General features: G+C 60.5%; 786 protein-coding genes, 7 tRNA genes, 3 rRNA genes, 1 other RNA gene, 13 pseudogenes and 1 riboswitch (2 of these 811 cut by a window edge). Of the genes and pseudogenes, 438 read left to right on the forward strand and 372 right to left on the reverse strand.

The features are described from left to right. The 7 genes from tauD to LOY52_RS01290 form a co-directional block, all read right to left on the reverse strand. Window positions 1-457 carry the 5' portion of a taurine dioxygenase gene (tauD, locus tag LOY52_RS01260; RefSeq protein ID WP_258677858.1) on the reverse strand. It extends 383 nt beyond the left edge of the window, so the window shows 457 of its 840 coding nt (coding positions 1-457); the start codon lies at window positions 455-457; its stop codon lies off the left edge, out of view. 140 nt (window positions 458-597) lie between these two features. Beyond that, window positions 598-1,431, reverse strand: coding sequence for a taurine ABC transporter permease TauC (gene tauC, locus LOY52_RS01265; protein WP_258677860.1), 834 nt, complete (start codon window positions 1,429-1,431; stop codon window positions 598-600). Then, entirely contained in the window at window positions 1,428-2,222 is a 795-nt protein-coding gene (gene tauB, locus LOY52_RS01270) for a taurine ABC transporter ATP-binding subunit (protein ID WP_123585649.1), read from the reverse strand. Before tauB ends, tauC begins: the two co-directional genes overlap by 4 nt. 16 nt (window positions 2,223-2,238) lie before the next feature. Continuing rightward, complete coding sequence (gene tauA, locus LOY52_RS01275) at window positions 2,239-3,216, reverse strand: taurine ABC transporter substrate-binding protein (RefSeq protein WP_258677863.1); 978 nt, start codon at window positions 3,214-3,216, stop codon at window positions 2,239-2,241. A 209-nt stretch (window positions 3,217-3,425) separates the two neighbouring features. Beyond that, a complete protein-coding gene (gene gshA / locus LOY52_RS01280) occupies window positions 3,426-5,009 on the reverse strand; it encodes a glutamate--cysteine ligase (protein WP_258677866.1) in 1,584 nt (527 codons plus the stop codon). Between the two features lie 246 nt (window positions 5,010-5,255). Further along, entirely contained in the window at window positions 5,256-5,639 is a 384-nt protein-coding gene (locus tag LOY52_RS01285; protein WP_096796732.1) for a PaaI family thioesterase, read from the reverse strand. Continuing rightward, window positions 5,639-7,963, reverse strand: coding sequence for a Tex family protein (locus tag LOY52_RS01290; protein WP_098966684.1), 2,325 nt, complete (start codon window positions 7,961-7,963; stop codon window positions 5,639-5,641). The genes LOY52_RS01285 and LOY52_RS01290 overlap by 1 nt, the downstream gene beginning before the upstream one ends. Before the next feature lie 358 nt (window positions 7,964-8,321). Between LOY52_RS01290 and ompR the strand changes: the two genes are divergently transcribed. Then, window positions 8,322-9,062 (forward strand): two-component system response regulator OmpR, encoded by a 741-nt coding sequence (ompR, locus tag LOY52_RS01295; RefSeq protein WP_003220637.1) that lies wholly within the window; start codon window positions 8,322-8,324, stop codon window positions 9,060-9,062. A 114-nt stretch (window positions 9,063-9,176) separates the two neighbouring features. Continuing rightward, entirely contained in the window at window positions 9,177-10,490 is a 1,314-nt protein-coding gene (locus LOY52_RS01300; protein ID WP_258677872.1) for an ATP-binding protein, read from the forward strand. An 86-nt stretch (window positions 10,491-10,576) separates the two neighbouring features. Here LOY52_RS01300 and rimK read toward each other — a convergent pair whose 3' ends face one another. Both rimK and LOY52_RS01310 read right to left on the reverse strand, forming a co-directional pair. Beyond that, a complete protein-coding gene (rimK, locus tag LOY52_RS01305; protein WP_007949201.1) occupies window positions 10,577-11,482 on the reverse strand; it encodes a 30S ribosomal protein S6--L-glutamate ligase in 906 nt (301 codons plus the stop codon). Then, the gene (locus LOY52_RS01310; RefSeq protein ID WP_232324076.1) at window positions 11,479-11,898 is read right to left on the reverse strand and encodes an ATP-dependent zinc protease; all 420 of its coding nucleotides are present in this window, start codon (window positions 11,896-11,898) and stop codon (window positions 11,479-11,481) included. The genes rimK and LOY52_RS01310 overlap by 4 nt, the downstream gene beginning before the upstream one ends. A gap of 276 nt (window positions 11,899-12,174) precedes the next feature. Here LOY52_RS01310 and LOY52_RS01315 point away from each other — a divergent pair, with 276 nt between their 5' ends. Beyond that, window positions 12,175-12,582, forward strand: coding sequence for an RNA-binding S4 domain-containing protein (locus LOY52_RS01315; RefSeq protein WP_098966686.1), 408 nt, complete (start codon window positions 12,175-12,177; stop codon window positions 12,580-12,582). 166 nt (window positions 12,583-12,748) lie between these two features. Here the strand turns inward: LOY52_RS01315 and LOY52_RS01320 are convergent, their stop codons facing one another. Then, window positions 12,749-13,552 carry a phosphatase PAP2 family protein gene (locus tag LOY52_RS01320; RefSeq protein ID WP_096796730.1) on the reverse strand — a complete coding sequence of 268 codons (804 nt, stop codon included), beginning with the start codon at window positions 13,550-13,552 and terminating at the stop codon, window positions 12,749-12,751. A gap of 104 nt (window positions 13,553-13,656) precedes the next feature. Here LOY52_RS01320 and hslO point away from each other — a divergent pair, with 104 nt between their 5' ends. Beyond that, on the forward strand, window positions 13,657-14,559 hold the full coding sequence (gene hslO / locus LOY52_RS01325; RefSeq protein ID WP_258677876.1) for an Hsp33 family molecular chaperone HslO: 903 nt from the start codon (window positions 13,657-13,659) through the stop codon (window positions 14,557-14,559). 181 nt (window positions 14,560-14,740) lie between these two features. Then, window positions 14,741-16,282, forward strand: coding sequence for a phosphoenolpyruvate carboxykinase (locus LOY52_RS01330; RefSeq protein ID WP_258677878.1), 1,542 nt, complete (start codon window positions 14,741-14,743; stop codon window positions 16,280-16,282). Window positions 16,283-16,346: 64 nt separating this feature from the next. Here the strand turns inward: LOY52_RS01330 and nadS are convergent, their stop codons facing one another. The 5 genes and pseudogenes from nadS to LOY52_RS01355 form a co-directional block, all read right to left on the reverse strand. Then, window positions 16,347-16,634, reverse strand: coding sequence for a NadS family protein (gene nadS / locus LOY52_RS01335; protein WP_258677880.1), 288 nt, complete (start codon window positions 16,632-16,634; stop codon window positions 16,347-16,349). 2 nt (window positions 16,635-16,636) lie between these two features. After that, window positions 16,637-16,951, reverse strand: a complete 315-nt coding sequence (locus LOY52_RS01340) for a type II toxin-antitoxin system RelE/ParE family toxin (RefSeq protein WP_258677882.1) — start codon at window positions 16,949-16,951, stop codon at window positions 16,637-16,639. Window positions 16,952-17,062: 111 nt separating this feature from the next. Continuing rightward, a pseudogene (locus LOY52_RS01345) lies at window positions 17,063-17,366 on the reverse strand (hypothetical protein). A 342-nt stretch (window positions 17,367-17,708) separates the two neighbouring features. Then, window positions 17,709-18,851 (reverse strand): hypothetical protein, encoded by a 1,143-nt coding sequence (locus tag LOY52_RS01350; protein WP_258679815.1) that lies wholly within the window; start codon window positions 18,849-18,851, stop codon window positions 17,709-17,711. 82 nt (window positions 18,852-18,933) lie between these two features. Next, window positions 18,934-19,218 carry a hypothetical protein gene (locus LOY52_RS01355; RefSeq protein ID WP_202370848.1) on the reverse strand — a complete coding sequence of 95 codons (285 nt, stop codon included), beginning with the start codon at window positions 19,216-19,218 and terminating at the stop codon, window positions 18,934-18,936. A gap of 302 nt (window positions 19,219-19,520) precedes the next feature. Here LOY52_RS01355 and LOY52_RS01360 point away from each other — a divergent pair, with 302 nt between their 5' ends. The 5 genes and pseudogenes from LOY52_RS01360 to LOY52_RS01375 all read left to right on the forward strand — a co-directional run bounded on the left by LOY52_RS01360 (window position 19,521) and on the right by LOY52_RS01375 (window position 24,040). Continuing rightward, a complete protein-coding gene (locus tag LOY52_RS01360; protein ID WP_258677883.1) occupies window positions 19,521-20,024 on the forward strand; it encodes a polysaccharide deacetylase in 504 nt (167 codons plus the stop codon). A gap of 182 nt (window positions 20,025-20,206) precedes the next feature. Beyond that, window positions 20,207-22,134 (forward strand): annotated as a pseudogene (locus tag LOY52_RS01365) (ATP-dependent DNA helicase RecQ). Between the two features lie 292 nt (window positions 22,135-22,426). After that, a pseudogene (locus LOY52_RS27345) lies at window positions 22,427-23,139 on the forward strand (3-hydroxyacyl-CoA dehydrogenase family protein); the annotation flags it as partial. Window positions 23,140-23,250: 111 nt separating this feature from the next. After that, on the forward strand, window positions 23,251-23,577 hold the full coding sequence (locus LOY52_RS27350) for a 3-hydroxyacyl-CoA dehydrogenase family protein (RefSeq protein ID WP_408980431.1): 327 nt from the start codon (window positions 23,251-23,253) through the stop codon (window positions 23,575-23,577). A 31-nt stretch (window positions 23,578-23,608) separates the two neighbouring features. After that, window positions 23,609-24,040, forward strand: a complete 432-nt coding sequence (locus LOY52_RS01375) for a thioesterase family protein (protein WP_097086913.1) — start codon at window positions 23,609-23,611, stop codon at window positions 24,038-24,040. A 65-nt stretch (window positions 24,041-24,105) separates the two neighbouring features. Here the strand turns inward: LOY52_RS01375 and LOY52_RS01380 are convergent, their stop codons facing one another. The 3 genes from LOY52_RS01380 to fdhD all read right to left on the reverse strand — a co-directional run bounded on the left by LOY52_RS01380 (window position 24,106) and on the right by fdhD (window position 28,108). Further along, a complete protein-coding gene (locus LOY52_RS01380; RefSeq protein ID WP_258677884.1) occupies window positions 24,106-24,585 on the reverse strand; it encodes a glycine zipper domain-containing protein in 480 nt (159 codons plus the stop codon). 338 nt (window positions 24,586-24,923) lie between these two features. Further along, window positions 24,924-27,272 (reverse strand): FdhF/YdeP family oxidoreductase, encoded by a 2,349-nt coding sequence (locus LOY52_RS01385; protein ID WP_258677885.1) that lies wholly within the window; start codon window positions 27,270-27,272, stop codon window positions 24,924-24,926. Next, window positions 27,269-28,108 (reverse strand): formate dehydrogenase accessory sulfurtransferase FdhD, encoded by an 840-nt coding sequence (fdhD, locus tag LOY52_RS01390; RefSeq protein WP_258677886.1) that lies wholly within the window; start codon window positions 28,106-28,108, stop codon window positions 27,269-27,271. Before fdhD ends, LOY52_RS01385 begins: the two co-directional genes overlap by 4 nt. Window positions 28,109-28,296: 188 nt before the next feature. Between fdhD and lysM the strand changes: the two genes are divergently transcribed. Beyond that, window positions 28,297-28,737, forward strand: a complete 441-nt coding sequence (gene lysM / locus LOY52_RS01395; RefSeq protein WP_027611221.1) for a peptidoglycan-binding protein LysM — start codon at window positions 28,297-28,299, stop codon at window positions 28,735-28,737. A gap of 102 nt (window positions 28,738-28,839) precedes the next feature. On the opposite strand, the gene yrfG is transcribed toward lysM, so the two are convergent. After that, on the reverse strand, window positions 28,840-29,502 hold the full coding sequence (yrfG, locus tag LOY52_RS01400) for a GMP/IMP nucleotidase (protein ID WP_258677889.1): 663 nt from the start codon (window positions 29,500-29,502) through the stop codon (window positions 28,840-28,842). An 88-nt stretch (window positions 29,503-29,590) separates the two neighbouring features. Here yrfG and nudE point away from each other — a divergent pair, with 88 nt between their 5' ends. Together nudE and cysQ are read left to right on the forward strand one after the other, a co-directional pair. Then, entirely contained in the window at window positions 29,591-30,157 is a 567-nt protein-coding gene (gene nudE, locus LOY52_RS01405) for an ADP compounds hydrolase NudE (RefSeq protein WP_258677891.1), read from the forward strand. Between the two features lie 11 nt (window positions 30,158-30,168). After that, window positions 30,169-30,996 carry a 3'(2'),5'-bisphosphate nucleotidase CysQ gene (gene cysQ / locus LOY52_RS01410; RefSeq protein WP_258677894.1) on the forward strand — a complete coding sequence of 276 codons (828 nt, stop codon included), beginning with the start codon at window positions 30,169-30,171 and terminating at the stop codon, window positions 30,994-30,996. 85 nt (window positions 30,997-31,081) lie between these two features. Here cysQ and LOY52_RS01415 read toward each other — a convergent pair whose 3' ends face one another. From LOY52_RS01415 to rfbC, 4 genes are read right to left on the reverse strand one after another with little or no spacing between them, the layout of a single operon-like run. After that, window positions 31,082-31,537: a thioesterase domain-containing protein gene (locus LOY52_RS01415; RefSeq protein ID WP_258677896.1), complete on the reverse strand. Its 456-nt coding sequence runs from the start codon at window positions 31,535-31,537 to the stop codon at window positions 31,082-31,084. Continuing rightward, window positions 31,534-32,919, reverse strand: a complete 1,386-nt coding sequence (locus tag LOY52_RS01420; protein ID WP_258677898.1) for a sigma-54 dependent transcriptional regulator — start codon at window positions 32,917-32,919, stop codon at window positions 31,534-31,536. The genes LOY52_RS01415 and LOY52_RS01420 overlap by 4 nt, the downstream gene beginning before the upstream one ends. Continuing rightward, complete coding sequence (locus LOY52_RS01425) at window positions 32,916-34,724, reverse strand: ATP-binding protein (protein ID WP_258677900.1); 1,809 nt, start codon at window positions 34,722-34,724, stop codon at window positions 32,916-32,918. Before LOY52_RS01425 ends, LOY52_RS01420 begins: the two co-directional genes overlap by 4 nt. Before the next feature lie 42 nt (window positions 34,725-34,766). Next, window positions 34,767-35,312, reverse strand: coding sequence for a dTDP-4-dehydrorhamnose 3,5-epimerase (rfbC, locus tag LOY52_RS01430; protein ID WP_047290831.1), 546 nt, complete (start codon window positions 35,310-35,312; stop codon window positions 34,767-34,769). 147 nt (window positions 35,313-35,459) lie between these two features. Between rfbC and LOY52_RS01435 the strand changes: the two genes are divergently transcribed. The 3 genes from LOY52_RS01435 to LOY52_RS01445 all read left to right on the forward strand — a co-directional run bounded on the left by LOY52_RS01435 (window position 35,460) and on the right by LOY52_RS01445 (window position 40,163). After that, window positions 35,460-38,372, forward strand: coding sequence for an aminotransferase (locus LOY52_RS01435; RefSeq protein ID WP_258677903.1), 2,913 nt, complete (start codon window positions 35,460-35,462; stop codon window positions 38,370-38,372). A 226-nt stretch (window positions 38,373-38,598) separates the two neighbouring features. Further along, window positions 38,599-39,705, forward strand: coding sequence for an agmatine deiminase (gene aguA / locus LOY52_RS01440; protein ID WP_007961848.1), 1,107 nt, complete (start codon window positions 38,599-38,601; stop codon window positions 39,703-39,705). A gap of 245 nt (window positions 39,706-39,950) precedes the next feature. After that, window positions 39,951-40,163, forward strand: coding sequence for a hypothetical protein (locus LOY52_RS01445; RefSeq protein ID WP_007961849.1), 213 nt, complete (start codon window positions 39,951-39,953; stop codon window positions 40,161-40,163). 150 nt (window positions 40,164-40,313) lie between these two features. On the opposite strand, the gene LOY52_RS01450 is transcribed toward LOY52_RS01445, so the two are convergent. Next, window positions 40,314-42,407 (reverse strand): TonB-dependent siderophore receptor, encoded by a 2,094-nt coding sequence (locus tag LOY52_RS01450; protein WP_258677905.1) that lies wholly within the window; start codon window positions 42,405-42,407, stop codon window positions 40,314-40,316. A gap of 257 nt (window positions 42,408-42,664) precedes the next feature. Between LOY52_RS01450 and LOY52_RS01455 the strand changes: the two genes are divergently transcribed. The 6 genes from LOY52_RS01455 (at window position 42,665) to LOY52_RS01480 (ending at window position 47,359) form a co-directional block, all read left to right on the forward strand. Next, entirely contained in the window at window positions 42,665-43,333 is a 669-nt protein-coding gene (locus LOY52_RS01455; protein WP_258677907.1) for a DsbA family protein, read from the forward strand. A gap of 296 nt (window positions 43,334-43,629) precedes the next feature. Further along, window positions 43,630-44,916: an OprD family porin gene (locus LOY52_RS01460; RefSeq protein WP_139053589.1), complete on the forward strand. Its 1,287-nt coding sequence runs from the start codon at window positions 43,630-43,632 to the stop codon at window positions 44,914-44,916. Between the two features lie 230 nt (window positions 44,917-45,146). Next, window positions 45,147-45,893 carry a 2OG-Fe dioxygenase family protein gene (locus tag LOY52_RS01465; protein WP_007961854.1) on the forward strand — a complete coding sequence of 249 codons (747 nt, stop codon included), beginning with the start codon at window positions 45,147-45,149 and terminating at the stop codon, window positions 45,891-45,893. Window positions 45,894-45,972: 79 nt separating this feature from the next. Next, window positions 45,973-46,350, forward strand: a complete 378-nt coding sequence (locus LOY52_RS01470) for a GNAT family N-acetyltransferase (RefSeq protein WP_003220700.1) — start codon at window positions 45,973-45,975, stop codon at window positions 46,348-46,350. After that, entirely contained in the window at window positions 46,347-47,063 is a 717-nt protein-coding gene (locus LOY52_RS01475; RefSeq protein ID WP_003220701.1) for an AzlC family ABC transporter permease, read from the forward strand. Before LOY52_RS01470 ends, LOY52_RS01475 begins: the two co-directional genes overlap by 4 nt. Next, window positions 47,042-47,359, forward strand: a complete 318-nt coding sequence (locus tag LOY52_RS01480) for an AzlD domain-containing protein (protein ID WP_003220702.1) — start codon at window positions 47,042-47,044, stop codon at window positions 47,357-47,359. The genes LOY52_RS01475 and LOY52_RS01480 overlap by 22 nt, the downstream gene beginning before the upstream one ends. Here LOY52_RS01480 and LOY52_RS01485 read toward each other — a convergent pair. Beyond that, a complete protein-coding gene (locus LOY52_RS01485; RefSeq protein ID WP_007961685.1) occupies window positions 47,276-48,202 on the reverse strand; it encodes a LysR family transcriptional regulator in 927 nt (308 codons plus the stop codon). The genes LOY52_RS01480 and LOY52_RS01485 overlap by 84 nt on opposite strands. Before the next feature lie 321 nt (window positions 48,203-48,523). Between LOY52_RS01485 and LOY52_RS01490 the strand changes: the two genes are divergently transcribed. From LOY52_RS01490 to LOY52_RS01500, 3 genes and pseudogenes are all read left to right on the forward strand, one after another. After that, on the forward strand, window positions 48,524-48,940 hold the full coding sequence (locus tag LOY52_RS01490; protein ID WP_258677912.1) for an MbcA/ParS/Xre antitoxin family protein: 417 nt from the start codon (window positions 48,524-48,526) through the stop codon (window positions 48,938-48,940). Then, window positions 48,937-49,617, forward strand: coding sequence for an RES family NAD+ phosphorylase (locus tag LOY52_RS01495; RefSeq protein ID WP_258677913.1), 681 nt, complete (start codon window positions 48,937-48,939; stop codon window positions 49,615-49,617). The genes LOY52_RS01490 and LOY52_RS01495 overlap by 4 nt, the downstream gene beginning before the upstream one ends. Before the next feature lie 64 nt (window positions 49,618-49,681). Continuing rightward, window positions 49,682-49,807: pseudogene (locus tag LOY52_RS01500) on the forward strand (transcriptional regulator); the annotation flags it as partial. A 344-nt stretch (window positions 49,808-50,151) separates the two neighbouring features. On the opposite strand, the gene LOY52_RS01505 reads toward LOY52_RS01500, so the two are convergent. From LOY52_RS01505 to LOY52_RS01560, 11 genes are all read right to left on the reverse strand, one after another. Next, entirely contained in the window at window positions 50,152-50,409 is a 258-nt protein-coding gene (locus LOY52_RS01505; protein WP_207283343.1) for a DUF1524 domain-containing protein, read from the reverse strand. Between the two features lie 184 nt (window positions 50,410-50,593). Continuing rightward, window positions 50,594-58,180, reverse strand: a complete 7,587-nt coding sequence (locus tag LOY52_RS01510; RefSeq protein ID WP_258677914.1) for a CHC2 zinc finger domain-containing protein — start codon at window positions 58,178-58,180, stop codon at window positions 50,594-50,596. Between the two features lie 319 nt (window positions 58,181-58,499). Beyond that, window positions 58,500-59,102, reverse strand: coding sequence for a hypothetical protein (locus LOY52_RS01515; RefSeq protein ID WP_258677915.1), 603 nt, complete (start codon window positions 59,100-59,102; stop codon window positions 58,500-58,502). 641 nt (window positions 59,103-59,743) lie between these two features. Further along, complete coding sequence (locus tag LOY52_RS01525; RefSeq protein ID WP_258677917.1) at window positions 59,744-60,724, reverse strand: integrase domain-containing protein; 981 nt, start codon at window positions 60,722-60,724, stop codon at window positions 59,744-59,746. A gap of 869 nt (window positions 60,725-61,593) precedes the next feature. Continuing rightward, window positions 61,594-62,583 carry an Abi family protein gene (locus LOY52_RS01530; RefSeq protein WP_258677918.1) on the reverse strand — a complete coding sequence of 330 codons (990 nt, stop codon included), beginning with the start codon at window positions 62,581-62,583 and terminating at the stop codon, window positions 61,594-61,596. Between the two features lie 267 nt (window positions 62,584-62,850). Next, window positions 62,851-62,926: transfer RNA gene (locus LOY52_RS01535), tRNA-Thr, on the reverse strand. 419 nt (window positions 62,927-63,345) lie between these two features. Beyond that, complete coding sequence (locus LOY52_RS01540) at window positions 63,346-64,581, reverse strand: SAM-dependent methyltransferase (protein ID WP_258677920.1); 1,236 nt, start codon at window positions 64,579-64,581, stop codon at window positions 63,346-63,348. After that, window positions 64,562-65,251, reverse strand: coding sequence for an ABC transporter permease (locus tag LOY52_RS01545; RefSeq protein ID WP_007961692.1), 690 nt, complete (start codon window positions 65,249-65,251; stop codon window positions 64,562-64,564). The genes LOY52_RS01540 and LOY52_RS01545 overlap by 20 nt, the downstream gene beginning before the upstream one ends. After that, a complete protein-coding gene (locus LOY52_RS01550; protein WP_258677921.1) occupies window positions 65,248-65,943 on the reverse strand; it encodes an ABC transporter permease in 696 nt (231 codons plus the stop codon). The genes LOY52_RS01545 and LOY52_RS01550 overlap by 4 nt, the downstream gene beginning before the upstream one ends. A 77-nt stretch (window positions 65,944-66,020) precedes the next feature. Then, entirely contained in the window at window positions 66,021-66,770 is a 750-nt protein-coding gene (locus LOY52_RS01555) for an ABC transporter substrate-binding protein (RefSeq protein ID WP_258677922.1), read from the reverse strand. A 13-nt stretch (window positions 66,771-66,783) separates the two neighbouring features. Then, on the reverse strand, window positions 66,784-67,557 hold the full coding sequence (locus tag LOY52_RS01560; protein ID WP_007961695.1) for an ABC transporter ATP-binding protein: 774 nt from the start codon (window positions 67,555-67,557) through the stop codon (window positions 66,784-66,786). 552 nt (window positions 67,558-68,109) lie between these two features. Between LOY52_RS01560 and gabP the strand changes: the two genes are divergently transcribed. Continuing rightward, on the forward strand, window positions 68,110-69,501 hold the full coding sequence (gene gabP / locus LOY52_RS01565) for a GABA permease (RefSeq protein WP_258677923.1): 1,392 nt from the start codon (window positions 68,110-68,112) through the stop codon (window positions 69,499-69,501). A 71-nt stretch (window positions 69,502-69,572) separates the two neighbouring features. On the opposite strand, the gene LOY52_RS01570 is transcribed toward gabP, so the two are convergent. From LOY52_RS01570 to LOY52_RS01585, 4 genes are all read right to left on the reverse strand, one after another. Continuing rightward, window positions 69,573-70,025: a hypothetical protein gene (locus LOY52_RS01570; RefSeq protein ID WP_258677924.1), complete on the reverse strand. Its 453-nt coding sequence runs from the start codon at window positions 70,023-70,025 to the stop codon at window positions 69,573-69,575. Window positions 70,026-70,031: 6 nt separating this feature from the next. Further along, window positions 70,032-70,445 (reverse strand): hypothetical protein, encoded by a 414-nt coding sequence (locus LOY52_RS01575; RefSeq protein WP_108590819.1) that lies wholly within the window; start codon window positions 70,443-70,445, stop codon window positions 70,032-70,034. Window positions 70,446-70,473: 28 nt separating this feature from the next. After that, window positions 70,474-71,448, reverse strand: a complete 975-nt coding sequence (locus LOY52_RS01580) for an alpha/beta fold hydrolase (protein ID WP_258677926.1) — start codon at window positions 71,446-71,448, stop codon at window positions 70,474-70,476. A 67-nt stretch (window positions 71,449-71,515) separates the two neighbouring features. Next, complete coding sequence (locus tag LOY52_RS01585) at window positions 71,516-72,574, reverse strand: YhcG family protein (RefSeq protein ID WP_258679817.1); 1,059 nt, start codon at window positions 72,572-72,574, stop codon at window positions 71,516-71,518. A gap of 258 nt (window positions 72,575-72,832) precedes the next feature. On the opposite strand from LOY52_RS01585, the gene LOY52_RS01590 reads away from it, so the two are divergent. After that, window positions 72,833-73,282: a carboxypeptidase regulatory-like domain-containing protein gene (locus LOY52_RS01590; RefSeq protein ID WP_123585610.1), complete on the forward strand. Its 450-nt coding sequence runs from the start codon at window positions 72,833-72,835 to the stop codon at window positions 73,280-73,282. Window positions 73,283-73,332: 50 nt separating this feature from the next. Here LOY52_RS01590 and LOY52_RS01595 read toward each other — a convergent pair whose 3' ends face one another. The 6 genes from LOY52_RS01595 to LOY52_RS01620 form a co-directional block, all read right to left on the reverse strand. Next, window positions 73,333-73,683, reverse strand: a complete 351-nt coding sequence (locus LOY52_RS01595; protein ID WP_258677928.1) for a hypothetical protein — start codon at window positions 73,681-73,683, stop codon at window positions 73,333-73,335. 166 nt (window positions 73,684-73,849) lie between these two features. Further along, window positions 73,850-73,925: transfer RNA gene (locus LOY52_RS01600), tRNA-Phe, on the reverse strand. Between the two features lie 103 nt (window positions 73,926-74,028). Next, window positions 74,029-74,301, reverse strand: a complete 273-nt coding sequence (locus LOY52_RS01605) for an oxidative damage protection protein (RefSeq protein ID WP_258677930.1) — start codon at window positions 74,299-74,301, stop codon at window positions 74,029-74,031. Continuing rightward, a complete protein-coding gene (mutY, locus tag LOY52_RS01610; RefSeq protein WP_258677931.1) occupies window positions 74,298-75,365 on the reverse strand; it encodes an A/G-specific adenine glycosylase in 1,068 nt (355 codons plus the stop codon). The genes LOY52_RS01605 and mutY overlap by 4 nt, the downstream gene beginning before the upstream one ends. Further along, window positions 75,362-77,584 (reverse strand): AsmA family protein, encoded by a 2,223-nt coding sequence (locus LOY52_RS01615; protein ID WP_258677932.1) that lies wholly within the window; start codon window positions 77,582-77,584, stop codon window positions 75,362-75,364. The genes mutY and LOY52_RS01615 overlap by 4 nt, the downstream gene beginning before the upstream one ends. A 78-nt stretch (window positions 77,585-77,662) precedes the next feature. Further along, window positions 77,663-78,067, reverse strand: coding sequence for a PanM family protein (locus LOY52_RS01620; protein ID WP_258677933.1), 405 nt, complete (start codon window positions 78,065-78,067; stop codon window positions 77,663-77,665). A gap of 318 nt (window positions 78,068-78,385) precedes the next feature. Here LOY52_RS01620 and LOY52_RS01625 point away from each other — a divergent pair, with 318 nt between their 5' ends. From LOY52_RS01625 to LOY52_RS01655, 7 genes are all read left to right on the forward strand, one after another. After that, a complete protein-coding gene (locus LOY52_RS01625) occupies window positions 78,386-80,050 on the forward strand; it encodes an OFA family MFS transporter (RefSeq protein ID WP_096796694.1) in 1,665 nt (554 codons plus the stop codon). A 270-nt stretch (window positions 80,051-80,320) separates the two neighbouring features. Further along, complete coding sequence (gene hisB / locus LOY52_RS01630; protein ID WP_007909204.1) at window positions 80,321-80,914, forward strand: imidazoleglycerol-phosphate dehydratase HisB; 594 nt, start codon at window positions 80,321-80,323, stop codon at window positions 80,912-80,914. After that, window positions 80,914-81,552, forward strand: coding sequence for an imidazole glycerol phosphate synthase subunit HisH (gene hisH, locus LOY52_RS01635; RefSeq protein WP_007961712.1), 639 nt, complete (start codon window positions 80,914-80,916; stop codon window positions 81,550-81,552). Before hisB ends, hisH begins: the two co-directional genes overlap by 1 nt. Next, window positions 81,553-81,813, forward strand: a complete 261-nt coding sequence (locus LOY52_RS01640) for a DUF2164 domain-containing protein (RefSeq protein ID WP_007952545.1) — start codon at window positions 81,553-81,555, stop codon at window positions 81,811-81,813. Between the two features lie 42 nt (window positions 81,814-81,855). Continuing rightward, the gene (hisA, locus tag LOY52_RS01645) at window positions 81,856-82,593 is read left to right on the forward strand and encodes a 1-(5-phosphoribosyl)-5-[(5-phosphoribosylamino)methylideneamino]imidazole-4-carboxamide isomerase (RefSeq protein ID WP_115988409.1); all 738 of its coding nucleotides are present in this window, start codon (window positions 81,856-81,858) and stop codon (window positions 82,591-82,593) included. A gap of 9 nt (window positions 82,594-82,602) precedes the next feature. After that, window positions 82,603-83,373 carry an imidazole glycerol phosphate synthase subunit HisF gene (hisF, locus tag LOY52_RS01650; RefSeq protein WP_007909211.1) on the forward strand — a complete coding sequence of 257 codons (771 nt, stop codon included), beginning with the start codon at window positions 82,603-82,605 and terminating at the stop codon, window positions 83,371-83,373. A gap of 73 nt (window positions 83,374-83,446) precedes the next feature. Further along, window positions 83,447-84,202 (forward strand): ABC transporter substrate-binding protein, encoded by a 756-nt coding sequence (locus tag LOY52_RS01655; protein WP_150369463.1) that lies wholly within the window; start codon window positions 83,447-83,449, stop codon window positions 84,200-84,202. Here the strand turns inward: LOY52_RS01655 and LOY52_RS01660 are convergent. The 6 genes from LOY52_RS01660 to gpmI form a co-directional block, all read right to left on the reverse strand. Next, the gene (locus LOY52_RS01660) at window positions 84,183-85,487 is read right to left on the reverse strand and encodes a Vps62-related protein (protein WP_258677936.1); all 1,305 of its coding nucleotides are present in this window, start codon (window positions 85,485-85,487) and stop codon (window positions 84,183-84,185) included. The two genes, LOY52_RS01655 and LOY52_RS01660, sit on opposite strands and share 20 nt — an antisense overlap. Window positions 85,488-85,693: 206 nt before the next feature. Further along, complete coding sequence (locus LOY52_RS01665; protein ID WP_258677938.1) at window positions 85,694-87,172, reverse strand: serine protease; 1,479 nt, start codon at window positions 87,170-87,172, stop codon at window positions 85,694-85,696. Window positions 87,173-87,298: 126 nt separating this feature from the next. Continuing rightward, window positions 87,299-88,075, reverse strand: a complete 777-nt coding sequence (locus tag LOY52_RS01670; protein ID WP_258677940.1) for a divergent polysaccharide deacetylase family protein — start codon at window positions 88,073-88,075, stop codon at window positions 87,299-87,301. A gap of 2 nt (window positions 88,076-88,077) precedes the next feature. Next, window positions 88,078-89,397 carry a S41 family peptidase gene (locus tag LOY52_RS01675; RefSeq protein WP_047600888.1) on the reverse strand — a complete coding sequence of 440 codons (1,320 nt, stop codon included), beginning with the start codon at window positions 89,395-89,397 and terminating at the stop codon, window positions 88,078-88,080. Between the two features lie 31 nt (window positions 89,398-89,428). Beyond that, window positions 89,429-90,715, reverse strand: a complete 1,287-nt coding sequence (locus LOY52_RS01680; RefSeq protein ID WP_258679818.1) for a murein hydrolase activator EnvC — start codon at window positions 90,713-90,715, stop codon at window positions 89,429-89,431. 252 nt (window positions 90,716-90,967) lie between these two features. Next, window positions 90,968-92,494, reverse strand: coding sequence for a 2,3-bisphosphoglycerate-independent phosphoglycerate mutase (gene gpmI / locus LOY52_RS01685; protein WP_258677943.1), 1,527 nt, complete (start codon window positions 92,492-92,494; stop codon window positions 90,968-90,970). Window positions 92,495-92,647: 153 nt separating this feature from the next. Here gpmI and LOY52_RS01690 point away from each other — a divergent pair, with 153 nt between their 5' ends. Genes LOY52_RS01690 through secB form a run of 3 tightly spaced genes read left to right on the forward strand, consistent with a single transcriptional unit; the run spans window position 92,648 to window position 93,860 of the window. Beyond that, window positions 92,648-93,061, forward strand: coding sequence for a rhodanese-like domain-containing protein (locus LOY52_RS01690; protein WP_007961724.1), 414 nt, complete (start codon window positions 92,648-92,650; stop codon window positions 93,059-93,061). 1 nt (window position 93,062) lies between these two features. Further along, window positions 93,063-93,317, forward strand: a complete 255-nt coding sequence (gene grxC, locus LOY52_RS01695) for a glutaredoxin 3 (protein ID WP_003220774.1) — start codon at window positions 93,063-93,065, stop codon at window positions 93,315-93,317. Window positions 93,318-93,374: 57 nt separating this feature from the next. After that, complete coding sequence (gene secB / locus LOY52_RS01700; protein WP_027611264.1) at window positions 93,375-93,860, forward strand: protein-export chaperone SecB; 486 nt, start codon at window positions 93,375-93,377, stop codon at window positions 93,858-93,860. A 173-nt stretch (window positions 93,861-94,033) separates the two neighbouring features. On the opposite strand, the gene LOY52_RS01705 is transcribed toward secB, so the two are convergent. After that, a complete protein-coding gene (locus tag LOY52_RS01705) occupies window positions 94,034-94,489 on the reverse strand; it encodes a tRNA (cytidine(34)-2'-O)-methyltransferase (RefSeq protein WP_041071426.1) in 456 nt (151 codons plus the stop codon). Here LOY52_RS01705 and LOY52_RS01710 point away from each other — a divergent pair. Continuing rightward, a complete protein-coding gene (locus LOY52_RS01710; protein ID WP_258677947.1) occupies window positions 94,488-94,928 on the forward strand; it encodes a hypothetical protein in 441 nt (146 codons plus the stop codon). The genes LOY52_RS01705 and LOY52_RS01710 overlap by 2 nt on opposite strands. A gap of 507 nt (window positions 94,929-95,435) precedes the next feature. On the opposite strand, the gene ntrC is transcribed toward LOY52_RS01710, so the two are convergent. The 5 genes from ntrC to glnA all read right to left on the reverse strand — a co-directional run bounded on the left by ntrC (window position 95,436) and on the right by glnA (window position 100,948). Continuing rightward, complete coding sequence (gene ntrC / locus LOY52_RS01715; protein WP_003220781.1) at window positions 95,436-96,872, reverse strand: nitrogen regulation protein NR(I); 1,437 nt, start codon at window positions 96,870-96,872, stop codon at window positions 95,436-95,438. Then, entirely contained in the window at window positions 96,869-97,954 is a 1,086-nt protein-coding gene (gene glnL / locus LOY52_RS01720) for a nitrogen regulation protein NR(II) (RefSeq protein WP_007961730.1), read from the reverse strand. Before glnL ends, ntrC begins: the two co-directional genes overlap by 4 nt. Before the next feature lie 231 nt (window positions 97,955-98,185). Further along, window positions 98,186-98,803, reverse strand: coding sequence for a DUF4124 domain-containing protein (locus LOY52_RS01725; protein ID WP_258677950.1), 618 nt, complete (start codon window positions 98,801-98,803; stop codon window positions 98,186-98,188). Further along, complete coding sequence (locus tag LOY52_RS01730; RefSeq protein ID WP_258677952.1) at window positions 98,800-99,312, reverse strand: DUF4124 domain-containing protein; 513 nt, start codon at window positions 99,310-99,312, stop codon at window positions 98,800-98,802. The genes LOY52_RS01725 and LOY52_RS01730 overlap by 4 nt, the downstream gene beginning before the upstream one ends. 229 nt (window positions 99,313-99,541) lie before the next feature. Further along, window positions 99,542-100,948 (reverse strand): glutamate--ammonia ligase, encoded by a 1,407-nt coding sequence (gene glnA / locus LOY52_RS01735; protein WP_003220788.1) that lies wholly within the window; start codon window positions 100,946-100,948, stop codon window positions 99,542-99,544. A 328-nt stretch (window positions 100,949-101,276) separates the two neighbouring features. Between glnA and thiI the strand changes: the two genes are divergently transcribed. Then, window positions 101,277-102,731, forward strand: coding sequence for a tRNA uracil 4-sulfurtransferase ThiI (gene thiI, locus LOY52_RS01740; protein WP_047600876.1), 1,455 nt, complete (start codon window positions 101,277-101,279; stop codon window positions 102,729-102,731). 139 nt (window positions 102,732-102,870) lie between these two features. After that, on the forward strand, window positions 102,871-104,691 hold the full coding sequence (gene typA, locus LOY52_RS01745; protein WP_007961739.1) for a translational GTPase TypA: 1,821 nt from the start codon (window positions 102,871-102,873) through the stop codon (window positions 104,689-104,691). Window positions 104,692-104,880: 189 nt separating this feature from the next. Here typA and LOY52_RS01750 read toward each other — a convergent pair whose 3' ends face one another. Beyond that, complete coding sequence (locus LOY52_RS01750; RefSeq protein WP_007961740.1) at window positions 104,881-105,318, reverse strand: YkgJ family cysteine cluster protein; 438 nt, start codon at window positions 105,316-105,318, stop codon at window positions 104,881-104,883. A gap of 257 nt (window positions 105,319-105,575) precedes the next feature. Between LOY52_RS01750 and LOY52_RS01755 the strand changes: the two genes are divergently transcribed. The 5 genes from LOY52_RS01755 (at window position 105,576) to LOY52_RS01775 (ending at window position 115,221) form a co-directional block, all read left to right on the forward strand. Then, the gene (locus LOY52_RS01755; protein ID WP_258677954.1) at window positions 105,576-108,026 is read left to right on the forward strand and encodes a glycogen/starch/alpha-glucan phosphorylase; all 2,451 of its coding nucleotides are present in this window, start codon (window positions 105,576-105,578) and stop codon (window positions 108,024-108,026) included. A 254-nt stretch (window positions 108,027-108,280) separates the two neighbouring features. Beyond that, window positions 108,281-111,904, forward strand: coding sequence for a DUF2339 domain-containing protein (locus LOY52_RS01760; protein WP_258677955.1), 3,624 nt, complete (start codon window positions 108,281-108,283; stop codon window positions 111,902-111,904). Continuing rightward, complete coding sequence (locus LOY52_RS01765; RefSeq protein ID WP_258677956.1) at window positions 111,901-113,265, forward strand: DUF3999 domain-containing protein; 1,365 nt, start codon at window positions 111,901-111,903, stop codon at window positions 113,263-113,265. Before LOY52_RS01760 ends, LOY52_RS01765 begins: the two co-directional genes overlap by 4 nt. A 339-nt stretch (window positions 113,266-113,604) precedes the next feature. Continuing rightward, a complete protein-coding gene (locus LOY52_RS01770; protein WP_007961744.1) occupies window positions 113,605-114,615 on the forward strand; it encodes a class 1 fructose-bisphosphatase in 1,011 nt (336 codons plus the stop codon). Window positions 114,616-114,618: 3 nt separating this feature from the next. Beyond that, window positions 114,619-115,221, forward strand: a complete 603-nt coding sequence (locus LOY52_RS01775) for a DUF924 family protein (RefSeq protein ID WP_258677957.1) — start codon at window positions 114,619-114,621, stop codon at window positions 115,219-115,221. Between the two features lie 106 nt (window positions 115,222-115,327). On the opposite strand, the gene LOY52_RS27355 is transcribed toward LOY52_RS01775, so the two are convergent. Both LOY52_RS27355 and LOY52_RS27360 read right to left on the reverse strand, forming a co-directional pair. After that, entirely contained in the window at window positions 115,328-116,092 is a 765-nt protein-coding gene (locus LOY52_RS27355) for a methyl-accepting chemotaxis protein (protein ID WP_371917874.1), read from the reverse strand. 141 nt (window positions 116,093-116,233) lie between these two features. Continuing rightward, window positions 116,234-117,220: pseudogene (locus LOY52_RS27360) on the reverse strand (cache domain-containing protein); the annotation flags it as partial. A 280-nt stretch (window positions 117,221-117,500) separates the two neighbouring features. Here LOY52_RS27360 and LOY52_RS01785 point away from each other — a divergent pair. Together LOY52_RS01785 and LOY52_RS01790 are read left to right on the forward strand one after the other, a co-directional pair. Next, the gene (locus LOY52_RS01785; RefSeq protein ID WP_258677959.1) at window positions 117,501-117,755 is read left to right on the forward strand and encodes an outer membrane protein assembly factor BamE; all 255 of its coding nucleotides are present in this window, start codon (window positions 117,501-117,503) and stop codon (window positions 117,753-117,755) included. Window positions 117,756-117,786: 31 nt separating this feature from the next. Continuing rightward, window positions 117,787-118,356: a lipocalin family protein gene (locus LOY52_RS01790; protein WP_258677960.1), complete on the forward strand. Its 570-nt coding sequence runs from the start codon at window positions 117,787-117,789 to the stop codon at window positions 118,354-118,356. A gap of 120 nt (window positions 118,357-118,476) precedes the next feature. Here LOY52_RS01790 and LOY52_RS01795 read toward each other — a convergent pair whose 3' ends face one another. Next, on the reverse strand, window positions 118,477-119,841 hold the full coding sequence (locus LOY52_RS01795) for a formimidoylglutamate deiminase (protein ID WP_258677961.1): 1,365 nt from the start codon (window positions 119,839-119,841) through the stop codon (window positions 118,477-118,479). A 188-nt stretch (window positions 119,842-120,029) separates the two neighbouring features. Between LOY52_RS01795 and hutC the strand changes: the two genes are divergently transcribed. The 18 genes from hutC (at window position 120,030) to LOY52_RS01885 (ending at window position 142,487) form a co-directional block, all read left to right on the forward strand. Next, the gene (gene hutC / locus LOY52_RS01800; RefSeq protein ID WP_230679353.1) at window positions 120,030-120,698 is read left to right on the forward strand and encodes a histidine utilization repressor; all 669 of its coding nucleotides are present in this window, start codon (window positions 120,030-120,032) and stop codon (window positions 120,696-120,698) included. Further along, window positions 120,695-121,264, forward strand: a complete 570-nt coding sequence (locus tag LOY52_RS01805; protein WP_258677962.1) for a HutD family protein — start codon at window positions 120,695-120,697, stop codon at window positions 121,262-121,264. The genes hutC and LOY52_RS01805 overlap by 4 nt, the downstream gene beginning before the upstream one ends. 480 nt (window positions 121,265-121,744) lie before the next feature. Continuing rightward, window positions 121,745-123,442 carry a urocanate hydratase gene (hutU, locus tag LOY52_RS01810; protein ID WP_258677963.1) on the forward strand — a complete coding sequence of 566 codons (1,698 nt, stop codon included), beginning with the start codon at window positions 121,745-121,747 and terminating at the stop codon, window positions 123,440-123,442. Between the two features lie 141 nt (window positions 123,443-123,583). Further along, a complete protein-coding gene (locus tag LOY52_RS01815) occupies window positions 123,584-125,056 on the forward strand; it encodes a cytosine permease (RefSeq protein ID WP_258677964.1) in 1,473 nt (490 codons plus the stop codon). A gap of 69 nt (window positions 125,057-125,125) precedes the next feature. Continuing rightward, window positions 125,126-126,094 carry an ABC transporter substrate-binding protein gene (locus LOY52_RS01820; RefSeq protein WP_258677965.1) on the forward strand — a complete coding sequence of 323 codons (969 nt, stop codon included), beginning with the start codon at window positions 125,126-125,128 and terminating at the stop codon, window positions 126,092-126,094. An 84-nt stretch (window positions 126,095-126,178) separates the two neighbouring features. Further along, window positions 126,179-127,030 (forward strand): proline/glycine betaine ABC transporter permease, encoded by an 852-nt coding sequence (locus LOY52_RS01825; protein WP_007949591.1) that lies wholly within the window; start codon window positions 126,179-126,181, stop codon window positions 127,028-127,030. After that, window positions 127,027-127,857, forward strand: coding sequence for a glycine betaine/L-proline ABC transporter ATP-binding protein (locus LOY52_RS01830; RefSeq protein ID WP_007961757.1), 831 nt, complete (start codon window positions 127,027-127,029; stop codon window positions 127,855-127,857). Before LOY52_RS01825 ends, LOY52_RS01830 begins: the two co-directional genes overlap by 4 nt. 154 nt (window positions 127,858-128,011) lie before the next feature. Then, a complete protein-coding gene (gene hutH, locus LOY52_RS01835) occupies window positions 128,012-129,535 on the forward strand; it encodes a histidine ammonia-lyase (protein WP_258677967.1) in 1,524 nt (507 codons plus the stop codon). A 116-nt stretch (window positions 129,536-129,651) separates the two neighbouring features. Then, window positions 129,652-131,184: a histidine ammonia-lyase gene (gene hutH, locus LOY52_RS01840; RefSeq protein WP_258677968.1), complete on the forward strand. Its 1,533-nt coding sequence runs from the start codon at window positions 129,652-129,654 to the stop codon at window positions 131,182-131,184. Between the two features lie 102 nt (window positions 131,185-131,286). Beyond that, the gene (gene hutI, locus LOY52_RS01845; RefSeq protein ID WP_258677969.1) at window positions 131,287-132,492 is read left to right on the forward strand and encodes an imidazolonepropionase; all 1,206 of its coding nucleotides are present in this window, start codon (window positions 131,287-131,289) and stop codon (window positions 132,490-132,492) included. 10 nt (window positions 132,493-132,502) lie between these two features. Then, complete coding sequence (gene hutG / locus LOY52_RS01850; protein ID WP_258677970.1) at window positions 132,503-133,306, forward strand: N-formylglutamate deformylase; 804 nt, start codon at window positions 132,503-132,505, stop codon at window positions 133,304-133,306. 216 nt (window positions 133,307-133,522) lie between these two features. After that, window positions 133,523-134,494, forward strand: a complete 972-nt coding sequence (gene pip, locus LOY52_RS01855) for a prolyl aminopeptidase (protein ID WP_003220824.1) — start codon at window positions 133,523-133,525, stop codon at window positions 134,492-134,494. Further along, window positions 134,491-134,928 (forward strand): D-aminoacyl-tRNA deacylase, encoded by a 438-nt coding sequence (gene dtd, locus LOY52_RS01860; RefSeq protein WP_183783804.1) that lies wholly within the window; start codon window positions 134,491-134,493, stop codon window positions 134,926-134,928. The genes pip and dtd overlap by 4 nt, the downstream gene beginning before the upstream one ends. Window positions 134,929-135,235: 307 nt before the next feature. Then, window positions 135,236-137,020, forward strand: a complete 1,785-nt coding sequence (locus tag LOY52_RS01865; RefSeq protein WP_169842613.1) for a glucan biosynthesis protein G — start codon at window positions 135,236-135,238, stop codon at window positions 137,018-137,020. Then, entirely contained in the window at window positions 137,013-139,583 is a 2,571-nt protein-coding gene (gene mdoH / locus LOY52_RS01870) for a glucans biosynthesis glucosyltransferase MdoH (RefSeq protein WP_258677972.1), read from the forward strand. Before LOY52_RS01865 ends, mdoH begins: the two co-directional genes overlap by 8 nt. A 237-nt stretch (window positions 139,584-139,820) precedes the next feature. After that, window positions 139,821-140,618 carry a transporter substrate-binding domain-containing protein gene (locus LOY52_RS01875; RefSeq protein WP_258677973.1) on the forward strand — a complete coding sequence of 266 codons (798 nt, stop codon included), beginning with the start codon at window positions 139,821-139,823 and terminating at the stop codon, window positions 140,616-140,618. A 182-nt stretch (window positions 140,619-140,800) separates the two neighbouring features. Beyond that, window positions 140,801-141,760, forward strand: a complete 960-nt coding sequence (locus LOY52_RS01880; protein WP_108590858.1) for an amino acid ABC transporter permease — start codon at window positions 140,801-140,803, stop codon at window positions 141,758-141,760. Continuing rightward, on the forward strand, window positions 141,753-142,487 hold the full coding sequence (locus tag LOY52_RS01885) for an amino acid ABC transporter ATP-binding protein (protein ID WP_095137988.1): 735 nt from the start codon (window positions 141,753-141,755) through the stop codon (window positions 142,485-142,487). The genes LOY52_RS01880 and LOY52_RS01885 overlap by 8 nt, the downstream gene beginning before the upstream one ends. Before the next feature lie 91 nt (window positions 142,488-142,578). Here LOY52_RS01885 and LOY52_RS27365 read toward each other — a convergent pair whose 3' ends face one another. From LOY52_RS27365 to ubiE, 11 genes and pseudogenes are all read right to left on the reverse strand, one after another. Next, window positions 142,579-143,451, reverse strand: a complete 873-nt coding sequence (locus LOY52_RS27365) for a methyl-accepting chemotaxis protein (protein WP_371915146.1) — start codon at window positions 143,449-143,451, stop codon at window positions 142,579-142,581. Between the two features lie 30 nt (window positions 143,452-143,481). Further along, window positions 143,482-144,495, reverse strand: a pseudogene (locus LOY52_RS27370) (methyl-accepting chemotaxis protein); the annotation flags it as partial. Window positions 144,496-144,687: 192 nt separating this feature from the next. Continuing rightward, window positions 144,688-145,395, reverse strand: a complete 708-nt coding sequence (locus tag LOY52_RS01895; RefSeq protein ID WP_258677977.1) for a 16S rRNA (uracil(1498)-N(3))-methyltransferase — start codon at window positions 145,393-145,395, stop codon at window positions 144,688-144,690. After that, on the reverse strand, window positions 145,392-146,183 hold the full coding sequence (tatC, locus tag LOY52_RS01900) for a twin-arginine translocase subunit TatC (protein ID WP_408980416.1): 792 nt from the start codon (window positions 146,181-146,183) through the stop codon (window positions 145,392-145,394). Before tatC ends, LOY52_RS01895 begins: the two co-directional genes overlap by 4 nt. Continuing rightward, window positions 146,180-146,632 carry a Sec-independent protein translocase protein TatB gene (gene tatB / locus LOY52_RS01905; protein ID WP_258677978.1) on the reverse strand — a complete coding sequence of 151 codons (453 nt, stop codon included), beginning with the start codon at window positions 146,630-146,632 and terminating at the stop codon, window positions 146,180-146,182. The genes tatC and tatB overlap by 4 nt, the downstream gene beginning before the upstream one ends. A 9-nt stretch (window positions 146,633-146,641) precedes the next feature. Then, the gene (locus LOY52_RS01910) at window positions 146,642-146,923 is read right to left on the reverse strand and encodes a twin-arginine translocase TatA/TatE family subunit (protein WP_003220847.1); all 282 of its coding nucleotides are present in this window, start codon (window positions 146,921-146,923) and stop codon (window positions 146,642-146,644) included. 25 nt (window positions 146,924-146,948) lie between these two features. After that, complete coding sequence (locus LOY52_RS01915; RefSeq protein ID WP_003220849.1) at window positions 146,949-147,281, reverse strand: phosphoribosyl-ATP diphosphatase; 333 nt, start codon at window positions 147,279-147,281, stop codon at window positions 146,949-146,951. Then, the gene (gene hisI, locus LOY52_RS01920; protein WP_003220851.1) at window positions 147,274-147,675 is read right to left on the reverse strand and encodes a phosphoribosyl-AMP cyclohydrolase; all 402 of its coding nucleotides are present in this window, start codon (window positions 147,673-147,675) and stop codon (window positions 147,274-147,276) included. The genes LOY52_RS01915 and hisI overlap by 8 nt, the downstream gene beginning before the upstream one ends. Window positions 147,676-147,755: 80 nt before the next feature. Next, the gene (gene ubiB, locus LOY52_RS01925) at window positions 147,756-149,360 is read right to left on the reverse strand and encodes a ubiquinone biosynthesis regulatory protein kinase UbiB (RefSeq protein WP_258677979.1); all 1,605 of its coding nucleotides are present in this window, start codon (window positions 149,358-149,360) and stop codon (window positions 147,756-147,758) included. Further along, complete coding sequence (locus LOY52_RS01930) at window positions 149,357-149,980, reverse strand: SCP2 domain-containing protein (RefSeq protein WP_258677980.1); 624 nt, start codon at window positions 149,978-149,980, stop codon at window positions 149,357-149,359. The genes ubiB and LOY52_RS01930 overlap by 4 nt, the downstream gene beginning before the upstream one ends. Beyond that, on the reverse strand, window positions 149,980-150,750 hold the full coding sequence (ubiE, locus tag LOY52_RS01935; RefSeq protein WP_150369480.1) for a bifunctional demethylmenaquinone methyltransferase/2-methoxy-6-polyprenyl-1,4-benzoquinol methylase UbiE: 771 nt from the start codon (window positions 150,748-150,750) through the stop codon (window positions 149,980-149,982). Before ubiE ends, LOY52_RS01930 begins: the two co-directional genes overlap by 1 nt. Before the next feature lie 154 nt (window positions 150,751-150,904). Between ubiE and LOY52_RS01940 the strand changes: the two genes are divergently transcribed. The 3 genes from LOY52_RS01940 (at window position 150,905) to LOY52_RS01950 (ending at window position 152,760) form a co-directional block, all read left to right on the forward strand. Beyond that, entirely contained in the window at window positions 150,905-151,180 is a 276-nt protein-coding gene (locus LOY52_RS01940; protein ID WP_003220859.1) for a polyhydroxyalkanoic acid system family protein, read from the forward strand. Between the two features lie 205 nt (window positions 151,181-151,385). Then, complete coding sequence (locus LOY52_RS01945) at window positions 151,386-151,808, forward strand: phasin family protein (RefSeq protein WP_258677981.1); 423 nt, start codon at window positions 151,386-151,388, stop codon at window positions 151,806-151,808. Window positions 151,809-151,818: 10 nt separating this feature from the next. Continuing rightward, window positions 151,819-152,760, forward strand: a complete 942-nt coding sequence (locus LOY52_RS01950; protein WP_258677982.1) for a phasin family protein — start codon at window positions 151,819-151,821, stop codon at window positions 152,758-152,760. A 196-nt stretch (window positions 152,761-152,956) separates the two neighbouring features. On the opposite strand, the gene LOY52_RS01955 is transcribed toward LOY52_RS01950, so the two are convergent. The 10 genes from LOY52_RS01955 to LOY52_RS02000 form a co-directional block, all read right to left on the reverse strand. Beyond that, window positions 152,957-153,577 carry a TetR/AcrR family transcriptional regulator gene (locus tag LOY52_RS01955; protein ID WP_258677983.1) on the reverse strand — a complete coding sequence of 207 codons (621 nt, stop codon included), beginning with the start codon at window positions 153,575-153,577 and terminating at the stop codon, window positions 152,957-152,959. 30 nt (window positions 153,578-153,607) lie between these two features. After that, a complete protein-coding gene (gene phaC / locus LOY52_RS01960) occupies window positions 153,608-155,290 on the reverse strand; it encodes a class II poly(R)-hydroxyalkanoic acid synthase (protein WP_007961783.1) in 1,683 nt (560 codons plus the stop codon). A 139-nt stretch (window positions 155,291-155,429) separates the two neighbouring features. Continuing rightward, a complete protein-coding gene (phaZ, locus tag LOY52_RS01965) occupies window positions 155,430-156,284 on the reverse strand; it encodes a poly(3-hydroxyalkanoate) depolymerase (protein WP_027611303.1) in 855 nt (284 codons plus the stop codon). Between the two features lie 140 nt (window positions 156,285-156,424). Then, complete coding sequence (gene phaC, locus LOY52_RS01970; RefSeq protein WP_258677985.1) at window positions 156,425-158,104, reverse strand: class II poly(R)-hydroxyalkanoic acid synthase; 1,680 nt, start codon at window positions 158,102-158,104, stop codon at window positions 156,425-156,427. 257 nt (window positions 158,105-158,361) lie between these two features. Beyond that, window positions 158,362-158,733: a DUF971 domain-containing protein gene (locus LOY52_RS01975; protein WP_258677986.1), complete on the reverse strand. Its 372-nt coding sequence runs from the start codon at window positions 158,731-158,733 to the stop codon at window positions 158,362-158,364. Between the two features lie 143 nt (window positions 158,734-158,876). Next, entirely contained in the window at window positions 158,877-160,214 is a 1,338-nt protein-coding gene (gene hslU, locus LOY52_RS01980; RefSeq protein ID WP_007968354.1) for an ATP-dependent protease ATPase subunit HslU, read from the reverse strand. Window positions 160,215-160,269: 55 nt separating this feature from the next. Further along, window positions 160,270-160,800 (reverse strand): ATP-dependent protease subunit HslV, encoded by a 531-nt coding sequence (gene hslV, locus LOY52_RS01985; RefSeq protein WP_025110273.1) that lies wholly within the window; start codon window positions 160,798-160,800, stop codon window positions 160,270-160,272. Window positions 160,801-161,089: 289 nt separating this feature from the next. Continuing rightward, the gene (locus LOY52_RS01990; RefSeq protein WP_007968349.1) at window positions 161,090-161,797 is read right to left on the reverse strand and encodes an SPOR domain-containing protein; all 708 of its coding nucleotides are present in this window, start codon (window positions 161,795-161,797) and stop codon (window positions 161,090-161,092) included. Between the two features lies 1 nt (window position 161,798). Further along, window positions 161,799-163,535, reverse strand: coding sequence for an arginine--tRNA ligase (argS, locus tag LOY52_RS01995; RefSeq protein WP_258677987.1), 1,737 nt, complete (start codon window positions 163,533-163,535; stop codon window positions 161,799-161,801). A 214-nt stretch (window positions 163,536-163,749) separates the two neighbouring features. Then, window positions 163,750-165,969, reverse strand: a complete 2,220-nt coding sequence (locus tag LOY52_RS02000) for a primosomal protein N' (protein WP_258677988.1) — start codon at window positions 165,967-165,969, stop codon at window positions 163,750-163,752. A gap of 287 nt (window positions 165,970-166,256) precedes the next feature. On the opposite strand from LOY52_RS02000, the gene rpmE reads away from it, so the two are divergent. The 3 genes from rpmE (at window position 166,257) to LOY52_RS02015 (ending at window position 168,748) form a co-directional block, all read left to right on the forward strand. After that, window positions 166,257-166,472, forward strand: coding sequence for a 50S ribosomal protein L31 (gene rpmE / locus LOY52_RS02005; protein WP_007968345.1), 216 nt, complete (start codon window positions 166,257-166,259; stop codon window positions 166,470-166,472). A gap of 41 nt (window positions 166,473-166,513) precedes the next feature. Next, complete coding sequence (locus LOY52_RS02010) at window positions 166,514-167,296, forward strand: thermonuclease family protein (protein WP_258679820.1); 783 nt, start codon at window positions 166,514-166,516, stop codon at window positions 167,294-167,296. A 183-nt stretch (window positions 167,297-167,479) separates the two neighbouring features. Then, entirely contained in the window at window positions 167,480-168,748 is a 1,269-nt protein-coding gene (locus tag LOY52_RS02015; RefSeq protein WP_003220889.1) for a malic enzyme-like NAD(P)-binding protein, read from the forward strand. Between the two features lie 213 nt (window positions 168,749-168,961). Here LOY52_RS02015 and LOY52_RS02020 read toward each other — a convergent pair whose 3' ends face one another. Beyond that, window positions 168,962-171,406: a penicillin-binding protein 1A gene (locus tag LOY52_RS02020; protein ID WP_408980432.1), complete on the reverse strand. Its 2,445-nt coding sequence runs from the start codon at window positions 171,404-171,406 to the stop codon at window positions 168,962-168,964. A 219-nt stretch (window positions 171,407-171,625) separates the two neighbouring features. Here LOY52_RS02020 and LOY52_RS02025 point away from each other — a divergent pair, with 219 nt between their 5' ends. The 11 genes from LOY52_RS02025 to hemE all read left to right on the forward strand — a co-directional run bounded on the left by LOY52_RS02025 (window position 171,626) and on the right by hemE (window position 187,437). Continuing rightward, on the forward strand, window positions 171,626-172,690 hold the full coding sequence (locus LOY52_RS02025) for a pilus assembly protein PilM (RefSeq protein WP_258677990.1): 1,065 nt from the start codon (window positions 171,626-171,628) through the stop codon (window positions 172,688-172,690). Then, window positions 172,690-173,256 carry a PilN domain-containing protein gene (locus LOY52_RS02030; RefSeq protein WP_258677991.1) on the forward strand — a complete coding sequence of 189 codons (567 nt, stop codon included), beginning with the start codon at window positions 172,690-172,692 and terminating at the stop codon, window positions 173,254-173,256. Before LOY52_RS02025 ends, LOY52_RS02030 begins: the two co-directional genes overlap by 1 nt. Further along, window positions 173,253-173,876 (forward strand): type 4a pilus biogenesis protein PilO, encoded by a 624-nt coding sequence (gene pilO / locus LOY52_RS02035; RefSeq protein ID WP_027611313.1) that lies wholly within the window; start codon window positions 173,253-173,255, stop codon window positions 173,874-173,876. Before LOY52_RS02030 ends, pilO begins: the two co-directional genes overlap by 4 nt. Then, the gene (locus LOY52_RS02040; RefSeq protein ID WP_027611314.1) at window positions 173,873-174,400 is read left to right on the forward strand and encodes a pilus assembly protein PilP; all 528 of its coding nucleotides are present in this window, start codon (window positions 173,873-173,875) and stop codon (window positions 174,398-174,400) included. Before pilO ends, LOY52_RS02040 begins: the two co-directional genes overlap by 4 nt. Window positions 174,401-174,413: 13 nt before the next feature. Continuing rightward, a complete protein-coding gene (gene pilQ, locus LOY52_RS02045) occupies window positions 174,414-176,492 on the forward strand; it encodes a type IV pilus secretin PilQ (RefSeq protein ID WP_258677992.1) in 2,079 nt (692 codons plus the stop codon). 4 nt (window positions 176,493-176,496) lie between these two features. Next, the gene (gene aroK / locus LOY52_RS02050) at window positions 176,497-177,015 is read left to right on the forward strand and encodes a shikimate kinase AroK (protein WP_027611316.1); all 519 of its coding nucleotides are present in this window, start codon (window positions 176,497-176,499) and stop codon (window positions 177,013-177,015) included. Window positions 177,016-177,166: 151 nt separating this feature from the next. Beyond that, the gene (aroB, locus tag LOY52_RS02055; protein ID WP_027611317.1) at window positions 177,167-178,267 is read left to right on the forward strand and encodes a 3-dehydroquinate synthase; all 1,101 of its coding nucleotides are present in this window, start codon (window positions 177,167-177,169) and stop codon (window positions 178,265-178,267) included. A gap of 10 nt (window positions 178,268-178,277) precedes the next feature. Beyond that, complete coding sequence (locus LOY52_RS02060; protein ID WP_123585560.1) at window positions 178,278-179,867, forward strand: AAA family ATPase; 1,590 nt, start codon at window positions 178,278-178,280, stop codon at window positions 179,865-179,867. Between the two features lie 350 nt (window positions 179,868-180,217). Next, entirely contained in the window at window positions 180,218-184,663 is a 4,446-nt protein-coding gene (gltB, locus tag LOY52_RS02065; RefSeq protein ID WP_258677994.1) for a glutamate synthase large subunit, read from the forward strand. 33 nt (window positions 184,664-184,696) lie between these two features. Further along, window positions 184,697-186,115: an FAD-dependent oxidoreductase gene (locus LOY52_RS02070; RefSeq protein WP_007909438.1), complete on the forward strand. Its 1,419-nt coding sequence runs from the start codon at window positions 184,697-184,699 to the stop codon at window positions 186,113-186,115. A gap of 254 nt (window positions 186,116-186,369) precedes the next feature. Then, window positions 186,370-187,437 (forward strand): uroporphyrinogen decarboxylase, encoded by a 1,068-nt coding sequence (gene hemE / locus LOY52_RS02075; protein ID WP_007968321.1) that lies wholly within the window; start codon window positions 186,370-186,372, stop codon window positions 187,435-187,437. Between the two features lie 177 nt (window positions 187,438-187,614). Here the strand turns inward: hemE and LOY52_RS02080 are convergent, their stop codons facing one another. After that, window positions 187,615-188,889 (reverse strand): MFS transporter, encoded by a 1,275-nt coding sequence (locus LOY52_RS02080; RefSeq protein WP_258677996.1) that lies wholly within the window; start codon window positions 188,887-188,889, stop codon window positions 187,615-187,617. Window positions 188,890-189,007: 118 nt separating this feature from the next. Between LOY52_RS02080 and LOY52_RS02085 the strand changes: the two genes are divergently transcribed. Beyond that, on the forward strand, window positions 189,008-189,904 hold the full coding sequence (locus tag LOY52_RS02085) for a LysR family transcriptional regulator (RefSeq protein ID WP_258677997.1): 897 nt from the start codon (window positions 189,008-189,010) through the stop codon (window positions 189,902-189,904). 82 nt (window positions 189,905-189,986) lie between these two features. Here LOY52_RS02085 and LOY52_RS02090 read toward each other — a convergent pair whose 3' ends face one another. Next, window positions 189,987-190,424: an excinuclease gene (locus LOY52_RS02090; RefSeq protein WP_258677998.1), complete on the reverse strand. Its 438-nt coding sequence runs from the start codon at window positions 190,422-190,424 to the stop codon at window positions 189,987-189,989. 117 nt (window positions 190,425-190,541) lie between these two features. Between LOY52_RS02090 and LOY52_RS02095 the strand changes: the two genes are divergently transcribed. Next, complete coding sequence (locus tag LOY52_RS02095; protein WP_258678000.1) at window positions 190,542-190,847, forward strand: type II toxin-antitoxin system RelE/ParE family toxin; 306 nt, start codon at window positions 190,542-190,544, stop codon at window positions 190,845-190,847. Beyond that, window positions 190,844-191,131: an addiction module antidote protein gene (locus LOY52_RS02100; RefSeq protein ID WP_007943750.1), complete on the forward strand. Its 288-nt coding sequence runs from the start codon at window positions 190,844-190,846 to the stop codon at window positions 191,129-191,131. The genes LOY52_RS02095 and LOY52_RS02100 overlap by 4 nt, the downstream gene beginning before the upstream one ends. Window positions 191,132-191,187: 56 nt before the next feature. On the opposite strand, the gene LOY52_RS02105 is transcribed toward LOY52_RS02100, so the two are convergent. From LOY52_RS02105 to LOY52_RS02205, 21 genes are all read right to left on the reverse strand, one after another. Next, window positions 191,188-191,991 (reverse strand): hypothetical protein, encoded by an 804-nt coding sequence (locus LOY52_RS02105; protein WP_007967258.1) that lies wholly within the window; start codon window positions 191,989-191,991, stop codon window positions 191,188-191,190. 25 nt (window positions 191,992-192,016) lie between these two features. Beyond that, window positions 192,017-193,243: a beta-ketoacyl-ACP synthase gene (locus LOY52_RS02110; protein ID WP_258678002.1), complete on the reverse strand. Its 1,227-nt coding sequence runs from the start codon at window positions 193,241-193,243 to the stop codon at window positions 192,017-192,019. Then, a complete protein-coding gene (gene fabG, locus LOY52_RS02115) occupies window positions 193,243-193,971 on the reverse strand; it encodes a 3-oxoacyl-ACP reductase FabG (RefSeq protein WP_258678004.1) in 729 nt (242 codons plus the stop codon). The genes LOY52_RS02110 and fabG overlap by 1 nt, the downstream gene beginning before the upstream one ends. Beyond that, window positions 193,964-194,428 (reverse strand): hotdog family protein, encoded by a 465-nt coding sequence (locus LOY52_RS02120; protein ID WP_258678006.1) that lies wholly within the window; start codon window positions 194,426-194,428, stop codon window positions 193,964-193,966. Before LOY52_RS02120 ends, fabG begins: the two co-directional genes overlap by 8 nt. Beyond that, window positions 194,425-195,621: a beta-ketoacyl-[acyl-carrier-protein] synthase family protein gene (locus tag LOY52_RS02125; RefSeq protein ID WP_258678008.1), complete on the reverse strand. Its 1,197-nt coding sequence runs from the start codon at window positions 195,619-195,621 to the stop codon at window positions 194,425-194,427. Before LOY52_RS02125 ends, LOY52_RS02120 begins: the two co-directional genes overlap by 4 nt. Then, window positions 195,618-196,214: a DUF3261 domain-containing protein gene (locus LOY52_RS02130; RefSeq protein ID WP_258678010.1), complete on the reverse strand. Its 597-nt coding sequence runs from the start codon at window positions 196,212-196,214 to the stop codon at window positions 195,618-195,620. The genes LOY52_RS02125 and LOY52_RS02130 overlap by 4 nt, the downstream gene beginning before the upstream one ends. Further along, complete coding sequence (locus LOY52_RS02135) at window positions 196,214-196,939, reverse strand: class I SAM-dependent methyltransferase (RefSeq protein ID WP_258678012.1); 726 nt, start codon at window positions 196,937-196,939, stop codon at window positions 196,214-196,216. Before LOY52_RS02135 ends, LOY52_RS02130 begins: the two co-directional genes overlap by 1 nt. Continuing rightward, the gene (locus tag LOY52_RS02140) at window positions 196,936-198,183 is read right to left on the reverse strand and encodes an NAD(P)/FAD-dependent oxidoreductase (protein WP_258678014.1); all 1,248 of its coding nucleotides are present in this window, start codon (window positions 198,181-198,183) and stop codon (window positions 196,936-196,938) included. Before LOY52_RS02140 ends, LOY52_RS02135 begins: the two co-directional genes overlap by 4 nt. Continuing rightward, window positions 198,170-199,333, reverse strand: coding sequence for a sodium:proton antiporter (locus LOY52_RS02145; protein WP_258678016.1), 1,164 nt, complete (start codon window positions 199,331-199,333; stop codon window positions 198,170-198,172). The genes LOY52_RS02140 and LOY52_RS02145 overlap by 14 nt, the downstream gene beginning before the upstream one ends. Beyond that, on the reverse strand, window positions 199,330-201,669 hold the full coding sequence (locus LOY52_RS02150; protein ID WP_258678018.1) for an MMPL family transporter: 2,340 nt from the start codon (window positions 201,667-201,669) through the stop codon (window positions 199,330-199,332). Before LOY52_RS02150 ends, LOY52_RS02145 begins: the two co-directional genes overlap by 4 nt. Further along, on the reverse strand, window positions 201,653-202,255 hold the full coding sequence (locus tag LOY52_RS02155) for an outer membrane lipoprotein carrier protein LolA (protein WP_258678019.1): 603 nt from the start codon (window positions 202,253-202,255) through the stop codon (window positions 201,653-201,655). The genes LOY52_RS02150 and LOY52_RS02155 overlap by 17 nt, the downstream gene beginning before the upstream one ends. Continuing rightward, on the reverse strand, window positions 202,252-202,677 hold the full coding sequence (locus tag LOY52_RS02160) for a thioesterase family protein (protein ID WP_258678020.1): 426 nt from the start codon (window positions 202,675-202,677) through the stop codon (window positions 202,252-202,254). Before LOY52_RS02160 ends, LOY52_RS02155 begins: the two co-directional genes overlap by 4 nt. Then, window positions 202,670-204,214: a histidine ammonia-lyase gene (hutH, locus tag LOY52_RS02165; protein ID WP_123585542.1), complete on the reverse strand. Its 1,545-nt coding sequence runs from the start codon at window positions 204,212-204,214 to the stop codon at window positions 202,670-202,672. The genes LOY52_RS02160 and hutH (LOY52_RS02165) overlap by 8 nt, the downstream gene beginning before the upstream one ends. Then, the gene (locus LOY52_RS02170; RefSeq protein ID WP_258678021.1) at window positions 204,195-205,142 is read right to left on the reverse strand and encodes a glycosyl transferase; all 948 of its coding nucleotides are present in this window, start codon (window positions 205,140-205,142) and stop codon (window positions 204,195-204,197) included. Before LOY52_RS02170 ends, hutH (LOY52_RS02165) begins: the two co-directional genes overlap by 20 nt. Then, window positions 205,139-205,873 carry a glycosyltransferase family 2 protein gene (locus LOY52_RS02175; protein ID WP_258678023.1) on the reverse strand — a complete coding sequence of 245 codons (735 nt, stop codon included), beginning with the start codon at window positions 205,871-205,873 and terminating at the stop codon, window positions 205,139-205,141. The genes LOY52_RS02170 and LOY52_RS02175 overlap by 4 nt, the downstream gene beginning before the upstream one ends. 128 nt (window positions 205,874-206,001) lie before the next feature. Then, window positions 206,002-207,681, reverse strand: coding sequence for an acyl-CoA synthetase family protein (locus LOY52_RS02180; RefSeq protein ID WP_258678025.1), 1,680 nt, complete (start codon window positions 207,679-207,681; stop codon window positions 206,002-206,004). Next, window positions 207,678-208,223, reverse strand: coding sequence for a hypothetical protein (locus tag LOY52_RS02185; protein WP_258678027.1), 546 nt, complete (start codon window positions 208,221-208,223; stop codon window positions 207,678-207,680). Before LOY52_RS02185 ends, LOY52_RS02180 begins: the two co-directional genes overlap by 4 nt. Continuing rightward, window positions 208,220-208,474 (reverse strand): acyl carrier protein, encoded by a 255-nt coding sequence (locus LOY52_RS02190; RefSeq protein WP_003220947.1) that lies wholly within the window; start codon window positions 208,472-208,474, stop codon window positions 208,220-208,222. Before LOY52_RS02190 ends, LOY52_RS02185 begins: the two co-directional genes overlap by 4 nt. Before the next feature lie 9 nt (window positions 208,475-208,483). Continuing rightward, a complete protein-coding gene (locus tag LOY52_RS02195; protein WP_127648661.1) occupies window positions 208,484-208,759 on the reverse strand; it encodes a phosphopantetheine-binding protein in 276 nt (91 codons plus the stop codon). Then, entirely contained in the window at window positions 208,743-209,549 is an 807-nt protein-coding gene (locus tag LOY52_RS02200) for a 1-acyl-sn-glycerol-3-phosphate acyltransferase (RefSeq protein WP_258678028.1), read from the reverse strand. Before LOY52_RS02200 ends, LOY52_RS02195 begins: the two co-directional genes overlap by 17 nt. After that, window positions 209,525-210,244 (reverse strand): beta-ketoacyl synthase chain length factor, encoded by a 720-nt coding sequence (locus LOY52_RS02205; RefSeq protein WP_258678029.1) that lies wholly within the window; start codon window positions 210,242-210,244, stop codon window positions 209,525-209,527. The genes LOY52_RS02200 and LOY52_RS02205 overlap by 25 nt, the downstream gene beginning before the upstream one ends. A gap of 362 nt (window positions 210,245-210,606) precedes the next feature. Between LOY52_RS02205 and LOY52_RS02210 the strand changes: the two genes are divergently transcribed. Then, on the forward strand, window positions 210,607-211,377 hold the full coding sequence (locus tag LOY52_RS02210) for a ParA family protein (RefSeq protein ID WP_003220955.1): 771 nt from the start codon (window positions 210,607-210,609) through the stop codon (window positions 211,375-211,377). A 113-nt stretch (window positions 211,378-211,490) separates the two neighbouring features. On the opposite strand, the gene trxC is transcribed toward LOY52_RS02210, so the two are convergent. Beyond that, window positions 211,491-211,925, reverse strand: coding sequence for a thioredoxin TrxC (gene trxC, locus LOY52_RS02215; protein ID WP_007967298.1), 435 nt, complete (start codon window positions 211,923-211,925; stop codon window positions 211,491-211,493). A gap of 193 nt (window positions 211,926-212,118) precedes the next feature. On the opposite strand from trxC, the gene LOY52_RS02220 reads away from it, so the two are divergent. Together LOY52_RS02220 and LOY52_RS02225 are read left to right on the forward strand one after the other, a co-directional pair. Continuing rightward, a complete protein-coding gene (locus tag LOY52_RS02220; RefSeq protein WP_258678031.1) occupies window positions 212,119-212,415 on the forward strand; it encodes a type II toxin-antitoxin system HigB family toxin in 297 nt (98 codons plus the stop codon). Then, window positions 212,412-212,813 (forward strand): type II toxin-antitoxin system HigA family antitoxin, encoded by a 402-nt coding sequence (locus LOY52_RS02225; protein WP_258678033.1) that lies wholly within the window; start codon window positions 212,412-212,414, stop codon window positions 212,811-212,813. The genes LOY52_RS02220 and LOY52_RS02225 overlap by 4 nt, the downstream gene beginning before the upstream one ends. A gap of 6 nt (window positions 212,814-212,819) precedes the next feature. Here LOY52_RS02225 and selO read toward each other — a convergent pair whose 3' ends face one another. From selO to LOY52_RS27380, 5 genes and pseudogenes are all read right to left on the reverse strand, one after another. Next, on the reverse strand, window positions 212,820-214,283 hold the full coding sequence (selO, locus tag LOY52_RS02230) for a protein adenylyltransferase SelO (RefSeq protein WP_258678035.1): 1,464 nt from the start codon (window positions 214,281-214,283) through the stop codon (window positions 212,820-212,822). Between the two features lie 48 nt (window positions 214,284-214,331). Next, window positions 214,332-217,685: a mechanosensitive channel MscK gene (mscK, locus tag LOY52_RS02235; RefSeq protein ID WP_258678036.1), complete on the reverse strand. Its 3,354-nt coding sequence runs from the start codon at window positions 217,683-217,685 to the stop codon at window positions 214,332-214,334. A 34-nt stretch (window positions 217,686-217,719) separates the two neighbouring features. Continuing rightward, window positions 217,720-219,462, reverse strand: a complete 1,743-nt coding sequence (locus tag LOY52_RS02240) for a potassium/proton antiporter (protein ID WP_007967303.1) — start codon at window positions 219,460-219,462, stop codon at window positions 217,720-217,722. Between the two features lie 303 nt (window positions 219,463-219,765). Beyond that, the gene (locus LOY52_RS27375) at window positions 219,766-220,638 is read right to left on the reverse strand and encodes a methyl-accepting chemotaxis protein (RefSeq protein WP_371917813.1); all 873 of its coding nucleotides are present in this window, start codon (window positions 220,636-220,638) and stop codon (window positions 219,766-219,768) included. A gap of 30 nt (window positions 220,639-220,668) precedes the next feature. Next, window positions 220,669-221,421 (reverse strand): annotated as a pseudogene (locus LOY52_RS27380) (MCP four helix bundle domain-containing protein); the annotation flags it as partial. A gap of 248 nt (window positions 221,422-221,669) precedes the next feature. Here LOY52_RS27380 and LOY52_RS02250 point away from each other — a divergent pair. The 3 genes from LOY52_RS02250 to LOY52_RS02260 all read left to right on the forward strand — a co-directional run bounded on the left by LOY52_RS02250 (window position 221,670) and on the right by LOY52_RS02260 (window position 224,236). Further along, window positions 221,670-221,900: a hypothetical protein gene (locus LOY52_RS02250; RefSeq protein WP_003220969.1), complete on the forward strand. Its 231-nt coding sequence runs from the start codon at window positions 221,670-221,672 to the stop codon at window positions 221,898-221,900. After that, window positions 221,897-222,199, forward strand: coding sequence for a cell division protein ZapA (locus LOY52_RS02255; RefSeq protein ID WP_135294803.1), 303 nt, complete (start codon window positions 221,897-221,899; stop codon window positions 222,197-222,199). Before LOY52_RS02250 ends, LOY52_RS02255 begins: the two co-directional genes overlap by 4 nt. Window positions 222,200-222,298: 99 nt before the next feature. Further along, window positions 222,299-224,236 (forward strand): methyl-accepting chemotaxis protein, encoded by a 1,938-nt coding sequence (locus LOY52_RS02260; protein ID WP_258678038.1) that lies wholly within the window; start codon window positions 222,299-222,301, stop codon window positions 224,234-224,236. Window positions 224,237-224,327: 91 nt separating this feature from the next. Here LOY52_RS02260 and LOY52_RS02265 read toward each other — a convergent pair whose 3' ends face one another. After that, entirely contained in the window at window positions 224,328-226,130 is a 1,803-nt protein-coding gene (locus tag LOY52_RS02265) for an acyl-CoA dehydrogenase (RefSeq protein ID WP_258678040.1), read from the reverse strand. Window positions 226,131-226,429: 299 nt separating this feature from the next. Then, entirely contained in the window at window positions 226,430-230,383 is a 3,954-nt protein-coding gene (putA, locus tag LOY52_RS02270) for a trifunctional transcriptional regulator/proline dehydrogenase/L-glutamate gamma-semialdehyde dehydrogenase (RefSeq protein ID WP_258678042.1), read from the reverse strand. Window positions 230,384-230,840: 457 nt separating this feature from the next. Between putA and putP the strand changes: the two genes are divergently transcribed. From putP to LOY52_RS02295, 5 genes are all read left to right on the forward strand, one after another. Further along, the gene (putP, locus tag LOY52_RS02275) at window positions 230,841-232,325 is read left to right on the forward strand and encodes a sodium/proline symporter PutP (protein ID WP_258678044.1); all 1,485 of its coding nucleotides are present in this window, start codon (window positions 230,841-230,843) and stop codon (window positions 232,323-232,325) included. Between the two features lie 266 nt (window positions 232,326-232,591). Then, window positions 232,592-234,607: a type VI secretion system tip protein VgrG gene (locus tag LOY52_RS02280; protein ID WP_258678046.1), complete on the forward strand. Its 2,016-nt coding sequence runs from the start codon at window positions 232,592-232,594 to the stop codon at window positions 234,605-234,607. Continuing rightward, on the forward strand, window positions 234,597-235,301 hold the full coding sequence (locus LOY52_RS02285; protein ID WP_258679821.1) for a DUF4123 domain-containing protein: 705 nt from the start codon (window positions 234,597-234,599) through the stop codon (window positions 235,299-235,301). Before LOY52_RS02280 ends, LOY52_RS02285 begins: the two co-directional genes overlap by 11 nt. Before the next feature lie 331 nt (window positions 235,302-235,632). After that, the gene (locus tag LOY52_RS02290; protein WP_097087106.1) at window positions 235,633-235,953 is read left to right on the forward strand and encodes a hypothetical protein; all 321 of its coding nucleotides are present in this window, start codon (window positions 235,633-235,635) and stop codon (window positions 235,951-235,953) included. Window positions 235,954-236,267: 314 nt separating this feature from the next. Then, a complete protein-coding gene (locus LOY52_RS02295) occupies window positions 236,268-237,107 on the forward strand; it encodes a 23S rRNA (adenine(2030)-N(6))-methyltransferase RlmJ (RefSeq protein ID WP_258678047.1) in 840 nt (279 codons plus the stop codon). 129 nt (window positions 237,108-237,236) lie between these two features. On the opposite strand, the gene msrA is transcribed toward LOY52_RS02295, so the two are convergent. From msrA to aceE, 5 genes are all read right to left on the reverse strand, one after another. Continuing rightward, the gene (gene msrA, locus LOY52_RS02300; protein WP_258678048.1) at window positions 237,237-237,902 is read right to left on the reverse strand and encodes a peptide-methionine (S)-S-oxide reductase MsrA; all 666 of its coding nucleotides are present in this window, start codon (window positions 237,900-237,902) and stop codon (window positions 237,237-237,239) included. A 183-nt stretch (window positions 237,903-238,085) separates the two neighbouring features. After that, window positions 238,086-240,782 (reverse strand): bifunctional diguanylate cyclase/phosphodiesterase, encoded by a 2,697-nt coding sequence (locus LOY52_RS02305; protein ID WP_047600764.1) that lies wholly within the window; start codon window positions 240,780-240,782, stop codon window positions 238,086-238,088. Window positions 240,783-241,035: 253 nt separating this feature from the next. Continuing rightward, entirely contained in the window at window positions 241,036-242,433 is a 1,398-nt protein-coding gene (locus LOY52_RS02310; protein ID WP_258678049.1) for an alkaline phosphatase D family protein, read from the reverse strand. 273 nt (window positions 242,434-242,706) lie between these two features. Continuing rightward, window positions 242,707-244,665, reverse strand: coding sequence for a dihydrolipoyllysine-residue acetyltransferase (aceF, locus tag LOY52_RS02315; protein ID WP_258678050.1), 1,959 nt, complete (start codon window positions 244,663-244,665; stop codon window positions 242,707-242,709). A gap of 11 nt (window positions 244,666-244,676) precedes the next feature. Continuing rightward, on the reverse strand, window positions 244,677-247,322 hold the full coding sequence (gene aceE / locus LOY52_RS02320; protein ID WP_003220999.1) for a pyruvate dehydrogenase (acetyl-transferring), homodimeric type: 2,646 nt from the start codon (window positions 247,320-247,322) through the stop codon (window positions 244,677-244,679). A 262-nt stretch (window positions 247,323-247,584) separates the two neighbouring features. On the opposite strand from aceE, the gene LOY52_RS02325 reads away from it, so the two are divergent. The 17 genes and pseudogenes from LOY52_RS02325 (at window position 247,585) to LOY52_RS02405 (ending at window position 266,827) form a co-directional block, all read left to right on the forward strand. Beyond that, the gene (locus tag LOY52_RS02325; protein ID WP_256198919.1) at window positions 247,585-247,710 is read left to right on the forward strand and encodes a hypothetical protein; all 126 of its coding nucleotides are present in this window, start codon (window positions 247,585-247,587) and stop codon (window positions 247,708-247,710) included. Beyond that, a complete protein-coding gene (gene glnE / locus LOY52_RS02330) occupies window positions 247,707-250,646 on the forward strand; it encodes a bifunctional [glutamate--ammonia ligase]-adenylyl-L-tyrosine phosphorylase/[glutamate--ammonia-ligase] adenylyltransferase (protein ID WP_258678054.1) in 2,940 nt (979 codons plus the stop codon). The genes LOY52_RS02325 and glnE overlap by 4 nt, the downstream gene beginning before the upstream one ends. A 308-nt stretch (window positions 250,647-250,954) precedes the next feature. Beyond that, window positions 250,955-251,989 carry a lipopolysaccharide heptosyltransferase II gene (gene waaF / locus LOY52_RS02335; RefSeq protein WP_027611364.1) on the forward strand — a complete coding sequence of 345 codons (1,035 nt, stop codon included), beginning with the start codon at window positions 250,955-250,957 and terminating at the stop codon, window positions 251,987-251,989. A 1-nt stretch (window position 251,990) separates the two neighbouring features. After that, the gene (gene waaC, locus LOY52_RS02340; protein ID WP_258678055.1) at window positions 251,991-253,052 is read left to right on the forward strand and encodes a lipopolysaccharide heptosyltransferase I; all 1,062 of its coding nucleotides are present in this window, start codon (window positions 251,991-251,993) and stop codon (window positions 253,050-253,052) included. Continuing rightward, complete coding sequence (locus tag LOY52_RS02345) at window positions 253,052-254,173, forward strand: glycosyltransferase family 4 protein (protein ID WP_258678056.1); 1,122 nt, start codon at window positions 253,052-253,054, stop codon at window positions 254,171-254,173. The genes waaC and LOY52_RS02345 overlap by 1 nt, the downstream gene beginning before the upstream one ends. Continuing rightward, on the forward strand, window positions 254,174-254,980 hold the full coding sequence (gene rfaP / locus LOY52_RS02350; RefSeq protein ID WP_258678057.1) for a lipopolysaccharide core heptose(I) kinase RfaP: 807 nt from the start codon (window positions 254,174-254,176) through the stop codon (window positions 254,978-254,980). It abuts the gene before it with no gap. Then, the gene (locus LOY52_RS02355; protein ID WP_258678058.1) at window positions 254,980-255,714 is read left to right on the forward strand and encodes a lipopolysaccharide kinase InaA family protein; all 735 of its coding nucleotides are present in this window, start codon (window positions 254,980-254,982) and stop codon (window positions 255,712-255,714) included. The genes rfaP and LOY52_RS02355 overlap by 1 nt, the downstream gene beginning before the upstream one ends. Beyond that, window positions 255,711-256,463, forward strand: a complete 753-nt coding sequence (locus LOY52_RS02360; RefSeq protein WP_258678059.1) for a lipopolysaccharide kinase InaA family protein — start codon at window positions 255,711-255,713, stop codon at window positions 256,461-256,463. The genes LOY52_RS02355 and LOY52_RS02360 overlap by 4 nt, the downstream gene beginning before the upstream one ends. After that, window positions 256,463-257,914 carry a lipopolysaccharide kinase InaA family protein gene (locus LOY52_RS02365; RefSeq protein ID WP_258678060.1) on the forward strand — a complete coding sequence of 484 codons (1,452 nt, stop codon included), beginning with the start codon at window positions 256,463-256,465 and terminating at the stop codon, window positions 257,912-257,914. The genes LOY52_RS02360 and LOY52_RS02365 overlap by 1 nt, the downstream gene beginning before the upstream one ends. A 213-nt stretch (window positions 257,915-258,127) precedes the next feature. Further along, a complete protein-coding gene (locus tag LOY52_RS02370; protein ID WP_258678061.1) occupies window positions 258,128-258,463 on the forward strand; it encodes a YceK/YidQ family lipoprotein in 336 nt (111 codons plus the stop codon). Window positions 258,464-258,468: 5 nt separating this feature from the next. After that, window positions 258,469-259,321, forward strand: a pseudogene (locus LOY52_RS02375) (DUF3800 domain-containing protein). Between the two features lie 225 nt (window positions 259,322-259,546). Continuing rightward, complete coding sequence (locus LOY52_RS02380; RefSeq protein ID WP_258678062.1) at window positions 259,547-261,304, forward strand: carbamoyltransferase; 1,758 nt, start codon at window positions 259,547-259,549, stop codon at window positions 261,302-261,304. Continuing rightward, window positions 261,288-262,418, forward strand: coding sequence for a glycosyltransferase (locus LOY52_RS02385; protein ID WP_258678063.1), 1,131 nt, complete (start codon window positions 261,288-261,290; stop codon window positions 262,416-262,418). The genes LOY52_RS02380 and LOY52_RS02385 overlap by 17 nt, the downstream gene beginning before the upstream one ends. Beyond that, entirely contained in the window at window positions 262,418-263,314 is an 897-nt protein-coding gene (locus LOY52_RS02390) for an antimicrobial resistance protein Mig-14 (protein WP_258678064.1), read from the forward strand. Before LOY52_RS02385 ends, LOY52_RS02390 begins: the two co-directional genes overlap by 1 nt. 8 nt (window positions 263,315-263,322) lie before the next feature. Then, window positions 263,323-264,759, forward strand: a complete 1,437-nt coding sequence (locus LOY52_RS02395; protein ID WP_258678065.1) for a PIG-L family deacetylase — start codon at window positions 263,323-263,325, stop codon at window positions 264,757-264,759. After that, the gene (locus LOY52_RS02400) at window positions 264,756-265,910 is read left to right on the forward strand and encodes a glycosyltransferase family 4 protein (RefSeq protein WP_096794737.1); all 1,155 of its coding nucleotides are present in this window, start codon (window positions 264,756-264,758) and stop codon (window positions 265,908-265,910) included. The genes LOY52_RS02395 and LOY52_RS02400 overlap by 4 nt, the downstream gene beginning before the upstream one ends. Window positions 265,911-265,942: 32 nt before the next feature. Further along, a complete protein-coding gene (locus LOY52_RS02405; protein WP_027611376.1) occupies window positions 265,943-266,827 on the forward strand; it encodes a glycosyltransferase in 885 nt (294 codons plus the stop codon). An 18-nt stretch (window positions 266,828-266,845) separates the two neighbouring features. Here the strand turns inward: LOY52_RS02405 and LOY52_RS02410 are convergent, their stop codons facing one another. Beyond that, on the reverse strand, window positions 266,846-268,063 hold the full coding sequence (locus LOY52_RS02410) for an acyltransferase (protein ID WP_258678066.1): 1,218 nt from the start codon (window positions 268,061-268,063) through the stop codon (window positions 266,846-266,848). Further along, a complete protein-coding gene (locus LOY52_RS02415) occupies window positions 268,063-269,925 on the reverse strand; it encodes a bifunctional O-antigen ligase/aminoglycoside phosphotransferase family protein (protein WP_258678067.1) in 1,863 nt (620 codons plus the stop codon). Before LOY52_RS02415 ends, LOY52_RS02410 begins: the two co-directional genes overlap by 1 nt. Window positions 269,926-270,079: 154 nt before the next feature. Here LOY52_RS02415 and msbA point away from each other — a divergent pair, with 154 nt between their 5' ends. The 4 genes from msbA to hldE all read left to right on the forward strand — a co-directional run bounded on the left by msbA (window position 270,080) and on the right by hldE (window position 274,886). Continuing rightward, on the forward strand, window positions 270,080-271,882 hold the full coding sequence (msbA, locus tag LOY52_RS02420; protein WP_202369961.1) for a lipid A export permease/ATP-binding protein MsbA: 1,803 nt from the start codon (window positions 270,080-270,082) through the stop codon (window positions 271,880-271,882). A 171-nt stretch (window positions 271,883-272,053) separates the two neighbouring features. Then, window positions 272,054-272,758 carry a sulfotransferase family protein gene (locus LOY52_RS02425; protein WP_258678068.1) on the forward strand — a complete coding sequence of 235 codons (705 nt, stop codon included), beginning with the start codon at window positions 272,054-272,056 and terminating at the stop codon, window positions 272,756-272,758. Then, window positions 272,751-273,362, forward strand: coding sequence for an adenylyl-sulfate kinase (gene cysC / locus LOY52_RS02430; protein WP_258678069.1), 612 nt, complete (start codon window positions 272,751-272,753; stop codon window positions 273,360-273,362). The genes LOY52_RS02425 and cysC overlap by 8 nt, the downstream gene beginning before the upstream one ends. Before the next feature lie 102 nt (window positions 273,363-273,464). Next, complete coding sequence (gene hldE / locus LOY52_RS02435) at window positions 273,465-274,886, forward strand: bifunctional D-glycero-beta-D-manno-heptose-7-phosphate kinase/D-glycero-beta-D-manno-heptose 1-phosphate adenylyltransferase HldE (RefSeq protein ID WP_258678070.1); 1,422 nt, start codon at window positions 273,465-273,467, stop codon at window positions 274,884-274,886. An 85-nt stretch (window positions 274,887-274,971) separates the two neighbouring features. Here the strand turns inward: hldE and LOY52_RS02440 are convergent, their stop codons facing one another. The 4 genes from LOY52_RS02440 to LOY52_RS02455 form a co-directional block, all read right to left on the reverse strand. Continuing rightward, the gene (locus LOY52_RS02440; protein ID WP_258678071.1) at window positions 274,972-275,940 is read right to left on the reverse strand and encodes a metal ABC transporter ATPase; all 969 of its coding nucleotides are present in this window, start codon (window positions 275,938-275,940) and stop codon (window positions 274,972-274,974) included. Window positions 275,941-275,971: 31 nt separating this feature from the next. Then, window positions 275,972-276,784 carry an aldo/keto reductase gene (locus LOY52_RS02445; RefSeq protein ID WP_096794742.1) on the reverse strand — a complete coding sequence of 271 codons (813 nt, stop codon included), beginning with the start codon at window positions 276,782-276,784 and terminating at the stop codon, window positions 275,972-275,974. Next, the gene (locus LOY52_RS02450) at window positions 276,781-277,956 is read right to left on the reverse strand and encodes an FAD-binding oxidoreductase (protein ID WP_258678072.1); all 1,176 of its coding nucleotides are present in this window, start codon (window positions 277,954-277,956) and stop codon (window positions 276,781-276,783) included. The genes LOY52_RS02445 and LOY52_RS02450 overlap by 4 nt, the downstream gene beginning before the upstream one ends. Before the next feature lie 146 nt (window positions 277,957-278,102). Further along, window positions 278,103-278,435, reverse strand: a complete 333-nt coding sequence (locus LOY52_RS02455; RefSeq protein WP_003221050.1) for a multidrug efflux SMR transporter — start codon at window positions 278,433-278,435, stop codon at window positions 278,103-278,105. A 101-nt stretch (window positions 278,436-278,536) separates the two neighbouring features. Between LOY52_RS02455 and LOY52_RS02460 the strand changes: the two genes are divergently transcribed. Next, window positions 278,537-279,439, forward strand: a complete 903-nt coding sequence (locus tag LOY52_RS02460) for a LysR family transcriptional regulator (protein ID WP_258678073.1) — start codon at window positions 278,537-278,539, stop codon at window positions 279,437-279,439. Window positions 279,440-279,450: 11 nt separating this feature from the next. Further along, the gene (gene waaA / locus LOY52_RS02465) at window positions 279,451-280,725 is read left to right on the forward strand and encodes a lipid IV(A) 3-deoxy-D-manno-octulosonic acid transferase (protein ID WP_258678074.1); all 1,275 of its coding nucleotides are present in this window, start codon (window positions 279,451-279,453) and stop codon (window positions 280,723-280,725) included. A 106-nt stretch (window positions 280,726-280,831) separates the two neighbouring features. Here the strand turns inward: waaA and LOY52_RS02470 are convergent, their stop codons facing one another. Continuing rightward, on the reverse strand, window positions 280,832-282,265 hold the full coding sequence (locus LOY52_RS02470; RefSeq protein WP_097087093.1) for a TolC family outer membrane protein: 1,434 nt from the start codon (window positions 282,263-282,265) through the stop codon (window positions 280,832-280,834). Window positions 282,266-282,470: 205 nt separating this feature from the next. Continuing rightward, a riboswitch (TPP riboswitch) is annotated at window positions 282,471-282,576 on the forward strand. Between the two features lie 146 nt (window positions 282,577-282,722). On the opposite strand from LOY52_RS02470, the gene thiC reads away from it, so the two are divergent. Further along, on the forward strand, window positions 282,723-284,612 hold the full coding sequence (gene thiC / locus LOY52_RS02475) for a phosphomethylpyrimidine synthase ThiC (RefSeq protein WP_096794747.1): 1,890 nt from the start codon (window positions 282,723-282,725) through the stop codon (window positions 284,610-284,612). Window positions 284,613-284,832: 220 nt separating this feature from the next. Then, window positions 284,833-286,125 (forward strand): putative hydroxymethylpyrimidine transporter CytX, encoded by a 1,293-nt coding sequence (gene cytX / locus LOY52_RS02480; protein ID WP_258678075.1) that lies wholly within the window; start codon window positions 284,833-284,835, stop codon window positions 286,123-286,125. Here cytX and LOY52_RS02485 read toward each other — a convergent pair. Next, window positions 286,094-286,840, reverse strand: a complete 747-nt coding sequence (locus tag LOY52_RS02485; protein WP_258678077.1) for an RsiV family protein — start codon at window positions 286,838-286,840, stop codon at window positions 286,094-286,096. The two genes, cytX and LOY52_RS02485, sit on opposite strands and share 32 nt — an antisense overlap. A gap of 229 nt (window positions 286,841-287,069) precedes the next feature. Between LOY52_RS02485 and LOY52_RS02490 the strand changes: the two genes are divergently transcribed. The 9 genes from LOY52_RS02490 to LOY52_RS02530 all read left to right on the forward strand — a co-directional run bounded on the left by LOY52_RS02490 (window position 287,070) and on the right by LOY52_RS02530 (window position 296,489). After that, entirely contained in the window at window positions 287,070-287,687 is a 618-nt protein-coding gene (locus LOY52_RS02490) for an NUDIX domain-containing protein (RefSeq protein WP_027611392.1), read from the forward strand. Further along, window positions 287,678-288,130 (forward strand): DUF1249 domain-containing protein, encoded by a 453-nt coding sequence (locus tag LOY52_RS02495; protein ID WP_007967395.1) that lies wholly within the window; start codon window positions 287,678-287,680, stop codon window positions 288,128-288,130. Before LOY52_RS02490 ends, LOY52_RS02495 begins: the two co-directional genes overlap by 10 nt. Before the next feature lie 99 nt (window positions 288,131-288,229). Next, window positions 288,230-289,045, forward strand: coding sequence for a 3',5'-cyclic-AMP phosphodiesterase (cpdA, locus tag LOY52_RS02500; protein ID WP_258678079.1), 816 nt, complete (start codon window positions 288,230-288,232; stop codon window positions 289,043-289,045). Window positions 289,046-289,251: 206 nt separating this feature from the next. Beyond that, complete coding sequence (locus tag LOY52_RS02505) at window positions 289,252-289,860, forward strand: YqiA/YcfP family alpha/beta fold hydrolase (protein WP_115985387.1); 609 nt, start codon at window positions 289,252-289,254, stop codon at window positions 289,858-289,860. A gap of 42 nt (window positions 289,861-289,902) precedes the next feature. Then, the gene (gene parE, locus LOY52_RS02510; RefSeq protein ID WP_095138100.1) at window positions 289,903-291,810 is read left to right on the forward strand and encodes a DNA topoisomerase IV subunit B; all 1,908 of its coding nucleotides are present in this window, start codon (window positions 289,903-289,905) and stop codon (window positions 291,808-291,810) included. After that, the gene (locus LOY52_RS02515) at window positions 291,810-292,799 is read left to right on the forward strand and encodes an esterase-like activity of phytase family protein (protein ID WP_258678083.1); all 990 of its coding nucleotides are present in this window, start codon (window positions 291,810-291,812) and stop codon (window positions 292,797-292,799) included. Before parE ends, LOY52_RS02515 begins: the two co-directional genes overlap by 1 nt. Further along, entirely contained in the window at window positions 292,796-293,320 is a 525-nt protein-coding gene (locus LOY52_RS02520) for a TIGR02281 family clan AA aspartic protease (RefSeq protein WP_258678085.1), read from the forward strand. Before LOY52_RS02515 ends, LOY52_RS02520 begins: the two co-directional genes overlap by 4 nt. 7 nt (window positions 293,321-293,327) lie before the next feature. Then, entirely contained in the window at window positions 293,328-295,592 is a 2,265-nt protein-coding gene (gene parC / locus LOY52_RS02525; protein WP_123585499.1) for a DNA topoisomerase IV subunit A, read from the forward strand. Window positions 295,593-295,778: 186 nt separating this feature from the next. Next, the gene (locus LOY52_RS02530; protein ID WP_123585498.1) at window positions 295,779-296,489 is read left to right on the forward strand and encodes a membrane integrity-associated transporter subunit PqiC; all 711 of its coding nucleotides are present in this window, start codon (window positions 295,779-295,781) and stop codon (window positions 296,487-296,489) included. A gap of 274 nt (window positions 296,490-296,763) precedes the next feature. Here LOY52_RS02530 and LOY52_RS02535 read toward each other — a convergent pair whose 3' ends face one another. After that, complete coding sequence (locus LOY52_RS02535) at window positions 296,764-298,281, reverse strand: AhpA/YtjB family protein (RefSeq protein ID WP_258678086.1); 1,518 nt, start codon at window positions 298,279-298,281, stop codon at window positions 296,764-296,766. 134 nt (window positions 298,282-298,415) lie between these two features. Between LOY52_RS02535 and serB the strand changes: the two genes are divergently transcribed. Continuing rightward, on the forward strand, window positions 298,416-299,630 hold the full coding sequence (serB, locus tag LOY52_RS02540) for a phosphoserine phosphatase SerB (protein WP_007967407.1): 1,215 nt from the start codon (window positions 298,416-298,418) through the stop codon (window positions 299,628-299,630). A 91-nt stretch (window positions 299,631-299,721) separates the two neighbouring features. Here serB and LOY52_RS02545 read toward each other — a convergent pair whose 3' ends face one another. Then, window positions 299,722-301,476: a molecular chaperone gene (locus LOY52_RS02545; protein ID WP_258678087.1), complete on the reverse strand. Its 1,755-nt coding sequence runs from the start codon at window positions 301,474-301,476 to the stop codon at window positions 299,722-299,724. Window positions 301,477-301,696: 220 nt separating this feature from the next. Here LOY52_RS02545 and LOY52_RS02550 point away from each other — a divergent pair, with 220 nt between their 5' ends. Continuing rightward, window positions 301,697-302,098, forward strand: a complete 402-nt coding sequence (locus LOY52_RS02550; protein ID WP_027611401.1) for a hypothetical protein — start codon at window positions 301,697-301,699, stop codon at window positions 302,096-302,098. A gap of 60 nt (window positions 302,099-302,158) precedes the next feature. On the opposite strand, the gene asd is transcribed toward LOY52_RS02550, so the two are convergent. From asd to LOY52_RS02565, 3 genes are read right to left on the reverse strand one after another with little or no spacing between them, the layout of a single operon-like run. Further along, window positions 302,159-303,019 carry an archaetidylserine decarboxylase gene (gene asd, locus LOY52_RS02555; protein ID WP_027611402.1) on the reverse strand — a complete coding sequence of 287 codons (861 nt, stop codon included), beginning with the start codon at window positions 303,017-303,019 and terminating at the stop codon, window positions 302,159-302,161. Then, on the reverse strand, window positions 303,019-303,852 hold the full coding sequence (gene rhdA / locus LOY52_RS02560; protein ID WP_258678089.1) for a thiosulfate sulfurtransferase: 834 nt from the start codon (window positions 303,850-303,852) through the stop codon (window positions 303,019-303,021). Before rhdA ends, asd begins: the two co-directional genes overlap by 1 nt. A gap of 42 nt (window positions 303,853-303,894) precedes the next feature. Then, window positions 303,895-305,433 carry an HDOD domain-containing protein gene (locus LOY52_RS02565; RefSeq protein ID WP_258678090.1) on the reverse strand — a complete coding sequence of 513 codons (1,539 nt, stop codon included), beginning with the start codon at window positions 305,431-305,433 and terminating at the stop codon, window positions 303,895-303,897. Between the two features lie 166 nt (window positions 305,434-305,599). On the opposite strand from LOY52_RS02565, the gene motA reads away from it, so the two are divergent. Next, window positions 305,600-306,451, forward strand: a complete 852-nt coding sequence (gene motA / locus LOY52_RS02570; RefSeq protein ID WP_007952169.1) for a flagellar motor stator protein MotA — start codon at window positions 305,600-305,602, stop codon at window positions 306,449-306,451. A gap of 3 nt (window positions 306,452-306,454) precedes the next feature. Further along, on the forward strand, window positions 306,455-307,531 hold the full coding sequence (gene motB / locus LOY52_RS02575) for a flagellar motor protein MotB (protein ID WP_258678091.1): 1,077 nt from the start codon (window positions 306,455-306,457) through the stop codon (window positions 307,529-307,531). Between the two features lie 52 nt (window positions 307,532-307,583). Here the strand turns inward: motB and LOY52_RS02580 are convergent, their stop codons facing one another. From LOY52_RS02580 to rsgA, 4 genes are all read right to left on the reverse strand, one after another. Next, on the reverse strand, window positions 307,584-308,069 hold the full coding sequence (locus tag LOY52_RS02580; RefSeq protein WP_258678092.1) for a toll/interleukin-1 receptor domain-containing protein: 486 nt from the start codon (window positions 308,067-308,069) through the stop codon (window positions 307,584-307,586). Beyond that, entirely contained in the window at window positions 308,069-309,028 is a 960-nt protein-coding gene (locus LOY52_RS02585) for a caspase family protein (protein ID WP_258678093.1), read from the reverse strand. Before LOY52_RS02585 ends, LOY52_RS02580 begins: the two co-directional genes overlap by 1 nt. Window positions 309,029-309,030: 2 nt before the next feature. Then, window positions 309,031-309,438, reverse strand: a complete 408-nt coding sequence (locus tag LOY52_RS02590; protein ID WP_258678094.1) for a TIR domain-containing protein — start codon at window positions 309,436-309,438, stop codon at window positions 309,031-309,033. A 212-nt stretch (window positions 309,439-309,650) separates the two neighbouring features. Further along, window positions 309,651-310,682 (reverse strand): small ribosomal subunit biogenesis GTPase RsgA, encoded by a 1,032-nt coding sequence (rsgA, locus tag LOY52_RS02595; protein WP_095138114.1) that lies wholly within the window; start codon window positions 310,680-310,682, stop codon window positions 309,651-309,653. Between the two features lie 107 nt (window positions 310,683-310,789). Here rsgA and orn point away from each other — a divergent pair, with 107 nt between their 5' ends. Both orn and LOY52_RS02605 read left to right on the forward strand, forming a co-directional pair. Beyond that, window positions 310,790-311,332: an oligoribonuclease gene (orn, locus tag LOY52_RS02600; protein WP_003221098.1), complete on the forward strand. Its 543-nt coding sequence runs from the start codon at window positions 310,790-310,792 to the stop codon at window positions 311,330-311,332. 188 nt (window positions 311,333-311,520) lie between these two features. Next, complete coding sequence (locus tag LOY52_RS02605; protein WP_047290974.1) at window positions 311,521-312,132, forward strand: trimeric intracellular cation channel family protein; 612 nt, start codon at window positions 311,521-311,523, stop codon at window positions 312,130-312,132. Window positions 312,133-312,237: 105 nt separating this feature from the next. On the opposite strand, the gene queG is transcribed toward LOY52_RS02605, so the two are convergent. Continuing rightward, window positions 312,238-313,302 carry a tRNA epoxyqueuosine(34) reductase QueG gene (gene queG / locus LOY52_RS02610; RefSeq protein WP_258678095.1) on the reverse strand — a complete coding sequence of 355 codons (1,065 nt, stop codon included), beginning with the start codon at window positions 313,300-313,302 and terminating at the stop codon, window positions 312,238-312,240. Window positions 313,303-313,365: 63 nt separating this feature from the next. Here queG and LOY52_RS02615 point away from each other — a divergent pair, with 63 nt between their 5' ends. From LOY52_RS02615 to LOY52_RS02680, 14 genes are all read left to right on the forward strand, one after another. Further along, a complete protein-coding gene (locus tag LOY52_RS02615; protein ID WP_258678096.1) occupies window positions 313,366-314,865 on the forward strand; it encodes an NAD(P)H-hydrate dehydratase in 1,500 nt (499 codons plus the stop codon). After that, window positions 314,853-315,323 carry a tRNA (adenosine(37)-N6)-threonylcarbamoyltransferase complex ATPase subunit type 1 TsaE gene (gene tsaE / locus LOY52_RS02620; RefSeq protein WP_007967425.1) on the forward strand — a complete coding sequence of 157 codons (471 nt, stop codon included), beginning with the start codon at window positions 314,853-314,855 and terminating at the stop codon, window positions 315,321-315,323. The genes LOY52_RS02615 and tsaE overlap by 13 nt, the downstream gene beginning before the upstream one ends. 51 nt (window positions 315,324-315,374) lie before the next feature. Beyond that, window positions 315,375-316,754, forward strand: coding sequence for an N-acetylmuramoyl-L-alanine amidase (locus tag LOY52_RS02625; protein ID WP_371260346.1), 1,380 nt, complete (start codon window positions 315,375-315,377; stop codon window positions 316,752-316,754). 5 nt (window positions 316,755-316,759) lie between these two features. Beyond that, window positions 316,760-318,658, forward strand: coding sequence for a DNA mismatch repair endonuclease MutL (gene mutL / locus LOY52_RS02630; RefSeq protein ID WP_225138893.1), 1,899 nt, complete (start codon window positions 316,760-316,762; stop codon window positions 318,656-318,658). Then, complete coding sequence (gene miaA / locus LOY52_RS02635; RefSeq protein WP_096794765.1) at window positions 318,658-319,629, forward strand: tRNA (adenosine(37)-N6)-dimethylallyltransferase MiaA; 972 nt, start codon at window positions 318,658-318,660, stop codon at window positions 319,627-319,629. Before mutL ends, miaA begins: the two co-directional genes overlap by 1 nt. Window positions 319,630-319,723: 94 nt before the next feature. After that, window positions 319,724-319,984: an RNA chaperone Hfq gene (gene hfq, locus LOY52_RS02640; protein ID WP_003221112.1), complete on the forward strand. Its 261-nt coding sequence runs from the start codon at window positions 319,724-319,726 to the stop codon at window positions 319,982-319,984. Between the two features lie 12 nt (window positions 319,985-319,996). Continuing rightward, window positions 319,997-321,298: a ribosome rescue GTPase HflX gene (hflX, locus tag LOY52_RS02645; RefSeq protein WP_003221114.1), complete on the forward strand. Its 1,302-nt coding sequence runs from the start codon at window positions 319,997-319,999 to the stop codon at window positions 321,296-321,298. A 96-nt stretch (window positions 321,299-321,394) separates the two neighbouring features. Further along, window positions 321,395-322,570, forward strand: a complete 1,176-nt coding sequence (gene hflK, locus LOY52_RS02650; protein WP_007967435.1) for an FtsH protease activity modulator HflK — start codon at window positions 321,395-321,397, stop codon at window positions 322,568-322,570. Continuing rightward, the gene (hflC, locus tag LOY52_RS02655; protein WP_027611416.1) at window positions 322,570-323,439 is read left to right on the forward strand and encodes a protease modulator HflC; all 870 of its coding nucleotides are present in this window, start codon (window positions 322,570-322,572) and stop codon (window positions 323,437-323,439) included. Before hflK ends, hflC begins: the two co-directional genes overlap by 1 nt. A gap of 313 nt (window positions 323,440-323,752) precedes the next feature. Next, window positions 323,753-324,940 (forward strand): ATP phosphoribosyltransferase regulatory subunit, encoded by a 1,188-nt coding sequence (locus tag LOY52_RS02660; protein ID WP_047600701.1) that lies wholly within the window; start codon window positions 323,753-323,755, stop codon window positions 324,938-324,940. A gap of 54 nt (window positions 324,941-324,994) precedes the next feature. Then, a complete protein-coding gene (locus tag LOY52_RS02665; RefSeq protein ID WP_003221122.1) occupies window positions 324,995-326,284 on the forward strand; it encodes an adenylosuccinate synthase in 1,290 nt (429 codons plus the stop codon). 139 nt (window positions 326,285-326,423) lie between these two features. Beyond that, complete coding sequence (locus LOY52_RS02670) at window positions 326,424-328,358, forward strand: methyl-accepting chemotaxis protein (protein ID WP_258678098.1); 1,935 nt, start codon at window positions 326,424-326,426, stop codon at window positions 328,356-328,358. 121 nt (window positions 328,359-328,479) lie between these two features. Continuing rightward, on the forward strand, window positions 328,480-328,776 hold the full coding sequence (locus LOY52_RS02675; RefSeq protein ID WP_258675765.1) for a transposase: 297 nt from the start codon (window positions 328,480-328,482) through the stop codon (window positions 328,774-328,776). Window positions 328,777-328,796: 20 nt separating this feature from the next. Then, window positions 328,797-329,606 carry an IS3 family transposase gene (locus tag LOY52_RS02680; RefSeq protein WP_258678100.1) on the forward strand — a complete coding sequence of 270 codons (810 nt, stop codon included), beginning with the start codon at window positions 328,797-328,799 and terminating at the stop codon, window positions 329,604-329,606. A 56-nt stretch (window positions 329,607-329,662) separates the two neighbouring features. On the opposite strand, the gene LOY52_RS02685 is transcribed toward LOY52_RS02680, so the two are convergent. The 4 genes from LOY52_RS02685 to LOY52_RS02700 all read right to left on the reverse strand — a co-directional run bounded on the left by LOY52_RS02685 (window position 329,663) and on the right by LOY52_RS02700 (window position 332,903). Continuing rightward, window positions 329,663-331,228, reverse strand: coding sequence for an iron ABC transporter permease (locus LOY52_RS02685; RefSeq protein ID WP_258678102.1), 1,566 nt, complete (start codon window positions 331,226-331,228; stop codon window positions 329,663-329,665). Further along, window positions 331,228-332,238, reverse strand: a complete 1,011-nt coding sequence (locus LOY52_RS02690) for an extracellular solute-binding protein (RefSeq protein WP_258678103.1) — start codon at window positions 332,236-332,238, stop codon at window positions 331,228-331,230. Before LOY52_RS02690 ends, LOY52_RS02685 begins: the two co-directional genes overlap by 1 nt. A 311-nt stretch (window positions 332,239-332,549) precedes the next feature. Continuing rightward, window positions 332,550-332,636 (reverse strand) — tRNA-Leu (locus tag LOY52_RS02695). Between the two features lie 180 nt (window positions 332,637-332,816). Next, window positions 332,817-332,903: transfer RNA gene (locus LOY52_RS02700), tRNA-Leu, on the reverse strand. A 225-nt stretch (window positions 332,904-333,128) separates the two neighbouring features. Here LOY52_RS02700 and rnr point away from each other — a divergent pair. From rnr to LOY52_RS02755, 11 genes and pseudogenes are all read left to right on the forward strand, one after another. Further along, window positions 333,129-335,766, forward strand: a pseudogene (gene rnr, locus LOY52_RS02705) (ribonuclease R). Further along, on the forward strand, window positions 335,763-336,527 hold the full coding sequence (gene rlmB, locus LOY52_RS02710; protein WP_003221131.1) for a 23S rRNA (guanosine(2251)-2'-O)-methyltransferase RlmB: 765 nt from the start codon (window positions 335,763-335,765) through the stop codon (window positions 336,525-336,527). The pseudogene rnr and the gene rlmB overlap by 4 nt, the downstream one beginning before the upstream one ends. A gap of 295 nt (window positions 336,528-336,822) precedes the next feature. Continuing rightward, window positions 336,823-337,245 carry a 30S ribosomal protein S6 gene (rpsF, locus tag LOY52_RS02715; RefSeq protein ID WP_025111846.1) on the forward strand — a complete coding sequence of 141 codons (423 nt, stop codon included), beginning with the start codon at window positions 336,823-336,825 and terminating at the stop codon, window positions 337,243-337,245. A gap of 28 nt (window positions 337,246-337,273) precedes the next feature. Continuing rightward, the gene (gene rpsR / locus LOY52_RS02720) at window positions 337,274-337,504 is read left to right on the forward strand and encodes a 30S ribosomal protein S18 (RefSeq protein ID WP_002551829.1); all 231 of its coding nucleotides are present in this window, start codon (window positions 337,274-337,276) and stop codon (window positions 337,502-337,504) included. 36 nt (window positions 337,505-337,540) lie between these two features. After that, a complete protein-coding gene (locus LOY52_RS02725; RefSeq protein WP_115985406.1) occupies window positions 337,541-338,434 on the forward strand; it encodes a hypothetical protein in 894 nt (297 codons plus the stop codon). A 19-nt stretch (window positions 338,435-338,453) separates the two neighbouring features. Further along, the gene (gene rplI, locus LOY52_RS02730) at window positions 338,454-338,900 is read left to right on the forward strand and encodes a 50S ribosomal protein L9 (protein ID WP_003221136.1); all 447 of its coding nucleotides are present in this window, start codon (window positions 338,454-338,456) and stop codon (window positions 338,898-338,900) included. 120 nt (window positions 338,901-339,020) lie between these two features. After that, complete coding sequence (dnaB, locus tag LOY52_RS02735) at window positions 339,021-340,418, forward strand: replicative DNA helicase (protein ID WP_003221138.1); 1,398 nt, start codon at window positions 339,021-339,023, stop codon at window positions 340,416-340,418. A 203-nt stretch (window positions 340,419-340,621) separates the two neighbouring features. After that, window positions 340,622-342,925, forward strand: coding sequence for a YgiQ family radical SAM protein (locus LOY52_RS02740; protein WP_007967456.1), 2,304 nt, complete (start codon window positions 340,622-340,624; stop codon window positions 342,923-342,925). Between the two features lie 296 nt (window positions 342,926-343,221). Then, the gene (locus tag LOY52_RS02745; protein ID WP_258678104.1) at window positions 343,222-346,497 is read left to right on the forward strand and encodes a DUF2126 domain-containing protein; all 3,276 of its coding nucleotides are present in this window, start codon (window positions 343,222-343,224) and stop codon (window positions 346,495-346,497) included. Window positions 346,498-346,585: 88 nt separating this feature from the next. Then, on the forward strand, window positions 346,586-349,072 hold the full coding sequence (locus LOY52_RS02750) for a circularly permuted type 2 ATP-grasp protein (protein WP_258678105.1): 2,487 nt from the start codon (window positions 346,586-346,588) through the stop codon (window positions 349,070-349,072). Then, entirely contained in the window at window positions 349,072-349,962 is an 891-nt protein-coding gene (locus LOY52_RS02755) for a transglutaminase family protein (protein WP_258678106.1), read from the forward strand. The genes LOY52_RS02750 and LOY52_RS02755 overlap by 1 nt, the downstream gene beginning before the upstream one ends. Before the next feature lie 153 nt (window positions 349,963-350,115). Here LOY52_RS02755 and LOY52_RS02760 read toward each other — a convergent pair whose 3' ends face one another. Together LOY52_RS02760 and LOY52_RS02765 are read right to left on the reverse strand one after the other, a co-directional pair. Then, the gene (locus tag LOY52_RS02760) at window positions 350,116-350,304 is read right to left on the reverse strand and encodes a hypothetical protein (protein WP_258678108.1); all 189 of its coding nucleotides are present in this window, start codon (window positions 350,302-350,304) and stop codon (window positions 350,116-350,118) included. Window positions 350,305-350,372: 68 nt separating this feature from the next. Continuing rightward, window positions 350,373-350,960: a TIGR00730 family Rossman fold protein gene (locus LOY52_RS02765; RefSeq protein ID WP_258678110.1), complete on the reverse strand. Its 588-nt coding sequence runs from the start codon at window positions 350,958-350,960 to the stop codon at window positions 350,373-350,375. Window positions 350,961-351,300: 340 nt separating this feature from the next. Between LOY52_RS02765 and azu the strand changes: the two genes are divergently transcribed. Continuing rightward, entirely contained in the window at window positions 351,301-351,747 is a 447-nt protein-coding gene (gene azu, locus LOY52_RS02770) for an azurin (RefSeq protein ID WP_098966950.1), read from the forward strand. 106 nt (window positions 351,748-351,853) lie between these two features. Here azu and nadE read toward each other — a convergent pair whose 3' ends face one another. From nadE to LOY52_RS02785, 3 genes are all read right to left on the reverse strand, one after another. Continuing rightward, window positions 351,854-352,681, reverse strand: coding sequence for an ammonia-dependent NAD(+) synthetase (gene nadE, locus LOY52_RS02775; RefSeq protein ID WP_201135935.1), 828 nt, complete (start codon window positions 352,679-352,681; stop codon window positions 351,854-351,856). Window positions 352,682-352,685: 4 nt separating this feature from the next. Continuing rightward, window positions 352,686-353,909 carry a nicotinate phosphoribosyltransferase gene (gene pncB / locus LOY52_RS02780; RefSeq protein WP_003221154.1) on the reverse strand — a complete coding sequence of 408 codons (1,224 nt, stop codon included), beginning with the start codon at window positions 353,907-353,909 and terminating at the stop codon, window positions 352,686-352,688. A gap of 201 nt (window positions 353,910-354,110) precedes the next feature. Further along, window positions 354,111-355,016 (reverse strand): LysR family transcriptional regulator, encoded by a 906-nt coding sequence (locus tag LOY52_RS02785; protein WP_258678111.1) that lies wholly within the window; start codon window positions 355,014-355,016, stop codon window positions 354,111-354,113. Window positions 355,017-355,181: 165 nt separating this feature from the next. On the opposite strand from LOY52_RS02785, the gene LOY52_RS02790 reads away from it, so the two are divergent. From LOY52_RS02790 to LOY52_RS02830, 9 genes are all read left to right on the forward strand, one after another. After that, entirely contained in the window at window positions 355,182-356,672 is a 1,491-nt protein-coding gene (locus LOY52_RS02790; RefSeq protein WP_258678112.1) for an aldehyde dehydrogenase family protein, read from the forward strand. Window positions 356,673-356,815: 143 nt separating this feature from the next. After that, the gene (locus LOY52_RS02795) at window positions 356,816-358,099 is read left to right on the forward strand and encodes an FAD-binding oxidoreductase (protein WP_258678113.1); all 1,284 of its coding nucleotides are present in this window, start codon (window positions 356,816-356,818) and stop codon (window positions 358,097-358,099) included. Between the two features lie 368 nt (window positions 358,100-358,467). Continuing rightward, on the forward strand, window positions 358,468-359,601 hold the full coding sequence (locus LOY52_RS02800; protein ID WP_041065631.1) for an ABC transporter substrate-binding protein: 1,134 nt from the start codon (window positions 358,468-358,470) through the stop codon (window positions 359,599-359,601). A gap of 238 nt (window positions 359,602-359,839) precedes the next feature. Continuing rightward, window positions 359,840-360,754, forward strand: coding sequence for an ABC transporter permease subunit (locus tag LOY52_RS02805; protein WP_027613532.1), 915 nt, complete (start codon window positions 359,840-359,842; stop codon window positions 360,752-360,754). Window positions 360,755-360,757: 3 nt separating this feature from the next. Next, a complete protein-coding gene (gene livM, locus LOY52_RS02810; RefSeq protein ID WP_007967484.1) occupies window positions 360,758-362,059 on the forward strand; it encodes a high-affinity branched-chain amino acid ABC transporter permease LivM in 1,302 nt (433 codons plus the stop codon). Further along, window positions 362,056-362,928, forward strand: a complete 873-nt coding sequence (locus LOY52_RS02815) for an ABC transporter ATP-binding protein (RefSeq protein WP_007967487.1) — start codon at window positions 362,056-362,058, stop codon at window positions 362,926-362,928. The genes livM and LOY52_RS02815 overlap by 4 nt, the downstream gene beginning before the upstream one ends. Continuing rightward, complete coding sequence (locus LOY52_RS02820; protein ID WP_047600666.1) at window positions 362,925-363,641, forward strand: ABC transporter ATP-binding protein; 717 nt, start codon at window positions 362,925-362,927, stop codon at window positions 363,639-363,641. Before LOY52_RS02815 ends, LOY52_RS02820 begins: the two co-directional genes overlap by 4 nt. A 927-nt stretch (window positions 363,642-364,568) precedes the next feature. Then, a complete protein-coding gene (locus LOY52_RS02825; RefSeq protein ID WP_027613536.1) occupies window positions 364,569-365,333 on the forward strand; it encodes an SDR family oxidoreductase in 765 nt (254 codons plus the stop codon). 198 nt (window positions 365,334-365,531) lie between these two features. Then, complete coding sequence (locus tag LOY52_RS02830) at window positions 365,532-366,437, forward strand: cation diffusion facilitator family transporter (protein ID WP_258678114.1); 906 nt, start codon at window positions 365,532-365,534, stop codon at window positions 366,435-366,437. Window positions 366,438-366,567: 130 nt separating this feature from the next. Here the strand turns inward: LOY52_RS02830 and LOY52_RS02835 are convergent, their stop codons facing one another. From LOY52_RS02835 to LOY52_RS02865, 7 genes are all read right to left on the reverse strand, one after another. Then, entirely contained in the window at window positions 366,568-367,701 is a 1,134-nt protein-coding gene (locus LOY52_RS02835; RefSeq protein WP_258678115.1) for an AGE family epimerase/isomerase, read from the reverse strand. Between the two features lie 284 nt (window positions 367,702-367,985). Next, window positions 367,986-368,558, reverse strand: a complete 573-nt coding sequence (locus tag LOY52_RS02840) for a HupE/UreJ family protein (protein ID WP_258678116.1) — start codon at window positions 368,556-368,558, stop codon at window positions 367,986-367,988. Between the two features lie 27 nt (window positions 368,559-368,585). Then, window positions 368,586-369,200 (reverse strand): urease accessory protein UreG, encoded by a 615-nt coding sequence (gene ureG, locus LOY52_RS02845; protein WP_103368037.1) that lies wholly within the window; start codon window positions 369,198-369,200, stop codon window positions 368,586-368,588. 23 nt (window positions 369,201-369,223) lie between these two features. Further along, a complete protein-coding gene (locus LOY52_RS02850; RefSeq protein ID WP_258678117.1) occupies window positions 369,224-369,898 on the reverse strand; it encodes an urease accessory protein UreF in 675 nt (224 codons plus the stop codon). Beyond that, window positions 369,895-370,395 (reverse strand): urease accessory protein UreE, encoded by a 501-nt coding sequence (ureE, locus tag LOY52_RS02855; RefSeq protein ID WP_258678118.1) that lies wholly within the window; start codon window positions 370,393-370,395, stop codon window positions 369,895-369,897. Before ureE ends, LOY52_RS02850 begins: the two co-directional genes overlap by 4 nt. A gap of 244 nt (window positions 370,396-370,639) precedes the next feature. After that, the gene (locus tag LOY52_RS02860) at window positions 370,640-371,272 is read right to left on the reverse strand and encodes a TetR family transcriptional regulator (RefSeq protein WP_007966952.1); all 633 of its coding nucleotides are present in this window, start codon (window positions 371,270-371,272) and stop codon (window positions 370,640-370,642) included. A 173-nt stretch (window positions 371,273-371,445) separates the two neighbouring features. Continuing rightward, a complete protein-coding gene (locus LOY52_RS02865) occupies window positions 371,446-371,952 on the reverse strand; it encodes a hypothetical protein (protein WP_258678119.1) in 507 nt (168 codons plus the stop codon). A gap of 385 nt (window positions 371,953-372,337) precedes the next feature. Here LOY52_RS02865 and LOY52_RS02870 point away from each other — a divergent pair, with 385 nt between their 5' ends. Then, complete coding sequence (locus tag LOY52_RS02870) at window positions 372,338-374,413, forward strand: AsmA family protein (RefSeq protein WP_258678120.1); 2,076 nt, start codon at window positions 372,338-372,340, stop codon at window positions 374,411-374,413. 109 nt (window positions 374,414-374,522) lie between these two features. Here LOY52_RS02870 and LOY52_RS02875 read toward each other — a convergent pair whose 3' ends face one another. Next, window positions 374,523-375,056 (reverse strand): bacterioferritin, encoded by a 534-nt coding sequence (locus tag LOY52_RS02875; RefSeq protein ID WP_007966958.1) that lies wholly within the window; start codon window positions 375,054-375,056, stop codon window positions 374,523-374,525. A 93-nt stretch (window positions 375,057-375,149) separates the two neighbouring features. Further along, window positions 375,150-376,106: a LysR substrate-binding domain-containing protein gene (locus LOY52_RS02880; RefSeq protein WP_258678121.1), complete on the reverse strand. Its 957-nt coding sequence runs from the start codon at window positions 376,104-376,106 to the stop codon at window positions 375,150-375,152. Window positions 376,107-376,214: 108 nt separating this feature from the next. Here LOY52_RS02880 and LOY52_RS02885 point away from each other — a divergent pair, with 108 nt between their 5' ends. The 3 genes from LOY52_RS02885 (at window position 376,215) to LOY52_RS02895 (ending at window position 378,141) form a co-directional block, all read left to right on the forward strand. Further along, window positions 376,215-376,853, forward strand: a complete 639-nt coding sequence (locus tag LOY52_RS02885; protein ID WP_258678122.1) for an FMN-dependent NADH-azoreductase — start codon at window positions 376,215-376,217, stop codon at window positions 376,851-376,853. Next, complete coding sequence (locus tag LOY52_RS02890) at window positions 376,854-377,159, forward strand: multidrug efflux SMR transporter (RefSeq protein WP_047600640.1); 306 nt, start codon at window positions 376,854-376,856, stop codon at window positions 377,157-377,159. 91 nt (window positions 377,160-377,250) lie between these two features. Further along, on the forward strand, window positions 377,251-378,141 hold the full coding sequence (locus LOY52_RS02895; RefSeq protein WP_258678123.1) for a triacylglycerol lipase: 891 nt from the start codon (window positions 377,251-377,253) through the stop codon (window positions 378,139-378,141). A gap of 108 nt (window positions 378,142-378,249) precedes the next feature. On the opposite strand, the gene LOY52_RS02900 is transcribed toward LOY52_RS02895, so the two are convergent. Beyond that, window positions 378,250-379,137 (reverse strand): DMT family transporter, encoded by an 888-nt coding sequence (locus tag LOY52_RS02900; protein ID WP_258678124.1) that lies wholly within the window; start codon window positions 379,135-379,137, stop codon window positions 378,250-378,252. Window positions 379,138-379,233: 96 nt separating this feature from the next. Here LOY52_RS02900 and LOY52_RS02905 point away from each other — a divergent pair, with 96 nt between their 5' ends. The 3 genes from LOY52_RS02905 (at window position 379,234) to LOY52_RS02915 (ending at window position 381,615) form a co-directional block, all read left to right on the forward strand. After that, the gene (locus tag LOY52_RS02905) at window positions 379,234-380,028 is read left to right on the forward strand and encodes a helix-turn-helix transcriptional regulator (RefSeq protein ID WP_258678125.1); all 795 of its coding nucleotides are present in this window, start codon (window positions 379,234-379,236) and stop codon (window positions 380,026-380,028) included. Between the two features lie 63 nt (window positions 380,029-380,091). Next, window positions 380,092-380,397, forward strand: coding sequence for a PsiF family protein (locus LOY52_RS02910; RefSeq protein WP_007966973.1), 306 nt, complete (start codon window positions 380,092-380,094; stop codon window positions 380,395-380,397). A gap of 204 nt (window positions 380,398-380,601) precedes the next feature. Next, the gene (locus LOY52_RS02915) at window positions 380,602-381,615 is read left to right on the forward strand and encodes an AI-2E family transporter (RefSeq protein ID WP_027613551.1); all 1,014 of its coding nucleotides are present in this window, start codon (window positions 380,602-380,604) and stop codon (window positions 381,613-381,615) included. Between the two features lie 149 nt (window positions 381,616-381,764). Here the strand turns inward: LOY52_RS02915 and LOY52_RS02920 are convergent, their stop codons facing one another. Then, window positions 381,765-383,039, reverse strand: coding sequence for an Hsp70 family protein (locus tag LOY52_RS02920; RefSeq protein ID WP_098966982.1), 1,275 nt, complete (start codon window positions 383,037-383,039; stop codon window positions 381,765-381,767). Between the two features lie 291 nt (window positions 383,040-383,330). On the opposite strand from LOY52_RS02920, the gene LOY52_RS02925 reads away from it, so the two are divergent. Both LOY52_RS02925 and LOY52_RS02930 read left to right on the forward strand, forming a co-directional pair. After that, complete coding sequence (locus LOY52_RS02925) at window positions 383,331-384,278, forward strand: DnaJ C-terminal domain-containing protein (RefSeq protein ID WP_027613553.1); 948 nt, start codon at window positions 383,331-383,333, stop codon at window positions 384,276-384,278. A gap of 23 nt (window positions 384,279-384,301) precedes the next feature. Then, complete coding sequence (locus LOY52_RS02930) at window positions 384,302-384,607, forward strand: chaperone modulator CbpM (RefSeq protein ID WP_003221201.1); 306 nt, start codon at window positions 384,302-384,304, stop codon at window positions 384,605-384,607. Window positions 384,608-384,731: 124 nt separating this feature from the next. On the opposite strand, the gene LOY52_RS02935 is transcribed toward LOY52_RS02930, so the two are convergent. The 26 genes and pseudogenes from LOY52_RS02935 to cbiE form a co-directional block, all read right to left on the reverse strand. Then, window positions 384,732-385,859, reverse strand: a complete 1,128-nt coding sequence (locus tag LOY52_RS02935; RefSeq protein WP_258678126.1) for a sensor histidine kinase — start codon at window positions 385,857-385,859, stop codon at window positions 384,732-384,734. A 147-nt stretch (window positions 385,860-386,006) separates the two neighbouring features. Continuing rightward, window positions 386,007-387,707 carry an urease subunit alpha gene (ureC, locus tag LOY52_RS02940; protein ID WP_258678127.1) on the reverse strand — a complete coding sequence of 567 codons (1,701 nt, stop codon included), beginning with the start codon at window positions 387,705-387,707 and terminating at the stop codon, window positions 386,007-386,009. Window positions 387,708-387,877: 170 nt separating this feature from the next. Further along, window positions 387,878-388,186, reverse strand: a complete 309-nt coding sequence (locus LOY52_RS02945; RefSeq protein WP_007966984.1) for an urease subunit beta — start codon at window positions 388,184-388,186, stop codon at window positions 387,878-387,880. Then, a complete protein-coding gene (locus LOY52_RS02950) occupies window positions 388,183-388,719 on the reverse strand; it encodes a GNAT family N-acetyltransferase (protein WP_258678128.1) in 537 nt (178 codons plus the stop codon). The genes LOY52_RS02945 and LOY52_RS02950 overlap by 4 nt, the downstream gene beginning before the upstream one ends. A 6-nt stretch (window positions 388,720-388,725) precedes the next feature. Continuing rightward, a complete protein-coding gene (locus LOY52_RS02955; protein ID WP_047600616.1) occupies window positions 388,726-389,259 on the reverse strand; it encodes a GNAT family N-acetyltransferase in 534 nt (177 codons plus the stop codon). 9 nt (window positions 389,260-389,268) lie between these two features. Beyond that, window positions 389,269-389,571 carry an urease subunit gamma gene (ureA, locus tag LOY52_RS02960; RefSeq protein WP_007915951.1) on the reverse strand — a complete coding sequence of 101 codons (303 nt, stop codon included), beginning with the start codon at window positions 389,569-389,571 and terminating at the stop codon, window positions 389,269-389,271. A 140-nt stretch (window positions 389,572-389,711) separates the two neighbouring features. Further along, window positions 389,712-390,551: an urease accessory protein UreD gene (locus LOY52_RS02965; protein ID WP_258678129.1), complete on the reverse strand. Its 840-nt coding sequence runs from the start codon at window positions 390,549-390,551 to the stop codon at window positions 389,712-389,714. Between the two features lie 30 nt (window positions 390,552-390,581). Then, window positions 390,582-391,280 carry an urea ABC transporter ATP-binding subunit UrtE gene (urtE, locus tag LOY52_RS02970; protein WP_225137313.1) on the reverse strand — a complete coding sequence of 233 codons (699 nt, stop codon included), beginning with the start codon at window positions 391,278-391,280 and terminating at the stop codon, window positions 390,582-390,584. A gap of 119 nt (window positions 391,281-391,399) precedes the next feature. Beyond that, window positions 391,400-392,269: an urea ABC transporter ATP-binding protein UrtD gene (gene urtD, locus LOY52_RS02975; RefSeq protein ID WP_086794501.1), complete on the reverse strand. Its 870-nt coding sequence runs from the start codon at window positions 392,267-392,269 to the stop codon at window positions 391,400-391,402. Then, on the reverse strand, window positions 392,266-393,345 hold the full coding sequence (gene urtC / locus LOY52_RS02980; RefSeq protein WP_258678130.1) for an urea ABC transporter permease subunit UrtC: 1,080 nt from the start codon (window positions 393,343-393,345) through the stop codon (window positions 392,266-392,268). Before urtC ends, urtD begins: the two co-directional genes overlap by 4 nt. Then, window positions 393,345-394,847 carry an urea ABC transporter permease subunit UrtB gene (gene urtB / locus LOY52_RS02985; protein ID WP_258678131.1) on the reverse strand — a complete coding sequence of 501 codons (1,503 nt, stop codon included), beginning with the start codon at window positions 394,845-394,847 and terminating at the stop codon, window positions 393,345-393,347. The genes urtC and urtB overlap by 1 nt, the downstream gene beginning before the upstream one ends. Window positions 394,848-395,073: 226 nt before the next feature. Next, complete coding sequence (urtA, locus tag LOY52_RS02990) at window positions 395,074-396,339, reverse strand: urea ABC transporter substrate-binding protein (protein WP_027613564.1); 1,266 nt, start codon at window positions 396,337-396,339, stop codon at window positions 395,074-395,076. Between the two features lie 313 nt (window positions 396,340-396,652). Beyond that, on the reverse strand, window positions 396,653-397,663 hold the full coding sequence (locus LOY52_RS02995) for an iron ABC transporter permease (protein ID WP_258678132.1): 1,011 nt from the start codon (window positions 397,661-397,663) through the stop codon (window positions 396,653-396,655). Continuing rightward, the gene (locus LOY52_RS03000) at window positions 397,660-398,607 is read right to left on the reverse strand and encodes an ABC transporter substrate-binding protein (RefSeq protein WP_258678133.1); all 948 of its coding nucleotides are present in this window, start codon (window positions 398,605-398,607) and stop codon (window positions 397,660-397,662) included. Before LOY52_RS03000 ends, LOY52_RS02995 begins: the two co-directional genes overlap by 4 nt. Next, entirely contained in the window at window positions 398,604-399,392 is a 789-nt protein-coding gene (locus LOY52_RS03005) for an ABC transporter ATP-binding protein (protein WP_258678134.1), read from the reverse strand. Before LOY52_RS03005 ends, LOY52_RS03000 begins: the two co-directional genes overlap by 4 nt. Before the next feature lie 117 nt (window positions 399,393-399,509). Further along, a complete protein-coding gene (locus LOY52_RS03010) occupies window positions 399,510-401,633 on the reverse strand; it encodes a TonB-dependent siderophore receptor (protein ID WP_258678135.1) in 2,124 nt (707 codons plus the stop codon). Window positions 401,634-401,782: 149 nt separating this feature from the next. Continuing rightward, the gene (locus LOY52_RS03015; RefSeq protein ID WP_258678136.1) at window positions 401,783-403,162 is read right to left on the reverse strand and encodes a PepSY domain-containing protein; all 1,380 of its coding nucleotides are present in this window, start codon (window positions 403,160-403,162) and stop codon (window positions 401,783-401,785) included. Window positions 403,163-403,265: 103 nt separating this feature from the next. Beyond that, complete coding sequence (locus LOY52_RS03020) at window positions 403,266-405,386, reverse strand: TonB-dependent copper receptor (protein ID WP_258678137.1); 2,121 nt, start codon at window positions 405,384-405,386, stop codon at window positions 403,266-403,268. An 85-nt stretch (window positions 405,387-405,471) separates the two neighbouring features. Then, window positions 405,472-405,918 (reverse strand): DUF2946 domain-containing protein, encoded by a 447-nt coding sequence (locus LOY52_RS03025; protein ID WP_258678138.1) that lies wholly within the window; start codon window positions 405,916-405,918, stop codon window positions 405,472-405,474. A gap of 21 nt (window positions 405,919-405,939) precedes the next feature. Next, window positions 405,940-406,419, reverse strand: a complete 480-nt coding sequence (locus LOY52_RS03030; RefSeq protein ID WP_258678139.1) for a copper chaperone PCu(A)C — start codon at window positions 406,417-406,419, stop codon at window positions 405,940-405,942. A gap of 47 nt (window positions 406,420-406,466) precedes the next feature. After that, window positions 406,467-406,865, reverse strand: coding sequence for a DUF2946 domain-containing protein (locus tag LOY52_RS03035; protein ID WP_225137326.1), 399 nt, complete (start codon window positions 406,863-406,865; stop codon window positions 406,467-406,469). Between the two features lie 113 nt (window positions 406,866-406,978). Beyond that, window positions 406,979-407,302: a DNA-binding protein gene (locus tag LOY52_RS03040; protein ID WP_258678140.1), complete on the reverse strand. Its 324-nt coding sequence runs from the start codon at window positions 407,300-407,302 to the stop codon at window positions 406,979-406,981. Between the two features lie 4 nt (window positions 407,303-407,306). Further along, a pseudogene (locus tag LOY52_RS03045) lies at window positions 407,307-407,643 on the reverse strand (type II toxin-antitoxin system RelE/ParE family toxin). 56 nt (window positions 407,644-407,699) lie between these two features. Continuing rightward, entirely contained in the window at window positions 407,700-408,425 is a 726-nt protein-coding gene (locus tag LOY52_RS03050) for a cobalt-precorrin-6A reductase (RefSeq protein ID WP_258678141.1), read from the reverse strand. Then, a complete protein-coding gene (locus LOY52_RS03055) occupies window positions 408,422-409,519 on the reverse strand; it encodes a cobalt-precorrin-5B (C(1))-methyltransferase (protein WP_258678142.1) in 1,098 nt (365 codons plus the stop codon). The genes LOY52_RS03050 and LOY52_RS03055 overlap by 4 nt, the downstream gene beginning before the upstream one ends. After that, window positions 409,512-410,723 (reverse strand): precorrin-6y C5,15-methyltransferase (decarboxylating) subunit CbiE, encoded by a 1,212-nt coding sequence (gene cbiE / locus LOY52_RS03060; RefSeq protein ID WP_258678143.1) that lies wholly within the window; start codon window positions 410,721-410,723, stop codon window positions 409,512-409,514. The genes LOY52_RS03055 and cbiE overlap by 8 nt, the downstream gene beginning before the upstream one ends. A 232-nt stretch (window positions 410,724-410,955) precedes the next feature. Here cbiE and LOY52_RS03065 point away from each other — a divergent pair, with 232 nt between their 5' ends. The 7 genes from LOY52_RS03065 to LOY52_RS03095 all read left to right on the forward strand — a co-directional run bounded on the left by LOY52_RS03065 (window position 410,956) and on the right by LOY52_RS03095 (window position 430,620). Then, window positions 410,956-411,612: a hypothetical protein gene (locus tag LOY52_RS03065; protein WP_258678144.1), complete on the forward strand. Its 657-nt coding sequence runs from the start codon at window positions 410,956-410,958 to the stop codon at window positions 411,610-411,612. A 119-nt stretch (window positions 411,613-411,731) separates the two neighbouring features. After that, window positions 411,732-413,030 carry a precorrin-3B synthase gene (cobG, locus tag LOY52_RS03070; protein WP_309474937.1) on the forward strand — a complete coding sequence of 433 codons (1,299 nt, stop codon included), beginning with the start codon at window positions 411,732-411,734 and terminating at the stop codon, window positions 413,028-413,030. Beyond that, window positions 413,023-413,649: a precorrin-8X methylmutase gene (locus tag LOY52_RS03075; protein WP_258678146.1), complete on the forward strand. Its 627-nt coding sequence runs from the start codon at window positions 413,023-413,025 to the stop codon at window positions 413,647-413,649. The genes cobG and LOY52_RS03075 overlap by 8 nt, the downstream gene beginning before the upstream one ends. Further along, window positions 413,646-414,380 (forward strand): precorrin-2 C(20)-methyltransferase, encoded by a 735-nt coding sequence (locus LOY52_RS03080; RefSeq protein WP_408980417.1) that lies wholly within the window; start codon window positions 413,646-413,648, stop codon window positions 414,378-414,380. The genes LOY52_RS03075 and LOY52_RS03080 overlap by 4 nt, the downstream gene beginning before the upstream one ends. Beyond that, window positions 414,380-416,074 (forward strand): precorrin-3B C(17)-methyltransferase, encoded by a 1,695-nt coding sequence (gene cobJ / locus LOY52_RS03085; protein ID WP_258678147.1) that lies wholly within the window; start codon window positions 414,380-414,382, stop codon window positions 416,072-416,074. The genes LOY52_RS03080 and cobJ overlap by 1 nt, the downstream gene beginning before the upstream one ends. Window positions 416,075-416,476: 402 nt before the next feature. Continuing rightward, window positions 416,477-423,544 carry a TcdA/TcdB pore-forming domain-containing protein gene (locus LOY52_RS03090; protein WP_258678148.1) on the forward strand — a complete coding sequence of 2,356 codons (7,068 nt, stop codon included), beginning with the start codon at window positions 416,477-416,479 and terminating at the stop codon, window positions 423,542-423,544. A gap of 110 nt (window positions 423,545-423,654) precedes the next feature. Next, window positions 423,655-430,620 carry a TcdA/TcdB pore-forming domain-containing protein gene (locus LOY52_RS03095; protein ID WP_258679822.1) on the forward strand — a complete coding sequence of 2,322 codons (6,966 nt, stop codon included), beginning with the start codon at window positions 423,655-423,657 and terminating at the stop codon, window positions 430,618-430,620. Between the two features lie 62 nt (window positions 430,621-430,682). On the opposite strand, the gene LOY52_RS03100 is transcribed toward LOY52_RS03095, so the two are convergent. Further along, on the reverse strand, window positions 430,683-431,279 hold the full coding sequence (locus tag LOY52_RS03100; RefSeq protein ID WP_007961956.1) for a MarC family protein: 597 nt from the start codon (window positions 431,277-431,279) through the stop codon (window positions 430,683-430,685). A 258-nt stretch (window positions 431,280-431,537) separates the two neighbouring features. On the opposite strand from LOY52_RS03100, the gene LOY52_RS03105 reads away from it, so the two are divergent. Together LOY52_RS03105 and LOY52_RS03110 are read left to right on the forward strand one after the other, a co-directional pair. Beyond that, window positions 431,538-432,326 carry a hypothetical protein gene (locus LOY52_RS03105; RefSeq protein ID WP_258678149.1) on the forward strand — a complete coding sequence of 263 codons (789 nt, stop codon included), beginning with the start codon at window positions 431,538-431,540 and terminating at the stop codon, window positions 432,324-432,326. Between the two features lie 51 nt (window positions 432,327-432,377). Next, window positions 432,378-433,100, forward strand: a complete 723-nt coding sequence (locus LOY52_RS03110; protein ID WP_258678150.1) for a hypothetical protein — start codon at window positions 432,378-432,380, stop codon at window positions 433,098-433,100. 30 nt (window positions 433,101-433,130) lie between these two features. Here LOY52_RS03110 and LOY52_RS03115 read toward each other — a convergent pair whose 3' ends face one another. The 12 genes from LOY52_RS03115 to gcbA all read right to left on the reverse strand — a co-directional run bounded on the left by LOY52_RS03115 (window position 433,131) and on the right by gcbA (window position 449,353). Beyond that, window positions 433,131-435,905: a hybrid sensor histidine kinase/response regulator gene (locus tag LOY52_RS03115; RefSeq protein ID WP_258678151.1), complete on the reverse strand. Its 2,775-nt coding sequence runs from the start codon at window positions 435,903-435,905 to the stop codon at window positions 433,131-433,133. Window positions 435,906-436,004: 99 nt separating this feature from the next. Then, window positions 436,005-437,300, reverse strand: a complete 1,296-nt coding sequence (purD, locus tag LOY52_RS03120) for a phosphoribosylamine--glycine ligase (protein ID WP_258678152.1) — start codon at window positions 437,298-437,300, stop codon at window positions 436,005-436,007. 153 nt (window positions 437,301-437,453) lie between these two features. Further along, window positions 437,454-439,061, reverse strand: a complete 1,608-nt coding sequence (gene purH / locus LOY52_RS03125; protein ID WP_258678153.1) for a bifunctional phosphoribosylaminoimidazolecarboxamide formyltransferase/IMP cyclohydrolase — start codon at window positions 439,059-439,061, stop codon at window positions 437,454-437,456. An 82-nt stretch (window positions 439,062-439,143) separates the two neighbouring features. Beyond that, a complete protein-coding gene (gene fis / locus LOY52_RS03130) occupies window positions 439,144-439,464 on the reverse strand; it encodes a DNA-binding transcriptional regulator Fis (RefSeq protein WP_003221275.1) in 321 nt (106 codons plus the stop codon). Further along, the gene (gene dusB / locus LOY52_RS03135; protein ID WP_007961945.1) at window positions 439,461-440,471 is read right to left on the reverse strand and encodes a tRNA dihydrouridine synthase DusB; all 1,011 of its coding nucleotides are present in this window, start codon (window positions 440,469-440,471) and stop codon (window positions 439,461-439,463) included. Before dusB ends, fis begins: the two co-directional genes overlap by 4 nt. A gap of 185 nt (window positions 440,472-440,656) precedes the next feature. Continuing rightward, window positions 440,657-441,949 carry a DUF3426 domain-containing protein gene (locus LOY52_RS03140; RefSeq protein ID WP_258678154.1) on the reverse strand — a complete coding sequence of 431 codons (1,293 nt, stop codon included), beginning with the start codon at window positions 441,947-441,949 and terminating at the stop codon, window positions 440,657-440,659. Between the two features lie 30 nt (window positions 441,950-441,979). Beyond that, a complete protein-coding gene (gene prmA, locus LOY52_RS03145; protein ID WP_247841209.1) occupies window positions 441,980-442,858 on the reverse strand; it encodes a 50S ribosomal protein L11 methyltransferase in 879 nt (292 codons plus the stop codon). A 238-nt stretch (window positions 442,859-443,096) separates the two neighbouring features. Then, complete coding sequence (gene accC, locus LOY52_RS03150; protein WP_007961940.1) at window positions 443,097-444,455, reverse strand: acetyl-CoA carboxylase biotin carboxylase subunit; 1,359 nt, start codon at window positions 444,453-444,455, stop codon at window positions 443,097-443,099. A 17-nt stretch (window positions 444,456-444,472) separates the two neighbouring features. After that, a complete protein-coding gene (gene accB, locus LOY52_RS03155; protein WP_024164417.1) occupies window positions 444,473-444,937 on the reverse strand; it encodes an acetyl-CoA carboxylase biotin carboxyl carrier protein in 465 nt (154 codons plus the stop codon). A gap of 48 nt (window positions 444,938-444,985) precedes the next feature. After that, the gene (gene aroQ, locus LOY52_RS03160; RefSeq protein WP_025111759.1) at window positions 444,986-445,438 is read right to left on the reverse strand and encodes a type II 3-dehydroquinate dehydratase; all 453 of its coding nucleotides are present in this window, start codon (window positions 445,436-445,438) and stop codon (window positions 444,986-444,988) included. Between the two features lie 246 nt (window positions 445,439-445,684). Then, the gene (locus LOY52_RS03165) at window positions 445,685-447,631 is read right to left on the reverse strand and encodes a methyl-accepting chemotaxis protein (protein WP_258678155.1); all 1,947 of its coding nucleotides are present in this window, start codon (window positions 447,629-447,631) and stop codon (window positions 445,685-445,687) included. Window positions 447,632-447,682: 51 nt separating this feature from the next. After that, entirely contained in the window at window positions 447,683-449,353 is a 1,671-nt protein-coding gene (gene gcbA, locus LOY52_RS03170; RefSeq protein ID WP_027613596.1) for a diguanylate cyclase GcbA, read from the reverse strand. A 426-nt stretch (window positions 449,354-449,779) separates the two neighbouring features. On the opposite strand from gcbA, the gene LOY52_RS03175 reads away from it, so the two are divergent. The 7 genes from LOY52_RS03175 (at window position 449,780) to LOY52_RS03205 (ending at window position 457,476) form a co-directional block, all read left to right on the forward strand. Further along, window positions 449,780-450,847 (forward strand): DUF2333 family protein, encoded by a 1,068-nt coding sequence (locus LOY52_RS03175; RefSeq protein WP_007963034.1) that lies wholly within the window; start codon window positions 449,780-449,782, stop codon window positions 450,845-450,847. 3 nt (window positions 450,848-450,850) lie between these two features. Further along, window positions 450,851-451,408, forward strand: coding sequence for an NUDIX hydrolase (locus tag LOY52_RS03180; RefSeq protein WP_258678156.1), 558 nt, complete (start codon window positions 450,851-450,853; stop codon window positions 451,406-451,408). 316 nt (window positions 451,409-451,724) lie between these two features. Continuing rightward, complete coding sequence (locus LOY52_RS03185; protein WP_007914613.1) at window positions 451,725-452,096, forward strand: translation initiation factor Sui1; 372 nt, start codon at window positions 451,725-451,727, stop codon at window positions 452,094-452,096. Window positions 452,097-452,315: 219 nt separating this feature from the next. Continuing rightward, window positions 452,316-454,229 (forward strand): arginine decarboxylase, encoded by a 1,914-nt coding sequence (gene speA / locus LOY52_RS03190; protein WP_003221289.1) that lies wholly within the window; start codon window positions 452,316-452,318, stop codon window positions 454,227-454,229. Between the two features lie 230 nt (window positions 454,230-454,459). Beyond that, window positions 454,460-455,797: a contractile injection system protein, VgrG/Pvc8 family gene (locus LOY52_RS03195; protein WP_258678157.1), complete on the forward strand. Its 1,338-nt coding sequence runs from the start codon at window positions 454,460-454,462 to the stop codon at window positions 455,795-455,797. Further along, window positions 455,794-456,588, forward strand: a complete 795-nt coding sequence (locus LOY52_RS03200) for a DUF4123 domain-containing protein (RefSeq protein ID WP_258678158.1) — start codon at window positions 455,794-455,796, stop codon at window positions 456,586-456,588. The genes LOY52_RS03195 and LOY52_RS03200 overlap by 4 nt, the downstream gene beginning before the upstream one ends. 12 nt (window positions 456,589-456,600) lie before the next feature. Then, window positions 456,601-457,476, forward strand: coding sequence for an alpha/beta hydrolase (locus LOY52_RS03205; protein ID WP_258678159.1), 876 nt, complete (start codon window positions 456,601-456,603; stop codon window positions 457,474-457,476). Here LOY52_RS03205 and LOY52_RS03210 read toward each other — a convergent pair. Both LOY52_RS03210 and LOY52_RS03215 read right to left on the reverse strand, forming a co-directional pair. Beyond that, window positions 457,470-458,819 carry an MATE family efflux transporter gene (locus tag LOY52_RS03210; RefSeq protein WP_258678160.1) on the reverse strand — a complete coding sequence of 450 codons (1,350 nt, stop codon included), beginning with the start codon at window positions 458,817-458,819 and terminating at the stop codon, window positions 457,470-457,472. The genes LOY52_RS03205 and LOY52_RS03210 overlap by 7 nt on opposite strands. A gap of 154 nt (window positions 458,820-458,973) precedes the next feature. Beyond that, window positions 458,974-459,267, reverse strand: a complete 294-nt coding sequence (locus LOY52_RS03215; RefSeq protein WP_007963021.1) for a hypothetical protein — start codon at window positions 459,265-459,267, stop codon at window positions 458,974-458,976. Between the two features lie 239 nt (window positions 459,268-459,506). Here LOY52_RS03215 and LOY52_RS03220 point away from each other — a divergent pair, with 239 nt between their 5' ends. The 5 genes from LOY52_RS03220 to LOY52_RS03240 all read left to right on the forward strand — a co-directional run bounded on the left by LOY52_RS03220 (window position 459,507) and on the right by LOY52_RS03240 (window position 464,031). After that, window positions 459,507-459,809 (forward strand): MazG-like family protein, encoded by a 303-nt coding sequence (locus tag LOY52_RS03220; RefSeq protein ID WP_007951009.1) that lies wholly within the window; start codon window positions 459,507-459,509, stop codon window positions 459,807-459,809. Continuing rightward, window positions 459,809-460,558: a methyltransferase gene (locus tag LOY52_RS03225; protein ID WP_258678161.1), complete on the forward strand. Its 750-nt coding sequence runs from the start codon at window positions 459,809-459,811 to the stop codon at window positions 460,556-460,558. The genes LOY52_RS03220 and LOY52_RS03225 overlap by 1 nt, the downstream gene beginning before the upstream one ends. A 12-nt stretch (window positions 460,559-460,570) precedes the next feature. Beyond that, window positions 460,571-461,179 (forward strand): DUF4136 domain-containing protein, encoded by a 609-nt coding sequence (locus LOY52_RS03230; protein ID WP_258678162.1) that lies wholly within the window; start codon window positions 460,571-460,573, stop codon window positions 461,177-461,179. A 51-nt stretch (window positions 461,180-461,230) separates the two neighbouring features. After that, on the forward strand, window positions 461,231-461,788 hold the full coding sequence (locus LOY52_RS03235; protein ID WP_007963018.1) for a DUF4136 domain-containing protein: 558 nt from the start codon (window positions 461,231-461,233) through the stop codon (window positions 461,786-461,788). 254 nt (window positions 461,789-462,042) lie between these two features. Then, on the forward strand, window positions 462,043-464,031 hold the full coding sequence (locus LOY52_RS03240) for a pilus assembly protein TadG-related protein (protein ID WP_258678163.1): 1,989 nt from the start codon (window positions 462,043-462,045) through the stop codon (window positions 464,029-464,031). Here LOY52_RS03240 and LOY52_RS03245 read toward each other — a convergent pair. Both LOY52_RS03245 and LOY52_RS03250 read right to left on the reverse strand, forming a co-directional pair. Further along, window positions 464,028-466,775, reverse strand: a complete 2,748-nt coding sequence (locus LOY52_RS03245; protein WP_258678164.1) for a PAS domain-containing sensor histidine kinase — start codon at window positions 466,773-466,775, stop codon at window positions 464,028-464,030. The two genes, LOY52_RS03240 and LOY52_RS03245, sit on opposite strands and share 4 nt — an antisense overlap. Next, window positions 466,772-467,215, reverse strand: a complete 444-nt coding sequence (locus tag LOY52_RS03250; protein ID WP_258678165.1) for a TadE/TadG family type IV pilus assembly protein — start codon at window positions 467,213-467,215, stop codon at window positions 466,772-466,774. Before LOY52_RS03250 ends, LOY52_RS03245 begins: the two co-directional genes overlap by 4 nt. A gap of 75 nt (window positions 467,216-467,290) precedes the next feature. Between LOY52_RS03250 and LOY52_RS03255 the strand changes: the two genes are divergently transcribed. Then, entirely contained in the window at window positions 467,291-467,761 is a 471-nt protein-coding gene (locus LOY52_RS03255) for a prepilin peptidase (RefSeq protein ID WP_258678166.1), read from the forward strand. 118 nt (window positions 467,762-467,879) lie between these two features. Continuing rightward, window positions 467,880-468,665: a response regulator transcription factor gene (locus tag LOY52_RS03260; protein WP_096794830.1), complete on the forward strand. Its 786-nt coding sequence runs from the start codon at window positions 467,880-467,882 to the stop codon at window positions 468,663-468,665. A gap of 60 nt (window positions 468,666-468,725) precedes the next feature. Here LOY52_RS03260 and LOY52_RS03265 read toward each other — a convergent pair whose 3' ends face one another. From LOY52_RS03265 to LOY52_RS03275, 3 genes are all read right to left on the reverse strand, one after another. Beyond that, a complete protein-coding gene (locus tag LOY52_RS03265; RefSeq protein ID WP_095138201.1) occupies window positions 468,726-469,133 on the reverse strand; it encodes a response regulator in 408 nt (135 codons plus the stop codon). Window positions 469,134-469,199: 66 nt separating this feature from the next. Further along, a complete protein-coding gene (locus tag LOY52_RS03270) occupies window positions 469,200-469,412 on the reverse strand; it encodes a Flp family type IVb pilin (RefSeq protein WP_007963011.1) in 213 nt (70 codons plus the stop codon). Window positions 469,413-469,531: 119 nt separating this feature from the next. After that, on the reverse strand, window positions 469,532-469,747 hold the full coding sequence (locus tag LOY52_RS03275; protein WP_007963010.1) for a Flp family type IVb pilin: 216 nt from the start codon (window positions 469,745-469,747) through the stop codon (window positions 469,532-469,534). Window positions 469,748-470,082: 335 nt separating this feature from the next. On the opposite strand from LOY52_RS03275, the gene cpaB reads away from it, so the two are divergent. The 9 genes from cpaB to LOY52_RS03320 all read left to right on the forward strand — a co-directional run bounded on the left by cpaB (window position 470,083) and on the right by LOY52_RS03320 (window position 480,169). Continuing rightward, window positions 470,083-471,018: a Flp pilus assembly protein CpaB gene (gene cpaB, locus LOY52_RS03280; RefSeq protein ID WP_258678167.1), complete on the forward strand. Its 936-nt coding sequence runs from the start codon at window positions 470,083-470,085 to the stop codon at window positions 471,016-471,018. 20 nt (window positions 471,019-471,038) lie between these two features. Beyond that, window positions 471,039-472,262, forward strand: coding sequence for a type II and III secretion system protein family protein (locus tag LOY52_RS03285; RefSeq protein WP_007963008.1), 1,224 nt, complete (start codon window positions 471,039-471,041; stop codon window positions 472,260-472,262). Next, a complete protein-coding gene (locus LOY52_RS03290; RefSeq protein ID WP_258678168.1) occupies window positions 472,259-473,449 on the forward strand; it encodes a pilus assembly protein in 1,191 nt (396 codons plus the stop codon). The genes LOY52_RS03285 and LOY52_RS03290 overlap by 4 nt, the downstream gene beginning before the upstream one ends. Further along, window positions 473,446-474,714 carry a CpaF family protein gene (locus LOY52_RS03295; RefSeq protein ID WP_258678169.1) on the forward strand — a complete coding sequence of 423 codons (1,269 nt, stop codon included), beginning with the start codon at window positions 473,446-473,448 and terminating at the stop codon, window positions 474,712-474,714. Before LOY52_RS03290 ends, LOY52_RS03295 begins: the two co-directional genes overlap by 4 nt. A gap of 18 nt (window positions 474,715-474,732) precedes the next feature. Further along, the gene (locus LOY52_RS03300; RefSeq protein WP_258678170.1) at window positions 474,733-475,617 is read left to right on the forward strand and encodes a type II secretion system F family protein; all 885 of its coding nucleotides are present in this window, start codon (window positions 474,733-474,735) and stop codon (window positions 475,615-475,617) included. A gap of 1 nt (window position 475,618) precedes the next feature. Beyond that, a complete protein-coding gene (locus LOY52_RS03305; protein ID WP_258678171.1) occupies window positions 475,619-476,503 on the forward strand; it encodes a type II secretion system F family protein in 885 nt (294 codons plus the stop codon). Between the two features lie 23 nt (window positions 476,504-476,526). Next, on the forward strand, window positions 476,527-477,249 hold the full coding sequence (locus LOY52_RS03310) for a tetratricopeptide repeat protein (protein ID WP_258678172.1): 723 nt from the start codon (window positions 476,527-476,529) through the stop codon (window positions 477,247-477,249). Window positions 477,250-477,266: 17 nt separating this feature from the next. Further along, window positions 477,267-477,539, forward strand: coding sequence for a DUF3613 domain-containing protein (locus tag LOY52_RS03315; protein ID WP_258678173.1), 273 nt, complete (start codon window positions 477,267-477,269; stop codon window positions 477,537-477,539). A gap of 227 nt (window positions 477,540-477,766) precedes the next feature. Further along, complete coding sequence (locus tag LOY52_RS03320) at window positions 477,767-480,169, forward strand: autotransporter outer membrane beta-barrel domain-containing protein (protein ID WP_258678174.1); 2,403 nt, start codon at window positions 477,767-477,769, stop codon at window positions 480,167-480,169. Window positions 480,170-480,314: 145 nt separating this feature from the next. On the opposite strand, the gene LOY52_RS03325 is transcribed toward LOY52_RS03320, so the two are convergent. The 4 genes from LOY52_RS03325 to LOY52_RS03340 all read right to left on the reverse strand — a co-directional run bounded on the left by LOY52_RS03325 (window position 480,315) and on the right by LOY52_RS03340 (window position 486,208). After that, window positions 480,315-481,985: a ShlB/FhaC/HecB family hemolysin secretion/activation protein gene (locus LOY52_RS03325; RefSeq protein WP_258678175.1), complete on the reverse strand. Its 1,671-nt coding sequence runs from the start codon at window positions 481,983-481,985 to the stop codon at window positions 480,315-480,317. A 134-nt stretch (window positions 481,986-482,119) separates the two neighbouring features. Then, window positions 482,120-483,694, reverse strand: a complete 1,575-nt coding sequence (locus LOY52_RS03330) for a collagen-like triple helix repeat-containing protein (RefSeq protein ID WP_258678176.1) — start codon at window positions 483,692-483,694, stop codon at window positions 482,120-482,122. A 304-nt stretch (window positions 483,695-483,998) separates the two neighbouring features. Next, the gene (locus LOY52_RS03335) at window positions 483,999-484,853 is read right to left on the reverse strand and encodes a MaoC/PaaZ C-terminal domain-containing protein (RefSeq protein ID WP_258678177.1); all 855 of its coding nucleotides are present in this window, start codon (window positions 484,851-484,853) and stop codon (window positions 483,999-484,001) included. Window positions 484,854-484,855: 2 nt separating this feature from the next. Next, entirely contained in the window at window positions 484,856-486,208 is a 1,353-nt protein-coding gene (locus LOY52_RS03340; protein ID WP_258678178.1) for a 3-oxoacyl-ACP reductase, read from the reverse strand. Between the two features lie 328 nt (window positions 486,209-486,536). On the opposite strand from LOY52_RS03340, the gene LOY52_RS03345 reads away from it, so the two are divergent. The 3 genes from LOY52_RS03345 to LOY52_RS03355 all read left to right on the forward strand — a co-directional run bounded on the left by LOY52_RS03345 (window position 486,537) and on the right by LOY52_RS03355 (window position 490,372). Further along, window positions 486,537-487,814, forward strand: coding sequence for an acetyl-CoA C-acetyltransferase (locus tag LOY52_RS03345; protein WP_258678179.1), 1,278 nt, complete (start codon window positions 486,537-486,539; stop codon window positions 487,812-487,814). A gap of 291 nt (window positions 487,815-488,105) precedes the next feature. Further along, the gene (locus LOY52_RS03350; RefSeq protein ID WP_003221347.1) at window positions 488,106-489,002 is read left to right on the forward strand and encodes a PA4780 family RIO1-like protein kinase; all 897 of its coding nucleotides are present in this window, start codon (window positions 488,106-488,108) and stop codon (window positions 489,000-489,002) included. Window positions 489,003-489,151: 149 nt separating this feature from the next. Further along, on the forward strand, window positions 489,152-490,372 hold the full coding sequence (locus LOY52_RS03355) for an MFS transporter (protein WP_258678180.1): 1,221 nt from the start codon (window positions 489,152-489,154) through the stop codon (window positions 490,370-490,372). Here the strand turns inward: LOY52_RS03355 and cueR are convergent. The 3 genes from cueR to LOY52_RS03370 all read right to left on the reverse strand — a co-directional run bounded on the left by cueR (window position 490,326) and on the right by LOY52_RS03370 (window position 493,665). Beyond that, complete coding sequence (cueR, locus tag LOY52_RS03360) at window positions 490,326-490,739, reverse strand: Cu(I)-responsive transcriptional regulator (RefSeq protein ID WP_007962968.1); 414 nt, start codon at window positions 490,737-490,739, stop codon at window positions 490,326-490,328. The two genes, LOY52_RS03355 and cueR, sit on opposite strands and share 47 nt — an antisense overlap. After that, complete coding sequence (cueA, locus tag LOY52_RS03365) at window positions 490,736-493,129, reverse strand: copper resistance metal-translocating P1-type ATPase CueA (protein ID WP_258678181.1); 2,394 nt, start codon at window positions 493,127-493,129, stop codon at window positions 490,736-490,738. The genes cueR and cueA overlap by 4 nt, the downstream gene beginning before the upstream one ends. Before the next feature lie 152 nt (window positions 493,130-493,281). Beyond that, a complete protein-coding gene (locus tag LOY52_RS03370) occupies window positions 493,282-493,665 on the reverse strand; it encodes a hypothetical protein (RefSeq protein ID WP_258678182.1) in 384 nt (127 codons plus the stop codon). A gap of 148 nt (window positions 493,666-493,813) precedes the next feature. Here LOY52_RS03370 and LOY52_RS03375 point away from each other — a divergent pair, with 148 nt between their 5' ends. Then, entirely contained in the window at window positions 493,814-494,014 is a 201-nt protein-coding gene (locus tag LOY52_RS03375) for a heavy-metal-associated domain-containing protein (RefSeq protein ID WP_258678183.1), read from the forward strand. A 204-nt stretch (window positions 494,015-494,218) separates the two neighbouring features. After that, complete coding sequence (locus tag LOY52_RS03380; protein ID WP_258678184.1) at window positions 494,219-495,421, forward strand: multidrug effflux MFS transporter; 1,203 nt, start codon at window positions 494,219-494,221, stop codon at window positions 495,419-495,421. Window positions 495,422-495,426: 5 nt separating this feature from the next. Here LOY52_RS03380 and LOY52_RS03385 read toward each other — a convergent pair whose 3' ends face one another. The 3 genes from LOY52_RS03385 to LOY52_RS03395 form a co-directional block, all read right to left on the reverse strand. After that, a complete protein-coding gene (locus LOY52_RS03385) occupies window positions 495,427-495,600 on the reverse strand; it encodes a hypothetical protein (protein ID WP_007962962.1) in 174 nt (57 codons plus the stop codon). A gap of 153 nt (window positions 495,601-495,753) precedes the next feature. After that, window positions 495,754-496,767: a zinc-binding alcohol dehydrogenase family protein gene (locus LOY52_RS03390; RefSeq protein ID WP_258678185.1), complete on the reverse strand. Its 1,014-nt coding sequence runs from the start codon at window positions 496,765-496,767 to the stop codon at window positions 495,754-495,756. Window positions 496,768-496,799: 32 nt separating this feature from the next. Next, on the reverse strand, window positions 496,800-497,093 hold the full coding sequence (locus tag LOY52_RS03395; RefSeq protein WP_096794850.1) for a putative quinol monooxygenase: 294 nt from the start codon (window positions 497,091-497,093) through the stop codon (window positions 496,800-496,802). Window positions 497,094-497,211: 118 nt separating this feature from the next. On the opposite strand from LOY52_RS03395, the gene LOY52_RS03400 reads away from it, so the two are divergent. The 3 genes from LOY52_RS03400 (at window position 497,212) to LOY52_RS03410 (ending at window position 500,698) form a co-directional block, all read left to right on the forward strand. Continuing rightward, complete coding sequence (locus LOY52_RS03400) at window positions 497,212-498,141, forward strand: LysR family transcriptional regulator (protein ID WP_258678186.1); 930 nt, start codon at window positions 497,212-497,214, stop codon at window positions 498,139-498,141. Window positions 498,142-498,457: 316 nt separating this feature from the next. After that, entirely contained in the window at window positions 498,458-499,189 is a 732-nt protein-coding gene (locus tag LOY52_RS03405; protein WP_202370076.1) for a helix-turn-helix transcriptional regulator, read from the forward strand. A 129-nt stretch (window positions 499,190-499,318) separates the two neighbouring features. Beyond that, on the forward strand, window positions 499,319-500,698 hold the full coding sequence (locus LOY52_RS03410; protein WP_258678187.1) for an MFS transporter: 1,380 nt from the start codon (window positions 499,319-499,321) through the stop codon (window positions 500,696-500,698). Between the two features lie 110 nt (window positions 500,699-500,808). Here the strand turns inward: LOY52_RS03410 and LOY52_RS03415 are convergent, their stop codons facing one another. From LOY52_RS03415 to LOY52_RS03425, 3 genes are all read right to left on the reverse strand, one after another. Next, window positions 500,809-501,762 carry an adenosine deaminase gene (locus LOY52_RS03415; RefSeq protein ID WP_003221371.1) on the reverse strand — a complete coding sequence of 318 codons (954 nt, stop codon included), beginning with the start codon at window positions 501,760-501,762 and terminating at the stop codon, window positions 500,809-500,811. Between the two features lie 82 nt (window positions 501,763-501,844). Beyond that, entirely contained in the window at window positions 501,845-502,810 is a 966-nt protein-coding gene (locus tag LOY52_RS03420; RefSeq protein ID WP_258678188.1) for an isopenicillin N synthase family oxygenase, read from the reverse strand. 145 nt (window positions 502,811-502,955) lie between these two features. Then, a complete protein-coding gene (locus LOY52_RS03425; RefSeq protein ID WP_258678189.1) occupies window positions 502,956-504,029 on the reverse strand; it encodes a BMP family ABC transporter substrate-binding protein in 1,074 nt (357 codons plus the stop codon). 286 nt (window positions 504,030-504,315) lie between these two features. Between LOY52_RS03425 and LOY52_RS03430 the strand changes: the two genes are divergently transcribed. Beyond that, window positions 504,316-505,407, forward strand: coding sequence for a calcium:proton antiporter (locus tag LOY52_RS03430; RefSeq protein ID WP_222016702.1), 1,092 nt, complete (start codon window positions 504,316-504,318; stop codon window positions 505,405-505,407). Between the two features lie 48 nt (window positions 505,408-505,455). Here the strand turns inward: LOY52_RS03430 and LOY52_RS03435 are convergent, their stop codons facing one another. The 9 genes from LOY52_RS03435 to LOY52_RS03475 all read right to left on the reverse strand — a co-directional run bounded on the left by LOY52_RS03435 (window position 505,456) and on the right by LOY52_RS03475 (window position 516,011). Then, entirely contained in the window at window positions 505,456-506,814 is a 1,359-nt protein-coding gene (locus LOY52_RS03435; RefSeq protein ID WP_258678190.1) for an 8-oxoguanine deaminase, read from the reverse strand. Between the two features lie 260 nt (window positions 506,815-507,074). Next, window positions 507,075-507,761 carry an SDR family oxidoreductase gene (locus LOY52_RS03440; protein ID WP_095138233.1) on the reverse strand — a complete coding sequence of 229 codons (687 nt, stop codon included), beginning with the start codon at window positions 507,759-507,761 and terminating at the stop codon, window positions 507,075-507,077. Between the two features lie 248 nt (window positions 507,762-508,009). Beyond that, entirely contained in the window at window positions 508,010-508,936 is a 927-nt protein-coding gene (locus tag LOY52_RS03445; RefSeq protein WP_003221385.1) for an ABC transporter permease, read from the reverse strand. Beyond that, window positions 508,936-510,042, reverse strand: coding sequence for an ABC transporter permease (locus LOY52_RS03450; RefSeq protein WP_258678191.1), 1,107 nt, complete (start codon window positions 510,040-510,042; stop codon window positions 508,936-508,938). The genes LOY52_RS03445 and LOY52_RS03450 overlap by 1 nt, the downstream gene beginning before the upstream one ends. Window positions 510,043-510,056: 14 nt before the next feature. After that, the gene (locus LOY52_RS03455) at window positions 510,057-511,604 is read right to left on the reverse strand and encodes an ABC transporter ATP-binding protein (RefSeq protein ID WP_258678192.1); all 1,548 of its coding nucleotides are present in this window, start codon (window positions 511,602-511,604) and stop codon (window positions 510,057-510,059) included. Window positions 511,605-512,207: 603 nt separating this feature from the next. Beyond that, the gene (locus LOY52_RS03460) at window positions 512,208-512,792 is read right to left on the reverse strand and encodes a YigZ family protein (protein WP_258678193.1); all 585 of its coding nucleotides are present in this window, start codon (window positions 512,790-512,792) and stop codon (window positions 512,208-512,210) included. A gap of 7 nt (window positions 512,793-512,799) precedes the next feature. Beyond that, window positions 512,800-513,450 (reverse strand): TetR/AcrR family transcriptional regulator, encoded by a 651-nt coding sequence (locus LOY52_RS03465; RefSeq protein ID WP_258678194.1) that lies wholly within the window; start codon window positions 513,448-513,450, stop codon window positions 512,800-512,802. Window positions 513,451-513,537: 87 nt separating this feature from the next. Continuing rightward, the gene (locus LOY52_RS03470; RefSeq protein WP_258678195.1) at window positions 513,538-514,926 is read right to left on the reverse strand and encodes a uracil-xanthine permease family protein; all 1,389 of its coding nucleotides are present in this window, start codon (window positions 514,924-514,926) and stop codon (window positions 513,538-513,540) included. A 164-nt stretch (window positions 514,927-515,090) separates the two neighbouring features. Further along, window positions 515,091-516,011 (reverse strand): LysR family transcriptional regulator, encoded by a 921-nt coding sequence (locus LOY52_RS03475; protein ID WP_258678196.1) that lies wholly within the window; start codon window positions 516,009-516,011, stop codon window positions 515,091-515,093. A 138-nt stretch (window positions 516,012-516,149) separates the two neighbouring features. Between LOY52_RS03475 and LOY52_RS03480 the strand changes: the two genes are divergently transcribed. The 11 genes from LOY52_RS03480 (at window position 516,150) to LOY52_RS03530 (ending at window position 536,533) form a co-directional block, all read left to right on the forward strand. After that, window positions 516,150-517,499 carry an aspartate aminotransferase family protein gene (locus tag LOY52_RS03480; RefSeq protein ID WP_258678197.1) on the forward strand — a complete coding sequence of 450 codons (1,350 nt, stop codon included), beginning with the start codon at window positions 516,150-516,152 and terminating at the stop codon, window positions 517,497-517,499. A 76-nt stretch (window positions 517,500-517,575) separates the two neighbouring features. Further along, window positions 517,576-519,069, forward strand: a complete 1,494-nt coding sequence (locus LOY52_RS03485) for a CoA-acylating methylmalonate-semialdehyde dehydrogenase (RefSeq protein ID WP_027613649.1) — start codon at window positions 517,576-517,578, stop codon at window positions 519,067-519,069. 631 nt (window positions 519,070-519,700) lie between these two features. After that, window positions 519,701-521,237 (forward strand): 16S ribosomal RNA (locus tag LOY52_RS03490). 277 nt (window positions 521,238-521,514) lie between these two features. Next, window positions 521,515-524,406: ribosomal RNA gene (locus LOY52_RS03495) — 23S ribosomal RNA — on the forward strand. Between the two features lie 153 nt (window positions 524,407-524,559). After that, window positions 524,560-524,675, forward strand: a 5S ribosomal RNA gene (gene rrf, locus LOY52_RS03500). The 16S, 23S and 5S rRNA genes sit together here, the layout of an rRNA operon. A gap of 154 nt (window positions 524,676-524,829) precedes the next feature. Beyond that, window positions 524,830-528,282 (forward strand): exodeoxyribonuclease V subunit gamma, encoded by a 3,453-nt coding sequence (gene recC, locus LOY52_RS03505; RefSeq protein WP_258679823.1) that lies wholly within the window; start codon window positions 524,830-524,832, stop codon window positions 528,280-528,282. Further along, window positions 528,279-531,968, forward strand: coding sequence for an exodeoxyribonuclease V subunit beta (recB, locus tag LOY52_RS03510; RefSeq protein WP_258678198.1), 3,690 nt, complete (start codon window positions 528,279-528,281; stop codon window positions 531,966-531,968). The genes recC and recB overlap by 4 nt, the downstream gene beginning before the upstream one ends. Then, window positions 531,965-534,070 (forward strand): exodeoxyribonuclease V subunit alpha, encoded by a 2,106-nt coding sequence (gene recD, locus LOY52_RS03515; protein WP_258678199.1) that lies wholly within the window; start codon window positions 531,965-531,967, stop codon window positions 534,068-534,070. Before recB ends, recD begins: the two co-directional genes overlap by 4 nt. Before the next feature lie 122 nt (window positions 534,071-534,192). Further along, window positions 534,193-534,768, forward strand: a complete 576-nt coding sequence (locus LOY52_RS03520) for a YfiR family protein (protein WP_258678200.1) — start codon at window positions 534,193-534,195, stop codon at window positions 534,766-534,768. After that, window positions 534,765-536,033: a diguanylate cyclase domain-containing protein gene (locus LOY52_RS03525; RefSeq protein WP_258678201.1), complete on the forward strand. Its 1,269-nt coding sequence runs from the start codon at window positions 534,765-534,767 to the stop codon at window positions 536,031-536,033. The genes LOY52_RS03520 and LOY52_RS03525 overlap by 4 nt, the downstream gene beginning before the upstream one ends. A gap of 44 nt (window positions 536,034-536,077) precedes the next feature. Then, on the forward strand, window positions 536,078-536,533 hold the full coding sequence (locus LOY52_RS03530; RefSeq protein WP_177416206.1) for an OmpA family protein: 456 nt from the start codon (window positions 536,078-536,080) through the stop codon (window positions 536,531-536,533). Here LOY52_RS03530 and LOY52_RS03535 read toward each other — a convergent pair. Next, a complete protein-coding gene (locus tag LOY52_RS03535) occupies window positions 536,530-537,477 on the reverse strand; it encodes a LysR family transcriptional regulator (RefSeq protein ID WP_007962101.1) in 948 nt (315 codons plus the stop codon). The two genes, LOY52_RS03530 and LOY52_RS03535, sit on opposite strands and share 4 nt — an antisense overlap. A 150-nt stretch (window positions 537,478-537,627) precedes the next feature. On the opposite strand from LOY52_RS03535, the gene LOY52_RS03540 reads away from it, so the two are divergent. Together LOY52_RS03540 and mmsB are read left to right on the forward strand one after the other, a co-directional pair. After that, a complete protein-coding gene (locus LOY52_RS03540) occupies window positions 537,628-539,154 on the forward strand; it encodes a CoA-acylating methylmalonate-semialdehyde dehydrogenase (RefSeq protein ID WP_258678202.1) in 1,527 nt (508 codons plus the stop codon). A gap of 9 nt (window positions 539,155-539,163) precedes the next feature. Then, complete coding sequence (gene mmsB, locus LOY52_RS03545) at window positions 539,164-540,051, forward strand: 3-hydroxyisobutyrate dehydrogenase (protein ID WP_258678203.1); 888 nt, start codon at window positions 539,164-539,166, stop codon at window positions 540,049-540,051. A gap of 262 nt (window positions 540,052-540,313) precedes the next feature. On the opposite strand, the gene LOY52_RS03550 is transcribed toward mmsB, so the two are convergent. Further along, a complete protein-coding gene (locus LOY52_RS03550; protein WP_003197542.1) occupies window positions 540,314-540,658 on the reverse strand; it encodes a cupin domain-containing protein in 345 nt (114 codons plus the stop codon). Between the two features lie 510 nt (window positions 540,659-541,168). Here LOY52_RS03550 and LOY52_RS03555 point away from each other — a divergent pair. From LOY52_RS03555 to LOY52_RS03605, 11 genes are read left to right on the forward strand one after another with little or no spacing between them, the layout of a single operon-like run. After that, a complete protein-coding gene (locus tag LOY52_RS03555; protein WP_258678204.1) occupies window positions 541,169-541,738 on the forward strand; it encodes an acyl carrier protein in 570 nt (189 codons plus the stop codon). An 8-nt stretch (window positions 541,739-541,746) separates the two neighbouring features. Next, window positions 541,747-543,021: a beta-ketoacyl-[acyl-carrier-protein] synthase family protein gene (locus tag LOY52_RS03560; RefSeq protein ID WP_258678205.1), complete on the forward strand. Its 1,275-nt coding sequence runs from the start codon at window positions 541,747-541,749 to the stop codon at window positions 543,019-543,021. Window position 543,022: 1 nt separating this feature from the next. Further along, on the forward strand, window positions 543,023-544,081 hold the full coding sequence (locus LOY52_RS03565; RefSeq protein WP_258678206.1) for a beta-ketoacyl synthase: 1,059 nt from the start codon (window positions 543,023-543,025) through the stop codon (window positions 544,079-544,081). Further along, window positions 544,078-545,373 (forward strand): beta-ketoacyl synthase, encoded by a 1,296-nt coding sequence (locus LOY52_RS03570; protein ID WP_258678207.1) that lies wholly within the window; start codon window positions 544,078-544,080, stop codon window positions 545,371-545,373. The genes LOY52_RS03565 and LOY52_RS03570 overlap by 4 nt, the downstream gene beginning before the upstream one ends. Next, on the forward strand, window positions 545,370-546,578 hold the full coding sequence (locus LOY52_RS03575) for a beta-ketoacyl synthase N-terminal-like domain-containing protein (RefSeq protein ID WP_258678208.1): 1,209 nt from the start codon (window positions 545,370-545,372) through the stop codon (window positions 546,576-546,578). The genes LOY52_RS03570 and LOY52_RS03575 overlap by 4 nt, the downstream gene beginning before the upstream one ends. Window positions 546,579-546,632: 54 nt before the next feature. After that, window positions 546,633-549,503: an aminotransferase class III-fold pyridoxal phosphate-dependent enzyme gene (locus tag LOY52_RS03580; RefSeq protein WP_258678209.1), complete on the forward strand. Its 2,871-nt coding sequence runs from the start codon at window positions 546,633-546,635 to the stop codon at window positions 549,501-549,503. A 9-nt stretch (window positions 549,504-549,512) separates the two neighbouring features. Beyond that, window positions 549,513-550,250, forward strand: coding sequence for a 3-oxoacyl-ACP reductase family protein (locus LOY52_RS03585; RefSeq protein WP_258678210.1), 738 nt, complete (start codon window positions 549,513-549,515; stop codon window positions 550,248-550,250). Beyond that, window positions 550,247-551,011 (forward strand): SDR family NAD(P)-dependent oxidoreductase, encoded by a 765-nt coding sequence (locus tag LOY52_RS03590; RefSeq protein WP_258678212.1) that lies wholly within the window; start codon window positions 550,247-550,249, stop codon window positions 551,009-551,011. Before LOY52_RS03585 ends, LOY52_RS03590 begins: the two co-directional genes overlap by 4 nt. A gap of 2 nt (window positions 551,012-551,013) precedes the next feature. After that, window positions 551,014-552,312 carry a DUF1302 family protein gene (locus LOY52_RS03595; RefSeq protein ID WP_408980418.1) on the forward strand — a complete coding sequence of 433 codons (1,299 nt, stop codon included), beginning with the start codon at window positions 551,014-551,016 and terminating at the stop codon, window positions 552,310-552,312. A gap of 57 nt (window positions 552,313-552,369) precedes the next feature. Further along, complete coding sequence (locus LOY52_RS03600) at window positions 552,370-553,206, forward strand: outer membrane lipoprotein-sorting protein (protein ID WP_093442334.1); 837 nt, start codon at window positions 552,370-552,372, stop codon at window positions 553,204-553,206. Window positions 553,207-553,239: 33 nt separating this feature from the next. Beyond that, entirely contained in the window at window positions 553,240-555,855 is a 2,616-nt protein-coding gene (locus tag LOY52_RS03605; RefSeq protein ID WP_258678214.1) for an RND family transporter, read from the forward strand. Window positions 555,856-555,924: 69 nt separating this feature from the next. On the opposite strand, the gene LOY52_RS03610 is transcribed toward LOY52_RS03605, so the two are convergent. The 3 genes from LOY52_RS03610 to LOY52_RS03620 form a co-directional block, all read right to left on the reverse strand. Next, complete coding sequence (locus LOY52_RS03610; protein ID WP_202370255.1) at window positions 555,925-556,335, reverse strand: MerR family transcriptional regulator; 411 nt, start codon at window positions 556,333-556,335, stop codon at window positions 555,925-555,927. A gap of 199 nt (window positions 556,336-556,534) precedes the next feature. Further along, window positions 556,535-557,110 carry an NAD(P)H-dependent oxidoreductase gene (locus tag LOY52_RS03615; protein WP_258678216.1) on the reverse strand — a complete coding sequence of 192 codons (576 nt, stop codon included), beginning with the start codon at window positions 557,108-557,110 and terminating at the stop codon, window positions 556,535-556,537. Between the two features lie 55 nt (window positions 557,111-557,165). After that, the gene (locus LOY52_RS03620; RefSeq protein WP_258678218.1) at window positions 557,166-558,047 is read right to left on the reverse strand and encodes a LysR substrate-binding domain-containing protein; all 882 of its coding nucleotides are present in this window, start codon (window positions 558,045-558,047) and stop codon (window positions 557,166-557,168) included. Window positions 558,048-558,279: 232 nt separating this feature from the next. On the opposite strand from LOY52_RS03620, the gene LOY52_RS03625 reads away from it, so the two are divergent. Next, window positions 558,280-559,044 carry a sulfite exporter TauE/SafE family protein gene (locus LOY52_RS03625; protein WP_258678220.1) on the forward strand — a complete coding sequence of 255 codons (765 nt, stop codon included), beginning with the start codon at window positions 558,280-558,282 and terminating at the stop codon, window positions 559,042-559,044. Here LOY52_RS03625 and LOY52_RS03630 read toward each other — a convergent pair. After that, window positions 559,034-559,348, reverse strand: coding sequence for a putative quinol monooxygenase (locus LOY52_RS03630; protein WP_258678223.1), 315 nt, complete (start codon window positions 559,346-559,348; stop codon window positions 559,034-559,036). The genes LOY52_RS03625 and LOY52_RS03630 overlap by 11 nt on opposite strands. Window positions 559,349-559,530: 182 nt before the next feature. Here LOY52_RS03630 and LOY52_RS03635 point away from each other — a divergent pair, with 182 nt between their 5' ends. From LOY52_RS03635 to LOY52_RS03660, 6 genes are all read left to right on the forward strand, one after another. Further along, entirely contained in the window at window positions 559,531-560,121 is a 591-nt protein-coding gene (locus LOY52_RS03635; RefSeq protein ID WP_258678224.1) for an NAD(P)H-dependent oxidoreductase, read from the forward strand. A gap of 172 nt (window positions 560,122-560,293) precedes the next feature. After that, window positions 560,294-561,205 (forward strand): LysR family transcriptional regulator, encoded by a 912-nt coding sequence (locus tag LOY52_RS03640; RefSeq protein WP_123587338.1) that lies wholly within the window; start codon window positions 560,294-560,296, stop codon window positions 561,203-561,205. A gap of 103 nt (window positions 561,206-561,308) precedes the next feature. Beyond that, on the forward strand, window positions 561,309-562,202 hold the full coding sequence (locus LOY52_RS03645) for an NAD-dependent epimerase/dehydratase family protein (RefSeq protein WP_258678226.1): 894 nt from the start codon (window positions 561,309-561,311) through the stop codon (window positions 562,200-562,202). 421 nt (window positions 562,203-562,623) lie between these two features. After that, on the forward strand, window positions 562,624-563,262 hold the full coding sequence (locus LOY52_RS03650; RefSeq protein ID WP_258678228.1) for a YdcF family protein: 639 nt from the start codon (window positions 562,624-562,626) through the stop codon (window positions 563,260-563,262). 25 nt (window positions 563,263-563,287) lie between these two features. Further along, on the forward strand, window positions 563,288-564,745 hold the full coding sequence (locus tag LOY52_RS03655) for an amidohydrolase family protein (RefSeq protein WP_258678229.1): 1,458 nt from the start codon (window positions 563,288-563,290) through the stop codon (window positions 564,743-564,745). Window positions 564,746-564,896: 151 nt separating this feature from the next. Next, on the forward strand, window positions 564,897-565,265 hold the full coding sequence (locus LOY52_RS03660; protein WP_258678231.1) for a VOC family protein: 369 nt from the start codon (window positions 564,897-564,899) through the stop codon (window positions 565,263-565,265). 60 nt (window positions 565,266-565,325) lie between these two features. Here the strand turns inward: LOY52_RS03660 and LOY52_RS03665 are convergent, their stop codons facing one another. Both LOY52_RS03665 and LOY52_RS03670 read right to left on the reverse strand, forming a co-directional pair. Next, window positions 565,326-565,691 (reverse strand): DUF6124 family protein, encoded by a 366-nt coding sequence (locus tag LOY52_RS03665; protein WP_258678233.1) that lies wholly within the window; start codon window positions 565,689-565,691, stop codon window positions 565,326-565,328. Between the two features lie 517 nt (window positions 565,692-566,208). Beyond that, window positions 566,209-567,225, reverse strand: coding sequence for an AraC family transcriptional regulator (locus LOY52_RS03670; RefSeq protein WP_027614133.1), 1,017 nt, complete (start codon window positions 567,223-567,225; stop codon window positions 566,209-566,211). 211 nt (window positions 567,226-567,436) lie between these two features. Here LOY52_RS03670 and LOY52_RS03675 point away from each other — a divergent pair, with 211 nt between their 5' ends. The 8 genes from LOY52_RS03675 to LOY52_RS03710 all read left to right on the forward strand — a co-directional run bounded on the left by LOY52_RS03675 (window position 567,437) and on the right by LOY52_RS03710 (window position 578,247). After that, a complete protein-coding gene (locus LOY52_RS03675; protein WP_258678236.1) occupies window positions 567,437-569,032 on the forward strand; it encodes an FAD-binding oxidoreductase in 1,596 nt (531 codons plus the stop codon). Window positions 569,033-569,037: 5 nt separating this feature from the next. Then, the gene (locus LOY52_RS03680; protein ID WP_258678238.1) at window positions 569,038-570,633 is read left to right on the forward strand and encodes a glycerol-3-phosphate dehydrogenase/oxidase; all 1,596 of its coding nucleotides are present in this window, start codon (window positions 569,038-569,040) and stop codon (window positions 570,631-570,633) included. 20 nt (window positions 570,634-570,653) lie between these two features. Next, the gene (locus tag LOY52_RS03685; protein WP_258678239.1) at window positions 570,654-572,222 is read left to right on the forward strand and encodes an FGGY-family carbohydrate kinase; all 1,569 of its coding nucleotides are present in this window, start codon (window positions 570,654-570,656) and stop codon (window positions 572,220-572,222) included. A gap of 229 nt (window positions 572,223-572,451) precedes the next feature. Next, window positions 572,452-573,741: a phospholipase gene (locus LOY52_RS03690; RefSeq protein WP_258678240.1), complete on the forward strand. Its 1,290-nt coding sequence runs from the start codon at window positions 572,452-572,454 to the stop codon at window positions 573,739-573,741. Between the two features lie 43 nt (window positions 573,742-573,784). Beyond that, window positions 573,785-575,743: a DUF1302 domain-containing protein gene (locus LOY52_RS03695; protein WP_258678241.1), complete on the forward strand. Its 1,959-nt coding sequence runs from the start codon at window positions 573,785-573,787 to the stop codon at window positions 575,741-575,743. Window positions 575,744-575,894: 151 nt separating this feature from the next. After that, the gene (locus LOY52_RS03700) at window positions 575,895-577,268 is read left to right on the forward strand and encodes a DUF1329 domain-containing protein (RefSeq protein WP_258678242.1); all 1,374 of its coding nucleotides are present in this window, start codon (window positions 575,895-575,897) and stop codon (window positions 577,266-577,268) included. A gap of 317 nt (window positions 577,269-577,585) precedes the next feature. Further along, complete coding sequence (locus LOY52_RS03705; protein ID WP_027614126.1) at window positions 577,586-577,831, forward strand: FitA-like ribbon-helix-helix domain-containing protein; 246 nt, start codon at window positions 577,586-577,588, stop codon at window positions 577,829-577,831. Beyond that, window positions 577,828-578,247, forward strand: coding sequence for a type II toxin-antitoxin system VapC family toxin (locus LOY52_RS03710; protein WP_258678243.1), 420 nt, complete (start codon window positions 577,828-577,830; stop codon window positions 578,245-578,247). Before LOY52_RS03705 ends, LOY52_RS03710 begins: the two co-directional genes overlap by 4 nt. A 158-nt stretch (window positions 578,248-578,405) precedes the next feature. On the opposite strand, the gene LOY52_RS27385 is transcribed toward LOY52_RS03710, so the two are convergent. Beyond that, a complete protein-coding gene (locus tag LOY52_RS27385) occupies window positions 578,406-579,269 on the reverse strand; it encodes a methyl-accepting chemotaxis protein (RefSeq protein WP_371260362.1) in 864 nt (287 codons plus the stop codon). 42 nt (window positions 579,270-579,311) lie between these two features. Then, window positions 579,312-580,325 (reverse strand): annotated as a pseudogene (locus LOY52_RS27390) (methyl-accepting chemotaxis protein); the annotation flags it as partial. A 255-nt stretch (window positions 580,326-580,580) separates the two neighbouring features. Between LOY52_RS27390 and LOY52_RS03720 the strand changes: the two are divergent. Continuing rightward, entirely contained in the window at window positions 580,581-581,252 is a 672-nt protein-coding gene (locus LOY52_RS03720) for a histidine phosphatase family protein (protein ID WP_258678244.1), read from the forward strand. A gap of 76 nt (window positions 581,253-581,328) precedes the next feature. Here the strand turns inward: LOY52_RS03720 and LOY52_RS03725 are convergent, their stop codons facing one another. From LOY52_RS03725 to LOY52_RS03735, 3 genes are all read right to left on the reverse strand, one after another. Beyond that, window positions 581,329-582,807, reverse strand: coding sequence for a glycosyltransferase family 39 protein (locus LOY52_RS03725; RefSeq protein ID WP_258678245.1), 1,479 nt, complete (start codon window positions 582,805-582,807; stop codon window positions 581,329-581,331). Window positions 582,808-582,837: 30 nt separating this feature from the next. Beyond that, window positions 582,838-583,425 (reverse strand): ribosomal protein S5-alanine N-acetyltransferase, encoded by a 588-nt coding sequence (gene rimJ / locus LOY52_RS03730; RefSeq protein ID WP_247267950.1) that lies wholly within the window; start codon window positions 583,423-583,425, stop codon window positions 582,838-582,840. Window positions 583,426-583,706: 281 nt separating this feature from the next. Further along, a complete protein-coding gene (locus LOY52_RS03735; protein WP_258678246.1) occupies window positions 583,707-584,630 on the reverse strand; it encodes a hypothetical protein in 924 nt (307 codons plus the stop codon). Between the two features lie 205 nt (window positions 584,631-584,835). Here LOY52_RS03735 and LOY52_RS03740 point away from each other — a divergent pair, with 205 nt between their 5' ends. Then, complete coding sequence (locus tag LOY52_RS03740; RefSeq protein WP_258678247.1) at window positions 584,836-585,876, forward strand: DMT family transporter; 1,041 nt, start codon at window positions 584,836-584,838, stop codon at window positions 585,874-585,876. Between the two features lie 18 nt (window positions 585,877-585,894). Continuing rightward, the gene (locus LOY52_RS03745; protein WP_258678249.1) at window positions 585,895-586,587 is read left to right on the forward strand and encodes a hypothetical protein; all 693 of its coding nucleotides are present in this window, start codon (window positions 585,895-585,897) and stop codon (window positions 586,585-586,587) included. 177 nt (window positions 586,588-586,764) lie between these two features. Here LOY52_RS03745 and ssrA read toward each other — a convergent pair. The 7 genes from ssrA to LOY52_RS03780 all read right to left on the reverse strand — a co-directional run bounded on the left by ssrA (window position 586,765) and on the right by LOY52_RS03780 (window position 595,254). Next, window positions 586,765-587,154: a transfer-messenger RNA gene (gene ssrA / locus LOY52_RS03750) on the reverse strand. A gap of 96 nt (window positions 587,155-587,250) precedes the next feature. Then, the gene (locus tag LOY52_RS03755) at window positions 587,251-587,529 is read right to left on the reverse strand and encodes a hypothetical protein (RefSeq protein WP_123587312.1); all 279 of its coding nucleotides are present in this window, start codon (window positions 587,527-587,529) and stop codon (window positions 587,251-587,253) included. Window positions 587,530-587,658: 129 nt separating this feature from the next. After that, complete coding sequence (locus LOY52_RS03760) at window positions 587,659-590,469, reverse strand: FAD-binding and (Fe-S)-binding domain-containing protein (RefSeq protein ID WP_258678251.1); 2,811 nt, start codon at window positions 590,467-590,469, stop codon at window positions 587,659-587,661. Continuing rightward, the gene (locus tag LOY52_RS03765) at window positions 590,466-591,137 is read right to left on the reverse strand and encodes a lactate utilization protein (protein ID WP_258678252.1); all 672 of its coding nucleotides are present in this window, start codon (window positions 591,135-591,137) and stop codon (window positions 590,466-590,468) included. The genes LOY52_RS03760 and LOY52_RS03765 overlap by 4 nt, the downstream gene beginning before the upstream one ends. After that, window positions 591,137-592,588 carry a LutB/LldF family L-lactate oxidation iron-sulfur protein gene (locus tag LOY52_RS03770; RefSeq protein ID WP_258678254.1) on the reverse strand — a complete coding sequence of 484 codons (1,452 nt, stop codon included), beginning with the start codon at window positions 592,586-592,588 and terminating at the stop codon, window positions 591,137-591,139. Before LOY52_RS03770 ends, LOY52_RS03765 begins: the two co-directional genes overlap by 1 nt. After that, window positions 592,585-593,409, reverse strand: coding sequence for a (Fe-S)-binding protein (locus tag LOY52_RS03775; protein ID WP_258678255.1), 825 nt, complete (start codon window positions 593,407-593,409; stop codon window positions 592,585-592,587). The genes LOY52_RS03770 and LOY52_RS03775 overlap by 4 nt, the downstream gene beginning before the upstream one ends. A gap of 150 nt (window positions 593,410-593,559) precedes the next feature. Further along, on the reverse strand, window positions 593,560-595,254 hold the full coding sequence (locus LOY52_RS03780) for a lactate permease LctP family transporter (RefSeq protein WP_027610771.1): 1,695 nt from the start codon (window positions 595,252-595,254) through the stop codon (window positions 593,560-593,562). Window positions 595,255-595,515: 261 nt separating this feature from the next. Here LOY52_RS03780 and LOY52_RS03785 point away from each other — a divergent pair, with 261 nt between their 5' ends. Beyond that, window positions 595,516-596,283, forward strand: coding sequence for an FCD domain-containing protein (locus LOY52_RS03785; RefSeq protein ID WP_258678257.1), 768 nt, complete (start codon window positions 595,516-595,518; stop codon window positions 596,281-596,283). A gap of 102 nt (window positions 596,284-596,385) precedes the next feature. Here the strand turns inward: LOY52_RS03785 and smpB are convergent, their stop codons facing one another. Then, the gene (gene smpB, locus LOY52_RS03790; RefSeq protein ID WP_003221505.1) at window positions 596,386-596,868 is read right to left on the reverse strand and encodes an SsrA-binding protein SmpB; all 483 of its coding nucleotides are present in this window, start codon (window positions 596,866-596,868) and stop codon (window positions 596,386-596,388) included. 119 nt (window positions 596,869-596,987) lie between these two features. On the opposite strand from smpB, the gene LOY52_RS03795 reads away from it, so the two are divergent. The 3 genes from LOY52_RS03795 to LOY52_RS03805 are packed head-to-tail and all read left to right on the forward strand — an operon-like array spanning window position 596,988 to window position 599,140. Next, the gene (locus LOY52_RS03795) at window positions 596,988-598,391 is read left to right on the forward strand and encodes a sodium-dependent transporter (protein WP_007961408.1); all 1,404 of its coding nucleotides are present in this window, start codon (window positions 596,988-596,990) and stop codon (window positions 598,389-598,391) included. 7 nt (window positions 598,392-598,398) lie between these two features. After that, window positions 598,399-598,833, forward strand: a complete 435-nt coding sequence (locus LOY52_RS03800) for a type II toxin-antitoxin system RatA family toxin (RefSeq protein ID WP_003221509.1) — start codon at window positions 598,399-598,401, stop codon at window positions 598,831-598,833. Then, the gene (locus LOY52_RS03805) at window positions 598,826-599,140 is read left to right on the forward strand and encodes an RnfH family protein (RefSeq protein ID WP_258678259.1); all 315 of its coding nucleotides are present in this window, start codon (window positions 598,826-598,828) and stop codon (window positions 599,138-599,140) included. The genes LOY52_RS03800 and LOY52_RS03805 overlap by 8 nt, the downstream gene beginning before the upstream one ends. Before the next feature lie 61 nt (window positions 599,141-599,201). Here LOY52_RS03805 and LOY52_RS03810 read toward each other — a convergent pair whose 3' ends face one another. Continuing rightward, window positions 599,202-599,729 carry an outer membrane protein assembly factor BamE gene (locus LOY52_RS03810; RefSeq protein WP_007961419.1) on the reverse strand — a complete coding sequence of 176 codons (528 nt, stop codon included), beginning with the start codon at window positions 599,727-599,729 and terminating at the stop codon, window positions 599,202-599,204. 97 nt (window positions 599,730-599,826) lie between these two features. On the opposite strand from LOY52_RS03810, the gene fur reads away from it, so the two are divergent. Continuing rightward, a complete protein-coding gene (fur, locus tag LOY52_RS03815; RefSeq protein ID WP_003221515.1) occupies window positions 599,827-600,231 on the forward strand; it encodes a ferric iron uptake transcriptional regulator in 405 nt (134 codons plus the stop codon). Window positions 600,232-600,306: 75 nt separating this feature from the next. On the opposite strand, the gene recN is transcribed toward fur, so the two are convergent. Further along, on the reverse strand, window positions 600,307-601,980 hold the full coding sequence (recN, locus tag LOY52_RS03820; protein ID WP_258678261.1) for a DNA repair protein RecN: 1,674 nt from the start codon (window positions 601,978-601,980) through the stop codon (window positions 600,307-600,309). 240 nt (window positions 601,981-602,220) lie between these two features. Here recN and grpE point away from each other — a divergent pair, with 240 nt between their 5' ends. From grpE to LOY52_RS03860, 8 genes are all read left to right on the forward strand, one after another. After that, on the forward strand, window positions 602,221-602,787 hold the full coding sequence (gene grpE, locus LOY52_RS03825; RefSeq protein WP_007961425.1) for a nucleotide exchange factor GrpE: 567 nt from the start codon (window positions 602,221-602,223) through the stop codon (window positions 602,785-602,787). Between the two features lie 102 nt (window positions 602,788-602,889). Further along, window positions 602,890-604,806, forward strand: coding sequence for a molecular chaperone DnaK (dnaK, locus tag LOY52_RS03830; RefSeq protein ID WP_003221521.1), 1,917 nt, complete (start codon window positions 602,890-602,892; stop codon window positions 604,804-604,806). Between the two features lie 297 nt (window positions 604,807-605,103). Continuing rightward, window positions 605,104-606,228, forward strand: a complete 1,125-nt coding sequence (gene dnaJ / locus LOY52_RS03835; RefSeq protein WP_003221522.1) for a molecular chaperone DnaJ — start codon at window positions 605,104-605,106, stop codon at window positions 606,226-606,228. 9 nt (window positions 606,229-606,237) lie between these two features. Next, on the forward strand, window positions 606,238-607,044 hold the full coding sequence (gene dapB, locus LOY52_RS03840) for a 4-hydroxy-tetrahydrodipicolinate reductase (protein WP_258678262.1): 807 nt from the start codon (window positions 606,238-606,240) through the stop codon (window positions 607,042-607,044). A 257-nt stretch (window positions 607,045-607,301) separates the two neighbouring features. Then, on the forward strand, window positions 607,302-608,438 hold the full coding sequence (gene carA, locus LOY52_RS03845) for a glutamine-hydrolyzing carbamoyl-phosphate synthase small subunit (RefSeq protein WP_027610776.1): 1,137 nt from the start codon (window positions 607,302-607,304) through the stop codon (window positions 608,436-608,438). A gap of 126 nt (window positions 608,439-608,564) precedes the next feature. After that, window positions 608,565-611,786 (forward strand): carbamoyl-phosphate synthase large subunit, encoded by a 3,222-nt coding sequence (gene carB / locus LOY52_RS03850; RefSeq protein WP_007961429.1) that lies wholly within the window; start codon window positions 608,565-608,567, stop codon window positions 611,784-611,786. Continuing rightward, the gene (gene greA, locus LOY52_RS03855) at window positions 611,783-612,259 is read left to right on the forward strand and encodes a transcription elongation factor GreA (protein WP_003221530.1); all 477 of its coding nucleotides are present in this window, start codon (window positions 611,783-611,785) and stop codon (window positions 612,257-612,259) included. The genes carB and greA overlap by 4 nt, the downstream gene beginning before the upstream one ends. Before the next feature lie 28 nt (window positions 612,260-612,287). After that, window positions 612,288-612,692 (forward strand): MFS transporter, encoded by a 405-nt coding sequence (locus LOY52_RS03860; protein WP_258678266.1) that lies wholly within the window; start codon window positions 612,288-612,290, stop codon window positions 612,690-612,692. A gap of 9 nt (window positions 612,693-612,701) precedes the next feature. On the opposite strand, the gene LOY52_RS03865 is transcribed toward LOY52_RS03860, so the two are convergent. Beyond that, entirely contained in the window at window positions 612,702-613,010 is a 309-nt protein-coding gene (locus LOY52_RS03865) for a YhbY family RNA-binding protein (protein ID WP_003221534.1), read from the reverse strand. A gap of 101 nt (window positions 613,011-613,111) precedes the next feature. Here LOY52_RS03865 and rlmE point away from each other — a divergent pair, with 101 nt between their 5' ends. From rlmE to LOY52_RS03945, 16 genes are all read left to right on the forward strand, one after another. Continuing rightward, window positions 613,112-613,741, forward strand: a complete 630-nt coding sequence (rlmE, locus tag LOY52_RS03870) for a 23S rRNA (uridine(2552)-2'-O)-methyltransferase RlmE (RefSeq protein WP_003221536.1) — start codon at window positions 613,112-613,114, stop codon at window positions 613,739-613,741. 202 nt (window positions 613,742-613,943) lie between these two features. Further along, window positions 613,944-615,851 carry an ATP-dependent zinc metalloprotease FtsH gene (gene ftsH / locus LOY52_RS03875; protein ID WP_045122149.1) on the forward strand — a complete coding sequence of 636 codons (1,908 nt, stop codon included), beginning with the start codon at window positions 613,944-613,946 and terminating at the stop codon, window positions 615,849-615,851. An 8-nt stretch (window positions 615,852-615,859) separates the two neighbouring features. Then, window positions 615,860-616,711, forward strand: a complete 852-nt coding sequence (gene folP / locus LOY52_RS03880) for a dihydropteroate synthase (RefSeq protein WP_258678268.1) — start codon at window positions 615,860-615,862, stop codon at window positions 616,709-616,711. A gap of 16 nt (window positions 616,712-616,727) precedes the next feature. Next, window positions 616,728-618,065, forward strand: a complete 1,338-nt coding sequence (gene glmM / locus LOY52_RS03885; RefSeq protein ID WP_258678269.1) for a phosphoglucosamine mutase — start codon at window positions 616,728-616,730, stop codon at window positions 618,063-618,065. Window positions 618,066-618,130: 65 nt separating this feature from the next. Next, window positions 618,131-618,886: a triose-phosphate isomerase gene (gene tpiA, locus LOY52_RS03890; protein ID WP_258678271.1), complete on the forward strand. Its 756-nt coding sequence runs from the start codon at window positions 618,131-618,133 to the stop codon at window positions 618,884-618,886. Between the two features lie 4 nt (window positions 618,887-618,890). Continuing rightward, a complete protein-coding gene (secG, locus tag LOY52_RS03895; protein WP_027610782.1) occupies window positions 618,891-619,277 on the forward strand; it encodes a preprotein translocase subunit SecG in 387 nt (128 codons plus the stop codon). Window positions 619,278-619,299: 22 nt separating this feature from the next. Beyond that, a tRNA-Leu gene (locus LOY52_RS03900) sits at window positions 619,300-619,385 on the forward strand. A gap of 97 nt (window positions 619,386-619,482) precedes the next feature. Further along, window positions 619,483-619,559: transfer RNA gene (locus tag LOY52_RS03905), tRNA-Met, on the forward strand. A gap of 138 nt (window positions 619,560-619,697) precedes the next feature. After that, on the forward strand, window positions 619,698-620,156 hold the full coding sequence (rimP, locus tag LOY52_RS03910; protein ID WP_007973115.1) for a ribosome maturation factor RimP: 459 nt from the start codon (window positions 619,698-619,700) through the stop codon (window positions 620,154-620,156). A gap of 47 nt (window positions 620,157-620,203) precedes the next feature. Continuing rightward, complete coding sequence (gene nusA, locus LOY52_RS03915; protein WP_003221546.1) at window positions 620,204-621,685, forward strand: transcription termination factor NusA; 1,482 nt, start codon at window positions 620,204-620,206, stop codon at window positions 621,683-621,685. Between the two features lie 27 nt (window positions 621,686-621,712). After that, on the forward strand, window positions 621,713-624,232 hold the full coding sequence (infB, locus tag LOY52_RS03920) for a translation initiation factor IF-2 (RefSeq protein ID WP_139055473.1): 2,520 nt from the start codon (window positions 621,713-621,715) through the stop codon (window positions 624,230-624,232). A gap of 160 nt (window positions 624,233-624,392) precedes the next feature. After that, on the forward strand, window positions 624,393-624,791 hold the full coding sequence (rbfA, locus tag LOY52_RS03925; protein ID WP_003221549.1) for a 30S ribosome-binding factor RbfA: 399 nt from the start codon (window positions 624,393-624,395) through the stop codon (window positions 624,789-624,791). Window positions 624,792-624,795: 4 nt separating this feature from the next. Next, a complete protein-coding gene (truB, locus tag LOY52_RS03930; protein ID WP_258678274.1) occupies window positions 624,796-625,713 on the forward strand; it encodes a tRNA pseudouridine(55) synthase TruB in 918 nt (305 codons plus the stop codon). Window positions 625,714-625,828: 115 nt separating this feature from the next. After that, the gene (gene rpsO, locus LOY52_RS03935; RefSeq protein WP_003221553.1) at window positions 625,829-626,098 is read left to right on the forward strand and encodes a 30S ribosomal protein S15; all 270 of its coding nucleotides are present in this window, start codon (window positions 625,829-625,831) and stop codon (window positions 626,096-626,098) included. Between the two features lie 193 nt (window positions 626,099-626,291). Next, the gene (gene pnp / locus LOY52_RS03940; protein WP_007961443.1) at window positions 626,292-628,397 is read left to right on the forward strand and encodes a polyribonucleotide nucleotidyltransferase; all 2,106 of its coding nucleotides are present in this window, start codon (window positions 626,292-626,294) and stop codon (window positions 628,395-628,397) included. A 192-nt stretch (window positions 628,398-628,589) separates the two neighbouring features. Continuing rightward, a tRNA-Thr gene (locus LOY52_RS03945) sits at window positions 628,590-628,665 on the forward strand. 6 nt (window positions 628,666-628,671) lie between these two features. On the opposite strand, the gene LOY52_RS03950 is transcribed toward LOY52_RS03945, so the two are convergent. Next, window positions 628,672-629,166: a hypothetical protein gene (locus LOY52_RS03950; RefSeq protein ID WP_258678275.1), complete on the reverse strand. Its 495-nt coding sequence runs from the start codon at window positions 629,164-629,166 to the stop codon at window positions 628,672-628,674. On the opposite strand from LOY52_RS03950, the gene LOY52_RS03955 reads away from it, so the two are divergent. Together LOY52_RS03955 and LOY52_RS03960 are read left to right on the forward strand one after the other, a co-directional pair. Beyond that, window positions 629,069-629,275: a hypothetical protein gene (locus LOY52_RS03955; RefSeq protein WP_258680088.1), complete on the forward strand. Its 207-nt coding sequence runs from the start codon at window positions 629,069-629,071 to the stop codon at window positions 629,273-629,275. The two genes, LOY52_RS03950 and LOY52_RS03955, sit on opposite strands and share 98 nt — an antisense overlap. 167 nt (window positions 629,276-629,442) lie before the next feature. Next, the gene (locus tag LOY52_RS03960; protein WP_258678276.1) at window positions 629,443-629,742 is read left to right on the forward strand and encodes a DUF6388 family protein; all 300 of its coding nucleotides are present in this window, start codon (window positions 629,443-629,445) and stop codon (window positions 629,740-629,742) included. Between the two features lie 51 nt (window positions 629,743-629,793). On the opposite strand, the gene nadC is transcribed toward LOY52_RS03960, so the two are convergent. Beyond that, window positions 629,794-630,642: a carboxylating nicotinate-nucleotide diphosphorylase gene (gene nadC / locus LOY52_RS03965; protein ID WP_258678278.1), complete on the reverse strand. Its 849-nt coding sequence runs from the start codon at window positions 630,640-630,642 to the stop codon at window positions 629,794-629,796. Window positions 630,643-630,934: 292 nt separating this feature from the next. On the opposite strand from nadC, the gene LOY52_RS03970 reads away from it, so the two are divergent. The 5 genes and pseudogenes from LOY52_RS03970 to LOY52_RS03990 all read left to right on the forward strand — a co-directional run bounded on the left by LOY52_RS03970 (window position 630,935) and on the right by LOY52_RS03990 (window position 637,498). Next, complete coding sequence (locus LOY52_RS03970) at window positions 630,935-633,121, forward strand: DUF1631 domain-containing protein (protein WP_258678279.1); 2,187 nt, start codon at window positions 630,935-630,937, stop codon at window positions 633,119-633,121. A gap of 64 nt (window positions 633,122-633,185) precedes the next feature. Continuing rightward, window positions 633,186-633,746 carry a 1,6-anhydro-N-acetylmuramyl-L-alanine amidase AmpD gene (gene ampD / locus LOY52_RS03975; protein WP_103367760.1) on the forward strand — a complete coding sequence of 187 codons (561 nt, stop codon included), beginning with the start codon at window positions 633,186-633,188 and terminating at the stop codon, window positions 633,744-633,746. Further along, window positions 633,743-634,582, forward strand: a complete 840-nt coding sequence (ampE, locus tag LOY52_RS03980; RefSeq protein ID WP_139055471.1) for a regulatory signaling modulator protein AmpE — start codon at window positions 633,743-633,745, stop codon at window positions 634,580-634,582. The genes ampD and ampE overlap by 4 nt, the downstream gene beginning before the upstream one ends. 1,679 nt (window positions 634,583-636,261) lie before the next feature. Then, window positions 636,262-636,834, forward strand: a pseudogene (locus LOY52_RS27395) (methyl-accepting chemotaxis protein); the annotation flags it as partial. A 274-nt stretch (window positions 636,835-637,108) separates the two neighbouring features. Next, the gene (locus LOY52_RS03990) at window positions 637,109-637,498 is read left to right on the forward strand and encodes a hypothetical protein (protein ID WP_258678286.1); all 390 of its coding nucleotides are present in this window, start codon (window positions 637,109-637,111) and stop codon (window positions 637,496-637,498) included. A gap of 115 nt (window positions 637,499-637,613) precedes the next feature. On the opposite strand, the gene LOY52_RS03995 is transcribed toward LOY52_RS03990, so the two are convergent. Continuing rightward, window positions 637,614-638,390 (reverse strand): TatD family hydrolase, encoded by a 777-nt coding sequence (locus LOY52_RS03995; protein ID WP_258678288.1) that lies wholly within the window; start codon window positions 638,388-638,390, stop codon window positions 637,614-637,616. A 3-nt stretch (window positions 638,391-638,393) separates the two neighbouring features. Beyond that, the gene (cra, locus tag LOY52_RS04000) at window positions 638,394-639,389 is read right to left on the reverse strand and encodes a catabolite repressor/activator (protein WP_258678290.1); all 996 of its coding nucleotides are present in this window, start codon (window positions 639,387-639,389) and stop codon (window positions 638,394-638,396) included. Window positions 639,390-639,695: 306 nt separating this feature from the next. Between cra and ptsP (LOY52_RS04005) the strand changes: the two genes are divergently transcribed. The 4 genes from ptsP (LOY52_RS04005) (at window position 639,696) to LOY52_RS04020 (ending at window position 646,960) form a co-directional block, all read left to right on the forward strand. Next, window positions 639,696-642,557, forward strand: a complete 2,862-nt coding sequence (gene ptsP, locus LOY52_RS04005) for a phosphoenolpyruvate--protein phosphotransferase (protein ID WP_258678292.1) — start codon at window positions 639,696-639,698, stop codon at window positions 642,555-642,557. Then, on the forward strand, window positions 642,557-643,498 hold the full coding sequence (pfkB, locus tag LOY52_RS04010) for a 1-phosphofructokinase (protein ID WP_258678293.1): 942 nt from the start codon (window positions 642,557-642,559) through the stop codon (window positions 643,496-643,498). Before ptsP (LOY52_RS04005) ends, pfkB begins: the two co-directional genes overlap by 1 nt. An 11-nt stretch (window positions 643,499-643,509) precedes the next feature. Continuing rightward, window positions 643,510-645,243 (forward strand): PTS fructose-like transporter subunit IIB, encoded by a 1,734-nt coding sequence (locus LOY52_RS04015; RefSeq protein WP_258678295.1) that lies wholly within the window; start codon window positions 643,510-643,512, stop codon window positions 645,241-645,243. 175 nt (window positions 645,244-645,418) lie between these two features. Further along, window positions 645,419-646,960, forward strand: coding sequence for an alkaline phosphatase (locus tag LOY52_RS04020; RefSeq protein WP_258678297.1), 1,542 nt, complete (start codon window positions 645,419-645,421; stop codon window positions 646,958-646,960). 98 nt (window positions 646,961-647,058) lie between these two features. Here LOY52_RS04020 and LOY52_RS04025 read toward each other — a convergent pair whose 3' ends face one another. After that, window positions 647,059-649,587: a sulfite reductase flavoprotein subunit alpha gene (locus tag LOY52_RS04025; RefSeq protein WP_258678299.1), complete on the reverse strand. Its 2,529-nt coding sequence runs from the start codon at window positions 649,585-649,587 to the stop codon at window positions 647,059-647,061. Window positions 649,588-649,821: 234 nt separating this feature from the next. Then, on the reverse strand, window positions 649,822-652,143 hold the full coding sequence (locus LOY52_RS04030; protein WP_258678300.1) for a TonB-dependent siderophore receptor: 2,322 nt from the start codon (window positions 652,141-652,143) through the stop codon (window positions 649,822-649,824). A 207-nt stretch (window positions 652,144-652,350) separates the two neighbouring features. Between LOY52_RS04030 and LOY52_RS04035 the strand changes: the two genes are divergently transcribed. The 4 genes from LOY52_RS04035 to LOY52_RS04050 all read left to right on the forward strand — a co-directional run bounded on the left by LOY52_RS04035 (window position 652,351) and on the right by LOY52_RS04050 (window position 657,223). Further along, window positions 652,351-653,031, forward strand: coding sequence for a Fe2+-dependent dioxygenase (locus LOY52_RS04035; protein WP_258678302.1), 681 nt, complete (start codon window positions 652,351-652,353; stop codon window positions 653,029-653,031). Continuing rightward, entirely contained in the window at window positions 653,032-653,790 is a 759-nt protein-coding gene (locus LOY52_RS04040) for a tetratricopeptide repeat protein (protein ID WP_258678304.1), read from the forward strand. 286 nt (window positions 653,791-654,076) lie between these two features. Beyond that, window positions 654,077-656,293 carry an alpha-xenorhabdolysin family binary toxin subunit A gene (locus tag LOY52_RS04045; protein WP_258678306.1) on the forward strand — a complete coding sequence of 739 codons (2,217 nt, stop codon included), beginning with the start codon at window positions 654,077-654,079 and terminating at the stop codon, window positions 656,291-656,293. 15 nt (window positions 656,294-656,308) lie between these two features. Continuing rightward, window positions 656,309-657,223: a hypothetical protein gene (locus LOY52_RS04050; protein ID WP_258678308.1), complete on the forward strand. Its 915-nt coding sequence runs from the start codon at window positions 656,309-656,311 to the stop codon at window positions 657,221-657,223. 42 nt (window positions 657,224-657,265) lie between these two features. On the opposite strand, the gene LOY52_RS04055 is transcribed toward LOY52_RS04050, so the two are convergent. Next, a complete protein-coding gene (locus tag LOY52_RS04055) occupies window positions 657,266-658,429 on the reverse strand; it encodes a type III PLP-dependent enzyme (RefSeq protein WP_202370202.1) in 1,164 nt (387 codons plus the stop codon). 842 nt (window positions 658,430-659,271) lie between these two features. On the opposite strand from LOY52_RS04055, the gene LOY52_RS04060 reads away from it, so the two are divergent. Then, entirely contained in the window at window positions 659,272-660,003 is a 732-nt protein-coding gene (locus LOY52_RS04060; protein WP_258678312.1) for a hypothetical protein, read from the forward strand. A gap of 51 nt (window positions 660,004-660,054) precedes the next feature. Here LOY52_RS04060 and LOY52_RS04065 read toward each other — a convergent pair whose 3' ends face one another. The 4 genes from LOY52_RS04065 to LOY52_RS04080 are packed head-to-tail and all read right to left on the reverse strand — an operon-like array spanning window position 660,055 to window position 663,479. Then, window positions 660,055-661,212: a betaine/proline/choline family ABC transporter ATP-binding protein gene (locus LOY52_RS04065; protein WP_008088750.1), complete on the reverse strand. Its 1,158-nt coding sequence runs from the start codon at window positions 661,210-661,212 to the stop codon at window positions 660,055-660,057. After that, window positions 661,209-661,862, reverse strand: coding sequence for an ABC transporter permease (locus LOY52_RS04070; RefSeq protein WP_007965673.1), 654 nt, complete (start codon window positions 661,860-661,862; stop codon window positions 661,209-661,211). The genes LOY52_RS04065 and LOY52_RS04070 overlap by 4 nt, the downstream gene beginning before the upstream one ends. Before the next feature lie 12 nt (window positions 661,863-661,874). Continuing rightward, the gene (locus LOY52_RS04075; RefSeq protein ID WP_258678317.1) at window positions 661,875-662,768 is read right to left on the reverse strand and encodes a glycine betaine ABC transporter substrate-binding protein; all 894 of its coding nucleotides are present in this window, start codon (window positions 662,766-662,768) and stop codon (window positions 661,875-661,877) included. A 21-nt stretch (window positions 662,769-662,789) separates the two neighbouring features. Beyond that, window positions 662,790-663,479: an ABC transporter permease gene (locus LOY52_RS04080; RefSeq protein ID WP_177409065.1), complete on the reverse strand. Its 690-nt coding sequence runs from the start codon at window positions 663,477-663,479 to the stop codon at window positions 662,790-662,792. Between the two features lie 449 nt (window positions 663,480-663,928). Here LOY52_RS04080 and LOY52_RS04085 point away from each other — a divergent pair, with 449 nt between their 5' ends. The 3 genes from LOY52_RS04085 (at window position 663,929) to LOY52_RS04095 (ending at window position 668,004) form a co-directional block, all read left to right on the forward strand. Continuing rightward, on the forward strand, window positions 663,929-665,512 hold the full coding sequence (locus LOY52_RS04085; protein WP_258678319.1) for a peptide chain release factor 3: 1,584 nt from the start codon (window positions 663,929-663,931) through the stop codon (window positions 665,510-665,512). 851 nt (window positions 665,513-666,363) lie between these two features. Continuing rightward, window positions 666,364-667,593, forward strand: a complete 1,230-nt coding sequence (locus LOY52_RS04090; protein ID WP_258678321.1) for an MFS transporter — start codon at window positions 666,364-666,366, stop codon at window positions 667,591-667,593. A 156-nt stretch (window positions 667,594-667,749) separates the two neighbouring features. Further along, the gene (locus tag LOY52_RS04095) at window positions 667,750-668,004 is read left to right on the forward strand and encodes a hypothetical protein (protein ID WP_258678322.1); all 255 of its coding nucleotides are present in this window, start codon (window positions 667,750-667,752) and stop codon (window positions 668,002-668,004) included. A 210-nt stretch (window positions 668,005-668,214) separates the two neighbouring features. Here the strand turns inward: LOY52_RS04095 and LOY52_RS04100 are convergent, their stop codons facing one another. The 9 genes from LOY52_RS04100 to LOY52_RS04140 all read right to left on the reverse strand — a co-directional run bounded on the left by LOY52_RS04100 (window position 668,215) and on the right by LOY52_RS04140 (window position 680,848). After that, window positions 668,215-669,195 (reverse strand): peptide ABC transporter ATP-binding protein, encoded by a 981-nt coding sequence (locus LOY52_RS04100; protein ID WP_258678323.1) that lies wholly within the window; start codon window positions 669,193-669,195, stop codon window positions 668,215-668,217. Continuing rightward, a complete protein-coding gene (locus tag LOY52_RS04105) occupies window positions 669,195-670,163 on the reverse strand; it encodes an ABC transporter ATP-binding protein (protein WP_007966704.1) in 969 nt (322 codons plus the stop codon). The genes LOY52_RS04100 and LOY52_RS04105 overlap by 1 nt, the downstream gene beginning before the upstream one ends. A gap of 10 nt (window positions 670,164-670,173) precedes the next feature. Next, window positions 670,174-671,100 (reverse strand): ABC transporter permease subunit, encoded by a 927-nt coding sequence (locus LOY52_RS04110; RefSeq protein ID WP_007966702.1) that lies wholly within the window; start codon window positions 671,098-671,100, stop codon window positions 670,174-670,176. A 10-nt stretch (window positions 671,101-671,110) separates the two neighbouring features. Further along, window positions 671,111-672,121: an ABC transporter permease subunit gene (locus tag LOY52_RS04115; protein WP_007953665.1), complete on the reverse strand. Its 1,011-nt coding sequence runs from the start codon at window positions 672,119-672,121 to the stop codon at window positions 671,111-671,113. Window positions 672,122-672,194: 73 nt separating this feature from the next. After that, complete coding sequence (locus LOY52_RS04120; RefSeq protein WP_258678336.1) at window positions 672,195-673,790, reverse strand: ABC transporter substrate-binding protein; 1,596 nt, start codon at window positions 673,788-673,790, stop codon at window positions 672,195-672,197. Between the two features lie 78 nt (window positions 673,791-673,868). Next, on the reverse strand, window positions 673,869-675,281 hold the full coding sequence (locus LOY52_RS04125) for an OprD family porin (protein ID WP_202370195.1): 1,413 nt from the start codon (window positions 675,279-675,281) through the stop codon (window positions 673,869-673,871). Window positions 675,282-675,458: 177 nt separating this feature from the next. Next, window positions 675,459-677,057, reverse strand: a complete 1,599-nt coding sequence (locus LOY52_RS04130; protein ID WP_258678339.1) for an ABC transporter substrate-binding protein — start codon at window positions 677,055-677,057, stop codon at window positions 675,459-675,461. A 303-nt stretch (window positions 677,058-677,360) separates the two neighbouring features. Then, window positions 677,361-678,986: an ABC transporter substrate-binding protein gene (locus LOY52_RS04135; protein WP_007966695.1), complete on the reverse strand. Its 1,626-nt coding sequence runs from the start codon at window positions 678,984-678,986 to the stop codon at window positions 677,361-677,363. Between the two features lie 260 nt (window positions 678,987-679,246). Continuing rightward, entirely contained in the window at window positions 679,247-680,848 is a 1,602-nt protein-coding gene (locus tag LOY52_RS04140) for an ABC transporter substrate-binding protein (protein ID WP_258678341.1), read from the reverse strand. 917 nt (window positions 680,849-681,765) lie between these two features. On the opposite strand from LOY52_RS04140, the gene LOY52_RS04145 reads away from it, so the two are divergent. Next, complete coding sequence (locus tag LOY52_RS04145) at window positions 681,766-682,125, forward strand: DUF6124 family protein (protein WP_258678343.1); 360 nt, start codon at window positions 681,766-681,768, stop codon at window positions 682,123-682,125. A gap of 168 nt (window positions 682,126-682,293) precedes the next feature. On the opposite strand, the gene LOY52_RS04150 is transcribed toward LOY52_RS04145, so the two are convergent. Beyond that, entirely contained in the window at window positions 682,294-683,013 is a 720-nt protein-coding gene (locus LOY52_RS04150) for an SIMPL domain-containing protein (RefSeq protein WP_258678344.1), read from the reverse strand. A 312-nt stretch (window positions 683,014-683,325) separates the two neighbouring features. Here LOY52_RS04150 and LOY52_RS04155 point away from each other — a divergent pair, with 312 nt between their 5' ends. From LOY52_RS04155 to LOY52_RS04170, 4 genes are all read left to right on the forward strand, one after another. Then, entirely contained in the window at window positions 683,326-684,588 is a 1,263-nt protein-coding gene (locus tag LOY52_RS04155) for an ATP-binding protein (protein WP_027610820.1), read from the forward strand. Then, the gene (locus LOY52_RS04160) at window positions 684,581-685,141 is read left to right on the forward strand and encodes a response regulator transcription factor (protein ID WP_003221630.1); all 561 of its coding nucleotides are present in this window, start codon (window positions 684,581-684,583) and stop codon (window positions 685,139-685,141) included. The genes LOY52_RS04155 and LOY52_RS04160 overlap by 8 nt, the downstream gene beginning before the upstream one ends. A gap of 96 nt (window positions 685,142-685,237) precedes the next feature. Next, a complete protein-coding gene (locus LOY52_RS04165) occupies window positions 685,238-686,965 on the forward strand; it encodes an ABC transporter ATP-binding protein/permease (RefSeq protein WP_258678347.1) in 1,728 nt (575 codons plus the stop codon). Between the two features lie 179 nt (window positions 686,966-687,144). Further along, on the forward strand, window positions 687,145-687,894 hold the full coding sequence (locus LOY52_RS04170) for a FadR/GntR family transcriptional regulator (RefSeq protein ID WP_178085273.1): 750 nt from the start codon (window positions 687,145-687,147) through the stop codon (window positions 687,892-687,894). A gap of 138 nt (window positions 687,895-688,032) precedes the next feature. Here the strand turns inward: LOY52_RS04170 and LOY52_RS04175 are convergent, their stop codons facing one another. Both LOY52_RS04175 and LOY52_RS04180 read right to left on the reverse strand, forming a co-directional pair. Next, on the reverse strand, window positions 688,033-688,221 hold the full coding sequence (locus LOY52_RS04175) for a hypothetical protein (protein ID WP_258678352.1): 189 nt from the start codon (window positions 688,219-688,221) through the stop codon (window positions 688,033-688,035). A gap of 2 nt (window positions 688,222-688,223) precedes the next feature. Beyond that, window positions 688,224-689,537, reverse strand: coding sequence for a phospholipase (locus LOY52_RS04180; protein ID WP_258678355.1), 1,314 nt, complete (start codon window positions 689,535-689,537; stop codon window positions 688,224-688,226). A 236-nt stretch (window positions 689,538-689,773) separates the two neighbouring features. Between LOY52_RS04180 and kdgD the strand changes: the two genes are divergently transcribed. From kdgD to LOY52_RS04205, 5 genes are all read left to right on the forward strand, one after another. After that, a complete protein-coding gene (kdgD, locus tag LOY52_RS04185; RefSeq protein ID WP_007981458.1) occupies window positions 689,774-690,685 on the forward strand; it encodes a 5-dehydro-4-deoxyglucarate dehydratase in 912 nt (303 codons plus the stop codon). 60 nt (window positions 690,686-690,745) lie between these two features. Further along, window positions 690,746-692,191, forward strand: coding sequence for an aldehyde dehydrogenase family protein (locus LOY52_RS04190; RefSeq protein ID WP_027610827.1), 1,446 nt, complete (start codon window positions 690,746-690,748; stop codon window positions 692,189-692,191). Between the two features lie 182 nt (window positions 692,192-692,373). Continuing rightward, complete coding sequence (locus LOY52_RS04195; RefSeq protein ID WP_258678358.1) at window positions 692,374-693,738, forward strand: MFS transporter; 1,365 nt, start codon at window positions 692,374-692,376, stop codon at window positions 693,736-693,738. 11 nt (window positions 693,739-693,749) lie between these two features. Next, window positions 693,750-695,303, forward strand: a complete 1,554-nt coding sequence (gene garD / locus LOY52_RS04200) for a galactarate dehydratase (RefSeq protein ID WP_027610829.1) — start codon at window positions 693,750-693,752, stop codon at window positions 695,301-695,303. Between the two features lie 159 nt (window positions 695,304-695,462). Continuing rightward, a complete protein-coding gene (locus LOY52_RS04205; RefSeq protein WP_041072811.1) occupies window positions 695,463-696,404 on the forward strand; it encodes an AEC family transporter in 942 nt (313 codons plus the stop codon). Window positions 696,405-696,511: 107 nt separating this feature from the next. Here LOY52_RS04205 and LOY52_RS04210 read toward each other — a convergent pair whose 3' ends face one another. The 6 genes from LOY52_RS04210 to gatC all read right to left on the reverse strand — a co-directional run bounded on the left by LOY52_RS04210 (window position 696,512) and on the right by gatC (window position 701,774). Continuing rightward, a complete protein-coding gene (locus tag LOY52_RS04210) occupies window positions 696,512-696,892 on the reverse strand; it encodes a carboxymuconolactone decarboxylase family protein (RefSeq protein WP_003221648.1) in 381 nt (126 codons plus the stop codon). Further along, window positions 696,889-697,950: a calcium/sodium antiporter gene (locus LOY52_RS04215; protein WP_258678366.1), complete on the reverse strand. Its 1,062-nt coding sequence runs from the start codon at window positions 697,948-697,950 to the stop codon at window positions 696,889-696,891. The genes LOY52_RS04210 and LOY52_RS04215 overlap by 4 nt, the downstream gene beginning before the upstream one ends. A 46-nt stretch (window positions 697,951-697,996) precedes the next feature. After that, the gene (locus tag LOY52_RS04220) at window positions 697,997-698,371 is read right to left on the reverse strand and encodes a septal ring lytic transglycosylase RlpA family protein (protein WP_258678367.1); all 375 of its coding nucleotides are present in this window, start codon (window positions 698,369-698,371) and stop codon (window positions 697,997-697,999) included. 191 nt (window positions 698,372-698,562) lie between these two features. Beyond that, a complete protein-coding gene (gene gatB / locus LOY52_RS04225; protein ID WP_007961565.1) occupies window positions 698,563-700,008 on the reverse strand; it encodes an Asp-tRNA(Asn)/Glu-tRNA(Gln) amidotransferase subunit GatB in 1,446 nt (481 codons plus the stop codon). Window positions 700,009-700,018: 10 nt separating this feature from the next. After that, a complete protein-coding gene (gatA, locus tag LOY52_RS04230) occupies window positions 700,019-701,470 on the reverse strand; it encodes an Asp-tRNA(Asn)/Glu-tRNA(Gln) amidotransferase subunit GatA (protein ID WP_097090387.1) in 1,452 nt (483 codons plus the stop codon). A gap of 16 nt (window positions 701,471-701,486) precedes the next feature. After that, entirely contained in the window at window positions 701,487-701,774 is a 288-nt protein-coding gene (gene gatC / locus LOY52_RS04235; RefSeq protein WP_003221657.1) for an Asp-tRNA(Asn)/Glu-tRNA(Gln) amidotransferase subunit GatC, read from the reverse strand. Between the two features lie 211 nt (window positions 701,775-701,985). Here gatC and mreB point away from each other — a divergent pair, with 211 nt between their 5' ends. The 8 genes from mreB (at window position 701,986) to tldD (ending at window position 713,261) form a co-directional block, all read left to right on the forward strand. After that, entirely contained in the window at window positions 701,986-703,023 is a 1,038-nt protein-coding gene (gene mreB / locus LOY52_RS04240) for a rod shape-determining protein MreB (protein WP_002555108.1), read from the forward strand. 141 nt (window positions 703,024-703,164) lie between these two features. Next, window positions 703,165-704,289, forward strand: coding sequence for a rod shape-determining protein MreC (gene mreC / locus LOY52_RS04245; protein WP_258679825.1), 1,125 nt, complete (start codon window positions 703,165-703,167; stop codon window positions 704,287-704,289). Then, the gene (gene mreD / locus LOY52_RS04250) at window positions 704,289-704,780 is read left to right on the forward strand and encodes a rod shape-determining protein MreD (protein ID WP_007961576.1); all 492 of its coding nucleotides are present in this window, start codon (window positions 704,289-704,291) and stop codon (window positions 704,778-704,780) included. Before mreC ends, mreD begins: the two co-directional genes overlap by 1 nt. Window positions 704,781-704,824: 44 nt before the next feature. Beyond that, window positions 704,825-705,421: a nucleoside triphosphate pyrophosphatase gene (locus LOY52_RS04255; RefSeq protein WP_258678372.1), complete on the forward strand. Its 597-nt coding sequence runs from the start codon at window positions 704,825-704,827 to the stop codon at window positions 705,419-705,421. A 58-nt stretch (window positions 705,422-705,479) separates the two neighbouring features. Continuing rightward, window positions 705,480-706,937 carry a ribonuclease G gene (gene rng, locus LOY52_RS04260; RefSeq protein WP_007961585.1) on the forward strand — a complete coding sequence of 486 codons (1,458 nt, stop codon included), beginning with the start codon at window positions 705,480-705,482 and terminating at the stop codon, window positions 706,935-706,937. A 75-nt stretch (window positions 706,938-707,012) separates the two neighbouring features. Then, complete coding sequence (locus tag LOY52_RS04265) at window positions 707,013-710,816, forward strand: YhdP family protein (RefSeq protein ID WP_258678374.1); 3,804 nt, start codon at window positions 707,013-707,015, stop codon at window positions 710,814-710,816. 137 nt (window positions 710,817-710,953) lie between these two features. Next, complete coding sequence (locus tag LOY52_RS04270; RefSeq protein ID WP_258678375.1) at window positions 710,954-711,814, forward strand: carbon-nitrogen hydrolase family protein; 861 nt, start codon at window positions 710,954-710,956, stop codon at window positions 711,812-711,814. Window positions 711,815-711,818: 4 nt separating this feature from the next. Beyond that, the gene (gene tldD, locus LOY52_RS04275; protein ID WP_007961588.1) at window positions 711,819-713,261 is read left to right on the forward strand and encodes a metalloprotease TldD; all 1,443 of its coding nucleotides are present in this window, start codon (window positions 711,819-711,821) and stop codon (window positions 713,259-713,261) included. A gap of 106 nt (window positions 713,262-713,367) precedes the next feature. Here tldD and yjgA read toward each other — a convergent pair whose 3' ends face one another. Next, on the reverse strand, window positions 713,368-713,892 hold the full coding sequence (gene yjgA / locus LOY52_RS04280; protein WP_003221672.1) for a ribosome biogenesis factor YjgA: 525 nt from the start codon (window positions 713,890-713,892) through the stop codon (window positions 713,368-713,370). Window positions 713,893-713,994: 102 nt separating this feature from the next. On the opposite strand from yjgA, the gene pmbA reads away from it, so the two are divergent. From pmbA to LOY52_RS04310, 6 genes are all read left to right on the forward strand, one after another. Next, entirely contained in the window at window positions 713,995-715,347 is a 1,353-nt protein-coding gene (pmbA, locus tag LOY52_RS04285; protein ID WP_258678377.1) for a metalloprotease PmbA, read from the forward strand. Between the two features lie 248 nt (window positions 715,348-715,595). Further along, window positions 715,596-716,003, forward strand: coding sequence for a FagA protein (locus LOY52_RS04290; RefSeq protein WP_258678378.1), 408 nt, complete (start codon window positions 715,596-715,598; stop codon window positions 716,001-716,003). Further along, entirely contained in the window at window positions 715,984-717,360 is a 1,377-nt protein-coding gene (locus LOY52_RS04295) for an aspartate ammonia-lyase (RefSeq protein WP_258678381.1), read from the forward strand. Before LOY52_RS04290 ends, LOY52_RS04295 begins: the two co-directional genes overlap by 20 nt. 27 nt (window positions 717,361-717,387) lie before the next feature. Beyond that, a complete protein-coding gene (locus LOY52_RS04300) occupies window positions 717,388-717,828 on the forward strand; it encodes a hypothetical protein (RefSeq protein ID WP_007967199.1) in 441 nt (146 codons plus the stop codon). Between the two features lies 1 nt (window position 717,829). Further along, window positions 717,830-718,441: a superoxide dismutase gene (locus LOY52_RS04305; RefSeq protein ID WP_258678383.1), complete on the forward strand. Its 612-nt coding sequence runs from the start codon at window positions 717,830-717,832 to the stop codon at window positions 718,439-718,441. 30 nt (window positions 718,442-718,471) lie between these two features. Then, entirely contained in the window at window positions 718,472-719,365 is an 894-nt protein-coding gene (locus LOY52_RS04310; protein ID WP_258678384.1) for a ZIP family metal transporter, read from the forward strand. Between the two features lie 101 nt (window positions 719,366-719,466). On the opposite strand, the gene LOY52_RS04315 is transcribed toward LOY52_RS04310, so the two are convergent. The 10 genes from LOY52_RS04315 to LOY52_RS04360 all read right to left on the reverse strand — a co-directional run bounded on the left by LOY52_RS04315 (window position 719,467) and on the right by LOY52_RS04360 (window position 726,497). Then, a complete protein-coding gene (locus tag LOY52_RS04315) occupies window positions 719,467-719,742 on the reverse strand; it encodes an HPr family phosphocarrier protein (protein ID WP_258678386.1) in 276 nt (91 codons plus the stop codon). 15 nt (window positions 719,743-719,757) lie between these two features. After that, window positions 719,758-720,615, reverse strand: coding sequence for an RNase adapter RapZ (gene rapZ, locus LOY52_RS04320; protein ID WP_007967205.1), 858 nt, complete (start codon window positions 720,613-720,615; stop codon window positions 719,758-719,760). Window positions 720,616-720,617: 2 nt separating this feature from the next. Then, window positions 720,618-721,082, reverse strand: coding sequence for a PTS IIA-like nitrogen regulatory protein PtsN (ptsN, locus tag LOY52_RS04325; protein WP_258678388.1), 465 nt, complete (start codon window positions 721,080-721,082; stop codon window positions 720,618-720,620). A 12-nt stretch (window positions 721,083-721,094) separates the two neighbouring features. Next, window positions 721,095-721,403 (reverse strand): ribosome hibernation-promoting factor, HPF/YfiA family, encoded by a 309-nt coding sequence (hpf, locus tag LOY52_RS04330; RefSeq protein WP_007912419.1) that lies wholly within the window; start codon window positions 721,401-721,403, stop codon window positions 721,095-721,097. Between the two features lie 73 nt (window positions 721,404-721,476). After that, window positions 721,477-722,970, reverse strand: coding sequence for an RNA polymerase factor sigma-54 (locus LOY52_RS04335; protein ID WP_202370170.1), 1,494 nt, complete (start codon window positions 722,968-722,970; stop codon window positions 721,477-721,479). Window positions 722,971-723,157: 187 nt separating this feature from the next. After that, window positions 723,158-723,883, reverse strand: a complete 726-nt coding sequence (gene lptB, locus LOY52_RS04340) for an LPS export ABC transporter ATP-binding protein (RefSeq protein WP_007967211.1) — start codon at window positions 723,881-723,883, stop codon at window positions 723,158-723,160. Further along, on the reverse strand, window positions 723,883-724,431 hold the full coding sequence (gene lptA / locus LOY52_RS04345) for a lipopolysaccharide transport periplasmic protein LptA (protein WP_258678396.1): 549 nt from the start codon (window positions 724,429-724,431) through the stop codon (window positions 723,883-723,885). The genes lptB and lptA overlap by 1 nt, the downstream gene beginning before the upstream one ends. Continuing rightward, window positions 724,418-724,990, reverse strand: a complete 573-nt coding sequence (lptC, locus tag LOY52_RS04350) for an LPS export ABC transporter periplasmic protein LptC (RefSeq protein ID WP_027610848.1) — start codon at window positions 724,988-724,990, stop codon at window positions 724,418-724,420. The genes lptA and lptC overlap by 14 nt, the downstream gene beginning before the upstream one ends. 8 nt (window positions 724,991-724,998) lie before the next feature. Next, window positions 724,999-725,523 (reverse strand): HAD family hydrolase, encoded by a 525-nt coding sequence (locus LOY52_RS04355; protein WP_007967216.1) that lies wholly within the window; start codon window positions 725,521-725,523, stop codon window positions 724,999-725,001. Further along, a complete protein-coding gene (locus LOY52_RS04360) occupies window positions 725,523-726,497 on the reverse strand; it encodes a KpsF/GutQ family sugar-phosphate isomerase (protein ID WP_027610849.1) in 975 nt (324 codons plus the stop codon). The genes LOY52_RS04355 and LOY52_RS04360 overlap by 1 nt, the downstream gene beginning before the upstream one ends. Before the next feature lie 275 nt (window positions 726,498-726,772). On the opposite strand from LOY52_RS04360, the gene LOY52_RS04365 reads away from it, so the two are divergent. The 10 genes from LOY52_RS04365 (at window position 726,773) to hisC (ending at window position 734,738) form a co-directional block, all read left to right on the forward strand. Continuing rightward, on the forward strand, window positions 726,773-727,582 hold the full coding sequence (locus LOY52_RS04365) for an ATP-binding cassette domain-containing protein (RefSeq protein ID WP_169843108.1): 810 nt from the start codon (window positions 726,773-726,775) through the stop codon (window positions 727,580-727,582). Further along, entirely contained in the window at window positions 727,582-728,379 is a 798-nt protein-coding gene (gene mlaE / locus LOY52_RS04370) for a lipid asymmetry maintenance ABC transporter permease subunit MlaE (RefSeq protein WP_003221704.1), read from the forward strand. The genes LOY52_RS04365 and mlaE overlap by 1 nt, the downstream gene beginning before the upstream one ends. Beyond that, entirely contained in the window at window positions 728,379-728,846 is a 468-nt protein-coding gene (gene mlaD / locus LOY52_RS04375; RefSeq protein WP_007967220.1) for an outer membrane lipid asymmetry maintenance protein MlaD, read from the forward strand. The genes mlaE and mlaD overlap by 1 nt, the downstream gene beginning before the upstream one ends. Before the next feature lie 11 nt (window positions 728,847-728,857). After that, window positions 728,858-729,511: a phospholipid-binding protein MlaC gene (locus LOY52_RS04380; protein WP_202370168.1), complete on the forward strand. Its 654-nt coding sequence runs from the start codon at window positions 728,858-728,860 to the stop codon at window positions 729,509-729,511. Continuing rightward, complete coding sequence (locus LOY52_RS04385) at window positions 729,508-729,813, forward strand: lipid asymmetry maintenance protein MlaB (RefSeq protein WP_202370167.1); 306 nt, start codon at window positions 729,508-729,510, stop codon at window positions 729,811-729,813. The genes LOY52_RS04380 and LOY52_RS04385 overlap by 4 nt, the downstream gene beginning before the upstream one ends. A 116-nt stretch (window positions 729,814-729,929) precedes the next feature. Then, complete coding sequence (locus LOY52_RS04390; protein ID WP_008085051.1) at window positions 729,930-730,169, forward strand: BolA family protein; 240 nt, start codon at window positions 729,930-729,932, stop codon at window positions 730,167-730,169. Window positions 730,170-730,191: 22 nt separating this feature from the next. Further along, entirely contained in the window at window positions 730,192-731,457 is a 1,266-nt protein-coding gene (gene murA / locus LOY52_RS04395) for a UDP-N-acetylglucosamine 1-carboxyvinyltransferase (protein ID WP_047291321.1), read from the forward strand. A gap of 127 nt (window positions 731,458-731,584) precedes the next feature. After that, window positions 731,585-732,220, forward strand: coding sequence for an ATP phosphoribosyltransferase (gene hisG / locus LOY52_RS04400; RefSeq protein WP_007967226.1), 636 nt, complete (start codon window positions 731,585-731,587; stop codon window positions 732,218-732,220). 125 nt (window positions 732,221-732,345) lie between these two features. Then, entirely contained in the window at window positions 732,346-733,683 is a 1,338-nt protein-coding gene (gene hisD, locus LOY52_RS04405) for a histidinol dehydrogenase (protein ID WP_007967227.1), read from the forward strand. A gap of 2 nt (window positions 733,684-733,685) precedes the next feature. Continuing rightward, complete coding sequence (gene hisC, locus LOY52_RS04410; protein WP_258678409.1) at window positions 733,686-734,738, forward strand: histidinol-phosphate transaminase; 1,053 nt, start codon at window positions 733,686-733,688, stop codon at window positions 734,736-734,738. 122 nt (window positions 734,739-734,860) lie between these two features. On the opposite strand, the gene algW is transcribed toward hisC, so the two are convergent. Then, a complete protein-coding gene (gene algW / locus LOY52_RS04415) occupies window positions 734,861-736,015 on the reverse strand; it encodes a Do family serine endopeptidase AlgW (RefSeq protein WP_123587243.1) in 1,155 nt (384 codons plus the stop codon). 103 nt (window positions 736,016-736,118) lie between these two features. Here algW and LOY52_RS04420 point away from each other — a divergent pair, with 103 nt between their 5' ends. From LOY52_RS04420 to cysN, 3 genes are all read left to right on the forward strand, one after another. Next, window positions 736,119-736,877, forward strand: coding sequence for a Nif3-like dinuclear metal center hexameric protein (locus LOY52_RS04420; protein WP_258678416.1), 759 nt, complete (start codon window positions 736,119-736,121; stop codon window positions 736,875-736,877). Window positions 736,878-737,114: 237 nt separating this feature from the next. Next, on the forward strand, window positions 737,115-738,032 hold the full coding sequence (gene cysD, locus LOY52_RS04425) for a sulfate adenylyltransferase subunit CysD (protein WP_003221715.1): 918 nt from the start codon (window positions 737,115-737,117) through the stop codon (window positions 738,030-738,032). A gap of 9 nt (window positions 738,033-738,041) precedes the next feature. Continuing rightward, window positions 738,042-739,940, forward strand: a complete 1,899-nt coding sequence (cysN, locus tag LOY52_RS04430) for a sulfate adenylyltransferase subunit CysN (RefSeq protein WP_258678419.1) — start codon at window positions 738,042-738,044, stop codon at window positions 739,938-739,940. A gap of 883 nt (window positions 739,941-740,823) precedes the next feature. Here the strand turns inward: cysN and LOY52_RS04435 are convergent. The 3 genes from LOY52_RS04435 to LOY52_RS04445 are packed head-to-tail and all read right to left on the reverse strand — an operon-like array spanning window position 740,824 to window position 744,216. Continuing rightward, window positions 740,824-741,729, reverse strand: a complete 906-nt coding sequence (locus tag LOY52_RS04435) for an acyltransferase (RefSeq protein WP_258678421.1) — start codon at window positions 741,727-741,729, stop codon at window positions 740,824-740,826. Then, window positions 741,730-743,829: a phosphate acetyltransferase gene (pta, locus tag LOY52_RS04440; RefSeq protein ID WP_258678423.1), complete on the reverse strand. Its 2,100-nt coding sequence runs from the start codon at window positions 743,827-743,829 to the stop codon at window positions 741,730-741,732. Window positions 743,830-743,889: 60 nt separating this feature from the next. Further along, the gene (locus LOY52_RS04445; RefSeq protein ID WP_258678425.1) at window positions 743,890-744,216 is read right to left on the reverse strand and encodes a DUF3565 domain-containing protein; all 327 of its coding nucleotides are present in this window, start codon (window positions 744,214-744,216) and stop codon (window positions 743,890-743,892) included. Between LOY52_RS04445 and LOY52_RS04450 the strand changes: the two genes are divergently transcribed. From LOY52_RS04450 to LOY52_RS04460, 3 genes are all read left to right on the forward strand, one after another. Further along, complete coding sequence (locus LOY52_RS04450) at window positions 744,185-744,670, forward strand: peptidylprolyl isomerase (RefSeq protein WP_007968032.1); 486 nt, start codon at window positions 744,185-744,187, stop codon at window positions 744,668-744,670. The genes LOY52_RS04445 and LOY52_RS04450 overlap by 32 nt on opposite strands. A gap of 122 nt (window positions 744,671-744,792) precedes the next feature. After that, window positions 744,793-745,275: a glutathione peroxidase gene (locus LOY52_RS04455; protein ID WP_258678429.1), complete on the forward strand. Its 483-nt coding sequence runs from the start codon at window positions 744,793-744,795 to the stop codon at window positions 745,273-745,275. A gap of 174 nt (window positions 745,276-745,449) precedes the next feature. Then, entirely contained in the window at window positions 745,450-746,553 is a 1,104-nt protein-coding gene (locus tag LOY52_RS04460; RefSeq protein ID WP_258678431.1) for an NADH:flavin oxidoreductase, read from the forward strand. 135 nt (window positions 746,554-746,688) lie between these two features. Here LOY52_RS04460 and LOY52_RS04465 read toward each other — a convergent pair whose 3' ends face one another. Both LOY52_RS04465 and cysZ read right to left on the reverse strand, forming a co-directional pair. Further along, window positions 746,689-747,888 (reverse strand): glycosyltransferase family 1 protein, encoded by a 1,200-nt coding sequence (locus tag LOY52_RS04465; RefSeq protein WP_258678432.1) that lies wholly within the window; start codon window positions 747,886-747,888, stop codon window positions 746,689-746,691. Window positions 747,889-747,942: 54 nt separating this feature from the next. Next, window positions 747,943-748,695, reverse strand: a complete 753-nt coding sequence (cysZ, locus tag LOY52_RS04470; RefSeq protein ID WP_047597828.1) for a sulfate transporter CysZ — start codon at window positions 748,693-748,695, stop codon at window positions 747,943-747,945. 311 nt (window positions 748,696-749,006) lie between these two features. Here cysZ and trxB point away from each other — a divergent pair, with 311 nt between their 5' ends. Next, on the forward strand, window positions 749,007-749,969 hold the full coding sequence (gene trxB / locus LOY52_RS04475) for a thioredoxin-disulfide reductase (RefSeq protein WP_202370158.1): 963 nt from the start codon (window positions 749,007-749,009) through the stop codon (window positions 749,967-749,969). Window positions 749,970-750,095: 126 nt separating this feature from the next. On the opposite strand, the gene LOY52_RS04480 is transcribed toward trxB, so the two are convergent. The 6 genes from LOY52_RS04480 to LOY52_RS04505 all read right to left on the reverse strand — a co-directional run bounded on the left by LOY52_RS04480 (window position 750,096) and on the right by LOY52_RS04505 (window position 753,155). Beyond that, complete coding sequence (locus tag LOY52_RS04480; RefSeq protein ID WP_258678436.1) at window positions 750,096-750,434, reverse strand: HopJ type III effector protein; 339 nt, start codon at window positions 750,432-750,434, stop codon at window positions 750,096-750,098. Beyond that, window positions 750,427-750,723 (reverse strand): DUF1244 domain-containing protein, encoded by a 297-nt coding sequence (locus LOY52_RS04485; RefSeq protein WP_258678438.1) that lies wholly within the window; start codon window positions 750,721-750,723, stop codon window positions 750,427-750,429. The genes LOY52_RS04480 and LOY52_RS04485 overlap by 8 nt, the downstream gene beginning before the upstream one ends. A gap of 68 nt (window positions 750,724-750,791) precedes the next feature. Continuing rightward, window positions 750,792-751,163 (reverse strand): dihydroneopterin triphosphate 2'-epimerase, encoded by a 372-nt coding sequence (gene folX, locus LOY52_RS04490; protein ID WP_007968040.1) that lies wholly within the window; start codon window positions 751,161-751,163, stop codon window positions 750,792-750,794. Beyond that, the gene (gene folE, locus LOY52_RS04495) at window positions 751,164-751,724 is read right to left on the reverse strand and encodes a GTP cyclohydrolase I FolE (protein WP_103369128.1); all 561 of its coding nucleotides are present in this window, start codon (window positions 751,722-751,724) and stop codon (window positions 751,164-751,166) included. A gap of 21 nt (window positions 751,725-751,745) precedes the next feature. After that, on the reverse strand, window positions 751,746-752,456 hold the full coding sequence (gene folM, locus LOY52_RS04500; RefSeq protein WP_258678442.1) for a dihydromonapterin reductase: 711 nt from the start codon (window positions 752,454-752,456) through the stop codon (window positions 751,746-751,748). 129 nt (window positions 752,457-752,585) lie between these two features. Further along, complete coding sequence (locus tag LOY52_RS04505; RefSeq protein WP_258678443.1) at window positions 752,586-753,155, reverse strand: antibiotic biosynthesis monooxygenase; 570 nt, start codon at window positions 753,153-753,155, stop codon at window positions 752,586-752,588. A 212-nt stretch (window positions 753,156-753,367) separates the two neighbouring features. Here LOY52_RS04505 and LOY52_RS04510 point away from each other — a divergent pair, with 212 nt between their 5' ends. Further along, window positions 753,368-754,327, forward strand: a complete 960-nt coding sequence (locus tag LOY52_RS04510; protein ID WP_258678444.1) for a MerR family transcriptional regulator — start codon at window positions 753,368-753,370, stop codon at window positions 754,325-754,327. Between the two features lie 3 nt (window positions 754,328-754,330). Here the strand turns inward: LOY52_RS04510 and LOY52_RS04515 are convergent, their stop codons facing one another. Both LOY52_RS04515 and LOY52_RS04520 read right to left on the reverse strand, forming a co-directional pair. Further along, complete coding sequence (locus LOY52_RS04515) at window positions 754,331-754,936, reverse strand: hypothetical protein (RefSeq protein ID WP_025109427.1); 606 nt, start codon at window positions 754,934-754,936, stop codon at window positions 754,331-754,333. 55 nt (window positions 754,937-754,991) lie between these two features. Then, a complete protein-coding gene (locus LOY52_RS04520) occupies window positions 754,992-755,468 on the reverse strand; it encodes a PAS domain-containing protein (protein ID WP_258678447.1) in 477 nt (158 codons plus the stop codon). 153 nt (window positions 755,469-755,621) lie between these two features. Here LOY52_RS04520 and LOY52_RS04525 point away from each other — a divergent pair, with 153 nt between their 5' ends. After that, window positions 755,622-756,077: a flavodoxin gene (locus tag LOY52_RS04525; RefSeq protein WP_258678449.1), complete on the forward strand. Its 456-nt coding sequence runs from the start codon at window positions 755,622-755,624 to the stop codon at window positions 756,075-756,077. Here LOY52_RS04525 and LOY52_RS04530 read toward each other — a convergent pair. Next, window positions 756,067-756,954: a LysR family transcriptional regulator gene (locus LOY52_RS04530; RefSeq protein ID WP_258678451.1), complete on the reverse strand. Its 888-nt coding sequence runs from the start codon at window positions 756,952-756,954 to the stop codon at window positions 756,067-756,069. The genes LOY52_RS04525 and LOY52_RS04530 overlap by 11 nt on opposite strands. A 94-nt stretch (window positions 756,955-757,048) precedes the next feature. On the opposite strand from LOY52_RS04530, the gene LOY52_RS04535 reads away from it, so the two are divergent. The 5 genes from LOY52_RS04535 (at window position 757,049) to LOY52_RS04555 (ending at window position 761,041) form a co-directional block, all read left to right on the forward strand. Further along, window positions 757,049-757,435 (forward strand): CidA/LrgA family protein, encoded by a 387-nt coding sequence (locus tag LOY52_RS04535; RefSeq protein WP_115986674.1) that lies wholly within the window; start codon window positions 757,049-757,051, stop codon window positions 757,433-757,435. Beyond that, complete coding sequence (locus LOY52_RS04540) at window positions 757,425-758,111, forward strand: LrgB family protein (protein ID WP_258678453.1); 687 nt, start codon at window positions 757,425-757,427, stop codon at window positions 758,109-758,111. Before LOY52_RS04535 ends, LOY52_RS04540 begins: the two co-directional genes overlap by 11 nt. A gap of 131 nt (window positions 758,112-758,242) precedes the next feature. Continuing rightward, window positions 758,243-759,025 (forward strand): class II aldolase/adducin family protein, encoded by a 783-nt coding sequence (locus LOY52_RS04545; protein ID WP_258678461.1) that lies wholly within the window; start codon window positions 758,243-758,245, stop codon window positions 759,023-759,025. After that, window positions 759,025-759,927: an alpha/beta fold hydrolase gene (locus tag LOY52_RS04550; protein ID WP_258678462.1), complete on the forward strand. Its 903-nt coding sequence runs from the start codon at window positions 759,025-759,027 to the stop codon at window positions 759,925-759,927. Before LOY52_RS04545 ends, LOY52_RS04550 begins: the two co-directional genes overlap by 1 nt. Window positions 759,928-760,129: 202 nt before the next feature. Continuing rightward, window positions 760,130-761,041: an SDR family oxidoreductase gene (locus LOY52_RS04555; RefSeq protein WP_258678464.1), complete on the forward strand. Its 912-nt coding sequence runs from the start codon at window positions 760,130-760,132 to the stop codon at window positions 761,039-761,041. 355 nt (window positions 761,042-761,396) lie between these two features. Here LOY52_RS04555 and LOY52_RS04560 read toward each other — a convergent pair whose 3' ends face one another. Continuing rightward, on the reverse strand, window positions 761,397-762,191 hold the full coding sequence (locus LOY52_RS04560) for an IclR family transcriptional regulator (protein WP_258678466.1): 795 nt from the start codon (window positions 762,189-762,191) through the stop codon (window positions 761,397-761,399). A gap of 165 nt (window positions 762,192-762,356) precedes the next feature. Between LOY52_RS04560 and hmgA the strand changes: the two genes are divergently transcribed. The 4 genes from hmgA (at window position 762,357) to LOY52_RS04580 (ending at window position 767,119) form a co-directional block, all read left to right on the forward strand. Continuing rightward, window positions 762,357-763,661 carry a homogentisate 1,2-dioxygenase gene (gene hmgA, locus LOY52_RS04565; RefSeq protein ID WP_258678468.1) on the forward strand — a complete coding sequence of 435 codons (1,305 nt, stop codon included), beginning with the start codon at window positions 762,357-762,359 and terminating at the stop codon, window positions 763,659-763,661. A gap of 3 nt (window positions 763,662-763,664) precedes the next feature. Then, a complete protein-coding gene (gene fahA, locus LOY52_RS04570; RefSeq protein WP_258678471.1) occupies window positions 763,665-764,969 on the forward strand; it encodes a fumarylacetoacetase in 1,305 nt (434 codons plus the stop codon). Between the two features lie 12 nt (window positions 764,970-764,981). Next, window positions 764,982-765,617 (forward strand): maleylacetoacetate isomerase, encoded by a 636-nt coding sequence (gene maiA / locus LOY52_RS04575; RefSeq protein WP_258678472.1) that lies wholly within the window; start codon window positions 764,982-764,984, stop codon window positions 765,615-765,617. Between the two features lie 146 nt (window positions 765,618-765,763). Beyond that, on the forward strand, window positions 765,764-767,119 hold the full coding sequence (locus LOY52_RS04580; RefSeq protein ID WP_258678474.1) for an aromatic acid/H+ symport family MFS transporter: 1,356 nt from the start codon (window positions 765,764-765,766) through the stop codon (window positions 767,117-767,119). Between the two features lie 85 nt (window positions 767,120-767,204). On the opposite strand, the gene LOY52_RS04585 is transcribed toward LOY52_RS04580, so the two are convergent. Then, window positions 767,205-768,008, reverse strand: a complete 804-nt coding sequence (locus LOY52_RS04585) for a SirB1 family protein (protein ID WP_258678475.1) — start codon at window positions 768,006-768,008, stop codon at window positions 767,205-767,207. Window positions 768,009-768,180: 172 nt separating this feature from the next. On the opposite strand from LOY52_RS04585, the gene LOY52_RS04590 reads away from it, so the two are divergent. Beyond that, window positions 768,181-769,200 (forward strand): Glu/Leu/Phe/Val dehydrogenase, encoded by a 1,020-nt coding sequence (locus LOY52_RS04590; protein WP_202370143.1) that lies wholly within the window; start codon window positions 768,181-768,183, stop codon window positions 769,198-769,200. A 180-nt stretch (window positions 769,201-769,380) separates the two neighbouring features. Here LOY52_RS04590 and LOY52_RS04595 read toward each other — a convergent pair. Beyond that, a pseudogene (locus LOY52_RS04595) lies at window positions 769,381-769,635 on the reverse strand (YebG family protein); the annotation flags it as partial. A gap of 326 nt (window positions 769,636-769,961) precedes the next feature. Here LOY52_RS04595 and LOY52_RS04600 point away from each other — a divergent pair. Continuing rightward, on the forward strand, window positions 769,962-770,462 hold the full coding sequence (locus LOY52_RS04600) for a phosphate-starvation-inducible protein PsiE (protein ID WP_003221775.1): 501 nt from the start codon (window positions 769,962-769,964) through the stop codon (window positions 770,460-770,462). Here LOY52_RS04600 and LOY52_RS04605 read toward each other — a convergent pair. The 3 genes from LOY52_RS04605 to LOY52_RS04615 form a co-directional block, all read right to left on the reverse strand. Then, a complete protein-coding gene (locus LOY52_RS04605; protein ID WP_258678477.1) occupies window positions 770,459-770,776 on the reverse strand; it encodes a DUF3509 domain-containing protein in 318 nt (105 codons plus the stop codon). The two genes, LOY52_RS04600 and LOY52_RS04605, sit on opposite strands and share 4 nt — an antisense overlap. Before the next feature lie 319 nt (window positions 770,777-771,095). Continuing rightward, on the reverse strand, window positions 771,096-772,397 hold the full coding sequence (locus LOY52_RS04610; RefSeq protein WP_258678479.1) for an HAAAP family serine/threonine permease: 1,302 nt from the start codon (window positions 772,395-772,397) through the stop codon (window positions 771,096-771,098). Window positions 772,398-772,483: 86 nt separating this feature from the next. Next, window positions 772,484-773,860, reverse strand: coding sequence for an L-serine ammonia-lyase (locus LOY52_RS04615; protein ID WP_258678481.1), 1,377 nt, complete (start codon window positions 773,858-773,860; stop codon window positions 772,484-772,486). A 135-nt stretch (window positions 773,861-773,995) separates the two neighbouring features. Here LOY52_RS04615 and LOY52_RS04620 point away from each other — a divergent pair, with 135 nt between their 5' ends. Beyond that, entirely contained in the window at window positions 773,996-774,943 is a 948-nt protein-coding gene (locus LOY52_RS04620; RefSeq protein WP_007914183.1) for a LysR substrate-binding domain-containing protein, read from the forward strand. Window positions 774,944-775,143: 200 nt separating this feature from the next. After that, complete coding sequence (locus LOY52_RS04625; RefSeq protein ID WP_027610895.1) at window positions 775,144-775,548, forward strand: HPF/RaiA family ribosome-associated protein; 405 nt, start codon at window positions 775,144-775,146, stop codon at window positions 775,546-775,548. A gap of 214 nt (window positions 775,549-775,762) precedes the next feature. Here the strand turns inward: LOY52_RS04625 and fecA are convergent, their stop codons facing one another. From fecA to LOY52_RS04640, 3 genes are all read right to left on the reverse strand, one after another. Next, window positions 775,763-778,093 (reverse strand): TonB-dependent Fe(3+) dicitrate receptor FecA, encoded by a 2,331-nt coding sequence (gene fecA, locus LOY52_RS04630; protein ID WP_258678483.1) that lies wholly within the window; start codon window positions 778,091-778,093, stop codon window positions 775,763-775,765. A gap of 169 nt (window positions 778,094-778,262) precedes the next feature. After that, a complete protein-coding gene (locus tag LOY52_RS04635; RefSeq protein WP_258678485.1) occupies window positions 778,263-779,195 on the reverse strand; it encodes a DUF4880 domain-containing protein in 933 nt (310 codons plus the stop codon). Further along, window positions 779,192-779,680, reverse strand: a complete 489-nt coding sequence (locus tag LOY52_RS04640) for a sigma-70 family RNA polymerase sigma factor (RefSeq protein WP_258678486.1) — start codon at window positions 779,678-779,680, stop codon at window positions 779,192-779,194. The genes LOY52_RS04635 and LOY52_RS04640 overlap by 4 nt, the downstream gene beginning before the upstream one ends. Before the next feature lie 178 nt (window positions 779,681-779,858). On the opposite strand from LOY52_RS04640, the gene LOY52_RS04645 reads away from it, so the two are divergent. From LOY52_RS04645 to LOY52_RS04670, 6 genes are all read left to right on the forward strand, one after another. Beyond that, window positions 779,859-780,164 carry a DUF3649 domain-containing protein gene (locus LOY52_RS04645; RefSeq protein ID WP_025109395.1) on the forward strand — a complete coding sequence of 102 codons (306 nt, stop codon included), beginning with the start codon at window positions 779,859-779,861 and terminating at the stop codon, window positions 780,162-780,164. Then, the gene (locus LOY52_RS04650; RefSeq protein ID WP_258678493.1) at window positions 780,161-781,744 is read left to right on the forward strand and encodes a PepSY domain-containing protein; all 1,584 of its coding nucleotides are present in this window, start codon (window positions 780,161-780,163) and stop codon (window positions 781,742-781,744) included. Before LOY52_RS04645 ends, LOY52_RS04650 begins: the two co-directional genes overlap by 4 nt. Next, window positions 781,744-782,070, forward strand: coding sequence for a DUF3325 domain-containing protein (locus LOY52_RS04655; RefSeq protein WP_095139566.1), 327 nt, complete (start codon window positions 781,744-781,746; stop codon window positions 782,068-782,070). The genes LOY52_RS04650 and LOY52_RS04655 overlap by 1 nt, the downstream gene beginning before the upstream one ends. A gap of 1 nt (window position 782,071) precedes the next feature. Further along, window positions 782,072-782,638, forward strand: coding sequence for an RNA polymerase sigma factor (locus LOY52_RS04660; protein WP_258678496.1), 567 nt, complete (start codon window positions 782,072-782,074; stop codon window positions 782,636-782,638). Further along, a complete protein-coding gene (locus LOY52_RS04665; protein ID WP_258678499.1) occupies window positions 782,635-783,624 on the forward strand; it encodes a FecR family protein in 990 nt (329 codons plus the stop codon). The genes LOY52_RS04660 and LOY52_RS04665 overlap by 4 nt, the downstream gene beginning before the upstream one ends. Before the next feature lie 198 nt (window positions 783,625-783,822). Further along, window positions 783,823-786,252: a TonB-dependent receptor gene (locus LOY52_RS04670; RefSeq protein ID WP_258678500.1), complete on the forward strand. Its 2,430-nt coding sequence runs from the start codon at window positions 783,823-783,825 to the stop codon at window positions 786,250-786,252. Between the two features lie 99 nt (window positions 786,253-786,351). Here LOY52_RS04670 and LOY52_RS04675 read toward each other — a convergent pair whose 3' ends face one another. Beyond that, window positions 786,352-787,227, reverse strand: coding sequence for an AraC family transcriptional regulator (locus tag LOY52_RS04675; protein WP_258678503.1), 876 nt, complete (start codon window positions 787,225-787,227; stop codon window positions 786,352-786,354). A 254-nt stretch (window positions 787,228-787,481) separates the two neighbouring features. Between LOY52_RS04675 and LOY52_RS04680 the strand changes: the two genes are divergently transcribed. Then, the gene (locus LOY52_RS04680; protein WP_258678504.1) at window positions 787,482-788,384 is read left to right on the forward strand and encodes a DMT family transporter; all 903 of its coding nucleotides are present in this window, start codon (window positions 787,482-787,484) and stop codon (window positions 788,382-788,384) included. A 26-nt stretch (window positions 788,385-788,410) separates the two neighbouring features. Here LOY52_RS04680 and LOY52_RS04685 read toward each other — a convergent pair whose 3' ends face one another. The 4 genes from LOY52_RS04685 to LOY52_RS04700 all read right to left on the reverse strand — a co-directional run bounded on the left by LOY52_RS04685 (window position 788,411) and on the right by LOY52_RS04700 (window position 792,309). Then, entirely contained in the window at window positions 788,411-788,920 is a 510-nt protein-coding gene (locus LOY52_RS04685; RefSeq protein ID WP_258678507.1) for a DUF2165 family protein, read from the reverse strand. 148 nt (window positions 788,921-789,068) lie between these two features. Beyond that, window positions 789,069-790,043: a D-glycerate dehydrogenase gene (locus LOY52_RS04690; protein ID WP_258678508.1), complete on the reverse strand. Its 975-nt coding sequence runs from the start codon at window positions 790,041-790,043 to the stop codon at window positions 789,069-789,071. A 676-nt stretch (window positions 790,044-790,719) separates the two neighbouring features. Beyond that, window positions 790,720-791,094, reverse strand: a complete 375-nt coding sequence (locus LOY52_RS04695) for a DUF6124 family protein (RefSeq protein WP_258678509.1) — start codon at window positions 791,092-791,094, stop codon at window positions 790,720-790,722. Window positions 791,095-791,340: 246 nt separating this feature from the next. Next, the gene (locus LOY52_RS04700; RefSeq protein WP_258678510.1) at window positions 791,341-792,309 is read right to left on the reverse strand and encodes a LysR family transcriptional regulator; all 969 of its coding nucleotides are present in this window, start codon (window positions 792,307-792,309) and stop codon (window positions 791,341-791,343) included. 297 nt (window positions 792,310-792,606) lie between these two features. On the opposite strand from LOY52_RS04700, the gene LOY52_RS04705 reads away from it, so the two are divergent. The 4 genes from LOY52_RS04705 to LOY52_RS04720 all read left to right on the forward strand — a co-directional run bounded on the left by LOY52_RS04705 (window position 792,607) and on the right by LOY52_RS04720 (window position 797,534). Continuing rightward, window positions 792,607-794,106, forward strand: a complete 1,500-nt coding sequence (locus LOY52_RS04705) for an efflux transporter outer membrane subunit (protein WP_258678511.1) — start codon at window positions 792,607-792,609, stop codon at window positions 794,104-794,106. A 171-nt stretch (window positions 794,107-794,277) separates the two neighbouring features. Continuing rightward, window positions 794,278-796,470 (forward strand): FUSC family protein, encoded by a 2,193-nt coding sequence (locus LOY52_RS04710; protein WP_258678513.1) that lies wholly within the window; start codon window positions 794,278-794,280, stop codon window positions 796,468-796,470. Continuing rightward, window positions 796,460-796,660: a DUF1656 domain-containing protein gene (locus LOY52_RS04715; protein WP_015096751.1), complete on the forward strand. Its 201-nt coding sequence runs from the start codon at window positions 796,460-796,462 to the stop codon at window positions 796,658-796,660. The genes LOY52_RS04710 and LOY52_RS04715 overlap by 11 nt, the downstream gene beginning before the upstream one ends. A gap of 10 nt (window positions 796,661-796,670) precedes the next feature. Next, the gene (locus LOY52_RS04720) at window positions 796,671-797,534 is read left to right on the forward strand and encodes an HlyD family secretion protein (RefSeq protein ID WP_258678516.1); all 864 of its coding nucleotides are present in this window, start codon (window positions 796,671-796,673) and stop codon (window positions 797,532-797,534) included. Window positions 797,535-797,681: 147 nt separating this feature from the next. On the opposite strand, the gene LOY52_RS04725 is transcribed toward LOY52_RS04720, so the two are convergent. Together LOY52_RS04725 and LOY52_RS04730 are read right to left on the reverse strand one after the other, a co-directional pair. Then, window positions 797,682-798,080 carry a DUF4440 domain-containing protein gene (locus LOY52_RS04725; RefSeq protein ID WP_258678520.1) on the reverse strand — a complete coding sequence of 133 codons (399 nt, stop codon included), beginning with the start codon at window positions 798,078-798,080 and terminating at the stop codon, window positions 797,682-797,684. After that, window positions 798,077-799,447: an MFS transporter gene (locus LOY52_RS04730; protein ID WP_258678528.1), complete on the reverse strand. Its 1,371-nt coding sequence runs from the start codon at window positions 799,445-799,447 to the stop codon at window positions 798,077-798,079. Before LOY52_RS04730 ends, LOY52_RS04725 begins: the two co-directional genes overlap by 4 nt. Before the next feature lie 109 nt (window positions 799,448-799,556). Here LOY52_RS04730 and LOY52_RS04735 point away from each other — a divergent pair, with 109 nt between their 5' ends. Next, entirely contained in the window at window positions 799,557-800,438 is an 882-nt protein-coding gene (locus tag LOY52_RS04735; RefSeq protein ID WP_258678530.1) for a LysR family transcriptional regulator, read from the forward strand. A gap of 100 nt (window positions 800,439-800,538) precedes the next feature. Here the strand turns inward: LOY52_RS04735 and LOY52_RS04740 are convergent, their stop codons facing one another. Both LOY52_RS04740 and LOY52_RS04745 read right to left on the reverse strand, forming a co-directional pair. Next, window positions 800,539-801,363 (reverse strand): SDR family oxidoreductase, encoded by an 825-nt coding sequence (locus LOY52_RS04740; RefSeq protein ID WP_258678531.1) that lies wholly within the window; start codon window positions 801,361-801,363, stop codon window positions 800,539-800,541. Window positions 801,364-801,397: 34 nt separating this feature from the next. Further along, on the reverse strand, window positions 801,398-801,862 hold the full coding sequence (locus tag LOY52_RS04745; protein WP_258678533.1) for a multidrug transporter: 465 nt from the start codon (window positions 801,860-801,862) through the stop codon (window positions 801,398-801,400). Window positions 801,863-802,070: 208 nt separating this feature from the next. Between LOY52_RS04745 and LOY52_RS04750 the strand changes: the two genes are divergently transcribed. After that, the gene (locus LOY52_RS04750; protein ID WP_258678535.1) at window positions 802,071-803,597 is read left to right on the forward strand and encodes a hypothetical protein; all 1,527 of its coding nucleotides are present in this window, start codon (window positions 802,071-802,073) and stop codon (window positions 803,595-803,597) included. A 72-nt stretch (window positions 803,598-803,669) separates the two neighbouring features. Here LOY52_RS04750 and LOY52_RS04755 read toward each other — a convergent pair whose 3' ends face one another. The 13 genes from LOY52_RS04755 to yaaA all read right to left on the reverse strand — a co-directional run bounded on the left by LOY52_RS04755 (window position 803,670) and on the right by yaaA (window position 821,998). Then, complete coding sequence (locus LOY52_RS04755; RefSeq protein ID WP_202370117.1) at window positions 803,670-805,121, reverse strand: mannose-1-phosphate guanylyltransferase/mannose-6-phosphate isomerase; 1,452 nt, start codon at window positions 805,119-805,121, stop codon at window positions 803,670-803,672. A 216-nt stretch (window positions 805,122-805,337) separates the two neighbouring features. After that, window positions 805,338-805,994 (reverse strand): alginate O-acetyltransferase AlgF, encoded by a 657-nt coding sequence (locus LOY52_RS04760; protein WP_258678536.1) that lies wholly within the window; start codon window positions 805,992-805,994, stop codon window positions 805,338-805,340. 15 nt (window positions 805,995-806,009) lie between these two features. Beyond that, window positions 806,010-807,182, reverse strand: coding sequence for an alginate O-acetyltransferase (locus LOY52_RS04765; protein WP_258678537.1), 1,173 nt, complete (start codon window positions 807,180-807,182; stop codon window positions 806,010-806,012). 10 nt (window positions 807,183-807,192) lie between these two features. Further along, complete coding sequence (locus LOY52_RS04770) at window positions 807,193-808,758, reverse strand: MBOAT family protein (protein ID WP_258678538.1); 1,566 nt, start codon at window positions 808,756-808,758, stop codon at window positions 807,193-807,195. Window positions 808,759-808,951: 193 nt separating this feature from the next. After that, complete coding sequence (locus LOY52_RS04775) at window positions 808,952-810,076, reverse strand: mannuronate-specific alginate lyase (protein WP_258678539.1); 1,125 nt, start codon at window positions 810,074-810,076, stop codon at window positions 808,952-808,954. Between the two features lie 8 nt (window positions 810,077-810,084). Beyond that, entirely contained in the window at window positions 810,085-811,545 is a 1,461-nt protein-coding gene (locus LOY52_RS04780; RefSeq protein WP_258678540.1) for an alginate O-acetyltransferase, read from the reverse strand. Between the two features lie 10 nt (window positions 811,546-811,555). Then, complete coding sequence (algG, locus tag LOY52_RS04785) at window positions 811,556-813,127, reverse strand: mannuronan 5-epimerase AlgG (protein WP_258678541.1); 1,572 nt, start codon at window positions 813,125-813,127, stop codon at window positions 811,556-811,558. 26 nt (window positions 813,128-813,153) lie between these two features. Next, window positions 813,154-814,635, reverse strand: a complete 1,482-nt coding sequence (locus tag LOY52_RS04790; RefSeq protein WP_027610925.1) for an alginate export family protein — start codon at window positions 814,633-814,635, stop codon at window positions 813,154-813,156. After that, a complete protein-coding gene (gene algK / locus LOY52_RS04795) occupies window positions 814,632-816,134 on the reverse strand; it encodes an alginate biosynthesis TPR repeat lipoprotein AlgK (RefSeq protein WP_408980419.1) in 1,503 nt (500 codons plus the stop codon). The genes LOY52_RS04790 and algK overlap by 4 nt, the downstream gene beginning before the upstream one ends. Window positions 816,135-816,149: 15 nt before the next feature. Continuing rightward, window positions 816,150-817,319, reverse strand: coding sequence for an alginate biosynthesis protein Alg44 (locus tag LOY52_RS04800; RefSeq protein ID WP_027610927.1), 1,170 nt, complete (start codon window positions 817,317-817,319; stop codon window positions 816,150-816,152). 35 nt (window positions 817,320-817,354) lie between these two features. Next, entirely contained in the window at window positions 817,355-818,836 is a 1,482-nt protein-coding gene (alg8, locus tag LOY52_RS04805) for a glycosyltransferase family 2 protein (protein ID WP_219738132.1), read from the reverse strand. 254 nt (window positions 818,837-819,090) lie between these two features. Next, window positions 819,091-820,407, reverse strand: a complete 1,317-nt coding sequence (locus LOY52_RS04810; protein WP_047601441.1) for a nucleotide sugar dehydrogenase — start codon at window positions 820,405-820,407, stop codon at window positions 819,091-819,093. A gap of 811 nt (window positions 820,408-821,218) precedes the next feature. After that, entirely contained in the window at window positions 821,219-821,998 is a 780-nt protein-coding gene (gene yaaA / locus LOY52_RS04815) for a peroxide stress protein YaaA (RefSeq protein WP_258678543.1), read from the reverse strand. Window positions 821,999-822,296: 298 nt separating this feature from the next. Here yaaA and LOY52_RS04820 point away from each other — a divergent pair, with 298 nt between their 5' ends. The 6 genes from LOY52_RS04820 (at window position 822,297) to LOY52_RS04845 (ending at window position 827,598) form a co-directional block, all read left to right on the forward strand. Then, the gene (locus tag LOY52_RS04820) at window positions 822,297-823,373 is read left to right on the forward strand and encodes a polysaccharide deacetylase family protein (protein WP_408980433.1); all 1,077 of its coding nucleotides are present in this window, start codon (window positions 822,297-822,299) and stop codon (window positions 823,371-823,373) included. Window positions 823,374-823,710: 337 nt separating this feature from the next. Beyond that, the gene (locus LOY52_RS04825) at window positions 823,711-825,105 is read left to right on the forward strand and encodes a PhoH family protein (RefSeq protein WP_095139594.1); all 1,395 of its coding nucleotides are present in this window, start codon (window positions 823,711-823,713) and stop codon (window positions 825,103-825,105) included. Between the two features lie 255 nt (window positions 825,106-825,360). Continuing rightward, on the forward strand, window positions 825,361-825,834 hold the full coding sequence (gene moaC / locus LOY52_RS04830; protein ID WP_258678545.1) for a cyclic pyranopterin monophosphate synthase MoaC: 474 nt from the start codon (window positions 825,361-825,363) through the stop codon (window positions 825,832-825,834). Next, window positions 825,831-826,073: a molybdopterin converting factor subunit 1 gene (gene moaD, locus LOY52_RS04835; RefSeq protein ID WP_258678546.1), complete on the forward strand. Its 243-nt coding sequence runs from the start codon at window positions 825,831-825,833 to the stop codon at window positions 826,071-826,073. Before moaC ends, moaD begins: the two co-directional genes overlap by 4 nt. Window positions 826,074-826,076: 3 nt before the next feature. Continuing rightward, window positions 826,077-826,529, forward strand: coding sequence for a molybdopterin synthase catalytic subunit MoaE (gene moaE / locus LOY52_RS04840; protein WP_007965204.1), 453 nt, complete (start codon window positions 826,077-826,079; stop codon window positions 826,527-826,529). Between the two features lie 292 nt (window positions 826,530-826,821). Beyond that, on the forward strand, window positions 826,822-827,598 hold the full coding sequence (locus LOY52_RS04845) for an ABC transporter substrate-binding protein (protein ID WP_258678547.1): 777 nt from the start codon (window positions 826,822-826,824) through the stop codon (window positions 827,596-827,598). A 109-nt stretch (window positions 827,599-827,707) separates the two neighbouring features. Here LOY52_RS04845 and LOY52_RS04850 read toward each other — a convergent pair whose 3' ends face one another. The 5 genes from LOY52_RS04850 to LOY52_RS04870 all read right to left on the reverse strand — a co-directional run bounded on the left by LOY52_RS04850 (window position 827,708) and on the right by LOY52_RS04870 (window position 833,014). Further along, a complete protein-coding gene (locus LOY52_RS04850; protein ID WP_258678548.1) occupies window positions 827,708-828,334 on the reverse strand; it encodes a transcriptional regulator in 627 nt (208 codons plus the stop codon). A gap of 92 nt (window positions 828,335-828,426) precedes the next feature. Next, a complete protein-coding gene (locus LOY52_RS04855; protein WP_258678549.1) occupies window positions 828,427-829,554 on the reverse strand; it encodes an FAD-binding oxidoreductase in 1,128 nt (375 codons plus the stop codon). 152 nt (window positions 829,555-829,706) lie between these two features. Continuing rightward, window positions 829,707-830,651: an ornithine cyclodeaminase family protein gene (locus tag LOY52_RS04860; RefSeq protein WP_258678550.1), complete on the reverse strand. Its 945-nt coding sequence runs from the start codon at window positions 830,649-830,651 to the stop codon at window positions 829,707-829,709. A gap of 137 nt (window positions 830,652-830,788) precedes the next feature. Continuing rightward, entirely contained in the window at window positions 830,789-832,261 is a 1,473-nt protein-coding gene (rhlB, locus tag LOY52_RS04865; protein ID WP_258678551.1) for an ATP-dependent RNA helicase RhlB, read from the reverse strand. A 96-nt stretch (window positions 832,262-832,357) separates the two neighbouring features. Beyond that, the gene (locus tag LOY52_RS04870) at window positions 832,358-833,014 is read right to left on the reverse strand and encodes an alpha/beta hydrolase (protein ID WP_258678552.1); all 657 of its coding nucleotides are present in this window, start codon (window positions 833,012-833,014) and stop codon (window positions 832,358-832,360) included. A gap of 468 nt (window positions 833,015-833,482) precedes the next feature. Here LOY52_RS04870 and LOY52_RS04875 point away from each other — a divergent pair, with 468 nt between their 5' ends. The 9 genes from LOY52_RS04875 (at window position 833,483) to LOY52_RS04915 (ending at window position 841,843) form a co-directional block, all read left to right on the forward strand. Next, window positions 833,483-834,514: an amino acid ABC transporter substrate-binding protein gene (locus tag LOY52_RS04875; protein WP_007965188.1), complete on the forward strand. Its 1,032-nt coding sequence runs from the start codon at window positions 833,483-833,485 to the stop codon at window positions 834,512-834,514. Window positions 834,515-834,579: 65 nt separating this feature from the next. Beyond that, window positions 834,580-835,761: an amino acid ABC transporter permease gene (locus LOY52_RS04880; RefSeq protein ID WP_027610940.1), complete on the forward strand. Its 1,182-nt coding sequence runs from the start codon at window positions 834,580-834,582 to the stop codon at window positions 835,759-835,761. A 10-nt stretch (window positions 835,762-835,771) separates the two neighbouring features. Beyond that, entirely contained in the window at window positions 835,772-836,869 is a 1,098-nt protein-coding gene (locus LOY52_RS04885; protein ID WP_007965184.1) for an amino acid ABC transporter permease, read from the forward strand. Between the two features lie 13 nt (window positions 836,870-836,882). After that, the gene (locus LOY52_RS04890; RefSeq protein WP_003221897.1) at window positions 836,883-837,647 is read left to right on the forward strand and encodes an amino acid ABC transporter ATP-binding protein; all 765 of its coding nucleotides are present in this window, start codon (window positions 836,883-836,885) and stop codon (window positions 837,645-837,647) included. Between the two features lie 234 nt (window positions 837,648-837,881). Continuing rightward, the gene (locus LOY52_RS04895) at window positions 837,882-838,541 is read left to right on the forward strand and encodes a FadR/GntR family transcriptional regulator (protein WP_007965180.1); all 660 of its coding nucleotides are present in this window, start codon (window positions 837,882-837,884) and stop codon (window positions 838,539-838,541) included. Further along, window positions 838,531-839,817, forward strand: coding sequence for a CynX/NimT family MFS transporter (locus tag LOY52_RS04900; RefSeq protein WP_258678553.1), 1,287 nt, complete (start codon window positions 838,531-838,533; stop codon window positions 839,815-839,817). Before LOY52_RS04895 ends, LOY52_RS04900 begins: the two co-directional genes overlap by 11 nt. A gap of 193 nt (window positions 839,818-840,010) precedes the next feature. Then, window positions 840,011-840,481, forward strand: a complete 471-nt coding sequence (locus LOY52_RS04905; RefSeq protein WP_003221901.1) for a nuclear transport factor 2 family protein — start codon at window positions 840,011-840,013, stop codon at window positions 840,479-840,481. Between the two features lie 39 nt (window positions 840,482-840,520). Next, window positions 840,521-840,823 (forward strand): GIY-YIG nuclease family protein, encoded by a 303-nt coding sequence (locus tag LOY52_RS04910; RefSeq protein WP_247267850.1) that lies wholly within the window; start codon window positions 840,521-840,523, stop codon window positions 840,821-840,823. Window positions 840,824-840,907: 84 nt separating this feature from the next. Next, a complete protein-coding gene (locus LOY52_RS04915) occupies window positions 840,908-841,843 on the forward strand; it encodes a glutathione S-transferase family protein (protein ID WP_258678554.1) in 936 nt (311 codons plus the stop codon). A gap of 95 nt (window positions 841,844-841,938) precedes the next feature. Here the strand turns inward: LOY52_RS04915 and LOY52_RS04920 are convergent, their stop codons facing one another. Further along, a complete protein-coding gene (locus LOY52_RS04920) occupies window positions 841,939-842,289 on the reverse strand; it encodes a glutaredoxin family protein (protein ID WP_258678555.1) in 351 nt (116 codons plus the stop codon). Next, a complete protein-coding gene (gene yejK / locus LOY52_RS04925; RefSeq protein ID WP_258678556.1) occupies window positions 842,289-843,293 on the reverse strand; it encodes a nucleoid-associated protein YejK in 1,005 nt (334 codons plus the stop codon). The genes LOY52_RS04920 and yejK overlap by 1 nt, the downstream gene beginning before the upstream one ends. A gap of 54 nt (window positions 843,294-843,347) precedes the next feature. On the opposite strand from yejK, the gene LOY52_RS04930 reads away from it, so the two are divergent. Together LOY52_RS04930 and LOY52_RS04935 are read left to right on the forward strand one after the other, a co-directional pair. Further along, window positions 843,348-843,776: a hypothetical protein gene (locus LOY52_RS04930; protein ID WP_258678557.1), complete on the forward strand. Its 429-nt coding sequence runs from the start codon at window positions 843,348-843,350 to the stop codon at window positions 843,774-843,776. A 47-nt stretch (window positions 843,777-843,823) separates the two neighbouring features. Next, a complete protein-coding gene (locus LOY52_RS04935) occupies window positions 843,824-844,105 on the forward strand; it encodes an HU family DNA-binding protein (protein ID WP_003221909.1) in 282 nt (93 codons plus the stop codon). A gap of 190 nt (window positions 844,106-844,295) precedes the next feature. On the opposite strand, the gene rlmF is transcribed toward LOY52_RS04935, so the two are convergent. The 5 genes from rlmF to LOY52_RS04960 form a co-directional block, all read right to left on the reverse strand. Beyond that, entirely contained in the window at window positions 844,296-845,315 is a 1,020-nt protein-coding gene (gene rlmF / locus LOY52_RS04940) for a 23S rRNA (adenine(1618)-N(6))-methyltransferase RlmF (RefSeq protein WP_041064757.1), read from the reverse strand. A gap of 243 nt (window positions 845,316-845,558) precedes the next feature. After that, entirely contained in the window at window positions 845,559-848,405 is a 2,847-nt protein-coding gene (locus LOY52_RS04945) for a valine--tRNA ligase (protein WP_258678558.1), read from the reverse strand. A gap of 267 nt (window positions 848,406-848,672) precedes the next feature. After that, window positions 848,673-849,059: a DNA polymerase III subunit chi gene (locus LOY52_RS04950; RefSeq protein WP_258678559.1), complete on the reverse strand. Its 387-nt coding sequence runs from the start codon at window positions 849,057-849,059 to the stop codon at window positions 848,673-848,675. 8 nt (window positions 849,060-849,067) lie between these two features. After that, complete coding sequence (locus LOY52_RS04955; RefSeq protein ID WP_258678560.1) at window positions 849,068-849,496, reverse strand: DNA polymerase III subunit chi; 429 nt, start codon at window positions 849,494-849,496, stop codon at window positions 849,068-849,070. A 60-nt stretch (window positions 849,497-849,556) separates the two neighbouring features. Next, the gene (locus tag LOY52_RS04960) at window positions 849,557-851,047 is read right to left on the reverse strand and encodes a leucyl aminopeptidase (protein ID WP_258678561.1); all 1,491 of its coding nucleotides are present in this window, start codon (window positions 851,045-851,047) and stop codon (window positions 849,557-849,559) included. Window positions 851,048-851,355: 308 nt separating this feature from the next. Between LOY52_RS04960 and lptF the strand changes: the two genes are divergently transcribed. From lptF to pdxJ, 8 genes are all read left to right on the forward strand, one after another. Then, window positions 851,356-852,477 carry an LPS export ABC transporter permease LptF gene (gene lptF, locus LOY52_RS04965; protein WP_258678562.1) on the forward strand — a complete coding sequence of 374 codons (1,122 nt, stop codon included), beginning with the start codon at window positions 851,356-851,358 and terminating at the stop codon, window positions 852,475-852,477. Continuing rightward, window positions 852,470-853,531, forward strand: coding sequence for an LPS export ABC transporter permease LptG (gene lptG / locus LOY52_RS04970; RefSeq protein ID WP_007965162.1), 1,062 nt, complete (start codon window positions 852,470-852,472; stop codon window positions 853,529-853,531). Before lptF ends, lptG begins: the two co-directional genes overlap by 8 nt. Before the next feature lie 172 nt (window positions 853,532-853,703). Then, a complete protein-coding gene (gene lepA, locus LOY52_RS04975; RefSeq protein WP_003221926.1) occupies window positions 853,704-855,500 on the forward strand; it encodes a translation elongation factor 4 in 1,797 nt (598 codons plus the stop codon). Window positions 855,501-855,509: 9 nt separating this feature from the next. Continuing rightward, the gene (lepB, locus tag LOY52_RS04980) at window positions 855,510-856,364 is read left to right on the forward strand and encodes a signal peptidase I (RefSeq protein ID WP_007965160.1); all 855 of its coding nucleotides are present in this window, start codon (window positions 855,510-855,512) and stop codon (window positions 856,362-856,364) included. Window positions 856,365-856,547: 183 nt separating this feature from the next. After that, window positions 856,548-857,237 (forward strand): ribonuclease III, encoded by a 690-nt coding sequence (gene rnc / locus LOY52_RS04985; RefSeq protein WP_024011703.1) that lies wholly within the window; start codon window positions 856,548-856,550, stop codon window positions 857,235-857,237. Continuing rightward, window positions 857,230-858,132: a GTPase Era gene (era, locus tag LOY52_RS04990; protein WP_003221935.1), complete on the forward strand. Its 903-nt coding sequence runs from the start codon at window positions 857,230-857,232 to the stop codon at window positions 858,130-858,132. Before rnc ends, era begins: the two co-directional genes overlap by 8 nt. Before the next feature lie 168 nt (window positions 858,133-858,300). Beyond that, complete coding sequence (gene recO / locus LOY52_RS04995) at window positions 858,301-858,990, forward strand: DNA repair protein RecO (protein WP_258678563.1); 690 nt, start codon at window positions 858,301-858,303, stop codon at window positions 858,988-858,990. A gap of 39 nt (window positions 858,991-859,029) precedes the next feature. Next, a complete protein-coding gene (pdxJ, locus tag LOY52_RS05000; RefSeq protein ID WP_065118207.1) occupies window positions 859,030-859,776 on the forward strand; it encodes a pyridoxine 5'-phosphate synthase in 747 nt (248 codons plus the stop codon). Between the two features lie 85 nt (window positions 859,777-859,861). On the opposite strand, the gene mltF is transcribed toward pdxJ, so the two are convergent. Then, window positions 859,862-861,322, reverse strand: coding sequence for a membrane-bound lytic murein transglycosylase MltF (gene mltF, locus LOY52_RS05005; RefSeq protein WP_198758458.1), 1,461 nt, complete (start codon window positions 861,320-861,322; stop codon window positions 859,862-859,864). Window positions 861,323-861,607: 285 nt separating this feature from the next. Here mltF and purL point away from each other — a divergent pair, with 285 nt between their 5' ends. The 3 genes from purL to LOY52_RS05020 all read left to right on the forward strand — a co-directional run bounded on the left by purL (window position 861,608) and on the right by LOY52_RS05020 (window position 867,185). Next, entirely contained in the window at window positions 861,608-865,504 is a 3,897-nt protein-coding gene (purL, locus tag LOY52_RS05010; RefSeq protein ID WP_258678564.1) for a phosphoribosylformylglycinamidine synthase, read from the forward strand. A 5-nt stretch (window positions 865,505-865,509) separates the two neighbouring features. After that, complete coding sequence (locus tag LOY52_RS05015) at window positions 865,510-865,821, forward strand: YqfO family protein (protein ID WP_258678565.1); 312 nt, start codon at window positions 865,510-865,512, stop codon at window positions 865,819-865,821. Window positions 865,822-866,822: 1,001 nt separating this feature from the next. Then, entirely contained in the window at window positions 866,823-867,185 is a 363-nt protein-coding gene (locus LOY52_RS05020; protein ID WP_064586103.1) for a DUF6124 family protein, read from the forward strand. Between the two features lie 250 nt (window positions 867,186-867,435). Here LOY52_RS05020 and nagE read toward each other — a convergent pair whose 3' ends face one another. From nagE to LOY52_RS05055, 7 genes are all read right to left on the reverse strand, one after another. Beyond that, on the reverse strand, window positions 867,436-869,151 hold the full coding sequence (gene nagE / locus LOY52_RS05025) for an N-acetylglucosamine-specific PTS transporter subunit IIBC (protein WP_258678566.1): 1,716 nt from the start codon (window positions 869,149-869,151) through the stop codon (window positions 867,436-867,438). 35 nt (window positions 869,152-869,186) lie between these two features. Beyond that, complete coding sequence (gene ptsP, locus LOY52_RS05030) at window positions 869,187-871,700, reverse strand: phosphoenolpyruvate--protein phosphotransferase (protein ID WP_258678567.1); 2,514 nt, start codon at window positions 871,698-871,700, stop codon at window positions 869,187-869,189. A gap of 179 nt (window positions 871,701-871,879) precedes the next feature. Next, complete coding sequence (locus LOY52_RS05035) at window positions 871,880-872,902, reverse strand: SIS domain-containing protein (protein ID WP_258678568.1); 1,023 nt, start codon at window positions 872,900-872,902, stop codon at window positions 871,880-871,882. Then, window positions 872,883-873,989: an N-acetylglucosamine-6-phosphate deacetylase gene (nagA, locus tag LOY52_RS05040; RefSeq protein ID WP_115988143.1), complete on the reverse strand. Its 1,107-nt coding sequence runs from the start codon at window positions 873,987-873,989 to the stop codon at window positions 872,883-872,885. Before nagA ends, LOY52_RS05035 begins: the two co-directional genes overlap by 20 nt. A 24-nt stretch (window positions 873,990-874,013) precedes the next feature. Beyond that, window positions 874,014-874,745 (reverse strand): GntR family transcriptional regulator, encoded by a 732-nt coding sequence (locus tag LOY52_RS05045; RefSeq protein WP_027610964.1) that lies wholly within the window; start codon window positions 874,743-874,745, stop codon window positions 874,014-874,016. Between the two features lie 283 nt (window positions 874,746-875,028). Next, window positions 875,029-875,544: a murein L,D-transpeptidase family protein gene (locus LOY52_RS05050; protein ID WP_027610965.1), complete on the reverse strand. Its 516-nt coding sequence runs from the start codon at window positions 875,542-875,544 to the stop codon at window positions 875,029-875,031. A 49-nt stretch (window positions 875,545-875,593) separates the two neighbouring features. After that, window positions 875,594-876,145, reverse strand: coding sequence for an NUDIX hydrolase (locus tag LOY52_RS05055; protein WP_027610966.1), 552 nt, complete (start codon window positions 876,143-876,145; stop codon window positions 875,594-875,596). Between the two features lie 146 nt (window positions 876,146-876,291). Here LOY52_RS05055 and LOY52_RS05060 point away from each other — a divergent pair, with 146 nt between their 5' ends. From LOY52_RS05060 to purT, 5 genes are all read left to right on the forward strand, one after another. Beyond that, the gene (locus LOY52_RS05060) at window positions 876,292-876,891 is read left to right on the forward strand and encodes a CoA pyrophosphatase (protein WP_258678569.1); all 600 of its coding nucleotides are present in this window, start codon (window positions 876,292-876,294) and stop codon (window positions 876,889-876,891) included. A 47-nt stretch (window positions 876,892-876,938) separates the two neighbouring features. Then, window positions 876,939-877,463: a gamma carbonic anhydrase family protein gene (locus tag LOY52_RS05065; RefSeq protein ID WP_042606912.1), complete on the forward strand. Its 525-nt coding sequence runs from the start codon at window positions 876,939-876,941 to the stop codon at window positions 877,461-877,463. Next, entirely contained in the window at window positions 877,460-877,675 is a 216-nt protein-coding gene (locus LOY52_RS05070) for a DUF1289 domain-containing protein (protein WP_258678570.1), read from the forward strand. The genes LOY52_RS05065 and LOY52_RS05070 overlap by 4 nt, the downstream gene beginning before the upstream one ends. 136 nt (window positions 877,676-877,811) lie before the next feature. Then, complete coding sequence (locus LOY52_RS05075) at window positions 877,812-878,279, forward strand: VUT family protein (RefSeq protein WP_258678571.1); 468 nt, start codon at window positions 877,812-877,814, stop codon at window positions 878,277-878,279. A 99-nt stretch (window positions 878,280-878,378) separates the two neighbouring features. Further along, window positions 878,379-879,560, forward strand: coding sequence for a formate-dependent phosphoribosylglycinamide formyltransferase (gene purT / locus LOY52_RS05080; RefSeq protein WP_258678572.1), 1,182 nt, complete (start codon window positions 878,379-878,381; stop codon window positions 879,558-879,560). 93 nt (window positions 879,561-879,653) lie between these two features. Here the strand turns inward: purT and LOY52_RS05085 are convergent, their stop codons facing one another. The 3 genes from LOY52_RS05085 to LOY52_RS05095 form a co-directional block, all read right to left on the reverse strand. Next, on the reverse strand, window positions 879,654-880,970 hold the full coding sequence (locus LOY52_RS05085) for an MFS transporter (protein ID WP_258678573.1): 1,317 nt from the start codon (window positions 880,968-880,970) through the stop codon (window positions 879,654-879,656). Window positions 880,971-881,328: 358 nt separating this feature from the next. Beyond that, window positions 881,329-882,561 carry an HlyC/CorC family transporter gene (locus LOY52_RS05090; protein WP_258678574.1) on the reverse strand — a complete coding sequence of 411 codons (1,233 nt, stop codon included), beginning with the start codon at window positions 882,559-882,561 and terminating at the stop codon, window positions 881,329-881,331. A 12-nt stretch (window positions 882,562-882,573) separates the two neighbouring features. Further along, window positions 882,574-883,386: an inner membrane protein YpjD gene (locus LOY52_RS05095; protein ID WP_027610969.1), complete on the reverse strand. Its 813-nt coding sequence runs from the start codon at window positions 883,384-883,386 to the stop codon at window positions 882,574-882,576. 195 nt (window positions 883,387-883,581) lie between these two features. Here LOY52_RS05095 and ffh point away from each other — a divergent pair, with 195 nt between their 5' ends. The 6 genes from ffh (at window position 883,582) to LOY52_RS05125 (ending at window position 887,728) form a co-directional block, all read left to right on the forward strand. Then, window positions 883,582-884,958 (forward strand): signal recognition particle protein, encoded by a 1,377-nt coding sequence (gene ffh / locus LOY52_RS05100; protein ID WP_258678575.1) that lies wholly within the window; start codon window positions 883,582-883,584, stop codon window positions 884,956-884,958. 261 nt (window positions 884,959-885,219) lie between these two features. Next, entirely contained in the window at window positions 885,220-885,471 is a 252-nt protein-coding gene (gene rpsP / locus LOY52_RS05105) for a 30S ribosomal protein S16 (protein WP_003185073.1), read from the forward strand. 5 nt (window positions 885,472-885,476) lie between these two features. Next, window positions 885,477-886,013: a ribosome maturation factor RimM gene (rimM, locus tag LOY52_RS05110; RefSeq protein ID WP_003221979.1), complete on the forward strand. Its 537-nt coding sequence runs from the start codon at window positions 885,477-885,479 to the stop codon at window positions 886,011-886,013. A gap of 3 nt (window positions 886,014-886,016) precedes the next feature. Then, window positions 886,017-886,769: a tRNA (guanosine(37)-N1)-methyltransferase TrmD gene (trmD, locus tag LOY52_RS05115; RefSeq protein WP_095138289.1), complete on the forward strand. Its 753-nt coding sequence runs from the start codon at window positions 886,017-886,019 to the stop codon at window positions 886,767-886,769. Window positions 886,770-886,814: 45 nt separating this feature from the next. After that, the gene (rplS, locus tag LOY52_RS05120) at window positions 886,815-887,165 is read left to right on the forward strand and encodes a 50S ribosomal protein L19 (protein ID WP_003175895.1); all 351 of its coding nucleotides are present in this window, start codon (window positions 886,815-886,817) and stop codon (window positions 887,163-887,165) included. A 149-nt stretch (window positions 887,166-887,314) separates the two neighbouring features. Further along, window positions 887,315-887,728, forward strand: a complete 414-nt coding sequence (locus LOY52_RS05125) for an acyl-CoA thioesterase (protein WP_108591035.1) — start codon at window positions 887,315-887,317, stop codon at window positions 887,726-887,728. A 106-nt stretch (window positions 887,729-887,834) separates the two neighbouring features. Here the strand turns inward: LOY52_RS05125 and LOY52_RS05130 are convergent, their stop codons facing one another. Then, the gene (locus LOY52_RS05130) at window positions 887,835-889,643 is read right to left on the reverse strand and encodes a sodium:proton antiporter (RefSeq protein ID WP_258678576.1); all 1,809 of its coding nucleotides are present in this window, start codon (window positions 889,641-889,643) and stop codon (window positions 887,835-887,837) included. Window positions 889,644-889,751: 108 nt separating this feature from the next. On the opposite strand from LOY52_RS05130, the gene xerD reads away from it, so the two are divergent. From xerD to LOY52_RS05165, 7 genes are all read left to right on the forward strand, one after another. Then, window positions 889,752-890,648, forward strand: a complete 897-nt coding sequence (gene xerD, locus LOY52_RS05135; protein WP_096795208.1) for a site-specific tyrosine recombinase XerD — start codon at window positions 889,752-889,754, stop codon at window positions 890,646-890,648. Between the two features lie 232 nt (window positions 890,649-890,880). Further along, the gene (dsbC, locus tag LOY52_RS05140; RefSeq protein ID WP_007967782.1) at window positions 890,881-891,612 is read left to right on the forward strand and encodes a bifunctional protein-disulfide isomerase/oxidoreductase DsbC; all 732 of its coding nucleotides are present in this window, start codon (window positions 890,881-890,883) and stop codon (window positions 891,610-891,612) included. Between the two features lie 131 nt (window positions 891,613-891,743). Then, window positions 891,744-893,048 carry a homoserine dehydrogenase gene (locus tag LOY52_RS05145; protein ID WP_007908972.1) on the forward strand — a complete coding sequence of 435 codons (1,305 nt, stop codon included), beginning with the start codon at window positions 891,744-891,746 and terminating at the stop codon, window positions 893,046-893,048. Between the two features lie 66 nt (window positions 893,049-893,114). Next, complete coding sequence (gene thrC / locus LOY52_RS05150; protein WP_027610971.1) at window positions 893,115-894,524, forward strand: threonine synthase; 1,410 nt, start codon at window positions 893,115-893,117, stop codon at window positions 894,522-894,524. A gap of 119 nt (window positions 894,525-894,643) precedes the next feature. After that, complete coding sequence (locus LOY52_RS05155; protein ID WP_258679826.1) at window positions 894,644-896,011, forward strand: transporter substrate-binding domain-containing protein; 1,368 nt, start codon at window positions 894,644-894,646, stop codon at window positions 896,009-896,011. 115 nt (window positions 896,012-896,126) lie between these two features. Beyond that, window positions 896,127-896,534, forward strand: coding sequence for a response regulator (locus LOY52_RS05160; RefSeq protein ID WP_258678577.1), 408 nt, complete (start codon window positions 896,127-896,129; stop codon window positions 896,532-896,534). A 162-nt stretch (window positions 896,535-896,696) separates the two neighbouring features. Continuing rightward, on the forward strand, window positions 896,697-896,978 hold the full coding sequence (locus LOY52_RS05165; RefSeq protein WP_258678578.1) for a DUF3509 domain-containing protein: 282 nt from the start codon (window positions 896,697-896,699) through the stop codon (window positions 896,976-896,978). 176 nt (window positions 896,979-897,154) lie between these two features. On the opposite strand, the gene LOY52_RS05170 is transcribed toward LOY52_RS05165, so the two are convergent. Then, the gene (locus LOY52_RS05170; protein WP_408980420.1) at window positions 897,155-898,135 is read right to left on the reverse strand and encodes a TIGR02285 family protein; all 981 of its coding nucleotides are present in this window, start codon (window positions 898,133-898,135) and stop codon (window positions 897,155-897,157) included. Further along, window positions 898,062-899,261, reverse strand: coding sequence for a CaiB/BaiF CoA-transferase family protein (locus tag LOY52_RS05175; protein ID WP_258678580.1), 1,200 nt, complete (start codon window positions 899,259-899,261; stop codon window positions 898,062-898,064). Before LOY52_RS05175 ends, LOY52_RS05170 begins: the two co-directional genes overlap by 74 nt. A gap of 146 nt (window positions 899,262-899,407) precedes the next feature. Between LOY52_RS05175 and LOY52_RS05180 the strand changes: the two genes are divergently transcribed. The 4 genes from LOY52_RS05180 (at window position 899,408) to LOY52_RS05195 (ending at window position 903,707) form a co-directional block, all read left to right on the forward strand. Further along, complete coding sequence (locus LOY52_RS05180) at window positions 899,408-899,950, forward strand: YaeQ family protein (protein ID WP_047601370.1); 543 nt, start codon at window positions 899,408-899,410, stop codon at window positions 899,948-899,950. A gap of 55 nt (window positions 899,951-900,005) precedes the next feature. Continuing rightward, window positions 900,006-901,715, forward strand: coding sequence for a single-stranded-DNA-specific exonuclease RecJ (recJ, locus tag LOY52_RS05185; RefSeq protein ID WP_258678581.1), 1,710 nt, complete (start codon window positions 900,006-900,008; stop codon window positions 901,713-901,715). Window positions 901,716-901,983: 268 nt separating this feature from the next. After that, complete coding sequence (locus tag LOY52_RS05190; RefSeq protein ID WP_258678582.1) at window positions 901,984-903,090, forward strand: NADH:flavin oxidoreductase/NADH oxidase; 1,107 nt, start codon at window positions 901,984-901,986, stop codon at window positions 903,088-903,090. An 83-nt stretch (window positions 903,091-903,173) separates the two neighbouring features. Beyond that, window positions 903,174-903,707, forward strand: a complete 534-nt coding sequence (locus LOY52_RS05195; protein ID WP_258678583.1) for a GNAT family N-acetyltransferase — start codon at window positions 903,174-903,176, stop codon at window positions 903,705-903,707. Window positions 903,708-903,859: 152 nt separating this feature from the next. Here LOY52_RS05195 and LOY52_RS05200 read toward each other — a convergent pair whose 3' ends face one another. Next, window positions 903,860-905,488 carry a glucan biosynthesis protein D gene (locus LOY52_RS05200; RefSeq protein ID WP_258678584.1) on the reverse strand — a complete coding sequence of 543 codons (1,629 nt, stop codon included), beginning with the start codon at window positions 905,486-905,488 and terminating at the stop codon, window positions 903,860-903,862. 392 nt (window positions 905,489-905,880) lie between these two features. Here LOY52_RS05200 and LOY52_RS05205 point away from each other — a divergent pair, with 392 nt between their 5' ends. Then, window positions 905,881-906,066: a hypothetical protein gene (locus LOY52_RS05205; protein WP_003222012.1), complete on the forward strand. Its 186-nt coding sequence runs from the start codon at window positions 905,881-905,883 to the stop codon at window positions 906,064-906,066. A gap of 148 nt (window positions 906,067-906,214) precedes the next feature. On the opposite strand, the gene LOY52_RS05210 is transcribed toward LOY52_RS05205, so the two are convergent. Beyond that, window positions 906,215-906,721, reverse strand: a complete 507-nt coding sequence (locus tag LOY52_RS05210) for a Bro-N domain-containing protein (protein ID WP_258678585.1) — start codon at window positions 906,719-906,721, stop codon at window positions 906,215-906,217. 438 nt (window positions 906,722-907,159) lie between these two features. On the opposite strand from LOY52_RS05210, the gene LOY52_RS05215 reads away from it, so the two are divergent. Next, window positions 907,160-907,324 carry a hypothetical protein gene (locus LOY52_RS05215; protein WP_158242603.1) on the forward strand — a complete coding sequence of 55 codons (165 nt, stop codon included), beginning with the start codon at window positions 907,160-907,162 and terminating at the stop codon, window positions 907,322-907,324. Here LOY52_RS05215 and LOY52_RS05220 read toward each other — a convergent pair. The 8 genes from LOY52_RS05220 to LOY52_RS05255 form a co-directional block, all read right to left on the reverse strand. Next, window positions 907,321-908,805: an APC family permease gene (locus LOY52_RS05220; RefSeq protein WP_258678586.1), complete on the reverse strand. Its 1,485-nt coding sequence runs from the start codon at window positions 908,803-908,805 to the stop codon at window positions 907,321-907,323. The genes LOY52_RS05215 and LOY52_RS05220 overlap by 4 nt on opposite strands. Window positions 908,806-909,031: 226 nt before the next feature. Continuing rightward, entirely contained in the window at window positions 909,032-910,456 is a 1,425-nt protein-coding gene (locus tag LOY52_RS05225) for a gamma-aminobutyraldehyde dehydrogenase (RefSeq protein WP_258678587.1), read from the reverse strand. 162 nt (window positions 910,457-910,618) lie between these two features. Then, a complete protein-coding gene (locus LOY52_RS05230) occupies window positions 910,619-911,428 on the reverse strand; it encodes an ABC transporter permease (protein WP_003222021.1) in 810 nt (269 codons plus the stop codon). Then, a complete protein-coding gene (locus tag LOY52_RS05235) occupies window positions 911,418-912,353 on the reverse strand; it encodes an ABC transporter permease (RefSeq protein WP_258678588.1) in 936 nt (311 codons plus the stop codon). The genes LOY52_RS05230 and LOY52_RS05235 overlap by 11 nt, the downstream gene beginning before the upstream one ends. 1 nt (window position 912,354) lies before the next feature. Further along, window positions 912,355-913,392 (reverse strand): ABC transporter ATP-binding protein, encoded by a 1,038-nt coding sequence (locus LOY52_RS05240; protein WP_258678589.1) that lies wholly within the window; start codon window positions 913,390-913,392, stop codon window positions 912,355-912,357. A 146-nt stretch (window positions 913,393-913,538) separates the two neighbouring features. After that, on the reverse strand, window positions 913,539-914,690 hold the full coding sequence (gene ydcS, locus LOY52_RS05245; RefSeq protein ID WP_258678590.1) for a putative ABC transporter substrate-binding protein YdcS: 1,152 nt from the start codon (window positions 914,688-914,690) through the stop codon (window positions 913,539-913,541). A gap of 85 nt (window positions 914,691-914,775) precedes the next feature. Continuing rightward, on the reverse strand, window positions 914,776-916,233 hold the full coding sequence (locus LOY52_RS05250; protein ID WP_258679827.1) for a gamma-aminobutyraldehyde dehydrogenase: 1,458 nt from the start codon (window positions 916,231-916,233) through the stop codon (window positions 914,776-914,778). Between the two features lie 130 nt (window positions 916,234-916,363). Further along, window positions 916,364-917,278, reverse strand: a complete 915-nt coding sequence (locus LOY52_RS05255) for a LysR family transcriptional regulator (RefSeq protein WP_258678591.1) — start codon at window positions 917,276-917,278, stop codon at window positions 916,364-916,366. A 177-nt stretch (window positions 917,279-917,455) separates the two neighbouring features. Here LOY52_RS05255 and LOY52_RS05260 point away from each other — a divergent pair, with 177 nt between their 5' ends. From LOY52_RS05260 to LOY52_RS05285, 6 genes are all read left to right on the forward strand, one after another. Then, window positions 917,456-918,175 (forward strand): tellurite resistance TerB family protein, encoded by a 720-nt coding sequence (locus LOY52_RS05260; RefSeq protein ID WP_258678592.1) that lies wholly within the window; start codon window positions 917,456-917,458, stop codon window positions 918,173-918,175. Window positions 918,176-918,544: 369 nt separating this feature from the next. Further along, on the forward strand, window positions 918,545-920,167 hold the full coding sequence (locus LOY52_RS05265) for a methyl-accepting chemotaxis protein (RefSeq protein WP_007964198.1): 1,623 nt from the start codon (window positions 918,545-918,547) through the stop codon (window positions 920,165-920,167). Next, window positions 920,167-920,685, forward strand: coding sequence for a chemotaxis protein CheW (locus LOY52_RS05270; protein WP_258678593.1), 519 nt, complete (start codon window positions 920,167-920,169; stop codon window positions 920,683-920,685). Before LOY52_RS05265 ends, LOY52_RS05270 begins: the two co-directional genes overlap by 1 nt. Beyond that, the gene (locus LOY52_RS05275; protein WP_258678594.1) at window positions 920,682-921,959 is read left to right on the forward strand and encodes a protein-glutamate O-methyltransferase CheR; all 1,278 of its coding nucleotides are present in this window, start codon (window positions 920,682-920,684) and stop codon (window positions 921,957-921,959) included. The genes LOY52_RS05270 and LOY52_RS05275 overlap by 4 nt, the downstream gene beginning before the upstream one ends. Continuing rightward, entirely contained in the window at window positions 921,956-922,651 is a 696-nt protein-coding gene (locus tag LOY52_RS05280) for a chemotaxis protein CheW (RefSeq protein ID WP_007964201.1), read from the forward strand. The genes LOY52_RS05275 and LOY52_RS05280 overlap by 4 nt, the downstream gene beginning before the upstream one ends. After that, window positions 922,648-922,746, forward strand: partial view of a hybrid sensor histidine kinase/response regulator gene (locus LOY52_RS05285; protein WP_258678595.1) — the 5' portion only. It continues 2,196 nt past the right edge of the window; only the first 99 of its 2,295 coding nucleotides appear in the window; it begins with the start codon at window positions 922,648-922,650; its stop codon lies beyond the right edge, outside the window. Before LOY52_RS05280 ends, LOY52_RS05285 begins: the two co-directional genes overlap by 4 nt.

Below are 922,746 nucleotides of genomic sequence, written 5' to 3' on the forward strand. Positions count from 1 at the left end.
CGTGAGTTGCAGTCAACCCTTCGAGCAAGGTTTTCATCGGCGCCGACAGTGCTTCGTAAGAGGCAATCCCGCTGGCCCACAACGTATCGCCGCCGAACTCTGGCAGCAGTTTGGCGCTGAGCACCGCACCCATCGCCGGGGTCGGCAGGAAGGTCACGTCGGTGTGCCAGATCGCGTTGTCGCGCACGTCGGTGACGGCGGTGTCGAGGATCAGCACTTCGGGCTGCTCCGGCACGTTCGGGTAGATCGGGTGAATGTGCAGGTCGCCGAAGTACGCGGCGAAACGTGCCTGCTGCGAAGGCTCGATCGGCTGGTTACGGAAGAACAGCACCTGGTACTTGAGCAGCGCCTGCTCGATGGCGTCGCGCTGTTCCAGGTTCAACGGCTGGCTGACGTCGACGCCGCTGATCTGCGCGCCGAGGGCCGAGCTTAAGGGGGTGATGGTCAGGCTGCTCATGGTCTTTCTCTTCAATTCCGGGTAACCACGCCCCTGTAGGAGCTGCCGCAGGCTGCGATCTTTTGATCCTGATCTTTTAAAAATAAGATCAAAAGATCGCAGCCTGCGGCAGCTCCTACACGGGGCGATTCATAAATTATTCAGTGCGCCTGGCCGTGCCACGGCACCAGTTTGCGCTGCAGGGCACGCAGGCCCATTTCCATGGCGAAGGCGATCAGGGCGATCACCAGAATCCCCAGCACCACCACATCGGTGACCAGAAATTGCGCAGCCGACTGCACCATGAACCCCAAACCGCTGGTGGCGGCGATCAGTTCGGCGGCGACCAGGGTCGACCAGCCAACGCCCAGGCCAATGCGCACACCGGTGAGAATGTCCGGCAGGGCGCTCGGCAAAATGACATGGCGGATCAGTTGTGCGCGAGTGGCACCGAGCGACTGCGCAGCGCGCAATTTCGCCGGGTCTACAGTGCGCACACCTGTGGCTGTCGCGATGGCGATCGGCGCAAAAATCGCCAGGTAGATCAGCAGCACTTTCGACAACTCGCCGATGCCACACCAGATCACGATCAGCGGCAGATAAGCCAATGGCGGAATCGGCCGGTAGAACTCGATCAAAGGATCAAGCACACCACGGGCAATACGGTTGGCGCCGATGGCGATGCCCACCGGCACCGCGGTCAGAATCGCGAAACCGAGGCCCAGACCGATGCGGCTCAGGCTCGCGCCCAGGTGCTGCCACAGGGTCGAATCCATGTAACCGCTGGTCGCCAGCAACCAGCCTTTTTGCAGCACGGCGGACGGTGGTGGCAGGAACAGCGGTTCGATCAAACCGGTGGCAGTCACGGCCCACCAGATCACCAGTAACGCGAACAGGGTCAGCAGACTGATCCAGCGGGTGCTGAGGCTGCGCCGTACCGGAATCGCCACCGAAGGGCTTTTCACGACCGGGGCGGAAACGTCGTAACTGCTCATGCGCGCTCCTGCCGTTGTACGGCGCTGCGTTGCGAGAACACTTTGCTCAGCACGTGCTCGCGGGTTTCGATAAAACGCGGGTCGGATTTGATCGCCCGCGCGGACTCACCGGCAGCGTAGCGCTGACCGAAATCCAGGTGCAGACGCTCGACGATCTGCCCCGGATTCGGCGCCAGCAGAATCAGATCAGTGGCGAGGAATACCGCTTCTTCGATGTCGTGGGTAATCAGGAATACCGGTTTGGCAGTGCGCTGCCAGACTTGCAGCAACAGCTCCTGCATCTGCTCGCGGGTGAATGCGTCGAGGGCGCCGAAAGGTTCGTCCATCAGCAGCACGCGCGGGTCGGCAGCGAGGGCGCGGGCCAGGCCGACGCGTTGTTTCTGGCCTCCGGAGAGTTGCCAGATGCGGCGGCTTTCGAACCCCGAGAGATCAACCAGTGCGAGCATTTCCCGGGCGATCTTTTCACGTTTGTCTTTGGCGACACCCGCCAGCTCCAGACCGAAAGCCACGTTAGCCAACACATCCTGCCATGGCAGCAAAGCGTCATCCTGGAACACCACGCCGCGCTCGGCGCTCGGGCCTTTGACCGGCACGCCGTCGAGGGTGATGCGCCCGGCGCTGGGTTCGACGAAGCCGGCAATCAGATTCAACAGCGAAGTCTTGCCACTGCCGGACGGGCCGAGGGCGACCAGCAATTGCTGAGGCCCGAGGGTCAGGGAAATGTCCGCCAGTACCGGTTCCGGACTGCCGGGATACTGTGCGCTGATGCGCTCCAGCTGTAGCAAGGCCATCGCAGTTAACTCCCGATCAGTTGGTGATGTATTTGGCGCTGACGTACGGCGCGTAGTCCGGCAGTACGGCTTCGACCTTGCCTTGCTCCTTGAGGAACGCGGCGGTGTCGGTGATGGCTTTGGTGGTCGGCGCGCCGAGGGTGATCACCTGATCAGCCGCCAGCGGGTAGACGTTGCCCTGCAGCAGCAATGGAATGTCGCTGGCCTTGGCGCCGGAGAGTTTCACCAGTTTGTCGACGTGGGACGGATCGGCGAGCCAGGCTTTTGGATCCTTGCGATAATCGGCGTAGGCGTCGAGGGTGACCTTGGCGAACGCGGTGACGATTTCCGGGTGCTTCTCGGCGAAGTCCTTGCGCACGATCCACGCGTCAAAGGTCGGCGCGCCGAACTTGGCCAGTTCGCCGGAGGTGATCAGCACTTTGCCGTTTTCCTTGGCCACACCGAGGGCCGGATCCCACACGTAAGTGGCGTCGATATCACCGCGTTTCCACGCGGCGATGATCGCTGGCGGGGCGAGGTTGAGCACGGTGACTTTCGACGGATCGATGTTCCAGTGCTTCAACGCCGCGAGCAGGCTGTAGTGACCGGTGGACACGAACGGCACGGCGATTTTCTTGCCGACCAGATCCTGCGGGGTCTTGATCCCGGAACCGTCGCGGGCGACCAGTGCTTCGGCGGCGCCGATCTGGGTGGCGATGAGGAAGGTTTCCACCGGAACTTTGCGGGTGATCGCAGCGGTCAGCGGGCTGGAACCGAGATAGCCGATCTGTACGTCACCGGAAGCGATGGCGGCGATGATGTCGGCGCCGTTGTCGAACTTGCGCCAGCTGATGTCGGCCTTGGTGGCTTTCTCGTAGGCGCCATCGGCCTGGGCGACTTTTGCCGGGTCAACGGTGGTCTGGTAGGCGACGGTGAGGTCGGCGGCCTGCGCCAGAAAGCTCGCAGCAGCCAACGAGGCCACGGCCAGCAGGCGAAGCGGGAAATTCAGTTTCATGGGGGAGTGCTCCAAATCAGGCGACCGACGATCGGCGTGAAAGGAGACTAAATGATCTAAGAATCTAAAAATAAATAACTTTTTAGACTTAGCTTATGAGCGGAAAAATCTAAAGATCAAAAGATCGCAGCCTGCGGCAGCTCCTACATGGGATAGGCGTACACCCTGTAGGAGCTGCCGAAGGCTGCGATCTTTGTTACCGGCAACTCTTAATTACTGATCGCCAGAATGCTCGCCTGATACGACCCGACAAACACATCGAAATCGCCAACTTCGTTCTGCTCAAGCTCCGCCTGTTGCGCCAGCGACGAGCGCGCCAGCTCCTCGAACTTCGCCTGTTCATCAGCAGCCAACGGCTCGCTGCGGAAGAACTCGGCATGCGCCTGGCTCTGACGCAGGGAGAATTGCGCGAAGCTTTCCTTGTGCTCGGCCATGGCCGCCAGCACTTGGGCCGAAGGGGTCAGGGACGAATCCTTGACCTTGGCCAGTTGCGCGTCCAGCGCCTTGCTGTGTGCGTCGCCGCCATGGCTCTGATCGAGCAATGCCGCCAGCGGGGCGATTTTTTCCAGCAGCTCGGCTGCCCAGACCTTCAGCTCGACCGCTTCGCCGTCACGCTGCAATTGCAGGCCCGGACGGCGACCTTCCTTGACCACGCTGAGGAAGTTCGAGGTGGCGTTGCCGCAACTGTTGTTGGTCAGCAACGGGCTGTCGTTCAGCGCGCAGTACAGCAGGAACGCGTCGAGGAAGCGCGATTCGGTGACATCGATACCCATTGGCAGGAACGGGTTGATGTCCAGGCAACGCACTTCGACGTACTGAATGCCACGGGCCATCAGGGCCTGGATCGGCCGCTCGCCGGTGTAGGTCACGCGTTTCGGGCGGATGTTGGAGTAGTACTCGTTTTCGATCTGCAGGATGTTGGTGTTGAGCTGTACCCACTCGCCATCCTGGTGCGTGCCGACTTCCACGTACGGCGGGTATGGCGTGGCCACGGCCTTGCGCAGGCTGTCGGTGTAGCTCGCCAGATCGTTGTAGCACGGCGTCAGGCCGGCCTGGGCGTTGCTCTGGTAACCGAGGTCGCTCATGCGCAGGCTGGTGGCGTACGGCAGATACAGGGTGTCCGGATCCAGTTGTTCCAACTGGTGCGAACGGCCGCGCAGGAAGCCCGCGTCCAGCGCTGGCGAGGCACCGAACAGGTACATCAGCAGCCAGCTGTAGCGGCGGAAGTTGCGGATCAGCGCGATGTAGGACGACGACTGGAAATCGCGGTCGGTGCCGACGAAACCTTCGGCTTCGCGCAGCAGCGGCCAGAGCTTTTCCGGCAGGGAAAAGTTGTAGTGAATCCCGGCGATGCACTGCATGGTCTTGCCGTACCGCAGGGCCAGGCCCTTGCGGTAAACGTACTTGAGCTGACCGATGTTGGAGGTGCCGTAATAGGCGATCGGGATGTCTTCCTCGGCCGGCAACGGGCACGGCATCGATGGACTCCACAGGTACTCGTTGCCGAGCTTGCTGTAGGCAAAACGATGAATCTTGTCCAGGCTCGCCAGCGTATCGGCCGGATCGGGCAGGGCGGGGGTGATGAATTCCAGCAGCGACTCGGAGTAGTCGGTGGTGATCTGTTCATTGGTCAGCGCGGAACCCAAGGCTTCCGGGTGCGGCGTTTGCGCCAGACGACCTTCACTGGTCACGCGCAGGCATTCACGTTCGATACCGTGGAGGCACTGTTCGAGCAGAGAGAGGTTGGCGCGCTCGCCGAGCAGAGCCAGGCGGCGGTTGAGAAGTTCGCTCAATTTGGATTCCTTCACGCGTCAGTCGCCCCAATATGGGGGTGGGCAGGACGGTCTACAAGGGTGAAGTTGAAACTGGCGTTTTCGCCTGGTTTTTCTAGCCGGTCAGCCACACACATAAACTGTAGGAGCTGCCGCAGGCCGCGATCTTTTGATCTTGCTATTACAAACAAAGTCAAAAGATCGCAGCCTGCGGCAGCTCCTACAGGATTCATTGCGCCGAAATTAACTCAAATTGATGACCAGTAGCTACAGGACAGCGAACGTGCCTTGCGCTTTTGCGACCAGTTTGTCGCCCTGCATCACGTCGGCCTCGACCACCAGCGTGCGGCGGCCCGGGTGGATCACCCGCGCCGTGCACAGCACCTCGCCGTCGGATACGGCGCGGATGTAGTTGATCTTGCACTCGATGGTCGCGCTCTGCTGGTCGAAGCCGTGGGTGCTGGAACAGGCCAGCCCCATGGCGATATCGACCAGACTGAACAGCGCGCCACCGTGCAATTTGCCGCCGCGATTGCGCAGTTGTGGTTCCAGCACCAGGGCGACTTGCGCCACCCCGGTTTCCAGGCTGTGCAGGCGGCAGCCCAACAGCTTGAAAAACGCGCTCTCGACGAGCCCGGCCGGAATGTCCATCAGCGTTTCTTCAGCTGCTTGGCGTTAGCGAACAGCGAAGCCATGGCGTTGTTCACCGGAGCGGCTGTGGCCGTTTCCTTGCGTGGCGCGTTGTTGGACGACTGGCGCGGTGCCGAGCCCGGACGCGAACCACGGGCACCGTCGATTTTCTCGCCCGGGGTGTCGCTCATGCGCATCGACAGACCGACGCGTTTGCGCGGGATGTCGACTTCCATGACCTTCACCTTCACCACGTCACCGGCCTTCACCGCTTCGCGTGGGTCCTTGATGAACTTCTCCGACAGCGCCGAGATGTGCACCAGGCCGTCCTGATGCACGCCGATGTCGACGAACGCGCCGAACGCGGTCACGTTGGTGACGACGCCTTCGAGGATCATCCCCAGTTGCAGGTCTTTGAGGTCTTCGACGCCTTCCTGGAACTCGGCGGTCTTGAACTCCGGACGCGGGTCGCGGCCCGGTTTTTCCAGTTCTTGCAGAATGTCGGTAACGGTTGGCAGACCGAAGGTCTCGTCGGTGAACTTCTTCGGATCCAGACGCTTGAGGAACGCGGCGTCGCCGATCAGCGAGCGAATGTCGCGGTCGGTTTCAGCGGCAATGCGCTGCACCAGCGGATAGGCTTCCGGGTGAACAGCCGAAGAATCCAGCGGGTTGTCGCCGTTCATCACGCGCAGGAAACCTGCGGCCTGTTCGAAGGTTTTCTCGCCCAGACGCGCGACTTTCTTCAGCGCCGCACGGGTCTTGAATGCGCCGTGCTCGTCACGGTGAGCGACGATGTTCTGCGCCAAAGTCGCGTTGAGGCCGGAGATCCGCGCCAGCAAGGCTACCGAGGCGGTGTTCACATCGACGCCGACGGCGTTCACGCAGTCCTCGACCACTGCATCCAGACCACGCGCCAGTTTCAGCTGCGACACGTCGTGCTGGTACTGGCCGACACCGATGGATTTCGGATCGATCTTCACCAACTCGGCCAGCGGATCCTGCAAGCGGCGAGCGATCGACACCGCACCACGGATCGACACGTCCAGATCCGGGAATTCCTTGGCCGCCAGTTCCGACGCCGAGTACACCGATGCACCGGCTTCGGAGACCATGACCTTGGTCATCTTCATCGCTGGGTATTTTTTGATCAGCTCGATGGCCAGCTTGTCGGTTTCACGGCTGGCGGTGCCGTTGCCGATGGCGATCAGGTCAACCGAGTGCTTGGCGCACAGGGCGGCCAGAATGGCGATGGTCTGGTCCCACTTGTTGTGCGGCACGTGCGGGTAAACCGTGGCGTGATCGAGCAGCTTGCCAGTGGAGTCAACCACCGCGACTTTGCAGCCGGTACGCAGGCCCGGGTCGAGGCCCAGGGTGGCACGCGGGCCGGCCGGCGCGGCCAGCAGCAGGTCGTGCAGGTTGTGGGCGAAGACGTTGATCGCCTCGGTTTCGGCGCCGTCGCGCAGTTCGCCGAGCAGGTCGGTTTCCAGGTGGGTGTAGAGCTTGACCTTCCAGGTCCAGCGCACCACTTCACCGAGCCATTTGTCGGCCGGGCGGTTCTGGTTCTGGATGCCGAATTGCTGGCCGATCATGCCTTCACACGGGTGCATGGTGCCCGGCAGTTCGTCGCCGACCTTCAGCGCGGAGCTGAGGATGCCTTCGTTGCGGCCACGGAAAATCGCCAGTGCGCGGTGCGACGGCATGCTTTTCAGCGGCTCGTCGTGTTCGAAGTAGTCGCGGAACTTCGCGCCTTCTTCTTCCTTGCCGGCGATCACGCGGGCGCTGATGGTCGCTTCCTGCTTGAGGAAGTTGCGCAGCTTTTCCAGCAGGCTGGCGTCTTCGGCGAAACGCTCCATCAGGATGTACTTGGCGCCTTCCAGCGCAGCTTTCACGTCGGCTACGCCTTTCTCGGCGTCGACGAAGCGTGCGGCTTCGGTTTCTGGCGTCAGGCTCGGATCGTTGAACAGGCCGTCGGCCAGCTCGCCGAGGCCGGCTTCCAGGGCAATCTGGCCCTTGGTGCGGCGCTTCTGCTTGTACGGCAGGTACAAGTCTTCGAGGCGGGTCTTGGTGTCGGCGAGCTTGATGTCACGCTCAAGGGCCGGGGTGAGTTTGCCCTGCTCCTGGATGCTGGCGAGAATGCTGATGCGCCGTTCGTCGAGTTCTCGCAGATAACGCAGACGCTCTTCCAGGTGACGCAGTTGGGTGTCATCGAGGCTGCCGGTGACTTCTTTCCGGTAACGGGCGATGAAGGGAACGGTAGAGCCTTCATCGAGTAGCGCGACGGCCGCTTCGACCTGTTGCGGACGTACGCCGAGTTCCTCGGCGATGCGGCTGTTGATGCTGTCCATAAAACCACCTGACATATTGTGAAAGCAGGCTCGCAGGCACGGAAATAAAGGCCCGGAGTCTGGTTGAGCGGCTAGAAAATTGCCGCTGCCTGGGTCAAAAGGCACCCCATTGACCCGTGAAATCGAACAATTACTGCGGCCACCGGGAAAAAAGCCCGGCCACCTGCGGTAACGATTCAGACGTTGCCTGGCACAAAACGCCGCGCATTATAACCAGCGTTCTGTCATTCGGGGGTGTAGCAGTCTGTAGGCATAAACCCCGGTTTTCTGGCAGTGAAGGAAAAATCTGCTAACAATGCACACGGTGCGTATAACGGCAGCTACGCCATAATGCGCGCCGAGCTAAAAGGAGCATCCAATGAGCAGCACTGCAAACAATGCTGAAGGCGAAAAAATTCTAATTGTTGACGACGATCCAGGGCTGAGCAGCCTGCTGGAACGTTTCTTCGTCAGCAAGGGCTACCGTGCCCGTGCCGTACCGAACACCGAGCAAATGGACCGTCTGCTGTCGCGTGAAGTGTTCAATCTGGTCGTCCTCGACCTGATGCTGCCGGGCGAAGACGGCCTGACCGCATGCCGGCGTCTGCGTGCGGCGAACAATCAGATTCCGATCATCATGCTCACCGCCAAGGGCGATGAGATGAGCCGCATCAAGGGCCTGGAACTGGGCGCCGATGACTACCTGGCCAAGCCGTTCAACCCGGACGAGCTGATGGCACGGGTCAAAGCGGTTCTGCGGCGTCAGGCCGCACCGGTGCCGGGCGCGCCGGGCAGCGAGGACGAAAATGTCACCTTCGGTGATTACGTGCTGTCGCTGGCGACCCGCGAACTGAAACGTGGCGAAGAAGTGCACATGCTCACCACCGGTGAGTTCGCGGTACTCAAGGCGCTGGTGATGAACGCGCGTCAGCCGCTGACTCGCGACAAACTGATGAACCTGGCCCGTGGCCGCGAGTGGGATGCGCTGGAGCGCTCCATCGACGTGCAGATTTCCCGTCTGCGCCGGATGATCGAACCGGATCCGTCGAAACCGCGTTACATCCAGACTGTCTGGGGCGTGGGCTACGTGTTCGTACCGGATGGCGCCGCTACCAAGTGATCGGCGATTTGTAGGAGCGGGTCTGCGCAGACCGGGTTGATCGACCCTCTACGCAGACTCGCAATCCGCAATATGCGAGCATGGCTCGCTCCTGCAAGTGTGTAACGGTTATCGATGAAAACCCCCGTCTGGTTCCCCCAAAGTTTTTTCTCCCGCACCCTTTGGCTGGTGCTCATCGTCGTGCTGTTTTCCAAGGCGCTGACCCTGGTTTATCTGTTGATGAACGAGGACGTCCTGGTGGATCGCCAATACAGCCACGGCGTCGCCCTGACGTTGCGCGCCTATTGGGCGGCCGATGAAGAAAACCGCGCAAAGATTGCCGATGCCGCAACCCTGATCCGGGTAGTCGGCGCCGGTGTACCGGAGGGCGAACAACACTGGCCTTACAGTGAAATCTATCAGCGGCAGATGCAGGCGGAACTGGGCGCCGACACCGAAGTGCGCTTGCGCATGCACTCACCGCCGGCGCTGTGGGTGCGTGCGCCAAGCCTCGGCGACGGCTGGCTGAAAGTGCCGCTGTACCCGCATCCATTGCGCGGCCAGAAAATCTGGAACGTGCTCGGCTGGTTCCTCGCCATCGGCTTGCTGTCCACCGCCTCGGCATGGATTTTCGTCAGCCAGCTCAATCAGCCGTTGAAACGCCTGGTGTATGCCGCCCGACAACTCGGCCAGGGCCGCAGTGTGCGTCTGCCGATCAGCGACACACCCAGTGAAATGACCGAGGTGTATCGCGCCTTCAACCAGATGGCCGAAGACGTCGAACAGGCCGGTCGCGAGCGCGAGCTGATGCTGGCGGGGGTCTCCCATGACTTGCGCACGCCGCTGACCCGCTTGCGTCTGTCGCTGGAGCTGATGGGTGATCGCAACGATTTGACCGACGACATGGTGCGCGACATCGAAGACATGGATGCGATTCTCGACCAGTTCCTCGCGTTCATTCGCGATGGTCGTGACGAGTCAGTGGAGGAGGTCGACCTGAGCGATCTGGTGCGTGAAGTGGCTGCACCGTACAACCAGAACGAAGAGAAAGTGCGTCTGCGTCTGGAACCGATCCAGCCGTTTCCGCTGCGTCGAGTGTCGATGAAACGCCTGCTGAACAACCTGATCGGCAACGCCCTGAACCATGCCGGCAGTGGCGTCGAGGTCGCGGCTTATGTGTCCGGTGATACCAGCGCGCCGTATGTGGTGCTGAGTGTGATGGACCGGGGGTCGGGGATCGATCCTTCGGAGCTGGAGGCGATCTTCAACCCGTTCACCCGTGGCGACCGTGCCCGGGGTGGTAAAGGTACGGGGTTGGGCCTGGCGATCGTGAAGCGGATTGCTTCGATGCATGGCGGCAATGTCGAACTGCGCAACCGCTCCGGAGGCGGACTGGAGGCGCGGGTGCGGTTGCCGTTGGGGTTGATGTTGCCGCGGGATGCGGTCTAACAGTTAAAAAAGATCGCAGCCTTCGGCAGCTCCTACAGGGTACGGATTCCCATGTAGGAGTTGCCGAAGGCTGCGATCTTTTGCGTTTAACCTTTGCCCTTGGTCCGAGTCATGTTCGGCCCGCCATTCTTCTCAAGGTGCTCGATGATGATCCCCGCCACGTTCTTGCCGGTGGTGGTCTCGATCCCTTCCAGGCCCGGCGACGAGTTCACTTCCATCACCAGCGGCCCATGGTTCGAGCGCAGGATATCCACACCCGCCACTGCCAGCCCCATGACCTTGGCCGCACGCAAGGCGGTCATGCGTTCTTCCGGGGTGATCTTGATCAGGCTGGCGCTGCCGCCGCGATGCAGGTTGGAGCGGAACTCGCCCGGTTTGGCCTGACGCTTCATGGCTGCGATCACCTTGTCACCGACCACGAAGCAGCGAATGTCGGCGCCGCCGGCCTCCTTGATGTATTCCTGGACCATGATGTTCTGCTTCAGGCCCATGAACGCTTCGATCACGGATTCGGCTGCGGTCGCGGTTTCGCACAGCACCACGCCGATGCCCTGGGTGCCTTCCAGCACCTTGATCACCAGTGGTGCGCCGTTGACCATGTCGATCAGGTCGGGGATGTCGTCCGGCGAGTGAGCGAAGCCGGTCACCGGCAGACCGATGCCACGCCGCGACAGCAGTTGCAGCGAACGCAGTTTGTCCCGCGAGCGGGCGATGGCCACCGATTCGTTGAGCGGAAACACGCCCATCATTTCGAACTGGCGCAACACGGCGCAACCGTAGAACGTCACCGACGCACCGATCCGCGGAATCACCGCATCGAAGCCTTCCAGCGGCTTGCCGCGGTAGTGGATCTGCGGCTTGTGGCTGGCGATGTTCATGTAGGCGCGCAAGGTGTCGATCACCACCATTTCATGCCCGCGCTCGGTACCGGCCTCGACCAGACGACGGGTGGAATACAGACGCGGGTTCCGCGACAGCACAGCGATCTTCATGCAACACCTGTGGAGGAGGTAGATACCGGGAACACCGGCTTGTCTTGTACATATTTGATACCCGGATTGACCACCAACTGGCCGTCGATCAGGGCTTTGGAACCGAGCAACAGGCGATAGCGCATGGACTTGCGGCAGGCGAGGGTGAACTCGACTGCCCAGACCCGATCACCGAGGGCCAGGGTGGTGCTGATCACATAGCGCACCTGCGCCTGGCCGTTGGAGCTTTTGATGGTTTTGCGCGTCACCAGCGGTGCTTCGCAGCGCCGGTGACGTAATTGCACCACCGTGCCCAGGTGCGCGGTGAAACGCACCCACTTCTCGCCGTCGCGTTCGAACGGCTCGATATCGGTGGCATGCAGGCTGGAGGTGCTGGCACCGGTGTCGATTTTCGCCCGCAGGCCTGCGACTCCCAGATCAGGGAGCGCCACCCACTCGCGCAGACCGACAACGGTCAAATGGTCAAATGTCTTCAAAGGTGCTCAACCGGCAGAAACCGCTCGGGCCGCGTACGGCCGAATTCGCGGTATTCACGCAGAATAAGGGTTAAAAGGCGACAGATATCTACGGCCCGGATCGCTGATCCCTCAAGCAGGTATCGGCTGGTGCGCATTGTAATCCGGGACGGGGTAATTCATGGCACGACAGAAACGGTAGTACAGTTCATCAATATTTCAGAATGAGGAAATTCCATGGCACAAAAAAGCGAAGAGGACGACAAGGTCCGTCTCGACAAGTGGTTGTGGGCGGCACGCTTTTACAAAACCCGGGCCTTGGCCAAAGCCGCCATCGAAAGTGGCAAGGTGCATTGCCGAGGCGACCGCTGCAAGCCTGGCAAAGAGCCACGCATTGGCGATGAGTTCGAAATTCGTACCGGCTTTGAAGAGCGCACAGTGAGGGTCGAGGCCTTGTCGATTGTGCGTCGCGGCGCGCCCGAAGCGCAGACGCTGTATACCGAGACCGAGGCGAGTATTGCCAAACGTGAAGCGGCTGCGGCGATGCGCAAGGCCGGGGCGTTAGGTGTGAGTACCGACGGCAAGCCGAGCAAGAAGCAGCGGCGGGATCTGTTTAAATTTCGTGGGAACAGCAATAGCGATTGACCGGCACGGCACATCATTGTGGCTAGGGAGCTTGCTCCCGCTGGAGGCCGAAGGACTCCCGATCCAGTCGATCATGTATTTCAAAGTACAACCGAGTCGACTGGTTCAGTGACTGCTGCGCAGTCAAGCGGGAGCAAGCTCCCTCGCCACAGGTGTGTGCAAACTGTCAGTTCGCGGCAGACACCACACTCATCCGCGAAACCAGCGGCAGCTTGCCCAGCAAAGCGAAAACCGGTGCAGTCACCTTCAGCCAGAAGTTGGCGGCGTGATAAGCGAACGGTGTGTAGTAACCCCAACCCAACGCCCACACTGCCAGCAACATGCCGCCGATGTAATCGTCCTGTCCCCAGTGCGCGCCGGCTACCAGACGTGGCAGCATGAACAGCAACGCCAGGCCCCAGATCGTCAGGAACTGGCCGACTGAGCGACTGAAGACCCCCATGAACAGCGCCCAGATCAGCAACACCGAAGCGTGGTCACCGGGGAAACTCTGGCTCGAGCGATCCTTCAGTTCCCAGGCTTTTTCCAGGTGCGGGAAGTAGTCACTCAGGTGCACTGCGCCTTCCAGCACCATCGATGGGCTGCTGTGCTGCCAGTCCATGTAGTCGGCGAATTTGGAAAACAGCGCGCGAATCACCACCATCAGCAGCAGAATCGAGAAAAAACCGAAGAAGGCGCGACGTACATCAATCGCCTTGAACACCCAGTCGCCCTTGATCAGCAGCGTCAGCAGAATCAGTCCGACGACAATGTCGAACGGACGCAGACTTGCAATTGCCCAGATGTGGAGCCATATGGGGTTGCTGGCCAGTGGTGCATTGAGCGAGCGGAACAGCCACTCGTCGAAAATCACACACAGCATCTGGCCCGTAGGCCATAACCAGAAAGCCAGTAGCGCCAATGGCACTACGTTGCACAGAACCAGCCGGCCGAGGTTCCACCGTGATTGGAACAAACCCGGATTGTTCATAAAATGCCTCCCGTGGCTGAACATTTCGCACCAAACGGGTGCGGAGAAGCGCGGGATTTTCATCTTTTGTAACCATTTTGTCATCAATTCAGATACCCAGACCTATGACCGACCTACCGGATACCGACTACACCCAACGCTTCATCTTCGATGACAGCGACACTCGCGGCGAACTGGTGGCGCTGGAACGCAGCTACGCCGAAGTTCTCGCCAAGCACTCGTACCCGGAGCCGGTCGCGCAATTGCTGGGCGAACTGATGGCGGCCGCCTCGCTGCTGGTGGGCACGCTGAAATTCGATGGCTTGCTGATTCTGCAGGCGCGCTCCGAAGGGCCGATTCCGCTGCTGATGATCGAATGCTCCAGCGAGCGCGAGATCCGTGGCCTGGCGCGTTATAACGCCGAGCAGATCGCCGCGGACGCGACCCTTGCCGACCTGATGCCGGGCGGTGACCTGACCCTGACGGTCGACCCGACGATTGGCCAGCGTTATCAAGGCATCGTCGATCTCGACGGCGAGACCCTGTCCGAGTGTTTCACTAATTATTTCGTCATGTCGCAACAGGTCGGCACCCGCTTCAAGCTGTTCGCCGACGGCCGCCGTGCTCGCGGAATGCTACTGCAGCAACTGCCGGCCGACCGCCTGAAAGACGAAGAAGAGCGCGCCGAAAGCTGGCAGCACATCACCGCGTTGGCCAGCACTCTGACCGCCGATGAATTGCTCAGTCTGGACAACGAAACCGTCCTGCATCGCCTCTACCACGAAGAGCAGGTGCGCCTGTTCGATGTACAGAACCTGCGCTTCCGTTGCAGCTGCTCGCGGGAACGCTCGGGCAATGCGCTGGTCAGTCTGGGTCTGGAAGACGCGCAGGCACTGGTGGCTGAACGCGGTGGCGAAGTCGAGATCGATTGCCAGTTCTGCAACCAGCGTTACCTGTTCGATGCGGCCGATATTGCTCAATTGTTTGCTGGCGCAGGCGTCGACACGCCGTCAGATACCCGGCACTAAAACGGTTCAGCGCAGGTAAATTCACTGCGTAACGACGGAATTTCGCCGTTACGACGGGAGGACCCTACTCTTTTTGGGCTTTTCTGGCATAATCCGGCCCACTTTTTTCGCGGTAGTAGTGCACGACTTTCTACTACAAAACGTTTGGAGCACACTCGGCCACTGGCCGACGGGGAACCTCATGACGCAAGCCAATAACGCCGTGTACACCGATCTGAGTGTTGATGATCTGGTTAAAGAAGCCCTGCAACGCGGTGAGGGCGAGCTTGCCGATACCGGCGCTCTGGTAGTCCGCACCGGTCATCGCACCGGTCGTTCGCCAGTCGATCGTTTCATCGTTGAAGAGCCTTCCACCCAGGCCGCTATCGCCTGGGGCCCGATCAACCGCAAGTTCCCGGCCGACAAGTTCGACGCGCTGTGGGCTCGTGTCGAGGCGTTCAACAACGCGCAAGAGCACTTTGTTTCCCACGTGCATGTAGGTGCGGCTGAAGATCACTACCTGGCCGTGAAAATGACCACTCAGACTGCCTGGCAGAACCTGTTCGGTCGTTGCCTGTTCATCAACCCGGCCCAGTACAACCCGGCCGGTCGTGAAGAGTGGCAAGTGCTCAACGTGGCCAACTTCGAGTGCGTGCCTGAGCGTGACGGCACCAACTCCGACGGTTGCGTGATCATCAACTTCGCGCAGAAGAAAGTGCTGATCGCCGGCATGCGTTACGCCGGTGAGATGAAGAAAGCCATGTTCTCCGTGCAGAACTTCCTGCTGCCGGCCGCTGACGTGCTGCCAATGCACTGCGCCGCCAACATTGGTGAAGAAGGCGACGTGACCCTGTTCTTCGGTCTGTCGGGCACCGGTAAAACCACCCTTTCGGCCGACGAAAGCCGTTACCTGATCGGTGACGACGAACACGGCTGGGGCGAAGGTGTTGTCTTCAACATCGAAGGCGGTTGCTATGCCAAGTGCATCGACCTGTCCGAGAAGAACGAGCCGGTTATCTGGAAAGCCATCAAGCACGGCGCTGTGCTGGAAAACGTGGTCATCGACGACGCCAAGCATGCCGACTACGCCGATGTCAGCCTGACCCAGAACAGTCGCGCGGCCTACCCGCTGGAGCACGTTGCCAAGCGTTCCGAGAAGAACCTGGGCGGCGAGCCAAACGCGGTGATCTTCCTGACCTGCGACCTGACCGGCGTACTGCCGCCAGTGTCGATCCTCAATGAAGAACAAGCGGCCTACCACTTCCTGTCCGGCTACACCGCACTGGTGGGCTCGACTGAAATGGGTTCGGGCAGCGGCATCAAGTCGACCTTCTCCACCTGCTTCGGCGCACCGTTCTTCCCGCGTCCGGCTGGCGAATACGCAGAACTGCTGATCAAGCGCATCCGCGGCTTCGGCTCCAAGGTCTACCTGGTCAACACCGGCTGGACCGGCGGTGGCTACGGCGTCGGCAAACGCTTCAACATCCCGACCACCCGTGCGGTGATCGCAGCGATCCAGAGCGGCGCGCTGATCGGTGCTGCCACCGAGCACCTGGACACCATCAACCTCGACGTGCCACTGGCCGTACCGGGCGTTGAAACCAACCTGCTCAACCCACGCAACACCTGGGCTGACAAGGCTGCGTACGACGAAGCGGCCAAGGCGCTGGCCGGTCTGTTCATCGAGAACTTCAAGAAGTTCGAAGTGAGCGAAGCGATCAAGGCTGCCGGGCCTAAGTTGTAAGATTTAGTTCTGGTGAATGAAAAAGCCGCCTCTTAGGGGCGGCTTTTTTGTGGGTGTTCATTTCTCAATGAGCCAATGCAATCAAAACATGAACCGGGTCGTTATGAATGGCCTTGAGCAAAGCTTTTGCCGGCCCGGTTGGCTCGCGACGACCCTGTTCCCAATTTCGTAGAGTGCCGAGTTGGACGTCGATCAGTGCCGCAAATTTGGCCTGGGTCAAACCGGTAGCTTTACGAATTTCTTTGACCTGCAATGCATCAACGTGGAATTCGCGAGAAGGTGTGCGCTCGCCTCGCACGATCTCATCCATCTCCTGCACACTTTCCATCAGCTCATCAAAAAATTTGCTCATGGTCATCTCCATTTTTCGATCAAGACCTTGAGTGCTTTACGCTCATCGCTGGACAGATCGTGTTGTTCATTTTTAGGGTAGATCATCAATAACCCGATTTGTGACGCCGAAACGAAGTGGTAGTAAATAACCCGTGCTCCGCCTTGCTTGCCGTGTCCTCTCGCTGCGATTCGGGTTTTGCGAATCCCGCCTGTGCCTTCAATTACATCGCCGATCGAAGGGCTTACAACCAGTTGCTTCTGAAAAGCGGCGTACGTGTCATCATCCAGCAGCTCTTTTACTCGACGGGTAAAGATTCGAGTTTCAATAAAAATCATCGTAAATGTACGCCATTGGCTTACCTTTCAGCAATGCTGAAGGGATTTGAGTAGATGACTGGCAAGTGATCGTTCTCATGTCGAACATGGGGACGATCCGATCACTCAACCTCAGACTGGAGCTTTCCAGTTGAGCATTCGTTGTTCGGCGACCTGCAACAGGTCAAAGCCTTCTTTCTTTGGTCAGCAGATACAGGGCGTGGGTGATGTGGGGAATGTCTTCGACGTCGGCTTGTTTGAAGCTGAGGCAGTACAGGGTTTTCAGCAGGTCGCTGGAGGCGCGCAGGCGCTGGACGGCGCATTCGAGGATGTCTTGCGGATTGGCCTCTGTGTAGATGATCAGGGGCTTGGTGTCGGTGAAGCTGGATTCGAGTGAGCGGTAGCGATCAAGGGGAAGCGGGTTCCATGCTTTCATAGTGTGTATTCCAAATGTCGTGAGGATTTATCCCACCCTGACCAAGCGATGGGAGGCGAACTGTGTTCGGGTTGGTCAACCGAAGGAACACACAAGTCCGGCACGCTCGAAGGCGTCCCAAACACAGCCACCATTAAGCGTGCAGACATTTGAATTGCCGGCAGCATACAACGGACGCATTTATGTGTCCCACCGGGTGACCAAGCCCGAGCCGCTGATTTGCCAGCGACAGTCACGACTATAGATAGGTGCCATCAAGCCGCGATAGGCGACAAAGAGTCGTGGCATGTAGGAACGGGATGAAGTTTTCATCGGACGTTCCTACCGGTCTTTCATCGTTTTTCAACGCAAATGCTGATACGCCGAAATATCCAGCAAACTGGTTGCCAGGCCGGTCGCCGGCTTGTAGATCTCGCCCTTCACGCTGGTGAACGGTACACCTTTGCTGCCCAGCGAAACGTAGCGCTCGCCTTGGTCCAGCTCGGTGAAGTAGGTGTAGGAATGTTTGTGCATCAGCTTGTATTTGGCTTCATCGCGTGCGATGCCGTTGGTGAGGTTTTCCAGATCGGCCTGGGTCAGATTCAACGTTTTTTGCAGTCGTACGCCCCAGCGTTTGAGGCAGGTTTCAGCGAGATGGCGCACGATGCGTCCGGGCTCGGACAGTGCTTTCAGATCACCGGCGCCAGTCGGGACGCCGCCACTGCTGGTGGCATTGCCGGCCATGGTGGCGTGGCGGCCAGCCATAGGATAAATGTAGGTTTTAGTGCCGGTAGCGGTCTGCGGGATGACGCAGCTGAAACCTTTGGAGCGTTCGTCACGAGCATAGAACGCTACATACTCTTTGACGTTGGCCGCGAGTTTGACCCGCTCTTCCTGAAAGTTACCAATGCCTGGCACGGGATCAAGAGCAAAGATATTGACCGGGATGTTTTTCAGCAGACTGTCCTTGAACATTGCATTGGCCAACATATGGCAACTGATGCCGCCTCGGCTCCAACCGACGAGATTGACTTGAGTAGGAATAACACCATCCTTGCGGTGGGTTTTGATGATTGCTTCCTGTAATTGCTGCTGGGTAATGCTGCGATTACCGTAATTATATTTGCGCCAGAACCAGGAACCCTCGGCTTTTACATCTTCGATCGGAATGCCGGCAGCTTTCAGGCGATTGTATTCGGCTTCAGTCAGTTGCTCGCGTTGCCAGTCGCACTTGCCCTTGATGATATTGAGCGCGTGCAACACGTTTTCTTCCCAGCCTTTGCCGAACAAGGTTCCGCTCATGCCGTATTCCTTGGTCTTGGTGAACAGGTCGTCGGCCTGCATGTTGCCGCTGCCGGGGCCATCGACCACGATCCACTCGGCAAACTCGTAACCCGTATGATTGGCAGCCAAGGTGGAAATCAGTTCGCCGTTCCAGAAGTTTTCGTGGGCTACGTCGAATTTATTGGAACCAGTGCCGCAAAAAAAGATAGTTAAAACAGTCATTGTGTTGCTCTCGGTTAAATTAAGAGTCAACAACTTAGGTCTTTTTTAGCTGTTTATTAAAGCATTCTGTTGTTTCTGGATTTTAGTTGTTTTCAGTGGGGTCTGATTGTTGGGGTTTATGTTTTGCGACTTCGAGCAAATCACAGCCGTCCTGCACTAGTAAATAAAGAGCATTGACGATGTTAGGTATATCTTTCACATCGGCCTGTTTGAAACATAAACAGTAAAGGGTTTCCAGCAGATCGCTGGCGGCACGCAGTCGCTGGTCGGCGGCATCAAGCAGATCGCGATGGCTGGAGTGAGTATCGATGACCAATACGGGATTTTCGTTGTAGCAAGTCTTCAAGGGGCGATAGCGGGTAATCATGGTCAGGCTTGTCCTTTACAAAGGCACTTGGGCGGGGCTGATTCAGTGGTCAGTCGCGCCGGCCACTATAGAAGTGGGTGGCGAGCACTCACAAGAGCGCCGCAATGGACGGCGTTCGTAGGGGATTTTCCGAGGGCCGGGCATATGCCCTACAAGGTTTTGCGGTTTTTGCGGGGTGAAGCCCCTAGCGCAGAAAATTCCCACAGGATTCACAGGCGTTTCTTGGCAGATCTATGTATGGTGCGCGCCAGAATCTGTAGGACGTTTCCAAGCGTCCGATACGCGCTTAAAGGGAATTGAGTATGCAGTGGCTACGTATGGCCTCGATTTTATTGCTGTGGGCCAGTGGTTGCCGTTTGGCCATGGCGTCTGATGCCGGCAACGGCTGGATGTTTGCCGACCTTCAACGCACGGGTTGGCCCGATGCGCTTTCCAGCCAGACCGGCATCGATACCGCCTCGCGCGCCGAGGTGTTGATGTTCGGCAGGACCCTGCTCGCCAGCGAAGCGCTGGACGAGGTAGGGCTGGTGCAGCGGCTGGGTGTGCCGCATGTGCAGCTCAAGTCGATCAGGCAGGTGCGTGACGGTCTGTGGGATCGTTTGCTAAGCACCTATCGCAACGCCAGCGTTGACTGTGACGGGCAGCCGTTCTGCCCGCGCGTGCGCAGTGTTGCGGAACTGCGGCAATTGGCGGCGGCCTTCACCGGTGACATCAGCCCGGCTCATGCGTTGTGGGCGAGCAAGAGCCAGGGCGTGCATGAGCAGGAGTTGAACGAGCAACTGCGAGTGGCGGTTTTGCGGCCCTGAACGGGTAAGTTTGCATCGCTGTTTTGTGCCTCTTCGCGAGCAGGCTCGCTCCTTCGAGTGGACCGATTTGTTTGCAGCATTGGCTGTATCATCCCGTATTGAATTGACCCAGGCCTTTTCTCGACTCGCTGCGATCGCCCGCTAGGCTGTTGGCATCACAGCGGTCAACGGAGTGACAGCGCATGCACAACACCCTGGAACAGGTTTTCGGTTATCCACAGTTTCGACCCGGGCAGGAAGCCGCGATCAGCGCGATACTCGCGGGGCGCTCGGCAGCAGCGATTTTTCCCACTGGATCCGGTAAGTCGCTGTGCTATCAAGTGTCGGCACTGTTACTGCCGCATCTGACCCTGGTGGTCTCGCCCCTGTTGGCGTTGATGCAGGATCAACTGGCATTCCTCAAGCGTCACGGCATCAGTGCCGGCAGCATCGATTCGGCACAAAGCCGCGATGACGTCAATGATGTGATGGCTCGCACCCGTTCGGGGGAATTGAAGATTCTGATGATCTCGGTGGAGCGCCTGAAGAACGAGCGTTTCCGCAATTTTTTGCAGCAGGTGCCGATCTCGCTGCTGGTGATTGACGAGGCGCACTGCATCTCGGAATGGGGCCACAACTTTCGTCCCGACTATCTGAAACTGCCGGACTACCAGCGCCAGTTCAACATCCCGCAAACCCTGCTGCTGACGGCCACGGCGACGCCGAAAGTCATCGCCGACATGCAAGCCAAATTCGCCATTGCTGCCGAAGATGTGGTGACCACCGGTTTCTATCGCCCTAACCTCAATCTGCTGGTGGAGCCGGTGCGTGGCCAGGACAAGCGCCGACGGCTGGTGGAGTGGATGAGCGAGCGCCCGAGCCAGCCAAGCATCGTCTACGTCACGTTGCAAAAAACTGCCGAGCACGTCGCCGAGCATCTGCTGCGCAATGGCATACAGGCCGAGGCCTATCACGCCGGTTTACCCAATGATCAGCGCGAGGCGACTCAGAAGCGCTTTATGGCCGGGCAGTCCAATTGCATTGTCGCGACCATTGCCTTCGGTATGGGCATCGACAAGAGTGACATCCGCAACGTGGTGCATTTCGACCTGCCGAAATCCATCGAGAACTACAGTCAGGAAATCGGTCGCGCCGGGCGGGACGGGCAGCCATCGGATTGTCTGGTGCTGGCCAACCGCGACAGTCTCAACGTGTTGGAAAACTTCGTCTACGGCGATACCCGGAGCGCGAGGGGATTCGTTGTGTGCTGGAGGAAATGCAGGCTGCCGCGCCCGAAGGGCAGTGGGAGTTTCTGCTCGGGCCGCTGGCCGATCAGAGCAACATTCGCACGCTGCCGCTGAAGACTTTGCTGGTGCAACTGGAGTTGCGTGGCCTGATCGCGCCGCGCTATGCCTATTACGCCGAGTACCGTTTCAAATACCTGCTGGAGCCGGACGCGTTGCTTGAGCGTTTCGACGGTGAACGCAGGGATTTTGTCGCGGCCATTATCCAGACCTCCAGCCGCGCACGTACCTGGGCCACGGTAAATTTCGAGGCGATGTACACGCAGTATTCGGCTGAGCGCAATCGGGTGGTCAAGGCGCTGGATTACTTTCAGGAGAAGGGCTGGGTCGAGCTTGAAAGCAAGCAGATGACCGAGGTCTACAACGTGCTGCACAACGATTTCGACAGCGCTGTGTTGAGCGCTGAGTTGCATGCTTATTTCGCCCGGCATGAACAGACTGAAGTCGCGCGGATTCACGCCATGCTCGAACTGTTCGGCACTGAGCGCTGCCTGGGTTATCGCCTGGCCGAGTACTTCGGCGACCACAATGCGCCCGAGCGCTGCGGACACTGTTCGGTGTGCCACGGTAATGTCGCGCGGCTGCCGGCACCTCCCGAGTTGCCAGCGCTTGTGGATAAGAATTTCGCGGCGCTGTGCGGTGATTTTATCCACAGGCATGAACAGCACACCGGCCATGTGCCGACGGCGGAGCGCCTGACGCGGTTTCTGTGCGGGATCAGTGTGCCGTTGTTTACCAGGTTAAAGGCACGGACTATTTCGGGGTATGCGGCGCTGGAGGAGTATCCGTACGCCGAGGTTCGCAGTTGGACTCAAGAACACCTCTGATATGTCTGTAAAAGCTGCCGAAGGATGCGATTTCTTGATCTTGCCGTTGAAAAATCAAGATCAAGAGATCGCAGCCTTCGGCAGCTCCTGCAGTGTGCGGCCTCAGGGCGATTGGGGTTTATCCATGCGCTGAATGTCGCTCATCACGGTAATAAACTTCAAAACGCGCGGTGCCTGACTATGGTGAAGGCTGTCTTCGGATCGCCAACAAGAGAACAACATGAGCCAGACATCCTTCGATATTCAGCAAGCTGCCGTGATCGGCGCGGGCACCATGGGCCGCGGTATTGTCATGTGCCTGGCCAATGCCGGCATCGCCGTGCAGTGGGTCGATAACAATCCACAGATGCTCGAACAGGCGCTGGGCACGGTGGCCGACACTTATGCCCACAACGTGCGCTAGGGACGGATCGATCAGGCCGAGGCGGACGCGCGTGTCGCGCGGGTCAGCGTGGCGGCGGATTACGCAGCGATCCGCAATGTCGATCTGGTGATCGAAGCGGTGTACGAAAATCTTGAGCTCAAGCAGAAGATCTTTCGCGAGCTGGATGGCTTGCTCAAGCCTGAGGCGTTGTTGGCGAGCAACACCTCGGCGCTGGATATTGACGCGATTGCCGCCGCAACAAAACGTCCATCGCAAGTGCTCGGCCTGCATTTCTTCAGCCCGGCGCACATCATGAAGCTGCTGGAAATCGTCCGCGGGGCGCAGACGTCGCCAGCCGCACTGGAAGCGGCGCTGGCGCTGGGCAAGCGCATGGGCAAGGTCAGTGTGGTGTCGGGCAACTGCCACGGTTTTATCGGCAATCGCATGTTGCATCCGTATGTGCTGGAGGCGCGCAAGATGCTGCTCGAAGGCGCTTATCCACAGCAGGTCGATGCGGCATTGCAGGGCTTCGGTTTCGCCATGGGCCGTTTCGCATGTACGACGTGGTCGGCATTGATCTGGAATGGCGTGCGCGCGAATTGGCCGGCGAGGGGCAGGATGCGCCAGAGATTCAGGTCGACAACCGTTTATGCGAACTGGGACGTTTCGGGCAGAAGTCCGGCAACGGTTACTACCACTACGAGCCGGGTAGTCGACAGGCCGAGCATGATCCCGAGGTCGATGCGCTGATATTGAGCGTCAGCGAAGGCCTGGGCATTCAGCGCCGCGAGATTGGGTCCGAGGAAATCCTCGAACGCTGCCTTCTGGCGCTGGTCAACGAGGGCGCGAAAATTCTGCAGGAAGGCATTGCCGAATCGGCGCATGACATCGATCAGGTGTACCTCAATGGCTACGGCTTCCCGGCGGACAGAGGCGGCCCGATGGCCTGGGCGGACGATCAGGGGCTGGCGGACATTCACAAGCGCTTGCTGGCGCTGGAGACGCGACAGGGCGATCAATGGCGGCCGGCGCCACTGATTGGCGAGCTGGCGGCGCGAGGCAAAGGTTTTTACCTTTAGACTGGGCCGATAACTCAAGGAGTCGATACCGATGTCCAGCACCATGGCGCAACGCGCCGATTACCCGCATTTCCAGCCGATCACCACCCGCTGGCACGACAACGATGCTTATGGCCACATCAACAACGTCACCTACTACAGCTTTTTCGATACTGCCGTGAACACTTACCTGATTCAGGTCGGTGGCCTGGATATCCACGACGGCGAGGTAGTGGGATTTGTCGTGAGTTCATCTTGCGATTATTTCGCCTCGATCGCTTTCCCGGACCTGATCGAGATCGGTCTGCGGGTCGGCAAGCTGGGTAACAGTTCGGTGCAATATGAACTGGCGGTGTTCAAGGTCGGTGAAAGCGAGGCGTGTGCAGCGGGGCGTTTTGTCCATGTATTCGTGGACCGGACGAGCAATCAGCCGGTGCCGATTCCAGGCAGATTGCGTGACGCGCTGGAGCGTCTGGTGGTTTGAACCAGAGCAAAAAAAAATCGCAGCCCTTGGGCTGCGATTTTTGCTTTCGCGCTTAACGCAACGGATTAGTCGCGATAGTAGCGGTGATGCTTGCGGTGGCCATAAGCGTGGCCACGGCCAGGGTGACGGTCGCGATAGTAGCGACGGTCGTCACGGCCGCGATCGTAATGACGACCCTCGTCATTGCTCTGGTTACCCATGTAGTTGCCCAGCGCGCCACCGGTGCCGCCACCTGCTGCGGCACCGATCAGGCTGCCGGTGGTGCCGCCCATGCTGCGGCCGACCACGTTACCGCCGGCTGCGCCCAACGCACCGCCAATGGCCGCTTCGCCACGGCTGTGTTTGTTGGCGCCGACCGCGCTACCACCCGCGCCGCCCAAGGCTGCGCCAATGGTTGAACCTGTGCTGCCGCCTAAAGACTGACCGACGACCGAGCCAAGAACCCCGCCCAATGCGCCGCCCACACCCGCTTCGGTGGTGCCTCCGGCAGAAGCGAAGCCACTGACCAGGCCAAGGGACAACAAGAGAATCGAGGAGAACTTCATAGAGGAGCCTCAAAGGGATGACGGCGCCGATCCTGAGGCTGTGTAACAAGGCTGACAATCGAAATCCGACGAATAACACGACTTGTATACAATTATGCAAGTTGCTGTTTTGTATGCGGAACTTAAGCGATTTTTGCCGGTCTTTAGCTACTTCGGACAGGCCGCTTTTGAGAAAAAGCGGCCTTTTTTGTGGGCGTATGGAAGCTTCAGGAAACAGAGATTCAACACAAATCTTGTGGCAAGGGAGCTTGCTCCCGCCGGGCCGCGAAGCGGCCCCAAAAAATGCAAAACGGAGGGAGTCCTGCGGGAACAAGCTCCCTCGCCACTGGGCAGCGTGTTTAAGCAGACTTGGCCATGATCAACCCAGTCTCGCTTGCTGCCTCCAGCCGGATCGCAATGAACTTCGATGTCGGCGTATGGCTGCCATCCCCGGTGCTTTCCAGCGGCACCAGCGGATTCACTTCCGGGTAGTAAGCCGCTGCCTGACCCGCCGGAATATCAAACGCCAGCAAGGTAAACCCCTTCACCCGACGCTCACGACCATCGTCCCAGATCGACACGATATCGGCCTTCTGTCCCGGGCGGAAGCCCAGGCGAATGATGTCGGCCTCGTTGGCGAACAGCACGTCGCGCTGGCCCTTGACCCCACGGTAACGGTCGTCGAGGCCATAGATGGTGGTGTTGTACTGATCGTGGGAGCGCATCGATTGCAGGATCAGATCCGGCAGTTGCCCGGTGGCACGGGTACGTTCATGCACAAGGTCCTTGGGCAGCAGGTTCGCGCGGAAATTGGCCCGGCCCGACGGGGTGTTCCACTTGCGTGCACCGGCACTGTTGCCGAGATAGAAACCGCCCGGGTTCTTGACCTTCTCGTTGAAGTCCTTGAAGCCCGGAATGGTGTCGGCGATCAGGTCGCGGATGCGCCGGTAATCGGCCACCAGCCAGTTCCAGTCCACCGGTTTGCTGCCCAGCGTGGCGGCGGCGATGCCGGCGATGATCGCCGGTTCCGAGCGCATCTGGTTCGACAGCGGCTGCAGCTGGCCATTGGAGGCATGGACCATGCTGAACGAGTCCTCCACGGTGACCGCTTGCGGGCCTTCGGCCTGGATATCGATATCGGTTCGACCCAGGCACGGCAGGATCAGTGCGTCTTTTCCGTGGGCCAGATGGCTGCGGTTGAGCTTGGTGCTGATCTGCACAGTCAGGTCGCAATTGCTCAGCGCCGCGAAGGTGCGCGGGCTGTCCGGCGTGGCCTGGGCAAAGTTACCGCCAAGACCGATGAAAACCTTGGCGCGGCCCTCGGCCATGGCGTGGATCGCCTCGACCACGTTGTGCCCGTTGTCACGCGGCACCTTGAACTGGAAACGCCGCTCGAGAGAATCGAGGAACGCCACCGGCGGACGCTCGTTGATGCCCATGGTGCGGTCGCCCTGCACGTTACTGTGACCGCGCACCGGGCACAGACCGGCGCCGGGTTTGCCGACGTTGCCGCGCAGCAGCATCAGGTTGGCGATTTCCTGGATGGTCGGCACCGAGTGGCGATGCTGGGTGATGCCCATCGCCCAGCACATGATCACATTCTTGCCTTTGGCGTACATGCGCGCCGCTTGCTCGATCTCCACCAGGGTCAGGCCGGACTGCGCGACGATCTGCTCCCAAGGCGTGTCATCGACCACGCCCAGATACTCCAGCACGTTGGTGCTGTGGGCATTGAGGAAGTCGTGATCGAACACCGCAGGCTCACCGGCCTTCTGCGCATCGCGCTCCCACTGCAGGAGGAACTTGGCCATGCCGCGCAGCACCGCCATGTCGCCGCCCAGTGCAGGACGGAAGTACGCGGTGTTGGTCGGCTTGTCGCCGTTGGTGAGCATTTCGATCGGGTGCTGCGGGTGCTGGAAACGTTCCAGGCCACGTTCCTTCAGCGGGTTGATGCACACCACTTGCGCGCCGCGCTTCACCGCTTCACGCAGCGGTTCGAGCATCCGTGGATGATTGGTGCCGGGGTTCTGGCCCCAGACGAAAATCGCGTCGGCGTGTTCGAAGTCGTCAAAGGTTACGGTGCCTTTGCCGACGCCAACGCTTTGCGCCAACGCCACACCGCTGGCCTCGTGGCACATGTTCGAGCAGTCCGGGAAGTTGTTGGTGCCGTAGGCGCGCACGAACAGCTGATACAGGTACGCCGCTTCGTTGCTGGCACGGCCCGAAGTGTAGAACTCGGCCTGGTCCGGACTCGACAGTGCTTGCAGGTGTTTTCCGATCAGGGCGAAGGCGTCGTCCCAGGCGATGGGTTTGTAGCGGTCGGTCTCGGCGTCGTAGACCATCGGCTCGGTCAGACGACCCTGATATTCAAGCCAGTAGTCACTCTGCTCCAGTAACGAAGTGACGCTGTGTTTGGCGAAAAACTTGCCGTCCACCCGACGTTTCGTCGCTTCCCAGTTCACCGCTTTGGCGCCGTTCTCGCAGAACTTGACCATGCCGCTCTCCGGCGAATCGCCCCAGGCGCAGCCCGGGCAGTCGAAGCCGCCGTTCTGGTTGGTCTTGAGCATCATGCGCAGGTTTTTCAGCGCGTTGTCGCTGGTCAACCAGGCTTGGGCCACGCTGATCAACGCACCCCAGCCGCCGGCTGCACCTTTGTAAGGTTTGTAGCGCGGGACAGGTTTCTGGTCGGCTTGATGATGTTGGCTCACGCTTGATACTCCATCGCTGGGCTGTAGACCCGCGGCGCATTCTTCTGCGGCAGGTGGATGAGATTGAGGTTGTGGCGACGGGCCCATTGCACGGCAAGGCCCGTGGGCGCGGACAGGCTGACCAGAGTCTGGATGCCGGCGCGTAAAACTTTCTGGATCAATTCGAGACTGCAACGGCTGGTGACAATCGCCAAGCCGCCTTCGGTGGAAATCTTCTGGCGGATCAGGCCACCAATCAGTTTGTCGAGGGCGTTGTGCCGGCCGATGTCTTCACGGCCCAGCAGCAATTCACCGCTGGCATTCATGAACACCGCCGCGTGAACCGCGCCGCAGTGCTGACCAAGCGGCTGGAACGCGCCGATGCGCTGGCGCAGGCCGTCGAGCCATGCGGCAGGCGGTAACGGTGCACCGGGCAGGACGTTCAGATCGGGCAACGCTTGCTCGACGGCTTCAACGCCACACAACCCGCAACCGCTGGTGCCGGCCAACTGGCGGCGCTGTTGCTTGAGGTTCCAGAACGCGCGGTTGGCGATGGTCACTTGCGCGTATTGCGCGGAGCCTGCGCCGGTCAGTTGCAGGTCATAAATGTCGCTGGCGTCTTCGATGATGCCGCTGCCCAAGCTGAAACCGACGATGAAGTCTTCCAGATCCGTCGGCGTTACCAGCATCACCGCCTGACTGATGCCGTTGTAGGCGATCGCCAGCGCGACTTCCTCGGCGAGCGCGGTGCTGGCCGATTCTACGAGGGGCAGATCGCTGTAGCTGTAGGTCTGGCTGGCGGCGGGCGCGGGCGTTTCGAGTGCAGGCGCCGCGCAAGTTGGGCGCTTGGCGTTCATGGCATCACCGACGGATTGATCAACGCTAAGACTAGGCGCGGCAACTTGTCGCGTCTAATCGGTACTGTCGATCTATTGATAGATGGCGTCGATCAAGCGGCTGCCGGGTCATTGGTCGGTCCGGAACCGGGTTGCTCTGGTGTGGTCTAGGCTTGGACGTCTGGAACCCAAATCAAGGAGTGTGCGCTATGAGTCTGTTGAGCTTTGTGAAAGAGGCCGGTGAAAAGCTGATCGACCTGCTGACCCCGGGCAATGCCAATGCCAGTGAGCAGTTGAAGGAACATATCAGCAAGGTCGGGTTGGGCAACCCGAATGTTCAGGCCACCGTGGACGGCGACAAGGTGACGGTCACCGGTGAGGTCGCAAGCCAGGAGGAGAAGGAAAAGATTTTGCTGGCGGTGGGTAATATCGAAGGCGTGGGCAGCGTTGATGATCAGATCACCGTGACCGGGCCGGTGGTGGCCGCCGCGCGTTTTGTAGTGGTGAAAAAGGGCGACACCCTCAGCGCGATTTCCCTGGCGGTGTATGGCAACGCCAACCAGTACAACAAGATCTTTGAGGCCAACAAACCAATGCTCAAGGATGTAAACAAAATCTACCCGGGCCAGACCCTGCGTATCCCTGAGTAACACAACACCCTGTAGGAGCTGCCGAAGGCTGCGATCTTTTGATCGTGTTTTTTAAACAATCAAAGTCAAAAGATCGCAGCCTTCGGCAGCTCCTGCAGGAAATCAGAGTCCCTGGACCAAATCGCGGTAGTCTTCAACTGCCGCAAACTCAGCCGTGTCCTTCGGCCCCTTGCGACTGTCCGGCTCTTTCACCGCCAACAGATGCGCCACGCCGAAATCCCGGGCGCTGCGCAGGATTGGCAAGGTGTCATCGATAAACAGACTGCGCGCCGGATCAAAATCGATATCCGCCTGCAAGGCATCCCAGAACTGCGGATTCTCTTTGGGGAAACCGTAATCGTGCGAGCTGATCAGCCGTTCGAAATACGGCGCCAGCTCGATCCGTTCCAGTTTCAACGACAGTGAATCGCGGTGGGCGTTGGTGATCATGATCACCCGTTTGCCGGCCTTTTTGATCGCCTGCAGAAAAGTGTCGGCATCCGGGCGCAGCGCGATCAGGTGCGCGGTTTCCAGTTTCAGTTCACGGACTGACAGCTTCAGCTCGGCACTCCAGAAATCCAGGCAGTACCACTGTAACTGGCCGGCATGGCGCTCGAACAGCGGCTGCAATTCCATCTCGGCCATGGCCCGGCTCACCCCGTGCAGTTCGGCGTAGCGTTGCGGCAGGTGTTCCAGCCAGAAATGGTTGTCGAAGTGCAGATCCAGCAGGGTACCGTCCATGTCCAGCAGGACGGTATCGATGTCAGACCACGGTAAAGAAGGCATGGCAACGTCTCGAGCGGTAGAAAGATATCCGACACAAACAATCGGGAAAGCCGCGTTATAGTAGCGCGTTCACGCCAAGGAGCTTTGCATGCGCCAGAAACCCACTGTACTCGCCCGCGAGATCGTCGCCACCAGTCGTCTGTTTTGCGTCGAAGAACTGAAGCTGCGTTTTTCCAATGGCGTGGAACGTACCTACGAGCGTCTGGTCGGCAAAGGCGCGGGTTATGGCGCGGTGATGATTGTGGCGATGCTCGACAGCGAGCACGCGGTGTTGGTCGAGGAATACTGCGGCGGCACCGACGAATACGAACTGTCTCTGCCCAAAGGCCTGATCGAGCCGGGTGAAGATGTGCTGGCAGCGGCCGAGCGCGAGCTCAAGGAAGAGGCCGGTTTCGGCGCGCGCCAGCTGGAACATCTGACCGAGTTGTCGCTGTCGCCCGGTTACATGAGCCAGAAGATCCAGGTGGTGCTGGCCACCGATCTGTACGAGGAGCGTCTGGAGGGCGACGAGCCGGAGCCGATGCGCGTCGACAAGGTCAACCTGGGTGAACTGGCCGCGCTGGCGCAGAACCCGCAATTTACCGAAGGCCGTGCCTTGGCGGCGCTGTACCTGGCGCGTGATCTGTTGACCCAGCGCGGGTTCTTTCAGTCATGAGTGAGGTATCGATGAAGTTTCCCCATCCGTTGATGGCGCCGGTGGTTGAGCTGGCATTGCAGGCTGGCGAGGCGATTCTGGCGTTCTGGCGCTCTGGCGTGGAGGTCACCGCCAAGTCCGATGATTCACCAGTGACCGCAGCGGACATGGCCGCGCACCACGTCATCGTTGCCGGGTTGACCGCGCTGGACTCCAGGATTCCGATTCTGTCCGAGGAAGATGCCAACATCCCGCAGAGCGTGCGCGCCGGGTGGCAGCGCTGGTGGTTGGTGGACCCTCTGGATGGCACCAAGGAGTTCATCAGCGGCAGTGAAGAATTCACCGTGAACATCGCCCTGATCGAAAACGGTCGGGTGGTGTTTGGCGTGGTGACGATGCCGACCAATGGCCGGTTCTATGTCGGCGGAGCCAGTCTCGGCGCGTGGCGTGGGGATAAAGGTGGTTCGCCGGTGGCGATTCAGGTGCGTGATGCGCTCGCGCCCGGTGAAGCGTTCACCGTGGTGGCGAGCCGTCGGCACTCGAGTCCGGAGCAAGAGCGGCTGCTTGCCGGTTTGAGCGCCAGCCTGGGCGAGTTGCAACTGGCGAATATCGGCAGTTCGCTGAAGTTTTGTCTGCTGGCTGAAGGGGCGGCGGATTGCTACCCAAGACTGGCGCCGACGTCGCAATGGGACACCGCGGCGGCGCAGGGCGTGCTCGAAGGTGCTGGCGGCGAAGTGTTGGATCTGCAGGGCGAAGCGTTCTGTTATCCGGCGCGGGAATCGCTGCTCAATGAGTTCTTTCTGGCGTTGCCGGCGAAGGCGGCTTGGCGGTCCAGATTGCTGGAACTGGCTCGCTCATAAGATCAAAAGATCGCAGCCTGCGGCAACTCCGATAGAGGATCTCGCATCCCCCTGTAGGAGCTGCCGAAGGCTGCGATCTTTTGCTTCAGCGGTGCAGAACGTATTGCCCGCTGAACGTCACAGCATCTTCATCACTCCCGGCGTTGACGATCTGCGTGTTGAGCGTCAATCGTGCCCGCCCATAACGCTGATACATCGCCAGAAACTTCTTCCAGACCGCCGCTTCCGGTGGCGGACAAATCGCTGTGGCATCACCGGTCACGGGCAGCGGATAGCTGATCTGACCTTCCTGAATCACGATGTGCCCGTCTTCGATGCCTTCTTCTTTCAGGCGCAGATGCAGCCAGCCCCAACCCGCCAGCACCGCGCCGCAGTAGAGACTGCCGCCGAACATGGTGCTCTTGTGATTGACGTTCGGCTCCAGCGGCAAGTGCAGACTCAGCTGTTGCTCGTGCCAGGCGAGAACCTTGAGGCCCATCTCGTGGGTCAGGGGAATGTCGTGATGCAGCACCGATTCCAGATAGCGACTGTCGCGGCTCATTCGGCTTCGTCTCCATGGGCGTTACTGTCGGCGAAATTCAAGCCGTGCTTGCGCAGTTTGTCGTGCAGGGTCTTGCGCGGAATACCCAGGGCTTCGGCGAGGCTGCGCACCGAACTGTGTGAGCGCGCCAGCTCGGCGGCAATCAACGACTTCTCGAAGTTTTCCACTTGCTCGCTCAGGCCGCCACTGATGACTTCCACGCTGGTGCCGCCGCTTTCGCTTCCACTGTTATCCAGCGCCAGTTCCAGACCGAGGGCGAACCGCTCGGCGGCGTTCTGCAGTTCGCGCACGTTGCCCGGCCAGGTGTGGCGCAGCAGCAATGCGCGTTGCGCCGGTTGCAGTTCGTGAGGCGGCAGGCCATGGCGGGCGCTGGCTTCATCGGCGTAATGCTGGAACAGCACCAGCGCGTCCTCGCCGCGTTCGCGCAGTGGCGGAATGCGCAGCGGTGCAACGTTCAGACGGTAATACAAGTCGGCGCGAAAACGCCCTTGATCAGCGGCCTGACGCAGGTCTTCCTTGGTCGCGGCGATGACGCGGATGTCCAGCGGGATCAACTGATTGCCACCCAGACGTTCGACCACGCGCTCTTGCAGCATGCGCAGCAGTTTCACCTGCACGTCCATGCTCATGCTTTCGATTTCATCGAGAAACAGCGTGCCGCCGTTGGCGAATTCGAATTTGCCGATCCGGCGTTTCTGCGCGCCAGTGAACGCGCCCGGCTCATGCCCGAACAGCTCGCTCTCGACCACCGACTCGGCCAGCGCCCCGGCGTTGATCGCCACGAACGGGCCGTTGCGCCGGCTCGACAAATCGTGCAGCGCACGGGCCACGACCTCTTTGCCAGCGCCGGTTTCACCGAGGATCAACACGTCCGCCTTGGTCGCCGCCAGCGCGCCGATCTGCTCGCGCAGGCGCAGCATCGGCGCCGAGTGGCCGACCAGTCGTGCGCTCAGTTCGTTGCGATCGCTCAGGGCCAGGCGCAGGCTGCGGTTGTCCAGCACCAGCCGGCGCAGGGCCAGGGCGCGGCGCACGCTGTCGAGCAGCGCGTCACTGGCGAACGGTTTTTCCAGAAAGTCATAGGCGCCGGCACGCATCGCCTGCACCGCCAGCGGCACATCGCCGTGGCCGGTGATCAGCAGCACCGGCAGCTCCGGATCCTGAGCGTGCAATTCGCTCAACAGCTCCAGGCCGTCCATGCCCGGCATGCGGATGTCGCTGACCACCACGCCGGGCCAGTCACGCTCCAGTTGCCCGGCCAGACCTTGGGCTTCGGACAGCGGGAGGATCTTCAGCCCGGCCAGGTCCAGGGTCTGGCCGAGGGCCTGACGCAGGTGCGGATCGTCGTCGATCAACACCACCTGAATGCGATTGTCGATGGTCATGCACTTCGATCCTCGGACGGTTGCAGGCTGACCCCGGGCGCACCGGCGCGCAGCCGCAGGGTGATCAAGGCGCCACCTTGCTTGTGGTTGGCGAACGACAGTTCACCGCCGAAGGCGCGCATCAGGGTTTCACAGATGGCCAGCCCCAGACCAAGGCCCTGAGTTCGGGTCTTGGTGGTGTAGAAGGGCTCGCTGGCGCGGCCGAGGGCTTCCATGCAGAAACCCGGACCGTTGTCGCGAATGTACAGATTGACGCCATCGGCGGTGGATTCGGCACTCAGCCACAGTTTGCGCGGCGGGCCTTTTTCGGTCAGCGCATCGAGGGCATTGGCCAGCAGATTGCCGAGCACCTGACGCAAACGGGTTTCCCCGGCCTCGACCCACAGCGTGGCGGCGGGCAGGTCGCGGATCAGCTCGACTTCCATGCTGCGGCGCCGTTTGGCCAGCAACGCCAGCGCATCGTCCAGCGCCGGTTGCAGGGCGACGCTTTCCGGGGCGTGGCGGTCGCGGCGGGCGAAGGCACGCAGGTGGGCGATGATCGAGGCCATGCGCCCGGTCAGTTCGCTGATCAGTTTGAGGTTGCCGCGAGCATCGTCGGTGCGTTGATGATCGAGCAGTACTTCGGCGTTTTCCGCGTAACTGCGAATCGCCGCCAGCGGCTGATTGAGTTCGTGGCTGATACTCGCCGACATCGTGCCCAGCGCCGAGAGTTTGCCGGCCTGGACCAGATCGTCCTGGGCACGCACCAGTTCCTGCTGAGCCTGTTCGCGCTCCAGCACTTCTTGCTTGAGTCGGCGGTTGAGGCCCTCCAGATCGCTGGTCCGCTCGGCAACCCGACCTTCCAGTTCACGACGGGCCTTGGCCTCAAAGGCGATGCGTTCCAGGTAATGCCGACGGCGCTGCATCATCAGCCCGAGCAACAGCATCACCACCAACAGCGTGGCGCCGCCGATCGCCACCACGGTGCGCACCGGACGGTCGATCAGCGTGCGCGGAGCGAGGATACTGACGCTCCAGCCGGTTTCGGCGATATCGACGGTTTGGGTCAGCCAGGCGCTGTCGCTGAGGTTCAGCGGGCGCGGCTCGCGGGTCGGATAGGGCAGGATGGCGGTGATCGCCGAGCGCTCGGTGTCGCTCAAAATGCGGGTTGAACGAAAGCGCCATTCCGGGCGCGAGGTGAGAATCACCACGCCGTTGTGGTCGGTCACCAGCAGTTGTTCCGGGGTTTTGCCCCACAGGCTTTCGGTGTGATCGAGGTCGACTTTGATCACCAGCACACCAATGATTTTTTCGCCGTTGCGCACTGCCGCGGCGAAGAAATAACCGCGTTTGGCCGAAGTGGTGCCGAGGCCGAAGAAACGCCCCAGACGTCCGGCCATCGCTTCGCTGAAATACGGACGGAAAGCGAAATTGCGCCCGACGAAGCTGTCATGTTTGTCCCAGTTCGACGCCGCCAGGGTCTGGCCGCTGGTGTCCATCAGGTACATGACTTCGGCGCCAGTCTGTGCGGCAATGTTTTTCAGCAGGCGGTTGGCATTGCCCTGGGTGACGCCGTCGTCCGGCGCCCCGAGCACGGCGCGCAGGGCTGGCAGGTCGCCGAGAATCTGCGGCAACACTTCATAACGGTGCAGGGTGCCCAGCAGGTTGGCGACGTAGAGGTCGAGGGTCTGGCGGTTTTGCCCGGCCAGTTCACTGCGGTAATAGCGCTCGGCCAGATGCTCCAGCGGCCATAGCAGCGGCGCCAGACACAGGGCCAGCAGCGCGAGGCTGCGCCAGCGGGGTCTGCGGGGAAGGGTAGGTTTCATGAGCCGGATGCGCCTGAGTGAACAGACGCATTATGCCTAGGCTCAGGCGAAGACGTCAGCGTCCTTGAGCAGCGCACCGACCTGATCCTTGGCCGACAGCTTCGGCGCTTCGTCCAGTTGCCAGTCGATGCCCAGAGCAGGGTCGTCCCAGCGAATGCTGCGCTCGGACGATGGATCGTAGTAGTTGGTGGTCTTGTAGAGGAATTCGGCGAACTCGCTCAGCACCACGAAACCATGGGCAAAGCCTTCCGGAACCCACAGTTGACGGTGGTTCTCGGCCGACAGGCGTACAGCAACCCACTTGCCGAAGTGCGGCGAGCTGCGACGGATGTCCACGGCTACATCAAGCACTTCGCCGGCGGTCACCCGAACCAGTTTGCCTTGGGTATTTTGCAGCTGGTAATGCAGGCCGCGCAGCACGCCTTTCTGCGAGCGCGAATGGTTGTCTTGAACGAACTGAGTGTCCAGACCGGTCGCTTCCTGGAATGCCTTGGCATTGAAACTCTCGTAGAAGAAGCCGCGCTCGTCACCAAATACCTTGGGTTCGATGATCAGAACACCGGGCAGATCGGTGGTGATTACATTCATGAGGTTTTTTCCAGATCGGGGTGAATGGCCGCCATTCTTGCGCAAAGTGCCGACGGATGCGAGCGCTTGAATATCTCCGGTCGGGGGTTGCGCATCGTCTGCAGCAATGGCGATATAGGCGCCTGATAAAATCTCAGGGGTCGTCCCATGCCGCTCGCCACGTTGATTCATCGCGCCAGTTTGCCCAGCCCACAGGTCTCCGAGGCGCAGGCCCGGCAGTGGTTGGCCGAGCATTACGGGCTCAGCGGCACGCTACAGGCGCTGGGCAGTCAGCAGGACCTGAATTATCGGGTCGACAGTGAGCGTGGGCGCTTTGTCTTGAAAATCTGCCGCGGCGACTATGCACTTGTGGAGTTGCAGGCTCAGAATGCAGGCCTCAAGTACCTTGCCGAATACTCTTCGGTGCACGTACCCAGAGTGATTCCGGCCAGTAACGGCGCGGATCTGTTATCGCTGGAGGCCGACGGCGAGCCAGTGCACGTGCGTTTGCTGGACTACATCGAGGGTCAGTCGCTGACTCATCTTGATCACTTGGGCCGCGACGTGGTGGCCGGTTTCGGTCAACTGTGTGGCGAGATGGATCTGGCCCTGGCCGGCTTCGATCACCCGGGCCTTCAGCGCACGCTGCAATGGGATGCGCGCCACGCCAGTGCGCTGATCAGCCATCTGCTGCCGGTGATTCAGGATGAGCGCCAGCGCGCCTTGATCGCGCAAGCCGCCGAACAGGCCGAACGTCGCTTGCAGCCGTTGCAGGACAAGCTGCCGGTGCAGGCGATCCACATGGACATCACCGACGATAACGCTGTCTGGCAACGCGATGCCAAGCGTCATTGGCAATTGCAGGGCGTGATCGACTTCGGTGATCTGGTGCGCACCTGGCGTATCACCGATCTGTCGGTGACGTGCGCGGCGCTGCTGCACCATGCCGGCGGTGATCCGTTTGTGATTCTGCCGGCGGTGCAGGCCTATCACGCGGTCAATCCGCTGCAACATGAGGAGTTGCTGGCGTTGTGGCCGTTGATCGTGGCGCGGGCGGCGGTGCTGGTGCTCAGTGGCGAGCAACAGGTCAGCATCGATCCGGGTAATACCTATAGCCGCGACAACCTTGGCCACGAATGGGAAATTTTCCACGTGGCCACTTCTGTACCCCAGGCGCTGATGGAAGCGGCGATCCTCACGTCAGTCGGCCAGCGTCTTCCGGCGATCGGCAGTGAGGGTTTTGCGCCGCTGTTGCCAGAGCTGGTCGGGCGGGAATTTGCGCTGATCGACCTTGGCGTCCTGAGTCCGCATTTCGAGGCGGGCAACTGGGAGCAGCAGGGGATCGATCAACGATTGCTGACGGAAGCCGCCGCGGCGCATGGCCTGGCGGCGAGTCGTTACGGGCAATATCGCTTGTCGCAGACGCGGCCCGACAGTGCCGTCGAGCCGGAGACGTTCCCGCTGCACGTTGAGTTGCGCGTGCCGCAGGGTTCGGCCGTGGAAGCGCCGTTCGCCGGTGTGCTGCATCACGCGGCGGATGGTGTGTTGCAACTCGACGGACCGCAGCTCAGCGTGCGCCTGTGGGGCGTGAACGCCTCGCTGCACAGCGGCGCGGCGCTGGTCAAAGGTCAGGTGCTGGGTACGGTCGATGGCTCGTTGAAGGTGCAGTTGAGCCGCGTTGCATCGCTGGATGCGCCATTGTTCTGCAGTCCTGCGCGCGCTGCAGCGTGGCAGGCCCTGTGTCCATCGCCAGCCACTTTGCTGGGTCTGGCCTGCGATGCCGAGCCGGAGCTGGACGCGAAAACCTTGCTCGAACGGCGCAACGCCAGTTTCGCCCGCACGCAAAAACACTATTACGTCGACCCGCCGCGCATCGAGCGTGGCTGGCGTAATCACCTGATCGACATGCAGGGCCGCTCCTACCTCGACATGCTCAACAACGTCGCGGTGCTCGGTCACGGCCATCCGCGCATGGCGCAGGTGGCGGCGCGGCAGTGGTCGCTGCTCAACACCAACTCGCGCTTCAACTATGCGGCGGTGGCGCAGTTTTCCGAACGCTTGCTGAAGCTGGCGCCGGAAGGCATGGACCGGGTGTTCCTGGTCAACAGTGGCAGCGAGGCCAACGACCTGGCGATCCGTCTGGCGTGGGCCTACAGCGGCGGGCGCGACATGCTCAGCGTGCTGGAGGCTTATCACGGCTGGACCATCGGCGCCGACGCGGTGTCGACGTCGGTTGCCGACAACCCGCGAGCGCTGGAAAGCCGTCCGGACTGGGTGCACCCAGTGACCGCGCCGAACATTTACCGTGGCGAGTTCCGCGGCCCCGATTCTGCGCCGGACTATGTGCGCAGCGTCGAAGCCCAACTGGCGCATATCGCCGCGCAGGATCGCCAACTGGCCGGCTTCATCTGCGAGCCGGTGTATGGCAATGCCGGTGGTATCTCGCTGCCGCCGACGTATCTGAAACAGGTGTACGCATTGGTGCGTGCCCAAGGCGGGGTGTGCATCGCCGACGAAGTCCAGGTCGGTTACGGACGCATGGGCCACTTCTTCTGGGGTTTCGAAGAGCAGGGCGTGGTGCCGGACATCATCACCATGGCCAAGGGCATGGGCAACGGCCAGCCGCTCGGCGCCGTCATTACGCGTCGGGAAATCGCCGAGGCGCTGGAAGCGGAAGGCTATTTCTTCTCGTCGGCCGGCGGCAGTCCGGTGAGCTGCCAGGTCGGTATGGCGGTGCTGGATGTGATGGAAGAAGAAAAGCTCTGGGAAAATGCCCAGGTGGTCGGCGGGCATTTCAAGGCGCGGCTGGAAGCCTTGATCGATAAGCATCCGCTGGTGGGCGCGGTACATGGTTCCGGTTTCTATCTGGGGGTGGAGCTGATCCGCAACCGCGAGACGCTGGAGCCGGCCACCGAGGAGACCACGTTGTTGTGCGATCGCCTGCGCGAGCTGGGGATCTTCATGCAACCGACAGGGGATGACCTGAACATTCTCAAGATCAAACCGCCGATGGTCACCTCGCGGCGCAGTGTGGATTTCTTTGTCGACATGCTGGATCGCGTGCTTGAGGAAGGTCTCTAAACCAGACCCTGTAGGAGCTGCCGCAGGCTGCGATCTTTTGATTTTGTAAAGCCAGATCAACAGATCGCAGCCTACGGCAGCTCCTACAGAGATTCAGATTTATATCGATAATAGTTGTGTGATTTTAGATGTCTGGATGTTTTTTAGCTTTTAATACCGATATTTATCGGTTATAAAATCGCCATCGCTTTGCAACCCTTCGACGGTTCCCTGGAGTCCTGATCCGATGACCACTTTGAAAAGTACCCCGCGTGACGATGGTTTCTACATGCCGGCCGAGTGGGCGCCGCAGACCCAGACATGGATGATCTGGCCTGAGCGTCCGGACAACTGGCGCCTGGGTGGCAAACCGGCGCAGGCCGCGCATGTTGCAGTGGCCAAGGCCATCGCCCGTTTTGAACCGGTGACGGTTGCCGTGTCGGCCGGCCAGTACGAGAACGCTCGTGCACGCCTCGACGTGCCGAATATCCGTGTGGTCGAGATGTCCAGCGATGATGCTTGGGTGCGTGATACCGGGCCGACGTTCGTCATCAACAACAGTGGCGAAGTGCGCGGTGTGAACTGGGACTTCAACTCCTGGGGTGGTTTTGAAGGCGGTCTGTATTCGCCGTGGAACCGTGATTCACAGGTCGGTGGCAAGATCCTCGAAATCGAGCGCAGCCCGCGTTATCGCACCGAAGGTTTTGTGCTTGAAGGCGGTTCGATTCACGTCGACGGTGAAGGCACGCTGATCACTACTGAAGAGTGCCTGCTCAATCACAACCGCAACCCGCACCTGGGCCGCGAAGAAATCGAAGCGGTGCTGCGCGACAATCTGTCGGTGGACAAGATCATCTGGCTGCCGGATGGCCTGTTCAACGACGAAACCGACGGCCATGTGGATAACTTCTGCTGCTACGTACGTCCGGGCGAAGTGCTACTGGCGTGGACCGACGATCCGCAGGATCCGAACTACCCGCGCTGCCAGGCGGCGATGAACGTGCTGCAAAGCAGCACCGACGCCAAGGGCCGCCCGTTCACGGTGCACAAGATGCCGATTCCGGGGCCGCTGTACGCGACCGAAGAAGAGTGCGCCGGTGTCGATCCGGTGGACGGTACCCAAGAGCGCAACCCTTCCGTGCGTCTGGCCGGATCCTATGTGAACTTCCTGATCGTCAACGGCGGCATCATTGCGCCGAGCTTCGACGATCCCATGGACGCGCCTGCGCGGGAAATCCTGCAGAAGCTGTTCCCGCAGCACGAAGTGGTGATGGTGCCGGGCCGCGAACTGTTACTGGGCGGCGGCAATATCCACTGCCTTACCCAACAGCAGCCAGCCCCGCACAAAGAGTGAGTTGAGACGTAACAGCTTGAGTTGATTCATAAATCGGCCGGGCAAAAATTAGCTTGCTATGCATTCAAACAAGCCCGCGGTCCGGTTGGACCGCGGGCTTGTTTGTATCCGCTTGTCGACAAATCGGAAACCTTGGCATAGCTCTTGTATCGGACGAAGCGCACTAGGGAGAGGGGGGAACTTCAACAGTTCTGTCATATACCTTGGATAACGTAGCCGCTCACGAACGGGGAGAGAGCGCTGAAATGAACGCCGAAGTGAACGTAGTCAGCGAGCGGACTTTGCATCCCATGGCCGTCAACGGCGAATCGCTCCAGATTGTCGCGCACTTTTTGAAATCCAACGGAACGCGTCAGATCAGGGAACCTGATCCGCGCCGGATGATGATCGAGCGCTACCCCGCTGGCCTGTTCAGCGAGGCCGAACTGGAAGCGTTATGGGCTGTGATGGAAGGATAAGAAAAACAACAGGGATTGGTAAAAGCGCTGCCGGGATGGCGGCGCTTTTTTATGGAAAAGCGAAAAGATCGCAGCCTTCGGCAGCTCCTACAGGGAAGCACACCACCCCATGTAGGAGCTGCCGACGGCTGCGATCTTTTGATCCTGCTTTTAAAAACTATAGGTACCGGTCATCACCACGCTGCGCGGTGCGCCTGGCTGGATCTGATATTGGCTGGTGGCCGAGGCGTAATACTCGCGGTCGGTGATGTTGTTCAGTGCCGCGCGCAAGTCCCAGTCCTTGAAGCGGTAGCCGAGCAGCGCATCCCAGCGGCCATAACCCGGCAGCACGGTGGTGTTGGCGTTGTCGGCATAACGCTGGCCAACCAGGGTCAGGCCGGTTTCACCGTACCAGCCCATTTCCGGTTTCCAGGTCAGGAACAGGCTGCCGTTGTGTTTGGCCACGTTGTTGACGCGGTTGCCTTCCAGGCCGTTGTTGTCCTTCTCGATGGTGGTGTCCTGCACGCCGATGCCACCGCGCATGTACCAGTTGCCGACCAGTTTGCCGGTGGCGGTCAGCTCCACACCCCGTGAGCGCTGAAGGCCGGTCATGACGGTCAGGGTCGGATCGTTCGGGTCGCTGGTGCGGCGGTTGTAGAGTTCCAGGTCGTAGATTGCCAGCGTGGTGCTCAAGCGATCATCCAGCCAGTCGCTTTTTACGCCGATTTCTTTCTGTTTGGTCAGCTCCGGACTCAAGTCGTTGCTATTGCCGGCGGCGCCCGGGGTGATGCCGATCAGGCCACCGCCCACTGGCGAGAAGGTCTTCGACCACGAGGCGTAGAACGAATGATTCTGCAGCGGCGTCCAGACAATCCCGACGCGCGGGCTGGTGCTGTGGCTGTCGCGATCCTCAGTGATGTTCTTGAGCTTGTTGGTCGACTCGATATCGAAGGTGTCGTAGCGCAGGCCGGCCAGCAGTTGCCATTGATCATTCAGGCGCAGTTGATCCTGGACGTAGACCGCGCGGCTTTCGACTTCGGTGTGGCTGTCGCTGAACACCTGCATGCTGCCGGTGTGGCGCAGATTGCGGTTCGGGTTGTACAGGTCGAGCGATGGCACCGGTTGTGCGCCCGGGGTCTTGCCAGTCGCGGCGTTGTACAACTTCGGATCGCGGCGCTGGCTGCCGATTTCGACGCCGGTCAGCAGGCGATGCTCGAGACCAAAGGTGTCGAAACCGCCTTCCAGCTCAAGGTTGTTGTAGACGTTTCGGGTGGTCAGGTCCTGCTGCCAGTGCTGGCGCGCGACCTTGTTGGTTTTCGAGTCGAAGTTGGTGAGGTAGGTGTTGTCGAAATCGCTGTCGAGCTTGAACACGCCCAAGGTCTGGCGCAGCTGCCAGTTGTCGTTGATCTCGTAGGTGAGTTTCGAGCGCAGGGACTGCGCCTTGTCGTCGATGAAATCGTGATCGTTGCCGTAGGTGGTGTCGCGGCCGACGTCTGCCGGGCGGCCATTCACCCCCGGAATGCCGCGATCCGGCGTACGGTTGTAGCGACTGTATTCGTATTGCACCAGCCAGTTGAGGTCCGGGGTCAGCTGCCAGCTCATCGACGGGGCGAACAGCTGGCGGTTGCCACTGACGCCGTCGCGGAAGCTGTTTTCATCCATGTTGCCCATGTTCAGGCGCAGGCTGAGGTTTTCGCTGGGGTCGGTGCTGAGGTCGGCGTACAGGCTGCGCAGGTCTTCGCTGCCGCCCTGGGCCTCGATGGTCGAGCGACGGCCGAACTCGGGCAGCTTGCTCACGCGGTTGACGATCCCGCCCTGGCTGCCACGGCCGTAAAGTACCGCCGCCGGACCTTTGAGCACTTCGACCCGCTCGATGTTGTGCAGGTCGCGCTTGTACTGGCTGTCGTCGCGAATGCCGTCCAGATAGAAGTCGTTGCTGGCGTCGAAGCCGCGGATGCGCAGGCTGTCGAAGCGCGTGTCGGCGCTGCTGCTGACGTTGGGAATGCCGCTCAGAGCATCGCCGATGTCGTTGGTGCCGTAGTCGGCGACGTTCGTGGTCTTGATCGAGTCGATGGCCTGCGGCACATAACGCACCGGGGTCGAAGTGCGAGTCGCAGTGGTGCTGATCTTGACGCGCGGGTCCTCGGCCTGTTCTTCGGCGCTGATCGCGGTGGCGGGCAGTTCGGTGGCGGAGTAAGCAAAACCACTGGACAGAAAGACAGACAATCCAAGGGTGACAGGCGTGAGGCGGAACGGGGCAGGCATGGAAAAGCGCATCCGAAAGGGTAAGGAAATTCAAGCGCGCGAATGGTAATGCTTTGCATTTGCTCCCGTAATTTTATTCCTGAGAAGTTACCTTGTGGGATTGTTTCAATTTGTGTCGATCTCGATACAACCTGAGCGATCGATCCATTCGACCGATTGGCGAAACAGTCTTGAAGCCATACCGGCGTTTTTCCCCGATGCGCGAAGGAATAGTCTGCCGCCATCGATTTTTCCTGATTGTCTGCCGGAGTCCTCCCATGATCCTTCACTACATCTACGATCCATTGTGCGGCTGGTGCTACGGCGCCAAACCGCTGGTGCAAGCGGCGCAGAAAGTGCTGCCGGTCGTTGCCCATGCGGGTGGAATGATGAGCGGCGCGAATCGCCAGCGCGTTTCGCCGCAACTGCGCGATTACGTCATGCCCCATGACCGGCGCATTGCCGAATATACCGGGCAGCCATTTGGCGAGGCGTATTTCGAAGACCTGCTGCGCGATCACTCGGCGGTTTTCGATTCAACGCCGCCGATCGCAGCGGTGATGGCGGCAGAGTCTATCGACGGCCGTGGTCTGCAACTGCTCGGACGTTTGCAAACGGCGCATTACGTGGAAGGGCGGCGCATTGCCGATGAATCTGTGCTGTTCGAACTCGCCAGTGAGTTGGGTTACGCCGAGGACACCTTTGCGGCTGCGTTTAAGTCCGTTGATACGGCAGCGCATGTAAAAGCCAGCCGCGTGCTGTTGGCGCAACTGGGCGGCCAGGGATTTCCAACGTTGGCACTGGAGCAGGATGGACAATTTACCTTGCTCGACATCAGCCCATGGCTTGGCAAACCGCAGGCTTTCGCCGACTGGTTGGGACAAGCGGTGGTCGCGGCTGAGTCGGGGCAATCCCCCGCGCAATGCGGTCTCGACGGTTGCGCGTAATCGCACTGGATTCACTGGCTGAGCGCATTTCCGAGCAATACGCTATCGCAAAATTTACGATTCTTAGACGATTTTTACCTATTTAAAGACGATTCTTGAAATTGACACATTATTGAGGGCGCGGCTACGATTCGGCCCAACGCCTGTGGCCAACCGCCATGACTCAAAAATAATAAAAGGGCCCGACACGGTTTTGCCGTGGGCGGGTCTTTTTGTTTCGGGGTGAAAAAAGAGTGCAATAGCGCCGTTTCAGCCGTTCGACACAGCGCGTTTCAACCCGTAATAAGGAAAACAAAATGTTGAACAAGCGAATCAGTCTGATCGCACTGGGGATGTTAAGTGCTACACAGGCCATGGCTGACGGCCAGGCCGAATCCAAGGGTTTTGTTGAAGACAGCAGCCTCAAAGTGCTGCTGCGCAATGCCTACATCAATCGTGATTACAAAGACGGCAATCCGGACAGAGCCGAGTGGGGCCAGGCGGCCATCGGTACGTTTTCGTCCGGTTTCACCCAAGGCACCGTGGGTGTGGGTGTGGATGCTTTCGGTCTTTACGCACTGCGTCTGGATGGCGGCAAGGGCCGCAGCGGCGCCGGTGGTATCGACTTCTTCAAACAGGGTGACAGCGGCAACGCGGCTGACGACCTGTCCAAGGGTGGCGCTGCGGTCAAATTCCGCGTGTCCAACACCGTGCTGACCTACGGTGACCAGATGCCGGCCCTGCCGGTGCTGAACTACGACAACTCGCGTCTGCTGCCGGAAAGCTATACCGGTACCTTGATCACTTCCAAAGAGATCAAAGGCCTGCAATTGGACGCCGGTCGTTTCACTGCCGAATCGCGCAAAAGTGCTGAAGGCCGTGACAGCGGTGGTCTGAAGTCGATCAACGTATTGGGCGGTAGCTATCAGTTCACCGAACAGTTCAAGGCGGCGCTGTACGCTTCCGACGTTGAAGACGTCATGAAGAAGCAGTACGTGAACGCCAACTACGTGTTCCCGATCGACAAGGATCAATCCCTGACCCTGGACTTCAACGGCTATCGCACCAAGCTCGACAAGTCCTATGCCGACATCAAGAACACCGGCGGCCAGGACAACAAGATCTGGAGCCTGGCGGCCACATTCGCCACCGGCCCGCACTCGTTCACCGTGGCGCACCAGCGCAGTACCGGTGACAGCAACCTGGGTTATCCGTACGGCGGTTATCAGAACGATGGTCGTCGTCAGGGCGACGGTGGCAACACCATCTACCTGGCCAACTCCTACTGGTCGGACTTCAACGCTGAAGACGAGCGCAGCTGGCAGTTGGGCTACGGCCTGGACTTCGGTGCCTTCGGCGTACCGGGTCTGAGCTACAACTTCGCTTACGTGCGTGGCGATAACATCACCACCGACACCAGCAGTGGCGGCACTGAGCGTGAGATCTTCAACCAGGTCAAATACGTCGTGCAAAGCGGTCCGGCGAAAGACCTGAGCGTGAAACTGCGCAGCTCGATCCTGCGCGTCTCGCAGAAATCCGCCGACTACAACAGCAGCGGTAACGAAGTGCGTGTATTCGTGGACTACCCGATCAACATCTTCTGATGAACGATCCGGTGTAAGAAACATGAGAAAACCCCGACTGGTTCGGGGTTTTTTTCGAGGTCTTTTCTATAGAAACTGTAAAAAACCCGTGTTTTTGTCACGTAAAAGTTGTTTTCAAGCGTCTTCAAGTACCGTTTCAAACTGGGCTTTAAATGCCTGAAATTCTTTCTCATGGACGCAAATTCTCCACCTAATAGATTAGGCCGCTCAACGCAGCGGAGAATTTGGTAATGATCGTTTTGAACAGAGAAGTGGGCGAATCGCTACGGCGCGACAAATATGTCAACGTCCAGGGTGGTGACTTCAATCTCTACGGTCATTTTGCCGACTTCGTCAGACTGACCAAAAGTTGGGAAAACATGGAGCCAGACAGTTACTACGGTCAGGCCGAAGCCGGCATGCGTTACCGTCGTTACAGCGACTTTGAGTACAACCCGAAAACACGTGAATTGAAGCAACTCGAGCATCGCGCGTACGTGCAGTCGAAAGAGAACAACGCCTACGTGGGCGGTGTTGTGCGGCACTTTCAGGACTTCTCCGATGAAGTGATTACTTCGCCGGTGATGCGCAGCCTGATCGACACCGATTTTGAAGTGTACAAAAGCGTATTGCCGGAAGAGCTGCACGATGAAATCTGGCAGTGCCAGATCCATCAGATCCGCATCGAGATCAAACCCGGCAAGCAACTGGAAATCACCCCGGAAGGGATTCACTGCGACGGCTATCCGTTCAGTGGTGTGCACTTCTGGGGGCGCAACAATGTCGAGGGCGCGGAGAGTCGTCTTTACGACATCCACGAGCATCAACTGGCGTCGACCACCTACCAGGAAATTCTCGACACCACCTACTTCCTTGATCGCGATATGCGCCACTACGTAACCCCGGCGCGCAACACCCACACGCATGCCATGGCGTACCGGCAGATTCTGGCGATTTCCTTCTCGCGGCCCGGGACCGCTTTCGACATTGTTCGCTAATCAGATCACCCCAATCGATGGCGTCGAGTGCTCGACGCCGGTGGTGCTGCGACGCGCCACCGCCAAGGACGCGCAGCGCATGGAGCGCTTCTTCCGGCAGTTCGACGAAGTGTCGTTCTGCGAATGGCAGGATGCCAAATGCCTGCGCGGTGTATTGATCCAGAAGACCACCACGGCCTATCTGGCCTTCGACGTCGAAGGCGAAATCGTCGGTGCGGTGCTCGGCGGCATGCTTGGTAGTCGCGGCACCATCAACCACCTGGCGGTCAGCCCGCGCTATCGCAGCCAGGGAGTCGGTCAGCGGCTGGTGGAAGCGGCGTCGTCCGACATGAAGCGGGTCGGTGTATTACGGATGTTTCTGTTCGTCGACGATGCTAACCTCGCGGGCAAGCGATTCTGGACTGCCCAGGGTTTTTGCGAACCCCACGGCGAGCGGACATTTGAGAGGGATCTATGAATGAAACGTCCGGCAGTGCGCCGCTGATGGCTGCCCATCAGCCATCGCGCACGTTTGCCGAAGCCAGCCCGGTGGTGGCCGGTTATTTCACGGTGTCGTTCGTGTTTGGGCTGATGGCGGTCAACGCCGGGCTGCCGATGTGGCTGCCGGTGGCGATGTGCTTGTTCGTTTACGCCGGCGCTTCGCAATTCGCCGCGCTGGCGCTGATCTCCAGCGGTGCTTCGCTGACTACCATTGTGCTGACCACGTTCCTGATCAATGCGCGGCACATGCTGATGTCGGTGTACATGGCCAAGGCCCTGCGCGCGCTGGGGCTCAGCCGCATGGAGCGCTGGGCTTACGCGGGTGGGCTGACCGATGAGTCTTTTGCGTTTCACAGCGTCAAGCTAGGCACCGGCGCGCCGGTCAATATCCGTTACCTGATCGGCTTCAACCTGTTCTGCCACACCTCCTGGGTGCTGGGTGGATTGCTGGGCGCCGTTTGCGCGCAATATGCGTCGCACCTGATCAAATACCAGCTCGACTACGCACTGACCGCGATGATGCTCTACGTGCTGGTGTCGCTGTGCAACACCCGCAACAAACTCATCGCCGCCGCGGCTGCCGTCGCCTGCATGGGCGCGCTGAGCCTGGTCGGCACTTCGCCATTCAACGTATTCATCGCCACGTTTGTGGGCTGCGGAGTGGGTGTATGCCTGACCAAACGTTCCTGATTCTGGTGGTCGCGCTGATGATGGCCGTGACCTTCCTGCCACGCGCGCTGCCGCTGCAAGTCAACACCGAGCACTGGCCGCCGTTCGTTGCGCGGGCGCTGGAATACCTGCCGGTGGCGATCGTCGCTGCGATCAGCCTGACACCCTTGTTGATCAAGGATCAGCACCTGCAGCTCGATCGCCCGGAATTTTATGCAGCCATTCCGACGTTGTTATGTGCGTATTTCAGCAAAAACCTCTTTCTCAGTGTGGCGGTTGGGACGGCTGCGTACATTGCGCTCGGCTCGTTCATGTAGCGGCAGATCGACCACGTCATTCAGGGCCTGCCCCGACAGGTTCGGGTTGTTCACCGCCAGACGCACTTCGAGGAAATCCTCGAATCCGGGGAAAATCGTCAGGCCGTTCTTCTGCGCGGCCTCACGAGACACCATGCCGACCGCGTCCATCTGCGTGATCAACGACAGCGTCAGTGTCTCGCTGCAGGAATAGACCATGCGCTGACCGTTCTCGTGATTGCCCAGTCCGGCGTCGAGAAAACGCAGGAAACTGTGGGAATACGGACAATCTTCCGCAGGACGCACCTGAAACTTGTTGCCCAGCAACGTCAGTGGATCGTTTTCCTGCCCGCAATGGGCACCGACCACCTGCACCTGTACATCCGGCAAAACAATGCTCGGCAGACCCGGACGTTGCGGGCCGATCAGTACCGCGAGGTCAAAGTCTTCGTTCTTCAGTTTGCTGAGGTTCTCCATCGACTCGGCGTAGCTGAATTCCATCTGATAATCGGGAAACACCTCGATCAGGCGTCCGATCATTCGCCGGTTGAAGTCAGACGACAACGTGTTGTTCAACGCGACCTTCAATGTGCGTTGGCCGGGCACCTTGAGCGCCTCGACCTTTTCTTCCATCTGTCGCGTGGCAATCAGCACTTTGTCCATGTAAGGCGTCAGCTCCGTGCCTTGCGGCGTCAGCGTCAGCCCTTTGTTGGAACGACGAAACAAGCGGAAACCGAACTGCTCTTCGACCTTGTTCAACTGCGCGGCCAGGGCCTGCACAGTCAGGCACGAATGCTCGGCTGCGGCCGACAACGAGCCGGTCTGCACGATGCGCATCAGGTTGCGTAAGGTTCTGCTATCCATGGGTAATGCCCTCTGAAGTGGGCTGGGTATTGTTGTTTACGAGACTGCCGATCCGGCGTCATATGCCGGCTATATTCCAGCACCTGAGCATAGTTGTCGCGGGTTTAGTAGCGAATTGATGTCCCCGCCGATGGCTGGAAGCTGACACAGGATCGGGATTTTTGATGACGTGGGGGTGATGAAGGTCAAAAAATACTGCCTTGGAATAACAATTCGTGGCTTTTTCCGGGATCTGTTCAAAGGAACGAATTGATTCATTTGCGGATTAAAAGAAAACAAACATCCGTATCTGTACTAGGCTTGAGAGCATGTCACTCAGCAATGGAGGCAGCCGTGCCTACCCCAGCCCTCACCCCGCGTGAACAACTCGACGTCCCCGAAGCCGGGCGCGTCGCGCTGAAGTTTTTCTTCAATCTCATGGAGCGCTGGGGCTGCAGCGCCGAGCAGCAGCGCACGTTGTTGGGCGGCGTGGGCAACACCACGTTTTACAAATACAAGCACCTGCCGCCAAACATTCGCCTGCCGCACGACACGCTGGAGCGCATCTCGTATCTGATGGGCATTCACAAGGCCTTGAGCATCATCTTCAGCAACAGCAGCGAGCGCGCCTATACGTGGGTCAGCAGCCCGAACACGGCTGCACCATTCAATGGCCGGACCGCGCTGGATTACATGCTGGCGGGGAGGGTGGTCGACATCGCCGACGTGCGCCGCTACCTCGATGGGGTACGCGGTTGAAGGCCCCGCCGCTGGCTGAGCCGCAATGGCCCAAGGCCTACCGGATCGTCAACAGCAGCTTCCCGCCGATTGCGCTGTTCGAAGACGTGCTCGACCCCGAAGACCTGGAAATCGCCTACGCGCTGGAAGCGCTGACCAACGATCGCCTGATCGAACAGGCCGGCGTCCTCGCCCGCGTGCGCCCCGAAGACCGGCTCTCCGGCCCCGGTTCATCCCCGGTGATGGCGGCGTTTACCCACATCGGCAAAAGCAGCCGCTTCACCGATGGCACCTTCGGCGTCTACTACGCCGCCAGCAGCCAGGCCGCGGCCATCGCCGAAACCTGCTATCACCAGGAGCGTTTCCTCGCGGCCACCAACGAAGCGGACCTTGAGTTGACCATGCGTACTTACGTCAATCGTGTGGTTAAGCCGCTGCATGATGTTCGTGATGACTTTCCCGATTTGCATCAACCCGATCCAGACGCCTATGGCCCATCCCAGGCGTTTGCCCGACAACTGCGTGAGTCTGAATCGTGGGGGATGCTCTACAACAGCGTTCGCCTGCCGGGCCACGAATGTGTCGCCGCTTTCCGGCCGCCAGCGGTGTCGATTCCGAAGCAGGGCAAACATCTGCGTTATGTGTGGAGTGCGAGTCAACGCAGGATTTCGTTTGTGTTTGAGATCAGTCAGGTTTGACGCGCGATCTTATTCGACAGCCTGCTCGTAGCCGACCTGAGCAACCGAATGAGAAAACTCATTAATGCTCAATGAATTGGAACAATTCCGGAGGGATTTGCTGGAATCTGTACGTCAGATGAAGGCCGGTAAAGCTGTACGTGTAACCAAGGTGCCGCGCCCCGCACCGGCAGAAGCACATCCCTCGATAACGAGCCATCCAGATCAATGACGATTTGGGGCTTCACAGGCTTGAGGCAGTGTGGACGTAATGTGGACGTACCAGAAACAACAAAGCCCCTGCATTTCTGCAGGGGCTTCGTTTTGTATGGTGCCGGCACCAGACGAACGGTAGCATTCGGCGCGGCTAGGTTTTCTGCGGGTCTGGAATTCGGTGGAAAATTTGGCGTACCCCAACTAGTAACTATAAATAAATCAGCTAGTTATGGCACTCAGTGGAATCGAACTGGGGCTTCACTGACGAGTAGCAATTTATTCAAATTGAGCCTGACCTGAAGCCTGAGCTCGCTAGCGCGTCCTAGGGTGAGCACCGCCTCAGAGCTCTGTCATCAATGCTTCAATTATTTTGTCGTGCCTTAGCTGAATCGCGTCCTTTCCCCAAAGCTGCTTATTGGCGACGAACGTGGCTATTTCTCGCTGCTGTGCGTTGTGTGTGTAGGTAGCCAGTTTCCTGGCAAATACGATATTTCCCACGGCACAGTTATGGGATTTGGAAAGCAGTAGGTAATTGCCGAGGCAGTTCAGATATTCAGAGGTGAACGTTTCATCGTATTCATCGTATCCGTGGGGCATGCCTGCGGGTTCACTCGTAGGTGCAATGTGATAATTTTTTGAAGAGAAAAATGGGGCTGAAAGTAATTAAGTGCATACAGTAAAGGTGTGCTCAATACACTGATGGTTAGTGAAGTGCCGAGTGAGGTCTTCGGAGATTAGAAGACCTCAAATCCCTCTTCGAGGTTTATAGAAATTAGTTGCCTTAATCATCACTCGGCGGAAACGAGGGAATGAAAATGTTTGGCGCTAAGTCATTTTCATCATACGGATCAACAGTTAACCAGTCGGTTATAACTGGAGGTATACCTGCGGTTGGATTAGCCCTCCAGTAATCTCGCCAATGATTATAACGATCACTCAGCGGTTTGACGTTGTCCTCGTCAAAAATAGTGGATATTAGCTCTTGAATCTGATGAACGCCGGGTGCTTCTGGGGATATATTTCGGCCGAACATTTCAGCAGTGTTAATAAGCGCTGTTGTTTCACTCAAAGTAGTGTAGAACTCAACCCTGTTTTTTTCCGTTAACTCTGCTATTGGAAGGTATGCCACTAGCTGAAGTGGAACTGCCAGCGCTTGAGGTCTGGGTTTTCCCTCTTGCATGAAGGATGGGTCGATATCTGCTATTACAACTGCTTGTTCTGTCTGCCCCAAGGCATCGTTAGGGTTGTTGTAATAAATACCCTTAGACCAGCCTGCGTAGGGAGTTATTAGGTCATGGAAAATTGATTTTTTTGCATTGTTCCAACTTTCTCTGCCAATGAAGCAACTTCCACCGATTGCTTGTTTCTTGCAAGCGGCATTGCAAAAAACTGTTGTTGCACCGCCAGATAGCAAAGTGGCTTGCCCAAATATCCAATAGTCTGCTGATCTGGAAGTCATTGCAGGTACAATGATGATAGATCTCCTACTATCGCCATCTCCCGATAGGCCTAGGTAGGCTGACATAGATATCAAATCTTCGATCAAGATGGCTTCTGCACTTTCATTTGATATCGTGTGTCCGAATTTAACGGCCAGTTTTTGTAGCTCGGCAGCTAAAGCTCTGTAGTTAACTGGACTCATTGGAAGGAAAAGCTCAGAACATATAAACTCCGTGCTATATAGTAGATGTCTCAGTTGCTTAGAATACTCCAGAATTTCCTCAGGTTTAATTTCGCTATCAAATGCTGTTCTGGCGCCATCACTATCACGTCTCCTGATTTCAGAAAGTAGGGAGTTCGGTGAAAATAGAGGAGCTAAAGGCTCTAACAGTGGCGAGAAAACTTCAGATGCTGCAAGTGATGAGTATTTTTTTCTGCGTGAGAATGTGCAAGCCAACCGGTCCCCGTTACTCAGGTTCAACGGAGCAATAAGCGTTAATATAGAGCTGTGTTCTCCCGAAAGGTATGTTTTAGGTTTTTCTGGTGGCAAAGTGGAAAAAGTTTTCAGGTGATCTGAAAGTCCCAGGATACCGTCATGAACTTCCGCGAACCCTGGATCTGTTGTGTTGCCATATAATTTGTATGTTCCGGCCAGCACGGCAGGCATTCCTGGCTTTCTTTTAATTTGTTCTCTAAGCCACTTGATCGTGTCTGGCCTTACTGAATACTCTGGTAGTACTAGTAAGTCCACGCCAAAGCTCTTACAAGAAGACAGTGCCTCTAATAAAAATTTTCGTCTGCGAAGCTCGTAGTGACTAACAGATGAAGATCCAGTTTTATTGGGTGGAAGCTCTTTGTTCCAATCTTTGGAGTCTACTATTGGGTGGCGATAGGTATCATTTACTACCCATTGCATGATTGCTATTCGAATATGTCCTGGCGAACGCTGTCGGCGCGGTTCCCATACCCTTTCTTGAATAGAACGCCATTCTTTTCGAGTCTTATTATCCGACTTCCTTGTCTTGGATGAAATATTATTAATGTCATCGGATGATACAAAAGCGTTACTTGGCGATAAACGCTCCAAGCCCTCTTGAGTAGCAATCTTGGCATCGATAAGCTCCGAAGTGTGATCCACTGGCTTAGCGTTCGAGCCAAGAGTGGAGGAATACTCTTCAAACGATGATTGAGATGAGTCTTTAATTTCGCTCTCAAGAGCGGTACGTTGGGGGATGGGAATTAAAAGCTTGCTAAGTTTTTCATCTCGTGCACTGATCAATAAGAGATTGTCATTGCAATCAAAGGTTTCTTGCCAGATGCTCAGAAGTTTGGAACCTTGTTGTATACGTTCAGGTTTTACTCCGCTTGATAGTGCGATCTGCCAACGAGAAATAGACCATTCTTCGCCAGATATAGTTGTGAAGCTATTTTCGGAGGAATTGAATTTCCAAGAGCCTACAGCTTTCTCTATGTTTAATTTTAAATTTGACTCTATAACTGAAAAACAATTAATTGCTTCAAGCACCCCTGGGTCGGCCCATGAAGAAAACGCATTATCGCAACTAAATTCAAATGGCCAGTCTGGATCAAGAGTAGCTTGATCATGATCACTTTTTATAGGTGTCTCGGAAAGGAGGATGGCTAGCTTTCCAATTTTATTTTTTGTTTCTATATCCCACTCGCGTTCTAAGGGCAGCTTTCGGTGTTCACCAAATAGTCCTACCCTCCCTGAAACCAAAACTAACCAACCCAAGGGTGTTATTTGGGTGAATGCTGACTCCGAGGCATTGGCTTTAACTTGTTTAATAAAATATTCATTTAGGAAAGGAATTGAATCCTCTGCCTGATCCAGCAAAAATCCGTTCTCTGTGATTTTCCACGTTTGAGTAAGCTCTCCTTCAGCGGGGTAAGGCCAATGATCTTCGCCTAAAGCCTGAATTATAAAAGCGAGCTCCCGCGCCCATGAGGAAATCGCAGCTATTTTACAACCCACAATGAGGGCGGATAAACTGCTTGCCTGCAAGGGGACTGAACGTTGTGCGTTTATTAGTTTAGAAAAACGCTCAGAGAGTTTGAAATAAGATGCAGGAATGATTCTATCGGTTGCTAGTAAGTTCTCGTCGTCACTATCTGCTAATTCTGCCCCCCAGCTGGTAGGCATTACGTTTATGACTTTTAGAGCAACTTTTTCGATGTAATGAGAGAAAAGTCCTTGTGAAAATGGATATATATTTCCGGACAGGCGAATATGCATTGCTGCTGTTTCGGCCTCACTGGATATAACATATGCAATCTCTTCAGACAGCTCCCCACCTACAGGAAAACCACGAAGAAGTTCTAGAGATCTAGCAACAGTTGCAGGTAGATGATCTTCATTCTCTAGCGGGCTTAGAACTTGATCTTTGAAATAAGTGCCGCGTAGCTTACGTAATACGTTCCTGAGTAAGTGAGTTGCCGGCTCTAGTAGTTCTTGCTTGTTAGCTGTATCTGCGGTTTTTTGGCCGAGTTCAGCAAATGTATCAATGTCACGACGAAACCCAGAAAGCTCTGATAAAAATACGCCTGTACGCCAATATCGGCCATATTGTTCAGGTACCTCTATGGTTCTCAGTCCACGTGAACCCTCTCTAACGAAGGCAAGTCCATCAAGGGATAACGCGGGATAGCTCAGAGTGAACAAAGAAATTGTTAAAACGCTTTCATCGTTGTGATCAGGTCTGTTGTTGGTGACTAAATATGGCCAAGCAGGTACATATTCTAGCTGGCTGGAAGATGAGGTTTTATTTATTCTAGCGATCGCTTCGTATGCATCTGCTATCCACTTTAACTTCGAGGCATCGATATCAAAGACCGGCGGAGAGCTTGGAGTCCAAAAGTTGTTATTTTCTTTTAGTTCTGCTTCAAAAATTTCCAGTTTTCCAACTTGTACTATGGCTTTCCAATTCGGTCGAAATTCAAGTGCGGAGGTGTCTGCTGTTGACACTTTAAAGGTCGGATTTTGAATACTCTCTGCATCTGCATTAAGTGATGGAAGAGTAACCCACCATATTTTTGAAATTTTTACCCAACTCGACTCGCTCGACCGATCAGAATAAAGAAGTAGGCCATGTGCTGGGATGCCTGGGAGAGGAGGGAAAGGTATTTTCGTCTCGCCATTTTGCAGTAAATGATGCCGATTAACTAATAGATGCGCCAAGGCTTCTCTAGGAGTGATCGCAGCAAATGTTTGTAATGCCAGAAGTATAACTTCTCCAGATGGATCATGATCATCACTGGCATGCTCGTCATTATCGCAGGAAGGAAGAAGACATTTAAGAATTGAAAGGTAATTATCATTGTCTAGGACGAAGGCACTTGACGGATTTTGAGACTTTTGTGATATTAGATTTAGCTCTTGTGCAAAATCCGCAAGGGGATCGGGCCCATTAGCTCCCGAGTTTATAGCCAAACAAACTATTGCTTTATGTAGCCACAAAAAAGCATCACGCAGCAGATTCCACTCTCCTAAAGGGTCACCAGATACTGTTAATCCTGTAATATTGCGGCCATTAGTTTCCGTATCTGTGATAATAGCCCTCTTGAGGGAGATTCTGAATGGTGCGTTCTGTTTCTCTATAATACTTAACGCAAGCGAATCAGTTTTAGAAGTCTGTATTAACTGATTTGATAGTTGACTAGCCATCCATTGAATACAAATGATTCTTTGCACAAACATACGTTTGAGTTGGTGTGTACCTTGCCCCCATCCCTCAGGGCATTGATCAGAACTGGTTGAGTAAAATGGCTCAAAAAAACTCGACTCACAGGCAACTCTGGCTAGGCTAATAATGCCTTGTTGTCGAGCATTAGATTCGCTAGAGTCGAAACCGTAATCGATCTTGTTTGCTCGCTCTAATAAACTTTGTAACCCTTCCAATGCGTAAAATGATGGGTCGTCCCAAGGTAAATCCTTGTTTAACTCGAAGGGTGAATTTTGACAAACGCTATTCCAAATTTCCCAATAAACACCAATAACATTTGTGTTGTTTGCATTGTGACAAATAATCGCCGAAATGTACCATGTCCAGCGCGCTGCTTTACTAAGCTCCGAAGGCCTGAGGTCGCTAGCTCTGAGGGCAGTAAAAAGCTGATTTTTTATTATTTCAGGTGATGCCTGATATAAACGTGGGTCTCTCAATAGCTCCAGTGAACTTTGCCGAGTTATTTGCTGCTCTTGCCACGCGCCCCAGCCATATTCGAAATCTTCAATTTCGAATACTTCCGTTTCTTCGCGCGGTCCTGATACGGCTAAAGCACGCCCAGAAGTTAGCTCATCTAAGAAATCTTGAGCACTCATTGGTGCAAAACTTTCTTTTGGAACCATTTCCAGTCCCAGTGAACTGGTTACGTCTTCGACAACAGCTCTGAGCACGTTCAGGATATCGAGGCTGTCGCTAATAATTACGACGTCATCAACGTAACGCGCATACCCTGCACGTGACTGCCCTTCATAGTTGTACTCTTTGAGCTTACTCCTTATTTTTGAATCCAGTTTGAAAAGTAAACTGTTACCTAACCATGCCGATAAAACTGGGCCTTGGGGGATTCCTCGCTCACGATCAGATTTTTTTGACTCTCCTGTATCTGGGTGATAGAAGTAAAATCCAAAACTTTGATCTACAAGAAAATCTACCACAGCTCGATTACGTTCACCTATAAAACCCTTAGGTTGGAATAGAGGAGCAAAATGTTCGGAACTATCCAAGTTTGCAAAGGCGGAGCTTATGCATTCTTGAAGCATACTTTTCATTACAGAGCGTTTTATATTGTCATAATAACGCTTTAAATCAAGTCGGACCATGTGTACTTGATTCATTCCTTTGCCTTGCGAAAGGAGCGATGCTATGAATTCCTTCCAGCAATCAAAGTAAGGTCGAAATATTCCTCCCGATGATGGTGGGTGTCGACCTTCTAGAACATCCATATCAATTTGATAGGCGAAGCTTAGTGTTTCTTCAAAGGATGAGCCATTAGGTTCTCCCGTGGTTTTTTGCTTATCCAGGCTCCGGTAGTAACGAACTGCTGGGATAAATTCGCTAAATTGTAGATCTGTACCGTCGTCTAGTTGTTCAGATAGCAACTCATTAATAATATATTGTTGGGCTATCAAGTCTTCTGGGCAGGGCATCGACTTCAGTCGCGGTTCAGTCTTGCCAAATCCACGTGAAACATGAACAGCGTCAAAAGGCTCGATAGGTTGAAACTGATTTTGCTTTAAGCGCGATGCAATTCCTTCATTAAACGTTGTCGCAGCTAATGACAGCCTACGCCAAGCGGCTATATCCGAAAGAACTTCCCCCTTATTAGCGCCAGATTGGGCTAACTCTCTCGCTAAATTTAATTTCAGAGCAGCGTTTTGGTCTGGATAAATATGATAATTAGTTTTTTCTTTGAGTTTTTTCGGTTCGCTATAACTGGCTAGTTCTTGTATCCAAGTTTTTTCTTCACTTAGCGGCGAGCCATTTATAACGAGAAGCTTTCTTGGAAAACCTTGGGATACGGCTGATAGATACTGTCCTACTCGAAATTTCGCCCCGGCGGGTATTGAACTCCAAGCGTTGTCATCCAGGATGGAAGAAGGCGAGATTTTTAATTTTTCTGATATGAGTGCGAGAGCCGCAGGATGCGTAGATCGATTGAGAAAGACCTCAGCTTCATCTATGTGCTTGTAGTTGCTCAGCAGTTCGTCAGGGTCTTTCGCAGTCAATAATTCGCTGGGAATATCTTCATCGAGAACCCAAATAAATGAAATCTCAACTCGAAGTTGAGTATCCTTATTTAAAATTTTCTCTATAGATATAGCTGAACCTTTAAGGCCAGCTTGATCGCGGTCTAAAAATATTCTTAAATGAAGTGGAGAAACTTCTGGGAGGGTGTTGGCGAGGTCGATTATAATTTGTGCTTGATGTTCAGAAAGACTTGAGCCTAAGATCGCTACTGCTGCGTACCCTAACTCTTCAAGTCTCAGACAGTCCAATAAACCTTCGCAAATATAGAGGGTGGGCTGCTTGTTGTCCTTGATAAGGAGTTTTATTCTAGAAAAAGCTTCGTGAGACCGATACAATATACTAGATTTGGGTAGCCTAGGAGAATATAAGTACTTTGGTGATCGTGACCCCTCTTTTGTTTTGCGGCCTGCAAAGCCTACAAGTTGGTTATGTTCGTCTCGTATCGGAAATATTACTCGCTCATCGTAAAAGAAGTCTCTATACGAATCACCTAAGTTTAAATTTTGGACTCGCTCCTGAACTAGTTCTGAGGTTTCTCGTCTTATCAGTCCATTGGACTCGAACTGTTCGAGAGTGGCTCTGAATGCTCCATAGTTGTTTTTATTTTTTTCTATTTCTCGCGATAATGTTCTTGGAGGTGCTAGATAAATTTCTGCGATTGTGCTTGTGGATAGTGTAAGCTTTCTGAGGGTTAGCCAATTCTCAAGCTCTTTGCTTGAATTGGTTTTATATATTTTTAGTGCGCTTTCTAAGGTTTTGAAGTCAATATTAATCTTTGAGGATTCGTTTTTCTCGGAAGGCGACAAATTGTTTTTGGGTTTTGTTCTGAAAGTTTGCTTTGAAATAGTGTAGCCGTAAGTTTCCGCCAGCCATTTCACAGCAGTAGTAAAATCTACATTTTTGACATTTTGTACAAACTTAAATATGTCTCCGTGAGCGTGGCAAGAAAAACAGTGGTAATGGGATCTATCGCTTGAAGTTTTTTTATATAACTGCATTGAGGGATTTTTTTCGTTATGCTCAATACATAAAGATACCGATTTATCACCAACCCTCTTGACCGATAATCCCAGGCGTTCAGCAAGCTCATCAATTTCCACATTGTCAGCCAATTGCTGGATCAATTGGTGAAATTCATTCCTTGAAATTTTGTTATTCATGTTGAATTCGCATTTATGTAGATGATGGCAAAACTGTATCATTTTTTTAGGATGGCTGCATGGGAGTTGAAATACAGTTTCAATTTTTTAACTGGGTTTCCGTCCTGAGATGTATAAATTGGAGTCGTGTGTTTAGCGGATTCAGTAAACCTCAGGTCTTGTGATAGGCTGACTCTATTGATATTCCTCCATGTTCTTTATTTTTAATTCAAGGCTAAATGAAGTATTAAGCGATACTAGGAGTGAGTCATAGATTGGGCGAGTATAGGCGAAATTTTTATCACACCTATTTAACAAAATGACGATAGTGGAATATCTACTATAAAATAGGGTTTTTGTTTTTTGAAAAAATTCGTTCTACCTCGTCACGCAAGGGGCGAAAGAAGAATTTCCTCCCGAGTAGAACTAAGCATTCGTGTTCTGGGTCTAGTAGTTTGAATATTTTACCAGTGGGGTCGTCAGCCAATGTATGTGAATCAATAATAGGAGTAGGAAAAAAGTAACCAGCATCATTTGATATGACATATGTGTCTAGCTTTTCATCAAAGTGCTCCCAAGCGTTTCGAAGTTCTCTATCTGCTAAAGGTGAATTGTCAGCTATTTTATAATGCTTCCGTAGCTTTTCTCCTCGCGCTAGTCTAAGCGCGTGTTGACTATTCTTTTTTCCACTGGGCGATGGCCAGAAATAACGAGATAGTGCTCCGATGTGACCGACAGCATCTTGAACCGAGCTTATTAAAGATGCTGCGTCTGCGACATGTTCGATTAGATGGTCGTACAACTCAAACGCTGCCAAGGCCCGCTCGGCGGAATAGGATATTGACAGTGCATAAAATGAAATATGCATAGGCTGAATGCCGCCACACATGTCTAGAGTTAACTTTGCTCTCTGTTCTAACTCTTCTGGATCTAGTTCACTCATGTGAGCAACCCTTGTATGTATAGCTATTATGCTAGTCAGCAAGCAACCGCCTAGCAGTTGGACTCAAGTAGGGAATGTCTCGGCGGTAGCCGTAATGTCATAAAATAGTACTTGTAGCAAGATAACAAGTGACCTTTGGACCATCACATCGAACGGACATTTGGTACTAGTAACGCACGTGTGATGGCATAAGGCAACTGCAGAAAAGGAGGGTTTACTATCGTCCACTTTTGCTGCTTGCGACCCTTAGGAAAAACGCTCGAGTAATTTTTTGGTTATGGTTGAGAGCAACGCTGACGAAAGGTAGGACGTTGAAGCTAGGAGGGTGTATCTGGTGAGGGCCTATTTCCGAAAGTCGCGTTCAGTCTCGAGTGATGCTTGAGACCATGATCTTCCTAGTCGTAGGGCTATCAACTGAATCGTCAACCGGTAGTAGTAACGAGTTGAGCCTTTACAGCTTTGTAAGTAATGGTTCAGTACCCACACTAGGTACTTTCTCTGCCATCTCCACGGGTTATCCTTCCGCCAGCGACCCACAATCGCTGCTTGAATAATCTTGGCCTGACGAATATGTCGCGTCCTGGTCGCATGCGATCCGGTGAGCACGCCACTAAGGAAAAGCTCCATATCGAACGGCTTGGTCATTTTCGTCCCCCGATGTAGGCAGAAACGACATCGATTCGGCCATGCCCGAGTTCGTGGCTGATCTGCTGGCGGGCGACTTTGTCGAGATTGGGATCCCGTTGATAGCAATCGCCGCCGTTGATTGGGGCTGGGTAGCCAGTGATTTGTTCATAGCGCTCACAGGCATAGGCCGCTCTCAGTTCGTGAAAGCCTTTTAGCCGATGCTGATGTAGAACGTCGCGGACGGGCCGAACGGTCTCACGGATAAAGTCGGCATAGGTTTCGTCGCGAGCAAGAAGATTACGACTTTTATTCGGTGATACTACTTGGGCGAACTCTAACGCAGATCGTATCTGGTCGTTCACGGTGATCCAGCGGGGAACGGATGCCCCAGACCGACCGCCTTTGGTCCCCTCTTGAATGTTGATCTTCCCAATTTGCCTAGCTTCACGTTGCAGCCTTGGCAGGTCTGCCAAAATGGCCTCGCGCAGGCGAATTCCGGTTTCACGGGCTAGATACAGAATGGCAGCGACTCGATATTGCTGTTGGTCGCTGAGCGCCTCAACAACCCGCTCAATTTGCGCTCTGTCCTGGCCCTGCGGAGCCGCGCTGCGAACGCCCGAGCGCTGCATGCCTAATGCGCTACTCGGACTCGGTACTCTGACGTATTGATCACCGCGAAGCGCTGCCATTGTTCGGTTAACGCTGGACAGTCGGTTCTGCGCGGTGGCGATGCTCAGGTCACCTTGTTTGACCTGTTGGCGTAGGTGATTGGCATATTGCAGTAAGGTCGGTCTGTCTATCAGCCGAGCATCGTTGTAACCCGGTCCCTCTTCGGATCGGCACCACCGCACGAACGCCTGCCAGCGATCGCAATGCGCCTTGACCGTACCGTAATGCCCACTGCCAAACAGGTCTTTCAAAGCCTGCGGCCCGGCATAGCTCAGTTGCCGGCCATAACCAAAATTGCGGCCATCTCGCTTGCCCACCAGTGCCATGATCAAACTCCTCTCGAAGCCAAACCGTTGAAACCTTCCCCCACGTCATCCCGCCAAAAATGTTGAGTGTTATCAGGGATCAAGGCCCCTGCGACCTGTGAGGGTTGTCCACTAACGCGGGACTGACGGCTCTTTACGACCGTGAGCTTGGGCATCTCATGATCTGGCCTCCTGAACACTTCCGAAGAAGTGGGCGGGTGGAGGCTGCTCTGGCTGACGAAACCGACGCCGCGAGATCCTGAGTCGGGTGAAGGCAGCGATGCGATGACCGGGGCGTGCCTGACTGTCAGTCAGGTGCAGTCCATCCGTAGGCTGCGGCACCATCATCTGCATCGCTGTTGCTGGTGACTTCGGTGTTTGTCACGCCGATTGTCACGAGGGGAAATGCCGCAATGCCTTGTACGAGGTGGGCTGCAGCAGTGGTAGGAGCGCCCGTCTCTTTCCGGGAGAAAGAGACGGGCGCAGGTTGGCGCAAGGAAATGGCCAAGCGGATAGGTTGCTGCAGGGCAGCTATGAAAGGGGGTGAGTTGCCGCAGTGGGCACACCGGTAAAAGTAGGCATCCATCACATCGCTGTGACCGTGCGAGCCGCCGGACGCTAATCGCACTTTGGGTGAACCACCACGGTGTGGCGTAGCCTCAAAGGTTCTGGCTACCTGGGTTGCGGTCAACGACAGCGCTTTGCCCGATCTTTTCTACGCCTGTGGATAATTCGAACTAGGTTTCGAGTCCTTTGAGAGTTCTGCGGTTTTGCATGAAATTACCCACCGTGGGCATCTGTGGTTTACGCACCACATTTTGCGTTAGGCAGGCGTGTTCTCCTGCCACATCTCCGAGCAAAATGGCAAAAAACAAGACTACAGGCTCCCCTTACTCCAAACGCCATTGCGGTTGATCTTTCCAGTCGTCTGGAAACCCCATAAGTCTCAAATAACCCGGCTCTCTCTGGTCCAACATTTCAGCCAATTGAAACTTCCACTGGCTGTCTGGACTGATCAAATCGGTTAAATACGCCAGCATCGTCAGCACTATATATAGCCGCTGCTTAGGCTGAGGCCGGTCGCCAGGCGCATTTTGGATGACCCATTCCTTAGGTAAGGATGGTCGAATCGAGAGTTCACGGTTCCAAAGTCGTGAGTGGTGGGCGCAGCAGTTTCGGATGAAGGTCAGTGTGTGGAGCCAGGAAGCCAATACCTCGAATGGGAGATTGAATCTGCTCGCGATCGCTTTTTTGTCGACGCTTTTGCCTATGGCATTGAACAGGGTGGACACGGTTCCAAGGCTCAGTTCTTCCAGAACAGCCCAGGCTGGTGGCAACTCGGGATGGGAATAGGTCGATCCGTAGAATCGAAAATAGTTATCTCGTGTGCGATTTTCAATTCGCTGCTGCTGGATCTGATCTGCTCGGCTGCTCTTTTTTATACGATCAATCTCACGTCCAAGTTTGTTGCGTTCCTTGCTCAGTTGATCTCGCAGGGGCCGCAATAAATCCGAATGTGAGTATGACGAGGAGAAGATTGACGCATCAGCTATCCAGTCAGGCCCGTACTTCGGGCACATGTGATTGCTGATAGTCGCTCGTATGGCGACTTCGACACGTTCGATAGCATCCATGGTTATGCGTCGCAATGAGCCATCGAAGCGGTAGATGTCGACGACTGCTTTCAGAGTGCAACCAGGCTTGAAGGTGTGTTCAGGGTTCGTTTCCTGAAAAGGGCGCATGTAGGGGCTCAGGCGAAACAGCGTAACCACTTCCAGGAAACGCATGGCGCGGTCGTCGTTTGCGACTTGCAGGCCTCGTTGCTTTAGCAGTTCCAATTGCTGTTCTACGCTGAGGGCCGGCTTGTCGAAGGGCCTCATGTAGTTTTCTCCGGGCAAAAAAAACCCGCACGATTTGAGCTTGCTGACTGGGTCAACCTAGGCTTGGCGGGTGTGTTGGGGTGCATTATAGGTAGGTGCGAGAGCCCGTCAATGTTGGGCTGATGTGAAATTGTAACGGCTTGAAGCACGGGGGACGGAGTTTGAGATAAGGCGTCGCAGGTCTCGTCGCAGCAATGTGGAAACCTCTGCGGATTCCACGCCAGAAACAACAAAGCCCCTGCATTTCTGCAGAGGCTTTGTTTTGTATGGTGCCGGCACCAGGAGTCGAACCCGGGACCTACTGATTACAAGTCAGTTGCTCTACCAACTGAGCTATACCGGCGTGTGGGCGACGATTATAGCGATTGGGTTGGTTCTGTAAACCCCTGAATTCAGACTATTTTTACGCAGGTGCTGGATCAGGCGCAGCATGAGCTGTGTCATTGGGTGTCAAGCCACAAAATCGGGCGGTTCGACGTCAATCCAGCAGGCGAGTGTTGGCAGCATTTCTGCACCGTTGAAGCACCTATTTCAGCCGTTTATGTCCTTTTGATTGGAAGCTTATGCACAACGGATGGGCGCTACGGCGGTGTTGCAGGGGATTTTGTGGACACGTTCTCATTTTGTGCGCAAAGCCCTGTTTTACAGGTTTTTTATTTATATGAACAAAAAATGACCAATGCTGTTTTTGTCATGCAATGGCCGTGGATATTGGATCCAGTGGAAAATCATCAACAGAGTTATCCACAGGCTATAATGACTTCAAGCGCGTTCGGCCAACAGAAGAAAATTACGCGGAGTCAGCGGTGCGTCGCAGAAGGTGCCGAGGCGTACGACGTATCCCTGTTCGGCGAGAAAAATGGCTCGATCAAGATTCAGCCAAAGCTCCAGTGGTCGTCGGAACAATCCGCGCAGTAATTCCAGGTTGCGAACTTCGGCCAACCGCTGCCAACCGGCTGCTTCCAGTGCCTGCCAATCTGGCGTGCCGATTGTGGATAACTCCTTCAATGCAGCCAGATCGCGGCAGTAATCGGCGAAGGGTTTTTCCAGCCAGGCGCTGGGCAGGGACGGGGTGGGCAGGTATTCGTCTACTCCGCGCACTTGCCGTTGCAGCAAATCGAAAGCAAGGCGTCGAGCCATGGAGGTGTCGCGCTGACGTCGGACTCTTGCACCGGCGGTGACGGTTTCGCTCATTGGCAGTGCCAGATCTTCGAGCGAGAGCTGTAGGGCGGATCGCAAGCCCGCTGAGGACAATGCCTGATACTCGCTGCGATCGATCCGGTTGTAACAGCACGGGGCGATGGCCATCTGCTGACATCCGGCCGCGCTCGCCAGTTGCATCAGGCGCACATGCAGATTGCCGCAGGCGTGCAGGGCGACCGGGGTGTGCTGAGCATTTATAACGCTCGCTGCGTCTGCCGCCAGTACATCCTGCTCGACATGCAGGGCGTGTAAATGATGGCGCTGACTTAATGCCTGACCACTGGCGACCAACGCCGGATCGTATTCGACACAAGTCAGTTGTTGCCCCGTACCCAACAGGCGTCGGCCCAGATGTCCCTTGCCGGAGCACCAGTCCAGCCAATGCGCCGGCGGCGAGGCGAAAGACAAGCGACTGGCGAAGGCTTCGATTTGCTGCCACTTGCGCCCCGGCACATCGACATTCAATCGGTGGCCTGGGGTTTCCAGCGCATGCTCCGGCAACTCACCGACCGCGCTCAGCTCAATCGACAATGCCGCCAATGAGGCGAACGGCTCCGGGGCATCGGCGAGATCGGCGGGATGATTATGTGCACGCTCTGCATCTTCCAGCGAACGTCCGCGTAGCCACGAAGCCAATTCGGGGTAGGCGGTTTCCCATGGAAGCGAACGATGAGTGAACGGACGAGGTTTCCACAGCGCCTGATGCTCAATCAGAAAAGCATCCAGCGCAGTGAAGCGGGCGAGTAGGGCCTCGCCCGTCAGCACGTGGGAAGTTTCAACGCCCTTGGCAGGCATCGACGCGCAGCCAGCGCTCCAGCAGCTTGAAGCCGCGCACCAGCACGTAGGACATCAGCAAATAGAACACGCCGGCGGCGAAGAAGATTTCCACCGGCAGGTAGGTGCGCGCGATGATCGTGCGGGCCATGCCGGTCAGTTCCAGCAGGGTCACGGTGCTCGCCAGTGCGCTGGCCTTGAGCATCAGGATCACTTCATTGCTGTAGGCCGGCAGACCGATGCGCGCCGCACGCGGCAACATGATGTAGAACATTGCCTTGGGCTTGGACATGCCCAGTGCCCGCGCCGCTTCGATTTCGCCCGGCGGAATCGCCTGGATCGCGCCGCGCAGGATCTCGGCGATGTACGCCGCGGTGTGCAGGGTCATGGTCGCGGTAGTACACCAGAACGGATCGCGCAGGTAAGGCCACAGCGCGCTGTTACGCACTGCATCGAACTGCGCCAGGCCGTAATAGACGAGGAACAGTTGCACCAGCAGCGGCGTGCCACGGAAAAAGAAGATGTAGGCGTAGGGCAAAGCGCGCACGTACCACAGCTTCGAGGAGCGGGCGATGCCCAGCGGAATGGCCAGCAACAGGCCGGCAATCACGGCAATCGCCACCAGTTCCAGGGTCAGGGTCGCGCCCTGCGCCAGTTTCGGCAGCCATTTGATGATCACTTCCCAGTTCATGAAGCGCTCCTCGCGAAGCCGCGAGCGGCGCGTTTTTCCAGGAAGTGCATGCCGGTCATCGCCAGCACCGTCAGGCCCAGGTACATGACCGCGGCCACCAGATAGAAGGTGAACGGTTGTTTCGACACGGTCACGCCGATCTGTGCGTGGCGCATGATTTCTTCCAGGCCGATCACCGATACGAGTGCGGTGTCTTTCATCAGGATCATGAACAGGTTGCCCAGGCCCGGCAGGGCGATGCGCCACATCTGCGGCATGATCAGCTTGGTGAAGATCCGCCATTTCGACAGGCCCAGCGCCACACCCGCTTCACGATGGCCTTTGGGAATGGCAAGGATTGCGCCGCGGAACACTTCCGTGGCGTAGGCGCCGAAGCACAGGCCCAGCGCAATCACGCCGGCGGCGAAGGCGCTGAGTTGCAGGTCGGGGTTGCCGAAAAACTCACCGAGGCTGCGCATCAGGTTGACCGTACCGAAATAGATCAACAGCACCCAGAGCAATTCCGGGACGCCACGCACCAGCGTCGAATAAGTGCCGCCAAGCCATTGCAGCAGCTTGTACGGGGAAGTCTTGGCCAAGGCGCCGAGCAGACCGAGCACCAGTCCCAGGCACAGGGCCGTCAGCGCCAGTTTGACGGTCATCAGCGCACCGGCGGCGAGGGCCGGGCCGAATCCGTAGAGGTCGATAATCATGGATTTCTTTTCAAATCGCGGCAGGCAAGGCCGGGAGCCGGCGCCGTCGGATCACGGTGCCGGTCCCGCAGGTCAGATCAATAGATGCTGAACGGGAAGTACTTGTCGTTGATCTTCTTGTAGGTACCGTCGGCGACGATTTCCTTCAGGGCGGCGTTCAGCTTCTCACGCAGCGGATCACCTTTGCGCACCGCGATGCCGATCTTGTCGCTTTCCACGACAGGGTCGCCCTTGAACTCGTAGTTCTTGCCGGCGTCGGTTTTCAGCCAGTCGTAGTTGGCGTACTTGTCGGCCAGGATGGCGTCGACGCGACCTGAGGTCAGGTCCAGATAGGCGTTTTCCTGAGTGTCGTAGAGTTTGACTTCGATATCGCTACCGTAAGTGTCCTCCAGCCAGGTGCCGGCGAGGGTGGCGCGCTGGGTGCCGATGATCTTGCCTTTGAGTGCGTCCTTGTCGGTTTTGAAATCGACGTTTTTCGGCGCGATGAACTGCAGCTTGTTCGAGTAGTACGGGTCGGTGAAGTCCACCGCGCCCTTGCGCTCTTCGGTGATCGACAGCGAGGAGACCAGGAAGTCGAACTTCTTGGCGTTCAGCGCGGGGATGATGCCGTCCCAGTCGGAGGTAACCACGCTGCACTCGACTTTCATCTTGGCGCACAGGGCGTCGCCGATGTCTTTGTCGAAGCCGACCACGTTGCCGCTGGCGTCTTTGTTGTTGAACGGCGGGTAAGCCGCCTCGATGCCCATCTTCAGGGTCTCGGCCATGGCACCGGCGCTGAAGGCGAGGGTGACGGCAGCGGCCAGGAAGACCTTTTTAAAATTCTGCATGCATGTTGCTCCGTTAGCGGTTGCTGGACATGAATTGTTTGCAGCGCGCCGAAAGCGGGTTTTCGAACACCTGCTGAGGCGATCCTTGCTCTTCCACCAGCCCCTGGTGGAGGAACACCACTTCGCTGGAGACCTGACGGGCAAAGCCCATTTCGTGGGTCACCAACAGCATGGTGCGGCCTTCTTCGGCCAGTGCGCGGATGACACTAAGTACTTCCTGAACCATTTCCGGGTCAAGGGCGGAGGTGGGCTCGTCGAACAGAATCACCTTCGGCTGCATCGCCAGCGTGCGGGCGATCGCCGCGCGTTGTTGCTGACCGCCGGACAGTTGCGCCGGGTAGGCGTGGCGCTTGTCGGCGATACCGACCTTGGCCAGCAGCGCTTCGGCGACTTCGATCGCCTCGGCCTTGCTCTGGCCGAGCACGCGGCGCGGGGCCTCGATGATATTGTCGAGCACACTCATGTGCGGCCACAGATTAAAGTTTTGAAATACAAAACCAATCTCGGAACGCAGGCGGTTGATCTGCTTGCCATCAGCGGCAACCAGTTCGCCATTTTTGGCGGGCTTGAGCTTGAGTTCTTCACCGGCCACCAGAATCTGACCCTGGTGCGGGTTTTCCAACAGGTTGATGCAACGCAGGAACGTGGACTTGCCGGAACCGGAGGAACCGAGGATCGAGATCACATCGCCGTCGCGGGCGGTCAGCGAGATGCCTTTGAGCACCTCAAGCTGTCCGTAGCGTTTGTGCAAGTTGCGGATTTCAAGCGCGGGCGTGGCCTCAGCCATGTGCGTTCCTCATATATGTTGCGCTCCTGCTGTTGGCGGGCCTTCCTGGCGAGGCGGCCAAGCTAGCATAGCGTTTCAATGGCAGCCAACAGCGCTACGGGCGGTAAGCGGATGGCGTGTGGCAGGTTGTCGCATCGGCACAGCAGACTGTCGCCCCATCAACAACCGAACGGGTGTTTGATCGTGAAAACCCGTGGGCGTTGCGTAAAAAAAGGCGCGATGTTGCCAGCTTTGGCGGGGTGTTGGAAGCGCTATCCGGCTGAACGTACACGATTCGCCCTTTTATTGTGCATCCCGTACTTTTTCAGTGTGTTTCTGGTGCGCTGATTCGTCTGAAAAGTGAGTCGCCGGGTAACGCTCTGGCGAATAGCCATTAATCTCAAGGACTTGCGATGACTGTCCGGTCGCGCGCAAAACCGCGGCCCAGAAGAGTTTGAAACATTTTGGCGCAATAATTGCGTGCAGAATCTGGAACGCCCTGTTGGTTTCTTTTTACGAGAAGGAAAACCAGACAGGACGGACGCAATCGCTTTCCTCGCAAAGGTAGTTCCGATGAGCAGTACCCCAAGCTCCAATGGCCTCGAACAGGGGCTCAAACCGCGTCATGTGACCATGTTGTCGATCGCCGGTGTTATCGGCGCCGGTCTGTTCGTTGGCTCCGGCCACGCGATCGCTGCCGCCGGCCCTGCCGTGCTGCTGGCCTACGCCGCCGCCGGTACCCTGGTGGTGCTGGTGATGCGCATGCTCGGTGAGATGGCTGTCGCCTCGCCCGACACCGGTTCGTTTTCGACATACGCCGACCGTGCCATCGGGCACTGGGCCGGTTTCACCATCGGCTGGTTGTACTGGTGGTTCTGGGTATTGGTGATTCCATTGGAAGCCAACGCCGCCGCGACCATCCTCCATGCCTGGTTCCCGGGGATCGAGATCTGGGCGTTTGCACTGATCATCACCATGCTGCTGACGGTCACCAACCTGTTCAGCGTGAAAAACTACGGTGAATTCGAATTCTGGTTTGCCCTGATCAAAGTCCTGGCGATCATCGGCTTCATCGCGCTGGGTCTTGCGGCCGTTTTCGGTTTCCTGCCGAACAGCCAGGTCAGCGGTGTTTCGCACCTGGTTGATTCCGGCGGCTTCCTGCCCAATGGCATGGGCGCGGTGCTGGGCGCAATCCTGACTACCATGTTCTCGTTCATGGGTACCGAAATCGTGACCATCGCGGCCGCGGAATCGAAGAACCCGGGCAAGCAGATTTCCAAGGCCACTAACTCGGTGATCTGGCGGATCGGCCTGTTCTACCTCGTATCGATCTTCATCGTTGTGGCCCTGGTGCCGTGGAACGATCCTACGCTGGCCAACCTCGGTTCCTACCAGACCGTGCTTGAACGCATGGGCATCCCGAACGCGAAAATGATCGTCGACATCGTGGTGCTGGTCGCGGTCACAAGTTGCCTGAACTCGGCGCTGTACACCTCGTCGCGCATGCTGTTCTCCCTTGGCAAGCGCGGTGACGCACCGGCGATGTCGACTCGGGTCAACAAAAGCGGTACGCCTTACTGGGCCGTCATGCTGTCGACCGGCGCGGCGTTCCTCTGTACCTTCGCCAACTATGTGGCCCCGGCTGCCGTGTTCGAATTCCTGCTGGCCAGCTCCGGCGCCATCGCGCTGCTGGTGTACCTGGTAATCGCGTTCTCGCAACTGCGCATGCGTAAACAACGCATGGCCCGCGGCGAGAAAATCGTCTTCAGCATGTGGCTGTTCCCGGGCCTGACCTACGCGGTGATCATCTTCATCGTCGCCGCCCTGACCATCATGCTGTTCCAGGAAGCCCACCGCGTGGAAATCCTCGCAACCGGTCTGCTGAGCCTCATGGTCGTTGCCGCAGGCCTGCTGGTGGCACGCCGCCGCAAGCTGGAAAACCGTGGTGCGGTGGTGTTGAACTGATCCGTAACGCGTAATGCAAAACGGCCGCTGTCAGTGATGACGAGCGGCCGTTTTTGTTTGTGAGCGGTAATTTATTCGCTCTTGTCTTCCTGCGCTTCAACCGACTTGCCGTAAGTATCCAGCGCAACCCCGAAATCGGTGATGAACTGTGGCTCAGTCAGCCAGGCCTGGGCGGTTTCGATGTCCATGCCGTCGGCCCACATGCGGTAGTCGATCAGCATGTCGGCGGCCAGGTGAGTGGCGGCCATGCCTTCGTTCTCGGCGTTTTCCATGTCCAGCAGTTCTGGATGGTCAACGATGATGAACGCCAGTTCGCGCAGCAGGGTCAGCAGCATTTCGTTGTGGCTGACGGCTTCGGCATCGCGCATTTTGCTGAACATTGCGAGGGTGTATTCCGGGATCGGCTCGTCCAGATGCCCGAGATTGTCGTCCTGATCCAGCGGCTTACGGCCGACCATGCGGATGTGCTTGGCTTTGGCCTTGGCGCGTTTGGCGCGTTTCTGTTGTTTGTTCAGGGATGCCATGGGAACTCAGTTCTTCTGTTGGGTTTGTGCGGCAATCGCGTCGGACGCCGCCACATAGTCGGCCTGGAAGGCTGGGGATTCGATCCACGCCAGGGCGCCGGCTTCGTCGGTTTCCTGCGACCACTGGCGATACTCGATCAGCGCGGCGAGGATGAAGTCCATTGCGCCTTCTTCGCCTTCCTGCTCGTAGACCAGCTCCAGCAAAGGGTCTTCGAGGAATGCGGTGCACATGGCTTGCTGGCTGATCTTCTCGGCGTCGATCATTTTCTTGAACAGCTCGGTCAGGTCCACCGACTCGAAGTCGATGCGGTCATCGTTCGGGTCCAGTTCGACCGGCGTCTCGGCGCGTTTGGTGCGGTTCTGCTTGGCCTTGGTCTTGGCCCGGGCGGCGCGTTTTTGCTGCTTGTTGGCGGAGGCCATGGTGTGTTCCGTCGTGCGTGGAAAGGGCTCAACTGCGTGGCACTGTCCGCCCGGGTGTAGCGGGGGCCAGCTCGCCGGTGTGCAGCCAGGTCAGAGCGATGGGCCATAGTGTGGCTTGGTATGCGCTGCGAAAAAAGGCGAAATGTCCGACTTGTTGTTCGCCGATGTCCTGCGGCTCGATGCGCAGGTGGGTTTTGCGCGCATGACTGAAGTAGCCGAGCAGGCGTTCGATGGCCGGGATCGTGCCGTAAGGGTCGTCGCTGATGCTGATCGCCAGGGTGCACGCGCGGACATTGGCGAAGGGCAGGCGACCGCTTGCCTTCAGCAGTCGGCACCCACTCGGACGCTGCTCGTAGCGCGCGGCAGGCGTGCTCCAGTCGCTTACGACGCCTGCTGGCGTGTCCTCCAGCCAGCCGAGGCGTTTGCCCGGGAAATAGCCACAGAGCCACGTCAGCAGCGGCATCAGCAAATGCCATTTACCAAACATGCGCCAGCGCTGTGCCGGCGCATAGTCGCGCCAGTAAGCGAACTGCGCGCCGACCGTCACCAGCCGACGAATGACCTGCCCGGACTCGCCGAGCCCAGCCGCGCAACCGCCGAAGCTGTGGCCGACCACATCGATTGGCTGGCCGGGAAACTCCCGTTGCGCGCGTTTGAGCATCGCCTCGAAATCCAGCGCGCCCCAATCGGTCCATGAGGCCTCAAGGCCTTTCAGGGTTGCCGGACTCGATTCACCGATGCCTCGGTAGTCGTAGGTGATCACGTCGAAGTCGTTGGCGAACAGGTAATCGGCGAAGCGCGAGTAGTGGCGGCAGCGGACCGAGGTGGCGGCGTTGATGATGACTACCGGGCGTTGCGCATCGGGCAGGGCGTGACGCCAGGTGAAGCCGCCGAGCACATAGCCATCGGCGGCAACGTCCTTGAAGGCCTCACCTTGTTCGCCAGTCAAAACCGATGACGTTGACTGTTTGTCTTGCGTTGCTGGCGCATCCTGACAGCTCATCGCTTTCGACCCTTTCGCGGAGCTGTCAACAATAGCCTTCGCGCCACACGGGAACAATCCGCCGTTTCTATTCAGCGGATTGCAGGAGCAGGCGTTCTTCGATCAGAGCCTGTTCCCGATTGAGTTCGGCGCGCAGCTCTTCCTCACTCGGCAGTATGGTTTTGTAACTGCTGGCGAACAGTTGCTCATTGCCCTTGAGCATTGAGTAACGCGCGACCGAGTCATTGCTCTCTGCACACAGAATGATCCCGACTGTCGGCTTGTCGCCTTCGCTACGCTTGAGTTCGTCGTACATGCGCACGTACATGTCCATTTGTCCGACGTCGCGAGCGCTGAGCTTGCCGCGCTTGAGGTCAATGATCACGAAGCATTTGAGTACGTAGTTGTAGAACACCAGGTCGATGTACAGATCGTCACCATCGGTGCTGATGCGTTGTTGTCGAGCGACAAAGGAAAAGCCTTTGCCAAGTTCCAGGAGAAAGCCCTGCAGGTGGTCGATGAGAGCCTGTTCGAGACGACTCTCCCTGACTTTGCCAGCCGACGGTAGCCCAAGGAATTCAAGCATGACGGGATCACGTATGAACTCGCGCGGATGGGGTTTCATGGCTGCAATGTTGGTGGTGGCTTCCTCGATCACATCGGCCTTGTCCCGACTCATCAACAGTCGCTCGTAGTAGAGCGTATTGATCTGGCGATCAAGGGCGCGGCTGGACCAGTTCAGGTTGGCAGATTCTTCCATGTACCAATGACGAGCCTTGTCACTGGTGACGCCCAAAAGCCGCCGATAGTGTGTCCAACTCAATTCGGAACGCACTGCGTTCCAAATGGGAAACAACTGATAAAAACTCCGCATATAGCGCAGATTTCGATCATCAAACCCCTTCCCGAACTGCGCCGTCAGATCCTTTGCCAACAAGGCCAGCAATCGCTTGCCATACCCCGCCCGCTGCGCCCCTTGCTGTTCAAACTCGACAATATGCCGGCCGATCTGCCAACAGGTCTGGACTTGAATCGTATCAACCGCACGCAGCACTTTTTGCCGCGCCTGGCGGATCAGTTCGCCCAACTCTCCCAGCAATGAATCGATTTTCGGGTCTTGCGCATCATCAGGTTTTAACGGGTTCATCGAGTCTTCCGCATCATTGGAAACAGACGCAAAAGCATGCCGGGATTCACCGCTCGGCGATGTCGGGCGAGCCTGTGAAGTCAGCAGGAAGGCGGGATGGGTAGTGCAGGACATTGCCGGCAAAAGGCGTATTGATAGCAATGGTCTGTAGTCCATTTCGTACATGCGCCAAGTACCAATCAATCTAAAACAAGCCTTGCGGTGCCAAATCTAAAAAAGGGTAACGATTGGGTTCTTCAGAACCCGGGAGTCGCCATCATGAAAAACATTCGTTCATTCATGCTGCCGCTCGCTGCTGTCGGTTGGCTGCTGTTGCCTGGCATGTCCCAGGCCGCCAACCTGGAACCGGTCGACAGTGCCGGCGTGCAAGTCCAGCAACAACAGCAAAACGGCATCAACTACCTGTCTGGCGGGATTGGCCTGGACGAGTCAAAAGCCATTCAGCAATCCACTGGTTACAACCTGCACATGACGTTCGCGGTGGGCGCGCAAGACCAGTACACCGCTGATGTCGATGTGGTGATTCAAAAGTCGCCGGGACAAACCGTGCTGACCCTCACCCAAACCGGCCCGCTGGTGTACGTGCAATTGCCGCCCGGTAAGTACACGGTGGTCGCCACGCGCAATGGCGAAACACGGCGTGACGTGACAGACGTTGGTAGCGGCACTGCGCGCAATCTGGTGTTCCACTGGAATGACGCTGGATAACGTCGGATGTATTGAAGAATCGAGGCGCGGGTACAATCCTGCGCCTTCCTTTACCCCCGCGCACGCTTGGCCTTCTGCTTGTCGCCGGGCTCGCGCGCCATTCGGTAAATCCATAATCCAATCCAGCCGACGGCTATCAGGAATACGGTGCCGACGCACTGCGACACGATCTCGAACCAGAACATTCGGGGTTGCAGCGCGAGGGTGTAGGTATGGCGTGGGCCCGATCGGTTCCAGGTAGTGATGGAGCCGCTGATCAAACTGTGGATGATCAGATAAGTCGACGCGGCGATGAGGAAGGCGATCAGTACGCCGACCAGCACCGTCAGCCAGAATGCAATCCGGCTCTGGCGATAGGGCGGCGGATGGGGCAGGGGGACGCGGGTTCTTTTCTGGTTCATCGAGCGGATGACCCTCTTCCATAAGGTGCGGCCAAAGTAGCGCGGATCGCCTTTGTTCGAAACCCGTCGCGCATTTGCGCAGCCCAGAAAAAAGGCTGGATTGAGCCGTCGTCAAATCGCAGGCATAAAAAAACCCTGAATCTTGCGATTCAGGGTTTTCGGTATTTGGTGCCCAGAGACGGAATCGAACCGCCGACACGGGGATTTTCAATCCCCTGCTCTACCGACTGAGCTATCTGGGCAACGGGGCGCATTAAAAGGGTTTTTCGGATTTACGTCAACGACTTTTTTAAAATTTCTTAAATTAATTCCGTCGCTTACGATCCACCCCCGGATTTTGCGGGTTTACTCTGCGGGCGGAACGTAGCCTTCGGCCTTGGCGTATTCCTCGCCGGAGAAGTACTTGTCCATTTCGCCCTGCAGATATTTGCGGTCTTCGGCGTTCATCATGTTCAGACGCTTTTCGTTGATCAGCAGGGTCTGGTGCTTCTGCCAGTCGGCCCAGGCCTTGGCCGAGACGTGGTCAAAAATATCCTGTCCTTTGGCGCCCGGAAAAGGAGCGCGGTCCAGCGCGGGCAATTCTTCTTTGTACTTGCGGCACATGATGGTGCGGGTCATGACGACTCTCCTGCGTTCAATACGGCGGCCGCGCGTTCGAGCAAGGTTTTGACCGGGGCGGCAAGGCCCAGGCGCGGCGGGGTGGCGAGGTTATACCAGAGCCAGTCGGCCTCGGCCACGTGGTGGCTGGCCTCCTGTACCTGAACCAGCCAGGGTTCGATGGACAGCTGGAAATGGCTGAAGGTGTGAACGAGGCTTGGCAGCGCCTGCTGCTCGCCCATGGTCAGCGAGTGCTGATCGGCCAGATGTTGCAGGTCGTCGAGGTCATCGAGTTCCGGCAGGCTCCACAAACCGCCCCAAAGCCCCGTGGACGGGCGGCGATAAAGCAGAATCGCGCCTTCTTCGTTGGCGAGCATCGGCATCAGTGTGCGTTTCTGTGGAATGGCCTTGCGCGGTTTGGGGATCGGGTAGCGTGTCTCCAGTCCGAGCATGTGCGCCTCGCAGCCCTTTTCCAGCGGACACAGCAGGCAGCTCGGTTTGCTGCGCGTACACAACGTGGCGCCGAGGTCCATCATCGCCTGGGTGTAGGCGTTGACCCGATCGTGCGGCGTGAAACGCTCGGCATTGGCCCACAGCTGCTTGGCGACCTTCGGTTCACCCGGGTAACCCTCTTGCGCGGTGAAACGCGCCAGAACGCGTTTGACGTTGCCATCGAGGATCGGCGCGCGCAGGCCCATGCTGATGCTGGCGATGGCACCGGCGGTGGACAGGCCGATCCCCGGCAGGTCGGTGAGCTTTTCGACGTCCCGCGGAAACTCGCCGCCGTACTGGCTGACGACGATCTTCGCGGTCTTCTGCAAATTGCGCGCGCGGGTGTAGTAACCCAGCCCGGTCCACAGGTGCAACACTTCGTCCTCAGGCGCCTCGGCCAGCGCTTGCACGGTTGGCAGCGCGGTCATGAAACGGTCGAAGTAATTGAGCACGGTGCTGACCTGGGTCTGCTGCAACATGATCTCCGACACCCACACCCGGTACGGATTGATGTCTTGCTGCCAAGGCAAATCGTGGCGGCCGTGGCGGTCGAACCATTCCAGCACCGCCGTGGAAAACTGCTCCGCTCTCATCGCTTGAACAGCCCCTTCAATGCGTTTTTCAATTCCGGGCTGACCTTGTCGCCGAGTTTTTCATCGATCTTCTCGCTGAGTTTGTCACCGGCCATTTTGGTCGCGACCTGGCCGAGACGTTCGTTATCCACACGGCAGGCCTTGGCGCCCAGCTCCAGCGGGCCACGGCAGCGCAGCGGCCACTCGATGCCGACGAATTTCTCGCCGACCTGACAGGCCGGATCCGGCATCGCGCTGGTGTCGCCTTCGACGATGATGCCGACGCGGTAATCCATGCCCAGCACCCGCAGGTCGACGTCGCCATCGCCGTTGACGGTCATGCCGGGGATGCGCACTTTCAGGTCGGGGTTGCTGGCGATACCGTTGCGGAAGGTCAGGTTGCCCTTGAGTTCCTGGAACGGCGTGTCCTTGCCCCGCGGCTCACCGCTGAGGGTTTTGCGGTTGAGGGTGGCGATGCCTTTGCACAGTTGCTGTTCAAGGTTGGCGTTGAGCAGCACACCGTTGTTGATCACGAAACTGGCGTTGCCGTTGAGGGTTTCGATCAGTGCCTGCTGGCTGTTGCCGCTGCCGGTGAGGCTGCTGGTCAGTGTGACCAGACCTTTGACCGGCGGATTCTTGCCCTGGCTTTCGAGGATTTTCTCGGCCGGTACGCGGTTGATCCTGGTTTGCAGGTTCAGCACCGGCGCACTTGGGCGTACGTCGAGGGTGCCCTTGGCTTCGAAGTCGCCGTTGTACAGGCCGCCGCGCAGGTTTTCCAGAGTCAGCAGGCCGCCCTGGCCAGTGGCTTTGAACGCGGCATTCTGAATCGGCAGTTTGTCGAGGGTCAGTTGGCCGAAGGTCAGGTCGGCATCGACGTCGAGTTTGGCCAGACGCTCGACCGGCAGCAGACGCTCGGTGCTCCAGGCGCTCTTGCTTGGTTTGTCCGGCAACGGTGTGCTGCCGGCGCCGGCCATGGCATCGGCTTCGGTGCTGGCGACTTCGGCCTGACGCACTTGCGTGGCGTTTTTGGCTTTTTCCGATTTCGGCGGCAGGTAGCGGTCGACGTCGAAGGTGTCAGCCTTGAGGATCGCGCGCAGCGACTGCTTGGCGAAGTCCTCAACGGCAATGCGTCCGCTGAAGCTGCTGTCGTCGAGTTTCAGGTTGATGTTGTCGAAGGCGACGCTGGTTGGCGTGGCGGCAACGCGGCTGACCAGTTCGACCTTGCTCAGGCTGCCGGGCGCCATGGCCGGCAGTGTCTGGCCGATGCTGTCGACAAATTTCGCCAGATCGAACTGGGCGATCGAGATCCCGCCAGTGATCTGCGGGGTCTTGTCGAGGTCGTTGGCTTTCAGCTCACCGAGCGCGCGCAACTGGTTGGCGGAGATCTTGATCCCGGTCCATTCGGCGACGTTCGCCGCCTTGTCCAGCAAGATCTGCCCTTGGGCGGAGAAGGTCATGGCCTTGCCCTGCAGCGGATCGCCGGTCAGTTCGCCGGACAATTTCATGTCTTCGAACTTGTAGCGCTGCAAGGCGCGCTCGATGCGCAGCTCGCCGTTGAGTTCGGTACGCACGCGCAGCACTGGCTGATTGGTGCTGAGGAACGCCGTGGCTTTCAGCGGAATGTTGGTCGAATCGTGTACCGCGCCGGTGCTCAGCTGGATGCTTTCGGCACTGTACTGCTTGCCGGTCTGCTCGTCGGTGTATTCAACACGGGCGTTGTTGACGGTCAGGCTGTCGATGTCGAGGCGGATCGGCTGCGGCGGTTTTTCCGGCTGGGCGGCCTCTGCAACAGGCGGGCTGGCAGGCGTCGGGCTGCCTGCAGGCGTGGCGGGAGGTGGCAGCTTGCCGATGTCTTCCCAGTTGCCGTGGCCGTTCTTGTCGCGTTTCAGGCGCAGGTTCAGGCCTTCGACGCGCACATCGCTCATCTGCACTTCACGGCGCAACAGCGGCAGCACGCGCACGGACAGGCCGAGCATCTGCAGGTCGGCATACGGTTCGGTCGGATTGATCAGGGTGGCAATGCTGGCTTCATGCAGTTCCAGGCCGAGCCACGGGAACAGGCTCCAGCCGATATCGCCATTGAGCGTCAGCTCGATGTGGGCCTTGTCGCGGGCTATCTGGCGGATCTCGTCTTTGTAGTCGTTGGGATCAAACAGGTGGGTCAGGGCGAAGCCCGCCGCCACAATGATCAGCAACAGCCCGAGAAGTACCAGACCCAGGATTTTGCCGAACGCTTTCATGGGCGAGTCCTTGTAGTTAGTCGAATTCGTAATTTAGCCGAGGAGTATAGCGCTGCATCCGCCCGGTTCGGGGCGCTGTCATGTCGCGATGACGTCCAGCGGCAATTGCAATTTGGTGGCCAGCGCCTGGGTTTCAAGGTGTCCGGCCGGTGCCAGCAGGCGCAGTTGCGCACCCGCTTGCGACGCCATTTTCTGCGCTTGGTTCACCAGTCGCTCGGCTACCCCACGGCGCCGGGTGACTTTTCGTACACACAAATGTGACAAGTACCAAATCCTGTCGTGCCTTGTCAGGCGTGCTGCACCGAGCAGGCGATCATTGAAACGTCCTGCAATCAAAGAGCCGTCAGCCAGGCTGTTTTCAATCAACAGGGCGTCTCCGGAGTACGGCGCGAACAGCCATTGCGGAGCGTCTCGATAGATCTTCTGCAAGTCCTGTTGATCCTGGTAACTGGCGTCTTCAAGCATTTGGACGATTACAGGCATTGGTGCCTCCTCAAAAGTGCCCCCTGTAGGAGCTGCCGCAGGCTGCGATCTTTTGATTTTGCCTTTCAAAACAAGAGCAAAAGATCGCAGCGTTCCGCAGCTTCAACAGGGGACGAGATCAGATGACATGAAAAAGGTGATATCAGTTTGGTTTTTCTGTCACGTGCAAATGGTAACCTTCGCCGGTTCGTCCGTCCTTCTGCGACTTAACGTCGCGCCTTCAAGGAGCTTCACCCGAAAAAACGGTCATGCCTGCGTGCATAAAGGCCGAGGGTGAGCAGTGGCTGGCGAACCATACTAATAATTGGGGGATACACAATGAGCACGAGCATCACGGCGGACGGCCTGCGCGCCGACCAGCCTGCGTTCCTGTCCAAGGAGCGCATCATCGCCAAGCCCGGTTTCAACCGCTGGCTGGTTCCACCGGCCGCTCTGGCCATCCACCTGTGCATCGGCATGGCCTACGGTTTCTCGGTGTTCTGGTTGCCGCTGTCCAAGGCGCTGGGCGTCACCGCTCCGGTGGCTTGCGCACCGGACATGAGCTTCATCGCTCAGGTCTTCTCTTCGCAATGCGACTGGCCGATCTCCATGCTCGGCTGGATCTACACCCTGTTCTTCATCTTCCTCGGCTGCTCGGCAGCGATCTGGGGTGGCTGGCTGGAACACGCCGGGCCACGCAAGGCCGGTGTGGTATCGGCACTGTGCTGGTGCGGCGGTCTGCTGATCTCGGCGCTGGGTATCTACACCCACCAGATCTGGCTGATGTGGATCGGCTCTGGCGTGATCGGTGGTATCGGTCTGGGCCTGGGCTACATTTCGCCGGTATCGACCCTGATCAAGTGGTTCCCGGACAAGCGCGGCATGGCGACCGGCATGGCGATCATGGGTTTCGGTGGCGGCGCGATGGTCGGTGCACCGTTGGCGACTGCGCTGATGAGCCACTTCGCTTCGCCTGCCGGTGTCGGCGTCTGGCAGAGCTTCGTGGCCATGGCCGCGATCTACTTCGTGTTCATGATCGGTGGCGCCCTGGCTTACCGCGTGCCGCCAACCGGCTGGAAGCCTGAAGGCTGGACCGCTCCAGCGAAGAAAGCTTCGAACGCGATGATCACCCACCGTCACGTGCACGTGAATGTGGCGTGGAAAACGCCGCAGTTCCGTCTGGTGTGGCTGGTGCTATGCCTGAACGTGTCGGCCGGTATCGGCATCCTTGGCATGGCCTCGCCACTGCTGCAGGAAGTGTTCGGCGGCAAGCTGCTGGGCGTTGACGTGCCGTTCGGTCAACTGGACGCCGGGCAACTGGCTTCGATCGCCGCGATTGCTGCCGGCTTCACCGGTCTGCTGAGCCTGTTCAATATCGGTGGCCGCTTCTTCTGGGCCTCGTTCTCGGACTACCTGGGTCGCAAAAACACTTACTTCGTGTTCTTCGCTCTCGGTTTTGCTCTGTACGCGTTGATCCCGAACATGGGCCATCTGGGCAACGTTGCGCTGTTCGTGGCGGCGTTCTGCATCATCCTGTCGATGTACGGCGGTGGTTTTGCGACCGTTCCAGCGTATCTGGCCGACCTGTTCGGCACGCAAATGGTCGGTGCGATCCACGGTCGTCTGCTGACTGCCTGGGCTGCGGCCGGGGTGCTCGGTCCGGTGCTGGTGAACTACCTGCGTGAGTATCAGTTGAGCATCGGCGTTGAACGCGCTGCCGCTTACGACATCACTCTGTACATCCTCGCCGGCCTGCTGGTGCTGGGTTTCCTGTGCAACCTGATGGTGCGTCCGGTGGCCGACAAGTACTTCATGACCGACGCTGAACTGGCCGCCGAACAGGCGCTGGGCCACGACAAGGGTGCTGATGCGAGCACTGTACTGGAGTGGAAAGCCGCACCGGGCAGCAAGCCGCTGGCAATCGCCGCGTGGCTGGTGGTGGGTATTCCGTTGGCGTGGGGTGTGTGGGTGACCCTGCAGAAGACAGCGGTACTGTTTCACTAAGTAATGGGTAAAAGCAGTACCCCTGTGGGAGCGAGCCTGCTCGCGAAGACGGAATGTCAGTCGACATAAATGTTGACTGGCCCACCGCATTCGCGAGCAGGCTCGCTCCCACACGTGTTTTCGGGGTGCCTGTAATGGCTTGTATGGACATGTCTACCCGCGACAGCCGGGCGTTCTATCCGTCAGCCATCTCACGTCGCGTGTTTCTGTTTCGGCCCCGCGTGCCTATAATGGCTGCCTTTTTCGCCCAATGATTTTGCGGAGCTGGTGATGGCCGAACGTAAGGCGTCTGTCGAGCGCGACACTCTGGAAACCCAGATCAAAGCCTCGATCAACCTTGATGGCACCGGAAAGGCCCGATTCGATATCGGTGTTCCTTTTCTTGAGCACATGCTGGATCAGATCGCCCGTCACGGGTTGATCGACCTGGATATTGAATGCAAGGGCGATCTGCATATCGACGACCACCATACCGTGGAAGACGTCGGTATCACCCTCGGCCAGGCCTTCGCCAAAGCCATCGGCGACAAGAAAGGCATCCGTCGCTACGGTCATGCTTACGTGCCGCTTGATGAAGCGCTGTCGCGCGTGGTGATCGACTTCTCCGGCCGTCCAGGCCTGCAGATGCACGTGCCCTACACCCGCGCCACCGTGGGCGGCTTCGACGTCGACCTGTTCCAGGAATTCTTCCAGGGCTTCGTCAACCACGCCTTGGTCAGCCTGCACATCGACAACCTGCGCGGCACCAACACCCACCACCAGATCGAAACCGTGTTCAAGGCTTTCGGCCGCGCGCTGCGCATGGCCGTCGAGCTGGATGAGCGCATGGCCGGGCAAATGCCATCGACCAAAGGCGTTCTGTAATGCAGACGGTTGCAGTTATCGACTACGGCATGGGCAACCTGCACTCGGTGGCCAAGGCCCTCGAGCACGTTGGCGCCGGCAAGGTGCTGATCACCAGCGATGCCGATGTGATCCGCGAAGCCGACCGCGTGGTATTCCCCGGCGTAGGCGCGATTCGCGACTGCATGGCGGAGATCCGTCGCCTCGGGTTCGACTCGCTGGTGCGTGAAGTCAGCCAGGATCGTCCGTTCCTCGGCATCTGCGTCGGCATGCAAGCCCTGCTCGACAGCAGCGAAGAGAACGACGGCGTCGACTGCATCGGCCTGTTCCCGGGCGCGGTGAAGTTCTTCGGCAAAGACCTGCATGAAGACGGCGAGCACCTGAAAGTCCCGCACATGGGCTGGAACGAAGTGCAGCAGAAGGTCAGTCACCCGCTGTGGCACGACATTCCCGACATGGCGCGTTTCTACTTCGTGCACAGTTACTACATCGCTGCCGCCAATGCGCGGCAGGTAGTCGGTAGCGGTCATTACGGGGTCGATTTCGCCGCCGCGCTGGCCGAAGGCTCGCGTTTCGCCGTGCAATTCCACCCGGAGAAGAGCCATACCCATGGCCTGCAATTGCTGCAGAACTTCGCCGCGTGGGACGGTCGCTGGTAAATGGCTGCCAAGAAGTCCAAACCGCCGATCCTGACCCTCACTCCCGAACAGGAGAGCGAGGCCAACCGTAAGATCCAGCGGTTCATGGAGGATCGGTTCGAACTCGACCTGGGTTCGTTCGAGGCGGCGGAAATTCTTGAGCTGTTTACCCGCGAAATTGCTCCGCACTATTACAACAGGGCGATTTTCGATGTGCAGACCCACCTCAAAGAGCGGTTTGAAAGCATCGAAAGCGACCTGTGGGCGCTCGAGAAAAACTGATTTCCGAGCCAAGCTGAACATTCAAATTTGAAGGTTTGCCAGATGCTGATTATTCCCGCTATCGATCTCAAGGACGGTGCCTGCGTACGTCTGCGCCAGGGCCGCATGGAAGATTCCACAGTGTTCTCCGAGGACCCGGTGAGCATGGCTGCCAAGTGGGTGGAGGGCGGTTGCCGCCGTCTGCATCTGGTCGATCTGAACGGCGCATTCGAAGGTCAGCCGGTCAACGGTGAAGTGGTTACCGCGATCGCCAAGCGCTACCCGAACCTGCCGATCCAGATCGGCGGCGGTATCCGCTCGCTGGAAACCATCGAGCATTACGTCAAGGCGGGCGTCAGCTACGTGATCATCGGCACCAAAGCCGTTAAAGATCCGGCGTTCGTCGCTGAGGCCTGCCGCGCATTTCCGGGCAAGATCATCGTCGGCCTGGATGCCAAAGACGGGTTCGTCGCCACCGACGGCTGGGCGGAAATCAGCACCGTGCAGGTCATCGACCTGGCCAAGCAGTTTGAAGCCGACGGCGTGTCCTCGATCGTTTATACCGACATCGCCAAAGACGGCATGATGCAGGGCTGCAACGTACCGTTCACCGCTGCGCTGGCTGCAGCGACGAAGATCCCGGTGATCGCGTCCGGCGGTATCCACAATCTGGGTGACATCAAGTCGCTGCTCGACGCCAAGGCGCCGGGCATCATCGGTGCAATCACTGGCCGGGCGATCTACGAAGGCACCCTCGATGTCGCCGAAGCGCAAGCTTTCTGCGATTCGTACCAAGGCTGAGGACTGACCATGGCGCTGGCCAAACGCATCATCCCTTGCCTGGACGTGGACAACGGCCGGGTCGTCAAAGGTGTGAAGTTCGAGAACATCCGCGATGCCGGCGACCCGGTGGAAATCGCCCGTCGCTATGACGAGCAGGGTGCCGACGAGATTACCTTTCTCGACATCACCGCCAGCGTCGATGGCCGCGACACCACGCTGCATACCGTCGAGCGCATGGCCAGCCAGGTATTCATTCCGCTGACCGTCGGCGGTGGCGTGCGCACCGTGCAGGACATCCGCAATCTGCTCAACGCTGGTGCGGACAAGGTCTCGATCAACACCGCAGCGGTGTTCAACCCGGAATTCGTCGGCGAAGCGGCGCAGCATTTCGGCTCGCAGTGCATCGTCGTCGCCATCGACGCGAAGAAAGTCTCCGGCCCGGGCGAAACCCCGCGCTGGGAAATCTTCACCCACGGCGGGCGCAAGCCGACCGGTCTCGATGCAGTCGAGTGGGCGAAGAAGATGGAAGGCCTGGGTGCCGGCGAGATCCTGCTGACCAGCATGGATCAGGACGGCATGAAAAACGGCTTCGACCTCGGCGTGACCCGCGCGATCAGCGATGCGCTGGGCATCCCGGTGATCGCTTCCGGCGGCGTCGGCAATCTGCAGCATCTGGCCGACGGCATCCTTGAAGGCCACGCCAGCGCGGTGCTGGCGGCGAGTATTTTCCACTTCGGCGAATACACCGTGCAGGAAGCGAAAGCGTATATGGCCAAACGCGGCATCGTGATGCGCTAAACCGTACAGGCCAGTGGACAGCATGGCGTACCCAAGGCACTCTTGGGCACGCCATGGATTCCGGTAGCCCGACATGATCAAACGCCTGCTTCTTGTTCTCGCCAGTGCCTCCGTGTTGTTGCTCAGCACGGCGCGGGCCGAAAACAGTCCCGACACCGATCTGGTGCTCCTCACCGAAAACTTTCCGCCCTACAACATGGCGAAAGACGGCAAGAACTTCGCCAAGGGCGAGAACATCAACGGTATTGCCGCCGACATCGTGCGCGAAATGTTCAAGCGCGCCGGCCTCACCTACAGCCTGACGCTGCGCTTCCCGTGGGAGCGCGTCTACAAGCTGGCGTTGGAAAACCCCGGTTACGGCGCCTTCGTGATGGCCCGCCTGCCGGACCGCGAAAACCTGTTCAAATGGGTCGGCCCGATCGGTCCGGACGACTGGATCATGTTGGCCAGGGCCGACAGCAAAATCACCCTCGAAACCCTCAACGATGCGCGCAAATACAAGATCGGTGCCTACAAAGGCGATGCGATTGCCGAGACGCTGGCCAAGCAGGGCTTGAAGCCTACGGTCGTTCTGCGCGATCAGGACAATGCGAAAAAGCTGGTCAACGGCCAGATCGACCTGTGGGCCACGGGTGATCCTGCCGGGCGTTATCTGGCGCGGCAGGACGGGGTCACTGGACTCAAGACCGTGTTGCGCTTCAACAGCGCCGAGTTATATCTGGCGCTGAACAAGGATGTGTCGGACGCAACGGTCGCCAGGCTGCAGGCGGCGTTGGATCAGATGCGCAAGGACGGGGTTGTCGACGAGATCATGGGGCGCTATCTGTAGTCGTCGGTAACGACTGGTCCGCTGCGTCGTGTGTGCATTCTTGCGGCGGATACTGCAGCAGACTCAGGTTATCGTTCTGGGTGTAAGCCAGATTGATCCCCGCTTGCGAGCCGTCAGCACGACGCAGCTCGTAGAAACTCTCCAACTGATAAACCGCGACAAATTTGCCTTTGCCGGCCATAGCGATCACATGGGTAACAAATGGGGTCTGCCAACCACTGGTTGACGTCTCGCTGTGAGTGAACTGGCTGTCCAGTCTTGCCGAGAATGGGAGCGACTGAGGAGCGTCTGCCTTCGTTGCCCACGGACTCACAAAACTGATCGCGGTAAGTTGAGTGAACAGACGCAACGTCTTCGGATTCTGCAGCCGCTGTGCAGTCCACTTGAAAGCCCGTGCCTCCTCGCCCGTGTTGTGTCCGCTCCCAACCAGATAGTACTGGTCGGTTCTTTCCAGGCGATAAAACGGCGTGGTGCGTAATTGATCAATTGGCGACAAGTCATCCTTGACCACGAACCATGGCAGCTCGATGACTTGGGAGAGTGTGGCCACTCCCTTGGTTTCGGGGGCTTGCGCTGCGGAGAGCGTCGGCAGCTGTGGCGATGACTGGATCAGTGGCGCGATCTGCATCCGTAGTGAATAGGCACCGACATTGCTCTCTGGCCGGTTGAAACTGCTTGCCGCAACAAAGGTGCCTGGTGCGAAATGAATCTCTCCCCGCGGCGCATCCGTCGGCGTGACGCTCCAGGCGCTGAAACTCTGTCTGGCACCGCTGCCCTTGTCATTCCAGATCAGTTCGCCAACGTCCGAGGCGATCACCAGATCGGCGCGTACACAGCGAACCGCGTTGAGTGAAGGTTTTTCGTGATCATTGGAGCAGACCGCGCCCATGGCCACATAGCCTTGCGGAGCGATCGGTCGCCATACGGCACCGTCTTTCTTCGAGCCTGAGCCGGAATCTTTCCAGATCAGTTCGAAATCGTCCGGGCGCCTTAATGCCGGGCCCCTGGCCGGATCTGCACTGGGTGCATCGGCTTCGCAAACCACAGCTACAACGGTGCTGCCGTTAATGTTGTCGTGCCCGGCGACGAATACGTCGCCGAGCGGGAAGTAGCCCGGCAACACATCTGGCGCCGGTGTCGGGCGCCAGAAGGCCGCGGGTTTAGCCCGTGAGCCGGTGCTGTCCCAGATGCGGTGAAATTCCGTGGTGAAATGGATCAGCAGATTGTCGTGTCTGATCGGTTCGATTTGCCTGGATGGCGCTGCGGCCTGGTCATGAATGGTCATGGTCACTCCTGATAGTTGAACGGCGACTCAAGGGAGTCGCGACCCGTTGCAGGTCTCACTATCGGTATTCGCCCCCGGTCTCTGGCGGTAACTATGTATGACGTCGTGACCAGTTATTTCCGAAAAACCGTTCCTTGCCATGGGCAGCCTTGCGCTCCTGTTTTGCCCAATCAGGCAGAAGCACAAGGCTGGCGTCACTGATCAGTTCAAGGGGCGCTGTTTCTGAGCGCATCCCATTCCAGGATGTATTCCTTCAGTACTGAGCGCTGATTGTTGGGGTCGATAGCGTAAACGCAGAGCTTGAGGGGGAAGTTGCTTTGCGGGCGTAGCCAATTGGAGGTCACACGGCTATAACCCTGCGGGTCTTCGCAGCTGACTTTTTCAGCAAGGCCGTTCTTTACTTCGTATCCATCAAGGCCCTCGTTCCTGCGTTTCGGCCAGAAAATCTGCGCTCTGTTTATTTCTTTGTTAAACGAAGTCTCTATGGTCGGAACAGGCGTCGGGCCCGCATCAATCAGATAAGTGGGAACAGTGACGGCATTGCGATAAGTGCCTGCCGGTAATATGTCCTCAGTACTGTTTGTGGCGATGATGCAAAGGTTGTTAAGCCCGGTTTCAGGTCCCATCGGAACACTTAATCGAGTGGGCGCAGTGCCGATGGTGATTGGCTGGCTGTAGCCTTGCGGAACTTCGCAATCGACCGGGTCAAGCGTACGTTTGGTTCGGATAAACCGAGTGCTGGCGGTTATTTCAAAGTTCCACTCTGGATAAACGTAGTTACCCTGAGCGTTTATGCTGATCTTTGCATGCGTTGGCAGTTGGGCAGGCATTCTGATAGAGGCCGCTGGAAATAACTCGCACACCTGCGGATCCGTATCGAGTTTGCCATCGATAAAGCAGCCGTTGAAAACCGAGGTGGGACTGCCGTAACTGCCGCTCGGCATCTGACCGTATCCCGGCAGCGGCGTCAGATGGTGAGCCAAGGTCCCAAGGACGCCGTAGACCTCGCTGGTCGCTCGAACGATGACCGGACTCCCCGAGCTCCCGGCAGCAATATCTTTGCATTGGTTGCTGACGGTATGGCGCCAAACCCAGGGCTTTTCGAAAATCGCCGGGGAGGGCATGTGGGTGCAGGCTGACATTTGTAATGGAGCACCAACGGGTTTGTGCACAATCAGAATGTCGCTATCTTCTGCCGGCGCCTGCCGAGCCAGTTTCATGGGCGTGATGCCCTGTGCCAGAAGTTCGCCCTGCGACACTCCAAGCTCCAACAGAGCCAGGTCGACACCCTGAATACTGCTCCAGGCTACTTTCTTCAGAGGAACAGTCCTCGACGCAGCAGTTGTATCAATGAAGCGATTGAAGGTAATGGTAGCTTCGATAGGGTCATCTGTTCGCATGACCCCGTTTTCATTGCCCACGCAATGCGCACTGGTCAGTGCATAGGCGGAATCGGACGGTCGAGAGCTGTTTGTATCGATCAGGAAGGCGGTGCAGGAACCGTGCTCGCGGCTTTTGTACTCGCCGATCCCCATCCAGTGGTTATTTTCGCCATTTTTGTTAGTCAGGTGTTGCGACGGTGAGAAGTTTTCAGCGCCCTTGCCGTAATCGACAGGACTGGAACAGGCAGGAAGTGAGAAGGCAGTCAGTAATAAAAAGCTTGGATGAATATATTTAAAGTTCATGGCCAGTCCTTGGCTTGTGGGTAAAAGACTGGCGCAGAATAAGACAGTTAGGTTTGAGGCGGTTCTATAAGTTATTGCTGCTTATTTTGTTCGTAGAGGCTTATGAGAATTTAATAAGTTGATGGTTTAACGATATATTCCATTTTTCCCGTGTGCAGTTGTCGCCTTGTTACTCCTCACGCTGATCATCTGCTTGATATCGATCCACTCGATGCCTTGCGCCTTGAGTTTCGGCAATTCACGTTCCAGCACCGCCAGCGTCTGCGGATAAGGGTGGCCGATCATCACCGCCGAGCCCTGCTTGCGCGCCAGGCTGATCGCCGTCTGCAATTGGGTGAAGATGGCGGCTTCGGTGCGCTCGTCATCGAGGAACACATCCCGCGAAACACTCGCCAGATCGATCTTCTGTGCCTGCTGCGCGGCCACGGTTTGCGCGCTGGTACGGCTGTCGACGAAGAACTTGTGCCGACGCTGCAACTCGCCCATCAGCCACGCCATCGCCACTGGCTGGGCCGTCATGCGACTGCCCATGTGATTGTTGATGCCGGCGGTGTAGGGGACCATTTTGAACGCGGCGTTCAGGCGTTTTTCCAGCTCGTCGAGCGGCAGTTCGGGGTGCCAGGCGTACGGGCCGGTGGCCGGATCCATGGGCATGTGCAGGATCACGACCTTGCCGGCGCGATGGGCTTCGCGGGCGAATTCGGTGGCGTGCGGCGTGTCGGGCATGATCGCCGTGGTCACCGGGCCGGGCAGAGCCAGCACGCGGCGATCCCGGGGCAGGTTCTGCCCCAGGTCGTCGATGATCAGCGTCAGGTAGGCTTTTTGCGCGGTTGTCCTGGCGGGTTCCGCGTGAGCAGCACCTGCTAGACAGCACAGCAGGACGAAGAGCAAACGCAACGACATCCTCAACGGCCGGACGTGATGCTCAGGCCTTTGAGCAGGCTCAGGGCCTGGGCCAACTGGTAATCGTCATCCTGCGGCATGGCCTTGGCCTTGGCGCCGGAACCGGTCGGCTTGTCTGCGCCGCCGTTGCCGTTGCCCAGGTGACCTTGCAGGTCGGCTTCCTTGAAGTAGTCGCCGTCCGCTTCGTTGGTGATCTTGGCCTTGCGCACTTCGATGTCAGGGACGATGCCCTGGGCCTGGATCGAGCGGCCGTTCGGCGTGAAATACAGCGCGGTGGTGATCTTCAGTGCGCGGTCGTTGTTCAGCGGCAGCACGGTCTGCACCGAGCCTTTGCCGAAACTGGTGGTGCCCATGACCACGGCGCGTTTCTGATCCTGCAGGGCGCCGGCGACGATTTCCGAAGCCGAGGCGCTGCCACCGTTGATCAGCACGACCATCGGCACGGCTTCGCTTTCATCCTTGCCGGTGGCGGAGAAGCGCAACTCGGAATTGGCGATCCGGCCTTTGGTGTAGACGATCAGGCCTTTCTTGATGAAGTGGTCGACCACCTCCACCGCTGCCTGCAACACGCCGCCCGGGTTGTTGCGCAGGTCGAGGATGATGCCGTTGAGCTTTTTGCCGTTGTCTTTGCGCAGCTTGGCCAGGGCCTTGGAGACCTCTTCGCCGGTCTTGACCTGGAACTGGGTGATGCGGATATAGCCGTAGCCTGATTCCAACAGTTGCGCCTTGACGCTCTTCACCTGAATCACGGCGCGGGCCAGGGTCACGTCGAACGGCGTGCCGCCATCGCGTACCAGGGTCAGGGTGATCTTCTGGCCGATCTTGCCGCGCATCTTGTCCACGGCTTCGGTCATGGTCTGGCCGCGAGTTGGCGCGCCGTTGATCTTGACGATGAAGTCACCGGCCTGAATGCCGGCCTTCGACGCCGGGGTGTCGTCGATCGGCGAGACGACCTTGATGAAGCCATCCTCGGAGCCGACTTCGATGCCCAGGCCGCCGAATTCGCCGCTGGTGCTTTCCTGCAGTTCGGTGAAGTCTTCAGGGCCGAGATACGCGGAGTGCGGATCGAGGTTGCTGAGCATGCCCTTGATCGCGTTTTCCAGCAGGGTCTTGTCATCCACCGGCTCGACATACGCCGCCTTGATCCGGTCCATGACCTCGGCAAAGGTGCGCAACTCTTCCAGCGGCAACGGTGCCTTGGCGGTCGCGGCAGTGCCTGCCGGGGCGACGGCCGGAGCCGGTTGAGCGGCGAACGCCAGAGGCGCGCCGATCACCAGAGCGATCGTCAGGGCCAGCGAGGTAAGGCGGGACAAATGCAGCATGTCGAACGAACTCCTGAATTAGGCGACGCGCTTATCCTTGCGCGTGACACCATTGCGCCGGATCACTCGGGTGACCCTGCTGACGAATTGCGAAATACAGCGCTGGTGTGTCCTGACCGCCACTGTTACCCACAGTGGAGATCGACTCACCGGCTTTTACCACGTCACCGGCCGACTTGAGCAGTGTCTGGTTGTGACCGTAAAGACTCAGATAACCATTGCCGTGATCAAGGATCACCAGCAGCCCGGCGCCACGCAGCCAGTCGGCGAACACCACGCGCCCGCCGTGCACGGCATGCACCTGGCTGCCGGCGGCGGCGCTGATCATCACGCCATCCCACTTGGTGCGGGCATCGTCGCCACGGCTTTCGCCGAAGCGTGCCAGCAATCGACCATCAACCGGCCACGGAAGTTTTCCCCGGGTTGCAGCAAAAGGGCCACCGAAGGTCTCGCCGCTGCTGGACACCAGTGCGCCGGGGGTTGATTTGACGGGTTTTCGTGGGGCGTCGCTGTTTTCAGCCTGCGCCTCACGCAAACGCTTTTTTTCCGCTTCCTGCTGGGCGATCAGCGCTTTCTGCCGCGCTTCTTCTGCCTCACGGGCCTGGCGGGCCAGGGTTTCTTCAATGGTTTTAAGGACTTTAGACAGGTCTGCCTGATCCTGCTCGCGGGCGGCCAGTTTCTGGTCGCGGGCTTTCACGTCATCGTTGAGTTTGGCGAGGACTTGTTGGCGTTCCTTGCGGACCTTGTCGAGTTCGTCGCGCTGGGTGTCGAGGCTGCTCTTCTGCACCAGCAATTGCGCCTGCTGCATGGCGATGTCTTTTTCGACATTGGCCAGTTGGCGCAGGGTTTCGTTGAAGTTCTTCAGCTGCTCCAGGCGGGCCTGGCTCAGGTAATCGTAATAGGTGAGGGTGCGGGCGAATTTCTCGGGATTCTGCTGGTTGAGCAGCAGCTTGAGGTATTCCTGACGGCCGTTCTGGTAGGCCGCGCGGGCCTGGATGGCGATCAGTCGTTGCTGTTCAGTGCGCGCGCTCTGGAGTTTTTTTTTCTCCGCATCGAGCCGCTGCAGCTCGGATTCGCTTTTCTTCAGCTCTTTCTGCAGGGCATCGACCTGCTTCTCGAGCTTGCCCATCTCGGTTTCGGTGCCCTTGAGCTCTTTCTGCACACCGGACTTTTCTTCCTGCAGCTTGCCCAGCAGCTTTTTCAGCTCGGCAATGTCCTGACGCGTGGCATCCAGCTGCTGTTGGGTTTGCGCGCGCTCGTCAGCGAAGGCCGGTTGGAGCAGGCAGGTCAGAGCGAGGGCGATCAGGACGCGGAGCATAGAGGCGGGCGGCACCAGGGTAATGGACGGCCTAGTATGCCCGCCCGGGGCGGCAAAAAAAACGCCCAATTGGGCTTGTGTGATAACTGGAGCGGCAGAGAGGCTCATTTCCATTTCGAAAACCCCATAAACCACTGTGGGAGCTGGCTTGCCAGCGATGGCGTCTGCACATTCAACATAGCTGTTGGCTGTCAGACTGCTATCGCTGGCAAGCCAGCTCCCACAGGGTTTTGCGATGTTTTATGGATCGGGTCAGACCAGAATCGAGGTGCCAGTCATTTCCGCCGGTTTCTCCAGACCCAGCAGCATCAGCATGGTCGGTGCCACGTCCGCCAGTACGCCGCCTTCACGGACCTTGAGGTCACGCTTGCCGACATAAATGAACGGCACCGGCTCGGTGGTGTGCGCGGTGTGCGCCTGGTGGGTTTCTTCATCGGCCATTTTTTCGACGTTGCCGTGGTCAGCGGTGATCAGCGCTTCGCCACCCACCTTTTCCAGCGCTTCGACGATACGGCCAACGCAGGTGTCCAGGCATTCCACGGCTTTTACCGCTGCGTCGAACACGCCGCTGTGGCCGACCATGTCGCCGTTGGCGTAGTTGACCACGATCACGTCGTAACGCTGGTGTTCGATGGCATCGACGATGCGGTCGGTGACTTCCGGCGCGCTCATTTCCGGTTGCAGGTCGTAGGTGGCGACTTTCGGCGACGGGATCAGAATGCGCTCTTCACCCGGGAACGGTTCTTCACGGCCGCCGGAGAAGAAGAAGGTCACGTGTGCATATTTTTCGGTTTCGGCGATGCGCAGCTGAGTCTTGCCGTTTTTCGCCAAATAGTCGCCAAGCACGTTTTCCAGGCTGCCTGGAGCGAAAGCCGCCGGGGCCGGGATGCTAGCAGCGTATTGGGTCAAGCCCACGTACTGCACTTTTGGCTGGCGCGCGCGCTCGAATTCCTTGAAATCGTCTTCGACGAACACGCGGCTCAGTTCGCGGGCGCGGTCGGCGCGGAAGTTCATGAACACCACGGCGTCGCCGTCTTCGACCTTGACCGGCTCGCCGATGGTGGTGGCTTTGACGAATTCGTCGCTCTCGCCACGGGCGTAGGCGGCGTCGAGGCCTTCCTGGGCGGTGGCCGCGTTGAATTCGGCGGTGCCGTCGACGATCAGGTTGTAGGCCTGGGATACGCGGTCCCAACGGTTGTCACGGTCCATCGCGAAGTAGCGACCGATGAGGCTGGCGATGCGGCCCTTGCCAAGTGCCTGGAAGGTCGCGTCGAGCAGTTCGATCGACGACGCAGCGCTTTTCGGCGGGGTGTCGCGGCCATCGAGGAAAGCGTGCAGGTAGATTTTCTCGGCGCCACGCTTGAAGGCCAGTTCGGCCATGGCAATCAGGTGATCCTGGTGGCTGTGTACGCCGCCATCGGACAACAGGCCCATGAAATGCACGGCTTTGCCGGCGGCCACGGCTTTATCCACGGCGGCGCAGATGGTCGGGTTTTCGAAAAACTCGCCGTCGCGGATCGCTTTGGTCACGCGCGTGAAGTCCTGGTACACCACGCGTCCGGCGCCGAGGTTCATGTGGCCGACTTCGGAGTTGCCCATCTGGCCGTCCGGCAGGCCGACGTCCATGCCGCTGCCGGAGATCAGGCCGTTCGGCACCGTGGCCCACAGACGATCGAGCACAGGTTTCTTCGCCGCATACACGGCATTGGATTCGTGGCTGTCACTGTGACCGAAGCCGTCGAGAATCATCAGGACCAAAGGTTTAGGCGTGGTAGTCATGGAATCCACTCGTGGCTAATAAAGAAGAGGGCGATGGAAAAGGGAGTGGCAGTTTAAAGCCAAGTTCAATCCACGTCACCGCCGGACGGGGTTTGGCCCACCATAGTGGCTGTGTATACTGGCCGACATTTTAACGCCCTGGAACCTCCTTCGATGGTTGCTCACCTGATTGAATTTGCCACTAACCACTACATTCTTGTCGGTATCTTCGTCGTATTGCTGGCTTTGCTGCTGGCGCACACGATGCAGGGCGGCGGTAAAAGCCTGAGCACCGGCGAACTGACCGCACTGGTCAACAAGGACGCAGGCGTGGTGGTGGACATCCGTCCGGCGAAAGATTACGCCGCCGGCCATATCGTTGGCGCGATCAACATTCCTCAAGACAAACTGGCCGCGCGTACCGGCGAGCTGGAAAAGCACAAGGCCAAGACCATCATTCTGGTGGACGCCCTGGGCCAGACCGCCGGCACCCACGCCCGCGAGCTGATGAAATCCGGCTTCACCGCCGCCAAGCTGTCCGGCGGGATCTCCAGCTGGAAAGGCGACAACCTGCCGCTGGTGAAGTGATATGAGCGAAGTCATCGTCTACTCCAGCGATTACTGCCCTTACTGCATGCGAGCCAAGCAATTGCTCGCGAACAAAGGTGTGGCCTTCGAAGAGATCAAGGTCGATGGCAAGCCGCAGATTCGTGCTGCCATGAGCCAGAAAGCCGGGCGCACGTCCGTGCCGCAGATCTGGATCGGCGAAAAGCACATCGGCGGTTGTGATGATTTGTATGCCCTGGAGCGCGCCGGCAAGCTCGACGCGCTGCTCAAGGCCTGAACGGCTGCACCCACGTACAGCACTCCCTAAAAGACCCAAGATCAGAAAGGATCTGAGATGACTGACCAACAGAACACTGCAGCCAGCGAAGAAGAAACCGCACCGCAATTCTCCTTGCAGCGCATCTACGTACGCGATCTGTCCTTCGAAGCCCCGAAAAGCCCGGCGATCTTCCGCCAGCAGTGGGACCCGACCGTCGGCCTGGACCTGAACACCCGTCAGAAAGAACTGGAAGGCGATTTCTACGAAGTCGTGCTGACCCTGTCCGTGACCGTGAAAAACGGTGACGAAGTGGCCTTCATCGCTGAAGTGCAACAGGCCGGTATCTTCCTGATCAAGAACCTCGACGCAGCTTCGATGAGCCACACTCTGGGTGCGTTCTGCCCGAACATCCTGTTCCCGTACGCTCGCGAGACCCTGGACAGCCTGGTGACCCGTGGTTCGTTCCCGGCCCTGATGCTGGCGCCGGTGAACTTCGACGCTCTGTACGCGCAAGAGCTGCAGCGCATGCAGGAAGCTGGCGAGACGCCGACCGTACAATAAGCGGTTTGAGTGACAACGAAAAAAGCGCCGTAACAGGCGCTTTTTTCTTGGGTTGGAATACAGGCTTCATGTAGGAGCTGCCGAAGGCTGCGATCTTTTGATCTTCAAAAACAAGATCAAAAGATCGTCCGAACGCGGCCCGAGCCTTCGGCAGTTCCTACAGGATCGGGTAGTTATTTAAAGTCGTTCTGCCGCCACGCTTCGTACACGGCCACCGCCACGGTGTTGGACAGGTTCAGGCTGCGGCAGCCTTCACGCATCGGCAGGCGCAGGCGCTGTTCGGCGGGCAGGGCGTCGAGCACTTCCGGCGGCAGGCCACGGCTTTCCGGGCCGAAGATGAACGCATCGCCCGGGACGAACGCGGCATCGTGAAACGGCCGCGAGCCTTTGGTGGTGAACGCGAACAACCGTGGGTGGCCGAGGCTTTCCAGGCAACTGGCGAGGTCGGCGTGACGCTGCAACGTGGCATATTCGTGGTAGTCGAGACCGGCCCGGCGCAAGCGCTTGTCGTCCATCTCGAAACCCAGTGGTTCGATCAAATGCAGGTGGCAGCCGCTGTTGGCGCATAGCCTGATAACGTTGCCGGTGTTCGGCGGAATTTCTGGTTGAAAAAGGATGACGTGAAACATGCACGGCTCCGAAGGTAAAGATGACGCGCATTCTACGCCGCAAGCCGACCCGCGTTCGAAACTATTCCCACGGGTGATCGGTTCGCTGGCGATTGTCGGCTTGATGGTCGGCTTGATGATCGGCCGCCTGACCACGCCGGACCCCAGCGTGCTGCAGCAGGTCGAGGTGACCGCTGACGGCCTGGTGGTGTGGTTCGATAACGAACCCAAGCTGCACGGTGAAATCATCGATGGCACTGTGGCCCTGTTGTTTCAGGCAGAGGGCAAGGCGCAAAAGGGTCAGCTCAAGCTCAACGGCAAGGACGTGAACTGGCGAACGCGCTTGAGTGACGGTGGGCTTTTGCTGACGGTGCTGGCGGCGCGGCCGCTGCAGGGGGACTGGGCCGCCAGCAAGGTCGATGACCGCTGGCGGCTGGAGATCCATCTCCGGGAGCAATAAAAGCGGGAATCCCCGGCCTGCCTGTACCAGGGTTCCCAAAACGGGGTGGACTTCGCTGAGAGCGTCGGTCCGATGTAAAGAGGGAACCCCCGGCCTGCCTGTACCAAGGATCCCAAAAGGGTGGGTTCGCCGCGTTGCGGTTTTGAACCCGGTGTAAAGAGGGGAATCCCCGGCCTGCCTGTACCAAGGTCCCCGAAAGGTTTGGTGAATCGAATCACCTGTAAGCGTTATTGCAGGGCGCGTGCCAGTTTTAGTATTTCGAAACAGAAAAAAGCCTAAGAACCGCGAAAGCCCCGTGAATCGGGGCTTTGATGCTTCTGCTTGGTTGAAACTTTGATCTTGTTGGTGTTTTTTTGATCAGTGAGTCATGCCCAATTGCGGTTCGCCGTGCCTTGTGGCGGTGCACACAAAAAAGATCGCAGCCTTCGGCAGCTCCTACAGGGATATGGGTTCTGTGTAGGCGCTGCCGAAGGCTGCGATCTTTTCGCGGACGATTAGAGGAGGGGCTTAGCCCTCATCCCCCTCATCATCATCCCCACCGTCCACTTTCATCCCCAATTCCTTGATCTTGCGCGTCAGGGTATTACGCCCCCAGCCGAGCAATACCGCCGCATCACGCCGGCGACCGGCCGTGTGCTTCAGTGCAGTCTCGATCATGATCCGCTCGAACGCCGGCACCGCGCTGTCGAGCAGGCTCGACTGACCACGGGCCAACGCCTGATCGGCCCATTGGCGCAGCGCCTGCTCCCAGTTGGTCACTGGTGCCGAATCCTGTGGCAGGCTCAGCAGTTCCGGCGGCAGGTCACTGATGTGCACTTCGCGCCCGGAGGCCATCACGGTGATCCAGCGGCAGGTGTTCTCCAACTGGCGCACGTTGCCGCCCCACGGCAGGTTCTTCAGGTATTCCTCGGTCTCGCTTTTCAGCAGCTTCGGCTCCACCGCCAGTTCTTGCGCGGCGCGGCTGAGGAAGTGCTTGGCCAGGGTCGGGATGTCTTCGCGACGGTCCGACAGGCGCGGAATGTGGATGCGGATCACGTTGAGGCGGTGGAACAAGTCCTCACGGAATTTCCCGGCGTGCACCAGGGTTTCCAGATTCTGGTGAGTCGCGGCGATGATCCGCACATCGACCTTGACCGGCACATGGCCGCCAACGCGATAGAACTCGCCGTCGGCCAGCACCCGCAGCAAACGGGTCTGGGTGTCGGCCGGCATGTCGCCGATTTCGTCGAGGAACAGCGTGCCGCCGTCCGCCTGCTCGAAGCGCCCGCGACGCAGGTTGGCCGCGCCAGTGAACGCACCTTTCTCGTGGCCGAACAGCTCGGATTCCATCAGGTCCTTGGGGATCGCCGCCATGTTCAGCGCGATGAACGGCGAGGCCGCGCGCGGGCTGTGGCGGTGCAGGGCATGGGCCACCAGTTCTTTACCGGTACCGGATTCGCCGTTGATCAGCACGGTGATGTTGGAATGGCTCAAGCGGCCGATGGCGCGAAACACTTCCTGCATCGCTGGCGCTTCGCCGATGATTTCCGGCGTGCGGGTGAGAGCCGGCACCACTTCCAGGCCTTGCTGCTCCTGCGCATGCTGATTGGCGCGTTTGACCAGCGATACCGCTTCGTCGACGTCGAACGGCTTTGGCAGGTATTCGAAAGCACCGCCCTGATAAGACGCGACGGCGCTGTCGAGGTCGGAGTGCGCGGTCATGATGATCACTGGCAGCCGTGGGTGCTGTTCGCGGATACGTGCCAGCAGGTCGAGGCCACTGGCGCCCGGCATGCGGATGTCGGAAATGATCACATCAGGCTGCTGACGGGCCAGACGACTCATCACGCCATCGGCGCTGTCGAAGCTCTGCGTGGTCATGCCTTCCTGCTGCAAGGCTTTTTCCAGAACCCAACGGATAGAACGGTCGTCATCGACGATCCACACGGTTTCACTACGGCTCATGTCGATGTGGCTCCTTGTTCCAGTGGCAGAAAGATCGAGAACGTGGTGTGGCCGGGGTGGCTGTCACACTCGATCAGGCCCTGGTGCTGGCTGATGATGTTCTGGGTGATGGCCAGGCCCAGCCCGGTACCGTCCGGGCGGCCGCTGACCATGGGAAAGAAGATGGTTTCCTGAAGTTCTGCAGGGATCCCCGGGCCGTTGTCGATGATCTCGATTTTGGTCACCAGGCGATGGCGGACGTGGCCAATGGTGAACTGGCGCATGGTCCGGGTGCGCAGGCTGATGCGGCCCAGACGCAGCTCGTTCTGGCTGCTGATCGCCTGCATCGCGTTGCGCACGATGTTCAGTACGGCCTGAATCATTTGTTCGCGGTCGATCAATACGTCGGGAATGCTCGGGTCGTAGTCGCGCACCAAGGTGATGCAACCCTGGCTTTCCGCTTCGACCAGTTGGCAGACGCGTTCGAGCACTTCGTGAACGTTGCACAACGCCAGCGACGGCAGCTTGTTCGAGCCGAGCATGCGGTCGACCAGATTGCGCAGGCGGTCGGCCTCTTCAATGATCACGTTGGTGTAGTCGCGCAGGCTGTCTTCCGGCAGTTCGCGGGCCAGCAATTGCGCGGCGCCACGGATGCCGCCGAGCGGATTCTTGATCTCGTGGGCGAGGCCGCGCACCAGCATTTTGCTGGTTTCCTGCTTGGACAGTTGCGCCTCTTCTTTGGTGATCCGCAGCAGACGGTCACGCGGGTGCACTTCCAGCAGGAGCATGGTCGCGCCGTTGCTGAGGATCGGTGTCACCGCATAGTCCACGGTCAGGGTCTGGCCGGTGAGGGCGGTGAGCATCGCTTCGCGCTTGGTGAACGGGTGCGCCTGTTCGACTGCCTGACGCAGCGAGTTGAGCGCCTCCGTGGACTCGGTGAACAACTCGCTGATGAACTGCCCATGGCTGCGCTGACCGCTGATGGCCAGCAGCATCTCGGCCGCCGGGTTCATATACTCAAGGCGCAGTTCGGCATCGAGCAGAATGGTGGCGGTGGTCAGGTTGTCGAGCAGCAAACGGTGGATTGCGTCGCTAATAGTCATCGGAGCCTCTTTTGGGGGCGGAGCGTGCGCAAGAAGCAGGCGTCGTTAAACGGAAAATGCAAAAACCAAACCAAGGCTCCGAAAAGAAGCGTTCAACCCGTGAAACAGGCGTTTGACGCTCGTTTGAGTGGCAGGGTGCCAGCTCAAACGGGAAGTTTCGAACCAAAATGGGTTGGAATCTGGGTACGGTGCAGCCTATTGCACCAATATAGTGCGTAAAGCTGAATGGCGTTAGAAGAAGCGCAGGAAGGGATTTTTTTCTTCGGCGGGTTTGTCTTTCAGCGGACATTCCGGGCGCACGCCGTAGTCTTCGCTGACGCAGGGTTTGACCTGGCGTTTCTGCGCCAGCGAGATGCGTAGCATGTGGAATGGCTGGTTGGCGGTGCGCTCGACAGTGCGACCCTGTTCATCAAGGATTTCCACCGACAGGTCGTGGCTGCCCCGGTCGATGTTGCTCAACGGGAACACCGGACTCAGGCCAGGCTCGCCGGTGGCCTGGCCGTCCAGTAGGAGGCGATAGCGATGGCCCTGCTGTAAACCGGGTTCGCTGGTGACGCTGACGATCACCTCGCCCGCGCTGCTGCGCAGGGTCGCATCCGGCTCGGGGATCAGGATGCGCAGCATGTCGTAGTGAAACGGTGGTTGTTCCGCGACCTTTTTTGCTGTGCTGATCGGTGCAGCAGATGTGGGGTTGGCCGACATGCGATTGCTGGTTGCGATAGGCACGCGCTTGGCGTTGCCGCGCGGCTGGTCGGTGTAGACGCGATTGCCTTGGGCGTCGACATAGGTGAAGACCTCTGCCGAAACGGGCAGGGCGAACAGACACAGGATCAGCCAGAAAATCCTCATGGCCTGTGCACCCGCTGTACGGTGAACACCACCGCCGGGCTCTGCTGGATGATCGTTTCGCCGTCGATCACCTGCACCGCGAGACGATGCTCGCCGCGATCGACGTTCACCAGTTGCAGGATCGGCACGTTGCTCGGCTGGCCGTAAGGCGCGTCGTCCAGTATCAGCCTTAATTGGTGCGGCGCCTGCAAGCGTGGCTTGATCAGCACATTGACGGTGAAGGTGCCGTTGTTGGCGCGTAGCGCTTCTTCGCTGGGCAGGCCGCTCAGTTCCAGCACTTCATAAGCACTGCGTGCAGTGGGGCGTGTGTCGGTGCTTGAAGGCGCTGGCGCGCTCGGTGCCTGTGGCTCGACGCGGTTGAGTGGTGGCAACTCGACCGGCTGCGCCTGAACACCGTCCGGCGAGTGATCGCTGTAAACCGTGTTGCCATTGGCATCGGTGTACTTGTAGATCTGCGCGGCGGCGGGCAGGGCGATCAGCAGCAGGAGGTAGAGAAAGGTGCGACCCATGAAATCGACCGGGAAAGAAGGCGATGGGGTGCAGCATAGGTCAGGGTGGGCGACAAGCCCAAGCCGTTAACAAATGGAATTGAAAAGCCAAGTCAAAAGATGCAGCCTTCGGCAGCTCCTGCACCGATCCTGTAGGAGCTGCCGAAGGCTGCGATCTCTTGATCTTCAATAAAAAAGGCCTCCCGAAGGAGGCCTTTTTTGTCACGCCGCGTAGCGCGGCGCTACCGGATCAGCAGCTGTAGTACAGCTCATATTCCAGTGGGTGTACGAAGGTGCGGACCTTGATTTCTTCTTCGGATTTCAGCGCGATGTAAGCGTCGATGAAGTCGTCGGAGAACACGCCGCCTTTGGTCAGGAACGCACGGCCCTTGTCCAGCTCTTCCAGGGCTTCTTTGAGGCTGCCGCAAACTTGTGGGATCTCTTTCGCCTCTTCAGGCGGCAGGTCGTACAGGTTTTTGTCAGCGGCATCGCCTGGGTGGATCTTGTTCTGGATACCGTCCAGGCCGGCCATCAGCAGTGCTGCGAAAGCCAGGTACGGGTTGGCAGCCGGATCCGGGAAGCGTGCTTCAATACGACGGCCGCGTGGGCTGTTGACGTAAGGAATACGGATCGAGGCGGAACGGTTGCGCGCCGAGTAGGCCAGCATCACCGGAGCTTCGAAACCTGGCACCAGGCGCTTGTAGGAGTTGGTGGCCGGGTTGGTGAAGCCGTTCAGGGCCTTACCGTGCTTGATGATACCGCCGATGAAGTACAGGGCGGTTTCGGACAGGCCGGCATAGCCTTCGCCAGCGAAGGTGTTCTTGCCGTCTTTGGCGATGGACATGTGGACGTGCATGCCCGAGCCGTTGTCGCCGTACAGTGGCTTCGGCATGAAGGTCGCGGTGCGGCCGTAAGCGTCGGCAACGTTGTGGACAACGTATTTCAGAGTCTGAACTTCGTCAGCTTTCTTCACCAGGGTGTTGAACTTGACACCGATTTCGTTCTGACCGGCAGTCGCCACTTCGTGGTGGTGAACTTCAACGGTCTGGCCCATCTCTTCCAGTGCGTTGCACATGGCAGTACGGATTTCGTGGTCGTGGTCGAACGGCGGAACCGGGAAGTAGCCGCCTTTGATGCCAGGACGGTGGCCTTTGTTGCCGCCTTCGATGTCCTGGTCGGACATCCAGGAGCCTTGTTCGGAGTAGATCTTGAACATCGAGCCGGAGATGTCGGACTTGAACTTCACTTCGTCGAAGATGAAGAACTCTGGTTCTGGACCGGCGAAGACGGTGTCACCGATACCGGTGGTCTTCAGGTATTCCTCGGCACGGTGAGCGATGGCGCGCGGGTCGCGATCGTAACCTTGCATGGTCGACGGTTCGATGATGTCGCAAACCAGGATCAGGGTTGCGTCTTCGGTGAACGGGTCGAGAACGGCAGTATCGTCGTCCGGCAGCAGGATCATGTCGGAGGCTTCGATGCCTTTCCAGCCAGCGATGGAGGAACCGTCGAACATCTTGCCGACCTCGAAGAAGTCGTCTTCCAGCGCATCGCGAGCCGGCATGGTCACGTGGTGCTGAGTGCCTTTGGTGTCCGTGAAGCGCAGATCAATCCACTTGACGTCATGATCTTTGATGAGTTGAACCGACTTCGACATAGTGTCCTCCGGGTGGCTTAGGGCTTGGTAGTGGATGCCCTTAATATGGGTGATGCCGGCGCAGATACTCTGCCAAGGCAACCTGCCTCACAAGGGAGCAAATTGCATGCCAGTGCCCCAGCATGGGTTTTTTGCCCCAATTTCACGCTTTGAGCGCTGCAAAGCGCCATAAAGGTGAAAATCTCGCCCCTTAATGTAGCGCCTCGAATCAGAAATGACCCGTTTTGGTGCAAGTGAAACCTTCTGCATATTAACTGGTTAAACCTTGAGCAATTTCCGCTATAATCCGCGCCCCCCTTTTTCGGCTGGCCCTGCGCGCGCTGTTTTCATGAAACTAATCGTAAAAGTCTTCCCCGAGATCACCATCAAAAGCCGCCCTGTCCGGATGCGTTTCATCCGCCAGTTGGCCAAGAACATCCGCGCCGTGCTCCGCGATCTGGACCCGGCCGTGGTGGTGAACGGTGTGTGGGACAATCTCGAGCTGGAAACCCGCGTTACCGACCCCAAAGCCTTGAAAGAGATGGGTGAGCGCCTGGTCTGCACCCCGGGTGTCGCGCACTTTCTGCAGATCGACGAATACCCGCTGGGCGACTTCGATGACATCACCGAGAAGTGTAAACAGCACTACGGCGATGTACTGGCCGGGAAGATTTTCTCGGTGCGCTGCAAGCGTGCAGGCAAGCATCCGTTCAGCTCGATGGACGTCGAAAAATACGTCGGCAGCAAGCTGCGTCGTGAGTGCGGTGCGGCCGGAATCGACCTCAAAGACCCGGAAATCGAAGTTCGCATCGAAGTTCGCGACCAACGGTTGTTTGTCATCCACAGCCAGCACAACGGCATCGGCGGTTACCCGCTCGGCGCCCTGGAGCAGACGCTGGTGTTGATGTCCGGCGGTTTTGACTCGACGGTTGCCGCGTACCAGATCATGCGTCGCGGCCTGATGGCGCATTTCTGCTTCTTCAATCTGGGCGGGCGTGCCCACGAATTGGGCGTGATGGAAGTCGCGCATTTCATCTGGAAGAAGTACGGCAGCTCGCAACGCGTGCTATTTGTCAGTGTTCCGTTCGAAGAAGTGTTGGGCGAAATTCTCGGCAAAGTCGATAACAGTCATATGGGCGTCGTATTGAAGCGTATGATGTTGCGCGCATCGTCGGCCATCGCCGACCGGCTGCACATCGATGCGCTGGTCACCGGCGAAGCGATCTCCCAGGTATCGAGCCAGACGCTGCCGAACCTGTCGGTGATCGACTGTGTGACCGACAAACTGGTCCTGCGGCCACTGATCGTTGCGCACAAGCAGGACATCATCGACACGGCCAACGAGATCGGCACCGCCGATTTCGCCCGGCACATGCCGGAGTACTGCGGGGTCATCTCGGTCAATCCGAAGACCGCCGCCAAGCGCCACCGTGTTGAGCACGAAGAGAAAGAATTCGACATGGCGGTTCTCGAGCGTGCGCTCGAAAACGCCAAACTGGTGCCAATCGATCGAGTGATCGACGAATTGGGCCAGGACTTGCAGATCGAAGAAGTCGGCGAAGCGCTGGCCGGTCAGATCGTCATCGACATCCGTCACCCGGATGCGGCCGAGGATGACCCGCTGGAACTTGCCGGCATAGAAGTACAGACGATGCCGTTCTATGCAGTGAACGCTCGTTTCAAGGAGCTGGATCCGACTCGCCAGTACCTGCTGTATTGCGACAAAGGCGTGATGAGTCGCCTGCATGCTCACCATTTGCTCAGTGAGGGGCATGCCAATGTGCGCGTTTATCGACCGAGCTAAGTGCCCGGGGCTGTTTGCCTGTGGCCTGCGTCACCGGCCCCCCGACACCGCCGTCAAGCTGTAACGGCCATGCCGGACACTACTGTTAATCGCTGCCAAGACTTGTCAGCAAACCGAATCCTCTGATCGAGATACACAAGTGATCGAAAATCTACGTAACATCGCCATCATTGCCCACGTTGACCATGGTAAGACCACCCTGGTAGACAAACTCCTGCGTCAATCCGGCACCCTGGAGCGCAACGAGCTCAACGACGAGCGCGTGATGGACTCCAACGACCAGGAAAAAGAGCGCGGTATTACCATTCTGGCGAAAAACACCGCCATCAACTGGAACGGCTACCACATCAACATCGTGGACACCCCGGGCCACGCCGACTTCGGCGGCGAAGTAGAACGCGTAATGTCGATGGTTGACTCCGTTCTGCTGCTGGTTGACGCTCAAGACGGCCCTATGCCGCAAACCCGTTTCGTGACCAAGAAGGCGTTCGAAGCCGGCCTGCGTCCAATCGTGGTCATCAACAAGGTTGACCGTCCAGGCGCGCGTCCGGACTGGGTTCTGGACCAGATCTTCGACCTGTTCGACAACCTCGGTGCTACCGAAGAACAACTGGACTTCCAGGTTGTTTACGCTTCGGCCCTGAACGGCATCGCCGGTCTGGATCACACCGCCATGGGCGAAGACATGACTGCGCTGTACCAGGCAGTTGTCGACCACGTTCCGCCTCCGGCCGTTGACCGTGACGGTCCGTTCCAGATGCAGATCTCCGCTCTGGACTACAACAGCTTCCTGGGTGTTATCGGTGTTGGCCGTATCGCTCGTGGTCGCGTCAAGCCGAACACCCCGGTTGTCGCGATCAGCGCCGACGGCAAGCGCCGCAACGGTCGTATCCTGAAGCTGATGGGTCACCACGGTCTGCACCGCATTGACGTTGAAGAAGCAGCAGCCGGCGACATCGTCTGCATCAGCGGCTTCGACGAGCTGTTCATCTCCGACACCCTGTGCGACATCAACACCGTCGAGGCGATGAAGCCGCTGACCGTTGACGAGCCAACCGTTTCCATGACCTTCCAGGTAAACGATTCGCCATTCTGCGGTAAAGAAGGCAAGTTCGTGACCTCCCGTAACATCAAGGATCGTCTGGACAAAGAGCTGCTGTACAACGTTGCACTGCGCGTTGAAGAAGGCGACTCGGCTGACAAGTTCAAGGTTTCCGGCCGTGGTGAGCTGCACCTCTCGGTACTGATCGAAACCATGCGTCGCGAAGGCTTCGAGCTGGCCTTGGGCCGTCCTGAAGTGATCATCCGTGAAGTTGACGGCGTGAAGCAGGAACCGTTCGAAAACGTCACCATCGACATCCCTGAGGAATCGCAGGGCAAGGTCATGGAAGAGATGGGTCTGCGTAAGGGCGACCTGAGCAACATGGTGCCGGATGGCAAGGGCCGTGTTCGTCTGGAATACAACATCCCTGCTCGCGGTCTGATCGGTTTCCGTAACCAGTTCCTGACCCTGACCAACGGTGCTGGCATCCTGACCTCGATCTTCGATCGTTACGCTCCAGTGAAGTCGGGCCACATGTCCGGCCGTCAGAACGGCGTTCTGGTTTCGGTTGAAACCGGCAAGGCACTGACCTACTCGCTGGAAACCCTGCAGGCTCGTGGCAAGCTGTTCGTAGAACACGGCCAGGAGATCTACAACGGTCAGATCGTTGGTCAGAACAGCCGCGACAATGACCTGGGTGTGAACCCTACCAAAGGCAAGAAGCTCGACAACATGCGTGCTTCGGGTAAAGACGAAACCATCGCTCTGGTACCACCTGTTCGCTTCACTCTGGAACAGGCTCTGGAATACATCCAGGAAGACGAGCTGTGCGAAGTCACGCCTAAGTCCATCCGTCTTCGCAAGAAGATCCTGGACGAAAGCGAGCGTACCCGCGCTGCCAAGAAAGCCAAGGCATAAGATTTAGCCAAGGCTGAAAAAACGCCCCCTGTCGCGAGACCGGGGGCGTTTTTGTTTGTCCGGGATTTACGCGTTGTTTGTGCCGGCCCCTTCGCGAGCAGGCTCGCTCCCACAGGGGAACGCATTCCAATGTGGGAGCGAGCCTGCTCGCGAAGGCGGCGGATCAGCCGCCGCAAATTTCAGGAAAGGTCAGAACTTCTCGATCGACCGCGAATTCTGTACCCGCTCGACTTCTTTCGGCTTGTACGCGCAATACCCCGGCCGCGGGCCGATTTTCGGGTGGTTGCGGCAGGTGTCCGGGCGCTTGTCATAAATGGTGCACAGGCGGCTCTTACGATCCAGGTAGTAGCAATCGTTGTTGCTCATGCGCTGCAGGGTGAAGATCCCCGACTTCTGGTTGAAGCGCTCGACCAGCCCTTCCTTTTGCAGGCGCTTGGCGATGTTCTTCGGCGGATCGCCCAACTCGAACTCGTCAACCACGCCGATGCGTACCAGGTCCTTGATCTTGACCTCGACCGGCAGGGTGCAGCAGCTGGAGACACAAGAGCCGCACATCGGGGCCGAATATTTGGCCCACGTATCGAGACGGTCGATCTCGGCGGCGGCAATCAGGTTGGGCTTCATCATCGGGAATTACCAGGCGTGTGCATCAGGGCGCGCGATCATACCGGGACTGGTGGATTTTTGAACAACCTTTCGCCAGATTTTTGCAAATGCCGCGCAAATGTCATTCAGTCCGGCACGGCCCCTGCATTCATTAGCCCACTCGCCAAGGTAATGCCGGGCTATCTCACCGACTTCGGAAAAACTGCCGAACCAGCGCCTCTACCGTCGGTCAGACCGTCTAGGCTCAGACAATTCCCCGCTCGCTCGAGGTCCTATCGATGACTCAAGAACCACTAGTTCGCGAAGCAGAGGTGGCCGCATTCCGCGATGCCGTCCTGACCAAGCTCACCTATGCAGTGGGTAAAGACCCGGATCACGCTTTCGACCATGACTGGTTCGAAGCCATTGCCCTGGCGGCGCGCGACCACATGGTCGAACACTGGATGGACCACACCCGGCAGATCTACCGCAAAGGCCAGAAGCGGGTGTATTACCTCTCGCTGGAATTTCTCATTGGCCGCTTGCTCTACGACAGCCTGAGCAATCTCGGCCTGCTCGACGTCGCCCGTGAGGCGCTGACTGAACTGGGTGTCGATCTGGAACGCATTCGCCTGCTGGAACCCGACGCGGCACTCGGCAACGGTGGCCTCGGACGTCTGGCGGCGTGCTTCATGGAGAGTATGTCGACCCTCGGCATCGCCGGGCACGGCTACGGCATTCGCTACGAACACGGTCTGTTCCGTCAGGCCATCGTCGATGGCTGGCAGCAGGAACAGACCGAGCACTGGCTGGATTTCGGTAACCCGTGGGAATTCGAGCGTCCGGAAGTGGTGTACTCCATCGGTTTCGGCGGCAGCGTCGAAACCGTCACCGATGCCAGTGGCAAGTCCAAGCAGGTCTGGTCGCCAGCGGAAACCGTGCGCGCGATTGCCTATGACACGCCAGTGGTCGGCTGGCGCGGGGCGAGCGTCAACACCCTGCGCCTGTGGCGTGCGCGAGCCATGGAAGATCTGCACCTGGAGCGTTTTAACGCCGGTGACCACCTGGGCGCCGTCGCCGAAGTCGCCCGTGCTGAAAGTATTTCTCGCGTGCTTTACCCGGCAGACAGCACTGAGGCCGGGCAGGAACTGCGCCTGCGCCAGGAATATTTCTTCGTCGCCGCTTCCTTGCAGGATTTGCTGCGTCGTCATCGCAACATGCACACCTCGGTGCTGACCCTGGGCGATCACGCGGCGATCCAGCTCAACGACACCCACCCTTCGATTGCCGTTGCTGAATTGATGCGGCAACTGGTCGACGTCTACGACGTGGCCTGGGATGCGGCGTGGCAAGTCACCGTCGATACCTTGTCGTACACCAACCACACGCTGTTGCCCGAGGCGCTGGAAACCTGGCCGGTCGGCTTGATGGAACGCATGCTGCCGCGGCACATGCAGATCATTTATCTGATCAACGCGCAGCACATCGACTCGCTGCGCGCCAAAGGCATTCACGATTTCGACGTGCTGCGCGCGGTGTCGCTGATCGAAGAGGACAACGGTCGCCGGGTGCGCATGGGTAACCTTGCATTCCTTGGTTCGCACAGCGTCAACGGTGTGTCCGGGCTGCACACGCAGCTGATGCGCAAGACCGTGTTCGCCGAACTGCACAAGCTCTACCCGGAGCGGATCAACAACAAAACCAACGGCATCACCTTCCGCCGCTGGCTGTTCCAGGCCAACTCCGAGTTGACCTCGATGCTGGTCGACTCCCTCGGCCCGGAGGTGCTGGATAATCCCGAAGAGCGCTTGCTCGATCTGGAACCGTTCGCCGAGAAACCCGCCTTCCGCAAAGCCTTCGCCGAACAGCGCCTGCACAGCAAAAAGGCCTTGGCCTACTTGATTCATGAGCGGCTGGGGATCGCGGTCAATCCGGCGGCAATGTTCGACGTGCAGGTCAAACGGATCCACGAATACAAGCGTCAGTTGCTCAACTTGATGCACACCGTGGCGCTGTACCAAGCGATCCGTGCCGAGCCTGAGGTCGACTGGGTCCCGCGGGTGAAGATCTTCGCCGGTAAAGCGGCCGCGAGTTATCACCAGGCCAAACTGATCATCAAACTGACCAACGACATCGCCCGGGTAGTGAACAACGACCCGACCGTGCGGGGTTTGCTGAAGGTGGTGTTTTTGCCCAACTACAACGTCAGCCTGGCAGAAAGCATCATTCCGGCGGCGGACTTGTCCGAGCAGATTTCCACCGCCGGTTTCGAAGCGTCGGGCACCAGCAATATGAAGTTCGGTCTCAACGGCGCACTGACCATCGGCACCCTCGATGGCGCCAACGTGGAAATGTGCGAGCGCATCGGTGCCGAGCACATGTTCATCTTCGGCCTGAGCGCTCAGCAGGTTGAAGCGCGCAAGCAGAACCACGAGTTCAGCGCCGTACCGGATATCGCCGCGTCTCATCGTCTGAACGATGTGTTGCAGGCGATCCGCAGTGGTGTGTTCTCGCCGGACGATACGTCGCGCTATACCGGGCTGATCGATTCGCTGGTGGACTACGACCGCTTCCTGGTCTGCGCCGACTTCGATTCCTACTGGGAAGCGCAAAAACGCGTCGACGCGCACTGGCACGACGCCAACAACTGGTGGCGCTCGGCAGTGCTCAACACGGCGCGGATGGGCTGGTTCTCGTCCGACCGGACGATTCGCGAGTACGCCACGGATATCTGGAAGGCACTGGAGTAATTTTCTGCAACAAATGTGCGTAAGGCCCAACGTTTGTTGGGCCGGATCGATATACTGAGCGCCGGTTACCGGCAGCGCCAGTCACCACCAACCCAATGTGGGAGCGAGCCTGCTCGCGAAGCGGTTGTCACGTTAAACAGAAATGTTGGCTGACAAACCGCTTTCGCGAGCAGGCTCGCTCCCACAGGGTTTGTGCCTAGACTGAGGCAACTGTCGGGATTGCCCCGCCTCGGGGCTGCTTAGGGATATCGACCATGCAATGGATGTTCATGTTGATCGGGTTGCTGCTCGGCTGGCTGCTCGACGAGTCGTTCAGTGCCGCGCTGCTCGGTGCACTGCTCGGGCTGGCGATCGGGCAAACGCTGCGTATCGCCCGGCTTGGCTCGCAGGCCACCGAACAGCAGCGTCAACTGGAACAGGCCAAGGTCGCCCTGCAAGCCGTCGAGCAGCGTCTGTTTCTGCTTGAAGGTGCCAGCGTGCGCACCACACCGCCGAGCGTGGCGCCGATGCCGGACGCCATCGTTGAGCCGATCATCGTCGCCGAACAATCATCCTCTCCCACGCCGGATCTGGTCTGGGAACTGCCACCCGAACTCGAACCGATCTCTGCCGTTGCCAGCGAAACCAGTCAACCGCTGCCAGCCGATGTCTGGCAGCTGGACGCCGTCACCGCCGAGCCTGCACAACCCGCACAACCCGCACAACCCGCACAACCCGCACAACCGGCCGAACCCCGTGGCCCAAACTTGATCGAGCGTGGCATCAGCGCTGCGCGCAACTGGCTGTTCGGTGGCAACACCGTGTTGCGGGTCGGCGTAGTGCTGCTGTTTTTCGGTCTTGCGTTCCTGCTGCGCTACGCCACCGAAGGCATGGTGGTGCCGATCGAATTGCGTTACGCCGGTGTTGCGGCAGCGGCGTTGGCCCTGCTGGCGCTGGGTTGGTGGCTGCGTACGCGAAACAGCAGTTATGCGCTGATCTTGCAGGGCACCGGGATCGCGGTGCTGTATTTGACGGTGTTTGCGGCGATGCGTCTGCATCCGTTGCTTGATCCGTCTGCCGCGCTGGGTTTGCTGGTGGCAGTGACGGTGTTCTCGGCGATTCTCGCCATCACCCAGGATGCGCTGGGGCTGGCGGCGGCTGCAGCATTGGGCGGTTTCGCCGCGCCGATCCTGACCTCGACCGGCGCTGGTAACCACGTCGCGCTGTTCAGCTATTTCGCGCTGCTCAATGCCGGCATTCTCGCCATTGCCTGGTTCAAGGCCTGGCGCCTGCTCAACCTGATCGGTTTTGTCGGTACCTTCGGCATCGGTTTCGCCTGGGGGCTGCGTTCCTACGCACCTGAGTTGCTGTGGAGCACCGAGCCGTTCCTGATCCTGTTCTTCCTGATGTACCTGGGCATCGGCCTGTTGTTCGCCCGGCGCAAGTTGCTCGACATGCCCGATGCGCCGGCAGACGGCGATCGCGAGGCGCTGCTGCACTGGTCGGCGCGCAAGGGCGATTACGTCGACGGCACGATGCTGTTTGGACCGCCGATCGTTGGCTTCGGCTTGCAGTTTGCGCTGGTGCAGCACCTGGAGTTCGCCGCCGCGTTCAGCGCACTCGCACTAGGCGTGATCTACATGGGTCTGGCCCGGGTGTTGATGGGCGGACGCGCTTTGTTGCTGGGCGAAACCTGTCTGGCACTGGGGGTGATTTTCGCCAGCCTGGCGATTCCGCTGGGCCTCGATGCGCGCTGGACTTCGGCGGCGTGGGCAGTGGAGGGCGCGGGGATTTTCTGGCTCGGCTTGCGTCAGCAGCGACCGTTCGCCCGAGCGTTTGCCCTGCTGCTGCAACTGGGGTCGGCGCTGGCCTTTCTCAGTCAGCTGCGGGTTGGCGAAAACAGCCTGCTCGACGGCGCACCGTTGGGCGCATTGATGCTCGGCATCGCACTGCTGTTCAGTTTCTATCAATTGCGCAAAGCCTCGGCGGAACAGGCTTCGCCATGGGAGCGCCAGGGTTTGCCGGTGCTGGCGGCGCTGGGCCTGACGTTCCTGTATTTGCTGGCGCCGTTGTTTTTCTTTGTTCAGCTGACAGCGATCAGTTGGGCCTTGGCCGGATTGGTGACCTTGTTTGTCGGCCTGCGCCTGCAATCGCGCACGTTCCTGTTCACCGCGTTCGCCGTGCAGTTGCTCGGTGGTGCGTTGTTCCTGTTGCGCCTGCAAGGTGCAGGTGAGGATTCGGCGGCCGTGTTCAGCGCCGGGTGGAGCGGATTGCTCAGCGCATCGCTGATCGGTCTGGCGTTGATCGGCGGGATGCTGCTGGCGGCGCGGGACGAGATGGTGCGCGGCGATGTGCGGCTGCTGCGTGGCTTGTCGGTGGTGTTGCTGGCGGGGTTGGTGCTGATCAATCTGGCGGTGTTGTTCGTGTTGCCGTGGCAAACCGCGAGTGCAGTGTGGGCGGCCAGCGGATTGCTGATCATCTGGCTGAGCCTGTACCTCAAGCAGCGGGTGAGTTTTGTTTTCGGTCTGCTGCTGCAGTTGATCGGTGGCGCAGCGTTCTTGTTGGCCGGCCCCGAGTTGCTCGGGCCGCTGTCCAGCGAAGGTCTGCGGCCGTTGGCCCATGGCGGCTTCTGGACGCCGCTGGTATTGGGGCTGGCCGCGCTGGTCGGTGCCTGGCGTCTGCAACTGGGCAATCATGCCTCGGCGTTCGATGCGCTGAGTTTGCAACGCCTGTCTGAAGTGCTGCTGGTGTGGGGCGCCGGTTGGTGGGCGTTGGCGTGGGTCAGCGAAGTGCTGCGTTTTGCACCGTTGAATCTGCAGGCGCCGCTGTTGCTGCTGGTCGCTGCGCTGAGTGTGGCGCTGTGGACGCTGTTGTCACTGCGTCTGAAATGGCCGGCGCTGGGCCTGCTCTGCACCTTGCTGATTCCGGCGGCGGGGCTGGTGCTGCTGGCGGCGTGGCATGCGCGTTATCACCCGGCGGCGAACTTCGGCTGGCTGGCGTGGGTATTGGTGTTCGTCGTGCATTTCTTCAGCCTGCGGCGTCTGGCGCCGATGCTGCCGGCTCGGGCCTTGAGCACTGCGCATGTGCTGGGTTGCTGGATGCAGATCGGCGTACTGGCGCTGGAGCTGCGCTACGGTCTGCTGCTGTTGTCCGAGCAATACAACGCCTGGCGCTGGCTGGGCTGGGCAATCCTGCCGAGCCTTTATCTGTTGCTGGCGGCGGCTCCGCGCAACTGGCCATGGCCGGTGGCGGCATTCCCGCGCGAATATCGTTTGTACGCCGCCGCGCCGCTTGCGGTGCTGATGCTGGCGTGGTTCTGGCTGGCCAACGGCTTCAGCGACGGTAACGCCGAGCCGCTGCCGTACGTACCACTGCTCAACCCGCTGGAATTGGGCCTGTTGTTCGCCTTGTTCGGGGTTTACGTGTGGTCGCGTCATGCGGTGACGCAGTTTGCCCTGCGCAAGGATTACGCCGAGTACGCCACGCAACTGGTCGCCGGGGTTTCGCTGTTCGCCTTTTGCACCGCGCTGGTGACCCGCGCCGCACACCATTGGGCGGGCATTCCGTTCGAGCTGGATCTGCTGCTCGAATCGATGCTGGTGCAGGCCGGGCTGTCCATCGTCTGGACCCTGATGGCGTTGGGTCTGATGATCGGCGGGCATCTGCGTCACCGGCGCGAAGTGTGGCTGATCGGCGCGGCGCTGATTGCGCTGGTGGTGGCCAAACTGATTTTTGTCGAATTGAGCAACCGTGGCGGCCTCGCCCGGATCGTCTCGTTTATCGGGGTCGGCGTGTTGCTGCTGGTGGTGGGCTATTTCGCACCGCTGCCACCGAAACGCGTCGAAGCCGAACCGGTGGCGGACAAACCCGTGCCGGATACCGAAGGAGTTTCATCTTGAGTCGCATGCTGAATCTGGGGTGGTTGGCGCTGGGCGTGGTGATGGTTGCCGGCGCCCAGGAAAAACCGGCGGACTTCGCCACGCAGGTGCCGCTGGCGGTGAGTGGCAACGGCCCGTGGTATCGCCTCGATCTGCCGTTGAGCGCGCAATTGCAGGCACGGCAGACCGATCTCAGCGACCTGCGCGTATTCAACGCCGCCGGCGAACCGCAGGCCTACGCCCTGGCCCGGGAATCGGCGCAGACCCGCGACGACGGGCAGTTGCATGTGGTGAAGTGGTTTCCGTTGTACAACGCTGCCGATGCCAGCGAGCGCGCGCCGAACGTGCGCGTGCAATCGACCACCACCGGCACACTGGTGGAAGTGCAGCCGTCGACTCAACTGGAGGCTGGTGAAGAGGTGTTGCGTGGCTGGCTGCTCGATGCCAGCGCGATCAAGGCGCCGCTGCAGCAGTTGATTCTCGACTGGACCAGCGAGCGCGACGGTTTCCAGCGTTTCAGCATCGAGGCCAGTGACGACTTGCAGCATTGGCAGGCGTGGGGTGAGGGGCAGGTGGCGCGCCTTACGTTTTCCGACGAGCGCATCGAACAGCATGAAGTGACGCTGCCGGGGCAATCCGCGCGCTATCTGCGTCTGCTGTGGGATGCGCCAACCTCGGCGCCAATCCTGACCTCGGCGCAACTGAAAAGCAGCGATCCGCGCAACGTGCCGCTGCCGTTGGTCTGGTCGCAAGCGCTGGCGGGCAACAGCACCAAGTCCGGCGAGTACACCTGGCAGTTGCCGATGGGCCTGAATGTCGAGCGGGTGCAGGTCGAGCTGAAGCAGCCGAACAGTTTGGCGCCGGTGACGCTCGCGGGCCGCCGCGAAAGCAGCCTGCCGTGGCAGACACTGAGCAACGGTTTGCTGTATCGCCTGACCCAGAGCGGTCAGGACGTGGTGCAAAACGAATTGCAGTTGTACGGGCAAACCGTGCAGCAGTTGAAACTGAGCGTAGACGAGCGCGGCGGTGGTCTGGGTGAGCAGACGCCGAGCCTGAAATACGCGGTGCGGGCGACGCAGGTGATTTTCCTTGCGCGTGGTGACGGGCCTTACAGCCTGGCGCTGGGCAATCCGACGGTGAAAGCCGCGAACTTGCCGCTGAGCACGCTGATTCCGGATTTCAAACCGGAAAAACTCGCGGCGCTGGGCAAGGCCTCGGTGCAGGGTGAAGTGGTTGCCGCGCAGGCTGCGCCGGCGACTACGGCGGCAGTGGCCGAGACCAACTGGAAGAAGATCGGCCTGTGGGCGGTGTTGCTGGTGAGTGTGGTGTTCCTCGGGGCGATGGCGGCGAGTCTGCTGCGCAAGCCACCGACCAATTCCTGAGAATGGCTGGCGCTGCGCGCCAATCGCGAGCAGGCTCGCTCCCACAGTGGATCTTCAATGGGCGCCCATTCAGCGGCACCCCGATCCCCTGTGGGAGCGAGCCTGCTCGCGAAAGCGGCGTGTCGACCAATACAGATTCCGAACTGATCAATGACCCCCCCAGCCCCCCGTCCGATTTCCAACTACGCTCAATCCGGTGCCTGAACTCTCTCGACCCGATCACGTCTGATACAAGCAATTGCGCCCCAATGCACGTTACCGGGCGTCATCGCTCGCTACGTTTTCAGACTCCCTGTAAACTGCGCGGGTTTTTAGCCCCCCATTCCACCGGAGCCGTCCATGTCCCGCGTTACCCTGAGTCGCTATTTGATTGAGCAGACCCGCAGCAATAACACTCCTGCCGATCTGCGCTTCCTGATCGAAGTGGTGGCGCGTGCCTGCAAAGAGATCAGCCACGCCGTGTCCAAAGGCGCCCTGGGTGGTGTTCTGGGCAGCATGGGCACTGAAAACGTCCAAGGCGAAGTGCAGAAGAAGCTCGACGTCCTGTCGAACGAGATCCTGCTCGAAGCCAACGAATGGGGCGGTCACCTGGCCGGCATGGCCTCCGAAGAAATGGACAATGCCTACCAGATCCCGGGCAAATACCCGAAAGGCGCCTACCTGCTGGTGTTCGACCCACTGGACGGCTCGTCGAACATCGACATCAACGCTCCGGTCGGCACCATCTTCTCGGTACTGCGTTGCCCGAACGAATACCTGAGCCAGAACGAGCCGCTGAACGAAAAAGCCTTCCTGCAGCCAGGCACCCAGCAGGTTGCTGCCGGTTACGCGATCTACGGCCCGCAGACCATGCTGGTGCTGACTCTGGGCGACGGCGTCAAAGGCTTCACCCTGGACCGCGAAATGGGCAGCTTCGTGCTGACCCACGAAGACATCACCATTCCTGAAACCACCCAGGAATTCGCGATCAACATGTCCAACCAGCGCCACTGGGAAGCCCCGGTACAACGCTACGTCAGCGAACTGCTGGCCGGCGAAGAAGGCCCGCTGAAGAAGAACTACAACATGCGCTGGGTCGCGGCGATGGTGGCGGACGTGCACCGCATCCTGACCCGTGGCGGTCTGTTCATGTACCCGCGCGACAGCCGTGAGCCATCCAAGCCCGGCAAACTGCGTCTGATGTACGAAGCAAACCCGATGTCGTTCCTGGTGGAACAGGCCGGCGGCGCGTCCACCGACGGTCACCAGCGCATCCTCGACATTCAGCCGGAAGGCCTGCACCAGCGCGTAGCGGTGTTCCTCGGCTCGAAAGAAGAAGTCGCCCGCGCCACGGCTTACCACAAGGAATAAGCCATGACCGCGCCCTGGCAGCCGTTGCTCGATTGGTGGTTCGGACATGCCGAATCAGCGGACGAGATTGCGGCTGACAAGGGCAAGTTGTGGTTCGGCAAGAAAGACAACCAGGACCTCGAAGCGCGTGAGCGTTTCGGGGTCTTTGTCGATCAGGCCCTCGCTGGCGAATTGACCGAGTGGACGCAACGTCCCGAAGGTTGGCTGGCCGTGGTACTGCTGCTTGATCAACTGCCGCGCATGATCTTTCGCGATACACCCAAAGCCTTTTCCGGTGATCTGCGCGCGCAGAAACTCGTCGCGCAGGGCATTGCAGCGGACTTCGACCGGCAACTGAAGCCGATTCAGCGCGTATTCATTTATCTGGTGTTCGAACACTGCGAAAACCTCGCGGTGCAGAACGAAGCCGTTTCGCGGTTTATCGATCTGCTGGCTGAACAGCCGGAAGCCGAGCGGGCGGTGTTTGCCGACAATCTGGACTATGCCGAGCGGCATCGGAAAGTGATTGCGCGGTTTGGCAGGTTTCCGCATCGCAATGCGGTGTTGGGGCGGGAGTCGACGGTTGAGGAGTTGGAGTTTCTTTCTGAGCCGGGTTCCAGGTTCTAAATCTTTATTGCGGCTGAATCCCTCTTCGCGAGCAGGCTCGCTCCCACTATGAAATGCATTCCAATGTGGGAGCGAGCCTGCTCGCGAAGACGCCAGTGGCCGCGCCTTAGATCCTGAAGCTGCCTACCAGCTGCTTCAAGCGCGCCGCCTGCTGTTCCAGATCCGAACAAGCGCGCAAGGTTGCCTGCAGGTTCTCGACACCTTCCTGGTTCAGCGTGTTGATCTCGTTGATGTCGACGTTGATCGACTCGACCACCGCGGTCTGCTCTTCGGTCGCGGTAGCCACCGACTGGTTCATCCCGTCGATCTCGCCGATGCGCTGGGTCACGCTGCCCAGACGTTCGCCGGCCTGGTTGGCGATGCCGACGCTGCTTTCGCTCTCGCGCTGGCTCTCGGTCATGATGCTCACTGCCTGACGCGCGCCGATTTGCAGTTCTTCGATCATCTTTTGCACTTGCTGCGCCGAATCCTGAGTGCGGTGGGCGAGGTTGCGCACCTCGTCAGCGACCACGGCGAAACCACGGCCAGCCTCACCGGCGCGGGCCGCTTCGATGGCAGCGTTGAGCGCCAGCAGGTTGGTCTGCTGCGAGATGCTGGTGATCACTTCCAGAATCTGCCCGATGTTCACCGTGTTGCTGTTCAGTGTTTCGATGTTGCCGCAGGAGTCGCTGATTTTCGCCGAGAGCTGCTGCATGGCGTGAATGGTTTTATCCACAACTTGCTGGCCGTCGACCGCCAGGCTGCGCGCATCGCTGGAGTGCTGCGAGGCGAGGGCGGCGTTCTGGGCGATTTCCTGGGCGGCGGCGCCGAGCTGGTTGATCGCCGCGGCCACACTGTTGGTGCGGCTGGCCTGCTGGTCGGAGTTGTACATCGACGAATTCGATGCGGCGACCACGCGCAGGGCGACTTCGTTGACCTGGCCGGTGGCCGAGGACACTTCGCGGATCGAGGTGTGAATACGCTCGACGAAGCGGTTGAACGACAGGCCCAGCGCGCCGAATTCATCATGGCCGTGGATCACCAGACGCTTGGTCAGGTCGCCTTCACCTTCGGCGATGTCGTGCATGGCGCGGCCCATGGTCAGCAGCGGCTGCATCAGCACGCGAATCAACATGCCGAGCAAAGCGATGATGATCACCACGGCGATCACCATGGCGATCAGCGCCGAGGTGCGGAATTCGCTGAGCATCGAGAACGCGGTGTCCTTGTCCAGCACCAGCGCCACGTACCAGTCAGCCGATGGCACGCCGTTGACGCGGGTGAAGGAGATCAGTTGAGTCTTGCCGTCGAATTCGACTTCTTTCAGGCCCGGGCTGACTTTCGGCGCACCGTTCGGATAGGCCTCGGCGAGGGTTTTCAGGACCAGTTTGCTGTCCGGGTGAATCAGGATCTTGCCATCGGCGCTGACGATGAACGCATGGCCGTGGCCACCAAAATTGAGCGAGTTGATGATCGCGCTGACGCTGGTCAGGTCGATATCCGCACCGGCCACACCGATCATCTGGCCTTGGCGCTGCACCGGGGTGGCGACAGTGATCACCAGTTTGCCCGACGAAGCGGCGATGTAGGGTTCGGTGACAATGGTCTGTTGGGCGCTGTTGGCGGCCTTGTACCAGCCACGGGCGCGCGGGTCGTAGTCCGGCGCGCGATTGCCGGCGGGTACCGAGAACATCACGCCGTCAGCGCCGCCGAAGTAGCTGAGCTGGAAATTGCCGGTGTAGGCGGGCAGGTCGATGATGCGCTTGAGGCTGGCCGGGGCGCTGCCGTCGGCGGCGACCTGTTGCGACAACGATTGCAGCAACTGGATACGGCTTTCCAGCCAGGTCTGGATGTTGCTGGTGGTCAGGCTGCCCAGCTCCTGCATCGAGGCTTCGGTGCTGCTGCTCAGGGCTTCGCGTTGTCGATAGTCGTTGAACAAAATGAAACAGGCGAACGCAACGGCCACCACGAGGGCGGCAGCCAACAAGATCTTGTGGCTGAATTTCATGTTTCTGGTCATCGAATGAACTACCGCGAAGGGGCTGGTCGAGAAAGGGCGGCAATTTGCCACACTCGGGGGCTTTGCGCTGCTCTTATTTCGACCGGCGCGCGCCAAAGATTAGGCGTCTTTGATGAAATGCGACGAAATGCTCAATAGCCGCAGAAAGTGTCTGATTTGCCGATAAATGCCAGACGAGCGGAGCGATAAATAGCCCTTTCTGAAGGGAACCAGATGAGGGTTTTCTCTTCTAAGCTTCTGGTTGGCACCATGCCTTCCCCTCTCGTTCCAGGAGTTACACATGTCGCTGCGATCTATCGCCCTTCTGACTTTTTGCGTGCTGTTGGCCGCGTGCAGCAAGGTCAATCAGGAAAACTATTCCAAGCTATCAGCCGGCATGGCCAAGGTCGAGGTTGAGACGCTGCTCGGCAAACCCACCGACTGTTCGGGCGCGCTCGGCATGTCCAGTTGCACCTGGGGCGACAAAAACAGCTTTATCAGCGTGCAGTACGCCGGTGACAAAGTGCTGATGTTTTCCGGCCAAGGCCTGAAGTAAACCGGGGCTACGCGCCCACGGGAGAAAAATAATGAAGCGGTTATTGTTCGTCCTTTTAGCCGGCCTGGTACTGGCTGGCTGCGCCACCCACGGTGAAGATCCGCTGGCGCCCAAGACGGCTCACAGTGTCAATCTCAAGCGTTATCAGGGCACCTGGTATGAACTGGCGCGCCTGCCGATGTACTTCCAGCGCAACTGCGCGCAGTCCGAAGCCCATTACTCGCTCAGACCGGACGGCAATGTCGATGTGCTCAATCGCTGCCTGACCTCCGACTGGCAGTGGGAAGAAGCCAAAGGCAAGGCTTATCCACAGGTGCCGGGCAAGACCGACAAGTTGTGGGTCGAGTTCGATACCTGGTTCTCGCGCTTGATTCCGGGTGTGGCGAAAGGCGAATACTGGGTGTTGTACGTCAGCGACGACTACAAGACCGCCATCGTCGGCGACCCGAGTCGCAAGTACATGTGGTTGCTGTCGCGCACGCCAACGGTCAATGGCGTAGTGCGCGAGGAGTTGCTGAGCAAGGCGCGTCAGCAGGGTTACGACACTACGCGACTGATCTGGCGGGCGTCGGATCGGCAGATGGCCAAGACTTCGAACTAAAGGTCACCACAAATCAAATGTGGGAGCGAGCCTGCTCGCGAAGAGGGCGTGTCAGTTAACGAAAGTGTTGCTGATACACCGCTTTCGCGAGCAGGCTCGCTCCCACATTTTTGTTTTGTGTCAGCCCAAAAGCTCGCGCAGAACCTGGGTGAAGGCGCGTGCGCTTTCCTCTTCGCCCGCGTGTCGGCCATCGCGCACCACCCATTGGCCATTGACCAGCACGTCGCGAACCTGACGATCGCCACCGGCAAACAACCAGCGATTCAAGATCCCGTCGCCGCTGGCGGTCGCCAGATACGGATCATTGCCATCGAGCACGATCCAGTCCGCACGCTTTCCGACTTCCAGCGCGCCAATCGGCTGTCCCAAAGCCTGGGCGCCGCCGTCCAGCGCTGCGTCATACAGCGTGCGCCCAACCATCGGCTGATCCGCGCCATACAACCGGTTGCGCCGCTGATCGCGTAAACGCTGGCCGTATTCCAGCCAGCGCAATTCCTCGACCACGCTGAGCGACACATGGCTGTCGGAACCGATGCCCATGCGTCCGCCCTGGGCGAGGAAATCCACCGCCGGGAAAATCCCGTCGCCCAGATTCGCTTCAGTGGTCAGACACAGCCCGGCGATGGCGCGGCTCTTGGCCATCAGCGTGACTTCTTCCGGGTTGGCGTGGGTCGCGTGAACCAGACACCAGCGCTGATCGACCTCGGTGTTTTCGTAGAGCCATTGCAGCGGACGGCGACCGCTCCAGCTCAGGCAGTCATCGACTTCCTTCTGCTGTTCGGCGATGTGAATGTGCACCGGGCACTGCTTGTCGCTGGCGGCAAGCACTTCGCTGATCTGCTGCGGGGTGACCGCACGCAGCGAGTGGAAGCACAGTCCCAGCGATTGGGCTTTTTGCTGAGCCAGTAATGGCTGCAAGCGCGATTGCAGATTCAGGTAATTTTCGGTGCTGTTGATGAAGCGGCGCTGCCCATCATTGGGCGTCTGTCCGCCAAATCCGGAATGGCTGTAGAGCACAGGCAGCAGGGTCAGACCGATGCCGCTTTCGCTCGCTGCCTGACTGACGCGCAGTGCCAGTTCGGCCGGATCGGCATACGGCTGACCGTTATTGTCGTGGTGTACATAGTGGAATTCAGCAACCGAGGTGTAACCGGCCTTGAGCATTTCGATGTACAGCTGACGGGCGATCACGCCGAGTTGCTCGGGGCTGATTTTTCCGACGAGCCGATACATCAGGTCGCGCCAGGTCCAGAAACTGTCGTTCGGATTGCCGGCCACTTCGGCCAGCCCGGCCATCGCGCGCTGGAAGGCGTGGGAGTGCAGATTGGGCATGCCCGGCAGCAGCGGACCGCTCAGCCGTTCGGCGCCGTCTGCAGTGGAATCGGCCTGAATCTGGGTCAGCACGCCATCGGCGCTGACCTCAAGACGTACATTGTTGGCCCATCCATTAGGCAGCAGCGCGCGTTCGGCAAAGAAAGCGGACATGGTTCAGCACCCCATCGTGTGTTATTTGTATATACATATACAGACGTTTGCCTGCCCGGTAAACTCCGGCAAGCTAGCAACCTTCATCCAATGAACAGGGATCAACCGTGCCGACTCCGCCTCCAGTCTCCCCGTTGGCCGCGAACCTGGGCGACAGTCCGGCGCCCTTGTACGCCCGCGTCAAACAGATGATCACCCAGCAGATCGACAGCGGTAACTGGCCACCGCACTACCGCGTGCCATCGGAAAGCGAACTGGTCAGCCAGCTCGGTTTCAGCCGCATGACCATCAACCGCGCGCTGCGCGAAATGACCGCCGACGGCCTGCTCGTGCGTATGCAAGGTGTAGGCACGTTTGTCGCTGAACCGAAGAGCCAGTCTGCGTTGTTCGAAGTGCACAACATCGCCGACGAGATTGCCTCCCGTGGCCATCGCCACACCTGTCAGGTGATCACCCTCGAAGAAGAGGCCGCCGGCTCCGAGCGCGCGCTGGCGCTGGACATGCGCGAAGGGCAGAAGGTGTTCCACTCGCTGATCGTGCATTACGAAAACGACATTCCGGTACAAATCGAAGACCGTTTCGTCAACGCGCTGGTCGCCCCGGAATACCTCAAGCAGGACTTCACCCTGCAGACCCCTTACGCCTATCTCAACCAGGTCGCGCCACTGACCGAAGGCGAGCACGTCGTCGAGGCGATCCTCGCCGAGCCGTCCGAGTGCAAATTGCTGCAGATCGAAAAAGGCGAGCCTTGCCTGCTGATCCGTCGCCGCACGTGGTCGGGACGGCAGCCGGTGACCGCCGCGCGTTTGATTCACCCAGGTTCCCGTCATCGTCTGGAAGGACGCTTTCATAAATGAGTCAGGTAAGGGTTTTACGCGCTGAAGGCTACCCGCGCATGCCGTGGAAAAACGGCGGCGGCAGCACCGAGGAGATTACCCGTGATGCGGGTGCCGGCCTCGATGGTTTCGGCTGGCGCCTGTCGATTGCCGACATCGCCGAGTCCGGTGGTTTCTCGACCTTTGCCGGTTATCAGCGAGTGATTACGGTGCTGCAGGGCGATGGCATGACCCTGTGCGTCGATGGTGATGACACACGCCCATTGTTACCGCTGGATCCGTTTGCGTTCAGCGGCGAAAGCCAGGTGTCCTGCACCTTGCTTGGCGGCGCGATCCGCGACTTCAACCTGATCTACGCGCCACAGCGTTACAGCGCGCGGTTGCAGTGGCTGGATGGCGAGCAGCGGTTTTTCAGCTCGGCGGCGACGGTGCTGGTGTTCAGTGTCAGTGAGTTGCTTGAGGCGAAAGTCGGTGACAGCGTCGCGCAACTGGGCCGACATGATTGTGTGCAACTGGACGGTAACAGCGGTCTGGTTGAGGTCGCGGTGAATGCTCCGTGCTGCGTGATCGAGCTGATGGCACGCTGATCCTTCTGCTCATATAAAACACATTGTGGCGAGGGAGCTTGCTCCCGCTGGGCTGCGAAGCAGCCCCACTTCGGTAAATGCCGGAATGGGAGTCCTTCGGCCTCCAGCGGGAGCAAGCTCCCTCGCCACAATTGCATTTCAATTCCTGTTTCCCTCGGCGCACCAACTTGTTACCGAACGCCCCAGCGTGGCGCAAAACCACGGGTTCGTAACGATCCGCCGAATCCTCAATTCCTCCCCGCAAAAATTTTCATCCACGCCGTAACCCTTGTCTCAGGCGCTCTGCAGCCCTGTCCGCGATTTTTCTTCAGCGACTCTCCAGCAAGTTGGCCGCTTGATTGCATATGCTTGTATGTACAAGTAAAGACGTATGCGTATAAGTCCGCAGCGTCCACTGATTCGCTTGTCGCGCATTGAGGCGCACAGGCTGCTTGCCCACTGCCAGGGTTGGTTTGAATTGATCGCTGAGGAGTCTTTTTCGTGACTGACAATAAGCCTACAACTGCCGTTTATACAAAGAGACGTGACGTCGAAATCCGTGCATCGCGCGGCAATAAGCTGACCGCCAAGAGCTGGCTGACCGAAGCGCCGCTGCGCATGCTGATGAACAACCTCGATCCGGAAGTGGCCGAGAACCCGAAAGAGCTGGTGGTCTACGGTGGCATCGGTCGCGCGGCGCGTAACTGGGAGTGCTACGACAAGATCGTCGAGAGCCTGACCAATCTGAGCGACGACGAGACCCTGCTGGTGCAATCCGGCAAGCCGGTCGGCGTGTTCAAGACTCACAGCAACGCTCCGCGCGTACTGATCGCCAACTCCAACCTGGTGCCGCACTGGGCGAGCTGGGAACACTTCAACGAACTCGACGCCAAAGGCCTGGCCATGTACGGCCAGATGACCGCCGGCAGCTGGATCTACATCGGCAGCCAGGGCATCGTTCAGGGCACCTACGAAACCTTCGTTGAAGCCGGCCGCCAGCACTACAACGACAACCTCAAAGGCAAGTGGGTGCTGACCGCAGGTCTGGGTGGCATGGGCGGTGCTCAGCCACTGGCCGCTACCCTGGCCGGTGCCTGCTCGCTGAACATCGAATGCCAGCAGGTGAGCATCGATTTCCGCCTGAAAAGCCGCTACGTCGACGAGCAAGCCAAAGACCTCGACGACGCCCTGGCGCGCATCGCCAAATACACCGCCGAAGGCAAAGCGATCTCCATCGCCCTGCTGGGTAACGCGGCAGAAATCCTGCCGGAGCTGGTCAAGCGTGGCGTGCGCCCGGACATGGTCACCGACCAGACCAGCGCCCACGACCCACTCAACGGCTACCTGCCGGCGGGCTGGACCTGGGACGAATACCGCGCCCGCGCCAAGACCGAGCCGGCTGCCGTGATCAAAGCCGCCAAGCAATCGATGGCGGTCCACGTCAAAGCGATGCTGGATTTCCAGAAGCAAGGCATTCCGACCTTCGACTATGGCAACAACATCCGTCAGATGGCGCAAGAAGAAGGCGTGGAAAACGCGTTCGACTTCCCAGGCTTTGTACCGGCCTACATCCGCCCACTGTTCTGCCGTGGCATCGGTCCGTTCCGCTGGGCGGCGCTGTCGGGTGATCCGCAGGACATCTACAAGACCGACGCCAAAGTCAAAGAGCTGATCCCGGACGACGCGCACCTGCACAACTGGCTGGACATGGCCCGCGAGCGCATCAGCTTCCAGGGGCTGCCGGCACGTATCTGCTGGGTCGGCCTGGGCCTGCGCGCCAAGCTCGGTCTGGCGTTCAACGAAATGGTGCGCAGCGGCGAGCTGTCGGCCCCGATCGTGATCGGTCGCGACCACCTCGACTCCGGCTCGGTCGCCAGCCCGAACCGCGAAACCGAATCGATGCAGGACGGTTCCGACGCCGTGTCCGACTGGCCACTGCTCAACGCCCTGCTGAACACCGCGAGCGGCGCGACCTGGGTTTCCCTGCACCACGGCGGCGGTGTGGGCATGGGCTTCTCGCAGCACTCGGGCATGGTGATTGTCTGCGACGGTACTGACGAAGCGGCCGAGCGTATTGCGCGCGTGCTGCACAACGACCCGGCCACCGGTGTCATGCGTCACGCCGATGCCGGTTACCAGATCGCCATCGACTGCGCCAAGGAGCAGGGTCTGAACCTGCCGATGATTACCGGCAAATAAACCGATAGCCCTGTAGGAGCTGCCGCAGGCTGCGATCTTGGCGTCATTACCGGCACCGAAGATCAAAAGATCGCAGCCTGCGGCAGCTCCTACAGAGATCCGGCCAACTCACAACGAATAACAATCCACAGAGGTTGAATCATGGCTGTAACCCCCGATCGTGCAGGCAACAAACCGTTGATCGAAAGGCGTTCGATCGACTACATCCCGGAAGCGGAAAGACACGGTCGTCTGTTGAGCCAGTTCACCCTGTGGATGGGGGCGAATCTGCAAATCACTGCGATTGTCACTGGGGCTTTGGCCGTGGTGCTGGGCGGTGATGTGTTCTGGTCGTTGATTGGTCTGTTGCTCGGTCAACTGCTGGGCGGCGGCGTGATGGCGCTGCATGCGGCGCAAGGGCCGAAACTGGGTCTGCCGCAGATGATTTCCAGCCGCGTGCAATTTGGCGTGTATGGCGCGGCGATCCCGATCGTGCTGGTGTGCCTGATGTACTTGGGCTTCACCGCCACCGGTACGGTGCTTTCCGGCCAGGCGCTGGGCCAGTTGTTTGGCGTCAGCGACACGATCGGCATCCTGCTGTTCGCCAGTGTCATCGTAGTGGTCACGGTGCTCGGTTATCGGGTGATCCACTGGATCGGCCGGGTTGCCAGCGTGATTGGCGTGATTGCTTTCGTGTATCTGTTCAGCCGTCTGCTGAGCCAGGTGGACGTGGGCGCACTGTTGCAGATCCGTCACTTCAGCTGGAGCAGCTTCCTGCTGGCGGTGTCGCTCGCGGCCTCCTGGCAGATCGCGTTCGGCCCTTATGTGGCTGACTATTCGCGCTACCTGCCGAGCAAGGTTTCCTCGGTGAAAACCTTCTTTGCCGCTGGCGCAGGTTCGGTCATCGGCGCGCAGGTGGCGATGGTCCTCGGCGTGTTCGCGGCAGCTTCGGCCAACGGCCAGTTTGCCGGTCACGAAGTGGCCTACATCGTCGGACTGGGCGGCACCGGTGCCACGGCGGCGCTGCTGTACTTCAGCATCGCGTTCGGCAAGGTGACCATCTCGACGCTGAACTCCTACGGCAGCTTCATGTGCATCGCCACCATCATCAGCGGCTTCCGTGGACACCTGACGGTCTCGCGCCTGCAGCGTCTGGTGTTCGTGCTGGTGATCGTCGGTGCAGCCACCCTGATCGCCTTGCTCGGTCAGCACTCGTTCCTCGGTGCGTTCAAGTCGTTCATCCTGTTCCTGCTGGCGTTCTTCACGCCATGGAGCGCGATCAACCTGGTCGACTACTACTGCATCACCCGCGAGCGTTACGACGTGCCGGCGCTGGCCGATCCGAACGGTCGCTACGGGCGCTGGAACCTGCTCGGGATCAGCGTCTATGTGTTCGGCGTGCTGGTGCAACTGCCGTTCATCTCCACCAAGTTCTACACCGGCCCTCTGGTGGCCGCCCTCGGTGACGTGGATATCTCCTGGATCATCGGTCTGGTGCTGCCTGCTGCCCTCTATTACGTGTGCGCGAAAAAATGGCACGGCTCGGTGCCTGATCAACTGATTCTGCCGGTCGAGCAGAACAGCGTTGTACCACCTGAAAAAAGTGGGGCCGGGCGCGCTGCGGCGCAGGCCTGATTGGACGTGGACAGGGCTGGATGCCTCTTGACTGCCGTAAGCCAATTCATGATTAGGAGCGTCGCAACAATGAAATCGAACAAGACCCTGCTCACCACACTGTTGTCCATGGGCCTGCTGGCCAGTGCCGGTGCCACTCAGGCAGCCGGTTGGTGCGAGTCCGGTAAACCGGTGAAATTCGCCGGTCTGAACTGGGAAAGCGGCATGCTGCTGACCGACGTGCTGCAAGTGGTGCTGGAGAAAGGATACGACTGCAAGACCGACAGCCTGCCGGGCAACTCCATCACCATGGAGAACGCCCTGAGCAGCAACGACATTCAAGTGTTCGCCGAAGAATGGGTCGGCCGCAGCGAGGTCTGGAACAAGGCCGAGAAGGCCGGCAAGGTCGTCGGTGTCGGCGCCCCGATCGTCGGCGCAATCGAAGGCTGGTACGTGCCGCGCTACGTGATCGAAGGCGACGCCAAACGCAAGATCGAGGCAAAAGCCCCGGACCTGAAAAACATCGCCGATCTGGGCAAATACGCGGCCATTTTCAAAGACGCCGAAGAGCCGTCCAAGGGCCGTTTCTATAACTGCCCGGCGGGCTGGACCTGCGAGCTGGACAACAGCGAAATGCTCAAGAGCTATGGTCTGGAAAACACCTACACCAACTTCCGCCCGGGCACAGGACCTGCGCTGGATGCGGCGGTGCTGTCGAGCTACAAGCGTGGCGAGCCGATCCTTTTTTATTACTGGTCGCCAACCCCGCTGATGGGCCAGATCGACGCGGTCAAGCTGGAAGAAAAGCCGGGCGTCGACAAAAGCGTGAGCATCAAGGTCGGCCTGTCAAAAACTTTCCACGAGCAGGCGCCAGAACTGGTGGCCGTGCTGGAAAAGGTCAACCTGCCGATCGACCTGCTGAACCAGAACCTGGGACGCATGGCGAAGGAACGTATCGAGTCGCCAAAACTGGCGAAAATCTTCCTCAAGGAACATCCTGAGGTCTGGCACGCGTGGGTCAGTGACGACGCAGCCAAGAAAATCGACGCGGCGCTGTAGGTCGATACCTCCCGGTCAACCGTGAGGCTGGCCGGGAGATATGCCGTAAATCGCTTGATTGAGATTTCTGATTGAGAGCCGCTTATGTTTCCCGAAAGCTTTACCTTTTCCATCGCCGACTGGGTCAACGGTTGGGTCGATTCGCTGGTCACCAACTACGGTGATGTGTTCCGCCACATCTCGGACACCCTGCTGTGGGCCATCGTCAACCTCGAAGGCCTGCTGCGTGCGGCACCGTGGTGGTTGATGCTGGCGATCGTCGGCGTGGTCGCCTGGCACGCCACGCGTAAAGTCGTGACCACCGCCGTCATCGTCGGTCTGCTGTTCCTCGTCGGTGCTGTCGGCCTGTGGGACAAACTCATGCAAACCCTGGCGCTGATGATGGTCGCGACGATCATTTCGGTGCTGATCGGCATTCCGCTGGGGATCCTCTCGGCGCGCAGCAATCGCTTGCGTTCGGTGCTGATGCCGCTGCTCGACATCATGCAGACCATGCCGAGTTTCGTGTACTTGATTCCGGTGCTGATGCTGTTCGGTCTGGGCAAGGTCCCGGCGATTTTCGCCACGGTGATCTACGCCGCGCCGCCGCTGATCCGCCTGACCGATCTGGGCATCCGCCAGGTCGACGGTGAAGTGATGGAAGCGATCAACGCCTTCGGTGCCAATCGCTGGCAGCAACTGTTCGGTGTGCAACTGCCGCTGGCCCTGCCAAGCATCATGGCCGGGATCAACCAGACCACGATGATGGCACTGTCGATGGTGGTGATCGCCTCGATGATCGGCGCCCGTGGCCTGGGTGAAGACGTGCTGGTGGGGATTCAGACCCTCAACGTCGGACGCGGCCTCGAAGCCGGTCTGGCGATCGTGATTCTCGCAGTGGTCATCGACCGCATTACTCAGGCGTACGGTCGGCCACGGCATGAGGTGAGCAAATGAACAACGCAACCGTGAGCAAGATCGAAGTCAAAAACGTCTTCAAGATTTTCGGCAACCGCGCCAAGGACGCACTGGCGATGGTCGGCCAGGGCAAGACCAAGGATCAGGTGCTGAACGAAACCGGTTGCGTGGTCGGGGTCAACGATCTGTCGCTAAGCATCGGCACCGGTGAGATCTTCGTGATCATGGGCCTGTCCGGTTCCGGCAAATCGACCCTGGTGCGCCACTTCAACCGCCTGATCGACCCGACCAGCGGCGCGATCCTGGTCGATGGCGTGGACATCCTGCAATACGACATGGAAGCGCTGCGCGAATTTCGCCGGCACAAGATCAGCATGGTGTTCCAGAGCTTCGGCCTGCTGCCGCACAAGACCGTGATCGAGAACGTCGCCTACGGCCTGAAAGTGCGCGGCGAGAGCAAGCAACTGTGCGCTGAACGCGCGTTGCACTGGATCAACACCGTGGGCCTCAAAGGCTACGAAAACAAATACCCGCACCAGCTCTCCGGCGGCATGCGCCAGCGCGTGGGCCTGGCCCGTGCACTAGCGGCGGACACCGACATCATCCTCATGGACGAAGCGTTCAGTGCGCTCGATCCGTTGATCCGCGCCGAGATGCAGGACCAGTTGCTGGAGCTGCAAAAGACCCTGCACAAGACCATCGTCTTCATCACTCACGACCTCGATGAGGCCGTGCGCATCGGCAACCGCATTGCGATCCTCAAGGACGGCAAGCTGATTCAGGTCGGCACCCCGAGAGAGATCCTGCATTCGCCGGCGGATGAGTATGTTGACCGGTTCGTGCAGCGGCGGGCGGCGGTGGTTTAGTGGACTAAGGGCGAGACCGCTTTTGTGGCGAGGGAGCTTGCTCCCGCTCGAGCGCGCAGCGGTCGCAAAAATTTTGGGCCTGCTTCGCAGTCCAGCGGGAGCAAGCTCCCTCGCCACAGGTTGGTGTATCAACAGAATTGGCATGAGGTTTTAGATGTCCCAGGCTGAAAAAATCATCATCACCGGCAGCCCCCTGCGTTGGCAGGACGTGGTCGCCGTCGCCCGTCACGGCGCCACTTTGGAACTGTCGAGCGAGACCTGGGCGCGCATCGAAAACGCTCAGGGCATCGTCCAGCGCATCGTCGAAAGCGGCGAGCGCGCTTATGGCGTCAACACCGGTCTGGGTGGCCTGTCCAACGTCTCGCTGAAAGACGAACAACTCAGCCAGCTCTCGCGCAATACCTTGCTCAGCCACGCCTGTGGCGTCGGCCCGGTGCTGCCTGACGAACAAACTCGCGCGATCCTCTGCGCCGCAATCCACAACTACAGCCACGGCAAATCCGGCATTCATCGCCGGGTGGTCGAAGCGTTGCTGGCGCTGCTCAATCGTGGCATCACCCCGCAAGTGCCGTCGCAAGGCTCGGTGGGTTACCTGACGCACATGGCGCACATCGGCATTGCGCTGCTCGGCGTGGGCAATGTCAGCTATCGCGGGCAGATCACCACGGCGCAACAGGCCTTGGCCGAAGAAGGCCTGCAACCGGTGCAGCTCGGTGCGAAAGACGGCTTGTGCCTGGTCAACGGCACCCCGTGCATGACCGGCCTCAGCTGCCTGGCGATTGCCGACGCGACGCGTCTGGTGCAATGGGCCGATGTGATCGGCGCCATGAGTTTCGAAGCGCAGCGCGGGCAGATCGCCGCGTTCGATGCCGAGATCATCGCGCTCAAGCCGCACCCCGGCATGCAGCAGGTCGGTAGCAACCTGCGCGCCTTGCTCGATGGCAGTGAAGTGATCGCGACGAGCAAAGGCATTCGTACTCAGGATGCACTGAGCATCCGTTCGATCCCGCAAGTGCATGGCGCTGCGCGCGATCAACTGGAACATGCGATCAAACAGGTCGAGGCCGAACTCAACGGCTGCACCGACAACCCGTTGCTGCTGGGCACGCCGGAGAATTTCCGGGTGATGTCGCAGGCCAACCCGCACGGTCAGTCGGTGGCGATGGCGGCGGATCTGCTGGCGATTGCCATGGCTGAAATCGGCTCGATTGCCGAGCGCCGCCTCGATCGTCTGGTCAACCCGCACGTCAGCGGTCTGCCGGCGTTTCTGGTGGCCAATCCGGGAGTGAACTCCGGGATGATGATCGTGCAATACGTCGCCGCTTCGCTGTGTGCCGAGAACCGCCAGCTGGCGCAACCGGCAGTGCTCGACAACTACGTCACCTCGGGCCTGCAGGAAGACCACCTGAGCATGGGCACCAGCGCCGCGCTGAAGCTGCACCGCGCCCTGGAAAACTGCACGCAGATCCTCGCCATCGAATACCTGCTGGCGGCGCAGGCCTTTGAATTCCTCAAGGAGCAGCGCTTTGGCGCGGGCACTGATCGGGCGTGGCGCCTGCTGCGTGAAACCGTCCCGGCCTATGATCAGGATCGCTGGCTGGCGCCGGATATCGCCGCCGCCGCAAGCGTTCTGAAACACCCGAATGCGCTGCACAACGTATTACCGAATCTGCACTGACAACTACCCATACCAGCGTGCCAAGGCGCGGATCGTCCACAAGACGAGAAACGACGGATAACGGAATGCTCCGGAGCGACTGGTAGTTAATAACAATGTTCAAAAGGAGCATTTTAATGACTGCGCTGAACCTGATTCCCGGCCAACTGAGCCTGGCCCAACTGCGTGACGTCTATCAGCAACCGGTCAAGCTGACCCTCGACCACAGCGCTGTGGCGCAGATCGAGGCCAGCGTCGCTTGCGTCGAGCAGATCCTCGCCGAGAACCGCACTGCCTACGGCATCAACACAGGTTTCGGCCTGCTGGCTTCGACCCGCATCGCCAGCGAAGACCTGGAAAACCTGCAGCGTTCTCTGGTGCTGTCGCACGCCGCCGGCGTCGGCCAGCCGATCAGCGATGAGCTGGTGCGCCTGATCATGGTGCTCAAGGTCAACAGCCTCAGCCGTGGTTTCTCCGGCATCCGCCGCGTGGTGATCGATGCGCTGATCGCGCTGATCAACGCCGAGGTTTATCCGCATATTCCGCTCAAGGGTTCGGTAGGTGCATCCGGTGACCTCGCACCGTTGGCGCACATGTCGCTGGTGCTGCTGGGCGAAGGCAAGGCGCGCTATAAGGGCGAGTGGATGGAAGCCACCGAAGCACTGAAAGTCGCCGGTCTGACCCCGCTGACCCTGGCGGCGAAAGAAGGTCTGGCGCTGCTCAACGGCACTCAGGTGTCCACCGCATTTGCCCTGCGCGGTCTGTTTGAAGGTGAAGACCTGTTTGCCGGCGCAATCGCACTGGGCGGTCTGACGGTTGAAGCGGTATTGGGTTCGCGCTCGCCGTTCGATGCACGTATTCACGCCGCTCGAGGCCAGAAAGGCCAGATCGATGCTGCAGCCGCATATCGCGATCTGCTCGGTGAACGCAGCGAAGTCTCCGATTCGCACCAGAACTGCGAAAAGGTTCAGGACCCGTACTCGCTGCGTTGCCAACCACAAGTCATGGGCGCCTGCCTGACCCAGTTCCGTCAGGCCGCTGACGTGCTGGCGGTCGAAGCCAACGCCGTCTCCGACAACCCGTTGGTATTCGCCGCTGAAGGCGATGTGATTTCCGGCGGTAACTTCCACGCCGAACCCGTGGCCATGGCCGCCGACAACATGGCCCTGGCCATCGCTGAAATCGGCTCGCTGAGCGAACGCCGTATCTCGCTGATGATGGACAAGCACATGTCGCAACTTCCGCCGTTCCTGGTGGCCAATGGCGGTGTGAACTCCGGCTTCATGATCGCTCAGGTGACCGCCGCAGCATTGGCCAGCGAGAACAAGGCGCTGTCCCATCCGCATTCGGTCGACAGCCTCCCGACCTCGGCCAACCAGGAAGACCACGTCTCCATGGCTCCGGCCGCCGGCAAGCGTCTGTGGGAAATGGCCGAGAACACTCGCGGGATTCTCGCGGTGGAATGGCTGGCGGCGGTGCAGGGGCTGGATTTGCGTAACGGTCTGAAGACCTCGGCCAAGCTGGAGCAGGCGCGGGCGATTCTGCGCAAGGAAGTGCCGTTCTATGAGAAGGACCGCTTCTTTGCGCCGGACATCAATGCGGCGACTGAACTGTTGGCGTCGCGCTGCTTGAGCGAATTGGTTCCGGCGAAATTGCTGCCTAGCCTGTAATGGCCTCTTGGCGAGCAGGCTCGCTCCCACAGGGGAATGCATGTCAACTGTGGGAGCTAGCCTGCTCGCGAAATCGATTTTGAATACTGTGGAGACTAAGGGATGAAAACCCTCTGGCAACACTGCCACGTCGCAACCATGGCGCAGGGCGTCTACTCGATCATCGAGGATGCGGCCATCGTGACGTCCGGTGCGCACATCGAGTGGATCGGCCCGCGCAATCTGCTGCCGTCCGGCGAATACCCGGCGGTCAACGACCTGCAAGGCGCGTGGGTCACCCCCGGCCTGATCGACTGCCACACCCACACGGTGTTCGGCGGCAACCGCAGCGGCGAATTCGAAAAGCGTCTGCAAGGCGTCAGCTACGCCGAGATCGCGGCGCAGGGCGGCGGCATCGCCAGCACCGTGCGCGCCACCCGTGAAGCGAGCGAAGACGAGTTGTTCGCCAGCGCCGCGAAACGCCTGAAAAGCCTGATGCGCGACGGCGTGACCACGGTCGAGATGAAGTCCGGCTACGGTCTGGATCTGGCCAGCGAACGCAAGATCCTGCGGGTCATTCGTCGCCTGGAAAAAGAGCTGCCGATCAGCGTGCGCAGCACCTGTCTGGCCGCCCACGCGCTGCCGCCGGAGTACAAGGATCGCGCTGACGACTACATCGAGCACATCTGCGCCGAGATGCTCCCGGCATTGGCCGCCGAAGGGCTGGTCGATGCGGTGGATGCGTTCTGCGAGTATCTGGCGTTCTCGCCGGAACAGGTCGAGCGGGTGTTCATCGCCGCGAAAAAACTCGGTCTGCCGGTGAAGCTGCACGCCGAACAATTGTCGTCGCTGCATGGCTCCAGCCTGGCCGCGCGTTATAAGGCGTTGTCCGCCGATCATCTGGAGTTCATGGACGAAGACGACGCCATCGCCATGGCCAAAGCCGACACCGTCGCCGTGTTGTTGCCGGGGGCGTTTTACTTCTTGCGCGAAACCCAGTTGCCGCCGATGGACGCGTTGCGCAAACACAAGGTGAAAATCGCCATCGCCAGCGACCTCAACCCGGGTACCTCGCCGGCGCTGTCGTTGCGCCTGATGCTGAACATGGCCTGCACCTGTTTCCGCATGACCCCGGAAGAAGCCCTGGCGGGCGCGACCATCCACGCTGCGCAAGCGCTGGGCATGGCCGACACCCACGGCTCGCTGGAAGTCGGCAAGGTCGCGGATTTCGTTGCCTGGCACATCGATCGTCCGGCGGACCTGGCCTATTGGCTCGGGGGTGATCTGGACAAACGCGTCGTGCGTCACGGCGTCGAATCAAGTCTGTAGGAGAGCGGTTGTGGATAAGGTTCTGAGTTTCAAACAAGGTCGCGTACCGCTGCTGATCAGCATGCCGCATGCCGGTGTGCGCCTGACGCCTGCGGTCGAAGCCGGGCTGATCGCGGACGCGAAAAGCCTGCCGGACACCGACTGGCACATTCCGCAGCTCTATGATTTTGCCGAGGAACTGGGCGCCAGCACGTTGGCCGCCGAATACTCGCGGTTCGTCATCGACCTTAACCGTCCGTCCGATGACAAGCCGTTGTATGCCGGCGCCACCACCGGGCTGTACCCGGCGACGCTGTTCGATGGCATTCCGCTGTTCAAGGAAGGGCACGAACCCTCGAAAGCAGAGCGCGCGACCTACCTGGAAGAGGTCTGGACGCCGTACCACCGCACTCTGCAAGAGGAGCTGGCGCGGCTGAAGGCCGAGTTCGGCTATGCGCTGTTGTTCGACGCGCATTCGATCCGTTCGATCATCCCGCACCTGTTCGACGGCAAACTGCCGGACTTCAACCTCGGCACCTTCAACGGCGCCAGTTGCGATCCGCAATTGGCGACGCAACTGGAAGCCATTTGCGCGCGCCACGGCAACTTCAGCCACGTGCTCAACGGACGCTTCAAGGGCGGCCACATCACCCGCCATTACGGCAACCCGGCCGAGAACATCCACGCCGTGCAACTGGAGTTGTGCCAGAGCACCTACATGGAAGAGTTCGAACCGTTCCGCTACCGCGCCGATCTGGCGGAGCCGACGCGGGTGGTGCTCAAGGAATTGCTGCAGGGCTATCTCGCTTGGGCAAAGTCTCACTACACCGCCTGACCTGCTTCCTGTAGGAGCTGCCGAAGGCTGCGATCTTTTGATCCTGATTTTTCACGGCAAGATCAAAAGATCGCAGCCTGCGGCAGCTCCTACAGCGGTGCAGGTTTGATTCGTGTTCTGAAGCATGCTCATTGACGTAAATCGGGTTTATGATGCCGGACGGCAGAATAATAGAAGTCCCCCCAGGGATGACCTCGACCCCTTACGGAGCGCGCAATGCAGACATTGTTTCCGCAGATCAAACCCCACGCCCGGCACGATCTGGCTGTCGATGACACCCACACGCTGTACGTCGACGAAAGCGGTTCGCCGGAAGGCTTGCCGGTGGTGTTCATCCACGGCGGCCCGGGTGCCGGTTGCGACGCGCAGAGCCGTCGCTATTTCGATCCGAATCTGTATCGCATTGTCACCTTCGACCAGCGCGGCTGCGGACGCTCCACCCCGCATGCGAGCCTGGAAAACAACACTACCTGGGATCTGGTCGCCGACCTCGAGCGTATCCGCAAGCACTTGGGCATCGATAAATGGGTGCTGTTCGGCGGCTCGTGGGGTTCGACCCTGGCGCTGGCCTACGCGCAAACCCACCCGGAGCGCGTACACGGTCTGATCCTGCGTGGGATTTTTCTCTGCCGTCCGCAGGAAATCGAGTGGTTCTATCAGGCCGGTGCCAGCCGTCTGTTTCCTGATTACTGGCAGGACTACATCGCGCCAATCCCGCTGGACGAGCGCGACGATCTGCTCAGCGCCTTCCACAAGCGTCTGGTCGGTAACGATCAGATTGCCCAGATGCACGCGGCCAAAGCCTGGTCGACGTGGGAAGGGCGCACCGCGACCCTGCGCCCGAACCCGCTAGTGGTCGACCGTTTCTCCGAGCCGCAGCGCGCCCTGTCGATCGCGCGGATCGAATGTCACTACTTCACCAACAATGCGTTCCTCGAGCCGAACCAGTTGATCCGCGACATGGGCAAGATCGCTCATCTGCCGGGGGTGATCATTCACGGTCGCTACGACGTGATCTGCCCGCTGGACAATGCCTGGGAGCTGCATCAGGCCTGGCCGAACAGCGAGCTGCAGGTGATTCGCGACGCCGGTCACGCCGCGTCCGAACCGGGTATCACCGATGCGCTGGTGCGTGCCGCGAGCAACATGGCCCGCCGCCTGCTCGACCTGCCGCCCGAAGAAGCATGAAGGGGCTGTTACAGCGCGTGCGCGGTGCACGGGTCGAAGTCGCTGGAGAGATAGTCGGCGCGGTGGATCAGGGTTTGCTGGTGCTGGTGGCGGTCGAACCCGACGACACCCGTACCAGTGCCGACAAACTTCTGCATAAGCTGCTTAACTATCGGGTATTCAGTGACGCCGAGGGCAAGATGAATCTGTCCCTGGCGGATGTAGGTGGCGGGTTGCTGCTGGTCTCTCAGTTCACCCTGGCTGCCGACACCAGGAGCGGGTTGCGCCCGAGTTTCTCGACCGCAGCCCCTCCGGCATTGGGCGAGGAATTGTTCGACTATCTATTCAGCAAAGCGAAACAGATGCATGGCACTGTGGCATCAGGTAGATTCGGCGCGGATATGCAGGTGCACCTGGTCAACGATGGCCCGGTAACCTTCCTGTTACAGACATGAAAGCGCTTGAAACAGCTTTTCAAGGGCTTTTCGACTGAAAACAGGCGTTTTTCGCGATAAATACTTTGTTACCCCTGATGCGTTGTCACGCGGGCTACTAGATAATCGCGCGCTATGGGGATCAGCGTTCGCTGTTCCATTTTTGACTTAGGTAGAGACTTGTCTGGATCCGATTGGGGAATCATTTTGCCCCAGCGGAGTCGGAACAATGCTCGCCAACCTGGCATATAGATAGCTGGCCGTTGGTTTTTTGATCTGTTTTCGGCGAGGGTTGCTCGTGATTGTTAGTCCCTGTAATGCAGCAAAAATGTCTGCCAAACGCATGCGAAGTGCCCTGGTAGCCGGCTCGGCGCTCCTGTGCCTGCTCAGCGCCGGCCAGCTTTGGGCGTTCAATCTTGACGATGTATCAGCCAAGGCTAAAGAGCTGGCCGGGCAGAAGTTCGAAGCCCCGCGCAGCAACCTGCCGAACGAATTCCGTGACATGAAGTTCGCGGATTATCAGAAAATCCGCTTCCTCACCGAAAAGGCTGAGTGGGCCGATCAGAAGACCCCGTTCAAGCTGTCCTTCTATCACCAGGGCATGCACTTCGATACGCCGGTGAAAATCAACGAAATCACGGCGAACACCGTCGAAGAGATCAAATACGATCCGACCCGCTTCGATTTCGGCGACCTCAAGTTCGATCCGAAGGCCACTGAACAACTGGGCTACGCCGGTTTCCGTGTGCTGTACCCGATCAACAAGGCTGACAAGCAAGACGAAATCATGACCATGCTCGGCGCGAGCTACTTCCGCGTCGTCGGCAAGGGTCACACTTACGGTCTGTCGGCCCGTGGTCTGGCGATCGACACGGCACTGCCGTCGGGCGAAGAATTCCCGCGTTTCCGCGAGTTCTGGATTCAGCAGCCGAAGCCGGGCGACAAGCACCTGGTGATCTTCGCCCTGCTTGATTCGCCGCGCGCCACCGGTGCCTATCGCCTGATCCTGCGTCCGGGCAGCGACACCATTGTCGACGTCAAGGCGCAGATGTTCCTGCGTGACAAGGTCGGCAAACTGGGCATCGCGCCGTTGACCAGCATGTTCCTGTTCGGCGCCAACCAGCCGTCGAAAGTCCTCAACTACCGTCGTGAACTGCACGACTCCAGCGGTCTGTCGATCCACGCCGGCAACGGCGAGTGGATCTGGCGTCCGCTGAACAACCCGAAACACCTGGCCGTGAGCAACTTCAGCGTCGAGAACCCGCGTGGTTTCGGTCTGCTGCAGCGTGGCCGCGACTTCAGCCACTACGAAGACCTCGACGACCGCTACGACAAGCGCCCAAGCGCCTGGATCGAGCCGAAGGGCGAGTGGGGCAAGGGCACCGTTGATCTGGTAGAGATTCCGACCGCCGATGAAACCAACGACAACATCGTTGCGTTCTGGAGCCCGGAAACCATGCCGGAACCAGGCAAGCCGCTGGACTTCGCCTACCGTCTGCACTGGACCATGGACGAAGCGGCGATTCACGCCCCCGACAGCGCCTGGGTCAAGCAGACCCTGCGTTCGACCGGTGACGTCAAGCAGTCGAACCTGATTCGTCAACCGGATGGCAGCGTTGCCTACCTGGTCGACTTCGAAGGTCCATCGTTGGCGGCTCTGGCCCCGGATGCCGACGTACGCAGTCAGGTCAGCGTTGGCGATAACGCCGAACTGGTCGAGAACAGCGTGCGTTACAACCCGGAAACCAAGGGCTGGCGCCTGACCCTGCGGATGAAGATCAAGGACGCGAGCAAGTCCACCGAGATGCGCGCCGCCCTGGTTCAGCCAGTGGTCACCGCTGATCTGGCCAAGTCTTCGGTACCGGCGTCGAATTCGTCGGTGGCCAAGGCGGACAAGGTCGCGGCCAAGCAACAAGAGAAGGAAGAGAAGGAAGCCAAGGCAGCCGAAGCCAAACAGGCCGACGCCAAGCCAGCCGCAGATGCCAAGGACAAGGCCAACAAAGACGCCAAGCAGCCAGCGGCTGCGAACGCGGCCCCAGCCACACCGGAATCGGCACCGACTGAAGAAGTCCTGACCGAGACCTGGAGCTATCAGTTGCCTGCCGATGAGTAACTCTCAAGTACAGCCAGAGACTCTGTCCGAGTATCTGGCGCATCTGCCGATGACCGACGAGCAGCGCGCGGAACTCGCGGGCTGCCAGTCCTTCAGCGAACTGCACCAGCGCCTGTCGTCGTCAACGTTCGACGCCCCTGCCGAAGCCGCCCAGGCTTCGGTGGGCAAGCGCCTGACCCTGAGCACCGCCGAAGAGCTTGAAGACGCGGAGATGCTGGTGCTCGACGCCAGCGGTCGGGTCAGCATGAAGGCGACGCCGCCCATCCGTCGGACCAAAGTCGTGCCGGAGCCATGGCGCACCAATATTCTGGTGCGTGGCTGGCGCCGCCTGACCGGGCGCACCAATCCGCCACAGCCGCCGAAGGACGAAAACGTCTTGCCGGCGGCGCGCTGGCGCACCGTGGGTTCGATCCGTCGCTACATTCTGTTGCTGCTGATGCTCGGCCAGACCATCGTTGCCGGCTGGTACATGAAAGGCATCATGCCGTACCAGGGCTGGTCGTTCGTCGATCTGGACGAAGTGCTGCACCAGCCGCTGCTGCAAACCGCCACGCAAGTGCTGCCGTATGCGCTGCAGACCAGCATCCTGATCCTGTTCGGGATTCTGTTCTGCTGGGTCTCGGCCGGTTTCTGGACGGCACTGATGGGCTTCCTCGAGTTGCTCACCGGTCACGATAAATACCGTATCTCCGGCAAAAGTGCGGGCAACGAGCCGATTCCGAAAGACGCCCGTACTGCGCTGGTAATGCCGATCTGCAACGAAGACGTGCCTCGGGTATTCGCCGGTCTGCGCGCCACCTTCGAGTCGGTCGCCGCTACCGGTGATCTGGATCGCTTCGACTTCTTCGTCCTCAGCGACAGTAACGACACCGATATCTGCGTCGCCGAGCAACAGGCCTGGCTGGACGTCTGCCGTGAAGCCAAGGGCTTCGGCAAGATCTTCTATCGCCGCCGTCGCCGCCGTGTGAAACGCAAGAGCGGCAACCTCGACGACTTCTGCCGTCGCTGGGGCGGTGACTACAAGTACATGGTCGTGCTCGACGCCGACTCGGTGATGAGCGGCGAGTGCCTGACCAGTCTGGTACGCCTGATGGAAGCCACGCCGGACGCCGGGATCATCCAGACCGCGCCGCGTGCGTCGGGCATGGACACCCTGTATGCACGCATGCAGCAGTTCGCCACCCGTGTTTACGGTCCACTGTTCACCGCCGGTCTGCACTTCTGGCAGTTGGGTGAATCCCACTACTGGGGTCACAACGCGATCATCCGCATGAAGCCGTTCATCGACCACTGCGCCCTGGCGCCGTTGCCGGGTAAAGGTGCGTTCTCCGGGGCAATCCTGTCTCACGACTTCGTTGAAGCTGCGCTGATGCGCCGTGCCGGCTGGGGCGTGTGGATTGCCTACGATCTGCCGGGCAGCTACGAAGAACTGCCGCCGAACCTGCTCGACGAGCTCAAGCGTGACCGTCGCTGGTGCCACGGCAACCTGATGAACTTCCGCCTGTTCCTGGTCAAAGGCATGCACCCGGTGCACCGCGCGGTGTTCCTGACCGGCGTGATGTCGTACCTGTCGGCGCCGTTGTGGTTCTTCTTCCTGGTGCTGTCCACCGCGCTGCTGGCGGTGAACACGCTGATGGAGCCGCAGTATTTCCTGGAACCGCGTCAGCTTTATCCGCTGTGGCCACAATGGCACCCGGACAAGGCGATCGCGCTGTTCTCGACGACCATCGTGCTGCTGTTCCTGCCGAAACTGCTGAGCATCATCCTGATCTGGGCCAAGGGCGCGAAAGAGTTCGGTGGCAAGTTCAAGGTGACCCTGTCGATGCTGCTGGAGATGTTGTTCTCCATGCTGCTGGCGCCGGTACGGATGATTTTCCACACCCGTTTCGTCCTCGCCGCATTCCTCGGCTGGGCCGCGACCTGGAACTCGCCGCAGCGTGACGACGACTCCACGCCATGGAGCGAGGCGGTCAAGCGCCACGGTCCGCAGACCCTGTTGGGCTTCTGCTGGGCACTGCTGGTGATCTGGCTGAACCCGAGCTTCCTGTGGTGGCTGGTGCCGATCGTCGGTTCGCTGATGCTGTCGATCCCGGTGTCGGTGATTTCCAGCCGTGTCGGTCTGGGCCTGAAGTCCCGTGACGAGAGCCTGTTCCTCATCCCCGAGGAATACAATCCGCCACAGGCGCTGCTGGCGACCGACCAGTACACCCACGAAAACCGCTGGCATGCACTGAATGACGGCTTCATCCGCGCCGTGGTCGATCCGCAGCAGAACGCCCTGGCGTGTTCGCTGGCGACGGCCCGTCACGGTCAGGCCGAGCCGATCGAGTGGCTGCGTCAGGAGCGTGTGCGTCACGCCCTCAAGGCGGGTCCGGCAGCCCTGAGCAATCATGATCGCCTGCAACTGCTGAGCGATCCGGTGGCCCTGGCGCGTCTGCACGAGCTGGTCTGGGCCGAAGGTCACAACGAGTGGCTGGATGCCTGGCGCGCTTCGGTGAAAGCCGATCCGCATGCGCCGCTGTTGCCTTTGCGACCGCTGAGCGTGCAGGCTCAACCGGCCTGATAAAAAAGATCGCAGCCTTCGGCAGCTCCTACAGGGTTATGTACACACCTGCAGGAGCTACCGGAGGCTGCGATCTTTTGCTTTTGAAACCCTCCCCGTAACAACAAATCCCGGCAAAAAACCTTGTGCAAACGGACGAGTGCGTTAGCATCCGTCCCCGAATTGGCGCACCCGGGCATTTTTGCCCATCACGGCTGGTTTTCGCGCCGCACATGCAATGGTTTTGGGGACTTGAAGATGAAGAAGTATCTGTCGATGCTGCTGGTCGGCGTCACGGCACTGGTTGCAGTCAATGCGGCGCACGCCGGTGCAATCGATGACGCGGTCAAGCGCGGCACGTTGAAAGTCGGTATGGATCCGACCTACATGCCGTTCGAAATGACCAACAAGCGCGGCGAGATCATCGGCTTCGAAGTCGACATCCTCAAAGCCATGTCCAAGGCCATGGGCGTCAAACTCGAACTGGTGTCCACCGGTTACGACGGGATCATCCCGGCCCTGATGACCGACAAGTTCGACGTGATCGGCAGCGGCATGACCCTGACTCAGGAACGCAACCTGCGCTTGAATTTCAGCGAGCCGTTCATCGTGGTCGGCCAGACTCTGCTGATCCGCAAGGAGCTGGAAGGCACCATCAAGTCCTATAAAGACCTGAACACCGCCGACTACCGCATCACCTCCAAGCTCGGCACCACCGGTGAGATGGTCGCCAAGAAGCTGATCGCCAAAGCCAAGTACCACGGCTACGACAACGAGCAGGAAGCCGTGCTCGACGTGGTCAATGGCAAGGCCGACGCCTTCATCTACGACGCGCCGTACAACGTGGTCGCGGTGAACAAGGTCGGCGCCGGCAAACTGGTGTTCCTCGACAAGCCGTTCACCTACGAGCCGCTGGCCTTCGGTCTGAAAAAGGGTGATTACGACAGCATCAACTTCATCAACAACTTCCTGCACCAGATCCACGAAGACGGCACCTACGATCGCATCCATGACAAGTGGTTCAAGAGCACCGAGTGGCTCAAGGACATGGAATAAGCCCGGTCGTTGTGGCGAGGGAGCTTGCTCCCGCTCGGCTGCGAAGCAGTCGTAAACCGGTTGACTCGTTCTACCCGACGTTGCGCGGTGGCTGATTTCAGGGCTGCTGCGCACCCCAGCGGGAGCAAGCTCCCTCGCCACAGAGGGAGCGAGCATCCTGATCGATATGGATTTGCTCTTAGATGAAACAGAAAAAAGCCCAATGGCCCTGGCACGTCCTGACCGTGCTGGTGCTGGTCGGCCTGGCGGGCGCGTTGTATTACGCCACGTCGCTGATGTCCTACGAATGGCGCTGGAACCGCGTACCGCAGTACTTCGCCTATCAGGCCGAGGAAACCCAGCGCGCCGCTGACATCTCCACCGTCACCGAACTGGTGCGCAAGGGCGGTAGCGCGCAGGTCACCCTGCGCAACGATGCCGGTGACGAGCAGCACCTGACCGTGGACGAGAACAGCCTGCAATTCGCGCAGGGCGACGATGTGGCCGAAGGCGACGTCGTGGGTGTGACCCGGCACTGGGCGGCAGGGCCGCTGCTGTGGGGCCTTTGGACCACACTGTGGCTGTCGGTGGTGTCGGGCGTACTCGGTCTGCTGATCGGTCTGGTCACCGGGCTGTGCCGCCTGTCGAGCAACCCGACCCTGCGCGACCTGTCGAGCATCTACGTCGAACTGGTGCGCGGTACGCCGCTGCTGGTGCAGATCTTTATCTTCTACTTCTTCATCGGCACGGTGATGAACCTGTCCCGCGAGTTCGCCGGGATCGCCGCGCTGTCGCTGTTTACCGGCGCCTACGTGGCAGAGATCATCCGTTCCGGCGTGCAGTCGATTGCCCGCGGGCAGAACGAAGCGGCGCGTTCGCTGGGTCTGAGCGCCGGCCAGTCGATGCGCCATGTGGTGCTGCCGCAAGCGTTCAAACGCGTGCTGCCGCCGTTGGCCGGGCAGTTCATCAGCCTGGTCAAGGACACCTCGCTGGTGTCGGTGATTGCGATTACCGAGCTGCTGAAAAGTGGTCGTGAAGTCATCACCACCTCGTTCTCGCCGTTCGAAATCCTGTTCTGTGTCGCCGGCCTGTACCTGTTGATCAACCTGCCGCTGTCGAAAATCGCCAGCCGGCTTGAGCGGAGGCTCGCGCAAAGTGATTGAAGTCCGCGATCTGGTAAAAGTCTTCGACACCCGTGGCCAGGTAGTCCGGGCGGTGGATAACGTCACCACCACGGTGGCCAAGGGCGAAGTGCTGGTGGTGATCGGCCCGTCGGGCTCGGGCAAATCGACCTTCCTGCGCTGCCTCAACGGCTTGGAAGAGTTCGACTCGGGTTCGGTGAGCATCGACGGCCTGCAACTGGCTGACCCGAAAACCGACGTCAACGCCTACCGCCGCGAAGTCGGCATGGTGTTCCAGCACTTCAACCTGTTCCCGCACATGACCGTGCTGGAAAACCTCTGTCTGGCGCAGAAGGTCGTGCGCAAGCGTGGGCAGAAGGAAAGCGAGGCCAAGGCCCTGGCGTTGCTGGAAAAGGTTGGCATCGCGCAGAAGGCGCGGGAATACCCGTCACGCCTGTCCGGCGGTCAGCAACAGCGCGTGGCGATTGCCCGGGCGCTGGCGATGGACCCGAAAGTGATGTTGTTCGACGAACCTACGTCGGCCCTCGACCCGGAAATGGTCGGTGAAGTGCTGGACGTGATGAAGAACCTGGCCGTGGAAGGCATGACCATGGTTTGCGTCACCCACGAAATGGGTTTCGCCCGGGAAGTGGCGGACCGGGTGCTGTTCTTCGATCACGGCAAACTGCTGGAAGATGCTTCCCCGGCGGAGTTCTTTGATGCTCCGAAGGATCCGCGGGCGCAGGCGTTCCTGCGGCAGGTCTTGTAAAGCAAAAAAGATCGCAGCTTTCGGCAGCTCCTACAGAGTCATGTGTACACCTGTAGGAGCTGCCGAAGGCTGCGATCTTTTGCTGTGATGCTTAGACCTTGAACCGCCCCACCAGCATCTGCAGATGCGTCCCCAGCCGCGCCAGCTCAACACTCGACGCCGCCGTTTCTTCACTCGCCGCCGACGTCTGATCCGACACATCCCGCACATTCAGCACACTGCGGTTGATCTCTTCAGCCACGGCACTCTGCTGCTCGGCCGCCGCGGCGATCTGCTGGTTCATCGCCTGAATCGCCGACACGGTACGGGTGATGCTTTCCAGTGAGCCCCCGGCACGGCGGGTCAGTTCGACGCTGCTGTCGGTCAGGCTGCGGCTGTTGTCCATGATCGTCGCCACTTGCTGGGTGCCGTTCTGCAGGCCGACGATCAGCTCTTCGATCTCTTCGGTGGACTTCTGCGTGCGCTGGGCGAGGCTGCGCACTTCATCGGCAACCACCGCAAAACCACGCCCGGCCTCACCGGCACGCGCTGCTTCGATGGCGGCGTTGAGCGCCAGCAGGTTGGTTTGCTGGGCCACGGACTTGATCACGTCGAGCACGCTGCCGATCTTGTCGCTCTCGCGTTTGAGTTCGCCCATGGCTTCGGTGGAGTGGCCGACTTCGACGGCCAGACGCTCGATCTGCGCGATGGCTTCACCCACCACCTTGTCGCCTTCACGGGCTTGCTGGTCGGCGGCCACGGCGGCTTCGGAAGCCTCCTCGGCGTTGCGCGCGACTTCCTGCACGGTGGCGGCCATTTCGTTCATGGCGGTGGCGACCTGGTCGGTCTCGACTTTCTGATTGTTGACCCCGGCGCTGGTCTGCTCGGTGACCGCCGACAGTTCCTCGGCGGCGCTGGCAATCTGCGTGACGCCGTCGCTGATGCCACCGATCAACTCGCGCAGGCCTTGGGTCATACTCTGCATCGAACGTTGCAACTGGCCGAGTTCGTCGCGACGCTGCGACACCAGGTTGTGGGTCAAGTCGCCGGCAGCCACACGCTCGGCGACTTTCAGGGTCTGGTTCAGCGGAATGATGATCTGCCGGGTGATCGCCCATGCGGCCAGCAAACCGAAGGCCACGGCGAGTAGGGTGGCGATGATCAGCATGTTCTTGGCGTGCGCGGTATCGGTATCGCGCACCACGGTTTGTGATTCGGTGAGCTTCTTGCTGAGGTCGAGGAGGATGTCGCCCTGAGCCGTCATGGTTGCCCCGGCCTTGGCATTGTTCACCTGCGAGTCGCGGAACTGAGCGACCGCCGCGCGATAAGCCTTGATCGAGTCGGTGGCCTGTTGCAGGTTGGCGATGTGCTGTTCGGGCAGTTTCGCCGGCAGGCTGTCGAGGTTTTTCAGTGCATTGTCGATGGCGTCCAGCGCTGGCTGCTCCGCCTCGGCCTTGCCGCTGTAGGTGTAGCCGCGCACCTGATAGCGCGCTTGCTGCAACAGTTTGCTCAGTTCGATCACGCTGTTGAATTGCGCGACGCTGTCACCCTGCAGCATGGATTTCTCGACTTCCGAGACTTTGGCCACGGCATTGTCGGCACTGGCGCCGAGCTTGCTGCGCGCGTCCTCACGCTGCACGGTGGCCTGTGTCATGTCGGCGAAGGCACGTTTGTACTCGGCGACAGCGGCCAGTTGCTGATCGACCATGGCCGCATCTGAGGGCTGCTCGATCAGGTCGCGCGCGGTTTGCAAGCCGCTGGCGAGTTTGGCCAGCAACTCGTTGACCGCGCCCGGGCCTTGTTCGCCACGACGCGCTTCATAGTCCAGACGCGCCAGGCGCAGGTCCTTGGTCAGCTCGTTGAGGCTGGAGATGAAGCCGAGCTTGTCGCCACGGCTGATGATGCCGCCCATGCCGGTCCAGCCGGTAAAGGTAATCAGCAGGGTGAGCAACAGCACCAGGCCGAAACCGATGCCCAGCTTGCGTTTGACGCTGACGTTCCCAAGATTCTCGGCTAACCAACGGTACATGCGACGACTCCCCTCGGACCACTAATTGGACTTATGGGGACTGTATCGGCTGGGTGATGGCAATCTGTAACCCGATTTGTCCGACACCGCCACTCTGTAGGAGCTGCCGCAGGCTGCGATCTTTTGATCTTGCTGTAAAAAACAAAATCAAAAGATCGCAGCCTGCGGCAGCTCCTACACAGGGGCGGTGTGTCAGAACAGGCGGGCGAGCAGGGCGGTGACGGCGGTTTCGACGCGCAGGATGCGTTCGCCCAGTTGCACCGGTTGCAGCCCGGACTTGCCCAGCAGGTCGATTTCGTAGGGGATCCAGCCGCCCTCGGGGCCGATCGCCAGCGTCACCGGTTCGCTTGATGCCCGTGGGCACGGCGGGTAATTGCCGGGATGGCCGACCAGGCCGAGAGTGCCTTCGCTGATCGCCGGCAGGCGATCTTCGACGAACGGCTTGAAGCGTTTCTCGATGATGATCTCCGGCAGCACGGTATCGCGGGCCTGTTCGAGGCCGAGGATCAGGTTCTCGCGAATCGCTTCCGGCTCGAGAAACGGCGTCTGCCAGAAACTCTTCTCGACCCGGTAGCTGTTGACCAGAATCACCTTCGACACGCCCATGGTCGCCACGGTCTGGAACACTCGCCGCAGCATCTTCGGCCGTGGCAGGGCCAGCACCAGGGTCAGCGGCAGTTTGGCCGGCGGTGGTTGATCGAGGGTGACACGCAACTCGGCTTCGCCAGCTTCAAGGCGCAGCAGTTCGGCCGAGCCCATCAAGCCATTGATCCGTCCCACCCGCAGGCTGTCACCGACTTGCGAGCGGTGTACTTCCTGCATGTGGGTCAGGCGCCGGTCACGCAGCACGACGCGGTCGGCCGCGATGAAGTCGGCCTCTTCGAGCAGCAGCAGGTTCATGCCTGGGTCGCTGGCGGCTGGTCGTTGTGATCGTCGGCTGGCGTTTCGTCCGGGCGTTCGCGCTTGCTGATCAGGCCGCCGAACAGAATGCCGATTTCAAACAGCATCCACATCGGTACCGCCAGCAGGGTCTGCGAGAAGATGTCCGGCGGGGTGAGGATCATGCCGACCACGAAGCAGCCGATGATCACGTAAGGGCGAATCTTCTTCAGGTATTTGACGTCGACCACGCCGATCCACACCAGCAGCACCACGGCCACCGGAATTTCGAACGCGACGCCGAAGGCGAAGAACAGCGTCATCACGAAGTCGAGGTAACTGGTGATGTCGGTCATCATTTCCACGCCGGCCGGGGTGGCGGCGGCGAAGAACTTGAAGATCAGCGGGAACACGAAGTAATAGGCGAACGCCATGCCGGTGTAGAACAGCAGGATGCTGGACACCAGCAGCGGCACAGCGATGCGCTTCTCATGCTTGTACAGGCCCGGCGCGATGAAGCCCCAGATCTGATGCAGGATCACCGGAATCGCGAGGAACAGCGAGACCATCATCGTCAGCTTCAGCGGCGTCAGGAACGGCGACGACACATCCGTGGCGATCATCGTCGCACCAGCCGGCAGGTACTGGCGCAGCGGCGTCGAGACGAAGGTGTAGATCTGCTGGGTGAACGCGAACAACCCGGCGAAGATGATGAACACCGCCGCCACACAACGCAGCAGGCGGGTGCGCAACTCGGTGAGGTGCGATACCAGCGGCATGTGCTGGTCGTTTTCGGGAAGATCGCTCATGGGGCTCGTGGCGGCAATGTAGGGTCGTGAGGGGCCGGCGCTAAGGGCGCGGCGGCTGGAGCAACGTGTTCAACCGAGATTTCTGCAGATGCGGGCACCGTTTCTGCCTGTGTGGCAACGGGTGCAGGTGTCACCGGAGCGACTGCGGCAGGGCTGTGAATCGTCTGCTCACCCACATGCTCAACCGGGGTCGGCTCTTGCTGAACCGGCGTGAAAATCTTCCGCGCCTCCTGCTCCAGCGACAGAATGTGCTCGTTGTGCAGTTGCCGACGGATCTCGTCGGCACCGATTTCACGTTCAACTTCCTGTTTGATCGCGTTGAAGCTGCGCTTCAGCCGGCCGACCCACAGGCCAGCGGTGCGCGCAGCGCCCGGCAGACGCTCGGGGCCCAGCACCAGCAGGGCGACGAGGCCGACGAGCAGCAGTTCAGAGAAGCTGATACCAAACATTTGTCAGTCTCACACGTCTTTGCGGATCGGCTCTTCGACTTTCTGCGCCTGCACGTCGATGGTGTGCGGCGGGTTGGCCTGAGCGGTGGCTTGCGGCTGCACCGGTGGTACTGGCTGCGCAGGCGTCACGGTCGGATCGGCGGCTGGCTTTTCGTCATCGTTCATGGCTTTGCGAAAGCCCTTGATCGACTCGCCGACGTCGGTGCCGAGGTTTTTCAGTTTCTTGGTGCCGAACACCAGCACCACGACTACCAGAATGACGATCCAGTGTTTCCAGTCAAAAATGCCCATGTTGCTGTTCCTCTCTAAAAATTGTTCAGGCGGACGGACGCGAGGCTTTCTCGACGTGTCCGGACAGGCCGAAGCGACGATCCAGTTCATCCAGCACGGCCTGCGGATGCTGCCCCAGTTGGGCGAGCATGACCATGCTGTGGAACCACAGGTCGGCAGTTTCGTAGATCACATCGCTGCAGTCACCGCTGATGGCGGCGTCCTTGGCGGCAATAATGGTTTCGACCGACTCTTCGCCGACTTTCTCCAGAATCTTGTTCAGGCCCTTGTGATACAGACTAGCTACATATGAGCTGTCGGCCGCTGCGCCTTTGCGCTCTTCAAGTACCTGAGCGAGGCGGGTCAGGGTGTCACTCATGTTTGTGTCCTGCGGAATAGATGGCGTGCGGGTCTTTCAGAACCGGGTCGACCGTTTTCCAGTCGCCGTTTTCGTAGACGCGGTAAAAGCAGCTTTGACGGCCGGTATGGCAAGCGATGTCGCCGATCTGTTCGACCATCAGGATGATCACGTCGGCGTCACAGTCCAGACGCATTTCATGCAGGGTCTGTACATGGCCGGACTCTTCGCCCTTGCGCCACAGCTTGCCACGGGAACGTGACCAGTAGATTGCACGGTTTTCCGCAGCGGTCAGTTCCAGCGCTTCGCGGTTCATCCAGGCCATCATCAGCACGCGTCCGGTCTTGTGATCCTGGGCAATCGCCGGCACCAGGCCGTCAGCGTCCCACTTGATCTCGTCCAGCCAGTTTTTCATCTTCGACTCCGACAGCGAACCCGTACTTCAATAGTCGGGTTCAGGCGTTGAAACAGTGTGCCAGCCGATCAGCAAACTGGCTATCGGCGAACGACCAGATACAAGCCGACGGCCACCATGATGCCCGCCGGCCAATGCCCCAGTTCGTGCAGCGGGCCACCGGCGGCGAGGATCGTGCCGCCGGCCAGATGCGCGCTACCGAGCAGGCGCAGGAACCAGTCGTCCTTGCGTTTGTGCCACGGTGGCGGCGGATCGTAGGCGTGCGGTTGCGACATGCGTTCGAGCAGATCGCGGGCCATGTTGGCCAGGTGCGGCAGTTGCTCGAACTGGCTCTGCACGTTGCCGAGCAAGGCTTTCGGGCTGACGCGCTCGCGCATCCAGCGCTCGAGGAACGGCTGCGCGGTGTTCCACAGATCCAGATCCGGATATAGCTGACGGCCGAGGCCCTCGATGTTCAACAGGGTCTTTTGCAGCAATACCAGTTGCGGCTGGACTTCCATGTTGAAGCGTCGCGCGGTCTGGAACAGGCGCATCAGCACCTGACCAAATGAAATATCTTTTAACGGTTTTTCGAAGATCGGTTCGCACACGGTACGGATCGCCGCTTCGAACTCGTTGAGCTTGGTTTCCGCCGGCACCCAGCCCGAATCGATGTGCAACTGCGCCACGCGGCGGTAGTCGCGCTTGAAGAAGGCGAACAGGTTGCGCGCCAGGTAGTCCTGGTCTTCCGGGGTCAGGCTGCCGACGATGCCGCAGTCGATCGCAATGTACTGCGGGCTCCACGGGTTGACGGTGCTGACAAAGATGTTGCCCGGGTGCATGTCGGCGTGGAAGAAACTGTCGCGGAACACCTGGGTGAAGAAGATCTCCACGCCGCGTTCGGCGAGCATTTTCATGTCGGTGCGCTGGTCGGCGAGGGTCGCCAGATCCGTCACCTGAATCCCGTAGATGCGCTCCATCACCAGCACTTTCGGCCGGCACCAGTCCCAATAGACTTGCGGCACATAGAGCAGCGGAGAGCCTTCGAAGTTGCGCTTCAACTGGCTGGCGTTGGCCGCCTCGCGCAGCAGGTCGAGTTCGTCGTAGATGGTTTTTTCGTAGTCCTGCACCACGTCCACCGGGTGCAGCAGGCGGGCGTCGGCGGAGACCTTTTCGGCGGCGCGGGCGAGGATGAACAGCCACGCCAGATCCTGGGCGATCACCGGTTTCAGGCCCGGGCGGATCACCTTGACCACCACTTCTTCGCCGGTTTTCAGCTGCGCGGCATGCACCTGCGCCACCGAGGCCGAGGCCAGCGGTTCGACGTCGAAACGGCTGAACACTTCGCTGATCTTCTTGCCCAGCTGTTCTTCGATCAGCTTGATCGACAGCTGCGAATCGAACGGCGGCACGCGATCCTGCAGCAGCATCAGCTCGTCGGCGATGTCTTCCGGCAGCAGATCGCGGCGGGTCGAGAGAATCTGCCCGAACTTGATGAAGATCGGCCCCAGATCCTGCAGCGCCAGACGCAGACGCGCGCCACGGCTCAACTCCAGCGGCTTGCGCGGCAACCAGCGCCACGGCAGCACGTAGCGCAGCGCCAGGAGAAACCAAGGCAGCGGCAGGTCGAACAGCAGGTCATCGAGGCGGTAGCGGATCACGACGCGCTGGATGCGCAACAGACGGCGGACGGCGAGCAGCTTCATGCGTTATCGCTTGGGTCGAGGGATCGGGAAAGGCGCTCGAAACGCGCCTCGAGACGTTCCAGATCAAGTTTGATCCGGTCCAGTTCGCTGAATCGCGCTTCGGCTTCGCGCTGCCCGACGAGGGTGCGCGATTCTTCGGCGAGGTATTCGGCGAGGTTCTGGTTGAGGCTGGCAAATCCTTGTTGATACCAGCGTGCGCGGCTGCGCAGGTGACCGCCAATCAGTTGCGTGGCGACCGGGCCGAGCCAGCGCGAGAGTTCGTACTCCCAGTCCAGCTCGAGGTCCTGCAGCACCCCGGCCAGCTCCAGCAGCACGCCGCTGTCACCGTCGAGCTCGACTTCCGGGGCGTGCAGCACCGCGGTCTTGTCCTTGCTCACGGCCAGTTTCAGCAGGCTCGACGCCGGGGCGCGCAGGGTGCAATCGACGCCGGTTTCCCAGTGCGAGGCGAGCATCAGTCCTTCATCGCTGGGCAGGATGAACAGTTGCAGCGCCGGGCTGCGGCAATCGACGGCAATCACCTTGCCAGTCAAATGCGCCAGCCGCGGCAGCGCCGTGCTGTCGAGACGCAGCACCCGGTTCAGACCGAGTTCGACGCTGGCAAGCAGCCCGGTGAGTAACATCAGGGCTTGATGCCGCGGTGCAGGGCGACGATGCCTGCGGTCATGTTGTGATAGGTCACGCGGTCGAAACCGGCGTCGACCATCATCGACTTCAGGGTTTCCTGATTCGGGTGCATGCGGATCGATTCGGCCAGGTAGCGATAGCTTTCCGAATCGTTGGTGATCAGCTTGCCCATCAGTGGCATGAAGGCGAACGAGTAAGCGTCGTAGGCCTTGGACATCAGCGCGTTGGTCGGCTTGGAAAATTCCAGCACCAACAGGCGACCGCCAGGCTTGAGCACGCGCAGCATCGAGCGCAGCGCATCTTCTTTGTGCGTCACGTTGCGCAGGCCGAAGGCGATGGTCACGCAGTCGAAGTGGTTGTCCGGGAACGGCAGCTTTTCGGCGTCCGCCTGAACGAATTCGACGTTGCCCGACACACCCAGATCCAGCAGGCGGTCACGGCCGACCTTGAGCATCGATTCGTTGATGTCGGCCAGTACCACCTGACCGGTCGGGCCAACCAGGTGCGAGAATTTCCTGGTCAGGTCACCGGTGCCGCCGGCGATGTCGAGCACGCGGTTGCCTGCACGCACACCGGACAGTTCGATCGCGAAACGCTTCCATAGACGGTGCATGCCGCCCGACAGAAGGTCGTTCATCAGGTCGTACTTGGCGGCTACGGAGTGGAATACCTCAGCGACTTTTTCCGCTTTCTGGCTTTCCGGAACGTTTTTGAAGCCGAAGTGTGTGGTGGGTTCGGCATCGCTGCCTTTGCGCTGATCAGTCATATCGCTGTCACCAAAAGAGAATGCGCGACATTCTAATCCCCAAGCCATGCTTTGTCTTGGAATGGCTAAAGGTAAGATGGGCGACTTTCGGGACGATTTGCCGCAGACGCGGTCAAGATTTACCGTCACCCATTCATCAAGCAGGAGTCATTCGATGGCCAAAATCAGTGTTGAGCGTGCCCACAGCCTGGGCAAGGAAGCCGCCCGCGAGAAGGCCGACAAGCTGGCGCAGAAACTCTCCGATCAATATGGCCTGGAGCCGCAGTGGTCGGGCGACACCCTGAACCTCAAGCGCTCGGGCGTGAAAGGCGCGGTGCATGTGGCTGACGATTCGATTCGCGTCGACGTGGAACTGGGCATCATGATGTCGGCCATGAGCGGCATGATCAAAGCCGAGATCGAGAAGGCGCTGGACAAAGCCCTGGTCTGAACATCAAAAGATCGCAGCCTTCGGCAGCTCCTACAGGGGAATGTGTGCCCCTGTAGAAGCTGCCGAAGGCTGCGATCTTTTCATTCAGGCACCCCTCATTTATGTCAGTTGTTAGGGTGCCGTTTCTAATTTTTCTCCCTACTTTGTGCCTGAGCCCGACACATCTGCGGGCAGTTCCTCAAACCTTCTGCGCGTGAGGTGCACCATGGCCAAAGTCATTCTGAAGAAAAAAATCGACGCTTCGACTTCTACTCTGAGCGACGTCAAATCCTATGCCCGCAAGATCTGGCTGGCAGGCCTGGGTGCCTACGCCAAGGTCGGCCAAGAGGGTAGCGACTACTTTCAAGAGCTGATCAAGGCTGGTCAAACTGTTGAAAAGAAAGGCAAAAAGGCCGTCACCGAAAAACTCGAAGCCGCCAACGCCGAGATCGACGAAGCCAGGGATGAAGTCAGCTCGTTCAAAGGTCGCGTCGAAGTTCAGCTCGACAAGGTCGAGAAGGCGTTCGACTCCCGTGTAGCAAGCGCCTTGAATCGTATCGGCATTCCGTCTAAACATGACGTTGAGGCACTCTCTGCTAAGCTCGATGAGCTGACGGCATTGCTCGAACGCGTCGCGCGTAAATCTTAAGGAGAACGGGATGGCTGGTAAAAAGAACACCGATAAAGAAGGCAGCTCGTGGATTGGGAAAGTCGAAGACTACTCCCGCAAAATCTGGCTGGCTGGTTTAGGCGTGTACTCGAAGATCGACACTGACGGCAGCAAGCTCTTCGAGTCACTGGTCAAAGACGGCGAGAAAGCCGAGAAGCTCACCAAGTCTGCAGTCGGCAAGAAAGTCGATGCCGCCAAGGACTCCGCTTCTTCGGCCAAGTCGCGCATCAGCGGCGTGAAAGATCGCGCACTGGGCAAGTGGGACGAGCTGGAAGGGGCTTTTGACAAGCGCCTGAACAGCGCGATTTCGCGCCTGGGTGTGCCTAGCCGCAATGAAGTCAAAGCGCTGCACAGCAAGGTCGAGACCCTGACCAAGCAGATCGAGAAACTCACTGGCGAGAAGGCGCGTCCGGTAGCGGCGAAAACCGCTGCGGCCAAACCAGCCGCTAAAACTGCAGCGGCAAAACCGGCAGCCAAAACTGCTGCCAAGCCATTGGTCAAAGCGGCTGCCAAACCGGTGGCGAAGGCTAAAACAGCCGTTAAATCCGTAGCGAAAACGGCTGCCGCCAAACCTGCTGCGAAAGCAGCGGCCAAGCCGGTTGCAGCCGCCAAGGCAGCTGCGAAGCCTGCCGCTAAAACCGCGGCGAAGCCAGCAGCCAAGCCAGCAGCCAAGCCAGCAGCCAAGCCAGCAGCGAAAACCGCAGCCGCAAAACCGGCTGCCAAGCCAGCGGCCAAACCGGCTGCGGCGAAAAAACCGGCGGTGAAAAAACCGGCCGCGCCGAAAGCCGCCGCGCCAAAACCGGCAGCTCCGGCAGCCAAGCCTGCTACCCCGGCAACCCCGGCCAGCGCATCGAATTCGGCCACTGCACCGACCCCGGTAGCTACCCCGACTGCAGCATCGACCCCGTCGACGCCAACCAGTCAGTCCTGATTTTTCAGGGCAAAACAAAACGCCCGGCCTGTGAAGGTCGGGCGTTTTTGTTTGTGCAGATAATCTCCAAACCACTGTAGATCACTGTGGGAGCGAGCCTGCTCGCGAAAGCGGTGTGTCAGCTACATGGATATCAACTGACAGGTTGCATTCGCGAGCAGGCTCGCTCCCACAGGGGGGGCAATGTGTAGCCCATTCAGTCGTGATCTTCGAGGTATTGCAGGGCCATCCGTTCGGTGGCGACTTTCACCGGCGGCAGCAGATGCGGCGCCACGAGCATCATGATCTGGTACACCACCAGTTTGACCTCGCCCTCGCGATCGAGAATCCGCTGATAGTCCAGCGAGAACAGCAGGGTCATGGTGATCTGCTCCACCAGTTGCCCCAACGCCTGGGTATCACTGACCAGTTGCCCCGAAGCCTTCAACCGCGCCAGCAATGACGCCAGCGTACGCTTGAGCGCGTTGAGCAGGTTGCGAATGCCCTTTGCCAGTTTCGGCAGGCGCCCGGCGAGGTTCGACAGGTCCTGGAACAGAAACCGGTACTGCGCCAGGCGCTCGACGATCAGGTGCAGAAACAGCCAATAATCCTCCGGTGCCAGCTCGACGTCCGACGGCGGATCGAGCAGCGGCGCCAGTTCGTTCTGGAAGCGTTCGAACAGGCCGAGAATCAACGGCTCCTTGCCGTGGAAGTGGTAGTAGAGGTTGCCGGGGCTGATCCCCATTTCGTTGGCAACTTCCATGGTGGAGACGTTGGGCTCACCCTTTTCGTTGAACAGTTGCAGGGCACATTCGAGAATCCGGTCGCGGGTTTTCATCCAGTCTTCTTAGAAAAGTTCGGTTAAGCGTCAGCGCACATGCACGTAGGTGCCGGGTGCTGCCTCCATCGGTGGATAGTTCGGGTTGCCGAGGGTAAACGTGGTTTCGTGCTGCGTGCCGGAGCGCTGCTGTATCCACTCCAGCCACTGCGGCCACCAACTGCCGTCGACGCGCTTGGCGTCGTAGTACCAGGCGCGCGGATCGCTGCTCAGCTTGCCGTTCTCGACGTAATTGGCTTTCGGGTTGCTCGGCGGGTTGAGGATGCTTTGCACATGACCGCTGTTGGACAGCACGAAACGCCGCTCACCGCCGAGCAGCAGGGTCGAGCGGTACACCGCGTCCCACGGCGTGATGTGGTCGTTCATGCCGGCCACGCTGAAGCTGTCGACGGTGACTTTCTGCAGATCGATCGGCGTGCCACAGACTTCCAGGCCGCCCGGGTGGGTCAGCGGGTTGTGCTTGAAGAAGTCCAGCAGGTCGCCGTGGAACGCGGCGGGCAGGCGGGTGTTGTCGTTGTTCCAGTAGAGGATGTCGAAGGCCGGCGGCTCCTTGCCGAGCAGGTAGTTATTGACGAAGTAGCTCCAGATCAAATCGTTGGGGCGCATCCAGGCAAACACCTTGGCCATGTCGCGACCGTCGAGCACGCCTCGCTGATAGGAGCGGCGTTTGGCTGCTTCGATGGTCTGTTCGTCGGCGAACAGAGTGGTCGGGGTTTCGATCTCGCTGTCGAGCAGGCTGACCAGATAGGTCGCACTGGAGATCCGTCGCAGCTGCCGCTTGGCTTGCAGATGACCCTGTAGCGCGGCGATGGTCAGGCCACCGGCGCAGGCACCCATCAGGTTGACCTCGCGCGCGCCGGTGATCGCCCGGCAGATGTTCATCGCTTCTTCCACCGCCTCGACATAGGTCGACAGGCCCCATTCGCGATGGCGCACGTCCGGGTTGCGCCAACTGATCATGAAGGTCTGCAGGCCGTTTTTCAGCGCGTACTGGACGAAGCTGTTGTGCGGGCTGAGGTCGAAAATGTAGTACTTGTTGATTTGCGGCGGCACCACCAGCAGCGGCTTGGCGTACTGCTTTTCGCTCATCGGCTTGTACTGGATCAGCTCGAGCATCTCGTTGCGAAACACCACGGCGCCAGTGGTGGTGGCGACGGTCTTGCCGACTTCGAACGCCTGCTTGGTAACCTGGCGTGGCAGGCCATCGTTGTGCAGCAGATCATCGAACAGATGGCTCAGGCCGCGCACCAGACTCTGGCCGCCGGAATTGAACAGCTCCTTGACCGCCAGCGGATTGAGCAAGGTATTGGAGGGCGCGACGGCGTCGTTGAGCAGGGTGAACGCGAAGTGCGCGCGAGCGCGGTCGTCCTCGCTCATGCTGCTTTCATCGATCCAGCTCTTGACCTGTTTCTGCCAGGCCAGATACGCCTGCAGGCTGCGCCGGTAGAACGGATTGAGACTCCACGCCGGGTCGGCGAACCGCGCGTCCTGCGGGTTGGTCGGGTGCAGGGTTTCACCGAGCAGCACGCGACCGAGCTGGCCGCCGAGTTTCAAGGCGTGCTTCGCGCTGTGAATCGGGTTGCGCAGACCGTGGGCGGCGACGCTGCGCAAGGTCGAGAGCAAGTCCCGCCCACGCAGGCCGGTCATTGCACTTTGTGCATTGATGAACACGGCGGGACTGGGCACTACGCCCGTCGCAGGTTTGTCGCGCATGACTCAACACTCCTTCGTCTTCAGGTCAAAAACAAACTCACCGAACCAGAACACCATAGTCGCAGTTACGGGTTGCTGCCTGCGCGGCGTCCTGCCGCGCACGTTGTTCAAAACCCTGCATAAAGCCTGCCGCCGTGATTTATCCGCCCAGCGGGGTCGGGTGCGGGTGCATCACGGCGCGCTGCCGTTCCTCCTCAAGGAATTTCATGATGATCGGCGCCACGGCTTCGGCGCGGGTGATCAGGAACAAATGACCGTCGTCGATGATGTGCAGCTGGGCGTTGGGGATCCGCCAGGCGAGCATGCGCATGTTGATCAGCGGGATCAGCGGATCGTCGTCGCCGGCCAGCACCAGGGTCGGCTGATGGATCTTGTGCAGCCAGTGAATGCTGGTCCAGCCGAGGCCGGCGAACAGCTGCCAGTAGTAACCGAGCTTGCCCGCCGAACGCACTTTCGCCGCATGGCTGGCGGCCAGCGTCGGGTCGCGGCGGAACGAGCCGCCGTAGATCAACGGCGCTATGCGGATCACGTGCGATGGCTGGATGTAACGGCGTGGGCTGGCCATCATCCACAGCACTTTCGGCTTGCCCGGCACCATGAAGGCGCCGGCTGCGGTCGCCGCCAGCACCAGTTTCTTGCAGCGTTCGGGGTAGTCGTGGGCGAATTGCTGCGCCAGCGCGCCGCCCCACGACACGCCGATCACGTTGACCTGACCGTAGTCGAGGTAGTCGAGCATCCGCGCCGTCAGCTTCGCCAATCCGGGAAAGCGATACGGCCGGTTGGGCGTCGACGAGCCGCCGACACCGGGCACGTCAAAGGCGATCACTTCCAGATCCGGGTCCAGCGCCGCGACAAACGGAAACACCAGCTCCAGGTTGGCGCCGATGCCGTTGAAAATCAGCAAGGGCGTCAAATGAGGCTTGCCGGGGCGTACCGCGGTGCGGAGGGTCTGCCCATCCAGATCGACGGTACGAAAAATGAACGGTTGCGGCATGCTTCAGGCCCTGTGGATTAATTCATCCCCGCTCCCCCTGTAGGAGCTGCCGAAGGCTGCGATCTTTTGACTTTGATTCTGAAAACAAGATCAAAGGATCGCAGCCTTCGGCAGCTCCTACAGGGAGGGCGAGGTGTCAGTTACCGCTCATGTACATAAGTGCCCGGCGAGGCCTCGCCTGCCGGGTACGCCTTGTTGCCCAGTTTCAGTGGTGCCTTTTTCAGATTGCCCGAGCGCTCGGCCTGCCACGCCTGCCAGTACAGCCACCAGGAGTCGGTGTGCTTGGTCGAGTTCTCTTGCCAGTCGTCGGCATTGGCGGCCATGCCTTCGCTGGTCATGTAGCGCGATTTCGGGTTGCCCGGCGGGTTCAGAATGCTCTGGATATGCCCGCTGCTCGACAGTACGAACTCGACCTTGCCGCCAAACAGTTGCGCCGACTTGTAGCAGGATTTCCACGGGGTGATGTGGTCGTTGGTGCCGGCCAGCGAGAAGATGTCGGCGGTAACCTGTTTGAGGTCGATCGGCGTGCCGCACACTTCCAGTGCATTGGGGCGGATCAGTGGGTTGTTTTTGAACATCTCGATCAGGTCGCCGTGGAACGCTGCCGGCAACCGGGTGGTGTCGTTGTTCCAGAACAGGATGTCGAACACCGGCGGCTCGTTGCCGAGCAGGTAGTTGTTGACCCAGTAGTTCCAGATCAGGTCGTTGGGGCGCATCCACGCGAAGACCTTGGCCATGTCTTTGCCTTCGAGCACGCCGGCCTGGTACGAGTGGCGCTTGGCGGTCTCGAGGGTCTGCTCGTCGACGAACAGGGCGACGTCGCTGTCCAGGGTGGTGTCGAGCACGCTGACCAGCAGGGTCAGCGCGTTGACCTTGTTCTGGCCGAGGGCGGCGTAGTGGCCGAGCAGCGCGGTGCAGGTGATACCGCCGGAGCAGGCGCCGAGCATGTTCACGTCTTTGCTGCCGGTGATAGCCGTGACCACGTCGACTGCTTCTTTCAGTGCATCGATGTAGGTCGACAGGCCCCACTCGCGCTGCGCCTTGGTCGGGTTGCGCCAGCTGACGATGAAAGTCTGCACGTTATTGCGCAGACAGAAGCGTGCCAGACTCTTGTCCGGGCTCAGGTCGAACACATAGAACTTGTTGATCTGTGGCGGCACCACGAGCAGTGGACGCTCGTGGACTTGCTCGGTGATCGGCTTGTACTGGATCAGCTCCAGCACGTCGTTGCGAAACACCACCGCGCCTTCGGTCACGCCGAGGCTCTTGCCGACCTCGAACGCGCCCATGTTGACCTGGCTCGGCATGCCGCCGTTGTGCACCAGATCCTTGGCCAGATGCGAGAGGCCGTCGAGCAGGCTTTTGCCGCCGGTCTCGAAGAAGCGTTTGACCGCCGCCGGGTTGGCGGCGGTGTTGGTCGGGGCCATGGCTTCGGTCATCAGGTTGATCACGAAGTGGCCGCGCGCGATGTCTTTGGGTGACAGGCTGCTGTCGTCGATCCAGGAATGGAGCTCCTTGCGCCACGCCAGGTAAGTCTGCAGATAACGTTTGTAGAGAGGGTTCTGGCTCCACGCCGGATCCGCGAAGCGACGGTCATCGCTGGCCGGTTGCAGTTCGGATTTGCCGAACAGCACGTTCTTCAGTTCGAGACCGAAATGGGTCACGTGCTTGACGCTATGGATCGGTTGTTTGATGGCCTGGGTCAGCACCATTCGAGCAGAGGCCAGCAGATCCTTTCCGCGCAGCCCAACGACGGGATTAAGCCCCAGGGTGTTTTCCGAGGCTTGGTACTTCAGGTCATCGTTATTCTTGTTACTCATCTACGACGCTCCATTGTCCTGAGACGAGTACCCGGTTTCTGCTGTGCAGTTCCACAGCCAATGCCAGGTACTACTGCTCGGGTGACCGTTAATTCTGCATAGCTGCTTTACAGTCGTAGAGCACTGCAGGGAACTTGCCAGCTCCATTGGTTACCCGAGTTTAATTTTTTTCGCAAGCAGGCCGATCCTCGGCCACACAGCAGAGCATTCAAACAGATGAATTTAGAAAATGCCCTCTAAAGAGCAAGAGTCTCGGACTAGAGCATCAGCTTGACGATTGACTGGTCCGGATCGCGGGTTTTCCCGGCCGCTTTGAGCTCAGCCAGATAATCGGCCCAGAGTGCGTCATGGCGTCGCCCCAGCTCGTAGAGATATTCCCAGGTGAACAAGCCGCTGTCGTGACCGTCGTCGAAGGTCAGTTTCAGTGCGTACTGACCGGCCGGTTCCAGGCCGCTGAGGCCGATATTGAGCTTGCCGAATTGCAGGATCGGTTTGCCGTGGCCCTGGACCTCGGCGGAAGGGGAATGCACGCGCAGGAATTCGGCGGGCAGGGTGTACTCCTCGCCGGACGCGTATTTGAGCGTCAGGGTTTTCGAGGCTTTGTGCAGTTTGATGTCGGTGGGGATCATGAGCAGGTTTCCGTCTTGTGCGGAACCTTGTGGGAGCGAGCCTGCTCGCGAATGCGGTGGTTCAGTCAACACAACGGTTGAATGTACTGCCGTCTTCGCGAGCAGGCTCGCTCCCACAGTTCCATTACATCTGTAAGAGTGACCTACAGGATATAACGGGACAGGTCTTCGTTCTGCGCCAATTCGCCAAGGTGGCTGTTGACGTACGCAGCGTCGATCAGGATCGGCTTGTCGTCATGCGCGCTGGCCAGGTCGCCGGCACTGAACGACACCTCTTCCAGCAGACGCTCGAGCAGCGTGTGCAGACGACGGGCACCGATGTTCTCGGTCTTCTCGTTGACCTGCCAGGCGATCTCCGCCAGACGCTTGATGCCTTCCGGCTGGAACTGGATGTTCAGGCCTTCGGTTTTCAGCAGCGCGCAATATTGCTCGGTGAGCGAAGCGTGCGGCTCGCTGAGGATGCGCTCGAAGTCTTCCGGGCTCAGCGCCTTGAGCTCGACACGGATCGGCAGACGACCCTGCAGCTCCGGCACCAGATCGCTCGGCTTGCTCAGGTGAAACGCGCCGGAGGCGATGAACAGGATGTGGTCGGTCTTGACCATGCCCAGTTTGGTATTGACGGTGCATCCTTCGATCAGCGGCAGCAGGTCGCGCTGTACGCCTTCACGAGAGACATCGGCGCCGCCAACGTTACCGCGCTTGGCGACCTTGTCGATTTCGTCGATGAACACGATGCCGTGCTGCTCGACCGCCTCCAGCGCCTTGGCCTTCAACTCTTCTTCGTTGACCAGACGCCCGGCCTCTTCGTCGCGCACCAGTTTCAGCGCTTCTTTGACCTTGAGCTTGCGCGCCTTTTTCTTGCCCTTGCCCATGTTGGCGAACAGGTTCTGCAGCTGGCTGGTCATTTCTTCCATGCCAGGCGGCGTGGCGATTTCGATGCCGGCCACCTCGGCGACTTCGATCTCGATTTCCTTGTCGTCCAGCTGGCCTTCGCGCAGGCGCTTGCGGAACAGTTGGCGAGTATTGGAATCGCTGCTCGGTGCTTCTTCATTGCTGAAGCCCATGCGTGCCGGCGGCAGCAGCGCGTCGAGGATACGGTCCTCGGCAGCGTCTTCGGCACGGTGACGCACTCGGGTCATTTCCTGCTCGCGGAGCATCTTGATCGCGGCGTCGGCCAGATCACGGATGATCGATTCGACGTCGCGGCCAACGTAGCCGACTTCGGTGAATTTGGTCGCTTCGACCTTAATGAAAGGCGCGTTGGCCAGTTTCGCCAGACGACGGGCGATTTCGGTTTTACCGACACCGGTCGGGCCGATCATCAGGATGTTTTTCGGGGTCACTTCAACGCGCAGCTCTTCAGGCAGCTGCATGCGGCGCCAGCGGTTGCGCAGGGCAATCGCGACGGCGCGCTTGGCATCGTCCTGGCCGATGATATGGCGGTTGAGTTCGTGGACGATTTCGCGGGGAGTCATGGACATAGTAATTGACGGTCCTCAAGCAGAAACAAGCCGTGGCACTTAGGCCGCGTCAGGCTTATTCAGCGAGATCCTGCTCCTCAATGGTCTGGGTGTGGTTGGTGAATACACAGATGTCGGCAGCGATGCCCAGTGCGGTTTCGACGATTTCACGGGCCGACAGGTCGGTCTTTTTCAACAGCGCGCTGGCCGCAGCTTGCGCGTAGGCGCCGCCGGAACCCATGGCGATCAGGCCGTCTTCGGGTTCGACCACGTCACCGTTGCCGGTGATGATCAGCGAGGCGTCCTTGTTGGCGACCGCGAGCATCGCTTCGAGGCGGCTCAGGGAGCGGTCGGTGCGCCATTCTTTGGCGAGTTCGACAGCGGCGCGGATCAGGTGGCCCTGATGTTTCTCGAGCTGGCCTTCGAAGCGTTCGAACAGGGTGAAGGCGTCGGCGGTGGCACCGGCGAAACCGGCGATGACCTGGCCGTGGTACAGGCGACGAACTTTCTTCGCGTTGCCTTTCATCACGGTGTTGCCGAGAGAAACCTGGCCGTCGCCGCCCATGACGACTTTGCCGTGGCGGCGGACTGAAACGATGGTGGTCAAGGGAAGAGTCTCCACGCAGCGGGGCGAAAGTGCCTTATGCCCATTCATATGGGGGTGCTGGATAGGATTTCAACCGGGGGCAGAGCGAGGAGACGAGCGGTGATGAAGGGGGGGGCAAATCTCTGTGGCGAGGGAGCTTGCTCCCGCTCGGCTGCGCAGCAGTCGCAAAATCTGCAATCCCGGACTGTCTGATGCACCGGATTTACAGGCTTTGGGGGCGCTTCGCACCCCAGCGGGAGCAAGCTCCCTCGCCACAAAGTCCGCCGAACGATTTACGTTCGGCGTGAGGTCAGCGGCTCTGGCGTTGTTGTAACAACAGGTTGCTGAAGCCGCTGCCAGCCAATTGTTTCTGTGCGGTGGTCAGTTGCTCGCGATTGCTGAACGGACCGACCAATACGCGGTACCAGGTTTCATCCTTCACCGTACCGGATTCAACCGCCACAGCCTGGCCGAGCAGAATGATCTGCGCCCGCACCTTGTCCGCATCCGCCTCTTTGCGGAACGAACCGGCCTGGAGGAAGAACTTGGTCACCGGCGCCGCTTTCGCTACCGGCGGCGCGGGCGGCGGGGTAATGCCCGACAGCGCAGCCTGAGCGCGCGCGGTGTCGATTTTCGCCGCTTCCGCCGGAGTGACCGGCGTGGTCGGCACTTGCGGCGTCGGCAGGGTTTTCTCCGGCACGGCGTCCGGCGGCACGATCACTTCCGATTCCGGCAGCAAGGTGTAGAAGTCGTACTTCGGCTTCACCGGTTGCGTCGGGCTCGGCGGGGTCTTGTTGGCCTCGGCGATCTTCGACGCTTTCTGCTGTTGCGCCTGCTCGACTTTCTCGCGCTTGACCGTATCGCTGCCCTTGCCCGGCTCCAGTTTCATCAGGAATACGATGAACGCCCCGACCGTCAGGCCGATGGCCATCCACAGCCAGCCCGGAATCGGTTGCTTTGCAGGAGCTTGATAACGGCTGGCGCCACGCTTGGGTGCAGGTTTTTTCTTGGCAGCCAACTTACATGCGCTCCAGAGTTTCCAGGCCCAACAGTTCCAGGCCTTGCTTGAGAGTACGACCGGTCAGCGCGGCCAGACGCAGACGGCTCTGCATCTGGACCGGCGTCTCGGCGGCGAGGATCGGGCAGTTCTCGTAGAAGCTGGAGAACAGACCGGCGACGTCATACAGATAGGTGCAGAGGATGTGCGGCGTGCCTTTTTCCGCGACGTTGTTCAGCACTTCGCCGAACTGCGCCAGCTTCGCCGCCAGCTCTTGTTCGTGCGTCGCTTCGAGGACGATCTGGCCATCGACTTCGCTGAAGTCCTTGCCCAGTTTGCGGAACACCCCGGCGACACGGGTGTAAGCGTACAGCAGGTACGGCGCGGTGTTGCCTTCGAAATTCAGCATCAGGTCGAAGTTGAAGCTGTAGTCGCTGGTGCGGTGCTTGGACAGGTCGGCGTATTTCACCGCACCGATGCCGACAACCTTGGCGATGTTGCGCAGTTCGTCTTCGGCCAGTGTCGGGTTTTTCTCTTTGACCAGGTTGTAGGCACGTTCCTGCGCTTCGGTCAGCAAATCGATCAGCTTCACGGTGCCGCCATCACGGGTCTTGAACGGACGGCCGTCGGCGCCATTCATGGTGCCGAAGCCCATGTGCTCCATTTCCATCGGATGGGTCACGAAACCGGCCTTGCGCGCCACGGCGAACACTTGCTGGAAGTGCAGGGCCTGACGCTGGTCGACGAAGTACAGCGCGCGATCAGCTTTCAGTTTGCCAGAGCGATAGCGCACGGCTGCCAGGTCAGTGGTGGCGTACAGGTAACCGCCGTCAGCCTTGACGATGATCACTGGCAGCGGATCGCCGTCGGCGTTCTTGAACTCGTCGAGGAACACGCACTGGGCGCCGTTGCTCTCGACCAGCATGCCGGCGGCTTTGAGGTCGTTGACCACGTTGATCAGGTCGTCGTTGTAGGCGCTTTCGCCCATCACGTCGGCCATGGTCAGTTTGACGTTGAGCAGTTCGTAGATCTTCTGGCAGTGCGACAGCGAGATGTCCTTGAACCTGGTCCACAGCGCCAGGCATTCGGCATCGCCGGCCTGCAGCTTGACCACCAGGCCACGGGCGCGGTCGGCGAACTCTTCGGATTCGTCGAAACGCTGCTTGGCGGCGCGGTAGAAGTTTTCCAGATCGGACAGCTCGTCGCTGGTGATCGGGTTTTCCTGCAGATACGCCATCAGCATGCCGAACTGGGTGCCCCAGTCGCCAACGTGGTTCTGGCGGATCACTTCGTCGCCGAGGAACTCAAGCACACGGGCTACGCCGTCGCCAATGATGGTCGAGCGCAAGTGGCCGACGTGCATCTCTTTGGCCAGGTTCGGTGCGGACAGGTCGACCACGGTACGCTGCGCCGGGCCGGCCTTGCGCACGCCAACATGTGCGTCGGTCAGGGCGGCGTCGAGGCGCGAGGCCAGAGCCTGGGTGTTCTGGAAGAAATTGATGAAGCCGGGGCCGGCGATTTCGGCCTTGGTGACGTTCTCGTCGGCCGGCAGTGCGGCGATGATTTTCTCTGCCAGATCGCGCGGCTTCATGCCCGCAGGCTTGGCCAGCATCATGGCGATGTTGCTGGCGAAGTCGCCGTGGGTCTTGTCACGGGCGTTCTCCACCTGAATCGCCGGCGTCAGGCCTTCAGGCAACACACCTTCGTTGACGAGTTGGGTGAGGGCTTGTTGGATCAGCTGGCGAATGGTGTCTTTCATGGTCTTCTCTTTCGACCGCAAGCGCGGCGGCGCATCGATGCGCGGGTGGAAAAACTGGGCATTATCCGTTGCGAAGACGGGCTTGCCAACCTTAGCAGGCAGGATGTGGATGTGTGGTGACATTAAAAGCAAAAGATCGCAGCCTGCGGCAGCTCCTACAGGGAAATACGCACGATTCTGTAGGAGCTGCCGCAGGCTGCGATCTTTTTATCTTCTAGTACAAATCGACCGGATCGACATCCAGCGACCAGCGCACCGCCCGCCCGCTCGGCATCTGCTCCAGCTCCAGCAACCAGCTGGCGAGCAACCGATGCAGCGGGGCCCGGGCTGTCGCCTGTACCAACAACTGTGCGCGATAGCGACCGGCGCGGCGCTCCATCGGCGCCGGTACCGGCCCGAGCAGTTCGATGCCGCTCAGATTCTGCTCGACCAGCAAGCGCTCGGCCGCGCTGCATGCCTCATCGAGAAAACTCTCGGCCTGCCCCGGTTTGTGCGCTTCGGCACGCAACAGGGCCAAGTGTGAAAACGGCGGCAGTCCGGCGGCGCGGCGCTCGCTCAAGGCCTGCTCGGCAAAGGCGAAGTAGCCCTGCTCGGTCAGTTGCACCAATAAAGGATGGTCGGCCAGGTGGGTCTGGATGATCACCTTGCCCGGCTCCTCAGCCCGCCCGGCGCGCCCGGCGACCTGCACGATCAATTGCGCCATGCGCTCGCTGGCACGGAAGTCGCCGGAGAACAGCCCGCCGTCGGCGTCCAGAATCGACACCAGCGTGACCCGCGGGAAGTGATGCCCCTTGGCCAACATCTGCGTGCCGACCAGAATGCACGGCTGGCCCTTCTGAATCGTCGCGAACAACTGATTCATCGCGTCTTTGCGCGAAGTGCTGTCGCGGTCGACACGCAGCACCGGGTAGTCCGGGAACAGAATCGCCAGGCGTTCTTCGGCGCGTTCGGTGCCGGCGCCCACCGGCCGCAGATCGACTTTGTTGCACTTGGGGCATTGGCGCGGCGTGCGCTCGACGTTGCCACAGTGGTGGCAGCGCAGTTCGCCGTAGCGCTGGTGCACGGTCATTCGCGCATCGCAGCGCGAGCACTCGGACATCCAGCCGCAATCGTGGCACAGCAACGTCGGCGCAAAGCCGCGCCGGTTGAGGAACACCAGCACCTGCTGGCCGGCCGCGAGGGTCTGGCCAATGGCTTGTTGCATCGGCCCGGAAATGCCGCTGTCCAGCGGACGGCTTTTCACGTCCAGCCGCAGGAAACGTGGTTGCTTGGCACCGCCGGCCCGCTCGTTGAGACGCAGTAGGCCATAACGACCGGTGTAGGCGTTGTGCAGGCTTTCCAGTGAAGGCGTGGCGGACCCGAGGACGATCGGGATGTTTTCCTGTCGCGCGCGCACCAGTGCCAGATCCCGGGCGTGGTAGCGCAGGCCTTCCTGCTGTTTATAGGAGCCGTCGTGTTCTTCGTCGATGATGATCAGCCCCGGATTTTTCATCGGGGTGAACAGCGCCGAGCGGGTGCCGATTATAATGTCGGCCTCGCCGTCGCGGGCGGCGAGCCAGGCGTCGAGGCGTTCACGGTCGTTGACCGCCGAATGCAGCAGGGCGATGCGGGCGTTGAAGCGCTGCTCGAAGCGCGCCAGAGTCTGCGGGCCGAGGTTGATTTCTGGAATCAGCACCAGCGCCTGCTTGCCGGCTTCGAGGGTTTCGCGGATCAGCTGTAGATAGACTTCGGTCTTGCCGCTGCCGGTGACCCCGGCCAGCAGAAACGCGTGATAACTGTCGAACCCGGCGCGGATCGCTTCGTAAGCGGCGCGTTGTTCGGTATTGAGCGGCAGTTCCGGTTGCGCCAGCCAGTGTTCATGGCGCACGCCGGGGGCGTGCCGACGGATCTCCACCTGCACCAAACCCTTGGCCAGCAGCAGGTCGAGGCTGTCTTTGCTCAGCATCAGCTTGCTCAACAACTGATGGGCCACGCCGTGCGGGTGCTGCGCCAGTGTTGCCAGTGCTTCCCGTTGCCGTGGCGCGCGGGCGACGCGCGGATCATCGAGGCTGGCGCCGGGCGCGACTGACCAGAAACGCTCCTGTCGCGCCTCGGCCAGTTCGCCCTGACGCAGCAGCACCGGCAGCGCCCAGCTCAAGGTATCGCCGAGACTGTGCTGGTAATACTGCGACGTCCACAGGCACAGCTTGAATAGCGCGGGCGGCAGCGGCGGCTCGGCATCGAGCAGGGCCAGCGCCGGTTTGAGTTTTTCCAGCGGTACATCGCTGGTGTCGGTGACTTCGACCAGAATCCCGATCATCTCCCGCCGCCCGAACGGCACCCGCAGGCGCATGCCCGGCTGCAACTGGGCGCGCGACACCCCGGCCGGCGCCCGATAATCGAACAGGCGGCGCAGGGGCGAAGGCAGGGCGAGGCGCAGAATGGCGTCGGGCACGCGGGGGATCTCGATCAGCAGGCGATTAAAAGGACTGCGTACATAACCTGTGGGAGCGAGCCTGCTCGCGAAAGCGGTGTGTCAGGCGGCTGATATGCTGGCTGATAGATCGTCTTCGCGAGCAGGCTCGCTCCCACAGGGACAGCGCAATGGGCCGGGAGCCTAGCAGACGGTCGGTCTCAGGGACAGCTTGCGCGATTGACATTGTCTGGTAGAATCCGCGGCCTAATTACGTGCGGTATTCAACAATAGTGTTGGGTGGCGGCACGCTAGCTGAGGAAGACATCATGAAAGCTGATATCCACCCGAATTACCCAGAAGTTGCAGTAACCTGCAGCTGCGGCAACAAGTTCGAAACCCGTTCGACCTTCGGCAAAGCCCTGGCGATCGACGTTTGCAACGAGTGCCACCCGTTCTACACCGGTAAGCAGAAGACTCTGGACACCGGTGGCCGCGTTCAGAAGTTCGCCGACCGTTTCGGTGCCTTCGGCGCCAAGAAGTAAGATTGGTCATTCTGGAAAACTTCGACGGTTTCTCCAGGCTGATGAAAAAGGCGTCCCTTGTGGGCGCCTTTTTTGTGTCTGCGATTTGGCTGCCCGCTGCCCAGGCGTTTTGCCCCACGCCTGCTGTCCTGACCAGCGTCAGCGTCCAGCGTGTGGTCGATGGCGACACTCTGCGTCTGAGCGATGGGCGCAGTGTGCGGATGATCGGTCTCAATACCCCGGAGCTGGGCAAGCAGGGCCGCAGTGACCAGCCCTTCGCCGTGGCGGCGCGCAAACGCCTTGAAGCACTGGTGGCGGACAGCGGCGGTCGGGTCGGTCTGCTCCCCGGCAAACAGGCCAAAGACCATTACGGTCGCACCCTCGCGCATGTCTACAGCACCAACGGCACCAATCTTGAAGCGCAAATGCTCGCCGACGGCCTCGGTTTTCAGGTGGCGGTGGCACCGAATGTCGATCTTGTTGCCTGTCAGCAGGCGGCCGAACGCAGCGCCCGGCAGGCCGGTCGGGGTCTGTGGCGCCAGTCACCTGTACTGAAAGCGGAGCAGATCCGCACTTCGGGTTTCGCCGTGGTCAGTGGGCGTGTGAGCAAGGTTCAGCGCAATCGTGGCGGAATCTGGATCGAGTTGCAGGACTCGGTTGTACTGCGCGTTGCACCCAATCTCGTCGGACAATTCGACAGCGCCCGGTTGCAGACGCTGCAGAGCAGGCAGATCGAGGCTCGCGGCTGGGTCGTCGACCGTTCGCGGCGTGGCGGGTTGAAGCCGGGTCAGCCGCGTTGGCTGCTGCCGTTGACCGATCCGTCGATGCTGCAAAGCGCTCGCTGAAGAAAAATTGTAGACATTTTTTCTGTCGATTGTGAACAGTCAAGCCCTTGTGCGCCGTGGCTCTTGGCCCAAAGTCGTAGGACAGGGCGCTTGACAGGGGTGACTGCTCAGTCTTGTGGGGACTTTGCGAGGCGCGTATCCTCGCTGACCAGTCTGTCCAACAGTAAAAAGCGGAATGCCAAAATGTCTGATCTGAAAACTGCCGCTCTCGAATATCATGCCAATCCTCGTCCAGGGAAGCTGAGTGTCGAGCTCACCAAGGCCACTGCTACCGCCCGCGACCTGTCGCTGGCCTACAGCCCCGGCGTAGCTGAACCAGTGCGTGAGATCGCCCGCGATCCTGAACTGGCCTACAAATACACCGGCAAGGGCAACCTGGTTGCAGTCATTTCCGATGGCACCGCGATTCTGGGCCTGGGTAACCTCGGCCCACTGGCCTCCAAGCCAGTGATGGAAGGTAAAGGTGTACTGTTCAAGCGCTTCGCCGGCATCGACGTATTCGACATCGAAGTCGATTCCGAAAGCCCGCAAGCCTTCATCGACACCGTAAAACGCATCTCCATCACCTTCGGTGGCATCAACCTGGAAGACATCAAGGCACCTGAGTGCTTTGAGATCGAACGTGCTCTGATCGAGCAGTGCGACATTCCGGTATTCCACGATGACCAGCACGGCACCGCGATCGTGACCGCTGCGGGCATGATCAACGCCCTGGAAATCGCCGGCAAAACCCTGCCGGAAGCCAAGATCGTCTGCCTCGGCGCCGGCGCTGCGGCCATCTCCTGCATGAAGTTGCTGGTGAGCATGGGCGCAAAAATCGAAAACATCTTCATGGTTGACCGTACCGGCGTGATCCACTCCGGCCGTGATGACCTGAACCAGTACAAAGCCGTGTTCGCTCACGCCACCGACAAGCGCAGCCTGGCTGATGCTCTGAAAGGCGCTGACGTGTTCGTCGGCCTGTCCGGTCCGAACCTGCTGAGCGCTGAAGGTCTGCTGTCGATGGCGGCCAACCCGATCGTCTTCGCCTGCTCGAACCCGGATCCGGAAATCTCCCCGGAACTGGCACACGCCACCCGCAGCGACGTGATCATGGCCACCGGTCGTTCCGACTACCCGAACCAGGTCAACAACGTACTGGGCTTCCCGTTCATCTTCCGTGGTGCTCTGGACGTTCGCGCCAAGCGCATCAACGAAGAAATGAAAGTGGCTGCCGCCAATGCCCTGCGTGAACTGGCCAAGCTGCCAGTGCCGCAGGACGTGTGCGACGCCTACGGTGGTGCGCCGCTGGAATTCGGCCGTGAGTACATCATTCCGAAGCCAATGGACAAGCGCCTGATCACCCTGATCTCCGACGCTGTGGCCAAGGCTGCGATCGAGACCGGTGTGGCCACCCTGCCGTATCCGAAGAACTACCCGCTAAAAAGCGTGGATGATGTGTTCAACGGCTAAGTCGTTGTAACGCTCCAACAAAAAGCCCCGGCTCGTAATGAGCCGGGGCTTTTTGTTAGGCAGATCAAAAGATCGCAGCCTGCGGCAGCTCCTACAGGGGGAGCACATTCCAAATGTAGGAGCTGCCGCAGGCTGCGATCTTTTGATCTTGATCTTCACGCAATAAAAAGCCCCGCACTTCTTTCGAAGGCGGGGCTTTTTGGGGCGCATTGATCAGAACAGATCGATCGGTGCCTGCTCATCCGCCGGCAGCGGACTGCCCGGTACGGCGCCGTTGCCCAGCTCATTCACCGAGGGCGGCGTGTCTTCCGACTTGAACAGCTCGAAGTAGGCGCCCGGCGTGCTCGGCGTTGCCGCACGACCGCTGACCGGGTCCACCCGCAGGCTGAGAATGCCTTCCGGCTCAGGCTGCACGTGCGGCGGCTTGTCCTTGAGCGCGGCAGACATGTAGTTCATCCAGATCGGCAACGCCACGGTGCCACCAAACTCGCGGCGGCCGAGGCTTTCCGGCTGGTCGAAGCCGGTCCACACGGTGGTCACGTAATCGGCGTTGTAACCGGAGAACCATGCATCCTTCGATTCGTTGGTGGTACCGGTCTTGCCGGCGATGTCGCTGCGGCCCATGGCCAGTGCGCGACGACCGGTGCCGAGCTTGATCACGTCCTGCAGCATGCTGTTGAGGATGTACGTGGTGCGGCCATCGACGATTCGCTCGGCCACGGCCGGCGCTTGTGGCGCTGCGGCAGTGCCCGGGGCTTCACCCGGAACCGGTGCGGCGTTGACGGTGATCGACTGAGGTGTCGGCGCCGCGATGCCATCGGTCGCCGAGCCACCCTGTGGCACGGTCGGCGGGTTGGCGACGAACAGCGTGTCACCGTTGCGGCTTTCGATCTTGTCGATGATGTAGGGGGTGATCTTGTAGCCGCCGTTGGCGAAGGTGCTCCAGCCGGTAGCGATTTCCATCGGAGTCAGGGTCGCGGTGCCCAGCGCCAGCGACAGATTCGGCGGCAGGTCCTGCTTGTTGAAGCCGAAGCGGGTGATGTAGTCGATGGTCTTGCCCACACCCATCGCCTGCAGCAGACGGATCGACACCAGGTTGCGCGACTTGTACAGCGCCTCACGCAGACGGATCGGGCCGAGGAAGGTGTTGGTGTCGTTCTTCGGCCGCCAGACCTTGTCCAGGTACTCGTCGACGAACACGATCGGCGCATCGTTGACCAGCGTCGCGGCGGTGTAGCCACTGTCCAGCGCGGCGCTGTAGACGAACGGCTTGAAGCTCGAACCCGGCTGACGCTTGGCCTGCAGGGCGCGGTTGTAGTTGCTCTGCTCGAAAGCAAAACCACCGACCAGCGAGCGAATCGCGCCGTTCTGCGGATCCAGCGACACCAGCGCGCCTTGCGCCTGTGGGATCTGGCTGAACTTCAGCGAATTGTTCGGCTGACGCTGCACGCGAATCAGATCGCCGACCTGCGCCACATCCGACGGCTGACGCGGTGCGGCGCCCATGCTGTTGGTGTTGAGGAACGGCCGCGCCCATTTCATGGTGTCCCAGGCGACGTGCTCTTCGCCGGTACGGGTCAGCACCTGCAAGCCATTCTTGTCGACCTGGGTGACGATGGCCGGCTCCAGGCTGCTGATGGTGCGCTGCTTGGTCAGCTCGGTCGCCCAGGCTTCGTGGGTCTTGCCCGGCAGGCGCGACTCAGGGCCGCGGTAGCCGTGACGCTGGTCGTAGGTCATCAAACCTTCGTGCAGCGCGGTGTTGGCCATTTCCTGCAGGTTGCTAGGCACCGTGGTGGTGACGCGGAAACCTTCGGTATAGGCGTCGCTGCCGTAGCGACCGACCATTTCGGCACGGGCCATCTCGGCAATGTACGGTGCGTTCACTTCCGGGGTCGGCACGTGATAACTGGCGTTCAGCGGCTCGTTGATCGCGGCGGTGTAGTCAGCCTCGGAAATCTTCCCGAGCTTGTACATTCGCCCTAGGATCCAGTCACGGCGTTCCTTGCTGCGCGCCGGGTTGGCCAGCGGGTTGAAGCGCGACGGAGCTTTCGGCAGGCCGGCGATCATCGCCATCTGCGCCAGGCTGACGTCGCGGATCGACTTGCCGTAATACACCTGCGCTGCCGCTTCGATGCCGTAGGCGCGGTTACCCAGATAAATCTTGTTCACGTACAGCTCGAGGATCTCGTCCTTGGTCAGCTGCCGCTCGATCTGCAGGGCCAGAAGAATCTCGGTGGTTTTGCGCGAGAAGCTGCGTTCGCTGGTCAGGAAGAAGTTCTTCGCCACCTGCATGGTGATGGTGCTGCCGCCGGACTGAATGTGCCCGCTTTTGACCAGTTGGGTCGCGGCACGCATCAGGCTGCTCGGATCGACGCCATAGTGATTGGCGAAATTGTCGTCTTCAGCACTTAGTAACGCATTAATGAAATTGGGCGGAATGTCGGCGAAACGGATCGGAGTACGGCGCATTTCGCCAAATTCTGCGATCAACTTGTTGTCGCTGCTGTAGACCCGGAGCGGAATCTGCAACTGAATGCTTCTCAGCGCCTCCACAGACGGCAAACCCGGACTAAGGTAAAGAAACGCGCCGCTGAGACCTAAAAGCAGTCCGCAGAAAACGGCGACGATGGACCAACCGAAAAATTTCAGCAGACGAATCAAGGCTTTTGAACATCCAGGGCAAAGAATGAATTGGGCGACAGGGTTCCGGTAACACACAGAACAACCTGGGCCGGCAGTAAAAAGCGGAAAAAAACGCTGGGCATTATAAGCACTTTTCTGCTGGGGGCGTCATTTGCGCTTCTGTCAAGACGGGGTGAAGGAACGCAATGCGTATTACAGAGTCCGTAACTCACGGAAAGTCATAGGGAATTGGTAGTGCTGGGACTCTTCAAGAAAAAGACCAATACGTTACTGGGGATCGACATCAGCTCCACTTCGGTGAAGCTGCTGGAGCTGAGCCGTCAGGGCGACCGTTACCGGGTCGAGGCCTACGCGGTAGAGCCGCTGCCGCCAAACGCCGTGGTCGAAAAGAACATCGCCGAGCTCGAAGGCGTGGGCCATGCCTTGTCCCGGGTGCTGGTCAAGGCGCGCACCGGGCTCAAGAGCGTGGCGGTGGCGGTGGCCGGTTCCGCGGTGATCACCAAGATCATCGAGATGGACGCCGGGCTGACCGATGACGAGCTGGAAAACCAGCTGAAGATCGAAGCCGACCAATACATTCCCTATCCACTGGACGAAGTCGCCATCGATTTCGAAGTCCAGGGCGTGTCGCCGCGCAACCCGGAGCGGGTCAGCGTGCTGCTGGCCGCCTGTCGCAAGGAAAACGTCGAAGTCCGCGAAGCGGCGCTGGCGCTGGCCGGGCTGACCGCGCGCGTGGTCGATGTCGAGGCCTATGCGCTGGAGCGCTCGTTCAGTCTGCTCGCTACTCAACTGGCAGCCTCGCAGGAGCGCCTGACCGTGGCGGTGGTGGACATCGGCGCGACCATGACCACCCTCAGCGTCCTGAATAACGGCCGCATCATCTATACCCGTGAACAGCTGTTCGGTGGCCGGCAACTGACCGAGGAGATCCAGCGCCGCTACGGCCTGACCGTCGAGCAGGCAGGGCTGGCGAAAAAGCAGGGCGGCCTGCCGGATGACTATGTCAGCGAGGTATTGCAGCCGTTCCGTGATGCTCTGGTGCAGCAGGTCTCGCGCTCGTTGCAGTTCTTCTTTGCCTCCGGGCAGTACAACGCCGTCGATCACATTCTGCTGGCCGGCGGCACCGCCTCGGTGCCGGGGCTGGATCGGCTGATCGAACAGCGTCTGGGCACCCCGACCCAGGTCGCCAACCCGTTTTCCGACATGGCCTTGAGCAGCAAGGTCAACGCCGGAGCCCTGGCCAGTGACGCGCCGGCCCTGATGATTGCCTGCGGGCTCGCGCTCAGGAGTTTCGACTGATGGCGCGGATCAACCTTCTCCCCTGGCGTGAGGAACGCCGCGAAGAGCGGCGCAAACGCTTTCTGCTGATCCTGATCGGGGTCTTCGTCGGTTCGGTGGGCGCAGTGTTCATCGCCGATCAGATCTTCAGTACCGCCATCGAGCGGCAGGCAGCACGCAATGCCTACATCGGCAAACAGATCGCCGTGGTGGACGAGCGGATCAAGCAGATCAGCGAACTCAAGGCACGGCGCCAGCAACTGGTCGAGCGCATGCGCATCATCCAGGACTTGCAGGGCAACCGGCAGATCAGCGGGCGGATCTTCGACCAACTGGCGCGCACGTTGCCGGACGGGGTGTATTTCACCAGCGTGAAACTGCTCGGCAAAACGCTGTCGATCAGCGGCGCGGCGGAATCGAACAATCGCGTCTCGGAGCTGATGCGCAATCTGGACGCTTCCGACTGGTTCGATGCGCCCAGCTTGAACGAGGTGAAGGCGACGACCGCCGGTCAGGTGGATCAGGCCAACGTGTTTCAGCTGACTGTGCGTCAGACCCAGCCAGCCGTGATGGAGGGCGACAAATGAAGCCGTCCGAATGGCTGCAAAGTCTGCGCAACATCGACTTCAACGATCTGGACACCAGCAATATCGGCTCCTGGCCGGCTGCGGTGAAAACCATCGCCGGGGCGTTATTGGCGGTGCTGGTGTTGGCGCTTGGCTATAACTTTTTCATCAGCGACATGGAAAACCAGCTGGAAGCCAAGCGTCAGGAAGAAGACACCTTGAAGGAGCAGTTCGCCAGCAAGGCGCACATGGCCGCCAACCTGGAGCTGTACACCCAGCAGATGAAGGAGATGGAGAACTCCTTCGGCGTACTCCTGCGGCAGTTGCCCAGCGACACCGAAGTCCCGGGATTGCTCGAAGACATCACCCGCACCGGGCTGGGCAGTGGTCTCGAATTCGAAGAGATCAAGCTGCTGCCGGAAGTGACCCAGCCGTTCTACATCGAGTTGCCGATCCAGATCACTGTCACCGGGGCTTACCACGACCTCGCGACCTTCGTCAGTGGCGTCGCCGGGTTGCCACGGATCGTCACCTTGCACGATTTCGAACTGGCACCGGCCAATCCCGACGGCGGGACGAAGCTGCGCATGAGCATTCTCGCCAAGACCTACCGCTATAACGACAAGGGGTTGGACAAATGACCCCGATCCGTTATTTCGCCCTGTCGGTGCTGTTGCTGGGTCTTGGCGGATGCTTTGGTGGAGATGACTTCAGCGACCTCGATGCCTACATGAACGAAGTGCGTCTGCGGCCAGCCGGCCGGATCGAGCCGACGCCGACGTTTCATTCCTATCCTACTTTTACCTACAGCGCGGCCAACCTGCGCAGCCCGTTCTCGCGCCAGGTGCGCGTCGATCTGGCTGGGCAGCAGCGCGGCTCGCGCAACGTCAAACCCGACCCCAACCGGGTCAAGCAATACCTCGAAGGTTTCAACATCGAGCAGTTTGAAATGGTCGGCACGATCTCCAATGCCAGCGGCTCCTTTGCCTTGCTGCGCGGGGCGGGTGCAGTGCATCGGTTGAAAGTCGGCGACTACCTGGGGCGCAACGACGGTCGCATCGTCGCCATCAGCGCCACTCAGGTCGATGTGGTCGAGATCGTGCCCGACGGCGAAGGCGCCTGGCTGGAACGTCCGCGCACCATTCCTTTGAAAGAGCACTCATAGTGGAAGTCGAACAATGAACAGGATTTTCTCCACCCTCGGTTTTTCGCTATGGATAGCGCTGCTTTCACCGATGGTTCAGGCGGCCAGCCTCAAGACGCTGGATGTCGCGGCGTTACCGGGTGATCGCATCGAGTTGAAGCTGTCGTTCGACAGCCCGCCACCGCAACCCAAGGGCTACACCACCGAATCGCCGGCGCGAATCGCCCTGGATCTGCCGGGTGTCGCCAGCCAACTGACGAACAAGACCCGCGATCTGGGCAGCGGCAACGCGCGAACCGCTACAGTGGTCGAGGCCAACGACCGTACGCGTTTGATCATCAACCTGACGCAACTGACGCCCTACACCTCGCGGGTCGAGGGCAACAATCTGTTCGTGGTGGTCGGGCAGGGCGCCAAGCCTGCTGCGCCACGGCCAGCCGCTGTTGCGCCGCGACCGGTCGCGGCTCCAGCGCCGGCGAAGGCTTATACCCCCGTCGCCAAAACCATTCGTGGCGTCGACTTCCAGCGCGGCACTGCGGGGGAGGGCAACGTCGTCATCGACCTGTCGGATCCGACCATCGCCCCGGACATCCAGGAGCATGACGGCAAGATCATCCTGAGCTTTGCCCGCACGCAGTTGCCCGACAGGCTGCGGGTGCGCCTCGACGTCAAGGACTTCGCCACGCCGGTGCAGTTCGTCAACGCTGCCGCCACCGGTGATCGTGCGGTCATCACCGTCGAACCCAGCGGCACGTTCGACTATTCCACCTACCAGACCGACAACAAACTGACCGTCAGTATTCGCCCAATGACGGTCGATGACCTGCAAAAGCGCAACGCTGACCGCAACAGCTACAGCGGCGAAAAACTTTCGCTGAATTTCCAGGACATCGACGTGCGTTCGGTGCTGCAACTGATCGCCGACTTCACCAACCTCAATCTGGTGGCCAGCGATACGGTGCAGGGCGGGATCACCTTGCGTTTGCAAAACGTGCCGTGGGATCAGGCGCTGGACCTGGTGCTGAAAACCAAGGGGCTGGATAAACGCAAGATCGGCAACGTGTTGCTGGTGGCGCCGGCCGACGAAATCGCCGCCCGCGAGCGCCAGGAACTGGAGTCGCAGAAACAGATCGCCGAACTGGCACCGCTGCGCCGCGAGCTGCTGCAAGTGAATTACGCCAAGGCCGCGGACATCGCCAAGCTGTTCCAGTCGGTGACCAGTGCCGAGGCGAAAATCGACGAGCGTGGCTCGATTACTGTCGATGAGCGCACCAACAACATCATTGCCTACCAGACCCAGGATCGCCTCGACGAACTGCGGCGGATCGTGGCTCAACTGGATATTCCGGTGCGCCAGGTGATGATCGAGGCGCGGATCGTCGAGGCCAACGTCGATTACGACAAGAGCCTGGGCGTGCGCTGGGGCGGCTCGATCCAGAACAAGGGCAACTGGAACACCTCGGGGGTCAGCAATGGCTCGTCGACCACTATCGGCACACCGGGCAGTACCAGTACCAACTCGCCGTTCGTCGACATGGGCACGGTCGGTAATACCTCGGGGATCGGCATCGCCTTCATCACCGACAATGTGCTGCTCGATCTTGAGCTGACCGCCATGGAGAAGACCGGCAACGGTGAAATTGTCTCGCAGCCCAAAGTAGTCACCTCCGACAAGGAGACGGCAAAGATACTCAAAGGGACCGAGATTCCGTATCAGGAAGCCAGCTCCAGCGGTGCGACGTCGGTGTCGTTCAAGGAGGCTTCGCTGTCGCTGGAAGTGACGCCGCAGATCACCCCCGACAACCGCATCATCATGGAGGTCAAGGTCACCAAGGATGAGCCGGACTACCTGAACAAGGTGCAGGATGTGCCGCCGATCAAGAAGAACGAGGTCAACGCCAAGGTGCTGGTGAACGACGGCGAGACCATCGTGATTGGGGGCGTTTTCTCAAATACTCAAAGCAAGGTCGTAGATAAGGTGCCATTTCTTGGCGATGTGCCGTATCTTGGCCGCCTTTTCCGGCGTGATGTGGTTTCGGAGAAAAAATCCGAGCTGCTGGTATTTCTCACTCCGCGTATCATGAATAACCAGGCGATTGCTGTGAGTCGTTGATTCTGTGCGAAATTTGATTCTTGTAGGACCGATGGGCGCTGGAAAAAGCACCATCGGCCGGTTGCTGGCCAAAGAGCTGCGCCTGCCGTTCAAAGATTCCGACAAGGAAATTGAACTGCGCACGGGCGCCAATATCCCGTGGATCTTCGACAAGGAAGGCGAGCCCGGCTTTCGTGACCGTGAGCAGGCGATGATCGCCGAGCTGTGCGCGTTCGACGGCGTGGTGCTGGCGACAGGTGGCGGCGCGGTGATGCGCGATGCCAACCGCAAGGCCCTGCACGCGGGCGGACGGGTGGTGTATCTGCACGCCTCCGTCGAGCAGCAGGTCGGGCGTACGTCGCGTGATCGCAATCGTCCTTTGCTGCGCACCGCCGATCCGGCGAAAACCCTGCGAGACCTGCTCGAGATCCGCGATCCGCTTTATCGGGAGATCGCCGATCTGGTGGTGGAAACCGACGAACGGCCACCGCGCATGGTGGTGCTCGACATTCTCGACCGTCTGGCACAGCTGCCACCCCGTTAAAGCGCCGCCGGAAATGCGCTATCCTCGGCGTCCTGTCACAGCCGCCAAAGTTGTGGCGGATGGCGTGCGAGCGGCGTCAGATTCGCTACAGGCCGCAGACAACCAATAATTCAGGGCAGGACGCCTGCTTCCATCTTCACTGTGGGGACACATGCAGACACTCAAGGTCGATCTAGGCGAGCGCAGCTACCCGATTCATATTGGCGAAGGTTTGTTGGATCAGCCCGAGTTGCTGGCGCCGCATATCCATGGGCGGCAAGTGGCAATCATCTCCAACGAGACCGTGGCACCGCTCTATCTCGAACGTCTGACCCGCAGCCTTGCGCAGTTCTCGGTGATCTCGGTGGTGCTGCCGGACGGCGAAGCCTTCAAGAACTGGGAAACCCTGCAACTGATCTTCGACGGCCTGCTGACTGCCCGTCACGACCGCCGCACCACGATCATCGCCCTCGGCGGCGGTGTCATCGGTGACATGGCCGGTTTTGCCGCCGCCTGCTACCAGCGCGGTGTCGATTTCATCCAGATTCCTACCACGCTGCTGTCCCAGGTCGATTCGTCGGTGGGCGGCAAGACCGGCATCAACCATCCGCTGGGCAAGAACATGGTCGGCGCGTTCTATCAGCCGAACGTGGTGCTGATCGATACTGCATCGCTGAAAACCCTGCCGGAGCGTGAACTGTCCGCCGGTCTGGCCGAAGTCATCAAGTACGGTCTGATCTGCGACGAGCCGTTCCTGACCTGGCTCGAAGACAACGTCGACGCCCTGCGCGCGCTGGACCAGAAGGCCCTGACCTACGCCATCGAGCGTTCCTGCGCGGCCAAGGCGGCAGTGGTCGGCGCCGATGAGAAGGAAACCGGCGTGCGCGCCACGCTCAATCTCGGCCACACCTTCGGTCACGCCATCGAGACCCACATGGGCTATGGTGTCTGGTTGCATGGTGAGGCGGTGGCCGCTGGCACCGTGATGGCGCTGGAAATGTCCGCGCGTCTGGGCTGGATCAGCGAGCAGGAACGTGATCGCGGCATTCGTCTGTTCCAGCGTGCCGGGCTGCCGGTGATCCCGCCGGAAGAAATGACCGAAGCCGATTTTCTCGAACATATGGCAATTGATAAAAAAGTGATCGACGGTCGTCTGCGCCTGGTGCTGCTGCGCCGGATGGGCGAAGCGGTGGTGACCGCCGATTATCCGAAAGAGGTTCTACAGGCCACGCTGGGAGCGGATTACCGCGCTCTGGCTCAGCTTAAAGGTTAATAAGATTCCGATGACTAGTTTGCATGCCGACGAGGCGTTCCTCGGCCATTTCCAGTTAAGTCACGACCCTTTCGCACCGCGGGTGCCGGGCTTCAAATTCTTCCCGGCCCAGCGCAAGCCGGTGCTGGGTCAACTGCACCACCTGGCGCGTTACAGCCAGTTGCTGCTGGTGGTCACCGGCCCGCAGGGCAGCGGCAAGACCCTGCTGCGTCAGGCGCTGGTAGCCAGCACCAACAAACAATCGGTGCAAAGCGTTGTCGTGTCGGCCCGTGGGGCTGGCGATGCTGCCGGTGTGCTGCGTCAGGTGGCTCAGGCACTGAACGTGGCTCAGGCCGAAGTTGGCGCGATTCTGGATCAGGTGGTGCAGCTCGCGCTTACCGGCCAGGAGGTCTATCTGCTGGTGGATGACGCCGAGCAGCTCGACGAATCCGCCCTCGAAGCGCTGATGGCGCTGGGTGCCGGGGCACCGGAAGGTCGCCCGCATGTGTTCCTGTTCGGTGAGTCGTCGCTGATCGCGCAATTGGAGGCCTTGCACCTCGAGGAAGAGCGCTTCCACGTCATCGAACTGCAGCCGTATACCGAAGAAGAGACCCGCGAATATCTCGACCAACGGCTGGAAGGTGCGGGCCGGGGTGTCGAACTTTTCACCGCGGATCAGATCTCTGAGATTCACGAAAGCGCCGAGGGTTGGCCTGGCAACATCAACCAGGTCGCTCGCGATGCACTGATCGAAGTCATGATTGCCAGCCGCTCTGCGGTCAAGCGTCCAAGTATGGGGTTCAACATGCCGAAGAAACACGTATTGGCGATATCCGCCGTCGTTGTGGTCGCGGTCGCCGCCGCCTGGCTGATGCCGGGTCGCAACAAGGCGCCAACCACCGGCGCACCCGCCAACGAACAGGCACAACTGCCATTGGGTCAGGGCGCCAAGGGTGGCGCACCTAACGTCGAGTTCGCCGGCAATACCCAGCCGATGCCGCTGCCGCTGGTCGGCAACTCGCAACCGGTCATGCGCGGCCCGCTGGCTGAGGCTGCTGGCGGTATCACCGAAGGCGACGACGGCGTGCCTGTCGAAGGTTCCAGCGCGACGCCGCCGACCGTAACGACTTCCGCACCACCGGCAGGTGTTCCGGCCGGTCCAGCGCCGACGCCAGTACCTGTTCCGGCGGCCAAGCCGACCCCGGCACCGACTCAGGTCGCCACCGCCAAGCCTGCTCCGGCAGCGCCAGCGGCCAAACCGGCTCCGGCCCCGGCCAAGCCTGTTGCGGCTGCCAAACCGGCCGAGAAGCCGGTTACCGTGGCCAAGGCTGCCGGTGGCAGCTGGTACGCCGGTCAGCCGACCAGCAATTACGTGGTGCAGATCCTCGGCACCAGCTCCGAAGCGACCGCGCAGAACTTCGTCAAAGAGCAGGGCGGCGAGTACCGTTATTTCAAGAAAGTCCTCAACGGCAAGCCTCTCTACGTGATCACCTACGGCAACTTCGCCAATCGTGATGCAGCCGTTTCTGCCATCAAGGCCTTGCCAGCGAAGGTTCAGGCTGGTAAACCTTGGCCTCGCACTGTCGCCAGCGTCCAACAGGAACTGGCAACAACTCGCTGAAGATTCGGCGGCCTTACCCAGGCCGCCTCTCCAAGCACCTCAAAATTTCTACAAGTGCGCGCCGCCCTTACGGGCCGCGTGCCTTGTGGTGTCTGCGTCACAGTAGTCTTTGAGTCGTTGCGGTCAAAATTAAAAAAGTTTTGACTAGCACAGCATATCGCTTTAAACCTTTCACAAATGCGACATGAATTTGCGACATTTCGTCGTCAAATTTGTGAGCCTCTGTGTCGCTGTGTACAATGACCACCCTTTTGCCCCCGCAAAGCCGGCGTACGTTCGGCGCGGAAAGCAAGTGGTTGAATTGAAAAGAAATTTGCCTCGTAAAGAGGCAGCCTGGTGAGAAAGTGTCTATGAAAGCAGGTCTGTACCAACCAGATGAATTCAAGGATAACTGCGGTTTCGGCCTGATAGCCCATATGCAGGGCGAGCCCAGTCATACCCTTTTGCAAACGGCCATCGAGGCCCTGACCTGCATGACCCACCGCGGTGGGATTAATGCCGACGGCAAGACCGGTGACGGTTGCGGTCTGCTGATTCAAAAGCCTGATGCGTTCCTGCGGGCGATGGCCCAGGAAAACTTCAGCGTCGAACTGCCCAGGCAATATGCCGTGGGCATGGTCTTCTTCAACCAGGATCCGGCCAAGGCCGAAGCCGCTCGCGAGAACATGAACCGCGAGATCCTCGCTGAAGGCCTGCAACTGATCGGCTGGCGCAAAGTGCCGATCGACACCAGCGTCCTCGGCCGCCTGGCCCTCGAGCGCCTGCCGCAGATCGAGCAGGTGTACATCGGCGGTGAAGGCCTGAGCGATCAGGACATGGCGGTCAAGCTGTTCAGCGCCCGTCGTCGCTCGTCGGTGGCCAACGCCGCCGACACCGACCACTACATCTGCAGCTTTTCGCACAAGACCATCATCTATAAAGGCCTGATGATGCCGGCCGACCTGGCGGCGTTCTATCCGGACCTGGGTGACCAGCGCCTGCAAACCGCGATCTGCGTGTTCCACCAGCGCTTCTCCACCAACACCCTGCCGAAATGGCCGCTGGCCCAGCCATTCCGCTTCCTCGCCCACAACGGCGAGATCAACACCATTACCGGTAACCGTAACTGGGCGCAGGCCCGTCGGACCAAGTTCACCAACGATCTGATGGATCTGGAAGAGCTCGGCCCGCTGGTCAACCGTGTCGGTTCCGACTCCTCGAGCATGGACAACATGCTCGAACTGATGGTCACTGGTGGCATCGACCTGTTCCGTGGCGTGCGGATGATCATTCCGCCAGCGTGGCAGAACGTTGAAACCATGGACCCGGATCTGCGTGCGTTCTACGAGTACAACTCGATGCACATGGAGCCGTGGGACGGCCCGGCCGGCGTGGTGATGACCGATGGTCGTTACGCGGTATGCCTGCTCGACCGTAACGGTCTGCGTCCGGCGCGCTGGGTCACCACTACCAACGGTTTCATCACCGTTGCGTCGGAAATCGGCGTCTGGAACTACCAGCCGCAAGACGTGATCGCCAAGGGCCGTGTCGGCCCGGGCCAGATCCTCGCCGTGGACACCGAAACCGGGCAGATCCTCGACACCGACGCGATCGACAACCGTCTGAAGTCCCGTCATCCGTACAAGCAATGGTTGCGCAAGAATGCCCTGCGCATCCAGGCGACCATGGAAGATAACGACCACGGTTCGGCGTTCTACGACGTCGATCAGCTCAAGCAATACATGAAGATGTATCAGGTCACGTTCGAAGAGCGCGATCAGGTGCTGCGCCCGCTCGGTGAGCAAGGCTACGAAGCCGTTGGCTCGATGGGCGACGACACGCCGATGGCCGTGCTGTCGCAGCGTGTGCGCACGCCGTACGACTATTTCCGCCAGCAGTTCGCGCAGGTCACCAACCCGCCGATCGACCCGCTGCGTGAAGCGATCGTGATGTCGCTGGAAATCTGCCTCGGGGCCGAGCGCAACATCTTCCAGGAATCGCCGGAGCACGCCTCGCGCGTGATCCTCAGCTCGCCAGTGATCTCGCCGGCCAAGTGGCGCTCGCTGATGAACCTCGACCGCCCGGGTTTCGAGCGGCAGATCATCGACCTCAACTACGACGAAAGCGTCGGCCTCGAAGCGGCGATCCGCAACGTTGCCGATCAGGCTGAAGAAGCCGTGCGTGCCGGGCGTACCCAGATCGTCCTGAGCGACCGCCATATCGCGCCGGGCAAACTGCCGATCCACGCTTCGCTGGCCACCGGCGCGGTGCACCACCGCCTGACCGAAAAAGGCCTACGCTGCGACTCCAACATCCTCGTGGAAACCGCCACCGCCCGCGATCCGCATCACTTTGCGGTGCTGATCGGTTTCGGCGCCTCGGCGGTCTATCCGTTCCTGGCCTACGAAGTGCTGGGCGACCTGATCCGCACCGGTGAAGTGCTGGGCGACCTCTACGAGGTGTTCAAGAACTACCGCAAGGGCATCACCAAAGGTCTGCTGAAGATCCTGTCGAAGATGGGCATCTCGACCATCGCCTCATACCGTGGTGCGCAGCTGTTCGAAGCCATCGGCCTGTCCGAAGAAGTGTGCGAGCTGAGCTTCCGTGGCGTGCCGAGCCGCATCAAGGGTGCGCGTTTCGTCGACATCGAAGCCGAGCAGAAAGCCCTCGCTACCGAAGCCTGGAGCCCGCGCAAACCGATCCAGCAGGGCGGTCTGCTGAAGTTCGTCCACGGCGGCGAATACCACGCGTACAACCCGGACGTGGTCAACACCCTGCAAGCCGCCGTGCAGCAGGGCGACTATGCCAAGTTCAAGGAATACACCTCGCTGGTGGACAACCGTCCGGTGTCGATGATTCGCGACCTGTTCAAGGTCAAGACCCTCGACAAGCCGCTGGACATCAGTGAAGTCGAACCGCTGGAATCGGTGCTCAAGCGCTTCGACTCCGCCGGTATCTCGCTGGGCGCTCTGTCGCCGGAAGCTCACGAAGCCCTGGCCGAAGCCATGAACCGCCTCGGTGCGCGTTCCAACTCCGGCGAAGGCGGCGAAGACCCGGCGCGCTACGGCACCATCAAGAGCTCGAAAATCAAGCAGGTCGCGACCGGCCGTTTCGGCGTCACCCCGGAATACCTGGTCAACGCCGAAGTGCTGCAGATCAAGGTCGCGCAGGGCGCCAAACCGGGCGAGGGCGGGCAACTGCCGGGCGGCAAGGTCAACGGGCTGATCGCCAAGCTGCGTTACGCAGTGCCGGGCGTGACCCTGATTTCGCCACCGCCGCACCACGACATCTACTCGATCGAAGACTTGTCGCAGCTGATCTTCGACCTGAAACAGGTCAATCCGAAGGCGCTGGTGTCGGTGAAACTGGTGGCGGAAGCGGGCGTCGGCACCATCGCCGCCGGTGTGGCCAAGGCCTATGCGGACTTGATCACCATCTCCGGTTACGACGGTGGTACCGGTGCTTCGCCGCTGACCTCGATCAAATACGCCGGCGCTCCATGGGAACTTGGCCTGGCTGAAACCCACCAGACCCTGCGCGGCAACGACCTGCGTGGCAAAGTCCGGGTGCAGACCGACGGTGGCCTGAAAACCGGCCTCGACGTGATCAAGGCTGCGATCCTGGGCGCCGAAAGCTTCGGCTTCGGTACGGCACCGATGATCGCCCTGGGCTGCAAATACCTGCGCATCTGCCACCTGAACAACTGCGCCACCGGCGTTGCGACGCAGAACGAGAAGCTGCGCAAGGATCACTACATCGGTACGGTCGACATGGTGGTGAACTTCTTCACCTACGTCGCCGAAGAAACCCGTGAGTGGCTGGCCAAGCTCGGCGTGCGCTCCCTCGAAGAGCTGATCGGCCGCACCGATCTGCTGGAAATCCTCGAAGGCCAGACCGCCAAGCAACACCACCTGGATCTGACCCCGCTGCTGGGCAGCGATCACATCCCGGCGGACAAACCGCAGTTCTGCGGCGTCGAGCGCAACCCCCCGTTCGACCAAGGCCTGCTGGCCGAGAAAATGGTCGACATGGCGACGTCGGCGATCAACGACCTCAGCGGCGCCGAGTTCGAACTGGACATCTGCAACTGCGACCGTTCGATCGGTGCGCGGATCTCCGGCGAAATCGCGCGCAAGCACGGCAATCAGGGCATGGCCAACGCGCCGATCACCTTCCGCTTCAAAGGCACGGCCGGTCAGAGCTTCGGCGTGTGGAACGCCGGCGGTCTGCACATGTACCTGGAAGGCGACGCCAACGACTACGTCGGCAAAGGCATGACCGGCGGCAAACTGGTCATCGTACCGCCGAAGGGCAGCGTCTATCAGACTCAGAATAGCGCCATCATCGGCAACACCTGCCTGTACGGCGCCACCGGTGGCAAGCTGTTCGCCGCCGGCACCGCGGGCGAGCGTTTCGCTGTGCGTAACTCCGGTGCCCACACGGTCGTGGAAGGCACTGGCGATCACTGCTGCGAGTACATGACCGGTGGTTTCGTCTGCGTTTTGGGCAAGACCGGTTACAACTTCGGCTCTGGCATGACCGGTGGTTTCGCCTACGTGCTCGACCAGGACAACACCTTCGTTGACCGGGTCAACCACGAACTGGTGGAAATCCAGCGGATCAGCGGCGAGGCGATGGAAGCCTACCGCAGCCACCTGCAGAACGTGCTGAACGAGTACGTCAAGGAAACCGAGAGCGAGTGGGGTCGTGAACTCGCCGAAAACCTTGATGACTACCTGCGTCGTTTCTGGCTGGTGAAGCCTAAGGCTGCCAACCTGAAATCGTTGCTTTCCAGCACTCGTGCCAACCCGCAGTGATATGCGCCTGAAGAGTTTGATGAGGTTTTAACAATGGCTGAACGTCTGAATAACGACTTCCAGTTCATCGATGTCGGGCGCAAGGATCCGAAGAAGAAACTGTTGCGTCAGCGCAAGAAAGAGTTCGTCGAGATCTACGAACCGTTCAAACCCCAGCAGTCGGCCGATCAGGCCCACCGCTGTCTGGGTTGCGGCAACCCGTATTGCGAATGGAAGTGCCCGGTGCACAACTTCATTCCCAACTGGCTGAAGCTGGTGGCCGAGGGCAACATCCTCCAGGCCGCCGAGCTTTCGCACCAGACCAACACCCTGCCGGAAGTCTGCGGCCGGGTGTGCCCGCAGGATCGGCTGTGCGAGGGTGCTTGCACCCTCAACGACGGTTTCGGTGCGGTGACCATCGGTTCGGTCGAGAAGTACATCACCGACACCGCGTTCGCCATGGGCTGGCGCCCGGACATGTCCAAGGTCAAACCGACCGGCAAACGTGTCGCGATCATCGGTGCGGGCCCGGCGGGTCTGGGCTGTGCCGACGTGCTGGTGCGTGGCGGCGTGACCCCGGTGGTGTTCGACAAGAACCCGGAAATCGGCGGTCTGCTGACCTTCGGCATTCCCGAGTTCAAGCTTGAGAAGACCGTGCTGAGCAATCGTCGCGAAGTCTTCACCGGGATGGGCATCGAGTTTCGCCTCAACACCGAGGTCGGCAAGGACGTGACCATGGAGCAACTGCTCGCCGAATACGATGCCGTGTTCATGGGCATGGGCACCTACACCTACATGAAGGGCGGTTTTGCCGGTGAGGATCTGCCGGGCGTCTACGACGCGCTGGACTTCCTGATCGCCAACGTCAACCGCAACCTGGGCTTTGAAAAGTCGCCGGAAGATTTCGTCGACATGAAAGGCAAGAAGGTCGTGGTACTCGGCGGTGGCGACACGGCGATGGACTGCAATCGCACCTCGATCCGTCAGGGCGCCAAGTCGGTGACCTGTGCTTATCGCCGTGACGAAGCGAACATGCCCGGCTCGCGCAAAGAGGTGAAGAACGCCAAGGAAGAAGGCGTGAAATTCCTCTACAACCGCCAACCAATCGCGATCGTCGGCGAAGACAAGGTCGAAGGCGTGAAGGTGGTCGAGACCCGTCTCGGCGAACCGGACGCCCGTGGCCGTCGCAGCCCTGAGCCGATCCCGGGCTCCGAAGAGATCATCCCGGCCGACGCCGTGGTCATCGCGTTCGGTTTCCGTCCAAGCCCGGCGCCGTGGTTCGAGCAGTTCGAGATCCAGACCGACAGCCAGGGCCGCGTCGTCGCGCCTGAGCAGGGTCAGTACAAGCACCAGACCAGCAACCCGAAAATCTTCGCCGGTGGCGACATGGTGCGCGGTTCCGACCTGGTGGTGACGGCGATCTTCGAAGGCCGCAACGCCGCTGAAGGGATTCTGGATTACCTGGGCGTCTAACTTCGGACCCCTGAACCAAACGCAATAACCCTGTGGGAGCGAGCCTGCTCGCGAAAGCGGTCTGTCAGCCAACTTCACTGTTGGATGTACCGGCCTATTCGCGAGCAGGCTCGCTCCCACAGTTGTTTCTCGGTGTTGCGGATAACGCATTTCCAACGCAATAAATTGACCCGATAGACAAAAGGCTGACCTGCATCCGTGCCTTTTGCGTCGCGCTCTGAGAAAATGCCCGCACTTTTTTTCCGGATGCCGACATGACTGCCCTGAAGAACGACCGTTTCCTCCGCGCCCTGCTCAAGCAACCTGTAGACGTCACCCCGGTGTGGATGATGCGCCAGGCCGGCCGCTACCTGCCTGAATACCGCGCCAGCCGTGCCCAGGCCGGTGATTTCATGAGCCTGTGCATGAATCCGGAATTCGCTTGCGAAGTCACGTTGCAACCGCTCGACCGCTACCCGCAACTGGACGCGGCGATCCTGTTCTCCGACATCCTCACCATCCCCGATGCCATGGGCCAGGGCCTGTACTTCGAGACCGGTGAAGGTCCGCGCTTCAAGAAAGTCGTCAGCACCCTGGCGGACATCGAAGCGTTGCCGATTCCTGATCCACACAAGGATCTCGGCTATGTGATGGACGCGGTCAGCACCATTCGCCGCGAGCTGAATGGCCGTGTGCCGCTGATCGGCTTCTCCGGCAGCCCGTGGACCCTCGCCACTTACATGGTTGAAGGCGGCTCGTCGAAAGACTTCCGCAAGACCAAGGCGATGCTCTACGACAACCCGCAAGCCATGCACCTGCTGCTGGACAAGCTGGCGCAGTCGGTGACCTCGTACCTCAACGGCCAGATCCAGGCCGGCGCGCAAGCGGTGCAGATCTTCGATACCTGGGGCGGCAACCTGTCGGCGGCGGCGTATCAGGAGTTCTCCCTGGCCTACATGAAAAAAATCGTCAGCGGCCTGATCCGCGAGCACGACGGGCGCAAGGTGCCGGTGATCCTGTTCACCAAAAACGGCGGCCTGTGGCTGGAAAGCATCGCCGAGGCTGGCGCCGACGCGCTGGGCCTGGACTGGACCTGTGACATCGGCAATGCCCGCGCCCGTGTTGGCGACAAGGTCGCGCTGCAAGGCAACATGGACCCGACCGTGCTCTACGCCAAGCCGGAAGCGATCCGCACTGAAGTCGGGCGCATTCTGGCCAGCTACGGCAAGGGCAGCGGCCACGTGTTCAACCTCGGCCACGGCATCACCCCTGAGGTCGATCCGGAACATGCCGGCGCGTTCCTGCGTGCGGTGCACGAGTTGTCGGCGCAGTATCACGAGTGATCGACGCCCAATAAAAAACGCCCGGCTTATGCCGGGCATTTTTGTTTGCACGATTCAATGTCGGACACAGATTCCACTGTGGGAGCGAGCCTGCTCGCGAAAGCGGTGGATCAGCAAACTTTGCATCAACTGACAAAACGCCTTCGCGAGCAGGCTCGCTCCCACATGGGTCCTGTGTCAGGCTTTGACGCCCTGCAGTGGCGGCAACTTCGCCAGCTTTAATGCTACCAACAGCGCGATCAGCAACAGTGCGCCAATGAACAGGCCAATGCCATTCCAGCCGCCAAGATGCCAGAACACGCCGCCCGCCGTCCCGGCAATGCTCGACCCTGCGTAATAACTGAACAGGTACAACGACGACGCCTGGCCCTTGGCTTTCAGCGCCCGACGGCCGATCCAGCTGCTCGCCACCGAGTGTGCGCCGAAGAAGCCGAAGGTGAAGATCAACATGCCAACGATCACCAGCAACAGCGGTGTGAACATCGTGAGCGCAAGGCCGGCGAACATCAGTGCGATGGTTGCCCACAGCACTTTGCGCCGTCCCAGTTTGTCCGCCAGCGAACCGATCTTCGCCGAACTGTAGATACCCGACAGATACACCACCGACAGCAAGCCGACAAATACCTGATCGAGGTTGTACGGCGCCGCCAGCAGGCGATAGCCGATGTAGTTGAACAGGGTGACGAAGGCGCCCATCAGTACGAACGCTTCGAGGAACAGCAATGGCAGGCCGGCGTCGCGAAAGTGCATGGTGAAGCCGTCGAGCAGGCTGCGTGGGTGCAGCGAGCGTGAGCGGAAGTTGCGCGATTCGGGAAGGATCTTCCAGAACACCGCCGCCGCGATCAGCGCCAGACCGCCGATCACCAGCATCGCCGTGTGCCAGCTGACGAAGTCGATCAACACCCCGGTGATCAACCGCCCGCTCATCCCGCCAATCGCGTTGCCGCCGATGTACAGGCCCATCGCCAGACCGATGTGCTGCGGGTGGATTTCCTCGCTCAGGTAAGTCATCGCCACGGCCGCCAGGCCGCTCAGCGAGAGACCGATCAGCGCGCGCATGATCAGCACGCCGTGCCAGCTCGGCATCATCGAACTGGCAATGGTGCACAGCGCGGCGGCGAACAGTGCCGCGACCATCACCGGTTTGCGCCCGACCCGGTCCGAGATCGGCCCGGTGATCAACAGCCCGAAGGCCAGCATGCCGGTCGCCACCGACAGGATCAGGCTGCTCTGCGCGGCATTGATCGAATACTCGTGGGACAGCAGCGGCATCATCGGCTGCACGCAGTACAACAGGGCGAAGGTCGCGAAGCCGCCGCTGAACAGCGCCAGCACCGTGCGCATGAACATCGGCGTGCCTTTTTCGATGTAGATCTCCTGCAGCTCGGCGATGACATCGTCCGCCGCGGCAGGCGGAACTTCATGGGCAAGAGGGGCGGCGGCGGTTTTCACATCAGACCTCGGAGGGCACGGCCAGGCAGGCAATGAAAAAATCATATAGCTGGCTAATGTTTCTATCCAATATATTGTTCGACCTGTTTGATAGCTTTAACGACCTAATGGGGTTTCCATGGAATTGCGTCATCTGCGCTACTTCATCGCCGTCGCCGAAGAATTGCATTTCGGCCGCGCCGCACAGGTGCTGGGGATCTCTCAGCCACCGCTGAGTCAGCAGATTCAGGCGCTGGAGCAAGAGGTCGGCGCGCGGTTGTTCGAGCGCACCAATCGTCGGGTCGAGCTGAGCGAGGCCGGCCGATTGTTTCTGCAGGAGGCGCGGCTGGTGCTGGCGCAGGTCGACAAAGCGGCGGACGTCGCCCGGCGTGCGCAACTCGGCGAATTGGGTGAATTGAAGATAGGCTTCACCTCATCGGCGCCGTTCAACTCGACCATTCCCCAGGCGATTTTTGCTTTTCGCCAGCGTTTCCCGGCAGTGCACCTGAACCTGCGGGAGATGAGCAGCACGCAAGTCGCCGAGGGCCTGGTGGATGAGTCGATCGAGGTCGGGATCATGCGCCCGCTGGGCCTGCCGGATTCGCTGAGTGTGGTGGAGCTGATGCGTGAGCCGCTGGTGGCGGTGCTCGGCTCCAAACATCCGTTGGCGCAAGGCAGCGAGGAAGGGCTGTTCCTCTCGGCGCTGGCGCTGGAGCCGTTCGTGTTCTTTCCACGCAGCTACGGCAGCGGGCTGTATGCGCAACTGCTCAGTCTGGCCCGCGATGCCGGGTTCAGTCCGCACTTCGCCCAGGAGGCCGGTGAGGCGATGACCATCATCGGACTGGTCGCAGCGGGGCTGGGGGTTTCGGTGTTGCCGGCCTCCTACCAGCGGATGCGCATCGACGGCGTGGTCTATCGACCGCTGCTCGATCCGGAGGCGGTGTCGGCGGTGTGGCTGGTGCAGCGCAAGGATCAGAAATCGCCGATGGCCAAGGCGTTCGTCGAACTGCTGACACGCAAGGTTGAGTCCGCTTAAAAGATCGCAGTCTGCGGCAGCTCCTACAGGTAAGCATTCCAATGTAGGAGCTGCCGCAGGCTGCGATCTTTTGATCTTGCCGTCAGGGCAACCGCACCAGATCCCCCTTCAACGCCACCCGCGTCACAAACACCCCGGCCCGGCACTCATAGGTATTCAAATCCTTGCGCACATGCTGGTCGTAGTAACTGACGATATTGACCACCGCATTCGCCCCGACCCGCTTGGCGTCGGCCTGCAACTTGATCAGGTTCGACTGCAGCACCCACTCGCAGGAATCGTGATCACTCTTGTTGAAGCCGTTGGTGCTCAAATCACTGACCACATCCCGGCGCAACAAGCGCTGCGTGCCCTGCGGCCCATTGCCGATCAGATAGAACTTCACACTGCCATCCAGCCGCCCGGCGCGAATTGCGTCCGAGAGCACGGTCTCGAACGGCATGTACATCAGATTGGTGGCGTGGCTGGCGCTGGGCAATAACCCGAGGAGCGTGGCGGCAATCAAGGCTTTCACTTGCATGGTCATCTCCTTGACTTTGCGAGTCAGCATTCAACGATTTATGGAGTGTAGACACCGTACGTCGGTGCAGAAAAAACCGTCTGGTACATGTGTAGCTCAAGGGCTACACTCTCGGTCATGCCCGAGATCATTCGAAGTTCAACATTCTCCACCTGGCTTTTGAAGCTGGCTGACAACCGCGCCAGGTTGCGTATTCAGGTGCGCATTGATCGTATGGCCGATGGGAATTTTGGTGATGTCAAAGCCGTCGGTGAGGGGCTCAGCGAAGTCAGAATTGACTATGGCCCCGGATATCGAGTCTATTTCATGCAACAAGGTCGGCAAGTGGTCATCCTCCTTTGTGGTGGAGACAAGAGCAGCCAACCCCGAGATATCAAGCAAGCCAGGCTCATCGCGGAGTCTTGGCAGGAGCAAAACCCATGACCGAACAATTCACTCGTTGGGACTCAGCCGAGTACCTCAAGACAGAAGAGGACATGGCCAATTATCTGGATGCCTGCATGGAGGAGGCTGGAGATGATCCTGCCTTTATCGCCAAGGCACTGGGCACCATTGCGAGAGCGCGAGGCATGACCCAAGTCGCACGTGACGCCGGGCTGTCTCGAGAAAGTCTCTACCGTGCACTGTCAGGTGAAGGAAATCCTGAGTTTGGAACGATTCTGAAAGTGGTGAAGGCGTTGGGCTTGAAGTTACATGCCAGCACTTGAGCTGAACTGAATAGCAAAGGGCGCCGCAAGGCGCCCTTTGTCGTTTCTACTGTCAATCAATCGACGTGCGCCAAATCCCCACGCAACGCCACGCTCGACACCACCAGCCCTGCGCGGCACTGGAATTTCTCGGTGTCTTTGTACAGGTCGCGCTGGTCGACGCTGGCGATGTTGATCACGGCGTTGGCGTCGGCTTTTTTCGCGGCGTTCTGCAGGGTCGCGAGGGCCGACTGCAGGGCCCAGAAGCAGGCGTCGGTGTCGGATTTGTTCGAGCCGTTGGTCTTGCGGCTGCTGCTCACAGTGTCGAGTTTGCGCACCTGTTTTGGCAGGGTTTCTCCGGCCAGGTAGAACTTCACGCTGCCGTCCAGCAGGCCGGCGTCGGTGGCGCGTTTGACGCCCTCGCGAAAGCTCAGGTAGGTCGGTTCGTCGGCGCCTTGCTTGACGATGCCCAGGTCGTTGACGAACTCGATGTCCGGGTTGATCGACAGCTCCTTGAGCACATTGTCGCGCAGGCGGTTGACCCAGCGGTTGTAGTTGCCGTGGATCTTGCCGTCCTTGGCGTCGAGGCCGTAGCTGCTGCGGTAGTCGATTTCGAACGAGGTCGGGCTGAACGGGATGTCGACTTCGGCGTGGTGACGGCCGCGTACGGTAATCGCCGCTTTGATCATGCCCGGGCGCACCGACTGCACGACCCACTGGCGATCATTGAGCGCGGTGACGATGGCGCGGCTCATCTGTTGCTGGGTGAAGCCGAGGTTGGGCGAGAACTCTTCCTTGGCGTTGTAAACCGGTTTGCTGGTGCAACCGCCGAGCACAAAGGCCAGGGCCAGCAGGGCGGCGATGCGGTGAAACTGAGTCATTCCCTTCACTCCAAACGTGTTGCGGTCAGTGCCAGCGGCGGAAAATCAACGAGGTGTTGACGCCACCAAAAGCGAAATTGTTGTTCATCACGTACTCGTGATGCATCTGGCGGAATTCGCCGCGCAGGTAATCGAGTTTGCCGCAGTGCGGATCGACCTCGTCGAGGTTGAGCGTGTGTACGTACAGGTCGCGATTGAGCATTTCGATGCTGAACCACGACTCCAGCGCGCCGCAGGCCCCGAGTGTGTGGCCGAGGAAACTCTTCTGCGAGCTGATCGGCATGTGTTCGCCGAACAGACTGCTGGTCGCCAGTGTTTCGGCAATGTCGCCCTGTTCTGTAGCGGTGCCGTGACCATTGACGTAACCGATGGCATCCGGCGCCAGCCCGGCGTCTTCCAGCGCCAGTTCCATGGCCCGGCGCATGGTGATCTGCTCCGGGCGGGTGGTGTGCTGGCCGTCGGCGTTGCTGCCGAAACCGACAATCTCCGCATGGATCCGCGCACCGCGCGCCAGCGCATGCTCCAGCTCTTCAAGCACCAGCATGCCGCCACCTTCGCCGATCACCAGACCGTCGCGGCCCTTGTCGTACGGACGTGGGCTGGTCTGTGGCGCGTCGTTTTTCAGGCTGGTGGCGTACAGCGCGTCGAAGACCATGGCTTCGGTCGGGCACAGCTCTTCGGCACCGCCGGCGAGCATCAGCGGCAGCCGTCCAAACTTGATTGCCTCGTAGGCGTAGCCGATGCCTTGACTACCACTGGTGCAGGCGCTGGACGTCGGGATCAGGCGTCCGGTGAGGCCGAAGAAAATGCTGATGTTGGCCGCGGTGGTGTGCGGCATCATCCGCACGTAGGAGTTGGCGTTGAGGCCTTCGGCCACCGAGTTGAGCAGCATGTTGCCGAACGCCTTGATCTCGTCGGTGCTGCCGGTGGATGAGCCGCAGGCCACACCCATGCGTCCGTCCTTGATCGATTCGTCACCGAGCAGGCCGGCGTCAGCCAGCGCCTGTTCCGCCGCACCCACCGCCAGCCGTGACACCCGGCCCATGCTGCGCAGTTGCTTGCGGGTCCAGTGCGGCGGCACGACAAAATCATCGATCGGCCCGGCCAGGCGGGTGTTGAGTTCGCTGAAGCGGTCCCACTCGTCCATGCGGCGGATGCCGCTGCGGTTGCCCGCGAAGTTGTCGGCGATGGTCTGCCAGTCGCTGCCCAGCGAAGTGATGCCGGCCATGCCGGTGACGACGACGCGCTTCATCAGCACAAGCCTCCGTTGACCGCCAGGACCTGGCGGGTGATGTACGAGGCTTCCGCCGACATCAGGAAATTCACCGCAGCGGCCACCTCTTGCGGGGTGCCCATGCGTTGTGCGGGGATCATTTTCATCAGTTCTTCCACCGGCACGTTTTCATCCAGCATCGCCGTATCGATCAGGCCTGGCGCGACGCAGTTAACGGTGATTTTGCGCTTGCCCAGTTCAATCGCCAACGCTTTCGCTGCACCGATCACCCCGGCCTTGGAGGCGCTGTAGTTGACCTGGCCACGGTTGCCGATCAAACCCGACACCGAAGTGATGCAGACGATCCGACCGGCGGCGCGACGACGGATCATCGGCATCATCAACGGGTGCAGGACGTTGTAGAAACCGTCGAGATTGGTGCGCAACACCACGTCCCAATCGTCATCGCTCAACGCCGGAAAAGCGCCATCGCGGGTCAGGCCGGCGTTGAGTACCACGCCGTAATAGGCACCGTGGGTTTCGACGTCGGCTTCGAGGATGGTTTTGCAGGTTTCGCGGTCGGCGACGTCGAATTGCAGGATGCGCGCGTGGCGCCCCAGCGCTTCGACTTCGGCTTTCACGGCCTGGGCTTCCGCTACGCCGCTGCGGCAGTGCAGGACGATGTCGTGCCCGGCCTGCGCCAGACGCAAGGCAATGGCGCGGCCGATGCCACGGCTGGAGCCGGTGACCAGTACGGATTCAGTCATCGTTCGACTCTCTGTTTTGTTCAAGGTATTGGCTGGGCTGCGGCGGACGGAACACGTTCAAGCGTGCGCTGGCCTCGATGCCGGGGGCGTTGATGTGGCATTCGAAAACGCCCATGCCGTTGTCGTCTTCCAGCGAGCGGATGCCGTGGATGGTCAGTTCGCTGCCGGCCGGAAACGCCTCGACGTTGCACTCGAATTTACGCGTGCCGAGGAGGAAACCCAGTTCTACCGGGTTGCCCTTCAATCGGGCATGGCAACCGGCGAACGCGGCAACGCTTTGCGCCATCAGCTCGACGCCGACCCACGCCGGCAGGCTGCCGTCAGGCAGATTGAACAAGCCGTCGGGCTTGACCGTGAGGCGGGTGTGGATCTGCTCCTCGTCGAAGCTGAGGATGCGGTCGATCAGAATCATGTCGCCAGCGTGGGGCAGCAGTTCGGCGAGCGGCCAGTCGTTCATGGGGCGTCTCCGATAATCAGGCTGACGTTGTTGCCGCCGAAAGCAAACGAGTTGCTCATCAGGTAGCGGGGTGCAATGGACGACAGGCGTTCGCTCGCGGTCACCCACTTCAGCGCCGCCAAGTCGGGGTCGGGCTGAGCGTCCCAGACGTGCGGCGGCAAGGCGTGCTGCGGATTGTCGGTGCTCAGGCTCAGCCAGCAGAACGCCGCTTCGAGGGCGCCGGCAGCGCCGAGGGTGTGGCCGGTCATCGGCTTGGTCGACGAGCAGGCCACGCCTTCAGGAAACAGCGTGGCGACCGCCAGACTTTCCATCGCATCGTTGTGCTGGGTCGCGGTGCCGTGCAGGTTCAGGTAGCTGATTTGCGCCGCTTGCAGCTGTGCGCGACTCAAGGCTTTCTGCATCGCTTGCAGGGCGCCGCGGCCGCTCGGTTCCGGCGCGGAAATGTGGTGCGCGTCTGAGCTGGCGCCGCTGCCGAGCAGGGCAATGGCCGGCCCGTCGCTGCGCTGCCTGCTCATCAGAAACAGCACCGCCGCTTCGCCGATATTGATGCCATTACGGTTGGCCGAGAACGGATTGCAGCGCTGGTCGGACACCGCTTCCAGCGCGCTGAAACCGTTGAGCGTCAGTTTGCACAGGCTGTCGACCCCGCCGCACAGCACCGCGTCGCACAGGCCCAGATCGAGCAGGCGCTGCGCGCTCATCAACGCCCGCGCACTGGACGTGCAGGCGGTGGAAATCACGTAGGCCGGGCCGCTGAGTTGCAGCCAGTCGGCGAGAAAATTCGCCGGGGCGCCGAGTTCCTGTTGCCGATAGTCGTACTCGCCAGGGAACTGCTGCTCGCGAAGATAGTGCGCCAGCCCGCGACTGGCTTCGTCGATCCCCGAAGTGCTGGTGCCGAGCACCACGCCAATACGCTCGCGACCGTAGGTCTGAATCGCCCGGTCTATGTCCTGGCGAATCTGCAGCGCGGCTTCCAGCAGCAGTTGATTGTTGCGGCTGCGCTGGTCGGCCAGTTCGGCCGGAATCGCCGCCAGCTCACCGTGCACCGCCGCCACCGGCAGCTCACGCCCGGCCACCCAGCCGGACTCGCGGCGCATGCCCGAGCAGTCACCGGCAAACAGGTTGTGCGCGACCTGGTGCTTGTCGCGGCCCAGCGCGCAGATCACGCCGAGGGCATTGAGGTAGGCAGTCATGGCGTCGGTTCACCGAGGGGAGAAACCCGATAGTGCGGGCCTTGGGGCAGATTCAATTGGAAACTCAACGGTTGTGCATAACGGATCGTCCAGCGCGGCGCCAGCGTGCGTTGCTCGCCCTGCTGCTGCGCGGCGGGGTAATTGCGCGCCAGTTCGCCGGAGGGGGTCAGGGCAAACAGCAACGCGGCAAACAGCTCCCGGGCTTCCGGGTTGGGCGGCAGCAGCCCGTCGGCTTGCCAGCGACCGTCGATCAACTGCTGACGCGCCTGGGGGATGCCCAGCGGATCCATCATCGACCAGCGGATGCCGGGGCCTTCGCGCTGGATCACCAACAGCCAGTCCTGACGCTGATCGGCCTGTTGACGTTCGATGTGCAGTTGCAGCGGTAACGGCAGCGTCGGGTTGCTCGCGGGCAGCGGGGCCTGGCTGGCGCAGGCGCTCAACAGAAGCATCATGCTGACCACAAAAAGTCGCCACACCACGGACACTGTGGGAGCGAGCCTGCTCGCGAAGACGCCGGCACATTCAACAAAGAGGCTGGCTGACCCATCGCTTTCGCGAGCAGGCTCGCTCCCACAGTTTATGTGTCGCATCAACGATCACCTTCAAGAGGCTTACGCGCCACGACATTCACTAGCGTTTCCTCACGCTGCCCAAACGGCTTCGGCCGGCGCAATCCAAACCGCTCCAGCAGTCCGAAATCCTGCGACCGGCTCCACCACAGATACGGGTACGAGACATTATGTTCGCCAAACTCGAAACCCTGCTGGTGAATCATTTCCAGGTACTGCGCCGCGCTCTTCTGCACATGCATCGGATGGCGGAACAGCCAGCGGATCACCCAAGTATCAATGTAGGCTTCGGTGGACTCGGCGAACAGCAGATAACCGCCCGGCTTCAGCACGCGATAGAACTCGGCGAGGGCTTTTTCCTGTTCGACCAGATGATGAAAGGTCTGGTGGCAGAACAGCAGATCGACACTGGCATCGGCGACACTGAGCGTCGCGCAGTCGCTGCCGATCAGCTCGACATCGAAACCCTGGCGCGCCGCTTCTTCGGCGCTCAATGCAAGGCTGTGCGGATCAGCGTCGACGCCGATCAGACGCTGGGGGGCGAAGGTCTGGCGCAGGTGCCGGAACGATTTGCCCTGACCGCAGCCGGCATCCAGCAGCACCGGATGGGCCGGCAGCGACTCGCTGAACAATCCGCGCAAATCGTTGATCGCCACGCGCAGCACGTGGTGCTGCCAGGTGTGGCTGCGCAGGAACCAGAAACCGAAGCGGGTTTCCTCGACGTAGCTGTCGCTCAAGTAATTCATGGGGCGTCCTTTGCACAGAGTTCGGAAATCATCTTCAACCGGCGGCGTGCTTCGCTGACGAACGGGTTGCGTTCATCCCAGGCATAACCGGCGAGGATCGAGCAGATCATTCGGCGAATCTCCGCCTGACTGTCTTGATAAAAAATCACGTCCTGAAAGGTGCCGGCATACCAGCCTTCGACGTAGCAGCGGAAGGTATCGACCCCACGTTTGAGCGGCTCGGCGAACTCGCGCTGCCAGTCGACGGTTTCGCCCTGCAACTGCCGGTGCAGCACGGCGGCGGCCATGCTCGCCGAACGCATGGCGATGGTCACGCCGGAGGAGAACACCGGGTCGAGAAATTCCGCGGCGTTGCCGAGCAGGGCGAAGCCGGGGCCATGCAGGGTTTTCACATTTGCCGCATAACCACCGAGGGTGCGCGCCGGGGTGTCCCACACCGCGTTGTTCAGCACGCCGGCGAGGCTTGGGGTTTCGGCGATGAAGCCACGCAGGCAGGCATCCAGATCGCTGTCGCGACCCTTGAAGTGCTCGGCGGCAGCCACCACGCCCACTGAGCAGCGACCGTTGCTGAACGGGATCGTCCAGAACCAGATGTCGCGGTGCTCGGGGTGGGTGGTGACGAGGATCTTCTCGCGGTCGAAGGCCGGGTTGTCGATGTGATCTTCAACGTGGGTGAACACCGCCTGGCGCACCGGGAAATTCGATGGCGCTTCCAGCTCGAGCAAACGCGACAGCACGCGCCCGTAGCCGCTGGCGTCGAGTACGAAATCCGCTTCGACGCGGTACTCGCTGCCGTCTTCGCGCAGCACGTCGAGCTGCGGTCTGGCGCGGTCGAAATCAACGCGGACGATGGCATCGCCGTAACGGATCTCGGCACCTTGCAGTGCAGCCTGATCGGCCAGCAGCTTGTCGAAATCGGCGCGCTGCACCTGGAACGTGGTGGGTTTACCTGCGGTGAAGGTATCGCTGAAATCGAACGCGCTGTAGCGCTCGCCCCAGGCGAACGCAGCACCGGTCTTGCGCTGGAATCCGGCGGCGTTGACGGCGTCGAGCATGCCGGCCTCTTCGACGAAATCCAGGCAATGGCTGAGCAGGCTTTCACCGATGGAAAACCTCGGGAAGTGCTGGCGCTCGAGCACCAGCACATCGTGGCCCTTGCGCGTGAGTAGCGCAGCGGCGATGGCGCCGGACGGGCCGGCACCAATGATCACTACCTGACGACGTTGCATTTCAACGGTTGGCACGTGAACTCCCGGGCGCAGTGGCGGTGGTTTTCAGGGGCGCGCGGTGCAGGCCGAGCAGGGCCGGCAACAGCGTCGCGATCAGACCCATCAGCATCAGCGCGAAGTACAGCGCCGTGCTGATCAGCTGTTGTTGCAGCAGCAGGTTGAGAAAGACGATTTCACTCAGCCCGCGAATATTCAGCAGCACGCTTTCACGCCAGCGGCTGGCGCCTTCGAACGAGGCGCCGGCCCAGCCCAGACCCAGCCAGTTGCCGAGCAGTTTACTGGCAATCGGCAACAGCAGCAGCGCCGCCCATTGCGCCGCGCCGAGGCTGGCAAGGGCGCTGTGAACGTCAATCTGCACGATGCCGAAGGTGAGGATCAGCGGGATCGCGATCCATGTCTGCAAACGGCTCATCCACCGCGCCGGCAATGGCAGCACCAACGGTACTTTCAGCAAGGCCATGCACAGCAGATAACCGATGCCGAAAATCAGTGCGTTGAGTTTGTAATGCTCGGCCAGCACCAGCAGCGCAAAGAAACCAAGGCTGTAGGTCAGCGGTCGACGCACGCGCAGCAGATGCAACAGCAGCGGCACGCAGGCCAGTCCCAGCGGCAGCAACAGACTGCTCAGATGCAGACTGCCCTGAGCGAGACCGAACAGCGTCCAGCAGGTCAGGTCGATGAGGATTGCGGTCTGCACCAGACGCCGGGTGGCGGCGGGCGGGTAGTCGATGTGACGCAAATACAGATACAGCACCGGAATCGCCGTGATCGCGAACACCAGCCCAATGGCCAGCGAGTTCAGCCACGGTTGCGCTGGCAGCAACCAAGCGGCGGCCGCCAGACCGGAGGCAAATGGCACGGCAAAACTCGGCACGGCGATTTTCACGCTCTGGCGGTCCAGCCGCAGGTCGATCACATCACTGAGAATGTGCCCGAGCAACAGCGCGAAACTCAGGCTGTAGAGGTCTTTCAGCCACCCCGGCGCGATCAGTTCGGCACCGCTGAGCTGCCAGCCCGGTTCGATCCAGAAGTACATCAGCAGCGGCAACCCAAAGCTGGCCAGCAGCAACTGGCTGACGATCGGGATCAGGCCGAAATGCCGACCGACACGGGTCGCCACAGCGAACAGCGCCAGGGCCATCAGCCAGAAACCGACGACCATCACGCTGCCGGCTCCGCAACGGCGGCGCGGTGGACGTGACGTCTGGCCCACGGCGCCAGAATGAAACTGAAGGCCAGCCCCAAGCTCACTGACAGGCCGAAATTGCTCACCGCCGGCGTGCTCGACACCGCCAGCAAACCGAACGACAGCCAGGTCGTCAGCGCCGCCAGCAAGGTGCCCAGCAGGCTGACAGCCGCACCGCCGACCTGCTCACGCATGAGGATCGCGTAATCGACGCTGATCGCCGTCACCAGCAGCAGGCCGAACAGGCTGAACAGGGTCAGCGGCTGACCGAGCCAACCGAGGCTGGCCAGGCTGCACAGCGCCGCCAGCAGCGGCAGGGCGACGATGCGCAAGGCGCCGCCGAAGCCGAACGGCACGGTCAGCACCAGCACAATCAACACGCAGGAGGCGAGTTTCAGTTCGGCGGCGCTGATTTGGGTCGCGGCGAACACATTGTTCAATTCGCCGAGACGATCGACCAGCATCACGCCCGGCAAGTCCAGGGCCTGCACCCGCAGCAGTGACGGATTGTTCAGGCCTTGCAGGCTGGTCATCGCCGCCACGCCATCATCGGTCGGGCCAAGCCACAGCGTGCGGTAAGGCTCGCCCAGCGGCCCGGCGAGTGCTGCGTCGATATCTTCGGACGGCAGGTTCTGCAACTGCTGCAACTCGGTTTGCAACGCCGCGAGCGGTACGCCGAGGTCGAGCAATGGCTGCCAGTATTGCGGCAGTTTGCTCAGCGCTTCGCGAACCTGCTGTTGCTGGCTCGGCGGACTGAGCAGTTGATCGAGGGCCAGATAGCCTTGCAGTTTGTCGAGGTTGACCAGTTGCTGCAGACGTTCGCTTAACGCGGCTTGCCGCTCCAGCAGTTGCTGCTGATTGGCGCCACGTACGAGGAAGAACTGGCTGGTCGGCTGATAGCCGGTGATGCGCGCGATGGTCTGCGCCTCATCGGTCAGGCGTTGCGGCGCGCCGACCCACTGGCGAATGTCGTTCTTGCTTTGCAGCTGCACCAGACCACCGGCGCAGAACGCGATCAACAGCGCCAGCAGCACCGGGGTGCGCACGTGTTCGAGCAGGTTTTCGCGCAGTTGCACCAAACGCTCGGCCAGACGCAGCGGCCATTGCGCCGGTTGCAGCTCAACGTTGTTCAGCAGGGCCGGCAGCAGGCACACCGCCGACAGGTAAGCACCGAGCAATCCGGCGGCGGAGAACACCGCGATTTGCGTCAACGCCGGGAAGGGCGTCCAGGCCAGCGCCAGATAACCGATGGCGCTGGTGATCAGGCTCAGCGTCAGTCCGGACAGGGTCAGGCGCAGCGCCGGCCAGCTGCGCCACGGCTTGAGGCTCCAGCTTTTCGACAGATAGTGCAGCGGGTAATCCACCGCCACGCCGATCAGGCTGGAGCCGAGCACCAGCGTCATCACATGCATATGGCCGAACAACGCGACGCAGGCCACCGCGCCGAACAGCATGCCCACCAGCACCGGCACGAACGCCAGCAGCACCCGCCAGCGACGAAACGCCAACAGCAGCAACAGCAGAATGCCGAGAGTGGCGCCGCCGCCGACCCAGGTCATTTCGCGAGTGGCTTGCTGCTGACCGTTGGCGGCGTACAGCAAACCGCTGGCGGCCAACAGTTGCACGTCGGCTCTCGCCGCTTGCTCGCGACTGTGCTGCAGCAGATCAGCGACTTTCAGCGGCAGGTTCATGTCGAAGGCATTGCCGGTGGTGCGCGCGCGCAGCAGCACCCAGCTCTTGCCGTCGGCATCGGCGACCAGTGCGCCGCTGCCGATGTCCAGTTGCACCGCGCCGTGTTTCGGCTGGCTGTTCTGAATGCGTCCGGTCAGGCCCAGCCAGTCGTCCTGGCTCGGCACCAGGGTGAAACCGTTGAACGGGTCGAACAGTGCCTGAACCCGTTGCTGAATGAACGCATCGGGATGCTCGCTCAGCAGTTGCCGGTCATCCGCCGAGAGCATCGCCAGCCGCCCTTGCAGCAGTTGCGTACGCAGCGCCGGCAGATCCGCCTGCAGGTTCCACTGGACCTTTTCGAACAGACCGCTGGCCTGCCATTGCTCGCCCAAAGTCTGGGCCATGGCCACCGCTTGCTGGCGATCAGTGTGACCGACCAACACCAGCATTTCCCGATTGAGCGGCTCCTGCATGCGCTGTTCGGCGCGCAGTTCGAGGGCGTCAGGGTTGGTGCCGGGCACCAGCTCCATGAGGTTGGCCGACAGCGGCGCACCGTCGCGCCACTGCCACCCGGCCAGCGCGATGACCGCCAGCAGCAGGATCAGGAACAGCCACGGTAGCCTGCGTTCACTCGGCAAAGTCACGTTGCTCCGCTTCGCTCAACGGCTGGCTTGCAGTGCTGTCCTGCATGCGCAGCACAGTGCTGTCGCCCTGGGTTTCCAGCAGTTCGATGGTCTGCACTAACTCACCGCCGTCGATATTGATCTGATTGAACACTTGCTTGAGCAGCACCGAGCGCGGGGTCAGGGTGAGTTTCCACTGCTGTGCGTCGCCGCTCAGGGCCAGTTCGAAATCCCGTTGCAAGCCGCTGCTGTCGCCTTGCAGCACGGCGAGGAACAAGCGGTTCTGTTCGGCACCGGCGCTCTTGTTCGGCAGCAACTGCCAAGCGTTGCCGTCACGACGGGCGATGCCGTTGGCGGTGATGCGGTAATCCTGTTGCAGAGGGGTCTTGAGCAGCCAGAGCAGGCCGTGATTTTTCGCCAGGACGAAGTTGCCCTTGCTGATCAACGGCTGGGGCAGGGCGCGCAGGTGTTTTTCCTGGATGAACTGGCCGTGGATCACTTCCGGTTTCGCCAGTTGTTCGCTGAGCTGTTGCAGGTCGAAGGCGTTGGCCAGCGTCGACACGGCGAGCAGCGCCATCGCGCCAAGGCATTTGCAGAACAGGTTCATCGCAGCATCCTTTCCACCGCATCGGTGAACACTTTGGGTGAGGCCAGTTGCATCTCGCGGCTGCTGATCTCGACCGCTACCTGCACCGAGCTGGCACGGGTCAGGCGCTCGCCGGTCTGCAGGTCGGTGATCAGATAATTGATCTTCAAGCGGTTCTCCCACTCCACCAGACTGGCGCGCACGTTCAAGCGCTGGCCGAACACCGCGCCGCGCACATAACGCAGTTGCAGGTCGATGATCGGCCACGCGTAACCCGACTCGGACATCTGCGTGTAGTTGTGGCCGATCTTGTCGAGCAGCGCGCAGCGCGCGACTTCCAGGTATTTGACGTAATGCCCGTGCCAGACCACATGCATGGTGTCGACGTCGAAAAACGGCACGAGGATTTCCGTGTCGGCGTGCAGCACTCCGGCGCTACGCATGCAGCCTCCAGTGTTGTTCGGCGATGCGTTGCAGGCACAGGCGCAGTTCGCCTTCCAGTGCACGGTCTTCGATGACTGGCGGGAAGTCCTTGGCCAGCTCTTCGTGCATGGCGGCCAGCGAAGGTGGCAGCGCACGCGCGTCTGCATCGCGACCGCGCAGCCACACGCCCTGATTGGCCGCGAGCAACGTGGCGGCGGCGACCTGTTCGGTCAGCTCCAGCACGCGGATCGCGTCACGGGCGGCGATGGTGCCCATGCTCACCTTGTCCTGGTTATGGCACTCGGTGGAGCGTGAGAACACGCTGGCCGGCATGGTGTTTTTCAGCGCCTCGGCGGTCCAGGCGCTGGTGCCGATCTGTACGGCCTTGAAGCCGTGGTTGATCATCGCGCGATCCGCCGGGGCGCCGGACAGATTGCTCGGCAATCCGTGGTTGTAGCGCTCGTCGACCAGCAATGCGAGCTGACGGTCGAGCAGGTCGGCGACGTTGGCCACCAGATTTTTCAGGCTGTCCATGGCGAACGCGATGTGCCCGCCGTAGAAGTGCCCGCCGTGCAGCACGCGCTCGGCTTCGGCGTCGATGATCGGGTTGTCGTTGGCGCTGTTGAGTTCGGTCTCGATGAACGCACGCAGCCAGTTCAGGCTGTCGGCCAGCACCCCGAGTACGTGCGGGGCGCAGCGCAATGAGTAGCGATCCTGCAGGCGATGCAGCGGCGCGGTCGGGGCGTCGATCGCCAGATCCTTGCGCAGCCACGCGGCGACCTGCATCTGCCCCGGATGCGGCTTGGCAGCGAACAGACGCTCGTCGAAGTGTTCCGGATTGCCTTGCAGCGCGACCACGTTGAGCGCGGTGATGCGCGTGGCCAGTTGCAGCAGATAGTCGGCGCGGGCGAAGGCCAGGCACGCAAGGCCGGTCATCACTGCGGTGCCGTTCATCAGGGCCAGCGCTTCTTTCGGGCGCAGCACCAGCGGCGTCCAGCCGAGTTCGCGATGCACGTCGGCCGCTTGCCGGCGCTCGCCACGAAACAGCACTTCGCGCTCGCCGGACAGGGTCGCGGCGACGTAGGACAGCGGCGTCAGATCGCCGCTGGCGCCGACCGAACCCTCTTCGGGGATCAGCGGCAGGATGTCGTGTTCAAGGAAGGCGTGCAGGCGCTCCAGCAGTTCGATGCGCACCCCGGACACGCCGTGGCACAACGACTGCAAACGCGCCGCCAGCACCGCGCGGGTGGCTTGCGCGTCGAGCAGTTTGCCGAGGCCGCAGCCGTGGAAGGTATACAGATGACGCGGCAGTGCCTCGACGTGATGCAGCGGCACCGCGACCACGCAGGAATCACCGTAACCGGTGGTCACGCCGTAGATCACGCCTTCCTTGTCCAGCAGCGAATCGAGGAACCGTGCGCCTTTGGCGATGCGCTCGCGGTAAGCGGCGTCGCTCTGCAACTGCACGGGCGCCTGACGGTTGGCCAGGGCCAGCACGTCTTCGATGCGCAAAGGGCGTTCGCCGAAGGTTACCGGCTCATGGGTTGGCGTCGTCATCGGTCTTCCAGAAAGGGTAAAAGTTGAACCATTGGTGCGGGGCTTCGAGGCAATAGTGACTCAGGCGCTGCGCGTAGCGGGTGGCCCACTGATGAATGACCTGCTCGCGCTCGCGGCGTGTCCAGGTCACGCTGTCGGCGAACGGCTCGAGGGTCAGGCGATAGTGGCCGTCCGGTTGTTTCAGGCACATCAGCAGGTTGACCGGGCATTTGAGCAAACCGGCCAGCAGCCACGGGCCTTGCGGAAACGCTGCCGGGTGGCCGAGAAAATCCACGCTGACGCTGCGCCCGCCGTGCAATGGCACGCGGTCGCCGGCAATCGCCAACCACTCGCCGCGCTCCAGGCGTTCGTGCAGTTGCAGCATGATCACCGGGTCCAGTTCGCTGACCTGAATCAAGCGCAGATTGGTCGCCCCGGCCTCGCCCAGCAAGCGATTGAACTGCTCGGCGTGCTTGGTGTGCACCAACACGTTCATGGTGACCTTTTCGCCAATCTCGGCCAGCGCCCGGCACACCTCCAGGTTGCCCAGGTGCGCGCCGACCAGCAGTTGCCCGCGACTGCCGCGCAACTGATTGCGCAGCAATGCCGGGTCGATGATTTCGATCTGCTCGATGCGGATCTTGCCGTTCCACACGTCGAGCTTGTCGAGCAGCGAATCGGCGAACGCCATGAACTGGCAAAACACGCGCCAGTAACTCGGGCGCAATTCGGCGCGGTTGCTCCAGTCAGCCAGCCGTTGCTGGTATTGCCAGGCACTGTTGCGCGCGGTACGGCCGAACAGGAAGAAGTACAGGACGATGCCGTACAGCAACGGACTGAGCAGACGCCGGCCAAGCACCTTGGCGGCGAACGCGGTGAATTTCATCAGCAGGAAGCTGCCGCGCTCTTCGCGGTCGGCCCAGTGCTTCTTGTCGGTCTCGACGCTCATGTGCGCCACCGGCGCCAGAGGATGACCGGCAAGCGCAGCAGCATGCCGAAGAACAACCGGGTGTGCATGCTGGAAATCAGCGCGTTGTCGTGGAACAGACGGAAGTGCGAGACGCCGTCCAGCGGGTAATGCACGCTGGTCTGCAGCCAGCGCATCGGCTGGTTGCGCCACGACAGGCGCACGAGGATGTCGGAGTCGAAATCCATGCGCTTGCCGACCCGCGCCGAGTCGATCACTGCCAGCGTCGGGGCCAGCGGATACACGCGAAAGCCGCACATCGAATCGCGGATCTGCAACGACAGCGTATTGATCCAGACCATCACGTGGGTCAGATAACGTGCGTACAAGCGGCCCTTGGGCACGCTCTCGTCGAACAGCGGATAACCGCAGATCATCGCGTCCGGGTGGGCGCGGGATTCCTCGACGAAACGCGCGACGTCGTGCAGGTCGTGCTGGCCGTCGGCGTCAACTTGCAGGGCATGGGTGAAGCCCAGACGCGCAGCCTCGCGCAGTCCGGTCATCACCGCGCCGCCCTTGCCCTGATTGAGGGTCAGGCGCACCAGATGCACCTGGTCGCGTTCGGCCAGCGCATCCAGCACGCGCGCGCAGGACGGGGTGCTGGCGTCGTCCACCAGAATGCACGGCAGGCCTTGGGCGAGCAGCGCGTCGACTACGGTGCCGATCGCGGTTTCGTGGTTGTAGACCGGAATCACGGCGCAGGGCTTATGCATGGTTCACGCCCCCACTGTGGCGAGGGAGCTTGCTCCCGCTCGAGTGCGCAGCACTCGCTCGCAGTTTTGCGTGGACCGAGTTTGGGGCCGCTTCGCAGCCCAGCGGGAGCAAGCTCCCTCGCCACAGGTTATGCATCGGCGGCTCCTAGCAGGATTCGCCCGCTGGAGCAGGTCGCGGTGTCGTTACGGTAGGCGAAATACAGTTTGCCGCGCTCGGGATCGAAACGCAGGTGCAGCTGGACTTCATCGCCCGGGCGCACCAGTTGCTGGAATTTCAGCACTTCCATGCCGGCAAATTTGCCGGGCAGGTTCAGCAGTTGTCGGCCAAGGTTCAGCGCCCATTCGACCTGCACCACGCCGGGCAGCACCGGGGCTTTGGGGAAGTGGCCGCTGAAGTAGGCCAGGTCCGGCGGAACACTCAATTGCAGGCTCCACTCGCCGTCGGTTTCAACCTGCTCCAGCACTTCCGGGGCTTTCGGCCGTGGCGCCAGCAGCAGCGCTTCGATGTCGGCCTGCGGCAGCTTGCCCTGGCTGTTCAGCGGCAGTTGCCGCACCAGACGCCAGCGCCGGGGCAAGGCCAGCGCTTCGCAATGCTGGCTAAGGTGTTTGCGCAGGGCTTCGGTCAGGCTGCGGCGGCCGTGCTCGCGCAAGGCAAACAGGCCCGCGTCGCTGAGCACCAGCAAGGCGCCAAGCACCGCACGGTTTTCTTGAACCACGCCCAGCCGTGCTTCGGCGACCCACTCGTGGGCGACCAGTGCCTGTTCGAGCATCGGCAGGGAGATGCGCTTCTCTTCGAGTTTGACGATGCGGTCCAGCCGCCCGAGCAGTTCGAAACGTCCGTCGGCGGCGATGCGCGCGGCATCGGCGGTATGTTCGACATGCCCGGCCGGCAGATAGGGAGAAGCGATCAGCAGGGCGCCGTCGCTGTCCTGGCTTAGCTCAACCCCGGCGAAGGGCTGCCACAGGCTGGCGCCCTGACGCCAGGCGATACCGCCGGTTTCCGAGCTGCCGAGGATTTCCGTCGGCCACTGCTGCAGGCGTTGCTGCAGGCTCTGCGCCGCGTCTGCGGGTAAAGCGCCGCCGGAGGAAAACACCCGGCGCACGGCGCTCAGGGCCGGCCAGTCGAGGTTATCGCCCATGCGCTTGAGCAATGCCGGGCTGCCGACCCAGGCGAAGGCCGGGTGTTCGCGGCTGGCGCGCTGCAGGTCTTCCGGGAACGCCAGTTGCCTGCGCACGAACGGACGTCCGGCGCACAGCGGCCACAGCACCCGGAACAGCAACCCGTAGATGTGCTGGGTGGCGACGCTGCCGATGATCCAGGCTTCACCCAGATCCGCGCCCCACAGTTGCTCCAGTGCCTCGACCTCGTTGGCCAGTTGGCGCAGGGTCTTGTCGATACGCTTGGGCTCGCCGCTGGAGCCGGAGGTGCACAGGCTCAGGCGGCACTGCTCGAGATTCAGTTCAGCGCCGGGCAGGGCCGGCTGCAGCAGATCGCTCAGGTGTGCATCAACGGGGTGATCGCTCAGCCAAAGATCGACTTCACTCGACCAGCGCTGGCGGGTCTGCCCTTGCAGATCGGAGGGCAGGAGGACGCTGACGCCTGCGCGCCATGCGCCGAGCAGGGCGATGGCGAGGTCGGCGGCATCTTCCAGATGCACCGCCACACGCTGCACGCCGCGTGCGCGCAGGCCGGCGGCAACGCTCAGCGCCTGCTCGCGCAGTTGTATGTGATCGAGGGCCGGGGCGGCGCTGATCGCACGCTCCGGCAGGGCCTTGAGCAACAGTTGCTCAAGTTTTATCCAGTTCATTTACGGCCTCTTACCCGTTGTCGTATCAGCCATTCAATGGCAAACATCAGGCCGATCAATCCGTAGGAGATCAGGCCGGTGTACAACATCCACCAATGCAGCGGCGCCCACAGGGTCAGGAGCGCGGCGCACAAACCGTTGCAGAAGAAAAACACGCTCCAGGCCACGGTGACCTGACGGGTGTAGCGGATCGCTTCGGGCGGCAATTGCGGCTCGCGCAATCGCGCCAGACGCTCGACCATCGGCGGCCCGTATTTCAGGCTCAGGCCGAACAGCGCCAGCATGAAGCCGCTGATCAGCACCGGATACCAACGCAGCAACAGCGGACTGTCGAACAGCGCCAGCAGCAGGCAGAACCCGATCGCCACGCAGGCCATCCAGCGGCTGCCGGGTTTGCGCTCGCCGGTCAGCGCGCGCGCCAGCCACAGCCCGCCCAGCAGCAGTCCGAACTGCCACGGGGCGAAGTGCTCCATGCCGAAATACACCGCAAAGGGGTACAGCAGCCCCGCCAGCAGCAGGCCGAGGCCGATCAATCGGCTCATGCGGCCGGTTGAACCAGACGGTAGACCGCCTCGACCACGTCACCGACGGTGCGCACAGATTTGAATTCTTCGGCGGCGATTTTCTTGCCGGTCTGGCGTTTGATGTGATCGATCAGGTCGACCGCGTCGATGCTGTCGATCTCCAGATCCTGATACAGGTTGGACTCCAGGCTGATCCGCGCCGGATCCAGTTCGAACAGCTCGACCAAGGCATCGCGCAGGGTGTTGAAAATGTCGTCACGAGTTTGCATGGTCCGGTCTCAAGCTGCCTGTTTTGCCGTGACGAATGCCGCAAGGCTCGCCACGTTGGTGAAGTGGTTACGGGTGTCTTTGGCGTCGGCGTCGATCTTGATGCCGTACTTTTTCTGGATCGCCAGACCCAGTTCCAGTGCGTCGACGGAATCCAGGCCCAGGCCTTCGCCGAACAGCGTCTGTTCGTCGCCGATGTCGTCGACGCTGATGTCTTCGAGGCCCAGGGCATCGATGATCAGCAGTTTGATGTCGCGCACCAGGCCAGGGTTATTCAGATCGCTCATCTTCGGCGAGCTCCTTAATGTAGTAAGAGTGCAAATAATCATTGAGCTTGCGCGAGGCCTGCGGTGCCGGGCCTTGCGTGGCGAAAGTCTGTGGATCTATATCGGCCCCGACACGAAAACTGAAGTGCACGCGGCGGTGGGGGATGCGATACCAGGGTTCGGCCTTGGTCAGGGTAGTCGGATTGACCTTGATGACCACTGGCGTAAGGATTTTCGCACCGCGCAGGGCAATCGCCGCAGCCCCCCGATGAAAGGCTGGCGCCTGGCCGGGTTGAGTGCGCGTGCCCTCGGGGAAAATGATCAGCGTCTGGCCGTTTTGCAGCGACTCGGCGGCAGCGTCGAGCATGTCCATGCTGCCGTCATTGCTGATGTATTCGGTGCGGCGCAGCGGGCCGCGGGTGAAGGGGTTTTCCCACAGGCTTTTCTTCACCACGCAATTGGCCTGGCGCACCAGGCCGATCAGGAACACCACGTCGATCAGCGACGGGTGGTTGGCGATGATCATCTGCCCCGGCCGACCGAGGCGTTCCGCCCCTTGAATGTCATAAGTCAGCACGCCGGTGCGGGCCATGAACCGCACAAAAAACCAGAACAGCCGACTGACAGTCTGCCGCGCGCGCTGACGATGCTTGAGTGCGTCACCCGGCAAAAAGCCCAGCAGCGGAAATACCAGCAGCCGCAGGCACAGCCCGCCCAAGCCGAACAGGGCGAAACTGGCGGCGGTGGCCAGCAAGCGCCAGTAATAGGCGTCGCGGTTCTTCTCGGTCACGGGTTGCGTTGCCAGGTCCATACACGATTTTTCCAGGCATGTTGGCAATGGGTTTGCTGGCCGAGCAGGGTGCGCAATAGATTCAGCGCGTGGGGCCAGTGCGCTTTGGACACTGCTTCCTGGCCGCTGTTCAGGGTCAGCCGCCAGTCGGTACCGGGGGTGAGCAGCAAACCCAGCGCATAAGGGAACGGCACGTCGTCGATCCACTGCGAATAGGCCTGGGGCGGCTGTTCTTCGGTGATGATCAGCAGCACCGCCGGAGCGCCTTCAGCCAGCAGGGCGGCGGCTTCGAGGATGCCGTGTTCCAGGCCATCGCCTGCGGCCGCAAGGGCCGTCATTTCGCTGGTTTCGCCGCGCATGATCGACCACAGACCGATGATCGCGTTGTGCACCGACAGGCTGAACTGGGTCGGCGACAACGGCTCGTCGTTGGCCAGGTCGCTGAGAATCTCGAAGGTGCGCGGGGTTTCGCCGTGTCGTGAAACAAACACCAGCGGCAGGTTCTCCCGTCCGTCGGCCAGCGGCCAGCCGACACTGAACGCCATGCGCGCCAGACGGCTGAGGCGCCGGCGCTGCATGGCTGGCAGAAACGACACATCGGGCGCGACATCGCTGCTCGGGAGTACGACCGGTTGTCGGCTCCAGGCCTGCCACGCGTCCACGCTGTCGAGCCCCGGGGCCCACGCGCGCCATTGGGCGATGTTGAAGTTGATCACGGATGTTCATCCCGCCCCTGCGGGCTTTTTATGACGCTTTGAGTCGCCAGGGCCGCGGCTGACCTGAGGTGGCGCTTGGCGCCGGGTGGCGCGCATTATCCCGGTGCGACGAGTGTGTAGCAAATGTTGGTTACGTTTTGCGCAACGAAATGTACCGAGTGGTTCGCGGAAAAACTGTCACTTGGCCATTATCCAGGTCGTGCGGGATTTGTCTGTCGGGCATATCAGCGCACTCGGGAGGTTTTTGCCCGCTGTGCCCGCTGATTTTTGCGCCTGACTCTGTAGTCCGCGTCGTTGAAGGTAGCGAAGCGCACGCACAGGCAACTACACTCGGTCATTCTTTGATACACGGAGGTTTTGTCATGCGGCGCGTGGTGTTCAATCAGAAAGGTGGCGTGGGCAAATCCAGCATTGCCTGCAATCTGGCGGCGGTGAGTGCCAGCGAGGGCTATCGTACGCTGTTGGTCGACCTCGACGCCCAGGCCAACTCCACCCAGTATCTGACGGGGCTTACCGGCAATGACATACCGATGGGCATTGCCGACTTCTTCAAGCAGACCCTGTCTTCCGGGCCGTTCTCGAAGAAAAACCAGGCCGACATCTACGAAACCCCGTTCGACAACCTGCACATCATCACCGCCACCGCCGAGCTGGCCGATCTGCAGCCCAAGCTTGAGGCCAAACACAAGATCAACAAGCTGCGCAAATTGCTCGATGAGCTGGATGGCGAATACGACCGGATTTATCTCGATACGCCGCCAGCATTGAACTTCTATGCGGTGTCGGCGTTGATCGCCGCCGATCGGGTATTGATTCCCTTCGACTGCGACAGCTTCTCGCGCCAGGCGCTGTACGGCCTGCTGGCGGAGATTGAAGAGCTGAAGGAAGACCACAACGAAGGCCTGGAAGTCGAAGGCATCGTGGTCAACCAGTTCCAGGCCCGGGCCAGCCTGCCGCAGCAGATCCTCGATGAGCTGATTGCCGAGGGCTTGCCGGTGCTGCCCGTGTACCTGAACAGCTCGGTGCGCATGCGCGAGTCGCACCAGGCCAGCACCCCGCTGATCCACCTCGACCCTCGGCACAAGCTGACGCAGCAGTTCGTTGAGCTGCACAACCTGCTCGAAGACCACTGATTTTCCTGTGAGAGCGAGCCTGCTCGCGAAGAGGCCAGTACGTTCAACATCTTTGTTGACTGAACGGGCGCCTTCGCGAGCAGGCTCGCTCCCACAATGGGTCCTCTGGAGGGTCAGATGCCCTGGCTACGCAGCCACGCCATCAACTGCGGCAACGGAAACGCCCCACTCTGGCGTGCCACTTCCCGACCGTTCTTGAACAGAATCAAGCTCGGAATCGAACGAATCCCCAACTGCGCCGACAACTGCTGATTGGCTTCGCTGTCGAGCTTGGCCAACCGGCACTTGCCCGCCAACTGCGCCGCCGCCTGCTCGAACACCGGCGCGAACGACTTGCACGGCCCGCACCAGTCCGCCCACACATCCACCAGCAACGGCAGATCACCTTTGATCTGGCTGGCGTAATCGCCTTGCTTGAGTTCGAACGGCTTGCTCAACAGCACCGCGGATTTGCAGCGCCCGCATTTTGGCTGGTCGGCGAGGCGTTCGGCGGGGATGCGGTTGAGGCCGTTGCAGGCGGGGCAGGGGATAAGCAATGGAGTGGTCATGAACGAGGTCCAGTGAAGGGCGATAAACCCTAGTTGGAGACGTTTGCTCATATTTTCAATCATGCGGATTTCAATGTTGGATCTAGGCTGAGTCCTACCCAGGCAGACCGTTGGTCTGCCTAGATGTATCGCAAGTTGCGATAATTTTATTTTGTGATTAACTCCCCATAGCAGAATGCGATAAGGATGTTGCATGCATGTGTTCAGTGAAAAACCCATTCGAGAGGCCAAGGAGCAGTGGCCACAGGCAGCAAGCGCGCTAGCGCAATGGTTTCGTCTGGCAAGCAGGAGTAATCCAAAGGACTTCGCGGCAATGAAGTCGATATTTCCTGCCACCGATAAGGTGGGTGATCTCCACGTTTTCGACATTGGTGGCAACAAACTGAGGCTAATTGCTTTTGTCAGTTATCGGTCACAAAGGCTCTACATCAAGCATGTGCTCGACCACCGCGAATATGATCGGGGCAAATGGAAGGAGGGAAAGGTATGAGTAGTTTGATCAAGACAGTTGCCGAGCACTGGGAGTTTGTCTCTCCGTTGCTGCGCAAACCGAAAAATGAAGAGGATTACGACGCCTTGGTCCAAGCCGTCGACGAGATCCTTGAGATAACCGGTGATGATGGCTCGCACCCACTCGCGAGTCTGCTGGACATCATCAGTGACTGGGTTGCCGAGTGGGATCGCACACACCATCCGATGGCCGATGCGAGCGGAGAAGAGGTCCTCGGCTACATGATGCGCGAACATGGTCTGACTCAAAGCGATCTGCCGGGTGTGGGTACTCAATCCGTTGTTTCAGAAATTCTGAACGGCAAGCGCAAATTGAACCTGCGGCAGGTCCGCTGGTTGGCCGACTACTTCAAGGTGCCTCTAGAGGTGTTCATCTAGCCTGCTTCAAGACGAACAACTGATCTCCAGATGCTTGCCCCACTCCGGCGGCCGTTCGGCATAACCTTCCATCCCCGGCTGTTCGTCGAACGGTTTGCTCAGCACCGCATGCAGTCGGCGCACCTCGGAGTAGTCGCCTTGTTCGGCGGCGTCGATGGCTTTTTGTGCCAGGTAGTTGCGCAGGATGTACAGCGGATTGACCGCGTGCATGCGCATGCGGCGTTGGTCCTGATCGCTGTCACCATCGCGGGCAACCCGTGCCACGTAGCGTTCGCCCCAGGCATCGAAGCCTTTGATGTCGACGAAGTCATCGCGCAAGCGGGCGACAGCCTGCTCTGCTGAATCTTCACCGAGTCGACGGAAGAACAGCGTGTAATCGACGCCGCTGTTCTGCATCAGTTGCAGCAGGTCTTCGAGCAGCTTCTGGTCGTCATCCTCGGCGGTGGTGAAGCCGAGGCGGCGGCGCATCAGGTCCAGGTAGTGCGCCTGGAACAGCGGCAGGTACAGGCCGAGGGTTTCGCGCAGGGCTTCGACGCTGATGAACGGCGTCAGGGCCTGGGCCAGAGCGCTGAGGTTCCACTGGCCGATCGGCACCTGGTTGCTGAACGAGTAGCGGCCCTGATCATCCGAGTGGTTGCAGATGAAGTTGGCGTCGAAATCGTCGAGGAAGGCGAACGGGCCGAAGTCGAAGGTGATGCCGAGGATCGACATGTTGTCGGTGTTCATCACCCCGTGGCAGAAGCCGTAGGCCTGCCACTTGGCGATCAGTTCGGCATTGCGCTCGACGATCTCGCGGAACATCGCCAGATACGGTTCCGGCTGCTCCAGGCATTCGGAGAAATGCATTGCCAATACATGTTCGCCGAGAAGCTTCTGCTGCTCGGGGCGCTTGGTGTAGTAGAAATATTCGAAGTGGCCGAAGCGCACATGGCTTGGCGCCAGACGCAGCACCATCGCCGCGCGTTCCTGCTTTTCGCGCCACACCGGAGTGTCGGAGCCAATCACGCAGGCGGCACGTGAAGACGGGATGTTCAGCGCGTGCAGCGCTTCGGAAGCAAGGAATTCGCGGATCGACGAACGTAACACCGCGCGGCCATCGCCCATGCGCGAAAACGGCGTCTGTCCGGCGCCCTTCAGATGCAGGTCCCAGTGTTCGCCGGCCTGGTTATACACCTCGCCGAGCAACAGTCCGCGACCATCACCCAGTTGTGGCGTGTAGCCGCCGAACTGATGCCCGGAATAGACCATCGCCCGTGGCTCGGCATCGGCCCACAGCTTGTGGCCGCCGAACAGTTCGGCGAATTCCTGAGTGTCGGCCGTCGTCGGGTCAAGATCGAGCAAGGCCAGGGCCGCAGGACTGGCGACGACCAGGCGCGGGTTGTCGATCGGCTCGGGCAGCACGTGAGCGGAGAACGCATCGCCCAGGCGGGCGAAGCGATTGTCGAAGGTCAGTTCGTCGAGGGCTTTCAAGGGCCGGCTCCAGCAGAATGTCCGAGCATTCTGCTGGGATCAGACCGGTTAGTCGAGTTTGGCCGGCGGCGGCTCTTGCAGCGGCTTTTGCTCGGCGCCGATCGGTACGATGGTTTTGTTCTCGTCCTCGATCGGCACCAACTTGTATTCCTGACCGTGGAGGTTCTTCAGGTACACCTCCATCTGCCGGAACGAGATGTTGATGTGCTGCTTCTTGAACTCGCGGTTGATGAAGCGGTTCACTTCGTCGATCACCGGGTTGCGGTCACCGAGGTCACGTACATGCATGCGCAGTTCGTGATCGAGGGTGCTTTCGCCGAAGTTGAGGAAGTACACGTGCGGCTCGGGTTCCTTGAGAACGCGTGGGTTTTCCCGGGCGGCTTTGAGCAACAGTTCCTTGACCAGATCCAGGTCGGAGCCGTAGTCCACGCCGAGCTTCAGGGTGACGCGGGTGATGGTATCGGTCAGCGACCAGTTGATCAGTTGCCCGGTGATGAACGTCTTGTTCGGGACAATGATGTCCTTGCGGTCGAAATCGGTGATGGTCGTGGCGCGGATGCGGATCTTGCTCACCGTGCCCGACAGGTTGCCGATGGTGATGGTGTCGCCGATCCGCACCGGACGCTCGAACAGGATCATGATGCCGGAGATGAAGTTGGCGAAGATCTCCTGCATACCAAAACCGAGGCCGACCGACAGCGCCGCCACCAGCCATTGCAACTTGTCCCAGCTGACGCCGAGGGTCGACAGGGTCGAGACAAAACCGACGCCGGCGATCACGTAAGACAGCAACGTCGTGGTCGCATAGGCGCTGCCCTGTGCCAGATTGAGTTTCGACAGCACGAACACTTCCAGCAGACCCGGCAGGTTGCGGGCGAGGGCGAAGGTGATGCCGATGATGATCAGCGCGCCGAGCATGTCGCCGATGCTGATCGGCACCATGCTCATGTTGGCGCCGGTGCCGCTGGTGTATTCGTAGAGGGTGATGTTGTCGAGGTACGAGAACACCGAAATCAGGTCGGCCCAGACCCAGTACAGCGCGGCGATGAAGCCGCCCAGCAGTGCCAGACGGATCAGGCGCAGGGACTGTTCGTTGACCTTTTCGATATCCAGCGTCGGTTCTTCGATCACCGCTTCGCCGTCGCCGGCTTCTTTCGCGGCCTGGCGTTTGGCCAGGGCTCGCTGGTAGGCCAGACGGCGTGCGGCGACCGCCAGACCACGGACGAAGGTGGCTTCGATCACCAGCCAGAACATCAGCAGGTACAGGGTGTTGATCAACCGGTCGCTGAGTTTCAGCGCGGTGTAGTAGTAGCCGAAGCACACCGCGACGAACAGGGCGATCGGCAGCAGGGTGAACATCACGCCGACGGCCTTGCGGAATAGCGAGGTGTTTTCGTGGGCCGGGCTGCTGATCAGCAGTCGGCTGAGCAGCCATGCCATCAGCGCGTAGCAGGTCAGCACCACCGGCATGCCGATGACGTCGTCGGCCAGCGCCGCCGGTTGCAGTTCCGCCACCGCCACCACGGTCACCAGCGCCATCACCACCAGCCCGAGGCGGCGGATCCAGCCTTGAAGGAACTCGACCTGCGGTTTGTCCCAGCGGAAGTGCAACTCGGCCACGCCACCCGGCGAGAGAATCCGGTAAGCGGTGTAGAACACCAGCCACGCCTGACCCATTTGCAGCAACGCCGCGCCCATGTTGGCGTTTTGCCCGCGGGCGTCGATCTGCAAGGCCAGACCGCACAGACCCAGACCCAGCGCCACCGGCATCGCCAGCAGAATGTTGATCAGAATCGCCTGTGGCGTATGCCACTGGCTGTCACGCTTGAAGTGCCCGATGTCCTGGTGAACCTTGTTCAGTCGCGCATACAGCGCCTTGCGCCGCCACAGCAGAGCGCCAATCAACAGGGCCAGTGGCAGGAACAGCAACGGGCGCTGGGTCAGACCGTCGGTCAGCTCGCTCAGGCTTGAGGCCAGCGGCAGGGTGTCGATCTGGCGCTTGAGCCGCTCCGGCACGCCGCGAATCCATTCAGCGTCCAGCGGCTTGTTACTGGGAATCCAGAACATCTGCTCGTCGAGAGTCGCACGCAGGCTTTGCGCAGTGCTCAGCAGTTGTTTCTGGTTGAGCTGCAGGGTGATTGATTCGTTGAGCACCGCGCTCAGTTCGCGGTTCAGACGCTCCAGCAGGTCGGCGCGGGTGTTGGCCAGTTCCATCAGGCTCTTGCGCAACTGCGGGGTGACTTGTTCCGGCGGCTGGGTGGAAAGCAGGTTGTCGACGTAGGTCGCCGGATTGCTCAGCAGTTCGCGCTGCTGGCTGACTTCGAACTGATACAGGCGAATGTCGGCAATCTGGTCCGCCAGATCGCGGTCGACCTTGAGCCGGGGCAGCGCCTGTTTCTGCTTATAGAGAATCTTCGACAGCAGCAGGCTGCCCTTGAGCACGTTGATCTGCTCGTCGAGGGCCGAGTCGCTTTGGGTCAGGCTGTCGAGTTGCTGTTTGGTCTGCAGGTTCTGCTGGGTGACTTCGTTGAGGCGGTCGGTGCTTTTGAGCAGGTAGTCGGAGAGCTTGAGGTTGGCCGCACTTTCGGTGGCGAGCAGGCTGCTGCCGCCGGCCTTTTGCGCCTCGATCGACTGCTGGGTCACGGTTTCCTGAGATTGCGCCAGACGTTTCTGGTTGATCAGGGTCTGCAGTTCCTGGATCTCGCGATCGAGACGGTCGGATTTCTCCAAGAGCAGGTCGTGCTGACTGTTGCCCAGATCCTGCAACTGGCTGTTGCCGGCCAGCTCCTGACGGCGCAGCGGGATCAGTGCGTTCAGCGCAGCGAGCTCGGCGTTCAGTTGGTCGCGCTGCTCGGCGCTGACGGTCTTGCCCGCGTCCTTGCCGGACTTGAGGATGTTGTTGATCTGCTGGATGCGCGTCTGGCTGGCAGAGATTTCCGCCTGCGCCCGCTCGGGACGGGTCTGGGCAGTGATAATCAGGCTGTTGGCATCGGCCAGGGCCTTTTGCAGGTCGCTTTGCTGGGTCGAGCGATCGGTGAGGATCTGCTCCAGCTGCTGGATCGACTCTTTGCTGAAGCGCTGCGCCACCGGTACCACCGCCGTGGCCTTGAGGCGTGCCAGTTCGCGGGTGTTCTCGATGGTCTGCCGCGGGGCGGAAGCCAGTTGCTGCTTGAGGTCGATCAGCTTCTGGTCGTAATCACGCCGGCTGTTGAGTTGATTGAGTGTGGTTTGCAGGACCGTCTGTAGAGACTTCTTGTCGGCATCCGGCAGTTTGCTGTCGGCCAGTTTGTCGAGGCTGGCCTGCACGGCTTCGCTGGACGGCGGTTCGGCGGCGTAGAGCGGGCCGACGGAAAGACTCAGGCCCAGCAGGGCCGCGAAAAAGAAGGAGCGCAGGGTAGGCATAGAGACCGGTCAAGCAAGTGAGAGTGGACGCAGTTTAGAGGAAGAGACCGGGGCCCGGGCGACTTCCTTCGGGGAATCTGACGCCCACTTTGCCGATCTTGTTCCCGTCCATGACCGCAACCGTCCAGTGGGTGTTGTTCCACTCCACCTGGTCGCCAACGATCGGTGCACCCCCGACCTTGTGGGCAATGAACGCACCCAGGGTCATGTCCGGATCGATGCCTTCGGCCGGTAGGCCATACAGCGCGGCAACCGCTTTAAGCTGGGCGTCTCCTTCGAGCACGAAGTCGCCGAAGAAGCGCAGATCCAGACCGCGTTGCGGCGCTTGGCTGAACAGTTTTCCGAGCGCTGGCAAGTTGTGTTCATGGCCGATAACACACAGCAAATCATCGACTTCCAGCACCGTACTACCCGACGGATGGAGCAGTTGCTGGCCACGAAACAGTGCTGCGATGCGCGTACCTTCAGGCATTTTCAAATCACGCAGCGGTGAACCGATGCACCATTTCTCGGCGCCGAGCTTGTAAACGAACAGCTCCCACTCGCTGGTGATGTGCACTTCCAGTGCCGAACGGGAAATCGGCGCCGGCTCCGGTGGGACCGTCACCTTCAACAGTTTCGCCACCCACGGCAGGCTCGTGCCCTGCACCAGCAGCGACACCAGTACGATGAAGAACGCGAGGTTGAAGTACAGCTGCGCATTCGGCAACCCGGCCATCAATGGGAAAACCGCCAGAATGATCGGTACCGCGCCGCGCAGACCGACCCAGGAAATAAACGCTTTCTCGCGACCGTGGAACGCCTTGAAGGGCAGCAGGCCGACCAGCACCGACAGCGGCCGGGCGAACAGAATCATCCACAGCGCCAGGCCGAGGGCGGGCAGGGCGATGGGCAGCAAATCGTGCGGGGTGACCAGCAACCCCAGCACGAGGAACATGCCGATCTGCGCCAGCCACGCCATGCCGTCGAGCATGTGCAGAATGCCGTGACGGCTGCGCACCGGGCGGTTACCGATCACCAGACCGCACAGGTACACCGCGAGGAAGCCGCTGCCGTGCAGGGCGTTGGTCAGGGCGAACACCACCAGACCGCCGGCGATCACCAGAATCGGGTACAGGCCGGTGGCGAGGTTGATCCGGTTGACCAGTTGCAGCATCAGCCAGCCACCGCCCAGACCGATCACGCCACCGATACCGAATTCGCGGATCAGGTGGGTCAACAGGCTCCAATGCAGGCCGGTCTGGCCGCTGGCGAGCATGTCGATCAGAGTCACGGTGAGGAACACCGCCATGGGGTCGTTGCTGCCGGATTCGATTTCCAGGCTGGCGGTCACCCGTTCGTTGAGGCCCTTACCGCCAAGCAGCGAGAACACTGCGGCGGCGTCCGTGGAGCCGACGATGGCGCCGATCAGCAGGCCCTGAATCAGGTTCAGGTCGAACAGCCACGCCGCGGCCATGCCGGTCAGCCCGGTGGTGATCAGCACCCCGACCGTCGCCAGCGACAACGCCGGCCACAGGGCCACGCGGAAACTCGAAACGCGGGTGCGCAAGCCACCGTCGAGGAGGATCACCGCCAGTGCGAGGTTGCCGACCAGATAGGCCGTCGGGTAGTTATCGAAAATGATCCCGCCGCCATCGACCCCGGCCGTCATGCCGACCGCGAGGATGATGACCAGAATGGGGATGCCGAGACGGGAGGAAAGTGAGCTGACAAGAATGCTTGCACCTACCAGCAACGCGCCGATCAAGAACAGGCTGTTGATGGTCGTTGCATTCAAAGGCAGTACTCCAGAAGCGTAAAGACGGGCACAAACTGACCATGCAGTCTGCGTGCCAGCGATTCTAACCTGTTGAAATGTGATGCTGTCAAAAAGCTTTTTACAGCGTGCTCACGCAGCAGGTGCGGCATGTGATGACTGTGGCGAGGGAGCTTGCTCCCGCTGGGGCGCGCAGCGCCCCCAAAAATCAGACGCAAAGGTTTTTTCAGAGCAGACGCAGTGGCTGGATTGCGCCTGCTGCGCAGCCGAGCGGGAGCAAGCTCCCTCGCCACAGAGATTTCATTTACTTCAAGGTAAATGTTGTTACAGACTGAACCGCCCAACCATATTGTTCAGATCCAGCGCCAACCGCGACAGCTCGTTGCTCGCCGCACTGGTCTGATTCGCGCCGGTGGCCGATTGCACCGACAGGTCGCGGATGTTCACCAGGTTGCGATCGACTTCGCGGGCCACTTGTGCCTGTTCTTCAGCGGCGCTGGCGATCACCAGGTTGCGCTCGTTGATCTCGACGATCGCGGTATTGATGGTGTCCAGCGACATCCCGGCGCCACGGGCGATGTTCAGGGTCGATTCGGCGCGTTCGGTGCTGTTGCGCATCGAATCCACGGCGTGTTCGGTGCCGCTCTGGATGCTGCCGATCATCCGTTCGATTTCGCTGGTCGACTGCTGGGTGCGATGCGCCAGCGCACGAACCTCGTCGGCCACCACGGCAAAACCACGCCCGGCTTCACCGGCACGTGCCGCTTCAATCGCCGCGTTCAGGGCCAGCAGGTTGGTCTGATCCGCCAGACCACGAATCACGTCCAGCACCTTGCCGATGTCACGGGATTCATTCGCCAGATCACCGATCAGGGTCGCGGTGCTCTGCACGTCGGCGCTCATGCGTTCGATGGCGCTGACGGTTTCCTGCACCAGGTCGCGGCCGTCGCCGGCCGAAGTGGTGGCGTTTTTAGACGCTTCCGAAGTGCTGACCGCGTTGCGCGCCACTTCTTCCACGGCGCTGGTCATCTCGTTGACAGCGGTGGCAGCCTGTTCGATTTCGTTGTTCTGCTGGGTCAGGCCACGGGCGCTTTCGTCGGTGACGCTGTTCAGTTCTTCCGCTGCAGATGCAAGCTGGGTGGCCGAGCCGGAGATGCGCTGCAAGGTGTCGCGCAGCTTCGATTGCATCTTGGCCATGGCCGCCAGCAGACGCCCGGCTTCGTCGGTGCCGTCGACGTGGATCGGCTGGGTCAGGTTGCCTTCGGCGATGGTTTCCGCCGCGTCCAGCGCTTTGGAAATCGGCTTGGTGATGCTGATGGTCAGCAGCCAGGCGAACAGGAAGGTCAGGCCGGTCGCCACGACCAGCAGGGTGACCACCAGATTGAACGCCGAGGAATACTGGTCGACCGCCTCTTGATTGGTCTGGCTGATCTGCTCGCCGTTGATCTGCATCAGGCGGTTGAGCACGGTGTTCATCGCTTCGGAGTTGTTCAGCAACTCGGTGTTGAGCAGGTTGCGCAGCTCGTCCACCTGGTTGTTGCGCGACAGCGTTTTCATCCGGTCTTCGATCTGACGGTACTGGCCGAGCAACTGCACATATTGATCGTAGGCTGCGCGTTCCTGCGGGCCGCTGATCAACGGCTCATAGGCCGATTGGGCGGCGCGGATCTGCTGGTTGCGGGTGTCCAGCAGTTCCATGGTCTTCTGCTGCACGTCCGGCTCGCGGTTGACCAGCAAGCGGTAGGACAGCACTCGCAGGCGCAAGGTCAGTTGGGTGAACTCGTCGAGGTTCTTGATGCTCGGCACACTGCTGTTGGTGATGTCCTCGGCGGCGCCGCGGATTTTGCTCATCTGGTTCAGGGCGAACACACCGAGAATCAGCATCAGGCCGCCGATCAGGGCGAAGCCGGTGAACGCCCGGGGGGCGATATTCATGTTGCGAAGGGACATGGCGCGGATACCAAAAAGGGCCGCATCCATGCGGGCTGAGACTGCTGTATGGATGACTTATCGGTCATACGACTAAAGTCTTGAGGCACTGTGCGTATTTGTCGCATATGGGCCTGAGCGACGAAGTGCAGGAACCAGATCGGCAGATCACAGTCTTTTAAACTCGCGAGAACGGTCGGCCGCCAGGAAAATCAAGGCCTTGCGCCGGTATAACCCTGGCATCCGCAGTGACTTTTCTTTATCGTACGCGCCCTTTGAAAAACGCCTGGAAGATCAAAATGTTGGAAGCATCCCTCAGCCAATTGGAACAGCTCGTCAGCGACCTGGTGCAACAGAACCAGACCCTCACGCAAACCAACCAGACCCTGTCCACGGAACTGGCCCAGGCCAAGGATGAAAACGAAAGCCTGCAACTGAGCCTGATGGAACAGGAAGAGAAGCACGGCGCCACCGCTGCACGCATCCAGGCTCTGGTTGATCGCGTCAACGCAGGTCCTGTCAGCGCATGAACCACCACACAGCAGGGGTAAAAGTCATCTCCATTCTCGGGGAGGACTATTCGATCAAGGCACCGGCCGGGGAAGAACAGACCCTGCTGGACGCCGCACTGATGCTCAAGGCCGCACTGGCCGACACCAAACGCAAATACCCGACGCTGATCGGTGACCGCTTGCTGGTGCTGGCAGCGATGAACCTGTGTTCGCAGCAGATCGAAATGAAGAAGCAGCACCAGGAAGAACTCGACCGTTACCAAGAGCAAGTCAGCGCCACGGTCGACACCATCGCCAAGACCATCAGTCAGGGCTGATAGGGTTGCGCACAACCAAAGAATAGATTGTCGATCGGGTTGTATACAATCGGCACGGCTGTTGCATTGTTTCGGCCACTTATTCTTTGGGGGTGCTCCATGCAGTTGTGGCGACGCAGTATTCAATGGCAGCTGATTCTCAGCATGGGCACCGCCCTGCTGGTCAGCATCCTGATCGTGGTTGGCATTTATACCCTGGTGGTCAACCGCCTCGCCCAGAGCTATCTGGTCGAACAAGCGCTGCCGTCGAGCATCGAAGCGACGCGCAACGACATCGAACGCATCCTCGTCCAACCCCTGACTGCCGCCAAAGACATCGCCAGCAACAGCATGGTGCGTGACTGGCTGGCAGCGGGTGAAGACAGCAGCAAAACGGCAGCCTTCGCGCAGTATCTGGAAGGCATCCGCGCCGAACATAAAGCTTTTACCGCGTTGATCATCGGCACCGAATCCAATCACTACATCACCGAAAAAGGTCTGGATCGCACCCTGAGTCGGGCCAGACCGGCCGACGCCTGGTTCTATTCCTTTCTCGACAGCCATCAGCCGCGCACCCTGAACATCGACAACGATGGCGCCACCGGAGAATTGGCGCTGTTCATCGACTTGAAGGTCGAGCAAGCCGGCAAGGTGGTCGGCGTCGCGGGGCTGGGCCTGAGCATGAAAGAGCTGTCGGAGCTGATCCACAACTTCAGCTTTGGCGAGCGCGGCAAGGTCTATCTCGTGCGTTCCGACGGTTTGATCCAGGTCCATCCCGAGGCGCAGTTCAGCGGCAAGCGCACCCTCACGGAGCAGATTGGCGCGTCGGCGGCGCAAGCGGTCATGGGTCAAAAAGTTGCCACCAACAGTTCCTTCCAGCGCGATGGCGAAGACTTCCTCGCCTTCAGCCTGCCGCTGCGCGATCTGGGCTGGACGCTGGTGGCCGAAGTGCCGCAATCGCAGATCTACGCCGAAGCCCGCAAGGCGATGTGGATGAGTGGCGGCATCGGTCTGACCGTGGCACTGGTGTGCCTGGCGCTGGTGGTGTGGCTGGCCCAAGGGCTGGTGCGACCGATTCGTCAGGTAACAGCCGCGCTGGTAGCGATCGGTAGCGGCGGTGGAGATTTGACCCATCGGTTAGATTCCAGTCGCGCCGATGAACTGGGCGATCTGGCCCGAGGTTTCAACCGTTTTCTCGACAGCCAGCGCGGGCTGATCGGCGAAGTCCTGACCACCAGCGAGCGCTTGCGCACGGCGGTCGGCCAAGTGGCGAAAGTGGTGGAAAACACCGCCGAACGCTCCGGGCGCCAGCAGGAAATGACCGACATGGTCGCCACGGCGGTGCACGAGATGGGCCTGACCGTGCAGGAAATCGCGCAGAACGCCGGCAACGCCGCTCTGGCTTCACAAACTGCTCGCGATGAAGCAATGCAGGCGCGGGAGGTGGTCGGCGGTTCGATCCGTCATATCGAAAGCATGTCCGATGAGATTGGCGTAGCGGCGGGCGCGGTGGGAGAGCTGGCGCATCAGGTAGCGTCGATCGATTCGGTGCTGGCGGTGATTCGCGGCGTGTCCGAGCAGACCAACTTGCTGGCGCTCAACGCGGCGATTGAAGCGGCGCGCGCCGGAGATATGGGGCGCGGGTTTGCCGTGGTGGCGGATGAAGTGCGCACTTTGGCGCGCAGGACTCAGGCGTCTACCGACGAAATCCAGCAAATGATCGGCAGCCTCAAACAAGGCGCCGAGAATGCCGTGTCATCGATGCGCACCGGCCAGGCGGCGACCGGTACCGGGGTTGAGTCGAGCCAGCGTACTGGCGCTTCGTTGACCGCGATCACCGGGCAGGTCGAACGCATCAGTGACATGAACCATCAGGTTGCGACCGCGACGGAAGAACAGTCGGCGGTGACTGAAGAGATCAACCGCAACGTGCAGGGGATTTCCGATCTGGCCCGAGCCACGGCGGGCGAAGTGCGGGCGTGTCGTGAGGATTGCCAGATGTTGCAGAAGCTGGCGGATGATCTGGCAAGGCAGATGGGTGGGTTCAAGTTAAGCTAAAGGATCAAGATCAAAAGATCGCAGCCTTCGGCAGCTCCTACATTGGAATGCGTTCCCTGTAGGAGCTGCCGAAGGCTGCGATCTTTTGCTTTTAGAACCACGCATCCTGCATGTTCAGGCACGTATCATCCCGCGCCTCCAGCAACGCCAGTTCATGATGACAACCCGGTACTTCCCACGTCAGGAAGTACCGCGCCGCCTGCAGCTTGCCCTTATAAAAGTCAGCATCCGCCGCATTTCCCCTGGCCAAGCCTTCCTCAGCCCGAATCGCCTGCTCCAGCCAGCGCCAGCCAATCACCGTGTGCCCGAACACTTTCAGGTACAGCGCCGAATTCGCCAGGCTGCTGTTGACCTTGCCCTGCGCCAGATCGGTCAGCAGGCCGATGGTGACTGTTTGCAGGCGAGCCACCAGTTGCTCCAGTGGCTCACGCAGTGCGGTCAACGATTCATACGCGGTCGCGCGCTCGGCAGTGTTGGCGATCAGGCGGATCAGTTGCTTGAGCCCAGCGCCGCCGTTCTGCGCCAGTTTGCGCCCGAGCAAGTCCAGCGACTGAATACCGTGGGTGCCTTCGTGGATCGGGTTCAGACGGTTGTCGCGGTAATACTGCTCAACCGGGTATTCGCGGGTGTAGCCATGGCCGCCGAGAATCTGGATCGCCAGTTCGTTAGCCTTCAGGCAAAACTCCGACGGCCAGGATTTGACGATCGGCGTCAGCAAATCCAGCAGCTCATGCGCCTGTTTGCGCTCGGCTTCGTTCTCCAGTGTTGTGGTGTCATCGAACAGCCGTGCCGCGTACAGACCGAGGTCAAAGGCCCCTTCGACGTAGGATTTTTGCGTCAGCAGCATGCGTCTTACATCGGCGTGCTGAATGATCGCCACTGGCGCCGTGCTCGGATCCTTGCTGTCCGGCACTCGACCCTGCGGGCGCTCGCGGGCGTATTCCAGCGAGTACAGGTAACCGGCGTAACCGAGCATCACCGCGCCCATGCCGACGCCGATCCGCGCCTCATTCATCATCTGGAACATGTAGCTCAAGCCATGGTGCGGCTTGCCCACCAGATAGCCGACACACTCACCGTTATCGCCGAAGTTCAGTGCCGTTGAGGTGGTGCCGCGCCAGCCCATCTTGTGGAACAGCCCCGCCAGCAGCACATCGTTGCGCTCGCCGAGGCTGCCGTCATCATTGACCAGAAACTTCGGCACGATGAACAGCGAAATCCCTTTCACCCCCGGCGGCGCGTCCGGCAGCTTGGCCAGGACCATGTGCACGATGTTTTCCGACAGCGGATGATCGCCGCCGGAAATGAATATCTTGTTGCCCTTGAGTCGATAAGTGCCGTCGGACGCCGGCTCGGCGCGGGTACGAATATCCGACAGCGATGAGCCAGCGTGCGGTTCGGTCAGAGCCATGGTGCCGAAGAAGCGCCCGTCGATCATCGGTTGCAAGAAGCGCTGTTTCTGCTCGGCGCTGCCGAAGCTCTCGATCAGATTGGCCGCGCCCATGGTCAGGAACGGGTAAGACGTGGTCGCCGCATTCGCCGCTTGAAAGTGCGCAAAGCAGGCTTGCGACAGCAATGTCGGCAGTTGCATGCCGCCGGCTTCGAAGCTGCGCGCGGCATTGAGGAAACCCGCTTCAAGGAAGGCGTCCACCGCCGGTTTCACTTCCGGGATCAGCATCGCCTGGCCGTTCTCGTAGCGCGGCTCGTTCTCGTCGCCCTTGCGGTTGTGCGGTGCGAAGTATTTCTCGGCGATGCTGCGCGCAGTGCCGATGGCCGCATCGAAGGTCTCGCGATTGTGCTCGGCAAAACGCTCACGCCGGGTCAGGCCCTCGGCATCGAGGACTTCATACAGCTCGAAAGCCAGATTGCGGGAACTGAGCAGCGTCTCGGACATGGCGGCCTACCTGAAAATTGGGGTTGGGCCGAGTCTAGGCTTGCTGATAAAGGCTGAATACGATGATTGATGGGCGTGATACAGAAGCAAAAGATCGCAGCCTTCGGCAGCTCCTACATGGTCTTTGCAGGAGCTGCCGAAGGCTGCGATCTTTTGATCTTCTGTGGGAGCGAGCCTGCTCGCGAAAGCGGTGGTTCAGGCAACATTGATGTCGACTGACACTCCGTCTTCGCGAGCAGGCTCGCTCCCACAGGGGTATTGCGTACCGGGCAGCCATTGCGGCTACCCGGTTATCGGTATTAACCGATAGTCATCAAGCTGGCATTACCACCCGCCGCCGCGGTGTTGACGCTCAACGCTCGTTCGATCACCAGACGCTCCAGCGCAATGTTGGTCTCGCCCTGGGACAGGCCCTGAACGCCCACGATCGCACCGGCACGCTTGGCAATCTGCTGGCACACGCCACGCAACTGGTCGGAATGGCCGTGATGCAGCACCGCATCAAACACCACTTCATCCTTGTGCCAGTCGGCAACCCGTTTGATTCGCGCCTGAACGTCCTTCGGCAGGCGTGCGAACAAGGCCTTGCTGATGTCGGATTCCGGCCATACCGCCGAACCGCCGACAGCCAAGACCGCCGCCAGTTGGGTCAGCAGATCGCCTTCGACGTCCGCCAGGCACAGCACGTGTTCACGCGGCAGGATCGCGTAGCTGTTCTTCTCGCCGGTCGGGCCGGCCAGCACACGGGTGATGCCGCTTTGCGACTGGGCGGCGTACTGCACGCACAGGGCGCTCAGTTCGGCGTACTGGTTGCTCTCGGCCCAGGCCTTGAAGGCGTTCAGCGGTTTGCTCATGGCATCACGCAGACGCACGTCGGGGGCGACGAGCGCATCACCGCGAGCGAAGGATTGTTCGATGGCGTCAGTAGGACGCGTCGACAGCAAACGGTACAGGTACAGCGGACCACCGGCCTTCGGACCAGTACCCGACAGGCCTTCGCCGCCGAACGGCTGCACGCCGACCACGGCACCGACGATGTTGCGGTTGACGTAGACATTACCGGCGTTGACGTTGTCGATCACCTTGGCGATGGTCTCGTCGATGCGGGTGTGTACGCCGAGGGTCAGGCCATAACCGGAGGCATTGATCTGGCCGATCAACTGGTCGATGTCCTTGCGCTTGTAGCGCACCACGTGCAGCACCGGGCCGAAGATCTCGCGTTGCAGTTCGTCGAAGCTTTCCAGCTCGATCAGGGTCGGCATGACGAAGGTGCCGCGTTTGACTTCCTCGCTGTCGGCAATAGCCACTTGGTACACGCTGCGACCTTTATCGCGCATGGCCTGGATGTGCTTGTCGATGCCGGCCTTGGCTTCGGCGTCGATCACCGGGCCAATGTCCACGGACAGACGCTCAGGGTTGCCGAGACGGCTTTCCGCCATCGCGCCCTTGAGCATTTCGATGACACGGTCCGCGGAATCTTCCTGCAGGCACAGCACGCGCAGGGCCGAGCAACGCTGACCGGCGCTGTCGAAGGCCGAGGACACCACGTCGATCACCACTTGTTCGGTCAGTGCCGAAGAGTCGACGATCATCGCGTTCTGGCCACCGGTTTCGGCGATCAGCGGAATCGGACGGCCCTGGCTGTCGAGGCGACCGGCGATGTTGCGCTGCAGCAGACGCGCGACTTCGGTGGAACCGGTGAACATCACGCCTTTGACGCGCTCGTCACCGACCAGACCGGCACCGACGGTTTCACCGCGACCCGGCAGCAGTTGCAGCACGCCTTCGGGAATCCCGGCTTCCAGCAGCAAACGTACGGCTTGCGCGGCAACCAGCGGTGTCTGTTCAGCCGGTTTGGCCAGTACCGGGTTACCGGCGGCCAGTGCGGCAGCGACCTGACCGCTGAAGATGGCCAGCGGGAAGTTCCACGGGCTGATGCACACCACCGGGCCCAGTGGGCGGTGGGCGTCATTGCTGAAATCGTTGCGCGCCTGCACCGCGTAGTAACGCAGGAAATCGACCGCTTCACGCACTTCGGCGATGGCGTTGGCGAAGGTCTTGCCGGCTTCACGGGCCAGCAGGCCCATCAGCGGCTGGATCTCGCCTTCCATCAGGTCGGCGGCACGCTCCAGAATCGCCGCGCGCTCGGCTGGCGGGGTGGCCTGCCAGATTGGCGCAGCATTGAGTGCGCACTGGATCGCGTTGTCGACGTCTTCGACGGTAGCTTCCTGCACATGGCCGACCACGTCGCGGTGATCCGCCGGGTTCAGCACTGGCGCCGGGGCTTCGTTGCTGGAAGCGCAACCGAGCATCGGCGCGGCTTTCCAGTTGTTGTGCGCAGTGGCGAGTAGGGCGCAGGACAGCGAGGCCAGACGATGTTCGTTGGCCATGTCGATACCGGCGGAGTTGGCGCGCTCGGCGCCGTACAGGTCACGCGGCAGCGGAATGCGTGGGTGCGGCAGGCCGAAACCACCTTCTACGGTCGCCATCTGCTCGATCTGCGCCACCGGATCGGCCACCAGCTCCTGAATCGAAATCGACTGGTCGGCGATGCGGTTGACGAACGAGGTGTTCGCGCCGTTTTCCAGCAGACGACGTACCAGGTACGCCAGCAGGGTTTCGTGGGTGCCGACCGGTGCGTACACGCGGCACGGACGGTTCAGCTTGCCTTCGGAAACTTTACCTACAACCTGCTCGTAGAGCGGTTCGCCCATGCCGTGCAGGCACTGGAATTCGTACTGGCCCGGGTAATAGTTCTGACCGGCAATGTGATAAATCGCCGACAGGGTGTGGGCGTTGTGCGTGGCGAATTGCGGGTAGATGACTTCCGGCACCGACAGCAGTTTGCGGGCGCAGGCGATGTAGGAAACGTCGGTGTACACCTTGCGGGTGTACACCGGATAGCCTTCCAGGCCTTCGACCTGGGCGCGCTTGATTTCGCTGTCCCAGTACGCGCCTTTCACCAGACGGATCATCAGGCGATGACGGCTGCGGCGGGCCAGATCGATCACGTAGTCGATCACGTATGGGCAACGCTTCTGATAAGCCTGAATCACGAAGCCGATGCCGTTCCAGCCGGTCAGTTGCGGTTCGAAGCACAGGCGCTCAAGCAGATCCAGCGACAGCTCCAGGCGGTCGGCTTCTTCGGCATCGATGTTCAGGCCGATGTCGTATTGCTTGGCCAACAGGGTCAGCGACAGCAGGCGCGGGTACAGCTCGTCCATCACGCGCTCGTACTGCGCACGGCTGTAGCGCGGGTGCAGGGCCGAGAGCTTGATGGAAATGCCCGGGCCTTCATAAATCCCACGGCCGTGGGAGGCTTTGCCGATCGAGTGAATGGCTTGTTCGTACGATGCCAGGTACTTCTGCGCGTCGTGTTCGGTGAGTGCCGCTTCACCGAGCATGTCGTAGGAATAGCGGAAGCCCTTGGCTTCGAACTTGCTCGCGTTGGCCAGTGCTTCGGCGATGGTTTCGCCGGTGACGAACTGCTCGCCCATCAGACGCATGGCCATGTCGACGCCCTTGCGGATCATCGGCTCGCCGCTCTTGCCGATGATTCGGCTCAGCGACGAAGTCAGGCCGGCTTCGTTGTGGGTCGATACCAGTTTACCGGTCAGCAGCAGACCCCAGGTCGCCGCGTTGACGAACAGCGACGGGCTGTTGCCCAGGTGTGGCTGCCAGTTGCCGGTGCTGATCTTGTCGCGGATCAGCGCATCGCGAGTGCCTTTGTCCGGGATACGCAGCAGTGCTTCGGCCAGGCACATCAGTGCCACGCCTTCCTGGGACGACAGCGAAAATTCCTGCAGCAGGCCCTGAACAATGCCTGCACGACCGCCGGCACTTTTCTGGTTACGCAGTTTTTCCGCGATGGTCGCAGCGAGTTTGTTGGTGGCTTCGGCCATCGGTGCCGGCAGGCGCGCCTGCTCGATCAGCATCGGCACCACTTCCGGCTCAGGGCGACGGTAAGCAGCGGTGATCGATGCGCGCAGTACCGATTGCGGCAGGATGCTTTCAGCGAATTCGAGGAAGCACTGGTGGGCGTGATCGGTATGGACTTCGCCAGCGTCATCGCTGTCTTTGGCGGTCAAACCGTTCAGCTCGGTCAGGGTTGCACCACCCTCGAGTTTTTCCAGGTAATTGAAAATTGCCTGCTTGATCAGCCAGTGCGGTGTGCGATCAATCGAGGTCGCGGCAGCCTTCAGGCGCTCGCGGGTCGGGTCATCGAGTTTGACCCCAAGGGTGGTGGTAGCCATATTTTTATCCTCATGGTTGCCACAGTTGCGTGGCATCAGCTGGCGGCAAGATTAGCCGTGCGCCGGAAGAGGTGCAACCGGGTGCAACCCTTTTTTTGTCGGAAAAATAAACGCTTCGTCAGGAATTATTTTCTGGTACTGAAGTGCCGCTCCTGCTTGGTGCTTTTACTTCTAGCAGAGCGACTCAACTGCGCTAAAAGGGAGCAAAAACGGCGTATTTATCGGTATATCCGACTAGGTGCAACTTAATCGCCAGAAACTGGTTGCACCTTTTTTACTTTGTTGCATAGCATTCGCGCCCAAGGTGCAACCGGGAATACCCGGTGCATCGGCTGGTGGCTTTCCTGGGGAAACATCAGTCCTAAATGCGCGGGATCCCGTTTCGTCTGCCAAACGTCGTCGTTTGTGGGCGAGCGATCACCGCTGCAACATAAAAACAAAGCCAGGGCGTAACTTAATGAGCGTAAGCAATCCAACACTGATCACGTTCGTGATCTACATCGCAGCAATGGTGCTGATCGGCTTCATGGCCTATCGCTCCACCAACAACCTCTCCGACTACATTCTTGGTGGCCGCAGCCTGGGCAGCGTCGTCACGGCTCTGTCTGCCGGTGCTTCCGACATGAGCGGCTGGTTGTTGATGGGCCTGCCAGGTGCCATCTACATGTCCGGCCTGTCCGAAAGCTGGATCGCCATCGGTCTGATCGTCGGTGCCTACTTGAACTGGCTGTTCGTCGCCGGCCGTCTGCGTGTGCAGACCGAGCATAACGGCGATGCGCTGACCCTGCCGGACTACTTCTCCAGCCGTTTCGAAGACAAAAGCGGCCTGCTGCGCATCATCTCGGCGGTGGTGATTCTGGTGTTCTTCACCATTTACTGCGCTTCCGGCATCGTGGCCGGCGCCCGTCTGTTCGAAAGCACCTTCGGCATGTCCTACGAGACGGCGCTGTGGGCCGGTGCTGCGGCGACAATTGCCTACACCTTCGTCGGCGGTTTCCTCGCGGTGAGCTGGACTGACACCGTGCAAGCCACGCTGATGATCTTCGCCCTGCTGCTGACGCCGATCATCGTGCTGCTGGCCACCGGCGGCGTCGATACCACGTTCCTCGCCATCGAAGCTCAGGACCCGAGCAACTTCGACATGCTCAAGGGCACCACCTTCATCGGCATCATCTCGCTGATGGGCTGGGGTCTGGGTTACTTCGGTCAACCGCACATCCTCGCGCGCTTCATGGCTGCTGACTCGGTGAAGTCGATTGCCAACGCCCGTCGCATCTCCATGACCTGGATGATCCTGTGCCTGGGCGGCACCGTCGCCGTGGGTTTCTTCGGCATCGCCTACTTCTCGGCGCACCCGGAAGTCGCCGGCCCAGTCACCGAGAACCATGAGCGGGTGTTCATCGAACTGGCGAAAATCCTCTTCAATCCTTGGGTGGCCGGTGTCCTGCTGTCGGCGATTCTCGCCGCGGTCATGAGCACCCTGAGCTGCCAGCTGCTGGTGTGCTCGAGCGCCCTGACTGAAGACTTCTACAAAACCTTCCTGCGCAAATCCGCTTCCCAGGTGGAACTGGTGTGGGTCGGTCGCGCGATGGTGTTGCTGGTGGCGCTGATCGCTATCGCCATGGCCGCCAACCCGGAAAACCGCGTACTGGGCCTGGTGTCCTACGCCTGGGCCGGTTTCGGTGCAGCGTTCGGTCCTGTGGTGCTGATCTCGGTGATCTGGAAAGACATGACCCGCAACGGCGCACTGGCCGGGATCCTGGTCGGCGCCATCACCGTGGTGGTGTGGAAGCATTTCGAGGTGATGGGTCTGTACGAAATCATCCCGGGCTTCATCTTCGCCAGCCTGGCGATCTACATCGTCAGCAAGCTCGGCGCACCGACTGCTGGCATGGTGCAGCGCTTCCAGGCAGCGGAAAAAGATTTCCATCTGAACAAGTGATGCACTGAGCTGCGGCTCACAGAAAAACGGCCCGTTTCCTACAAGGAGGCGGGCCGTTTTTTTGTGCCTGTGATTTCTCGAGTCCTGTGGAGATCCAATGTGGGAGCGGTGGTGAGTTTGAGAGGGTTGTCTGTAGTCGCATGCGCCGATTTTCGAAGGCTTTTTCGCCAAAAAAAGTAGGGCAAATCTGATTTTCCCGTCACCCAACCAACACCCCTTGCCCCTCATGCAGAATCGCCCGCCCTCATTCTGCAGAGAGACATCGGATGTTCGCGCCTGCCAATCAACCGCGTTTCACGTTGACCCTCGAAGGCGCCCAAATTGATCTCAAAGTCCTTGAGTTCACGGGCAAGGAAGCCATCAGCCAACCCTTTCGTTTCGAGCTGGAACTGGTCAGTGAACGGCCTGATCTGGATCTGGAAAGCCTGCTGCATTGTCAGGCGTTTCTTAGCTTCGATGCAGATGGCGGCGGCATTCACGGTCAGATTTATCAGGTCGGGCAGGGCGATTCCGGGAAACGTCTGACGCGCTATCACCTCAGTCTTGTCCCGCGTCTGACCTACCTCGCGCATCGAATCAATCAGCGGATCTTTCAGCATCTGACGGTGCCGCAAATCGTCGCGCAGGTGCTCAAGGATCATTCGATTCTGCGCGATGCTTTTGAATTTCGCCTGGGCAGCGAGTACCCGGAGCGCGAGTACTGCGTGCAATACGCCGAAAGTGACCTCGCGTTTATCCAGCGCCTGTGCGCCGAAGTCGGCATTCATTACCACTTTCAGCACAGTCCGGAAGGTCACCTATTGGTTTTCGGTGATGATCAGACGGTGTTCCCGAAACTGGCTCAACCGACGCTTTATCTGCCCGGCAGCGGCATGGCCGGTGGCGCGCGGGCGATCAATCGTTTCAATGTTCGCGTGGAAACCCGTACCAGCGTAGTGACCCGGCGCGATTACAACTTCATCAAGCCGCGCCTGCAGCTGCAAAGTCGGGCCGACGGTGAGCAGCGCCCGGTGCTTGAGGATTATCACTTCCCCGGCCAATTCAACGATCGTGAAACCGGCAGGCACCTGGCCCAAAGAGCGCTTGAGCGACATGTCGCCGATTACCGTCAGGCCGAGGGCGTCAGCGACGTATCCGCACTGGTTTGCGGGCATTTCCTGCCACTGATCGACCATCCGCGTAGCGACTGGAACAACCTGTGGCTGCTGACCTCGGTCGAACACCACGGCCGACAGCCGCAAGTGCTGGAGGAATCGGTCACCAGTGATGGTGAAGGCTTCCAGGGTTACCGTAATACCTTTCTCGCCACGCCGTGGGACATATTCTTCCGCCCGGCCCTCGGCCCGGAAAAACCACGGATGCTCGGCTATCAACCTGCCGTCGTCACCGGGCCGCAAGACACGGAAATCCACTGCGACGAATATGGCCGGGTCAAGGTGCAACTGGCCTGGGACCGTGACGGCGAACTCAACGAGCATTCCAGCTGCTGGCTGCGTGTCGCCACCGGTTGGGCGCATGACCATTACGGCAGTGTGTTGATCCCGCGGGTCGGCATGGAGGTGCTGGTCGGTTTCATCGACGCCGATGCCGACAAACCGCTGGTGATGGGCTGCCTGCCCAATGCATCGACCCCGGTGCCGCTGGACCTGCCGGCGGACAAGACCCGCAGCATCTGGCGCAGCCAGAGCAGCCCCGGTGGCGGCGGTTACAACGAACTGCGCATCGAGGACAAGAAAGGCGCCGAGGAAATCTACCTGCGTGCCCAACGCAACTGGACCCAGCATGTGCTGCACGACCAACAACTGCAGGTCGACAACCAGCGCAGCGTCGTCGTCACGGGCCTGGCGAAACATGAGTTGAAGGCTGACGAACAGCGCATCACCCACGGCCAGCGCCAGACCGAAGTGAAGCAGGACGATCACCTGACGGTTGCGGGTGACCGGCATATTCGGGTGAGCAGTCAGGCGACCAGCGCCAGCGCGCAAATTCACCTCAGTGCCGGCCAGCAAGTGGTGATCGACGGCGGCGCGAGCGCGACCATTCAGGCCGGCGGGCAGTGGATCAACATCGGCCCCGGCGGGATCTTCAGCAGCGTACCCATCCAGGTCGGTGGCGCGCCGATGGCTGCGATGAGCGCGGCACCGAGTGTGCCGGGACTGCCGGCGAAATTTGCAGCGGCACCGGCGGCCATGCTCACCGCCGCACAAATCATGAGCTTCAAAGGTGATGCGCCATTCTGCGAAGAGTGTGAGAGTTGCAAGGACGGTGTCTGTGCGGCCTGAGTGCCTGACGCCTTCAGCGTGGCTGGCGCGTGAGCCGCTGAAACCTGCGGAGCAACTGTTCGCGATTTTCAGTAATGCCAGCGACGCCAGGCCTCCGTTGGTTGCACCGAGCCCGATCTGGGCGGACACGATCTACGCCGAGTGGGACGCGGTGATGCCCTTCGTGGGAATTGTCGCGGCGGGCAGTGAGCTTCTCGATTGGGTGGCCTCTACCGAGTCTCGCGACTGGGGTTGGCTGGCAGTGTCTTCCGCGAGCCTTGAAGTGCTGGTCGAGCACTTTCGCAGCCTGACTCAAGTGCTGATGCCGGACGGCACAGCGGTGTTTTTCCGGTTTTGGGATGGACGGTTTTTGTTGCCGATCCTGCAGTCCGACGAAGTGCAATCTGCGCAGTTGATACCGGTGATCTCGCGCAGCTTGATCAATGGACAGGCCGTGGATATCGGGGGCAGGGCGCAGGTTTCGGGGCGGGTGTTTCCCTGGTGGAAGGTGCCTGATTCGGTACTGGCTTCAGCAGGGAATGCAGTCCGGATCAGCAATGCGCTGCAGTGGCTAAGCGAGGAGCATCCGGCGCTGTATGAGGCGTTTCCGGAGGCTGTGTTGCGCTGCAAGGTTCGGCAGTTTTTTCAGGTTTCAGCGTCGGAAGAATCGTCGCAATCGGCGTTATTGGCGTATTTGCAGGACGAAGCAGAGTGAAATTTCCGGGCGAAGGCTTCGGACGTTTCCTGCGAGTTGCGGCGGATTTCATGAACTGGTGGGCGGTGGATTGCGGGGATAGTCTTTTCGTTGTCACTGCGAGAGTGGTGGCAGGGTGTAGGAACCCGAACTTCAAATGTGCATCAGTACCGTTGATTGGTTGCGACACTTGACTAGTGTCCACAACGCCTTTCATGGCGGCTGTGTGCGGGACACGTTTCGACGTGGCTGATTTGAAGTTCCTCAGTTCCTACTCCCGCGCATGGCTGCCACCCAAACCCGTAGGAAGGTCGATGGCAGTCTCAATTTAGAACTTCGAGAATGCTCAAATATGACGATGCTTAAACCCGACCCACCCTACGAGAAAATCATCCCCCATCCCGACAACCGCTTCATGGCCCTGACCGGCAATTGCAGCGACATGCCCACCCTGTTCATCGACACCCAAGTCCCCCTCGACATCCTCATGGACGCCGCCAACCACCGCATCCGCGCCGTGATTCAGGTGCTGGAAAACATGTGCATGCGCGGCTCGGTCGAATGCGACTCGATCATCCTCAGCGACTTCGCCATGCTCTGCGCCATTCCGCTGCGTGACGGCTGTGATGTGCTGGATGTGATTGGCAAACGCCTCGGCAACCTGTCCCTTTAAGCCTGAGAGCGTTTTTGTGGCGAGGGAGCTTGCTCCCGCTCGGCTGCGTAGCAGCCGCAACCCGGTTGTCGCGGTGTCAGACGGAATGGGGATTGAGGTCTTGGGGCCGCTGCGCAGCCCATCGGGGATGAATCCCCTCGCCACAAGGGCAAGAGCGGAAGATCGCAGCCTTCGGCAGATTCTACAGGGTGTACGCCAATCCCGTGCAGGAGTTGCCGAAGGCTGCGATCTTTGCTGTTGGAGTCCGCTCGGCCGCCAACCCCTGACTTGCCGCCCGGTAAAAGGTAAACTTCACGGCCCTCGCAGGAGCAGCCATGAATTATCGTCACGCCTTCCATGCCGGCAATCACGCCGATGTGTTCAAACACCTGACCTTGACCCGCCTCATCGCCCTGATGTCGCGCAAGGAGCAGCCGTTTGCCTATCTCGACACGCACGCCGGTATCGGTCTGTATGACCTGCAGGGCGATCAGGCGAACCGTACCGGCGAGTACCTGGAAGGCATCGCGCGGTTGTGGGATCAGCCGGATCTTCCGGTGCTGACCGCCGACTACATAAAGGTGCTGCACGAGATGAACCCGGATGGCCAGTTGCGCTACTACCCGGGTTCGCCGGAGCTGGCGCGGCGTCTGACCCGGCTGCAGGATCGGGTGATGCTCAACGAGAAGCACCCGGAAGACGGCGTGCAGCTCAAAGAGAACATGGCCGGTGACCGTCGGGTGAAAGTGCATCTGGGCGAGGGCTGGCATGTGGCGCGGGCGATGTTGCCGGTGCAGGAGAAACGCGCGGTGATGTTGATTGATCCGCCGTTCGAACAGCTCGACGAGATGCAAAAGTGTGCGGCGTCGCTGAAAGAAGCGATTGGCCGGATGCGCCAAACCGTGGCGGCGATCTGGTATCCGGTGAAGGATCAGCGTGCGTTGCGCCGTTTCTATCAGGATCTGGCCGGTACCGGCGCGCCGAAGTTGCTGCGCGTGGAGTTGCTGGTGCATCCGCTGGATACGCCGAACAGCCTGAACGGCTCGGGGATGGCGATTGCCAATCCGCCGTGGGGGCTGGAAGAGGAATTGCGTGAGCTGCTGCCGTGGCTGTCGAAGAAGCTTGGGCAGACCCAGGGTGGCTGGCAGATGGATTGGTTGATCGCCGAGAGCTGATCAACGGCAAGATCAAAAGATCGCAGCCTGCGGCAGCTCCTACAGGGTTTAGTGTCGTCCACCAATGTGCGGACGATCACTGATCTTCTGTAGGAGCTGCCGAAGGCTGCGATCTTTTGCTTTTAAGGTTCAGTTACCCGCCAGGCTCGGTGGCATGCACACGCCGGTGCCGCCGATCCCGCAATAACCTTCAGGGTTCTTCGCCAGGTATTGCTGGTGATACGCCTCAGCGAAGTACACGGTCGGCGCCTGCTCAATTTCGGTGCTGATTTCACCCAGACCCGCCTTCGACAGTTCAGCCTGATACAGCGCTTTGCTCTTCAGCGCAGCGGCCAGTTGTTCAGGCGTGGTCGCGTAGATCACCGAACGGTACTGGGTGCCGATGTCGTTGCCCTGACGCATGCCCTGCGTCGGGTTGTGCAGCTCCCAGAACATCGCCAGCAGCTCTTCGTAGCTGACCTTGGCCTTGTCATATACCACCAGCACCACTTCGGCGTGGCCGGTCAGGCCCGAGCAGACTTCTTCGTAGGTCGGGTTCGGCGTGTAGCCGCCGGCGTAGCCGACCACGGTGCTGACCACGCCTTCGCGCTGCCAGAAGCGGCGCTCCGCCCCCCAGAAGCAACCCAGGCCGAAAATCGCAAAGTCGACGTCCTGAAAGAACGGGCCGAGCAGTGGGGTTTCTTCGAAGACGAAGTGCTTTTCAGGCAGGGTCATCGCGGTTTCGCGGCCGGGCAGAGCTTGGTCTTTGGTCGGTAGCACGTTTTTGTTCACCAGAATTTCCGAGCGCAGAACCATGATCGTTCCTCTCAGTCAGGATGGGATGTAAAAAGTCAGACTGCCAGTGTGCCGAATGATGCCCGTTTAATCACTACCCAATGTAGGAGCTGCCGAAGGCTGCGATCTTTTGATCTTGTCTTTAAAAAACAGGATCAAAAGATCGCAGCCTTCGGCAGCTCCTACATGAAAGGGCGGCGAGGGCTAGAGGCACAGCGGGCCGCGCGGGTAGCGCTTGAGCGCCTGGATCAGCTCGGCGCCGGGGATCGGCCGGTCGAACAGGTAGCCCTGGCCGACGTCGCAGCGGTGGCGACGCAGGAACGCCAGTTGCTCGGCGGTCTCGATGCCTTCGGCCACGACTTTGAGTTTCAGGTTGTGGGCCATGGCGATCACCGCGGAGGTGATTTCCATGTCGTCCTGATTGTCGGGAATTTCGTGGATGAAGCTGCGATCGATCTTGATGATGTCGATCGGAAATTTTTTCAGGTAGCTGAGCGACGAATAGCCGGTGCCGAAGTCGTCCATGGCCAGAGTCAGGCCCAGGCGCTTGAGCTGGTCGAGCTGCAGGTGCGTGTCTTCGGTGGCTTCCAGCAGCAGGCCTTCGGTCAGCTCCAGTTCGAGCAGATTGGCCGGCAGCGCTTCTTCCTTGAGGATGTTGGCGATGGACGCGACCAGATCCGGGTCGGAGAACTGCTTGGGCGAGAGGTTGATCGCCACTTGCAGATTGCCCAGACCGGCGGCGGTCAGGGCCTTGCTCATGCGGCAGGCCTGACGCGCAATCCACTTGCCGATCGGGATGATCAGACCGGTCTCTTCGGCGACGCTGATGAACTGGTCCGGCCGGATCATGCCGCGTTCCGGGTGGTTCCAGCGCAGCAGCGCTTCCATGCCCAGCAGGCGACCGCTGCGCAGGCACAGCTTGGGCTGGTAGAACACGTCCAGCTCGTTCTGGGTCAGGGCGCGGCGCAGGTTGTTCTCGACGAACAGCTTGTAGCTGGCCTCGGCGTTGAGTGCTTCGGTGAACACCTGGACCTGATGTTTGCCGTTGGCCTTGGCCTTGTGCAGCGCCAGACCGGCGTTGCGCATCAGGGTCTGCGGATCGCGACCATGCAGCGGCGCACAGGCCAGGCCCACGGAGCCGGTGACGCTGATCAACTGGTTGTCGACGAACATCGGCTTGTCGAGGGTCGCCAGCAATTGGTTGGCGATCTGCTGGCCGGTGGCGAGGTCAGTATCGTCGAGCAGTACCGCAAATTCGTTACTGGCGAAGCGCGCGAGGCTGCCGCTCGGACTCAGGCTGTTGCGCAAGCGGCGGGCGAGGCTGATCAGCAACTTGTCGCCGGTCTGGTGACCGAGGCTGTCGTTGATCCGCTTGAAGTTGTCGATGTCCACCAGCAGCAGGCTGATCGGGGTATCGCTATCGCGGGCGAAGCGTTCATCCAGATTGCGGATAAACGCCGGGCGGTTGCCGAGGTTGGTCAGGTTGTCGGTGTACGCCAGACGCTCGATGCGCTGCTGCGCCAGTTTGGTCTGGGTGATGTCTTCGTAGATGCCGATGTAGTGCGTCAGCTCGCGGTTGTCGCCATACACTTTGGAGATCGACAACTGGCCCCAGTACGGTTCGAGGTTCTTGCGCCGGCTCTTGAATTCGCCCTGCCAGCTGTTGCTCTTGGCCAGCGCCGACGGCGCGTCGAACAGCAGTTCGCTGAGGTTCTCCAGAGCCGGTAGTTCCGATAGACGTTGGCCGTGGACTTCCTCGGTGGAGTACTGGGTAATCGCGGTGAAGCTCGGGTTGACGTACTCGACCACGCCGTCGCAATTGACCAGCAGAAAGGCGTTGGCACTTTGCTCGACCGCACGCTGGAACAGGTGCAGGGCGCTGGTGGCGGTGCGGCGGTTGTGGTTGTTGATGACCTGGGCGAACTGGTCGGCCAGCTCACCGGCAAAGGCGATTTCGTCGGACTGCCAGGCGCGGGTGACGCCGGTCTGCTCCAGGCAGAGCACGCCGACCACCTGGCCGTCGACCCGGATGCTGGCGTCGAGCATCGCGTTGACGTCGCGCGGACGCAGGGCTTCGGCCATCTCGCGGGTTCGCGGGTCGCGCATCGCATTATGCGCGTCGATGGCGCGGCTGCCGTGCAGCGCCTCCATGTAGTCGGGGAAGCCGCTGATGTCGATCACCTCCGGCAGGATGTATTCCTGCGTCGCGCGGTGATACGCGGAAATCGGTACCAGCAGATTGCCTTCGAGGTTCCACAGGCTGGCGCAGTCGATTTCATAGATATCGCAGGCGCAACGAGTGATCAGTTCAGCAGCTTCTTGCAACGAGTTGTGGCTGCTGTAGCGCTGGCGGGCGAGTAGCAGAATCAGATCCTGCTGGGCGCGCACCCGATCAAGGTGCTGCAGTTGTTCCTGCTGGGCACGCTGGTTGAGTTCGAGGGCGATCTGCAGGCGCGAGTTCTGGGTTTCGAGGTCGACGGACGGCAGCGTCGGCGCTTCGTCGAACACATCATCGACCGCCAGCAGGTAACCGCGCAGCAAGTGTCGATTATGCTGTTTATAGGCTTCGCCCAGTTCGAGGATGCTCAGAACGCCGGCGGCGGTGTGCAGGGTGTAGCGCACCAGATAATGCGGACTGTCGCGCAGTTGCTGCTGAATGGTGTCGTGCAGTTGATAGCGCGCTTCGGGCTCCATCAGGCTGGCGTAGGGCGAGCCGACCAGTGCACAGAGCTCGACGGCCGGCTGGCCGAACTGGCGTTCGCAATTGGGATCGAGAAACAGCATCGCCCAGCTGGCTTCATTCAAGCGCTCGAAACGCAGCATGCCGAGCCGCGAGGGCACAGGCAACTGCGTCACTACCTCGGCCGCCATACGGCTGGCGGCATCGGGTTGGCTCTTCATGAAGGAACTCGCTTGGAAATATGCTGAACGCGCCGGGCTCTCGCCCTCTTTACTGTTGCCTGCGGCAAGGTTGCATCATTGCGGCACCGACTGACAAGAGAGATGAAGGCCAAGTGCTATAAGAATGTGTCGGCCGCTCGGGACATTTCTCCAGTGGGTGGTTGAAAAGAGCAAAAGATCGCAGCCTGCGGCAGCTCCTGCAGGGAATCCATACCGATGTAGGAGCTGCCGAAGGCTGCGATCTTTTAAGAATTCAACGCAATTTCAGGCCAATCGACTGCAGACGTTTACCATCACGATCATGGTAATTGATCAAAATCTGATCAGTCTCGACCACCACATGGGCGAAGTTGTCCTCACTGACCACCGCGCTGGTCAATTCATGCCAATAATCGCCCGCGGCCGTGCGCGCCAGCGGCTGATCGAGGATGAATGTCGACGCCTTGGCGTAGGGCAACAGCTTGCTGTTGCACAGCGGCGAGGAAACGATGGTGTGGACTTCGAAATCCGGGTCTTCACTATGCATCAGGCGCGAGGTCAGCGAGCCATGCACATCGCCCGAGACAAACACGACATTCTTGATGCGCCGGGTGCGGATGGTTTCCAGCAGGCGCAGACGCTGCTCCGGGAAGGCTTTCCAGGCGTCGTCGCCAAGCAGTTTGCGATCCGGATAGAACATGACGCTGGTCACGACGAATTTCACCCGCGCCGGGCTGTTGATCAACCATTCGAGCAGTGCCTGTTCCTGCGCCTCATCGAGTATGCGGCGATCGTCAGCTGACAGGTTGCGGCGGGTGCGGGTGTCGGTCACGAACCATTCGATATCGCCGTCACTGAATTGATACCAGTAGTGCTCGAGTTTTGCCCGATTCACCTTTTCGTTAGTTGTAAGTTCATGCGCCGGGCTATGGCTGACTTGATAGATTTCATAGGCGGCCATGGCGTTGCGATATAACGCTTGATCTGACTTGCTGGCGTTCGCCGGCCAGTTATCTTCGATTTCGTGGTCATCCAGGATCATGTAAGTCGCTGTGCCGGACATCAGGCGCTGAATGTTCGGCTGAGAGAATGCCGTACGGTACTTGCCGAGAATTTCCTTATATTCACGATCAGGTGCGAACACATTAAGGTCGTCGACATAAATCTGATCACCCGTCATCAAGGTGGCACTGATCGGCGGTTGCGCGCCTTCGATCAACTGGTTGATGGAGGCAAAGATCCGGTCACCCAGTCGGGGCAGTACCGGCACGCCGGCGGTCATTCTCAAGTAGCGGCAGGAGCCGACGATATAGGCTTTTGGCTGCAGGGCCTGGCTGGAACGGGTGCGCAGTCGATAGATTTCCCGTGGCCACTGCAGCGGCAGTTCGGCGACGCTGTCCACGGTATGTACCGGATTCATCGGGCTGAACCAGCCGGTCTGGTATTCATATTCGGTGTCACTGCTCAAGTTGTTGAGGGTAAACACTTCGGTCATATCGTGCAGCGCACTGGGTTCGGCGAAAGTGCCGGCTGACCATTGTTGTGTTCCCGCCATGCGATAACGAATGGCGGCAAATACCGGTGCTTTGCCTTGGTTGTCTGCGCGCATGAATATGCGCGCGTGACAAGTTGTAGTGTGGCCGATAATCGGGCCAATAGTTGGCTTGAACATATTCGAGTCCGTTCGAGTAAGTTTCGTTTTATATAAATAACGCAGGAAGATCGCTATTTAAGCTGAGGGCAGAGATTAGTTGTCTGTAGAGGAAAAATATCGAGACGAATTCGACTGCGTTTGTAGTTCAAGTAAACCGAACTTGTAGGAAGAGGCGTTGCACTTTTTTCAGGCAAAAAAAGCCCCGTCAAACTGACGGGGTTGAGGTACGAGCGTGTGGCGCCCGAAAACGTGGAACGCAATCGGCCCTCCGTTGCCGGAGGGCCGAACGCTTTACAGCAGGATGGTGCGGATGTCGCCCAGCAGGCTGCCCAGACGCTGGGTGAAGCGTGCAGCAGCAGCGCCGTTGATCACGCGGTGATCGTAGGACAGCGACAGTGGCAGCATCAGTTTCGGCTGGAAGGCTTTGCCGTCCCAGACTGGCTGGATGGTTGCCTTGGAAACACCGAGGATCGCCACTTCCGGCGCGTTGACGATCGGCGTGAAGCCGGTGCCGCCAATGTGGCCAAGACTGGAAATGGTGAAGCAGGCGCCTTGCATCTCGTCCGAAGAGAGCTTCTTGGTGCGGGCCTTTTCAGCCAGCGAAGCCGCTTCTGCAGCCAGTTGCAGCAGGCTCTTCTGGTCGACGTTCTTGATGACCGGTACCAGCAGGCCATCCGGGGTGTCGACCGCGAAACCGATGTTGACGTACTTCTTGCGAATGATCGCCTTGCCGCTTGGCGCCAGCGAACTGTTGAAGTCCGGCAGTTCCTTGAGCAGGTGCGCACAGGTCTTGAGCAGCAGTGGCAGGATGGTCAGCTTGACGCCGGCCTTCTCCGCAACGGCTTTTTGCGCAACACGGAAGGCTTCCAGCTCGGTGATGTCCGCCGAGTCGAATTGCGTCACGTGCGGCACGTTCAGCCAGCTGCGGTGCAGGTTGGCAGCGCCGACCTGCATCAGGCGGGTCATCGGCACTTCTTCGATTTCACCGAAGCGGCTGAAGTCCACGACCGGGATCGGCGGGATGCCCGCGCCGCCGGTTGCGCCGCCAGCGGCCGGTGCTTCCTTGGCCTTCTGCATCATCGCCTTGACGTAAACCTGCACGTCTTCCTTGAGGATGCGACCGTGCGGACCGCTGGCGCCAACAGCGCTCAGCTCGACGCCGAACTCGCGGGCCAGTTGACGCACGGCCGGGCCGGCGTGAACTTTGGCACCAGGCTTGGCCGGAGCAGCAACCGGAGCGGCAGCAGCAGGTGCAGCGGCAGCCGGAGCAGCAGCGGCCGGTGCCGGAGCACTTGGCGCAGCGGCAGCTGGAGCCGGGGCAGCAGCAGGGGCTGCGCCTTTGACTTTCAGCTTGAGGATCAGGTCGCCGGTACCGACTTCGTCGTCCAGCTTGATGGAAATGCTTTCCACCACGCCAGCGGCAGGCGATGGAATTTCCATGCTCGCCTTGTCGGATTCGAGGGTGATCAGCGACTGGTCGGCTTCAACGCTGTCGCCAGCCTTGACCAACACTTCGATGATCTTGGCCTTGCCGGCCGAACCGATGTCCGGAACGTGGATGTCCTGAACGCTGTCGGCAACCGGTGCGGCTGGAGCGGCGGCGGTCGCCGGCGCAGCAGCAGCGGCTGGCGCAGCAGCCTGAACCGGAGCGGCCGCAGCAGGGGCCGCAGCACCCGCCACTTCCAGATCCAGAATCAGGTCGCCAGTGCCGACTTCGTCGTTGAGCTTGACGCTGATGGCCTTGACCACGCCCGCGGCAGGCGACGGGATTTCCATGCTGGCCTTGTCGGATTCCAGGGTGATCAAAGATTGATCAGCCTCGACGGTGTCGCCGACCTTGACCTGGATCTCGATGATCTGGGCCTTGCCCGAGGAACCGATGTCCGGCACGTGCACTTGCTGCACCGAAGCGGCAGCAGGGGCAGCGGCTGGCGCGGCTGCAGCAGGCGCGGCAGCCGGTTTGGCTTCAGCTTTTGCAGCCGGTGCAGCAGCAGGCGCTGGGGCCGCTTCAGCGGCGCCCTCGACTTCCAGCTCAAGCAGTTCGTCGCCTTCTTTCAGGCGGTCGCCCAGCTTGACTTTCAGGCTCTTGATGACGCCGGCTTTCGGGGCCGGCACTTCCATGCTGGCCTTGTCCGATTCCAGGGTCAGGATGCTCTGGTCGGCTTCGATACGGTCGCCGACCTTCACAAACAGTTCAATTACTTCACCTTCACCGCTGCCGATGTCAGGTACGCGAATGAGTTCGCTCACAAAATGTCTCCTCAGCAGTCCAGTGGGTTGCGTTTTTCCGGGTCGATGCCGAACTTGACGATGGCCTCGGCCACGACTTTAGGTTCGATATCACCACGGTCAGCCAGTGCTTCCAGGGCTGCCAACACCACGAAATGACGGTCGACTTCGAAGAAATGACGCAGTTTCTTGCGGCTGTCGCTGCGGCCGAAACCGTCGGTGCCCAAGACTTTGAATTCCTTGGACGGTACCCACTGACGGATCTGCTCGGCGAACAGCTTCATGTAGTCGGTAGAAGCGATGACCGGACCCTTACGGCCGCTCAGGCACTCTTCAACGTAGCTCTGCTTAGGCTTCTGGCCAGGCTTCAGACGGTTGCTGCGCTCAACAGCCAGGCCGTCGCGACGCAGTTCGTTGAAGCTGGTGACGCTCCATACGTCAGCGCCGATGTTGAACTCTTCACGCAGAATCTTCGCCGCTTCACGCACTTCACGCAGGATGGTGCCGGAGCCCATCAGCTGTACGTGATGCGCTGCATCGCGGGTGTCTTCTTCGAGCAGGTACATGCCTTTCTTGATGCCTTCTTCGGCACCGGCCGGCATGGCTGGCTGCTGGTACGACTCGTTCATCACGGTGATGTAGTAGAAGATGTCCTGTTGTTCTTCGGTCATCTTCTTCATGCCGTCCTGAATGATCACCGCCAGCTCGTAGCCGTAGGTCGGATCGTAGGTGCGGCAGTTCGGGATGGTCGCGGCCAGCAGGTGGCTGTGACCGTCTTCGTGCTGCAGGCCTTCACCGTTCAGGGTGGTACGGCCGGCGGTGCCGCCGATCAGGAAACCACGGGTACGGCTGTCGCCAGCGGCCCAGGCCAGGTCACCGATACGCTGGAAGCCGAACATCGAGTAGAAGATGTAGAACGGCAGCATCGGCTGGTTGTGGCTGGAGTACGAAGTACCGGCAGCGATGAAGGAACTCATGGCGCCCGCTTCGTTGATGCCTTCTTCAAGGATCTGACCTTTCTGGTCTTCCTTGTAGAACATCACCTGGTCTTTATCGACTGGCTCGTAGAGCTGGCCGACGGAGGAGTAGATGCCCAACTGACGGAACATGCCTTCCATACCGAAGGTACGGGCTTCGTCCGGGATGATCGGCACGATGCGCGGGCCGATTTCCTTGTCCTTGACCAGTTGCGCGAGGATCCGCACGAAGGCCATGGTGGTGGAAATTTCACGGTCGCCCGAGCCGTCGAGGATGGCTTTCAGAGTGTCCAGATCCGGGGTCGGTACGCTGAAGCTCTGCGCGCGGCGCTGCGGTACGAAACCGCCCAGTGCGGCACGGCGCTCGCTCAGGTAGCGGGCTTCGGCGCTGTTTGGCTCTGGCTTGAAGAACGGCAGGTTCTCCAGCTCTTCGTCCTTGACCGGGATGTCGAAGCGGTCGCGGAACAACTTCAGGCTGTCGACATCGACTTTCTTGGTGTTGTGCGCAGTGTTTTTCGCTTCGCCGGCGCCGGTGCCATAACCCTTGATGGTCTTGGCCAGGATGACGGTTGGTTGTTCTTTGTGGTTGACCGCTTCGTGGTACGCCGCATAGACCTTGTACGGGTCGTGGCCGCCACGGTTGAGTTTCCAGATCTCGTCGTCGGACAGGTCGGCAACCATCGCCTTGAGTTCAGGCGTGTTGAAGAAGTGCTCGCGCACGAACGCGCCGTCTTTGGCTTTGTAGTTCTGGTACTCGCCGTCGATGACTTCGTCCATGCGACGTTGCAGGATGCCGTCGACGTCTTTGGCCAGCAGTGGGTCCCAGAAACGGCCCCAGATGACTTTGGTCACGTTCCACTGTGCACCGCGGAACACGCCTTCGAGTTCCTGGATGATCTTGCCGTTGCCGCGAACCGGGCCGTCGAGGCGCTGCAGGTTGCAGTTGATGACGAAGATCAGGTTGTCCAGCTTCTCGCGGCCGGCCAGGGAGATCGCGCCCAGGGATTCCGGCTCGTCGCACTCGCCGTCGCCCAGGAAGCACCAGACTTTCTGTTTGCCCGGCTGGATGAAACCGCGGTGTTCCAGGTACTTCATGAAGCGAGCCTGGTAGATCGCCTGGATCGGACCCAGACCCATGGATACGGTCGGGAACTGCCAGAAGTCAGGCATCAGCCAAGGGTGCGGGTAGGACGACAGGCCCTGACCGTCGACTTCCTGGCGGAAGTTGTTCATCTGGTCTTCGGTGATGCGGCCTTCCATGAATGCACGGGCGTAAACGCCTGGCGAGGTGTGGCCCTGGAAGTAGATCAGGTCGCCGCCGTGTTCGTCGGTCGGGGCCTGGAAGAAGTAGTTGAAGCCGATGTCATACAGGGTCGCGCTGGAAGCGAAGCTGGAGATGTGACCACCCAGGTCAGAATCTTTCAGGTTCGTACGCATTACCATGGCCATCGCGTTCCAGCGCACCAGCGAGCGAATGCGGCGTTCCATGAACAGGTCGCCAGGCATGCGTGCTTCGTGGGTTACCGGGATGGTGTTGCGGTAAGGCGTGGTGATGGCGTAAGGGAGCTGCGAACCGCTGCGGGTCGCCAGTTCACCCATACGGGTCATCAGATAGTGAGCACGGTCTTCGCCTTCTTTGTCGAGAACCGATTCCAGGGCGTCCAGCCATTCCTGGGTTTCGACGGGATCGAGGTCTTGCATGGCTTGCTCCAGGGCGGAAAGGCTTCCAGAATCGGTTGCCTGAGTTTGCGACTGGCCTTGTGGGCAGACGATTTAAAATTCTTGGATTGCCGACAGGTTGTTCCGGCGGCGTGTAGTTTTACTACAAATCTTTGAGCATTTCAGCCTTTCGCCTGTATAGACGAGTAGTAAAACTACAGAGGAAAGGCTTGTGGCCTCCGACTGCGTTGTGAGAATAATCGTTAAGGTTGGTCGATTACCATCCGAAAAAGGTGAAAGTTTGATGCTGGATGCCAAAGAAGAAGAAATTTCAGCTATTTCTAACTTTTGTTCGACAGTCCTTCGCGTAGCGGGTTTTCATCAAACACTACAAGCGGCCATTTACACGCCGATCAAGGATAGACCATGACCCTGCCCGTGCTCGCTGAACTCCCCGCCATTCTCCTGCCGTTGGTCACTCGATCCGAGCAGTCGTTCCGTACGGCCGTCGCCGCGCTGGAAGACGATCACGGCTTCTCCAGCTGGACCCCGGAACGCTGGGCGCAATTCGCCCGCGTGAGTGCCGCCAGCGATTTCGTCATTGAACAGAGCGTTCGTGACCCTTTGATGTTGCTGTCGCTGGTGCATTCCGGCGAACTCGACCGGCCGTTCGCGCCGGGTGAACTCTGCGCGCAGATTGCCGCCGCCGTGAACACCGCGCAAAGCGAAGACGAACTCGGTCGTGTCCTGCGCCGCCAGCGCGCCCGCCATCAAGTGCGGATCATCTGGCGTGACCTCAACCGTCAGGCCGATCTGGTGCAGACCTGCCGCGACCTTTCCGACATGGCCGACGCCACCATCGACCAGGCCTACCAATGGCTGTACAGCCGCCATTGCCAGCAATTCGGCACACCGACCGGCCGGCGCAGCGGTTTGCCGCAGCAGATGGTCATTCTCGGCATGGGCAAGCTCGGCGCGGTCGAGCTGAACCTGTCTTCGGATATCGACCTGATCTTCGCCTACCCCGAGGGCGGCGAAACCGTCGGCGTGAAACGCGCGCTGGATAATCAGGAATTCTTCATTCGTCTCGGTCAGCGCCTGATCAAGGCCCTCGATCCGATGACCGTCGATGGCTTCGTGTTCCGCGTCGACATGCGCCTGCGTCCGTACGGTTCATCCGGCGCGCTGGTGCTGAGCTTCAATGCACTGGAGCAGTACTACCAGGATCAGGGCCGCGACTGGGAACGCTACGCGATGATCAAGGCGCGGGTGGTGGCCGGCGATCAAGCGGCCGGCGCGCAGTTGCTCGACATGCTGCGCCCGTTCGTCTACCGGCGTTATCTGGACTTCTCGGCGATCGAAGCACTGCGCACCATGAAGCAACTGATCCAGCAGGAAGTGCGGCGCAAAGGCATGGCCGACAACATCAAACTCGGCTCCGGCGGTATCCGCGAGGTCGAGTTCATCGCCCAGGCCTTCCAGTTGATCCACGGCGGGCGCGACCTCAGCCTGCAACAGCGTCCTCTATTAAAGGTGCTGAGCACGCTGGAAGGCCAGGGCTACCTGCCACCGGCGGTGATCAGCGAGCTGCGCGAAGGTTACGAATTCCTGCGTTACACCGAGCACGCGATTCAGGCGATTGCCGATCGCCAGACCCAGATGTTGCCGGACAGCGCTCAGGATCAGGCACGCATTGCGTTCATGCTCGGTTTCGCCGATTGGGACGCCTTCCACGAAAAACTGATGTTCTGGCGCGGCCGGGTGGCCTGGCACTTCGCGCAGGTGATCGCCGATCCCGATGAAGAAGAGGGCGCCGATTGTGAAGTGGTGGTGGGCGGTGAGTGGTTGCCGCTGTGGGAAGAGGAGCAGGATGAAGAGGCCGCTTGCCGACAGCTCGAAGAGGGCGGCTTTGCTGATGCGACCAAGGCCCTGAAGGCGCTGGCCGGTTTGCGTGGCAGCCCGCAATTGCGCGCGATGCAGCGGCTGGGTCGCGAGCGTCTCGATGCGTTTATTCCGCGTCTGTTGGCTCAGGCGGTGGAGCATGACAACCCGGATCTGGTGCTGGAGCGGGTGCTGCCACTGGTCGAAGCCGTGGCCCGACGTTCGGCTTATTTAGTGTTGCTGACGGAAAACCCCGGCGCCCTGCGGCGCTTGCTGACGCTGTGTGCGGCCAGTCCGTGGATTGCCGAACAGATCACCCGTTTCCCGCTGCTGCTCGACGAGTTGCTCAATGAAGGCCGGCTGTTCAAGCCACCCTTGGCGCCGGAGCTGGCCGCCGAGCTGCGCGAGCGCCTGACGCGGATCCCTGAAGACGACCTCGAACAGCAGATGGAAGCCCTGCGTCATTTCAAACTGGCGCACCGCTTGCGCGTTGCCGCCTCGGAAATCGCCGGCAGCCTGCCGTTGATGAAAGTCAGCGATTACCTGACCTGGCTCGCCGAAGCGATTCTCGAGCAAGTGCTTGCCCTGGCCTGGCGTCAGACGGTGGCCAAGTACGGCACGCCGCTGCGCACTGACGGCAGCTTGTGCGATCCCGGCTTCATCATTGTCGGTTATGGCAAAGTCGGCGGGCTGGAACTGGGGCATGGTTCGGACCTGGACCTGGTGTTCATCCATGACGGCGATCCGCAGGCGGAAACCGACGGGCCGAAGCCGATCGATGGCGCGCAGTTCTTCACCCGGTTGGGGCAGCGGATCATTCACTTGCTGACAGCGCAGACCAACTCCGGTCAGCTGTATGAAGTGGATATGCGTTTGCGCCCGTCCGGCGCGTCGGGGCTGTTGGTCAGTTCGCTCGGGGCGTTTGAGCGCTATCAGGAAAATGAAGCCTGGACCTGGGAACATCAGGCCCTGGTGCGGGCGCGGGTGCTGGTGGGCAGTCAGGATGTCGGCCAGGCCTTCGAGAAAGTCCGCGCGCAGGTTTTGGGCAAGGCGCGGGATCTGGCGAAGCTGCAACAGGAAGTCAGCGAGATGCGCGCCAAGATGCGCGATAACCTCGGCAGCAAGAGCACGGCGGCCGGTACCGCGGCAAATGCCTTCGAGGCCACGGCGCCGTTCGACCTCAAGCAGGACGCCGGAGGTATCGTCGATATTGAATTTATGGTGCAATACGCGGCCCTGGCGTGGTCGCACAGCCACCCGCCATTGCTGCGCTGGACCGATAACATCCGCATTCTGGAAGAGCTGGAACACGAAGGGCTGATGCCTGCCGAAGACGCCAGCCTGTTGCGCGAGGCCTATAAGGCCTACCGCTCCGCCGCCCACCGGCAGGCCTTGCAGAAGGATGCCGGGGTGATTGCAGGCGACCAGTTTGTCGAGGAGCGCCGGCAGGTATTGCGGATCTGGAAAGAGTTGGGGCTAAGCTGAAACAAGCCAGTGAAGGCAATGAGATTCAAAAGGTGGGAGCGAGCCTGCTCGCGAATGCGGAGTGTCAGTCAATATCAATTTGATGGATCGGCCCCTTCGCGAGCAGGCTCGCTCCCACAGTGATCTGCGGTGAGTCGCAGATATGTGAACAGATGCAAAAAAATGTGGGAGCGAGCCTGCTCGCGATAGCGGAGTGACAGTCGACAGTCATGTTGAAGGTAATGACCCATCGCAAGCAGCGCCGCTCCCTCAGTGATTCTCGAGGCGGGGAGGCGTAAATGCCTCCCCGGTTCGTTTATGGAAACCACATGAATATTCTGATCGTTGGGCCCAGTTGGGTCGGTGACATGGTGATGGCGCAGACACTGTTTCAGTGTCTCAAGCAGCGCCACCCGCAATGCGAAATCGACGTGCTGGCCCCCGAGTGGAGCCGGCCGATCCTTGAGCGCATGCCTGAAGTGCGCAAGGCCTTGAGCTTTCCGCTCGGCCATGGCGCACTGGAATTGGCCACTCGTCGACGAATCGGCAAGTCCCTGGCCGGCCAGTACGATCAGGCGATCCTGCTGCCGAATTCGCTGAAGTCGGCGCTGGTGCCGTTCTTCGCCGGCATCAAGCAACGCACCGGCTGGCGTGGCGAATTCCGCTACGGCCTGCTCAATGACGTGCGCACGCTGGATAAAGAACGTTATCCGCTGATGATCGAGCGCTTCATGGCCCTGGCTTACGAGCCGAACGCCGAGCTGCCGAAGCCTTATCCGCGTCCGAGCCTGCAAATCGACCCGGTGACCCGCGAAGCGGCGCTGGCGAAATTCGGCCTGACCCTCGACCGCCCGGTGTTGGCCCTGTGCCCCGGCGCCGAGTTCGGCGAATCCAAGCGCTGGCCGTCCGAGCATTACGCCAAGGTTGCCGAAGCGCGGATCCGCGAAGGCTGGCAGGTGTGGCTGTTCGGCTCGAAGAACGATCACGCGGTGGGCGAAGACATTCGCGCGCGGCTGATTCCCGGCCTGCGTGAAGAATCGGTCAACCTCAGCGGCGGTACCTCGCTGGCCGAGGCCATCGACCTGATGTCCTGTGCCGACTCGGTGGTGTCCAACGACTCCGGCCTGATGCACGTCGCGGCGGCGCTGAACCGCCCGCTGGTGGCGGTCTACGGCTCGACGTCGCCGGGCTTCACCCCGCCGCTGGCCGAGCACGTCGAAATTGTTCGGTTGGGTCTGGATTGCAGCCCGTGCTTCGACCGTACCTGCCGGTTCGGCCATTACAACTGCCTGCGCCAGCTGATGCCGGACGCGGTCAACGATGCCTTGCAGAAACTGCAGGGCTCCGTGGTCGAGGTTCATTAAGTTGCGGGTATTGCTGATCAAGACTTCATCGCTGGGCGACGTGATTCACGCGTTGCCGGCGCTGACCGACGCGGCCCGGGCCATCCCCGGGATCAAGTTCGACTGGGTGGTGGAAGAAGGCTTCGCCGAGATCCCGACCTGGCACCCGGCCGTCGGCAAGGTGATTCCGGTGGCGATCCGCCGCTGGCGCAAGAACCTCTGGCAGACCATCAAGAGCGGCGAGTGGAAGCGCTTCAAGCAAAGCGTGCGCGCCAACCAATACGATCTGGTGATCGACGCTCAGGGCCTGCTGAAAAGTGCCTGGCTGACGCGCTACGTCAAAGCCCCGGTGGCTGGCCTCGACAAAGGCTCGGCGCGTGAGCCGATCGCTGCACGTTTCTATGACCGCAAACTGGCGGTGGCCCGTGGGCAACACGCCGTCGAACGGGTGCGTCAGTTGTTCGCCATCGCCCTTGGTTATGACCTGCCCAAAGGGCTGGGCGACTACGGCCTCAACGTCGAGCGTCTGGTGGAATTGCCGCGCAAGAGTGCCTTCGTGGTGTTCCTGCACGGCACCACGTGGGACACCAAGCACTGGCCGGAAGCCTACTGGCGCGAGCTGACCGAACGCGTCGGCTATCTGGGCGTCGGGGTCAAACTGCCGTGGGGCAACCCGCTGGAGAAGGCCCGCGCCGAGCGTATCGCTGCTGGCTTCAAGCACGCCGAAGTGCTGCCGAAGCTGAATCTGGCCGGGGTCGGCAAAGTGTTGGCCGGTGCCCAGGCCTGCGTCGCGGTGGACACCGGTCTCGGTCACCTGGCCGCCGCGCTGGATGTGCCGACGATTTCCCTGTTCGGCCCGACCAATCCGGGCCTGACCGGCGCCTACGGCAAGGTGCAGATTCACATGGCCAGTGATTTTCCCTGCGCCCCTTGCCTGCAAAAGAAATGTACGTATCAACCGACCGCGCAGGATGCCCGTCAGTTTGACCTGAAACGCGAGCAGCCCCTGTGCTTCACGCGTCTGAATCCCGAGCGTGTCGCCAGCCGACTGAGCACGTTGTTAATGGCTGAGGAGCTGCGCTGATGCAATTGGCTTTTGTCCTGTACAAATATTTCCCGTTCGGTGGCTTGCAGCGCGACTTCATGCGCATCGCCCTCGAATGCCAGAAGCGCGGCCATCAGATCCGCGTCTACACGCTGATCTGGGAAGGCGACGTGCCGCCCGGTTTCGAAGTGCTGGTGGCGCCGGTCAAGGCGTTCTTCAACCACCGTCGCAACGAGAAACTCACGGCGTGGATGGAAGCGGATCTGGCCAAGCGTCCGGTGGACCGCTTGATCGGTTTCAACAAGATGCCGGGTCTGGACGTCTACTACGCCGCCGACGGCTGCTTCGAAGACAAGGCGCAGAACCTGCGCCATTCGCTGTACCGCCGTTGGGGCCGCTATCGCCACTTCGCCGAGTACGAGCGGGCGGTGTTCGCCAAAGATGCGAAAACCGAAGTGCTGATGATTTCCGAAGTGCAGCAGCCGCTGTTCATCAAGCACTACGACACGCCGCTGGAGCGCTTCCACCTGCTGCCGCCGGGCATCGCCCAGGATCGTCGCCGGCCGGCGGATGCCGACGAGATTCGCGCCGGTTTCCGCGCCGAATTCAGTCTCAGGGACGACGAACTGCTGCTGGTGCAGATCGGCTCCGGGTTCAAGACCAAGGGCGTCGATCGCAGCCTCAAGGCGCTGGCCGCATTGCCCGCCGAGCTGAAGAAACGCACCCGGCTGTTTGTAATCGGCCAGGATGACCCCAAATTGTTCCAGATGCAGAGCGCCACTTTGGGCCTGGGCGACAACGTGACGTTCCTCAAGGGCCGCAGCGATATCCCGCGATTCCTGCTCGGCGCCGATCTGTTGATCCACCCGGCGTACAACGAAAACACCGGCACCGTGCTGCTCGAAGCGCTGGTCGCCGGCTTGCCGGTGCTGGTCAGCGCGGTCTGCGGTTACGCCCATTACATCGCCGAGGCGGACGCCGGGCGAGTGCTGGACGAACCATTCGATCAGGCGCAACTGGCGCAATACCTGACTGACATGTTGAATGACGACGCTGCACGCGCGGCCTGGAGCCGCAATGGTCTGGCCTTCGCTGAGACGGCCGACCTCTACAGCATGCCGCAGCACGCGGCCGATGTGATTCTGGCGGAGCACGCTTAAATGAAGTTGATGCTGGCTGAACCGTTCAAAAGCCTTTGGGCCGGACGCGACCCGTTCGCCGAAGTCGAAGGCTTGCAGGGCGAGGTCTACCGCGAGCTGGAAGCTCGACGCACGCTGCGCACGGAAGTCGACGGCAATGGGTTTTTCGTCAAGATCCACCGGGGCATCGGCTGGGGCGAGATCTTCAAGAACCTGCTGACCGCCAAGCTGCCGGTGCTCGGCGCGGGTCAGGAGTGGAAGGCAATCCAGCGTTTGCAGGAAGTCGGCGTGCCGACCATGACCGCCGTGGCTTACGGCGAGAAGGGCAGTAACCCGGCCGATCAGCATTCGTTCATCGTCACTGAAGAGCTGGCGCCAACCATCAGCCTCGAAGATTTCAGTATTGATTGGGTCAAGAACCCGCCGCAGCCGAAACTCAAGCGCGCGCTGATCGCTGAAGTCGCGCGCATGACCGGCATGATGCACCGCGCCGGAGTCAACCACCGCGACTGCTACATCTGCCACTTTCTGTTGCACACCGACAAACCGATTAACCCGGACGATTTCAAGCTGTCGGTGATCGACCTGCACCGCGCCCAGACTCGCCCAAGAATTACTCAACGCTGGCGCAACAAGGATCTGGCCGCGCTGTATTTCTCGGCACTGGACATCGGCCTGACCCGACGCGACAAGCTGCGTTTCCTCAAAGGCTACTTCCAGCAACCGCTGCGGCAGATCCTGGCGGAAGAAGCGCCGCTGCTGAGCTGGCTCGAAGGCAAGGCCAACAAGCTTTATGCGCGCAAACAGCGTTACGGGGATGCGCTCTGATGGCGGGTTGGACGCTGGAACCGCAATACAGCGAACTGGCCGAAGATTTCGGCAGCCTCGAAGCGGTGTTTGCCCTGCAGGGCGAACGTCTGACCCGTGATCCGCTGTCCGAAGTCATCCGCGTGCAGCGCAACGGCGTGAGTTACTACGTCAAACGCTACGTCGGCGCCGGTAAAGGCTTGCGCCGTTACCTGGGCAAGCCACGGGTGAAGATGGAGTGGCAGAACCTCAAACGCTTCGCCAAGTGGGGTATCCCCACCGCCGAAGTGGTGGCCTGGGGTCTGGAGCGACGTGGCGCGGCCTATGCCCGTGGCGCGATGATCACCCGCGAGCTGCCGCGCACCGAAGACCTCTCGGCGCTGGCCGAACGCAATGATCCGAAACTCAAGGATCGCCTGTGGGTCGATGACATCAGCCGTCAACTGGCCGGCTACACCCGAACCATGCACGATCACCGCTTTACCCATAACGATCTGAAGTGGCGCAATCTGCTGATCGACGATCAGGCGCAGCTGTTTCTGATCGACTGCCCGAACGGCGATTTCTGGCGCGGCTTCTGGCTCAAATACCGGATCACCAAGGATCTGGCCTGTCTCGACAAAGTGGCCAAATATCACCTGTCGAACACCCAGCGCCTGCGCTTCTACCTGCAATACCGCGGACGTGATCGGCTGAACGCCGCCGACAAGAAACGGATTCGCCACGTGGTGAGATTTTTCGAGGGACGCGAATGACTGATTTCCTGGCTGCTGAAGACCGGGCGCTGCTTGAGCGTCATGGCCTCGGCACTTTCGACGCGCTCTGGGCCAAACAGCTCGAAGCCGTGGACGAACCGAACACTGATGGCGGTGGCTGGAGCAGCGTGTTTCGCCTGGAGCTGGAAGGACAGGCCTACTATCTCAAGCGTCAGAGCAACTACCTGACCCGCACCCTGCATGCGCCGTTCGGCGAGCCGAGTTTCGCCCGTGAGTTTCGTAATATCAGTCGCTACAACAAGTTGGGGATTCCGGCGCTGCAAGCGGCGTTCTTCGGTGAGCGCAAGTTCAAGGGCGATGTCCGGGCGATCCTGCTGACCCGTGCCCTCGACGGCTGGGATGATCTCGACTCGCTGCTGCAACGCTGGTCCGAGCTGAGCACCGCGCAGCAATCGGCCATTCTCAAGGCCTGTGGACAGCTGGCGCGCCAGCTGCACGGCGTGCGTCAGGTGCACGGCTGTTTTTATCCGAAGCACATCTTTCTGCAGGCTGATGGCGACGCGTATAAGGCGCAGTTGATCGACCTGGAAAAGACCCGGCCCCTGCTGTTCGGCATGCGCGACCGGGTCAAGGATCTGGAGCCGCTGCTGCGTCGTGCGCCGGAATGGAGCGAGGCGCAATTACGCGAATTGCTCGCGGCCTATCTCGATCAGCCAGTCGACAGTTCGCTGGTCGACAGCTGGGTGACGCGCCTGACTGCACGGCGCAGTCGCAAGGAGACCCGTTGATGCGCTTGTCCGAACTGAAAAACGCCGGACGTACGCCGAGTCTGCCGCTGACGATCAGCCTGGCCGACGCGGCCGGTCCTGCGGATTTGCAGTTGCTGAGCCTGCTGCGGGTATTGCCCGGGCAGCGCTATGTCGGTGCCGGGGTCTGGCGCGGGCGGCCGGTGCTGGCCAAGTTGCTGGTGGGCAGCAAGGCGGCGCGGCATTTTCAGCGTGAGTTGGCGGGCGTCAAACTGCTCGCCGAGCAAGGCCTGACCACGCCACTGTTGCTGGCTGATGGCTTGCAGGACGGTGAGGGCGGCTGGCTGCTGTTCGAGTTCCTCGAAGGTGCCGAAAGCCTCGGTGAGGCCTGGCAGAAAGTCGAATCGCTGCCGGTGCTGGCGGACGAGCAATCGGCGGTACTCGCCGAGGCACTGGGCGCTATCGGTCAACTGCACGGCAAAGGCCTGTGGCAGGAAGATCTGCACCTCGACAACCTGCTGCGCCAGGGCGGTCAGCTGTACCTGATCGACGGTGCCGGGATCTGCGCCGAGACCGCTGGCCAGCCGTTGTCGCGGCAGAAAGTGCTGGAAAACCTCGGGGTGTTTTTCGCCCAGTTGCCCAAGTCACTGGAGCCGTTCACCGAAGAATTGCTGGTGTATTACCTGCTGAGCAACAGCGAGCATGCGTTGCCGCTGGAAGCTCTGCAGAAACAGATCGCCAAGGTGCGCGCCTGGCGACTGAAGGATTACCTGATCAAAGTGGGGCGTGAGTGCACGTTGTTCAGTGTGCAGCGCGGTGCATTTAGCCTGCGGGCCATCCGACGCGAGGAAGAAGCGGCGATGCTCCCGGTGCTGGATCAGGCCGATGCGCTGCTCGATCAGGGCCATCTGTACAAGACCGGCGGCGCGGCGAGCGTCGGCAAGGTCGAAGTGGCCGGGCGTACGCTGGTGATCAAGCGCTACAACATCAAAGGCTTCGCGCACTGGCTCAAGCGCTTCTGGCGGCCGAGCCGCGCCTGGCACTCGTGGCGTGAAGGCAATCGCCTGGCGTTCCTCGGCATCGCCACGCCGAAACCGCTGGCGGTGCTGGAAAAGCGCTTTTTGTGGCTGCGCAGCCGCGCTTATCTGGTGACCGAATTCTTGCCGGGACCGGACATCATCGAGCGCTTTGCGCCCTATGTTGAAAGCGGTGCGGCGCCGGAATCCGAATTGCTGGCGCTGGATCAACTGTTCGCACGATTGATTGCCGAGCGCATCAGCCATGGCGACTTCAAGGGCCATAACCTGTTCTGGCAGGAGGATCGCTGGGCGTTGATCGACCTGGATTCGATGTGTCAGCACAGTTCTGTCGGAAGTTTCGCGCCGGCCTACGCGCGGGATCGGGCACGGTTCATGCGCAACTGGCCCGAGAGCAGCGCGCTGTATCAGGTGATCGATCAGCGGTTGCCCAAGGACATCTCCAGCGCGGCCTGAGCCGCCTTCCCCAGCAGGCTCACCCCTACATGGAAATGCATTCCCCTGTAGGAGTGAGCCTGCTCGCGATAGGGCTTTAAAGCCCCAAAAAACTCCCGATGAGCAATAGCGGACAAACTCCACTGATTTGTCCTACAGCTTCTCCAGAAGCCATGAACTGTGCCCGCTCCAGCCTCGATGCTAGCTTGCCCTGACCACTTCGGAGGGCAAGACTTGACCATCAAAAACGCCGTAACACTCAGCACCTGCGCATGGCTTTTATCCGGCTGCGGCACCGCCGCCTCGGTGTTGCAAATGGACGCTGACGTCGCCCGCGACATGCGCAAACAAAAGACCTACTGCCAATCGATTCCACGGATCTACAGCGGTCTGGCGTTCGATTTCTGCGTACTCCACGCGCCCCCTGACCCCTCCGGCGTGCTGCTGCCATTTGTGCTGCTGGATCTGCCGTTGTCCGGGGTGCTGGATACGGTGGTGTTGCCGTATACGATTTATCAACAGGTCGTGGATGGCAATATCGGCATCTATTGGCGAACAGATCGCGGGTAACTGTTTTGCAATTTTCTCTGTTTGAAAACCAGAGCGAGTCGCAAGCGATTGTTGAAGCGGCAGCGCTCTTGTATCCGTCCGGGAGATACAGTGACTACATCGTCTATGTTGATGAAAGCGGTGATCACGGGATGCAGAAGCTGGATCCCTATTACCCGATATTCGTGCTCGCTTTTTGCGTCTTCACAAAAGGCATTACTGCGAAAAGGTCATTCCGGCTGTCCAGAAATTCAAGTTCAACCATATGGGGCACGATCTGATCGTGCTGCATGAGCTGGAGATTCGAAAAGAAAAAGGAGCGTTCTCCAGCCTGTTCACTTCGAGAGTGCACAAGCATGCCTTTCTCGACGAATTGACCGGCATTATCGAGGCCATCAATTTTGTCCTGATCAGTTGCGTCATCGACAAGGCCTTGCTGCGCGAAAAGCAGGCATCTGCTGACAACCCCTACCACTTGCTCTCTGATTCTGTCTGGAAACGCTGCATGAGTTTTTGCAGGAAAAGCATCAACATAAAGTGTTAACGCATGTGATTTTCGAGCGGCGAGGCAAGCGGGAGGATAACGAGCTTGAGTTGGAGTTTCGCAGGGTTTGTGGCGGGTCTAACCGATTGGGGGTTCAACTGCCGTTTGACATCGTCTTCGCCACAAAACAAGTCAATTCCACCGGATTGCAGCTGGCTGATCTTGTTGCAAGGCCCATCGGCATGAGTGTTTTGAGGGCGGGTCAGGAAAATCGCGCGTTTGATGTGCTCAGGCGCAAGTTCTATTGCAGCGGTGGGCGGAATAAAGTTGGGAAAGGTTTCGAGAACTGGGGGTTGAAGGTTTTCCCTCCCCCAGAAAGCGAAAAGCCCCGGTGATCTCACCGAGGCATTAGCGCCGACCGGGATCCCCCAGCCCATTTGCACGAAAGTCTATGTTGAGAGGCTCGGGAGTGTCAACGCAAAGGCCGGCCAGTTCCGCTAGAGGCTTGTCGGCGCTTTTACGCTATAATCCCGCCCTTTAGCTGTCTCTCGCCCGGTGCGAGGGCACATCAATTTTCGAGGCGCATCGCGCCTGAATGCAGACTAAAGAGGCTAGACCCTGTGGCATTGACGATTCTTGGCCTGTCCGGCGCCCTTAGCCATGACCCTTCAGCCGCCTTGTACATCGACGGCAAGCTGGTGGCGGCGGCTGAAGAAGAGCGCTTCGTCCGCGATAAGCATGCAAAGAACCGCATGCCCTACGAATCGGCGAAGTTCTGCCTGGAACAGGCCGGTATCAAGCCGTCCGACGTTGACGTGGTGGCGATTCCGTTCGCCCCGATCAGCCTGTTCGGCAAGGCCCGCTGGCACTACGCCAAGCGCTACTGGTACGCGCCGGATCGCGCCCTCGATGCGATCCTGATGGGCAACCGTCGCTACAAGCGCTATCGCAACAAGATCGTCTGGTGCCTGGAGCAACTGGGTTTTGATCCGAAGAAGATCAAGATCGAGCCGGTCGAGCACCACCTCGCTCACGCCTCCAGCGCCTACCACTGCTCGGGTTTCAAAGAGAAAACCGCGATCCTCGGCATCGACGGCAAAGGCGAGTACGCCACGACCTTCTTCGGTTATGGCGAAAACGGCAAGATTCACAAGATCAAGGAATTCTTCGATCCGGACTCCCTCGGCGGCCTGTACGGCGCGATCACCGAGTTCCTCGGTTTCGAGATGCTCGACGGCGAGTTCAAGGTCATGGGCATGGCGCCGTACGGTGATGCCAGCAAATATGATTTCTCGCGTCTGGCCTCGTTCGAGAACGGCGAGCTGGTGATCAACACCGACTACGCCAACGTGATCGGCCTGCGTCGCTATAAAGAGAAGGGCAAAGGCTTCTACTTCTCGCCGAAGCTGATCGAATGGCTGGGGCCGAAGCGGGAAGGTGATATCGCCGACGAACCGTACATCCACTACGCCGCGAGCATGCAAGCGCTGTTCGAGAAACTGGCGCTGCAGATGATCGACTACTACCTGGGCGACGTGCTCAAGGACACCGGCAAGCTGGCCTTCGCCGGTGGCTGTGCGTTGAACGTCAAGCTGAATCAGAAAATCATCGCCCGCGATGACATCAAGGAACTGTTCGTCCAGCCTGCGTCCGGCGATGCCGGCACCGCGGTCGGCGCAGCGGCCTATGTGTCCCACGCCCGTGGAGTGCCGGTCGAGAAGATGGAACACGTCTACCTCGGTCCGTCGTACAGCAACGAAGACGTGATTGCCGCGTGCGCCCGTCACGAGAGCAAGCCGACCTGGCGCAAGCTCGACAACATGCCGGAGCAGATCGCCAAAATCATGGTCGATGGCAACCCGGTGGCCTGGTTCCAGGGCCGCATGGAGTTCGGTCCGCGTGCACTCGGTGGTCGTTCGATCATCGGTTGCCCGAGCGTGGCCGGTGTGGCTGACCGCATCAACCACCAGATCAAGTTCCGCGAGCGCTGGAGGCCTTTCTGCCCGTCGATGCTCGACACCGTTGCACCGCAGATGATCAAGATCGATCACCCGGCACCGTTCATGACCTTCACTTTCGAAGTGGCGGAAGAGTGGAAGACCCGCGTGCCGGAAGTCGTCCACGAAGACGGCACTTCCCGTGCCCAGGTCCTGAAGCGCGAATACAACCCGCGCTACTACGACATGATGAAGGCGCTGGAAAACCTCACCGGCAACGGCGTGTCGCTGAACACTTCGCTGAACCGTCGTGGTGAACCGATGATCTGCTCGCCGACCGACGCCCTGAACATGTTCTTCGGCTCCGATCTGCAGTACCTGATCATGGAAGACATTCTGGTGGTCAAAGAGGGTGCAAACGCTTATGACTCGCTCGGCTGAACGCCATGTGCTGCAGTTCTGTCACGGCTATGACGGGCCGTTCCTCGACTGCGCACGGCAGTACGCCAGCCTGTTCGCGGGCACCGGTTATCGGGTGACCACGGTCTTTCTGACCGGGGCCGCCGATAGCGAGGTGGCCGCAGCGTGTGCTTCCGATGAAGTGTTGTTCATGGAATACAGCTCCAAGGCCATTCGCGGCTTGAAGCTGGGCGCCATCGGCGATCTGCGCAAGATCGCCGCTTCACGCAATTTCAGTTTCTGCATCGCCCATCGCTTCAAGCCGATCTACATCGCCTTGCTCGGCACGTCGCTGCCGGTGATTGGTGTGCACCACGCGTTTGACGATTACAAACGCGGCACGCGCAAGCTGTTCGCGCACATTTTCCGCAAGCGTCTGAGTCTGCTCGGCGTCTCCGATGCCGTGCGCGACGACATGCGGCGCTGTCTGCCGAAATGGCCGTCGACCCGCATCCAGACCTTGTACAACCGCATCGATGTGCCTGCCTTGCAGGCCAGTCAGGTGTCGGCCCGCGAAGCTCGCGAGACCCTGGGTCTGGCGGCGGATGCGTTCATTGTCGGCAACGTCGGACGGCTGCACCCGGACAAGGATCAAGCCACGTTGTTGCACGGTTTCGCCGCGGCGTTGCCCGGTCTGCCTGATAACAGTCAGCTGGTGATTCTCGGCAAGGGCCGTCTGGAGCAGGACCTCAAGGAGCTGGCGCGCGAGCTGGGCATTGGTGACCGGGTGCTGTTTCTCGGCCAGGTGCCGGACGCGCGCAATTACTTCCGCGCCTTCGATGTGTTTGCCCTGAGCTCCGATCACGAACCGTTCGGCATGGTGCTGCTCGAAGCCATGGCTGCTGGCGTGCCGTTGCTCGCTACCGCCTGTGGCGGTGCGAAGGAAGTGGTCGAAGGTGTAGGGATTCTGTTCCCGCTGGGCGATGCCGAACACCTTGCACAAGGCCTGCAACATTTGGCCGGTATGGATGATCAGCAGCGCCGTCAGTGCGCCGAGCTGATGCTCGATCGCCTGCGTGAGCGTTTCTCCGACCGTGCGGTGCGCGACACCTTCTGGCGTCTGCCGCAAGTTACCGATCTGGCACCGAGGGGCTGATGCTCAACCGATTTCAAGGCTGGCGCGAACGTGGCTGGTCGCCCGTTGACGCCTCCACCTATGCCACCGCCTGGCAGCGTTTTGGCGGCAGCGTCGCGACCCATCCAGTGGTCGTCGAGCGTCTGGCGGATCTGGCCGGCATCCCGGTGCGCTATCTGGCCTGGGAGCAGGACGGTGAAGTCAAAGCGGCGATCCCGACCTGGGGCCGCGACCTGGCCCTGTCCAAGGACGTGCTCAAGCGCAACGGCAAGAAAGGCCTGTTCGACCTCGGCAATGCCGAGCTGATCCTGCCGGCCGCGGTCGATGCCCTGGCACCCCTGCGTCATCGCGCACTCTATCTGTCGGCGCTCAACGAAACCCGCTTCAGCGGCCTCAAGTTGCAGACCGAACAACTGGCCATGGCCCGCACCCCCGAGGAGTTGTCGAAGAAGTTTCGCTACAACCAGCGCCGCGAACTGCGCCTGCTGGAAGAGGCGGGCGGTGTGGTACGTGCGGTCGCTGAGTTTTCCAGTGCAGAACTGGCGGCGATCTACTGTGATCTGTTCCAGCGCCGTTGGGGCTTCCCGGCCACCGGCGCGGCGCGCATGGCTGAAGTCATCGAGCTGCTGCGCGAACTGCTGATTGGCTCGGTGATTTTCCTCAATGATGCGCCGATCGCCATCCAGTTGGTGTACCGCGTTGAGGCGCCGGAGTGGATCAGCGTCGAGTACATCAACGGCGGCGTCGATCCCGAAACCCGCGAATTCAGCCCCGGTAGCGTGTTGAGCTTCCTCAATACGCAAAGTGCCTGGGAACACGCGCGCGCCCTGAACAAGCCGCTGCGGTTTTCCTTCGGTCGCGCCGACCGTGAATACAAGGATCGCTGGTGCAATCCTGTGCCGGTGTTCACCGTATGAGTCAGCCCATGAGCCGCAAACAGCAACTGCTCAAGCGTCATCGTCGCAATAAACGCATTACCCTGCTGATCACCCTGATCGTGTTGATCGCGCTCGGTGTGCTGGTCGCGTGGTGGTTGCCGCTGGTGCTCGCGGTGGTTGGCTGGGTCGCCCACGAGGCGTGGTTTGCCGATCACCTGTTCTATTCGCCGAAAGACGATTACCAGTACAGCTTTCCGCCGTTCACACCGCAGCCGAAGGTCCATCTGAACGGCGAGCAACTGCGCCTGGATGAAGGCGTGATGCTGGTCGACGAAGCGACGTTGATCCTCGCGGTAAAGGTCAAAAGCACCTGGCTGGGACGTTTCCTCGATCCGCGCGTCGAGCTGGCCGGCGGGGCGAATCCTGATGCGCAAACCTTCGAACGTGGGGTCAATGGCCTGCGTTACCTGAACCTCAGCGGTCAGGCGCAAGCTCTGTCGCAAGGCCAGTTGCGCCTGCGCGGGCGGTTCTGCCGAGTGACCGGTGAGCCGCTGCTGTGGGCGCTGGAGCAACCGGACTACCGCCGTCAGCGGATGATGGTGATCGCTCCGCACGCCGACGACGCCGAGTTGGCTGCCTATGGCTTGTACAGTCAAGCCGATGAAGCCTGGATCGTCACCCTGACCGCAGGTGAGATCGAAGCCGAACATTATCAACAGATGGGCATGAACAAGGTCGAGGCCGCGCGGCTCAAGGGTCGTCTGCGTGCCTGGGACAGCCTCGCCGTGCCGCGTTGGGCCGGGGTGCCGCAGGAACACTGCGTGCAACTCGGTTACTTTTGCCTGCAACTGGCGGCGATGCAGGCCGCGCCGAATCAGGCGGTAGGCTCGCGCGAAGCGGACTTGAGCGACACGCGCCTGTTTCGTCAGTTGAATCCGTTCACTCTGCCGGGCGATGCCGATGGCGCGCCGACCTGGAACAACCTGCTGGCCGACCTGCGTGAGGTGCTGCTGCGCGCCCGTCCTGACGTGATCGTGCTGCCGCATCCGACCCTCGATCCGCACCCTGACCATATCTGCGCCCAGCAAGCAGTTTTGCAGGCGCTCCAGGGCCTCGACTGGCAGCCGACGTTGCTCGGTTATGCCAACCATTTGCATGACAACGACCGCTGGCCGATGGGCAACACCGGGCAGAGCATTGCCTTGCCACCGGCCTTCGATGCGGCGGTGCCGATGCAGCCGTTGTGCCTGCCGCTGTCCATCGAGTTGCAGCGGGACAAGGCCATGGCGCTGGGCATGATGCATGACCTGCAGCCGCCGGCACCGTTCAAGCGTCGCCTGCGCCGGGTTATCCAGCGTGTTCTCGCCGGGCGGGCCGCGTCGGTGTACGGCGAAAACGAATTTTTTCGGAAAGCGGTCAGGCGCCAGGAGTTGTTCTGGCTACTGAAGCACGGTGAGACAGGCGTCCAGCGGGGAGAGTCATGAGTCAACGGTTCAAGGTGTTGCAGCTGCAACCCGACTACAACGTCAAAGCCCATGACTTTGCCGACCTCGCCGAGCAGATCGTCAAGGCGCTGCCGAGCGATCGCTATGAGATCACCGCAGCTTTCCTGCGGGGCAAACCGGGGCCGGGCGAGCCGGTAAGCCGGGCCGACCATTCGGTGTACTTCGAGTTTTCCGACAAGTCGCTCAAGGGCATGCGCCTGCGGGCGATGTGGCAGTTGTACAAGTTCTGCCGCCGGGAAAAGTTCGACGTGGTGATCTGCAACCGCTTCAAACCGGTGAATATGATGCTGGCGCTCAACCGCTGGTTGAAGGTGCCGCTGTGCATTGGCATCTCCCACGGTTTCGGTGAATACGACCGCTTTTACCGACGACGCCAGACCCAGCGTCTGATCGATCGGCACTGGCGCTTCGTCGGCGTGTCGCCGGCGGTCAAACAGTACCTGCTCGATTGCGATTGCGGCTTCACCGACCAGAACACCTACGCCATTACCAATGCCATCGACATCGAGCAGGCCGAGGGCCTGCAGCACAGCCGCGAAAAAGCTCGCGAGCTGTTGGGCCTCGACCCGAATGTGCGCTTGATTGGCGCGCTGGGGCGGCTGGTGTCGGTCAAGGGCCACACCTATCTGCTGCAAGCCTTTGCCGCGCTGAAAGACAAATACCCGAACACCCAACTGGCAATCATTGGTGCCGGACGCTTGCAAGCGCCGCTGGCGGCCGAGATCGAGCAACTGGGCTTGAGCGGTCGTGCGCACCTGCTGGGCTTCAAGGAAAACGCTCTGCAATACGTGCGTGCGTTCGACATCTGGACCATGCCGTCGCTGGCCGAAGGCCTGGGCCTGGCGTTGCTCGAAGGCATGAGCGGACACCTGCCGGTGATCGCTTCGAACGTGCCGGCGATGTTGCCACTGATCGAAGGAGCCGGTGGTTTGGCGATCACGCCCAAGGACGTGCCGAGTCTGGTCGCCGCGCTGGATAACTATCTCGCGCTGTCGGACGACGAGCTCAAGGCCAAGGGCGAGCAGGCTTACCGCTATCTGCAAGAACAGCACGACATCGAGGTGTTCCGTCAGGAATATCTGGACCTGATCGATTCCGGCCTGGAGCAGGCCCGCAAGGAGCAGCCGTGAGCGAGGAGAAAGCCGTGAGCGAAGAACAGGCCATGAGCGAAGCCAATGCCCTCGTCACCGTGATCATCGCCTCGTACAACCACGGTCCGTACATTGAGGAAAGCATCCTCAGTGTCCTCAACCAGAGCTACAAGAACATCGAGCTATTGGTGGTCGATGACGGTTCGAAGGACGACAGCGTCGAGCGCATCAGCGCGTTGCAGGCACAGTACGGCTTCGATTTCCGTGTGCAGCAGAATCAGGGTCTGACCAATACCCTCAACGGCGCTATCGCCCGTTCGAAGGGCAGCCTGATTGTGCCGTTCGGCTCCGACGACATCATGTACCCCGAACGTATTGCCACTCAGGTGGCGTACATGGACGGCAAGCCTGAAGTCGGGATCTGTGCCGGCAATATCGAGCTGATGCACGCCGACGGCAGCCTTTATCCAGAGAAGCGTCAGCGCCGCGACGTGCCGTTTCGCCGACTCGATTTCGACGACATGTTTCTTGAACGCAAGCCGTATCCACCGGCACCGACGCTGATGATCCGGCGCGAGGCGCTGGAGAAGGTGGGAGGGTTCGATCCGACGATTCGTCTTGAAGACCTGTACATCGAACTGAAGGTGACCCGTGCTGGCTACTTCATCGACGGTTTGAATGTGGTGATGGCGCGTTACCGCAAACACGCCACCAACTCGTACAAGAATCATCGCTTCATGATCGAGAACATCCTGCGCACCTATGCGCTGTTCAGCGATCATCCGCTGTATGACGAAGTGCGCTTCAAGGCGCTGAACTCGATGTTCCTCAAGACCGCCAACCGCAATCGCAAGCTGGCAAGGGAGTTGCTGGCGCAGATCCCGTTCAAGGCCTGGAACAAGAAGACCTGGCGCGGACTGGGGCGTTTACTCTTTTCCCCGCTGGAAAAGGACTGAGGCAGCGGTCGCCCGCGCTCAGCGAGTGACCTTCTCCGGCAGGCGCTTTTCGCCCTTCTGACGCTGGCGCAACCAATGCACAACCTTCTTGCCGGCAGCCATGCCCGGCTGCTCGATATAGAGGAACGTCACGCTGCTGATCAGAATCAGCAAGCACGTGCAGACGGCCACCAGGGGCAGGTAGACCGCAGTTTCCCGCGCATCGATATTCAGCAGCAGCGGCAGCCGTTGCACCATCAGCCACAGGACGAACCCGTGCAGCAGATAGGTGCTGTAGCTGATTTCGCCGAGCCAGCGAATGCTGCGTGGTTTCAGCGCGCCGAACAGATCGTTGCCGGACGCGACGATCACGAAAAACAACCCCAGCAAAAACAGCGGTGCAGTCTTGAACGCCCGACTGAACGCGGTGAACGCAATCACCAGCGCGAGCACGGCGATGATGCTCGCCAGACGCGACTGGCTCCATGCCACGAGCGTCGGTCGGCGAATCCAGTAGGCGGCGGCGATGCCACCGAGGAAGCTCGCCAGAAAGTGTTTCTTCAGCGAATGCTCCCAGCCGATGACCTGGTACAGCGTGTAGATGCCGATCAGGCACAGCACCACCTGCAGCCAGCTGCCGCGGTAGATGAACACCAGTCCGGCGAGTGGCAGCGCCAGGTAGAAAAACACCTCATAGGCCAGCGTCCATGTGACGTTGGATATCAGCATGCCGGAGTGACGGTACTGGTTGATGTCCGGCCGGTCGAACGTCAGCCAGGCGAGAATCTGCTTGAACAGTTCCAGACCGGGTTCTTTCAGTTGCCAGTCCTGCAAGTGGAAGACCGAGACGAACACCAGCACCATCAACGGCAGGTACAGCGGATACAGGCGGAAAACCCGTGACACGCCGAACGCCAGCCAGTCGTGGTTGCGGCCTTGTGCGAGCAAGCGGCTCCAGAACAGAAACCCGGTGATCATGAAGAAGAGCGCCACGCTGCCCTGCCCGAGCATCGAATAGAAGTTGCTCGGGGGGAAATCGATGACCCCGGTGCGCAGGAAAATCCAGGTGATGATCGAGTGGTGCACGAATACGCCAAACGCCAGATAGCCGCGCAGGCCGTCGATGCTGGCGTAACGGCTTTCACCGGAGTGCTGCAGATGCCGGGCTATTTTCGGCACCGCGCGCAACAGCAGGGCCGAAGTCACGATGGCCAGCAGATAGGCGGCCAGTGCAAATAGAGGATTGGTTTCGTTCATCATTGAACCCGAGCCGGGGCGTTGCCGGCCAGCACTTGCCTGTGCAGATTTTCAACCGCGGATTTGGACGCCGTCACGGCGTATCCCTGAAGCAACGCATCGAGGTGATCCTCGAACAGCCAGCGTTTGTCGACAGTGTAACGTTGCATATGACGCAAATTGCGTTGGCGCAGGGAAAGACTGAGCGGAGTAGGGTAGATACGCAGGTCGGCCAGATCGATCAAGCCGAACTCGCCATCTTCCAGCACCAGTACGTTACCCAGATGCAGAGAGCGGAAATACACGCCTTTCTCGTGCAGTTGCGCCATGAATTTGCCGAAACGTTCCACTAGAGCCTGGCGCACTGCCGGGGCAGTAATGCTCTGCAGTACCTGACGCAGCGTGTGCCCCGGTAGCGGTGCGTAATGCACGGCACTGCTGCCATCGTCGAGACGGTAAAGATTCAATATTTGCGGGGTCGGGATGCCCATCTGGCGGAGCTGTTCGCTGTTGACCGCGAAACGTTCGGAGTAGGGATTGAAACTGCCGGAGGTGTACCAGCGGCGACGGCGGAACAGCTTGAGGAAGCTGCCGTCGGTCAGGCGCAAGACTTTCGGGCCGAGGCCATCCTCTTCAATGATCTGGGCCGTGCTGCTCATGTGCTCCAGGTCAGCGGTCGCAAGCTTTTGCACCGGCTGGGTCAACAGGCGGCGCGCGCGTTGATTGATGCTCAGTGCCGCGATCAGTGCCAGCGGGATCCACAACAGGAACCAGTGCTCCTTGGGCCGCGAAATGATTCCACCGCCTTCGGTCAGCCCGGCACCGATACCGAATACCAGCCAGGTCGAGGCAATGATCAGCAATGGCTGCACACGCTGGCGCCAACTGCTCAGCAGGCCCCACAGCAGGAAAAACAACCAGGGCAGCAAGCCGATGATGCCGACGTAATACAGGACCCCCAGGGCAAAACTGTGCGGCTCCTGAAAACTGACACCGTTACCGGGGTCCACGGCAAGGCTGGCGCTATAGCCATGACCGATCCATGGATGATCGGCAATCATGTGCAGTACCTTCTGCCAGATTTCCAGGCGATAGGAGTCGCCACGTTCGGTGATCATCTGCGAAAACTGCGTAATGACTGCTATGCCACTCAGGATCAGTGCGATCAGTAATCCCACCGAGCGCCTGTTCCAGCAGATGAAGCACAGCCAGAGCGCAGCCATGGTCAGCGCCACCAGCGGTGTCCGCGAACCGGTACCGATCACGGCCATGAACATGATTGCCATCGCCGGCACGCTGAGCCACATCATCTGGCGACGTTTGCAGGTCATGGTCACGCTCAGCCAGTAGGCACTGAAGAACCCGAACAGGTGCGAGCTGAGCAGCGGATTGTCGAAGGCGCCGCCACCGATCAGGCGCATCCCCGGCTCATAAACCCGCGCGAACAGGAACAGGAAAACGCTGGTAGCAATCAGAGCGACCAACGCGGCGCCGAACAGCAAGGGTTGCAGGATGTCGCTGCGGTAGCGCACCAGCAGGTAGCAGCCGGCAAACAGCAGCAAGGTATGCAGTGGCGGCTTGAACATTCCGCCGAGCGGCTCCCCGCCAGGCCCCCAGGCGAGGCTGAGCAACGCCCAGGCGGCGAACAGCAGAACCGCGATGAAAACCGGCTCGCGCAGCAGCTCCTTGAGCTCGCGCGGGCGCAGGCACAGTGCAATCAGTGTCGGAATGCTGAACAGTCCGTAGAACAACTTGTGATGCAGGCTTCGACCGGGCAAAAAGAATAACGCGCACAGGAGCAAAAAATAGCCGGTGGGTAGTATCCACAGGCTAATGAAATCGAAAATTCGATTGGACGTACTGCTGAAGCCGCGAAGTTGCATGCTGTGAGATTCATTCCTGAGGTTGATCGACCATTCGAGTGATGGCTATTTGATGCGGAAAAAGATGCCTAACAATAACAGCCTTTCGCCGATTGCCAGAACCCTGAAGAAGCTGTGCTAAAGTCAGCGTCCTTTTTATCGACTTTCGCGTGATATGACCGATTCCAGTCCCGCCGCAAGCCCATCGAGCTTGAAAATCTACTTCCGCCTGCTCGGCTATGTCCGGCCGTACATCAGTCTGTTCCTGATCAGCATCGTCGGCTTTCTGATTTTCGCCTCGACTCAGCCAATGCTCGGCTACATCCTCAAGTACTTTGTCGATGGCCTGTCCAACCCTGAAGCGGTGCTGTTTCCCTCCGTGCCGTACCTGCGAGACCTGCAGCTGCTGCAGGCCGTACCGCTGTTGATCATCCTGATCGCCGCGTGGCAGGGGCTGGGCTCCTATCTGGGCAACTATTTCCTGGCCAAGGTTTCCCTCGGGCTGGTGCATGACTTGCGCGTGCAGTTGTTCAACAACCTGTTGGTGCTGCCTAACCGCTATTTCGACAAGCATAACTCCGGTCATCTGATTTCGCGTATCACCTTCAACGTGACCATGGTCACGGGGGCGGCAACAGATGCGATCAAGGTCGTAATCCGTGAAGGCATGACGGTGATCTTCCTGTTTGCCTCGCTGCTGTTCATGAACTGGAAGCTGACCCTGGTGATGGTGGCGATCCTGCCGCTGATCGCCGTAATGGTGCGCACCGCCAGCAAGAAATTCCGCAAGCAGAGCAAGAAGATCCAGCTGGCGATGGGCGATGTCACGCATGTGGCCTCGGAAACCATCCAGGGTTATCGCGTGGTTCGCAGCTTCGGCGGCGAGGCTTACGAAGAGCAACGCTTCCTCAACGCCAGCCAGAGCAACACCGACAAGCAACTGCGCATGACGCGTACCGGCGCGATCTACACGCCGATGCTGCAACTGGTGATCTACACCGCCATGGCGGTGCTGATGTTCCTCGTGCTGTTCCTGCGCGGTGACGCCTCGGCCGGTGACATGGTCGCTTACATCACGCTGGCGGGCCTGCTGCCCAAGCCGATCCGTCAATTGTCCGAAGTCAGCTCGACCATCCAGAAAGGCGTGGCCGGTGCCGAGAGCATCTTCGAGCAACTGGATGTCGAACCGGAAGTCGATACCGGCACCATCGAGCGCGATGCCGTGAGCGGTCGTCTGGACGTGCGCAACCTCAGTTTCACCTACCCAGGCACCGAACGTCAGGTGCTGGACGACATCAGCTTCTCGGTCCAGCCGGGGCAGATGGTCGCCCTGGTAGGGCGTTCGGGCAGCGGCAAGTCGACGCTGGCCAACCTGATTCCGCGTTTCTATCACCATAACAAGGGCGAAATTCTCATCGACGACGTGGAAGTCGAGCAGTACAAGCTGCTCAACCTGCGTCGTCATATCGCCCAGGTAACCCAGCACGTCACTCTGTTCAGCGATACCGTGGCCAACAACATCGCTTACGGCGATCTGGCCGGTGCACCGCGCGAAGACATCGAGAAAGCGGCGCGTGATGCCTACGCGATGGACTTCATTTCGCAACTGCCGCAAGGCCTGGACACTCAGGTCGGCGAGAACGGCGTCTTGCTTTCCGGTGGCCAGCGCCAGCGTCTGGCGATTGCCCGTGCGTTGCTGAAGAACGCGCCGCTGCTGATTCTCGACGAGGCCACCTCGGCACTCGACACCGAGTCCGAGCGGCACATTCAGGCGGCACTGGATCAGGTGATGAAGGGGCGCACCACGCTGGTGATCGCTCACCGTCTGTCGACCATCGAGAAGGCCGACCTGATTCTGGTCATGGATCAGGGGCGCATCGTCGAGCGCGGCACCCACGACCAGTTGCTGGCGCAAAATGGTTACTACGCGCGCCTCAACGCCATGGGCCTGGATGCCCCGGCCGAAGATATCGCCTGATTCCAGGCCCTGCCCTGTGGGAGCGAGCCTGCTCGCTCCCACAGTCGTTTGTATCCAGACCTTTACCCTTCTTGACCAAACCGGAATAAATCCGGGCACCGCGCTTGTTAAGGTTCCTCAACGAACTCTGACTTTCATCGAGGGGGCCATCCCCGTCGCGCGGGTGCTTTCATGCTGCAACGCTATCTCTGGAAACTGCTGCCCAAGCCACAGCGGGCCTTTCTGCTCGGGCGCCTGTCGGTGGTCGATCGGCAGGTGGTGAACAAGTCGATGTCGGCCAACCTGACATTTCCCCAGCCCTTCCAGCAGCGCTCATGCCTGTTCATCCATGTCCCGAAATGCGCCGGCAGCAGCGTTTGCACGGCGCTGTTCAACGGCTGGCGTCCCGGGCACTTGCCGTTGTACTGGTACGAAGAGCAGTTTCCTGAGCAGTTCGCCAACGCCTTCAAGTTCGCCTTTGTCCGCGATCCGCTGGAACGCGCCTATTCGGCCTACGCCTTTTTGCGTGGCAACGAGTTGAGCGCGCGTGACCATCCGGCGCAACGGCTGGTGCGGCAGTACCGGGATTTCGACGATTTTGTCGCGCGCTGGCTGCATCCGGAAACGATTGGCCGGCAATTGCACTTTGCCGCGCAGACCGACTTTCTTACCGATTCGCTGGGGCATCTGGCGCTGGACTTCATCGGTTATCAGGAGCATCTGGCGCGGGATTTTCGTCTGGTTTGCGAACAGTTGGGGCTGACTGGCGAGTTGCCTCACGTCAACGGCTCGCGGGAACGGCAATCAATGTCGGCGCGCGAGTTCTGTTCGGTGCGCACCCGGCGTCTGGTGCGTCGGGTTTATCAGCGTGATTACGAGTTGCTCGGTTATGAATGAGTTCCTGTCAATGCCGATGCAAACCCTGGCCATTCGGCCTTACGGTCTGGCGCTGCCACATCAGGCCCGTGCAGCGCTCAAGGCGCAACGCCCGCGCTGCCTGTGGTTGACCGGGTTTTCCGGCGCCGGCAAGTCAACCTTGGCCAATGCCCTCGAACTGCACCTGCATGCGTCGGGTCTGCACACCTTTTTGCTCGATGGCGACAATGTGCGCAATGGCCTGTGCCGCGACTTGGGCATGAGCGACCTCTGCCGCCGGGAAAACATCCGGCGTATGGCCGAGGTGGCGCGGTTGATGGTCGACGCCGGGCTGATTGTGATCGTTGCGGCCATTTCGCCGTTCCGCGCCGAGCGCGACGCTGCGCGCAGGCTGTTTGCGCAGGATGAGTTCATTGAAGTGCACGTCAGCACTGCGCTGGAAGTCTGCGCCCGTCGCGATCCGAAAGGTTTGTATCAGGCCGTACGGGAAGGTCGGATCAAGCACTTTACGGGCGTGGACAGTCCTTACGAAGCGCCATTGGCAGCCGAGTGGCAAATCGATACCGAGGCGCTGGAATTGTCCGAAGCCTGTGGACAACTGGCGGCACTGGTGCTCAAAAAATGAGCAAAATAACTGACTGTTTCATCCTGTTGCAGGCTGCACTCAAGCCTGCGCCAACCCTGTGTTAATATCGCGCCCCTGTTCATTTTGTATGTGGGTTGCTCCATGAAGTTGTCCATGCCGCGATTCGATCAAGCCCCAGTCTTGGTGGTCGGCGATGTCATGCTCGACCGTTACTGGCATGGTGGAACCTCACGGATTTCCCCTGAGGCACCGGTACCGGTCGTAAAAGTCGAGCAAATCGAAGACCGCCCGGGCGGTGCTGCCAACGTTGCCTTGAACATTGCCGCGCTGGGTGCGCCGGCGTCGCTGGTCGGTGTGACCGGCGACGACGAAGCTGCCGACAGCCTGAGCAACAGTCTCAAGGGGGCGGGCGTGCATGCCCTGTTCCAGCGCATTGCGCATCAGCCGACCATCGTCAAACTGCGGGTCATGAGCCGGCACCAGCAATTGCTGCGTATCGACTTCGAAGAACCGTTTGCCACCGATGCGCTGGCCCTGGCCTCGCAGGTCGATGATCTGCTCGAAGGCATCAAGGTGCTGGTGCTGTCGGACTACGGCAAAGGCGCGCTGAAAAACCATCAGGCCTTGATTCAGGCGGCCCGGGCCAAAGGCATTCCGGTGCTGGCCGATCCCAAGGGCAAGGATTTTTCGATCTACCGTGGCGCCAGTCTGATCACGCCGAACCTCAGCGAATTCGAAGCCATCGTTGGCGGGTGCGCCGATGAGCACGAGCTGGTGAGCAAGGGCGCAGCCCTGATGCACGATCTCGAACTCGGCGCGCTGCTGGTCACTCGCGGTGAACACGGCATGACCCTGCTGCGCCCGGAGCATCCGGCGCTGCACTTGCCGGCCCGTGCCCGTGAAGTGTTCGACGTGACCGGTGCTGGCGACACGGTGATTTCCACGCTGGCGGCGGCGATCGCTGCCGGTGAAGAGTTACCGCATGCGGTGGCACTGGCCAATCTGGCGGCAGGCATTGTGGTCGGCAAGCTCGGTACTGCGGCGATCAGCGCCCCGGAACTGCGTCGTGCGATCCAGCGTGAAGAGGGGTCGGAGCGCGGTGTGCTGGGTCTGGAGCAACTGGTGCTGGCAGTGGCCGATGCTCGTGCGCATAACGAGCGCATCGTCTTCACCAACGGCTGCTTCGACATTCTGCATGCCGGGCACGTGACCTACCTTGAGCAGGCACGCGCCCAGGGCGACCGTCTGATCGTGGCGATCAACGATGACGCCTCCGTCAGCCGCCTGAAAGGGCCGGGACGTCCGATCAACAGTGTCGACCGACGCATGGCGGTACTCGCCGGCCTCGGTGCGGTGGACTGGGTGATCAGCTTCCCCGAAGGCACCCCGGAAAACCTGCTGCGCGAGGTCAAGCCGGATGTGTTGGTCAAGGGCGGTGATTACGGTATCGACCAGGTTGTTGGTGCCGACATCGTCAAGGCTTATGGCGGGACGGTGAAAGTGCTGGGTCTGGTGGAAAACAGCTCGACCACTGCGATCGTGGAAAAAATCCGCGGTCAATAAAGCCAAAAGATCGCCGCCTGCGGCAGCTCCTACAGGGAAATGCATTCCATTGTAGGAGCTGCCGCAGGCGGCGATCTTTTGCGTTTCAGGAGCTGACTTTTTTGCGCGGCACGATCTTCTTCAGCAGTTGTTTCGCCTTGCCGCGCAACCGTGCCAATCCAGTAGGTTTTTCCGGCGGCGTCAGGCCCTGTTGTCGCAGCCAGTCCTTCCAGCGAATCCGCTCCTCGCGAACCAGCCAGCCATCCTGTCTGGCAAAACTTTCGGCCAGATACAGACCGCGCGTGCCCGCCGGATAAAGCTGACCTTTCTTCAAGGTATACAGCTCGGCCAGCGGTTCGCCGTCCTGCAACGGCATCAGGTACAAATCCGGGCGCTTGCGGTCCAGTCGCGCCACCAGTTGATCACCTTCCAGGCGTTCATCGACGTGAAACAGACTCAGGGATTTGGCTTCCCTGGGCACGTCCAGGCGCAAGTCATAGATCAGTTGCAGCGATGCCGTCGGCAGATGCACGTAGGCCCGCGGACGTTCGAGCAATTGCAGATTGGCGCAGCGTACCGGCCGCGCCGAACCGGACTGCGGCGTCAGGCGAAACGGCAGGGCCTCGCGATAATGCAGGGCGGAGGCGTAGGGTGCGGGTAGCCAGGTGTCGTTGAAGCGTCCGCCGAGCCAGCCTTCCGGGGTTTCCAGCAGGCACTCTTCGGCAATTTCCTGAATCGCCGTGTGCAGCGGGATGTTCAGTTCTTGAGCAGGTACGTAACCGGAAATCAGCTTGAGCACGACGTCCCCGCGATCCTGCCGACGCTGGCGCACTAGCACCCAGTAATCGCGATTCTGCCAATGCAGCGTCAGGCGCACCGAGACCCCGAGGTTGGCCAGCTCCACCGCAAAGCGCTCGGCATCCGCCACGCTCACCGGTTTGCGCCGCTGCAGGGTCTGGGCGAAATTCAGCGGCATGCCGACGCTCTGATACGTCAGGCCTTCGGGCGTGGCCTCGACGAACAGCGGCAGCGTCTTGAAGTTGCTCGGGTTCTTTCTGATGAGCGTGCGCGGCATGTCGGCTCCTGCTTAAGGCCGCGAGGCGGCGTCAGTGACCACGGAGGACCTGGGCAACGGTCGCAACGTTATGGGCGAGGTGCAGCGGATTGATCGTCCCGACAATAGCACTGGCCACGCCGGGCTGCTGGAACAACAACTCAAAGCTGGCGCGCACCGGGTCCACGCCCGGACTCAGGCATACATGGCCGCTGGCCAGGGCTTTTTTCACCAGAATGGCTTTGCCGTGGGCAGCAGCATAGTCAATGACTGCCTTCTCGTTCTGTTCGTTCAGATTGTAGGTGACCATCGCGCAGTCCCCTTGCTCCAGCGCCTTGAGTCCGCCCTCGACCGTTTTGCCGGAGAAGCCGAAACCGCGAATCTTGCCCTCGGCCTTGAGTGCGGCGAGGGTGGCGTAGACCTCTTCGTGTTCGAGGATGGCCAGATCGTTGCCGTCGGAGTGCACCAGCACCAGGTCGATAAAATCGGTTTCAAGGCGTTGCAGGCTACGCTCGACCGACATCCGCGTATGCGCCGCACTGAAGTCATGGCGCGACAGACCGTCGGCAAACTCTTCACCGACCTTGCTGACGATTACCCAGTCCTGCCGCTGGCCGCGCAACAACGGGCCGAGGCGTTCTTCGCTGCGACCGTAGGCCGGGGCGGTGTCGATCAGGTTGATGCCCAACCCTTTGGCCTGCTTGAGCAGCATGCGTGCCGCGTCATCGTCGGGGATCTGGAAACCGTTGGGGTATTTCACGCCTTGGTCGCGGCCAAGTTTGACCGTGCCCAGGCCCAGCGGTGAAACCATCAGGCCGGTGCTGCCCAAGGGGCGATGCAGTTCGTGCAGGGTCGCTACGCTCATGGCAACAGTTGCTCCCAGGCTGGAACGCCCATCGGTGGTTTTGGCAGTGCCGGTAATGGCTCGGCCGGTTGCGGCTGGATGCCGTCGCGCTCCAGCGCAGCGATGACCCGGTCGGCGAAGTCCGGCGCCAGTGCGAGTTTGGTCGGCCAGCCCACCAGCAGGTGACCCTGCTCGGCGAGGAAGGCGTTGTCCGGCCGGCTCAGGCCGGTTTGCAGCGGCTCGGCACGATCCACACGCAAGGTCGCCCATTGCACCTGGCTCAGATCGATCCATGGCAGCAACTGGCCGAGCTCTTTCTGCGCGGTGGCGATCTGCTCGGCAGGTTCGCGGGCCACGCCATCGCTTTCGGCAATGTCGCCGCCCAGGTACCAGACCCAGTTGCCGTCAGCGGCCGGGTGGGTGGTGACGGTGATGCGCGGCTTGGTGCCGCCGCCCAGGCAGTGAGCGTACAGCGGCTTCAGGCTTGGGCCTTTGGCGATGATCATGTGCAGCGGTCGGCGTTGCATCTGCGGATGGGTCAGGCCCAGGTCTTCCAGCAATCGGGCAGTGCCGGCGCCGGCACTGAGGACGATGCGCTGGGCACGAATCTCGCGACCGTCGACTTTCAGGCCGACCAGCACGCCCGCTTCCAGCAGCGGCTCGATGGTTTGCCCGGCGAGCAGACCGTCACCGGCCAGATCGGCCAGGCGCTGGATCAGGCTCGGCACGTCGACCACCAGTTCGGCGAGACGATAGACCTTGCCCTTGAAGCGCTTGTCTTGCAGGGCCGGCGGCAGTTGATCGCCCTTGACCTGATCGACCCGGCCACGCACGGCCTTGCTGGCGAAGAAACTGGTGAGGTTGCCGGCGAGGGTGCCGGGCGACCACAGGTAATGCGCTTCGGACAACAGGCGCACGCCGGACAGGTCCAGCTCGCCGTTGCCGGCCAGCGCTTCACGCCAGCGGCGCGGCATGTCGGCGATGGCTTCCGAGGCGCCGGTCAGCGCACCGTGCAACGCATATTTGGCGCCGCCGTGAATGATGCCCTGGGACTTCACGCTCTGCCCGCCGCCGAGACTGGCGCTTTCCACCAGCACGGTCGAAAAACCCTGACGGCGCAGACGCGCGTTCAGCCAGAGGCCGGCGACACCAGCGCCGACAATCAGAACGTCGGTGGAAATAACGGATGGCATGCAACGACCTCAGTGTTCAAGACGAGGGCGCAGTATACAGACTCGGGGATCGGAGCTCAGGGGCGAAAAAAGATCGCAGCCTGCGGCAGCTCATACAGGGATTTGCATTCCAATGCAGGAGCTGCCGCAGGCTGCGATCTTTTTCTTTAATGCCCTGCTGTCTTGGAGAACAGCTGGATGACCACCACGCCGAGCACGATCAGCGCCATCCCGAGCATCGCCGGCACGTCCAGCTTTTGCCCATAAATGAACAGCGCGGCGACGCTGACCATGACGATGCCCATGCCCGCCCACACGGCGTAGGCGACTCCCACCGGCACAGTGCGCACCACCAGCGTCAGCATCCAGAAAGCAATCCCGTAACCGACGATCACCAGAATCAGCGGCAGCGGGGTGCTCAAGCCTTTGACCGCTTTCATGGAAACGGTGGCGATCACTTCGGCGCAGATGGCGATAGCCAGGAAGGCGTAGGCGTTCATATATAGATCCTCATGTAAAACGTTGCTTGCTGAGGCGGCATTCTAGTCGCTCGCCAGATGGGGTAAAGTCATTACCTATCTGTTTTGAAGATGGGTTACACATGAATACCCTGTGGAATCTGGAACAACTGCGCGCCTTCGTCAGCGTCGCCGAACAACGCTCGTTTTCTGCCGTGGCGCGTCAGCAACGCAAGGCACAGTCGGCGATCAGCAGCGCCATCGCCATGTTGGAAGACGATCTGGGCGTCAGCCTGTTCGAGCGTAGCAGTGGTCGTCAGCCCCGGCTCACTGAAGCGGGGGAAGCCCTGCTCGAAGAAGCCCGGGAAGTACTGCGCCAATGCGAGCGCCTCAATGGACGGGCGATGGCGATGATGCGCGGTCAGGAAGCGCAGTTGCGCGTGGCACAGGATGAAGCCATGCCATATCAGGCATTGGTAGAAAGCTTCGACGCGCTGGCCGAGCAATTTCCCAGCCTCGAAGTGCAACTGACCAGCGCCGCCCAGGGTGAAGTCGCACGCAAACTGGTCGAGCGTCGCGCCGATCTGGGCTTGCTGTTCTATCACGACGAGATCCCCGAAGCGCTGGAGCGTCGGGTATTGGGCCGGGTGGAAATGGTCACCGTCTGCGGGATCAACCATCCGCTGGCAACGCAGTCCTACGTCACTTGCCAGCAACTGGCGCAACATCGGCAACTGCTGATGTCGACGCAGACCAGCGTCTACCCCGGCAACGAACCGGCCAGCCCGCAAGTCTGGCGCGCTGACAGTTTCTATGTGATGGCCGAATGGCTGGTGCGGGATCTCGGCTGGGCCTGGCTGCCCCGGCATGTGGTGCAGTATTCGGCCTATCACGGCCTGATGGTCGAACTGGACAGCGAATGGACCCCGCCGGCGTTGGTGGTGGAGCTGGTCTGGCGCCGGGATGAACCCCTGGGACCTGCGGCGCGCTGGCTGGCCGAACGTTTTGCCGTGCACTTGCGGGCGATTGGCGACAAAAGTCGATAAACTCCGCCGCCATGAATAGAACTCTCTACACCGCGCTGTTTTACCTGGGGCTGCCATTGGTGGCGATTCGGCTGTGGCTGCGCTCGCGCAAGGCCCCGGCATATGCCAAACGGATTGGCGAGCGTTTTTCCTACGGAATGCCATCACTGCAGCCCGGCGGGATCTGGGTGCACGCAGTGTCGGTGGGCGAAAGCATTGCTGCGGCGCCGATGATTCGCGCCTTGCTGCAGCGTTATCCACAGCTGCCGATCACCGTGACCTGCATGACGCCGACCGGATCGGAACGGATTCAGGCGTTGTTCTCCGGCGAACCGCGCATCCAGCATTGTTATCTGCCCTACGACTTGCCGTGCGCAGCGGCGCGTTTTCTTGATCACGCCAAACCGAAACTGGCGGTGATCATGGAAACCGAACTGTGGCCCAACCACATCCATCAGTGCGCCAAGCGCGGGATTCCGGTGGCGCTGGCCAACGGCCGGTTGTCCGAACGATCGGCCCGGGGTTATGGCCGTTTCGGCAAGCTGACCGCGCCGATGCTTGCGGAAATGAGTTTTTTCGCGGTGCAGACCGAAGCCGAAGCCCAGCGCTTCCGCGATCTCGGCGCGCGTCCGCAGACGGTCGAGGTTACTGGCTCGATCAAGTTCGACCTGACCATCGACCCGCAACTGCTGCAGCGCGCCAATCAACTGCGTGGCCAATGGCAGGCGCTGGAGCGCCCGGTGTGGATCGCTGCCAGTACCCACGAAGGCGAAGACGAAGTGGTGCTCGACGCCCATCGCCGGCTGCTGGCGAACTACCCGAATGCGTTGCTGATTCTGGTGCCGCGCCATCCCGAGCGCTTCAACTCGGTGTTCGAGTTGTGCCAGCGTGAAGGCTTTGCCACAGTGCGCCGTTCCAGCGGTGCCAACGTCGAAGCGGACACTTCAGTGCTGCTCGGCGACACCATGGGCGAGTTGTTGTTTCTCTATGCCCTGGCCGACAGCGCCTTTGTCGGTGGCAGCCTGGTGCCCAACGGCGGGCATAACCTGCTGGAGCCGGCAGCACTGGCCAAACCGGTGCTCAGTGGCCCGCATCTTTTCAACTTCCTCGACATCGCTGCACAGTTGCGCGAAGCCGGTGCGCTGGCCGAAGTGGATGATGCCGAAGGGCTGGCGGTGGAAGTGCAGCGGCTGTTCGAATTGCCGCGCGATGCCCAGCGCATGGCCGAGGCGGGGCTGGCGGTGATGCGGCGTAATCAGGGGGCGCTGCAGCGGTTGCTGGATGGCTTGGGCCGGTTGATCAAGTAAGTCAGCACACCCAAAAGCGAAAAGATCGCAGCGTGCCGCAGCTCCTACAGGAAAATGCATTCCATTGTAGGAGCTGCGGCACGCTGCGATCTTTTGCTTTCAAGACTTAAGGCCGTGCCTTGAGCTGTGCTTCGGCTGCCTTGGCCAGATCCGGCGGCAGGAAGTCCTTGTCCGGGTTGTAGTCGGCCTTCAGATAGCGCGCCAGGTCTTGCAAGTCACCCGGATTCAGCGTTCCTGCCGCCTGCTTCAAGCGCAGGTTGTCGAGGATGTAGTCGTAGCGGGTGTTGTTGTAATTGCGCACCGAGGTGTACAGCTGACGCTGGGCGTCGAGCACGTCGACGATGTTGCGCGTACCCACCTGATAACCGATTTCCGTGGCTTCCACCGCGCTCTGGTTGGAGATGATCGACTGGCGGCGCGCCTGCACCTGCTCGACATCGGTGTTCACCGCGCGGTGCAGGTTACGGGTGTTTTCCACCACCTGCCGGCGCAGGGATTCGCGCTGTTGCTCACTCTGATCCAGTTGCGCATAGGACTGGCGCACTTGCGAACTGGTCAGCCCGCCGCTGTAGATCGGAATGTTCAGTTGCAGGCCCAGGGTGCTTTGCTCGACGTTGCCACTGTACGGCGTACCGAAGGCATTCGGGTTGGCGAAACCGAGGGCGTCGTTGTCACCCTTTTCGTATTTGGCCACGGCATCGAGGGTCGGCAGGTGACCGGCCTTGCGCTGTTTGAGGGTCTGTTCGGCGGAGCTGACCGCAAAGTTGCTCGCCAGCAGATTGAGGTTCTGTTTGCCTGCGGTGTCGACCCAGGCCTTGGCGTCGTTTGGCGCTGGCGGCAGGATCGGCAGCGTGTGGACGATGCCCTGAATCGAGTTGTACTGACGGTTGGTCAGGGTGATCAGCGCTTCGAACGCATCATCGACCTGACGCTGGGCGACGATGCGGTTGGCGCGCGCGGTGTCGTAACTGGCCTGCGATTGCAGGACGTCGGTCTTGTCCGACAGGCCGACATCGAAGCGTTCGTTGGACTGGTCGAGCTGACGCTTGAACGCGGCTTCTTCAGCCTTGGTCGAGGCCAGGTTGTCCTGACTGCGCAGCACGTTGAAGTAGCTTTCAGCCGATTGCAGGATCAGGTTCTGTTCGGTGGCCGAGAGTTGCAGGGCGGCTTGTTCGTTGACGTCTTTCGCCGCTTGATACTGGAACCAGCGATCGGCGCGGAACAAGGGCTGGGCTAGGGTCGCCTGATAGGAATGCGCGCTGCGATTGGCAATGGCTGAAGGCTGGTCGATCGAGGTGCGCACGTCCGCCACTTCGGCGCCGCCGGACAAGTTCGGCAGCAAGCCGGCACGGGCCTGCGGCACCACTTCTTTCTGGGCGCCGTACTGGGCGCGGGCGGCGGCCAGATCGGCGTTGTTGTCGACGGCTTCCTGATAGACGCTGACCAGATCGGTCTTGGTCGACAAGGGCGCTTCTGCTGCCCAGGCCATTGCGTTGGACGCACAAGACACGGCAAGAGCCAGTGAAAGTTTGCGCAGCATGAGGCGATCCCTAGCAAAAATATTACGGAAATAATGTGCACGCCAAGGCTACGGCGCGGCCTCGGCAGCGTCAAGGCGCGCAGGGCAAAGCGAGTGTAGTTGCGCAATCGTGCGGCAACAATCCTGCAAGTCCCGGTAATTGCGCCATTCATCATGGTGTTTGCCGCGGTGTTGGCGTTCTTTGCCGGTTGTGTCTAGACTGGCCGGGTTCTTGTCGGGGTGCCTTGCTATGAGGCTGAGATCGAATAATTTCGGATCCCGTTGAACCTGATCAGGTTAGCGCCTGCGTAGGGAACAAGATTTCTCGTCACCCGGCGAGTCCTCTTGTGCTTCGTCCGGGAAATTGTTCGACAATCGAACGCTCGACGACGATGCACAGCACCAGTCCTGGTGCGTCCGTGCCTTTCAGGTTCTGCTCCGACAATCCATTGCCTGGATGCTGTCTGGAGAGCCCGTGATGACTACAAAAGCAAAAAACGCGATCAACCTGAGTGACTCGGCCAAGGTCGATGAGCAGTCGGTTCAGCCGTTCACCCGTTCGCAAAAAGTCTACGTTCAGGGCTCGCGCCCGGACATCCGCGTGCCGATGCGCGAAATCACCCTCGATGTGACGCCGACCGACTTCGGCGGCGAAATCAACGCGCCGGTCACCGTCTACGACACCTCGGGCCCGTACACCGATCCGAACGTGGTGATCGACGTGCGCAAAGGTCTGGGCGACGTGCGTTCGGCGTGGATCGACGACCGCGGCGACACCGAGCGTCTGCCGGGCCTGAGTTCCAATTTCGGCCAGGAGCGCCTCGCTGATCCTGAGCTGACCAAGCTGCGTTTTGCCCACGTCAACAACCCGCGCCGCGCCAAGGCCGGGGCCAACGTCAGCCAGATGCACTACGCGCGCAAAGGCATCATCACCGCCGAGATGGAATACGTCGCCATCCGCGAAAACATGAAGCTGCAAGAAGCCCGCGCCGCTGGCCTGTTGACTCAGCAACACGCCGGCCACAGCTTCGGCGCGAGCATCCCGAAAGAAATCACCGCTGAATTCGTCCGCGAAGAAATCGCCCGTGGTCGCGCGATCATCCCGGCCAACATCAACCACGTCGAACTGGAACCGATGATCATCGGCCGTAACTTCCTGGTGAAGATCAACGGCAACATCGGCAACAGCGCCTTGGGTTCGTCCATCGAAGAAGAAGTGGCGAAACTGACCTGGGGCATTCGCTGGGGTTCGGACACCGTGATGGACCTGTCCACCGGCAAACACATTCACGAAACCCGCGAATGGATCATCCGCAACTCGCCGGTGCCGATCGGTACCGTGCCGATCTATCAGGCGCTGGAGAAGGTCAACGGCGTCGCTGAAGACCTGACCTGGGAGCTGTTTCGCGACACGCTGATCGAGCAGGCCGAGCAGGGCGTCGACTACTTCACCATCCACGCCGGCGTGCTGTTGCGCTACGTGCCGCTGACCGCCAAGCGCGTGACCGGAATCGTTTCCCGCGGCGGTTCGATCATGGCCAAGTGGTGCCTGGCGCACCACAAAGAGAACTTCCTCTACACCCACTTCGACGAAATCTGCGAAATCATGAAGGCCTACGACGTCAGCTTCTCGCTGGGCGACGGCCTGCGTCCGGGCTCGATTGCCGACGCCAACGACGAAGCGCAATTCGGCGAACTGGAAACCCTCGGCGAGCTGACCAAGATTGCCTGGAAACACGACGTGCAGTGCATGATCGAAGGCCCGGGCCACGTGCCGATGCAGTTGATCAAAGAGAACATGGACAAGCAGCTGGAGTGCTGCGACGAGGCGCCGTTCTATACCCTCGGTCCGCTGACCACCGATATTGCGCCGGGTTACGACCACATCACCTCGGGTATCGGTGCGGCGATGATCGGCTGGTTCGGTTGCGCCATGCTCTGCTACGTAACGCCGAAGGAACACCTCGGCTTGCCGAACAAGGATGACGTGAAGACCGGGATCATCACTTACAAGATCGCGGCGCATGCGGCGGATCTGGCCAAAGGGCATCCGGGCGCGCAGATTCGTGACAACGCCTTGAGCAAGGCGCGTTTCGAATTCCGTTGGGAAGACCAGTTCAACCTCGGTCTGGACCCGGACACTGCGCGTTCGTATCACGACGAAACCCTGCCGAAGGACTCGGCCAAGGTCGCGCATTTCTGTTCGATGTGCGGGCCGAAATTCTGCTCGATGAAGATCACCCAGGAAGTCCGCGAATACGCGGCCAACCAGCGGATCGATGCGGTCGACGTGGACGTCGCCCAGGGCCTTGCGGAGCAGGCCGAGCGGTTCAAGAAGGAAGGCAGTCAGCTGTACAAGAAGGTTTGATCTGACCTGAAAGGCTCTGGGATGACCGGAGCCTCTGTGGCGAGGGAGCTTGCTCCCGCCCGGCTGCGAAGCAGTCGTAAATCCGGCCAACGCGTTCTGATTGAAAGAACGCGCTGGCCGGTTTTGGGTCTGCTGCGCAGATCAGCGGGAGCAAGCTCCCTCGCCACAGGCATGGTGTGCGATCACACACAACAACAAATGTCCCTCTGAGATAACACCCTTGAGCATTCAACCCGGCACTTATTCTCCCGACCTCGCCGTACCCGCCGATAAGCGAGTATTCGGCGGTCGCGATCTGTTTTCCCTGTGGTTTTCCCTCGGCATCGGCTTGATGGTGTTGCAGACCGGCGCCTTGCTCGCGCCTGGTCTGGGCCTCTCCGGTTCGCTGCTGGCGATTTTCCTCGGCACGCTGGTCGGCGTCCTGCTGCTGGCTGCGGTCGGCGTGATCGGCAGCGATACCGGCCTGTCATCAATGGCTGCACTGAAACTCAGCCTCGGCCACAAAGGCGCGAGCCTGCCGGCGCTGCTCAACCTGCTGCAACTGATCGGTTGGGGCTCGTTCGAAATCATCGTCATGCGCGATGCCGCCAGCCTGCTCGGCAGCCGCGCGTTCAGCGAAGGTTCGCTGTGGGCCAGCCCGATGCTCTGGACCTTGTGCTTCGGTGCGCTGGCGACCCTGCTCGCGGTCAGCGGGCCGCTGACGTTCGTGCGCAAGATCCTGCGCAAGTGGGGCATCTGGCTGATCCTGGCGGCGTGCATCTGGCTGACCTGGAATCTGTTCGCCAAGGCTGATCTGACGGCACTCTGGGCGCGGGCCGGGGACGGTTCGATGCCGTTCGCCGTGGGCTTCGACATTGCCATCGCGATGCCGCTGTCGTGGCTGCCGCTGATCGCCGATTACTCGCGTTTCGGCAAGCGTGCGAAGAACGTGTTCGGCGGCACCGCCATCGGTTTCTTCATCGGCAATTTCTGGTTGATGAGTCTCGGCGTGGCCTACACCCTGGCGTTTGCGCCGAGCGGAGAAGTCAATGCGTTGCTGCTGGCACTGGCCGGGGCCGGTCTGGGCATTCCGCTGCTGCTGATTCTGCTGGATGAGTCGGAAAACGCTTTCGCCGACATTCATTCGGCAGCGGTGTCGAGTGGGATTCTGTTGCGCTTGAAAGTCGAGCATCTGGCCTTGGCCATCGGCGTGATCTGTACCCTGATTGCACTGCTGGCACCATTGGCGCAGTACCAGAACTTCCTGTTGCTGATCGGCTCGGTGTTTGCGCCGCTGTTCGGCGTGGTGCTGGTGGATCACTTCATCCTGCGCAAGCGCAGCGCTCAGGTAGCGTCAGCCGCATTGCGCTGGCCGGCGCTGCTGGCGTGGCTGGGCGGGATCAGCACCTACCACTTGCTGGCGAATCTGTATCCGGATGTCGGCGCGACCCTGCCGGCACTGGTGCTGGCAGGGCTGTTGCAACTGGTGCTCGGTCGGGCGTTCAGTTACGGCCGGGAAACAGCTCGGGTTTGAGAATGCCGTTCAGACGCGGGTAAGGGATCTTCAATTCGACGTGGCCCAGCGCGTAAGGCGCGATGGTGCTCACGTCGTACTTGAGGATCACGCCACCGTAGGTCAGCGCCACGTTCGGGGTTTTGACGAACGGCCAGCTCTTCACGAAATCCGCTTCCTGATCGAGCTTGGTGCTGATCAGCCAGCTGTTATGCGCCACTTGCGCCGCTTTCCAGAACGCGTCTTCCTGACCCGGCAGCAACATGTCCGACAGGTTTAGCACTTTATGCTGCTGACGCGAGTAGTTGATGAAGCCGCGACCCGGCGTGCCATGGGCGCCACCGGTGTCGAGGTAGCTCGACAGTTCGATGATCACCAAGCCGTCATGCTGCTCGCGTACCTTTGCCTGCAAATAGCTGCTGTTGCGCGGGCCGGCGTTGCGCAGGAATTGATCACGATAGGCGGCCAGGGTTGGCGCCACCGCTGCGTTCTGCTCGGTGCGGGTCATTTGCAGCAGGCGTTTTTCGATAATGCCGTCCAGCGCAGGCTCGGCCGCGAAGTGCACGGTATCGATATTCACCAGCGGGCAGTCCGGGTTGGAACAGCCGGGTTTCAGGGTTTCCGACGCATCGCGGGTGGTTTCCAGCGGCGTGCGGTAGTTGGGCTGGAACAGGTTGGCGCAGGCGCCCAGGGTCAGGGCGATGGCGGCCACGGAGGCAATTTTGAAAAGCGACATGGGCGTCCTTTCTGAAACAGGGGAAGGCGAAAAGTTATCCGCTTCGACTCTCGCCGAAGCAGTCAGTTCGCCACTAAGCTAATTAGAGTGGGTTTCGCCGCCACCGTCCATCCCGCTGACGGTAAAGGGGCTGCATCAATCATCGCGGGCGCGTTAGGATGGCGCGAAGTCGAGGTCGCCAGTAACCAAAAGCAGCCTCGTATTGGATTTGCAGCAAGAGAGGATGCTCATGACAGATTTTGCCAACGCCACTCCGGCCACCGTCGACGTCGTAAAGCGCGAGCGCTGCTACGAGGGCTTCTACAAGCTCGACCGTTTGCACCTGCGCCATGAACTGTTCGCCGGCGGCATGAGCCGCGAGATCAACCGCGAAGTCTTCGTGCGTCACGATGCCGTGTGCCTGCTGCCTTACGATCCAAAGCGCGATGAAGTGGTGCTGCTCGAGCAGTTTCGCGTCGGTGCCATGGGCAAGACCGACAACCCGTGGCTGGTTGAGCTGGTCGCCGGTCTGATCGACAAGGCCGAAGTGCCGGAAGAAGTTGCTCACCGCGAGGCGCAGGAGGAAGCTGGGCTGGACATCAAGGCCCTGTGGCCGATGACCAAATATTTCCCGTCGCCGGGCGGCAGCAACGAATTCGTGCATTTGTACCTGGGGCACTGCAGCACCGAAGGCGTAGGCGGCCTGCATGGGCTGGAGGAAGAAGCAGAAGACATCCGTGTCACGGTCTGGGCCTTTGAAGATGCCTTGCAGGCCGTCCGTGACGGACGCATTGCCAACGCGGCGAGCATCATCGCCTTGCAATGGCTGGCGCTGAACCGCGCCGAAGTGAGGGGGTTATGGTCGTAAACAAGCTGCGCGATCGCTATCGAGTCGACCTCGCCGGGCTGCAAGCCGCCTGCGAGGCCAACTACGCGCGCCTGATGCGACTGGTGCCGGACATGCGCAACGACCCCGAGGCGCGGCGCATCGCCGTGACCCAGGGCGAGCAGATGCTCGGCGTGCTGGCCCTCGAAGTGCTGCAGACCTGCCCGTACACCACTACTTTGCAGGTGCGTCAGGAACACAGCCTGCCGTGGCTGCCGGTACCGCAACTGGAAGTGCAGGTCTATCACGACGCGCGCATGGCCGAGGTGATCAGCGCCGAACATGCACGACGCTTTCGCGGCATCTATCCTTACCCGAACGCCGCGATGCATCAGCCGGATGAAAAGGCCCAGCTCAATCTGTTCCTGGGGGAATGGCTGAGCCATTGTCTGGCCCTGGGGCACGAGTACGAAGTCGTACGCTAGTTGTGAACTGCGTCCGGTTCGCCGGTTTCCCCTTTGCGTCATCCCCCAGCATAATTGCGGCACTCAACCGATTCCGTGCTTTTGCCCTGGGAGAACGCCTTGCCGAGCGTATCCACATTGACCACCGCCGATCCGGCGTTGCTGGTGCAGTTATCCGACAGTCATCTGTTCGCCGAGGCGGACGGCACGCTGCTGGGCATGAACACCCGCGAGAGCCTGCAAAAGGTCATCGAACAGGTGCTCAGGCAGCAACCTCGGATCGACTTGATTCTGGCCACGGGTGATCTTTCCCAGGATGGCACTCTGGAGTCGTATCAACAGTTTCGTGAGATGACGGCTCAGATTGATGCACCGGCGCGCTGGATTCCCGGCAATCACGATGAGCCGCAAATCATGGCTCAGGCCGCGGTGCAAAGTGCATTGCTGGAATCAGTGGTCGATGTCGGCAACTGGCGCGTGACCTTACTCGACTCGGCAGTGCCGGGCTCTGTGCCGGGGTATCTGCAGGATGATCAGTTGCAACTGCTGGCGCGCTCGCTGAGCGAAGCGCCGGAGCGCCATCATCTGGTGTGTTTCCACCATCATCCGGTGCCGGTGGGTTGTGCCTGGGCGGAGCCGATCGGCTTGCGCAATCCCGAAGCATTCTTCGACGTGCTGGACCGTTTTCCCCAGGCCCGCGCGGTGCTGTGGGGGCATGTGCATCAGGAAATCGACCGCGAGCGCAATGGTGTGCGGCTGATGGCTTCACCATCGACCTGCATTCAATTCGAGCCAGGCAGTGACGACTTCAAGGTCGGAGAGCAGGCACCGGGCTATCGCTGGTTGCGGCTGTTGCCGGACGGGCGGCTGGAGACAGGCGTCGAGCGCGTTACCGACTTCGAATTCACCGTCGATTACGGCTCCAACGGTTACTGACACTCCCTGTAGGAGCTGCCGCAGGCTGCGATCTTTTGATTTTAAAAACAGGATCAAAAGATCGCAGCCTTCGGCAGCTCCTACAGGAGATAGCGGGGGCCGGGAGGGCAGCATTGCATCGCGGGCATGCACATCATTTGTATGGCCCATCCCACCGCGACTCCCTGTAAACTCCGCTATCTTTCGCCGACACCCAGGGAGTTCAAATGTCCGGTTCGATCCTCTATATCCACGGTTTCAACAGCGCGCCGGCCTCGAAAAAGGCCTGTCAGCTGGTCGAGGTGATGGAACGGCTGGGTTTGAGCGACCAATTGCGTGTCCCGGCGCTGCATCACCACCCGCGTGAAGCCATCGGTCAGTTGCAGCAGGCGATTGCCGAGCTGGGCCGGCCGTTGCTGGTGGGAAGCTCACTCGGCGGCTACTATGCGACTCACCTGGCTGAGCGCCACGGCTTGAAAGCCCTGCTGGTCAACCCGGCGGTCAGCCCGCACCGGATGTTCGACGGCTACCTGGGCACGCAGCAAAACCTGTATACCAATGAGACCTGGGAACTGACCCACGACCATGTGACGGCCCTGGCCGAGCTGGAAGTGCCGGCGCCCGTGGATGCACAGCGTTATCAGGTGTGGTTGCAGACTGGCGATGAAACACTGGATTATCGCCTCGCCCAGCAGTATTACCGGGCCTGCGCCTTGCGCATTCAGGCCGGCGGCGACCATGGTTACCAGGGTTTTGCCGAACAATTGCCGGCGTTGTTGAGTTTTGCCGGCATTGGCGCCGATTTGTATCAGGCAATCGATTTCACCGCACTGTGAAGTCTTGCCCCTTTTTCATTGAATCACTGACGACGAGACCCCATGGCCACTCCCAGCGCTAGCTCTTATAACGCCGACGCCATCGAAGTCCTCTCGGGCCTCGACCCGGTGCGCAAACGCCCCGGCATGTACACCGACACCAGTCGGCCGAACCACCTCGCCCAGGAAGTCATCGACAACAGTGTCGACGAAGCCCTGGCCGGCCACGCCAAATCGGTGCAGGTCATTCTGCACGCCGATCACTCGCTGGAAGTCAGCGACGACGGTCGCGGCATGCCGGTCGACATTCACCCGGAAGAGGGTGTGTCGGGTGTCGAACTGATCCTCACCAAACTGCATGCGGGCGGCAAGTTTTCCAACAAGAACTACCAGTTCTCCGGCGGTCTGCACGGGGTGGGTATTTCCGTGGTCAACGCCCTGTCGACCGAAGTCCGGGTGCGCGTGAAGCGTGACGGCAACGAATACCAGATGACCTTCAAGGATGGCTTCAAGGCCACCGAGCTGGAAATCGTCGGCACCGTCGGCAAGCGCAACACCGGCACCAGTGTGTATTTCGCGCCGGATCCGAAATACTTCGATTCACCGAAATTCTCCATCAGCCGCCTCAAGCACGTGCTCAAGGCCAAGGCGGTGCTGTGCCCGGGGCTGCTGGTCAGCTTCGAAGACAAAGGCACCGGCGAGAAAGTCGAGTGGCATTACGAAGACGGTCTGCGCTCCTACCTGGTAGACGCGGTCAGCGAATTCGAACGCCTGCCGGACGAGCCGTTCTGCGGCAGCCTCGCCGGTAATAAAGAAGCGGTGGATTGGGCGCTGCTGTGGTTGCCGGAAGGTGGCGACGCGGTGCAGGAAAGCTACGTCAACCTGATCCCGACGGCGCAGGGTGGTACCCACGTCAACGGTTTGCGTCAGGGTCTGCTGGATGCGATGCGTGAGTTCTGCGAATTCCGCAGCCTGTTGCCACGCGGCGTGAAGCTGGCGCCGGAAGACGTCTGGGAGCGCATCGCTTTCGTGCTGTCGATGAAGATGCAGGAACCGCAATTCTCCGGCCAGACCAAAGAGCGTCTGTCGTCCCGTGAAGCGGCGGCGTTCGTCTCCGGTGTCGTGAAAGATGCCTTCAGCCTGTGGCTCAACGCCAACCCGGAAACCGGTCTGGCGCTGGCCGAACTGGCGATCAACAACGCCGGTCGCCGCCTCAAGGCGAGCAAGAAAGTCGAGCGTAAGCGCGTCACCCAAGGGCCGGCGCTGCCGGGCAAACTGGCTGACTGCGCGGGTCAGGACCCGATGCGTTCCGAGCTGTTCCTGGTCGAAGGTGATTCCGCCGGTGGTTCCGCCAAGCAAGCGCGGGACAAGGAATTCCAGGCGATCCTGCCGTTGCGCGGCAAGATCCTCAACACCTGGGAAGTCGACGGCAGCGAAGTGCTCGCCAGCCAGGAAGTGCACAACATCGCCGTGGCTATCGGGGTTGATCCGGGTGCGGCAGACATGAGCCAGCTGCGCTACGGCAAAATCTGCATCCTCGCCGACGCCGACTCCGATGGTCTGCACATCGCGACGCTGCTGTGCGCGTTGTTCGTCCAGCATTTCCGCCCGCTGGTGGACGCCGGTCACGTCTACGTGGCGATGCCGCCGCTGTACCGCATCGACCTCGGCAAAGAGATCTACTACGCCCTCGACGAAGCCGAGCGCGACGGGATTCTCGACCGTCTGGTGGCCGAGAAGAAACGCGGCAAACCGCAGGTCACCCGATTCAAAGGTCTGGGTGAAATGAACCCGCCGCAACTGCGTGAGACCACCATGGACCCGAACACCCGGCGCCTGGTGCAGCTGACGCTGGGCGAGGATTTTGCCGAGACCTCGGAAATGATGGACATGCTGCTGGCGAAGAAACGCGCCGGTGACCGCAAAACCTGGCTCGAATCCAAAGGCAACCTGGCCGAGGTGCTCGCCTGATGCGATTCGGCTGGGTATTGGCGAGTGCGTTGCTACTAAATGCAGTGACGGTGTCGGCGGAGCCTGCACCCGAGTTGAAGTTACTGTCGGAACATCCGGTTGACGGCATGCGCGGCGGCAACCTGTCGGGGCTGGCGGTGTGCGGCAAGGATCTGTGGACGGTCTCTGACCGTGACGATGATCAGATCTATCGTCTCGATATCCGTGATCAGGTCTGGCAGGCCGAAACGGTGCGTGTCGACGTGCCGTCATTGCCAGACAGCGGATTGCCGTGGGGCTTGCGGGTGCGGACGTGGGGAGCGCAGTTCGTGCGTGGCGGTGATCTGGATTTCGAAGGCATCACCTGCGACAACGCGGGCAATCGCTACATCGTCAGTGAAGCTCATGCCGCCGTGTTGCAGGTATCGCCGCAAGGCACGGCGTCGTGGCTGAAAATCTCGCCGATGCTGGTCCGTGAAGCACGAGCCAGTGGCATGTTGCTGCACTTCAACGCCTTGTTCGAAGGCCTGACGGTCAATCCGGCGGGCGATGAAATATGGCTGGCTGCCGAGCGCGAGCGCCGTGGCCTGCTGAAGATCAAGCGCCAGCAAACGGTCTGGGATTGCGACGGCGGCTGTGTGCTGTTCAGCGAAGATGGGGTCGAGATGCAGCCGCCGCAGTTTCCCAAGGCCCGCGCGGTCACCCGTGACTTCGCCGACCTGTCGCTGTTCAACGGCAAGCTGTTCACGCTGGAACGTAACGCGTACCAGATCTGCCGCCGCGATGCGGTGACGGCCAAGGTCGAGCGTTGCTGGTCGTTCGCCGAGGAGGCCTTGCAGCCGCAGCGACGCTACTCACAGGCCTTCGGTCTGGCAGAGGCGCTGGTGGTGGACGCCGACGGCGCCTGGATCGGTCTCGACAACAATGATGGTGTCCGCGCCGACGGCGAGAAACGGCCGATTGTCTGGCGCTTCGCCGCACCTGAAGGTGGCTGGAGCGCCAGACCGTGAGTCAGCAACCGCCGGGCAAGCGCGCCGGTCGGGTTTTGATGATTCTGGCCTGGTGTGCGGCGCTGTTTCTGGCGACGCGGTTTTTCGGCCAGTGGGAAGAACGCCAGCAGAATCCGAACGTGGTGGTCACGTCCGAGCAACATGAGGGCGTGATCGAAGTGAAGCTGGCCGGTAATGCCCAGGGGCATTTTGTCGCCAGCGGACAGATCAACGGTGAGCCGGTGGAGTTCATGCTCGACACCGGCGCGACCGATGTGGCGATCCCGGCGGATCTGGCCAAGCGCTTGAAACTGGAAGAAGGTTTCGGCGTAACCCTGAGCACGGCCAACGGCCTGAGCCAGGGCTACCGGACAAAGATCGACCGCCTGCAACTGGGTGACATCGTGCTGCGGGATGTCCGTGCATTGGTGGCGCCGGGGCTGCATGGCGATCAGGTGCTGCTCGGCATGAGCGCTCTGAACAAACTTGAATTTACCCAGCGCGGTGGCACCATGCTGCTGCGCCAGACAACGAACCGATGAGGCCCGCATGAGCGACTCCCTTGATCTCAGCCTGGACGGTGTAGAACGCCGCTCGCTGGCTGACTTCACCGAAAATGCCTACCTCAACTACTCCATGTACGTGATCATGGACCGTGCCTTGCCGCATATCGGCGACGGCCTGAAACCGGTACAGCGGCGTATCGTCTACGCCATGAGCGAGCTGGGGCTGGACGCCGATTCCAAGCACAAGAAATCGGCGCGTACCGTCGGTGACGTGCTCGGCAAGTTCCACCCGCACGGCGACTCGGCGTGCTACGAAGCAATGGTGCTCATGGCCCAGCCGTTCAGCTATCGCTACACGCTGGTCGACGGCCAGGGCAACTGGGGTGCGCCGGACGATCCGAAGTCCTTCGCCGCCATGCGCTACACCGAAGCACGCCTGTCGCGCTATTCCGAAGTGCTGCTCAGCGAACTGGGCCAGGGCACCGCCGACTGGGGGCCGAACTTCGACGGCACCCTGCAGGAACCGCTGGTTCTGCCAGCGCGTCTGCCGAACATCCTGCTCAACGGCACCACCGGCATCGCTGTCGGTATGGCCACCGACGTGCCGCCGCACAACCTGCGCGAAGTCGCCACCGCTTGTGTGCGCCTGATCGATGAGCCGAAAGCCACGGTCGAGCAGCTCTGCGAGCACATTCAAGGCCCGGACTACCCGACCGAAGCGGAAATCATCACCCCGCGCGCCGACCTGCTGAAAATGTACGAAACCGGCAAGGGCTCGGTGCGCATGCGCGCCGTGTACCACGTCGAAGACGGCGACATCATCGTCACCGCGCTGCCGCACCAGGTCTCCGGGGCCAAAGTGCTGGAGCAGATCGCCGCGCTGATGCAGGCCAAGCCGTCGAAAGCACCGCAGATCGCTGACCTGCGTGATGAATCCGACCACGAAAACCCGTGCCGCATCGTGATCATTCCGGTCAACAGTCGCGTCGATCACGAAGCGCTGATGCAGCACCTGTTCGCCAGCACCGAGCTGGAGTCGACCTACCGGGTCAACGTCAACATCATCGGTCTGGACGGCAAACCGCAGCTGAAAAACCTGCGTGCGTTGCTGGTCGAATGGCTGGAGTTCCGCGTGCTGACTGTGCGTCGCCGCCTGCAATTTCGCCTCGACAAGGTCGAACGTCGTCTGCACCTGTTGGACGGTTTGCTGATCGCCTACCTCAACCTGGATGAAGTGATCCACATCATCCGCACCGAGGAACATCCGAAAGCCAAGCTGATCGAGCGTTTCGCCCTCAGCGAGATCCAGGCCGACTACATCCTCGACACCCGCCTGCGGCAGTTGGCGCGTCTGGAAGAGATGAAGCTGCGCGACGAGCAGGACGAACTGCTCAAGGAACAGGCCAAGCTGCAAGCCTTGCTGGGCAGCGAAGCCAAGCTGAAGAAGCTGGTTCGCACCGAGCTGCTGAAAGATGCCGAAACCTACGGCGATGACCGCCGTTCGCCGATCGTCGAGCGCGCTGAAGCGAAAGCGTTGACCGAACACGATCTGCTGCCGAACGAGAAAGTCACCGTCGTGCTGTCGGAAAAAGGCTGGATCCGTTCGGCCAAAGGTCATGACATCGACGCCACCGGCCTGTCGTACAAGGCTGGCGACGGCTTCAAGACCTCGGCGGCGGGGCGTTCCAACCAGTCTGCCGTGGTGATTGACTCCACTGGCCGCAGCTATTCGGTTGCCGCCCATACCTTGCCGTCAGCGCGCGGCCAGGGCGAGCCGTTGACCGGGCGTCTGACCCCGCCACCCGGCGCGACCTTCGAATGCGTGCTGATGCCGGAAGACGATGCGCTGTACGTGATCGCCTCCGACGCCGGTTACGGTTTCGTGGTCAAGGGCGAAGACTTGCAAGCCAAGAACAAGGCCGGTAAAGCCCTGTTGAGCCTGCCGAACAACGCCAAGGTGATCGCGCCACGTCCGGTGACTGATCGCGAGAATGACTTGCTTGCCGCCGTGACAAGCGAGGGGCGGATGCTGGTCTTCAATATCAGCGATTTGCCGCAGTTGGCGAAGGGCAAGGGCAACAAGATCATCGGTGTACCGGGTGACCGTGTCGCCAGCCGTGAAGAGTTTGTCACGGACATTGCTGTGATTCCCGCGGGTGCAACGTTGATTCTGCAAGCAGGCAAACGTCCGTATAAACTGAAAGCTGAAGACCTCGAACACTACAAAGGTGAGCGTGGACGGCGTGGCAACAAGCTTCCACGTGGCTTCCAGCGGGTCGATGCGCTGCTCGTCGAAAACCTCAATTAGGCTAAAACGCCCATCTAGAGGCGTCGATCTACGATTTAACGCGTAGATCGACGCTTTGGCGCTGGAGTCGGAACGCATATTCACGGATGATATGGCCTTTCCAAGCGCCGGCGTGGCCGAGCGTTCTTCATATTTATTGAGTATTTTCACTGTGGTCAGCCTTGTGGCGGCCACCTGGACGGGATGATGACTGCTCTGCGCCCCCTTATTTTCCTGCTCGCCGGCGTTTTGGGCCTGGCGGGTTGCAGCGTTCACCAGCCGGTGTCGCTGTATCAGCTGGACAGCGGAAGTCCGGCTCAGCCTGCGCAAAGCGCAGGCATGGCGGTTTTGTTGGGTCCGGTAGTCATTGCTGATTACCTGCAACGTGAAACTTTGCTGCAACGTCAACCGGACGGCAGCCTGCAAGCCTCGACCGACGGTCGCTGGGCGGGCAGCCTTTCGTCGGATATCGATCAACTGCTGATGCGTCAGGTGGCCGGTCATCTGGACAGCCAGCGTGTGGTATTGGCACCCGCCACTCTGGGATTTGCCCCGGATGTGCAGGTATTGCTGACCATCACGCGTCTGGACTCCGGTGAGAAGCAACCGGCGATCCTCGATGCGCAATGGCGTCTGATCGACCGTCGTGGTCAGGTGCGCGACAACCGCATCGTTCATCTGCAGGAGCTGCATGCCGGTACCACGGCTTCGCAGGTGCAGGCGCAGGGGATTCTGCTGCAGCGTCTGGCCGAGCAGTTGTCGGTAGCGCTCAAGCCATTGGCCAACCAGCCTCCGGTGGCCGAAGCACCGCGTAAGGCAGCGCCTAAGCCGGCAGCGCCGGCGGCGGATGCAGAGAAGCAGCCGAAGATTCCGATGGCTTCGCCGATTCGCACGGATATGGAAGTGTTCCGCTTCTAAGTCTGAATCAGCGTCAAACCAGAGCCCGCCTTGTGCGGGCTTTGTTGTGTCTGGACGAACGGATAAGGGGGGACGCACACACGCGAACCCTGTAGGAGCTGCCGAAGGCTGCGATCTTTTGATAGGGCCGCGTCAGGATCAAGATCAAAAGATCGCAGCGTGCCGCAGCTCCTACACGATGCGATGCCGCGTTCGAAGGATCCTTTCAGGCGGCCACAAAAAAGCCCGCAGACAATCACTTGTCTGCGGGCTTCTGTGCATCTGGCCTAAAGGTTTACGCCCGACGCTCATGCATCCGCGCCAGTTGCCGCTCGAGCATCGACGGATACGGCTCCATCAAGCGCTCTACACAGCAAGCCCCCTCAGGGCTGGCGATCGGACGAATTCGCGCACGCTGACGAATCAACGCATCGTCACCGATCTTGCGCTCGACCAGCAGCAGGTTGCGGCTGTGCTGCGACAGGGCCAGCGCATCCTGGGCCGAATCGGTCAGCAGCAGGTCAATCTGGCTAAGGCCGAACAGCTCGTCGCCCAGGGTCAGGCCCAGTTGCAACTGCAGGGTGATGCCGCTGTCGGCGACTTCGATCTGCAACTGGTGACCCAGCGCCCGCAGCAACTCACCGCAGCAGATGGCGTTGGTCAGGTAGTCGTCACCGCTGTCTTCGGTGTGGAACAGCATCAGTGTGCTGCCATCGTTCAGGGTTTCGATCTCGCCCTGATACAGCGAAGCGGCCTGATCGAGGCAGTCGCGGTAGCGCTCCAGCAACTCTTCCAGACGGGCACGTGGCAGGCGCCGCAGTTGTTCTTGCGAACCCAGCTGGATCGCCAGCACCGCGCTGTGTTGCGGCACGCTCGGGGTCGCCTGACGCGGGGCCGCTGGAGCGGCTTCGGTCAGCGACTCGTCGCGCAGATCGGCAAACGGATCTTCGTCGTCATCATCGTCTTCAACGGTGCTGACCACGTGGCGCGTCGCAGGTTTCTGCGCGGCCATCGGGCGGGTTTCGTCAAAGCTCGGATCGCGCAGGTTGCGCACTTCGAACTCTGGTTCATCCTCTTCTTCGAACTCGGGTTCCGGCTCGGGCTCAGGTTTAGGCGCAGGCTCCGGCGCGAAGTTGGCGTGCAGCTGACGCGCCAGATCGCCGATCTCGTCCTGACGGTCGGTGCCCGGGGTGTATTCGTCGATGTTGCGCAGCCAGACGCGCAATTGCAGCAACGGCGTCGACAGATAGCGCCCCATGCGCAGGCTCAGGGCCAGCGACAGCGCCAGAAGAATCGCACTGAGAATGCCCATGCTCTGCAGGCTGATGGTCATCGGCTGCTGGAACTGATCCATGTCCAGGCTGATGCGCAGTTGCCCGGCGGTCACGTCCTGGAAAGTGATCTTGCTCTCGTACATGCCCTCGGCTTCGCCCAGCAGGCTGTGCTTGGGGCGCTGACCGGATTCGGCGAGGATGCGGTTATCCACGCTATAGATAGCCGCGTGGGCCACCAGCTTGTTCTTGGTCAGGTTGTTGAGCAGCACGTTGAGGCTGAGGATGTCGTTGGACACCAACAGTTCAGTGGCGGAGGTAGCGGTCTGCGTGGTCAGGCTTTCGCCCAGCGCATCGGCCTGCTCGTGCATGGCCTGCTTGAACTGCAAACCCATCACCCCGGCATAGATCACCAGGGCCAGAGCGACCAGGATCACGTTATGGCTGGCAATGCGCAATGCAATCGGCACACGGCGATGACGCAGTGCACGGAAGATCAGCAGGAAGAAGTTATCGGTTTTAACTGGCGTGGGCCGGTTCACTGAGCTCGGCTCTTTTGTCCGTGAAGTTGACGCGCAGTATAGCGACAGGCCCTAGACCGGCAAAGCGCTCGCGGTGCCCGATGGTCACTGAAAGTGGGTAGAATGCGGTTTTTTTCCAGTTGCGGGGGTGCGCGTTGCGCGAAATCGTCCTGATTAACATCACGGGAGTCGACCGTCCGGGTCTGACTGCGGCCATTACCGGCGTTCTGGCACAAGGTGGTGTGAACATTCTCGACATTGGTCAGGCGGTGATCCACGACACCCTGTCGTTCGGCATCCTGGTCGAGATTCCCGACTCCGAGCAAGGCAAAGCCGTGCTCAAGGACATCCTGTTCAAGGGCTACGAGCTCGACCAGCAGGTGCGCTTCACCCCGGTGTCCGAAGAGGATTACCAGCAATGGGTGGGCAATCAGGGCAAGAAACGCCACATCGTCACCCTGTTGACCCGCAAAGTGACCGCCGGCCAATTGCAGGCGGTCAGCTCGATCACCGCCAAATATGGCCTGAACATCGACCATATCGACCGTCTGTCGGGTCGCATGCCGCTGGACACTCCAGCCGACAAGGGCAAGGGCTGCATCGAGTTCTCCGTGCGTGGCGAAGCGGCTGATCCGCAGGCGCTGCGCGCCGAATTCCTCAGCGTCGCGCAGGAGCTGAACGTCGACATCGCCTTCCAGGAAGATTCGCTGTTCCGTCGCAATCGGCGTCTGGCGGTGTTCGACATGGACTCCACGCTGATCGAAGCCGAAGTCATCGACGAACTGGCCAAGGCTGCCGGCGTGGGCGAGCAAGTTTCGGCCATCACCGAGCGCGCCATGGCCGGCGAACTGGATTTCCGTGCCAGCTTCAAGGAACGTCTGGCGCTGCTCAAGGGCCTGGATGTCAGCGTGCTGGACTCGATCGGCGCTTCGCTGCGCCTGACCGAAGGCGCGGAAACCCTGTTCGCCGAACTCAAGCGCCTGGGCTACAAGACCGCGATCCTGTCCGGTGGCTTCACTTACTTCGCCAAACAGTTGCAGGCCAAACTCGGCATCGATTACGTGTTCGCCAACGAACTGGAAGTGGTCGACGGCAAGTGCACCGGCGTGGCGATCGAGCCGATCGTCGACGCCCAGCGCAAGGCTGACCTGCTGAAGGAGCTGGCGCACAAGGAAGGCTTGCGTCTGGAGCAGACCATCGCTGTGGGCGACGGCGCGAATGACCTGCCAATGCTGGCGATTGCCGGGCTGGGTGTGGCGTTCCGCGCCAAGCCGCTGGTCAAGCAGTCGGCGAAGCAGGCGATCTCTACGCTGGGGCTGGATGGTGTGCTGTATCTGCTGGGCTTTCGCGATCGTGACGGGCAGTTGTAATTAAAGATCAAAAGATCGCAGCCTGCGGCAGCTCCTACACAGGAATACGCGTTTCCCTGTAGGAGCTGCCGCAGGCTGCGATCTTTTGCTTTCAAAGCGATTTCCACAACGAATCGAAATCCTCCTCGCCCCCGCCATTCTGCGCGGCCTCCAGCGAGCGATAGGCAAACTGATTGAAACTGTGCGTACTCGCCACCCGTCGATCCAGACCGGCGCGGTGTTCTTCGCCGTGGGTGTTGATCAGCACTTTATTGCCTTCCTGAAACGGCAGGCGCGGGGCGAGCAAGGTTGCGGGCAGGTCGATGGCGCTGATCTCCGGTAGCAGCAGACCGCGCAAATACTGACTGTGATCATCTCGCGAGCGCACCAATTGCAAACCGCAAGGTTCGGCGTGTGGCGCCACCAGTTCTATGCCCATTTGCGGCCCGCTGCCGCGTACCTGACGAATCCAGCGCACCACCGCGATGCTCCAGCCCTGATTCGCACTGTCCTGAATTCCGAGCATTTCCCCGGCCTGCAACTCGGCTGGCACCTCGCTCGGCCACGCCAGACAATAGCCGCCGGGACTGTGGTTGATCACCGGCAAGCTGTAGGTCGGGTAGTGTGGAGGGCTGTCCGCGTTGTTTTCGTCTTCGCCCAGATGGTCGTACTGGATTTCCTCATAGGGCAGCAACTCCTCAGCTGCGCTCTGCGGTGCGGCGTCGAAGGCCTGGCTCCAGCTGTCCTTTTCGCCCTGGACCACGACGCGACTGAAATTGGCCGCGCGAGCACCGGGATGTTTCAGCAGTTCGCTGAAGCTGCGTTCGCCGCCCAGGTAAAAGTGCAGGGCGCTCATCCCGACACACACGGTCAGGCTGCCTTGACCGGCGGTGCGCTGAAAACTGCGCTCGGCGGCCTGACCCCAACTGGCGTGCACATGTTGCAGGGTATCGAGGCTCAGTCCTGCCGGGATCGGCAACGGCGTCGACGTCTCCTGCTGCAGTAAATGCGCTTCGATCACGTTCACCAGCGGTTGCGGATCGAAGCCCAGCAGTGCGCCCTGTTGTTCTTTGCGGAACATGCTGCGGTAGCGCGGGCCGGCGTCCAGTTCAGCGCTGATGGCGAACAGTCCATCCTGCGGACTGCCAGGATACAATTTGAGCAGGGCACTCCACGGCTCCAGCACTTCGGCCAGCCGGGCGATCTGGTTCTGCCGCAATTGATTGCAACGGGCGCTGCCCAGCAGCAGGGCGGCGATGTAGGTCTGTTCCAGGCTCAGTTCGCTGCTCAGACTCGCCAGATCGTCATGCACCCGACGCTGTTGCAACTGCAAGGCGCAAGCGCAGCGATACAGCTGATGCAGCTCGAACCACAGATGTTCCGGCGGCGGACTGTACAACTGCGTCGCCCGCAGCAGTTGCCCCTTGAGCGCATGCGCGGCCCGTTGCAGGGCCTGACTGACCAGTGCCGCCCGATCCTTGTGATACTTGGGGACAATGCGCAGAACGATCTGCTTGTAGCCGATGGCCAGATGACTCTGCAGCGCCTGGCACAGGTTGCTGATCTTGCGCGAGCGGTCATCGAGCATGATTGCCTGATGCAGGAAGTGCCGCTCCAGATGCTGGCAGACAAAGTAAACCTCGGGGCGCAGCAGCTCCAGGAGTTGCAGGCGATTGTCACTGGGGGTGAGCAATTGGTCGAGTTCGCCCAGGCCTTGGTACAACTGGCGCGCGGTTTCGCCGATGTTGGCCTTGGGCAGGCCGGCGATCCAGCGCTTGAGGTCGCGCGGGGTAGCTTCGCAGAACGACAGGCGCGTTTGCGTCGGGATAGGGGCGCGCAGGGAGGGTTGGGGGCGTGACTCACTCATGCCGTGACTGGCTCCAGCGGCGAAATTGGCAACACCAAGAACTCTAGCAGCTGTGGTCTGTTTCGCCGGATGGCGTCAGGCTTTTTGACCGCTGGTCTACTGGCCGGATGCCATTCAACAAGCCCTACTAGTCTCTCAGACGTGCGATCGGAAACGCACGGTTGCACGGCCTGCCGTCAACCTCGGGCAGGTCTCCCGAAACTTCAAGGAGATGAGGTTCATGTCTAAATATGCAGTGGCAAATCAATGGGGCGGTAGTTCGGCACCGTGGCATCCGGGTGGAACCTGGGTGCTGGGCGGGCGGGACAACCAGCAAGTCGTCGCCATCGAGATCAAGTCGGGCGATGGCGGCAAAAGCTTCACCGGCACCATGACTTACGCCGGCGAAGGCCCGATTGGCTTCAAGGCGCAGCGCACCGGTCAGAATCAATACAACGTCGAGAACCAGTGGGGTGGCAATGATGCCCCATGGCATCCGGGCGGCAAGTGGGTGATCGGTGGCCGGGACAATCAGAACGTTGTCGCGTTGAGCGTCACTTCCAGCGATGGAGGGAAAAACCTCAGTGGCACCAATACCTACGCCAACGAAGGGCCGATCGGCTTCCGTGGGCAGATAGAGTAACGGCGCCTCCCAGGTCGTGTCCGCCCCTTCACAGACGTGTGAAAGGGCGGATCAGCCGGCTCAGGCCGTCGGCAGGGCCAGGGCCTGGCCCATTTGCACTGGCGAACCCGCCACCAGTTCTTCAGCCCATTTCACTTGATCCGGGCCAAACAGCACGATTGCCGTCGAACCCAGCTTGAAGCGCCCCAGTTCCGCGCCTTTTTCCAGATGAATCGGTGCTCGGGCGGCTTCGTCGTAGCGGAAGGTTTTCAGTTCGCGCTTCGGTGGAGTGACCAGACCGGCCCACACGGTTTCGATCGACGCGACGATCATCGCGCCGACCAGCACCACGGCCATCGGCCCGCGCTCGGTGTCGAAGATGCACGCCACACGCTCGTTGCGGGCGAACAGCTCCGGAACGTTTTCCGCGGTGGTCTGGTTGACCGAGAAGATCCGGCCCGGGATATAGACCATCTCGCGCAGAGTGCCGGCCAGCGGCATGTGCACGCGGTGGTAATCCTTCGGCGACAGGTAAATGGTGGCGAAGTCGCCGCCCATGAACGGCGCGGCATTCGCCGTGTCACCGCCCAGCAGTTCCAGCACGCTGAAGCTGTGGCCCTTGGCCTGGAACACGCGACCGTGTTCGATCGGGCCGAGCTGGCTGACTGCACCGTCGGCCGGGCTGAGGATCGCGCCCGGGGTCTGATCCAGTGGCCGCGCGCCGTCTTTCAGGGCTCGGGTGAAGAACGCGTTGAAGTGCTCGTAGGCGGTCAGGTCTTCGACCAGCGCTTGCGACATGTCCACCTGATAGCGCTTGGCGAACCACTGGGTGAAGGCATTCTTGAACCAGCGCACGCGGCACTCGGCAACGCAGCCGGCCAGGCGCGACAGCAGGTGATGAGGCAGCAGGTACTGGCTGAGAATAAACAGACGCTCTTTCATTAGTTGTCCTTAGAACCTTGAATCTCGACAGGCGTATCAGGGTGGTTGCCCCATTCGCCCCAGGAACCGGCGTAGCCCTTGACCCGCGGATAACCGAGGGACTTGGCCACCAGATAGGTGAAGCCCGACCGGTGATGGGTCTGGCAGTGGGTAATGATTTCTTTGTCCTTGGTGATCCCGAGGTCTTCGAGGATCTGCGGCATGTCCGTGCGAATCCGCAATTGACGCGCCTTGTCCATGCCGGCCGTCCACTCGAAGTTCACCGCGCCGGGGATGTGTCCACCCTTGGCGGCCAGGACTTTCTCGCCGGAATATTCCAGCGGCCCGCGAGCGTCCCAGATCGCCAGATCGGCGGCGCCGAGACGGCTTTGCAGGTATTCGCGAGTGGCGGTCGGCTCGTCGTGCAGGGTCAGCGCCACCGGGCCGCCCACCGCAGGCGGAACCTGGATCGACATCGGCATCCCGGCTTCCAGCCACGCCGGCAGACCGCCGTCGACGTAGTGGTATTTGTCGTGATCGATCACGTCGAGCAGCCAGATGAAACGTCCGGCCCAGCCGCCGCCTTCGTCGTCGTAGACCACGTAGACCGCGTCCTGGCGATGGCCCAACTCACCGAACAACGCCTCCAGATCGGCTTTGGCCGGCAGCAGCCCCGGCGCGGGTGGCTGACCGAGTTGGGTGCGCTTGGGATCGACAAAGCGTGCGCCGGGCAGATGGCCCTCGGTATAGCGGGCGGCACTGGTCAGGTCCACCAGAATCAGTTCGCTGGCATCCAGCCGAGGGAGCAGGTCGCTCGGTTCGATGACGAGCGGCAAGCCAGAGAAGTCAGACATGTGAGGTCTCCAGAGCACAAAGGGGGGGATTGTAGCGCAGCCTCATCGGCCACGGCTGCTAAAGCTGTGCAGGGCTTTTTCGATGCACTGGGCGGTTTTGCCGAAAGCCTGCACGCTGATGTCGGCGAACGGCCCGCCGCCCTGGTCGGCCACGACGATCATGATCACCCGGCCGTTATTGACCAGCGAGCGCAGGAACAGGTGCTCGCCACGGAATAGCGCACGCAGGCCCGGCGGCAGCAATGCGGAAAATTGCGCGTTGTTCTCGGGGGTGATCCGCACCTGTGCCTGCTGCGCGAGCAACCGTTGCAGGACTTTGCTCTGACTGACGACAAAGTTCAGCGCGGCGGCTTCCTTCGGCAAACCGAAGGTCTGGTTCACTCGCAGATTCGATTGCGTGCGGTCGGCCATCAGAATCATCACCCGGCGCATGCCGCTGGCGACCAGCGCATCACGGGCGGCGACGGTCAGGCTCATGGCATTGGTGAAGCGGCTCGGCTCGGCCAGCAGTTCGGCGCATTGTCGGCGCCACTGCGTCAGATCCTCGGCATTCGGCGCCGCCGCCGGCAGCATCCCGGCCGGCAAGCGATGGGTGCCCCATGGCCATAATAATGAAACGGCCGGGTGCCACAGATCGGGCATGGCATGCTGGCGCGCACTGTTGGCGGCTTGCTGGTGCAACTGCTGCTGCACTTCGTCCATCGAGATTTGCAGATAAAGGCTGGTCAGGTACTGCCAGCGCTCGCTGTGCGGACTGTCCCAGGCCTGTTGTGCCGACAGCGCCAGACCGTTGGCCAGCAACACGGTGTTGGCCGGCTGGTTGAGCCAGCGGCGCAGAGTCGGATCGTCGTCGAGGCGATTCTGCTGGCGCAACGGATGTTCGCTGTCGCGGGCGATGCGCAGTACTTTCACCAGTTCGCGCTGTTCGCTGAGCAGCAGTTTATAGCCCTGCTGCACCCAGATCGGCAGGTGCCAGACTTGCACCAGCGCCTCGGCGATCTTCAGCAGGCGCACGCCAAACAATTGCTTCTCGACCGTGCGCGCCGATTCGCCCTTGTGGATAACCCGCAGCTCCCACTCTTCGAGCAACTCTGGAAACGTCAGCGCCAGCGGCCATAACGGCGACAGAAACAACAGGCTGCCCCAGTGAATGTCCTGCCACAGGCGCGCCAGGCGACTGGCAAAAAAACCGTTGGCCTGTTGTGTCGCGTGCTGGCTGAGCATCTGCAGTTGGCGCAACGCCTTGGGGATCTGCATCTGCGGTTCGACGGGCAGACGTGCGAGCAATTCTTCGGTACGCGCGAGGCCCAGACGGTTGATCGCCACCTCGAGATTTTCCGCCGGAGCGGCCATCGTGCCGTGGGTGTGACGATTAGCCTCACGGATGATGCTCAAGGCCAGCGCCGGGCTGTCCTGCATCAGGTCGGCGATGTCGCGCAGCGAGCTGCGGTTGTCGCGGATCGCCCGGCAAACCTTGTCGTGCGCCTCTTGCGGCACGGGCAGGCGCACGCCATCGAGCAGTTTGACCCAGCCCTCGAGCGTGGTCGGTTTTGCGTGTGGGACGTTCGTTTCATTAGCCATGTCTGGACGAGATCTTCACTGACTGTAGACGCGCCCGGCATGGGCTAAATTGGCTTTTCGCCTGAACTGGCTATAGTCTGGCGCAGTTTTGCCGATAAGTAGAAGAAGAGATTTTTTAACTTCCGAATATGACCTTGAACCCGACTTAAATAAGTACTTTCTACCTATGGCTAAAATTATCGGCATCATCGTCGTATTCGCGAGCGTGCTCGGCGGATACGTGCTCTCCCATGGCAAAATTGCCGCCCTGATCCAGCCTTTCGAGGTGATGATCATCGGTGGTGCGGCCCTTGGTGCATTCCTCCAGGCCAACCCCGGTTACATGACGATGCACGTGCTCAAGAAATCCCTGAGCATGTTCAGTTCGCGTTTCAGCCACACGTTCTATCTGGAAGTGCTCGGCCTGATCTACGAGATCCTCAACAAGAGCCGCCGTGAAGGCATGATGGCCATCGAAGGCGACATCGAAGACGCTGCCGCGAGCCCGATCTTCGCCAAGTACCCGGCCGTGCTCAAAGACGAGCGCATGACCGCGTTCATCTGCGATTACCTGCGCATCATGTCCTCCGGCAACATGGCTCCGCATGAGCTGGAAGGCCTGTTCGACATGGAACTCTACAGCCTCAAGGAAGACCTCGAGCACCCGTCCCATGCGGTGAACGGCATTGCCGACGCCATGCCCGGTTTCGGTATCGTCGCGGCGGTACTGGGTATCGTGGTGACCATGGCCTCGCTGGGTGAAGGCGATCAGAAATCCATCGGTCTGCACGTGGGTGCGGCACTGGTCGGTACCTTCTTCGGTATTCTCGCGGCCTACGGTTTCTTCGGGCCGTTGGCGCATTCCCTGGCGCACGATGCCAAGGAAGAACTGAATGTCTACGAAGCCATCAAGGCCTCGCTGGTGGCTTCGGCTTCCGGTATGCCGCCATCGCTGGCCGTGGAGTTCGGGCGCAAGGTTCTGTACCCGGCGCACCGTCCAAGCTTTGCCGAGCTGGAACAAGCCGTTCGCGGTCGCTAAGCCATGGAAAATAATCAGCCGATAATCATCAAGCGCGTCAAGCGCATAGCCGGTGGGCACCACGGCGGGGCGTGGAAAATCGCCTTCGCCGACTTCGCCACGGCGATGATGGCGTTCTTCCTGGTGTTGTGGCTGCTGTCCACCGCAACGCCTGAGCAGAAGATCGCCATCGCCGGTTACTTCAAGGACCCGGTCGGCTTCTCCGAAAGTGGCACGCCGTACATCATTGATCTGGGCGGCACGCCGACCCTGGCGCCGGAAAACACCCTCAACCCTGAGGTGAAGTCGCAGCCGCAACCGGACAAGGTCACGGTCGACACCGAGCAGGTCGAAGGCATGGCCGAGCAGGTCGAGAAAGAACGCCTGGAGCTGTTGCTGCAAGAACTGCAGAACAAGGTCGACGAGAACCCGCAACTGCAGAAGTTCAAGGATCAGATCCTGTTCGAGATCACCCCGAACGGCTTGCGCATTCAGATCATGGACGCGGAAAACCGGCCGATGTTCGACTCGGGCTCGGCACGTCTGAAGCCGTACTTCGAAGACATCCTGCTGGCCATGGCCGACACCATCAAAGCGGTGCCGAACAAGATCAGCATCAGCGGCCACACCGACGCCAAGCCGTACACCGGCACCGGCGATTTCGGTAACTGGGAGCTCTCGGCCAACCGTGCCAACGCCGCGCGGCGTGCGCTGGTGGCAGGCAGCTATCCGGATTCGCAAGTGGCGCGGGTAGTCGGTTATGCCTCGTCGGCGCTGTTCGACAAGGAAAACCCGTTCAACCCGGTCAACCGCCGCATCGACATCGTGGTCCTGACCAAAAAGGCCCAAGCGGCCATCGAAGGCTCGCAAGGTGCCGACCCGGCCAAGCCTGCCGCCGAGGGTCAGAACGGCGCCGCTCCGGCGGCGCCGGTCGATCCGAACGCGCTGCCGGCGGATCAGCAACCGGTGCCGGCCCATGAATTGCGCGAACGTTTGAACCTGTTCGACGACGCCGCACCGAAACCGGCCGCGCCGGGTACTGCGGCGCCAGCGCCAGCAGCTCCGCCAGCAGCTGCACCGGCCCCCGCACCGAAGCAGTGACCGACAAAAAAGCCGACAGTGATGTCGGCTTTTTTGTGGCCGTCGATTGGCCTCAGAAACCGCGCCGAATCCGGTTTTTCAGTTGTTCATGGAAAAGATCGGCGTTGCGCTTATAGGTGCCGCTGAAGGATTCGTTGCTCGAATCCAGCGTCATCGAGCGCTTGCTCGATACTTCTTCGCGATAGGCATCGATGAAGAAATTCAGATCACTGGCCGTGCTCAACTTCGGCCACTTGTCCAGATACTCCGGCAAATTTGCCTGCCCGGTGCGGAACGAGCAGATCCGGCGATTGCTGATTGTCGCTTCGCCGATTTCGAACGGCACCCACCACGACAGTGCGGTTTTTTCCGAAACCACCGCCAGCAGGTGTGTGCATTCGGTGATGTTGCGGGTGATCACCCCGGTGATGTCGTCGGTGGTCTGCGACTCCGGGTCGAGTACGTCGAGGTAGGTCTTGATGTTGGCCTGCATCAATTGCGCATTGATCGCCATGGCCTGCGGTCGATCGATGTGGCGGTAGCTGATGAATACGGGCATCAGAAGTGTCCTTTTATGGCGAGTTCACGGTAATAGGCGCCGAGCGCCGTGAGGCCGCAGCCGGTGGAGTGGAGCGCGGCGTAGTACATGTGTTCGGCATCGACCGGTTCGATGAGGCTGTGGCGATTGCACTTTTGCAGTTGGGCGAAAACCTCGCCGTGCTCCGGGTCGAACGTTGCTTCGGTGGGTTCGTAGCTGGGGGCAAGGCGGAACGTCGATTCAGCTTCGGCGAACCATTCCGGCAGTTTGCGCAGAATCTCCTTGGGGATCAGCGGCGAAACCTCGCGCAGGGAAATGAACTGCGAGACGTTGGTTTTGAACACCGGACGCTGCTCCCAGGCGTCGAGCGCGTTGTCGACGAAGGAATACAGGCTGCCCGGTGTGATCTTGCCGAGAATGTTCGCCGCACCGCCGTGCAGGGCCTGCAACAGCAAGCCGGTGAAGACACCGTGTTGCGCGCCTTCCATGGCTGGCTCTTCCTTTTTGCAGGCGGTCAGGATGGTCATGCCTTCGCCGACTACGCTGCTTTCGCTGCGCAAGGCGCGCACTTCGCCGGCCGCGCCGCTCTGGCAGCAGTCGAGGATGATCACTTTGTTTTTGATTTTCGTGGCTTTGGCGGCCCAGTTGAGAATGTCGCTGATGCGGATGCCGTCCTTGGCGCTGCGATAGTCCTGCGGCAGGAGCATGCCTTCATCGTTGTCGCTGTCGAAGCCGCCGTGCCCGGCGAAGTACAGCAGGGCGACGTTGCAGTCGCCGGAGAACAGCTCGCGAATCTGGTCTTCGAGCTTGCCTCGGCCGAGGTCGTCTTCAGCCGAGGTCAGCACCACATTCTTGAAGTTGGGGTCACCGTTGGCGTCGGTTTTCAGCACGGACGCCATGGCCATGGCGTCGTTGCAGCAACCGCTCAAGGGCGAAACGTGCGAGTAGTGGTTGATGCCGATAAACAGTCCCTTGCGCATGTTCACACCGCCGTGTGCTGACGGATCGCACCGATGATGCTGTTGGTGTTCCACGCGCACTCGGCGTGTGCCGCCTCACGTACTACCGTGGAAATGCGCTCGGCGCCGAACGGCTTGATCGCGATGATCACTTTGCCCATGCGCTTGGCGATCTCGATTTCCTTGTTGATCCACTTGCTGTAAGTCGAATACATCCCGGCCATGATCAGCACCGCCGAGCACGGGCGAATCTTGTTCTCGATGGCTTCTACGAGTTGCTTGTCGGTCTGCGCGCCCATGATCGGGTTGTGCGGCGGCACGGAAAAATTCTTGAAACTGAAATCCGGTCTGGCGCCGAGCAGGCGTACCAGATTGTCGTGAGCGTGGGCGTAGCTCCACGAATGGCTGATAAACAAATGGTAGGTCTGCATGGGGTTCCTCGAAGGTCGCGAAGGTGCGAAGGAGGACCCCAATCTAGGCATCTGACGCGAGCCTACAAGGGCTGGGCGGTGAAAGAGAAATGTCCTGCAAAAGGGTGCGAACGAGTCTGTCAGAAGAGTCTGACGTTTAACGGAATCGAGGATTTGTCAGGCGCGGTCCGACATCCGGCAGCCCTCGGGCGAGAGGCTGCCGGTGCAGATGTTTAGTAGCCGTTTTCCGGCAGGCTGGCGATGATCGAGCGGTAGCTGTTCATCCGCTGCTGCTGCACGCGGCCGTCTTCCAGGGCCTTGAGCAGTGCGCAACCGGGTTCACGATCGTGCTTGCAGTCGCGGAAGCGGCAAGTGCCAAGAAGGTCGTTGAACTCGATGAAGCCGGCTTCGACGTCGGCGCGGCTGACGTGGCCCAGGCCGAATTCGCGGATACCCGGGGAGTCGATCAACTCGCCGCCGCCCGGGAAGTGGAACAGGCGTGCGGTGGTCGTGGTGTGCGTGCCCTGGCCGGACAACTCCGACAGTGGGCCGACACGGGTTTCGACTTCCGGCAGCAGGCTGTTGACCAGCGACGACTTGCCGACGCCGGACTGGCCGACGAACACGCTGATGCGCCCGTCGAGCTGCTTCTGCAACTGCTCCATGCCGTTGCCGTGATGCGCCGAGACTTCCAGCACCGGATAACCCAGCGTGCGGTACACCGCCAGCAGGGCATTGAGCGCCGGGGCGTTCTGCTCGTCGATAAGGTCGAACTTGTTCAGCAACAGCAGCGGGCGGATGCCGGCGTGTTCGGCGGCGACCAGGTAGCGGTCGATCAGGTTGGCATGCGGCTCGGGTAGCGGTGCGAAGACGATGACGATCATGTCGACGTTCGCGGCGACCGGCTTGAGCTGGCCACGGCTGTCCGGGCGGCAGAGCTCGGTGTTGCGCGGCAATTGCGCGACGATCACCCCGATGCCCTGGTTGCCGGCGCGCCAGACCACCCGATCACCGGTTACCAGCGCCGGCAGGTTGGCGCGCAAGTGGCAACGGAAAACCTGGCCGGCCTGTTCGCCATCCACGGCCTCGACTTCGACCTGCACACCGAAGTGGGCGATCACCAGACCGTGCTGCTCGGGGCCGAGGTCGCCGCCCTCGAGGGCTTCGACCGCCGAGGACTCGCGTTTGGCAGCGCGCGCGGCGCGCTCGCCCTGAATCTTTTCGATGCGCCAGTTTTGACGACGATTGAGTTGGCGTTTGGCCATGGGTGTTCCGTCTGAAGAATGCAGCGATTAGGTAAAACGGCCGCGAGTTTAGCACGCCCGGGCACCGGCCTAGGCTAAACTGCGCAGCATTGCCTAGGAGCCCGAATATGCAAAACCCGCAGAACCTGATCTGGATCGACCTGGAAATGACCGGCCTGGATCCGGAGAACGACGTCATCATCGAAATGGCCACCATTGTCACTGACAGTGACCTGAACACCCTGGCCGAAGGCCCGGTGATCGCCATTCACCACAGTGACGAAGTGCTCGCCCGCATGGACGAGTGGAACACCCGCACCCACGGCAACTCGGGCCTGACCCAGCGCGTGCGTGACAGCCGTATCAGCATGGCCGAAGCCGAGGCCGAAACCATCGCTTTCCTGGAAAAGTGGGTGCCAAAAGGCAAGTCGCCGATCTGCGGCAACAGCATCTGCCAGGATCGTCGCTTCCTTTATACCCACATGAAGGCACTGGAAAGCTACTTCCACTACCGCAACCTCGATGTGTCGACGCTCAAAGAGCTGGCCGCACGCTGGGCACCGGATGTGCGCGACAGCTTCAAGAAGGGCAGCACCCACCTGGCGCTGGACGACATCCGCGAGTCGATCGCCGAACTGCAGCACTACCGCAAGCATTTCATCAAGTTCTGATGCTGACCCTGTAGGAGCTGCCGCAGGCTGCGATCTTTTGATCTTGTTTTTTAAAGGCAACATCAAAAGATCGTCCGATCGCGGCCCGAGCCTGCGGCAGCTCCTACAGGGGATCGTCGTGTTCGCGCCCCCTTCTGGTGCGGCGCTGAAATGGCTAGACTGCGCGCCTTCCTGCCAGGACCGCCGCCATGTTGCTGATGCTTTATCTGATCGCCATTACCGCTGAAGCCATGACCGGCGCGCTGTCTGCCGGACGGCGCGGCATGGACTGGTTCGGGGTGGTGCTGATCGCCTGCGTCACGGCGCTGGGTGGTGGTTCGGTACGTGACGTGTTGCTCGGACACTACCCGCTGACCTGGGTCAAACACCCGGAATACCTGGTGCTGACTTCGGCCGCCGCAATGCTCACCGTGTTCACCGCGCGCTGGATGCGTCACCTGCGTTCACTGTTCCTGGTACTCGATGCGGTCGGTCTGGTGGCGTTCACCCTGATCGGCTGCATGACCGCGCTGGAAATGGGCCACGGCATGCTGGTGGCCTCGGTCAGCGGGGTGATCACCGGAGTCTTCGGCGGAATCCTGCGCGACATCTTCTGCAACGACATCCCGCTGATCTTCCGCCGCGAACTGTACGCCAGCGTCTCGTTCGCCGCCGCGTGGTGCTACATGCTCTGCCTGTACCTGAATGTGCCGAGCGAGCAGGCGATTCTGATTACCTTGTTCGGCGGTTTTCTGTTGCGGTTGCTGGCAATTCGGTTCCACTGGGAAATGCCCAAGTTCGTCTACAACGACGAGCATTAATGCATTCCCCTGTAGGAGCTGCCGCAGGCTGCGATCCTTTGATCTTGTCTTTTAAATATCAAAGTCAAAAGATCGTCCGATCGCGGCCCGAGCCTGCGGCAGCTCCTACAATTGACCGTGCTGTCTCAGCGCCCACTCGACATGTTCACGCACCAGCTCTGATGGGTAATCACGGCGCGCCTTCAAGGCCTCCAGCACCGGAATGCTCGACGGCGCGTTGCCCAGCCCGACCGCCAGATTGCGTAGCCAGCGCTCGTAACCGGCACGGCGCAGCGGTGAGCCTTCGGTGCTGCTGAGAAATTTATCCTCGTCCCACATGAACAGCTCCGCCAGTTCGGCGTTGTCCAGGTTGTGCCGTGGCTTGAAATCGCTTTCCCCGGATGGCTTGGCGAAGCGGTTCCACGGGCAGACGATCTGGCAGTCGTCGCAGCCGAACACGCGGTTGCCGATCAGCGGGCGCAGGTCTTCGGGGATGGCGTTTTTCAGTTCAATGGTCAGGTAGGAGATGCAGCGCCGGGCGTCCAGCACATAGGGGCCGACGAAGGCGTTGGTCGGGCAGATGTCCAGGCACGCCGTGCAGCGCCCGCAATGTTCGCTGCTGTGCGGTTCGTCCACCGGCAGCGGCAGATCGACGAACAGTTCACTCAGGAAGAAATAACTGCCGGCCTTGCGGTTCAGTACCAAAGTGTTTTTGCCGATCCAGCCCAGCCCGGCCTGCTCGGCGATGGCTTTTTCCAGCACCGGGGCGCTGTCGACGAAGGCGCGAAAACCGAACGGGCCGATCTCGGATTGAATCTTGTCGGCCAATTGCTGCACACGTTTACGGATCAATTTGTGGTAATCGCGGCCCAAGGCATAACGCGAAACGTAGGCTTTCTCCGGTTGCGCGAGCATTTGCGCCATTTGCGTGTCGCCGGGCAGGTAGTCCATGCGCAGCGAAACCACGCGCAACGTACCCGGGACCAGTTCCTCCGGATGCGAGCGTTTGCTGCCGTGAGCGCCCATGTAATCCATTTCGCCGTGGTAGCCGGCGGCGAGCCAGCGCTCCAGGTGCTGCTCATGCTCGGCCAGGTCCAGACCGCTGATGCCGACTTGCTGAAAGCCCAGCTCGCGGCCCCAATCCTTGATCGATTGGGCGAGGGCGGGCAGATCTGTGGTGATGGCGGACATGAGGCGAGAGAAACCGGAGCTGAGGTGCGTATAATTCTGCCAGACATCGGAGCCCGAAGACGCATGCCGCACACGAAAGATGAATTACCCGACGCGCTGTATGGCGCCGCACAGGTGCGAGCACTCGATGCGCGGTTGATCGCTGCGGGCACGCCGGGCTTCGAATTGATGCAGCGCGCCGCTCACGCGACCTGGCGTGCACTGGTACGGCAATGGCCGTCGGCGGGCGAAATGACTGTGCTTGCCGGGCATGGCAACAACGCCGGTGATGGTTTTCTGATCGCCGCGCTGGCGCATCGGGCCGGGTGGGCGGTGCGGGTGCTCGCAGTCGGTGATCCGCAACGCTTGCAGGGCGACGCGGCGCAGGCTTATGCGCAGGCCATCAACGATGGCGTCGCCGTGCAGGGCTGGACCGTGCAAAGCGAGCTGCGCGGGGTGATTGTCGATGCCTTGCTCGGCACCGGGCTGGCCGGCGATGTCCGTGAGCCGTATGCCGCTGCGATCAAGGCGATCAATGCCAGTGGCCAGCCGGTGGTGGCGGTGGATATTCCTTCCGGACTGTGTGCCGATACCGGGCATGTCCTCGGCGTTGCGGTTCGCGCTGACCTTACCGTGACCTTTATCGGCTTGAAGCTTGGCCTGTTCACCGGGGCGGCGGCGGATCAGGTCGGTGCGTTGGTGTTTAACGATCTGCAAGCCGCCGGCGACATCTACCGTGACATTCCTGTCAGCGCTGTGCGTCTCTCGGTGGCTAATCTTCCACGATTGGCCCCGCGTGCGCCCGCTGCACACAAAGGGCGCTTCGGGCATTTGCTACTGATCGGTGGCGATCAGGGTTTTGGCGGGGCGATTCTGCTCAGCAGCGAAAGTGCGCTGCGTGGTGGCGCCGGGATGGTGTCGCTGGCAACCCGTGCGGAACATGTCCCGGCAGCACTGACGCGGATGCCGGAAGTCATGGTGCTCGGCACGTCGTCAGCCAATCAGTTGATGGGGCTGCTGGAAAAGGTTTCGGTGCTGGTGGTTGGTCCGGGGCTCGGGCAGGCGAGTTGGGGGCGGGCGCTGTTATCCGCTGCTGCCAATGCGCCGCTGCCACAGGTTTGGGACGCCGACGCATTGAATCTGCTGGCGAGCGGTTTTGTTCGCCTGCCTGGGGACTGCGTGATCACCCCGCATCCGGGCGAGGCGGCGCGCCTGCTGGGGATCAGCACTGCCGAGGTGCAGGCAGATCGTCCGGCCGCCGCGCGGGCGTTGAGCAAAAAATACTCGGCCGTCGTCGTGCTCAAAGGCGCCGGCAGCCTGATCGCCCACCCCGATGGGCGTCTGGCGCTGTGTCATCAAGGCCATCCGGCCATGGCCACCGCCGGCCTGGGCGACGTACTCGCCGGCTTGACTGGCGCGTTGTTGGCCCAAGGCATGGGCGGCTACGATGCCGCGTGCCTGGCAGTCTGGCTGCACGCCAATGCCGGCGCGCAACTGGGTAAATTCGGCCGTGGACTGGCGGCCAGTGATCTGATTCCAGTCATTCGTCAGTTGTTGGAGGAGCATGCACCGTGTCTGAAGTAACCCTGTACCTGGCCGATGAACAGGCCATGAGCGACTTTGGCGCACGGATCGCCCGCGTTACCCAGGGCCACGGCCTGATTTTCCTGGAAGGCAATCTGGGCATGGGTAAAACCACCCTGTCGCGGGGCATTATTCGTGGGCTGGGGCATGTCGGCGCGGTAAAAAGTCCGACCTTCACCCTGGTCGAACCCTACGAGATCGGCGACGTGCGTGCCTTCCACTTCGACCTGTATCGTCTGGTCGATCCGGAGGAGCTGGAGTTCCTCGGCATCCGCGACTATTTCGAAGACGACGCCCTGTGCCTGATCGAGTGGCCCGATAAAGGTGCAGGCTTTTTGCCAAAGCCTGACCTGACCATTACCATTAGCCCGCAAGACAGCGGGCGTTCGCTGAAAATTTTATCCCAGGGCTCGCGTGGCGAGGCCTGGTGTGCCGCTTTGGCATTGGAATCCAATTAAATGATGGGGTTAGGTATGCGCTTTCGCGCGTTGGTGGCTGCCGTTGGACTGATGTTGATGGCAGTGACCGTCAACGCTGTGGCCGAGACAAAGGTCAACAGCGTGCGCCTGTGGCGGGCGCCGGACAACACGCGACTGGTCTTCGACCTGAGTGGCCCGGTGCAGCACAGCGTCTTCACCCTGACCGCACCGGATCGGCTGGTGATCGACATCAATGGCGCCACCCTGGGGGCGCCGCTGAAAGTCTCGACCGCCAACACGCCGATCACCGCGATGCGCTCTGCCCAGCGTACGCCGACCGACCTGCGGGTGGTCATCGACCTGAAAAAAGCCGTCACCCCGAAAAGTTTCTCGCTGGCGCCGAACGCGCAATACGGCAACCGTCTGGTGGTCGACCTGTTCGACAACCCGGCCGATGCCGCGCCGCCGCCTGCGCCAACGCCATCGGTCGCCACCGTGCCGGCAGTGCCGGTGACACCGTCGGAGCCGGCGATCAAGTTGCCACCGGCTCCGGCCGGCAAGCGCGACATCATTGTGGTGATCGACGCCGGTCACGGCGGCGAAGACCCGGGTGCGTCCGGCTCGCGCGGCCAGCGTGAGAAAGACGTGGTGCTGCAGATCGCCCGCGAGCTGCAGCGTCAGGTCAACGGCATGAAAGGTTTCCGCGCCGAGCTGACCCGTACCGGCGACTACTTCATCCCGTTGCGCGGCCGTACCGAAATCGCCCGCAAGAAGGGCGCCGACCTGTTCGTTTCGATCCACGCCGATGCCGCGCCGTCTGCGGCAGCCTTCGGTGCCTCGGTGTTTGCCCTGTCCGATCGCGGCGCGACATCCGAGACCGCCCGTTGGCTGGCCGACAGCGAAAACCGTTCCGACCTGATCGGTGGGGCCGGCAACGTCAGCCTCGACGACAAGGACCGCATGCTGGCCGGTGTGTTGCTCGACCTGTCGATGACCGCATCGCTGACTTCCAGCCTCAACGTCGGCCAGAAAGTCCTGACCAACATCGGCCGCGTGACCCCGCTGCACAAACAGCGCGTGGAGCAGGCCGGGTTCATGGTATTGAAGTCGCCGGACATCCCGTCGATCCTCGTCGAAACCGGATTTATCTCCAACGCCAACGAAGCGAACAAACTCTCGGCTTCAAGCCACCAGCAGGCGCTGGCGCGTTCGATCAGCAGCGGCGTGCGCCAGTTCTTCCAGCAGAACCCGCCACCGGGCACCTACATTGCCTGGCTGCGTGATTCCGGCAAGATCGCCCAAGGCCCGCGTGATCATCGCGTGAGTCCGGGCGAGACGCTGGCGATGATTGCCGTTCGCTATCAGGTGTCGCCCGCGACCCTGCGCAGCGCCAACAATCTCAGCAGCGATGAGCTGAAGATCGGCCAGCACCTGACCATTCCCGGCACCGAACTGGCGTCCAAAGAATGAATCAGGTGTTGAACGCCGCACGCATCGAACTGCTCAGCCCACGGCTGGCGAACCAGATCGCCGCCGGCGAGGTGGTCGAGCGCCCGGCTTCGGTGATCAAGGAGTTGCTGGAAAACAGTCTCGACTCCGGCGCCAAACGCATCGATGTCGATGTCGAGCAGGGTGGTGTCAAGTTGCTGCGGGTGCGTGACGACGGCAGCGGCATTTCCGCCGATGACCTGCCGCTGGCCCTGGCCCGTCACGCCACCAGCAAGATTCGCAATCTCGAAGATCTGGAACAGGTGATGAGCCTGGGCTTCCGTGGTGAAGCACTGGCGTCGATCAGCTCCGTGGCGCGCCTGACCCTGACCTCGCGCACCCGCGACGCCGATCAGGCCTGGCAGGTCGAAACCGAAGGTCGCGACATGGCGCCTCGGGTGCAGCCGGCGGCGCATCCGGTCGGTACGTCGGTGGAAGTGCGCGACCTGTTTTTCAATACGCCGGCGCGGCGCAAGTTTCTCAAGACCGAAAAAACCGAATTCGATCACCTGCAAGAAGTGATCAAGCGTCTGGCGCTGGCGCGTTTCGACGTGGCCTTCCATCTGCGCCACAACGGCAAGACCATCCTTAGCCTGCACGAGGCCCACGATGATGCGGCCCGCGCCCGGCGGGTGGCGGCGATCTGCGGTTCGGGCTTCCTTGAGCAGGCGCTGCCGATCGAGATCGAGCGCAATGGTCTGCACTTGTGGGGTTGGGTCGGATTGCCGACCTTCAACCGCAGTCAGGCGGACTTGCAGTATTTCTTCGTGAACGGTCGTGCGGTGCGCGACAAGCTGGTGGCCCACGCGGTGCGTCAGGCTTATCGCGATGTGCTGTTCAATGGCCGTCATCCGACCTTCGCGCTGTTTTTCGAAGTCGATCCGGCGGCGGTGGACGTCAACGTGCACCCGACCAAGCACGAAGTGCGCTTCCGTGACGGACGCATGGTGCATGACTTCCTTTACGGCACGTTGCACCGCGCGTTGGGCGATGTGCGTCCGGAAGATCAGTTGGCAGGCTCTGTCACCACCGCTGTGGTGCGTCCAACCGGTATCGAGGCCGGTGAATTCGGCCCGCAGGGCGAAATGCGTCTGGCGGCCAACGCGCTGCTGGAACAGCCGCAGGCGCAACCGGCGTTCAATACTTCGTCGGGCGCCAGTGCTGGCGGCGCTTATCAGTATCAGTACACGCCGCGTCCGCAGTCGGCTGTGCCGGCGGCCGAGGCACAAGCCGCTTACCGCGAGTTCTTCGCACCGTTGCCGGAAGCGAATGCCAACGCGCTGCCGGCCGGTCAGGAAGATATTCCGCCGCTCGGTTACGCGCTGGCGCAGCTCAAGGGCATCTACATTCTCTCCGAGAACGCTCAGGGGCTGGTGCTGGTGGACATGCACGCCGCGCATGAGCGGATCATGTACGAACGCCTGAAGATCGCCATGGCCAGCGAAGGCCTCAGCGGCCAGCCGCTGCTGGTGCCGGAGTCGCTGGCGGTCAGTCAGCGTGAAGCCGATTGCGCCGAAGAACACGCCGCATGGTTCCAGCGTCTGGGCTTCGAGCTGCAGCGTCTGGGCCCGGAAACATTGGCGATCCGCCAGATTCCGGCCCTGCTCAAACAGGCCGAGGCCAATCGGCTGGTGGGTGACGTGTTGTCGGACCTGATGGAATACGGCACCAGCGACCGGATTCAGGCACACCTGAACGAACTGCTCGGGACCATGGCCTGCCATGGCGCGATCCGCGCCAACCGGCGCCTGGCCCTGCCGGAAATGAACGGCCTGCTGCGCGACATGGAAAACACCGAGCGCAGCGGACAATGCAACCATGGCCGACCGACCTGGACCCAACTGGGCCTGGACGATCTGGACAAACTGTTCCTGCGCGGTCGTTGATGAGCCAGCTTCCTCCAGCGATTTTCCTGATGGGCCCGACCGCTGCGGGCAAGACCGACCTGGCCATCGAGCTGACCAAGGTGCTGCCGTGCGAGCTGATCAGCGTCGACTCGGCGCTGGTCTATCGCGGCATGGACATCGGCACCGCCAAGCCTTCCAAAGAACTGCTGGCCGAATTTCCGCACCGGTTGATCGACATTCTCGATCCGGCTGAAGCCTATTCGGCTGCGGATTTCCGCCGCGATGCCCTGCAAGCCATGGCCGAGATCACCGCGCGCGGAAAAATTCCGCTACTGGTTGGCGGCACCATGCTCTATTACAAGGCGTTGGTTGATGGCCTGGCGGACATGCCGGCGGCGGATCCCGAGGTCCGTGCGCAGATCGAAGAAGAGGCTGCACGCCTCGGCTGGCAAGCCCTGCACGATCAGCTGGCGAGCATCGATCCGGTGTCGGCGGCACGCATTCATCCGAACGATCCGCAGCGCCTGAGTCGGGCGCTGGAGGTTTATCGGGTCAGCGGTCAGAGCATGACTGCCCTGCGTCAGCAACAATCTGCGCAAAGTACTGAAGCAGCCGCTTCGGGACGGCAACAATTGCCCTATACTGTCGCGAACTTGGCCATTGCTCCGGCAAATCGCCAGGTACTGCATGAGCGCATTAAACAAAGATTCACAAATATGCTGGAACAGGGGTTCATCGACGAGGTCGTAGCCCTGCGTAAAAGAAGTGACCTGCATTCCGGGTTGCCGTCTATACGTGCGGTAGGCTACCGCCAAGTCTGGGACTACCTGGATGGCAAGCTGTCGTTAGCTGAAATGCAGGAACGCGGCATCATTGCCACGCGTCAATTGGCCAAGCGTCAGTTCACCTGGCTGCGCAGCTGGGAAGAACTGCACTGGCTGGACAGTCTTGATTGCGACAATCTGCCACGCGCCTTGAAATACCTTGGGACCATCTCCATATTGAGCTGAGTCCTTGCAATTGCCGTCTATCCTTGGGGGTGTGGCGGCCAAAGCCATCTGAATTACCTATTTTTATTATTGAATCCTTAAAGGAGTGCGGCACATGTCAAAAGGGCATTCGCTACAAGACCCTTACTTGAATACTTTACGTAAAGAGAAAGTTGGGGTTTCCATCTACCTGGTCAACGGTATCAAACTGCAAGGCACGATCGAGTCGTTCGACCAGTTCGTTATCCTGCTGAAAAACACCGTCAGCCAGATGGTTTACAAACACGCTATCTCGACAGTCGTGCCAGTACGTCCAATTCGTCTGCCTAGCGCAACCGAATCCGATGCAGGTGACGCTGAGCCAGGTAACGCCTGATAGGAGTCTCCTTTGTTCTTTGAGCGCCACGGTGGTGGTGAGCGAGTCATCCTCGTTCACTTGGAAGGTCAGGACCCTGAGGCGCGCGAAGATCCGCAGGAGTTTCAGGAATTGGCTAATTCGGCGGGCGCCGAGACCGTTGCGTTTTTTAACGTACCGCGTCATCGGCCAACCGCCAAATTCCTGATTGGCAGCGGCAAGGTCGAGGAATTACGCGACCTGGTCCATGCCGAAAAGGCCGATCTGGTGATTTTCAATCACATTCTCACGCCCAGTCAGGAACGTAACCTCGAACGTGTTTTCGAGTGTCGCGTGATCGACCGTACCGGCCTGATTCTCGATATCTTCGCCCAGCGCGCCCGTACCCATGAAGGCAAGCTCCAGGTAGAACTGGCCCAGCTTGATCACATGAGCACCCGCCTGGTTCGCGGCTGGACTCACCTTGAGCGTCAGGGTGGCGGTATCGGCATGCGTGGCCCCGGTGAAACCCAGCTCGAAACCGACCGGCGTCTGCTGCGGGTTCGTCTGCGTCAGATCAAGGGTCGCCTGGAAAAGGTGCGCAGCCAGCGCGAGCAATCGCGACGCGGCCGCTCCCGTGCGGATATCCCTACCGTGTCTCTGGTGGGCTATACCAACGCCGGCAAATCCACGCTGTTCAATAATGTGACCAAGTCCGAGGTGTACGCGGCCGACCAATTGTTCGCCACGCTGGACCCGACCCTGCGCCGTCTGGAACTGGACGACCTGGGGCCGATCGTTCTGGCGGACACGGTAGGGTTCATTCGACACTTGCCGCACAAGCTGGTCGAAGCATTTCGGTCTACGCTCGAAGAGTCGAGCAATTCCGACCTGCTGTTGCACGTGATCGATGCGGCCGAACCGGATCGCATGTTGCAGATCGAGCAGGTGATGGTGGTACTGGGCGAGATCGGAGCCCAGGACTTGCCGATCCTCGAGGTATACAACAAACTCGATTTGCTTGAAGGCGTTGAGCCACAGATCCAGCGCGATGCCGATGGCAAGCCGCAGCGGGTCTGGCTGTCGGCGCGCGATGGCACGGGTCTGGAATTGCTTGAACAAGCCATTGCCGAGTTGCTGGGCAGTGATTTGTTTGTGGGGACATTGCGCTTGCCGCAACGATTCGCTCGACTGCGTGCGCAGTTCTTCGAACTCGGTGCGGTACAGAAAGAAGAGCATGACGAAGAAGGCATCTGCCTGCTGGCCGTTCGTTTGCCCCGGGTCGAGTTGAATCGACTGGTAAGCCGCGAAGGATTGCAGCCGATGGAATTCATCGAGCAACACACTTTGCAATAAAAGCCTGGCAAAGCGGTTGTGCCGCAACGGCAGGCATTCTGTAGCATTGGTCGGCGCGCCGTGGGTGCGTCTTTGCTTTATCAGATGGAGAGCGCTATGGCTTGGAATGAGCCGGGTGGCAACTCGAATAATCAGGATCCTTGGGGTGGCAAGCGCCGCAATAACGGCGACCGCAAGGGGCCACCGGATCTCGACGAGGCCTTCCGAAAGCTGCAGGAAAGCCTGAACGGGTTGTTCGGTGGTGGTAAGAAACGCGGTGGTGATGACGGCGGTGGTTCGGGCAGGAGTGGTGGCGGCTTCGGCGGTCTGCTCGGTATCGGCCTCGTGGTGCTGGCGGCTGTCTGGCTGTACAGCGCGGTCTATGTGGTCGACGAGCAGGAGCAAGCCGTGGTGCTGCGCTTCGGCAAGTACTACGAGACTGTCGGCCCCGGCCTGAACATCTACTTCCCGCCGATCGACAAGAAGTACATGGAAAACGTCACGCGTGAGCGTGCCTATACCAAGCAGGGCCAGATGCTGACTGAAGACGAGAACATCGTCGAAGTGCCGCTGACCGTGCAGTACAAGATCAGCAACCTGCAGGACTTCGTGCTGAACGTCGATCAGCCGGAAATCAGTCTGCAGCATGCGACCGACAGCGCCCTGCGCCACGTGGTGGGTTCCACCGCCATGGATCAGGTGCTGACCGAAGGTCGTGAATTGATGGCCAGCGAAATCAAGGAGCGTCTGCAACGTTTCCTCGATACCTATCGCACCGGTATCACCGTCACCCAGGTCAACGTACAGAGCGCAGCGGCACCGCGTGAAGTGCAGGAAGCCTTCGACGACGTGATCCGCGCCCGTGAAGACGAGCAGCGTTCGCGCAACCAGGCGGAAACCTACGCCAACGGCGTCGTGCCGGAAGCCCGTGGTCAGGCCCAGCGCATCCTCGAGGATGCCAACGGTTACCGCGACGAGACGGTCTCGCGCGCCAAGGGTGAGGCGGATCGCTTTACCAAACTGGTCGCCGAGTATCGCAAGGCCCCTGAAGTCACCCGCCAGCGTCTGTATCTGGACACCATGCAGGAAGTCTTCAGCAACACCAGCAAGGTACTCGTGACCGGCAACAAGAACGGCCAGAGCAACCTGCTTTACCTGCCGTTGGACAAAATGATCCAGAACAGTTCGGGCAGCAATGCACCGGTCACCGGTTCTGCCGCCGCCAGCAACAACACGGACGTCGCGCCGCATGTCACTGACCTGCCGCAGACACGTACAAGGGAGACCCGCTGATGAGCAATAAATCGCTGATCGCCCTGATCGTTGGCGTTGTCGTGGTGCTGGTGGGCTGGAACTGCTTCTACATCGTGGCTCAGACCGAGCGTGCGGTGCTGCTGCAATTCGGTCGTGTGGTTCAGGCCGATGTTCAGCCGGGCCTGCATGTGAAAGTGCCTTACGTTAACCAGGTGCGTAAATTCGACGCACGTCTGATGACGCTGGATGCACCGACCCAACGCTTCCTGACCCTGGAAAAGAAAGCCGTGATGGTCGATGCCTACGCCAAGTGGCGCGTGAAAGATGCCGAGCGCTTCTACACCGCGACTTCCGGCCTCAAGCAGATCGCCGACGAGCGTCTGTCCCGTCGCCTGGAATCCGGTCTGCGTGACCAGTTCGGCAAGCGCACCCTGCACGAAGTGGTGTCGGGTGAGCGTGATGCGCTGATGGCTGACATCACCGCGTCGCTGAACAAGATGGCGGAAAAAGAGCTGGGTATCGAAGTCGTTGATGTCCGGGTCAAGGCCATCGATCTGCCGAAGGAAGTGAACCGCAGCGTGTTCGAACGTATGAGCACCGAGCGTGAGCGTGAAGCTCGCGAGCACCGCGCCAAGGGTAACGAGCTGGCCGAAGGCATCCGTGCCGACGCCGATCGTCAACGCCGCGTGCTGCTGGCTGAAGCCTATCGTGAATCCGAGGAGATTCGCGGTGACGGTGATGCCCAGGCCGCTGCAATCTACTCCAAGGCCTACGGTCAGGATCAGGAGTTCTACGGTTTCTACCGTAGCCTGCGTGCCTACCGTGAAAGCTTCGCGAACAAATCCGACGTCATGGTTCTCGACCCAAGCAGCGACTTCTTCCGTTACCTGGAAAAGTCCAAGCCTTGATACGACGTTGACCTGAATCATTCCGCCCGGCGGCTAAAACCTCGGGCGGGGTGATCCTTTGGGAAAACGTGTGTATGATGCGGCAGCCGGGAAATTCCCGGCTTTTTTGCGTCTGCACGTTTGATTGCTGTTTTTTGTTGCAGGCATCGGGTTGAATGGCCCGAGCGTTTTTCGAGGAAAGTGATGGGCGAAGCCGGTAACAGGCCTTTCGCCGCGTCGTTCATGCGCGTGCGTTTTGAACGGTTCGGTCATTTTCTGCTTCACTCAAGGCTCGCCCGCAGGCTGGCCGCCCGGATCAAAGGGGAATGGCGTAATGGCAACGGTAGACCGCTGGCTGCTGCCAGATGGCATCGAAGAAGTACTGCCACCGGAAGCGGCGCGCATTGAAGTCGCGCGTCGTCAGGTGTTGGATCTGTTCCAGAGCTGGGGTTACGAGTTTGTCGTGACTCCCCATATCGAGTACCTGGAATCCCTGCTGACCGGTGCGGGCCAGGACCTGGATCTGCGTACCTTCAAGGTCATCGATCCGCAGTCGGGTCGGCAGATGGGGTTCCGTGCCGACATCACGCCGCAAGTGGCGCGCATCGATGCGCACACCCTGCGTCGCGAAGGCCCGAGCCGTCTGTGCTACGCCGGCAGCGTGCTGCATGCCCAGCCGCGTGCACTGTCGTCCTCGCGCAGCCCGATCCAGCTGGGTGCCGAGCTTTACGGCGATGCCAGCCCGAGCAGCGACGTTGAAGTGATCAGCCTGATGCTGGCCATGCTGCAACTGGCCGATGTGCCGGATGTGCACATGGACCTTGGCCATGTCGGCATCTACCGTGGTCTGGCGCGCGCCGCCGGTCTGTCCGGTGAAGTCGAGCAGCAGTTGTTCGATGCGTTGCAACGCAAGGCCATCGACGAGGTCATTACCTTGACCGAAGGCCTGCCGGCCGATCTGTCCGGCATGCTGCGGGCGCTGGTCGACCTGTGTGGCGGCCGTGAAGTACTGAGTGCGGCCCGTGAGCGTCTGGCTAATGCACCGGCGCCGGTTCTGGCGGCGCTGGAAGATTTGCTGGAGATCGCCGATCGTCTGGCGACGCGTTTCCCGGAGTTGCCGCTGTACTTCGACCTGGGCGAGCTGCGCGGCTACCACTACCACACCGGTGTGGTGTTCGCGGTGTTTGTCCCGGGCGTGGGCCAGTCCATCGCTCAGGGCGGTCGTTACGACGACATCGGCGCCGACTTCGGTCGTGCCCGTCCGGCGACCGGCTTCTCTACCGATTTGAAAACCCTGGTGACCCTGGGGCGTGCTGAGATCGAGCTACCGTCTGGCGGTATCTGGATGCCTGACAGTACGGATGCGGCACTCTGGCAGCAGGTTTGCCAGTTGCGCAGTGAGGGTCAGCGTGTCGTTCAGGCATTGCCTGGACAACCTTTGGCCGCCGCCCGTGATGCGGACTGCGACCGGCAATTGATTCAGCAGAACGGGCTTTGGCAAGTATCGCCACTGGCTTCTTGAGTTTTCCTGCCGGCCATCGCCGGCACCAAGTTTGCGCGAATGAGGACAAGTGTTATGGGTAAGAATGTCGTAGTCCTGGGCACCCAATGGGGTGATGAGGGCAAAGGCAAGATCGTTGATCTGCTGACCGAACATGCTGCCGCCGTAGTGCGCTACCAAGGTGGCCACAACGCTGGCCACACCCTGGTGATCGACGGCGAAAAAACCGTCTTGCACCTGATCCCGTCGGGCGTGCTGCGCGAAGGCGTGCAGTGCCTGATCGGCAACGGCGTGGTGGTTGCACCTGACGCCCTGCTGCGTGAGATCACCAAGCTGGAAGAGAAAGGCGTACCGGTGCGCGAGCGCCTGCGTATCAGCCCGTCCTGCCCGCTGATTCTGTCCTTCCACGTGGCGCTGGACCAGGCCCGTGAAAAAGCCCGTGGCGAGCTGAAGATCGGTACTACCGGTCGCGGTATCGGCCCGGCTTATGAAGACAAGGTTGCGCGCCGTGGTCTGCGCGTGGGCGACCTGCTGAACATGCCGCGTTTCGAAGACAAGCTGCGTGAACTGGTGGATTACCACAACTTCATGCTGGTCGGTTACTACAAAGAGCCGGCCATCGAGTTCGAAAAGACCTTGGCCGAGTGCAAGGAATACGCCGAGCTGCTCAAGCCGCTGATGCTCGACGTGACTGCCGAGCTGCACGACCTGCGTCGCGCCGGCAAAGACATCATGTTCGAAGGCGCCCAGGGTTCGTTGCTCGACATCGACCACGGTACCTACCCGTACGTGACCAGCTCCAACACCACCGCCGGTGGCGTGGCGACCGGTTCGGGCGTTGGTCCGATGTTCCTCGACTACATCCTGGGCATCACCAAGGCTTACACCACTCGCGTCGGTTCGGGTCCATTCCCGACTGAGCTGTTCGACGACGTGGGTGCGCACCTGGCCAAGCAAGGTCACGAGTTCGGCGCTACCACCGGCCGTGCCCGTCGTTGCGGCTGGTTCGACGCCGTTATCCTGCGTCGCGCTATCGATGTGAACAGCATCTCGGGCATCTGCCTGACCAAGCTGGACGTCCTTGATGGCCTGGAAACCATCAACATCTGCACCGGCTACAAGGACGCGCAAGGCAATGCCGTGGCGCCGACCGACGCTGACAGCTACGTGGGCCTGCAGCCTGTGTACGAAGAAGTGCCGGGCTGGACCGAATCGACCGTGGGTGCCAAAACCCTGGAAGAGCTGCCAGCTAATGCTCGTGCCTACATCAAACGCGTTGAAGAGCTGATCGGCGCGCCGATCGACATTATTTCGACGGGCCCGGATCGCAACGAAACCATCGTTCTGCGTCATCCGTTCGCTTGATAAGTCGTTGATGTAAAAAACAAAGGCCCCTTAATCGGGGCCTTTGTCGTTTATGCCTGTTGGACGGCATGACCTTTGCTGTAAATCTTCCTACAAGAGTGCCATCAAATTAATGGCGTCAGAAGTAGAGGGATTCACAGTGTCGGCCGTTCTCTCACTGTTACAAAGCCGTTTGTTGCGGCCCGTGTTCGTTACCCTTGGTATCGCCCTTTTGGTGCAAGTGCTGGTGGCAGTCGCCCTGACACGAAGCACGGTCACGGCGCTGGAGGCTGATCTCGGCACTCGTCTGGGCGCTGACAGCCAAAAGCTCTCCGGCGAGTTGGAACAGGCCGGGCGTGAGGTCACCTCAAGCCTCGATAACCTTTCCTCAAGTACCCGGCAGCGTCTGACCGCCGGCCTGTCTTCCCGTCTGAAAGAAGAGCAGGCGCAACTGCGTACGACACTGGAAAAAGATCTCAAGGACTCGGCCAATGACATGGCTCAGTTGCTCGCCTCGGTGGCGCCGCGCGCCATGTGGGACAGCGACGTGCCGACCCTGTCCGAATTTGCCCGCCGCGCCCAGCGCAATCCCAACGTGTTGTTCGTGGTTTACGACGATGCCACCGGTCAGCACCTGACGCGTTACCTCAACCGCGAAAATCCGATCAACAAGGCCTTGCTGGAAAAAGGTCAGGGCGAGCGCGCGCTGGACAAGGTGCTGGACGCGGCGAAAAACGATCCGTCGGTCTACTACCTCGAAGCCTCGATCAATCCCAATGGCGTGGAAATCGGCAAGGTGCTGATGGGCGTTTCGACGGCATCGGTGGAAACCGATCTGGCCGCGCTCGACCAGCGCTTCTCGGCGCTGATCGCCAGCAGTGATCAACTGGTGGGCGATAGCCTCAAGGGGGCCGCTGCTGACAGCGCCAGCGCGATGCGCGCGCGTCTGCAGTCGGCGCAATCCACCGCGACCGAGATGAAAGCCAATACCCGCAGCACCGTGCAGGAAGCTGCCGCGACCTTGCGCTGGCGCATCGGTATGGGCCTGGCGCTGGTCGGCTGTGGCGTGCTGCTGTTGCTGGCGGTGGTGCTGGGGCACCGGGTGGTCAATCGCTTGAAGATGCTCAATGCGGCGATGGACGATCTGGCGGCAGGCGAGGGCGATCTGACCAAGCGCGTGCAGATCAACAGCAAGGACGAAATCGGCGACATGGCTTCGGCGGTCAATCGCTTTGTAGATAAGTTGCAGCCGATCGTGCGTGAGGCGGGCGACGTGGCCCAGCGTACCGGCGTGGAAATCGGCGCCATGACCCTGCGCAATGCCGGTGCCGACGCAGCGGCCGGGATGCAGCGTGATGAGGTGGCGGAAAGCCTGCGCGCGCTGTCGCAAATGGCTGACGAGGCGCAATCGGAAAGCCATGCCATGCAGGCGGCGTTGAAGCAGGTGGTGGATATTCGCCAGGCCACCGATGAAAACACTCGTACCTCGGCGAAGGTTGGCAGTTTGATCGAAGCGCTGGCCGGGCAGGTCGACACCGGGGCGAAAGTCATCGAGCGACTGGCGCAGCAGAGCGAACAGATTGAAGTGGTGCTGACGGTGATTCACGGCATCGCCGAGCAGACCAACTTGCTGGCCTTGAACGCGGCGATCGAAGCCGCGCGGGCCGGTGAGACCGGGCGCGGTTTTGCGGTGGTCGCGGATGAAGTGCGCGCCTTGGCGAGCAAGACGCAAAGCTCGACCGGCGATATTCAGGCGCACATCGTCGCATTGCAGCAGGGCGCGCGTGAGGCGGTAGAAGCGATCGGTCAGGCCGGACGTCAGGCCAGCGAAGGTTTGCTGGTGTTGCGCGACAGTGCGCGGCTGCAACAGTCGGTGCAGGCCTCGGTCGAGCAGGTGCATGCGGCGATCGGTCTGGCAACGCAGGCGGCGGCGCATCAGGCGCAGGGCGCGCAGGCAGTGCGTGGGCGGGTCGAGACGATTCATGCCCAGGCCGAGAAAGCGGCGCAAGCGGTGGTCGAGACCACGGCCAGTGGCAAGGTGCTGGATGGCTTGGCGGCGCAGTTGAAAGCCAGCCTGGGGCAGTTCAGGGCTTAAATCAAAAGATCGCAGCCTGCGGCAGCTCCTACAGGAAACGCAAATTCCCCTGTAGGAGCTGCCGTGTTGTGGTCGAATTTTTTTAGACCATGATGTAGGAGCGTCGATTTAAGGAAGCATCATGGGATATCGGGTTGTCACGTCAGAGGAAAAAGCAGAAGCCATTCGCTTGGTCGTGGAGATGAACTACTCCATCCCTAAAGCCTGTGAAGCTACTAATGTGGGCCCTACGGCCCTGCGTCGCTGGGTTTCGCGCTGGCGTCGAGAGCAGGAAGGCATGTCGCAGCCACCGCGATTGCAGGATCAGGAACTGATCGAATCGCTCCAGGCAAAGCTGGCACTGCTTGAAGCCGAGAACCAAGTGCTAAAAAAGCAATTGCCCTCTCATCTAAAGGTTCTGTTCGGTCGAACCAAGTGATTGATGGCGTTCGAGGTGCAATGTCGATTCGGCGCATGTGCTCAGTGCTTGGTGTTGCCCGAAGCAGCTATTACACCAAGCGTAAACCCAAGCGCCTGAAGCCTGAACTGCGCTTGCTGAGGCGTAAACTTCGTGCGATGCATAAAGAACATCGTGAGGCGTTAGGTACTCGTGGGTTTTCCAGAGAGCTAAGAAAAGAGGGGATTTTTATTGGGCGCTGTCGAATGCGCACGCTGATCAACACCTTTGGCCTACACCGACGCAGACCGTGTTATGCCCACTATCGACGCGCTACGAAACCAGCGATTGTTGCACCGAACATACTTGATCGGCGTTTTAATCCGACCCAGCCAGACACCCTTTGGGCCGGCGACATTACCTACATCCGAGTCGGAAATGGCTGGCTTTATCTGGCGGTGGTGATGGATCTGTTTTCACGCAGAATTGTGGGGTGGGCCTGTTCCCGAACTGCCGATGCTGAGCTGTCTGCAAGGGCGCTAAGGTTAGCAGTGTCACTACGCCGTCCGATGCCTGCGTTGCTATTTCACTCAGACCAAGGCTGCCAGTACACCGCTGATCGATTTGTTGGCTGCTTGGCAGAAAACCGGATCGTTCAGAGCATGAGTCGTCGAGGGAACTGCTGGGATAACGCAGTTGTTGAGCGCTATTTCAGGACGTTGAAACACGATTGGATGCCGGAAAACGGCTACCAAAACCATTTCGAAGCGGAGAAGGATGTGATGGATTTTGTTCATCACTACAACCATCGTCGTTGCCACTCTGCCTCGAACCACTTGCCGCCTGCGCTGTTTGAGCAGCAGGCGGCCTAATACTCCTACGGAGTGGTTTAAAAAAACTGAACCACTACACCGCAGGCTGCGATCTTTTAGCGGCTCAGATACATACGCGTCGTCAGCAGATACACCGGCAAACCCGACACCACAATCAACAACGCCGCATAAGGCGCCGCCGCCGCAAACTCGACATTCGCGGTGTGCGCCCAGACCTCGGTCGCCAGCGTATTAAGCCCGGTCGGGCTCAGCAGCAGCGTCGCCGTCAGTTCCTTCATTGCATCCAGAAACACCAGCGCAAACGCCGCGCCCAGTGCCGGGAAAATGATCGGCAGGGTCACCCGGCAAAACGCTGTGAACGACGAGGCCCCCAACGTGCGTGCCGCTTCTTCCAGCTGCGGCGCAGCCTTGTTCAGTGCCGTACGAATCGGTGCCTGCGCCAACGGCAGAAACAGCAACGCATAAGCGATCAGCAGCAATGCCGAGGTCTGGTACAACGCCGGCACGTAGTGCAGGGCGAAATACACCAGCGTCAGCGCGATCACCAGGCCTGGCAGCGCATGCAGCAGATATGGCAGGCGTTCGGCCCAGATCGCCAATTGGCCCTTGTAACGCACCACCAGCAGCCCGACCGGCACCGCCAGCAGTAGGCACAGCGCTGCGCCACCCAGCGACAAGGCCAATGAAGACAGCAGGGCCTCGGTGATCGCCGCGACCGGGAAGGCCGCCGATGAACCCACCGCCAGCCAGTACGCGAGCATGCCCAGCGGAACCCCGCTGCCGACAATCGCCAGCAACAGGCAATACAACTGACCGGCAACCGCCCACGACCCCAACCGCACTTGCTCCGCCTGACGCGCTGCACCCTGGCCGGTGCGCACATGGCGACCCTTGCCGCGCACCCGCAGTTCCAGCCACAGCAGCATCAGACACAACGCGAGCAACACCGCGGAGAGCATCGCTGCATTGGCGTTGCTGAATTCCAGTTCGAATTGCTGGTAGATCGCGGTGGTGAAGGTTTGCAGGCCGATGATCGACAGCGCGCCGAACTCGACCAGCATGTGCAGGGCAATCAGCAGCGAGCCAGCCAGCAGCGACGGCCAGAGCAGCGGCAGGGTGACGCGGAAAAACACGCCCCAGCGGTTCTGTCCCAAGGTGCGAGCCGACTCTTCAAGGGACGGATCGAGGTTGCGCAGGGTCGCCGCGACCGGCAGAAAGATCAGCGGATACTTCGACAGGCTCATCACCAGAATCGCCCCGCCGAGGCCTTCAAACTGCGCGCTCAGCGACACCCAGGTGAAGCTGCTGACAAACGCCGGCACCGCGAACGGCAGGCACAGAATCACCCCCCACAGGCGTCGTCCCGGCAGATTGCTGCGCTCCAGCAGCCACGCCAGCGACAGGCCGATCACGCCGCACGTCAGCGTCACGCCAACCATCAGTGCCAAGGTGTTGCGCAGCAAGCCGAATACGTACGGGCGCCACAACAAGTGCAGTGCCTCCGCCCAACCGGCTTGCCAGGCTTTCAAGCCGACATAGGCCAGTGGCAACAGGCTCATGACCACCAGCAATAACACCGGCAGCACCAGCCAGATCGACGGGCGCTTGCGTCGTGGCAGGTAACCCCCGCGCGCGGCGGGGGCGGATAACGATGCGGCCATCAGTTCAGGCCAACTTCACGTTCCAGCTCCAGCGCTTCTTCGGCGTTGCCAAGATCGGCCGGGGTCACGTTCGGGGCTTCTAATTCGCTGAACGGCTTGAGTCCGCGATCCGATTCCATGCCTTTGTGCAGCGGATATTCGGCGGTGGTCTGAGTGATCACGCGCTGACCTTCTTCGCTGGCCATGTAGGCAAGGAATTGTTGGGCTTCTTTTGGATGCTTGCTGGATTTCAGCACGGCAGCGCTGGATACAGTGATCAGTCCGCCGACGTCGCCGCCGGTGAAGTAATGCAGTTTCGAGTCGAGCTTGCCTTTCTCGCGTTGCAGGGCGAACCAGTAGTAGTTGTTCACCAGCACGGTGGCGACTTCGCCGTTTTCCACGGCTTTGAGCGCGACCATGTTGTTGCTGTAGGTCTTGCCGAAAGCGCGCAGGCCGGTCAGCCATTCTTCGGCGGCGTCGCGACCGTGCATTTTGATAATCGCCACGGCCTGTTCCTGGAAGGCGCCGCTGGTCGGGACGAAACCGACTTTGCCTTGCCACTTCGGATCGGAGAATTCCATCACCGACTTTGGCAAGTCTCTCTCATCGACCAGTTTCGGGTTGTAGGCAACCACGCGAACCCGCGCGGTGACACCGATCCAGGTGCCGTTGCCGGCGACGTATTGCTTGGGCAGCACCGCCAGCGTGGCGTCGTCAGTCTTGGCCAGCAGGCCTTGCTCGCCGAGGTTGTTCAGCGGAGGAGATTCTTCGGTGTAGATCACGTCGGCGGGGGAGCGGTCGCCTTCTTCGATGACCTGGCTGGCGAGCTGGTTGCTGCTGCCCTTGCGTACGTTGACATGAATGCCGGTCTTGGCCTCGAAAGCCTTGGCGATCGCATCGCCGACTTCCTTGTGTTGGCCGTTGTAGAGCGTCAGGGAAACCGCATCGGCTGCCTGGGTGAGGGGAGTGGCGAGTGCCAGGCCGAGCAGGGTGAAGGTCAAGCCGCGGCGCAGGGTATTTCGAAACATCATTCGCAGGGTTCCTCACTGTCGCATTGCAAAAACTTGCAACAATGATAAACGATATTGTTTCTCAAGTGCGCCTTGCGGGACGCCGCCAGCTCTGTTACGGCGAGTTGCAGCACTTTTGTAGGAGCTGCCGCAGGCTGCGATCTTTTGATCCTGTCTTTTAAAACAAAAGCAAAGATCGCAGCCTTCGGCAGCTCCTACACAAGGGCAATCGAATGTCGAGTGAGGCGTTCAGGATTTCTGGAAGCCAGAAACGAAAAAACCCGCTTTCGCGGGTTTTCGGGAAACTCAACGTCGTAACCTTGAGTTTGAATTGGTGCCCAGAAGAAGACTCGAACTTCCACGACCGTAAGGTCACCAGCACCTGAAGCTGGCGTGTCTACCAATTTCACCATCTGGGCATTCATCGCGAGCGTTGCCGCTGTTGATGTGGCGCACTATACGGAGCGCTTTTTGATCTGTAAACCCCTGATTTAATTTTAATTAATCAGTTTTAACAAACCCGTTCCTTAGAATGCAAAAAACCCGCTTTCGCGGGTTTTGTGTGAGTCTTGAAACTGATCTAGTCTCAAACTCGAAATTGGTGCCCAGGAGAAGACTCGAACTTCCACGACCGTAAGGTCACCAGCACCTGAAGCTGGCGTGTCTACCAATTTCACCACCTGGGCATCTCGTCAACGTGTGTACGTCGTCGATGGCGCGCACTATACGGAGCGCCTTTTTAACTGTAAACCCCTGTCAGCAAAAAAAATGAATTTTTTTACCGGCGGTGTTCAAAAGGGCTTTCAGGCGTCGATACAAGGCTCCAGAAGGGCCTTATATAGTCGGAAATTTCCCGTTTGATGGCGCCTATGCCAAACTAACCCGCATATAGACAAGGTGAAAACTCTCTAATGGCCGATTGGCAGTCCCTCGATCCCGAGGCCGCTCGTGAAGCGGAAAAATATGAAAACCCTATTCCCAGCCGCGAACTGATCCTGGCGCATCTCGCCGATCGGGGTTCGCCTGCTGCCCGCGAGCAACTGGTCGAAGAGTTTGGTCTGACCACAGAAGACCAGATCGAAGCCCTGCGCCGCCGCCTGCGCGCCATGGAGCGCGACGCTCAATTGATCTACACCCGCCGGGGCACCTATGCGCCAGTGGACAAGCTCGACCTGATCCTGGGCCGCATCAGCGGTCACCGTGACGGTTTCGGCTTCCTGGTGCCGGACGACGGCAGCGATGACCTGTTCATGAGCCCGGCGCAGATGCGTCTGGTGTTCGATGGCGACCGTGCTCTGGCGCGGGTGTCCGGTCTCGACCGTCGTGGCCGCCGTGAAGGCGTGATCGTCGAAGTGGTGTCCCGTGCCCACGAAACCATCGTTGGTCGCTACTTCGAAGAGGGCGGTATCGGTTTCGTCGTTGCCGACAACCCGAAGATCCAGCAGGAAGTGCTGGTTACGCCAGGCCGTAATGCCAACGCGCAGATCGGTCAGTTCGTCGAGGTGAAGATCACCCACTGGCCGACGCCGCGCTTCCAGCCGCAAGGCGATGTGGTCGAAGTGGTCGGCAACTACATGGCGCCGGGCATGGAAATCGATGTCGCGCTGCGTACCTACGACATTCCGCATGTCTGGCCTGAAGCGGTGCTCAAAGAAGCCGCCAAGCTCAAGCCGGAAGTCGAAGAGAAAGACAAAGAGAAGCGTGTCGACCTGCGCCATCTGCCGTTCGTCACCATCGACGGCGAAGATGCCCGCGACTTCGACGACGCAGTTTACTGCGAAGCCAAGCCGGGCAAGTTGCGCCTGTTCTCCGGCGGCTGGAAGTTGTACGTGGCGATTGCCGACGTCTCCAGCTACGTGAAGATCGGTTCGGCGCTGGACAACGAAGCCCAGGTGCGCGGCAACTCGGTGTATTTCCCCGAGCGCGTGGTGCCGATGTTGCCTGAGCAGCTGTCCAACGGCCTGTGCTCGCTGAACCCGCACGTCGATCGTCTGGCCATGGTTTGCGAGATGACCATCTCCAAGTCCGGCGAAATGACCGACTACTGCTTCTATGAAGCGGTGATCCACTCCCACGCCCGTCTGACCTACAACAAGGTCAGCGCGATGCTGGAAACCCCGAAAGCCACCGAAGCGCGCAAGCTTCGCGGCGAGTACACCGATGTGGTGCCGCACCTCAAGCAGCTCTATGCGCTGTACAAAGTGTTGCTGGCTGCCCGTCACGTGCGTGGCGCGATCGATTTCGAAACCCAGGAAACCCGGATCATCTTCGGTTCCGAGCGCAAGATTGCCGAAATCCGTCCGACCACCCGCAACGATGCGCACAAGCTGATCGAGGAATGCATGCTGGCGGCCAAACGTGGCCACCGCCGAATTCCTCAAGAAGCACGAAATCCCCGCGCTGTACCGTGTCCACGACGGCCCGCCACCGGAGCGTCTGGAAAAGCTGCGCGCCTTCCTCGGCGAGCTCGGCCTGTCCCTGCACAAAGGCAAGGACGGCCCGTCGCCGAAGGACTATCAGGCCCTGTTGGCGAGCATCAAGGACCGTCCGGATTTCCATCTGATCCAGACCGTGATGCTGCGCTCCCTGAGCCAGGCGGTGTACAGCGCCCAGAACGAAGGCCACTTCGGCCTGAATTACGAAGCCTATACCCACTTCACGTCGCCGATCCGTCGTTACCCGGACCTGCTCACGCACCGCGCCATCCGCAGCGTGATCCATTCGAAACAGGACACTCCGCACGTTCGTCGTGCCGGGGCGATGACCATTCCGAAGGCGCGCATCTATCCGTACGACGAAAGCGGCGCTGGAGCAACTCGGCGAGCAGTGCTCGATGAGCGAGCGCCGTGCTGACGAAGCCACCCGCGACGTAGTGAAACTGGCTCAAGTGCGAGTTCATGAAGGATCGCGTCGGCGAATCGTTTCCCGGGTGTGATCACCGCCGTGACCGGTTTTTGGTCTGTTCGTCGAGCTGACCGATATCTACGTCGAAGGCCTGGTGCACGTCACCGCGCTGCCAGGCGATTACTACCACTTCGACCCTGTGCATCACCGCCTGGCGGGCGAGCGCACCGGTCGCAGCTTCCGTCTCGGCGATACCGTTGAAGTGCGCGTGATGCGCGTCGACCTCGACGAGCGCAAGATCGACTTCGAGATGGCCGAGAAAACCATCAGCGCGCCGATCGGTCGCAAGAAACGTGGCGCCGATACCGCAGCACCTGCGAGCAAGGCTGTGGAAGACAAGGCTCCGGCGAAAACCGCCAGCCGTCGTCCAGCCAAGGAAAAAAGCGGTCGAGGCCTATCGCCCAAGCGATGCCGTGGCGAAAAAACGCCGAGCTGCGCAAAAGCCGTGAATTGAAGAAGGCCTTGCTGGCCGAAGCCAAAAGCGGTGGTAAAGCGGCGTCTGGGGGAAAGACCGGACGGTCGGCGCCTGAGAAGGCCGTCGGCGGCAAGCCAGCCAAACCGAGCAAACACCGTAAAGGCCCGCCGAAAGCGGGTTCGGCTCCCGCCAAAAGTGGCGGGTCGCGTAAACCGAAGGCGAAGTCATGAGTCAGTTGGAAAAAATCTACGGCGTTCACGCGGTAGAAGCGTTGCTGCGTCACCACCCGAAACGCGTCAAGCAGATCTGGCTGGCCGAAAGCCGCAACGATCCGCGCGTGCAGACCCTGATCGAACTGGCCAACGAAAATCGTGTGCAGATCGGTCAGGCCGAGCGCCGCGAAATGGACGCCTGGGTTGAAGGCGTACACCAGGGCGTGGTCGCGGACGTCAGTCCGAGCCAGGTCTGGGGCGAGGCGATGCTCGACGAGCTGCTCGACCGTACCGAAGGCGCACCGCTGTTGCTGGTGCTCGACGGAGTGACCGACCCGCACAACCTCGGCGCCTGCCTGCGTTCGGCGGATGCTGCCGGCGCGCTGGCGGTGATCGTGCCCAAGGACAAGTCGGCAACCCTGACGCCGGTGGTGCGTAAAGTGGCCTGCGGCGCGGCGGAAGTGATTCCGCTGGTGGCGGTGACCAACCTGGCGCGCACTCTGGAAAAGCTCCAGCAGCGCGGTCTGTGGGTTGTCGGCACGGCGGGTGAGGCCGAGGTCAGCATTTATGACCAGGACCTGACCGGCCCGACAATCCTGATCATGGGTGCCGAAGGCAAGGGCATGCGCCGCCTGACCCGCGAGCACTGTGACTATCTGGTGAACCTGCCAATGGCCGGCAGTGTCAGCAGCCTCAACGTGTCCGTGGCAACCGGTGTGTGCCTGTTCGAAGCCCAGCGTCAACGCGGCGCCAAGGCCAAGGCAGCCGCCAAGAAATAAAGATCTTTGTGTGACCTGTAGGAGCTGTCGAGTGAAACGAGGCTGCGATCTTTTGATCTTGTTTTGAAAAATCAAAGTCAAAAGATCGCAGCCTTCGGCAGCTCCTACAGGTGTCTCCCGGTGGTTGTTCAAATAATCACCAATTGCCTTGCGCCTGCGCAGTCCCTTCTCTACAATTGCGCCCCTTGCTGTGACGGCAGGCACGCATGTGCCCCGCGCCAGCAAGTCCATAAGTGTCATTCACTCCTTGTCTGACCGTTTTTGAGCGGCAGGCTACAACCCGTAAGGAGCATTCATGCGTCATTACGAAATCATCTTTCTGGTCCACCCTGACCAGAGCGAGCAAGTCGGCGGCATGGTTGAGCGTTACACCAAGCTGATCGAAGAAGACGGCGGCAAAATCCACCGTCTGGAAGACTGGGGCCGTCGTCAACTGGCCTACGCAATCAACAATGTTCACAAGGCTCACTACGTGATGCTGAACGTTGAGTGCACTGGCAAGGCCCTGGCCGAGCTGGAAGACAACTTCCGCTACAACGATGCAGTGATCCGTAACCTGGTCATCCGTCGCGACGAAGCCGTTACCGGCCAGTCCGAGATGCTCAAGGCTGAAGAAAACCGCAGTGAGCGCCGTGAGCGTCGCGACCGTCCTGAGCACGAAGGCGCTGATAGCGTTGATAGTGATGACAGCGACAACAGCGATAACGCTGACGAGTAATCCACGGACCTTTTAAGGAGCCTATCAAATGGCACGTTTCTTCCGTCGTCGTAAATTCTGCCGCTTCACCGCTGAAGACGTGAAAGAGATCGATTACAAAGATCTCAACACTCTGAAAGCCTACGTATCCGAGACCGGCAAAATCGTTCCAAGCCGCATCACCGGTACCAAAGCTCGTTATCAGCGTCAGCTGGCCACCGCTATCAAGCGCGCCCGCTTCCTGGCCCTGCTGGCCTACACCGACAGCCACGGCCGCTGAGACCGGGCAGTCGATAAGTAGCAAAGGATTGAATGCATGCGTGCCTTAGCTGAGTTCATCATGCGAGGCCGTATGCAGGCCACTCTCGTGGTGGCCGGATGTGCAACATTGCCGTTGTTGTATTGGTTGGGTGCTGCTGCCGGGAGCCTGGTGCTTCTGCGGCGCGGACTGACGGACGCCCTGGGTGTTCTGTCTCTGGGGCTGCTGCCGGCTTTGGTCTGGTGGCTGTATGCCGATGATCCACGGGCACTTCTGGTGCTGCTGGGGTCTTCGGGGCTTGCGTTGGTGTTGCGCGCAAGCGAGTCCTGGGTTCGCACGCTGCTGGTCAGCGTAGTGATTGGAGTGGTGTTTTCAGTGGTGCTCGGGGCAGCGTTTGCGGCCCAGATCGAGATGCTCGCGCAGGCCTTGATAAAGGTCATGCCGGCGCTTCTTGGTGAAACCTACAAGCAATTGTCGGTCGATGAGCAAGCGCGTTTCGCGTCCCTGATTGCACCAGTCCTGACCGGACTGATTGCGGCTTTGTTGCAGATCGTCAGCGTGCTGAGCCTGATTGTCGGGCGGCATTGGCAGGCGTTGTTGTACAACCCGGGTGGTTTTGGTCGCGAGTTTCGCGCCATCCGGATCCCGCTGGGGCCGGCGATGTTGCTGCTGGCGTTGATGCTTCTGGGCCCGAATCTCGGTGCACAGATGGCCATGTTGACGCCGTTGTGCAGTGTACCGCTGGTGTTCGCCGGACTGGCCCTGATTCACGGGCTGGTCGGGCAGAAGCGACTGGCCGGTTTCTGGCTGGTGGGGTTGTACGTCACGCTGCTGTTGTTCATGCAGCTGATCTATCCGTTGCTCGTGGTTCTGGCCATTGTCGACAGCCTGATTGATTTTCGCGGTCGTCACGTGTCGAAAGACACCGATAACGCGAACGGTGAAGGTTAAAAGTTAAGAGGATTTCCACATGCAACTGATCCTTCTGGAAAAAATCGCCAACCTGGGCAACCTGGGCGACAAAGTAAACGTTAAGGCCGGTTACGGCCGTAACTACCTGCTGCCTTTCGGCAAGGCTACCGCTGCGACCGCTGCCAACCTGGCTGCGTTCGAAGAGCGTCGTGCCGAGCTGGAAAAAGCTGCCGCAGACCGTAAAGCATCGGCTGAAAGCCGTGCTGCCCAACTGGCCGAGCTGGAAGTGACCATCACTGCCACCGCTGGCGACGAAGGCAAGCTGTTCGGTTCGATCGGTACTCACGACATCGCTGACGCACTGACCGCCTCCGGCGTTGAAGTGCAGAAGAGCGAAGTTCGTCTGCCGAACGGCACCATCCGCAACGTGGGTGAATTCGACGTGGCTGTGCACCTGCACGCCGAAGTTGAAGCCACCGTACGCGTTGTCGTGGTAGCAGCTTAAGCAATACTTGTCGGCTGGCACCCTCGGGTGCTTGCCGGTAACATCGGGCACGATCCTGTTTACAGGTCGTGCCCTTTGTCTTTCTGGTAATCCCGTTTTCAAACCTGACTCCAAGTGGCCATGAACGAAATCACCGCTCCCGAGCAATACGATCTGCAAACCGCTGCCCTGAAGGTGCCGCCGCATTCCATCGAGGCCGAACAGGCCGTACTCGGTGGTCTGATGCTGGACAACAACGCCTGGGAACGCGTGCTCGATCAAGTCTCCGACGGCGATTTCTACCGACATGACCACCGTCTGATCTTCCGTGCGATCGCCAAACTGGCCGATCAGAACATGCCGATCGACGTCGTGACCCTTGCCGAGCAACTGGACAAGGAAGGTCAGACATCTCAGGTCGGCGGCCTCGGTTACCTCGGCGAGCTGGCGAAAAATACGCCGTCCGTCGCCAACATCAAGGCCTATGCGCAGATCGTTCGCCAGCGGGCGACGTTGCGTCAGTTGATCGGTATCAGCACCGAAATTGCCGACGCCGCCTTCAACCCTGAAGGCCGTACAGCCGAAGAGATCCTCGACGAAGCCGAGCGGCAGATCTTCCAGATCGCCGAGGCGCGGCCGAAGACCGGCGGCCCGGTGGGGGTCAACGAACTGTTGACCAAGGCCATCGATCGCATCGACACCCTGTTCAACACCGCCGACGCAATCACCGGTCTGTCCACTGGCTATACCGACCTCGATGAGAAGACCAGTGGCCTCCAGCCGTCCGACCTGATCATCGTCGCCGGCCGTCCGTCGATGGGTAAAACCACCTTCGCGATGAACCTGGTGGAAAACGCCGTACTGCGCAGCGACAAGGCGGTGCTGGTGTACTCCCTCGAGATGCCAGGTGAATCGCTGATCATGCGTATGCTCTCGTCCCTCGGTCGTATCGACCAGACCAAGGTGCGTTCCGGTCAGCTCGAAGACGACGACTGGCCGCGCCTGACCTCGGCGGTCAACCTGCTCAACGATCGCAAGCTGTTCATCGACGATACCGCCGGCATCAGCCCGTCGGAAATGCGTGCGCGGACCCGGCGCCTGGTGCGCGAGCACGGCGACATCGGCCTGATCATGATCGACTACCTGCAGTTGATGCAGATTCCGGGTTCCAGCGGTGACAACCGGACCAACGAGATTTCCGAGATCTCGCGATCCCTGAAAGCCCTGGCCAAGGAATTCAACTGCCCGGTGGTGGCGCTGTCGCAGCTCAACCGCTCCCTGGAGCAACGTCCCAACAAGCGTCCGGTGAACTCCGACTTGCGGGAGTCCGGAGCGATCGAGCAGGACGCCGACGTCATCATGTTCGTGTACCGGGACGAGGTGTATCACCCGGAAACCGAGCACAAGGGCATCGCCGAAATCATCATCGGCAAGCAGCGGAACGGCCCGATCGGCTTTATCCGCCTGGCCTTTATCGGTAAGTACACCCGCTTCGAAAACCTCGCGCCGGGCAGTTACAACTTCGACGACGACGAGTAACGTCGAGCACTTGTGGCGAGGGCGCTTGCTCCCGCCGGGTTGCGCAGCAGCCGCCAGAATTCGACTGCTGCGCAGCCGATCGGGAGCAAGCTCCCTCGCCACAGTTAAAGCACAATTTCCGACCACAGCCGTCGGAATTGGTCAAAATTTGTGCTATATTCCGCGCCCGCGAAATTCAATGAAAGCCAACACCGGTTATCGACATGCAAGCAGCCAAGCCGTTATTTGACTATCCAAAGTACTGGGCCGAATGTTTCGGGCCAGCGCCATTCCTGCCAATGAGCAGGGAGGAGATGGATCAGCTCGGCTGGGATTCCTGCGACATCATCATCGTCACCGGTGATGCCTACGTCGATCACCCGTCGTTCGGCATGGCGATCATCGGCCGGCTGCTGGAGTCCCAAGGCTTCCGCGTCGGGATCATCGCCCAGCCGAACTGGCAGTCCAAAGATGACTTCATGAAGCTCGGCGAGCCGAACCTGTTCTTCGGCGTCGCGGCCGGCAACATGGACTCGATGATCAACCGCTACACCGCGGACAAGAAAATCCGTTCCGACGACGCCTACACCCCGGGTGGCATGGCGGGCAAGCGTCCGGATCGCGCGAGCCTGGTCTACAGCCAGCGCTGCAAGGAAGCCTACAAGCATGTGCCGATCGTCCTCGGCGGCATCGAAGCTTCCCTGCGCCGCATCGCCCACTACGACTACTGGCAGGACCGCGTGCGCAACTCGATCCTGATCGACGCCAGCGCCGACATTCTGCTGTACGGCAACGCCGAGCGCGCCATCGTCGAAGTGGCCCAGCGTCTGTCCTACGGGCACAAGATCGAAGACATCACCGACGTGCGCGGCACCGCGTTCATCCGTCGTGACACGCCGCAGGGCTGGTACGAAGTCGATTCCACGCGCATCGACCGTCCGGGCAAGGTCGACAAGATCATCAACCCGTACGTCAACACCCAGGACACCCAGGCCTGCGCCATCGAGCAAGAGAAGGGCCCGGTGGATGATCCCGAGGAAGCCAAGGTCGTACAGATCCTGGCCAGTCCGCGCATGACCCGCGACAAGACCGTAATCCGCCTGCCGTCGATGGAAAAGGTGCGTAACGACCCGGTCCTGTACGCCCACGCCAACCGCGTGTTGCACCTGGAAACCAACCCGGGCAACGCCCGCGCGCTGGTGCAGAAACATGGCGAGATCGACGTCTGGTTCAACCCGCCGCCGATTCCGATGACCACTGAAGAAATGGACTACGTGTTCGGCATGCCTTACGCACGGGTTCCGCACCCGGCGTACGGCAAGGAAAAAATCCCTGCTTACGACATGATCCGTTTCTCGGTGAACATCATGCGTGGCTGCTTCGGCGGCTGCACCTTCTGCTCGATCACCGAGCACGAAGGCCGGATCATCCAGAACCGTTCCGAAGAGTCGATCATTCGCGAAATCGAAGAGATCCGCGACAAGGTTCCAGGCTTCACCGGCGTCATCTCCGACCTCGGCGGTCCGACCGCGAACATGTACCGCATCGCCTGCAAGAGCCCGGAAATCGAATCCGCGTGCCGCAAGCCGTCCTGCGTGTTCCCGGGCATCTGCCCGAACCTGAACACCGACCACTCGTCGCTGATTCAGCTGTACCGCAGCGCCCGCGCCTTGCCGGGTGTGAAGAAGATCCTGATCGCCTCCGGCCTGCGTTACGACCTCGCGGTCGAATCGCCGGAGTACGTCAAAGAGCTGGTGACCCACCACGTCGGCGGTTACCTGAAGATCGCCCCGGAACACACCGAGGAAGGTCCGCTCAACCAGATGATGAAACCGGGCATTGGCAGCTATGACAAGTTCAAGCGCATGTTCGAGAAGTACACCAAGGAAGCAGGCAAAGAGCAGTACCTGATCCCGTACTTCATCGCCGCGCACCCGGGCACCACCGACGAAGACATGATGAACCTGGCGCTGTGGCTCAAGGGCAACGGCTTCCGTGCCGACCAGGTGCAGGCGTTCTACCCGTCGCCGATGGCCACCGCCACCGCGATGTACCACTCGGGCAAGAACCCGCTACGCAAGGTCACCTACAAGAGCGACGGTGTGACCATCGTCAAGAGCGAAGAGCAGCGTCGTCTGCACAAGGCGTTCTTGCGTTATCACGACCCGAAAGGCTGGCCGATGCTGCGTGAAGCGTTGATCCGCATGGGCCGTGGTGATCTGATCGGTCCGGGCAAGGATCAGTTGATTCCGCTGCACCAACCTGCCACCGACAGCTACCAGAGCGCCCGTCGCAAGAACTCGACGCCGGCCGGCAGCCACAAGGTCGCGAAAGAGAAGACCACCAAGATTCTCACCCAGCACAACGGCCTGCCCCCGCGTGCCAGCGACGGTGGCAATCCTTGGGACAAGCGTGAACAGGCCAAGGCTGCGGCATTCGCCCGCAACCAGCAGGCGGCCAAGGAGCGCAAGGAAGCGGCCAAGGGCAAGGGGCCGAAACCGGCTCGCAAGCCGGTCGTTCCGCGCTAAGTCGCTTTTTGTTTCAACAGAACGCCAACCTTCGGGTTGGCGTTTTTTTTTCAAGATCAAAAGATCGCAGCCTTCGGCAGCTCCTACAGAGGTTCGTGCGTTTCCCTGTAGGAGCTGCCGAAGGCTGCGATCTTTTGATCTTCGCCACATTTAGGCGCAACTTCCTCGAACCATTTCCCCGCATCGCCCGATTTTGGTGCTGTACTGCCCTGAGCATTCCGGGAAAGCGCCCAAGCCCCTGCATGGCATAAGTCTTGCGCGCTTTCGAATACGCTTAGGCTCGCAGGAGGCACGCCGTGTCGATTCATGTCGCATTGCATCACGTCACGCATTACCGCTACGACCGCGCTGTCGAACTCGGCCCGCAGATCGTACGCCTGCGTCCGGCCGCCCACAGCCGCACGCGGATTCTTTCGTATGCGCTGAAGGTCTCGCCCGAGCAGCATTTCATCAACTGGCAGCAAGACCCGCAGGGCAACTACCTCGCGCGGCTAGTGTTCCCCGAGAAAACCGATGAGTTGCGCATCGAGGTCGATCTGCTGGCCGAGATGGCGGTGTTCAACCCGTTCGACTTCTTCCTCGAACCCTACGCCGAGAAAATCCCCTTCACCTACGCGGCCGATGAGCGCAAGGAGCTGGCGCCGTACCTCGAAACCTTGCCGCTGACCCCGGCATTCAAAGCCTATCTGGACGGGATCGACCGCACGCCACTGCCCGCCGTGGATTTCCTGGTGATGCTCAATCAGCGCCTCAGCGAAGACATCCGTTACCTGATCCGCATGGAACCGGGCGTGCAGACCCCGGAACATACCCTCGAACATGCGTCCGGCTCCTGCCGCGACTCGGCGTGGCTGCTGGTGCAACTGCTGCGCAACCTCGGGCTGGCCGCGCGGTTCGTTTCCGGTTATCTGATTCAACTGACCGCCGACGTGAAGAGCCTCGACGGCCCGTCCGGCACCGAGGTGGATTTCACCGACCTGCATGCCTGGTGCGAGGTGTACTTGCCCGGCGCTGGCTGGATCGGTCTGGATGCCACGTCCGGGCTGTTCGCCGGTGAAGGGCATATCCCGTTGGCCTGCAGTCCCGATCCGTCTTCGGCCGCGCCGATCAGTGGCCTGGTCGAGCCGTGCGAATGCCAGTTCAGCCACGAAATGTCGGTGGAGCGGATCTGGGAAGCGCCAAGGGTGACCAAGCCCTATACCGATGAGCAGTGGCTGGCGATTCAGGCGCTGGGCCGGCAGATCGACGCCGACCTGCTGGAAGGTGATGTGCGCCTGACCATGGGCGGCGAGCCGACCTTCGTCTCCATCGACGACCCCGATGGCGCCGAGTGGAACACCGCCGCGCTGGGCCCGGACAAGCGCCGCCTCTCCGCCGAACTGTTCCAGCGCATGCGCCAGCACTATGCGTCGAAAGGTCTGGTGCATTTCGGTCAGGGCAAGTGGTACCCCGGCGAGCAATTGCCGCGCTGGTCGCTCAACTGCTATTGGCGCCGCGACGGCGTGCCAATCTGGCACAACAGCGCGCTGATCGCCGATGAGCAGCAAGACTACGGCGCCAATGGCGAGCTGGCCGGGCGTTTTCTGGCGAGTGTTGCCGAACGCCTGAAACTGCCGGCACGTTTCGTGTTCCCGGCCTACGAAGACAATTTTTATTACCTCTGGCGTGAGGGCGCATTGCCGAGCAACGTCAGCGCCGAAGACTCGCGTCTTGAAGAACCGCTGGAGCGTGCACGCCTGCGCAAGGTCTTCGCTCAGGGCCTGGATAAAGTGATCGGCCAAGTGCTGCCGCTGGCCCGCACCGCCAAGGGTGATCAATGGCAGAGCGGGCGCTGGTATCTGCGCGACGAGCATTGCCGGCTGGTGCCGGGGGATTCGCCGCTGGGTTATCGCTTGCCACTCGGTTCGCAGCCGTGGGTGAAGGCCGCCGAGTATCCGTTCATTCATCCCAACGATCCGAATCAGGACTTTCCCGAGCTGCCGGACACCGCGCAGCTCAACAGTCATGCCGAACCCGCCACGGCCCCCGAACGCGCGCCGACAATCGACGAGTCCGCCGACTGGCTGACCCGCACCGCCTTCTGCGCCGAGGCCCGCGAAGGGCGTCTGTACCTGTTCATGCCGCCGCTGGAGCGGGTCGAAGACTATCTGGAACTGGTGGCGGCCATCGAAGCCACCGCCGAGGAGCTGCGTTGCCCGGTGCTGCTGGAAGGTTACGAGCCGCCGAGTGATCCGCGCCTGAGCAACTTTCGCATCACCCCGGATCCGGGCGTGATCGAGGTCAACGTGCAGCCGTCCGCGACTTGGGACGAACTGGTCGAACGCACCGAGTTTCTCTATGAACAGGCGCGACAGACGCGGCTGACCACCGAAAAATTCATGATCGACGGGCGCCATACCGGCACCGGCGGCGGCAACCATTTCGTCCTCGGTGGCGCGACCCCGGCAGACTCACCATTCCTGCGCCGCCCGGACCTGCTGCGGAGTCTGATCAGTTACTGGCACAACCATCCGTCACTGTCCTACCTGTTTTCCGGTCTGTTCATCGGCCCGACCTCGCAGGCGCCGCGGGTCGATGAAGCTCGCAACGACGCCTTGTACGAACTGGAAATCGCCTTCGCGCAGATGCCTGAACCGGGCGAAGCGTGCGCGCCGTGGCTGGTGGATCGCCTGCTGCGCAATCTGCTGATCGACGTCACCGGCAACACCCACCGCGCCGAGTTCTGCATCGACAAACTGTATTCGCCGGATGGCGCTACCGGGCGCCTTGGCCTGCTGGAGCTGCGCGCCTTCGAAATGCCGCCGCATGCGCGGATGAGCCTGGCTCAGCAGTTGTTGCTGCGCGCGCTGGTCGCACGCTTCTGGCGCGAGCCGTATGCGCCGCCGAAACTGGCGCGCTGGGGCACCGAGCTGCACGACCGTTTCATGCTGCCGCACTTTATCGAGCAGGATTTCGCCGACGTCATTGTTGAACTGAACAACGCCGGTTATCCATTGCGCGCCGAGTGGTTCGCTGCGCATCTGGAGTTCCGTTTTCCCAAGGTCGGCGATTACGCGGTCAGCGGCATCGAGATGGAGCTGCGCCAGGCGCTGGAACCTTGGCATGTGCTGGGCGAGGAGGGTACGGCGGGCGGCACGGTGCGTTATGTCGATTCGTCGCTGGAGCGTTTGCAGATCAAGCTCAGCGGCCTGCCGCCGCAGCGCTATCTGCTGACCTGCAACGGCATTCCGCTGCCGCTGCAACCGACCGGGCGCATCGGTGAGTTCGTCGCCGGCGTGCGCTTTCGGGCCTGGCAACCGGCCAACTGCCTGCAACCGACCATCCCGGTGCACGCGCCGCTGGTGTTCGACCTGCTCGACACCTGGATGCAGCGTTCGCTGGGCGGTTGCCAGTACCACGTGGCGCACCCGGGCGGGCGCAATTACGAGACGTTACCGGTCAATGCCAACGAAGCTGAGAGCCGGCGCATGGCGCGGTTTTTCCGCATCGGACACACGCCGGGGAAACTTCCGATACCGAACCTGACTATCTCCGACGAGTTGCCGATGACGCTCGATTTGCGACGTTTCTAAGTCCTGCACGACATGCGGATTTTTCGTATATCCGCACGTCATGTGCCTGCGTTAGTCTGACCGTTCCCTGCTGTCTGCCGAGCTTTCCATGCCTGACCTGCTAGACCGCTACCCGCTGACCGCGGGCACTTATCACGAACTGCTGAATGACAGCGGGGAAGTGCGCCCGCACTGGCGGCGGCTGTTTGATCAATTGCAGCGCAGCACCCCGGCGCAACTGGTGCAGCGGCAGGCATTGCTGGCCCGGCAGATTCAGGAAAACGGCGTGACCTATAACGTCTATGCCGATCCCAAGGGCGCTGACCGCCCGTGGGAGCTGGACCTGCAGCCGCATGTGATCGCCGCTGATGAGTGGCAGCAACTGTCGGCGGGGATTGCCCAGCGAGCACGCCTGCTCAACGCGGTACTGGCCGATCTGTATGGCCCGCAGCGGCTGATCAGCGAAGGGTTGTTACCGGCGGAGCTGGTGTTCGGCCACAACAATTTTCTCTGGCCCTGTCAGGGCATCGCACCACCGGAAAATGCCTTTCTGCATCTGTACGCCGTGGACCTGGCGCGTACGCCGGACGGGCGCTGGTGGGTCACGGCGGATCGTACTCAGGCACCCTCGGGCGCTGGGTATGCGCTGGAAAATCGCACGATCGTGTCGCGGGCGTTTCCCGAGTTGTACCGCGATCTGAAAGTGCAGCACCTGGCCGGCTTCTTCCGCACCCTGCAGGAAACCCTCGCGCGTCAGGCGCCGTGTGCCGATGACGCGCCGCTGGTGGTGCTGCTGACGCCCGGGCGCTTCAACGAAAGCTATTTCGAACATCTTTATCTGGCACGCCAGCTCGGATATCCGCTGGTGGAGGGCGGCGACCTCACCGTGCGCGATGCCACGGTGTACCTGAAAACCCTCAGTGGTCTGCGCCGGGTGCACGCAATCATGCGCCGCCTCGACGATGACTTCTGCGATCCGCTGGAGCTGCGCACCGACTCGGCACTCGGTGTGCCCGGCTTGCTGGAAGCGGTGCGTCAGGGTCGGGTGCTGGTGGCCAATGCTTTGGGCAGCGGTGTGCTGGAGTCACCGGGATTGCTCGGATTTCTGCCGAAGATCAATCAGTACCTGTTCGGCGAAGAACTGCTGTTGCCGTCCATCGCTACATGGTGGTGCGGCGAGGCGCCGGTGCTTGCGCAAGCGCTGGAAAAGCTTCCGGAGCTGCTGATCAAACCGGCATTCCCCTCGCAGAGCTTCGCCCCGGTATTCGGCCGCGATCTGAGCGAACAACAGCGCCAGGCACTCGCCGAGCGGATGCAGGCGCGGCCATACGCCTACGTTGCGCAAGAGTTGGCGCAGCTGTCCCAGGCGCCGATCTGGCAAGCCGAGGACGGCCAACTGCAACCGCGAGCGATCGGCATGCGCGTATACGCGGTGGCCAGTGGTGACGGTTATCGCGTATTGCCCGGTGGACTGACCCGGGTCGCCGCCGAGGCAGATGCCGAAGTGGTGTCGATGCAGCGCGGTGGTGCGAGCAAGGACACTTGGGTGTTGGGCGAGCGTGCGCCGAGTGGCGAGCAATGGAAAACCCAGCGCAACGTCGGTGTGCACGATCTGGTGCGCCGCGACCCGTACCTGCCCTCGCGGGTGGTGGAGAACCTGTTCTGGTTCGGCCGTTACTGCGAGCGTTGCGACGACAGCGCGCGACTGCTGCGGATCATGCTCGCGCGGTATGTCGATGGTGATGATCCGCAAGCCTTGCAGGCCGCCGTGGAGCTTGGCGAGCGGCTGATGTTGCTGCCGGAGGAGGGCGAGTTGCCGGAGCGGCTGCTGGCGGCGCTGCTCGGCGAGGACTGGTCGTTCAGCCTGCGCTCCAACCTGCAGCGCCTGCAGTGGGCGGCCTCGCAGGTGCGCGGCAAGCTCTCGCGGGAGAACTGGCAGGCGTTGGTCGAGTTGCAGCGCGAGGCAATGGAGTTGGACACCGAAGAGCCAGACTTCGGCGAGTTGCTGGATTTCCTCAACCGGCTGGTGATGTCGCTGGCGGCGCTCTCGGGTTTCGCGCTCGACGACATGACCCGCGACGAAGGCTGGCGCTTTCTGATGATCGGCCGGCGCATCGAACGGTTGCAGTTTCTCAGCAGCAGTCTGGCGGCGTTTCTGCGCGGCGCCGGGGCCTTCGATCAGGCCGGGCTGGAATGGCTGCTGGAGCTGGGCAACAGCAGCATCACCTACCGTTCGCGGTATCTGGCGGTGGCGCAGTTGATTCCGGTGCTCGACCTGTTGCTGCTGGATGAGCAGAACCCGCACGCGGTGCTGTTCCAGTTGAAACTGGTGACCCGCACGTTGAAACGCTTGAACGATGATTTCGGCGTGCCTCGCGAGGCCGGGTTGCCGCAGTTGGTCGAGCGTCTGGCTCGGTTCGACCTGGGCTGTCTGGAGAACCCGCTGTTCGGAGAGAACAGCGTGCGTGCCGCGCTCGATGGTCTGGCGGATCTGCTGCAAGAGATTGCCGAGGCCAGCGGGCAAGTATCGGATCGTCTGGCGCTGCGCCATTTTGCCCATGTCGATGATGTCAGCCAGCGCACGGTGTCCGTCTGATGAGCGCGCATTACCAGATCTTCCACGACACCTGTTACCACTACGACAGCCCGGTTTCCCTGGCACAGCAATTGGCGCACCTGTGGCCGCGTGAGTGCACATGGCAACGCTGCACAGAGCAGCAATTGCTGATCAGCCCGCAGCCGACCACGCGGCGGGATGAATTGGACGTGTTCGGCAATCCGCTGACCCGGCTGGCCTTTGAGCGCCCGCATGATGAATTGCAGGTCAACGCGCGGCTCACGGTTGAGGTGCTGGTGCGGCCGCAGGCGGATTTCGATCTGTCCCCGGCGTGGGAGCAGACGCGCAACGCGCTGACCTACAGCAGCCTGCCGTTGTCTGCTGAAATGCTGGAGGCTTGTCGCTATCGCTTTCAGTCACCCTACGTGCATTTGAAACGCAGCTTCGTCGAATTTTCCGAAAGCTGTTTTCCACCGGGCAGGCCCTTGTTGCTGGGCGTGCAGGCGTTGATGCAGAAGATTTTCAGCGAGTTCACCTTCGATGCCGAGGCGACGCAAGTGGCGACGCCGCTGGTCGAGGTGCTGGAGCGCCGACGCGGCGTGTGTCAGGACTTCGCGCATCTGATGCTCGCTTGCGTGCGCTCGCGAGGGCTGGCAGCGCGCTACATCAGTGGCTATCTGCTGACCCAGCCGCCACCGGGGCAGCCACGGCTGATCGGTGCCGACGCGTCGCATGCCTGGGTGTCGGTGTTCTGTCCGGTATTGGGCTGGGTGGATTTCGATCCGACCAACAACGTGCAGCCGGCGCTGGAGCACATCACCCTGGCGTGGGGCCGGGATTTTTCCGATGTGTCCCCGTTGCGGGGGGTGATTCTGGGGGGCGGTTCGCATGATCCGGAAGTGCGGGTCACGGTGATGCCATTGGAATAAGGAAATTTCACTGGGGGAGCCAATGTGGCGAGGGAGCTTGCTCCCGCTCGACTGCGAAGCAGTCGCAAAACAATTTGGGGTCGCTGCGCAACCCAGCGGGAGCAAGCTCCCTCACCACAGATCGCTCCCGCAGGGAGCGAATCAGCAATCAGCTCAGGCGTCAGGCGCCTGGTCTTTCGGTGCATCAACAACATCATCATCGTCGTCAGTCGCCACTTCCCCGTCAGGGTTCAGTGCCGCTTCTTCAGCCTGCTGTTTCTTGCGCTGAAGCTTTTCCTCTTTCTTCTTTTCCTTTTCCAGGTCTCGTTGACGTTTGGCGAAGGAGTAATTGGGTTTGGCCATGGGCGATCCTCTGGGGTCGAAGGTGAGGTTGAGCGGCGCGTATTCTGCCCTGTATCGGTGCCCGGCGGTTAACCGGGTTTTTGGTCGACCCACTTGGGCGTGACGGTCGGCTTCCAGTTATCCAGGGCGTCGAGCAGCGTTTGGGCTGATTCGCTGACTTGCAGCATGTCACGGTGTGGGGCGCGAACGAAGCCTTCGCCGACGATATGGTCAAGAAAAGCGGTGAGTTTGCTGTAAAAACCGTTCACCTCAAGCAGCCCGAGCGGCTTGCCGTGGTAACCGAGCTGACCCCAGGTCCAGACTTCGAACAACTCTTCCAGCGTGCCGAGGCCGCCGGGCAATGCGACGAACGCATCGCTGAGTTCGGCCATGCGTGCCTTGCGCGCGTGCATGCCATCGACCACTTCGAGACGGGTCAGGCTTTTGTGACCGATCTCTTTGTCCATCAGGCTTTGCGGAATGATCCCGATCACTTCGCCGCCAGCGGCCAGTGCGGCGTCCGCCACCAGGCCCATCAGGCCCACGGCACCACCGCCGTAAACCAGCGTCAGCTGGCGCTCGGCGAGCGCCCGGCCAAGGGCTTGGGCGGCTTCGGTGTAAGCCGGATCAGTGCCGGCGTTGGCACCGCAAAATACACAAACGGATGTGAGAGACATGCCTTCCTCCTGGGTCAATCCGTCACAGGGTAATGGCTGGCACGCCTTGATCCAAGGGCTAAGCTTCGCGTTCTGGCGATTCAAAGGTACCGCTGGCGCCACAGGCGTAGGCGGCGAGCAAACTGCACAACAGACCGTTAAAGAACATGATCGGTACTCCGTTTCAGTAGATGCGCCGATCATAGGCCCGGCCCGAGATTATCGCCGGTAGATTGTTTCGATGAGTGTCATAGCCTGAAAGTTGTATACAATTTTTGACTCAAGTCATAGGAACTTGCGAAGATTTCAGGCAGTCTTTCCACCATTAGTGTTTTTGTTAACCCTGCCTTGGAGATTCACCATGTTTTCCAAAGTTGTTGCGGTATCCCTGCTGGCGCTGGCCAGCAGCCAATTGATGGCTGCCGAGTGCAAAACCACCGTTGATTCCACCGACCAGATGTCCTTCAACACCAAGGAGATCGTGATCGACAAGAGCTGCAAGACCTTCACCGTCGAACTGACTCACTCCGGCAGCCTGCCGAAGAACGTCATGGGCCATAACCTGGTGGTCAGCAAAACCGCTGATATGCAGCCGATTGCCACCGACGGCCTGGCCGCTGGCATCGACAAGAACTACCTGAAAGACGGCGACGAGCGCGTTATCGCCCACACCAAGATCATCGGCGCCGGCGAGAAAGACACGCTGACCATCGACGTATCGAAGCTGACCGCTGGCACTGACTACGGTTTCTTCTGCTCCTTCCCGGGCCACATCTCGATGATGAAAGGCACCATTGCTGTGAAGTAAGCAGGTTCACCGCGTTATCGTTCTTCGCGAGCATCGACAGGTGAACTGGCCAAAGAAAAGCCCGCTGAGGATCGCTCCTCAGCGGGCTTTTTCATTCGGTCGCTGATCATGGCGCGAACGGCATGACCCGTTTGTGATGGGTCTTGTTGTACGTGCTGACGATGATGTCGAACGCTTCCTGACGCACCGGCTCGCCGTGCAGAAAGGCATCAATCTCGGCATAGGTTACGCCGTGGGAGGCTTCGTCCGGTTTGCCCGGCGACAGGTCTTCCAGATCCGCCGTCGGCACTTTTTCCACCAGCGATTCCGGTGCGCCGAAGCTGCGGGCGATCGCCCGGACCTGGTTTTTCACCAGACCGCTGAGCGGGGCCAGGTCGCAGGCACCGTCACCGAACTTGGTGAAGAAGCCCATCACCGCTTCCGCCGCGTGGTCGGTGCCGATCACCAGGCCGTGCGCCGCGCCGGCGATGGTGTACTGGGCGACCATGCGCATCCGCGCCTTGGTGTTGCCGAGCACGAAATCCACCGACACCGCATGTTTGCCTTCGAACGCCGCGACTTCACTGGCCAGTGATTTGACCGCCGGGCCGATGTTCACGGTGTGGCGTTCGTCCGGGGCGATGAAATCCACCGACGCTTGCGCATCGTGCTCATCGAACTGGGTTTCGTACGGCAGGCGCACGGCAATGAACTTGTAGGCGTTGTCGCCGGTGCGCTCGCGCAGTTCACGCATGGCGCGCTGGGCCAGGAGGCCGGCGGTCAGCGAGTCGACGCCGCCGCTGATGCCCAACACCAGGGTCTTGAGGCCGGAATTGACCAGGCAATCCTGGATAAAGGTGATGCGTCGGGCGACTTCCGCTTCGAGGGCCTGATGCCCGGCGAATGGCGGTTGCACCTTGAGCTGTTCAGCAATCTCACGCTGTACGGCTTGCATGAATTCACTCCTTGCTAGATAGACTGGAATCGGCAGGAACCTGGAACACATGTCGCAAATAGGCGACGAAATTCGGGTCTTTGCAGTGGGTCTTGCCGGGCTCGTCGGAGATCTTCGCCACCGGCTGGCCGTTGCAGGCGGTCATTTTAAGCACGATGCTCATCGGTTCGACACCCGGAATGTCACAGGTCAGGTTGGTGCCGATGCCAAAGCTGACGTTGATCCGCCCGTGCAGCGCGCGGAAGATCTCCAGCGACTTGGGCAGGGTCAGGCTGTCGGAGAACACCAGGGTCTTGCTCATCGGGTCGATGCCGAGCTTGTGGTAGTGGGCGATGCATTTTTCGCCCCACTGCACCGGATCCCCGGAATCGTGGCGCAGACCATCGAAGAGCTTGGCGAAGAACAGGTCGAAATCGCCGAGGAACGCGTCGGTGGTGATGCAATCGGTGAGCGCAATCCCGAGCAAACCCCGGTACTCGCGCACCCAGCAGTCGAGGGCGGCGATCTGGCTGTCGATCAGCCGTGGGCCGAGTTGCTGATGGGCCATGATCCATTCATGGGCCATGGTGCCTAGCGGCTTCATATCCAGTTCCCGTGACAGGTGCACGTTGCTGGTGCCGACGAAACGTCCGGGGAAGTCGTGCTTGAGCACGTTGACCACTTCTTCCTGCACGCGGTACGAAAAGCGCCGGCGGGTGCCGAAATCGGCGACCTGCAATTGCGCCAGTTCGTCGGCCGAGGCGTTGGCGCTGAGCCAGTCGAACTTGCGATACAGCTGTTCCCGCGCCTGCACCAGCTCGATTTCCCGATAGCGATAGCGGTTGCGCACTTCGCTGACGATGGCCAGCAACGGTACTTCGTAGAGGATCACATGCAGCCAAGGGCCGCGCAGGCGGATGAACAGTTCGCCGTTCTCGATGCCGGTGTGCAAGTAGCGCAGGTTGAAGCGGAACAGTCCGAGAAAGCGCAGGAAATCCGGTTTGAGGAAGGTGATGCGCTCGAGAAAACTCAACTGGTCGGCACTCAGGCTCAGCTCGGCCAGACGCTCGATCTGGTAGCGAATCTCGGCCAGATACGGCCGCAGATCCTCGCTGTTACGGCAACGAAACTCCCATTCGACTTCGACGTTGGGGTAGTTGTGCAGCACCGCCTGCATCATCGTCAGTTTGTAGAAGTCGGTGTCGAGCAGGTTCTGCACGATGCGATCGGCAAACACACTCTCGCTCATAAACGGGGTCTCCAGGTGCACCGCGCGGTTGCGCGGGATCAATCAATGACGCTAGTGGCGCATATCAGGGACGAAGATTGCCAGCAATTTTTGGCCCCTGCCGGATTTTGCTTGATGTAGGAGCTGCCGAAGGCTGCGATCTTTTGATTCTGAAAAAACAAGATCAAAAGATCGCAGCCTTCGGCAGCTCCTACAGGAGAATCAGTAGTCGTCCGGGCTATCAATCTGCTCCAGCATCCACTTCACAAAATCCCGCACCTTCGGCACTTCCGCTGCATGTTCCGGGTAGGCCAGGTAATAGGCGTCGGAACTGGGCATTGCATGCTGCCAGGGAATGACCAGTTTGCCGTCGGCCAATTCCTCTTCCACCAGAAACCGTGGTAGCAGCGCCACACCGCAGCCGACCTGGGCGGCGCGGATGCACATATAAAAGGTTTCGAAACGCGGGCCGTGGTAGCTGTGTTCGGTGTGGTAGCCCTGACTGTCGAACCAGTCGTGCCAGGCCTGTGGGCGCGAGGCATTTTGCAGCAGCACCAGATCGGTCAGTTGCGTCGGGTCGGTGAAGGGCCTGTCCGGCAGGCTGCCGGGGGCGCAGACCGGCACCAGCTCTTCGCCGAACAGCTTCAGGCATTCGGTGCCGGGGCGCGAACCCTGGCCGAAATAGAACGCCAGATCGCTGCGCCCCTGTAGCAAATCGTCGGCCTCCTGCTCGTTGCACAGGTCGAGATGGATCGACGGATGGCGCAGACGCCAGCCCTTCAGCCGCGGTACCAGCCAGCGCGCGCCGAAGGTCGAAGGGGTAGAAACGCGCAGAACTTCGGTCTCGCCGCCGTAGGAACGCAGGTAATGCGTGGACATTTCCACCTGGGTGAGGATTTTTCGGACTTCCACCAGGTACAAATCCCCGGCCGGGGTCATCTGCAAGCGACGACGCACCCGACGGAACAACAAGTGCTGCAACAATTCCTCAAGCTGCGCCACTTGCTTGCTGACAGCGCTCTGGGTCAGGTTCAGCTCCTCGGCGGCCCGGGTGAAGCTCAGGTGCCGGGTCACGGCCTCGAAGCACTGCAGCGCGGTGATCGATGGCAAGTGGCGTTTGTTCAGCATGGGTGATCCCTTTTTCTTGTCTTTCTAGGCTCAGCATGAATAAACGGAATGATATCTCGCGTAAAGGTCGTTTGTTGCCTCGCCGTACTGACGCTACAACTAAAGGCCTGCCCGGTCGCGAAAATGCGTCCGCACACATTCAGTTTTTCGCTTGAGGAGTGACCCATGGTTGCCGCATTGCTTGATCGTCTTGGTGTGAACCCGGCCCTGTACCAGAACGGCAAAGTGCCGGTGCATTCGCCCATCGACGGCAGCCGCATCGCCGCCGTGAACTGGGAAGGCCCGGCCGAAGTCGAGCAGCACATCAGTCGCGCAGATCATGCGTTCGAGCAGTGGCGCAAGGTGCCGGCCCCGCGTCGCGGCGAGCTGGTGCGTCAGTTCGGCGAAGTGCTGCGAGAATACAAGACTGACCTCGGCGAACTGGTGTCGTGGGAAGCGGGCAAGATCACTCAGGAAGGCCTTGGTGAAGTGCAGGAGATGATCGACATCTGCGACTTCGCCGTAGGCCTGTCGCGTCAACTGTACGGTTTGACCATCGCCTCCGAGCGCCCGGGCCACCACATGCGTGAAACCTGGCATCCGCTGGGCGTGGTCGGCGTGATCAGCGCGTTCAACTTCCCGGTCGCGGTGTGGGCGTGGAACACCACGTTGGCGCTGGTCTGCGGCAACCCGGTGGTGTGGAAGCCGTCGGAGAAAACCCCGCTGACCGCACTGGCCTGTCAGGCGCTGTTCGACCGTGTGGTGAAGAATTTCAGCGATGCGCCGGCGCACCTGTGCCAGGTGGTCATCGGTGGTCGCGATGCTGGCGAAGCGCTGGTGGATGACCCGCGTGTCGCGCTGATCAGCGCCACTGGCAGCACCCGCATGGGCCGCGAAGTGGCGCCGAAAGTCGCCGCACGTTTCGCCCGCAGTATTCTCGAACTGGGCGGCAACAACGCGATGATCCTCGGCCCGAGCGCCGATCTCGACATGGCCGTACGCGCGATTCTGTTCAGTGCGGTCGGCACCGCCGGTCAGCGTTGCACCACTCTGCGTCGGCTGATTGCCCATGAGTCGGTGAAGGAAGAAATCGTCACCCGCCTCAAAGCCGCGTACGCCAAAGTGCGCATCGGTCATCCGCTGGAAGGCAATCTGGTCGGCCCGCTGATCGACAAACACAGCTTCGAAAACATGCAGGACGCGCTGGAGCAGGCACTGAGCGAGGGCGGCCGGGTGTTCGGCGGCAAGCGTCAGCTCGAAGAGCAATTCCCCAACGCTTACTACGTGTCGCCGGCCATCGTCGAAATGCCGGAGCAGAGCGACGTGGTCTGCAGCGAAACCTTTGCGCCGATTCTCTACGTGGTCGGCTACAGCGACTTCCAGGAAGCGCTGCGCCTGAACAACGCGGTGCCGCAGGGCCTGTCATCGTGCATCTTCACCACCGACGTGCGCGAGGCCGAGCAGTTCATGTCGGCGGTCGGCAGCGACTGCGGCATCGCCAACGTCAACATCGGCCCGAGCGGCGCGGAAATCGGCGGCGCATTCGGTGGCGAGAAAGAGACCGGTGGCGGTCGTGAATCGGGTTCCGACGCCTGGCGCGCGTACATGCGCCGCCAGACCAATACCGTGAACTACTCGCTGGAGTTGCCGCTGGCGCAGGGTATTACCTTCGACTGAAATTGAGCAAAAGCTGAAAAGATCGCAGCCTTTGGCAGCTCCTACAGGGCTGCGGTTGACTGCGGTTTTGTAGGAGCTGCCGAAGGCTGCGATCTTTTTAGTGCCCACAACGCAATTGGTTAGGTTTCTGTTGGAGTCTGGCAATGCCGTTACGCGAAGAATGTCTGTGGGAAAAACTCACGCCGCAGCGCCCGGATAACACCGCGCTCAAGGGTGAGGTCAAAGTCGATGTCTGCGTGATCGGCGCCGGGTTTACCGGGTTGTCGGCGGCGCTGCATCTGTTGGAAAAAGGCAAAAGCGTCTGCGTGCTCGAAGCGCATCGTGCCGGGCATGGCGGTTCCGGACGCAACGTCGGGCTGGTCAACGCCGGCATGTGGATCCCGCCGGACGAGATCGAGGCCGGATTCGGCGAAACGGTCGGCAGTCAGCTCAACCGCATGCTCGGGGCGGCGCCGGCGCTGGTGTTCAGCCTTGTGGATAAATACAACATCGATTGTCAGTTGCGCCGCGAAGGCACCCTGCACATGGCGCACAACGCCAAGGGCGAGGCGGATCTGCGCAGTCGCGAGCAACAATGGAAGCGTCGCGGCGCGCCGGTCGAGTTGCTCACCGGCAAGGCCTGCGAGCAAGCCACCGGCACCCAGAAGATCGCCGCCGCACTGCTCGATCGCCGCGCCGGTACGCTCAATCCGATGGCCTATGTCACTGGACTGGCTAATGCGGTGAAGGGCTTGGGCGGGCAGATGTTCGATCACTCGCCAGTCACCCGTCTCGAGCGCGTGGGCCAGCAATGGTCAGTGCAGACCGAGCACGGTTCGGTGCTCGCCGAGCAAGTGGTGATCGCCTCCAACGCCTACACCGAAGGCGACTGGACCGAACTCAAGCGCAACTTCTTCCCCGGTTACTACTATCAGGTCGCTTCGGTGCCGCTGACCGAAGACGCCGCCCATGACATCCTCCCCGGCGGGCAGGGTTCGTGGGACACGCGGCAGGTGCTGAGCAGCATCCGTCGTGACAAGGACGGCCGCCTGTTGCTCGGCAGTCTGGGCAATGGCAATCAGAAACCGACGTGGTTCCTCAAGGCCTGGGCCGACCGGGTGCAGCAGCATTACTTCCCCAACCTGAAACCGGTGGAATGGGAATGCACCTGGACCGGGCGTATCGCCTTTACCCCCGATCACTTGATGCGACTGTTCGAGCCGGCACCCGGGCTGGTGGCCGTCACCGGTTACAACGGTCGTGGCGTGACCACCGGCACCGTGGTCGGCAAAGCCTTCGCCGACTACCTGTGTAATGGAAATCCTCAAGCCCTGCCGATCCCCTTCGCACCGATGCAGCCCCTGGCCGGTGTCGGCCTGCGCAGTTGCCTGTACGAGGCCGGGTTCTCGCTGTATCACGCGGGCCAGTGCCTGCGCATCGTCATCTGAGTGTTGAAATATGTTGCCGGAAGCGGCGCTTTTCGATGCAGCGACTAGCCTGTAATGGTGCGGGTTGTAGCAGTCCCGCACCAGCAGTGTGCAGTTCGGTGACGCGAGCTGTTACAGGCTGGTTGCACGTCGTTTGGTGCCGCGGTTGCAATGATGGCGCAAGCGGGTTGCGCCTCAGATTTAAAAAGGTTTCACCTTCCGCGGTTTAGACGGTTGCACGCCCAATGAAAATGGGAACGAAACAGTCGAAATAATAAGAAAGCAGCGACTTTTTGAAGAATAAAAAACCGATGGCACGGCGCTTGCTCAGAGCATTCAGTGAAGTGAAGTCGCAGTGCCAACTAAAAAAAACCTTGGAGCACCACCTCATGTCCCAGACGTTTTACAAGAAAGGCTTTCTGGCCCTCGCAGTAGCTACTGCGCTGGGTGTTTCTGCGTTTGCTCAAGCTGATGTGAAAATCGGTGTAGCGGGTCCAATGACTGGCGCCAACGCGGCATTTGGCGAGCAGTACATGAAGGGTGCACAGGCAGCGGCGGACGCGGTCAATGCGGCGGGCGGCGTCAATGGCGAGAAAATCGTACTGGTCAAGGGCGATGACGCCTGCGAACCGAAGCAGGCAGTGACAGTCGCCAAGGACCTGGTCAACCAGAAAGTCGCCGGCGTGGTCGGGCACTTCTGCTCCTCTTCCACCATTCCAGCCTCGGAAATCTACGACGAAGCCGGCGTTATCGCCATCACCCCGGGTTCCACCAACCCGCAGGTGACCGAGCGCGGCCTGAGCGCCATGTTCCGTATGTGCGGGCGTGACGACCAGCAAGGCATCGTCGCGGGCGATTACATCGTCGACGTGCTCAAGGGCAAGAAAGTCGCCGTGCTGCATGACAAGGACACCTACGGTCAGGGCCTGGCCGATGCGACCAAGGCTCAACTGGAAAAACGTGGCGTGAAGCCGGTGCTGTATGAAGGCCTGACCCGCGGCGAGAAAGACTTCAGCGCCGTGGTCACCAAGATTCGTGCAGCCGGTGCCGACGTGGTCTACTTCGGCGGCCTGCACCCGGAAGCCGGCCCGCTGGTCAAGCAACTGCGTACCGAAGGCCTGAAAGACGTCAAGTTCATGTCTGACGACGGCATCGTCACCGACGAACTGGTGACCACCGCCGGTGGCCCGCAATACGTTGACGGCGTGCTGATGACCTTCGGCGCTGACCCACGCCTGCTGCCAGACAGCAAGACCGTGGTGGACGCGTTCCGCAAGGCCGGCACCGAGCCTGAAGGCTACACCCTGTACGCCTACGCGTCGGTTCAGACCCTGGCGGCCGCCTTCAACGGCGCCAAGTCCAACAGTGGCGAAAAAGCCGCCGAGTGGCTCAAGGCCAACCCGGTGAAAACCGTCATGGGCGAGAAGGCCTGGGACAAGAAGGGCGACCTGAAAGTGTCCGACTACGTGGTTTACCAGTGGGACGCGAGCGGCAAATACCATCAGCTGGAAAAACAGAAGTAAGGGCTGACGCGATCGGTTGATCCCCACTCATCCAATGTGGGAGCGAGCCTGCTAGCGAAGACGGAATGACTGCCAACACATGTGTTGAATGATCGACCGCTTTCGCGAGCAGGCTCGCTCCCACAGGGACAGTGTCGGATGGGTTGATCGTGTCTGCATTGCTCCGACGTAAATCTGTATTTTTCCTAGAAGAACCGCCCGCTCCGGTGGGCAGGTTCTCATTGCGTGAGATTGCGTTATGGATGGTATTTTCCTGCAGCAACTGGTCAACGGCCTGACCCTCGGGTCGGTCTATGGCCTGATCGCCATCGGCTACACAATGGTCTACGGCATCATCGGCATGATCAACTTCGCCCACGGCGAGGTTTACATGATTTCCGCGTACCTCGCGGCAATCAGTCTGGCTCTGCTGGCTTACTTCGGTATCGAATCCTTCCCGCTGTTGATGCTCGGCACGCTGGTTTTCACCATCGTCGTCACTGGCGTTTATGGCTGGGTAATCGAACGCGTCGCCTACAAACCTCTGCGCAACTCCACCCGACTGGCACCGTTGATCAGTGCCATCGGTATCTCCCTGATCCTGCAAAACTATGCCCAGATCAGCCAGGGCGCCCGCCAACAGGGTGTTCCGACGCTGCTCACCGGTGCCTGGCGCATCGACGTCGGCAGCGGTTTCGTCCAGCTGACCTACACCAAGATCTTCATTCTGGTCGCCGCATTTGTCGGCATGGGCCTGCTGACCTACGTGATCAAGTACACCAAGCTCGGCCGCATGTGCCGCGCCACCCAGCAAGACCGCAAGATGGCTTCGATCCTCGGGATCAACACCGACCGGGTGATTTCCTACGTGTTCATCATCGGTGCAGCGATGGCGGCCCTGGCCGGCGTGCTGATCACCATGAACTACGGCACGTTCGACTTCTACGCAGGCTTCGTCATAGGCATCAAGGCGTTCACCGCCGCAGTGCTGGGCGGGATCGGCTCACTGCCCGGGGCGATGCTCGGCGGGATCATTCTCGGAATCTCCGAGTCGCTGTTCTCGGGCCTGGTCAACTCCGACTACAAAGACGTGTTCAGCTTCTCGCTGCTCGTACTTGTTCTGGTCTTCCGGCCTCAGGGCCTGTTGGGCCGTCCTCTTGTGTCGAAGGTGTAAGCGATGTCTTCAACCACCCAAAAATCCATCGATATCAAAAAAAGTCTGGTTGAGGCGATTCTTGCCGGCCTTATTGCCCTGATCGTGTTCGGCCCGATTGTCGGCGTCGTGCTCGAAGGCTATAGCTTCAATCTTGAGCCGACCCGCGTTGCGTGGCTTATCGGCATTGTGATGATCGGCCGCTTTGCCTTGAGCCTGTTCCTGCAGACGCCCAAGGGCCTGAAGATCCTCGACGGTTTCGAGAGCACCGGTTCCGGTGTGCACGTGCTGCCTGCCGACCACAAATCACGCCTGCGCTGGATCATTCCGCTGCTGATTGTGCTCGCGGTCATCGTGCCGTTTGTCTCCAACTCCTATCTGCTGGGCGTGGTCATCCTCGGGCTGATCTACGTGCTGCTGGGGCTGGGGCTGAACATCGTGGTCGGCCTGGCCGGCCTGCTCGACCTCGGCTACGTGGCGTTCTACGCCATCGGCGCCTACGGTCTGGCGCTGGGTTATCAGTACCTCGGGCTGGGCTTCTGGACCGTGCTGCCACTGGCGGCAATCACTGCCGGTTTGGCCGGCTGCATCCTCGGTTTTCCGGTGCTGCGTCTGCACGGCGACTACCTGGCGATCGTGACCCTGGGCTTCGGTGAAATCATTCGCCTGATCCTCAACAACTGGCTGTCGCTGACCGGCGGCCCGAACGGTATGCCGGCGCCACTGCCGACATTCTTCGGTCTGGAATTCGGCAAGCGGGCCAAGGATGGCGGGGTGCCGTTCCATGAGTTTTTCGGCATCGCCTACAACCCGGACGTGAAGTATTACTTCATCTACACGGTGTTGTTCCTGGTGGTGCTGGCCGTGCTGTACATCAAGCATCGTCTGGTGAAGATGCCGGTGGGGCGCGCCTGGGAAGCGCTGCGTGAAGACGAAATCGCCTGCCGCTCGATGGGCCTCAACCACGTGCTGGTCAAGCTCTCGGCGTTCACCATCGGTGCTTCGACGGCGGGCCTGGCCGGGGTGTTTTTCGCCACCTATCAAGGCTTCGTCAACCCGACCTCGTTCACCTTCTTCGAATCGGCGCTGATCCTCGCCATCGTCGTGCTCGGCGGCATGGGCTCGACCATCGGCGTGGTGATCGCGGCGTTCGTGCTGACGGTTGCTCCGGAATTGCTGCGCGGCTTCGCCGAATACCGCGTGCTGCTGTTCGGCATCCTGATGGTGTTGATGATGATCTGGCGACCACGCGGGCTGATCCGCATCAGCCGTACCGGGGTCACTCCACGCAAAGGTGCCATTCACTATGAGAGGACTGCGCCATGAGTGAAGTCGTACTCTCTGTGGAAAAACTGATGATGCACTTCGGTGGCATCAAGGCCCTGAGCGATGTCAGCCTCAAGGTCAAACGCAACTCGATCTTCGCCCTGATCGGGCCGAACGGCGCCGGCAAGACTACGGTGTTCAACTGCCTGACCGGGTTCTACAAGGCCTCCGGCGGCAAGATCGAACTCAACGTGCGCGGCCAGCAGACCAACGTCATTCAATTGCTGGGCGAGTCGTTCAAGCCGACCGACTTCGTATCGCCGAAAAGCTTCCTCAGTCGCCTGTATTACAAGATGTTCGGCGGCACCCATTTGGTGAACCGCGCCGGTCTGGCCCGGACGTTCCAGAACATTCGTCTGTTCAAGGAAATGTCGGTGCTGGAAAACCTGCTGGTGGCGCAGCACATGTGGGTCAACCGCAACATGCTCGCCGGCATCCTCAACACCAAGGGCTACCGCAAGGCCGAAAGCGATGCGCTGGACTGCGCGTTCTACTGGCTGGAAGTGGTCGATCTGGTGGACTGTGCCAACCGTCTGGCCGGTGAACTGTCCTACGGCCAGCAACGCCGTCTGGAGATCGCCCGGGCCATGTGCACGCGGCCGCAGATCATCTGCCTCGACGAACCGGCCGCCGGCCTCAACCCTCAGGAAACCGAAGCGCTTAGCGCGATGATCCGGCTGCTGCGCGACGAGCACGATCTGACCGTGGTGCTGATCGAACACGACATGGGCATGGTGATGAGCATTTCCGACCACATCGTGGTGCTGGACCACGGCATTGTCATCGCCGAAGGCGGGCCCGAGGCGATCCGCAACGATCCGAAAGTGATTGCCGCCTACCTGGGCGCCGACGAAGAGGAGCTGGTATGAGCAAACCGATCCTCGAACTGAAAGACCTGGACGTGTTCTACGGCCCGATCCAGGCCCTCAAGGGCGTGTCGCTGCAGATCAACGAAGGCGAGACCGTCAGCCTGATCGGCTCCAACGGCGCGGGTAAATCGACGCTGTTGATGTCGATCTTCGGCCAGCCGCGCGCGGCGGGTGGGCAGATCCTCTATCAGGGCGTCGACATTACCCATAAGTCCTCGCACTACATCGCCTCCAACGGCATCGCGCAGTCGCCGGAAGGGCGGCGGGTGTTCCCCGACATGACCGTCGAGGAGAACCTGCTGATGGGCACCATCCCGATTGGCGACAAGTACGCCAAGGAGGACATGCAGCGCATGTTCGAGCTGTTCCCGCGGCTCGAAGAGCGCCGTACTCAGCGGGCGATGACCATGTCCGGCGGCGAGCAGCAAATGCTCGCCATTGCCCGCGCATTGATGAGTCGGCCGAAGCTGTTGCTGCTCGATGAACCGAGCCTGGGCCTGGCGCCGATCGTGGTGAAACAGATCTTCGCCACCCTGCGGGAACTGGCGAAAACCGGCATGACCATTTTCCTCGTCGAGCAGAACGCCAACCATGCGTTGAAGCTGTCGGATCGGGCGTACGTGATGGTCAACGGCGAGATTCGTCTGACCGGTACCGGTAAGGAGTTGTTGGTGAATGAGGAGGTGCGTAACGCTTATCTGGGCGGGCACTGACCCAATCGTTGTTATGCACAGCCCCGGCGACGCGAGTCCCGGGGCTTTTTACATCTCAAACCACCACAATCCCCTGTAGGAGCTGCCGAAGGCTGCGATCTTTTGATGTTGTTTTTGAGGATCAAAAGATCGCAGCCTTCGGCAGCTCCTACATGGAATCAAGCCAGAACATCAAATACATCCTGAATTGTGGAAAACAAATTCCCACACCTGCCAAAGCGCGACATATAGACGCTGCAAATGGCTGTTTTTCCACAGTTTTGACTTGTCCCCGTTTGCTGTGGAGCTGGCTGTGAATAACGTGGGAGTAGCTGGCTGCAGCCCTTGTTAACCGTGGCCTGCGGGCTGGTGATTGATTTTTGATCAGGCGTTTTTTCGGGAGCTGAAGATGCTGTTGTCAACCTTTTTCTAGGCTGCGCTGTAGAGGCTACTCAATGTGAACAAGCCTGTGGATAAGTCTGTGACTAAACTCTGGAAAGACCGCGCTGAGGGCCGTAATTACTGGCCTCGCGCAATCACTGCGCTGACCGGCCGGTCGTGCAAAATGCCATCTCCGGCACAATAGCGGCTTCAGGGTCAAGCAAAAAACTTTCTATTTTCCGCGCAAAGCCTTGTGTGGCGCGGCTTTGCGCGTTTCCACTTGCCCCCGGAAACTGTGGAAGGGACTGTGGATAACGTGCGTGCACATGGCTACAGGCCACGCTCTGCAAGGCGTAGCAACGGTTGATCAATTTTTGATCTGGAGTGCGCTTATGTAGGAGCTGCCGCAGGCTGCGATCTTTTGATTTTCCAACGCAGATCAAAAGATCGCAGCCTGCGGCAGCTCCTACAGTGGGCAGTGGTTGCTCGTGAATGCCGGGCCGGGCATGCTGGCTGCTGATTTTCTATTCCAATGGCTGCGCTGGCGGCCGACGCAAGGAGAACACGATGTCCAACACCCTGTTTATTACCGGCGCAACCTCCGGTTTTGGTGAAGCCTGCGCCCGTCGTTTTGCCGAGGCTGGCTGGAAACTGGTGTTGACCGGCCGTCGTGCAGAACGGCTTGACGCGCTGTGCGCCGAACTGTCGAAGCAGACCGAAGTGCATGGCCTGGTGCTCGACGTGCGTGACCGCAAGGCGATGGAAGAGGCAATTGCCAATCTGCCGCCGTCGTTCGCCAAGCTGCGTGGCCTGATCAACAACGCCGGGCTGGCGCTGGGCGTCGATCCGGCACCCAAATGCGACCTCGACGACTGGGACACCATGGTCGACACCAACGTCAAAGGACTGATGTACAGCACTCGTCTGCTGCTGCCGCGTTTGATCGCTCACGGCCGTGGCGCCGGTATCGTCAACCTTGGCTCCATCGCCGGCAACTATCCGTACCCCGGCAGCCATGTGTATGGCGCGACCAAGGCGTTCGTTAAGCAGTTTTCGCTGAACCTGCGTTGCGACCTCCAGGGCACTGGCGTGCGCGTCAGCAACATCGAGCCAGGCCTGTGCGAAAGCGAATTTTCGCTGGTGCGTTTTGCCGGTGATCAGGAACGCTACAACGCGACCTACGCCGGGGCCGAGCCGATCCAGCCGCAGGACATCGCCGAGACCATCTTCTGGGTGCTCAACGCCCCGGCGCACATCAACATCAACAGCCTGGAGCTGATGCCGGTGAGCCAGACCTGGGCCGGGTTTGCCATCGAGCGTAACAAGGCGTAAGACCCTGTGGCGAGGGAGCTTGCTCCCGCTGGACTGCGCAGCAGGCCCGCTTTTTTGAACTGAAGAGCGGGGGCGCTCCGCACCCCAGCGGGAGCAAGCTCCCTCGCCACAAAACCGGGCAAAACCGCCAATAAGGTAAACTCATCTCCGACAAACCCCACCGCACCCCGCGGTTCAAAGGTTTTTAGAGGAGGCTACGTGAGTAACCGAGGTGAGCAGTCACTGCTCAAACAATCGACCATCCTGATGTTCGCGGTGTCGATTGCCGGGATCGTCACCGGTTTTGTTTCAGGTTCGCAATCCATCCTTTTCGATGGTTTTTTCTCGCTGATCGCAACGTTCATCAAAGTGCTGATGCTGATCACCGCACGGCTGATCGCCAAAGAAAGCAATCACCGCTTCCAGTTCGGTTTCTGGCACCTGGAGCCGATGGTGCTGCTGATCGAAGGCAGCTTCCTGCTGCTGATCGCCATCTATGCGTTTCTCAACGGCGTGTTCGGCATCATCAACGGTGGTCGCGAGATCGAGCTGGGGCTGGTGATCATTTATGCGGCGGTGTTCACCGTCGTCGAATTCGCCTATTTCTTCTACGTGCGTCGGCGCAATCGCAAGCTCCAGTCCAGTCTGATCCAGTTCGACAACATCAGCTGGCTGGTGGACGCGATGCTCTCGGTGGGTCTGTTGATCAGTTTTCTCGCCGCGCTGCTGCTCAAGGCCCAGGGCTTCGACGAGTGGGCAAGATTTGTCGACCCGCTGATCCTGATCGTGCTGGCGCTGACCATGCTGCCGCCGGCGTTCAAGATCCTCGGCCCGGCGCTGCGTGACGTACTGGGTATTGCCCCGGACACTCTGGATGATCAGGTGCGTCAGGTAATGGAAGCGGCCAAGGTCGAGCATGGTTTCGACGACTACGTGACCTACGTGCAGAAGCACGGGCGGGCGCGGTTTATCGAGATTCACGTGGTGTTGCCAGCGGATTATGCGTTGCGCAGCGTGGGTCAGCTGGATGCGTTGCGTGAGGAGATCTCGGCACAGCTTGGCGAGCCGGATGCGGCGCGTTGGTTGACCATCAGCTTTACGGGCGACAAGAAGTGGATTGCCTGATTCAGAGCTGCTGAATCTCCTGTGGCGAGCGAGCTTGCTCGCGCTGGGCTGCGAAGCGGCCCCGGATTTTTGTGAGTGCTGCGCACTCAAGCGGGAGCAAGCTCCCTCGCCACAGGATAAGTTCAGTCAATCAGTTCAGGTATTCAGCCAGCCCGCTGTAGCACGTCGCCAAGTGATAAGGCGTCGTTGAAGGCATGTCCTTGCGGCTGACCTCTCCCTGCTCATCCCGGCACTCATGCCACCCGCCCGCATGCAGAAAACGCTGCTGCAGCGCCTGCAACTGGCGTAGCACAGTGGCTTCGCTGTCCAGGCGCAAGGTCAGGGCGCGCAGGTATTCCGCCTGAGCCCAGATCCGCTGAGTGGAATCCTTCGGCTGTCCATCCAGTTGCAGATCGAGCATCGCCCGCACTGCACCTGAAGGCTGTTCCACGCCAGACTGCTCGGTGAAAGCGAACGCTCGGTCCAGCGCCGCGTGCAGTTTCGAGCCCCGCAGCAGGGCTGAAGACTCAAGCAGGAAATACCATTCGAACTGATGACCCGGTTCGTACCAGTTATCCACAGTCCCCAGCGGCTTCTCCATCAACACCCCGTGTTGCGGATCGACGAACTGCTTGTGCATGGCTGTGCATAACTCGACCAGCGCTTGCTGCGTCGCCGCGTCTTTACGCACCGCCAAGGTGGCGAGGAACGCTTCGGCCAGGTGCATCAGCGGGTTTTGCAGCGGACCGGTTTGCAGGGTGATCCAGTCGCGCTCCAGACACGCTTCGTACAGGCCATCACCGGTGGCGAAGCGCCGACCGATGATTTCCAGTGCGGCGTTCAGCGTGGATTCCACCAGCGGCTCGCGGGACTTTTCCCAGTAATGCGCGCAGGCGAACAGGATGAAGGCGTGGGTGTAGAGATCCTTGCGCTGATCCAGCGGCTTGCCTTGCGCGTCGATGCTGTAGAACCAGCCGCCGTGCTCGGCATCGTGGAAATGCCGTTGCAGCGAGCGGAACAGCGCGGCGGCGCGTACCTCGGCGTTATCCACAACTCCGATCAGGCTGGAAAACAGGTACAGCTGCCGTGCGCAGGCCATCGCCCGATAGCGTTGCGGTGGCAAGGGTTGATGCGCCGCGTCGAGTGCCTCGTAGGGCAGCGCCATGTCGGCATTCCAGCCCGGGCCTTGCCAAAGCGGCACGATCACGTTCAGAAAGTGCTGTTGCACGTCGCTGAACAGGGCGGTCAATTCGGGCAGGAAGGTGGAGCGGCAAGCATGGGGCATTGGCGGACGTCGTCACGGCTGGGGCGATTGCGCGACATGGTAGCAGAGCGGCGGCCTGATGAGACGCGGTGTCTGTCAGTCCGCCTTCGCGAGCAAGCTCGCTCCCACAGTTGAATCGGATCCGCGGCTTGATTCTGTAGGAGCTGCCGCAGGCTGCGATCTTTTGACTTTGGTTGTTAAAAGCCAGATCAAAAGATCGCAGCCTGCGGCAGCTCCTACAGGAGAGTGCATTCCAATTGTGGGAGCCAGCCTGCTGGCGATGGGGTCGGTTCAGGCGATAGAGATCAGCCGGCCAGCAACCATGCACCGGTCGCCGCTGAAGCTGCACCCGCCACTCGCACCAATGGTGCAGCAGCCTGAGGCAACACGCGCACCAGGCCATAACCCGCCGCATGCAGCGCCGCAGTCGCCGCGACAAAACCGGCGGCATACGCCCAGGGGCTGCTCATGTCCGGCAGCTCCAGACCATGCGCCACGCCATGGAACAGCGCAAACAGTGCCGTTGCGGCCACCGCCATCACCAACGGCGGACGCACCGCCAGTGCCACCGCCAGACCCAGCGCCAGCACCGAGGCGGCAATCCCGCTTTCCAGCGCCGGCAGCTCCAGCCCTTCAAAGCCGAGCATGCCGCCGATCAGCATGGTGCCGACGAAGGTGCACGGCAGCGCCCAGCGCGCCGCGCCTTTCTGTTGCGCGGCCCACAGGCCGACCGCGACCATCGCCAGCAAGTGGTCGAGGCCGCCGATCGGGTGGCTGATACCGGCGACCAGACCGCTGTCGCCGTGGCCCGGGTGGGCGAAGGCGAGGGCCGGGGTCAGCAGCAGCGCCACGGCGCCGAGAATGCGTTTGAGTGTCATGGATAAGCTTCCTTGTTGGTCAATGAATCAGGCGGCGTTCAGCAGGCCCTGGCGTTCGATGAAGGCGATGATCTCTTCCAGGCCCTGACCGGTTTTCTGATTGCTGAAGACGAATGGCTTGCCGTTGCGCATGCGCTGGGTGTCGCTATCCATCATCTCCAGCGAAGCACCGACCAGCGGCGCCAGGTCGATCTTGTTGATCACCAGCAGGTCGGACTTGCAGATCCCCGGGCCGCCCTTGCGTGGCAGCTTGTCGCCGGCGGAGACGTCGATCACGTAAATGGTCAGGTCTGACAGCTCCGGGCTGAAGGTTGCCGACAGATTGTCGCCACCGGATTCCACCAGAATCAGGTCCAGCCCCGGAAAGCGCCGGTTCAGTTGATCGACGGCTTCGAGGTTGATCGAGGCGTCCTCGCGGATTGCCGTGTGCGGACAGCCACCGGTTTCCACGCCGATGATTCGCTCCGGCGCCAGCGCTTGGTTGCGCACCAGAAAGTCGGCGTCTTCGCGGGTGTAGATGTCGTTGGTGACGACGGCCAGGTTGTAGCGATCACGCAGCGCCAGGCACAGGGCCAGGGTCAATGCGGTCTTGCCGGAACCGACCGGGCCGCCGATGCCGACGCGCAGGGGTTGTGTGTTCATGTGCTTCTCCAAGATGACAGGCTCTAAGAGCGAAACAGACGGCTGTATTGGCGCTCATGCGCCATGCACGCCAGGGACAGGCCGAATGCGGCGCTGCCGATGTGTTCGGGATTGATGCGGGTGGCGTCCTGCTGCGCCTGTTGCAGCAGCGGCAACAGTTCGCTAGTCAGGCGCTGGGCGGCTTGCTGGCCCAGCGGCAGGGTTTTCATCAGTACCGCGAGCTGGTTTTCCAGCCAGCTCCACAGCCACGCGGCGAGCGCATCCTGTGGGCTGATTTGCCAGGCGCGGGCAGCCAGTGCCCAGCCGAGGGCCAGATGCGGTTCCGCGCATTGCTCAAGAAAGCGGCGGGCCGGCGCGTCGAGTTCCGGCAGACCGTTGAGCAACTGCTGCAGCGAGTAACCCATCTGCCGGCTCTCCAGATGCAGTTCGCGGGTCTCGCGGCTGGCGCGGTGGGTTTCGCAGATACGCAGCAACTCGGACCAGTTTTCCTCGGCCGCGGCCTGACAATGGGCGAGCAGCAGCGGCGCCTCGAAACGCGCGAGGTTGAGCAGTAGTTGATCGCTGATCCAGCGGCGGGCGCTGTCCGGGTTGTTCACGCGGCCGTTATCCACCGCCATTTCCAGGCCTTGCGAATAGCTGTAGCCGCCAATCGGCAGTTGCGGACTGGCCAGGCGCAGCAGCGCCCAGGCCGGGTTCACAGACGTACGCCGAACTGATGGAGTTTGGGCGCGTAGTTGAAATCTTCGTCGCCATGCCGCGAATGGTGATGGCCGCCGCCGTAGGCACCGTGTTCCGGCTGGAACGGCGCTTCTATCGCCTCGACCTGGGCGCCGAGCTGTTCGAGCATGGCCTTGAGCACGTAATCATCGAGCAGACGCAGCCAGCCATCGCCGACTTGCAAGGCAACGTGGCGGTTACCGAGGTGATAGGCGGCGCGGGTCAGTTCGAAGGCATTGGCGCAGGTGACGTGCAGCAGTTGCTCGGGGCGGGCGCAGACGCGAACGATGCGCCCGTCCTCGGCCTGCAGGCATTCGCCGTCATATAACGGTGCCTGACCGCGCTCCAGAAACAACCCGACGTCTTCGCCATCGGCACTGAAACAGCGCAGACGGCTTTTGCTCCGCGCTTCGAAGGTCAGGTGCAACTCGGCGGACCAGGCAGGTTGAGAGTCGATTCTGCGATGAATCACCAGCATCGGAAAGCTTCCAGCAGTGGACTTGTAGGGAGGGCTAGAGCAAGGGGCTTGCCAACCGGACGAGATGTAGGAAATCCCTGTCGGAGCGTAGAGGATGTTTCAAGATGTTGCAGAATTTTGGAAGGTTTTGGTGCGTGAAGATTTTTACATGCACCAATTTGTGGCTCATAAAAAAGATCGCAGCCTTCGGCAGCTCCTACAGGGATTGGTGTAGGAGCTGCCGAAGGCTGCGATCTTTTGATTTTTACTCAGTACTGCCCAGCCCTTGCCAGTGCTTGAGGCCGATAAAGATGAAGCGCAGTTGCTGAGTGATCTTCGCCTGTGGCGTCAGATGCTCCGGCAGGGCTTCGGCTGGCGGGTCGATGATGTCCGGCAGGGTGGCGAATACCGATTTGACGATCAGGTCGGCGATCACGCTCAGCCCGGCAGCGTCCAGATGTTGCAGCTTGGGCATCAGCGTCAGGTCGGCCGCAAGGTCGGCGCTGATGTTTTCGCGCAGGCGGCCAATCGCCTGGCGCACCGGCAGCGAGCCGCCGTACTGCTCGCGGGCGAGAAACAGGAATTGCGAACGGTTGGCGCTGACCACGTCGAGGAAGATCCTCACCGACGCATCGATGATGCCGCCCATGACGAATTCGTTGTGGCGCACCAGGCGGATGGTTTCGCGGAAGGTCTGGCCGACTTCACTGACCAGCACCAGGCCGAGTTCGTCCATGTCGGCAAAATGCCGATAGAAACCGGTGGGCACGATACCGGCGGTCTTGGTCACTTCGCGCAGGCTCAGGCTGCCGAATCCTCGGCCGCTTTCCATCAAATGGCGGGCAGCGTCCATCAGGGCGTTGCGGGTCTGTTGTTTCTGTTCGGCGCGGGGCAGCATCGCAAAGGCGTTTTCTTAGGCAGGACAAGCGCCGCACTCTAGCAAATCGGCTTTGCTGGCGTCGAACGGCAGGGGAGAGTCAACGAGGGAAATGCGGTTTTGCGATTGGCCGAGGCTGAAAAAGTCAAAAGCCCGATCGGCTGATCGGGCTTTTTTTCCAGGCCGCCATGGGCTTAGCTCAAAGCGCTGTTGCGTTCGATCACACGGTCACCACCGCCTTCGGCAACGGCCTGGCCCAGTGGGGTTTTGTCGAAACCGTCTTCAGCCAAAGTCTGGCCTTGTGGGGTACGGTCACCACCACCTTCAGCAAGGGTTTGCCCTTGTGGAGTGCGGTCGCCGCCATCGGATGCCAGGGTCTGACCTTGTGGAGTCTTGTCATAGCCGTCTTGCACCAGACCTTTCTCTTCCAGACGATCACGGCCGCCTTCTGCTACAGCCTGACCTTGTGGAGTCTTGTCGTAGCCATCTTGTACCAGGCCTTTTTCTTCCAGACGATTACGGCCGTTTTCAGCCAGAGTCTGACCTTGTGGAGTGCGGTCGCCGCCGTCAGCTGCGACAGTCTGGCTGAACACCGAGTGGCTCGATTTCACTTGTGGGGTAGCCTGGTCGGCAGCGGGCAGGGCGAAAGCAGTGCTGGCTAGCATCGACAGGGTAAGGCTGAGCAGTAATTGCCGTTTCATGATGGGTTGCTCCTTGGGAGGGCGATAAAGTGGGTACGAAGCCAATGCTACTCTCGATAAGTCGATATAAAAGTTCATAAACGCAATGGTAATAATCAACAGAATTGATTGTTCTGCCGAGGCGCTCTAGCTCGGGCGTTTGCGGACGGTGGTTTTGCACCGCAGTGGGTATTTTCGACTCACTCGCGCCTCGCAAATGTGCGGGCCGCGGTAACGCACTTCGACCAATCGGTCAGCATTCGGGCGATTTTTTGCCACGCAATCTATATTCCGATTAAACCTGCGCACTGTTTGCCAGTCGTAGATTTCATGAGGGCCGCTTTGGCCCGCCGTTTCAGCTGTACGTCGCGAAGTCGGCGTGCGGTCGTCATCAGGAGTTTTGTGCATGACGCGCACCGGAAAAATCTTCAGTTGGACCTTCGCCATCCTCTTACTGCTGTTGGCGGTGCTGGTTCTGATCATCGTGTTCTTCGATTGGAACCGGATCAAACCGCCGCTCAACGCCAAAGTCTCGGAAGAACTGCATCGACCGTTCGCCATCAATGGCAACCTCGCGGTGATCTGGCAGCGCGAGCCGGACGAGGGCGGCTGGCGGGCCTGGGTGCCGTGGCCGCATGTGGTGGCTGAGGACCTGACGCTGGGCAATCCGGACTGGTCGAAGCAGCCACAGATGGTCACGCTCAAACGCGTGGAACTGCGCATCTCGCCGCTGGCTCTGCTGGCGCAACGGGTGACGATCCCGCGCATTGACCTGACCGAACCCAATGCGCAACTGCAACGCCTGGCCGATGGGCGCGCCAACTGGACCTTCAAATTCGACCCGAAAGACCCGAATGCCGAACCGTCGAACTGGGTGGTGGACATCGGGGCGATTGGCTTCGACAAGGGCCACGTCACCCTGGATGATCAAACCCTCAAGACCAGTCTGGATGTCCTGATCGATCCGCTGGGCAAGCCGATTCCGTTCAGCGACATCGTCGGCGCCAAAGCCGCGAAGACCGCGCAGGACAAAGGCGCTGCGCCGCAGGACTATGCGTTCGCGCTGAAGGTCAAAGGCCAATACCACGGCCAGAACCTCACCGGCCAGGGCAAGATCGGCGGGCTGCTGGCGTTGCAGGACGCGAACAAACCGTTCCCGCTGCAGGCTCAGGCGAAGATCGGTGCCACCAGCATCGAACTCGCCGGCACCTTGACCGACCCGCTCAACCTCGGCGCACTCGATCTGCGCTTGAAACTGGCCGGCGCCAGCCTCGGCAACCTCTATCCACTGACCGGCGTGACCCTGCCGGATACGCCGCCGTATTCCACCGACGGTCACTTGATCGCCAAATTGCACGACGCCGCCGGTGCGAAATTCACTTATGAACAGTTCAACGGCAAGATCGGCGGCAGTGACATTCACGGCGATCTGACCTACGTCGCCAGCCAGCCACGGCCCAAGCTCAGCGGCGCGTTGCTGTCCAATCAATTGCTGTTCGCCGATCTCGCGCCGCTGATCGGCGCCGACTCCAATGACAAGCAGAAGGCCCGCGGCGGCGAGAGCAAGCAGCCGACCGACAAAGTGCTGCCGGTGGAAGAATTCAAGACCGACCGCTGGCGCGCGATGGATGCCGATGTCGAGTTCACCGGCAAGCGCATCGTGCACAGTGAAAAACTGCCGTTCACCGACCTTTATACCCACCTGAAACTCAACGACGGCGAACTCAGCCTCGAACCGCTGCGCTTCGGCGTGGCCGGCGGCAATCTGGACGCGCAGATCCGCCTCAACGGTCGCACCGAACCGCTGGAAGGGCGGGCCAAACTGACTGCGCGCGGTTTCAAGCTCAAGCAGTTGTTCCCGACCTTCGAACCGATGAAAACCAGCTTCGGTGAGCTCAACGGTGATGCCGATATAAGCGGTCGCGGCAACTCGGTGGCCAAGCTGCTCGGCGGCGCCAACGGCAACCTGAAGATGCTGATCAACGACGGGGCGATCAGCCGTGAGCTGATGGAACTGGCAGGGCTCAACGTCGGCAACTACGTGGTCGGCAAGATCTTTGGCGACAAGGAAGTGAAGATCAACTGCGCGGCGGCGGACTTCGACATCAAGACCGGCCTGGCGACCACGCGGTTGTTTGTGTTCGATACCGAGAACGCGATCATTTACATCGATGGCACGGCGAACATGGCCACCGAGCAACTGGACTTGACCGTGACGCCGGAATCCAAGGGGTGGCGTCTGATTTCGTTGCGTTCACCGTTGTATGTGCGCGGCAAGTTCATCAAGCCGGACGCTGGCGTGAAGGCCGTGCCGCTGATGCTGCGCGGGGCGGGGATGGTCGCGCTGGGCGTGATTGCCGCACCGGCGGCGGGACTGCTGGCGCTGGTGGCGCCGAGTGGCGGGGAGCCGAATCAATGCGCGCCTTTGCTTGAGCAGATGAAGGCTGGCAAGGCGCCGGTGACCGTCAAGCCAACCAAGTAAGGCAAGAGCAAAAGATCGCAGCCTGCGGCAGCTCCTACAGTGGAATGTAGGAGCTGCCGCAGGCTGCGATCTTTTTGCTTCTGTTGCTCGCGAAGGCGGTTCTGAAGGCTTACAGGTCTTTCAGAATGTCGGCCATGTCATCCGCGTGCTCTTCTTCCTGGGCGAGGATGTCTTCGAAGATGCGCCGGGTAGTCGGGTCTTTTTCGCCGATGTACTGAATGATTTCGCGGTAGCTGTCGATGGCGATTCGTTCGGCCACCAGGTCTTCGTAGACCATTTCCTTCAAGGTGTTCCCCGCCACATATTGGGCGTGGGACATTTTCGACAGCAGGTCCGGATTGAACTCCGGCTCGCCGCCCAGTTGCACGATGCGCTCGGCCAGACGGTCGGCGTGTTGCGCTTCCTGGGTTGCATGCTCGAGGAATTCTTCGGCGGCCACGTGGGCTTTCACGCCGTTGGCCATGAAGTAGTGACGCTTGTAACGCAGCACGCAGACCAGCTCGGTGGCCAGCGACTCGTTGAGCAAGCGCAGCACCTCGTCACGGTCGGCGCTGTAGCTCTCGGTTACCGCGCCGTTCTCGACGTGCTGTCGTGCGCGCTCGCGCAGGGTTTGAACATCAGACAAATGCAGGTCATCGCTCATTTCGATCTCCAGGAGGCTAATCCAATGGGCGCCACGCTCTTCAGGCGTGATCGCATACCAAGTTGTGAGTCCTGAGCGACGCAAAAAGTTTTATCAGATTTCCACCGTTCCCCCTGTAGGCGCTGCCGAAGGCTGCGATCTTGGCGTGAGCCCCGACAACACGGCCTCCTCCTGTAACCAGGCAAAAAACGCCCGCACCGGTGGATGCCGTTCCCGTCCCGGCACACACAGCGCGCTGTACCCGGCACCATCGACCTGCACCTGCCCCTTGTACGGCACCAGCAACCCGCTGGCGACGCTTTGCGACACCAGAATATTGCTCGCCAGCACCAGACCTTGCCCGGCAATCGCCGCTTGCAGAGCGTAATGCTCCTCATCGTATTCACGGATCGCCGGATGCTGGTTCAGCCACGACTCGCCGGAGCGAGCGCACCAGGCTTCCCAGCCATGGGCATACAGCTTCGAGTTGTGCCAGCGCACGCTGATCAGAGCTGGTGTGCGCCGGGCCGCCAGCGCCACCTGCTCCGGCGAGCCGTACACACCGAAGGACTCATCGAACAGGCACAGACCGTAGAGATTGGGGTAATCGTCGAGGCTGTAGCGCAGCACCAGATCGACGCTGGCGTCCTGATGCAGGTCGATGACTTCGCAGTGGGTATCGAGGCGCACGTTGATGTTCGGGTGTTGCGCATAAAACCTTCCGAGGCGGGGCACCAGCCACAGCGCGGCAAACGCGGCGGTGGTCGATAGCGTCAGGCTGGCGCCACTGCGTTGCGGACGCAGGGTGTCGACGCTTTGCGCGACTTCCAGCAGCGCGCTGTGCAGGCTGCGAAACAGTCGCTCGCCCCCTTCGGTCAGGCGCACCTGACGCGGCAAACGCTCGAACAGCGCTACGCCGAGCCAGTCTTCCAGCGCGCGAATCTGATGAGAAATTGCCGTCGGTGTGACCGACAGCTCTTCGGCAGCGGCCTTGAAGCTCAACAGCCGCGAAGCGGATTCGAAGGCGCGCAGGGCGGTCAGCGGCAACGAGGCGAACATTGAATACTCCATGGATGAAATGGATTCATCCCGACTGATTTTTGCTCAGTTGAGACAGCGGCGGGTCGGCGCCAATCTGGCGCTACACAGCCATTCAAGTCTAGTCCCAAGGAGATTCAGATGAGCAAGATTCTTGCGATCCATGCCAGTCCACGGGGTGACCGTTCGCATTCACGGCGCCTCGCGGAAAGCTTTCTCAGTGCCTGGCAATTGAGTCATCCACAGGCTCAAGTCACCCGCCGGGAAGTCGGACGGGCACTGATTCCAGCGGTCAATGAAGCGTTCGTGGCGGCGGCGTTTTACCCTGAGCCGCAGGCACGCCCGCTGTCGATGCAGGCCGATCTGGCGCTCAGCGATCAACTGGTCGGCGAGTTGTTCGAACACGATCTGCTGCTGATTTCCACGCCGATGTACAACTTCAGCGTGCCCAGCGGCCTCAAGGCCTGGGTCGATCAGATTGTGCGTCTGGGCCGGACCTTCGACCACACCCTGGACAACGGCGTGGCCCAATACACCCCGCTGCTGCAAGGCAAGAAAGCGCTGATCGTCACCAGTCGCGGCGGTTTCGGCTTCGGCCCCGGTGGTGAGCTGGAGGCCCTGAACCACGCCGATCCGTGGTTGCGCACCGCGCTGGGCTTTATTGGCATCAACGACGTCCGCGTGATCGCAGCCGAGGGCGAAGAGTCAGCCGAGCGCACCTTCGCGGTATCAGTGGCCGAGGCCGAGCAGCGTTTGCTCGACCTCGCCCGGACGTTCTAAGTGGCCTGGCTGTTCCTGCTGATCGCCGCCGGCTTCGAGGTGACTTTCGCCATGGGCATGAAGTACGCCGAAGGTTTCACCCGCTTGTGGCCGTCGCTGATCACGGTGGCGGCGGCGATTGGCGGGATTTACTTCCTGACGTTGGCGATGCGTGAATTACCGGTGAGCATCGCCTATCCGATCTGGACCGCCATCGGCTCGCTGGGCACGGTGTTTCTCGGTTTTGCCCTGCTCGGCGAGAGCCTGACCCTGGTCAAACTGCTGTCGGTGGGGCTGATTGTGGCGGGGGTGGTGGGCCTGAAGTAGGCTGATGGTGCAGTTGTCATCATCAGGGAGGAGGCTTGGCGGGCGTTTTGCACGTCTGGCATCCACTCAGCGACCACAAGGATGTTTGCCCATGTCACAAGGTTCGGCGACACGTTATCCACTGGTGCTGGTGCCGGGCATGCTCGGGTTCATCCGGCTGCTGCTGTATCCGTACTGGTACGGGATCATCAAGGCGTTGCGCCGTGGCGGGTCGACGGTGATTGCGGTGCAGGTGTCGCCGCTCAACTCCACCGAGGTGCGCGGCGAGCAGTTGCTGGCGCGCATCGACGAGATTCTGCGCGAGACCGGCGCCGCCAGGGTCAATCTGTTCGGCCACAGCCAGGGCTCGTTGACCGCGCGTTATGCCGCCGCCAAACGGCCGGATCTGGTTGCCTCGGTAACCTCGGTGGCCGGGCCCAATCACGGTTCGGAACTGGCCGACTATCTGCAGAAACACTACCCGGCGAACACTGCCAAGGGCCGCGTGCTTGAGGTGCTGTTGCGTATAGTCGGCTGGTTGATGGCGTTGCTGGAAACCGGTTACCACGGGCCGAAACTGCCGGTGGACATCCACGCTTCGCATCAATCGCTGACCAGCGAAGGCGTGGCGCTGTTCAATCAGCGTTATCCACAGGGCCTGCCCGAGACCTGGGGCGGTCACGGGCCGGAAGAGGTCAATGGCGTGCGTTATTACTCGTGGTCGGGGACGTTGCAACCGGGCAAGACCGATCGCGGTGGCAACCTGTTCGACGGCACCAACCGCAGTTGCCGCTTGTTCGCAAAAACCTTCGTGCGCGAGCCGGGGCAGTGTGACGGGATGGTCGGACGCTACAGCTCGCACCTCGGCACGGTGATTGGCGACGACTATCCGCTGGATCACTTCGACATCGTCAATCAGTCGCTGGGGCTGGTGGGCAAAGGGGCGGATCCGCTGCGGTTGTTTGTCGAGCATGCGGCGCGGCTAAAGGCTGCCGGCTTGTAAAAGCCAAGACAAGATCAAGAGATCGCAGCCTGCGGCAGCTCCTACAAGGTTTCAGCATTCATCCACGCGATCACCCGTAGGAGCTGCCGCAGGCTGCGATCTTTTCCATCAGGCAACGCTGATTCTGCGGCCCAACACGGTGGTCCAGCGCTCCGACAGAATCACCCCACCCAACGTCAACACCCCACCCACCAGGTGATACATCGCCAACTGCTCCTTCAACACCACCGCCGCAATCAGCGCGGTAATCAACGGCAGCAAGTTAAAGAACAAGGTCGTGCGGCTCGGCCCCAGGCGCTGCACCGCCTGCATCCACGCCAGCGGCGCGAGCATCGAGGCCAGCAGGCAGGCGTACAGCACCAGCGGAATGTTCTGCGCGGTGAAACCGGTTTTCGGCGAGGCGGCGTACAGCGGAAACAGAACCACAATCGCTACCAGCACCTGCAGGTACAGCAACACCAGCGGCGGCAGGCGCAGCTGCCATTTTTTCAGCAGGGTGCTGTAGATCGCGTAGGCCAGGGTGGCGATCAGCATCATCGCGTCACCCAGGTTCACTCCGTGCTGCAGCAGCGCACCGAGGCTGCCGGACGACACCACCACCAGCACCCCGGCGAACGACAGCACTGCGCCGAACAAGGCGCCGGCGGTCAGGCGCTGGCCGAGGCTGATGATGGCCATGGCCAGCGACATCAGCGGCATCAATGACAGGATGATGCCCATGTTGGTCGCCGTGGTCAGGGTCGCGGCGAAGTAGGCGAGGCTTTGATAGACCGCCATACCCAGCACGCCGAGGATGAAGATCTTGCCCAGGTTGGGGCGAATCTGCGGCCAGTGCGCGATCACCGCTTTGAGCATGAACGGGGTGAACAACAGACCGGCGAGCAGCCAGCGGTAGAAACCGATCTCAGCGGGGAAGATCGCCCCGACCGCCAGTTTGTTGATCACGGTATTGCCGGCCCAGATGAGAATCGCCAGCAGGGGAAACGCGTATTGCATGGGTTAAAACCAGAACGTTGATGAACGCTGATTATCCCCTGTCTGGATGCAGCCCTATACTGCGAACCGGACAACCTGCCTCTGTAACCGGACAGCATGAACAGCAAACACATCGATCTGCTGGATTTCAGCGAACTGCCGTCAGCGGTGTACTTCCGCTACGCCGATTTCAACGCCCATGAATACGCCGCGCCGCACCGTCATCCCTGGGGCACGCTGGAGTATGCGGCCCACGGCGTGCTGCACATGGACGTCGACGGCAGCCGCTTCATGTCGCCGCCGCACTATGCGGTGTGGGTGCCGCCGCAGGTCGAGCACAGTTTCTACAGTCATCAACCGGTCAACTACCGCGCGGTGTGCCTCGATCCGAAGGTCTGCGCCGATCTGCCGTCGCGCGCCTGCACCCTGGCGATCAGCGACATCCTCAAGGCGATTCTCAAGGACTTCGCCGCCCGCGACGTGAAGATCCCCGAACTCGACGCTGACCAGCGTCTGGCCCAGGTGTTGGTCGATCAACTGCAACAGGCGCCGGTACATGAATGTTATCTGCCGTACGCGAGCAATCCTGGGTTGCTGGCGATCCTCGACGCCTTGCAGGCTGATCCGGGCAATAACCAGCCACTGGCGCACTGGGCGGCGCAGGTGCACGTCAGTGAGCGCACGCTGGCCCGGCAGTTCGTGCGTGAGCTGGGGATGAGTTTCGGCGAATGGCGTCAGCGCCTGCGTTATCTCGCGGCCATCGAGGCGCTGGAAAGTACTCGCAGCGTGCAGGAGATCGCCTTCGATCTCGGCTACAGCAGCGGCTCGGCCTTCATCGCCATGTTTGCCCGGCAGGCCGGATGTACGCCGGAACAGTATCGGCGTAGCCACCTGGAAGGCAGGAAGGTGTAACAAGATTTGGCTACACTTCAGCGGAGGCCGCATCCATCGATGCGGCGACAAGGAGAAAACTCCATGAAGATGTTGCGTGTCCCTTTGTTGATGATCGGTCTGCTCCTGTGTTCCCAGGGTTTCGCCGCCACGGCGCAACAGAACAAAATGACCACCTGCAATGCTGACGCTACCGCCAAAAGCCTCAAGGGCGACGAGCGCAAGACGTTCATGAGCACCTGCCTCAAGGCAGCACCGGCCGCCAATGACGGCAAAGTGTTGACCCCGCAACAGGAAAAAATGAAGACCTGCAACGCCGATGCGAAAACCAAGGCGCTGACCGGCGATGCGCGCAAGACCTTCATGAGTGATTGCCTGAAGAAAAAGTAATCAGCAAGGATTTGCGGTGAACGGGCCGGCCTCTTCGCGAGCAGGCTCGCTCCCACATTGAAATGCGTACTCCTTGTGGGAGCGAGCCTGCTCGCGAAGGGGCCATTGAGAGCGCCAACACTCTCCGCCCCTGCATATACCTAGTGCTCTCCCCGGATCGCTGGCAGACTGCCAATCCTTTTACGCCGTTCGTTTTGAGGCTGTATGCCAACGTTTTCTGAGCGTCATGTTGTGTTTTGGGTCAGTTGCATCATCATCTGCGGCGGCTTGCTGCTGGCATTGCCGCTGCGCTTGTTACCCAGCCTGCTGGCCGGTTTGCTGGTGTTCGAGCTGGTCAACATGCTCACCCCGCAACTGCAACGGCTGATCGAAGGTCGGCGTGCGCGCTGGCTGGCGGTGGCGCTGCTGGGCACCCTGGTGGTCAGTGTGCTGGCGCTGATCTTTGCCGGCGCCATCAGTTTCCTGCTGCACGAAGCGGAAAACCCGGGCGCCTCGCTCGACAAATTCATGGGTGTGGTCGATCGCGCGCGCGGGCAACTTCCGCCGTTCCTCGACGCCTACCTGCCGGCCAGTGCTGCGGAATTTCGCGTGGCCATCGGCGAATGGGCGAGCAAGCATCTGTCTGAGCTGCAACTGGTAGGCAAGGACGCGGCGCACATGTTTGTCACCCTGCTGATCGGCATGGTCCTCGGCGCGATCATTGCCTTGCAGCGCGTGCCCGACCTGACCAAGCGCAAACCGCTGGCCGCCGCCCTGTTCGACCGTCTGCACCTGGTGGTTCAAGCCTTTCGCAACATCGTCTTCGCGCAGATCAAGATTTCTCTGCTGAATACGTTCTTTACCGCGATTTTCCTGGTGGTGGTCCTGCCGCTGTTCGGCATCAAGCTGCCGCTGACCAAGACCCTGATCGTCCTGACGTTCCTGCTCGGCCTGCTGCCGGTGATCGGCAACCTGATGTCGAACACGCTGATCACCATCGTCGGCCTGTCGCTGTCAATCTGGGTGGCGGTGGCGGCGCTGGGCTATCTGATCTTTATCCACAAGCTCGAATACTTCCTCAACGCGCGCATCGTCGGCGGGCAGATCAGTGCCAAGTCGTGGGAGTTGCTGTTGGCGATGCTGGTGTTCGAAGCCGCGTTCGGCCTGCCGGGAGTGGTGGCGGGGCCGATTTATTACGCGTACCTGAAGAGTGAATTGAAGCTGGGCGGGATGGTGTAAGGCGATCCACTGTGGCGAGGGAGCTTGCTCCCGCTGGGGCGCGAAGCGCCCCCGCTCCTTGAATCAAAAGCCTGGGCCTGCTGCGCAGTCCAGCGGGAGCAAGCTCCCTCGCCACAAGGTGTGTGATCAGACCATTACAGGTTGTGTGATCAGGCCATCGAGCCGTAGCGCTTCATCGCCTCAATCGCCAGACCGCTGCCAATGCTGCCAAAGATATTGCCTTCCACATGTCGCGCATTCGGCAGCATCGCCGACACACTGTTGCGCAGTGCCGGAATGCCGCTCGAACCGCCGGTGAAGAACACCGTATCGACCTGAGCCACCGACACGTTCGCATCGTTCAACAGCTGCGTGACGCTGCCGCGCACGCGCTCTAGCAGCGCGTCGATGGACGATTCGAACAGGGCGCGGCTCAGTTCCACGCTCAGGCCCGGCTCGATCCGGTCCAGCGGTACGTGGCGGCTGTCGGCGTGGGTCAGCTGGATCTTGGTTTCTTCGACTTCCATCGCCAGCCAGTGCCCGGCGCGCTGTTCGATCAGCTTGAACAGACGGTCGATACCGCCGGTGTCTTCAATGTCGTAGCGCATGCTGCCCAGCGCCAGGGTGGATTTCTGCGAGTACACCGAGTTGATGGTGTGCCAGGTCGCCAGGTTCATGTGGTGACTGGTCGGCATGTAGGCGCCGCTCTTCATCCGGCTGCCGTAGCCGAACAGTGGCATCAGGCCTTGCAGGCTCAGCTGTTTGTCGAAGTCGGTCCCGCCGATGTGCACGCCGCCGGTGGCGAGGATGTCATCGTGACGGTTGTCCATGCCGCGACGCTCGGGCGACAGGCGTACCAGCGAGAAGTCCGAAGTACCACCGCCGATGTCGACGATCAGCACCAGCTCTTCTTTCTCGATGGTGGACTCGTAGTCGAATGCCGCGGCGATTGGTTCGTACTGGAACGACACGTCCTTGAAGCCGAGCTTGCGTGCCACTTCGACCAGGGTGTCTTCGGCTTCCTGGTCAGCCAGCGGGTCGTCATCGACGAAAAACACCGGACGCCCCAGCACCACTTGTTCGAACTCGCGACCGGCGGCCGTTTCGGCACGGCTCTTGAGCTGGCCGATGAACAGCCCCAGCAAGTCCTTGAACGGCATCGCGGTGCCGAGCACGCTGGTGTCGTGCTTGATCAGCTTGGAACCCAGCAGGCTCTTGAGCGAGCGCATCAGCCGGCCTTCGTAGCCTTCCAGGTACTCGTGCAGCGCCAGACGACCGTACACCGGACGGCGCTCCTCGATGTTGAAGAACACCACCGACGGCAGGGTGATTTTGTCGTCTTCCAGCGCGATCATCGTTTCCATGCCGGGGCGCAGCCAGCCGACGGTGGAGTTGGAGGTGCCGAAGTCGATACCGCAGGCACGGGCTGGAGAGGCGTTGTTCATGTCTTTCGGGTTCCGGTCAAAAAACGGCCGCGCAGTGTATGTCAGTGCGCGGCAGATTCGAAGGCCGGTCATCTGCTATTTCACGACTAAGCTTCTTGAAAGTCGCAGCTTCGCCCCAAACTTGCTGGCATGGGCCGGCAGACATACCGGCGGTCGCAAGAACCGTCGTCCACTGCCGATAAACTTCTGCTGCGCCACCCGGTCACAAAGTTGAGATCGGTCAACCCGGCACGCGCGAATGAGCGCATGCTGGTCTCGGCGCGAAATCGATAACGGATGGTGATTCCTTCGATGGACTTCAAAGACTATTACAAGATACTCGGCGTGGAGCCGACAGCGGACGACAAGGCGATCAAGGCTGCCTATCGCAAGCTGGCACGCAAATACCACCCCGATGTCAGCAAGGAAAAAGACGCCGAGGCCAAGTTCAAGGACGCCTCGGAAGCCTATGAAGCGCTGAAAAGCGCCGACAAACGCGCCGAATATGACGAGCTGCGCCGTTATGGCCAGCACGGTCAGCCGTTCCAGGGCCCGCCGGGCTGGCAGAGCCGTGGCGGTTTTGGCGGCGGCGGTGGCGACACCGGCGACTTCTCGGACTTCTTCAGTTCGATCTTCGGCAATCGCGGCGCCGGTTTCGGTGGCGACGGTCGGCAACAACGCAGTGCAGGGCGCCGAGGGCAAGACGTGGAAATGGAACTGCCGGTCTTCCTTGAGGAGACCTTGTCGGACGAATCGAAGAAGGTCAGCTTTCAGGTCCCGCAATACAACGCCAACGGTCAGCACGTCAGCAACACCAGCAAGAGCCTGAACGTGAAGATCCCGGCGGGCGTGACCGACGGCGAACGCATCCGCCTCAAGGGGCAGGGCGCACCGGGCATCGGTGGCGGCGCCAATGGCGATCTGTACCTGACCATTCGCTTTGCGCCGCACCCGAAATTCGATGTCGAAGGCGAAAACCTGATCATCACCCTGCCATTGGCACCGTGGGAGCTGGCGCTGGGCGCTGAAGTGGCCGTGCCGACCCTGACCGGCAAGATCAACCTCAAGGTACCGGCCGGCAGCCAGAACGGCCAGCGTATGCGCGCCAAGGGTCATGGCTTGAAAAACAAGGCCGGTGAGCGCGGTTATCTGTTCGTGCAGCTAAAGGCCGTGATGCCGAAAACCTCCGACGACGAGGTCAAGGCGCTGTGGCAGGAACTGGCGAAGAAAGCCGCGTTCAACCCACGAGAGAACTTCTGAATCCGACGACGGAGTAGCCCATCATGAGCAGCCCCCTGATCGTTCAACTGGACATGGCAGAATTCTGTGAGGCGGCCGATCTGTCGGACGTCTACGTGATCGAAATCGTCGAACACGGCATCCTCGAACCTCAGGGCGCGCAGCCCCGGGAATGGCGGTTCACCGACTACGAACTGAGCCTGGCCAAGCGCGCCGCGAAGTTGCGGCGCGAGCTGGAGCTGGAGTGGGAGGGCGTCGCCCTGGCACTGAATCTGCTGGAGGAAGTGCACGAGTTGCGGGCGGAGAACCGGATGCTGCGTCAGCGATTGGGACGGCTGGTGGTCGAGTAGTTTTACCGTTGTTTATGGGGTGTATTTGCCGGCTCCTTCGCGAGCAGGCTCGCTCCCACAGGTTGACTGCGGTCTCCTGTGGGAGCGAGCCTGCTCGCGAAGAACGATTACGCGGTTGGCCTGCCTAAACTTTTCTCGGCAACACCACACTGAACAGCGTCCCGTCAGCCTCGCTCGAGCTGACATCGATCGTCCCGCCATGAGCGGTCACCACTTCCTTGACGATGAACAAGCCCAACCCGAGGCTGGTCGACGGCTGCCCGAGTTCTTCGTCGGCGCTGCGCACCAGCGGGTCGAAAATCGTACCGATCGCCTCTTCGGAAATCGGTGTGCCGTAGTTGTGCACCGACAGGCACACGTTGTCGCCCTCGCCACGCAGGTCGAGGATCACGTCGCGCTGGCTGGTGCCGTGCTGCAAGGCATTACCGATCAGGTTTTGCAATAACTGGTCGATTCGCCCGGCGTCCCACACCCCGCGGGTGTCGCCGTGCACCGTGAGCTTGGGATCGGATAGCGGATTACCGGCGCAGGCTTCGGCGATCGCCGCTCGCGCCGCAACGGCCAGATCCATCGGTGCAGGCTCGATCGGCAAGCTACGGCCCAGGCGACTGCGCACCAGCTCCAGCAGATCGCTGACCATCGCCGCCATGTGCCGCGCGCCACGCTTGATGTGCTGGGCGCAGGCTAGGGCATCGCCCTCAAGGCTGGATTTGCGCAGCAGCAGTTCGGTAGACATGCTCACCGCCTGCAGCGGTGCGCGCAGGTCATGGCCGAGAATGGCGAGGAAAATATCCCGCGAGCGATTGACCTGCTCTGCGTACGCCGCGGTTGATTCGGCGAGGGCTTCGTCGATGGCTTCGTTGAAGCGGATCATGTCCTGGAAGTAGGCGATGTCCGGCGAGTCAAGGCTGTTGACCCACAGGCGGATCACACAGGCGCGCAAATGGCGGAATTCGCTGGTCATCTGCACCAAGTCAAAACCGACGGTGTGGCGCAGTTCGCCATGGCTGGCGCCGGCCTCGTCCAGGCTCGGGGTCTTTTCCGGGCCTTCGCCCTTGGCTTTGGCAGCCTGTTCGGCGGGACTTTGCGGCTTGTTCATGTCGCGGGCGGCGGCCCGCAGAATCTCGCTGGCGTGATCGCGCAGCGCAGTGGAATCCAGATAGTCGGCGGCCGGCGTGATGGTCGCGGCGAACTGTTCCCACTCATCGACGATAGGGTCGATATTGGCCACGATGAACTCGGAAAGACGCATGGGCAGTTCCTGAAAAAAGGCGGAGCGAATCGAATATTAGTCCCTTTGGCGGGAAATACACGACCGTTTGCACAGTGGTTTTCCAGGGCCATGAAAAAGGCCCCGGGATCGCGCGCAAGATACGAACCCGGGGCCTTTTGCCGTGCGTCAGAACAGAAAGTAACGCTGAGCCATCGGCAGAGTCTCCGCCGGCTCACACCACAGCAGCACGCCATCGGCCATGACCTGATAGGTCTGCGGGTCGACGTCGATGTTCGGCAGGTAATCGTTGTGGATCAGGTCGGTTTTCTGCACGTCGCGGCAGCCTTTGACCACGCCGATTTTCTTCTTCAATCCCAGTGCCTCGGGCAGCCCGGCCTCCTGCGCGGCCTGGCTGATGAAAGTCAGGCTGGTGGCGTGCAGCGAGCCGCCGTAGCTGGCGAACATCGGGCGGTAGTGCACTGGTTGCGGGGTTGGAATCGACGCGTTGGCGTCGCCCATCAGACTGGCGGCGATGGCGCCACCCTTGAGGATCAGCGTCGGTTTCACACCGAAAAACGCCGGACGCCAGAGCACCAGGTCGGCCCATTTGCCGACTTCCACCGAACCCACTTCATGGCTGATGCCGTGGGTGATCGCCGGGTTGATCGTGTACTTGGCGATGTAGCGCTTGGCGCGGAAGTTGTCGTTGCCTTCGCCGTCCTGGGGCAGCGGGCCGCGCTGCTTTTTCATCTTGTCGGCGGTCTGCCAGGTGCGTGTGATGACTTCGCCGACGCGGCCCATGGCCTGGCTGTCAGAGCTGATCATTGAAAACGCGCCGAGGTCGTGGAGGATGTCTTCGGCGGCAATCGTTTCGCGGCGGATACGGCTTTCGGCGAACGCCACGTCTTCGGCAATGCTTGGGTCGAGGTGGTGGCAGACCATCAGCATGTCGAGGTGTTCGTCGATGGTGTTGCGGGTGAACGGCCGGGTCGGGTTGGTCGAGCTCGGCAGCACGTTAGGGAAACCGCAGGCCTTGATGATGTCCGGCGCGTGGCCGCCGCCGGCACCTTCGGTATGGTAGGTGTGAATCGTGCGACCCTTGAACGCGCCGAGGGTGGTTTCGACGAAACCCGATTCGTTGAGGGTGTCGGTGTGGATCGCCACCTGCACGTCGTACTGGTCGGCGACGCTCAGGCAGTTGTCGATGCTCGCCGGAGTGGTGCCCCAGTCTTCGTGCAGTTTGAGGCCGATGGCGCCGGCCTTGACCTGCTCGATCAGCGGCTCCGGCAGGCTGGCGTTGCCCTTGCCGGTGAGGCCGATGTTCATCGGGAATGCGTCGGCGGCCTGCAGCATCCGCGCCAGGTGCCACGGGCCGGAGGTGCAGGTGGTGGCGTTGGTGCCGGTGGCAGGCCCGGTGCCGCCGCCGATCATGGTGGTGACGCCGCTCATCAGCGCTTCTTCGATCTGCTGCGGGCAGATGAAGTGAATGTGCGTGTCGATGCCGCCGGCAGTGAGGATCATGCCCTCACCGGCGATCACCTCGGTGCTGGCGCCGATGGCGATGGTCACGTTCGGTTGCACATCCGGGTTACCGGCCTTGCCGATCGCGGCGATGCGCCCGTCTTTGAGACCGACGTCGGCTTTGACGATGCCCCAGTGGTCGATGATCAGCGCGTTGGTGATCAGCGTGTCGACCACTTCGGCAGCGAGCAACTGGCTCTGACCCTGGCCGTCGCGGATGACTTTGCCGCCGCCGAACTTCACTTCTTCGCCGTAGGTGGTGAAGTCCTTTTCGACTTCGATCCACAACTCAGTGTCCGCCAGGCGCACCTTGTCGCCGACGGTGGGGCCGAACATGTCGGCGTAGGCTTGCCGGGAAATCTTCATTTCAATTCCTTGCACAAATTTATTGTGGCGAGGGAGCTTGCTCCCGCTGGGCTGCGCAGCAGCCCCAAAACCTGCCAATGATTTCTTACAGACACACCGCGTTCCCCGGGTTGGCGAGTGCTACGCACTCGAGCGGGAGCAAGCTCCCTCGCCACAGGGTTGTGTGCATGTCAGTCGAGATCACCCATGACCCGCCCGGCAAAGCCGAACACCCGGCGATGCCCGGCGTACTCCACCAGCTCGACCTCGCGACTCTGCCCTGGCTCGAAGCGCACCGCGGTGCCGGCGGGGATGTTCAGGCGCATGCCACGGCTGGCGGCGCGATCAAAGGTCAGCGCGTCGTTGGTTTCGAAAAAGTGATAGTGCGAACCGACCTGGATCGGCCGGTCGCCGCTGTTGGCGACCTTCAGGCTGAGGGTGCGGCGACCGACATTCAGTTCGATGTCGCCGGGCTGGATCTGGTACTGGCCGGGAATCATGGCCGGGCTCCTTGCAGAATCTTGTAGTAGAGGGCGGTCGGGCGATAGGTGCCGTGCGGATCGCAGGCGTAGTCGGGAATTTCGCCGGCGCGGGTGTAACCCAGGGCCTTGTAGAAATCTTCGGCGGGGGAGCCGGCCTCGGTGTCGAGGTAGAGCATGCCACGCTTGTGCTTGGCCGCTTCGAGCTCCAGCGCATACATCAATTGCTGACCGAGGCCACGACGCCGCGCCTGTTCGCGCACCAGCAGTTTTTGCACCTCGGCACGATTGAGACCGTTGGCCTTCTGGCACAGACCCAACTGCACGCTGGCCTGCACCTCTTCATCCTTGACCACCACCCAGAGCAACACGCTGCCCTTGTTCACGTGTTGCTGCACTTCATCGAAGTAGGCGCGGGCCTGCGCGGCATCGAGGTCGGCCATGAAACCGACGCTGGCGCCATAACCCACGGCGTCGAGCAGCAGATCAATCAGGCCCTGACGATAGTGCGCAAAACTTTCCGCATTGACGCGTCGCAGTTGGGCGGGGTTCATCGCGTGTCACTCCTTGTTGGCGACCGGCGGCTGGGCGCCAGGGTTGAGAGTCAGTTGCATGAAGGTCAGATCGAGCCAGCGACCGAACTTGGTGCCGACTTGCGGCATTTGTCCGGTGATGCTGAAACCGGCGCGCTCATGCAGACGAATGGAAGCGGCGTTGCCACTTTCGATGGCGGCGACCATCACATGCTTGTCGCAGGCTTTGGCCCGCTCGATCAGCACGCTCATCAATTGCGGGCCAAGGCCATTGCCGCGCTGGTCGCTACGGACGTAGACCGAGTGCTCGACGGTATGGCGGAAACCGTCGAACGGCCGCCAGTCGCCAAAGGAAGCGTAGCCGAGCACCACGTTGTCGGCGTCGACGATCACCAGAATCGGGTAGGCCTGGGCCTGACGGGCGCTGAACCACGCCTGGCGGTTGCCGAGATCGACCGCCGATTCGTTCCAGATCGCCGTGGTGTTGAGCACCGCGTCGTTGTAGATGTCGCGGATTGCCGGCAGATCGGCGTGCAGGGCATCGCGAATGGTGTAGGTCATGGCGCGGCCTCAGACGATCGGTTGGTGAACGGTGACCAGTTTGGTGCCGTCGGGAAACGTCGCTTCGACCTGGATCTCCGGGATCATTTCCGGGATGCCTTCCATCACCTGTTCACGGCTCAGCAGGGTGGTGCCGAAGTGCATCAGCTCGGCCACGGTCTGGCCGTCACGGGCGCCTTCGAGCAGTGCGGCGGAGATGTAGGCCATGGCCTCCGGGTAGTTGAGCTTAACGCCACGGGCCAGTCGGCGTTCGGCGACGAGGCCGGCGGTGAAGATCAACAGCTTGTCTTTTTCGCGTGGGGTCAGGTCCATTTGTTTTCCAAATCTCGGCAGAAGAAAGTTAAGTCGTACACCCTGTAGGAGCTGCCGCAGGCTGCGATCTTTTGACGTTGATTTTTTACAGCAAGATCAAAAGATCGCAGCCTGCGGCAGCTCCTACAGGGGAGTGCATTTCAGGTATTCCAGATTCGTGGTGGCTGGGCCTCGCGGCCGAGCATTGCAGGGCGCAGCAGGCGCCACAGGTCGATCAGCCAGGCGCGGGCCAGCAGTGCCTCGCTCGCCAGGCAACGGGCAACCAACAGCCCCGGCAACTGGGTCAGATCGCCGCGCACTTCATGGCCCAGCGAACGGCAGTGCTCCAGCAGCTCTGCATCAATCTCGCCGGTGACCAACAGCGTGGCGAACACCGGATTGCCATCCAGTCCGATGGGCGAATCGAGCAAACCGTCATTGCCGCTGATGCGCTGACGCTCGTGCCAGAGCAACCGCCCGTCGCGGCGGATATCCAGATGCGCTTGAAAGTGTCCGAGGTCGAAGCGCTCGCCACTGGCCGGGCGACCCAGCGCCACCACGTCCCAGTAGAACAGCCGCGCATCGCCCTCAAGTTCGATCGAGGTGGTGAGTTCAGCCTGAGCGGCGCTGTAGACGATGGTTTCCTGCGGCAGCCATTCCAGCGTCGCGCCGGCCGCGACTTTCAGATCGAGTTGCTGATACGCCGGCCCCGCTGCGCGATACCACTTGGCCGCGCCGGGACTGGTGATCTGCGCCCAGGCATCCTGTTCGACGCGGGCGCTGATGTTCAGTCGATCACCCCCGGCGATCCCGCCCGGCGGGTGGACGATGATGTGCTGGCAGACTTCGGGGCCTTCGGCATACAGGTGCTTTTGCACCCGTAGCGGGCCGAGATGCCGGCGCTGTACCGGGCGCGTACAGTCGCCGAAGCGGGCGTAAGCCAGCTCCAGCTCGGCGTGCCAGCTCGGGGTAAACAGGGCAGTGGGAAGCGCTAAGTTCATGGTTTGTAATTATCGTTAGGAAGCTACAGATTAAATTGTTACCAGACCTCGTACACCCTCGGCCTCCATATTTTCACCTCGGCCCTGTTGCACGATCTCGCCCCGGGACATCACCAGGTATTGATCGGCCAGTTCCGCAGCGAAATCGTAGAACTGCTCGACCAGCAAAATCGCCATGTCGCCACGCGCCGCGAGCTTCTTGATCACCGCGCCGATCTCCTTGATCACCGAGGGCTGGATGCCTTCGGTGGGCTCGTCGAGGATCAGCAAACGCGGACGACTGGCCAATGCGCGCCCGATAGCGAGCTGCTGTTGCTGACCGCCGGAGAGGTCGCCACCGCGGCGCTGCTTCATTTGTAGCAGCACCGGGAACAATTCGTAGATGAAACTTGGGACTTCTTTCGCTTCGCTGCCGGGAAACCGTGACAGGCCCATCAGCAGATTCTCCTCCACGGTGAGCCGGCCGAAGATTTCCCGGCCCTGTGGCACATAGGCGATCCCGGCGTGTACGCGCTGGTGCGGCTTGAACGTGGTGATCGGTTGGCCTTCCCAGTTCACCGCGCCTTCCTTGGCCGGCAACAGGCCCATCAGGCATTTGAGCAGGGTGGTCTTGCCCACGCCGTTGCGCCCGAGCAGGCAGGTGACTTCGCCGACTTTTACGTCGAATGAGAGGCCGCGCAGGATGTGGCTACCGCCGTAGTACTGGTGCAGCTTGTCGACTTGCAGCATTCTCAAAATCTCCTCAATTCCCTGTGTAGGAGCTGCCGCAGGCTGCGATCTTTTGATCTTGTTTTTAAGATCAGGATCAAAAGATCGCAGCCTGCGGCAGCTCCTACAGGGGACAATCTTCAGCGGCCGAGGTAGACCTCGATCACCCGCTCGTTTTCCTGCACCTGCTCCAGCGACCCTTCGGCCAGCACGCTGCCCTGATGCAGCACCGTCACATGGTCGGCAATCGAGCCGACGAAGCCCATGTCGTGCTCCACCACCATCAGCGAATGCTTGCCGGCCAGGCTCTTGAACAGCTCGGCGGTGAACTCGGTTTCGGCATCGGTCATGCCCGCCACCGGTTCGTCGAGCAGCAGCAATTGCGGGTCCTGCATCAGCAACATGCCGATTTCCAGAAACTGCTTCTGACCGTGTGACAGCAAGCCCGCCGGGCGATTGACCGAGGTGGTCAGGCGAATGGTCTCCAGCACCTCGCTGATGCGATCACGCTGCTCGCCACTCAGGCGTGCGCGCAAACTGGCCCACACCGACTTGTCGGTTTTCTGCGCCAGCTCCAGGTTCTCGAACACGCTGAGGGCTTCGAACACCGTCGGTTTCTGGAACTTGCGGCCGATCCCGGCCTGGGCGATCTGCACTTCGCTCATCTGCGTCAAATCCAGGGTTTCGCCGAACCACGCCTTGCCGTGGCTCGGGCGAGTCTTGCCGGTGATCACGTCCATCAGCGTGGTCTTGCCCGCGCCGTTGGGGCCTATGATGCAGCGCAGTTCGCCGACGCCGATGTACAGGTTCAGATTGTTCAAGGCGCGGAAGCCGTCGAAGCTGACGCTGATGTCTTCCAGGGTCAGGATCGTACCGTGCCGGGTGTCGAGGCCCGGGCCGACGCGCTGGCCGAGGCCGATCGAGTCACGGCTGGTGCCTTCGTCCTTGTTCGGCTCCACCGGGAAAAACGCCGGTTCGAGCATGAATTCAGCACTCGCAGTGACTCTCATTGTTCACCTCGTTTCTTCAGCAGGCCGATCACGCCTTTGGGCAAATACAACGTTACGACGATGAACAGCGCGCCGAGGAAAAACAGCCAGTATTCGGGGAAGGCCACGGTGAACCAGCTCTTCATGCCGTTGACCACACCGGCACCGAGCAACGGCCCGATCAGCGTGCCGCGACCGCCGAGGGCGACCCATACTGCCGCCTCGATCGAATTGGTCGGGGACATTTCGCTGGGGTTGATGATGCCGACCTGCGGCACGTACAACGCCCCGGCCAGACCGCACAGCACCGCGCTCAAGACCCAGACGAACAGCTTGAAACCGCGCGGGTCGTAACCGCAGAACATCAGGCGGTTTTCCGCATCGCGCAGTGCGGTCAGCACCCGGCCGAACTTGCTCTGCGCCAGACGCCAGCCGATGAACAGACTCGCCACCAGCAACAATACGGTGGCCAGAAACAGTACTGCGCGAGTGCCCGGTTCAGTGATACCGAAGCCGAGAATCGTGCGGAAATTGGTGAAACCATTGTTACCACCGAAGCCGGTCTCGTTGCGGAAAAACAGGAGCATCCCGGCGAACGTCAGGGCCTGGGTCATGATCGAGAAATACACACCCTTGATCCGCGAGCGGAAGGCGAAGAAACCGAACACCAACGCCAGCAGACCCGGCGCCAGTACCACCAGACACATCGACCAGATAAAGCTGCCGGTGCCGCTCCAGTACCACGGCAATTCCGTCCACGACAAAAAGGTCATGAACGCCGGCAAGCCATCCCCGGCGGCCTGGCGCATCAGGTACATGCCCATCGCATAGCCGCCAAGAGCGAAAAACAGACCGTGACCCAGCGACAGCAGCCCGGCGTAGCCCCAGACCAGATCCAGCGCCAGAGCGACGATGGCGTAGCAGAGGATTTTGCCGACCAGCGTCAGCGTATACGCCGAGACGTGCAGCGTGCTATCCGGCGCCAACAGCGAGAGCAGCGGCAGGGCGATCAGCAGCGCGAGGATCACCGCGCCGATGGCAAGGGTGACTTTTGGCCCGGCTTTTTGCGTGGCCGTGACAAGTAGAGGCTGGTTCATCAGTCGATCACCCGTCCTTTCAGTGCGAAGAGGCCTTGCGGACGTTTCTGGATGAACAGAATGATCAGCGCGAGGATCAGGATCTTGCCCAGTACCGCACCGATCTGCGGTTCGAGAATCTTGTTGGCGATGCCCAGCCCGAATGCTGCGAGCACGCTGCCGGCGAGTTGGCCGACGCCACCGAGCACCACTACCAGGAACGAGTCGATGATGTAGCTCTGACCCAGATCCGGGCCGACGTTGCCGATCTGGCTCAGCGCCACGCCACCGAGGCCGGCGATGCCCGAGCCGAGGCCGAAGGCGAGCATGTCGACGCGCCCGGTGGGCACGCCGCAGCAGGCAGCCATGTTGCGGTTCTGCGTCACCGCTCGCACGTTGAGGCCGAGGCGGGTCTTGTTCAGCAGCAGCCAGGTCAGCACCACCACGAACAAGGCGAAGGCGATGATTACGATGCGGTTGTACGGCAGCACCAGATTCGGCAGCACCTGAATCCCGCCGGACAGCCACGCCGGGTTCGCCACCTCGACGTTCTGCGCCCCGAACAGCAGGCGCACCAATTGGATCAACATCAGGCTGATGCCCCAGGTGGCGAGCAGGGTTTCCAGCGGTCGGCCGTAGAGATGACGAATCACCGTGCGTTCCAGCGCCATGCCGATTGCCGCCGTGACAAAGAACGCCACCGGCAGTGCGATCAGCGGGTAGAACTCGATGGCTTGCGGTGCGTAACGCTGGAACATCAGCTGCACCACGTAGGTCGAGTAAGCGCCGAGCATCAGCATCTCGCCATGGGCCATGTTGATCACCCCGAGCAGGCCGAAGGTGATCGCCAGACCGAGGGCCGCGAGCAGCAGGATCGAGCCGAGCGACATGCCGCTGAAGGCTTGACCGAGTACTTCGCCGATCAGCAGTTTGCGCTTGACCTGCGCCAGACTGGTTTCGGCGGCGGTGCGCACCCCGGCATCGCTTTCGACGCCGGGTTCGAGCAGGCCTTCGAGGCGCGTGCGTGCCAGTGGATCGCCAGTTTCACCGAGCAGGCGCACCGCGGCCAGCCGCACCGCCGGGTCGCTGTCGACCAGTTGCAGGTTGGCCAGCGCCAGGCTCAGGGCGGCGTGGACGTTCTCGTCTTTTTCGCCAGCCAGTTGCTGGTCGAGGAATTTCAGCTGCGCGGGTTTCGCGCTTTTCTGCAATTGCTGCGCGGCAGTCAGACGGGTTTTGGCGTCGGCGGCGAGCAATTGGTGGCTGGCCAGAGCGGTGTCGATCAGACCCCGCAGGCGGTTGTTCAGGCGCAGGGTTTTGGGTTGGCCGTCGACGGTCAGTTCGCCTTGTTGCAGGGCGTTGATCAGTTCGATGCGGGCAGGATCGGGCTGCGCGGCCCAGGCTTCCAGCAGTTTGGCCTGTTGCACCGGGTTGGCGGCGACGAAGTCTTCGGCGTCGCTGGCAAAGGCAGTCATCGGCAACAGCAGTGCCAGGGCCAGGATGAAGCGAAAAAGGGCGGTGGGCATATGCTTGGCCTTACGCGAACTTTATGTGAGGACTGGCTTTTGTGGCGAGGGAGCTTGTCGAATCGTCGCACCGTCCCGCTCGGCTGCGTAGCAGTCGTAACCTGATACACCGCGGTCAACGGATTTGGGGCTGCTTCGCAACCCAGCGGGAGCAAGCTCCCTCGCCACAGAAAACCATTTTCACAGGGAGTTGAGTCGGGCCCGGACACTTGTCAGGCCCAATGGCTCAGTTGCTCTTCACCGCATAATCCGGTTTCTTGTCGTTGCCATCGATAAACGGGCTCCACGGCTGGGCACGGATCGGACCTTCGGTCTGCCACACGACGTTGAACTGACCGTCGTTCTGGATCTCGCCGATCATCACCGGTTTGTGCAGGTGGTGATTGGTCTTGTCCATGGTCAGCGTATAACCGGACGGCGCGGCGAAGGTCTGGCCGGCCAGTGCTTCGCGAACTTTGTCGACGTCGGTGGACTTGGCTTTTTCCGCTGCTTGCGCCCACATGTGGATGCCGACGTAAGTGGCTTCCATCGGGTCGTTGGTCACCGCTTTGTCGGCGCCCGGCAGGTTGTGTTTCTTCGCGTAGGCCTTCCAGTCAGCGACGAACTTCTTGTTCACCGGGTTCTCCACGGACTCGAAGTAGTTCCACGCCGCAAGGTTGCCCACCAGCGGTTTGGTGTCGATGCCGCGCAGCTCTTCTTCACCCACCGAGAACGCCACCACCGGTACGTCGGTGGCCTTCAAGCCCTGGTTGGCCAGCTCTTTGTAGAACGGCACGTTGGAGTCGCCGTTGACCGTGGAGATCACAGCAGTCTTGCCGCCGGCGGAGAATTTCTTGATGTTGGCGACGATGGTTTGATAGTCGCTATGACCGAACGGGGTATAGACCTCTTCGATGTCCTTGTCGGCCACGCCTTTGGAATGCAGGAACGAGCGCAGGATCTTGTTGGTGGTGCGCGGGTAGACGTAGTCGGTGCCGAGCAGGAAGAAGCGCTTGGCGCTGCCGCCTTCTTCGCTCATCAGGTATTCAACGGCGGGGATCGCTTGCTGGTTCGGCGCGGCGCCGGTGTAGAACACGTTCGGCGACATCTCTTCACCTTCGTACTGCACCGGGTAGAACAGCAGGCCGTTGAGTTCTTCGAACACCGGCAGCACCGATTTACGCGACACCGAGGTCCAGCAACCGAACACCACCGCGACTTTGTCCTGAGTCAGCAACTGCCGGCCTTTTTCGGCGAACAGCGGCCAGTTCGACGCCGGGTCGACCACCACCGGTTCGAGCATCTTGCCGTTAACGCCGCCCTTGGCGTTGATCTCGTCGATGGTCATCAGCGCCATGTCTTTGAGCGACGTTTCGGAGATCGCCATGGTCCCGGACAACGAATGCAGAATCCCCACCTTGATGGTCTCGGCAGCCTGGACAGTCCAGGTCATGCCCATCGCGGCAATGGATGCCGTGAGTGTGAAAGCCTTGATCAAACTGCGACGCTTCATTGTGCGATCTCCATGAACGTTAAAGTTTTTTATGGTTGGCAGATGCGGACGACTGAAGGTGTGTTTTGCAAGGGCTGTGCCCGGTCGGGATCGGGCAGGAAAATGTCGGTTTAGAGCGGTTGCGCGTTGGCTGGGTGCACCACAAAGGCACGCGCACATAGCGTTGGTGCAGACAACCGCGCCAGATTGGGGCGCTCGCAATTCCTGTAGGAGCTGCCGAAGGCTGCGATCTTTTGACTTTGATTTCTAATGATCAACAGCAAGATCAGAAGATCGCAGCCTGCGGCAGCTCCTACAGGGGGATTGTGTTGTGTCAGCGGCGGCGCATCAGACCGATGAAGAACAGACCGCCGATAGCCGCGGTGGCAACGCCGATGGGCAGGTCTTCCGGGGCGATCATCGTGCGTGCTGCGACATCGACCCACACCAGAAACAGGCTGCCGAGCAGCACGCAGGTCGGCAGCAATCGGCGGTGTTCGGCACCCACCAGACGCCGGGCAATGTGCGGCACCATCAGCCCGACAAAACCGATCGAGCCACTGATCGACACCAGCACCCCGGTCATCAACGAGGCGATTACAAACACCCGCAGGCGCACCGCGCGGGCATTCAGGCCGAGGGTCACGGCGGTCTGTTCGCCGGCCATCAGTGCGTTCAGCGGTCGGGCCATGCCCAGCAGCAAAACCAGGCCAAGCAACACGCTCAGCGCGGGTATTGTCAGCAATTCCCAGCGCGCCAGACCGAGGCCGCCGAGCATCCAGAACATCACCGCCGAACTGGCGCGATGGTCGCCCATGAACAGCAGCAGGTTGGCGATCGCCATCATCACGAACGACACCGCCACGCCGCACAGCAGCAACCGGTCGCTGTCGAGCCGACCCTGACGGTTGGCAATGCCCAGCACCAGAAACATGCTCAGCAAGGCGCCGATGAATGCGGCAATCGGCAAGGTCAGCAGGCCGACGATTTCACCGATGTGCAGCACCACGATCACGGCGCCGAGTGTCGCGCCGGAGGTGACGCCGAGCAGGTGTGGATCGGCCAGTGGGTTACGCGTCACCGCTTGCAGCACCGCGCCGATCAACGCCAGCCCGGCACCCACCAATGCGCCGAGCAACATGCGCGGCACACGGATCAGCCAGACGATATGCTCCTGCCCGGCGCTCCAGCTCACCTCGCCGAAACCCAAGGCCTTGTGCAGGAGAATCCGCCACACCACGTCCACCGGCACCCGCGCCGGGCCAAAGCCCAGCGAGGCCACGCACGACACCAGCAACAGGGTGCCAAGGGCGGTGAGTAACAGGGCGTAGCGACGGTCGATCATTCGCCGTGGAATCCTTTGGCCAGGGTTTCCACCGCCAGCACGTTATCGATCCCCGGCGTGGCCTGCACGTAAGGGATGACGATGAAGCGCTGGTTCTTGATCGCATCGACCGCTTGCAGCGCCGGGTTCTTCAGCAGAAATTCGATCTTCTGCTCGGCAGTGATTTCGCTGTAGTCGACGATCACGATCACCTGCGGATTGCGCTCGACCACGGTTTCCCAGTTGACCCGGGTCCAGCTCGCTTCGACGTCGTCGAGAATGTTGCGCCCGCCTGCCGCATCGATCAGCGCCTGCGGCATGCCGAGGCGCCCGGAAGTCATGGCGCGGTCTTCGCCGCTGTCGTAGAGAAACACGCGCGGCTTGTCGGCGGGCAGGTCTTTGCGGATCTCGGCGACCTGATTCTGCATGTCGGCAATCAGTGCGTTGGCGCGATCCTGCACGTCGAAAATCTTCCCCAGATTGCGCAGGTCGTTGTAGGTGTCGTCCAGCGTCGCCGCCGGGCGCTTCATCACGAAGGCGCAGGACTCGGTCAGCTCATACACGTTGATGCCCAGCGGTTGCAGGGTCTGCGGGGTGAGGTCGCCGCCGACGCGCATGCCGTAATCCCAACCGGCGAAAAACAAATCGACGTTGGCGTTGAGCAGGGTTTCCACCGACGGATATTTCGCAGCCAGCTCCGGCAAACCGTCGAGCAGCGACTGCATCTCGGGCGTCACCGACTTCCAGCCGCTGACGCCGCTATAACCGGCCATGCGCGATTTGAGGCCGAGGGCGAGCATCATCTGGGTCATGTTGATGTCGTGGCTGACCGCGTGTTTCGGCGCCTCGCTGAAGGTCACTTCACGGTTGCAGCTGTGGATGGTCAGCGGGTATTTCGTGGCTTCGGCGAAGGCCTGGGCACTGCACAACAAAAGAGCGACACAAAGCAGGGAACGCACAGTCATGGTCGGGTAATCCAGGTGATTCGCGGGTAGCCGTGGAGGGGGTGGGAGTCGATCAGTGCTTCGACGCCGAACACGTCGCGCAGCAGCTCGGTGGTCAGTACATCTTGCGGCGTGCCGCTGGCGACGATGCGCCCGTGGTTGATCACGTACAGTCGGTCACAGAACGCGGCGGCCAGATTCAGGTCATGGATGCTGGCGAGGGTGCCGATCTGCAGGCGCTTGACCAGTTGCAGCAGTTCGAGCTGATAACGCGGGTCGAGGTGGTTGGTCGGCTCGTCGAGGATCAACAGTTGCGGCTGCTGAGTCAGGGCGCGGGCAAGGATCACCCGCTGCTTCTCACCGCCGGACAGGGTGGCGAACGCATGGTCTTCGAAGCCGTCGAGTCCGACGGATTTGAGCGCTTGCGTCGCCAGATTGCGATCTGCCAGCGTGTCGCCATCGAACAGGCCTTTGTGCGGCGTGCGGCCCATGGCGACCACTTCTTCGACGGTCAGGCCAAAGGCGTCGGGGAATTCCTGCAGGACCACGGCGATGCGTTTCGCGCACCAGCGCGAGGATTGCTTCCATACGTTGTGATGATCGAGTCTGACCTCGCCGCTTTCCGGCTGACTAAAGCGATAGGCGCAGCGCAGCAGGCTGGTCTTGCCGCTGCCGTTGGGACCGATCAGCCCGACAAACTCACCGGCGGCCACCTGCAATGAGGCATCACGCAGCTGGAACTGGTGATGGCAGTGGCCGTGGCCCAGAGGAGTCCAGGCGAGGTTGGCGAGATTTAGCGAGGTCATCAAATGCTCATGATGCTTGCCCCTGTAGGAGCTGCCGAAGGCTGCGATCTTTTGCTGTTGCTTTTAAAGATCAGGATCAAAAGATCGCAGCCTGCGGCAGCTCCTACAGGGGTTGGGTTAGAAGGTGTAATCCGCCGTGACGAAGAACGATCTCGGCTCGCCGAGAATCCACTGCTGGCCGGCATTGTATTGGCTTTGTGCGTACCGGCGGTCAAACAGATTGTTCACCTGCAGGCCGAGCGTGGTGTTGCGCAGGGCTTGCCACGACAGCGTCGCATCGACCACGGTGTAACTCGGCAGCTCATTACGGTTGGCCATGTCGGCGTAACGCGCATCGACATAACGCACACCGGCACCGGCCTTCAGGTCATCGGTAAGGTTTTTGTTCAGCCACAGATTGGCGGTTCGACGCGGCACATCCACCGGGCGATTGCCGTTGTACGACAGCGTCTGGCCATCGACCACTTCAGAGAAATCATCGTACTTGGCTTTGACGATGGCCGCGTTGGCCTGCAGCTGCCAGGCGTGCGGCAGTTGCAGATCGACGCTGGCTTCCAAGCCATTGGACGATTGCTGGCCGACCTGCTGCTTGAGCGTCGGGTTGCCCGGATCGTCAGTCAACAGCTTCTTCTTGACGATGCGATAGGCCGCCAGGGTGAACTCGCCGCGCTGATCCCAGAACAACTGCTTCATGCCGACCTCGGTCTGGCGTGCAGTCGACAGGTCGTATTGCTGTTGACTCGGGCTCAGGGAAATCAGGCCGCCGATGCCATCGGTACTGGTCGCAACCTGACCGTAGAACGAAGTCTCCGGCGTCAGGGCAAACACCAGTCCGGCCTTCCAGTTATTGCCGGTCAGGGTCTTGTCGCTGTGGCTGTCGTCGATCAGATTGTTGCGATCAACGTGTACGTAATCACGGCGCACGCCGGTCACCAGCGACCAGCGCTCGCTCAGTTGCGTGCGGTTTTCAGCGAACACTGACATCTGTTTTGTGGTGCTGTCGAACTGGTCGCGATACGGGTTGGCGCTTTCGAAATAGCCCGGTTGCGGGTGATACAGGTCCAGCGCCTGACCGTTCGGCAGCACGTCGTTGAACGGCGAGTTGCTGTTGAGCTGGAAGCGGATGCGGTTGTAATCGACGCCGGTCACGGTCTGGCTGTCGAGGCCGAACAGCGAGTGCTTGAAGGTGAAGGTCTGGCGGTCGCCGACCTGCTCTTGCTGATGGCCGATGCCGAAGTAGCCGCTGCGGCTGAGCTGTTGCGTGGCGGTGTCGAAGTTGTAGTTCTCGGCGTTCTGCCAGCGGCGCTGAGCTTTGAGGTAGTACAGCTCGTTGCTGGCACTGATTACGTCGTTGATTTGCCAATCAGTGGTCAGTCGTGTCCATTGATCGTTGTAGTGCTGCTGGTCGTCACGCACGTTGTAGTTCTTGTTGCGCAGGCTGTCCTTCAACTGGCCATTGATCAATGGCGTGCCGAAGTAGTTCTGTGGGCGCTGGTCGCCGTAGTCGTGGGCGAAGGTGAAGGCCAGGTCGTCGGTGGCCTGCCAGCGCAGGGCGGCACTGATGAAGTCGCTGGAGGAGTCACCCCGATCGACCCAGCCGTTGCTGCGCAGGCGATTGAGATTGAGGCGATAGCTCAGGGTGTCGCTCAGCGAGCCGCCGCTGTCGAACGCCTGCTGCTGGCTGTCGTAGGAACCGTAGCCGAGGCGCAGGTGGTTTTCGATTTCGCCCTCGAACGGCTTCTTCGGGATCACGTTGACCACCGCACCGGTCGCGCCTTCGCCGTACAGCACCGAGGCCGGGCCGCGCAGCACATCGACGCGCTGTACCGACCAGGTGTCGACCGGAAAGGTCACGGTTCCCATGCCGGTGTACATCCGATTGCCGTCATACAACTGCATCACCGAACTCTGCCCGGTAAAACCGCGTGCCTGCAACGAGGTGCCGCCATCGCCCGGCGTCCCGGTGCGGCTGATGCCAGTGCTGCGCGACACGGCGTCCTGCACGCTGCGATCACCACGGGCGCGAACCTGCTCGCCGCTGAGGCTTTCGACGCTGGCCGGAGTTTCCATGGCCGTCAGGTTCAGGCGCGAGCCGGCGCTGGTCGGCGTGGTCAGGCTGACGGTTTCTTCGTCAACCGCAGGGGCGGAGATGGTGCCGGTGGGCAGAGTCAACGGTTGGCCATCGGCGTTGGCGTTGTTCAGGGCAAGCAGGCAGAGGCTGGACAAGAGGTACTTGTTCATCGGGACGGTGAATCACTTCTTCAAAAGAAGCCCGCAACTTGTGGTTGCGGGCAGAACGGCACATTTGCGTTATACAGTAACACTAAAAAATGCCGGAGTTTAAGTCCCGGCAGTTTAAAGATCTGTCTGAAACGCGCATCTCGCCTGCTTCACGTTGAAGTTGAGGCAGATTCAGCTTGGCGGCCCAGACGCGACAACAGCAGCCGATCCAGCAGCCAGACCAGCACCAGCGAAGCGCCCACCAGCGGAAAGATCACGGCCAAAGCGAGCATGATCGCCACGCCGGTTTTCCATTTCGGCAGGTCATGGCGTAGCGGTGGTACGCCGAACTTGCCCTGCGGACGACGCTTCCACCAGATCACTACACCGCTGACGGCGCTGAGCAGAATCATCAGGCAGATCAGCAGCACGATGATCTGGTTGAAGGTGCCAAACATCTTGCCTTCATGCAGCATCACGCCGATTTCCGTGGCCCGTGCCACTACGCCGTACTGCTCGAAACGCACATCGGCGAGGACCTTGCCGGTGTACTGATCGACATGCAGGGTGGCGTCGTTACGCGGGTCGTCGGCGAACACGGCGATGGTGAACACACCGGTTGCGGTGGTCGGCAGGGTGATGCTGTAGCCCGGTTCGACCTTGCGTTCAATTGCGATGTTCTGCACGTCTTGCAGGCTGATCGCGGGTGCGGCGGGGCCGTGTTGCATGCCGCCGTGGGCCATGTGTTCGGCGTGGTCGCCGGACATTGGCATTGGCGTGTTTTCCATCGCCCATGGCACGGTCTGGCGCGCGGCGTTGTTGAGGCTGCCGGCCTCGACGTCGGAGGTCGGCACGTTGTTCCACATCGCGGCCGGGAACACGTTCCACACCTGGGCGTACTGCTTGCCCCAGAAACCGGTCCAGGTCATGCCGCTGAGCAGCATCACCAGCAACAGCGCGGCGCCCCAGAACCCGGTAACCGCGTGCAGGTCCCGCCACAACACGCGACCGCGACTGTTCAGCCGTGGCCACAGAATTCCGGCGGCCTGACCCCGCGGCCACCACAGGAACACCCCCGACACCACCAGCACCACGCCCCAACCCGCGGCGAGTTCGATCAAGCGGTCACCGAGCGTGCCGATCATCAATTCGCCGTGAATGGCGCGCGCAATGGCTTGCAGATTTTTCTTTGCATCCTGCTCGCCGAGGATGTCGCCGTGGTACGGATCGATGAATACGTTGAGTTCATGGCCGGCGTTTTTCACCACGAACTGCGCGCTGCGTTCGGCGTTGGCCGGCGGCAGGTACTGGGTGATCTGACCCTGTGGATAAGCGTTCTTGACCCGTTGCAGCAGCTCATCGGCCGGCACCGTGTGATGCCCGGCCGGGACGTTGAGCAGACTGCTGTACATCAGAGAGTCGAGTTGCGGTTTGAACAGGTAGACGATGCCGGTCAGGGCCAGCATCACCATGAACGGCGCGACGAATAATCCGGCATAGAAATGCCAGCGCCAGGCCAGGTTGTAGAAATTCGGTTTGGGCTTTTGCATCACGTTTGCTCCGCTTGGCGAATCGTTTTCAGATCAAAAGATCGCAGCCTTCGGCAGCTCCTACAGGAGCTACGCGCTCCATGCGATCTCTTGATTTTTCTTGTTAGAAACTCATATCGACCTTGGTCCAGAGCGTGCGCCCCGGTTCGTTGATCGCTTGCGGGTCGTTGGCCGGGTAGCCGAAACCGGCGTTGCCCGCCAGGTTCAAGTGCTCGGCGTAAGCCTTGCCGAACAGGTTGTCGACGCCGGTGCTGACCTTCCAGTTTTTGTTGATCCGGTAGGCGCCGTTGAGCGAGAACACGCCAAAGCCGCCGCTCTTGTCGTAGTCCTTGCCGACCACGTTGCCCTTGTTCTGGTCGATGCGGTGTTGCGCCGCGACCATGCGCCACAGCGCCCCGGCACTCCAGTTGTCTTCGCTATAGGTCAGGCCGAAACGCGCATCCAGCGGCGGCATTTGCGGCAGGGCCTTGCCATCGCTGCTGTTCTTGCCCCAGGCATAGGCCAGGGTCGCATCGGCTTTCCAGTTATCGGTAAGTTTGTAGGCGGCGCCGAGTTCGCCACCCATGATCCGTGCGTCGATGTTTTCCGCGCGCGAAGTGCTCATGCCCATCATCGTCGGCGTGTAGTCGAACAAGATGTAGTCGCGCACCACGCCGATATAGCCCGAGGCCCAGGCTTCGAGTTCGGCGGTCTTGTAGTTCACGCCGAAGTCGAACTGGGTGGTCTTCTCCGGTTTGATCGAGTCGAACGCATTCAGCGAGCCGGCCGGGCCGGACTTCGGTGAAAACAGTTCCCAGTAATCCGGGAAGCGCTGCGCGTGACCGAGGCCGGCGTACAGCGTGGCCGGGCTGTCAGCGAGGTCATGCTCGTAACGCACGAAGCCGCTTGGTAAGGTGTCGGCGCGGGTCTCGTCGGCGGTCGGGTTGGCGCGGCTCATCATTCCCGAGCCAATGCTCTGCCGGTAATCCTTGGCCGAAGCACGGTCGAGCCGGGCGCCAGTGATCAGCCGGTCACGATCAGCGGCGTACCAGGTCATTTCGCTGAACACGCCGTAGTTATGGAAATCGGCGTCCTTGGTGTACGGCTGATCCTTGTAGGTGTCGATGCCCATGCCACTGCGCTGGCGGTGTTCGTTGGTCTGCGCGTCGAGGCCGGTGATCAATTGGATGTCGGCCCAGCGCCAGGTCGCCTTGATCCGCGCGCCGAGGGTGCGGCGGTCGACGTTGGAGGCCATGGGCCCGGCCATCATCCCGGTGCCGGATGGCGTGCGCAGGCTGTAGTTGTCCATCACGTGGTCGGCGTAGTTGTAGTAGACCTGTGCTTCGAGTTTTTCCAGCACGTCGGTGATGTTGGATTTTTCGAAGCGCAGGCCGAGGCTTTCGCGCAGGAACTGCGAACCGTCCATGCCGCGCCCGGCGTAGCGCGCTTCGCCGTCGCCCTTGCCGGCGGTGAGTTCGATCAAGGTGTCGGCGTCCGGGGTCCAGCCGACGGCGATGTCACCGTTCCACTTGTCGTAGCGCGACGGCACGCTGTCGTTGTTGCCGTCGCGATAGTCGTCGGAGTGCGCGGTGTTGCCGATCACTCGCACGTAGCCCAATGGCCCGCCGGCAGCGGCGTCGACGACCTTGTCGAAGCGCCCGTTGGAGCCGACCAGCACGCTGGCATTCACCCGCGTGCCGAGTTCGCCGAAGCTTTCCGGCTCACGGTCGAAGAGGATCGTGCCGGCGGATGCGCCCGGTCCGTAGAGTACGGTTTGCGGGCCTTTGATCACCGTGAGTTTGTCGTAGGTCTCGGGCGAGATGTACGAGGTCGGCGCGTCCATTCGCCCCGGGCAGGCGCCGAGCAGCATGCTGCCGTTGGTGAGGATATTCAGCCGCGAACCGAACATGCCGCGCAGCACCGGATCACCGTTGGTGCCGCCATTGCGCACCAGGGCGAAGCCGGGAATGGTCTTCAGGTAATCGCCGCCGTCACTGGCCGGCACCGGTTGGCGCGGGTCCTTGGGGTTGGTGACGATGGTCAGCGGTGAGCTGGGAGCGATGGCAGTGATCACCGTCGGACTGAGTTCATCAACGTGACCGGCGTGGTCGTCGGCCAGCACCAGCGGCGACAGCAGGACGCCGCAAAGGACGGCAGTAGCGTGCGAGAAACGAATGCGCGATTCGTTCAGGGCGAAGGAAGCCCGGGCAGAACCCAAGCGTGAAACAGCAGAAAACCTGGACATGACAATTTCCATCAAACAGTCGTAAACGACACGGCCGGCAGCCTGACGCTGTCTTCTCAACCGTGTGCAATCAAAGGTGCGGTGTTTACGCGTTGACGGGTGGGGCGCGGGTGCGGGCGCCGGGGAAGAAGGTCTGCCGGGCATGGCCCAGACGTGGGGAGGATGGGGTGAAGGTGTTGACGTGGGCGATGCTGAACGTGGCGAACGTGCCACCACCGGTCAGCGCCGGGCAGTTGAACAGCAGGCTGCAATAACCGCATTTTTCCCACAGGGCGTGGTGCGAGGATTGCGGAGGACAGTGTTCGGCAGCCGGTTGTGCACCGTGCGCGGCGTGATCCATGCCCGGCATGTCCATCGCCATGTCCATGCTCATCGCCATGGAAGTCGAGGCGTGCTGATCCATCGGCATCGACTGAGAAATCAGCGGGCCGATGAAGATCATCAACATGGCGAACAGGGCGATCCAGCTACCGCGGGTCAGAGTCTGGCTCTGGCGATGCAGGCGGGATGCCCCGGCGCGTTGCAGGCGCACGGGCGTGGTCAGCCGGATCGGTTACTGGGCGTGATCGTGCGCCTGGGTGTCTTGCGGTGGTTTCTTCTGCACCGCGACTTCGACGGTCACGTCACCCGCCTTCTCGAAATGCAGGGTCAGCGGGAAGCGTTTGCCGTCGCTGAGCAGGCTGCGGTCTTTCGGGTTGAGCAACATCACGTGATAGGCCATCGGCGCGAACGTGACCTTGCCGCCGGCAGGAATCACCACGTTGGGCACCTGCTGCATTTTCATCAGGTCGCCCTGCATCACATGCTCATGCAGTTGCGCTTCGGCGGTTATCGGCGAGTCGACGCTGAGCAGGCGGTCGTCGGTCTTGCCGGGATTGCTGATCACGAAGTAAGCGGCGACGGTCGGCGCGTTGGGCGGCAGTTCCTGCGACCACGGGTGGGCGATTTCCAGCTCGCCGGCCTTGTATTCGTGGGCATGGGCGAAGCACGCCGGCAGCAACAGCGCAGCGATGACGAAGAGTTTGTTCAACATGGCAGTTCTCCAGAACGATGTGAAACGCAGGTCAATTGCGAGACAGATCAGACCAGAGGCGAGGCGCGGGGATTGAGGCTCGGCCATTGCTGGCGCGGTGTCGGTGTTTGCAACGAGGGTGGTGCCACGCTGCGATTGCTTTCGTAGCGGGCGAAATACAGCTGCGGCGTATGGCCCGGCAACGCCACCAGCGGCGCGGAACCCGAGCAACACCAGCAATGCTGCATGTTGGAATGGCTGTCGTTGGACGGGGCTTTCTGCTCCGAGGTGCCGATGTTGATCGCCACCATCTTCGTCCCGCTGCCGGTGCAGAAACTGCTCCACAGCAACTGTTCGGCCGGTGAACTGGCCGCCTGCGCCATCGCCCCGGTCATCGGCATGGCGAGCATGTTGAACAGCACTGCGAAGCAGGCGATCCAGGCAAATGCGAGCCGGTGTCGGTTCATGGGACAGATCCGTTGGGTGGGCGATCAGGCGCGGGCTATTTAGCCTGATCAGGGCCGATAAGTAAAAAGGCGTCGTGCGGTTTGGTGTCGCAGCGATCTCGTCAACCAATCGCTCAGTTCACTGGGACCGCGTGAACCTCCATGTCTACTCCCAGCGTAGTTCGGATTACCGAAAAAATTTTTGCCAGATTGTCCATGCTCGGGTTGCCTTTGGCGGACAACATTCGATGCAGGCTTTTGCTGGGCTTTTCAGTTTCCCGTGCAAGTTCTTCGAATCCGACAGTTGCATTGACGAGGTCGCGCAAAATTATCCTCGCAACTTCTGGCTCGCCATTCAGAAAAAGCGTTGCGGCTTCGTTCAGTAATGCCTGGGCAAATTCGGGATCACGTTGTGCACGCTCTGAAATTGAAATTTTGTAGCTTCGAGTGAGCGCCATCAAATTACCTCTGGTTCTGTTCAGCTTTTTTTCGAGTTCGAAATTCGGCTATCAGTGCTTTCACCTGTTTGATGTCCTGTCTCTGTGTGGATTTATCTCCTCCACCGAACAAGATGATCAGTCGTTTTCCCTCTTGTATCAGATAAATTCTATAGCCAGGACCCCAGTTTATTTTGTATTCGCCGAGACCATCGAACCACTTGATGTTGGAGGTGTTGCCCGCTTCCAACCGTGCCAAGGCTTTCGAAACCCTTGCTGCGGCCGGGCACGCTCAAAGTGGAGATCCAACGGCCAAACGGGCTTGAATCGTTTTCTTGTAGATATTCTTCGAGTGTGATCACAGTCGGCCCTGAAGGTAACAAATAGGTTACTTATCATGCAAGCCGTGGATCTTGCCTCAGGAGGTGATCGTCTCCAATTCAACAAGTGTTTCTTGAAGCGTCCAAAACTCCCGATCAACCCCCGCCAACACCGGCCGCTTCAACACCATCACCGGCACTCCCAACTCCCGCGCCACTTCCAGCTTCGGCTCGGTCGCGGTGCTGCCGCTGTTCTTGCTGATCAGCACATCGATCTGCCGACGTTCGAACAGTGCGCGTTCTTCCTCAAGCAGAAACGGCCCACGGGCACCGATGACTTCGCAGCGTTCGTTGCCGGGGCAGACGTCGAGGGCGCGCAGGGTCCAGAACTGGTTGGCAGGGATCTCGTCGAGGTGTTGCAGCGGTTCGCGGCCGAGGGTGAACAGTGGGCGGCGGAACGGTTTGAGGGCTTCGGTCAGTTCGGCCCAGTCGCTGACTTCACGCCAGTCATCGCCCGGTTGCGGCTGCCACGCGGGGCGGCGCAAGGCCCAGCAGGGGATGCCGGCGAGTTGCGCGGCGCGGGCGGCGTTGTGGCTGATTTGCGCGGCGTAGGGATGGGTCGCGTCGAACAGCAGGTCTATGCCTTCAGCGCGAATGAATTGCGCCAGACCTTCGGCCCCGCCGTAGCCGCCGACGCGCACCTGGCAGGTCAGGTCGGCAGGCACCCGGCCCACGCCGGCCAGGCTGTAAATGTGTTCTGGCCCCAGCGTACGAGCGATGGCCAACGCCTCGGTAACGCCGCCAAGCAACAGAATTCGTTTCATGCAAAACCTCCGGCGTGGCCGACAATGCCGCCCTGGCGATCAATCGCAAACACTTCGACCTGCACCTGCGCCGGCACCACGCTGCGGGCGAAATTCAGCGCATGACGACAGACCTCATCGCCGAGGGCGACTCCTGCCGCGCTGGCCATCGCCAGGGCCTGCTGACTGGTGTTCGCGTCACGAATGCTCTGCTGTAATGCCTGATCGGCACCAATCGCCGCCGCCCATTCAGCCAGTTGCGGCAGGTCGATACTCGAATGCCGCGAGTGCAGATCCATGTGCCCTGCCGCCAGTTTGCTGATCTTGCCGAAGCCGCCGCACAGGCTGAGTTTATCCACCGGCACTTTGCGCAGATGCTTGAGCACCGCGCCGACAAAGTCGCCCATTTCGATCAGGGCGATTTCCGGCAGGTCGTAGACCCGGCGCATGGTGTCTTCGCTGGCGTTGCCGGTGCACGCGGCGATGTGCAGGTAACCATTGGTTTTGGCGACGTCGATGCCCTGATGGATCGAGGCGATGTACGCCGCGCAGGAAAACGGCCGGACGATGCCGCTGGTGCCGAGGATCGACAAACCACCGAGAATGCCCAGCCGCGGGTTCATGGTTTTCAGCGCCAGCGCCTCGCCGCCCTCGACATTGACGGTGACCTCGAAACCGCCGGCATAACCTATCTCGGCGGCGAGCAGGCTCAGGTGATCGCTGATCATCTTGCGCGGCACCGGATTGATCGCCGGTTCACCGACCCCGAGTACCAGCCCCGGGCGGGTGACGGTGCCGACACCTGCGCCGGCGATGAAGCGAATCCCCGGTTCAGCCAGCAGCCGCACGTGTGAATAGAGCAGCGCACCGTGGGTCACGTCCGGGTCGTCGCCGGCGTCCTTGATCGTCCCGGCTTCGGCGCCGCCCTCGGACAAGCGGCAGAACTCCAGGCGCATTTGCACCTGTTTGCCCTTGGGCAGGACGATCTGCACCGCATCCGCCGACATTCCGCCGAGCAGCAGTCGCGCGGCGGCGAGGCTGGTGGCTGTGGCGCAGCTGCCGGTGGTCAGGCCGCTGCGCAGGGGCGCGGGTTGTTCGGCGGTTTCGTCACGCATCGAGGGGTTTGACCAGATCCAGCAGGGCAATCGGTAACGCCTGACGCCAGGTGTCGAACTCGCCCAGCGGTTGCGCCTGGGCAACGTGGATTCGGGTCAGTTCGCCGCCGTGGCGTTCGCGCCAGTGCATCAGCGTGACTTCACTTTGCAGGGTCACGGCGTTGGCAACCAGTCGACCACCGGGTTTGAGTTGTTCCCAGCAAGTTTCAAACACGCCTTCACGGGTCACGCCGCCGCCGATGAAGATCGCGTCCGGGCGCTCCAGCCCGGCAAGGGCTTGCGGCGCACGGCCACGCACCAAGTGCAGACCGGGCACGCCCAACGCGTCGCGGTTGTGTTCGATCAAGGCCTGTCGGCTTTCGTCCGCCTCAATGGCGATGGCACGGCAGCTCGGATGCGCGCGCATCCATTCGATGCCGATCGAGCCGCAACCACCGCCGACGTCCCACAGCAATTCGCCGGGAACCGGCGCGAGGCGGGCGAGGGTGATCGCGCGGACATCGCGTTTGGTCAGTTGCCCGTCGTGCTGGAATGCCGAGTCGGGCAGTCCGGCAAGACGCGACAGGCGTGGCGCCTGCGCATCGGCCAGGCATTCGATGGCGATTACATTCAGATCGGCAATCGTTGGGTCATTCCAGTCACGCGCAGTGCCGTCGATACGCCGCTCGGCGTCGCCGCCCAGGTGCTCCAGAACACTCATGCGGCTGCCGCCAAATCCGCGCTCACGCAGCAGCGCCGCGACCGCCGCCGGACTTTGCCGGTCATTGCTCAGCAGCAACAGGCGCACCCCGCTGAACAGATGCGCATTGAGTGCTGCCAGAGGTCGCGCGACCAGCGACAGTGTGGCCACCTCTTGCAACGGCCAGCCGAGGCGGGCAGCGGCCAGCGAACAGGAGGATGGTGCCGGCAGGGTCAGCATCTCGGCACTTGGCACGTGCCGCGCAAGGCTGGCGCCGACGCCATAGAACATCGGATCGCCGCTGGCCAGCACGCATACGGCTTGGCCACTCCGTTCCAATACGGGCGCGAGGGAAAACGGGCTCGGCCACAATTCGCGTTCGCCGCGAATACACACCGGCAGCAAGTCCAGTTGTCGCTGGCCGCCGATGATCCGCGAGGCGGCCAACAGGGCGCGCCGGGCGTTTTTGCCCAGGCCCTTGAAGCCGTCTTCACCGATTCCCACAACCGTCAGCCAGGGTGTCATACCGTTCCTTAATCCAGGGTAGATCTTCAAGGGCGGCATGATAACGCGGCTACTGGCATCTGACGCGGGTCTGTCGTCGCGGCGTGTCGAGAGCAATGCGGAAACTTAATGTTGAGCAATAGTGATTTTTCCAACTTTCTTTTTTGTTAGTTTGAATGAGGTCAGTTCTTTTTCATAAGTCTGGCGCAATTAAACTATAAATTTAATCAGTGCCAAGTTGGCAGGGAGCGATATGGATATCAATTCAGCTACACGTTTAAGTCAGAGTAATGCAGTTGCCGTTAATAATATGTTGTTCACCGGACTGGAGGGGCGGGCAGAGGCCGATAACAGATTTGTGAGGAACTGCATTTATCTCGCCCAGATCGCGGCGGACAGCCGTTGTGACAGCAGCCTGCAGCCTGCAGAGTGGTTCGATTACTTTGCCGGGGGCCTTTGGTCATGTGGCTGGAACCTGGAAGAGAAGCCGGTGGTGCTAGTCCAGGAGGCGTTTTCCGGAAGTGTGCAGGAGGCGTGGCGGCGGTTGACAGCACCCTTGCTCGCGCGCATTCAATTAGAGCAGGTTGAAGCAGGGCTGGCAGCGCTGGAAAAAGATGTAGCGTTGCTGCAAAAATTTACCGCCCTGAGTGGCAAAACCTTCACCTCGCACATTGTTCCGGTCAGTCAGAACGCCAGTGGCGAGTTGGTCGTGGTGCTCAGTCATATCCGTTTTATCAAGATGGTATTGAGTACCAACTACCTGTTCTGGCAGATCCATCAACCGATGTCGCAACTGGACATCCGCGCCAGAAGACTGGTGATCAAGCGCAGGGCCATCGACGAAAACCGGGAAGCTGTAGATCAGGCGATTCGCGAGAGTGTGGACGACCTTGAAGAGGTCGAACTCTGAAAAACCGCAGTTTCCGACCGACAGGCATTTTCATGCGCTCGGGCAAAGCAGGCATAATGGCGACCTTTCGCCCACCACAGCGCTGCCAGCCAGCCGGTCATCCCTTGAACGAACGCCCTATGTCCACCGCTCTGCGCCCCTCGGCTTGCCCGGGGTTGCTGCGTATTGTCCAGGCGCTGGACGGCGGCATTTGCCGGATCAAGCTCAATGGCGGCGCGATCACTGCCGATCAGGCCGACGCGGTGGCCGATGCCGCCGAGCGTGTTGCCAGTGGCGCGATCGAGGCGACCAACCGCGCCAATCTGCAGATTCGCGGCATCGGCGAGCAGTCCGCGGCATTGATCGACAGTTTGCTGGCTGCCGGTTTGGGGCCGCAAACCGCAGCGGGCGACGATGTGCGCAACCTGATGCTCAGCCCGAGTGCCGGGATCGATCGGCAGTTGCTGTTCGATACCCGGCCCCTGGCCGAACAGATTCTGGCGACTCTGCAGACACATCCGCGCTTTCATGAGTTGAGCGCCAAGTTCGCCGTGCAACTGGACGGCGGTGAGGCGTTGGCGATGCTCGAGCATCCGCATGATCTGTGGCTGTCGGCGTTTGAGCATGAAGGTGAAATATTGTTGGCGGTCGGCCTGGCGGGCTGCCCGACTGATCGTGCGGCCGGTGCCGTGACCGTGGAAAACGGCCATGCGCTGGTGGTCGCGGTGCTGGAGTTGTTCCTTGAGCTGGCTCGCCCGGAGCAGACACGCATGCGCCATTTGCTCGATGAGCTGCCGCCACCGGCGTTTCTCGAACAATTGCGCCAACGCGTGGCGATCAATGCCGCCATTGCCCGACAGCGCACGCCGCGGGCGGATGCTTTGCACATCGGTGTTCACCGGCAAAATGCTGACGACCGGGTATATGTCGGTGCGGTGCCGGCGCTCGGCCGTCTCGACCCGGCCATGCTTCGTGGCGCGGCCCGGCTGGCCCGTGAGTTCGGTGATGGCAGCCTGCGTTTTACCCCTTGGCAAAGTCTGCTGCTGCCGAACGTGAAGCCCGCCGACGCGGCGCGAGTCCTGCACCACCTGAGGCAATTGCACTGGCTGACCGACCCCCGCGAGCCGCTGTCCCGGCTGATTGCCTGCACCGGCTCCAGCGGCTGCGGCAAAGGCCTGGCCGATACCAAACACGACGCCCGGTTGCTGGCGACGCTGCTGCCACAGGCGCAGAACGTGCACCTGTCCGGTTGCCCGCGCTCTTGCGCGGCGGCGCATCGCACACCGGCGACATTGCTGGCGGTCAGCCCCGGTCATTACGACCTTTATTTTCGCGATGCAGCGCTGCCGGGTTTCGGCGCGCTGCACGCACGCAACCTTACTATTGAAGCGGCCGCGATCCTGCTCGACGCCCGCTCACGGAGCCCCCTTGATGCTTGATTACATCCGCGACGGTCAGGAGATCTATCGCAACTCCTTCGCGATCATTCGCAGCGAGGCCAATCTGGCGCGCATCCCGGCCGATCTGGAAAAACTCGCGGTGCGCGTGATCCACGCCTGCGGCATGGTCGAGGCCATTGACGGTCTGCAATTTTCCGAAGGTGCCGGCAAGGCCGGGCGCGATGCACTGGCGGCCGGCGCGCCGATCCTGTGTGATGCGCGGATGGTTTCCGAAGGCGTGACCCGTGCCCGTCTGCCGGCCAACAATCAAGTGATCTGTACCCTGCGCGACGACAGCGTGCCGGCCCTGGCCCGCGAGTTGGGCAACACCCGCTCGGCGGCGGCGCTGGAGTTGTGGCGTCCGCACCTGGAAGGCAGCGTGGTGGTGATCGGCAACGCGCCGACCGCACTGTTCTATCTGCTGGAAATGCTCGATGCCGGCGCACCGAAACCGGCACTGATCCTTGGCTTCCCGGTGGGCTTCGTCGGCGCCGCCGAATCGAAAGCGGCCCTGGCGGTAGACAGTCGTGGCGTACCGTTCGTGATCATGCAGGGCCGGCTCGGCGGTAGCGCCATGGCCGCCGCCGCAGTCAATGCCCTCGCCACGGAGATCGAATGATGCAGGCCAAAGGACGTCTGATCGGCCTCGGCGTGGGCCCCGGTGATCCGGAACTGATTACCGTCAAAGCCCTGCGCCTGCTGCGCGAATCGCCGGTGGTGGCGTACTTCGTCGCCAAGGGCAAGAAGGGCAATGCGTTCGGCATCATCGAAGCGCACCTGCAGGACGCGCAGAATCTGCTGCCGCTGGTGTACCCGGTGACCACAGAAGTGCTGCCGGCGCCGCTGTCTTATGAACAAGTGATCAGCGACTTCTACGATGACGCCGCCGAAGAAGTCGCGGCGCATCTGGACGCAGGGCGCGACGTCGCGGTGATCTGTGAAGGCGACCCGTTCTTCTACGGTTCCTACATGTATCTGCATGATCGGTTGTCCACGCGCTACGACGCCGAAGTGGTGCCGGGCGTGTGCTCGATGCTCGGCGGCGCCTCGGTGCTCGGTGCGCCGCTGGTGTATCGCAACCAGAGCCTGTCGGTGCTCTCCGGCGTGTTGCCGCATGAGGATCTGAAGCGACGTCTGGCCGACGCAGATGCGGCGGTGATCATGAAGCTGGGGCGCAACTTTCCCAAAGTCCGTGCGGTACTCGAAGAGCTCGGTCTGGCCGAGCGGGCGCTGTACGTCGAACGCGCGACCATGGCCAATCAGAAGATCGTGCCGCTGGATCAGGTCGAGCCGATGTCCTCGCCGTACTTCTCGTTGATCATCGTCCCGGGCGAACGGTGGCAAGGTTGATGACGCCATCCACACCGGCCATTGTCATCCTTGGACAGGGCGCACTCGCCACCGCGCGACGGATCCAGCAGTTGTATCCGACGGCGCAGATCCACGGCCTCGCCGGACGCGTCGAAGGTGCCGACTGCAGCTATCAGGAATTCGGTGCGACCCTGCGTGAGCTGTACCAGCAGGACGCGCCGATCATTGCCTTGTGCGCTGCCGGCATTGTCATTCGCACCCTGGCGCCGTTGCTGCTGGAGAAGGGCGCTGAACCGGCGGTACTCGCCGTTGCCGAAGATGGCAGCGCCGTGGTGCCGCTGCTCGGCGGCCTCGGCGGGGTGAATGTCATGGCCCGTGAAATCGCCGCCGCATTGCAGGTCGCCGCAGCAATCACCACCAGTGGCGAATTGCGCTTTGGCACTTGCCTGCTCAATCCACCCGGCGGTTATGCGCTGGCTGATCTGGAGCTGGGCAAGCGTTTCGTGTCCGATCTGCTGGCCGGACACAGTGTGCGTATCGAAGGCGCGGCGCCGTGGCTGGAGCAGGCGCAGTTGCCGCAAGACCCGCAGGCGCAACGTTCGATTCATGTTGGCAGTGCCGAGCGTGCAGCGAGCGCCAATGAGCTGCTGATCTATCCACGCAGTGTTGCGGTGGCGGTGAGTGCGCAGTTGGACGATCTGCCGCATGCCGTGCGCGCCGCATTGCAGCAGGCCGGGGTTGCGCAGCAGTCGCTGGCCTGTCTGCTGGCGGCTGATATTGAAATGGCGTCAGCGAAACTGCGTGAAGCCGCCCTCGAACTGGGTGTGCCGCTGCGCTTTGTCACGGCGCAAAAAGACCTCGACGAGGTGGCTCGTCAGGCACTGCCGCAGGCCTCGATCAGCAGTGCCAACGGCTTGGCGATTGCGCGCGCCGAACAGCCGCTGGACGTCGCGCAGATCGGTCGTCAACGTGGGCGCCTGGCGGTGATCGGCCTTGGCCCCGGCGCTGCCGAATTGATGGTGCCTGCGGTCAAGGCGGAACTGGGGCGGGCCACCGATGTGCTCGGCTACGAAACCTATGTGCGCATGGCCGGCCCGTTTCGCGAAGATCAGGTGCAGCATTGCACCGACAATCGCGAAGAAATGCAGCGCGCCCGTCACGCCTTCCGGCTGGCGGCCGAGGGGCGTTCGGTAATCGTGGTCTCATCCGGCGACCCCGGCGTGTTCGCCATGGCCGCGGCGGTGCTCGAAGCGTTGCACGAGTCGACCGATCCAGCCTGGCACAGCGTCGAGCTGGAAATCCTCCCCGGGGTGTCCGCCTCGCTTGCCACGGCTGCGCAAGCGGGCGCGCCACTGGGACATGACTTCTGCGTGATGTCGCTGTCGGACAACCTCAAACCGTGGTCGATCATCGAGAAACGTCTGGATCTGGCGGCCGAGGCCGATCTGGCGCTGGCCTTCTACAACCCGATCTCGCGGGCGCGTCCGTGGCAACTGGGGCGTGCGCTGGAGATCGTCGCGCAGCATCGCGGCGCGGCAACGCCGGTGGTGCTGGGGCGCGACATCGGTCGTCCGGGGCAGACCCTGCGCGTGACGACACTGGGGCAACTGACCCCGGATCAGGTGGACATGCGCACGATGGTGCTGGTTGGCTCTTCAACGACTTGCACCTTCCCGAAGGCTGAAGGTGGCGAGTGGGTCTACACACCTCGCTGGTACGGCGAAAAGCCGTAATCATGACCGCAGGCGAGGGGGCTTGCCCCCTCGCCATGCCGGACATTGCAGGTAGAGTGTTTCCGGATTTGCCGGTGTCATATTTTTCAGCGGGACGTGTGGGATCTGCTCTAGCTCCGCGTGGGATCTTTCTTGTTACTTATATTTTGTCGGATTTATCCTGAATCTTGACAGGCAGTAATAAAAGTTCAGGCGCAATCGCGCCGCGTATTCTTCAGTTGTGTTGATTTATATATCAGGCTGGCAGTAATGCTTTGTTGCTGTTACATGCTTTATCAGTTGTTTTCCAGAAGCCTGTTTTGACATGTATTGAAAGTTCTGAGGTTTGAGCGCTGATTCGCCAGCCGTTAGCTTGTTCGTCATCTGCACACATGATGTTGGTCAAGTAACGAAGGAGCTTTCATGCACGATCAAAGACTTCAAGACGTCAGTGGTTATGTCGGCTTTATCAGCCTGTTCAAACAGGCTGATCTTGAGCAGGCTCTGTTGGTATACCGTGACAGTGATGTTTATCAGTCAGTCTGGCGTTACTACTTTGCATGTATCGGTTTGCTCGATTCCCCGCGATTGATTGAGCCCCTGACATTGCTCAGATATTCGCTGGAACAGCTGATTGGCGTACCCCGTGTGCGTCGTGACACCCATAGCCAGCCTGAACCGCCAAAGGACGCTTTATCGCGAATCTACAGCAGTGTTCAGGCATTCGAGATCCGTCTGCGAAATAGCGAAACTTACGCGAAGACTGCCGCAACTCCGGTTATTAAGAACTTGCACTTTGTCTGGCTGGGCGGTGGTCTGGGCGCGATCCAGCATGATTACCTCAATCTGTGGAAGCAAGTATTGAGCGGGCAGGGTTATAGCCTCCATCTCTGGTATGACAGTGACGCGTTACTGGCCTGGCAAACCAACAAGTTGATCGTCGAGGCCGCCAAGGCTGACGCCATGCAGCACGGCGGCAGCGAGAATATTACCGAGGCCAGGCTGGGTACGTTGTACGAAGAGCGGGTCATCGTCCTCAAGCAGCAGATGTTCATGCACATCAATGCGGCCCTGGAGCGCGGGTTATCGGCAGATGAAGCGCGGGTCGACCTGTTGTCCCGTGCCTATGGCCAGGACGCGGCACAACTGGAAACTCTGATCGAGCAAAACCGGCGCAGTCTGCTGGCTCTGGCAGGTGGTGATTTGCAGTTGCGCGACTTGCGTGACCTCGACGCACCGCTGCGATTGCAGGACATCTATGATCGCGAGACCCGGTTGCGCGGCAATCTGGCCGCCGCCTCGGATGTGGTGCGGGTCGAGGCCGTGTACGACGAGGGTGGTCGCTACGTCGATGTCGATAATCTGCCGCCACTGGTCAAAACCATGGGCGGGATTGATATCAGTACGTTCGGTGGCGATGCGCGCCTTGGTGTTCTGCAATTGCTGCTCGATCACAACCCGCAATGGATGCCGGGACGCCAGGCATTGCGTGACCGGTACACCGATTATGTGGGCCGAATTCCCGAGGAACACCGGGCCGCGCTGGAGGCTTTTGCCCGGCAGCAGCCGGCGCTGAACGAGGTGTTCCAGGCGCCGGCAGAGCTGCTTGTGCGGCCGCAGGATCTGCGTGCCGTTGCCGTGCAGAACACGTTGAGCAACTCGTTCTTGATGGCTCACGCGCAATCGCCGATGCTCAAAAGCGTGATCGAGCGGTTTCGGTTCAACTATGAGGCCATTGAACAGACGAGCCGTCTCGCCGCCGAGCGTGGCGTCGCACTGAGCGATTTTGACGGCATGACAGGGCTGGCGCGCGAAGTGCTCGAGCAGACATTTGGCCCTCTGGCCGAACTGTCGATGACCGAGGACGTGGCGGCGAACTTTCTGATGCTGGCCATCGCGGGCTACTTCAGTGACGGCATTCGTCCGCAGAGCGAAGGGACGATTTATCTGACCGGCCCGGCCGCGATGCGCGATGGCATGGCCGATTATGAACGGCACAACTTCGTCCCGCGCGAGGAGGAAACGTTGCGGGTGGAGGCGGCTATCGAGCCGCTGTGGATGGTCAACGACAAGACCGAGGAAGAGCTGGATCACTCCTGGAAAGACAACACCAGTGATGCCGAACAGTGGGTGCTCGACGAGCAGCAACGCTGGCGTGAAGGGCAGTACAGTGCGCGCTACAGCGGCGATATAACGGCATTGCTGACTCAGCAGAGCGTGATGTTCGAGGAGGGCTGGCCGGTCATCGAAGGCCGGCCGGTGCTGTTGACGGATGTCCTGCAACGGATGATCGACAGACTCGGTGAACCGTTCGTGGCCGCGATGCGCGAAGGGCATAATGGCCCGCTGCGGTTCCCCGGCGGGCCGGGGCTCGGCTTCGATGATCGCCAGGCCATCAAGGCTCAGCCGGCCAGCCTCAAGGCTCCGGCGTCGCTCAACGATGCCAGCGTTCACGGGCTGGCGCTGGATGAGCTGCTCAGTGGTATTGCGCAAGAGCCGTTGCGCCTGTTCCAGGTCAGCGTCTTGCAAAGGGTATTGCTGGGCCAGCTACTGGGCGTACGCTCACTGGATAACCAAAGCTTCAAACAGGTGGCTGCCGAGCTCGACAACCTTGCCAACAGCGTTGCCGAGGTGGGGGCGTCGGTGCGTTATGCGGCGATTGAACGCCATCTTTATCAGCATCGTGCAGCGCAATTCATGGCCGGTCTCGCCAGTCATGTCGACCAGCCGATGATGTCGTCGGACAGTGCGTTGACGTTGAAGCGAGCCGCGCTGTTGCAGGCGCACACGCTGTTTCAATGGGGGCGTCATGTTGCCCTTATCCAGACCATCGCCACCCGCGAGCACCGTGAGCAGGTGATCCTGCGGCTGGGTCAGGTACTGGGGCAAATCGAGGCCAATGACGTCAAACTGGTGCCGCAGGATCTGTTGCTCCAAGGGGCGGGTGATCCCGGTGGACGCTGTTACCCGCTGGCACTGATCATGAGCGCTGCTCTGGAGCACGGCGTGGCGGCGTCGCGACGCTTGCGCGAGCGATTCTTCCTGGCCACCGTCGAGCCGCAGCAGCGCGATTCACTAGTGTTTCTGGAGGCACTCGAGGAATTGCGCGGCGTGCAATTGCATGACATCGGCAAGCCGCTGGGGCGGGTCGATCTGCAGCAGCTCGGCACCACGCTGGAGGCGTTCGCCAGCTCGCGCACGCTGATGCTCAACTCGGACAACCACGCCATGCTCGTGGCGAAAATCTTCAATGGCGGGCACGCCACCTATCACTTCTATGATCCCAATTTCGGCGTGTTCGAGTTCAGCCAGCCTGACCAGTTTCAGCTGGCACTGACCGATCTTTTCCAGAAACAGGGTTTGGCGAAATACTATGCGGCCTATGGCGACGACGCGCGCCCGACCTTTGATCTGATCGAACTGCAGGGGCAAAAGATAGCGGCGCTGGATCTGTCCGGTGGATTTCGTGTGGGGCAATTGCTGGAGTCCGACAATGTGCTGCCGGAGCATACACAGCGACCGATCCGTCGGCGCTTGAACAGTGCCCGCGGCCATTCACTGGTCAGCAATCCGCACTTGGGGCGCAGCCTGCGCGATCTGGACAGTCATTGGTGGGGACAGCAGATTGCCCAGGCGACTGACGCTTTACAGCACTTGCATGCTTCGGCAAAACCGCTGGTGCCGTTGTTCGAAACCCTGGAGATGACCACCGCCGGCGAGTACCGGATCAACCTGGTCGATCCCACGCAGGCCGAGCATGTGGTGCAGGTGGTGAGCTCCGATCATCGTCTGCTGCGCATCAGAAATTATCTGTCGGAGCAGTTTTCGGCACTGGGCACCCGGGCCTCGCCACAGATGGCAGAGGCGGGTGCCGTACACACGCTCAATACCGGCTTCACGATCCAGGCACTGATGAACGTCCTGCGTGGACGAGAGGGGGATGACCGCACCCTGACCACCGCCGTGCGCTTGCACGCTTACGTCAATTACGCGCAGCTGGTGCATGGCAATGTCACGGATGTCGCCGGCCTGATCAGTCTGATAAAAACCGCACTCAATGAAGAGAAGATCATCGCCCGTACCTGTGCACCAGTGGTTGGCGAGGCGCTGGGGCATGTCGCCAACGAAGGTGTGGGCGCGGTGCTGGGGCTGGCCAATGTCGGTTTCGACATCTATCAATTGGCGACGGCAGACAACGAGATCGAGCGCGCGCAGTTCGGCACCCAATTGGCCTTCGACTCCGCCAGTCTGGCGTTGACCGCCGGTGGTCTGGGAGCCGCCACGGCGGGCGCAGCGACTGCGGCAGCCGTGCTCGGCGGGGCCGGGGTGATTCTGGGCGGATTGGCCATAGGCGTGGCGGCACTGGCCCAAGGCTTCGCCCGAATTGCCGAGCAGGCGGATGAGGTCGGGCGGTTTTTCGACGATCTGGAGCGGGCCTGTCGGGGTGTGGGTTATGGTTATGACGACGGGCTCGGGGCGTGGGTCGCTCACCCTTCGCTGGTCGTCCAGAGCCTGGACTTCACTCGCGCCAGGATGGTGCTCGACAGTCCGAAGGTGTATCGGCTGCGCGACCATTTCGGGGTGCCGGATTTCAATCCGGATGATCAGCAAGCGCTAGATCTGCGGCGTGAACTGGGACTTCCCGGCTACATCCACTTCGATCCGCCGACCACGCAACTGGTCGTCCTGCCGTGCACGCCGACCACGTACTACGGTTACGAATACAAGGCGCTGCCATTCTCGTCTCTGCTCCACCACACGGGTTTCGATACAGCCCGCAAACTGGAAAAAAAGGATGCGGATGGCCAGTGGCGGTTTCTGTTTTCGTTCTACTCCTTTCCCGTGCACTACATCATCAACCGCCTGGCGCCGTCCTATCGGCCAACCGTGATCGAGGTGCGGCTGGATGCCCGCGAGCGTGCGCTGGCGGTGCCCATAACGCCGGCTGTCTGGCACGACAAATTGTCGTATCGCATCGAAGGTGCGGGCGGCGCCTGTTCACTGATCCTCAATCGCGGGGTCAATGTCCAGTTGCAGTCTCCCAGCCTGCAGCAGTGCCGCTGGAATCTGGTAGCCGCCTGGGCCACCGAGAGGGATGTGCGGATCGACGTCGGCGGGGTTCTTTCGGTGGGTGGCGTGAAGGTGACGTTCGACGGCAGAGGACGGCATGAGGTCATGCTCCAGCTGACCGGGCGGCAATCATTCAAGGTCAACCGCAGTGCCGGACGACTGGACATTGTCGAGCAGAGCGCGCCAGCCGGTGAGAATGAGCAGTCGCTGCTCACGCATTACCAGACACTGGCCCGGGAGCATCGGCTGGTGCTGCCTTACACGCCAGTTCATCACTTTCCGATTCCTTTCGAGCCCGAGGGACAGCCGCGTCACACCACGGCCTGGTACGACGCTGCCGAGGATCGATTTCTGTACATCCGCAGTGAAGAGGTGTTGGCCGCCGATGAAATGCTGCTGGCGGCGGTGGTCGGCGATTCTGCGTTTTTCTATGAGGTGCATAACTACGACATCTGGCAGGTCGATGCCGTCAGCGGTTTGCTCAAATGCCGCTACCGTCTGCTGGTGACGGAGGGCCAGTGCAGCGTTCGGCGTATCGATGTCGATGCTCAGGGCGTGATTCATATCGAACAGCAATGGCTGGGTGCTGATCGGCACCTCACGCAATTCAACTACCTGATCCATGAGGGCCAACTGCAACTGGTGGCAGTTACCCGAGAGATTGATCGTGAGCTCGGCCACCGAGTGTTCGCCAACCCGACCTTGACGGATTGGTCGGTGGTGCTTGGTCGCTATTTCACGTTACCGCGGGTGCCCGAACGCGCAGGCGTCAGCACCGTCGACTGGCAACCGGCCGCCTACGTGTCGGTCTGCTGGGCCTTCGATCCGGGCAAGCGTGACCTGGTCTGGGTTCGCAGCCGTGACCTGTTGTGCATCCATCCGTTTGCCTTCGGGCATATCCGCGGCTGGGCCGATTCGATCAAGCATCTTGATGATCTGCTGCTTCTGCCGGTCAATGATGAGCACGAGCTGTTTTTCATCTACGACCGGCTGGCGCAAAAGCTGTGCAAGGTGCAACGCAACGCGTCCGCTGACAGCGAGCGCTGGCCGGCGCAATGGACGCATCAATGGCTGCAGCCTGATGGGCTCAATGACGTGGTACCGGTACAGGACGGGTATCTGGCCCTGACCGAAGACGGTCTGTTCTTCAACCTGACCGCAGACGGTGAAGTGCATTTGGGGGGCTTGAGTGAGCGCTGGCTCAAGGGGCGAGCGCAGTGGTGGCAAGCATTCGAAGCGTTGGCGGCGAAGTACCCGGTCGACAGTTTCGCCATTCTGGGGCTGCGCAACGCCGCCGGTGATCGCAGCCTGTGTGCCTGGTATGTGGATAACCGCGTGCTGGTGTGCGATCCGGGGCATGAACGGGAAATGCGCCTGCTTGGGGTCACGCCGGACAACCAGGCGGTCTGGCTGTTCGATGTCGCCAGCGGTGAGATCTGCAGTCAGCTGTTTTTCGACAGCCGTCAGCTTGAGCCAGCATTCGGTAACGGCGCCCAGTTACTGGCGAGCGACTTGCTGCCGGCACCGCAGGCCGAGTGGGACGACTGGCGGTTCAGCGCCGTGCGCAATGACGGCTCCGGTCTGTGCGGGACATCGTTGGACGGCGTGTCACTCAAGCTGCGATATCAGGAAGCTGAACGAATCATTGGCGTCGATCATCACTGGGCCAGCGAGCACGCGGGGCATTTGCCGGAGTCTCTGCAGGCATTGCTGGAAACCGCCGAGCATGAGCCCTACATCGCCGTGGAATCCGGCGCGGGCAACCTGCAATGGTACGACGTGGCGAATGCACAACTGATCCGGATAGCGGGTCAGGACCTGCCGCACGATTGCGAATTACTCGGCACCCGCCATCGGCACGTGTTGTTACACGAGCGTCAGGCACACCGTGTGCACGTCTACCCCGGTCGGCAGAGCATCGGCCCTTTCGAATACGTGCGGCGCGACGCCGAGGTGCTGGTGGTCGAGGGCCAGAACAAGGTCGAAGACCTGTTGCCACTGATCGCTGATGACGTGAGCTGTCTGGTGTTGCGCCTGGGGCAGGGTGGCGTGACGTATCACCTGTCGAGGGCCTGCTGGTTGCGGCTGGACTCGGTGATTGTCGATTGCCGTCACCCACTCGGCGAGGTCCCGGCGATTCCCGGCAAGCTGGTCTGGGCGCTGGACGCACCGCAAACACTGCAACTGTCGTTTGTCGACGAGCACTTGCTGATCGTCGACCCGGATCGCCAGCACAGCCTGATCCTGCGTGATGTGTGCTCGGCGGATCCGGCAATGCGCGGCGACGTCTTCCTCGGATTCGAGGGCGGGCGTTCCTATGCGGTATCGAATCTGGTGCAGAGGCTGCGGGAAATCGTCGAAGCCGATGATGCCGACGGCAGTGCAACGCTGGCGCAGTTGCTGGGAGCGGTGCCGGCCTGACGCAAGTCTTCGTTGGGCTTTTTCGAGGTTTGTTTTCTCTCTGTGTCGCGACGGCTCATGTCGTCGTGATGCATTCGCTTGGCTAAAAAAAGGAAATTGCATTGAGCATTATGGATGAAGTCACGATGGGCAGTGTGTTCGCCGATCTTGTTGCGCGAACTGAATTGGAGTCCGTCAGCGGTAGCCTTGGAGAGGCTTCTTTGCGCTACTACGACGGGGCCGCTGCGGCCACCAGTCTTCCGGAACAACTGATAGCGATCAGATTGCTCAAGGACACGATTGAATCAACACAGCTGGACGCCGCGAATGCTCAGGTCAAAACGCTGCGCCTGAAACTGGGTGACTACGATCGCCGCCTGACCGCCACTGTGGCGATGCTCTCCGCTGGCAAACCGATACCGCGCATCATGCATTTCGTCTGGGTGGGTGGCAGTGAGGTCGGGCCGAATCAGCGCGACTACATGAACATCTGGCGCAAAGTGCTGGCGTCGCAGGGATATGCATTCAATCTCTGGTACGACAGTGACGCGCTGCTGGCCTTTGAAATGAATCGGGTGATTCTCGACAGTGCCCGTGCGGACACGATGAAGGTATTAAAGGACGAAAAGATAACCCCGACGGGACTGTCGAGAATGATCGAAGACCGCGCCCGGGTACTCAAGCAGCAGATGTTCGACCACTTGAAGCAGCCACGCTGGGCCGGGCGTGCGGACGAGGCGCGGATCGACCTGATGGTGCGCGGTTATGGCAAGGACCGTGCGACGCTCGAAGCCTTCCGCCAGAAATGTCTGGATTCGCATCAGGCCATGGCGGGTGAGGACTTGCGCCTGCGCGATGTTCGCCAGGAGTTTGCCAGTCATTTTCTGGCTGACGTCTACCAGCGCGAAGTCGCCATGCGCGGCAACTTTGCCGCTGCCAGTGATGTGGTGAGACTGCAGGCCGAGTTTCTCGAGGGCGGGCGTTACAGCGACATGGATTATTTGCCACCGCTGATCGAGAAGCCGGGTGGCGTGGATATCAGTGGTTTCAGTGAAAGCGCGAAGATCGGTGTTCTGCAGTTACTGCTCAACCATGACGATGCCTTGATGCCAGGGCGGGATCGGCAACGCTATGTCGACAGAACCGGACAGATTCCCGCCGAACATCTCGAGGCACTGAGCGCATTCGCCCGGAGCAAACCGGGTGTGGAGCAGATTTTTGCTGCACCGGTGCCAACGTCTTTGCCCCAGGATGCTATTGGGCGCGGTGCGGCCAAGAACAATCCGTTGGAGGCTGAAATGAACGCTCATATTCTGGCTCACCCTGGCAGCGGCATGGTCAATTCGAGCATGCACTTGATCCGGGCGAACTATGACTGCCTGTATGAGGTTGAGCGCCGCATGAGCCTCGCAGGCGTGTCGCCATCAGATTACGAGTCATTCCTTCACGTTATTGTTGAAGTCGTTTCCGAAGCACAGGCTGATGGGAGATTGCCAAAGTCATCATCTGACTATCGACCACATAGACTCATAGAAGCCATCGCCGGTTATTACCAGGACGGGATTCGTCTCGAAGCCTTGGGCACCATCGACATGACCGGACCAGGCGCGCTTGAAGGCGGTGTGGTCGGCTATTTCGAAAGAGACCTGCAGCATGAGCAACTGCCCACGATTCGCAAATATCTGAAGCAGGTCGAGGGCTTCAACGTCTTCACCGAAGAGGAGATGATCTCCGGTTGGGCAGTGAAAGGCACCCCCGAAGACTGGCTGGCAAAAGAACATGAGCGGTGGAACTCGGGCAAGCTCAAGTCGCGCTACGCCGGCAATCTGGCCGATTTGCTGAAAGAGCGGACCCTCACGTTCAAGCTGGGCTGGCCGGTCATCGAAGGCAAACCGGTGTTGCTGACCTCGGTCCTGCAGCAGCTGCTGGAGGATCTCGGTGAGCCGTTTGTGCGAGCAATGAATGACCGATTGACGGGTGATGTTACGTTCAACGCCCCCATCCGCCTTGATTTTGATACCCGACAGCAGATGCTGAACCAGTCGATCGACGTTGTTCCGACGTCCATCGGGGCCGAGTCACTGGGTAACCTCAACGAGGCCTTGGCGCGCATCGCCGCAGGCAAGTTGCCACTGGATCAGTTAAGCCCGTTGCACCGGGTGATGTTTGGTGGCCTGTTTGGTGCCGCAACACTGGATCAGACCGGGTTCGCAGACGCATGGGCAACCACGGTCGCCTTTGCCGAAGATACGCGCGACCGTGGCCTGGTCGCGCGCTACGAAGTGATCGAACAGACACTGCTCAGTCGCGATCCTGCCCCGGTCGGGGCACGAGTCTCTGCGGCGGATCGCGAATCGCTCGGACAGAACTCCAGGCTGCTGAAGGCGCAGGCGTTTGCCGAGCCGATCAGCGTACGGCAATGGCGTGAGTACGTGAATCGGGTCGAAATCGCCGCCGTGAATGAGCGCCGGGCGTCGATCCTTGCGCGAGGTGCGGCCGTGCGCGAGGCATTCTTCGAGGCGGGCGCACACACTGCCAGACAACTGCCACAGGATTTGTTGTTGCGCGGCGCGGGGGATCCGGGCCGACGCTGCTATCCATTGGCGCTGGTGATGGCCGCCGCGCTGGAAAAAGGCGCTTCGGCCGAGCGTGCGCTGATCGGCAAACTGGCGATTGCCAACCTCACTCCCGGCGTACCGCAAGCCCATGCCCTGCTCAAGGTGCTGGACGAGTTGCGTGGCGTACCCATGGCGCGATTCGGCGAGAAGAGACCGGCGGCGAATCTGGCCGCTGTGATGCAGGCGCTGGAAGCGAAAACCGCTGCCGGCAGCCTGTTGCTCAACACAGACAATCATTCGATGCTGGTGAGCAAGGTTGTGGCGCAAGGCGAGACATCCTATCGCTTCTATGATCCCAACTTCGGGCTGTATGCGTTCGCCCGGATCGAGGATCTGCAACAAGGCGTCCAGCGCTTCATGCAGGAGCAAGTGATTGCCAGGCTTTATGGTCTGGAGCAGGGGGCTGCCAGCGTTTTCGAGGTTATCGAACTCGACGGCGCGAGCATTGCCGGTAAATCCCTGCCCTCGGATATCCGCGTTGAGCATTTGCTCAGCAGTGACCCGCTGGGCGGCGGGCGTGCCGTCGAACCCTGGAGTCAGCATGCCGACTTGCGCGCGCGCTCCCTGTCAGAGAACGCGCGTCTGGGACAGGCGCTGAGCAGTGTGGACAGCCACAAGTGGGCGCGGACGATCGAAAGCGCGACCCTGCGGTTACAGGACCAGCATCAACTGTCTCGTGATTTCGTTCCGGTGTTCGACTCCCTGAAGAGCACTGCGCAAGGGCGCAGCGAAATCACCATGGTCAGTGCCAGTGATCCGCAGCGCACACGCACAGTGCAGACCGATGACACGCGCTTGCCAGGGATCAAGTCTTACCTGAGCGATACGTTTGAAGCGTTGTCCGGCAGACGCGCGGGGTCGCCCGTGATCGATCCGACGGATGTCGGTGCGGTGCACACGCTCAACGCCGGATTTGCCATTCAAGCCCTGCTGCTCGGGTTGCAGAACGCGGAGTCCGGGATGGGGTCGACCGCGTTGACGTCGGCAGTGCGTATCCACGGTTACCTGGCCTACGCGCAGATGGCTCACGGGCTGGTGGTCGACGCAGTACAACTGCTGAATCTGGTGCGTCATGCCTTTACCGACGGTTTGCGGGTGGCCAAAACCACCTCGTCGATTGTCAGTAATGCATTGGGCAACGTCTTGAACGAAGGTGTCGGCACCGTTTTGCAGTTGGCCAGCATCGGCTTCGACATTTATCTGTTGGTCAATGCCCAAAACGATATCCAGCGTGCGGTCTATGCCACGCAGCTGGCCTTCGATTCAGCTGGGCTGGCGCTGGGTGTTGGCGCTTTGGGTGCCGGTGTTGCCGGTGCGGGCACGGCGGCGGCCTTCCTCGGCGGCGCCGGGGTGATTCTGGGCGGGCTGGCGGTGGGCATCGGCGCACTGGTCGAGGGCTTCAGTGCCAGGGCGGAGCGTGGAAGGCGGATCGGCCGGTATCTGAATGATGTACACGCGGCCTATCGACCGCAAAGCCATTCGGTACAAGGCGATAGCTACATTGCCAATCCCTGTGCGGTTTACACCGGGCTCGATTTGCGCAAAGGGCTCATTACCTTCGGTCACCACAGAATTTTCGCAGCGGACGATTACTCCGATCTGCATCCGCCGAAGATTGTTGGGGATCGCAGCAAGGCTTTCAGCGTTCGAGAGGCACTCGACCTTCGCGGCACGATTTCCTTGGATACGGGAGCGGGGATTGAGAGCGTTGTGCTGCCGAGTTTGCCGGAATGTTTCCTGGGCTACGAGTTTGGTGGCCTGCCCTTTGCGACAACGCTTGAAGAAGACCTGGAAACGGCTCTGGCACTGGAGCACGACAGGGAAGGCAAGCGGCAATTCTGGTTCACTTTTTACCGGGTGCCGACCGGATACATCATCGAAAAAATGGTGCCCAACTACGAGGAAACCCGCGTCAGTGTTGCGATTGGCCCTGATCAGCGTTTTCTGCACGTCCCCCCATTGCCGCAGGAGGTGCACGGTTACCTTTGCTATGACATCGATGCCACTGGCGGGCACTGCTCAATCACCCTGGCCGAGGGCGTCAAGTCATTGCGCCTGCAAGTTGCGCCCGAGCATACGATGACATGGTCACTGCGTGCCCCATGGGTGAGCGCGGCGACGGTGAAGCTTGACCAGGATACTTTTCAGTTGGGCTCGATGCGGGTGCAGGTGCCCGCCAGGAGTGTCGTATATCTGCAACTCGAGGAGGGTTTCTATCAGGTGGGTTGGGCAACGGGAGCGCTGCTCTTTGCAGAATTCGACGCGCTCAACGATGCCGATGGACCCGCAACACGCAAGCATCTGCGTGAGCTCGCCCGCGCCCATCGCCTGGCCGATGGCCCGACGGTCGTCCGCAACTATCACGATGCCTTGACGGGCGTTCGTACCACTGCCTGGTACGATCACACCGAAGATGCCTTGCACCTGGTGCGCGGACTGGACCCACAGTATGCGGCGGAGATCTGCATGGGACCGACGATCGGCGAGGAGATGTTTTACTACTGCCCGGTGCAGGGAATCATCTGGCGTACGGATCTGCTCACCGGACAGATCAAGCGCACTTATCGGGTGATGAGAACACATTCGTGGGGCAACGCCTGCATTGTTGCGATTCAGGAAACGCCAGAGGGTTTGCTGCAGGTGGTTCAGCGCTTTGAAGATCAATGGAAAAGGTTTTACAAGATCACTTACCTGCTCGGTGAAGACTCCCTTGCCATAACCGCGATTTCCGATACGAATACTGACCAGCCAAACCCCGTACGCGAAGGTCGCGACAATGTTCGGGAGTTCCTCGAACAGCACATGAACCGGCACCATGAGCCGATTGATGAAAAGAGGGTGGAATTCACACTGGGTGCAGTGATTACGCTCGATTCCTTCGACGAGGATTTACGCAAAGTCACCCGAGCCTGGGTGCGCAACGAAGATGGGCGCTTCATTCGACCTGTGCTGCGCGATGTGGAAGGCACGCCGGACTTTCTTGATTGCGTTCTACTTGATCCGCTTCAATCGACCGGCGATACGGTGTTGTTTCATCATCTGGGCCATCGCCAGGTTTATCGACAGCACATCGACGCAGCGGATCAGGTGCCCGGGGCATTTGCGCAAAGTGTCTTGCCGCTTGAGGTGCAGCATGTTCACCGCCAGGGCGGGCAATACGTCCTCCTCACTGATGACGGCACGCTGTTTCAGATGCGTGCTGACGGCGAGGCGCGTCTGCTGGGACTCAATCAGGCATGGCTGTCGGCCCGGCAGCAGCGCAGTGTCGGCGGATTCGAGTGGTGGGAAACGGTAGCGACCAACATTCAGAACTGGTCCGCCGAAAGCGTGGAAGTCGGGGGTATCAGCGACGCAACCGGCAAGACACCGCTCTATGTTGTCTATCTGGATCAGCAATTCCTGATCGCCGACACAGCGGGTAAAGCCATGCGCGTGTTGAGGCTGACGCCTGACAAAAAAGTGGCGTGGATGATGGACTGGGCAACCGGTCGAATCTATCGTCAGCCGTTCATGGCACCTGAAAGCCTGGCGGCGGCATTCGGTTCGGGGACACGTCTGCTGCAGGAGCACTTGCTGGCCCCGATGCAGCGAGTCATGCCGCGGCACACTTTTGCCTGGGCCGTGCCCCATGCATCAGGTCTGCGCGCCCGCCGGCATGACCATGTGTTGTTCGACCTGTTCGAAGGTGAACCGCCGCGTATCGTCGGCGTCGAAGTCGAGTTTTTCAACGGCGTGGACTCCCTTCAGGCACAGGAGGAAAAGCTGGCGCGATTGCTTGCAGGTCAGCACAGCGCTCCTTACCTGACGGCGGGCAGAAGTGATGGGCTTTGCCGCTGGTATGACGTCGCTGCCGGTCGTCTGCTCAGCGCCACGGTGTCAGGCCGTGACTGGCCACAATATCTGGGCGTGGCGAACGGTCAGACCCTGGTGCTGCATGACCCTTTAACGGGCCAATTGTTCAGCAACTCCGGTGAAGACGTTACGCGCATTGACGCATGGATGACTGTGGAAGGGGTCAGCCGGGTTGCAGATACGCTGGTTATCGATGGCATCAAGTCAACCGGCAAGGTTGCGCCAATTCCGGATGGAATCGATACGTTGGTCCTGCGTTTTGCGCAATCCGCCTCCTACCTTTCGCTCGACCGCCAGACCTGGGACAGCCTTGACTGCCTGATTGTCGACCTCGACTTTCCCGACGCGGCAAAGATCTATCTGGCGCTGACACTGGAGCCGATGCAGCGGTGGCTGGTCTCGATGTCCGGCGGGCACTTGCTGCTGACGGATCCCGATTCGGGAGGCAGCATCATCATGCGTAATGCCGCGAGCGTGGATGCGGCACGGCAACAGCAGGTGACACTCGGTATTGCGTTACCTGACGAAATCTCGGTGACCGTTAGCCTGGAGGAGCTGATGAGTGCGATAGCCACGGAAACCCTGCTGGAACTCGGCGCGCTGATCGGTCTGTCCATCGACCAGTAAGCCATTGCGAGCTGGCAGATCAGACCGGGCTGCGGAGATTGTCCTCCGCAGCCCTTTTTCGTTCAGGACACCAGGTAGCCCTTGATCCCGGTAAAGATGATTTGCGCCGCCAGTGCGCAGACGAAAAGGCCCATCAGCCGGCTGACGATCTGCAGGCCCTGATCACCGAGAACCCGTTCGATGTGATTGGACAGATACAGCACCACCCCTACGGTGAAACTGGCCAGAGTGATGCTCATGATCGCGGTCAGCTTGTCGTCCCAATGCGGCTGGCTGACGCCCATCACCAGCAGGGCGCCGATGGTGCCCGGCCCGACGGTCAGTGGGATGGTCAGCGGGACGATCGTCACGTCCTGCTGCACGTTGTCACTCTGCACGACCGGCTTGCCCTGAGCCATGCCCAATGCCGAGATGAACAGCACGCTGCCGGCACCGATGCGGAATGCGTCCGCAGTGATCCCGAATACATCGAAAATCACCCTTCCGAACAGGTACAGCAAGACGCTGGAGACCAGGGTGGCAATCGCCACTTTCCAGGCCAGGCGTCGCTGTTCCTTGCGCGAATAGCCACGGGTCAGGCTGATGAAGCAGGACAACACGAAGAACGGGCTGTAGAGCACCAGCATCTTCAGGTAAACGCTGAATAACACGTGGAGCATGAGGGCGACTCGCATCCGGAGAGTGATGACGGCGAGTCTATCAGTCGGTTAGTTGCTTGTGTGTGTGCAGAAGATTCTGCGCGAGGCAGTCGGTTTTTCGTTTTCTGTTTGATAGTTGTTTTGTGTGATGTTGTTAGTTATATCTTGTTTGCTGGGTAAGATGTTACAGATTTGAGTTTGTAGTGCTGGGCTTGTTTGTTTATTGTTTTCTTGCAAGTTCAAGAGGGGCTTGTCTACTAATTAATAAGGACTTTTGTTGTGCATAGCCAAATCGTTAATGAGCTTTATATCTCTTCCTGTATTAACGCGATTGAAGCCTGTGATGTGGGTCAGCCGGTATTTCGCTCTCGTGGCCTGTTGGCTATAGGGGACGAAATCGAGGCACCTTCGAAAGGCTCTATTGTCGGCGAAGCCACAATGGGTTTTTCTGGCAAACTTTCGGATCAGAACAAGTCGGATGCCCAGAACGCTCTTCTGTTCGCCACACGTGCAGCGAACAAGCTATACCCCGAAGAGCATCAGGGCGTGGAATGGTATAAGCGGTTCCGTGAGGTGATGACCCTCGCTGGCTGGACGCCTGTCGATCAGTACTACAATAACCTCGGTGTCGAAGGCACCAGTGTGCGGATGGACAAGCTGGTACTCGAGATTCTGGCTTCCGTGCTGGCTAATGTCGCACTGCCAGGGCCAACCAGCGTTCTGATGCTGAACGTAGCGGGTGATGCAATCTCGGCCCTGCAAAAACGGGACACTGCTGCCTTGACCGCTTATGAGCGCAATTTGCTCGACCACGGCGTGGGTGGCATCTCGACCGGAGCGTGTGTCGAACTCGACGGTGAGGCAATCATGGCGCTGGGAACGGTGCGTTTTCTGCGCAAGAACACCTCTACCAAAGTGATGTTCGTGGATGTCGATGTTCGTAATGTAAGTTTGTATCGAGCTCAAACTTTCTTTGCCAAAAATACCGACGTCGCCAACGCAGTGCGTGAGACGATCAAGAAGAAGCTGGTGGGTATTGATCAGATTGAAGATATTGATATCAGCTAAATCGGAAAAAGCAGTCGAAGGTCGACTGCTTTTTTTTGGGGGGGCGATTATATGAATTGCAAATATTCCGTTTTGATCGTTGCGGGTGCCGTTGTACTGATTCCGCCGGCAGACAAACCGGAACGCTATCAGGATTTAATAAACTCTCTGTTGTTGGCGCAACTGGCGGCCAACAAGAAACTTGAGAAAAATCCGGGTATTGGCTGGTATGACGTCTACATGGAATTTCTGGACAAATATTGGCTGCGACATTTCAGAGCACGGTTGGATCTGTCCGTCCCACAGGGTAACAGCGAGTCTGTCGTTGACTGGGTGGTCGCTCCTGAGTTCGGGGATGCTGGGGAGCAATGTGTCGTTGCGAACGCAGTCATGCGTCAACTGGCTGCACTTTCCGCAAGCGAGCCGGCACTAGAGCTGCTGCGAGGCTACATGCAGAAAAGCGCCAGCGAGGTATCGACGGATCAGTCAGATGTCTCCATGACTGTGCGGCTGTTGGCGGTCGAGGCGCACTCGCCGATGTCGATGAGCAGCGTCTACATCGAGTTTGAGACTGGACGGTTTCTCGCTGACAACCCTTTGGCCGAGCTATTCCAGGCTGAGGATATTCGCGGCAGTGTTTGCAGACGCTCTGCCGGCGCCAATTTGTCCGAAACGCTTTATGGACCGGTTCGTGCAGCCATCGCCCTGAAAGTCCAGGACAGGCTTGAAGCTAACGTGGCGTTGTTGAGGCTGACTGAAGACGTTTCAGCCGAAGAGAACGGCGCAGCCGATTGAGTCACGCTCGAACGGGCGTGGTACACCTGCTTAAAAGGTCGAGGCCGTACGGTTCTGCTGATCGCGCTGGGCTACCCAGTGTTCGATCAGCTCGCGCAGTTGCGACAGTTCCACCGGTTTGGCCATGTGGCCATCCATCCCGGCCTGACGCGCGCGTTCCTTGTGTTCGGCGAGGATGTGCGCGGTCAGCGCGACGATCGGCGTGCGTATGCGCTGATTGCTGACCTCCCACGCCCGTAGCTGCTGGGTCGCCGAGAAGCCATCGAGGATCGGCATTTCGCAGTCCATCAGCACCAGATCGTAACGCTGGGCCTTCATCGCCTGCAGGGCTTCTTCGCCGTTGCTGGCGGTGTCCGGTTGCAGGTTGAGTTTGCCGAGCATGCCGCGAATCACTTTGGTCGAAATCGTGTTGTCTTCGGCGACGAGAATGCGGAAATCGCTCGGCACCCTGGCCGCCGTCGCGGGGGTGACCACTTGCGGCTGGAACACCACCTGACCTTTATTGCGCTGGTTCAACTCGTCGGCCAGCGTAGTCTTGAGCGTGTAGCCGGCCACCGGTTTGGCGAGGATGCGTTTGATCCCGGAGTTGCGCGCGATGATCTTGCTCGGCGCGTTACTGATGCCGGTGAGCATGATTAAAAGGATGTCGTGATTGAGACTCGGGTCTTCCTTTATCTTGGCCGCCAGTTGCATGCCGGTCATGCCGGGCATGTTCTGGTCCAGCAGCACCACATCGAAGTAGTCGCGCAGGTGCGCCTTGGTGCGCAGCAGCGCCAGCGCTTCCTTGCCCGATGGCACGGCGCTGACGTTCAGGCCCCAGGCGCTGCATTGCTGCACCAGCACCTTGCGACAAGTGTCGTTGTCGTCCACCACCAGTACGCGCGCACCTTGCAACGGGCCGTCGAGGTCGGAGGTCGGGTGTTCGAGGCGATCCGGGTCCAGGGGCAAGGTCAGCCACAAGGTGCTGCCCTGACTGGTGCCGCTCTTGATCCCGAACTCTCCGTGCATCAGGCGGATCAGTTGCCGGGCAATCACCAGCCCGAGGTTGCCGCCCAGGCGATTGGCCGAGAGGAAGTGTTTGCTGTGCAGTTCGGCGTGCAGCAACGCATCGCGCTCTTCCGGCTCCATCGGCTGGCCGCTGTCCTGCACGGCGATGCGCAGGCGCGGTTTGACGCTGCGCTCGTCGAGGGCGACGACGATCAGCACTTCGCCTTCGTCGGTTTTCTTCAGGGCGTTTTCCAGCAGGCTCAGCAGGGTCTGACGCAAGCGGGTCGGGTCGCCGCTGATGACGCGCGGCACTTGCGGCTGGATGAAGCTGATCAGCTCGACGTTCTGCTGTTCGGCCTTGGCCCGGTAGATGCTCAGGCAATCGTCGATCAGCGCGTTGAGGTCGAACTGCACATCGTCCAGTTCGATCTGTCCGGATTCGAGCTTGGAAATGTCGAGAATCTCGTTGATCAACGTCAGCAGTTCGTTGCCGGCACTGTGGATGGTTTGCACGTAATCGCGTTGCTTGACCGACAGTGGCGTACCCAGCAGCAGCTCGGTCATGCCCAGCACGCCGTTCATCGGGGTGCGGATTTCGTGGCTGATCTTGGCGAGGAATTCGGCTTTGGCGTTGATCTCGGCGTTGCTTGCGGCGAGGTCGCGGCTGATGCTGAAGCGACTTTCGGTAATGCTGCGCTGGCGTTCACCCAAGGCGATGCTCATCAGCAGGCCACTGATGCAGATGAAGCCCATCAGGGTCATGATCAGGCCTTGCGGCGCCACCAGGGTCAGCCCCAGGAGGGCCGGCAAAATAATCAGCGTGCCGATGTTGAACACCACCATCCCGGCAACGAACAGCCGCGCCGGACGGTAGCCCTTCTGCCAGTGATAGAAGCCGACCAGCAACATGCTCAGACCGGCCAGCGCCACCAGCGCGTAGGTGATGATGTTCAGCGGCAGGGTGTTGACGAACAACAGCAGCAGACTGCAGATCACAATGAACAGAATGTCGCCCAGCAACAGTTTGTTCAGCGGGTGCGGGCCGAGCGGGGCGAAGAAGCGCAGGGCGAACATCAGCCCGGCCGGGGCGGTCAGCAGCAACGCCAGATAGGCGCCCGGGGTCTGGATCGCGTGCCAGTTCGGCAACCACGGGCCGGCGAGGTTGAGCAACAGCAACAGACTCAGGCCCAGCAGCCCTTCGCAGACCGCCAGCCACAGGCTGCTGCGCGAGCGGGAGTAGGCGTAGCGCACGATGTTGTGCAGCAGCAACATGCCGAGGCAGCCGAACAGCAGACCGAAGATCAGCGTCTGGTTCTGGTTGGCGGCACTCATCACCGCCGATTGCAGGGTGATGTGCGGGCGCAGTTGATGGTCGGAAACCATCCGCAGATAAACATCGAGGGACTTGTCGCTTTGCGGCAGCGGCAGCAGGAAGTCGCTGCTCGGCAGTGGCCGCTCGACCTGTGGCTGCTGGGTGCCGGAGGTGCGTTGCTCGATCAGCTTGTCGCCGTCCAGCACGTAGAGGCTGAGGTTGGACAGGTCCGGGGCGAAGATTCGCAGCACTTGCTCGTGCTTGCCTGGTGCCAGTTTGAAACGCAGCCAGAGTGCGCCATCGGGCTCGGCCGCCGTGAGGCGATCAAGTTCGATAGGACTGAATTGATTGGTGTAGCGAGCCGAGCGGATGTCGCTCAGTTGCAGATTACCCTGATCGTCGAGCAATACCGACCAGCCACTGCCTTGCGCGGCCAGAGCCGGAAGCATGCAGAGCAAGGTCAGCAACGTGACGGTGAAGCTTATGGCAATCCTGAGCCAGCGCACGGCGAAATCCCTTCGTAGGTTGATGCCAGAATATAACGATGCGCGGCGGCGGAACAGCCCGGCGAGGGACTGCATCCCGCGCCGGACTTGAAGGACAGCTTATTCCTGGGTTTCGCCACGTTCACGGGCAATGGCGCGGTAGCCAATGTCCTTGCGGTAGAAGCAGCCTTCCCAGTCGATGGCGGCGGCCAGCTTGTAAGCTTGCTGCTGCGCTTCGCTGACGCTGGCGCCCATGGCGGTGGCGCAGAGTACGCGACCACCGGCCGTCACCACCTTGCCATCTTTCAGGGCAGTACCGGCGTGGAAGACTTTGCCTTCCAGGCCTGCGGCTGCGTCCAGACCGTTGATCACCGCGCCCTTGGCGTAGTCGCCCGGGTAGCCGCCGGCGGCCAACACGATGCCGACGCTCGGGCGTGGATCCCACTGTGCTTCAACCTTGTCCAGCGCTTGCGCCAGAGCGGCTTCGACCAGCAGCACCAGGCTCGACTGCAGACGCAGCATCACTGGTTGGGTCTCCGGGTCACCGAAGCGGCAGTTGAATTCAATGACTTTCGGGTTGCCGGCCTTGTCGATCATCAGACCGGCGTACAGGAAGCCGGTGTAGACGTTGCCTTCTTCGGCCATGCCGCGCACGGTCGGCCAGATCACCTGGTCCATCACGCGCTGGTGCACGTCGGCGGTGACCACCGGGGCAGGGGAGTAGGCACCCATGCCGCCGGTGTTCGGGCCGCTGTCGCCGTCGCCAACACGTTTATGGTCCTGGCTGGTGGCCATCGGCAGGACGTTTTTGCCGTCGACCATGACGATGAACGAAGCTTCTTCGCCGTCGAGGAATTCTTCGATCACCACGCGCGAACCGGCGTCGCCGAAGGCGTTGCCGGCGAGCATGTCGCGCACGGCGTCTTCGGCTTCGGCCAGGGTCATGGCAACGATCACGCCTTTACCGGCGGCCAGGCCATCGGCCTTGATCACGATCGGTGCGCCTTTTTCCCGCAGGTAAGCCAGGGCCGGATCGATTTCAGTGAAGTTCTGGTAGTCGGCGGTCGGGATCTTGTGACGCGCGAGGAAATCCTTGGTGAAGGCTTTCGACCCTTCCAGTTGCGCAGCACCGGCGGTCGGGCCGAAGCAGTCCAGGCCACGGGAGCGGAACAGATCGACCACGCCAGCCACCAGCGGCACTTCCGGGCCGACGATGGTCAGGGAAACGTTTCTCTCGGCAAAATCGGCCAGTTGCTCAAGGGCCAGCACGTCGATGGCGACGTTTTCGCACTTGGCTTCAATCGCGGTACCGGCGTTGCCCGGCGCGACGAAAACCTTCTGCACGCGCGGATCCTGAGCCACTTTCCAGGCCAGGGCGTGTTCACGGCCACCGCTGCCAATGATCAAAACATTCATTTCAAAAACCTCAAATTCTGTGGGGCGCTACCAAACCTCTGTGGACTGAACCTGTAGGCGCTGCCGAAGGCTGCGATCTTTTGCTCTTGGCTTTCAACATCAAGATCAAAAGATCGCAGCCTGCGGCAGCTCCTACACAGAGGGAGCGGTGTATCAGTGACGGAAGTGGCGCATGCCCGTAAAGACCATGGCGATGCCGGCTTCGTCAGCGGCAGCAATCACTTCAGCATCACGCATCGAGCCACCCGGCTGGATCACTGCCGTGATACCGACCTTGGCTGCGTTGTCCAGACCGTCGCGGAACGGGAAGAACGCATCCGACGCCATCACCGACCCGGCAACCTGCAGACCGGCGTGCTCAGCCTTGATCGCGGCGATACGCGCAGAGTTTACGCGGCTCATCTGGCCGGCGCCGACACCGATGGTCTGACGGTTCTTGGCGTAGACAATGGCGTTGGACTTGACGTACTTGGCGACTTTCCAGGCGAAGATCAGGTCGTGGATTTCCTGTTCGGTCGGTGCGCGCTGGGTCACCACTTTCAGGTCGTCGGCGCCGATCATGCCGATGTCGCGGCTCTGCACCAGCAGGCCACCGTTGACGCGCTTGTAGTCCCAGGCCGCAGCGCGATCCGCCGACCACTCGCCACAGGCCAGCAGGCGCACGTTGGCTTTGGCGGCGACGATGGCGCGAGCTTCTGCGCTGACGCTTGGCGCGATGATCACTTCCACGAACTGACGCTCGACGATCGCCTTGGCGGTCTCGGCATCCAGTTCACGGTTGAAGGCGATGATGCCGCCGAAGGCCGACTCGGTGTCGGTGGCGTAGGCCAGTTCGTAGGCCTGACGAATGCCGCCCTCGGCGTCCGGGCTTACGGCCACGCCGCACGGGTTGGCGTGCTTGACGATCACGCAGGCCGGCTTGACGAAGCTTTTTACGCATTCCAGCGCGGCGTCGGTGTCGGCCACGTTGTTGTACGACAGCTCTTTGCCTTGCAGTTGGGTCGCGGTGGCGATGCCGACTTCGGCAGGCTTGGCTTCCACGTAGAACGCCGCGCTCTGGTGCGGGTTTTCGCCGTAGCGCATTTCCTGAGCCTTGATGAACTGGCTGTTGAAGGTGCGCGGGAATTCGCTGCGACCTTCGGTGCTCAGTACGTCGGCAGCCTGACTCACGGTGCCCATGTAGTTGGCGATCATGCCGTCGTAGGCGGCGGTGTGTTCGAACGCCTTGAGCATCAGGTCGAAACGCTGAGCGTAGGTCAGGCCGCCGGCCTTGAGGTTTTGCAGAACATTGGCGTAATCGCTGGCATTCACCACGATCGCCACGTCTTTATGGTTTTTCGCTGCCGAACGAACCATGGTCGGGCCACCGATGTCGATGTTCTCGATCGCGGTCGGCAGGTCGCAGCCTGGCTTGTTGATGGTGGCTTCGAACGGGTACAGGTTGACCGCAACCAGGTCGATCGGCTTGATGCCGTGCTCGTTCATGATCGCGTCGTCGATACCGCGACGACCGAGGATTCCGCCGTGGATTTTCGGGTGCAGGGTTTTCACCCGACCGTCCATCATTTCCGCGAAACCGGTGTAATCCGCGACTTCCACTGCGGCAACACCGTTGTCGCGCAGCAGCTTGAACGTCCCGCCGGTGGAGAGGATCTCGACGCCGAGGGCTTCAAGCTCCTTGGCGAATTCGAGGATCCCGGTCTTGTCGGAAACGCTGATCAAGGCGCGGCGGATCGGCAGGCGGGTAGTCTGGTCGGTCATCTCAATTTCCATCAAAAGCAAAGGAAGTCAGCAAAAAAGGCGACCGGTTTTACGCGGGCGCCTTTCTGGTTTGATTGAATGCTTACAGCAGATCGTACTGCTTGAGTTTCTTGCGCAGCGTGCCGCGGTTGAGTCCCAGCAGCTCACTGGCCTTGGTCTGGTTGCCCTTGACGTAGTTCATCACGCTTTCGAGCAGGGGAGCCTCGACTTCGGAGAGCACCAGGTTGTACACATCCGTGACGGACGCGCCCTCAAGGTGGGCGAAATAATTGTGCAGCGCCTTCTCGACACTCCCGCGAAGGGTCTGACCTTCTTCGCTCGGGGTATTGAGGTGCTGTTTCAAATTCACGTTGTCGCTCACGGGTGCTGTTCCACTCACTAAAGTCTCGGTCATCATCGTCATGCGGCCACCCCTTCTTCGTCCCCTGTCAGGCTCTTGTAACGTTCGGCGAAGAACTCCCGAACGTTGGCGCATTGTGTTTCCGTACCATCCAAACGATTGAAGTGGGCGCGAAACTCCCTGGCGCCCGGCAAGGTTGCGAGATACCAGCCCACATGCTTGCGGGCAATACGCACGCCCATCACATCCCCATAGAAGGCGTGAAGTGCGGCCAGATGCTCCAGCAGGATGCGTTCCACTTCGCTCAGCTCCGGCGCCGGCAATTTCTCGCCGGTACGCAGGAAGTGTTCGATCTCGCGAAAAATCCATGGCCGCCCCTGGGCAGCCCGGCCTATCAGCAGGCCATCGGCACCGGTCGCGTCAAGCACGTAACGGGCCTTTTCCGGTGAATCGATATCGCCATTGGCAAACACCGGAATCGACACCGCCTGCTTGATCGCGGCAATCGTGTCGTACTCGGCCTCGCCGGTGTACAGATCGGCGCGAGTGCGGCCATGCACTGCCAGCGCGGTGATCCCGGCCTGCTCGGCGATCTTCGCCACAGTCAGGCCGTTCTTGTTGTCGCGATCCCATCCGGTGCGGATCTTCAGGGTCACCGGCACATCCACTGCAGCGACGACGGCCTGCAGGATCTCGGTCACCAGTGCTTCGTCTTTCAATAACGCGGAGCCGGCGGCCTTGTTGCAGACCTTCTTTGCCGGGCAACCCATGTTGATATCAATAATCTGTGCGCCCAGTTCGACGTTGGCCCGTGCCGCGTCCGCCAGCATCTGCGCATCGCCACCGGCAATCTGCACCGAGCGTGGCTCGGGATCGCCTTCGTGGATCATGCGCATGCGCGACTTGCGGGTATTCCACAGGCTCATGTCACTGGTGACCATTTCCGAGACTACAAGCCCTGCGCCCAAACGCTTGCACAGCTGACGAAAGGGCTGGTCGGTGACGCCCGCCATCGGGGCGAGAATCAAACCGTTCTGCAATGTATATGGGCCGATGCGTACCGCCGACATAGGACTTCCCTGAAGTGGGGCCGGATCATGAGAGTTCGAAAAAGGGTTGGCATGATACCCGCTCTCGATGACTGGATAAAGGCTGAATTGAACAAAATCTGAACAGTTATTCTGTTATTACCAGCGGTTTGGTAAGCGCGGGCGAAGTCAGAAAACTGCCGTCAAACCTGAAGCGATGAAGCGACTCACTCGGGCGAGTGGAAACTCAGGCTGTAATTCACCGCTTTGGGGCCTGGATCGAGGATATCCAGCGCGATGTGGATCGGCGTCTGTGGCGGCATTTCCGCCATGCCTTCAAGGTCGCCGTTGAGGTATTCGCCGGGTTTGAAGCGACGACTGGCAATCAGATGACCGTTGAGGTCGGCGAAGCGCAGTTCCAGTAGCGGAAACGGCTGGGAGAATGTCGCACGGTTGTAGATGATCGCATCCACCACCAACGCCCCGCTGAATTCCGGATGGCTGCGCACCACCAGATTGCTGCTTTTGATTTTGCCGATGTCGACCTTGGACGGCACCGTGCAGCCGATCTGCGGGCAGAACTGCTGGAACCACGGGCGGTACTGATCCTGGCGCGCCAGTTCATCGAAGTGATAGGCGATGTACTGACCTGCCAGACCGGCGGCGGCCAACAGCACCAGCAGGCCCCAGAGCAGGCGTCGGCCCCAGGGCGAGCGGCGCTTCTGCCAGTCCAGTTGCAGCGGATCGTCAGTCAGATCCTGCAGCACTTCGGCGCGCACGCCGGGTTCGGCACGTTGACGTTTTTTGCGCAGCGGTTCGACCGATGGCAACTCGTCATCGTCCGGCTCGATGTTGGCCGACAGGCGTTCACGGCGGGCATTCGGATCGACCGGGTCGTGCAGGCGCAGTTGCGGGATCGGCGGCTCGTCATCCAGATCCACCGGCTCCAGCGACAACGAAGGCTCGGTGCGCGCGGTGTTTAGCGGTTCCGGTTCGACGGCATCTGGCTCGACGTCATCTTCGGGCTCGGGCAGACGTTCATCGTCACGTGCGCTGAACAGGCTGTCGCGCCACTCCGTTTCATCGGCTTCAGGGCTGTCGCGGCGGGCGCTCAGGGATTCTTCGCGCTGACGACCGAATTCGGTGGTCGGCTGGATTTCCCGTTGTTCGAGGCGGGCCAGTTCTTCATCCAGGTCGAGGCTGTCCAGATCCAGCTCGCTGGCGCTCCATTGCTTCTGGCTGATGGCGCGCGGCGCGGGCGGTTCGTCGTTGACGGGCGCTTCGACCACCGGCGGCGGCTCGCTGACCACCGGCTGAGACAGTGCTGGCTGGACAATGGCCGGCGCCACCGGGGTGACCGCTTCCTTGCCGGCATGTTGTTCCAGCAGCTGTTTGGCGGCATTGAACACCTGCAGGCAGGAGCCACAGCGAACCACTCCGCGGGCCACGCTCAACTGAGCATGGCTGACGCGGAAGCTGGTTTGGCAATGCGGGCACTGGGTGACGAAGCTGTCGGTCATGCGGCGATCCGGTTTATGCAGGCGGTCATTCTAGCGCCGACGGCCGGTGATACGCACCCAGCCATCGCGATTGGCGATCGGGTCGAGATCGAAGTCCTGCGCATAGGCGGCGGCGACTTCTTCACCTTGTTCGGCGAGGATGCCTGACAGCGCCAGGCGACCGCCGGTTTTCACCAGGCTGGACAGTTGTGGCGCCAGGGAAACCAGCGGGCCGGCCAGAATGTTGGCGACCAGCACGTCGGCTTTGACCTGCGGCAGATCTTCCGGCAGGTACAGCGGGAACAGCTCGTCGGCAATATTGTTGCGCCCGGCGTTGTCGCGCGAGGCCTCCAGCGCCTGCACGTCGATGTCGGTGCCGACGGCTTCTTTCGCGCCGAGCAGCAGGGCGGCGATCGCCAGAATTCCCGAGCCGCAGCCGAAGTCCAGCACGTTGCAGTCTTTCAGGTCCTGACCGTCGAGCCATTCCAGGCACAGGGCGGTGGTCGGGTGGGTGCCGGTGCCGAACGCCAGGCCCGGATCCAGCAACAGATTGACCGCGTCAGGCTCGGGCGCGGCGTGCCAGCTCGGCACGATCCACAGGCGCTGACCGAAACGCATTGGCTGGAAACCGTCCATCCAGCTGCGTTCCCAGTCCTGGTCTTCGATGACTTCGCTGTGATGCTCCGGCAACGGACTGCCGGTCAGCAGTTCCAGGTGCGCCAGCACCGGCGCAGGCTCGGTGCCGCCTTCGAACAGGGCCAGCAGGTGCGTGTGCGCCCACAGTGGGGTGGTGTTGAGTTCCGGCTCGAAGATCGGCTGATCTTCGGCGTCCATGAAGGTCACCGAAACGGCGCCGACTTCAAGGAAAGCGTCTTCGTAGGTTTCGGCTTGTTCCGGGCTGATGGCGAGACGTACTTGCAGCCAAGGCATGGCGGGCACCTTTGAAAAAATATGATTGCAGCCTAGCGGCCAGCGAGAAGCGCGCAAGTTTACGCGAGCGCGCGGCAGAACACGAACATGCTTGAAGATCAAAAGATCGCAGCCTTCGGCAGCTCCTACAGGAGTTTGCATTCCAATGTAGGAGCTGCCGCAGGCTGCGATCTTTTCACTTTGCTGCAGAAGCAACAAAGCCGCCCGAAGGCGGCCTTGTCTGGTGCGGACTTGAAGCTTAGTGCTTCTCGCCAGCCAGCTTGTGCTCGAGGTAGTGAATGTTCACGCCCCCTTTGCAGAAGCCTTCGTCGCGGGTCAGATCACGGTGCAGCGGGATGTTGGTCTTGATCCCGTCCACCACGATTTCGTCCAGGGCATTGCGCATGCGCGCCATGGCTTCGTCGCGGGTGGCGCCGTAAGTGATCAGTTTGCCGATCAGCGAGTCGTAGTTCGGCGGAACCGCATAACCGCTGTACAAGTGCGAATCGACGCGAACGCCGTTGCCACCTGGGGCGTGGAAATGCTTGACCGTGCCCGGGCTCGGCATGAAGGTTTTCGGGTCTTCAGCGTTGATCCGGCATTCCAGCGAGTGACCGCGGATAACCACGTCATCCTGAGTGAACGACAGCTTGTTGCCAGCGGCGATGCTGAGCATCTCCTTGACGATGTCGATACCGGTGACCATTTCCGAAACCGGGTGCTCCACCTGAACACGGGTGTTCATTTCGATGAAGTAGAAACGACCGTTCTCGTACAGGAACTCGAAGGTACCAGCGCCACGGTAGCCGATGTCGATGCACGCCTTGACGCAGCGAGCCAGAACTTCCTGGCGGGCCTGCTCGTCGATGCCCGGTGCCGGCGCTTCTTCGAGAACTTTCTGGTGACGGCGTTGCAGCGAGCAATCGCGGTCGCCCAGATGGATCGCGTGACCCTGGCCGTCGGACAGTACCTGAACTTCGACGTGACGCGGGTTGGTCAGGAATTTTTCCAGATAGACCATCGGGTTGCCGAACGCCGCGCCAGCTTCGGAGCGGGTCAGTTTCGCCGAGGCGATCAGGTCTTCTTCCTTGTGCACCACGCGCATGCCGCGACCACCACCGCCGCCGGCGGCCTTGATGATCACCGGGTAGCCGACTTCACGACCGATGCGCAGCGCCGTTTCTTCGTCTTCCGGCAGCGGGCCGTCGGAACCTGGAACGGTAGGCACGCCAGCTTCGATCATCGCGTGCTTGGCCGATACCTTGTCGCCCATCAGGCGAATGGTTTCGGCTTTCGGGCCGATGAAGGCGAAGCCGGAATTCTCGACCTGCTCGGCAAAATCGGCGTTTTCCGCGAGGAAACCGTAGCCTGGGTGAATGGCGGTAGCGCCAGTCACTTCAGCGGCAGCGATGATGGCCGGGATGTGCAGGTAGGACTGAGCGGCAGAAGCCGGGCCGATGCAGACGGATTCGTCTGCCAGACCCAGGTGCATCAGCTCTTTGTCGGCCTTGGAGTAAACGGCGACGGTCTTGATGCCCATCTCTTTGCAGGCACGCAGAATCCGCAGGGCGATCTCACCGCGGTTAGCGATCAGAACTTTTTCCAACTTCGCAGTCATCAAAGGCTCTCCGCAGTTCAAACGATGGTGAACAGCGGTTGGTCGTACTCAACCGGCTGGCCGTCTTCGACGAGGATGGATTCGATCACACCGCTGGTTTCAGCTTCGATGTGGTTCATCATCTTCATGGCTTCGACGATGCACAGGGTGTCGCCTTTCTTCACGGTCTGGCCGACTTCAACGAAGGCTGGCGAGGTTGGCGAAGATTTACGGTAGAAGGTGCCTACCATTGGCGAGCGGGCCACGGTGCCGTTCAGTGCAGGAGCAGCAGCGGCAGCTGGAGCGGCAGCAGCCACTGGAGCGGCAGCGGCGGCAGGTGCAGCGGCCGGAGCCTGCATCGGCGCCGGAGCGTAGTACTGCTGAGCCGGGGTCTTGCTGTGACGGCTGATGCGTACGGACTCTTCGCCTTCCTTGATCTCGAGCTCGTCGATGCCGGACTCTTCCAGCAATTCGATCAGTTTCTTAACTTTACGGATATCCATGAATCATCAACTCCCAAGGGTCGGTCAGGGGCGTTTAACGCTTGTGGTTCAAGTCGTTGCCTGTGTTTCAAGCTGCTCTAGTGCGGCCTCCAGGGCCAGTCGGTAACCGCTGGCGCCAAGGCCGCAGATCACTCCCACCGCTACATCGGAGAAGTAAGAGTGATGGCGGAAAGGTTCGCGCTTGTGCACGTTGGACAAATGCACTTCGATGAATGGGATGCTCACTCCCAGCAGCGCGTCACGTAATGCGACGCTTGTGTGCGTAAAAGCTGCTGGATTGATCAGAATGAAATCCACACCTTCACCGCGAGCAGCGTGGATGCGGTCGATCAATTCGTACTCGGCGTTGCTTTGCAGATGCAGCAGATGATGGCCGGCTTCACGGGCGCGGCGCTCCAGATCCTGATTGATCTGCGCCAGGGTCGTTGAACCGTAAGTGCCGGGTTCGCGGGTGCCGAGCAGGTTCAGGTTGGGGCCGTGCAGCACCAGTAGCGTTGCCATCTGCATGTTCCTTGTTATGAATGAGCAGTCGTCAGAACCCGGCGACTATGCCGCAAAGACTTTGTGACTGTCCAGTTCTCTGCAATAGCCAGCACGATGACCGATGTTTGCGCGAAATTTGTGACTGAGTGATTTGATCCGGTCATTCATGTCGCTCTGTAGGAGCTGCCGAAGGCTGCGATCTTTTGATCTTATTTCTAAAAAATCAAAAGATCGCAGCCTTCGGCAGCTCCTACAGGGGCGTGATCAGACGCGGAAGGCTTGTACGGCCGTATGCAGTTGCCCGCCCAATACCAGCAGGTTTTCGCCCTGTTCACGGCCCTCGCCGATGCGCAACAGGTTATCCCCGCCCAATTGATGAATTCGCTCGCTGTGATCACGGATTTCGCTGACCGCGCCGCTCTGCTGCGCGGTGATATCGGCGATGCGGATCGCCGTGTCGGAAATGGTCTGGATCGCGCCGACGATTTTATCCAGCGCGCCGTCCGCCGCTTGTGCCTGACTGGCCGTGGCTTCGGCGTGTTCGACCTGCGCGCGCATGCCTTCGACCGATTGTCGGGCAGCACTTTGCAGGCCGGCGATCAGCGTCTGGATTTCCGCCGTAGCGCCCGCCGTGCGTTGCGCCAGTGAGCGCACTTCTTCGGCCACCACTGCAAAACCACGGCCCATTTCCCCGGCCCGCGCCGCTTCGATCGCCGCATTCAGGGCCAGCAGGTTGGTCTGGTCGGCAATCGAACGGATCACCGTCAGCACGCCGCCAATGGTCGCTGACTCTTCGGCCAGGTGCTCGATCATCTGCGCGTTGCCCTGGACTTCGCCGACCAGTTCGTGCAGCCCGGTGAGGCTTTGGCCGATGACGGTCTGTCCGTGCTCGACGGCCAGTCCGGCATGGCGACTGGCATCGGCGGCCTGCCGTGCATCGCCAGCGACCTGCTGAATCGTCGCTTCAAGCTCACCCAGCGAATCGCGGATCAGTGCGGTGTCGCCGGCCTGATGCTCGGCACCGGTATGCAGGTCGTTGCTCAGTTCGGCCAGCGTACGGCTGCTGCCGGCGACCTGTTCGGCATTACCGCGAATCGTCCCGACCAGATCCACCAGATACGCGCGCAGGCGGTTGAGCGATGCCTCGATGTCATGCAGTTCGCGGTTGGTCTTGCCCAGTTGAATGTCGCGACTGAAATCGCCTTCGGCCCAGGTCGACAGCGCCGGAGCGAGGTTGGTCAGGGTGCGCGCCAGACGTCGCTGCAAGGTGTCGATCAGCAGTGCGATCAACAGAATCAGGCCGATCATCACGCCTTGCATCAGCCGCACTTCACTCTGGATCTGCCCGTGCTGGGCACGTACCACCGGCTCGAGTCCGGCGATGGCCTGTTGCACGGCGGCGATTTTCAGGTGGGTGGCGGTGCTCAGGTCGGTGCGTTTCTGGATCTGCTCGCGGGTACGTGCCAACTCCGCCGGGTAGCGACCGAGCAGGCTGTTGAGTTCGCGCTTGAGGCCGACCCCGGCGTCTTCGGCTGCGGCTTTTTCTGTGCTTTCGATGCCCATCATCGCGGCGAAATCATCACTGCCGGATTCATTCCTGGCGACCACGCCGAGCAGGGGCAGGGCGTCGATGGCCTGAGCCTGGGTGCGGATGTTGTCGACTTCGCGCTCGACGTCGGCGGCCAGTTCACTGCGGCCGCTGCTGACCAGTTTGTCGCGGGCCAGCGACAGCTTGCCCAGGTGCTGCGAAGCGACGAGCAGCGGCGTTAGGTACGTCGCGTTGCCATTGGCGTAGGTGCTGAGTTGATCGAGACTGGCGCTCAGTTCGCGTTCGGCTTGCAGCAGCAGTGCTTGCGGATCACCGGCCAGTTTGCCGGCGGCGAGCAGGTCGGTTTTGCTGAACTCTTCGAGGCTCGACAGACTCGGGCGCAGGGTCTCGGCCAGTGCCGGCGGCAGTTCGCCGAGCTCCTTCTGCAGGCCGTCGATGGCTTGGCTGGCGCTGCTCAGGCGCAGGGCGTCGCCGCTGGCGAGGTAGTCCTCGACATTGCGTGCCACGTCATTCTGAAATTGCTGCGACAGACCGAGGTAGCGCTCCATCAACAGATACGGACGCTCCAGGGCTTTTTGCGACCACCACAGCGTCGCGCCGAGGGCCAAGCAAACGGCGACCAGCAGCAGAGTGTTGAGATTGGTGAGCAACTTCAGGCGCATGACGGCTACCAACGGCAGAAATGGTAAGCGCCTGAATTTATTGCGGTTCTGTTACAGGGTTATGACCGAATCGGTGGATTCCGATGAAAAGGTGGCACTTTGCTTTGAGTCGCGCGCGGTTTGTACTCGATTGCGTCCGGCACCTTTGGCGCGGTACAGCGCTTCGTCGGCCTGGCTGGCCATCATCAGGCTGTCGGAGTCCTCGTGCATTTCCACCACGCCGGCGCTGAAGGTGCACCACAAATCGTGCGGCTGCGCCGGATAGTGGATTTCGGCGAAGCGCTGGCGGATCTCATCGAGCACTTTGTGCGCCGCTTCTATATCGGTGTCGGGCATGACAATGGCGAATTCTTCGCCGCCGTAACGGCCGATGAAATCGGTCTTGCGCAAGCGTTGCTTGAGGAACAGCGCCAGGCTCTTGATCACTCGGTCGCCCATCGGGTGGCCGTGACTGTCGTTGACCCGTTTGAAGTGGTCGATGTCGAGCATGGCAAAGCTCAGCGGCTTGTTCTCGCGACGGGCGCGGAACGAGCAGTCTTCGAGCAATTGCAGGATGTGCGTGTGGTTGTACAGGCCGGTGAGGCTGTCGCGGACCATGCGTGCCTTGAGATTGCGCGCGCGGGCGGCGCGGTTGCGCACAGTCGTAATCAGATGCCGAGGCTTGATCGGTTTGGTCAGGAAGTCGTCGCCGCCCTCGCTCATGGCGTCGAGCTGCTTGTCCAGATCGTCCTCGGCCGACAAGTAAATGATCGGCACGCTGACGTAGCGGTCGTTGTGGCGGATGACCTTGGCCAGTTCGGTGCCGGTGCAGGCCGGCATGTACATGTCGAGGATGATCAGATCCGGCTGGAAGTCCGCCAGTTCGGCCATCGCCTGGATCGGTTCGATCAGCGTGCGAGTGACGATTCCGGCGCTGTTGAGCAGGCGTTCGGTGTGCAAGGCCTGGGCGCGGGAGTCGTCGATGATCAGCACTTTATAAGGTTCGTACTGGGCGACGCAGGTCAGGACTTCGATCTTCTCCAGCAGACTCGACGCTTCGAGGGTGCCGGTGAGGAACTCCTGGCCGCCGGCGCGCACGGCGGCGAGGCGGGTCGGGGTGTCGGTTTCGTGCAGGCTGAAAAACAGCAGCGGCAGCGGTTCTTCCAGGCCGACCTGGGCTTCGGCAGCCAGTTGCAGGCCGACGCCTGCGCCGCTGAAGTCCACGTCCATGACGATCGCGGCCGGCAGGCGCTCAACCATCGAGGAGCGAAACGCCGCGACACTGTCCAGCGCCTGCGCGGTAAGGCCGAAAAACTCCAGCTGCTTGGCCAGCCGCTCGGCACGGTCGTGATCCTGCAACATGACGTAGATCGGTTTGCGCAGCGGCGGCAGGAAAGTCTGGTCGAGTTGATCGCCATGCCGCAGACCGGTGCGCGACAGGCGCTGCATCAAGCGATTGAGATCGGTGATCAGGCCACTGCTCAGGCGTCCGCGATTGGCGTCCACCGCTTCTAGCGACTGGCCGATATGACGCGCGAGTTGCGTGTGTTCGGGCTGCTCGAAGCGCTCGGCAAACCGCAGCAGGCGCAGATTGGCCTCGCTCAGTTCGGCGAGGTCGGCGGTGGACCACTCACTGCGTTGCAGGCGCTGCCATATCTCAAGAATCTGACGTGCCTGATGAATTACCCGCTGGGCAAAGTGGTGCTTGAGGCGCTCACGGCTGGGGTCTTCTGGCTCGGTCATATCCTGACTACTAGTTAGGGCGCATGCTGAGATCGACTGGTGGCTCTATGCTAGCACCTCTTTTCCCTTATATGAGTGTCGTGCGTCAATAATCTGCGGTGCGGCACAATTCAGTTTCTGACCGGGCGGTATCGGATTGGACCTGTTCGTCGCTGAGCCTCCCGAAAACCGGGCGTATCGTGCTGCTCGATAGGTGAAAAAGCCTTTGTGCACAACGCTGTGCTGCGCACAGGCGCTGATCTGCAAATGTCTGATTCGGGGCTATGTTGGTGACGGTGTATCGGGGAAACCCCTAGAGAATTCGCAGTTCGATGTCGGGCCTTCCGTGGATTTTCTGCTTCTCTTCAATGGCGGGTGCCGGGCTTGGCACGTTGTTGTATGGTTGTGGTCGAACCGTTGAACCCAAGTGATTGAAAGGATATCGCCATGCTGGACTGGAAGAACCGCGCGGGCAGCGCGCCTGAACGTGCCGCCGAGCCGAAGTCGGCCACCCGCAGCTATGTGGGCGGGCTGTTGTTCAGCCGCGCGCTGGCCACGTTGATCGGCATTTATCTGCTGGTGACCATCGGCCTGGGCTGGTACTGGAGCCAGGAGCCGGCGCTGTTTCCGGTGGCGCAAAATGCTCAGGCGGCTGCCGAGAAAGAAGGCAAGCAAATGGTTGTCGGCTACACCACGGTCGAAACCCTCAAGACCGTCGCCGGCACTTTGCTGAACAAGCCGGGCGGCTATATTTCCAACGACCGTTTCCCGCCTGGCCTGTGGATGGACAACACGCCGAGCTGGGAATACGGCGTGCTGGTGCAGGTACGTGACCTGACCCGTGCCCTGCGTAAAGACTTCGCCCGTTCGCAGTCGCAGTCGGCCGAAGATGCCGACCTGGCCAAGGCCGAACCGCGTTTCAACTTCGACAACAAGAGCTGGATCCTGCCGTCGAGCGAATCTGAATATCAGGAAGGCATCAACTCCCTGAGCCGTTACCAGGCGCGCCTGTCTGATCCTACGCAGAAAAACGCCTTGTTCTACGCCCGTGCCGACAACCTCAACAACTGGCTGGGCGATGTCGGCACCCGTCTGGGTTCGCTGTCGCAACGCCTTTCGGCCAGTGTCGGCCGGGTCAAGCTCAACACCGCGCTGAAAACCGAAGTGCCGGCGGTTGGCGAAGTCCCGCAGGTTGACGAGGAAGTCGTCGAAACCCCTTGGATGCAGATCGACAACGTGTTCTACGAAGCGCGTGGTCAGGCCTGGGCGCTGTCGCACCTGTTGCGCGCCATCGAAGTCGATTTCGCCGATGTGCTGGCGAAGAAGAACGCCACGGTCAGCGTGCGTCAGATCATCCGTGAGCTGGAAGCGTCGCAGGAGCCGGTCTGGAGCCCGATGATTCTCAACGGCAGCGGCTTCGGCGTGCTGGCCAACCACTCGCTGGTCATGGCCAACTACATTTCCCGGGCCAACGCCGCGGTGATCGATCTGCGTCAACTGCTCAATCAGGGCTGAGTCATGGTCGATAGCGCCAAAGAGGCGGCGCACCGCGCCGCCTCCGATGCCGAACAGATCGCCTGGGTCGACGAGCAGGATAACCTGCTCGGCGCCCTGGTGCGGGCCGATCTGCGTAAGTGCGGGCTGATCGGGCGCGGCACCTACATCATGTTGTTCAATTCCGCTGGTGAGCTCTGCGTGCACCGGCGCACCCTGAGCAAGGCGATCTATCCGGGTTATTGGGATGTAGCGGCCGGCGGCATGGTGCAGGCCGATGAGACCTACGCCGAGTCGGCGGCCCGCGAGCTGGAAGAGGAATTGGGCGTGAGCGGGGTGGAACTGACCGCCCACGATCATTTCTTCTTCGAGGACACCGGCAATCGCCTGTGGTGCTCGGCGTTTTCCGCGGTGTGGGATGGCCCGCTGAAACTGCAGCCGGAAGAAGTGCTGGAAGCACGCTTCATTCCGGTCGAGCAGGTGATGCGCGAAATCGAGCAAAAGCCTTACTGCCCGGACTCTCTGGCCGCGTTGAAGCGCTATCTGAAGGCTCAACAAAGCGGCGTCGCAAAGAACACATAAATTGGCGCCGATTGGCTCTTAGCAATTGCGCTTTTTGCCGTTACACTGCGCGACCTTTTCAAGCTGCACCGAATGGTTTGACGTGTGCCTGCACGATGACGGGCCTGTAGGAGCTGCCGAAGGCTGCGATCTTTTGATCTTTGAAGATCAGGATCAAAAGATCGCAGCCTCGTTGCACTCGACAGCTCCTACAGGTCGAAGTCGAGCGGTTCAACGATTTCGGTGCAGTAGCGCTGCCCCTGCCTGAGTGGGGCTTCGCGGTCGATGACCTTGCCCAAGGTCGCGATCAGTCTTTGTCCTCCCAAGAGGATTGCCGGTGGCCAAAAAAGCCGCATCCTTCGCCGCCCTTGGTGGCCTGGTATTTTCCACCGACGCAGGTCGTCATTGCCCGGAATGCAGTAAACCGGTGGACGCCTGTATCTGCAAACAAACCGTGATCCCGGCCGGAGACGGCATTGCCCGCGTGCGTCGCGAGAGCAAGGGCCGTGGCGGCAAAACGGTGACTACTATCACCGGCGTGCCACTGGCCGAAGACGCCCTCAAGGAGCTGGCGACAACGTTGAAGAAACGTTGCGGCACCGGTGGGGCGTTGAAGGACGGGATCATCGAAATCCAGGGCGATCATGTCGAGCTACTCTTGGCAGAGCTGATCAAACACGGTTTCAAAGCGAAGAAGTCCGGCGGCTAGCAGCCTCTGTGAAATCCATCTGCGGCTTGATCCGGCACTGAAGCAGTTCAGATCCGGCGTCGTCTCCATGGTTTTCACAGAGCCTGTTCATGACCGGTTTCTAAACTACACGCGGTCAGCGCGGTCTACCGCCGCGCTGACGAACCGTCATTTTCATTCTTTAGACTGCGCCGGCCTGATATCAGGCGACGCACTATGACTTCTTTATAGGGGACTTCGATGTCCGTACGACGCACACGTAAAGACGATGGCAGCCAATGGACAGTTGCGGACAGCCGCAGTGTTTACGGGATTCGCCATTGGGGGGCCGGGTATTTCGCGATCAATGACGCCGGTCGCGTCGAAGTTCGTCCGAACGGCCCGAGCAGCTCGCCCATCGACCTGTTCGAACAAGTCGACCAACTGCGCAAGAGCGGCTTGTCCCTGCCGTTGCTGGTACGTTTCCCCGACATCCTGCAAGACCGTGTCCGTCAGCTGACCGGTGCTTTCGACTCGAACATCGAGCGCCTGGAATACCAGAGCAAATACACCGCGCTGTACCCGATCAAGGTCAACCAGCAAGAAGCGGTGATTGAGAACATCATCGCCACCCAGAACGTTTCCATCGGTCTGGAAGCCGGCTCCAAGCCTGAGCTGCTGGCGGTGCTGGCGCTGGCGCCGAAGGGCGGCACCATCGTCTGCAACGGTTACAAGGATCGCGAGTTCATCCGTCTGGCGCTGATGGGCCAGAAGCTCGGCCACAACGTGTTCATCGTGATCGAGAAAGAATCCGAAGTCGGCCTGGTGATCGAAGAAGCTGCCTCGCTCAAGGTCAAGCCACAGGTGGGTCTGCGCGTGCGCCTGTCGTCGCTGGCGTCCTCGAAGTGGGCGGACACCGGTGGCGAGAAATCCAAATTCGGCCTGTCGGCGGCGCAACTGCTGTCGGTGGTCGAGCGCTTCCGCGCGGCCGGCCTCGATCAGGGTATTCGTCTGCTGCACTTCCACATGGGGTCGCAGATTGCCAACCTGGCTGACTATCAGCACGGTTTCAAGGAAGCCATCCGTTACTACGGCGAGTTGCGCAACCTGGGCCTGCCGGTCGATCACATCGACGTCGGCGGCGGTCTGGGGGTCGACTACGACGGTACCCACTCGCGCAATGCCAGTTCGATCAACTACGACATGGACGACTACGCCGGTGTCGTGGTCGGCATGCTCAAGGAGTTCTGCGACGCGCAGAGTCTGCCGCATCCGCACATCTTCTCCGAAAGCGGCCGCTCGCTGACCGCGCACCACGCGATGCTGGTGGTGCAGGTGACCGACGTCGAGAAACACAACGACGAAATCCCGCTGATCGAAAACAAGGAAAACCTGCCGGAAACCGTGCAGTGGCTGGTGGACCTGCTCGGCCCGACCGATATCGAAATGGTCACCGAGACTTACTGGCGCGCCACGCACTACATGAGCGACGTGGCTTCGCAGTACGCCGACGGCAAACTGACCCTGGCGGAAAAAGCCCTGGCCGAGCAGTGCTACTTCGCTGTGTGCCGTCGCCTGCACAACTCGTTGAAGGCGCGTCAGCGTTCGCACCGTCAGGTGCTCGACGAACTCAACGACAAGCTGGCCGACAAGTACATCTGCAACTTCTCGGTGTTCCAGAGCCTGCCGGACACCTGGGCGATCGATCAGGTACTGCCGATCATCCCGCTGCATCGTCTGGATGAAGAGCCGCTGCGTCGCGCCGTGCTGCAAGACCTGACCTGCGACTCCGACGGCAAGATCAACCAGTACGTCGACGAGCAGAGCATCGAGACCAGCCTGCCGGTACACGGTCTGAACGAAGGTGAGGACTATCTGCTGGGCGTGTTCCTGGTCGGCGCCTATCAGGAAATCCTCGGCGACATGCACAACCTGTTCGGTGACACCGACTCGGTGAACATCTATCAGAACGCCGATGGCAGCGTGTACCACGCCGGTATCGAGACCCACGACACCATCGAAGACATGCTGCGCTACGTGCACTTGTCGCCGGAAGAACTGATGACCCACTACCGCGACAAGTGCGCCAGTGCCCGCATCAGTGCCAGCGAGCGCACGCAGTTCCTCGATGCCTTGCGTCTGGGTCTGACCCGCTCCTCCTACCTGTCTTCCTGAGTCAGGTCTGTTGCACCGGGTTGTCTGAAATTTTCCCTCAAGCTGTGGAAAATTCGGATGACCCGGTGGGACATCTCGCAAATTCCCCGCGAAATGACTGCCTATCACAGTCCGTAGAGTCATCCGGTCTGCTTTTCGCGTAGGTCATTTCCTAAGTTGTACTTCAGCTCTCTACTCGGCCATGGCTCTCGGCGAGAATCCCCGGCCGCCCCTCCTGTAGAGATCCGCCCATGTTCGAATCAGTCAACGAGCCGTCGTTTCGTCTCGATGTAGCGGGGCTGCCCGACCCCTTCGAGGTGCTGGCCTTTACCGGAAGCGAGGGCATCAGCGAACCCTTTGTCTTTACCATCGATCTGTTGATCGATGATCCGCAATTGAATCTGGCCGGTCTGCTGTATCGCTCGGCGTTCCTGCAGTTCGGTCCCTTGCAAAATGGCTTGAGCGGACAGTTGCAGAGTGTGGTCCAGCATGAACACGGTGAGGGTCGCCGATTGTGTCGGGTGACCCTGGAGCCGAAGCTGCGTTGTCTGGCACTGCGTTTCAGTCAGCGGATTTTCAGCAGTCAGTGTGTGCCGCAGATCCTCGCGCAGGTGCTCAAGGAGCACGGAATCACTGGCATGCAGCGCCGCTTTGATTTGCACGGCGACTACCCGGTGCGCACCTTTTGCACGCAATACCGTGAATCGGACCTGCAATTCGTGCAGCGGCTTTGCGCGCAGGCACGGATTCATTACTACTTCGAACATCGGCCCGACGGACACTGTCTGGTCTTCACCGATGATCCGGCGCTGTTGCCGGTTTCTGGTGTGGCCTCTGTGGACACTGGCGCGAGTGCACCTTCGGTAAGACGCTGGCAGATAGAGGTGCAGGCCCCGGATCCGCAAGCGCAAACAGTCGGTGCCCGCAAAGCTTATGGCCACAGCGATCTGCCGAGCTTGCGCAGCGCGCAGTGGCTGACGCTGACCGCGCATCCCCTTGCCGAGTGCAACCGCCGCTGGTTGCTGAGCCGGATCGAGCATCGTGCCGACCCCGCCAGCGAGCCGTCTTACAGCAACCGCATCGTTGCCTGCGCCCAGGCGCCACTGCCCACGCCGGCCAGCACTTGTGCCAGGCCGCGCATGCACAGCCTGCAACGTGCCTGGGTGGTGACGGTCGATGAACCGCAGCCCGACGATCAGCGGCCGGTGGCCGTGCAATTTGACTGGGTCTATCAGGGCGAAGGCGCTGCCGCCAGCCACTGTTGGCTGCCGCTCGCGGCGGCGTTGAGCGACGCGTCGCTGGCGTCGTTGCGTGAAGGCGTCGAAGTGGTGGTGAGTTTTCATGAGGGCGACCCGGATCAACCAGTGATCAGTGGCGTGCTGCAGGAGCCGGTGCTGATCGAAGACTGCGCAGAGGCATTGGCACTGCCGGACGTGCTGCCGAGCGCAGGTCTGGCGCAATGGCTCAAGTCCGCCGAACCGCTGTTGCTGTTGTGCCTGATGCCCGGCGGCGGCAGTTACAACCACTGCACGGCGTCGATCTGCAGTTGCCGGCTGGTCGCGTCGCTGGATCAGGGCGCCGCCACTTGAGCGGCGTCGGGTTTGCCCAGCAGGCACAGTGGCTGTTGCTCGATGGCGCCGATGCACAGCAGGCGCTGGCGACACTGCATCAGGGCTTCGCCGGGGTGCGTTGCACGCGGCTGTTCGAGGGCACCGAGTTTCAGGCGGTGAGCGAGCACGGGCCGCTACTGGTCGAATTGCACGAGAGTCCGGCACTGGCTGCGCTGTGTCATCGCGATCCGCAGACCTGGCGGGGGCTGCTGCTTGCCAGCGATGCCTCGTCGCCGATACTGCTGCGTCACCTGCGGCGGATGCTGACGGTTTCGTTCGGACTCAATCACCGCGCCTTGCTCGGTTACTACAACCGGCAGACAGCGAGTTATTTCTTCGATGCCTGCGATGCCGCCGACTTGAGTCGCTGGCTCGGGCCGATCCGCCTGGTGCGCTGGTTCGGTGGCACCTGGGGCGATCTCGCCATGGGCTGTCAAGGCTGGCAGCAACTACGCAATCCGCAGTGGGCGGTCGAGCCGCTGGGGATTGACGAAAGCCTCACTCATCGTCAGCGCGAGCGTTTGCAAAGCTGTCTGCTGGAACAACATATCTGGCGCTGGTGCCAATCCCTGGGAACCGACTACGCGCGCATCGCCTCCCATGTGCAGGAGGGGCTGAGCCTGGGTTTCAGCGACCGCACGGTGCTGGATGGCTGGATGTGGCTACGCTTGCAGCATCCCCGGGCGCAAATGCCCGGCGTGCCGGACGGGCTGAGCCAGCAGGAACGCCTCGATCATGTGCGACAACACTGGCAGACAGATCAACCCTGAGGTGCGGCATCCATGGCAAACCCTCTGTGGCAACAGTTCGGCGCAATGCTTGGCGGGTTCGTGCTGCTGGTGCTGACCGGATGTTCCCCGGTCAAGGTGCTCAATGCGCTGACCCCCGACGACACGTTTCACAAAACCGCCGGCATTGCCTATGGCGATGATCCGCGACAGCAACTCGACGTCTACGTGCCGCGCCAGCCGCTGGAGGGCGCGCCGGTGGTGGTGTTCTTCTACGGCGGCAGCTGGAACAGCGGTGATCGTGGCGATTACGCGTTTGTCGGCGAGGCGCTGGCGTCGCGGGGGATTGTCGCGGTGCTGGCGGATTATCGGCTGTACCCGCAAGTGCGCTATCCGCTGTTTCTTGAGGACTCGGCGCGGGCGGTGGCCTGGACCCGGGCGCATATCCGCGAGTTCTCCGGCAACCCGCAACGCCTGTACCTGATGGGCCACAGTTCCGGCGCTTACAACGCGGCGATGCTGGCGCTGGATCCTGGTCTGCTCGGTGCGGTGGGCATGTCGCCAGAAGACCTCAGCGGCTGGATCGGTCTGGCCGGGCCATATGACTTTCTGCCCATCCAGAATCCGCAGGTGCGTCCGGTATTCTTCTGGCCGGACTCACCGCCGCAATCGCAGCCGATCAACCATGTCGGGCAGGGCGAGCCTCCGGCGCTGCTGATCGCCGCGACCAAGGACAATCTGGTCAACCCGACGCGCAACACCGCAGGTCTGGCGCGCAAACTGCGCGAGGCCGGTGTGCCGGTGCAGGATCTGTACTACTCGCGCCCCAATCATGTGACGCTGGTGGCGAGCCTGTCGCGGCCACTTCGACGGCTGGCGCCGGTGCTCGATCAGGTCGTCGCGTTCGTCAAACACACACCGGCTCAGTGAGCAGCACCGCTGAACCAGCCGTCGTTGCGCCGCAGCCACAGGGCCAGTGCGCCGAGGGTCAGGCTGCGCAAGACCATGAACAGCAGGAATGTTAGCCACAGGCCGTGATTGCCCAGCCCTTGCAGCGCCCAGGCGAACGGCAGCAGCAGGGCGACGGTCAGCAGCATGCCGTTGCGCATCTCCCGGGCGCGGGTGGCGCCGATGAACAGGCCGTCGAGCAAGTAGCTCCAGACCGCAATCAGTGGCAACACCGCCAGATACGGCAGGTAGATGAACGCGGTGTCGCGCACGCTCTGAATGTCGGTCTGCATTTCGATAAACAAGTGTCCGCCCAACAGAAACAGCGCGGCAAAACCGACGCTGGCCAGCAACGACCAGCCGCCGGCCACCACCAGCGAACGGCGCAGCGCGAGCCGGTCGCGGGCGCCGATGGCGTGTCCGCACAACGCTTCAACCGCATGTGCCAGACCGTCCAGTGCATGCGCGGTCAACAGCAAGCCGTTGAGCAGCAGGGCGTTGGCTGCCACCGTGGCATCGCCCAAGCGCGCACCTTGCACGGTGATCAGGAAAAACACCGATTGCAGCGCCAGGCTGCGGATGAAAATATCGCGGTTGACCGCCAGCAACGGGCGCCAGCTCCGCCACACCTTCAACGCTGCCCAGACGATGTGCCCGGGATAGGCGCGCAACGCGCCACGGGTCAGCCACAGGCCGAGCAGGGCGCCGCTCCACTCGGCGATCACCGAGGCCCGTGCCGAGCCGACCACACCCCATTCCAGGCCAATCACGAACCACAGGTTCAGAGCGATGTTGATCAGGTTGGTGCTCAGCAGAATCGCCAGCGGCGCCCGGGCGTTCTGGGTGCCGAGAAACCAGCCGACCAGGGCGTAACTGGCCAGCGCTGCCGGCAGCCCGAATAACCGGGTGTGGAAGAACTCGCGGGTCAGTTGATCGAGTTCGGCCGACGGCTGCATGAAGTGCAGGGCCACGCCGCTCAACGGCACGCCGAGAGTGCCGAGCACGATTGCCAGTCCCAGCGCCAGCAACAGACCCTGCAACAGAATCTGCCGCAACGCCGCGCCATCGTTGCGCCCGGCGGCCTGAGCGGCAAACCCCGTAGTGCCCATGCGCAGAAAACCCATGGCCCAGGCGAGAAAGGTGTAGAGGCTGGCGCCGACCGCCACCGCGCCCAACTGATGGGCGTGGGGCAGGTGGCCGATGACGGTGCTGTCGACCAGCGCCACCAGCGGCACGGAAATATTGGAAAGAATCATCGGCGCAGCGAGCGCCCAGACCTTGCGGTGAGTCGGACGGTCGCGCCAGTCGGCGATCAGGTTGGACATGCGGGCTCCTTGGGGGAGCGGGATTGTAGCGATTCGTGCGGCCTGCGATGCAACCAATGTGGGAGCGAGCCTGCTCGCGAAAGCGGTGTGTCATTCAGAACAGTTTTGACTGATCTGACGCCTTCGCGAGCAGGCTCGCTCCCACAAGGGGGGGCTAATGGATGATCCAGCTCAACAACCACAACCCCAACAGCAACCAGATGATCCCGGCAATGATCGACGCATTCATGAACGCGCGAATCGCCGACCACAGCAGCATCAGGCCGACGATCAGCGCGAGGATGCTGATGATCGAAGTGTCCATGCCCAGCGTCTTGGCCAGGCCATCGACAAAGTTGCCGCCGGCGTTGCTCAGAATGTTGAACAGGCCGCTGAGCCCATCGACGATGAAACGGATGATCGAACCAAGTGCCTGGCCGAGCCATTCGAAAAAGCTTTCTACCTGCATGTGTGCATCCTGATGAAAGAGCTGAGCCTTGGGCCACAACGCGGGCGGCCGAGTTCCCTGCCAGGATTATGGCCCAATGCTGCGCCGAACGGAAAATCTGTAGGAGCTGCCGCAGGCTGCGATCTTTTGCTGTTGATTTTCAAGGGCAAGATCAAAAGATCGCAGCCTGCGGCAGCTCCAACATGGGCCTTGCCTTCAACGCGTAACCCCCCGAAGCTATACGCCTTCAGGAGAGCCCGATGAACCTTGTTGAACTGACCGAACGCCTGCACGCCATTCGTGACCGCAATGACTGGCGGCAATTTCACAGCCCGAAAAACCTCGCCATGGCCGCCAGCGTGGAAATGTCCGAGCTGGTGGAGATCTTCCAGTGGCTGACCGAAGACCAGTCACGCCAGTTGCCGGCGGACAAACTGGCGCATGCCGGGCAGGAAGTCGGCGACATCGTCCTGTATCTGTTGCTGCTGTGCAGCGAGTTGGGGCTGGACATGAATGAAGTGGTGCGCAGCAAGCTTGCCGACAGCGAAAGGCGGTTCAGCTGATGAGCGACCGGCATTTCGATCAGTTGGCGACGCGATTCGCCGAAAAAATCTACGGCGGCGCCAAAGGCGCGATTCGCCTCGCGGTGTTGCAGGCCGACCTGGCCGAAGCGTTGCCGGACCGGCCGTTGCGCGTGCTGGACATCGGTGGCGGTCTGGGGCACATGTCGCTGTGGCTGGCCGAACGCGGCCATGAGGTGACCTTCACCGAGCCGGCCGAACCGATGCTCGAAGGTGCCCGCCAGCGCTTCGCCGAAGCCGGGCAGAGCGCGACGTTCATTCAGGCGCCGTGGCAGGAACTGCTCGGTCAGCTCACCGAGCCGTACGATCTGGTGATCTGCCACGCCGTGCTCGAATGGCTGGCCGAACCCCACGCGATCCTGCCGGTGCTGCATCAACTGACCCAACCCGGTGGCTGGCTGTCGCTGGCGTTCTACAACCGTGATGCGCTGATTTATCGCAACCTGCTCAAGGGCCATTTCAAGAAAATGCGCAAGAACACCATGGCCGGTGAAAAGCAGAGCCTGACCCCGCAGCAACCGCTCGACCCGCGGGAACTGGCAACGCAACTCGCAGGCTTGTGGCAGGTCGAAACCCAGAGCGGGATCCGGGTTTTCCATGACTACATGCCGGTGGAATTCCAGGCCCGCGCCGAACTCGTGGATTTGCTGGAGATGGAGCTCGCACACCGTCGTCACCCAAGCTTCGCCGGGCTTGGGCGTTACTTGCACTGGATCTGCCGGCCGATCTGATCGGAGCACTACATGAAAGCTCAATCGGGGTTATTGCTGATCTGTCTGGGGTTGGCCGCCTGCCAGGGCAGCAACCCGTACGTCGCGCAGTCGCGGCCCTTGCCGCCGGCGCCGGCGCAAGCGGCCAACACCTTCGATCGCAGCGCTTATCCGGCGCCACCGCGTGATTATGGGCGCTATCGCAGTTGGGCCTGGCTCAACGGGCAATTGCCGCCGGGCACGGCCTGGGCCGATTCGGCGCAAGTGGCTGAAGCCGTCAGCAATGCGCTGGATCAGCGCGGGCTGCGGCCGTTGCACGACAACCGTCCAGCGGACCTGTTGGTCAGCGCCAACCTGCGTCTGGAAACCCGCTTGCGTCAGGTGCAGGACGATTACGGTTACGGCGGATACAGTGGCTATGATCGCTACGGGCGCGGTTACGGCATGTACAACACTGTGCCGATTGTTCGCACCTATCAGGAGCAGGTCGTGGTGGTCCAGGTCAATCTGTTCGACGCCGGCACCGGTCAACCGGTGTGGAGCGCCAGCGCCGAAACCGCCAATCAGGGCAGCCAACTGGTGCGCACCGACGCCATTCGCGAGGCTCTGGAAAAAGCCCTGTCGGCGTATCCGCCGAGCTAGACTTGATGTGAGAACGCTTCGCAGGTTCAGGCCTTCAACCGGAGAACAACCATGTTCCGTCGTCTCGCTTTACTGGCCATGGCCGCGCTGCTCAGTGCTTGCGCTGCCAATCAGGTCAATCATGACTTCGACGCCAGCCGCGACTTCGCCGCCTATCGCAGCTGGAGCTGGAAAGAACCGGCGCTGCAATATCGCCCGGATGATCCACGGATCAAGAGTGACCTGACCGAGCAACGCATCCGCCAGGCCGTCAGCGATCAGCTCGACCAGCGCGGTTTGCGTCCCGCCGCTGCCGGGGCCAAGGGTGACCTGAGCGTGCAAACCTACCTGATCGTCGAAGACCGTCAGCAGCAAGTGACTACCAACTACGGCGGCGGTTGGGGCGGCCCGTGGAACGGTTACTGGGGCGCGCCGATGTACAACGAAACCCGCAACATCACCTACAAGGTGGCAACGATCCAGATCGACCTGCTCGATGGCAAGGACGGCAAACTGGTGTGGCGTGGCAGCGATGAGCAGATGCTCAGCAGCACGCCCAATCCGCAGGATCGCAGCAACGCGGTGCGCGAAACCGTCAGCCGGATATTGGCCAACTATCCACCGCGCTAGTCCGCTGTAAAAAAAAACGGGAGCCCAAGAGGCTCCTATTTTTTGCCCCAGCACAAATCCCCCTGTGGGAGCGAGCTTGCTCGCGAAGACGGCGTGTCAGCCACATCCATGTTGAATGACACAGCGTATTCGCGAGCAGGCGAGGTCTGCTGGGTTTTGTGCGGCACCAAATGGCGCGTTGCCACTAGCGCCGTCTACACTCAAATCCACCATCGGAGGTAGCGCTCGGCAACGCGCCGGCAAAGGAGTGCGCCATGTCGCCTCGTACGCAGTTCAACGGTCCGGCCCGGCAACGCGGGGCAATCGGCTTGATGGCGGCTGCCACGCTCAGTCTGGCGCTGGTGTTGATGTTGCTGGTGGTCGACACCGGTCGGTTGTACATGGAACAGCGCAAATTGCAGCGGGTGGTCGACAGCGCGGCGCTGGAAGCGGTCAGTCGCGGCGGCAATTGTCAGTCCGGTCTGAGTGCGGCCACGTATGCCGGGCAAAGCGCGGTGCGCAATGGCTACATCGTCGATAGCAACAACACCCTCGCGACGACCTGCGGCAGTGTGCAGACCGCGGCCAGCGGCCTGCGCGCGTTTACCGTCGATTCCACCCGGTCGAGCGCAATCAAAGTGGTCGCCAGCCGCACGGTGACCACCAGTTTTGCTGGCGGCGTGCAGGCCTTGTTCAGCGGCTCGGCGGTCAGCCTGAACACCACGCTCAATGCCTCGGCCGTCGCCGCGCAACCGATACCAACGGTGGCGCAACTGAACATCCGCAGCACCCTGGCGAGCATCAACACAGCGCAGTCGAACATTCTCAATCCGCTGTTCTCCGGGCTGCTCGGCGGCAACGTCAACCTCACGGCTCTGGGTTGGGACGGTCTGCTCAACACCGACATCAACCTGCTCAGCTACCTCAATCAACTGGCGATCAACCTCAACGTCGCCGCCGGCAACTACACGCAACTGCTCAACACTCAAGCCACGGTCACTCAACTGATTCAGGCTGCCGCGACGGTGGTGCAGCTCAATGGCGCGACCGCCACGGTGATTACTGCGCTGGGTCAGCTGCAGGTGGCGGCGATCAATGCTGCGCCGGTCAAACTCGGCGACATCCTGCAGTTACAGACCGGCACCACCGCCGCCGGGCTGGATGCCAACCTGCAACTGCTGCAACTGATTCAGGGCGTGGTGCAACTGGCCAACAGCAAAAGCGCGGTGGCCGCGACCTTGCCGATCAGCGTGCTGGGGCTGGCGAATGTCACGGTGCGGGTCAAGGTGATCGAGCCGCCGCAGTTTTCGGCGATTGGTGATCCGGCGCGGGCCAAGGCCAATCCGTTGGGGGCGGACCGGATTTATGTGCGCACGGCACAGATTCGCACGATGCTTTCGGTGGATCTGCCGGTATTGAGCGGGGTGGCCGGGCTGACCAATGCGGTGCTGGGGCTGGTGGGTGGGCTGACCTCGACACTCAATGCGGTGCTCGGTCTGAATCTGGTGGCAGTGCTGAACTCGGTGGTATGTCTTGGCTGCCAGCAACTGGATCCACTGCTTTTGCCGTCGCCGAGAATCGATATCAGCCTGGATGCCGGTGGTGCCAAAAGTTATGTTACCGATTACAGCTGCCCGACCGGATCCACCGGTACCAAGAGCCTGACCGCACATACCGTTACCTCTATTGCCGACCTCAAACTCGGCAAGATCGACCCCACTAATGCGTTCTCATCCTCAGCCGAGCCGACGGTCACGCCATTGCCGCTGATCGACCTGGGCATCGCGACGTGTTACAGGGTCGCCGGGCTCGGCAGTTGCGACCCCAATTCGCATATTCAATACGGTGCCGGCGGCATCGCAATCATGCTGGATACCCCCGTCGCGCAAAACTCGCAGGACTTGCTGTTTTCCAGCGGTACGCCATTCGCGACACCCGCCAACCTGAAACTGCCGCCAAGCGTGCAATCAGCTGCGCCGACCTCCAATATCGTCGGCAGCCTGAGCAACACGTTGGCGGGGATCAATTTGATCGTATACAGACCGCAAGGCAGTAATCCACTGGGCGCAATCGTGACTGGCGTCGCCTCATTGATCAGTGACGTCACCAATCATCTGCTGCCTGTGGTGACCAACCTGGTCAGCCCGTTGCTCGACCCATTGCTCAACAATCTGCTTAAAAGCCTTGGCATTAACCTAATGGACGTCGACGTCGGTGCCAACATGACCTGCGGCCAGACCGGAAAGGCCTATCTGGTGATCTAGGCGTCCGGGGCAATCGGCAACTCGATGCAGAAACGCGCGCCCTCCAGCGAGTTGCGCACGCTCAAATGCCCGCCCATGTTTTCGATGATGCCGTAGCTCACCGACAGCCCCAGCCCGGTGCCGACGCCCACCGGTTTGGTGGTGAAGAACGGTTCGAAAATCCGCTCCAGCAAACGCGGATCGATGCCGCCGCCGTTGTCCTCGACCCACAGCCGTACCTTGTGCTCGTCGCGCTCGGCATAAATCGAGATCCATGGCTTGAACGATGAGTCTTTCTCGCGTTTGCCGAGCAGTGCGTCGCGGGCGTTGACCATCAGATTGATCAGCACCTGCTCCAGTTGATCGACATAACCGCGCACCTGCACGCTGAAGGCGGTTTCGCTGATGCGCAGGTCGACGCCTTTGCCGCGCATGCCTTCGGCCAGCAACGACAAGGTGCCTTCGATGGCCGAAGCCGGGTTGAACAGTTGCTGCTCGATCTCCGAACGACGGCCGAACACGCGCATGTGATCGACCACTTTCGCCGCACGCTGCACTTGGGCGTCGATGCGATTGAGCTTGTCGGTCAGGTAGTCGATCTGCACATCACCGTTACCCAGACGCTTGAGCACGTTGACGATGGCCATGCGCATGACGTTCAGCGGCTGGTTGATTTCATGGGCCAGACCGGTGGCCATTTCGCCGAGGGTGGCCATTTTCGCGCTTTGCGTGAGTTGCTGCTGCGAGCGCCGTACCTCGGTGTTGTCGCGGCCCACGGCCTGCACTTCAAGCAAGCGCCCGTGTTCATCGAACACCCCGCGATCGGACCACACCCACCACGCATGTTCGCGCCCAGGTAATTGCAGGCTGATTTCGGCGGTGCTCACCGGCAACTCCGGGGTCAGCAGTGCCAGACGTTGAACGAAGGCTGCGCGTTGTTCGTCGGACATCCAGCTGCCCAGATCGACCCCCGGCAATTGCTCCGGGGTGCATTCCAGATAAGTCGCCAGCGGCCGGTTGCCGAAGGTCAGAATCAGGTCGGGGCGATAACGACAGATCATCGCCGGAGAGTCTTCCACCAGAATCCGATAGCGTTCCTCGCTGAGCCTGACCTGCTCGGCGGCGAGGGTCGCTTCAGTGACGTCCAGCCACAGGCCGACGGCTTCGACCGGCAGGCCCAGGTCGTTGCGCAGCAGCCTGGCTTCGTCGAGCAGCCAGTGGTATTCACCGCGCGCGTCGCGCAAGCGATAACGGGCGCGCACCGAGCCTTCGCGCAACAGCTGGCGGGTGCGGGCGAAATACAGTTCGCGGTCCTCGGGGTGAATCATTTGCACCCAATCGGTGGTAATACCCTCGGCGGGCGTCCAGCCCAGCAGTGGCTGCAGGCTGGCGCTGAAAAAGTCCGGAAGCAGCGCACCCTCGACGTAGCGCTGCACATAAATCACTGCCGGCGAACTGGCGATCAGGTTATCCAGCCGCGCATGTGCGGCTTCGGCGCGTTGCTGCTGGTTGCGCGTGTCGCTGATGTCGAGCATGAACCCCACCAGCCGCCGCTGTTCACCAGTGCCGGCGACCTGGCCCTGAACCCGATACCACAGGGGCGTTTGTCCGGGCCCGCTGCGGTGCAGGCGCACGCACAAGGTCAGCGCTTCGCCATGCAATTGCAGGGCGTGCAGGCGGCTGCGCAGTTCTTCGCGATCGGCCGGATGAATCAGTGCCAGCCAGTTTTGCACTGGCATGCGCGCACTGTCTGCAGGCAACACGTCGAGCAGCGACTGCGCTAACAGCACCTCGTCACCGAGCATTTCCCACCAACCGGTGCCAAGCAGGGTCTGCAGCGATTCGAGACGTTCGCTGTAGTGATGATGTTGCTGTTCTCGCAGGCGGCTGAGCAACGGGCCGGCGAGGGCGCTGGTCAGCGCCATCCAGTCGCGGTCGTTGAGGTGCGGGGCGGCAACGTCCACGGTATAGAAGCCGCAGAGCAGCCACGCGACCACCCCACGATCATCGCTGTAGGGCACGGCGAAACCATCGGCGTTGCCGAACGTGGCTTCGACTCGCGCATGTTCGTACAAACCATGATGCGCACCGAGACGCTGCGGCGCGCTGCCGTTGAGGCTGTCGAGCGGCGTGCCCAGACGCTGGCCGTTCTGCCACAGCAGCGGCGCGTCGTGGGCGCGATATTGCTCGTAGATCTGCCAGCCCTGCTCCTGTTCGTCGAGCAGCGCGATGGCCAGACACGGGATATGCCAGCGCTGGGCGATGGCCTGTAATTGCTCGCTGAGCACCATCGGCAGACGCGTCAGGCTGCAGACGCGCAGGTGTTCGCTGATTTGCCCGGCGAGGGCCTGACAGGCTTCGCGGTGGCGCGACTGCTGGCGCTCCAGCAGCAGGTCGCCGATGTCCATCAGTTGCAGCATCCAGCCGTCGGCCGAAGGCTGTACCCAACCGCGCAGGTGCAGGGTCTGGTCACTGAGACCGGGGAAATCCAGATCGAGCATTTGCCCCTGCCAGTCCTGCGGGCGGCCCTCAATCGCCAACGTACTGTGCGCGAGTAAATAAGCCGACAACGGCAGCGGCGAGTCGTGGGGCGGCTGTTGTGCCAACAGATGACGCAACGGCCCGGCGATCTGCAACACGCCGCCGTCGTGGTCCAGTAGCAGGTGCAAGCCCAGTGGCGGAGCGCCGAGATGATCGGGCAGTTCGTTGGCCGGCGCAGGCGCGCGTTTGAGCAGGCGTCCGAACAGATTGTCGCCGGCGGTCAAAATTTCAGGCTCGACGAGGCGGTGAGGCTGGCGGGCAGGCTGGGCACCGCGCCCACCCCCGGCAGCACCAGAAACGGCATGATCTGATTGAGCTTGCTGGTGGGGTAATTGACGCTGACCGTCAACGTGCCCTGAGCGGCGTCATAGACCGCTGAGGTGTCGACGCCGACCACCAGATTCAGGGTTGATGTCCACTGCAACTGATCGGCCAATACGGCGTTGGCAGTGCTCACCACCACGGAGGCATAGCCGGGGGTATTCGGATCCACCGCGACGCTGCGGCGCACCGCTTCTGACGTCGCCTCATTGAAGCTCTGCATCAATAAAAACGGCAGGCTGTAACTGACCAGCGCGTAGAACACGGCGAAAAAAATCACGAATACCAAGGCGAATTCGATCGCCACTGCGCCTGCCTGTGATTTTGCGAAGCCGGTTTTCATGAGTGCGTCTACCCTGACTTTCACTGCGTAGTATCAGCATAGAATCAATCAGCAAAATCGGACGGATTTAACCGGATGCACAGTTTTGTTCTCCTGATCTGGCTGGCCCTGTGCGCCGCCCAGGATGCCCGGCAACGGCGCATCTCTAATGTGCTGACGTTCGGTGCAGGAGCGCTGGCGCTGATCCATCTGTTGGCGACTGGCACCACCTGGTTCGGGGCCGATGCGCAGCAGGGCCTTTGGGCGGGCGTGATTGCTCTGGTGTTGACCCTGCCGGGGTATTTCATGGGCCGGATGGGCGCAGGCGATGTGAAATTAATGACAGCCATGGGCCTTGCGACGAACGGTTTATTCATTCTTTGCGCGTTTATCGGCGCCGGCATCGCCAGTCTGCTCTGGCTGCTGATCGCGCCAAGAGTCTGGCTTCATATGAGTCAACGACTTAGAGAACATCTTCGATATATGGAGCCGGGAGCGTCAAAGAAGCTGCCATTTGCACCGTTCGTGCTGCTGGGGGTACTGGCTTCGATTCATTGGATCCATTAGTCGCCAGGTGCCACTAGTTCTATGTACATAGTCGGAAAGTGCGTCTACTTTCAAATGAAGTCGTTACATCGCCAAAGTGCAGAAAAAGTCAGCTTTGGCCCGAGCAATGGAGTGGTTCGTGAACAAGCTTACGTCGGCGGTAAAAGTGCTCGTGGTCGATGATCAACCGTTGATTGTCGAAGAGTTGTGCGAGTTTCTCGAAAGCAGCGGTTACCGCTGTGTGCCGTGTGAATCCAGCACGCAGGCGATCGAACGGTTCAGCGAAGATGCGGAAATCGGCCTGGTGCTGAGCGATCTGCACATGCCGGACATGGATGGCATTCAGCTGGTGCAGGAGCTGCAACGCATCAGCGGTAAACACCGGGTGTTCGAAGCGATCATGCTCACCGGCCGCGCTGACAAACAGGATGTGATCAAGGCGTTGCGCGCCGGGATTGCCGACTATTACCAGAAGCCGATCCAGCTCGATGAACTGCTCGAAGGCGTGAAGCGTCAGGAAGCGGCCCTGCAAGAGCGGCACAAGAATGTGCAGTTGGGCCACCTGAACCAGAAGCTGCAGTTTCTCTCGGAATCCATCGACGATCTTTACCAGGATCTGGACAAGGTTCGGCGTAATCCGGCGGCGGTGGTCAAAGACATGCTCGGCGGCGACGGCGCCGAAGCCGAGCAGGAGATCCCGGCGATCTTCAATCAGCTGTCGCCACGGCAACTGGATGTGGCTCGCCTGGTGGGCAAAGGGCAGACCAACTATCAGATCGCCTGCGAGTTGGGCATCACCGAAAACACCGTGAAACTGTATGTCTCGCAGGTCTTGCGCCTGACCCATATGCACAACCGCACCCAGCTGGCATTGGCGCTATCGCCCAGTGCCTCGGCCGCCCGTCAGCGTGTGACCGCACACTGATCCCGCTTGCCTGCCCTTCTCGGGCAGGCAGTCAATTCTGCCAAAAAACACCTTGAGCGATTATCCGGCCTGCGTCTTGGGTTTGGGGAACAAATTGTCCAGGGTTTCCAACAGGCGCACGTGGTAGATCGGCTTGCGAAACAGATCCAGCACCTGCAGGCGCAGCATGTCGCTGACGTCTTCCATGTCGGCATGTCCAGAGGTCACGATCACCGGCAGATGCTGGCGTGAAGTGTGCTCGCGCAGACGCTTGATCAGCGACATGCCGGACTCTTCCGGCATACGCAGATCGGTAATCACCAGGGCGATATCCGGAAAGCGGGTGAGGTGATGCAGGGCGAGTTTCACCGAGGTGGCGGTGTGACAGACAAAGCCCTCGCCCTCCAGTAACTCGGCCAGCTCAAGCAACGCGTCCTCTTCATCGTCAACCAGAAGCAACTGTTGGCGGGGGAGTGAGGAAGCAGTCATGGGCAGTCCCTGAAAAGCTGAAAGTGAGATCGAGTGTAGCGCGACATTCGCCGGACGCGACTCACATCAGGGGGTCTGCACCGGAGCGGTTTGCGCAGTGCCGCCGAGGGACACCAGAACGTTGTTGAAAATCGCAAAGATTTTCGCGCCCAGCGGTGTGATGAACACCACCACCACGACCGCCACCATAGCCACGACAATCGCGTACTCGATGGCTGAAGCGGCTTCCGTACTGGCCAGAAAGGACCTCAGGCGCAATATCAGGTATTCAAGGATCATTGAAATTCTCCTCATGACAGCGGGAGATCGGACCTGTGAAATCCGATGATTGCCAGTGCCGGAGCGTTGCTGTTTTTCAGCAGGGGGCCAAGGCACTGGAAGAAGGGAAAGGATTTTGATTAAGGCGCGACTCTGCTCTGTGCCGTGCCACCGAGTTTGGTCAGCACCAGGTTGAAAATGGCCAGCACCTTGTCGCCGATGGGCGTCACAAACACCACGACAACAACCGCCACCATTGCCACCACAATCGCGTATTCGATGGCCGACGCGCCTTCTTCACTTCTGCACAGCAGCCTGGCCCGAGCCAGTAGATAGTCGATGATCATCCGAAACATACGTCCACTCCTTTGCGCCTCTGGCGCCGATCCAACGCTACAGCGGCATGCTTTCACCGTGCTATCAGAGCATTGTCAACAAACCCCTGGTCAACAACTGTAAGAACGGATTAATCACAAAGGATTAACCAGAACGTTAGTCGAGCCAAACCCTGCAGTTAATTGGCCAGGACTCATACTTTAGTGAGTTATTTTGCTGTCAGTAATGGCGTTTTGTCTCGGATCAGCTAGCTTGGAAATAGCGAAATCGTTGCATGTTCATAGCTGCCTGATCGCGAAAAATTCTCTCGGCAGGAAGTACAGGCTGTCGGTGCAGCAGGAAAGGGAGAGCCGTCATGAACAGTCGCGTCACCATGGGTCTTGCAGCCGTTCTGCTGCTGGGGGCAATCGTCGTCGGTTACTGGGGCCTTGTCCTCAGTCGGCAACCGGCTCCTGTTGCGCAAGTGCCTGCCGCACCGGCAGTCGCCCTGGAAAAAACCGTGGCCGCCGCCGAAGACCAGACCCGCCAGCCAGTGGTCGTGTTGTTGCACGATGTCCCGCCGTTCACGCCTCTCACGGCTGCCGATGTGGCGTTGGAGAAGCTGCGCAGTGCGCCAGCCGGCAGCCTTTCCAGTGTCGATCAAGCGGTGGGGCGCACACCCTGGCGGCACCTGAGTGCCGGCACCTGGCTCAACGACGAAAGCTTTCAGGCCGGTGGCTCACTGGCGCGAATGATCCACAGCGATGAGCGCGCGTTGACCGTGGCCGTGGACGAAGTGATCGGCGCCGCCGGGCAACTGATTCCCGGCGACTACGTTGATGTGCTGCTCTACCTGCGTCAGGACGCAAGCAATCTGCAGCAGTCGGCGCAGATCGTGGTTCCAGCCATGCGCGTGCTCGGTGTCGGTGAGCAATACGGCCTGACCAACGATGGGCAACCCGCCAACCCGGCCTTGAGCGCCGACGACAAACTCAAGCAGGATCAACGCCGGATTGCCGCGCGCACCGTGGTGCTGGCGGTGCCCGAACAATTGCTCAGCCGGATGATGCTCGCCACTCAGGTCGGCACGTTGCGCCTGGCCGTGCGCAGCAGCGAAGAACAGCGTCTGGCCAAGTACTGGGCCGGTGAATCCCAGTCACCGGCGCACGTGGATAACGCCAACAGCCAGCTCTTCCAGTTCACCCAACTGGCCCTCGGTGCCGCGCCGAAAGCGCCGGCCGCTGGCGGCCATGGCGGTGCGCGGCCGATGGAAGTGATCCGCGGCAATCAGCTTTCCCAACAAGCCCCATGACTGAGCAAGGATCCACGTGCATGCAGAGTCGATTCAGGCCGCTATTAACACCTGTAGTCCGGGCCTTGATACTGATGGGACTGTCGATCAACGCCGCCGTCGCGGCCACCGGCAATTGCTCGGCGCTCGGCCGTATGCCGCCGGTGATCGAGATCGGCGAGGGCTTCCAGCAGGACATCCAGTCGCCGGTGGCGATCACCCGCGTGGCCATCGGCGATCCGAAGATCGCCGATGTGCATGACACCGGCAGCGCCTCGTTTCTACTCACCGGGGTGGCTCCCGGCGCCACCAGCCTGATGGTCTGGACGTCGTGCTCCAGTGAGCCGCGCCAGAGCATGGTGTTCGTCAAGGGCAGTGCCACCGCCGCACTGACCAGCGCCAGTAGAATGCCTTCTGATGATCCGACGCTGCCCTCGCAAGTGCAGACCGACATTCGTTTCGTCGAAGTCAGCCGCACCAAACTCAAGGAAGCCACCGCTTCGCTGATCGGCACCCGGGGCAACTTTCTATTCGGATCGCCCGGTACGTTGCCACCCATCGATGGCGTGCCGACGCCGAGGCTGCCGGTGGATAACGGCCTGTTCAATTTCTCGTGGATCGGCGGCAAGACCATGGCGATCATCAACGCCCTGGAAACCAGCGGTTTCGCCTACACCCTTGCGCGCCCAAGCTTGGTGGCGTTGAGCGGGCAGAGCGCAAGTTTTCTGGCCGGTGGTGAAATCCCGATTCCGGTGCCCAGCGCCGGCAGCGACAACGTGTCGATCGAGTACAAGGAGTTCGGTATTCGCCTGACCCTGACCCCGACCGTCATCAGCCACGACCGCATCGCGCTGAAAGTCGCACCGGAAGTCAGCGAACTGGATTTGAGTAACGCCGTGCAAATCGCCGGCACCACCGTGCCGGCCCTGACCATCCGCCGCACCGACACCAGCGTCTCGCTGGCCGACGGCGAAAGCTTCGTGATCAGCGGCCTGATCAGCACCACCAACACCTCGCAAGTGAACAAGTTTCCGGGGCTGGGCGATATCCCGGTGCTCGGTGCCTTTTTCAAAGGCTCGCAGATCAAGCGCGAAGAGCGCGAACTGCTGATGATTGTCACCCCGCATCTGGTGCAGCCACTGGCAGCGGACGCGCAACTGCCGTCGCTGCCGGGGGAAAAACTGCGCAACTACGACCCGAATTTCTACCGCATGTTCTTCCTCGAAAACGGCAACTTCGACAAACGCAGTGGGCTGTCCCAATGAACCAGAACCTGAGCCAGACCTTTCTGGCGATCACCCGTAACAGTACCGATCTGGAGTGGCTGCAAGGCGCACTCGCGCCGCTGGGCCAGGTGGTGAGTGCCGGGGCCGGGAGCCTGGACGAGTTGCTGGCGCTGGTCGACGTCACCTTCGCCAGCCTGGTGTTCGTCGGCCTCGATCGCGACCATGTGGTGGCGCAGAGTGCGTTGATCGAAGGCGCGCTGGAAGCCAAACCGATGCTCGCCATCGTCGCGCTCGGCGACGGTATGGACAATCAATTGGTGCTCAATGCCATGCGTGCCGGCGCCCGGGATTTCGTCGCCTACGGTTCGCGGGCCAGTGAGGTCGCGGGGCTGGTGCGGCGCCTGAACAAACGTCTGCCACCGGTGGCGGCCAACACGCAGCTTGGTGGCCTTACGGTGTTGTACGGCACGCAGAGCTATTCGGATGGCGCGCTGCTGGCCAACCATATGGCGCAGGTGGTGCAAAAGAGCGGACAGCAGACCTTGCTGTTGGATCTGGGCCTGCCGCGCGGCGACAGCCTGGCGTTGCTCGGGCTTGAGAGTTCGTTCCACTTCGGCGATGCCTTGCGTCACTTGCGCAGGCTCGACGCGACGCTGATCGACAGTGCCTTCACCAGCGCTGAAGCGGGGCTGCGGATTCTGGCGTATGCCAGCAGCGACGAGCCGCTGGAAAGCACCAGTGCCGCCGAGCTGTACATGTTGCTCAGCGCCTTGCGCCAACACTTCCAGCATATCGTCGTGAACCTCACCGGGCAGTCCGACAGTGAAGCCTTGCGCACCTTTGTCAGCCACTGCGACAAGCTGATCTGGTACACCGATCAGAACGTGCTCAACTGCCGCCGCAACCTGACCGTGCTCAATCTTTGGCGCGAGAAAGGCATGAAGCTCGACCACGCGCGTCTGCTGGTAGACGGCTATCTGGGCAGCGTGGCCCCGGATGCTGAAACCCTGGGCAAAACCTTCAACCTTGAAGTGATCGCGGTATTGGCCGCCAATGCCGAAGTGCGCCTGAACGCCAAGAACCAGGGCGTCAGCCTGTTCGAACTGGCCCCACGGGAAAAACTCACGCAAAGCCTGCGTGCTCTCGGCGAGCGTCTGGCCAAGCGCTCCGAAGGCCTGGCCAAACCCAAAGTCACTTGGTTCGACCGCTTGCGAGGCACCTCATGAGCGCGGAAAAACTGTTCGGCGCGGTACCGCGCGGCGCGGCCGGCAATACCGATCACGAAGGCCTGAAACTGGTCCTGCATCGCTACATCATCGACGCCATCGAAGAGTCGGGGAAAAACCTGCTGGAGGGCTCGCGCCAGTTGCTGGCGCAGTTTGTCACCGACAAGGTCGCCGAATACATCGCCCGCCTGCACCTGGCGATTTCCCGTTACGAGATGGAGCGGCTGGCCGAGGAAATCGTCGACGAACTCACCGGTTTCGGCCCGCTGGAAGTGTTGCTGCGCGATCAGTCAGTGACCGAGATTCTGGTCAACGGCCCGCACCGGGTGTTTATCGAACGCGATGGCGTGCTGCATCAGAGTGACCTGCGTTTTATCGACGCGCACCACGTCGAACGGGTCATGCAACGGATTCTCGCGCCACTCGGGCGACGCCTCGACGAGTCCTCGCCGATGGTCGATGCGCGTCTGCCGGACGGCAGCCGGGTCAACGCGATCATTCCGCCGATCGCCCTCGATGGTCCGTGCCTGTCGATCCGGAAATTTCGCAAGGACATGCTCAAGAGCAGCGACCTGATGGCGATGCAGACCATCGATCTGGCGATTTTCGAGTTCCTCCAGGAGGCGGTGGGCAAGCGTTGTAACGTGCTGATCAGCGGCGGTACCGGCACCGGCAAGACCACGCTGCTGAACATTCTCAGTCAGTTGATCAACCCCCACGAACGTCTGGTGACCATCGAAGACGTCGCGGAATTGCAGCTCGGCCACCCGCACGTCGTGCGCCTGGAAACCCGCCCGCCAAATGCCGAGGGCCACGGCGAAGTGAAGGCCAGCGACCTGATTCGCAACGCCCTGCGCATGCGTCCCGACCGGATCATCCTCGGTGAAATTCGTGGGGTCGAAGTGGTCGATGTGCTGACCGCGATGAACACCGGTCACGACGGCTCGATGAGCACCGTGCACGCCAACAATGCGCAGGACGCCTTGTTGCGCCTGGAGACGCTGGTGGGTCTCACCGGTCGCTCGATCGCCGAGCGCACCCTGCGCCAGATGATCTGCGCCGCCCTCGACGTGATCATCCAGCTGACCCGCATGCCCGATGGCCGCCGCTGTGTCAGTGAGGTGGTAGAAGTGGTCGGCATCCGCGAAGACGTCTACGTCACCAACACCTTGTTTCGCCTTGATCGGCGTACCGGTTTCGGCTTCCTGCGCGAAGCGGTCAATCCGGCGGGCGACAAGTTGCGTCACGAGACCCACCTGGGCTGACCGCATGGGACTTGCATCATGATCGGACCGGCCATTCTCATCCTCCTGTGTCTGATTCTGCTCGGGCTGTCGATCTGGCTGTTCGTGCACGGCATCCACAAGACCAGCAACGAACGGGTGCTCAATCGTCTCGCGGCGGGGCAGCCGCAACTGGCCGCGCAGAAGCCGACCTGGGTCGGGCTTGAACGGATGTTTTTGCGCGCCGGGCTTGGCCGACCCACCGAACGTTTCGGGCTGTGGATGACCCTGTGGGGCGTGGCGATTGTCCTGGGTTATTTATTGGCGGACTGGATCGGTTTGCTGGCGATGCTGCTGGCGCCACCGCTGATCTTGCGCCTGTACATTTCCTGGCTGTACCACCGGCGGATCAAACGCATGATCGAGCAGTTGCCGCAGTTGCTCGACTACACCGTGCGCAGTCTCAAGTCCGGCCGCACCTTGAGCGACGCGGTCATGGGCGGCATCGAATCGAGCGACGATCCGCTGAAAAAAGCCATGGGCCGGGTGCAGCGCAACGTGCAGCTGGGGGTCAATCTGCCGGATGCGGTCAGCGATTTCGCCGAACTCTACGAACAGGACGAATTGCGCATGTTCGCCCTCGGCCTCAAGGTCAACCATCGCTACGGCGGCAATGCCAGCGAGCTGTTGGAGAACCTGATCAAGCTGATCCGCGAACGTGACCAGGGCGCCCGGCAACTGCGCGCACTGACTGGCGAAACACGCATGACCGCATGGGTGCTGGGTTCGCTGCCGGTGATTCTGGTGAGCTACTTCATGCTGACCAACCCCGGCTACATGCTCGGCATGTGGCATGACTCCGGTGGTCGGACCATGTTGATCATCGCCGTGATGTTGCAAGTGACCGGTTGCCTGGCGCTGTGGCGCATGTTGCGGAGTATTTGAAATGGTCTATCTCGCCGCTCTGATGCTGCTGCTCGGCGCGCTGTTGCTGGTGGTCAATCACCTGCTGACCGAGCGCCGCCGGGTGCGCCAGGTCAACCAGCGTTTGCAGGGGCATCTGGTGCGCGAGAACCGTTTCGGTAGCTGGCTGCGGGCTCTGGGCAACAGCAGGTTCGGCCAGCGCTCAGTCAGCATCGACAGCGAAACCCAGACCCTGCTCAGTCGCCTCGGCTGGCGCCGCGCCAGTGAGCGCTCGCTGTTCGCCGCCTGCCAGATCGGCACGCCGCTACTGGCGTTGGGGCTGGCGATCTTTCTGCAGGAAGTGTTTTTCCCCCACGCCGCCAACCGCTGGATCGTGCCAATGCTCGCCACCGGTGCCGGTTATCTGTTGCCCAAGCGCTTGCTGGCTTACGCCGCCGGGCGTCGGCAGAAAACCATCGCCGTGGAAATCTCCACGTTCATCCCGCTGCTGCGCATCCTCTTCGAGTCGGGCATGGCGGTTGAACAAGCCTTGCGCGTGCTCAGCACCGAAGGGCAGAAACTGCTGCCGGAACTGACCCGCGAACTGCGCCTGATTCTGGCGCGGGTCGACTCGGGCCTGGAGTTGGGGCAGGAACTGAACAAGGCCTCGGTGATGCTCGCGGTCGATGAGTTCACCGACACCTGCGTGATCCTGCAGCAATTGATTCAGCAGGGCGGCGGGGCGATGAAATCGCTGCTGGCGCTCAAGCAATTGCTCGACGACCGCCGCCTGACCCGACTGCAGGAATACATTTCGAAGATGTCGGCGAAGATGTCGGTGGTGATGATGCTGTTTCTGTTTCCTGCCTTGCTGATCGTACTGGCCGGCCCGGGGTTCACTGCGATTACCCGGGCATTTGCAAACTGACGTTGGCTCATGGAGAGCGTTTGATGAAAGCACTGATTGTCGTGGCAAGTCTGTTGTTGCTCGGTGGTTGCGCCACCGACGGCCAGGCGCCGTGGTCGGCGATGCTCGCACCGACCAGTTGCAGCAAGCTCGATTCCGAACAGGAACTGGCGTTGAACCTGGCAGACGATCTGGCCAACGACGGCAAGCTGCACGCCAGCCTGGCCAACCTGCAAAGCCTGCCCGACAAACTGGTCGAGGTACGCCTGCGCAAGGCCAGGGTCTACCGCTTGCTCGGGCGCAGTGAAGCCGAGCCGCTGTATCGCGGTTTGCTCGGCACCTGTCTGACGGCGGACGCCGAACATGGCCTGGGCCAGATCTATGCCGCCCGTGGCGACAACGGCCAGGCCCAGGCGCACTTGCAGCGCGCGGTACGTCTGGCGCCGACCAATGAAAAGATCCGCAATGACCTGGGCGTGGTCTACCTCAACCAGTTGCGTCTTGAAGACGCGCGCTTCGAGTTTCTGACCGCTATTGAACTCAAGCAGAACGATCAACTGGCCACGCTGAATCTGGTGAGTTTGCTGCTGTATCAGAACAACTGGCAGCAAGCCGCCGAAATCGTCAGCCGCGCGCACCTGACGCCGGAGCAGTTCGCCGACGCCCAGGCCCGCGCGGAAAAACTCAAGGTGCCGGCCAAGGCTCCGACCGCGGCCGGTAATCAGGTGGCGGTGGTGGCTGACCCACAACCGTCGGCGCTCAAGTGACACTTCGGGAGATGACCATGAACACCTTGCACAGTGTTTGCTGCCTGGCCCTGCTCAGCGTGCCGTTCGCCGCCCAGGCGATCGACGCCGGCCCGGCCTCGGCGCAGCAGCAGGAAACCGAAGGCTGGCTGGTGCTGCAAAGTCGCAACCAGGCCGCCTCGCCCAAACCGCAAACCGCCACGGCGGCGGAGCGGGAGCTGGCGCTGCAACGCTGGTTGAAAAAGTACAAATACGAGATTCCGGATTTCTACGACCCGGATGCGGGCGGCAAGATCGAGACCAAGAACTAGGTTGATCGCAAAGCTCAAGCGCGCAGGAGACTACGGCCTGAGCGGATACTCTAGGTATTGCCCTGAAAATTGACGCCATCCCTTTGACTTTTGTGTGGTGCCAAAATGATGGCTCGTGTAAATTCCCCGCGCCCGAACCGGGATGACCTGGTGGGACGGTAGGGATGCCTGAATCACGTAATGAACCCTGCTGAAACTGTTTCTCATGTTTTGGAAGGGAATCTCGCGTGACTATCGTTTGCCTGCGCCGCTCTGTCCTGGCGCTCTCCATCTCCGCCGCCGCCGCTTTGCACACTTCTATGGCTATCGCCGCCGGCGCGAGCCTGAACCACGACCTGAGTGGCGGCCCGCTGACCAGTAACCTGCAGAACTGGGGGCTGATCACTCTGAGTGGTAACGGCAACATCGCTCCTGTTTCCCAAGTGAGTACGACCTACGGCGCTCAGCTCTCGGGAGTGACGGCGGATCAACTGCGCAACACCGGCAACATCCAGATCGGCGGCGCCAGGTTCGGCACCGGGATCAGTCTGGGAACCGCTGGAGTGGTGCCGACCAAAATCGCCGGCGCGCTGCTCAACGAAGGCTCTATTTCAGTTCACGGTCTGGCCGACGCTGGCACCTCCAGCGGTATTTCCGATCTCGGCAGCACGCTGGGCGATTCGTTGGTCAACAGTGGCAGCATCGACGTCAGCGGCCAGACCGCCAGTGGCCTGTTGCTGGTGCATACCAACATGACCGGGCTCAGCAACCGAGGCACCATCAGCGCAAGCGGTACTGATGCATTGGGCGTATTGCTCGATGGTGCGACGCTGAGCCAGTCGGTCAACAACACCGGGACTATCCGTGCGACCGGTGCCAATGCCGAGGCGGTAGTGTTCGAGGGGGTCAAGTTCAGCGCTCCGGTTGGCGCCAATTCCACCGCGCTGTGGAACGGCGGAACCATCTCCGGCGAAGACATCGGTGTGCATGTCAGCGGTCAGGCCAGTGGCGCCCTGCCTTTTGGCATCTATCAAATGAACGGGTTGATCGAGGGTGGCAAGGCGGCGATCCAGGTCGATGACGGCACGAGCTACTTTTATTTCTATGGCGGCGCGGTGAAGGGTGACCTGCTCGGCCTGTCCGGCGTACTGGTCGACGGTGATGCGACTTTCGACGGTGCGACCATCCGCTCCGGCTACGTCACCATCGAAGAGGGCACGCTGACCCTGATGAAGCCGCACACCACCTTTATCGGCGACTTCGATATGGAAGAGTCGAACTCGGTGCTGGAGATGTACCTGGGCAATGACACCAACCCGGCATTGCCTGTGCTGAAAGTCACCGGCACCACCGATATCGCCCCGGGCGCGCAACTGCGTCTGCTGGCACGTTCCAGTGATTTTCGCGTGAGCCCCGGTGGAACGCGTTACACCCTGATCAGCTCGGGGAATCTGGTCGGTGGCAGCAACCTGACTGTGACCTCGACCTCCGCGCTGCTGGATGTGAAGAGCTTCGGTGTGGTCGGTAACGACATCACCAGCGTGGTGACGACCAAGTCGAGCGAGGTGCTGGCCGAGAACACCCTGGCAGTCGGCGGCAGTGATAATGCGGCGACGGCGGTCGGGCATGTGCCAGGACTGCTGGCACGCCTCGATGAACAGGATCCGGTGTTCCAGGCATTCGCCAACGCCGGCACCGATGCCGAACTGGCGCGCCTGAGTGAAACCCTCAGCCCGGATGTCAGCCGTGGTGTACTGCACGCGGCCACCAACAACCAGACGCTGGTCTCCGGCGTGATCAATGATCGCTCCAGTCGCGCACGCTCAGCCACCGGCGCCCCGGAAAAAGGCGTATGGCTGCAAGCCTTGAGCAGCGATGCCAATCAGAACGAGCGTCGCGGTGTCGCCGGTTATGACGCCGACAGCCACGGGATCGCGGTCGGTGCCGATGGTCAGTTGAATGCCGATACCACACTGGGTCTGGCCTACAGCTACCTCGATACCGACGTGAAATCCGATCTCGGTAACAAGACCAAAGTCACTGGGCATGCGCTGACGCTGTACAGCAACTGGGTGCATGACAACTGGTTCGTCGACGCGTCGCTGATGTACGGCTGGAACGACAACGAATCCAAACGTTATATCGCTGGCACTCAGGCCAAGGCTGATTACGACAGTGACGTATTCGGCGTGAGCGCACTGGCCGGGTACAGCCTGCGGCTGATGCCTGATGTGGTGCTGGAGCCACAGGTCGGCGCGCGCTATGCCAATGTGGGCATGGATGCGTATCGCGAGAAGGGCAGCTCGGCGTCGCTGAGTGTCGGCAGTCAGCGTTATGAAGTCGGTGAGATGGGCGTCGGTGCACGCCTGGCGGCGGCATTCGATGTCGGCAGCGGCAGCCTGGAACCGGAAGCGAAGCTGATGGCCTGGCATGACTTCATCGGTGACAAGGTCAGCACCACATCGGCCTTCGTGCTGGGGGGCGAGTCGTCCGTCAGCCGCGGTACCACTCCGGTGCGTGACAGCTATGAACTGGGCCTGGGCGCCAACTACCGGATGGGCGCGTGGAGCGTCGGCGGCTCATACAACTATCTGACCTCCAGTGGTTTCGACTCCGACAGTTTCACCGCGAAGGTGCGTTACGCGTTCTGATCCACATCGCGTAAAACCTGTGGGAGCGAGCCTGCTCGCGAAGGCGTAGTGTCAGTCGGCAAAAATGCTGGCTGATCCACCGCTTTCGCGAGCAGGCTCGCTCCCACACTGGGTTTGAGCCAAGGCTGAAAAGTTATCCCGGCCACTACAACTGATAGCTGAAACTGATGCTGTATCGCGCCCGACGATTGAATGTATCCAGCGCTTCATCCGACATCGGCTTGGCGGCCTCCAACGCAATGTTGTAGTACTTGGCATCGCCGAAACGCAGGCCTACTGCTGCCGATGACAGGTCATTGCTCTGCACCGCCAGCTTGTTGAACCAGGTTTTCGAACGGTCCAGCACCACGTACGGCTGCAGGATGCGCACCCAGTTGCCGTCGCGATTGAAGCTGTAGTTGACCTCGTAAGCTGCGCCCCAGCCCTTGTCGCCCGACGCCTGATCGTCCGGGTAACCACGGCCGAAATTCTGCCCGCCGAACACCGCACGCTCGCTGTCAGGCAGGGTGTCGTCGCTCCAGTAGAGTGCGGCCGACAGCACGCCTTGCCAGTTGTCGAAGAACTTGTCGCTTTGCACCCCGGAGAGGCGCAGGCGCAGGAAGTTCAGGTCCAGCGCCGGGTTGTTGGAATGCGCGCCCATGCTGTCCAGACCCTGATACACGCCACCACTGAGAATCCGCAGTTGCCGGGCATCAGTCTTGCGCCAGTCGCCTTCGAAAGCGAGGGCACGCACGTTGGTGCGCTCTTCGATGCTGATCGGATAGCCGACTACGTTGTAGCGGTTTTTATCATCCACGGCATAGAGCCGTGCTCCCGCGTTAAGCAGTTCGTTGGAGGCGGCAATGAACGGGTGGCTGACGCCGATGGAGTAACGATCGTCCTCCTTGTGCGGCTTGAGTTCGAAGCCGTCGCTGGTGAGCACATTGGTGCCCGGATCGGCCCGGTAGCGTGAGGCAAACAGGCTCAGTTGCGTGCCTTCACTGTTGAGAAACTGGTTGTAGTCCACACGGTAGTAGCGCTCGTGATCGTCGCCCGGCGGAAACAGACCGCTGAGGGTCAATTGCTCGCCCATGGCGGTCTGCGAGTTGCTGCTGACCCCCAGCAACGCCTGGGTGCCATTGCGGTTGTCTTCGGTGGTGCTCATGGTGCTGGTGAACGGTTTGCGGCTGGCCTGGGCCACCAGTGTTGTTGCGCCGTCGGTGTTGCCGGGCGGCGGTACTTGCGCCTGGAGGGTCACGCCGGGGATGCGGGTCATCAGGGTGGTGTAGCGTTCGAAGGTCTTGCGGGTCAGCGGGCGTTCTGCCTGGATTTTGGCTGCCAGTTCGTCGAGCAGGCCTTTGACCCGGCCGACATCGCCCTGCACCTGCACATCGCGCACATAACCTTCGACCAGCACCACTCGGGCTACGCCGTCGTCGAAACGCTGTTGCGGCAGGAAGGCATAGGACAGCAGATAGCCGTCCTTCTGGTAGCGCCGGGTGATGTCGCGTGTGGCTTCGATCAGGTCGGCGAGGCTGGTCTGATGGCCGATCAGGGGTTTGTAGACTTCGGCCAGTTCGTTGAGCGGGTAGATCGTGCCGCCTTCGATCTGCACGGTTTTCAGGTTGACTTTGGTCTCCATCAACAACGGTTGCGCAGTCGCGGCGCCCGGGTCGGGTACTTGCAGGGGCGTGGCGGCGGGGCGATAGGCATCTGCCGGAAGGTTCGGCACGGGCAGGTTACGCGTGGTTTCGTTGCTGTTGAGAAAGCTGGGCAGGGTGTCGGCGAGGGCGGCGGAACTGATACTGAGGAACAGCAGGGATGCCATTACGCGCATAGGACACTCCATGGTCAGATCACAGCGCTGGGTTGAATTTTTCCTAAGAAAAAAGCGGAAGACTCGTGGGAATCTTCCGCCCTCAACCAAGCGTAGGCGCTGTAGGTGAGGCCGTCGAATCGGCCAGGTGCAATTTAGCGTTTGTTTCCTCCCAGACCGCCGGTCAGGCCACCGAGTACACCACCCAGGCCACCGGTTGCAGTGCCGCCGGTACTGGTGCCGCCGTTGAGCAGGCCGCCGACCGCACCAACGGTAGCGCCGACGTTGCTGACCACACCACCGACGGCGGTAGTGACCGGGTTGTTGGTGGACGCGATGGTGGCGCCAACCGTGCTGACTGCGCCGCCGACCTGACCGGTGAGGCCGGCGACCGGAGCACCCAGGCCTGTTGCTGCGCCAACTTGTTGGGTCACGCTGGTGACTGCACTGGTGACCGGATTAAGCCCGGCACCGACGGTGGCGCCGACGGTCGCCAGTGGCGAGGTAGTGGCGGTGATCGGAGTACCCGAGCCGCCGAGTACGGTGTTGAGCGAGGCGATGGTATTGCCCAGTCCGCCAGCCGTGACGCCGCCAGCACTGACCACGCCGTTGGTGCTGCCGGCGTTCAGACCGGCACCGACGTTGACCACGGCACCGCCAACCGTTTGCAGCAAGCCGGTACCGCCGAGGCCGCCACCGAGACCGCCGCCCAATCCACCACCGGACGTTGTGCCGTTGTCCACCAGCCCGCCGGCTTTGCCAACCGCGGTGCCGACGTTGGTCAACGCGCCGCCAAGCGTGTTGGTCACAGCATTGCCGCTGCCGGCACCCGTGACTTGGCCGCCCAGACCTTTGACTGCGCCACCGACCTGGCCGATCACGCCATTGAGCGGAGCGCCGAGGCCGGTCGCATCGCCGACTTTGTCGGTGGTGCTTTCCACCATCGCAATCACGGGCACCAGACCGTTGCCGACACTCTTGGTCACTGAACCGAGTGGACCGGTGGTAGTGGCCAGGCTCAGGGTGTCGCCGAGCATGGTGACTTTTTCACCGACGCCGTCGAGTACCGGGGCGACTTTGGTGACCACGCCGCCGACGACCGGAACGCTGCCGGTGGCGGTCGCCAGTTTGCCGCTCAGGTCCGATACACCGTTGCCGACATCGCTGACCACGCCGCCCACCGAGGATGCGGTGACGCCCAGACCGTTGTCGACAGTGCCCAGTTTGCCAATGCCGTTGGCCACGCCATTGCCCAAGGTGCTGACCACGTTGCCAGCGGTGTTGGCCGCACTTTGCACGACGCCACCGACGACTGGAACGGTGCTCAGCGAATCACCGACCTGGCCGACGCCATCGCCGACGCCCGCAACGGTTTTGCCGACATCCTGCACCAGGGTGGTAGTCACCAGCGGGGTGGTGGTCGGGTTGGTCGGATTGGTTGGGTCCGTCGGATTGGTCGGATTCGTTGGATTGGTCGGGTTGCTTGGATCGGTACCGCCCGTGGTACCTGTTCCGCCGGTTCCACCAGTACCACCAGTACCGCCTGTGCCTGCGGTATTGCCTGTGCCGCCAGTACCACCCGTGCCGCCAGTGCCCGACGTCGCGCTGTCTGGCGAAGAGCTGCCGGAGCTGCTGTGATGGCCGCCACCGCCGCTGCTGCAGCCAGCGAGGCCAAGGGAGAGGATCAATGCCAGAGCTGTTGCCGATTTGCACCACACTTGAGTTTTCATGATTGAGATTCCTTGCACCTGTAACAACATTCGTCGTTTTCGATGGCTCACCGATCTGTCGCCGGTAATGCCTCGTCCGTGGTGCCAATCTCGATCGCGCGGTGCTTTCCCACCATTCTCAAGTTGGTATTAACGCCTTTATATATAAGGCGCCGCGCAGTGCCTAAGGACTAATACCCAGGATATAGACGCATAAAAAAAGGCCTTGAAAATCAAGGCCTGGAGTTTTTCAGAGTGCGGTGCCAAGCGCGGAAAAACTTAAGTGATATATACACAATTTACAGGCTTGCCCGGGGGCGAGAGGTCAGGCAACCGGTTGCCACAGCCCGACCATGTGTTCCAGATCACCGGCGCCGATCAGGCGCAATTCGCCGCTCGACCCCGCCGAACTTGCCAGTAATGAAACCTCACTGGGCAAGCGCACCGGTTTGCGAAAGTGCACGGCGATTTCAAGGTTGGCCTTGGGCAGGTGATCCGCCAGTGCGGCGAGAGTACGTGCCTTGTTCCACAAGCCGTGAGCAATCGCCGTGGGAAAACCGAACAGTTTGGCGCTGGCCGCGCTCAAGTGAATCGGGTTGTAGTCGCCCGAGACTTTGGCGTACTGCCGACCGATATCGGCCGGGGCTTTCCATTGCGCGACTTGCGTCAACACCTGGGACGGTTCCCAGTGTTGCTCGACGGGTTCGCCGTCGAGTTTCACTCCGCGACAGAGCATCTGGCTTTCGGCTTCCCACAGCGGCCCGAGTTGATCGTCCAAAGTGGTCAGTACGTCGAAGGTCGCACCTTTGGGATGCGGCTGCAGGTTGTGCACGCGAACACTGACTTGCGCGCGACTGATCCCGCCCATGGGCCGCAACACGCGTATGCGGTTGCTCAGATGAATCAGCCCCAGCAGCGGGAACGGAAATTCCCTGGCCGTGAGCAATTGCATCTGCAGGGCGAACGCGAGGATGTGTGGATAAGTCGGCGGCAGCAGGCCGTCATCGGCAAAGCCGCAGACCTTGCGATAGGCCGCCAGCTTCTGGCCGTCGACATCGACCCAACAGCGCAAACCGCTGTCGGGCAATCGGGTGCCGGTAATCTTGCGCCGGGTCGCGGCCCGCGCGTAAAGGCCGGGCAGGCTCGGTTCGCGGTCGAGGGTGTGCCATTCAATGCTCATGCCTATGCCCCCAGAACACTTTGTCCACAGACCCGCAATGACTGGCCGGTGAAGGCACCGGTGCCCGGTTGCGCCAGCCACGCGACGGCTTCGGCGACGTCTTGCGGCAAACCGCCCTGGCCCAGCGAACTCATGCGCCGGCCGGCCTCACGCAGGCCGAACGGGATGTGCGCGGTCATCTGGGTTTCGATGAAGCCCGGGGCCACGGCGTTGATGCTGATGCCGCGTTCGTGCAGCGTCGGCGCCCACGCCTGGGCCAGGCCGATCAGTCCGGCCTTGCTCGCGGCGTAGTTGGTCTGTCCGCGATTGCCGGCGATGCCGCTGATCGAAGCCAGCAGAATCACCCGCGCATTGTCGTGCAGGGTGCCGCTGTCGAGCAGGGCCTTGGTCAGCACTTGCGGGGCATTGAGATTGACCGCCAGCACCGCGTCCCAGAATTCCGGGGTCATGTTGGCCAGGGTCTTGTCGCGGGTGATCCCGGCGTTGTGCACCAGAATGTCGAGGCCCTCCGGCAGCTGTTCGACCAATTGCGCCGCGGCGTCTTCGGCGCAGATGTCGAGGGTGATCGCCCGGCCGCCGAGGCGCGCGGCGAGGGCTTCCAGATCGGTCTTGGCCGGTGGTACATCGAGCAGAATCACCTCGGCGCCGTCGCGGGCCAGGGTTTCGGCGATGGATGCGCCGATCCCGCGTGCCGCACCGGTGACCAGCGCCTTGCGTCCGGCCAATGGCCGCGTCCAGTCGGTGACCGGTGTAGCGCATGCGGTCAGGCGAATCACTTGCCCGGAGACAAAGGCACTTTTCGGCGACAGGAAAAATCGCAGCGGGCCTTCCAGTTGATCTTCTGCACCCTCACCGACATAGATCAGTTGCAGCGTACCGCCGCTGCGCAGCTCTTTGGCCAGCGAGCGCGAAAAGCCTTCGAGTGCACGTTGCGCACTGGATGCAAAGGGCTCGCGCAGGGTTTCCGGGGCACGGCCGAGAATCACCAGGTGCGCGCTGCTGTCGAGGTTTTTCATTAACGGCTGGAAGAACTCGCGCAGCTGTTTGAGCTGGTCGGTGTGCTGCAGATCGCTGGCATCGAACACCACGGCCTTGAGTTTCGGCCCGTGCCCGGGAATCCACGCGGTGGCCAGCGACGGTTCGCTGCCGTAGCTGTAGATCGAGTCGGTCAGGCGGTTGGCGAACGCATTGACCCGCTCGGCCAGCGGTCCGCCGCCGATCAGCAACGCACCGTCCACCGGGCGCAGGCGTCCGGCCTGCCAGCGTTCCAGCCGCACCGGCGACGGCAGGCCCAAAGCCCCGACCAGGCGGTGGCCGATGGATGAGTTGGCGAAGTCGATATAGCGGTCAGACATGGAACGCTCTCCAAAAGTTGGGGTTCAAAGTGTGGACTACCAACGGCAATCAATCGTTCGATCCACGCAATAAGGCCTACGCTAGAACAGCAGAGTAGTTGGCCGCCGATGGTTGTGTGGCCAAACACAAATTCAGAAACAACGTTGAACCCTGTAGGAGTGACCTGTGGCGAGGGGATTTATCCCTGATCGGCTGCGAAGCAGTCGCAATGTATAGCGATTGCAATGAGGGGGCCGCTGCGCGCCCCATCGGGGATGAATCCCCTCGCCACAGGTCACTTCTACAGAGGATTCAGGTGAATTCGACCATTTGGAAAAGGAGCTTTTCATGAGTCAGCTGCGCCGCGTCGCCATTATCGGTGGTAACCGTATTCCTTTCGCCCGCTCCAACGGGCCGTACGCCACTGCCAGCAATCAGGTGATGCTCACCGCCGCGCTTGAAGGCCTGATCGAACGCTACAACCTGCACGGCCTGCGTATCGGCGAAGTGGTGGCGGGGGCGGTGCTTAAATTGTCACGGGATATGAACCTGACCCGCGAATGCGTGCTCGGCTCGCGGCTGTCGCCGGCCACCCCGGCCTATGACATTCAGCAAGCCTGCGGCACCGGGCTGGAAGCAGCGCTGCTGGTAGCCAACAAAATTGCCCTCGGCCAGATCGACTGCGGCATTGCCGGTGGCGTCGACACCACCTCGGACGCGCCGATCAGCGTCAGCGAAGGCTTGCGCAAAATCCTCCTGCAGGCCAACCGCGCCAAGACCACCGGCGACAAGCTGAAAACCTTTCTGCAACTGCGCCTGCGGCACCTGATCCCGGAGTTTCCGCGTAACGGCGAACCGCGTACCGGCCTGTCGATGGGCCAGCACTGCGAACTGATGGCGCAGACCTGGAACATTCCCCGTGAGGAGCAGGATCAACTGGCCCTCGAAAGCCATCACAAACTCGCCGCGTCCTACAGCGAAGGCTGGCACAACGACCTGATGACACCGTTCCTCGGCCTGACCCGCGACAACAATCTGCGCCCGGACCTGACCCTGGAAAAACTCGCCACGCTCAAACCCGCTTTCGAAAAAAGCGCCAAGGGCACGCTGACGGCGGGGAACTCCACTCCACTCACCGACGGCGCCTCGGTAGTCCTGCTGGCGAGTGAGGAGTGGGCGAAGGAACGCGGTTTGCCGATCCTCGCCTATTTGCGCGATGGCGAAGCGGCGGCGGTGGATTTCGTCAACGGCGCCGAAGGCCTGTTGATGGCGCCGGTGTATGCGGTGCCGCGCCTGCTGGCGCGTAATGGGCTGACCCTGCAAGACTTCGATTACTACGAAATTCACGAAGCGTTCGCCGCGCAGGTGCTGTGCACGCTCAAGGCCTGGGAAGACCCTGAATATTGCAAGACGCGTTTGGGGCTGGACGCACCGCTGGGCTCGATCGACCGTAGCCGGTTAAACGTGAAAGGCAGCTCGCTGGCGGCAGGGCATCCGTTTGCCGCGACCGGTGGGCGGATTGTCGCCAACCTGGCGAAACTGCTGGATGCGGCGGGCAAGGGCAGGGGGCTGATTTCGATCTGCGCGGCTGGGGGGCAGGGTGTCACCGCAATCATCGAACGCTAAAAGATCGCAGCCTTCGGCGCCAGTCTCTTGTAGGCGCTGCCGCAGGCTGCGATCTTTTGACCTTGAATCTTTTCATCACCTTCGCGTGTCAGATTCTGTCGCAAATGCCCTCGACGGCCGATAGCTACAAGTAAGGTCGGCTCGGCTATGATCGGCAAAGCTCGATTATTTCGGCACAGTGTGTGCATCCACAGGGTTCACAGGTCGGCAACCCCTCCCCGTAGCGCGAGGATTGCCGTATAACGAGTGACATTCGCGTGTTTGGTAATAAAGGACCCACAATAAAAGCTGATGAAGACTCCAAAACGCATTGAACCCCTGATCGAAGACGGTCTGGTCGACGAAGTGCTGCGCCCACTCATGAGTGGGAAAGAAGCAGCTGTTTATGTGGTGCGCTGCGGTAACCAGTTACGTTGCGCGAAGGTTTACAAGGAGGCGAACAAACGCAGTTTCCGCCAGGCAGCCGAGTATCAGGAAGGCCGCAAGGTGCGTAACAGCCGGCAGGCCCGGGCGATGGCCAAGGGTTCGAAATTCGGTCGCAAGGAGACCGAAGACGCCTGGCAGAACGCCGAAGTCGCGGCGCTGTTCCGTCTGGCCGGTGCCGGCGTGCGAGTGCCCAAGCCGTACGACTTTCTCGATGGCGTGCTGCTGATGGAGCTGGTGGCCGACGAATATGGCGATGCCGCGCCGCGTCTGAACGACGTGGTGCTGGAGCCGGATCAGGCCCGCGAATATCACGCGTTCCTGATCTCGCAGATCGTGCTGATGTTGTGTACCGGTCTGGTGCACGGTGACCTCTCGGAGTTCAACGTGCTGCTGACCCCGACCGGCCCGGTGATCATCGACCTGCCGCAGGCAGTGGATGCCGCCGGCAACAACCACGCGTTCAGCATGCTCGAGCGCGATGTGGGCAACATGGCTTCGTACTTCGGGCGTTTTGCCCCGGAGCTGAAGCAGACCCGCTACGCGAAAGAAATGTGGGCGCTGTACGAAGCCGGCACCTTGCACCCCAACAGCGTGCTGACCGGTGAGTTCGACGATCCAGAAGATCTGGCCGACGTTGGCGGTGTGTTGCGCGAGATCGAAGCGGCGCGGCTCGACGAAGAGCGCAAGCAGGCGATCCGTGCGGCGGATGACGAGCCCAAAGGCAAGTCCGACGAACCGCCTCCGCCACCGTGGATGCAGTAAGCGCATGAACAGAAACCCGGCTTCGGCCGGGTTTTTTGTACTTGGTACGCGTGGACACCTTGTAGGAGCTGCCGAAGGCTGCGATCTTTTGCCCTGGATTTTAAAAGGCCAGATCAACAGATCGCAGCCTTCGGCAGCTCCTACAAGGAATGTATGTGAACGCCTCGCACAACGCCCGCCTCATCATCACCGCCCGGCTGATTTCCGACTTCGGCGCCTTCCTCAACATGGTCGCGCTGGCGACTTACGTTTACCTGCTGAGCAACAGCGCCATGAGCGTCGGGGTGTTCCTCGCCAGTCGGGTCGGCGGGGGGATTTTTGCCAGCCTGATGGGTACACGCTTCTACCGGCGCTGGAATGGCCGGGTGCCGCTGATTGCCTTCGATCTGCTGCGCGCGGCGCTGCTCGGGCTGCTGTTGATCCTGCCGGTGAGCCAGCAGGCGTTGCTGTTGCCGGTAATCGCTTTCGGCCTGGGCTTTGGCAACTCGATGTTCGCCATCGGTCTCAATAGCCAGCTGCCGAGGTTGATCGAATCGGTGCAGCTACTGAAAACCAATGCCTGGATCACCTCGGCGTCATCGGCGGCGATGGTTGGCGGCAGTCTGGTCTCCGGTTTGCTGGTGGCGGCGTTCGGTTTCGAAACGGTGTTTGCGCTCAACGCACTGACCTATGTGCTGGCGGCGCTGTTGGTTGCGCCGTTGCGCTTCACCGCTGCAGAAGTCAGCGAACAATCAACCAGCGAACGCGGCGAATGGTCAGCCCTGAAACAAGGCTTGCGCAGCGCTCCAGTGATTGCGGCGATGCTCGCCGTGACCATGGCCGACACCTTGGGCAGTGCCGCGCATAACGTCGGATTTCCGATCATCTCCAAATTGCTCACACCCGATTCGGCGAGCACCACGCTGGGCCTGATGCTGGCAGTATGGGCCAGCGGCAAACTGCTCGGCGCGCGGATTGCCAGTCGCCTCAAAGGCACGGATAACCGTGATCTGGAGCGCCGGTATTTCTTCGGCGTGGCGTTGATGTCCTGCGGCTTCATCCTGATGTTCCAGCAACACAGCCTGCTCGGTCTGCTGCTGTTTTCCCTGCCGGCGGGGTTGGGTGATGGCGTTTCCGAAGTCGGCCTGATGTCGCGCCTGCAACGTGAGCCTGAGTATTTGCGTCTGCCGATTTTCAGTTTCCTGACCTTGCTGCAAATGACCGGGTTCGGCGTCGGCATGTTGATCGCTGCGCCGTTCTACGATTGGTGGACGCCGGGTGCCGTGGTCATGCTGTTCCACGGCCTCCCGCTCGGCACCTTGTTGACCGTGAAGTGGCTGGCGCTCAGGCGCGGGCGGGTTGCGCGCAGCAGCCCGACGCCAGTTCCTTGAGGATCGGACAGTCGGGGCGATGGTCGCCATTACAGTGCTCGACCAGATCCTGCAGGGTGTCGCGTAACTCGCCGAGTTCGCGGATCTTCTGATTCAGCTCGTCGATGTGCTGACGCGCCAGCGCTTTCACATCGGCACTGGCACGCTGGCGATCCTGCCACAGGGTCAGCAGTTTGCCGACTTCCTCCAGGGAAAAACCCAGGTCCCGCGAGCGCTTGATGAACGCCAGGGTGTGCAGGTCATCGTCGCTGTAGACCCGGTAGCCGCTGTCGGTGCGATGGGCAGCCTTGAGCAGGCCGATCGACTCGTAATAGCGGATCATCTTTGCGCTCAGGCCGCTGTGTCGGGCCGCTTGGCCGATGTTCATCGGTGCTCCTCCAGATCCTTCGGTTTCCAGGTTTTCAACAGTAGCGCATTGCTCACCACGCTGACGCTCGACAGCGCCATCGCCGCACCGGCCAGCACCGGATTGAGGAAGCCGAGCGCTGCCAGCGGAATGCCGATCAGGTTGTAGACGAAGGCCCAGAACAGGTTCTGGCGGATCTTCGCGTAGGTCTTGCGGCTGATCTCCAGTGCCGCCGGCACCAGCCGCGGATCGCCGCGCATCAGGGTGATACCGGCGGCGTGCATCGCCACGTCCGTGCCGCCGCCCATGGCGATACCGATGTCGGCAGCGGCCAGTGCGGGGGCGTCGTTGATGCCGTCGCCGACCATCGCCACCACGCCGGTTTTCTTCAGTTCGGCGACGGTCGCGGCTTTGTCGGCGGGGAGCACTTCGGCGTGAACGTTTTCAATGCCCAGCGCCTCGGCCACCACGCGCGCACTGCCACGGTTGTCGCCAGTCAGCAGATGGCTGTGGATACCTCGGGCAGCCAGTTGTTGCACCGCTTGCAGTGCGCCGGGCTTGAGCGTGTCGCCGAAGGCGAACAAGCCGAGCACTCGCGGTTCCGGGCTTTGCTCGATCAGCCACGACAGGGTTCGGCCTTGGCTTTCCCAAGCCTTGGCGGACTCGGCGAGATTGCCCGCGCTCAGGCCACTTTCTTCCAGCAAGCGCCGATTGCCCAGCGCCAGGCGCCGACCATCAAGCGTGCCAGCGATGCCGCGTCCGGTCAGGGACTGACTGTCGCTGACATCCGGCACCTGCAAGCCACGCTCGGCAGCAGCGTCCAGCACGGCTTTGGCCAGTGGATGTTCGCTGCCGCGTTGCAGGGCACCGGCCGTTGTCAGCAACGTATTCTCATCACCATCCACCGCGCTGAAATGGGCGATACGCGGGGTGCCGGAAGTCAGCGTGCCGGTCTTGTCGAAGACCACGTTGTCGACTGCATGGGCACGTTCCAGCGCTTCGGCATCCTTGATCAGAATCCCGTGACGCGCAGCCACACCCGTGCCGGCCATGATCGCCGTCGGCGTGGCGAGGCCGAGGGCACATGGACAGGCAATCACCAGCACAGCGACCGCGTTGATCAATGCTGTTTCCATAGGCGCGCCGTACAGCCACCAGCCGATCAGGGTGGCGAGGGCGATCAGCAACACGGTGGGCACGAACACCTGGCTGACCTTATCCACCAGTTTCTGGATCGGCGCTTTTGCCGCCTGAGCGTCCTCGACCAGACGGATGATTCGCGCCAACACGCTTTCTGCGCCTAGGGCGGTGGTGCGCACCAGCAGTCGGCCTTCACCGTTGATCGCACCACCGGTGACCTTGTCGCCCGGCTGTTTTGGCACTGGCAGGCTTTCGCCGCTGATCAGCGCTTCGTCGGCGTGGCTTTGGCCTTCAAATACTTCGCCGTCTACCGGGAAACGTTCACCGGGTTTGACCAAGACCTGATCGTTCAGACGCAGGGCGCTGATTGCCACGTCCTGTTCGCGACCGTCAATGACTTGAATCGCCCGTTCCGGGCGTAAGGCTTCCAGAGCGCGGATGGCGCTAGCGGTCTGACGCTTGGCGCGGCTTTCCAGATATTTGCCGAGCAGCACCAGGGCGATCACCACGGCTGAGGCTTCGAAATACAGATGCGGCATACGCCCGGCGGCGGTCGCCCATTCGTACAGGCTCAAGCCATAACCGGCGCTGGTGCCGAGGGCGACCAGCAAATCCATGTTACCGGCGCCGGCGCGAACGGCTTTCCACGCGGCCACGTAAAACCGTGCACCGAAAATGAATTGCACCGGGGTGGCGAGGGCGAATTGCGCCCAGGCCGGAAGCATCCAGTGAATGCCGAACGGTTGCAGCAGCATCGGCAGCACCAGCGGCAAGGCCAGGGCGATGGCGCAGATCAGCGCCCAGCGCTCATGTTGCAGGCGCTGTTGCTGGTTATCGGTGGCGGGGGCTTCGGCTTGCCAGACGCTGGCCGAGTAGCCGGCCTTGCTCACGGCGTCGAGCAGCAATTGCGGATCGACCTGACCGAGCCATTCGAGGTGCGCGCGTTCGTTGGCGAGGTTGACGCTGACGCTTTTTACCCCGGGGACTTTGTTCAGGGCGCGCTCGACGCGACCGACGCACGAAGCGCAGGTCATGCCGTCGATGCTCAACTCCACCGTCTGCTGCGGCACGCTGTAACCGGCGCGTTCAACCGCCTCCATCAGCGCCGGCAAGCTGTCGCCGGGCGCCTGTACACGGGCCTGTTCGGTGGCGAGATTGACGCTGACGCCACTGGCGCCGCTGACTTTGCGCAACGCCCGCTCGACACGCCCGGCGCAACTGGCGCAGGTCATGCCGGCAATCGGCAGATCGAAAGTGATGGAATCGGACATCGGTCTTACTCCCTGTAGAAGATGCCTACAAGGATCAACCTTGCCATGCGGGCAAGGTCAAGCGCAAAAGATCGCAGCCTTCGGCAGCTCCTACAGTTGGATTGCATTCCAATGTAGGAGCTGCCGAAGGCTGCGATCTTTTGGCGGTTGACTCAGTATTCGAGGGCGGCAGGTCGCAGGTACAAGCCTTTGGCATTTGCCGCGATCCGGTACTTCACCACATCACCGGCCTTGAGCGAGAGCTCCTGCGCGGGCGGCGCGAGCATGCCTGCCTGGCAACCCGGCACCTGGCCAGGCAACTGTTTCAGCCGAATGGAAATCGTGCCGTGGGGCAGGTTGAACGAAGTGGTCTGTTCCTGCAGCAGGCGCGCTGCGAGTTCATCATTGATATACACGCCAATCTCGCAGGGAGTCGGCACTTCCAGACGCTCGCGCGAGATGATCAGAACCGCGTAGTCCTCACCGGTCGCATTGGCCTGGGGCAGGGCGGCGAAGAGGCTGAGCAGGCCAAACAGGCTGAAAGCTGACCAGCGCATGGCTGAATCTCCTGAATTTGAGTCATTGATGCACGCAGCTTGGCTGAGCGTGACGCCGATTGCCAGCCCGGCAGATTTCTGCAGAACTTGACCTTGCCATGGTGGCAAGCTCGACACTGCCGGCAACCTCACTCAAAGGAGTCCATCCATGCAAGTGTTCAGTGTTCAAGGCATGTCTTGCGGTCACTGTGTCAAAGCCATCACCAGCGCGGTGCAAGCGAAGGATCCGGCGGCCAGCGTGCGGGTCGATCTGGCGGCCAAGGAAGTCGGCGTCGAAAGTTCGCTAAGTGCCGAGCAGGTGATTGAGGTCATCAGCGAAGAGGGTTACCCGGTCAAATTGGCCGGGTGATCAAAAGCAAAAGATCGCAGCCTTCGGCAGCTCCTACAGAGGATTGGAGTTGCTCTTGTAGGAGCCGCCGCAGGTTGCGATCTTTTGATCTTAGCTGTGCAGTTCGTCCGACTTTTTAATAGTTAGCGAGCTATCGGAATGTTCAAGGCGCCCCTGCGCGGCTAGACTGTCGGGCTGCCGACTTCTATCCCACCTGGATGCCTGATGAACTTCCGTACCATTCTGATTCTCGGTGCCTTGAGCGCCTTCGGTCCGCTGGCGATCGACTTTTATTTGCCGGCGTTCCCGTCGATGGCACTGGCCTTTGGCACTGATGAAAAGCATGTGCAACTGACCCTGGCGGCCTATTTCGCCGGCCTGTCGATCGGGCAGTTGCTGTACGGCCCGGTGGCGGACCGGTTTGGGCGGCGCCTGCCGCTGTTGGTCGGTGTCGGCCTGTTCACCCTGGCCTCGCTGGCCTGTGCCTATGCACCGAATCTGGAATGGCTGATCGGCGCGCGTTTCGTTCAGGCGCTGGGCGGCTGTGCGGGGATGGTGATTTCCCGGGCGGTGGTCAGTGACAAGTGTGATGCGGTCGGTTCGGCGAAAGTCTTTTCGCAACTGATGCTGGTGATGGGGTTGGCGCCGATCCTCGCGCCGCTGCTCGGCGGTCTGTTGGTCAACACCACGGGTTGGCAGTCGATCTTCCTCGCACTGACCGGCTTCAGCGCACTGGCCGCCCTCGCTGTGGCGCTGGGTCTGCCGGAAAGTCTGCCGGACTACGTGCCGCGCCAGCCGTTGTCCGGTGCGTTGCGCCAATACGGCCGGCTGTTTGGCGACCGGGTGTTTCTTGGCCACGCCCTGACCGGTGGTATCGCGGTCGCCGGGATGTTTTCCTATATCGCCGGTTCGCCGTTCGTCTTCATCAAACTCTACGGCGTACCGGCCGAGCATTTCGGCTGGCTGTTCGGCACCAATGCGGCGGGCTTCATTCTGGTGGCCCAGGTCAACGCGCGGCTGTTGGCCAAGCGCGGTCCGGCGTTCCTGCTGGCACGAGCGGTGTGGGTGTATCTGCTGGCCGGAGTGACTTTGCTTGCGGTCAGCGCCATGCACACCGAAGCCTTGTGGCCGCTGTTGATCCCATTGTTCGTGTGTATCGCCAGCCTCGGCTGCATCCTGCCCAATGCCTCGGCTTGCGCGATGAACGGTCAGGGCGCACGCGCCGGCAGTGCCTCGGCACTGATGGGTTGTCTGCAGTTCAGCGTGGCCTCCGGCGCGGCCTCGCTGGTGGGCGTTCTGCACGACGGCAGCGCCATGCCGATGGCGATGGTCATCAGCCTGTGCGGGTTGCTGGTGGTGAGCGTTGCGATGTACACCCGGCATTTGCAGAATGCCCGGGCACTGGCGCAAGCACAGGCCGAAGCCTGATTGCCTCAGCCGGCGGCGCGTTGCTGTCCGGGGTCGGGAAACTGATGGGGCGCGTGCAGGCGCGCTTCAAGGGTGCGGGTGAAGGCGAGGGCCTCGGCTTCACTGCGAAAGGTCACGGCGTGCTGGTCCAGGCGAACCTGCCATTGGGACTTTGCCACTTCTTTTATCAGGATCTTCATTGCTGACCTCCCTTGTGTAAAAGATGCATCGCAGAGGTTTCGATTGTAGACCTGAATACGATCGCATTTGTGACAACGCAGAAGCATCTGACTGACGGCAAAAAACAGCGCCAGCCCTTAAATGGTCTGGCGCTGATTGCGGCCTTCGGATTCTCAGAAACTTTCTAAAACAATTTTCCCCTTGGCTTTGCCGCTTTCCAGCAACTCGTGCGCGCGCCGCAGGTTCGCCGCATTGATCGTGCCGAAATGCTCGCCCACCGTAGTTTTCAAGGTCCCCGCATCAATCAGCTCGGCCACGCGGTTGAGCAGTTTGTGCTGCTCGATCATGTCCGGGGTTTCGAACAGCGAGCGGGTGTACATGAACTCCCAGTGCAGCGACAGGCTCTTGCGCTTGAGTTTGCTCACGTCCAGCGACTTCGGATCGTCGATCAGCGCGAGTTTGCCTTGCGGCGCCAGGGCCTCGACCAGTTGCTCAAGGTGCAGATCGGTCTGGGTCAGGCTGGCGACGTGGGTCACGTGATCGATGCCGGCGCGCTGCAGTTCTTCGCTCAATGGCTGGCTGTGGTCGATCACCAGGTCGGCACCCAGCTCGGTCACCCAGTCGCGAGTCTGTGCACGGGACGCGGTGCCGATGACCTTGAGCCCGGTCAACTGGCGGGCCAGTTGGGTGAGAATCGAACCAACGCCGCCAGCGGCACCGACGATCAGCAGACTCTGCCCTTCATCCGCTTTGCCCTCACGAATCTGCAGGCGTTCGAACAGCAGCTCCCACGCGGTAATCGCGGTCAGCGGCAGCGCGGCGGCTTCGGCAAAACCGAGGGATTTCGGCATGTGGCCAACAATGCGCTCGTCGACCACGTGCAGCTCGCTGTTGCCACCGGCGCGGGCGATCGAGCCGGCGTAAAACACTTTGTCGCCGGCCTTGAACAGGGTCACTTCACTGCCGACCGCCTTGACCACACCGGCGACGTCCCAGCCCAGCACTTTTGCCGCGCCGTTTTCCGGCGCCACGTTCTGCCGCACCTTGGTGTCGACCGGGTTGACCGAGATGGCTTTGACTTCCACCAACAGGTCGCGCGGGCCGGCGACCGGCTCTGGCAGTTCGATGTCTTGCAGCGATTGCTCGTTGCTGATCGGCAGGGAGGCGTAATAGGCGATGGCTTTCATGACTTGCTCCATAACGGTAATAGAAGACGGGCTCAGGCGATGGCGCCCAGGCGTTTCAATTGGAAGTGTTCGATGCAGTGTCCGGCTGCGGCCTGGAAGTTCTGAAAATGCGCGCTGGCGTTGTGCGCCGAAAGGATTTCCTCGCTGGCCCAGTGTTCGATCACATAAAAGGTCAGCGGATCGGCGAGGTCGCGGTGCAGGTCGTACTGGCTGCAGCCTTCTTCGGCGCGACTCGGCTCAACCAGTGCGCGCAGGGCGTTTTCGAGGGTGTCCTGCTGGCCGGGTTTGGCGATCAGGGTGGCGATGGCAGTGAATGCTTGGGACATGTTTGGCTCCAGTCGCGGGATAAATTCGCTTGAACCCATCATTGGCTATTTCTCGGCGCGATAAAACCGGCTAAAAGAGCAGTCTCTTTCAATATTTTTTTGATAATCGAGGCTAAGAATGCTGCGTTTCGACGATTTGCAGTTGTTCGTTCGCGCGGCGGATCTGGGCAGCCTGTCCGCAGCGGCGCGGGTGATGGACATGTCTGCCGCTGTGGCCAGTGCCGCGCTCAAACGCATCGAACAGCAACTGGGCGTGCGGTTGCTGGCGCGTTCGACCCGCAGTCTGCGCCTGACTGCCGAGGGCGAGGGTTTTCTCGAATACGCGCGGGCCGCGTTGAGTTCGCTGGATGAAGGCAGGCGTTTTCTCTCAAGTGCACAGGATCAGGTCAGCGGCATCCTGCAGTTGTCCGCGCCTTCGGATTTCGGGCGCAACCTGTTGTTGCCGTGGCTCGACGAGTTTCAACGCGAGCATCCGAAGCTGACCGTGCGCCTGTTGCTTGGTGATCGCATCGCCGACCTGTTCCGCCAGCCGGTGGACATCGCCCTGCGCTATGGCGAGCCGGAGGATTCGAGTCTGGTGGCGCTGCCCATCGCCCCGGACAATCACCGCGTGCTTTGCGCCTCACCGGCGTACCTGGCGCGCCACGGCGAACCGCGTCAGCTCGAACAGTTGGCGCAGCACAATTGCCTGCTGTACATGCTCGGCAGCCGCGTGCACGACCATTGGAGTTTTCATGACGGTAAACGTGAAGTCGGCCTGACGGTCAGTGGCGATCGCTTCAGCGATGACGCCGACGTCGTGCGGTTGTGGGCGGTGGCGGGATCGGGAATCGCCTACAAATCGTGGCTCGACGTTGGCGCGGATGTCCTTGCCGGACGCCTCAAGGTGTTGCTGCCGGAATTGCTCTGCGAGCGCGCTCCACTGAATCTTTTGTGCGCCCATCGCGCTCAATTGAGTAAGCCGGTGAACCTTTTGAGGGAAATGCTCGCCAGCCGATGCGCCGAATTGAGTAGTCAATTTCCGCATTTCCCGAAAGTTGATCATTAGTCGCAGGCAATTAGCGAAATTTCTCTCAGGAACTATCACCATTCGAGTCAGCCACGGCGCAGGAAGCGGCGTGTATCCCGCTTATACTAGCGAGCGCCTCAAACCTGCACCGATAACCGGCCAGGACAGAATCCGCGCGGTTTTTACAGGGCCTGGCGAGCGCTGCACAATCGCCGCGGACACACCATTGACGGGTGCAGCAGCACCGGCCTGGCGTGCTCCGGATCATGGCGTTTTACCCGTCTTGGCCGACGACACATTACTGGTCAAGATGTCTTCGAGCAGTAGACGATACGATTCAACAGGGAGTGAACACATGGAACATGCACCTTGCATCAGCCAGATCGCCACGCTGCTGGCCGACCCCAAGCGCAGTGCGATGATGTGGGCGTTGATGGATGGCTCGGCCCGCCAGACTGAAGAGCTGGCGCTGCTGGCAGGGTTGTCGCCATCTTCGGCCAGTGCGCATCTGGGGCGTTTGTCCGCCGGGGGCCTGTTGAAAGTCGAGGTCCGTGGACGCAAGCGCTTTTTCCGCCTGGCAGCCCCGGAGATCGCGGCGGCCATTGAAGCCCTGGCCAGTGCCACAATCGCCAGCGCACCGCGAGAAATTCCTCACGTATTCAAACGCTCGACGCCGAGCGCCAATCCCCAGACTGCGCCGTCTTCACTGCTGCGTGCGCGCTTTTGTGATGACCATTTGGGAGGCACGCTGGCCGCCGATCTGTATCAGCGTCTGCTCGATGCTGGCTGGCTCGAACAGATCGAGCAGCGGGTCGTGGTGACGCTCAAAGGCTCGACACAACTGGCCAACCGCGGTGTGTTTATCCAGGCCCTCGCTCATCGCAAGGCTCAGGTGGCGTGCGCCTGTCCGGACTGGAGCGAACGGCGCCCGCATCTGGGTGGCTCGCTCGGCGCGGCGGTGCTGCAACTGTTCATGCAGTCCGGCTGGCTGGCGCTGCCCAAGGATTCACGCGCCTTGCAGGTGACCCCCGCCGGGCAGCGGGAAATCCAGCGTTTCGCCAAGGAAACCGAGCTGGAGTTGGCGTAGTAGAGCGTTCACTGGCCGACACTTCGACGCTGGCGTCGCCTGTGACTGCGAACAGGTCGTATCCAGAAAAAGCGCTGAGGCGTTATCGCGCACACTCGATCCGCACACATTGTGGATGGGGGATGGGGCATGGATACGCGAAACTTCAGCGCGGCAGAACGCCTGGAACGGCTGCCGCTCAGCGGTTATCACCGGGTCATTTTCATCATCATTGCCCTGGCGTTCTTTTTCGATTCCATGGACCTGGCCATGATGACGTTCCTGCTCGGCTCGATCAAAACCGAATTCGGCTTGAGCAGTGCACAAGCCGGCCTGCTCGCCAGTTCGAGTTTTTTCGGCATGGTGCTGGGGGCGTCGTTATCGGGGATGCTCGCCGATCGTTTCGGGCGTAAACCGGTGTTTCAGTGGAGCATCGTGCTGTGGGGTGTGGCCAGTTATCTGTGTTCAACCGCGCAAACGGTCGAGAGCCTGACGCTGTTCCGCATTCTGCTGGGGATCGGCATGGGCATGGAGTTTCCGATTGCGCAGTCGATGCTTTCGGAGCTGATCCCGGCGCAACGGCGCGGGCGCTACATTGCATTGATGGACGGTTTCTGGCCGCTGGGTTTTGTCGCCGCCGGAGTGCTGTCGTACTTCCTGCTGCCGCTGATTGGCTGGCGCGACATCTTTCTGGTGTTGGCGGTGCCGGCGGTGTTTGTGCTGGCGATCCGGTTTTTTATCCCCGAATCACCGCGCTGGCTGGAGCAGGCCGGACGCCACGAAGCAGCGGACAAGGTCCTGGCCGCAATCGAGGCGCGCGTACGCACGTCGCTCGGTGTGGAAACGCTGCCTGAGCCGGTGCGCTTGCCAAGGACAGTAACGCCGCCGGGCAACTTTTTCTCGGCGCTCAAGCAGATCTGGTCGCCGCAATATCGCCAGCGCACGACGATGATCTGGAGCCTGTGGTTTTTTGCCTTGCTTGGTTTTTACGGGCTGACGTCGTGGCTCAGTGCGTTGTTGCAACAGTCGGGTTTTGCCGTGACCCAGTCGGTGTATTACACCGTGCTGATTTCCCTGGGCGGGATTCCCGGGTTCCTGATGGCGGCGTGGCTGGTGGAGTGCTGCGGGCGCAAACCGGTGTGCATCGTGACGTTGCTTGGCGGCGCAGTGATGGCGTTTCTCTACGGGCAGAGCGCGGTGTTCGGCGGCAACGTTGCGTTGCTGATCAGCTCGGGATTGCTGATGCAGTTTTTCCTGTTCGGCATGTGGGCGGTGCTCTACACCTACACGCCGGAGTTGTACCCGACCTCGGCGCGCGCCACCGGCTCGGGATTTGCCTCGGCGATTGGCCGTGTCGGCTCGTTGCTCGGGCCGCTGGTGACCGGGCTGGTGTTCCCGATTACCGGGCAGGGCGGGGTGTTTGCGCTGGGGGCGCTGTGTTTTGCGATTGCGGCGGGGGTGGTGTGGCTGTTCGGGATGGAGACGCGAGGCAAGACATTGGAAGAGCTGACAGAGTCGACACCGGTGTAAATGTGGGAGCGAGCCTGCTCGCGAAAACCGTATGTCAGACAACTCAAACTGTGACTGACATGAAGCCTTCGCGAGCAGGCTCGCTCCCACATTGGGTTATGCGGTGTTGCTTACGGTTTTACCAGACGCGCATCCAGGCTGTTCTGCGCCAGGCGCTTGGCCTGATCCTGGGTCATGCCCAGGTGTTCATGCAGCGCATGGAAGTTCTCGGTGACATAACCGCCGAAGTACGCCGGGTCATCGGAGTTGACGGTGACCTTCACCCCACGCTCGAGCATGTCGAGGATGTTGTGCTGCGACATGTGATCGAACACGCAGAGCTTGGTGTTCGACAGCGGGCACACGGTCAGCGGGATCTGCTCGTCGATGATCCGCTGCATCAGGCGCTCGTCTTCGATGGCGCGTACGCCATGGTCGATGCGCTGGATTTTCAGCAGGTCGATGGCTTCCCAGATGTACTCGGGCGGGCCTTCTTCACCGGCGTGGGCGACGGTCAGGAAGCCTTCGTGGCGGGCGCGGTCGAACACACGCTGGAACTTGCTTGGCGGGTGACCCATCTCGGAGCTGTCGAGGCCGACGGCGACAAACGCATCACGGAACGGCAGCGCCTGATCGAGGGTTTTCTGTGCTTCGTCTTCGCTCAGGTGGCGCAGGAAGCTCAGGATCAAACCGCTGGTGATGCCCAGTTGCTGTTCGCCATCCTTGAGTGCCGCGGCGATGCCGTTGAGCACCACTTCGAACGGGATGCCCCGGTCGGTGTGGGTCTGCGGGTCGAAGAACGGTTCGGTGTGAATCACGTTCTGCGCTTTGCAGCGCAGCAGGTAGGCCCAGGTCAGGTCGTAGAAGTCCTGCGAGGTGCGCAGCACGTCGGCGCCCTGGTAATACAGGTCGAGGAATTCCTGCAGGTTGTTGAAGGCGTAGGCCTTGCGCAGGGTTTCGACATCGCTCCACGGCAGGGCGATCTTGTTGCGTTCGGCCAGGGCGAACAGCAACTCTGGCTCCAGCGAGCCTTCCAGATGCAGGTGCAGTTCGGCCTTGGGCAGGGCGTTGAGCCAATCGTACATATTCTTTTCTCATCAGGTGCAGATGGCGGCCATTCTACAGATGCGCGCCGAAACAATTGGCAAAACCTGACCAAGCGATCCATCACACTGCTTGCGGCTCGCGACGATAGGCGTAGGTATCGGCGAAGCGTGACAGCAGGAATTCGGCGCAGGTGGTGGTCGGATATTTCGCCGGGTGCTGTGCGTCCTGGCAACCGGGCAGGCATTCGATACGGGTGTCCGGGTGCGGCTCGGCGAAGAACGGCATCGAGTAGCGATCCACCCCCAGCGGGCTGATCACCCGGTGCGGGGTCGAGCGATAGCGGTCGTTGCTCCAGCGCGCCATCATGTCGCCAAGGTTGACCACGAAGGTGCCGTCAATCGGCGGCGCGTCGATCCATTCACCTTTGACGTTCTTCACCTGCAAGCCGCCGGCGCTGTCCTGGTAGAGCAGGGTGATGCAGCCGTAATCGGTGTGCGCCCCGGCGCCTTGCTGCTCGGCGCTGCTGGCGGTGTGGCGCGGCGGGTAGTGGATCATCCGCAGCACACTGACCGGCTGATTGAAGCGGGTGTCGAAGAAGTCGCGCTCGATGCCCAGCGCGATGGTCATCGCCCGCAGTAGAGTTTGCGCGAGCGCCTGCATGTCGAGGTAGTGCTGCTCCATCAGCATTTCCCAACCGGCGATTGGCGGATGACGATTGGGCCCGCGCAAGGGTTTCTCTGCTAGCACGTCGGGATGGTTCGCCGGCAGGTGCAGGCCCATGTCGAAGGTTTCTTTGAGGTCGCTGGGTTTGTCGGGATCGAGCTGTTCGGTGGCGATGGCGCCATAGCCGCGATGGTGGCGGGTCTGGGTGATGTCGATCCGGAGCTTTTCTTCGGTCGGTTGTGCAAAAAAACGCTGGGCTTGATCGAGCAGCGAGTCGATGCGCTGTGTGGAAATCGGGTGGCCCTTGATGTAGAAAAAGCCCCATTCGCGGCAGGCTTTGTCGATCTGTGCGGCGACGGCGGGCCAGGCGTTTTGCTCGGTGGAATAGAGCGGGCTGATATCGATGATCGGGAGCTGATCCATACACAATCCTTGAATACGCTGAGTTTCCAATGTGGGAGCGAGCCTGCTCGCGAAGAGGGAGTATCAGACAACATTTTTGTTTAATGACACATCGCTTTCGCGAGCAGGCTCGCTCCCACAGGGTTTTGTGTGGTGAATCGGAGGATTACTTCGGCATCTCGGCCTTCATCCCTTCCACGTAATAGTTCATCGACGCCAATTCGGCATTGGTTGCGCTCACCCCCGCAGGGATTTTCTCCACGCCGGCCTGATCCTTGATCGGCCCGGTGAACGGTTGCAACTTACCGCTCTTGATGTCGGCAATGATCTGCTCGGCCTCGGCTTTCACTGGTGCCGGTACCAGATCGCTGATCGGCAGTTCAACCGTGCCTTCCTTCAGCCCGCCCCAGTAGTCCTGGGATTTCCAGCTGTGGTCGATCACGCTTTGCGTGGCCTGAATGTAATGCGGTGCCCAGTCGTTGACGATCGAAGTCAGCACCGCTTTCGGGCCGAAATGCGCCATGTCCGAGGCGTAACCCACGGCGTACACGCCACGCCGTTCGGCGGCCTGGATCGGCGCCGGGCTGTCGGTGTGCTGGAACACCACGTCCACGCCCTGATCGATCAGCGCGTTGGCGGCGTCGGCTTCCTTGCCCGGGTCGAACCACGAGTTGACCCACACCACCTTGATCTCGGTGCCAGGGTTGTACTTGTTCAGCGCCAGCTGGATGGCGTTGATGTCGCGGATCACTTCCGGAATCGGGAACGAAGCGACGTAGCCGATCTTCTTGCTCTTGGTCATCTTCGCCGCGAGGAAGCCGCCGACATAACGACCCTCGTAGGTGCGCGCCAGATAGGTGCCGAGGTTCTTGTCCTGCTTGTAGCCGGTGGCGTGTTCGAAGGTGACCTTGGGAAACTGTTTGGCGACTTTCAGCGTCGGGTTCATGTAGCCGAAGGAGGTGGTGAAAATCAGGTCGTAGTTGTCCTTGGCCATGTTGCGGATCACCCGCTCGGCATCGGCGCCCTCGGCGACGTTCTCGACGTAATTGGTGCTGATCTGCGGGCCGAATTTCTCTGCCAGCGCCTTGCGCCCCTGTTCATGCTGATACGTCCAGCCGTGGTCGCCGATCGGGCCGATGTAGACGAAACCGACCTTCAGCGGATCGGCAGCGCTGGCGCTCAGGCTGATCCCCAGACCGATGGCGGCGCACAGCAGTTTGTGCAGCGGACGTATTTGCATGAATTGGAGCTCCATTTTGTTGTGTGTGGTCAGGGGCAATGCAAATTGCTGACCAACAGGACAACAAACAATCCAAAACCGAGGTGCGGCCTTCGCGAGCAGGCTCGCTCCCACAGGGCAACGCGATCAAATGTGGGAGCGAGCCTGCTCGCGAAGAGGCCGGCAAGGCCGATAAAAGTGCATGTCTGAACCAGCTGCCATCCACTGGTGCGCTAAGGTGTAACGAAACGTTAGCGCCACGCCGCAGTCAGTAGCTCATTCGAATCTCTCGGCAAAAAGGCCCGCCATGCTCACGATCCTCAAGCAAGAAAGCTTTCTGCTGCTGGCGGTGATTGCCGCGTGCATCGCTTATCCGCTGGAACACTGGATGCTCCACAGCGGCCAGATTGTCGCGCTGATCTGCGGGCTGGTACTGATCGCCTTCATCGTCGCCGCCTCGATGCGCGTTGCCCATCATGCCGAACTGCTCGCAGAAAAAGTCGGCGACCCCTACGGCACGATGATCCTGACCCTCGCTGCGGTGCTGGTGGAAGTGGTGATCCTGGCGATCATGATGAGCAACGAGGCGTCCGCCACGCTGGTGCGGGACACGATCTATTCGGCGGTGATGCTCGACATCAACGGCATCCTCGGCCTCGCCGCGCTGATGGGCGGTCTCAAGCATGGCGAGCAGTCGTACAACGATGATTCGGCACGCAGCTACAGCGTGATGATCCTCACCGCCATGGGCGTATCGATGGTGGTGCCGGAGTTTATTCCGGCGGCCAACTGGAAGATTTATTCAGCGTTCACCATCGGTGCGATGGTGGTGCTTTATGCGTTGTTCCTGCGCATGCAGGTCGGGCCGCACAGTTACTTTTTCAGCTACAGCTACCCGGATAAACGCCGCAAGAAAGAACCGGTGGAGGATGAACCGAAACCGCTAAGCCTGGCGTGGTCGATCGGCATTCTGGTGTTCGGCGTGGTGGTGATCGGCGCACTGGCCGAAGTGATGTCCAAGACCCTCGATCTGGGCCTGGAAGGCACGGGCGCACCGCCGGTGATCACGGCGATTCTGGTGGCAGCGATTTCCGCGGCGCCGGAGATTCTGACGGCGTTGCGTGCCGCGTTGGCCAACCGCATGCAATCGGTGGTGAACATTGCAATGGGCGCGTCACTGTCGACGGTGATCCTGACGGTGCCGGTGATGGAAGCGATGGCGCTCTACACCGGTCAGCCGTTTCAGATGGCGATGACCCCGGTGCAGACGGTGATGATCTTCATCACGCTGATCGTCAGTGCGATCAACCTGAATGATGGCGAGACCAATGCCATCGAAGGCATGACTCACTTTGTGCTGTTTGCGACGTTCATCATGCTCTCCCTGCTCGGCCTCTAGAAACACCATAAATCCCCTGTAGGAGCTGCCGCAGGGGTCTTTATTGGATCAGGTGCCGGCGATCAACTGGCGAGCCGCCTGGCTGTGATCAGCGATCAGGCCTTTGAGGTCAAGGCCTTCGACTTGACCATCAATCACCCGCCATTTGCCACCAATCATCACCCGATCCGCACGATCGGCACCGCACAACAGCAGCGCCGAGATCGGATCATGGCTGCCGGAGAAACGCAGCTCATCGAGCTTGAACAACGCCAGATCTGCCTGCTTGCCCACCGCCAGCTCACCGATGTCGGTACGCCCCAACAGGCTCGCCGAGCCTTTGGTCGCCCAGCCCAGCACGCGCTCCGGGGTGATCTTCTCGGCGCCGTAACGCAGACGCTGGATGTACAACGCCTGCCGCGCTTCGAGGATCATGTTCGACGCGTCGTTGGAGGCGGAACCGTCCACGCCCAGACCGAACAGCGCGCCGGCATCGGTCAGGTCGATGCTCGGGCAGATGCCGGAGGCCAGGCGCATGTTCGAACTCGGGCAATGGCAGATACCGGTGCCGGCCTGGCCGAGGCGGGCGATTTCGTCCGGGTTGAAGTGAATGCCGTGGGCCAGCCAGGTGCGCGGGCCGAGCCAGCCGACGCTGTCCAGATAATCCACGGTGCGCAGGCCGAAACGCTGCAGGCAGAAATCCTCTTCGTCGAGGGTTTCGGCCAGATGGGTGTGCAGGCGTACGTCGAGCTGGTTCGCCAGTTCGGCGCTGGCCGACATGATTTCCGGGGTCACCGAGAACGGCGAGCACGGGGCCAGGGCGATCTGGATTTGCGCACCGTCGCCGCGCTCGTGGTACTCGTGAATCAGGCGCTGGCTGTCGTCGAGAATCACCTGACCTTCCTGCACGGTCTGCTGCGGCGGCAGGCCGCCGTCCTTCTCGCCGAGGCTCATCGAACCGCGGGTGAGCATGGCGCGCATGCCCAGTTCACGCACGGTGTCGACTTGTACGTCGATGGCGTTTTCCAGCCCGTCCGGGAACAGGTAATGGTGGTCAGCGGCAGTGGTGCAACCCGACAGCAGCAATTCAGCCAAGGCCACTTTTGTCGCAAGGGCGAGTTTTTCCGGGGTCAGCCGTGCCCACACCGGGTACAGGGTTTTCAGCCACGGGAACAACGGCTGATTGACCACCGGCGCCCAGGCGCGAGTCAGGGTTTGATAGAAGTGGTGATGGGTGTTGATCAGGCCCGGCAGGATCACATGCTCGCGGGCATCGAACACCTCATTGCACGGCGCCGACGGTTGCTGACCGGCTGCCAGCACTTCGACGATCACGCCGTCTTGCAGCACCAGACCGCCACGGGCATCGAGCGCGTTGGCCGTGAAAATGGCGAGGGGATTTTTTAACCAGGTACGGGTCGCAGGCATTGTGGCCGGCTCCTCTGAAAGTGGGGTTCAGGGTTGCCAGCTCAGTGTTGCCCTGTCTGCTGATCCAGGGTCGCCGCGATGGACGAGGCGCGCAGTTTCAAACAAATCGCCGGATCGGGCAAGCCCGACCCGACAAGCCAACACATCACCCCTGTAGGAGCTGCCGAAGGCTGCGATCTTTTGATCTTGTTTTTAAGATCAAAAGATCGCAGCCTTCGGCAGCTCCTACAGGTATGTGCGAATTCAAAGGTCTTGTTGGCTTACCAGGGGATCGTTTCACCCTTGTAGTTGATGAAGTGATGCCCGCCCTTGCCGGTGTACGCATTCACCTGATCAATCAGCCCGCGAGTGCTGGTCTCTACATCCAGGTCGGCGCCTTCACCGCCCATATCCGTCTTCACCCAGCCCGGGTGCAGCGACAGTACGGTGAGTTTCTGCTCGCCCAGTTGCGTGACGAAACTGTTGGTCATCGAGTTCAGCGCGGCCTTGCTCGCCTTGTACAGCGCCAGCTCCGGGGCGTCGGGTACGGTGACGCTGCCCAGGCCGGAACTCATGAACGCCAGCACGCCGCTGCCGTCGCGGATCTGCCCGACGAAGCGCTGCGCCAGGTTGATCGGCGCCACGGCGTTGGTGAAAAAAAGTTGCCCGACTTCGGCCAGTGTCGCGCCGCCCGGGGTTTGCACTTCCGGACCTTTGACCCCGGCGTTGACGAACAACAGGTCGAAGGTCTCGCCCTTGAGCTGCTGGCTCAGGGCGATCACCGCCTGCTGGTCGTCCATGTCGAGTTTCTCGATCCGCACCTTGCCCAGCGCTTGCAGCGCCTCGGCCTTTTGCGGATTGCGCACCGTGGCGGTCACTTGCCAGCCATCGGCCAACAGGGTTTTCACCAACCCGAGGCCCAAGCCACGGGAGGCGCCGATGATCAGTGCGTTTTTTGCCTGGGACATGACTCGGTTCCTTGAAGATTACGGTTCACGGATTCAATGGACACGCCTGACCGAGCCGTAGTTGCAACACTCGTCGCAACACATCGAGCCGGGTCTCAAAAGAGCTGTTGATCCCGAAGCATACTCCAGACTTTAGCGTGGTTGCTGCTCGAGTTCGCAGGCCGCTCAGCGGTGTTCGCAAATCATGTACACAACACGGACACTGTGGGAGCTGGCTTGCCAGCGATGAGGCCAGTGGCATCACCACCCTAATGCCCGGCCTGCCACGGCTGCCCCAACGACACCGGCGCATACAACCGAGTCCGAACGGCATCGCGCGACAACAGCACCAACACCACAATCGTCGCCACGTATGGCAGCATCGCCAGCAGACTCGACGGAATCGCCAGTCCCAAGCCTTGCGCCACCAGGTGCAGGATGCTGGCGAGGCCAAACAGATACGCCCCGAGCAACAAACGCCATACCCGCCAACTGGCAAACACCACCAGCGCCAGCGCGATCCAGCCGCGTCCGGCGGTCATGTTTTCCGCCCACATCGGCGTGTACGCCAGCGACAGATACGCCCCGGCCAAACCGGCCATCGCCCCGCCAAACAGCACCGCCAGCGTGCGCACGGTCAGCACCGGCAGGCCCATCGCACTGGCCGCGTCCGGGTTCTCGCCAACGGCCTGAATGATCAACCCGACACGACTCTTGATGATCACCCACGCCACCAGTGCAAACAGGGCGAACGACAGGTACACCAGTAAGTCCTGAGCAAACAGCATGCGCCCGATCAGCGGAATCTCACTCAAGTACGGAATCGCCAACGGCTCGAATCCGGCCAACGGCTTGCCGACCCACGCCGCGCCGACAAAGGTCGACAGGCCCACACCGAAGATCGTCAGCGCCAGCCCGGTCGCTACCTGATTGGCATTGAACACCAGCGCAACCAAGGCAAACAGCGAAGACAAGAGCATCCCCGCGAGCATCGCCAGCAACACGCCGAGCCACAGGTTGCCACTGTTCAGCGCGACGATAAAACCGATCACCGCGCCAAACAGCATCATTCCTTCCTGCCCGAGGTTGAGCACGCCGCTCTTCTCGCAGATCAACTCACCCAGCGCCACCAACAACAGCGGCGTGCCGCAACGCACCATGGCGTAGAAAATATTGCTCAACAGATCGATATCCATCACAGCGCTCCGGCGGTTACGGCGGTGGTCGAGGTGCGCCGTGCCCAGCGCAGTTTCAGGCGTGGCCGATAGAGAATCAGCACGTCGCAGGCCAGCAGGAAAAACAGCATCATTCCCTGAAACAGTTGGGTGATCGCTTGCGGCAGATTCAAGGTCATTTGCGCGCTTTCACCGCCGATGTACAGCAGCGCCATCAGCAGGCTTGAGAACAGAATCCCGATCGGGTTCAACCGCCCGAGAAACGCCACGGTGATTGCTGCATAGCCATAGCCCGGCGAGACTTGCGGCACCAATTGCCCGATCGGCCCGGTCACTTCGCAAACCCCGGCGAGCCCGGCCAAACCACCGCTGATCAACAGCGCGAGCCAGATCAGACGTTTTTCGCGAAAGCCGACGAACCCCGCCGCACGTTTATCCAGACCGAGCACTTTGATCTGGAAACCGACGAAGCTTTTCTGCAACAACACCCACACCGCAACCAGTGCGAGCAGGGCGAAATACACCCCGGCATGCACTCGGCCGTCCTCCATCAGCAGCGGCAGGCGGCTGGCGTCGCCGAACATCGCCGACTCGGGAAAGTTGTAGCCGGCCGGATCTTTCAGCGGCCCGTGGACGCAGAACAGCAACAGGTTCAGCGCGATGTAGTTGAGCATGATGCTGGTGAGGATTTCGTTGGCGTTGAAGCGCGTGCGCAGCCATGCCGTCAGCCCGGCCCAAGCGGCGCCGGCGACGGTGCCGGTGAGCAGGATCAGCACCAGTGCCCAACGGCTTTGCAGGTCGATGATGTTCACCGCCAAGGCACTGCCGGCGAGTGCACCGAGCAGCAACTGACCTTCGGCGCCGATGTTCCAGATTCGCGCCTGGTACGCCACCGCCAAGCCCAATGCGCAAAGCAGAATCGGCAGCGCCTTGACCAGCAGTTCGGAGACGCCATACAGATCGCTGACCGGTGCGATCAACAGCGTGTGCAAGGTTTGCAGCGGATCATGCCCCAGGGCGATGAACAGCAGCGAGCCGCAACCGAGGGTCAGCAGCGCCGCCAGCAACGGCGAGCACCACAGCATCAGGCGCGATTGCTGGCCACGGGGTTCGAGGGAAAGCAGCATGTTGGGAAACTCCGTCAGGCCGTGGCCGATGAATGCGGGTGGTTGATGTGCCCGGCCATCCAGCCACCGACATCGCTCAGCAGGGTGTCGGTGGTGTTCTGCAGCGGCGACAGACGCCCCGCGCACAGGGCGCCGAGGCGGTCGCTGATCTGGAACAGTTCGTCGAGGTCTTCGGAGATCACCAGGATCGCGGCACCGGCATCGCGCAGGGCAATCAGCGCGCGGTGAATGGTCGCCGCTGCGCCAACGTCGACGCCCCAGGTCGGGTGCGCCGCGACGAGCAGTTTCGGTTGCTGGAGGATTTCCCGGCCGAGAATGAATTTCTGCAAATTGCCGCCGGACAGGCTGCGCGCGGCCGCGTGAGTGCCCGGGGTTTTCACCCCGAAGCGCTGAATGATCTGTTGGGCAAGGGCTTCGACTTTGCTGCGCTCGATCAAACCATTGCTCACCAGCCCCTGTTGAAAGGCCGTGAGCAAGGCGTTGTCGGCAAGGCTCAGTTCCGGCACCGCACCGTGGCCCAGGCGTTCTGCCGGGACAAACGCCAGACCCAGTTGGCGCCGCGCATCCGGGCGCAAATCGGCGACCGCTTGCCCGGCGAAACGAATCGTTGTCGCGCCCTCGCGGGGCAGGGTTTGTTCACCGCTGAGCAGGGCGAGCAACTCATCCTGGCCATTGCCCGCGACCCCGGCGATTCCGACGATTTCGCCGCTGCGCACTTGCAGGTTGATGTCGCTCAACGAGCAGCCGAAGGGATCCGGGTTGTGCCAGCTCAAGCCGTTGAGCTGTAGAAAGTCCGCGCCGCCACTGACCTTAGGGTATTCGCCGATCAGTGCCGCAGCTTCGCCAACCATCATCTGCGCCAATTGCTGATCCGAGCATTCGGCCGGCCGGCAATGCCCGGCGACCCGCCCGCCGCGCAAGACCGTGGCGCTATGGCACAGCGCGCGCACTTCCGCGAGCTTGTGGCTGATAAACAGAATGCTGCAGCCCTCGGCGGCGAGACGGCGCAGTGTGATGAACAATTCGTCGGCCTCTTGCGGCGTCAGCACCGACGTCGGTTCGTCGAGGATCAGCAGGCGGATGTCCTGCATCAGGCAGCGAATGATCTCCACCCGTTGCTGTTCGCCGATCGACAGGCTGTGGACAAGTCGCTCCGGCTCCAGCGCCATGCCATAGCGGCGCGACACTTCACGAATTTTCGGCTCAAGCTGTTTCGGCGTGCCGGCCCTAGCGCCCATCGCCAGGGCAATGTTCTGCGCCACGCTGAGGGTTTCGAACAGCGAGAAATGCTGGAACACCATGCCGATCCCCAACTGCCGGGCCTGCGCCGGGTTGCGGATATTCACCCGTTGCCCCTGCCAGAGCATTTCGCCGGAATCGGCCTGGGTCACGCCGTAGATGATCTTCATCAAGGTACTTTTGCCCGCGCCGTTCTCACCCAGCAGTGCGTGGATTTCTCCCGGCGCGATGCTCAGGTCGATGGCGTCATTGGCCAGACAACCGGGGTAGCGTTTGCTGATCTGGCGCAGTTGCAGGCGCGGCGTTGAATCTGGGCTTGGCATGACAGGCTCGACTGGCTTGGAGTTGTGCCTGTGGATAAAGCAATTTCCTGGCCATTGAGTCAGGAACGCCCGCCGTCACTGTTGCCGCGCGCCGGCGACAGAGCTTCGCGATGAAAATCGCAGGGGGAGCGGGCACCAATTCAGCGCAAAGCTGTTGATCCGGCTCCATTTTTGCACTGTGACGAACTGGTTAAAAAACGAGCAACCGGGTCGAAGCTATACAGAACCTGCGACTGCGCCAGCCATGAACGGGTTATCCACAGGTTGCTCCACAGTATTTGTGCGCAATTGGAAATCCTTGGCATAAGCGCTGCAGTGCTATCTCCCAATGGTGATAAACAGCGCTAACTATTTGTTTTTACGTGGGATTAATCTTTTTTCAGGTGGAGTGGACGAAAAGTGAACAAATCGCGCAAAGCCACGTGACAGAAGGGTTACAGCGGAATGTACTCAGGTTATCCACAGTCGGGTGCACAGCAGATGTGGGCAAGTTGTTGGAATAACGGAATTCGTCGATGCCCTAAAAGATCGCAGCCTTCGGCAGCTCCTACAGGGAAACGCAAAGTCCTGTGTAGGAGCTGCCAAAGGCTGCGATCTTTTGCTCTACTGACGCTGCAGCACAATCCGCCCACGACTCAAATCCGCTAACTGCGTTTGCAGCAAATCGATCTGCGCCTCACCCAGCGCCAACCGCAATTCAACACCATTGGCGGTGAAGTTTTCTTCGACGACCAACCCACCCAGGTCCGCTACCCGCAGCTTCACCAACGCCAACTCGGCAAAGCCGCAGGCACAACTGAGCGGCACACGGCTGATCAACTCGACTTTCGCCGCCGCTTGCAGGCACTTGTTCGCGCCGCCGCCATAGGCTCGGGCCAAACCGCCGGTACCCAATTGAATGCCGCCATACCAGCGGATCACCAGCACCGCGACCTGATCGCAATCCTGCGCTTCGATGGCCGCCAAAATCGGTCGTCCGGCGGTGCCGCCGGGTTCGCCATCATCGTTGCTGCGGTATTGCGCACCGAGTTTCCACGCCCAGCAGTTGTGCGAGGCATTCAAGTCGCTGTGTTGTTCGAAGAACGCCTGCGCGTCGGCGGGGCTGGCGATCGGCGCGGCGACGGTGATGAAGCGGCTTTTGCGAATCTCTTCGCGGTACTCGCAAAAACCGCTGAGGGTGAAAGGCATAAACGTCTTAAATAGTCGGGGTGAGGCCGCAGCCTTTGAGAATGATGCGGATCAGGTTGTTGCCGGCGTCTTCCATGTCCTGCTTGGTCAGCTTGTTGCGACCGCTGACGCGGCCGATCTGCGTGGCGAAGTCGGCGTAATGCTGGGTGCTGCCCCACAGCAGGAAGATCAGGTGCACCGGATCCACCGGATCCATCTTGCCGGCATCGATCCAGGCCTGGAACACTGCCGCGCGGCCCTGGAACCAGGCGCGGTAATCCTGGTTGAAATACTCGGTCAGGCATTCGCCGCCACTGATCACTTCCATCGCAAAGATCCGCGAGGCTTGCGGTTGGCGGCGGGAGAATTCCATCTTGGCGCGAATGTAGCGGGTCAGTGCTTCGGCCGGATCGTCCTCGGCCGTCAGGGTGTTGAAGGTGCTGTCCCACAGTTCGATGATGTTGCTCAGCACCGCGACGTACAACCCCAACTTGTTGGTGAAGTAGTAATGCAGGTTCGCTTTGGGCAACCCGGCATTCTGCGCAATGGTGTTCATGCTGGTGCCTTTGAAACCGTGACGGGCGAACTCGTCTTCGGCGGCTTTGAGGATGGTCTCTTCGTTCTTCTGACGAATGCGGCTGGCGGGTTTGCCGCCATGGGCTGGGACTTCAAAGGTCATAGGCACGTCCGGTTTGTCTGTGGGTGCAACCAGCTGCGTTGATAACGCACCCACAGGCATCCGACAAGTCCTGATGCAATAAAACCGTTACGCCTGTTCGATCTTGTTCAGCGCTGGGGCGGATTCGAGGCTGGTGGTTTTCGCCTCTTGCAGCAACAGGCACAGGATGATCGCGGTCAGGCCGCCGCTGGTGATCGCCGAATCGAACAGGTTTTGCACCAGTTTCGGCAGCAGGTGCAGCAGGTTCGGTTGCGCGGCGATGCCCAGACCGACGCCGAGCGAGGTGGCGATGATCAGCATGCTGCGTCGGTCCAGCGGCGACTGCGCGAGGATCCGCACCCCGGCCGCCGCCACGCTGCCGAACATCACCAGCGTAGCGCCGCCAAGAACCGGTTTGGGGATCTGTTGCAGTACCGCACCGATCATTGGAAACAGACCGAGACAAAACAGGATCGCGCCGATGTACAGCCCGACATAGCGGCTGGCCACGCCGGTCAACTGGATCACGCCGTTATTCTGCGCAAACGTGGTGTTGGGGAAGGCGCTGAAGGTGGCGGCGATCATGCAGCTGACGCCGTCACCGAGTACGCCACCGCGCAAACGACTTATATAGGAAAGGCCGCTGATTGGCTGGCGGGCGAGCATGCAATTGGCCGTGAGGTCGCCGACGGTTTCGATGGTGCTGATCAGATAAATCAGCGCGACCGGCAGGAAAGCCGTCCAGTCGAAGCTGAATCCGAACTTGAAGGGTGCAGGAAGACTGACCAGCGGCAAGTCAGGCAATGCCTGCGGAACCAGTTTCCCGCTAAACCACGCGGCCAGACTGCCGAGCAGCAGTCCGATAATGATTGCCGACAGGCGCACCCACGGCGTGTTCGAGCGATTGAGCAGGATGATCGTCAGCAACACGAACACACCTAGCGCGAGATTGCCCGGCGCGCCGAAGTCCGGGGCATTGAATCCACCGCCCAGATCGGTGATGCCGACCTTGATCAGACTGACGCCGATCAAAGTAATGACGATCCCGGTCACCAGCGGCGTGACGACCCGGCGCAACTGACCGATGAAACGGCTGAGGACTATCTGCACCACGGCACCGAAAAAACATACGCCGAAGATCATCGCCAGAATGTCTTCCGGGCTGCCGCCACGCTGCTTGACCAGAAACCCGGCCGACAGCACCGCGCCGAGAAAGGCGAAACTGGTGCCCTGCAAACAGATCATCCCGGCGCCGATGCCGAACGGCCGTCGCGCCTGAATAAAGGTGCCGATCCCGGAAACCATCAGCGCCATGCTGATCAGGTACGGCAAGTGTGCGGTCAGGCCGAGGGTCGAGCCGATCACCAGCGGCGGGGTGATGATGCCAACGAAACTGGCGAGCACGTGTTGCAGAGCGGCGAGGATCGCGGCCGGTGGTTTGGGGCGGTCGTCGAGGCCGTAGATCAGTTCGCTGGAGGGTTCAGATTCTGGCTGCATGGGTTTGGCTTCTTGTTCAGGGATCGAGTTCACCCTTCACTGCAAAAACCTGTCCACTTGCTCAGCTTTCTGCTTGTAAACCTTCCAATGTAGGAGCTGCCGAAGGCTGCGATCCTTTGATCTAGCTGTTCGAGGCCGTAGCGATTGATCCTGGATTTATATTTTCAACGCGTCGCCGCCAGGCTCTCCAGAAAGCTCTCCAGCACCAAATGAGGGCGCCGCCCCTTGCGCGTGACCGATGCGAGACTCAAATCATAAAAACGCGTCGTCGATTTCAGCGCACGCAAGCGCCCTTGCTGCACCCACAAACTGGCGTAATGATCCGGCAGATAACCGATATAACGCCCGGTCAAAATCAAGAACGCCATGCCCTCACGGTCGGAAGCGCTGGCGGTGCAATTGAGCGCCTGGTAGTGCGCCTGAATCTCTGCCGGCAAACGAAAGGTCGGGGCAATCGCGTCCTGGCTGTTCAGGCGCTCGTCATCCAGTTGCTTGTCATCGACATAAAACAGCGGATGACCCACCGCGCAATAAAGCAGCGAGCGCTCGCTGTACAACGGTTGATATTCCAGCCCCGACAGTGCGCTGGCCTGCGGCACCACGCCGACATGCAGGCGACCGTCGAGCACGCCTTGTTCGACTTCATTGGGCGCGATCATGCGGATCTGGATCTGCACGTCCGGCCCGCGTTCCTTCAACTGGGCAAGAGCATGGGTAATGCGCATGTGGGGCAGGGTGACGAGGTTGTCGGTCAGGCCGATGATCAACTCGCCACGCAGGTGTTGGTGCAGGCCATTGACCTCGGTGCGGAAACTTTCCAGCGCACTTAATAGTTGCAGCGCCGATTGGTAAACCTCACGGCCCTCTTCGGTCAACGAGAACCCGGCGCGACCGCGTTGGCACAATCGCAGGCCGAGGCGCTGTTCGAGATCGCTCATCTGCTGGCTGATTGCCGAGCGCCCGACGCCGAGCACGGTTTCCGCCGCAGAAAAGCCGCCGCACTCCACCACGCTGCGGAAGATCCGCAGCAGGCGAATATCAAAGTCACTGACCTGGGCCAGCGGATCGGGGCGACGGCTGCTCATGTTGTTGTTCTCATTGTTTAGCAGACTTCTAACTGAAGGTTAGAAAAGTTGGATTTCACCGACTTTATCCGCGTGGCAATTTAGCTGCAACAACGCTTTTTATCTCCCTGATGCTTATGCCCTGCGAGGTTTTGCCCGATGAACATGCCTGAAAACGCGCCGTCGCCACTGGCCAGCCAACTGAAGCTGGACGCGCACTGGATGCCGTACACCGCCAACCGCAACTTCCAGCGCGATCCGCGTCTGATCGTCGGTGCCGAAGGCAGCTGGCTGTTCGATGACAAGGGCCGCAAGATCTACGATTCGCTGTCCGGTCTGTGGACCTGCGGCGCCGGGCACACCCGTAAAGAAATTCAGGACGCGGTATCCAAACAACTGGGCACCCTCGATTATTCGCCAGGCTTCCAGTACGGCCACCCGTTGTCGTTCCAGCTCGCCGAGAAAATCACTGACCTGACCCCGGGCAACCTGAATCACGTGTTCTTCACCGACTCGGGCTCCGAGTGCGCCGACACTGCGGTGAAGATGGTTCGTGCCTACTGGCGTCTGAAAGGTCAGTCAACCAAGACCAAAATGATCGGCCGTGCCCGTGGCTACCACGGTGTGAACATCGCCGGCACCAGCCTCGGCGGCGTCAATGGCAACCGTAAGCTGTTCGGTCAGGCGATGATGGATGTCGATCACCTGCCGCACACGCTGCTGGCCAGCAACGCATTCTCCCGTGGCATGCCGGAGCAGGGCGGTATCGCCCTGGCCGATGAGCTGCTGAAGTTGATCGAACTGCACGACGCTTCGAACATCGCGGCAGTCTTCGTTGAACCGATGGCCGGTTCCGCTGGCGTACTGGTTCCGCCTCAGGGTTACCTGAAGCGTCTGCGCGAGATCTGCGATCAGCACAACATCCTGCTGGTGTTCGACGAAGTGATTACCGGTTTCGGTCGCACCGGGTCGATGTTCGGCGCCGAGAGCTTTGGCGTGACCCCGGACCTGATGTGCATCGCCAAGCAAGTCACCAACGGCGCGATCCCGATGGGTGCGGTGATTGCCAGCTCCGAGATCTACCAGACCTTCATGAATCAGCCGACTCCGGAATACGCGGTGGAATTCCCCCACGGCTACACCTACTCGGCCCACCCGGTGGCGTGCGCCGCTGGCCTGGCGGCACTCGATCTGCTGCAAAAGGAAAACCTGGTGCAGAGCGTGGCCGAAGTCGCGCCGCATTTCGAAAATGCCCTGCATGGCCTGAAAGGTTCGAAGAACGTCATCGATATTCGTAACTACGGCCTGGCCGGTGCGATCCAGATCGCGGCCCGTGACGGCGACGCCATCGTGCGTCCGTTCGAAGCCGGCATGGCCCTGTGGAAAGCCGGGTTCTACGTGCGCTTCGGCGGCGACACCCTGCAGTTCGGCCCAACCTTCAACAGCAAGCCGCAAGACCTCGATCGTCTGTTCGACGCGGTTGGCGAAGTGCTGAACAAGCTCGACTGATTTTTCCCTCTATATATACCTGCGAATAACAGGCGCCCCGTGCGGGCGTCTGTACACAAGAATTCAGGAGTTTTCGATGAGTGTTATCCCGCATTTGATCAATGGCGAACTGGTGACCGAGAACGGTCGCGCGGTTGATGTGTTCAACCCGTCCACCGGTCAGGCGATCCACAAGCTGCCGCTGGCCACCCGCGAAACCATTCAACACGCGATCGACGCTGCCAAGGCTGCGTTCCCGGCATGGCGCAACACCCCTCCGGCCAAACGTGCTCAAGTGATGTTCCGTTTCAAGCAACTGCTGGAGCAGAACGAAGCACGCATCTCGCAATTGATCAGCGAAGAACACGGCAAGACCCTCGAAGACGCCGCCGGTGAACTGAAGCGCGGTATCGAGAACGTCGAGTTCGCCTGCGCCGCCCCGGAAATTCTCAAGGGCGAGTACAGCCGCAACGTCGGCCCGAACATCGACGCCTGGTCGGACTTCCAGCCACTGGGTGTGGTTGCCGGCATCACGCCGTTCAACTTTCCGGCGATGGTGCCACTGTGGATGTACCCACTGGCGATCGTCTGCGGTAACTGCTTCATTCTCAAACCGTCCGAGCGTGACCCAAGCTCGACGCTGCTGATCGCTCAACTGCTGATCGAAGCCGGTCTGCCGAAAGGCGTGTTGAGCGTGGTGCATGGCGACAAGACTGCAGTGGACGCGCTGATCGAAGCGCCGGAAGTCAAAGCACTGAGCTTCGTTGGCTCGACGCCAATTGCCGAATACATCTACGCCGAAGGCACCAAGCGCGGTAAACGCGTTCAGGCACTGGGCGGCGCGAAGAACCATGCGGTGCTGATGCCGGACGCGGATCTGGACAACGCGGTCAGCGCGCTGATGGGCGCAGCCTACGGTTCTTGCGGTGAGCGCTGCATGGCCATTTCGGTCGCGGTGTGTGTCGGCGATCAGGTAGCGGATGCGCTGGTGGCGAAACTGGTTCCGCAGATCAAGGCGCTGAAAATCGGTGCCGGCACTTCGTGTGGTCTGGACATGGGGCCACTGGTAACCGGTCAGGCGCGGGACAAGGTCAGCGGCTATGTCGATGACGGCGTGGCAGCGGGCGCGACCTTGGTGGTCGACGGTCGCGGCTTGAGCATTCCGGGTAACGAAGAGGGCTTCTTCCTCGGCGGCTGTCTGTTCGACAACGTCACCCCTGAAATGCGCATCTATAAGGAAGAGATCTTCGGGCCGGTGTTGTGCGTGGTTCGCGTCAATAGCCTGGAAGAGGCGATGAAGCTGATCAACGATCACGAATACGGCAACGGCACCTGCATCTTCACTCGTGACGGTGAAGCGGCGCGTCTGTTCTGCGACGAGATCGAAGTCGGCATGGTCGGCGTCAACGTACCGCTGCCGGTTCCGGTGGCTTACCACAGCTTCGGCGGCTGGAAGCGCTCGCTGTTCGGCGACCTGCATGCCTATGGCCCGGATGGTGTGCGCTTTTATACCCGTCGCAAAGCCATTACCCAACGCTGGCCGCAGCGTGCGAGCCATGAAGCTTCGCAATTCGCTTTCCCTAGCTTGTAAGTAGAAGGGCATGACGAAGGCCGACCTCTAGAGGTCGGCCTTCGTGTTTTCGGGGTTTTTTTGACCGATATGACAGAATTATGAAAATAGGTGTTGACGGCAGATTCTGGAAGTCTATAATTCGCCCCACTTCCGGCGCAGTTGAAACGGAAAACTCCTTGAGATTCAATGAGTTATGCGGTTTTCGACAGCGACTTGCTTCAGTTCATCGAAGCCTGGAAGGAGTTGAAAGAGCGGTGATGTTTGGCTCTTTTGACGGTTCGATCTTCTCGGTCGAAAGCGGAGAAAAAGAGGTGTTGACAGCAGCGTGTAACGCTGTAGAATTCGCCTCCCGCTAACGAGAGATCGGAAGCGCAAGTGGTTGAAGTTGTTGAAGAAATCTTCGAAAACTTCTGAAAATAATCACTTGACAGCAAATGAGGCTGCTGTAGAATGCGCGCCTCGGTTGAGACGAAAGATCTTAACCAACCGCTCTTTAACAACTGAATCAAGCAATTCGTGTGGGTGCTTGTGGAGTCAGACTGATAGTCAACAAGATTATCAGCATCACAAGTTACTCCGCGAGAAATCAAAGATGTAACCAACGATTGCTGAGCCAAGTTTAGGGTTTCTTAAAAACCCAAAGATGTTTGAACTGAAGAGTTTGATCATGGCTCAGATTGAACGCTGGCGGCAGGCCTAACACATGCAAGTCGAGCGGATGAAGGGAGCTTGCTCCTGAATTCAGCGGCGGACGGGTGAGTAATGCCTAGGAATCTGCCTGGTAGTGGGGGACAACGTTTCGAAAGGAACGCTAATACCGCATACGTCCTACGGGAGAAAGCAGGGGACCTTCGGGCCTTGCGCTATCAGATGAGCCTAGGTCGGATTAGCTAGTTGGTGAGGTAATGGCTCACCAAGGCGACGATCCGTAACTGGTCTGAGAGGATGATCAGTCACACTGGAACTGAGACACGGTCCAGACTCCTACGGGAGGCAGCAGTGGGGAATATTGGACAATGGGCGAAAGCCTGATCCAGCCATGCCGCGTGTGTGAAGAAGGTCTTCGGATTGTAAAGCACTTTAAGTTGGGAGGAAGGGTTGTAGATTAATACTCTGCAATTTTGACGTTACCGACAGAATAAGCACCGGCTAACTCTGTGCCAGCAGCCGCGGTAATACAGAGGGTGCAAGCGTTAATCGGAATTACTGGGCGTAAAGCGCGCGTAGGTGGTTTGTTAAGTTGGATGTGAAATCCCCGGGCTCAACCTGGGAACTGCATCCAAAACTGGCAAGCTAGAGTATGGTAGAGGGTGGTGGAATTTCCTGTGTAGCGGTGAAATGCGTAGATATAGGAAGGAACACCAGTGGCGAAGGCGACCACCTGGACTGATACTGACACTGAGGTGCGAAAGCGTGGGGAGCAAACAGGATTAGATACCCTGGTAGTCCACGCCGTAAACGATGTCAACTAGCCGTTGGGAGCCTTGAGCTCTTAGTGGCGCAGCTAACGCATTAAGTTGACCGCCTGGGGAGTACGGCCGCAAGGTTAAAACTCAAATGAATTGACGGGGGCCCGCACAAGCGGTGGAGCATGTGGTTTAATTCGAAGCAACGCGAAGAACCTTACCAGGCCTTGACATCCAATGAACTTTCCAGAGATGGATTGGTGCCTTCGGGAACATTGAGACAGGTGCTGCATGGCTGTCGTCAGCTCGTGTCGTGAGATGTTGGGTTAAGTCCCGTAACGAGCGCAACCCTTGTCCTTAGTTACCAGCACGTAATGGTGGGCACTCTAAGGAGACTGCCGGTGACAAACCGGAGGAAGGTGGGGATGACGTCAAGTCATCATGGCCCTTACGGCCTGGGCTACACACGTGCTACAATGGTCGGTACAGAGGGTTGCCAAGCCGCGAGGTGGAGCTAATCCCACAAAACCGATCGTAGTCCGGATCGCAGTCTGCAACTCGACTGCGTGAAGTCGGAATCGCTAGTAATCGCGAATCAGAATGTCGCGGTGAATACGTTCCCGGGCCTTGTACACACCGCCCGTCACACCATGGGAGTGGGTTGCACCAGAAGTAGCTAGTCTAACCTTCGGGAGGACGGTTACCACGGTGTGATTCATGACTGGGGTGAAGTCGTAACAAGGTAGCCGTAGGGGAACCTGCGGCTGGATCACCTCCTTAATCGACGACATCAGCTGCTCCATAAGTTCCCACACGAATTGCTTGATTCATGCGTTTGTAAAAGTGCAGAGCTAAATATTCGAATCGAATAATTAGCTCTGATCTTTTTCAGAATCGTTCTTTAAAAATTTGGGTATGTGATAGAAAGATAGACTGAACGTTACTTTCACTGGTAACGGATCAGGCTAAGGTAAAATTTGTGAGTGACTCTTAAGAGTTTTGCGAATTTTCGGCGAATGTCGTCTTCATAGTATAACCAGATTGCTTGGGGTTATATGGTCAAGTGAAGAAGCGCATACGGTGGATGCCTTGGCAGTCAGAGGCGATGAAAGACGTGGTAGCCTGCGAAAAGCTTCGGGGAGTCGGCAAACAGACTTTGATCCGGAGATGTCTGAATGGGGGAACCCAGCCATCACAAGATGGTTATCTTGTACTGAATACATAGGTGCAAGAGGCGAACCAGGGGAACTGAAACATCTAAGTACCCTGAGGAAAAGAAATCAACCGAGATTCCCTTAGTAGTGGCGAGCGAACGGGGACTAGCCCTTAAGTGGCTTTGAGATTAGCGGAACGCTCTGGAAAGTGCGGCCATAGTGGGTGATAGCCCTGTACGCGAAAGTCTCTTAGTCATGAAATCGAGTAGGACGGAGCACGAGAAACTTTGTCTGAATATGGGGGGACCATCCTCCAAGGCTAAATACTACTGACTGACCGATAGTGAACTAGTACCGTGAGGGAAAGGCGAAAAGAACCCCGGAGAGGGGAGTGAAATAGATCCTGAAACCGTATGCGTACAAGCAGTGGGAGCCCACTTTGTTGGGTGACTGCGTACCTTTTGTATAATGGGTCAGCGACTTATTTTCAGTGGCGAGCTTAACCGAATAGGGGAGGCGTAGCGAAAGCGAGTCTTAATAGGGCGTCTAGTCGCTGGGAATAGACCCGAAACCGGGCGATCTATCCATGGGCAGGTTGAAGGTTAGGTAACACTGACTGGAGGACCGAACCGACTACCGTTGAAAAGTTAGCGGATGACCTGTGGATCGGAGTGAAAGGCTAATCAAGCTCGGAGATAGCTGGTTCTCCTCGAAAGCTATTTAGGTAGCGCCTCATGTATCACTGTAGGGGGTAGAGCACTGTTTCGGCTAGGGGGTCATCCCGACTTACCAAACCGATGCAAACTCCGAATACCTACAAGTGCCGAGCATGGGAGACACACGGCGGGTGCTAACGTCCGTCGTGAAAAGGGAAACAACCCAGACCGTCAGCTAAGGTCCCAAAGTTATGGTTAAGTGGGAAACGATGTGGGAAGGCTTAGACAGCTAGGAGGTTGGCTTAGAAGCAGCCACCCTTTAAAGAAAGCGTAATAGCTCACTAGTCGAGTCGGCCTGCGCGGAAGATGTAACGGGGCTCAAACCATACACCGAAGCTACGGGTATCACGCAAGTGATGCGGTAGAGGAGCGTTCTGTAAGCCTGTGAAGGTGAGTTGAGAAGCTTGCTGGAGGTATCAGAAGTGCGAATGCTGACATGAGTAACGACAATGGGTGTGAAAAACACCCACGCCGAAAGACCAAGGTTTCCTGCGCAACGTTAATCGACGCAGGGTTAGTCGGTCCCTAAGGCGAGGCTGAAAAGCGTAGTCGATGGAAAACAGGTTAATATTCCTGTACTTCTGGTTATTGCGATGGAGGGACGGAGAAGGCTAGGCCAGCTTGGCGTTGGTTGTCCAAGTTTAAGGTGGTAGGCTGAGATCTTAGGTAAATCCGGGATCTTAAGGCCGAGAGCTGATGACGAGTTACCCTTTGGGTGACGAAGTGGTTGATGCCATGCTTCCAAGAAAAGCTTCTAAGCTTCAGATAACCAGGAACCGTACCCCAAACCGACACAGGTGGTTGGGTAGAGAATACCAAGGCGCTTGAGAGAACTCGGGTGAAGGAACTAGGCAAAATGGCACCGTAACTTCGGGAGAAGGTGCGCCGGTGAGGGTGAAGGACTTGCTCCGTAAGCTCATGCCGGTCGAAGATACCAGGCCGCTGCGACTGTTTATTAAAAACACAGCACTCTGCAAACACGAAAGTGGACGTATAGGGTGTGACGCCTGCCCGGTGCCGGAAGGTTAATTGATGGGGTTAGCTAACGCGAAGCTCTTGATCGAAGCCCCGGTAAACGGCGGCCGTAACTATAACGGTCCTAAGGTAGCGAAATTCCTTGTCGGGTAAGTTCCGACCTGCACGAATGGCGTAACGATGGCGGCGCTGTCTCCACCCGAGACTCAGTGAAATTGAAATCGCTGTGAAGATGCAGTGTATCCGCGGCTAGACGGAAAGACCCCGTGAACCTTTACTATAGCTTTGCACTGGACTTTGAATTTGCTTGTGTAGGATAGGTGGGAGGCTTTGAAGCGTGGACGCCAGTTCGCGTGGAGCCATCCTTGAAATACCACCCTGGCAACTTTGAGGTTCTAACTCAGGTCCGTTATCCGGATCGAGGACAGTGTATGGTGGGTAGTTTGACTGGGGCGGTCTCCTCCTAAAGAGTAACGGAGGAGTACGAAGGTGCGCTCAGACCGGTCGGAAATCGGTCGTAGAGTATAAAGGCAAAAGCGCGCTTGACTGCGAGACAGACACGTCGAGCAGGTACGAAAGTAGGTCTTAGTGATCCGGTGGTTCTGTATGGAAGGGCCATCGCTCAACGGATAAAAGGTACTCCGGGGATAACAGGCTGATACCGCCCAAGAGTTCATATCGACGGCGGTGTTTGGCACCTCGATGTCGGCTCATCACATCCTGGGGCTGAAGCCGGTCCCAAGGGTATGGCTGTTCGCCATTTAAAGTGGTACGCGAGCTGGGTTTAGAACGTCGTGAGACAGTTCGGTCCCTATCTGCCGTGGACGTTTGAGATTTGAGAGGGGCTGCTCCTAGTACGAGAGGACCGGAGTGGACGAACCTCTGGTGTTCCGGTTGTCACGCCAGTGGCATTGCCGGGTAGCTATGTTCGGGAAAGATAACCGCTGAAAGCATCTAAGCGGGAAACTTGCCTCAAGATGAGATCTCACTGGAACCTTGAGTTCCCTGAAGGGCCGTCGAAGACTACGACGTTGATAGGTTGGGTGTGTAAGCGCTGTGAGGCGTTGAGCTAACCAATACTAATTGCCCGTGAGGCTTGACCATATAACACCCAAGCAATCTGAATGCTCGAAAGAGACCAGATTGCGGTGTGTGAAGACGCAATGAACCGAAAGTTCGCGATGCTCACAAACACCTGTATCACATACCCGATTTGCTGAAGCGAGGCCAACCGGTCGCGAGTCAGTACCCGAATTTCTTGACGACCATAGAGCGTTGGAACCACCTGATCCCATCCCGAACTCAGAAGTGAAACGATGCATCGCCGATGGTAGTGTGGGGTTTCCCCATGTGAGAGTAGGTCATCGTCAAGATTAAATTCCGAAACCCCAATTGCGAAAGCAGTTGGGGTTTTGTTTTGCCCGCAGGAAAGTTCCTACGACATGCAGGTGCCCCTTCCGGCTGTCACAGCCTGCCGACAGTGCTAAGGTTCTGCCTTGGCTTTTGTACTTTTCCAAGGAAGCTTTTATGCCGGACGCCTCGTCCCTCAACGCTGCATTCATGGTGGTCCAGAGCAATAGCCTGGACGAACTGCGCAGCCTGGTGGTCAGCATTATGCGGCGCTATCCATTGGCGCCCTTGGAAAATGAAATCGCTCTGGTGCAGAGCAATGGTATAGCCCAATGGCTCAAGTTGGCATTGGCTGAGGATCCCCAGGACGATGATCTCGGTGGTTGCGGAATTGCTGCAGCCATCGATGTGCAATTACCCGGCAGCTTTATGTGGCAGCTCTACCGCATGGTCTTGGGCCGAGATGAAATCCCTGCCAAATCCCTGCTCGACAAGGCACCCTTGACCTGGCGATTGATGCGTCTATTACCCCAGTTGATCGACCGTCCGCATTTCGAGCCGCTCCAGCGCTTCCTCACCCACGACACCGACTTGCGCAAGCGCTATCAATTGTCTGAACGCCTGGCGGATCTTTTCGACCAATATCAGGTGTATCGCGCGGATTGGCTTGAAGACTGGGCGCAAGGTTTCCACCAATTACGTAATGTCAGGGGCGAAATCAAACCCCTGCCGCCGACCAGTTGCTGGCAGGCCGAACTATGGCGTGCGCTATTGCAGGATGTTGGCGAGCAAGGCATGGCCCAGAGTCGTGCGGGTGTTCACCAGCGATTTATAGAAAGAATAAACACCCTCGAAGTCGCCCCCGCAGGCCTGCCCTCGCGTGTGATCGTTTTTGGTATTTCTTCTCTGCCGGCTCAAGTGCTTGAGGCCCTGGCCGGACTCGCACGTTTCACTCAGGTTCTGCTTTGTGTACACAACCCCTGCCGACACCACTGGGCCGATATCGTCGCCGACAAAGATCTGCTCCGCCATCAGTACAAGCGTCAGAGCCGCAAGAACGGCATGCCGGTCGTACTCGATCCTGACACGTTGCACCAACACGCCCATCCGCTGCTCGCCGCGTGGGGCAAACAAGGTCGCGACTACATCAACCTGCTCGACAGCTACGATGATCCAAACAGTTATCGCGCGGCATTTCGTGACGGGCGCATCGACCTGTTCAGCGAAACGCAGCCGCAGAACCTGCTCAATCAGCTTCAGGACGACATCCTGGAGTTGCGACCACTTGATGAAACGCGTGAGCATTGGTCCCCTGTCGATCTGACGCAGGATGAGTCGATCCGCTTTCACATCGCCCACAGCGCGCAGCGTGAGGTCGAGATTCTTCACGATCAGTTGTTGGCCCGCTTCAGCGCCAATCCCGAACTGCGACCGCGCGACGTGATCGTAATGGTGCCGGACATCGACAGCTACGCCCCGCACATCCGCGCGGTGTTTGGCCAGCTCGAGCGACACGATCCGCGCTTCATCCCGTTCACCCTGGCCGATCAGGGGCAGCGCGGTCGCGATCCGTTGCTGATTGCCGTCGAGCACCTGCTCAAGCTGCCGGACAGTCGTTTTCCGGTCAGTGAAATCCTCGATTTGCTCGACGTTCCCGCATTGCGTGCTCGATTCGGTGTTGAGGAACGTGATTTGCCGACCCTGCATCGCTGGATTGAAGGCGCCGGCGTGCGCTGGGGCATGAATGCCGAGCAACGGGCGGGGCTGGGACTGCCGGATGAACTCGAACAAAACAGCTGGCATTTTGGCTTGCGCCGGATGCTGCTCGGTTACGCTGTCGGCAGCTCCAATGCCTGTGCGGGCATCGAGCCCTATGATGAAATCGGAGGGTTGGATGCTGCATTGATCGGGCCTTTGGTCGCGTTGCTCGATGCGCTGGAACTGGCGCATCAGGAGCTTACGCAACCGGCACAACCCAATGAGTGGGGCCTACGTCTCCAGGCGCTGATGCAATTGTTCTTCAAGGCCTGCAATGAACATGACGACTTCTTGCTGACCCAGTTGGAGGAGCTTCGCGAGACCTGGCTGGAAACCTGCGAATCGGTAGGCCTGACAGATGAACTGCCGCTGACAGTGGTACGTGAGGCCTGGCTTGCCGGTCTGGATCAGGGCCGCTTGTCCCAGCGTTTTCTCGCCGGTGCCGTGAATTTCTGCACCTTGATGCCGATGCGTGCAATTCCCTTCAAACTCGTCTGTTTGCTGGGAATGAATGATGGTGACTATCCACGCGCGCAGCCGCCCCTGGATTTCGATCTGATGGGCAGCGACTACCGTCCGGGAGATCGTTCTCGACGGGAGGACGACCGTTATTTATTGCTGGAAGCGTTGCTGTCTGCACGCAATCAGCTCTATATCAGTTGGGTCGGCCGCAGTATTCGCGACAACAGCGAGCGCCCGGCGTCGGTGCTGATCGGGCAACTGCGAGACCATCTCGCCGGTGGCTGGCGATTGGCCGACGAGAGCACGGATCTGCTGGACGCGTTAACCGAGGAGCACCCGTTGCAACCGTTCAGCGCGCGTTACTTCCATGAGGGCAATCCGCTATTCAGCTATGCCAGAGAATGGCAGGTCTTGCATCAACCCGCTCAGAGCCGAAAAGCGGAGCAGTTGCTCGATCCCTATGTCCAGGAAGAGCCTCTGACTCTGGTCCTGCTCCAGGACTTCCTGCGCAACCCGGTTCGCCACTTTTTCACCCAGCGACTCAAGGTGTATTTCGAGGCCGCTGAAGCACCACTGGCGGACGAGGAGCCTTTCGTACTCGATGCATTGCAGCGCTACACCCTCAGCGACAGCCTGCTCGACGCGGCACTCCGGCAACCGGACAATATCGATCAGGCGCTCGAGGCGCAGGCCCGCCGCCTGCAAAACAGTGGTCTGCTGCCCATGGCCGGTTTTGGTGAGTGCCTGCAGCGCGAATTGATCGAGCCGCTGCCGGATTTGCTTCAGCGCTTTCAGCAACTGCTTGCGTTGTGGCCAACACCGCTGAGCAGCGCGGTACCGATCAGTCTCCAATTGCAGGGACTGCGCCTTGAAGGTTGGCTCGCCAGCCTGCATCAGCGAGCCGATGGAGGACTGCTATCAGTCACGACCATTCCCAACAGCATCGGCTCGATCAAGAGTCGAAAATGGCACCGGTTGACCAAGCCGTGGGTCAATCACCTTGTCGCCTGTGCCAGTGGACTATCGATGAGCACTGCGTTGGTAGCCAGTGATGACACGCTGTTGCTCGAGCCCATGGAGCAGGATCGGGCGCTGCGTTTCCTCGGTGATCTGCTGCTCGCCTGGCAGGCTGGAATGCGTCAGCCGCTGCCGATCGCAGTAAAAACGGCATTTGCCTGGCTGTCCCAGTCCGATCCGCTCAAGGCCGAAGCCGCGGCCCGCAAAGCCTATGAAGGTGATGGCCAGACCAGCGAAGGCGAACGTCGTGAGAGCCCGGCGCTGTCCCGGCAATTCGTCGATTTTGATTCGCTACTCAGCGATGAGACATTTTCGGGTTGGTGCGACGCCTTGTATCGCCCTCTATACGAAGCGCCTTGGCGCTCACTCGCAAGCGAAGGGGGGCGCTCATGAGTTCGAAAACTCCGCTTGCACTGGCCTTCCCGCTACACGGCAGCCAATTGATCGAAGCCAGCGCCGGTACAGGCAAAACCTTCACCATTTCCGCCCTGTATCTGCGGCTGATCCTCGGCCATGGCGGAGAATTGAACGGCTTCGGTCGTGAGTTGTTGCCTCCGCAAATCCTCGTGGTGACCTTTACTGATGCGGCAACCAAGGAGCTTCGCGAGCGGATTCGTACACGACTGGCCGAGGCTGCCCGATTTTTCCGTGATGAGATACCGGCGCCTGATGCCCTGATTGCCGATCTGCGCGAGCAATATGCGCCGCAACAATGGTCCGGTTGCGCCAATCGGCTGGATATCGCCGCGCAATGGATGGACGAGGCTGCCGTTTCGACCATTCACAGTTGGTGTCAGCGCATGTTGCGTGAGCACGCCTTCGATAGCGGCAGCCTGTTTACCCAATCCCTCGAGACCGATCACAGCGATTTGCTCGGCGAGGTGCTGCGCGACTACTGGCGCCTGTTCTGCTATCCGATGCAGGGCGAGGTGCTCAATTGGGTGCGCAATAACTGGGGCGGACCCGCGGCGCTGCTGCCTCGAGTGCGTGGTCTGTTTGCCAGCGAGCGCGACGGCGACGAAGGCAAGCCCCCGGCAGAGCTGATCGACGAGTGCCTGCAGGAGCGCCGTGCGGCCTTGCTTGAGCTGAAAATGCCCTGGTGCCAATGGGCCGATGAGCTGCTCGTCATTTGTCATGAAGGCGTTGCGAACAAGGCCGTCGACGGTCGCAAGATGCAGGCCCGTTACTTTGAGCCCTGGTTTGAAAAGCTCAAGGTCTGGGCTGAAGACGAATCGCTGGAGCAACTGGACATCGGCACCGGCTTCACCCGGCTCACGCCCGACGGCATGGCGGAAGCCTGGAAAGGCCAGGCTCCGAGCCACCCGGGACTCGATGCAATGGCAGGGCTCAAGTCGAGTCTCGATGCATTGCCGACCCCTGATGCTGCAGTCCTGCAACACGCGGCCAAATGGGTAGGCGCGCGTTTTGAAGAAGAGAAACGTCGTCGCGCCGAGATGGGGTTCGATGACATGTTGCTGCGTCTTGACGCGGCACTGCAGTCCGATGGCGCGGAGCGGCTTGCCACGCTGATCCGCGAACAGTTCCCGGTCGCGCTGATCGACGAGTTCCAGGACACCGATCCGGTGCAGTACCGGATCTTCGAACGTATCTATCGCATCGAAGACAACAGCCCGGACACAGGTCTGTTTCTGATCGGCGATCCCAAACAGGCGATCTACGCATTCCGTGGCGCCGATATCTACACCTATCTGCGTGCACGTGAGGCTACCGCCGGCCGACTGCACACGCTGGGTACCAACTTCCGTTCCAGCCACGGCATGGTGAAAGCGGTCAATCATGTATTTGAACGCGCCGAGTCCCGAGACCTGGGGCGCGGCGCGTTTCTGTTTCGGCAGAAAACCGGTGAGAACCCGGTACCGTTTCAACCCGTCGAGTCTCAGGGCCGCAAAGAGTGGCTACAGATTGCCGGACAGGACGTTGCGGCGCTGAACGTCTGGCACCTGCCTACCGACCAGCCGCTGTCGGGTGCCGTCTATCGCCAGCAACTGGCGGCCGCCTGTGCCAGTCAAATCACCGCGTTGCTCAATGGCGGGCAAGCAGGCAACGCTGGATTTGTGCAAAGCGGCAAGGAATTCAGAGGCCTGCGTCCTTCGGACATTGCGATTCTGGTTCGCGATGGCAAGGAGGCGCAGGCCGTTCGTGGTGAACTGGCTTTGCGAGGCGTACGCAGCGTCTATCTTTCGGACAAAGACTCGGTTTTCGCTGCTCAGGAGGCCCATGACTTGCTGTCGTGGCTCAAGGCCTGTGCCGAACCGGACGTCGAGCGCTCGCTGAAAGCCGCGCTGGCCTGCATCACTCTCAACCTGCCACTGGTCGAGCTGGAGCGCCTGAACCAGGATGAATTGGTTTGGGAAAGCCGCGTCATGCAGTTCCGTGGTTATCGCGAACTGTGGCGCAAGCAAGGTGTGCTGCCGATGCTGCGCCGCCTGCTGCACGACTTCCAGTTGCCGCAGATCCTCATGGCACGCAGCGACGGCGAACGCGTGCTGACCAACCTGCTGCATTTGTCAGAGTTACTGCAACAGGCTGCTGCCGAACTCGATGGCGAACAGGCGCTGATCCGGCATCTGGCCGAACACCTGGCATTGTCCGGTCAGGCCGGTGAAGAACAGATTCTGCGTCTGGAAAGCGACGAGCAACTGGTCAAGGTCGTGACCATCCACAAGTCGAAAGGCCTTGAATATCCACTGGTGTTCCTGCCGTTCATCTGCTCGGCAAAACCGGTGGACGGCAGCCGCTTGCCGCTCAATTATCACGATGCTTCGGGCAAGGCGCAGGTGAGTCTGAAGCCGACTGCCGAATTGATTGCCTTGGCCGATGATGAGCGTCTCGCCGAAGACCTGCGACTGCTCTACGTGGCATTGACTCGCGCGCAGCATGCCTGCTGGCTGGGCGTGACCGATCTCAAACGCGGTAATAACAACAGTTCAGTGCTGCATCTTTCTGCGCTTGGATACTTGCTGGGTGGTGGCGAGATGCTGGGCGAGTCCACCGGATTGAATCGCTGGCTGCAGGACCTGCAACAGGATTGCCCGGCCATCGCCATCGCTGATATGCCTCACCCCACGGACGAGCATTATCAGCCACCGCGCAATGACGCGACGCTCAGCGCAACCCTGTTGCCCAAGCGCAAAGCCAGTGAAAACTGGTGGATTGCGTCCTACAGCGCGTTGCGCATCAGTGATGTATTGAGTGTCGGCAGTGATGAAGCGCCTGACAGTCCGCAAGCGCAAAAACTGTTTGATGACGAGCGTCTTGATCCTGAGGCACCGAGAGAAATCATTGCCGGTGGCGCCGATATCCATCGCTTCCCGCGCGGCCCCAATCCGGGAACATTCCTCCACGGTTTGCTGGAGTGGGCGGGCGATGAAGGTTTCGCCGTTCAGCGCGATGCGCTGGAGGACGCGATTGCCCGGCGCTGCAACTTGCGTGGCTGGAAAGGCTGGATCAGCACGTTGAGCGACTGGCTGGAGCATCTGCTGAAGACTCCTTTGCCGGCAGGTGCCGGCCGAACACCGGTGGTACTGGAGCAACTGACACAGTACCGGGTCGAAATGGAGTTCTGGTTTGCCAGCCATCAGGTCGACGTGCTCAAACTCGATGAGCTGGTGCGTCAGCACACCCATAATGGCGTGGCGCGGGTGGCCGCCGAGCCGGTGCAACTCAACGGGATGTTCAAGGGATTCATCGACCTGACCTTTGAACACGATGGCCGCTACTACGTGGCCGACTATAAATCCAACTGGTTGGGTGCTGACGACATGGCTTACACCGAGCAGGCCATGGAACGTTCGATTCTCGACAGCCGCTATGACCTGCAATACGTGCTGTACCTTTTGGCACTGCATCGCCAACTCAAGGCGCGGCTGCCTGATTACGATTACGACCGGCATGTGGGCGGCGCGCTGTACCTGTTCCTGCGCGGCACACGGTCGGACAGTCGCGGCGTGTATTTTGCCCGTCCGCCACGAGAACTCATCGAAAGCCTGGACCGCTTGTTCCAGGGCAAGCCTGCACCCAAAGCCGAGCCCGCATGGGAACAGGGAGTCCTGCTATGAACCGTACCTTCGCCGATCTGCTGCCGACACCGTTGGCCGACGACAGTCTGTCGACCTTGTCACCGCTGACCCGCGCCGATGACCTGCTGCTGTTGCTGACCCGCTGGGTCGAACGAGGCTGGCTGCGTTCACTGGACAAGGCGTTTGTCGCGTTCCTTCATGAGCTGTCGCCCGAGGCTGATTCGCTGGTGCTGCTCGCCGCCGCGTTGACCAGTCATCAGCTCGGTCACGGGCATGTTTGTCTGGATCTGTTCGAAACCCTCAAGGCGCCGGATTTCGCCTTGTCACTCCCTCCCGAAGGGGATGTGCAAGGAGGTGTTTTGCTGCTGCCGTCGCAATTGCTTGAAGCCCTCGACGGCGCTCATTGGTGCAAGGTGCTGGCGGGCAGTCCGCTGGTCGCGCTGGCGGCTGACACAAGTGCAGTGGCGCAGGAACGCCCTTTGGTGTTGTCCGGAAAGCGCCTGTATCTGCGCCGCTATTGGGCTTATGAACGACGGATCGACAGCGCATTGCGTTTGCGTCTGGCGCAGAACGAAGTGCCGCCGGCGGACTTGCCGCAGCGCTTGAACGAGCTGTTTGGGGCCAGAAAACCAGGTGCAGTGGTCGACTGGCAGAAACTTGCTTGCGCCCTTGCCACGCGCGGCGCATTCAGTATCGTCACCGGCGGCCCGGGCACCGGCAAGACCACCACGGTGGTGCGTCTGCTGGCGTTGCTCCAGGCGCCCGCCGTGGAGGCCGGGCAGCCGCTGCGGATTCGTCTGGCGGCCCCCACCGGCAAAGCCGCTGCGCGCTTGACCGAGTCCATCAGCCAGCAAGTGCAATCGCTGAAAGTCGCCGAAGCTGTGCGCGAGAAAATCCCCTGCGACGTGACCACCGTACACCGTCTGCTCGGCAGTCGGCCCGGTACCCGTCATTTCCGCCACCATGCTGGCAACCGCTTGCCGCTGGACGTGCTGGTGGTCGACGAAGCGTCGATGATCGACCTGGAAATGATGGCCAATCTGCTCGATGCCTTGCCGCCTCATGCACGTCTGGTGCTGCTCGGGGACAAGGACCAACTCGCCTCCGTGGAGGCCGGTGCGGTGCTCGGCGATCTGTGTCGCGATGCCGAGGCTGGCTGGTATAACCCGCAAACCCGACAGTGGCTGGAGTCTGTCAGCGGTGAATCGCTGCAGGACAGCGGTTTGCACGAAGACAACGACGGCTCGCATCCACTGGCCCAGCAACTGGTGATGTTGCGCCACTCCCGGCGATTCGGCGAGGGTAGCGGCATCGGGCAACTCGCGCGGCGGGTCAATCAACAGTTGCCTGAGGAGGCGCGGCAACTACTGAGCGCTGGTCATTACGCCGATGTGTTCTCGCTGCCGCTCAATGGCGAACACAACCACAAGTTCGAGCGTCTGGTGCTCGATGGCCATGGCGACGGGCCACAGGGCTATCGCCATTACCTGAGCGTGCTGCGAAATCAACGACCACCACAAGGTCGACCGCTGGAACACCCGGACTGGATTCAATGGGCGCGTGAAGTGCTGCAGGCATTCGATACGTTCCAGTTACTGTGTGCGGTGCGCAAAGGCCCATGGGGTGTAGAAGGCTTGAACCAGCGCATCACCGACGCCTTGCTCAAGGCACGGCTGATCGACAGTGATCAGCAATGGTACGAAGGCCGGCCGGTATTGATGACCCGCAACGACTATGGCCTGGGCCTGATGAACGGTGACATCGGCATTGCGCTCAAGCTGCCCGAACGTGAAGGCCCCGACGCGGGCAAACCGGTATTGCGCGTGGCGTTTCCGCGTAACGATGGCCAGGGCGGCGTGCGCTTCGTGCTGCCGAGTCGGCTCAACGACGTGGAAACGGTGTACGCCATGACGGTGCACAAATCCCAGGGCTCGGAGTTTGCGCACACTGCGCTGATCCTGCCGGATGCCCTGAATCCGGTGCTGACCAAAGAGTTGATCTACACCGGGATCACTCGTGCGAAAAACTGGTTCACCCTGATCGAACCTCGCGCAGGTGTGTTCGAGGAGGCCGTGCAGCGCAAGGTCAAGCGCCTCAGCGGGCTGATGCTGGAACTGGAGGAGGGTGGCGAGGCTCGGTGATGAAAGATCTGGCGATTGTCGGCGGTTACTGACCACCCGGTCAGAAGGCACTGTCTCGCTGGTGTTACTCCGCTGTGCTATCGTTGCGGCATCATTTCAGTACGATGCAAGAGAATCCCTGCATGAAGGTGGCAGTCTGGGCGACAGAGCGCGTGGTTCGCTGCAAGCACGCATTGCTTGTCGGTCTGCTCTGTTTGCTGGCGGGCGTTGCCATGGCGCAGCCACAAATTCCCGCGGGCATGGCCGAACAACGCGCTCAGTCAGTGACACAAGTCGTACTGGGCATCCTCAGCTACGCACGCTGGCCGGTTGAACCAGCGCAGTTGCGCCTATGTATCGTCGGCCCCACCGAGTACACCGACGATCTGGTCAAAGGCACCACACAAGCCACTGGTCGTCCAGTCACTGTGCGCCGACTGCTGGCCGACAATCCGGCCATCGTCAGTGAATGCGATGCGGTGTACATCGGCAAACTCACCGCAGATGAACGCAGTCGGCTGTTCACTTCATTGATCGGGCATCCGGTGCTGAGCATCAGCGAAGGTGGCGATCAGTGCACGGTCGGCAGCCTGTTCTGCCTGCGCGTCGGCGATGAGCAGGTGTCCTTCGAGGTCAATCTCGACTCCGTCGCCCGCAGCGGCGTACGCATCCACCCGAGCGTGCTGCAGTTGTCGCGCCGCAAACCGGCGGCGCCATGAAACTGTTCGGTTCCAGAACCCGTCCGACACTGGGCTCGGTCATCGGCCGTGGACATTTGATTGTCGCGCTGGTGGCCGTGACGATGGCCAGTGTGTCGCTGACCCTGCTGGGGGTTCTCGCGCTGCGGGTCTACGCCGATCACAACCTGCACCTGATTGCGCGCTCGATCAGCTACACCGTGGAAGCGGCGGTAGTGTTCAACGACAAGGCTGCCGCGACGGAAGCGCTGGCCTTGATCGCGTCCACCGAAGAGGTGGCGGACGCTCAGGTTTTCGATGCCCAGGGTACGTTGCTCGCGCGTTGGCAGCGTCCCGAAAACGGTCTGTTTTCCGAGCTGGAAATGCAGGCTGCCCGGACTATTCTGGAAAAGCCGATCAGCCTGCCGATCGTGCATCAGGATCGTGAGATCGGACGCATCCTGCTGGTCGGTCACGGCGGCAGCCTGATGCGCTTCTTGCTCAGCGGTCTGGCGGGGATCATTCTCTGCACCGCCATCAGTGCCTGGGTCGCGCTGTATCTGGCGCGCCGACAGCTGCGCAGCATTACCGGCCCACTTCGCAGCCTAGCGGCGGTGGCCCACGCTGCCCGCAGCGAGCGAGCACTGGATCGCCGGGTACCGCCGGCGCAGATCGCCGAGCTCGACAACCTCGGCAACGACTTCAATGCCCTGCTCGACGAACTCGAATCGTGGCAAACCCACCTGCAAAGCGAGAACGAAACCCTCGCCCATCAGGCCAGCCACGACAGCCTCACCGGCCTGCCGAACCGAGCGTTTTTCGAAGGCCGATTGATTCGCGCCTTGCGCAATGCCGGCAAGCTCAACGAGCGGGTGGCGGTGCTGTTTCTCGACAGTGACCGATTCAAAGGCATCAACGACAACTTTGGTCACGCCGCCGGCGATGCGGTACTGGTGGCGGTCGCCAATCGGATCCGCGCGCAACTGCGTGAAGAAGATCTGGTGGCGCGGCTGGGGGGCGATGAGTTTGCCGTACTGCTCGCGCCGCTGCACAAGATCGAGGACGCCGAGCGCATTGCCGACAAGATTCTCGCCAGCATGGACGTGTCCATCGCGCTGCCGGGCGATACCAGTGTGGTGACGTCGCTCAGTATCGGCATTGCCGTTTTCCCTGATCATGGTGTCACGCCAGGCGCCTTGCTCAATGCGGCCGACGCGGCGATGTATCAGGCCAAGCGCCTGTCGCGTGGCGCTCAATTCACTGCCGGGTCGGAGAGCCCGGTCGTCAATCTTCAAACCAGGAGCTGATTCCCGTGTTCACATTTCCCGCTCGACTGTTTTCCGCCTTGCTGATGATCGCCGTACTGGCGCTGACCGGGTGCCAGACCGCACCGCAGAAAGGCCTGACCCCGGCGCAGATCGCCGTCCTCAAACAACAAGGCTTCGAAGCGACCGACGAGGGCTGGGAGTTTGGCCTGTCAGGCAAAGTGCTGTTTGGCAGCGATATCGAAAGCCTGAACAACCAGAGCACCGAAATCGTCGAACGCATCGGCAAGGCACTGCTCGGCGTCGGTATCGAGCGGGTGCGGGTCGACGGTCATACCGACGCCTCGGGCAAAGAAACCTACAACCAGCAACTGTCGCTGCGTCGGGCCAAAAGTGTGGCCAAGGTGCTGACCACCGTCGGCATGAAGCAAGAGAACATCCAGTTGCGTGGACTGGGCAGCAGCGAGCCGGTGGCGTCCAATGACACTACCGCCGGACGCACCGAGAATCGCCGGGTGTCGATTGTGGTCAGCGCCGATTAATCGGCAAACCGCATCTCGCGGGTCTGCCCCATCAGCAGACCCTGATTGCGCTCGGTCACCTCGCGGATGTAATCCCACAACAGGGTGATCCGCTTCAATTTCCTCAGATCCTCCCGGCAGTACATCCAGAATTGCCGGGTGATGTCGATTTCCTCGGGCAGCACCGGCAGCAGGCGCGGGTCCTGGGCCGCGAGGAAGCACGGCAGAATCGCCAGTGAACGCCCTTGCTGCGCCGCGACAAACTGCGCGATCACGCTGGTGCTGCGCAGGTTTGCGCTGGCGCCGGGCAGCACGTTCGCCAGGTACAGCAGCTCCGAGCTGAACGCCAGGTCATCCACGTAACTGATGAATTGATGCTTGCCCAGATCGGCCGGGCGGCGGATCGGTGGGTGCTGGTCGAGGTAGTCCTGGGTTGCGTACAGCTGCAAGCGGTAGTCGCAGAGTTTGCAGCACACGTACGGGCCGTGCTCCGGGCGCTCCAGGGCAATGACGATATCGGCTTCGCGTTTGGACAGACTGATGAAGTGCGGCAGCGGCAGGATATCCACCGAGATCGCCGGGTAGGCGTCGACGAAGTGGCTCAGCTGCGGGGTGATGAAAAAGCTGCCGAAACCTTCGGTGCAGCCCATGCGTACATGCCCGGAAAGCGCTACACCAGAGCCCGAAACCTGCTCGCAAGCCATGTGCAATGTGCTTTCAATCGACTCGGCATACCCCAGCAGACGCTGGCCTTCGGTGGTCAGCACGAAACCGCTGGTACGCGATTTTTCGAACAGCAATGTGCCCAACGCCGCTTCCAGCGAACTGATGCGCCGCGACACGGTGGTGTAGTCCACCGCCAGACGTTTGGCCGCGGTGCTGGCCTTGCGGGTGCGGGCGACTTCGAGGAAAAACTTCAGGTCGTCCCAGTTCAGCGACCCCAGGGAGGTGATGTTTTTTTGCATGATGGACGGGCTTATATGTGCGTTCTTATTAGAAGTTTGCACATCTATACTCCAAAAACAGTCCGACAACCAATTCGTGACACACGCCTCATCTCAAGGCGAACCCCTTCGCCTTGGCTCCTACGATAAAAACAAGTTTCGGAGACCAGCATGAACGCATCGCTTACGCCCAACGAAACCACGGTCCAGAAGGTCAAGCTGCTGATCGACGGCGAGTGGGTCGAATCGCAGACCACCGAGTGGCACGACATCGTCAACCCGGCGACTCAGCAAGTGCTGGCCAAGGTCCCGTTCGCCACCGCCGCTGAAGTCGATGCCGCCATCAGTGCCGCACACCGCGCGTTCCAGACCTGGAAGCTGACCCCGATCGGCGCGCGCATGCGCATCATGCTCAAGCTGCAGGCGCTGATCCGTGAGCACTCCAAACGCATCGCCGTGGTGCTGAGCGCCGAGCAGGGCAAGACCATTGCCGACGCCGAGGGCGACATTTTCCGCGGCCTGGAAGTGGTCGAACACGCCTGTTCCATCGGCACCCTGCAGATGGGCGAGTTCGCCGAAAACGTGGCGGGTGGCGTCGACACCTACACCCTGCGCCAGCCGATCGGCGTGTGCGCCGGCATCACCCCGTTCAACTTTCCGGCAATGATTCCGCTGTGGATGTTCCCGATGGCCATTGCCTGCGGCAATACTTTCGTGCTCAAACCGTCGGAACAGGATCCGCTGTCGACCATGCTGCTGGTGGAACTGGCGATTGAGGCGGGCATTCCGGCCGGTGTACTCAACGTGGTTCATGGCGGTAAAGACGTCGTCGATGGCCTGTGCACTCACAAGGACATCAAAGCGGTGTCGTTCGTCGGTTCGACTGCGGTCGGTACTCACGTCTACGACCTGGCCGGCAAGCATGGCAAACGCGTGCAATCGATGATGGGCGCGAAGAACCATGCCGTGGTGCTGCCGGACGCCAATCGCGAGCAAGCGCTGAATGCGCTGGTCGGCGCCGGCTTCGGTGCAGCCGGTCAGCGTTGCATGGCTACTTCGGTGGTGGTGCTGGTTGGTGCGGCGAAACAGTGGCTGCCGGACCTGAAAGCGCTGGCGCAGAAACTCAAGGTCAACGCCGGTAGCGAGGCGGGTACTGATGTGGGTCCGGTGATCTCGAGGAAAGCCAAGGCGCGGATTCTCGATCTGATCGAAAGCGGCATCAAGGAAGGCGCCAAACTGGAACTCGATGGTCGCGACATCCAGGTGCCGGGCTACGAGCAAGGCAACTTCGTCGGCCCGACCCTGTTCTCGGGCGTGACCACCGATATGCAGATCTACACCCAGGAAATCTTCGGCCCGGTGCTGGTGGTGCTGGAAGTCGACACTCTCGATCAGGCCATTGCGCTGGTCAACGCCAACCCGTTCGGTAACGGCACGGGCCTGTTCACCCAGAGCGGTGCAGCGGCGCGCAAATTCCAGAGTGAAATCGACGTCGGCCAAGTCGGTATCAACATCCCGATTCCAGTGCCGGTGCCGTTCTTCAGCTTCACCGGGTCGCGCGGTTCGAAACTCGGCGACCTCGGCCCGTACGGCAAGCAAGTGGTGCAGTTCTACACCCAGACCAAAACGGTCACGGCGCGCTGGTTCGATGACGACAGCGTCAATGACGGCGTGAACACCACCATCAACCTGCGCTGAGGACTGGCCATGAAAATTGCATTTATCGGTCTGGGCAACATGGGCGCGCCGATGGCGCGCAACCTGATCAAGGCCGGCCACTCGCTGAATCTGGTGGACCTGAACAAAACCGTGCTGGCGGAACTCGAGCAACTGGGCGGCACTATCCGCGCCTCGGCCCGTGAGGCCGCCGAAGACGCTAAACTGGTGATCACCATGCTCCCGGCGGCGGTGCATGTGCGCAGCGTCTGGCTGGGTGAGGACGGTGTGCTGGCCGGTATCGGCAAAGGCGTGCCAGCGGTGGATTGCAGCACCATCGATCCGCAGACCGCCCGCGATGTGGCCGCCGCTGCCGCCAAACAAGGCGTGGCGATGGCCGATGCCCCGGTCTCCGGCGGTACTGGCGGCGCGACTGCTGGCACGCTGACCTTCATGGTCGGCGCCACCCCGCAACTGTTCGCCACCCTGCAACCGGTGCTGGCGCAGATGGGCCGCAACATCGTGCATTGCGGCGAAGTCGGCACCGGACAGATCGCCAAGATCTGCAACAACCTGCTGCTGGCGATCTCGATGGTCGGCGTCAGTGAAGCCATGGCGCTGGGCGATGCACTGGGGATCGACACCTCGGTGCTCGCCGGGATCATCAACAGCTCGACCGGGCGTTGCTGGAGTTCGGAAATGTACAACCCGTGGCCGGGCATCGTCGAAACGGCGCCGGCCTCGCGCGGTTATACCGGTGGGTTTGGCGCCGAACTGATGCTCAAGGATCTGGGGCTGGCGACCGAAGCGGCGCGTCAGGCACACCAACCGGTGGTGCTCGGTGCGGTGGCGCAGCAGTTGTATCAGGCGATGAGCCAGCGCGGGGAAGGCGGCAAGGATTTCTCGGCGATTATCAACAGCTATCGCAAGCCGCAGTAAACAGGCATCAAATTGCGGGGCGAGCTTCTGTGGCGAGGGAGCTTGCTCCCGCTGGTCTGCATGGCAGACCCAAACCCGGTCAATGCGGTTCTTCAGAAAAACCGCATTGACTGAAGTTACGACTGCTGCGCAGCCGAGCGGGAGCAAGCTCCCTCGCCACAGGTTTTTTTGTGAGGCAAAAAAGATCGCAGCCTTTGGCAGCTCCTGCATGGGCAAGATGAACACCCTGTAGGAGCTGCCGAAGGCTGCGATCTTTTGCGTGTCAGGCGAAGACGAAATATTTGCGCACGGTCTCGACCACTTCCCAAGTGCCTTTCATCCCCGGTTCAACAACAAAGATATCGCCGGCGCGCAGATGGATTGGCGCCATGCCATCCGGGGTGATGATGCAGTAGCCTTCCTGGAAATGGCAGTACTCCCACTTCACATAATCGACCCGCCACTTGCCCGGGGTGCAGATCCAGGTGCCCATGATCTTGCTGCCGTCTTCGCTGGTGTAGGCGTTGAGGTTGACGGTGTGCGGGTCGCCTTCGAGTTTTTCCCATTTGCAGGCATCGAGTACCGGCAGCGGATGAGTGTCGCGTAGAACGGTGATAGGGGCGGTCATGTGTCGGCTCCAGACAAGGCGATCAAACGGAAGCTGCACCCTATAGCGGCCTGCCCTGGCCGAGATGTCTGTGCTCGACATTCAGATATCCATAAACGCTGCCAGGTTTTACGGATGGAGGCGCAAACCTTCCAGCAAACTCAATTAACGGCAGTATTGATCTGAAACAACGGTTATGAAGTTATAACTATTTTACTTGTCCGGTTTTTGCTTTTAGTACGTCGGTTCCGTTGCGTCCTTAGTTACTTTCGATAGTCAGCCTGCCTGATAGCGCGGGCGCCCCACCATACCCCGTCTTTGTTAAGTAAATAAGTCGTTCACCGCACCAAGGAGGTGCGGTGTCTGTGGGCGTTTGCAGACTTTTTTCGAGCTGTAAAAAAACCTTGAATAGTTCGTTGACTCTCCCCTTAAGGGCAGAGTTTAGATTTCCGCCGCGTGAGAAGTTGCTGTGGGAAAAGTTACTTTTCATAAGTCGAATTCATGAAGGTCACGACATATAGGGAGATAGAAATGAACAATCCATTGGACTTGGAACATGTCATTGCCAGCACTCGCGAAATCCTCGCACAGCTGTTAGTGATGAATGCGAATGACATCGAAGAAAACAGCAGCATTGTCGAGGACCTTGGTGCCGACTCGCTGGACATCGTCGACCTGAGCTTCCAGCTGGGCCGCCAATATGGCTGCACACTGCCGAAAACCAGCGTGCTCGACCATGCGGTGGCGGTTTGCGGTGATGCCAGCGAGTTTCTCGCCAACGGGCGCATCACCGAAAACGGCAAGCATCTGCTTGAGCAAAGCCTGAGCGCCTACACCCCGGATCAACTGAAGGCGGGCATGCAACCGGCTCAGGTGTTCGCCGCGACCACCGTGCGTAACTGGGCCAACCAGTGCCGCAATCTCTTCAACTACCTGCCGGCAACGTGCCCGGATTGCAACGCTCACCAGGCGGTTCTGAACGAGCGCCAACAAGTGGTCTGCGGCGCGTGCAGTGCACGTCTGGTGCCGGCGGATGGCGATGAAGTGTCCCGTCAATTGGTTGAGCAGTTTGTCACCACTCACGCCAAAGAAGCGGTGTAGGAGTTCTCATGCGGGCACGAGAAGTCTATGTGAGCGGGTTCGGTCTGGTGGCGCCCATGGCGCTGGACGCTGCCACGTTGTTCGAGCGGATTTGCCGGAAGCAATCCTGTGTCCGCGAACATCCTCGGTTCAAGGCGCTGGGATTCAACAACAGCGCAGCCGGATTTATCGACGATACGCAGTGGCAGCGGATCGGGGCCGGTTTCGGCGGCAACGCGGCGCTGCACCCACGGCAAAGTGTGCTGGCCGAATACGTTGCCCGACAGGCGCTGGAGCATGCCGGTCTGACGCCGGCAGACTTTGCCCACAGTCGCAGCGGTCTGTTTCTGGGCGCCAACAAGTTCTGTGCCGACAGCCACGATCTGCAGCGACTCAGCCGTTGCATGGATGAGGCCGGACGCGTCGACCTCGACCGTCTGCTGGACAGTCCGGCAGCGTCCGGCGCGCCCTTTATCCGGCGGGTCGATCAACAGACGCAGCACCTGGCCGATCGGCTGGGCATCCGCGATCACATCTCGACCCATTCCGATGCCTGTGCCGCCGGCACCATGGCCATCGGCAGTGCTTACCGGGCCATCGAACGCGGAGAGATCGATCTGGCTATCTGTGGCGCCGTCGAACTGATGGCCAACGAACTGCCTTATTACATGTTCAACAGCCTCGGCGCGCTCTGCCAGGCTGACCTGCCCGCGGACGAACAAAGCCGTCCGTTCATGCCCGACCGTAGCGGTTTTGTCCTCAGCGAAGGCTCGGCGATGGTCATTCTCGAATCCGCCGACCACGCCCAGCGGCGCAAGGTTGCGCCACTGGGTCGGGTACTGGGTTACGCGAATGTCTGCGAGGCACAGAAAATGACCTCCAGCAGCCGCGACGGCAGTAAATACGAGGAATGCATGGAAGCAGCAATCGAAGACGCCGGGCTGCTGCGCAGCGCCGTGCAACACGTCAACACCCACGGCACCTCCACGCAGGCCAATGACAGTTGTGAAGCGTTGGCGCTGCAGCGTCTGTTCGGCGGATGTCAGGACTTCATGACCTTCACCGCCAACAAGTCCGCCATCGGTCATTCCCTGGCAGGCAGTGGCGCGATCGAAGCGGTGCTGTCGCTGATGAGCCTGCGTGACGGTGTGCTGTTGCCCACTTTGAATTACGACCCAGAGCGTGCCGAATACCCTTCGCTGAAGTTCTTGAACGAGCCGGTACGACAGCCGATCAGCGTGGTGATGTCCAATTCGTTCGGCTTTGGCGGCATCAACAGCTCGCTGGTTTTGGGGAGGGCGTGACATGAGCCGAGCCATCTACCTCAATGCCGCTGCGGTGCTGAATGTGGCGGGCAGTGAATGCGCGGACTTGCTCGGCACGCCCTGCGCGGCGCAACCGCTGGCCTTTGACTCACAGCGTCAGGCGTTTGCGTTGCCGACGCCGCGACTGGCCAGTGACCTGTTTGATCGCAAGATCCAGCGCAGCGTCGAACCGCAGGGCTTGCGCCTGTTGCATTGCGCCGCACGGCTGGCGCCGGCACTGGCGGCGCTGCAATTGCCCGCGTCACGCATTGCCCTGACAGCGGCCATTCCTGAAGTCGACGCGCCGAGTCCTTGCTGGGATGCGGTGCAGGCGATCATCGAACAGCCGCAAAAACAACTGGCGCAGTTATTGGCCAACACACCGCCCCTGCATGCGCTGACCCTGCTCAACAGCAGTGTCATGGCTTATGTGGCTGAAGCATTGAATTGCCATGGACCAATGGGCGGATTTTGTTCTCAGGACAACGCCGGGCTGGATGCGCTGATCGAAGCCTGCCAGCAGATTGGCGAGCGACATGCCGACGCCGCGTTGGTGGTCAGCAGCAGCCCGAACCTGACGCCGGCCCTGTACCTGCGCGAGCCCGATCAGGCGAGCGAACCGATTTTCGGTGAGGGCGCCGCCGCGCTGTTGCTGGCGTCGACACCGCCGCCGGGTGCGGCATACGCCGTGCGCATTGCCGGGTTTGCCCGTGGTTACAGCACGGATCCGCATCGCTCTGTGGCGGTGGGGCGGCGCGTGATCGACCAGGTCCTGAGTGTGGAGAAACTGCGGGTCGGTGACGTCGAGCATATCGTCGGCAATTGTGCTGACGGGCAAGTGATGAAGCTGCTCGAAGCTTTCCCGCGCGAGATTCGCAGCACCCGCGCGATGACCGGTGAACTGGGCGCCAGCGGCTTGCTGACCGAGGTCGCACTGACTTTGCATTTCAGCCGTGATACGGCGGCGACGCCGGGTTACACGTTGCTCGTCAGCCACACACGCGCCGGTCACTGGGGCGCATTGCTGTTGGCCAGCGAAACCATGGAGAAGCACGCATGAGTGCGACACGGATTGTGATCACCGGATTGGGCGCCGTTACCGGGTTCGGTTTCGAATGGCAGACCCTCTGGGAAAAAATGCTCGGCGCCGAACATTGCGTGCGGCCATGGCAACCCGACGACCTGCAAGAGGCGTCATTCGCGGTGCGCTACGCTGCGCCGGTCGACATGAGCCTGTTGCCGGAAAAACTGCACAACCATCCGGCATGGACGATGCCACTGGAGAAACGCAGCCGCTTTGGCTGGGTCGCCGCCACCCAAGCCGTCAGCGACAGCGGGTTGCAGCCGGAACAGTTGCGGGGCGCTGCGGTGCTGTGTGCCTCGGGAGCACCGCAGCACATGCTCGCGGACATGCTGCTGACCGAAGCCCCGAATGGCGGTACCCCGAACTGGTCTTGCCTGATGTCGCGGGCCGGGCAAGTGAATGCCGATGGCTCGCTGCGACAGAGCAACGACCGCCTGGCGCGGGTAATTGCCGATGACCTGGGCTGTGAAGGGCCGGTGATCAACATCAGCAGTGCCTGTGCCGGTGCTTCCCAAGCGATTGGCAATGCCTTTCAGATGATTCGTCGCGGAGAAGTCAGCGTAGCGCTGGCGGGTGGCGCCGACTCGGTGCTCAATCTCGACACCATGGCGGCGTTGTATCTACTCGGTGCCGCGTCGGGTGAGCAGCGCTGGGGGGCGGATCTGTGCCGTCCGTTTGATCGTGACCGCAGCGGTCTGATTGCCGGTGAGGGCGGTGGTTTTCTGGTGCTGGAAAGCCTCGAACATGCCTTGGCCCGCGGCGCGACGCCGTATGCCGAAGTGTTGGGGTTCGGCAGCAGCCTGGACGCCTACAAAGTCACCGCACCGCAACCGGAAGGACGCGGTGCGGCACTGGCGATGCAGGCCGCGCTGGACGACGCCGGTTTGCGTGCGCAGCAGATTGATCTGATCAACGCTCACGGCACGTCGACCCCGCTCAATGATGTGGCCGAGACCCTGGCGATCAAAAGCGTGTTCGCCGAGCACAAGCATTATCGAACCCTGGCCGTCAGCGCCAACAAATCACAGTTCGGTCACCTGATCGCTGCCGCTGGCGCACCGGAATGCATCGTCACGGCATTGGCCTGCCTCAACGATCTGGTCACGCCAACGGTGAACCTGCATGACGCGGACGAACAGTGCGATCTGGATTACTGCGCCGGTCAAGCCGTCAGTCGCCGAGTGGATTACGCGCTGAGCAATTCCTTCGGTTTCGGTGGACTCAATACCTCGCTGGCCCTTGGCAAATATCGGGAGCATGGACAATGACTGACGCCACTGTACGTGTCGCGATCGCCGGCAGCGGTTGTGTATTGCCCACCGGCTGGGGCGTAGAGGGGTTCTGGTCGGCGGCCCGCGAAGGGCGCAGCGCAATCTCGCCCCTGAACTCGTCGCTGTTCCACAGCGAGCGGGTCATTGCATTCGGGCACATCGCTGATCGAGATCATCAACGTAGCCGTCAGGACATTGCGCAAAACCTCCAGCGTTACTGCCCGCCGGCAGTGATCTGGGGCGTCAGTGCGGTGCGCCAGGCGTTGGCAGAAGCCGGATTGGAACCGGGCCGTGACAACGTGCGTTTTGGTCTCTATTGCTGCCAGGGCGGTTACACCCATCCCTCGCTCGCGTCTTACGGCGAACTGTTGCACGAGTGTCAGACCGAGACCGGTGCCGACATGCAGCGTCTGGCCAAACGCGTGTTGCAGGAGCGTGCACTCGATCCGTTTCTGGTCCTCAAGAGCCTGAGCAACGGTTTGCTCGGCGTCGTCAGTCTGGCCTTGAAGCTTGAGTGTGAATGCAACGCCTACATGCAAGGCGTGGCCGGCAATCTGGCGGCGCTGCGTGAAGCCTGCGCGGCGTTGCAAAGCGGTCGGATCGACGCGGCCATTGTGGTGGGCGCGGGCAGTGAACTGGATCCGCTGGCGCTCGCCGCACTGGTCGAGGCGGGGGTGATCAGCGCCGACGGCTCACAAAGCCTGCGTGCCTTTGATCGCCAGGGCAGTGGTGGCATTGCCGGCGAAGGCGCGGCGGCGTTGGTACTGCGCCGCGCCGATGACCTGCCGGCAGGGCCGCAAACCTGCCTGAGCGCACTGTTCGCACATCCTCGTCTGGATTCGCTGAACCTGCCGGACAAACAGGTGGATCTGCTGATCAGCAGCGCCACTGGCGATCCGCACAAGGATGCCGATCTGGCCCGCACGCTGGCACGAACCGGCGCCGCGCACATCACCAGCAGCACGCCATTGACCGGCATGCTCAGTGGTGCACCGAGTCTGGTTGATCTGATCTTTGCCCGGCAGGCCTTGCAGGCGCAGAGCATTGCGCCGGTGAGTGGCCTGGAGCAACCGCTGGATGCACATCTGCCGTTTGTGATCGGCGGGCCGCGCGATGCCGTGCTGCACGATTGCCTGGTGATCAACCGCGACGACAACGGTTTCAGCGCCGGTTACCAACTCGAATTTCACGCGGCCGACTGACCGTCGGCACGCAACGAAACGCATCTGATTTTTTACTCAAGGGATAGAACTGTCATGGATTACCGCGATTACGTACGGCCGAAATTCGTTGAATTGATGCAGGCCCTAGGCCTGGAGTGCCAGTTCCACAGAGCGCTGGGCAGTAAATTGTTTTACCGCGATCGGCAGGGCGAAGAGGTGACTGTCACTGACTTCCTCGGCGGTTACGGTGCCGCGCTGTATGGCCACAACGATCCGCAATTTGTCGATCAACTCGTCGACCTGCTGCGTGCCGATGTGCCGTTCAATGCGCAGATGTCGGTGCGCGGTGCGGCCGGTCAATTGGGGCGTGAGCTCAGTGAAGCGTTCAACCGTGAGCTGAACAACAGCGAACGCTACATTTCGACCTTCTCCAACAGTGGCGCCGAGTCGGTGGAAATCGCCGTCAAGCACGCCGAATACCGTCGTCAGAAAAACCTGCAGAAGCAATTCGACGAGCGCGATTTCGCCCTCGCCAATCTGGTTGCCAGCGACAAGGCTTACGTCGAACTGGACATCGACGATCTCGATTTGCCAGCCGGTCTGCTGCCGCAGAATCTGTCCTGCGTCACCGTGCGCCAAGTGGCCGAAGCGGTGCGACAGCACAACCTGGCGCAGTTGCATGTCGAGCCGGTGTTCCTGGCTGTGCGCGGCAGCTTCCACGGCAAACTGGTGAACACCGTTCAACTGACGTACGGCAAGCAGTACCGCAAGCCGTTCGCCCGTTTCGGGCTCAACGTCGAATTCATCGACCCGCAGCAACCCCAGCAATTGCAAGAGCTGCCGGCCCGTCACGTGCGTCACTGGCTGAGCCTGGAATGGAGCGGCGAAACCCTGCAGGTGCGCCGTGAGGCGTTCAGTGCGATCACCGCCGTGTTGCTTGAGCCGATCCAGGGCGAAGGCGGGATCAACGAGTTCGCCGCTGAGTTCTATCTGGGCCTGCGGCGTCTGTGCAACGAGCAGCAATGCCCGCTGATCATCGACGAAGTGCAATCGGGTTTCGGCCGCACCGGCACCTTGCTCGGCGCCAGCCATTTCAACTTGCAGGGTGATTACTACTGCCTGTCGAAAGCGCTGGGCGGTGGTCTGATGAAAATCGCCGCGACGGTGATTCGCGCCAGTCACTACGAAAACGATTTCAGCTACATCCACAGCTCGACCTTCGCCGAAGATGATGCGTCCTGCCATATCGCTCTGGCGGCCCTGCGCCGTCTGTTCGAGAACGACAGCGCGATGCTCAAGGACGTGAACAGGAAGGGCGAATACCTCAAGTCTTCGCTGCTGGAACTCAAGGCGGCCTATCCGGACGTCATCGCCGACGTGCGTGGGCGCGGCTTGCTGTTGGGTTTCGAACTGCACGACCTGACCGGCACCAGTTCACTGGTTCAGGCATCGGCGCAGTACAACGATGCGCTGGGCTACATCATCGCCGGCTACCTGCTGCAATTCGAATCGCTGCGCGTGGCGCCGTCGGGCAGCAACGCCAATGTGATCCGTCTGGAGCCGCCGGTGTGCATCACCTTTGCGGAAATTGACGGGTTGATCGCTTCGTTGCAGAAAGTCTGCGACATGCTGCGCCGCCGCGATGCCTTCCCGCTGGCCGCCGGAGTGTGCGCCGACAGCATCGCGGATGTGCCGGCGCGCGAGGTCAGCTTCAAGGAGACCGAAACCCGCCCAAAGTCTGACGAGAACGTGCGCGTGGTGGCTCGCGTGGCGTTCATCAACCATCTGATTGATTCGGACATGCTCAGCGATGTCGATCCTTCACTGTCGACCCTGAGCGCTGAACAGAAACGCGAGTTCATCAAACGCATGGCGCCCGAGCGCCGTGCCGCGCCAATCGGCCCGGTGCAGATTCGCTCGAAACTGGGCACTGCCGTGGAATTCACCCTGTACCCGCTGTGCATGGACTCCGATGCGATGGCCGCGTACATCGCCAGCGGCGATCTGCAAACCATCCGCGAAGAAGTCGGCAATCGCATCAAGGATGCCCGCGCCGATGGCTATACCGTCGCCGGGCTGGGCATGTACACCTCGATCGTCACCAACAACTGCCAGGCCTTGCAGATTCCTGACATGGCACTGACCTCCGGTAACGCGCTGACCATCGGCATGGGCCTGGAAGCCATCGAGCAGGGCTGCAGGCAGCAAGGCCTTGAGCTGGGCGAGCAGACTGCAGCGGTGGTCGGTGCGGCGGGCAATATTGCCTCGACCTACGCCTCGCTGTTGTCGACCAGCGTCGAGCACCTGATCCTTATCGGCAGCGGCCGCGACGGTTCCCTGCGTCGTCTGGAGAAAACCGCTCAACAGATTTACGCCGAAGCCGCCCGCGCGATCCTCAAGGGGGGCGCCGAACACGATCGCCTGGCCCGTCGCCTGCAGCAAATTGATGGAATCGATGGACTCTTGCAGGCCCACGGCAGCAGCGCCGATCTGGGGCTGCGCGTGGCGAAACTGGTTGAAGAACGCCTGGGAGCGAACGCCTTCATCACCGTCAGCAATGATCTTGAAGTGCTGAAACAGGCGCGCATCGTGCTCTGCGCGGCGAACGCGCCGCAGCCGTTTCTCTTTGCCGAACACTTCGCCGAAAACAGCGTGATCTGCGACATCGCCGTTCCGCTGAACGTTGACCAGAACCTCGCCAGCCAGCGCTCCGACGTGCTCTACATGCACGGCGGCATCGTGCAGACGCCGCTGGGTGATGGCCTGGTGAAAAACGTTCGTGCCTATCTCAAGCAAGGTCAGTTGTACGCGTGCATGGCCGAATCGGTGCTGATGGGCCTGTCCGGTATGAAACAGCACTACTCCTATGGCGACATCAGCCGCGAGCAGGTTCAGCAGATTCGTGCACTGGCGGCGACCCACGGCTTCAGCCTCGCGCAGTTCAAAACCGACAACTCGCTCTAAGGAATGGTCATGCCGAATAAAGTAGCAGTGGTGACCGGTGGCAGTCGTGGCATTGGTCGGGCGATTGTCCAGACCCTGGCCGGGGCGGGTTATCAGATCGCGTTCAGTTACGTGCGCGATGAAGTCGCGGCGATGGCCTTGCGCGATGAGGTACAGGCGTTGGGGATCGATTGCCTGGCGTTGCAGTGCGATGTCAGCAGTGGCGACAGCATCAAGGCGTTTTTCGAACGGGTCGAGGCGCATTTCCAGCGTATCGATCTGCTGGTCAACAACGCCGGCATCACCCGTGATGGCTTGCTCGCGACGATGTCGGCGCGCGACCTGGTCGAGGTGATCCAGACCAATCTGATCGGCACGATGCTGTGCTGTCAGCAGGTGGTGCCGGGCATGTTGCGCCAGCGCAGCGGTTGCATCGTCAACATCAGTTCGGTGGCTGCGCAGAAGCCCGGTAAAGGGCAGAGCAACTATGCCGCCGCCAAGGGCGGGGTCGAATCGCTGACCCGTGCCTTGGCGGTGGAGCTGGCGCCGCGCAACATTCGTGTCAACGCGGTCGCCCCGGGCATCGTCAAGACCGAGATGAGTACCGCGCTGATCGGCAGTCAGGAGGAAGAAATCCAGTCGCGTCTGCTGATCAAACGCTACGCCGAACCGGAAGAAATTGCCCAGGCGGTGCTGTACCTCGCCGATCGCGGTTTGTACCTGACCGGGGAGGTCCTGTCGGTCAACGGCGGGTTGAAAATGCCATGAGCCGAACCATTCTGATCACCGGTGCGGCGAAAGGCATCGGTCGCGCGGTGGCCGAGGATTTTGCCGCCGATGCCGACAATCGCTTGATCCTGCTGGATCTCGATCTGGCCGAACTGGACCGCTGGGTCGACGAGCGCCAGGAGCAGATCAAGGCGCGGGTCGCCACCCATGCGGCGAACATTGCCGATCTGCCGGCCATGCAAGCGTTGTTCAAGACCCTCGGTTCGCAAGTCGAATACGTCGATGTGCTGGTCAACAGCGCCGGCATCTGCAACGAGAACGAACCGGAGGATCTGCTCAACTGGCACAAGGTGATTTCGGTCAACCTCAACGGCACGTTCTACGTGACCTCGCTGTGTCTGGCGCTGATGCCTGACCGTGGGCGAATCATCAACATGTCGTCGATCCTCGGCCGTGCCGGCAAGGTGCGCAACACCGCGTACTGCGCGTCCAAGCACGGCATCGTCGGCATGACCAAGGCGCTGGCGCTGGATCTGGCTTCGCGGCAGATCACCGTCAACGCGATTCTGCCGGCCTGGATCGATACGCCGATGTTGCAGGGTGAACTGGCGACGCAGGCGGCAATCGCCGGTTTGACCCAGGAACAGATCGTACGCAACGCGAAGAAGAAACTGCCGATGCGCCGTTTCATTCAGAGCGAAGAAGTGGCGGCGATGGTGCGTTACCTGGCCAGCCCCGAGGCTGGCGGGGTGACTGCCCAGAGTCTGGTGATCGATGGCGGTGTCGGGTTGGGAATGTAGCGATGCCTCGATTTCACAACAGTCACATCGTGTGTGCGATGTGGGCGTGCATGGTTGCGCCCGGCGCATTCGCCGAATTTGCCGTTGATGATCTGAAGCCCGATTACGCCGACGGTGAAGTCGGCGTGGCCACGGCCATGCGTCTGCACGGCGATGATCAGATCACACAAAAAGCCATGTATTTCAAAGCCAGCCTGGAAGACAACTGGGAGGGCGGGTACTACAAGGCCAAGGGACGCGTGCGTTACGACGCGCGCTATGACGGCAACAATCCGTACAGCGAACGGGCGCGCGACAAGTACCGTTTCGACGCTGATTGGCGGCACCTCTACGTCGGCCATTCGCTGGGTGACGGCGAAGTGACGGTGGGCTGGCAGCAGGTGGTCTGGGGCCGCGCGGATGAATTGCGCGTGCTCGATCAGATCAACCCGCTGGACTATCGCGATGGTTTGACGCCGCTGCTGGAAGACAGCCGCATCGCCGTGCCCATGGTGCGCTTTGCGCAACCGGTGGGCGAATGGGAGCTGGAGGCGCTGTGGATCACGGACTTCGTGAAAAACCAGGCGCCGGCAGAGGGCAGTGAATTTGCCGCGCCACTGTTTGCCGCGCCGGACCCGCAGTATTTCCTGCTCGATTCCAAGCCCGGCTATGACGGCGACAAGGGCTATGCCTATGGCCTGAGCGCCAACGGCCGGATCGGTGCAGTGGACACCAGTTTTGTTGCCTTGAGCGCCCGTCAGCAAGACCCGGTGTACGCGGTCGAGGGCCTCGCCGATGACGGCCGTACGCGGCTGGAACGGCAGTTTCCCCGTTACACCATGGGCGGTGCCGGGCTGGCGATCGACGCCGGACACAGCATCGTGGTGCGCAGCGAGGTGGCGTATTTCGACAATTGGCGAGTGACCAACCCGACGCGTGCCCACGGCGCCGACAGCACGCCCATGGTCAAGTCGCTGCTGGGTGTCGACTACCTGTTGCGCGACTGGCTGATTTCCGCGCAGTGGCAGGAACAAGTGCTGCTCGACTGGCAGGACGGCATGTTGCAGGACAAACGCGAACCGCTGTTCACCCTGTCGGCCGAAGGCACCCATTGGCAGGACCGCCTCAAGAGTCGTCTGGTCGCTGCTGCCTCGCCACCGTTTCAGGACAACGCATTGCTGCAAGGCATCTTCACCTACAAGCCGGTCGACTACATAAAGCTCGGCCTGGAAGTGGATGTGTTCTTCGGCAAACCAGACAGGTCTTTCGGCGAGTACAGCAAGCGCGATCAAGTGCGGCTGTCGGCCGGTTATCTGTTCTGACCCATCACGCCTGCCGCGCTCGTGCAGGTGCACTTATCCAACGAAAAGGAAGTTGTCATGTTGCCGTTTTTGAAAAGTCTGACCACCGCCGCCTTGATCCTCGGCAGTGCTTGCGCCAGTGCCGCCGAGGCTGGCAATGCCGATGAGATCATCCGTCAGGTACGCGATCGCAATGACGGGAACAGCTTCATGTCCCAGGTTTCGCTGATCCTGCATGACAAGAAAGGTAATACGCGCGTCCGCGAGTTCACCTACCTGCAAAAGGATTACCCGGACAGCGACAAGTTCAGCATGTACTTTTCCGCGCCCACGGACGTGCGTGACGTTGCCTTCCACATTGAAAACCCGCACGAAACCCTCGGCCTGGAAGACAGCCAGTGGATGTACCTGCCAGTCAGCCGTCAGACCCGCCGCATCTCCACCACTGACAAGCGCGGCTCGTTCATGGGCAGTGAGTATTCGTATGCCGATCTGGACAAGATCCGCGTCAAGGATTACTCGCAGAAACTCGTTGGCGAGGAACAGATCAAGGGCCGCGACTGCTACGTGATCGAGCGCGAACCGGCCTCCCCGGAGGTGCTGGCCAAGACCGGTTACAACAAGCTGAAGGTGTGGATCGACAAGCAGAATTTCCTGGTCATGCGTCAGGACTTTTTCGACGTAAAAGGTGTGCTGATCAAGCAGATGCGTACGCAGAAAGTCGCGACCATCGACTCGATCGACAGCATTGTGCTCAGTGAAACCGAGCATTTCATCGACGGCACGCGTTCGGAAATGCGCTTTAACCAGTTGCAGTACAACGTCTCCCTGGAAGATCGCCTGTTCACCCAGACCGCCATCAAGCGCGGGCTGAAAACCGGTGACCTGCCGGACTTTGCCGTGTCTGCCCGCTAAGCGCCGACCCCGACGACCTGGAACCGCATGATCATGGAAAGATATCTGAATTTCGTCGAGCGCTATGCGCGGGCGATTGTTTTCCTGCTGGTGGCGATTACCGCGTATTTCACTTATACGCTGGGCGCGCTGGTGTCCGACACCAACCCTTACCTGCTCAAGGAAAGCCACCCGGCGCGCAAGACCATCATCGATTTGCAGGGTGAGTTCACCGGCACGTTCGACTCGGTGATGGTGGCGCTGAATAACCCGCAAACGGTGTTCAACAAATCGACGCTCAACGCGCTGTTTTCGATGTCGCAGTCGGTGCGCAAGATGATTCTGGCCAACGATGCCGACAAGGAGCAGTTGGTGCAGATCGTCGCCCGGCATCCAGACGACAGCCGTGCACAGTTGTTGACCCGGGACATTCTCGAGGGTGGTTTTTCGCAGAACGATTACGCCAACGCCAAGGCATTGCGTGATCATGCCCACAGTCAGAACTGGGATGCCCATGATCAGTTGTTCCTGACCTTTCTCGCCGAACGGATCAATCCGATCCGCGAAATGGCCTCGATGGGCGACCTGGAAAACATCGTCCTGACCGACGACGGCGAGCTGTTGATCCACAAGACCCTGAATGCCTATGACATGGACCCGGCGCTGGTCGAGTCGCAGATCATGGGCAACGAGTTGATGGTCGACGGGGTGGTGTCCAGGGACAAGAAGGTCGCGATGCTGGTGGCCGAACTCGGCACCAAGCAGGACGACGCTCAGGCGCAATTGCGGGCTTATCAGATCGTGCGCGGCATCGTCGCGCAATATCAGGCCGAACACCCGGAGTACAAGGACGAAATCTTCATTGCCGGCATGCCGATCTTTATCGCCGCGCAGCAGGAAATCATCGATCACGACCTGGCCGTGCTGTTCCCGATCGTGTTTTTGCTGATTACCTTGCTGCTGATTTTCTTCTTCCGCAAACCACTGGGCGTGCTGCTGCCGCTGTTCAACATTCTGTTTTGCACCATCTGGACCTTGGGCCTGATGGCACTGTTGCGGGTGCCGTTCGACCTGCTGACCAGTGTGCTGCCGGTGTTCCTGTTCACCATCTGTTGCTCGGATGCTATCCATGTGATGGCTGAATATTACGAGCAGAAAAACGCTGGCAAGAGCAATCGCGAGGCCAACCGCGAAACCCAGCGCTTGATGGTGGTGCCGGTGGTGTTGACGACCGTGACGACCATCGCCACGTTCATGATTTCCACCACCAACAACATTGTCAGCATTCGCAATTTCGGTGTGTTCATGTCCATCGGTCTGACCGCGGCGCTGATCATTTCGCTGCTGCTGATTCCGGCGTGGATCGCGATCTGGGGCAAGGATCAGCCGCAGCAGGCCAAGGCTGAGGCGCACAAGGAATCGATCATCTCGCGGTATCTGGTTGCGTTCTGTGCCTGGATGATCCGCTTTCGCAAACCGATCCTGATGGTCATGCTGCCGCTGCTGGCGCTGGCCACCGTGTTCACGTTCCGCGTCGATATCGAAGACTCCGGCATCGCTTACTTCAAGCCTGAGAGCCACATTCGCGTGTCCGATCAGTTCATCAACCACGCCAAAGTGGCGGGCACGGCGCCGGGCTGGATCGCGATCGACAGCAAAGAGCCGCGCGGCGTGCTGACCACTGAAGTGGTGCAGTTCATCGACAAGCTCGACCACTTCATCAAGCAGCAACCGAACGTCAGTTACGGCTACTCGCTGGCCACGTACGTCAAGCGCATGAACCTGGTGCTCAACGACATGAACCCGGATTATCTGCGGGTGCCGAATGCCGTGGAAAAAGTGACATCAGTCAATGACGACGGGCAGATCGAACGTTTTGAAGTGCCGGGCAATTCGCTGATCGAGCAGCACGTGATGCTGTTCGAAAACGGTGGTGGTTCGGACCTGAACAACGTGCTCAATGCCGACTTTTCCAAGGCCTTGACCCTGTACACCATGACCTCGTCGGTCGCCAGCGACTATCAGGGCATGCTCGACCGCCTCGATGCCTGGCTGCTGGTGAACAAACCGGCCAATCTGGAGGTGACCCACGCCGGCACGCCGTTGATCTGGACCGGGGTGCTGCAGGAAATCACTCAGGGTCAGGTGCTGAGTTTTTCCCTGGCGTTGCTGGTGGTCACGCTGATGATGATGTACTGGCTCAAATCGGTCCGCCTCGGGGTGCTGGGCATGTTGACCTTGCTGACCACCTCGGTGACGGTTTACGGCTTCATGTTCCTGTTCGGCATCGAGTTGAACATTGGCACGACGCTGGTGACGTTCCTGGTGGTCGGGGTGGTGGATTATGCGGTGCACCTGCTGTCGCGCATCAAGTTGCTGGTGCAGCAGGGCATTGAGATCGACGCGGCTATTTTGCAGGCGATGCACAGCGTCGGCCGCTCGACGGTGATCAACGTGGTGATCTTCTCCGTAGGCTTCATGGCGTTGCTGTTTTCCGACTTCAAGCCGATTGTCGATCTCGGCGCACTGGTGGCGATGGCGCTGTTTTCCAGCGGGGTCATGACCATTGTCCTGGTGACGCTGGTATCGCCGTGGTTCTTTGCGGCGATTGCGCCGGTGCATGCGCCGGCCCCAGCACTGCGCACAGAGGGGGAACCGGTGCCGGGCTGATTCGCCAACGCGCGGGCGCGCCGACCCTGAGGCGGCAGGCGAGTCCGCTCATGCGGCGCAGCAGGATTTTCAGTTCAGTGTAGTGACCGGGTTTTTTTCGCCGTAGCGGGCAATGCGCTCGAACTGACATTCCTGGCGGGCGTCATTGAGATTGTTCTCAAACGCCTCGAGGCCATCATGCAATTGCTGCAAATCGCCGATCTGGGTCACCAGTTCGGCTTTTTTTTCGGCTATGGCTCGTTGTGCCATGTCCCACGGGAATTCGTCGCCGCGGTAGTTGTTGAGGATCACCTGCAGCTCTTTGAGCTTGAAACCCAGTTGCTGGGCGCACTTGATGAACGTCAACACCTCGACACTTTGCTGGCTGTAGATGCGGTATTTGCCTTCACGCTTGGGCTCGGGCAACAGGCCGATTTCTTCGTAATGGCGAATGCTTTTGACTGTGGTGCCCGACAGCTGGGCGGCTTTGCCGATATACATAAGGTCCGTCTCGATGATCAAACATAGCGTAGCGCGATCGGGCGTCATGCCGGATCGGCGGCGATTATATGTCCAATACCATCGGAAAATTGCAACTGCGCGTAAATGACGCGCACAGGCGACGGACGGGCTCGTGAAGGGAGCCTGAAGAGGCACTGACGGCGGCGTGTGCGCCGTCAGCTGAGGCGGCTGGAAAGCCTTAGACGGCGGCGGTCACGCGCGCCTGTTCCAGCCAGGCATCGCGCTGGTTTGGCTTGGAGCCGAGGATCGGCCCGAAAGTCAGCGTCTTCAGTGGCTTGATGCCGCAGAATTCCAGCGTGGTCTTGCGCATCTGATGCAGCCCCGGCATGCCATAGATCCATTTGTAGTACCAGTACGGCGTGTCCATGGTCACCAGCAAATGCGCGGTGCGGCCCTTGAGCAGCTTGTCGGGGAAGGCTTTGCCTTCGCGATATTTGAAGGCGAAACCCGGCAGGAAAATCCGGTCCACGAAGCCTTTCAACAGTGCCGGAATCCCGCCCCACCAGATCGGATAGACGAAAGTGAGGTGTTCGGCCCAGGTGATATCGGCCTGCGCTTGCAGCAGGTCCGGCTCCAGTGGCTGCACCTTGTTGTAGCCTTCGTGCAGGACCGGGTCGAACTCCAGCGCATCCAGTCGCAGCAGCCGCACATCATGCCCGGCATCCTTGGCGGCCTTAACGTAGGTTTCACTCAATGCCCCGCAAAAGCTGTCGGTGGAGGGGTGGCCCAGTATCACGAGCATTCGTTTGCTCATTGTGTGTACTCCTGAAATGAAGCTCACAGGATAGAGTCTGCCCCTAGCGGTAGAGTCAAGGCACCAGCGCATCAAACAAGGCCCGGGCGTAACCTGGCAGGTGGTCGAAGTCCCGTGCGCACAGTCGCAAGGTGCGATGCGCCCAGACTTCGGCCAGCGGCCGGCACGTTATCGAGTGCACCGAGGCCCAGCGCTCGATGGCCACCTTGGGCACGATGGCCAGCCCCGCACCTCGCGCCACCATGCGCATGACGCCCTCGAAGCCATCAGCGCGGATCCGGATCGACATGCGCTGGCCGATGTGCAGCGCTTGTTCCTCCAGATGAATCGCCAGCGCGCTGTGGCTGCCAAGCGCCACATAGTCGTGCGCCAGGGTTTCACCAAACGTCAGCGACGCCTGACTCGCCAAAGCATGTTCAGGAGGCAGGATCAGTATCAATGGATCGTCGCGAAAGGGCCGGGTTTGCAGACCGTGGGTGTCGACCGCATCGGAAACGATCCCCAGGTCCGCCGCGCCCTGGCGCAAGGCGTGGGTGATGCGCGCGCTGGGCAATTCCTGCAGATCGATGTCGAGGTTGGGATGCTCGCGCAAAAAGTCCGCTAGCACCTCCGGCAGGTATTCAGTGATCGCCGTGGTGTTGCACAACAGCCGCACCTGACCTTTGACGCCCTGGGCGTATTCGGCCATATCCTGCTGCATGCGTTCGGCCTGTTGCAGGAGAATGCGCGCGTGTTGCGCCAGAGCCTTGCCGGCCGGCGTCGGGCTCACGCCACGGCGGCCGCGTTGCAGGAGCTCGGTGCCCAGCGAGGCTTCCATGGCGCGGATGCGGGCGCTGGCGGCGGCCAGCGAAAGATGGCTGCGTGCGGCGCCGGCGGTGATGTTGCCGGTGTCGAGGATGTGCAGGTAGAGGCGCAGGTCGGTGAGGTCGAAGTGCATCAGGCAGCCTCTGGTTTTTCTGGTGTCCGGGATGGCCCTATCGCTGGCAAGCCAGCTCCCACAGGATTTGTGTCGTGCACAAATCCTGTGATCCATGCTGAAACCTGTGGGAGCTGGCTTGCCAGCGATGAGGCCAGAAGTCTCAATCAAGCATTCAGCCTCTTGCATAGGCAGAGGCAGCCTCAGTATATGGCAGATTTTCAGTGCACTCGCCAAGGCGCACAGTAGCGCCATGAACGCACTCGCCGATTTCTATCAAAACCTTGGTCTGGCCTTGTCCTTGCTGGTCATCGTCACTTTCATAATGGCCGGGCTGGTCAAAGGCGTAATCGGCCTCGGCCTGCCCACTGTCGCCATGGGCTTGCTGGGCCTGGCTATGGCACCGTCACAGGCAGCCGCGTTGCTGATCATTCCGGCGACGCTGACCAACGTCTGGCAATTGGCGTTCGGTGGCCATTTGGAAGGGCTGATTAAACGCCTGTGGCCGCTGTTGCTGATGATCTTCCTCGGCACCGCCGTCGGCACGTTGTCGATCGGCATGGCAGGCGGGCATTGGGTGGTGCGTGGGCTGGGCGCGGCGTTGCTGCTGTATGCATTGAGCGGATTGCTGCTGCCGACGCTGCAGGTCAATCCTCGGCATGAGCCGTGGCTCGGTCCGCTGTGCGGATTGATCACCGGGGTCATCACTTCGGCCACCGGCGTGTTCGTGATTCCGGCGGTGCCGTACCTGCAGGCGCTGGGTTTGCAGCGCAATGAGCTGGTGCAGGCGCTGGGCCTGTCGTTCACCGTTTCGACCCTGGCGCTGGCCGCAGGTTTGTTCTGGCGCGGCGCACTGGGCAGTGGCGAATTAAGTGCGTCGCTGCTGGTGCTGATCCCGGCGATGCTGGGCATGTGGTTCGGCCAATGGCTGCGTCAGCGCATCAGTGCCGTGCTGTTCAAGCGGGTGTTCTTTATCGGACTGGGCGCACTCGGCGCCCATCTGCTGATCAGCGGTTAGCCGACGAGGCGCTGAGCATGTCGATCCGACGGATATCGAAATCGCGCTCCAGGTACGTCATGCGGTTGTCGAAAAACTCGCGCATGTGCGGCAGATTCGAGTGCACGTCCAGATGCGCCTGGCTTTCCCAGATCTCGTAGAAGATGAACAGCGTCGGGTCTTCCTTGTCGCGCAGCATGTGGTACTCGATGCAGCCGGGCTCGGCGCGGCTCGGCTCGACGTAGGCGCGAAACAGCGCTTCAAAGGCCTCGGCTTTTTCCGGGCGGGTCTTGGCGTGCAGGATGAAACCGTGGCGTTCACTCATCAAAACAACTCCTCAAATGCAGATGGCCGAGAATGCTATTGCAACAATCGGCATTCGATTCGTGCTTTTTGATCAAATGTATTTTGCGCCGACGCGGCTTATTCCGCGCGAGAGGGATGGTTAACCTGCCGCCATTCGTTTTCCCATCTTTCTCCAGCCCACTGGCTGCGCGAGGCGTTCTGATGAAAAAAGTGTTGTTGCTCAATGGTGGCAAGAAATTCGCTCACTCCGACGGTCGTTACAACGCCACTCTGCACGAAACCGCGCTGAGCGTGCTGGATCGCGGCGGTCTGGATGTCAAAACCACGTTCATCGACGAGGGCTACGACGTCGCTGAAGAAGTGGCGAAATTCCTCTGGGCCGACGTGATCATTTATCAGATGCCGGGCTGGTGGATGGGCGCGCCGTGGACCGTGAAAAAGTACCTCGACGAAGTCTTCACCGAAGGCCATGGCAGCCTCTATGCCAGCGATGGTCGCACCCGTTCCGATGCGTCGCAGAAGTACGGCAGCGGTGGTCTGATTCAGGGCAAGCAATACATGCTGTCGCTGACCTGGAACGCACCGCAGCAGGCGTTTGACGACCCGAGCGATTTCTTTGAAGCCAAGGGTGTGGATGCGGTGTACTTCCCGTTCCACAAGGCCAACGAGTTTTTGGGCATGAGCGGGCTGCCGACGTTTCTCTGTGTGGACGTGATGAAGCGGCCGAACATCGAGAATGATGTGGCGCGGTATGAGTCGCATCTGAAACAGGTGTTTGCTCTCAAGGCTTGATGGATTTCAGGCTACTATCGAATGGCTTGGCCTGATCCTGTGGCGAGGGAGCTTGCTCCCGCTGGGCTGCGCAGCGGCCCTCGCTTTTACCTGAACCGCAGGGGAGCGCTTCGCACTCCAGCGGGAGCAAGCTCCCTCGCCACAATGAATACGCATTCGATAGAGAATTTCCGTGAAAGCCAGATCCGATGAGTTGCAGATTTTCGTCTGCGTGATCGAGTGCGGTTCGATTTCCGCCGCTGCCGAGCAGGTCGGCCAGACCCCCTCGGCGGTCAGCCGCACACTGTCGCGGCTGGAAGCCAAGCTCGACACCACGCTGATCAACCGCACCACGCGGCGCATGGACCTGACCGAGGAGGGCAAGTATTTCTTCGAGCAGGCCAAGCTGATTCTCGATCAGATGGATGCGCTTGAAGAGCGACTGTCCTCACGCCAGCAAACCCCGTCCGGACGCCTGCGGATCAACGCCGCGTCGCCCTTCATGCTGCACGCCATCGTGCCGTACATCGACGAATTCCGTGGCCTGTACCCGGACATCCAGCTCGAACTCAACAGCAATGACCTGATCATTGACCTGCTGGAACAAAGCACCGACGTCGCCATCCGCATCGGCACCCTTGCCGATTCGACCTTGCATGCGCGCTCACTGGGTTGCAGTCCGCTGCTGATCGTCGCCAGTCCGGCGTATCTGGAGCAGCACGGCGCGCCGCAGCAGGTCGCCGACTTGAGTGACCACACCCTGCTCGGCTTCACCCACAACGAAGGCCTCAACCAGTGGCCGCTGCGCTACGTACATGGCGACCGTTGGCCAATCACCCCGGCGATCAGTGCCTCCAGCGGTGAGACCGTGCGCCATCTGGCGCTGGAAGGCCAGGGCATTGCCTGCCTCTCGCACTTCATGACCATCGACGACATCCGCGCCGGGCGCCTCAAGGTGCTGCTGGCGGAATTCAACAGCGGTTATCGCCAGCCGATCAACGCGGTGTACTACCGGAACTCGCAACTGGCGCTGCGCATTCAGTGCTTCCTCGATTTCATCCAGAGCAAACTCGCGGCGTACGCCAGTGCGGATTTCAAGGGCTGATTCGTGACCCCTGCGCAACATTGATTTGGGCGAGGGCGGGTTTTTCCATCGGGGTGACCGGTCGATACTCGCTGCATCACTTATTCACGCAGGGAGTTTCTCCATGAACGTATTCATCACCGGCGCCGCCGGTTTTATCGGCGGCTCGATCGCCACCGGCCTGGTCCAGGCCGGGCACCGTGTCACGGGCCTGGTGCGCAGCGCCGAACAGGCTGAAGAACTGAAAGCACTGGGCATCACCCCGGTGATCGGCACCCTCGAAGACAGCACATTGCTGGCTGAACAGGCCCGCGCCGCCGATGCGGTGATCAACGCCGCCAGCAGCGACCATCGCGGCGCGGTCGAAGCGTTGCTCGATGCCCTGCGCGGTTCGAACAAAGTGTTCCTGCACACCAGCGGTTCGAGCATCGTCGGCGATGCCTCGGGCGGCAAGTCCAGCGACGTCATCTACTACGAAGACAACCTGCCGGAACCCACCGTCGACAAGGCGGCCCGCGTGGCGATCGACAACCTGATCCTCGCCGCCGCACAGGACGGGGTGAACTCGGCAGTGATCTGCAACACGCTGATCTACGGCCACAGCCTGGGCGTCAATCGCGACAGCGTGCAGTTGCCGCGTCTGCTCAAGCAAGCGCGCAAAAGCGGTGTGGTGCGCCACGTCGGCACTGGTCAGAACATCTGGTCCAACGTGCACATCGAAGACGTCGTCGCCCTGTACCTGCTGGCGCTGAGCAAAAACGTCCCGGGCACCTTCTACTTCGTCGAAAGCGGCGAAGCCTCGTTCATCGACATGACCACTGCCATGGCCGAAGCGCTGAATCTCGGCGAGCCACAAGACTGGCCGCTGCAAGATGCCGAAGCCGAGTGGGGCTACGAAATGGCCAACTACGGCCTCGGCTCCAACAGCCGCGTACGCGGCAAACATGCTCGTGAACTGCTGGGCTGGGTACCGAAGCGTACGTCGGTGGTGGACTGGATTCGTAACGAGATGGTGTGAGTTCACGCTGCACCGCATCAAGCCCTTCGCGAGCAGGCTCGCTCCCACAAATAGAACGTATTCTGACTGAAGCAATGCGATCAACCTGTGGGAGCGAGCCTGCTCGCGAAAGCGCTGGATCAAACAACACAAAAGTTGAATGGCACGCCGTCATCGTCCGTTTTTTTGTCCCGTTACCCCCCATAAACACAGCGGCTGCCAGTGGAATTTGATTTTTAGCGAGGACTTCGCCGGGTGCTCGGGAAATTACCGACTAGGCTGCTACCCCGGTGCAACGAAGGCGGCTGCTATGAATGTCGCCCACAACGTTTTGCAGGCGTGAGGCTCGTTTCAGGACTCCGTCAGCGGCGTGCAGTCGGCGGTCGGCAGCGGCGCACTGTGTATTGCATTGGTGACGACTCGACCAGAGGTTTGCCCGGTCATGACATTGACGTTGCAGCACGCCAGCGTGCTCTGGAAATTCCTCGGTGCGGGGCGCCAACACAGCCCTTGTGAACTGATCGTGGTCTGCGGCTCTTACGACCTGCGGGTCTGCGATTACGCTTGCCAACTGTTGAAAGACGGTGTGGCGCCTCACTTGTTGTTCACCGGCAATACCGGCAACTGGACCAGACATTTGTGGGAACGCACCGAAGCCGATATTTTTGCCCAACGCGCCTTGGCGCAAGGGGTGACGGCGCAGCAGTTCACCCTGGAAACCCGCGCGACCAATTTTGCCGAAAACATTGCGTTTGCCCGGGCGATGTTTCCCGACGTACGCCGTGCGACCTTTCTGACCAAACCCAATTCGATCCGGCGCGTGGCGTTGACCCTGCCCGTGCAGTGGCCCGGACTGGAAGCCTTTGTGGATGCGCCGTCGTTCGGTTTTCCCGATGACGTCAGCAACCTGATCGGGGTCTTGGGCCTGATCAACGAAATGGTCGGCGATGTACATCGCATCATGGTTTACCCTGCGTTGGGTTTTCAGGTCGAGCAGGTCATCCCCGAAGAGGTTCAGGTGGCCTGGCGGTATCTGGTGGAGCAAGGCTTCGATCACCATTTGATCAAGGGCAGGAGTTGACGCTGACTCCCGCCGGGAGACAGACATGCAGTACGACACGCTGATCCGCAACGCCACCGTTATCGATGGCAACAACACGCCCGGCTACCGTGCCGATGTGGCGATTCTCAACGGGCGCATCGAGCGCATCGGCGACCTGCACGATGCTCGCGCCACGGAGGAAATCGACGCCGCCGGCCGCGTGCTCGCCCCGGGTTTCATCGACGTGCACACCCACGACGACACCGTGGTCATTCGCCAGCCGCAGATGCTGCCCAAACTCAGCCAGGGCGTAACCACGGTGATCGTCGGCAACTGTGGGATCAGCGCCTCGCCGGTCAGTTTGAAAGGCAATCCGCCGGACCCGATGAACCTGCTCGGCAGCGCAGCGGCGTTCGTCTATCCACGTTTCAGCGATTACCGCGCCGCCGTCGAAGCGGCGAATACCACGTTGAACGTCGCCGCACTGGTCGGCCACACCGCGCTGCGCAGCAATCACCTCGACGACCTGTTCCGCACCGCCACGCCTGACGAAATCACCGCCATGCGCGAGCAGTTGCGTGAAAGCCTTGAGTCTGGCGCGCTCGGTTTATCCACAGGCTTGGCCTACGCCAGCGCCTTTAACGCCTCCACCGACGAAGTGAAGCAACTGACCGAAGAACTGACGGCATTCGGCGCGGTGTACACCACCCACCTGCGCAGTGAGTTCGAGCCGGTGCTGGAGGCGATGGAGGAAGCGTTCAGCATCGGCCGTCACGCGCGATCCCCGGTGATCATCTCCCACCTCAAATGCGCCGGCGTCGGCAACTGGGGGCGTAGTCCGCAGTTGCTCGCATCGCTGGAAGCAGCGGCGAAAACCCAGCACGTGGGCTGCGATTGCTATCCCTACGCGGCGAGTTCTTCGACGCTGGATCTGAAGCAAGTCACCGATGCTCACCGCACCACCATCACCTGGTCGACGCCGCATCCTGAAGTCAGCGGCCGAGACCTGATCGACATCGCCGCCGAATGGAAGGTGCCACTGCTCGAAGCGGCCAAACGCCTGCAACCGGCGGGCGCGGTGTACTACGGCATGGACGAGGCCGATGTACGAAAAATCCTCGCGCATCCATTGTCGATGGTCGGGTCTGACGGACTGCCGGAAGACCCGTTCCCGCACCCACGCCTGTGGGGCGCTTTCCCACGAGTGCTCGGACATTTCAGTCGTGATGTCGGGCTGTTTCCGCTGCACACCGCCGTGCACAAGATGACCGGCCTGTCGGCGGCGCGTTTTGGCTTGAAAGGGCGCGGCGAGATTCGTGAAGGCTATTGGGCGGATCTGGTGCTGTTCGATCCTTTGACGGTGCGAGATGTGGCGGATTTCCATGATCCGCAGCGGCCAGCGCAGGGGATTGACGGGGTGTGGGTCAATGGCGTGTTGAGTTATCGCGACGGACAGGCGAACGGTCGTCGGGAAGGACGATTTCTGGCGCGGAACGGGGATTTGCGCGAAGGGTTTCATTGATTGCCAGGCCCCTTGTAGGAGCTGCCGAAGGCTGCGATCTTTGATCTGTGTCTCATAGTGGCACTCTGAGATTAAAGAATGTCGAAACCAAGCCGAATTGCTGACATCCAGCCCAGCTAAACTCTTGGGCCAACCAGTCAGGGAGCACCCCATGAGCTTCGGCAAAACCACCCCGATCCTGCGGATCTTCGATGAAGCCAAGGCGTTGGAATTTTACGTCGACTTCCTCGGCTTCAAGATCGACTGGCAGCATCGTTTCGAAGCGAACTTCCCGCTGTATCTGCAGGTGTCCCGTGGCGAGTGCGTGTTGCACCTGTCCGAGCATCATGGCGATGCGACCCCGGGTTCGGCGTTGCGTATCGAGACCGACGAACTGGAGGCTTTTCAGCAGCAGTTGCAAGCCAAGGATTACAAGTTCTCGCACCCACAGATTCAGGCGATGCCGTGGGGCAGTCAGGACATGACCATTGCTGACCCGTTTGGTAATCGGTTGGTGTTTACCAACGCGATCAGTGCCTGAGTCGAGCCATACAAAAAAGCCCGCGGCTAAACCACTAAGGTCTGGCTGCGGGCTTTTTCGTTATTCGGTCGGCACTAATTTATCCAGTACGCGATTGACGGCGATTTCCGCCACCATCACCACCTGCGCGATGCCTTGCAGGGTCTTGCGGTGTGAGCCTTCAAGCAGGCCGGCAAAGTCGTTGAGCATCACGGTGGCCGAGCCCAGGGTTTCGCTGGCGTCGGCCAGCAACGGTTCGGTGCCGCTGGCCGGGTTGGCCATGTAGAGACGATTGGGCTGGTACGGGGTGGCCATGATCGCGGGCGTCGGTGGGCCGAGGTAGTGGTCGAGGGCGCGCTCGGCGGCTTCGTGGAATTTCCTTGAATCGGGGGATTCGTAGGGGGAGGCCGGACCGGTGTCCGGTGGGTTTGGCGTAACTTTGAACATAGGCTGTGTTCCCGTCATTGAGCGCCAGCCCCTTTGCTACTAAACGAAAGGGTGGCAGCTGTACGCAGGTTAGTAGACCGGGGAACTCAGCTTAAGCCGGCGCGCCGAAGCGCCCTACGTACAGCCACCATCAAGCTCAGGTACGAGAGCACCTGTGATGAATGTACGACCAGCAGAATTACCACGGGCTACTAAACCCGATCACTGGAAATCAGTGACGGACTCAAGTTACCGACGGCCTCCAGGGCGCACAAGCCGGCGGATTCTGGCGTAGCCGTAGGCAGCGGCGCAAGGATTTGTAGGCAGTAGGGCGTAACACTGAGTGTCTTTAAACACGGGGACTGCAGTGGGTTTATCCGGCTGCTGAAATTGAGGAATTGTCTGTCGGATTGAGGTATGGCAACTGGCGCCTTCGCGAGCAGGCTCGCTCCCACAGGGGATTTATGTCGTACACAGAATCTGCATCCACTGAAGATCCACTGTGGGAGCGAGCCTGCTCGCGAAGAGGCCGGCAGCATCACCCCCGATGCATCTGCCGAAACTCCCCCGGCGGCATCCCGCGCCGGCTCTTGAACGTACGATGAAACGACCTCGGCTCGGTAAACCCCAGATACTGCGCAATGTCCTGAATCGGCAACGTGCTGTTGAGCAAATAATGCTCCGCCAGTTCCTGACGCAAATCATCGAGAATCTGCTGATACGACGTCCCCGCCTGATGCAACTGGCGTTGCAACGTGCGCACCGACACCGCGAGCTGCTCGGCCACCTGTTCCTTGCGCGGCAAGCCTTCCTTGAGCAACTGACGCAGGATGCTTTTGACCCGCTGCTCCAGCGATGCATCCTCCAGCGTCGCCATCAAGCCCATCGCGTGTTCTTCCAGCGTACGCAGCAATTGCGCATCGGCCTGGCGCAGCGGTAATTGCAGATACGCCAGTGGCACGATCAGCGCCGAATACGCCTGCTCGAACAGCACCGGGCAATCGAAAAACGCTTCGTACTGCGCCTGGGTGGCGTCTGGCGGGCAGGGGTGTTCCAACCATACGGCGGCGGGCGACATCTGTGTGTCGGCGATCCAGCGCGCGTATTGCAGCCACGAGCCAAGAACGTTTTCCACCAGATGCCGGCGGATTCGCGGACGCTCGTAGCGGCAAGTCCAGATCAGGTGCACGTGACCGTCCTGCACTTCGGCACGGCTGACGCCCATGTCGCCCACCAGTTTTTCGAACGGCATGATCCGGCTCATCGCATCGCCCAGGGTCGCGCAGTTCATGGTGATGTAACCGAGCACGCTCCAGGAATTGGGCAGGACGAAGTTTGCCGCGTTGAGACCAAACAGCGGATCGCCCGAGTGCTCGCAAAAATAATCGAGCAGGCGCTCATGGGTTTCGCCCGGCAGGCGCAGGCTGTTGTCGCTCAGTTGCTGCGCCTGCAATCCGGCTGCCGCCAACGCCGGCTCGATGGCCATGCCCAGTTGCTCGGCATGGCGCACGTATTTGAGCAGCGGCGGAACCGAGGTGAAGCCGAGCGATTGCATGATCCGAATCCCTTGATCAAGGCCTGCGTGAGCGAATGAATGCCTGAAAGGTAATTTGAAACCCCGACTAAAGTAAATGGCTGGCACTTGCGCGACGTTTGACTCAATTGGCTACTCGAACTGGCCGGATGCGACCGTGACACTTTGCGGCCGCTGACTAGTATGGAGGCCTGCCACATCACTGATCAGACTGCAGAAGAAGGACACACGCATGCGACGCTGGAACGGCTGGGGAGAGGCAACAACGGTGGTCGAACTGCCGGCCCAGGGCGCGACTTTTCTCCATGAACGACTGGGAGCCGGGCACGTGTTGCCCGATGCCACGCTGGAGTCGGCATTGACACGGGTGCCGGTCTCACGGCTGGCGGCGCACACCTTGTACAGCGTTGATGCCCATGATCGTCTGCTGCACGCCCGGGGCCAGAGCCTGCCGGACTGGCTGGCGTTGCGCGAAGGCGCGCTGGGCATCTATCCCGATGCGGTGGCGTTTCCCGAGACTGCCGAGCAGGTCCGCCAGTTGCTGGCGCTCGCCCATGAGCAGGACCTGTGCCTGATTCCCTACGGCGGCGGCACTTCGGTAGCCGGGCACATCAACCCGCCGGATTCGCCGCGACCGGTGGTGACTGTGTCGCTGGCGCGGATGAATCGTCTGATCGACCTCGACGAGCAGAGCCAATTGGCGACGTTCGGCCCCGGCGCCAGTGGCCCGCAGGTGGAAAGTCAGCTGCGCGCTCGCGGCTACACGCTGGGGCATTTCCCGCAGTCGTGGGAGCTGTCGACGCTGGGCGGATGGGTCGCCAGTCGCTCCAGCGGTCAGCAGTCGTTGCGCTACGGGCGCATCGAGCAATTGTTCGCTGGCGGCACCCTGGAAACCTTTGCCGGGCCGTTGGAAACTCCGACCTTCCCTGCCTCGGCGGCGGGGCCTGATCTGCGCGAAGTGGTGCTCGGTTGCGAGGGCCGTTTCGGGATCATTTCCGAGGTCAAAGTTCGGGTCAGTCCGCTGCCCGCCGATGAGCGTTTTTACGGAGTGTTCCTGCCCAGTTGGAGCAAGGCGCTGCAAGCGATCCGCCAATTGGCCCAGGCGCGAGTGCCGTTGTCGATGCTGCGTTTGTCGAACGCGGTGGAGACCGAAACCCAACTGGCGCTGGCCGGGCATCCGCAGCAGATCTCCTGGCTGGAGAAGTACCTGAACCTGCGCGGCGCCGGTGAAGGCAAGTGCCTGCTGACCTTCGGCGTGACCGGCAACCGTCGGCAAAACGCGCTGTCGCTGAGCCAGGCGCGGCAGCATCTGAAAGCTTTCGGCGGCGTGTTTACCGGCACCTTGCTCGGCAAGAAGTGGGCGCAGAACCGCTTCCGTTTCCCCTACCTGCGCGAGAACCTGTGGAACGCCGGCTACGTCGTCGACACCCTGGAAACCGCCACCGACTGGAGCAACGTCGATAATCTGCTCAACCTGATCGAAAACAGCCTGCGCGATGCCTTGGCGGCGCAGGGTGAACGGGTGCATGTGTTCACCCATCTGTCCCACGTCTACGGCGAAGGTTCGAGCATCTACACCACTTACGTTTTTCGCCCGGCGGCGGATTATCCGGCGACGCTGGCGCGCTGGCAGGTGCTCAAGCACGCGGCCAGCCAGACCATCGTCGACAACAACGGCACCATCAGCCACCAGCATGGGGTCGGCAAGGATCACGCGCCGTACCTGCCGCGCGAAAAAGGCGCGCTGGCGATGGATACCTTGCAGGCGCTGAGCAGGCACTTCGATCCGGCCGGGCGCCTCAACCCCGGCACGCTGATGCAGGAGTGACGATCATGCCCCCGGACTGGAACGCCGCGTGGCGCCAGCAAACCTTGCCGACATTAGCCGACGCAAGCTGGGATCTGATCGTGATTGGCGGCGGCATCAGCGGTGCTGGAATTCTGCGCGAAGCGGCACGGCGTGGCTGGCGTTGTCTGCTGCTGGAGCAACGGGATTTCGCTTGGGGCACCTCTAGCCGATCGTCGAAAATGGTTCACGGCGGTTTGCGTTACATCGCCAAGGGCCAGTGGCGCCTGACCCGCGATTCGGTGCGCGAGCGTCAGCGTCTGCTCGACGAAGCGCCGGGACTGGTGGAACCGATGAGTTTCATGATGCCGCACTATCGCGGCGGCTTTCCCGGGCCGCGTGTGCTCGGTGGCTTGTTGTCGGTTTACGACGCGTTGGCCGGACGCCGCAGCCATCGTTTTCATGACGCGCAGCAACTGCGTTTTCTCGCGCCGGGGGTGAAGGAAAATCACCTGCTCGGCGGTACCTGTTTTGTCGATGCGCTGACCGATGACGCGCGGCTGGTGATGCGCGTGTTAAGCGAAGCGCGGGCCGATGGCGCAGTGGTGCTTAACGGGGTGCGCGTCGAACACTTGCTGCGCGAAGACGGGCGGGTGTGCGGGGTTCAGGTCGAAGATTGCGAAGCGGGTGGATCGCTGCAATTGCGTTGCGGCGTGCTGGCGGTGGCGACGGGCGCGTGGGCTGAGCGTTTGCGTTTGCCCGAGGCACCGCGACAACTACGGCCATTGCGCGGCAGTCATCTGCTGCTGCCGGGCTGGCGTTTGCCGGTGGCGCAGGCCTTCACTTTTTTGCATGAGCGCGACCGTCGGCCAGTGTTCGTTTTTCCCTGGGAAGGGGCGACGGTGGTTGGCACCACCGACCTCGATCATCGCGAGAATCTGGATCAGAGCGCGAGCATCAGCGCCGACGAACTCGACTATCTGCTGGCGGCTTGCACGCAACAATTTCCAGGTGCCGAAGTGACGGCGAGCGATGTGCTGTCGACCTGGTCCGGCGTACGTCCGGTGGTCGGCAGTGCGGCGGGTGAACAGCAAGGCAAGCCGTCGAATGAAACCCGTGAACATGTGCTGTGGCAGGAGCCGGGGTGCGTCACGTTAGCCGGCGGCAAACTGACGACGTTTCGCCCGCAAGCCGTCGAAGTGCTCAAGGCCTGTGCCGACATGCTCGGTCGCTCTTTCGAAGATGATGGCGCCGCCGTTTTTGCCGCCGTAGCGCCACTGCCGATCCCCGGACTCAGCCCGCAACAGTGGCGACGTCTGGCCGGACGCCACGGTCGCGACCTGCCGCGACTGGCGCAGTTGATCGCCGAGTTGGGCCACGAAACAGTCGGCAACACCGACACCTTGTGGGCCGAACTGGCCTTCGCCTGTGAGGCGGAAATGGTGCTGCACCTCGATGATCTGTTGCTGCGCCGCACCCGACTGGGTCTGTTGCTGGCGCGCGGTGGCGAAGCGCATTTCGCCGCCATCCGCCAACTCTGCCAGCCCCGCCTGGGTTGGGACGATGCACACTGGCAGCAAGAGCTGCAGCGTTACCGGGCGTTGTGGCAACGCCATCACGGTCTGCCGGATGCCACGCCTTGATGCCCCTTGAAGAGAGCGCCATGGATAACCACTCGAACAAGCGCTACCTGCTGGCGATCGACAACGGCACCCAGAGCGTGCGCGCATTGCTTTTCGATTTGCAGGGCAATCTGCTCGGTAAAGGCAAGGTCGAGTTGCAGGCCTACTACTCGACGCAACCGGGCTGGGCTGAGCAGGACCCGGACTATTACTGGGCGAAACTCGGCGAGGCTTGCCAGCAGGTATGGGCGCAAACCGGGATTGATCGCTCGCAGATTGCCGGGGTGTCGCTGACCACTCAGCGCGGCACGGTGATCAACGTCGATGCTCAGGGCAAGCCGCTGCGCCCGGCCATTCTGTGGCTCGATCAGCGCCAGAGCGACGTCGAGGGCGGGATCAAGGGACTGTGGGGCTGGCTGTTCAAACTGGTCGGCGCGCAGGCCACCGTGGATTATTTTCGTGCTCAGGCCGAGGCCAACTGGATCGCCCGACATCAACCGGAAATCTGGGCAGCGACCGACAAGTTTTTGCTGCTCTCGGGGTTTCTCACCCATCGTTTGTGTGGGCGCTTTGTCGACTCGGTGGGTTGCTGCGTCGGCTATCTGCCGTTCGACTTCAAACGCCTGAAATGGGCCGCGCCCAGTGACTGGAAATGGCAGGCGCTGGCGGTGCGTCCCGAGCAATTGCCGACCTTGCACAAACCCGGCGAAACCCTCGGCTACATCAGCGCCGAAGCTAGCCGTCACACGGGGATTCCCGAGGGCTTGCCGCTGATTGCGGCGGGCGCTGACAAGGCCTGCGAAGTGCTCGGTGCCGGCGTGGTCGATGCGAGCACTGTGTGCCTGTCCTACGGCACCACGGCGACGATCACCAGCACTCGCTCGCGCTATCTGGAAATCGTCCCGCTGATCCCGCCGTACCCCTCGGCGGTGCCGGATCAGTACAACTGCGAGGTGATGATTTATCGCGGTTACTGGATGGTCAGCTGGTTCAAGAACGAGTTCGGCCTGCGCGAGATGCAGCAGGCAAAAGAGCAGGGCATTGAACCCGAGCAACTGTTCGATGCGCTGGTCAACGCGGTGCCGCCGGGATCGATGGGGCTGATGCTGCAACCGTATTGGTCGCCGGGGATTCGTGAGCCGGGTGTCGAAGCCAAAGGCGCGATGATCGGCTTCGGCGACGTGCACACCCGCGCGCATATTTACCGGGCGATTCTGGAAGGGCTGGCGTATGCGTTGCGACAGGGCCTCGAGAACATCGAGAGGCGTTCGAAGGTGTCGGTCAAGCGTCTGCGGGTGGCCGGTGGCGGTTCGCAAAGTGATGCGGCGATGCAGCTGACGGCGAATATTTTTGGCCTGCCGGCGGAGCGCCCGCATGTGTACGAAGCGTCCGGGCTGGGCGCGGCGATCTGTTGTGCGGTTGGGTTGGGCTTGTATGCGGATTTCCCCACGGCAATCGCCGCGATGACCCGCGTCGGGACGGTATTCACCCCGCAGCCCGAGGCACAGCAGGTCTATGAGCGTTTGTACAACGAGGTGTACCTGCGCATGTATCGCCAGCTCAAGCCGCTGTACCAGAGCATCCGCAAAATCACCGGTTACCCCGCCTGAAAAAACACCACCAATCCCCTGTAGGAGCTGCCGAAGGCTGCGATCTTTTGATCTTGTTTTTACAAAATCAAAGTCAAAAGATCGCAGCCTTCGGCAGCTCCTACAGGGGCGCGTGGTGATTCGCATATGGCGCTATCGGAGAACTTTTCTGGTGAGATCGGACAGTGTCAGCGCCGGGGGCGGTTGTTAGGCTCAACCCCCACAGCACCTCCAATAAGAATTAAAAGCAATGAAGCTGACCTTTCTCCTGTTGCTGCTTTGTGCAATGGCCCCGACGGCGTGGGGCTGGTCGAACCACACGGTGGGCAGCTATCTGGCGTTGCAGGAACTGCCGGCGCTGCGCGATGCGCCGCCGGTCGAGGTCGAGCCGCTGGAGCGTTTTCTCGCCGAGCAGTATCCGGCCGTGGTCGCGCTGCTGGAGCAACAGGAAAGCTTCGCCCGTGAACACTTCACCCAGTACCCGCCGCGCCCCGACAATCTGAAGTTGCCCGCCGTACCGAGCGACAATCTGCGCCACGATTTTCTCACGGCGTTGCGGCTCAATCCGCGCATTCATCTGGCGATGGTCATTCAGCCGCTGCCGGGTCAAGACCTGCCCGAACGCGAACATCTCAGTGCCGATCAGGTGATGGTCGAGCAGACGCTTTCGCCATGGAATCGCCAGCGTTTCATTCGTGTGGCGGACGGCGAGAAAGTCGCGCCGCTGGCGGTGCTGGCAAGTGCCGCCGACGAGCCGGATTATGGCCACGACATCAACCTGTTCAGCGACAACCCCGGCGAGGTCGGCGCGCTGTACGGCTTTGGCCCGCAGCCGTTTGGCGATGCGCGTTTTCAGTACAGCTCGCAGGCGCCGTTCCACATGGGCTTCTTCCATGAAAGCGCGGTGGTGTATGCCGCTGCCGGATTTCTTCAGCGCAGTTGGCCGGATTGGCGCGCCTATCAGTACCTCGGCCTGGCGCGACTGGCGTTCGCCAGTGGCCATTCTTACTGGGGTTACCGGTTCCTCGGTTGGGGCGTGCACCACGTGCAGGACCTGACCCAGCCGTATCACGCCAAGCCGCTGCCCGGCGTAGAACTGCCGAGTCTGTTGCTGCTGGAAGGCAAGGCGCTGGCCGGTTTTGCCGATGATAAAAAAGCCTCGATCGAGCGCGTCGCCACCCGCCACATGGAAATCGAGAAGTATCAATCGACCTGGCTGCGCCGCGTGCTGCGCACCGGTCAGGCGCATCCGATGCTCGCGGCCTACGCCGATGTCGTTCAAGACCAACAGTATCCGCCGTACTCGGTGGACTACTTGCGCGACGTGGTCAGCGCCGAGTCGGTCGAGGACTCGGCGGCGTTCGATGAAGCCATCGGCCAGTGGCTGGAGACGGCCCCGGTGACCAGCGATTTCAGCAGCGGCAACCAGTTGCAGCGCGAGACGTTCGAGCATCCGGCACTCAATCAGCAGCTGTTCAAACTGCTCGGGCATTTCGGCGCGCATAGCCGGATTTATGTCCGCGCGGGGCTGGCACCGTAGCCATCGCGGCCACGCAAAAAACAATAAGAACAAGGAGGAACCCATGATCAACACTCGATTGCGCCTCACCGGCGTGGCACTTCCCGGTGTCGGCCTGGCAGGGCTGCTGCAACTCTGCGCGGTGGATGCGCTGCAGGCGGCCGAGTTCAGCGTGCTGGACAATCAAGTCACCGGCTCGATCGACACGACCCTGTCCTATGGCCGTTTGTGGCGGGTGCAGGGCCGCGACAAGAACAACGATGACGTCAACACCAACGACGGCAATCGCAACTTCGACACCGGGCTGGTTTCCGAGGTGTACAAGATCACTTCGGAGCTGGAGGCCAACTATCAGAACTACGGGATGTTCCTGCGCGGCACGGCGTTCTACGACACCCAGTTGATGGACAAGCGCAACGATTACTACCGTAACAACAATCCGTCGCAGCCGAGCCAGAGCTATCCGCAGGACGACCGTTTCACCAGCCAGACCCGCGACATCGCCGGCAGCCGGATCGAGATGCTCGACGCCTATGTCTACGGTAACTGGGACGTGGCGCAGATGCCGGTGACCGCACGGGTCGGGCGTCAGGTGTTCAACTGGGGCGAGGGGATTTTCTATCGCGGCGGCGTCAACACCACCAACCCGGTGGACGCGGCGAAATACCGTTTGCCGGGGGCCGAGGTCAAGGAAGTGCTGATGCCGGTGGAGGCCGTGAGCTTCAACATTGGCCTCAGCGATTCGCTGACCCTGGAGAGCTTCTACCAGACCAACTGGAAGGAAACCCGCATCGACCCGGTTGGCACGTTCTACTCGCAGACCGACCTGTTCGCCGATGGCGGCAACACCGGTTACAACAACTTCAGCGGCACTGCGCTCGATACCCCGGTACCCGGCTTTGGCAACGTCATCGGCCTGTACAGCGCATTGGGCAACAACCCGTTGCTCGGCCCGGCGCTGAAAAGCACCGGCCTCTACGCCAACGGTGTGACGCCGGCCTACGGCAACACGCTGAAAGTGGCGTCGATCGGCAAGGACTACAACGCACGCAACGATGACCAGTTCGGCTTCGCTTTCCGCTACATCGCCGAGCAACTCAACAGCACCGAGTTCGGCCTGTACCTGGTCAATTACCACGCCAAGGAACCGACCATTGCCGCTGACCTCGGTGGCTACAAAGGCATCGACATGAATGCCCTGACCAACATGCTCGCCGGTGTCGCCGGCAGTCAGGCCGGGGCGCTGGCCAACGGTCTGGCGACGGCCGATGTGATGGGCAACATTCAGGCGCATCGGCGTTATGCCGAAGACATCCGCATGTACGGTTTCAGCTTCAACACGACTTTGGGTCAGGCCTCGGTGTTCGGCGAGATCGCCTATCGACCGAACCTGCCGATCGGTATCGCCGCGACCAACGACCTGATCGGCGACCTGGCCAACGGCGCCGCTGTGGCGGTGACCGGCAAGCCCGTCAACGTCGGCGGGCAGATGGTCACCCTCGACAGCGAGATCAACAACGCCGAGCGCGTCGAGGCGTTCAACACCTCGCTGGGCAGCATCTACAACTTCGGCCCGACGCTGTCGTTCGACTCGATGTTCGGCATCTTCGAACTGGCCTCCGAACACCTGCGCGGCAGCAGCCTGCAGTACACCGCCTACGACGGCAGCACGCGTTATTACGCCGGTACCGGCAACACCTCTTATGTGTCCGGCGGTGATCGTGACGATCAGGTCAACCGCAACTCCTACAGCTACACGGTGATGTTCAACGGCACCTGGAACGATGTGTACGCCGGGGTCAACGTCTCGCCTTACGTCGTCTACAAGGACGACTTCAAGGGCAACAGCTATCAGGCCGGCAACACCATCGACGGGCGCAAGGCCTACACCCTGGGGATCAAGGCCAACTACCAGAACAAGCTCGAAGCCGAGGTGCAGTACACCAACTTCTGGGGCGGCGGGCAGAACAACGGGATTCGCGACCGCGACAACGTCGGGTTCAACCTCAAGTATTTCCTTTAAGGGACTACACGAGATTTCAGCAACACCTCATCCCCCCTGTGGGAGCGAGCCTGCTCGCGAAGAGGCAGGCATCTTCAACATTGATGTCGACTGATACACCGCTTTCGCGAGCAGGCTCGCTCCCACAGGTTTTTGTACTTTGGAGAAGATCATGTTTCACACTTCAAGCATGACCCGGATTTCGCTGGCGCTGGTTCTGGGCCTCACCGCCGGCAGCGTCCTCGCCGCCATCACCCCACAACAAGCCGAACAACTGAAAACCACCCTCACGCCCATGGGCGCCGAGCGCGCCGGCAACGCCGCCGGCACCATTCCGGCCTGGACGGGGGGCATCACCCAGGCGCCCGCCGGCTACAAACCGGGCCAACATCACCCGGATCCCTATGCGGCGGACAAGCCTTTGTTCACCATCACCAAGGCCAATCTCGACCAGTACAAGGCCCACCTCAGCCCCGGTCAGATCGCGTTGTTCAACAGCTACCCCGACACGTTCCAGATGCCGGTCTATCCATCGCGCCGTTCCGGTTCGGCGCCGCAATGGCTGTACGACAACACCCTGAAGAATGCGACCTCGGCCAAACTGCTGGAGGGCGGCAGCGGATTCGCCGATGCCTACGGTGGCGTGCCGTTCCCGGTGCCCAAGGACGGCATCGAAGTGCTGTGGAACCACATCACCCGTTATCGCGGGATTTACGTGGTGCGCCGCGCGTCGGAAGCGCCGGTGCAGCGCAACGGCAGCTTTGCACTCGTCACCTCGCAGCAGGAGGCGCTGTTCAACTTCTACCGTCCGGGCGGGCAGTACGCCGACCTGAAAAACATCCTGTTCTACTACCTCGCCTTCGTGAAAAGTCCGGCGCGCCTGGCCGGCGGTGCGGCGCTGGTGCACGAGATGCTTGATCAGCTCAAGGACCCGCGTCAGGCCTGGGTCTACGACGCCGGCCAACGCCGCGTGCGCCGTGCGCCGAACCTGGCGTATGACACGCCGATCGCCTCGTCCGATGGCCTGCGCACGGCGGACGATACCGACCTGTTCAACGGCGCACCGGACCGCTACGACTGGAAGCTCAAGGGCAAGCAGGAAATCTACATCCCCTACAACAACTACAAGGTCGGCAGCCCCGACGTGAAGTACGCCCAACTGTTGACCCCCGGCCACCTCAACCCGCAATTCACCCGCTATGAGCTGCACCGCGTGTGGGTGGTCGAAGGCAACCTGAAACCGGGCGCGCGGCATGTCTATTCCAAACGCGTGCTGTTCCTCGACGAGGACAGCTGGGGCGCGGCGCTGGTTGATCAATACGATGGGCGAGGGGAGCTGTGGCGGGTGTCGATGGCCTATCTGAAAAACTTCTACGACCTGCCGACCACCTGGAGCGCACTGGACGTGTTCCACGATCTGCAGGCCCGGCGTTACTACGTGCAGAACCTCGACAACGAAGAAGCCTCCACCGTGGACTTCTCGCAACCGGTGCCGGAAGACGCGTATTTCATGCCCTCGGCGTTGCGCCAGCGTGGGACACGATAGAGGCGTATCACAACCCCTGTAGGAGCTGCCGAAGGCTGCGATCTTTTGACTTTGATTTAAAAAAACAGGATCAAAAGATCGCAGCCTGCGGCAGCTCCTACACAAGGGGGATTGTCTTTGACATTGGGTTGACTGGTCGGACGCCATCGCGGGCAAGCCCGCGATTGGATTTACGCTTTGGCGCTAACTGAAGATCAGACGCGGAAGTGGCTGACCATCTGCTGCAGTGACAATGGCCGTTCGGAAGATTGCCCGGTGTGAGCCAGAAAGGATGTGCTAGCCTGCAATCAATGATTTCATTGATTGCAGGAGGCATCATGGCCAGCATCACCATTCGAAACCTTGATGAGAAGCTCAAGGAACAGTTGCGTATCACCGCTGCTCACAACGGACACTCCATGGAAGAAGAGGCGCGCCTGATTCTCGGTCGAGCCTTGGCAACGGTGGATCGTGCCGGCGGACTTGGAAGCCGGATACGCAACAGATTCAGTGCTCTCGGCGGAGCAGAACTTGATCTGCCAGAGCGCTCAGAGAAAGCCACCGGGGTGGATTTTTCTGAATGATAGTGCTCGATACCAACGTGCTTTCAGAGTTTATGCGTATCGAACCTGAAACCAGGGTGCTGGCCTGGGTTGATGCGCAGCCCGCCATGGATCTGGCCATCAGTGCGATAACGGTGGCTGAGATACTCCACGACATCGCCCGACTTCCCTCAGGCAAACGCAAACAGAATCTTCAAGCTCATGCGATGGCTATGTTCGAGGAAGACTTCGCTGGACGCATTTTGCCGTTCGATGCGCATGCCGCTGTCGAGTACGCGTCACTCGTCGCAGATTGCGAAGCAAAGGGGCGGGCGGTGTCGATGGCAGATGCGCAGATAGCCGCAATCTGCCGGGCTCATGGTGCGGCAATCGCCACGCGGAACGTGAAGGACTTTCAGTTCTCGGGAGTGGAGGTGATTAATCCGTGGGAGGTGTGAGCGGTGGGGCAGTGAGTATGGGGTGGCTGGACTGACGCCATCGCGAGCAAGCCCGCTCCCACAGGTTTTTCGGTCGTTCACATATTTTGTGTTCGACTCGTTTCCTGTGGGAGCGGGCTTGCCCGCGATTCGATTTACGCTTTGCCGCTGACTGAAGATCAGACGCGGAAGTGGCTCACCATCTGCTGCAGCTGACCGCCCAGGCGTGCCAACTCAACGCTGGACGCTGCGGTTTCATCACTGGCGGCGGCGGTCTGTTCCGACACGTCGCGCACGTTGATGATGCTGCGGCTGATTTCTTCGGCCACGGCGCTTTGCTGTTCGGCCGCGGCGGCGATCTGCTGGTTCATCGATTGGATGTTCGACACGGTGCGGGTGATGTTTTCCAGGGAGTCGCCAGCCTTGCGGGTCAGGGCCACGCTGCTGTCGGTCAGGGCGCGGCTGTTGTTCATCACCGCCGCCACTTGCTGGGTGCCGTTCTGCAGACCGGCGACCAGACCTTCGATTTCTTCGGTGGATTTCTGTGTACGCTGCGCCAGACCACGGACTTCGTCGGCAACCACGGCAAAACCACGCCCGGCTTCACCGGCACGTGCCGCTTCGATCGCGGCGTTAAGCGCGAGCAGGTTGGTCTGTTCGGCCACGGCCTTGATCACGTCCATGACGCTGCCGATCTTGTCGCTTTCCTGTTGCAGCACGCTCATGGCTTCGGTGGAACGCACCACTTCGCTGGCCAGACGCTCGATCTGCGCGATGGCTTCATTGACCACTTTGTCGCCTTCACGGGCTTCGCCGTCAGCGGCGGCTGCGGCTTGCGAGGCTTCTTCGGCGTTGCGCGCGACTTCCTGCACGGTGGCGGTCATCTCGTGCATGGCGGTGGCCACCTGGTCGGTCTCGACCTTCTGACTGTTCACGCCCGCGCTGGTCTGCTCGGTCACGGCCGAGAGTTCTTCAGCGGCGCTGGCGATCTGGGTGACGCCGTCGCGGATGCCGCTGATCAGGTCGCGCAGGGTCACGCCCATGCGCGCGATGCCTTGTTGCAGCACGCCGAGTTCGTCGCGGCGGGTGACGGTGACGTTCTGGGTCAGGTCGCCGCTGGCAATGCGCTCGACCACGGCCAGGGTTTCCTGCAACGGACGGGTGATCTGACGGGTGATGATCACTGCGGCAATCACACCGACCAACAGCGCCAGCAGGGTGCTGATCAGCTGGAAGGTGCGGGCCTGGGCGCTTTCGATATCGCGACGGTCGAGCTGGATCTGATACAGCTGCTCGCTGGTGTTGACGATCGCGGTGCCCTGATCGGTCATCTCTTTACGCGCCTGCACTGCTTCGCTGTTGGCGTTCTTGTACGCCTGCAACGCGCTGCGGTAGTTGCTCAGGGCGGTTTCCAGCTGACGCAGGGCGTCTTGCTGGGTGGCGGCGAAATGCACGTTCAGTTGCTTGAGGCTGGCGATCGCTGCGTCCAGTTGGCCGACGGCTTTCTGCTCGGTTTCGGCGTTGGTGGTGGCGGTGTAGCCGCGCACTTCATAGCGCGCCAGGATGAACGCTTCCTTGGCCTGGGTGATGGCCTGGAACTGCTCGAAGCGCTGCTCGCTCATGTCCATCTGCTGCACGCGCTTGCTGATGGTTTCGATCAGGTTGTAAGCGGTGTCGGCGTTAGTGCCCATCACGTCGCGGGCGCTGTTGCCGGTACGGTAGGCGTTGCGCATCTTGTTCAGCGAGGTCTGGTATTCGGCGATAGTCGCGGCCTGCTCTTTCAGCAGTTTGACGTTTTCCGGGCTCTTGAACTTGTTGATCAGCGCTTGTTGTTGCGCGGCGAAGCTTTCGAGGGTGGTTTGTACATTCTGCGCGGCGGTTTCGTCGCCGTTGGTCAGCATGTATTGCAGGCGCACCACGCGCAGCTTGGTCAGACCGGCATTGAGCTGGGTGATGTCGCTCATCCAGTTGCTGCGGTCAATCAGGCCGCCGAGGCTGGTCCAGCCCGTCAGGGCCAGCACGCAGGTCAGGGCCAGGACCAGGCCGAAGCCCAGGCCCAATTTCATGTTCACGCTGATGTTGCCGAACCAGCTATTCATCACAATTCCTCCAGGAACGTAGAGCTACTTGATCGTCGGTCAGGCTGGAAGATTGTTGTTTTTTTGAGCCAGCAAGGGTGTTAGCAGGTCTGTATCGGCCGCAAACACGAGAGCTGAAAGGTTTTTGTCCTACGGAATTTGTAACAAGGGCGCTTCAAGACTTTTTTCACATGCGTTTCACTCGCCACTTACGCCCGCTTCTCTACCCTCGCCGCATCGAATTGACTGTGATGGATGCCGACGAGGCGGCCCGATGTGGAATTGAGACTGAGTCTGTTCGGCGTCAAACGCTCGATTTCCCTGAGCGGATTGGCCCGCTATCGCAATACCTGGGTGGTGCTCGGCGCGTCGCTGCTGGTGATTCCGCTGACACTGTGGCTGCTCGCCCCGGCGGCGGTGCCGGATCTGGCCCATGGCAATGTGTCCGGCGACCGCGCACTGGCGGCCGGGTGGGCCAAGGGCGACATGATCGTGCTGGTGCGTCACGTCGAGCGCTGCGATCACTCGCCGGCGCCGTGCCTGAGTGGCGACGACGGCATCACCGACCGCTCGCGCAGTGTTGCGGTCGGTGTCGGTGCACAGTTTGAGCATCTGGGCCTGAATAACGCCGACATCTACAACAGCCCGATGCTGCGCACCGTGCAGACCGCCGGTTACATGTTCAACCGCGCGGCCAGCGGCGAAGATTGGCTAATCAGCTGCAAGGGCCACATCCTGCAGGAAGCGCTGGCGCACAAGCTTGCGGGGCGCAACCTGATCCTGGTGACCCACAGCGAATGCATGGCGGAGCTGGAAAAGGACTTGAATACACCGGTTTCTGACCCTGGCTACGGTTCCTCACTGTTTGTGTCTGCCGCAAACAAAGCGGACCCGCGGGTGATTGGCTTCATCGAAGCCTCCGACTGGCACTCAGTGAGCACCCGATGAAACGACGTTTGCCAAGCGTCAGCGCAAACAAAACCCGCCAGTGACGGCGGGTTTTTTATTGTGTGGCGGAGGGTCGTCAGTAGCCGACGAAGTAATACGCCTGACGCCCGACCATCATGGTCTTGAGCACTTTGAGTGGTGCGGCGGGTTCGCTGTCTGCCGAGATCACCGCGACGTTCGAGGGCGAGGCGATGAGGAAATCGTGCAGTTGTGCGTCGGTGTCCAGGCCTTTGAGCACACGTTGCGTGTAGAACACGCTGGCGCCGCCGACCCGTTCATTGGCCTGGAACAGTGCGACTTGCTGACCGTTGGCCTGCAAGCTCTGAATGTGTTCGGTCAAAGGCAGGAACGACAACTCCTTGTCGGCGTTGGGTAGTGCCCACTGCGCGGCGCCGAGGTAGCTGGCGATCACCACCGTGAGCAATCCTGCGGCAATCGCCTGACGATGGCGGGCGACTTTTCCGATGAAGCGGTCTGCGTTTTCACGCGCCTGCAAGCGATCGAACAACACCCGTGCGTACTCAGCGGCGATCACCGCCGCCGCCGGGGTCATCGACATCAGGTAGACCGTGCGCTTGCTTGAGGCCAGGGTGAGCATGATGAACTGCGCGACGATCCACAGGCTGAAAAACAACAGGTAACGGTTGGCCTTCAGCTCCTTGCGGAAATGCCACAGTCCCAGATACACCAGAATGTTCCACGGCAGGAACGCTTCCGGCAGTTTGGCCAGATAGTAATAGAACGGCTCGTAATGCCCTGCCTCGACGAACGAGCCGCTGAAGCGACCGACGCTGTTGGTCAGCAGCACTTCAGCGACGGCGTGCGAGCCACCGCGCTGATAGAGCACGGCGAGCCAGATCAGCAATGGAATCAGGCCCACTGCCGTGAGCAGGCCGGGACGCAGCCACGCGTCGATCTTCAGGCGCTTGTCGATCAGGTTGTCGGCCAGCAGGTAGGCGAAAATCACCACCCCCGGCATCGCCAGTCCCAGCACACCCTTGCTCAACGTGGCGACGGCGATGCCGACGATAAACAGCAGCGAGTTAGCCGCGTTCGGTGCGCGTTGCGCCTGAAAGAACGCCAGCAGCGCCGTGGTCACGCCGAGCGCCAGCAGCGCATCTTCGCCGACCCCGCGCACGTTGCTCCAGTAGCTGGCCATGGTTGCCAGCAGAATTCCCGCTGTCCAGGCGACCGCTTGCGGGCGTCCGAAGCGGCGCAACATGCCGTACAGCAGCATCACGCTGAGCAACCCGGCCACCGCCGACGCCAGCCGCACCGCCCATGGCGAAACACCGAACACGCGCATGGCGCCGGCGTCCAGCCACAGGCTCAGCGGTGGCTTTTCCAGAAACGGTTCGCCGAACAGGCGCGGCGTCACCCAGTCATCGTCCAGATGCATCTCCATGGCGATCCCGGCGACCCGGGCCTCGGTAGAGCCTTGCAACTGGTGGTTACCCAAAGCGAAAAAAAACAGCAGGGCGGCGAGTAGAAACAGTGAAGTGGCGGCACGCGGCATGGATTTCAGGCAACCGGAAAGGGCAGGAGCCTTGAGCATACTTCGCCAATGCTTAACAAATTGTGAAACTCATGCCAGTTGACGCGACCAACGCTTCTCCGGCGTTTCAAACAGCGGATTGACCAGCGCCGTCAGCACATGGTCCTGCCAGCGCCCGGCGATATTCAGGTACGCCTTGGCGTAGCCCTCGCGCTCGAAACCCAGGCGCTCCAGCAAGCGCGCACTGCGTTCGTTGCCGGGCATGTAGTTGGCCATGATCCGGTGCAGGTTCTGCGTATCGAACATGTAGCCGATGCCAGCCTCCAGGCCTTCCTGCATCAAACCCTGACCCTGATGCGCGTGGTCAATGTGATAACCCAGATAACAGGCCTGAAACGCCCCGCGAATGATTCCGCTGAAATTACACGCGCCGATCATCTGTTGGCCATCCAGCGTCAGCAGGGCGAAATGCATCGCCAGCCCGGCCTCGAAAGCACTGGCCTGAACTTCAAGGCGTCGACGAATCTGTTCGGTAGAAAAGTATTCGGTGGTGCGAATCGGCGACCAGGGGGCGAGATGGCGCTGGTTGCGTGCATAAAAGTCACTTTCCAGCTCGGCCTGTTCCGGGGCGAGGATGGCGAGCGTCAGGCGTTGGCAGGGCAGGCTCAGAAGTGACATCGGGCGCTCCGGTGGGCAGGGTTGAGGGACAGGATTGATCACGGGATGGAAAAAAACAAACCGGGTGTATCGCTTCGGCAGCAAACGCCAGACAAAAAAAAGCCCGCGGGAGAGCGCGGGCGAACCGTAGTTTCTTGAATGAGCGAGCGGACTGTACCGTGTTGATCGAGCCTGAGCAGTGAAGAAAAATTCATCTCGGCAGCGACCGCTCTGCAACGCCTCAGGGCAGGTGATTCGCGGCGAAATCGGCTTCCGGGTCGGCCGTAACGAACCCGGTCATTTCAGAATTCCGTGACCTTGTCCTCGCGCAAAATCCACCCGGCTTCACCCGCCACCAACGTGTACTGAACCTGACGCATCTTCCCCGTACGACCCGCACCAGCGTCGGCGCTGTCATACACCGGGAAGCGTTGCACCAACGTGTTTTCCACCACGGAAAACGAGTCCTCGCCCTGATAACCCTCCGCGGTTTTCGGGTTGTCGCTGACCGGAGGCAAGTAGATTTCGCTCAGGGATTTCTTTTTATTGGCCGAATAGGCGATCAGTTCGCCCGGCATGCCGCGTCCGGGCGAGCGGGTGAACACATAGAGTTCAGGGGAACCGTCGTTGTTGAGATCGGCGACTTCGGCGCGTACCACCTCACCGCTAAGGGCCTTAATGATGACCGTATTGTCGATCTCCAGCCCCTTGGGAGCGATGTGCAGCGTCGGTTTGCCATCGACCTGCTCGGTGCTGACGTGAAAAGCGATGCCGTGCAATTCCAGCGTCTGGTCGAATGGCTGCTGCCGGCTGATGGCATCGCCATTGACCAGCCTCAGCGACAACTGATAGTTGGCCACTTCATTACGCCGGGCGGCGTTGCGCATGAGGTAGACCTGAACCGTGTACTCGCCGTCGCCGGGCAGTGAACCGAGAAAGTGATTGCCCATGATCGAGCCGTTGAACAGCGCGTAATCGGCACCCTTGGCGAGGATGTTGAAGTAAGCGGAGGTGTTGGACGGTTTGAAGTCGACGGTCAGTATCTGGCCGGCTTTGGCGTTGAATGTGTACTGCGCGGTCTGGTCACCCTTGATCGACTGTTTGCGCTGGATGCTGTCGGCACTGGTTGTGAACGCGATCGGCTCGACGCGCACGGTGGGGGCGTCGGCCGCATGGACGGACAAGGAAATCAGCGCGGCCAGCGCTACGGCAATCCAGCTCTTCATCTTCAACTCCATTGCATCTCGATGTTCGCAGCATAGAGCCTGCTTCGAGCGACCGCCCAGAGATTGCGCGGATTAAATGTTGCTGGATTTGAGCACGTGCCAGAGGCCGTGTTCCCTGACACGAATCAGTTGTTCACATAATTCTCACCTGAGTTTTGCGATGATGGGCGCCGGTATTCCATCGGCCCCAGCGAGTGATCCCGGCATGAATGTGAGCGTTCTCCACGCATTGATTGCGGCGGCGCTGTTTGGCGCCAGTACGCCTCTCGCCAAACTGTTGGGGGTACAGGTTTCGCCGATTCTGCTAGCCGGGTTGCTCTATCTCGGTAGCGGTCTGGGCTTGACCGCCCTGCGTTTTGTCCGCGATCGTGGCTGGAAGCCTTCCGGTCTCGGAGCCGGTGAATGGCCATGGCTGCTCGGTGCCATCGGCTTCGGCGGAGTGCTGGCGCCGGTCGCGCTGATGTTCGGTCTGACCCGAACGTCCGGCGCGAGCTCGTCACTGATGCTCAACCTCGAATCAGTGCTCACGGCGCTGCTGGCGTGGGTGGTGTTCAAGGAAAATGCCGACCGACGAATCGTGATCGGCATGCTCGCCATCGTCGCCGGTGGCGTCGTGCTGTCCTGGCCGCAAGAGGCCGTCTCGGCGCAAGACTGGTCCGGGCCGCTGGCCGTCGCTTTCGCCTGCTTTTGCTGGGCCATCGACAACAACCTCACCCGTAAAGTCTCGGCCTCGGACGCATTGTTCATCGCCGGCAGCAAAGGCCTCGTGGCCGGTCTGGTCAACTGCACATTGGCCCTGTTCATCGGCACCCAACTACCCGCCGCCACCTCGCTGGCGCCGATCATGCTGGTCGGCTTTCTCGGCTACGGCGTCAGCCTGGTAATGTTCGTCCTCGCCCTGCGCGGCCTCGGCAGCGCACGCACCGGCGCCTACTTTTCCACCGCACCGTTTCTCGGCGCAGGCATCTCGATTCTGCTGCTCGGCGAGTCGATATCGCTGATGTTCCTGCTCGCAGCGGCGTTAATGGCTGTGGGGGTATGGATTCATCTGATGGAAAACCATGTTCATGAGCATCAGCACGAACTGCTTGAGCATGATCATCGGCATACACACGATGAGCATCATCAACATACGCATGGGTTTGAGTGGGATGGGGCGGAGCCGCATAGCCATCGGCATGTGCACACGCCGATGCGGCATAGGCATGCGCATTTTCCGGATGTGCATCATCGGCATGGGCATTGATTGAAACTCTGAAGTCTGTTGATTGATGTCATTGTGATATCGTCTCTGTCGATTTCTTCAGTTTTTCATTCGAGTCATTCCATGAAACCAATTTTCCTGTTGTTGCCCATTGTGGCCCTTTTTTCTGCTTTCAGCGTTGCCGCTGCACCTTCGCCGGTGGCGTCGTTTGCCGCTTGTGACGATCATTCCCTGGCAGTCGTGCAATCACCTTTGTTCAAGGATCTGGTGCCGAGCACTGTCGAAAATGGCCAGATCAAATTGTCCGGCGGCACCAAAAGCGATATGGGGCAGCGCTGGATGTTCGCCAAGCCGGTCGAAATTGACGGCATGTCGTTGACCGGCTTCTACGCCGAAGATACAGACCTGATGGGCACTCGCATCATCAGTTGGGGGTTCTACGCCAAACAGACGCCGAATGAACTCCACACCCAGTTGGAAAAAGCGGGCGGGCCGCGTATGGACATGTCGCAGGGACTCTACGCACGCGCGGAAATCTGGTCCCACGGCAAATCCAACTGGCAGCCGGAAGACCCATCCGCAACGGCGGGCAAGCTGGTTGTCGACAGTGCCGAGCGCGTGTTCCTGATCGAGCCTGCTCCGCAAGAGCTGACGACTGGCAGCAAGGGGATGTTTACCTGCTCGATTCAAGGCAAGGTCAATGAGGCAATGCTCAAATCCAGTCGTCCGGATCTGCTCAGCGCGGTTCATTGATTTTGATGAACGCGGGTACGAAAAAGGACGACATCGTGTCGTCCTTTTTTGTGAGTAGGCAGAGCATTGCCAGGGTTGTCGAGTTTGATCGCCTGCAGGCTGTGGGTTTGTGTGCCCGGTTTGGCTGATGTCCAGATGCGACAAAGCCCGCACTAGGCGGGCTTTGTCGTTGAGAGTTGGTGGAGCCGGGGGGATTTGAACCCCCGTCCGCCAGTGCTCCGCTGTCGGTACTACATGCGTAGCCGTGTCTATTAAGTTAACCCTCAGCGACCCGACGGGCAGGGTGCTTTGGGCGAGTTGTGTAAGTTTTAGCCGCTTCGTCCACAACGTACTGCACGGCGATTCTGTTCTATATGACAATCATTTCGGGTTTACAGACATCCCCTGATGATTGCTGGGCCCGAAGGCACCAGGAGTGCATGTCAGCTGCAATTAAGCAGCGAGAGCAGCACCGTATTGGTCGTCATTGGCAACTATAAGAAGTTGCAACAGTGGATTTACGACTTCTGTTACCAAGTCGGCATGCACCTAAAGTTTCGTCACCGGCGTCGAATCCTAATCGGCCCCGAACTCATTGCCTCGTACATCAGGTGAGGCAACAAGCCTGCGCAGTGTACGCCAAACGGCCCCCGAGGCCAACCCGAAGGTTGGCCGGGGCGTGAATCAGTTGTTGGTGCCGGTGGATTTACGCAGTTCCACGATGGTTTGCGAGGTTTCCGCAATGCAGTCGTCGATTTTGCCCTGGGCCTTGAGCGCCTTGGCTTTGGCCACACTGGTTTCAGCGCGCTGAGTCAGTTCTGGATTCGAAGACAGCTGCCCTTTGGCATTGTCGATGGTCTGGATATTGGCATCGCACAGGTCGGCAGGCTTGTCGGCGGCGAACGAGGTGGAGGCCATCATCGAGGCAGTAACGAACAGACCTAACAGTACAGAACGTTTCATGTGTATCTCCTTGAACTGAGGGATCCAGACTGCGCTGGCCGTCAGGACGGGCAACCGAGTGGAAGAAAAGCCCCGATTTTCGGGGTCTGTTCTGTGGACTACGGTCGCACGCAAGGGTTCTATTTTTCTTCAGCAGGCCTTGGCCCGGGTCACCCGATCCACCAGGTAGACCAGCCCGTGATAGTCGATACCGCCGTGTTGCGTCAGGCCGATCTCACAGGTGCGGCTGGTGGAAATGCCTTCGCTGCAATGCTGCACCGCGTCCTTGAGTGTACGCAGCGAATGGCTGTTCAACTCCGGGGTGGTGAAGCCCTTGTCACCGGCAAACCCGCAACAGTGAATGCCTTCAGGAATCACCACGGTTTTGCTGCATTTGCGCGCCAGTTCGATCAGCGCCTGGCTCTCGCCCAGATGCTGGGTGCTGCAGGTCACGTGAACCGCAATCGGTGCTTCTTGCGGGGTGAACTCCAGACGATCGAGAAGATGCGTACGGATGAAGCGCACCGGGTCGTACAGATCCAGGCGAACATTTCCCACATCCTGCACCAGACGCAAGGTGCAGGGGCTGGTGTCGCAGTAGATCGGATCGAGCCCGCCACGACTGGCATGGAGGAGGGCGCTGATGAGTTCCTGGCGTTTGTGTTTGGCCTGTTCGGCGTAGCCTTTGGAGGCAAACGGCTGACCGCAGCAGAGGTTGTCCTGATTGTCCGGGAATACCACTTGGTAACCGGCCTTTTCCAACAGGCCTCGGGTTTTGTCGTAGAGCGACATCTGCTCCTTGTCACCGGCTGCCGGGCCCATCACCCGAGAGACGCACGCCGCCAGATACACCACGCGCGGGCGTTGATTCGACACACTCGGGCTGAAGCGAATGGCTTTTTCCGGCTGCGGCATCGCGTTGGTCCACAGTGGCACCTGGCCTTTGGACAAGCGTGTCAGGGTCGCCGAAAGCTTGGCCAGACGCGGTGCGCCAAGCAGCATTCGTGCGCCGTTGGCCACGTGCAGGGTGAAACGTGCGCCTTGCAGGGTCTTGGCGAAATGTCCTTCGATCCAGTCAGCGGTTTTCTGATGCGTGGCGTTGCGGGCGCGGAGCTTTTTCACCAGCTCGCCGGTATTGATGCCTACGGGGCAACGCTGTGCGCACAACCCGGTCGCCGCGCAGGTTTCGATGCCTTGGTACTCGTAGGCTTGTTCGAGCTCGGTGGTGTCAACGCCGGCGCGTTTCTTCGCCTGAATGTCACGCCAGATCACGATGCGCTGGCGTGGGCTGAGGGTCAGGCCTTTCGACGGGCAGACCGGTTCGCAAAAGCCGCACTCGATGCATTTATCAACAATCTCGTCCGCTGCCGGCAGCGGTTTCAGGTGCTTGAGGTGGATCTGCGGATCTTCGCTGAGCACCACGTCCGGGTTGAGGATGCCGTTGGGGTCGAGCAGACGTTTGAGCTGCCACATCAACTGATAGGCATCGCTGCCCCATTCCAGCTCAACGAACGGCGCCATGTTGCGCCCCGTGCCGTGTTCAGCCTTGAGCGAGCCGCCGAACTCCACCGCCACCAGTTGCGCCACGTCGTCCATGAACGCCTGATAGCGTGCGACTTCTTCCGGACTGTTGAAGCCTTGGGTGAAGACGAAGTGCAGATTGCCTTCCAGTGCGTGTCCGAAAAGGATTGCTTCGTCGTAGGCATGTTTGTCGAACAGCTCGATCAGGCGATTGACACCGATGGCCAGTTGTTCGACCGGGAAGGTCACGTCTTCGATGATCACCGTGGTGCCGGTTTTACGCACGGCGCCGACGGCGGGAAAGGTGTCCTTGCGTATGGCCCAGAGCTTGGCGTTCTCGGCCGGGTCTTCAGTGAAATCGACCTGTTTCTCCACCTGAAAACTGGCCAGCGAAGCCATGATCTGCGCCAGTTGTTCCTGCAGCAAAGTGGAAGAGGCGGCGCGGGATTCGATCAGCAGCGCGCAGGCATTATTCGACAGGTGCTGGACGAAATCCGGCATGCCGGGTTTTTCCTGCACCGAGCGCAGACTGCGCCGATCGAGCAACTCTACGGCAGACACCGGTTGGCTTTTTAGCACCGTGACCGCGTTGCAGCAGGTTTCCACATCCGGGAACACGATCAGCGCCGACGCCTTGTTCGGGTGGTCGATCACCGTGTCGTAGGTCACCGCGCTGATGAAGCCAAGGGTGCCTTCGGAGCCGACCAGTAGATGGCTCAAGATATCCACAGGCTCGTCGAAATCCACCAGGGCGTTGAGAGACAGGCCGGTGGTATTTTTCAGACGGTATTTGTGGCGGATTCTCGCAGCCAGTTCGGCATTGGCGCGGGTCTCTCGGCCCAACGTCGCCAGGCGCTCCAGCAGATCACTGTGGCTTACGCGAAAAGCGGCTACGCTGGCGGCGTCTTCGGTGTCGAGACGGGTGCCGTCGGCGAGTACCAGGCGGATCCCGGCAAGTGTGTGGTAGGTGTTTTGCGCGGTGCCGCAGCACATGCCGCTGGCGTTGTTGGCGACGATGCCGCCGATCTTGCAGGCGTTGATCGACGCCGGGTCCGGGCCGATCTTGCGCCCGAACGGTGCCAGCCACGCGTTGGCCTGCGCGCCGATCACGCCCGGTTGCAGGCGAATCTGCATGCCCTGGCCGCGAATCTCGCGAGCGTTCCAGTTATCCCCAAGCACAATCAGCACCGAATCGCTGATCGCCTGCCCGGACAAACTGGTACCGGCGGCGCGGAAGGTCACCGGGACTTGATCGCGCTGGGCCAGTTTCAGCAGCGCGACCACTTCGTCCTCGGACTCGACGCGGATCACCAGTTTGGGAATCAGCCGATAAAAACTGGCGTCGGTGCCGAAGGCCAGGGTCGACAGTGGATCGTCGAAACGGCGATCCGCAGGAATCAGTTGCTGCGCATCACGCAGGAAATTCACCGGAAGCGTCATTGGTCCTCCAGAATCAGTACCACCAGATCTTTCGGGCCGTGGGCGCCGTAGGCCAGCACTTGTTCGATGTCGGCGGTTTTCGACGGGCCGGACACCAGCAGTGCGTTGGTCGGCATGCCTTGGGCCCACTCGAACTCCTGTTGCACCTGATAGAAGTTGTCGCGGATTTCGCTGGCCTTGAGCAGGGCGAAATGCACCGGCGGCACCAGGCTCATCAGTCGCGGTTCTTCACGGGTGGGCCAGAGGATCAGGCTGCCGGTGGCGGCGATGGCACCGAGGGTGCCAGTAAGGCTGGCCGGGGTGTCGTTGAACAGCTCGGCTTTCCATTCTTCCATCGGCCGGTTGTAGGACTTCAGTGCCGGCAGATCAGGATTGTTCGCCCAGTGCTGTGTGATGCGCTGCCCGTGGGGCGTAGTCGGTGCGATCAGCAGGCTTGGCAGTTGGCGATCACCCAGCAATTGCGCGAGCAGCGCGGGCCAGTCTGCGCCGGTAGTCAGATGGATTTCGGTGTGCACCGCCTCCATCAGTTTGCGCAGTTGCGGAATGCGTTGCTCGGCGCTGTAGGTGTAAGGCTGGGTCACCAGATCGGCGTCGAAGTCGTCGGCAATCGGTGTGGCGCCGGTCAGACTTTTCCGCAGCTTGGCGAGGATATTTTGCTTGGCGCTCATCAGCGGTCTCCCTGTTTGGCCAGATGCTCGCGGGCCATGTCGTGCAGTGAGCGGGCGGCGGGTTTCGGTGCGCTGTGGTTTTGCGTCCACGGGCCGACATTGCTCGGGGTCAGGGCACGCAGGCGCGTGGCGAAGAACCCGAACAACCGATACAGCGTCGGCGAGCTGTTGAGTTTCGCCCAGGCATTCCAGATGAAGCGTTCCTTGCGCGAATACTTGCTGCCCTGGCCGCGCATCACTTGGTGTGGAGCGTCCGGGGCTTTGACGTTTTCTTCGCGCAATCGGCGCAGAATTGCCGGGATCGGAATTTTCACCGGGCACACTTCACCGCAGGCACCGCACAACGACGAAGCGCTCGGGTGATCCGGGACTTTCGCCAGACCGACCATGTGCGGCGTGATGATTTTGCCGATCGGTCCCGGGTAAACCTCGCCATAGGTGTGACCACCGACGCGGGTGTAAACCGGGCAATGGTTCATGCAGGCACCGCAGCGGATGCAGTTGAGGGTCTGGCGCAGTTCGCTGTCGGCGAAGGCCTGGCTGCGACCGTTATCGAGCAGCACCAGATGCACTTCCTGCGGGCCGTCGAGTTCATGTTCCTTGCGCGGGCCGGAGATCATGTTGACGTAAGTGGTGATCGGAATGCCCAGCGCCGAGCGGGTCAGCAGCGACAACAGCGGCACCACGTCGCGCAGGTTTTCCACGACCTTTTCGATGCCGGTAACGGCGATGTGCACCGGCGGTACGGTGGTGGTCATGCGTCCGTTGCCTTCGTTTTCCACCAGCAGCAGGGTGCCGGTTTCGGCCACGGCGAAGTTGACGCCGGAAACGCCGATGTCCGCTTCGAAGAATTTCTGCCGCAGGACTCTGCGACCGATCTGAATGAGTTGGTCAACGTCCTTGGTGTACTCCACGCCAAGTTTGTCGTGGAACAAGGACGCGACCTGACCGGCATTCTTGTGGATCGCCGGCATAATGATGTGTGAAGGCTTCTCGTGGTCGAGCTGGACGATGTATTCCCCCATGTCGGACTCCAGGCATTCAACACCTTGAGCCTCGAGGAAATGGTTCATCTCCATCTCTTCGCTGACCATCGATTTGCCCTTGATCACTTGCCGCGCCTCATGAGCGCGGATGATCGACAGGACGATGCCATTGGCCTCGTCCACCGTTTCCGCCCAGTGCACTGTCACACCGTTGCGGGTCAGGTTCTGTTCCAGTTGCTCGAGCAGGTCGGGCAACTTGGAGAGCGCACGCGCCCTGATCGAGTTGCCCAGGGCGCGCAAGTGTTCTCTTTCGTGGGCATCGCTGAAAGCCGCTGCCCGCTTGGTCATCAGTGAATCCATCGCAGTGCGGAAGTTGTTCCGTAACTGCTGATCACCCAGGGCGTTGTGTGCTCGGGTGCGGAAATCTTCTACGGCAACCGTAGGAATAATCGTCGAGGTGCTCATTGCGCACCTCCGGTTCGTTGCCAGAGGAAGCTGGCGAGATGTTGCCCGCGCAGCGCTTCTTTTTGTTTCTCCAATGCGCCGTTGATGTTCATCAAGCAGCCACAGTCGGCGCTCAACACCTTATGCGCACCGGATTCCTTCAACGCCCGGGTCTTGTCCGCCACCATCGCGCCGGAAATGTCTGGCATACGGACGCTGAATGTCCCACCGAAGCCACAGCATTCGCTTTCGTGGTCGTGGTTGACCCGTTCCACGTTGCTCAACTGCGCCAACAACTCGCGGCCGTGCAAGTGGGTGTTCATCTCGCGGCGTGCCGAACACGAGGTGTGCAGCGCGACTTTGACCGGCTCGCCGCTGTCCTTGAGCTGCACCTTGCAGACGAACAGCAGGAACTCGGCGAGTTCATAGGTGCGGGCCGCGAGGGCCTGAACCTGTTTCAACGTTTGCGGCTCGTCCTTGAACAAGTCCGCGTAATGCTCGCGCAGCATGCCGGCGCAGGAGCCCGACGGCACCACCACCGGATAATCCCCGGCAAACAACGCCAGTTGCGAGCGCGCGACCGTCCGCGCCTGCTCGGTGTAACCCGAGGTGTAGGCCGGTTGCCCGCAGCAGCTCTGCCCTTGCGGGTACTCGACCTTTATCCCTTCACGCTCCAGCAAGTGGATCGCGTCCATCCCGGCTTCGGGGTAGAACAGGTCGACCACGCAAGTGCCGAACAGGTAGACCCGCGACGGTTTCTCGCTGGGGTATTGCCGAGGTTCGGGCAGTGGCGGTGCGACGCGAGTGGCGTTGGGCACAGCGTTGTAAAAAAGCTCGCTCATCAGGCGTGTCTCCGGGTGGGCCCGGTTATCCGTCTGTGGCGGCTGCTGAATATAAAGAGCCTTGCTTTCAGCAGCCTTACAGACCGGGTGGTGAATTGCTGACGCCGGAATCACGAACCGGCGTCGGTTATTTCCGTTTTGTTTATAGGTTTAGTGCACCAGCATGCCGGTGAACCAGTAAGCCTGAGCCAGAGTGATCAGGCCGACAATCGTGGCAAAGAATAGGCTGTGCTTGAGGGTGAAGCGGAACAGATCCGATTCCTTGCCCACCAGCCCGGTTGCAGCGCAGGCCACGGCAATCGATTGCGGCGAAATCATTTTGCCGGTCACGCCACCGCTGGTGTTGGCCGCCACCAGCAAGGTGTCGTTGACGCCGATCTGGTGTGCGGTGGTCGCCTGCAGCGAACTGAACAGCGCGTTGGACGAAGTATCGGAGCCGGTGAGGAACACGCCCAGCCAGCCGAGGAACGGCGAGAAGAACGGGAAGGCTGCGCCGGTCGCGGCCAAGACCAGCGCCATGGTCGAAGACATGCCCGAGTAGTTGGTGACGAAGGCGAACGCCAGCACCATGCCGATCGACAGAATAGGCCAGCGCAGTTCGTAGAAGGTCTCTTTTAAAGTGGTCAGACCAGTTTTGAAATTGATCTTCAACACTAGCATCGAGATCAGCGCGGAGAAGAAAATCGCGGTGCCTGTCGCGGAAATCGGGTCGAGTTTGAACACCGCCGGAATCGCAGTCGGGGTGGCGACGATCGGGGCGGTCTTGATCACCAGTTGATCAAGGTGCGGGATGGCAAAGTTGAACACCCAGGCGTACATCGAACCGCCGGCGGCAAACATGGCCTTGAACGGCTTGAGGGTCCAGATGGTTACCAGCACGGTAAGGATCAGGAACGGCGACCAGGCGATGAAAATTTCCCAGAGGCTGTAAGGCGATGCCACGGTGCTGCGCTTCTGGCCGAAACCTCCTGCGCTGGCGGTTACCACAGAGGCCGAAACGGCGCCGGCAATATGTTGACCGGCGGCGCGTTTGGGCTGCCAGACTTTGAGGAACAGGGTCAGGGAAATCAGGCTGGCCAGGGCCGAGGTGATGTCCGGCAGCTCCGGGCCGATGAAGTTCGAGGTGAAGTACTGGGTCACGGCGAAGCTCAGGCCTGCGACCAGTGCTGCCGGCCAGGTCTCCCGCACGCCGCGCAGGCCGTCCATCATGAACACCAGCCAGAACGGCACGAACAGCGACAGCAGCGGCAGTTGGCGACCGGTCATGGCGCCGATCTTGAACGCGTCGATGCCAGTCACCTGGCCGGCCACGATGATCGGAATCCCCAGCGCGCCGAACGCAACCGGCGCGGTATTGGCAATCAGGCACAGGCCAGCGGCGTACAGCGGGTTGAAGCCGAGACCGACCAGCAGCGCGGCGGTAATCGCTACCGGCGCGCCGAAGCCGGCGGCACCTTCCAGAAACGCACCGAAGCAGAAACCGATCAGCAGCACCTGCAAGCGCTGGTCGTCAGTGATCGACAGCACCGAACTGCGAATGACCTCGAACTGACCACTCTTGACCGTCAGTTTGTAGAGGAACACCGCCGCAACAATGATCCAGGCAATCGGCCACAGACCATAGGCAAAGCCGTATCCAGCAGCGGCGAAGGCCATGTCGACAGGCATGTGGAAGGCGAAAATTGCCACGGCAATCGACAGGGCGAGCGTGATGCTGCCGGCCACATGCCCCTTGAGGCGGAACACCGCAAGCGCGAGGAAGAAGAAAACGATGGGGATGACGGCCGCAAGTGCGGAGACGCCGAGACTGCCGAGCGGGGTATAGAGCTGTTGCCAGGTTTGCATATGGGGTGGCCCCTAATTGTTGTTGGTCAGGCACTGTCAGCGTTCTTGGTTAATTGGTAATACCAATTTACAATCGCTGTTGGCTAGGGTAAAAGCCTTGATGTCGGTGTGTCAATTTGTCGCCCTGAAACTTTTGTCGAATAAGCGGTGCAGACGGAATCTGATCCGGTCGGGCGAATGTGCTCTGACAGGTGTCGGCGGGGCGCCGATAGGCCAGAATAGAGAGCCCGGCGAGCGGTCGGGATCGTGGAGAAATGAGTTATGGGGTTTGATCAGATTCGTCAGCGCCGTTTGTCTGACGATATTGTCGAGCGCCTCGAGGGGATGATCCTCGAGGGCACGCTGAAGTCCGGTGAGCGGCTTCCGGCCGAACGCGCCTTGGCCGAGCAGTTCGGCGTATCGCGTCCGTCGTTGCGCGAAGCGATTCAGAAACTGGCGGCCAAAGGTTTGCTGGTTAGTCGCCAGGGCGGCGGCAACTATGTGGTGGAAACGCTCGGCTCGACCTTCAGCGATCCGCTGCTATTGCTGCTGGAAAGCAACCCGGAAGCTCAGCGCGATTTGCTGGAGTTTCGGCACACTTTGGAGGCATCGTGCGCCTATTACGCAGCATTGCGCGCTACCGACGTGGATCGCGAGCGGCTCACTGCGGCGTTCAACGAGCTGCAGGATTGTTATACACGGAATGACGAAGTGAGCCGGGCGGAAGAGGGCGCGGCCGATGCGAAGTTTCATCTGGCTATCGCCGAGGCCAGCCACAACGCAGTGCTGCTGCACACCATTCGCGGGCTGTTCGATCTGCTCAAGCGCAACGTGGTGACCAATATCGGCGGCATGTACAAGCAGCGCACGGAAACCCGCGACATGCTGATCTCTCAGCACCGGGAATTGTATCTGGCGATTATCGAAGGACGGGCGGAGCAGGCGCGCGAGGTTTCCAGTCGGCACATTCTGTATGTGCAGGAGGTGCTGGAAGAGGTGCGGCAGGAAGTTCAGCGCATGGCTCGGGCGGAGCGGCGTAAAGGGATGTAGCTTTTAGAAGCAAAAAGATCGCAGCCTTCGGCAGTTCCTACAGGGAAATTCTCATTCCTGTGTAGGAGCTGCCGCAGGCTGCGATCTTTTAAAGCAGGAAAATTACTCTTCCTTGCCCTTGTTGCGCACGGCGCGCTGCAGCTCTCGACCGGCGTCGCGTTCGCGCTCGGTGTCACGCTTGTCGTATTCCTTCTTGCCCTTGCCCAGAGCAATCTCGCACTTGACCATGTGCTTGCTCCAATAGAAGGACAGGCACACGCAGGCGTAGCCTTTCTGTTGCACGGCAGCGGCGAGTTTTTCCAGCTCGCGCTTGTTGAGCAGCAGTTTGCGGGTGCGGGTCGGGTCGGCGATGACGTGGGTGCTGGCAGTCATCAACGGTGTGATGTGACTGCCGAGGAGCCAGGCTTCGCCGTCCTTGAGCAGCACGTAACTGTCGACCAGTTGCAGCTTGCTTGCCCGCAGACTTTTTACTTCCCAGCCGGCCAGGACCAGACCAGCCTCGAAACGATGTTCGATGAAGTAATCGTGTCGCGCCTTTTTGTTCTGCGCGATGGTCCCTGTTGGGTGTTTCTTCTGTTTAGCCATAGGGGCGGCATTATATGGAGATAAACGGTCCTCGGCTACGGTGATGCTGCGTGCTTGAGCACGTTGAGTGAATCCCGGACAATGCGGCCTCTTTTTCTAACGCTTGGGCGTGATATTCAATGTCGACAGACAAGGTTTCTGTCCACGGCAGTTGGGCTAGCCGCTGGGTTTTCATATTCGCCGCGACCGGTTCGGCCGTGGGACTGGGCAGCATCTGGAAATTCCCCTACATGGTCGGGGTCTACGGTGGCGGCGCCTTCGTGCTGATGTTTCTGGCCTGCATCGCCCTGATCGGGATCCCGGTCATGCTGGCTGAAACCCTGATCGGCCGCCGCGCACGGCAGAGTCCGGCGAACGCCCTGAAGGTGCTGGCGCTGGAAGCCGGGCATTCGGGCAAGTGGTCGTGGGGCGCATTTGCCGGGATGATCACAGCGTTGCTGATCCTGTCTTTCTATAGTGTGGTTGGCGGCTGGTCGCTGGATTACATCATCGACATGGGGCGCGGCGACTTCCAGGGCGCCACGGCGGAGCAGGTCGGCGCTTATTTTGGCAATGTGATCTCCGATCCCTGGCGTCTGACACTTTGGCACACAGTTTTCATGCTGTTGTCGGCCGTAGTGATCGCCAAAGGCGTGGTTGCCGGGCTTGAGCGCAGTTTGCGCATCATGATGCCGCTGCTGTTCGTGATGGTGCTGGTGTTGCTGGGTTACAGCATGACCACCGGGCATTTCATGGAGGGCGTGCATTTCATGTTCGATTTCCACCCGGAAAAAGTCCTCGACGGCTTGCTGCCCGCCATGGGGCATGCGTTCTTTTCCCTGAGCGTGGGCGTCGGCTCGATCATGATCTACGGCGCTTACATGACCAAGGAAGCCTCGTTGTCCGGCACGGTGGTCGGTGTGGCACTGCTCGACACTTTCGTGTCGCTGGTGGCCGGTCTGGCATTGTTTCCGATTGTGTTTGCCGGCGGTTTGAACCCTAGCGAAGGCCCGGGCCTGATGTTCGTCAGTCTGCCATTTGCCTTCGGTAACGTGGTTTTCGGCCAGTTGATGGGCGTGGTGTTCTTTGTCCTGGTGGCAATTGCCGCCTGGAGCTCGGCGATTTCCCTGCTCGAACCAATGGTTGCCTATCTGGTTGAACGCACGAAAATCAGCCGTGGCTGGGTGACTTTCTGGCTGGCCTTCATCTGCTGGTTCGTCGGTCTGGGTACGGTTTTCTCTTTCAATATCTGGAAGGAAGCCAAATTTTTCGTGAACGATGGCGGCCTGTTCCACCTCTACCAATGGGGTGCGGCGGGCGGTCTGGACTTCTTCGGCGTGATCGATTTCTTCACCTCGCGGATCATGTTGCCGCTCGGTGGCTTGTGCTTCGTGCTGTTTGCCGGTTGGGTGATGGGGCGTGAGGCGGTGCGTGACGAGTTGTCGATTCGCAACCCGGCACTGTTTGCCCTGTCCTTGTTCTTGATGCGCTACGTGGCGCCTATCGGCATTCTTGTAGTGTTTGCCGCTCAGCTCTGGAAGTAACGCTTACATGACGACACATATTCAACGTTCGGCGTTGCTGCCATACCCGGCGCAATTCCTCTACGACCTGGTCAACGACGTCGCGCGTTACCCGGAATTCCTGCCGTGGTGCTCGTCCGCCGAGGTGCTGGAGAGCTCGCCCGAACACATGCGCGCCAGCGTTGGCGTGGCCAAGGGCGGTCTAAGTCAGCACTTCGTCACGCGCAATACGCTGGTGCCGGGGCAGTCGATCGAGATGAACCTGGAAGAGGGTCCGTTCAACCAGCTGCATGGCGTCTGGGTCTTCAAGGCGTTGAACGAGAAGGCCTGCAAGATCAGTCTTGACCTGTCTTTCGACTACGCCGGCCCACTGGTGCGCGCGACGCTCGGCCCGCTGTTCAATCAGGCGGCGAATACGTTGGTGGATGCGTTCTGCCAGCGTGCCAAGCAGATGCATGGTTGATCCGGTGATCGAGATTGAAGTGGTGTATGCCGCCGTGGATCGCCAGGTTCTGCGCACTTTGCGCGTCCCTCAAGGGACGACAGTGCGTGAGGCGGTGCTCAAGTCAGGTATTGGCGATGAATTTCCCGAGCTGGATCTGAGTGATTGTCCGCTGGGGATCTTCGGCAAGGTGGTGGCTGCTCCACAGGCTCGCTTGATTCAGGCGGGGGATCGCATCGAGATCTACCGCCCATTGCTGGCGGATCCGAAGGAGGTTCGGCGCTTGCGGGCGGCCAAGGCTGCCGAAGCCAAGGCACGAAATCAGTAGGCTGAGCAAATCGCAGGCAATAAAAAACCCGGAAATTCCGGGTTTTTTATTGCCTCGCACATTACTGCGGCGAGGTGTCCAGCGGCTCAGGCGTCGGAACCGGAACGGTTTCAACACCGTCCACGTCCTTCTGGATCGAATCCAGCAAGGAGCCTGGTTTGGCTGGTTCTTCCGGCTTCGGCTTCTCGGCGTTTTCAGCAGGGGCGGTCACGCTGGTGCCACTGTCCTTGCCGAGAATGGCTTCGTCACGGCTTACGCCCGGCATGAAGTCACCGGACAGGCTGACAAGCTGGTCGTTGGAGTTGAAGTTAACACTCACGCGCTCCTGCTGGCGTTCACCGCCACCAGGTTGCAGGCTGTACAGATAATCCCAGCGATCGGCATGGAACGTGTCGGTCAGCAGAGGGTTACCCATGATAAACCGTACTTGCCGACGGGTCATTCCCGGGCGTAACTGGTCTATCATGTCCTGCGTGACGACATTGCCCTGCTGGATGTCGATTTTGTAAACCCCGGGGAATGAACAACCGGCGAGTGCGAGCAGTCCCACAAAGGTGAAACTGGTTAGCAAGAGCTTGGTGTTTTGCATCGGTGGGCGACTTCCACTATCTTGGCTGGGACAACGTAAACGCCGATCATACCCGCATTAAGAGAAGCTGCGAAGCAGCATCGCGAGAAAGCTGACCATGGTTGAAAATAGCGAACTACGCAAAGCCGGCCTCAAAGTGACCCTGCCACGGGTCAAGATCCTGCAAATGCTCGATTCTACCGAGCAGCGTCACATGAGTGCCGAAGACGTCTACAAGGCGTTGATGGAAGCGGGCGAGGACGTTGGTCTGGCCACGGTTTACCGTGTTCTGACCCAGTTCGAAGCCGCTGGCCTCGTGGTCCGTCACAACTTCGACGGTGGCCACGCGGTATTCGAACTGGCCGACGGTGGCCACCACGACCACATGGTCAACGTGGAAACCGGTGAAGTCGTCGAATTCGTCAGTCCGGAAATCGAAAAGCTCCAGAAGGCAATCGCCGAGGAGCACGGTGTTGATCTGGTAGATCACAATCTGGTGCTGTACGTACGCAAGAAAAAGTAAGCATGTCGCGCGAATTTCAGGTTCGCGAAACGAACGAAGGCGACCCAAGGGTCGCCTTCGTGCTTTCTGCTGTGCTTAAACTTTTGCGGTAACCACCATTTTTTTCGCGTGAGCCAAAGACTCTTTGGTCAGGTCGATGCCGCCCAGCATCCGAGCCACTTCCTCTATACGGTCGTTCTTGCTCAGCTTGGACACGGCGGTGTGAGTCGCTTGTTCGCCCCGTACCTTGTGCACGAATAAATGCTGATGACCCTGCGCCGCCACTTGCGGCAAGTGCGTCACGGTCAGCACCTGCCCGCGATCGCCAAGACGCCGCAACAACTGGCCGACGATTTCGGCGGTCGGTCCGCCGATGCCCACGTCCACTTCGTCGAATACCAGGGTCGGCACCCGTGAGGTCTGCGCGGTGATCACCTGAATCGCCAGGCTGATCCGCGACAGCTCGCCACCGGAGGCCACTTTGGCCAATGCCTTCAGTGGCTGGCCGGGGTTGGCGCTGACCAGCAGTTCGACTTGTTCCAGGCCATTGGGCAGCAATTCGTCGCTGCTGTTGGCGCGCAATTCGATGGTGAAGCGCCCGCCCGGCATGCCCAGGCGCTGGATTTCCTGCTCCACGGCGCTGGCAAGGCTGCCGGCCGCTTGGTGGCGCAAGTCGCTCAGCTCGCGGGCTTTCTCTTGATAATGGCGCGCGTAGGACGCCAGTTCTTCACCCAGGCGCTCGATGGATTCGTCGTTGGCGTTAAGGGTTTCGATCTCATCCAGCAACTTCTGCTGCATCTCGGCGACTTCGGTTGGCTGGATCCGGTGCTTGCGGGCCAGGGTGTAAATTGCGTCGAGGCGTTCTTCCAGATACTGCAGGCGCGCCGGATCGGCATCGAAGTTGTCGAGGAAGCGATTGAGTTCGCCCACGGCTTCTTCGACCTGGATCTGCGCGCTGGTCAGCAGGCTGCTGGCTTCGCCCACTGCGCCAACCGAGTTGTTCACGCTCGACAGGCGATTGAGGCTGGCGGTCAGTGCATTGAGTACGTTGCCGGAATCGCTTTCGCTGCACTGCTCGACCACTTGTCGGCAAATGCCGAGCAGGGTTTCGGCGTTGGTCAGGTTTTTGTGTTCCTGCTCCAGCTGTTCGAGTTCGTTTTCGCCGAGGCCGAGGTTTTCCAGTTCTTCGAGCTGGTAGCTGAGCAGTTGGTGACGCGCGCGTTGTTCGTCGCCGGAGTTCGAGAGGCGCTCCAGCTCCTGGCGGGTCTGACGCCAGCGCTGCGCGGCGAGTTGGACCTGACGGGCCAGATCGGTCGCGCCGGCGTATTCATCGAGCAGGCGCCGGTGGGTATCGGTTTTCAGCAGGGACTGGTGTTCGTGCTGGCTGTGGATATCGATCAGCAGTTCGCCGAGGGCCTTGAGATCGCCGAGCGGGCAGGGCGTGCCATTGATATAGCCGCGTGAACGGCCTTCGGCGGTGATCACCCGACGCAGGATGCACGGACCATCGTTTTCCAGGTCGCGCTCAGCCAGCCAGGCATGGGCCTCAGGGATGTCGATCAGATCGAAGGTGGCCAGAATGTCGGCCTTGTCGGCGCCCGGGCGGACCACGCCGCTGTCGGCGCGGTCGCCAAGGGTCAGGCCCAGGGCGTCGAGCATGATCGACTTGCCGGCGCCGGTTTCCCCTGTGATCACGCTCATCCCGCGATCAAGTTCGAGATCGAGATGTTCAACGATGGCGTAGTTGTGTACGGACAGGTGCACCAGCATAAAGGCCGCTCCCAGGCTTTAGGTCTGGTTATTTATACAGTGTTTTGTTTCGGCCTGACAATGCCCTCGCTTAGCTCGATTCGCTTGATCCGATCAAATGCTTAGTCCGAGCAGGAATGACAATGCAGCACTTTTTTGTAGGGTTAATCATTGCAGGCCCTTGAAGCCTGATTTTGCGGCCCCATATATCGGGGCAGAAGCGCGAGTACAGCTCGCGGACGTAATTGAAAGGAGAATTCTATGGCTGACGAACAGACAGTAGATACGCAAAATCCAGAAGCCAATCAGGCGCCCGAAACTTCGGGTGACGACCTGGCGACCCGTGTACAAGTGCTCGAGGAGCAGTTGGCCGCCGCGCAGGATCAGTCGCTGCGCGTAGCTGCCGATCTGCAGAACGTCCGCCGCCGTGCCGAGCAGGATGTCGAGAAGGCGCACAAGTTTGCGCTGGAAAAATTCGCCGGTGACCTGCTGCCGATCGTTGACAGCCTGGAGCGCGGCCTCGAACTGTCGAGCCCGGACGACGAAAGCATCCGTCCGATGCGCGAAGGCATCGAGCTGACCCTGAAAATGTTCCACGACACCCTCAAGCGTTATCAGCTTGAAGCGATCGATCCGCATGGCGAACCGTTCAACGCCGTTCACCATCAGGCGATGGCCATGCAGGAAAGCGCCGACGTCGAACCGAACAGCGTTCTGAAGGTGTTCCAGAAGGGCTATCAGCTCAATGGTCGCCTGTTGCGTCCGGCCATGGTTGTGGTCAGCAAGGCGCCGGCGCCAATTTCGCCTTCGATTGACGAGAAGGCTTGAAATTAGCCGCAAGGCCCCCATTTAGAAGTCAAGCGTTTAAGTATTACCGCAGTTAGCCACCACTGCTGCGGCAACAAAATCCAAAGTTTCGGGAGAGTGAACATGGGCAAAATTATCGGTATCGACCTGGGGACTACCAACTCCTGCGTCTCCGTGCTGGAAAACGGCGTAGCCAAAGTTATCGAAAACGCCGAAGGCGCGCGCACCACGCCGTCGATCATCGCTTACGCCAACGATGGTGAAATCCTCGTTGGTCAGTCGGCCAAGCGTCAGGCAGTGACCAACCCGCACAACACCCTGTACGCGGTGAAGCGTCTGATCGGTCGCAAGTTCGACGAAGAAGTCGTACAGAAAGACATCAAGATGGTCCCGTACAAAATCGCCAAGGCTGACAACGGCGATGCCTGGGTTGAAGTGAACGGCCAGAAAATGGCGCCGCCACAAATCTCGGCTGAAATTCTGAAGAAGATGAAGAAGACCGCCGAAGACTACCTCGGCGAGCCTGTGACCGAAGCGGTAATCACCGTTCCGGCCTACTTCAACGACAGCCAGCGTCAGGCGACCAAAGACGCCGGCCGCATCGCCGGTCTGGACGTTAAACGTATCATCAACGAACCAACCGCAGCTGCTCTGGCTTACGGTATGGACAAGGCCAAGGGCGATCACACCGTGATCGTTTATGACCTGGGTGGCGGTACTTTCGACGTTTCCGTGATCGAGATCGCTGAAGTTGACGGCGAGCACCAGTTCGAAGTGTTGGCCACCAACGGCGACACCTTCCTCGGCGGTGAAGACTTCGACATTCGTCTGATCGACTACCTCGTTGACGAATTCAAGAAAGAAAGCGGCATGAACCTCAAAGGTGACCCGCTGGCCATGCAGCGCCTGAAAGAAGCCGCTGAGAAAGCCAAGATCGAGCTGTCGTCCGCGCAGTCGACCGACGTCAACCTGCCGTACATCACTGCAGATGCCACCGGTCCTAAGCACCTGAACGTGAAGATTTCGCGTGCCAAGCTCGAAGCACTGGTTGAAGACCTGGTTCAGCGCACCATCGAACCTTGCCGTATCGCCATGAAAGACGCCGGTATCGACGTTGGCGCGATCAACGACGTGATTCTGGTCGGCGGTCAGACCCGTATGCCGCTGGTACAGAAACTGGTGACCGATTTCTTCGGTAAAGAAGCACGTAAAGACGTGAACCCGGACGAAGCGGTTGCCATGGGTGCTGCGATTCAGGGCGCCGTTCTGGCCGGTGACGTGAAGGACGTTCTGCTGCTCGACGTGAGCCCGCTGACCCTGGGTATCGAAACCATGGGTGGCGTGATGACCGCGCTGATCGAGAAAAACACCACGATTCCTACCAAGAAATCGCAAGTGTTCTCGACTGCCGACGACAACCAGGGCGCTGTGACCATTCATGTCCTGCAAGGTGAGCGTAAGCAAGCCGCACAGAACAAGTCCCTGGGCAAGTTCGACCTGGCCGACATTCCACCAGCTCCACGTGGCGTGCCGCAGATCGAAGTGACCTTCGACATCGACGCTAACGGCATCCTGCACGTTGGCGCGAAAGACAAGGCGACCGGTAAAGAGCAGAAGATCACCATCAAGGCCAACTCCGGTCTGTCGGATGAAGAAATTCAGAAGATGGTTCGCGATGCCGAGCTGAACGCCGAGGAAGACCGCAAGTTCGCTGAGCTGGCTGAATCCCGTAACAAGGGTGATGCACTGGTTCACTCGACTCGCAAAATGGTTACCGAAGCGGGCGACAAGGTCAGCGCTGAAGAGAAGACCGCGATCGAAGCTGCCGTGGTTGCACTGGAAGCCGCTGTGAAAGGCGACGACAAGGCTGCCATCGAAGCGAAGATCGAAGAGCTGTCGAAAGTCTCGGCTCCGGTCGCTCAGAAGATGTACGCCGAACAGGCTCAGCCTGCTGAAGGCGCGGCGCCGCACGACGAGAAAGCTGAAAAGGCTGACGATGTTGTCGATGCCGAGTTCGAAGAAGTCAAAGACCACAAGTAAGTTGTTGGTCGGCCGGTTGACTGCCTTGCGGCGGTGACTGGTAGGATGTCGCCGCGCGGGAGCTTGCTCCCGCGTTGGCGTATCTGGAATACACGAATTTTTACAGCATGCGACAAGGTTCGCCTGCTGCTGGTATGGCCGGGAATGCTCCTGCTTTTCGCGCCGCAAGTACCAAATGAAACAAAGACCAGGATCGTTGAATTGACGTGAGTTGGGTCCGGGCCTGTATTGGGGCTCAACGAGTTTGGCCATCCTCAGGAGGGGTTTGCCGAACGTCCTCAAGAGTGCAAAAGACTTATGGCAAAGCGTGACTATTACGAAGTATTGGGTGTAGAGCGTGGTTCAAGCGATGCAGACCTGAAGAAGGCCTATCGTCGTCTGGCGATGAAGCATCACCCGGACCGTAATCCCGATGACAAAGCGTCGGAAGAACTGTTCAAAGAGGCCAACGAGGCCTACGAAGTATTGTCCGATTCGAGCAAGCGCGCGGCGTACGACCAGTACGGTCATGCTGGCGTCGACCCAAGCATGGGTGGCGGTGGCGCCGGTTTCGGCGGGCAGAATTTCTCGGACATCTTTGGCGATGTCTTCAGTGACTTCTTCGGTGGCGGTCGCGGCGGTTCCCGTGGCGGCGCCCAGCGTGGCAGCGATCTGCGCTACACCCTGGAGCTGAATCTGGAAGAAGCGGTACGCGGTACCACCGTGAATATCCGTGTTCCGACGCTGGTCAATTGCAAGCCATGCGATGGTTCCGGCGCGAAGAAAGGCTCGTCGCCATCGACCTGCCCGACCTGCGGCGGCATCGGCCAGGTGCGTATGCAGCAGGGCTTCTTCTCGGTGCAGCAGACCTGCCCGCGTTGCCATGGCCAAGGCAAGATCATTTCCGATCCGTGCGATTCCTGCCACGGCGACGGTCGCGTCGAAGAGTACAAGACCCTGTCGGTGAAGGTGCCGGCTGGCGTTGATACCGGCGACCGCATTCGTCTGTCTGGCGAGGGCGAGGCGGGCACCCAGGGCGGCCCGACCGGCGACCTGTATGTGGTGATCAACGTGCGCGAGCACGACATCTTCCAGCGCGATGGCAAGCACCTGTTCTGCGAAGTGCCGATCAGCTTTGTTGATGCGGCGCTCGGCGGCGAGCTGGAAATCCCGACCCTCGACGGTCGCGTCAAACTGAAAATCCCTGAAGGCACCCAGACCGGCAAGCAGTTCCGCGTACGCGGCAAAGGCGTGGCGCCGGTGCGGGGCGGTGGTGCGGGCGACTTGATGTGCCGTGTAGCGGTCGAGACCCCGGTCAATCTGAATCGTCGTCAGCGCGAACTGCTCGAAGAATTCCGCAGCTCGCTGGCGGACGACAACAGCCACTCGCCGAAAACCACCGGTTGGTTCGATGGTGTGAAGCGCTTCTTCGGCGATCTGTAAGGAGTCGGCATGCGACGTATAGCTGTGATGGGCGCCGCCGGGCGCATGGGCAAGATTCTGGTCGAGGCCGTGCAGCAGCGCGCGCCGCTGACCGGCCTGACCGCGGCGATCGTTCGTCCCGGCAGTACGCTGATCGGAGTGGATGCCGGTGAGCTGGCTTCGCTGGGCCGTATTGGGGTGCCGTTGTCCGGCAACCTGGAGTCGGTGGCTGAAGAGTTCGACGTGCTGATCGATTTCACCCTGCCGGAAGTCATGCTGAAAAACCTCGCGTTCTGTCGCAAGGCTGGCAAGGCCATGGTCATCGGCACTACCGGGCTCGACGCTGCGCAGAAGCAGTTGCTGGCCGAGGCGGGCAAGGATATTCCGATCGTCTTCGCGGCAAACTTCAGTGTCGGGGTCAACCTGTCGCTGAAGCTGCTCGAAATGACCGCCCGGGTGCTGGGCGACGATGCCGACATCGAGATCATCGAGGCGCATCACCGGCACAAGATCGATGCTCCGTCCGGCACGGCGCTGCGCATGGGTGAAGTGATTGCCGATGCACTGGATCGTGATCTGCAGAAGGTTGCGGTCTACGGTCGTGAAGGTCACACCGGTGCGCGCGAGCGGGAAACCATCGGTTTCGCCACCGTGCGTGGTGGTGATGTTGTCGGCGATCACACCGTGCTGTTCGCCTGTGAGGGCGAGCGCCTGGAGATCACGCACAAGGCTTCCAGTCGCATGACTTTTGCCAAGGGTGCGGTGCGTGCGGCGTTGTGGCTGGATGCGCGCGAGCCGGGTCTGTATGACATGCAGGACGTACTGGAACTGAATTGATTGACTGTTTTACCCAGCGCAAACGCCCGGTTTGCGCTGGTTTTTCTGCACCGCGTGACGCCCTGTCGCATTCTCCGGCCTTTCAGGCTCTTTAGCGGTGGACCAAAAAAGCCTTTTTCTGTAAGCTACAGCTTTAGTGTGTCCACTAAAAGCGCGCAGAATAATTCAGTGAAGAAGCGGGGTGACGTGTCCATACGTCACTCCGCTTTTTTACAACCTGCGATTGCCCTTTCATGCGTTATTTACGGGAGGTCTTCTTGACTAAGCCAGCCATACTCGCCCTTGCTGATGGCAGCATTTTTCGCGGCGAAGCCATTGGAGCCGACGGTCAAACCGTTGGTGAGGTGGTGTTCAACACCGCAATGACCGGCTATCAGGAAATCCTTACCGATCCTTCCTACGCCCAACAGATCGTTACCCTGACTTACCCGCACATCGGCAACACCGGCACCACGCCGGAAGATGCCGAGTCCGACCGCGTATGGTCCGCTGGCCTGGTCATCCGTGACCTGCCGCTGGTAGCGAGCAACTGGCGTAACACGATGTCCCTGTCTGACTACCTGAAAGCCAACAACGTTGTGGCAATCGCTGGTATCGACACCCGTCGCCTGACCCGCATCCTGCGTGAAAAAGGCGCACAGAACGGCTGCATCATGGCTGGCGACAACATTTCCGAAGAAGCGGCAATTGCCGCCGCGCAAGGCTTCCCGGGCCTGAAGGGCATGGATCTGGCGAAAGTCGTCAGCACCAAGGAAAAGTACGAATGGCGCTCCACTGTCTGGGATTTGAAGACCGACAGCCACGCGACCATCGAAGCGTCCGAGCTGCCATATCACGTGGTCGCCTACGACTACGGCGTCAAACTGAACATCCTGCGCATGCTGGTCGAGCGCGGCTGCCGCGTGACCGTGGTGCCGGCGCAAACCCCGGCTGCCGATGTGCTGGCACTCAAGCCGGACGGCGTGTTCCTGTCCAACGGCCCTGGTGATCCGGAGCCATGCGACTACGCAATCAAGGCGATCAAGGAAGTGCTGGAAACCGAAATTCCGGTCTTCGGTATCTGCCTCGGTCACCAACTGCTGGCTCTGGCCTCCGGCGCCAAGACCCTGAAAATGGGCCACGGCCACCACGGTGCCAACCACCCGGTACAGGATCTGGACACTGGTGTTGTGATGATCACCAGCCAGAACCACGGTTTCGCGGTTGACGAAGCGACCTTGCCGGCCAACGTGCGTGCGATCCACAAGTCGCTGTTCGACGGCACCCTGCAAGGTATCGAGCGCACCGACAAGAGCGCGTTCAGCTTTCAGGGGCACCCTGAAGCGAGCCCGGGCCCGAACGATGTGGCCCCTCTGTTTGACCGCTTCATCAACGAGATGGCCAAGCGACGCTAAGCGCTCGCCTTGAGACTGTAGCGAGAAGCCCTCGAGGGCGGCCCCGACACCGGTGGCGCCCCTCAGGGCTTCAGAAATCGATCAAGACGGCTTGCCGACTGACCTGCGGATTTGAGTGACAAACCCATGCCAAAACGTACAGACATTAAAAGCATCCTGATTCTCGGCGCTGGCCCGATCGTTATCGGCCAGGCCTGTGAATTCGACTACTCCGGCGCCCAGGCCTGTAAGGCCCTGCGCGAAGAGGGTTACCGCGTCATCCTGGTGAACTCCAACCCGGCCACCATCATGACCGACCCGGACATGGCCGACGCCACGTACATCGAGCCGATCAAATGGCAGACCGTGGCCAAGATCATCGAAAAAGAGCGTCCGGATGCAGTGCTGCCAACCATGGGCGGCCAGACTGCACTGAACTGCGCCCTGGACCTGGAGCGCGAAGGCGTTCTGGAGAAATTCGGCGTGGAAATGATCGGCGCCAACGCCGACACCATCGACAAGGCTGAAGACCGCTCGCGTTTCGACAAGGCCATGAAGTCCATCGGTCTGGAATGCCCGCGTTCCGGTATCGCCCACAGCATGGAAGAAGCCAACGCCGTCCTCGAGCGTCTGGGCTTCCCGTGCATCATCCGTCCGTCCTTCACCATGGGCGGCACCGGTGGCGGTATTGCGTACAACCGTGAAGAGTTCGAAGAAATCTGCGCCCGCGGTCTGGACCTGTCGCCGACCAAAGAGCTGCTGATCGACGAATCGCTGATCGGCTGGAAAGAATATGAAATGGAAGTTGTCCGCGACAAAAAGGACAACTGCATCATCGTCTGCTCGATCGAAAACTTCGACCCGATGGGCGTGCACACCGGTGACTCGATCACCGTGGCTCCGGCACAGACCCTGACCGACAAGGAATACCAGATCCTGCGTAACGCCTCGCTGGCGGTACTGCGCGAGATCGGCGTCGAGACCGGCGGTTCCAACGTGCAGTTCGGTATCTGCCCGGACACCGGCCGCATGGTCGTGATCGAGATGAACCCGCGTGTATCGCGTTCCTCGGCACTGGCTTCGAAAGCCACCGGTTTCCCGATCGCCAAGGTCGCGGCCAAACTGGCGGTGGGCTACACCCTCGACGAACTGTCGAACGACATCACCGGCGGCAAGACTCCGGCGTCCTTCGAACCGTCGATCGACTACGTCGTCACCAAGCTGCCGCGTTTCGCCTTCGAAAAATTCGCCAATGCTGACGCACGCCTGACCACTCAAATGAAGTCGGTGGGTGAAGTCATGGCCATCGGCCGCACCTTCCAGGAATCCCTGCAGAAAGCCCTGCGCGGTCTGGAAGTCGGCGTTTGCGGTCTGGACGAGAAGCTCGACCTGAGCAATCCGGAAAGCATGAGCATCCTCAAGCGCGAGCTGACCGTTCCGGGCGCCGAGCGTATCTGGTACGTGGCGGACGCATTCCGCGCCGGCATGACCGTCGAAGACATCTTCGGCATGAACATGATCGACCCGTGGTTCCTGGTGCAGATCGAAGATCTGATCAAGGACGAAGAGAAGGTCAAGACCCTCGGTCTGTCCGCCATCGACCGCGACCTGATGTTCAAGCTCAAGCGCAAAGGCTTCTCCGATCAGCGTCTGGCCAAACTGCTGGGTGTGACCGAGAAGAACCTGCGTACTCACCGTCAAAAACTGGAAGTGTTCCCGGTCTACAAGCGTGTTGACACCTGCGCTGCCGAGTTCGCCACCGACACCGCCTACCTCTACTCGACGTACGAGGAAGAGTGCGAAGCCGCGCCGTCCGGCCGCGACAAGATCATGATTCTGGGTGGCGGTCCGAACCGTATCGGCCAGGGCATCGAGTTCGACTACTGCTGCGTACACGCTGCTCTCGCACTGCGCGAAGACGGCTACGAAACCATCATGGTCAACTGCAACCCGGAAACCGTTTCCACCGACTACGACACTTCCGACCGTCTGTACTTCGAGCCGGTAACCCTGGAAGACGTGCTGGAAATCTGCCGCGTCGAGAAGCCGAAAGGCGTGATCGTCCAGTACGGCGGCCAGACTCCGCTGAAACTGGCGCGTGCCCTGGAAGCCGCTGGCGTGCCGATCATCGGTACCAGCCCTGATGCCATCGACCGTGCCGAAGACCGTGAGCGCTTCCAGCAAATGGTCGAGCGCCTGAACCTGCGTCAGCCGCCAAACGCCACCGTGCGCAGCGAAGACGAAGCCGTTCGCGCTGCCGCGAAAATCGGTTATCCGCTGGTGGTGCGCCCGTCCTACGTATTGGGCGGCCGCGCGATGGAAATCGTTTACAAGGAAGACGAACTCAAGCGCTACCTGCGTGATGCGGTGCAAGTGTCCAACGACAGCCCGGTGCTGCTTGATCACTTCCTCAACTGCGCCATCGAGATGGACGTGGATGCGGTCTGCGACGGCAAGGACGTGGTGATCGGCGCGATCATGCAGCACATCGAACAGGCGGGCGTTCACTCCGGTGACTCCGCGTGCTCGCTGCCGCCGTACTCGCTGCCGGCGCACATCCAGGACGAGATGCGCGAACAGGTCAAGAAAATGGCCCTGGAACTGGGCGTTGTCGGTCTGATGAACGTGCAACTGGCGCTGCAGGGCGAAGACATCTACGTCATCGAAGTCAACCCGCGCGCTTCGCGTACCGTGCCGTTCGTGTCCAAGTGCATCGGTGTCTCCCTGGCAATGATCGCGGCTCGCGTCATGGCCGGTAAGACCCTGAAGGAAATCGGCTTCACCAAGGAAATCATCCCGAACTTCTACAGCGTGAAAGAGGCGGTGTTCCCGTTCGCCAAATTCCCTGGCGTTGACCCGATCCTCGGCCCAGAGATGAAGTCCACCGGTGAAGTGATGGGCGTCGGCGACACCTTCGGTGAAGCATTCGCCAAGGCCCAGATGGGCGCCAGCGAAGTGCTGCCGACCGGCGGTACCGCGTTCATCAGCGTGCGTGACGATGACAAGCCGCTGGTTGCGGGCGTGGCCCGTGATCTGATCAACTTGGGCTTCGAAGTGGTCGCGACTGCCGGCACTGCCAAGCTGATCGAAGCTGCAGGCCTGAAAGTGCGCCGTGTGAACAAGGTGACCGAGGGTCGTCCGCACGTGGTCGACATGATCAAGAATGACGAAGTCACCCTGATCATCAACACCACCGAAGGCCGTCAGTCGATCGCTGATTCCTACTCCATTCGTCGTAATGCCCTGCAGCACAAGATCTACTGCACCACCACCATTGCTGCGGGCGAAGCTATCTGTGAAGCGCTGAAGTTCGGTCCCGAGAAGACCGTACGCCGCTTGCAGGATCTACACGCAGGATTGAAGGCATGATCAAATACCCAATGACCGTCCAGGGCGCGAAAGCCCTGGAAGAAGAACACGCTCACCTGACCAAGGTCGTTCGTCCGAAGCTCAGCCAGGACATCGGTACCGCTCGCGAGTTGGGTGACCTGAAGGAAAACGCTGAGTACCATGCCGCCCGCGAACAGCAAGGCATGGTCGAGGCGCGGATCCGTGACATCGAAGGCCGGATCCAGAATCAGGTCATCATCGATGTCACGACTATCCCGCACACCGGCAAAGTGATTTTCGGTACCACCGTCGAAATCGCCAACGTCGAGACTGATGAAAGCGTCACTTACCACATCGTGGGTGAGGATGAGGCTGACTTCAAACTCGGCAAGATTTCGGTCGGCTCGCCTTTGGCCCGCGCCTTGATCGGCAAGGAAGAGGGTGATGTGGTCGCCGTGAAAACGCCGAGTGGCGTTATCGAGTACGAGATTGTCGAAGTCCGTCACATCTGAAGGCAGGCGCCCGCTACATGCGGGCGCCATGCTTTGGCAGCTGACCCAGATGTTGTGGGTCGGCGGCTTCTGGTTGATTCATCTCGGTTTGCGACCGGTGTTGGGCAAGATTGGCTTGGCACCGTTGCTGATCGATGAGATTGCCGATGCGTTCGAAATGCCGGTGGTGGGTTTCGCCGCCGCATGCGTGATTTTTCAGGCTTTGGTGCTGGTACAGGCCGATGGCCTTGACAGTCTATGGCGGGATTTTCGCGGGCAGGTGTTGCTGATGGCGTTGTTTGCGTGTGCGATGTTTGTCGCCGTGCATGTCGGCTGGCCGCGAGCGCAGCGCTGGCAGGAGTTCAGTTTTCTGCTGTTGGGCTTCTCCGGGCTGGTGTTGGTGTTGCAACCGCTGCCGGGATGGAGTGGCAGGGTGCGCGAAGCACACCCTTGACCCCTTTCATCACTTGAAGCGATGAACGTTCGACAGCTGCTTGTTGACGCTGAAGTTCTTGCGATAAACCAGTGCCATCTTGCCGATGACCTGTACCAGGTCAGCCTTGCCGACCTTGCACAGTTCTGCAATGTGCGCCAGGCGCGACTCGCGATCTAGGATGTTGAGCTTGATCTTGATCAGCTCGTGATCCGCCAGGGCGCGTTCAAGTTCGGCTAATACACCTTCAGTCAGACCGTTGTCCGCCACCGTCAAAACTGGTTTCAGGTGGTGGCCAATGGATTTGTACTGTTTCTTCTGCTCTGGAGTGAGCGGCATAATCTGACCCTTTCGTCTGGATTCTGTAAAATGGCGGCCATTTTACCCGAGGGTTCGTGGATCCGCCCAATTAATCACGACCCTTATTATCGAGGTGCCCAATGGCGCGTTCCAAGACAAGCCTTGGTTGGCTGAAACGACATGTCAACGATCCTTATGTGAAGCAGGCGCAGAAGGATGGCTACCGCTCGCGTGCGAGTTACAAGCTTCTGGAGATCCAGGAGAAATACAAGCTGATCCGTTCCGGCATGAGCGTTGTCGATCTGGGCGCAGCGCCCGGCGGCTGGTCGCAGGTCACCAGCCGGCTGATCGGTGGTCAGGGGCGTCTGATCGCTTCGGACATCCTGGAAATGGACAGCATTCCGGACGTGACCTTCATTCAAGGTGACTTCACCGAGGACGAAGTGCTCGCGCGAATCCTTGAAGCGGTGGGTAATTCGCAGGTGGACCTTGTGATTTCCGATATGGCCCCCAATATGAGTGGTACGCCTGAAGTGGACATGCCCAAAGCCATGTTCCTTTGTGAGCTGGCGCTTGATCTGGCGGAGCGGATACTCAAACCGGGTGGCAATTTCGTGATCAAGATTTTTCAGGGCGAAGGGTTTGATGTTTACCTGAAGGATGCTCGCAAGAAATTCGACAAGATCCAGATGATCAAGCCGGATTCTTCCCGTGGCAGCTCCCGCGAGCAATATATGCTGGCTTGGGGTTACCGCGGCGGTAATGAGTAAAACGAGGTTTTTTGTCGGGGCGATAGGTTTTTCGTATTTTGCCCCGCGTGCATAAGCGAATATTGTGTAGAAAGTGTTTCACAAAGGGTTACAGACGGCGCCTGCCAGAGTTGTAGGTAATGTAGTAAGTTAGGCCGGTGAATATCATGCGAAGCGCGCGCCAGTAGCGGAGCTTGCTTCAGAGGGTAGTTAATTGAACGATATGGCAAAGAATCTGATCCTGTGGTTGATCATCGCGGCAGTCCTCGTGACGGTGATGAACAACTTCTCCAGCCCTAACGAGCCGCAGACCCTCAACTATTCCGACTTCATCCAGCAGGTCAAGGATGGCAAGGTCGAGCGCGTAGCCGTTGACGGCTATGTGATTACCGGCAAGCGCAACGATGGCGACAGCTTCAAGACCATTCGTCCGGCGATCCAGGACAATGGCCTGATCGGCGACCTGGTCGACAACCACGTTGTGGTCGAAGGCAAGCAGCCTGAGCAGCAAAGCATCTGGACCCAACTCCTGGTGGCCAGCTTCCCGATCCTGGTGATCATCGCGGTGTTCATGTTCTTCATGCGCCAGATGCAGGGCGGTGCCGGCGGCAAGGGCGGACCGATGAGCTTCGGCAAGAGCAAGGCACGCCTGCTTTCCGAAGATCAGGTGAAAACCACCTTGGCTGACGTTGCCGGTTGCGACGAAGCCAAGGAAGAGGTCGGCGAGCTGGTTGAGTTCCTGCGTGATCCGGGCAAGTTCCAGCGCCTGGGTGGTCGTATTCCTCGCGGCGTATTGATGGTCGGTCCTCCGGGTACCGGTAAAACCTTGCTGGCCAAGGCGATTGCCGGCGAAGCGAAAGTGCCGTTCTTCACCATCTCCGGCTCCGACTTTGTTGAAATGTTCGTGGGTGTTGGTGCAAGCCGCGTTCGCGACATGTTCGAGCAGGCCAAGAAGCACGCTCCGTGCATCATCTTCATCGACGAAATCGACGCCGTCGGTCGCCATCGTGGCGCCGGCATGGGCGGCGGTCACGACGAGCGTGAGCAGACTCTCAACCAGTTGCTGGTGGAGATGGATGGCTTTGAAATGAATGACGGCATCATCGTGATCGCCGCCACCAACCGTCCTGACGTACTTGACCCTGCGCTGCTGCGTCCGGGCCGTTTCGACCGTCAGGTCGTAGTAGGTCTGCCGGACATCCGTGGTCGCGAGCAGATCCTCAAGGTTCATATGCGCAAAGTGCCAATGGGTGACGACGTTGCTCCGGCCGTTATCGCACGTGGTACCCCGGGCTTCTCCGGTGCCGATCTGGCTAACCTGGTCAACGAGGCGTCGCTGTTCGCTGCACGCAGCGGCAAACGCATCGTCGAAATGAAGGAGTTCGAGCTGGCCAAAGACAAGATCATGATGGGCGCCGAGCGCAAATCGATGGTCATGTCCGAGAAAGAGAAGCAGAACACCGCTTATCACGAAGCTGGTCACGCTATCGTCGGTCGCGTCGTACCTGAGCATGATCCGGTCTACAAGGTCTCCATCATTCCACGTGGTCGTGCGCTGGGTGTGACCATGTTCCTGCCGGAAGAGGATCGCTACAGTCTGTCCAAGCGTGCGTTGATCAGTCAGATCTGCTCGCTGTACGGGGGCCGTATTGCTGAAGAAATGACTCTTGGTTTCGACGGTGTGACCACCGGTGCTTCCAACGACATCATGCGTGCCAGTCAGATTGCGCGGAACATGGTGACCAAGTGGGGGCTGTCGGAAAAACTCGGTCCGCTGATGTACGCCGAAGAAGAAGGTGAAGTGTTCCTCGGTCGCGGCGGTGGCGGTCAGGCCGCAAGCTTCTCCGGTGAAACGGCCAAACTGATCGACTCCGAAGTGCGCAGCATCATCGATCAGTGCTACGGCACGGCCAAGCAGATCCTCACGGACAACCGTGACAAGCTGGATGCCATGGCCGATGCGCTGATGAAGTACGAAACCATCGATGCCGAGCAGATCGACGACATCATGGCCGGTCGTACACCTCGTGAGCCGCGTGACTGGACTGGTGGCACGGGTACGCCTCCGCCTCCAGTGATCCAGGATGAGCGTCCGGAAACACCGATCGGCGGTCCGGCTGCTGACGTTTAAGGTTTGAAATGACTTCTGTACCGTCCCTGACCCGGTTGCCTTGCGGCAACCGGGTTCTTGATTTGGCCCAGACGCATGTCATGGGCATACTCAATGTCACCCCCGACTCTTTTTCCGACGGCGGCCGGTACAACCAGCTGGACGTGGCCTTGCGTCACGCCGAAGCCATGGTGGTTGCGGGCGCGACGTTGATCGACGTCGGTGGCGAATCGACCCGGCCTGGCGCGCGTGCGGTTTCACCGCTCGAGGAATTGGAACGCGTAGCTCCGATCGTGGAGCTGATCAATCGCGAGCTGGATGTGGTCATCTCGGTTGATACTTCGACACCTGCGGTGATGCGCGAAACGGCGCGCCTGGGTGCCGGGTTGATCAATGATGTGCGCTCGCTGCGCCGCGATGGCGCGCTGGATGCCGCGGCCGCGACCGGATTGCCGGTCTGCCTGATGCACATGCTCGGCGAGCCGGGTGACATGCAGGACAATCCGCACTATCAGGACGTTACCCGGGAAGTGGGTGAGTTTCTGGCGGAGCGAATGGCTCAATGTGCGGCGGCAGGCATTCCTGCCGAGCGGATCATTCTTGATCCCGGTTTCGGCTTCGCCAAAAACCTGCAGCACAATCTAAGCTTGTTCAAGCATATGGAAGCCCTGCACGCGCTGGGGCGTCCGCTATTGGTCGGTGTCTCACGCAAAAGCATGATTGGCCAGGCGCTGAATCGCCCGGTGGGCGAACGTCTGCACGGCGGCCTCGCACTGGCGGCATTGGCGTCGATTAAAGGTGCACGTATCTTGCGTGTCCATGATGTGGCGGAAACGGTAGACGTGGTGCGCATGCTCGCGGCCGTGGAATCAGCCGAATAAGAATGATGGAGCACTTATGAGCAAGAAATACTTTGGTACTGACGGTATTCGTGGTCGTGTCGGTGAATATCCGATCACTCCTGACTTCATGCTCAAGCTCGGCTGGGCGGCGGGAATGGCCTTTCGCAAGATGGGCGCCTGCAAGGTGCTGGTCGGCAAGGACACGCGCATCTCTGGCTACATGTTCGAATCGGCGCTTGAAGCAGGCCTGACGTCGGCGGGCGCCGATGTGATGCTGCTCGGTCCGATGCCGACGCCGGCCATTGCCTATCTGTCGCGTACTTTCCAGGCCGAAGCCGGGATCGTGATCAGTGCTTCGCACAACCCGCACGACGATAACGGCATCAAGTTCTTTTCCGGCAAGGGCACCAAGCTGCCTGATGAGTTGGAGTTGATGATCGAAGAACTGCTCGACACACCGATGACTGTGGTCGAGTCGAGCAAGATCGGCAAGGTGTCGCGCATCAACGACGCTTCCGGTCGCTATATCGAATTCTGCAAAAGCAGCGTACCTACCGGCACTAGTTTTTCCGGTTTGAAGGTCGTGATCGACTGCGCGCACGGTGCGACCTACAAGGTTGCTCCAAGTGTCTTCCGTGAGTTGGGTGCTGAAGTGGTCGTGCTGTCGGCTCAGCCCAACGGTCTGAACATCAATGACAATTGCGGCTCGACCCATATGGGTCAACTGCAAGCTGCTGTTCTCGCCGAGCACGCTGATCTGGGTATCGCCTTTGATGGTGACGGTGATCGGGTGCTGATGGTCGATCACACTGGCGCCATCGTTGATGGTGACGAGTTGCTGTTCATCATCGCGCGCGACCTTCACGAGCGTGGCAAGTTGCAGGGTGGTGTAGTCGGTACTCTGATGAGCAATCTCGGTCTGGAGCTCGCTCTGGCAGAGCTCTCGATTCCATTCATTCGTGCCAATGTCGGTGATCGTTATGTGATCGCCGAACTACTGGAGCGCGACTGGTTGGTAGGTGGTGAAAACTCGGGGCATATCGTCTGCTTCAATCACACCACCACCGGTGATGCGATCATTGCAGCGCTGCAGGTGCTGATGGCGCTTAAAACCCGAAACGAAGGGTTGGCGCAAACGCGTCAGGCGTTGCGCAAGTGTCCTCAGGTGCTGATCAACGTGCGTTTCGGTGGTGGCGAAAGCCCGCTTGAGCATCCGGCGGTCAAGGAAGCCAGTGCGCGTGTAACCCAGGCAATGGCTGGTCGTGGCCGGGTGCTTCTGCGCAAGTCCGGTACAGAGCCTTTGGTGCGCGTGATGGTCGAAGGTGAGGATGAAACTCAGGTTCGCAGCTACGCCGAAGAACTGGCAAAACTGGTAAGTGAAGTTTCTGCCTGATTCGGCTTGCCAGCCATGATTGTGTTGGGTAACATCTGCGCCCACTTTGACCGACGAGGTACAGCATGCGTCGCCCTATGGTAGCTGGTAACTGGAAGATGCACGGTACCCGCGCCAGCGTCGCTGAGCTGATCAACGGCCTTCGTCATCTGGCCTTGCCAAGCGGTGTTGATGTCGCGGTATTCCCGCCTTGCCTGCATATCAATCAAGTGATTGATGGCTTGAAAGGCAAATCGATTTCGGTCGGTGCGCAGAATTCTGCGGTGGAATCCATGCAAGGTGCATTGACCGGTGAGATTGCACCGAGTCAGTTGGTGGATGCAGGTTGTTCCCTGGTGCTTGTCGGGCACTCCGAACGCCGCCAGATAATGGGCGAGCGAGACGGGATGCTGAATCGCAAGTTCGCAGCGGCACAGGCATGTGGCTTGATTCCGGTGTTGTGTGTAGGGGAAACCCTCGAACAGCGCGAAGCCGGAAAGACTCTTGAAGTTGTCGGGCGTCAGCTGGGCAGCATCATCGAGGAGCTGGGTGCTGGTGCCTTTGCCAAGGCAGTCATTGCTTACGAGCCTGTCTGGGCCATTGGTACCGGACTGACTGCAACGCCGCAACAGGCTCAGGATGTGCATAAAGCCATCCGCGAGCAGTTGGCGGCAGAGAATTCTGAAGTCGCACGAGGTGTGCGGCTTCTATACGGCGGCAGCGTGAAGGCGGCCAATGCGGTCGAACTGTTCGGCATGCCGGATATCGATGGGGGGCTCATTGGTGGAGCTTCCCTGAATGCAGATGAGTTCGGTGCGATTTGTCGCGCCGCGGGAAACTGAAAAAATGCTGGAAACAGTCGTAGTCGTTTTTCATCTGCTGGGTGCATTGGGCGTAGTTGCTCTGGTTTTGCTGCAGCAGGGTAAAGGTGCGGACGCTGGCGCGTCTTTCGGAGCAGGTGCTTCAAATACTGTGTTCGGAAGCCAAGGTTCCTCTACCTTTCTTAGTAAGTTTACTGCTATACTTGCCGCCGGTTTCTTCATAACCAGCTTGGGGTTAGGTTACTTTGCTAAAGAGAAGGCTCATCAGCTGACTCAAGCAGGTTTGCCAGATCCAGCAGTGTTGGAAGTACCTAAGCAGCAACAACCGGCTTCTGATGATGTCCCGGTGCTTCAAGAGCAAAAGTCGGCTACTCCAGCGACTGACGTACCTCCAGCTCAAGAGCAGAAGTAAGAAGGGTTTAAAACGTAGTTTTGCCGAGGTGGTGGAATTGGTAGACACGCAACCTTGAGGTGGTTGTGCCCATAGGGTGTAGGGGTTCGAGTCCCCTTCTCGGTACCAATTAGTCAGGAGAGCCCGCTGTTGCGGGCTTTCTTGCAGGTGGAAGGTTACATTGACCCTATAAGGGATCGGTCGTATACTTCCGCCCCAGCTTTGTCGCGGGGTGGAGCAGTCTGGTAGCTCGTCGGGCTCATAACCCGAAGGTCGTCGGTTCAAATCCGGCCCCCGCAACCAGTTTAAGGAGCCCCTTTTCAGGGGCTTTTTGTTAGCTGGACACTTTCTGCGCCGCTGTTCGACGGCGTTTCAAGGATGGGCGTTTCGCCCATTTTTTTATTTTGCAGCGCATGCATTTACATGCACGAGGGGGTTCAGGTGTCGAGCAAGCTAGAAGAGTTGCAGGCCTTGTTGGCCCCGGTGGTCGTGGCCCTAGGCTATGAATGCTGGGGTATCGAGTTTTCGGCTCAGGGTCGTCACTCGATGTTGCGTGTTTATATCGATAAAGAGGGTGGCGTGCTGGTGGACGATTGCGCCATTGTCAGCCGTCAGATCAGCGGTGTCCTGGATGTTGAAGATCCGATCTCCGTTGAATACACCCTTGAAGTTTCCTCGCCTGGCATGGAACGCCCACTGTTCACTCTTGAGCAGTTTGCAAAATTTGCCGGTGAACAAGTGAAGATCAAGCTGCGCTCGCCTTTTGAAGGACGACGCAACTTTCAGGGCCTTCTGCGCGGTGTAGAAGAACAGGATGTCGTGGTGCAGGTAGAAGACCATGAATTCCTGTTGCCGATCGATATGATCGACAAGGCCAACATTATTCCCAGTTTTGACTGAGACGCGGATCCCGCGGATCCAATGGCTTGCGAAAGGCGAGGCGTACGATGAGCAAAGAAGTACTGCTGGTTGTTGAGTCGGTATCCAATGAAAAGGGCGTACCGGCAAGCGTGATTTTTGAAGCGCTGGAGCTGGCTCTGGCCACTGCTACCAAAAAGCGTTTTGAAGACGAAGTTGACCTGCGTGTGGAAATTAACCGCCACACCGGTTCCTATGAGACTTTCCGTCGCTGGACAGTCGTCGAAGAGAATGATCTCGACGATCCTGCGATCGAAACCTGGCCAAGCAAGGTTGCCGAAACGCATCCGGGCGCCAAGGTCGGCGACGTCGTCGAAGAAAAGATCGAATCCATCGAGTTCGGCCGCATTGCTGCACAGACCGCCAAACAGGTCATCGTGCAGAAAGTGCGTGAAGCCGAGCGCGCTCAAGTGGTCGACGCCTATCGCGAGCGCCTGGGGGAAATCATCTCCGGCACCGTGAAGAAAGTCACCCGCGACAACGTGATCGTCGATCTGGGCAACAACGCTGAAGCGTTGCTGGCCCGTGAAGACATCATTTCTCGCGAAACCTTCCGTGTCGGTGTGCGTCTGCGTGCACTGCTCAAGGAAATCCGCACCGAGAACCGCGGCCCGCAGCTGATCCTGTCGCGTACCGCGCCGGAAATGCTGATCGAGCTGTTCCGTATCGAAGTGCCGGAAATCGCTGAAGGCCTGATCGAAGTAATGGCGGCGTCCCGTGATCCGGGTTCGCGTGCCAAGATCGCTGTCCGTTCCAAGGACAAACGCATCGACCCGCAGGGCGCGTGCATCGGTATGCGCGGTTCGCGCGTCCAGGCCGTGTCGGGCGAGTTGGGTGGCGAGCGTGTCGATATCGTCCTGTGGGACGATAACCCGGCGCAGTTCGTGATCAATGCCATGTCGCCGGCAGAAGTGGCGGCCATTATCGTTGACGAAGATGCCCATGCAATGGACATCGCCGTTGGCGCAGACAATCTGGCTCAGGCCATCGGTCGGGGTGGTCAGAACGTGCGTCTGGCTAGCCAGTTGACTGGCTGGACCCTGAACGTGATGACCGAATCGGACATCCAGGCTAAGCAGCAAGCAGAAACCGGCGACATCCTGCGCAACTTCATCGACGAGCTGGAAGTCGACGAAGAACTGGCTCAGGTGCTGGTAGATGAAGGCTTCACCAGCCTGGAAGAGATTGCCTACGTACCGTTGGAAGAAATGCTCAACATCGACGGCTTTGACGAAGATATCGTCAACGAGCTTCGCGCTCGTGCCAAGGATCGTTTGTTGACCAAAGCCATCGCTACTGAGGAAAAGCTGGCAGACGCCCATCCGGCCGAAGACCTGCTCTCGCTTGAGGGTATGGACAAGGATTTGGCGATGGAACTGGCGGTGCGCGGCGTAATTACCCGCGAAGACCTGGCCGAGCAGTCTATTGACGACCTGCTCGACATCGACGGCATTGACGATGATCGTGCCGGCAAGTTGATCATGGCCGCCCGAGCCCACTGGTTCGAGTAATTAGGCGCGGCCTGAGGAGAGAAGTGCATGACGCAAGTCACGGTGAAACAACTGGCCGATGAGGTCAAAACACCGGTAGAGCGCCTGTTGCAGCAGATGCGTGAGGCAGGTCTGCCGCACACCGCCGCCGAAGAAAATGTGACTGACAGTGAGAAGCAATCCCTGCTGACTCACTTGAAGAGCAGCCACAAGGCGAAAGTGGAAGAACCACGCAAGATCACGCTGCAGCGTAAAACCACCAGCACCCTGCGTGTGGCTGGTAGCAAGAGCATCAGCGTTGAAGTTCGCAAAAAGAAAGTTTTCGTACAGCGTAGCCCGGAAGAAATCGAAGCCGAGCGCAAGCGTGAACTGGAAGAGCGTCGCGCAGTAGAAAATGCTGCTCGTCAGAAGGCTGAAGAAGAAGCCAAGCAGCGCGCTGAAGAAGAAGCGCGTCGCCAGCCTGCTGCTGCGCCGTCCGCTCCTGCCGAAGCTGTTGCAGCACCTGCGCCAGTCGCTGAACCTGTGCGCGATGCCGCGCCGGTTGCTGCTGCGCCAGCTGCCGACACTCGCAAGCGTGACGAACAGCGCCGTCCGGACAAACCACGTGCCGACGATAACAATCGTCGCGGCGGTGGTGGCGATGGCGAGCGCAAAAACGCTCCGCATCGCGCATCGGTCAAAGAAAAAGCGCCGGCTCCACGTGTGGCGCCACGCACTACCGACGAAGAAAGCGATGGCTTCCGTCGTGGTGGTCGCGGCAAGGCCAAGCTGAAGAAACGCAACGCTCACGGTTTCCAGAACCCTACCGGTCCTGTCGTGCGTGAAGTGAAGATCGGCGAGACCATAACTGTTGGCGATCTCGCCCAGCAGATGTCGGTCAAGGCTGCTGAAATCATCAAGTTCATGTTCAAACTGGGCACTCCAGCGACCATCAACCAGGTTCTCGATCAGGAAACTGCTCAACTGGTAGCTGAAGAGCTGGGCCACAAAGTGACCCTGGTCAGCGACACCGCCCTGGAAGATTCCCTGGCCGAGTCGCTGAAGTTTGAAGGTGAGGCAGTTTCCCGTGCCCCCGTCGTGACCGTAATGGGCCACGTTGACCACGGTAAGACTTCCCTGCTCGACTACATCCGTCGTGCCAAGGTAGCAGCGGGCGAAGCCGGCGGCATTACCCAGCACATCGGTGCGTACCACGTTGAAACCGACCGCGGCATGGTGACGTTCCTCGACACCCCTGGTCACGCTGCGTTTACCGCAATGCGTGCCCGTGGTGCCAAGGCGACCGACATCGTGATCCTGGTGGTTGCGGCGGACGACGGCGTGATGCCGCAAACCATCGAGGCTGTTCAGCACGCTCAGGCGGCTGGCGTTCCTCTGGTAGTTGCGGTGAACAAGATCGACAAGCCGGGTGCCGACCTCGATCGCATCCGCAGCGAACTGTCGGTTCACGGCGTGACTTCCGAGGAGTGGGGCGGCGATACGCCATTCGTACCGGTTTCGGCGAAAATGGGTACCGGCGTTGACGAACTGCTCGAAGCCGTTCTGCTGCAGGCCGAAGTGCTCGAACTGACCGCCACTCCATCGGCTCCTGGCCGTGGTGTTGTAGTCGAATCGCGTCTGGACAAGGGCCGTGGCCCGGTGGCCACCGTGTTGGTTCAGGACGGTACGCTGCGTCAAGGCGACATGGTGCTGGTCGGCTCGAACTATGGCCGCGTGCGCGCCATGCTCGACGAGAACGGCAAGCCGATCAAGGAAGCAGGTCCGGCCATTCCGGTCGAGATCCTGGGTCTTGACGGTACCCCGGACGCTGGCGACGAGATGAGCGTGGTTGCTGACGAGAAGAAAGCCCGTGAAGTGGCTCTGTTCCGTCAAGGCAAGTTCCGCGAAGTCAAACTGGCTCGTGCTCACGCCGGCAAGCTGGAAAACATCTTCGAAAACATGGGCCAGGAAGAGAAGAAGACGCTCAACATCGTCCTCAAATCCGACGTCCGTGGTTCGCTGGAAGCTTTGCAGGGCGCTCTGAACGGCCTGGGCAACGACGAAGTGCAAGTGCGCGTAGTCGGTGGCGGTGTCGGTGGTATTACCGAGTCCGACGCCAACCTGGCACTGGCTTCCAACGCTGTACTGTTCGGCTTCAACGTGCGTGCCGATGCTGGCGCACGGAAGATCGTCGAGCAGGAAGGTCTGGACATGCGTTACTACAACGTGATCTACGACATCATCGAAGACGTCAAGAAAGCCCTGACCGGCATGCTCGGCAGCGATGTTCGCGAGAACATCCTGGGTGTGGCCGAAGTGCGTGACGTGTTCCGTTCGCCGAAGTTTGGCGCGATCGCCGGTTGCATGGTGATCGAAGGTGTTGTGCACCGTAACCGTCCGATCCGTGTACTGCGTGAAGACATCGTTATCTTCGAAGGCGAGCTGGAATCCCTGCGCCGCTTCAAGGATGACGCTTCCGAAGTACGTGCCGGCATGGAATGCGGTATCGGCGTGAAGAGCTACAACGACGTCAAAGTCGGTGACAAGATCGAAGTCTTCGAGAAGGTTCAGGTTGCTCGCAGCCTCTGACTCGCGCACTTCAAGGGCCACGCCGAGCTGCCGCATGCAGATGCGCGCCACGGCGTCAGGACTCTAAACGCAACGCCCGGTCTGGCTTTTGTCAGGCCGGGCGTTTGCCGCTTTCAGACCTTGCGGGTTTCACCGTAGGGCAGTAACAGGTAACAAAATCATGGCAAAAGAATACAGCCGTACCCAACGTATCGGCGATCAGATGCAGCGTGAGCTGGCCCAGCTGATCCGTCGTGAAGTCAAAGACCCGCGCGTCGGCCTGGTCACCATTACCGCTGTGGAAGTCAGCCGTGACGTCGGTCACGCGAAGATCTTCATCACCGTGATGGGGCAGGACAACGCCGAAGACATCGCGCAAAGCATCAAGGTGCTCAACGCTGCCGCAGGTTTCCTGCGCATGCAACTGGCCCGTGAAATGAAGCTGCGTAGCGTGCCGCAATTGCACTTCCACTACGACGAAAGCGTCGTGCGTGGCGCGCACCTGTCGGCCCTGATCGAGCGCGCCGTGGCTGAGGACAATCAGCACCTGGCCGCAGCACCTGAAGACACCAAGGAGTAATTCGGTGGCTCAGGTCAAACGTATCCGTCGTAACGTCAGCGGTATCATCCTGCTCGACAAGCCGCTGGGGTTCACCTCCAACGCCGCGTTGCAGAAGGTTCGCTGGTTGCTCAACGCCGAGAAGGCCGGTCACACCGGCAGTCTCGACCCGCTGGCCACCGGTGTCTTGCCGCTGTGCTTTGGCGAGGCAACGAAGTTCTCGCAATACCTGCTCGATTCCGACAAGGGTTACGAAACCCTGGCGCAACTGGGCAAGACCACCACCACGGCGGACGCCGAGGGTGAGGTTTTGCAGGAGCGCCCGGTGACCGTTGGTCGCGCCGATGTCGAAGCGGTTCTGCCGAAATTTCGTGGGCAAATCAGTCAGATACCGCCGATGTACTCGGCACTCAAGCGTGACGGTCAGCCGCTGTACAAGCTCGCCCGTGCAGGCGAAGTAGTGGAGCGCGAACCGCGTTCTGTTACTATTGCGCGCTTGGAATTGCTGGCCTTCGAAGGCGATACTGCGCGTCTTGCGGTGGATTGCAGCAAGGGCACCTATATTCGCACCCTGGTGGAGGATATCGGTGAGCAACTCGGTTGTGGTGCGTACGTCGCGGAACTGCGTCGTACCCAGGCCGGGCCTTTCACCCTGGTGCAGACCGTGACCCTCGAAGAGCTGGAAGCGGTACATGCCGAAGGCGGCAACGAAGCGGTCGACCGCTTCCTGATGCCATCGGACAGCGGCCTGCAGGATTGGCCGTTGCTGCACTTCTCCGAAGCGAGTGCGTTCTACTGGCTCAACGGCCAGCCGGTACGTGCCCCGGATGCTCCGAAGTTCGGCATGGTACGGGTACAGGATCACAATGGTCGCTTCATCGGTATCGGTGAAGTGAGCGAAGACGGGCGCATCGCGCCGCGTCGACTGATTCGGTCAGAATGACCGAACGAGTGTGGCTGTTAACAGGCACGGTCACTACTCATTTATAGATACAGGGATTTGTCCCTGGCCTGTTGAAACTGTTTTTGAAACAGTTTCCTGATAAAAGGATTGCCTCATGGCTCTCGACGTTCAAGAAAAAGCTCAAATCGTTGCCGACTACCAGCAAGCTGTTGGTGATACTGGTTCGCCAGAAGTGCAGGTTGCACTGCTGACCGCCAACATCAACAAACTGCAAGGTCACTTCAAGGCCAACGGTAAAGACCACCACTCCCGTCGTGGTCTGATCCGCATGGTAAACCAGCGTCGCAAGCTGCTGGATTACCTGAAAGGCAAAGATCTGAGCCGTTACAGCGCTCTGATCGGCCGCCTGGGTCTGCGTCGCTAATCAGCGATTGCGCTATGAGGTTGGTTGTCTGTCAGGCATCAGCGGTTTTCCGCTGGTGGCTGGCAGGCTCCCAGCCTCAAGTTTTATCTGCACTACCGTTTTACCCGGACAGTCAGCGGGCCGATTCCCGACATTGCCCAAGAATTTCGCAAGAAACCAGTTCCCCCAAGAGCCACAAAGAAGGTAGGACACCGTGAACCCGGTAATCAAAAAATTCCAGTTCGGTCAGTCGACCGTTACCCTCGAGACCGGCCGTATCGCCCGTCAGGCCTCCGGCGCAGTATTGGTCACCGTTGACGACGACGTCAGCGTATTGGTGACCGTAGTCGGTGCCAAGCAAGCCGATCCAGGCAAGGGCTTCTTCCCTCTGTCCGTTCACTACCAGGAAAAGACTTACGCTGCCGGTAAGATCCCTGGCGGTTTCTTCAAGCGTGAAGGCCGTCCTTCCGAGAAAGAAACCCTGACTTCCCGACTGATCGACCGTCCGATCCGTCCGCTGTTCCCGGAAGGCTTCATGAACGAAGTGCAGGTTGTCTGCACCGTCGTTTCCACCAGCAAGAAGACCGATCCGGACATCGCTGCGATGATCGGTACCTCGGCTGCCCTGGCCATCTCGGGCATTCCGTTCGACGGCCCGATCGGCGCCGCTCGCGTTGCTTTCCACGAAAGCACCGGCTACCTGCTGAACCCGACCTACGAGCAGCAAGCTGCTTCGAGCCTGGACATGGTCGTTGCCGGTACCTCCGACGCCGTACTGATGGTTGAATCGGAAGCCAAAGAGCTGACCGAAGACCAGATGCTGGGCGCGGTACTGTTTGCTCACGACGAGTTCCAGGTGGTGATCAACGCCGTCAAAGAACTGGCCGCTGAAGCTGCCAAGCCAACCTGGACCTGGGCTCCGGCCCCAGAAGCCACCGAACTGCTGGGCGCGATCCGTGCCGAGTTCGGCGAAGCGATCTCCCAGGCCTACACCATCACCGTCAAGGCTGACCGCTACGCACGTCTGGGCGAGCTGAAAGACCAGGTCGTTGCCAAGCTGTCCGGCGAAGAAGGCCAGCCTTCGGCTGCTGACGTCAAAGCCGCTTTCGGCGAAATCGAATACCGCACCGTTCGCGAAAACATCGTTAACGGCAAGCCACGTATCGACGGCCGCGACACCCGCACCGTACGTCCGCTGAACATCGAAGTCGGCGTTCTGCCTAAGACTCACGGTTCGGCGCTGTTCACCCGTGGCGAAACCCAGGCTCTGGTAGTCGCGACGCTGGGCACTGCCCGCGACGCACAGCTGCTGGACACCCTGGAAGGCGAGAAAAAAGACCCGTTCATGCTGCACTACAACTTCCCTCCGTTCTCGGTGGGCGAGTGTGGTCGCATGGGTGGCGCCGGTCGTCGTGAAATCGGTCACGGCCGTCTGGCCCGTCGCTCCGTTTCGGCCATGCTGCCGGCCGCTGACGTGTTCCCGTACACCATCCGTGTGGTTTCGGAAATCACCGAATCCAACGGTTCGAGCTCGATGGCTTCCGTTTGCGGCGCTTCCCTGGCCCTGATGGACGCTGGTGTTCCAATGAAGGCGCCGGTTGCCGGTATCGCCATGGGTCTGGTCAAGGAAGGCGAGAAGTTCGCTGTTCTGACCGACATTCTGGGTGACGAAGACCACCTGGGCGACATGGACTTCAAGGTAGCCGGTACCGCCAAAGGCGTTACTGCGCTGCAGATGGACATCAAGATCAAGGGCATCACCGAAGAGATCATGGAAATCGCTCTGGGCCAGGCCCTGGAAGCGCGCCTGAACATCCTCGGCCAGATGAACCAGATCATCGGCCAGTCGCGTACCGAACTGTCGGCCAACGCTCCGACCATGATCGCGATGAAGATCGACACCGACAAGATCCGTGACGTTATCGGTAAAGGTGGCGCGACCATCCGTGCGATCTGCGAAGAAACCAAGGCTTCGATCGACATCGAAGACGACGGTTCGATCAAGATCTTTGGCGAAACCAAGGATGCCGCAGAAGCTGCTCGTCAGCGCGTTCTGAGCATCACTGCAGAAGCCGAGATCGGCAAGATCTACGTCGGCAAGGTTGAGCGCATCGTCGACTTCGGCGCATTCGTCAACATCCTGCCAGGCAAGGACGGTCTGGTGCACATCTCGATGCTGAGCGACGCTCGCGTAGAGAAAGTCACCGACATCCTGAAAGAAGGCCAGGAAGTGGAAGTGCTGGTACTGGACGTGGACAACCGCGGCCGTATCAAGCTGTCCATCAAAGACGTGGCAGCGGCCAAGGCTTCGGGCGTTTAATCACCCCACAGCCTTAGCGCAATGAAAATGCCTCGCCGTGCAAACGGCGGGGCATTTTTTTGTCGCGCTTAAAGATCAAAAGATCGCAGCCTGCGGCAGCTCCTACACGATCGGTATGACATCTGTTTTGTAGGAGCTGCCGCAGGCTGCGATCTTTGCTTTTATGAAAACCGGTGCTAGGTTTAGCCCACCGCCCGTGTAGCTCAGCCGGTAGAGCAGCGCACTCGTAACGCGAAGGTCGCAGGTTCGATTCCTGTCTCGGGCACCACTTCCCTTATTTCACCTTGCGGCTCAGATCCTCGACGGTACGTTTGAGCTGATCCATGGCGCGATCCTGATCATTGATTTTCTGCTTCAGGCTGGAAATCTCGCTGCTGGCGGAATTCGAGCTCGAGCCGCTGTTGCGCTTGAGTTCTTCGACCTGGCGTCCAAGGGTATCCAGTTGGCGGTCCTGATCCTTGACCTTGTTCTTCAGGTCATCGATCTCCTTGCTGCTGGAGTTCGAACTCGAACCGCTGCTGCGTTTGAGTTCTTCAATCTGGCGTGACTGGTCGCGAACGGTATCGCGGATCTTTTGCAGTTCGTCGATGCTGATATCGCTTTTGATGACAACATCCTTGCCGTAGTCATTGTGAATCAGCGAAACCTTGTCGCCATAGGATGAGCTACTGTTGCTCAATTCAAGCGCCATGGCGCTTGCTGGCGACAACATGGCGGCGAGCAAGGCACTGGCAGACACAACGGAACAAATCTTCGAAAAGCTGCGCATCACTGGTTTTCCTTGTGAACAGCAAGAGTGGGTGCCGAAGTGGCACATCGCTATGACTCGAAATGCGGATTTATGTTCCGCAGGTCAACTTTTTGTGCGAGAGATGTAAAGAGCCGTGTAATTCGTCATGCAAACGTCCTATATTCGGTGCCTGCATGAGCATCGCTTAGCAGTTTTCAGATGATCCCGAATGGTTCCGAAGGCCGGACAATCCGCGTCAGAGAGATCCTTGATGATCCAGATCCATCCTCCATTCTTACGATCAGCGAGAACGCCATGACCGAATTAACTCAAGAGCAACGTCACGAACAAGCGCTGGAGAAATACAAGCTCGACGCGCCCCAACTGCTGGAAGAGATCAAGGACTTGAGTCCTGATGATCAGAAGGACCAGGTCCAGTGGGCATTCGAGGACGAAGCTGAAGCCCAGGGCTTGCAGCCATGGGAGCTGACGCTCAAGTACACCAGCACCCCTGAGGAGTTCGAGGCCCAGCGTCTTGTACTGCACAAAGAGGCGGCCGAAGTGTTGGGCGTCGAGTGGGACGAGTACTGCGAGATGAACAATCTGGTGGTCTGAAATAAAAACGCCAGCCTCAATCGGGCTGGCGTTTTTTGTTGCGCAACGGCCTCAGAGGCTGAGGCGCATCGACAGATCCACTGCCTTCACGTCCTTGGTCATCGCACCGATCGAGATGTAATCCACCCCAGTCTCGGCGATCGGCAACAGCGTACTTTCGTTAATGCCGCCGCTGGCTTCCAGTTTGGCCTTGCCCCCGTTCAGGCGCACGGCTTCGCGCATGTCATCCAGGCTCAACTCATCGAGCATGATGATATCGGCCCCGGCTTCCAGCGCTTCCTTTAGTTCCTCAAGACTTTCCACTTCGATTTCCACCGGTTTGCCCGGCGCGATCTTGTGCGCGGCGGCGATGGCTTGCGCGATGCCACCGCTGGCGGCGATGTGGTTTTCCTTGATCAGGAACGCGTCGTAGAGGCCGATGCGGTGGTTGTGGCAACCACCGCAGGTCACTGCGTATTTCTGCGCCAGACGCAGGCCCGGCAGGGTCTTGCGGGTATCCAGCAGCTTGACCTGGGTCTGCGCCACGAAGTCCGCCAGGTATTGCGCGCGCGTCGCCACGCCGGACAGCAGTTGCAGGAAGTTCAGCGCACTGCGCTCGCCGGTCAGCAACGAACGGGCCGGGCCTTCCAGATGAAACAGCGGCTGATTGGGTTTGACCCGTTCGCCGTCCCGTACCTGCCAATGCACCGCGACGCGCGGATCGAGCTGGCGAAACACCGTGTCGACCCACGCCGTGCCGCAGATAACCGCCTCGTCGCGAGTGATGATGGTGGCTTTGGCCAGACGTTCGGCCGGGATCAGTTGTGCGGTGATGTCGCCGCTGCCGACGTCTTCGAGCAACGCACGGCGCACGTTGGCTTCGATTTCGGCGGTCAGATCGGCGAGACGTAGATTCGGCATAACGGGCTCCACAAACTAAGTGCGCCGATTATAGGGGCATGGCAGGAGCCAACCCAAGGCGAGAACGCGCGTGCCTGACTGCAGCTGGTCGATTTCCTGTGAGCAAAGCGCGGTTTTTCGTGGTCACTGGAAGGGGTCGCTGGCATAGGGGAAACCCTGACGGCTATAGCGCCGGGGACAAGTTTTGCAAGATAATCCGCCTTGCATTTGACGTCATAGCTTTGACGTCTCCCGCTCCCACAGGGACCTGTGTTGTAACTGACCAGTGAAATCACCGTTTCAGGAGGCTTGGATGCACAACGACGGGAATGTAGTGCCTTTGCACAAGGCCGCTACCGATCAGGCGAATCATTCGCCGCTCGCCCGCCTGCCTGTGATTCTGCTTCAGGTCCGCGACAAGGCCGCCCAGCAACTGCGCCACGGCTTGCAGGAATTGTTCGATAACGCCGACGACACCCTGTTCGAAATGGCTGACCGGGCGCGTAATGACGTCGAACAGAACATCTTTTTCGAAGCCATGCGCGACCTGCGCCTCAAGCGCAAAAACATCGAACGGGGTTTTCTCGAGCAATTCTTCGAAGCCTTTGTCGCGCTGATTCAATACGAAGTCGTGCAACCCACATTGTCCGGCACGCTGATATTCGAGGATTCGGCACCGCGTACCGATGACATGGAGCGCAGCGTGGCGGTCGAGACCATGGTCGGCCGGGTGCTCAAGCGTGATGGCTTTGCCCTCGATCAACTGACCGCACGCCTCAACGTGTTGCTTGGCAAGGATTTCGATAACCATCACAACCCGCTCGGCCCGGCGATGCTCTGCGAGTTTTTTCTGCAGGCCGGACGTAACCTGGGCGTGGAGATCAAGGTCAAGCTGATCCTGCTCAAGCTGTTCGAACGCTACGTGCTGGCCGATACCGAGCAGTTGTATGCCGAAGCCAATCAATTGCTGGTCGCCACCGGCGTGTTGCCTGAGTTGAAACCGGCCCCCGCACGCCGCGCAATCGAGCGTGCGGCCGCTAGCATCAGCAGCGAAGAAAGTGATGAACCCGCGCCCGCCGAAGAAGGCGTGCAGGAAGTCTTCGCCGCGTTGCAGGAACTGCTGTTGCACGTGCGCGGCAGCGTCGCGCCGACCCTGGAGCCGAGTACGGCGGCGCAACCGATCAGCACCCGCGATCTATTGCGCCTGCTTTCACACTTGCAGCAATACGTCCCGGCACTGGCGGCGCAGGACGATTTCGATCTGCGCAATCAGCTTGAGCAGTTGCTGACGCGGGTCAGCGTCAGAAGCGGCAAATCACGCATCGTCGACGGCGCGGATGAAGACGTGATCAACCTGATCGCCATGGTCTTCGATTGCATCCTCGAAGACCGTAACCTGCCGGATTCGCTCAAGGCGTTGATCGCGCGTTTGCAGATTCCGATGCTCAAGGTGGCAGTACTCGACAAGAGTTTCTTTAGCCGCAGCAGCCACCCGGCGCGGCGCCTGCTCAATGAAATCGCCGATGCCGCCATGGGTTGGGGCGATTGCAATGGCGAGGCGCGTGACAGCCTGTATCTGCGCATCGAACAAGTGGTGCAGCGCCTGTTGAGTGATTTCGTCGACGACCCGGCAATTTTCTCCGAGTTGCTCGCCGATTTCCTGGCCTTCACCAGTGATGAGCGGCGGCGCAGCGAATTGCTCGAACAGCGTTTGCGCGATGCCGAGGAAGGGCGGGCGAAAACCGAACTGGCTCGGCAGCGAGTCGAGCATGTGCTGAACCAGGCGTTGCTGGGTAAAGTCCTGCCGCCGTCGGTGGTGACCTTTGTGCGTGATGCGTGGAGCAAAGTGCTGCTGCTGACCTGCCTCAAACATGGCGACCACTGCGCTGAGTGGCAGGCCGATGTGCAGACCATGGAGCAATTGATCTGGAGCGTGCAGCGTCACGACGAGGCGGACGCCGGTCTGCAGTTGCTGGCGCTGGTGCCAGGGTTGCTCAAATCATTGCGTGATGGCCTGAGCAGCTCGGCGTTTGATCCGTTCGCCACCAGCGAATTTTTCAGCGAGCTGGAAGCCCTGCATGTGCGGGTGCTTGAACCTGCAACCGAGCAGCCGCCAGCTGATGCACCGGCGCTGGTGGAGGTGTCGCAGCACATCACCCTGCGCAGCGCCGATGAGGGCGCGATCGGCCTGAGTGCCAGCGGCCTGGCGCATGACGACCCGGGGCTGCGTCAGGTACACCAACTGCGTCTTGGCAGTTGGGTCGCCTTCCAGGAAGACGACGAGCACAGCTTGCGCTGCAAGCTGGCAGCGATCATCGAGGCTACCGGCAAATACGTGTTCGTCGACCGTACCGGGATGAAAGTGCTGGAGCGCAGCCGCGTCGAGCTGGCCCTTGAGTTTCGCCGTGGCGCGGTGCGGGCACTGGATGACACCTTGCTGTTCGACCGGGCGCTGGAGTCGGTGCTCGGCAATCTGCGGCGACTCAATCGCGGCAAGTGATCGCGCGCCGGGGGCCGATCACGGCATACTGGGCGCCAACACAGTCGGCGTTGAAGGAATCGGTATGCAGTTGGATCCCGCTAGCGGGTGGTGTCACGGGGTGCAGGTCTGCCCATCGCCCAACTTCAATGAACGCCCTGCGGGCGAAATCTCCCTGTTGGTGATCCACAACATCAGCCTGCCGCCGGCGCAGTTCGCCACCGGCAAGGTGCAGGAATTTTTCCAGAATCGTCTGGATGTCACCGAGCATCCCTATTTTGCAGGGATTGCCGACCTTCGCGTTTCGGCGCATTTTCTGATCGAACGTGACGGCACCGTCACCCAGTTTGTCTCCTGTCTTGAGCGGGCGTGGCATGCTGGCGTGTCGATGTTCGAAGGCCGGGAAACCTGTAACGATTTTTCCGTGGGCATCGAGCTCGAAGGCACCGATGATCTGCCCTTTACCGATGCGCAGTATCAGGCGCTGATCACGCTGACGCGTCAGCTGCAAACAGCATTTCCGGCCATCACCGGCGCCCGTATCTGCGGGCACAGCGACATCGCACCCGGGCGCAAGACCGATCCTGGCCCGGCATTCGACTGGGCGCGTTACCGCGCAGCCCTGGCACAAGAGGAAGGACAATGAGTTTTCTGGTGTTACTGCTGGCGGTCTGGATCGAGAAATTCTCGGCCCTGCGCCATCGGGTTCAACGCGATGGCGGATGGATCCGCGAACTGCACAAACTCGAAACCAGCGCGCGCCTGGCCCAGCGACCATGGCTGGTGCTGACGATTCTGGTGTTGCTGCCGGTGGCGCTGCTCGCCTTGTTGCTGGTGGTACTGGAACCCGTCGCGTACGGCTTGCTGGCCTTGCCGGTGCACTTGCTGGTGGTGATTTATGCCTTGGGGCGCGGTGATCTGCTCGGTGGCCTCGGGCCATTTCGTGACGCCTGGCGCCGAGAAGACCTGCAAGCGGCCGCGCATGTGGCCAAGCGTGATCTGGATATCTGCGCCGACAGTGGTGAGCAATTGCTGGATCGGGTCCAGGGGCACCTGTTGTGGCAGGCCTATCAAAGTTTCTTCGCGGTGATCTTCTGGTACTTCGTGCTCGGTCCGGTGGCGGCGCTGGCTTATCGCTTGCTCGCATTGGCGGAAGAACACAGCCAGAACCCGGCGCTCGCCGAACGTGCCGGCCAGTTACGTCACGCCTTTGACTGGTTGCCGGTGCGCCTGTTGGCTGCCAGCCTTGCACTGGTCGGCAACTTTGTTGCGGTCAGCCGGGTGATGTTGCACGAACTGCTGAACTGGAACATCAGCGCCGCACACCTGATCAACAAGGTCGGGCTGGCAGCGGGTGAGATCCCGCCGCCGGTAGTCGGCCCTGAAGGCATCAACACGCTGGATTGCCTGTGGGAACTGCTGCTGCGCGCGGCGGTGCTGTGGTATGCCGGTTTTGCCTTGTGGACAGTGCTGATCCACTGACTTCAAAGCCGGATCAAAAGATCGCAGCCTGCGGCAGCTCCTACACAAGGATCATGGTTTTCCTGTAGGAGCTGCCGAAGGCTGCGATCTTTTTTGTCGTTAACCTTAAGTTACAAAACCTCTCCCCGATTTGAGCTATACAGAGACAGCGCCCGATAGTGGCTATCTGCTTTCGCCCCGCGCCTGCCAATAAAAACAAGAAAAACCAAGGGAGACTTCCAGTGAAGAGCTTGCTCTATCCCGCCGTCTCGCTGATGAACCGTCTGAGCTTCGGCATGAAGTTCAGCCTGATCAGCGTGCTGTTCCTGGTGCCGATGCTGGTGACCAATTTCTATCTGGTGCGCGATTCCTATCGCGAGTTCCAGGGCACCCGGGTCGAGTTGCAGAGCCTCGATCTGCTGGGCAGCAGCCTGAGCCTGCGCCGGGATCTGGAAACGCTGAACAATCTGGTGCAGATCAACGTCGTCCTCGGGCAGTCCGGCAAGGCCGACAACCTCGAAGCGCAGATCAGCAGCCTGGAACAAACCGTAATGGCGCGTCTGCAAGGTCTGCAGGCGATGACCGACGATCCCGAACAGATCAAACTGTTCGACGGCAAACGCGATGAAATGATCAGCGCGTTCAAGGCCCAACAGGCGGAAAGCTCCCTGCAAAGCAAAAGCGCAATGATCGGCAAGCTGCTCGGCAACGCGCAGATTTTCAGCCAGATCATCGCCAGTCAGGCCGGTTTGAGCCGCGACAACCAGAGCGACATCCGCCAGCTCAGCGAGCTGCTCACCAATATCACCCCGGCTGTGACCCAGACTCTCGGCGAAGGTCGGGCCATCGGTTCGTATTCGTTGGGGCAGGGTTTTCTCAACAGTTCGTCGAGCAGCCGTTTCGACGAGTTGCTGGCGCAGATTGAAAAGCTCCAGGCTGAATACGCGTTGAAACTGCAGGACGCCCTCGACTCCAGCCAGGCCGCGCGCGCCAGCCTCAGCGTGCCGGCCGACAGCAGCAAGGCTTCGCTCAAACAGGCCGGCGAACTGTTTGAGGCGAAAGTCGTGGTGGCCGAGACTCTCGATACGCCGTGGCAAGCGTTCTACGACCAGGTCACCGGGCTGATGGACAAGACTTACCAGCTCAACGACGCGACGCTGAAATTCCTCGATACCCAACTGCAACAGCGCCTGACGCAAAACCGCACGCACATGGTGTTGCAGGCTGTGGCGCTGTCGGTGGTGTTCGTGCTGATTTTCTATCTCTACGGTGGTTTCTACGCCTCGACCCGCACCACGCTTAAACGCTTGGGCGCGATGATGGACAAGGTCGCAGCCGGTGACATGACGGTTAACTTCAAGGCTAACAGCCGCGATGAGCTGGGCGAGTTGGGAGAAGTGTTCAACGGCACCGTGAGGAAAATCCACGACCTGATCGAACGAGTCGGGCAGACCGTGGCTGAGGTCGAGCGCCAGGCCGGTCAGGTGGAAAACGTCTCCGCGCAAAGCAATCAGGCAGTGGCCGGGCAGCGTACGCAGATCGAGCAAGTGGCGACCGCGATGAACCAGATGTCGGCGACCTCGCTGGAAGTTGCACGCAGCGCGGCGGCAGCGGTGAGCAGCGCGCACAGCGTCAATGACGAAACCGTCAGCGGTCGTACACTGGTGGAGTCGCAGCAGGGCAGCATTGCCGCGCTGGCCAGCGAGATCGATCAATCGGTGCTGGTGATCAACCAGTTGGCCAGCGACAGCCAGTCGATCAGCCGCGTTCTGGAAGTGATCAAAAGCATCGCCGAGCAGACCAACCTGCTGGCGCTCAACGCCGCCATCGAAGCGGCCCGGGCAGGCGAGCAGGGCCGGGGTTTTGCAGTGGTGGCGGACGAAGTGCGTACGTTGGCCAAGCGCACCCAGCAGTCGACTGAAGAAATCGAACAGATGATCGCCAAGCTGCATGGCGGCGTCGGCGCGGCGGTGAAAGCCATGGGCATCAGCCATCAGATGGCCAACGGCACGGTCGGGCAGTCGGAAAAGGTCCAGCAGGCGCTGGAAAACATCCTCGGCGCGGTCGGCATGATCGTCGACCAGAACCAGCAGATCGCCGCCGCCGTGGAGCAGCAGACCGCCGTGGCCCATGACATCGACCAGAACATCGTCGAGATCAACCGCGCCGGCGAGCGCACGGCCCAAGGTGCACATCAGACCGAAGACGCCAGCCGGGCACTGTCGGCGCAGGTGGTGGAACTCAAGCAACTGATCAGCGCGTTCCGTGTCTAAGTCCTGACCCAGCGGAAGATCCTGTAGCGAGGGGATTCATCCCCGATGGGACGCGCAGCGTCCCCCCATGCCTGCAAGTGATCAGGGACTGCTGCGCAGTCCATCGGGGATAAATCCCCTCACCACAGGGCTGGAGCAGGGCAGATGTCAGAACATTTTGTAATGCTTTGATGCTTACGCTTGTAAGCCAATTCCTGTTTTCTTTCGACGGCTGGCTTTTCGTCATTAATCAGCCAGTATCCGAGTTCCGCTGATTGCGTCGAGGAGGCCGCTCATGTCCGTTGTAACCCTGGGAATCCAGGGCCGTTGTGCTCATTGCCAGACCCTACAGGTACTCAAGCCCTGGCAACTCAACGCCATCGCGATCAATGAACCGTTCACTTGCGCGCAGTGCCAGAAAGCACTGGAGCTGCGCTGCCCCAAACAGATCAAACGCTTCAAGTCCCTCGATTCGCTGGGATTGCTGCGCTTCAGCGCGTCGGTCACCGTGTGCACTGCGCTGCTGGTGGCGTTGGTCATGGAATGGATCGGGCTGCTCAGCGTGACTGAACAGTTGAATGCGTCACTGATCGTGCTTTTCGCATACTTCGCGCTACTGCGCTTTGTTCACCACCGTCAGCACATGACCCTGATCCTCGACGCAGCCAGGGCCCACGCGAACTGACTGTAGGAGCTGTCTGTAGGAGCTGCCGAGTGAAACGAGGCTGCGATCTTTTGATCTTGTTTTAAGGGCCAGGAGCAAAAGATCGCAGCGTGCCGCAGCTCCTACAGAAGGCGTGCTACCAACCGAATACTTCGCAGCTGTTGGCAGTGCTGGCGGCGGCCAGTTGTTCTGCACTGATATTCATCAACTCGGCGAGCGCCGCACAGATCGCCGGCAAGTGCGCCGGTGTATTGCGTACTCCGGGAAACATCGCCGGCGCCATGTCCGGAGAGTCGGTCTCGAGCACGATCGAATCCAGCGGCAGATCCGCCAACACCCGATGCATGCGCAACGCCTGCGGCCAGGTCGGCGCGCCACCCAGACCCAGTTTGAAACCGAGCTTGATGTATTCGCGTGCTTCTTCGCGGCTGCCGGCGAACGCGTGGATGATGCCCGCGCGCTTGAGCTTAAAGCGCTTGAGCGTGGCGACCACCGCCGCGTGGCTGCGACGTACGTGGATCAGCGCCGGCAGATCGAAGTCCGCCGCCAGCTGCAACTGCGCCTCGAACAGCGCCTGCTGGCGCTCACGGTCGAGGGTTTCGATGAAGTAATCCAGACCGATCTCGCCTACTGCACACAATTGCCGATGGCCGCGTAGCCGCGTCAGCCAGTCGCCGAGTGCGCGCAGGTCTTCGGGTTTATGCTGATCGAGGTACACCGGATGCAGGCCGAATGCCGCGTACAAATCGGCATCGCTCTGCACCAGATCCCACACCCGTTGCCAATTGCCCTGATAAACCCCCAGCACCACCATCCGCCGCACCCCGAGGGCGCGGCTTTCGGCGAGCAACGCCGAGCGATCGGTGTCGAAGTCGGGGAAGTCGAGGTGGGTGTGGCTGTCGATCAGCTCCACGGCTCAGTCCCGGTGAATACGCTGCTTGAAGGTCCGCTCGATGGCCTGCACGCCAGGCTTGTATTGCGATTGCTCGACGGCGGCCAGCGCCAGCTCCAGGGCCTTGTCAGCGATCAACTGGTGCTGCTGGGCCATGGCGTTGACCGGCAGCGGCAGGAAGTCCAGCAATTGCGTGTCACCGAAGGTGCCCAGGCGCAGCGGACGGGACTTGAGCGGGAAGTCATGCAGCGCATCGAACACGCCCTGCAACAGCACGTAGGACGTGGTCACCAGCGCATCCGGCAAATGCCCCAGACGTTGCAGGAGTTCTTCCATCAATTGCTTGCCGCATTCGCGGCTGAAGGACTCGGCGTGCTCGATCAGCACTTCGCCTTTGAAGTCGACCAGTGCCTGCTTGAAACCGGCGGCACGTTCCTGACTGATGCTCAGCTCCGGACGCGCGCCGAGCAGCACGATCTGTTTGGGCTGTGGATCGAGCAGACTCTGGGTCAGGTGCAGGCTGGCCTCGCGGTCGTCACTGATCACCGAGCAGAAATGCTCCGGTTCCATGACCCGGTCGATGGCGATGATCGGCAGACCCTTGGCCTGCAACTGGCGATAGCTGTCGTCACCGGCCGGCAGGCAACTGGCGACGATCAGCGCATCGCAGCGGCGCGCCTTGAACAGTTGCAGCAACTGGCGCTCGCTGTCCGGCGCATCGTCGGAGCTGGCGATCAGCAACTGATAGCCCCGCGCGCGCGCGCCTTGCTCCAGCAGTTTGGCGATCCGCGCGTAACTGGGGTTTTCCAGATCCGGCAGAATAAAACCCAACGTGCGCGTGTGCCGACTGCGCAACCCGGCCGCTTGTGGATTGGGGGTGAAGCCGTGCTGTTCGACGACCGCACGCACCCGCTCGACCGTGGCGTTGCTGATGCGTTGCTGTTCGGCCTTGCCGTTGATGACGTAGCTGGCGGTGGTCACGGACACTCCGGCCAACCGCGCGATATCACTGAGTTTCAACCCGGGATTTCCTTGTTTTTTCGAGCTTGCCGCCACATTTTCGCCAATCCTACCCGATTCGGGCAGACGACTATTGTCGCAGCGCATCCGACAAGTTGGACTTCAAGGATGAGACATTATCGAGTAACGTGCCGATCCATCTAGATTAAACGTTTCAGCAAGCGTATTTTCTACGTTTTAGACGCCTTTGGCCGGTTCTGCCGTGAAACCGCCAAAACTGCCGCTGAAAAGCAGGCTGACCAGCGCCTAAGCTGTGACCATTCAAAACAATATCCTGGCGCATCCATGTGCCAAAAAGGAGATCGCATGCTCGAGCTCACTATAGAGCAGATATCCATGGGCCAATCGGCTGTGGATAAACCCGCCGCCCTGCAACTACTCGCCAATCATCTGGTGGCCGACGGTCTGGTTGCCGATGGCTACCTCGCCGGTTTGCAGGCCCGGGAAGCCCAGGGCTCGACCTTTCTCGGCCAGGGTATTGCCATCCCCCACGGCACCCCGGAAACCCGCGATCAGGTGTTCGCCACCGGCGTACGGCTGATGCAGTTTCCCGAGGGCGTGGACTGGGGCGACGGCCAGGTCGTGTATCTGGCGATCGGCATCGCCGCCAAATCCGACGAACACCTGCGTCTGCTGCAGTTGCTGACCCGCGCCCTGGGCGAGACCGATCTGGGTCAGGCCCTGCGTCGCGCCAGTTCTCCCGAGGCGCTGCTGAAATTGCTGCAAGGCGCGCCACAGGAACTGGCGCTGGATGCGCAGATGATCGGCCTCGGCGTCTCGGCTGACGATTTCGAAGAACTGGTCTGGCGTGGCGCGCGTCTGTTGCGGCAGGCCGATTGTGTGAGCAACGGTTTTGCCGGCGTATTGCAGCAGGTCGAAGCGCTGCCGCTGGGCGATGGCCTGTGGTGGCTGCACAGCGAGCAAACCGTGAAGCGCCCGGGCCTGGCGTTCGTCACCCCGGACAAGCCGATGCGTTACCTCGGTCAGCCGCTCAGTGGTCTGTTCTGTCTGGCCAGTCTGGGCGAGGCGCATCAGGCGCTGCTCGAACGTCTGTGTGCGCTGCTCATCGAAGGCCGCGGCCATGAACTGGGCCGCGCCACCAGCAGCCGCAAAGTCCTCGAAGTGCTCGGCGGCGAACTGCCGGCGGATTGGCCGAGCGCGCGTATTGCCTTGGCTAACGCCCACGGTCTGCACGCACGTCCTGCGAAGATCCTTGCGCAATTGGCGAAGAGTTTCGACGGTGAAATCCGTGTGCGTATCGTCGACAGCGCGGATAGCGCCGTGTCGGTAAAAAGCCTGAGCAAACTGCTGAGCCTCGGCGCGCGGCGTGGTCAGGTTCTGGAGTTGATCGCTGAACCGAGCATCGCTGCCGACGCCTTGCCTGCATTGCTGGGCGCTATCGAAGAAGGCCTTGGCGAAGAAGTCGAACCGCTGCCGGCCGTGAGCCAGCAACGCGAAGCCATCGCTGATATCGCCGAAGTGCTGGTCGCCCCGACGTCCGGCACGCAGTTGCAGGCGATCCCTGCTGCACCGGGCATCGCCATCGGCCCGGCGCACATTCAGGTGCAGCAGGCTATCGATTACCCGTTGCGCGGCGAGTCCGCCGCCATTGAACGCGAGCGCCTCAAGCAAGCGCTGAGCGATGTGCGCAGTGACATCCAGGGCCTGATCGAACGCAGCAAGGCCAAGGCCATCCGCGAGATTTTCATCACTCACCAGGAAATGCTCGACGACCCGGAACTGACCGACGAAGTCGACACCCGTCTCAAGCAGGGCGAAAGCGCCGAAGCGGCGTGGATGGCGGTGATCGAAGCAGCGGCCAAACAACAGGAATCGCTGCAGGACGCGTTGCTCGCCGAGCGGGCGGCGGATCTGCGGGACATCGGTCGCCGGGTACTGGCGCAACTCTGCGGCGTGCAGACGCCGAACGAGCCGGAGCAACCGTACATTCTGGTGATGGACGAAGTCGGCCCGTCGGACGTCGCACGGCTCGATCCGGCGCGAGTGGCCGGAATTCTCACCGCTCGCGGCGGCGCAACCGCGCACAGTGCAATCGTCGCCCGTGCTCTCGGAATCCCGGCGCTGGTCGGTGCGGGTGCAGCGGTGTTGCTGCTGGAACCGGGCACGCCGTTGCTGCTCGACGGCCAGCGCGGTCGCCTGCACGTCGACGCCGATGCCGCGACCCTGCAACGTGCCGCTGAAGAACGCGACACCCGCGAGCAGCGCCTCAAGGCCGCCGCCGAACAACGTCATCAACCGGCGCACACCACTGACGGCCACGCCGTGGAAGTGTTCGCCAATATCGGTGAAAGCGCCGGTGTCAGCGCTGCGGTCGAGCAGGGCGCCGAGGGCATCGGCCTGCTGCGCACCGAACTGATTTTCATGGCCCACCCGCAGGCGCCGGACGAAGCCACTCAGGAAGCCGAATACCGCCGCGTTCTCGATGGTCTCGCCGGGCGGCCGCTGGTGGTGCGCACCCTTGATGTCGGCGGCGACAAACCGCTGCCATATTGGCCGATCGCCAAGGAAGAAAACCCGTTCCTCGGCGTGCGCGGCATTCGCTTGACCTTGCAGCGTCCGCAGATCATGGAAGCGCAATTGCGCGCCTTGCTGCGTTCGGCGGACAACCGTCCGCTACGGATCATGTTCCCGATGGTCGGCAGCGTTGAAGAGTGGCGTCAGGCCCGCGACATGACCGAGCGCTTGCGCCTGGAAATCCCGGTCGCTGATCTGCAACTGGGGATCATGATCGAGGTGCCGTCCGCCGCTTTGCTGGCGCCGGTGCTGGCCACGGAAGTCGACTTCTTCAGCGTCGGCACCAACGACCTCACGCAATACACCCTGGCCATCGACCGTGGTCATCCGACGCTTTCGGCCCAGGCTGACGGCCTGCACCCGGCGGTGCTGCAACTGATCGACATCACCGTGCGCGCGGCGCATGCCCATGGCAAATGGGTCGGCGTGTGCGGCGAGCTGGCGGCAGATCCGCTGGCGGTGCCGGTGCTGGTCGGCCTCGGTGTCGATGAGCTGAGCGTGTCCGGGCGCAGCATCGCCGAGGTCAAGGCGCGCATCCGCGAACTCAGCCTGACCCAGGCGCAAACCCTTGCTCAACAAGCCCTCACCGTGGGCAGCGCAAATGAAGTGCGTGCATTAGTGGAGGCCCTGTAATGGCCAAGATTCTCACCCTGACCCTCAACCCGGCGCTGGACCTCACGGTCGAGCTGCCACGTCTGGAGGCCGGTCAGGTCAACCGCAGCGACGAGATGCACACCCATGCCGCCGGCAAAGGCGTGAACGTCGCGCAAGTGCTGGCGGATCTCGGGCATCAACTGACGGTCAGCGGCTTTCTCGGCGAAGACAATCTGCAAGCCTTCGAAACCCTGTTCGCCAAGCGCGGCTTTGTCGACGCGTTCATTCGCGTGCCGGGGGAGACGCGCAGCAACATCAAGGTCGCCGAGCACGACGGGCGCATCACCGACATCAACGGTCCCGGGCCGGTGGTCGACGCGGCAGCGCAGCACGCATTGCTTGAGCGTCTGTTGCAGATCGCCCCGGGGCATGACGCGGTGGTGGTGGCCGGCAGTCTGCCGCGCGGCGTCAGCGCGCAGTGGTTGCGCGAGCTGATCGAACGCCTGAACGGCCTCGGCCTGAAAGTCGCCCTCGACAGCAGCGGTGAAGCCTTGCGCGCCGCCATTGAAGCGCGCCCATGGCTGATCAAGCCGAACACCGAAGAACTCGCCGATGCGCTCGATTGCGATGTGGTCTCGCACGCCGCCGAAGCTCAGGCTGCGGCGTGCCTGCACGCCAAGGGTATCGAGCACGTAGTGATCTCCCACGGTGCCGACGGTGTGAACTGGTTCAGCGTCGGCTCGGCGCTGCATGCCACGCCGCCGAAGGTGACTGTTGCCAGCACGGTAGGGGCCGGCGATTCGCTGCTGGCCGGCATGCTCCACGGGTTGCTCAGTGCCGATACGCCCGAGCAGACCCTGCGCACGGCCACGGCGATTGCCGCGATGGCGGTGACGCAGATCGGTTTCGGCATCAACGATGCGGCGCAACTGGCGCAGCTCGAACAGGGCGTACGCGTGCGTCCCCTGACAGAACAATAAGAGGGTTTGTCATGAAATTAGCCATTGTCACGGCCTGCCCGAACGGCATGGTCACCAGTGTGCTGTGCGCTCGCCTGCTCGATGCGGCGGCTCAGCGCCAGGGCTGGAGCACCAGCGTTGAAGTGGTCGATGCGGCGCACCCGGAACGTGAATTGTCCGCCGCGACCATTGAGGCGGCGGAGTGGGTGTTGCTGGTCGCCACCGGTGACGTCGACATGCGCCGTTTCGTCGGCAAGCGCGTGTTCCGCATCGCCCCGGCGCAAGCCCTGCAAGATGTCGAAGCGGTGCTGCGCCGTGGTGCGCAAGAGGCCGAAGTTTACCTCGCCAGCGAAGCCGTCCCGGTCGCCGCTGCGCAACGTGCGCCACGCATCGTCGCCATCACCGCGTGCCCGACCGGTGTTGCCCACACCTTCATGGCCGCCGAAGCGTTGCAGCAGACGGCAAAGCGTCTGGGCTATGAACTGCACGTCGAAACCCAAGGCTCGGTCGGCGCGAAAACCCCGCTCAGCGCAACGGCGATTGCCGAGGCTGACGTGGTGTTGCTGGCGGCCGACATCGAAGTCGCCACCGAGCGTTTTGCCGGCAAGAAAATCTACCGCTGCGGCACCGGCATTGCGCTCAAGCAATCCGAGGCCACACTGAAAAAAGCCCTCGCCGAAGCTCAGGTGGAGAACGTTGCGAGCGACGGCAAGGCGCCGGCCAAGCAAGAGAAAACCGGGGTCTACAAACACCTGCTGACTGGTGTTTCGTTCATGCTGCCGATGGTGGTGGCCGGTGGTCTGATGATCGCGTTGTCGTTCGTTTTCGGCATCACCGCGTTCAAGGAAGAGGGCACGCTGGCGGCAGCGCTGATGCAGATCGGCGGCGAAACCGCGTTCAAGCTGATGGTGCCGCTGCTCGCCGGTTACATCGCTTACTCGATCGCCGACCGCCCGGGCCTGGCGCCGGGGATGATTGGTGGCTTGCTCGCCAGTACGCTGGGGGCCGGATTTATCGGCGGGATCGTCGCCGGTTTCATCGCCGGTTATGCGGCCAAGTTGATCAGTCGTTATGTGGCGCTGCCGCAGAGCCTCGAAGCGCTGAAACCCATTCTGATCATCCCGTTGTTCGCCAGCCTGATCACCGGTCTGGTGATGATCTACGTGGTCGGTAAACCGGTCGCCGGGATGCTCGCGGCGCTGACGCATTTTCTCGACAGCATGGGCACCACCAACGCGATTCTGCTCGGCGTGTTGCTCGGCGGCATGATGTGCGTCGACCTCGGCGGACCGATCAACAAAGCCGCGTATGCATTCTCGGTGGGGCTGCTGGCTTCGCAGAGTTATGCGCCGATGGCCGCGACCATGGCTGCCGGCATGGTGCCGCCAATCGGGCTGGGCATCGCTACCTTCATCGCCCGCCGCAAGTTCGCCCAGACCGAGCGCGAGGCCGGTAAAGCGGCGCTGGTGCTGGGGCTGTGTTTCATCTCCGAAGGGGCGATTCCGTTTGCCGCGAAAGATCCGCTGCGAGTGATTCCGGCGAGCATCGCCGGCGGTGCGTTGACCGGCGCCTTGTCGATGTACTTCGGCTGCAAACTGATGGCGCCGCACGGTGGCTTGTTTGTGCTGGCGATTCCGAATGCGATCAATCATGCGTTGTTGTATTTGCTGGCGATTGTGGCGGGGAGCTTGTTGACTGCTGTTGTCTATGCGACGGTCAAACGCCCGGAAGCCGTTGAGTTGGCGCTGGAACCGGCGAAGGCCTGACCGGCAACGCAAATCCCCTGTGGGAGCGAGCCTGCTCGCGAATGCAATCTGCCAGCGACATGTATGTTGACTGGCACATCGCTTTCGCGAGCAGGCTCGCTCCCACAATGGTTAGTGGTGTCATGGCGAGTTCATATAGCCGTGCTTAAGTTTTCCTTTTTCCAGGGAGAACAGCATGAGCGATTTCAATCCGGGTCGTCGGCGGGTCATGCAGGTGGTCGGTGCCGGGCTGCTGATGCCGGGGCTGGCGCCGGCGGTGATCGCGTCGGTCAAGGATCGGCCGCAACTCACCGACGGCGTGCAGTCCGGCGACCTGCAAGGCGACCGCGCGATGATCTGGAGCCGCAGCGACCGTCCGGCGCGGATGGTGGTCGAGTGGGACACCCGCAGTCAGTTTCGTCACCCGCGCCGTGTAGTCTCGCCACTGGCCGATGCGCGCACCGACTTCACCGCCCGCGTTGAGCTCACCGGGCTGCCCGCTGATCAGGCGATTTTCTACCGGGTGTATTTCAAGGATGCGCAAACCGGCGTTGCCAGCGAACCGTGGCTCGGCCATTTGCGCAGCGCTCCGAAGGCACGGCGCAATATCCGTTTCGTCTGGAGTGGCGACACCGTCGGCCAGGGTTTCGGCATCAACCCGGACATCGGCGGCATGCGCATCTACGAATCCATGCGCCTGCGCCTGCCGGACTTCTTTATCCACAGCGGCGACACCATCTACGCCGACGGCCCGGTGCCCGCGCAACTGACCACCGAAGGCGGGCGGATCTGGCGCAACCTCACCACCGCAGCCAAGAGCAAAGTTGCCCAGACCCTGGACGATTATCGCGGCAATTATCGCTACAACCTGATGGACGAAAACATCCGCCGCTTCAACGCCGAAGTACCGCAGATCTGGCAGTGGGACGACCACGAAGTGGTCAACAACTGGTCGCCGGGCAAGCAGCTCGACGAGCGTTATCAGGAAAAAGATATCCACACCCTGGTCGGCCGCGCGCGCAAGGCCTGGCTGGAATATTCGCCGATGCGCCTGCAGGCGGCTGACGGCGGCGGACGGATTTATCGCAAGCTCAGCTACGGGCCGATGCTCGATGTGTTCGTGCTCGACATGCGCAGCTATCGCGGGGCCAACGACGACAACCTCGGCGCGGCCAAACCGTTTATGGGGCGCGAGCAACTGGACTGGCTCAAGCGTGGCTTGAAGCACTCCAAGGCGCAGTGGAAGGTGATCGCCGCCGACATGCCGATCGGCCTCGGCGTGCCCGACGGTGAAGTCAGCCCGGGCGTGGCGCGCTGGGAGGCCGTGGCCAACGGCGATCCCGGCCCGGCGCAAGGACGTGAGCTGGAAGTCGCCGAGTTGCTCGGTTTCCTCCGGGCGCAGCAGGTACGAAATTTCGTGTTCCTGACCGCCGACGTGCATTACTGCGCGGCGCATCACTACCACCCGGACCGTGCGGCGTTTCAGGATTTCGAACCGTTCTGGGAATTTGTCGCCGGGCCGCTGAATGCCGGGAGTTTCGGTCCTAATCCGCTGGACAGGACCTTCGGCCCGGAAGTGGTGTTCCAGAAGGCTCCGCCCACGCAGAATGCTTCACCATTTGCCGGGTTTCAGTTCTTTGGCGAGGTGAACATCGAAGGGCAGAGCGGGGAGATGAGTGTGGTGTTGCGGGATTTGAACGGGGTAGCGGTTTTCGAGCAGAAATTGCAGCCCGTCTGATCACTCCACCTGTAGGAGCTGCCGCAGGCTGCGATCTTTTGATTTTTTAAGAGCAAGATCAAAAGATCGCAGCCTGCGGCAGCTCCTACAGGCGTCGGTCAGTACACGTCGCGGCGGTAGCGGCCCTGTTCGATCAGACGTTCGACTTCGGTGGTACCGAGGATGTCGTTGAGTGCCTGATCGACGCCGGCGGCCATGCCCTGCAGGCTGCCGCAGATGTAGATCACCGCACCGTCAGCCAGCCATTTCTTCAGTTCGTCAGCGGATTCGCGCAGGCGATCCTGCACGTAAATCTTTTGCGCCTGATCCCGCGAAAACACCAGGTCCAGCCGCGCCAGATCGCCATTGATCAACCACTCTTCCAGCTCCGCCCGGCAGAGGAAATCGTGCTCGCGATTGCGCTCGCCGAACAGCAGCCATTGACGTTGCTGACCGTCGGCGATGCGTGCCTTGAGCAGACTGCGCAACCCGGCGAGGCCGGTGCCGTTGCCCAGCAGAATCATCGGAACCGGCTCGTTCGGCAAGTGGAAGCCACTGTTGCGGCGCACGCGCAGGCTGATGCTGCCGCCCACGGGCGCATGCTCGGTCAGCCAGCCGGAGCCGATGCCCAGGCTGCCGTCGCTGTGTTGTTCCTGACGCACGATCAGTTCCAGCACGCCGTCGGCGGCAATCGAGGCGATCGAGTATTCGCGCATGGCCAGCGGCACCATCGCATCCACCAGCGCTTGTGCATGCAGGCCGACCAGATGCGCGCGATGCTCGGGTAACTGACGGCTGGCGAGAGCGACTTCCAGTGGCTCTTCGAGGCCGTTGATCTTCACCGTGGTTTCGCCACGAATGCCCAGTCCGTCGAGGAAGTGTTCGATCGCCCACGGGCAGTTGCGCGGCAGCACTTCCACCAGATCACCGGCCAGCCAGCTGCTGGTGCTCGGCGCCTTCAGGCCCAGCAGGTACACCGGCGCGCCGCTGCTGTCGGGGTTCATCAGTTCGCGGCTGACCAGCGTCCAGTTGTCGTAGCTCGGCGCTTGCCAGGTGTCGACCGGCGCTTGCCCGGTCAGCTGTCCGAGCTGGGTTTGCCAATGACGCAGGGCGTAGGGGTCGCCGCTGTCGACTTCGACCGGGGCGAACAGGGTCTTGCCGCCGTGCTCGCCCAACCACTGATGCAGGCGTCGGGCGAAACCGCAGAAATTCTGGTACTGGCGGTCGCCGAGGCCCAGCACCGCATAGTTCAGGCCGTCGAAGCTTGCAGCGTTGCTCAGGACTTTGCGCTCGAAACCACGCGCGCTGTCCGGTGCTTCGCCGTCGCCGAAGGTGCTGACCACGAACAGCGCGTTATTCGACTCACGCAGATCCTGCGCGCTGACGTTCGCCAGCGGCTGCACCTTCACCGGCAACCCGGCGGCCTGCAATTGCCCGGCGGTCTGCCACGCCAACTGTTCGGCAAAACCGCTCTGGCTGGCGAAACCCACCAGCCATGCCGGTGCATCACCGCTCGGTGGCTGGAGATCTTTGCGCGCGTCCTGAATCTGCTTTTTCTTGCGTCGGCGATCCAGATACAGCAGCCACCCGGTGATGAAAAACAGCGGCATGCACACGGCGGCGAGGGTGACGATGATTCGTCCGACCAGGCCGAAATAGCTGCCGACGTGCAGCGCGTAAATGCTGGTCAGCAACTGCGCCTTGAAGCTCTTGTCAGCGTAGCGGTCGACGCGTTTGACCACGCCGGTGGCCGGGTCGAGGGTGATCTGGTTCAGCGCGCGATCATGCGGCGAGCTGTCGAGCAGATAGAACACGGTCGCCGGTTGCCCGGCCACTGGCGGCATGCGGATGTTGTAGGCCGACAGTCCCGGGCCGGCAGCACTGTAGATGCTGCTCCACATCGCCGCGTAGTCGGCTGTCGGTGCCGGGCCTTCCGGCGCCGGCCCGCGACCGCCGCGCACGCGCTCGTTTTGCGGCGCATCGGAAAGCAGTTTGGTCAGGCCTTTGTTGTACCACTCGTACGACCAGGACAACCCGGTCAACGCCAGCAGCAGGTACACCAGCAGGCACCAGGTGCCTGCCACCGAGTGCAGATCCCAATTGAAGCTGCGGCCCTTTTTCTTCCAGTCGAGGGTCAGCCACACGCGCCAGCTGTTCCACTGGCGCGGCCAGCGCAGGTACAGCCCGGAGAGGCAGAAGAACAGCAGAATCAGGGTGCAGGCGCCGGTGATGTTGCGCCCGGTGTCGCCCATGGCGAGAAAGCGGTGCAGTTGCAGCATCAGGCCGAAGAAGTCCTGGCCCACCGCGTCACCCATGAACTCGCCGGTGTACGGATCGAAGTAGCGCATCTCGCCACGACGCTCGCCTTTGGGCGGGGTGAAGTAGACGCGCGCGGCGTTGCCGCTGTCGGTCTCGACCCAGAGCATCCCGACTTTCTTGCCGGAATTGGCTTCGATGTGTTCCACCAGCTCGACTGGAGGCAGGACGCCAGCGACCTGTTTTTCTACCTGCAACACCGACGGGTTCAGCGCCCGCAGGATTTCGTCCTGGAACGAATAGGCGGCACCGGTAATGCCCATCAGGGCCAGCACCAGCCCGGCAGTGATGCCGAAAAACCAGTGCAACTGGAACAGGGTTTTCTTCAACACGTCGCTCGCCTTGTCCGTTCGAAAATTGTCATCACGGCGCGCATTATGCCGTGGGTTATCGAGAGCTTCTTTGATTACGCACAAAAGCCCCGTTCAATGGATGAACGGGGCCAAGCCTTGCGGTGCATACCTTGTGGGAGCGAGCCTGCTCGCGAAGGCGTCGTGTCAGTCAGCCTCTACTTAACTGACCCACCGCTTTCGCGAGCAGGCTCGCTCCCACAGTTTCCACATCGGTCAGAAGTGGAAGTTGGTGCTCAACAGCGCCGTACGGCCCGCCGCCTGGTTGGCGAAGTGCGTCGAGAAGGCCTTGTCGTAGTAGGTTTCGTTGGTCAGGTTCTGCACGTTGAGTTGCAGGTCGACGTTCTTGCTCAGCTTGTAGGCGGCCATCGCGTCGTAACGTACATAGGAATCGACCATGGTGGTGTTGGCCACGCTGCCGTATACGTCGTCCACGTAGAACGCGCCGCCACCGATGGTCAGCTTCGGTGTGACCTGATAAGTGGTCCACAGGCTCGCGCTGTTTTTCGGCGTGTTGGGCAACTCGTTACCGTTGTTGATTTTGTTGGCTGGCAGGTCACCGCCGTCCACCTGTTCGCTGTCCATGTAGGCGTAGCCGGCGAACACTTGCCACTTGTCAGTGATCTTGCCGCTGGCCGACAGCTCGATACCTTGCACGCGGGTCTTGCCGGCGTTCTCGTAGGAGGTGGTGTCGACTTGTACGCGAGCGTTTTCTTTCTCGGTGCGGAAGATGTCAGCGGTCAGCGACAGGCGATCGTTCAACAGATCCCACTTGGTGCCGATTTCGTAGTTCTTGGTGGTTTCCGGCTCCATGTCGCTCTTGAGCAGGTTGCCATTGCGATCCGGGGTGCCACCCAGCGGGTTGCCTTCCTGGCCTTCACCGAGGGTGTTGCCCGGTGGCGTCGCGGAGGTCGCGTAGGAGGCGTAGATGCTGCCGTTCGGTGCCGGTTTGTAGACCACGCCGAACTGACCGGTGACGAATTCGCTGGTGTCATCACCTTTGGAGGTGGTGGTGCCGGCGTTGTTGTAGGTCTTGTAGTCGGTGTCGAAGTGGTCGTAACGCAGCCCCATGTTCACCAGCCACTGCTCGGACAACTCCAGGGTGTCGAACGCATACAGCGCGTAGGTATTGGCCTTGGTGTCGGTGCCAGCGTAGTTGCGCGAGATCGCGCCGTTCCACGGATCGTTCGGATTCGGGTTCGACAGCGAGGTGCAGTTGTAGCCGCTCGATGCGCCGATCATCGACGGGGTGCAGTTGGTGGTCGCGGCGCTGGTGCGCGGCGTGGTGTCAGTGTTGACGTTGTACGAGGACTTCTGGCCTTCCTCGCGGGTGTATTCGACACCGGTGGAGAAGCTGTTCTTGAAACCGGCGACGTAGAAATTGCCGAACAGATCAGTCTGGTTGGTGGTGGTCTCGGTGTTGCTGACCCGCGTGTTGGCACGGCGCCAGACGCTGCCATTGTTGACGTTGCCCTTGCTGTCGTCCGGCTGAGTCAGGATGTAATCCTGCATGCTGGTGCCGTGGCGCAGGGTGTTCTTGATGGTCAGCGAGTCGCTCAGGTCATGCTCGATGGCGAAGGTCGCGGTGTCGGTGCGGCCCTTGCGGAAGTCGCGATCCAGACCGTAGAAGTTGCTGTGATCACCACCGGCGTACGGCTTGTCCGGGTTGGATTTGGTGCGTGCAGCCGAACCAGCTTTTGGAATGGTGTAAGGAATGCCCGAGTCCGGGGTGTCGTTGCTTTCCAGATGGTAGTAGTCGAGGTTGACGCGGGTGTCGGTACCCAGACCAAACGCCAGGGACGGCGCGATACCCCAGCGATCGTAGTCGACCTTGTCGCGACCGGCGACATTGCTCTCGTGGCTCATCAGGTTCAGGCGGCCGGCAGCGGTGTCGCTGAACTGGTAGTTGCCGTCCAGGGTGTAACGCTGGGTCTGGTCGGAACCCCAGGTGAAACCACCATCAAACGAGTTGCCCAGGTGCGCTTTCTTGCTCACCAGGTTGATGCTGCCGCCAGCCGCGCCGCGACCGCCGATGGCCGAGTTCGGGCCCTTGCTGACTTCAATGTTTTCTACGGCGAAGATTTCGCGACTCTGCGAACCGGTGTCGCGCACGCCGTCGAGGTAGGTGTCGCCCTGGGCGTCGAAACCACGAATGAACGGACGATCGCCCTGCGGGTTGCCGCCTTCACCGGCACCGAAGGTGATGCCCGGCACGGTGCGCAGCGCGTCCTGCATGTTCAGGGCGCCGGTGTCTTTCAGGACTTGTTGCGGAATGACGGTGACCGAGCGCGGCGTGTCGACCAGCGGCGCGGTGTACTTGGGCGAGGAGGCTTTTTCGACCTGGTAGGACGTCGAGTCCTGCGCTTCGCCGGTGATGGCGGTAGCGTCCAGAGCGATGGCATTGCCGGACGCTTTGCTGTCGGTCTTTTCCGCGGCGAAGACCATGTGGCCAGCAGAGCCGGCGGTGATGGCGACACCAATGGCCGAAGCAAGCAAACGTGGTGAACTGACCGGCAATTGAACCTGTTGACGTGACATTTTTATTCCCCTCCCCAAGGATTTGAGGTCGCGGAATATAGGGTAAACAGGTATTCGTATCAATTGCGAAATATTGTTATTCGCGACGAATTTACATTCTTTACAATTTAACCTTACGGTTTTTGCCGATTCATCCGTCGTGCGGGTTTTACACGGCCAATAAGAATCAATACCATTGGCACCCCTTTACCATAAGGTACGATCGCCATGCTGCTGCACATCCCCGGCCTGTTCGCCAAAGCAGAAGTGCAGCGTATCCGCGAGGCGCTGGAGCAGGCGGATTGGGCTGATGGCAAGATCACCGCCGGCTATCAGTCGGCGAAGGCCAAGCACAATCTGCAACTGCCGGAAGGCCACCCACTGGCCAAAGAAATCGGCGCAGCGATGCTCGAACGCTTGTGGAAAAACCCGCTGTTCATGTCGGCCGCGCTGCCGCACAAAGTATTCCCGCCGTTACTCAACTGCTACACGGCGGGCGGCAGTTTCGACTTTCACATCGACAACGCCGTGCGTCAGCCCAAAGGCAGCATCGAGCGGGTGCGCACCGATCTGTCGGCCACACTGTTTTTCAGCGAACCCGAGGATTACGACGGCGGCGAGCTGGAGATCCAGGACACCTTCGGCACGCAACGGGTGAAACTGCCCGCCGGCGACATGGTGCTGTACCCCGGCACCAGCCTGCATAAGGTCAATGCCGTCACCCGCGGTGCGCGATATGCGTCGTTCTTCTGGACGCAAAGTCTGGTGCGCGAAGACAGTCAGCGCGCGTTGTTGTTCGAGATGGACGGCGCGATCCAGCAGCTTACTCAAGACATGCCCGATCATCCGTCGCTGATCCGTCTCACCGGCGCCTATCACAATCTCTTACGGCGCTGGGTCGAGGTGTAAGTGGCGGACTTTCGATTGCGCCGCGAGGAGATTCTCGATGGCGTACAACTCCGTGCCATGCTCGCCGAAAGCCCGGGCCGTGCAGCGCAGGCAATCGTGCTGGGAGCGGGGGAAGGCATTGTCGAAGCGCAGGCTTTGCTCGGGCAGATCCTGCTCGACGGCCGAGGAATCGCTCAGGATCAGCCACTGGCGTTGCGCTGGTTCGCGATTGCCGCCGACCAGGGGCATCTGATGTCGCGCAACATGCTGGGCCGTTGTCATGAGCATGGCTGGGGTTGCACGGCAAATGCTGCGTTAGCCGCGCGTCATTACCGTATCGCGGCGCAAGCAGGGCTGGATTGGTCGATGTACAACCTGGCCAATTTGCTTGCCACCGGGCGCGGAACAACAGAGGACCCGTCGCAAGCCCTGGCGTTATATCGTCGCGCTGCGGAACAGGGGCATGCCAAATCCATGAACCTGTTTGGCCGTTATCTGGAAGAGGGGCTTTTCTGCCCTCAGGACCGAGTGGCGGCCCGAGAATGGTATCGACGCTCGGCGCAAGGTGGCGACTTTCGTGGACAGTTCAGCTATGCGGCGGTATTGGCCGAGGAAGGGCTGACCGATGAGGCGTTGGATTGGTTGCACAAGGCGCTCGCCAACGGCAACGTGAACTTCTTGCGGGTGAGCATTGAATCATTACTCAGTGCTCATCATCCTCGAATCCGCAAAATGGCAGAAGTGTATCGGCTGCGGCTGAGCCAGTTACTTACCCGGTAGAGTTTTGACGTGACTGTCTGTTATATGACTTTGAAGTTTTCAGTTATTGCTATTTTTTGTTAGTCGAAGTTTCATGTTTGCTAGTGGCTGGTCTTGACGTTGCTGTGAACTACTCAAGTGCAGAGCTTGATTGTCTTGAAATTTAATATTTGATGGCTTGTGTGTGCATGACTTATCACATTAAGTTTGCTCTAGATGGTTTTGGTTTTCTGCGACTTGTAGCGATTCAGAACTATCTGATCTCAAATAATCAATATTGAATTCCGAAAAAAGACAAGGAGTCTGGATGGACATCAAGATGAGTGACAAGGTGATTGAAATCGCCTCAAAGGCCCCATTGCTTTTTGTGAACGCTTCGTTGGGTGAGGGCGAAGACTACGATCGGGACCCCGGTATCGAGCTGACCAAAGAGCAAATAAACAATCTGAGGAGGTATGAGGAGCTGGGCTTGTCCCTGCCAATCCAACTGGACGACGTCATCGCCTATCTTAACTATGGATCTGGTGATGAAGGTGGTGTGGGACGCACTGCTCGGGATTTTTTGCGAACTTTTACCACGACCTATCAGCATGCTCGACGCTGGTCGCCTCTGCGCGAGAAAATAATGCTGACGGGAAATGATCTGCAGATATTTGCTGGCAGCATCCTCAGAGCGGGTGGAGCCATTGTTGAAGTGTATGACGATCTGAAGTCTTCTAAATATCTGGAAGAGCATGATGTTACTACTGTTGAACAATATCTGAAACTTCAACGGCAAATGCCAGGACTACCAGATCTCGATCTTGCCCCTGGCGATATCGTCGAGATTCGAAGTTATCTGAATGACTTGCTGTCGACAATCCGGCGTTGTCATCAAAAAGCCGAACAGGTACGCGGGGAACTTGACCGTTTCGGCACCGATATGCGGGAGTCTGTTCTGCCGGAAATCAAGCTGCGACTGGAGTTCGTTTCCAGGAATACGTACGCGTCCGATATCAAAGAGTTGCAAGGTCAAATGGATCAGCGTTCCGCTGAGATTGATGATCTGAACAAGCAATATGAAAAATTGGTTCAAGATGCGATCAGGGAGGCGGCGGGTATTACGCCTGGTGGACTGGTCATGGCTATCTATCAGGGTGTCAAAGCTGGAAAAATACGCCGTGAACGTAATGCGTTGAAGCAACTGCAGCAGGCAGATAATCAAAAAATGGCCAGCAAGAACCAGACGCTGAGTTCGCTGAATAAGGTTCGTGATGATCTGCAAAACCTTAGTTACGTTGCGATAGAGGCCGATGTAGCAACCAAAAACCTCATGCTGGTCTGGAACGCGCTCAGTGATTATGTCATTGCCTCTATTGATAAAATCAGTCTAATCGACGAGTCCGTGAAGTTGCGCAAATTCAAGAATCAGATAGTTGAAGTCATCGCTCCGTGGGAGCAAATAAAATCCAAGGCCGATCAGTTGCTGGCGGTGTTTGCAGAAGCCGATAAAGAATACCAAAACAATAATGTCGCGATTCGGAGTAGGGCTGTAATGCAAAATTTTTCGATCAACGCTGCCGAGCCAGCGTTCAATATGCACAAACTGCGCGAACACAATGCGTGCGTGCAGCGGCTGAACACTACTGCGCAAATGCTCTTTGAGCAGTTCGATTACATGCCCGGCACTGTCGGGGCCATGAACGGTGTAGCGCTGGCGTTGAACAAGTCAACTTTTGAATTGCGCGACAAGGCGCAGAGGCTAAGCATCCGTCTGGAGTTGTCCCAGAAGACTTTAATATCCTATCAGAAAGAGTTGAGTTCACCCGAGGATGCGGAAGAGGTGCGCGAGGACATGGAGGTGGAACTGAAAGATGTTTTCGCTAAAGTTTCTGCGCAAACTCGAGACTTGAAAAGTATCCATAAGAGCATTGGCGCAGTCTATGACCGCAAAGCGTCGGCGGAGTGGATCGTCAAGCTGGAAGAAGAGCGTGTCAGTAACGAGGAACTCAAGACTCAAACCGAAGAGAAAATTGCAGCCTTCACTGCTGAGATAAAGTCTATTTCCGATGCGATTGATCTGATCACCAAGGCGGGTATCGAAAAAATCGGCCAGGAAGCCCAGTTATCGCTTGAAAATCTGAAGGCGTTGGGTCTGGCGCCTCCGCAAGTTCAAATCGCCCTGTTGGCTATTGATACCCTGAAAAAATTGATTTCCGGTATTGGTGAGGCGATTTCTTATCTCAACATGCTGGCTGCGTACCGTCGACTCAGCGACAAAGCAGCTGAAATGCGCGCTCAGTTGCAAAAGCACGTCAATGATGGCACTCGGATTGTTGGGCGTATCGAACTGGTCACTACGCTGGACGAGCAGGATGACGAACGTTCGAAGTACGCCAATGAGTATGCCAGCCTGATCAACTACTTTGATCTGCTCTCTACTGAGTTTACCCAGGACACTTCGGTGCCGGTGGAAGGTCGGACAGACTCTGCAATTGCCCGAATTACCGAAGCCGTCAGCGTTCTGAAATCCATTTCTCAATAACAAGGAGGTGAGGAAGTGGGTGATCGCTCGTCCACTTCCTGCACAGGGAATATGAATTCAGTGAATTATGAGTTTTCGGCGCAGCAGCGCGAGGTGCTGAATCGCTATATCCGTTGGCTTGGGCTATTGATACCGACCTACGACAACACACCAGTTGTCTTTGAGGCACGACGAAAAAGTGGCCATCAACGCGCAGAACTGTCCTGGGATACGCGCCTGAACCGCGTTAACTTTTATGAACAATATCTGCAAGGGAGCTGGGAGCGAATTAGAGACCTGCGGAGTTTGACCAGTCGGTATCTGAGTGACCTGGATACGTTTGGACGCGAATCTCTGGAAATAACACAGAGAACATCGAAACGCGAACCTGTCAGTCAGGTTGACGTAACAAGTTTCAGTCTGTATCGCTCGACGGACTGGGGACGGTTTCCACCTACCAGCCCCAGGGGATTGGTTCACCAGTTGGGTAATTGTTTCCGGAGCTTGAGCGGGGTAATCACTCCGATTGAGGGCCAGATTGACATGGTGGGCGAGGCATCATTCGGATTGAACGCGGCATTTATCAAGATAATGGGTTGGCAGTCCTGTGCCTGTCATCCACAACCGACTGTCGCGCAAGAGTTGTTCAGAAATCCTGCCACAACGCCTCTCTGGGATATTGCTTACTCTTCTTCAGACCCCACGATCAGGGCTGCCGAGTATCAGGCTGATATTGCAAAACTCTTCAATAAGTTTGTACCGCTGAATATTCAGATGGGCGTGTTCCTCAGAAACGTATCTGACCGTGCGACGGGCTTGGGCACTGCCCTCACACAAACGGAAAATATGACCACCATGGGGCAGCTGAATGTCAAGATCGAATTGGCTCTGGAGGGCGCTGATGAGATTTTGCAGATGTTGGCGCACTTCGAAAACTGGCTGAAAAAATAAAAAAGGCCCATTCAGTGGGCCTTTTTTACTCTGAGGTGTCGATTACACGTAAAACGATTTCAGCGGCGGGAAGCCATTGAATTCGACGGCGCTGTAACTGGTGGTGTACGCACCGGTCGACAGCCAGTACAGGCGATCACCGATGGCCAGGTTCAGCGGCAGGCCATATTTGTAGTTCTCGTACATGATGTCTGCGCTGTCGCAGGTCGGGCCGGCGATGACCACTTCTTCCATCTCGCCTTTCTTCTCGGTCCAGATCGGGAACTTGATCGCCTCGTCCATGGTTTCGATCAGGCCGGAGAACTTGCCCACATCGGTATACACCCAACGCTCGACGGCGGTGCGCGATTTACGCGCGACCAGCACGACTTCGCTGACCAGAATGCCGGCGTTGGCGATCAACGAACGGCCCGGCTCCAGAATGATTTCCGGCAGGTCATCGCCGAAGTCTTCCTTCAGGAAGCGGATGATTTCTTCGGCGTAGGTTTCCAGGCTGTTGGTACGGGTGATGTAGTTGGCCGGGAAGCCGCCACCCATGTTGATCAGTTTCAGGTGTATGCCGTCTTCTTCTTTCAGGCGCTCGAAGATCACTTTGACCTTGGCGATCGCCGCGTCCCAGACACTGATATCACGCTGCTGCGAGCCAACGTGGAACGAGATGCCATAAGGCACCAGGCCCAAGTCGCGGGCGAGGATCAGCAGGTCCATGGCCATGTCGGTCTGGCAGCCGAATTTGCGCGACAGCGGCCAGTCAGCGGTAGTCGAGCCTTCGGTCAGAATGCGCACATAGACTTTCGAACCCGGCGCGGCTTTGGCGATGTTGCGCAGATCGGCTTCGGAGTCGGTGGCGAACAGGCGCACACCCTTCTCGTAGAAGTAGCGGATGTCCTTGGACTTCTTGATGGTGTTGCCGTAGCTGATCTGGTCCGGGCTGACGCCACGCCCCATGACTTTGTCCAGCTCATAGATGGAGGCGATGTCGAAGCTCGAACCTTTCTCTTTGAGCAGGTCGATGATCTCGACAGCCGGGTTGGCCTTGACCGCGTAGTAGACCTTGGCGAATTCGAAACCGGCGCGCAGGTCGTCATAGGCCTGGGCGATCATCGCGGTGTCGATCACCACGAACGGGGTTTCCTGTTTGTCGGCGAACGCCTTCATTTTCTGAAAGGTTTCGCGCGCGAAATAGTCTTCGACCTGGATCGACATGCTTGGAACTCCTACTGGCAAACGTCGTTAATCAATGGGTGCGAGGGTGTGTCATCAATGAATTCGCACTCGTGAATGCATTGATGACACACCTTCCTGAACGTCCTCCGTATCCCCACTTTGGTTCGCCTACTTCCCAAGGCATGTCGCCGAAAGCAAAAAGGCCACGGGCGCTGACGCTGCCCTTGGCCTTGCTGTCTCGTCGTCAGTACTTGAGCCGGATGGATCGTTTCCAGCATGGACGTTCGGCGCGAACTTTAGGGCGTGAGGGGCCTGAGATCAACAAAAAATGTCGCGTTTTTGCACGCTTCCGTCGTGCGGTCTTCCTCCGGTACCGATGTAACCGACCGACATGACAGGCTGATGTTCCCCCGAGCATGGATATGCGTCGTCGGCATGCCTGGAAAAACGGAAATAAGCCACAGACGTTTAATCCCGAAAAAGCCTTGAGACAACCCTCAGGACTAGTATTTCTGACAGGTGTTTAGTTGCGGTTTTCTTCCTAGGATGAGGGCGCCGATTAGTTCCGAAATAAAGTCTGGTGATCGGCGAGCACAGTTTTTTTTGTTATTGGAAATGGCTCCGTCGACCCGTTTGCATGATGGGGAGAGTGCGCCTGTCTATCAATTCAAGCGGATGCAGGGGTAACAAGGATGAACAGAATATTACTGTGGCTGGTTGTATTGACACTGTCGGGTTGTGCCACTCACGAAATAGTTCAACCGTCCGCTCCCGTACCGCGAGAGGAAATACCCGGGACCGCTTCGATTGGCGTGAGGGGCGCCGGCACCGGGCCACAGATTGCCACTTATCTTACAGAGGCCTACCACAACAAAGAGAGCATGTGCCGCAACAACCTGTCAGCCCCGGCATTCCTGTGTTCGGGGGTCATTTTGAGAGCCACTGAAAACTCTACTAAGTTTCACTTCTGGGACCCTAATCCAGCGTCAACTGGCGTGTCCTTTTCCTACTTGCGGGCGGATGCGAAGTTCAGCAAGTTGGCCTACGGATATAACAATGGTTTTATCTTGTATCCGTACTTTTTCAAACCCGTGGGTAAGATAGAGCCGGAGATACTTTGTTTCTTTCCGGTGGACGGTGCAACGAGCAAGCGTGACGGTAAGGGCTGCGGTCAAAGTCCGGGATTAGTTGCCAGTCGACCTTGCCAGTCACAAGGTATCAATACGGCCGAGCAATACATCACGCATTACCATCAGCAACCGGGCAAATACGGGAATCTGTGCGGCTTTGATGTGCGTGACGTTTTGAATCAGGCCGCCACTACCGCTTTTAATGAGGCGATCAAGGCTCAGGGGCGGGGCGGCGACTTCGCCTTCGGTACGCAGAACGAATTCCGGATGGCCAAGTGGGAGCAGAATCTGGGCACGACGTTGCCGATCGAGGCGGTGTTTTACATCAATGACGCCGGTAAGGCCGGTGCGCAGCATGACCAGCGGGATTTCAAGAACCAGACAGGTATCTGGATTCCGGCAATCAGGATCACGCTGCCCCAGACGCCATCGGCTGATGTGCGGTTCGAGTTCATCGCCGGTGACCAGGCCATCTCCTCCTGATCCATTCAATTGTGCCGTGCCCCTTGCAGGGCACGGCCCATCAGCGCTCTATCAGGCCAGCGCGGTCTCGGCGGGGGAGACGATGCTGGTCTTGCCACCGCGGGATTTGCCGGAACTCAGGTACTCGGCAATCGACTCCTGAGTGACCTCGCCGAGGAACACCCGTTCCGCATCCATCACCGGCAGCCACGAACGGTTGAACTCGTACATGCGCGACAACAGGATGCGCAGATGCTCGTCGTACGCGGCGGTGGCGTTGAACTCGCGCAGATACTGCGCGCAGGTGCCGGTCTGGCGGTGCAGGTCGCGACGACGCACATAGCCCAGCGCCTTGTTCTCGGCACAGGTGACCACCACGTAGCGGCGGTCATGCTCGTCCATCAGTTCCAGTGCATCGGCCACCGGGGTTTCCGGGCTGACCGAAGGCGCGTTATCGGCGGCGTCTTCGGCCTTCACCAGCAACAGACGTTTGAGGGTGCTGTCCTGGCCGACGAAATTGCTGACAAAGTCGTCCGCCGGGTGTGCGAGCAGGGTGTCCGGGTGATCGATCTGCAGCAGTTTGCCGGCGCGGAAGATCGCGATCTTGTCACCGAGTTTGATCGCCTCGTCGATGTCGTGGCTGACCATGATCACGGTCTTGTTCAGCGCTCGCTGCATCTCGAAGAACTCGTTCTGGATCATCTCGCGGTTGATCGGGTCGACTGCACCGAACGGCTCGTCCATCAGCAACAGTGGCGCATCCGCCGCCAGCGCGCGGATCACACCGATGCGCTGTTGCTGGCCGCCGGACAGTTCACGCGGATAGCGATGCAGATACTGCTTGGGTTCAAGCTTGATCATGCTCATCAGTTCGCGAGCGCGGTCGTGGCATTTCTGTTTGTCCCAGCCGAGCAGTTTCGGCACCACGACGATGTTCTCTTCGATGGTCATGTTCGGAAACAGACCAATCTGCTGGATCACGTAGCCGATGTTGCGGCGCAGGGTCACTTCGTCGAGGTCGGTGGTGTCTTCGCCGTTGATCAGGATCTTGCCCGAGGTCGGCTTGATCAGGCGGTTGATCATTTTCAGCGTGGTGCTTTTGCCGCAACCCGATGGCCCGAGGAACACACAGATTTCGCCTTCATTGACGGTCAGGCTCACCGAGTCCACGGCTTTGACATCTTTGCCGTTGCTCTGGAAGGTCTTGCTGAGGTTTTGAAGTTCGATCATTTGAGGAGTCCTTTTGGAGTCAGCGTACGTTGCAGCCACTGCAGGAGAAGGTCGGCGAAGATCGCCAGAAGACTGACCAGCAGCGCGCCGACGATCAGCATCGACATGTCGCTGCGGCTGATGGAGGCGAGGATCAGCACACCGAGGCCACCGGCGCCGATGGTCGCGGCGATGGTCATCACGCCGATGTTCATCACCACGGCGGTGCGCACCCCGGCGAGAATCACCGGCACTGCAATTGGCAACTCGACCATGCGCAGGCGCTGGCCGAAGGTCATGCCGATACCGCGTGCAGCTTCACGGATGCCCGGCTCGACGCCAGTCAGGGCGAGGTAGGTGTTGCGCATGATCGGCAGCAGTGAATAAAGGAACACCGCGGTGATCGCCGGCATTGGCCCCAGGCCCTGGCCGAACTTGGAGTAGAACGGCAGCAGCAGACCGAACAGGGCAATCGACGGCACGGTCAGCAGCACTGTGGCGCTGGCCTGCAAGGGACCGGCGAGGCTCGGGAAACGCGTCATCAGAATGCCCAGCGGCACACCAATGAGGATCGCCAGCGTTACCGCGATACCGACCAGAGTGATGTGCTGCCAGGTCAGGTGCATCACCTGCTGCCAGTCGAGGTGGGAAAAGGCGTTAAGAAATTCCATGACTTTTCCTCCTTAATTGAGTGGGTGCTGGCGCAGAAAGTCGGCGGCCACTTTCGATGGGCTTTCGTGATCGACATCGACCCGCGCGTTGAGCTGGCGCATGGTTTCGTCATCGAACAGTTCTGCCAGCGGCTTGAGCTGTTCGGCCAGTTGCGGGTGTGCATCGAGGTAGGCCTGACGCACCACCGGCGCGGCGGTGTAGTCGGGGAAGTAGTGCTTGTCGTCTTCCAGCAACTTCAGGCCGAAGGCATTCAGGCGGCCGTCCGTGGTGTAGACCAGACCGGCAAACACCTGGCCGTTGCGCAGCGCGGTGTAGACCAGCCCCGCGTCCATCTGGCGGATGTTCTTGCGGGTCAGGTTCATGTCGTAGAGCTTGACCATGCCGTCCAGACCGTCGGAGCGGTTGGCGAACTCGGTGTCCAGCGCCACCAGGTGATTGGTCTTGGCCTCATTGCGCAGCACCTTGTTCAGGTCGCTGATGGTGTTGATCTGCGGATACTCCTCGGCGACTTTCTGCGGCAGGGCGAGGGCGTAGGTGTTGCTGAATTTCGACGGGGTCAGCCAGACCAGGCCTTTTTTCGCGTCGAGTTCTTTGACCCGGGCGTAAGACTGTTCGCTGTCGAGTTTCTCGGTGACATGGTTGTAGGCCACCAGCGACACGCCGGTGTATTCCCAGAGCATGTCCAGTTGTCCGCTTTCGTGAGCGCTACGGGCAAGGTTGCTGCCCAGACCGCCGGTGATCTGCGCGTCGTAGCCTTTGCTGCGCAGGTATTGCGCGGTGATTTCCGCGAGCAGGGTCTGCTCGGTGAATACCCGGGCGCCAAGGCGGATCACCGGTTTTTCGGCGGCTTGGGCCAATCCTGCAAACAGCAGGAGGCAGCTCAAGATCAAGCTAAATCGTTTCATAAATATTCCTTCGCAAGAGCCTTAAGACGGGCGCAAACCGCGTTCCAGCCAGAGACGGCTGGCGAGGGTGACTACGCCATCGAGCAGCAGGGCCAGCAGCGCGGTGCACGCGGCGCCGAGCAGCAGTTGCGGCTGATTGTTCAGGGCGATGCCAGGGAAGATCAGGCTGCCGAGGCTGTTGGCGCCGATCAGGAAGGCCAGCGGCGCGGTGCCGACGTTGATCGCCAGTGCCACGCGCACGCCACCAATGATGATCGGTACGGCGTTGGGCAATTCGACTTTCCACAGCACCTGGCGCGGGGTCATGCCGATGCCGACGGCGGCTTCTTTCAGCGAGCCCTGAACGTTTTTCAGGCCTTCGTACGTGTTGCGCACAATCGGCAACAAGGACGCGAGGAACAAAGCGAAGATCGCCGGGCCACTGCCGATGCCGAGAATCCCCAGGGCAATCGCCAGTACGGCCAGCGGTGGCACGGTGTTGCCGATATTGAAGATCTGCATGAAGCGTTCAGCGCGGCCGACCATGGTCGGGCGACTGAGGAAGATACCGGCGGGGATGCCCACGACAAGGGCGGCCAGCATTGAAGCGAGGACGAGAATCAGATGAGCTTGCAGGTAAAACAACAAATCGTCGCGGTAGTGTTCGATCGTGTTGATGCCGATCCAGTGGATCAGCAGGGCCAGGAGCGCGATAACCACCGCACCTCCCATCAGCCCTTTGCCATAGCGGATAGCCACAGGCGGACTCCTTTTTTATAGTCGGCGAACGCCGTCCCGTGTGGCATGCCATGCCTGGCTGCCGGGAAATAAACGTTCGCGAGAAGCAGCTCCCTCAGCACCGGCAACAAGCGGTCTGAAAGCGAGCCATGAGCGCAGCCTCTTCAGGCTAACTTGCTGATTTTTCAGCCCCTGACGAAATGTCGTAACAGGGGATGGACGTCTCCGTGCTTCAAAAGGTTCCCACATCGGATGCCATCTGGCCACCGGTAGGAGCTGCCGCAGGCTGCGATCTTTTGATTTTATTGTTAAGAGCAAGATCAAAAGATCGCAGCCTGCGGCAGCTCCTACAGGGTTTTGCGCGGCCGAGGGACGGTGGTCTGGCGATCACTTTTTAAGCTATACTCGCCGCCCTTTTTTGAATCACCGCCAGGCGATTTCCCATGACCAACCAGGCCGCCGAAGTCGCGAAACGCCGCACTTTCGCCATTATTTCCCACCCCGATGCCGGTAAAACCACGATCACCGAAAAGCTCCTGTTGATGGGCAAGGCGATTGCAGTGGCCGGTACGGTGAAATCCCGTAAATCCGACCGCCATGCGACATCCGACTGGATGGAGATGGAGAAGCAGCGCGGTATTTCCATTACCACGTCGGTCATGCAGTTCCCGTATCGCGAACACATGATCAACCTGCTCGACACCCCGGGCCACGAAGACTTCTCCGAAGACACCTACCGCACCCTGACGGCGGTCGACTCGGCGCTGATGGTCCTCGACGGCGGTAAAGGCGTTGAGCCACGGACCATCGCGCTGATGGACGTCTGCCGTCTGCGTGACACGCCGATCGTCAGCTTCATCAACAAACTCGACCGTGACATCCGCGACCCGATCGAGCTGCTCGACGAAATCGAAGCCGTTCTGAAGATCAAGGCAGCGCCGATCACCTGGCCGATCGGTTGCTACCGCGACTTCAAGGGCGTGTACCACCTGGCCGACGACTACATCATTGTCTACACCGCCGGTCACGGTCACGAACGCACCGAAACCAAGATCATCGAGAAACTCGACTCCGACGAGGCGCGCGCGCACCTGGGCGACGAGTACGAGCGCTTTCTCGAACAGCTGGAACTGGTGCAGGGCGCCTGCCACGAGTTCAACCAGCAGGAGTTCCTCGACGGTCAACTGACCCCGGTGTTCTTCGGTACGGCATTGGGCAACTTCGGGGTCGACCATGTGCTTGATGCAGTGGTTGACTGGGCACCGCGTCCGCTGGCCCGTGTCGCCAACGAGCGCACCGTCGAGCCGGTGGAAGAGAAGTTTTCGGGCTTCATCTTCAAGATCCAGGCGAACATGGACCCGAAACACCGCGACCGTATTGCCTTCATGCGTATCTGCTCCGGCAAGTACGAGAAAGGCATGAAGATGCGCCACGTGCGTACCGGCAAGGACGTGCGCATCGGCGACGCCTTGACGTTCTTCTCTTCCGAGCGTGAGCAGCTGGAAGAGGCGTACGCCGGTGACATCATCGGTCTGCACAACCACGGCACCATCCAGATCGGCGACACCTTCAGCGAAGGTGAAGCCCTCGGTTTCACCGGTATCCCGCACTTCGCCCCGGAGCTGTTCCGTCGTGTGCGTCTGCGTGATCCGCTGAAGTCCAAGCAGTTGCGTCAGGGCCTGCAGCAGTTGGCTGAAGAGGGCGCGACTCAGGTGTTTTTCCCGGAGCGCAGCAACGACATCATTCTTGGCGCCGTGGGTGTGCTGCAGTTCGATGTGGTCGCGAGCCGCTTGAAGGAGGAATACAAGGTTGAGTGCTCTTATGAGCCGATCACTGTGTATTCCGCGCGCTGGATCGAATGCAGCGACAAGAAGAAGCTTGAGGAATTTTCCAACAAGGCGGTGGAGAACCTCGCGCTGGATGGCGGTGGGCACCTGACCTACCTGGCGCCGACGCGGGTTAACCTGGCGTTGATGGAAGAGCGGTGGCCGGATGTGAAATTCCGGGCGACGCGTGAGCATCATTAAGCGCTGAGCTGGTTTGTTCGAAAGCCCCTGAGGTGTAGGCCTTGGGGGCTTTTTTTGGGCTTTGTCTTGGCGGCCTTTGGGCCGACCAGGTTCTTGGTTTTTTTGTGTACATATCCGTTTTTTTGTTAACGGCTACTTAGGGTTTCGCCCTTACGGCGACTCACTTTTTTGACAAACGCCTCAAAAAAGTAAGCAAAAAAAGGCTTGCTCCTACGTTCGGCCCGCTCGCTGGGGCTCGGGGTTCCTTCGCTGCGGGATCGATCCGGGCGCAGCGCCTACGGTTTGCTTCGCTGCACCTCCTCTCGCTGTGTTTGGCTTCGCCAAACTGTCGCTGCGCTCCCACCCCCGGATCAATCCCTCCACTCAGCCTTCCGATGTCGCCCGTGGATCAAGATCAAAAGCTTTCGGCGAGCTGACACTCGGCCTGTGTAGGAGCTGCCGAAGGCTGCGATCTTTTGATCTTGTGGGAGCTGGCTTGCCAGCGAGGGCGGCCTGACAGCCGACCAGTCTCCAACTGCCTGTGCTCAATCTCACTGTGGGAGCTGGCTTGCCAGCGAAGACGGCCTGACAGCCGACCAGTCTCCAACTGTCTGTGCTCAATCTCACTGTGGGAGCTGGCTTGCCAGCGATGCGGCCTGACAGCCGACCATTTTCTAATCGAGCTAAGCGACCGAAGGCTGCGATATTTTGGACTTAAAACGCGAAGTCAAAAGATCGCAGCCTACGGCAGCTCCTACAGGGGTTGTAGGGCGACTCTGTATTTTGAGATCTCGATGTTCTTGAGCGCGACAACCGGTGTGCCGGGCGTTAGTGTTTCGGGTCCACGCCAGTCGTTTTGAGAGGTCAATGGAATGACGCGCAACCTCATCCATCTGCTGCGCCCCAACGGCTATTTCAGCCTGATGGCCTGGGTGCTTGCGGCTTTGCTGTTCATCAATCGTCTAAGCAGCATGGTCAAGTTGTTCATGGCGCTGTATCTGCGCCAGGAGCTGGGGCTGGCGATCGAGACGGTGGGCTGGCTGTTGTCGGCTTACGGCGCCGGGTTGTTGGTCGGTTCGATGCTGGGTGGTTTGCTCAGTGACCATGTGCGTACGGCGCGGCTGACGGCGGCGTTGTTCTTTGTTTCTGTGTTTGTGTTGATTCTGCTGGGGCTGGTGACGCAGGTGCCGCTGCTGGCCGGTTTGCTGTTGCTCAGCGGCACGCTCGACGGGGCGATTCGAACGCTGCACCAGCGGTTGATCATGGAGTATTGCGAGCCTGCGCAGCGTTCGCGCGCCCAAGCCTTGAGCCGGGTTGCAAGAAACCTCGGCATGGCGGCTGCCGGTGTTGCCGGCGGGGTGTTGGCGCAGACGGATTTCCGTTGGGTGTTTTTTGTCAGTGCGGCGATGACGTTGCTGGCGTTGCTGTGGTTTGTGCGCACTACCTGGCACCGTGCGGTGCTTGAACCCGATGAGGTGACCGAGGCTGGCACTGGCACACCGTTGCGCGACACGGCGTTCCTTTGGCTGCTCGGTGCGGCGGTGTTGCTGGGGATGGCGTTCGATACGGTCTACAGCACGCTGGGCAACTATCTGCGTGACTACTACCACTTGAGCACCGAGGCCATCGGCTGGCAGTTCGGGCTTAACGCGATGCTGGTGGTGGCGCTGCAGATACCACTGACGCATTGGGGCGAGCGCTGGGGCTTGCGTCGGCAATTGCTGGCGGGTTGTGTGTTGCTGGCGGTCGGGTTGGGAATGCTGCCGTTTGGTTCGGGGCTGTTTTACGTGTGTTTGTCGACGGTGATCTGGACGTTGGGTGAAGCTTTTTTCATGCCGCCGATGAATGTGCTGGTCATGCGGCATGCGCAGGGCGGCAAAAGCGGCCAGTATTTCGGCCTGTTTTTCATGAGCTGGAGTGCCAGTGCTTTGTTGTCGCCGGTGCTGAGTGGTCAGCTGTATGGGCACTTCGGAGGGCACAGCGTATGGCTTGCGAGCGCGACACTGGCCTTGTTGACCTTACCTCTGATCTACCTCGCAACACGCTCTTCGACCCAAGCCAAGGCGCAAGTCGCCAGTCCACGCGCTACCTCACTTAGCTGATTCGGTTATAGAGGTTATTCACAAGTGATCTTCCCTGCCGGGGCATTTCCGCGGGCTCGTTAGCGTCCTATCTGGTGAACCCGGCTGATCGGAACTAGATTTCATTCAGCGCCGGATCGGCACCCAGGCTTCAACCACGAAAGGATGGAAATGGCTATGAGCATTTTTCAACGCATTGTGCTGTTGCTTAAGGTTTTGGTGATGTTGACGCTTGGCACCACGGCGGCGTGGGCGAGTTCCGTCACGCCATCGCAGGGTTTCAATGCCGCCCACGGACAAGCCGGTGTGATCATGCTGGCCAAGTCCGAATCCGAACCGGGCGATCAGGATCAGGGCGGCAGCAAGGATGATGACGACTCGACCACTGATGAGCCGGACACCGACGATGACGAAGGCGACAGCCAGTCGTAAAGCGCCGGTAAAAGAAAACCCCTTCTTCCCCGACTGATGCGCAATCGAGAGAGAAGGGGTTTGGGTTAACACATTATTTCCGGATAAACACGATCCCTGCAGGAGCTGCGGCACGCTGCGATCTTTAGATCCTGATTCTGGTAATCAAAAGATCGCAGCCTCGTTTCATTCGACAGCTCCTACAGGTTTTGTGCCGGTCTCCGGTTTTGCTTACGCGGCGCCGTCGAGGAACTGCTCGGCGTAGTGGCAAGCCACCTGCCGGTTGTCGAGCTGGCGCAGGGCCGGCTCTTCAGTGCTGCAACGCTCGGTCGCGTACGGGCAACGTTTGTGGAACGCGCAGCCCGGTGGCGGGTTCAGCGGGTTGGGCAATTCGCCGACGATCTTGATTTTCGGCTTGTCCGGATCCGGGTGGATCGTGGGCGTTGCCGACAACAAGGCCTGGGTGTACGGGTGCAGGGGACGGGTGTAGATGTCCTCTTTCGGACCCATTTCCACTGGCCGGCCGAGGTACATCACCAGCACCGAATCGGCGACGTGACGCACCACCGCCAGGTTGTGCGAGATGAACACGTAGGCGGTGTTGAATTCCTGCTGCAGGTCCATGAACAGGTTCAGCACCTGCGCCTGAATCGACACGTCCAGCGCCGAGGTCGGTTCGTCCGCCACCAGCACTTTCGGTTGCAGCATCATCGCCCGCGCCAGGGCGATACGCTGGCGCTGACCGCCGGAGAACATGTGCGGATAACGCTGGTAGTGCTCGGGACGCAAGCCGACCTGCTTCATCATCGCCTGGACTTTCTCGCGACGCTCGACGGCACTCAGGTTGGTGTTGATCAGCAGCGGTTCGGCCAGTTGATCACCGATTTTCTGCCGTGGGTTCAACGAGGCGTACGGGCTCTGGAACACCATCTGCACGTCTTTGCGCAGTTGCTTGCGCTGGGCCTTGTCGGCGCCGGCAACTTCCTGCCCGGCGATTTTCAGCGAGCCGGACGACGGCTCCTCAATCAGGGTCAGGGCGCGGGCGAGGGTGGATTTGCCGCAACCCGATTCGCCGACGACAGCGAGGGTCTTGCCGGCTTCCAGTTCGAACGACACGCCGTTGAGGGCGCGCACGGTTGCGTGGCCCTTGAACAGGCCACGGGAGACTTCGTAGTGACGGGTCAGGTCGCGGGCGGTAAGTACGACGGCCATTACGCCACCTCCTGGTTCAGCGGGAAGAAGCAGCGCGCGAGGCTGTTGCTTTTCGGATCAAGGGCAGGACGCTGCGCGCGGCAGGTGTCCTGCACGTACGGGCAGCGCGGCGACAGCAGGCAACCCTGCGGACGGTCGTAGCGGCCCGGAACGATACCCGGCAGGGTCGACAGGCGCGCGGCGCCCAGGCTGTGCTCAGGAATTGCCTTGAGCAACGCTTCGCTGTACGGGTGCGCCGGAATGTCGAACAGTTGTGGCACCTGACCGACTTCCACCGCTTGGCCGGCGTACATCACACACACGCGCTGGGCGGTTTCGGCAACCACGGCGAGGTCGTGGGTGATCAGCACCAGACCCATGTTCTGTTCTTTCTGCAACGCCAGCAGCAAATCCATGATCTGTGCCTGAATGGTCACATCGAGTGCCGTGGTCGGTTCGTCGGCGATCAGCAGTTTCGGCTCGCCGGCAATCGCCATGGCGATCGCCACACGCTGGCTCATGCCGCCGGACAGTTGGTGCGGGTAAGCGTCCATACGGCTGGCGGCGCCGGGGATTTCCACTTTTTCCAGCAGTTCGATGGCGCGTTTGCGCGCTTGCTTGCCGGACATTTTCAGGTGCAGGCGCAATACTTCTTCGATCTGGAAACCGACGGTGTAGCTCGGGTTCAGCGCAGTCATCGGATCCTGGAACACCATCGCCAGGTCTTTGCCGACGATCTGCCGGCGCTGACGGTTACTCAGCTTGAGCATGTTTTTGCCGTCGAAGCTCAGGGCGTCGGCAGTGACGATCCCCGGGTGCTCGATCAGGCCCATCAGCGCCATCATGGTCACCGACTTGCCCGAACCGGACTCGCCGACGATCGCCAGAACTTCGCCCTTGTCGACTTTCAGGTCGAGGCCATCGACCACCGGAACGGCGTTCTTGTCGCCGAAGCGAACGTTGAGATTCTTGATTTCTAGCAGTGACATGGGAATCTCCTCAGGCGGCGTTCTTGAGTTTCGGGTCCAGCGCATCGCGCAGACCGTCGCCCATCAAGTTGATTGCCAGCACGCTGAGCAAAATGGTCAAACCAGGCAGACTCACGACCCACCAGGCGCGTTCGATGTAATCGCGGGCCGAGGCCAGCATGGTGCCCCATTCAGGGGTTGGCGGTTGTACGCCAAGGCCGAGGAAGCCCAGGGCGGCGGCATCGAGAATCGCCGAGGAGAAACTCAGGGTGGCCTGTACGATCAGCGGCGCCATGCAGTTGGGCAGCACGGTGATGAACATCAGACGTGGCAGACCGGCACCGGCCAGGCGTGCGGCGGTCACGTAGTCGCGGTTCAGTTCGCCCATCACCGCAGCACGGGTCAGACGCACGTAGGACGGCAAGGACACCACAGCAATGGCGATCACGGTGTTGATCAGGCCAGGGCCGAGGATGGCGACGATCGCCACAGCCAGCAGCAGGGACGGCAGGGCCAGCATGATGTCCATCAGACGCATGATGGTCGGGCCGATCATTTTCGGGAAGAAACCGGCGAACAGACCCAGCAGGATCCCCGGGATCAGCGACATCACCACCGACGACAGACCGATCAGCAGCGACAGGCGCGAACCCTGGATCAGCCGCGACAGCAGGTCACGACCCAGTTCATCGGTGCCGAGCAGGAACTGCATCTGCCCGCCTTCCAGCCATGCAGGTGGCGTCAGCAGGAAGTCCCGGTATTGCTCGCTCGGGTTATGCGGGGCGACCCACGGCGCGAAGATCGCGCAGAAAATCACCAGCAGCATGAACAGCAGGCCGGCAACCGCGCCCTTGTTTTTCGAGAAGGCTTGCCAGAATTCTTTGTACGGTGACGGGTACAGCAGGCTTTGATCCGCGTTTGGGGCGGAAGTGGCTACTGAGGATGTTGGAGTGCTCATGGTATGGACCTCAGCGCTGATGACGGATGCGTGGGTTGGCAAAGCCGTAGAGGATGTCCACTACGAAGTTGACCAGAATCACCAGGCAGGCGATTAACAGGATGCCGTTTTGCACAACCGGGTAGTCCCGGGCGCCGATGGCTTCGATCAGCCATTTACCGATGCCGGGCCAGGAGAAGATGGTTTCGGTCAGGACCGCACCGGCCAGCAGGGTGCCGACTTGCAGGCCAACCACGGTCAGTACCGGAATCAGTGCGTTGCGCAGACCGTGCACGAACACCACGCGCGACGGCGACAGGCCTTTGGCCTTGGCGGTGCGGATGTAGTCTTCACGCAGCACTTCGAGCATCGACGAACGGGTCATCCGCGCGATCACCGCCAGCGGAATGGTGCCGAGCACGATGGCCGGCAGGATCAGGTGATGCAGGGCATCGAGGAACGCGCCCATGTCATCGGCCAGCAGCGTGTCGATCAGCATGAAACCGGTGCGCGGCTCGATGTCGTAGAGCAGGTCGATCCGCCCGGACACCGGGGTCCAGCCCAGGCTCACCGAGAAGAACATGATCAGGATCAGGCCCCACCAGAAGATCGGCATCGAATACCCCGCCAGGGAGATGCCCATCACCCCGTGGTCGAACAGGGATCCTCGCTTTAGAGCCGCAATCACCCCGGCCAGAAGACCGAGGATGCCGGCAAACAGCAGGGCGGCCATGGACAGTTCCAGGGTCGCCGGGAAGAGGGAGGTGAACTCGGTCCATACGCTTTCACGGGTACGCAGGGATTCGCCGAGATCGCCGTGGGCCAGTTTGCCGATGTAGTCCAGGTACTGGGCATACAGCGGTTTGTTCAGACCTAGGCGTTCCATTGCCTGAGCGTGCATTTCGGGGTCGACCCGACGTTCGCCCATCATCACTTCCACGGGGTCGCCCGGAATCATGCGAATCAACGCGAAAGTCAGCAAGGTGATGCCGAAAAACGTGGGGATCAACAACCCCAGTCGGCGGGCAATAAAACTAAACATCTTGTGTGGTACCTCATCAGCCGGTTAGGCGTGCCCGGCGACCCTGGGGTCAGGGAGGCCGGGAGTTTCTTATCTACTTCACCTGGGTGGTGGCGAAGTTATTGGTTGTGAGAGGGCTGATGTGATAACCCTCTACGTTGTTGCGCATTGCGGTAAACATCCGGGTGTGGGCCATGCTGATCCACGGTTGGTCCTGATTGAACAACACCTGGGCCTGTTCGTAGAGCTTCGCGCGTTCGGCCGGATCTACTTTAGCCCGTGCTTCGTCGAGCAGTGCCTGGAATTTCTCGTTGCACCAGCGCGCGTAGTTTTCGCCGTTCTTGGCCGCTTCGCAACTGAGCATAGGCGTCAGGAAGTTATCCGGGTCGCCGTTGTCGCCCGCCCATCCGGCCGAGACCATGTCGTGCTCGCCGGCCTTGGCGCGTTTGAGCATTTCGCCCCATTCCATCACGCGGATGTCGATCTTGATCCCGACTTTCGCCAGGTCAGCCTGCATCATTTGCGCGCCGAGCATCGGATTCGGGTTGGTCGGGCCGCCGCCGTTACGGGTAAACAGGGTAAACACGGTGCCTTCCGGAACCCCGGCTTCCTTGAGCAGGGCACGCGCCTTGTCCAGATCGCGTGGCGGGTTCTTCAGGTCGTGGTTATAGCCCAGCAGCGTCGGCGGGTACGGGTTGACCGCCACGCTGGCGTTGCCTTTGCCGAACAGCGCGTTGACGTAGGCTTCCTTGTCGAAGGCGATGTCGATCGCTTTACGCACGCGCACGTCGCTGATGTACTTGTGCTGGGTGTTCATGGCGATGTACGAGACGGTCATCGCGTCCATCTCGTCGACTTTCAGGTTGCTGTCTTTCTTGATGCTCGGGATGTCGTCCGGTTTCGGATACAGCGCGATCTGGCACTCGTTGGCCTTGAGTTTCTGCAGACGCACGTTGTTGTCGGTGGCGATCGCCAGGATCAGCGCGTCAGCCGGGGCCTTGCCACGGAAGTAGTCCGGGTTGGCCTTGAAGCGCACCTGCGCATCCTTGGCGTAGCGCTGGAAGATGAACGGTCCGGTACCGATCGGCTTGCTGTTCAGGTCGGCAGTTTTGCCAGACTTGAGCAACTGGTCGGCGTATTCGGCCGGGTAGATCGAGGAGAACGCCATGGCGATGTCGGCCAGGAACGGCGCTTCGCGGCGGGTCAGGGTGAACTTGACCGTGTTGTCGTCGACTTTTTCCACGCTTTTGAGCAGTTCCTTGAAGCCCATGCTTTCAAAGTACGGGAAGCCTACGCTCGACAGTTTGTGCCACGGGTGATTCGGGTCCAGCTGACGCTGGAAGCTCCAGACCACGTCGTCGGCGTTCATGTCGCGGGTCGGCTTGAAGTATTCGGTGGTGTGAAACTTGACGCCTTTGCGCAGGTGAAACGTATAGGTCAGGCCGTCTTCACTGATGTCCCAGGATTCGGCCAGTGCCGGAATCACTTCGGTGGTGCCGGGCTTGAAGTCCGCCAGACGGTTGAAGATCGTTTCGGCCACCGCATCGGCAGTGACTGCAGTTGTGTACTGGACCATATCGAAGCCTTCCGGACTGGCTTCGGTGCAGACCACCAAGGGTTTGGCCGAGACGCCGATGGCGGCGCTCAACAACGCGGCAGCGACGGCCGCACGTAGGGGAAGCATTTTCATCGATAACCCTCTGCAATCGGTTGAAGACAAAAAACCGAACGGCCGACTCGTCATGAGTCAGCCGTCGGTTGGCGGTTTTTACAGGATGTTGAATGGAATCGTGGTCACGAGACGGAACTCGTTGATGCTGCCATCGGACTGGTTTTCGCTGGCGCGGTGAGCGGTGTAGGTGCCACGGATGGTGGTCGCCTTGAGTGGGCCGCTCTGTACCGCGTAGGTTGCACCAATGCCGTATTCGTAGTGGTGCTCGCCGTCCATGTTGCGTACGTCATACGCAGTGCCAGTGTAATGAGTGCCGTCGATGCCCCAGCCGCGAGCCTGGTAGATGTTGAACTTCAGACCTGGCACGCCGTATTCGGCCATGTTCAGACCGTAGGCAACCTGGAAGGATTTCTCGTTCGGGCCGTTGAAGTCCGACAGCAGGGAGTTGGCCAGGTAGATGCCGTTGGTTTCGTGCAGGTAGTCGAAGTACTCGTCACCGTTGATGGCCTGGTACGAGAAGGTCAGGCTGTGGGCCTGGTGAGTCAGGCCGAACGACAGCGAGTAAGTGTCGTTGTCGATTTCACCCATCTCTTTTTTGCCGGTATCGACGGTTTTGTAGTAGTTCAGGCCGGTAGTCAGGCTCACGACATTGCTGTCACCCAGTTCGTGGGTGGCGCCGAAGTAGTACTGGTTCCAGAAGTCTTCCACCTTGGAGGCGTACAGGCTGGTCTTCAGGCTTTTCAGCGGCTGATAGTTCAGGCCGACGATGCTGACGCGATCGGTTTCAGCGTTGTTGTTGGTGTACTCGGAGCGGAACTTGGACAGGCTCTCTTCGGTACGCGGCGATACGCGGTCGAAGCTGCCGGCGTCGAACGACAGGTTGTTCAGTTCTTCGCTGTGCAGGCTTACACCTTCAAAGCTTGAAGGCAGCGCACGGTTGCCGATGTTATCGACGATTGGAGTGCTGAAGTTCTGACGACCGGCGGTCAGCGTGGTGTTCGATACGCGGAACTTGACGTTGGCCAGACCCAGTTTGCTCCACTGGCCTTCAGCGTCGCCGCCTTCTTTGGTCAGCGTACGGTTGTTGCCCGCGCCTGGACGAGAACCCGGTGCACCACCGTTGTTGGAGGCCAGATCCTTGCGATTACGCTCCAGTGCTACAGCGTTGTAAGCGGCAATTTCAGTGCTGACACCGACGGTGCCCTCAGTGAAGCCGGAGCTGAAGTTGACGATGGTGCCCTGTACCCAGTTGATACGACGATCGGTCGGGGTGGCGACGCCATCTTTGCGGTAGGTGAACTTGCCGCCGCGCTTGAGTTGCTCGTTGGCGTACCAGTTGCGGGTCGTGCCGCTGATTGTCGAACCTTCGAGGAAACCTTTGGCGTCAGCCTGGGCGCTCTTCTCGTTGACGGTCACGGGGGTGAACGCCTGGCTCTGCTCTTCCGCATACGCGGTGGCGGTGACGCTGCTTATGGCCAGGGCCAGGATCGCGGTGCTGCTCAGTTTCATGGGTGAAGCTCCTTTACTTTCTTTTTATGCCGGCTTTTTTAGGTTGGCCGGTTATTGGTTTAGAACTCATTTCACACATCGCAAACGTTTGCAAAAGGCCGGATCGGCGAATTTCGGCAAAGCGCTTGCGTGAGGGGGGTAGACGGTCCCCCTCAGCGTTGCGGCTAATCGGTTGGGTTAATCGATACTGACGCCCGAGAACACATTGCGACCGAAGGGGCTGACCTTGAAGCCTTCAACCCTGGCGCTTAACGGCTGGTTGACCGTCGAGTGAGCGACAGGCGTGATCGGCACTTGCTGCTTGAGCAACTGCTGCGCCTGTTTGTAGAGCGTGGTGCGCTGGTCGCGGTCGGTGACGACTTTGGCCTCTTTGATCAGCTTGTCGTAAGCCGGATCGCACCACATGGAATAGTTGTTGCCGCCAATGGCGTCGCAGCTGTACAGGGTGCCCAGCCAGTTGTCCGGGTCACCGTTGTCGCCGGTCCAGCCGATCAGGCTGATGTCGTGCTCGCCATTCTTGGTGCGCTTGATGTACTCGCCCCATTCGTAGCTGACGATCTTCACTTTCAGACCGATCTTGGCCCAGTCAGCCTGGAGCATTTCGGCCATCAATTTGGCGTTCGGGTTGTATGGACGCTGTACCGGCATCGCCCACAGGGTGATCTCGGTACCCTCTTTCACGCCGGCAGCCTTGAGCAGCTCGCGGGCTTTTTCCGGGTTATAGGCGGCGTCCTTGATGGTGTCGTCGTAGGACCACTGGGTCGGTGGCATGGCGTTGACGGCCAGTTGCCCGGCGCCTTGATAAACGGCGTTGAGAATCCCTTGTTTATTCACCGCCATGTCCAGCGCCTGACGCACTTCGAGCTGATCGAAGGGCTTGTGGCGCACGTTGTAGGCGATGTAACCGAGGTTGAAGCCGGGCTTGGAAATCAGCTGCAGTTTCGAATCCGCCTTCAGCGCTTCGACGTCGGCCGGGCGCGGATGCAGGGTGATCTGGCATTCGCCGGCCTTGAGCTTCTGCACGCGTACCGAAGCGTCGGTGTTGATCGCGAAGATCAGGTTCTTCAGCTTGACCCGGCTCGGATCCCAGTAATGCGGGTTGCCGGTGTAACGGATGTTCGAGTCTTTCTGATAGCTCTTGAATACGAACGGCCCGGTACCGACCGGCTTCTGGTTGATGTCGCTCGGCTTGCCTTCGGCCAGCAGCTTGTTGGCGTATTCGGCGGACAGGATGGCAGCGAAGCTCATGGCGATGTTCTGGATGAACGCGGCATCGACGCTGTTCAGCGTGAACTCCACGGTCAGCGGCCCGGTCTTTTCAACCTTGGCGATGTTCTTGTTCAGGCTCATCCCGTTGAAATACGGGAACTCGGTCGGATAAGCCTTACGGAATGGCTGTTGCGGATCGAGCATGCGGTTAAACGTGAACAGCACGTCGTCGGCATTGAAATCGCGCGTCGGTTTGAAGTACGGCGTTGTATGAAATTTCACACCTTCACGCAGGTGAAAGGTGTACTTGAGACCATCCTCGGAAATATCCCACTTGGTTGCCAGTCCCGGTACGACGTTGGTTGCGCCTTTTTCGAACTCGACCAGACGGTTGTACAGCGGTTCGGCGGCGTCGTTATCGGTCGCGGTTGTGTACTGCGCGGTATCGAAACCCGCCGGGCTGCCTTCGGAGCAGAACACCAGGCTGTCGCTGGCGGCGTAACTGGTGGACGTGGCGGCCAACAGGCCGGCGCCCAGCAATGCGGAAAAAACCAAGGTATGGCGCATGACGCTCCCTCTTTTTTGTAGTGTTGTTCAATGCACCGCGATCCCGTCCAGGGACGTTGAGGTCGCATTGAGCTCAATCCAGTACGTACAGCAAGCCGATGGCCCACGCAGAAACTGGTCAGAACCCGACGGTATGGGCCGTGGGTCTGGCAGTAAATGCGCTGAGTCCTAAAGACTCGTAGGAAAAGGCAACAGGTCATGTACCTCCCTGTTAGAGCAGGGTGGAAATGGCTGTAGGCAAATTCCTGGCTAGTCGGCAGAAAAAAACAGCGGCGCCGCCTGAAACGTCGCCGCTGTCTGTTTTTAATTGCTGACGCTGACGCCGTAGAAGGAGTTCAAGCCGAATGGGCTGATCTTGAAGTCCTGCACGTTGGCGCGCATGGGTTGATACACCGTCGAGTGAGCGATAGGTGTCATTGGGACTGCATCTTTGAGGACGTGTTGCGCCTGTTTGTACAGTTCGGTGCGCTTGGCCTGGTCGGTAGTGCGCTTGGCTTCCTTGACGAGACCGTCGAACTTCTTGTCGCACCACTTGGAGAAGTTGTTGCCGCTGAGCGAGTCGCAGCCGAACAGCACGTTCAGCCAGTTGTCCGGATCACCATTGTCACCGCTCCAGCCAATGATCATGGCCTGGTTCTCGCCACCTTTGGAACGCTTGATGTACTCGCCCCACTCGTAGCTGGTGATCTTCACGTTCAGGCCGATCTTCTTCCAGTCGGACTGGAGCATTTCAGCCATCAGCTTGGCGTTCGGGTTGTACGGACGCTGTACCGGCATCGCCCACAGAACGATCTCGGTACCTTCCTTGACGCCAGCTTCCTTGAGCAGTTGCTTGGCTTTTTCAGGATCGTATTTGGCGTCCTTGATGGTGGTGTCGTAGGACCACTGGGTCGGTGGCATGGCGTTGACGGCCAGCTGGCCGGCGCCCTGGTAAACCGAATCGATGATCTGCGGCTTGTTCACCGCCATGTCCAGCGCCTGACGTACGCGCAAGTCAGCCAGCGGGTTAGCCTCGTTGCTGCCCTTGACCTTGTCCATCACGTTGTAGGCGATGTAGCCCAGGTTGAAACCGGCCTGGTCAGGCATCTTCAGGGTCTTGTCGGCCTTGAGCGCCGCGAGATCCGCTGGACGCGGGAACAGGGTGACCTGGCACTCGTTCTTTTTCAGTTTCTGGATACGTACCGACGGGTCGGTGGTGATGGCGAAGATCAGGTTGTCGATCTTCACGTCGTCCGGCTTCCAGTAATCCTTGTTGCCGGTGTAACGGATGTTCGAGTCTTTCTGGTAGCTCTTGAACACGAACGGGCCAGTGCCGATCGGCTTCTGGTTGATGTCGGCAGCCTTGCCTTCCTTGAGCAGTTGGGCTGCGTATTCGGCGGACTGGATCGAGGCGAAGCTCATGGCCATGTTCTGGATGAACGCGGCGTCGACTTCTTTCAGGGTGAACTTGACGGTGTGGTCGTCGACTTTATCGATCTTGGTGATGTTGGTGTCCATCCCCATGTCGGTGAAGTACGGGAATTCGGTCGGGTACGCCTTACGGAACGGGTCATCCTTGTTAATCATGCGATTGAAGGTGAACAGTACGTCGTCGGCGTTGAACTCACGAGTCGGCTTGAAATACGGGGTGGTGTGGAACTTGACGCCTTCGCGCAGGTGGAAGGTGTACGTCAGGCCGTCCGGGGAAATGTCCCAGCTGGTGGCCAGGCCCGGGATAACGGCGGTGCCGCCACGCTCGAACTGGCTCAGACGGTTGAACATGGTTTCGGCTGAGGCGTCGAAGTCGGTTCCGGTGGTGTACTGGCCTGGATCAAAACCGGCCGGGCTCCCTTCGGAGCAGAACACCAGGTTAGTCGCAGCGGATGCGAAAGGTGCGGAGGCTAACAAGCCTGCGCCGACTAAAAACGGAATGACCGCGTGTTTAAGCATGTTGGCCTCATGATTTGTTGTCATTTTTTAATATTGAGGTACGACCTCGTGAGTCGTGCCTGCGGATACTTATGCAGGGGCCATACCCAATGCAAGATCCAGAGCGACTGCCGGCCTCAAAGCGTGGCACGAACGTACCTTAATGTCGCATTTGTATAAGAGTTGACGCATTTGACCGTTTGCGGCCGTTTTTTACGGTGCAAACCAAGCCCCAAAACGGTGCGTCGGTCACGTTGTGCGCGCCGCCTTGGGGCTTGGTGTTACTTATTTAGACCCACGCCGTAGAAGGGTGTCAGGCCAAAAGGACTGATCTTGAAGTCGGTGACTTCCTTGCGCAGCGGCTGGAATACCGTGGAGTTGGCAATCGGGGTGATCGGCACTTGCTGTTTAAGGATCAGTTGCGCCTGTTGATACAGTTTTACCCGTTGCGCCTTGTCGGTCGTCACCTTGGCCTGCTGCACCAGTTTGTCGTAGGCCGGGTCGCACCACTTGGCGTAGTTGCTGCCCTTGACCGCCGCGCAGCTGTAGAGCACGCCGAGCCAGTTGTCCGGGTCGCCGTTGTCACCTGTCCAACCATAGATCATCGCGTCGTGTTCGCCATTTTTCGCGCGCTTGATGTACTCGCCCCATTCGTAGCTGACGATATTGGCCTTGATCCCGACCTTGTCCCAATCCTGCTGGATCATCTGCGCCGACATCCGCGCGTTCGGGTTTGAGGCGCGCTGCACGGTCATTGCCCACAAGTTGATGGTGGTACCTGGCGCAACACCCGCTTCCTTGAGTAATGCCTTGGCTTTCACCGGGTCATAGGGAGCGTCCTTGATGTTCGGGTCATACGACCATTGCGCCGGTGGCAAGGCGTTCTGTGCCAATTGGCCGGCAGTCTGGTAAACGGCTTTGATGATCGCCGGTTTGTCGATGGCCATGTCCAGCGCCTGACGTACCTTGAGCTGATCCAGCGGCGGGTGAGTGGTGTTGTAGGCGAGGAAGCCGAGGTTGAAACCGGCCTGCTTCAATACGCGCAGATTCGGGTCTTGTTCCATCACTTCGATGTCGGCCGGGCGTGGATAGCCGCTGACCTGGCATTCGCCGGTCTTGAGTTTTTGCAGGCGTACGGCGGCGTCGGGGGTGATCGAGAAGATCAGGTTGTCGATTTTTACGTCTTCGGGTTTCCAATAGGCCGGGTTGGCGGCGTAGCGGATCTGCGAATCTTTCTGGTAACGCTTGAACACGAACGGGCCGGTGCCGACGGGTTTCTGGTTGAGGTCGGCAGCTTTGCCTTCCTTTAATAGCTGGGCGGCGTATTCGGCCGATTGCACCGAGGCGAAGCTCATGGCGAGGTTTTGCACGAACGCGGCGTCGACGTTGTTGAGGTTGAAGCGCACGGTGTTGTCGTCGAGCTTTTCGACCGATTTGATCGTGGTGTTCAGGCCCATGTCGGTGAAGTACGGGGACTCGGCGGGGTAGGCCTTGCGGAAGGCGTTGTCCGGGTCGAGCAGGCGCTGGAAGGTGAACAGCACGTCGTCGGCGTTGAAATCGCGGGTTGGGGTGAAGTATTCCGTGGTGTGGAATTTTACGTTTTGGCGCAGGTGGAAGGTGTACTGGAGGCCGTCCGGGCTTACGTCCCAGTTGGTTGCCAGGCCGGGTTCGACTTCGGTGCCGCCGCGCTGGAATTGGGTGAGGCGGTTGAAGACGGTTTCGGCGGAGGCGTCGAAGTCGGTGCCGCTGGTGTATTGGCTGGGGTCGAAGCCGGCGGGGCTGGCTTCGGAGCAGTAGACCAGGGTTGTGGCGGCGTTGGCGATCGGGGCTATGGCTGTCAGTGCGAGGGTGATCAGTAGTGGTTTCAGGGTGAATCTTTCCATGGAGTCCCCGGGATTTTTGAGGTGGTTGTTTTTTCAGGTTAGCGGGGATTTGGGTGTGTTCGGAAATATCGTTTTTCCTGTTGGGGTGTCTATCTCGGTATATGTGGCGGCTTTTGTCGGGTACATATCCGTTGCTGCGGTAACGGCTGCTTAAGGTTTCGCCCTTACGGCGACTCACTTTTTTTACAAACGCCTAAAAAAAGTAAGCAAAAAAACGCTTGCTCCTGCGTTCGGCCCGCTCGCTAAAGCTCGGGGTCCCTTCGCTGCGGGATCGATCCGGGGGCAGCGCCTACGGTTTGCTTCGCTGCACCTCCTCTCGCTGTGTTTGGCTGCGCCAAACGGTCGCTACGCTCCCACCCCCGGATCAATCCCTCCACTCAGCCTTCCGACGTCGCCCGTGGATCAAGATCAAGAGCGGCAGCCGAGCTTGCGCTCATCCTGGAGTGGGGCGGCATGCGCCGCGTGCGGGTTGTACTTATCTTCCCTGTAGGAGCTGCCGCAGGCTGCGATCTTTTGATCTTGCTTTTGAATTGTGAAAGTCAAAGTCAAAGTCAAAAGATCGCAGCCTTCGGCAGCTCCTACAGTGAGTGGGGTTGTGTTTAAAAGTGTGTGAGAAAACCAGAACCTTCCCACAAGGTTTTCAGGTTGTCCCTCGGACGTCAGCTCTCTAGCCTTGAGCTGTCGCTGAAAACTCAGCGATCGGGTGTGAGAACCCGTAGGAACTGTTAATCCACAATCAGTACCACCATAATTGCCGCCGGCATTTCTGCTGCTGCAATGTTCTATGGCGGCTGTGTGCGGGCGGGCTTCGGTCCGGCCGGGCTTGTTCCTACCGGTTTCTCACCCCGCACATTGCTGCCACCACTCCGCCGCGTGAGAAACGGCGCGTGAATGGCTATTGATTAGGAACGCTATCAATGTCCAAGCCTGTCCCCGATCCACCCCAAGAAACAACCCCACTCGCCGAAGCCCTCCACGCCGAAGACCTCGCAAAAAACCGCGAAGCGATCAAACGTGCCCTCGATTTCTACCTCAGCCCCGAAGCCACAAAACCGCGTCCACCCAGTTCGATGTTCCTCGTCCATCCGGGCATCGACACGGAAAGTCTGCTGGCGCATGCCTGTGAGTCCCTGGCCTCGGCCAACACCATGGCCAGCGATTTCGCCGATCAGCTCAGTCGCCCGCAGCGCAATACGGCGCTGGCGATTCAGCAGATCATCATGCTGGCTGAACTGGCGGTGAATCGGGCGCTGGATCGGGTTGATCCGCAGGCTTGAGACCGCGTTATCGTTCTTCGCGAGCAAGCTCGCTCCCACAGGAGTGCGCATTTCAATGTGGGAGCGAGCCTGCTCGCGAAGGCGTCAGATCAAACAACACAAATCCCAGGCACAAAAAAACCGGCGATCATCCTCTGATCGCCGGTTTTTCATTCAGCCCACATCAATTCACTGCATCAGCACTTCAATCGAGCCATCCGCGGTCAGGCTGACCTGGCTGGTGCCGGCTTCAACTTCTGGCGTGACCGGTGCCGAATCCGCCATCCCGGCGGCTTTCATCATCATCGGGGCGCGCATGTACGGTTGTGGATAACCGTTGCTGTTGAGGTTCAGGTTGACGATTTTGTAGCCCTTGCCGCCCAGTGCGTCAGTGGCCAATTGCGCGCGGGCCTTGAAGGCGCTGACGGCTTCTTTCAGCAACTTGTCCTCGCTGGCCTTGCGGGTCGGCTCGGCGATGGCGAAGTCCATGCCGCCCATTTTCAGGTCGGTCAGCAGTTCGCCGGTGAGTTTGGACAGGGCGGCGAAGTCGGCGCTTTCCAGGCGCAGTTCGGCGCGTTCACGCCAACCGGTGATTTTCTGGCCCTTGGTGTCGTAGATCGGGTAGCTGTTGCGGCTGCCCTGGCGCAGGGTGATGTCTTTGACTTGCTTGGCCTGTGCGAGTGCCTTGTTCATGGTGGTGCTGACGTCGGCGGCGAGTTTGGCCGGGTCGGTGTTTTGCGCTTCGGTGTAGAGCGTCACGATCATCAGGTCGCGGGCCACTTCCTGGCTGACTTCGGCGCGCAGGGAGATCTGGTTGTAGTGCAGCTCATCGGCGGCCATCGCCGGAAGGCTGGCGATGCTGCCGACGGTCAGGGCGAGAAGGGCGGCGCTGCGGCGAAATGTGTGCATGAAGGCTCCTTGAATAATGTGCAGGTGTTGGTTCGTCCCTGCGTGAAACCATCAGACTCTAGCTTTTATGCTCCGGTTCGCCCAGTTACAACTTCTATACAGATGGCCGGGCTGCTGCGCAGCCATTCGCGAGCAGGCTCGCTCCCACTTTTGAAATGCATTCCCCTGTGGGAGCGAGCCTGCTCGCGAAGACGCCCTTATAGCCGCCGAAAATGTTTTCGCCATGTGGTCATTTGCCGCACTTTCGCCTCTCAAAGCTGCGGCTTGGTTATACTCCGTGCGATCCGCCTGGAGCGCTCATCAGGAGAGCTCATGCTCGCCCCCGTACAACTGACTTCCGCCACTCGCCAGAACCTCTGGCGGCTGACTTTCATCCGCACCCTGGTGCTCGCCGCGCAGGCCGGTTCTGTAGGCCTGGCCTACTGGCTGCAACTGCTGCCGTTGCCGTGGGTGCAACTGGCGATGACCCTCGGCTGCTCGATTCTGCTCTGCGTGTTCACCGCCGTGCGACTGCGCACTTCATGGCCGGTGACCGAACTCGAATACGCCCTGCAACTGGCCTGCGATCTGGTGATCCACAGTGCGCTGCTGTATTTCTCCGGCGGTTCGACCAACCCGTTCGTTTCCTATTATCTGGTGCCACTGACCATCGCGGCGGTGACGCTGCCGTGGCGTTATTCGGTGATTCTGTCGGGTATTGCGCTGGCGCTGTACACCGTGATGCTCACGCGTTTCTATCCATTGGAAACCCTGCCGGTGGCCCGCGAGAACCTGCAGATCTACGGCATGTGGCTGAGCTTCGCCCTCGCTGCTGCGGTGATCACGTTCTTTGCTGCGCGCATGGCCGAAGAGCTGCGTCGTCAGGAAGAATTGCGCGCGATTCGTCGCGAAGAAGGCTTGCGCGATCAGCAATTGCTCGCCGTCGCCACTCAGGCGGCTGGCGCCGCGCATGAACTCGGCACACCGCTGGCGACCATGAGTGTGTTGCTCAAGGAGATGCAGCAGGATCACCCTGACGCGATGCTGCAGGACGATCTCAAGGTGCTGCAGGATCAGGTCAAACTTTGCAAAGAAACCCTGCAACAATTGGTGCGCGCTGCCGAAGCCAACCGCCGTATGGCGGTGGAGATGCAGGACGTCACCCAATGGCTCGACGAAGCGCTGAACCGCTGGCACCTGATGCGTCCGGAAGCCAGTTACCGTTTCCAGCGTCTCGGCCAGGGCACGGTGCCGCGCATGGCCCCGCCGCCTGATCTGACCCAGGCGCTGCTCAACCTGCTGAACAATGCCGCCGACGCCTGCCCGGAAAATCTTCAGGTGACGCTGGACTGGGACGCGGAAACCGTGACCATCAGCATTCGTGACCACGGCGCCGGTGTGCCGCTGGCCATCGCCGAGCAGATCGGCAAACCGTTTTTTACCACCAAGGGCAAAGGTTTCGGCCTGGGCCTGTTTTTGAGCAAAGCCAGCGTGACACGCGCCGGCGGCTCAGTGAAACTCTATAGTCATGAGGAAGGCGGCACGCTCACCGAGCTGCGCCTGCCCCACGGCGCCCGAGGAGACCAACATGAGTGACGAAATCCAAGTCGAAGGCGAAGAACTGCCGCATTTGCTGCTGGTCGACGACGACGCAACGTTCACCCGAGTAATGGCCCGTGCCATGGCTCGTCGTGGCTTTCGCGTCAGCACCGCCGGTTCCGCCGAAGAAGGCCTGACCATCGCCCAGGCCGACCTGCCGGACTACGCCGCGCTCGACCTGAAAATGGACGGCGACTCCGGCCTGGTGCTGCTGCCCAAGCTGCTGGAGCTGGATCCGGAAATGCGCGTGGTGATCCTCACCGGTTATTCGAGCATTGCCACCGCGGTCGAAGCGATCAAGCGCGGCGCCTGCAACTACCTGTGCAAACCGGCCGACGCCGACGACGTACTGGCCGCGCTGCTCTCCGAGCACGCCGACCTCGACAGCCTGGTGCCGGAAAACCCGATGTCGGTTGACCGCTTGCAGTGGGAGCACATCCAGCGTGTGCTGACCGAGCACGAAGGCAACATCTCCGCCACTGCCCGCGCCCTGGGCATGCACCGCCGCACCCTGCAGCGCAAACTGCAGAAGCGCCCGGTTCGTCGCTGAACCAGCGCTGAACGGCCATCGCCAGCTCTCGCGATAACGCGCACCGATCAACTATGATCGGTGCGTGTCTGTTCTTTTCTTTATCGAGCCTTTTCCATGAATCAGAACGCTGAATATTCCGCGGTCAACGATGCTGTGCGCGGGCAGTTTTTTCGCAAGGTGTGGGCGATCATCACGCCTTACTGGCGCAGCGAAGAGAAGGGCAAGGCCTGGACGCTGCTGATTGCGGTAATCGCACTCTCGCTGCTCAGCGTGGGTATCTCGGTGTGGTTCAACACCTGGTACAAGGATTTTTACAACGCCCTGCAAAAGAAGGATGAAGCAGCGTTCTGGCGCTTGATTCTGTATTTTTGCGGCATTGCGGCCGTGGCGATTGTCGGTGCCGTGTACCGGCTGTATCTGACCCAGATGCTGACGATTCGCTGGCGGGCCTGGCTCACCGAAAAGCATTTCTCCCGTTGGCTTGCCGACAAGAATTACTACCAGCTGGAGCAGGGCGGTTACACCGATAACCCGGACCAGCGGATTTCCGAAGACCTCAACAACTTCACCTCCAACACCCTTGAGCTGGGGATCGGCCTGCTGCGCAATATTGTCAGTCTGGTGTCGTTCTCGATCATTTTGTGGGGCGTGTCGGGCAGCATCGAAGTCTATGGCATCACCATTCCCGGCTACATGTTCTGGTGCGTGCTGGTCTACGCCGTGGTGGGCAGCTGGCTGACGCATTTGATCGGTCGTCGCCTGATCGGCCTGAACAACCAACAACAACGCTTCGAAGCCGACCTGCGTTTTTCCATGGTGCGGATTCGCGAGAATGCCGAGAGCATTGCGCTGTATAACGGCGAGCCGAACGAAAATCGCCGCTTGAGCAACCGTTTCGGCATGGTCTGGCATAACTTCTGGGACATCATGAAAGTGTCCAAGCGCCTGACATTTTTCACCGCCGGTTACAGCCAGGCTGCGATCATTTTCCCGTTTATCGTTGCGTCGCCGCGTTACCTCGCCGGCAAGATCGAACTTGGCGAGCTGATGCAGATCAGCTCGGCGTTCGGCAACGTCCAGGAGAGTTTCAGTTGGTTCATCAGTGCGTATCAGAGCCTCGCGTCCTGGCGCGCTACCTGTGATCGTCTGCTGAGCTTCCGTCAGGCCATGACCGATAACGAGCAGCGCGTTCCGGCCATCGATGTGCAGAATCAGGGCAGTGAATTGCAAGTGCACAAGCTTGGCCTGGATTTGGCCGATGGTCGTCACCTGCTGACCAATGCCGACATGACGGTAGAGCCGGGTGAGCGTGTAATGCTCAGCGGTCGTTCCGGCAGCGGCAAGTCCACGTTGCTGCGAGCGATGGGACATCTGTGGCCGGCGGGGCACGGCAATATCCGGCTGCCGGCGGCGCGTTACCTGTTTCTGCCGCAGAAACCGTACCTGCCGATCGGCACCCTGCGCGAGGCCTTGAGTTATCCACAACCGAGTGAGACCTACGCGCCTGAGCGTTATGCCGAGGTGCTGGAAATCTGTCGGTTGCCGCATCTGGTCGCGCGTCTGGACGAAGCCAATCACTGGCAGCGCATGCTGTCGCCGGGTGAGCAGCAACGTCTGGCCTTCGCTCGTGCCATGCTTTATGCACCACAATGGCTGTACATGGACGAAGCGACGTCGGCGATGGATGAAGAGGATGAGGCAACGTTGTATCAGGCGCTGATCGATCAGTTGCCGGGGCTGAGCATTGTCAGCGTCGGCCATCGCAGCAGCCTCAAGCGTTTCCACCCACGGCACGTGCGGATCGACAGCGGGCATCTGGTGGAACAGGCCGTGACCGCCTGACCCACAGAAATCCCCCTGTAGGAGCTGCCGCAGGCTGCGATCTTTTGATCTTGAAAAACAACATCAAAAAGATCGCAGCCTGCGGCAGCTCCTACAGGGGAAGTCCGTGACGAGTGATCGTACAACCCGCCTGAGCTATGATGCTCACCAAGCCGAATTTTCGAGACCAGACGTTGACCATGGAAAACCCGATCGACACCCCACGCCTCCCGCGCAAGCGCCGCAGCCTGGCCCAGGAGCTGGTGACGGTGCTGACCGAACAGATCCGCGACGGTCTGCTCAAGCGCGGCGACAAATTGCCCACCGAGTCGGCGATCATGCAGGAGCATGGCGTCAGCCGCACCGTGGTGCGCGAGGCTATTTCCCGCTTGCAAGCCGCCGGCCAGGTGGAAACCCGCCACGGCATCGGCACCTTCGTGCTCGACACGCCGAGCCCCAGCGGTTTCCGCATCGACCCGGCGACGGTCGTCACCCTGCGTGATGTGCTGGCGATTCTCGAATTGCGCATCAGCCTGGAAGTCGAGTCCGCCGGCCTCGCCGCGCAACGCCGCAGTCCCGAACAACTGGCGACCATGCGCGCCGCCCTCGATGCGCTGAACGACAGCGTGGCCCACGCCAGCGATGCGGTGGCCTCGGACTTCGCCTTCCACCTGGAAATCGCCCTGTCCACCGGCAACCGCTATTTCACCGACATCATGACCCACCTGGGCACCAGCATCATTCCGCGTACGCGGCTGAATTCGGCGCGCCTGGCCCATGACGATCAGCAGCACTACATGAATCGTCTGAGCCGTGAGCACGAAGAGATTTATGACGCAATTGCCCGCCAGGATTCCGATGCGGCGCGGGCGGCGATGCGCCTGCATTTGACCAACAGCCGTGAGCGGTTGCGTCAGGCGCATGAAGAGGCGCAGGCGCAGCGCGGGTGAGTGTCTGGCGGTCTATGTGCGCCTGACATACCGCCATCGCTGGCAAGCCAGCTCCCACAGGTTCATATGTTGAAGCGGATTTCGTGTACGACATCAGTCACTGTGGGAGCTGGCTTGCCAGCGATGAGGCCGGTGAGTTCAGCGCGGCAATATCGAGCGATCCACCCTCACTGCCAAGTCCGCTTTTCCCGGCGACACTGCAAACGCCACCAAACCGTCCTCATCCACAACCCCCCGCGCAATCGGCTTGCCGTCCGCCAGCAACTCCAGCGGCGCGCCTTGCAGCGACTGCCCCGACGCCAATTCCAGTTTCAATCTGATCGTCATGCTCATTCTCCTTGATTGACGTTGCCCGTCGGGTGGTAGTCCTTGAGCAGCAGGTACGTGCTCCAGCCCCACCAGTCGTCGACGGTGGCGGTGTCGTTGAGGTTGTTCACGTCTTTGCGCCGCAGCACCTTGCCGCCCTCGACGCGGAACAGCGGCGCGAAGTTATTCGAAAGATTCAGCACCGCCGTCAGATCCGGCAGGCGTTGCAGCGCTGCAAACGTCGAAGGGGCGGGCACGTTGCCGCTGAGGTAAGCGGCGAAGATTTCGTTCGCCGAGGCCTGCACCGCCAGATTGACCTGGGTGCGGTTGTCCGCATCGCTCGCATCGAAGTAGCGTTTGTCGCCGTAGGCGCGCCATTGATCGCCATGGGCGTTGCGCACTTTGAGGCCGAATTTGCTGTCTTCGTCGTGCATGAAACGGGTCACCAGCGAGCCGAGATCGCTCGGCGTGACCACCGCCGCCATCTCTTTACGCGGTACCCGCAGGTGGCCGGCAGAGAACAGGTCAGTGAGGAAGTGGTCGGCAAACGCGTTCATCGCGTAGGCCCGTTCCAATTGTTGTTCATCGTGAGTGGCGCGGGCCGCGACCGCGGTTTGCAGGGCGGCGGTGTGGCCGGCGATGTAGGCCAGTCTGGCCCATTCGCCGAAGTGGTCGGCGTTGTTCGCCGCCAGTTTCAGATAACGCCCAAGCGGGAACATCGCGGAGACAAAACTGCCGCCACCGGTGATCTTGTTCCACTCTTCGGACAACGTATCTCCGAGGGCGTCGTAGGCTTCGTGCGGTGATTTGCCGTCCTTGATCGCCTGTTTAACCGCGTCGATCTCTTTTTGCATGACCGCGAGAATCTGCGTGGCCTCGGCGCGGGAGGCCGGGAGTACGGCTAGGGAGTCGAAGGCGGCATTGAATCGGTTCAGGCGATCGGCTGGAGTCGCGCCTTCGTTGATCGGTCGGTCGATCACGCCGTAGAAATCTCCGGCCAGCGCCACTACCTGGCCGTAGCTCAGCGCGAGACCGTTGGGCAAGTGCAAGGGCAGGTTTTGCGCGCGAACCGGTTCGGCGTTTGCGCTGAAGCGCAGCAGGGTGTTGTCGCCGATGGCCGTGTGTTCTCCGCCTTCGAAGCGCAGTGGCGGTCGAATGCTCAAGGCTTTGCCGGGGAGGGCGGTGGCCGGTGCGACATCGCTGTGGGCGTCGGCAATATGCAGCAGCAGATGCGGATTGTCAGCGTTGAAGTGGATGCCATTTACGGTGAAAAGATCATCGAAACGGGCAATGACCGGCTTGGGTCGTTCCTGTGGTTTTGCATGCAGTCCGGACATTTCTGGCTCCTTGATATGTCGTCGGTGGATTTATTTTTTGCTGTATGGATATACAGTCAAATCGAGCCTAGCCCAGATTTTTCCTACGTCAAGAATGAATCTTGTCCGACAAAAGTGCCGAGCAGCGATGAAATGCAGTTGACGGTTATCTTTTAAGTTGTACGATGACCTACAACTTCAGCGCTGGCTGAACCATAAAACTCACAAAAAATGTTGCTACCCAGGGTGTTCGAAAAATGAATCCACAAGAACTGAAGTCCATCCTCTCCGCCGGTCTGCTGTCGTTCCCGGTCACCGATTTCAATGCCCAGGGCGATTTCAATCGTGCCGGCTACATCAAGCGTCTGGAATGGCTGGCCCCGTACGGCGCGTCGGCACTGTTCGCCGCCGGCGGCACTGGTGAGTTCTTCTCCCTGGCAGCCAGCGAATACTCGGAAATCATCAAGACAGCGGTCGATACCTGCGCCACCAGCGTGCCGATTCTGGCCGGTGTCGGCGGTTCGACCCGTCAAGCCATCGAATACGCACAGGAAGCCGAGCGTCTGGGCGCCAAGGGCCTGTTGCTGCTGCCGCATTACCTGACTGAAGCCAGCCAGGACGGCGTCGCCGCCCACGTTGAAGCGGTGTGCAAATCGGTGAACATCGGCGTGGTGGTCTACAACCGCAATGTCTGCCGCCTGACCGCGCCACTGCTGGAGCGTCTGGCCGAGCGCTGCCCGAACCTGATCGGCTACAAGGACGGTCTGGGCGATATCGAGTTGATGGTGTCGATCCGTCGCCGCCTCGGTGATCGCTTCAGCTACCTCGGCGGCCTGCCGACCGCCGAAGTCTACGCCGCTGCCTACAAGGCGCTGGGCGTGCCGGTCTACTCGTCGGCGGTGTTCAACTTCATCCCGAAAACCGCGATGGACTTCTACCATGCGATTGCCCGCGAAGATCACGCCACCGTCGGCAAGATCATCGACGACTTCTTCCTGCCGTACCTCGACATCCGCAACCGCAAGGCCGGTTACGCCGTGAGCATCGTCAAGGCCGGGGCAAAAATTGCCGGCTATGACGCAGGCCCGGTGCGCGCACCGCTGACCGACCTGACCGGCGAAGAGTACGAAATGCTCGCTGCGCTGATCGACAAGCAAGGCGCGCAATAAACACCGACCCACAAGGCCGCTGAGCAATCAGCGGCTTTTGCGTAGAGAGGAGAATTTTCTGTGGCTGATTCCAAGCGTTACGACAACTACATCAACGGTGAATGGGTCGCCGGTGCCGACTACTCGGCGAACATCAACCCGTCCGAGTTGAGCGACACCATCGGCGACTATGCCAAGGCTGACCTGACTCAGGTTAACGCCGCCATCGATGCGGCCCGCGCCGCGTTTCCGGCGTGGTCGACTTCGGGCATTCAGGCCCGTCACGATGCGCTGGATAAAGTCGGCACGGAAATCCTCGCCCGTCGCGAAGAACTCGGCACCCTGCTCGCCCGGGAAGAGGGCAAGACCCTGCCCGAAGCCATCGGCGAAGTGACCCGCGCCGGCAACATCTTCAAGTTTTTCGCCGGTGAATGCCTGCGTCTGTCCGGCGACTACGTGCCGTCGGTGCGCCCGGGCGTCAACGTCGAAGTGACCCGCGAAGCCCTCGGCGTGGTCGGTCTGATCACCCCGTGGAACTTCCCGATTGCCATCCCGGCATGGAAGATTGCTCCGGCATTGGCCTACGGCAACTGCGTGGTGCTGAAACCGGCGGATCTGGTGCCGGGTTGTGCCTGGGCGCTGGCGGAAATCATCTCCCGTGCAGGCTTCCCGGCTGGTGTGTTCAACCTGGTGATGGGCAGCGGTCGAGTGGTCGGCGAAGCGCTGGTCAACAGCCCGAAAGTCGATGGCATCAGCTTCACCGGTTCGGTGGGTGTTGGCCGGCAGATCGCGGTTAATTGCGTTTCGCGCCAAGCCAAGGTGCAGCTGGAAATGGGCGGCAAGAACCCGCAGATCATTCTCGATGACGCCGACCTCAAACAAGCGGTCGAGCTGTCGGTGCAGAGCGCGTTCTACTCCACCGGTCAGCGTTGCACGGCGTCGAGCCGCCTGATCGTCACCGCCGGGATTCATGACAAATTCGTCGAAGCGATGGCCGAGCGCATGCAGTCGATCAAGGTCGGCCACGCGCTGAAATCCGGCACCGACATCGGCCCGGTGGTTTCCCAGGCGCAGCTTGAGCAGGACATGAAGTACATCGACATCGGCCAGTCCGAGGGTGCGCGTCTGGTCAGCGGCGGTGGTCTGGTGACCTGCGACACCGAAGGCTACTTCCTCGCGCCGACGCTGTTTGCCGACAGCGAAGCGTCGATGCGCATCAGCCGTGAAGAGATCTTCGGCCCGGTGGCCAACGTCGTTCGCGTGGCCGATTACGAGGCGGCGCTGGCGATGGCCAACGACACCGAGTTCGGTCTGTCCGCCGGTATTGCCACCACATCGCTGAAGTACGCCAACCACTTCAAGCGCCATTCGCAAGCGGGGATGGTGATGGTCAACCTGCCGACCGCTGGTGTCGATTACCACGTTCCGTTCGGTGGCCGTAAGGGTTCATCCTATGGCTCACGTGAGCAAGGGCGCTATGCGCAAGAGTTCTACACCGTGGTGAAAACCGCCTACATCGGCTCCTGAAGGAGCACGCGGTGTCGACCCCGACACCGCCCCCCTGTAGGAGCTGCCGAAGGCTGCGATCTTTTGATTTTGTTTTGAAGATCAAGATCAAAAGATCGCAGCCTTCGGCAGCTCCTACAGGGAATACATGCAGCACAACAGATTCACCCGCGCATAAAAATAATCAGTGGGAGTACATCTACATGCAATCGTCCAAGCCGACTCACGTCCGCTATTTGATCCTGCTCATGCTGTTTCTGGTGACCACGATCAACTACGCCGACCGCGCGACCATCGCGATCGCCGGTTCAAGCCTGCAAAAAGACCTCGGCATCGACGCGGTCACCCTCGGTTATATCTTCTCCGCTTTCGGGTGGGCCTACGTCGCCGGGCAGATTCCCGGTGGCTGGCTGCTCGATCGCTTCGGCTCGAAAAAAGTCTATGCCCTGAGCATTTTCACCTGGTCGCTGTTCACCGTACTGCAAGGCTTCGTCGGTGAGTTCGGCATGTCCACGGCGATCGTTGCGCTGTTCATGCTGCGCTTTCTGGTGGGGCTGGCCGAGGCGCCATCGTTTCCCGGCAACGCACGGATTGTCGCGGCCTGGTTCCCGACTGCGGAGCGCGGTACTGCCTCGGCGATCTTCAACTCGGCGCAATACTTCGCCACCGTGCTGTTCGCGCCGCTGATGGGCTGGATCGTCTACACCTTCGGCTGGGAACACGTGTTCATCGTCATGGGTATGTTCGGCATCGTCTTCTCGGGCATCTGGCTCAAGGTTATCCACAGCCCGCGTCAACACCCGATGGCCAACGAAGCCGAAGTGCAGTTCATCGCCGACAACGGCGGCATGGTCGACATGGACGTCAAGCAAGGCAAAAAAGCCGACGGGCCGAAGTGGGATTACATCCGTCAGTTGCTGACCAATCGCATGATGCTCGGTGTATATCTGGGTCAGTACTGCATCAACGGCATCACCTATTTCTTCCTGACCTGGTTCCCGGTGTACCTGGTGCAGGAGCGCGGCATGACTATTCTCAAAGCCGGTTTCATTGCCTCGCTGCCGGCAATCTGCGGTTTCATCGGTGGAGTGCTTGGCGGGGTGATTTCCGATTACTTGCTGCGCAAAGGGCATTCACTGACCTTCGCCCGCAAGGCACCGATCATCGCCGGTCTGCTGGTGTCGAGCAGCATCGTCGCTTGCAACTATGTCGATGTTGAATGGATGGTGGTCGGCTTCATGGCCCTGGCATTCTTTGGCAAAGGCGTGGGCGCGCTGGGTTGGGCGGTGGTGTCCGATACCTCGCCGAAACAGATCGCCGGTCTGAGCGGTGGCCTGTTCAACACCTTCGGTAACATCGCCTCGATTACCACGCCGATCGTGATTGGCTACATCATCAGCTCCACCGGTTCGTTCAAGTGGGCGCTGGTATTCGTCGGTGCCAACGCACTGGTTGCGGTGTTCAGCTACCTGGTGATCGTCGGCCCGATCAAACGTGTGGTGCTCAAAGAGCCGCCAACCAACGGTGGTTCTGAAATCACCGGCAAATTGTCTCAAGCGCATTCCTGAGGAGCGGCGTCATGCAGTTGATTGAACATTCCGACTCGCCGCGCTACATCCGCCTGCACGAGCGGGACAACGTAGTGATTGTGGTCAACGACCAGGGCGTACCGGCCGGCACCGAGTTCCCGGACGGTCTGGTGACCGTGGATTTTGTGCCGCAGAGCCACAAGGTCACCCTCGAGGATATTCCCGAGGGCGGCCAGGTGATTCGCTACGGCCAGACCATCGGTTACGCGTTGCAGCCGATCCCGCGTGGCAGCTGGGTCAAGGAAGATCAACTGCGCATGCCGACCGCGCCGCCGCTGGACAGCTTGCCGCTGTCCACCGAAGTACCGGCCGCGCAGGCCCCGCTGGAAGGCTTCACGTTCGAGGGTTATCGCAACGCCGACGGCACCGTCGGTACGCGCAATATCCTCGGGATCACCACCACGGTGCAGTGCGTGACCGGTGTGCTCGATCACGCGGTGAAACGCATCAAGGACGAGTTGCTGCCGAAGTATCCGCATGTCGATGACGTGGTGGCGCTGACCCACAGTTACGGCTGCGGCGTGGCGATCACCGCCACCGACGCCTATATACCGATCCGCACCGTGCGCAACCTGGCGCGCAACCCGAACCTCGGTGGCGAAGCGTTGGTGATCAGCCTCGGCTGCGAGAAATTGCAGGCCGGGCAGGTGATGCACGAGGACGATGCCTCGGTCGATCTCAGCGAGCCGTGGCTGTATCGCCTTCAGGATTCCAGCCACGGTTTTACCGAGATGATCGAGCAGATCATGGCGCTGGCCGAAGTCCGTTTGAAGAAGCTCGACCAGCGCCGCCGCGAAACCGTGCCGGCCTCCGAGCTGATCCTCGGCATGCAGTGCGGCGGCAGCGATGCGTTCTCCGGCATCACCGCCAACCCGGCGCTGGGTTACGCCTCGGACCTGCTACTGCGCGCCGGGGCGACGGTGATGTTTTCCGAAGTCACCGAAGTGCGCGATGCGATCTATCTGCTGACTTCGCGTGCCGAAACCAAGACCGTGGCGCAGGAACTGGTGCGTGAGATGGACTGGTACGACCGCTATCTGGCCAAGGGCGAAGCGGATCGCAGTGCCAACACCACACCGGGCAACAAGAAGGGTGGGTTGTCGAACATTGTCGAGAAGTCGCTGGGTTCGATCGTCAAATCCGGTAGCAGCGCGATCAATGGCGTGCTCGGCCCGGGCGAGCGTTTCAAGCAGAAGGGTTTGATTTTCTGCGCGACGCCGGCCAGTGATTTTGTCTGCGGCACCTTGCAGTTGGCAGCGGGGATGAACCTGCATGTGTTCACCACCGGGCGGGGTACGCCGTATGGCTTGGCGATGGCGCCAGTGGTCAAGGTCTCGACGCGTACGGAATTGGCGCAGCGCTGGCCGGACCTGATCGACATCGATGCCGGTCGGATTGCCACTGGGCGCGCGACCATCGAGGAATTGGGCTGGGAGTTGTTCCACTACTACTTGGATGTTGCCAGTGGCAAGCAGCAGACCTGGGCGGAGAAGCACAAGCTGCATAACGACATCACCCTGTTCAATCCGGCGCCGATTACCTGATACCGCGTCATCGTTCTTCGCGAGCAGGCTCGCTCCCACATTTGAAATGCATTCCCCTGTGGGAGCGAGCCTGCTCGCGAAGGCAATCTGACAGACGCCGGAGGACTCGCTGGCTTATCATTAGCCCCTGACGACGCTCACCCAAAGGCTCCCCCCGGCATGCTGGCAATCTTCCTCGAAACCCTGAACATTACCGCGCCGGTGTTTGCCATGCTGTTCCTCGGGGTGTTGCTCAAGCGCATCGACTGGATCAACGACAACTTCATCCACACCGCCTCGGCGCTGGTGTTCAACGTCAGCATGCCGGCGCTGTTGTTTCTCGGGATCCTGCATGCGGATCTGCATGCCGCGCTGCAACCGGCGCTGCTGATCTATTTTGCGGTTGCGACGCTGGTGAGTTTTGCTCTGGCCTGGGGCTGGGCGATCATCAAGTGCCCGCGTGAAGATCGCGGCATCTACACCCAGGGTGCGTTTCGCGGCAACAATGGGGTGATCGGTCTGGCGCTGGCGGCGAGCATGTACGGCGACTACGGGATTTCCCTCGGGGCGATTCTCGCGGCGCTGGTGATCCTGTTTTACAACACCCTGTCGACCATCGTGCTCGCGGTGTACAGCCCGGTGATCAAGTCCGATCCGTGGAGCATCTGCAAAAGCGTGTTCAGCAACCCGCTGATCATCAGCGTGATTGCCGCCGCGCCGTTCGCGTATTTCCAGATCAGCCTGCCGGGCTGGCTGGAAACCTCCGGCCAGTATCTGGCGCAAACCACCTTGCCGCTGGCGCTGATCTGCATCGGCGGCACGCTGTCACTGGCGGCGCTGCGCAAGAGCGGCAGCATGGCGCTGAGTTCGAGTCTGGTGAAGATGATCGGCCTGCCGGTGCTGGCAACGCTGGGGGCGTGGCTGTGGGGCTTTCGTGGCGCGGAGCTGGGGATTCTGTTTCTGTACTTCGGCAGCCCGACGGCGGCGGCCAGTTTCGTCATGGCCCGGGCGGCGCAGGGCAATCATGAGCTGGCAGCGGCGATCATTGTGCTGACCACGCTGATGGCGGCGGTGACCACCAATATCGGGATCTTTCTGTTGCAGTGGGGTGGGTGGATCTGACTGACATTTTCGCTGGCTGACAGGGCCTCTTCGCGAGCAGGCTCGCTCCCACAGGGAAATGCATTCCTAATGTGGGAGCGAGCCTGCTCGCGAAGGCGTCAGTTCGATCACTCGGGTTTCTGGTAACTGTCGATCACTTCCTGCGCCGCGCGAAACGCATCAATCGCTGCGGGCACGCCGGCGTACACCGCGCAATGCAGCAGCGCCTCACGAATCTCCTCGACCGTGCAGCCATTGTTCAGCGCACCACGCACGTGGCCTTTCAACTCCTGTGGGCACTTCAACGCGGTCAGCGCGGCAAGGGTGATCAGGCTGCGGGTTTTCAGTGGCAGACCTTCGCGATTCCACACGCCGCCCCAGGCGTGTTCATTGACGAAATCCTGCAACGGCTGAGTGAATTCGGTGGCGTTGCCCAGCGCGCGATCAACGAACGCATCGCCCATTACCTGACGGCGGATTTCAACCCCGGTTTTCTGCGAATCGGTCATGGCACATCCCTCTTGTGGTGTTGGCGGCGCCAGGCGCGTACTGACGTGAACAACAGAAACGCCAGCAGCGTCGGCAGCACGTAGAACAGCATCAGTTTTTCCAGTTTGCCGGCCAGCGGCATGCCGGTGGTGAACGACACCACGTGCAGTCCGTAAGCCGCGTACAAACCGAGCAACAGCAGACCCTCGGCGCGGGTCACACGATAGCCGGAATAGAACACCGGCAGGCACAGCGCGGCGACGCCGAGCATCACCGGCAAGTCGAAATCCAGCGCATTGGGCGAGACCGACAACGGCGTCGGTGCGATCAATGCAGTGACCCCGAGTACCCCGAGCAGGTTGAACAGGTTGGCGCCAATCACGTTGCCCACGGCAATGTCGCGCTGTCCGCGCAATGCGGCGATCAGCGAGGTGGCGAGTTCCGGCAGCGAGGTGCCGACCGCAACCACCGTCAGGCCGATCACCCGTTCGGAGAAGCCCAGATCGGTCGCCACCGCCACCGCAGCACCGAGCAGTAAATGTCCGGCGAACACCAACAGCGCCAGGCCGACAACGATCATCAGCAGACTGCTGAACCACGGTGCCTGCGGGGCTTGCGGCAATTCCGAATGCGGGCGCGCCGAGTGTCGCGACTGGCGCAGCAGCAGGCCCAGATACAACGCCAGTGCCGCGAGTAACAGGACACCGTCGAAGCGGCCGATCTGTTCGTTCCAGGCGAGGACGAACACCAGCAGGCTGGCGCCGATCATCAGTGGAATATCCAGGCGCACCAGTTGCCGCGAGACTCGTAGCGGAATGATCAGCGCCGACAGACCAAGGGTCACGAGGATGTTGAAGATACTGCTGCCGATCACACTGCCGACGGCGATGTCGGGGTTGTGCGCCAGGGTCGCTTGCAAGCTGACCGCCATCTGTGGGGCGCTGCTGCCGAGGGCGACGATGGTCAGGCCGATGATCAGCGGTCGGATATGCAGGCGCGCGGCGAGACGCACGGCGGCGCGCACCATCAGTTCGGCGCCGAGGATCAGCAGAATCAGACCGCTGAGCAGTTCGATCACGTTGATCAGCGGTAAATCGGCCAGAGCAAAAATGGTCAGCGCTCCATCAGTCGTCGAGGGCCTGTATGCGCACCCGCGCCGTGCCGCTGCCGAGCATGCCGAGGCGTTCGGCGGCTTCACGCGAGACATCAATCAAGCGGCCACGGGTGCGCGGGCCGCGATCATTGATGCGCACAACGCAGGATTTGTCGTTTTTCAGGTTGGTGACCTTCACCCGTGTGCCGAATGGCAATTGGCGGTGGGCGGCGGTCAGGGAATGCTGGTTGAACGGCTCGCCACTGGCGGTGCGTTTACCGTGGTGCCTGGCACCGTAATAGGAGGCGACGCCGGTCTGGTCGTAACCGTGCGGGTCGATGATGTCGTTGCTGGCGCAACCGGCGAGCAAGGAGAGCAGGGCGCAGGCGCCGAGCAGACGTTTCATTCGAAAGCTCCCAGAATAATTGTGGCGAGGGAGCTTGCTCCCGCTCGGCCGCGAAGCGGTCGCAAAACCAGCAACCGCATTCTTTCTGAAAGAGTGCGATTGCCGACTTGGGTCTGCTGCGCAGACCAGCGGGAGCAAGCTCCCTCGCCACAGGGGATCAGAGCCAGTAAAAAATGCTGGCTCCATTGTGGTCAGCCTTCGAGCTTGCTTTTCAGCAGTTCGTTCACTTGCTGCGGGTTGGCTTTGCCTTTCGAAGCCTTCATGGCCTGACCCACAAAGAAGCCGAACATCTTGCCGCGTTTGGCTTCGTCTGCCGCACGGTATTGTTCGACCTGCTCGGCGTTGGCCGCGAGCATTTCGTCCAGCACCGCGGAGATCGCGCCGCTGTCGGTCACTTGCTTCAGACCGCGCTTGTCGATGATCTCGTCCGCCGTGCCTTCGCCGTTGGCCATCGCTTCGAACACCACTTTGGCGATCTTGCCGGAGATGGTGTTGTCCTTGATGCGCTGCAGCATGCCGCCCAGCAGTTCAGCGGAAACCGGCGATTCGTCGATGTCCAGGCCTTGCTTGTTGAGCAGGCTGCCCAACTCGACCATCACCCAGTTCGCCGCCAGCTTGGCGTCGCCGCCGATGGCCGCGACTTTCTCGAAGTAGTCCGCTTGCTCACGGCTGGTGGCCAGCACGTTGGCGTCGTAGGCCGACAGACCGAACTGGCTCTGGAAGCGCTCGCGTTTTTGCGGTGGCAGTTCCGGCAGGGTGGCGCGCACCTCGCCGAGGAACGACTCTTCGATGACCACCGGCAGCAGGTCCGGATCAGGGAAGTAACGATAGTCGTTGGCTTCCTCTTTGGAACGCATCGGACGGGTCTCGTCCTTGTTCGGATCGTACAGACGGGTCTGCTGGATCACTTTGCCGCCGTCTTCGATCAGCTCGATCTGCCGCTGGATCTCCGAGTTGATTGCCTTCTCGATGAAACGGAACGAGTTGACGTTCTTGATCTCGCAGCGGGTGCCGAACTCGACCTGGCCTTTCGGCCGTACCGAGACGTTGCAGTCGCAACGCAGCGAGCCTTCGGCCATGTTGCCGTCACAGATGCCCAGGTAACGCACCAGCGCGTGGATCGCCTTGACGTAAGCCACGGCTTCCTTGGCGCTGCGCATGTCCGGCTCGGAAACGATTTCCAGCAGCGGCGTGCCGGCACGGTTCAGGTCGATGCCGGTGGCACCGTTGAATTCTTCGTGCAGGCTCTTGCCGGCGTCTTCTTCCAGGTGCGCGCGGGTGATGCCGACACGCTTGACGGTGCCGTCTTCCAATGCGATGTCCAGGTGGCCCTTGCCGACGATCGGCAACTCCATCTGGCTGATCTGGTAGCCCTTTGGCAGATCCGGGTAGAAGTAGTTTTTACGGGCGAACACGTTGTGCTGACCGATCTCGGCGTCAATCGCCAGACCGAACATCACTGCCATGCGCACCGCTTCCTGGTTCAGTACCGGCAACACGCCGGGCATGCCCAGGTCGATCAGGCTGGCCTGGGTGTTCGGCTCGGAGCCGAACTGGGTGGAACTACCGGAAAAGATTTTCGACCGGGTAGTGAGCTGAGTGTGAATCTCCAGCCCGATCACGACTTCCCATTGCATGTGTGTCTCCTCAGAAGCCGGTTGGGGTGCGGGTGTGCCAGTCAGTGTTCAACTGATACTGATGGGCAACGTTCAACAGGCGACCTTCCTGGAAATACGGCGCGAGCAACTGCACGCCCACCGGCAGACCGTCGACAAAACCGGCCGGCATCGACAGGCCCGGCAGGCCCGCGAGGTTGGCGGTGATGGTGTAGACGTCTTCCAGATAGGCAGCGACCGGATCGCTGTTCTTCGCGCCGAGTTTCCAGGCCGGGTTCGGCGTGGTTGGGCCGAGGATGATGTCGACTTCATTAAAGGCCGCCATGAAGTCGTTCTTCACCAGACGACGGATCTTCTGCGCTTTCAGGTAGTAGGCGTCGTAGTAACCGGCGGACAGCGCGTAGGCGCCGACCATGATCCGGCGCTGCACTTCAGGCCCGAAGCCTTCGCCACGCGAGCGCTTGTACAGGTCGATCAGGTTTTCCGGGTTCTCGCAGCGATGGCCGAAGCGCACGCCGTCGAAACGCGACAGGTTCGAGGAAGCTTCGGCCGGGGCGATCACGTAGTACGCAGGAATCGCGTGCTGCATGTTCGGCAGGCTGATTTCCTTGATCACCGCACCGAGCTTCTGCAGCTCTTTGATGCTGTTCTGGATCAGTTCGGCGATGCGCGGGTCGAGACCGGCGCTGAAGTATTCCTTCGGCACGCCGATGCGCAGGCCCTGCAGCGAGGTGTTGAGGCTGGCGGAGTAATCCGGAACCGGCTCATCGATGCTGGTGGAGTCGTTCTGGTCGAACCCGGCCATACCTTGCAACAAAATCGCGCAGTCTTCGGCCGTACGCGCCAACGGGCCGCCCTGGTCGAGGCTGGAGGCGTAAGCGATCATGCCCCAGCGCGAAACACGACCGTAGGTCGGTTTCAGGCCAGTCAGGTTGGTGAATGCAGCGGGCTGACGGATCGAACCGCCGGTGTCGGTGGCCGTGGCCGCCGGCAACAGACGAGCGGCAACCGCGGCGGCCGAACCACCGGACGAACCGCCTGGCACGTGTTCCAGGTTCCACGGGTTTTTCACCGCACCGTACCAGCTCGACTCGTTGGCCGAACCCATGGCGAATTCGTCCATGTTGGTCTTGCCCAGGGTCACGGCGCCGGCAGCGGCCAGTTTCGCAACCACGGTGGCGTCGTACGGCGCTTTGAAGTTGTCGAGCATCTTCGAGCCGCAGCTGGTGCGGATGCCCTGGGTGCAGAACAGGTCCTTGTGGGCAATCGGCGCACCGAGCAGGGCGCCGCTCTCACCGTTGGCCCGGCGCGCGTCGGCGGCTTTCGCCTGCTCGAGTGCCAGCTCTTCGGTGAGGCTGATGAAACTGTTGAGCTGCGGATCGAGCTGGGTAATACGCGCCAGCAGGACTTTGGTCAGCTCTTCGGAGGAAAATTTTTTATCGGCGAGACCGCGGGCGATCTCGGCCAGAGTCATTTGATGCATTGCAGGCTCTTTCCCTTTAGTCGATGACTTTCGGAACCAGATACAGGCCGTTTTCGACCGCTGGTGCGATGGACTGATAGGCCTCGCGGTGATTGGTCTCGGTCACGACGTCGGCGCGCAGGCGCTGACTGGCTTCCAGCGGGTGGGCCAAAGGCTCGATACCGTCGGTATCGACGGCCTGCATTTCGTCGACCAGCCCGAGAATGCTGTTGAGGGCGGAAGTAATGTGCGGAAGATCGGCATCATTGAGGCCAAGGCAGGCCAGATGTGCGATTTTTTCCACGTCGGAGCGTTCTAGCGCCATCGGGATTCTCCAGTGGAAAACAGAACGGACGGCGTCCGTGTGTTAGATTGTCGGAACACTACCGCACTTCTACGGTCATAAGGCCGCGATTGTGGGGCTTGGTGCACAGAAAAGCGGCCAATTTAACATATTGGCGCCTTGCCCAAAATCCCTGTCGTTGTTAGAGTTTGCCGCACTTTTTTACCCACGCGTTGCCTAGGGTCCCTTTCCCATGTTCAAGAAACTGCGTGGCATGTTTTCCAGCGATCTTTCCATTGACCTGGGCACTGCCAACACCCTTATTTACGTGCGCGAGCGCGGTATCGTCCTGAATGAGCCATCGGTTGTGGCCATTCGGACACACGGTAACCAGAAAAGTGTCGTTGCTGTCGGCACCGAAGCCAAGCGCATGCTCGGCCGTACGCCGGGCAACATTGCTGCCATTCGTCCGATGAAGGACGGCGTGATCGCCGACTTCAGCGTCTGCGAAAAGATGCTGCAATACTTTATCAACAAGGTTCACGAAAACAGCTTTCTGCAGCCCAGCCCTCGTGTGCTGATCTGCGTTCCATGCAAATCCACCCAGGTTGAGCGTCGTGCCATCCGTGAATCGGCCCTTGGCGCCGGTGCCCGTGAAGTGTTCCTGATCGAAGAGCCGATGGCTGCTGCGATCGGTGCCGGCCTGCCGGTTGAAGAGGCACGCGGTTCGATGGTCGTCGATATCGGTGGTGGTACCACTGAAATCGCGCTGATCTCCCTGAACGGTGTGGTCTATGCCGAATCCGTCCGCGTGGGTGGCGACCGCTTCGACGAAGCAATCATCACCTACGTGCGCCGCAACTACGGCAGCCTGATCGGTGAATCGACTGCCGAGCGCATCAAGCAGGAAATCGGTACGGCCTACCCGGGCGGCGAAGTGCGCGAAGTCGATGTTCGCGGTCGCAACCTGGCCGAAGGCGTTCCACGCGCATTCACCCTGAACTCCAATGAAGTGCTGGAAGCTCTGCAAGAGTCCCTGGCTACTATCGTTCAGGCGGTGAAAAGCGCGCTGGAGCAATCGCCGCCGGAACTGGCTTCCGATATCGCCGAGCGTGGCCTGGTGCTGACCGGTGGTGGCGCGCTGCTGCGTGACCTCGACAAGTTGCTGGCCCAGGAAACCGGTCTGCCGGTGATCGTTGCCGAAGATCCGCTGACCTGCGTTGCTCGCGGCGGTGGCCGTGCATTGGAAATGATGGACAAGCACACCATGGACCTGCTCTCCAGCGAATAAGCGCCGGTTTGCAATACGTGGGTGAGCGCACAGGCAGCACTTTGCAGTGCTGCCTGTTGGCGTTTATCTTCTGTCAGTCTTCATCCAGGCCGGTTTGATGCCGTATGAATAAACAGAACATTTGCCTGGGAGGAGCGGCTTATTAAACCGCTTTTCGCCAAAGGCCCTTCGTTGGGTGTGCGCCTGTTGGTGCTGGCCGTGCTGTCGGTCGCGCTGATGGTGGTCGATGCCCGCTTCGACCTGCTCAAACCCGCGCGCAAACAAGCGTCGCTGGTGTTGATGGACGCCTACTGGATCACCGACCTGCCCGGACGGCTGTGGGAAGGGATCGCCAGTCAGTTCGGCAGCCGCACCGAGCTGGTCGCCGAAAACGAAAAACTCAAGACCGAGAACCTGCTGTTGCAGGGGCGCATGCAGAAGCTTGCCGCCCTTACCGAGCAGAACGTGCGGCTGCGCGAGTTGCTCAATTCCTCCGCACTGGTCAACGAAAAGGTCGAAGTGGCCGAGTTGATCGGCATGGACCCCAATCCCTTCACCCATCGCATCATCATCAATAAAGGTGAGCGCGATGGCGTGGTGCTCGGTCAGCCGGTGCTCGATGCACGCGGTCTGATGGGCCAGGTGGTCGAGTTGATGCCGTACACCTCCCGTGTGCTGCTGCTGACCGATACCACTCACAGCATTCCTGTGCAGGTGAACCGTAACGGTCTGCGGGCGATTGCCAGCGGCACCGGCAACCCGGAACGTCTGGAACTGCGGCATGTTGCCGATACCGCTGACATCAAGGAAGGCGATCTGCTGGTCAGCTCCGGCCTCGGTCAGCGCTTCCCGGCCGGTTATCCGGTGGCGACGGTCAAGGAAGTCATTCACGATTCCGGTCAGCCGTTCGCGATTGTCCGCGCGGTGCCGACCGCCGCGTTGAACCGCAGCCGTTATCTGCTGCTGGTGTTCAGTGACAACCGCACCGCCGAAGAGCGCGCCAACGATGCGGCGCAGGCCCAGGAAAATCTCGATGCGCAGGGCGGTGGCCCGATGCTTCCGGCCACGGTGCCGAAAGTCGTCAACACACCGGCTGGCGCTGCAGCGCCAGCCGCCCCGGCAGCACCGGCCGCTGCGGCCAGCACCACGCCGGCCAAACCTGCTGCGAGCAAACCCGCTGCGACCAAGCCTGCGGCGGCGGCCAAACCGCCCGCATCCCAGCCGGCTGCGCGACCGGCGGCGAAACCGCCCGCCACTGCGCCGGCCTCCACCGGGAGACAAGAATAATGGTCGGGGCTACCGCTTCGCGTAACGGCTGGATTGTCTGGCTGACGTTTGTCGTCGGCATCCTGCTCAGCGTTTCACCGCTGCCGATGTTCATGGAAATCCTGCGTCCCCTCTGGCTGGCCTTGCTGCTGACTTTCTGGGCGTTGTACATGCCGCATACGGTCGGAATGGTCACCGCGTTCTGCCTGGGGCTGGCCGAAGACGTGCTGCAGGGCGATCTGCTTGGTCAGAACGCCTTGATCCTGACGCTGATCACCTTCCTCGTGCTGTCGTTGCAGCAGCGTCTGCGGATGTTCCCGATGTGGCAGCAATGCCTGGTGATCCTGGTGATCTTCGGCCTCGCTCAACTGGTTCAATTGTGGCTCAGCGCCTTGACCGGCAACCGTCAGCCAACCCTGGCGCTGGTACTGCCGGCATTGGTCAGTGCCTTGCTCTGGCCTTGGGTCAGCTTCGCTTTGCGTGGATTGCGCCGGCGCTACAAAATCAACTGATTCGGTCAGGCATGTGCCCGCACCTCGACAAGGGAGATGTCTTGATGAAGCCGCTTTACCTCGCCTCTGGTTCGCCGCGTCGGCGTGAGTTGCTCACGCAGATCGGTGTGCCGTTCTCCGCCATCAGTGCGGACATCGATGAAACCCCGCTCCCTGAAGAATCGCCCTCGGCCTATGTCGAACGCCTGGCGCGTGGCAAGGCCGAGGCCGGTCGACGCACGCGGATGGCCGACGCGGCGTTTTGCGTTCTGGGCGCGGACACCGCGGTGGTGCTCGATGGCAAAATTCTTGGCAAACCGGTGGACGAAGCCGATGCATGCGCCATGCTGATGATGTTGTCCGGCAAGGAACATGAAGTGCTGACCGCCATCGCCGTGCTCGAAGGCCAGCGCTGCGAGTCGCGCGTGGTGCGCAGTCTGGTGCGGTTCCGCCCGATCAGCCGCGAAGAGGCTGCGGCCTACTGGGCCAGTGGCGAACCCCGGGACAAGGCCGGCGGTTATGGCATTCAGGGCCTCGGCGCGGTGTTTGTCGCCGGGCTCAATGGCAGCTATTCGGCGGTGGTCGGGCTGCCGGTTTGCGAAACCGCAGAACTGTTGGGCCATTTCGGCATACCCTGTTGGCAAAACCTGAACGCGCAATGAGCGTCGTACGAATCAAGATGCGGCCATTATCGTGAACATGCCTGAACGAGACCCTGCCATGAGTGAAGAGATTCTGATCAACATCACGCCGATGGAATCGCGCGTGGCGGTGGTCGAAAACGGTGTGCTGCAAGAAGTCCATGTCGAGCGCACGCAAAAACGCGGGATCGTCGGCAACATCTATAAGGGCAAGATTGTCCGGGTGCTGCCGGGCATGCAGGCGGCATTCGTCGACATCGGTCTGGATCGTGCGGCATTCATCCACGCCTCGGAAATCTCCCTTCGCGAAGGCCCGGCGGTGGAAAGCATCAGCGCGCTGGTGCACGAAGGTCAGAGCCTTGTGGTGCAGGTCACCAAGGATCCGATCGGTTCCAAGGGCGCGCGCCTGACCACACAGTTGTCGATTCCGTCGCGTTATCTGGTGTACATGCCGCGCACCGCTCACGTCGGCATTTCCCTGAAAATCGAAGACGAAGCCGAGCGCGAGCGCCTCAAGCAGGTGGTCAGCGATTGTGTGGCCAAAGAAGGGATCAAAGAGGCCGGTGGCTTCATCCTGCGTACCGCCGCCGAAGGTGCCGGGGCCGATGAGATCCTCATGGACATCCGCTACCTGCGCCGCCTGTGGGATCAGATCAATGCGCAGATCCAGACCATCGGCGCGCCGAGTGTGATCTACGAAGACCTCGGTCTGGCCCTGCGCACCTTGCGCGATCTGGTCAGTCCAAAGATCGAGAAAATCCGCATCGATTCCCGGGAAACTTTCCAGAAAACCACGCAGTTCGTCGCCGAACTGATGCCGGAAATCGCCGATCGTCTGGAACACTATCCGGGCGAGCGACCGATTTTCGACCTGTATGGCGTCGAAGATGAAATCCAGAAAGCCCTCGAGCGCAAAGTGCCTCTCAAGTCCGGCGGTTATCTGGTGGTCGATCCGGCCGAAGCCATGACCACCATCGACGTCAACACCGGCGCGTTTGTAGGCCATCGCAATCTCGAAGAAACCATCTTCAAGACCAACCTCGAAGCCGCCACCGCAATTGCCCGGCAGATGCGCCTGCGCAATCTGGGCGGGATCATCATCATCGACTTCATCGACATGGAAGATGAAGAGCATCAACGCCAGGTGCTGCGCACCCTGGAAAAACAGCTCGAACGTGATCACGCCAAGACCAACATCATTGGCATCACCGAGTTGGGCCTGGTGCAGATGACCCGCAAACGCACCCGTGAAAGCCTTGAGCAAGTGCTGTGCGAGCCGTGCAGCAGTTGTCAGGGCCGGGGCAAGTTGAAGACCCCGGAAACCATCTGTTACGAGATTTTCCGCGAGATTCTGCGTGAAGCCCGGGCCTATCAGGCCGAAGGTTACCGGGTGCTGGCGAACCAGAAAGTGGTGGACCGTTTGCTCGATGAAGAATCCGGTAACGTCGCCGAGCTTGAAGGGTTTATTGGCCGCACCATACGCTTTCAGGTCGAGACCATGTATTCCCAGGAACAATATGACGTGGTGCTGCTCTGAACCCCTGCAGCACATTTAATCCACAACGGCTGGCCTCAGCTTTTAGTAGTTTTTTTGCCATGGGAGCCAACTGACATGGAGCGTCTGACACGCATTTTGGCCGCACTGACCCGCTGGGGGCTGGGCCTGTGCGCGTTGGTTCTGGTGTTGATGGCGTTGTACGTCAGCCTCGGTCGGGAACTGACGCCACTGGTGGCGGAATACCGCACTGATATCGAAGACAAGGCCACTGCCGCACTCGGCATGCCGTTGCAGATCGGCGAGCTGGAAGGCAACTGGAGCGGCTTCGCCCCGATTCTGCTGGCCCATGATGTGATGGTCGGCGACGGCGCCAATGCCTTGCGTCTGGATCGGGTGCGCGTGGTGCCTGACCTCTGGGCCAGTCTGCTGGCGCGCGAAGTCCGCATCGCCCACCTGGAACTGAACGGCCTGAAGATCAGCATCAAGGAAGCGCAGGACGGCACCTGGGCGCTGGAAGGCCTGCCGGTGCAGAACGACCAGCCGCTTGATCCCGAGCAATTGTTCAAGCGCTCGCAGATGGTTCAGCAACTGTCGGTGCTCGACAGTCAGGTGACCGTGCAGCCGCTGGATCAGGCGCCGATGACCTTTACTTATGTCGGCCTCAATTTGAAAACCGGCAGCAGCCGTCAGCGTCTCGATGCTCGTCTGACCTTGCCCGACGGGCAACCGGTGGCGATGAACCTGCGTACGCGGATTCGCCCCTCTCAATTGCCGGACAGTTCGGTGGAAGGTTATGTCAGCCTGCCGCAAAGCGACTGGTCGAAGTGGCTGCCGGAGCGATTGACCCAACAATGGAATTTTTCCGAGATCAAGGCGGGCGGCGAACTGTGGGTGAACTGGAACGACGGCGCTCTGCAAAGCGCCGCCATCCGTTTGAACGCACCACAGGTGAGCGGCGCTTATGCCGAGCGCAAGCCGATCAAGTTCAGCAATCTGGCGCTCAACGGCTATTACCAGCGGGATGACGAGGGCGCAATCGTTACCCTCGATTCGCTGGCGATGAACTTCGGCGAGACCCGCTGGGAATCCCATGTGCAGCTCAAGCAGACGGTGGCCACCGATAAAGCCGATGAGCTGTGGCATTTGCAGGCCGATCGCCTCGACCTGACACCGATTACGCCGCTGCTCAATGCGCTTGGGCCATTGCCCGAAAACGTCGCCACGGTGATCGACCACCTGAAGGTGACGGGTGGACTGCGCAACGTGCTGCTGGATTTTCGGCCCAACGCCACCGACGGTTCGAAATTCGGCTTCGCTGCCAACCTCGATAATGTCGGTTTCGATGCCTATCACGGTGCCCCGGCGGCGCGAAACGTCAGTGGCAGCCTCAGCGGCAACCTCGACGGTGGCGAGCTGCGCCTGGACAGCAAGGATTTCGTCCTGCACCTCGACCCGATCTTCGCCAAGCCATGGCAATACATTCAGGCCAACGCCCGCCTGACCTGGAAGCTCGACAAGGAAGGTTTCACCCTGATCGCGCCGTACCTGAAAGTGCTGGGCGAAGAGGGCAAGATTGCCGGCGACTTCCTGATCCGCCTGCACTTCGACCATAGCCAGGAAGACTACATGGACCTGCGTGTCGGGCTGGTCGATGGCGACGGTCGCTACACCGCCAAATACCTGCCCGAAGTCCTGAGCCCGGCCCTCGACGAGTGGCTGCGTACGGCGATCCTCAAGGGCGCCGTGGATCAGGGCTTCTTCCAGTACCAGGGTTCGCTGAGCAAAAACGCCAAGGACGTGGATCGCAGCATCAGCCTGTTCTTCAAGGTGCATGACGCCGAGCTGGCGTTCCAGCCGGGCTGGCCACACGTGAGTAAGGTCAGCGGCGACGTGTTCATCGAGGACAGCGGCGTGCGCATCGTGGCCGACAAGGGCCAGTTGCTCGACACCCAGGTCAGCGACGTTTTCGTCAACATTCCCCATGCGCCGGCCGGGCAGCCCACGCATTTGTTGCTCGACGGCGGATTTGCCGGCGGGCTGGGCGATGGCTTGAAGATTCTGCAGACCGCGCCGATCGGCACTGGCGAAACCTTTGCCGGCTGGGAAGGCGAGGGCGATCTGCAGGGCAAGGTCAAACTCGACATTCCGCTGGAAAAGGGCAATCTGCCGAAGATCCTCGTCGACTTCAAGACCGCCAATGCGCGCCTGAAACTGGCTGAGCCCAAGCTGGAACTGAGTCAGCTCAAGGGCGATTTCCGCTTCGACAGCGCCAAGGGGCTGAGCGGTCAGAACATCGCCGCCAGGGCTTTCGACAAGCCCGTGACCGCACAGATTTTCGCTGATGGCAGTCCGAACAAGCTCAAGACTCGGGTCGCGGCTTCCGGGCAGGTCGAGGTCAAGAAACTCACTGACTGGTTGGGCGTGACTCAGCCGTTGCCGGTGTCCGGGACCCTTCCGTATCAGTTGCAGGTCAACCTCGACGGCACCGACAGCCAGCTGACCGTCAGTTCCAGCATGAAGGGCGTGGCAGTGGATCTGCCGGCACCGTTCGGCATGTCGGCCGAGCAGGGGCGTGACACGGTGTTTCGCATGACCCTGCAAGGTGCGGAGCGGCGTTACTGGGTCAACTACGACCAACTGGCGAGCTTCACCTTCGCCGCGCCGCCGAGCAATATCGCCGATGGCCGCGGTGAGTTGTTCCTCGGTACGGGCGACGCAGTTCTGCCGGAGGCCAAGGGCTTGCGCATTCGCGGTGTGCTGTCGGAGCTGGACGTCGCGCCGTGGCAGGATCTGGTCAGCAAATACGCGGGCAACGATCCGGGCGGCAGCGCCAAACAATTACTCAACAGTGCCGACTTCAAGGTGGGCAAGCTCACAGCATTCGGCACCACGCTGGATCAGGCCGCAGTGCAGGTCAATCGCAGACCTTGGGCGTGGAATCTGGCGCTCGACAGCCAGCAGGCCAAGGGCTCGGCCAGCCTGCCGGACGCCAAAGGCGCGCCGATCGCGGTCAATCTGCAATACGTACGTCTGCCGGCGCCGGATCCGACGGTGCAGGCCGACGAGAATTCGCCTGATCCGCTGGTTTCGGTCGACCCGACCAAGATTCCCGCGCTGGATATCACCATCAATCAGTTGTTTCTGGGCCAGGATCTGGTTGGCGGCTGGTCGCTGAAAGTTCGCCCGACGGCCAAAGGCATCGCCCTGAACAATATGGACATGGGCCTCAAGGGCATCCTGTTGCAGGGCAATGGCGGCTGGGAAGGAGCGCCGGGTTCGACCAACAGTTGGTTCAAGGGCCGGATCAGCGGCAAGAACCTCGCCGATGTGCTCAAGGGCTGGGGCTTTGCGCCGAGCGTGACCAGTGAAGAGTTCCACATGGACGTCGATGGCCGCTGGCCGGGCTCGCCGGCATGGCTGGCGACCAAGCGCTTCTCCGGCACGCTGGACGCCTCGCTCAATAAAGGTCAGTTCGTTGAAGTGGAGGGCGGCGCGCAGGCGTTGCGGGTGTTTGGCCTGCTCAATTTCAACTCCATCGGCCGTCGCCTGCGTCTGGACTTCTCCGACTTGTTTGGCAAAGGCTTGAGCTACGATCGGGTCAAGGGCCTGTTGGTGGCTAATAACGGCGTGTATGTCACCCGCGAGCCGATTCGTCTGACCGGTCCTTCGAGCAACCTTGAGCTGGACGGTACGCTGGATCTGGTCGGCGATCAGGTCGATGCAAAATTGCTGGTGACCTTGCCGGTGACCAACAATCTGCCAATTGCTGCGTTGATCGTCGGCGCACCGGCGGTCGGCGGGGCATTGTTCCTGATCGACAAGTTGATCGGCGACCGCGTGGCGCGCTTCGCCAGCGTCAAGTACACGGTCAAAGGTCCGTGGAAAGAGCCGAAAATCACCTTCGACAAGCCTTTTTGAGTAGCATGAGGCTTTCCCCCGTGTAGGAGCTGCCGCAGGCTGCGATCTTTTGATCTGGTTTTTAAAAGCAAAATCAAAAGATCGCAGCCTGCGGCAGCTCCTACAGTGATAAGTGGACTCCCTGTCAGGAAGCGGCCATGTCTTTAGCGGTGATTCAAATGGTCAGCCAGAGTGATGTGCTGGCCAATCTGGCGCAGGCTCGACGCCTGCTCGAACAGGCCGCGGCTGGCGGCGCGCAGCTGGCGGTGCTGCCGGAAAACTTCGCCGCCATGGGCCGTCGCGACATCGTCGACATCGGCCGCGCCGAAGCGCTTGGCGAAGGGCCGATCCTGCCATGGTTGAAACAGACCGCCCGCGACCTCAAGTTATGGATAGTGGCTGGCACGTTGCCGTTGCCTCCGCTCGGGCAGCCGGACGCCAAATCCCACGCCTGTTCGCTGCTGGTCAACGATCAGGGCGAAACCGTAGCGCGGTATGACAAATTGCACCTGTTCGATGTCGATGTGGCGGACAATCGCGGGCGGTATCGCGAATCGGATGACTATGCTTATGGCAGTGGCGTGGTGGTGGCGGACACGCCGGTTGGCCGAGTTGGCCTGACCGTGTGTTACGACCTGCGCTTTCCGGAGCTGTACAGTGAGCTGCGCGCCGCCGGTGCCGAGTTGATCACCGCGCCGTCGGCCTTCACCGCAGTGACCGGTGCGGCGCATTGGGACGTGCTGATTCGCGCCCGTGCCATCGAGACGCAGTGTTATGTATTGGCGGCAGCGCAGGGCGGGACTCACCCGGGACCGCGTGAAACCTTCGGTCATGCGGCGATTGTCGACCCTTGGGGCCGTGTGCTGGCGCATCAGGATCAAGGCGAGGCGGTATTGTTGGCCGCACGCGACAGTGATGAACAAGCGTCTATCAGGACGCGAATGCCGGTGACGAGTCATCGGCGGTTTTTCTCGCAGGGCGCCCAGCGGCCTGCTTCAGAACATGAATTTAAGGCGTAAACCTATGAGCGAGTTGTTGTCCTCAGTCAGTGATCACCTGTTGGCGCCCGGCGGCGTGACCATCGAGAGCCTGCAAGGCGTGCTCGGTGACCTGGCGGGCCCGGGCATCGATGCTGCCGATCTGTATTTCCAGGGCCAGATCTCCGAGTCGTGGTCGCTGGAAGACGGTATCGTCAAGGAAGGCAGCTTCAACCTCGACCAGGGTGTCGGCGTGCGTGCGCAGTCCGGCGAGAAAACCGGTTTTGCCTACAGCAACGCGATCACTCTCGAAGCCCTCGGCGCTGCGGCCCGTGCTGCGCGCTCGATTTCCCGCGCCGGGCAGAACGGTACGGTGCAGGCGTTCAGCACTCAGGATGTCGCGCAGTTGTATGCCCCGGACAATCCGCTGGAAGTGCTGAGCCGCGCCGAGAAAGTCGAGTTGCTTAAGCGCATCGACGTCGCCACCCGCGCCCTCGATCCACGGATTCAGCAGGTCAGCGTGAGCATGGCCGGGGTCTGGGAACGGATTCTGGTGGCGTCCACCGATGGTGGCCTGGCCGCTGACGTGCGTCCGCTGGTGCGTTTCAACGTCAGTGTGATCGTCGAGCAGAACGGCCGTCGCGAGCGCGGCGGACATGGCGGCGGCGGACGGACCGACTACCGTTATTTCCTCGCCGAAGACCGCGCCATGGGCTATGCCCGTGAAGCACTGCGCCAGGCGCTGGTGAATCTGGAAGCAATTCCGGCACCGGCCGGCACTTTGCCTGTCGTCCTCGGTTCGGGCTGGTCCGGCGTGCTGCTGCACGAAGCGGTCGGCCACGGACTGGAAGGCGACTTCAACCGCAAGGGCAGTTCGGCCTACAGCGGGCGGATGGGCGAAATGGTTGCCTCCAAGCTCTGCACCATTGTCGATGACGGCACGTTGAGCGGTCGTCGCGGCTCGCTGAGCGTCGACGACGAAGGCACTCCGACCGAGTGCACCACGCTGATCGAGAACGGCGTGCTCAAAGGCTACATGCAGGACAAGCTCAATGCGCGTCTGATGGGCGTGGCCCGTACCGGCAACGGTCGTCGCGAGTCCTACGCGCATCTGCCGATGCCGCGCATGACCAACACCTACATGCTCGGTGGCGAGAGCGATCCAGCGGAAATCATCGCGTCGGTGAAGAAGGGCATCTACTGCGCCAACCTTGGTGGCGGTCAGGTCGATATCACCAGCGGCAAGTTCGTGTTCTCCACCAGCGAGGCGTACCTGATCGAGGACGGCAAGATCACCGCGCCGGTCAAGGGCGCGACGTTGATCGGCAACGGCCCAGAGGCGATGAGCAGGGTGTCGATGGTCGGTAACGATCTGGCGCTGGACAGCGGTGTGGGCACGTGCGGCAAGGACGGGCAGTCGGTGCCGGTAGGTGTCGGTCAGCCGACGCTGAAGATCGATGCGATTACCGTGGGTGGCACAGGCGCATAAACAAAAAAACTGTAGGAGCTGCCGCAGGCTGCGATCTTTTGACTTTGATTTTTAAAAGCAAGATCAAAAGATCGCAGCCTTCGGCAGCTCCTACAGGAGCGAGATATCAACGCAGACCGCGTTGCGTATCGTCCAGCTCACGGATGTACTTGAAGATCTTGCGGCTGGAAGCAGGAGGTTTGTTTTGCGCAACCTCGTGCTGAGCCTGACGGATCAGGGAGCGCAGTTGCTGGCGATCGGCGTCGGGGTATTCAACGACGAATTTCTCCAGCACGGCATCGTCACCGGCGATCAGGCGGTCACGCCAGCGTTCGAGGTTGTGGAAACGCTCGTTGTACTGACGGGTGGAGGCATCGAGTTGATCGAGCAGGACCAGAATCGCGTCAGTGTCCTGATCGCGCATCAGTTTGCCGATGAACTGCAGGTGCCGTTTACGCGCGATGTTCGCGGTGTGCTTCGGCGCATCAGCCAGTGCCCGGCGCAAGGCGTCGGTCAATGGCAGTTTTGCCTGCAAGTCGGGCTTGAGTGTTGTAAGGCGCTCGCCAAGGTCCACCAGAGCATGCAGCTCGCGTTTGACCTGAGATTTGCTTTTTTCTCCCGTATCGAGGGAGTCGTCGTAAGAATCAACCATGGTGGCAGTCCGCAAAGAAACGCCGCCATGATAACCAGTCGGGGGCCGCTTGTCCGGCCCGGTCGCTCGATGACCCCAGCCGAAAGCAGAATTTGAGTGGAGATGAGCATGAGTGCAGTTCAAAGCGTCGGCCCGCAAGCATTGCCGGCACTGCAGGAACAGGTCGAGCAGATCATCGCCGAAGCCAAGCGTCAGGGCGCCAGTGCTTGTGAGGTCGCGGTGTCGCTGGAGCAGGGTTTGTCGACGTCGGTGCGTCAGCGTGAGGTCGAGACGGTCGAGTTCAACCGCGACCAGGGCTTTGGCATCACCCTGTACGTCGGCCAGCGCAAAGGCTCGGCCAGCACCTCCGCCACCGGGCCAGATGCGATTCGTGAAACCGTTGCCGCTGCACTGGCGATCGCCAAACACACCTCTGAAGACGAAGCCTCGGGCCTCGCCGATGCGGCGCTGATGGCCAAGGATGTGCAGGATTTTGATTTGTTCCACGAATGGGACATCACCCCCGAGCAGGCGATCGAGAAGGCGTTGCTCTGTGAAGCCGCGGCGTTCGACGCCGATGCGCGAATCAAGAACGCTGACGGCACCACCCTCAGCACCCATCAGGGCTGCCGTGTATATGGCAACAGCCACGGTTTCATCGGTGGTTACGCGTCGACCCGGCACAGCCTGAGCTGCGTGATGATCGCCGAATCTGATGGCCAGATGCAGCGCGATTACTGGTATGACGTGAACCGTCAGGGCAGCCTGCTGGCGGATCCGGTGAGCATCGGCCAGCGTGCCGCACAACGTGCCGCGAGCCGTCTGGGCGCGCGTCCGGTACCGACTTGCGAAGTGCCGGTGCTGTTTTCCGCCGAGCTGGCGGGTGGGTTGTTCGGCAGCTTCCTGTCGGCGGTGTCTGGCGGCAGTCTGTATCGCAAATCGTCGTTCCTCGAAGGCACGCTGGGGCAGAAGCTGTTTCCGGAATGGCTGACCATCGACGAGCGTCCGCACCTGATGCGCGCCATGGGCAGTGCGTCCTACGACGGTGATGGTCTGGCCACCTACGCCAAACCGTTCGTCGAGAAGGGCGAGTTGGTTTCGTACATCCTCGGCACGTACTCCGGGCGCAAACTCGGCATGCCGAGCACTGCCAACGCGGGAGGCGTGCACAACCTGTTCGTCACTCACGGAGATGAAGACCAGGCGGCGCTGTTGAAGCGCATGGGCCGTGGCCTGTTGGTTACCGAGTTGATGGGCCATGGCTTGAACATGGTCACCGGCGATTATTCGCGTGGGGCGGCGGGGTTCTGGGTCGAGAACGGCGAAATCCAGTTCGCGGTGCAGGAAGTGACCATCGCCGGCAATATGCGCGACATGTTCAAGCAGATCGTTGCAGTCGGTAATGATCTGGAGCTGCGCAGCAATATTCGTACGGGCTCGGTGCTGATCGAGCGGATGACTGTCGCGGGCAGCTAAGCCCCAGCGGTCAGACAAGAAAGGCGCGCCACCTCATCGGGTGGCGCGCCTTTTTTCTTGGCTCCACACAAAACCTAGTGGGAGCGAGCCTGCTCGCGAAAGCGATAGCAGCCTACTGCAGCGGCGACTGACACGACGCCTTCGCGAGCAGGCTCGCTCCTACAATGGAGTCTGTGTAATCAGGCGCTCTTGTTTTGGTTCTCATTATCATCTAATAATAAATCTCATCTCCGAACGAGCCCCGGATCATGAGTTCTGCCTTGCACGAGCAGCCGTACCTCGAAAGCTGGCGCTGGATGAGTCGCCAGATCCGTTGCGCGATGGATCCTGACGAACCGCGCCTGATCGAACATTACCTGGCCGAAGGCCGTTATCTGGCCTGCTGTACGGCGACTTCCCCGTGGACCATCGCTGAAACCTCCTTCCGTCTGCTGCTCGACACAGCCACCGACATCGCGTTGCCGTGGCACTGGCGCAGCCTGTGTCTCGATCAAGCCTGGCGGCCGTTGTGTGAAATGGAGCGCCTCTCACTGTGCAAGTGCCGGCTCCAGCGTTGGCAGCGCTACACCTGGCAACTGGCGACCTGCGAGTTGCTTCCCTCGATTCCTCTCATTGAATTAGTCCAAGGATTTACCGATGACCAAGACTCGTATTGAGCGCGACAGCATGGGCGAACTGCAGGTGCCGGTGGACGCTCTCTACGGCGCGCAGACCCAGCGTGCAGTGGATAACTTCCCGATCAGCGGCAAGCCGATGCCAACACAATTCATTCGCGCGCTGATCCTCGCCAAAGCCGCTGCGGCGCGGGCCAACGTCGAACTCAACCAGCTCAGCGCCGGCCAGGGCAAAGCCATCAGCGATGCCGCGCAAGGCCTGCTCGAAGGCGATTTCATGCAGCATTTTCCGGTGGATATCTTCCAGACCGGCTCCGGCACCAGCTCCAACATGAACGCCAACGAAGTGATCGCGACCCTCGCCAGCCGCCTGCTCGGCGAGCCGGTCAACCCGAACGATCACGTCAACTGCGGCCAGAGCAGCAACGACATCATTCCGACCACCATCCACGTCAGCGCCGCCCTGGCGTTGCACGAACAACTGCTGCCCGCGCTGTTGCATCTGGTGCAGGTCATCGAAAACAAAGCCGATCAGGTGCACCACCACGTCAAAACCGGTCGCACGCACTTGATGGACGCGATGCCGGTGCGCATGAGTCAGGTGCTCAATGGCTGGGCGCAGCAGCTCAAGGCCAACATCGGTCATCTGCAGGATTTGCTGCCGAGCCTGCAATCGCTGGCGCAGGGCGGCACGGCGGTCGGCACCGGGATCAATGCGCATCCGGAATTCGCTGCGCGTTTCAGCCGCCAATTGAGTCAGCTGACGAATGTGCAATTCACTCCAGGCAAGGATCTGTTCGCGCTGATCGGCTCGCAGGACACCGCCGTCGCCGTCTCCGGCCAGCTCAAGGCTACCGCCGTGTCGCTGATGAAAATCGCCAACGATCTGCGCTGGATGAACTCCGGTCCACTCGCCGGCCTTGGCGAGATCGAGCTGGAGGGCCTGCAACCGGGTTCGTCGATCATGCCGGGCAAGGTCAATCCGGTGATCCCGGAAGCCACCGCCATGGTCGCTGCGCAAGTGATCGGTAACGATTCGGTGATCACCATCGCTGGCCAGTCGGGCAACTTCGAGCTGAACGTGATGCTGCCAATCATCGCCCAGAACCTGCTGAGCAGCATTGAATTGCTGGCCAATACCAGCCGCCTGCTCGGAGACAAGGCGATCGCCAGCTTCAAGGTCAACGAGTCGCGGCTCAAGGAAGCGTTGTCGCGCAACCCGATTCTGGTGACCGCGCTCAATCCGATCATCGGCTATCAGAAAGCCGCTGAAATCGCCAAGCAGGCCTACAAACAGGGGCGCCCGGTGATCGACGTCGCGCTGGAACACACCGATCTGTCGCGCAGCCAACTGGAAGAGTTGCTCAATCCCGAGAAACTCACCGCCGGCGGCGTGTAAACCCCGCAACCGCTTTGGAGGTTCACCATGGAGCACTGGAAACGCACGATCGAACGGGCCAATCGCTGCTTCATGCTGGGCGAGCTGATTGATGCCCGCGAGGCTTATCTGCAAGCCCTGGCCCTGGCGCAAGTGCTGTTCGAACGCTGGGCGGATGCCGACGAAGCGGTGGCGGCCTGCGTCATCTCCCACCACAACCTCGCGGATCTGCATTTGCGCCTGAATCAGCCGGAGGAGAGCGCCGAGTACCTTTGCGCGATTCATCAACGGCTGTTGCAGACCATGCAGGACGAGCGCCTGCGCCCGGCCCTGCGTGAAGCGGCGTTGCGCCAGAGCAGCAAGACCTACGTCGAACTGCTGAATTTCATCAGCGAACACGGCGAATACCCGCGCACCCAGCGTCTGCTGCACCCGGACACCGGCAATGCACGCCGCGCGTCAGCCTCACATCACCATGGAGTCCACTGAAATGGCTTTTACCTTGCCTGCCTTGCCGTACGCCTACGACGCCCTTGAACCGCACATCGATGCGCAAACCATGGAGATCCACCACACCAAGCACCACCAGACCTACATCAACAACCTCAATGCCGCCGTCGAAGGCACCGAGTACGCCGAATGGCCGGTGGAGAAACTGGTCGCCAGCGTTCAGCAGTTGCCGGAAAAACTCCGCGCGGCGGTGATCAATCAGGGTGGCGGGCATGCCAACCATTCGCTGTTCTGGGAAGTCATGGTGCCCAACGGCGGTGGCAAGCCGGACGGCGCGCTGGCCAAGGCGATTGATGACCAACTGGGCGGTCTCGACAGCCTCAAGGAAGCCTTCACCAAAGCCGCGCTGACCCGTTTCGGCAGCGGCTGGGCCTGGCTCAGCGTCACGCCCGAGAAAACACTGGTCGTGGAAAGTAGCGGCAATCAGGACAGCCCGTTGATGAACGGCAACACGCCGATTCTCGGTCTGGATGTTTGGGAACACGCCTACTACTTGCGTTACCAGAACCGTCGTCCGGAATACATCAACGCGTTTTACAACGTGATCAATTGGCCTGAAGTTGCCGCGCGTTATCAGGCTGCGCTGGTTTAAGTCATCCATAAAAACAATCCAGGGCTGACTATGGGCACTGAAACACTGGCGATTGGCGGTGGACGCATGTTTCGTTACGCGGTCGGGTCGCTGTTGCTGCTGGCCGGCATAACCTTGCTGGCGGCGCATGGGCTGGAATGGCTGGATCTGCAGCCGCGATTGTCACGCGCATTGCAGGGTGGCGCGATCTGCGCCCTCGGCACGGCGCTCGGCGCGGTGCCGGTGCTGGTGATCCGGCGCATGCCGCAGAGGCTCAGCGATACGCTGCTGGGTTTCGGCGCCGGCGTGATGCTGGCGGCGACCGCGTTTTCGCTGATCGTGCCGGGCATTGCCGCCGCCGAAAGTCTGGGCCTGACACCCTGGGCCGCCAGCGGGCTAATCTGCTTCGGCATCATGCTCGGTGCATTCGGCTTGTATCTGGTGGATCTGAAACTATCTGGCGCCTCACCGGAAATGCTCGTCGGTACCCCCGAGCACCCGGTGATTCCGCCGCGGATCTGGCTGTTCGTCTTCGCCATCATTGCCCACAACATTCCGGAAGGCATGGCGGTGGGGGTGTCTGCTGGCGGCGGCATGCCGGATGCCGACAGTCTGGCGATGGGCATCGCCTTGCAGGATGTGCCGGAGGGATTGGTGATTGCGCTGGTATTGGCGGGGGCAGGAATGTCGCGGGTCAGGGCATTCTTGATCGGTGCGGCTTCAGGGTTGGTCGAGCCGGTGTTTGCGCTGCTCTGTGCGTGGCTGGTCAGTCTGGCGGAACTGTTATTGCCGTTGGGGCTGGCGCTGGCGGCGGGGGCGATGTTGCTGGTGGTGACGCACGAGGTCATCCCCGAGTCGCGACGCAATGGTCATGACAAGCTCGCCAGTCTTGGCTTGCTGATCGGCTTCTGTCTGATGATGGTGATGGATACCGCGTTGGGCTGAATATCAAAAGATCGCAGCCTGTGGCAGCTCTTACATTGGAATGCGTTCACTGTAGGAGCTGCCGCAGGCTGCGATCTTTTGATTTTTTGATCTTTTAACGATCAACCACCCTCATCGAAGTAGTTGTTGATCAACGCCACCAGCGCATCCAGCGCTTCCTGTTCCTGATGGCCTTCGGTGCTCAGATAGATCTTCGTGCCCTTGCCGGCGGCGAGCATCATCATCGCCATGATGCTTTTGCCATCCACAGTGGTTTCTGGCGTGCGACCCACTCTGATCGTGCAATCCGGGAACTGCCCCGCCACGCCAACGAACTTGGCCGATGCTCGGGCATGCAGGCCCAGTTTATTGATGATTTCGATTTCACGAGCAGGCATCGCGGTGTGAATCCTTTAAGTGAGGTCGCGGTGGCGAACCTGGACGTTCTTCAGGGTTTTCTGCAGGGCCTGACCCAGGCGTTCGGTCAGGTAAACGGAGCGGTGATGCCCGCCGGTGCAGCCAATGGCAATAGTGACATAGGCGCGATTGCTCGCCGCGAAGCGCGGCAGCCATTTATTCAGGTAGCCGTAGATGTCCTGGAACATCTCCTCGACCTCCGGCTGCGTCGCCAGGTACTCGGCAACCGGTGCGTCGAGTCCGGATTGCGCGCGCAATTCAGGCTTCCAGTACGGATTGGGCAGGCAGCGCACGTCGAACACCAGATCCGCGTCCACTGGCATGCCGCGCTTGAAACCGAACGATTCGACCAGAAATGCCGTCCCCGGCTCCGGCTGGTTCAGCAGGCGCAGCTTGATGGTGTCGCGCAACTGGTACAGATTCAGGTTGGTGGTGTTGACCTTGAGGTCGGCCAGATCGGCAATCGGGCCGAGCAGGGCGGTTTCATCTTCGATCGCTTCGGCCAGTGAACGGTTGGCGGTGCTCAGCGGGTGGCGACGGCGGGTTTCCGAGAAGCGTTTGAGCAAGGTTTCTTCGTCGGCATCCAGATACAGCACATCACACTGGATGTGCCGGGCGCGGACTTCTTCCAGCAACTCGGGGAAGCGTGACAAATGACTCGGCAGGTTTCGCGCATCGATCGACACAGCCACCAACGGCTGAGCCAGCTCGGTATGAATCAGGGCGCGTTCGGCGAGTTCCGGCAGCAGGCCGGCCGGCAGGTTGTCGATGCAGTAGTAGCCGTTGTCCTCAAGAACATTCAGCGCAGTACTTTTACCCGAGCCGGAGCGGCCACTGACGATGATCAAACGCATGATTAGTGACCGTTCTGCTCGCTCAGGACGACCTGATACAAGGCTTCATTGCTCGGTGCGTTGCGCAGTTTTTCGCGCACCTCCTTGCGGTCGAGCATGCTGGCGATCTGGCGCAGTAATTCCAGGTGAGCATCGGTGGCCGCTTCCGGGACCAGCAGTACAAACAGCAGGTCGACCGGCGCGCCGTCGATGGCATCGAAATCGATGGGGGCATCAAGGTGCAGCAAGGCGCTGACAGGCTCGGTGCAACCTTTGAGGCGACAGTGGGGAATGGCGATGCCGTTGCCGAAACCGGTGGAACCGAGTTTCTCACGGGCGATCAGCGCCTCGAAGACATCTTGCATCTCCAGATCCGGCACTTCGCGGGCGATCAGGTTGGCAATCTGTTCGAGGGCTTTCTTTTTACTGCCGCCCGGCACGTTCACCAGGGAACGGCCGGGGGTCAGGATACTTTCAAGTCGGATCATGGGTTGGGAGTGTTAACGACCTGTCGCGCCCTGAAGGAGGCTCTGGGTCTTTTCCTTATGCTTTTTGAGTTGGCGATCCAGCTTGTCGGTCAGTGAGTCGATCGCAGCGTACATGTCAGTATCTTCTGCGTTGGCGACCACTTCGCTGCCGGGAATATGCAAGGTGGCTTCGATTTTCTGCTTCAGCTTTTCGACGCACATCGTGACCTGCACGTTGGTGATCTTGTCGAAATGGCGCTCCAGTCGTTGGAGTTTTTCCTCGATATAGGAACGCAGAGGTTGGGTCACTTCCAGTTGGTGTCCACTGATGTTGACTTGCATACAGCTTCTCCTTCGTTGCCAGTGCATAAAGCGGCAGGCCGAAGAGCCTGCCACTGGAACGCTGTAACGTGGCTTACATCAACCGCTTGCGTTCGCTCGAAGGCGCGATCCCGAGGGATTCACGGTACTTGGCGACGGTGCGGCGAGCCACCTGAATGCCTTGTGCCTCCAGTAAACCAGCGATCTTGCTGTCACTCAATGGCTTTTTCTGATTTTCCGCCGCAACCAGTTTCTTGATGATCGCGCGGATCGCTGTGGACGAGCATTCGCCGCCTTCGGAGGTGCTGACGTGGCTGGAGAAAAAGTATTTCAGTTCATAAATGCCCCGTGGGGTATGCATGAATTTCTGCGTGGTGACCCGGGAAATCGTCGATTCGTGCATGCCGACTGCCTCGGCGATATCGTGCAGGACCAACGGCTTCATGGCTTCGTCGCCATATTCCAGGAAGCCGCGCTGATGCTCGACGATCTGGGTGGCCACCTTCATCAGGGTTTCGTTGCGGCTTTGCAGGCTCTTGATGAACCAGCGTGCCTCCTGCAACTGGTTGCGCATGAAGGTGTTGTCGGCGCTGGTGTCGGCGCGACGGACGAAACCGGCGTACTGCGCGTTGACCCGCAGGCGGGGCACCGACTCCTGATTGAGCTCGACCAGCCAGCGTTCGTTGTCCTTGCGCACAATGACGTCGGGCACCACGTACTCGGCTTCGGTCGATTCGATCTGTGAACCCGGGCGCGGATTGAGGCTTTGCACCAGTTCGATGACCTGGCGCAACTCGTCTTCCTTGAGCTTCATGCGCCGCATCAACTGGCTGTAGTCGCGACTGCCGAGCAGATCGATGTAATCGCTGACCAGCCGTTTGGCTTCGTTGAGCCACGGGGTCTTGGCCGGGAGCTGACGCAGTTGCAGCAACAGGCATTCGCCGAGGTTGCGTGCGCCGATGCCGGCTGGCTCGAATTGCTGGATGCGGTGCAGAACGGCTTCGATCTCGTCCAGCTCGATGTCGAGCTCCGGATCAAAGGCGTCGAGAATTTCTTCGAGGGTTTCGTCGAGGTAGCCCTGATTGTTGATGCAGTCGATCAGGGTCACGGCGATCAGGCGGTCGGTGTCGGACATCGGCGCCAGATTCAATTGCCACAGCAAATGGCTTTGCAGGCTTTCCCCGGCAGAGGTGCGGGTGGTGAAATCCCACTCGTCGTCATCGCTGCTGGGCAGGCTGCTGGCGCTGGTCTGGTAGACGTCTTCCCAGGCAGTGTCGACCGGCAGCTCGTTGGGAATACGTTCGTTCCATTCGCCTTCCTCCAGGTTGTCCACCGTCGGGGCGGTTTCCTGATAGGAGGGTTCCTGAATGTCGGTGTTGGGTTTTTGTTCGACGTTGTCGGCCAAAGGATCGGAGTTGTCGAAGTCGTCGCCTTCTTCCTGGCGTTCGAGCATCGGATTGGATTCCAGGGCCTCCTGGATTTCCTGTTGCAGGTCCAGGGTCGACAATTGGAGCAGACGGATGGCCTGTTGCAGCTGCGGTGTCATCGTCAGCTGCTGGCCCATTCTCAAGACTAGCGATGGTTTCATGGCAGGGGCTTAACACCTTATTCGCCGGCGCGCATGCGCCATCCACTACAGGGCGCCGGAGCGCCAAACTTAAGCAAATTATATGCCTGAAACTGTCGTGTTTGCCTAGAGCGCTGTAACAATAAAAGCGTATTAAATCCTGCTTGAATCGATACAGCGCCCGGGCGGCTCACCGGGCACTATTCGCTTAGAGGCGGAACTCGTGGCCCAGGTACACTTCCTTCACCAGATCGTTGGCAAGGATGGTCGCTGCATCGCCTTCAGCGATCAGTTGACCGTCGTTGACGATGTAGGCGGTCTCGCAGATATCCAGGGTCTCGCGCACGTTGTGGTCGGTGATCAGTACACCGATGCCCTTGGCCTTGAGGTGATGGATGATCTGCTTGATGTCGCCGACCGAAATCGGGTCGACACCGGCGAACGGTTCGTCGAGCAGGATGAATTTCGGTGCGGTCGCCAGGGCGCGGGCGATTTCCACCCGGCGGCGTTCACCACCGGACAGGCTCATGCCGAGGTTGTCGCGGATGTGGCTGATGTGGAATTCCTGCAACAGGCTTTCCAGTTCCTTGCGACGACCGGCCTTGTCGAGTTCCGTGCGGGTTTCGAGGATGGCCATGATGTTATCGGCCACCGACAGTTTGCGGAAGATCGACGCTTCTTGCGGCAGATAGCCGATACCGGCTTTGGCACGGCCGTGCATCGGCTGATGGCTGACGTCCAGATCATCGATCAGCACGCGACCCTGATCGGCCTGCACCAGGCCGACGATCATGTAGAAGCAGGTGGTCTTGCCGGCGCCGTTCGGGCCGAGCAGGCCAACGATCTGGCCGCTGTCGATCGACAGGCTGACGTCGCGCACAACCTGGCGGCTTTTATAGGCCTTGGCCAGGTGCTGAGCTTTCAGAGTTGCCATTACTGGGCCTTTTTCTCGTCGTTTTTCGGCTTCGGCTGGATCACCATGTCGATACGCGGACGCGCCTCGGTGACTTTGTTGCCGGTAGCGCGGCCGGCGCTGGCCAGTTTCTTCACCGTGTCATAGACGATTTTCTCGCCCTGAGTGGTGTTGTTGTCCTTGTCGACAACCTTGGCCTTGTCGATCAGCACGACGCGGTTCTGCGCGGCGTGATACTGAATCGTCACGCCCCAGCCTTGTACCGGCTTTTTGTCGCCCTGAGTCTGCAATTGTTCGAAGTAGGCAAGGTTGCCCACCGAGGTCACCACGTCGATATCGCCGGTCGGGGTACGGGTGATGGTCACCGTATTGCCCTTAACGATCATCGAGCCCTGGGTGATGATCACGTCACCTTTATAGGTGGCGATGCCATTCTTGTCGTCCAGTTGGGCGTCGTCGGCCTGAATGCGGATAGGTTGCTGCTGATCGTTCGGCAGAGCCCAGGCGCTCACGCTTCCCAGTGCTGCGCCCAGACTGAGCAAAATAGGGAGGGTTTTAACGAGCCTCATACTGTCCTCTTACGTTCGATTGCAGGTGTATCCTGCTTTCCTTCAAATACGCCTTCATTCCCACGCCAGTCGATACACCGCCAGCGCCGTCGATTCTAACGGGTTGCTCGGTCTGCGCATATTGCTGCTGAGGGAACACCGTCATGCGTGTGCTGGTGATCAGGGTGTCGCGTTTCTTTTCATCGGTGCGCTTGATACGTACCGAGTCGATCAATTCTACCTGCGTTCCGTCCGGATTCACTTCGCCGCGTTCGCTGGTCACGTGCCACGGAAACTCGGTGCCGCGATACATGTTGAGATCGGGTTTGGTAACCAGAGTCACATCCGTCGCTTTCAGGTGTTCGGCCTTGTCCGACGTCATTTCGTACTGCACTTTGCCGTCCGGCAGGTACTGCAGGGTATGCGTATTGGTGGCGTACCAGTCGATGGCAGTGTCTTCGACCTTGGCCACAGGCTTGTCGAGGAAACGTTCCGGACTGATGTTCCAGTAGCCGACCGCCGCAAACATGGCAGCGATGCAGCCGAACAGCAGGAAGTTGCGAAATTTTTTGCTAAACATGGTTTGGCTCACAGGTACGCGGCGTTGGCCGCATCGAGGCGGCCCTGGGCGCGCAGGATCAATTCGCAGAATTCACGGGCGGCACCTTCGCCACCGCGGGCCCGAGTGACGCCATGGGCGTGTTCGCGCACGAAATCGGCAGCATTGGCAACGGCCATGCCCAAGCCTACGCGGCGAATCACCGGCAGGTCAGGCAGGTCGTCACCGAGGTAGGCGACCTGTTCATAGCTTAGGCCCAGTTGCGCCAGTAGGCCGTCCAGAACCACCAATTTGTCTTCGCGACCCTGAAACAGGTGCGGGATACCGAGGTTCTTCGCCCGGCGTTCAACCACCGGCGTCTTGCGGCCACTGATGATGGCAGTCTCGACACCGGCATTCATCAGCATCTTGATGCCCTGGCCATCGAGGGTGTTGAAGGTCTTGAATTCGCTGCCGTCTTCAAGGAAGTACAGGCGCCCGTCGGTGAGAACGCCGTCGACGTCGAACACCGCCAGTTTGATCGCTTTGCCGCGTTGCAGCAGATCGGTGGTCATTACATCACTCCTGCACGCAGCAGATCGGAGAGGTTGAAGGCGCCGATCGGGCGATCTTCTTCATCTACGACCACCAGTGCGTTGATTCGGTGGTCTTCCATGATTTTCAGGGCTTCGGCGGCGAGCATCTCCGGCCGTGCGGTCTTGCCATGTGCGGTCATGACCTGGTCGATGGTGGCGCTGCGGATGTCGATACTGCGGTCCAGCGTGCGGCGCAAATCGCCGTCGGTGAAGATCCCGGCCAGCTTGCCATCGGCTTCAACGATCGCGGTCATGCCCAGACCCTTGCGGGTCATTTCCATCAGCGCGTCCTTGAGCAGGGTGCCGCGCTGCACTTGCGGCAGTTCTTGCCCGGCATGCATGACGTTTTCCACTTTCAGCAGCAGGCGTCGACCCAGGGCGCCGCCCGGGTGCGAGAAAGCAAAATCTTCTGCGGTGAAACCACGTGCTTCCAGCAGCGCCACGGCCAGGGCATCACCCATGACCAGCGCGGCGGTGGTCGAGGAAGTCGGTGCCAGGTTCAGCGGGCAGGCTTCGTGCTCGACGTGAACGTTGAGATTGACTTCGGCGGCCTTGGCAAGGGGTGACTGTGGATTGCCGGTGAGGCTGATCAACTGGATGCCGAGACGCTTGATCAATGGCAGCAGGGTGACGATTTCGTTGGTCGAGCCTGAGTTGGAGAGGGCGAGGATCACGTCGTCGCGGGTGATCATGCCCATGTCGCCATGGCTGGCTTCGGCCGGGTGGACGAAAAATGCCGGGGTGCCGGTGCTGGCCAGGGTTGCGGCAATCTTGTTGCCGACGTGTCCGGATTTGCCCATGCCGACCACGACCACACGGCCTTTGCTGGCCAGAATCATCTCGCAAGCGCGTACGAAATCGGCGTCGATATGGGGCAACAAGCCTTGTACGGCTTCCACTTCGAGGCGGATGGTGCGTTGTGCCGATTGAATCAGGTCGCTGGATTGGCTCATGTCAGAAATCGTATAGCCCGATGAAAAGGCGGCGATTATAGCGGTTATGTTGAAAAGCCTCACGCAAGTTCGTCGTGCTTTGTCATTCCTCGTAACCAAAACCCTGAAAAAGCGCTGTCGAGCTTGTCATATCGCTGAACACAGGGGGGGATGGGCCTTGGGCGCTTGGCGTTTGCAGTGATATAGTTCGCCGCCAGTTCGGCCTGCCCGGGAGGTATGTGCTTTCTGCGGAAAGCCAGGCGTCCGAGTGAGAGGCTGCATCGCAAGGAGTTTAGATGAGTGCCGATAACGCCTACGCGGTCGAGCTGAAGGGAGTCTCCTTCAAGCGCGGTGCGCGCAGCATTTTCAATAACGTCGATATTCGCATCCCGCGTGGCAAGGTTACCGGCATCATGGGACCTTCCGGGTGCGGCAAGACCACTTTGTTGCGCTTGATGGGTGCGCAGTTGCGTCCTTCCAGCGGCGAAGTCTGGGTCAACGGCCAGAATCTGCCGACGCTGTCGCGCAGTGATCTGTTCGATGCGCGCAAGCACATGGGCGTGCTGTTTCAGAGCGGCGCGCTGTTCACCGATCTCGATGTCTTCGAGAACGTGGCTTTTCCCCTGCGTGTTCATACCCAACTGCCGGAGGAAATGATCCGCGACATCGTCCTGCTCAAATTGCAGGCGGTCGGCTTGCGCGGTGCCATCGAGCTGATGCCCGACGAGCTGTCTGGCGGCATGAAGCGGCGCGTGGCGCTGGCCCGGGCGATTGCGCTCGATCCGCAGATTCTCATGTATGACGAGCCTTTCGTCGGTCAGGATCCGATCGCCATGGGCGTGCTGGTACGCCTGATCCGTCTGCTCAACGATGCGCTGGGAATCACCAGTATCGTGGTCTCCCACGACCTGGCCGAAACCGCGAGCATCGCTGACTACATCTATGTAGTGGGTGATGGTCAGGTGCTGGGGCAGGGCACGCCGGACGAGTTGATGAATTCGGATGAGCCGCGTATTCGCCAGTTCATGACTGGCAACCCCGATGGCCCGGTGCCGTATCATTTTCCAGCGACGGATTACCGCGCAGATCTTCTGGGGAAGCGCTGATGCGCAGAATTTCACTAATAGAACGCGTACGCCGTTTCGGCGAAGCGGCGATCGACGCCGTCGCGGTGTTTGGCCGCGCGACCCTGTTCCTGTTCCACGCCCTGCTCGGTCGTGGTGGCATCAGCGGCGGATTTGGCCTGCTGGTCAAGCAACTGCATTCGGTTGGCGTGATGTCGCTGGTGATCATCGTCGTGTCGGGGATTTTTATCGGCATGGTGTTGGCGCTGCAGGGCTTCAGTATTCTGTCGAGCTACGGTTCGGAGCAGGCCGTGGGGCAGATGGTCGCCCTGACGTTGCTGCGTGAACTGGGGCCGGTGGTGACGGCGTTGCTGTTTGCCGGGCGTGCCGGTTCGGCGCTGACTGCGGAAATCGGCAACATGAAGTCCACCGAACAGCTTTCCAGCCTGGAAATGATCGGTGTCGATCCGCTCAAATACATTATTGCCCCGCGTCTGTGGGCCGGTTTCATTTCCCTGCCGGTGCTGGCGATGATTTTCAGCGTGGTGGGGATCTGGGGCGGTTCGTGGGTGGCTGTCGACTGGCTTGGCGTGTATGAAGGCTCCTACTGGGCGAACATGCAGAACAGCGTGAACTTCACCAGCGATGTGCTCAACGGCGTCATCAAAAGTATCGTTTTCGCCTTCGTCGTGACCTGGATCGCCGTTTTCCAAGGCTATGACTGTGAGCCCACTTCCGAGGGCATCAGTCGCGCCACTACCAAGACCGTGGTATTTGCCTCGCTGGCAGTACTGGGCCTGGACTTTATTCTGACCGCTTTGATGTTTGGAGATTTCTGATGCAAAACCGCACCCTGGAAATCGGTGTCGGCCTGTTCCTGCTGGCAGGGATCCTGGCTTTGTTGCTGCTTGCTCTGCGGGTCAGTGGCCTGTCTCCGACTTCGACCACCGACACCTATAAACTGTATGCCTACTTCGACAATATCGCCGGTTTGACGGTCAGAGCCAAAGTGACCATGGCCGGTGTGACCATCGGCAAGGTCACGGCCATTGATCTGGATCGCGACAGCTTCACCGGTCGGGTAACCCTGCAAGTGGATAAAAAGGTCGACAACCTGCCGACCGACTCCACAGCGTCTATCCTGACCGCTGGCCTGTTGGGCGAGAAGTACATCGGTATCAGCGTGGGCGGGGAAGACACCCGTCTGAAGGATGGTGGAACCATCCACGACACGCAGTCGTCTCTGGTACTGGAAGACCTGATCGGTAAATTCCTGCTCAATACCGTTAGCAAAGACGCCAAATGAGGAGCTTTTGAATGATCTCTACCTTGCGACGTGGCCTGTTGGTGTTGCTCGCGGCACTGCCGATGCTGGCTAACGCTGCGCCTGGACAGTCGGCGCACGACCTGATTCAGGACACCACGAACCGGATGCTGGCCGATCTCTCGGCCAATAAAGAGAAGTACAAGAAGGATCCACAGGATTTCTACACGGCGCTGAACACCATCGTCGGACCTGTGGTGGATGCCGAAGGCATTTCCAAGAGCATCATGACCGTCAAGTACTCGCGCAAGGCCACGCCGGCGCAGATGCAGACCTTCCAGGAAAACTTCAAGCGCGGCCTGTTCCAGTTCTATGGCAATGCCTTGCTCGAATACAACAACCAGGGCATTACCGTTGATCCGGCCAAGGATGAGTCCGGCGATCGCACCAGCGTCGGCATGACCGTCAAGGGCAACAATGGCGCGATCTACCCTGTGCAATACACGCTGGAGAAGATCAATGGCGAGTGGAAACTGCGCAATGTGATCATCAATGGCATCAACATCGGCAAGCTGTTCCGTGATCAGTTCGCCGACGCGATGCAGCGCAATGGCAACGATCTGGACAAGACCATCAATGGTTGGGCCGGCGAAGTCGCCAAAGCCAAGGAAGAAACCGACAAAGCTGCCGCGAAGCCAGCGCAATGAGTGAGGCGGCAGTTCGTATGAGTGACGTCGACGAGCTATTGCTCAGCGGAGTGCTGGATTACCGCACAGGTCCCGACCTGCGCAAGGAAGGCCAGGCGCTGATCAAGTCCAGCAAGGCGGCATCGCTGGTCATCGATTGTTCGGCAGTGAAGAAGTCCAGCAGCGTCGGTTTGTCCTTGCTGCTGTGCTTCATGCGCGATGCCCAGGCGGCCGGCAAGGCCGTCAGCATCCGCGCGATGCCGGAAGATATGCGCGAAATCGCTCAGGTCAGTGAACTGACCGAGTTGCTGGCGCACCCCTGAACCCGCATCGATAAAGAAGCCCCCCGTCAGAGTCCTGCCAATGCGGGGTTCGCAGGCGCGGGGCTTTTTTGTATGATGTCCGACCCGTGCGCACAGGGCGCCGATTGAGGTTGAGCATGCAGGCCGTAGAAGTGAAGAGCTTCCTTGAAGGAAAGCTGCCCGGAACGTTGGTAGAAGTTGAGGGCGAAGGCTGCAATTTCCAGCTGAACGTGATTAGCGATGAACTGGCGGCGTTGAGCCCGGTGAAGCGTCAGCAGCAGGTCTATGCCCATTTGAACCCGTGGATCACCGATGGCAGCATCCATGCGGTCACTATGAAATTTTTCAGCAGCGCGGCCTGGGCCGAGCGCACCTGAGCCCAAGGGCGTCGAGATTCTTATGGATAAATTGATTATTACCGGTGGCGTTCGTCTTGATGGCGAAATCCGCATCTCCGGGGCGAAGAACTCCGCCCTGCCGATTCTGGCTGCCACCCTGCTGTGCGATGGCCCGGTGACCGTTGGCAACCTGCCGCACCTGCACGACATCACCACCATGATCGAGCTGTTCGGTCGCATGGGCATCGAGCCGGTGATCGACGAGAAACTCAGCGTCGAAATCGACCCACGCACCATCAAGACCCTGATCGCGCCGTACGAACTGGTGAAAACCATGCGTGCCTCGATCCTGGTACTGGGCCCGATGGTTGCGCGTTTCGGCGAAGCCGAAGTCGCCCTGCCTGGCGGTTGCGCCATCGGTTCGCGTCCTGTTGACCTGCACATTCGTGGCCTTGAAGCCATGGGCGCGGTGATCGACGTCGAAGGCGGCTACATCAAGGCCAAGGCGCCTGAAGGCGGCCTGCGCGGCGCAAGCTTCTTCTTCGATACCGTCAGTGTGACCGGTACCGAAAACATCATGATGGCAGCTGCCCTGGCCAAGGGCCGCAGCGTGCTGCAGAACGCCGCGCGCGAGCCTGAAGTGGTTGACCTGGCGAACTTCCTCAACGCCATGGGCGCCAAGGTTTCCGGCGCCGGTACCGACACCATCACCATCGATGGCGTCGAGCGTCTGGGTTCGTGCTTCTACAAGGTCATGCCCGACCGTATCGAAACCGGCACCTACCTGGTGGCCGCTGCGGTCACCGGTGGCCGTGTGAAGGTCAAGGACACCGATCCGACCATCCTCGAAGCCGTCCTGGAAAAGCTCCGTGAAGCCGGCGCTGAAGTCACCAGCGGTGACGACTGGATCGAGCTGAACATGCACGGCAAGCGTCCGAAAGCGGTCAACGTGCGCACCGCGCCGTACCCGGCGTTCCCGACGGACATGCAGGCGCAGTTCATCTCGCTCAACGCCATTGCCGAAGGCACCGGTGCAGTGATCGAGACGATCTTCGAAAACCGTTTCATGCACGTGTACGAACTGCACCGCATGGGCGCCAAGATCCAGGTCGAAGGCAACACCGCGATCGTCACCGGTACTGAAGTCCTGAAGGGCGCGCCAGTAATGGCCACCGACCTGCGTGCTTCGGCCAGCCTGGTGATCTCGGCACTGGTTGCCGAAGGCGACACCCTGATCGACCGCATCTACCACATCGACCGTGGTTACGAGTGCATCGAAGAAAAACTGCAGATGCTGGGCGCCAAGATCCGTCGCGTTCCGGGCTGATTGCTGCACGCGGACACAGGGAAGTGTCCACTGAATTCGTTTCGAGTCGAGCCGGTATCCGGCTCGATGTGTGTCCGGCGCCGATTGCGACCGGGCATGAGTACCTTGATAAGGACTGACGTTTCCCATGTTGACCATCGCACTGTCCAAGGGCCGCATCCTTGACGACACCCTGCCGCTTCTCGCTGAAGCCGGCATCGTGCCGACCGAGAATCCGGACAAGAGCCGCAAGCTGATCATCCCCACCACTCAGGATGACGTACGTCTGTTGATCGTGCGTGCCACCGACGTGCCGACCTATGTCGAGCATGGCGCGGCCGACCTCGGCGTCGCCGGTAAAGACGTGCTGATGGAATACACCGGCCAGGGCCTTTACGAGCCGCTGGATCTGCAGATTGCCCAGTGCAAGCTGATGACCGCCGGCAAGATCGGCGCGGCCGAGCCCAAGGGCCGTCTGCGCGTGGCGACCAAATTCGTCAACGTTGCCAAGCGTTACTACGCCGAGCAGGGCCGTCAGGTCGACATCATCAAGCTCTACGGCTCAATGGAGCTGGCGCCGCTGATCGGCCTGGCCGACAAGATCATCGACGTGGTCGACACCGGCAACACCCTGCGTGCCAACGGCCTGGAACCTCAGGAACTGATCGCCACGATCAGCTCGCGCCTGGTGGTCAACAAGGCTTCGATGAAGATGCAACACGCCCGAATCCAGGCGTTGATCGATACCCTGCGCAACGCAGTGGAATCGCGACACCGCGGCTGATGTACCTGCGCGACCCCTGGTCGCGCCGTCTATCCGCCTCATAGCCAGAATTCTCAGGTGCCCAAGCGGATCGAATGATAGTTTCGGGCGCCTGAGTTTTTCGCCATTCCTATGAGGCTCTCGCTATGACCGCACCGACTGCAATTCGCCGACTCAACGCTGCTGACCCGGATTTCGCGCATCATCTGGATCATCTGCTGAGCTGGGAAAGTGTGTCTGACGACTCGGTCAATCAGCGCGTGCTGGACATCATCAAGGCTGTGCGCGAGCGCGGTGACGCGGCGCTGGTCGAGTTCACCCAGAAGTTCGACGGCCTCGAAGTCGCCTCGATGGCTGACTTGATCCTGCCGCGCGAGCGCCTGGAACTGGCCCTGACTCGCATCACCGTGGCGCAGCGCGAAGCGCTGGAAAAAGCCGCGGCGCGGGTACGCAGCTACCACGAAAAACAGAAACAGGACTCCTGGAGCTACACCGAAGCCGACGGCACCGTGCTCGGCCAGAAGGTCACACCGCTGGATCGCGCCGGTCTGTATGTGCCTGGCGGCAAGGCGTCGTATCCGTCGTCCGTGTTGATGAACGCGATTCCGGCCAAGGTCGCTGGCGTGACCGAAGTGGTCATGGTGGTGCCGACCCCGCGCGGTGAAATCAATGAACTGGTGCTGGCGGCGGCCTGCATTGCCGGCGTTGACCGGGTGTTCACCATCGGCGGTGCGCAAGCGGTTGCCGCGCTGGCTTACGGCACTGAAAGCGTGCCGCAGGTGGACAAGGTCGTCGGCCCGGGCAACATCTATGTCGCCACCGCCAAGCGTCACGTGTTCGGTCAGGTCGGCATCGACATGATCGCCGGCCCGTCGGAAATCCTCGTGGTGTGCGACGGCCAGACCGATCCGGACTGGATCGCCATGGACCTGTTCTCCCAGGCCGAGCACGACGAAGATGCCCAGGCGATTCTGGTCAGTCCCGACGCCGAGTTCCTCGACAAGGTCGCCGCCAGCATCGACAAACTGCTGCCGACCATGGATCGCGCAACCATCATCGAAACCTCGATCAATGGTCGCGGAGCACTGATTCATGTGCGCGACATGGCGCAAGCCATCGAAGTCGCCAACCGCATCGCCCCGGAACACCTTGAGCTGTCGGTCGCCGACCCACAAGCGTGGTTGCCGCAGATCCGCCACGCCGGCGCGATCTTTATGGGCCGCCACACCTCCGAGGCGCTGGGCGACTACTGCGCCGGTCCGAACCACGTGCTGCCGACCTCCGGTACCGCGCGGTTCTCCTCGCCGCTGGGCGTGTATGACTTCCAGAAACGTTCGTCGATCATCTTCTGCTCCGAGGCCGGTGCCTCCGAGCTGGGCAAGACCGCTTCGGTGCTGGCCCGTGGCGAATCCCTCAGCGCGCACGCACGCAGCGCCGAATACCGCATCAAAGACGCAGACTTTCTGCCAGGGCAGGGGGAGTGAACATGAGTAAATTCTGGAGCCCGTTCGTCAAGGATCTGGTGCCGTATGTGCCGGGCGAACAGCCGAAGCTGACCAGACTGGTCAAGCTCAACACCAACGAAAATCCGTATGGCCCGTCGCCCAGAGCGCTGGCGGCGATGCAGACCGAACTCAATGACAATCTGCGCCTGTACCCGGACCCGAACAGCGATCTGCTGAAAACCGCCGTTGCCAACTACTACGGCGTGCAGACCAATCAGGTATTCCTCGGCAACGGTTCGGACGAAGTGCTCGCGCACATTTTCCACGGCCTGCTGCAACACGAGCAGCCGCTGCTGTTCCCGGATATCAGCTACAGCTTCTACCCGGTGTATTGCGGGCTGTACGGCATCCAGTTCGATGCCGTGCCGCTGGACGCGCAGTTGCAGATCAACCCGGCGGACTACGCCAAGCCGAATGGCGGGATCATCTTTCCGAACCCGAATGCACCGACCGGTTGCCTGTTGGCGCTGGAGGCGGTCGAGCAGATCCTCAAGGCCAGCCCGGATTCGGTGGTTGTGGTGGATGAGGCCTACATCGACTTCGGCGGCGAAACCGCGATCACTCTGGTGGACCGCTATCCGAATCTGCTGGTGACCCAGACCCTGTCCAAGTCCCGTTCGCTGGCAGGCCTGCGCGTCGGTCTGGCGGTGGGGCACCCGGATCTGATCGAAGCGCTGGAGCGGATCAAGAACAGCTTCAACTCCTACCCGCTGGATCGTCTGGCGATTGTCGGTGCGGCGGCAGCGTTCGAGGATCGCGAGTATTTCGACAAGACCTGCCGTCTGGTCATCGAAAGTCGCGAGTGGGTCGTTGCGCAGTTGCAGGCCAAGGGCTTTGAAGTGCTGCCGTCGGCGGCCAACTTCATCTTCGCCCGTCACCCGCAACACGATGCCGCGGGTCTGGCAGCGAAACTGCGTGAGCAGGGCGTGATCGTGCGCCACTTCAAGCAGGAGCGGATTGCCCAGTTCCTGCGGATTTCGATCGGTACGCCGGAGCAGAACCAGGCGCTGATCGACGGCCTCGGCGACCTGTAAAACACCGCTAAACCTGTGGGAGCGAGCCTGCTCGCGAAAGCGGTCTGTCATTCAACATCATTGTTGACTGTGAAGACCTCTTCGCGAGCAGGCTCGCTCCCACATTGATTTGTACTGGCCGCTTACTCTTCTTCTTTGACCGGCGCCGGAGGTGGACGCAGGCCGATTTCAGCAGTCAGCTTGATCTCCTTGCCGTTGCGCATGACCTGAATGGTGACCTTGTCGGTCGGTTTGATCCGCGCCACCTGGTTCATGGACTTGCGGCCATCACCGGCCGGTTCGCCGTCGATGCTCAGAATCACGTCACCCAGTTGCAGGCCGGCCTTCTGTGCCGGGCCATCGCGGAAGATCCCCGCCACGACAATCCCCGGACGCCCGGACAGGCCAAACGACTCGGCCAGTTCCTGGGTCAGCGGCTGCACTTCAATACCGAGCCAGCCACGAATCACCTGACCGTGCTCGATGATCGACTTCATTACTTCCATCGCCAGTTTCACCGGGATCGCAAAACCGATGCCCTGCGAGCCGCCGGACTTGGAGAAGATCGCCGTGTTGATGCCAGTGAGATTGCCGTTGGCATCGACCAGCGCGCCGCCGGAGTTGCCCGGGTTGATCGCCGCGTCGGTCTGGATGAAGTCTTCGTAGTTGTTCAGACCCAACTGGTTACGTCCGGTGGCGCTGATGATGCCCATGGTCACGGTCTGGCCGACGCCGAACGGGTTGCCGATGGCCAGCGCGACGTCGCCGATGCGGATGCTGTCGGAGCGGCCGACGGTGATCGCCGGCAGGTTTTTCAGGTCGATCTTCAGCACCGCGAGGTCGGTTTCCGGGTCGCTGCCGATGACGCGGGCGAGGGTTTCGCGACCGTCCTTGAGTGCCACCACGATCTGGTCGGCGCCGGTGGTCACGTGGTTGTTGGTCAGAATGTAGCCTTCCGGGCTCATGATCACCCCGGAACCGAGGCTCGATTCCATGCGTTTCTGCTTCGGCGAGTTGTCACCGAAGAAACGCCGGAACTGCGGGTCTTCAAATAGCGGGTGTGCCGGTTTGTTGATGACCTTGGTGGTGTAAAGGTTGACCACCGAGGGTGCGGCGATGGTCACCGCGTCGGCATAGGACACCGGCCCCTGCTGCACGCTGGTGGTTTGCGGGGCCTGTTGCAGGTTGACGTCGAGGCTCGGCAGCCCGACCCACTGCGGGTAACGCTGAATAATCAACAGAGCGATAAGCACACCGGCCAACAGCGGCCAGCCAAAAAAACGCAGCGCCTTGAGCATTAAGCACGTCCTGGAAAAGTTGCAGGCGGGGGCAGACCGCCCATAATGTCGCGCATTATACGAGGCCGCGCGCGCCTCTGAACGGGATATTTAGGAGTCTTTCATGGCCGTCGCCCTCAGCACCCTCGTCGAAGAAGCCGACCGTTACCTTGGCAGTGCAAAAATCGCTGATTATTGCCCGAACGGCCTGCAGGTCGAAGGCCGCCCGCAAGTGATGCGCATCGTCAGTGGCGTCACCGCCAGTCAGGCCTTGCTCGATGCTGCGGTGGAAGCCGAAGCGGATCTGGTGCTGGTGCATCACGGTTATTTCTGGAAAGGCGAGAACCCGTGCATCACCGGCATGAAGCAGCGTCGTTTGAAGACTTTGCTCAAACACGACATCAGTCTGCTCGCCTACCACTTGCCATTGGACCTGCACCCGGAGGTCGGCAATAACGTGCAACTGGCGCGTCAGCTGGACATCACCGTCGAAGGGCCGCTGGATCCGGACAACCTCAAAATTGTCGGGTTGGTTGGCTCGTTGAGCGAACCAATGACTGCGCGTGATTTCGCGCGAAAAGTCCAGGAAGTCATGGGCCGCGAGCCGCTGCTGGTCGAGGGCAGTGCGATGATTCGTCGGGTCGGCTGGTGCACTGGCGGCGGGCAGGGTTATATCGATCAGGGCGTGGCGGCGGGTGTCGATCTGTTCCTCAGCGGTGAAGCCTCCGAGCAGACCTTCCACAGCGCGCGGGAAAATGACATCAGCTTCATCGCCGCCGGCCACCATGCCACCGAGCGCTATGGCGTGCAGGCGTTGGGTGACTATCTGGCGAAGCGCTTCGCCCTCGAACACATCTTCATCGATTGCCCGAACCCGATCTGACCTACACCGTTCCTTGTGTAGGAGCTGCCGAAGGCTGCGATCTTTTGATCCTAAAAACAAAGGCAAAAGATCGCAGCCTGCGGCAGTTCCTACAGGGAGAATGGAGGCAAACCGGTGGGCATATTGATATGCCCTTTCGATCTAGTAGGCGTCCTGATTAGAAGAGGTCGCTGTGCTAGCATTCCCCGCTCGAACACGGCCCGCTGGCCGTTCATAAGAAAGCTTTCGTGAGTAGCCATGGTCGACAAACTGACGCATCTGAAACAGCTGGAGGCGGAAAGCATCCACATCATCCGCGAGGTGGCCGCCGAGTTCGACAACCCGGTGATGCTGTACTCCATCGGTAAAGACTCCGCCGTGATGCTGCATCTGGCACGCAAGGCGTTCTTCCCGGGCAAACTGCCGTTTCCGGTGATGCACGTCGACACTCGCTGGAAATTCCAGGAGATGTACAAGTTCCGCGACAAGATGGTCGAGGAGCTGGGCCTGGACCTGATTACCCACATCAACCCCGATGGCGTGGCGCAGAACATCAACCCGTTCACCCACGGCAGCGCCAAGCACACCGACATCATGAAGACCGAGGGCCTCAAGCAGGCGCTCGACAAGCATGGTTTCGACGCCGCGTTCGGCGGTGCTCGTCGCGATGAAGAGAAATCCCGCGCGAAAGAGCGCGTGTACTCGTTCCGCGACAGCAAGCACCGCTGGGACCCGAAGAACCAGCGTCCGGAGCTGTGGAACGTCTACAACGGCAAGGTCAACAAGGGCGAATCCATCCGCGTGTTCCCGTTGTCGAACTGGACCGAGCTGGACATCTGGCAGTACATCTACCTCGAAGGCATCCCGATTGTGCCGCTGTACTTCGCCGCCGAGCGTGAAGTGATCGAGAAGAACGGCACGCTGATCATGATCGACGACGACCGTATCCTCGAACACCTGTCCGACGAGGACAAGGCACGCATCGTCAAAAAGAAAGTGCGTTTCCGTACCCTTGGCTGCTACCCGTTGACGGGCGCGGTGGAGTCCGAAGCCGAGACGCTGACGGACATCATTCAGGAAATGCTCCTGACGCGAACTTCCGAGCGCCAGGGCCGGGTCATCGACCACGATGGCGCAGGCTCGATGGAAGACAAGAAACGTCAGGGTTATTTCTAAGGGGTTGTCATGTCGCACGCATCTGATTTGATCAGCGAGGACATCCTCGCCTACCTGGGCCAGCACGAACGTAAAGAGCTGCTGCGCTTTTTGACCTGCGGTAACGTCGATGACGGCAAGAGCACCCTGATCGGGCGCCTGCTGCACGACTCCAAGATGATCTACGAAGATCATCTGGAAGCCATCACCCGCGATTCGAAGAAAGTCGGCACCACCGGTGACGACATCGACCTGGCATTGCTGGTCGATGGCCTGCAGGCCGAGCGTGAGCAGGGCATCACCATCGATGTCGCCTACCGCTATTTCTCCACCGCCAAGCGCAAATTCATCATCGCCGACACCCCCGGCCATGAGCAGTACACCCGCAACATGGCCACCGGTGCCTCCACCTGTGACCTGGCGATCATCCTGGTCGACGCGCGTTACGGCGTGCAAACCCAGACCCGCCGCCACAGCTTCATTGCCTCGTTGCTCGGCATCAAGCACATCGTCGTCGCCATCAACAAGATGGACCTGAAAGGCTTCGATGAAGGCGTGTTCGAATCGATCAAGGCCGACTACCTGAAGTTCGCCGAAGGCTTGAAGATGAAGCCGACCAGCATGCACTTCGTGCCGATGTCTGCCCTCAAGGGCGACAACGTGGTGAACAAGTCCGAGCGCTCGCCTTGGTACAAAGGCCAATCGCTGATGGAAATCCTCGAGACCGTGGAAGTGGCGGGCGACCGCAACTTCACCGACCTGCGGTTCCCGGTGCAGTACGTCAACCGTCCGAACCTGAACTTCCGCGGTTTCGCCGGCACACTGGCCAGCGGCATCGTGCACAAGGGCGACGAGGTTGTGGTTCTGCCGTCGGGCAAGAGCAGTCGCGTCAAATCCATCGTCACCTTCGAAGGTGAGCTGGAGCAGGCCGGCCCGGGTCAAGCGGTGACGCTGACCATGGAAGACGAGATCGACATCTCCCGTGGCGACCTGTTGGTGCATGCCGACAACGTGCCGCCGGTCACCGACAGCTTCGAAGCGATGCTGGTGTGGATGGCTGAAGAGCCGATGCTGCCGGGCAAGAAATACGACATCAAGCGCGCCACCAGTTACGTGCCGGGCTCGATCGCCAGCATCGTCAACAAGGTCGACGTCAACACCCTCGAAGAAGGCCCGGCGAGCGCGTTGCAGCTCAACGAAATCGGCAAGGTGAAGATCGCGCTCGACGCGCCGATCGCCCTCGACGGTTACGACAGCAACCGCACCACTGGCGCGTTCATCGTCATCGACCGTTTGACCAACGGCACCGTCGGCGCCGGCATGATCGTCGCGCAGCCGCTGTCTCACGGTACCGCGACCCATCACGGCAAACTGGCCCACGTCGCCACCCAGGAACGTGCCCAGCGTTTTGGCCAGCAGCCAGCCACCGTGTTGTTCAGCGGTCTGTCGGGCGCGGGCAAGAGCACGCTGGCCTATGCGGTCGAGCGCAAGCTGTTCGACATGGGCCGTGCGGTGTTTGTGCTGGATGGTCAGAATCTGCGTCACGACCTGAACAAAGGTCTGCCGCAGGATCGTGCCGGCCGTACCGAGAACTGGCGGCGTGCTGCGCACGTGGCGCGTCAGTTCAACGAAGCCGGTCTGTTGACGCTGGCGGCGTTTGTTGCGCCGAGTGCAGAAGGTCGCGAGCAGGCCAAGGATCTGATCGGCAAGGAGCGTCTGCTGACGGTTTATGTGCAGGCTTCGCCGGCGGTGTGTGCCGAGCGTGATCCGCAGGGCTTGTATGCTGCGGGTGGCGATAATATTCCGGGTGAGTCGTTCCCGTATGACGTGCCGCTGAATGCTGATCTGGTGATCGACACGCAGTCGTTGTCGTTGGAAGAAAGCGTCAAGCAGGTGCTGGATCTGCTGCGCAAGCGTGGCGCGATTTAAGCGTTAGCCGGAAATGAAGAGCCCGCGGATGAGTGATCATCGGCGGGCTTTTTTATTGAGGGTCATTTGATTTTCGGCGGTGGCGGCCTTTGGGCCGACCATGCTCTTGTTGATTGAGTACATATCCGTTGTTGCGGTAACGGCTGATTATGGTTCCGCCCTTACGGCGGGTCACTTTTTCCAGACGCCGAAAAAGTAACCAAAAAGGCTTGCTCCTACGTGCGGCCCGCTCGCTGGGGCTCGGGGTCCCTTCGCTGCGGGATCGATCCGGGGGCAGCGCCTACGGTTTGCTTCGCTGCACCTCCTCTCGCTGTGTTTGGCTACGCCAAACGGTCGCTGCGCTCCCACCCCCGGATCAATCCCTCCACTCAGCCTGCCGACGTCGCCTGTGGATCAAGATCAAGATCAAGAGCGACAGCCGAGCTTGCGCTCATCCTGGAGTGGGGCGCCTGCGCCGCGTGCGGGTTGTACTTATCTTCCCTGTAGGAGCTGCCGCAGGCTGCGATCTTTTGATCTTTTGTGGGAGCTGACTTGCCAGCGAAAGCGGCCTGCCAGCCGACCAATCCCTAACTGAACACACCCAACCCAAACTGTAGGAGCGAGCCTGCTCGCGAAAGCGGCCTGCCACCCAACCAATCCCCAACTGAACGCACCCATTCCAACTGTGGAGCTGGCCTGCCAGCGAAGGCGGCCTGCGAGCGACCAATCCGTAACTGAACACACCCAACCCAAACTGTAGGAGCGAGCCTGCTCGCGAAAGCGGCCTGCCACCCAACCAATCCCCAACTGAACGCACCCATTCCAACTGTGGGAGCTGGCCTGCCAGCGAAGGCGGCCTGCGAGCGACCAATCTCCCACTGAACACACCCACTCCTACAGGGGATTAGCGTTTGTCTGGGAATTCGCGGTGCATCTGTTCCAACAACGCATCCTTGTCCTGCCACAGCTGATTGATCCAGCCCTGGAATTGCAGGCGGTATTCGCCGTCCTGGTCGTAGTTCTTGCCAATGAAGGCCGGCGGGATTTTCAGTTCTTCAAAGTGCACCACCACCTCGCGCACGTTGCCGCACAGCAGATCCCAGAAACCCGGACGCCCGCCCGGATAGTGGATGGTCACGTTGACGATCGACTCCAGTTGCTCACCCATTGCGTCCAGCACGAAGGCGATGCCGCCGGCCTTGGGTTTGAGCAGGTATTTGAACGGCGATTGCTGTTGCGCATGTTTGCCTTCGGTGAAGCGTGTGCCTTCGACGAAATTGAAAATTCCCACCGGGTTGTTGCGGAATTTCGCGCAGGTCTTGCGTGTGGTTTCGAGGTCTTTGCCTTTCTTCTCCGGATGTTTTTCCAGGTACGCTTTCGAATAGCGCTTCATGAACGGGAAGCCCAGCGCCCACCACGCCAGACCGATCACCGGGACCCAGATCAGCTCCTGCTTGAGGAAGAATTTCAGCGGCTGGATCCGGCGGTTGAGCACGTATTGCAGCACCAGAATGTCGACCCAGCTCTGGTGGTTGCTGGTGATCAGGTACGAGTGTTGGTAGTCCAGACCTTGCAGGCCGCTGATGTGCCAGCGGGTGCGGCGCACCAGGTTCATCCAGCCTTTGTTGTTGCTGATCCAGGCTTCGTGGGTGTGACTCATCAGCCACAGTGAGGCGCGGCGGGCGAGGGCGAAGGGCAGCACTTTGATCAGCGCGACGCAGAACAGGAACGAGCACAGCAGAATCGTATTGAGCGCCAACAGCAGCGCGGCGATCACGCCGCGAATCGGGGCGGGCAGGAAGTCCAGCATTTACACATCCATAGGTCGGTTGGCGGCTTGAATCGCGGTCAGGGCGATGGTGTAGACGATGTCGTCGACCTGCGCGCCGCGCGGCAGGTCGTTCACCGGTTTGCGCAGGCCTTGCAGCATCGGGCCGAGGCTGACGCAGTCGGCGCTGCGCTGCACGGCTTTGTGGGTGGTGTTGCCGGTGTTGAGGTCGGGGAACACGAACACCGTGGCGCGACCGGCCACCTGGCTGTTCGGCGCCAGTTGCCGGGCGACGTCTGCGTTGGCAGCGGCATCGTATTGCAACGGGCCGTCGATCAGCAGCGAGTGCTGTTGCTCGTGGGCGAGCAGGGTGGCTTCGCGGACTTTCTCGACTTCTTCGCCGCTGGCGGATTCGCCGCTGGAGTAGCTGATCATCGCCACGCGCGGGCTGATGCCGAATGCTGCGGCCGAATCGGCGCTTTGCAGAGCGATCTCCGCCAGTTCGGCGGCGCTCGGGTGCGGGTTCATCACGCAGTCGCCGTAGACCAGCACTTCTTCGGGGAACAGCATGAAGAACACCGACGACACCAGCGTGCAGCCCGGTGCGGTCTTGATCAGTTGCAGGGCCGGACGGATGGTGTTGGCGGTGGTGTTGATCACACCGGAGACCAGGCCATCGACCTCATCCAGCGCGAGCATCATGGTGCCGATCACCACGGTGTCTTCCAGTTGCTGTTCGGCCATCGGCGCGTTGAGGCTTTTGCTTTTGCGCAGCGCGACCATCGGCTCGATATAGTGCTCGCGGATCAAGTCCGGATCGAGAATCTCCAGCCCCGGCGGCAACTCGATACCTTGCGCGCGGGCCACGGCTTCGACGTCCTCGGGTTTGGCCAGCAACACGCAACGGGCGATGCCGCGCTCCTGGCAGATTGCCGCCGCTTGCACGGTGAGCGGCTCGCTGCCTTCGGGCAGGACGATGCGTTTGTTCGCCGACTGCGCCCTTTGAATCAGTTGGTAGCGAAATACCGCGGGTGACAGACGCATTTCCCGCGGTGTGCCGCAGCGTTGATGCAGCCATTTGGCGTCGAGATGACTGGCGACGAAGTCAGTGATGATCTCCGCACGCTCGCGGTCATCGATGGGGATTTCCTTGTTCAGGCCGTTGAGCAGGTTGGCGGTGTCGTAGGAGCCGGTGCTCACCGACAACACCGGCAGACCGGCCTGCAACGCGCCTCGGCACAAATCCATGATGCGTGGGTCGGGCAGGGTGTCGCTGGTCAGCAACAGGCCGGCCAGCGGCACGCCGTTCAATGCCGCGAGGCTGACCGCGAGGATGATGTCGTCGCGATCACCCGGAGTCACCACCAGCACGCCGGGCTTGAGCAGCTCCACGGTGTTGCGCATGGTCCGTGCGCAGATGATGATTTTGGTCATGCGCCGGGTTTCGTAATCGCCGGCGTTGAGCACCTGCGCGCCCATCAGGTCGGCGACGTCGCGGGTACGCGGTGCATTGAGTTCGGGTTGAAACGGAATGCAGCCGAGCAGGCGGAAATCACCGCTGCGCAGTAATGGCGAATGCTCTTTGAGGCGCGTGGCGAAGGCATCCATGCTCTCGTCGGTCTTGACCTTGTTGAGGATCACGCCGAGGACTTTCGGGTCTTTCGGGCCGCCGAACAATTGCGCCTGCAATTCCACGCGACCGGAAAGTTCGGCGAGCACTTCATTCTCCGGCGCCGAGACCAGAATCACCTCGGCATCCAGGCTTTTCGCCAGGTGCAAATTGACCCGCGCGGCGTAGCTGGCGCTGCGGGTCGGCACCATGCCTTCGACTACCAGCACGTCTTTGCCGATGGCAGCTTGCTGATACAGAGCGATGATTTCTTCAAGCAACTCATCGAGCTGACCGTCGCCGAGCATCCGCTCGACATGGGCCAGACCCAATGGTTGCGGAGGTTTCAGGCCGTGGGTGCGCGCCACCAGTTCGGTGGAACGCTCCGGGCCAGTGTCGCCCGGATGCGGCTGGGCAATCGGTTTGAAGAAGCCGACTTTCAGTCCGGCCCGCTCCAGGGTACGCACCAGCCCGAGGCTGATGGAGGTCAGACCCACGCCAAAATCGGTGGGCGCGATAAAAAAAGTTTGCATGCGGATTCTCTAAGGGTGCATGGCAATGGTGGCGATCTATACGTGACCGCCTACCGCAATTCAGTCGCCAAGGTTATCGCTAACCGAGCCTTGTGCGCACCAACCGCAGGCAAAGGCTTGGCCTATTTTTTCAATACGTTGCGCCGGGTCCAGGACCCAGGCGCGCGATTGCCATGGCGGCTGATGGCGCAGGTGCTGGGTGTGGCCACAGGAAAGCTCGGCCACCCAGTGACTGTCTTCATCCTGATGGAAGCCGGTGATCGTCGAATCCCGTTTGTCCGGGTTGTGTTCGCTTTCGCGCGATGGCTTCGCTAAACTTGGTCTTTCTATATTCTTCTGCAAAAGGTCTCGCCCCATGCTGATCGCCGCCAATAAGGCTGTCTCCATCGACTATACCCTGACCAACGACGCTGGTGAGGTCATCGACAGCTCTGCCGGCGGCGCTCCGCTGGTCTACCTGCAAGGCGCAGGCAACATCATCCCGGGCCTGGAAAAAGCTCTGGAAGGCAAAGCTGTTGGTGACGAGCTGGAAGTTTCCGTTGAGCCGGAAGACGCTTACGGCGAATACGCTGCCGAGCTGGTCAGCACCCTGAGCCGCAGCATGTTCGAAGGCGTTGACGAGCTGGAAGTCGGCATGCAGTTCCATGCTTCGGCGCCGGACGGCCAGATGCAGATCGTGACCATCCGTGACCTGGACGGCGACGACGTCACCGTCGACGGCAACCACCCACTGGCCGGTCAGCGTCTGAACTTCAAAGTGAAGGTCGTTGCTATCCGTGACGCCAGCCAGGAAGAAGTCGCTCATGGCCACGTCCATGGCGAAGGTGGCCATCACCACTGATTTTCTGCGCTAAGCTTCGAGTACTGGAGAGGCGCCTGCGGGCGCCTTTTTAGTCCGCGGCTGTCCTTGGCGCTCTCGCCAAGTGGCTGTTTCGAGTAGAACACGGAAATCTGGAGTCCGTCATGAGTGCTTTTCACGACCTTAAGTTGACAGCCCTGGATGGTCAGGAGCTACCGCTGGCGCCTTTCAAGGGCCAAGTCGTGCTGGTGGTCAACGTCGCCTCCAAATGCGGCTTGACCCCACAGTACGCGGCGCTGGAAAACCTCTACCAGCAATTCAAGGGCAAGGGCTTCAGTGTGCTGGGCCTGCCGTGCAACCAGTTTGCTGGCCAGGAACCCGGCACCGAACAGGAGATCCAGGAATTCTGCAGCCTGAACTATGGCGTGACGTTCCCGTTGTCGAGCAAGCTTGAAGTCAACGGCCATGATCGCCATCAACTCTACCGCTTGCTGGCGGGCGAGGGCGCGGAGTTTCCTGGGGATATCACCTGGAACTTCGAGAAGTTTCTGCTCGGCAAGGACGGCCGGGTGCTGGCGCGATTCTCGCCGCGCACGGCGCCGGATGATCCGACGATCGTGCACGCGATTGAAAAAGCGCTGGGCTGAACCAGCAAGATCAAAAGATCGCAGCCTTCGGCAGCTCCTACAGAGGACTGTCGGTGCTGCGATCTTTTGCTTTGTGTCTTTTGATCCTTGATCACCCAAATCAATAATGCTGTTCAAGGCTTGTAACTCTCCATATTATCGCCGTCATAAAGTCATTCCCTGCGGAGCCTTCCAATGCCGGTGCAAGCCCTGTTCAAACCGTTCCACCTCGGCGCCCTCGAACTGCCGACCCGTGTGGTGATGGCGCCGATGACCCGCTCGTTTTCCCCGGGTGGCGTACCCAATTCCAAAGTGATCGAGTACTACCGTCGCCGCGCTGCGGCCGGTGTTGGTCTGATCATCACTGAAGGCACCACTGTCGGTCACAAGGCTTCCAACGGTTACCCGAACGTGCCGCAGTTCTTCGGTGAAGCGCCACTTGCCGGCTGGAAAAAAGTCGTCGACGCGGTGCATGCCGAGGGCGGCAAGATTGTTCCGCAACTGTGGCATGTCGGCAGTGTGCGCCGCATTGGCACCGAGCCGGACGCCAGCGTGCCGGCTTACGGTCCGACGGAAAAACTCAAGGACGGCCAGCTCGTGGTGCACGGCATGAGCAAACAGGACATTCAGGACGTGATCGCCGCGTTCGCCCAGGCCGCCAAAGATGCGCAAAGCATCGGCATGGACGGCGTGGAAATCCACGGCGCCCACGGTTACCTGATCGACCAGTTTTTCTGGGAAGGCAGCAACCAGCGCACCGACGAATACGGCGGCAGCCTGGCCAACCGCTCGCGTTTCGCCATTGAATTGATTCAAGCGGTGCGTGCGGCAGTCGGTGAAGTCTTCCCGATCATCTTCCGTTTCTCGCAGTGGAAGCAGCAGGATTACACCGCGCGTCTGGTGCAGACCCCGGAGGCGCTGGGCGAATTCCTCAAGCCGCTGTCCGACGCCGGCGTGGATATTTTCCACTGCTCGACGCGGCGTTTCTGGGAGCCGGAATTCGACGGTTCCGAGCTGAACCTGGCGGGCTGGACGCGCAAGCTGACCGGCAAGCCGACTATCACCGTGGGCAGCGTCGGCCTGGACGGCGAGTTTCTGCAGTTCATGGTCAACACCGACAAGGTCGCGCAACCGGCAAGCCTGGAGAAACTGCTGGAGCGTCTGAACAACGACGAGTTCGATCTGGTGGCGGTTGGCCGCGCGCTGCTGGTGGATCCGGACTGGGCGCTGAAAGTCCGCGAAGGGCGTGAGCAGGACATTCTGCCGTTCAGCCGTGAGGCGTTGATGACGCTGGTTTAAACTTCGCCATTACCGACCCCTTCGCGAGCAGGCTCGCTCCCACAGGTTTCTCTGGGTTCACAGAATCTGTGTTCACTGAAGATCCCTTGTGGGAGCGAGCCTGCTCGCGAAGGCAGGTTCAAAATCAGCAAAGATCTAAGGCAATGTCTGCGCATTCGGCAACACCTGCTCCCGTACACACGCCCCACGCAAATGCTTTTCAAATTGCTCGATGATCGCCGCCCACCCCTGACGACTGGCATGCTGGCGCGCATTCAGGCGTACACAACGCAATCGCTCATCTTCTTCCAGCAGCCAAGCCGCCGCATCGCATAACGCTTCCTCATCCCCCGGCATCGCCAACACGCCGTTGTAGCCGTGTCGAATATGCTGCGCCGCCGCGGCCTGATCGTAAGCGACCACTCCCAGCCCTGACGCCAGCGCCTCAAGCACCACATTACCGAAGGTTTCGGTCATGCTCGGGAACAGAAAAATGTCACCGGACGCATAGTGCGCCGCCAGCGCTTCACCGCGTTGTGAACCACAGAAGATCGCCTCGGGCAGCTCCTTTTCCAGCGCGAGTCGTTGCGGCCCGTCGCCGACCACGATCAGCTTCAGTTTGCGCTGTGGATAAGTGCGGCACAGGGTGTCGAAGCAGCGCTTGAGCAGGCCGAGGTTCTTTTCCGGGGCCAACCGGCCGACGTGAATCACCGCGATGTCCTGCTCGCTCAGGCCCCATTGCTCACGCAAGCCGTTCAGGCGCTTGGCCGGGTGAAACAACTGGCTGTCCACGCCTCGAGAGAGCAGGGCGAGGCGATCGAAATGCCGGCGCTCCAGTTCCAGGCGCTGACTGACACTGGGCACCAGAGTCATCGCCGAACGGTTGTGAAACCAGCGCAGATAATGCGTGAGCAAGCGCGTCAGCAAACTCAGCCCGTATTGGTTGGTGTATTGCTGAAAATTGGTGTGAAAGCCGCTGACCACCGAGATCCCCAATCGCCGCGCCGCGCGCAATGCCGACAAACCGAGCGGCCCTTCAGTGGCGATGTACAGCACATCCGGGCGCTGGCGTTTCCAGCGCCGCAGCAGCTTGTGCATCGACGACTGTCCCCATTGCAGACCGGGATAACCCGGCAATGGCCAGCCTCGACACAACAGCAAGGCATCGTCCTCGACGCGCTGCGGATCGCCCGCCTGGCGCGGGCGCACCAGTTCCACTTGATGTCCACGCGCGCGCAAGCCATCGCACAAGCGGCCAAGGGTATTGGCCACCCCGTTGATTTCCGGTGGGAAGGTTTCGCTGATCAGGGTGATATGCAGAGCTGTCGTCATGACCTCAGTGTCGGCTGAGGCCATGTCGTGCTTGTGACGTTCGGATGATGGATTTGTGACTGGCTGTTTGTGAGCGGCCTAGCGCTGCGTGACGAGGTTCTCCGCCCCGCGTTCACGCACCCAGAACAAGGTCGCGCCCGCAACGGCGGCCGGCATCATCAGGATGTTGACCACCGGAATCAGTAGCACCAGATAGACAATCCCGCCAAAACTCATGCTCTGCCAACGCTTCTCGCGCAGCCAGGCGAGCATCTCGTTCCAGCCCAGTTTGTGGTTGTCCGCCGGGTAGTCGATGTACTGGATTGCCATCATCCACACACCGAACAACAGCCACAGCGGGGCGGCGACGATGTTCACCACCGGGATGAACGAGAGGATGAACAGGCCGATCGCCCGGGGCAGGAAGTAGCCGAGTTTGCGCATTTCCCGGGCGAGGGTGCGCGGGATCATCGCGATCAGTTCGCCCCAACTGAAGGCCGGGAAGTCGTCTGTACCGCGTACCACCACTTCGACTTTCTCCGCGAGAAAGCCGTTGAACGGCGCAGCGATCACATTGGCAAGCATGGTGAAGGTGAAGAACACCATCAGCGCCACCAGCACCACGAACAGCGGCCACAAGATGTAGCTGAGGAAACTCAACCAGTCGGGCAGCGACGGCATCAGGCTGTCGACCCACAGACTGAACTGATGGCCGGCCAGATAGATCAATCCGACGAACAGCACCAGGTTGATCGCCAGCGGCAGCAACACGAACAGGCGCAGGCCGGGGCTGAGAACCAGTTTGAGGCCTTCGCGCAGGTATTGCGGGCCGGACAGAACAGGGGCGGGCATAAGGTGCTCCGAGCAAGGGAAAACGCGCCGACCTTACCGACTTTGCAACCGGTGCGAAAGCGCGGCAGAGCGATCGACATTCACTGTAACAAAGACGTCGATCTGGTCGGAGTCTGCGCATAGAGACCACCTATGAGCTGGATTGTTAAACCGTATTTCCTTAATCTTGCCCCCCTCGATACGCTGCACCCAACTTTTTACAGGACTGTCGAGCTCATGCCTTCCCCAAGGTTATCCACAGTCCTTTTTTATTCCCGCCGGCAGTCCGGCGTTCCGCGCCCGTTTTTCGGCCCGGTCAACAGGAGCAGGTCATGTCTGAAGTCCGTCATTCGCGAGTGATTATTCTCGGTTCCGGCCCTGCCGGTTACAGCGCTGCGGTCTACGCCGCCCGTGCCAACCTCAAGCCACTGCTGATCACTGGCATGCAGGCCGGCGGTCAACTGACCACCACCACCGAAGTCGACAACTGGCCAGGCGACGTGCATGGCCTGACCGGTCCGGTGCTGATGGAGCGGATGCGCGAGCACGCCGAGCGTTTTGAAACCGAGATCGTTTTCGATCACATCAACGCCGTGGACTTCGCCGCCAAACCGTACACCCTGACCGGTGACAGCGCGACTTACACCTGCGACGCCCTGATCATCGCCACCGGTGCCAGCGCTCGTTATCTGGGCCTGCCGTCGGAAGAAGCGTTCATGGGCAAAGGCGTTTCGGCCTGCGCGACCTGCGACGGTTTCTTCTACCGCAACAAGCCAGTGGCTGTGGTCGGTGGCGGCAACACCGCAGTTGAAGAGGCGCTGTACCTGGCCAACATCGCCAGCACCGTGACCCTGATCCACCGTCGCGAAACATTCCGCGCCGAGAAGATCCTGATCGACAAGCTCAACGCCCGCGTGGCCGAAGGCAAGATCATCCTCAAGTTGAACGCCAACCTCGATGAAGTGCTGGGCGACAACATGGGCGTGACCGGTGCGCGCCTGAAGAACAACGATGGCAGCTTCGACGAAATCAAGGTCGACGGCGTGTTCATCGCGATCGGCCACACCCCGAACACGTCGCTGTTCGAAGGCCAGTTGACCCTGAAAGACGGTTATCTGGTGGTGCAGGGCGGTCGTGACGGCAACGCCACTGCAACCAGCGTCGAAGGTATCTTCGCTGCAGGCGACGTGGCTGATCACGTTTACCGTCAGGCCATCACCTCGGCCGGCGCCGGCTGCATGGCGGCACTGGACACCGAGCGTTACCTGGACGGTCTGCAGAACGCTTCGTTCTAAGACCGCAGGCACAAAAAAACCGGCTTCGGCCGGTTTTTTTATGAGAGTCAAAAGATCGCAGCCTGCGGCAGCTCCTACAGGGATCGGTGTAGGAGCTGCCGCAGGCTGCGATCTTTTGATCTTGAATCAGCGACGGGTCAGGGGCTGCGTTTCGAACTTCACACCGGCCAGCCCGTGCTTGATCAGCGCGCGGATATTGCCGTGGTCGCTGCCCTCAGGCGTCGCCACCACCGAACGGTAATGTTCACCGAACGCCAGCAGCGCTTCTTCATCACTCAAGCCTTCCAGCAGTGCCAGACCCAAAGTCTTGCAGGAACCTTCGTTCTGCCCGGCGGCGTTTTCCACCCCACCGTTGGTGAACGCCTGAGGCTGGTAGTCGTAACCGGCGGCGATGAAGGCCAGGGTGTCGGCGAAAAGATGTTCGCCGCTTTTGAGGCTGGTGCGCAGGGTGTTCAGATCACTCATTGGGTTTTCCTTTGGCGAACGCCGCCTGTTGTTCGGCGCTGGCTTCTTGCTGGTATTGGGCTTTCCACTCGGCGTAAGGCATGCCGTAAACCACTTCACGGGCGTCGTCGAGGCTGACCTCGATCTGCTGTTCATCGGCGGCAGCCTTGTACCACTTGGACAGGCAGTTGCGGCAGAACCCGGCGAGGTTCATCAGGTCGATGTTCTGCACGTCCTTGCGGCTGTCCAGATGGGCGACCAGCCGGCGGAAGGCGGCGGCTTCGAGTTCGAGGCGTTGTTGCTCGTTCATGATGGGCTCTGTGCAGTCTATTCGTGGCGCGGATGATAAAAGTCTGGTGCGCGATGCGCCAGACACGCTCAGCGGCTGGCGGCGAGGGTGATCGACACCGACTCGGCAAAACGCAGTGCATGCGGCTTGTCGACTTCGACTTCGGCGTACAGCACCGCAGCATGGGTCATCACCAGATCCAGCAGTTCCTGGGTCAGGCGTTCGAGCAGGGCAAAACGGTTGCCCTCGACGTGGGCGATGATCGCCTTGGTGATGGTGCGGTAGTTCAGCGCGTGATCGATGTCGTTGTCGCGCACCGCTTCCTGCGCTGCGTACAGGATCGTGAGGTTGATCAGCACATCCTGCTTGTTGAGGATTTCGTCCTCGTTGATCCCGATAAAGGTGCGCAGGCGCAGATCCTTGACCCGGATGCGCGCCATTCCCGGTTGAAGTTGTGACATTTACTTGCTCCGTCCAATCAATTGCAGGAACTCCTGACGGGTGTTGCTCGAGTCGCGAAAGGCGCCGAGCATGACCGAGGTGTTCATGGTCGAATTCTGTTTCTCGACACCGCGCATCATCATGCACATGTGCCGGGCCTCGATGACCACCGCGACGCCGGCGGCATCGGTAACCTGTTGCACCGCATCGGCAATCTGCCGGGTGAGGTTTTCCTGAATCTGCAGGCGCCGGGCGAACATGTCCACCAGCCGCGCGATCTTCGACAGCCCCAGCACCTTGCCTGTCGGAATATAAGCCACATGCGCCTTGCCGATGAAGGGCAGCAGGTGATGTTCGCACAACGAGTAGAGCTCGATGTCGGCGACGATGATCATCTCGTCGCTGTCGGAGGCAAACAGCGCGCCATTGACGATCTGCTCCACACTCTGTTCGTAGCCGTGACACAGGTATTGCATGGCCTTGGCCGCGCGCACCGGGGTATCGAGCAGGCCTTCGCGGTCGGGGTCTTCGCCGAGGCCGATGAGGATCTCGCGGTAATTCTCGGGCAGGGAACGGGTCATGGGAGATCCTCGCGCAGCAGCTTATTTGACGTGCCGTCCGCCGTTGACGGTCAGGGTCGTGCCGGTGACATAGGGGTTGTCGAGCAGATAGCGCAGGCTCTGGTAGATTACTTCGCTGCCGGGTTCGATGCCCAGTGCGGATTTGGCCAGCGCCTTGGCGCGGTACGCCGCGTCGTCGTCGGGATTGAACAATAGCAGGGCCGGCGCGATGCCGTTGACCTTGATTGCCGGCGCATAGCGCGCGGCGAAGGACAGGGTCAGGCTGTCGAGCCCGGCCTTGCTGGCGCAATAACCGATGTGCTTGCTGCTGCCCTTGCGCGTGACGTCGTCGCTGATGTGGATGATGTCGGCCGGGATCGAGCGCTTGAGCAGGTCGGCGCAGTGCAGGTTGATCAGGTATGGCGCGAGCATGTGCACGTTGAGCATGCGCGAGAAGGCCTTGGCTTCATTGCCCGGGGTTTCCGCCAGCCATTCGGAAGCGTTGTGGACGATGGCGCGCAGGCGGTCGGTATGGCTTTTCAGTTCATCGATGAAGGCGAGGATGGCGGCTTCGCTGGAGAAGTCCGCAAACACCCCGATCGCGCCCAGATCCCGCAGCGCTTGCACGCCCGGACGTTCGCTGCGGTAGGTGAAGATGACCTGATGGCCGTCCTCAAGCAATCGCTGCGCGCAGTGCAGACCGACACGCTGGCCGGCACCGGTGATAAGGATCGGGGCGGAGGAATTGGTCATGTACGGCTCGGGGCGCGGTCAGAGTAAAAACTATAACAGCGACGCTGCCGAAAAGATCGCAACCTTCGACAGCTCCTGCAGGGACGCCTTCAACTGTAGGAGCTGACGAGTGCAACGAGGCGGCGATCTTTAGCGATTCTGCGTAGAGGGTGTTGCAGGCAAAGGTCGCGCCGGCACAGCGTTCAACCAGTTGGACAGCAACCGCGTCGACAGTGGAATGAAGAAATAAACCATCAATGGCGTCAGACACGCCGTGCTGATCAATACCCGCGGCAGCAGGCTCATCTCGCCGAGCAGCGGGCCGAGGACAAAGTTGAACAGCAGCGATACCGGGAAGAACGCCAGCCAGATTGCCACGGCCTGTTTCCAGCGCGGAGGCCTCTGACCAGCCGCGCCGAACCAGCCTTCGATGCCGCTGACCCGATGCTCTTTGGGGTGCGCAAACAGATCGCTGCCCCGGACCAACCAAGCGGTACGCGAGGCCGAGTGTTCCCAAGCGTGCAGGGTCTGCTCGTCGACGAAGCGGAAAATGATCTGGAATTCGTTGTCACCGGGTGGCGGAGCGAGCACGCCGGAACCCAGGTAACCGGGAAAGTCAGTAGCCAGTTGTTCGCCTTCGCGCAGCCAGGCAATCAGGTCCTGATAGCGGCCGTCGGCGACGCGACGCGCAACCATCAGCGTGACGGGGGAAGTAGACATTGTGTATCTCCATATTTCGAGTGCGGCGCTCCGGGTAGGAGATTTCGCATGGCGCAGGCCGGGGTAGGGGCCTGCGCTTTTCAACAAGCAAGGATTATTCCCGATTTTGATGACAGTTTCAGAGACTTTCGTCTCTGTTCATTGGGTTGAACCGATAGAGGGCATCAGATGTAGAATGGGATCCAAATTTGACGAGCGGACACACCAGCACCATGGCTGTTATCACGGACGCTAACCCTGCCTCGCAGGCCTCTGTCGCACTTGAGCGCGAAGAGTTGTTCCCTATTCGGGAGGTGTCGCGGCTGACCGGCGTCAACCCGGTAACGCTGCGTGCATGGGAGCGCCGCTACGGTTTGATCCAGCCGACGCGCACCGAAAGCGGGCACCGGTTGTATTCGATGACCGAAATCGAGCGCGTGCGCAGCATAGTCGACTGGATTGATCGCGGCGTAGCCGTGAGCAAGGTCGGCAAGATTCTCGCCAAGACCGAGCCGCTGAAAGTGCTGGCCCATATCATTCCTGATAATCTGGTTCAGGCGGATTACGCGCATTGGCAGCAACAGGTGCAGGTTGCGGTCAGTGCGTTCGATGACCGCGCGCTGGATCAGGTCTACAACCAGATTTTCTCGTCCTACGCGTTGCCGGTGGTGTTTCAGGACATCCTCATGCCTTTGTGGCTGCAGATGCTGCAGCGTCAGGACGCTTTCGGGCAGACCAGCGAGTGGCTGTTTTTCGACGGGTTCCTGCGGGCGCGAGTCCTGCAGCGGATTGTCGCGCTGCGCGGTACCCAGCCTCGCAAAGTGATTGTCAGCGCGCTGGCCGGCCAATGCCGCGAGCTCGAGTTACTGGTCGCCGCGTTGTTTCTCAGTGGCAATGACGCCGGGGTACGGGTGCTGACCACCGGTCAGCCATTCGATGAGTTGGCGCTGGTGTGCGAGCGGATCAAGCCGCAGGCGCTGGTGCTGTTTTCCAACCACGCCCCGACAGCCGATTTGCCGCGACGGTTGAACCGTCTGGCGTTAAGTCTGGATTGTCAGGTCATGCTCGCCGGTGATACCGCTGATCTGGCACAGGACAGCCTGGCCGGGTCGTCGATCGGTTGTCTGGGCAATGAAGGAGCGACGATGCGTCAGCGCATGACCCAGTTTCTCGCGGGGACGCTGGATACCTGACGATCAGGTGTGCAGGGCAGGGTGTGTCAGGCGGTGTTGTTGCAGGATGAACTGGCGCAGGCGTTCGGTTTCATCGGCATCGGTCTGGCTCAGCTCGTAGGCGTAGAAACCGTGCTCGGTCTCGCGCTCGAAATTGCCGCGCAGGGAAATCCGCTCATAGCCTGAAGGGCTGAACCACAGGGCGAAATGCTTGGGCGGCTTGGTCTTGTTGCGCATTTCCAGCAGCACGCCTTTGTGCGACACCTCGTGCACCCACATCATGCCCGGTTGGCCCTTGGCATTTTCCAGCGCGACCGGCTCTTCGAGAGTCAGGCGCCATGGGCGAACCATCGGCCCGTCTTCATAAATGCTCGGTACGCCCAGACGCAGGTGCAAGGCGTGGAATTCGTCTTCCACCAGGTGCAGCGGAAAGGTCATCTGCTGATTTTCGAAGTTGGCCTGGATGGTTACTTGCTCATGAGCAGCCAGGCGCGTGAGCAGATCACGGATCTGCGAACCTCCATTGACCAACAGGCTCGACGTCGCATCCCGCACGTTAAGCTGCGGGTTGTGCTGCATGGTCTGGATAAAATCCAGCTCATCCTGGGTCAGGAGTGCGTCGCGTTGCATAGCCTGGCTCGAAAGAAATAGTTACAAAGTCATTGGTGATTGTAGTTACTGACACTTAGTTCGCAGTTTTGTTTGCGCCGTTCGTCGCTTTCAATGCTGCAAGCTCTGCTTGCAATGCCGCAACCTCGGCCTCCAGCTGAATGACGCGCTGCTGCGCCTTGACCTGAACAGTGACATCCTTCTGTACACCGACGAAATAGGTCTGACCGTCATCGGCATTTTTTACCGTCGAAAGCGACAGTTCGTTCCAGAACGGTGTGCCGTCCTTGCGGTAGTTGCGCAGGATCTCCCGGCACGAACCACCCTCGCGCAACACCCTGCGAATCCGCTCCAGACTTGCCTGATCACGGTCACCGGCCTGCAGGAAACGGCAGTCCTGATAGAGAATCTCTTCGCTGCTGTAACCGGTCAGGCGTTCGAAGGCCGGGTTCACATAGATCAGGATGTTGTCCTGCTCACCTTCTTTCTCAGCCACTACGATTCCGTCGTTCGACGCGTTGATCACCATTTGCAGCAGACTGGCATTGATCATCTGTGAATCCTTTCAGCATTGTCGATGGCTCGCATTCTAGAAGATCAGCCAGCGCTGTCTATAGGCCATCAGCGTCTGTTGAGAGCCAGTCGCAACATCTCTGTCGGGACTGCTACTATCGCCGCTCTTTTTTTCAGCTTCAGGATCAGATTGATGAAAGTCGCCATCCTCTCCGGCTCGGTTTACGGCACGGCCGAAGAAGTCGCCCGTCACGCGCAGAACCTGCTGAAAGACGCCGGTTTTGAAACCTTCTACAACCCGCGCGCCAGCCTGGCGGACCTTCAGGCGTTTGGCCCTGAAGCGATTCTCGCGGTGACCTCGACCACCGGCATGGGCGAATTGCCGGATAACCTGCAGCCGCTGTATTTCAGCCTTCGCGATCAGTTGCCAATGGCCTGGCGCGACTTGCCCGGCGCGGTGATCGGCTTGGGCGATGCCAGTTACGGCGATACGTTCTGCGGCGGCGGCGAACTGATGCGTGAGCTGTTCGCCGAGCTGGGTGTGCGCGAAGTGCAGGAGATGCTGCGTCTGGACGCCAGCGAAAGTGTGACCCCGGAAACTGACGCCGAGCCATGGCTGGCGCAACTGATCGCCACGCTCAAGGGCTGATCGCGCGCTCACGCAGCAGAGCCAGCCAGGCCTGCGCGGCTTTCGACAGATAGGCGCCCTGGCGCCAGATGAACGCGATGTCCCAGCGCAAATAATCTGGCGCGCGCAAGGTCAGGCGCACCACGCCCGGACGCTCAAGAGCCTGGGCCACCACGCTGGGCAGTAGCACCACGCCTTGCCCGGCGGCCACCAGTGCCACGAGAAAATCCGCCTGCCCGCTGCGCCCGCCTTCTTTCGGGGTAAAGCCCAGTTGCTGGCAGGCCTGCAGTAAACGGTCATTGAGCACGAAGCTGCGCTGATACAACAGGAACGGCGTGTCGGCCAATTCCTCCAGACCAATCTCGCCGCGCGCCGCCAGCGGATGATCCACCGGCAATAACGCATCGAGTTTCTCATCGCAGAACGGCTGGAAATCGAACTGCGGATCTTTCGGCAGCAGGCTGCCACCCAACTCCAGTTCGCCGCTGAGCACCGCTTGCTCGATATTGCGGCTGCCGCCTTCAAGCAATTGAATGCTGATGTTCGGATAGCGCCGGCGATACTCGGCGAACAATCCGGCGAACAGCGCATCGCTGCCCAGCAGCGGCAGACCGAGGCGCAATTCGCCGCGCGCCAGTTGGCTCAGATCATCCAGTTCGCTGAGCAACTCGTTACGCAAACGCAACATGCCTTCGGCGCGTTGCAGCACCACGCTACCCGCGGCGGTCAGGCGCAGTTGCGAGCCCAGTCGTTCGAGCAACGGCGTGCCGAGACTCTGCTCCAGTTGCGCGACTTGCTTGCTCACCGCCGACTGGCTGATGTGCAGGGTTTTCGCCGCCTGGGTGAAGCCGCCCTGATGCATGACTTCGACAAAACTGCGCAGCTGTTTGAATTCCATCATCCGATTCCATTGTGGAATAGGGCTGAGTCTAACAATTCGCTTTTGGGATGACAGGCCGCTTCGTAAAATAAGCCCCTGTAAGGAGCCCATCATGAACGCCGCATCCCTCAAGTATCTTTCCCGTCTCTGCGTCGAACTGGCCGTGTTGCTCGGTCTCTATCTGCTCGGCTGTCAGATCGCCGCGTGGCTGGCTTGGCCGATTCCCGGTGGAGTCATCGGCATGGCCCTGTTGCTGCTGGCGTTCGCGTTTGGTTGGGTCAAACCGGCGGCGCTGCAACTGGGCGCCGGATTGCTGATGGCCGAGATGCTGCTGTTCTTTATTCCGGCACTGATGAGTCTGCTCGACTACGGCGCACTGCTGCGCGATGACGGCTGGCGGATTCTACTGGTGATCGGCGCCAGCACCCTGATGGTGATGCTGGTGACAGCCTTCACCGTGGAGTTGGCCGTGCGCCTGAGGCGGTCCCATGAAGCTTGAATGGATGCCGATGTTCTGGCTCGCCTTTACCCTGATGGCGTACCTGTTCAGTCGCTGGATTTATCGGCGCACCGGGCGCTATCTGCTGTCGCCACTGATTCTGGTGCCGGCGCTGCTGCTTGCGCTCGCCGTGCCGCTGCACACCGCCTATGCCGAATACGCCAGCAACACGCATTGGCTGATGCTGGTGCTCGGGCCAGTGACGGTGGCCTTCGCCGTACCGATCTGGCAGCAGCGGCGTCTGCTGGTGCGGCACTGGTCGGCGCTGCTGTTGGGTATGCTCGCCGGCAGCGCGGCGTCGATCGCTACGTCGTTCGGCCTGGCCAAGGCGCTGGCGCTGGATAGCTCGGTGACGATGTCGCTGGTGCCGCGTTCGATCACCACGCCGTTCGCCATGCCGCTGGCGCAGGATCTCGGTGGTGTGCCGGAACTGACTGCCGTGTTTGTGATGTTCACTGGCGTGTTCGGCGCGATGCTTGGCGGCGTATTGCTCAAGTGGCTGCCGTTGCGCAGTGCGTTGGCGCGCGGTGCGTTGTTCGGGGTTGGCGCGCACGGCGCAGGGGTGAGCCGTGCGCATGAAGTGGGCGGTGAGGAGGGCTCGGTGGCGGGACTGGTGATGGTGCTGACCGGGCTGCTCAACCTGTTCGCCGCGCCTTTGTTGGCGTCGTTGCTTTGACATGGATCCAAGGTGTTTGCATGGCTGACCCGCTCAGTCATCAAGCTGGCTGGCAATGCAACTCCGCGATCCTTTGCGCCTGACTAGACTGCTCGTACGTGCAGAACAATAAGAACGCAGAGGTGCATACAGTGAGCGTAGCCCCCGTCCAATCGTCCCTTGATGTCAAAGACCAGGTCAGTGCCGCGGAATGGCAGACCCGGGTCGATCTCGCCGCCTGCTATCGACTGGTAGCGTTGCATGGTTGGGACGACCTGATCTTCACTCATATTTCCGCCAAGGTGCCGGGCACCGAAGATTTTCTGATCAACCCGTTCGGATTGATGTTCCATGAGATCACCGCATCCAGCCTGGTCAAAGTCGATCAGGCCGGCAACAAGCTCATGGACAGCCCCTACGACATCAATCCTGCCGGTTACACCATCCACAGCGCCGTGCACGAAGTGCGGCACGATGTGGTTTGCGTGCTGCACACCCACACCGCGTCCGGTGTGGCCGTTTCAGCGCAAAAACAGGGTGTGTTGCCGATCAGTCAGCAGTCGCTGTTTGTGTTGTCGAGCCTGGCCTATCACGGCTACGAAGGCGTGGCGCTGAATCACGAAGAGAAGGCGCGCTTGCAGGCCGACCTTGGCGAGAACAATTTCCTGATGCTGCACAACCACGGGTTGCTGACCTGCGGCGGCACCATCGCTGACACCTTTCTGATGATGTTCACCTTCCAGCGCGCCTGCGATATCCAGGTCATGGCGCAAACCGGCGGTGCTGAACTGATCGCCATCGAACCGCAGATCCTCGCCGGAGCCAAAGCGATGATCGCCGGCGTGACCAAAAGTGCTCAAGGCATGGGTGGCGCGCTGGCCTGGCCGGCGTTGCTGCGCAAACTCGATAAACAAGACCCCGGATATAAACTCTGATGCCTCTTGCCGAGATTCCTCTGTGTGTCTGGCGCAAACGCAGCCGGACGTTTGTCTTCCGCGGCCAGTCGATCCGTTACTGGACGGCGGGGCAGGGTGAGCCGCTGCTGTTGATCCACGGTTTCCCGACGGCCAGTTGGGATTGGCATTATCTGTGGCAACCGCTGGCCCAGCGTTATCGGGTGATTGCCTGCGACATGCTCGGTTTCGGGGATTCGGCCAAACCGTCGAATCACCGCTACAGCCTGCTGGAGCAGGCCGACCTGCAACAGGCGCTGCTGGCGGATCTTCTGATCGAACAGCCAGTGCATGTGCTGGCTCACGATTACGGTGACAGCGTTGCCCAGGAACTGCTCGCCCGGCATTACGAAAACCGGATCGAGGTGGCCAGTTGTGTCTTTCTCAATGGCGGACTGTTCCCCGAAACTCATCGCCCGGTGCTGATGCAAAAACTGCTGCTCAGCCCGCTGGGCTGGATGATCGGCCGGGCGTTTACCCGTGATGCGCTGGTGAAAAGTTTCCGCCAGATCTTCGGTCCGCAGACCGGCCCCAGTGAAAGTGAACTGGATGATTTCTGGAGCCTGATCGAGACCCATCGTGGCCCACGCATTCTGCACAAACTGATCGGCTACATCCCTGAGCGGCGGGTGCAGCGCAACCGTTGGGTGGCGGCGATGCAGCGTGATGAGGTGCCGCTGCGGGTGATCGATGGCGAAGTCGATCCGATTTCCGGTGCGCACATGGTTGAGCGTTACCGCGAGCTGATTGCCGATGCCGATACGGTGCTGTTGCCAGGCATCGGCCATTACCCACAAATTGAAGCGCCAGTGCAGGTGCTCAAGCATTACCTGGCGTTTCGTGAGCGCCTGGAGTTGCCGCCGCGCAAGGTCGCATGCTCCTGAGAGATCAAAAGATCGCAGCCTGCGGCAGCTCCTACACCGATCTTCTGTAGGAGCTGCCGCAGGCTGCGATCTTTTGATTTTGCTGTTCATCATCCCCCAGCCTTATCGCCCGCCATTCAGCCCCAGCCCTGTTCGTTGTGAGCGAAAGCCCCGTGCCTGAAACTCGGGATCACTGTCCCTCAGGCCTGCTGGAGTTCCTGCGATGAATGAGTCCGTACGTTTCGAAGATAAAGTCGTGATCGTCACCGGTGCCGGTGGTGGCCTGGGTCGGGCGCACGCGTTGCTGTTCGCCCGGCACGGCGCCAAAGTGCTGGTAAACGACCTCGGCGGCTCGACCCAGGGCGAAGGCGCCAACGCCTCCGCCGCCGACCGTGTGGTGGCGGAGATTCGCGAAGCCGGCGGCATCGCCGAGGCCAACCATGACTCGGTCACCGACGGCGACAAACTGGTGCAGAACGCCCTCGACGCCTTTGGCCGTGTCGACGTGGTGGTGAACAACGCCGGGATTCTGCGCGACAAGACCTTTCACAAGATGGACGACGCCGACTGGGATCTGGTCTATCGCGTCCACGTCGAGGGCGCCTACAAAGTGACCCGCGCCGCCTGGCCACACCTGCGCGAGCAAAACTACGGCCGGGTGATCTTCACGGCATCGACCTCGGGCATCTACGGCAACTTCGGCCAGTCCAACTACGGCATGGCCAAACTCGGCCTCTACGGCCTGACCCGTACCCTGGCCATCGAAGGTCGCAAGAACAATATTCTGGTCAACGCCATCGCGCCTACCGGCGGCACGCGCATGACCGAAGGCCTGATCCCGCCGCAAGTGTTCGAACAGCTCAAACCGGAACTGGTCAGCCCGCTGGTGGTGTACCTGGCCAGTGAACAGTGCCAGGAAACCTCCGGCCTGTTTGAAGTCGGTGGTGGCTGGATGGGCAAAGTGCGCTGGGAACGCAGCCTCGGCGCCGGGTTCGATCCACGCAACGGTTTCTCCCCGGAAGATGTCGCGGCGCACTGGCAGCAGATCTGCGACTTCGAAGGCGCTGCGCATCCGAAGGACAACATTGAAGCGCTGAAGGAAATGATGGCGAACTTGCAGAAGTATTCGCTGTGACGTGTGTCGTGCCCGACAAATGAGCAACCCGATCGGCAAAACCTTCGCCCATAAAAAAGGCCGCTGCAAACGCAGCGGCCAAGGTAAGACGTTGGATCAAGGAGCTACAAATCAACGTCAGTGAACACCGGGGCGATCAATCGAAGCATCGACTCATCTGAAATCGGTCAGCGCTGGCGCGATTTGCTCAGCAGCCAGGGCTCGGAGCTTCACGGCGTGTGCCGTGAAAGCCCGCTCAGAATAAGCACTTGAGCATGATGGAAAAATAGCGATTCCGGACATGCACTGTTACGGGGCATGTAACAGTCGGGTCCGGCTACGCCATCGGGTCACTGAAGGGGATGTGGCTCTTGCTTCAAGGGCGCAGGTCGTCGGCCTGATAGCCCATGCGCCAACTCACGGCGCGTGCCGCAGCCAGCAGTCGCCGGGCTGCCGGGCCGTTTTCATCGGCGTGGAACAGCGAGGTCGGGCCGACGATGGTCAGCACTGCGGCGATATGCCCGACAGCGTTGAACACCGGCGCCGACAACGCGTCCACTCCAGGCATCAACAAGCCATGCACATGATGCAGACCGCGCTCGCGGATCTGCTCGCATAAACCGCTGTAGGCGTTTTCATCAGCCAGTGGATGGCCGGCGACGGCGATTTCCTGCTCGCGTAACTCATCGGTTTCCCGATGTGGCAGAAAGGCACTGAACACCAGCCCGGTGGACGAACTGAGCAGCGGCAAAACCGAACCCAACTGAGTCACCACCGTCACCGCGCGCACCGCCGGCTCGATATGCACCACGGTCGCGCCCTGATTTCCCCACACCGCCAGAAAGCAGGTTTCATTCAGTTCGTCGCGCAGCTCGGACAGAGGCAGGGCGGCGACTTTCAGCACGTCCATACTGTTCAGGGCTGCCAACCCCACGCGCAACGCCTCACGGCCGAGACCGTAGTGGTTGGTGGCGGCGTTCTGCTCGGCGAAACCACTGGCGATCAGTGCCTGGAGATAGCGGTGCACCTTGCTCGCCGGCATCTGCACATGTTCGGCCAGACGCGATAGTGAGGTGGAGGGCGACAACTCGGCCAACGCCTTGAGGATGTCGGTGCCGACCTCGGCGGAGCGGACTTTCTGTTTGCCGTTGCTGTCGCTGGTTTTTTCCATGGTGCGGCCGGGATCCGAAAACGAATGGGCGTCTTTATAGCTTGACGCTGGATAGCGAGCAAATTACGTTATGCGTAATCGAATTACGATAATAACAACCCCGGCGTGCGCAAAGCTCTGAGCCAGAGCGATGGGCCACTGCCGACTCCCTGTTCAGGAGGCTCCATGAACCTCGATTCAAACGCGTCGGAGCTGGCGTACCAGTCCGGTTTCGGCAACGAATTCAGCAGTGAAGCGTTGCCCGGCGCCTTGCCCATCGGCCAGAACTCCCCGCAAAAAGCCCCCTACGGCCTCTACACCGAATTGCTCTCCGGCACTGCGTTCACCATGACCCGCAGTGAAGCCCGGCGCACCTGGATGTACCGGATTCAGCCGTCGGCCAATCACCCGGCGTTCGTCAAACTGGAGCGGCAACTGGCCGGTGGACCGCTGGGTGAAGTGACGCCCAATCGCCTGCGCTGGAATCCTCTGGATATCCCGACCGAGCCGACCGATTTCATCGACGCTCTGGTCGGCATGGTGGCCAACTCGGCAGCGGAAAAACCTGCCGGCATCAGCATCTATAACTACGCCGCCAATCGCTCGATGGAGCGGGTGTTCTACAACGCTGACGGCGAACTGCTGCTGGTACCACAACTGGGGCGGTTGCGCATTGCCACCGAACTGGGAGTGCTCGAAGTCGCGCCGCTGGAAATCGCCGTGCTGCCGCGTGGCCTGAAATTCCGCGTCGAACTGCTTGATGCGCAGGCGCGCGGGTACGTTGCCGAGAACCACGGCGCGCCGCTGCGTCTGCCGGATTTGGGGCCGATCGGTAGCAACGGTCTGGCCAATCCACGGGACTTCCTCGCTCCGGTCGCCGCTTACGAAAACCTGCAGCAGCCGACGACGCTGGTGCAGAAATTCCTCGGCCAGTTGTGGGGCACCGAGCTCGATCATTCGCCGCTGAATGTGGTCGCCTGGCACGGCAACAACGTGCCGTACAAATACGATCTGCGCCGTTTCAACACCATCGGCACCGTGAGTTTCGATCACCCGGATCCGTCGATCTTCACCGTGCTGACGTCGCCAACCAGCGTGCACGGTCTGGCCAACCTCGACTTCGTGATCTTCCCGCCACGCTGGATGGTCGCCGAGAACACCTTCCGTCCACCGTGGTTCCATCGCAACCTGATGAACGAATTCATGGGCCTGATCCAGGGCGAATACGACGCCAAGGCTGAAGGCTTCGTGCCCGGCGGTGCCTCGCTGCACAGCTGCATGAGCGCCCATGGCCCGGATGGCGAAACCTGCACCAAAGCGATCAACGCCGACCTCAAGCCGGCGAAGATCGACAACACCATGGCCTTCATGTTCGAGACCAGTCAGGTGCTGCGCCCAAGCCGCTTCGCCCTCGACTGCCCGCAACTGCAATCCACTTACGACGCCTGCTGGGCCACGCTGCCTGCCACGTTCGACCCGACCCGGAGATAACCCATGACTCAGACTTCCATCACCCGCAGTTGGGTTGCTTCGGCCAACGGCCACGCGGATTTCCCGTTGCAGAACCTGCCGCTGGGCGTGTTCAGCACTGGCGGCTCGGCGCCGCGCGCGGGCGTAGCAATCGGCGAGCACATTTTCGATTTACAGGTGGCGCTAGAAGCCGGTCTGTTCGACGGCCCGGCACGCAGCGCGGTCGAAGCCATGCACGGCGGCCTGCTGAATGCGTTCTTCGACCTCGGTCGCGAAGCCCGCGTAGCCTTGCGCAGCCGCTTGCTGGAATTGTTCAGCGAGGGCAGCAGCCATCGCGGCGCCATCGAAGCCCAAGGCGCAAAACTGTTGCCACTGGCAGCTGATTGCCAAATGCACCTGCCGGCGCGCATCAGCGACTACACCGACTTCTACGTCGGCATCGAACACGCGCAGAACGTCGGCAAACTGTTCCGTCCGGACAACCCGCTGCTGCCCAACTACAAGTACGTGCCGATCGGTTATCACGGTCGCGCCTCTACGGTGCGCGCCTCCGGTACCGACGTGCGCCGCCCGAAAGGTCAGACCCTTCCGGCTGGTGCCAGCGAGCCGACCTTCGGCCCTTGCGCCCGACTGGACTACGAACTGGAACTGGGCATCTGGATCGGTCAGGGCAACGACATGGGCGAGCCGATTGCCATCGGTGACGCGGCCGAACACATCGCCGGTTTCTGTCTGCTCAACGACTGGTCGGCCCGCGATATCCAGGCCTGGGAATACCAGCCGCTGGGCCCGTTCCTGTCCAAGAGCTTTATCACCAGTGTCTCGCCTTGGGTGGTGACAGCGGAAGCGCTGGAGCCATTCCGTACGGCACAACCTGCGCGCCCGGAAGGTGATCCGCAGCCGCTGCCATACCTGTTCGACAAACGTGATCAAGATGGCGGCGCCTTCGACATCGAACTGGAAGTGCTGCTGCTCACCGAAGCCATGCGCGAACAGAATCTGCCGGCCCATCGCCTGACCCAGAGCAACACTCGCTACATGTACTGGACCGTCGCACAAATGGTCGCGCACCACAGCGTCAACGGTTGCCAGTTGCAGGCCGGTGATCTGTTCGGTTCGGGGACTTTGTCCGGCCCGCAAAGCGGTCAGTTCGGCAGCCTGCTGGAAATCACTGAGGGCGGTAAAAAGCCGATCGAACTGGCCTCCGGCGAAGTGCGGAAATTCCTCGAAGACGGCGACGAAATCATCCTGCGCGCGCGTTGCGCCCGAGACGGTTTTGCCTCGATCGGCTTCGGCGAATGCCGCGGCAAAGTGCTGGCGGCGCGCTGACAGGAGCGGATCATGGATCTCTATACCTATTACCGCTCGACCTCGTCATACCGGGTGCGTATCGCCCTGGCGCTGAAGGGGCTCGACTACACCGCGCTGCCGGTCAACCTGATCGCGCCGTCCGGGGGCGAGCATCGGCAGGCGGCGTACCTGGCGATCAACCCGCAGGGTCGGGTACCGGCCCTGCGCACCGATGACGGCGAGTTGCTGATCCAGTCGCCGGCGATCATCGAGTACCTGGAAGAGCGTTATCCACAGCGGCCATTGCTGCCCGAAGACCTCGCCGCCCGTGCTCATGTGCGCGGTGTGGCGGCGGTGATCGGCTGCGACGTGCATCCGCTGCACAACGTCAGCGTGCTCAATCGCCTGCGCCAGTCGGGCCACGAAGAGCCGCAGGTGGTGGAGTGGATCGCGCACTGGATCAGTCAGGGGCTGGCGACCGTCGAGCAATTGATCGGTGACAGCGGTTTCTGTTTCGGTGAGTGGCCGTGTGTGGCGGATGTTTATCTGATCCCGCAGTTGTATGCGGCCGAGCGCTTCGGTGTTTCGCTGGAGGCTTACCCGCGGATCCGGCGGGTGGCGGCGTTGGCGGCTGAGCATCCGGCGTTCATCAAGGCGCATCCGGCCAATCAGCCGGATACCCCGTAAGACCCTGTGGGAGCGAGCCTGCTCGCGAAGAGGTCGTATCAGCAGCCATTCTCTTGGCAGGCACGCCGTTTTCGCGAGCAGGCTCGCTCCCACATGTGATCCGTGTTGCACCTAAAAAATCATAAAAACAAAACAGGTACCTTGCGATGCACAACCAGATTGCCAGCTTCCGCGCGGCACTCGACGCCCGTTCTGTGTCCCGCTATCAGTGGTTGCTCCTGATCCTGCTCGCCTTGTTGCTGGTCACCGACGGTTATGACGCCCAGGTGCTGGGTTACGTGGTGCCGGCCCTGGCTCAGGACTGGGGCCTGGAGAAAGCCGCGTTCGGGCCGGTTTTCAGCGCCAACCTGTTGGGTCTGACCCTCGGTTCGCTCGCGGTGACACCGCTGGCCGATCGCTTCGGCGTACGGCGAATCCTGCTCGCCTGCGTGCTGATCTACGCCTGCCTGACGGTGCTGATGGTGTTCGCCGACTCGCTGAATACCTTGATGATCGCGCGTTTCATCTGCGGCATCGGCATGGGTGGGGCGATGCCGAGTGCCATGGCCTTGATGTCGGAATACTCACCGCCTCGTCTGCGCACCTTGATGGTGACGCTGGCCGCTTGTGGGTTTTCGTTTGGCGGTGCGGCGGGTGGTTTTGTCGCCGCTGGCTTCATCGACCGCTTTGGCTGGCAAGCGGTGTTCCTTGCCGGTGGTGTCACGCCGTTGCTGCTGTTCCCGTTCCTGTGGTGGATGCTGCCAGAATCGCTGCCGCGTCTGCTGCGCGATGCACCGCCCTATGCGCGCCTGCGCAAAGTCAGCGCGCGAATGCTGCCGGACTGGCAACCGCCGGCCGCGACCGTTGAACAGAACGAGCGCGAGCAGGGCAGCAAGCTGACCGTGGTCGAGCTGTTCCGCAACGGTTATGCGCGCCCGACCCTGCTGATCTGGGCGACGTTTTTTGTCAGCCTGATTCTGCTGTATTTCATGATCAGCTGGCTGCCGACGCTGTTGCTGGAAAGCGGTCTGAAACTCAACGAAGCCAACCTGGTGACCTCGATGTTCCTGTTCGCCGGCACCTTGGGCGCAGTGTGCATGGCCTGGTTCGCCGACCGGCTCAAGCGCAAGGTGCGCCTGCTCTGCGCGGTATTGGCCGGGGCGGCTGTGTGCACGGTTCTGCTGGGCCTGAATCACGACAATCCGCGCTATCTGGTGGCCTGCGTGTTTGCTGCCGGGTTTTGCATCATCGGTGGGCAACTGACGTTGAACGCCTTCGCCAGTAATTTCTACCCAGCCCACGTGCGGGCCACGGGCACCGGCTGGGCGTTGGGGGTAGGGCGCTTCGGTTCGATCCTCGGGCCGCTGTTTGGCAGCCTGCTGCTGGCGATGCACATTCCGGTGGCGCAGATATTTTTCTTCTGCGCGATTCCGGCGGTTATTGCGGCGCTACTGATCATTCAGGTGCGCTCACCTTCCGATTTTGACCCGGTTGTTGGAAATGCTGGGGCTGTCAAAACCTGAAGAGCAAAAGATCGCAGCCTGCGGCAGCTCCTACAGGGGAATGTATTTCAATGTAGGAACTGCCGCAGGCTGCGATCTTTTGCTGTTAATGAACAACGGAGTTCGGAGGCAGGTGCCCAAGCCGTTCAGTCAAACGCAATCGCTGGATCGGATCATCACTGAGCAGCAGCGCATGTTCCAGATCGAAGCGCTCGGCGTTCGGGCAATCGAGCCGTTGATACAGGCTGGCGCGGGCCAGATAATCGGCGGCGCTGGCATCGCCCAGTTCCAGCACGCGTTCGGCATCGATCAGCGCGGCAATGTAATCCTCATGCGCCAGATGCAACTGCCGCAGGTTGCGTGACAGGCGCTGGAGCATCTGCTCTGGGCTGGCGGTGGCCAGATGGTCGGCGTTGAGTTTGAGGTGCGCGCCGTACTGACGTTGCAACAACTCGCGACAGTCATTGGGGTACAGCCGCCGACCGCCGCAGGGATCCAGCAGGTGATCAGCACCGGGTACCCGCAGCAGGAAATGCCCAGGGAAGTTCACCCCGACCAGCGGAATCTCCAGACCACGGGCCAGTTCCAGAGCAATCAGGGACAGGGTCAGCGGCTGGCCGCGGCGGGTCTGCAACACTTTGTGCAACAACGCGACCTGTGGGCGTAGCGGCAGAAAATCGTCCTGAGAGAAGCCCAGATCATTCATCCGCCGCAGCAACGGCTGCGCCAGTTCGCTGACCGGCAGCATCGGCAAGCCGTAACTGACGCGCTGCTGCAGCTCCTTGAAGTCCTGTTGCAGCGCTTCGACATCGAGGCCTTTTTCGTGTTCGGCAGCCATCCACAACGCCGCTTCGAACAGCGCGGGCGGTGAACGGTGCAGGCATTCGAAAAAGCGTTGGCGCGGACTCATCGAAATCTCCGGGGAATGCCTCGTTTTAGCCCCGTCTGCGCCATTCGTCCAGTACCGGACAGGTTATGCCGCAAAGTCGCCATCGACGCCTGCGCTTATTCCGGCGCGCTTCAGCAATTTTTGGGCGCAAGCCTATACTGGCGTCTACCAGAAGTGATTCGGGAGCCTGCCGATGTTTGCTCTCATGCAAAGCACTCGCCTGGAATCGCTGCACCTCAGCGTTGACCCGGTCACCGGGTTGAAGGCGGTCATTGCCATTCACAACAGTCGCCTCGGGCCTGCTCTGGGCGGTTGCCGTTATCTTGCCTATCCCAACGACGAATCCGCAGTCGAGGATGCCATACGCCTGGCGCAGGGCATGAGCTACAAGGCGGCCCTGGCCGGGCTCGATCAGGGCGGCGGGGTGGCGGTGATCGTACGCCCGGTGCATGTGGAAAATCGCGCGGCATTGTTCGAAGCGTTTGGCCGTTGCATCGAACAACTCGACGGTCGCTACATCACCGCCATCGACAGCGGCACTTCGGTGGCGGACATGGATTGCATCGCCCAGCAGACCCAGCATGTCACCAGCACCACCTCGGCCGGCGACCCGGCACCGCATGCGGCGATGGGCGTGTTCACCGGAATTCGCGCCACCGCCATGGCGCGGCTGGGCAGCGACAATCTTGAAGGCTTGCGCGTGGCGATTCAGGGCTTGGGCAACGTCGGTTATGCATTGGCCGAGCAGTTGCACGCGGCGGGCGCAGAGTTGCTGGTCAGCGACATCGACCACGGCAAGGTGCAACTGGCGATGGAGCAACTCAACGCGCACCCGATCGCCAACGACGCCTTGCTCAGCACACCGTGCGACATCCTTGCGCCGTGCGGCCTCGGCGGGGTGCTCAACAGTCATACGGTGACGCAACTGCGCTGCTCGGCGGTGGCCGGTTCGGCGAACAATCAACTGACGCATCTGGATGTGGCCGATCAACTGGAGCGGCGCGGGATTCTGTATGCGCCGGACTATGTGATTAACGCGGGCGGGTTGATTTATGTCTCGCTCAAGCATCGCGGCGAAGAGCTGGGGACGATAACCGCGCACCTGTCGAAGATCAGTTCGCGACTGACCGAAGTGTTTGCCCATGCGCAGGCCGAGAAGCGTTCGCCGGCGCGGGTGGCGGATGAGTTGGCGGAGAAAGTCTTGTATCGCTGAAAAGCAAAAGATCGCAGCCTGCGGCAGCTCCTACAGGGAGTACGCATTCCATATGTAGGAGCTGCCGCAGGCTGCGATCTTTTAATGGGTCAGTGATTACTTGGCAGCTTTCGCCGCTTTTACCGGTTTGACCGGTGCTTCATCGGATTCTGCCGACTCAGCCTTTTCAGCCACTGGCTCGGCCGGTGCATTGATCAGCTCCGACAGCGCATCAGGCTGGCTCTTGAACGCCTTGGCGAACACATCGCGGTTCTTCGCCATGTAGATCCCGACTTCTTCAACCTGTTGCTCGTTCAGCGACGGCACGGCTTTCTGCAACACTTCGGACAGCATCTCGGCCAGTTCGAGCATTTTGTCATGACGGTCAGCTTCGGCTTTATCCATGAACAAGCGCTCCAGATCTCGGCTGCTGCGGTATACCACTTCGACGGCCATTCACCACCTCACATGCCTTCACATTTAGTTGTCTTAGCGACTACTGTATTTATATACAGCGAAAGGATAAGCGAATCCCTGCGCTTTGGGTAGTGGCTTTTCAATGTAGACCGGATTCGGGATTTGTCAGTGGGATCGCGGTGCGGCTATTCGCGAGCAGGCTCGCTCCCACCATTGCGCAGGGCTGCGACCAAACGCCACGGCGCGGGTTTGGTGCCGGCTCGCCATGATGGCGTGGCCTCTTTTCTGCATGAAACTCAAGACGTGCAGAAAACCATCACGTCCAACCGGCATCATCCGCTCGCATCGGGCTAAGGAACATCATCGTGAAAATAAACTGGGCCGAGAAACTGCGGCAAAACGTGCATCAACTGGCCGAGTCCCTGGGCAACCTGTTCGTCGAGACCTTTCACTATCTGGCGCTGTTCGCCATTGGTGCGGTGACCGCGTGGGCGGCGGTGATGGAATTTCTCGGCATGCTCGAAGAAGGCCACATCAAGATCGATGACATTCTGTTGCTGTTCATCTATCTGGAACTGGGGGCGATGGTCGGGATTTACTTCAAGACCAACCACATGCCGGTGCGCTTTCTGATCTACGTGGCGATCACCGCGCTGACTCGCCTGCTGATCTCCAATGTCTCGCACCACAACCCGCCGGACATGGGCATCATCTACCTGTGCGGCGGCATTCTGCTGCTGGCGTTCTCGATCCTGGTGGTGCGTTACGCCTCGTCGCAATTTCCGTCGGTGAAGATCGAAAAACCGCAACGCAAGCTCGGCGCCGGCTCCGGTGAGCACCCCGAGATCGAGAAGGGCGAACTCTAAATCCCGGCTGACGCTCGAGAGCGGCCGTCAATTGGCTGCGGTGGCGGGGGCAGACCGTCGCCGCCGGTCATCGCTTCAAGGATCGCCATCGCGCTGTGGCCCTGTTCGATGGCGATGCCGAACTGAATGCTTTGCACCAGCCGTTTGAGCCGTACCGGATCGTTGCGCTGTTCGGCGCTGATCATCCGTTTGGCGACGATCCGGCCGCTGTTGGACAGGGTCAGCATGATGCTGCCGTCCAGCCCCTGAATGCTCAGGTTGATCTGATAGTCCGGCGCGAAGGCATCGGTAATGATCTGAAAAGGGTTGTCCATGATGCGTCACCGCCTGATTGAACGTGCAGTTGTTGACCGGCCGTGATCGGGTTGGTTCGCAATACCTGATCATCGGCGATTCCGTGGCCATTTCGCCAATTGCTTCTGTGTAGGAGCTGCCGCAGGCTGCGATCTTTTGATCTTCAGCGTCTTGATGTGCGTCATGCAGATCAAAAGATCGCAGCCTCGTTGCACTCGACAGCTCCTACACAGCTCCTGCACAGGTCATAGCAAGGGCTGTGCCGGGAAAATTTCTGGACAATGGATACGGCATAAAAAAGGCGAGCCCATGGCTCGCCTTTGTCATTTGTGGCCCGTTTCAGGGCAGAACCGAGTAGATGATCGCCGACAGTGCAATCAGGCCTATCAGCACCACGAACACGTTCGACGCCTGTCCCGAGTACTGGCGCAAGGCTGGCACACGGCGGATGGCGTACATCGGCATCAGGAACAACAGGCAGGCAATCACCGGCCCGCCGAGGGTTTCGATCATGCCGAGGATGCTCGGGTTGAAGGTGGCCACGGCCCAGCAGCTGAGGATCATGAACAGTGCGGTCAAGCGGTTCAGCCAGCTCGCCGACATCACCTTGCCACGACCGCGCAGGCTTTTCACGATCATGCCCTGAAAGCCTTCGCTGGCGCCGATGTAGTGGCCGAGGAAGGATTTGGTGATCGCCACCAGCGCGATCAGCGGTGCGGCGTAAGCGATGACCGGGGTCTGGAAGTGGTTGGCCAGGTACGACAGTATCGAAATGTTCTGCGCCTTGGCCGCGGCCAGATCGGCCGGCGACAGCGCCAGCACACAGCTGAAGCAGAAGAACATCACCGTCACCACCATCATCCCGTGGGCCATCGCGAGGATGCCGCTGCTCTTGCGTTCGGCCTGCTCGCCGTAGCGCTGTTTCTGGTCAACCGCGAACGCCGAGATGATCGGCGAGTGGTTGAACGAGAACACCATCACCGGGATCGCCAGCCACAGGGTCTTGAGGAACGTCGACAGCGGCATTGGCTCTTGAGCGCTGGCGAAAAACGCGCCATTCCAGTTGGGGATCAGGCTCAGACCAAGCAACAGCAGGGCGGCGACGAACGGGTAGACCAGCACGCTCATGGCTTTGACGATCACGTTCTGCCCGCAGCGCACGATCGCCATCAGTCCGAGAATCAGCACCAGCGACAGGATTGCCCGAGGTGGCGGAGCGATGTGCAATTGGTGTTCGAGAAAGCTGCTCAAGGTGTTGGTCAACGCGACGCTGTACACCAGCAGGATCGGGAAGATCGCAAAAAAATACAGCAGGGTGATCAGCTTGCCGGCACCGATGCCGAAGTGTTCTTCGACGACTTCGGTGATGTCGCCGGAACGCCCGGACAGCACGAAGCGGGTCAGGCCACGGTGGGCGAAGAAAGTCATCGGGAACGCCAGTAGCGCCAGAATCAGCAACGGCCAGAAACCGCCGACGCCGGCATTGATCGGCAGAAACAAAGTGCCGGCACCGATGGCGGTGCCGTACAGACCGAGCATCCAGGTGGTGTCGGATTTGCTCCAGCCCTTGTGGGAAATTTCGGTGTTGCGTGTGCGATCTACAGCGGGATTTTCGGCAGCAGGTGTGCGTACATCAGTCATCGTTTTTGCCTCGTTATTATTTTTGCTCGGGCTCACGGTTGGCGGGCGCAAGTTTGCAGCCCGCCGGGGCGATCATGGAATGCGCGTCAGCATTCCACCCAGTTCACGGCCAGGCCGCCCCGTGAAGTCTCTTTGTATTTGTCATGCATGTCGGCGCCGGTGTCGCGCATGGTGCGGATCACCCGGTCGAGGGAAATGAAGTGTTTGCCGTCGCCGCGCAGGGCCATTTGTGTGGCATTGATCGCTTTCACGGCGGCGATGGCATTGCGCTCGATGCACGGCACCTGCACCAGGCCGCCGACCGGGTCGCAGGTCAGGCCGAGGTTGTGTTCCAGGCCGATTTCGGCGGCGTTTTCCAGTTGCTCCGGGGTCGCGCCGAGCACTTCAGCGAGGCCTGCAGCGGCCATGGCGCAGGCCGAACCGACTTCGCCCTGACAGCCGACTTCAGCGCCGGAGATCGAGGCATTTTTCTTACACAGAATGCCGACGGCGGCGGCGCCCATGAAGAACGCGACGATGTCATCGTCAGACGCGTCCGGATTGAATTTCATGTAGTAGTGCAGCACCGCCGGAATGATTCCCGCCGCGCCATTGGTCGGCGCGGTGACCATGCGCCCGCCAGCAGCGTTCTCTTCGTTGACGGCCAGCGCGAACAGATTGACCCACTCCATCGCCGACAGCGTTGAACTGATCACGTTCGGCTTGCCGATTTCCAGCAGACTGCGGTGCAATTTCGCCGCGCGGCGCGGCACGTTCAGCCCACCGGGCAGGATGCCTTCGTGGCGCAGGCCCTGTTCGACACACTCGCGCATCACCGACCAGATGTGCAGCAGGCCGTTACGGATTTCAGCGTCGCTGCGCCAGGCCCGTTCGTTGGCCATCATCAGCTCCGACACGCGCAAGTTGTGCTGCTTGCACAGGCTCAGCAGTTCGGCGGCGCTGGAAAAATCGTACGGCAACACCACGTCGCCGGCCGGCGCCACACCGGACTCGGCTTCCGCCGCTTCGATGATGAAACCGCCGCCAATCGAGTAGTACGTTTGCGTGAACAGCTCGGCGCTTTCGCCAAAGGCTGTCAGCGACATGGCGTTGGGGTGGTAGGGCAGGCTTTCGTCCAGCAGCAGGAGATCGTGCTGCCAGTTGAAGTAAATTTCTCTCTGCCCGGCCAGCAGCAACACGCCGCTTTCGCGCAGTTGCTGGATGCGTGGATCGATGGTCGCCGGATCGATGCTGTCCGGCCATTCGCCCATCAGGCCCATGACCGTCGCGCGGTCGGTGGCGTGGCCGACGCCGGTGGCCGACAGCGAACCGTACAAACGGATTTCCACGCGACGCACATCGTTGAGCAAGTGTTGGTCGATCAGCGCCTGGGCGAAGGTCGCGGCGGCGCGCATCGGGCCGACGGTGTGGGAGCTGGACGGACCGATGCCGACTTTGAATAGATCGAAAACACTGATAGCCATGCTAAACCCTTACAAGCAATGGAGTAGGAATCGCTGCCATTTTTTGTAGGACAAGCGCAATGTCGGCGATACTGCCTGCCTCGGTCCTACGTGACTAACGAAATTTCCTAAGTAAGCCTTTAGCAGGACTAAACGATGAGTCGTCAATTGCATGCCCAGACCTACGTCTGGCTGCAGGTGTTTTCTTGTGCCGCGCGGCACCTGTCGTTCACCCGTTGCGCTGAAGAGCTGCACATCACTCCGGGGGCGGTCAGCCAGCAGATTCGCCAACTGGAAGAGCGCCTCGGTTTTCGCCTGTTCCATCGCCGGGCGCGGGGCGTGGAGTTGAGTGCGGAAGGCCAGCGACTGGCCATCACCGTCAATGAGGCCTACGGCAGCATCGATGCTGAATTGCGTCGACTGGATGCGGGGATGATCAGCGGGATTCTGCGGGTGCGTTCGATTCCATCGTTTCTCAGCAAATGGCTGACCCCGCGGTTGCCGCGCCTGCAACAGCGCTATCCGGACATCCAGTTGCGCCTGGTGGCCGAGGACAGCAGCGTGCCGTTGCACGAGGGCGACTTTGATCTAGCGATTGACCTGAATGACGGCAGCTATCCGGGGCTGTTATCCACAGCCTTGCTCGACGAACAGATTTTCCCGGTCTGCGCGCCGAGCCTGTTGCGTGGACGTCCGCCGCTGCATGGGCCGGCGGATCTGGTGCATTTCCCGTTGTTGCACGACATCACCGCCTGGCGCGGCAGTTACGAATACGCGGAATGGGAGTTCTATCTGAACGCGATTGGCTTTGAAGGCGCCGACGTACGGCGTGGACACACGTTCAACCGGAATCACCTGACCATCGAAGCCGCGATCGCCGGTATGGGCGTGGCGATTGCCCGGCGCACGTTGCTCAACGATGAACTGGAGCGCGGGACGTTGATTGTGCCGTTCGGCCTGTCGGTGCCCAACCACAAACGCTACGTGCTGCTGTATGCGCCGGGGGCCTTGAGCCATCCGGGCGTGCGCGCCGTGCATGACTGGCTGGTGGAGGAGGCGGGGATTTTTCGTAGCTTGCACCCGTTGAACGACGGGCAATTGTGAGCAGATTTTGCAGGGTTGCCAGGCGACCCAACTCCCGACCTTACCAGTGACTTGCTCGGTTGTCCGGCTTTTTTTGCGAATGAATATTTATCTTTTTTCAGGGGTTGAAATGTTCGCCGGTCGGGCCGATTGTTGTAACCAGGAGGTCAGGAAATCCAATTCAAGGCCTCTGGCGAGCTAGCTGAAATAAGGGATGAACTATGCAAATCCAAGTCAACAGCGATAACCATATTCAAAGCAGTAAGCGACTGGAGGAGTGGGTACGTACAACTATTGAGAGCACGCTCGAACGTTATGAAGAAGACCTGACCCGTGTCGAAGTCCACCTGAGCGACGAGAACGGCGACAAACCAGGTCCCCATGACTTGCGCTGCCAACTGGAAGCGCGGCCAAAAGGCCATCAACCGATTTCCGTCACCCATAAAGCCGATTCGCTGGAACAGGCGATCGACGGTGCAGCCGAAAAACTGGAACACGCGCTGGAGCACCTGTTTGGCAAACTGCGCGGCAAACCCCGCGCCGCCATCGTGCCATTCAGCAAGGCGAACGACGCACTGCTGGAAGAAGAGTTTCTCGAGAACGAACAGGCAGCGATCAACAGTTGATACGCTGATTTTTCAAGCCACCCCATGAGAACGGGCCTGCGCAAGCAGGCCCGTTTTTGTTTGTGTTGCTGAGCAGTGTGGCGAGGGAGCTTGCTCCCGCTGGGCTGCGAAGCAGCCCCAAAACCTGCAACGCCGTTCAACAGCCAGACCGCACTAGCAGGATTTACGGCTGCTCCGTAGCCGAGCGGGAGCAAGCTCCCTCGCCACAGTTTTTTTAGAAAGCTACAGACGTTTGTACATACACCGTGCGCGGCTCACCCACGTACTTGCCCTTGTTGTTGTCATCGAACGAGCGGGTGAAATACTGGGTGTTGAAGATGTTCTTCACCCCCACCGCCACGTTCAGATCCGACAATTGCGGGCCGAAGTCGTAACCGGCGCGGCTGCTGAACAGCATGTAGCCGGGGATCTTGCCGGTGCTGCCGTCGGCGCTTTCCCTGGAGGTGTTGGCGTTGTCGGCGAACTGGTCGCTCTGGAAGCTGCTGTCGACGTTGAGCTTCCACGGCCCTTCGGTATAACCGACGCCAATCGTGCCTTTGTGTTTCGACGAGAACGGCACGCGATTACCCTTGTTCGGCCCGTCTTCGCGGATGCTCGCGTCAACATAGGCATAAGTGGCGTACACATCGAAACCGGCCAGTGCCGGGCTCAAGTCATCCAGCGCGTAATTGACGCTGGTCTCGATGCCTTGATGGCGGGTCTCGCCACGGGCGATCACCGAATCGTTGGTCTGATTGCTTTCGTACTGGTTGTCGAAGTTGATCAGGAACGCGCCAATCTCTGCGCGCAACGCGCCGTTGTCGTAACGGGTGCCGAGTTCCCAGGTACGCGCCTTCTCCGGTTTCACTTCGCCGCTGCTCACGCGGTTGGGCATCTGGCTGTACTGCACGCTGCCGAACGAACCTTCGGTGTTGGCGTACAGGTTCCAGCTGTCAGTCAGGTGATAAAGCACGTTCAGTGCTGGCAGCGCGGTGTTGTAGTCGCCCTTGTATTTGACGTTGGTGAGGTTGTTGGTCTGCTGCGACTCGATCATTTCGTAGCGCACGCCCGGAGTGATCGTCCACTTGCCGATGTCGATACGGTCGTCGACGAAGAACGCATTGGCTTCGGTGCCGCCGCGCGTATCGCGGTCGTTGCGGCTGTCGGTGGTCGGGTATTGATTGCTGGCAATCGGCGTGCGGTAGCGCAGTTCGTGGCCGGCCTCGTTGATGTAGCGATAGCCGACGCCGACTTCATGGCTGGTCGGGCCGAGGTCGAAGCCTTGGGCGAAACGCGTTTCGAAACCGCGCACCCAATACTCGCGCGGTGACAGCGAGAGGAAACTGCCCTGATCCAGATAACCGCTGCGCAGGGTCTTGGTGAAGAACGTGTTGGCGGTGAATTCACGGCGATCTTCCTGATAGCGATAGCCGAAGTTGAACATTGTGCGGCGACCCCAGAACTGATCTTTCGGACGCGTCGACTGGTACGGGTCAGCGTCGTAATCGGCGACGCTGAGGCCGCCGGGCATGTCGGCCTTGCCTTCGTAATACTGGGCCATGGCGTTGAAGCTGTTGGCGTCGTCGAGCTGGTATTTGCCCTTGAGGATCAGGTCATCGATTTCGCTGTCGCTGCGTTCACGCCAGTCACCACCACGGGTGCCGGAGTACAGCAGCGCACCGCCCAGACCATTTTCGTTGGTGCCGCCGGCCAGCAGGTTGGCGCTGGTCTTGAAGCCGTCATGGCTTGACGACGGACTGGTCTCCGTCTGGAAGCCACCCTTGACCGTCGGCGCGTCGGGAATGGCACGGGTGACGAAGTTGACCACGCCACCGACGTTCTGCGGGCCGTAACGCACGGCGCCGCCGCCACGCACCACGTCCACGGCATCCATGTTGCCCATGCTGATCGGCGCGAACGACAACTGCGGCTGACCGTACGGTGCGAACGGCACGGGAATGCCGTCCATCAGTACGGTCGAGCGCGCGGCCAGGCGCGGATTGAGACCGCGAATGCCGAAGTTCAGCGCCATGTCGTGGCTGCCGGTGCCGTTGTTTTCCGGAGCATTGACCCCGGGGATGCGGTTGAGCACATCGCGCGCCTGAGTCGCACCCTGACGTTCGAAGTCTTCGCGGCGGATCACATCGCGGGCGCCGGGGTGTTCGAACACGTTGACCTGCGCTGCATCACCGAGCCAGTCACCGACGACTTTCGAGGTGTCCAGCTCCAGCGCCGTGTCGCCGACCGGTTGCAGGCTGAACGCATTGTTGCCTTCGGCGCGAGCTTGCAGGCCGGTGCCTTCGAGGAGCGCATCGAGACCTTGTTCGGCGCTGTAGCTTCCCTCCAGACCACGGCTTTGCACGCCGCTGGTGATCTGCGAGCCGAAGGAAATCAGCACGCCGGCTTCACGACCAAACTGGTTGAGGGCGTTTTCCAGCGATGCCGGGGCAATATGGTAAACCTTGGTTTCGGCGGCCATGGCCGGCAGAGCGCTGAAGCCCAGGCTGGCGCCCAGTACGAAGTTGCGCAGGCTGCGGGCCAGTGGCGTGAGGCGGGTGGGGTGCATGAACGATGATCCTGAGAAGGTTGAATCAAGGGGGCTTTCCTTCTCTGTCACGCCAGATCTGAAAAACGGCTCATTTATTTTCTAAAGCAAAAGATCGCAGCCTGCGGCAGCTCCTACACTTGTTCAGCCTGTAGGAGCTGCCGCAGGCTGCGATCTTTTGATTTTGCTGCTAAACCCGCGCCTCTACGCTGACCCAATAGCGGGTAAACCGCCGCACTTTCACCGGCAGACTGATTTGCAGCAGATCAAGAATCCGCTCGCTGTCGTCCAGTGGATAAGTCCCGGAGATCAGCAAGTCGGCCACTTTCGCAGCGCAATGCAACTGGCCACGACGGTAACGCCCGAGTTCTTCAAGAAAATCGCCCAGGCGCATGTGCGCGGCGATCAGCATGCCGTCGGCCCAGGCACCGCTGTTGGCGTCCAGTGGCTTGGCTTCGCTGACGGAAGTGGCGCTGAAACTCAGCTGACGAGCGACGGGCAGCCCCATCGGCGCGTGCCCGTGGCGGATCAATTCGACCTGGCCTTCGAACAGCGCCACCTGCGTGCGATCGGCAAATTGCCGTACGTTGAGCCGGGCAGCAGCGGTTTTCAATAGCCCTTGTGCCGTGTGTACTTCGAACGCTTGGGCGGTGCTCAGGAGGATCTCGCCCTCCAGCAAACGGATCAGCCGTTGCGCGCCATCCACGTCTGCCGCGCTCGCGGTGTTGAGCTGCAGCTGGCTGCCCGCACCCAGCGTCACCTTGCGTCGCTCGCCCAGCGGGCTGCGGTAGTCGGCGAGCAGGGTCGGCAGCGGATTGTGCTCGCGCACGCCCCAGGTGACGGCGGAACCGGCACCGAGAAGCAGCAGCAACTTGAGCGCCTGACGGCGACTGGAAGACTTCGGCCCGTTCAACGCGGCATGCGCCAATGGCGACGCCACGCCGCGCAAGCGCTGGTTGACTCGCTGCATGTGCTCCCACGCGCGACGATGTTCGCTGTGGGCGTCCAGCCATTGCTGCCAGGCCTGTTGCTGGCGCGGGGAGAGCGCCCCTTGCTGCATTTCCATCAGCCAGTGCACGGCCTGCTCTGCCACTTGCGCGGAGAAATCCGGAGCGCGGTTCATTGGGCGAAATAGCAGCGCAGGGCGGCTTTGTGCAGATGACGTTTGACCGTGGCTACAGAGATGCCTAGTTCGGCGGCGATTTGCGGATAAGTCAGGCCATCGACCTGCGCCAGCAAAAAGACGCGCTTGACCAGACGCGGCAAGCCATCGAGCAACTGATCCAGTTCGATCAGGGTCTGCAGGATGATCGCTTTGTCTTCTTCCGATGGCGCGGTCACTTCCGGCATCTGCGCCAGGGTGTCGAGGTAGGCGCGTTCCAGATCCTGACGGCGGTAATGATTGAACAGTACGCGTTTGGCGAGTGTGGTCAGGAAGGCGCGCGGTTCGATGATCACCGCGGGTTCGCGGGCGCTGAGCACGCGGATGAACGTGTCTTGCGCCAGATCCGCCGCGCTGTCCGGGCAGCCGAGTCTGCGCCGCAACCAGCCGGTGAGCCAGCTGTGGTGGTCGTGGTAGAGCGATTCGACGGGATGGGCGGACGACAAGGGTATTACTCCGGGCGCATGATCGATGCGTTAGAGAACAAGAACTGTTCGCATTGTAGGGGCGGGCGAGGGTGTCCGGCAATCAGATGCTTTTGCGTATGAGAATATTTATCATTAATATTGCTCGCCTGTTGGTTCGGCTCGTTGGCCGGACGTTTTTTCGTTTCAGGGTCGAAACATGAAAGGCAAACTCGCCTCACTTCCCATGTCCTATCGTCTGGCCGTTACCTCGCGGGTGCTGGCGGCGGTGTTCGGCGGCTATCTGGTCGCGGCGCTGGCCAGTGTCACCCTGACGCTGTGGTTGCCGTTGAGCCGCGCCGAAGCGGTGGTGACCGGCATGACCATTTCCTTTCTGGTCTATCTGGTCGCGGTGCTGTGGTGTTTCGCTTGCCGCACGGCGTGGTCGGCGTGGGTCGGTTTGCTGGTGCCGAGCGTGATTCTGGCGACGGTGTCGGGTGCCGCGCGGGGCTTGGGTTACGCATGAAAGAGGGCTTTCGTCAGTCGATGGCCTGGCTGCACACCTGGACGGGGCTGGTGTTCGGCTGGCTGCTGTTTGCGATTTTCCTCACCGGGACGCTGGCCTATTTCAAGGATGAGATCAGCCACTGGATGCAGCCGGAAATTCCCGCGCGGCCCATCAATGCCGAAGCGAGTCTGACCCTGGCGCAAAGTTACCTGCAACAACACGCCGCCGGCGCCTCGCGCTGGCTGATCGACTTGCCCGACGCCCGCGATCCCGGCCTGACGCTGCGCTGGCAGCAGGCGCCGAACACACCGGGCGAGCGCGGCAAGTTCGAATCCAGAACTCTCGACGCGCAGACCGGCAGTGAAGTCCAGGCCCGCGAAAGCCTGGGCGGCGAGTTCTTCTACCGCTTCCATTTCCAGCTGCAAATGCCTTATCCATGGGGCCGCTGGCTGGCGACGATGGCAGCGATGGTGATGTTCGTCGGGCTGATCACCGGCATCATCACCCACAAGAAAATCTTCAAGGACTTCTTCACCTTTCGCCCGCGCAAAGGCCAGCGTTCGTGGCTCGACGGGCATAACGCGGTCGGCGTGCTAGTGCTGCCGTTCCACCTGATGATCACCTACAGCAGCCTGGTGATCTTCATGGCGATGGTCATGCCGGCGAGCATCCTGGCGTCCTATAACGGCGACGTGCGCGCCTTTTACGATGAAGTTTTTCCGGCATCGAAGACCCCTGAGCCCGCCAACCGGGCGGCGCCGCTAAGTCCGATGGCACCACTGCTGGCCAAGGCCAGCGAGCAGTGGGCGGGAGGCAGCACCGCACGGCTGACAGTGAACAATCCGGGGGACGCGAATGCCTCGGTGGTGCTGTCGCGCCGTGGCGACCGCGTCGTTCATGATTTCGGTCGCGCAGTGACCTTCAACGGCGTCACCGGCGAGCGCCTCGGCAGCACCCCGGAGCAGCCAATGGCGATGGCGGTCGGCGGCACGTTCTACGGTTTGCACATGGGCCACTTCGCCGGGGCCACATTGCGCTGGCTGTATTTCATCTGCGGTCTGGCGAGTACCGCGATGATCGGCACCGGGCTGGTGATCTGGCTTGGCAAGCGCCAGCTCAAACACGCCAAGAGCGGCGTGATGCCATTCGAATTGCGTCTGGTGGAAGTGCTGAACATCGCCAGCATGGCCGGGCTGGTGGTGGCAGTGGCGGTGTTCTTTTTGGCCAATCGCCTGTTGCCGGCAGATCTGCTCGGGCGCGCCGATCAGGAAGTGGAGGCGTTCTTTATCGCCTGGGCCTTGAGCGTAGTGCATGCGTTGCTGCGCAAAGGGCGAAAGGCCTGGGTCGAACAGCTCGGGCTGGCTGCCGTGCTGTTTATCGCGGTGCCACTGATCAATCTGATCACGCCATGGAGTCTCGGCGTAACGCTGGCGCAAGGTGACTGGACGCTGGCGGGTTTCGATCTGACGTGCCTGGGCGCAGGCCTGTTCCTCGGCTGGGCCGCATGGAAAATGCAGCGCGCCGGGAGCGCCATCAGCGTGAAAAAAACTCCCCGGGAAAAGCCGCGACCGATCGCGCTTGAGCAGGAGGTCAGCTGATGTTGCTGGCGTTGTTGCTGTGCTACGCCGGGTTCAGCGCGTTGTGTCTGTCGATGCCTCGGCACCACGATGAACTGCTCGGCAACAAACCCTCGGCCCGACGTGCACGAGGTCTGAAACTCGCCGGTTGGCTGTTACTCGGGCTGTCGCTATGGGCGGCAGTCGCTGCACACGGCTGGAGTTTCGGTCTGGTCGACTGGTTCGCGGTACTCATGCTCAGCGCCTTGGCGTTGGTGCTGTTGCTGCCGTATCGCCCACGCCTGGCCCTCGCACTGGCCGGGTTGAGTCTGCTGGCCAGTCCGGTCGCTGCCTGGGCGCAGGGCTGACATGCTGATCGGTCATCCTCCGGAGTCCCGCGACGACGAGCCGCACGGCGCGCGTGCGCATTTTCTTCAGGTGTTCCTGTCGCAGCGCTCGCAGATGGAAGCGCTGGTGAACCGGCGCGTCGGTTGCCGGGCCACGGCGGCGGATCTGGTGCAGGATCTGTTCCTGCGTTTCTGGCGACGGCCGCTGGTGCAGGTCGAAGAACTCAGCACCTACCTGTTGCGCTGCGCCGGCAACATCGCCATCGACCACTTGCGCAGCGAAGGCACCCGGGTGCGGTTCAATGAGGGCTGGCAACCGGATGCGCCGGACAGCCACGGCAGCGAACCGCAAGCCGCGCTCGAAGCGGGCAATGATCTGCGCCATGTCGAAGCAGCGTTGCGCGCCTTGCCCGAGCGCACCCGACAGATCTTTTTGCTCAATCGCATCCACGGCCGCAAATACGCAGACATCGCCAAGGCCATGGGCCTGTCCCAAAGCGCCGTGGAAAAACATATGATGCGCGCCCTCGAGGCCTGTAAGGCCAGCCTGCGCGAACCCGCGCCACGCCTGCCAGGGAAAGCACCGTGAAACCCAACGACCGCGTCATTCCAACGCCCGCTCAGGAGCAGGCCGCGCTCGCCTGGCTGAGTCTGCTGCACGACCGCCCGAGCACCGGTGATCAACTGACTTTCAGCCAATGGCTGCGCGCCGACCCGGCCCACGCTGAGGCCTATGCCCAGGCGCAAGTAGTCTGGGAATTGAGCGAAAGTCCGGCGCGTACCTTGGCCGATGAGGAGGCGTTGGCGTTGCAGGGCTACCTCAATGCGATGGATCGTCCGCGTCGTTTACCGCTGCTGCGCTGGTCGGGCGCGCTGGCAATGGCTGCGTGCCTGTTGCTGATGATCAGCCTTGGCACGGGCTGGCAGCCGCAGCGCTGGATCGAGGATCTCGGTGCCGATTACGTCTCGGCGCCGGGTGAAGTCCGCACGCTGACCCTGGCCGATCAATCGCAAGTCACGCTGGACGCCGACAGCGCCATCGCGGTGGATTTCAGTCATGGCGAGCGGCATGTGCGGTTACGTCGCGGCGCCGCTTTCTTCAGCGTCACGCATACGGGGGATCCATTTGTGGTCGCGGCGGAGAAGGGCGAGGCGCGGGTACTCGGCACGCAATTCGAAGTGCGACTGCAACCTCACGGTGCGCAGGTCACGGTACTGTCCGGGCGCGTTGGCGTGACGGCGAATCGCAACGCGCAACAGCAGATTCTGACCGCCGGCCAGCAAGTGGCTTACGGGCAGGGCAGTGCGGAAAAACTGCACGCGGTGGACAGCGAAGCGCAACTGGCCTGGCGTCAGGGCTGGCTGAATTACTACAAGGCGTCACTGGCCGACGTGGTGGAGGATCTGCGGCGCTATTACCCGGGGCGGATTGTTGTGCTCAACGATGAGTTGGGTGCGCGCAAGGTCAGCGGCAGTTTTCCGAGCAAGGATCCGCAGGCTGTATTGAGTTCGCTGCAAGGGGTGATGGGGTTTGAGCAGCATCAGGTGTTGGGGCATCTGATAATTCTGCGCTGAATCGACGTCAAAAGATCGCAGCCTGCGGCAGCTCCTACAGGGGATCGCGTATACCTGTAGGAGCTGCCGCAGGCTGCGATCTTTTGATCTTCAAAATATTTTCAAAATTGTGGTGAGGTAAACCCCAGCCCCATCCGTGTAGTGACTGAAACTGCGAGTCATTCGCATCCGTTGCGGTTCTACACAGGTCATTGAGCAATGAAGTCCAGGGCAAAATCGGGTTCGGTCAAACAGTGGTTGGGTGTTTCGGCATTGAGTTTTTGTGCATTGGCGCTGTTGCCGATGAGCGTGGCGCTCGCCGCTGACACCGTCAGCAGTCCGGCGCAGAAGCAGTTCAATTTCTCCCTGAGCGCCAAACCGTTGCCGCAAGCCTTGAGCGATTTCAGCCGCGTCACCGGGCAAAGTGTGGTCTACACCGACGAAGCGCCATACGGCCTCAATGCCCCGGCGGTCAGTGGCCAGATGAGCGCCGAACAGGCGCTGCAACGCCTGCTCAGTGGTTCCGGCATGACCTTTCGCCGTACCGACAGCCACACCCTGGCGCTGGAACCGCAACCCACCGCAGGCGCACTCAATCTTGGCGCGACCACCATCACGTCGATGCGTGACGAGTCGATGAGCTATCAGCCGCCGCAGACCAGTTCGGTGATGCGCTCCTCGGCTTCGCTGCAGGAAATCCCGCAGACCGTCAACGTGATCCCGGCCCAGGTCATTCGCGATCAGGCCCCGCGCAATCTCGACGATGCGCTGGCCAACGTCAGCGGCATCACCCAGGGCAACACCTTGGGCAGCACCCAGGACTCGGTGATGACCCGCGGTTTCGGCGATAACCGTAACGGCTCGATCATGCGCGACGGCATGCCGATCGTGCAGGGCCGTGGCATGAACGCGACGGTCGATCGGGTCGAAGTGCTCAAGGGCCCGGCCTCGTTGCTCTACGGCATTCAGGATCCGGGCGGTGTGGTCAACCTGGTCAGCAAGAAGCCGGAACTGACTCAATACAACGCGCTGACCCTGCGCGGCTCGACTTACGGCGACGGCAAGAATGGCAGCGGTGGCACCTTCGACAGCACCGGTGCGCTGGGCGAATCCGGGCTGGCCTACCGGCTGGTGCTGGACCATGAAGACGAAGATTACTGGCGCAACTACGGCACCCACCGCGAGACGCTGATCGCGCCGTCGCTGGCCTGGTTCGGCGAGCGCACCAAGCTCTCGTTCGGCTATGAACACCGCGAGTTCCTCACGCCGTTCGACCGGGGCACGGTGATCGATCCGCGCACCAACCATCCGCTGGACATTTCGCGCAACGAGCGTCTGGACGAGCCGTTCAACGACATGGAGGGGCGTTCCGACCTGTACCACTTCGAGGCCGACCATGAACTCAACGACGACTGGAAAGCCCATTTCGGCTACAGCTGGAACCGTGAAACCTACGACGCCAGCCAGGTACGCGTGACCGCCATCGACACCAAAAAAGGCACGCTGACCCGCAGCATGGACGGCACGCAAGGCGCGATCAGCACCGACCGCTTCACCACCGCCAGCCTTGAGGGCAAGGTCAACCTGCTGGGCATGCAGCATGACCTGGTGTTCGGCGTCGACGACGAGTACCGCAAGATCTACCGCGCCGACCTGATCCGCCAGAAAAGCCTTAGTACCTTCAGCTACGTCAATCCGGTGTATGGCCGCGAAGTCGAAGGCACCACGGTCAGTCCGGCGGACAGTGCGCAGACCGATCTGCTGCGCAGCGATTCGGTGTTCCTGCAGGACTCGATCCATCTCAACGATCAGTGGATTCTGGTCGCCGGCGGGCGCTTCCAGGAGTACGACCAGTACGCCGGCAAAGGCGTGCCGTTCAAGGCCAACACCGACAGCAACGGGCAGAAATTCGTACCGCGCGCCGGTCTGGTGTATCGCTACACCGACGAGTTGTCGTTCTACGGCAGCTACACCGAATCGTTCAAACCCAACTCGACCATCGCCCCGCTCAGCGGCAGCAGCACGGTGCTCGACGGCAGCATCGCGCCGGAAGAGGCCAAGTCGTGGGAACTGGGTGCGCGGCTGGATATGCCGGGGCGCATCACCGGCAATATCGCACTGTTCGACATCAAGAAGCGCAACGTGCTGGTCTCCAATTCTGAAGGCCCGACCACCATTTACAGCGCCGCTGGCGAAGTGCGTTCCCGGGGTCTGGAACTGGACCTGACCGGGCAGTTGACCGATCGCTGGAGCCTGGTCGGCGCCTATGCCTACACCGATGCCGAGGTCACCGAAGACCCGGACTACAAAGGCAATCGCTTGCAAAACGTGGCGAAGAACAGCGGCTCTTTGTCGGCGGTGTATGACTTCGGCAGCGTGATTGGTGGCGATCAATTGCGGGTCGGTGCCGGGGCGCGGTATGTCGGCGAGCGGGCGGGCAATGCGGTGAATGATTTCGACCTGCCGAGCTACACCGTGGCCGATGCGTTTGCCACTTACGACACGAAGCTTGAAGGGCAGAAGGTCAAGTTCCAGCTCAACGTGAAGAACCTGTTCGACCGCACCTACTACACCTCGGCGGCGAGCCGGTTCTTTGTGTCGATGGGCGATTCGCGGCAGATTTCGCTCTCCAGTACGCTGGAGTTCTGATCCGAAAACAGCAAAAGATCGCAGCCTGCGGCAGCTCCTACAGGGGAAACGCATTCCAACTGTAGGAGCTGCCGCAGGCTGCGATCTTTTGATGTGGCTCTAACGCAAAAACGCCTGCCGATATTCCCCAGGCGTCCCACCCAATACCTGCCGAAACCGGTTGGTGAAATGACTGGCACTGGCAAACCCGCACCCCAACGCAATCTCCCCCAATGGCAACACCGTTGCGCGCAATAACTCCCGCGCCCGGGTCAAGCGCCGTGCCAGTACGTATTGATGCGGCGGCAAGCCAAAGCTCACGCGAAACATCCGGGCAAAGTGGTATTCCGACAATGCACACAACCCGGCCAACTGCCCGAGGCTGATCGGCTCGGCCAACTGACTGTCGATGAACTCGACCAATTGCCGCCGCTGATGCGGTGCCAGTCCGCCCTTGAGGCGCAAACCCTGACGGGCGCCGACCTGGCTGAGCAGGGTATGGCTGATCAACTCATGAGCAATGCTGCTGGTCAGCAAGCGTTCGGCAGGTTCGTCCCAATTCAGCGTCAGTAACTGCCGAAAGCGTCGGGCCTGCTGCGGATCTTCCAGAAAGGTCTGCTCGCGTAGTTGCATCTCTCGCGGCTCGCGATCGAGCAAGGTGACGCACCCCAACGCAAACTGCTCGGCACTGAAATACAGATGAGCGAGGCGGATATCGCCGTTGATCACCCACCCGGATTCATGATCCGCCGGCAGGATGCACAGCTTGTCCGGCCCACCCTTGTGCCCCGGTTGGCCGCGACGAAACGTGCCGGTGCCACCGGCGATGTAGCAGGACAGCGTGTGATGGCTCGGTGCTTCGTATTCCTGGGCATCGTGGTGGTTGGTCCACAGGGCCGCAGACAAGCCGTCACCGAGCTCGGCGCTGTGCACAAGGCGTGCGTTCGGCGAGCGGTTGAGGGCTTGAAAGACTTGCAGGGTATCGATAGCGGCCATGTTCGGTTCTCTCCAACGCCTTGCATCCTACTCCGTAGCCTGCGCGCTGCCAGCCTGTCGGGCGACAAAAGCGCAAGAATCTGCAAGCGCCCAGATCCTGGCTGCCGCACCCTGAATCGCTGTTAAACGTAAAACCTGTGGCGAGGGAGCTTGCTCCCGCCGAGTGCGCAGCACTCATGAACGGGGCCGCTTCGCAGCCCAGCGCGAGCAAGCTCGCTAGCCACAACGTGTCCGGTGTCCTCAGGAGTCTCGTCATGAACCTTTCGCTGTATCTGCTGACTGTGCTGATCTGGGGCACCACCTGGATTGCCCTGAAATGGCAACTGGGTGTGGTCGCGATTCCGGTATCGATCGTCTATCGCTTTGGCCTCGCCGCGCTGGTGCTGTTTGTGTTGTTGCTGCTCAGTCGGCGGCTGCAACCGATGAATCGGCGCGGGCATCTGATCTGCGTGGCGCAGGGTTTGTGCCTGTTCTGCGTCAACTTCATGTGCTTTCTGACGGCCAGCCAATGGATTCCCAGCGGGCTGGTCGCGGTGGTGTTTTCCACGGCCACATTGTGGAACGCGCTCAATGCCCGGGTGTTCTTCGATCAGCGCATCGCCCGCAACGTGCTGATGGGCGGAGCTCTCGGCCTGTCTGGCCTGGGAATGCTGTTCTGGCCGGAACTGGCCGGCCATCACGCCAGCCCTGAAACGTTGCTCGGTCTTGGCCTGGCACTGTGTGGCACCTTATGTTTTTCGGCGGGCAACATGCTCTCGAGCCTGCAACAGAAGGCCGGTCTGAAACCGTTGACCACCAACGCCTGGGGCATGGCCTACGGGGCGATGATGTTGTCAGTGTGGTGCCTGGTCAAAGGCATTCCGTTCGACATGGACTGGTCGCCACGTTACGTCGGCGCGCTGCTGTATCTGGTGATCCCTGGCTCGGTAATTGGCTTCACCGCCTACCTGACGCTGGTCGGACGCATGGGGCCGGAGCGTGCAGCCTATTGCACCGTGCTGTTCCCGGTGGTGGCGCTGAACGTGTCGGCGTTTGCCGAAGGCTATCAATGGACGGCGCCAGCGCTGGTCGGGCTGGTACTGGTGATGTTCGGCAACGTATTGGTATTTCGCCGGCCTCGGGCAGCGGTATTGCCGGTACAGGGCAAGTTGGCTTGAACGCAAAACTGTTCGGGCGCTGATGTTCAGCGCTCGATTTTTATTACGATGTAAATCATCAGCGGCAAGATGAAATCGACAATATGCCGGGCCCAGTCCTTGGCATTCCATTTTTCTGAAGTGTCCATGTCGAACCATTCGACACCGACAACTTGAAAACATACGTAGTAGATGAAAATGGCAATCATCAGACCGATGACGGAGAACTTCTTGGCCTCGTGAAACTCCTCACCGGAAGCATTGATGTGCTTGAAAAGTTGGTACACGCCCAATAGGCAAAATGTGCTGAAAGTAACTTCCAGCGTAATGATCAGCCAGTAGATGCGGTGGTGCAGTATTGGCGAGGTGATGGCGCGGTAGCGCAAGTTGGCGTTGTGCCCGGTCGTGTCCATGCTCAGCACGTGCGCGACATATTGGTAGTTTGAGCCGTAATCGGTGAAATTGCTGAACATCATCAACAAGCCAAAGAAACTGAAGTAGCTCATCAGTATGACTTTGCTGTAGCGGATAGTTTTATCCATGGTCAGAGCGTTCAAGTGTGTTCTCCATAACATTTGTCGAGAATTCGATATGTCGGGAGAGTTTATAGCGGGGTCTTTTGTTTTGGTGGCGGGTTGAATTGCAAAGTATGTGCAAGTGCGTAACTTGACGGGCAAGTGTCTTCTGACACTTGCCCGATTGTGTTTAACCGCGCCAGACCTGTGGGTTCACCAGATCCCGCGGACGCTCGCCGAGCAAGGCGCTGCGCAGGTTGGCCACTGCGCGATTGGCCATGGCTTCGCGTGTTTCATTCGTCGCGGAGCCGATGTGCGGTAATGTCACAGCATTTTTCAACTGGAACAGTGGCGATTCGGCCAACGGTTCTTTCTCGTAGACGTCCAGGCCGGCGCCGCGGATGCGGTTGTTCTGCAGGGCTTCGATCAGCGCCGGCTCATCGACCACCGGGCCACGGGAAATGTTGACCAGGATCGCGCCCGGTTTCATCAGCGCCAATTCTCGGTGGCTGATCAGGTGACGGGTCTTGTCGCTGAGCGGCACGACCAGACAGACGAAATCGGCCTCGGCGAGCAACTGGTCGAGGCTGCGAAATTGTGCGCCGAGTTGCTGTTCCAGTTCGGTCTTGCGGCTGTTGCCACTGTAGATAATCGGCATGTTGAAGCCGAAATGGCCACGGCGGGCGACGGCGGCGCCGATGTTGCCCATGCCGACGATGCCCAGGGTCTTGCCGTGGACGTCACAGCCGAACAACGGTGCGCCGACGCTGGCCTGCCATTGGCCGGCCTTGGTCCAGGCGTCGAGTTCGGCGACGCGGCGGGCGCTGCTCATGATCAGGGCGAAGGCGAGGTCGGCGGTGCTTTCGGTGAGTACGTCGGGGGTGTTGGTGAGCATGATCCCGCGTTCATTGAAGTAGGCGAGGTCGTAGTTGTCGTAGCCGACGGAGACGCTGGCGACCACTTCGAGTTTTGTGGCGGTTTCGAGTTGGGCTTTGCCGAGTTTGCGGCCGACGCCGATGAGGCCGTGGGCGTGGGGGAGGGCTTCGTTGAATTGGGCGCTGATGTCGCCGTTCTTTGGGTTGGGGACGATGACGTCGAACTCTTGCTGCAGGCGTTCGATCATGGGCGGGGTGATGCGGCTGAAGGCCAGGACTGTTTTTTTCATCGGGCATGGGCTCGGCTGTCTTTATTACCAAGCACGCTAACATTTCTTTGTGGGGTTTGGCTTGTCTTGGCGGCCTCTGGGCCGACCATGCTCTTTGGGGTTTTGGGTGTTTATCCGTTGTTTCGGGTGTTGCGGCTGGCGGTTTCGCCCTTACGGCGAGTCACTTTTTCAGACGCCAAAAAGTAACCAAAACGCTGGGCCCCGGCGTACGGCCCTCGCCTAGGCTCGGGTTCCTTCGTTGCGGGGTTCATCCGGGGGCATCGCCTCCGGTTTGCTTCGCTGCACCTCCTCTCGATGTATGCGGCTTCGCCGCATGGCGCTGCGCGCCTACCCCCGGATAAACCCCTCCACTCAGCCTGCCGAAAGGGCCGGCACGGCAAGATCAAGAGCTTTCGGCGAGCTGACACTCGGCCAGTGTAGGAGCTGCCGAAGGCTGCGATCTTTTGATCTTGATCTTGATCTTGATCTTGATCTTGATCTTGAAGGGGCTGGCCCGCTGGCGATGGCGGCCTGACCAACCAATCTCCAACTGACTGCACCCAATCCAATTGTAGGAGCTGCCGCAGGCTGCGATCTTTTGATCTTTAAAATCAAAAGATCGCAGCCTGCGGCAGCTCCTACATAGTTACATCGTGTAATGGCTTGGCTGCGCGAGCAAACCCGCTCCTGCAATGGCTCAGCTATGTGCCGCAGATTGGCTCACTTCGACATTGTCCAGCACCCGATTCACCGCCAGTTCAGCCAGCATGATGATCTGCTGAATTGCCAGTATCGTCTGCCGCTGCGGGCTGTCCACATACGCGGCGATATCGCTGGTCATGATGCTCGCCGAGGCCAGTGATTCGCAGGCGTGGACCAGCAGGCTTTCGTTGTCCATGTCGGGGGCGACCTGGAACATGCTGCTGGGTTTGTGGAATCTCACAGCGGCGGCGGAAGGTTTCAGGTAATGGTCGAGTGCACGCTCGGCGGCGTCGTGGAGCTTTTTTGAATCGAGGGATTCGTAGGGGGAGGTGCTTTCCGCTTGGGGCGGATTTTGGTTGGGATTAGGCATGGTGAAATTCCTTAGGTGCGCCATTCATAATCCGAGCGACCAAGCCCGTTCGCTGAGTTTTCAGCGATCGGAAAAGCTTATCCACCCCACTTCCGAGCCACAACCGTCAAAACCTGTCGGAAAACTCCCTTCAAATCACCGCTTCTGTAGGAGCGGCCGCAGGCTGCGATCTTTTGATTTTTAAACATCAAGGGCAAAAGATCGCAGCCTGCGGCAGCTCCTACAGTGAACACCGTGTGTTGAAAATCAGTTGGCGACACGGGCTCCGGCGAGGCTGCCGCTTAACTCGTAGGCGGCCAGTTCCGCCTGATGCGCCGCCAATATCTCCGGCAGTGACCCGCGCAAATACTCGACCCAGGTCTTGATCTTCGCGTCCAGGTATTGCCGCGACGGGTAGATCGCGTACAGGTTGAGTTCCTGCGAGCGGTAGTTGGGCATCATCCGTACCAGCGTGCCGTTGCGCAGGCCTTCGATGGCGGCGTAGACCGGCAGGACGCCGACGCCCATGCCGCTGATGATCGCGGCTTTCATCGCGTCGGCGGAGTTCACCAGGAACGGCGAGCTGTTGATGGTGACCATTTCCTGGCCTTCGGGGCCGTTGAAGGCCCATTTTTCCAGGGGGATCACCGGGCTGACGAGGCGCAGGCAGGCGTGGTTCAGCAGGTCGCTGGGTTTTTGCGCGCAGCCGTTGGCTTTCACGTAGGCCGGGGAGGCGCAGACGATGCTGTAGGTGATGCCCAGGCGTTGCGAGACGAAGCCCGAGTCCGGCAGTTCGCTGGCCAGCACGATGGACACGTCGTAGCCCTCGTCGAGCAGGTCCGGCACGCGGTTGGCCATGGTCAGGTCGAAGGTCACGTCCGGGTGGGTCTTGCGGTAGCGGGCGATGGCGTCGATCACGAAGTGCTGGCCGATGCCGGTCATGGTGTGCACTTTCAACTGGCCGGCGGGGCGCGCGTGGGCTTGGCTGGCCTCGGCTTCGGCTTCTTCGACATAGGCCAGGATCTGTTCGCAGCGCAGCAGGTAGCGCTTGCCGGCCTCGGTCAGGGCGATGCGCCGGGTCGTGCGATTGAGCAGGCGGGTTTGCAGGTGGGCTTCCAGGTTGGAGACCGCGCGCGAGACGTTGGCCGTGGTGGTGTCGAGTTGCACGGCGGCGGCGGTGAAGCTGCCGGCTTCGGCCACACAACTGAAGGCGCGCATGTTTTGCAATGTGTCCATGGGGTGCTCTCAAGGGAGATGGCAAATTGTGACACGAAGTTTCAGGGGCTGAGACCCCCGACCAACGGATTATCTCGTTAACGGTAACAAAGATTCACAGGAATCCCAGCTTATCGCCACCAAGGCGCCCACCTAGAATTGCGCCGTTCCCTGTAGGAGCTGCCGCAGGCTGCGATCTTTTGATTCTGTTTTAAGGGAATCAAGATCAAAAGATCGTCCGAACGCGGCCCGAGCCTTCGGCAGCTCCTGCAGAAGGGAACACGTCCCCGCCTTATCCTCTTTCAGGAATTCGCAGCTGTGCCGCGTCGCATCATCAGAGCGCTTTTGCCGCTCAGTGTTCTGGCTTTTACCCTGGGTCTCAGCGGCTGCATCTCAACGCAAGGAATTGCCCCGCATAGCACGGCATTGGAAGCCGACGCACTGGCCACTGACGACGCCATCGCCCATGCCGCCCGTGACGCAAACTGGCCCACCGCGCAATGGTGGCAAGCCTACGGCGACCCGCAACTCAATCACTGGATCGACCTCGCCGTGCAGGGCAGCCCGAGCATGGCCATGGCTGCTGCGCGAGTACGTCAAGCCAAAGCCATGGCCGGTGTCGCCGAATCCGCCGAGTCATTGCAGATCAATGGCGAGTCGACCCTCAAACGCCACAACTGGCCGACCGATCAGTTCTACGGCCCCGGCGATCTGGCCAACACCACCACCTGGGACAACAACGCCGCGCTGGGTTTCAGCTACGCCCTCGACCTCTGGGGGCGGGAAAGCAATGCCAGCGAACGCGCGGTGGATCTGGCGCACATGAGCGCCGCCGAAGCGCGGCTGGCGCAACTGGAATTGCAGAACAACATCGTGCGCGCCTACATCGAGCTGTCGCTGCATTACGCCCAGCGCGACATCGTCGCCGCGACGCTCAAGCAGCAACAGCAGATTTTGGATCTGGCGCAGAAGCGTCTCGACGGCGGCATCGGCACGCACTTTGAAGTCAGTCAGGCCGAAACGCCGTTGCCGGAGACCCATCGGCAACTGGATGCGCTGGACGAAGAAATCGCCCTGAGCCGTAACCAGATCGCCGCGCTGGCGGGCAAAGGCCCGGGCGCCGGGGCGCAGTTGCAGCGGCCGACGCTGGCGCTGGGTGCTGCGTTGAAACTGCCATCGGCATTGCCCGCCGAGTTGCTCGGTCAGCGCCCGGACGTGGTCGCCAGTCGTTGGCAAGTGGCGGCGCAGGCACGCGGCATTGATGTGGCGCATGCCGGGTTTTATCCCAACGTCGATCTGGTTGGCAGCCTCGGCTACATGGCCACCGGCGGCGGGGCGCTGGAGTTTTTGACTGGCAAGAAACTCAATTACAACGTCGGCCCGGCGATCTCATTGCCGATCTTCGACGGGGGGCGTTTGCGCAGTGAGCTGGGTGAAGCCTCCGCCGGGTATGACATCGCCGTCGCGCATTACAACCAGACGCTGGTCAACGCACTGAAGAACATCTCCGACCAGTTGATCCGCCGCGAGTCGATGGACAAGCAGCAAGCCTTCGCCGCCGAGTCGGTGGCCACCGCGCAGAAGACCTACGACATCGCGATGATCGCTTATCAGCGTGGCCTCACCGATTACCTCAACGTGCTGAATGCGCAGACCTTGCTGTTCAAGCAGCAGCAAGTGCAGCAGCAGGTGCAGGCGGCGCGCTTGAGTGCGCATGCCGAGCTGGTGACGGCGCTGGGTGGCGGCCTCGGGGCTGGCAATGATGTGCCGACCACCGAGCAAACAGCAGCCCCGAAAACCCCGGCCCTGCTGCGGTGAACACCACCTCAACGGCATGCGCAAACCTGTGGCGAGGGAGCTTGCTCCCGCTGGGCTGCGCAGCAGCCCCAAAAATCTTGTGAGCGCTGCGCACTCAAGCGGGAGCAAGCTCCCTCGCCACAGGAAATGCGTGATCCACAGACTTTTTCTTCCTTTATCGAGCAAGTCCAAATGACTCCCTTGCCCGCACCTCTACGCTGGCTCTACTCCCTGGAATGGCGTCGGGGTTTGTTCGACTGGGCGCGCAGTGATGGCGTGACCTGGGTCTACATCTTCAAGGTATTGCTCGCCGCGTTCCTCACGCTGTGGCTGGCGATGCGCCTGGAGTTGCCGCAACCGCGTACGGCGATGATCACCGTATTCATCGTCATGCAGCCGCAGAGCGGCCAGGTGTTCGCCAAGAGTTTCTATCGTTTCCTCGGCACCCTGGCCGGGTCGGCGATGATGGTCACGCTGATCGCGCTGTTCGCGCAGAACACCGAGTTGTTCCTCGGTTCGCTGGCGATCTGGGTCGGTATCTGCTCGGCCGGTGCGGCGCGTTGCCGCAACTTTCGCGCCTACGGTTTTGTCCTCGCCGGCTACACCGCGGCGATGGTCGGCCTGCCGGCGCTGGCGCATCCGGACGGTGCGTTCATGGCCGCCGTGTGGCGGGTGCTGGAGATTTCGCTGGGGATTCTCTGCTCGACCGTGGTCAGCGCTGCGATCCTGCCGCAAACCGCCAGCGCAGCGATGCGCAACGCCTTGTATCAGCGCTTCGGTGTATTCGCCCTGTTCGTCACCGATGGCCTGCGCGGGCGCAGCAAAGCCGAATCGTTCGAAGCGAGCAACGTGCGCTTTATCGCCGAAGCGGTGGGCCTGGAAGGGCTGCGCAGCGTGACCGTGTTCGAAGACCCGCACATGCGTCGGCGCAACGGTCGCCTCAGTCGCTTGAACAGCGAGTTCATGGGCATCACCACCCGCTTCAACGCGCTGCATCAGTTACTCGAGCGCCTGCGTGGCAATGGCGAAGAACACGTGGTGGCCGCGATCCGGCCGGGTCTGCAGGATCTGGCAGAAGTGCTCGACGGCTTCAGTGGCCGCGCCCTGACCAGCCCGGATGCCGCACGTCTGGCGACGGCATTGGCTGCGTACAAGGAAGGCCTGCCGACGCGCGTGCGTACCCTGCGCGGCATTTTCCAGGAAACCGGTCCGAGTGAAGCCGAACAACTGGATTTCCATACCGCGTACGAACTGCTCTATCGCTTCGTCGACGACCTGCACAGTTATGCACAGACCCACGCATCCCTGGCCGATCACCGCCACGAACGCGAGCGCTGGGACGAGCCGTTCACTCCGCAAACCAACTGGTGGGCCGCCGCGGCTTCGGGGATTCGCGCCTCGTTCATCCTGATCGTGCTCGGAAGTTACTGGGTCGCTACCGCGTGGCCGAGCGGCGCGACCATGACCCTGATTGCCGCCGCGACCGTGGGCCTGTCCGCCGCCACGCCGAACCCGAAACGCATGGCTTTTCAAATGGCCTGCGGTACGTTCCTCGGGGCGCTGATCGGCTTCGTCGAGATGTTTTTCATCTTCCCGTGGATCGATGGATTTCCGCTGCTGTGCGTGATGCTCGCGCCAGTCATCGTGCTCGGCTCGTTCCTCGCTTCGCGACCGCAATACGCCGGGGTCGGTCTCGGTCTGTTGATCTTCTTCAGCACCGGTTCGGTGCCGGACAACCTGACCATTTACAACCCTTACACCTTCATCAACGACTACATCGCCATGGTCATGGGCATGCTGGTCTGCGCGGCGGCGGGCGCAATCATTCTGCCGCCCAACAGCCGCTGGTTGTGGAAGCGCCTGGAGCAGGATCTGCGCGAGCAAGTGGTCTATGCGATCAGCGGCAAGCTTAAGGGCCTGGCGTCGAGTTTCGAGAGTCGTACCCGTGATCTGCTGCATCAGGCATACGGCCTCGCTGCCGGCCAGCCGAAGGTGCAGAAGAACCTGCTGCGCTGGATGTTCGTGGTGCTCGAAGTCGGCCACGCGATCATCGAGTTGCGCAAGGAACAGGCGATCCTCCCGGTGCATCCGGCGTATGCCGAATCGCAGCCGTGGCGGCAGGCGATCCGCGTGATGGGCCGGGCGCTGGTGCGGCTGTTTCTGCAACCGAATCCGAGCAATCTCGAACGCGCGCTGGTGGCGGTCGATCACGCGATCAACCGGGTCGCCGCGACTGACGAGCCGTTCGCGCCGCACTTCGACACGTCCGCGTTACGCCGGGTGAAAAGCTATCTGCACTTCATCCGCACCACGTTGCTCGATCCGCAATCACCACTCGCCGCCTATGCCATCGCCAAGCCCGAAGGACTTGCCCATGCCTCGTGAAATCGCCTTCCACGGCGTGTACATGCCGACCATGACCCTGATGTTTTTCATCGCTGCGGCGCTGGCCTGGGCGCTGGACCGGTTCCTTTCGGGGTTCGATCTGTACCGCTTTTTCTGGCACCCGGCGCTGCTGCGTCTGAGTCTGTTTACCTGTCTGTTCGGCGCCATGGCGCTGACTGTCTACCGTTGAGAACGTTCTGATGAAAAAGTTTTTCAGCCTGCTCGCGACCTTGCTGGTGCTGGCCCTGGCACTGTGGATCGGCCGGACCCTGTGGGAGCACTACATGAACACGCCGTGGACCCGCGACGGTCGAGTGCGGGCGGACATCATCAACGTCGCCGCCGACGTCACCGGGGAAGTGGTCGACGTACCGGTGCGCGACAACCAGTTGGTGAAGAAGGGCGACCTGCTGATGCAGATCGACCCTGAACACTACCGCATCGCGGTCAAACAGGCGCAGTCGTTGGTGGCTTCGCGCAAGTCGACCTGGGAAATGCGCAAGGTCAACGCCCATCGCCGCGCTGATCTGGACAACCTGGTGATCTCCAAGGAAAACCGCGACGACGCCAGCAACATCGCCGACGCCGCACTGGCCGATTACCAACACGCACAAGCGCAACTGGAAGCCGCCGAACTCAACCTCAAACGCACCGAAGTGCGCGCGGCGGTGGACGGCTATGTGACCAACCTCAACGTGCATCGCGGCGACTACGCGCGCATCGGCGAAGCGAAAATGGCCGTGGTCGACATGAACTCGTTCTGGGTCTACGGCTTCTTCGAAGAGACCAAACTGCCGCACGTGCGCGTAGGCGACAAGGCCGATATGCAACTGATGAGCGGCGAAGTGTTGAAGGGCCACGTAGAGAGTATTTCCCGCGGCATCTACGACCGCGACAACCCGGAAAGCCGCGAGCTGATCGCCGACGTCAACCCGACTTTCAACTGGGTGCGTCTGGCGCAGCGGGTGCCGGTGCGCATTCACATCGACGAAGTGCCGGAGGGTGTGTTGTTGGCGGCGGGGATTACTTGCACGGTGGTGGTGAAGCAGGACGCTGTCGAGTAACCCTGTGGCGAGGGAGCTTGCTCCCGCTGGGCTGCGAAGTAGCCCCAAAACCTGCTCGCCAGTGAGGTCAGGCACACCGCGTAGGCAGGTTTGACGACTGCTACGCAGCCGAGCGGGAGCAAGCTCCCTCGCCACAATGGGATTCCATCAGCCTTGGCAAAACGTCTCCTGCAAATGCCGCCACAGCACCCGCCCGGCCTCGGCCTTTTCAAACACCACCGTCGACCGGCGATCGGTGCGCAACCCGCTCGCATCGCTCTGCTGCTCGCGATAACTCAGCGTCGCGCCATGCGCATGCAGCGCAATCCCGCGTAGTTCACTGAGCTCGATCCTGAACCCGGGCTTCTTCCCGCCCGCCGCGTGAAACAGCGCACGCAAGGCTTCGATATCCAGCGCCACGCCCAGCGGCGTGACCATGGAAAAATCCGCCGAGAACCGGCCCAGCAAGCGCGCAAGTTCCGCCGAATCCTGCTCCACGGCAAACCAGCGTTCGATGACCAGATGGGCCTGGATCACTTCATCAAAATATTCGTTGTAGTCAGTCATGTGGATTTTTCCTGAAGGGGAGGTGGGCTCAGCAGGGCGAGCACTTTGGAGGCGTCGAAACGCAGCACGGCGATCATCGGCAGCAAGGTGAGCAAGGCCGCCGCGACAAAGCAGTATTTGAATCCGTGGCCGCCCAGTGCGCCCAACAGCGAACTGAGCAACGCGGCGCCAAGGCAGAAACCGAGCTGGCGATTGATGTTCCACAGCGCACTGGAGTGGCCCATTTTTTCTGGCGCGATGCCGACAAACGCCAGGCTCTGCGCGGTCACGCTGCATAGGCTGCCGCCCAGTCCCATCAAGGCATAGGCAATGATCAGCGGCGTGGCGGCGGGCTGTTCGATGCGCATCAGCAGGACAATCCCCAGGCACTGCAAAAGCATCCCGGCGATCAGCAACGGTTTGGGGCCGATGCGGTTGAAACTGCGTTTGCCGAGCATGATCGCCATACCCGATGCGGCTGCCCAGGACAGCATCAGCGCACCGGTCTGCGCCGCGCCGAAACCGAGGTCGTGCAGGTACAACACGGCAATCATGTTGGTGCCGGTAAACACCCCGGGCACGAACAGGTAGATCAGCATCGCCAGGCGTAGCGACGGGCTCTTGAGCAGTTGCAGGTCGAGCACCGCGTCGGGTTTATGCCAGCCATCGCGCAGGTACAGCCATAGGGTCAGGACACCGAGCAGCAGAACCCCGGCGGCGAGGTGTCGGGTAGCGGCGGCGCTCGCCAGGCTCACAGCAATCAGCAACAGACTCAGGGCTGCCACCGCCAACAGCAACCCGCGCATATCCAGTGTCGGGCGTTCCGTGCCGGGTTGATCCGCTTGCAACCACAGCAGACCCAAGCCTAACGCGAGCAGCGCCAGCGGCATGTTCAGGTAGAAAATCCAGCGCCATGACAACGCCTCGACGATAAGGCCGCCCGCCGCTGGCGACAGGGCTGGCACCATCAGCGCGACCATCAGCACCACGCCGGTCAGGTGCGCGCGTTGCGTCGCTGGATACTGCCGATAGGCCAAGGCCTGACCGATCGGCAGCAACAAGCCGCCACCGAGCCCTTGCAGCAAACGCCAGCCGATCAGGCTTTCAATCGACCCGGCCTGGGCCACCAGACCGGAAGCGATTCCGAACAGCAGCAACGAGCCGAGAATCAGCCGCCGCTCGCCCAGCCGCGCCGCCAGCCACACGCTCAGCGGAATAATCAGTGTCAGCCCGAGCATGTAGGCGTTGGTGATCCACGCCAATTGCGTCACCGAGGCCTGTAATTCCCGGGCGATTTCCGGGTAGGCAATGCTCGCGGCGAACATGTTCAGCAGGTCGAGGGCGAACCCGAACAGATACACCAGCGCGACTTTCGAGCGATAGGCCATGGCAGCTTCCCTGTGATGAGAGGTGCAGGGTAAGGCGCTTCAGACGTTAGGAAAACGCTGGTTTGCCTGCTAGTTTGTCAAAATAATTTTGACAGGGAGCGCGCTGGATATGGTCAGCCTGGACCGTTTTGACACTTTCAAAGCCGTGGTCGAGGCCGGGTCGTTGACGGCCGCCGCCGATACTCTGGGCCAGACCCGCGCGGTGGTGAGCTTCAATCTCAAGCGACTGGAAGAAGAACTGGGCGTCACCTTGCTCACGCGCAACACCCGGCAACTGGCCCTGACCGATGCCGGCGAGCGCTTCTATCGGCGCTGCCTGCGCACCCTCGACGAAGCGCGACTGGCGATCGAGGAAGCGCGCTCCGAGCATTCGCAACTCAAGGGCACGTTGCGCATCACCACCACCGTGGAGTTCGCCCTGGCCCAAGTGGTGCCGGCGCTGGAGGTGTTTCGCCAGCAACAGCCGCAACTGAACATTCACTTGTCGACGTCCTCGACCCACGCCGATCTGATCTCCGAACGCTTCGACCTGGCGATCCGTCTGGGGCGTATGCACGACTCCAATCTGCGTGCGGTGCAGTTGTCGAGGTTCGAAGTGTTTGCGGTGGCCGCGCCGCAGCTGGTCGAACGCTTTGCGCCGGTTGCCACGTTGGCGACGCTGGAGTCGATGCCGACGCTGGGCCATGGCCGTGTCCCGGAAATGACCGTGACCGACCCGGCCGGCAGCGAGCACGTCTACCAGCCAAAACCGGGGACCACCGCCATCGTCGCCGACAACTCGGCGACGCTCAGGGCGTTTGCGTTGACCGGGCAAGGCGTGGCGATTTTGCCGCAGTGGCTGATTCAGGAGGATCTGCAGGCGGGGCGATTGGTGCGGTTGCTGGCCGATCACCGTTTCGCTCAGCAAGGTGTTTACGCGCTGTATCCGGATACCCGGCATTTGCCGCTGAAGGTGCGGGCGTTTATTGATTTCATGAAGGGCTGGGGCTGAGTGTTGGCTGATCTGGCCCCTTCGCGAGCAGGCTCGCTCCCACATTTGGAACGCATTCTCTTGTGGGAGCGAGCCTGCTCGCGAAAGCGTCAACCCGGTCTCAGAGCTTCCCACGCAAGCCGAACCGCTTCATCAACGTCGACTCCAGCAACCCCTTGGGCAATAACGTCGCCAGCAATGGCAACGCGCGGCTGCCATTACCAATGCGGATCAAGCGTGGCGGCGTGCCCTGCTGCACAGCCTTGAGCAACTCAGCCGCAAATTCACTGGCCGGCGTCGGTTTGTCCTGCGAAGCCTTGGCCCGCGCCCTGATCCCCTCGCGCAACGGAAACCAAGGTGACTGCTCGTTGATCAGTTGCTCGGCTTCATGCCCGGCATTCTTGGCGAAACTCGACTGAATCGCCCCCGGTTGCACCTCCATCACGCGAATGCCGAACGGCGCCAGCTCCATGCGCAACGCATCGCTCAAGGCATGCACCGCGGCTTTCGAGGCGCAGTAGGCGCCGGCGAACGGCGTGACCAGAACCCCTGAGACACTGCCGATGTTCACCACCAGCCCCTTGGCCCGGCGCAGCACCGGAAACAGTGCGCGCGTAACGCCGACAATCGAGAACACGTTGGTTTCGAACTGGCGCTGCATGGCCGGCACGCCGCCGTCGAGCAGCGGCCCCATCGCGCCATAACCGGCGTTGTTGATCAGCACGTCGAGGCCGCCGTGTTGCTGGTTGATGCGCTCGGCGAGTTGTTCCAGCGCCACGCTGTCATTGACGTCCAGCGCGATCGCGGTGAACCCGGCAGCGGCGAGGGCCGCAACATCATCAGGCTTGCGCGCACTGGCCCAGACTTCGTAACCGGCGGCTTTGAACGCATCGGCGAGGGCGCGGCCAATGCCGCTGGAGCAACCGGTAATCAACGCAACGGGCATGGCGCATTCCTTGTGCAAAAAGTGGGGGAGGGGATCAGTCGGAGAAACTGCCCTGCAAGCGCTCGGCGCGAAACTCCAGGGTTTGCGGACGATAACCGGGACGCAGCGGTGGCATCGGCAGACAGTCTTCCCAGTTGCCGCCGGCCTGCAGTTCGCCGGGGCCGCGATAGCGCGGGGCGGTGTATTGGTTGTCGGCCAGATTGACCGTGTCACCCGGTGCGTAGGCTGCAATGCGCCAGCGCAGTTCGGTCAGCGGCACGTCGTTGCCGTTTTTCATTTTCAGTTGCAGCGGGCGATCCGCCGGACACTGTTCAGGCGCATAGGCAATGCGCATCTCCAGACGCGCCAGTTGCTTGAGCTCGCGGTTGTCCAGCCACACCACCCAGACCGCGACCAATCCCAGCCCCACGGCGGCCGCGACCGACACCGGCACAGCCTTGGCCGGATAGCGCAGCAACAGGATCAGCCAGGTAATGACCAGCAGCACGCCGATGAACATGTTTGAACGCTCCTTGAACTCGTGAGCACCATCCTACCGAAGGGGCGCGGGAATGGATATTCGCCGGGCAAAGCATGACGCCATTGGTCGGGACTGTAATTTCTGACAGTGGTCGGCCGCAGTGGCCAGGTATTGGATAGAGTGCATTCGGCAGGCATTGGCCACTATGGTTTTGACCCGCCCTGTCACGGAAAGTCGGGAGGTCGTAATGCGTGTCTGGTTCAGCGGTGTGATTTGCCTGTTGCTGGTGGCCTGCACACAACCCGTCGTGGATAACTTGTCCGGTCACGCGCCGCAGCAGACGCGGCTCGAGCAGGAAGGCCACGCCACGGCGGCTGCCTTGGCCGCCCGCTACGCCGATACGCGGCGCGATTGCGGCAGTGCCTCGACACCGGCCTTTCTTTGTTCCGGCATTCTGTTCCGTGGGACCATCCACTCGCCGCTTTATCATTTCTGGAACCCCAGCCCGATTGCCGCGCAAAAGGGCGGCGTGTCATTTTCCTTCCTGAGGCGGGATTCGCAGTTTCGGCAGATCGACTCGACTTACGATCATGGGTTTGTTTTTTATCCGATCCTGAGCATGCCGCCGGACAAGCGACGTATCGAAATCCTCTGCGTGTTCCCCATCGATGGCGCCACATTCGATCGCGACAATCCCGGTTGCGGTGCCCACCGGGCTTATCCACAGCAGAGCCGGCGCTGTCAGTCACAAGGCATTACCACGGCTGAGCAATGGCTGGCACATGTCGTGCGCCCCGGCGTCGCGCAGAGTTATTACCAGTGCAGTTTCGATGTTCGTGACCAGATGAATGTGGCGGCAGCAGACGCGTTTTATCAGGCCATCCGGGTCATGACGTTACATCGTGACGTCGCCTTCCACAGCCGCAATGAAATGATGCTCGCAACATGGCCGCAGGATATTCCCGCGCAGTTGCCGATCCAGGCCCTGTACTACGTGGGCAATGGTTTACCCGCTGCCCAATATGACCAACAGGACTTTTATGACCGCAGCGGGGTGATGCTGCCGATCATTCGCATCAGGCTGCCGGCGACTCCGGCAGACGTGGCGGCGTTTGCATTCGATCTGCGGGATCAAGTGTTCGATCCCCAGAGCAAGTTGCTGCGCATCAGTTCGCTGACCGCCTCACCTCAGGGCGATCCTTTTACCTTCGCGCCGGACAGCGGCTTTCCCATGACCGGATTCAGCGGCGCGAGGTTCAGGATCAATGTCATGGGTGGGCGCGCACCGTATGTATTCAGCAGCTCTGATCCCGGCACCGCCAGGGTTGATCCGCGCACGGGGGACGTGACACTCGTCGGGCATGCGCAGGTGCTATTCACCATCAAGGATGCTGCCGGGCAGTCTGTGCAGTTCAGCATGCCCAAGGCAAAACTGTGGTTCACGGCGCTGGCATGCCACCAGAACTGGGCGACGGCCAACAGCTTTTCGATCGGGTTCGGTGCGGCGCTGCCCCGGCCGCAGGAGCTTGGCAACAGTTACTTGCTGCGCTACCCGGGGGCGTTATACCCAGAGTGGGGGGACATGGTCCGTGGCTACCAATGGCCGATCGGTGCATTCGATGTCAGCAACAATCATGACGCGCACGTTGCCGAGTACTGGACGGCGCAAGCTTCCCAGGCCGGCAGCTACGTAACGGCAACGGTCACACTGGGGTCTGCGTATTATCGGCCGGCAGGATGGAAGCTCTGCTCGGTCGCCGTATTGCGTCAATAAAAAGCCCCCGCCCAACCCACTGCGGATAGGGAGCACAGCGGGCTGGACGGGGGCTTCTTGTCTTGCTGAACGTTATTGCGCGATGGTCTTCACCGACACGCCGCGTTCGACCGGGGTGGAGCGACCGTAGATATCTTCGAAGCGTTCGATATCGTCTTCACCCAGGTACGAACCCGATTGCACTTCGATGATTTCCAGCGGGATCTTGCCCGGGTTGCGCAGGCGGTGCACCGAGGCGATCGGGATGTAGGTCGACTGGTTCTCGCAGAGCAGGAACACGTTGTCATCGCAGGTCACTTCGGCGGTGCCGCTGACCACGATCCAGTGCTCGGCGCGGTGGTGGTGCATCTGCAGCGACAGGCACGCGCCCGGCTTCACCGAGATGTGCTTGACCTGGAAGCGGCCACCCATGTCCACCGAGTCATACGAGCCCCACGGACGGTAAACCTCGCAGTGGTTCTGGGTTTCGCTGCGACCCTGCTCGTTGAGCGTGTTGACCATCTGCTTGACGCCCTGAACCTTGTCCTTGTGCGCGATCATCATCGCGTCCTTGGTTTCGACCACGACGATGTTTTCCAGACCGATCACCGACACCAGTTTGCCGTTGCCGTGGATCATGCAGTTCTTGCTGTCCTGGATGACCACGTCGCCCTTGCTGACGTTGCCGTTGGCGTCTTTCTCGTTGACTTCCCACAGCGACGACCAGCAACCGACATCGCTCCAGCCGGCGCTCAGCGGCACCACGCAGGCGCGCTGGGTTTTTTCCATGACGGAGTAGTCGATGGAATTGTCCGGGCAGCAGGCGAAAGTGGCTTCGTCCAGGGTAACGGTGTCGGCGTCCTGCTGGCTGCGCTCGAGGGTCAGCAGGCAGGTGTCGTAGATGTCCGGATCGTGCTTTTTCAGCTCTTCGAGGAAGCGGCTGGCGCGGAACAGGAACATGCCGCTGTTCCAGTAGTAGCCGCCGGATTCAACGTATTCGGTGGCGCGTTTGACGTCAGGTTTCTCGACAAAGTGCGAGACGCGGCTGACGCCTTCGGGCAGCAGCGAATCGCCGGTGGATTTGATGTAGCCGTAGCCGGTTTCCGGTTTGGTCGCCGGCACGCCGAACAACACCATCTCGCCGTTTTCGGCAGCAACGGTGGCCAGGGCCAGGGCGCGTTGCAGGGCTTTCTGGTCTTCCAGCACGTGGTCGGCCGGCAGCACCAGCATCAGTTCGTCGCGACCTTCATTGACCAGCATCATCGCGGTCAGCGCTACCGCTGGCGCGGTGTTGCGGCCGAACGGCTCCATGAGGATGCGCTGGCATTCAAGGTTACGGGTGGCCAACTGTTCGTTGACGATGAAGCGGTGATCCTTGTTGCAGACCACGATCGGCGTGTCCATGCCTTCGAACACCAGGCGCTCCAGAGTTTGCTGGAACAGCGTGTGTTCACCGGTCAGGGCCAGGAATTGTTTAGGGAATTGCTTGCGCGAAAGCGGCCAAAGACGTGAACCGCTACCACCTGACAAGATCACCGGAATCATGTTGTTTACTCCATAAAAATCGATTGGTTAGAGGCACGAACGTTGTGTCGTTTCACTCTTGTTTTTGTCTCGTACCGAGAGGCCGCCGCGATTTCCTGTAGGAGCTGCCGAAGGCTGCGATCTTTTGGCGTCTTTAATGACGCCGAAGATCAAAAGATCGCAGCCTCGTTTCACTCGACAGCTCCTACAGGGATCAGCGTCTCTGCGGGAAATGTGTTAGCGAGTCGACACCGGGCGTTTCACCCAGACTGGCGACAGGCTGCTGCCGGAACCGGTGACGTACAGCACCGCTGCCTCACCGCGCTCAAGGGCGACCGGTTTCACGTCGCCGACTTTCTTGTCACCTTCGTACAGCGCCAGGCTGACTTTCACCGGGTTGATTTCACGTTCGCCACGGCCCTTGGCGGCCACGTTCGGCACCACGTCGGTCTTGCCGTCGGCGGTTTTCAGAGTCAGCGGCTTGTCGCTGAGGTTCTGCACGCGCACCAGGGATTTCTGCTTGTTCTTGAACGGTGGTTCTTCGATCAGTTGTGGCGCGCCGGAAGCGTTGTTGACCAGGGTGTAGTAGTGGTCGCCGGCGAGTTTGACCGGCAGGGTCTGGCTGCCGACCTTGGCGCTGTAGTCACCGCCCGGCATGAAGCTGAAGTCGCTGCTGGCCAGTGGCGCAACGTCGCTCAGGTTGGTGCTGCCGACGGTGGCGCTGACTTCAGCGTTGCTGGCGTTGTAGACCCGCACGAAGGTCGAGCCTTTCGGTGCGGTCGGGCCGTACAGCGCGGCGTCGCCACCGGCGAAGGCCTGGACGGACAGCACGCTGAGGCCTGCAACCAGGGCGAAGCTTTTAGCGAGACGACGAGGAGTAGTCGTGAAAGTCATGGTGTTACCTCTCTTTCAGTTTTGCGCCCGGTCGGGCGTCTCGGATTTGGAGTTGATGGCTACGTTTTGTTGGCGAGCACCGGCTTGTTTGAGCTCTGCGACCCACTGCGGGTCGGCGTCGCCGATTTCGTTGTTCACAGGCAGATATCGTTCAGGAAACTCCCAGATCAGCACCTGTGGCGGGCTGTTCTTGAAGTCATCGCTTTTCAGGTAGCTGAGCATCGGCAGGATCGGGCCGTGGCCGTCTTCGGCGTAGTTCACGACGTCGCTGTGCAGCGCTTGTTTCAGCGCACCGACGAAGTTCCAGTTAGGGTTGGCGCTGTAGCTGGTGCCGATCAGCGCGACCGGTACTTCGCTGCTGGCGAACAGCGCGTCGTCACCGGCAGGCTGCTCGGCGGCCACGGTGTTGCGCTTTTGCAGCGGTTCTTGCGCCGGCATCAGGTTTTCGAACAGCGGATCCAGCGGCAGGAACAGACGCAGGTCGCCTTTGTGCGTGACCTTCTCCGCTGGCGTGGTGACGAAGCGTTGCGGCTCGCCGCTGAGCGGGAACTTGTCGGCGATGGTTTTCGCCAGGGTGTTGGCGGCGATTTCAGCGCCTTCCGGGGTCCAGTGGGTGTCGGTGCGCAGGAACACTTGCTGACCGTTCTGCTTGGCCTGTTGCAGCGGGCCGAGCAGGTCCGGGGCGAGGATCTTGTCTGCGGCGACACGGGCGTGGAAGTCCTGGTAGAGGTTGGCGTGGATGCTCGCCGGTTTCACTTCACCCAGGTGTTCCGGGTACAGACGCACCTTGGCCGGCACGATGGCCATCACCAGTTTCACGCCTTTCTCTTTCAGGGTCTGGCGCACGCCTTCGACCAGCGCGTAGTTGCCTTGCAGGTTCAGCTCTTCGTTGACGATCGGGTTGAATTCCTCGTCGCTGTACAGCCACTGATCGCGACCGAGCACTACGCCTGGACGACCTTCGTTGAACAGTTTGAAATCCAGCGCCGCCCAGAGGTTGGTGCCCAGACGCTTGATCGGAAACTGATCGTCGTAGTGGGTTTCCACGGCTTTGGTCCAGCGACCGTTAAGCACGGTCGCATCGGCGTTGGTGCTGAAGCCGAAGAAGCTGCGCACCGACCACAGACCGAGCACCAGCAGGGTCACCAGAAACAGTGCGATGTAGAAGATGCGTAATGAGCGGGTCATGTCAGATCCCTCAGAACTGGAAGTAAAGGAACGGCGAGAAGCTTTGCGCCGAGAGTTTGAGAATCGAGGCGATGAACAGCAGCAGGATCAGCCCGCGCATCACGTAGCGTGACCAGTCCGCCGTCCAGTAAGCCGGTTGCACCTGGGCTTCGACGCCGACGGTGTAGCCAGGCTCATGGATGCTCGCGGGGTTTTCGCCGGGGGCTGCCTTGATCATGCCCGGGGTCGCGGTGGCAGGGCCGTTGGCCTCGACGTTGACTTCAGGTTTGCTCTTCACCGGAGGCTGGTTGGTGTACAGATCACGCAGGCCGAAGAACGCCAGGGTTGCGTACGCCACCACCAGGGTTGCCACTTGCAGACCGGTGAGGCTGGCGCGGTTGAGTTCCGACAGCGACCAGTCGCTGAAGCTGAACATCGCGCCGTACATGCGCCCGGCGACGTGCAGGTTTTCGGCACGGAAAATCACCCAGCCCATCACCACCAGCAGGAAGGTCAGCGCCCAGCGGATCGGGTTGAGGCTGCGCGGCGAGGTGTTGATGCCGAGCATTTTTTCGATCGCCAGCCACATGCCGTGCCAGGCGCCCCAGACGATGTAAGTGATGTTCGCGCCGTGCCACAGACCACCCAGCAGCATGGTCAGGAACAGGTTGCGATAGGTCATCAGCGTGCCTTTGCGGTTACCGCCGAGGGTGATGTACAGGTAGTCACGCAGCCAGGTCGACAGGCTGATGTGCCAGCGACGCCAGAACTCGGTGATCGACTGGCTGATGTACGGCTGCTTGAAGTTTTCCATGAAGCGGAAACCCATCATCAGGCCCAGACCAATGGCCATGTCGCTGTAACCGGAGAAGTCGAAATACAGCTGCGCGGTGTACGCCAGCGCGCCAAGCCAGGCATCCCCGGTGGTCGGGTTTTGCAGGGCGAAGCAGTGGTCGGCCACTACCGCGAGGGTGTCGGCGATGAACACCTTCTTGATGAAACCTTGCATGAACCGCGTGCAGCCCTCGGAGAACTTGTCGAGGGTGTGGGTGCGGTTATTGAACTGGTCGGCGAGGTCGCGAAAACGCAGGACCGGGCCGGCAATCAGGTGCGGGAAGATCGCCACGAACGCCGCGAAGTCGATCAGGTTGCGGGTGGCCGGGGTGTCGCCGCGATACACATCGATGATGTAGCTGATCGACTCGAAGATGTAGAACGAGATACCGATCGGCAGCAGCACGTGGGTCAGGATGAACGGTTCCAGACCGAACGAGGTCATGATCGCGTTGATGCTGTCCACGCCGAAGTTGGCGTATTTGAAGTAGCCGAGGATGCACAGGTCGACCGCGATGCCGAGCAGCAGCCAGCGCTGCGCCGGTTTGGTACGCACACCGGCGGCACCGACTTTCAGGCCGATCCAGTAGTTCCACAGGGTGACGCCGGCGAACAGCGCCAGGAAGTCCACCCGCCACCACGCGTAGAACACGTAGCTGGCGATCAGCAGCAACAGGTTGCGATAGCGTTGCCCGCTCAGGTAGTACAAGCCGAGAAAGATCGGCAAGAACAGAAACAGGAACACGTTGGATGAAAATACCATCCCGATCTCTCCATGTTTGAACCAACAGTCAAGGGCCAAAGCCCCCCCAAACCCCCCACGTAAAACCGGAGGGTTAACTCAAATCTCGCTGCCCCCTGTAGGAGCTGCCGAAGGCTGCGATCTTTTGATCTGGTCTTTTGAAAATCAAAGTCAAAAGATCGCAGCGTGCCGCAGCTCCTACAGGGTTTTGGCCTTATGAACCTTTGTTGCCCTTCTCATGCGACGGGTCGTAGACCTTGGTCAGGTCGCCACCCAGGCGGAAGGTCTTGAACGGCTGCATGCCGTGCTTCTTCTCGATCACATCCGCCGGGCAGGTGTAGAGGGTGCAGAACGGTTCGAGCCAGGCGAATTTCATGTCCTCTTTCAGGTCGGTCATGTCCTGCTCTTTGCCGTTCTTCTTCTCGAACTGATCCGGGTCTTTCACCCCGGCCAGCACCCGGTCACCCAGACGCTTGAGCGCGCTGTTGTTTTCCTGACGCAGATCGACGCCGTTGACCTGGGCGAAACTGGCGATCATCGCCAGCGGCGGCAGGGCGTAGTTGTGATAGGCGAGGGCGCGTTGCTGGCGCTTGAGTTCGTTGGGCAGGAAGCCGTCGGCATCGATTTGATTGACCCCGACCTTGTATTCCTTCACTGCCCAATCAAACAGGTCGCGACGGTTGGTGGCGATCGAGGTCGCCATCACCGACCACGCGGCCCAGTACGAGTGATTGTTGGTTTTTTCCAGCGGCAGGTTGTCCCAGTCGCTGACCACCTGATCGGCCATCTTGCTGAACCACGCCTCGATCTGCTGCGCTTCTTGCTGATGCGTGGCCAGCGGATGCGAGTCGGAGAACTTCAGGCGAATGTACGAAGAGGCCATGCTGCCCAGCGCCCATTTGCGCATCGATTTGCCGGTGTGGTTGAAGTCTTTCGACATCAACGCATCGGCCTTGGCCCACGCGGTCAGCCAGTTCAGCGTGCAGTCGAGCTGCTCCGGGCGACCGTCGCGCATGAACTGCATGACGCGTTTGGCGGTGCCGCGCTCCAGCGTGGTGATGTCCTTGGTGGTGTCGCGGAAGGCTTTTTCCGACTGCACGTTCAGGGTCGCGCGGGCCTTGTCCGAGCCTTCGTACTTGCTGCGAAATTGCAGCGGCCCGGTGTACGGCGCCGGCATCGCGTCGCAGCCTTCGCTCTTGTCGCCGCTCTTGAATTTATCCACCGGGGCGAAGTAGCCCTGCGGCGGGCGCAATGGCGCGGCGGCCTGAGTGGTCCCGGCGAACATCGCCAGGGTCAGCAGGGATGGCGCAAGCAAGTGTTTGATCGTTCGATTTCGCATAGCAGACCTCATTGCCCGACCTGAGCGGTTTGTGGCCCAGCGCCCGGGAATACGTTGCGTTTGCAGATTTTCGCTTCGACTTTTTGTGGCGCGGTACCCGCTTCCGGGCCCTGGACTTCGACTGCCAGCAGATTTTGCGAGGCCCAGTCTTCGTCCGTGCGCAGCTCAAAGGCGAAACGACCGTCGGTGTCGGAGGTTTCCGGTTTCTCGATCTTGATGTCCTCGTGGCGACCGTTCATGTACCAGAGGGTGGCTTGCAGGGTTTTCACCGAGGGGTCGGCGAAGCGGATGTCGACCTGATGGCTGCTGTTCTGCAGGTTCAGGTTTTTGCTGTTGACCAGCAGTTCCTGTTTGCCGCCAGGCTTGAGCGTGGTGCTGGCGGACATTTGCGCGTCTTTGCCTTCGCAGCCGTTGTCGAGAAGAGACATCATCTGGCGATAGATGGTTTCCTGGTCGAGGCGGTACAGCGGCGAGAATTCCCAGATCAGAATCTTCGGCGGAGTTTTCTGGAATTCGTCGCTACCGAGGTACTGCAGCATCGAACCTTCCAGACCGCCGCCGGGGAACGCGACGTTGAGAATGTCAGCGCCAATGGCCTCTTCGAGGAAGCCGGCGAAGTTGTAGTTCTTGCCGCTGTGCGAGGTACCGACGAGGGTGATTTGCGGGTTGCCGGAATCACCGAACAGGTCGCCGTCACCGGCTTCGCCTTTCGGCTCGGTGGTGAACTGGTCCATGTACTGGATCGCGTAACTGGTGCCGCACAGTTGCCCGGCCATGTTGTGCAGGGTGCCAGTCTTGCCCATGCGTCCGGTGCGTTTGGTTTCGAATTCACGCTTGGGAATGTCGGCGAAGGCCGGGATCTGCTTGACCTTCTCGGCAACGATTTTCGCCGTGCGCTGCGCGCCGTACGGGGTCCAGTGCTGGTCGCCGCGGAAGTAGAAATCGTGCGCGGGCAGGGTGTCCGGCAGCGATTCGTTGGTCAGCGGCGACAGGTCTGGCACCACGTAACCCATCTGCGCGAAGCGGCCGAGCATGGTCTTGTAGTTGCCCAGCGCTTTGTCGTAATCGAACGCGGCTTTTTCCTGCGGGTTGAGCTTGTTGCGGTTCACCAGGCCACGGGTCGGCTGATAGACGATCACCAGTTCGACGCCTTTGGCCTTGAACGCATCGTGCAGCTGTTGCAGGCGTTTGTAGCCGGCCGGGGTGGTGTTGAACTCGGTGCGCAAATCTTCCTGGGTACGGAACAACCAGTCGCCCTGCGCCTGCACCAGGGTGGTGAAGTTCTGCTGATAACGCGTGGTGTAGTTCTTTGCATCGTGCGCGGCCGGGCACAGGTTGCAGCACGGTTCGGCGCTGAACTTTGGCGGGGTGGCGCCCGCCGCTGCATCGGCGCGAGCGCCTTGGCTGGCCGCCAGAATGCCCACGGTCAGGGCCGACAGGCTGAGTAATTTGATCAAGTGTGGGTGCATAAAATTATCCTCAGTCCCGCAGTTCGGTCTGGCGTTCGACAGGGTCGATCAGCACGGCTTTCTGCTGGCGCACCAGCAGGTCGAGAATTTCATCCTGGCGCTCGCCGAGGATGCCGTTGAAGCTGATGCCGCTGGATTTGGTCGGCGCCAGCATCGACACGCGATACAGCTCTACGCTCAATGGCGAGTCGATGGCCATCGGGCCACTGCCGTTGGCTGCCAGTTCACCGCCAACCACGATCAGCGAGACTTGCGCGTCGAACGGGTCGAGCTTGATGTCTCGGTCGGTGTCGGTCAGGTCCTTGATGTGGCCGTAGACGCCGGTCAGCCCGTTGGCCATGGCGACGTTTTCGTAGAGGCGGATGTTCACGCTGTTACGAATGCGGATGCCGTGACGCTTGTTGCTGATGACCTTGTTGCCCCACAGCAGGTTGTCGGCGGACTCGTAGAGCGTGATGCCGTCCGTGTGGTTCTTGTAGATCTCGTTGTAGGCAATGATGTTGTTGACGCTGTTACGGTCGATCACCAGGCCCGAGAGGTGGTTGTCGTAGCTCTTGTTGTTGAAGATGAAGCTGTCGTTCACTTCTCGGGAAATGATGATGCCGTGCTTCTTCTTCGTACCGTGGACGGTGTTCTCGGCAATGATCAGACCGTGGGAACGGTCGTGCGGGTCGATGCCGTAGACGATGTTGTCCTTGTAGGTGTTGCCCTTGACCACGAAGTCGCGGGTCTCGTAGCAGTAGAAGCCGTACCACATGTCCGAGAACTCAGAGCCGACGATCCAGCCGGTCGGCTCGGGACGCTTGAGCACCTTGGCCATGTTCGGCGTGTACTGGGAAATACTCACCCCGTACGACTTGCTGTTGGCGTAGCCGAAGCTGGCCATCTTGCTGTTGACGATGTAGGTCTCGGTGCCGCCCCAGGCCAGCAGGAACGGACGGAATTCCTTCGGCGAACGGAAGGTGGCCGGGCCGTTGTCCTTCTCGCGCCAGCCAGTGACTTTGGTGTCACGCACGAACAGCTGACCGTCGTTGACCAGGAACGAACCGGCCTCTTGCGACAGACGCAACTCCTGGGTCTGGCCGTCGATTTCGAGGATGCCTTTACGGCCGACCACGATCGGCAGCTTCGCCAGGTACACGCCCGACGCGGTCTCGCTGAAGTACTGCTTGGGCAGCTTCTGCGCCAGATCCTTGAGGTTCAGGTAACCGTCGTCGACAAAGATCGCCTGCGGGATGCCGTGCTGACGCACCACCCATTCGGCCATCTTGTTGTCACCGCCGATGAAGTCCTTCAGGGCGTCTTCCTGCATCATCCGGCGCACGCTGATCTTGCCCGGTTTACTGCGATTGATCTTCGCGGCAGCGGCTTCGGCGGTGAAGCCGGACAGGTCGGGCAGTTTCGGCTTGGCCAGTTCCAGCGCCTCGGTCGGCGCGCTGCTGACGGTGTAGGTCTTGGCTTGTTGCAGCTCTTTGGCGGTGGTCACCGGCTTGGCCGGTTCCACCGTGGCGAACGCGCCAGCGGAGGCCAGCAGCATGGCGCCGGCCAACAGGCTGAGCGAGCCTTTCCTTGCATGGTGCATGTCGGGCACTCCCTTGGCGGTTTGCATCAGAAGCGCCAGATCACGTCGATGAACGCGCGGTGCATGTACGAATCAACCTGGCTGCCATAGGCATCACCGGGCTTGAACACACCGCCACGGAAGCGCACCAGCGCCGACGGTTCGTCGATCGACTGGCTCAGGGCTGCCGGCAGCAAGCCTTGCTTGAAGTACTTGGTCACCACCAGGTCCATTTCCTGACCCAGGTCCTTGTTGCCATCCTGCAGTGGCAGCGAGGTGCTGGAGAGGATTGCGCCGGTGACGTCGTCGGTGTTGTTTTCCACGGCATTGATGCCGTTGCTGCCTACCGGTTTGTTGCCGTCCACGCGCCAGAACTTGTGGTAGATCAGGCTGGCGTCGTACTGGTCGTTGAGCATCCACGAACCGAACAGGGTGGCGGTCTGCATGTTGTTCATTTCGCCACGGAACGCTTCGCCGAAACGGTGCACGCGCGAGCGGGTACCGGTGTAGTTGGAGCGGTTGCTCTCCAGACCGTTCTGCTGGTAATCGGCGCTGGCGCGGGCGTAGGCCGCACCGACCTGCCACTGCGGATCGAGGCGCAGACGCACGCCAAGGTCGGTGGCCCAGCCGTTGATGTCATCACTGCGCTTGGCTTGTGCCGGACGGCTGCCATCGGCGTTCAGCGGGTTGACCGAATCGAGGTCGCCGCTCATGCCGGTGATGCTGCCCCAGTAGTTGACGGTGTTGGTGTTGCGCCAGTTGTAGGCATCGCTGTCGGCCGTCAGGCCGAGCCAACTGATGTCGCCGTTCTGGGTTTTGTCGAGGGTGTCGCGGGGCACGCCCGGTTCGGCGTAATCGAGCTTGCCGTTGTCGTGGGTGTGATGACCGCGAATGCCGACCCAGTTACCCGGTGTCCACTGGTAGGCGGCATCGGCGTAGGCGTGCAGGCGATCCTTGTCTTTCGGCGCCAGCTCTTTGAGGTCAGTGCGGTATTCGCTGAAGCGTTCGGCAACACCGACGTTGGCGCGCAACAGGGTGGTGTCGAAGGTCCAGTTCAGCGCTTCGATGTTGGTGTCGCGCCATTGCCCGTCGTCATTGCGCAGACGCTGGCGACCGAGCTTGAGCATCTCGCCGGGGTACGGCGTCAGGCCGCTGTAGCCGACCCAGAATTCGCGCATCGCCAGATAGTTTTTCTTGGTTTTGCGGTCGCTGTTGTCGGTGGTTTGCTCACCGTCGGACTGCTGCAGGGTGTCGGTCTCGATGATGTCGGTCGAAGTCACGGCCTGACCCATGGCGTAGGCACTCCACGCGCCGCTTTCGCCGTAGATCCAAGGACGCAGGTCCAGGCCCACACCGTTGACGTCGCCACCGCTGGCGGTGCCGAGGTCGCGGTCGTCTTCGGACTGGCCGGTGATTTTCACTTCCAGGCCGAAGTTCTTGGTTTCAGTGATCGCGGCCAGTGTCGGGCAAGACCAGATCAGCGCGAACGTGAGGCCAATGCCGGCCTTCACAAAGGGATTCAACTTCATAGGGATTCCTCGCCGTCTTCTTCTTGCAGGGCGTGCAGTTGCAGCGTGTTCTGGTTCAGGGCGCCACGGCTGGCCTGTTCCTGTTGCAGCAGGCGCTGGGCTTCGGCCAGACGCTCGGGCGGCAATTGCGCGGCCAGGGTGGTCGCCAGTTCATCGGCTTGCGGGGTGTTCTGCGCCTTGGCCAATTGGCTGAATACGTAGGCGTTGAGAGGGTCGGGCTTGGTGCCCTTACCTTGGGAAAACAGTTGGGCGATGGCGAAATCGGCGCTGTTCTGGCCGTTGCGCGCGGCGGTCAGCAGGTGGTCGAGAGCCTTCTGCGGATAGACCTTGCCCAGGTAACCACGGCGATAAATCTGGCCGAGGTAGTAGTCGGCGGCGACTTCGCGGCCGACGGCTTTCTGGAAGTGTTCTTCGGCGACTTTTGCGTCGGCCGGCACCAGTTTGCCTTCGTAGTAGAGCTTGCCCAGCAACAGCTCGGCGCGCGGTTGATCGGCGGCGCGGCCGTTGTCGAGGTATTTCATCATCTGATCGACGTCGCCCAGTTCCGGGAAGTCGTAGAGCAGCTGCGCGAGGGTCACCCACGATGCCGGGTAGCCCGGTGCGATCGGTTCGAGCAGCGACTGCGCAGTCTTCTCGTCAGTCTTGCCGAGGGTCGAATCGGCCAGCACGCGGGCCACCGAATCGACGCGCTGCGCGCTGACCGTGCCACGGCTGTAACCGGCCTGCATCTGCTTGATCAGCTCGGCCTGTTGCTCCGGCTGGGCCCGTTTCTGATAGACCGTGGCCAGTTCGACGTAGCAGATGTCGGTGGTGTTGAGCGCGGCCTTGCAGATTTTTTCCACGTCATCCAGATGCTGGTCGTAAGTGCCCTGGGTGCGATACAGCAGCACCTGCGCCAGACCGGCTTCCGGGTAGCCGGATTTGCGCCACTGATCGATCTGCTGCTGCGCGTTGATGTTCGGGAAGCTGTGCGGGAATTGCAGGTACAGCATCGCCAGCGGGATCAACGTGTTGCCTTCGCCATTGGCGGCGGCTTTTTTCAGCAGGCTTTCGGCTTCGTGGTGCTCGGCCTCGGTGGAGCCCGGTTTGGCCACCAGCAGGCGACCGAGACGGGCCTGAGCCCGTGGCGACACGTCGGCGGCGGCACGGTAAGTCGCCTCGGCCTGTTTGATCTGCTCGGGGTCGCGGCTGTCGACCTGGATATCGGCGAGGCCGACTTGCGCCTCGCTGTAACCCAGATCCGCCAGTGCGCGGTAGTTCTGCGCGGCGGTGGCGGTGTCGCCACGCTTGAGTGCTTCGTTGGCCAGACGCTGGTCGGGCAGGCCGGCGCAACCGGCCAGACTCACCGCCAATGCCAGCGAGCACACCATCAGTGCCATGTGGGAGCGAGCCTGCTCGCGAAGCAGTCGACTCGGTACATCAGACAAACCGCGCTGATCCTTTCGCGAGCAGGCTCGCTCCCACAGGTTCGGCGGTGTGTTCAAGATAGGAGTAGTCACAGGCATGTCCTCGACTTAAAGACCGGCAGCCATGGCTTTGTCGATCAGCCAGTTCAGGTTCGGACCACGATCGCTGTTCACTTCCACCGGGCGCCCGGCGAAGCTGCTGTCCAGTGGTTCGTCCGGCTGGATCTGCACGCGGATGTCGGAAGACAGGTCGGCACTTTTCAGGCTGGTGCTGCTGACGATCTTGCCGGTGCGGGTCTGGTCTTCGCCGGCGATCTGGAAGCTCACTGGCGTCCCCGGACGCACGTCGCCGAACTGGCGATAGGAGAAGCGCGCATCGACGGTGGCCTGGGTGTTGCGCGGTACGAGGGTGAAGATCACGTCGCCCTTGCTCGCGTACTGACCGTCAGCCACCAGTTGCTGGGCCACGGTGCAATCGCACGGCGAGGTCAGGGTGCCGGTCATCTGCTTGCCGAACAGTTCTTCCACCTTGGCCGGTTGCAACTGGTCTTCGTCCAGATGGCCCTTGAGCACGTCGAGCATGCTGGTGCTGAAGGTCGCCAGCGGCGCGCCTTTGGCTGCTACGCCGTCGGACTTGACCAGGCTCTGCACGGTGCCGTCACGCGGCATGGTGATGTTCATTCCCGGCACGCTGACCAGACCTGCTTGCGCATGGCTGACGAAGTACATGCCGTACACCGACTTGAAGACGAAACCGAACGCGACCAGACCGATGGCGAAAATGCCGGCGCTGAAGGTCACGGCTTTCAGACGCCCGAACGGGGTCATGCCGCTGCCGCCGTCCTTGACCTTGCGCGCCTTGGTGAAGTTGTCGCGCTGCAGGGTCGCCAGCACTTCACCCATGCTGACGATGTCGCCGGCCAGGTGCGAAGTGATCAGGTGACGCAGGGTCGAGATGTCCTGCGGTTCCAGGTTCTGGAACTGGCAACCGGCGCGGCCGCTCTGGCGGTCGTAGGAGCGCACTTGCAGTTCGACGTCCATGGCCAGGCCGAGGTTGTCGATGACGAATTGCAGGCGTGCCTTGTACACCTCGCCGATGGTCAGCGGCAGTTGCCCGGCGTTGAACGCCAGACCACCGGCGGACAGGTCGAGGACCCGCGCTTCGACCGGCGTCCGGTCCGGGCCGAAGAAGCGCAGTTTGGCCGGGATTTTCACTCGGGCGTGCTGACGCTGGGCTTCGGATTCATGCACTACGTTGGCGTTGACGGCGGTATTCATGGGGGCGATTTCCTTGTTAATTCAATAGGGGCAGGTCAGACCATCATCAGCAGCACGGCGACGAAAATGCTGCCGGCGGAGAAGGTCATGGTCCGAGACGACCAGGTGTTGAACCAACGTTGAAAGCTGGCGAGATCACGGGTCAGGGAAGTGGGTTGGCGCGTCCAGGATTGCTGGTCGAGGCGGAAGAACACGTAGATCTTCACCAGCGCACCGACGATCTGGTTGTAATACAGAATCACGGGATAGGCCGGGCCGATCCGGTGACCGGAGCACGACAGCAGCAGGGTCAGAATCAGGCGCGTGATGCCGATCCACAGCAGGTAGGCGAGGATGAACGCGCCGCCGTACTTGAAGCTGGCGATGATCGCCACGGTCAGGCCCAGCAACGACGTCCACATCGACACGCGCTGATCGAACAGCACCACCGAGGTGAAGGCGCCGAGGCGTTTCACACCCAGGCCCAGCGCTCGCGAGTTCTGGCGCAGGTTGTTGCCGTACCAGCGGAACATCAGTTTGCGGCTGGCCTTGATGAAGCTCTTTTCCGGCGGATGCTCAACGGTGTTGATCGCGGCGTCCGGCACGTAAAAGGTGTCGTAACCCAGGCGCATCAGGCTGAACCAGCTCGACTTGTCGTCGCCGGTGAGGAACTTGAAACGGCCCAGGCGCCAGTGTTGCAGCGAGTCGCTTTCGACGTCGGCGATGAATTCCGGATCGGTCACCACGGTGGCGCGGAACACCGACATGCGCCCGGTCATGGTCAGCACGCGCTTGGACAGGGCCATCGAGCACATGTTGATGTGACGCTGGGCGAAACGCAGCTTGTGCCATTCGCTCATGATGTAGCCGCCGCGCACTTCGCAGAACTCGTTGGTGGTCAGGCCGCCGACATTGCCGAACAGCTGGAACCACGGCACGGTCTTGCGCACGGTGCCTTCGCCGAGCACGGTGTCGCCGTCGATCACGGCCACTACGGCGCGGTCGTCCGGCAGGTGACGGGAGATCGCGCGGAAACCGTAGGCCAGGCCATCGCGCTTGCCGGTGCCGGGAATGCGCACGAAGTCGAGCTTCACGCGGTCTGGCGGATTCATCCGCGCCCACAGCGCTTTCACCAGCAGCTCATCGGACATTTCGACGATCGAGCAGACCACGGTGGTCGGCAGTTCGCAGTCGATGGCTTCGCGGATCACCGAGCTGTAGACCTGCGCGGTGGTCAGCGCGTCGATACGGAAACTGGTGACCATCAGAAACACATGCGACGGATCCGCCGCCTTACCCAGTTTGCGCACTTTGCGGCGCAGGTGCGGGTAAACGATGTAGAGAAAAATCATGCCGCGCACAAAGTGCGTTGCACCCATCGAGTAGCGCCAGATACCCACGGCGCCAATCAGGAAAATAAAGTCCTTCGACTCGGAGTCGAACGTGGACGTGGGCAGCATCAAGGCCAGGCCCAACAACAAACTGAGGTAAAACAGCCAACCGGCGGCCTGAAGTAGGCCGTGCTTTAGCCTGTGCATAATCTGCATCCGTCTCTATCTCGGGCGAGCCCGATGGGGTTAAGGCAGGCTTACAAAGAACTGCAATGTCACGCGCAATTCGGGCGAACCCTGTGTAGGAGCTGCCGAAGGCTGCGATCTGTTGATCTTTACGGGGTCACTCAGAACTCAAGTGAGCCGGGTAAAGATCGCAGCCTTCGGCAGCTCCTACATTTCGGGTTCACACATTGGTTGCGCGCCGCCTATGAGTTACGCGGCGGCGCGCAACATCTGTGTTACCAGCAGATACCTTCAGTGCGAGTACCCGGGTTGGTGGCTTTGGCCATGAAGCCGACCAGGTCGATGACCTGTTTGCCTTGCGGCGCTTCCTGGGCCAGCGCGCGGAACTTCTCGTCGCGGTTGCCGAGGATGATCACGTCGGAGTTGTCGATCACCGAATCGAAGTCCGAATTGAGCAGGGACGACACGTGCGGGATCTTCGACTCGATGTAGTCCTTGTTCGCGCCGTGAACACGGGCGTACTCGACGTTGCTGTCGTAGATGCTCAGGTCGTAACCCTTGCCGATCAGCATTTCGGCCAGTTCCACCAGCGGACTTTCGCGCAGGTCGTCGGTACCGGCCTTGAAGCTCAGACCGAGCAGGGCGACTTTACGTTTGTCGTGGCTTTCAACGATGTCGAAGGCGTTCTGCACTTGCGATTCGTTGCTGCGCATCAGCGAGTTGAGCAGCGGCGCTTCGACGTCCAGCGAACCGGCGCGGTAGGTCAGGGCGCGCACGTCTTTCGGCAGGCACGAACCGCCGAAGGCGAAGCCTGGGCGCATGTAGTACTGGGACAGGTTGAGGGTCTTGTCCTGGCAGACCACGTCCATCACTTCACGACCATCGACGCCGACCGCTTTGGCGATGTTGCCGATCTCGTTGGCGAAGGTCACTTTGGTCGCGTGCCAGACGTTGCAGGTGTACTTGATCATCTCGGCGACCGCGATGTCCTTGCGGATGATCGGCGCGTCGAGTTCTTCGTACAGCGATTGCAGAACGTCACCCGAGGCCTTGTCGAACTCGCCGATGACGGTCATCGGTGGCAGGTCGTAGTCCTTGATCGCGGTGGATTCACGCAGGAATTCCGGGTTGACCGCAACGCCGAAATCGACACCGGCCTTCTTGCCCGAGCAGTCTTCGAGGATCGGGATCACCACGTTGGCGACGGTGCCCGGCAGCACGGTGCTGCGCACCACGATGGTGTGGCGGGTGGTTTTTTCACGCAGCACGAAACCGATCTCGCGGCACACCGCCTCGATGTAGTTCAGTTCCAGGTCGCCGTTTTTCTTGCTCGGCGTACCGACGCAGATCATCGACAGGTCGGTGTCACGAATCGCCTCGGCGAAGTTGGTCGTACCGCGCAGACGACCGGTCTCGATACCCTGAGCCAGAAGTTCGCCCAGACCCGGTTCAACAATCGGCGACTTGCCGGCGTTGATCATGTCGATCTTGTCTTTGGCAACATCGACGCCAACCACGTCATGGCCCCGTGCAGACAGGCAACCGGCACACACTGCGCCAACGTAACCCAAACCAAATATGCTGATGCGCATCGCAATTACCTCTGTGTTTTATCAAGCCATTAGATGGCCGGAGTTAATGGTGTTCAGCGGTCATAGTGCACTCGAAAGTGCGGCATACAGGCGCCACAATGCCGTGTGCAGGCATACTAAGTTCCGAGTGTCTAAATAAGTGCACTCAAGATGTGCGCAACTAGGCCTTAGTTGTTATGACTTGCCCTGTTATGCAGCGGATCTTCTTGCTGGAAGACGCTTGTGCATGTGTTCAGTCCACCTGATGTCGGGCGAGAAGCCCGTAGATCAAGCGGTTGGGTGCTCAGGCGAGCACAATTACAGGGGCGCAGCCTTGGCCTTGTAGAGGATGTTTATGGTGCGTATCACCTATCCATCGTTAGTTGATCAGATGAGTGAACCATCTAGGCAAGTTGCTGTGACAACTTGGTTACATGGTTCTCCGCTCTGCGTAAGTTATCTCGTACAAACTCGGCGAGAATCGTTACCGGTGGTATGAGCTATGCATTTGGACATAGTTCCTACCCGCTCATCGCGAAAGCTGAAATTTTTTGAAATATTGCCAAAGATGGCACTGGTCTCAATTTGATAGCACTTTCGATTTGGGCCTTTATTAATCGGCGCGTAATCGGGCTAGATAGTTTTGTGCCACTACCGTAAAAAAATTTACGTGCCACTACTGAAAAAAAGTGCGGCTGTCGAGTGAAACTAAAATTAGAATTGGGTAGGACGATTTTATGGCGCCAATAAAACGGCGAAATGTAGCGAGGGATTTTTGACGTCGTGCGAGCTGCACGACTCTTTATAGACAGAGTCGTGCAATGGGCATGCTTTATTCCGGGGCATGGTCGCGCAGAAACACCAGATTGTCCGGTTTCGATTGCTCGGCGCTGTAGCGATAACCCTGCACATCGAACTGCTTGAGCAGGGCAGGATCGTTGATTTTTTCCTGAATCACGAAACGGCTCATCAGGCCACGGGCCTTCTTCGCATAGAAACTGATGATCTTGTACTGACCGTTCTTCAGGTCCTTGAAATCGGCGTTGATGATCCGCGCGTTCAGCGCGCTGCGTTTGACCGCCGAGAAGTACTCGTTGGACGCCAGATTCAGCAGCACGTCGTCGCCTTGTTCGGCGAGCGCTTCGTTGAGCCATTCGCTGATGCGCGTGCCCCAGAACGCGTACAGATCCTTGCCACGGGCGTTGGCCAGTTTGGTGCCCATTTCCAGACGATACGGCTGCATCAAGTCGAGTGGACGCAGCAGGCCATAAAGGCCGGAGAGCATGCGCAGGTGCTTTTGCGCGTAGTCGAACTGAGCTTCACTGAACGATTGCGCGTCGAGGCCGGTGTACACGTCCCCCTTGAACGCGAGCAGCGCCTGCTTGGCGTTTTCCGGGGTGAAGGCGGGCGTCCAACTGCCGAAACGCGCGGCATTCAGGCCGCCGATCTTGTCGGACACGTGCATCAGTTCGCTGATCTGTGCCGGGCTCAGTTCGCGCAGTTGCTGGATCAGCTCCTGAGAATGATCGAGGTATTGCGGCTGGGTAAAGCGCTGGGTCGCCGGCGGTGTTTCGTAATCGAGGGTCTTGGCGGGGGAAATCACCATCAGCATGAAGTCGTCTCCTTTAATCGTGGGGCGATTCTAGGGGGTTGTCCCTGTTGACTCCAGCTATGAGCGTGATAGGTGATCGATGGTGTCATGGAACAGGATCGCAGCCTTCGGCAGCTCCTACAGGTTGCGGTCGACTGATGACTGCCTTTGTAGGAGCTGCCGAAGGCTGCGATCTTTTGATCTTTCTTTTGATTGTCCTGCGATCACCCGCGATATAGTGCCGCGCGGGTTTGGTAATGGAGACACCCCTTTGCGCATTGTTCTTTTATTCACCGCGTGGCTGTTGAGCTTCGGGGCCATGGCGGCGCCGGGCGATGTGGCGACGCTGGATCGCAGCACCTGGCCGGAGCAACTGAGCAGCCCGACGCTGTTCGACGTTGCCTCGCGCGCGGAAATCCTCATGTTCGCTCGGGGCCTGCTCGGCACCGAGGCGCTGGACGAGGCTGCGCTGGCCCAGCGTCTGGGGCTGCGCACGATCAACGTCGACGCGATCAGCAGCCTGCGTCAGCGACTCTGGGAACGTCTGTTGGCCAACTACAACTTCGCCCAGCAGAGCTGCGATCAGGATGCCTCGTTCTGCTTCCTCGTCGAAGACCTGCCGACCCTGCGCGAGCAGGCCGCCAAGTTCGTGGTCAGCGACGACAGCTATTACACCAGGTGGGCCGAGCCGAGCCGGCTGTTTCATCTACAGTACCTGGACGAGCTGATGCGCAAGGCTGCGCTGTCACCGCAGACCAGCAGCGAAGTCGATCAATTCGGCGACTACGAGCGCAATGGCGACGAGATGCACGACCGGCTGTTTCTGCTGAGCTTCGACAGCGCCGCCAATCTGCAACCGGACAACACCGACTGGATTGCCGATTACCTGCGCAAATCCAACCTCAGCGGCACGTTCTTTCTGTTGGGCAAGGACGTGCAGACGCGACTGGCGGATCGCTCGGTGAGCAATCTGCAATCGGAGTTCTCGAAACAGTGTGTGGGCGTGCAGGGTTGGGAGTTCCGTTCCCACAGCTATTGGCAGGACTGGCAGGACTCGGTGCGCCGCAGCAGCGATCTGGTGAAGAACAAGTTGCCGGAGAACTATGTGCCGCTGTTTCGTCCGCCGGAGGGGCAGCGCCGCAGTGATGCCGGCAGCTTCTTCCGCAGTCAGGGCCTGCAAGTGGCGCTGTGGGACATCGATGCCCAGGACGGCGCCGGCAAGCTCAAGGGCGCACAGAGTGCGCAGCGGGTGCTGACCCTGATGCTGTTGTGGCGTCACGGGGTGATCAATTTCAACATGAAACAGGATACGGTGAAGACCGCGTTGCCGTGGCTGATCACGCAAACTGCGCAAAGCGGCATCGGCTTTGAGGATTGTCAGGACGGGTTTCGCTGACAAACGGAAAAAGCCCGGAAACATTGGGCTTGGGGCGATTTTTCCAGAGAATTCGATGCAGGCGGACTTCCGACTTTAGCGGGGTCTGGACGGTCCGCCAAGGGCTTTTCGTCACTCTGCAAAATAAACTTAAAAAAACCGTCAAAGTGCTTTTTTATGTCATGGGTTTTGGAGTATTACGAAGACAGACCGCCGAAACCTGCAACACAGGTGGCGTCTTCCAAGACTCCTTTTGTGTGCAGTTCATCCAGGCCCTCGTGGATGAATTCGGCAGTCACTTCGAGGCGCAGCACCGCCCAGGTATTGCGTCGAATGGCTCCCACAAAGGTGACCGAGTATGGATGATCACGGACGTAGCCCTTCTTCCAACCAGCCAATCCTTTATGTACTCGATACCAACGTATTGATTCACGATCCAAATGCCCTGCTGAATTTCGAAGAACACCACGTCGCGATCCCGATGACCGTGCTCGAGGAGCTGGACAAGCTCAAGAGCGGACATCACAGCGTTGCTGCCGAATGCCGCCAGGCGATCCGGCTGATCGACAAGACCCTGGGCGATGCCTCCCCCGAGGACGTCGAGCTGGGGGTGCCGATTCAGCGCGGCAAGGGCGGACCGAAGGGCTTGCTGTCAATTCTGATGAGCAAACAGGCCGAGTCGAACCTGATTCTGCCCGAGCATCTGAACGACAACAAAATCATCAACCAACTGATCGACCTGCACACCCGTGATCCGAAGAAGGCCGTGGTGCTGGTCACCAAAGACATCAACATGCGCCTCAAGGCGCGCGCCTGCGGGATCGCGGCCGAGGATTACAGCACCGACCAGTTGGTCGATGACGTGTCCCTGCTGCCCAACGGTTATCACAACATGACCGGCTCCTTCTGGGACCGCGTCAGCAAAGTCGAAACCCGTCAGGATCACGGCCGCACCTGGCATCAGGTGCAGTTGATCGACAACCTGCCGGCGGTGCACATCAACGAGTTCATCATTGACGAGCAAGGTTTTGTCGGCTGGATCAAGGAAATCCAGGAAGACAAGCTGCTGATCCTCGACCTGCATCAGGAACCGCTGCTGCATCAGGAAGCCTGGGGCCTCAAACCGCGTGACATCTACCAGAGCCTGGCGCTGTATGCCTTGCTGGATCCGGACATTCACCTGGTCAACCTGTCGGGTGCAGCGGGTTCCGGTAAAACCATTCTGGCGCTGGCTGCGGCGATCGAGCAGACCATGGTCAGCAAACGCTATCGCCGGATCATCGCAACTCGTAGCGTGCAGGGTCTGGATCAGGAAATCGGCTTCCTGCCGGGTACTGAAGCGGAAAAAATGGAGCCTTGGCTGGGCGCCATCACCGACAACCTCGAAGCCTTGCACATGGATGACGAAAACACCCATGGCAGCGTCGATTACATCCTCAGCAAAGTGCCGTTGCAGTTCAAATCGCTCAACTACATTCGCGGTCGCAGCTTCCAGCAGAGCCTGATCCTGATCGACGAATGCCAGAACCTCACGCCGCACCAGATGAAAACCATCATCACCCGGGCCGGCGCCGGTTCCAAAGTGGTGTGCCTGGGCAACCTGGCGCAAATCGATACCCCTTACCTGTCCGCGACCAGCTCCGGGCTGACCTACCTGACCGAACGCTTCAAGGATTTCCCCAACGGTGTGCACATCACCCTGCAAGGGGTGCCACGCTCGATTCTGGCCGAATACGCCGAATCGCATCTGTAATCCTTCCAACAAAACCGGGCGGCCAAAAGCCGCCCGGTTTTTTATGCCTGAACCACAAATCCCTTGTTTGATGCCAGCCTGATGAACACCACCGATCCACTGTAGGAGCTGCCGAAGGCTGCGATCTTTTGACTTTGATTGTTAAAAACAAGATCAAAAGATCGCAGCCTGCGGCAGCTCCTACACGAAGAATTCGTACGTGCGGAAATTTGACCCACAGGTTTACAATCCACGCTCCTGATCAGGAGTAATCCCGTGCTGACTCATCTCGATTCACAAGGTCGCGCCAACATGGTCGACGTCACCGAAAAAGCCGTGACGTTCCGTGAGGCGACGGCCCAAGCGCTGGTGCGCATGCTCCCCGAAACCCTGCAGATGATCGTCAGCGGCGGCCATCCCAAGGGCGACGTGTTTGCCGTGGCGCGCATTGCCGGCATACAGGCGGCGAAGAAAACCAGTGATCTGATCCCGCTGTGCCATCCGCTGATGCTCACCGGGGTCAAGGTCGAACTCAGCGCTGAGGGCGCCGACAGCGTGCGCATCGTCGCGCGCTGCAAGCTGTCGGGGCAGACCGGCGTGGAGATGGAAGCACTGACCGCTGCCAGCGTCGCCGCACTGACCATCTATGACATGTGCAAAGCCGTGGATCGCGGCATGGTCATCGAAAGCGTGCGTCTGCTGGAGAAGGTCGGCGGCAAAAGCGGGCATTTTCAGGCGGAGCAGCCATGAAGCTGACGGTTAAATTCTTTGCCCGTTATCGTGAAGCGCTGGGCGTGGACGCGGTCGAGATCGAAGGTGATTTCGCCACGGTCGACGCTGTGCGTGCGCTGCTCGCGCAACGTGATGGCGCCGAAGTGCTGAGCGAACAGAACCTGATGTGTGCGCGCAACGAAGACCTGTGCCAGCTCGACGAGCCAGTGAGCGATGGCGACGAAGTGGCGTTTTTCCCCACCGTGACCGGAGGCTGAAGCATGGCAATTCGGGTGCAGTCCACGGCGTTCGATCCCGGCGCTGAAGTCAACGCGATGCACGCGGCGAATGTCGGTGTCGGCGCGGTGGTGAGCTTTGTCGGCTACGTGCGCGACTTCAATGACGGGCTGGATGTGGCCGGGATGTTCCTCGAACATTATCCGGGCATGACCGAAAAAGCCCTCGGCAAGATCGCCGTCGAGGCCGAGCAGCGCTGGCCGCTGTTGAAGCTCGAAGTGCTGCACCGCATCGGCGCGCTGGAGCCGGGCGAGCCGATCGTGTTTGTCGGCGCGGCCAGCGCCCATCGCCAGGCGGCGTTCGACGCCTGCGCCTTCGTCATGGATTACCTGAAAACCCGCGCGCCGTTCTGGAAGAAAGAGAACACCAGCGACGGCCCGCGCTGGGTCGAGGGGCGTGACAGTGATCATGCCGCTGCGGATCGCTGGAAAAAATAGTTTTTATAGCGCCTTCAAGTCCGTCTTCGCGAGCAGGCTCGCTCCCACATTGGATCTTCATGAACGCAGATATTGTGTTCGCTACAGATCCCCTGTGGGAGCGAGCCTGCTCGCGAAGGTGTCACCTGCATCACCAAAATCCTCTTTCTTTGCCCAATTGACGGAATGTACATATAAGTCCAACATGGATTTATAAGTACAAAAAAACGTCAATCTTGCCGCTCGTAGCTCCCTGCTCCCAGCTGCTCTTCTTCGTCTTGCCAAACCAACAACAACCCGCGAGAGAACGAACATGAAGAAACTCCCCCTGATCACCGGTCTGGCCCTGAGCCTGTTGGCGTGCACCAGCTCGTTTGCCGCCGAGAAAACCCTGCGCATCGGCATCGAGGCCGCTTATCCACCGTTCGCTTCGAAAACCGACAAGGGTGAAATCGTCGGTTTCGACTACGACATCGGCAACGCCCTGTGCGCGCAGATGAAGGTCAAGTGTGTGTGGGTCGAGGGTGAGTTCGATGGTCTGATTCCTTCGTTGAAAGTGAAGAAAATCGACATGGCTTTGTCGTCGATGACCATCAACGAAGACCGCAAGAAGTCGGTGGATTTCACCCACAAGTACTACTTCACGTCGTCGCGACTGGTGATGAAGGAAGGCGCCACGGTCGATGACCAGTACGCCAGTCTCAAGGGCAAGACCGTCGGCGTGCAGCGCGCGACCACCACCGATCGTTATGCCACCGAGGTGTTCGAGCCCAAGGGCATCAACGTCAAGCGCTACGGCAATAACGAAGAAATCTACATGGACCTGGCAGCCGGGCGGCTCGATGCGATTTTCGCCGACACCATCGCGCTGAACGACTTTCTGTCGATGCCACGCGGCAAGGGCTACGCGTTTGTCGGGCCAGAGCTGAAGGATCCGAAGTACGTGGGCGAGGGAGCGGGGATCGCGGTGCGCAAGGGCAATACCGAGCTGGTCGGCGAGTTGAACACGGCCATCGACGGGATTCGTGCGAGTGGCGAGTATCAGAAGATTTCCCAGAAGTATTTCAAGTCCGACATTTACGGCGACTGATTTACCGCTTTCGCGAGCAGGCTCGCTCCCACATTGGATTTATGGCATTCACAAATCCCTGTGGGAGCGAGCTTGCTCGCGAAGAGGCCGGAACTACCAATGAAAATCTCTAGCCCTTCAATTCCTTCAAATGCTTGTACACCGTCGCTCGCCCCATGTTCAGCACATTGGCCACATAGTTCGAGGCGCTCTTGCCCTTGAACGCGCCTTCGGCGTGCAGGGCCAAAACCAGTTCGCGCTTGTGATCGCGGGTCAGCAGATTCAGGCTCAGCTGGCGCTCGCGCAGCCACGCGTGGAGGAAGGTGTTGATGCGTTCCTGCCAGTCATCGCGAAACAGTGAATCCGGCTGCGGGATCAGTTTGCTCGGCGACAGGAACAGATCCAGCGCAGCCTTGGCATTTTCGAACAACGAAATATTCAGATTGATGCACAGCACCGCCAGCGGCCGCTCGTCGCTATCGCGCAGCACGGTGCTCAGGCTGCGAATCTTCTGGCCGTCCCAATTGAGCTTTTCGTACGGGCCGATGTTGCGCTCACTGATCTCCTCGCTGAGCATGTCTTCAAGCGATGAATCGTCGCCGATCTCGCGCTTGGACAGGTTGTTGGCGATGTAGTCGACCTTCTGTGTGCGCAGGTCGTGCAGCACCACTTCGGCGTGGGGAAAGAACAGCGTGGCGATGGCGTCGGCGATGGCACGGAAGTTATCCAGGGCCGGATCGAATTCGGGGGCGGTCATGATTGTGGAGCTCCAGGCGGCGTCAGCGCCCCCGTGCACGGGGGCGTTGCGAGTGTGCCGCAATCCGTTGGGCGCGTCATCCGCAGGGGCCATCAGCGCAGTCGTGAAGGGGAGAGCATGGCGCTGCTCAGGCCGAACTCTTGCAACGACTCAGGCAACGGCTGACCACGCACCAATGCCGCGCTGGCCTGGCCCATGGCTGGTGAAGTCTGAATACCGTAACCGCCCTGCGCTGCGACCCAGAACAGCCCCGGCACCTGCGGATCGAAACCGCTGAGCAGATCACCGTCGGCGACAAAGCTGCGTAAACCGGCCCAAGTGCGGGTCGGGCGGCGGATGGTCAGGGTTGTGGCCTCTTCGATCTGGTAGATGCCCATGGCGATGTCCAGCTCTTCCGGCTGCACGTCATGCGGTTCGACCGGATCGGCGTTGGCTGGCGAGCCGAGGAACATCCCGGCGTCGGGCTTCATGTAGAACGATTCGTCGAGGCTGACCAGCATCGGCCAGTGATGAATGTCGACGCCCTCGGGGCCGGCGAAAATGAACGCCGCGCGACGTTTCGGTTGCAGGCCCAGCGCTTGGGCGCCAGCCAGTGCACCGATCTGGTCGGCCCAGGCGCCGGCGGCGTTGATGATGACCGGCGCGCTGAAGGTCTGGCCGTTGGTTTGCACCTGCCAGAGGCCCTCGGCGTCGCGCTTCAGGCCCAATACCTCGCAATCGGTGTGCACCTCGCCATTGTTGCGGCGGATACCGCGCAGGTAGCTCTGGTGCAGGGCGTCGGTGTCGATGTCGCTGGCGGTCGGGTCGTAGATCGCGCCGTGGACCTTTTCCCGACGCAGGATCGGCAGACGGGCGCAGGCTTCGTCGGCGCTGAGCAACTGCATCTCTGGCACCGTGGCTTTGGCGCTGAGGTACTGGTTGTTCAGCTCGGCGGCGTCACCGCTGAAGTCCACGGTCATTTCGCCGCGCGGCGTCAGCAATGGGTGCTCGCAAAAGCCGCTCGGCGGATGGTCGAAAAACTCGCGGCTGGCCAGCGTCAGCGCGCGCACCTGCGGTGTTCCGTACGCAGCGGAGTACAGCGCCGCCGAACGTCCGGTGGAGTGGTAGGCCGGGTGCGACTCACGTTCGAGCACGATCACTTTGGCGTGGCGCGACAGCCAGAAACCGGTGGAGGCGCCGGCAATCCCGCCGCCGATGATGATGAAATCTGCCTGGCTCATGAAATCTCTCCGGTGTTTACGCAATATCAAGGCGTTCACTATTCCACTGTGGGAGCGAGCCTGCTCGCGAAAGCGCTGTATCAGTCGACATCTTCGGTGAATGTCAGACCGCATTCGCGAGCAGGCTCGCTCCCACAATGGGATGTGTGGTGTCAGTTATTTAATTGATAAACCGCATTGGCCAGCGCAATGTCTTCCAGGCCCAGGCCAATTGAACGGAAAAACACGTGACGTTCGTAACCGGGGCGCGGCACTTTCTCGCTGAGCAGGTCGGCGAGGTCACCGACAATCGCAGACTTGTCCCAGCCATGCTGCTCTCTCGCGATCAACATCTCACCCGCCGAGCCTGGCGTGGTCAGCCGATAATCACAGAACACCTGCATGTCGCCCAGGCTCTGCGGCGGCACTTCATGGGCGCGTGGTGCGTTGGTGCTGATCGAGGTGATCAGCGCCGGTTTGCTCAAGGTCGCCGGGTCGATCACTGGGCCGGCGGACGAGGTGCAGAGCATGATCACGTCCGCGTCCGTGAAGGCGACATCGCGGCTGTCGGCAATCTTCACCCCCGGGTAGATCTCTTTCAGCAGCGCCCGGGTTTCAGCGTCTTCAGACAGACTCGGCGAATACACGCTGATGCTCTGCCAGTCGCGCAGACCTTTCACGTAATGCAGATGCGCCTGGGCAACCTTGCCGCTGCCGATGATCGCCAGCCGCGAAGCATTCAGCGGGGCGAGGGCGTCGACTGCAACGGCGGTGGTCGCTGCAGTGCGTGCGGTGGTCAGCTCGCCAGCATCGCAAAGCAATAGCGGTTGGCCGGTTTTCATCGACATCAATAGTGTCCACGCCGTGACCAGTGGCCCTTGCTCGCGGACGATGTACGGCGACGTCTTGACCCCGTACACGCCATCCTCGGCCAGCACCCCCAGATAATTGATGAAGTCGCCGGCGCCCTGCGGAAACTCCACCAATTGCTGCGCCGGTTGCACGGCGTGGCCGGCGGCGAGGTCGCGAAACAGTTTGCGCAGGATCTGCGGCACGTCGATGCGCGCCAGCAACTCGCGGGCCTGATGTTGATCGATTACGAAAGGCGTATTGGACATGTCAGGCTCCGGCATCTAGATCTAAACTAATTTGTCTATTATGGACTTATAGTTATCTATCGCAAGCACCTGTTGAAAACGCCGGGCAAAAAAAAGCGCAGTCCGTTGCCGGCTGCGCTTTTTGCGTTACGGGTCGTTTATTGCGGCTGTGGGCGCTTGCGTTCCACTGCACGCAACAGGTGCGTCGGCGGTGTTTCACAGCTGATCTTGCGACCGAGCTTCTCTTCGATCGACGGCAACTGGTAGGAGTCGTCTTCGCCGGCGAAGCTGATCGACACGCCGTCAGCGCCCGCGCGACCGGTACGGCCGATGCGGTGCACGTAGTCGTCCGGCACTTCCGGCAGGGTGAAGTTGATCACGTGGCTGATGCCGTCGATGTGGATGCCGCGACCGGCGACATCGGTGGCCACCAGCACGCGGATCTTGCCTTCGCGAAAGCCTTCGAGGGTCTTGATGCGCTTGTGCTGCGGCACGTCGCCGGACAGTTGCGCGGCGTTGATGCCGTCGCGCACCAGGCGCTCTTCGATGCGGCGCACTTCGTCCTTGCGGTTGGCGAAGACGATCACGCGTTCCCAGCCGTTGTCGTTGACCAGGTTGTAGAGCAGTTTGTATTTGTCAGCCGCGGCCACCGCATAGATGTGCTGTTCGACGTTCTCGTTGGCCACGTTGGTGATTTCGATTTCGACGATTGCCGGGTCGGTGGTCCATTGCTTGGCCAGGTTCATCACGTCTTCGGTGAAGGTCGCGGAGAACAGCAGGGTCTGACGCTCGGACTTCGGCGGGGTCTGACGAATGATCTGCCGCACTTGCGGGATAAAACCCATGTCGAGCATGCGGTCGGCTTCGTCCAGCACCATCACTTCGACCATGTCCAGGTGCACGTCGCCGCGCTGGTTGAAGTCGAGCAGACGGCCCGGGGTGGCGACGAGGATGTCGCAGTGGCGCGCTTCGAGGTGCTTGAGCTGCTTGTCGAAGTCCATGCCGCCAACGAACGTCATCACGTTGAGGCCGGTGTACTTGGTCAGGTCGGCAGCATCCTTGGCGATCTGCACCACCAGCTCACGGGTCGGCGCGATGATCAGTGCACGGGGTTCACCCATGTAGCGTTCTTTCGGCGGCGGCGTCTGCAGCAACTGAGTGATGATCGAGATCAGGAACGCGGCGGTCTTGCCGGTACCGGTCTGCGCGCGGCCGATGGCGTCTTTGCCGGCGAGGGTGAAACCCAGCACCTGCGCCTGGATCGGCGTGCAGTACGGAAAGCCCAGGTCCTGGATGGCGTGCATCAGTTCCGGAGCGAGCTTGAAATCGTGAAAGCGGGTTTTGCCTTCCTGGGGTTCGACGACGAAATCTTCGAGCTTCCAGGGAATGACCGGTGCCTTGGGCTTCGGTTCGCGGCGCGGCCGGGGTGGTTTCGGCGCTTCGGCGCGGACCGGTTCGGCGGCGATGGCAGGTTGCGGCTCGGGCTGGGGTGTCGCTACCGGAGCCGGACGTTCAGCCTTGGGCGCAGCGCCGCGAGGGCCGGGGGCGTGCGACGGCGCACTGGGGACTGGCGCGAGCTGCTCAGCCTCGCTTTTACCGAACATTTTCTTGAGTGCTTTGAGCACGGTCATCTCATCAATTGGTTAAGGAATGTACGCCGGCCAGTGTAATGCAAGAAACGGGCGCGGCGTAGTGGGATGATCAAAGGGGCGTTCGCGCTGAAACGATCAACGCAGGCGTTCGCCCAGCCAGACGCCGATGTCGCGAATTTCCTCGGGTAACACTTCGTGCTCCATTGGGTATTCCTGCCATGTCACGGTGACACCATGCTTCACCAAATGCTCAAAGGCACTGCGCCCCATCGAGTTCTGCACCACGCCGTCGAACTGGCCGTGCAGGCACAGCGCAGGAATACGCTGCTGACTGGCTGAAAGCTCCATCTCGTCAGTGAAGGTCGGGGCGTAGGTGGACAGGGCAAGTACGCCACCCAACGGACCTTGCCACTTTATGTAAGCGGTGTGCAGAACGACGGCGCCCCCTTGGGAAAACCCGGCGAGAAAAATCCGCGAAGCGTCTATTCCGCTGGCGCGCTCCTTTTCGATCAATTCAATGATGCGATCCGCCGACGCTTCCAACTGCTCACGGTCAATCGACCGTGCCGGGCTCATGGCCTTTATGTCGTACCAGCTCGGCATCTCGTAACCACCATTGATGGTGACGGGCAGGGTCGGCGCTTGCGGCAATACAAAGCGTGTACTCAGCAGGCTTTCCTGCAGCGCTTCAGCCACTGGCAGGAAGTCATAGCGATCCGCGCCGAGGCCGTGCAGCCAGATCACGCAGGCGTCTGCGGGCTTTTGGGGTTGAAGAATCAGGGGCTCGTGCATGGCTGCTCCAAAAATGTGCGGGCGCTCTCAATAAGTGCGTGATTTGCGTGCGCGCCCGGTCGATCCGTTAACAAGATGTCGCAAGGCTACAAGTTTTGCTATTGACCTGTCGCGCAATCGCTTCAGCAAGCGGTGTGGTACGGGCTTTGCTATGGAGGATTCTGTACGAAGCGTCCTACGCCTTGCGGTAACACTATCAGTGTACGTCTTGCGACGGGATTGCAAAGAATCCGGTGATGGATGTTCGCCAATGGCCGCTACGGGCAAAGCGAACGTGAAAGGGCTACAGCCCGTTCGGCCGATTGGTGAGAAGTGAGTTGTCCATGATGTGGATTTTCTCCTACTAGACTCATAGCGAAGGTCTTACGTCGGTTGACCCCAAAAAAAGCCAACACGGGTCAACAACGCCTCAAAAGGGTGCGACTGGACTCAAGCTCCGACACAACAAGAGCAAAACTGGAGGTTTGAATGAAGATGTTGAAATCCACTCTGGCGGTCGTGACTGCAGCAGCAGTACTCGGCGTCAGCGGGTTCGCTCAGGCGGGTGCAACCCTGGATGCCGTGCAGAAGAAAGGTTTCGTGCAATGTGGCGTGAGCGACGGTCTGCCGGGTTTCTCGGTGCCGGACGCTTCGGGCAAGATCCTCGGGATCGACGCTGACGTCTGCCGCGCGGTGGCCGCTGCCGTATTCGGCGACGCCAACAAGGTCAAGTTCAGCCAGTTGAACGCCAAGGAGCGCTTCACCGCGCTGCAGTCCGGCGAAATCGACCTGCTCTCGCGCAACACCACCATGACCAGCTCGCGTGACGCCGGCATGGGCCTGAAATTCCCGGGTTTCATCACTTACTACGACGGCGTGGGTTTCCTGGCCAACAACAAGCTGGGCGTGAAAAGTGCCAAGGAACTGGACGGTGCAACCATCTGTATCCAGGCCGGTACCACCACCGAACTGAACGTCTCCGACTACTTCCGCGCCAACGGCCTGAAGTACACCCCGATCACTTTCGACACCTCCGATGAAAGCGCCAAGTCGCTGGAATCCGGTCGTTGCGACGTGCTGACCTCCGACAAGTCGCAGCTGTACGCACAGCGCAGCAAACTGGCTTCGCCAAAAGACTACGTGGTACTGCCGGAAACCATCTCCAAAGAACCACTGGGCCCGGTCGTGCGTAACGGCGACGACGAGTGGCTGGCGATCGTGCGCTGGGTTGGCTACGCGCTGCTGAACACTGAAGAAGCCGGCGTGACGTCGAAAAACGTGTTGGAAGAAGCCAAATCCACCAAGAACCCGGACGTCGCCCGTCTGCTGGGTGCTGACGGTGAATACGGCAAGGACCTGAAACTGCCGAAGGACTGGGTTGTGAAAATCGTTTCGCAGGTCGGTAACTACGGTGAAATCTTCGAGAAAAACCTCGGCAAGAGCACTCCGCTGGAAATCGACCGTGGCCTGAACGCGCTGTGGACGAACGGCGGCATTCAGTACGCACCACCAGTGCGCTAATGGTTCTATCACCCGGCGGGCCAACCGCCGGGTGATGTTCTGTTCCATTTCTTCCGGGGCACTTCATGCAAAATTCAATCGGCGCACCAAAGCAGAGGCTCAGCCTCAGCGATCCGCGAGTGCGTGCGTGGCTGTTTCAGATCATCACCGTCGTGGCGGTGGTCGCCATGGGCTGGTATCTGTTTGACAACACCCAGACCAACCTGCAACACCGGGGCATCACTTCCGGTTTCAGCTTTCTGGAGCGCAGTGCCGGGTTCGGCATCGCTCAGCACCTGATCTCCTACACCGAAGCGGACAGTTACGCTCGGGTGTTCGTGATCGGCCTGCTCAACACCCTGTTGGTGACCTTCATCGGTGTGATCCTGGCGACCCTGCTGGGCTTCATCATCGGTGTGGCGCGGCTGTCGCCGAACTGGATCATCAGCAAACTGGCGACCGTGTATGTGGAAGTGTTCCGCAACATTCCGCCGCTGCTGCAGATCCTGTTCTGGTACTTCGCGGTATTCCTGACCATGCCGGGACCGCGCAACAGCCACAACTTCGGCGACACCTTCTTCGTCAGCAGCCGTGGCCTGAACATGCCGGCCGCGCAAATGGCTGACGGCTTCTGGGCGTTCTTCATCAGCGTGGTGCTGGCCATCGTCGCCATCGTGCTGATGTGCCGCTGGGCCAACAAGCGTTTCGAAGACACCGGCGTCCCGTTCCACAAGTTCTGGACCGGCCTGGCGATCCTGCTGGTGATCCCGACCTTGTGCGCGCTGATCTTCGGTGCCCCCCTGCACTGGGAAATGCCGCAACTCAAGGGTTTCAACTTCGTCGGCGGCTGGGTGTTGATCCCGGAACTGCTGGCGCTGACCCTCGCCCTGACCGTGTACACCGCAGCGTTTATCGCGGAAATCGTCCGTTCCGGGATCAAGTCGGTCAGCCATGGCCAGACCGAAGCGGCGCGTTCGCTCGGCCTGCGCAACGGCCCGACCCTGCGCAAGGTGATCATTCCGCAAGCCCTGCGGGTGATCATTCCGCCACTGACCAGCCAATACCTGAACCTGGCGAAAAACTCCTCGCTGGCCGCCGGTATCGGTTATCCGGAAATGGTTTCGCTGTTCGCCGGCACCGTGCTCAACCAGACCGGTCAGGCGATCGAAGTCATTGCCATCACCATGAGCGTGTACCTGGCGATCAGTATCAGCATTTCCCTGCTGATGAACTGGTACAACAAGCGCATTGCGCTGATCGAGCGGTGAGGAAACGCGCATGACGACCCATACTTTCAAACCCGACATGCCACCGCCGGCCAAGGTCTTCGGCCCGATGGCATGGATACGCGCGAACATGTTCTCCAGCTGGCTCAATACCCTGCTGACCCTGTTTGCGTTCTATCTGATCTACCTGGTGGTACCACCGATCCTCAGCTGGGCGATTCTCGATGCCAACTGGGTCGGCACCACCCGCGCCGACTGCACTAAGGACGGCGCCTGCTGGGTGTTCATTCAGCAGCGTTTCGGCCAGTTCATGTACGGCTACTACCCGACCGGCCTGCGCTGGCGCGTCGACCTGACCGTGTGGCTGGCGGTGATCGGTGTGGCGCCGCTGTTCATCTCGCGCTTCCCGCGTAAAGCGGTGTACGGTCTGAGCTTCCTGGTGATCTACCCGATTGTCGCCTGGTGCCTGCTGCACGGTGGCGTGTTCGGCCTAGACGCCGTGGCGACCAGCCAGTGGGGCGGTCTGATGCTGACCCTGGTCATCGCCACCGTGGGTATCGCCGGCGCCTTGCCGCTGGGGATCATTCTGGCGCTGGGCCGGCGCTCGAACATGCCGGCGATTCGTGTGGTCTGCGTGACCTTCATCGAGTTCTGGCGCGGCGTGCCGTTGATCACGGTGCTGTTCATGTCCTCGGTAATGCTGCCGCTGTTCCTGCCCGAAGGCATGAACTTCGACAAGCTGCTGCGGGCGTTGATCGGGGTGATCCTGTTCCAGTCGGCCTACGTCGCCGAAGTGGTGCGCGGCGGTCTGCAAGCGATCCCCAAAGGTCAGTACGAAGCGGCTGCGGCGATGGGCCTCGGTTACTGGCGCGCCATGGGCCTGGTGATTCTGCCGCAAGCCCTGAAGCTGGTGATTCCGGGCATCGTCAACACCTTCATTGCGCTGTTCAAGGACACCAGCCTGGTGATCATCATCGGCCTGTTTGACCTGCTCAACAGCGTCAAGCAAGCCGCTGCCGACCCGAAATGGCTGGGCATGGCCACCGAAGGCTACGTGTTCGCCGCCCTGGTGTTCTGGATTTTCTGTTTTGGTATGTCGCGCTATTCCATGCATCTGGAACGCAAGCTCGACACTGGCCACAAGCGTTAGGAGTTCTCTGTAAATGAGCGAAGCAATCAAAAAGCCTGTCGGCCCTGAAGGCATTATTCAGATGCAGGGCGTGAACAAGTGGTACGGCCAGTTCCACGTGCTGAAAGACATCAACCTCAACGTCAAACAGGGCGAGCGTATTGTCCTGTGCGGCCCCTCGGGCTCCGGCAAGTCGACCACCATCCGCTGCCTCAACCGTCTGGAAGAACACCAGCAGGGCCGCATCGTTGTCGACGGCGTGGAGCTGACCAACGACCTCAAGCAGATCGAAGCGATCCGCCGCGAAGTCGGCATGGTGTTCCAGCACTTCAACCTGTTCCCGCACCTGACCATCCTGCAGAACTGCACGCTGGCGCCGATGTGGGTGCGCAAGATGCCCAAGCGCAAGGCCGAGGAAATCGCCATGCATTACCTGGAGCGCGTACGCATTCCGGAGCAGGCGCATAAATTCCCGGGGCAACTGTCCGGCGGTCAGCAACAGCGTGTGGCGATTGCACGCGCGCTGTGCATGAAACCGAAAATCATGCTGTTCGACGAACCGACTTCGGCACTCGACCCGGAGATGGTGAAAGAGGTGCTGGACACCATGATCGGTCTCGCCGAGGACGGCATGACCATGCTCTGCGTGACCCACGAAATGGGCTTCGCCCGCACCGTGGCCAACCGTGTGATCTTCATGGACAAGGGCGAAATCGTCGAACAGGCGGCGCCGAACGACTTCTTTGACAACCCGCAGAATGACCGTACCAAGTTGTTCTTGAGCCAGATTCTGCATTGATTTCAGGCTGATGCGTAAAACAAACCCGGCCCTGCGCCGGGTTTTCTTTTGCCCGCGATTCACGTCTTTACCTGTGTAGGAGCTGCCGAAGGCTGCGATCTTTTGCCTTTGATTGTAAGAACGAGATCAAAAGATCGCAGCCTGCGGCAGCTCCTACACGGGGTTGTATGAACCGGACCAGCTGACTAAGATGTCAGGAAATTCATCCTATGATTGGATGAAAGGGCGAATTTCATGACAGACATCTCACCTTTGATCAAGCGATCCCTGGTCGATCAGGCCCTGGATCAGTTGCGCCAGCGCATAACCGATGGCGTGTGGCAGGTCGGCGAACGGCTGCCGACCGAGCCTGAGCTGTGCGCCGATCTGGGCATCAGCCGCAACACCGTGCGCGAAGCCATGCGCGTGCTGGCGTTTTCCGGGTTGATCGAAATCCGTCAGGGCGACGGCAGTTATTTGCGCGCAGTGGTCGATCCGATGGACACGCTCAAGGCGTTGTCCCGCTGTTCGCTGGAGCAGGCGCGCGAGACCCGGCACATTCTCGAAGTCGAGGCCATTGGCTTGGCCGCGCTGCGTCGCACCGATGAAGACCTGCTCGCGCTGCGCGAAGCGCTCGGCACCAGCGGCAGCCACTACCACGGCGATCTCGACACTTACATTGCCTGCGATCTGGTGTTCCACCGCCGTCTGGTGGACGCCGCGCACAACCCCACCCTCAGCGAGTTGTATCGCTATTTCTCCAGTATCGTCGGCGCGCAATTGCGCCAGACGCTGAACATCGTCCCGCGCCGTCAGGAAGTGTTCGACCTGCACATCGAGTTGCTCGATGCCGTCGAACAACGCGACCCGGAACGGGCCAAAGCCATATCGAGGCAGTTGATCAATGAACCTTGAAAGCGATAAAAACCTCCCAATCCCCAAGCGCACGGCGGAGCTCGAAGAGCTGCTGATCGACGCCGAGGCTGACGACGAACAAGTACAGCAAAGCCATCCGCTGGTGCGCCGGCCGTGGCTGTTGCTGCTGGGGCTGATTCTGGTGGCGCTGAACCTGCGCCCGGCGCTGTCGAGCATGGCGCCGCTGCTCAGCGAAGTGTCGAAAAGCCTTGGCCTGTCTGCGGCGCAGGCCGGTTTGCTGACCACGTTGCCGGTGTTGTGCCTGGGCTTGTTCGCGCCGCTGGCGCCGATTCTGGCGCGGCGTTTCGGCGCTGAGCGGGTGGTGCTGGGGATTCTGCTGACCCTGGCCGCCGGGATCATTGTGCGCAGCAACTTCGGTGAGATCGGGCTGTTTGCAGGTAGCGTGCTTGGCGGTGCGAGCATCGGCATTATCGGCGTGCTGCTGCCGGGCATCGTCAAACGCGACTTCGCCAAACACGCCGGAACCATGACCGGCGTGTACACCATGGCCCTGTGCCTGGGCGCGGCAATGGCCGCGGGTTCCACCGTGCCGTTGAGCGAACACTTCGACCACAGTTGGGCGCTGGGCTTGGGCTTCTGGGTGATCCCGGCGCTGGTGGCGGCGCTGTTCTGGCTGCCGCAAGTCGGGCAGAAACACGGCGCGCACAATGTCGCCTATCGGGTGAAAGGTCTGCTGCGCGATCCGCTGGCCTGGCAGGTGACCTTTTACATGGGCCTGCAATCGTCGCTGGCGTACATCGTGTTCGGCTGGTTGCCGTCGATCCTGATCGGTCGCGGCCTGACTCCGACTCAGGCCGGCCTGGTGCTGTCCGGCTCGGTGATCATCCAGCTCGCCAGCTCTCTCGCTGCGCCGTGGCTGGCGACCCGGGGCAAGGATCAGCGCCTGGCGATCGTGGTGGTGATGGCGCTGACCCTCGGTGGTCTGTTCGGTTGCCTGTATGCGCCGATTGAAGGGCTGTGGGGCTGGGCGATTCTGCTGGGTCTGGGGCAGGGCGGTACGTTCAGCCTGGCGCTGACCCTGATCGTGCTGCGCTCGCGGGATTCGCATGTGGCGGCGAACCTGTCGAGCATGTCCCAGGGCTTCGGCTACACCCTGGCGTCGATGGGACCGTTCGCGGTCGGCGTGGTGCATGACTGGACCGGCGGCTGGAATGCCGTGGGCTGGATCTTCGGCATCATTGGCACCGGCGCGATCATTGCTGGCCTTGGTGCCGGCCGGGCGCTGTACGTGCAAGTGCAAAGCGAAAAAATCTGACACCTGTAGGAGCTGCGGCACGCTGCGATCTTTTGATGTTGATCTTGACGGTCTTGAAGATCAAAAGATCGCAGCGTGCCGCAGCTCCTACAGGATTTGTGTGCTCCGGGTATTCGGTGCGCGAATGCCGATAGTGTTTCTGCGATTTGCAGCTTATCGTGCTGGCAATCTGTCCATTTCCCGGAGTTTGCCCATGAGCGAAGCCCACGCCGCCCTGATCACCCGCTTCTACCAGGCCTTCCAGCGCCTCGACGCCGAGGCCATGGCCGCGTGCTACACCGACGATGTGGTGTTCAGCGATCCGGCCTTCGGTGAACTGCGCGGGCGCGATGCCGGCGACATGTGGCGCATGCTCACCACCCGCGCCAAGGACTTCTCCCTGACTTTCGACAATGTCCGCGCCGACGAACGCAGTGGCGGTGCGCACTGGGTGGCGACTTACCTGTTCAGCCAGACCGGCAACGTGGTGATCAACGATATACAGGCGCGCTTCGTCTTTCGTGACGGCAAGATCTGCGAGCACCACGACCACTTCGACCTGTGGCGCTGGTCGCGTCAGGCCTTGGGTTTCAAAGGCCTGCTGCTGGGCTGGACACCACTGGTGCGCAACGCGGTCCGGGCGCAGGCGCTGAAAGGTCTGAAGGCATTTCAGGCCGGTCGCTGATAAGATCGCGGCCTGTTTCCTACACGTCCAGATCCCGAAGTGACCAGCCTCAGCGAAAAACCGGTTGAAGTCGTCGAGCCAGCGAGCAAGTCCTGGTTCGTCTACCTCGTACGCGCGGCCAATGGCTCGCTGTACTGCGGGATCAGCGACGACCCGGTGCGCCGCTTCGCCAAGCATCAAAGCGGCAAGGGTGCACGCTTCTTCCTGTCCAGCCCGGCGATGGCGCTGGTCTACACCGAGCGTTGCCGCGACAAGAGCGACGCGTTGCGCCAGGAGCGCTTGATCAAAAAGCTGCGCAAGAGCGCCAAGGAATGCCTGGTCGCGTCTTATCAATCTGACTGATCGGTTCCCATCAGGCAGATCTGTAGGCTGCTAATCAAATGCACGCTAAGCTGCGGACTCACTTTCTGTGCGGCGGAGCCGAGCATGTCCGAGTTGATTCTGCATCATTACCCGACCTCTCCATTTGCCGAAAAGGCTCGTCTGCTGTTGGGCTTCAAAGGCTTGTCGTGGCGCTCGGTGCACATTTCGCCGGTGATGCCCAAGCCGGATCTGACCGCGCTGACCGGTGGCTACCGCAAGACCCCGGTATTGCAGATCGGCGCCGACATCTATTGCGACACATCGTTGATCGCCCGTCGTCTGGAGCAGGAAAAAGCCCTGCCAGCGTTTTTCCCGGAAGGGCAGGAAGTGACCAGCGCCAGCTTCGCCGCTTGGGCCGATTCGGTGGTGTTCCAGCACGCGGTCAGCCTGGTGTTCCAGCCAGAATCGGTGGCGGTGCGTTTCGGCAAGTTGCCGCCGGAAGCGATCAAGGCCTTTATCGCTGACCGTGCCGGGCTGTTCAGTGGCGGCAGCGCCACCCGGCTGTCGGCCGAACAGGCCAAGCATCAATGGCCAACGATCATGGCGCGCCTGGAGCAGCAGTTGCAGCGCGAGCAGGGCGACTTCCTGTTCGGTGAACCGTCGATTGCCGACTTCGCCCTGGCGCATCCGCTGTGGTTCCTCAAGGCGACGCACGTCACTGCGCCGTTGGTCGATGAATATCCGGCCGTGACTGCCTGGCTGGGGCGTGTGCTGGACTTTGGTCATGGTGCCGCGAGTGAGATGACTGCCGAGGAGGCGCTTGAAGTCGCACGCAGTTCGACGCCGGCGGCATTGCCGGATGAGCAGTTTGTCGATCCGAACGGTTTCAAGGCCGGGCAGCAGGTGGCGATTGCCGCGACAGATTACGGGGTTGATCCGGTGGTGGGTGAGTTGCTGTTTGCTGGCCGCGAAGAGCTGATCCTGCGTCGCGAAGACCCGCGTGGCGGCGTGGTGCATGTGCACTTCCCGCGCTTTGGTTTCCGCATCGAAGCCCGCTAAAAGCAAAAGATCGCAGCCTGCGGCAGCTCCCACACCGATCTCATGTAGGAGCTGCCGAAGGCTGCGATCTTTTGATCTTGATCTTGATCTTGCTGTTACTTCAGGGCAGCGAGAATCTCGTCCGGGTCGAATCCGCGAATCAACGTGCCATTCACGTCGATCAACGGAATCCCGCGTCCGCCCAGCGCCTCATACGCCTTGCGCGCCTCGGCATCCTTCTCGATGTCGAATTCCTTGAAAGGAATCCCCTTGCTGTAGAGAAAGCGCTTGGTCTGTTTGCAGTAGCCGCACCAGTCGGTGGCATACAGCACGACATGGGCCTGCGCCCGCGTCTGCTCAGAGACCATCTGCGACGGGTTGAACACCCGCTCGATCTTGCCCCAGTTCTGATAGATCACGACCACCAGCAGAACCAGCGCAACCTTCTTCAGCACATTACCGAGCATCAGTTGCGGCGCTTGAGCTGGTCAGTGAGCGAGGTTGGCAGGCCCTTGATGATCAGGGTGCCGGCCTCTTCGTCGTACTCGATCTTCGAACCCAGCAGGTGCGCTTCAAAGCTGATCGACAGGCCTTCGGCGCGGCCGGTGAAGCGGCGGAACTGGTTGAGGGTGCGTTTGTCTGCCGGAATCTCCGGCGACAGGCCGTAGTCCTTGTTGCGGATGTGGTCGTAGAAGGCTTTCGGCCGTTCTTCGTCGATCAGCTCCGACAGCTCTTCCAGGCCCATAGGCTCGCCGAGCTTGGCTTGACTGCTGGCGTAATCGACCAGGGTCTTGGTTTTCTCGCGGGCGGAGTCTTCCGGCAGGTCTTCGCTTTCGACGAAGTCGCTGAAGGCCTTGAGCAGCGTGCGCGTCTCGCCCGGGCCATCGACGCCTTCCTGGCAACCGATGAAGTCGCGGAAGTATTCCGAAACCTTCTTGCCGTTCTTGCCCTTGATGAACGAGATGTACTGCTTGGACTGCTTGTTGTTCTGCCACTCCGAAATGTTGATCCGCGCCGCCAGGTGCAGCTGGCCGAGGTCGAGGTGACGCGACGGGGTCACGTCCAGCTCATCGGTCACCGCTACGCCTTCACTGTGGTGCAGCAGGGCGATCGCCAGGTAGTCGGTCATGCCTTGCTGATAGTGGGCGAACAGCACGTGGCCACCGACCGACAGGTTCGATTCTTCCATCAGCTTCTGCAGATGCTCGACCGCCACTTTGCTGAACGCGGCGAAGTCCTTGCCGCCTTCCATGTATTCCTTCAGCCAGCCGCTGAACGGGAACGCACCGGATTCCGGATGGAACAGGCCCCAGGCTTTGCCCTGTTTGGCGTTGTAGCTCTCGTTGAGGTCGGCGAGCATGTTCTCGATGGCTGCGGACTCAGCCAGTTCGGAGTCGCGGGCGTGCAGAACTGCGGGCGTGCCGTCGGGTTTTTTGTCGATCAGGTGGACGATGCAATGACGGATCGGCATGGGCTTCTCGGCTGGTGGAAGGGAGGAGGACAGGCTCCCCCGAAAAAGTGCCCAGTGTACCGCAATCTCCATTCGAGGCTCTCTGTAGGAGCTGCTGAAGGCTGCGATCTTTTGATCTTGTTTTTGAAAAATCAAAGTCAAAAGATCGCAGCCTTCGGCAGCTCCTACAAAAACAGGGCGCAGCAAAAAATTGTGGCCCATGGCGGCGTAATCAGGGGGTGGAAGGGCAAATCCGGGGCAAGCGCCTGTGCTTATGCAGTTTTTTACCAATTTAGAGCAATAAAGCTGACCAAATGGGTAGCTAGAGGCGGATATTTCCCCGTCTCTGTGCTAGTTTTGCCCGGTCTTACGCGAAGTCACTGCGTTAAGCGTGCAATCAGCATTTGTCAGGTCGAACCAAACCCTGATTTCGGCATCTATAACCCGACTCGTCGTGGTTATCGCCGAGGGTGCCAGATCCAGAAGATCGGGCTCGATGGCTGACACTGCACTCTGCAATCCATATGAATTTGATAGGGAAGGAACACTACATGGCTCTTACTAAAGACCAACTGATCGCCGACATCGCTGAAGCTATCGACGCGCCGAAAACCACCGCGCGTAACGCACTGGACCAACTGGGCCAAATCGTTGCTGATCAGCTGGAAAATGGCGGCGAAATCACCTTGCCAGGTATCGGCAAGCTGAAAGTGACCGAGCGTCCTGCCCGCACTGGCCGTAACCCTTCGACTGGCGCTGCCATCGAAATCCCTGCCAAGAAAGTGATCAAGCTGGTTGTGGCCAAAGGCCTGACCGACGCTGTGAACAAGTAAGACGCAGTGATAAAAAACCGTGCACCGGAGCGATCCGGGCACGGTTTTTTTGTGCCTGCGATTTGGCAATTGGCCCTGAATCATTGTGGGAGCGAGCCTGCTCGCGAAAGCGTTGGATCAGTCACCTTCAATATTGACCGACCTACCGCTTTCGCGAGCAGGCTCGCTCCCACATATGATCAGCAGTGTGTTAACGGACCCAGCGCTCGCGACGCCAGATCTGCTGTTCGGACTTGGTCTGAAAGGTCCATGCCACAAAGCGGCTCTGTTTCTGCCCTTGCGACATCTCCACCACCTGGCTTTCCAGCACGCCGGCCTTTTTTAGGGCGGTTTCGATGGCGGGCAGGTTTGAGGCTTTCGACACCAGGGTGCTGAACCACAGCACCTTGTGCTGGAAGTTCGCGCTCTCGGCGATCAGTTGGGTCACGAAACGCGCTTCTCCGCCTTCACACCACAGCTCGGCAGACTGACCACCGAAGTTCAGCACCGGCAGTTTGCGTTTTGGATCGGCCTTGCCCAGTGCGCGCCATTTGCGCTCGCTGCCCTTGGTCGCCTCTTCCATCGAAGCGTGGAACGGCGGGTTGCACATGGTCAGGTCGAAGCGCTCGCCCGGCTCCAGCAAGCCGATCAGGATGTGCTTGCGGTTTTCCTGCTGGCGCAGCTGGATCACCTTGTTCAGCCCGTTGGACTGGACGATGGCTCGGGCGGCAGCCACGGCGGTCGGATCGATTTCCGAACCGAGGAAGTGCCAGCGGTATTCGCTGTTGCCGATCAGCGGATAAACGCAGTTGGCGCCCATGCCGATGTCCAGCACGTTGACGATCGCACCGCGCGGGACCTTGCCGTCGTTCATGCTGGCCAGCAGGTCGGCGAGGAAATGCACGTAATCGGCACGGCCCGGGACCGGTGGGCACAGATAGTCCGCCGGGATGTCCCAATGCTCGATGCCATAGAACGCCTTGAGCAGCGCCCGGTTGAACACGCGCACCGCGTCGGGGCTGGCGAAGTCGATGCTTTCCTTGCCGTACGGGTTGGTGATCACGAATTTCGCCAGTTCCGGCGTGGTCTTGATCAGTGCCGGAAAGTCGTAGCGACCCTGGTGGCGATTGCGCGGGTGCAGGCTGGCCTTTTCACGCGGCTCGACGGCTTTGGCCGGGGTCGCGGCATCAGGCTTCTTGCGCGCAGGTTTGGGGGTGCGGGGGGCGTTCATGGGTGTGATCGATTCGGGTATGGCTGAAAGTGGCGGGTATTGTCCCACATCCAGCCGCTGTGAACCCCATTGTCCTGTGTTTCCCATTACCTGTAGGAGCTGCCGCAGGCTGCGATCTTTTGATCTTGTTTTTAAAAAATCAAAGTCAAAAGATCGCAGCCTGCGGCAGCTCCTACAGGGGATTGGTGTTCTGGAATGAAAAAGGGAGGCCACTTGGCCTCCCTTTTTCATTGCGGCTTGCCCTTACAGGCTGGAAATCCGCGCGTGCTGCTCGGCCAGTTTGCCCAAGGCCTGTTCAGCCTCGGCCAGTTTGGCGCGTTCCTTCTCGATGACTTCGGCCGGGGCCTTGTCGACGAAACCGGCGTTGGACAACTTGCCGCCAACCCGCTGGACTTCGCCCTGCAGACGCAGGATTTCCTTGTCCAGACGTGCCAGCTCGGCGCCCTTGTCGATCAGGCCGGCCATCGGCACCAGCACTTCCATCTCGCCAACCAGCGCGGTGGCGGACAGTGGTGCTTCTTCGCTGGCGGCGAGTACGGTGATCGATTCCAGACGCGCCAGCTTCTTCAGCAGCGCTTCGTTTTCAGTCAGACGACGCTGATCTTCAGCGCTGACGTTCTTCAAGTAGATCGGTAGCGGTTTGCCCGGGCCGATGTTCATTTCGCCACGGATGTTACGCGTACCGAGCATCAGGCCCTTGAGCCACTCGATGTCGTCTTCGGCGGCCGGATCGATGCGCTCCTCGTTGGCCACAGGCCAAGGCTGCAGCATGATCGTCTTGCCCTGAATGCCGGCCAGCGGCGCGATGCGCTGCCAGATTTCTTCAGTGATGAACGGCATGAACGGGTGCGCCAGACGCAGCGCCACTTCCAGCACGCGCACCAGCGTGCGACGGGTGCCGCGCTGACGCTCGACCGGCGCGTTTTCGTCCCACAGCACTGGCTTGGACAGTTCCAGGTACCAGTCGCAGTACTGGTTCCAGATGAACTCGTACAGCGCTTGCGCGGCGAGGTCGAAACGGAACTGATCCAGTTGACGGGTCACTTCGGCTTCGGTGCGCTGCAGTTGCGAGATGATCCAGCGATCCGCCAGCGACAGCTCGTAGGCTTCGCCGTTCTGGCCGCAGTCTTCACCCTTGTCCAGAACATAACGCGCGGCGTTCCAGATCTTGTTGCAGAAGTTGCGATAGCCTTCGACGCGGCCCATGTCGAACTTGATGTCGCGACCGGTGGACGCCAGCGAGCAGAAGGTGAAGCGCAGGGCGTCGGTGCCGTAGCTGGCGATGCCGTCGGCGAACTCGTCGCGGGTCTGTTTCTCGATCTTCTTCGCCAGTTTCGGCTGCATCATGCCGGAGGTGCGTTTCTGCACCAGTGCTTCCAGCTCGATACCGTCGATGATGTCCAGCGGGTCCAGGACGTTGCCCTTGGACTTGGACATCTTCTGGCCCTGGCCATCGCGCACCAGGCCGTGCACGTAAACGGTCTTGAACGGCACCTGCGGAGTGCCGTCCTCGTTCTTGATCAGGTGCATCGTCAGCATGATCATCCGGGCGACCCAGAAGAAAATGATGTCGAAACCGGTGACCAGCACGTCGGTGGAGTGGAATTTCTTCAGGAACTCGGTCTTTTCCGGCCAGCCGAGCGTGGAGAACGTCCACAGACCCGAGCTGAACCAGGTGTCGAGCACGTCGTTGTCCTGTTGCAGCGCAACGTCCGGGCCGAGGTTGTGCTTGGCCCGCACTTCGGCTTCGTCACGACCGACGTAGACCTTGCCCGACTCGTCGTACCAGGCCGGAATCCGGTGGCCCCACCACAGCTGACGGCTGATGCACCAGTCCTGGATGTCGCGCATCCACGAGAAGTACATGTTTTCGTACTGTTTCGGCACGAACTGGATACGGCCGTCTTCAACGGCAGCAATCGCTGGCTCGGCCAGCGGTTTGGTCGACACGTACCACTGGTCGGTCAGCCACGGCTCGATCACGGTGCCGGAGCGGTCGCCTTTCGGCACTTTCAGGTTGTGATCATCGACGCTGACCAGCAGGCCGGCGGCGTCGAACGCGGCAACGATCTGCTTGCGCGCTTCGAAACGCTCGAGACCGGCGTACTCGGCCGGAATCTTGCCATCGATGCTGTCGTTCAGCGTGCCGTCGAGGTTGAACACCTGGGCTGCGGACAGCACGTTGGCGTTCTTGTCGAAGATGTTCAGCAGCGGCAGGTTGTGGCGCTTGCCGACTTCGTAGTCGTTGAAATCGTGGGCCGGGGTGATTTTCACGCAGCCGGTGCCGAATTCTGGATCGCAGTAATCGTCGGCGATGATCGGGATGCGGCGGCCAACCAGTGGCAGCTCGACGAATTTGCCGATCAGGGCTTTGTAGCGCTCATCGTTCGGGTTAACCGCGACGGCGGAGTCGCCGAGCATGGTTTCCGGACGGGTGGTCGCGACGATCAGGAAATCGTTGCCTTCAGCGGTTTTCGCGCCGTCAGCCAGCGGGTACTTGAGGTTCCACAGGAAACCTTTCTCGTCGTGGTTTTCCACTTCGAGGTCGGAAATCGCCGTGTGCAACTTGGTGTCCCAGTTGACCAGACGCTTGCCGCGGTAGATCAGGCCGTCTTCGTGCAGGCGCACGAAGGCTTCTTTAACCGCTTCCGAGAGACCGTCGTCCATGGTGAAGCGCTCGCGGCTCCAGTCCACGGACGAACCGAGGCGACGAATCTGGCGGCTGATGTTGCCGCCGGACTGATCCTTCCACTCCCAGACTTTCTCGAGGAACTTCTCGCGGCCCAGGTCGTGGCGGTTCTGGCCGGTGGCTTCCAGTTGACGCTCCACCAGCATCTGCGTGGCGATACCGGCGTGGTCGGTGCCCGGCTGCCACAGGGTGTTGCGACCCTGCATGCGGCGGAAACGGATCAGGGCGTCCATGATCGCGTTGTTGAAACCGTGACCCATGTGCAGGCTGCCGGTGACGTTCGGCGGCGGGATCATGATGGTGTAGGAATCGCCCGCGCCTTGCGGTGCGAAATAGTTCTCGGACTCCCAGGTGTTGTACCAGGAAGTTTCAATGGCGTGCGGCTGGTAGGTCTTATCCATGCGCGGCGGGACCCTATTGGCATTTATTCAGGAAAAGCCGGGAAGTATAGCGGGGCATGGGGCCGAGGGCGAGCGGGGCGGGCCGGGTGGAGATCTAAATGTGATCGCGAACTCTGTGGCGAGGGAGCTTGCTCCCGCTCGGCTGCGCAGCAGTCGTAAAAACTGCCACGCAGGCTTCGCGGACAAAACACTGTTGAATAGTTTTGGGGGCGCTTCGCACCCCAGCGGGAGCAAGCTCCCTCGCCACAAAAAATACCGAAGGCCGGGTTATTCGTATTGGCTCAGCAACCGTTCCATCCGCGCCTCGAGGCGGCGTTTGATTTCGGTTTCGATGTGCGGCGCGAAGTCGTCGATCACGTCCTGCATGATCAATTGCGCGGCGGCGCGCAGTTCGCTATCGAGGTGCAGCAGGGCGTCCGGGCCTTTATCCACAGGTGCAACAGCAGGTGCCGGGGTCGGAGCCGGTGGTGGTTCAATGGTCGGCGGCGTGGCGTCGACGGCCTCGAACAGCATCGGAATCTGTTCCTGTTCACCATCCTCGACCGTGTCGGTCAGCAAGGGTGGTTGCAGGTTGTCATCGCCAAGCAACTGGCGGATCGATTCGAGATCGTCCAGCAGGTGTGCAGGCTTTTGCAGCGGTTTTGGAGTGTCCATCGGCGTACTCAGAGTCGCTGTAAACGGTGATCTTGCAGAGGATAGCCCTGTTCGCGGTAGAAACGGAAACTCTCCCGTGCCGCCGCGCGAATCGTCGGATCTTCCACCACCACTTCCGCCACGCGGGCGAATTTGCTGGCGAAAGCCGGGACTTTCAGGTCGAGGTTGACCAGCAGATCCTGATGCTCGCCGCAGTCAGCGCCCAGTCCCAGCACGATCAAACCGTCCGGTTCGCTATCGGTAGGGCCGTGCGGCACGAAGGTTTCGCCCTTGAACGCCCACAGGCGCGCATCGAGATCGTCACGCTGAGCAGCATCGCTGCAATGCAGGTAGATGCGGTGACCCATGCGCCAGGCTTTCTCAGTGAGCTTGCAGGCAAAGTCCAGGCGAGCCGAAGGATCGGCGCTGGGCAGGATATAGAAGTCGACTTTGGTCATTGCGGTTCCTGAGCCTTGAGCGGCGTCACCGAAGAGTGACGCCACCCAGGTTCATCGGTTTCAGGCTTTGGCGCGGTCCAGCAGGTATTGGGTCAGCAGCGGAACCGGACGGCCGGTGGCGCCCTTGTCCTTGCCGCCGCTGGTCCATGCGGTGCCCGCGATGTCCAGGTGCGCCCAGTTGAGGTTCTTGGTGAAGCGCGACAGGAAGCACGCGGCGGTGATGGTGCCGGCCTTCGGCCCGCCAATGTTGGCGATGTCGGCGAACGGGCTGTCCAGTTGCTCCTGGTATTCGTCGAACAGCGGCAGTTGCCAGGCGCGGTCGTCAGCAGCCTTGCCGGCGCTGAGCAGTTGCTCGATCAGCTCGTCGTTGTTGCCCAGCAAGCCAGACGTGTGTGCACCGAGTGCAACCACACAGGCACCGGTCAGGGTGGCGATGTCGATCACTGCCTGCGGCTTGAAGCGCTCGGAGTAGGTCAGGGCGTCGCACAGCACCAGACGGCCTTCGGCGTCGGTGTTGAGGATTTCCACGGTCTGGCCGCTCATGGTGGTGACGATGTCGCCCGGGCGCGAGGCGTTGCCGCTCGGCATGTTTTCCGCGCAAGCGAGGATGCACACCAGGTTGATCGGCAGCTTCAGCTCAAGCACGGCACGCAGGGTACCGAACACGGAGGCCGCGCCACCCATGTCGTACTTCATTTCGTCCATGCCGGCGCCCGGCTTGAGGCTGATGCCGCCGGTGTCGAAGGTGATGCCTTTACCGACCAGCGCGTAAGGCTTCTCGGATTTCTTGCCACCGTTGTATTGCATGACGATCAGGCGCGGCGGCTGGGCGCTGCCCTGGCCGACGGCGTAGAACGAGCCCATGCCCAGGGATTTGATCTTCTTCTCGTCGAGGACTTCGACTTTCAGATCCTTGAACTCTTTGCCGAGGTTCTTCGCTTGCTCGCCGAGGAAGGTCGGGTGGCAGATGTTCGGCGGCAGGTTGCCCAGATCACGGGTGAAGGCCATGCCGTTGGCGATCGCGGTGGCATGGTTCACGGCGCGCTGCACTTCAGCCTGAGCAGCCTTGATGGTCAGCAGGGTGATTTTTTTCAGGGCGCGCGGTTCGGCTTTCTGGCTCTTGAACTGGTCGAACGTGTATTCGCCGTCCACCAGGGTTTCCGCCAGCAGGCGGGTCTTGCCGTAGCTGTCGCGGTTCTTGACGATGATTTCATCCAGGGCCAGCACGGCATCGCTGCCACCCAGACCTTTCAGGGTGTTGAGGATGCCGGCAACGATTTTGCGGAACGGACGGTCGCCCAGTTCTTCATCCTTGCCCACGCCGACCAGCAGCACGCGCTCGGCTTTCAGGTTCGGCAGGCTGTGCAGCAGCAGGCTTTGACCGACCTTGCCGGCCAGATCGCCACGCTTGAGTACGGCGCTGATCGCGCCACCGCTCAGTTCGTCGATCTGTCTGGCGGCGACGCCGAGTTTGCGGCCTTCGCCGACGGCAACCACCAGGGTGGCGGTTTTCAACGTTTCTGGGCTAACGCTTTTTACAACCAGTTCCATGTCCGGATCCCTGAATGAATGGTCAACACACAGGCGTTCGACGGTGTCCGCAGTCGCCTGCTTATAGATAGAAGAGGCGCAGGTCTGTGCCTGCGACGAAGGCGGCAGTTTGAACCTCGCTCACCGCGCCTGACAACCCTCGGTTGTGCGATCTTCAACGGAATCTGCGCTTGGGTGAGTGTGCGCAGTGACAGGCGCCCTCAATCACAGGATAATGCCGCATCTTTTTTCGACGGCTCTGCCTTGCGGGTCGCTCGAAACGTTTGCTTGTTTGGCCGCCTTAGCCTGACAACCCTGGAGTGTCTGGTTTGATCGTCTTCCGTTATCTGTCCCGTGAAGTGATGTTGACCCTGAGCGCCGTCAGCGCCGTGCTGCTGGTCATCATCATGAGCGGTCGCTTCATCAAATACCTTGCCCAGGCCGCTGCGGGCCAACTCGATCCGGGATCGCTGTTCCTGATCATGGGTTACCGTCTGCCGGGTTTCATGCAACTGATCCTGCCGTTGGGTCTGTTTCTCGGGATCCTGCTGGCTTACGGCCGGCTCTACCTCGAAAGCGAAATGACCGTGCTCTCGGCCACCGGCATGAGTCAGCAGCGTCTGCTGCGCATGACCCTGTTTCCGGCGACGCTGGTGGCACTGGTGGTGGCGTGGCTGAGCCTGAGTCTGGCCCCGCAAGGCGCTAACCAGTTTCAGTTGCTGCTGAACAAGCAGGACGCCCTGACCGAATTCGATACCCTCGAACCCGGCCGTTTCCAGGCGTTGCGTGATGGCACCCGAGTGACCTACACCGAAAGCCTGACCGACGACCGCGTCAACCTCGGCGGCGTGTTCATCTCGCAGAAAAATCTCGGGGCCAATCAGAAGGACCGCGGGATTTCCGTGCTGGTGGCCGAAAAGGGCCGTCAGGAGATCCACTCTGACGGCAACCGCTACCTGATCCTGCACAACGGCTATCGCTATGACGGCAGCCCGGGTCAGGCCGATTACCGCGCGATCAAATACGACACCTACGGCGTATTGCTGCCAAAACCTGATGCCAGTGACGAAGTCACCGACCGTGACGCGATCCCGACTTCGACCCTGCTGGGCGCCGACGACGAGCGCTCCAGGGCCGAACTGCAATGGCGGATTTCCCTGCCGTTGCTGGTGTTCATCGTGACCCTGATGGCGGTGCCGCTGTCGCGGGTCAATCCGCGTCAGGGCCGTTTCCTGAAGCTGCTGCCGGCGATTCTTCTTTATATGGCTTACCTGACCATCCTGATTGCCGCCCGCGGCGCCCTCGAAAAAGGCAAGATCCCGCCGGCCCTTGGCCTGTGGTGGGTGCACGGGATCTTCCTGGTCATCGGTCTCGGCCTGCTGTACTGGGAGCCGTTGCGCCTGAAGCTGGCCAGCCGTCGCAGCGCTGCGCTGGAGGTGGCTCGTGGTTAAACTCGACCGCTACATCGGCAGCAGTGTATTCGTGGCGATCATCGCCGTGCTGGCGATCATTCTGGGTCTGGCGACCCTGTTTGCCTTCATCGACGAGATGAGCGACGTCAGCGATACCTACACACTGACCGACGTGCTGAGCTTCGTTCTGCTCACCGCGCCGCGTCGCCTGTACGAAATGCTGCCGATGGCCGCGCTGATCGGCTGTCTGATCGGCCTCGGCAGCCTGGCCAGCAGCAGCGAGCTGACGGTCATGCGTGCCGCAGGTGTGTCCATCGGGCGCATCGTCTGGGCCGTCATGAAGCCAATGCTGGTGCTGATGCTGGCTGGCGTGCTGATCGGTGAATACGTGGCGCCTGCCACCGAAAGCATGGCCCAGGCCAATCGCTCACTGGCGCAAGGCAGCGGCGATGCGCAGAGCGCCAAGCACGGCATGTGGCACCGTCAGGGTGAGGAATTCATCCATATCAACGCCGTGCAACCCGACGGCCTGTTGTATGGCGTGACCCGCTATCACTTCGACAAAGAGCGCCACCTGCTCAGCTCCAGCTTCGCCAAGCGTGCGGAGTTCGACGGCAAGCGCTGGCTGCTCAGCGACGTGACCACCACGGTGTTCCACGAGCGCAGCACCGAAGTGGTGAACGCGCCGAGCGAGGAGTGGGACGTGTCGCTGAGCCCGCAATTGCTCAACACGGTGGTGATGGCGCCTGAGTCGCTGTCGATTTCCGGTCTGTGGGGCTACATCCACTATCTGGCGGATCAGGGCCTGAGCAATGGCCGCTACTGGCTGGCATTTTGGGTCAAGGTGTTGCAGCCGCTGGTGACCGCCGCGCTGGTGCTGATGGCGATCTCCTTCATCTTCGGTCCGTTGCGCTCGGTCACCCTCGGTCAGCGAGTGTTTACCGGTGTGCTGGTGGGCTTCACCTTCCGCATCGTCCAGGATCTGCTTGGCCCGTCGAGCCTGGTGTTCGGTTTCTCGCCGCTGTTCGCGGTGCTGGTGCCGGCCACGGTCTGTGCGCTGGCGGGTGTGTGGCTGCTGCGACGGGCCGGTTGATGGCCGCGTTGTTGCCAACGCTTTAACCGCGAAAACGCCTCGGTCGACAGATCGGGGCGTTTTCGTATGCAATCCGGGTGACAGGCGAACGTGACGCTTGCGCCGTGTATCAGGTACAATTCCCGGCTATTTTTCGGCGGGCCAAGCCTGCAGCCTTTTTGAGTGTTGATCCGTGAGTGATTTGAGTCATATCCGCAATTTCTCCATCATCGCCCACATTGACCATGGCAAGTCGACGCTGGCTGACCGTTTCATCCAGATGTGCGGTGGCCTGGCCGAGCGTGAAATGGAAGCCCAGGTACTGGATTCCATGGATCTGGAGCGCGAACGCGGGATCACCATCAAGGCCCATAGCGTTACCCTCTATTACAAAGCCAAAGATGGCGTCACCTACCAGCTGAACTTCATTGACACCCCGGGCCACGTCGACTTCACCTACGAAGTCAGCCGTTCCCTGGCCGCGTGTGAAGGTGCGTTGCTGGTGGTCGATGCCGGTCAGGGTGTTGAAGCCCAGTCCGTGGCCAACTGCTACACCGCCATCGAGCAAGGCCTCGAGGTCATGCCGGTGCTGAACAAGATCGACCTGCCGCAGGCCGAGCCGGACCGCGTCAAGGACGAGATCGAGAAGATCATCGGCATCGACGCCACCGACGCCGTCACCTGCAGCGCCAAGACCGGCCTGGGTGTCGACGAAGTGCTCGAGCGTCTGGTCGCGACCATTCCTGCGCCGACCGGCAACATCGAAGATCCGCTGCAAGCGTTGATCATCGACTCCTGGTTCGACAACTACCTGGGCGTTGTCTCCCTGGTGCGCGTGCGTCATGGCCGTGTAAAAAAGGGCGACAAGATTCTGGTGAAATCCACCGGCAAGATCCACCTGGTCGACAGCGTCGGTGTATTCAACCCGAAACACACCGCCACCGCTGACCTCAAGGCCGGCGAAGTGGGCTTCATCATCGCCAGCATCAAGGACATTCACGGTGCACCGGTCGGTGACACCCTGACCCTGAGCTCGACCCCGGATGTGCCGGTTCTGCCCGGTTTCAAACGCATCCAGCCACAGGTTTACGCCGGTCTGTTCCCGGTCAGCTCCGACGACTTCGAGGACTTCCGCGAAGCGCTGCAGAAACTGACCCTGAACGACTCGTCGCTGCAGTACACCCCGGAAAGCTCCGACGCACTGGGCTTTGGCTTCCGTTGCGGGTTCCTCGGCATGCTGCACATGGAGATCATCCAGGAGCGCCTCGAGCGCGAATACGACCTGGACCTGATCACCACCGCGCCAACCGTAATTTTCGAGCTGGTGCTGAAAACCGGTGAAACGATTTACGTCGACAACCCATCCAAGCTTCCGGATGTGTCGGCCATCGAAGACATGCGCGAGCCGATCGTGCGGGCCAATATTCTGGTTCCGCAGGAACACCTGGGCAACGTCATCACCCTGTGCATCGAGAAGCGCGGCGTACAGGTCGACATGCTGTTCCTCGGCAATCAGGTACAGGTGACCTACGATCTGCCGATGAACGAAGTGGTCCTGGACTTCTTCGACCGCCTCAAATCCACCAGCCGCGGCTATGCTTCGCTGGATTACCATTTCGATCGTTACCAATCGGCTAATCTGGTGAAACTGGACGTGCTGATCAACGGTGACAAGGTCGACGCCCTGGCGTTGATCGTGCACCGTGACAATTCGCACTTCAAAGGTCGCCAGTTGACCGAGAAGATGAAAGAACTGATTCCTCGTCAGATGTTCGACGTGGCGATCCAGGCGGCCATTGGCGGTCAGATCGTTGCCCGGACAACCGTCAAGGCACTCAGAAAGAACGTATTGGCCAAATGCTACGGCGGTGACGTAAGCCGTAAGAAAAAGCTGCTTGAAAAGCAAAAGGCCGGTAAGAAACGCATGAAGCAGGTCGGCAACGTGGAAATTCCGCAAGAAGCCTTCCTTGCCGTGCTCAGGTTGGAATAGTCAGGTCCTATGTCACTAAATTTCCCGCTGTTGCTGGTCATCGCCGTGTTCGTCTGCGGCCTGTTGGCGTTGCTCGATCTGCTGTTCCTGGCGCCGCGTCGGCGTGCTGCCATTGCCTCTTATCAAGGCAGTGTCAGCCAGCCCGAGCCCGTGGTGGTCGAGAAGCTGAACAAAGAGCCGTTGCTGGTTGAATACGGCAAGTCGTTCTTTCCGGTGCTGTTCATCGTGCTGGTGCTGCGTTCGTTCCTGGTGGAACCGTTCCAGATTCCATCCGGCTCGATGAAACCGACCCTGGACGTGGGCGACTTCATTCTGGTGAACAAGTTTTCTTACGGGATCCGCCTGCCGGTGATCGACAAGAAAGTCATCGAAGTCGGTGATCCACAGCGTGGCGATGTGATGGTGTTCCGCTACCCGAGCGACCCGAACGTCAACTACATCAAGCGTGTAGTCGGCCTGCCAGGCGACACGGTGCGTTACACCGCCGACAAGCGTCTGTTGGTCAATGGCGAGTCGATTGCCGAGCAACTGGTCGGCTCCGAGCCGGGCACGCTGGGCAGCGCGGAGCTCTACAAGGAAAAACTCGGCGCTGCCGAACACCTGATCCGCAAGGAAATGAGCCGCTACCGCGCCACGCCGGACCATACCTGGACCGTGCCGGCCGGCCATTACTTCATGATGGGCGACAACCGCGACAACTCCAACGACAGTCGCTACTGGGATGACCCGAACATTCCCAAGGATCTGCTGGGCATGGTTCCCGACCAGAATATCGTCGGCAAAGCCTTCGCTGTCTGGATGAGCTGGCCGGAACCGAAACTCAGCCACCTGCCGAATTTCTCGCGGGTTGGCCTGATCAAGTAATCAATCACGGCGCTGTTGACCACAGCGCCGAATGCATTTCTGGAGTCGACACAAATCGGCACCAGGGCATGAAGCCACGATATTCAGGACGTCATTTTTGAACACAGCGTTAATTGTCCCAGGCCTGCGCCGTACCCCGGCGATGGCAGTGGAATCCAGCCACGAACTCAGCGTGGGTAAACCGTGAGCGTTTCTCTAAGCCGTCTCGAGCGCCAGCTCGGTTACACCTTCAAGGATCAGGAGCTGATGCTGCTGGCCCTCACGCACCGCAGCTTTGCCGGTCGTAATAACGAACGCCTGGAATTCCTCGGCGATGCCATCCTCAACTTCGTCGCCGGCGAGGCGCTGTTCGATCGCTTCCCGCTGGCCCGCGAAGGCCAGTTGTCGCGTTTGCGCGCACGTTTGGTGAAGGGTGAGACACTGGCCGTGCTGGCCCGTGGTTTCGACTTGGGCGACTACCTGCGTCTGGGTTCGGGCGAACTGAAAAGCGGTGGCTTCCGTCGCGAATCGATTCTGGCCGATGCCCTCGAAGCGCTGATCGGTGCGATCTACCTCGATGCCGGCATGGACGTCGCTCGCGAGCGCGTACTGGCCTGGCTGGCCGGTGAGTTCGAAGGCCTGACGCTGGTCGACACCAACAAGGATCCCAAGACCCGTCTGCAGGAACACCTGCAATCGCGCGGTTGCGAACTGCCACGCTACGAAGTGGTGGATATCCAGGGTGAGCCGCACTGCCGTACCTTCTTCGTCGAGTGCGAAGTGGTCTTATTGAATGAAAAAAGCCGAGGTCAGGGTGTGAGCCGTCGTATTGCCGAACAGGTAGCGGCCGCCGCAGCACTGATTGCCTTGGGCGTGGAGAATGGCAATGACTGATACAAACGCAACTCGCTGTGGCTACGTTGCCATCGTCGGCCGTCCCAACGTCGGCAAATCGACGTTGCTCAACCACATCCTCGGCCAGAAGCTCGCGATCACCTCGCGCAAGCCGCAGACCACCCGCCACAACATGCTCGGGATCAAGACCGAGGGTGACGTGCAGGCGATCTACGTCGACACCCCCGGTATGCACAAGGGTGGCGAAAAGGCCCTGAACCGCTACATGAACAAAACCGCTTCGGCAGCATTGAAAGACGTCGACGTGGTGATCTTCGTGGTCGATCGCACCAAGTGGACCGAAGAAGATCAGATGGTCCTGGAGCGCGTGCAGTACGTGACCGGCCCGCTGATCGTCGCACTGAACAAGACCGACCGCATCGAAGACAAGGCCGAGCTGATGCCGCACCTGTCGTGGTTGCAGGAACAGCTGCCGAACGCACAGATCATCCCGATTTCCGCGCAGCACGGGCACAACCTCGACGCGCTGGAAAAGGTCATCGCCGATCACCTGCCGGAGAACGATCACTTCTTCCCGGAAGACCAGATCACCGACCGCAGCAGCCGTTTCCTTGCCGCCGAACTGGTGCGCGAGAAAATCATGCGCCAGATGGGCGCCGAGCTGCCGTACCAGATCACCGTCGAGATCGAAGAGTTCAAGCAGCAGGGCAAGACCCTGCACATCCACGCGCTGATCCTCGTCGAGCGTGACGGCCAGAAGAAGATCATCATTGGCGACAAGGGCGAGCGCATCAAACGCATCGGCACCGAAGCGCGCAAGGACATGGAGCTGCTGTTCGACTCCAAGATCATGCTCAACCTGTGGGTGAAGGTGAAGGGCGGCTGGTCCGACGACGAGCGTGCTCTGCGTTCGCTGGGTTACGGCGACCTGTAATCACCGTTCCAGAGAACACCGATACCCACTGTGGGAGCGAGCCTGCTCGCGAAGGGATGTAACATTCAGCATTGATGTTGACTGTCACTCCGCTTTCGCGAGCAGGCTCGCTCCCACATTTGGTTTTTGGGTGGTGTGTAAAAACTGCGTTTCTTCATCGAGAACTCCATGTCGCAAACCCCACCTCCCGCCCAACTCGCCTACGTCCTGCATTCGCGTGCCTACCGCGAAACCAGCGCGCTGGTCGACTTCCTCACGCCGCAAGGGCGGCTGCGGGCGGTGTTGCGCAGTGCGCGGGGCAAGGCCGGGACATTGGCGCGACCGTTCGTGCCACTGGAAGTAGAGTTTCGTGGCAAGGGTGAGCTGAAGAACGTCGGGCGCATGGAAAGTGCCGGAAACGCGACCTGGATGGTCGGTGAGGCGCTGTTCAGCGGCCTCTATCTCAACGAATTGCTGATCCGCCTGCTGCCCGCCGAAGATCCGCACCCGGCGGTGTTCGATCATTACGCTGCCACCCTGCAGGCCCTGGCTGAAGGTCGCGCACTGGAGCCGTTGTTGCGTTCGTTCGAATGGCGTCTGCTGGACGATCTGGGCTACGGTTTTTCCCTGAATACAGATATCCACAACGAGCCCATCGCTGCGGAAGGCCTGTATCGCCTGCAAGTGGATGCCGGGCTGGAGCGCGTCTTCCTGTTGCAGCCGGGGCTGTTCAACGGCACTGAACTGCTGGCCATGGCCGAAGCCGACTGGACAGCGCCCGGCGCACTGTCCGCCGCCAAGCGTCTGATGCGTCAGGCACTGGCCGTGCACTTGGGCGGCCGCCCCCTCGTCAGCCGCGAGCTATTTCGCAAGCCCTGATATGCTGTGCGCCGAATCTTTCCCTTCAGGAGCGCATCCGTGACCACCAGCAATCGCATTCTTCTTGGCGTGAACATCGACCACGTCGCCACCCTGCGTCAGGCCCGTGGCACACGCTACCCGGATCCGGTCAAGGCAGCGCTGGACGCGGAAGAGGCGGGCGCCGATGGCATCACCGTGCACTTGCGCGAAGACCGCCGGCACATTCAGGAGCGCGACGTGCTGCTGCTCAAGGATGTGCTGCAGACCCGCATGAACTTCGAAATGGGCGTCACCGAAGAAATGATGGCGTTCGCCGAGCGCATCCGTCCGGCGCACATCTGCCTGGTTCCGGAAACCCGTCAGGAACTGACCACTGAAGGCGGTCTGGATGTAGCGGGGCAGGAAGAGCGGATCAGGGCAGCGGTCGAGCGTCTGTCGAAGATCGGCAGCGAAGTGTCGCTGTTCATCGATGCTGACGAACGCCAGATCGCTGCTTCGAAGCGCGTTGGTGCGCCGGCCATCGAACTGCACACCGGGCGTTACGCCGATGCCGAAACCCCGACTGAAGTCGCTGAAGAATTGAAGCGTGTGGCGGACGGTGTGGCGTTTGGTCTGGCGCAGGGCCTGATCGTCAATGCCGGGCATGGCCTGCATTATCACAACGTTGAAGCCGTGGCGGCGATCAAGGGCATCAATGAACTGAACATCGGCCATGCGCTGGTGGCGCATGCGTTGTTCGTCGGGTTCAAGTCGGCAGTGTCCGAGATGAAGGCGCTGATTCTGGCAGCTGCGCTCAAAGGCTGAAGATCAAAAGATCGCAGCCTTCGGCAGCTCCTACAGATGTACGCAAAACCCTGTAGGAGCTGCCGAAGGCTGCGATCTTTTGCTTTTAGAGCGGGGCAGGCTCTTGAGCCGGTTTTGACTTGTCGATCCCCGGCACATGCAGATTGCCCTCGGCCACCTGATCGCCTTCAAGCTGCGGCTGGGTCACCCAGGTCAGGATGTCGTAGTAGCGACGGATGTTTGCCACGAAATGCACCGGCTCGCCGCCCCGGGCGTAGCCGTAGCGGGTCTTGCTGTACCACTGCTTCTGCGACAGGCGCGGCAGCATCTTCTTCACGTCCAGCCACTTGTCCGGGTTCAGGCCTTCGCGGGACGCCAGTTTGCGTGCGTCATCGAGGTGACCGCTGCCGACGTTGTACGCCGCCAGCGCAAACCAGGTGCGGTCCGGCTCCTGAATCGATTCGTCGAGCTGATCCTTCATGTAGGCCAGGTACTTGGCGCCGCCCATGATGCTTTGCTTGGGATCGAGACGGTTCGACACGCCCATCGCCTGAGCGGTGTTCTGGGTCAGCATCATCAAACCGCGCACGCCGGTTTTCGAAGTGACTGCCGGTTGCCACAGCGATTCCTGATAACCGATGGCCGCCAGCAGGCGCCAGTCGACTTTCTCTTTCTTGGCGTAGGTCTTGAAGTGCTGTTCGTATTTGGGCAAGCGCTGCTGCAAGTGCTGGGCGAAGGTGGTGGCGCCCATGTAGCCGAGGACATCGACGTGGCCGTAATAACGGTCTTTCAGGCGCTGCAGGGTGCCGTTCTTCTGCACCTTGTCGAGGTAGGCGTTGATCTCGTTGAGCAGGCTGTTGTCTTCGCCGGCCGCCACCGCCCAGCTCTGGCTGCGCGCATCGCCGAGGTCGAACGCCACGCGGATGTTGGTGAAGTACACCTGGTTCATCGCCACTTCGTTGGAGTCGACCAGCGTCAGGTCGATCTGGCCTTCATCGACCATGCGCAACAGGTCGACCACCTCAACGGCGTCGGATTCTTCGTATTCGATGCCGGGAAATTTCTTTTTCAGCTCGGCCAGCTGTTCGGCGTGGGTGCTGCCCTTGAGCACCATGATTTTCTTGCCGACCAGATCACCTGGATCGGTAGGGCGCGACTGGCCGTTGCGGTAGATGATCTGCGGGGTGACTTCGAGGTAGGAGTGGGAGAAGCGCACCTGCTTCTTGCGCTCCTCGCTGCTGACCAGGCCTGCCGCCGCCAGCACCGGGCCGTTCGGCTTGCCGATCTGGTTGAACAGGTCATCGAGGTTGTCGGCGGTCTCGATCTTCAGTTCAACACCCAAATCGTCGGCGAAGCGCTTCACCAGCTCGTATTCGAAGCCGGTTTCACCGCTGCGATCCTGAAAGTAGGTGGCGGGGCTGTTACGGGTAATCACCCGCAGCACACCATCCTCCTTTACGCGCTCGAGTGTGTTGGGTTTATCAACACAGCCACCGAGCATCAGGAAGAGTCCGGTTGCGATCAGCCATTTGGCGTATCGCGGACGCAAAGCCGTTGGGAAAAACATCTGCGCAGTATACGCAAACGGCTGCGGGCGCCATATCTCGACAGTGAGCGGCTTGTCTGCTAGAGATCACAAAACCGCACGAAACCCCGAAGGAATGGGGCTGAAAGGCATTTTGTGACAGAAAAAATAAGCGCGGCTCGTGCACCCTCGGAATTTGACTTCAAAGGCAGAAACACAGATTGATATCCGAGTGCAACCGTGCGTAGCGTTTCGGGTGATGTTGAGGGCGGTTTAGGCTAGAATGCACGGCCTCAAAGCACACCCCTTCCCGAGGCTGTCCCGAAGATGTTGATCCTGCGCGGCGCTCCTGCCCTTTCTGCCTTTCGCCACAGCAAACTCCTTGAGCAACTGAGCCAGAAGGTTCCAGCTGTCAGTGGCCTGTATGCTGAATTCGCTCACTTCGCCGAAGTCACCGGCGTCCTGACCGGCGACGAACAGCAGGTGCTTGCGCGCCTTCTGAAGTACGGCCCAAGCGTTCCGGTACAAGAGCCGACCGGCCGTCTGTTTCTGGTGTTGCCGCGTTTCGGCACCATCTCGCCATGGTCGAGCAAGGCCAGCGACATCGCCCGCAACTGCGGCCTGAGCAAGATCCAGCGCCTGGAGCGCGGCATCGCGTTCTACGTGGCCGGCCAGTTCAGCGACGCCGAAGCCCAGCAAATCGCCGACGTGCTGCATGACCGCATGACCCAGATCGTTCTGGGCAATCTGGAACAGGCTGCCGGTCTGTTCAGCCACGCCGAGCCGAAGCCGCTGACCGCGATCGACATCCTCGGTGGCGGCCGCGCCGCACTGGAAAAAGCCAACACCGAGCTGGGCCTGGCCCTGGCCGAGGACGAGATCGATTACCTGGTCAACGCCTTCAACGGTCTCAAGCGCAACCCGCACGACATCGAACTGATGATGTTCGCCCAGGCCAACTCCGAGCACTGCCGCCACAAGATCTTCAACGCCAGTTGGGATATTGACGGCGAGAGCCAGGAAAAAAGCCTGTTCGGCATGATCAAGAACACCTATCAGATGCACAACGAAGGCGTGCTGTCCGCTTATAAGGACAACGCTTCGGTGATCGTCGGCAACGTCGCCGGCCGCTTCTTCCCGGATCCGGAGACCCGCCAGTACGGCGCGGTGCAGGAGCCGGTGCACATCCTGATGAAGGTCGAAACCCACAACCACCCGACCGCGATCGCCCCGTTCCCGGGCGCGTCCACCGGTTCCGGTGGCGAGATCCGCGACGAAGGTGCCACCGGTCGTGGCGCCAAGCCAAAGGCCGGCCTGACCGGTTTCACCGTGTCCAACCTGCAGATCCCGGGCTTCGAACAGCCGTGGGAAGTGCCGTACGGCAAGCCTGAGCGTATCGTTACCGCGCTGGACATCATGATCGAAGGCCCGCTGGGCGGCGCCGCGTTCAACAACGAATTCGGGCGTCCGGCCCTGACCGGCTACTTCCGTACCTTCGAACAATCGATCACCACTCCGCACGGTGACGAAGTTCGCGGTTACCACAAGCCGATCATGCTCGCGGGCGGCATGGGCAACATCCGTGAAGAACACGTCAAGAAAGGCGAGATTCTGGTCGGCTCCAAGCTGATCGTGCTCGGCGGCCCGGCGATGCTGATCGGTCTGGGGGGCGGCGCCGCTTCCTCGATGGCCACCGGCACCAGCTCGGCGGACCTCGACTTCGCTTCCGTACAGCGTGAAAACCCTGAGATGGAGCGTCGCTGCCAGGAAGTCATCGACCGCTGCTGGCAACTGGGCGACAAGAACCCGATCAGCTTCATCCACGACGTGGGTGCGGGCGGTCTGTCCAACGCCTTCCCGGAACTGGTCAACGACGGCGACCGCGGTGGCCGTTTCGAACTGCGCAACATTCCAAACGACGAGCCGGGCATGGCCCCGCACGAAATCTGGTCCAACGAATCCCAGGAACGTTACGTTCTGGCGGTCGGCCCGGCCGACTTCGAGCGCTTCCAGGCGATCTGCGAACGTGAGCGTTGCCCGTTTGCCGTGGTCGGCGAAGCCACTGCCGAGCCGCAGCTTACTGTCACGGATAGCCACTTCGGCAACAACCCGGTGGACATGCCACTGGAAGTGTTGCTGGGCAAGGCCCCGCGCATGCACCGTTCGGTGGTTCGCGAAGCCGAGCTGGGCGACGATTTCGATCCGTCGAACCTCGACATCAGCGAATCCATCGAGCGCGTCCTGCATCACCCGGCCGTGGCGAGCAAAAGCTTCCTGATCACCATCGGCGACCGCACCATCACCGGCCTCGTGGCTCGTGACCAGATGGTTGGCCCATGGCAGGTTCCGGTGGCCGACGTCGCCGTCACCGCCACCAGTTTCGACGTCTACACCGGTGAAGCGATGGCGATGGGCGAGCGGACTCCGCTGGCGTTGCTGGACGCTCCGGCGTCGGGCCGTATGGCCATCGGCGAAACCCTGACCAACATTGCCGCTTCGCGCATCAACAAGATCTCCGACATCAAACTGTCGGCGAACTGGATGTCCGCTGCCGGCCACCCGGGCGAAGATGCACGTCTGTACGACACCGTGAAAGCGGTCGGCATGGAACTGTGCCCTGAGCTGGGCATCACCATTCCGGTCGGCAAGGACTCGATGTCCATGGCCACCCGCTGGAACGATAACGGTGAAGAAAAAACCGTAACTTCGCCGATGTCGCTGATCGTGACCGGTTTCGCCCCAGTGGCTGACATCCGTCAGACCCTGACCCCGGAGCTGCGCATGGACAAGGGCACCACCGACCTGATCCTGATCGACCTCGGTCGCGGCCAGAACCGCATGGGTGCCTCGATCCTTGCTCAGGTTCACGGCAAGCTCGGCAAGCAGGCGCCGGACGTCGATGACGCCGAAGACCTCAAAGCCTTCTTCGCGGTAATCCAGGGCCTCAACGCCGACGGTCACCTGCTGGCGTACCACGACCGTTCCGACGGTGGTCTGCTGACCTCCGTGGTGGAAATGGCGTTCGCCGGCCATTGCGGTCTGAGCCTGAACCTGGACAGCGTTGCCGAAAACTCGGCAGAAATCGCTGCAATCCTGTTCAACGAAGAACTGGGTGCGGTGATCCAGGTTCGTCAGGACGCCACGCCAGATATCCTCGCGCAATTCAGCGCGGCCGGTCTGGGTGACTGTGTGTCGGTGATCGGTCAGCCGATCAACAATGGCCAGATCAACATCACCTTCAACGGTGACACGGTGTTCGAAGGCCAGCGTCGTCTGCTGCAACGTCAGTGGGCCGAGACCAGCTACCAGATCCAGCGTCTGCGCGACAACGCCGACTGCGCCGAGCAAGAGTTCGACGCGCTGCTGGAAGAAGACAACCCGGGCCTTAGCGTCAAGCTGAGCTACGACGTCAACCAGGACATCGCCGCGCCTTACATCAAGAAGGGTATCCGCCCACAGGTTGCGGTGCTGCGTGAGCAGGGCGTCAACGGTCAGGTGGAAATGGCCGCCGCGTTCGACCGCGCCGGTTTCAACGCGATCGACGTGCACATGAGCGACATCCTCGCTGGCCGTGTCGACCTGAACGAGTTCAAAGGTCTGGTGGCCTGCGGTGGTTTCTCCTACGGCGACGTCCTCGGCGCCGGTGAAGGCTGGGCCAAGTCGGCGCTGTTCAACAGCCGTGCCCGCGATGCGTTCCAGGGTTTCTTTGAGCGTAACGACAGCTTCACCCTCGGCGTGTGCAACGGTTGCCAGATGATGTCCAACCTGCACGAGCTGATCCCGGGCAGCGAGTTCTGGCCGCACTTTGTGCGCAACCGCTCCGAGCAGTTCGAAGCGCGCGTGGCGATGGTGCAGATCCAGGAGTCGAACTCGATCTTCCTGCAGGGCATGGCCGGTTCGCGTATGCCGATCGCCATCGCTCACGGTGAAGGCCATGCCGAGTTCTCCAGCGAAGAAGCGCTGCTGGAAGCCGATCTGTCGGGTTGCGTGGCGATGCGTTTCGTCGACAACCACGGCAAGGTCACCGAAGCCTACCCGGCCAACCCGAACGGTTCGCCGCGCGGGATCACCGGCCTCACCAGCCGCGACGGTCGTGTGACGATCATGATGCCGCACCCGGAGCGGGTGTTCCGCGCGGTGCAGAACTCGTGGCGTTCGGAGGACTGGACCGAGGATGCTCCTTGGATGCGCATGTTCCGTAACGCGCGCGTCTGGGTGAACTAAGGCCTGTGTACAAGCTGGCGTTTTTTGTTCCTGACAGCCATGTCGAGGTGGTCAAGGAAGCCGTATTCGCTGCCGGTGGTGGGCGGATCGGTGACTATGACCACTGTGCTTGGCAGGTGCTCGGTCTGGGCCAGTTTCGTCCGTTGGATGGCAGTCAGCCGTTTATTGGGCAAGCGGGGCAGGTTGAGCAAGTTGAGGAATGGAAGGTTGAGCTTGTCGTTTGTGACGAGTTGATTCGTGATGTGGTGGCTGCCCTTAAGGTGAGCCACCCTTACGAGACGCCGGCTTATGAGGTGTGGCGGTTGGAAGATTTCTGATCTTTCTGCCGCTGGAACGAGAAACCCGCAGATGAGTGATTGTCTGCGGGTTTTTTGTTGCCTGCGATTTGAGGGGTGACTTCATTTCATTGTGGGAGCTGGCTTGCCAGCGATGGCGCCCTGACAGGCGACCACGTTCTGGCTGACTGAGTGAATATCCGTTTCTTCGGGGGCTGCGGCTGGCGGTTTCGCCCTTACGGCGACTCACTTTTTTTACAAACGCCTAAAAAAAAGTAAGCAAAAAAACGCTTGCTCCTACGTTCGGCCCGCTCGCTGGGGCTCGGGGTCCCTTCGCTCCGGGATCGATCCGGGCGCAGCGTCTACGGTTTGCTTCGCTGCACCTCCTCTCGCTGTGTTTGGCTTCGCCAAACGGTCGCTGCGCTCCCACGCCCGGATCAATCCCTGCGCTCAGCCTGCCGACGTCGCCCGTGGATCAAGATCAAGAGCTGCAGCCGAGCTAACGCTCATCCTGTTGAGTGGTGAGAAGCGGATGCGGTCTGCTGTTGGTTTTTGTGGGGGCTGGCTTGTCAGCGATGGCGGCCTGAGAGCCGACCAATCTGCAATTCTCACCTGTAGGAGCTGCCGAAGGCTGCGATCTTTTGATCTTGCCTTTGATTGTGGGAAGCCAAAGGCAAAAGATCGCAGCCTTCGGCAGCTCCTACAGGGGGATGTTTTGTGTTTAAGGGTGTGTGGAATTACCAGAACCTTCCCACAAGGTTTTCAGGTTGTCCGTCGGACGTCCGGTCTCTAGGCTTTGCTTGTCGCTGCCAATTCAGCGACCGGGCGTGAGATCCCCGGAAAGCTTGCAACTAGCGCCAACGCTACGATAATTGGCGCCAGCTCAATCTGCTGCCTGCTTTATGGCGGCTGTGTGCGGGCAGACTTCGGTCTGGCCGGTTGCCTGCTCCGGTGGATCTCACCCTGCACATAGCTGCCACCTCTTCGCCGCGTGAGATCCGGCGAACGATGGCATTCACACTAGCTGTAGCAGGAGTTGAACTTTGGACAAGCTAATCCCCGATCCACCCCACGAACCCACCACCCCACTCGCCGAAGCCATCCGCGCCGAAGACCTCGCCAAAAACCGCGAAGCCATCAAACGCGCCCTCGATTTTTACCTGAGCCCACAACCGGCCCAGCCGCGCCAGCCCAGCACGATGTTCCTGGTGAACCCCGGCATCGACACCGAAACCCTGCTGGCCCACGCCTACGAATCGTTGGCCTGCGCCAGTGCCATGGCCAGCAACTTCGCCAACGAACTCAGCGGCCTGCAACGCAGCACCGCATTGGCGATCCAGCAAATCGTCATGCTCGCCGAACTGGCGGTAAACCGTGCACTGGATCGAGTTGATCCGCAGACCTGACTACCACGTCATCGTGCATCGCCAGCAGGCTGGCTGCCCTACGTCGTGCACGATTTTGGGAACACTACACAACCTGTGGGAGCCTGGCTTGCCAGCGATGGCGGTCTGCTAACCGAGCTGATTCTTTAGGTTGATCGCTTGCCTGTAGGAGCTGCCGAAGGCTGCGATCTTTTGATTTGTTTTTGATGGCAAAAAATCAAAGTCAAAAGATCGCAGCCTTCGGCAGCTCCTACAGAGAGTGATGTAGGGGTTACACTTTGGCGCTGACCTCGCTTCGATTGACCAGGCTTTCCAACGCCCCACTCAAACTCGCCGCTTTCTCGCCAATCAGCAAATGCCAGACCCCACCTTCCAACTGGCTGACGCCCTGACACCCCAACTCTTTCAATTGAGCCTCGGACAACGCTTTACCATCGGCCAGTTGCAGGCGAATGCGCGTCAGGGCGATGCAGTCCAACTGCAGCACATTCTCGCTACCGCCCAAGGCAGTCAGCCATTGTTGGGCTTCCGGTGCTGTGACCAATACGGCTTTCGATTCCTCGACCACCACCGCAGGCGCAGCCACCAACGCACGCCCCAGCGTCGGCATGGCGAGGCGGATTTCGTCGGCGATGCTGTCGGCCAATGGCCCAACCACCACCTGCAAGCTGCCGCCCTTGCCCGGGCGTACCACGGCCATCGCACCCAGTGCCTTCAAATCAGCATCGGAAGCCTTGTTGCGATCAACCATTTCCAGACGCAACCGGGTAGTGCAGGCACCGACGGTGACCAGATTCTCCGCACCACCGAGTGCCTTGATGTAAGCCGCAGCGCGCTCGTTCTCGGTGAGAACAGCCTTGTCAGCCGCCGCAATATCCTCACGCCCCGGCGTCTTCAAATTGAAACGACGAATACAGAAATCAAACACCGCGTAATACACCACGGCATACGCCAGCCCGACCGGGATCACCAGCCAGCCATTGGTCGAGCGCCCCCAACCCAGCACCATGTCGATGAAGCCGCCGGAGAAGGTAAAACCGAGGTGGATGTTCAGCGCATTGGTGATCGCCATCGACAGGCCGGTCAGCAGCGCATGCAGCAGATACAACAACGGCGCCAAAAACATGAAGGCGAATTCAATCGGTTCAGTCACCCCGGTCAAAAACGACGTCAAAGCCATCGACAGGAAGATCCCGCCCATGACTTTACGGCGTTCGGGCAACGCGTTGCGGTACATCGCCAGGCATGCGGCGGGCAGGCCGAAGATCATCATCGGGAACATGCCGGTCATGAACTGGCCGCCCTTCGGATCGCCGGCGAAGTAGCGTGACAGGTCACCGGTGACTAACGCTCCGGTGGTCGGGTCGGTGAAGTTGCCGAATACGAACCACGCCATGTTGTTGAGGATGTGGTGCAGGCCGGTGACGATCAGCAGCCGGTTGAACACGCCGAAGACGAAGGCGCCGAAGCTGCCGCTTTCCATCATCAGGCTGCCGAAGCTGTTGATGCCGTGCTGGATCGGCGGCCAGATGTAGCCGAACACTACGCCTAGCGCGACGGCGGCGAAACCGGTGACGATCGGCACGAAGCGACGGCCGCCAAAGAACGCCAGGTACTCCGGCAGCTTGATGTCCTTGAAGCGGTTGTACAGCGCGCCGGCCATCAGGCCGCTGACGATCCCGGCGAGCATGCCCATGTTGATGCTCGGGTCGAGCACCTTGAGGGTGGAGATCATCACCAGGTAACCGATCACTCCGGCCAGGCCTGCGGTGCCGTTGTTGTCCTTGGCGAAACCAACAGCGATGCCGATGGCGAAGATCATTGCCAGGTTGGCGAAGATCACCTGGCCGGCATCGTGAATGATCGCGATGTTCAGCAGGTCGGTGTCACCCAGACGCAGCAGCAGGCCGGCAATCGGCAGGATCGCGATCGGCAGCATCAGCGCGCGGCCGAGGCGTTGCAGGCCTTCGATGAAGAGTTGGTACATGGTGGTTCTCCCTGCTCTTTATAGAGAGCTTGTTGTTAGTGCAGAGGCCAATGCTGGTGGCAGGCCTGACGTACCGCAGCGGCGCTGTTGAGTTTCAGCAGGTCGTGGCTGAGGCGTTGGCATTCGGCCTCGTGCAACTGGCGCACGCGATCCTTGATTTCACCGATTTGTACCGGGCTGACCGACAGCTCCCTCACGCCCAAACCAATCAACACCGGCGTCGCCAGTGGGTCGGAGGCGAGGGCACCGCACACGCCAACCCAGCGCTTGTGCACCGCCGCACCTGCGCAGGTCATGGCGATCAGCCGCAGCAGTGCCGGATGCAGGGCATCGACGCGGGCGGCCAAACCTGCGTGGTCGCGGTCCATGGCCAAGGTGTATTGCGACAGGTCGTTGGTGCCGATCGACAGGAAATCGGCGTGCTCGGCCAGTTGTTCGGCTTGCAGCGCGGCGGCGGGGACTTCGATCATCACGCCGATTTCCGGGCGCTGATTGATGCCCAACTCCAGGCACAGCGCATCGACCCGTTGGCGGATGTGCAGCAGTTCGTCGACTTCGGTGACCATCGGCAACAGGATCCGGCAACGGCGCAGCGGGCTGACTTGCAGCAGTGCGCGCAGTTGCTGATCGAGGATTTCCGGGCGGGCCTGGGCCAGACGAATGCCACGCAGACCCAAGACCGGGTTGGCTTCGGCGGGCAGCGGCAGGTAGTCGAGTTGCTTGTCGCCACCGACGTCTATGGTGCGGATGATCACCGAGTGCTCGCCCATGGCATCGAGCACGGCTTGATAGGCGGCACGCTGCTCTTCGACGTCCGGCGCGGTCTGCCGGTCGACGAACAGAAACTCGGTGCGCAGCAGGCCGACGCCATCGGCGCCATTGGCAAAGGCGTCTGCCGCTTCATGGCTGGAGGCGACATTGGCGACCACTTCGATCGCCACGCCATTGCGGGTTTCGGCGGGCAGATGCGCCTTGGCTTGTTGCGCATCGCGGCGTTGCTGACGGTCGATTTGCGCCTGTTGTACTTCGGCCAGGCGTTCGGCGTTCGGCGTCAGTTCGAGGCGGCCGCCATCGGCATCCAGCACCACCGACTGACCTTGTGCTTGATCGAGTAAAGCGGCGCCCAGTGCAACCAGGCACGGCAGACCTTTGCCGCGTGCCAGAATCGCCACGTGGGAAGTCGCGCCGCCCTCGGCCATGCACAACCCGGCGACACCTTGCGCGCTGAGTTGCAGCAGATCCGATGGCGTCAGTTCATGCGCAGCGACAATGGCGCCGGTCGGCACGTCGTAATGCCAGGCTTCGCCGAGCAGGGCGCGCAGGACACGTTGCTTGAGGTCGCGCAGGTCATTGGCGCGTTCGGCCAGCAGCGCACTGCCGGTGTGTTGCAGCACTTCGCACTGCACGTCGATCGACTGACTCCACGCGTGGGTCGCCGCTGTGCCTTGGTCGATAGCATGCTGCGCGGCGTCGAGCAGGGCCGGGTCTTCGAGCAGTGCCAGATGCGCGGCGAAGATCGCTTCTTCGTCGGTGCTCTTGTGCTTTTTCGCTTGGGCGAGAGTAGCGTTGATTTCGCCGCGAACCTGATTCAGCGCGGCTTCAAGTTTCTGCAGTTGCTCAAGCGGAGCATGATTGCCCGCATCCGCCGGCAGGCTGATCGCATTCAGACGAAACAGCGGCCCGCCGACCAGTCCCGGTGCGGCGCACACACCTTGCAGTACGCCAGCTTCGGCCGAACGCTTGCGCGGTGCGGCGCTGACCGGTGCAGCGGCGTGATGATCATCGGGCAGGGCGGTCGCCAACGCACTGAGCAAGGCTTGCAGCGCGGCTTCGGCGTCCGGCCCCTGACAGCTGACGTGCACCTCATCCTGCTCGCCGATGGCCAGTCCCATCAAGCCGATCAGGCTGTTGCACGGCGCCGATTTACCGGCGAAGTGCAGCTGCGACTGGCTCTTGAAGCCTTGCGCGGTCTGGCGAATCAGTGCGGCAGGGCGCGCATGCAGACCGCCGCGATGCGCCACCAGCACCTGACCCTGAACCTCTGGCCCGCCAACCGCTTCGGCAGTCGCCGCAGAGCTGTTGCGCGCAATGATGTGCAGCAGCGGCTCGCCGACCTTCACCGCTCTGAGCGTGATCGGGCGCACCTGGAAATCCTGGCTGTTGGTCAGGATCAACAGGCTGACCAGGCTTTTGCACTGCTGGCCGACCTTGTCCAGGTCGTAGCGCAACAACGGTTGGCCGTTGCTGACCCGCGTGCCTTCCTTGACCAGCATTGAGAAGCCTTCGCCGTTCAGTTCAACGGTGTCCAGGCCCAGATGCAGGAGGATTTCCGCGCCGTTGTCGGCGCGTACGGTCAGCGCGTGGCCGGTGCGGGCGACGTGGATGATCTCCCCGGCGCAGGGCGAATACAGGGTGTCATTCAGCGGGTCGATGGCGATGCCGTCACCCATCGCGCCACTGGCGAACACCGCGTCCGGGACTTTGGCGAGCGTGAGCACCGGGCCGCTGAGCGGGGCGCTGAGGGTCAGCTCTTTATTGTTGTTGTGCATGGCTCGGTCTCATCAGTAATTTCGCTTTCCCCTGTAGGAGCTGCCGCAGGCTGCGATCTTTTGACCTTGATTAAAAAAACAACATCAAAAGATCGCAGCCTGCGGCAGCTCCTACAGGGTTGTGCATCAATCAACGGTTTTCGCATCCGTCGACAGGGTTGTATATCGGTCAGCGGGTGTCAGTGCGTACGGGTCACTTTGCTCAGGTGGCGCGGTTGATCCGGGTCCATGCCACGGGCCACGGCGAGACCTGCGGCCATCACGTAGAAACTCTGGATCGCCAGGATCGGATCGAGGGCCGGGTGCTCGGCGCGGCTCAGGGTCAGGTCGCGTTCAAGGATGTCGTCCGGCGCCGCGAGCAATACACGGGCGCCGCGTTGCCGCATCTCTGCCGCAAGGCTGATCAGACCGGCCTGCTCGGCACCGCGTGGGGCGAACACCAGCAGCGGGTAGTTCTCGTCGATCAGCGCCATCGGGCCGTGACGGACTTCGGCGCTGCTGAAGGCTTCGGCCTGGATCGCCGAGGTTTCCTTGAATTTCAGCGCGGCTTCCTGCGCGATGGCGAAACCGGCGCCACGGCCAATGACCATCAGGCGTTCACAGTCGCGCAAGGCGTCGATCGCGGTGCTCCAGTCCTGCTGCGCCGCGTCGCGCAGTCCTTCGGGCAGCGCGTTGTGCGCTTCCAGCAGTTCGCTGTCTTCTTTCCAGTGCGCGATCAGGCGGGCACTGGCGCTGAGGGTGGCGATAAAACTCTTGGTCGCGGCGACGCTGCTTTCGATACCGGCGAGCAACGGCAGGCTGAATTCACAAGCCGCTTCCAACGGCGAATCGGCGGCATTGACCATCGATACGCTCAGTGCGCCGCGCTTGCGCAGCAGACGCAGGCTGTTGACCAGATCCGGGCTCTGCCCCGATTGCGAGAACGCGAACGCCACCTGACCGCTGACCTTCAGCGGCGCCTGCTGCATGGTCACCACCGACATCGGCAACGACGCCACCGGTACGCCCAGTTGCTGCATGGTCAGGTAGGCGAAGTAGCTCGCTGCATGGTCGGAGCTGCCGCGCGCAACGGTCATCGCCACTTGCGGCGGCTGACGGCGCAGGCGCCCGGCGATCTCGATCATTTGCGGGTCGAGCTGTTGCAGTTGGGCTTGCACGGCCTCGAACGAGGACAGCGCCTCTTCAAGCATTTTTGAAGTCAATGTCTTCTCCTTCGACCATGACGGCGGTCAGTGTGAGTGAGCGATCCAGCCGCACGCAGTCGGCCCAGGCCCCCGGTTGCAGGCGCCCGCGTTCAGTGATGCCGAGGTAATCGGCGGGGAATTGCGACAGGCGCTGCGAGGCCTCGGCGATAGGCAATCCGATCTTCACCAGGTTGCGCAGGGCCTGATCCATGGTCAGGGTGCTGCCGGCCAACGTCCCATCGGGCAGGCGCACGCCGCCCAGGCATTTGGTCACGGTGTGGCTGCCGAGCTTGTATTCACCGTCGGGCATGCCGGCGGCGGCGGTCGAATCGGTGACGCAGTACAGGCACGGGATCGAACGCAGCGCCACACGGATCGCGCCAGGGTGCACGTGCAGCAAGTCCGGGATCAGCTCAGCGAATTTGGCGTGGGCCAGCGCGGCGCCGACGATCCCCGGTTCGCGGTGATGCAGCGGGCTCATGGCGTTGTACAAATGGGTGAAACTGGTCGCGCCGGCATCCAGGGCGGCGACGCCTTCCTCGTAGCTGCCGAGGGTGTGGCCGATCTGCATGCGGATGCCGCGGCTGCTCAGTTCACGAATCAACCCGTCGTGACCGGCGATTTCCGGGGCGATGGTGATCACCCGGATCGGCGCCAGCGCCAGGTATTCCTCGACCTCAGCCATCAACGCAGTGTGGGCAAAGTTCGGTTGCGCGCCGAGTTTTCCGGGGTTGATGTACGGGCCCTCCAGATGCACACCAAGGACGCGGGCGGCACCTTGCGGACGCTGTTCGCAGAACTCGCCGACCTCTTTCAGCACGCTGGAGATCTCGGCACTCGGCGCGGTCATGGTGGTGGCCAGCAGCGAGGTGGTGCCGAAGCGCACGTGGGTGCGGGTGATGGTTTCGAAAGCGCTGGCGCCTTCCATGATGTCTTTGCCGCCGCCGCCGTGGACGTGCAGGTCGATGAAGCCCGGCAGCAGGTAGGGCAGGTCATTGTCGGCCGGATCGCAGGGTACGCCTTCGATCGACACGACTTTGCCGTGTTCGTGGATCAGCCGGCCGCGAACCCAGCCGCTGGCGGTGAGGATGTTGTCTTCGGACATTTCGGTTCTCGCTTATGGCTGCTCTTAACGACGCAGCTCTGCAACAAAGTCGTAGTAGTCGTTGCGGCAATAGGTGTCGGTGACTTCGATCGGCGTGTTGTCTTCCAGGTAGCCGACCCGGGTCATCAGCAGCATGGCGGTGCCGGGGGCGATGCCGACCAGCGCGGCGAACTCGTCCGAGGCGTTGATTGCCTGGATGTGCTGCAGGGCGCGGACGATCGGTTTGCCGATGCCGTCGAGGTATTCGTAGAGCGAATCGCCGACCAGGTGCGGCTTGGGCATGATCGAGGCGGGCAGGGTGCTCATCTCGATGGCCATCACCGTGTCGTCAGCCTTGCGCAGGCGTTTCATGCGCGCGACCTTGTCGTTCGGCGACAGGCTCAGGCGGATCAGTTCTTCGTGAGTCGGCAGGGTGATTTCGCGTTCCAGCCACTGCGAGCTGGGGACGAAACCTTTGAGGCGGAGCATTTCGCTGAAGCCCGAGAGGCGTGACAGCGGTTGTTCCAGACGGGGTGTGATGAACGTGCCGGAACCTTGCAGGCGGCGGATCAGACCTTGATCGAGCAGCACTTCCAGCGCCTTGCGCGCGGTGACCCGGGAGATCCCCAGTTGCTCGCTGAGGTTGCGCTCGGACGGCATCGCCTGCTCGGCCTTCCATTGCCCGGAATGGATCGCCGATTCCAGATTGCGCGCCAGCTGCAGGTACAGCGGCGTCGGCTGGGAGTCATCTGGGCGTAGGGCCTGGAGGTCGTTCATGTAGGTCATTTCCGACGCGAGTATAGGATTGTTGTGGCTCGCTTGTGGGGCGGAAATTAATACCACTTGAATACCATGTCAACGCGGGGAACTGGCGTGCAGCCCAATGAAATGGCGGGTTTCGGGTGTGATGTATTGAAGTGGTATTAGGGGTGAGCTTTAAAAAGCAAAAGATCGCAGCTTGCGGCAGCTCCTACAGTGGGAAGTGGTATCAACCCTGTAGGAGCTGCCGCAGGCTGCGATCTTCTGATTTATTTTTTTGCGGGTGACCAGTGGTCGCTGGTTAAGGGCGAATCTCGATCATCGTGCCGTCCGGCACCAGACCCCAGACTTCACGCATGTCCATGTTGCGCATGGCGATGCAGCCGTCGGTCCAGTCCAGGGTGTGGAACAGGTCTTCCGGGGTTTCTTCCGAATCCGGGGTGCCGTGGATCATGATCATGCCGCCAGGCTCGACGCCTTCACGACGGGCACGGGCCGAATCGCTGATGTTCGGATAGGAGATGTGCATCGCCAGGTTGAATTTTTCACTGACCTTGCGCCAGTCGATCCAGTAGAAACCTTCGGGCGTGCGTTTGTCGCCCTCAATCAGTTTCGGACCTTTTTTCGCGCCCTTGCCCAGGGAAATGCGATAGGTCTTGATCGGCTTGCCGTCGGCGATCAATTGCAGTTGATGAGCCGATTTGAGCACCAGGATTTTTTCGATCATCGGGGTATTCGACGGCGTCACGGTGGTCACGAATGACGCTTGAGACACGGTGACGAACGACAGGCAAAACAGGGCAAGCAACCAGCGCATTGAAACGATTCCCCAGGGAGTGACGCAGATATTTTATTTATAGAAGCTTTTAGGTGATGGCAGGCTGCGTCAACGGCGGAATCGATTCGGAGCGAACCGGGTAGCTTTCGGCGCGGCGATCAGCGAAGAAGCATTCTAAGGTACGCCCCACGGTGCGGAAAGCCAGCTCGTCCCACGGGATGTCGGCTTCGTCGAATAGTTGTACTTCGAGGCTTTCGGGCCCGGCAGCAAAGTCCAGATCGGCCAGTTCGGCGCGGAAAAATACGTGCACCTGACTGATGTGCGGCACGTCGATCAGCGTGTAGATGCTCAGATTACGCACTCGGGCGCAGGCTTCCTCGGCGGTTTCGCGGATCGCGGCTTGCTCGATGGTTTCGCCGTTTTCCATGAAACCGGCGGGCAGCGTCCAGTAACCGAGGCGTGGCTCGATGGCGCGGCGGCAGAGCAGCACTTTACTGCCCCAGGTCGCGACGCAACCGGCGACGATATTGGGGTTTTGATAGTGAATGGTCTGACAGCTGTCACAGACAAATCGCAGCCGCGAGTCGCCTTCGGGAATGCGCTGGGTCACCGGGTTGCCGCACTGGCTGCAAAATTTCATGCTGGGGTTCCTGAATGCTGCGCCTATCTTGGCGTGCAGCGGTGCCGGTCGGCAAGTTGTCGTTTCGCGACATGGCCCGGCGAGGGGCTTGGGCGGCTGCAATGATTGGTGCATGATGCAGGGTAAGGCACTGATCGAGAACACTCATGCTGGACGAGCTACTGCATAGGGTAAGCAACCACACACCGGGCACGCTGGAGACCGATAAACGTTTCCCCGAGGCCGCTGTTCTGGTGCCGATCACCCGCAGTGACGAACCCGAGCTGGTGCTGACCCTGCGCGCCAGCGGCCTCTCGACCCATGGCGGCGAGGTGGCCTTCCCCGGCGGACGCCGTGACCCGGAAGACCCCGATCTGATCTTCACCGCTCTGCGCGAAGCCGAAGAAGAAATCGGCCTGCCACCGGGGCTGGTCGAGGTCATCGGCCCGCTCAGCCCGCTGATCTCCCTGCATGGCATCAAGGTCACGCCGTATGTCGGGGTGATCCCGGACTTCGTCGAATACCAGGCCAACGATGCCGAGATCGCAGCGGTATTCAACGTCCCGCTGGAGTTCTTCCGTAAAGATCCGCGCGAACACACGCACCGTATCGATTACCAGGGCCGCAGCTGGTATGTGCCGAGTTATCGCTACGGCGAATTCAAGATTTGGGGTTTGACCGCTATCATGATCGTCGAACTGATCAATCTGCTCTATGACGAACAGATCAGCCTGCATCATCCGCCCAAAAGCTATATCAACACCTGAAGCCATCGCTCGAATGGCCCGTCATCGTGAGCCCTGAGGAAAACAAGATGAAATACCGCCTGGGCGACGCCCGCGTCGAAACCCATCCACAGAGCTGGGTAGCGCCCAATGCCGTGCTGGTGGGCAAGGTCAGACTGGAAGAGGGCGCCAACGTCTGGTTCAACGCCGTATTGCGCGGCGATAACGAACTGATCCTGATCGGCAAGAACAGCAACGTCCAGGACGGCACGGTGATGCACACCGACATGGGCTATCCGCTGACCATCGGCACCGGCGTGACCATCGGTCACAACGCCATGCTGCATGGCTGCACCGTCGGCGACTACAGCCTGATCGGCATCAACGCAGTGATCCTCAACGGCGCGAAAATCGGCAAGAACTGCATCATCGGCGCCAATTCGCTGATCGGCGAAGGCAAGGAGATCCCCGATGGCTCGCTGGTCATGGGCTCGCCGGGCAAGGTCGTGCGTGAGCTGACCGAGCCGCAGAAGAAGATGCTCGAAGCCAGCGCTGCGCACTATGTGCATAACTCGCAACGCTATGCGCGTGATCTGGTCGAGCAGGAAGAATGAGTACTCCCGAAAGACCGGTTGCCTCGCCGTGTGTGAATATCTGCGCACTGGATGAAGACGATATTTGTACCGGTTGCCAGCGCACGGTCGCGGAGATCACGCGCTGGGGGCGGATGACCAATGACGAGCGGCGGGGGGTGCTCGGGTTGTGTCATGAACGGGCGAAGGCCAGTGGGTTGGTGTGGATGATCGGGTCGACGCCAAACAAGTAGCCAAGATCAAAAGATCGACGCCTGCGGCAGCTCCTACATGGGAATGCGATCTTCCTGTAGGAGCTGCCGCAGGCGGCGATCTTTTGATTCTGCTTTGCCTGAAGTAACCTGTGCGCCAATTTCCCAGGTCACCGCCATGATTTTCCTCATCGCCTACATCAGCAGCGTCGTGCTGATCAACTTCGCCTTCTCCACCGCACCGCATTTGGACATTATCTGGTCGGCCTGGGGCGGGTTGGTGTTCGTGTTGCGCGACATGGTGCAAACCCGCTTCGGCCACGGTGCACTGGTGGCGATGCTGGCGGCGCTGGTGCTGTCTTATGTCACCTCCGATCCGTCGATCGCGTTGGCCAGCGCCACGGCGTTCGCGGTGTCGGAAATCATCGATTGGCTGGTGTTCAGTGTCACCAAGCGGCCGTTGCGCGACCGCCTGTGGATCAGCTCGGCGCTGAGCATTCCCCTCGATACCTTCATCTTTTTCGGCATGATCGACCTGATGACGCCACCGGTGATCATCACCGCACTGGTCTCGAAGTTTGCCGGCGTCACTGCCGTCTGGCTGATCATGGCCTGGCGCGAGCGCAAACAGGCTGTCGCCAACTGAGCCAAACCCTGCGGTTCATGTAAAATGCCGCGCTTTCTCCCCATGGAAAGCGCGTCTGGCGTTGCTTTCCTCGATGATCCGCTTCTTTGAGGACCTGAGATGACCCGTATCGGAACTCCATTGTCGCCGACCGCGACCCGCGTATTGCTGTGTGGCTGTGGTGAGTTGGGCAAGGAAGTGGTGATCGAGCTGCAGCGCCTGGGCGTTGAAGTGATTGCCGTCGACCGTTACGCCAACGCGCCGGCCATGCAGGTTGCGCACCGCAGCCACGTGATCAACATGCTCGACGGCGCGGCCCTGCGTGCAGTCATCGAAGCCGAGAAGCCGCACTTCATCGTGCCGGAAATCGAAGCCATCGCCACCGCGACGCTGGTCGAGCTGGAAGCCGAAGGCTTCACCGTGATCCCGACCGCCCGCGCCGCGCAATTGACCATGAACCGCGAAGGCATCCGCCGTCTGGCCGCTGAAGAGCTGGACCTGCCAACCTCGCCGTACCACTTTGCCGACACCTTCGAGGACTACAGCAAAGCCGTGCAGGACCTGGGCTTCCCGTGCGTGGTCAAGCCAGTCATGAGCTCGTCGGGCAAAGGCCAGAGCCTGCTGCGCAGCGCCGATGATGTGCAGAAAGCCTGGGATTACGCGCAAGAGGGCGGTCGCGCCGGCAAAGGTCGGGTAATCATCGAAGGCTTCATCGATTTCGACTACGAAATCACCCTGCTGACCGTGCGCCACATCGGCGGCACTACGTTCTGCGCACCGGTCGGCCACCGTCAGGAGAAGGGCGACTATCAGGAATCCTGGCAGCCGCAGGCCATGAGCCCGATTGCCCTGGCTGAGTCCGAGCGCGTGGCCAAAGCCGTGACCGAGGCCCTCGGTGGTCGCGGGCTGTTCGGCGTCGAGCTGTTCATCAAGGGCGATCAGGTGTGGTTCAGCGAAGTTTCGCCGCGCCCGCATGACACCGGTCTGGTGACCCTGATTTCTCAGGATCTGTCGCAGTTCGCCCTGCACGCGCGCGCCATTCTCGGTCTGCCGGTGCCGCTGATCCGTCAGTTCGGCCCATCGGCTTCGGCGGTGATTCTGGTGGAAGGGCAGTCGACCCAGACCGCGTTCGCCAACCTTGGCGAAGCGCTGAGCGAGCCGGACACGGCACTGCGTCTGTTCGGCAAGCCTGAAGTCAATGGTCAGCGCCGGATGGGCGTGGCGTTGGCGCGGGATGAGTCGATCGAGGCTGCGCGTGCCAAGGCGACCCGGGCTGCTCAGGCTGTCGTTGTAGAACTGTAAACCGAGTCGCGGCTTTCGCGAGCAAGCTCGCTCCCACAGGGAAATGCATTCCAATGTGGGAGCGAGCCTGCTCGCGAAGCTTTTGATCTTCCGTCAGGCAACCTGATTCAGATCGTTATTCCTCGTTTCCTTCAGGCACAGCACAGCAATCAGGCTGAGCACCGCTGCCGCCGACACATACCCACCGACATAACTCAAACCACCCATCGCCACCAGTTTCTGCGCAAAGAACGGAGCCGCCGAGGCGCCGACGATCCCGCCGAGGTTGTAAGCGGCCGATGCGCCGGTATAGCGCACGTGGGTCGGAAACAGTTCCGGCAGCAGCGCGCCCATCGGGGCAAACGTCACACCCATCAAGAACAGCTCGATGCACAGGAACAGCGCCACACCCCAGGTCGAACCTTGTGTCAGCAACGGCTCCATCAGGAACCCGGACAGTATCGCCAGTACACCGCCGACGATCAGCACCGGTTTGCGCCCGTAACGATCGCTGGCCCAGGCGGACAACGGTGTTGCCGCGGCCATGAACAGCACGGCAAAACACAGCAGTCCAAGAAACGTCTCACGGCTGTAGCCGAGGGTGGACACGCCGTAGCTCAGGGAAAACACCGTCGAGATATAAAACAGCGCATAGCACACCACCATGGCCGCTGCGCCGAGCAGGGTGGGCGACCAGTACTGGCTGAACAGCTCGACCAGCGGCACCTTCACTCGCTCCTGACGGGCGATAGCGTTGGCGAATACCGGGGTTTCGTGCAGTTTCAAGCGCACATACAGGCCGACCATCACCAGTGCCGCGCTGAGGAGGAATGGAATCCGCCAGCCCCAGCTGCGGAACTGCTCGTCATCGAGGGTCATGGCCAGGGTCAGAAACAGGCCGTTGGCTGCGAGAAAGCCGATCGACGGACCAAGCTGCGGGAACATGCCGAACCACGCCCTTTTGCCCTTGGGCGCATTCTCCGTGGCCAGCAACGCCGCGCCACCCCATTCGCCACCCAAGCCCAGTCCCTGACCGAAACGCAGCACACACAACAGAATCGGTGCCCAGGCGCCAATGCTGGCGTAACCGGGCAGCACGCCGATCAACGTGGTGCAGACGCCCATCAGCAACAGCGAGGCGACCAGTGTCGATTTGCGCCCGATACGGTCACCGAAGTGGCCGAACAGCGCCGAACCCAGAGGACGGGCGAGGAAGGCGATGCCGAAGGTGAGGAACGCCGAAAGCATTTGCGCGGTGCCGGACGTCTGCGGAAAGAACACCGGCCCGATAACCAGTGCGGCGGCCGTGGCGTAAACGTAGAAGTCGTAGAACTCGATAGCGGTGCCGATGAAACTCGCTGTCGCCACGCGGGTGGCGGAGTTGGTCGGCTGGGCAGGCGCGGTGGCGCTGTAAGCGGTACTGGTCGTCATGCGGTGATCCCTGACAGTCATGAGCTCCGTTGGAGCGAATTATTATGGTTGAACACCCAGGGATGTGGGATGAGGCGCGAGCGCTGTTTCGAGTAGGAACAGTCGTCGGGGTCGTGCGGAAAATGGCCGAAACCGCCTTAGTGCGGGGTAAGCACAGGGCTCGGCAGCGCTTGGGTAAGCGGCTCGATTATAGGAAGGGGGCTAACGATCAAACAAGAGCAAAAGATCGCAGCGGATTGACGTCGATTGATCTTCCTGTGGCGAGGGAGCTTGCTCCCGCTGGGTTGCGAAGCGACCCCAACACATTTACGGCCGCTGCGCGCCCGAGCGGGAGCAAGCTCCCTCGCCACAAAAGCGCTTAAACCTTGGCAGTCGCCGCGCTCGTATGCCAGATCAGCACCTTGCTCACCCGGTTGTCCTCGGTCTCGAGAATCTCCAGCCGGTAGCGTCCGATCTTCAGGCACACCGCGCTTTCCGGAATGCTCTCCAGTGCCTCGGTCACCAGGCCGTTGAGGGTCTTTGGCCCGTCGCTCGGTAAATGCCAGCCCAGGCATTTGTTCAACTCGCGGATCGACGCAGTGCCGTCGATCACCATGCGCCCGTCGGCCTGCGGATGGATGTGCGGGTTGTCGAGGCTGTGCTCGCTTTCGAATTCGCCGACGATTTCTTCGAGAATGTCTTCCAGAGTGACGATGCCCAGTACTTCGCCGTACTCGTCCACCACCATGCCCAAGCGGCGCTGCTGCTTGTGGAAATTCAGCAATTGCAGTTGCAGCGGCGTGCTTTCCGGGACGAAGTACGGCTCGTAGCTGGCGGCCAGCAGCGCTTCGCGGGTCAGTTGGCCGTCGTTGAGCAGATGGCGGATCTGCCGGGTGTTGAGCACCGCTTCGACCTGGTTGATGTCGCTGTGAAACACCGGCAGGCGCGTGCGCTTGTTGTGGCGCAGTTGTTCGATGATCTCTTCGATCGAGTCGTCGAGGTTGATGCCGTCGACATCGCTGCGCGGCACCAGAATGTCATTGACCGTGATGTTGTCCAGCGCGTGGATGCCTGAGACCGGATGGGTGCGAGACGGGTGTTCCGGATCGTTATCAGGGTCGGCAGGTTCTTCGTCTTCACTTTGCTGCACCACCTGGGGTTTGCGCGCGAAGGGGCGCAGTAGCAGACCGCTGATGCGGCTCAGCAGCCAGGCCAGCGGGTAAAGAATCTTCAGCGGAACGGCCAGCAGGGTATTGCCGAACGACAGCACCGCATCCGGATAGCGCTGGGCCACGGTGCGCGGAAAGTAATCGGCAAACACCAGCAACACGGCACCGGCGCCGAGGCAGGCGGCCCACGGGCCGTTTTCTTCGCAAAGGAAGATTGCCAGCAGTGTGGCAATGACCACCGCGAGGGCGCGGCACAGGGTGTTGCACAGGATCAGACTGTCGAGCGGGAAGCTCAGCTTTGCCAGCGGCTTATCGCTGGCGCGCGAGGCGGTGCGTTGCGCGAGCAGGTGCTGCTGCGCGATTTCGACGGCGGTAAACAGCCCCGACCATAAAATCAGCAGGACAAATACCGCGAGCATCGGCCCTATGGGCAAACCGTCCATTTATGCCGCCCGTCAGATGTGCAGGATGTATTCACGAACCAGTTTGCTGCCGAAATACGCCAACATCAGCAGGCAGAAACCGGCGAGGGTCCAGCGAATCGCCTTGTGGCCGCGCCAGCCGAGGCGATTGCGGCCCCACAGCAGCACGCTGAACACGATCCACGCCAGGCACGCCAGCAGGGTCTTGTGCACCAGATGCTGGGCGAACAGGTTCTCGACGAACAGCCAGCCGGAGATCAGCGACAGCGACAGCAGTGTCCAGCCAGCCCAGAGGAAGCCGAACAACAGGCTTTCCATGGTTTGCAACGGCGGGAAGTTCTTGATCAGGCCCGACGGGTGCTTGTGCTTGAGCTGGTGATCCTGCACCAGCAGCAGCAAGGCCTGGAACACCGCGATGGTGAACATGCCGTAGGCAAGGATCGACAGCAGGATGTGAGCGAGGATGCCCGGCTCTTCGTCGATGATCTGCACCGTACCGGCCGGGGCGAACTGTGCCAGCAGCACCGTCGCCGCGCCGAGCGGGAACAGCAGCACCAAGAGGTTTTCCACCGGGATCCGCGAGCAGGCCAGCAGCGTCAGGGCGATGACGGCCGCGGCGATCAGGCTGGCGGCGCTGAAGAAGTCCAGGCCCAGGCCGATCGGCGTCAGCAGGTGAGTGAGCAGGCTGGCGCTGTGGGCCAGCACGGCGAGGATGCCGAGCGTAACCAGCAGGCGCTTGTTCGCCTTGGCGCCGGAGGCCAGGCGGGTGCCCTGATAAAGGGTCGCAGCGGCATAAAGAAGCGCGGCGGCGATGGTAGTCAGCAAACTGGGTGACAAGGGGAGCATAAATCCTGTTAGGCAGGCCCGAAAGGCGCTGAGTTTGGCATAGAACCGCCACACCACGAAAGTGCGAGGTGTCCGCCCGACGCAGTCTTCGCTATAATCCGCGACCTGCCCACGCCGCAGGCTCGCCGAGCACATGTTGAATCCGGTCTGGGCCGCCATTATCCCGGTCTACACAGGGCCTGAAAGGATCGCGCAATGTTTGAAAACTTAACCGACCGTCTCTCGCAGACGCTGCGCCATGTCACCGGCAAGGCGAAGCTGACTGGAGACAATATCAAAGACACCCTGCGCGAAGTGCGCATGGCGTTGCTCGAAGCCGACGTCGCCCTGCCGGTGGTCAAGGACTTCGTTAACTCGGTCAAGGAGCGCGCTGTCGGCACCGAGGTGTCGCGCAGCCTGACGCCGGGCCAGGCATTCGTGAAGATCGTCCAGGCCGAACTCGAAAGCCTGATGGGCGCGGCCAACGAAGACTTGAACCTGAGCGCCGTGCCGCCCGCCGTCATTCTGATGGCCGGTTTGCAGGGTGCCGGTAAAACCACCACCGCCGGCAAACTCGCGCGCTTCCTTAAAGAACGCAAGAAGAAGTCGGTGATGGTCGTGTCGGCGGACATCTACCGTCCGGCTGCGATCAAACAGCTGGAAACCCTGGCCAACGACATCGGCGTGACGTTCTTCCCGTCCGATCTGAGCCAGAAGCCGGTCGACATCGCGACCGCTGCTATTAAAGAAGCAAAGCTGAAATTCATCGACGTGGTCATCGTCGACACCGCCGGTCGTCTGCACATCGACGAAGAGATGATGGGCGAGATCAAGGCGCTGCACGCCGCGATCAACCCGGTTGAAACCCTGTTCGTGGTTGACGCCATGACCGGTCAGGACGCCGCCAACACGGCCAAGGCCTTCGGTGATGCGCTGCCGCTGACCGGGGTGATCCTGACCAAGGTCGACGGCGATGCCCGTGGCGGTGCCGCACTGTCGGTCCGCGCGATCACCGGCAAGCCGATCAAGTTCATCGGTATGGGCGAGAAGAGCGAAGCGCTCGATCCGTTCCACCCTGAGCGTATCGCTTCGCGGATCCTCGGCATGGGCGACGTGCTCAGCCTGATCGAACAGGCCGAAGCGACCCTCGACAAGGACAAGGCCGATAAACTGGCCAAGAAGCTGAAGAAGGGCAAGGGCTTCGACCTCGAAGACTTCCGCGATCAACTGCAACAGATGAAGAACATGGGCGGCCTCGGCGGCCTCATGGACAAACTGCCGAGCATCGGCGGCGTCAACCTGTCGCAAATGGGCAATGCCCAAAACGCCGCAGAGAAGCAATTCAAACAGATGGAAGCCATCATCAATTCCATGACCCCGGCCGAGCGCCGCGACCCTGAGCTGATCAGCGGTTCGCGCAAACGCCGGATCGCCATGGGTTCCGGCACTCAGGTGCAGGACATCGGTCGCTTGATCAAGCAGCACAAGCAGATGCAGAAGATGATGAAGAAATTCACCGCCAAAGGCGGAATGGCGAAAATGATGCGCGGCATGGGCGGTATGTTGCCCGGCGGCGGCATGCCGAAAATGTGATTCAGGACACCATGACTTCGCCGGTCGTCGCACCGGCGCAGACCCTGCAAGGACGCAGGATCAACAGCAAACCCGCACTCGGCGGGAGCTGACTGGCCGTTTTCATCGACGGCTCTATATGCAAATCCGCACGGCATGCCATAGGCGCCGGAAAAAGTCATTTGCAAAAGTCCGGATATTCCTTAGAATATGCGGCCTTTCGGGCACCCATGCCCGCTGTGCATTTAGATTTGCAGCACCGACTACAGGAACGATGTTCACATGCTAACAATCCGTCTTGCCCTTGGCGGCTCCAAAAAGCGCCCGTTTTACCACCTGACCGTAACCGACTCGCGTAACCCGCGTGACGGCTCCCACAAAGAACAGGTTGGTTTCTTCAACCCTGTTGCCCGTGGTCAGGAAATCCGTCTGTCCGTGAACCAAGAGCGCGTAGCCTACTGGCTGAGCGTTGGTGCACAGCCATCTGAGCGTGTTGCTCAGTTGCTGAAGGAATCTGCCAAGGCTGCAGCCTGAGCAGTATGAGCGCGACGCCAGAAAAAGCTGATGACCTGATCGTTGTCGGCAAGATTTTTTCGGTTCACGGCGTTCGCGGCGAGGTGAAGGTCTTTTCCTTTACCGATCCGATTGAAAACCTGTTGGACTACCGCAACTGGACGCTTCGGCGCGAAGGCGTGGTGAAACAGGTCGAGCTGGTCAGCGGCCGATCCACTCAAAAGGATCTGGTTGCCAAGCTCAAAGGCCTCGACGATCGCGATGAAGCCCGTCTTCTGAGCGGTTACGAGATTTGCATCTCACGAAGCCTTTTGCCCAACCTGACAGGCGACGAGTACTACTGGTACCAGTTGCAGGGTCTGAGCGTCATCAACCAGGACGAGCAATTGTTCGGCAAGGTTGATCACCTGTTGGAGACCGGCGCGAACGATGTATTGGTGGTCAAGCCCTGCGCGGGCAGCCTGGATGATCGCGAGCGGTTGTTGCCCTATACGGAGCAATGCGTGCTGGCAATCGACCTGGATGCAGGCGTGATGCGGGTGGAATGGGACGCGGATTTCTAAGCAATGGCCAGCCTGCGCGTAGACGTCATTACGCTGTTCCCCGAGATGTTCTCGGCCATCAGTGAGTACGGCATTACCAGTCGTGCGGTCAAACAGGGGCTGTTGCAGCTGACCTGTTGGAATCCGCGGGATTACACGACGGATCGGCATCACACTGTGGACGATCGCCCGTTTGGCGGTGGTCCGGGCATGGTGATGAAGATCAAGCCCCTGGAAGATGCTCTGGTTCAGGCCAAGGCAGCAGCCGGGGAGGCGGCGAAGGTGATTTACCTGTCCCCCCAAGGCCGTCAACTGACTCAGTCGGCGGTACGCGAGTTGGCAAGATCGGATGCATTGATCCTGATTGCCGGCCGCTATGAAGGCATTGACGAGCGCTTTATTGAGGCTCATGTCGATGAAGAGTGGTCGATTGGTGACTATGTACTGTCTGGCGGCGAGCTGCCGGCCATGGTCATGATCGATGCGGTTACACGACTGCTGCCCGGAGCTTTAGGGCATGCGGATTCCGCTGAGGAAGATTCCTTTACGGATGGTCTGCTGGATTGCCCGCACTACACCCGACCTGAGGTGTATGCGGATCAGCGTGTTCCCGACGTGTTGCTGAGTGGCAATCACGCGCATATCCGGCGTTGGCGTTTACAGCAGTCCCTTGGTCGGACCTATGAACGACGCGCCGATCTTCTGGAAAGCCGCTCGCTTTCTGGAGAAGAGAAGAAGCTGCTCGAGGAATACATCCGCGAGCGGGACGATAGTTAACAACGTATCGATGGTAGATCAGTTGATTTACCTTAGGAGCACAGCATGACCAACAAAATCATCCTTGCACTCGAAGCAGAGCAGATGACCAAAGAAATCCCTACCTTTGCCCCAGGCGACACCATTGTCGTTCAGGTGAAAGTGAAGGAAGGCGATCGTTCCCGTCTGCAAGCGTTCGAAGGCGTTGTAATCGCCAAGCGTAACCGCGGCGTGAACAGTGCGTTCACCGTTCGTAAAATCTCCAACGGTGTTGGCGTAGAACGTACTTTCCAGACCTACTCCCCGCAGATCGACAGCATGGCTGTCAAACGTCGCGGTGACGTACGTAAAGCCAAGCTGTACTACCTGCGCGACCTGTCGGGTAAAGCAGCTCGCATCAAGGAAAAACTGGCTTAAGTCCAGCTTCCGATGCAGAAAAAAGCAGCCTACGGGCTGCTTTTTTGTTGCCCGCAATAAACTGCCCCCACTGTGTAGGAGCTGCCGAAGGCTGCGATCTTTTGATCTTGCTTTTAATTCGGAAGCCCGCGATTTACGAGCAATAACCCATGACCACTCGCGACCAGGAAATCCAGCGCCGTACCGAACTCTCGGTGACCCGCGTGACCAAAGCCGTCTTCCCGCCGACCACCAACCACCACAACACCCTCTTCGGCGGCACCGCGCTGGCATGGATGGACGAAGTGTCGTTCATCACCGCCACGCGCTTCTGCCGCCTGCCGCTGGTGACTGTTTCAACCGACCGCATCGACTTCAACCACGCGATCCCGGCCGGCTCCATCGTCGAACTGGTCGGTAAGGTGATCAAGGTTGGCAATACCAGCCTCAAGGTCGAGGTAGAAGTGTTTGTCGAGAGCATGAGTTGCGATGGCCGCGAGAAGGCGATCCATGGACAGTTCAGCTTTGTGGCGATCGATGATGACAAGCGGCCGGTGCCGGTGCTGCCCGGATTTCCTGCCTGATCCGGAACCGAGTCGCGCCATTCGTGAGCAGGCTCGCTCCCACAGGTTTTGTGTCGGACACAATTTCCGATCACTGTGGGAGCGACCATGCTCGCGAAGCGTCAGCTCAGGCGCCGCTGGCCTCCGGCTGAATCAACGCCAGCAACGTCCACCCGGATCCCGGTTTCAAAGCGGTCTCCGGCGTCACCACATGCACCCAGCCACTGTCATCGCGCATGAACAGCAAGGTCGCCCGATTGCCATGCAATGCCTGGTAATCCTCCCAAGCGAACCCGTCCGTCAACGTCGTGCTGTACAGCTCGGCGCCGTTGCTGATCAGACTGGCCAGCTTGGCGTAGGTCAGCGCCTCGCTCCCCAGCTGATTGCCGCGATGTTCCAGGCTTGCCCGGTGCTTGTCGCTGCGACGGCTTTCCTGACCGCTGGCCAGACCAAACAGGCGTTGATGACCAAAGTCGTGTCGAAAACGCATCGCCGCCAAGGTATTCAGCTCGCCTGAAGGCGATAACGCCAATAGATGCCCCAGCCCGACCAGATCCAGATGCGCATCGGCATGCTGCGAGGCCGGGTTGCCAAAGTACGTCGGCAACCCCTCCATGCGCGCCGCACGGATATTCTCCCAGCTCGAATCGGTCAGCAGCACGCGGCTGCCCAGTTGCTGCAATGACTTGCCCAGCAGCCGCGCCGGGCCGTTGGCGCCGACGATCAGGAAGCCGCTCGGCGCCGGTTCAGCGACGTTCAGCAAGCGTGCCAGTGGCCTAGCGGTTGCGCTTTGCAGCACCACGGTGCCGATGATCACGGCGAAGGTCAGTGGAACCAGCAGCAGCGCACCTTCGTGCCCGGCCTGATCCAGACGAATCGCGAAAATCGCCGACACCGCCGCCGCCACGATCCCGCGCGGGGCGATCCAGCACAGCAGGGCGCGTTCACGCCAGCTCAGGCTGGAGCCGGCAGTGCTCAACAGCACGTTCAGCGGGCGCGCGATCAGTTGAATCACCAGCAGCAGAATCAGCACCAACGGCCCGAGGCCGATCAAGGCATGCAGATCCAGGCGCGCCGCCAGGAGGATGAACAACCCGGAAATCAGCAGCACGCTGAGGTTTTCCTTGAAGTGCAGGATGTGCCGCACATCCACGCCCTTCATGTTCGCCAGCCACATGCCCATCAGTGTCACCGCGAGCAGGCCGGACTCGTGCATCACCTGATTCGACGCGATGAAAATCCCCAACACCGCCGCCAGCGAGGCGAGGTTGTGCAGGTATTCCGGCAGCCACTGGCGACGGATGATGGTGCCCAGCACCCAGCCGCCGAGCACGCCGAATACGCTGCCGCAGACAATCACGCCGCCGAAGGTCAGCAGACTCTGTTCGAGGCCGTTGCCCTCGGAGCGGGCGATGATGAAGCTGTAGACCACCACCGCGAGCAGGGCGCCGATCGGGTCGATGACGATGCCTTCCCAGCGCAGGATGTTGGCGATCGAGGCTTTCGGTCGCACCACCCGCAGCATCGGCACGATTACCGTCGGGCCGGTCACCAGCGTCAGGCTGCCGAACAGGATCGCCAGCAGCCAGTCGAAGCCGAGCAAGAAGTGGGTCGCGACGGCAATCACCACCCAGGTCGTGAGCGCGCCGATTGTCACCAGCCGATGCACGACGCTGCCGATCTCGCGCCATTCCGACAGGTGCAGGGTCAGACTGCCTTCAAACAGGATCAACGCTACCGCCAGCGACACCAGCGGCATCAGCAGCGGGCCGAACATTTCCTGCGGGTCGAGCCAGCCGAGCACCGGCCCGGCGAGTATCCCGGTCAGCAACAGAAACAGAATCGCCGGCAGCTTCAAGCGCCACGCCAGCCACTGGCAACCCAGCGCCGCGGCGCCGATCCCGCCAAATGCCAGGAGAATTTGCTGCTCGTTCATTGAAGCTCCCTGTTCCTTGAAATTGCGGGCTATGAAAGACTAGCGGCCATTCCTACAGTTCACTCTACATTTGCGCACAGCCCCGGAGGTTGTGTGTCTTGAGCGCCCATGCCTGCCATCGACCATCCGCTGATTGACCAATTCCTCGACGCCCTGTGGCTGGAAAAAGGCCTGTCCGACAACACCCGCGGCGCCTACCGCAGCGATCTGGCGCTGTTCAACGGCTGGCTGCAGGAGAAAAACCTCGAGCTGATCAATGCCGGTCGCGAGTTGATCCTCGATCACCTGTCCTGGCGTCTGGAACAGAACTACAAACCGCGCTCCACCGCCAGATTTCTTTCCGGTGTGCGTGGTTTTTATCGCTATCTGCTGCGGGAAAAGCTGATCAGCGTCGATCCGACCTTACGCGTCGACATGCCGCAACTGGGTCGTCCGTTGCCCAAGTCGTTGTCGGAAGCCGACGTCGAAGCGCTGCTCAAGGCACCGGATCTGAGCGAAGCCATCGGCCAGCGTGACCGCGCCATGCTTGAGGTGCTGTACGCCTGTGGTCTGCGGGTGACCGAACTGGTCAGCCTGACGCTGGAGCAGGTCAACCTGCGTCAGGGCGTGTTGCGGGTGATGGGCAAGGGCAGCAAGGAGCGGCTGGTGCCGATGGGCGAAGAGGCGATTGTCTGGGTCGAGCGCTATATGCGTGATGGCCGTAGCGAGCTGCTCGGCGGGCGCCCCAGCGATGTGCTGTTCCCCAGCCAGCGCGGCGAGCAGATGACCCGCCAGACCTTCTGGCACCGGATCAAGCATTGGGCCAAGGTCGCCGGGATCGGCAAATCGCTGTCGCCGCACACGTTGCGCCACGCCTTCGCCACGCACCTGCTCAACCACGGCGCCGATCTGCGGGTGGTGCAGATGTTGCTCGGGCACAGTGATCTGTCGACCACGCAGATTTACACCCATGTCGCCCGGGCCCGTCTGCAAGACCTGCATGCCAAACACCACCCAAGAGGCTGATGCCCCCTGTAGGAGCTGCCGAAGGCTGCGATCTTTTGATCTTGCTTGTGATTTCAAAAACAAAGTCAAAGGATCGCAGCCTTCGGCAGCTCCTACATGTCTTGTGTCAGGCGCATTCGGCCATGCGAGCCTTATGTGGTAGGCTTTGCCGGTTTGCACGATGGACGGTTATGACCCGGTGTTCCGGCACGGGCGTTCTGACCGTTTCATTTGTCCGCCTTCAGGAGTTCTCATGCGTCTGACCCAGATTTTCGCCGCCGCAGCCATTGCGTTGGTCAGCACCTTTGCCGTCGCCGATGACGCGGCCGACAAAGCCATTCGTCAAAGCCTGGAAAAACTCGAACTCGAGGTTCCGGTAGAAAGCATCAGCGCCAGCCCGTTGCCGGGCATGTATGAAGTCAAGCTCAAGGGCAGCCGCGTGCTGTACGCCAGCGCTGACGGCCAGTACATCGTTCAGGGCTACCTGTTTCAGCTCAAGGACGGCAAACCGGTCAACCTGACCGAGAAAACCGAGCGCCTGGGCATCTCCAAGCTGATCAATGCCATTCCAGTGGCCGAAACCGTGGTGTATCCGGCGGTGGGCGAGACCAAATCGCACATCACCGTGTTCACCGACACCACCTGCCCGTACTGCCACAAGCTGCACGCCGAAGTGCCTGAGCTGAACAAGCGCGGCATCGAAGTGCGTTACGTGGCGTTCCCGCGTCAGGGCCTCGGCTCGCCGGGTGACGAGCAGTTGCAAGCCGTGTGGTGCTCGACCGACAAGAAAGCCGCCATGGACAAAATGGTCGATGGCAAGGAAATCAAGGCCGCCAAGTGCGCGAACCCGGTTTCCAAACAGTTCGCTTTGGGTCAGTCGATTGGCGTGAACGGCACACCGGCTATCGTTTTGGCCGACGGACAGGTCATTCCGGGCTACCAGCCGGCGCCACAAGTCGCCAAACTGGCGCTGGGCGCCAAGTAATTCGCATCGTCACGGTCAGCCTTTGACGATCATGGTCCGGCGGTAACTTCGCCGGGCCATTAATAGAGAGCCGCGAACACGCGGTTGTTTTCCGGCCGACCTTGCGTCGGCCGTTTCATGGGGAGTTCACAGTGAATCCGGTCAAAGTAGGCATCTGTGGGTTAGGGACCGTCGGTGGCGGTACCTTCAACGTACTTCAGCGCAACGCCGAGGAAATTGCTCGTCGTGCCGGGCGTGGGATCGAAGTGGCACAAATTGCCATGCGCACGCCAAAGCCTCAGTTCCAGACGACCGGTATTGCGATTACCAACGATGTCTTCGAAGTGGCCACGAACCCTGAGATCGACATCGTCATAGAGCTGATGGGCGGCTACACCGTTGCCCGCGAGCTGGTACTCAAGGCCATCGAGAATGGCAAGCATGTGGTCACCGCGAACAAGGCACTGATTGCCGTTCACGGTAATGAAATTTTCGCCAAGGCACGCGAGAAAGGCGTGATCGTGGCGTTCGAAGCGGCTGTGGCCGGTGGCATTCCGGTGATCAAGGCGATCCGTGAAGGCCTGTCCGCCAACCGCATCAACTGGGTAGCCGGGATCATCAACGGTACCGGTAACTTCATCCTCACCGAAATGCGCGAGAAGGGTCGCACCTTCGAAGACGTGCTGGCCGAAGCGCAAGCGCTGGGCTACGCCGAGGCCGATCCGACCTTCGACGTCGAAGGCATCGACGCGGCGCACAAGCTGACGATTCTGGCGTCGATCGCGTTCGGCATTCCGCTGCAATTCGACAAGGCCTACACCGAAGGCATCACCAAGCTGACCACCGCTGATGTGAACTACGCCGAAGCGCTGGGCTACCGCATCAAGCACCTCGGCGTGGCCCGCAGTACCGCTGCCGGCATCGAGCTGCGCGTACACCCGACGCTGATCCCGGCTGATCGTCTGATCGCCAACGTCAACGGCGTGATGAACGCCGTGATGGTCAATGGTGACGCTGCCGGTTCGACCCTGTTCTACGGCGCCGGTGCCGGCATGGAGCCGACCGCGTCGTCGGTGATCGCCGACCTGGTGGACGTGGTTCGCGCCATGACGTCCGATCCGGAAAACCGCGTGCCGCACCTGGCCTTCCAGCCGGACTCGCTGTCGGCGCATCCGATCCTGCCGATCGAAGCCTGCGAAAGCGCCTACTACCTGCGCATCCAGGCCAAGGACCATCCAGGCGTACTGGCTCAGGTGGCGAGCATCCTCTCGGAGCGCGGCATCAACATCGAGTCGATCATGCAGAAGGAAGTCGAGGAACACGACGGTCTGGTACCGATGATCCTGCTGACCCACCGCGTGGTCGAGCAGCGTATCAACGATGCGATCGCTGCCCTCGAAGCCCTGGCCGGCGTGAATGGTCCGGTTGTACGGATCCGCGTCGAGCACCTGAACTAAGTCGTTGTCCTGCAGTGGCCCCGTGAAAGGGGTCACTGTTGTGCACACTCTCCACTGGAGTCAGTCATGCGTTACATCAGTACCCGCGGCCAGGCACCGGCCCTGAATTTCGAAGACGTCCTGCTGGCCGGTCTGGCCACTGACGGCGGTCTGTACGTCCCGGAAAACCTGCCACGTTTCACCCAGGAAGAAATCGCTTCCTGGGCCGGCCTGCCGTATCACGAGCTGGCTTTCCGGGTCATGCGCCCGTTTGTCACCGGCAGCATCCCGGACGCCGATTTCAAGAAGATCCTCGAAGAAACCTACGGTGTGTTCTCGCACAGCGCCGTTGCGCCGCTGCGTCAGCTCAACGGCAACGAATGGGTGCTCGAGCTGTTCCACGGCCCGACCCTGGCGTTCAAGGACTTCGCCCTGCAACTGCTCGGGCGTCTGCTCGATTACGTGCTGGAAAAGCGCGGCGAGCGCGTGGTCATCGTCGGTGCCACCTCGGGTGACACCGGTTCGGCCGCCATCGAAGGCTGCAAGCACTGCGAAAACGTCGACATCTTCATCCTGCACCCGCACAACCGTGTGTCCGAAGTGCAGCGTCGGCAGATGACGACGATTGTCGGCGAGAACATCCACAACATCGCCATCGAAGGCAACTTCGATGACTGCCAGGAAATGGTCAAGAACAGCTTCGCCGATCAGAGCTTCCTCAAGGGCACGCGCCTGGTAGCGGTGAACTCGATCAACTGGGCGCGGATCATGGCCCAGATCGTCTACTACTTCCACGCAGCCCTGCAGCTGGGCGGCCCGGCGCGTTCGGTGGCGTTCTCGGTACCGACCGGCAACTTCGGCGACATCTTCGCCGGTTACCTGGCGCGCAACATGGGCCTGCCAATCAACCAGTTGATCGTCGCCACCAACCGCAACGACATCCTGCACCGCTTCATGAGCGGCAACCAGTACGTCAAGGAAACCTTGCACGCCACGCTGTCGCCGTCGATGGACATCATGGTTTCGTCGAACTTCGAGCGCCTGCTGTTCGACCTGCACGGTCGCAACGGCGCGGCCATCGCCGGTTTGATGGATTCGTTCAAGCAGGGCGGTGGTTTCAGCGTCGAGCAAGAGCGCTGGACCGAAGCCCGCAAGCTCTTCGACTCGCTGGCCGTGGACGATGCGCAAACCTGCGAAACCATCGCTGAAGTCTACGCGCAGTGCGGCGAAGTGCTGGATCCGCACACCGCCATTGGCGTCAAGGCCGCCCGCGAATGCCGTCGCAGCCTGGACATCCCGATGGTGATCCTGGGTACCGCACATCCGGTGAAATTCCCGGATGCCGTGGAGAAAGCGGGTGTAGGAAAAGCTCTCGAACTGCCTGCACATCTTTCTGATTTGTTTGAGCGAAACGAGCGCTGCACCGTTTTGCCGAACGAACTGAAAGCCGTACAGGCCTTTGTCAGCCAGCATGGCAACCGTGGCAAGCCGCTGTAAGTCGAAAAAGCTGTCACATTTTGAAGCCCGTCTCCTGACGGGCTTTTTTGTTTCTGCTGCCACACTGCTCGGGTTTTCGCCCACGTAAGACGGGTGAGTCGATCACGAAGGAAGTGGCAATGCAGTTTGAGAGAGGATGGAAATACACCCTGAACGGCTTTTTTTTAGTTTGCCTGCTGAGTTGCTGGCGTCCGGTCACGGCGGCGCAACTGGCGTTGCACCACGAGGAGCCGCTGAACGTCGCGCCCATCGCTCTGGACGAGCACGAGCGCCAATGGGTTCGCGACAACCCCAGGGTCATCGTCGCGTCCGTGCAATATCCGTTGTACCTGTTCCAGGACGAGCACGGCCACTGGAGTGGCCTGAACAGTGATGTGCTCAGGCGTATCAGCGCCATGACCGGGTTGCAATTCGTTTACCACGAAACGTTTTCCACCGATCAGTTGCTTGAGCGCCTCGAAAGCGGCTTGGCGGACATGACCACGACCCTGGCAATGAATGATGAACGCAAGTCGGCCCTGGATTTCAGCCACGCGTTTGGCGGTGCTGGCTGGGTTTTCGTCGGACACGTGGATCAACCGGTCGTGCGCTCATTCGAGCAACTGAGCAAACGGGTTCTGGTGCTACCGACGCGGCACGCGCTGGAAAGCGTCATTCGGCGCGATTATCCCTCCATCGAAATCCGTTCGGTCAAAACCTACGCCGAGGCACGGGCGCTGGTTGAAAGTGGGGAGGCCTACGCCACGATCGAAAATGAAATCGGTTCGCAACTGTATCCGTCCGGCCTGCTTAAGGTTGGCGAGTTGCTGGAGGGTAAATGGGAAGCCGATCATCTGACCTTGCGCAAGGGGCAACCGGAGCTCTTGAGCATACTGAACAAGGCCCTTGAAGCCTTTCCCGCGACCGAGTTACGGGCCATACGTCTGAAGTGGCTGGGTGGTCTTCACCCGAAACGGGCGTCAGCCGATCGACAGCTAGTGGCCCGGCTCGGCTGCTGGGGGCTGTTCGCCGGCAGTGTTTTTTTGATCCTGTCGCTGATCTGGAATCGTCGCCTGGCAGTTGTGATCAAGCAGCGCAGCGAAGTGCAAAGGCATCTGGGGGATCAACTGGTGTTCCAGCGTGCGCTGATTGATGCGATGCCTGATCCAGTGTTCGTGCGGGATCTGGAGGGGCGGCTGATCCTGTGTAACAAAAGCTATGAAGAAGCGCTGTCGATCCGTTTCGACCAGGTTCAGGGGCGGCGCCTGATTGATCTCGAGGTGCTGCCGCCAACCACTGCCAGCCTGCTCCATGGTGAGTTCATGGCCCAGTTGCGCACACGCCGGACACGCTTCAGCAAACGCTGGTTACAGTTCAATACGGGGACCCGGGAGATTTATCAGTGGACAGTGCCGTTCTATAGCGCGGATGGTGAATTGCGCGGTTTGCTCGGTGGCTGGACTGACATCACCCGGCGCAATGACATAGCGGGATTAAGTCCAGGCTAAAGTTAGGAAAGTTCCTATACGGCGCGCAGCCTTTTCCGATGGGAGGCTGAAGGAGGCTGCCCTAGAGTGGATGCCAACTGCGGGAAATCCGCGATTGCTGTCCCGGAGGCCGCCCTTGCGCTCGCTCAAAGTCCTGATTCTCGAACCTGACCCCTATCAAATGATGGCTTTGCACCAGATGCTCAACGCCGTCGGCATTTACGACGTGCTGACAGCGCCATCGCTGGCATCAGCCAAGTGCTCGCTGGAGCGCCGTTCCCGGGTAGACATTGCAATCTGCGATCCACAGTTGCGAGGCGGTGAGGGGCTGGCGTTGATTCGCCATCTGGCGACCGAACAGCAAGCCAGGGCGCTCATTCTGCTGGGCCGGACGCCGCCGGGCCTGTTGAGCGATCTCGAAAGCCTGTTCCACGAGCACGAGCTGAAATTGCTGGGGCGTCTGCAAACGCCGGTCTCGGCCGTGCTGATGCGCGGGCTGCTGGACAACTACCTGCAAGCGGCAGCCCACCCGGCGCGTGCTTGAGCCAATGGTTATGTTTCTGTCATCTTCACCGTGCATGCTCTGACAGACCGCTAACTGCTCCGGAAGCAGCGCGGTATTCAGAACTTTCTTCTCGGGCCGGTGGTCATTTATTGTGAACACGCCCCAGGCACAATGTTTTCGGACTATTGAGTGGAGATCGAGATGGAAAGTATCAGTCTATTGCTCGGTGAGGCTCTGAGCCCGTATCAGGTGACGTTGACTCCGTGTGGCACCCATGGCGAATGCCTGGTGACCTTGAGGAACAGCAGCGGCGCCCTCGTGGTGGAGCGCGAATTCAATCAGGCGCAGTTGAGCGACAAACGCCTGCTGACCGATGTGGTCGACGGTTTGCACCGCGATGTGCTGATCGCCGAAGGGCGGCTGGAGCCCTGTGTGATCGCGGCCTTGCGCAATGCAGCACTGGATAAGCGCGCGGCATTATGAAGATGAAATATTTTTTGTGGGAACCTTCCTGCATCCCTGTCAGTCAGACCCCGTAACAGCAGGATCAAGCATTGTGCTCCGGTGCTTGTCGCTTGCTGCTACGGGTCTTTATATAGACCGCGTTTAACCCCGAGTCGTCTCCCCACTTCTCGGGGTTTCTTTTTGCCCGCAGGTTTTTATTGCGCGGCCTGCTGCTCGAAAAAAGTCCGCGCCTGTTGCAGGTAATCCGGGCGCATTTCGGGGTCCAGCCAGTCGGCATACGACTGGTTCAGTGGTTCATGGGGCAGGGTCCGCAGCAGTTGGTTGATCTCAGTGATCGCCTGACGGCCCTGGGGCGTATCGGAACACCCGACGTAACCAGACAGATATTTGCCGGTGCCGCGAATCGGATAGAACACCAGTTCGTCTTCGGCAATTTGCGCCTGCTGCGCCTGATAGCGGATCTCCGGCCAGTAACCCAACACTACCTGCAGACGCCCCAGGCGCTGCATCGACAGCAGACTGCTCAGGGCGTCGTTGCCATAATGCGGCGTCAGTGCACCGTCCGGGGCCTGCTTGAGTAGCGTGTCGAGATACTCGCCGTAACTGCGCTCGGCGACGACTCCGACCCTGGTTTCGCCGTTGGCCAGAAATGCCGTCAGATCGACTTCACCGTCGATCAGGTACGGCACCAGTACGCCGCGATCCTTCTGACGCACCACCAGACCATTACTGACAGCGCGAAACGCCGGGATAGAGAAGGCGATCCATTGCGTGCGCTCCTTGCTCCAGATCAGCGAGGGATCGCAGGTGAAGGACGGCTCGTGCAGCATCTGCATGCCCCGGGCGCGATTGACCCGCATCAGCGTGTGTTCGTATTGCGGCATGCCGGCGATCAGCATCGGCATCAGTTGATCGATCACACCCTGGCCCTTTTTCGGGCCTTCGAAGATGGTCAGGGGCGGCAGGTCGCGCAACAGCCAGACCAGCGTGGGTTTCGCTTGCGCCCAGGCGGGCAGGGCGAGCAGAAACAACAGCCCGAACAGCCGCCACGTCCACCAGTGGTGGGCGCGGTTGGCGTCCAATGTCTGCCGATGTTTCAGGTTAAATAGCTCCGTCTGTGCGCAACCGGGCGATCTGCTGTTCGTCGTAGCCAAGATCGTGCAGTACCTGCGCATTGTGTTCACCGAGCTGCGGCCCGACCCATTCGGAAGTGCCCGGTGTCTCAGAGAGTTTCGGCACGATGCCCGGCATCTTGAAAGGCTTGCCGTCCGGCAGTTTCGCCTGCAGGAACATTTCCCGGGCGAGGTACTGCGGATCGCTGAACATGTCCTCGGCACTGAAGATCCGGCTGGCCGGCACTTCCGCCTGATTGAGCAGGTCGAGCACGCTTTGCAGCGGCAGCGAATTGACCCAGCGGTCGATCACGCCATACAACTCGTCACGGCGACTGTCGCGCCCGTCGTTGCTCGCCAGTGTCGGGTCGTTGGCCAGATCCTCCCGGCCGATGATCAGCATGAAGCGCTTGAAGATCGCGTCGCCATTGGCGCCGATCTGCACATGCTTGCCGTCGGCGCTGGTATGGATCGATGACGGCGTGATGCCCGGCATGATGTTGCCGGTGCGCTCGCGGATGAAGCCGAACACGTCGAACTCCGGCACCATGCTTTCCATCATGGCGAAAATCGCCTCGTACAACGCGACATCGACCACCTGACCGAGGCCGCCGTTGACCTCGCGATGACGCAGCGCCATCAGCGCGCCGATCACGCCCCACAGCGCGGCAATCGAGTCGCCGATGGAAATCCCGGTGCGCACCGGGGGCCGGTCGTCGAAGCCGGTGATGTAGCGCAAACCGCCCATGGACTCGCCGACCGCGCCGAAGCCCGGTTGATCCTTCATCGGCCCGGTCTGGCCGAAACCCGAGAGGCGCACCATCACCAGTTTCGGGTTCAGGGCATGCAGGGTTTTCCAGCTCAGCCCGAGTTTTTCCAGGACACCGGGGCGAAAGTTCTCGATCAGGATGTCGGCTTCGCCCAGCAGTTTTTTCAGGATCGCCAGGCCCTCGGGGTGCTTGAGGTTCAGGGTCAGCGACTTCTTGTTACGCGCCTGGACGAACCACCACAGCGAGGTGCCTTCATACAATTTGCGCCACTTGCGCAGCGGATCACCGCCGTCGGGCGATTCGATCTTGATCACTTCGGCGCCGAACTCGCCGCAAATGCGCGAGGCGAACGGCCCGGCAATCAACGTACCCAATTCAATGACTTTCACACCGCTGAGCGGTTTGTTGGCGAACGGCATACTGAATCCTGTAGGACAAGGCTGAGCGGATACAGCGTTTTAACATAGCCGGCTGTCAGACGCCGCAGGTTGATCGCCATCAATTCGATGATTGCCTACGGCATCGGTTAGACTTGCCGACTTTCCTCGTATCAAGAAGCCCGTTCATGGCCCAGCCGTCTACCACTTACAAATTCGAACTGAACCTCACCGACCTCGACCGCAGCATCTACGAGAGCGTCAAGCAGACCATCGCCCGTCACCCTTCGGAAACCGAAGAGCGCATGACCGTGCGGCTGCTGGCCTACGCCCTCTGGTACAACGAGCAGTTGTCGTTTGGCCGTGGTCTGTCGGACGTGGATGAACCTGCGCTGTGGGAAAAAAGCCTGGATGACCGCGTGCTGCACTGGATCGAAGTCGGTCAGCCAGACGCTGATCGCCTGACCTGGTGCTCGCGTCGCACCGAACGCACCAGTCTGCTGGCCTATGGCAGCCTGCGCGTGTGGGAAACCAAAGTGATCCCGGCGATCAAGAACCTGAAGAACGTCAACATCGCCGCTGTGCCGCAGGAAGTGCTGGAAACCCTGGCCAAGGACATGCCGCGCGTCATCAAGTGGGACGTGATGATCAGCGAAGGTACGATCTTCGTCACCGACGACCGCGGTCAGCATGAAGTCCAGTTGCAATGGCTGCAAGGTGAACGCGGCTGATCCTGCGTCGTTCACTGATTAATCCCACGTATTCAAGAGAAGTTTCCGTTACCCCATGCGTATTGATCCTCGACCGTTGCCTGCCACGCTGCCGTTTCTCGGTGACCTGCCACCTTTGCTGACCCGTTTGTACGCGGCGCGGGGTGTGCAGTCCGAGGCGGAGCTGGATAAAAGTCTGGCGCGGCTGATTCCGTTCCAGCAGCTCAAGGGCATCGAGGCGGCAGTGGATCTGCTGGTGACGGCGCTGGAGCAGCGTCAACGGATTCTGATCGTCGGAGACTTCGACGCCGATGGCGCGACGGCCAGCACGGTCGGCGTGCTCGGCTTGCGTCTGCTGGGCGCGGCGCATGTCGATTATCTGGTGCCGAACCGCTTCGAATACGGCTATGGCCTGACCCCGGAAATCGTCGAAGTCGCCCTGACCCGCGAACCGCAGTTGTTGATCACTGTCGACAACGGCATCTCCAGCGTGGAAGGTGTGGCGGCGGCGAAAAAGGCCGGGCTCAAGGTGTTGATCACCGACCACCACTTGCCCGGCGATGAACTGCCGCTGGCCGATGCGCTGGTCAACCCGAACCAGCCCGGTTGCGAGTTTCCGAGCAAGGCGCTGGCCGGGGTCGGGGTGATTTTCTACGTGTTGATGGCCTTGCGCGCGCGCCTGCGCAGCCTCGGCTGGTACGAGAGCAAGCCGCAGCCGAACATCGGTGAACTGCTGGATCTGGTGGCGCTGGGCAGCGTTGCCGACGTGGTGCCGCTGGACGCCAACAACCGGATTCTGGTGCATCAGGGCCTGGAGCGGATTCGCGCCGGGCGCGCGCGGCCGGGGATCAAGGCGATTCTTGAAGTGGCCAAGCGTGATGCGGCGCGGATTACCTCCACCGACCTGGGTTTTATCGTCGGCCCGCGCCTGAACGCGGCGGGGCGCCTGGATGACATGAGCCTCGGGATCGAATGCCTGCTCACCGCCGATGCCAATCTGGCGCGGGAAATGGCTGCGCAACTGGACGGCTTGAACCAGGATCGCAAATCCATCGAGCAGGGCATGCAGCGCGAGGCGCTGGCCCAGCTTAAGGATTTGCCGGTGGAATCGATGCCGTTCGGCCTGTGCCTGTTCGATCCCGAGTGGCACCAGGGCGTGATCGGCATTCTCGCCTCGCGCATGAAAGAACGTTATTTCCGCCCGACCATTGCCTTTGCCGACGCCGGTGACGGGTTGCTCAAGGGCTCCGGACGTTCGGTGCAGGGTTTCCACATTCGCGATGCCCTGAGCGTGGTGGCGGCGCAGCATCCGAACCTGATCGCCAAGTACGGTGGCCACGCGATGGCGGCCGGCCTGACCTTGCCACAAGAGAATTTTCCGCTGTTCGCCGAGGCTTTCGATGCCGAAGTGCGTCGGCAACTTCGTGAGGAGGACCTGACCGGGCGCATGCTTTCGGATGGCACGCTGGCGGTCGAGGAATTCCATCTGGAACTGGCCCGCGCCCTGCGCCATGCCGGGCCTTGGGGCCAGCACTTTCCGGAGCCGCTGTTCCACGGCGTGTTCCAGTTGGTCGAGCAGCGGGTGGTCGGCGAGCGGCACCTCAAAGTGGTGCTGAAAAGCGAGTGCGGGTCGGTGAAGCTGGATGGCATTGCCTTTGGTATTGACCGCGATGTCTGGCCGAACCCGACCATTCAGTGGGTCGAGCTGGCTTATAAGCTCGACGTTAACGAGTTTCGGGGTAACGAGACGGTGCAATTGATGATTGCCCACATCGAACCGCGCTGACGCCATTCGCGAGCAGGCTCGCTCCCTCAGGCACGGTGTTGTCTTTGTGGGAGCGAGCCTGCTCGCGAAAGCATCCTTTCACACACTGAATCACTCTGAACCCTCCCTCATCCCCGGTTGTCGACTAGGCTCTAAGCACTGCTTGATTGGCCTTGTGACGTCTTGTCGAATTTTTTGCCCGCGGGGGCGGGTGCTGCACCATTTCCTGTCACTCGTCGACTTTTCAAACAGAACCCTGGAGCCTGCCCACTGATTTGAGAGGTGCCCCATGAGTCTGCTGCTCGAACCCTTTACCCTTCGCCAACTGACCCTGCCCAACCGCATCGCCGTGTCGCCGATGTGCCAGTACTCCAGCGTCGACGGTCTGGCCAACGACTGGCATCTGGTGCACTTGGGCAGTCGCGCGGTGGGCGGTGCCGGCCTGATTTTTACCGAGGCCACGGCGGTCACCGCCGACGGGCGGATCACCGCCGAAGACCTCGGTTTGTGGAACGACGAACAGATCGAACCGTTGCAACGCATCACCCGTTTCATCACCGCTCAGGGCGCGGTTGCTGGCATTCAACTGGCCCATGCCGGGCGCAAGGCCAGCACCCATCGGCCATGGATCGGCAAACACGGTAGCGTCAAACCGGAGGATGGCGGCTGGATTCCGGTCGGGCCGTCACCGATTGCCTTCGACCCGCAACACACGCAACCCAAGCAGCTGGATGAAGGGCAAATCGCCGAAGTCATCCAGGCCTTCGTCGCCGCCGCCAAACGCGCACTGACCGCAGGTTTCAGCGTGGTCGAGGTGCATGCTGCCCACGGTTATCTGCTGCATCAGTTTCTGTCGCCATTGAGCAATCAGCGCCGCGACCAATACGGTGGTTCGTTCGAAAACCGCATTCGGCTGGTCTTGCAAGTCACCGAGGCCGTGCGCGAGGTCTGGCCGCAAGAGTTGCTGGTGTTTGTCCGGGTTTCGGCCACCGACTGGGTGGAAGACGGCTGGAACCCGGATGAAACCGTGGAGCTGGCGCGCCGCCTCAAGGCACTGGGAGCGGATCTGATCGACGTCTCTTCCGGTGGTACCGCCGCCAACGCCGAGATTCCTGTGGGGCCGGGTTATCAGACGCGCTTTGCCGAACGGGTGCGCAAGGAATCAGGCATCGCCACCGGCACCGTCGGCATGATCACCGAGCCGGCGCAGGCCGAGCACATTCTGCGCACCTGTCAGGCCGACATCATCTTCCTCGCCCGCGAGTTGCTGCGTGACCCGTACTGGCCGCTGCATGCCGACGATGATTTGGGCGGGCGCAAAGCGGTGTGGCCGGCGCAGTATCAGCGCGCGACCCATCGTGATCAGCCGATTCACGAGTCTGATCTGCGCGATTGATTTCAGGTCTGGGTAACGTCTATAAAGCCCGCCATTGAACCGGCGGGTTTTTTCTTGCCTGCCATTTGCCAAGGACGTCGAGCATGTTGATCGAACGAGAACTGACCGAACACGACTTGCCGTTGCTGGCGCAGATCGACCGTAGCGAGCTGGTGGAGGAGTGCTTTCGGTTGGAAAAAGGTGAATTGATTCTGTATCCGGTGCATTTCGACATGCGTGGCTGGCCGGAAGGCGAAGCTGAGGAAAACGCGGTGGCGCTGGAGAAGTGCTTGCGGCGCGGTGGCTGGTTGTACGGGGTTTTCGATGGGCAGGCGCTGGTCGCGGCGGTGGTTGTGGATAACCGGGTTATTCACAATCAGGGACTGAGCATGCGTCAGCTGAAGTTTCTGCACATCAGCCGTGTTTACCGGGGGCAAGGGTTGGGGGCGAGGCTGTTTGCGCTGGCCTGTGAGCAGGGGCGGCGATTCGGTGCCGAGGCGTTGTATGTTTCAGCGACTGAATCGCGCAACACTGTGGAGTTTTATCAGAGACAGGGTTGCCGGTTGGTTGATCAACCGGATCCGGAGTTATTCGCTCTGGAACCCTGCGATATCCATTTGCACTGTCCTCTCGGCTGACAACATTCCCTGTAGGAGCTGCCGAAGGCTGCGATCTTTTGACTTTCACGGGGCATGAACAAGATCAAAAAATCGCAGCCTTCGGCAGCTCCTACAGGGATTCGTTCTGCTCAAAAAGCCAATGTAGAGGCCCATGCAGGCGCCTCACATCATCAAGGATACTTGCGCTTGTCCGGCGCCGGCGGGAAGTACTGGTACAACCAGGTCTCGCTCAACGTGCGGTCATTGGTGCGGATGAACAGCCGCAGTTCCACCGGATCGACACTGTCACTGGTCGGGTACCAGTCGAACAGGATCCGGTAACCCTTGATGTCATCGAGCACCAGCACGCTGAAGTCCTGGACCTTGCCATTGGAGCAGGTGACCACCGGTTCGATCCCGGTACCCTGCGGCAGGCGATCCAGACCGCCACCGGTGAAGTCCACGGCAAAACGTCGCGCCCAGACCGGCGGGTAATGCTCGCCTGGTGCCCAGCCTTCGACGAAGCCACCCATACCCGACCGGGTCGCATGCACCCGCGCCAGGGGCGTGCCGACCGGCGGCAGGGCGCTCCAGTAAAGCTTGTAGCCATAGTTCAGCGAGTCGCCTGCGGCCACTGGCTTCTTTGGGGTCCAGAACGCGACGATGTTATCGAGCGTTTCGCCGGTGGTTGGAATTTCCAGCAGGTCGATGGAGCCTTCGCCCCACGCGGTGGTCGGTTCGACCCACAGGCTCGGGCGCTTGCTGTACCAGTCGACGGTGTCCTGATAGTTGGCGAATTCGTGGTCGGTCTGCACCAGTCCGAAGCCTTTCGGATCGGTGTCGGCGAACGCGTTGAACTGCAGGGTCGCCGGGTTGTTCAGCGGGCGGCAGATCCACTCGCCGTTGCCGCGCCACATCGCCAGGCGATCGGAGTCGTGGATCTGCGGGTGAATGGTGTCGCACATGCGGCGTTCGTGGGTGCCGCAGCTGAACATGCTGGTCATCGGCGCGATGCCCAGTTGTTCGATGGCGGTTCGCGCGTTGATGTGGGCGTCGATCTCCATCACCACGCGCTCGGCCTGGCAATCGATGTCGAAGCGGTAGGCACCGGTGGCGCTCGGCGAGTCGAGCAGCGCATAGACCACAAAACGCGTGGCGTTCTGCTCCGGGGTCTCGAACCAGAATTTGGTGAAGTCGGGAAATTCTTCGCGCTTCTTCGCGTAAGTGTCGACGGCCAGACCGCGAGCGGAGAGGCCATATTGGCCAGTGGCATCCACTGCGCGGAAATAACTGGCGCCGAGAAACGACACCACGTCATGGCGATCCAGCTCCGGCGCCTTGAACAGCTTGAAGCCGGCGAAACCCAGATCGCCCTTGAGCTGCTGGGTGTCGACTGAGGTGTTTTCATAGTTGAACAGCGTCGGGCGAAAATGCACTTCGCGGGCGGTACGGGTCTTGGGATCGACGCTGTACATGCGCACCGGCTGACGGAAACCCATGCCGACGTGGAAGAACTGCACGTCCAGCTGACCCTTGTTTTCCTTCCACAGCGAATGATCGCCGTCGTAGCGGATCGCGTTGAAGTTCTGCGGGGTCATGGTCGCCAGAGTCGGCGGCAGCACCTGTTTGCTGTCCTGATAGGCCGAGCCGGCCAGTTGCTTGGCCTGACGCTTGAGCGCTTCGAAGTCGAAGGCCTGCGCTTCACCATCGGCAGCGCCACCATTGGCGGCCCAGGCACGGGCGGCCAGCAGGCCGGAAGCCGAGAGACCGGTGTAAGCCGCAATGGCCATCGACGCTTTGAGCAAATTCCTGCGGTGCATAAATACAACCTGTCGTGAGCAATCCCGCGCCGTTCCTGGCACGTGCTGGATCAGAAATTACGGTTCGGACAAGCCTTCGGCCAAACGCAACGGACTATAAACAGATGCCGGCTAGCTTAAACGGTTCGCTCGCCGAGCAAAATTCGTTGATTCACAGTGACAGAGTGTCAATGAAACAAGACATGTCGGTTAAAAATCTGACAGGGCGTTCTGATTTATACGGCATATCTGCTTTTTTCGACTAATTACTCTAAAAACCGCTTTTCAGCGCCGATTTAATTTCTATTCTATGGGCATGACCGGTGTTGACCGGTAGGGCACACGGCGCTGCTGTAAGGGGCAGGGCGATGTGGTGGTTTAGCAATTCTTTGAAGTATTGAAGGACATCGTCCATGGCAAAAATACAAGGTATCGCCGAAATGCTCGGCATCTTCCCCTGCCTCGGCAGCGGCCGTAGAAGGCGTCGTTTGAGTTCTGAAGAGCTGAAGCTGGTGGAGCGTTATCGCGAGTTGTCGGAGAGTGACCGGATAGCGATGCGGTATCTGGTGGATGCGATGCGGAGTGTTTCGCGGTTTTAACGGCGCGTAAGACTGTGGCGAGGGAGCTTGCTCCCGCTGGACTGCGCAGCAGTCCCCTGCTTTTTGTAGAGGGGCCGCTGCGCGACCCAGCGGGACGGTGCGACGATTCGACAAGCTCCCTCGCCACAGGTTTTTTGTTAGATGGGCTTCAGCTACAGGTTCCGAGCACCGGATACGGCTGCTGGCCGTGCATCAATTCCGGCACGTCACGCCATTTGACCCACGCCTGTTGCTGCCAGTGCAGCAGCGGCACAGTAACGCCAGCCCAGTTCACCGAACTCAGGCTCGGGCAGTTCTCCAGAGATACCGCGCTGGTTTCGCGCAACATCGGAATCACTTCATGGCTCAGCCATTGGCGCAGGTTGCGGTTTTCCGGAACGAAGTGATGAACGAGCAGTGCGAACAGGCCGGATTCGCTGACCATCGCGCAATCGATAATTTCGCCATCCCGACGCAGGAGGACATGGCGGCGCTGATCGGGATCGAGTTTCAGGGTGAGGCGTTCGTTTAGCGGATAGCCCATCAGGCGACCGAGATCCTGAACACAAAACCAGGCTTCGTGTTCCTGCATGAAGGCGTGGAGGAAGCGGTTGTGGCGGGTGAAGACGGTGGGGGTCAAGTGCGTTGAAGGTGGATTCTGGATTTGCGTCGACATGTAGTGACTTCCGTTTCGAGTTGGAAAGCCGCCACCAATTCTTCGAAAAATTGGGTGGCGAGCCGAGTGGCGTTCGAAGTCGGGTTACTTCCTGTCGAAACGGTAAAGCCGGAAGGCCCGCGCCACACGGCCCGCCATAAAGCAGAACTGAAGTTGTGAAAAAGCCACAGTTCAATGGAGGGCATGCAAGCACCGTTTTGACAGTTTTCCGGCTTCGACCCCGGGTCGTTGAATTAGCAGCGACGGGATGAAGCCTATCGGTCAGGCGCTTGCGGCGACAAGTCTACCCTTTCGCCGCACATCGTAGGAAATGGGGCTTTTTCAGGAAGGCTGTGTCTGTAGGAAATGCCTGTTTTTGCAGCTTCCGCTGCTAAACCATCCCTGCACCGAAGATTTTTCTTTATGAGTTAGCAATCGGGAAAAGGGAGAAGCAATTCTGTGAGCAAAGATGAAGCGAAAGGTAAAAAGAGAAAGGTGATCGATCTGGATCGCTTCGAAGCTGTTAGAGGTAAAGCCGATATCAAATGGCGTACTGATGAATTGATGGCAGTGCTTCGAGGAGACCCCGGAATCAAATCTCGATTCCGGGGTGATTCTTCTTAGCGACTCACCTTCCAAGCATCCCCAGCCGGCGCCTTCCCATGGTCATACGGCTTGCCAATCCACATGTAAATCAACCCCAGCCCAATCACGATCACCGTGCTCAGCACCATCGCATAGTTCACGTACCACGCCGCATCCGGCGTGCGTGGCCAGGCCATGTTGATGATTGCGCCGATGCCGTACACCAGCGCGCCGATGTTCACCGGCCAGCCCCAGGCGCCGAGGGTGAATTTGCCGCTGGGTTTCCAGCCTTTGCTGCGTGCATACAATGCGGCCAGCACGATCATCTGGAACGCGAGGTAGATGCCGATGGCGGCGAAGCTGACGATGGTGGCCACGGCGTCCTGCAGGAAGAAACCGAGGGCGATGATCAGGGCGGGCAGGACGCCGGACACGAACAGCGCGGCAACCGGCACCTGGGTTGTAGGAGAAATCTTTTTCAATAGGCGGCTGCCAATAACCATTTCGTCGCGAGCGTAGGAGTACAGCAGACGACTCGCTGCGGCCTGTAGGCTGATGACACAGGAGATGAAGGAAATCATCACCACGCCCATCACTACTTTCGAGCCGATCGGGCCGAAGGCGTTGTTGAGGATGGTGGTGACCGGATCCTTGTCGGTGCCGTTGATCACCGCTTGCATGTCCGGCACAGCGAGGATCAGCGCCAGGCAGGCGAACATCGCCGCGACGCCGCCGATATAGATGGTCATGCGCATGGCCACCGGGATTTTTGCGCTGGGGTTCGGGGTTTCTTCGGCGACGTCGCCGCAGGCCTCGAAGCCATAGTAGAGGAACATCCCCGCCAGCGAAGCGGTGAGGAACGCCGGCAGGTACGAGCCATCAACGCTGATGTCGAAGGTGTTGAACAGCACGCTCAGCGGCTGATGACGCTCGAAGATCAGCAGGTACACGCCGACGATCACCGCGCCGACCAGTTCGCAGAGGAAGCCGAACATGGCAATGCGCGCCAGCACTTTGGTACCGCTCAGATTGACCAGCGTGGCGAACAGGGTCAGCACCAGTGCGATGACGATGTTGGTGTTGTTGCTCGGCTCAAACCCGAGCATCGCCGCCAGATACGGGCCGGCACCGACAGCCACCGCCGCAATGGTCACGCACAGGGCGATGGAGTAAATCCAGCCGACCATCCATGCCCATTTCTTGCCGACCAGACGCCGCGCCCATGGATAAACGCCACCGGAAATCGGGAACTGCGAGACCACTTCGCCGAAGATCAGGCACACCAGCAACTGGCCGCAACCAACCAGCAGGTAAGCCCAGAACATCGGTGGTCCACCGGCGGCGAGGCACAGGCCGAACAGGGTATAAACCCCTACGACCGGTGACAGATAGGTGAAGCCTAAAGCGAAGTTTTCCCACAGGCTCATGCTGCGGTTGAAGTTCGAGGTGTAGCCGAGTTTGCGCAGTTGTTCGGCATCGCTGTCGGCAACGGCGGCCGAGAATTCGGGTGAGGCACTCATGGGTGTTTGCTCCGGGAAATCGGCAGATTTCGGATGGCCGAAGCCGTGGCGGGGCTTTGTGGGCGCCGCCCGGGTCGGTGGTTATTGTTTTGGTTTCGGTAAAGCCTGGTGGTGAATCGCCGACATCATCCGTGTGTCGCGGAAAAAGATCGCAGCCTGCGGCAGCTCCTACAGAGGTACGGCGTCCATCCTGTAGGAGCTGCCGCAGGCTGCGATCTTTTTGCTGTTAATGCTTGAACATCACATGCCGAACCGTGGTGTAGTCCTCCAGCCCGTACATGGACATGTCCTTGCCGTAGCCGGACAGTTTCTGCCCGCCATGCGGCATTTCGCTGACCAGCATGAAGTGTGTGTTGACCCAGGTGCAGCCGTACTGCAACCGTGCGGACAAGCGATGCGCGCGTCCGACATCCGCCGTCCACACCGAGGAGGCGAGGCCGTAGTCGGAGTCGTTGGCCCACTCCAGCGCCTGCGCTTCATCGGTGAACTTGGTCACCGACACCACCGGCCCGAACACTTCGCGGCGGACGATCTCGTCATCCTGTTGCGCGTCGGCCAGCACCGTCGGCTCGAAGAAGAAACCGTCGCCTTCCACAGCCTTGCCGCCGGTGATCAAGCGAATGTGCGGCTGAGCCACGGCGCGTTCGACGAACGCGGCGACGCGGTCGCGATGTTGCGCGGTGATCAGCGGCCCCAACTCGGTCGACGGATCATCCTGCAAGCCGTACTTGATGCTGCTCACCGCCGCGCCGAGTTTCTCGACAAACTTGTCGTAAATGCCCTGCTGCGCGTAGATCCGGCACGCGGCGGTGCAGTCCTGCCCGGCGTTGTAGAAACCGAAAGTACGAATGCCTTCGACGGCGGCATCGATGTCGGCGTCGTCGAAGATGATCACCGGCGCCTTGCCACCCAGTTCCATGTGCATGCGTTTGACGCTGTCGGCGGTGCTGGAAATGATGTTCGAGCCAGTGGCGATCGAGCCAGTCAGCGAGACCATGCGCACTTTCGGATGCGTGACCAACGGGCTGCCGACGGTAGGACCGCGACCGAACACCAGATTGAGTACACCGGCCGGGAAGATTTCCGACGCCAGTTCGGCCAGACGCAGCGCGGTCAGCGGGGTTTGTTCCGACGGCTTGAGCACCACGGTATTACCGGCAGCGAGGGCCGGGGCGATTTTCCAGGCGACCATCATCAACGGGTAGTTCCACGGCGCGATGGACGCGATCACGCCCACCGGGTCGCGGCGGATCATCGAGGTATGGCCGGGCAGGTATTCGCCACCGGCCGAACTGCTCATGCAACGGCTGGCGCCGGCAAAGAAACGGAACACGTCGGCAATCGCCGGGATCTCGTCGTTGAGTGCGGCGCTGTAGGGTTTGCCGCAGTTGTCGGATTCGAGTTTCGCCAGTTCCTCGCCGTGGGCTTCGATGGCGTCGGCGAGTTTGAGCAGCAGCAGCGAACGGTCTTTCGGCGTGGTTTGCGACCACTCGGCGAACGCGTTGTCGGCGGCGCGCACGGCGGCGTCGACTTGGGCCTCGCTGGCTTCATTGATTTCCACCAGTACGCTGCCGAGTGCCGGGTTGAGCACCGGTTGGGCCGGGCCTTCGCCGTTGACCAGGTGGCCGTTGATCAAGAGTCTGGTTTGCATTTCATTGTCCTCGCTAACACTTTTATTGTTCTGTCGAAACCGGATCCCGTGTAGGAACTGCCGCAGGCTGCGATCTTTTGATCCTGATCTCCAAAGCAACATCAAAAGATCGCAGCCTGCGGCAGCTCCTACAGGGATTCGGTTTGTTCAGTGGTTATTCGGTTATTTCCCGCCACTGCCGGCGACACTCTCGCCACCCCGAGTCAGGTAGTACGCGCCAAGAATCGGCAACATGGTCACCATCATCACCAGCATGGCGACGACATTGGTCACCGGCACATCCCGTGGCCGGCTCAGTTGATTGAGCAGCCACAACGGCAACGTGCGCTCATGCCCGGCGGTAAACGTGGTGACGATGATTTCGTCGAACGACAGCGCAAACGCCAACATGCCGCCAGCCAGCAAGGCCGAGCCGAGGTTCGGCAGGATGATGTAGCGGAAGGTTTGCCAGCCATCGGCACCGAGGTCCATCGAGGCCTCGATCAGACTGTGCGAAGTACGGCGCAGGCGGGCGATGACGTTGTTGTAGACGATCACCACGCAGAAGGTCGCGTGGCCGACGATGATGGTGAACATCCCCGGCTCGATCCCCAGCGTCTTGAACGTCGCCAGCAGCGCGATCCCGGTGATGATCCCCGGCAGGGCGATCGGCAAAATCAGCATCAGCGAAATGCCCTGCTTGCCGAAGAAATCGCGGCGGTACAACGCGGCTGAAGCCAGTGTGCCGAGCACCATCGCGATCAACGTGGCGATGGCGGCAATCTGCAGCGAGAGCTTGATCGCCTCCAGCACATCCGGCCGCGAAAACGCCACGCTGAACCAGTGCAGGGTGAAACCCTTCGGCGGAAAGCTGAACGCGGCTTCCTCGGTGTTGAAGGCGTAAAGGAAGATGATCAGGATCGGGAAGTGCAGAAACACCAACCCGCCCCAGGCGGCGATACGCAGGCCCAGTGAAGCGCGCTCAGAGTGCATCGAAGGCCCCCAGACGTTTGACGATGGACAGGTAAACCGCGATCAACACAATCGGCACCAGCGTGAACGCCGCCGCCATCGGCATGTTGCCGATCGCACCTTGCTGCGCGTACACCATGCTGCCGACGAAGTAGCCCGGCGGGCCCACCAGTTGCGGCACGATGAAGTCGCCCAGGGTCAGGGAAAAAGTGAAGATCGAACCTGCCGCGATGCCCGGAATCGACAGCGGCAGAATCACCTGCATGAAGGTCTGGCGCGGCTTGGCACCAAGGTCGGCGGATGCCTGCAACAGCGACGGCGGCAGACGCTCGAGCGACGCCTGAATCGGCAGGATCATGAACGGCAGCCAGATGTAGACGAACACCATGAACCGCCCCAGGTGCGAGGTCGACAAGGTGCTGCCGCCCACCCCGGGAATCCCCAAAATGAACTGCAACACCGACTCCAGCCCCAGATGCTGGACGAACCATTGTGCGACGCCGCCCTTGGCCAGCAGCAGTGTCCAGGCGTAGGCCTTGACGATGTAACTGGCCCACATCGGCATCATCACCGCGATGTAGAAAAACGCCTTGGTCTTGCCGGTGGTATAGCGCGCCATGTAGTAGGCAATCGGGAACGCGACAATGGCGCTGGCGATCGATACGACGATAGCCATGCTCAGCGTGCGCAGGATGATGTCGAAGTTCGACGGCTGGAACAGCGAGGCAAAATTCGCCAGGGTCAGGTCAGGGGTGACCGCCATGGTGAAGTCGTCGAAGGTGTAGAAACCCTGCCACAACAGCACCAGCAACGAGCCGAGATAAATCGCGCCAAACCACAGCAGCGGCGGCACCAGCAGCAGCGACAGGTACAGATTCGGCTTGCGGTAGAGCAGGTTGGAAAACCGGCGCAACGGCGGTGCTTGAGTCATCGCGAGCGTGCTCATTTCACACCCCGCTCGCTACGGTGTCGTGCAGCGGGATCATCGCTTCCCGCGCCCAGCGTGCGCTCAGGCGCTGTCCGGTCTGGTGCTGCGCGCTGCTGTCGATCCACTGATTGTTGGCGTGGCTGATGCTCAGGGTCTGGCCGTTTTCCAGCGTCAGTTCATAGCGCGTGGCGCTGCCCTGATACTGGATGTCGTGGAGCAGACCACTGACTTCGATTTCATGGCTGGCGAGAGGCCCTTCGGCGAAACGCACGTGCTCCGGGCGGATCGAAAACGGTTGTGGATGGCCGCTGAGCTGGCGGGCCAGATCGCCGCGAATCACGTTCGAAGTACCGACGAATTCGGCGACGAACGTGGTGGTCGGTTTCATGTACAGATTGCGCGGGGTGTCGACCTGTTCGATGCGGCCCTTGTTGAACACTGCCACGCGGTCGGACATCGACAATGCTTCGGTCTGATCGTGGGTGACAAAGATGAAGGTGATGCCGAGCTGGCGTTGCAGCTTCTTCAGTTCACTCTGCATCTGCTCGCGCAACTTCAGGTCGAGCGCGCCCAATGGCTCATCAAGCAACAGCACCCGTGGGCGATTGACCAGAGCACGGGCGAGGGCGACGCGCTGGCGCTGACCGCCGGACAACTGCACCGGTTTGCGTGCGCCGTAGCCACCGAGGGCGACCATGGCCAACGCCTCTTCGGCGCGCTTGTGGCGTTCGGGTTTGCTCACGCCCTTGACCTTCAAGCCATAGGCGACGTTGTCCAGCACGTTCATGTGCGGGAACAGTGCGTAATCCTGGAATACGGTGTTTACATCACGTTGATACGGCGGCAGACCGGCGGCTTCCGCGCCGTGAATGCGGATCGAGCCGGCGCTCGGTTGTTCGAAACCGGCGATCAGGCGCAGGCAGGTGGTTTTGCCCGAGCCGGAAGGGCCAAGCATGGAAAAGAACTCGCCGTCCTGGATATCGATGGAAACCCGGTCAACGGCCTTCACTTCGCCGAACTGCCGGGAAACGTTGGTGAACTGGACTGCAAGCGTCATGGTGCGGTTCTCCGGTAAAGCGGGCTTTCAAAGAATGATCGGGTGTTGCGTCGAAAAGATCGCAGCCTGCGGCAGCTCCTACAGGAGAGCTGTGTCCATTGATGTAGGAGCTGCCGCAGGCTGCGATCTTTTGATCTTGAAAGGGCTTACCTGCCGCCCATGATCGCGATGTAGTCCTGGGTCCAGCGGCTGTAAGGTACGAACTTGCCGCCCTCAGCCTGCGGGGTTTTCCAAAAGGCGATCTTGTCGAATTGATCGAAACCATTGGTCTTGCAACCCTCGGCGCCGAGCAGTTCGCTCTCCTTGCACGCCGCCGGCACGGCTGGCAGCGAACCAAACCACGCCGCCACGTCACCCTGGACTTTCGGCTGCAGTGACCAGTCCATCCACTTGTACGCGCAGTTCGGGTGCTTGGCCTCGGCGTGCAGCATGGTGGTGTCGGCCCAACCGGTGGCGCCTTCTTTCGGGATGGTCGAAGCAATCGGCTGCTTCTCGTTGATCAGGCCGTTGACCTGATACGGCCACGCGCTCGATGCCACCACACCTTCGTTCTTGAAGTCACTCATCTGTACCGTGGTGTCGTGCCAGTAACGGTGAATCAATGGCTGCTGCGCGCGCAGCAGATCGAGCACGGCCTTGTACTGCGCTTCGGTGAGTTGATACGGATCCTTGATCCCGAGCTCAGGTTTGGCGGTCTTCAGATATAGCGCCGCGTCGGCGATGTAGATCGGGCCGTCATAGGCCTGCACGCGACCCTTGTTCGGTTTGCCGTCGGGGAAATTCTGCGCGTCGAACAATACGTTCCAGCTGGTCGGCGGCGTCTTGAACACGTTGGTGTTGTACATCAGCACGTTCGGGCCCCACTGGTACGGGGTGCCGTAGGTCTGCTTGTTGACCACGTACCACGGCGCATCTTTCAGCCGTGGGTCGAGGGTGTTCCAGTTCGGGATCAACGCGGTGTTGATCGGTTGTACGCGCTTGCCGACGATCAACCGCAGCGAAGCATCGCCCGAAGCGGTGACCAGATCGTAACCACCCTTGGCCATCAGGCTGACCATTTCGTCGGAGGTAGCGGCGGTCTTGACGTTGACCTTGCAGCCGGTTTCCTTCTCGAAACCGCTCACCCAGTCGTAGGCCTTGTCGCTCTCGCCACGTTCGATGTAGCCCGGCCAGGCCACGATATCCAGCTGACCCTCGCCGGCGCCGACAGCCTTCAGCGGCTCGGCAGCTTGCAGGCTGGCGCTGGCCAGCAAGGCTGTAGTGATTGCACTGAGCAGTGCGGTCTTGTGCACGAACATGGTTGAACCCTCTTCTTTAAATTATGGTCGGGGCAGTTGTGAACGCGGTGAAGCCATGCCGTTTTGCGGCTTGTTATTAGCGTAGTCAGAGATGCTGGCCGTGGCGGGCCATGATGTGCCGCACCACGCTGTAGTCCTGCAGCGAATCACTGGATAAGTCTTTGCCGTATCCGGAGCGTTTCAACCCGCCGTGGGGCATTTCGCTGACCAGCATGAAATGGCTGTTGATCCACGTGCAGCCGTACTGCAAGCGGGCGGCGACCTGCATTGCCTTGTCCAGATTCTGCGTCCACACCGACGAGGCGAGGCCGTATTCGGAGTCGTTGGCCCAGTCCACGGCTTGCGCGAGTTCGTCGAAACGGGTCACGGTGACCACCGGGCCGAACACTTCGCGCTGGACGATTTCATCGCTCTGCTTGCAACCGGCCAGCAATGTCGGCTGGTAGAAGAACCCGGCGCCGGAATGCACCGCCGCGCCGGTCACGCGTTCGATGTGCGGCTGGCCGAGGGCGCGCTCGACGAAACTGGCAACGCGGTCGCGCTGGCGGGTGCTGATCAGCGGGCCGATCTCGTTGTCGGCATCGCGCTTGCCGGCGAAGCGCAGGCTGCTGACCGCTGCGCCGAGCTCGGCGACCAATTTGTCGTGAATGCCGGCTTGCGCGTAGATCCGGCACGCGGCGGTGCAGTCCTGCCCGGCGTTGTAGTAACCGTAGGTGCGCACGCCGTCGACCACCGCTTGAATATCCGCGTCGTTGCAGACAATCACTGGGGCTTTGCCGCCGAGTTCCAGGTGTGTGCGTTTCAGGGTTTTCGCTGCAGCCTGGAGAATCTTCTGCCCGGTGACGATATCGCCGGTCAGCGACACCATGCGCACCTTGGCGTGGCCGACCAGATGACTGCCGACGCCTTCACCGCCACCGCAGATGATGTTGATGACCCCGCGCGGCAGGATCTCGGCGAGTGCTGGCGCCAGTGCGAGGATCGACAGCGGCGTGTGTTCCGACGGCTTGAATACCAGCGTATTGCCGGCGGCGAGGGCCGGGGCGATTTTCCATGCGGCCATCATGATCGGGTAGTTCCATGGCGCAATCGACGCCACCACGCCAATCGGATCGCGGCGCACCATGCTGGTGTAGCCCGGCAGGTATTCGCCGCTGAGCTGGCCGGTCTGGCAGCGCACGGCGCCGGCAAAGAAACGGAACACGTCAACGGTGGCGGTCAGATCGTCCTGCCGTGCGAGGTGCAGCGGCTTGCCGCAGTTCAGCGCTTCGAGGCGAGCGAGGTAATCGGCGTGTTTTTCGACGGCGTTGGCGATGTCCAGCAGCAGACTGGAACGTTGTTGCGGCGTGGTGCGCGACCATTCGGCAAAGGCGCGGTGGGCGGCGAGGATCGCCGTTTCGACCTGCTCGGTACTGGCCTCGGCGATGTGGGTGAGAATTTCACCGGTGGCCGGGTTGAGGATCGGTTCGACAAAACCCTGCCCGGCAACGAGTTCGCCGTCGATCAGCAACGCGGTACACATCGGGGTCTGCACGCCAGCCATTTTCCGCGATCTCTTTTCTTGTGTGGTCATTGTGGCTCCCATGCCCGGGAGCCGACCGTCTTATAGATGCAGCAAGACTAGTGCGCGGCTCCGAGGTCGACAAATTCTAAATACTGAAGGTGGCATTCGATTAAATAGATGGCTTGCGTCCGCCGTGCGGCTGCTCGCGGGCTACGGTCAGAAATGGATCAACCAGGGCAGGGCGCGCTGTCCCGCGGCGCCAGGCCAGGCCGACGTCGAGGGTCTGGTTAAGGTCGGCAATCGGCCGCGCTTCAATGATGTCGCCCTCCAATGACCATGGGCGGTAAGTCATGTCCGGCTGGATTGATACACCCAGACCTGCCGCCACCAGGCTTCGCACCGCCTCGGTGGATGCGGTTCTGAGAGTGATCTTCGGTTGCAGCCCGGCGCCGCGCCACAACCGCTGGGCATTGCGATCCATCTCGTCGACGTTCAGTTGAATCAGCGGCTCGCGAGCGACGTCGGCGAGGTTGATGCTGTCGTGTTCCAGCAGCGGATGCTGGGCCGGCAGCCACAGACGATGCGGCGAGTGAGTCAGCACTTCGGTCTGCAGGGCGTGGCGGTCTTCGAGGTTGGAAAGGATCAGCACGCCAACATCGATTTCGCCGCTGACCAGCAAATGCTCGATGTACGGCCGCTCGTCCTCCATCACCCGAATCTCGACGTTGGGATAGGCGCGCTGGAACCGGGTGAGCAGATCGGCGAGGTAATAACCGGCGACCAGGCTGGTCACGCCGACGATCAACTGGCCGGCGACCTGATCGGTACTCTGTCGCAGACTGCGCTTGGCATTGTCCACGGTGGCCAGAATCAGATGCGCCTGGCGCAGGAATTGATGACCCTGATGCGTCAGCGTCATGCCCTTGGCGTGGCGGGTGAACAGGCTGACGCCGATTTCCTCTTCCAGTTGCTGAATGGCGAGGGTCAGGGTCGATTGGGAAATAAACGCGGTTTGCGCAGCGGCGGAAATCGAGCCGGTCTCGGCCACCGCGATGAAGTGACGGATCTGACGCAGGGTCATCATGAGGAGGGTACCCGGTGGGCGGTTTTTATAGATTGGCCTGAGTGTATATCTATTTTCACGAAGGGCCGTTGCCGGCGGAGCAACATCTGGAAGCACACTCGCAGGCAGGGCCGGGGCACTTTCGAACTAGGCTTAGGGCCTGATAGATCCGGATAACCCCTGTTTTGGAGGCGGAACATGAACACCCGTGGATTGCTCGATCAACTACTCAAATCCGGCCAGGATCTGTTGCAGAACAAGGCCGGTGGCGCGCAGAACAAAGCGGCGGCTGGCGGGCTGGGCGGTTTGCTTGGTGGGTCTTCAGGCTCCGGCGCGCTGGGTGGCCTGCTCTCGGGAGCGGGCGGTGGTGCGCTGGCGGCTGGTGCCATGGGCCTGCTGCTGGGCAGCAAAAAGGCGCGCAAGGTTGGCGGTAAAGTTGCGGTTTACGGCGGTCTCGCAGCACTGGGTGTGCTGGCCTACAAGGCTTACGGCAACTGGAACGCGCAAAAGGGCACGGCCCCGCAAACCGAACCGCAGACGCTGGATCGACTGCCGCCCGCGCAAGCCGAACAACACAGCCAGGCCATCCTCAAAGCCCTGGTCGCCGCCGCCAAGGCCGACGGCCATATCGACGACCGTGAACGTCAGTTGATCGAAGGCGAGTTCATCAAACTCGACAACGATCAGGAACTGCAGCACTGGCTGCACGCCGAACTCAACAAACCTCTCGACCCGGCCGACGTCGCCCGCGCCGCCAGCACCCCGGAAATGGCGGCGGAAATGTACATCGCCAGCGTGATGCTGGTGGATGAGGAGAGCTTTATGGAAAAGGCGTATCTGGAGGAGTTGGCCAAGCAACTGAAGCTTGAGCCGGGTTTGAAGGTAGAACTGGAGAAACAGGTGCGCCTGGCATCGTAATAGAACTGCCTGAACACGGTATTCATGTAGGAGCTGCGGCACGCTGCGATCTTTTGATGTTGGCTTTAAAAATCAAAAGATCGCAGCGTGCCGCAGCTCCTACAAGGTTTTCGGCCAAGCGCAGAAATTTGTAGGCGCGAACCTGCTCGCGATTGCGTTTCCAGCCTCACAACGACAGCAATGGCCGATCCAGCGCCCCTTTTTGCCATTCCATCACTGGCACGCCAGCCCCGGATTGTCGGACAGTCCCACTCCAGAGCCTTCCCGCGAACCACGTCGGGCCGGCTCGAGGGTTAAAAAGCGTCTTATAAATGAAACACCGCCCTCGGCTATACTCCCCGCATTTCGACTTAGGCACGAGGAATCACTGTGAAGAACTGGACGTTGCGCCAACGCATTTTGGCGAGCTTTGCGGTGATTATCGCGATCATGTTGCTGATGGTCGTTGTCTCGTATTCACGCTTGCTGAAGATCGAGGCCAGTGAAAGCAGCGTGCGTGACGACGCGGTTCCCGGCGTGTATTACAGCTCGATGATCCGCGGGGCGTGGGTTGACAGCTATCTGCAGACCCAGGAACTGCTGGGCCTCAAGGAAGGGCAGGGGATCAGCAGCGAAGATGCGGCGGACTACAAGGCGTTCGAAACCCGTCTGCAAGAGCAAATGGCCAACTACCGCAACACCGTCACCACCGACGAAGACCGGGTCGAGTTCGCCGCGTTCGAGAAGGATCACGACACCTACATGCAGATCCAGGATCAGGTGCTCGACTTGCACAAGCGCAACCTGGAAGCCGAAGCGGTCAAGCTGTTCACCGAGAAGCTGACCCCGGCCTGGTACACCGGCCGCATGAAACTCAACGACATCATCGGCGAGAACAAGCGGGTCGCTGATCAGGCCATGGCCAACATCGACGAGGCGGTAGCGGCGGCCAAGGTCAGCATGTTCGTCTCGCTGCTGGTGGCCGTGCTCGCGGCCGGTGCCTGCGGTCTGCTGCTGATGCGCGCGATCATGGCGCCGATGAACCGTATCGTGAAAATCCTCGAAATCATGCGTACCGGCGACCTGAGCAGCCGTCTCAATCTGGACCGCAAGGACGAGTTCGGCGCGGTGGAAACCGGCTTCAACGACATGATGACCGAGCTGACTTCGCTGGTGTCCCAGGCCCAGCGTTCCTCGGTGCAGGTGACGACTTCGGTGACCGAAATTGCCGCCACCTCCAAGCAGCAACAGGCCACCGCCACCGAAACCGCGGCCACCACCACCGAAATCGGCGCGACCTCACGTGAAATCGCCGCTACCTCGCGGGATCTGGTGCGCACCATGACCGAAGTCTCCACCGCCGCCGATCAGGCCTCGGTGCTCGCCGGTTCCGGCCAGCAAGGCCTGGCGCGCATGGAAGACACCATGCACTCGGTGATGGGCGCGGCCGATCTGGTCAATGCCAAACTGGCGATCCTCAACGAGAAGGCCGGCAACATCAATCAGGTGGTGGTGACCATCGTCAAAGTCGCCGACCAGACCAACCTGCTGTCGCTCAACGCTGCCATCGAGGCCGAGAAGGCTGGCGAATACGGTCGTGGTTTTGCCGTGGTCGCCACCGAAGTGCGGCGTCTGGCGGATCAGACTGCCGTCGCCACTTACGACATTGAGCAGATGGTTCGCGAGATCCAGTCGGCGGTGTCTGCCGGCGTGATGGGCATGGACAAGTTCTCTGAAGAAGTGCGCCGTGGCATGGCCGAGGTGCAGCAGGTCGGCGAGCAGCTGTCGCAGATCATCCATCAGGTGCAGGCGCTGGCGCCGCGGGTGTTGATGGTCAACGAAGGCATGCAGGCCCAGGCCACCGGTGCCGAACAGATCAACCATGCGCTGGTGCAGTTGGGCGATGCCAGCAGCCAGACCGTCGAGTCGCTGCGTCAGGCCAGTTTCGCCATTGACGAACTGAGCCAGGTGGCCGTCGGGCTGCGCAGCGGCGTTTCGCGATTCAAAGTCTGATGAGCGAAATCACCGCCAAACGCAGCGCTGCGCCCGTGGCGAAGCAGGCGTTGTTCCTGCTGTTTCGCATCGGCAGCGAGCGTTACGCCTTGCGCGCCACCGAAGTGGCGGAAGTGCTGCCGCGCCTGCCGTTGAAGCCGATTGCCCAGGCGCCGAACTGGGTCGCCGGAGTGTTCGCCTATCGCGGTGCGGTGGTACCTGCCATCGACCTCAGCGCGCTGACTTTCGGTCATCCCGCCGAAGCGCGCACCAGCACCCGACTGGTGCTGGTGCATTACCGTCCGGATGCACTGCAGCCGTCGCACTGGCTCGGGCTGATCCTTGAGCAGGCGACCGATACCCTGCGCTGCAACCCCGAGGATTTTCAGCCGTATGGCCTGGACAATCGTCAGGCGCCGTACCTCGGCCCGGTGCGCGAAGATGCTCAGGGGCTGGTGCAATGGGTGCGGGTCAACGACTTGCTGGATGACGCGGTGCGCAGCCTGCTGTTCCCGGCGCCACTTGAGGCGCAGTCATGAGCAGCGACCAGCGTTTTTTCGATTTCCTCAAGGAACGCATTGGCCTGGATGTCACTTCGGTGGGGCCGGCGATCATCGAGCGCGCGGTGCGCCAACGCACCACGCTCTCGCAAGCGGCGCACAGCGATGAATACTGGCAACTGCTGCAAGGTTCGCGGGACGAACAGCAGGCGTTGATCGAAGCGGTGATCGTTCCCGAAACGTGGTTTTTCCGTTATCCGGAATCCTTCGCCACCCTCGGCAAACTGGCGCGCAAGCGTCTGGACGAATTGAAAAACATGCGCGCGCTGCGCGTTCTCAGCCTGCCGTGCTCGACCGGCGAAGAACCCTATTCGATTGCCATGGCCTTGCTCGATGCCGGGCTCAAGCCGCATCAGTTCAAGGTCGACGGCATGGACGTCAGCCCGCTGTCGGTGGACAAGGCGCGACGGGGGCTGTACGGCAAGAACTCGTTTCGGGGGCAGGATCTGGATTTTCGCGAACGTCATTTCACGGCCGAGCAGGACGGCCATCGGGTCAGCGAAGCGGTGCGTGAGCAGGTGCGCCTGCAGGCCGGCAATGTGCTGGATCCGACGCTGCTGGCGGGTGAGCCGCCGTTCGATTTCGTATTCTGCCGCAACCTGCTGATCTATTTCGACCAGCCGACCCAGAAGCAAGTCTTCGAAGTGCTCAAGCGTCTGACGCACGTTGATGGCGTGTTGTTCATCGGCCCGGCCGAGGGCAGTCTGCTCGGGCGCCTGGGCATGCGCTCCATCGGCATCCCGCAGTCGTTTGCCTTCAGTCGACACGCTGAACCCATGCCCGAACCTGTGGCATTGCCGACCCCGACCCCTTTGCCGGTGCGCCAACCGCTGCGCAGTCCGCCGCCAGTATCGCCGCCGGTGCGTCCACGTCCGTTTGCCAGCGTTGCACCATTGCCCGTCAGCAGCAAAAGCGCCAACCCGGACGCGGCGACCTTGCTCGCCAACATCGCCGCGCTGGCCAACGAAGGCAAAAGCGCCGAGGCCCGCGCAGCGTGCGAGCAGTACCTGCGCAGTCACGAACCAGTGGCGCAGGTGTTCTACTGGCTCGGTCTGCTCAGCGACGTGGCCGGCGCCGCCCTCGAAGCCCAGAGTCATTACCGCAAGGCCCTGTACCTTGAACCGCAACACCCCGAAGCGTTGATGCACCTGGCGGCCTTGCTGCAGGCCCAGGGTGACAGCGCCGGTGCCAGACGATTGCAGGAACGCGCCGCCCGCAGCGGCCGCACCGCCGACAGTGAGCGTAAACGATGATCCCGTCCGACACCTTGAACGTCACCCACGAAGACGCCCGGGCCATCGATGATTGCTGGAACCGTATCGGTATTCATGGCGACAAGTCGTGCCCGTTGCTGGCCGAGCATATTCATTGCCGCAACTGTGCGGTGTATTCCGCCGCCGCCACGCGCCTGCTCGACCGTTATGCATTGCAGCAGGACGAACGCGATCCGGTCGCCGTGGCGGTCGAAACCGATGTGAAAACCCGTTCGCTACTGATGTTCCGCCTCGGCGAAGAATGGCTGGGACTGGCGACTCGCAGTCTGGTGGAAGTGGCGCCGCTGCAGGCGATCCACTCGCTGCCGCACCAGCGTTCACGGGCCTTGCTCGGCGTGGCGAACGTGCGCGGGGCGTTGGTCGCGTGCCTGTCGCTGGTCGAGTTGCTCGACCTGGACGGCAACGCCGCACCGGCCACTGGCGCGCGGATCATGCCGCGCATGCTGATCATCGCCGCCCACGGCGGACCGGTGGTGGTGCCGGTGGACGAAGTCGACGGCATCCACGCCATCGATGAAAAAATTCTCGACGCCGCGTCGCGTGCCGGCGGTGAACACAACAGCACGGCCAGCGCCAAATACACCCGTGGTGTGTTGCAATTTCGGGGGCGCAGCCTGCGTTGGCTGGATGAAGAACAGCTGCTGTCCGCCGTGACCCGGAGCCTTACATGACCCCCGAGCAAATGCGTGACGCCTCGCTGCTGGAGCTGTTCAGCCTTGAAGCCGAAGCCCAGACCCAGGTGCTCAGCAGCGGGCTGCTGGCGCTG

The organism is Pseudomonas sp. B21-051, from assembly GCF_024748795.1.
Taxonomy (GTDB): Bacteria; Pseudomonadota; Gammaproteobacteria; order Pseudomonadales; family Pseudomonadaceae; genus Aquipseudomonas; species Aquipseudomonas putida_A.

Excerpts from the sequence above, each read along its gene's own strand:
- tauC (WP_258677860.1), bottom strand. The coding sequence starts at position 1,431 with ATGAGCAGTTACGACGTTTCCGCCCCGGTCGTGAAAAGCCCTTCGGTG.
- tauB (WP_123585649.1), bottom strand. The coding sequence starts at position 2,222 with ATGGCCTTGCTACAGCTGGAGCGCATCAGCGCACAGTATCCCGGCAGT.
- tauA (WP_258677863.1), bottom strand. The coding sequence starts at position 3,216 with ATGAAACTGAATTTCCCGCTTCGCCTGCTGGCCGTGGCCTCGTTGGCT.
- LOY52_RS01285 (WP_096796732.1), bottom strand. The coding sequence starts at position 5,639 with ATGGACATTCCGGCCGGGCTCGTCGAGAGCGCGTTTTTCAAGCTGTTG.
- LOY52_RS01290 (WP_098966684.1), bottom strand. The coding sequence starts at position 7,963 with ATGGACAGCATCAACAGCCGCATCGCCGAGGAACTCGGCGTACGTCCG.
- ompR (WP_003220637.1), top strand. The coding sequence starts at position 8,322 with ATGAGCAGCACTGCAAACAATGCTGAAGGCGAAAAAATTCTAATTGTT.
- LOY52_RS01300 (WP_258677872.1), top strand. The coding sequence starts at position 9,177 with ATGAAAACCCCCGTCTGGTTCCCCCAAAGTTTTTTCTCCCGCACCCTT.
- rimK (WP_007949201.1), bottom strand. The coding sequence starts at position 11,482 with ATGAAGATCGCTGTGCTGTCGCGGAACCCGCGTCTGTATTCCACCCGT.
- LOY52_RS01315 (WP_098966686.1), top strand. The coding sequence starts at position 12,175 with ATGGCACAAAAAAGCGAAGAGGACGACAAGGTCCGTCTCGACAAGTGG.
- LOY52_RS01320 (WP_096796730.1), bottom strand. The coding sequence starts at position 13,552 with ATGAACAATCCGGGTTTGTTCCAATCACGGTGGAACCTCGGCCGGCTG.
- hslO (WP_258677876.1), top strand. The coding sequence starts at position 13,657 with ATGACCGACCTACCGGATACCGACTACACCCAACGCTTCATCTTCGAT.
- LOY52_RS01330 (WP_258677878.1), top strand. The coding sequence starts at position 14,741 with ATGACGCAAGCCAATAACGCCGTGTACACCGATCTGAGTGTTGATGAT.
- nadS (WP_258677880.1), bottom strand. The coding sequence starts at position 16,634 with ATGAGCAAATTTTTTGATGAGCTGATGGAAAGTGTGCAGGAGATGGAT.
- LOY52_RS01340 (WP_258677882.1), bottom strand. The coding sequence starts at position 16,951 with ATGATTTTTATTGAAACTCGAATCTTTACCCGTCGAGTAAAAGAGCTG.
- LOY52_RS01350 (WP_258679815.1), bottom strand. The coding sequence starts at position 18,851 with ATGACTGTTTTAACTATCTTTTTTTGCGGCACTGGTTCCAATAAATTC.
- LOY52_RS01355 (WP_202370848.1), bottom strand. The coding sequence starts at position 19,218 with ATGATTACCCGCTATCGCCCCTTGAAGACTTGCTACAACGAAAATCCC.
- LOY52_RS01360 (WP_258677883.1), top strand. The coding sequence starts at position 19,521 with ATGCAGTGGCTACGTATGGCCTCGATTTTATTGCTGTGGGCCAGTGGT.
- LOY52_RS01375 (WP_097086913.1), top strand. The coding sequence starts at position 23,609 with ATGTCCAGCACCATGGCGCAACGCGCCGATTACCCGCATTTCCAGCCG.
- LOY52_RS01380 (WP_258677884.1), bottom strand. The coding sequence starts at position 24,585 with ATGAAGTTCTCCTCGATTCTCTTGTTGTCCCTTGGCCTGGTCAGTGGC.
- fdhD (WP_258677886.1), bottom strand. The coding sequence starts at position 28,108 with ATGAACGCCAAGCGCCCAACTTGCGCGGCGCCTGCACTCGAAACGCCC.
- lysM (WP_027611221.1), top strand. The coding sequence starts at position 28,297 with ATGAGTCTGTTGAGCTTTGTGAAAGAGGCCGGTGAAAAGCTGATCGAC.
- yrfG (WP_258677889.1), bottom strand. The coding sequence starts at position 29,502 with ATGCCTTCTTTACCGTGGTCTGACATCGATACCGTCCTGCTGGACATG.
- nudE (WP_258677891.1), top strand. The coding sequence starts at position 29,591 with ATGCGCCAGAAACCCACTGTACTCGCCCGCGAGATCGTCGCCACCAGT.
- cysQ (WP_258677894.1), top strand. The coding sequence starts at position 30,169 with ATGAAGTTTCCCCATCCGTTGATGGCGCCGGTGGTTGAGCTGGCATTG.
- LOY52_RS01415 (WP_258677896.1), bottom strand. The coding sequence starts at position 31,537 with ATGAGCCGCGACAGTCGCTATCTGGAATCGGTGCTGCATCACGACATT.
- LOY52_RS01420 (WP_258677898.1), bottom strand. The coding sequence starts at position 32,919 with ATGACCATCGACAATCGCATTCAGGTGGTGTTGATCGACGACGATCCG.
- LOY52_RS01425 (WP_258677900.1), bottom strand. The coding sequence starts at position 34,724 with ATGAAACCTACCCTTCCCCGCAGACCCCGCTGGCGCAGCCTCGCGCTG.
- rfbC (WP_047290831.1), bottom strand. The coding sequence starts at position 35,312 with ATGAATGTAATCACCACCGATCTGCCCGGTGTTCTGATCATCGAACCC.
- LOY52_RS01435 (WP_258677903.1), top strand. The coding sequence starts at position 35,460 with ATGCCGCTCGCCACGTTGATTCATCGCGCCAGTTTGCCCAGCCCACAG.
- aguA (WP_007961848.1), top strand. The coding sequence starts at position 38,599 with ATGACCACTTTGAAAAGTACCCCGCGTGACGATGGTTTCTACATGCCG.
- LOY52_RS01445 (WP_007961849.1), top strand. The coding sequence starts at position 39,951 with ATGAACGCCGAAGTGAACGTAGTCAGCGAGCGGACTTTGCATCCCATG.
- LOY52_RS01450 (WP_258677905.1), bottom strand. The coding sequence starts at position 42,407 with ATGCCTGCCCCGTTCCGCCTCACGCCTGTCACCCTTGGATTGTCTGTC.
- LOY52_RS01455 (WP_258677907.1), top strand. The coding sequence starts at position 42,665 with ATGATCCTTCACTACATCTACGATCCATTGTGCGGCTGGTGCTACGGC.
- LOY52_RS01460 (WP_139053589.1), top strand. The coding sequence starts at position 43,630 with ATGTTGAACAAGCGAATCAGTCTGATCGCACTGGGGATGTTAAGTGCT.
- LOY52_RS01465 (WP_007961854.1), top strand. The coding sequence starts at position 45,147 with ATGATCGTTTTGAACAGAGAAGTGGGCGAATCGCTACGGCGCGACAAA.
- LOY52_RS01470 (WP_003220700.1), top strand. The coding sequence starts at position 45,973 with ATGGAGCGCTTCTTCCGGCAGTTCGACGAAGTGTCGTTCTGCGAATGG.
- LOY52_RS01475 (WP_003220701.1), top strand. The coding sequence starts at position 46,347 with ATGAATGAAACGTCCGGCAGTGCGCCGCTGATGGCTGCCCATCAGCCA.
- LOY52_RS01480 (WP_003220702.1), top strand. The coding sequence starts at position 47,042 with ATGCCTGACCAAACGTTCCTGATTCTGGTGGTCGCGCTGATGATGGCC.
- LOY52_RS01485 (WP_007961685.1), bottom strand. The coding sequence starts at position 48,202 with ATGGATAGCAGAACCTTACGCAACCTGATGCGCATCGTGCAGACCGGC.
- LOY52_RS01490 (WP_258677912.1), top strand. The coding sequence starts at position 48,524 with ATGGAGGCAGCCGTGCCTACCCCAGCCCTCACCCCGCGTGAACAACTC.
- LOY52_RS01505 (WP_207283343.1), bottom strand. The coding sequence starts at position 50,409 with ATGCCCCACGGATACGATGAATACGATGAAACGTTCACCTCTGAATAT.
- LOY52_RS01510 (WP_258677914.1), bottom strand. The coding sequence starts at position 58,180 with ATGAATAACAAAATTTCAAGGAATGAATTTCACCAATTGATCCAGCAA.
- LOY52_RS01515 (WP_258677915.1), bottom strand. The coding sequence starts at position 59,102 with ATGAGTGAACTAGATCCAGAAGAGTTAGAACAGAGAGCAAAGTTAACT.
- LOY52_RS01525 (WP_258677917.1), bottom strand. The coding sequence starts at position 60,724 with ATGGCACTGGTGGGCAAGCGAGATGGCCGCAATTTTGGTTATGGCCGG.
- LOY52_RS01530 (WP_258677918.1), bottom strand. The coding sequence starts at position 62,583 with ATGAGGCCCTTCGACAAGCCGGCCCTCAGCGTAGAACAGCAATTGGAA.
- LOY52_RS01540 (WP_258677920.1), bottom strand. The coding sequence starts at position 64,581 with ATGCCTGCCAAGGGCGTTGAAACTTCCCACGTGCTGACGGGCGAGGCC.
- LOY52_RS01545 (WP_007961692.1), bottom strand. The coding sequence starts at position 65,251 with ATGAACTGGGAAGTGATCATCAAATGGCTGCCGAAACTGGCGCAGGGC.
- LOY52_RS01550 (WP_258677921.1), bottom strand. The coding sequence starts at position 65,943 with ATGATTATCGACCTCTACGGATTCGGCCCGGCCCTCGCCGCCGGTGCG.
- LOY52_RS01555 (WP_258677922.1), bottom strand. The coding sequence starts at position 66,770 with ATGCAGAATTTTAAAAAGGTCTTCCTGGCCGCTGCCGTCACCCTCGCC.
- LOY52_RS01560 (WP_007961695.1), bottom strand. The coding sequence starts at position 67,557 with ATGGCTGAGGCCACGCCCGCGCTTGAAATCCGCAACTTGCACAAACGC.
- gabP (WP_258677923.1), top strand. The coding sequence starts at position 68,110 with ATGAGCAGTACCCCAAGCTCCAATGGCCTCGAACAGGGGCTCAAACCG.
- LOY52_RS01570 (WP_258677924.1), bottom strand. The coding sequence starts at position 70,025 with ATGGCATCCCTGAACAAACAACAGAAACGCGCCAAACGCGCCAAGGCC.
- LOY52_RS01575 (WP_108590819.1), bottom strand. The coding sequence starts at position 70,445 with ATGGCCTCCGCCAACAAGCAGCAAAAACGCGCCGCCCGGGCCAAGACC.
- LOY52_RS01580 (WP_258677926.1), bottom strand. The coding sequence starts at position 71,448 with ATGAGCTGTCAGGATGCGCCAGCAACGCAAGACAAACAGTCAACGTCA.
- LOY52_RS01585 (WP_258679817.1), bottom strand. The coding sequence starts at position 72,574 with ATGAACCCGTTAAAACCTGATGATGCGCAAGACCCGAAAATCGATTCA.
- LOY52_RS01590 (WP_123585610.1), top strand. The coding sequence starts at position 72,833 with ATGAAAAACATTCGTTCATTCATGCTGCCGCTCGCTGCTGTCGGTTGG.
- LOY52_RS01595 (WP_258677928.1), bottom strand. The coding sequence starts at position 73,683 with ATGAACCAGAAAAGAACCCGCGTCCCCCTGCCCCATCCGCCGCCCTAT.
- LOY52_RS01605 (WP_258677930.1), bottom strand. The coding sequence starts at position 74,301 with ATGACCCGCACCATCATGTGCCGCAAGTACAAAGAAGAATTGCCCGCG.
- mutY (WP_258677931.1), bottom strand. The coding sequence starts at position 75,365 with ATGAGAGCGGAGCAGTTTTCCACGGCGGTGCTGGAATGGTTCGACCGC.
- LOY52_RS01615 (WP_258677932.1), bottom strand. The coding sequence starts at position 77,584 with ATGAAAGCGTTCGGCAAAATCCTGGGTCTGGTACTTCTCGGGCTGTTG.
- LOY52_RS01620 (WP_258677933.1), bottom strand. The coding sequence starts at position 78,067 with ATGCCTGTAATCGTCCAAATGCTTGAAGACGCCAGTTACCAGGATCAA.
- LOY52_RS01625 (WP_096796694.1), top strand. The coding sequence starts at position 78,386 with ATGAGCACGAGCATCACGGCGGACGGCCTGCGCGCCGACCAGCCTGCG.
- hisB (WP_007909204.1), top strand. The coding sequence starts at position 80,321 with ATGGCCGAACGTAAGGCGTCTGTCGAGCGCGACACTCTGGAAACCCAG.
- hisH (WP_007961712.1), top strand. The coding sequence starts at position 80,914 with ATGCAGACGGTTGCAGTTATCGACTACGGCATGGGCAACCTGCACTCG.
- LOY52_RS01640 (WP_007952545.1), top strand. The coding sequence starts at position 81,553 with ATGGCTGCCAAGAAGTCCAAACCGCCGATCCTGACCCTCACTCCCGAA.
- hisA (WP_115988409.1), top strand. The coding sequence starts at position 81,856 with ATGCTGATTATTCCCGCTATCGATCTCAAGGACGGTGCCTGCGTACGT.
- hisF (WP_007909211.1), top strand. The coding sequence starts at position 82,603 with ATGGCGCTGGCCAAACGCATCATCCCTTGCCTGGACGTGGACAACGGC.
- LOY52_RS01655 (WP_150369463.1), top strand. The coding sequence starts at position 83,447 with ATGATCAAACGCCTGCTTCTTGTTCTCGCCAGTGCCTCCGTGTTGTTG.
- LOY52_RS01660 (WP_258677936.1), bottom strand. The coding sequence starts at position 85,487 with ATGACCATTCATGACCAGGCCGCAGCGCCATCCAGGCAAATCGAACCG.
- LOY52_RS01665 (WP_258677938.1), bottom strand. The coding sequence starts at position 87,172 with ATGAACTTTAAATATATTCATCCAAGCTTTTTATTACTGACTGCCTTC.
- LOY52_RS01670 (WP_258677940.1), bottom strand. The coding sequence starts at position 88,075 with ATGTCGTTGCGTTTGCTCTTCGTCCTGCTGTGCTGTCTAGCAGGTGCT.
- LOY52_RS01675 (WP_047600888.1), bottom strand. The coding sequence starts at position 89,397 with ATGCTGCATTTGTCCCGCCTTACCTCGCTGGCCCTGACGATCGCTCTG.
- LOY52_RS01680 (WP_258679818.1), bottom strand. The coding sequence starts at position 90,715 with ATGCTCCGCGTCCTGATCGCCCTCGCTCTGACCTGCCTGCTCCAACCG.
- gpmI (WP_258677943.1), bottom strand. The coding sequence starts at position 92,494 with ATGACTACCACGCCTAAACCTTTGGTCCTGATGATTCTCGACGGCTTC.
- LOY52_RS01690 (WP_007961724.1), top strand. The coding sequence starts at position 92,648 with ATGGTTGCTCACCTGATTGAATTTGCCACTAACCACTACATTCTTGTC.
- grxC (WP_003220774.1), top strand. The coding sequence starts at position 93,063 with ATGAGCGAAGTCATCGTCTACTCCAGCGATTACTGCCCTTACTGCATG.
- secB (WP_027611264.1), top strand. The coding sequence starts at position 93,375 with ATGACTGACCAACAGAACACTGCAGCCAGCGAAGAAGAAACCGCACCG.
- LOY52_RS01710 (WP_258677947.1), top strand. The coding sequence starts at position 94,488 with ATGCACGGCTCCGAAGGTAAAGATGACGCGCATTCTACGCCGCAAGCC.
- LOY52_RS01705 (WP_041071426.1), bottom strand. The coding sequence starts at position 94,489 with ATGTTTCACGTCATCCTTTTTCAACCAGAAATTCCGCCGAACACCGGC.
- ntrC (WP_003220781.1), bottom strand. The coding sequence starts at position 96,872 with ATGAGCCGTAGTGAAACCGTGTGGATCGTCGATGACGACCGTTCTATC.
- glnL (WP_007961730.1), bottom strand. The coding sequence starts at position 97,954 with ATGACTATTAGCGACGCAATCCACCGTTTGCTGCTCGACAACCTGACC.
- LOY52_RS01725 (WP_258677950.1), bottom strand. The coding sequence starts at position 98,803 with ATGAGGATTTTCTGGCTGATCCTGTGTCTGTTCGCCCTGCCCGTTTCG.
- LOY52_RS01730 (WP_258677952.1), bottom strand. The coding sequence starts at position 99,312 with ATGGGTCGCACCTTTCTCTACCTCCTGCTGCTGATCGCCCTGCCCGCC.
- glnA (WP_003220788.1), bottom strand. The coding sequence starts at position 100,948 with ATGTCGAAGTCGGTTCAACTCATCAAAGATCATGACGTCAAGTGGATT.
- thiI (WP_047600876.1), top strand. The coding sequence starts at position 101,277 with ATGAAACTAATCGTAAAAGTCTTCCCCGAGATCACCATCAAAAGCCGC.
- LOY52_RS01750 (WP_007961740.1), bottom strand. The coding sequence starts at position 105,318 with ATGATGAAGCCCAACCTGATTGCCGCCGCCGAGATCGACCGTCTCGAT.
- LOY52_RS01755 (WP_258677954.1), top strand. The coding sequence starts at position 105,576 with ATGACTCAAGAACCACTAGTTCGCGAAGCAGAGGTGGCCGCATTCCGC.
- LOY52_RS01760 (WP_258677955.1), top strand. The coding sequence starts at position 108,281 with ATGCAATGGATGTTCATGTTGATCGGGTTGCTGCTCGGCTGGCTGCTC.
- LOY52_RS01770 (WP_007961744.1), top strand. The coding sequence starts at position 113,605 with ATGTCCCGCGTTACCCTGAGTCGCTATTTGATTGAGCAGACCCGCAGC.
- LOY52_RS01775 (WP_258677957.1), top strand. The coding sequence starts at position 114,619 with ATGACCGCGCCCTGGCAGCCGTTGCTCGATTGGTGGTTCGGACATGCC.
- LOY52_RS27355 (WP_371917874.1), bottom strand. The coding sequence starts at position 116,092 with ATGTACAACTCCGACCAGCAGGCCAGCCGCACCAACAGTGTGGCCGCG.
- LOY52_RS01785 (WP_258677959.1), top strand. The coding sequence starts at position 117,501 with ATGTCGCTGCGATCTATCGCCCTTCTGACTTTTTGCGTGCTGTTGGCC.
- LOY52_RS01790 (WP_258677960.1), top strand. The coding sequence starts at position 117,787 with ATGAAGCGGTTATTGTTCGTCCTTTTAGCCGGCCTGGTACTGGCTGGC.
- LOY52_RS01795 (WP_258677961.1), bottom strand. The coding sequence starts at position 119,841 with ATGTCCGCTTTCTTTGCCGAACGCGCGCTGCTGCCTAATGGATGGGCC.
- hutC (WP_230679353.1), top strand. The coding sequence starts at position 120,030 with ATGATCACCCAGCAGATCGACAGCGGTAACTGGCCACCGCACTACCGC.
- LOY52_RS01805 (WP_258677962.1), top strand. The coding sequence starts at position 120,695 with ATGAGTCAGGTAAGGGTTTTACGCGCTGAAGGCTACCCGCGCATGCCG.
- LOY52_RS01815 (WP_258677964.1), top strand. The coding sequence starts at position 123,584 with ATGGCTGTAACCCCCGATCGTGCAGGCAACAAACCGTTGATCGAAAGG.
- LOY52_RS01820 (WP_258677965.1), top strand. The coding sequence starts at position 125,126 with ATGAAATCGAACAAGACCCTGCTCACCACACTGTTGTCCATGGGCCTG.
- LOY52_RS01825 (WP_007949591.1), top strand. The coding sequence starts at position 126,179 with ATGTTTCCCGAAAGCTTTACCTTTTCCATCGCCGACTGGGTCAACGGT.
- LOY52_RS01830 (WP_007961757.1), top strand. The coding sequence starts at position 127,027 with ATGAACAACGCAACCGTGAGCAAGATCGAAGTCAAAAACGTCTTCAAG.
- hutH (WP_258677967.1), top strand. The coding sequence starts at position 128,012 with ATGTCCCAGGCTGAAAAAATCATCATCACCGGCAGCCCCCTGCGTTGG.
- hutH (WP_258677968.1), top strand. The coding sequence starts at position 129,652 with ATGACTGCGCTGAACCTGATTCCCGGCCAACTGAGCCTGGCCCAACTG.
- hutI (WP_258677969.1), top strand. The coding sequence starts at position 131,287 with ATGAAAACCCTCTGGCAACACTGCCACGTCGCAACCATGGCGCAGGGC.
- pip (WP_003220824.1), top strand. The coding sequence starts at position 133,523 with ATGCAGACATTGTTTCCGCAGATCAAACCCCACGCCCGGCACGATCTG.
- dtd (WP_183783804.1), top strand. The coding sequence starts at position 134,491 with ATGAAGGGGCTGTTACAGCGCGTGCGCGGTGCACGGGTCGAAGTCGCT.
- LOY52_RS01865 (WP_169842613.1), top strand. The coding sequence starts at position 135,236 with ATGTCTGCCAAACGCATGCGAAGTGCCCTGGTAGCCGGCTCGGCGCTC.
- mdoH (WP_258677972.1), top strand. The coding sequence starts at position 137,013 with ATGAGTAACTCTCAAGTACAGCCAGAGACTCTGTCCGAGTATCTGGCG.
- LOY52_RS01875 (WP_258677973.1), top strand. The coding sequence starts at position 139,821 with ATGAAGAAGTATCTGTCGATGCTGCTGGTCGGCGTCACGGCACTGGTT.
- LOY52_RS01880 (WP_108590858.1), top strand. The coding sequence starts at position 140,801 with ATGAAACAGAAAAAAGCCCAATGGCCCTGGCACGTCCTGACCGTGCTG.
- LOY52_RS27365 (WP_371915146.1), bottom strand. The coding sequence starts at position 143,451 with ATGCAGAGTATGACCCAAGGCCTGCGCGAGTTGATCGGTGGCATCAGC.
- LOY52_RS01895 (WP_258677977.1), bottom strand. The coding sequence starts at position 145,395 with ATGAACCTGCTGCTGCTCGAAGAGGCCGACTTCATCGCGGCCGACCGC.
- tatC (WP_408980416.1), bottom strand. The coding sequence starts at position 146,183 with ATGAGCGATCTTCCCGAAAACGACCAGCACATGCCGCTGGTATCGCAC.
- tatB (WP_258677978.1), bottom strand. The coding sequence starts at position 146,632 with ATGTTTGGTATCAGCTTCTCTGAACTGCTGCTCGTCGGCCTCGTCGCC.
- LOY52_RS01910 (WP_003220847.1), bottom strand. The coding sequence starts at position 146,923 with ATGGGCATTTTTGACTGGAAACACTGGATCGTCATTCTGGTAGTCGTG.
- LOY52_RS01915 (WP_003220849.1), bottom strand. The coding sequence starts at position 147,281 with ATGAGTGACACCCTGACCCGCCTCGCTCAGGTACTTGAAGAGCGCAAA.
- hisI (WP_003220851.1), bottom strand. The coding sequence starts at position 147,675 with ATGAAAAACTGGCTGGACGAGATCAAGTGGGACGCTGACGGCCTGGTG.
- ubiB (WP_258677979.1), bottom strand. The coding sequence starts at position 149,360 with ATGAAGCTGCTCGCCGTCCGCCGTCTGTTGCGCATCCAGCGCGTCGTG.
- LOY52_RS01930 (WP_258677980.1), bottom strand. The coding sequence starts at position 149,980 with ATGTTACTCACCGGGCTGCTTGCCAGCGTCGAACTCGGTCTGAACCGG.
- ubiE (WP_150369480.1), bottom strand. The coding sequence starts at position 150,750 with ATGACTGATCAGCGCAAAGGCAGCGATGCCGAACCCACCACACACTTC.
- LOY52_RS01940 (WP_003220859.1), top strand. The coding sequence starts at position 150,905 with ATGGCCAAAATCAGTGTTGAGCGTGCCCACAGCCTGGGCAAGGAAGCC.
- LOY52_RS01945 (WP_258677981.1), top strand. The coding sequence starts at position 151,386 with ATGGCCAAAGTCATTCTGAAGAAAAAAATCGACGCTTCGACTTCTACT.
- LOY52_RS01950 (WP_258677982.1), top strand. The coding sequence starts at position 151,819 with ATGGCTGGTAAAAAGAACACCGATAAAGAAGGCAGCTCGTGGATTGGG.
- LOY52_RS01955 (WP_258677983.1), bottom strand. The coding sequence starts at position 153,577 with ATGAAAACCCGCGACCGGATTCTCGAATGTGCCCTGCAACTGTTCAAC.
- phaC (WP_007961783.1), bottom strand. The coding sequence starts at position 155,290 with ATGCGCGACAAACCTGCGACGGGCGTAGTGCCCAGTCCCGCCGTGTTC.
- phaZ (WP_027611303.1), bottom strand. The coding sequence starts at position 156,284 with ATGCCGCAACCGTTCATTTTTCGTACCGTCGATCTGGATGGGCAGACC.
- phaC (WP_258677985.1), bottom strand. The coding sequence starts at position 158,104 with ATGAGTAACAAGAATAACGATGACCTGAAGTACCAAGCCTCGGAAAAC.
- LOY52_RS01975 (WP_258677986.1), bottom strand. The coding sequence starts at position 158,733 with ATGATCCCCACCGACATCAAACTGCACAAAGCCTCGAAAACCCTGACG.
- hslU (WP_007968354.1), bottom strand. The coding sequence starts at position 160,214 with ATGTCCATGACTCCCCGCGAAATCGTCCACGAACTCAACCGCCATATC.
- argS (WP_258677987.1), bottom strand. The coding sequence starts at position 163,535 with ATGAAAGACACCATTCGCCAGCTGATCCAACAAGCCCTCACCCAACTC.
- rpmE (WP_007968345.1), top strand. The coding sequence starts at position 166,257 with ATGAAAGCTGATATCCACCCGAATTACCCAGAAGTTGCAGTAACCTGC.
- LOY52_RS02010 (WP_258679820.1), top strand. The coding sequence starts at position 166,514 with ATGAAAAAGGCGTCCCTTGTGGGCGCCTTTTTTGTGTCTGCGATTTGG.
- LOY52_RS02015 (WP_003220889.1), top strand. The coding sequence starts at position 167,480 with ATGTCTGATCTGAAAACTGCCGCTCTCGAATATCATGCCAATCCTCGT.
- LOY52_RS02030 (WP_258677991.1), top strand. The coding sequence starts at position 172,690 with ATGGCGCGGATCAACCTTCTCCCCTGGCGTGAGGAACGCCGCGAAGAG.
- pilO (WP_027611313.1), top strand. The coding sequence starts at position 173,253 with ATGAAGCCGTCCGAATGGCTGCAAAGTCTGCGCAACATCGACTTCAAC.
- LOY52_RS02040 (WP_027611314.1), top strand. The coding sequence starts at position 173,873 with ATGACCCCGATCCGTTATTTCGCCCTGTCGGTGCTGTTGCTGGGTCTT.
- pilQ (WP_258677992.1), top strand. The coding sequence starts at position 174,414 with ATGAACAGGATTTTCTCCACCCTCGGTTTTTCGCTATGGATAGCGCTG.
- aroB (WP_027611317.1), top strand. The coding sequence starts at position 177,167 with ATGCAGACACTCAAGGTCGATCTAGGCGAGCGCAGCTACCCGATTCAT.
- LOY52_RS02060 (WP_123585560.1), top strand. The coding sequence starts at position 178,278 with ATGACTAGTTTGCATGCCGACGAGGCGTTCCTCGGCCATTTCCAGTTA.
- gltB (WP_258677994.1), top strand. The coding sequence starts at position 180,218 with ATGAAAGCAGGTCTGTACCAACCAGATGAATTCAAGGATAACTGCGGT.
- LOY52_RS02070 (WP_007909438.1), top strand. The coding sequence starts at position 184,697 with ATGGCTGAACGTCTGAATAACGACTTCCAGTTCATCGATGTCGGGCGC.
- hemE (WP_007968321.1), top strand. The coding sequence starts at position 186,370 with ATGACTGCCCTGAAGAACGACCGTTTCCTCCGCGCCCTGCTCAAGCAA.
- LOY52_RS02085 (WP_258677997.1), top strand. The coding sequence starts at position 189,008 with ATGGAATTGCGTCATCTGCGCTACTTCATCGCCGTCGCCGAAGAATTG.
- LOY52_RS02090 (WP_258677998.1), bottom strand. The coding sequence starts at position 190,424 with ATGCAAGTGAAAGCCTTGATTGCCGCCACGCTCCTCGGGTTATTGCCC.
- LOY52_RS02095 (WP_258678000.1), top strand. The coding sequence starts at position 190,542 with ATGCCCGAGATCATTCGAAGTTCAACATTCTCCACCTGGCTTTTGAAG.
- LOY52_RS02100 (WP_007943750.1), top strand. The coding sequence starts at position 190,844 with ATGACCGAACAATTCACTCGTTGGGACTCAGCCGAGTACCTCAAGACA.
- LOY52_RS02105 (WP_007967258.1), bottom strand. The coding sequence starts at position 191,991 with ATGACTCAGTTTCACCGCATCGCCGCCCTGCTGGCCCTGGCCTTTGTG.
- LOY52_RS02110 (WP_258678002.1), bottom strand. The coding sequence starts at position 193,243 with ATGAAGCGCGTCGTCGTCACCGGCATGGCCGGCATCACTTCGCTGGGC.
- fabG (WP_258678004.1), bottom strand. The coding sequence starts at position 193,971 with ATGACTGAATCCGTACTGGTCACCGGCTCCAGCCGTGGCATCGGCCGC.
- LOY52_RS02120 (WP_258678006.1), bottom strand. The coding sequence starts at position 194,428 with ATGAACGACTGGCCGCTCGCCGAACTGCTGCCCCACGCTGGCGACATG.
- LOY52_RS02125 (WP_258678008.1), bottom strand. The coding sequence starts at position 195,621 with ATGACTGCCTACCTCAATGCCCTCGGCGTGATCTGCGCGCTGGGCCGC.
- LOY52_RS02130 (WP_258678010.1), bottom strand. The coding sequence starts at position 196,214 with ATGCGACACATAAACTGTGGGAGCGAGCCTGCTCGCGAAAGCGATGGG.
- LOY52_RS02135 (WP_258678012.1), bottom strand. The coding sequence starts at position 196,939 with ATGAATTACTTGAGCGACAGCTACGTCGAGGAAACCCGCTTCGGTTTC.
- LOY52_RS02155 (WP_258678019.1), bottom strand. The coding sequence starts at position 202,255 with ATGAACCTGTTCTGCAAATGCCTTGGCGCGATGGCGCTGCTCGCCGTG.
- LOY52_RS02160 (WP_258678020.1), bottom strand. The coding sequence starts at position 202,677 with ATGCGTAGCGCCGGAGTGCTGCACGCCGACACGGAAATCCTCGTGCCG.
- hutH (WP_123585542.1), bottom strand. The coding sequence starts at position 204,214 with ATGACGACGCCAACCCATGAGCCGGTAACCTTCGGCGAACGCCCTTTG.
- LOY52_RS02170 (WP_258678021.1), bottom strand. The coding sequence starts at position 205,142 with ATGAGCGTCGAGACCGACAAGAAGCACTGGGCCGACCGCGAAGAGCGC.
- LOY52_RS02175 (WP_258678023.1), bottom strand. The coding sequence starts at position 205,873 with ATGCATAAGCCCTGCGCCGTGATTCCGGTCTACAACCACGAAACCGCG.
- LOY52_RS02180 (WP_258678025.1), bottom strand. The coding sequence starts at position 207,681 with ATGAACTGGATAAAACTTGAGCAACTGTTGCTCAAGGCCCTGCCGGAG.
- LOY52_RS02185 (WP_258678027.1), bottom strand. The coding sequence starts at position 208,223 with ATGAGCCGATTGATCGGCCTCGGCCTGCTGCTGGCGGGGCTGCTGTAC.
- LOY52_RS02190 (WP_003220947.1), bottom strand. The coding sequence starts at position 208,474 with ATGCAAACTCGTGACGACATTTTCAACACCCTGCGCGATGCCTTGGTC.
- LOY52_RS02195 (WP_127648661.1), bottom strand. The coding sequence starts at position 208,759 with ATGAGCGATCTGAATAACCCTGGCCTGGTGCGCGACATCAAACTGCTG.
- LOY52_RS02200 (WP_258678028.1), bottom strand. The coding sequence starts at position 209,549 with ATGGACCTGGCAACGCAACCCGTGACCGAGAAGAACCGCGACGCCTAT.
- LOY52_RS02210 (WP_003220955.1), top strand. The coding sequence starts at position 210,607 with ATGCGGCGCGTGGTGTTCAATCAGAAAGGTGGCGTGGGCAAATCCAGC.
- trxC (WP_007967298.1), bottom strand. The coding sequence starts at position 211,925 with ATGACCACTCCATTGCTTATCCCCTGCCCCGCCTGCAACGGCCTCAAC.
- LOY52_RS02220 (WP_258678031.1), top strand. The coding sequence starts at position 212,119 with ATGCATGTGTTCAGTGAAAAACCCATTCGAGAGGCCAAGGAGCAGTGG.
- LOY52_RS02225 (WP_258678033.1), top strand. The coding sequence starts at position 212,412 with ATGAGTAGTTTGATCAAGACAGTTGCCGAGCACTGGGAGTTTGTCTCT.
- mscK (WP_258678036.1), bottom strand. The coding sequence starts at position 217,685 with ATGCCTACCCTGCGCTCCTTCTTTTTCGCGGCCCTGCTGGGCCTGAGT.
- LOY52_RS27375 (WP_371917813.1), bottom strand. The coding sequence starts at position 220,638 with ATGGCCAAGATGCAATCGAAGCTGCGCGACACCTTGCAGCGCATCTCC.
- LOY52_RS02250 (WP_003220969.1), top strand. The coding sequence starts at position 221,670 with ATGTTGGAAGCATCCCTCAGCCAATTGGAACAGCTCGTCAGCGACCTG.
- LOY52_RS02255 (WP_135294803.1), top strand. The coding sequence starts at position 221,897 with ATGAACCACCACACAGCAGGGGTAAAAGTCATCTCCATTCTCGGGGAG.
- LOY52_RS02260 (WP_258678038.1), top strand. The coding sequence starts at position 222,299 with ATGCAGTTGTGGCGACGCAGTATTCAATGGCAGCTGATTCTCAGCATG.
- LOY52_RS02265 (WP_258678040.1), bottom strand. The coding sequence starts at position 226,130 with ATGTCCGAGACGCTGCTCAGTTCCCGCAATCTGGCTTTCGAGCTGTAT.
- putA (WP_258678042.1), bottom strand. The coding sequence starts at position 230,383 with ATGGCTACCACCACCCTTGGGGTCAAACTCGATGACCCGACCCGCGAG.
- putP (WP_258678044.1), top strand. The coding sequence starts at position 230,841 with ATGAGCGTAAGCAATCCAACACTGATCACGTTCGTGATCTACATCGCA.
- LOY52_RS02280 (WP_258678046.1), top strand. The coding sequence starts at position 232,592 with ATGTTCGCGCCTGCCAATCAACCGCGTTTCACGTTGACCCTCGAAGGC.
- LOY52_RS02290 (WP_097087106.1), top strand. The coding sequence starts at position 235,633 with ATGACGATGCTTAAACCCGACCCACCCTACGAGAAAATCATCCCCCAT.
- LOY52_RS02295 (WP_258678047.1), top strand. The coding sequence starts at position 236,268 with ATGAATTATCGTCACGCCTTCCATGCCGGCAATCACGCCGATGTGTTC.
- msrA (WP_258678048.1), bottom strand. The coding sequence starts at position 237,902 with ATGGTTCTGCGCTCGGAAATTCTGGTGAACAAAAACGTGCTACCGACC.
- LOY52_RS02305 (WP_047600764.1), bottom strand. The coding sequence starts at position 240,782 with ATGAAGAGCCAACCCGATGCCGCCAGCCGTATGGCGGCCGAGGTAGTG.
- LOY52_RS02310 (WP_258678049.1), bottom strand. The coding sequence starts at position 242,433 with ATGTTCAAGCCAACTATTGGCCCGATTATCGGCCACACTACAACTTGT.
- aceE (WP_003220999.1), bottom strand. The coding sequence starts at position 247,322 with ATGCAAGACCTCGATCCCGTCGAAACCCAGGAATGGCTGGACGCCCTG.
- LOY52_RS02325 (WP_256198919.1), top strand. The coding sequence starts at position 247,585 with ATGCTGGATGCCAAAGAAGAAGAAATTTCAGCTATTTCTAACTTTTGT.
- glnE (WP_258678054.1), top strand. The coding sequence starts at position 247,707 with ATGACCCTGCCCGTGCTCGCTGAACTCCCCGCCATTCTCCTGCCGTTG.
- waaF (WP_027611364.1), top strand. The coding sequence starts at position 250,955 with ATGAATATTCTGATCGTTGGGCCCAGTTGGGTCGGTGACATGGTGATG.
- LOY52_RS02345 (WP_258678056.1), top strand. The coding sequence starts at position 253,052 with ATGCAATTGGCTTTTGTCCTGTACAAATATTTCCCGTTCGGTGGCTTG.
- rfaP (WP_258678057.1), top strand. The coding sequence starts at position 254,174 with ATGAAGTTGATGCTGGCTGAACCGTTCAAAAGCCTTTGGGCCGGACGC.
- LOY52_RS02355 (WP_258678058.1), top strand. The coding sequence starts at position 254,980 with ATGGCGGGTTGGACGCTGGAACCGCAATACAGCGAACTGGCCGAAGAT.
- LOY52_RS02360 (WP_258678059.1), top strand. The coding sequence starts at position 255,711 with ATGACTGATTTCCTGGCTGCTGAAGACCGGGCGCTGCTTGAGCGTCAT.
- LOY52_RS02365 (WP_258678060.1), top strand. The coding sequence starts at position 256,463 with ATGCGCTTGTCCGAACTGAAAAACGCCGGACGTACGCCGAGTCTGCCG.
- LOY52_RS02385 (WP_258678063.1), top strand. The coding sequence starts at position 261,288 with ATGACTCGCTCGGCTGAACGCCATGTGCTGCAGTTCTGTCACGGCTAT.
- LOY52_RS02390 (WP_258678064.1), top strand. The coding sequence starts at position 262,418 with ATGCTCAACCGATTTCAAGGCTGGCGCGAACGTGGCTGGTCGCCCGTT.
- LOY52_RS02395 (WP_258678065.1), top strand. The coding sequence starts at position 263,323 with ATGAGCCGCAAACAGCAACTGCTCAAGCGTCATCGTCGCAATAAACGC.
- LOY52_RS02400 (WP_096794737.1), top strand. The coding sequence starts at position 264,756 with ATGAGTCAACGGTTCAAGGTGTTGCAGCTGCAACCCGACTACAACGTC.
- LOY52_RS02405 (WP_027611376.1), top strand. The coding sequence starts at position 265,943 with ATGAGCGAAGCCAATGCCCTCGTCACCGTGATCATCGCCTCGTACAAC.
- LOY52_RS02410 (WP_258678066.1), bottom strand. The coding sequence starts at position 268,063 with ATGAACGAAACCAATCCTCTATTTGCACTGGCCGCCTATCTGCTGGCC.
- LOY52_RS02415 (WP_258678067.1), bottom strand. The coding sequence starts at position 269,925 with ATGCAACTTCGCGGCTTCAGCAGTACGTCCAATCGAATTTTCGATTTC.
- msbA (WP_202369961.1), top strand. The coding sequence starts at position 270,080 with ATGACCGATTCCAGTCCCGCCGCAAGCCCATCGAGCTTGAAAATCTAC.
- LOY52_RS02425 (WP_258678068.1), top strand. The coding sequence starts at position 272,054 with ATGCTGCAACGCTATCTCTGGAAACTGCTGCCCAAGCCACAGCGGGCC.
- cysC (WP_258678069.1), top strand. The coding sequence starts at position 272,751 with ATGAATGAGTTCCTGTCAATGCCGATGCAAACCCTGGCCATTCGGCCT.
- hldE (WP_258678070.1), top strand. The coding sequence starts at position 273,465 with ATGAAGTTGTCCATGCCGCGATTCGATCAAGCCCCAGTCTTGGTGGTC.
- LOY52_RS02440 (WP_258678071.1), bottom strand. The coding sequence starts at position 275,940 with ATGCCGCGCACGCTCATCAGAAAGAACCCGAGCAACTTCAAGACGCTG.
- LOY52_RS02445 (WP_096794742.1), bottom strand. The coding sequence starts at position 276,784 with ATGAGCGTAGCGACCCTGCACGAACTGCATCGCCCCTTGGGCAGCACC.
- LOY52_RS02450 (WP_258678072.1), bottom strand. The coding sequence starts at position 277,956 with ATGCCATCCGTTATTTCCACCGACGTTCTGATTGTCGGCGCTGGTGTC.
- LOY52_RS02455 (WP_003221050.1), bottom strand. The coding sequence starts at position 278,435 with ATGAACGCCTACGCCTTCCTGGCTATCGCCATCTGCGCCGAAGTGATC.
- LOY52_RS02460 (WP_258678073.1), top strand. The coding sequence starts at position 278,537 with ATGAATACCCTGTGGAATCTGGAACAACTGCGCGCCTTCGTCAGCGTC.
- waaA (WP_258678074.1), top strand. The coding sequence starts at position 279,451 with ATGAATAGAACTCTCTACACCGCGCTGTTTTACCTGGGGCTGCCATTG.
- LOY52_RS02470 (WP_097087093.1), bottom strand. The coding sequence starts at position 282,265 with ATGCTGCGCAAACTTTCACTGGCTCTTGCCGTGTCTTGTGCGTCCAAC.
- thiC (WP_096794747.1), top strand. The coding sequence starts at position 282,723 with ATGACTACAAAAGCAAAAAACGCGATCAACCTGAGTGACTCGGCCAAG.
- LOY52_RS02485 (WP_258678077.1), bottom strand. The coding sequence starts at position 286,840 with ATGTCGCTTTTCAAAATTGCCTCCGTGGCCGCCATCGCCCTGACCCTG.
- LOY52_RS02490 (WP_027611392.1), top strand. The coding sequence starts at position 287,070 with ATGACAGATTTTGCCAACGCCACTCCGGCCACCGTCGACGTCGTAAAG.
- LOY52_RS02495 (WP_007967395.1), top strand. The coding sequence starts at position 287,678 with ATGGTCGTAAACAAGCTGCGCGATCGCTATCGAGTCGACCTCGCCGGG.
- LOY52_RS02505 (WP_115985387.1), top strand. The coding sequence starts at position 289,252 with ATGTCCGGTTCGATCCTCTATATCCACGGTTTCAACAGCGCGCCGGCC.
- parE (WP_095138100.1), top strand. The coding sequence starts at position 289,903 with ATGGCCACTCCCAGCGCTAGCTCTTATAACGCCGACGCCATCGAAGTC.
- LOY52_RS02515 (WP_258678083.1), top strand. The coding sequence starts at position 291,810 with ATGCGATTCGGCTGGGTATTGGCGAGTGCGTTGCTACTAAATGCAGTG.
- parC (WP_123585499.1), top strand. The coding sequence starts at position 293,328 with ATGAGCGACTCCCTTGATCTCAGCCTGGACGGTGTAGAACGCCGCTCG.
- LOY52_RS02530 (WP_123585498.1), top strand. The coding sequence starts at position 295,779 with ATGACTGCTCTGCGCCCCCTTATTTTCCTGCTCGCCGGCGTTTTGGGC.
- LOY52_RS02545 (WP_258678087.1), bottom strand. The coding sequence starts at position 301,476 with ATGAGTGAGTCACGCCCCCAACCCTCCCTGCGCGCCCCTATCCCGACG.
- LOY52_RS02550 (WP_027611401.1), top strand. The coding sequence starts at position 301,697 with ATGTCTAAATATGCAGTGGCAAATCAATGGGGCGGTAGTTCGGCACCG.
- asd (WP_027611402.1), bottom strand. The coding sequence starts at position 303,019 with ATGAAAGAGCGTCTGTTTATTCTCAGCCAGTACCTGCTGCCTCATCAC.
- rhdA (WP_258678089.1), bottom strand. The coding sequence starts at position 303,852 with ATGTCTGACTTCTCTGGCTTGCCGCTCGTCATCGAACCGAGCGACCTG.
- LOY52_RS02565 (WP_258678090.1), bottom strand. The coding sequence starts at position 305,433 with ATGGCTAATGAAACGAACGTCCCACACGCAAAACCGACCACGCTCGAG.
- motA (WP_007952169.1), top strand. The coding sequence starts at position 305,600 with ATGGCTAAAATTATCGGCATCATCGTCGTATTCGCGAGCGTGCTCGGC.
- motB (WP_258678091.1), top strand. The coding sequence starts at position 306,455 with ATGGAAAATAATCAGCCGATAATCATCAAGCGCGTCAAGCGCATAGCC.
- LOY52_RS02580 (WP_258678092.1), bottom strand. The coding sequence starts at position 308,069 with ATGCCCGTATTCATCAGCTACCGCCACATCGATCGACCGCAGGCCATG.
- LOY52_RS02585 (WP_258678093.1), bottom strand. The coding sequence starts at position 309,028 with ATGCGCAAGGGACTGTTTATCGGCATCAACCACTACTCGCACGTTTCG.
- LOY52_RS02590 (WP_258678094.1), bottom strand. The coding sequence starts at position 309,438 with ATGCAGACCTACCATTTGTTTATCAGCCATTCGTGGAGCTACGCCCAC.
- rsgA (WP_095138114.1), bottom strand. The coding sequence starts at position 310,682 with ATGGCCAAACGCCAACTCAATCGTCGTCAAAACTGGCGCATCGAAAAG.
- orn (WP_003221098.1), top strand. The coding sequence starts at position 310,790 with ATGCAAAACCCGCAGAACCTGATCTGGATCGACCTGGAAATGACCGGC.
- LOY52_RS02605 (WP_047290974.1), top strand. The coding sequence starts at position 311,521 with ATGTTGCTGATGCTTTATCTGATCGCCATTACCGCTGAAGCCATGACC.
- queG (WP_258678095.1), bottom strand. The coding sequence starts at position 313,302 with ATGTCCGCCATCACCACAGATCTGCCCGCCCTCGCCCAATCGATCAAG.
- LOY52_RS02615 (WP_258678096.1), top strand. The coding sequence starts at position 313,366 with ATGCCGCACACGAAAGATGAATTACCCGACGCGCTGTATGGCGCCGCA.
- LOY52_RS02625 (WP_371260346.1), top strand. The coding sequence starts at position 315,375 with ATGTTGATGGCAGTGACCGTCAACGCTGTGGCCGAGACAAAGGTCAAC.
- miaA (WP_096794765.1), top strand. The coding sequence starts at position 318,658 with ATGAGCCAGCTTCCTCCAGCGATTTTCCTGATGGGCCCGACCGCTGCG.
- hfq (WP_003221112.1), top strand. The coding sequence starts at position 319,724 with ATGTCAAAAGGGCATTCGCTACAAGACCCTTACTTGAATACTTTACGT.
- hflK (WP_007967435.1), top strand. The coding sequence starts at position 321,395 with ATGGCTTGGAATGAGCCGGGTGGCAACTCGAATAATCAGGATCCTTGG.
- hflC (WP_027611416.1), top strand. The coding sequence starts at position 322,570 with ATGAGCAATAAATCGCTGATCGCCCTGATCGTTGGCGTTGTCGTGGTG.
- LOY52_RS02660 (WP_047600701.1), top strand. The coding sequence starts at position 323,753 with ATGGCAACGGTAGACCGCTGGCTGCTGCCAGATGGCATCGAAGAAGTA.
- LOY52_RS02665 (WP_003221122.1), top strand. The coding sequence starts at position 324,995 with ATGGGTAAGAATGTCGTAGTCCTGGGCACCCAATGGGGTGATGAGGGC.
- LOY52_RS02675 (WP_258675765.1), top strand. The coding sequence starts at position 328,480 with ATGGGATATCGGGTTGTCACGTCAGAGGAAAAAGCAGAAGCCATTCGC.
- LOY52_RS02680 (WP_258678100.1), top strand. The coding sequence starts at position 328,797 with ATGTCGATTCGGCGCATGTGCTCAGTGCTTGGTGTTGCCCGAAGCAGC.
- LOY52_RS02685 (WP_258678102.1), bottom strand. The coding sequence starts at position 331,228 with ATGGCCGCATCGTTATCCGCCCCCGCCGCGCGCGGGGGTTACCTGCCA.
- LOY52_RS02690 (WP_258678103.1), bottom strand. The coding sequence starts at position 332,238 with ATGATGTTTCGAAATACCCTGCGCCGCGGCTTGACCTTCACCCTGCTC.
- rlmB (WP_003221131.1), top strand. The coding sequence starts at position 335,763 with ATGAGTCAGTTGGAAAAAATCTACGGCGTTCACGCGGTAGAAGCGTTG.
- rpsF (WP_025111846.1), top strand. The coding sequence starts at position 336,823 with ATGCGTCATTACGAAATCATCTTTCTGGTCCACCCTGACCAGAGCGAG.
- rpsR (WP_002551829.1), top strand. The coding sequence starts at position 337,274 with ATGGCACGTTTCTTCCGTCGTCGTAAATTCTGCCGCTTCACCGCTGAA.
- LOY52_RS02725 (WP_115985406.1), top strand. The coding sequence starts at position 337,541 with ATGCGTGCCTTAGCTGAGTTCATCATGCGAGGCCGTATGCAGGCCACT.
- rplI (WP_003221136.1), top strand. The coding sequence starts at position 338,454 with ATGCAACTGATCCTTCTGGAAAAAATCGCCAACCTGGGCAACCTGGGC.
- dnaB (WP_003221138.1), top strand. The coding sequence starts at position 339,021 with ATGAACGAAATCACCGCTCCCGAGCAATACGATCTGCAAACCGCTGCC.
- LOY52_RS02740 (WP_007967456.1), top strand. The coding sequence starts at position 340,622 with ATGCAAGCAGCCAAGCCGTTATTTGACTATCCAAAGTACTGGGCCGAA.
- LOY52_RS02750 (WP_258678105.1), top strand. The coding sequence starts at position 346,586 with ATGCCTGACCTGCTAGACCGCTACCCGCTGACCGCGGGCACTTATCAC.
- LOY52_RS02755 (WP_258678106.1), top strand. The coding sequence starts at position 349,072 with ATGAGCGCGCATTACCAGATCTTCCACGACACCTGTTACCACTACGAC.
- LOY52_RS02760 (WP_258678108.1), bottom strand. The coding sequence starts at position 350,304 with ATGGCCAAACCCAATTACTCCTTCGCCAAACGTCAACGAGACCTGGAA.
- LOY52_RS02765 (WP_258678110.1), bottom strand. The coding sequence starts at position 350,960 with ATGTCTCTCACATCCGTTTGTGTATTTTGCGGTGCCAACGCCGGCACT.
- azu (WP_098966950.1), top strand. The coding sequence starts at position 351,301 with ATGTTTTCCAAAGTTGTTGCGGTATCCCTGCTGGCGCTGGCCAGCAGC.
- nadE (WP_201135935.1), bottom strand. The coding sequence starts at position 352,681 with ATGCAAGCCGTACAGCGTGAGATTGCTGAACAGCTCAAGGTGCAACCG.
- pncB (WP_003221154.1), bottom strand. The coding sequence starts at position 353,909 with ATGAGCGAGAGTGTGTTTGCCGATCGCATCGTGCAGAACCTGCTCGAC.
- LOY52_RS02785 (WP_258678111.1), bottom strand. The coding sequence starts at position 355,016 with ATGCTGAACAAACGCCACTTGCCATCGATCACCGCGCTGCAGTGCTTC.
- LOY52_RS02790 (WP_258678112.1), top strand. The coding sequence starts at position 355,182 with ATGGTTGCCGCATTGCTTGATCGTCTTGGTGTGAACCCGGCCCTGTAC.
- LOY52_RS02795 (WP_258678113.1), top strand. The coding sequence starts at position 356,816 with ATGCCGTTACGCGAAGAATGTCTGTGGGAAAAACTCACGCCGCAGCGC.
- LOY52_RS02800 (WP_041065631.1), top strand. The coding sequence starts at position 358,468 with ATGTCCCAGACGTTTTACAAGAAAGGCTTTCTGGCCCTCGCAGTAGCT.
- LOY52_RS02805 (WP_027613532.1), top strand. The coding sequence starts at position 359,840 with ATGGATGGTATTTTCCTGCAGCAACTGGTCAACGGCCTGACCCTCGGG.
- livM (WP_007967484.1), top strand. The coding sequence starts at position 360,758 with ATGTCTTCAACCACCCAAAAATCCATCGATATCAAAAAAAGTCTGGTT.
- LOY52_RS02815 (WP_007967487.1), top strand. The coding sequence starts at position 362,056 with ATGAGTGAAGTCGTACTCTCTGTGGAAAAACTGATGATGCACTTCGGT.
- LOY52_RS02820 (WP_047600666.1), top strand. The coding sequence starts at position 362,925 with ATGAGCAAACCGATCCTCGAACTGAAAGACCTGGACGTGTTCTACGGC.
- LOY52_RS02825 (WP_027613536.1), top strand. The coding sequence starts at position 364,569 with ATGTCCAACACCCTGTTTATTACCGGCGCAACCTCCGGTTTTGGTGAA.
- LOY52_RS02835 (WP_258678115.1), bottom strand. The coding sequence starts at position 367,701 with ATGCCCCATGCTTGCCGCTCCACCTTCCTGCCCGAATTGACCGCCCTG.
- LOY52_RS02840 (WP_258678116.1), bottom strand. The coding sequence starts at position 368,558 with ATGACACTCAAACGCATTCTCGGCGCCGTGGCGCTGCTGCTGACCCCG.
- ureG (WP_103368037.1), bottom strand. The coding sequence starts at position 369,200 with ATGAACACACAACCCCTGCGCGTCGGCATCGGCGGCCCGGTCGGTTCC.
- ureE (WP_258678118.1), bottom strand. The coding sequence starts at position 370,395 with ATGCTGGTGATTCATCGCAGAATCGACTCTCAACCTGCCTGGTCCGCC.
- LOY52_RS02860 (WP_007966952.1), bottom strand. The coding sequence starts at position 371,272 with ATGCTGCCCCGCGCCGAACAGAAACAACAGACCCGCAACGCCCTGATG.
- LOY52_RS02865 (WP_258678119.1), bottom strand. The coding sequence starts at position 371,952 with ATGAAACGGCAATTACTGCTCAGCCTTACCCTGTCGATGCTAGCCAGC.
- LOY52_RS02870 (WP_258678120.1), top strand. The coding sequence starts at position 372,338 with ATGACGCGCACCGGAAAAATCTTCAGTTGGACCTTCGCCATCCTCTTA.
- LOY52_RS02875 (WP_007966958.1), bottom strand. The coding sequence starts at position 375,056 with ATGAGCGATGACCTGCATTTGTCTGATGTTCAAACCCTGCGCGAGCGC.
- LOY52_RS02880 (WP_258678121.1), bottom strand. The coding sequence starts at position 376,106 with ATGGAGTATTCAATGTTCGCCTCGTTGCCGCTGACCGCCCTGCGCGCC.
- LOY52_RS02885 (WP_258678122.1), top strand. The coding sequence starts at position 376,215 with ATGAGCAAGATTCTTGCGATCCATGCCAGTCCACGGGGTGACCGTTCG.
- LOY52_RS02895 (WP_258678123.1), top strand. The coding sequence starts at position 377,251 with ATGTCACAAGGTTCGGCGACACGTTATCCACTGGTGCTGGTGCCGGGC.
- LOY52_RS02900 (WP_258678124.1), bottom strand. The coding sequence starts at position 379,137 with ATGCAATACGCGTTTCCCCTGCTGGCGATTCTCATCTGGGCCGGCAAT.
- LOY52_RS02905 (WP_258678125.1), top strand. The coding sequence starts at position 379,234 with ATGAACAGCAAACACATCGATCTGCTGGATTTCAGCGAACTGCCGTCA.
- LOY52_RS02910 (WP_007966973.1), top strand. The coding sequence starts at position 380,092 with ATGAAGATGTTGCGTGTCCCTTTGTTGATGATCGGTCTGCTCCTGTGT.
- LOY52_RS02915 (WP_027613551.1), top strand. The coding sequence starts at position 380,602 with ATGCCAACGTTTTCTGAGCGTCATGTTGTGTTTTGGGTCAGTTGCATC.
- LOY52_RS02920 (WP_098966982.1), bottom strand. The coding sequence starts at position 383,039 with ATGAACAACGCCTCTCCAGCCCGTGCCTGCGGTATCGACTTCGGCACC.
- LOY52_RS02925 (WP_027613553.1), top strand. The coding sequence starts at position 383,331 with ATGGACTTCAAAGACTATTACAAGATACTCGGCGTGGAGCCGACAGCG.
- LOY52_RS02930 (WP_003221201.1), top strand. The coding sequence starts at position 384,302 with ATGAGCAGCCCCCTGATCGTTCAACTGGACATGGCAGAATTCTGTGAG.
- LOY52_RS02935 (WP_258678126.1), bottom strand. The coding sequence starts at position 385,859 with ATGCGTCTTTCCGAGTTCATCGTGGCCAATATCGACCCTATCGTCGAT.
- ureC (WP_258678127.1), bottom strand. The coding sequence starts at position 387,707 with ATGAAGATTTCCCGGCAAGCCTACGCCGACATGTTCGGCCCCACCGTC.
- LOY52_RS02945 (WP_007966984.1), bottom strand. The coding sequence starts at position 388,186 with ATGATTCCCGGCCAGTACCAGATCCAGCCCGGCGACATCGAACTGAAT.
- LOY52_RS02950 (WP_258678128.1), bottom strand. The coding sequence starts at position 388,719 with ATGAACCCCGCCCAACTGCGACGCGTCAATGCGGAAAGTTTTGCGCAC.
- LOY52_RS02955 (WP_047600616.1), bottom strand. The coding sequence starts at position 389,259 with ATGACCTACACCATTCGCGATGCCCTGCACGCCGATCTGCCGGCAATC.
- ureA (WP_007915951.1), bottom strand. The coding sequence starts at position 389,571 with ATGGACCTGACCCCACGCGAAAAAGACAAGCTGTTGATCTTCACCGCC.
- LOY52_RS02965 (WP_258678129.1), bottom strand. The coding sequence starts at position 390,551 with ATGAACTTAGCGCTTCCCACTGCCCTGTTTACCCCGAGCTGGCACGCC.
- urtE (WP_225137313.1), bottom strand. The coding sequence starts at position 391,280 with ATGCTGCAAGTCGACAAGCTGCACCAGTACTACGGCGGTAGCCACATC.
- urtD (WP_086794501.1), bottom strand. The coding sequence starts at position 392,269 with ATGAGAGTCACTGCGAGTGCTGAATTCATGCTCGAACCGGCGTTTTTC.
- urtC (WP_258678130.1), bottom strand. The coding sequence starts at position 393,345 with ATGAACCAGCCTCTACTTGTCACGGCCACGCAAAAAGCCGGGCCAAAA.
- urtB (WP_258678131.1), bottom strand. The coding sequence starts at position 394,847 with ATGCCCACCGCCCTTTTTCGCTTCATCCTGGCCCTGGCACTGCTGTTG.
- urtA (WP_027613564.1), bottom strand. The coding sequence starts at position 396,339 with ATGAAGCGTCGCAGTTTGATCAAGGCTTTCACACTCACGGCATCCATT.
- LOY52_RS02995 (WP_258678132.1), bottom strand. The coding sequence starts at position 397,663 with ATGATCGACCGTCGCTACGCCCTGTTACTCACCGCCCTTGGCACCCTG.
- LOY52_RS03000 (WP_258678133.1), bottom strand. The coding sequence starts at position 398,607 with ATGACTGTGCGTTCCCTGCTTTGTGTCGCTCTTTTGTTGTGCAGTGCC.
- LOY52_RS03005 (WP_258678134.1), bottom strand. The coding sequence starts at position 399,392 with ATGACCTCGCTAAATCTCGCCAACCTCGCCTGGACTCCTCTGGGCCAC.
- LOY52_RS03010 (WP_258678135.1), bottom strand. The coding sequence starts at position 401,633 with ATGAACAAGTACCTCTTGTCCAGCCTCTGCCTGCTTGCCCTGAACAAC.
- LOY52_RS03015 (WP_258678136.1), bottom strand. The coding sequence starts at position 403,162 with ATGCAAAAGCCCAAACCGAATTTCTACAACCTGGCCTGGCGCTGGCAT.
- LOY52_RS03020 (WP_258678137.1), bottom strand. The coding sequence starts at position 405,386 with ATGTCCAGGTTTTCTGCTGTTTCACGCTTGGGTTCTGCCCGGGCTTCC.
- LOY52_RS03030 (WP_258678139.1), bottom strand. The coding sequence starts at position 406,419 with ATGTTGAACAAACTCTTCGTCATCGCTGCGCTGTTGCTGCCGGCGTGC.
- LOY52_RS03035 (WP_225137326.1), bottom strand. The coding sequence starts at position 406,865 with ATGAACCGACACCGGCTCGCATTTGCCTGGATCGCCTGCTTCGCAGTG.
- LOY52_RS03040 (WP_258678140.1), bottom strand. The coding sequence starts at position 407,302 with ATGGCGCTCACTCGAAGCTACAAAATTTCAATTTCAGAGCGTGCACAA.
- LOY52_RS03050 (WP_258678141.1), bottom strand. The coding sequence starts at position 408,425 with ATGAAACGAATTCTGTTGCTTGGCGGCGTTACCGAGGCGTTGGCCATC.
- LOY52_RS03055 (WP_258678142.1), bottom strand. The coding sequence starts at position 409,519 with ATGCGTGACGAAACCGCCGAACAACCCGCGCCCCTGCGCAGCGGCCTG.
- cbiE (WP_258678143.1), bottom strand. The coding sequence starts at position 410,723 with ATGACACCCTGGCTGACGGTTGTGGGAATCGGTGAAGACGGCTTCAAG.
- LOY52_RS03065 (WP_258678144.1), top strand. The coding sequence starts at position 410,956 with ATGGATATCAATTCAGCTACACGTTTAAGTCAGAGTAATGCAGTTGCC.
- cobG (WP_309474937.1), top strand. The coding sequence starts at position 411,732 with ATGTCCACCGCTCTGCGCCCCTCGGCTTGCCCGGGGTTGCTGCGTATT.
- LOY52_RS03075 (WP_258678146.1), top strand. The coding sequence starts at position 413,023 with ATGCTTGATTACATCCGCGACGGTCAGGAGATCTATCGCAACTCCTTC.
- LOY52_RS03080 (WP_408980417.1), top strand. The coding sequence starts at position 413,646 with ATGATGCAGGCCAAAGGACGTCTGATCGGCCTCGGCGTGGGCCCCGGT.
- cobJ (WP_258678147.1), top strand. The coding sequence starts at position 414,380 with ATGACGCCATCCACACCGGCCATTGTCATCCTTGGACAGGGCGCACTC.
- LOY52_RS03090 (WP_258678148.1), top strand. The coding sequence starts at position 416,477 with ATGCACGATCAAAGACTTCAAGACGTCAGTGGTTATGTCGGCTTTATC.
- LOY52_RS03095 (WP_258679822.1), top strand. The coding sequence starts at position 423,655 with ATGGATGAAGTCACGATGGGCAGTGTGTTCGCCGATCTTGTTGCGCGA.
- LOY52_RS03100 (WP_007961956.1), bottom strand. The coding sequence starts at position 431,279 with ATGCTCCACGTGTTATTCAGCGTTTACCTGAAGATGCTGGTGCTCTAC.
- LOY52_RS03110 (WP_258678150.1), top strand. The coding sequence starts at position 432,378 with ATGAATTGCAAATATTCCGTTTTGATCGTTGCGGGTGCCGTTGTACTG.
- purD (WP_258678152.1), bottom strand. The coding sequence starts at position 437,300 with ATGAATGTTTTGATCATTGGCAGCGGTGGCCGTGAACACGCCCTGGCC.
- purH (WP_258678153.1), bottom strand. The coding sequence starts at position 439,061 with ATGACCGACCAGACTACCCGCCTGCCGATCCGCCGCGCCTTGATCAGC.
- fis (WP_003221275.1), bottom strand. The coding sequence starts at position 439,464 with ATGACGATGATGACCGAGACTTTAGTGAGTGGAACAGCACCCGTGAGC.
- dusB (WP_007961945.1), bottom strand. The coding sequence starts at position 440,471 with ATGTCGGCGGTACGCATCGGCCCATATACATTGCAGAACGGTTTGATT.
- LOY52_RS03140 (WP_258678154.1), bottom strand. The coding sequence starts at position 441,949 with ATGACCGACAGCTTCGTCACCCAGTGCCCGCATTGCCAAACCAGCTTC.
- prmA (WP_247841209.1), bottom strand. The coding sequence starts at position 442,858 with ATGCCTTGGCTGCAAGTACGTCTCGCCATCAGCCCGGAACAAGCCGAA.
- accC (WP_007961940.1), bottom strand. The coding sequence starts at position 444,455 with ATGACTGCGAAGTTGGAAAAAGTTCTGATCGCTAACCGCGGTGAGATC.
- accB (WP_024164417.1), bottom strand. The coding sequence starts at position 444,937 with ATGGATATCCGTAAAGTTAAGAAACTGATCGAATTGCTGGAAGAGTCC.
- aroQ (WP_025111759.1), bottom strand. The coding sequence starts at position 445,438 with ATGGCAACGCTACTGGTGCTGCACGGCCCCAACCTGAACCTGCTCGGC.
- LOY52_RS03165 (WP_258678155.1), bottom strand. The coding sequence starts at position 447,631 with ATGCGCCTGAAGTTGCTCACCAATCTCAACACTCTGCTGCTGGTCGCC.
- gcbA (WP_027613596.1), bottom strand. The coding sequence starts at position 449,353 with ATGACCGAGCCAGAAGACCCCAGCCGTGAGCGCCTCAAGCACCACTTT.
- LOY52_RS03175 (WP_007963034.1), top strand. The coding sequence starts at position 449,780 with ATGCTGGACTGGAAGAACCGCGCGGGCAGCGCGCCTGAACGTGCCGCC.
- LOY52_RS03180 (WP_258678156.1), top strand. The coding sequence starts at position 450,851 with ATGGTCGATAGCGCCAAAGAGGCGGCGCACCGCGCCGCCTCCGATGCC.
- speA (WP_003221289.1), top strand. The coding sequence starts at position 452,316 with ATGTCCGTACGACGCACACGTAAAGACGATGGCAGCCAATGGACAGTT.
- LOY52_RS03195 (WP_258678157.1), top strand. The coding sequence starts at position 454,460 with ATGTTCGAATCAGTCAACGAGCCGTCGTTTCGTCTCGATGTAGCGGGG.
- LOY52_RS03205 (WP_258678159.1), top strand. The coding sequence starts at position 456,601 with ATGGCAAACCCTCTGTGGCAACAGTTCGGCGCAATGCTTGGCGGGTTC.
- LOY52_RS03210 (WP_258678160.1), bottom strand. The coding sequence starts at position 458,819 with ATGTCCAACCTGATCGCCGACTGGCGCGACCGTCCGACTCACCGCAAG.
- LOY52_RS03215 (WP_007963021.1), bottom strand. The coding sequence starts at position 459,267 with ATGCAGGTAGAAAGCTTTTTCGAATGGCTCGGCCAGGCACTTGGTTCG.
- LOY52_RS03220 (WP_007951009.1), top strand. The coding sequence starts at position 459,507 with ATGAACCTTGTTGAACTGACCGAACGCCTGCACGCCATTCGTGACCGC.
- LOY52_RS03225 (WP_258678161.1), top strand. The coding sequence starts at position 459,809 with ATGAGCGACCGGCATTTCGATCAGTTGGCGACGCGATTCGCCGAAAAA.
- LOY52_RS03230 (WP_258678162.1), top strand. The coding sequence starts at position 460,571 with ATGAAAGCTCAATCGGGGTTATTGCTGATCTGTCTGGGGTTGGCCGCC.
- LOY52_RS03235 (WP_007963018.1), top strand. The coding sequence starts at position 461,231 with ATGTTCCGTCGTCTCGCTTTACTGGCCATGGCCGCGCTGCTCAGTGCT.
- LOY52_RS03240 (WP_258678163.1), top strand. The coding sequence starts at position 462,043 with ATGTCGCCTCGTACGCAGTTCAACGGTCCGGCCCGGCAACGCGGGGCA.
- LOY52_RS03250 (WP_258678165.1), bottom strand. The coding sequence starts at position 467,215 with ATGAAAACCGGCTTCGCAAAATCACAGGCAGGCGCAGTGGCGATCGAA.
- LOY52_RS03255 (WP_258678166.1), top strand. The coding sequence starts at position 467,291 with ATGCACAGTTTTGTTCTCCTGATCTGGCTGGCCCTGTGCGCCGCCCAG.
- LOY52_RS03265 (WP_095138201.1), bottom strand. The coding sequence starts at position 469,133 with ATGACTGCTTCCTCACTCCCCCGCCAACAGTTGCTTCTGGTTGACGAT.
- LOY52_RS03270 (WP_007963011.1), bottom strand. The coding sequence starts at position 469,412 with ATGATCCTTGAATACCTGATATTGCGCCTGAGGTCCTTTCTGGCCAGT.
- LOY52_RS03275 (WP_007963010.1), bottom strand. The coding sequence starts at position 469,747 with ATGTTTCGGATGATCATCGACTATCTACTGGCTCGGGCCAGGCTGCTG.
- cpaB (WP_258678167.1), top strand. The coding sequence starts at position 470,083 with ATGAACAGTCGCGTCACCATGGGTCTTGCAGCCGTTCTGCTGCTGGGG.
- LOY52_RS03285 (WP_007963008.1), top strand. The coding sequence starts at position 471,039 with ATGCAGAGTCGATTCAGGCCGCTATTAACACCTGTAGTCCGGGCCTTG.
- LOY52_RS03290 (WP_258678168.1), top strand. The coding sequence starts at position 472,259 with ATGAACCAGAACCTGAGCCAGACCTTTCTGGCGATCACCCGTAACAGT.
- LOY52_RS03295 (WP_258678169.1), top strand. The coding sequence starts at position 473,446 with ATGAGCGCGGAAAAACTGTTCGGCGCGGTACCGCGCGGCGCGGCCGGC.
- LOY52_RS03300 (WP_258678170.1), top strand. The coding sequence starts at position 474,733 with ATGATCGGACCGGCCATTCTCATCCTCCTGTGTCTGATTCTGCTCGGG.
- LOY52_RS03305 (WP_258678171.1), top strand. The coding sequence starts at position 475,619 with ATGGTCTATCTCGCCGCTCTGATGCTGCTGCTCGGCGCGCTGTTGCTG.
- LOY52_RS03310 (WP_258678172.1), top strand. The coding sequence starts at position 476,527 with ATGAAAGCACTGATTGTCGTGGCAAGTCTGTTGTTGCTCGGTGGTTGC.
- LOY52_RS03315 (WP_258678173.1), top strand. The coding sequence starts at position 477,267 with ATGAACACCTTGCACAGTGTTTGCTGCCTGGCCCTGCTCAGCGTGCCG.
- LOY52_RS03325 (WP_258678175.1), bottom strand. The coding sequence starts at position 481,985 with ATGCGCGTAATGGCATCCCTGCTGTTCCTCAGTATCAGTTCCGCCGCC.
- LOY52_RS03330 (WP_258678176.1), bottom strand. The coding sequence starts at position 483,694 with ATGAAAACTCAAGTGTGGTGCAAATCGGCAACAGCTCTGGCATTGATC.
- LOY52_RS03335 (WP_258678177.1), bottom strand. The coding sequence starts at position 484,853 with ATGAGCATTGAATGGCACACCCTCGACCGCGAACCGAGCCTGCCCGGC.
- LOY52_RS03340 (WP_258678178.1), bottom strand. The coding sequence starts at position 486,208 with ATGTCTGACCGCTATATCGACTTCGCCAACTCATCCATCGGCCACCGC.
- LOY52_RS03345 (WP_258678179.1), top strand. The coding sequence starts at position 486,537 with ATGAGTCAGCTGCGCCGCGTCGCCATTATCGGTGGTAACCGTATTCCT.
- LOY52_RS03350 (WP_003221347.1), top strand. The coding sequence starts at position 488,106 with ATGAAGACTCCAAAACGCATTGAACCCCTGATCGAAGACGGTCTGGTC.
- LOY52_RS03355 (WP_258678180.1), top strand. The coding sequence starts at position 489,152 with ATGTATGTGAACGCCTCGCACAACGCCCGCCTCATCATCACCGCCCGG.
- cueR (WP_007962968.1), bottom strand. The coding sequence starts at position 490,739 with ATGAACATCGGCCAAGCGGCCCGACACAGCGGCCTGAGCGCAAAGATG.
- cueA (WP_258678181.1), bottom strand. The coding sequence starts at position 493,129 with ATGTCCGATTCCATCACTTTCGATCTGCCGATTGCCGGCATGACCTGC.
- LOY52_RS03370 (WP_258678182.1), bottom strand. The coding sequence starts at position 493,665 with ATGCGCTGGTCAGCTTTCAGCCTGTTTGGCCTGCTCAGCCTCTTCGCC.
- LOY52_RS03375 (WP_258678183.1), top strand. The coding sequence starts at position 493,814 with ATGCAAGTGTTCAGTGTTCAAGGCATGTCTTGCGGTCACTGTGTCAAA.
- LOY52_RS03380 (WP_258678184.1), top strand. The coding sequence starts at position 494,219 with ATGAACTTCCGTACCATTCTGATTCTCGGTGCCTTGAGCGCCTTCGGT.
- LOY52_RS03385 (WP_007962962.1), bottom strand. The coding sequence starts at position 495,600 with ATGAAGATCCTGATAAAAGAAGTGGCAAAGTCCCAATGGCAGGTTCGC.
- LOY52_RS03390 (WP_258678185.1), bottom strand. The coding sequence starts at position 496,767 with ATGAAAGCCATCGCCTATTACGCCTCCCTGCCGATCAGCAACGAGCAA.
- LOY52_RS03395 (WP_096794850.1), bottom strand. The coding sequence starts at position 497,093 with ATGTCCCAAGCATTCACTGCCATCGCCACCCTGATCGCCAAACCCGGC.
- LOY52_RS03400 (WP_258678186.1), top strand. The coding sequence starts at position 497,212 with ATGCTGCGTTTCGACGATTTGCAGTTGTTCGTTCGCGCGGCGGATCTG.
- LOY52_RS03405 (WP_202370076.1), top strand. The coding sequence starts at position 498,458 with ATGGAACATGCACCTTGCATCAGCCAGATCGCCACGCTGCTGGCCGAC.
- LOY52_RS03410 (WP_258678187.1), top strand. The coding sequence starts at position 499,319 with ATGGATACGCGAAACTTCAGCGCGGCAGAACGCCTGGAACGGCTGCCG.
- LOY52_RS03415 (WP_003221371.1), bottom strand. The coding sequence starts at position 501,762 with ATGTACGATTGGCTCAACGCCCTGCCCAAGGCCGAACTGCACCTGCAT.
- LOY52_RS03420 (WP_258678188.1), bottom strand. The coding sequence starts at position 502,810 with ATGGATCAGCTCCCGATCATCGATATCAGCCCGCTCTATTCCACCGAG.
- LOY52_RS03425 (WP_258678189.1), bottom strand. The coding sequence starts at position 504,029 with ATGCAAATACGTCCGCTGCACAAACTGCTGTGCGCCGCCATCGGTCTG.
- LOY52_RS03430 (WP_222016702.1), top strand. The coding sequence starts at position 504,316 with ATGCTCACGATCCTCAAGCAAGAAAGCTTTCTGCTGCTGGCGGTGATT.
- LOY52_RS03435 (WP_258678190.1), bottom strand. The coding sequence starts at position 506,814 with ATGCCTGCGACCCGTACCTGGTTAAAAAATCCCCTCGCCATTTTCACG.
- LOY52_RS03440 (WP_095138233.1), bottom strand. The coding sequence starts at position 507,761 with ATGTCCCAGGCAAAAAACGCACTGATCATCGGCGCCTCCCGTGGCTTG.
- LOY52_RS03445 (WP_003221385.1), bottom strand. The coding sequence starts at position 508,936 with ATGGATATCGATCTGTTGAGCAATATTTTCTACGCCATGGTGCGTTGC.
- LOY52_RS03450 (WP_258678191.1), bottom strand. The coding sequence starts at position 510,042 with ATGCTGCTTTCCCTCGAACCCCGTGGCCAGCAATCGCGCCTGATGCTG.
- LOY52_RS03455 (WP_258678192.1), bottom strand. The coding sequence starts at position 511,604 with ATGCCAAGCCCAGATTCAACGCCGCGCCTGCAACTGCGCCAGATCAGC.
- LOY52_RS03460 (WP_258678193.1), bottom strand. The coding sequence starts at position 512,792 with ATGCCTTTCACCCTCAGCGGTTTTTGCGAGTACCGCGAAGAGATTCGC.
- LOY52_RS03465 (WP_258678194.1), bottom strand. The coding sequence starts at position 513,450 with ATGACCTTTGAAGTCCCAGCCCATGGCGGCAAACCCGCCAGCCGCATT.
- LOY52_RS03470 (WP_258678195.1), bottom strand. The coding sequence starts at position 514,926 with ATGCAGCCAGAATCTGAACCCTCCAGCGAACTGATCTACGGCCTCGAC.
- LOY52_RS03475 (WP_258678196.1), bottom strand. The coding sequence starts at position 516,011 with ATGAGCAGCCGTCGCCCCGATCCGCTGGCCCAGGTCAGTGACTTTGAT.
- LOY52_RS03480 (WP_258678197.1), top strand. The coding sequence starts at position 516,150 with ATGAACATGCCTGAAAACGCGCCGTCGCCACTGGCCAGCCAACTGAAG.
- LOY52_RS03485 (WP_027613649.1), top strand. The coding sequence starts at position 517,576 with ATGAGTGTTATCCCGCATTTGATCAATGGCGAACTGGTGACCGAGAAC.
- recC (WP_258679823.1), top strand. The coding sequence starts at position 524,830 with ATGCCGGACGCCTCGTCCCTCAACGCTGCATTCATGGTGGTCCAGAGC.
- recB (WP_258678198.1), top strand. The coding sequence starts at position 528,279 with ATGAGTTCGAAAACTCCGCTTGCACTGGCCTTCCCGCTACACGGCAGC.
- recD (WP_258678199.1), top strand. The coding sequence starts at position 531,965 with ATGAACCGTACCTTCGCCGATCTGCTGCCGACACCGTTGGCCGACGAC.
- LOY52_RS03520 (WP_258678200.1), top strand. The coding sequence starts at position 534,193 with ATGAAGGTGGCAGTCTGGGCGACAGAGCGCGTGGTTCGCTGCAAGCAC.
- LOY52_RS03525 (WP_258678201.1), top strand. The coding sequence starts at position 534,765 with ATGAAACTGTTCGGTTCCAGAACCCGTCCGACACTGGGCTCGGTCATC.
- LOY52_RS03530 (WP_177416206.1), top strand. The coding sequence starts at position 536,078 with ATGATCGCCGTACTGGCGCTGACCGGGTGCCAGACCGCACCGCAGAAA.
- LOY52_RS03535 (WP_007962101.1), bottom strand. The coding sequence starts at position 537,477 with ATGCAAAAAAACATCACCTCCCTGGGGTCGCTGAACTGGGACGACCTG.
- LOY52_RS03540 (WP_258678202.1), top strand. The coding sequence starts at position 537,628 with ATGAACGCATCGCTTACGCCCAACGAAACCACGGTCCAGAAGGTCAAG.
- mmsB (WP_258678203.1), top strand. The coding sequence starts at position 539,164 with ATGAAAATTGCATTTATCGGTCTGGGCAACATGGGCGCGCCGATGGCG.
- LOY52_RS03550 (WP_003197542.1), bottom strand. The coding sequence starts at position 540,658 with ATGACCGCCCCTATCACCGTTCTACGCGACACTCATCCGCTGCCGGTA.
- LOY52_RS03555 (WP_258678204.1), top strand. The coding sequence starts at position 541,169 with ATGAACAATCCATTGGACTTGGAACATGTCATTGCCAGCACTCGCGAA.
- LOY52_RS03560 (WP_258678205.1), top strand. The coding sequence starts at position 541,747 with ATGCGGGCACGAGAAGTCTATGTGAGCGGGTTCGGTCTGGTGGCGCCC.
- LOY52_RS03565 (WP_258678206.1), top strand. The coding sequence starts at position 543,023 with ATGAGCCGAGCCATCTACCTCAATGCCGCTGCGGTGCTGAATGTGGCG.
- LOY52_RS03570 (WP_258678207.1), top strand. The coding sequence starts at position 544,078 with ATGAGTGCGACACGGATTGTGATCACCGGATTGGGCGCCGTTACCGGG.
- LOY52_RS03575 (WP_258678208.1), top strand. The coding sequence starts at position 545,370 with ATGACTGACGCCACTGTACGTGTCGCGATCGCCGGCAGCGGTTGTGTA.
- LOY52_RS03580 (WP_258678209.1), top strand. The coding sequence starts at position 546,633 with ATGGATTACCGCGATTACGTACGGCCGAAATTCGTTGAATTGATGCAG.
- LOY52_RS03585 (WP_258678210.1), top strand. The coding sequence starts at position 549,513 with ATGCCGAATAAAGTAGCAGTGGTGACCGGTGGCAGTCGTGGCATTGGT.
- LOY52_RS03590 (WP_258678212.1), top strand. The coding sequence starts at position 550,247 with ATGAGCCGAACCATTCTGATCACCGGTGCGGCGAAAGGCATCGGTCGC.
- LOY52_RS03595 (WP_408980418.1), top strand. The coding sequence starts at position 551,014 with ATGCCTCGATTTCACAACAGTCACATCGTGTGTGCGATGTGGGCGTGC.
- LOY52_RS03600 (WP_093442334.1), top strand. The coding sequence starts at position 552,370 with ATGTTGCCGTTTTTGAAAAGTCTGACCACCGCCGCCTTGATCCTCGGC.
- LOY52_RS03605 (WP_258678214.1), top strand. The coding sequence starts at position 553,240 with ATGGAAAGATATCTGAATTTCGTCGAGCGCTATGCGCGGGCGATTGTT.
- LOY52_RS03610 (WP_202370255.1), bottom strand. The coding sequence starts at position 556,335 with ATGTATATCGGCAAAGCCGCCCAGCTGTCGGGCACCACAGTCAAAAGC.
- LOY52_RS03615 (WP_258678216.1), bottom strand. The coding sequence starts at position 557,110 with ATGAGCAAACGAATGCTCGTGATACTGGGCCACCCCTCCACCGACAGC.
- LOY52_RS03620 (WP_258678218.1), bottom strand. The coding sequence starts at position 558,047 with ATGCACTTCGACCTCACCGACCTGCGCCTCTACCTGCACATCCTCGAC.
- LOY52_RS03625 (WP_258678220.1), top strand. The coding sequence starts at position 558,280 with ATGAACGCACTCGCCGATTTCTATCAAAACCTTGGTCTGGCCTTGTCC.
- LOY52_RS03630 (WP_258678223.1), bottom strand. The coding sequence starts at position 559,348 with ATGAGTGAACGCCACGGTTTCATCCTGCACGCCAAGACCCGCCCGGAA.
- LOY52_RS03635 (WP_258678224.1), top strand. The coding sequence starts at position 559,531 with ATGAAAAAAGTGTTGTTGCTCAATGGTGGCAAGAAATTCGCTCACTCC.
- LOY52_RS03645 (WP_258678226.1), top strand. The coding sequence starts at position 561,309 with ATGAACGTATTCATCACCGGCGCCGCCGGTTTTATCGGCGGCTCGATC.
- LOY52_RS03650 (WP_258678228.1), top strand. The coding sequence starts at position 562,624 with ATGACATTGACGTTGCAGCACGCCAGCGTGCTCTGGAAATTCCTCGGT.
- LOY52_RS03655 (WP_258678229.1), top strand. The coding sequence starts at position 563,288 with ATGCAGTACGACACGCTGATCCGCAACGCCACCGTTATCGATGGCAAC.
- LOY52_RS03660 (WP_258678231.1), top strand. The coding sequence starts at position 564,897 with ATGAGCTTCGGCAAAACCACCCCGATCCTGCGGATCTTCGATGAAGCC.
- LOY52_RS03665 (WP_258678233.1), bottom strand. The coding sequence starts at position 565,691 with ATGTTCAAAGTTACGCCAAACCCACCGGACACCGGTCCGGCCTCCCCC.
- LOY52_RS03670 (WP_027614133.1), bottom strand. The coding sequence starts at position 567,225 with ATGCAATCGCTCGGCTTCACCTCGGTTCCGCCGCTGCTCAAATACGTG.
- LOY52_RS03675 (WP_258678236.1), top strand. The coding sequence starts at position 567,437 with ATGCGACGCTGGAACGGCTGGGGAGAGGCAACAACGGTGGTCGAACTG.
- LOY52_RS03680 (WP_258678238.1), top strand. The coding sequence starts at position 569,038 with ATGCCCCCGGACTGGAACGCCGCGTGGCGCCAGCAAACCTTGCCGACA.
- LOY52_RS03685 (WP_258678239.1), top strand. The coding sequence starts at position 570,654 with ATGGATAACCACTCGAACAAGCGCTACCTGCTGGCGATCGACAACGGC.
- LOY52_RS03690 (WP_258678240.1), top strand. The coding sequence starts at position 572,452 with ATGAAGCTGACCTTTCTCCTGTTGCTGCTTTGTGCAATGGCCCCGACG.
- LOY52_RS03695 (WP_258678241.1), top strand. The coding sequence starts at position 573,785 with ATGATCAACACTCGATTGCGCCTCACCGGCGTGGCACTTCCCGGTGTC.
- LOY52_RS03700 (WP_258678242.1), top strand. The coding sequence starts at position 575,895 with ATGTTTCACACTTCAAGCATGACCCGGATTTCGCTGGCGCTGGTTCTG.
- LOY52_RS03705 (WP_027614126.1), top strand. The coding sequence starts at position 577,586 with ATGGCCAGCATCACCATTCGAAACCTTGATGAGAAGCTCAAGGAACAG.
- LOY52_RS03710 (WP_258678243.1), top strand. The coding sequence starts at position 577,828 with ATGATAGTGCTCGATACCAACGTGCTTTCAGAGTTTATGCGTATCGAA.
- LOY52_RS27385 (WP_371260362.1), bottom strand. The coding sequence starts at position 579,269 with ATGGGCGTGACCCTGCGCGACCTGATCAGCGGCATCCGCGACGGCGTC.
- LOY52_RS03725 (WP_258678245.1), bottom strand. The coding sequence starts at position 582,807 with ATGCTCAAGGCTCCTGCCCTTTCCGGTTGCCTGAAATCCATGCCGCGT.
- rimJ (WP_247267950.1), bottom strand. The coding sequence starts at position 583,425 with ATGTCACTTCTGAGCCTGCCCTGCCAACGCCTGACGCTCGCCATCCTC.
- LOY52_RS03735 (WP_258678246.1), bottom strand. The coding sequence starts at position 584,630 with ATGAAGAGCTGGATTGCCGTAGCGCTGGCCGCGCTGATTTCCTTGTCC.
- LOY52_RS03740 (WP_258678247.1), top strand. The coding sequence starts at position 584,836 with ATGAATGTGAGCGTTCTCCACGCATTGATTGCGGCGGCGCTGTTTGGC.
- LOY52_RS03755 (WP_123587312.1), bottom strand. The coding sequence starts at position 587,529 with ATGAAACGTTCTGTACTGTTAGGTCTGTTCGTTACTGCCTCGATGATG.
- LOY52_RS03760 (WP_258678251.1), bottom strand. The coding sequence starts at position 590,469 with ATGACGCTTCCGGTGAATTTCCTGCGTGATGCGCAGCAACTGATTCCT.
- LOY52_RS03765 (WP_258678252.1), bottom strand. The coding sequence starts at position 591,137 with ATGAGCGCCAAGCAAAATATCCTCGCCAAGCTGCGGAAAAGTCTGACC.
- LOY52_RS03770 (WP_258678254.1), bottom strand. The coding sequence starts at position 592,588 with ATGAGCACCTCGACGATTATTCCTACGGTTGCCGTAGAAGATTTCCGC.
- LOY52_RS03775 (WP_258678255.1), bottom strand. The coding sequence starts at position 593,409 with ATGAGCGAGCTTTTTTACAACGCTGTGCCCAACGCCACTCGCGTCGCA.
- LOY52_RS03780 (WP_027610771.1), bottom strand. The coding sequence starts at position 595,254 with ATGCAAACCTGGCAACAGCTCTATACCCCGCTCGGCAGTCTCGGCGTC.
- LOY52_RS03785 (WP_258678257.1), top strand. The coding sequence starts at position 595,516 with ATGGGGTTTGATCAGATTCGTCAGCGCCGTTTGTCTGACGATATTGTC.
- smpB (WP_003221505.1), bottom strand. The coding sequence starts at position 596,868 with ATGGCTAAACAGAAGAAACACCCAACAGGGACCATCGCGCAGAACAAA.
- LOY52_RS03795 (WP_007961408.1), top strand. The coding sequence starts at position 596,988 with ATGTCGACAGACAAGGTTTCTGTCCACGGCAGTTGGGCTAGCCGCTGG.
- LOY52_RS03800 (WP_003221509.1), top strand. The coding sequence starts at position 598,399 with ATGACGACACATATTCAACGTTCGGCGTTGCTGCCATACCCGGCGCAA.
- LOY52_RS03805 (WP_258678259.1), top strand. The coding sequence starts at position 598,826 with ATGGTTGATCCGGTGATCGAGATTGAAGTGGTGTATGCCGCCGTGGAT.
- LOY52_RS03810 (WP_007961419.1), bottom strand. The coding sequence starts at position 599,729 with ATGCAAAACACCAAGCTCTTGCTAACCAGTTTCACCTTTGTGGGACTG.
- fur (WP_003221515.1), top strand. The coding sequence starts at position 599,827 with ATGGTTGAAAATAGCGAACTACGCAAAGCCGGCCTCAAAGTGACCCTG.
- recN (WP_258678261.1), bottom strand. The coding sequence starts at position 601,980 with ATGCTGGTGCACCTGTCCGTACACAACTACGCCATCGTTGAACATCTC.
- grpE (WP_007961425.1), top strand. The coding sequence starts at position 602,221 with ATGGCTGACGAACAGACAGTAGATACGCAAAATCCAGAAGCCAATCAG.
- dnaK (WP_003221521.1), top strand. The coding sequence starts at position 602,890 with ATGGGCAAAATTATCGGTATCGACCTGGGGACTACCAACTCCTGCGTC.
- dnaJ (WP_003221522.1), top strand. The coding sequence starts at position 605,104 with ATGGCAAAGCGTGACTATTACGAAGTATTGGGTGTAGAGCGTGGTTCA.
- dapB (WP_258678262.1), top strand. The coding sequence starts at position 606,238 with ATGCGACGTATAGCTGTGATGGGCGCCGCCGGGCGCATGGGCAAGATT.
- carB (WP_007961429.1), top strand. The coding sequence starts at position 608,565 with ATGCCAAAACGTACAGACATTAAAAGCATCCTGATTCTCGGCGCTGGC.
- greA (WP_003221530.1), top strand. The coding sequence starts at position 611,783 with ATGATCAAATACCCAATGACCGTCCAGGGCGCGAAAGCCCTGGAAGAA.
- LOY52_RS03860 (WP_258678266.1), top strand. The coding sequence starts at position 612,288 with ATGCTTTGGCAGCTGACCCAGATGTTGTGGGTCGGCGGCTTCTGGTTG.
- LOY52_RS03865 (WP_003221534.1), bottom strand. The coding sequence starts at position 613,010 with ATGCCGCTCACTCCAGAGCAGAAGAAACAGTACAAATCCATTGGCCAC.
- rlmE (WP_003221536.1), top strand. The coding sequence starts at position 613,112 with ATGGCGCGTTCCAAGACAAGCCTTGGTTGGCTGAAACGACATGTCAAC.
- ftsH (WP_045122149.1), top strand. The coding sequence starts at position 613,944 with ATGGCAAAGAATCTGATCCTGTGGTTGATCATCGCGGCAGTCCTCGTG.
- folP (WP_258678268.1), top strand. The coding sequence starts at position 615,860 with ATGACTTCTGTACCGTCCCTGACCCGGTTGCCTTGCGGCAACCGGGTT.
- glmM (WP_258678269.1), top strand. The coding sequence starts at position 616,728 with ATGAGCAAGAAATACTTTGGTACTGACGGTATTCGTGGTCGTGTCGGT.
- tpiA (WP_258678271.1), top strand. The coding sequence starts at position 618,131 with ATGCGTCGCCCTATGGTAGCTGGTAACTGGAAGATGCACGGTACCCGC.
- secG (WP_027610782.1), top strand. The coding sequence starts at position 618,891 with ATGCTGGAAACAGTCGTAGTCGTTTTTCATCTGCTGGGTGCATTGGGC.
- nusA (WP_003221546.1), top strand. The coding sequence starts at position 620,204 with ATGAGCAAAGAAGTACTGCTGGTTGTTGAGTCGGTATCCAATGAAAAG.
- infB (WP_139055473.1), top strand. The coding sequence starts at position 621,713 with ATGACGCAAGTCACGGTGAAACAACTGGCCGATGAGGTCAAAACACCG.
- rbfA (WP_003221549.1), top strand. The coding sequence starts at position 624,393 with ATGGCAAAAGAATACAGCCGTACCCAACGTATCGGCGATCAGATGCAG.
- rpsO (WP_003221553.1), top strand. The coding sequence starts at position 625,829 with ATGGCTCTCGACGTTCAAGAAAAAGCTCAAATCGTTGCCGACTACCAG.
- LOY52_RS03950 (WP_258678275.1), bottom strand. The coding sequence starts at position 629,166 with ATGCGCAGCTTTTCGAAGATTTGTTCCGTTGTGTCTGCCAGTGCCTTG.
- LOY52_RS03960 (WP_258678276.1), top strand. The coding sequence starts at position 629,443 with ATGACCGAATTAACTCAAGAGCAACGTCACGAACAAGCGCTGGAGAAA.
- nadC (WP_258678278.1), bottom strand. The coding sequence starts at position 630,642 with ATGCCGAATCTACGTCTCGCCGATCTGACCGCCGAAATCGAAGCCAAC.
- LOY52_RS03970 (WP_258678279.1), top strand. The coding sequence starts at position 630,935 with ATGCACAACGACGGGAATGTAGTGCCTTTGCACAAGGCCGCTACCGAT.
- ampD (WP_103367760.1), top strand. The coding sequence starts at position 633,186 with ATGCAGTTGGATCCCGCTAGCGGGTGGTGTCACGGGGTGCAGGTCTGC.
- ampE (WP_139055471.1), top strand. The coding sequence starts at position 633,743 with ATGAGTTTTCTGGTGTTACTGCTGGCGGTCTGGATCGAGAAATTCTCG.
- LOY52_RS03990 (WP_258678286.1), top strand. The coding sequence starts at position 637,109 with ATGTCCGTTGTAACCCTGGGAATCCAGGGCCGTTGTGCTCATTGCCAG.
- ptsP (WP_258678292.1), top strand. The coding sequence starts at position 639,696 with ATGCTCGAGCTCACTATAGAGCAGATATCCATGGGCCAATCGGCTGTG.
- pfkB (WP_258678293.1), top strand. The coding sequence starts at position 642,557 with ATGGCCAAGATTCTCACCCTGACCCTCAACCCGGCGCTGGACCTCACG.
- LOY52_RS04015 (WP_258678295.1), top strand. The coding sequence starts at position 643,510 with ATGAAATTAGCCATTGTCACGGCCTGCCCGAACGGCATGGTCACCAGT.
- LOY52_RS04020 (WP_258678297.1), top strand. The coding sequence starts at position 645,419 with ATGAGCGATTTCAATCCGGGTCGTCGGCGGGTCATGCAGGTGGTCGGT.
- LOY52_RS04030 (WP_258678300.1), bottom strand. The coding sequence starts at position 652,143 with ATGTCACGTCAACAGGTTCAATTGCCGGTCAGTTCACCACGTTTGCTT.
- LOY52_RS04035 (WP_258678302.1), top strand. The coding sequence starts at position 652,351 with ATGCTGCTGCACATCCCCGGCCTGTTCGCCAAAGCAGAAGTGCAGCGT.
- LOY52_RS04045 (WP_258678306.1), top strand. The coding sequence starts at position 654,077 with ATGGACATCAAGATGAGTGACAAGGTGATTGAAATCGCCTCAAAGGCC.
- LOY52_RS04055 (WP_202370202.1), bottom strand. The coding sequence starts at position 658,429 with ATGTCGATCCAGGTCGAAGACTATTTCGCGCGCGAAACCTTTCAGAAA.
- LOY52_RS04060 (WP_258678312.1), top strand. The coding sequence starts at position 659,272 with ATGTGCCGCAACAACCTGTCAGCCCCGGCATTCCTGTGTTCGGGGGTC.
- LOY52_RS04065 (WP_008088750.1), bottom strand. The coding sequence starts at position 661,212 with ATGATCGAACTTCAAAACCTCAGCAAGACCTTCCAGAGCAACGGCAAA.
- LOY52_RS04070 (WP_007965673.1), bottom strand. The coding sequence starts at position 661,862 with ATGGAATTTCTTAACGCCTTTTCCCACCTCGACTGGCAGCAGGTGATG.
- LOY52_RS04075 (WP_258678317.1), bottom strand. The coding sequence starts at position 662,768 with ATGAAACGATTTAGCTTGATCTTGAGCTGCCTCCTGCTGTTTGCAGGA.
- LOY52_RS04080 (WP_177409065.1), bottom strand. The coding sequence starts at position 663,479 with ATGGGAGGTGCGGTGGTTATCGCGCTCCTGGCCCTGCTGATCCACTGG.
- LOY52_RS04085 (WP_258678319.1), top strand. The coding sequence starts at position 663,929 with ATGACCAACCAGGCCGCCGAAGTCGCGAAACGCCGCACTTTCGCCATT.
- LOY52_RS04090 (WP_258678321.1), top strand. The coding sequence starts at position 666,364 with ATGACGCGCAACCTCATCCATCTGCTGCGCCCCAACGGCTATTTCAGC.
- LOY52_RS04095 (WP_258678322.1), top strand. The coding sequence starts at position 667,750 with ATGAGCATTTTTCAACGCATTGTGCTGTTGCTTAAGGTTTTGGTGATG.
- LOY52_RS04100 (WP_258678323.1), bottom strand. The coding sequence starts at position 669,195 with ATGGCCGTCGTACTTACCGCCCGCGACCTGACCCGTCACTACGAAGTC.
- LOY52_RS04105 (WP_007966704.1), bottom strand. The coding sequence starts at position 670,163 with ATGTCACTGCTAGAAATCAAGAATCTCAACGTTCGCTTCGGCGACAAG.
- LOY52_RS04110 (WP_007966702.1), bottom strand. The coding sequence starts at position 671,100 with ATGAGCACTCCAACATCCTCAGTAGCCACTTCCGCCCCAAACGCGGAT.
- LOY52_RS04115 (WP_007953665.1), bottom strand. The coding sequence starts at position 672,121 with ATGTTTAGTTTTATTGCCCGCCGACTGGGGTTGTTGATCCCCACGTTT.
- LOY52_RS04120 (WP_258678336.1), bottom strand. The coding sequence starts at position 673,790 with ATGAAAATGCTTCCCCTACGTGCGGCCGTCGCTGCCGCGTTGTTGAGC.
- LOY52_RS04125 (WP_202370195.1), bottom strand. The coding sequence starts at position 675,281 with ATGAAACTGAGCAGCACCGCGATCCTGGCCCTGGCCATAAGCAGCGTC.
- LOY52_RS04130 (WP_258678339.1), bottom strand. The coding sequence starts at position 677,057 with ATGCGCCATACCTTGGTTTTTTCCGCATTGCTGGGCGCCGGCCTGTTG.
- LOY52_RS04135 (WP_007966695.1), bottom strand. The coding sequence starts at position 678,986 with ATGCTTAAACACGCGGTCATTCCGTTTTTAGTCGGCGCAGGCTTGTTA.
- LOY52_RS04140 (WP_258678341.1), bottom strand. The coding sequence starts at position 680,848 with ATGGAAAGATTCACCCTGAAACCACTACTGATCACCCTCGCACTGACA.
- LOY52_RS04145 (WP_258678343.1), top strand. The coding sequence starts at position 681,766 with ATGTCCAAGCCTGTCCCCGATCCACCCCAAGAAACAACCCCACTCGCC.
- LOY52_RS04150 (WP_258678344.1), bottom strand. The coding sequence starts at position 683,013 with ATGCACACATTTCGCCGCAGCGCCGCCCTTCTCGCCCTGACCGTCGGC.
- LOY52_RS04155 (WP_027610820.1), top strand. The coding sequence starts at position 683,326 with ATGCTCGCCCCCGTACAACTGACTTCCGCCACTCGCCAGAACCTCTGG.
- LOY52_RS04160 (WP_003221630.1), top strand. The coding sequence starts at position 684,581 with ATGAGTGACGAAATCCAAGTCGAAGGCGAAGAACTGCCGCATTTGCTG.
- LOY52_RS04165 (WP_258678347.1), top strand. The coding sequence starts at position 685,238 with ATGAATCAGAACGCTGAATATTCCGCGGTCAACGATGCTGTGCGCGGG.
- LOY52_RS04170 (WP_178085273.1), top strand. The coding sequence starts at position 687,145 with ATGGAAAACCCGATCGACACCCCACGCCTCCCGCGCAAGCGCCGCAGC.
- LOY52_RS04175 (WP_258678352.1), bottom strand. The coding sequence starts at position 688,221 with ATGACGATCAGATTGAAACTGGAATTGGCGTCGGGGCAGTCGCTGCAA.
- LOY52_RS04180 (WP_258678355.1), bottom strand. The coding sequence starts at position 689,537 with ATGTCCGGACTGCATGCAAAACCACAGGAACGACCCAAGCCGGTCATT.
- kdgD (WP_007981458.1), top strand. The coding sequence starts at position 689,774 with ATGAATCCACAAGAACTGAAGTCCATCCTCTCCGCCGGTCTGCTGTCG.
- LOY52_RS04195 (WP_258678358.1), top strand. The coding sequence starts at position 692,374 with ATGCAATCGTCCAAGCCGACTCACGTCCGCTATTTGATCCTGCTCATG.
- garD (WP_027610829.1), top strand. The coding sequence starts at position 693,750 with ATGCAGTTGATTGAACATTCCGACTCGCCGCGCTACATCCGCCTGCAC.
- LOY52_RS04205 (WP_041072811.1), top strand. The coding sequence starts at position 695,463 with ATGCTGGCAATCTTCCTCGAAACCCTGAACATTACCGCGCCGGTGTTT.
- LOY52_RS04210 (WP_003221648.1), bottom strand. The coding sequence starts at position 696,892 with ATGACCGATTCGCAGAAAACCGGGGTTGAAATCCGCCGTCAGGTAATG.
- LOY52_RS04220 (WP_258678367.1), bottom strand. The coding sequence starts at position 698,371 with ATGAAACGTCTGCTCGGCGCCTGCGCCCTGCTCTCCTTGCTCGCCGGT.
- gatB (WP_007961565.1), bottom strand. The coding sequence starts at position 700,008 with ATGCAATGGGAAGTCGTGATCGGGCTGGAGATTCACACTCAGCTCACT.
- gatA (WP_097090387.1), bottom strand. The coding sequence starts at position 701,470 with ATGCATCAAATGACTCTGGCCGAGATCGCCCGCGGTCTCGCCGATAAA.
- gatC (WP_003221657.1), bottom strand. The coding sequence starts at position 701,774 with ATGGCGCTAGAACGCTCCGACGTGGAAAAAATCGCACATCTGGCCTGC.
- mreB (WP_002555108.1), top strand. The coding sequence starts at position 701,986 with ATGTTCAAGAAACTGCGTGGCATGTTTTCCAGCGATCTTTCCATTGAC.
- mreD (WP_007961576.1), top strand. The coding sequence starts at position 704,289 with ATGGTCGGGGCTACCGCTTCGCGTAACGGCTGGATTGTCTGGCTGACG.
- LOY52_RS04255 (WP_258678372.1), top strand. The coding sequence starts at position 704,825 with ATGAAGCCGCTTTACCTCGCCTCTGGTTCGCCGCGTCGGCGTGAGTTG.
- rng (WP_007961585.1), top strand. The coding sequence starts at position 705,480 with ATGAGTGAAGAGATTCTGATCAACATCACGCCGATGGAATCGCGCGTG.
- LOY52_RS04265 (WP_258678374.1), top strand. The coding sequence starts at position 707,013 with ATGGAGCGTCTGACACGCATTTTGGCCGCACTGACCCGCTGGGGGCTG.
- LOY52_RS04270 (WP_258678375.1), top strand. The coding sequence starts at position 710,954 with ATGTCTTTAGCGGTGATTCAAATGGTCAGCCAGAGTGATGTGCTGGCC.
- tldD (WP_007961588.1), top strand. The coding sequence starts at position 711,819 with ATGAGCGAGTTGTTGTCCTCAGTCAGTGATCACCTGTTGGCGCCCGGC.
- yjgA (WP_003221672.1), bottom strand. The coding sequence starts at position 713,892 with ATGGTTGATTCTTACGACGACTCCCTCGATACGGGAGAAAAAAGCAAA.
- pmbA (WP_258678377.1), top strand. The coding sequence starts at position 713,995 with ATGAGCATGAGTGCAGTTCAAAGCGTCGGCCCGCAAGCATTGCCGGCA.
- LOY52_RS04290 (WP_258678378.1), top strand. The coding sequence starts at position 715,596 with ATGAGTTCTGCCTTGCACGAGCAGCCGTACCTCGAAAGCTGGCGCTGG.
- LOY52_RS04295 (WP_258678381.1), top strand. The coding sequence starts at position 715,984 with ATGACCAAGACTCGTATTGAGCGCGACAGCATGGGCGAACTGCAGGTG.
- LOY52_RS04300 (WP_007967199.1), top strand. The coding sequence starts at position 717,388 with ATGGAGCACTGGAAACGCACGATCGAACGGGCCAATCGCTGCTTCATG.
- LOY52_RS04305 (WP_258678383.1), top strand. The coding sequence starts at position 717,830 with ATGGCTTTTACCTTGCCTGCCTTGCCGTACGCCTACGACGCCCTTGAA.
- LOY52_RS04310 (WP_258678384.1), top strand. The coding sequence starts at position 718,472 with ATGGGCACTGAAACACTGGCGATTGGCGGTGGACGCATGTTTCGTTAC.
- LOY52_RS04315 (WP_258678386.1), bottom strand. The coding sequence starts at position 719,742 with ATGCCTGCTCGTGAAATCGAAATCATCAATAAACTGGGCCTGCATGCC.
- rapZ (WP_007967205.1), bottom strand. The coding sequence starts at position 720,615 with ATGCGTTTGATCATCGTCAGTGGCCGCTCCGGCTCGGGTAAAAGTACT.
- ptsN (WP_258678388.1), bottom strand. The coding sequence starts at position 721,082 with ATGATCCGACTTGAAAGTATCCTGACCCCCGGCCGTTCCCTGGTGAAC.
- hpf (WP_007912419.1), bottom strand. The coding sequence starts at position 721,403 with ATGCAAGTCAACATCAGTGGACACCAACTGGAAGTGACCCAACCTCTG.
- LOY52_RS04335 (WP_202370170.1), bottom strand. The coding sequence starts at position 722,970 with ATGAAACCATCGCTAGTCTTGAGAATGGGCCAGCAGCTGACGATGACA.
- lptB (WP_007967211.1), bottom strand. The coding sequence starts at position 723,883 with ATGGCAACTCTGAAAGCTCAGCACCTGGCCAAGGCCTATAAAAGCCGC.
- lptA (WP_258678396.1), bottom strand. The coding sequence starts at position 724,431 with ATGAGGCTCGTTAAAACCCTCCCTATTTTGCTCAGTCTGGGCGCAGCA.
- lptC (WP_027610848.1), bottom strand. The coding sequence starts at position 724,990 with ATGTTTAGCAAAAAATTTCGCAACTTCCTGCTGTTCGGCTGCATCGCT.
- LOY52_RS04355 (WP_007967216.1), bottom strand. The coding sequence starts at position 725,523 with ATGACCACCGATCTGCTGCAACGCGGCAAAGCGATCAAACTGGCGGTG.
- LOY52_RS04360 (WP_027610849.1), bottom strand. The coding sequence starts at position 726,497 with ATGAGCCAATCCAGCGACCTGATTCAATCGGCACAACGCACCATCCGC.
- LOY52_RS04365 (WP_169843108.1), top strand. The coding sequence starts at position 726,773 with ATGAGTGCCGATAACGCCTACGCGGTCGAGCTGAAGGGAGTCTCCTTC.
- mlaE (WP_003221704.1), top strand. The coding sequence starts at position 727,582 with ATGCGCAGAATTTCACTAATAGAACGCGTACGCCGTTTCGGCGAAGCG.
- mlaD (WP_007967220.1), top strand. The coding sequence starts at position 728,379 with ATGCAAAACCGCACCCTGGAAATCGGTGTCGGCCTGTTCCTGCTGGCA.
- LOY52_RS04380 (WP_202370168.1), top strand. The coding sequence starts at position 728,858 with ATGATCTCTACCTTGCGACGTGGCCTGTTGGTGTTGCTCGCGGCACTG.
- LOY52_RS04385 (WP_202370167.1), top strand. The coding sequence starts at position 729,508 with ATGAGTGAGGCGGCAGTTCGTATGAGTGACGTCGACGAGCTATTGCTC.
- LOY52_RS04390 (WP_008085051.1), top strand. The coding sequence starts at position 729,930 with ATGCAGGCCGTAGAAGTGAAGAGCTTCCTTGAAGGAAAGCTGCCCGGA.
- murA (WP_047291321.1), top strand. The coding sequence starts at position 730,192 with ATGGATAAATTGATTATTACCGGTGGCGTTCGTCTTGATGGCGAAATC.
- hisG (WP_007967226.1), top strand. The coding sequence starts at position 731,585 with ATGTTGACCATCGCACTGTCCAAGGGCCGCATCCTTGACGACACCCTG.
- hisD (WP_007967227.1), top strand. The coding sequence starts at position 732,346 with ATGACCGCACCGACTGCAATTCGCCGACTCAACGCTGCTGACCCGGAT.
- hisC (WP_258678409.1), top strand. The coding sequence starts at position 733,686 with ATGAGTAAATTCTGGAGCCCGTTCGTCAAGGATCTGGTGCCGTATGTG.
- algW (WP_123587243.1), bottom strand. The coding sequence starts at position 736,015 with ATGCTCAAGGCGCTGCGTTTTTTTGGCTGGCCGCTGTTGGCCGGTGTG.
- LOY52_RS04420 (WP_258678416.1), top strand. The coding sequence starts at position 736,119 with ATGGCCGTCGCCCTCAGCACCCTCGTCGAAGAAGCCGACCGTTACCTT.
- cysD (WP_003221715.1), top strand. The coding sequence starts at position 737,115 with ATGGTCGACAAACTGACGCATCTGAAACAGCTGGAGGCGGAAAGCATC.
- cysN (WP_258678419.1), top strand. The coding sequence starts at position 738,042 with ATGTCGCACGCATCTGATTTGATCAGCGAGGACATCCTCGCCTACCTG.
- LOY52_RS04435 (WP_258678421.1), bottom strand. The coding sequence starts at position 741,729 with ATGCTGGACTTCCTGCCCGCCCCGATTCGCGGCGTGATCGCCGCGCTG.
- pta (WP_258678423.1), bottom strand. The coding sequence starts at position 743,829 with ATGCAAACTTTTTTTATCGCGCCCACCGATTTTGGCGTGGGTCTGACC.
- LOY52_RS04450 (WP_007968032.1), top strand. The coding sequence starts at position 744,185 with ATGCTGATCGCCGCCAATAAGGCTGTCTCCATCGACTATACCCTGACC.
- LOY52_RS04445 (WP_258678425.1), bottom strand. The coding sequence starts at position 744,216 with ATGGAGACAGCCTTATTGGCGGCGATCAGCATGGGGCGAGACCTTTTG.
- LOY52_RS04455 (WP_258678429.1), top strand. The coding sequence starts at position 744,793 with ATGAGTGCTTTTCACGACCTTAAGTTGACAGCCCTGGATGGTCAGGAG.
- LOY52_RS04460 (WP_258678431.1), top strand. The coding sequence starts at position 745,450 with ATGCCGGTGCAAGCCCTGTTCAAACCGTTCCACCTCGGCGCCCTCGAA.
- LOY52_RS04465 (WP_258678432.1), bottom strand. The coding sequence starts at position 747,888 with ATGGCCTCAGCCGACACTGAGGTCATGACGACAGCTCTGCATATCACC.
- cysZ (WP_047597828.1), bottom strand. The coding sequence starts at position 748,695 with ATGCCCGCCCCTGTTCTGTCCGGCCCGCAATACCTGCGCGAAGGCCTC.
- trxB (WP_202370158.1), top strand. The coding sequence starts at position 749,007 with ATGTCTGAAGTCCGTCATTCGCGAGTGATTATTCTCGGTTCCGGCCCT.
- LOY52_RS04480 (WP_258678436.1), bottom strand. The coding sequence starts at position 750,434 with ATGAGTGATCTGAACACCCTGCGCACCAGCCTCAAAAGCGGCGAACAT.
- LOY52_RS04485 (WP_258678438.1), bottom strand. The coding sequence starts at position 750,723 with ATGAACGAGCAACAACGCCTCGAACTCGAAGCCGCCGCCTTCCGCCGG.
- folX (WP_007968040.1), bottom strand. The coding sequence starts at position 751,163 with ATGTCACAACTTCAACCGGGAATGGCGCGCATCCGGGTCAAGGATCTG.
- folE (WP_103369128.1), bottom strand. The coding sequence starts at position 751,724 with ATGACCCGTTCCCTGCCCGAGAATTACCGCGAGATCCTCATCGGCCTC.
- folM (WP_258678442.1), bottom strand. The coding sequence starts at position 752,456 with ATGACCAATTCCTCCGCCCCGATCCTTATCACCGGTGCCGGCCAGCGT.
- LOY52_RS04505 (WP_258678443.1), bottom strand. The coding sequence starts at position 753,155 with ATGTCTACTTCCCCCGTCACGCTGATGGTTGCGCGTCGCGTCGCCGAC.
- LOY52_RS04510 (WP_258678444.1), top strand. The coding sequence starts at position 753,368 with ATGGCTGTTATCACGGACGCTAACCCTGCCTCGCAGGCCTCTGTCGCA.
- LOY52_RS04515 (WP_025109427.1), bottom strand. The coding sequence starts at position 754,936 with ATGCAACGCGACGCACTCCTGACCCAGGATGAGCTGGATTTTATCCAG.
- LOY52_RS04520 (WP_258678447.1), bottom strand. The coding sequence starts at position 755,468 with ATGATCAATGCCAGTCTGCTGCAAATGGTGATCAACGCGTCGAACGAC.
- LOY52_RS04525 (WP_258678449.1), top strand. The coding sequence starts at position 755,622 with ATGAAAGTCGCCATCCTCTCCGGCTCGGTTTACGGCACGGCCGAAGAA.
- LOY52_RS04530 (WP_258678451.1), bottom strand. The coding sequence starts at position 756,954 with ATGGAATTCAAACAGCTGCGCAGTTTTGTCGAAGTCATGCATCAGGGC.
- LOY52_RS04535 (WP_115986674.1), top strand. The coding sequence starts at position 757,049 with ATGAACGCCGCATCCCTCAAGTATCTTTCCCGTCTCTGCGTCGAACTG.
- LOY52_RS04540 (WP_258678453.1), top strand. The coding sequence starts at position 757,425 with ATGAAGCTTGAATGGATGCCGATGTTCTGGCTCGCCTTTACCCTGATG.
- LOY52_RS04550 (WP_258678462.1), top strand. The coding sequence starts at position 759,025 with ATGCCTCTTGCCGAGATTCCTCTGTGTGTCTGGCGCAAACGCAGCCGG.
- LOY52_RS04555 (WP_258678464.1), top strand. The coding sequence starts at position 760,130 with ATGAATGAGTCCGTACGTTTCGAAGATAAAGTCGTGATCGTCACCGGT.
- LOY52_RS04560 (WP_258678466.1), bottom strand. The coding sequence starts at position 762,191 with ATGGAAAAAACCAGCGACAGCAACGGCAAACAGAAAGTCCGCTCCGCC.
- hmgA (WP_258678468.1), top strand. The coding sequence starts at position 762,357 with ATGAACCTCGATTCAAACGCGTCGGAGCTGGCGTACCAGTCCGGTTTC.
- fahA (WP_258678471.1), top strand. The coding sequence starts at position 763,665 with ATGACTCAGACTTCCATCACCCGCAGTTGGGTTGCTTCGGCCAACGGC.
- maiA (WP_258678472.1), top strand. The coding sequence starts at position 764,982 with ATGGATCTCTATACCTATTACCGCTCGACCTCGTCATACCGGGTGCGT.
- LOY52_RS04580 (WP_258678474.1), top strand. The coding sequence starts at position 765,764 with ATGCACAACCAGATTGCCAGCTTCCGCGCGGCACTCGACGCCCGTTCT.
- LOY52_RS04585 (WP_258678475.1), bottom strand. The coding sequence starts at position 768,008 with ATGAGTCCGCGCCAACGCTTTTTCGAATGCCTGCACCGTTCACCGCCC.
- LOY52_RS04590 (WP_202370143.1), top strand. The coding sequence starts at position 768,181 with ATGTTTGCTCTCATGCAAAGCACTCGCCTGGAATCGCTGCACCTCAGC.
- LOY52_RS04605 (WP_258678477.1), bottom strand. The coding sequence starts at position 770,776 with ATGGACAACCCTTTTCAGATCATTACCGATGCCTTCGCGCCGGACTAT.
- LOY52_RS04610 (WP_258678479.1), bottom strand. The coding sequence starts at position 772,397 with ATGACTGATGTACGCACACCTGCTGCCGAAAATCCCGCTGTAGATCGC.
- LOY52_RS04615 (WP_258678481.1), bottom strand. The coding sequence starts at position 773,860 with ATGGCTATCAGTGTTTTCGATCTATTCAAAGTCGGCATCGGTCCGTCC.
- LOY52_RS04620 (WP_007914183.1), top strand. The coding sequence starts at position 773,996 with ATGAGTCGTCAATTGCATGCCCAGACCTACGTCTGGCTGCAGGTGTTT.
- LOY52_RS04625 (WP_027610895.1), top strand. The coding sequence starts at position 775,144 with ATGCAAATCCAAGTCAACAGCGATAACCATATTCAAAGCAGTAAGCGA.
- fecA (WP_258678483.1), bottom strand. The coding sequence starts at position 778,093 with ATGCACCCCACCCGCCTCACGCCACTGGCCCGCAGCCTGCGCAACTTC.
- LOY52_RS04635 (WP_258678485.1), bottom strand. The coding sequence starts at position 779,195 with ATGAACCGCGCTCCGGATTTCTCCGCGCAAGTGGCAGAGCAGGCCGTG.
- LOY52_RS04645 (WP_025109395.1), top strand. The coding sequence starts at position 779,859 with ATGAAAGGCAAACTCGCCTCACTTCCCATGTCCTATCGTCTGGCCGTT.
- LOY52_RS04650 (WP_258678493.1), top strand. The coding sequence starts at position 780,161 with ATGAAAGAGGGCTTTCGTCAGTCGATGGCCTGGCTGCACACCTGGACG.
- LOY52_RS04655 (WP_095139566.1), top strand. The coding sequence starts at position 781,744 with ATGTTGCTGGCGTTGTTGCTGTGCTACGCCGGGTTCAGCGCGTTGTGT.
- LOY52_RS04660 (WP_258678496.1), top strand. The coding sequence starts at position 782,072 with ATGCTGATCGGTCATCCTCCGGAGTCCCGCGACGACGAGCCGCACGGC.
- LOY52_RS04670 (WP_258678500.1), top strand. The coding sequence starts at position 783,823 with ATGAAGTCCAGGGCAAAATCGGGTTCGGTCAAACAGTGGTTGGGTGTT.
- LOY52_RS04675 (WP_258678503.1), bottom strand. The coding sequence starts at position 787,227 with ATGGCCGCTATCGATACCCTGCAAGTCTTTCAAGCCCTCAACCGCTCG.
- LOY52_RS04680 (WP_258678504.1), top strand. The coding sequence starts at position 787,482 with ATGAACCTTTCGCTGTATCTGCTGACTGTGCTGATCTGGGGCACCACC.
- LOY52_RS04690 (WP_258678508.1), bottom strand. The coding sequence starts at position 790,043 with ATGAAAAAAACAGTCCTGGCCTTCAGCCGCATCACCCCGCCCATGATC.
- LOY52_RS04695 (WP_258678509.1), bottom strand. The coding sequence starts at position 791,094 with ATGCCTAATCCCAACCAAAATCCGCCCCAAGCGGAAAGCACCTCCCCC.
- LOY52_RS04700 (WP_258678510.1), bottom strand. The coding sequence starts at position 792,309 with ATGGACACATTGCAAAACATGCGCGCCTTCAGTTGTGTGGCCGAAGCC.
- LOY52_RS04710 (WP_258678513.1), top strand. The coding sequence starts at position 794,278 with ATGACTCCCTTGCCCGCACCTCTACGCTGGCTCTACTCCCTGGAATGG.
- LOY52_RS04715 (WP_015096751.1), top strand. The coding sequence starts at position 796,460 with ATGCCTCGTGAAATCGCCTTCCACGGCGTGTACATGCCGACCATGACC.
- LOY52_RS04720 (WP_258678516.1), top strand. The coding sequence starts at position 796,671 with ATGAAAAAGTTTTTCAGCCTGCTCGCGACCTTGCTGGTGCTGGCCCTG.
- LOY52_RS04725 (WP_258678520.1), bottom strand. The coding sequence starts at position 798,080 with ATGACTGACTACAACGAATATTTTGATGAAGTGATCCAGGCCCATCTG.
- LOY52_RS04730 (WP_258678528.1), bottom strand. The coding sequence starts at position 799,447 with ATGGCCTATCGCTCGAAAGTCGCGCTGGTGTATCTGTTCGGGTTCGCC.
- LOY52_RS04735 (WP_258678530.1), top strand. The coding sequence starts at position 799,557 with ATGGTCAGCCTGGACCGTTTTGACACTTTCAAAGCCGTGGTCGAGGCC.
- LOY52_RS04740 (WP_258678531.1), bottom strand. The coding sequence starts at position 801,363 with ATGCCCGTTGCGTTGATTACCGGTTGCTCCAGCGGCATTGGCCGCGCC.
- LOY52_RS04745 (WP_258678533.1), bottom strand. The coding sequence starts at position 801,862 with ATGTTCATCGGCGTGCTGCTGGTCATTACCTGGCTGATCCTGTTGCTG.
- LOY52_RS04750 (WP_258678535.1), top strand. The coding sequence starts at position 802,071 with ATGCGTGTCTGGTTCAGCGGTGTGATTTGCCTGTTGCTGGTGGCCTGC.
- LOY52_RS04755 (WP_202370117.1), bottom strand. The coding sequence starts at position 805,121 with ATGATTCCGGTGATCTTGTCAGGTGGTAGCGGTTCACGTCTTTGGCCG.
- LOY52_RS04760 (WP_258678536.1), bottom strand. The coding sequence starts at position 805,994 with ATGACTTTCACGACTACTCCTCGTCGTCTCGCTAAAAGCTTCGCCCTG.
- LOY52_RS04765 (WP_258678537.1), bottom strand. The coding sequence starts at position 807,182 with ATGACCCGCTCATTACGCATCTTCTACATCGCACTGTTTCTGGTGACC.
- LOY52_RS04770 (WP_258678538.1), bottom strand. The coding sequence starts at position 808,758 with ATGGTATTTTCATCCAACGTGTTCCTGTTTCTGTTCTTGCCGATCTTT.
- LOY52_RS04775 (WP_258678539.1), bottom strand. The coding sequence starts at position 810,076 with ATGCGAAATCGAACGATCAAACACTTGCTTGCGCCATCCCTGCTGACC.
- LOY52_RS04780 (WP_258678540.1), bottom strand. The coding sequence starts at position 811,545 with ATGCACCCACACTTGATCAAATTACTCAGCCTGTCGGCCCTGACCGTG.
- algG (WP_258678541.1), bottom strand. The coding sequence starts at position 813,127 with ATGCACCATGCAAGGAAAGGCTCGCTCAGCCTGTTGGCCGGCGCCATG.
- LOY52_RS04790 (WP_027610925.1), bottom strand. The coding sequence starts at position 814,635 with ATGAAGTTGAATCCCTTTGTGAAGGCCGGCATTGGCCTCACGTTCGCG.
- LOY52_RS04800 (WP_027610927.1), bottom strand. The coding sequence starts at position 817,319 with ATGAATACCGCCGTCAACGCCAACGTAGTGCATGAATCCGAAGCCCAG.
- alg8 (WP_219738132.1), bottom strand. The coding sequence starts at position 818,836 with ATGCACAGGCTAAAGCACGGCCTACTTCAGGCCGCCGGTTGGCTGTTT.
- LOY52_RS04810 (WP_047601441.1), bottom strand. The coding sequence starts at position 820,407 with ATGCGCATCAGCATATTTGGTTTGGGTTACGTTGGCGCAGTGTGTGCC.
- yaaA (WP_258678543.1), bottom strand. The coding sequence starts at position 821,998 with ATGCTGATGGTGATTTCCCCCGCCAAGACCCTCGATTACGAAACACCG.
- LOY52_RS04820 (WP_408980433.1), top strand. The coding sequence starts at position 822,297 with ATGGCGGCGCCGGGCGATGTGGCGACGCTGGATCGCAGCACCTGGCCG.
- LOY52_RS04825 (WP_095139594.1), top strand. The coding sequence starts at position 823,711 with ATGGATGATCACGGACGTAGCCCTTCTTCCAACCAGCCAATCCTTTAT.
- moaD (WP_258678546.1), top strand. The coding sequence starts at position 825,831 with ATGAAGCTGACGGTTAAATTCTTTGCCCGTTATCGTGAAGCGCTGGGC.
- moaE (WP_007965204.1), top strand. The coding sequence starts at position 826,077 with ATGGCAATTCGGGTGCAGTCCACGGCGTTCGATCCCGGCGCTGAAGTC.
- LOY52_RS04845 (WP_258678547.1), top strand. The coding sequence starts at position 826,822 with ATGAAGAAACTCCCCCTGATCACCGGTCTGGCCCTGAGCCTGTTGGCG.
- LOY52_RS04850 (WP_258678548.1), bottom strand. The coding sequence starts at position 828,334 with ATGACCGCCCCCGAATTCGATCCGGCCCTGGATAACTTCCGTGCCATC.
- LOY52_RS04855 (WP_258678549.1), bottom strand. The coding sequence starts at position 829,554 with ATGAGCCAGGCAGATTTCATCATCATCGGCGGCGGGATTGCCGGCGCC.
- LOY52_RS04860 (WP_258678550.1), bottom strand. The coding sequence starts at position 830,651 with ATGTCCAATACGCCTTTCGTAATCGATCAACATCAGGCCCGCGAGTTG.
- rhlB (WP_258678551.1), bottom strand. The coding sequence starts at position 832,261 with ATGACCGTGCTCAAAGCACTCAAGAAAATGTTCGGTAAAAGCGAGGCT.
- LOY52_RS04870 (WP_258678552.1), bottom strand. The coding sequence starts at position 833,014 with ATGCACGAGCCCCTGATTCTTCAACCCCAAAAGCCCGCAGACGCCTGC.
- LOY52_RS04875 (WP_007965188.1), top strand. The coding sequence starts at position 833,483 with ATGAAGATGTTGAAATCCACTCTGGCGGTCGTGACTGCAGCAGCAGTA.
- LOY52_RS04880 (WP_027610940.1), top strand. The coding sequence starts at position 834,580 with ATGCAAAATTCAATCGGCGCACCAAAGCAGAGGCTCAGCCTCAGCGAT.
- LOY52_RS04885 (WP_007965184.1), top strand. The coding sequence starts at position 835,772 with ATGACGACCCATACTTTCAAACCCGACATGCCACCGCCGGCCAAGGTC.
- LOY52_RS04890 (WP_003221897.1), top strand. The coding sequence starts at position 836,883 with ATGAGCGAAGCAATCAAAAAGCCTGTCGGCCCTGAAGGCATTATTCAG.
- LOY52_RS04895 (WP_007965180.1), top strand. The coding sequence starts at position 837,882 with ATGACAGACATCTCACCTTTGATCAAGCGATCCCTGGTCGATCAGGCC.
- LOY52_RS04900 (WP_258678553.1), top strand. The coding sequence starts at position 838,531 with ATGAACCTTGAAAGCGATAAAAACCTCCCAATCCCCAAGCGCACGGCG.
- LOY52_RS04905 (WP_003221901.1), top strand. The coding sequence starts at position 840,011 with ATGAGCGAAGCCCACGCCGCCCTGATCACCCGCTTCTACCAGGCCTTC.
- LOY52_RS04915 (WP_258678554.1), top strand. The coding sequence starts at position 840,908 with ATGTCCGAGTTGATTCTGCATCATTACCCGACCTCTCCATTTGCCGAA.
- LOY52_RS04920 (WP_258678555.1), bottom strand. The coding sequence starts at position 842,289 with ATGCTCGGTAATGTGCTGAAGAAGGTTGCGCTGGTTCTGCTGGTGGTC.
- yejK (WP_258678556.1), bottom strand. The coding sequence starts at position 843,293 with ATGCCGATCCGTCATTGCATCGTCCACCTGATCGACAAAAAACCCGAC.
- LOY52_RS04935 (WP_003221909.1), top strand. The coding sequence starts at position 843,824 with ATGGCTCTTACTAAAGACCAACTGATCGCCGACATCGCTGAAGCTATC.
- rlmF (WP_041064757.1), bottom strand. The coding sequence starts at position 845,315 with ATGAACGCCCCCCGCACCCCCAAACCTGCGCGCAAGAAGCCTGATGCC.
- LOY52_RS04945 (WP_258678558.1), bottom strand. The coding sequence starts at position 848,405 with ATGGATAAGACCTACCAGCCGCACGCCATTGAAACTTCCTGGTACAAC.
- LOY52_RS04950 (WP_258678559.1), bottom strand. The coding sequence starts at position 849,059 with ATGGACACTCCAAAACCGCTGCAAAAGCCTGCACACCTGCTGGACGAT.
- LOY52_RS04955 (WP_258678560.1), bottom strand. The coding sequence starts at position 849,496 with ATGACCAAAGTCGACTTCTATATCCTGCCCAGCGCCGATCCTTCGGCT.
- LOY52_RS04960 (WP_258678561.1), bottom strand. The coding sequence starts at position 851,047 with ATGGAACTGGTTGTAAAAAGCGTTAGCCCAGAAACGTTGAAAACCGCC.
- lepB (WP_007965160.1), top strand. The coding sequence starts at position 855,510 with ATGTCACTAAATTTCCCGCTGTTGCTGGTCATCGCCGTGTTCGTCTGC.
- era (WP_003221935.1), top strand. The coding sequence starts at position 857,230 with ATGACTGATACAAACGCAACTCGCTGTGGCTACGTTGCCATCGTCGGC.
- recO (WP_258678563.1), top strand. The coding sequence starts at position 858,301 with ATGTCGCAAACCCCACCTCCCGCCCAACTCGCCTACGTCCTGCATTCG.
- mltF (WP_198758458.1), bottom strand. The coding sequence starts at position 861,322 with ATGTTTTTCCCAACGGCTTTGCGTCCGCGATACGCCAAATGGCTGATC.
- purL (WP_258678564.1), top strand. The coding sequence starts at position 861,608 with ATGTTGATCCTGCGCGGCGCTCCTGCCCTTTCTGCCTTTCGCCACAGC.
- nagE (WP_258678566.1), bottom strand. The coding sequence starts at position 869,151 with ATGTACCAACTCTTCATCGAAGGCCTGCAACGCCTCGGCCGCGCGCTG.
- ptsP (WP_258678567.1), bottom strand. The coding sequence starts at position 871,700 with ATGCACAACAACAATAAAGAGCTGACCCTCAGCGCCCCGCTCAGCGGC.
- nagA (WP_115988143.1), bottom strand. The coding sequence starts at position 873,989 with ATGTCCGAAGACAACATCCTCACCGCCAGCGGCTGGGTTCGCGGCCGG.
- LOY52_RS05045 (WP_027610964.1), bottom strand. The coding sequence starts at position 874,745 with ATGAACGACCTCCAGGCCCTACGCCCAGATGACTCCCAGCCGACGCCG.
- LOY52_RS05050 (WP_027610965.1), bottom strand. The coding sequence starts at position 875,544 with ATGCGCTGGTTGCTTGCCCTGTTTTGCCTGTCGTTCGTCACCGTGTCT.
- LOY52_RS05055 (WP_027610966.1), bottom strand. The coding sequence starts at position 876,145 with ATGAAATTTTGCAGCCAGTGCGGCAACCCGGTGACCCAGCGCATTCCC.
- LOY52_RS05060 (WP_258678569.1), top strand. The coding sequence starts at position 876,292 with ATGCTGGACGAGCTACTGCATAGGGTAAGCAACCACACACCGGGCACG.
- LOY52_RS05065 (WP_042606912.1), top strand. The coding sequence starts at position 876,939 with ATGAAATACCGCCTGGGCGACGCCCGCGTCGAAACCCATCCACAGAGC.
- LOY52_RS05070 (WP_258678570.1), top strand. The coding sequence starts at position 877,460 with ATGAGTACTCCCGAAAGACCGGTTGCCTCGCCGTGTGTGAATATCTGC.
- LOY52_RS05075 (WP_258678571.1), top strand. The coding sequence starts at position 877,812 with ATGATTTTCCTCATCGCCTACATCAGCAGCGTCGTGCTGATCAACTTC.
- purT (WP_258678572.1), top strand. The coding sequence starts at position 878,379 with ATGACCCGTATCGGAACTCCATTGTCGCCGACCGCGACCCGCGTATTG.
- LOY52_RS05085 (WP_258678573.1), bottom strand. The coding sequence starts at position 880,970 with ATGACGACCAGTACCGCTTACAGCGCCACCGCGCCTGCCCAGCCGACC.
- LOY52_RS05090 (WP_258678574.1), bottom strand. The coding sequence starts at position 882,561 with ATGGACGGTTTGCCCATAGGGCCGATGCTCGCGGTATTTGTCCTGCTG.
- LOY52_RS05095 (WP_027610969.1), bottom strand. The coding sequence starts at position 883,386 with ATGCTCCCCTTGTCACCCAGTTTGCTGACTACCATCGCCGCCGCGCTT.
- ffh (WP_258678575.1), top strand. The coding sequence starts at position 883,582 with ATGTTTGAAAACTTAACCGACCGTCTCTCGCAGACGCTGCGCCATGTC.
- rpsP (WP_003185073.1), top strand. The coding sequence starts at position 885,220 with ATGCTAACAATCCGTCTTGCCCTTGGCGGCTCCAAAAAGCGCCCGTTT.
- rimM (WP_003221979.1), top strand. The coding sequence starts at position 885,477 with ATGAGCGCGACGCCAGAAAAAGCTGATGACCTGATCGTTGTCGGCAAG.
- trmD (WP_095138289.1), top strand. The coding sequence starts at position 886,017 with ATGGCCAGCCTGCGCGTAGACGTCATTACGCTGTTCCCCGAGATGTTC.
- rplS (WP_003175895.1), top strand. The coding sequence starts at position 886,815 with ATGACCAACAAAATCATCCTTGCACTCGAAGCAGAGCAGATGACCAAA.
- LOY52_RS05125 (WP_108591035.1), top strand. The coding sequence starts at position 887,315 with ATGACCACTCGCGACCAGGAAATCCAGCGCCGTACCGAACTCTCGGTG.
- LOY52_RS05130 (WP_258678576.1), bottom strand. The coding sequence starts at position 889,643 with ATGAACGAGCAGCAAATTCTCCTGGCATTTGGCGGGATCGGCGCCGCG.
- xerD (WP_096795208.1), top strand. The coding sequence starts at position 889,752 with ATGCCTGCCATCGACCATCCGCTGATTGACCAATTCCTCGACGCCCTG.
- dsbC (WP_007967782.1), top strand. The coding sequence starts at position 890,881 with ATGCGTCTGACCCAGATTTTCGCCGCCGCAGCCATTGCGTTGGTCAGC.
- thrC (WP_027610971.1), top strand. The coding sequence starts at position 893,115 with ATGCGTTACATCAGTACCCGCGGCCAGGCACCGGCCCTGAATTTCGAA.
- LOY52_RS05155 (WP_258679826.1), top strand. The coding sequence starts at position 894,644 with ATGCAGTTTGAGAGAGGATGGAAATACACCCTGAACGGCTTTTTTTTA.
- LOY52_RS05165 (WP_258678578.1), top strand. The coding sequence starts at position 896,697 with ATGGAAAGTATCAGTCTATTGCTCGGTGAGGCTCTGAGCCCGTATCAG.
- LOY52_RS05170 (WP_408980420.1), bottom strand. The coding sequence starts at position 898,135 with ATGCGCAGGTACTGCACGATCTTGGCTACGACGAACAGCAGATCGCCC.
- LOY52_RS05175 (WP_258678580.1), bottom strand. The coding sequence starts at position 899,261 with ATGCCGTTCGCCAACAAACCGCTCAGCGGTGTGAAAGTCATTGAATTG.
- LOY52_RS05180 (WP_047601370.1), top strand. The coding sequence starts at position 899,408 with ATGGCCCAGCCGTCTACCACTTACAAATTCGAACTGAACCTCACCGAC.
- recJ (WP_258678581.1), top strand. The coding sequence starts at position 900,006 with ATGCGTATTGATCCTCGACCGTTGCCTGCCACGCTGCCGTTTCTCGGT.
- LOY52_RS05190 (WP_258678582.1), top strand. The coding sequence starts at position 901,984 with ATGAGTCTGCTGCTCGAACCCTTTACCCTTCGCCAACTGACCCTGCCC.
- LOY52_RS05195 (WP_258678583.1), top strand. The coding sequence starts at position 903,174 with ATGTTGATCGAACGAGAACTGACCGAACACGACTTGCCGTTGCTGGCG.
- LOY52_RS05200 (WP_258678584.1), bottom strand. The coding sequence starts at position 905,488 with ATGCACCGCAGGAATTTGCTCAAAGCGTCGATGGCCATTGCGGCTTAC.
- LOY52_RS05205 (WP_003222012.1), top strand. The coding sequence starts at position 905,881 with ATGGCAAAAATACAAGGTATCGCCGAAATGCTCGGCATCTTCCCCTGC.
- LOY52_RS05210 (WP_258678585.1), bottom strand. The coding sequence starts at position 906,721 with ATGTCGACGCAAATCCAGAATCCACCTTCAACGCACTTGACCCCCACC.
- LOY52_RS05220 (WP_258678586.1), bottom strand. The coding sequence starts at position 908,805 with ATGAGTGCCTCACCCGAATTCTCGGCCGCCGTTGCCGACAGCGATGCC.
- LOY52_RS05225 (WP_258678587.1), bottom strand. The coding sequence starts at position 910,456 with ATGCAAACCAGACTCTTGATCAACGGCCACCTGGTCAACGGCGAAGGC.
- LOY52_RS05230 (WP_003222021.1), bottom strand. The coding sequence starts at position 911,428 with ATGCACTCTGAGCGCGCTTCACTGGGCCTGCGTATCGCCGCCTGGGGC.
- LOY52_RS05235 (WP_258678588.1), bottom strand. The coding sequence starts at position 912,353 with ATGAGCACGCTCGCGATGACTCAAGCACCGCCGTTGCGCCGGTTTTCC.
- LOY52_RS05240 (WP_258678589.1), bottom strand. The coding sequence starts at position 913,392 with ATGACGCTTGCAGTCCAGTTCACCAACGTTTCCCGGCAGTTCGGCGAA.
- ydcS (WP_258678590.1), bottom strand. The coding sequence starts at position 914,690 with ATGTTCGTGCACAAGACCGCACTGCTCAGTGCAATCACTACAGCCTTG.
- LOY52_RS05250 (WP_258679827.1), bottom strand. The coding sequence starts at position 916,233 with ATGGCTGGCGTGCAGACCCCGATGTGTACCGCGTTGCTGATCGACGGC.
- LOY52_RS05255 (WP_258678591.1), bottom strand. The coding sequence starts at position 917,278 with ATGATGACCCTGCGTCAGATCCGTCACTTCATCGCGGTGGCCGAGACC.
- LOY52_RS05260 (WP_258678592.1), top strand. The coding sequence starts at position 917,456 with ATGAACACCCGTGGATTGCTCGATCAACTACTCAAATCCGGCCAGGAT.
- LOY52_RS05270 (WP_258678593.1), top strand. The coding sequence starts at position 920,167 with ATGAGCGAAATCACCGCCAAACGCAGCGCTGCGCCCGTGGCGAAGCAG.
- LOY52_RS05275 (WP_258678594.1), top strand. The coding sequence starts at position 920,682 with ATGAGCAGCGACCAGCGTTTTTTCGATTTCCTCAAGGAACGCATTGGC.
- LOY52_RS05280 (WP_007964201.1), top strand. The coding sequence starts at position 921,956 with ATGATCCCGTCCGACACCTTGAACGTCACCCACGAAGACGCCCGGGCC.